General features: G+C 72.4%; 585 protein-coding genes, 2 rRNA genes, 12 pseudogenes and 2 riboswitches (1 of these 601 cut by a window edge). Of the genes and pseudogenes, 314 read left to right on the top strand and 285 right to left on the bottom strand.

Going from position 1 to position 647,937, the window contains the following annotated elements; all coding sequences use genetic code 11:
* The first annotated feature begins 597 nt into the window (after positions 1-597).
* Together ACICHK_RS05205 and ACICHK_RS05210 are read left to right on the top strand one after the other, a co-directional pair.
* A complete protein-coding gene (locus tag ACICHK_RS05205) occupies positions 598-1,236 on the top strand; it encodes a TetR/AcrR family transcriptional regulator (protein WP_406835919.1) in 639 nt (212 codons plus the stop codon).
* Between the two features lie 181 nt (positions 1,237-1,417).
* Entirely contained in the window at positions 1,418-2,644 is a 1,227-nt protein-coding gene (locus ACICHK_RS05210; protein WP_406835920.1) for a chitinase, read from the top strand.
* Positions 2,645-2,768: 124 nt separating this feature from the next.
* Here the strand turns inward: ACICHK_RS05210 and ACICHK_RS05215 are convergent, their stop codons facing one another.
* A complete protein-coding gene (locus tag ACICHK_RS05215) occupies positions 2,769-3,131 on the bottom strand; it encodes a DUF1330 domain-containing protein (RefSeq protein WP_406835921.1) in 363 nt (120 codons plus the stop codon).
* A 254-nt stretch (positions 3,132-3,385) separates the two neighbouring features.
* Here ACICHK_RS05215 and ACICHK_RS05220 point away from each other — a divergent pair, with 254 nt between their 5' ends.
* The gene (locus ACICHK_RS05220; protein ID WP_406835922.1) at positions 3,386-4,207 is read left to right on the top strand and encodes a maleylpyruvate isomerase family mycothiol-dependent enzyme; all 822 of its coding nucleotides are present in this window, start codon (positions 3,386-3,388) and stop codon (positions 4,205-4,207) included.
* Between the two features lie 35 nt (positions 4,208-4,242).
* Here ACICHK_RS05220 and ACICHK_RS05225 read toward each other — a convergent pair whose 3' ends face one another.
* The 3 genes from ACICHK_RS05225 to ACICHK_RS05235 all read right to left on the bottom strand — a co-directional run bounded on the left by ACICHK_RS05225 (position 4,243) and on the right by ACICHK_RS05235 (position 7,384).
* A complete protein-coding gene (locus ACICHK_RS05225) occupies positions 4,243-6,174 on the bottom strand; it encodes a glycoside hydrolase family 15 protein (RefSeq protein ID WP_406835923.1) in 1,932 nt (643 codons plus the stop codon).
* Positions 6,175-6,358: 184 nt separating this feature from the next.
* The gene (locus ACICHK_RS05230) at positions 6,359-6,883 is read right to left on the bottom strand and encodes a hypothetical protein (RefSeq protein ID WP_406835924.1); all 525 of its coding nucleotides are present in this window, start codon (positions 6,881-6,883) and stop codon (positions 6,359-6,361) included.
* An 81-nt stretch (positions 6,884-6,964) separates the two neighbouring features.
* Complete coding sequence (locus ACICHK_RS05235) at positions 6,965-7,384, bottom strand: ATP-binding protein (protein WP_406835925.1); 420 nt, start codon at positions 7,382-7,384, stop codon at positions 6,965-6,967.
* A gap of 400 nt (positions 7,385-7,784) precedes the next feature.
* Between ACICHK_RS05235 and ACICHK_RS05240 the strand changes: the two genes are divergently transcribed.
* Complete coding sequence (locus ACICHK_RS05240; RefSeq protein ID WP_406835926.1) at positions 7,785-8,480, top strand: hypothetical protein; 696 nt, start codon at positions 7,785-7,787, stop codon at positions 8,478-8,480.
* Positions 8,481-8,744: 264 nt separating this feature from the next.
* Here ACICHK_RS05240 and ACICHK_RS05245 read toward each other — a convergent pair whose 3' ends face one another.
* Positions 8,745-9,236: an FBP domain-containing protein gene (locus ACICHK_RS05245; RefSeq protein WP_406835927.1), complete on the bottom strand. Its 492-nt coding sequence runs from the start codon at positions 9,234-9,236 to the stop codon at positions 8,745-8,747.
* Between the two features lie 79 nt (positions 9,237-9,315).
* Between ACICHK_RS05245 and ACICHK_RS05250 the strand changes: the two genes are divergently transcribed.
* The 5 genes from ACICHK_RS05250 (at position 9,316) to ACICHK_RS05270 (ending at position 14,545) form a co-directional block, all read left to right on the top strand.
* Positions 9,316-9,885: a TetR/AcrR family transcriptional regulator gene (locus ACICHK_RS05250; protein WP_151467231.1), complete on the top strand. Its 570-nt coding sequence runs from the start codon at positions 9,316-9,318 to the stop codon at positions 9,883-9,885.
* A 192-nt stretch (positions 9,886-10,077) separates the two neighbouring features.
* Complete coding sequence (locus tag ACICHK_RS05255; protein WP_406835928.1) at positions 10,078-11,133, top strand: PucR family transcriptional regulator; 1,056 nt, start codon at positions 10,078-10,080, stop codon at positions 11,131-11,133.
* A 73-nt stretch (positions 11,134-11,206) separates the two neighbouring features.
* Positions 11,207-12,079, top strand: coding sequence for an oxidoreductase (locus ACICHK_RS05260; RefSeq protein WP_406835929.1), 873 nt, complete (start codon positions 11,207-11,209; stop codon positions 12,077-12,079).
* Positions 12,080-12,206: 127 nt separating this feature from the next.
* Complete coding sequence (locus ACICHK_RS05265) at positions 12,207-13,865, top strand: protein kinase domain-containing protein (protein WP_406835930.1); 1,659 nt, start codon at positions 12,207-12,209, stop codon at positions 13,863-13,865.
* Positions 13,862-14,545 carry a hypothetical protein gene (locus tag ACICHK_RS05270; RefSeq protein WP_406835931.1) on the top strand — a complete coding sequence of 228 codons (684 nt, stop codon included), beginning with the start codon at positions 13,862-13,864 and terminating at the stop codon, positions 14,543-14,545. The genes ACICHK_RS05265 and ACICHK_RS05270 overlap by 4 nt, the downstream gene beginning before the upstream one ends.
* Before the next feature lie 33 nt (positions 14,546-14,578).
* Here the strand turns inward: ACICHK_RS05270 and ACICHK_RS05275 are convergent, their stop codons facing one another.
* The 4 genes from ACICHK_RS05275 to ACICHK_RS05290 all read right to left on the bottom strand — a co-directional run bounded on the left by ACICHK_RS05275 (position 14,579) and on the right by ACICHK_RS05290 (position 16,628).
* Positions 14,579-15,007 (bottom strand): alpha-amylase, encoded by a 429-nt coding sequence (locus ACICHK_RS05275; RefSeq protein WP_406835932.1) that lies wholly within the window; start codon positions 15,005-15,007, stop codon positions 14,579-14,581.
* Between the two features lie 174 nt (positions 15,008-15,181).
* Positions 15,182-15,673: a hypothetical protein gene (locus ACICHK_RS05280; protein WP_151467228.1), complete on the bottom strand. Its 492-nt coding sequence runs from the start codon at positions 15,671-15,673 to the stop codon at positions 15,182-15,184.
* A gap of 402 nt (positions 15,674-16,075) precedes the next feature.
* Positions 16,076-16,327 carry a hypothetical protein gene (locus tag ACICHK_RS05285; protein ID WP_151467227.1) on the bottom strand — a complete coding sequence of 84 codons (252 nt, stop codon included), beginning with the start codon at positions 16,325-16,327 and terminating at the stop codon, positions 16,076-16,078.
* A complete protein-coding gene (locus ACICHK_RS05290) occupies positions 16,314-16,628 on the bottom strand; it encodes a DUF6400 family protein (RefSeq protein WP_151467226.1) in 315 nt (104 codons plus the stop codon). The genes ACICHK_RS05285 and ACICHK_RS05290 overlap by 14 nt, the downstream gene beginning before the upstream one ends.
* A 235-nt stretch (positions 16,629-16,863) precedes the next feature.
* Here ACICHK_RS05290 and ACICHK_RS05295 point away from each other — a divergent pair, with 235 nt between their 5' ends.
* The 4 genes from ACICHK_RS05295 to ACICHK_RS05310 all read left to right on the top strand — a co-directional run bounded on the left by ACICHK_RS05295 (position 16,864) and on the right by ACICHK_RS05310 (position 21,074).
* Entirely contained in the window at positions 16,864-17,361 is a 498-nt protein-coding gene (locus ACICHK_RS05295; protein WP_406835933.1) for a lamin tail domain-containing protein, read from the top strand.
* Between the two features lie 244 nt (positions 17,362-17,605).
* On the top strand, positions 17,606-19,315 hold the full coding sequence (locus ACICHK_RS05300; RefSeq protein ID WP_406835934.1) for a diacylglycerol kinase family protein: 1,710 nt from the start codon (positions 17,606-17,608) through the stop codon (positions 19,313-19,315).
* Entirely contained in the window at positions 19,316-20,269 is a 954-nt protein-coding gene (locus tag ACICHK_RS05305; protein WP_151467223.1) for a YihY/virulence factor BrkB family protein, read from the top strand.
* Position 20,270: 1 nt separating this feature from the next.
* On the top strand, positions 20,271-21,074 hold the full coding sequence (locus ACICHK_RS05310) for a phosphatase PAP2 family protein (RefSeq protein ID WP_406835936.1): 804 nt from the start codon (positions 20,271-20,273) through the stop codon (positions 21,072-21,074).
* Between the two features lie 126 nt (positions 21,075-21,200).
* Here the strand turns inward: ACICHK_RS05310 and ACICHK_RS05315 are convergent, their stop codons facing one another.
* Positions 21,201-21,428 (bottom strand): helix-turn-helix transcriptional regulator, encoded by a 228-nt coding sequence (locus ACICHK_RS05315; protein ID WP_151467221.1) that lies wholly within the window; start codon positions 21,426-21,428, stop codon positions 21,201-21,203.
* Positions 21,428-22,072, bottom strand: a complete 645-nt coding sequence (locus tag ACICHK_RS05320) for a DUF2975 domain-containing protein (RefSeq protein ID WP_406835937.1) — start codon at positions 22,070-22,072, stop codon at positions 21,428-21,430. The genes ACICHK_RS05315 and ACICHK_RS05320 overlap by 1 nt, the downstream gene beginning before the upstream one ends.
* Positions 22,073-22,266: 194 nt before the next feature.
* Between ACICHK_RS05320 and ACICHK_RS05325 the strand changes: the two genes are divergently transcribed.
* Positions 22,267-22,599: a putative quinol monooxygenase gene (locus tag ACICHK_RS05325; RefSeq protein WP_406835938.1), complete on the top strand. Its 333-nt coding sequence runs from the start codon at positions 22,267-22,269 to the stop codon at positions 22,597-22,599.
* Between the two features lie 93 nt (positions 22,600-22,692).
* Here ACICHK_RS05325 and ACICHK_RS05330 read toward each other — a convergent pair whose 3' ends face one another.
* The gene (locus ACICHK_RS05330) at positions 22,693-23,076 is read right to left on the bottom strand and encodes a DUF2267 domain-containing protein (protein WP_151467218.1); all 384 of its coding nucleotides are present in this window, start codon (positions 23,074-23,076) and stop codon (positions 22,693-22,695) included.
* Between the two features lie 164 nt (positions 23,077-23,240).
* The gene (locus ACICHK_RS05335) at positions 23,241-23,933 is read right to left on the bottom strand and encodes a TetR/AcrR family transcriptional regulator (RefSeq protein ID WP_151467217.1); all 693 of its coding nucleotides are present in this window, start codon (positions 23,931-23,933) and stop codon (positions 23,241-23,243) included.
* A 209-nt stretch (positions 23,934-24,142) separates the two neighbouring features.
* On the opposite strand from ACICHK_RS05335, the gene ACICHK_RS05340 reads away from it, so the two are divergent.
* Positions 24,143-25,261, top strand: coding sequence for a serine hydrolase domain-containing protein (locus tag ACICHK_RS05340; protein WP_406835939.1), 1,119 nt, complete (start codon positions 24,143-24,145; stop codon positions 25,259-25,261).
* Between the two features lie 40 nt (positions 25,262-25,301).
* On the opposite strand, the gene pgm is transcribed toward ACICHK_RS05340, so the two are convergent.
* The 6 genes from pgm to ACICHK_RS05370 all read right to left on the bottom strand — a co-directional run bounded on the left by pgm (position 25,302) and on the right by ACICHK_RS05370 (position 32,992).
* On the bottom strand, positions 25,302-26,942 hold the full coding sequence (pgm, locus tag ACICHK_RS05345) for a phosphoglucomutase (alpha-D-glucose-1,6-bisphosphate-dependent) (RefSeq protein WP_406835940.1): 1,641 nt from the start codon (positions 26,940-26,942) through the stop codon (positions 25,302-25,304).
* Between the two features lie 105 nt (positions 26,943-27,047).
* Positions 27,048-28,043 carry an MASE1 domain-containing protein gene (locus ACICHK_RS05350; RefSeq protein ID WP_406835941.1) on the bottom strand — a complete coding sequence of 332 codons (996 nt, stop codon included), beginning with the start codon at positions 28,041-28,043 and terminating at the stop codon, positions 27,048-27,050.
* A gap of 72 nt (positions 28,044-28,115) precedes the next feature.
* Positions 28,116-28,949, bottom strand: a complete 834-nt coding sequence (locus tag ACICHK_RS05355; RefSeq protein ID WP_406835942.1) for a PP2C family protein-serine/threonine phosphatase — start codon at positions 28,947-28,949, stop codon at positions 28,116-28,118.
* Between the two features lie 260 nt (positions 28,950-29,209).
* Positions 29,210-31,390, bottom strand: coding sequence for an MMPL family transporter (locus tag ACICHK_RS05360; protein WP_406835943.1), 2,181 nt, complete (start codon positions 31,388-31,390; stop codon positions 29,210-29,212).
* A gap of 217 nt (positions 31,391-31,607) precedes the next feature.
* Entirely contained in the window at positions 31,608-32,375 is a 768-nt protein-coding gene (locus ACICHK_RS05365) for a hypothetical protein (protein ID WP_406835944.1), read from the bottom strand.
* Entirely contained in the window at positions 32,372-32,992 is a 621-nt protein-coding gene (locus ACICHK_RS05370; protein ID WP_406835945.1) for a TetR/AcrR family transcriptional regulator, read from the bottom strand. The genes ACICHK_RS05365 and ACICHK_RS05370 overlap by 4 nt, the downstream gene beginning before the upstream one ends.
* Positions 32,993-33,183: 191 nt before the next feature.
* Between ACICHK_RS05370 and ACICHK_RS05375 the strand changes: the two genes are divergently transcribed.
* From ACICHK_RS05375 to ACICHK_RS05390, 4 genes are all read left to right on the top strand, one after another.
* Entirely contained in the window at positions 33,184-33,612 is a 429-nt protein-coding gene (locus ACICHK_RS05375) for an OsmC family protein (protein ID WP_406835946.1), read from the top strand.
* 110 nt (positions 33,613-33,722) lie between these two features.
* The gene (locus ACICHK_RS05380; protein ID WP_406835947.1) at positions 33,723-34,199 is read left to right on the top strand and encodes an ATP-binding protein; all 477 of its coding nucleotides are present in this window, start codon (positions 33,723-33,725) and stop codon (positions 34,197-34,199) included.
* A 252-nt stretch (positions 34,200-34,451) separates the two neighbouring features.
* Positions 34,452-35,342 carry a Ppx/GppA phosphatase family protein gene (locus ACICHK_RS05385; protein ID WP_406841166.1) on the top strand — a complete coding sequence of 297 codons (891 nt, stop codon included), beginning with the start codon at positions 34,452-34,454 and terminating at the stop codon, positions 35,340-35,342.
* Positions 35,343-35,493: 151 nt separating this feature from the next.
* Entirely contained in the window at positions 35,494-35,850 is a 357-nt protein-coding gene (locus ACICHK_RS05390; RefSeq protein ID WP_406835948.1) for a hypothetical protein, read from the top strand.
* 131 nt (positions 35,851-35,981) lie between these two features.
* Here the strand turns inward: ACICHK_RS05390 and ACICHK_RS05395 are convergent, their stop codons facing one another.
* From ACICHK_RS05395 to ACICHK_RS05410, 4 genes are all read right to left on the bottom strand, one after another.
* Positions 35,982-38,525, bottom strand: a complete 2,544-nt coding sequence (locus tag ACICHK_RS05395; protein WP_406835949.1) for a discoidin domain-containing protein — start codon at positions 38,523-38,525, stop codon at positions 35,982-35,984.
* A 429-nt stretch (positions 38,526-38,954) separates the two neighbouring features.
* Positions 38,955-41,288, bottom strand: coding sequence for a M4 family metallopeptidase (locus tag ACICHK_RS05400; protein ID WP_406835950.1), 2,334 nt, complete (start codon positions 41,286-41,288; stop codon positions 38,955-38,957).
* Positions 41,289-41,817: 529 nt separating this feature from the next.
* Entirely contained in the window at positions 41,818-43,362 is a 1,545-nt protein-coding gene (locus tag ACICHK_RS05405; protein ID WP_406835951.1) for an MFS transporter, read from the bottom strand.
* A 154-nt stretch (positions 43,363-43,516) separates the two neighbouring features.
* A complete protein-coding gene (locus ACICHK_RS05410) occupies positions 43,517-43,690 on the bottom strand; it encodes a CsbD family protein (RefSeq protein WP_151467205.1) in 174 nt (57 codons plus the stop codon).
* 180 nt (positions 43,691-43,870) lie between these two features.
* On the opposite strand from ACICHK_RS05410, the pseudogene ACICHK_RS05415 reads away from it, so the two are divergent.
* A pseudogene (locus ACICHK_RS05415) lies at positions 43,871-44,383 on the top strand (hypothetical protein); the annotation flags it as partial.
* A 132-nt stretch (positions 44,384-44,515) separates the two neighbouring features.
* Here ACICHK_RS05415 and ACICHK_RS05420 read toward each other — a convergent pair.
* Entirely contained in the window at positions 44,516-44,686 is a 171-nt protein-coding gene (locus tag ACICHK_RS05420; RefSeq protein WP_406835952.1) for a hypothetical protein, read from the bottom strand.
* Between the two features lie 285 nt (positions 44,687-44,971).
* Here ACICHK_RS05420 and ACICHK_RS05425 point away from each other — a divergent pair, with 285 nt between their 5' ends.
* Together ACICHK_RS05425 and ACICHK_RS05430 are read left to right on the top strand one after the other, a co-directional pair.
* Entirely contained in the window at positions 44,972-45,148 is a 177-nt protein-coding gene (locus tag ACICHK_RS05425; RefSeq protein ID WP_151467204.1) for a CsbD family protein, read from the top strand.
* 2 nt (positions 45,149-45,150) lie between these two features.
* A complete protein-coding gene (locus ACICHK_RS05430; protein ID WP_406835954.1) occupies positions 45,151-45,519 on the top strand; it encodes a low affinity iron permease family protein in 369 nt (122 codons plus the stop codon).
* Positions 45,520-45,684: 165 nt separating this feature from the next.
* Here the strand turns inward: ACICHK_RS05430 and ACICHK_RS05435 are convergent, their stop codons facing one another.
* Entirely contained in the window at positions 45,685-46,764 is a 1,080-nt protein-coding gene (locus ACICHK_RS05435) for an SRPBCC family protein (RefSeq protein ID WP_406835955.1), read from the bottom strand.
* Positions 46,765-46,768: 4 nt separating this feature from the next.
* Positions 46,769-47,593: a histone protein gene (locus tag ACICHK_RS05440; protein WP_406835956.1), complete on the bottom strand. Its 825-nt coding sequence runs from the start codon at positions 47,591-47,593 to the stop codon at positions 46,769-46,771.
* Positions 47,594-47,759: 166 nt separating this feature from the next.
* Here ACICHK_RS05440 and ACICHK_RS05445 point away from each other — a divergent pair, with 166 nt between their 5' ends.
* The 9 genes from ACICHK_RS05445 to ACICHK_RS05485 all read left to right on the top strand — a co-directional run bounded on the left by ACICHK_RS05445 (position 47,760) and on the right by ACICHK_RS05485 (position 52,974).
* Positions 47,760-48,107 (top strand): gas vesicle protein, encoded by a 348-nt coding sequence (locus tag ACICHK_RS05445; protein ID WP_406835957.1) that lies wholly within the window; start codon positions 47,760-47,762, stop codon positions 48,105-48,107.
* 28 nt (positions 48,108-48,135) lie between these two features.
* Positions 48,136-48,594, top strand: coding sequence for a gas vesicle structural protein GvpA (locus ACICHK_RS05450; RefSeq protein ID WP_406835958.1), 459 nt, complete (start codon positions 48,136-48,138; stop codon positions 48,592-48,594).
* A 3-nt stretch (positions 48,595-48,597) separates the two neighbouring features.
* Positions 48,598-49,311: a GvpL/GvpF family gas vesicle protein gene (locus tag ACICHK_RS05455; protein WP_406835959.1), complete on the top strand. Its 714-nt coding sequence runs from the start codon at positions 48,598-48,600 to the stop codon at positions 49,309-49,311.
* A 10-nt stretch (positions 49,312-49,321) separates the two neighbouring features.
* Positions 49,322-49,573, top strand: a complete 252-nt coding sequence (locus tag ACICHK_RS05460; protein WP_406835960.1) for a gas vesicle protein GvpG — start codon at positions 49,322-49,324, stop codon at positions 49,571-49,573.
* Positions 49,570-49,983 carry a gas vesicle protein gene (locus ACICHK_RS05465; RefSeq protein WP_406835961.1) on the top strand — a complete coding sequence of 138 codons (414 nt, stop codon included), beginning with the start codon at positions 49,570-49,572 and terminating at the stop codon, positions 49,981-49,983. The genes ACICHK_RS05460 and ACICHK_RS05465 overlap by 4 nt, the downstream gene beginning before the upstream one ends.
* Positions 49,964-50,881, top strand: coding sequence for a GvpL/GvpF family gas vesicle protein (locus ACICHK_RS05470; protein WP_406835962.1), 918 nt, complete (start codon positions 49,964-49,966; stop codon positions 50,879-50,881). Before ACICHK_RS05465 ends, ACICHK_RS05470 begins: the two co-directional genes overlap by 20 nt.
* The gene (locus tag ACICHK_RS05475; protein WP_406835963.1) at positions 50,878-51,117 is read left to right on the top strand and encodes a gas vesicle protein; all 240 of its coding nucleotides are present in this window, start codon (positions 50,878-50,880) and stop codon (positions 51,115-51,117) included. The genes ACICHK_RS05470 and ACICHK_RS05475 overlap by 4 nt, the downstream gene beginning before the upstream one ends.
* Complete coding sequence (locus ACICHK_RS05480) at positions 51,107-51,520, top strand: gas vesicle protein K (protein ID WP_406835964.1); 414 nt, start codon at positions 51,107-51,109, stop codon at positions 51,518-51,520. The genes ACICHK_RS05475 and ACICHK_RS05480 overlap by 11 nt, the downstream gene beginning before the upstream one ends.
* Positions 51,521-51,816: 296 nt before the next feature.
* Positions 51,817-52,974, top strand: a complete 1,158-nt coding sequence (locus tag ACICHK_RS05485; RefSeq protein ID WP_406835965.1) for a hypothetical protein — start codon at positions 51,817-51,819, stop codon at positions 52,972-52,974.
* Positions 52,975-53,036: 62 nt separating this feature from the next.
* Here ACICHK_RS05485 and ACICHK_RS05490 read toward each other — a convergent pair whose 3' ends face one another.
* The 5 genes from ACICHK_RS05490 to ACICHK_RS05510 form a co-directional block, all read right to left on the bottom strand.
* On the bottom strand, positions 53,037-53,642 hold the full coding sequence (locus tag ACICHK_RS05490; RefSeq protein WP_151467194.1) for a GPP34 family phosphoprotein: 606 nt from the start codon (positions 53,640-53,642) through the stop codon (positions 53,037-53,039).
* A 322-nt stretch (positions 53,643-53,964) separates the two neighbouring features.
* A complete protein-coding gene (ykgO, locus tag ACICHK_RS05495; protein WP_151467193.1) occupies positions 53,965-54,087 on the bottom strand; it encodes a type B 50S ribosomal protein L36 in 123 nt (40 codons plus the stop codon).
* Between the two features lie 41 nt (positions 54,088-54,128).
* Positions 54,129-54,389: a type B 50S ribosomal protein L31 gene (locus tag ACICHK_RS05500; protein WP_151467192.1), complete on the bottom strand. Its 261-nt coding sequence runs from the start codon at positions 54,387-54,389 to the stop codon at positions 54,129-54,131.
* Positions 54,390-54,464: 75 nt separating this feature from the next.
* Positions 54,465-54,629: a 50S ribosomal protein L33 gene (gene rpmG, locus ACICHK_RS05505; RefSeq protein ID WP_151467191.1), complete on the bottom strand. Its 165-nt coding sequence runs from the start codon at positions 54,627-54,629 to the stop codon at positions 54,465-54,467.
* Between the two features lie 167 nt (positions 54,630-54,796).
* Complete coding sequence (locus tag ACICHK_RS05510) at positions 54,797-55,390, bottom strand: TetR/AcrR family transcriptional regulator (RefSeq protein WP_406835967.1); 594 nt, start codon at positions 55,388-55,390, stop codon at positions 54,797-54,799.
* Positions 55,391-55,528: 138 nt separating this feature from the next.
* Here ACICHK_RS05510 and ACICHK_RS05515 point away from each other — a divergent pair, with 138 nt between their 5' ends.
* On the top strand, positions 55,529-56,359 hold the full coding sequence (locus ACICHK_RS05515) for a class I SAM-dependent methyltransferase (RefSeq protein ID WP_406835968.1): 831 nt from the start codon (positions 55,529-55,531) through the stop codon (positions 56,357-56,359).
* 219 nt (positions 56,360-56,578) lie between these two features.
* Here ACICHK_RS05515 and ACICHK_RS05520 read toward each other — a convergent pair whose 3' ends face one another.
* The 16 genes from ACICHK_RS05520 to ACICHK_RS05595 form a co-directional block, all read right to left on the bottom strand.
* Positions 56,579-57,313: a DUF4232 domain-containing protein gene (locus ACICHK_RS05520; protein ID WP_406835969.1), complete on the bottom strand. Its 735-nt coding sequence runs from the start codon at positions 57,311-57,313 to the stop codon at positions 56,579-56,581.
* A 453-nt stretch (positions 57,314-57,766) separates the two neighbouring features.
* Entirely contained in the window at positions 57,767-58,069 is a 303-nt protein-coding gene (locus ACICHK_RS05525) for a hypothetical protein (protein ID WP_406835970.1), read from the bottom strand.
* Positions 58,066-58,326, bottom strand: coding sequence for a hypothetical protein (locus ACICHK_RS05530; RefSeq protein ID WP_406835971.1), 261 nt, complete (start codon positions 58,324-58,326; stop codon positions 58,066-58,068). Before ACICHK_RS05530 ends, ACICHK_RS05525 begins: the two co-directional genes overlap by 4 nt.
* Positions 58,327-58,824: 498 nt before the next feature.
* On the bottom strand, positions 58,825-59,460 hold the full coding sequence (locus ACICHK_RS05535) for a TetR/AcrR family transcriptional regulator (protein ID WP_406835972.1): 636 nt from the start codon (positions 59,458-59,460) through the stop codon (positions 58,825-58,827).
* A gap of 220 nt (positions 59,461-59,680) precedes the next feature.
* The gene (locus ACICHK_RS05540; RefSeq protein ID WP_406835973.1) at positions 59,681-60,592 is read right to left on the bottom strand and encodes an alpha/beta fold hydrolase; all 912 of its coding nucleotides are present in this window, start codon (positions 60,590-60,592) and stop codon (positions 59,681-59,683) included.
* Positions 60,592-61,572, bottom strand: a complete 981-nt coding sequence (locus ACICHK_RS05545; protein ID WP_406835974.1) for a VlmB-like protein — start codon at positions 61,570-61,572, stop codon at positions 60,592-60,594. Before ACICHK_RS05545 ends, ACICHK_RS05540 begins: the two co-directional genes overlap by 1 nt.
* Before the next feature lie 49 nt (positions 61,573-61,621).
* Positions 61,622-62,614: a phosphatidylglycerol lysyltransferase domain-containing protein gene (locus tag ACICHK_RS05550; protein WP_406835975.1), complete on the bottom strand. Its 993-nt coding sequence runs from the start codon at positions 62,612-62,614 to the stop codon at positions 61,622-61,624.
* Positions 62,611-63,102 (bottom strand): hypothetical protein, encoded by a 492-nt coding sequence (locus ACICHK_RS05555; RefSeq protein WP_406835976.1) that lies wholly within the window; start codon positions 63,100-63,102, stop codon positions 62,611-62,613. Before ACICHK_RS05555 ends, ACICHK_RS05550 begins: the two co-directional genes overlap by 4 nt.
* Positions 63,102-63,572 (bottom strand): type II toxin-antitoxin system RatA family toxin, encoded by a 471-nt coding sequence (locus tag ACICHK_RS05560; RefSeq protein WP_406835977.1) that lies wholly within the window; start codon positions 63,570-63,572, stop codon positions 63,102-63,104. Before ACICHK_RS05560 ends, ACICHK_RS05555 begins: the two co-directional genes overlap by 1 nt.
* A gap of 32 nt (positions 63,573-63,604) precedes the next feature.
* On the bottom strand, positions 63,605-64,855 hold the full coding sequence (locus tag ACICHK_RS05565) for an aspartate aminotransferase family protein (protein WP_406835978.1): 1,251 nt from the start codon (positions 64,853-64,855) through the stop codon (positions 63,605-63,607).
* Positions 64,855-65,994: an acyl-CoA dehydrogenase family protein gene (locus ACICHK_RS05570; protein ID WP_406835979.1), complete on the bottom strand. Its 1,140-nt coding sequence runs from the start codon at positions 65,992-65,994 to the stop codon at positions 64,855-64,857. Before ACICHK_RS05570 ends, ACICHK_RS05565 begins: the two co-directional genes overlap by 1 nt.
* Positions 65,991-67,616 carry an aldehyde dehydrogenase family protein gene (locus ACICHK_RS05575; protein WP_406835980.1) on the bottom strand — a complete coding sequence of 542 codons (1,626 nt, stop codon included), beginning with the start codon at positions 67,614-67,616 and terminating at the stop codon, positions 65,991-65,993. The genes ACICHK_RS05570 and ACICHK_RS05575 overlap by 4 nt, the downstream gene beginning before the upstream one ends.
* Positions 67,617-67,621: 5 nt before the next feature.
* Positions 67,622-70,369, bottom strand: coding sequence for a beta-ketoacyl synthase N-terminal-like domain-containing protein (locus tag ACICHK_RS05580; RefSeq protein WP_406835981.1), 2,748 nt, complete (start codon positions 70,367-70,369; stop codon positions 67,622-67,624).
* Positions 70,362-73,463, bottom strand: a complete 3,102-nt coding sequence (locus ACICHK_RS05585) for a non-ribosomal peptide synthetase (protein WP_406835982.1) — start codon at positions 73,461-73,463, stop codon at positions 70,362-70,364. The genes ACICHK_RS05580 and ACICHK_RS05585 overlap by 8 nt, the downstream gene beginning before the upstream one ends.
* 51 nt (positions 73,464-73,514) lie before the next feature.
* A complete protein-coding gene (locus ACICHK_RS05590; protein WP_406835984.1) occupies positions 73,515-74,291 on the bottom strand; it encodes an SDR family NAD(P)-dependent oxidoreductase in 777 nt (258 codons plus the stop codon).
* Positions 74,292-74,535: 244 nt separating this feature from the next.
* Entirely contained in the window at positions 74,536-75,723 is a 1,188-nt protein-coding gene (locus tag ACICHK_RS05595) for an aminotransferase class I/II-fold pyridoxal phosphate-dependent enzyme (RefSeq protein WP_406835985.1), read from the bottom strand.
* A 658-nt stretch (positions 75,724-76,381) separates the two neighbouring features.
* Between ACICHK_RS05595 and ACICHK_RS05600 the strand changes: the two genes are divergently transcribed.
* Positions 76,382-76,825 (top strand): SRPBCC family protein, encoded by a 444-nt coding sequence (locus tag ACICHK_RS05600; protein WP_406835986.1) that lies wholly within the window; start codon positions 76,382-76,384, stop codon positions 76,823-76,825.
* 35 nt (positions 76,826-76,860) lie between these two features.
* The gene (locus tag ACICHK_RS05605) at positions 76,861-77,880 is read left to right on the top strand and encodes a fatty acid desaturase family protein (protein ID WP_406835987.1); all 1,020 of its coding nucleotides are present in this window, start codon (positions 76,861-76,863) and stop codon (positions 77,878-77,880) included.
* On the opposite strand, the gene ACICHK_RS05610 is transcribed toward ACICHK_RS05605, so the two are convergent.
* Positions 77,840-78,475 (bottom strand): TetR/AcrR family transcriptional regulator, encoded by a 636-nt coding sequence (locus ACICHK_RS05610; protein WP_406835988.1) that lies wholly within the window; start codon positions 78,473-78,475, stop codon positions 77,840-77,842. The two genes, ACICHK_RS05605 and ACICHK_RS05610, sit on opposite strands and share 41 nt — an antisense overlap.
* Positions 78,476-78,644: 169 nt before the next feature.
* Between ACICHK_RS05610 and ACICHK_RS05615 the strand changes: the two genes are divergently transcribed.
* The 6 genes from ACICHK_RS05615 to ACICHK_RS05640 are packed head-to-tail and all read left to right on the top strand — an operon-like array spanning position 78,645 to position 83,849.
* Positions 78,645-79,385 carry a thioesterase II family protein gene (locus tag ACICHK_RS05615; RefSeq protein WP_406835989.1) on the top strand — a complete coding sequence of 247 codons (741 nt, stop codon included), beginning with the start codon at positions 78,645-78,647 and terminating at the stop codon, positions 79,383-79,385.
* 15 nt (positions 79,386-79,400) lie between these two features.
* Positions 79,401-80,231 (top strand): hypothetical protein, encoded by an 831-nt coding sequence (locus ACICHK_RS05620; RefSeq protein ID WP_406835990.1) that lies wholly within the window; start codon positions 79,401-79,403, stop codon positions 80,229-80,231.
* Positions 80,224-81,006: an LLM class flavin-dependent oxidoreductase gene (locus ACICHK_RS05625; RefSeq protein WP_406835991.1), complete on the top strand. Its 783-nt coding sequence runs from the start codon at positions 80,224-80,226 to the stop codon at positions 81,004-81,006. Before ACICHK_RS05620 ends, ACICHK_RS05625 begins: the two co-directional genes overlap by 8 nt.
* 38 nt (positions 81,007-81,044) lie before the next feature.
* Positions 81,045-82,472, top strand: coding sequence for a DUF3533 domain-containing protein (locus tag ACICHK_RS05630; protein WP_406835992.1), 1,428 nt, complete (start codon positions 81,045-81,047; stop codon positions 82,470-82,472).
* A 13-nt stretch (positions 82,473-82,485) separates the two neighbouring features.
* Entirely contained in the window at positions 82,486-83,079 is a 594-nt protein-coding gene (locus ACICHK_RS05635; protein WP_406835993.1) for a hypothetical protein, read from the top strand.
* Entirely contained in the window at positions 83,076-83,849 is a 774-nt protein-coding gene (locus ACICHK_RS05640) for an alpha/beta fold hydrolase (RefSeq protein WP_406835994.1), read from the top strand. The genes ACICHK_RS05635 and ACICHK_RS05640 overlap by 4 nt, the downstream gene beginning before the upstream one ends.
* A gap of 313 nt (positions 83,850-84,162) precedes the next feature.
* On the opposite strand, the gene ACICHK_RS05645 is transcribed toward ACICHK_RS05640, so the two are convergent.
* The 3 genes from ACICHK_RS05645 to ACICHK_RS05655 all read right to left on the bottom strand — a co-directional run bounded on the left by ACICHK_RS05645 (position 84,163) and on the right by ACICHK_RS05655 (position 87,970).
* A complete protein-coding gene (locus ACICHK_RS05645; protein WP_406835995.1) occupies positions 84,163-86,133 on the bottom strand; it encodes a M48 family metalloprotease in 1,971 nt (656 codons plus the stop codon).
* Between the two features lie 49 nt (positions 86,134-86,182).
* Positions 86,183-86,869: a hypothetical protein gene (locus ACICHK_RS05650; protein ID WP_406835996.1), complete on the bottom strand. Its 687-nt coding sequence runs from the start codon at positions 86,867-86,869 to the stop codon at positions 86,183-86,185.
* A gap of 237 nt (positions 86,870-87,106) precedes the next feature.
* Positions 87,107-87,970, bottom strand: coding sequence for a hypothetical protein (locus ACICHK_RS05655; RefSeq protein WP_406835997.1), 864 nt, complete (start codon positions 87,968-87,970; stop codon positions 87,107-87,109).
* A 259-nt stretch (positions 87,971-88,229) separates the two neighbouring features.
* On the opposite strand from ACICHK_RS05655, the gene ACICHK_RS05660 reads away from it, so the two are divergent.
* The 5 genes from ACICHK_RS05660 to ACICHK_RS05680 all read left to right on the top strand — a co-directional run bounded on the left by ACICHK_RS05660 (position 88,230) and on the right by ACICHK_RS05680 (position 93,752).
* Complete coding sequence (locus ACICHK_RS05660; RefSeq protein WP_406835998.1) at positions 88,230-88,934, top strand: response regulator transcription factor; 705 nt, start codon at positions 88,230-88,232, stop codon at positions 88,932-88,934.
* Complete coding sequence (locus ACICHK_RS05665; RefSeq protein ID WP_406835999.1) at positions 88,931-90,421, top strand: sensor histidine kinase; 1,491 nt, start codon at positions 88,931-88,933, stop codon at positions 90,419-90,421. Before ACICHK_RS05660 ends, ACICHK_RS05665 begins: the two co-directional genes overlap by 4 nt.
* Positions 90,422-90,468: 47 nt before the next feature.
* Positions 90,469-90,906 (top strand): hypothetical protein, encoded by a 438-nt coding sequence (locus tag ACICHK_RS05670; protein ID WP_406836000.1) that lies wholly within the window; start codon positions 90,469-90,471, stop codon positions 90,904-90,906.
* The gene (locus ACICHK_RS05675; RefSeq protein WP_406836001.1) at positions 90,906-91,100 is read left to right on the top strand and encodes a hypothetical protein; all 195 of its coding nucleotides are present in this window, start codon (positions 90,906-90,908) and stop codon (positions 91,098-91,100) included. Before ACICHK_RS05670 ends, ACICHK_RS05675 begins: the two co-directional genes overlap by 1 nt.
* A gap of 300 nt (positions 91,101-91,400) precedes the next feature.
* Complete coding sequence (locus ACICHK_RS05680) at positions 91,401-93,752, top strand: SpoIIE family protein phosphatase (RefSeq protein ID WP_406836002.1); 2,352 nt, start codon at positions 91,401-91,403, stop codon at positions 93,750-93,752.
* Positions 93,753-93,810: 58 nt separating this feature from the next.
* Here ACICHK_RS05680 and ACICHK_RS05685 read toward each other — a convergent pair whose 3' ends face one another.
* Complete coding sequence (locus tag ACICHK_RS05685; RefSeq protein WP_406836003.1) at positions 93,811-95,052, bottom strand: NAD(P)/FAD-dependent oxidoreductase; 1,242 nt, start codon at positions 95,050-95,052, stop codon at positions 93,811-93,813.
* A 413-nt stretch (positions 95,053-95,465) separates the two neighbouring features.
* Complete coding sequence (locus ACICHK_RS05690) at positions 95,466-95,813, bottom strand: PRC-barrel domain containing protein (protein WP_151467169.1); 348 nt, start codon at positions 95,811-95,813, stop codon at positions 95,466-95,468.
* A 556-nt stretch (positions 95,814-96,369) separates the two neighbouring features.
* On the opposite strand from ACICHK_RS05690, the gene ACICHK_RS05695 reads away from it, so the two are divergent.
* The 9 genes from ACICHK_RS05695 (at position 96,370) to ACICHK_RS05735 (ending at position 106,172) form a co-directional block, all read left to right on the top strand.
* The gene (locus ACICHK_RS05695) at positions 96,370-96,492 is read left to right on the top strand and encodes a hypothetical protein (RefSeq protein ID WP_406836004.1); all 123 of its coding nucleotides are present in this window, start codon (positions 96,370-96,372) and stop codon (positions 96,490-96,492) included.
* Between the two features lie 85 nt (positions 96,493-96,577).
* Positions 96,578-98,116, top strand: coding sequence for a GT4 family glycosyltransferase PelF (gene pelF, locus ACICHK_RS05700; RefSeq protein ID WP_406836005.1), 1,539 nt, complete (start codon positions 96,578-96,580; stop codon positions 98,114-98,116).
* Complete coding sequence (locus ACICHK_RS05705; protein WP_406836006.1) at positions 98,113-99,489, top strand: hypothetical protein; 1,377 nt, start codon at positions 98,113-98,115, stop codon at positions 99,487-99,489. The genes pelF and ACICHK_RS05705 overlap by 4 nt, the downstream gene beginning before the upstream one ends.
* A gap of 104 nt (positions 99,490-99,593) precedes the next feature.
* Positions 99,594-100,595 (top strand): GDP-mannose 4,6-dehydratase, encoded by a 1,002-nt coding sequence (locus tag ACICHK_RS05710; RefSeq protein ID WP_406836008.1) that lies wholly within the window; start codon positions 99,594-99,596, stop codon positions 100,593-100,595.
* Positions 100,596-100,628: 33 nt separating this feature from the next.
* Positions 100,629-101,342 carry a sugar phosphate nucleotidyltransferase gene (locus tag ACICHK_RS05715; RefSeq protein ID WP_406836009.1) on the top strand — a complete coding sequence of 238 codons (714 nt, stop codon included), beginning with the start codon at positions 100,629-100,631 and terminating at the stop codon, positions 101,340-101,342.
* A gap of 7 nt (positions 101,343-101,349) precedes the next feature.
* Positions 101,350-102,279, top strand: a complete 930-nt coding sequence (locus ACICHK_RS05720) for an NAD-dependent epimerase/dehydratase family protein (protein WP_406836010.1) — start codon at positions 101,350-101,352, stop codon at positions 102,277-102,279.
* Complete coding sequence (locus ACICHK_RS05725) at positions 102,276-102,974, top strand: spherulation-specific family 4 protein (protein WP_406836011.1); 699 nt, start codon at positions 102,276-102,278, stop codon at positions 102,972-102,974. Before ACICHK_RS05720 ends, ACICHK_RS05725 begins: the two co-directional genes overlap by 4 nt.
* A gap of 189 nt (positions 102,975-103,163) precedes the next feature.
* Entirely contained in the window at positions 103,164-105,026 is a 1,863-nt protein-coding gene (locus ACICHK_RS05730) for a M1 family aminopeptidase (RefSeq protein ID WP_406836012.1), read from the top strand.
* Between the two features lie 174 nt (positions 105,027-105,200).
* Positions 105,201-106,172, top strand: coding sequence for an alpha/beta hydrolase (locus ACICHK_RS05735; protein ID WP_406836013.1), 972 nt, complete (start codon positions 105,201-105,203; stop codon positions 106,170-106,172).
* 133 nt (positions 106,173-106,305) lie between these two features.
* Here ACICHK_RS05735 and ACICHK_RS05740 read toward each other — a convergent pair whose 3' ends face one another.
* The 4 genes from ACICHK_RS05740 to sthA form a co-directional block, all read right to left on the bottom strand.
* On the bottom strand, positions 106,306-107,676 hold the full coding sequence (locus ACICHK_RS05740; protein WP_406836015.1) for a vWA domain-containing protein: 1,371 nt from the start codon (positions 107,674-107,676) through the stop codon (positions 106,306-106,308).
* Complete coding sequence (locus ACICHK_RS05745; RefSeq protein WP_151467466.1) at positions 107,673-108,530, bottom strand: MoxR family ATPase; 858 nt, start codon at positions 108,528-108,530, stop codon at positions 107,673-107,675. The genes ACICHK_RS05740 and ACICHK_RS05745 overlap by 4 nt, the downstream gene beginning before the upstream one ends.
* Before the next feature lie 137 nt (positions 108,531-108,667).
* Complete coding sequence (locus ACICHK_RS05750; RefSeq protein ID WP_406836016.1) at positions 108,668-109,609, bottom strand: NADP-dependent oxidoreductase; 942 nt, start codon at positions 109,607-109,609, stop codon at positions 108,668-108,670.
* Between the two features lie 308 nt (positions 109,610-109,917).
* Positions 109,918-111,306 carry a Si-specific NAD(P)(+) transhydrogenase gene (sthA, locus tag ACICHK_RS05755; RefSeq protein WP_406841167.1) on the bottom strand — a complete coding sequence of 463 codons (1,389 nt, stop codon included), beginning with the start codon at positions 111,304-111,306 and terminating at the stop codon, positions 109,918-109,920.
* Positions 111,307-111,616: 310 nt separating this feature from the next.
* Between sthA and ACICHK_RS05760 the strand changes: the two genes are divergently transcribed.
* Positions 111,617-113,518, top strand: coding sequence for an AMP-dependent synthetase/ligase (locus ACICHK_RS05760; RefSeq protein ID WP_406836018.1), 1,902 nt, complete (start codon positions 111,617-111,619; stop codon positions 113,516-113,518).
* 35 nt (positions 113,519-113,553) lie between these two features.
* Here the strand turns inward: ACICHK_RS05760 and ACICHK_RS05765 are convergent, their stop codons facing one another.
* The 4 genes from ACICHK_RS05765 to ACICHK_RS05780 form a co-directional block, all read right to left on the bottom strand.
* Positions 113,554-115,398: an ATP-binding protein gene (locus ACICHK_RS05765; RefSeq protein ID WP_406836019.1), complete on the bottom strand. Its 1,845-nt coding sequence runs from the start codon at positions 115,396-115,398 to the stop codon at positions 113,554-113,556.
* Positions 115,395-116,093 (bottom strand): response regulator transcription factor, encoded by a 699-nt coding sequence (locus ACICHK_RS05770; protein ID WP_406836020.1) that lies wholly within the window; start codon positions 116,091-116,093, stop codon positions 115,395-115,397. The genes ACICHK_RS05765 and ACICHK_RS05770 overlap by 4 nt, the downstream gene beginning before the upstream one ends.
* 133 nt (positions 116,094-116,226) lie before the next feature.
* The gene (locus tag ACICHK_RS05775) at positions 116,227-116,988 is read right to left on the bottom strand and encodes a L,D-transpeptidase family protein (RefSeq protein WP_406836021.1); all 762 of its coding nucleotides are present in this window, start codon (positions 116,986-116,988) and stop codon (positions 116,227-116,229) included.
* Between the two features lie 161 nt (positions 116,989-117,149).
* Positions 117,150-117,791 carry a DUF6629 family protein gene (locus ACICHK_RS05780; RefSeq protein WP_406836022.1) on the bottom strand — a complete coding sequence of 214 codons (642 nt, stop codon included), beginning with the start codon at positions 117,789-117,791 and terminating at the stop codon, positions 117,150-117,152.
* A gap of 234 nt (positions 117,792-118,025) precedes the next feature.
* Between ACICHK_RS05780 and ACICHK_RS05785 the strand changes: the two genes are divergently transcribed.
* From ACICHK_RS05785 to ACICHK_RS05820, 8 genes are all read left to right on the top strand, one after another.
* Complete coding sequence (locus tag ACICHK_RS05785) at positions 118,026-118,286, top strand: DUF4177 domain-containing protein (RefSeq protein ID WP_406836023.1); 261 nt, start codon at positions 118,026-118,028, stop codon at positions 118,284-118,286.
* Positions 118,287-118,481: 195 nt separating this feature from the next.
* A complete protein-coding gene (locus ACICHK_RS05790; RefSeq protein WP_406836024.1) occupies positions 118,482-119,285 on the top strand; it encodes a VOC family protein in 804 nt (267 codons plus the stop codon).
* Positions 119,286-119,447: 162 nt separating this feature from the next.
* The gene (locus ACICHK_RS05795) at positions 119,448-119,900 is read left to right on the top strand and encodes a cyclic nucleotide-binding domain-containing protein (RefSeq protein WP_406836025.1); all 453 of its coding nucleotides are present in this window, start codon (positions 119,448-119,450) and stop codon (positions 119,898-119,900) included.
* A 59-nt stretch (positions 119,901-119,959) separates the two neighbouring features.
* The gene (locus ACICHK_RS05800) at positions 119,960-120,805 is read left to right on the top strand and encodes an N-formylglutamate amidohydrolase (RefSeq protein ID WP_151467150.1); all 846 of its coding nucleotides are present in this window, start codon (positions 119,960-119,962) and stop codon (positions 120,803-120,805) included.
* 74 nt (positions 120,806-120,879) lie between these two features.
* Positions 120,880-121,704, top strand: a complete 825-nt coding sequence (locus ACICHK_RS05805) for an amidohydrolase family protein (protein ID WP_406836026.1) — start codon at positions 120,880-120,882, stop codon at positions 121,702-121,704.
* 163 nt (positions 121,705-121,867) lie between these two features.
* The gene (locus ACICHK_RS05810) at positions 121,868-123,544 is read left to right on the top strand and encodes an FAD-dependent oxidoreductase (RefSeq protein ID WP_151467148.1); all 1,677 of its coding nucleotides are present in this window, start codon (positions 121,868-121,870) and stop codon (positions 123,542-123,544) included.
* Entirely contained in the window at positions 123,541-124,983 is a 1,443-nt protein-coding gene (locus tag ACICHK_RS05815; RefSeq protein WP_406836027.1) for an ATP-binding protein, read from the top strand. Before ACICHK_RS05810 ends, ACICHK_RS05815 begins: the two co-directional genes overlap by 4 nt.
* The gene (locus ACICHK_RS05820; RefSeq protein WP_406836029.1) at positions 124,980-125,330 is read left to right on the top strand and encodes a UBP-type zinc finger domain-containing protein; all 351 of its coding nucleotides are present in this window, start codon (positions 124,980-124,982) and stop codon (positions 125,328-125,330) included. The genes ACICHK_RS05815 and ACICHK_RS05820 overlap by 4 nt, the downstream gene beginning before the upstream one ends.
* 27 nt (positions 125,331-125,357) lie before the next feature.
* Here ACICHK_RS05820 and ACICHK_RS05825 read toward each other — a convergent pair whose 3' ends face one another.
* On the bottom strand, positions 125,358-125,849 hold the full coding sequence (locus ACICHK_RS05825; RefSeq protein ID WP_406836030.1) for a VOC family protein: 492 nt from the start codon (positions 125,847-125,849) through the stop codon (positions 125,358-125,360).
* Between the two features lie 136 nt (positions 125,850-125,985).
* Here ACICHK_RS05825 and ACICHK_RS05830 point away from each other — a divergent pair, with 136 nt between their 5' ends.
* On the top strand, positions 125,986-126,201 hold the full coding sequence (locus tag ACICHK_RS05830) for a hypothetical protein (protein WP_037617573.1): 216 nt from the start codon (positions 125,986-125,988) through the stop codon (positions 126,199-126,201).
* Between the two features lie 55 nt (positions 126,202-126,256).
* Here ACICHK_RS05830 and ACICHK_RS05835 read toward each other — a convergent pair whose 3' ends face one another.
* Together ACICHK_RS05835 and ACICHK_RS05840 are read right to left on the bottom strand one after the other, a co-directional pair.
* A complete protein-coding gene (locus tag ACICHK_RS05835; protein ID WP_406836032.1) occupies positions 126,257-126,751 on the bottom strand; it encodes a hypothetical protein in 495 nt (164 codons plus the stop codon).
* A 110-nt stretch (positions 126,752-126,861) separates the two neighbouring features.
* Positions 126,862-128,352, bottom strand: a complete 1,491-nt coding sequence (locus tag ACICHK_RS05840; protein WP_406836033.1) for a serine hydrolase domain-containing protein — start codon at positions 128,350-128,352, stop codon at positions 126,862-126,864.
* 413 nt (positions 128,353-128,765) lie between these two features.
* Here ACICHK_RS05840 and ACICHK_RS05845 point away from each other — a divergent pair, with 413 nt between their 5' ends.
* On the top strand, positions 128,766-130,397 hold the full coding sequence (locus ACICHK_RS05845) for a serine/threonine protein kinase (RefSeq protein WP_406836034.1): 1,632 nt from the start codon (positions 128,766-128,768) through the stop codon (positions 130,395-130,397).
* Between the two features lie 23 nt (positions 130,398-130,420).
* Here the strand turns inward: ACICHK_RS05845 and tgmB are convergent, their stop codons facing one another.
* The gene (tgmB, locus tag ACICHK_RS05850) at positions 130,421-131,374 is read right to left on the bottom strand and encodes an ATP-grasp ribosomal peptide maturase (RefSeq protein WP_151467141.1); all 954 of its coding nucleotides are present in this window, start codon (positions 131,372-131,374) and stop codon (positions 130,421-130,423) included.
* A 14-nt stretch (positions 131,375-131,388) separates the two neighbouring features.
* On the bottom strand, positions 131,389-131,580 hold the full coding sequence (tgmA, locus tag ACICHK_RS05855; RefSeq protein ID WP_151467140.1) for a putative ATP-grasp-modified RiPP: 192 nt from the start codon (positions 131,578-131,580) through the stop codon (positions 131,389-131,391).
* A gap of 252 nt (positions 131,581-131,832) precedes the next feature.
* Between tgmA and ACICHK_RS05860 the strand changes: the two genes are divergently transcribed.
* The 3 genes from ACICHK_RS05860 (at position 131,833) to ACICHK_RS05870 (ending at position 133,806) form a co-directional block, all read left to right on the top strand.
* Positions 131,833-132,861, top strand: a complete 1,029-nt coding sequence (locus ACICHK_RS05860; protein WP_406836035.1) for a hypothetical protein — start codon at positions 131,833-131,835, stop codon at positions 132,859-132,861.
* A gap of 14 nt (positions 132,862-132,875) precedes the next feature.
* A complete protein-coding gene (locus ACICHK_RS05865; RefSeq protein WP_406836036.1) occupies positions 132,876-133,037 on the top strand; it encodes a hypothetical protein in 162 nt (53 codons plus the stop codon).
* A gap of 88 nt (positions 133,038-133,125) precedes the next feature.
* Positions 133,126-133,806 carry a DUF2238 domain-containing protein gene (locus ACICHK_RS05870; protein ID WP_406836037.1) on the top strand — a complete coding sequence of 227 codons (681 nt, stop codon included), beginning with the start codon at positions 133,126-133,128 and terminating at the stop codon, positions 133,804-133,806.
* Positions 133,807-133,866: 60 nt separating this feature from the next.
* On the opposite strand, the gene ACICHK_RS05875 is transcribed toward ACICHK_RS05870, so the two are convergent.
* A complete protein-coding gene (locus ACICHK_RS05875) occupies positions 133,867-134,850 on the bottom strand; it encodes an aldo/keto reductase (RefSeq protein ID WP_151467138.1) in 984 nt (327 codons plus the stop codon).
* Positions 134,851-134,995: 145 nt separating this feature from the next.
* Here ACICHK_RS05875 and ACICHK_RS05880 point away from each other — a divergent pair, with 145 nt between their 5' ends.
* A complete protein-coding gene (locus ACICHK_RS05880; RefSeq protein ID WP_406841168.1) occupies positions 134,996-136,819 on the top strand; it encodes a glycoside hydrolase family 15 protein in 1,824 nt (607 codons plus the stop codon).
* A gap of 24 nt (positions 136,820-136,843) precedes the next feature.
* Here the strand turns inward: ACICHK_RS05880 and ACICHK_RS05885 are convergent, their stop codons facing one another.
* From ACICHK_RS05885 to ACICHK_RS05895, 3 genes are all read right to left on the bottom strand, one after another.
* Entirely contained in the window at positions 136,844-137,278 is a 435-nt protein-coding gene (locus ACICHK_RS05885; RefSeq protein ID WP_406836038.1) for a hypothetical protein, read from the bottom strand.
* A gap of 105 nt (positions 137,279-137,383) precedes the next feature.
* Positions 137,384-139,162 (bottom strand): cation:proton antiporter, encoded by a 1,779-nt coding sequence (locus ACICHK_RS05890; protein ID WP_406836039.1) that lies wholly within the window; start codon positions 139,160-139,162, stop codon positions 137,384-137,386.
* A 162-nt stretch (positions 139,163-139,324) separates the two neighbouring features.
* Positions 139,325-140,152, bottom strand: a complete 828-nt coding sequence (locus tag ACICHK_RS05895) for an SDR family oxidoreductase (RefSeq protein ID WP_151467460.1) — start codon at positions 140,150-140,152, stop codon at positions 139,325-139,327.
* An 805-nt stretch (positions 140,153-140,957) separates the two neighbouring features.
* Between ACICHK_RS05895 and ACICHK_RS05900 the strand changes: the two genes are divergently transcribed.
* A complete protein-coding gene (locus ACICHK_RS05900; RefSeq protein WP_406836040.1) occupies positions 140,958-143,219 on the top strand; it encodes an RICIN domain-containing protein in 2,262 nt (753 codons plus the stop codon).
* A gap of 25 nt (positions 143,220-143,244) precedes the next feature.
* A complete protein-coding gene (locus ACICHK_RS05905) occupies positions 143,245-144,537 on the top strand; it encodes an RICIN domain-containing protein (RefSeq protein WP_406836041.1) in 1,293 nt (430 codons plus the stop codon).
* Positions 144,538-144,626: 89 nt separating this feature from the next.
* Here the strand turns inward: ACICHK_RS05905 and ACICHK_RS05910 are convergent, their stop codons facing one another.
* Positions 144,627-145,448 (bottom strand): DUF1206 domain-containing protein, encoded by an 822-nt coding sequence (locus ACICHK_RS05910; protein WP_406836042.1) that lies wholly within the window; start codon positions 145,446-145,448, stop codon positions 144,627-144,629.
* An 11-nt stretch (positions 145,449-145,459) separates the two neighbouring features.
* Positions 145,460-145,858 carry a hypothetical protein gene (locus ACICHK_RS05915; RefSeq protein ID WP_151467127.1) on the bottom strand — a complete coding sequence of 133 codons (399 nt, stop codon included), beginning with the start codon at positions 145,856-145,858 and terminating at the stop codon, positions 145,460-145,462.
* Between the two features lie 207 nt (positions 145,859-146,065).
* Between ACICHK_RS05915 and ACICHK_RS05920 the strand changes: the two genes are divergently transcribed.
* The 6 genes and pseudogenes from ACICHK_RS05920 (at position 146,066) to ACICHK_RS05945 (ending at position 152,083) form a co-directional block, all read left to right on the top strand.
* On the top strand, positions 146,066-146,989 hold the full coding sequence (locus tag ACICHK_RS05920; protein ID WP_406836043.1) for a MurR/RpiR family transcriptional regulator: 924 nt from the start codon (positions 146,066-146,068) through the stop codon (positions 146,987-146,989).
* 383 nt (positions 146,990-147,372) lie between these two features.
* Complete coding sequence (locus ACICHK_RS05925; RefSeq protein ID WP_103547437.1) at positions 147,373-147,756, top strand: hypothetical protein; 384 nt, start codon at positions 147,373-147,375, stop codon at positions 147,754-147,756.
* Positions 147,757-147,807: 51 nt separating this feature from the next.
* Positions 147,808-148,704, top strand: coding sequence for an MBL fold metallo-hydrolase (locus ACICHK_RS05930; protein WP_406836044.1), 897 nt, complete (start codon positions 147,808-147,810; stop codon positions 148,702-148,704).
* Between the two features lie 108 nt (positions 148,705-148,812).
* Positions 148,813-149,157 carry a DUF1232 domain-containing protein gene (locus tag ACICHK_RS05935; RefSeq protein WP_406836045.1) on the top strand — a complete coding sequence of 115 codons (345 nt, stop codon included), beginning with the start codon at positions 148,813-148,815 and terminating at the stop codon, positions 149,155-149,157.
* A 100-nt stretch (positions 149,158-149,257) separates the two neighbouring features.
* Positions 149,258-150,614 (top strand): annotated as a pseudogene (locus ACICHK_RS05940) (CAP domain-containing protein).
* Positions 150,615-150,826: 212 nt separating this feature from the next.
* The gene (locus ACICHK_RS05945) at positions 150,827-152,083 is read left to right on the top strand and encodes a serine hydrolase domain-containing protein (protein WP_406836046.1); all 1,257 of its coding nucleotides are present in this window, start codon (positions 150,827-150,829) and stop codon (positions 152,081-152,083) included.
* Between the two features lie 23 nt (positions 152,084-152,106).
* On the opposite strand, the gene ACICHK_RS05950 is transcribed toward ACICHK_RS05945, so the two are convergent.
* Together ACICHK_RS05950 and ACICHK_RS05955 are read right to left on the bottom strand one after the other, a co-directional pair.
* Positions 152,107-154,452, bottom strand: a complete 2,346-nt coding sequence (locus ACICHK_RS05950) for a glycoside hydrolase family 65 protein (protein ID WP_406836047.1) — start codon at positions 154,450-154,452, stop codon at positions 152,107-152,109.
* Positions 154,449-155,186: an HAD family phosphatase gene (locus ACICHK_RS05955; RefSeq protein WP_151467120.1), complete on the bottom strand. Its 738-nt coding sequence runs from the start codon at positions 155,184-155,186 to the stop codon at positions 154,449-154,451. The genes ACICHK_RS05950 and ACICHK_RS05955 overlap by 4 nt, the downstream gene beginning before the upstream one ends.
* A 190-nt stretch (positions 155,187-155,376) precedes the next feature.
* Between ACICHK_RS05955 and ACICHK_RS05960 the strand changes: the two genes are divergently transcribed.
* Positions 155,377-156,084 carry a nucleoside/nucleotide kinase family protein gene (locus ACICHK_RS05960; RefSeq protein WP_406836048.1) on the top strand — a complete coding sequence of 236 codons (708 nt, stop codon included), beginning with the start codon at positions 155,377-155,379 and terminating at the stop codon, positions 156,082-156,084.
* Between the two features lie 154 nt (positions 156,085-156,238).
* Here ACICHK_RS05960 and ACICHK_RS05965 read toward each other — a convergent pair whose 3' ends face one another.
* Complete coding sequence (locus ACICHK_RS05965; protein WP_406836049.1) at positions 156,239-156,994, bottom strand: peptidoglycan-binding protein; 756 nt, start codon at positions 156,992-156,994, stop codon at positions 156,239-156,241.
* Between the two features lie 212 nt (positions 156,995-157,206).
* Between ACICHK_RS05965 and ACICHK_RS05970 the strand changes: the two genes are divergently transcribed.
* The 4 genes from ACICHK_RS05970 (at position 157,207) to ACICHK_RS05985 (ending at position 160,304) form a co-directional block, all read left to right on the top strand.
* On the top strand, positions 157,207-157,887 hold the full coding sequence (locus tag ACICHK_RS05970) for a DUF6445 family protein (RefSeq protein WP_406836050.1): 681 nt from the start codon (positions 157,207-157,209) through the stop codon (positions 157,885-157,887).
* Positions 157,888-158,144: 257 nt separating this feature from the next.
* The gene (locus ACICHK_RS05975; protein WP_406836051.1) at positions 158,145-158,504 is read left to right on the top strand and encodes a luciferase family protein; all 360 of its coding nucleotides are present in this window, start codon (positions 158,145-158,147) and stop codon (positions 158,502-158,504) included.
* 538 nt (positions 158,505-159,042) lie between these two features.
* On the top strand, positions 159,043-159,726 hold the full coding sequence (locus ACICHK_RS05980) for a TetR family transcriptional regulator (protein ID WP_406841169.1): 684 nt from the start codon (positions 159,043-159,045) through the stop codon (positions 159,724-159,726).
* Between the two features lie 188 nt (positions 159,727-159,914).
* Positions 159,915-160,304, top strand: a complete 390-nt coding sequence (locus tag ACICHK_RS05985) for a Zn-ribbon domain-containing OB-fold protein (protein WP_151467454.1) — start codon at positions 159,915-159,917, stop codon at positions 160,302-160,304.
* A 127-nt stretch (positions 160,305-160,431) separates the two neighbouring features.
* Here ACICHK_RS05985 and ACICHK_RS05990 read toward each other — a convergent pair whose 3' ends face one another.
* The 4 genes from ACICHK_RS05990 to ACICHK_RS06005 all read right to left on the bottom strand — a co-directional run bounded on the left by ACICHK_RS05990 (position 160,432) and on the right by ACICHK_RS06005 (position 163,764).
* Positions 160,432-161,238, bottom strand: a complete 807-nt coding sequence (locus ACICHK_RS05990) for a pectate lyase (protein ID WP_406836052.1) — start codon at positions 161,236-161,238, stop codon at positions 160,432-160,434.
* Positions 161,239-161,305: 67 nt separating this feature from the next.
* Positions 161,306-162,283: a polysaccharide lyase family 1 protein gene (locus ACICHK_RS05995; RefSeq protein WP_406836053.1), complete on the bottom strand. Its 978-nt coding sequence runs from the start codon at positions 162,281-162,283 to the stop codon at positions 161,306-161,308.
* 406 nt (positions 162,284-162,689) lie between these two features.
* Positions 162,690-163,073 carry a PPOX class F420-dependent oxidoreductase gene (locus ACICHK_RS06000; protein WP_406836054.1) on the bottom strand — a complete coding sequence of 128 codons (384 nt, stop codon included), beginning with the start codon at positions 163,071-163,073 and terminating at the stop codon, positions 162,690-162,692.
* A 55-nt stretch (positions 163,074-163,128) separates the two neighbouring features.
* Positions 163,129-163,764: an HAD family acid phosphatase gene (locus ACICHK_RS06005; RefSeq protein WP_406836055.1), complete on the bottom strand. Its 636-nt coding sequence runs from the start codon at positions 163,762-163,764 to the stop codon at positions 163,129-163,131.
* A gap of 291 nt (positions 163,765-164,055) precedes the next feature.
* Between ACICHK_RS06005 and ACICHK_RS06010 the strand changes: the two genes are divergently transcribed.
* Complete coding sequence (locus ACICHK_RS06010; protein ID WP_151467111.1) at positions 164,056-165,408, top strand: NAD(P)/FAD-dependent oxidoreductase; 1,353 nt, start codon at positions 164,056-164,058, stop codon at positions 165,406-165,408.
* A 150-nt stretch (positions 165,409-165,558) separates the two neighbouring features.
* Here ACICHK_RS06010 and ACICHK_RS06015 read toward each other — a convergent pair whose 3' ends face one another.
* On the bottom strand, positions 165,559-166,473 hold the full coding sequence (locus ACICHK_RS06015; protein WP_406836056.1) for a DUF2867 domain-containing protein: 915 nt from the start codon (positions 166,471-166,473) through the stop codon (positions 165,559-165,561).
* A gap of 53 nt (positions 166,474-166,526) precedes the next feature.
* On the opposite strand from ACICHK_RS06015, the gene ACICHK_RS06020 reads away from it, so the two are divergent.
* Together ACICHK_RS06020 and ACICHK_RS06025 are read left to right on the top strand one after the other, a co-directional pair.
* The gene (locus ACICHK_RS06020; RefSeq protein WP_151467109.1) at positions 166,527-167,111 is read left to right on the top strand and encodes a TetR/AcrR family transcriptional regulator; all 585 of its coding nucleotides are present in this window, start codon (positions 166,527-166,529) and stop codon (positions 167,109-167,111) included.
* 284 nt (positions 167,112-167,395) lie between these two features.
* Positions 167,396-168,793: a S1 family peptidase gene (locus tag ACICHK_RS06025; protein WP_406836057.1), complete on the top strand. Its 1,398-nt coding sequence runs from the start codon at positions 167,396-167,398 to the stop codon at positions 168,791-168,793.
* Between the two features lie 219 nt (positions 168,794-169,012).
* On the opposite strand, the gene ACICHK_RS06030 is transcribed toward ACICHK_RS06025, so the two are convergent.
* Positions 169,013-169,204, bottom strand: coding sequence for a hypothetical protein (locus tag ACICHK_RS06030; protein WP_151467107.1), 192 nt, complete (start codon positions 169,202-169,204; stop codon positions 169,013-169,015).
* Positions 169,205-169,279: 75 nt separating this feature from the next.
* On the bottom strand, positions 169,280-169,975 hold the full coding sequence (locus tag ACICHK_RS06035) for a L,D-transpeptidase family protein (protein ID WP_406836058.1): 696 nt from the start codon (positions 169,973-169,975) through the stop codon (positions 169,280-169,282).
* A 263-nt stretch (positions 169,976-170,238) separates the two neighbouring features.
* Here ACICHK_RS06035 and ACICHK_RS06040 point away from each other — a divergent pair, with 263 nt between their 5' ends.
* Complete coding sequence (locus ACICHK_RS06040; protein ID WP_406836059.1) at positions 170,239-171,639, top strand: pyridoxal phosphate-dependent decarboxylase family protein; 1,401 nt, start codon at positions 170,239-170,241, stop codon at positions 171,637-171,639.
* 73 nt (positions 171,640-171,712) lie between these two features.
* On the opposite strand, the gene ACICHK_RS06045 is transcribed toward ACICHK_RS06040, so the two are convergent.
* From ACICHK_RS06045 to ACICHK_RS06065, 5 genes are all read right to left on the bottom strand, one after another.
* Complete coding sequence (locus ACICHK_RS06045; RefSeq protein WP_406836061.1) at positions 171,713-172,066, bottom strand: VOC family protein; 354 nt, start codon at positions 172,064-172,066, stop codon at positions 171,713-171,715.
* Positions 172,067-172,124: 58 nt separating this feature from the next.
* Positions 172,125-172,937, bottom strand: coding sequence for an SDR family NAD(P)-dependent oxidoreductase (locus tag ACICHK_RS06050; RefSeq protein ID WP_406836062.1), 813 nt, complete (start codon positions 172,935-172,937; stop codon positions 172,125-172,127).
* Positions 172,938-173,012: 75 nt separating this feature from the next.
* Positions 173,013-173,939, bottom strand: a complete 927-nt coding sequence (locus ACICHK_RS06055) for an SDR family oxidoreductase (protein WP_406836064.1) — start codon at positions 173,937-173,939, stop codon at positions 173,013-173,015.
* 182 nt (positions 173,940-174,121) lie between these two features.
* Positions 174,122-174,751, bottom strand: coding sequence for an MBL fold metallo-hydrolase (locus ACICHK_RS06060; RefSeq protein ID WP_406836065.1), 630 nt, complete (start codon positions 174,749-174,751; stop codon positions 174,122-174,124).
* Positions 174,751-175,836 carry an S-(hydroxymethyl)mycothiol dehydrogenase gene (locus ACICHK_RS06065; RefSeq protein WP_406836066.1) on the bottom strand — a complete coding sequence of 362 codons (1,086 nt, stop codon included), beginning with the start codon at positions 175,834-175,836 and terminating at the stop codon, positions 174,751-174,753. The genes ACICHK_RS06060 and ACICHK_RS06065 overlap by 1 nt, the downstream gene beginning before the upstream one ends.
* Before the next feature lie 306 nt (positions 175,837-176,142).
* On the opposite strand from ACICHK_RS06065, the gene ACICHK_RS06070 reads away from it, so the two are divergent.
* Both ACICHK_RS06070 and ACICHK_RS06075 read left to right on the top strand, forming a co-directional pair.
* Positions 176,143-177,549 carry a rhodanese-like domain-containing protein gene (locus ACICHK_RS06070; protein ID WP_406836067.1) on the top strand — a complete coding sequence of 469 codons (1,407 nt, stop codon included), beginning with the start codon at positions 176,143-176,145 and terminating at the stop codon, positions 177,547-177,549.
* Complete coding sequence (locus ACICHK_RS06075; protein ID WP_406836068.1) at positions 177,546-178,292, top strand: sulfite exporter TauE/SafE family protein; 747 nt, start codon at positions 177,546-177,548, stop codon at positions 178,290-178,292. The genes ACICHK_RS06070 and ACICHK_RS06075 overlap by 4 nt, the downstream gene beginning before the upstream one ends.
* Before the next feature lie 3 nt (positions 178,293-178,295).
* Here ACICHK_RS06075 and ACICHK_RS06080 read toward each other — a convergent pair whose 3' ends face one another.
* On the bottom strand, positions 178,296-178,583 hold the full coding sequence (locus ACICHK_RS06080; RefSeq protein ID WP_151467453.1) for a metal-sensitive transcriptional regulator: 288 nt from the start codon (positions 178,581-178,583) through the stop codon (positions 178,296-178,298).
* An 82-nt stretch (positions 178,584-178,665) separates the two neighbouring features.
* On the opposite strand from ACICHK_RS06080, the gene ACICHK_RS06085 reads away from it, so the two are divergent.
* The 4 genes from ACICHK_RS06085 (at position 178,666) to ACICHK_RS06100 (ending at position 182,764) form a co-directional block, all read left to right on the top strand.
* Positions 178,666-179,238 carry a rhodanese-like domain-containing protein gene (locus ACICHK_RS06085; protein WP_406836069.1) on the top strand — a complete coding sequence of 191 codons (573 nt, stop codon included), beginning with the start codon at positions 178,666-178,668 and terminating at the stop codon, positions 179,236-179,238.
* 90 nt (positions 179,239-179,328) lie between these two features.
* Entirely contained in the window at positions 179,329-181,083 is a 1,755-nt protein-coding gene (locus tag ACICHK_RS06090) for an ABC transporter ATP-binding protein (protein WP_406836070.1), read from the top strand.
* A gap of 172 nt (positions 181,084-181,255) precedes the next feature.
* A complete protein-coding gene (locus tag ACICHK_RS06095) occupies positions 181,256-182,215 on the top strand; it encodes a helix-turn-helix transcriptional regulator (protein WP_406836072.1) in 960 nt (319 codons plus the stop codon).
* A gap of 183 nt (positions 182,216-182,398) precedes the next feature.
* Positions 182,399-182,764: a nuclear transport factor 2 family protein gene (locus ACICHK_RS06100; protein WP_151467094.1), complete on the top strand. Its 366-nt coding sequence runs from the start codon at positions 182,399-182,401 to the stop codon at positions 182,762-182,764.
* Between the two features lie 130 nt (positions 182,765-182,894).
* Here ACICHK_RS06100 and ACICHK_RS06105 read toward each other — a convergent pair whose 3' ends face one another.
* Complete coding sequence (locus ACICHK_RS06105; RefSeq protein ID WP_406836073.1) at positions 182,895-183,914, bottom strand: polyprenyl synthetase family protein; 1,020 nt, start codon at positions 183,912-183,914, stop codon at positions 182,895-182,897.
* Between the two features lie 165 nt (positions 183,915-184,079).
* Here ACICHK_RS06105 and ACICHK_RS06110 point away from each other — a divergent pair, with 165 nt between their 5' ends.
* On the top strand, positions 184,080-185,315 hold the full coding sequence (locus ACICHK_RS06110) for a glycosyltransferase (protein WP_406841170.1): 1,236 nt from the start codon (positions 184,080-184,082) through the stop codon (positions 185,313-185,315).
* 562 nt (positions 185,316-185,877) lie between these two features.
* On the opposite strand, the gene ACICHK_RS06115 is transcribed toward ACICHK_RS06110, so the two are convergent.
* Positions 185,878-186,573: a TetR/AcrR family transcriptional regulator gene (locus tag ACICHK_RS06115; RefSeq protein ID WP_406836075.1), complete on the bottom strand. Its 696-nt coding sequence runs from the start codon at positions 186,571-186,573 to the stop codon at positions 185,878-185,880.
* Positions 186,574-186,809: 236 nt separating this feature from the next.
* On the opposite strand from ACICHK_RS06115, the gene ACICHK_RS06120 reads away from it, so the two are divergent.
* Positions 186,810-188,069: a YncE family protein gene (locus ACICHK_RS06120; RefSeq protein WP_151467092.1), complete on the top strand. Its 1,260-nt coding sequence runs from the start codon at positions 186,810-186,812 to the stop codon at positions 188,067-188,069.
* A gap of 11 nt (positions 188,070-188,080) precedes the next feature.
* On the opposite strand, the gene ACICHK_RS06125 is transcribed toward ACICHK_RS06120, so the two are convergent.
* The 3 genes from ACICHK_RS06125 to ACICHK_RS06135 form a co-directional block, all read right to left on the bottom strand.
* On the bottom strand, positions 188,081-189,949 hold the full coding sequence (locus tag ACICHK_RS06125) for an endoglycosylceramidase (RefSeq protein WP_406836076.1): 1,869 nt from the start codon (positions 189,947-189,949) through the stop codon (positions 188,081-188,083).
* A 221-nt stretch (positions 189,950-190,170) separates the two neighbouring features.
* A complete protein-coding gene (locus tag ACICHK_RS06130) occupies positions 190,171-190,677 on the bottom strand; it encodes a metallophosphoesterase family protein (protein WP_406836077.1) in 507 nt (168 codons plus the stop codon).
* 12 nt (positions 190,678-190,689) lie between these two features.
* Complete coding sequence (locus ACICHK_RS06135) at positions 190,690-193,122, bottom strand: SpoIIE family protein phosphatase (protein WP_406836079.1); 2,433 nt, start codon at positions 193,120-193,122, stop codon at positions 190,690-190,692.
* A 221-nt stretch (positions 193,123-193,343) separates the two neighbouring features.
* On the opposite strand from ACICHK_RS06135, the gene lanKC reads away from it, so the two are divergent.
* The 4 genes from lanKC to ACICHK_RS06155 are packed head-to-tail and all read left to right on the top strand — an operon-like array spanning position 193,344 to position 199,998.
* A complete protein-coding gene (gene lanKC / locus ACICHK_RS06140; RefSeq protein WP_406836080.1) occupies positions 193,344-196,028 on the top strand; it encodes a class III lanthionine synthetase LanKC in 2,685 nt (894 codons plus the stop codon).
* A 52-nt stretch (positions 196,029-196,080) separates the two neighbouring features.
* Entirely contained in the window at positions 196,081-196,197 is a 117-nt protein-coding gene (locus ACICHK_RS06145; protein ID WP_406836081.1) for a SapB/AmfS family lanthipeptide, read from the top strand.
* A gap of 55 nt (positions 196,198-196,252) precedes the next feature.
* Complete coding sequence (locus tag ACICHK_RS06150) at positions 196,253-198,079, top strand: ABC transporter ATP-binding protein (RefSeq protein WP_406836082.1); 1,827 nt, start codon at positions 196,253-196,255, stop codon at positions 198,077-198,079.
* Positions 198,076-199,998 (top strand): ATP-binding cassette domain-containing protein, encoded by a 1,923-nt coding sequence (locus tag ACICHK_RS06155; RefSeq protein WP_406836083.1) that lies wholly within the window; start codon positions 198,076-198,078, stop codon positions 199,996-199,998. Before ACICHK_RS06150 ends, ACICHK_RS06155 begins: the two co-directional genes overlap by 4 nt.
* Here ACICHK_RS06155 and ACICHK_RS06160 read toward each other — a convergent pair.
* A pseudogene (locus ACICHK_RS06160) lies at positions 199,921-200,769 on the bottom strand (DNA-binding response regulator); the annotation flags it as partial. The gene ACICHK_RS06155 and the pseudogene ACICHK_RS06160 sit on opposite strands and share 78 nt — an antisense overlap.
* Here ACICHK_RS06160 and ACICHK_RS06165 point away from each other — a divergent pair.
* Positions 200,730-202,898 carry a SpoIIE family protein phosphatase gene (locus tag ACICHK_RS06165; RefSeq protein ID WP_406836084.1) on the top strand — a complete coding sequence of 723 codons (2,169 nt, stop codon included), beginning with the start codon at positions 200,730-200,732 and terminating at the stop codon, positions 202,896-202,898. The pseudogene ACICHK_RS06160 and the gene ACICHK_RS06165 sit on opposite strands and share 40 nt — an antisense overlap.
* A 174-nt stretch (positions 202,899-203,072) precedes the next feature.
* Here ACICHK_RS06165 and ACICHK_RS06170 read toward each other — a convergent pair whose 3' ends face one another.
* Positions 203,073-204,422, bottom strand: a complete 1,350-nt coding sequence (locus ACICHK_RS06170) for a S1 family peptidase (RefSeq protein WP_406836085.1) — start codon at positions 204,420-204,422, stop codon at positions 203,073-203,075.
* A gap of 289 nt (positions 204,423-204,711) precedes the next feature.
* Here ACICHK_RS06170 and ACICHK_RS06175 point away from each other — a divergent pair, with 289 nt between their 5' ends.
* The 6 genes from ACICHK_RS06175 to ACICHK_RS06200 all read left to right on the top strand — a co-directional run bounded on the left by ACICHK_RS06175 (position 204,712) and on the right by ACICHK_RS06200 (position 213,510).
* A complete protein-coding gene (locus tag ACICHK_RS06175) occupies positions 204,712-205,125 on the top strand; it encodes a PaaI family thioesterase (protein ID WP_151467087.1) in 414 nt (137 codons plus the stop codon).
* 498 nt (positions 205,126-205,623) lie between these two features.
* Complete coding sequence (locus tag ACICHK_RS06180; protein WP_151467086.1) at positions 205,624-205,839, top strand: type A2 lantipeptide; 216 nt, start codon at positions 205,624-205,626, stop codon at positions 205,837-205,839.
* 91 nt (positions 205,840-205,930) lie between these two features.
* A complete protein-coding gene (locus ACICHK_RS06185) occupies positions 205,931-206,740 on the top strand; it encodes a DUF2118 domain-containing protein (RefSeq protein WP_406836086.1) in 810 nt (269 codons plus the stop codon).
* Positions 206,737-208,959, top strand: coding sequence for an NHLP family bacteriocin export ABC transporter peptidase/permease/ATPase subunit (locus ACICHK_RS06190; protein ID WP_406836087.1), 2,223 nt, complete (start codon positions 206,737-206,739; stop codon positions 208,957-208,959). The genes ACICHK_RS06185 and ACICHK_RS06190 overlap by 4 nt, the downstream gene beginning before the upstream one ends.
* A gap of 1 nt (position 208,960) precedes the next feature.
* The gene (locus ACICHK_RS06195) at positions 208,961-211,789 is read left to right on the top strand and encodes an NHLP bacteriocin export ABC transporter permease/ATPase subunit (RefSeq protein WP_406836089.1); all 2,829 of its coding nucleotides are present in this window, start codon (positions 208,961-208,963) and stop codon (positions 211,787-211,789) included.
* 218 nt (positions 211,790-212,007) lie between these two features.
* Positions 212,008-213,510, top strand: coding sequence for an MFS transporter (locus tag ACICHK_RS06200; protein ID WP_406836090.1), 1,503 nt, complete (start codon positions 212,008-212,010; stop codon positions 213,508-213,510).
* Between the two features lie 75 nt (positions 213,511-213,585).
* Here ACICHK_RS06200 and ACICHK_RS06205 read toward each other — a convergent pair whose 3' ends face one another.
* Together ACICHK_RS06205 and ACICHK_RS06210 are read right to left on the bottom strand one after the other, a co-directional pair.
* Positions 213,586-215,067 (bottom strand): phosphatase PAP2 family protein, encoded by a 1,482-nt coding sequence (locus ACICHK_RS06205; protein WP_406836091.1) that lies wholly within the window; start codon positions 215,065-215,067, stop codon positions 213,586-213,588.
* A gap of 282 nt (positions 215,068-215,349) precedes the next feature.
* The gene (locus tag ACICHK_RS06210; protein WP_151467080.1) at positions 215,350-215,772 is read right to left on the bottom strand and encodes a protease inhibitor; all 423 of its coding nucleotides are present in this window, start codon (positions 215,770-215,772) and stop codon (positions 215,350-215,352) included.
* Positions 215,773-216,114: 342 nt separating this feature from the next.
* On the opposite strand from ACICHK_RS06210, the gene ACICHK_RS06215 reads away from it, so the two are divergent.
* The gene (locus ACICHK_RS06215; protein WP_151467079.1) at positions 216,115-216,666 is read left to right on the top strand and encodes a hypothetical protein; all 552 of its coding nucleotides are present in this window, start codon (positions 216,115-216,117) and stop codon (positions 216,664-216,666) included.
* A 117-nt stretch (positions 216,667-216,783) separates the two neighbouring features.
* Here the strand turns inward: ACICHK_RS06215 and ACICHK_RS06220 are convergent, their stop codons facing one another.
* Positions 216,784-217,959: a PucR family transcriptional regulator gene (locus tag ACICHK_RS06220; protein WP_406836092.1), complete on the bottom strand. Its 1,176-nt coding sequence runs from the start codon at positions 217,957-217,959 to the stop codon at positions 216,784-216,786.
* Positions 217,960-218,075: 116 nt separating this feature from the next.
* Between ACICHK_RS06220 and ACICHK_RS06225 the strand changes: the two genes are divergently transcribed.
* Positions 218,076-219,245 carry a lactate 2-monooxygenase gene (locus ACICHK_RS06225; RefSeq protein ID WP_406836093.1) on the top strand — a complete coding sequence of 390 codons (1,170 nt, stop codon included), beginning with the start codon at positions 218,076-218,078 and terminating at the stop codon, positions 219,243-219,245.
* Positions 219,242-220,216 (top strand): 2-hydroxyacid dehydrogenase, encoded by a 975-nt coding sequence (locus tag ACICHK_RS06230; RefSeq protein ID WP_151467076.1) that lies wholly within the window; start codon positions 219,242-219,244, stop codon positions 220,214-220,216. The genes ACICHK_RS06225 and ACICHK_RS06230 overlap by 4 nt, the downstream gene beginning before the upstream one ends.
* Before the next feature lie 239 nt (positions 220,217-220,455).
* On the opposite strand, the gene ACICHK_RS06235 is transcribed toward ACICHK_RS06230, so the two are convergent.
* Positions 220,456-222,237 (bottom strand): RICIN domain-containing protein, encoded by a 1,782-nt coding sequence (locus ACICHK_RS06235; protein ID WP_406836094.1) that lies wholly within the window; start codon positions 222,235-222,237, stop codon positions 220,456-220,458.
* A 799-nt stretch (positions 222,238-223,036) separates the two neighbouring features.
* On the opposite strand from ACICHK_RS06235, the gene ACICHK_RS06240 reads away from it, so the two are divergent.
* From ACICHK_RS06240 to ACICHK_RS06285, 10 genes are all read left to right on the top strand, one after another.
* Positions 223,037-225,412 carry a SpoIIE family protein phosphatase gene (locus tag ACICHK_RS06240; protein ID WP_406836095.1) on the top strand — a complete coding sequence of 792 codons (2,376 nt, stop codon included), beginning with the start codon at positions 223,037-223,039 and terminating at the stop codon, positions 225,410-225,412.
* 149 nt (positions 225,413-225,561) lie between these two features.
* The gene (locus tag ACICHK_RS06245) at positions 225,562-226,866 is read left to right on the top strand and encodes an arsenic transporter (RefSeq protein ID WP_404818426.1); all 1,305 of its coding nucleotides are present in this window, start codon (positions 225,562-225,564) and stop codon (positions 226,864-226,866) included.
* Between the two features lie 5 nt (positions 226,867-226,871).
* Positions 226,872-227,375, top strand: a complete 504-nt coding sequence (locus tag ACICHK_RS06250) for a universal stress protein (protein WP_406836096.1) — start codon at positions 226,872-226,874, stop codon at positions 227,373-227,375.
* A gap of 213 nt (positions 227,376-227,588) precedes the next feature.
* A complete protein-coding gene (locus ACICHK_RS06255; protein WP_406836097.1) occupies positions 227,589-228,446 on the top strand; it encodes an endo alpha-1,4 polygalactosaminidase in 858 nt (285 codons plus the stop codon).
* 11 nt (positions 228,447-228,457) lie between these two features.
* Positions 228,458-229,750, top strand: a complete 1,293-nt coding sequence (locus ACICHK_RS06260) for an ABC transporter substrate-binding protein (protein ID WP_406836099.1) — start codon at positions 228,458-228,460, stop codon at positions 229,748-229,750.
* Positions 229,751-229,818: 68 nt separating this feature from the next.
* Complete coding sequence (locus ACICHK_RS06265) at positions 229,819-230,781, top strand: carbohydrate ABC transporter permease (RefSeq protein ID WP_406836100.1); 963 nt, start codon at positions 229,819-229,821, stop codon at positions 230,779-230,781.
* A complete protein-coding gene (locus ACICHK_RS06270; RefSeq protein WP_406836101.1) occupies positions 230,778-231,608 on the top strand; it encodes a carbohydrate ABC transporter permease in 831 nt (276 codons plus the stop codon). The genes ACICHK_RS06265 and ACICHK_RS06270 overlap by 4 nt, the downstream gene beginning before the upstream one ends.
* Positions 231,609-231,614: 6 nt before the next feature.
* The gene (locus tag ACICHK_RS06275; RefSeq protein WP_406836102.1) at positions 231,615-232,655 is read left to right on the top strand and encodes a carbohydrate kinase family protein; all 1,041 of its coding nucleotides are present in this window, start codon (positions 231,615-231,617) and stop codon (positions 232,653-232,655) included.
* Positions 232,652-233,971, top strand: a complete 1,320-nt coding sequence (locus ACICHK_RS06280; protein ID WP_406836103.1) for an alpha-glucosidase/alpha-galactosidase — start codon at positions 232,652-232,654, stop codon at positions 233,969-233,971. Before ACICHK_RS06275 ends, ACICHK_RS06280 begins: the two co-directional genes overlap by 4 nt.
* Before the next feature lie 207 nt (positions 233,972-234,178).
* Positions 234,179-234,598 carry a hypothetical protein gene (locus ACICHK_RS06285; RefSeq protein WP_151467065.1) on the top strand — a complete coding sequence of 140 codons (420 nt, stop codon included), beginning with the start codon at positions 234,179-234,181 and terminating at the stop codon, positions 234,596-234,598.
* A 244-nt stretch (positions 234,599-234,842) separates the two neighbouring features.
* Here ACICHK_RS06285 and ACICHK_RS06290 read toward each other — a convergent pair whose 3' ends face one another.
* On the bottom strand, positions 234,843-237,506 hold the full coding sequence (locus ACICHK_RS06290; RefSeq protein ID WP_406836104.1) for a LuxR C-terminal-related transcriptional regulator: 2,664 nt from the start codon (positions 237,504-237,506) through the stop codon (positions 234,843-234,845).
* 255 nt (positions 237,507-237,761) lie between these two features.
* On the opposite strand from ACICHK_RS06290, the gene ACICHK_RS06295 reads away from it, so the two are divergent.
* From ACICHK_RS06295 to ACICHK_RS06310, 4 genes are all read left to right on the top strand, one after another.
* Positions 237,762-239,387 (top strand): MFS transporter, encoded by a 1,626-nt coding sequence (locus ACICHK_RS06295; RefSeq protein WP_406836106.1) that lies wholly within the window; start codon positions 237,762-237,764, stop codon positions 239,385-239,387.
* A 172-nt stretch (positions 239,388-239,559) separates the two neighbouring features.
* Positions 239,560-239,757 carry a hypothetical protein gene (locus tag ACICHK_RS06300; protein WP_151467062.1) on the top strand — a complete coding sequence of 66 codons (198 nt, stop codon included), beginning with the start codon at positions 239,560-239,562 and terminating at the stop codon, positions 239,755-239,757.
* Between the two features lie 143 nt (positions 239,758-239,900).
* Positions 239,901-240,563, top strand: coding sequence for an HdeD family acid-resistance protein (locus ACICHK_RS06305; protein ID WP_406836107.1), 663 nt, complete (start codon positions 239,901-239,903; stop codon positions 240,561-240,563).
* A gap of 201 nt (positions 240,564-240,764) precedes the next feature.
* Complete coding sequence (locus tag ACICHK_RS06310; protein ID WP_406836108.1) at positions 240,765-242,528, top strand: ArnT family glycosyltransferase; 1,764 nt, start codon at positions 240,765-240,767, stop codon at positions 242,526-242,528.
* 105 nt (positions 242,529-242,633) lie between these two features.
* Here the strand turns inward: ACICHK_RS06310 and ACICHK_RS06315 are convergent, their stop codons facing one another.
* Both ACICHK_RS06315 and ACICHK_RS06320 read right to left on the bottom strand, forming a co-directional pair.
* Complete coding sequence (locus ACICHK_RS06315; RefSeq protein ID WP_406836109.1) at positions 242,634-243,194, bottom strand: flavoprotein; 561 nt, start codon at positions 243,192-243,194, stop codon at positions 242,634-242,636.
* 13 nt (positions 243,195-243,207) lie between these two features.
* Positions 243,208-243,666 carry a nuclear transport factor 2 family protein gene (locus ACICHK_RS06320; protein ID WP_406836110.1) on the bottom strand — a complete coding sequence of 153 codons (459 nt, stop codon included), beginning with the start codon at positions 243,664-243,666 and terminating at the stop codon, positions 243,208-243,210.
* Between the two features lie 101 nt (positions 243,667-243,767).
* Between ACICHK_RS06320 and ACICHK_RS06325 the strand changes: the two genes are divergently transcribed.
* Positions 243,768-244,373 (top strand): TetR/AcrR family transcriptional regulator, encoded by a 606-nt coding sequence (locus ACICHK_RS06325; RefSeq protein WP_406836111.1) that lies wholly within the window; start codon positions 243,768-243,770, stop codon positions 244,371-244,373.
* A 15-nt stretch (positions 244,374-244,388) separates the two neighbouring features.
* On the opposite strand, the gene ACICHK_RS06330 is transcribed toward ACICHK_RS06325, so the two are convergent.
* Positions 244,389-244,595 (bottom strand): ferredoxin, encoded by a 207-nt coding sequence (locus tag ACICHK_RS06330; RefSeq protein WP_406836113.1) that lies wholly within the window; start codon positions 244,593-244,595, stop codon positions 244,389-244,391.
* Between the two features lie 14 nt (positions 244,596-244,609).
* Positions 244,610-245,728 (bottom strand): cytochrome P450, encoded by a 1,119-nt coding sequence (locus ACICHK_RS06335; RefSeq protein ID WP_406841171.1) that lies wholly within the window; start codon positions 245,726-245,728, stop codon positions 244,610-244,612.
* Between the two features lie 612 nt (positions 245,729-246,340).
* Between ACICHK_RS06335 and ACICHK_RS06340 the strand changes: the two genes are divergently transcribed.
* Both ACICHK_RS06340 and ACICHK_RS06345 read left to right on the top strand, forming a co-directional pair.
* Positions 246,341-246,973, top strand: a complete 633-nt coding sequence (locus tag ACICHK_RS06340; RefSeq protein WP_192582212.1) for a LysE family transporter — start codon at positions 246,341-246,343, stop codon at positions 246,971-246,973.
* Between the two features lie 159 nt (positions 246,974-247,132).
* The gene (locus tag ACICHK_RS06345) at positions 247,133-247,576 is read left to right on the top strand and encodes a nitroreductase family deazaflavin-dependent oxidoreductase (RefSeq protein WP_406836114.1); all 444 of its coding nucleotides are present in this window, start codon (positions 247,133-247,135) and stop codon (positions 247,574-247,576) included.
* 91 nt (positions 247,577-247,667) lie between these two features.
* Here ACICHK_RS06345 and ACICHK_RS06350 read toward each other — a convergent pair.
* Positions 247,668-248,736: pseudogene (locus ACICHK_RS06350) on the bottom strand (cation diffusion facilitator family transporter).
* Positions 248,737-248,894: 158 nt separating this feature from the next.
* Between ACICHK_RS06350 and ACICHK_RS06355 the strand changes: the two are divergent.
* Positions 248,895-249,200: a DUF4235 domain-containing protein gene (locus tag ACICHK_RS06355; RefSeq protein WP_103554058.1), complete on the top strand. Its 306-nt coding sequence runs from the start codon at positions 248,895-248,897 to the stop codon at positions 249,198-249,200.
* A gap of 33 nt (positions 249,201-249,233) precedes the next feature.
* Here the strand turns inward: ACICHK_RS06355 and ACICHK_RS06360 are convergent, their stop codons facing one another.
* The gene (locus ACICHK_RS06360) at positions 249,234-249,626 is read right to left on the bottom strand and encodes a VOC family protein (RefSeq protein ID WP_406836115.1); all 393 of its coding nucleotides are present in this window, start codon (positions 249,624-249,626) and stop codon (positions 249,234-249,236) included.
* 85 nt (positions 249,627-249,711) lie between these two features.
* Positions 249,712-250,485 carry a TetR/AcrR family transcriptional regulator gene (locus ACICHK_RS06365; RefSeq protein WP_406836116.1) on the bottom strand — a complete coding sequence of 258 codons (774 nt, stop codon included), beginning with the start codon at positions 250,483-250,485 and terminating at the stop codon, positions 249,712-249,714.
* Between the two features lie 134 nt (positions 250,486-250,619).
* Between ACICHK_RS06365 and ACICHK_RS06370 the strand changes: the two genes are divergently transcribed.
* The 4 genes from ACICHK_RS06370 (at position 250,620) to ACICHK_RS06385 (ending at position 254,805) form a co-directional block, all read left to right on the top strand.
* Entirely contained in the window at positions 250,620-252,113 is a 1,494-nt protein-coding gene (locus ACICHK_RS06370) for an APC family permease (protein ID WP_406836117.1), read from the top strand.
* Between the two features lie 33 nt (positions 252,114-252,146).
* Positions 252,147-253,778, top strand: coding sequence for an amidohydrolase (locus ACICHK_RS06375; protein ID WP_406836118.1), 1,632 nt, complete (start codon positions 252,147-252,149; stop codon positions 253,776-253,778).
* Between the two features lie 113 nt (positions 253,779-253,891).
* On the top strand, positions 253,892-254,254 hold the full coding sequence (locus tag ACICHK_RS06380) for a DUF1304 domain-containing protein (protein WP_151467048.1): 363 nt from the start codon (positions 253,892-253,894) through the stop codon (positions 254,252-254,254).
* The gene (locus tag ACICHK_RS06385) at positions 254,251-254,805 is read left to right on the top strand and encodes a TetR/AcrR family transcriptional regulator (RefSeq protein ID WP_151467047.1); all 555 of its coding nucleotides are present in this window, start codon (positions 254,251-254,253) and stop codon (positions 254,803-254,805) included. The genes ACICHK_RS06380 and ACICHK_RS06385 overlap by 4 nt, the downstream gene beginning before the upstream one ends.
* Positions 254,806-254,827: 22 nt before the next feature.
* Here ACICHK_RS06385 and ACICHK_RS06390 read toward each other — a convergent pair whose 3' ends face one another.
* Both ACICHK_RS06390 and ACICHK_RS06395 read right to left on the bottom strand, forming a co-directional pair.
* Positions 254,828-255,670: a hypothetical protein gene (locus ACICHK_RS06390; protein WP_406836119.1), complete on the bottom strand. Its 843-nt coding sequence runs from the start codon at positions 255,668-255,670 to the stop codon at positions 254,828-254,830.
* Between the two features lie 80 nt (positions 255,671-255,750).
* Entirely contained in the window at positions 255,751-256,728 is a 978-nt protein-coding gene (locus ACICHK_RS06395; RefSeq protein WP_406836120.1) for a GlxA family transcriptional regulator, read from the bottom strand.
* Between the two features lie 70 nt (positions 256,729-256,798).
* Between ACICHK_RS06395 and ACICHK_RS06400 the strand changes: the two genes are divergently transcribed.
* Together ACICHK_RS06400 and ACICHK_RS06405 are read left to right on the top strand one after the other, a co-directional pair.
* Positions 256,799-257,749 carry an NADP-dependent oxidoreductase gene (locus ACICHK_RS06400; protein WP_192582211.1) on the top strand — a complete coding sequence of 317 codons (951 nt, stop codon included), beginning with the start codon at positions 256,799-256,801 and terminating at the stop codon, positions 257,747-257,749.
* Positions 257,750-257,995: 246 nt separating this feature from the next.
* Positions 257,996-258,376 (top strand): anti-sigma factor antagonist, encoded by a 381-nt coding sequence (locus ACICHK_RS06405; RefSeq protein ID WP_406836121.1) that lies wholly within the window; start codon positions 257,996-257,998, stop codon positions 258,374-258,376.
* Between the two features lie 21 nt (positions 258,377-258,397).
* Here the strand turns inward: ACICHK_RS06405 and tuf (ACICHK_RS06410) are convergent, their stop codons facing one another.
* On the bottom strand, positions 258,398-259,591 hold the full coding sequence (tuf, locus tag ACICHK_RS06410) for an elongation factor Tu (protein ID WP_151467043.1): 1,194 nt from the start codon (positions 259,589-259,591) through the stop codon (positions 258,398-258,400).
* A gap of 116 nt (positions 259,592-259,707) precedes the next feature.
* Entirely contained in the window at positions 259,708-260,661 is a 954-nt protein-coding gene (locus ACICHK_RS06415; protein WP_406836122.1) for a ribose-phosphate diphosphokinase, read from the bottom strand.
* Positions 260,662-261,037: 376 nt separating this feature from the next.
* On the opposite strand from ACICHK_RS06415, the gene ACICHK_RS06420 reads away from it, so the two are divergent.
* From ACICHK_RS06420 to ACICHK_RS06430, 3 genes are all read left to right on the top strand, one after another.
* Positions 261,038-261,688, top strand: a complete 651-nt coding sequence (locus ACICHK_RS06420) for a DUF4230 domain-containing protein (RefSeq protein WP_406836124.1) — start codon at positions 261,038-261,040, stop codon at positions 261,686-261,688.
* A 178-nt stretch (positions 261,689-261,866) separates the two neighbouring features.
* A complete protein-coding gene (locus ACICHK_RS06425; protein WP_151467040.1) occupies positions 261,867-262,547 on the top strand; it encodes a VanZ family protein in 681 nt (226 codons plus the stop codon).
* Positions 262,548-262,697: 150 nt separating this feature from the next.
* The gene (locus ACICHK_RS06430) at positions 262,698-263,945 is read left to right on the top strand and encodes a ricin-type beta-trefoil lectin domain protein (RefSeq protein ID WP_406836125.1); all 1,248 of its coding nucleotides are present in this window, start codon (positions 262,698-262,700) and stop codon (positions 263,943-263,945) included.
* Positions 263,946-264,063: 118 nt separating this feature from the next.
* Here ACICHK_RS06430 and ACICHK_RS06435 read toward each other — a convergent pair whose 3' ends face one another.
* The 3 genes from ACICHK_RS06435 to ACICHK_RS06445 form a co-directional block, all read right to left on the bottom strand.
* Complete coding sequence (locus ACICHK_RS06435) at positions 264,064-264,300, bottom strand: hypothetical protein (protein ID WP_406836126.1); 237 nt, start codon at positions 264,298-264,300, stop codon at positions 264,064-264,066.
* A gap of 460 nt (positions 264,301-264,760) precedes the next feature.
* Positions 264,761-265,594, bottom strand: coding sequence for an alpha/beta fold hydrolase (locus tag ACICHK_RS06440; protein WP_406836127.1), 834 nt, complete (start codon positions 265,592-265,594; stop codon positions 264,761-264,763).
* Between the two features lie 132 nt (positions 265,595-265,726).
* Positions 265,727-267,049 carry an ROK family protein gene (locus ACICHK_RS06445; RefSeq protein ID WP_406836128.1) on the bottom strand — a complete coding sequence of 441 codons (1,323 nt, stop codon included), beginning with the start codon at positions 267,047-267,049 and terminating at the stop codon, positions 265,727-265,729.
* 167 nt (positions 267,050-267,216) lie between these two features.
* On the opposite strand from ACICHK_RS06445, the gene ACICHK_RS06450 reads away from it, so the two are divergent.
* Genes ACICHK_RS06450 through ACICHK_RS06465 form a run of 4 tightly spaced genes read left to right on the top strand, consistent with a single transcriptional unit; the run spans position 267,217 to position 271,817 of the window.
* Positions 267,217-268,530, top strand: a complete 1,314-nt coding sequence (locus ACICHK_RS06450; protein ID WP_406836129.1) for an ABC transporter substrate-binding protein — start codon at positions 267,217-267,219, stop codon at positions 268,528-268,530.
* Between the two features lie 14 nt (positions 268,531-268,544).
* On the top strand, positions 268,545-269,546 hold the full coding sequence (locus ACICHK_RS06455) for a carbohydrate ABC transporter permease (protein WP_406836130.1): 1,002 nt from the start codon (positions 268,545-268,547) through the stop codon (positions 269,544-269,546).
* Entirely contained in the window at positions 269,539-270,411 is an 873-nt protein-coding gene (locus tag ACICHK_RS06460) for a carbohydrate ABC transporter permease (protein ID WP_406836131.1), read from the top strand. The genes ACICHK_RS06455 and ACICHK_RS06460 overlap by 8 nt, the downstream gene beginning before the upstream one ends.
* Positions 270,412-270,458: 47 nt before the next feature.
* Positions 270,459-271,817: a GH1 family beta-glucosidase gene (locus ACICHK_RS06465; protein WP_406836133.1), complete on the top strand. Its 1,359-nt coding sequence runs from the start codon at positions 270,459-270,461 to the stop codon at positions 271,815-271,817.
* Positions 271,818-271,823: 6 nt separating this feature from the next.
* On the opposite strand, the gene ACICHK_RS06470 is transcribed toward ACICHK_RS06465, so the two are convergent.
* On the bottom strand, positions 271,824-272,834 hold the full coding sequence (locus ACICHK_RS06470; RefSeq protein ID WP_406836134.1) for a phosphotransferase family protein: 1,011 nt from the start codon (positions 272,832-272,834) through the stop codon (positions 271,824-271,826).
* A 163-nt stretch (positions 272,835-272,997) separates the two neighbouring features.
* Here ACICHK_RS06470 and ACICHK_RS06475 point away from each other — a divergent pair, with 163 nt between their 5' ends.
* Complete coding sequence (locus tag ACICHK_RS06475; RefSeq protein ID WP_406836135.1) at positions 272,998-273,492, top strand: FBP domain-containing protein; 495 nt, start codon at positions 272,998-273,000, stop codon at positions 273,490-273,492.
* 57 nt (positions 273,493-273,549) lie between these two features.
* Here ACICHK_RS06475 and ACICHK_RS06480 read toward each other — a convergent pair whose 3' ends face one another.
* Complete coding sequence (locus ACICHK_RS06480; protein WP_406836136.1) at positions 273,550-274,155, bottom strand: TIGR03086 family metal-binding protein; 606 nt, start codon at positions 274,153-274,155, stop codon at positions 273,550-273,552.
* A 118-nt stretch (positions 274,156-274,273) separates the two neighbouring features.
* On the opposite strand from ACICHK_RS06480, the gene ACICHK_RS06485 reads away from it, so the two are divergent.
* The 3 genes from ACICHK_RS06485 to ACICHK_RS06495 all read left to right on the top strand — a co-directional run bounded on the left by ACICHK_RS06485 (position 274,274) and on the right by ACICHK_RS06495 (position 278,063).
* Positions 274,274-275,527, top strand: coding sequence for an FUSC family protein (locus ACICHK_RS06485; RefSeq protein WP_406836137.1), 1,254 nt, complete (start codon positions 274,274-274,276; stop codon positions 275,525-275,527).
* Positions 275,528-275,626: 99 nt separating this feature from the next.
* A complete protein-coding gene (locus tag ACICHK_RS06490; protein WP_406836138.1) occupies positions 275,627-276,679 on the top strand; it encodes a hypothetical protein in 1,053 nt (350 codons plus the stop codon).
* A 109-nt stretch (positions 276,680-276,788) separates the two neighbouring features.
* A complete protein-coding gene (locus tag ACICHK_RS06495) occupies positions 276,789-278,063 on the top strand; it encodes a lactonase family protein (protein WP_406836139.1) in 1,275 nt (424 codons plus the stop codon).
* On the opposite strand, the gene ACICHK_RS06500 is transcribed toward ACICHK_RS06495, so the two are convergent.
* Entirely contained in the window at positions 278,031-278,756 is a 726-nt protein-coding gene (locus ACICHK_RS06500; RefSeq protein ID WP_406836140.1) for a DUF2470 domain-containing protein, read from the bottom strand. The two genes, ACICHK_RS06495 and ACICHK_RS06500, sit on opposite strands and share 33 nt — an antisense overlap.
* Before the next feature lie 127 nt (positions 278,757-278,883).
* Complete coding sequence (locus tag ACICHK_RS06505) at positions 278,884-279,492, bottom strand: TetR/AcrR family transcriptional regulator (protein ID WP_406836141.1); 609 nt, start codon at positions 279,490-279,492, stop codon at positions 278,884-278,886.
* A gap of 108 nt (positions 279,493-279,600) precedes the next feature.
* On the opposite strand from ACICHK_RS06505, the gene ACICHK_RS06510 reads away from it, so the two are divergent.
* Positions 279,601-281,127, top strand: a complete 1,527-nt coding sequence (locus ACICHK_RS06510) for a cytochrome P450 (RefSeq protein WP_406836142.1) — start codon at positions 279,601-279,603, stop codon at positions 281,125-281,127.
* Here ACICHK_RS06510 and ACICHK_RS06515 read toward each other — a convergent pair.
* Positions 281,118-281,999: a pentapeptide repeat-containing protein gene (locus ACICHK_RS06515; protein WP_406836143.1), complete on the bottom strand. Its 882-nt coding sequence runs from the start codon at positions 281,997-281,999 to the stop codon at positions 281,118-281,120. The two genes, ACICHK_RS06510 and ACICHK_RS06515, sit on opposite strands and share 10 nt — an antisense overlap.
* Before the next feature lie 124 nt (positions 282,000-282,123).
* On the opposite strand from ACICHK_RS06515, the gene ACICHK_RS06520 reads away from it, so the two are divergent.
* Positions 282,124-283,029: an SDR family oxidoreductase gene (locus ACICHK_RS06520; RefSeq protein ID WP_406836144.1), complete on the top strand. Its 906-nt coding sequence runs from the start codon at positions 282,124-282,126 to the stop codon at positions 283,027-283,029.
* 17 nt (positions 283,030-283,046) lie between these two features.
* Here ACICHK_RS06520 and ACICHK_RS06525 read toward each other — a convergent pair whose 3' ends face one another.
* The 10 genes from ACICHK_RS06525 to ACICHK_RS06570 form a co-directional block, all read right to left on the bottom strand.
* A complete protein-coding gene (locus ACICHK_RS06525; RefSeq protein ID WP_406836145.1) occupies positions 283,047-283,955 on the bottom strand; it encodes a sigma-70 family RNA polymerase sigma factor in 909 nt (302 codons plus the stop codon).
* Between the two features lie 49 nt (positions 283,956-284,004).
* Positions 284,005-284,838 (bottom strand): enoyl-CoA hydratase/isomerase family protein, encoded by an 834-nt coding sequence (locus ACICHK_RS06530; protein WP_406836146.1) that lies wholly within the window; start codon positions 284,836-284,838, stop codon positions 284,005-284,007.
* A 75-nt stretch (positions 284,839-284,913) separates the two neighbouring features.
* Entirely contained in the window at positions 284,914-286,215 is a 1,302-nt protein-coding gene (locus ACICHK_RS06535; protein ID WP_406836148.1) for an alpha/beta fold hydrolase, read from the bottom strand.
* A 135-nt stretch (positions 286,216-286,350) separates the two neighbouring features.
* Positions 286,351-287,376 (bottom strand): LacI family DNA-binding transcriptional regulator, encoded by a 1,026-nt coding sequence (locus tag ACICHK_RS06540; RefSeq protein WP_151467002.1) that lies wholly within the window; start codon positions 287,374-287,376, stop codon positions 286,351-286,353.
* Between the two features lie 76 nt (positions 287,377-287,452).
* Entirely contained in the window at positions 287,453-288,877 is a 1,425-nt protein-coding gene (locus ACICHK_RS06545) for a BNR repeat-containing protein (protein ID WP_406836150.1), read from the bottom strand.
* A 40-nt stretch (positions 288,878-288,917) separates the two neighbouring features.
* Positions 288,918-289,238, bottom strand: a complete 321-nt coding sequence (locus tag ACICHK_RS06550) for an L-rhamnose mutarotase (RefSeq protein ID WP_406836151.1) — start codon at positions 289,236-289,238, stop codon at positions 288,918-288,920.
* 65 nt (positions 289,239-289,303) lie between these two features.
* Positions 289,304-290,389, bottom strand: a complete 1,086-nt coding sequence (gene rhaS / locus ACICHK_RS06555) for a rhamnose ABC transporter substrate-binding protein (protein ID WP_406836152.1) — start codon at positions 290,387-290,389, stop codon at positions 289,304-289,306.
* A 37-nt stretch (positions 290,390-290,426) separates the two neighbouring features.
* On the bottom strand, positions 290,427-291,422 hold the full coding sequence (locus tag ACICHK_RS06560) for an ABC transporter permease (protein WP_406836154.1): 996 nt from the start codon (positions 291,420-291,422) through the stop codon (positions 290,427-290,429).
* Complete coding sequence (locus ACICHK_RS06565) at positions 291,415-292,455, bottom strand: ABC transporter permease (protein ID WP_406836155.1); 1,041 nt, start codon at positions 292,453-292,455, stop codon at positions 291,415-291,417. Before ACICHK_RS06565 ends, ACICHK_RS06560 begins: the two co-directional genes overlap by 8 nt.
* Positions 292,452-293,969, bottom strand: a complete 1,518-nt coding sequence (locus ACICHK_RS06570) for a sugar ABC transporter ATP-binding protein (RefSeq protein ID WP_406836156.1) — start codon at positions 293,967-293,969, stop codon at positions 292,452-292,454. Before ACICHK_RS06570 ends, ACICHK_RS06565 begins: the two co-directional genes overlap by 4 nt.
* A gap of 258 nt (positions 293,970-294,227) precedes the next feature.
* On the opposite strand from ACICHK_RS06570, the gene rhaI reads away from it, so the two are divergent.
* The 6 genes from rhaI to ACICHK_RS06600 all read left to right on the top strand — a co-directional run bounded on the left by rhaI (position 294,228) and on the right by ACICHK_RS06600 (position 302,522).
* The gene (gene rhaI, locus ACICHK_RS06575) at positions 294,228-295,388 is read left to right on the top strand and encodes an L-rhamnose isomerase (RefSeq protein ID WP_406836158.1); all 1,161 of its coding nucleotides are present in this window, start codon (positions 294,228-294,230) and stop codon (positions 295,386-295,388) included.
* Between the two features lie 514 nt (positions 295,389-295,902).
* On the top strand, positions 295,903-297,942 hold the full coding sequence (locus ACICHK_RS06580; RefSeq protein ID WP_406836159.1) for a bifunctional aldolase/short-chain dehydrogenase: 2,040 nt from the start codon (positions 295,903-295,905) through the stop codon (positions 297,940-297,942).
* A 5-nt stretch (positions 297,943-297,947) separates the two neighbouring features.
* Complete coding sequence (locus ACICHK_RS06585; RefSeq protein WP_406836160.1) at positions 297,948-299,423, top strand: rhamnulokinase family protein; 1,476 nt, start codon at positions 297,948-297,950, stop codon at positions 299,421-299,423.
* Between the two features lie 167 nt (positions 299,424-299,590).
* Positions 299,591-300,370, top strand: a complete 780-nt coding sequence (locus ACICHK_RS06590) for a (Fe-S)-binding protein (protein ID WP_151466992.1) — start codon at positions 299,591-299,593, stop codon at positions 300,368-300,370.
* The gene (locus tag ACICHK_RS06595; RefSeq protein ID WP_406836161.1) at positions 300,367-301,845 is read left to right on the top strand and encodes a LutB/LldF family L-lactate oxidation iron-sulfur protein; all 1,479 of its coding nucleotides are present in this window, start codon (positions 300,367-300,369) and stop codon (positions 301,843-301,845) included. The genes ACICHK_RS06590 and ACICHK_RS06595 overlap by 4 nt, the downstream gene beginning before the upstream one ends.
* On the top strand, positions 301,842-302,522 hold the full coding sequence (locus ACICHK_RS06600) for a lactate utilization protein C (protein ID WP_406836163.1): 681 nt from the start codon (positions 301,842-301,844) through the stop codon (positions 302,520-302,522). Before ACICHK_RS06595 ends, ACICHK_RS06600 begins: the two co-directional genes overlap by 4 nt.
* A 67-nt stretch (positions 302,523-302,589) precedes the next feature.
* Here ACICHK_RS06600 and ACICHK_RS06605 read toward each other — a convergent pair whose 3' ends face one another.
* The gene (locus tag ACICHK_RS06605; protein WP_406836164.1) at positions 302,590-303,555 is read right to left on the bottom strand and encodes a pirin family protein; all 966 of its coding nucleotides are present in this window, start codon (positions 303,553-303,555) and stop codon (positions 302,590-302,592) included.
* 163 nt (positions 303,556-303,718) lie between these two features.
* On the opposite strand from ACICHK_RS06605, the gene ACICHK_RS06610 reads away from it, so the two are divergent.
* From ACICHK_RS06610 to ACICHK_RS06630, 5 genes are all read left to right on the top strand, one after another.
* Positions 303,719-304,255 carry a MarR family winged helix-turn-helix transcriptional regulator gene (locus tag ACICHK_RS06610; RefSeq protein WP_406836165.1) on the top strand — a complete coding sequence of 179 codons (537 nt, stop codon included), beginning with the start codon at positions 303,719-303,721 and terminating at the stop codon, positions 304,253-304,255.
* Positions 304,252-304,695 carry a MarR family winged helix-turn-helix transcriptional regulator gene (locus tag ACICHK_RS06615; protein WP_406836166.1) on the top strand — a complete coding sequence of 148 codons (444 nt, stop codon included), beginning with the start codon at positions 304,252-304,254 and terminating at the stop codon, positions 304,693-304,695. The genes ACICHK_RS06610 and ACICHK_RS06615 overlap by 4 nt, the downstream gene beginning before the upstream one ends.
* A 109-nt stretch (positions 304,696-304,804) precedes the next feature.
* Entirely contained in the window at positions 304,805-305,170 is a 366-nt protein-coding gene (locus ACICHK_RS06620; RefSeq protein WP_406836167.1) for a tetratricopeptide repeat protein, read from the top strand.
* A gap of 110 nt (positions 305,171-305,280) precedes the next feature.
* Positions 305,281-305,940: a peptide deformylase gene (locus ACICHK_RS06625; protein WP_406836168.1), complete on the top strand. Its 660-nt coding sequence runs from the start codon at positions 305,281-305,283 to the stop codon at positions 305,938-305,940.
* 402 nt (positions 305,941-306,342) lie between these two features.
* Positions 306,343-307,929 carry an ABC-F family ATP-binding cassette domain-containing protein gene (locus tag ACICHK_RS06630; protein ID WP_406836169.1) on the top strand — a complete coding sequence of 529 codons (1,587 nt, stop codon included), beginning with the start codon at positions 306,343-306,345 and terminating at the stop codon, positions 307,927-307,929.
* A gap of 70 nt (positions 307,930-307,999) precedes the next feature.
* Here ACICHK_RS06630 and ACICHK_RS06635 read toward each other — a convergent pair whose 3' ends face one another.
* The gene (locus ACICHK_RS06635; RefSeq protein ID WP_151466970.1) at positions 308,000-309,433 is read right to left on the bottom strand and encodes an NAD(P)/FAD-dependent oxidoreductase; all 1,434 of its coding nucleotides are present in this window, start codon (positions 309,431-309,433) and stop codon (positions 308,000-308,002) included.
* Positions 309,434-309,552: 119 nt separating this feature from the next.
* Here ACICHK_RS06635 and trxA point away from each other — a divergent pair, with 119 nt between their 5' ends.
* Complete coding sequence (trxA, locus tag ACICHK_RS06640) at positions 309,553-309,930, top strand: thioredoxin (protein ID WP_406836170.1); 378 nt, start codon at positions 309,553-309,555, stop codon at positions 309,928-309,930.
* 23 nt (positions 309,931-309,953) lie between these two features.
* On the opposite strand, the pseudogene ACICHK_RS06645 reads toward trxA, so the two are convergent.
* From ACICHK_RS06645 to ACICHK_RS06660, 4 genes and pseudogenes are all read right to left on the bottom strand, one after another.
* Positions 309,954-310,124, bottom strand: a pseudogene (locus ACICHK_RS06645) (aldehyde dehydrogenase family protein); the annotation flags it as partial.
* A gap of 238 nt (positions 310,125-310,362) precedes the next feature.
* The gene (locus ACICHK_RS06650; RefSeq protein ID WP_406836171.1) at positions 310,363-311,463 is read right to left on the bottom strand and encodes an RNA-guided endonuclease InsQ/TnpB family protein; all 1,101 of its coding nucleotides are present in this window, start codon (positions 311,461-311,463) and stop codon (positions 310,363-310,365) included.
* 119 nt (positions 311,464-311,582) lie between these two features.
* Complete coding sequence (locus tag ACICHK_RS06655) at positions 311,583-312,788, bottom strand: 4-hydroxybenzoate 3-monooxygenase (RefSeq protein ID WP_406836172.1); 1,206 nt, start codon at positions 312,786-312,788, stop codon at positions 311,583-311,585.
* 83 nt (positions 312,789-312,871) lie between these two features.
* On the bottom strand, positions 312,872-313,909 hold the full coding sequence (locus ACICHK_RS06660; RefSeq protein ID WP_406836173.1) for a LacI family DNA-binding transcriptional regulator: 1,038 nt from the start codon (positions 313,907-313,909) through the stop codon (positions 312,872-312,874).
* Between the two features lie 169 nt (positions 313,910-314,078).
* On the opposite strand from ACICHK_RS06660, the gene ACICHK_RS06665 reads away from it, so the two are divergent.
* The 4 genes from ACICHK_RS06665 (at position 314,079) to ACICHK_RS06680 (ending at position 318,123) form a co-directional block, all read left to right on the top strand.
* Entirely contained in the window at positions 314,079-315,503 is a 1,425-nt protein-coding gene (locus tag ACICHK_RS06665; RefSeq protein WP_151466966.1) for an amidase, read from the top strand.
* 20 nt (positions 315,504-315,523) lie between these two features.
* Positions 315,524-315,748, top strand: a complete 225-nt coding sequence (locus ACICHK_RS06670) for a hypothetical protein (RefSeq protein WP_406836174.1) — start codon at positions 315,524-315,526, stop codon at positions 315,746-315,748.
* A gap of 205 nt (positions 315,749-315,953) precedes the next feature.
* Positions 315,954-317,441 (top strand): flotillin family protein, encoded by a 1,488-nt coding sequence (locus ACICHK_RS06675; protein WP_151466964.1) that lies wholly within the window; start codon positions 315,954-315,956, stop codon positions 317,439-317,441.
* Positions 317,442-317,667: 226 nt separating this feature from the next.
* A complete protein-coding gene (locus ACICHK_RS06680) occupies positions 317,668-318,123 on the top strand; it encodes a type II toxin-antitoxin system PemK/MazF family toxin (protein ID WP_151466963.1) in 456 nt (151 codons plus the stop codon).
* 701 nt (positions 318,124-318,824) lie between these two features.
* On the opposite strand, the gene ACICHK_RS06685 is transcribed toward ACICHK_RS06680, so the two are convergent.
* The gene (locus ACICHK_RS06685; protein ID WP_406836175.1) at positions 318,825-319,658 is read right to left on the bottom strand and encodes a TIGR02452 family protein; all 834 of its coding nucleotides are present in this window, start codon (positions 319,656-319,658) and stop codon (positions 318,825-318,827) included.
* Positions 319,659-319,914: 256 nt separating this feature from the next.
* On the opposite strand from ACICHK_RS06685, the gene egtA reads away from it, so the two are divergent.
* The 4 genes from egtA to egtD are packed head-to-tail and all read left to right on the top strand — an operon-like array spanning position 319,915 to position 324,330.
* Positions 319,915-321,240 carry an ergothioneine biosynthesis glutamate--cysteine ligase EgtA gene (gene egtA, locus ACICHK_RS06690; protein ID WP_406836176.1) on the top strand — a complete coding sequence of 442 codons (1,326 nt, stop codon included), beginning with the start codon at positions 319,915-319,917 and terminating at the stop codon, positions 321,238-321,240.
* Positions 321,237-322,568, top strand: coding sequence for an ergothioneine biosynthesis protein EgtB (gene egtB, locus ACICHK_RS06695; protein WP_406836177.1), 1,332 nt, complete (start codon positions 321,237-321,239; stop codon positions 322,566-322,568). Before egtA ends, egtB begins: the two co-directional genes overlap by 4 nt.
* On the top strand, positions 322,568-323,359 hold the full coding sequence (gene egtC / locus ACICHK_RS06700) for an ergothioneine biosynthesis protein EgtC (RefSeq protein ID WP_406836178.1): 792 nt from the start codon (positions 322,568-322,570) through the stop codon (positions 323,357-323,359). The genes egtB and egtC overlap by 1 nt, the downstream gene beginning before the upstream one ends.
* Positions 323,356-324,330 carry an L-histidine N(alpha)-methyltransferase gene (gene egtD / locus ACICHK_RS06705; protein ID WP_406836179.1) on the top strand — a complete coding sequence of 325 codons (975 nt, stop codon included), beginning with the start codon at positions 323,356-323,358 and terminating at the stop codon, positions 324,328-324,330. The genes egtC and egtD overlap by 4 nt, the downstream gene beginning before the upstream one ends.
* A gap of 37 nt (positions 324,331-324,367) precedes the next feature.
* Here the strand turns inward: egtD and ACICHK_RS06710 are convergent, their stop codons facing one another.
* The gene (locus ACICHK_RS06710; RefSeq protein WP_406836180.1) at positions 324,368-325,285 is read right to left on the bottom strand and encodes an NAD(P)-dependent oxidoreductase; all 918 of its coding nucleotides are present in this window, start codon (positions 325,283-325,285) and stop codon (positions 324,368-324,370) included.
* Between the two features lie 84 nt (positions 325,286-325,369).
* On the opposite strand from ACICHK_RS06710, the gene ACICHK_RS06715 reads away from it, so the two are divergent.
* The 4 genes from ACICHK_RS06715 (at position 325,370) to ACICHK_RS06730 (ending at position 328,744) form a co-directional block, all read left to right on the top strand.
* A complete protein-coding gene (locus ACICHK_RS06715) occupies positions 325,370-325,741 on the top strand; it encodes a winged helix-turn-helix transcriptional regulator (protein ID WP_406836181.1) in 372 nt (123 codons plus the stop codon).
* A 153-nt stretch (positions 325,742-325,894) separates the two neighbouring features.
* Positions 325,895-326,539: a precorrin-8X methylmutase gene (locus ACICHK_RS06720; protein ID WP_406836182.1), complete on the top strand. Its 645-nt coding sequence runs from the start codon at positions 325,895-325,897 to the stop codon at positions 326,537-326,539.
* 100 nt (positions 326,540-326,639) lie between these two features.
* On the top strand, positions 326,640-327,920 hold the full coding sequence (locus tag ACICHK_RS06725) for a lanthionine synthetase LanC family protein (RefSeq protein WP_406836183.1): 1,281 nt from the start codon (positions 326,640-326,642) through the stop codon (positions 327,918-327,920).
* Positions 327,921-328,060: 140 nt separating this feature from the next.
* Positions 328,061-328,744: a hypothetical protein gene (locus ACICHK_RS06730; RefSeq protein WP_406836184.1), complete on the top strand. Its 684-nt coding sequence runs from the start codon at positions 328,061-328,063 to the stop codon at positions 328,742-328,744.
* 26 nt (positions 328,745-328,770) lie between these two features.
* Here ACICHK_RS06730 and ACICHK_RS06735 read toward each other — a convergent pair whose 3' ends face one another.
* Positions 328,771-329,547 (bottom strand): cobalt-precorrin-6A reductase, encoded by a 777-nt coding sequence (locus tag ACICHK_RS06735; protein ID WP_406836185.1) that lies wholly within the window; start codon positions 329,545-329,547, stop codon positions 328,771-328,773.
* A gap of 284 nt (positions 329,548-329,831) precedes the next feature.
* Here ACICHK_RS06735 and ACICHK_RS06740 point away from each other — a divergent pair, with 284 nt between their 5' ends.
* The gene (locus ACICHK_RS06740; RefSeq protein WP_151466953.1) at positions 329,832-330,047 is read left to right on the top strand and encodes a dodecin; all 216 of its coding nucleotides are present in this window, start codon (positions 329,832-329,834) and stop codon (positions 330,045-330,047) included.
* 46 nt (positions 330,048-330,093) lie between these two features.
* On the opposite strand, the gene ACICHK_RS06745 is transcribed toward ACICHK_RS06740, so the two are convergent.
* A complete protein-coding gene (locus ACICHK_RS06745; protein WP_151466952.1) occupies positions 330,094-330,585 on the bottom strand; it encodes a hypothetical protein in 492 nt (163 codons plus the stop codon).
* Positions 330,586-330,965: 380 nt separating this feature from the next.
* Here ACICHK_RS06745 and ACICHK_RS06750 point away from each other — a divergent pair, with 380 nt between their 5' ends.
* Positions 330,966-332,315 carry a jacalin-like lectin gene (locus tag ACICHK_RS06750; RefSeq protein ID WP_406836186.1) on the top strand — a complete coding sequence of 450 codons (1,350 nt, stop codon included), beginning with the start codon at positions 330,966-330,968 and terminating at the stop codon, positions 332,313-332,315.
* 179 nt (positions 332,316-332,494) lie between these two features.
* On the opposite strand, the gene ACICHK_RS06755 is transcribed toward ACICHK_RS06750, so the two are convergent.
* On the bottom strand, positions 332,495-333,046 hold the full coding sequence (locus ACICHK_RS06755; RefSeq protein WP_151466950.1) for an RNA polymerase sigma factor: 552 nt from the start codon (positions 333,044-333,046) through the stop codon (positions 332,495-332,497).
* 46 nt (positions 333,047-333,092) lie between these two features.
* Between ACICHK_RS06755 and ACICHK_RS06760 the strand changes: the two genes are divergently transcribed.
* The 3 genes from ACICHK_RS06760 (at position 333,093) to ACICHK_RS06770 (ending at position 336,845) form a co-directional block, all read left to right on the top strand.
* A complete protein-coding gene (locus ACICHK_RS06760) occupies positions 333,093-334,496 on the top strand; it encodes a serine/threonine-protein kinase (protein WP_406836188.1) in 1,404 nt (467 codons plus the stop codon).
* Between the two features lie 144 nt (positions 334,497-334,640).
* Positions 334,641-335,396, top strand: coding sequence for a DUF4232 domain-containing protein (locus tag ACICHK_RS06765; RefSeq protein ID WP_406836190.1), 756 nt, complete (start codon positions 334,641-334,643; stop codon positions 335,394-335,396).
* A gap of 192 nt (positions 335,397-335,588) precedes the next feature.
* The gene (locus ACICHK_RS06770) at positions 335,589-336,845 is read left to right on the top strand and encodes a hypothetical protein (protein ID WP_406836191.1); all 1,257 of its coding nucleotides are present in this window, start codon (positions 335,589-335,591) and stop codon (positions 336,843-336,845) included.
* A gap of 37 nt (positions 336,846-336,882) precedes the next feature.
* Here the strand turns inward: ACICHK_RS06770 and ACICHK_RS06775 are convergent, their stop codons facing one another.
* The 3 genes from ACICHK_RS06775 to ACICHK_RS06785 all read right to left on the bottom strand — a co-directional run bounded on the left by ACICHK_RS06775 (position 336,883) and on the right by ACICHK_RS06785 (position 341,319).
* Positions 336,883-339,036, bottom strand: a complete 2,154-nt coding sequence (locus tag ACICHK_RS06775; RefSeq protein WP_406836192.1) for a ricin-type beta-trefoil lectin domain protein — start codon at positions 339,034-339,036, stop codon at positions 336,883-336,885.
* A 461-nt stretch (positions 339,037-339,497) separates the two neighbouring features.
* Complete coding sequence (locus tag ACICHK_RS06780) at positions 339,498-340,466, bottom strand: aldo/keto reductase (RefSeq protein ID WP_406836193.1); 969 nt, start codon at positions 340,464-340,466, stop codon at positions 339,498-339,500.
* Between the two features lie 79 nt (positions 340,467-340,545).
* The gene (locus tag ACICHK_RS06785) at positions 340,546-341,319 is read right to left on the bottom strand and encodes a nuclear transport factor 2 family protein (protein ID WP_406836194.1); all 774 of its coding nucleotides are present in this window, start codon (positions 341,317-341,319) and stop codon (positions 340,546-340,548) included.
* A 208-nt stretch (positions 341,320-341,527) separates the two neighbouring features.
* Here ACICHK_RS06785 and ACICHK_RS06790 point away from each other — a divergent pair, with 208 nt between their 5' ends.
* Together ACICHK_RS06790 and ACICHK_RS06795 are read left to right on the top strand one after the other, a co-directional pair.
* Entirely contained in the window at positions 341,528-342,028 is a 501-nt protein-coding gene (locus ACICHK_RS06790; protein WP_406836195.1) for a methylated-DNA--[protein]-cysteine S-methyltransferase, read from the top strand.
* A gap of 148 nt (positions 342,029-342,176) precedes the next feature.
* Positions 342,177-342,893, top strand: coding sequence for a PH domain-containing protein (locus ACICHK_RS06795; RefSeq protein WP_406836196.1), 717 nt, complete (start codon positions 342,177-342,179; stop codon positions 342,891-342,893).
* A 20-nt stretch (positions 342,894-342,913) separates the two neighbouring features.
* On the opposite strand, the gene ACICHK_RS06800 is transcribed toward ACICHK_RS06795, so the two are convergent.
* The 5 genes from ACICHK_RS06800 to ACICHK_RS06820 all read right to left on the bottom strand — a co-directional run bounded on the left by ACICHK_RS06800 (position 342,914) and on the right by ACICHK_RS06820 (position 348,395).
* On the bottom strand, positions 342,914-343,717 hold the full coding sequence (locus tag ACICHK_RS06800; protein WP_406841172.1) for a lysophospholipid acyltransferase family protein: 804 nt from the start codon (positions 343,715-343,717) through the stop codon (positions 342,914-342,916).
* A 266-nt stretch (positions 343,718-343,983) separates the two neighbouring features.
* A complete protein-coding gene (locus tag ACICHK_RS06805) occupies positions 343,984-344,754 on the bottom strand; it encodes a GNAT family N-acetyltransferase (RefSeq protein WP_406836197.1) in 771 nt (256 codons plus the stop codon).
* 263 nt (positions 344,755-345,017) lie between these two features.
* Complete coding sequence (locus ACICHK_RS06810; RefSeq protein WP_037617828.1) at positions 345,018-345,767, bottom strand: succinate dehydrogenase/fumarate reductase iron-sulfur subunit; 750 nt, start codon at positions 345,765-345,767, stop codon at positions 345,018-345,020.
* Complete coding sequence (locus ACICHK_RS06815; protein ID WP_406836198.1) at positions 345,764-347,722, bottom strand: fumarate reductase/succinate dehydrogenase flavoprotein subunit; 1,959 nt, start codon at positions 347,720-347,722, stop codon at positions 345,764-345,766. Before ACICHK_RS06815 ends, ACICHK_RS06810 begins: the two co-directional genes overlap by 4 nt.
* A 1-nt stretch (position 347,723) precedes the next feature.
* Complete coding sequence (locus ACICHK_RS06820) at positions 347,724-348,395, bottom strand: succinate dehydrogenase (protein ID WP_151467422.1); 672 nt, start codon at positions 348,393-348,395, stop codon at positions 347,724-347,726.
* 120 nt (positions 348,396-348,515) lie between these two features.
* Here ACICHK_RS06820 and ACICHK_RS06825 point away from each other — a divergent pair, with 120 nt between their 5' ends.
* Positions 348,516-349,403: a LysR family transcriptional regulator gene (locus tag ACICHK_RS06825; RefSeq protein WP_406836199.1), complete on the top strand. Its 888-nt coding sequence runs from the start codon at positions 348,516-348,518 to the stop codon at positions 349,401-349,403.
* A 16-nt stretch (positions 349,404-349,419) separates the two neighbouring features.
* Here the strand turns inward: ACICHK_RS06825 and ACICHK_RS06830 are convergent, their stop codons facing one another.
* The 4 genes from ACICHK_RS06830 to ACICHK_RS06845 all read right to left on the bottom strand — a co-directional run bounded on the left by ACICHK_RS06830 (position 349,420) and on the right by ACICHK_RS06845 (position 354,728).
* Positions 349,420-350,199, bottom strand: coding sequence for an SDR family NAD(P)-dependent oxidoreductase (locus ACICHK_RS06830; protein ID WP_406836200.1), 780 nt, complete (start codon positions 350,197-350,199; stop codon positions 349,420-349,422).
* Positions 350,200-350,384: 185 nt separating this feature from the next.
* A complete protein-coding gene (locus ACICHK_RS06835; protein ID WP_406836201.1) occupies positions 350,385-352,520 on the bottom strand; it encodes a putative bifunctional diguanylate cyclase/phosphodiesterase in 2,136 nt (711 codons plus the stop codon).
* The gene (locus tag ACICHK_RS06840; protein ID WP_406836202.1) at positions 352,517-353,329 is read right to left on the bottom strand and encodes an SAM-dependent methyltransferase; all 813 of its coding nucleotides are present in this window, start codon (positions 353,327-353,329) and stop codon (positions 352,517-352,519) included. Before ACICHK_RS06840 ends, ACICHK_RS06835 begins: the two co-directional genes overlap by 4 nt.
* 451 nt (positions 353,330-353,780) lie before the next feature.
* Positions 353,781-354,728, bottom strand: a complete 948-nt coding sequence (locus ACICHK_RS06845) for an SCO0930 family lipoprotein (protein WP_151474598.1) — start codon at positions 354,726-354,728, stop codon at positions 353,781-353,783.
* 271 nt (positions 354,729-354,999) lie between these two features.
* Between ACICHK_RS06845 and ACICHK_RS06850 the strand changes: the two genes are divergently transcribed.
* The 3 genes from ACICHK_RS06850 (at position 355,000) to ACICHK_RS06860 (ending at position 357,208) form a co-directional block, all read left to right on the top strand.
* A complete protein-coding gene (locus ACICHK_RS06850) occupies positions 355,000-355,650 on the top strand; it encodes a hypothetical protein (protein WP_406836203.1) in 651 nt (216 codons plus the stop codon).
* Positions 355,651-355,666: 16 nt separating this feature from the next.
* Positions 355,667-356,431: a hypothetical protein gene (locus ACICHK_RS06855; RefSeq protein WP_406836204.1), complete on the top strand. Its 765-nt coding sequence runs from the start codon at positions 355,667-355,669 to the stop codon at positions 356,429-356,431.
* 240 nt (positions 356,432-356,671) lie between these two features.
* On the top strand, positions 356,672-357,208 hold the full coding sequence (locus ACICHK_RS06860) for a hypothetical protein (RefSeq protein ID WP_406836205.1): 537 nt from the start codon (positions 356,672-356,674) through the stop codon (positions 357,206-357,208).
* A gap of 155 nt (positions 357,209-357,363) precedes the next feature.
* Here ACICHK_RS06860 and ACICHK_RS06865 read toward each other — a convergent pair whose 3' ends face one another.
* Complete coding sequence (locus ACICHK_RS06865) at positions 357,364-357,855, bottom strand: hypothetical protein (protein ID WP_406836206.1); 492 nt, start codon at positions 357,853-357,855, stop codon at positions 357,364-357,366.
* A gap of 331 nt (positions 357,856-358,186) precedes the next feature.
* Here ACICHK_RS06865 and ACICHK_RS06870 point away from each other — a divergent pair, with 331 nt between their 5' ends.
* Entirely contained in the window at positions 358,187-358,849 is a 663-nt protein-coding gene (locus tag ACICHK_RS06870) for a class F sortase (protein ID WP_406836207.1), read from the top strand.
* 107 nt (positions 358,850-358,956) lie between these two features.
* Here ACICHK_RS06870 and ACICHK_RS06875 read toward each other — a convergent pair whose 3' ends face one another.
* Together ACICHK_RS06875 and lysX are read right to left on the bottom strand one after the other, a co-directional pair.
* On the bottom strand, positions 358,957-359,796 hold the full coding sequence (locus ACICHK_RS06875; RefSeq protein WP_406836208.1) for a polysaccharide deacetylase family protein: 840 nt from the start codon (positions 359,794-359,796) through the stop codon (positions 358,957-358,959).
* Positions 359,797-359,876: 80 nt separating this feature from the next.
* Positions 359,877-363,155 (bottom strand): bifunctional lysylphosphatidylglycerol synthetase/lysine--tRNA ligase LysX, encoded by a 3,279-nt coding sequence (gene lysX, locus ACICHK_RS06880; protein ID WP_406836209.1) that lies wholly within the window; start codon positions 363,153-363,155, stop codon positions 359,877-359,879.
* 101 nt (positions 363,156-363,256) lie between these two features.
* Here lysX and ACICHK_RS06885 point away from each other — a divergent pair, with 101 nt between their 5' ends.
* Positions 363,257-363,721, top strand: a complete 465-nt coding sequence (locus ACICHK_RS06885; protein WP_406836210.1) for a universal stress protein — start codon at positions 363,257-363,259, stop codon at positions 363,719-363,721.
* A 141-nt stretch (positions 363,722-363,862) separates the two neighbouring features.
* Here the strand turns inward: ACICHK_RS06885 and ACICHK_RS06890 are convergent, their stop codons facing one another.
* A complete protein-coding gene (locus tag ACICHK_RS06890) occupies positions 363,863-365,026 on the bottom strand; it encodes a CapA family protein (RefSeq protein ID WP_406836211.1) in 1,164 nt (387 codons plus the stop codon).
* Positions 365,027-365,300: 274 nt separating this feature from the next.
* On the opposite strand from ACICHK_RS06890, the gene ACICHK_RS06895 reads away from it, so the two are divergent.
* The 3 genes from ACICHK_RS06895 (at position 365,301) to ACICHK_RS06905 (ending at position 367,401) form a co-directional block, all read left to right on the top strand.
* Positions 365,301-365,849, top strand: a complete 549-nt coding sequence (locus ACICHK_RS06895; RefSeq protein ID WP_151474589.1) for a sigma-70 family RNA polymerase sigma factor — start codon at positions 365,301-365,303, stop codon at positions 365,847-365,849.
* Between the two features lie 135 nt (positions 365,850-365,984).
* Entirely contained in the window at positions 365,985-366,500 is a 516-nt protein-coding gene (locus ACICHK_RS06900) for a hypothetical protein (RefSeq protein ID WP_406836213.1), read from the top strand.
* Positions 366,501-366,720: 220 nt separating this feature from the next.
* Positions 366,721-367,401, top strand: a complete 681-nt coding sequence (locus tag ACICHK_RS06905; protein WP_151474587.1) for a zf-HC2 domain-containing protein — start codon at positions 366,721-366,723, stop codon at positions 367,399-367,401.
* A 155-nt stretch (positions 367,402-367,556) separates the two neighbouring features.
* Here the strand turns inward: ACICHK_RS06905 and ACICHK_RS06910 are convergent, their stop codons facing one another.
* The gene (locus ACICHK_RS06910; RefSeq protein ID WP_406836215.1) at positions 367,557-369,632 is read right to left on the bottom strand and encodes a SpoIIE family protein phosphatase; all 2,076 of its coding nucleotides are present in this window, start codon (positions 369,630-369,632) and stop codon (positions 367,557-367,559) included.
* Between the two features lie 77 nt (positions 369,633-369,709).
* Complete coding sequence (locus ACICHK_RS06915) at positions 369,710-371,035, bottom strand: DUF6777 domain-containing protein (RefSeq protein ID WP_406836216.1); 1,326 nt, start codon at positions 371,033-371,035, stop codon at positions 369,710-369,712.
* 115 nt (positions 371,036-371,150) lie between these two features.
* Here ACICHK_RS06915 and ACICHK_RS06920 point away from each other — a divergent pair, with 115 nt between their 5' ends.
* Complete coding sequence (locus ACICHK_RS06920; protein ID WP_406836217.1) at positions 371,151-372,584, top strand: lipase maturation factor family protein; 1,434 nt, start codon at positions 371,151-371,153, stop codon at positions 372,582-372,584.
* Between the two features lie 28 nt (positions 372,585-372,612).
* Here the strand turns inward: ACICHK_RS06920 and ACICHK_RS06925 are convergent, their stop codons facing one another.
* Positions 372,613-373,629 carry an aldo/keto reductase gene (locus ACICHK_RS06925; protein ID WP_406836218.1) on the bottom strand — a complete coding sequence of 339 codons (1,017 nt, stop codon included), beginning with the start codon at positions 373,627-373,629 and terminating at the stop codon, positions 372,613-372,615.
* Between the two features lie 221 nt (positions 373,630-373,850).
* On the opposite strand from ACICHK_RS06925, the pseudogene ACICHK_RS06930 reads away from it, so the two are divergent.
* Positions 373,851-375,190 (top strand): annotated as a pseudogene (locus ACICHK_RS06930) (amidase).
* 147 nt (positions 375,191-375,337) lie between these two features.
* Here ACICHK_RS06930 and ACICHK_RS06935 read toward each other — a convergent pair.
* Complete coding sequence (locus ACICHK_RS06935) at positions 375,338-375,514, bottom strand: hypothetical protein (RefSeq protein ID WP_192582821.1); 177 nt, start codon at positions 375,512-375,514, stop codon at positions 375,338-375,340.
* Positions 375,515-376,041: 527 nt separating this feature from the next.
* On the opposite strand from ACICHK_RS06935, the gene ACICHK_RS06940 reads away from it, so the two are divergent.
* Both ACICHK_RS06940 and ACICHK_RS06945 read left to right on the top strand, forming a co-directional pair.
* Positions 376,042-376,638: an HD domain-containing protein gene (locus ACICHK_RS06940; RefSeq protein ID WP_406836220.1), complete on the top strand. Its 597-nt coding sequence runs from the start codon at positions 376,042-376,044 to the stop codon at positions 376,636-376,638.
* A 76-nt stretch (positions 376,639-376,714) separates the two neighbouring features.
* The gene (locus ACICHK_RS06945; protein ID WP_406836221.1) at positions 376,715-377,536 is read left to right on the top strand and encodes an SDR family oxidoreductase; all 822 of its coding nucleotides are present in this window, start codon (positions 376,715-376,717) and stop codon (positions 377,534-377,536) included.
* Positions 377,537-377,545: 9 nt separating this feature from the next.
* On the opposite strand, the gene ACICHK_RS06950 is transcribed toward ACICHK_RS06945, so the two are convergent.
* The 6 genes from ACICHK_RS06950 to ACICHK_RS06975 form a co-directional block, all read right to left on the bottom strand.
* Complete coding sequence (locus tag ACICHK_RS06950; RefSeq protein ID WP_406836222.1) at positions 377,546-379,057, bottom strand: SDR family NAD(P)-dependent oxidoreductase; 1,512 nt, start codon at positions 379,055-379,057, stop codon at positions 377,546-377,548.
* A 100-nt stretch (positions 379,058-379,157) separates the two neighbouring features.
* A complete protein-coding gene (locus ACICHK_RS06955) occupies positions 379,158-380,486 on the bottom strand; it encodes a wax ester/triacylglycerol synthase family O-acyltransferase (RefSeq protein WP_151474579.1) in 1,329 nt (442 codons plus the stop codon).
* A 158-nt stretch (positions 380,487-380,644) separates the two neighbouring features.
* On the bottom strand, positions 380,645-382,978 hold the full coding sequence (locus ACICHK_RS06960; protein WP_406836223.1) for a GH92 family glycosyl hydrolase: 2,334 nt from the start codon (positions 382,976-382,978) through the stop codon (positions 380,645-380,647).
* Positions 382,979-383,314: 336 nt separating this feature from the next.
* On the bottom strand, positions 383,315-384,544 hold the full coding sequence (gene glgC, locus ACICHK_RS06965; RefSeq protein WP_151474577.1) for a glucose-1-phosphate adenylyltransferase: 1,230 nt from the start codon (positions 384,542-384,544) through the stop codon (positions 383,315-383,317).
* A gap of 98 nt (positions 384,545-384,642) precedes the next feature.
* Positions 384,643-385,794, bottom strand: coding sequence for a glycogen synthase (gene glgA / locus ACICHK_RS06970; RefSeq protein WP_406836224.1), 1,152 nt, complete (start codon positions 385,792-385,794; stop codon positions 384,643-384,645).
* 115 nt (positions 385,795-385,909) lie between these two features.
* The gene (locus ACICHK_RS06975; protein WP_406836225.1) at positions 385,910-386,659 is read right to left on the bottom strand and encodes a (2Fe-2S)-binding protein; all 750 of its coding nucleotides are present in this window, start codon (positions 386,657-386,659) and stop codon (positions 385,910-385,912) included.
* Between the two features lie 210 nt (positions 386,660-386,869).
* Here ACICHK_RS06975 and ACICHK_RS06980 point away from each other — a divergent pair, with 210 nt between their 5' ends.
* On the top strand, positions 386,870-388,279 hold the full coding sequence (locus tag ACICHK_RS06980; RefSeq protein WP_406836226.1) for a DMT family transporter: 1,410 nt from the start codon (positions 386,870-386,872) through the stop codon (positions 388,277-388,279).
* Here the strand turns inward: ACICHK_RS06980 and ACICHK_RS06985 are convergent.
* Entirely contained in the window at positions 388,269-389,501 is a 1,233-nt protein-coding gene (locus tag ACICHK_RS06985; RefSeq protein ID WP_406836227.1) for a transglycosylase family protein, read from the bottom strand. The two genes, ACICHK_RS06980 and ACICHK_RS06985, sit on opposite strands and share 11 nt — an antisense overlap.
* Before the next feature lie 485 nt (positions 389,502-389,986).
* On the opposite strand from ACICHK_RS06985, the gene gndA reads away from it, so the two are divergent.
* Positions 389,987-391,426 (top strand): NADP-dependent phosphogluconate dehydrogenase, encoded by a 1,440-nt coding sequence (gene gndA, locus ACICHK_RS06990; protein ID WP_151474573.1) that lies wholly within the window; start codon positions 389,987-389,989, stop codon positions 391,424-391,426.
* A gap of 37 nt (positions 391,427-391,463) precedes the next feature.
* Here the strand turns inward: gndA and ACICHK_RS06995 are convergent, their stop codons facing one another.
* The 4 genes from ACICHK_RS06995 to panD form a co-directional block, all read right to left on the bottom strand.
* The gene (locus tag ACICHK_RS06995) at positions 391,464-391,679 is read right to left on the bottom strand and encodes a hypothetical protein (protein ID WP_406841173.1); all 216 of its coding nucleotides are present in this window, start codon (positions 391,677-391,679) and stop codon (positions 391,464-391,466) included.
* Between the two features lie 663 nt (positions 391,680-392,342).
* Positions 392,343-393,107, bottom strand: a complete 765-nt coding sequence (locus tag ACICHK_RS07000; protein ID WP_406836228.1) for an aspartate/glutamate racemase family protein — start codon at positions 393,105-393,107, stop codon at positions 392,343-392,345.
* The gene (locus tag ACICHK_RS07005) at positions 393,107-393,451 is read right to left on the bottom strand and encodes a GNAT family N-acetyltransferase (protein WP_151474570.1); all 345 of its coding nucleotides are present in this window, start codon (positions 393,449-393,451) and stop codon (positions 393,107-393,109) included. Before ACICHK_RS07005 ends, ACICHK_RS07000 begins: the two co-directional genes overlap by 1 nt.
* A gap of 53 nt (positions 393,452-393,504) precedes the next feature.
* The gene (panD, locus tag ACICHK_RS07010) at positions 393,505-393,924 is read right to left on the bottom strand and encodes an aspartate 1-decarboxylase (protein ID WP_151474569.1); all 420 of its coding nucleotides are present in this window, start codon (positions 393,922-393,924) and stop codon (positions 393,505-393,507) included.
* Positions 393,925-394,455: 531 nt separating this feature from the next.
* Between panD and ACICHK_RS07015 the strand changes: the two genes are divergently transcribed.
* Positions 394,456-394,860, top strand: coding sequence for an FKBP-type peptidyl-prolyl cis-trans isomerase (locus ACICHK_RS07015; protein WP_406836229.1), 405 nt, complete (start codon positions 394,456-394,458; stop codon positions 394,858-394,860).
* Between the two features lie 58 nt (positions 394,861-394,918).
* On the opposite strand, the gene ACICHK_RS07020 is transcribed toward ACICHK_RS07015, so the two are convergent.
* From ACICHK_RS07020 to ACICHK_RS07035, 4 genes are all read right to left on the bottom strand, one after another.
* Complete coding sequence (locus tag ACICHK_RS07020) at positions 394,919-395,281, bottom strand: hypothetical protein (RefSeq protein ID WP_406836230.1); 363 nt, start codon at positions 395,279-395,281, stop codon at positions 394,919-394,921.
* 783 nt (positions 395,282-396,064) lie between these two features.
* On the bottom strand, positions 396,065-396,598 hold the full coding sequence (locus tag ACICHK_RS07025) for a hypothetical protein (RefSeq protein WP_406836231.1): 534 nt from the start codon (positions 396,596-396,598) through the stop codon (positions 396,065-396,067).
* A gap of 46 nt (positions 396,599-396,644) precedes the next feature.
* Complete coding sequence (locus ACICHK_RS07030; RefSeq protein WP_406836232.1) at positions 396,645-397,691, bottom strand: DUF5937 family protein; 1,047 nt, start codon at positions 397,689-397,691, stop codon at positions 396,645-396,647.
* 18 nt (positions 397,692-397,709) lie between these two features.
* Complete coding sequence (locus ACICHK_RS07035) at positions 397,710-398,912, bottom strand: M20 family metallopeptidase (RefSeq protein ID WP_406836234.1); 1,203 nt, start codon at positions 398,910-398,912, stop codon at positions 397,710-397,712.
* 275 nt (positions 398,913-399,187) lie between these two features.
* On the opposite strand from ACICHK_RS07035, the gene ACICHK_RS07040 reads away from it, so the two are divergent.
* The 8 genes and pseudogenes from ACICHK_RS07040 to ACICHK_RS07075 all read left to right on the top strand — a co-directional run bounded on the left by ACICHK_RS07040 (position 399,188) and on the right by ACICHK_RS07075 (position 415,621).
* The gene (locus ACICHK_RS07040) at positions 399,188-399,610 is read left to right on the top strand and encodes a DUF5753 domain-containing protein (protein WP_406836235.1); all 423 of its coding nucleotides are present in this window, start codon (positions 399,188-399,190) and stop codon (positions 399,608-399,610) included.
* A 590-nt stretch (positions 399,611-400,200) separates the two neighbouring features.
* Positions 400,201-404,805, top strand: a pseudogene (locus tag ACICHK_RS07045) (beta-ketoacyl synthase N-terminal-like domain-containing protein); the annotation flags it as partial.
* 548 nt (positions 404,806-405,353) lie between these two features.
* Positions 405,354-407,396 carry an SDR family NAD(P)-dependent oxidoreductase gene (locus tag ACICHK_RS07050; RefSeq protein WP_406836236.1) on the top strand — a complete coding sequence of 681 codons (2,043 nt, stop codon included), beginning with the start codon at positions 405,354-405,356 and terminating at the stop codon, positions 407,394-407,396.
* A gap of 107 nt (positions 407,397-407,503) precedes the next feature.
* The gene (locus ACICHK_RS07055; RefSeq protein WP_406836237.1) at positions 407,504-412,132 is read left to right on the top strand and encodes a beta-ketoacyl synthase N-terminal-like domain-containing protein; all 4,629 of its coding nucleotides are present in this window, start codon (positions 407,504-407,506) and stop codon (positions 412,130-412,132) included.
* A complete protein-coding gene (locus ACICHK_RS07060) occupies positions 412,129-412,443 on the top strand; it encodes an acyl carrier protein (protein WP_406836238.1) in 315 nt (104 codons plus the stop codon). The genes ACICHK_RS07055 and ACICHK_RS07060 overlap by 4 nt, the downstream gene beginning before the upstream one ends.
* Before the next feature lie 3 nt (positions 412,444-412,446).
* Entirely contained in the window at positions 412,447-413,268 is an 822-nt protein-coding gene (locus tag ACICHK_RS07065; RefSeq protein WP_406836240.1) for an alpha/beta fold hydrolase, read from the top strand.
* Entirely contained in the window at positions 413,265-414,485 is a 1,221-nt protein-coding gene (locus ACICHK_RS07070; RefSeq protein WP_406836242.1) for a glycosyltransferase, read from the top strand. The genes ACICHK_RS07065 and ACICHK_RS07070 overlap by 4 nt, the downstream gene beginning before the upstream one ends.
* A 98-nt stretch (positions 414,486-414,583) precedes the next feature.
* Positions 414,584-415,621: a class I SAM-dependent methyltransferase gene (locus tag ACICHK_RS07075; protein WP_406841174.1), complete on the top strand. Its 1,038-nt coding sequence runs from the start codon at positions 414,584-414,586 to the stop codon at positions 415,619-415,621.
* A gap of 203 nt (positions 415,622-415,824) precedes the next feature.
* On the opposite strand, the gene ACICHK_RS07080 is transcribed toward ACICHK_RS07075, so the two are convergent.
* Positions 415,825-416,301 (bottom strand): hemerythrin domain-containing protein, encoded by a 477-nt coding sequence (locus ACICHK_RS07080; protein WP_406836243.1) that lies wholly within the window; start codon positions 416,299-416,301, stop codon positions 415,825-415,827.
* Between the two features lie 357 nt (positions 416,302-416,658).
* Positions 416,659-417,009, bottom strand: a complete 351-nt coding sequence (locus tag ACICHK_RS07085) for a cupin domain-containing protein (RefSeq protein WP_406836244.1) — start codon at positions 417,007-417,009, stop codon at positions 416,659-416,661.
* Positions 417,010-417,994: 985 nt separating this feature from the next.
* Here ACICHK_RS07085 and katG point away from each other — a divergent pair.
* A complete protein-coding gene (gene katG, locus ACICHK_RS07090) occupies positions 417,995-420,187 on the top strand; it encodes a catalase/peroxidase HPI (protein WP_406836245.1) in 2,193 nt (730 codons plus the stop codon).
* A gap of 69 nt (positions 420,188-420,256) precedes the next feature.
* Here the strand turns inward: katG and metC are convergent, their stop codons facing one another.
* The 6 genes from metC to ACICHK_RS07120 all read right to left on the bottom strand — a co-directional run bounded on the left by metC (position 420,257) and on the right by ACICHK_RS07120 (position 427,420).
* Complete coding sequence (metC, locus tag ACICHK_RS07095; RefSeq protein WP_406836246.1) at positions 420,257-421,465, bottom strand: cystathionine beta-lyase; 1,209 nt, start codon at positions 421,463-421,465, stop codon at positions 420,257-420,259.
* On the bottom strand, positions 421,462-422,724 hold the full coding sequence (locus ACICHK_RS07100) for an MFS transporter (RefSeq protein WP_406836247.1): 1,263 nt from the start codon (positions 422,722-422,724) through the stop codon (positions 421,462-421,464). Before ACICHK_RS07100 ends, metC begins: the two co-directional genes overlap by 4 nt.
* Positions 422,721-423,602: a sulfurtransferase gene (locus ACICHK_RS07105; protein ID WP_406836248.1), complete on the bottom strand. Its 882-nt coding sequence runs from the start codon at positions 423,600-423,602 to the stop codon at positions 422,721-422,723. Before ACICHK_RS07105 ends, ACICHK_RS07100 begins: the two co-directional genes overlap by 4 nt.
* Positions 423,599-424,816: an acetyl-CoA carboxylase biotin carboxylase subunit family protein gene (locus ACICHK_RS07110; RefSeq protein WP_406836249.1), complete on the bottom strand. Its 1,218-nt coding sequence runs from the start codon at positions 424,814-424,816 to the stop codon at positions 423,599-423,601. Before ACICHK_RS07110 ends, ACICHK_RS07105 begins: the two co-directional genes overlap by 4 nt.
* 20 nt (positions 424,817-424,836) lie before the next feature.
* Positions 424,837-426,078 carry a radical SAM protein gene (locus ACICHK_RS07115; protein WP_406836250.1) on the bottom strand — a complete coding sequence of 414 codons (1,242 nt, stop codon included), beginning with the start codon at positions 426,076-426,078 and terminating at the stop codon, positions 424,837-424,839.
* Positions 426,079-426,175: 97 nt separating this feature from the next.
* Positions 426,176-427,420 carry an ATP-grasp domain-containing protein gene (locus ACICHK_RS07120; RefSeq protein ID WP_406836251.1) on the bottom strand — a complete coding sequence of 415 codons (1,245 nt, stop codon included), beginning with the start codon at positions 427,418-427,420 and terminating at the stop codon, positions 426,176-426,178.
* 420 nt (positions 427,421-427,840) lie between these two features.
* Here ACICHK_RS07120 and ACICHK_RS07125 point away from each other — a divergent pair, with 420 nt between their 5' ends.
* The 3 genes from ACICHK_RS07125 to ACICHK_RS07135 all read left to right on the top strand — a co-directional run bounded on the left by ACICHK_RS07125 (position 427,841) and on the right by ACICHK_RS07135 (position 432,140).
* Positions 427,841-429,103 (top strand): MFS transporter, encoded by a 1,263-nt coding sequence (locus ACICHK_RS07125; protein WP_406836252.1) that lies wholly within the window; start codon positions 427,841-427,843, stop codon positions 429,101-429,103.
* Between the two features lie 206 nt (positions 429,104-429,309).
* Complete coding sequence (locus tag ACICHK_RS07130) at positions 429,310-429,777, top strand: hypothetical protein (protein ID WP_406836253.1); 468 nt, start codon at positions 429,310-429,312, stop codon at positions 429,775-429,777.
* 65 nt (positions 429,778-429,842) lie between these two features.
* Positions 429,843-432,140, top strand: coding sequence for a tetratricopeptide repeat protein (locus ACICHK_RS07135; protein ID WP_406836254.1), 2,298 nt, complete (start codon positions 429,843-429,845; stop codon positions 432,138-432,140).
* Positions 432,141-432,278: 138 nt separating this feature from the next.
* Here the strand turns inward: ACICHK_RS07135 and ACICHK_RS07140 are convergent, their stop codons facing one another.
* Positions 432,279-432,998 (bottom strand): TetR/AcrR family transcriptional regulator, encoded by a 720-nt coding sequence (locus ACICHK_RS07140; RefSeq protein WP_406836255.1) that lies wholly within the window; start codon positions 432,996-432,998, stop codon positions 432,279-432,281.
* A 272-nt stretch (positions 432,999-433,270) separates the two neighbouring features.
* A complete protein-coding gene (locus ACICHK_RS07145) occupies positions 433,271-434,044 on the bottom strand; it encodes a hypothetical protein (protein WP_406836256.1) in 774 nt (257 codons plus the stop codon).
* A 307-nt stretch (positions 434,045-434,351) separates the two neighbouring features.
* On the opposite strand from ACICHK_RS07145, the gene ACICHK_RS07150 reads away from it, so the two are divergent.
* A complete protein-coding gene (locus ACICHK_RS07150; RefSeq protein ID WP_406836257.1) occupies positions 434,352-435,431 on the top strand; it encodes a lipid II:glycine glycyltransferase FemX in 1,080 nt (359 codons plus the stop codon).
* Positions 435,432-435,551: 120 nt separating this feature from the next.
* Positions 435,552-436,634, top strand: coding sequence for a GNAT family N-acetyltransferase (locus ACICHK_RS07155; RefSeq protein ID WP_406836258.1), 1,083 nt, complete (start codon positions 435,552-435,554; stop codon positions 436,632-436,634).
* Positions 436,635-436,660: 26 nt separating this feature from the next.
* Here ACICHK_RS07155 and ACICHK_RS07160 read toward each other — a convergent pair whose 3' ends face one another.
* On the bottom strand, positions 436,661-437,461 hold the full coding sequence (locus ACICHK_RS07160; protein WP_406836259.1) for an alkaline phosphatase family protein: 801 nt from the start codon (positions 437,459-437,461) through the stop codon (positions 436,661-436,663).
* A 417-nt stretch (positions 437,462-437,878) separates the two neighbouring features.
* On the opposite strand from ACICHK_RS07160, the gene ACICHK_RS07165 reads away from it, so the two are divergent.
* The 7 genes from ACICHK_RS07165 to ACICHK_RS07195 all read left to right on the top strand — a co-directional run bounded on the left by ACICHK_RS07165 (position 437,879) and on the right by ACICHK_RS07195 (position 445,545).
* Positions 437,879-439,696, top strand: coding sequence for a glycosyltransferase (locus tag ACICHK_RS07165; RefSeq protein WP_406836260.1), 1,818 nt, complete (start codon positions 437,879-437,881; stop codon positions 439,694-439,696).
* Between the two features lie 7 nt (positions 439,697-439,703).
* Positions 439,704-440,132 (top strand): hypothetical protein, encoded by a 429-nt coding sequence (locus ACICHK_RS07170; protein WP_406836261.1) that lies wholly within the window; start codon positions 439,704-439,706, stop codon positions 440,130-440,132.
* Positions 440,133-440,312: 180 nt separating this feature from the next.
* Complete coding sequence (locus ACICHK_RS07175) at positions 440,313-441,074, top strand: glycosyltransferase family 2 protein (protein ID WP_406836262.1); 762 nt, start codon at positions 440,313-440,315, stop codon at positions 441,072-441,074.
* The gene (locus ACICHK_RS07180) at positions 441,071-442,345 is read left to right on the top strand and encodes a glycosyltransferase (protein ID WP_406836263.1); all 1,275 of its coding nucleotides are present in this window, start codon (positions 441,071-441,073) and stop codon (positions 442,343-442,345) included. The genes ACICHK_RS07175 and ACICHK_RS07180 overlap by 4 nt, the downstream gene beginning before the upstream one ends.
* 61 nt (positions 442,346-442,406) lie before the next feature.
* Positions 442,407-443,699, top strand: a complete 1,293-nt coding sequence (locus ACICHK_RS07185; protein WP_406836264.1) for a lipopolysaccharide biosynthesis protein — start codon at positions 442,407-442,409, stop codon at positions 443,697-443,699.
* On the top strand, positions 443,696-444,700 hold the full coding sequence (locus tag ACICHK_RS07190; RefSeq protein ID WP_406836265.1) for a glycosyltransferase family 2 protein: 1,005 nt from the start codon (positions 443,696-443,698) through the stop codon (positions 444,698-444,700). Before ACICHK_RS07185 ends, ACICHK_RS07190 begins: the two co-directional genes overlap by 4 nt.
* Complete coding sequence (locus ACICHK_RS07195; protein WP_406836266.1) at positions 444,697-445,545, top strand: polysaccharide deacetylase family protein; 849 nt, start codon at positions 444,697-444,699, stop codon at positions 445,543-445,545. Before ACICHK_RS07190 ends, ACICHK_RS07195 begins: the two co-directional genes overlap by 4 nt.
* Before the next feature lie 39 nt (positions 445,546-445,584).
* Here the strand turns inward: ACICHK_RS07195 and ACICHK_RS07200 are convergent, their stop codons facing one another.
* From ACICHK_RS07200 to ACICHK_RS07210, 3 genes are read right to left on the bottom strand one after another with little or no spacing between them, the layout of a single operon-like run.
* Positions 445,585-446,406 (bottom strand): family 16 glycosylhydrolase, encoded by an 822-nt coding sequence (locus tag ACICHK_RS07200; RefSeq protein ID WP_406836267.1) that lies wholly within the window; start codon positions 446,404-446,406, stop codon positions 445,585-445,587.
* Positions 446,403-447,680, bottom strand: a complete 1,278-nt coding sequence (locus ACICHK_RS07205; RefSeq protein WP_406836268.1) for an NAD(P)-binding domain-containing protein — start codon at positions 447,678-447,680, stop codon at positions 446,403-446,405. The genes ACICHK_RS07200 and ACICHK_RS07205 overlap by 4 nt, the downstream gene beginning before the upstream one ends.
* Positions 447,681-447,716: 36 nt before the next feature.
* On the bottom strand, positions 447,717-448,772 hold the full coding sequence (locus tag ACICHK_RS07210) for a phosphotransferase family protein (protein WP_406836269.1): 1,056 nt from the start codon (positions 448,770-448,772) through the stop codon (positions 447,717-447,719).
* A 140-nt stretch (positions 448,773-448,912) separates the two neighbouring features.
* On the opposite strand from ACICHK_RS07210, the gene ACICHK_RS07215 reads away from it, so the two are divergent.
* The 3 genes and pseudogenes from ACICHK_RS07215 to ACICHK_RS07225 all read left to right on the top strand — a co-directional run bounded on the left by ACICHK_RS07215 (position 448,913) and on the right by ACICHK_RS07225 (position 452,639).
* Complete coding sequence (locus ACICHK_RS07215) at positions 448,913-450,145, top strand: ATP-grasp domain-containing protein (RefSeq protein ID WP_406836270.1); 1,233 nt, start codon at positions 448,913-448,915, stop codon at positions 450,143-450,145.
* A 180-nt stretch (positions 450,146-450,325) separates the two neighbouring features.
* Positions 450,326-451,642, top strand: a pseudogene (locus tag ACICHK_RS07220) (UDP-glucose dehydrogenase family protein); the annotation flags it as partial.
* Positions 451,643-451,661: 19 nt separating this feature from the next.
* Positions 451,662-452,639, top strand: a complete 978-nt coding sequence (locus tag ACICHK_RS07225) for a UDP-glucuronic acid decarboxylase family protein (protein WP_406836271.1) — start codon at positions 451,662-451,664, stop codon at positions 452,637-452,639.
* Positions 452,640-452,741: 102 nt separating this feature from the next.
* On the opposite strand, the gene ACICHK_RS07230 is transcribed toward ACICHK_RS07225, so the two are convergent.
* A complete protein-coding gene (locus ACICHK_RS07230) occupies positions 452,742-453,416 on the bottom strand; it encodes a family 16 glycosylhydrolase (RefSeq protein WP_406841175.1) in 675 nt (224 codons plus the stop codon).
* On the opposite strand from ACICHK_RS07230, the gene ACICHK_RS07235 reads away from it, so the two are divergent.
* The 3 genes and pseudogenes from ACICHK_RS07235 to ACICHK_RS07245 all read left to right on the top strand — a co-directional run bounded on the left by ACICHK_RS07235 (position 453,313) and on the right by ACICHK_RS07245 (position 456,892).
* Positions 453,313-453,708: a hypothetical protein gene (locus ACICHK_RS07235; protein WP_406841463.1), complete on the top strand. Its 396-nt coding sequence runs from the start codon at positions 453,313-453,315 to the stop codon at positions 453,706-453,708. The genes ACICHK_RS07230 and ACICHK_RS07235 overlap by 104 nt on opposite strands.
* Before the next feature lie 1,034 nt (positions 453,709-454,742).
* Positions 454,743-455,390, top strand: a pseudogene (locus ACICHK_RS07240) (oxygenase MpaB family protein); the annotation flags it as partial.
* On the top strand, positions 455,387-456,892 hold the full coding sequence (locus ACICHK_RS07245) for an aldehyde dehydrogenase family protein (RefSeq protein ID WP_406836272.1): 1,506 nt from the start codon (positions 455,387-455,389) through the stop codon (positions 456,890-456,892). The pseudogene ACICHK_RS07240 and the gene ACICHK_RS07245, both read left to right, overlap by 4 nt.
* Positions 456,893-456,953: 61 nt before the next feature.
* On the opposite strand, the gene ACICHK_RS07250 is transcribed toward ACICHK_RS07245, so the two are convergent.
* The 3 genes and pseudogenes from ACICHK_RS07250 to ACICHK_RS07260 all read right to left on the bottom strand — a co-directional run bounded on the left by ACICHK_RS07250 (position 456,954) and on the right by ACICHK_RS07260 (position 459,885).
* On the bottom strand, positions 456,954-457,580 hold the full coding sequence (locus ACICHK_RS07250) for a TetR/AcrR family transcriptional regulator (RefSeq protein ID WP_406836273.1): 627 nt from the start codon (positions 457,578-457,580) through the stop codon (positions 456,954-456,956).
* Between the two features lie 227 nt (positions 457,581-457,807).
* Positions 457,808-458,035: pseudogene (locus ACICHK_RS07255) on the bottom strand (long-chain fatty acid--CoA ligase); the annotation flags it as partial.
* Between the two features lie 134 nt (positions 458,036-458,169).
* A complete protein-coding gene (locus ACICHK_RS07260) occupies positions 458,170-459,885 on the bottom strand; it encodes a subtype B tannase (protein WP_406836274.1) in 1,716 nt (571 codons plus the stop codon).
* A 431-nt stretch (positions 459,886-460,316) separates the two neighbouring features.
* Here ACICHK_RS07260 and ACICHK_RS07265 point away from each other — a divergent pair, with 431 nt between their 5' ends.
* A complete protein-coding gene (locus ACICHK_RS07265) occupies positions 460,317-461,255 on the top strand; it encodes an ABC transporter substrate-binding protein (RefSeq protein WP_406836275.1) in 939 nt (312 codons plus the stop codon).
* A gap of 23 nt (positions 461,256-461,278) precedes the next feature.
* Here the strand turns inward: ACICHK_RS07265 and ACICHK_RS07270 are convergent, their stop codons facing one another.
* The 3 genes from ACICHK_RS07270 to ACICHK_RS07280 form a co-directional block, all read right to left on the bottom strand.
* The gene (locus tag ACICHK_RS07270; protein ID WP_406836276.1) at positions 461,279-462,943 is read right to left on the bottom strand and encodes a polysaccharide deacetylase family protein; all 1,665 of its coding nucleotides are present in this window, start codon (positions 462,941-462,943) and stop codon (positions 461,279-461,281) included.
* 109 nt (positions 462,944-463,052) lie between these two features.
* Positions 463,053-464,555 carry a glycosyltransferase gene (locus ACICHK_RS07275; protein ID WP_406836277.1) on the bottom strand — a complete coding sequence of 501 codons (1,503 nt, stop codon included), beginning with the start codon at positions 464,553-464,555 and terminating at the stop codon, positions 463,053-463,055.
* A 118-nt stretch (positions 464,556-464,673) separates the two neighbouring features.
* Entirely contained in the window at positions 464,674-466,017 is a 1,344-nt protein-coding gene (locus ACICHK_RS07280; protein WP_406836278.1) for a nucleotide sugar dehydrogenase, read from the bottom strand.
* A gap of 319 nt (positions 466,018-466,336) precedes the next feature.
* On the opposite strand from ACICHK_RS07280, the gene ACICHK_RS07285 reads away from it, so the two are divergent.
* The 8 genes from ACICHK_RS07285 (at position 466,337) to ACICHK_RS07320 (ending at position 473,791) form a co-directional block, all read left to right on the top strand.
* Positions 466,337-467,419 carry a hydrogenase expression protein HypE gene (locus tag ACICHK_RS07285; protein WP_406836279.1) on the top strand — a complete coding sequence of 361 codons (1,083 nt, stop codon included), beginning with the start codon at positions 466,337-466,339 and terminating at the stop codon, positions 467,417-467,419.
* Between the two features lie 50 nt (positions 467,420-467,469).
* Complete coding sequence (locus ACICHK_RS07290; protein ID WP_406836280.1) at positions 467,470-469,251, top strand: nickel-dependent hydrogenase large subunit; 1,782 nt, start codon at positions 467,470-467,472, stop codon at positions 469,249-469,251.
* Between the two features lie 73 nt (positions 469,252-469,324).
* A complete protein-coding gene (locus tag ACICHK_RS07295) occupies positions 469,325-470,236 on the top strand; it encodes a NifU family protein (protein ID WP_406836281.1) in 912 nt (303 codons plus the stop codon).
* Entirely contained in the window at positions 470,233-471,048 is an 816-nt protein-coding gene (locus tag ACICHK_RS07300) for a DUF5947 family protein (protein WP_406836282.1), read from the top strand. Before ACICHK_RS07295 ends, ACICHK_RS07300 begins: the two co-directional genes overlap by 4 nt.
* Positions 471,045-471,698, top strand: a complete 654-nt coding sequence (locus ACICHK_RS07305; protein WP_406836283.1) for a DUF6084 family protein — start codon at positions 471,045-471,047, stop codon at positions 471,696-471,698. The genes ACICHK_RS07300 and ACICHK_RS07305 overlap by 4 nt, the downstream gene beginning before the upstream one ends.
* Before the next feature lies 1 nt (position 471,699).
* Positions 471,700-473,160 (top strand): hypothetical protein, encoded by a 1,461-nt coding sequence (locus tag ACICHK_RS07310; RefSeq protein WP_406836284.1) that lies wholly within the window; start codon positions 471,700-471,702, stop codon positions 473,158-473,160.
* The gene (locus ACICHK_RS07315; RefSeq protein ID WP_406836285.1) at positions 473,157-473,669 is read left to right on the top strand and encodes a hydrogenase maturation protease; all 513 of its coding nucleotides are present in this window, start codon (positions 473,157-473,159) and stop codon (positions 473,667-473,669) included. The genes ACICHK_RS07310 and ACICHK_RS07315 overlap by 4 nt, the downstream gene beginning before the upstream one ends.
* A 17-nt stretch (positions 473,670-473,686) precedes the next feature.
* Entirely contained in the window at positions 473,687-473,791 is a 105-nt protein-coding gene (locus tag ACICHK_RS07320; RefSeq protein WP_404818542.1) for a DUF6893 family small protein, read from the top strand.
* Here the strand turns inward: ACICHK_RS07320 and ACICHK_RS07325 are convergent.
* A complete protein-coding gene (locus tag ACICHK_RS07325; RefSeq protein WP_406836286.1) occupies positions 473,767-474,222 on the bottom strand; it encodes a helix-turn-helix transcriptional regulator in 456 nt (151 codons plus the stop codon). The two genes, ACICHK_RS07320 and ACICHK_RS07325, sit on opposite strands and share 25 nt — an antisense overlap.
* Positions 474,223-474,310: 88 nt before the next feature.
* Here ACICHK_RS07325 and ACICHK_RS07330 point away from each other — a divergent pair, with 88 nt between their 5' ends.
* From ACICHK_RS07330 to ACICHK_RS07365, 8 genes are all read left to right on the top strand, one after another.
* Positions 474,311-474,817, top strand: a complete 507-nt coding sequence (locus tag ACICHK_RS07330; RefSeq protein WP_406836287.1) for a hydrogenase maturation nickel metallochaperone HypA — start codon at positions 474,311-474,313, stop codon at positions 474,815-474,817.
* Positions 474,801-475,586 (top strand): hydrogenase nickel incorporation protein HypB, encoded by a 786-nt coding sequence (gene hypB / locus ACICHK_RS07335; protein ID WP_406836288.1) that lies wholly within the window; start codon positions 474,801-474,803, stop codon positions 475,584-475,586. Before ACICHK_RS07330 ends, hypB begins: the two co-directional genes overlap by 17 nt.
* Positions 475,583-477,946, top strand: coding sequence for a carbamoyltransferase HypF (gene hypF / locus ACICHK_RS07340; protein WP_406836289.1), 2,364 nt, complete (start codon positions 475,583-475,585; stop codon positions 477,944-477,946). Before hypB ends, hypF begins: the two co-directional genes overlap by 4 nt.
* Positions 477,947-477,981: 35 nt before the next feature.
* Positions 477,982-478,320, top strand: a complete 339-nt coding sequence (locus tag ACICHK_RS07345) for a HypC/HybG/HupF family hydrogenase formation chaperone (RefSeq protein ID WP_103550655.1) — start codon at positions 477,982-477,984, stop codon at positions 478,318-478,320.
* Positions 478,317-479,435: a hydrogenase formation protein HypD gene (hypD, locus tag ACICHK_RS07350; RefSeq protein WP_406836290.1), complete on the top strand. Its 1,119-nt coding sequence runs from the start codon at positions 478,317-478,319 to the stop codon at positions 479,433-479,435. The genes ACICHK_RS07345 and hypD overlap by 4 nt, the downstream gene beginning before the upstream one ends.
* Before the next feature lie 73 nt (positions 479,436-479,508).
* Positions 479,509-480,498 carry a hydrogenase expression/formation protein HypE gene (gene hypE, locus ACICHK_RS07355; RefSeq protein WP_225860615.1) on the top strand — a complete coding sequence of 330 codons (990 nt, stop codon included), beginning with the start codon at positions 479,509-479,511 and terminating at the stop codon, positions 480,496-480,498.
* Positions 480,499-480,736: 238 nt separating this feature from the next.
* Complete coding sequence (locus ACICHK_RS07360; protein WP_103550652.1) at positions 480,737-481,093, top strand: DUF779 domain-containing protein; 357 nt, start codon at positions 480,737-480,739, stop codon at positions 481,091-481,093.
* A gap of 75 nt (positions 481,094-481,168) precedes the next feature.
* Positions 481,169-482,398 (top strand): phosphodiester glycosidase family protein, encoded by a 1,230-nt coding sequence (locus tag ACICHK_RS07365; protein ID WP_406836291.1) that lies wholly within the window; start codon positions 481,169-481,171, stop codon positions 482,396-482,398.
* An 11-nt stretch (positions 482,399-482,409) separates the two neighbouring features.
* On the opposite strand, the gene ACICHK_RS07370 is transcribed toward ACICHK_RS07365, so the two are convergent.
* From ACICHK_RS07370 to ACICHK_RS07395, 6 genes are all read right to left on the bottom strand, one after another.
* A complete protein-coding gene (locus ACICHK_RS07370) occupies positions 482,410-482,604 on the bottom strand; it encodes a hypothetical protein (protein ID WP_103550650.1) in 195 nt (64 codons plus the stop codon).
* 104 nt (positions 482,605-482,708) lie between these two features.
* Positions 482,709-483,572 (bottom strand): phosphatidylinositol-specific phospholipase C/glycerophosphodiester phosphodiesterase family protein, encoded by an 864-nt coding sequence (locus ACICHK_RS07375; protein WP_406836292.1) that lies wholly within the window; start codon positions 483,570-483,572, stop codon positions 482,709-482,711.
* A 213-nt stretch (positions 483,573-483,785) separates the two neighbouring features.
* On the bottom strand, positions 483,786-484,910 hold the full coding sequence (locus ACICHK_RS07380; RefSeq protein ID WP_406836293.1) for an acyl-CoA dehydrogenase family protein: 1,125 nt from the start codon (positions 484,908-484,910) through the stop codon (positions 483,786-483,788).
* Positions 484,889-486,079 (bottom strand): acyl-CoA dehydrogenase family protein, encoded by a 1,191-nt coding sequence (locus tag ACICHK_RS07385; protein ID WP_406836294.1) that lies wholly within the window; start codon positions 486,077-486,079, stop codon positions 484,889-484,891. The genes ACICHK_RS07380 and ACICHK_RS07385 overlap by 22 nt, the downstream gene beginning before the upstream one ends.
* Complete coding sequence (locus ACICHK_RS07390) at positions 486,076-487,053, bottom strand: NADPH:quinone oxidoreductase family protein (protein ID WP_406836295.1); 978 nt, start codon at positions 487,051-487,053, stop codon at positions 486,076-486,078. The genes ACICHK_RS07385 and ACICHK_RS07390 overlap by 4 nt, the downstream gene beginning before the upstream one ends.
* Before the next feature lie 130 nt (positions 487,054-487,183).
* On the bottom strand, positions 487,184-487,825 hold the full coding sequence (locus ACICHK_RS07395) for a helix-turn-helix domain-containing protein (protein WP_406836296.1): 642 nt from the start codon (positions 487,823-487,825) through the stop codon (positions 487,184-487,186).
* A gap of 193 nt (positions 487,826-488,018) precedes the next feature.
* Here ACICHK_RS07395 and ACICHK_RS07400 point away from each other — a divergent pair, with 193 nt between their 5' ends.
* From ACICHK_RS07400 to ACICHK_RS07415, 4 genes are all read left to right on the top strand, one after another.
* Positions 488,019-489,557 (top strand): ATP-dependent DNA ligase, encoded by a 1,539-nt coding sequence (locus tag ACICHK_RS07400; protein WP_406836297.1) that lies wholly within the window; start codon positions 488,019-488,021, stop codon positions 489,555-489,557.
* Positions 489,554-490,030 (top strand): NUDIX domain-containing protein, encoded by a 477-nt coding sequence (locus ACICHK_RS07405; RefSeq protein WP_151470503.1) that lies wholly within the window; start codon positions 489,554-489,556, stop codon positions 490,028-490,030. Before ACICHK_RS07400 ends, ACICHK_RS07405 begins: the two co-directional genes overlap by 4 nt.
* A gap of 111 nt (positions 490,031-490,141) precedes the next feature.
* Positions 490,142-491,533, top strand: coding sequence for an NADP-dependent succinic semialdehyde dehydrogenase (locus tag ACICHK_RS07410; RefSeq protein ID WP_406836298.1), 1,392 nt, complete (start codon positions 490,142-490,144; stop codon positions 491,531-491,533).
* Between the two features lie 25 nt (positions 491,534-491,558).
* Complete coding sequence (locus ACICHK_RS07415) at positions 491,559-491,798, top strand: DUF6213 family protein (protein ID WP_151470505.1); 240 nt, start codon at positions 491,559-491,561, stop codon at positions 491,796-491,798.
* Positions 491,799-491,997: 199 nt separating this feature from the next.
* Here the strand turns inward: ACICHK_RS07415 and ACICHK_RS07420 are convergent, their stop codons facing one another.
* Together ACICHK_RS07420 and ACICHK_RS07425 are read right to left on the bottom strand one after the other, a co-directional pair.
* Complete coding sequence (locus ACICHK_RS07420) at positions 491,998-492,672, bottom strand: transcriptional regulator (RefSeq protein ID WP_151470506.1); 675 nt, start codon at positions 492,670-492,672, stop codon at positions 491,998-492,000.
* A 182-nt stretch (positions 492,673-492,854) separates the two neighbouring features.
* Positions 492,855-494,084: an acyl-CoA dehydrogenase family protein gene (locus tag ACICHK_RS07425; RefSeq protein WP_406836299.1), complete on the bottom strand. Its 1,230-nt coding sequence runs from the start codon at positions 494,082-494,084 to the stop codon at positions 492,855-492,857.
* 169 nt (positions 494,085-494,253) lie between these two features.
* Between ACICHK_RS07425 and ACICHK_RS07430 the strand changes: the two genes are divergently transcribed.
* Positions 494,254-494,898 (top strand): TetR family transcriptional regulator, encoded by a 645-nt coding sequence (locus tag ACICHK_RS07430; RefSeq protein ID WP_151470508.1) that lies wholly within the window; start codon positions 494,254-494,256, stop codon positions 494,896-494,898.
* A 114-nt stretch (positions 494,899-495,012) separates the two neighbouring features.
* Here the strand turns inward: ACICHK_RS07430 and def are convergent, their stop codons facing one another.
* Complete coding sequence (gene def / locus ACICHK_RS07435; RefSeq protein WP_406836300.1) at positions 495,013-495,552, bottom strand: peptide deformylase; 540 nt, start codon at positions 495,550-495,552, stop codon at positions 495,013-495,015.
* 154 nt (positions 495,553-495,706) lie between these two features.
* On the opposite strand from def, the gene ACICHK_RS07440 reads away from it, so the two are divergent.
* From ACICHK_RS07440 to ACICHK_RS07470, 7 genes are all read left to right on the top strand, one after another.
* Positions 495,707-496,945 carry a MurT ligase domain-containing protein gene (locus tag ACICHK_RS07440; protein ID WP_103550639.1) on the top strand — a complete coding sequence of 413 codons (1,239 nt, stop codon included), beginning with the start codon at positions 495,707-495,709 and terminating at the stop codon, positions 496,943-496,945.
* Positions 496,946-496,964: 19 nt separating this feature from the next.
* Positions 496,965-497,693 (top strand): type 1 glutamine amidotransferase, encoded by a 729-nt coding sequence (locus tag ACICHK_RS07445; RefSeq protein WP_151470510.1) that lies wholly within the window; start codon positions 496,965-496,967, stop codon positions 497,691-497,693.
* Between the two features lie 294 nt (positions 497,694-497,987).
* Positions 497,988-499,013 carry a 6-phosphofructokinase gene (locus ACICHK_RS07450; protein WP_151470511.1) on the top strand — a complete coding sequence of 342 codons (1,026 nt, stop codon included), beginning with the start codon at positions 497,988-497,990 and terminating at the stop codon, positions 499,011-499,013.
* Positions 499,014-499,116: 103 nt separating this feature from the next.
* Positions 499,117-500,070, top strand: coding sequence for a cytochrome c oxidase assembly protein (locus tag ACICHK_RS07455; protein ID WP_406836301.1), 954 nt, complete (start codon positions 499,117-499,119; stop codon positions 500,068-500,070).
* A gap of 227 nt (positions 500,071-500,297) precedes the next feature.
* Positions 500,298-501,770: a DUF6777 domain-containing protein gene (locus tag ACICHK_RS07460; protein WP_406836302.1), complete on the top strand. Its 1,473-nt coding sequence runs from the start codon at positions 500,298-500,300 to the stop codon at positions 501,768-501,770.
* Positions 501,770-503,944: a protein kinase domain-containing protein gene (locus ACICHK_RS07465; protein ID WP_406836303.1), complete on the top strand. Its 2,175-nt coding sequence runs from the start codon at positions 501,770-501,772 to the stop codon at positions 503,942-503,944. The genes ACICHK_RS07460 and ACICHK_RS07465 overlap by 1 nt, the downstream gene beginning before the upstream one ends.
* A 94-nt stretch (positions 503,945-504,038) precedes the next feature.
* Positions 504,039-504,197 (top strand): hypothetical protein, encoded by a 159-nt coding sequence (locus ACICHK_RS07470; RefSeq protein ID WP_167455624.1) that lies wholly within the window; start codon positions 504,039-504,041, stop codon positions 504,195-504,197.
* Positions 504,198-504,245: 48 nt separating this feature from the next.
* On the opposite strand, the gene ACICHK_RS07475 is transcribed toward ACICHK_RS07470, so the two are convergent.
* Genes ACICHK_RS07475 through ACICHK_RS07490 form a run of 4 tightly spaced genes read right to left on the bottom strand, consistent with a single transcriptional unit; the run spans position 504,246 to position 508,319 of the window.
* Positions 504,246-505,451: a sensor histidine kinase gene (locus ACICHK_RS07475; RefSeq protein ID WP_406836304.1), complete on the bottom strand. Its 1,206-nt coding sequence runs from the start codon at positions 505,449-505,451 to the stop codon at positions 504,246-504,248.
* Positions 505,448-507,190, bottom strand: coding sequence for a cation acetate symporter (locus ACICHK_RS07480; RefSeq protein ID WP_406836305.1), 1,743 nt, complete (start codon positions 507,188-507,190; stop codon positions 505,448-505,450). Before ACICHK_RS07480 ends, ACICHK_RS07475 begins: the two co-directional genes overlap by 4 nt.
* A gap of 3 nt (positions 507,191-507,193) precedes the next feature.
* Positions 507,194-507,553, bottom strand: coding sequence for a hypothetical protein (locus ACICHK_RS07485; protein WP_151470516.1), 360 nt, complete (start codon positions 507,551-507,553; stop codon positions 507,194-507,196).
* Between the two features lie 10 nt (positions 507,554-507,563).
* Positions 507,564-508,319, bottom strand: a complete 756-nt coding sequence (locus ACICHK_RS07490) for a LytR/AlgR family response regulator transcription factor (protein WP_406836306.1) — start codon at positions 508,317-508,319, stop codon at positions 507,564-507,566.
* A 98-nt stretch (positions 508,320-508,417) separates the two neighbouring features.
* Here ACICHK_RS07490 and ACICHK_RS07495 point away from each other — a divergent pair, with 98 nt between their 5' ends.
* The 4 genes from ACICHK_RS07495 (at position 508,418) to ACICHK_RS07510 (ending at position 511,933) form a co-directional block, all read left to right on the top strand.
* Positions 508,418-508,921: an Lrp/AsnC family transcriptional regulator gene (locus tag ACICHK_RS07495; protein WP_151470518.1), complete on the top strand. Its 504-nt coding sequence runs from the start codon at positions 508,418-508,420 to the stop codon at positions 508,919-508,921.
* Between the two features lie 125 nt (positions 508,922-509,046).
* A complete protein-coding gene (gene ddaH, locus ACICHK_RS07500) occupies positions 509,047-509,859 on the top strand; it encodes a dimethylargininase (protein WP_406836307.1) in 813 nt (270 codons plus the stop codon).
* Positions 509,856-511,106 (top strand): ornithine--oxo-acid transaminase, encoded by a 1,251-nt coding sequence (gene rocD, locus ACICHK_RS07505; protein WP_406836308.1) that lies wholly within the window; start codon positions 509,856-509,858, stop codon positions 511,104-511,106. Before ddaH ends, rocD begins: the two co-directional genes overlap by 4 nt.
* Before the next feature lie 101 nt (positions 511,107-511,207).
* Positions 511,208-511,933, top strand: coding sequence for a 1-acyl-sn-glycerol-3-phosphate acyltransferase (locus tag ACICHK_RS07510; RefSeq protein ID WP_151470521.1), 726 nt, complete (start codon positions 511,208-511,210; stop codon positions 511,931-511,933).
* 78 nt (positions 511,934-512,011) lie between these two features.
* On the opposite strand, the gene ACICHK_RS07515 is transcribed toward ACICHK_RS07510, so the two are convergent.
* The 8 genes from ACICHK_RS07515 to ACICHK_RS07550 all read right to left on the bottom strand — a co-directional run bounded on the left by ACICHK_RS07515 (position 512,012) and on the right by ACICHK_RS07550 (position 518,910).
* Positions 512,012-513,616, bottom strand: coding sequence for an alpha/beta hydrolase (locus ACICHK_RS07515; protein ID WP_406836309.1), 1,605 nt, complete (start codon positions 513,614-513,616; stop codon positions 512,012-512,014).
* Positions 513,617-513,784: 168 nt separating this feature from the next.
* The gene (locus tag ACICHK_RS07520; protein WP_406836310.1) at positions 513,785-514,552 is read right to left on the bottom strand and encodes an urease accessory protein UreD; all 768 of its coding nucleotides are present in this window, start codon (positions 514,550-514,552) and stop codon (positions 513,785-513,787) included.
* Positions 514,540-515,217: an urease accessory protein UreG gene (gene ureG, locus ACICHK_RS07525; RefSeq protein ID WP_406836311.1), complete on the bottom strand. Its 678-nt coding sequence runs from the start codon at positions 515,215-515,217 to the stop codon at positions 514,540-514,542. The genes ACICHK_RS07520 and ureG overlap by 13 nt, the downstream gene beginning before the upstream one ends.
* An 84-nt stretch (positions 515,218-515,301) precedes the next feature.
* Entirely contained in the window at positions 515,302-515,976 is a 675-nt protein-coding gene (locus tag ACICHK_RS07530; RefSeq protein ID WP_151470525.1) for an urease accessory protein UreF, read from the bottom strand.
* The gene (locus tag ACICHK_RS07535) at positions 515,976-517,697 is read right to left on the bottom strand and encodes an urease subunit alpha (protein ID WP_406836312.1); all 1,722 of its coding nucleotides are present in this window, start codon (positions 517,695-517,697) and stop codon (positions 515,976-515,978) included. The genes ACICHK_RS07530 and ACICHK_RS07535 overlap by 1 nt, the downstream gene beginning before the upstream one ends.
* A complete protein-coding gene (locus ACICHK_RS07540) occupies positions 517,690-518,001 on the bottom strand; it encodes an urease subunit beta (RefSeq protein WP_151470527.1) in 312 nt (103 codons plus the stop codon). Before ACICHK_RS07540 ends, ACICHK_RS07535 begins: the two co-directional genes overlap by 8 nt.
* A 15-nt stretch (positions 518,002-518,016) precedes the next feature.
* Positions 518,017-518,319: an urease subunit gamma gene (locus ACICHK_RS07545; protein ID WP_103550668.1), complete on the bottom strand. Its 303-nt coding sequence runs from the start codon at positions 518,317-518,319 to the stop codon at positions 518,017-518,019.
* A 312-nt stretch (positions 518,320-518,631) separates the two neighbouring features.
* On the bottom strand, positions 518,632-518,910 hold the full coding sequence (locus tag ACICHK_RS07550) for a type II toxin-antitoxin system Phd/YefM family antitoxin (RefSeq protein WP_151470528.1): 279 nt from the start codon (positions 518,908-518,910) through the stop codon (positions 518,632-518,634).
* 187 nt (positions 518,911-519,097) lie between these two features.
* Here ACICHK_RS07550 and ACICHK_RS07555 point away from each other — a divergent pair, with 187 nt between their 5' ends.
* The 3 genes from ACICHK_RS07555 to ACICHK_RS07565 all read left to right on the top strand — a co-directional run bounded on the left by ACICHK_RS07555 (position 519,098) and on the right by ACICHK_RS07565 (position 521,064).
* Entirely contained in the window at positions 519,098-519,751 is a 654-nt protein-coding gene (locus ACICHK_RS07555) for an ATP-dependent Clp protease proteolytic subunit (RefSeq protein ID WP_406836313.1), read from the top strand.
* Positions 519,748-520,053, top strand: coding sequence for a hypothetical protein (locus ACICHK_RS07560; protein ID WP_151470530.1), 306 nt, complete (start codon positions 519,748-519,750; stop codon positions 520,051-520,053). The genes ACICHK_RS07555 and ACICHK_RS07560 overlap by 4 nt, the downstream gene beginning before the upstream one ends.
* A gap of 337 nt (positions 520,054-520,390) precedes the next feature.
* Positions 520,391-520,587, top strand: a riboswitch (cyclic di-AMP (ydaO/yuaA leader).
* 3 nt (positions 520,588-520,590) lie between these two features.
* Positions 520,591-521,064 carry a C40 family peptidase gene (locus ACICHK_RS07565; protein ID WP_151470531.1) on the top strand — a complete coding sequence of 158 codons (474 nt, stop codon included), beginning with the start codon at positions 520,591-520,593 and terminating at the stop codon, positions 521,062-521,064.
* Between the two features lie 70 nt (positions 521,065-521,134).
* Here ACICHK_RS07565 and ACICHK_RS07570 read toward each other — a convergent pair whose 3' ends face one another.
* Entirely contained in the window at positions 521,135-521,779 is a 645-nt protein-coding gene (locus ACICHK_RS07570; RefSeq protein WP_406836314.1) for a LysE family translocator, read from the bottom strand.
* A gap of 110 nt (positions 521,780-521,889) precedes the next feature.
* Here ACICHK_RS07570 and ACICHK_RS07575 point away from each other — a divergent pair, with 110 nt between their 5' ends.
* On the top strand, positions 521,890-522,861 hold the full coding sequence (locus tag ACICHK_RS07575) for a LysR family transcriptional regulator (RefSeq protein WP_406836315.1): 972 nt from the start codon (positions 521,890-521,892) through the stop codon (positions 522,859-522,861).
* On the opposite strand, the gene ACICHK_RS07580 is transcribed toward ACICHK_RS07575, so the two are convergent.
* Positions 522,849-523,307: an ATP-binding protein gene (locus ACICHK_RS07580; RefSeq protein WP_151470534.1), complete on the bottom strand. Its 459-nt coding sequence runs from the start codon at positions 523,305-523,307 to the stop codon at positions 522,849-522,851. The genes ACICHK_RS07575 and ACICHK_RS07580 overlap by 13 nt on opposite strands.
* 212 nt (positions 523,308-523,519) lie before the next feature.
* Between ACICHK_RS07580 and ACICHK_RS07585 the strand changes: the two genes are divergently transcribed.
* Positions 523,520-524,377, top strand: a complete 858-nt coding sequence (locus tag ACICHK_RS07585; RefSeq protein ID WP_406836316.1) for a helix-turn-helix domain-containing protein — start codon at positions 523,520-523,522, stop codon at positions 524,375-524,377.
* 13 nt (positions 524,378-524,390) lie between these two features.
* Positions 524,391-524,615 (top strand): DUF397 domain-containing protein, encoded by a 225-nt coding sequence (locus ACICHK_RS07590; RefSeq protein ID WP_151470536.1) that lies wholly within the window; start codon positions 524,391-524,393, stop codon positions 524,613-524,615.
* 99 nt (positions 524,616-524,714) lie between these two features.
* On the opposite strand, the gene ACICHK_RS07595 is transcribed toward ACICHK_RS07590, so the two are convergent.
* Positions 524,715-525,839 carry an 8-amino-7-oxononanoate synthase gene (locus tag ACICHK_RS07595; protein ID WP_406836317.1) on the bottom strand — a complete coding sequence of 375 codons (1,125 nt, stop codon included), beginning with the start codon at positions 525,837-525,839 and terminating at the stop codon, positions 524,715-524,717.
* A 170-nt stretch (positions 525,840-526,009) separates the two neighbouring features.
* Here ACICHK_RS07595 and bioB point away from each other — a divergent pair, with 170 nt between their 5' ends.
* The 4 genes from bioB to ACICHK_RS07615 all read left to right on the top strand — a co-directional run bounded on the left by bioB (position 526,010) and on the right by ACICHK_RS07615 (position 530,030).
* Positions 526,010-527,236, top strand: coding sequence for a biotin synthase BioB (bioB, locus tag ACICHK_RS07600; protein ID WP_151470538.1), 1,227 nt, complete (start codon positions 526,010-526,012; stop codon positions 527,234-527,236).
* Positions 527,229-528,509, top strand: coding sequence for an adenosylmethionine--8-amino-7-oxononanoate transaminase (locus ACICHK_RS07605; RefSeq protein ID WP_406836318.1), 1,281 nt, complete (start codon positions 527,229-527,231; stop codon positions 528,507-528,509). Before bioB ends, ACICHK_RS07605 begins: the two co-directional genes overlap by 8 nt.
* Position 528,510: 1 nt before the next feature.
* Positions 528,511-529,227, top strand: a complete 717-nt coding sequence (gene bioD, locus ACICHK_RS07610; protein ID WP_406836319.1) for a dethiobiotin synthase — start codon at positions 528,511-528,513, stop codon at positions 529,225-529,227.
* 113 nt (positions 529,228-529,340) lie between these two features.
* Positions 529,341-530,030 (top strand): class I SAM-dependent methyltransferase, encoded by a 690-nt coding sequence (locus tag ACICHK_RS07615; RefSeq protein WP_406836320.1) that lies wholly within the window; start codon positions 529,341-529,343, stop codon positions 530,028-530,030.
* A 33-nt stretch (positions 530,031-530,063) separates the two neighbouring features.
* On the opposite strand, the gene ACICHK_RS07620 is transcribed toward ACICHK_RS07615, so the two are convergent.
* Both ACICHK_RS07620 and ACICHK_RS07625 read right to left on the bottom strand, forming a co-directional pair.
* Positions 530,064-530,438 (bottom strand): fic family toxin-antitoxin system, toxin component, encoded by a 375-nt coding sequence (locus ACICHK_RS07620; protein ID WP_103550606.1) that lies wholly within the window; start codon positions 530,436-530,438, stop codon positions 530,064-530,066.
* 4 nt (positions 530,439-530,442) lie between these two features.
* The gene (locus ACICHK_RS07625) at positions 530,443-530,682 is read right to left on the bottom strand and encodes a toxin-antitoxin system HicB family antitoxin (protein WP_151470542.1); all 240 of its coding nucleotides are present in this window, start codon (positions 530,680-530,682) and stop codon (positions 530,443-530,445) included.
* Between the two features lie 269 nt (positions 530,683-530,951).
* Between ACICHK_RS07625 and ACICHK_RS07630 the strand changes: the two genes are divergently transcribed.
* From ACICHK_RS07630 to ACICHK_RS07660, 7 genes are all read left to right on the top strand, one after another.
* Positions 530,952-531,794 carry an ABC transporter ATP-binding protein gene (locus ACICHK_RS07630; protein ID WP_151470543.1) on the top strand — a complete coding sequence of 281 codons (843 nt, stop codon included), beginning with the start codon at positions 530,952-530,954 and terminating at the stop codon, positions 531,792-531,794.
* A 7-nt stretch (positions 531,795-531,801) separates the two neighbouring features.
* Positions 531,802-534,369 (top strand): ABC transporter permease, encoded by a 2,568-nt coding sequence (locus ACICHK_RS07635; RefSeq protein ID WP_406836321.1) that lies wholly within the window; start codon positions 531,802-531,804, stop codon positions 534,367-534,369.
* A 263-nt stretch (positions 534,370-534,632) separates the two neighbouring features.
* The gene (locus ACICHK_RS07640) at positions 534,633-535,553 is read left to right on the top strand and encodes an LLM class F420-dependent oxidoreductase (protein WP_406836322.1); all 921 of its coding nucleotides are present in this window, start codon (positions 534,633-534,635) and stop codon (positions 535,551-535,553) included.
* A gap of 81 nt (positions 535,554-535,634) precedes the next feature.
* On the top strand, positions 535,635-536,060 hold the full coding sequence (locus tag ACICHK_RS07645) for a GNAT family N-acetyltransferase (RefSeq protein ID WP_406836323.1): 426 nt from the start codon (positions 535,635-535,637) through the stop codon (positions 536,058-536,060).
* 225 nt (positions 536,061-536,285) lie between these two features.
* Positions 536,286-537,611 carry a hemolysin family protein gene (locus ACICHK_RS07650; RefSeq protein ID WP_151470547.1) on the top strand — a complete coding sequence of 442 codons (1,326 nt, stop codon included), beginning with the start codon at positions 536,286-536,288 and terminating at the stop codon, positions 537,609-537,611.
* Positions 537,608-538,621: a hemolysin family protein gene (locus ACICHK_RS07655; protein WP_406836324.1), complete on the top strand. Its 1,014-nt coding sequence runs from the start codon at positions 537,608-537,610 to the stop codon at positions 538,619-538,621. The genes ACICHK_RS07650 and ACICHK_RS07655 overlap by 4 nt, the downstream gene beginning before the upstream one ends.
* 101 nt (positions 538,622-538,722) lie before the next feature.
* Positions 538,723-539,535: an SGNH/GDSL hydrolase family protein gene (locus ACICHK_RS07660; RefSeq protein ID WP_406836325.1), complete on the top strand. Its 813-nt coding sequence runs from the start codon at positions 538,723-538,725 to the stop codon at positions 539,533-539,535.
* A gap of 671 nt (positions 539,536-540,206) precedes the next feature.
* Here the strand turns inward: ACICHK_RS07660 and ACICHK_RS07665 are convergent.
* Positions 540,207-541,415 (bottom strand): BN159_2729 family protein, encoded by a 1,209-nt coding sequence (locus tag ACICHK_RS07665; protein WP_406836326.1) that lies wholly within the window; start codon positions 541,413-541,415, stop codon positions 540,207-540,209.
* The gene (locus tag ACICHK_RS07670) at positions 541,412-541,993 is read right to left on the bottom strand and encodes an RNA polymerase sigma factor (protein WP_192582472.1); all 582 of its coding nucleotides are present in this window, start codon (positions 541,991-541,993) and stop codon (positions 541,412-541,414) included. The genes ACICHK_RS07665 and ACICHK_RS07670 overlap by 4 nt, the downstream gene beginning before the upstream one ends.
* Positions 541,994-542,421: 428 nt before the next feature.
* Here ACICHK_RS07670 and ACICHK_RS07675 point away from each other — a divergent pair, with 428 nt between their 5' ends.
* The 4 genes from ACICHK_RS07675 to mug all read left to right on the top strand — a co-directional run bounded on the left by ACICHK_RS07675 (position 542,422) and on the right by mug (position 545,748).
* The gene (locus ACICHK_RS07675) at positions 542,422-542,889 is read left to right on the top strand and encodes a transcriptional regulator (protein ID WP_225860605.1); all 468 of its coding nucleotides are present in this window, start codon (positions 542,422-542,424) and stop codon (positions 542,887-542,889) included.
* 132 nt (positions 542,890-543,021) lie between these two features.
* Positions 543,022-543,471 carry a hypothetical protein gene (locus ACICHK_RS07680; protein WP_406836327.1) on the top strand — a complete coding sequence of 150 codons (450 nt, stop codon included), beginning with the start codon at positions 543,022-543,024 and terminating at the stop codon, positions 543,469-543,471.
* A gap of 286 nt (positions 543,472-543,757) precedes the next feature.
* Positions 543,758-545,200, top strand: coding sequence for an adenylosuccinate lyase (purB, locus tag ACICHK_RS07685; protein WP_406836328.1), 1,443 nt, complete (start codon positions 543,758-543,760; stop codon positions 545,198-545,200).
* A gap of 44 nt (positions 545,201-545,244) precedes the next feature.
* Entirely contained in the window at positions 545,245-545,748 is a 504-nt protein-coding gene (mug, locus tag ACICHK_RS07690; RefSeq protein WP_225860606.1) for a G/U mismatch-specific DNA glycosylase, read from the top strand.
* A gap of 94 nt (positions 545,749-545,842) precedes the next feature.
* Here mug and ACICHK_RS07695 read toward each other — a convergent pair whose 3' ends face one another.
* A complete protein-coding gene (locus tag ACICHK_RS07695; RefSeq protein WP_406836329.1) occupies positions 545,843-546,568 on the bottom strand; it encodes an ABC transporter permease subunit in 726 nt (241 codons plus the stop codon).
* Between the two features lie 2 nt (positions 546,569-546,570).
* On the bottom strand, positions 546,571-547,500 hold the full coding sequence (locus tag ACICHK_RS07700) for an ATP-binding cassette domain-containing protein (protein ID WP_406836330.1): 930 nt from the start codon (positions 547,498-547,500) through the stop codon (positions 546,571-546,573).
* 108 nt (positions 547,501-547,608) lie between these two features.
* On the opposite strand from ACICHK_RS07700, the gene ACICHK_RS07705 reads away from it, so the two are divergent.
* The 3 genes from ACICHK_RS07705 (at position 547,609) to ACICHK_RS07715 (ending at position 550,706) form a co-directional block, all read left to right on the top strand.
* Positions 547,609-548,772 (top strand): sensor histidine kinase, encoded by a 1,164-nt coding sequence (locus tag ACICHK_RS07705; RefSeq protein ID WP_406836331.1) that lies wholly within the window; start codon positions 547,609-547,611, stop codon positions 548,770-548,772.
* 14 nt (positions 548,773-548,786) lie between these two features.
* Positions 548,787-549,449 carry a response regulator gene (locus ACICHK_RS07710; RefSeq protein WP_406836332.1) on the top strand — a complete coding sequence of 221 codons (663 nt, stop codon included), beginning with the start codon at positions 548,787-548,789 and terminating at the stop codon, positions 549,447-549,449.
* A 99-nt stretch (positions 549,450-549,548) separates the two neighbouring features.
* Positions 549,549-550,706 (top strand): ROK family transcriptional regulator, encoded by a 1,158-nt coding sequence (locus tag ACICHK_RS07715; protein ID WP_151470558.1) that lies wholly within the window; start codon positions 549,549-549,551, stop codon positions 550,704-550,706.
* Between the two features lie 166 nt (positions 550,707-550,872).
* Here the strand turns inward: ACICHK_RS07715 and ACICHK_RS07720 are convergent, their stop codons facing one another.
* Complete coding sequence (locus ACICHK_RS07720; protein ID WP_406836333.1) at positions 550,873-551,634, bottom strand: GntR family transcriptional regulator; 762 nt, start codon at positions 551,632-551,634, stop codon at positions 550,873-550,875.
* A gap of 350 nt (positions 551,635-551,984) precedes the next feature.
* Here ACICHK_RS07720 and ACICHK_RS07725 point away from each other — a divergent pair, with 350 nt between their 5' ends.
* Both ACICHK_RS07725 and ACICHK_RS07730 read left to right on the top strand, forming a co-directional pair.
* Positions 551,985-552,638 (top strand): NADPH-dependent F420 reductase, encoded by a 654-nt coding sequence (locus ACICHK_RS07725; RefSeq protein ID WP_406836334.1) that lies wholly within the window; start codon positions 551,985-551,987, stop codon positions 552,636-552,638.
* 226 nt (positions 552,639-552,864) lie between these two features.
* On the top strand, positions 552,865-553,695 hold the full coding sequence (locus tag ACICHK_RS07730) for an alpha/beta fold hydrolase (protein WP_406836335.1): 831 nt from the start codon (positions 552,865-552,867) through the stop codon (positions 553,693-553,695).
* Here ACICHK_RS07730 and ACICHK_RS07735 read toward each other — a convergent pair.
* A pseudogene (locus ACICHK_RS07735) lies at positions 553,606-554,697 on the bottom strand (DMT family transporter); the annotation flags it as partial. The gene ACICHK_RS07730 and the pseudogene ACICHK_RS07735 sit on opposite strands and share 90 nt — an antisense overlap.
* A gap of 47 nt (positions 554,698-554,744) precedes the next feature.
* Between ACICHK_RS07735 and ACICHK_RS07740 the strand changes: the two are divergent.
* From ACICHK_RS07740 to ACICHK_RS07750, 3 genes are all read left to right on the top strand, one after another.
* Positions 554,745-556,229 carry a PLP-dependent aminotransferase family protein gene (locus ACICHK_RS07740; RefSeq protein ID WP_406836336.1) on the top strand — a complete coding sequence of 495 codons (1,485 nt, stop codon included), beginning with the start codon at positions 554,745-554,747 and terminating at the stop codon, positions 556,227-556,229.
* A 253-nt stretch (positions 556,230-556,482) separates the two neighbouring features.
* Positions 556,483-558,078, top strand: a complete 1,596-nt coding sequence (locus ACICHK_RS07745; RefSeq protein WP_406836337.1) for an alkaline phosphatase D family protein — start codon at positions 556,483-556,485, stop codon at positions 558,076-558,078.
* Positions 558,079-558,502: 424 nt separating this feature from the next.
* The gene (locus tag ACICHK_RS07750; protein ID WP_406836338.1) at positions 558,503-559,975 is read left to right on the top strand and encodes an N-acetyltransferase family protein; all 1,473 of its coding nucleotides are present in this window, start codon (positions 558,503-558,505) and stop codon (positions 559,973-559,975) included.
* A gap of 153 nt (positions 559,976-560,128) precedes the next feature.
* On the opposite strand, the gene ACICHK_RS07755 is transcribed toward ACICHK_RS07750, so the two are convergent.
* Entirely contained in the window at positions 560,129-561,355 is a 1,227-nt protein-coding gene (locus tag ACICHK_RS07755) for a trans-sulfuration enzyme family protein (RefSeq protein ID WP_406836339.1), read from the bottom strand.
* A gap of 60 nt (positions 561,356-561,415) precedes the next feature.
* On the opposite strand from ACICHK_RS07755, the gene ACICHK_RS07760 reads away from it, so the two are divergent.
* Together ACICHK_RS07760 and ACICHK_RS07765 are read left to right on the top strand one after the other, a co-directional pair.
* The gene (locus ACICHK_RS07760) at positions 561,416-561,922 is read left to right on the top strand and encodes an Lrp/AsnC family transcriptional regulator (protein WP_406836340.1); all 507 of its coding nucleotides are present in this window, start codon (positions 561,416-561,418) and stop codon (positions 561,920-561,922) included.
* 62 nt (positions 561,923-561,984) lie between these two features.
* Positions 561,985-563,676, top strand: a complete 1,692-nt coding sequence (locus ACICHK_RS07765) for a DUF885 domain-containing protein (RefSeq protein WP_406836341.1) — start codon at positions 561,985-561,987, stop codon at positions 563,674-563,676.
* A gap of 65 nt (positions 563,677-563,741) precedes the next feature.
* Here ACICHK_RS07765 and ACICHK_RS07770 read toward each other — a convergent pair whose 3' ends face one another.
* Positions 563,742-564,257 (bottom strand): immunity 21 family protein, encoded by a 516-nt coding sequence (locus tag ACICHK_RS07770; protein ID WP_406836342.1) that lies wholly within the window; start codon positions 564,255-564,257, stop codon positions 563,742-563,744.
* 121 nt (positions 564,258-564,378) lie between these two features.
* Positions 564,379-564,897 carry a rhodanese-like domain-containing protein gene (locus ACICHK_RS07775; RefSeq protein WP_406836343.1) on the bottom strand — a complete coding sequence of 173 codons (519 nt, stop codon included), beginning with the start codon at positions 564,895-564,897 and terminating at the stop codon, positions 564,379-564,381.
* A 185-nt stretch (positions 564,898-565,082) separates the two neighbouring features.
* Here ACICHK_RS07775 and ACICHK_RS07780 point away from each other — a divergent pair, with 185 nt between their 5' ends.
* Positions 565,083-565,529, top strand: coding sequence for an Lrp/AsnC family transcriptional regulator (locus ACICHK_RS07780; RefSeq protein WP_406836344.1), 447 nt, complete (start codon positions 565,083-565,085; stop codon positions 565,527-565,529).
* Positions 565,530-565,548: 19 nt separating this feature from the next.
* On the opposite strand, the gene ACICHK_RS07785 is transcribed toward ACICHK_RS07780, so the two are convergent.
* From ACICHK_RS07785 to ACICHK_RS07805, 5 genes are all read right to left on the bottom strand, one after another.
* Positions 565,549-568,551, bottom strand: coding sequence for an AAA family ATPase (locus tag ACICHK_RS07785; RefSeq protein ID WP_406836345.1), 3,003 nt, complete (start codon positions 568,549-568,551; stop codon positions 565,549-565,551).
* Between the two features lie 55 nt (positions 568,552-568,606).
* Entirely contained in the window at positions 568,607-569,770 is a 1,164-nt protein-coding gene (locus tag ACICHK_RS07790; RefSeq protein WP_406836346.1) for an exonuclease SbcCD subunit D, read from the bottom strand.
* A gap of 109 nt (positions 569,771-569,879) precedes the next feature.
* Positions 569,880-570,506: a YigZ family protein gene (locus ACICHK_RS07795; protein WP_151470573.1), complete on the bottom strand. Its 627-nt coding sequence runs from the start codon at positions 570,504-570,506 to the stop codon at positions 569,880-569,882.
* Between the two features lie 125 nt (positions 570,507-570,631).
* A complete protein-coding gene (locus ACICHK_RS07800) occupies positions 570,632-571,174 on the bottom strand; it encodes a SixA phosphatase family protein (protein ID WP_406836347.1) in 543 nt (180 codons plus the stop codon).
* Positions 571,171-571,905 carry a hypothetical protein gene (locus ACICHK_RS07805; RefSeq protein ID WP_406836348.1) on the bottom strand — a complete coding sequence of 245 codons (735 nt, stop codon included), beginning with the start codon at positions 571,903-571,905 and terminating at the stop codon, positions 571,171-571,173. Before ACICHK_RS07805 ends, ACICHK_RS07800 begins: the two co-directional genes overlap by 4 nt.
* Before the next feature lie 155 nt (positions 571,906-572,060).
* Between ACICHK_RS07805 and ACICHK_RS07810 the strand changes: the two genes are divergently transcribed.
* The gene (locus ACICHK_RS07810; RefSeq protein ID WP_151470576.1) at positions 572,061-572,468 is read left to right on the top strand and encodes a CoA-binding protein; all 408 of its coding nucleotides are present in this window, start codon (positions 572,061-572,063) and stop codon (positions 572,466-572,468) included.
* A 112-nt stretch (positions 572,469-572,580) separates the two neighbouring features.
* Positions 572,581-573,021, top strand: coding sequence for a GNAT family N-acetyltransferase (locus ACICHK_RS07815; protein ID WP_406836349.1), 441 nt, complete (start codon positions 572,581-572,583; stop codon positions 573,019-573,021).
* 13 nt (positions 573,022-573,034) lie between these two features.
* Here ACICHK_RS07815 and ACICHK_RS07820 read toward each other — a convergent pair whose 3' ends face one another.
* On the bottom strand, positions 573,035-573,901 hold the full coding sequence (locus tag ACICHK_RS07820; protein ID WP_406836350.1) for an alpha/beta fold hydrolase: 867 nt from the start codon (positions 573,899-573,901) through the stop codon (positions 573,035-573,037).
* A gap of 295 nt (positions 573,902-574,196) precedes the next feature.
* Between ACICHK_RS07820 and ppk2 the strand changes: the two genes are divergently transcribed.
* Positions 574,197-575,123, top strand: a complete 927-nt coding sequence (gene ppk2, locus ACICHK_RS07825) for a polyphosphate kinase 2 (protein WP_406836351.1) — start codon at positions 574,197-574,199, stop codon at positions 575,121-575,123.
* 72 nt (positions 575,124-575,195) lie between these two features.
* Here ppk2 and ACICHK_RS07830 read toward each other — a convergent pair whose 3' ends face one another.
* Complete coding sequence (locus ACICHK_RS07830; RefSeq protein ID WP_406836352.1) at positions 575,196-575,555, bottom strand: ArsR/SmtB family transcription factor; 360 nt, start codon at positions 575,553-575,555, stop codon at positions 575,196-575,198.
* Positions 575,556-575,616: 61 nt separating this feature from the next.
* On the opposite strand from ACICHK_RS07830, the gene ACICHK_RS07835 reads away from it, so the two are divergent.
* Complete coding sequence (locus ACICHK_RS07835) at positions 575,617-576,822, top strand: cation diffusion facilitator family transporter (RefSeq protein WP_406836353.1); 1,206 nt, start codon at positions 575,617-575,619, stop codon at positions 576,820-576,822.
* Between the two features lie 66 nt (positions 576,823-576,888).
* Here the strand turns inward: ACICHK_RS07835 and ACICHK_RS07840 are convergent, their stop codons facing one another.
* Together ACICHK_RS07840 and ACICHK_RS07845 are read right to left on the bottom strand one after the other, a co-directional pair.
* Complete coding sequence (locus ACICHK_RS07840; RefSeq protein WP_406836354.1) at positions 576,889-577,449, bottom strand: YbaK/EbsC family protein; 561 nt, start codon at positions 577,447-577,449, stop codon at positions 576,889-576,891.
* Between the two features lie 28 nt (positions 577,450-577,477).
* Complete coding sequence (locus ACICHK_RS07845) at positions 577,478-578,050, bottom strand: helix-turn-helix domain-containing protein (RefSeq protein ID WP_406836355.1); 573 nt, start codon at positions 578,048-578,050, stop codon at positions 577,478-577,480.
* A 93-nt stretch (positions 578,051-578,143) separates the two neighbouring features.
* Here ACICHK_RS07845 and ACICHK_RS07850 point away from each other — a divergent pair, with 93 nt between their 5' ends.
* The gene (locus tag ACICHK_RS07850) at positions 578,144-579,001 is read left to right on the top strand and encodes an EamA family transporter (protein ID WP_406836356.1); all 858 of its coding nucleotides are present in this window, start codon (positions 578,144-578,146) and stop codon (positions 578,999-579,001) included.
* Between the two features lie 122 nt (positions 579,002-579,123).
* Here the strand turns inward: ACICHK_RS07850 and ACICHK_RS07855 are convergent, their stop codons facing one another.
* Complete coding sequence (locus ACICHK_RS07855; RefSeq protein WP_406836357.1) at positions 579,124-579,942, bottom strand: acyltransferase; 819 nt, start codon at positions 579,940-579,942, stop codon at positions 579,124-579,126.
* A gap of 143 nt (positions 579,943-580,085) precedes the next feature.
* On the opposite strand from ACICHK_RS07855, the gene ACICHK_RS07860 reads away from it, so the two are divergent.
* On the top strand, positions 580,086-580,616 hold the full coding sequence (locus ACICHK_RS07860; protein WP_225860609.1) for a gamma carbonic anhydrase family protein: 531 nt from the start codon (positions 580,086-580,088) through the stop codon (positions 580,614-580,616).
* A gap of 62 nt (positions 580,617-580,678) precedes the next feature.
* On the opposite strand, the gene ACICHK_RS07865 is transcribed toward ACICHK_RS07860, so the two are convergent.
* The 3 genes from ACICHK_RS07865 to ACICHK_RS07875 form a co-directional block, all read right to left on the bottom strand.
* On the bottom strand, positions 580,679-581,329 hold the full coding sequence (locus ACICHK_RS07865; RefSeq protein WP_151470584.1) for a DedA family protein: 651 nt from the start codon (positions 581,327-581,329) through the stop codon (positions 580,679-580,681).
* 136 nt (positions 581,330-581,465) lie between these two features.
* Positions 581,466-582,521, bottom strand: a complete 1,056-nt coding sequence (locus ACICHK_RS07870) for an NAD-dependent epimerase/dehydratase family protein (RefSeq protein WP_406836358.1) — start codon at positions 582,519-582,521, stop codon at positions 581,466-581,468.
* A 476-nt stretch (positions 582,522-582,997) separates the two neighbouring features.
* Positions 582,998-584,551 (bottom strand): metallophosphoesterase, encoded by a 1,554-nt coding sequence (locus tag ACICHK_RS07875; protein WP_406836359.1) that lies wholly within the window; start codon positions 584,549-584,551, stop codon positions 582,998-583,000.
* A 247-nt stretch (positions 584,552-584,798) separates the two neighbouring features.
* On the opposite strand from ACICHK_RS07875, the gene ACICHK_RS07880 reads away from it, so the two are divergent.
* On the top strand, positions 584,799-585,203 hold the full coding sequence (locus ACICHK_RS07880; protein ID WP_406836360.1) for a PaaI family thioesterase: 405 nt from the start codon (positions 584,799-584,801) through the stop codon (positions 585,201-585,203).
* A 72-nt stretch (positions 585,204-585,275) separates the two neighbouring features.
* Here the strand turns inward: ACICHK_RS07880 and ACICHK_RS07885 are convergent, their stop codons facing one another.
* A complete protein-coding gene (locus ACICHK_RS07885) occupies positions 585,276-585,728 on the bottom strand; it encodes a DUF4442 domain-containing protein (protein WP_406836361.1) in 453 nt (150 codons plus the stop codon).
* 261 nt (positions 585,729-585,989) lie between these two features.
* Here ACICHK_RS07885 and ACICHK_RS07890 point away from each other — a divergent pair, with 261 nt between their 5' ends.
* Together ACICHK_RS07890 and ACICHK_RS07895 are read left to right on the top strand one after the other, a co-directional pair.
* Positions 585,990-587,033: a hypothetical protein gene (locus ACICHK_RS07890; protein WP_406836362.1), complete on the top strand. Its 1,044-nt coding sequence runs from the start codon at positions 585,990-585,992 to the stop codon at positions 587,031-587,033.
* A 286-nt stretch (positions 587,034-587,319) separates the two neighbouring features.
* On the top strand, positions 587,320-588,642 hold the full coding sequence (locus ACICHK_RS07895) for an MFS transporter (RefSeq protein ID WP_151470588.1): 1,323 nt from the start codon (positions 587,320-587,322) through the stop codon (positions 588,640-588,642).
* On the opposite strand, the gene ACICHK_RS07900 is transcribed toward ACICHK_RS07895, so the two are convergent.
* From ACICHK_RS07900 to ACICHK_RS07910, 3 genes are all read right to left on the bottom strand, one after another.
* Positions 588,604-589,449, bottom strand: coding sequence for a spermidine synthase (locus ACICHK_RS07900; RefSeq protein ID WP_406836363.1), 846 nt, complete (start codon positions 589,447-589,449; stop codon positions 588,604-588,606). The two genes, ACICHK_RS07895 and ACICHK_RS07900, sit on opposite strands and share 39 nt — an antisense overlap.
* Before the next feature lie 151 nt (positions 589,450-589,600).
* Entirely contained in the window at positions 589,601-590,770 is a 1,170-nt protein-coding gene (gene tuf / locus ACICHK_RS07905) for an elongation factor Tu (RefSeq protein WP_151470590.1), read from the bottom strand.
* 318 nt (positions 590,771-591,088) lie between these two features.
* Entirely contained in the window at positions 591,089-591,823 is a 735-nt protein-coding gene (locus ACICHK_RS07910) for a DNA alkylation repair protein (RefSeq protein ID WP_406836364.1), read from the bottom strand.
* 49 nt (positions 591,824-591,872) lie between these two features.
* Between ACICHK_RS07910 and ACICHK_RS07915 the strand changes: the two genes are divergently transcribed.
* Positions 591,873-592,691: a TVP38/TMEM64 family protein gene (locus ACICHK_RS07915; RefSeq protein ID WP_406836365.1), complete on the top strand. Its 819-nt coding sequence runs from the start codon at positions 591,873-591,875 to the stop codon at positions 592,689-592,691.
* A gap of 45 nt (positions 592,692-592,736) precedes the next feature.
* On the opposite strand, the gene ACICHK_RS07920 is transcribed toward ACICHK_RS07915, so the two are convergent.
* Entirely contained in the window at positions 592,737-593,912 is a 1,176-nt protein-coding gene (locus tag ACICHK_RS07920) for a thiolase family protein (RefSeq protein ID WP_406836366.1), read from the bottom strand.
* 165 nt (positions 593,913-594,077) lie between these two features.
* Here ACICHK_RS07920 and ACICHK_RS07925 point away from each other — a divergent pair, with 165 nt between their 5' ends.
* The 4 genes from ACICHK_RS07925 (at position 594,078) to ACICHK_RS07940 (ending at position 596,348) form a co-directional block, all read left to right on the top strand.
* Positions 594,078-594,539, top strand: a complete 462-nt coding sequence (locus ACICHK_RS07925) for a helix-turn-helix domain-containing protein (protein WP_151470594.1) — start codon at positions 594,078-594,080, stop codon at positions 594,537-594,539.
* A gap of 237 nt (positions 594,540-594,776) precedes the next feature.
* Positions 594,777-595,652 (top strand): undecaprenyl-diphosphate phosphatase, encoded by an 876-nt coding sequence (locus ACICHK_RS07930; protein WP_406836367.1) that lies wholly within the window; start codon positions 594,777-594,779, stop codon positions 595,650-595,652.
* An 89-nt stretch (positions 595,653-595,741) separates the two neighbouring features.
* Complete coding sequence (locus tag ACICHK_RS07935) at positions 595,742-595,918, top strand: hypothetical protein (protein ID WP_192582479.1); 177 nt, start codon at positions 595,742-595,744, stop codon at positions 595,916-595,918.
* 250 nt (positions 595,919-596,168) lie between these two features.
* Complete coding sequence (locus ACICHK_RS07940) at positions 596,169-596,348, top strand: hypothetical protein (protein WP_151470596.1); 180 nt, start codon at positions 596,169-596,171, stop codon at positions 596,346-596,348.
* Between the two features lie 26 nt (positions 596,349-596,374).
* On the opposite strand, the gene ACICHK_RS07945 is transcribed toward ACICHK_RS07940, so the two are convergent.
* Complete coding sequence (locus ACICHK_RS07945) at positions 596,375-597,115, bottom strand: SDR family NAD(P)-dependent oxidoreductase (protein WP_151470597.1); 741 nt, start codon at positions 597,113-597,115, stop codon at positions 596,375-596,377.
* Between the two features lie 190 nt (positions 597,116-597,305).
* Here ACICHK_RS07945 and ACICHK_RS07950 point away from each other — a divergent pair, with 190 nt between their 5' ends.
* Together ACICHK_RS07950 and lnt are read left to right on the top strand one after the other, a co-directional pair.
* On the top strand, positions 597,306-597,791 hold the full coding sequence (locus tag ACICHK_RS07950; RefSeq protein ID WP_151470598.1) for a nuclear transport factor 2 family protein: 486 nt from the start codon (positions 597,306-597,308) through the stop codon (positions 597,789-597,791).
* Between the two features lie 184 nt (positions 597,792-597,975).
* Positions 597,976-599,562 (top strand): apolipoprotein N-acyltransferase, encoded by a 1,587-nt coding sequence (gene lnt, locus ACICHK_RS07955; RefSeq protein ID WP_406836368.1) that lies wholly within the window; start codon positions 597,976-597,978, stop codon positions 599,560-599,562.
* Here the strand turns inward: lnt and ACICHK_RS07960 are convergent.
* On the bottom strand, positions 599,480-600,391 hold the full coding sequence (locus tag ACICHK_RS07960) for a Gfo/Idh/MocA family protein (protein WP_151470600.1): 912 nt from the start codon (positions 600,389-600,391) through the stop codon (positions 599,480-599,482). The genes lnt and ACICHK_RS07960 overlap by 83 nt on opposite strands.
* 261 nt (positions 600,392-600,652) lie before the next feature.
* Between ACICHK_RS07960 and ACICHK_RS07965 the strand changes: the two genes are divergently transcribed.
* Positions 600,653-601,102, top strand: coding sequence for a hypothetical protein (locus tag ACICHK_RS07965; protein ID WP_406836369.1), 450 nt, complete (start codon positions 600,653-600,655; stop codon positions 601,100-601,102).
* 70 nt (positions 601,103-601,172) lie between these two features.
* Here the strand turns inward: ACICHK_RS07965 and ACICHK_RS07970 are convergent, their stop codons facing one another.
* From ACICHK_RS07970 to ACICHK_RS07995, 6 genes are all read right to left on the bottom strand, one after another.
* Positions 601,173-601,730, bottom strand: a complete 558-nt coding sequence (locus ACICHK_RS07970; protein ID WP_406841176.1) for a hypothetical protein — start codon at positions 601,728-601,730, stop codon at positions 601,173-601,175.
* 122 nt (positions 601,731-601,852) lie between these two features.
* The gene (locus tag ACICHK_RS07975) at positions 601,853-602,536 is read right to left on the bottom strand and encodes a uracil-DNA glycosylase (RefSeq protein WP_406836370.1); all 684 of its coding nucleotides are present in this window, start codon (positions 602,534-602,536) and stop codon (positions 601,853-601,855) included.
* 177 nt (positions 602,537-602,713) lie between these two features.
* Positions 602,714-603,475, bottom strand: coding sequence for an SDR family oxidoreductase (locus ACICHK_RS07980; protein WP_151470603.1), 762 nt, complete (start codon positions 603,473-603,475; stop codon positions 602,714-602,716).
* 17 nt (positions 603,476-603,492) lie between these two features.
* Positions 603,493-604,254, bottom strand: coding sequence for a 3-oxoacyl-ACP reductase FabG (gene fabG, locus ACICHK_RS07985; protein ID WP_151470604.1), 762 nt, complete (start codon positions 604,252-604,254; stop codon positions 603,493-603,495).
* 203 nt (positions 604,255-604,457) lie between these two features.
* Positions 604,458-604,841: a DUF3037 domain-containing protein gene (locus ACICHK_RS07990; protein ID WP_151470605.1), complete on the bottom strand. Its 384-nt coding sequence runs from the start codon at positions 604,839-604,841 to the stop codon at positions 604,458-604,460.
* Complete coding sequence (locus ACICHK_RS07995) at positions 604,838-605,611, bottom strand: HipA family kinase (protein ID WP_406836371.1); 774 nt, start codon at positions 605,609-605,611, stop codon at positions 604,838-604,840. Before ACICHK_RS07995 ends, ACICHK_RS07990 begins: the two co-directional genes overlap by 4 nt.
* Positions 605,612-605,831: 220 nt before the next feature.
* Here ACICHK_RS07995 and ACICHK_RS08000 point away from each other — a divergent pair, with 220 nt between their 5' ends.
* Positions 605,832-606,266, top strand: coding sequence for a Rieske (2Fe-2S) protein (locus ACICHK_RS08000; RefSeq protein WP_406836372.1), 435 nt, complete (start codon positions 605,832-605,834; stop codon positions 606,264-606,266).
* A 41-nt stretch (positions 606,267-606,307) separates the two neighbouring features.
* On the opposite strand, the gene ACICHK_RS08005 is transcribed toward ACICHK_RS08000, so the two are convergent.
* A complete protein-coding gene (locus tag ACICHK_RS08005) occupies positions 606,308-606,946 on the bottom strand; it encodes a cysteine hydrolase (protein ID WP_406836373.1) in 639 nt (212 codons plus the stop codon).
* Between the two features lie 223 nt (positions 606,947-607,169).
* Between ACICHK_RS08005 and ACICHK_RS08010 the strand changes: the two genes are divergently transcribed.
* A complete protein-coding gene (locus ACICHK_RS08010) occupies positions 607,170-607,637 on the top strand; it encodes a pyridoxamine 5'-phosphate oxidase family protein (RefSeq protein WP_103553095.1) in 468 nt (155 codons plus the stop codon).
* A gap of 19 nt (positions 607,638-607,656) precedes the next feature.
* On the opposite strand, the gene ACICHK_RS08015 is transcribed toward ACICHK_RS08010, so the two are convergent.
* Positions 607,657-608,562: a LysR family transcriptional regulator gene (locus ACICHK_RS08015; protein WP_406836374.1), complete on the bottom strand. Its 906-nt coding sequence runs from the start codon at positions 608,560-608,562 to the stop codon at positions 607,657-607,659.
* Between the two features lie 75 nt (positions 608,563-608,637).
* On the opposite strand from ACICHK_RS08015, the gene ACICHK_RS08020 reads away from it, so the two are divergent.
* On the top strand, positions 608,638-609,573 hold the full coding sequence (locus ACICHK_RS08020) for a DMT family transporter (protein WP_406836375.1): 936 nt from the start codon (positions 608,638-608,640) through the stop codon (positions 609,571-609,573).
* A 24-nt stretch (positions 609,574-609,597) separates the two neighbouring features.
* On the opposite strand, the gene ACICHK_RS08025 is transcribed toward ACICHK_RS08020, so the two are convergent.
* Entirely contained in the window at positions 609,598-610,929 is a 1,332-nt protein-coding gene (locus ACICHK_RS08025) for an aminotransferase class I/II-fold pyridoxal phosphate-dependent enzyme (protein ID WP_406836376.1), read from the bottom strand.
* Positions 610,930-610,964: 35 nt separating this feature from the next.
* Here ACICHK_RS08025 and ACICHK_RS08030 point away from each other — a divergent pair, with 35 nt between their 5' ends.
* A complete protein-coding gene (locus tag ACICHK_RS08030; RefSeq protein WP_225860611.1) occupies positions 610,965-611,654 on the top strand; it encodes a pyridoxamine 5'-phosphate oxidase family protein in 690 nt (229 codons plus the stop codon).
* A 182-nt stretch (positions 611,655-611,836) separates the two neighbouring features.
* On the opposite strand, the gene ACICHK_RS08035 is transcribed toward ACICHK_RS08030, so the two are convergent.
* The 3 genes from ACICHK_RS08035 to ACICHK_RS08045 form a co-directional block, all read right to left on the bottom strand.
* Positions 611,837-612,829 (bottom strand): DMT family transporter, encoded by a 993-nt coding sequence (locus ACICHK_RS08035; RefSeq protein WP_406836377.1) that lies wholly within the window; start codon positions 612,827-612,829, stop codon positions 611,837-611,839.
* 202 nt (positions 612,830-613,031) lie between these two features.
* Positions 613,032-614,042: an EamA family transporter gene (locus tag ACICHK_RS08040; RefSeq protein WP_406836378.1), complete on the bottom strand. Its 1,011-nt coding sequence runs from the start codon at positions 614,040-614,042 to the stop codon at positions 613,032-613,034.
* A gap of 109 nt (positions 614,043-614,151) precedes the next feature.
* Positions 614,152-614,694 carry a Clp protease N-terminal domain-containing protein gene (locus ACICHK_RS08045; protein ID WP_406836379.1) on the bottom strand — a complete coding sequence of 181 codons (543 nt, stop codon included), beginning with the start codon at positions 614,692-614,694 and terminating at the stop codon, positions 614,152-614,154.
* Between the two features lie 300 nt (positions 614,695-614,994).
* Between ACICHK_RS08045 and ACICHK_RS08050 the strand changes: the two genes are divergently transcribed.
* A complete protein-coding gene (locus ACICHK_RS08050; RefSeq protein ID WP_406836380.1) occupies positions 614,995-615,423 on the top strand; it encodes an SRPBCC family protein in 429 nt (142 codons plus the stop codon).
* 108 nt (positions 615,424-615,531) lie between these two features.
* On the opposite strand, the gene ACICHK_RS08055 is transcribed toward ACICHK_RS08050, so the two are convergent.
* Entirely contained in the window at positions 615,532-616,185 is a 654-nt protein-coding gene (locus ACICHK_RS08055; RefSeq protein ID WP_406836381.1) for a PadR family transcriptional regulator, read from the bottom strand.
* 224 nt (positions 616,186-616,409) lie between these two features.
* On the opposite strand from ACICHK_RS08055, the gene ACICHK_RS08060 reads away from it, so the two are divergent.
* The 3 genes and pseudogenes from ACICHK_RS08060 to ACICHK_RS08070 all read left to right on the top strand — a co-directional run bounded on the left by ACICHK_RS08060 (position 616,410) and on the right by ACICHK_RS08070 (position 617,785).
* Positions 616,410-616,886, top strand: coding sequence for a DUF4265 domain-containing protein (locus ACICHK_RS08060; RefSeq protein ID WP_406836382.1), 477 nt, complete (start codon positions 616,410-616,412; stop codon positions 616,884-616,886).
* A 101-nt stretch (positions 616,887-616,987) separates the two neighbouring features.
* A pseudogene (locus tag ACICHK_RS08065) lies at positions 616,988-617,125 on the top strand (IS5/IS1182 family transposase); the annotation flags it as partial.
* 174 nt (positions 617,126-617,299) lie between these two features.
* Positions 617,300-617,785 carry a hypothetical protein gene (locus ACICHK_RS08070; protein ID WP_406836383.1) on the top strand — a complete coding sequence of 162 codons (486 nt, stop codon included), beginning with the start codon at positions 617,300-617,302 and terminating at the stop codon, positions 617,783-617,785.
* 284 nt (positions 617,786-618,069) lie between these two features.
* On the opposite strand, the gene ACICHK_RS08075 is transcribed toward ACICHK_RS08070, so the two are convergent.
* The 5 genes from ACICHK_RS08075 to ACICHK_RS08095 form a co-directional block, all read right to left on the bottom strand.
* A complete protein-coding gene (locus ACICHK_RS08075; RefSeq protein WP_406836384.1) occupies positions 618,070-619,689 on the bottom strand; it encodes a multicopper oxidase family protein in 1,620 nt (539 codons plus the stop codon).
* A 95-nt stretch (positions 619,690-619,784) separates the two neighbouring features.
* The gene (locus tag ACICHK_RS08080; RefSeq protein WP_406836385.1) at positions 619,785-620,282 is read right to left on the bottom strand and encodes a hypothetical protein; all 498 of its coding nucleotides are present in this window, start codon (positions 620,280-620,282) and stop codon (positions 619,785-619,787) included.
* Between the two features lie 347 nt (positions 620,283-620,629).
* Positions 620,630-621,928 carry an MFS transporter gene (locus ACICHK_RS08085; RefSeq protein WP_406836386.1) on the bottom strand — a complete coding sequence of 433 codons (1,299 nt, stop codon included), beginning with the start codon at positions 621,926-621,928 and terminating at the stop codon, positions 620,630-620,632.
* Positions 621,925-623,076, bottom strand: a complete 1,152-nt coding sequence (locus tag ACICHK_RS08090) for a PLP-dependent cysteine synthase family protein (RefSeq protein ID WP_406836387.1) — start codon at positions 623,074-623,076, stop codon at positions 621,925-621,927. Before ACICHK_RS08090 ends, ACICHK_RS08085 begins: the two co-directional genes overlap by 4 nt.
* Before the next feature lie 149 nt (positions 623,077-623,225).
* Positions 623,226-623,486, bottom strand: a complete 261-nt coding sequence (locus ACICHK_RS08095; RefSeq protein WP_406836388.1) for a hypothetical protein — start codon at positions 623,484-623,486, stop codon at positions 623,226-623,228.
* Between the two features lie 1,489 nt (positions 623,487-624,975).
* Here ACICHK_RS08095 and ACICHK_RS08100 point away from each other — a divergent pair.
* On the top strand, positions 624,976-625,785 hold the full coding sequence (locus tag ACICHK_RS08100; RefSeq protein ID WP_406836389.1) for a PhzF family phenazine biosynthesis protein: 810 nt from the start codon (positions 624,976-624,978) through the stop codon (positions 625,783-625,785).
* Positions 625,786-625,866: 81 nt separating this feature from the next.
* On the opposite strand, the gene ACICHK_RS08105 is transcribed toward ACICHK_RS08100, so the two are convergent.
* Positions 625,867-626,667, bottom strand: coding sequence for a CPBP family intramembrane glutamic endopeptidase (locus ACICHK_RS08105; protein ID WP_151470627.1), 801 nt, complete (start codon positions 626,665-626,667; stop codon positions 625,867-625,869).
* Positions 626,668-626,852: 185 nt separating this feature from the next.
* Between ACICHK_RS08105 and ACICHK_RS08110 the strand changes: the two genes are divergently transcribed.
* Entirely contained in the window at positions 626,853-628,622 is a 1,770-nt protein-coding gene (locus ACICHK_RS08110; RefSeq protein WP_406836390.1) for a substrate-binding domain-containing protein, read from the top strand.
* Positions 628,623-628,649: 27 nt separating this feature from the next.
* Here ACICHK_RS08110 and ACICHK_RS08115 read toward each other — a convergent pair whose 3' ends face one another.
* Positions 628,650-630,167 carry a glutamate--cysteine ligase gene (locus ACICHK_RS08115; RefSeq protein WP_151470629.1) on the bottom strand — a complete coding sequence of 506 codons (1,518 nt, stop codon included), beginning with the start codon at positions 630,165-630,167 and terminating at the stop codon, positions 628,650-628,652.
* Positions 630,168-630,716: 549 nt separating this feature from the next.
* Here ACICHK_RS08115 and ACICHK_RS08120 point away from each other — a divergent pair.
* Together ACICHK_RS08120 and ACICHK_RS08125 are read left to right on the top strand one after the other, a co-directional pair.
* Complete coding sequence (locus tag ACICHK_RS08120; RefSeq protein ID WP_151470630.1) at positions 630,717-631,304, top strand: hypothetical protein; 588 nt, start codon at positions 630,717-630,719, stop codon at positions 631,302-631,304.
* A 462-nt stretch (positions 631,305-631,766) separates the two neighbouring features.
* Positions 631,767-631,973: a DUF5999 family protein gene (locus ACICHK_RS08125; protein ID WP_103553081.1), complete on the top strand. Its 207-nt coding sequence runs from the start codon at positions 631,767-631,769 to the stop codon at positions 631,971-631,973.
* 135 nt (positions 631,974-632,108) lie between these two features.
* Here ACICHK_RS08125 and gcvP read toward each other — a convergent pair whose 3' ends face one another.
* On the bottom strand, positions 632,109-634,994 hold the full coding sequence (gcvP, locus tag ACICHK_RS08130) for an aminomethyl-transferring glycine dehydrogenase (RefSeq protein ID WP_406836391.1): 2,886 nt from the start codon (positions 634,992-634,994) through the stop codon (positions 632,109-632,111).
* A 178-nt stretch (positions 634,995-635,172) separates the two neighbouring features.
* Positions 635,173-635,268, bottom strand: a riboswitch (glycine riboswitch).
* A 114-nt stretch (positions 635,269-635,382) separates the two neighbouring features.
* On the opposite strand from gcvP, the gene ACICHK_RS08135 reads away from it, so the two are divergent.
* Positions 635,383-635,751, top strand: coding sequence for a PRC-barrel domain-containing protein (locus ACICHK_RS08135; RefSeq protein ID WP_192582477.1), 369 nt, complete (start codon positions 635,383-635,385; stop codon positions 635,749-635,751).
* A gap of 176 nt (positions 635,752-635,927) precedes the next feature.
* Here ACICHK_RS08135 and ACICHK_RS08140 read toward each other — a convergent pair whose 3' ends face one another.
* The 12 genes from ACICHK_RS08140 to ACICHK_RS08195 all read right to left on the bottom strand — a co-directional run.
* Positions 635,928-637,424 (bottom strand): DNA polymerase IV, encoded by a 1,497-nt coding sequence (locus ACICHK_RS08140; RefSeq protein ID WP_406836392.1) that lies wholly within the window; start codon positions 637,422-637,424, stop codon positions 635,928-635,930.
* Positions 637,425-637,498: 74 nt separating this feature from the next.
* Complete coding sequence (locus ACICHK_RS08145) at positions 637,499-638,173, bottom strand: MerR family transcriptional regulator (protein WP_103553077.1); 675 nt, start codon at positions 638,171-638,173, stop codon at positions 637,499-637,501.
* Positions 638,174-638,389: 216 nt separating this feature from the next.
* The gene (locus ACICHK_RS08150; protein ID WP_006123076.1) at positions 638,390-638,863 is read right to left on the bottom strand and encodes a bifunctional nuclease family protein; all 474 of its coding nucleotides are present in this window, start codon (positions 638,861-638,863) and stop codon (positions 638,390-638,392) included.
* 85 nt (positions 638,864-638,948) lie between these two features.
* Positions 638,949-639,704 carry a MerR family transcriptional regulator gene (locus ACICHK_RS08155; protein ID WP_151470634.1) on the bottom strand — a complete coding sequence of 252 codons (756 nt, stop codon included), beginning with the start codon at positions 639,702-639,704 and terminating at the stop codon, positions 638,949-638,951.
* Between the two features lie 42 nt (positions 639,705-639,746).
* A complete protein-coding gene (locus tag ACICHK_RS08160; protein WP_406836393.1) occupies positions 639,747-640,703 on the bottom strand; it encodes an FHA domain-containing protein in 957 nt (318 codons plus the stop codon).
* 61 nt (positions 640,704-640,764) lie between these two features.
* The gene (locus ACICHK_RS08165) at positions 640,765-641,610 is read right to left on the bottom strand and encodes a DUF881 domain-containing protein (RefSeq protein WP_406836394.1); all 846 of its coding nucleotides are present in this window, start codon (positions 641,608-641,610) and stop codon (positions 640,765-640,767) included.
* A 5-nt stretch (positions 641,611-641,615) separates the two neighbouring features.
* The gene (locus ACICHK_RS08170; protein ID WP_003988855.1) at positions 641,616-641,948 is read right to left on the bottom strand and encodes a small basic family protein; all 333 of its coding nucleotides are present in this window, start codon (positions 641,946-641,948) and stop codon (positions 641,616-641,618) included.
* A complete protein-coding gene (locus tag ACICHK_RS08175) occupies positions 641,945-642,850 on the bottom strand; it encodes a DUF881 domain-containing protein (protein WP_406836395.1) in 906 nt (301 codons plus the stop codon). The genes ACICHK_RS08170 and ACICHK_RS08175 overlap by 4 nt, the downstream gene beginning before the upstream one ends.
* Positions 642,851-642,948: 98 nt before the next feature.
* On the bottom strand, positions 642,949-645,444 hold the full coding sequence (locus tag ACICHK_RS08180) for a sugar phosphate nucleotidyltransferase (protein WP_406836396.1): 2,496 nt from the start codon (positions 645,442-645,444) through the stop codon (positions 642,949-642,951).
* Between the two features lie 115 nt (positions 645,445-645,559).
* Positions 645,560-646,168, bottom strand: a complete 609-nt coding sequence (locus ACICHK_RS08185; protein WP_406836397.1) for a CDP-alcohol phosphatidyltransferase family protein — start codon at positions 646,166-646,168, stop codon at positions 645,560-645,562.
* A gap of 173 nt (positions 646,169-646,341) precedes the next feature.
* Positions 646,342-646,458, bottom strand: a 5S ribosomal RNA gene (rrf, locus tag ACICHK_RS08190).
* Positions 646,459-646,547: 89 nt separating this feature from the next.
* Positions 646,548-647,937: ribosomal RNA gene (locus ACICHK_RS08195) — 23S ribosomal RNA — on the bottom strand; it runs 1,733 nt beyond the window's last position.

The raw sequence follows: 647,937 nt of genomic DNA on the forward strand, positions 1-647,937 counted from the left end.
GCTTCGTCAAAACGTGGGGGTCGTGCGGGCGGCCGACGGCGTCAATGGCGTGACGCCGGGTGTGGCTGGGGTACCGGCGTCCATGGGGGTGACGCCGGGTGCGGCCGGGTTGCCGACCGGGCCGCCACCGGGGGACTGCCGGTGGCGTTCCGGGTCGGTGAAGGGGGAAGGGCGGTGCCCCGGTCCGGACGCGGGCAGGGCGGGACCACGCCCGGCCACGTCGCGGAGGCGGGCAGGACGAGGGCGCCGCCCGCGCGCCGTCGGCCCGGCGGCACGCGGTACGGCCTCCGCCCGCACGTCGTACGACATCGGGCGGGGCGGCGCGGCCGGAGGGTTCCGTGTTCGGCGGAGCCTGGGGGCTCGTGGCTGCTCCGCCGTCGCGTTCCGTTTCCCGCTGTCCTGCGCCGTCCTGGTCCTGCTCTGTTCGTTCCCGGAAGTGACGGACGTCGAAGTCCCGTGCGACGCCCGCTAGTTACTCCCGAGTCACATCAGGAGAGTAGGAGCGGATGTCACTCAGTGACAAGATGTCTGCACGCGTCAGTTCCGCGCGGCTCGATATGCTGCTCCGGTCGATGAGACAGGGGTGGTGGAGCGACGGTGCGCGAAGCGGCACCCGCAGACCGGACCACGACGGCCGCGCGGCCGTCACTGGGCGAACGACGCAAGGAGGCCCTCCGGCTGGACATAGCCCGCGAGGCCGTGCGCCTGTTCCTCTCGCAGGGCGTCACGAACACCACCGGGGACCAGATCGCGGAGGCGGTGGGCGTCTCGACCCGCACGCTGTGGCGCCACTTCCCCACCAAGGAGAGCTGCGTACGCCCGCTGCTCACGGCGGGACTCGACGCCGCCACGGACCAACTGCGGAACTGGCCGCCGGAGACCGGCCTGCTGGACTTCCTCACCCGCTCCTGCCGCCACGGGACGCTGCCGTCCGCCGACCCCGCGGTGCTCGACCTGATCCGCATGACCCCCACCGAGCCCGCACTGCGCGCCGTCTGGCTCCAGGCGCACGACGACGCGCTGCCCGTCCTCACCGAGGTCCTCGCCCGGCGCTCCGGCGGGAGCGCCGACGACCTGCGGGTGAAGGTGCACGCGGCCACCGTCAACGGGGCGCTGCGCGCGGCGGCGGAGGACTTCGCCGTACGTTTCGCCGACGCGGCACGGACCTCGGAGGAGGACCTGGCAGCGTGTCTGCACGCCGCGCTCCACGCCGCGTCGGAGGGCCTGCCGTACTGACAACGGCGCCCCGGGACCCGGCAGTCGGCACCGCGGGCCACCGCGCGAGCCGGACCGGAGCGACCCGCGGGTAAAGAATTCACCTGGTCTAGTCCAAAACCGATTTGGTCTAGTCCAACATATTGACGTGATCGCGACAGAGCCCGGAAGCTGAAGCCTCCCCCACCCCTCTGGAGGCACAGTGAGACGTCTTCGCGCATGCCTGGGCGCGGCGGCCGCCGTGAGCCTGGCCGCGGTCGGCACGACCGCCCTCGTCGCGGGCAGCGCCTCGGGCGCGACCACCGCGCTCGGCAACCGGTGGTACGCCGCCGCCCCCTACCTCATGCCGACGGACAACGATCCGCCGGACGCGGGCGCCATCATGGACGCCACCGGCCTCAAGGCGTTCCAGCTCGCCTTCGTCCTCGCCCCCAACGGCGGTGGATGCTCCCCCACTTGGGGCGGAACGTCGGCGGTGTCCTCGGACACCGCCGTGCAGTCGGTCATCAACGCCATCCGCGCCAAGGGCGGCGACGTCTCCGTCTCGATCGGCGGCTACGGCGGCACCAAGCTCGGCCAGGCCTGCTCGGACCCGGCCGCCACCGCCGCCGCGTACCAGCAGGTCATCACCAAGTACGGCCTGCACGCGATCGACTTCGACCTCGAGGAGCCGGAGTACGAGAACACGGCGGCCGTGCACAACGAGATCGGTGCCGCCAAGATCCTCCAGCAGAACAACCCGGGCCTGTACGTGTCCGTCACCACGGCCGGAACGGCGGACGGCACCGGCTGGTTCGGCAAGCAGATGCTGCTGGAGGCGAAGTCGCAGGGCTTCACCCCGAACAACTTCTCCATCATGCCGTTCGACGGCGGCTTCAACGGCGCCGCGTCCCAGACCAGCGCGCTCGCCAACTTCAACACCATCCTCCGGTCGACCTTCGGCTGGGACCAGGCGACCGCGTACGCCCACGAGGGCTTCTCCGGGATGAACGGCCGCAGTGACACGGGTGAGTACTTCTCCCAGGCCGACTTCCAGACGGTGCTGGACTTCGCCACGAGCCACAACATGGACCGCTTCACCTTCTGGTCCCTCAACCGCGACCGCCAGTGCTCGCCCGCCGACAACGGCGGCCGCACGTCGGGCACTTGCTCCAGCGTGGCGCAGAACTCCTGGGACTTCGCGAAGTACTCGGTGAAGTTCGCCGGCGCGACCCCGCCCACCGGCACACCCACCCCGACGCCCACCCCGACCCCCACGCCCACACCGCCGGGCGGCGGCTGCAAGACGGCCTGGAACGCGGCCACGGTCTACACCGCGGGCAACGAGGCCTCGTACAACCACCACAACTGGAAGGCCAAGTGGTGGACCCAGAACGAGGCGCCGACCGGCGCCGACTGGGGCCCGTGGCAGGACGAAGGCGCCTGCTGACACCTGAGCGGTCACGGACGGGACACCCCACGGGTGCTCCGTCCGTGACCGTCGGCTCGCGGCCTCCCGCCGCACGGTGCCCCGATGGGACGGCGCCACCCGAGGTCCGGGCGGCGCCGTCCCCTCAGTCCGTGCCCCCGGGGGCGGCCGGGAGCGTCTCCCTCATCGCCTTCGCGGTGGCCGTCGGGTCGTAGCCGTCGGGAACACCCGGGACCAGGACGATGTCCCCGTCGATGTGCCGTGAGCGCAGCGGAGCGATCTCCCGGTACGCGGGCGAGTCCCACCAGGCACGCGCCTCGGCGACGCCGGGGAAGCCGATCACGACGACATGGCCCGGCCAGCCGCCCTCCAGCACCTCGTGCCGCGAGACGTGCACGAGGAAGCTGCCGCCGTAGGGCTCGAAGGTGGCACCGATCCGCTCGATGTACTCGGCGATCTCGGGGTGGGGTGCGGCTTCCCGCAGGTGCCCTATGACGTACGCGGTCATGTCGTCCCTTCCTGCTGTCCGTTCTCCGTACACGGACGACCCTGCCAGGCACGCGCGGGGGCGTCGATTACCCGGGAGGTAAGCGGCGGATCGGGGCGGCGTGCCCGGGCGGCCGCGAGAACCTCCTGTTCAGGGTCTTGCCGCCGCCCCCCGATGCCTGGTCTTCTGTACGCCCGGTGGACACATGGCGCCCCGCCGCATCACGGTCCGCCCGCGGCCCGGGGCGGGCGGGGCCGGCAGGAGAGGCGAACGACGTGGACTCGTTGGCGGGGCAGGCCGCGCGGAGGGCTCTGCCCGACGGACTGGGCGCGGCGATACACGGGACCGCCGAGGAGATCGCCGCGCTGCTGCGGGCCGACGCCGACATGGAACGCCGGATCCCCGGGGCCGAGTGGAACGTCGGCGAGGCGGCCGCGCATCTCGGCCTGGCCAACGAACTGATGGCCCACATAGCGGCGGGGCGACCGCGCCCCTACGGGGACGGCACGCCGCAGAGCCTCGCCGGGGCCAACGAGCGGTCGCTGGCGGAGTTCGGGGAGCGGCGGGCGGAACCCCTGGCCGCGATGATCGTCGAACACGCCGACGCCTGCGCGAGGGCGCTGGAGGAAGGCCCCCCGGAGGGGTCCGTGGACACTCCGCTGGGCACCATGAGTCCGCAGGAGCTCGGTTCGTACCTGCTCACGCACATGCTCGGCCACGGCTACGACCTCGCCCGCGCGCTGGGCCGGCCGCACATGCTCGACCGGGCACGGGTCGGACTGACCCTGCCGTTCCTGCTCAGGGTGATGCCGCGGGTGGCGGAGCCGCGCAACACCGCCGGCATGAACGCCCGCTACGCCGTACGGCTGTGGGGCGGCGGAGCGTTCGGCGTGACGCTGGCCGACGGCGCGGTGACCGTCGACGAGCGGCCGCCGGCCGGGGCGGACTGCACCATCTCCATCGAGCCGGTCACCTTCCTGCTGATGGCGCTCGGCCGCCAGGGACAGGTGGGCCCCATCCTCCGCGGCCGCATCCTCGTCCGGGGGCGCAGGCCCTGGCTCGCGCCCCGCTTCCCCGGCCTCTTCACCGCGCCCTGAGCGCACGGACCGCTCTCCACCGCGGGCCCGAGGGGTCAGCCGAGCCTGCGGTCGAGGTTGAAGGCGGCGCTGATCAGCGCGAGATGGGTGAAGGCCTGGGGGAAGTTGCCGCACTGTTCACCGGTGTGGCCGATCTCCTCCGCGTACAGGCCGAGGTGGTTGGCGTAGGTGAGCATCTTCTCGAAGGCGAGCCGGGCCTCGTCGAGCCGGCCCGCCCTGGTGAGCGCCTCGACGTACCAGAACGAGCAGATCGAGAAGGTGCCCTCCTCGCCCTTGAGGCCGTCGGGGCTCGTCTGCGGGTCGTAGCGGTAGACCAGGGAGTCGGAGACCAGGTCCTCGCCCAGCGCGTCGAGGGTGGCGAGCCATTTCGGGTCGGTCGGGGAGATGAACTTGCCCAGGGGCATCATGAGCAGCGACGCATCGAGGATGTCGCTGTTCTCGCACTGGGTGAAGGCGTTGCGTCTGCTGGACCAGCCCTGGCTCATGATGCGCTGGTAGATCGCGTCCCGGGCGTCGCCCCAGCGCAGGATGTCGGCGGGCAGGCCGCGGTGCCGGGCCAGCCGCATGGCACGTTCGATGGCCACCCAGCACATGACACGGGAGTAGAGGAAGGGTTTGCGTCCGCCCCGGGTCTCCCACACCCCCTCGTCGGGCTGGTCCCAGTGCTCGCACACCCAGTCGACCAGTCCGTGGATGTTGTCCCAGTGCGCGCTGGAGAGGGGCTGCCCCCACTTGTCGTAGAGGTAGAGGCAGTCGATGAGGGCGCCGTAGATGTCCAGCTGGAGCTGGCCGACGGCGCCGTTGCCGATCCGTACGGGTGCGGATCCGCGATAGCCCTCGAGGTGGGTCAGCTCCTGTTCGGGCAGTTCGCGGCGCCCGTCGATGCCGTACATGATCTGCAGCGGGCCGTCGGGGCCGATGTTCTCCGGTACTTCGCTCTGGACGTGTTCGGACAGGAAGCCCATGAACGCCTCGGCCTCGTCGGTGAAGCCGAGGCGCAGCAGCGCGTACACGCAGAACGCGGCGTCGCGGATCCACACGTAGCGGTAGTCCCAGTTGCGCTCGCCGCCGATCCGCTCGGGCAGGCTGGTGGTCGGCGCGGCGACGATGGCGCCGGTGGGGGCGTAGGTGAGCAGTTTCAGGGTGAGGGCCGAGCGGTGCACCATCTCCCGCCAGCGGCCCCGGTAGCGCGACCGCGACAGCCAGCGCCGCCAGTAGCGCACGGTGGCCTCGAACTCCCGCTCGGCCTCCGTCACGGCGCAGAACCGGGGAGCCACTTCGTCGGTGATCCGGTCGAGGGTGAAGACGGCGGACTCCCCCTCGCGCAGCTTGAACAGCGACCACACGTCGGGTCCCGCGGCCTCGATCGGCACCGTCGAGGTCAGGGCCAGCTTGAGCGCGGGCGTGGAGAAGACGGCGTGGCCGGATTCGACGCGTACGGTGTGCGGGACCGTCCCGTAGGCGAAGCGGGGGGCCACCCGCGCCCGGAACGGCAGGGTTCCCCGGACGCACACCACACGGCGGATCAGACGGTGCCGGCCGGCCTCGCGGGACTCGTCGGCGACCGGCATGAAGTCCTGGATCTCCCCGACCCCGTCGTCCGCGAAGAACCGGGTGATCAGCACGTTCGTGTCGGGGAAGTAGAACTGCTTCGTACGCGCCGGAACGTCCGCGGCCAGTTCGAAGCGGCCGCCGCGGTCGGCGTCCAGGATCGAGGCGAAGACGCTGGGCGCGTCGAAGCGCGGACAGCAGTACCAGTCGATGGTGCCGTCGGTGCCGACCAGGGCCGCGCTGCGCAGGTCGCCGATCAGACCGTGGTCGGCGATCGGCAGGTAACGGGGGGTGCCCGTGCCGTACGGGCCACCGGGTGCGCCACGGGTTCCGTCGTCGCCGTACGGGCCACCGGGCACGCCATGGGCCCCGTCGTCGGCTCCGGACAGGGAATACATGTCTGCCGTACCGGCCATACCGGCCTCCTCCGGGCCGTCGTCCCGAGCCTCCCCCTCCGCTCCAGGCTAACGAGTCGTCCGGGGTCCGGGAGGTCGGCACATGTGGGGCCGGGGCCTTCGGGCATGCGGGTCCCGGAGCCCAGGGCTCAGGGCTCAATATCCAGTGCTCGGTGCTCGGTGCCCAGTGCTCAGTGCTCAGTGCTCAGTGCTTCAGGACGACCTTGGCGGCCACGATGATCAGTCCGAGGGCCAGGTTGACGAAGCCCTCGGCGACGACCAGCCCGCGGGGGGCGCCCGCGCGGACGGCTCCGAGACACGCCCACATGACCTGCTGGGCCACCGCGACGCCCAGGGCGATCCACAGGCCCGTGTTCACGCTCAGGCCGAACACGGCGCTGAGGGCCACCGCGGCGGCGGGCAGGGTGGCCGCCTCGACGATGGACCACTCGTGCGCGGCGGTCCGGCGGATCTGGCGCAGGGACCAGCGCTGGCCCACGACGCGTTCCCCGACGAGCTGCGCGTACACGTGGGTCGCCCAGAAGACCAGGCCGGTGATCATCAGCAGCACGACGGCCTGGAGCCGCGGGTACTCCCCCGCCGTTCCGGCCGTGGCCACCACGGAGGCGGCCAGGATCGAGCCGTAGATGGCGCCGGCGTAGTCGGTCCGGTGGCTCCCCGACCGGTCCGCGCCGTCCCCGCTCTCAGGCGGAACGCTGGAGCCGCTCACCCGTTCAAGATAGGTGTCGGGCCATGGGCGTGCCCGGTGGATGGGCCGGACGGGCGGAGCCACTGCCCGGGAACAGGGGCCTCAGCCGTCGTCACCGTGCTGTCGGGCGCCGGCCGGGCGGAAGCACGCCGTGACCGTCTTCCCGTGCCGCTGGCACTTCATGCCCCACTCGTCGGCGAGCATCCGCACGATCCCCACCCCCCGGCCGGAGACCGCTCCCGGCTCCGGGGTCCGCTGGAGCGGCAGGGTGGGGTCCTCGTCGTGGACACTCACGTGCAGGCAGTCGCCGTCCCAGGTCAGGACGAGGTGCGCGTCGCTGCGGGCGTGGACGTGGGCGTTGGTGAGCAGCTCGGACACCGTCAGCACGACGGCGTCCACCGTCTCGGGCTCCTCCGCCGTCCACGGCAAGGACTCCAGGTGCCCACGGGTCCAGCGCCGTCCGGCGCTCACCCCTCCGGAAACCGGGAACGAGTGCGCCCAGCCCATCGCCTTGACCGCCATCGTCCGACCTCGCTTCCGCTCTCGCCGTCATGTCCTCTCCCGGCCGTGTACCCGGAAGCCGTCCGCGCAGTCAGCACCACCGCCCGTGCCCCGGCACATCGCGGCTCCCCTCCGCACCTGCCCCGCCGACGAGTTCGGGCGACACTTCATGTGCCCCTCGCACAACCCCGGCGACCCGTGGGGCAGTCAATACCGCACCACTGCCCGGACTCCACTTTGGGGCGAACCATCACGCGAAAGGAACAACAAGCCAACACTGTCCGTACTATCTGTAAGCCGGGGCACACGCATCACGTGCGGTCGTCCAGCCATGCAGCCCGGTCAACACCAACACGCCCCGCCCCGCGGCACCTTCCCCGCGTGTTCATGTGGCGACCGCGCACCGAAGAGAGGTCCCATCGTGCCCGACACCAAGACTCCCACCGGACTGACATCGCAGTACACGGCCCAGGTGGTCGCCGACCTGGAACGCAACGCCAAGGAACAGGAACGTATCGGCGCGGAAATGGAGGCGCTGCAGGAGCAGTTGGACGCCCTGCGGCACGACCACGCCGTCCTCACCAACCTGCACCAGGCGCTGGGAGCCACGAGCGCGCTCGTCGAGACCGCCCCCGAGCCGACGGCGGCGCCCGCGGTACCCCGTCAGAAGACGTCCGCCAAGTCCGCCGAGGGCAAGCGCGCGCGGACGAAGAAGGCCGACGCCAAGAAGACGGACACCGCGAAGACCGGTGCCGCGAAGACCGGTGCCGCGAAGAGCACGGCGGCGCGGACGTCCGCGGCCAAGAAGCCCGCGGCCAAGGCCACCTCGGACCAGCCCACCCTCATCGAACTCATCCGCCGCTACCTCACGGAGCAGCGGGAACCGCGCTCCGCGGCGGAGGTCTCCACGGCACTGGGCCAGACCCACCCCGGCCGTCGCATCCAGACCAACGTCGTCCGGACCAGCCTCGAGAACCTGGTGGCCAAGAGCCATGTGCACCGGGCCAAGCAGGGCAGTTCCGTGTTCTACACGGCCGTCGACGCCGAGGAGCCGTCGGTGCCGTCGCCGAGCACGGAGCAGCCGGTGAAGGCGGAGGCGGGGACGGCCGGCGACTGAACGAACCGCTCAACCCCGTTTCGCCTTGGGGGCCTTGGACGTCCGCGCGGCTTCTTCGGCTCCATGGGTGACCCCTCTCCCCCAGGCGGTCTCCGGCACCGCGACGACAGGCGAGGTCCTGCGACGACAGGCGAGGTCCTGCGACGACAGGCGAAGTCCCGCAGAGCGACAGGTGAGGTCCTGCGGGGCCGGTGAGGTCCGGTGCCACGGCCGCGGCGTTCGCGCCGCGGCCCGCCGCCGTGCCCTGCCACCGCACAGCACCGCTCAGGCCGTCACCTTGGCGATGAACGCGGCGAGGTTCGCCACGGTCCGCTGGATCTTCTCCTCCAGGGTCAGCGACTCGTGGAGCCGCCCGCCGACGCCCGCGTCCCGCTTCCCCCGCACGTACAGCGAACAGGCGAGGTCGCTGCAGATGTAGGCACCGACCGAGTTGCCCTGCTGGCCGGCCTTGCCCGCCTTGGGCGCGACCATCAGGGAGACACCGCCGGTGTGGGTGGTCACGCACATGGAACACATGCTGCGCCGCAGCTGCCCCACTGTCGTACCGGGGCAGCGCAGCGTGATGCCCTTGAGGCCGTCGCCCAGCTCGGCCACGACATAGGCGCGGTCGGGCGCCTGGGGGTCCCGCCAGCCGAGGTAGTCCAGGTCGTCCCAGGGCCTCTCGGCCAGGTCGCGCGGGACGGAGAGGCGCTTGGCCTCACCCTTGGTGCAGTTCACGAACGCGGTACGGATCTCTTGCTCGGTCAACGGCTTCATAACACTCACGGTAATTTGCCTAAAGGGTTTAGGCAAATGCATAATCGGTTACACCGAGAAGAGGAAGGGCGGGGAGGACATGGGCCGCGCGGGGCTGAACACCGAACGCCTGACACGGGCGGGGGCCGAGCTGGCCGACGAGATCGGCTTCGACCAGGTGACCGTCTCGGCACTGGCCAGGCGGTTCGACGTCAAGGTGGCGAGCCTGTACTCGCACGTGAAGAACTCGCAGGACCTCAAGACCCGGATCGCCCTGCTGGCCCTGGACGAACTCGCCGAGAGGGGCGCCGCCGCACTGGCCGGACGGGCCGGCAAGGACGCCCTGACCGCGTTCGCCGACGTCTACCGCGACTACGCCAGGGAACACCCCGGCCGGTACGCCGCCGCGCAACTGAGACTCGACCCGGGGACCGCGGCGGCGAGCGCGGGCGTCAAGCACGCGCGGATGATGCGCGCGATCCTGCGGGGGTACGACCTCACGGAACCGGACGAGACCCATGCGGTCCGGATGCTGGGCAGTGTGTTCCACGGCTATGTGAGTCTGGAGATGAGTGGAGGCTTCAGCCACAGCGCCCCCGACTCGGGGGAAAGCTGGGCCCGCGTCATGGACGCCCTCGACGCCCTGCTGCGGAACTGGCCCGCCTCCTGAGTCCGGCGTCCCCGCCCGCCGTGCGCGCACCGGCGGCCGGCAGGGGACCGTCCGCCGAGCTCCCCGCCGACATCGCGCATCTCCGTACGTGGCACGCGCGTTGCCGGTTTCCGGCAGTGTTGCCTAGGCTCTGTGTGCCGGTCACCTTCGAGCAGTCGTCACCGGACCGTCGAGGAACCGGGGGACGAACTGATGGAACGGCAGACGCCCGAGCAGTACCTGGAGGGCTACGCCCGGATACTGGCCGAGGTCTCCGCCACCGGCAGGCGCCTGACCCGGGACGAGATCGAGTCCCGGCGGTCCCTGGGCGAACGGGCCGCCGACGCCGGTCACGGCCTGCCCGCCCTCGTCAGCGCCCACCTCTCCGCCGCCCGCGCCGCCTGGCCCGCCTCACCCGGTTCGGCCGACCACGCGCTCGCCACGGTCCAGCAGGTCGTCGACGCCTTCGCCGAGGGCTACGGCCGGGCCCAGCTCCTCGCCGTACGCAAGGAGGAGGCCGCCCGGCGCGAGTTCATCGACGACCTCCTCTACGGGCACAGCGACCTGGGCCGTCTGGCCGAGCGCGCGGAGCGCTTCGGTCTGCGGCTCTCCCCCACGCACGCCGTCGCCGTCGCACGGGGCCCGGCGGCCTACGACGAGTCGGCGCCGGTGCCCCGCCAGGTGGAACGGGAGCTCATCGCCCGCTTCGGCGACCGCAGCATCCTGTTCACCACCAAGGACGGCAGGATGCTGTGCGTCGCCCCCGGCGAACAGGCCGACGTCCTCACCCACTTCGCGAAGCAGACGCACGCGGCGGCCGACGGCGGACAGGTGGCGATCGGCCGTCCCCAGCCCGGCCCCCGCGGGATCGTCCAGTCCTACGAGGAGGCGCTGAACGCCCTCGAACTCGCCGAGCGGCTCGGCCTGGACGCGCCCGTACTGCGCGCCGCCGACCTGCTCGTGTACCCGGTGCTGACCCGGGACCGCCAGGCGATGGCCGACCTGGTCCTCGTCACCCTCGGCCCGCTCACCGGCGCCCGCGGCGGTGCCCGGCCGCTCCTGGACACGCTGGCCGCGTACTTCGACACGGGCTGCGTCGCCGCGGCGGCGGCCCGCCGGCTCTCCTTGAGCGTGCGGGCCCTGACGTACCGTCTCGAACGCGTCCACCAGCTCACCGGCGCCGACCCCGCCGATCCGGCGCACCGCTACACACTGCAGACCGCGGTCATCGGCGCCCGGCTGCTGGACTGGCCCGCGCGGAGCCTGTGACCCGGCGGCGGTCGGGTCCGGAAGCCTCCGGACGGCGGCCCGCACCGGCGGCATCGCCTCGCGCCCGGCGTCTATGGTGGTGGTCGTGACGACTCGACGATGGGAACTCGGCGGCGACTTGGGCGTCGCGCGCATCGGGTACGGCGCGATGAAGCTGACCGGCTGGCCGAGGGGCGAACGGCCGGACCGGGACACCTCGCTGGGAATTCTGCGCCGCGCCGTGGAACTCGGGGTGAACCACATCGACACCTCGTACTACTACGCGCGTGACGGGGTGTCGGCGAACGAGCTGATCCGGGAGGCACTGCACCCCTACCCGGACGACCTGGTGATCGTGACCAAGGTGGGCGCGCTGGTCGAGGGAGCCGACATCGCCCTGCCCGCGGCCGAGAAGCGGGGCCTGACCGCCGACAACCTGCGCCGCGGCGTCGAGGCGAACCTCCGTTCGCTCGGCCTGGACCGGATGGACGTGGTGAACCTCCGGATGGGTGATGCGGTCGGTGCCGACGCGGCGTCCCTGGCCGAGCCGCTGGAGGCACTGCTGGCGCTGCGCGGCGAGGGCCTCATCCGGCACCTGGGTGTCTCCAACGTCTCGGCCGACGAGTTCGCCGAGGCCCGCAAGATCGCGCCGATCGCCTGCGTCCAGAACCTCTACAACCTGTCCCGGCGCGATGACGATCCCCTGGTCGACGCCTGCGCGGAGGCCGGCGTCGCCTACGTCCCCTTCTTCCCGGTCGGCGGCTTCCAGCCGGTCACCGCCGAGCACCTGGAGTCCGTGGCCGCACGCCACGACGCGACCACCCCGCAGGTGGCCCTGGCCTGGCTGCTGGCCCGGTCGCCCAACATCCTCCTCATCCCCGGCACCGGTTCCCCGGCACACCTGGAGGAGAACATCGCCGCCGGCTCCCTCGAACTGACCGCCGAGGACCTCGCCGAACTGGGGTGACGAACGCCCGGCGATCCGTTCCGCGCCGCCTGCAACCGAAGCGGCCCCGATCGTGTCTCAGCACACGACTGGAGCGCGCGGGGACCGGAACAGCCCACGCGCCCCACGTCTCGGGGAGGCATGGGTCATGAGCACATGGGCGGTACCGGGCTACGCCGAGTCCCGCGAGCTCGGTTCGGGGGCGAGCGGGCGCGTCGCGCTGGCCGTTCACGAGGAGACCGGGCATCCGGTCGCGGTCAAGTACCTCAGTGACGCGCTGCGCACGCGTCCGGGCTTCGTGCAGGAGTTCCGGGCGGAGGCCCGGCTGCTCGGCGGGCTGCGCAGCGACCACGTGGCCGGCCTCTACGAGTACGTGGAGGGGCCCGAGGGCGCGGCCATCGTCATGGAGCTGGTGGACGGGATGTCGCTGCGGACCCTGCTCGGCCGGCAGGCTCCCCTCGAACCCGAAGCCGCCCTCGTCCTGCTCAAGGGGTCACTGCTCGGCCTCGCCGACGCCCACCGCCTCGGCGTGGTCCACCGTGACTACAAACCGGAGAACGTCCTCGTCCGCGCCGACGGCACGTCGAAGCTCGTCGACTTCGGGATCGCCACCGCCGACGGCACCACCGCCGGCATCGCGGGCACCCCGTCGTACATGGCTCCCGAGCAGTGGACCGGCGCCCCCGCCTCGCCGGCCGCCGACGTGTACGCCGCGACCGCGACGTTCTTCGAGTGCCTGACCGGCCGCAAGCCCTACACCGGCGCGAACCTGGCCGAACTCGCCCTCCAGCACGTGGACGGAGCCATCCCCGCCGACGAGGTCCCCGAGCCGGTCCGCCCGCTCGTCCTGCGCGGCCTCGCCAAGACGCCCGGACAACGGCCCGCCCACGCCGAGGACCTCGTCGCGGAACTCGAGGCGACGGCCGGCGGCGCGTACGGTCCGGACTGGGAGGACCGCGGCCGTCGGCAACTCGCGGCGCTCGTGGCCCTGTGCCTTCTGCTGCTGCCCTCCGCCCCCTCCGTGCCGCGCCACGCCACGGACATGGCACGCACGGTCCTCGGCGGGGCACCCGACTGGCTCCGGGCCTGGCGGCCCAGTCTTCGCTCCCTGCTCGTGTCGGGGGCCGCGCTCGTGGCGGCCCTCCTCCTGACGTACGGCATCGACCGGCACTCCCCGGACTTCGGCACGCCCCGCAGGGCCGCGGAGGCACTGGCCACCACCAGCGCGCGGCCGACCGGTGACGGCGGCCCCACGACGACGGCGGACCCCGGCTCCCCGACGCCGTCCCCCTCGTCGTCCGCGACGGCTCCGCCCACGCCGTCCGCCTCGGCCTCGGACGCCACGACGCAACCGACCGTCTCGGCGTCCGCGACCACCGGCGCGTCCGCGTCGCCCACGGCCGCGCCTCCGACGGCGACGGCCACGCCGACGGCCGAGCCGCCCACCACGGCCTCCCCGTCGCCCACGCCCACCCCCACCGTCAGCGTCAAGTCCGTCTCGTTCAGCGGCTTCCGGCAGACGGGCAACGCGACGGCGGCCGCGACCGCCACCGTCACCACCGACGGAACCGGACCGGTCACCATCACGGTCGCCTGGTTCACCGGTGAGGTCAGTGGCCGGCCCGGCACCCAGGACGGGACGGCGGAGACCTACCGGCGCAGCGGCGCGACCCAGTACACCATCGCCCTCGACCACACGTTCCAGGGCACGGGCTGCTACTGGGGCGTCCGGGCCGACACCCAGCCGGCCTCCGCCGACGGCGGCGCCTGGCAACAGCTCCTCACCCGGCGGTGCTCGATCGGATGAACCAGAACCAGAGCGCCTCGGGCGCCTCCTCCCCCGACGACGACTACAGCGCGACCGTGCTGGCCAGCCACTGGATCCAGCGGCCGGACTCCTCCGACACGCTCGCCCTCACCGAGGGTTCGGCGACACTCGCGCTGTCGGGCGCCGGGGCCGGTGCCGGGGGCGGCACCACGGCCGAGGGCGTCGCACCCGACCGGGTCGAGGGCACCCTGCTGCGCTTCGGTCCCGGCGTGAACGCCGACACCGTGCGCCGGATCGGCGCCGCTCCTCCGGTCGCTCCGGCCCGCCGCCGGACCTGGCGCCGTCACGCGCTCCCCGCCTTGGTGCTGCTGGCCGTCGTGGCCCTTCTCCTGTGGCACCGCTCCGCGCCGTCCCTCGGCGTGGAGGACGTCACGGTCTCCACCGCGTCCCCCTCCCCGGAATGCGACGAGACCGCCGACATCACGGGCACGGTCACCACCAACGGCAGGCCCGGCGAGCTCACGTACCGCTGGGTCCGCAGCGACGGCACCTCCTCGAAGGTCCTGCACGAGGACCTGACGAGCAATCAGAAACAGTCGAGGCTCCATCTGCTGTGGACGTTCCAGGGCGACGGCCGCTACGAGGCACGCGCCGAGCTGCACCTGCTCTCACCCGTGCGCCGCACCGTCTCGACGGAGCTCACGTACAGCTGCCCATGACACGGCCGCCGAGCCGCCGGGCGCCCTGTGGTCTCACACGCCCGACGGCGTGCAGGCGCTCAGGCCGGTGACGTAGTTGAGCTGGGGGCCGTAGCCGGCGAAGGTGGCGATCGCCCCGGCGAGCAGGGTGCGGCAGGGGGCGCCCTGACCGTCGGTGTACCGGACGGTGACGTCCACGGTGGTGTCGCAGTCGTTGACGACGGTCGTGTAGCGCCAGTCGCTGTAGTAGTGGACGCAGTCCGGGACGGGAGTCGCGTCGACGACATCGCCGACGGGGGCACCCCGGCCGGCGTCCCGCGCGGCGGCGGGCGCTCCGGCCGCGCCCAACAGGCCCAGGACCGCGACGGACAGCCCCAGAGCCGTCCTGAGCGCGTGCGGACGTACGGAGCGGCTGGTGGTGAACATGGCGGCGTCCTTCATGTCGGCGGAAGCGGCGGCCGTGGAGCCGCGGCGCGGTGCCACCCTGCAACGCTTGCAAGAATTGCGCAAAGTCATGCAACGCCTTTCAGTCGATGATGAAGCCTCAACCGAACCGGCGCCGTTCACCGAAATGTCCCCGCCCAGGTCTTGCGCCCGCCTTCGACACGGCATGCCACGTCCGTCACCGCCCCGCCGCGGACGGCCGTGCGGGCATGGTCAGCCGCGAGATCTGCCCTGGTCCCGCCGGCCCTGCCGGGGCTGGGTGCGGCCACGGCCGCCGGCGCGGCGACGTGACGGTGCCGGGGGCGCGTCCGCGCTGTTGAAACCGGGCCCGCTCGGGGCGCTGAATCCACCGGGAACCGCGGGAGCGGCCGCGGGGGCACCGGTGGCGGCCGTCGGCGCGGAGGGCGCGGACGGCGTACGGGTGCGGGGCACCGCGCGGCCCACGACGCGGGTGTGCGTCATCAACGGGGCGCAGGCGGCGCAGACTTCCTTCAGGGTCCACACCTGGGCAATGGCCGGATCGTGGCGCAGCACCAGCAGCACGCTGCCCATGCAGTGCACCGGACTGCCCTCGTGGGAGGCGCACTGCGTCTGCCGGCAGGCACAGGCGGCGTCCGCGTGCACGGTGGCCGCGCGGGCGTGCGCCCCGACATGGGCTTCGGCGAAGCGGCGCAGCGCGGCAAGGTCGCGGGACCGCGGCGGCATGGCGCAGGGAGAGGAGCACGTGACCGACGCGGTGCGGTCGCTGTGGCCGGAGATGCGGACGGTCCACGTGCGTCCGGGACGCCGCGCGGCAGGGGATTCTGAGTGTGGGAGGTCCAAGACCGGCAGTCCTTCGGCAGTGGGGTGTTCGCGCTGATGCGCATGGAGTTTCTTTACCCGCGCGGGCCGGTCCGTCATTCACCGGTGGGCCGCGAGCGTCCTCGAATCTGCGAGCGATGGCGTGCGCGGGCCCGGACTGCTGTCGCGCGGGGTTGCGATCTTCCCACAGCGGCACGTCGGACGAGTCCGACCCGCCTGGGGCCCTGAGGATAACCCCGCTCTGACGTGCGGACCCTTCGGGGTGGGCAAAGATTTGTTCCCGCGGTGCCCGTCCGCCGGGCGGCGTCAGGAGCGGCCGCCCCTGACGCGCTCCCAGAAGGAGCGGGTGGCGCCGAATCCGGTCTCGTGGACCCAGACATGGGTGCACGACGGGCACTGCAGATGCAGCAGGCTCCCGGTGGTGGAGAGCAGGTAGCGCCAGTGGTCGGAGCACGACCGGCGCTGCTCGCAGGAGGCGCATCCGTGACTGTCGGCGCAGTTCGGGCACCTCACCCAGGCGCGCCGCCCGACGTCCGCCTGGGGGTCAAGCGGCAGCACGGCCGTCTCCGCGGCGGGGCAGCACTCCGGCCGCGACGAGGTCGTCGTACACGCGCCGCTGTCCGTCGTCGAGGCCGGAGTACAGGAGCGCGTACGCCGCCTCCTCCTGGCGCATCACCTCCATCGGGTCCCAGTCGGGACCGAGGACGGCCAGGACCTGGGCCTGCCGCAGGACCTCCTGGGCGGTGAGGTCGACGGTGAACTCGACCAGTCCGGGGGCGTCCGGCCGGCCGGCACCCGTCGGGAGCGGCGCTCCGGCCTCGCCGGGGCCGTGCGGGAGCGGGGGATTTTGTGGGGCCATGGGAGAGAACTTAGGTATGCCTTTCTTGTCGGGACAAGAGGAGGTGGGCGAAGTCACAGCAGGTCGGGGCCGTGACGGCCGCCCCCGCGCCGGACCGGCGGCCCCGTCCGCGGGGGCCGCCCAGAACACCCACGACCGAGGGGCGCTCACGCGTCCCCCACATCTCCACCATCCGTTGATCACATCATCGGTATGCTCCTGGAGCTCCATCCGCACCACCGAGGGGGGATTCCTCATGCGTATCCGTCATGCCCTGGCCGTCGCCGCCGCCGCGGCCGGCACGCTCGCCGTCGTCGCCACGGCCCCGGCCCAGGCCGCGGAGTACTCGTCCGCGCTGAAGATCAAGGGCGTCCAGTACGACGCGCCCGGCCGGGACTCCAACAGCTGCTCCAGCGGCAACTCCAAGGCCGAGTACCTGGTGATCAAGAACTACTCGTCGAGCACGACCGTCAACCTGAAGGGTTACGTCGTCAAGGACGCCACGGGCAACAAGTTCACCTTCCCGGCGAACCACTACCTGGAGCCCGGGGACTACATCAAGCTCCGCGGCGGCCACGGCACCGCCTCGGACGCCGGCAACGTCGTCTACCGCCAGAACTGCAACTTCATCTGGAACAACGACAAGGACACCATCTACCTGTACAAGTCGTCCGGTGCCCGCGCCGACGTCCACTCGTACACCAAGTCGGCCGACGACCGTGACGGCAACGGCTACATCTCGTACCACGGCTGAGCGGAGCGCCTGCGTCCGGCCGCCGGGCTCCGTCCACCCGGAAACGACCGCCCCGGGCGGAGCGATCACCTGATCGCTCCGCCCGGGGCGGATCCGGTTCCGTGCCGGGACACGTCTGTCCGGGACGATCCGGGGCAGACGGCGATGGACCCGGGAGGAAGCGCGTCCCGGGCGGAATCCGGACGCACCGCGCTGCCCCTGGGAGCCCTCCATGCCGACCGCCGTACCGGACGGAGCCGCCGGAATGTCCGGCAGCCGAACCGAAGTCACGGGCTCCGCCCGCTCGTTCGCACTGCCCCGGGGCACCGGCCGGACCGCCGCTCGTATCGCCGCGCTGACCGCGTGCCAGGCGGCGTCGATGGTGGGGCTCGGTCTCCTGATCACCGGTCCCGCCCGCGGGCTGTGGCCGCTGACGGCCGAGGACACCGTGAACGAGCGCCTCGAACAGGCCCGGACCGGCACCCTCACCGCGCTGTCGTCCATCGCCTCGGAGGCCGGCAACACCCTCACGGTCATCACCGTCACGCTCCTGGCCTGCCTGGGCCTGCTCCTGGTACCCCGTCTCCCGATGTGGCGTCAGGCGGTCTTCCTCGCCGTCGCCGTGTCGCTCCAGTCGCTGGTCTTCCTGGCGATCACCGAGTCGGTGGACCGGCACCGGCCGGACGTGGACCGCCTCGACGCGTCACCGCCCACGTCGAGCTACACCTCCGGACACACCGGGGCGGCCACCGCGGTCTACGCGGGTCTGGCGGTTCTCGCGCTGTCCCGGATCCGCGGGCCGTGGCGCAAGGTCGTGGCCGGGCTGCTGCTGCTCCTGCCGCTGCTCGTGGCGGCCGCCCGGCTCTACCGGGGCATGCACCACCCCACGGACGTCCTGGGCGGCCTCGTCAACGGCGCGCTGTCCCTGCTGATCGTGGGGCGCGCCCTGCTGGTCGACCGGTCCGTGGCTGCCGCGCCGTCCACGGACGGCACACCCGCGGGCCGGACCGCCGACGAGCGTCCGCCCGGCACGACCGCCGTGATCCTCAACCCCACGGTGACCGACGAGTCCGAGCGCCACGAGCTGCGGAGGATCCTCGAACGGCACGGCCACCGCGAACCCGTGTTCCTGGAGACCACCGCGGACGACCCCGGGGCCGGACAGGCGGCCCGCGCGGTCCGCGAGGGCGCGACACTCGTCGTGGTCTGCGGTGGGGACGGAACGGTCCGCACGGTCGCCGACGCCCTGGCCGGGAGCGGGGTCCCGCTGGCCGTGGTCCCCTGCGGCACCGGCAATCTCCTGGCCCGCAACCTCGGTCTGCCGCTCTCCCCCGTCGCCGCGCTCGAAGCCGCGCTGGGCGGCAGTCCGCACCGGCTCGACCTCGCGGCCATCGAGGGCGACGGCCTGAAGGCCACCCGGTTCACCGCGATGGCCGGGGCCGGTCTCGATGCCGCGATGATGGAGCACACCGATCCTCGCGCCAAGGCCGCCCTCGGCTGGCCGGCCTACGCGCTGGCCGGGATCGGGACCCTGCGCACGCCCCGCATGCGGGTGACGATCCGGCTGGACGGATCCCCCGCCTTGCGCCGCACGGCCCGTATGGTGCTCGTCGCCAACGTCGCGGCCGTGCAGGGCGGAGTCACCCTGCTGCCCGCCGCCCGCCCCGACGACGGGCTGCTCGACCTCCTGGTCCTCGACCCGCGCGGACCGGGCGGCTGGCTGCGGGCGGTGCGGACGCTGCTGCGCGGACGCGCCACGCCGCCACGGCCGTCCACCGTGCGCACCCTCGCGGCGGAGGGCGGGGACCACGACGAGGTCCCCGTGGAGTTCTTCACCTTCCGGCGCGCCGAACTCGTCTTCGACACGCCTCAGTCCCGGGAACTCGACGGGGACCCGGTGGGCCCCGGCCGACGCCTCACCGCCGAGGTCGAACCCGGCGCGCTGACCGTCATGCTGCCCTCCCGGGAGAAGTGAATGGGTACCGCGACGAGGGTCCCGGAGACCCATGCCATGTCCGGCGACGAACTCTCCGCCGACGAAGCCCTCGCGTCCCTGCGCCGGTACGGCGGCTGGCCCCTGTTGCGCGACGCGTTCATCCGGTTCCGTTACGCCGACGGGTTCAGTCATTCCCGTGCGCTCGCCCTGCAGACGGTCCTGGCCCTGGTCCCGCTCGCCATCGCGTTCGTGGGCCTGTCCTCGGCCCTGCACACCGAGGACGTCGGCCGGGTCGCCGAACTGACGATCCGCCGGCTCAGCGCGGGGCCGAGCGCCGAGGTCGTCGACGACGCGCTGCGCCGCAGCCGGCGCACGGCCGGCGACGGGGCCCAGGTCGCCCTGTGGTTCGGGCTGGCCTTCTCCCTGGTCAACGTGACCACCGCGATGTGCCAGATCGAGCGCGGCGCCAACCGGATCTACGGGAACGAGCGCGACCGCGTCTTCCACCGGAAGTACCTGCGCGGTCTGGTCATGTCCCTGAGCGCGGGAATCCCGCTCGGCCTCGGTTTCGTCCTGATGGTGGCCGGCGACGACCTGGCGTCCGCGGTCGTGACCGTCTACCACCTCGACGGAGGGGCCAAGACCGCCTGGGACGTGCTGCGTTGGCCCTTCGGACTGCTCCTCGCCCTCATCTCGGCCAGCGCGATCTTCCGTCGTTCGCCCCGTCGTCGCCAGCCCGGCTACACCTGGCTGGCCTTCGGCGCCGCCGTGTACCTGGTGCTCTGGACCGCGCTGACCTGGCTGCTGAGCTTCTACCTCGAGTTCAGCGGTTCCTTCGACACGGTCTACGGTCCCCTCAGCGCCTTCATGTCGCTGCTGCTCTGGGCCTATCTGACCTCGATCGCCCTGTTCCTCGGACTGTCCTTCGCCGCGCAGCTGGAGGCCTCGCGCGCGCGGCGCCCCGGTCCGGTCCAACCCGATCCGGGGGTCTGAGATGGCGACGCGCTCCATGGTCCGGAACCTGCGGGACCGCCGCCGGGAGGCGGACCGGCGGTTCGGCGCCCGGCTGCTCGGCGCGGCCGCGGCGGCCGCGGTCACCGCGGTCCCGTTCGGCCTGCTCCTCGTCCTGGTCGAGGGACAGTGGCGGCCCTTGCGCCGACTGGACGCGGGCGCCGCCCGTCGGCTGCACGTCGTCGCCCTCGACCATCCCGCCTGGACGAGTATGCTGCGCTTCCTCTCCGACCGGGTCTGGGATCCGGTCACCTTGCGTACGGCTGTCGCGCTGCTGACCGTCTGGCTGGTGTACCGCCGGGCCTGGCGTCTGGCCGCGTGGGCCGCGGTGACGGCCGTGGCCGGCGGGTTCATCGGGCTCCTGGTGAAGACGGTCGTCGAGCGGGCACGTCCGTCGCTGGAGGATCCGGTGGCGCGGGCCCCGGGCTTCTCCTTCCCGTCGGGCCACGCGATGACCGCGACGACCTCGTTCGCCGTCCTGCTGCTGGTCCTGCTGCCCATGGTGCCGCGTCCCTGGCGCGCGCCGTGCTGGGGCGCCGCGGTCCTCTCCGTCGTCGGCGTCGGCTTCACCCGTGTCGCCCTGGGCGTCCACTGGTTCAGTGACGTGCTGGGCGGCTGGCTGCTCGGGCTGACCGTCGTCGCCTTCACGGCTTGGGCGTTCGAGGCCTGGCGGGCCGACACCGGAAGGCCCCGGGCCCCGGTCGCCGAAGGCCTGGAACCCGAACTCACCGAGGAACGGCCCGAGGCCGGGGCCTCCGACGGAGCAGAGGAACGGGCCGTCACCTGACGGTCCGTTCGGCTCGTCGTCCCGCGCCCGGGGACGGCCCGGGGACGGCCCGGGGACGGCCCGACGGGGCCGGGCGCGTGGACGAGGCGGAGGCCGCCACCAGGACGGGGCCCGCGGGCTCCGTCCTCAGCCCGGACGATGGCTGAGGATGTCTCCGGGCTGGCACTCCAGCACCTCGCAGAGCCGCGTCAGCGTCGTGAACCGTACGGCTCTCGCCCTGCCGTTCTTCAGGATCGACAGGTTCACATGGGTGACACCGACCCGGTCGGCGAGCTCCGTCAGGGTCATCCCGCGTTCTTCGAGCAGACGGTCGAGATGGACCTCGATCGCGTGCTCCTCCTTGTCCTCGGGCATCAGACCGTTCCGTCGAGGTCTTCCCGCATGGTGACGCCGACGCGCATGATCCGTGCGAAGGAGAGGACGCCGAGGCCGGTGAGTATCGCCATGTAAGGAGCGTCCCACGAAATCAGCCCGGAGAGGGTACTGACGTCACCGCCCCTGCTCAGAGAGCCGAGCAGTGCCTTCTCGCTCACGGACCGCCCGATCGCGGCGAGCACGCTGCCGGCCAGCAGCCACCAGCCCACCCTGCGCAGCCGCTCCGCCGTCCGCGCGGTGTAGAGGCCGTCGCCCTCGGCACCCCGGATCAGCAGGAGAACGAGCAGGAGCGCCCCGACGGTGAAGACGAAAGCGGGAACCTCGGTCGCGGTGTTGAGCAGGCTCTGCGCCGTGCTGGGGTCGTCGGTGCAGTATCTCGGGCTGGCGTCCAGACCCATCACGGCTCCCGGTGCCGCCCTGAACCCCATGTACGGCTCCGCGTCGGTGCCCACCGTCTCGGCCGTGTCCGTGACACAGATGGACTTGTCGCCGACGCCGAGGACGTGCACTCCGTCCAGGAACATCGAACCGAACACGCCCAGGACCGTCATCAGCGCGAACAGCGTCACGAGGACCGTGACCGCGCTCGACATCGGCTCCAGTGGATTGCGTACCCTCGCCATGACTCCCCCGCATCGATTATCGATGTTATCGAAAAACGATACATAGCGCGACGGTGCCCCGCAAGACAGTTCGAGGGACGGCTCCGGAAGGAAGGGCCGCGTCGCGGGGTTCCCCCCGGTCGGCCTACGGGCTCATGATGTTCAGCGGCCACGGACGGCTACAGAATGACTCGACAGCGATCCGAGGAGCCCTCATGATCTTCATCACCGTCAAGTTCAACGTCCGCCCCGAGTACGCGGAGAAGTGGCCGGAGATCACCGCCGAGTTCACGGCCGCCACCCGCGCCGAACCCGGCTGCCTGTGGTTCGACTGGTCCCGGAGCCTCGACGACCCGACGGAGTACGTCCTGGTCGAGGCCTTCCGGGACGACGAGGCCGGGGCGGCCCACGTGCAGTCCGCGCACTTCAAGGCCGCTCAGCAGCTCATGCCCGACCACCTGACCTCGACACCGCGCATCGTGAACGTGAAGATCCCCCAGGACGACTGGTCCCTCCTGGGCGAGATGGCCGTCGAGGAACAGCCCTAGGAGCGCTCCGGCCCGGCCCCGTGACGGAACGGGACCGGGCCGGACGCGGGAACGGAGTCCCTGGATCACGCCCCGCAAGAGGGCGTCGGCGGGTCAGCCGACGAACTCCTCGACCGGGCGGGCGAAATCGGTTCCGAGCTGCGCCATCGCATTGCCGAACTCCTTCTCGCCGACCGCCTCGCGCAGCGTCACGAGCACGGCCCGGACACCGCTGTCGGCCTCCTCCTTCTTGAGCACGTTGCGTTCGGCGACACGCCGTACGGCCTCGTCGTAGCCGAAGACCTCGATGGCCGAGGTGGCACCCCGCCGGACGGACTCGGCCAGCCCCTCGGGGAGCTTCAGCGCCAGTGCCCGGTCCTCGCCCCCGCTCAGCCGATGGGCGAGCGTCTCCAGCGTGGCCCGGGTCAGATCGGCCGACTCCTGTCGTGACAGGCCCGTACGCTCCGACACCGCCCGGACGAATTCCCTCTCCTCCACGCGCCGCCTCCTCTTCTGAATCGTCGGTCCGACGGCTCGGCGGTCCGAGGGCCCGGCGCCCGAGATCCTGGCGGTCCCGCGGTCACACGGCCCTCGATCCACACTGACACGCGGCCGCCGGGCCCGCGCGGCCAGACCGTGGGCCCCTCCGTGCCCGCGGCCGTTCAGCCGTCCGCGGGCACCCCGGAACCGGCCGGCCGGCCCGCGCGGACCGCGTCCTCGACCCGGTCGAGCTGGGCGGCGAGGATCTCCTCGAACGCGGCGCGGCGGTCCACCACGAGGGGGCGGATGTCACGGGCGAAGTGGGCCAGGGCCGGGAAGCGTTCGGGGTCGGCGCCCAGCACCGCCACCCGGAACAGCTCCATGCCCTGTTCGCGCTCTTCCGGGGTGACCGTGCCGACCCCGGCCTCGGAAGCGATCAGCGCGGAGACGAGGACCGCGATCCGGTGGTAGCGCGCCGGGATCTCCTCGTCGGGCAGCCCCGAGGCGCGCAGCGCCTGCAGCGCCTCTTCCATGACCAGCCGGGAACCGGCGCCGCTCGAGACGTAGCGTCCCCAGACCGCCGCGAGCTGGGGCTGCCGGCCGAAGGCGTCCCTCACCCGCAGGGCCAGGGCCATGATCCGCTGTCTCCAGTCGCCCTCGGCGCGGTAGCCGTCCATGGCGGTCAGGAGGATCCGGTCGGCGACCGCGCGCAGCAGTTCGGTCTTGCTGCGGAAGTGCCGGTAGAGGCTGGAGGAGTCGGTCCCGAGGGCCACGGCCAGCTTGCGCACGCTGAACGAGTCCGGGTCGCTCGTGCGCAGCAGCTCCGCCGCCACGTCCAGGATCTCTTCGGTCGACCAACGCCTTCGGCCCGTCATCCCACTCCTCTCGCCGAACTTCAGCCTAGCCGATGCGCCCGGCATTGCACTCAATATTGCACTTGGCGTTGCACGCACCGCGTGCATAATGAGGACAAGGGCCCGCCGGAAACCTCCGGGGGGCGGGCCGACAGGCCGCTCGTGCCCTGTCGTCCGGGGCCGGGCGACCGGGGCGGAGTCCCCCCGGGACGCGCGAAAGGACGCACGACGTGAAGAACGCACTGGATCCCGCGGCGCTGGAAGCCGCCCTCGAGAACGTCCACCGCGCCGGGGTGCCCGGCCTGTTCGCCGAAGTGCGGGACGGCGACGAGGTCTGGCGCGGCGCCGCCGGGGTCGCCGACGTCACCACCGGCCGCCCCGTCACCGTCGGCATGCGGCACCGGGTCGGCAGCGTCACCAAGACCTTCACCGCCGCCGCGGTGCTCCAGCAGGTCGAGGAGGGCCGGATCGGGCTCGACACACCGGTCGGCCGGTACCTCCCGGCGCTGGTCCCCGGAGAACGCGGCGACGCGATCACGGTCCGGATGCTGCTCAACCACACCAGCGGCCTCGCCGAGTACCTGCCGTACGCCTATCCCTCGCTCAAGCCGTACCCCGCCCTCGCGGACACCGGACCCGAGAGCCTGGACGAGCACCGGTTCACACGGTTCGACCCCCTCGAACTGATCGCGACGGGGGTAACCGCCCCCGCGTTCGGCGCCCCGGGCGGCACCCCCGGGGTGTACTCCAACACCAACTACCTGCTCCTCGCGCAGCTCCTGGAGCGGGTGACCGGCACGACGGCCGAGCGGTGCATCACCGAGAACGTCGTCGAGCGCGCCGGCCTCCGGGACACCGGATTCCCCGAAGGGCCGTACGTCGACGGGCCGCACTCGCGGCTCTACGAGATGTGGTTCGGCATGATCGATCCGCCGCGCGACTACAGCGTGTTCGACATGTCATGGGTGGGACCGTCGGCCTCGCTGATATCGACCGTCTCGGACCTCAACCGTTTCTACCGCCTGCTGCTGGCCGGGGAGATCGTCGGACCGTCGTCGCTGGCGGAGATGCGGAGCACGGTCCCGGTCGTCTCCCAGGAGCTCAGGACCGTCGACTACGGCCTGGGCCTGCACCCGATGGAGGGTCCCGGGCAGGGCGCCTTCTGGGGCCACGGCGGCACGGTCTGGGGCGGCGGGACACTGGCCATGACCCGCGCGGACGGCGGGAGGCAGCTGGCGGTCGCGGTGAACGCGCAGCGGTGGAACAGGCTCGACTCCTCCGGGATGCCGGAGCCCCATCCCGTCGACGGGGCGCTCGCGGCGCTGTACCGGGTGGCGATGTACGGCTGAAGGCGCCGTGGCGCGGGGCCACGGCGCCTCCGGCGCGGTCTCAGCCGGACAGTGCCGCCGAGACCACCGCCTTCGCCTCGTCCTGCACCTGTCGCAGGTGGCCGGTTCCGAGGAACGACTCCGCGTAGATCTTGTACACGTCCTCGGTGCCCGACGGGCGGGCCGCGAACCAGGCGTTCTCGGTGGTCACCTTGATGCCGCCGATGGGCGCGCCGTTGCCGGGCGCCTCGGTGAGCACCGCGGTGACCGTCTCCCCGGCGAGCGTGTCGGTGGTGATCTGCGCGGGCGAGAGCTTGGCCAGCAGGGCCTTCTCCTCGCGCGTCGCCGGGGCGTCGATGCGCTCGTAGGCGGGCTCCCCGAAGCGTGAGGTGAGCCCGGCGTAGTGCTCGGAGGGCGTCTTGCCGGTCACGCCCGTGATCTCGGAGGCGAGCAGGGCCAGGATGATGCCGTCCTTGTCGGTGGTCCAGACCGAGCCGTCGCGGCGCAGGAAGGAGGCGCCCGCCGACTCCTCGCCGCCGAACCCGAGGGAGCCGTCGACCAGCCCGTCCACGAACCACTTGAATCCGACGGGCACCTCGACCAGCCGGCGGCCGAGGTCGGCGGCGACCCGGTCGATCATTCCGGACGACACCAGTGTCTTGCCGATCCCCGTGCCGGCGGGCCACTGCTCCCGGTGGGTGTAGAGGTAGGCGATGGCGGCGGCGAGATAGTGGTTGGGGTTCATGAGTCCGCCGTCGGGGGTGACGATCCCGTGGCGGTCGGCGTCGGCGTCGTTGCCCGTGGAGATCTGGAAGCGGTCGCGCCGCTCGATGAGCGAGGCCATCGCGTAGGGCGAGGAGCAGTCCATCCGGATCTTGCCGTCCCAGTCCAGCGTCATGAACCGCCAGGTGGGGTCGGTGAGCGGGTTGACCACGGTCAGGTCCAGCGCGTGCTGTTCGGCGATGCGTCCCCAGTAGGCGACCGAGGCCCCGCCCAGCGGGTCGGCGCCGATGCGGACCCCGGCCGCGCGGATCGCGTCCAGGTCCAGCACCTGCGGCAGATCGGCCACGTAGGTGCCGAGGAAGTCGTACCGGCCGGTGCCGGGTGCGGCGAGGGCCCTCGCGTACGGGACGCGCCGTACGTCCTTGAGTCCGTCCCTGATGAGTTCGTTGGCCCGGTCCTGGATCCAGGAGGTCGCCTCGGAGCCGGCCGGGCCGCCGTTCGGCGGGTTGTACTTGAAGCCTCCGTCGGCCGGCGGGTTGTGGGAGGGGGTGACCACCACACCGTCGGCGAGGCCCGCGGACCGGCCGCGGTTGTACGTGAGGATGGCGTGCGACACCGCCGGAGTGGGCGTGTAGCCGTCCGCGGCGTCCAGGAGCACCGTCACGCCGTTGGCCGCGAACACCTCCAGGGCGGTGACCTTCGCGGGTTCCGAGAGCGCGTGGCTGTCGGCGCCCAGGAAGAGCGGGCCGTCGATGCCCTGGCCCTCGCGGTACTCGCAGATGGCCTGGCTCGTCGCGGCGATGTGGTCCTCGTTGAACGCGGTCGCCAGGGACGAACCGCGGTGCCCGGACGTGCCGAAGGCGACACGCTGGCCGGGTTCGGCCGGGTCGGGGTGGAGCGCGTAGTAGGCGGTGACCAACCGGGCCACGTCGACGAGGTCCTCGGGGCCGGCCGGCCGGCCCGCTCTCTCGTGCTGCATGTGCCCGTACCTCCACGTCGGTGGTTCATCGCTGGTGGTCCCATCTTTCCCCACCGGACCGCGCAGCGGCACAGTGCCTTCGGGCACCGGCGGGGGACCACGGCGTCAGCCCCGGCCTCCTCCCTCCTCGGGCGGCGGTCTGGGCGTGGGGTTCCCGGCGGTCAGGTGCTCGAGGACCTCCACCAGTTCCTGGCAGGCCAGCTCCACCGAGCGCCGGGTGTTGCGCTGTTCGGTGATCACGGCGGACAGGAGGAGGGCCGTCAGGGCCATGGTCCCGTTGAAGGCCTGCAGTTTGATCATGACCTCGGTGTGGCTCAGCCGGTGGAACGGACCGACGTCCTGCGTGGCCGCGACGGTGGCCATGACGGAGGCGAAGAGGGCGCACACCAGGCTGCCCGGGAGTTCGAATCTGAGGGCCGCCCAGATCAGCAGCGGATAGATCAGGAACAGCATGCTGATGGAACTGCGGGTGGCGACCGGCACCATGACGCCGGCCGCGACGAGGAGCACGGCGGCCTCCTTCCACCGTGCCAGGCTTATCGGGGGCCGTACGGTGTACAGCATCAGGATGACCGGGGTGACGATCAGGACGCCCATCGCGTCGCCCACCCACCACGCCAGCCAGACCGGCCAGAAGTCGCCCGGGGCGAGTTTGCCCGTGCCCACCAGCAGGCCGACGTCCGCGCTCGCGCTGATCGTCATGGCGCCCAGGGCCGCCAGGAACACCAGGGCCAGCCCGTCGCGGAACCGGCTGAGATCGGTGCGGAAGCGCACCGCGCGCAGCAGGAGCCAGGCGCACACGGGGGCGACGGTGTTGCCCGCGACGATGCCCGCCGCGGAGAGCTCGAGCGAGGAGAACGAGGAGAGGGACAGGACGACCAGGAGGGCCCCGATCGCGATCCCGGGCCACGCCCACAGCCCGATGAGCAGCAGGGCGGCGACGGCCACACCGGTGGGCGGCCAGATGGGCGTGAACACCGCCCCTTCGACCGTGAGCCGCCGCATGAGTCCCAGCCGTCCTGCTCCGTAGTAGCAGGCGGCGATCACGAGCGTCTGAAGAGCGACGACGGCCGGCCGGCGCATCTTCTGTGCAGCCACCACAGAGTCATCAGACACCGCCGGAGCCCCGTCGGCGAGGCGAGCGTCCCCGCGCCGCGAACGGCGCCGACCGCCTCACCGGAACGGGACGGTGGGCGCGCCGTGGCGGACCACGAGCACGGCCGCGTCGTCCTCGTGTCCCACCCCTTCGGCGCCCTTGATCACCGCCGCGGCCAGCGAACCGGCCGACAGGCCCGCGCCGACGGCGACTCCGGCGAGGCGTACGACCTGGTCGAGCCCGTCGTCCACGTCCATCGCCGGCCCTTCGACGACGCCGTCGGTCAGCAGGACGAAGACTCCGCCGGTGGTGAGCCGGTGCCGGGTCACCGGGTACCGCGTCCCGGCCCCGATGCCGAGCGGTGGCCCGCCCTCGTCCGCGGTGACGCCGGACTTCCCGTCCGCCGTCGCCCAGACGCAGGGTATGTGCCCGGCCCGAGCGCTCTCCAGCACGCCGGTGGCCGGGTCGAGCCGCATGAAGGTGCAGGTGGCGAAGAGGTCGGAGCCGATGGAGAGGATGAGGTCGTTGGTCCGCTCGAGGAGCTCCCCGGGGTCGCCGGTGACGGAGGCGAGGGCCCGCAGGCCGACCCTGACCTGCCCCATGAACGCGGCGGCCTCGATGTTGTGGCCCTGCACGTCGCCTATGGACAGGCCGATGCGCCCGTCGGGCAGTTCGAAGGCGTCGTACCAGTCCCCGCCCACGTTGAGGCCGTGGCAGGCGGGCGCGTACTCGACGGCGACGTCGAATCCCGGGGCGGAGGGCAGGTCTCCCGGAAGCATGCCGCGTTGCAGCGCGATGGCCAGTTCGACCTGCGAGCGCTGGAACTGCGCGCGTTCACGCGCCTGGGCGGTCAGCGATCCGAGCCTGGCGAGCAGCTCGTCGCCGTCAGCCGTCGACGACTTGCGGAACATCGACCACCCCGAAAGAAAAGCCGCAAATTAAATAAATATTGGGAAATCGTCTCTACTGGATGATAACGACCGCGATGGCGGGATCCGACATCGGCGCTTCCCCGCCGGATCCGTCGGACCGCCGGTCCGGGACGCGGCCGCCGGAGGACGTCCTCCGGACCGAGACCGCCCTTGAGCGTGCCCTCGGCGGCTCCGGTGTCGGGCAAGGCCCCGCCGCCTCCTCGGCCGGCAGCCGCGCCCCGCCCCCGAGTCCCCCGGCATCAGACGGTCCGACGCGGCAGCCGGCGGTCCAGCCATCCCGGCAGCCACCAATTGGCCCGCCCCATCAGGAACATGAGGGACGGCACCAGGACGAGGCGGACGACGGTGGCGTCGAGGACGACGCTGATGGCGAGGCCGAGGGCGAGCATCTTCACCACGACGGCCGGAGAGCCGGTGAAGGACAGGAACACGGCCGTCATGATGAGCGCGGCACAGGTGATCACCCGTCCGGTGAGCGAGAGACCGGTGCCGACCGACCGCTCGTTGTCACCGGTCGCGTGCCATTCCTCGGCGATGCGCGAGAGCAGGAAGATCCCGTAGTCCATCGACAGACCGAAGACGATGGCGAACATCATCATCGGGACGTAGGACTCGATCGGCACGGGCTCGCCCAGGCCCAGCGGGCCGTCGCCCCAGCCCCATTGGAAGACGGCGACCAGGGCGCCGTACGACGCGCCCGTCGTGAGCAGGTTGAGGGCGACCGCCTTGAGCGGGATCACCACGCTGCGGAAGACGGCCGTCAGCAGCAGGAAGGCGGCGACCAGCACGATGCCGATGATCAGTGGCAGGCGTTCGGTGACGGTGTCGCGGAACTCGAGCTGGCCCGCGGTGCTGCCGGTCAGGTGCCCCGTCGCACCGGTGCCTTCGAGGACGTCGGGCACGGCGGTACCGGTGAGCGTGGCGAACAGGGCGTCCGTGCCGGCCGATTGGGGGCCGGTGGCGGGGACGACGGTGGTGACGAGGATCCTGCCGTCCGGGCTGGTGCGCGGGGGTGTGACACGGGCGACGCCGTCCGTCCCCGCCAGACCGTCGGCGACCAGGCCCGCGACCCGGTCGGCGGACACGCTCGCGCGGGTGAGGTCGACGACGAGGGTGAAGGGGCCGTTGGCACCCGGCCCGAAGCCGGGACCGTCGGCACCGGCGATCCAGTCGTAGGCGTCGCGGGTGGTGCTGCCCGCCGGGTCCGCGCCGTCGTCGATGTGCCCGAGGCGCATCGAGAACAGCGGTGTCGCGCAGAGGGCGACGACGGCGAGCCCGGCGGTGAGGAACCTCCACGGGTGCCGGGCGACCAGACGCGCGTAGCGGTGCCACCCGTCGTGGTCGCCGGAGCTCTCGGCGACCGGCCTCCGGCGGACACGGAGCACGTCGATCCGGCGGCCCACGAGCCCCATGGCCGCCGGCACCAGGGTGAGCGCCGCGGCCGCCGTCACGACCACCGCGACCGTGGCGGCGAGACCCAGCCGCCCGATCATGGTCAGACCGCAGGCGTACAGGCTGAGCAGGGCCACGGCCACCGTGCCCGCGGCGACCAGAACCGCCCTGCCGCTCACGGCGGTCGTACGGCCGACCGCCGTGAGCGGATCGTCCCCGTCGATCAGGTACTGACGGAACCGCGTGATCAGGAAGAGCGCGTAGTCGATGCCCACGCCGAGCCCGATCATCGTGGCCAGGGTGGGTGCCGAGGTGGCGAAGGTGAGCGTGCCGGCCACGATGCCGACCACGCCGAGGCCGACACCGACCCCGATCAGAGCGGTGACCAGGGGCATCAAAGCGGCGGCGACACTGCCGAAGGCGAGCAGCAGCACGATCAGGGCGGCGCCGACGCCGATGGCCTCGGCGGTGGCGTCGTCGGCGGGGGCGCGCACGATGTCGTGCAGGTCGCCTCCGTAGCCGACGCCGATCCCGGCGTCCCTGGCGGGAGCCGTCGCCGCGTCGAGCCGCCCGGTGTAGCCGTGGCCGAGGGACTTGAGCTTCCGGTCGAAGGACACGGCGGTGTACGCGGTCGCGCCGTCGGTGCTGGTCACCGGTGCGGCGACGGCGGTGACGTGAGGCAGGCCCCTCAGCCGTCCGAGCGTCGACTCCAGGCCCTCCGCGTGGTCGGACACCTTGCCCGAGCCGACGTGGAAGACCACCTTTCCGCCGGGCGCGCCCGCCGCCGGGTCGGACTTCGCCAGCAGGTCGGCGCCGATGCCCGCCTGGCTGCCGGGGAGGGTGACCTCGTCGCCGAAGCTCGCGCCGACCGCGTGCCGGCCCGCGAACGCGGCCGCCAGTACCACCAGCCAGGCGGCGATCACCCATGCGGCGTGCCGCGCGCAGAAGGCGCCCGTGCGGTGCAGGACGGGCGGCCGGGGCGCGACGGGAAGCGGCGCCGGGGACAGCTGGGCAGGGGGAAGGGACACCGCGCCTCCAGGAGAAGTGACAGGGCTGCCACAACTTAACCGGGAAGATGACAGCACCGTCAATTGTCATCTCTGCCATTTTTGCTGACACCCTGTGCTCCGCGCTCCGCGCTCCGCGCCCCGCGGACGCACGGAACGCGGACGGGGTGCCGCCTCCCGGACGGGAGGCGGCACCCCGGGCCTCACGGACGAGCGGCCGGAGCCCGGCGCGGTGGAGTCAGCCCTCGGCCCGCCCCTTCCCCGACGCGCACGCGGACGCCGCGCCCGCCGTCCGCGCCGCCTGCCGCGCACCGGCGGGCGCCACGGTGAAGTCCAGGACGAGACCGGCGCTTTCGGCGTGGGCGCCGACGAGCGCGGTACCCCGGGGCAGCTCCCGGATCCGGATGGCGCGCGGCTCGAGCCTGGCCGCGAGCCCCCCGGCGCCCGGCAGCGCGGAGAGCCGCGACACCGGGACCTCGCGGCCGAGGACCAGGACGCTCACGGGGGTGATGGTGAGGCTGTGGGACGTGGTGGACAGGGTGGTGGCCACCGTGACGGGCAGACCTGTCGCGCCCGCCGAGCCCGTGAGGGTGAGACGGGTGCCGTCCGTGCCCGTCCTCAGCCCGTCGGCGCCGGCGCCGCCCCGCACACCGGCGCTCCGGTCCAGCGCGTCGTAGGCGACGGTGGCGGTGGCGGTCCCGCCCGAGGTGGCGCCGCCGGTCGACACGTCGCGCAGGTGCGCGTCGACGTCCATCTCGGTGCCTTCGCGGCGCACGCCCTCGGCACTGACGTGGACGGCCCCGACCGTGCCGGTGAGCGCCCTGAGTCCGGCCAGGGTGTCGTCGAGGTCGACCCGCACCCCCTTGGTCGCGCCGAGACGGCACGCGGCGGTCTCCGCGACCCGGCCCCGTACCTCGTGCTCCATGACGAGGTCGGTGGCCACGGCCGCCGCGACCACCGCGGTCAGGGATATGGCGGTGACGGCGTAACGACGGCGACGGTTCACGAGGGGGTGGCTCCGATCGTGGTCAGGAAGGTGAACGCCTGCGGGAGCAGGCGGTCGGGCTCCACCGGCACTCCGGCCGTGCGGCGGTCGCGCAGGGTCCGCAGGACGCCGCGCGCGGCTCCCAGCGCGCAGTTGGCGATCACGGCGGCCCGCAGGTCGGCGTCCGGCTCCGCCTCCGGAAGGCGTTCCAGGACGAGCGCGGTCAGACGTGCCTCGAACTGCTGGAACTGCCGGGACAGGCCCTCGCGCGCCTGTTCGCGGATCTCGCCGAGCGGATGGGCGAGCGCGGTCAGGCTGCTGGCGGCGAAGTAGGAGACCGCGTCCGTGATGGCGCCGCAGGCCGCTTCGAGCGGCGTGTCGCTGTCCGGCCGGGCCAGGAAGGCTTCCTCTATACGGGCGAAGAGCTCGATCCCGTCCGGGAGGAGCAGCGCCTCCTTGCCGTCGAAGTAGCGGAAGAAGGTCCGCTCCGACACGTTCGCCTCCGCGGCGATGTCGGCCACCGTCGTCTGCGCGAAACCGTGTTCGGCGAAGAGCCGGCCGGCGGCCTCGCGCAGTCCGCGCCGGGTCTCCTCCTTCTTCCGCTCCCGCAGACCTGGCTTCTCGGTTCTCTCTGGCATGGGGCCACCCTCGCCACCGCGCGCCGGGTCTGTCAATTGTCAGCCCTGCCATTTTGGCGGGCGGGGTCGCCCGAGCGCCGTGGCCGAGGGATACCGCGGTACCGCGCGCCTCCCCCGACCGGGCCGAGGACCCGGCCAGGCCGAGGGCGCCGCCGAGGCGGGCGACGCGGTACGACATTAGGGTCGGCGGTATGACTGACGACAACCTGCGCCGCGTCACCGTCGAGCGGACCGGCACCGGGCACTTCACCGCGACGAACGCGCGCGGCGGGACGATCGCCTTCGGGACGGCCGGGGAGGACGAGTTCACCCCGGTCGAGCTGCTGCTCGCCGCCATCGGGGGCTGCACCGCGGCCGATGTCGACGTCGCGACCGGCCGCCACGCGGAGCCCACGCGGTTCACCCTGACGGTGACCGGCGACAAGATCAGCGACGAGCACGGGAACCGGATGACCGACCTCGCGGTCACCTTCTCCGTGGCGTTCCCGGACGGCGCACCCGGCGACCGCGCCCGTGACATCCTCCCCCGTGCCGTGAAGGCCTCGCACGACCGGCTCTGCACGGTCAGCCGCACGATCGAGGCCGGCACCCCCGTCACCGTGACGGTCGCCGACGCCTGATCGCGCCGGGCCCGGCGCGGCGGTCCCGACGATCGTGCGGCCGGGTGGAATGAAGCCGGATTTCCGGGGCAGACGGCGAACGTCGAAGAGGTGGACGCGGGACGGATCGTATGGGCCAGCCGGTGAGCGAAGCGGAACAGCAGGGACAGCGGGGCGCGCTGATCGAGGCCTCCGTCGCGTACGACGGTGACTCCGCGTGCATCGCCCGGGCGCGGGCGTTCACCCGCGACTTCCTGGCACAGGTGCAGGCGGTCGCCGGACTGCCCGTCTCCGGACGGGTGATGGGCACGGTCCCGCTGGTCGTCAGCGAACTGGTGACCAACGCGGTCAAGTACGCGGGCGGACCGTGCCTGTTGTCCCTGGAGGTGGACGGAGGCTCCGTCAGGGCGACCGTGTGGGATTCCGACCCGACCCTTCCGGTGGCGCGCGCCGCCGACGCGGGCCGTGTCGGCCAGCACGGGCTGGAGATCGTCATGGCCCTGTGCCACGCCTTCGAGGTGCACCGGGAACCCGTCGGCAAACGGATCACCGCCGTGGTGGCACTGGCCGACACGCCGGACACCGATCTGAGCCGCTCCGGCATCTGACGCCCGCCTCCGTCACCGGTGTGACGGCAGACACACGGCGGCGCGTCCGAAGTCCCCTCCGGCCGCCGCCCGGCGCCCTCATGACGCCCCGAAAGGTGTCCGACGAGCCGAAACGAAATTGTGCCGCGTCACCTTGGCCGCTTTGCGGGACAATGATGAGTTCGCGGGTCGCCTTCGACAAGGAAACGGGTGGTTAACAACGTGCGGCAGGCAGGTGTACTAGACGTCGGGTGCCACAGCGCTCTTCTCACCGTGGCGCGGCGCCGCGCCGGGGTCGCCATGGAGGAGGTACTGTCCCGAAAGGTACGGCTCCAGTTGCACGAGACGCTGGACGCCACGGGACGGCTGGACAAGTCGGGTGTACGCAGCGTGCAGCGGGCCGTGGCCGAAACGCTCGCCGAGGACCGGGACTCGCTGCCGGAGGTGTACGCGTTCGCCACGTCGGTGATCCGCGACGCGCCCAATCGCGACGAGGTCCTCGCCCAGGTGGCCAGTGCCACCGGCACCCGGCTGCGGGTGATGTCCGGTGAGGAGGAGGCCCGTCTGGCCTACGTGGCCGCGCGCCACTGGGCGGGCGAGCGGACCGGTTCCCTGCTGGTGCTCGACATCGGCGGCGGGACCGTGGAGGTCGCGTCCGGGACGTCCGGGCAGCCCCGGACGTCCCATTCCCTGCCCCTGGGCGCCCGTACGGTCACCCGCGCCTGGAAGCTCGACGAGGCCGTGTCCTCGAAGCGGCGGCTCGCCGAGGTGCGCGACCATCTGAGCGGCCGCCTGGCCGAGGTGGCCGATCTGCCGCGCGCCGAGCCGGACGGGCGCGTGCTCGCCTGCTCCAAGACCTTCACCCAGCTCGCCCGCTACACCACCGCGGGCCGCGACCGCTCCCGGGCCCCGCAGCGGCTGACCCTCGACGAAGTACGGGCCGCGGTGGGCGTCCTCGCGAAGAACGGGTCCGCGGGGCGCGGCCGGCTGCCCGGCATCTCACGTCACCGGGCCGGACAGTCCCTGGCCGGGGCGCTGGTCGCGGAAGCCCTGATGGAGGCCTGCCGGGCCACGAGCGTGGAGATCTCCCCCTGGTCCACCAGGGAGGGCCTCCTCCTGGAGCGGCTCGGGGCCCTGCGCGGCAAGCGTTCCACCGACCGCTGACACGGACCGGCCGCCGGCCGGTCACGGGGCGCGCGGGGTCCGGGAACAAACCCGGACCACTCGGCGCTGATGTGAACGGCCCGGCGGATGCCGGAGCACGGAATTCCATCAGGTGCGGTGGACCCGTCGGTGGTCCTGCTCGTGGAAAGGCGTGAGAGAGATGACGGCGTCCGGACAGCGGCGGCAACGAGCGGCCGGAGCGGGCGAGTCGCCCCTGGTGACGTCCTGCGGCCGCAGGATCCTCGTGAAGGAACTGAGGCTGCCCACGCCGGGCCGGCCGATCGGCCGCGTGACGCTGGACGTGGGGCCCGACCAGGGTGACGAGCACGGGGTGTGGGCCTCTCTCACCCCCGCCGAGGCGCGTGAACTCGCCCGTCGTCTCCTCGTGCACGCCGCCGGGGTGGAGCCGGCGGGGCCGCCCGACCAGGAGACGCCCCGGGCTCATGGCCTGTCGCTCGACGCGTCTCCCGGCACGGCGTGGACCGTGACGCGCTCCCGCTCGGTGTGAGCGGGCGGCCCGAACGGACGCCGACGGCGGGAGCCCGGCCTTGAACGCCGGATGCGCGAAGGGGCCGGCGCTCCCCCGGACCAGGGGGGAGCGCCGGCACCCATGTGCCTGTCAGCCGGCGCCGTTCAGGATCACGGGAACTGCGTGACCTTCGACGGGACGGTGTCGGTGCCCGAGGTGGGCGCGCCGGTGTTGTTGATGACGTGGGCGTACTGGCCCTTGCCGCCGAGCGAGATCACCAGGATGTCGTGCATCTTGACCCCGGTCTTCACCGGGACCTGGAAGCCGTGCGCCTGGACGATCGACGAGTCCGTGGTGAAGTTGCAGTAGCTTCCCAGGCCCCACGCCTCGTGCGTGGTCACGGAGTCGGCGACCTTGTAGGCCGCGTATCCGACGATGCCGTCATGGGTGACGGCGGCGGCGTTGGGCACGTCGTACGCCTTCTCGTTCTGGAAGAAGATCGTGCGCCCCCTCTCGCCGTTCCACAGCACGTCGTACTTGTTGAAGTGCTCGACGAACAGGCCGGTCGTCAGGACGTCGTCACCGTTGACCACGAGGCCGTAGTCGGCGCGGTTGGTGTCCCAGCCGACTCCCTCACCGTGGTCGGCGCGCCACAGCCAGGTGTGGTCGATCACGACGTCGTCGCTGTTGACCACGACCGAGTTGGTGGCGAGGCCGGGGCCCGCGCCGCCGATGCGCACGAACACGTCCTGCATGGTGGTGGGGTTGGCCGAGTGGTCCGCGGAGGAACCCGAAGGGCCGATCTGCAGCAGGGTGTTGGAGTTGGACCGTCCGGCGTCGATGAGGAATCCGGCGAGCCTGACGCCGTCCACGTCGGCCACGTGCATCGCGTCGATGCCGTTGTCCGGGACGATCGTCGCGAGGCCGAGGCCCAGGACGACGGTGTTGGCCCGGGTCACGTTGATCGTCTGGTCGAGGTGGTAGACGCCCGGGGTGAACAGCAGGTTGAGACCCTGGGCGAGGGCGGCGTTGATGGTCGCCGCGGTCGCGCCGGACTTGACGACGTAGAACTGGTCGAGCGGGATGGACGTACCGGCCGTGTTCGGCCAGGAGACACCGCGCGCGTTGGTGCGCTTGGAGGGCACGAACACCTTGTAGGTGCTGCCGTCCAGGTAGAGGTAGGGCTTCTCGCGCGAGACCGGGGTGTTGTCGAGCGTGGTGTACGGGCCGGAGTCGAAGTTCGTCGCCGGTGCTCCCTGGACGCCCGTGAAGGTCATGTTCCAGACGCCGTTGGTCCAGCCGCCGACGGAGCTGTCACGGGTGTACCACTGCTGCTGGGAGTACGGGCCGACCGTGCCGTCGATCTTGGAGTCGGCGATGTAGCCGCCGGAGGCCCAGCCGTAGCCGTTCGGGGCCAGGTTGAGCCCGCCCTGGACGTGGATGCGGCGGAAGGGGGCCGCCTGGGCGACCGCCCAGCGGTCGGTGCCGTTGGACGGCGTGATCGACAGGTTCTCCGCCGAACGCCAGAAGTTCTGGGTGGCGTTGCCGTTGAACCAGCCCGCGTCCACGGTGATGTCACCGTTGATGTGGACGTCGTCGGGGTTCTGGCCGAGTCCCGACACCGAGGTGTAGAAGCCGACCTGGGCGTTGATGTTGTTGTAGGTGCCGGGCTTCATCAGGAACTGGTAGCGGGCGGAGCCGAACTGGTTCGACTCCTGCTGGGCGAAGACCTGGTCGAACTTGCCCTGCAGGTCGGGCGTCGAGGGGTCCACGACGATGACGTTGGGCCCGAGGTCCCCGCCGCCCTGCACGGGCGGGACACTGGTGCCCGTTCCGGTGTGGACGGCGACCTCCCACAGCGAGTACCCGTACGCGGTTCCCCGGGTCGTCCCGTAGATGCGTACGTAGCGGCCCTTGCCGGAGACGTCGTAGGAGGCGGTGCCCCCGGTGCCGTCCGTGACGGACTTGAGGATCGTCCAGTTCTGGCCGTCCGTGGAGGACTGGATCTGGAAGGCCTTGCCGTACGCCGCCTCCCAGTTGAGGTCGACCCGGCACAGGTCGCTGGACGCGCCCAGGTCGACCTGGACCCACTGCGGGTCGGCGAAGGCGCTCGACCAGCGGGTCGCGGTGTCGCCGTCGAAGGCGGCCGAGGCGGAGCTCGCCGCGTTCTCGGCGGAGGAGGCGGTGGCCGTCTTCCCCTTCGCCGCGTTGGCGGTGTCACAGGTGGTGGGGGTGCCGGTCCCGGCGGTGCCGAACACCTGGAACTCCCAGAGGGAGTAACCGTACGGGGTGGCGCGGTGGACGCCGTACATCCGGACGTAGCGGCCCTGGCCGGAGACGTCGAGGCTGTCGGTGCCGCCGTCGCCGCCGGTCACCGTCTTGATGTCGGTCCAGGTGCTGCCGTCCGGCGACGTCTGGATGCGGTAGTCGCTGCCGTACGCGGCCTCCCAGTTGAGGACGACCTTGGTGATCGTCGCCGAGGCGCCGAGGTCGACCTGGAGCCACTGGGTGTCCGTGGCGGCCGAGGACCACCGGGTGCCGGTGTTGCCGTCGACGGCGTAGGCGGCGGGAGTGCCGCCGTTCTCGTCCGAGGAGGACGTGGCCGTCTTGCCCTGGGACAGCGGGAGGTCGGCCGCTGCGGCCGGTCTCTGCAGGGGCAGGGTGACGAGCGCGGCCAGAGCGGCCAACGCGACACCCAGGGTTCTGAGTTTCATGCCGTGACTCCATGCGGGTGGGGTGACGAGCGGAGTGGACACACTTGTTGAGCAGCTGTGGACACAGCTGCTTGCGAAGGGATGAACGTGAACTGACCGAGCGGCTCTCTTAGTTCACGCTTTGATTTAAGTAATGAACAGTCAGAGTGGCAAGGCCCGTGACACGGGTTTCTTCAACTCGTGTTCACCGAGACCGCTTTGATGGGGCCTTCAAGGGGGTGTGACCTGGTTCGGGGCGTCACAGACGGTCCGGAAGCCGCTCGGATCCGTCAAGGCTTGAAGGCGCGGCGGGACGCGGCCGGACACAAAAGAAGCCGAGTACCCCGGGCGCCTGCCGCCACTACGGCAGGCGCCCGCGGACACTCGGCGGGCGGAGCTCGTCCGTCCGGACCGCGGGGGCGGTCCGGACGGGATCGGGTCAGTCCTGGATCAGGGCGTGATCCTCCACTGCTGGATGTAGCCGACGTCGATCGACGCGAGGTCGCGGACCCGCAGTTTCCAGGTGCCGTCGACCGGCTGGGCGGAGGCGTCCACCGTGAACGTCTGGTCCACGTTGTCGGCCGAGCCCCCGCTGCGGTTCAGCAGGGAGTACACGGTTCCGTCGGGGCCGACCAGATCGACCGTCAGGTCACCGCGGTAGGTGTGGACGATGTTGACGTAGACCTCGGTGGTCGCCGAGGCGTTGCCCGGCCGGCCCGTGATCGTGATGGGCGACTCGACGGCGGGACCCACATCGGGGATGTCGACGCGTGTGCTGTTGGCGTAGACGTACGCGATCCGCCAGTGGAAGGCCGCGGACACTGACGCGCCGGTGCTGTCGGTCACGGTGACCGTCGTGTCGCTGGTCCCCGGCGTGACGGGGGCCCCGGAGATCAGTCCGGTGTCCCCGATGGCGAGGCCCTCGGGCAGCCCGGCGGCCGTGTAGGTCAGGCTCGCTCCGGTGTTGGTGGTGTACGCGTTCACCTGGAGGGACACTTCCTGGCCGACGCCGGAGGTCTGGTCGGCGACCGGGGCGACGTTGACCCCCAGGGCGATGCGGTCACCGACGTTGATGGCCGCCCAGGCGTCGGCGACCGCGAGGTAGGTGGGGCTGTACTGCCCGAAGAGATCGCCGGCGGCCCGCAGCGTGGCGACCCTGGCACCGGCGTAGTTGGTCGAGGACGTCATGTAGGTGGTCAGCGCGCGGTACCAGATCGCGGCGGCGTTCTCGATGCCGACGCCGGTCACCGGCAGACCGTCGTGGGTCGGGCTGTCGTACGACACCCCGTTGACGGTCTTCGCGCCGCTCCCCTCGGAGAGGAGGTAGAAGAAGTGGTTCGCCGGTCCCGAGGAGTAGTGGACGTCGATGCCTCCCAGCGAGGAGTCCCAGTAGTCGCGGGAGGAGCCGTCCTTGGACGGCTTGTCCATGTACCGCAGCGGCGCTCCGGTCCCGCGGATGTCGATCTTCTCGCCGACCAGGTAGTCGGGCACGTCGGCCGCGAGGTTCTCGTGGAACTCCACCGCCGCGGCGAAGATGTCCGAGGTCGCCTCATTGAGGCCGCCCGACTCTCCCGAGTAGGTGAGGCCCGCGGTGGCCGCGGTCACGCCGTGGCTCATCTCGTGGGCGGCGACGTCCAGGGCGGTCAGGGGGTGCGTGTTGCCCGAACCGTCGCCGTAGGTCATGCAGAAGCAGCTGTCCTGCCAGAAGGCGTTGACGTAGTTGTTGCCGTAGTGGGCCCGGCTGTAGGCGGCGACCCCGTCGTTGCGGATCCCGTTGCGGCCGAAGACCTCCTTGTAGTAGTCCCAGGTCGCCGCCGCTCCGTAGGCGACGTCGACGCCGGCGGTCTGCCGGTCGCTCTGGGCGCCGCTGCCCCAGACATCGTTGTCGTCCGTGAACAGGGTTCCGGTGCCGGACGTCCCCTGGTTGAGGTCGTAGGTGCGATGGCCGGCGCGGTCACCGTCGACCAGTTGGTACGACGATCCGGACGGCGTGGTGGAGAGCGGCACCGTACCCACGTACTGGCCCGTTCCCGTGCCGGTCTCGACGCCCTCGTAGCGGGAGGCGATCTTGCCGGAGGACGCGTCGGTGATGACGTGCAGTTCGCTGGGGGTGCCGTCGCGCTGGACGCCGCCGATCACCGACTCCCAGGCCAGGACCGGGCGGGCGCCCGCGGCCCAGACGACGAGCCGGGGCGCTCCCTCGGCACGGGACCGCGTGACGGCCGCCTTCCGGCTCACCGCGAGGGCCTTCGCCGCGGCGGCGCTGGCGGGGATCCCCGGCCTGACGCTCGGCACGGCGACGGCGGTCCGGTGCGCCTCGGACACGGTGCTCCCGCCGTCCTTCAGGTGGACGACCAGATCACCGCCGAGCACCGGCAGTCCCGCGTAGGTGCGCTCGTACCGCGTATGGGTCGTACCGTCCCGGTCCTGCGCGACGTCCTTGACGACGAGCCGCTCGCGGGCGCCGAGGCCGAGCCGCTTCGCGGTGGCGTCCGCCGCCGCTCCGGCGCTCTTGACGAGCGCGGCGCGCCGGGTGGGCGACAGCGGGGCCTGGAGGGCTCCGGACCGGGGCTCGGAGACGATCCGGGCGCCGGCCCCGGCGGGAACCGGGTTCCCGGAGGCGGTGATCCCGGTGACGGCCCGGGTGGGCACGAGGTCCGCGGGGGCGGCGGACGCGGAGTCCGGCCGGACGGCGAGCGCCAGTAAGGAGCTCGCGGCGGTGAGCGCGAGGGCCGCGGCGCGTCTGCGCCGACGGACGGAGGTGTGTTGCCGGTTCAATGCCATCTCCTTCTGCGGGGGGTTGGCCCGGGGGGAGCCCCGGGCGTCCGGGGCCGGCGGGGTGCGGCCGGCCTCGCGGAGGTAGGAGGGCCGGGCGGGCGGGGCAGCACGGAGTGCCGCACGAAGACGCTCGCGGAGTCGGTGGCGCGTGGATCGCGAGGGTGCGGGTGCACCGGCGGGGACCGGGCCTCGTGGGGCCGGGGCCGGGCCGGGCCGAAGGACGCGAAGGCGGCGAGGGGGGCCGGGGGCGGCGGAGAGGGTGGGGGCGTGGAGGGGGTGGGGGTTGTGGAGGGGGTGGCACGGGGGCGCGTGACGCGGAGGAGGGTGGAGAGGGTGTGAACGAAGTGTGAGCTTCCGACAGCAGAGTGACATCATTCCGGCGGCCTTGTCATGAAGACGACAAGACAACGGCTTGAACTGATCAATGCCTACTGCGAGTTCATCCGCCCGTCACACCTTTTCGGCCGCTGTGGGGCGACTGTGGACGTGGCCGACGGCCCGCGCGTCCACGGCACCGGCTTCCCGCGTGCCCGTCTCAGGGCCGACGCGCGTGGGTGTTGTGGTCGTGCGACACCTCGGAAGGGCGGCCCGGCGACCGGGACCCGTGGTCGCGCAGCCAGTCGTGGACGGCGAGGCCGAGGGCGCAGAGGACGGCCACGATCCCGGAGCCGACGGAGATCGCCACGGCGGAGCGGAAGTCGTGCCGGTCCGTGCCGAGCACCACGTAGAACAGTCCGGGCAGCGCTGCCGTACCGACGGCGCCGCCCAGCCGCTGGGCCGTCTGCAGGGCTCCGCCGGCCGCGCCCGCCATCCGCACCGGAACGTCCCGGAGCGTCATCGTGACGTTCGGCGAGATGACGCAGCCGCTGCCCAGCCCGCCGACGAACAGGGCCGGAGCCGCGTACCACACGGCCGGGTCCCCGGGAGCGAGGCGCAGGACCAGCACGGCGCCGCCCAGCCCCAGGGCGACGGCGGAGAGACCCCAGACGGTCAGCAGCCGGCCCAGCCGCTCGACGAGCCGTCCGGCCACCACGGCCGCCGCGGCCGAACCGATGGCGAAGGGCGTCACGGCGAGGCCCGAGCGCAGCGGGGAGTAGCCCTGGCCGTTCTGGAAGTACAGCGCGAACACCAGCCACACCCCGCTGAACCCCACGAAGTACAGGGCCGCGATGGCCGCCCCGGCGGCGTAACCCCGCGTGCTCGTCACCAGACGCGGATCCAGGAGCGGCTGACCGCCGACCGCGGTCAGCCGCCGCTCCCACCACGCGAACACCACGAGGAGGCCCAGCCCCACCGGGAAGAGCCACCACAGCCTTCGCAGACCGCCGGACTCGGCCAGGATCAGCGGAAGCATCAGCGCCAGCACCCCGCAGCCGAGCAGCAGGACGCCCCGCAGGTCGAGCCGCTCCCGGCGGCGCGGAGCGACCTCGGGCAGCAGGCGCAGGCCCAGCAGGAAGGCGACGGCTCCGACCGGCACGTTCACGTAGAAGATCCAGCGCCAGCCCTGGGGGCCGTCGGCGAGCATCAGGATCAAACCGCCGATGACGGGGCCCACCGCGCTGGAGACGCCGACGGTCGCTCCGAAGAGCCCGAACGCCCGCCCCCGCTCGGCTCCCCGGAACATCTGCTGGATGAGGGCGGAGTTCTGCGGTGCCAGGCACCCCGCGGCCATGCCCTGGGCCAGCCGGGCCACGACGAGGAGCGTGATGGTCGGCGCGGCTCCGGCGGCGGCGCTGCACAGGACGAAGGCGGCGAGGGCGAGCAGGAAGATCCGTCGGCGGCCGATCGCGTCGCCCAGTCGTCCCGCCGTCACGAGAACCAGGGCGAAGGTGAGGGCGTACCCGGAGACGACCCACTGGATCGACGGGGCGGAGGCGTGCAGGGCCCGCTGCATGGAGGGCAGCGCGACGGCGACGATGGTGACGTCGAGCAGGCTCATGAACCCCGCCGTCAGGGTGACCCACAGGGCGCGCCAGCGCCGCGGATCGGCTCCCTCGGCCGGCCCCCGCGCACGGTCTCCCCGTCCGTCTGTCCGCGCGTCCGGTTCCACGCCGGGGACTCCTCTCCGCCACCCCACCATCTTCGGCCCGTGGGGACGTGCGGCAACACGGGTCCGGTCTCACGCCGGGCGCATGACCGTGGGGCCCGCTCCCCGGAGCGGGCCCCACGTGGTTCGGACCGGCGGCCGCGCCGGATCCCCGGATCCGGGCCGCCGGCCCTGCCGGATCGGCCGTTCAGCCCTTGAAGACGTCCTTCGTCTTCTCCTTGGCCTGCCGTGCGTCGCCCTTGGCCTTCTCGGCCTGGCCCTCGGCGGTCATCCGCTCGTTGCCGACGGCGCGCCCGGCTGCTTCCTTCGCCTTGCCCTTGGCCTGCTCCATCTTGGCCTTGGCCTTCTGCTCGCCACTCACGATGCCTCACTTTCCTCATCACGATCGGCTTCGAGTGCCAAGGCAACGAGTGACCCGTCCTGTCGGTGCCAAACGTGGAGATCGGGAATCACCCTCCGGCCGTTCAGTTACCCTCCGTGGTCGCGTGCGTTTCCGGCATGCCGGAACGGGTGGGCTGGGTGAGCCTGGAGACATGGGCCGATGACACTCGGATCCGTCCGGAGGGTCGTGCCCATCCCGGGCAGCCAGAGCGAGGACGACGTCATGGGTGATGAGGTCTACCAGCCGGGAGGTCCCGACATACGCGAGGACGAAGGCATCCTCGATCCCGAGGACACCCTCGAGGACCGGGGCGCGGACCCCTTCGACGAAGGGTGGTCGCCACCCGAGCGCCCGCTCGCCGTGGACCATCGGGGCACCACGGCGCGCGAGCAGCACGAGGGGGAGAGCCTGGACGAGAAGCTGGCCGAGGAGCGGGCGGACCCGGCGCTGCGGGAGCCCGACGAGGACGACGGCGCGGACGGTCCGACGGGCGACGGGGACGGGGACGGGTTCCTGGACGACGGGGTCGAGGTGGATCCCGAGGAACGGATCCTGGCCCTCGACGTGGGCGCCCATGAGGACGCCGAGCACGACATGATCGCCGAGGACGTCGGCGTCGACGGCTACGCGGACCCCGAGGGACGGCCGGCCGTCCACCTGCTCCCTGACGACATACCCGAGCGCCTGCTGGACGAGGACCTGCGCCGTCCTCCCGAGGACGAGGTCCGCCGGCTGCGCTCCGAGACGGACTCCGCCGCCTCGGGCCCGTGACGGCGCGGCCCTCGGCGAAGAGGTGACGGGCGGTCAGTCCTCGCCCCTGATGATGTTCCCCTCCGGGGTGTTCCGCTCCTGCCGCGCCGTCTCACCGGCCGTGGCCGGAAGGCAGGTCCGCGGCCCGGTCCGCCCCGGGCGGCGTGCCTTCGCCCATCCCGTCTCCGGCCGCGAGGTGTTCCTGGTACCGACGTCCGCGGTCATGGCCCTTCTCCGTCCTTTCGCTGTCCGGCCCCGGCTCCTTCTGCGTCCGGCCCCGTCGGGTCCGGCCCGTCTCATGATTCCGGGCTGTCGTCATCGGGTCCCCCTCCGTGTCCGGGGGAAACCGGCCGCGCGTCGTCGCGGGAAGGAACCGGCCGTCCGTCCCGGGGCTGCCGACGCGGACGGACAGGCCGGTTTGCGGTGCCGTCCGCGAGGCCACACGGTGAGGAAGAGGCAACCGACCCGCCGTGCGGTGGCACGGCGCGCACGTGGAGGACGGCGACGACGATGTTCCAGGGCAACGCGAAGGTCAAGCAGATCAAGGGAAAGGTGAAGGAGTCCGTCGGAAAGGCGCTGGGCGACACCTCGGTGCAGAGGGCGGGCCGTCGTGAGCAACTGAGCGGCAAGGCCCAGGAGATGACGGAGAAGGCCTCGGCGCGCGTACGCAAGTGGGCCAAGCACTGAACATGACCCTCCAGCATCCCGCCGACCGCGGCGGCGAAGAGCGCGGGAGGTTCGAGCGGCTCGCCGAGGCCGGGTCGAGGTTCACCAGCTCGCCCGTCTTCTTCGCGTTCTGCGTCGGACTGGTCTCGCTGACGGTGGCCGTTCACGTCGCCGGGCTCTCCGGGGAATGGCTCCTTCTCGCCGGCGACGCGATGACCGCCGTGACGCTGCTGCTCCTGGCGCTGCTGAAGAACTCCGAGCTACGGTCCGAGCGGGCGATCCAGCGCAAGCTGGACGCCATCGCCTCGGCACTGCTGGAGGTGCAGGAAGGCGCGCCCGGCAAGGCGCACGAGGACCTCAGGAAGGTGATCCGCATGGAGGACGAGACCTGAGGGCCCTCGCGTCCTGGGCTCACGCACCGCGCGGGCGACGGATCGAGCCACGCGCACGCGCGCACGTCACCGGCGGGACGGATCACGACGGAACGGAACCGCGGCCGGGTGGCGGGGGCCAGTGGCCCGACGGCACCCGGACGCGACGCGCTCGTACGCCGTCCCTCACTCCTCCTCTTCGTCGTACTCCCCGTCCTCCTCGTCGTACTCCCCCGCTTCGTCGTCCTCCGGGCTCTCCTCGTCCTCCTCGTCCTCCTCCGGGTTCTCGTCGTCCTCCTCCGGGAGCTCCTCTTCCTCCCCTTCCTCGTCCTCCGGGGTCCCCTCGTCCTCCGGGGTCTCCTCGTCCTCCTCCGGGTTCTCCTCGTCGTCGTAGTCCTCCGCCCCTTCCTCCCCCTCGTCGGCGGCGGCCGCTTCCTCCTCTTCCAGCGCCTCGTCGTGCGTGCGGACCACGTCGCCGCCGCGGATCTCGCCGCGCCAGCCCTCGGCCTCCTCGTCGGTGAGCGTGACGTAGCGCTGGAAGTTCTTGAAGTCCAGCCGCAGACGGCGGCCTTGGGCACGCCAGAGATTGCCGGTCTTCTCGAAGAAGCCGGAGGGGTAGTACTCGACGACGAGCACGATGCGGGTCAGGGTCGGCGTGATCTCGTGGAAACTGACGCAGCCGCGCGTGCTGCCCTTGGCCCCTTCCGAGCTCCACTCGATCCGCTCGTCCGGGATCTGTTCCCGGACGGTCGCCTTCCAACCCCGGGTGGACGGACCGACCTTCACCTTCCAGTCGCTGCCGCCCTTGCCGTCCTGGGAGGCGCTGCGCACCCCCTTGGTGAAACTGCTGAACTTCTCGTACTGGCACCAGTGGTCGTAGGCCTTCCGGATCGGCACGCCGACGTCCAGCACCTCGATGATGTTCATGGTCTTGGTGCTGCCGGACTTGCCCTTGCCCCGCCCCCCCTTCTTGCCGCCGAAGGCCCCCTTGACCTTGTCCACGACGCTGTCCTTGGCGCTCTTGGCCTTCTCCCCCACGATCGCCTTCAGCGGGGAGTCCCCCTGCAGAATGCGAGAACCGGCCTTCAGAAGGGGGCCGCCGTTCTCGGCGACGTCGAAGAGGTGGTCGGTCGCGTCCGCGACCTTGTCCCCGGCCTTGTCCACCAGGTGTTCCAACTGGGCGCCGAGGTAGTCGGTGAGCTCTCCGCGCAGCGCGTCCAGGCCCGAGAGTTCCGTGTCGTCCTTGTCGCGTTCTTTGGTCGCCATGACACTACCTCCGGCGTCCGGAAGTGCTCTTGGCCGTTCTGGACGAAGACCTCTTCGTGGCGGCCTTCTTGGCGGGTGCCTTCTTCGCCGCGGTCTTCTTGGCCGGAGCCGTCTTCTTCGCCGCCGCCTTCTTGGCGGGCGCCTTCTTCGCCGCCGTCTTCTTGGCCGGAGCCGTCTTCTTCGCCGCCGCCTTCTTGGCGGGTGCCTTCTTCGCCGCGGTCTTCTTGGCGGCCCCCTTGCGGGAAGCGGATGCGGGGGCCTGCTTGCCCGACGCGCTTCCGGCACTCCGGCGCTGCCTTCGCGGCCGCTCCGGCTCTTCCTCTTCCTCCGGCTCCTCGTCCTCCTCCGGCTCTTCCTCCTCGGCCTCGCCCTCCGGCTCCTCGTCCTCGTCCTCCTCCGGCTCTTCCTCTTCCTCGGCCTCGCCCTCCGGCTCCTCGTCCTCCTCCGGCTCCTCGTCCTCGTCGTACTCGTCCTCCGGCTCTTCCTCTTCTTCGGCCTCGTCCCCCTTCTCGTCCTCCTCACCGATGCGCAGCCTCCGTTCGCGGAGGGTGTCGGCCAGTTCGCCGAGACGGCGGTCGGCCGCGGCCTTGAGCGCGTGGCGGCCGGCGTCCATCAGTTCGCCCTTCACCTGCTCCTGGAGGTCCGAGACACCGGGAACGTCCGAAAGCCGCTTCAGCCCTTCCGTGGCCAACTGCTGCGGGTCGAGCTTGAATCTGCGGCCGGCGATATAGGTCGCCACGCCGAACGCGAGACGGGCCTTCTTCGTACGCCCGAGCAGATAGCCCCCGGCGACGGCCGCGGCCAGAGCAATCTTGCTTGTGTCATCCATGAACCTTCTCCCTTCGAGCACGCAGCCCGCGCTTCCCCTGGGACCGCGTGCTCGACGGGGCGGCCTCAAGGGAAGCCATCCGTACCTGACGCCCCAAGTACCCCTATATGATGAGATTGCACGCCAATGTCCGAGTACGGGGTCCGTTCCGACGACCGGAGACGCCATGGCCGCAGCAGAGCCCGCGAAACGGCGACCCAGCACCAGCCGAGGTACGACGCGCCGGCCCGCCGACGGCAAGGCGGCCCCGTCCCGCTCCGGAGGCGCAGCCCGGGCCATCCGGTCGGCGGTGGAACAGCTCGGTCTGCTGCTCGGCCAGCCCCCCGAGTCCGTTTCCGCGATCAAACCCACGGACGGCGGTTGGGAGGCCGATGTGGAGGTACTCGAACTGGAGCGCATCCCCGAGACCACCAGCGTGATGGCCACCTACCGAGTGACCCTGGACGAGGAGGGCGACCTGGTGGCCTACGAGAGGAAACATCGCTACACACGTGGACAAATCGACCGGCGCTGAGACATCACAGCCGGTGAAGGGAGGCACCATGACTGTGGTGCCGCAGAGTGGTGGCGGTCTGGCCCGAGGCGGCGGATCCGGCAATCTCTACGACGTTCTGGAACTCATTCTCGACCGCGGGCTCGTGATCGACGTCTTCATCCGCGTGTCCCTCGTGGGCATCGAGATCCTGAAGATCGACGTGCGCATCGTCGTGGCCAGCGTCGACACCTACCTGCGCTTCGCCGAGGCGTGCAACCGCCTCGACCTGGAGTCCGGCAGGAAGGCCCCCTCCAAGCTGACCGATCTCGTCGGCGACACCCTGGAATCCGGCGCGCGGGGCAAGTCCAAGGGGGCCCTGGGCGGCGCCGCCGACGCGATCACCGAGACGATCCGGGAAGTGACGGGCAGGAACGACGAGGAGAAGGAAGAGACGGCCGAGCGACGGCAGCGGCCGGCCCGGCGCTCCTCCCGGCGGGAGAAAAGCACGTCTCGCGAGGAGGAGTGAGCCATGGCCGTATACATCTACTCGATCACGACCAAGGACCATCCACTGCGCCTGGACGGCCTCGAGGGAGTCGGCCCGTCGTCCCCTCCGCTGCGCACGGTGACCGCGGGACCCCTCTGCGCGGTCGTGAGCGACGCGCCGGAGGAACTGCGTCCCAAACGCAGGGACATCGGCCGGCACCAGGAGGTCCAGCAGCGCCTGCTGGAGGACGGCACCGTGCTGCCTCTGCGGTTCGGCTACACGGCCCCGGACGAGAACGCGGTCAAGCAGGCCCTGGAGGAACGGGGTGACGAGTACGCCGACCGGATGCGCCGGGTGGAGGGCTGCGTCGAGTACAACCTGAAGGCGTCGCAGGACGAGGACATGCTGCTGCGGGAGATCCTCACGGAGTCGGAGGCGGCCCGGCGGCTCAACGACGAGATCCGCGCCGGCACGGCGGAGCCCGACGCGCCGCTGCGGCTCGGCGAGATGGTCGCGGGCGAGGTGCAGGCCCGCCAGGAGTCCCTGGCCTCGGGCGTGATCGAGGCGCTCCGCCCGTTCTCCCAGGAGATCGACTCCTCTCCGCCCACCGGGGAGGACTTCCTCAACGTCTCCTTCCTGGTGAACGACGAGCAGGAGGAACTCTTCCTCGCCACGGAGCTGAGTCTCACGCACCAGATGGGCGAGGGATTCGAGTTCCGGCTCAACGGCCCGCTCCCTCCGTACAGTTTCAGCTGACGGAGACGCCATGGGACTGCTCACACAACTCGCCACGCTCCCCCTGGCACCCGTGCGCGGGGTCGCCTGGGTGATGGACCGGGTCCTGGAGGCCGCGGAGGAGGAGTACTACGACCCGGGGCCGATTCGAGCCCAACTGGCCCAACTGGAAAAGCAGTTGGTCGCCGGAGAGATCGACGAGGAGACGTTCGACCAGATCGAGGACCAACTGCTCGACCGCCTGGAGGAGATCAAGCTCCACGAACAGGGCGGCCTGTCGTGAGCGAACCCCTCGCCAACCGAACGGGCGGCTATCCGTCCCGGGCCGCTCCGTCGTACTCACAGGGCTCGTCCGCCAATCTCGCCGACATCCTGGAACGCGTCCTCGACAAAGGCATCGTCATCGCGGGCGACATCCGGATCGACCTCCTCGACATCGAACTGCTCACGATCAAGATCCGGTTGCTGGTCGCCTCGGTCGACAAGGCCAGGGAGATGGGCATCGACTGGTGGGAACACGACCCCTCACTGTCCTCAGGAGCCCGGGACGACCGGTCGCTGGCCGAGCAGAACCGCCGGCTGCGCGCCGAGCTGAACGCCCTGCGCCGGGACAGGGGCATCCCCGAGGTGGACGCGGAACCGCACGGCACCACCGGCCGGAGGGCTGATCACGATGACGACGAGCACGAGTGAACCGGTCACCTACGCGTACGCCGTGGCACGCGCGCACCCGGACCTGGCACGGTCCCTGACCGGGCTCGTGGGAGTGGCCGGCGCCCCGGTGCACCTGATCACCGAGGGCGCCGGGGAGGAGGGGGGCGGGGACGTCGCGCTCGTGGCGAGTCCGGTGTCGGCGGCGGACTTCGGCGAGGAGGGGCTCAGACGGCACCTGGAGGACCTGGACTGGCTGGAGGCGGTCGCGCGGGCGCACCACGCGGTCGTCGAGGCGGTCGCGGCCCGCACCCCCGCGCTCCCGCTGCGGCTGGCGACCGTCTATCTCGACGACGACAGTGCGCGCGGCATGCTGCGCTCTGCGGTGCGGCTGTTCTCCGAGCGCCTGGACCACCTCGCCGACCAGGTCGAATGGGGAGTGAAGATCTACGTCGAGGCGACCGCGCCCGCCGCGGAGGCCGCCCCCGAATCCGCCCGGGCGGCGGACCTCACACCGGGACGTGCCTACCTCAGCGCCCGAAGACGGCAGCGCAGCGACCGGGAGGCCGCCTACCGGGCCGCCCAGGAGGCGGCCGATCGCGTGGGGGAGGTGGCGCGCGCGTACGCGACCGACCGGGCGGCCCACCGGCCCCAGCAGGGCGTCCTGGCGGGCGACGCGGGGGAGAACGTGTTCAACGACGCCTTCCTGGTGCCCCGCGGGCGGAGCGAGGCCTTCCGCGCCGAGGCCGCCGGAGCGGGCCACGGACTGGCGGGTGTCCGCGTGGAGGTCACGGGTCCGTGGGCGCCGTACTCCTTCGCCGTGCCCCAGGACGACGAGGGCACGCGGGGTACGGACGACACGAGGAGCGCGGCCGACCCGGCCGGTGCCGACGGCAGCGACGGCAGCGACGGCACGGTGGTACGAGGTGCCACGTCATGAGCGGGCCCGGCCGCCCGGCCGCCGCCGAACCGCTGCCGGACCGCCAGATCGCGCTCATCGACCTGCTGGACCGGCTCCTCGCCGGAGGGGCGGTCCTGACCGGGGACGTGGTGCTGTCCATCGCCGACATCGATCTCGTACGCGTCTCGCTGCGCGCGCTGATCGTGTCCGTCAGCCCGGAGAACCCGTCACCCTTCGAGCACTCCGGTCCCCCGCGAGGCGGCCATGACGGCTGACGGCGACGGCGCCCTGGGGCCTGCGGATCCCCTGGAGGCGGCGGCCGAGGCCGCGGCCCGCGCCTTCCGGCTCCTCCCGGCCGAGCCCATGGACGGGCCACCGCCGGGCGTGCGGGGCCACCGCGCGGCCGGCCGGATCAACACCGACCCCGACACCGTCGAGCGCGATCTCCTGCGCCTGGTCCTGACGCTGGTCGAACTGCTGCGCCAGGTCATGGAACGGCAGGCGCTGCACCGGGTCGACCAGGGTGATCTCAGCGAGGAGGACGAGGAGCGCCTGGGGGAAACGCTCATGGTCCTGCACGACCGGATGGCGGACCTGTGCGCGGCCCACGGCCTCACCCTGGAGGACCTCAACCTCGACCTCGGCCCCCTGGGCACGCTGCTGCCCCCGCCCGGCTGATCCTCGCCGGCCGCCCGGCCCCGGCTTCGCGCCGAGGGGAACGGCCGCGCTCAGGCAGGGTCCCGCCATGCACCCGGCAGACGACCGGGAACCGCCTCCACCGGTGAGAGTTCGGCGGGACCGACGGGATCCGTCCGAATTCTTCGCAATGGCCCCAATACGGTCAACCGTCAACGAAACAGCCATAGTCACCCGATGGCGGAAGTCCGTGATCTCAGGGGGGCCTCGCCGCCCGGCTCGTGGCCAAAGGCGACCATACTGGGAGGGCACACCGCACCCCACCAGCAAAGTGACTCATGCCGAAGTCCTCCACAGAGCGTCCCACCGCCCCGGAAACAGTCTGGCTGACCGCGGGGCGCCACACCGGCCCCGCCCCGCAGAACGCTCTCCGGGAACACCTGCGGGAACTGAAGAACAGTGAGAAGATCCAGGATTTCCTGGAGAAGGAGAACGCCGCGACGCCGGACGGCCACGTCTTCGAGGCGCGCTGGTTCGTCGACGACGACGTCACCGTGCGGGCGCGGCTCGCCACCGACGGACGTGAACACGTGGACGGCGAGCGGCGCTGGACGCTGGCGGCCGAGGCGGAGCGGCCCTGGGATCCCGGGTGGCCCTCCCCCGCCGCGCTGCTGTGGCCCGAGCGGAGCGACCTCTCCTGGGACCGTGACGCCGCGGCCGGGCTGCTGCTCCAGGACATCAACCCGCTGCCGAAGGACGACGCGGCGCTGCGCCGCCTGCTCAAGGACATCGCCCGGCACAGCTGGAGCATCAACGTCGTCGTCCACGAGGCCATGACCCCCGACGCCGAGGGCCGCCTCCCGCTGACCCGGCTGCTGCCGCCCGCCCTGCGGCACCGCGTGGTGGAACACCGGGCCACGCCCGAGCAGTTCCACGCCGTCAACTGGGCGCTCGGTGACCTCGGGACGTCCGTACCGCGCGGCGGGGCCGTCATCCTGTCCGGCACACCCGCCCGCGTCGGGTTCGACGAGCAGGCGTTCAGGGTGCGCAGCGTCTTCCTCGACGGCTCCGAACCGACGGAACTCCTCGACAAGATCACGCAGTTCGCGGCACTCCCCTGGCCGCTGCCGGACGAGGCGGCGGCGGCGCTCACGGCACTGCGCGAGGACTGGCAGTTGCTGACCATGGAAGAGGAACTCGCCCGTGCGCGCGCCCTGGTGGCCTCGTACTCGGAGGCCCTCGAAGCCATGACGAAGTCGCGCGACCTGTACCGCGAGGCGACCGAACTCGCCCACGCGGCGCTCGCCGAGATGGTCGAGTACCGCGAGGCGGCGTCCGCCGTGCGGAACTCCGCCCGGGGGCAGGACAAGCATCCCCTGACGAAGACGCTCCAGCGCGTCACGGACTCGCTGCTGCCCCGGCGGGCGCAACGCGTCGACGCCCACCTCCAGGAAGCGCGCGAGAGCGAGCAACGGGCCCGCGAGGCCTCCGAGTGACCTCCCGTGGGGCCGGAGCGGTACGCGTGCCGCTCCGGGCCCGCCCCTCGGCGCGGGTTCCGTCAGGCGCCGCGCCAGATGTTGGCGAACGCCGCGTTCTCGATGGCCCGGCGCTGCCGGACGGCTTCCAGTTCCATCACCGCGTCGTGCACGGCGACCAGGACGGTGGTCACCGCCTCGTCCTCGACCGACGAGGTGTCGTCGGCCTGCTCGACGGGGATCCCGACGACCTCGGCGAGCGCGGCGAGGACGGGCTCGTCCGCCGCCCAGCGGTGCATCGCGCGGCTACGGGCCGGTGAGTCCACCAGTTCCATCCGCTCGCCGCCGAACGGCAGCCGGCTCCGCCGTTGCCGGGTCAGCTGGCCCGCCTGTTCGAGGTCGGCCTGGTAGGCCTTGGCCAGATCGCGGCCCCTGCGCCAGAGCCAGTCCTCGACCCGCTCGTACGGGACCTGCCGCACGAGCGAGGACGCCGCCTCGCCCAGCAAACGGTCGTCCGTCGCCGGCTGCCTCGCCGGCGTCATCCTGTCGCCGTCCAGGGTGATGACCTCGCCGGCGAGGAGATCGATCACCTCGGCTCCGGCGAGGGCCAGCGACAGGTCGCCCTGCCCCACAGAACGTTCCGGCTCCTTGTCCATCGTGATGATGAACAAGTCCCTGGCCGTGGTCACGAACGGCTCCCTTCGGAGTACTTCGCCCGGCGCGACCGTCACGCATCGGATCCAGCGCGTCCACCGCGCCACCCTCCGCGGGCGATCCGATCGCCCGCGGAGGAAGGGCACGTCACGATCGTGATCGTAACTCCCGGCGGACCGGCGCGTCATCGAGCCGCGGGCTCCGTCGACGGAGCGAAAAGATGCCATGGTGTGATGATCTTCATGGCCACGTCCTCGAAGAGGGTCCCGGGAACGGTCCGCGTGCGGCCCACGTACGGCCGGTCCGGCCGACGCGCGATGCGCCGGCCGGACCGGATGCCCTCCGTCTGATGCTCCGTCAGCCCTGGCGGGCCTTCAGACGGGGGTTCTTCTTGTTCACGACGAAGACCACGCCGCGCCTGCGGACCACTTGGGACCCGGGCCTGGACTTCAGCGAGCGCAGCGACTTGCGCACCTTCATGACTCTGTCCTCCTCCTGCCGGACTCGGCGCGTTCCGGCGGTCAGCGCCGGTTCGACGCCGCGCGGCCGTAGCGGCGCTCGAAGCGCTCCACCCGGCCCGCGGTGTCCAGGACCCTCGAGGTCCCGGTGTAGAACGGGTGGCTCGCCGACGAGATCTCCACGTCGATGAGCGGACGGACGACGCCGTCCTCCCACTCGATCGTCTTCGCGGAACGCGCGGTGGATCGCGTCAGGAACGCGACGCCCGCGGAACGGTCCCGGAAGACGACCGGACGGGATTCGGGGTGGATGTCGGGCCTCATGCGGCTTCCTCCTCGGTCACTGCGGATGCGTTCGCGGATACGACGGTCACGCCGCCGGGCATGTCCGGCGTGCGGTCAGCGCTCCTCCCGGAACGCGACGTGCCTGCCCGCCAGCGGGTCGTACTTGCGCAGGACGAGCCGGTCGGGGTCGTTTCCGCGGTTCTTGCGCGTCACGTACGTGGCGCCGGTCCCGGCCGTCGACTTCAGCGTGACGACGGGGCGCGCGGTACTGCGGGCCATGAGGTCCTCCTTCGCCCACCATGCGCGGATCTTGACTCGCGCATGCCAATCAGTTACATGGGCTCCAACAGCGCACCGGGCGTCCGCATTCCCGGACCTCGGACGTGGCGTGCGACACGCTCCCGGCGGCGGGCGGCACACGGCGCGCGGGCCGTCGTCCGGCTCGGCTACGCCTCGCGCACGGCCCCGGCGACGACCGAGGCCACCGTCCGCCGGACGCCCTCCGGGTCGGGCGGGGCGCCCTCCCGGCCCGCGAAGAGCAGATGACCGGTCCCGATCAGCGCGAGCGCCAGCGCCTCGACGTCCGCCTCCGGGGTGATGCGGCCCACATCCCGTTCGGAGCGGAGATAGGAACCGATCACCGCCGTCGCCTCGGTCAGCAGCGGGAGGCCGACCGGGGTGGTGGTCCGGAGCCGGGCGCGCAGCGCGTCCCGGGCGACGACGAGACCCAGGATCCCCAGGGCGAGGGACCCGAACACGTCGCCCAGCGCGGCCGTGAGGTTGCCGACGACGGTGCCGGTCCCGGCGGACTCGCGCAGGGCGGCGGCCTGGACATCGAGCCGGGTGATCCGGTCCCGCACGAGCTCGGCGAGGAAGTCGTCGAAGTCGGCGAAGTGCCGGTGCAGGACACCTTTGGCGCAGCCCGCCTCCGCGGTGACCGCCCTGCTGGTCAGCGCGTTCGGCCCGTCGCGCAGCAGGACGCGTTCGGCAGCGGCGAAGAGTTGCTCGCGCGCGTCGCGCAGGGCCACCCCGGTCGGCATGCGGGCGTCCGCCTTTCCCCGCGGGACGGCCCACCGGGTCCCGGCGGATCCTGTCCCATCGACAGCAAGTGGGCGTGCGCCCGCTTGGAGGGCGCGCACTCGTTGACGAGTGGGCGCGCGCCCACTCATAGTGGGCGCATGCCCACTTTACCGTCGGAGGAACCGCGCCCCCCAACGGGCGAACCGCATGAGCACCGACAGGTGGCGGAGTCGTTCGGCTCCGACGCCGAACGCTACGACCGGGCACGGCCGCGTTATCCGCAAGCCCTGGTGGAACGGATCGTCTCCGGCAGTCCCGGCCCCGACGTCCTGGACCTCGGCTGCGGCACCGGGATCGCCTCCCGCCAGTTCCAGGCCGCGGGCTGCACCGTCCTCGGTGTCGATCCCGACGCGCGGATGGCGAGGACGGCCCGGCGGCTCGGCACCGAGGTCGAGGTGGCGACCGCCGAGGCCTGGGATCCGGCCGGGCGCGTGTTCGACACGGTCGTCGCGGCCCAGTCCTGGCACTGGGTCGATCCGGTCGCGGGAGCCGCCGCGGTGAGGCGGGTGCTGCGGCCGGGCGGGCGGTTCGCCGCGTTCTGGAACACGTTCCAGTTGCCTGCCGAGGTGGCACGGGCCACCGCCGCGGCCTGCCGGAGGACGATGCCCGGCTCCCCGTTCGACTTCGAGGCGATGACACGGCCGACCGCGGACCCGTACCGGCCGATGCTCGACAAGGCGGCCGACGGGTTCCGCGAGGTGGGCGGCTTCGCCGCACCGGCGGAGTGGGGCTTCGACTGGAAGTGGTCCTGCACCCGGGACACGTGGCTGGACGTGATGCCGACCCAGGGCATCCTGACCCGGCTCCCCGCGGACGCGCTGGCATCCGTGCTCGATGAGGTGGGAGCCGCCGTCGACGCTCTGGGAGGCCGCTTCACCATGCCCTGCGCGACGGTGGCGGTCACCGCGCTGAGGACCGTGCCGGCGTGACCGTCTCCGCCTGTTCCGCAGGTCCGGACCGAACCCGTTCCGCAGGTCCGGACCCGGCCCGTTCCACGGGTCCGGCGCAACAGGCTTCTCCGGTCACCGCCCGCAGGACCGGGCCCGCGCGGCCCGGTTCCGGCAGCCTACGGACGGCTCCGCCCCGACACCCACCTCCACCGCGCTCCCGCCGCGGCGGGGGCGGCGACGGCGGCGCACCGGTGACGGTCAGGAAGGCTTCGTCGCGGTGACGGCCGTGACCGTCGCCTTGTTGTCGCACTCGGCCAGCACGCCGCCGCCCTCCAGGGCGAGCTGGGTCGCTCCACTGCCGGGCAGACCGACCACCAGGGTCGGGTAGCCGACCGGGGTGGACCCGGACACGCAGTAGCCGTCGGCCTCGCCCTGGACCTGGACGAACGTCATCTTGACCCATGCCTTCGCGGCGGGTGCGAGCACCACCTCGGCCGAGGGGCCGGTGCGGGTCACGGTCAGCGGCTTGTTCTTCTCGGGGGAGCCGTTGGCCGCCCCCGCCACGGTCGGGTACCCCTGCAGGACACACGTCGCTCCGGACATGTTGGTGAACTCGACGATCGCGGCTCCGGTTCCGGTGCCCGGAGGCCGTACGTCGGCCTGGTACATGAACGCCTTCAGGGACTCCGCGGCGCACGTCTTGGTCTTCTTCGTCGCCGGTGTCGCGGTGGCGGGCACCGAGGCCGGGGCCTTGGTCGAGGAGTCGCCCGCGGGCTCGGCCGAGGCTCCCGTGCCGCCGGAGGGCTTCGCGGTCGCCGGGGAGCCGGGGGCCGAGGCGGTCGGCTTCTTCGCGGCGCCCGACGGCGAGGTGGTGGAACCCGCGGCCTCCGGACCCGGCTGGCACGCGGTCATGAGAAGTGCGGCCGCCGACACGGCCGCCACGGCCAGAGCGGCTCCGCGGGCACGCGACCCGAAGTGCATCCCGTACTGCATGGTGTCCCCCGATCGAGCTGTTCAGGTGCCGGTCGCTCACCGGCACTCGTCGCTACAGATCGCCGGACGGCTTCCGTGGTTCACCTGCGCACAGGCCTGTGACACGACGGTGACGCGACGGCTACCGGTCACCGTGGACCACCGGTCCGGACGGCGGCCGCGGTCCGTCCGGTCGGGGCACGGAAGAGGTCCTGGTACCGCGACGGTGCTTGCTCTGATTGCCGGGCGGTTCAGGGGCTGTGTCCGCGTCGTTCGCAGTGGCTGAAGCGGGCCTGGTGTCGCCGCCCGAGGCGCTGTGCAGACCGGTGCAGGATGTGGTCGACCGGGATGGGGCGGCGCCGGTGACAGAAGCGGTCCGACCTCGCCGCGGCCGTCGGCTGCCGGGGTTGACGTACCTGGCAGGTGACCGTGCGGACGCCTGCCAGGAGGGCGGGGACTCCGAGTCGTCCCCATTCACAGGCAGGCAGCTCGCGGAGGCTTCCCGGTACCGGCCCGGGTGAAAGCCGGCCCGGCCGAGGCCCCGCCACAGGTGAAACCGGTCAGCGACCCGCAGAGCGTCGGAGCACCGAGCCGGGCACCCTCGGCATGGGCGCCCGCCCGGTCCCGGCAGATGATCTCCACTCCTGGGTGACGGACCAGCCACGCGGCCAGAGACCCGGCTTCACGTGTCGGGAGGACCTCGACCACGCGATGGTCCTCGATGCTGGTCAGGACGGTGGAGTAGGTCTGACCGTGCCGGATCGCGAAGTCGTTCACGCCCAGACACGCGGCGTGCCGAACTGCGGGTCGGGCAGCGCCATGACCCTGCGCAGCAGGGTCATCCGACCCGTGCCGAAGCCCAGATGAGCGGCCGGCCGGGCGTCGGCCCGCCCCGCCAAGGCGAGAACGGCTCGGCGAACGCCCGACGCGGGCAGCCCCGCCCCACAGACAAAGCGCCGGACCGTCAACCGAACGACGAAGCCCTGTTCAGCGAGCGGAATGTCCTTCGACCTACGGTGACAGCGGTCGTGCACCGGGGCCGAGAAGCGACCGCAGTCCGGGCACGGCGTCTCACGCGCCGCCGTCTCCCACCATCGGACACCGAAGTGACTTTCCGTGACCGCTTCCCAAAGTCTGCGCCAGAGCCGAGTTCTGACGTCAGGGTCCGGTTGAGGGCTTCGCGGATCGTCACGAGTTCTGAAGGCACCTGCCGTTCGGCCAAGTCAGGTCGACGGGCAGCGACAGGGCTGCCATAAGGTTCCAAGATCGCTTGACCTTGCCGCAGAGGGATGGGCGGCAGTGCCTCCGTGGAGCGCATGAGCGGACGGGGTCACCTCATCCGAGATCTCGGCCCTGTGCCGCCGGACCTGAGGGTGGTGCGTCCCCGACCGCGGTTCGAGGCACTGCTCTGCGCTGATCCTTGAAGACGGACCTCGGCACCGGGGCCGCTGTCCTCCCCCTCCGGCGCACAGCCACAGCAGTCCTGCCATGCCATGTCATGGCCGTGCGCCAAGCGGGGAGGCGCCCGCACCTCAGCCCACCGGCGGCTCGCCCGTGGCGGTGGTGCGGGGCGGGGAGGCGAGAGTCGCGCTCACCAGGTTGCGTATGGACTGCTTGTCGGGGCTGACGCCGTAGAACAGGCTGCGGAACAACATCAGTCCGGCCCACATGTCCAGCACCGTGGAGGTGTCGGCATCCCGCGGGAGGGCGCCGCGGTCAACCGCACGGTCGAGCACCACGAGCGACTGCTTCTTGCGCTGCTCGATGAGTTCCTCGCGCAGGCGCTGACCGAGTTCGGGGTCGGCCGCCGCGTCCGAGACGAGGGCCGGCAGAACCAGCCTGACCTTGGGCGAGCCGTAGATCTCCGCAAGCGTCTCGGCCACAGCGACGATCTCCTCCTTGCTGTCACTGATGTCGGCGACGGGCACTTCCGGCAGCTGCACGCGCACGGCGTCGAGTACCAGTGCCGCCTTGTTGGGCCACGACCGGTAGATGGTGGCCTTCCCCACCGCGGCCTCCTGCGCGATGCCCCCGATCGTCAGCCGGGAGTAGCCGAGGGCTCCGAGCATCCGCAGCGTCGTCGAGAGGATGCGCTCGCGCGCTTCCAGGTCCCGCATCCGCTGACCGCCTTCGTCCGACACCGGGGCGAGAGTTCTCTTTTGTCCCATGGGTTGATGAGTCCTCCGATCGCGCATGGCGGAGGCACGCACCGCCGTAGCAAACGGCCCCAGAACGAGCCGTCTCGTTCTTGCATGATGAGGGGCACCGAGCCATTACTCAAGCCCGACACTCTGATTGTCGTACCGCCATGGAAGCCAGAGAGCACGGGGAGGTCCTTGCCCCGTGCTCTCTCGCGTGGTCTCGAGCCGTCATGCATCAGGACCCAGGTCACGAGGGTCGTTGAACCGTCGTCTCCCTCTCCGCGAGCCAGCCGGATATCCGCTCGGCGATCCCCGCACCACGGCGGGCCCAGCGGACGTGGTCGATACGTTCGCCGCCGTCGGGGCGATAGTGCCAACGTTCCACTTCGGCCGCAGGGAGTTTGGCGCACAGACGGTCGACCGCGCCCGCGGGGGCCAAGTGATCGCCCGCCACCGACACCGCCAGTACCGGCAGGGTGACCGCGCCGAGGCGTGCCCCGTAGTCGATGTCGGCTCCGGCCGGCGCGAAGCGGCCGGTACGGCAGATCCGGGCCCAGTCGCGCATCAGCCGGGCCGGCTGACGGCCTCCAAAACCGAGCCGATGCCCCGGCCAGAAGCCCCAGAGGGTGGCGATCAGAGCGACGAGTTGCGTGGACGCCAGCACTCGGTAGCGCGCCACACCCCGGAATCCGCGGAAGTCCACCGAGCCGGCCGCGACGAGGAGCAGGCCGTCCACCGACTTGGGTTCGCGTGCCAGGTACAGCACGCCGACCTGGCCGCCGATGCTGTGGCCCAGGGGGTAGAGCGGCACGCCGGGGCCGAAGCGCCCGCGCACGGCGTCGAGGACCACCGGCCAGTCCCGAGAGGCGAGTTCGTGGTAGCCGTGACGTGTGCTCCGGCCGGGACGGGGGCGGCTCGCGCCCTGGCCCCGCAGATCGACGGCCACCGCGGCGATGCCGAGGGCGGCCAATTGCTCGCAGAACGGGTCGTAGTAGGTTGCGTCGACCCCGAGCGCCGGCCAGATCACGATCACTGCACGCGGCGGGTCGACGGGACTGGTGACGCGTGCCGAAAGGGACGACGGGGGCGGCCCCTCAGCCCCCCTCAGCGGGATCCGCCAGACCTCGGCTCCGGCTTCCCTCTCCCCCTGCCCGTCCATCACAGCGTCCCGTCGAGCAGCATGTACGCCAACCGTGCCTCCTGGGTCTCACGGGACCACCGTTCCGCCGCCTCCATCCGCTCCTGGACACCGGTGTCGACCAGGCGGCGGCCCGGCCAGATCTCGTAGTCGCCCAGAAGGTGACCGTGTTCGGCGAGGCCTTCCTGGAACAGGGATTCGCGGCGGAAGAGCACCTCGGCCATGGGCAGCTTCTCCCAGAGGCGGCGGCCCTCCTGGATGAGGGCCTGGAGACGGGGCCGCTGGTCGGGGTGGCGGGTGAGGTGGTCGCGGATGACGGCGCTGCCGACGGCGAGATGGCGGATCTCGTCCATGTTGGCCCCCCGTTCGACGAGGGCCGCCGAGGGATCCAGCAACTTCCACTTGCGCTCGCTCAGCTCGGCCGCGGGCGCGAGGACGCCTTCCACCAGGACTGTCAGCACGAGCACACCACCGTGGAAGTCGCCCTGGTCGCGCAGGACATGCAGGCCGAACTCCTCCAGCGGGTCCAGGACAGCCGCCCCCGAGGAGGCGGCAGTACGCGCGATCGCCCCTGCGAGTTCACCGGCCGGGACTCCGGCCGTAAGCAGGTGCTCCCTGAAGACTCGCGCGTGCCGGGCCTCGTCGATCAACTGCGTGGAGAAGAACTCCAGGCAGTCGTTGTCCGGCGCGTGGAAGACGAGGAAGGACAGCGCGCGGGCTGCCTTCTCCTCGGCCAGGGTGCGGAAGGTGAACTCGTCGACGAGGGCATCGTGCAACGGGCCGGGGCGGGTCACCGCCTCGGTCGGGGCATCCGCCCGCACCGTGCCGTCGGCGAGTCGGCGCAGCATGGAACCGGCCACGTGCTCGATCCAGTACGGCAAATTGCAGATGCCGGGGGTGAGTTCCAGGCTCCGGGCACCCTCCAGTACACCCGGAGCAGTGTCCCAGTCGGCCTCGACTGGAACCACTGGAATCTGGGTCTGGGGCTGGGTCTGGGTCATGGTGCAGTCCTCGTTTTCCGGTGGCTGTCTGTCTTGGTGGTTGTGGAGGTCATACGGCGCTGATGGCCCGCAGCAGGTGCCATACGGCGCCCGCCCGCACCCGGTCCTGGAAGGCCACGTACTCGGGCTCGACCACGTGCGGGGCCCACTTGAGCTTGAACGCCTCCTGGGTACGGGCGGGGTACAGGGCCGCGCCACGCCGGAACACCTGCCGCAGCGCTCGTGTCAACAGCGGTGAGGCCGTGGCGGGTTCGAGGTCCGGGTGGAGCCCGGCGAACGGGGTGAGGCCCAGGTGCAGCCACTGCGCGCCTTCATCGGCGAACGCGGTCAGCGCCGTCAGGTTGACGAGTTCGATCGTGCCGACCGGCGCCCGGGGCGAGCGGCGGGTGAGGTCGTAGAGCCAGCCCGGACGGCTGCCCCAGACGGGCGAGTAGGTGATGTAGGCGACGGTGTCACCGTGTCGGCGGGCGAGGAAAGTGCGGCGCAACGGCCTTCCTGGGCCGTCGCGTTCACCTATCAGGAACGACAGCTCCTTGACGTGCCGTCCCTTGGCCCGGAGCCAGGCCTGGTCGATGTCGTCCAGGGCCCGCTGGTCGGAGAGGTCCTGGGGGCCGGCCTCCACGACCGTCACTCCCTCACGGCGGGCGCGGGAGACGTTCTGCCGGACCTTGGCCAGGGCCTTGCCACGGAGCGTGAAGCGGCTCAAGTCGATGCCGTAGGAGCTGCCGATCTGGTTCGCCGCGAAGCCGCGGCGGGTGTACAGCGGCAGGTCCTCGTGTCGAAGCTGGACAGCCGTGAGCACGGAACCCGGGCCGAGGTGCCGGAGGTAGTCGTCGAGGAGGTCGCCACGTGCGGACGGCTCGGTGAAGGGGGCGGCGAACTGGATGTGATGGCGGCGACCGGGCAGGTGGGCGACGACCCCGGGCACCGTGCCGCTGCGGTAGTGGCGGGTGCCGGCGTTGACGGCGAGGAAGGCGCTGGGGTGGTCGGCGTACTCCCTGAGGACGTCGAGCGCGGTCGGCATCTCGGCGGGGGCCCTCATATCGCCGCCCGCTCGGGCCGCTCCTGGCGTGAACCCACCACGTCCGCACCGGGCTTGAGTTCGTTCTCCAGACGTACGAAAGCAGGGTGCGGCTCCGGTTCGAAGGCCACGGCGAAGGGCTTGAGGAAGTTGCCGAGCAGTCCGCGGTCGCCGCACAGATGGATCGGGACCGCGAGAAGGGCCCATTCCGGGCGCACCAGCCAGGCCCAGAGGGCTACGACCGCTCCCGCGGTGAGCCAGCTGTGCATGGCGTTGTAGAGGACGTAGTACACGCGCGGGATCTCGCCCCCCTTGAAACGGTGGTGGGCCAGGGCGCCGGGCAGGTAGCCGATGACGTCGATGTACGAGAACAGGGCGACGGCGACCAGCCAGCGCACCTCGCCGAGATGCCACAGGAACAGACCCGCGCTCAAGGCCAGACCGGCGCAGTACTCGGCCCGCAGCAGCCTGAAGGTGGTGGGCGTCTCGAAACGGTTGGCGGCATCCATCACGCGGCCCTTCCACGGACGTTCTCGGCCGGCTCCTCGTCCCCCAGCAGCGTCCGCAGAATGTGCTCGATCGTCTCCCGCAGCACTCGCTCCGCCACCGGATCGATGATCCCCGCCAGGCTCGGCAGGCCGAAGTCGAACGTCGCGGCGAAGCCGACCTGCGCGGTGCCATGCGGTCCGGCGGTGACGTCCCACCGGCCGTCGAAGGACTCGAAGTCCCCCTCGGTCTGGCGGAAGACGATGGACCGGGCCCGGTCGTCGAAGACGTCCTCCTCGCTCCACGCGAGGACCCCGTTGCGAAAGTCGACCTCCCAGTCGCTGAGGACGGACGAGCCGGGCGGGGCCGGATGGACGGTCACGGAGCGGACCCGGTCCACGAGGTCCGGGTAGCGGCCGAAGTCACGCACCCGCGCATAGGCCTCGTGGGGGGACAGGCGGGTGTCGTCATAGAGCAGTTCCACCGAACGCATGGGTGGAGTTCCTTTCGATGCGGGCCGCGGCACTACGCGGCCGGGAAGCGCTGGGCCAGGGCACGAAGGGCACCGTCGAGCGCGTCGTCCAGGTGGTCCAGCTCACGCTCGCCGAGCACGGCCGGCGGGGTGAGGCGTACGACGGTGTGCGCGTTGAGGGAGTGATTGGCGATCACGGCACGGTCGAGGAGTTCCAGCAGGAACTCTCCCGCCAGCCCCGCGTCGGCGAACTCGGCGCCGACGAGCAGGCCGAGACCGCGCACCTCGCGCACCAGGTGCGGGCAGTGCCGGGTCGCCGCGGCCCGGAACTCCGCCAGGATGCGCCGCCCCAGGAAGGCGGCGCGCTCGACGAGTCCCTCGTCCTCGACGACGCCGATCGCGGCCTCGGCGGCGGCCATGGCCAAGGGCGCGGCCGAGAAGGTGGACGTGTGCAGGAACGGGTCGCGGTCGAAGGCGGCGAAGGCCTCGGCGGTGGCGACGGCCGCGGCCACGGGGACCACGCCCCCGCTGAGTGCCTTGCCGACGAGGAGCACGTCGGGAGTGACTCCTTCGCGGTCGGCTCCCCACCACTCACCGAGCCGTCCGAGGCCGGTCATCACCTCGTCGAGGACGAAGAAGGCGCCGGAGGCGGCGCAGGCCGCCGCCACGTCCTTGAGGTAACCCTCGGGAGGTATCAGAACGCCCGCCTCGCTCTGCACGGGCTCCACGATCACGACGGCGTCGTCGGCATCGGTGCCCAGCGCCTCGCGCAGCGCGTCCGCGTCGCCGTAGGGCACGTGCGTGGTGTCCGGCAGCAGGGGGGTGAAGGGATCGCGGTAGAGGAGCTTGCCCGTGGCGGACAGGGCGCCGAGGGTCTTGCCGTGGAAACCGCCCACGGTCGACACGATGCGCCGGTGCCCCCGGCTGCGGGCCAGCTTCAGGGCCGTCTCCACGGCCTCGGCACCGGAGCCGGCGAAGTGCACCCGCTCCAGTCCGGCCGGCGCCACTCCGGTCAGGGCGGCCGCCGCGCGCGCGGCCTGCGGCTCCAGCAGCAGCCGGGTCGCCAACGGATGGGTGCGCAGCTGGCCTTCCACGGCGGCGACGACCCGCGGGTGGCGGGCGCCCACGAGGAAGACGCCGTATCCGCCGCAGTTGAGGAAGGCGCGGCCGTCCTCGGTGTACACCCAGGAGCCGGCGGAGGCGACCTCGACCTGTCCGCCGAACATCTCGCCGAGTTTTCCCCGCCCGCGGCTGAGGTGCTGTTTGTAGAGACGGGCGGTCTCCCGGCCCTCGGCGCTCGCCATCACCGCACCCGCAGGGGGGCGCCGTCGTGGTGGTCGAGCAGCGCCTGGGCGGTGGCCCCGCGCGAGGGCGGGTGAAAGGCCAGGGCACGGCTGACGGCGAGCAGGTGGCCGACGTCGGAGGCGGTGGCGAAGGCCAGGCCGCCCAGGAGTTCGGCGGCTCGATCGGCCGCGGAGACGAGGAGTTCCTGCACGGCGTAGCGGGCGGTGAGGACGGTGGCGAGTTCGGCGTTGCCGACCGTGTGCTCGTCGACGATCCGGGCCACGTTCTCCGCCAGCCCGATGGCCGCCTCCACCCCGGTCAGCAGTGCGGCCCGGTCGGTGGCGCTGCCCTTGCCGGCGCTGAGGGCGCTCTCGGCGAGCCGCGCGACGGCGCCCGTGTAGACACTGGTGACCAGCAGCTCGAACCAGACGAACCCGACGGTCTGCAGGGTGTCGAGGCCCGTGCCCAGTTCGGTCTGGGGCCTCAGCATCAGTTCCTCGGGGATGTGCACCTCCTCCAGAACGACCTCGTCGCTCTCGGCGCCGGCGAGGAAGGGGGCCTTCCAGAACGGGCGGCGGGTGATGCCCGGCGAGTCGGCGGGCACCAGGGCCACACCGAGTTCGGTGCCGCCGTCCTCGCGGGGCAGGGCGACGCTCGCGGTGATGAGGTTCATCGACGCCGACAGGCTGCACGGCTTCTTGCTGCCGCTGACGAGGTAGCCGCCTTCGACCGGGACCGCGAGCACGCCGGAGTCGAGAACGCCCGTGCCGGTGCGTCCCTCGGCGAACGCGGAGCTGACCAGCAGCCGGTCACGGGCGATGCCCTCGATGACCAGCCACTCCAGACCGCCCGCGTCGGCGGAGGCGACGAGCGCTACAAGGCTCGCGACGGAGAAGTTGTGCATCGCCGTGGCCACGCCGAGGGAAGGTGACAGAGCGCCCAGTGCCCGGGACACCCGCGCCGCCTCCAGCGCGCTCGCACCCGCTCCGCCGTACGGCGTGGGTACCAGCAGGCCCGGTCCGCCGTGGCGGCGGAAGAGTTCCGGTCCGGGGCTGCCGGACGACTCGAGTCGCGTCAGGGGCACTTCGGCCAGGACCTCGGCGAGTCCGGGCAGGAACTTCTCGCACGCCTCACGTGCGCTGTCCATGCCGCGCGTCACGTGGACACCTCCTCTGCTTCGGCGTCGTGCGATCCGGGCTGCGCGAACACCGCCGCGCCGGGACGCACTCCGCGGGCCACGCTGACTCCCTGCAGATGGGAGGTGCGCAGGATGGGGTAATTGGCCTCGCCGCCCGGGCCGCCGGTCAGTCCGGTGCCGCCGTGGGTGGGCAGCAGGGGCAGGAAGCCGATGTGGGAGTCGTTGACCTTGAGCAGGCCACCGTTGCGGATCCGGCGCAGGAAGGCGTCGATGGTCCGCTCGCTGCCGGACCACAGCGAGTTGCGCAGTCCGTATTCGTTCATGTTGACGAAATCGGCGACGGTCACGAGCAGTTCGGCGTCGTCGGCTTCCTCGGGGACGACCACGGGCAGCAGCGGGAAGAACGTCTCATGGCGTACGGCATCCACCTCCCGGGCCGTCTTCAGGCCGCCCACACGCAGCACCGTGGGCTCCAGGAAGAGCCCACGGGTGTCGTCGGGCCGCCCGTGCACGTCCAGTCGGCGGCCGCCGCACACCAGCTCGGCGCCTGCCCCGGTGGCTTGGGCAAGGACGTCGTAGAACTTGTCGGGGCGCAGGACGGGCGACAGCAGCGCGTCGGGTGCCTCCGGGGGGCCGGGCCTGATCGCGGCGGCCCGCTCCCGCAGCCGGGCGAGGAGTTCGTCGGCGACGCGGGGATGGACGACGGCGCAGTTGGGCACCATGCAGATCTGCCCGGAGCCGTAGAAGGCCTCGGCGAGCGCCTCGGCGGCCAGGTCGAGGTCGGCGTCGTGCCAGACGACGCAGATGTCGTTGCCCGCGAGTTCGAGGACGGGTTTCTTGCCGTGGGCGACACATCGGGCGCCGAACGGGATGCCCTGCTCGCTGCTGCCGAAGTACATGATGTCGTCGACCAGGGGGCTGGCGAGCCACTGGTCGAGAGTGCCGCGTGCGTCGGAGCACAGCACCGACAAGGCGGCCGCGGGGGCTCCCGCCCGTTCGAGAGCGGGGGCGATCAGCTCGCGCAGCGCGTACATGACGCCGAGGGGGGCGCTGCGCGGCGCGCGAACGACGAGGGCGTTGCCGGCCGCGAGCGCCCAGATGCCGAGCAGGGCATTGGCGACGGTGGCATTCTGCGGCGGGTTGAGGCAGACCACCCCGTCGGCGACCCGGCGGACCTGGAGGGTGCGTGGGCCGTCGTGCGCGGTGTACTGCATCTGGCGGGCCAGGAAGGACCGGGTGGCGGCGCCGGTGTTGGCGAGCATCCCGGCCGCCTCCCACCGGGCCAGGGCTCTGGGGTGTCCCTCGGCGATCATCAGGTCGACAAGGGTGTCGTGGTGGGTGCGCACCAGGTCGTGGAACTCCTCCACCACCCGCATCCGGCGTTCCAGCGGCTCGGCCGACCATGTGCGGGCGGCACCGGCCGCGAGCTCCAGGGCGGCGTTCATGTCGGCGGCGTCGGCGGTGGCGCACCGGCCGACGACGTCGGCGCCGGACTCCTCGGGCCGGACGCGGCCCCGCTCCAGACCGCGCTTGAGGCGGACGGCGCCGAAGAAGTCGTCCAGCATGGCGGAGGCGCGCAATGTGTAGATCCACTGCTGCCCCGGCTGTTCGGTACCGCCGATGTAGGAACCGTAGCTGAGCATCGGCCTCACCGCTTCCGGTAGCGGGCGACGGCGTCGTCGAAGGCCGCGGCCAGCGCGGTGATCCGCTCGCCGTCCTCGAACATGGTGAAGTGGTGGCCGGGGACCTTCTGCACCCGCAGCCGGCCGGTGATGTGGTCCTGCCACAGCGACTTGTCGCGCACGTTGATGCGCAGCGCGTCGAGCAGTTCCTCCGGCTCGCACTCCTCGGCCTGGAGGAGGAGGACGTCGCCGTCGAAGCGGCGATCGGGGTAGTAGGACTTGAGCATGTCGTGGTTGGCCTGCCAGATCGTCAGGAAGCCCTCCTCGCGAAGGATGTCGAGGTCGATCCCGCGCATCAGGGAGGTCTGGTCGGACAGCACGTCGAACGCCGCGTCGAACTCGCGCGGGCTCAGCCGTCCGCCGACGTAGCTCTCGGGCACATGGGTGTCGAGCATCAGGACCGGGCCGACCTCCTCGCCCGCGGCCTGGAGTTGCAGGGCCATCTCGAAGGCGACGTTGCCGCCGAAGGAGTAGCCGCCGAGCCGGTAGGGGCCCTGCGGCTGCGCCGTGCGGACCCGCTCGACGTACAGGGCGGCGAGTTCGCGCAGGGTGCGCGGCCGGCCGGCGTCCGTGCGGGCGGGGAAGGGCAGGGCGGTCAGCGGGACGGTGGAGTGCGAGTGTTCGGCGAGCTTGACGTACAGCAGGTTGGTACCGCCCGCCGGGTGCACGAGGAAGAGGGGTGTGCCGTCTCCCTCGCGGACGGTGACCAGCTCCTGTCCGGTCGCTTCGCCGGCCTGTGCGGCCTGCACGGCCTCGGCCATCCGGGCAGGGGTGCGCAGGGTGGCGAAGTCGTCGAGTTCCAGGGTGACGCCGAACCGGCCGCGGAAGACGCTGACGATCTCGACCGCGAGCAGGGAGTCGCCGCCGAGGTCGTGGTAGTCGTCGTCGGGGGCGATCCCGCGGACACCGAGGTGCTCCTCCAGCACGGCGGTGATCTGCTCCAGCAGGCCGCCGTCGGTGCCGGTCTCCGTCGCGGTGGCGGCGGAGGCCGGCACCGGAGCGCCGGGCAGAGGCTCGGTGGCCTGCTGCGGCTGCACCGGCCGGGGGGTCTCCGGCTCGATCCAGTGGCGCTGGGGGCGCAGGGGGTGACCCGGCAGGGAGATCTTGCGAGCGGAGGCGAACGGGGTTTCCTCGGAAGGAAGTTGTCCGTTGGGCCCGTTGGCCGCGAGCCGGTCGAGTCCGGCCCGTACGTCGGCGAGGTCAGCGGCGATGAAGGTGTGGGTCACCGAGTGCCGGGTGCGGCCCGTGGCCAAGGTGTGGGCGAGGTCGACGAGTCGGATGCCGGGGTGCTCGTCGAGGTGGGCGCGCAGTAGCCGGGCGAGGTCGGTGAGAGCCTCCGCGTCGCGTGCGGACAGGACGATCGGGTACGGCGTCGCCGGGTGGTGCTCCTCGGTGGGCTCAGCGGCCGGTGCCCGCGACAGAACGGCGTGTGCGTTGGTCCCGCCGATCCCGAAGGAGCTGACCGCGGCGGCCGACAGCGGTTCGGCGTCAAAGCGAACCTCGGCGCGCGGCACCTCGTACGGCAGCCGGTCCAGGCCCAGGTAGGGGTTGGGTTCACCGATGTTGATCTGCGGCGGCACCGTCTGGTGGTGCAGTACGAGGGCGGTCTTGATCAGTCCGGTGACGCCGGCGGCCGCGTCCAGGTGGCCGAGGTTGGCCTTGAGGCTGCCGATGAGGGTGTCCCCGGCGGGAGTGCCCTCGGCGCGGTACGCGGCGGCGAGCGAGCTCAGTTCGAGCGGGTCGCCCACCGCCGTACCGGTGCCGTGGGTCTCGATGTAGCCGATGTCGCCGACCGGGACGCCGGAAACCTCGATCGCCCGGCGGATGACGGCCTGCTGGCCCGCGGTGCCCGGCGCGGTGAAGCCAATCTTGGCGGAGCCGTCGTTGTTGAGGGCGCTGCCGCGGATGACGGCGTAGACCCGGTCGCCGTCGCGGCGGGCGTCGGCCAGCCGCTTGAGGACGACGACGCCGCAGCCGTTGCCCTTGACGGTGCCGGAGGACTCCGCGTCGAAGACCCGGCAGTGCCCGTCGCGGGAGAGGATCCCGCCTTCCTGGTAGTCGTATCCGGCGGTCTGCGGGAAAGAGATGCTCACGCCCCCCGCAAGCGCCGCATCCACCTCGCCGTCGTTCAGGGACCGGCAGGCCAGGTGCACCGCGGTCAGCGAGCTGGAGCAGGCCGTCTGCACGCTCATCGCCGGTCCGCGCAGGCCGAGTTTGTAGGCGACGCGGGTGGCGAGGAAGTCCTTGTCGTTGCCGAGCAGGACCGGATAGGTCAGCATGTCGTCCGCGTGTTCGGCGGAGCGCAGGACGTGGAAGAGCAGGTACGTGGACAGGCTTCCGGCCGCGTAGACGGCCACGTTGGCGCCGCCCCCGGTGACCAGGCCCGCGTCCTCGGCTGCTTCCCAGGCACAGGTGAGGAACACCCGCTGCTGGGGGTCCATCAGTCGCGCGTCGCGCGGGGTGATGCCGAAGAAGTCGGCGTCGAAGAGGTCGGCATCGGCGAGATCGGCGCCGTAGGGCACCCGGGTGGGCGCGTCCGCGTCCGCCGGGCTCACTCCGGCGTCCGCCATCTCCTCGGCGGTGAAGCGCCGTACGGCCTCGCGTCCGGAGCGCAGCAGCTCCCACAGTTCGGGCACGCTCGCAGCGCCCGGGAACCGGCCGGCCATGCCGACGACGGCTATCGGGCCGGTGAGCGGATCGGTGCGGTCAGGCATGAGTGGTCCCCCGTATGGCGTCGATGTGCGCGGCGAGCTGCCGCGTGGTGGTGTGCGTGAACAGCTCGATCATTTCGAGCCCTTCGACACCGAACCGTTCCTGAAGGCGCTGGTACACCTCGACGACGTGCATGGACGAGCCGCCGATGTCGAAGAAGTTGTCGTCGGGCCCGAACCGCGCCCCCGGCAGCACGCTGCGCCACACGTCCTGGACGGCGTCGGAGGTGGAGCCGGCCGTGGTGGGACTCGGTGCGGCGTCGGCGGCCGACGGTGGCCAGGGCAGCGCCCGTTCGTCGACCTTGCCGTTGACGGTCAGCGGCAGGGCGTCCACCCGGACGATGCGCGACGGCATCATGTAGGGCGGCAGCAGCCGGCGCAGCACGGAGCGCACCTCCCCGTCGCCGGGCAGCCCGTCACCGGCGAGGAAGGCCACGAGCGCGGGATGCTCCGGGTCCCGCTCGTCGAGGCGTACGGCGCACTCCTGCGCGCCCGGCAGGGACAGCAGCGCGGACTCGATCTCGCCCAACTCGATCCGGAAACCGCGCAGTTGGACCTGTCTGTCGATACGTCCCAGGTGCACCAGAGAGCCGTCGGGACGGACCACGCCCAGGTCGCCGGAGCGGTAGACGGCCGCTCCGCCCCGCACCGGGAAGCGCTCCGCGGTCAGTTCGGGGCGGGCCAGATAACCGCGGGTGACACCGGCGCCGCCGACGACCATCTCACCGGGCACGCCGACCGGGCACAGGTGCCCGTCCTCGTCCACGACGCGCACCGTCAGGTCCGACAGCGGCCGTCCGATCGCGGAGGCCGACTCGTACTGCGCGTCCTGCTCGGTGACCGGGTGGAAGGTGACGTGCACGGTCGTCTCGGTGATGCCGTACATGTTGACCAGCCGGGTGCGCCGACCCATGAGTTCGAACCAGGGCTGGAGGGCCGCGTAGCGCAGCGCCTCGCCGCCGAAGACGACGTACCGCAGGCCCAGCGCGTCGCGGTGCTCCGGGCGCAGCACCTTCAGCAGTTGGCCGAACGCGGACGGAGTCTGGTTGAGGACGGTGACCTGCTCCCGCACGAGGAAGTCGCGGAAGGAGTCGGGCGACTTGGCGACGGTGTCCGGGACGACGGCCAGCCGGCCGCCGTACAGCAGCGCGCCGAAGATCTCCCAGACGGAGAAGTCGAAGGCGTAGGAGTGGAACAGGCTCCACACGTCGCGCGGTCCGAAGCCGAAGTGCTCCTCGGTCGAGCGCATCAGCCGCATCACGTTGCGGTGGGTCACCTGGACGCCCTTGGGACGGCCGGTGGAACCGGAGGTGAAGATGACGTACGCGTCGTCGTCCGGGTCGGCCGGGCGGGACGGCACCGAGCCGCCGGGGCCGGGGGCGAGGAGGCGGTCGGCGTCGAGGGCGGTGACGCCGAGCCCCTGCCAGCGGCTCTCGTCCTCCACGACGGGCAGGCCGTCGGGGAAGCTGTGCAGGATCTGCTCGATGCGCGCGGCGGGCGAGCCCGGGTCCAGCGGCACATAGGTCTTGCGGGCCTTGAGGACGCCGAGGATCGCGGCGATCAGTGCGGTGCCCCGGCGCATGGCGATGCCCACATGCTGTCCGGGCACTTCCCGCACCAGCCGCCCGGCGATCCGGTCGGACGCCTCGTCCAGCTGGGCGTACGTCAGCCGGTCCTCGCCCGCGCTCACCGCGGTGCGGCCGGGGAAGCGGCGGACGATCTTGCTGAACCAGTCGTCCAGCGACCGGTCGACCGCGTACGCCGGGCGGGCCCGGTGCGGGTTGACGAGGTAGTCGAGCTCGGCCTCGGCCCGGGCGTCGAGGGCCGGGATGTCGGTGACGGCGACGCCGGGGTCGTCGCGGACGCTGTCGAGGACGGTGCGCATCACGGCCAGCGGATCGGTGGCCCACTGCTCGTGCGAGCACTCGACGTTGACGGTGAAGGAGCGGCCGAAGTCCTCCACGTTCATGGAGAGCGGGTACTTCACCAGACGCCGCGGCTGGATGAGCCACTCCACCTCGCAGCCCTCCAGACGCGGCTGGAGCGGCTCCTTGTAGTAGGTGAAGGTGCTGTCGGTGCTCAGGATACCGCCGACGGCCTGCGGGCAGACCTCGCGGGCCGCGGCGGCCAGGTCGAAGGACTGGTGGCGCAGCATGCCGGTTGTGGTGGCCTGGACGGAGCGGCACAGGTCGGCGAAGGTGTCGTGCCCGGTGAGGTCGACGGCCAGCGGGAGGGTGTTGACGAAGTACCCGAACGACTGCCGTTGCCGTAGTCCGCGCCGGCCCGCCAGGGGCAGCCCGGTGACCAGCTGCCGGCCGCCGGTCACCCGGGCGTAGGTCACCAGGTAGGCGGCGAGGAAGTAGGAGAAGGGGGTGCAGCCGAGTTCCTTGGCCTGCTCCCGGATGCGGCCGCTGGTCTCGGCGTCCAGGCGTAGCCGCCGCTCCTCGCCCAGCAGGCTTCCGTCGGAGGCGCGGCGGCCCTGGAGGCGGTCGTCGCCGAAGGTGGTGAGGTGCTCCAGTTGCTTGCGGAAGAACGCGATCGCGTCGGGCCGCGGGGGGAGGGTGGGCACGAGCTCGGAGGGCTCGTCCCGGGTGGCCGGGGAGAGCTCGGCGTCCGGGTCGGCGTACAGGCGCTCCAGCTCCGCGACGAAGTTGAAGTAGGAGTAGCCGTCCATGACGATGTGCGAGAACAGCAGGGCCGCGTAGACGGCGTGGTCGTCCTGGTAGAGCGTGAAGTGGTACTGCGTGGGGGCGTCCGGCGGCAGCGGGGTGTCGGCGCGCTCGGCCAGGCGCCGGGCGACCTCGCCGCGCTGGTCGCCGCTGAGCCGGATCAGCGGGACGTCCTCGGCGCGCGGCTCGGGTGCGGGCCGGTGTAACGCGAGGACCTGGCCGTCACGCTGTTCGAAGACGGTGTTGAGGGCGCGGACGCCGCGGCCGAGCCGGGCGAGCGCCATGCGCAGCCGGGCGAGGTCCACGGGTCCGGTGATGCGGTAGGCACCGGCGAGGTTGAAGGCCGCGTTGTTGGTGAAGAGCTGGCTGTGGGTGTGGAGCTTCAGCTGCGCCGGGGTGGCCGGCCGTGCTGAGCGGCGCTCGGTCATGCTGTCTCTCTCTTCGTCGGTCTGTTCGTCGGTGCGCCGGGGACGGGCCGGTCAGTGCGCCGGTTTGCTGATGTCCCAGGCGGCGACGCGCGAGAGGCCGCGCGGCAGATGGCGCAGGCCCCAGGCAGCGATCTTGTAACGGATGCTGGGGATGCTGACGACCGTGCCCTTCTCGAGGTCCGCGAGCGCGGCGCGCACCACGTCGTCAGCGCTGAGCCACAACCAGGGCGCGGGGAACGTGGTGGGGATCCCGGCGCGCTGGTGGAACTCGGTGCGGGTGTAGCCGGGCAGCAGGGCCGTCATCCGGACCCCGGCCGAGGTGACCTGGTGGGAGGTGGCGAGGGACTCGGTGAAGGCGAGGATCCACGCCTTGCTGGCCGGGTAGGTGGAGCTGAGCCAGGCCGGGCCGAGTGCGGCGACGCTGGCCACGTTGAGAATGGCTCCGGCGCGGCGCTCGGTCATCACGGCCAGGGCCGCGTTCGTCAGCCGGAGCACGGCGCGGACGTTGAGGTCGAGCAAGCGCTCCTCAGCAGCGATACCCGTGGTGAGGAAGGGCCGTTCGTGGCCGATGCCGGCGTTGTTGACGAGCAGGTCGACGGCGGGCGCGGCCTCCAGACGCGCGGTGACCGCGTCGCAGCCCTCGTCACTGGTCAGGTCGGCCGCGATGACCTCGACCTCGACCCCCTCCTCGCGCAGGTCCTCGGCGCGCTCCTTGAGATCGGTCTCGGAGCGCGCGACCAGCACCAGGTCGTATCCCTGCGTCGCGAGACGGCGGGCGAAGGCGCTCCCCAGTCCGGCGGTGGCTCCGGTGACGAGGGCGGTGGGCATGGTGGTGCCTCCCAGTCGTGGCTGGTGGGTACGGGTGGCTGGATCACGCCTGTCGGCGGGGGCCCGTGGTGGGCGGAACGCCCGTGTCGGACAGGCGGCTTCGGCGCGCGACGCCATGGGCGGACAGGCGGGCTGTGACGGCGGGCGGAACGCCCTTGGTGGGCGGGCGGCTTGCGGTGGAGGCGACACCCCTGACGGGCGTACGGCCCGGGGTGGACAGGATTCCTTTGGCGGAGGCTTGTCCTCAGACCGTGGCGGGCTGCCCCAGCACCCGTTCCCGTACGGCGGCGAAGCCGGCCACCGCGCGGTCGAGGTGCTCCTGTGTCTGCACGGCCGTGTAGCTGGTGCGCAGCCGGGGTGAGGCGGCGGGCGGGAGCACGGCGTTGACGTACACCCCTTCTTCGATGAGCAGGTTCCAGGCGTGCAGGGTGGCCAGTTCGTCGCCGGTGTCGACGGGCACGATGGGGGTGGTTCCGGTGCCGACCCGGTAGCCCAGCGCGGTGAGTTCGCGGCGCATGTGGGCGGCGTTGTCGGACACGGCCGTGCAGCGCCAGGGCTCGTCGCGCAGGATGCGCAGGGATTCCAGGGCCGCGGCGGCGTTGGCGGGGCTGGCGCTGGCGGAGAACATCAGCGCACGGGCGTGATGGCGGAGGTATTCGATGACCGCCTCGTCGCCGAGGACCGCGCCGCCGATGGAACCGAATGCCTTGGAGAAGGTGAGCGTGATCAGCGGGACCTGGTCGGTGAGGCCGAAATGGGAGCAGGTGCCGCGGCCCTTGTCGAGCACACCGGCGCCATGGGCGTCGTCGACGAGCAGGGTGGCGCCGAACTCCTCGCAGATGTCGACGATCTCGGGCAGCGGGCACAGGTCGCCCTCCATGCTGTAGACGCCGTCGACCACGACGAGCACTCCGCCTCGGTGACTGGTGCGGCGCAGCTTGTCGGCGAGGTCGGCGGTGTCGTTGTGCGCGAACCACTGGATCTTGGCGCGGCTGAGCCGGGCGGCGTCGATCAGGGAGGCGTGAGCCTCCTTGTCGATGAGGATCAGGTCGCCCGGTCCGCACAGCCCGGCGACGGCCCCGAGGTTGGCCTGGTAGCCAGTGGTCAGCACCAGCGCGGCGGGTTTGCCCAAGAAGTCGGCGAGCTCCCGCTCCAGCCGGTCGTGCAGGTCGAGATTGCCGTTGAGGAAGCGCGAGCCGGTGCACCCGGCGCCGTAGCGGGCCGAGGCCTCGGCAGCGGCCGCGACGACCCGCGGGTCGGTACTCAGCCCCAGATAGTCGTTGGAGCCGCACATCACCACCTCCCGGCCGCCGGCCATGCGAGCGACACCCGCGTCCCGCGCGTCGAAGTTGAGGAAGTACGGGTAGAGGCCGGCGTTCCTGGCGTCGCGAGCCCGCGTATAGGAAGCGCATTTGTCTATGAGGAGGCTCAATTCTCATCCACCTTTTCGAAGATCGTAGGAAGGCACGGAAAAGGTCGGCCGCGGAATTCGTAATTCCATCTCCCGAACAACCATGTGAAGAATGCTGGACACGGTTGTCAGTTCCCGTGGCGGCACCGCTGCCGACCCATCGGATACAGGGGGGAGAGGTAATGGATCACGCTCCGCGCGCTCGGCACGGAATTCACTCATCGGCCGGTTCGGTCCCAGCTGTTCCAGAGCAGCTGAAGGACGGACGCGACGTCACAGAGCGCGTTCCCGACAGCGCTCGCAATCTTGTGCATATATCCCCCTGGTTCGACCAGAAGGGGACGCGTCACAGGTCGGCACGTGCCGATCCGGACGCACCACCCCCGTGGGTACGCCTTTGACGTGCAAGAACGGTCACAGAGCCGAAGCCCAGAACGATCCGTCTCGTTCTAAGCTACGTTCGCAATCCCGATCGCGTCAAGTGACACTCTAGTGAATAGTTTCGCTTTAAATTAGCAGCGATAAGCGGAGCGCCGAAATCCACTTACCTCATTGCGCAGCCGACGGGGATGCCGCTACAGTCCGCCGGATCCAGGCCGGCGTCCGATTCCTTGAATCAAATTCATAATCTCAGGAGAGAGAGCCTGTGAAACGCCTGTGGAGACTGCAGGAGAGCATCATGATCGATGCGCCTCTCACGGATATCTACGCAGCCCTCACCCATCTTCCGAACATGGCCAAATGGAGCCCGGAATGCTTCTACGTATGGCATCGCGACAAAACGACACGTAAAGGGACCGGGTTCGTGGGATTCAATCGCAAGGGTCCCCTGGTGTGGTTCACGAACTGCCAGGTCACCGTGGCTGACGCGCCCCGCGAGTTCGCGTTCCGGGTCAGCACCTTCGGCCTGCCGGTGGCCCTGTGGGGTTACCGGTTGGAGCCGGAGGGCGAAGGGACCCGCGTCACCGAGTACTGGCAAGACCTGCGGAACGGGCCCGGCGCGCGCTTCACGGAGCTGCTCGGCCTGGTGTTCACCGGGACCCGCCCCACAGCCCGCGCGGCAGCCAACCGGGCCGGCATGCGCACCACGCTGCGGCGACTGAAGCAGGCCGTCGCGACGTGACCGCCCGACACACCGACAGAGAGGCAGTGCCGTTCATGACCCTCACGACGGACGAACGGTCCTTCGCACCGCTCAAGGAACGGATACGCGCCGAGGGCCTGCTCACCCCACGCCGAGGTTATTACGCGGCCAAGTTCACCACGAACACCGCCCTGCTGGCCGGCTCCTGGACCCTGTTCGCCCTGCTCGGCGACTCGTGGTGGCAGCTCGCTTGCGCCGTCCCGCTCGCCTTCGCCTACGGCCAGACCGGGCTGCTCGGCCATGACGTGGGCCACGCCCAGGTCACCCGCAGCAGACGGACCATGGAGATCGTCGGACTGCTGCACGGCAATGTCGCCCTGGGCTTCAGCTACGGCTGGTGGATGAGCCACCACACCCGCCATCACAACCACCCCAACCACCTCGACCTCGACCCGGACATCCTGCGCCGGGTGGTCGCCTTCTCCCCGCGCCAGGCGGAGGACGTCTCCCACCTGCGCGCCTTCGTCATCCGTCACCAGGCGCGGCTGTTCTTCCCGCTGCTCTGCCTGGAGTCGATCGGCCTGCGCATCGGTTCGGTCCTCGCCATCCGGCGCGGGGTGGTGCGCCGTCCGCGCCTGGAACTCACCCTGCTCGCGGTGCACGCGATCGCCTACGCCGCCGTGGTCCTCACCACCCTCTCCCCGCTTCCCGCCGTGCTGTTCGTGGCGGTGCACCAGGGCCTGTTCGGCGCCTATCTGGGGTGCGTCTTCGCCCCCAACCACAAGGGCATGCCGGTGCACGAGGGCGAGGAGCCCGACTGGCTCACCCGCCAGGTGCTGACCTCCCGCAACATCGTGAGCTCCCGCCTGCACGACTTCCTCTACGGCGGCCTCAACTACCAGATCGAGCACCACCTGTTCCCCACCATGCCCCGGCCGCATCTGCGTCGCTGCCGGCTTCTGGTGCGGGAGTACTGCGCCGAGATCGGCCTGCCGTACTACGAGGTCGGCGCCGCCCGTTCCTACCGCGAGGTCCTCGCACACCTCGACGAGGTCACCCGCGCCGTCGCCCGGTCCGCTCCCGCGCCGCGCTGACGCCGTCGGCGAGCAGCGCGACCAGTTGGCCGGCGAAGTCGTCCGAGACCGGCCTGCGCCGTACCAGCAGTCTGATCCACAAGGCACCGGCGACAGCGTCGACGAGCAGGGCCGGATCGAGCTCGGCGGGCAGCTCGCCCCGCTCCACGGCCCGGGCGAACAGCGGCTGATGGCGTCCGAGCCGGTCGTCCAGGAACTGGGTGACCAGCTCGCGCATGGCGGGATGGCGTACGGCGCCCACCAGAGCGGCCTCCACCACCGCCCGCGTCTTCGGATCGGCAAGCAAGTCCTGCACCCGGGCGGCCATTTCGGTCAGGTCACCGGTGAGACTCCCCGTGTCGGGCAGGTCGAAGGCGAGCGTTCCGGAGTGCAGCAGGGCGTCGCGCAGGAGCTCAGACTTGGAGGGCCACCAGCGATAGATGGTGGTCTTGTTGACCCCGGAGCGCTGGGCGACCCCTTCGATGGTGAAGGCGTCGTACCCCCGCCCGGCCAGCAGTTCCAGACCGGCCGCGAAGATCTCCTCCTTGCGGCGGGGGCCGCTCCGCCCGCAGACCCGCTCCCGCTCCGCGCCGTTCTCCACCACTGTCGCCTCCATACCGGCCACCGACGCGCCAGGACACCAGACATCAACGCAACGTCGTGTTGCGTTGATGTTATCCGGACCTTAGGATCAAGAATTGCAACGCACCGTTGCGTTGCAATGTGTTGCACATGATGGAGTCGACGGCGCGTTCGCGCACGGTCCGGCGCCCAGGGGGAACCGCATGAACTCGACCGTCCGACTCGTCTGCCTGCCCTACGCGGGCGGCGGCGCCGACAGCTACCGGCCCTGGGCGTCCGCACTGCCCGAGGGCTGCGAGCTGATCGCCCCGGAGCTGCCCGGACACGGCCGCAGGCTGCCCGAGCGCCCCCTGGAACGCGCCGAGGACGTCGTCGCGGACCTGCTGCCGCGCCTCGGCGACCCGGCAGCTCCGCTGGTGGTGTTCGGGCACAGCATGGGCGGCCTGCTGGCGTACGAGCTGTGCGACGCCCTGGACCGGTCGGGCACTCCCCCGCAGGCGCTCGTCGTCTCCGCGATGGGCCCGCCCGACCTCCTCGACTCCGCGCGGAGCAACGCCCTCGCCGAAGATCCCGAGGCGCTCATGGACCATGTGGCAGGCCTGGGTTCCACCCCCTCCCCCGTGCTTGCCGATCCCGGGATGCGGGCGCTGGTGCTGCGTCCGCTCCAGGCGGACTTCCGTCTGCTGGGCCGCGCCCGGCGGACGGAGGTCCGCGAGGTCCCCGTCCCGTTGTACGCGCTCGCCGGTGACGGGGACCCCGTCCATCCACCGCACGAGGTGGCCGGCTGGCAGCGCCACGCACGGTTCTGGAAAGGCCTCAGGGTGCTGCCCGGCGACCATTTCTTCCCCTGGGCGAGCGACAGCGTGCCCCGCTTTCTGGGCGGGCTCGTGCGCTCGCTCGCCGCCGGACGCACACCGGCCCACGACCCGTACAAGACGAGCTGACCGAGGGACACCGCCATGCTGCACGCACCACCCGGGCGTCTGACGCTGGGCGTCCTACTGCCCACCCGACTCGACCATCCGTCCCAGGAGTTACTGGCCATGGAGGCGGAACGGGGCCGCGTCGACGCGCTCTTCGCGCCGGCCCCGCACACGGCCGAAGCGCCGGACCCCGTGACCCTGCTGTCCGGCCTCTCCGGGGCCACCGACCACATCGGGCTCGTCGCGGCCGGCTCGCCGAGCGGCTGGGAGCCGCACCAACTCGTCCGTCGGCACACCTCGTTGGACGTCCTCTCGACGGGCCGGGCCGGCTGGCACCTCACAGACCCGGCGGGGACGCCGGCCGACGAGGCCTTACGGCTGTGGACCGCCGCCCATCGCGACGGCACGCCCGGGGCCGTACCGCCCGTACAGCGGCAGCCGGTGCTCTTCCGCACCGATGAACCCGCCACCAGGGATACCTTCACCGCGCGGCACGCCGACGTCGTCCTCACCGCCCCGCGGGACCGACGCTCGGCCCGCCGCCGCTACGCCGCGATCGCGGACGGCGTCCGCGCGGCTGGCAGGAACCCCGAACACGTCCTCATCTGGAGCGAGTTGACGGTGTCGACCATGGACGGCCCCGCCCGTCTCGCGGACCACCTGCAGCGGTGCCACGAGGAACGTACGGCCGACGGCTTCCTGCTCTCCTTCCCCGAACAGCCGGGCCTGCTCGTCGACTTCGTCGACCACGTCGTCCCCGAGCTGTGGCGCCGCGGCCTGTTCCCCAACGCCTACGAGGGCCCGAACCTGCGCGCCACCCTCGGTCTGCCGGAGCACGCGCCCATCCCGGGAGGCGTCCATGCATGACCGACTTCCCGCTCCGGTGCACCTGTTGGCGGCCATGCCCGCCACCGTGACACCGGACCGGCCCGCCCGCGCGGGCCTCAGGGCGCTGGCCGACGCCGCGATCACCGCCGACCGGGCCGGTGTCGACGCCCTCGTCATCCGCGGGAGCGACCCGGCAGGGCGGCCCACGGTCGAGCCCACCGGCCTGCTCGCGGTGACCGCCGCCCGTACCGTCGCACTCGGCCTGGTCGCCGAGGCCTCTCCGGTCTCCTGCCCACCGGATCACCTGGCCCGTGAACTGGCCACGCTCGACTTCGTCTCCGAAGGCCGCGCCGGACTCCTGCTGGACGACGCAGGCGGACCGGACGCCGAGGACTACCTGGTGACCGTACGGCAGCACTTCCACGGCGACCCCGAGCGCCACCCGGTCGTCCTGACCACATGGACGCCGTCGACCGCCGACTGTCACGTGAGCGACGGGTCCGACAGTGCGCCCCTGCCACGTCTGAGGCCCGTGACCCTGCCGCGGACACCGTCGTCGGACCCCGAGGTGAACGCCGCGGCAAGCGCCGAGCTCCTGGAGGAGCTGATCCGTTCCGAGCGGCCGTACGGCCTGCTGCTCGACTTCCCCGCGGGGCCCGCCTCGCTGGAGGTCTTCACCCGCCTGACACTGCCCCTGCTGCGCGAGCGCCGGGTGCTGCCACCGCGCGCCGAACGTGTCCGCCGGACGCTGCGCGACCGGCTGGACCCCACGCGTCCCGCCCACACGTCCGACGCCGGCGCGGTGGCCCGGTGAAGACGACGAATCCGACTGCCGAGCGAGAGGACACCACCGTGCGAGCCGGCACTGTCTGGAAGCAGCCACGCGCCTGGCTGATCGTGGTGGTGGGCTGCGTTCTGGCCGCCCTGAGCACCCTCAGCTACCTGCTCCCCGCCACCGATCCGGAGGGCCATCTGCACCGGCTGCCCTTGATCCTCGTCTCCGAGGACCAGGGCGTCACGACGGCGGACGGCTCGAAGGTCGACCTCGGGACGCAGCTGGTCCGCGGCATCACCCGGGCCGCCGCGCGGGACGACCGGGTGGAGTGGACCGTCGTGGCCGACCGGGCGCAAGCCGAGCGCGCACTGGCCGATCAGCACGCCTACGCCGCGCTGGACGTCCCTCGCGACTTCACCCGCGCGTCGCTCTCCCTGCTGACCGGGAACAGCGCCGCCGAACGCCCCACACTGACCGTGCTGACCCACCGCGGAGTGGGCGGCATGGCGGCCTCGATGGCGGACAAAGCCGTACGCGCGACCGTGGCGAAGGCTTCCGGTGAGCTGGGCACCCGACTCGTCACCCGTGCCACGGCCACCCCGGCCGACGGCGCCGCCGGGAAGTCCGCATCCGCCACGACCGGCGAAGCCGCCGGCGTCGAGCCCTCGGCGGCAGCCGCGTCCGACACCGCCCGCCGCGGCACTCGGCTCCGGAGCACCGCCACCGCCCCCGGCTTCCTCGTCCTCCTCCACGACCCCGTACGGATCGAAGCGGAACAGCAGCCCGTAGCCGCCGGCTCCGCACCCTCTGGTGGCACCGTCCCGCTCTACCTCGCCGTCGCGCTGCTCATCTCGGGGCTCCTGCCCGCGACCCTGCTGACGATGCTCATCGACGCCCGGCTCGGCTACCTCCCCCTGGAGATCGGACCGCGCCGACTGCTGAAGCCGATCGTCGGGATCGCCCGCTCCTCAACCTTCCTCGCCAAGGCGGTCATCGGCACCGTCATGGGGTTCGCCGCCGGAGCGGTGGTCGCCGAGGTGGGGCTCGCCAGTGTCGAACTCGGCGCGCGGGCCCCCGGCCAGCTGGTCGTCTTCTGCGGCCTGGCCTGCGCCTCCATCACGCTGCTGACCCTCGCCCTGTTCGCGCTGCTCGGCGCCCCCGGCCAGATCCTGGCCCTCCTCGTCGTCACACTGATCGGTGTCCCGCTGTCGGGCGGCGCCATTCCGCCCGAGGCCCTGCCGGCCGGTCTGGACGCACTCGGCCGGCTCCTGCCGGCCCGACACGTCGTCGAAGGCGTCCGGTCCCTGCTGTTCTACGGCGGTGACGCCCCGCAGGTGACCACCGCGTGGCTGGTCATGGGAGCGTATGCGCTCGGTTCCGCCCTGCTGGGCCTGCTGGGCTCGCACGTCTACGACCGACGCGGCTACCGGCGCGCCCACGCGCTCGAACTGACACCCCGTCCCGTGGCCCACTCCACCCCCGGACCACTCCCCCGACCGTCGTGAGGTGAGACCCGCCATGGCCACGTCCCCCACCGTCTCCGGCAGTGCCCCGGCGGACTCCCGCACCGGGCACATCCCGCCCGGCACGGTCGCCCCCCGCCTGTCGAGCGCCGGCCACAGGACCCGTCGCCTCGCCGCACGGGACCTGCTCGCCGAGCCCCGGCCGCACGGCGACGTCGGCCGTCCCCGAGCGGCCGCGGCGGCAGAACCGTTCACCGTGCCCGACGGCCCCGTCAGGGCGGCCCCGGCGCACCGGGACTCGCGCTCCGCCCCTCCGAGCCCCTTCCCGTCCTCCCCGCCCCGTCCCGGTGCACCGCCCCGGCACGGTCTGTGGAGCAAGGCCGTCCTGCCGTCGGCGAAAGGCCGCACGGCCGGCCGGGACGCGCCACTCCAGAAGGCCGTGCGCGTCGGCGGACTCCGTTCCGGGGACACGGCCGCCGGTGTCCCGGACCGCTTCCCGGCCGAGGAGACCGCTCGCTCCGTGGAGGTTCCGGGGGCTCCTCGGTACGTCGGTGCCCATGAGCGGTTCGGCCGGAGGACGGCCCGGCTCCGACCCGTCACGGCACGACTTCCCCGGCTCCGCGCGGACGTCGCACGGAGGCTGCCATGACCCTGCCGGGACTGCACGTGTTCGACGGCGGTGCGACGTCCGCCGCCGTGGTGATGGTGCACGGCATCCGCGTGTCCTCGTCCATGTGGCTGCCCCACGCCCGGCGGCTCGCGCCGGACTTCCGGGTGAGCACCCTGGACCTGCCCGGCCACGGCATCCTGCACGACGAGACGTTCACCCTCGCCTCGGCCGTCGAAGCTCTCGACGCCGCGGTCGCCGAGGCCGGCGCCGCGACCGGCGGGCGGCCCCTGGTCGTCGGCATGTCGCTGGGCGGCTTCGTGGCCATGGCCCACGCGGCGACCCGTCCCGGGCAGCTGCGCGGCCTGCTGATCTGCGGCTCGACCGCCCGGGCCCGCGGCTGGAAGGCACTCGCATACACCGCGGCCGCACACATCGACCAGCGCCGCAGCGAGGAGCACAGCGCCGAGGCGAATGCCCGCCTCTTCCGCCGCCGCGCCATCCCCGAGTGCGCCGAGGCCGTCATAGCCGGCGGCTTCGCCCGGCACGCCTTCGGCGAGGCCGTTCGGGAACTGCGCCGCGTGGACGTCCTGGACCTGGCCGCCCGCCTGCGGACCCCGACCCGGTTCGTCAACGGGCGCCGTGACCTCCTCTTCCGCCAGGAGGAAAAGACGTTCCTCAGAGCCGTACGCGCCGCAGGCACGACCGCCCACCTCACACACGCCCCCGGCGACCACCTCTTCCCGCTGCAAGACCCGGACGGCTTCGCCGACTTGGTCCGAGACGTCCACACGGGGCTTCCCGCGACCTGACAGGAGCTCAGAAACCCTTCACCGAATCCACGTTCGCCCGGCCGATGACGTGGCACGTTTACCGCTGATCGCGGCCACCACCCGGCACGACGCCGTCGTCACCAGCCGGGCACTCGACCACCCCGTCCACGACCTGTTCCCAGTCCGCCCCGGCAGAAGCCGCCCCGGCTGCACCGCCACATGACCCCGGCCATCGCTGCCTGCGCCTGCCTGACCGTCCTGCCGGCCCGCCGGCTGGATGCGGAGAAAGCAGAAACGGATCCTCCCGGCTCATCTGAACTGCCCGGAAAGCAAAACAAAAACCGTTGCAGTGCTAGCCGTTTCCCAAGGTCAGCGACAGGCGTTGCACGGTGGTCGAGGTGGAGGTGAACTCCCGGCAGTCGACCACCGCCCGCACGGCTCCGGTCACGGCCCTGACGAGGTCCAGCCGGACCGTCGGGCCCGTGCCGGTGACGAAACGGGCTTCCACCCAGGTCGTGGTGGCGCTGACCTCGGTGCGTCGGGTGCGCTCCCCGGTCAGCAGGCGTGTCGTGCCGTCGACGGACGTGGTGCGCAGGACGGGGACTTCGGCCGGGTCGGACACCCGGGTGCCGTCGTCGCGCAGGGTCCAGCGGGCCGCGCGCAGACGGTCGGCCACCTCCTGGGCCTGGGACCGGGTCCCGGAGACGGGATCGACGGAGATGACGGCGAGCGTGCGGAAGGTGCGGGGTCCCCGCGAGGGGGCCGGGCCACCGCCGGACGGCGACGGCTTTCCGGGCGTGAGGGCCGGGAGTCCCGGCGGACGGCTGGGATCGGGCGGCGCGGCACGACCGGGACACGCCGCGGCCGTCGCCCCGGAACCGGAACCGGGGCCGGTTCCGGTTCCGGGTTCGGTTCCGGGCCCGTCATCGGCTCCGGTGCCGCCGTCCGGTGCCCGCGTGACCGGGGCGGTCGGTCCCGCCGCGTCGTCGGCGAACACTCCGCCGGCCGGGCGGGGGGCGAGAGGCAGCAGCCCGACGAGCAGCAGGACCGCCGGAAACAGGACGGCCGCCACGTACACGGTCACGGACCGGGCCGTCGCGGACCGGGCGGCCGTCGCGGACCGGGCGGCAGTCGGCGGCGGGTCCCTCCGCGCGGGTCGCGCTCCGCCCACCAGCGGCCAGACCAGCGCGACGGCGAGGGTCGCCCACCAGGCGGGCTGCCCGGCCAGCGACTCGTGGGCCAGGGCGAGGACCTGCCGGGCGGCCCGGTCGGCGGACGCCCCCAGCAGCACGTACGCGGGAAACGCCCCCAGCGTCATCAGCAGCAGCTGGGCGAACAGCGCCAGGGGCCACAGCAGCGTCGACAGGAGCCGGACCCCCGTGGTCCCGGCTCGCGACACACACCGGACACGCATCCCGACGGGCGGGTGGTAGAGCCGTGCGAGGCCCCCGTGATCACCCTTCTCGAGGCGGCGCAGAGCGCGTACGACGGTGTCGGCGCCCGCGGTCCGGGCCGCGAAGCGGTCCGCGCCGAGCTCCGCCGACCAGAGCGCGGCCACCACGAGGAGCAGCACCTTCGGAACGCTCTCCAGGACCAGTACGACCTCGGCGCACACCAGCACCGCTGTCGCGTTGCCCGTGACGGCCAGCAGTGTGACCGGCAGGACGACGAAGCCCGCGAGGACGTACGGCCAGACGCGGACCAGCGCGGTGAAGGGACTGCCGAGCCCGGTGACGTGCTGCTCTCCCCGCCGCAGATGGCCGAGTTCGTGCAGGAGGACCGCTCGGGCCGCCTCGATGTCCGTGTGCCACAGATGGACGAGCGGGGCGAAGACGCCGATCCGTGCCGTGCGCCGATCGCCGGGGTAGACACGGGCGGAGAGTCCGTCCTGCGTGCTCAGACGCAGCCGGGTGCCGGGGGCGTGCGCGTGGACGAACGCCGTCATCTCGGCGGCGAAGTGCGGCTCGGCGCTCTCGCCCCGGCCTCCGGGTGCCGCCGGGGACGCCATCAGCGGATCGTCGGGGGCCAGGAGCCCGTAGCGGCGCTCGACGAGACGACGGCGGGCCCGCGGGGCGAGGAGCGCGAGGACCGCGGCGAGCAGGAAGAACTGGGGCAGGAGCTGGACCAGGCCGAGCACCGCCGTGACGAAGCCGCCGCGTCCGGCCTCGTCGGTCCGGCCGAGACCGGCGCTCACGTCGAGGGTGCGCCCGATCAGCGCGGGAAGCTGAGCGAGGAAGAGCGCCAGGGTCAGCCACAGCCAGGGCGGCGGCCCCCACGACCGGGCGGGCCGGAGCGGCGGCCTCCTCATGACGTCGTACGGCATCGGTCCGTGCGCCGAGACGGTCGGCGGACCGGTGCGGTCGACGCCGTACTCATCCCTGGTCCGTACCGTCGGGACCGGCCGACGGGCCGTGCGGGGTCGTAGGGGGGCGGCCCGCACGACGGAGCATGCCCGACGCCGCCGAACGCAGTCGGCGCAGTTTCCGGCACCGGGTGCCGGGGCCGCGCGGCGGCGGGGGCGGTTCGTCACCGACCAGCGCGTCGAGGAAGGCCGCGGCCTCCACCGGGTCGTCCTCGGTGACCATCCGGGCGATGAGCCGCGCCGTCAGTTCGTCGGCCTCCTCCGGGGCCAGCCCGCGGTCCCGGAGCCGCGCGCTCATGCGCAGGGCGGCCCGTACGACGTCCGCAGTGGGAGCACCCGGACCGGCGTCGCCGCCCGGGGGAACCGCCGCTCCGGGCACGGCACCCGGTGACGCTCCTGACGGGTCCTCGCCGTCACCCCCGGCGTCCGGCACCGGGCGCGGCGATGACGGCGGCGGCGACGCCGACGGCGTGCCCCGCCCGGTGGGCGGGCCGTCGTCCGGTGAGGCGCTGCCGTCCTCCCCCGTTCGCCGGGTCGCGGCCTCGGCGCGCCGCTGGGCCCGTAACCCGACCAGCAGGCCGGTCGCGGACAGGAGATTGTTCAACTCGGGACTGCCCAGGGCGGATTTCAGCGATCTGGCGGCGTACGCGAGCCCGTCCAGCACGGCGGGAAGAACGGCGACCGCTCCGCCGCCCATGCCTCCGGGCGCCCGACCGGGCGCGGAAAAAGGTCACGGCGGGGAGCGCCGCCCGCGGCGTACGCGCGAGCGGTCTGCACCGCGAACCCGATCTCCCCGGGAGCGGCCCGCTCGGCGATCCGCACGCTCCAGGTGTCCAGCCGGTCCGGTGTCGTCATCCGGCCTCCCCCGACGCGATCGCCCCGCCTCCGAGGCCTCCCGCCACCGCCGTCCGCGGTAAGGGGGCCGGTGAGCTCGTCACGAGGCCGTACCGTCGAAGGTGAACTTGAACGCGACCACGCCGTCGGTGGTGCTTCCCGCGGCGGTCAGCGATGCCCCGGAGCTGTCGAGGCGGCCCGTGAACGTCGTGCCGGCGGCCAGCGCGTGCGGGAAGCCTCCGGGCATCTGGCCGAGGTCGGAGCGGCAGGCGACGAGCAGGCCGGGCCAGTTGAGCAGGTTCAGGACGACGGCTTCCCGGGCGTGCGGATCCGTGAGCCGTGCGTCCAGCTCGCCGTCGGACCAGTCGATGTCCCAGTAGGTCAGCAGGAGGTTCGGATCCCGGTAGTTGCCCGCCAGGTCCTGGCTCGAGACCGTGCTGACCGACGACGACCAGAAGGACACCGCGCCGGCCTGGGAGGAGTTGCCCGCCGCGAACAGCATCGAGAACGGGTTGTTCTCGGTCTGGTCGCCGCCCGTCCGCGGCCGGTTCAGGTCGAGGGTGCTGTTCATGGAGTAGGTCCGGCTGTCCGCCAGGCGCCGGGACCCGTCGGTGGAGCAGTAGTCGTAGATGTCGACGGAGATGCTCGCCGTACCGCTGTACGCCCTTCCCCACAGGGCCGACGCCCCCGAGCCGCCGGCCGACACCGGTTCCTGGGAGGCGGCGGCCGTCGTGGCCTCCTCCGTGGCCGGTGTCGGCGTCGGCGTCGCCACGTCACTGACCGAAGGCGTCGGCTCGGGCGTCGACGCGGGCGCCGACGACGGCGCCGCGGACGCCAAGGTGCCGGCGGAGGCCGTCGAGGCGTCGGCCGTCGGCGCGCCGTGCTTCCCGCACCCGGCCAGGGACGCGCACAGGAGACCCGCGCAGACCGTCGCGACCAGCCGGACCCGGATGTCGGTGGGCATTCTTCGAACCCGCGTCATGGCAGGCATGACACCCCCCTCCCCGCGCCGGGCCACCCCCCACGAGCGCCCAGGACATGCGGGACATTACGCTGCGCTGACTTTCCCTCACCCCCCGCGAAGTCCTTCGTTACCGTTTCGTGCCTGGCCACAGCCGTGTACGGGGTGGACCGCGCGGGTCCGGTGGCGGAACCCCTGGTGCACCATGGGCGACGAAACGGGCCGGCCCGACCGGTCCGTTCCTGCGAACCGGGGTGTGATGATGGGCGAAGACCGGGGCCGCGTCCTCGTCGTCGACGACGACGCGGCGATACGAAGGTCACTCGAACGCGGTCTGCGGCTGGGCGGTTTCACCGTGGATCTCGCCGACGACGGCCGGTCCGCGCTGGCCCTGGTCCGGCGGACCCCGCCGGACGCGATCGTGCTGGACATCTCCATGCCCGGTCTCAGCGGCATCGACGTGTGCCGGACGCTGCGCGAGGAGGACGACGACGTACCCGTCCTGATGCTCTCCGCGCTCGACGAGACCGGTGACCGGATCGCGGGGCTGCAGGCCGGCGGGGACGACTACCTGGTGAAGCCGTTCGCCCTGCAGGAGCTGGTGCTCCGGCTCCAGGCGCTGCTGCGGCGCCGGCCGCCGAAGGACACCGGCACCGTACGGGTGGGCGGGCTGTCGCTGGATCCCGCGGCCCGCACGGTCAGCCTGGACGGACGGCGACTGGAGCTGACCCGGCGGGAGTTCGAGCTGCTGCACGTCCTGGCGCGCAACGCGGGCATCGTGCTCAGCCGCGATCAGCTCCTCGACCGGGTCTGGGGCTACGACTTCGATGTGCGCACCGACGCGGTGGACACGTTCGTGAGCTATCTGCGGCGCAAGCTGGAGGCGGCGGGCCGGGCCCGGATCGTCCACACCGTGCGGGGTGTGGGGTTCGTGCTGCGCGACGACGGACCGGAGGCCGGACGATGAGGCTGTCCACCCGTATCGCCCTCGCCGTCGGGGCGACCGTGCCGGTCCTGGTGCTGGCCACCGGCTGGCTGCTGCTGCGGCTGGTCGCGGCGGATCTGCACGACCAGCAGGACGCGCACCTGCGGCGGAGCGCGGCGGCCGTGGCGAAGGACGCCCGCGGCCTGCTGCGCGCGAGTGCCGCCGACCGGTCGGCGCGGATCGAACAGGCCCGGGAGAGACGGCTGTTCACGTCCGCCCTGGACGTCGGCGTACGGCTGGTCGGCCCGTCGGAGACGTTCACGGGCGGCCCGCAGCCGGACCAGGGGGTGACGCTTCCCGCGAGCGCGCCGGTGCCGGTCACGCTGCGGACCGGCAAGGACTCCTGGCGGGTCCTGTCGACGCGGGTGTCCGGTACCCGTCCCGGGGTGCGCGGCACGCTCTGGCTCTTCGCGCCCGACACCGCGGCGAGCACCCAACTGCGCCTGGTGCGCAGGCGCGTGGTGACGGTGGCACTGCTCGCCGCTCCGCTGTCGGGGCTGCTGGCCGGCGCGGTGGCCGGACGCGCGAGCCGTCCGCTGCGGCGGCTGCGGGACAGCGCGAGCGGTCTGGATCCGCGGACCAGCGCCGCCCGTCTCGACCACACGCCGGCCCGGATCGCCGAGGTCGACGATCTGGCGCACACCCTCCGGACGGTCCTGAGCCGCTACGACGAACAGGCCGCGAGGACCGAGGAGGCGCTCGCCACCGCCCGTTCGTTCGCCTCGGCCGCCGCGCACGAACTGCGCACCCCGCTGATGAGCATGCAGACCAATCTGGAGATCCTCACCGAGCACCCGGCCCTTCCCGCGCCCGACCGTGACGAGGTCCTCGACGACCTGCGGCGCGAACACGCCCGGCTGCTGGGGCTGTTGGTCATGCTGCGTGAGCTCGGCCGCGGCGACCTGGTCGAGGCGGACGCCTTCGGCCCCGTGGACCTCGCGGACGTCGTCGAGGCGAGCGTCCGGGAGCAGCGGCGGCGCCGTCCGCTCGCGCACATCGTGGCCGACTGTCCGCCGGGGCTGCGGGTGCACGGCTGGGAGCCCGGACTGCGCACGGTCCTGGACAACCTCCTCGTCAACGCGCTGGTGCACGGCGGATGCGCGGACGGACGCCCCGCGCGCGTCGGTGTCACGGTGCGCGCGAGCGGTGACCGCGCCGTCCTGTTCGTCGACGACGAGGGGCCGGGTATCGCGCCCGAGCGCAGGACCACGGTCTTCGAACGCTTCGAGCGCCGCCCGGACAGTCCGGGGTCGGGCCTCGGACTCACCCTGGTCGCCCAGCAGATCGACCTGCACCGGGGCCGTGTCCGCGTCCTCGAACCGCCGTCCGGAACGGGGACCCGGATCGGGGTCTCGCTCCCGCTGCCGGGCGGCGCGGAGGATGCCGGGGCGACGCTCCCGCCGCAGCGCAACTGGGTGATCACGACAGCCGGCGCCCGGCCACAAGAATTCCACAAAGAGGACTCCTAGCGTGCCGGGCGTGCGGGCAACCGCCCCGAAGCGAAGAGGAGTTCAGCATGCCGAGGACACCGAGGACACCGAGGACGACGCCGGTGGCATCGAGGACCAGGACGGCCGTCGTCTCACTGCTGGCGGTCGGCGCGCTGCTCGGAGCCGCGGGGGCCGCGTCGGCCGACGGCGCCGGGACGCATCCGTCGGGCGCGCCGACGGGTGACGGTGCGAAGGCGCTCTGCAAGCGCGCCCCGAAGATCGACCAGCGGATCGACCGCATCCTCGGCCGGCTGAACGGGGACGCCTCGCAGCGCGGTTCGATCGCCCGGCTGGAGCAGCGGGTCGCCGACGCCAGGTCCGCGGGGCATACGCAGATCGAGACGTACCTCGACGACCGCCTCACCTTCAGGCGTTCGCTCGTCCCGACGCTGGAGGGCCGCCGGAAGGACCTGGCGGACGTCGAGAAGTGGTGCGCGAGCCACCACGACGGAGCCGGCTCCTGATGCGCGCGGGACGTGCGGCGGCGGCGCTCGCCGTGACGGCGCTGCTCCTGACCGCGTGCGGTGGCCACGGTGACGCCGGGAACGCCCCCGCGTCGCCGGGCCCGGCCTCCACGGATGTCGCCCGTCTGCAGGAACTGGTCGACGGCGCGGAGTCCGCGGTGAGTTCGGCCGAGTCGGACATGGCCCGCGACTGACGTCGTGGCGGGCGGCGTTCACGCGTGGACGGGCGAGGGCCCCGGCAGCCGGTGCCCCGGTGCCCCGGCGGCCGGGGCCCTCGTCCGTCCCGGACGGCGCGCGGCAAGGATCACCGCCTCGCGCCGCCGCCTCGCCTCACGGCCGCGGCGCACCGTAGAATTATGGCTTTGTAGACAAAGCGGACTTCATCGGCCAAGGAGGACATGGTCCGCGACATGACCTCCTCCGGTGATCCAGCCGTCGAAGCCGTCCCGTGACGCGGGGATGCCCGGCCGGGCACACAGCAGAGGTGATTTCCGGTGACTGGTGCCACCCCGCTGATGGTCGTCGACGGCGCGGGCGTCGTCGTCCGGTGGAGCCGCAGGGCGCGCGAGATCTGGCTGCGCCCGGACTCCGAGGCCGTGGGCCGGGTGGCCCTCGCCCTGGTCGCGCCCGGCGCCGGGAACTCCGGCGACGGTGCCCCCGGCCACCGCGCGGAACCGGGATCCGGCCCCCTGGTCATCCACGACGTCGGCGGAAACCCGGTCGACCTCCGCGTCCAGGTGGTCCCGCTCTCCGGCGGCGCCCTCGCCTGGGGCGTCTTCGAGGCGGGCGACGGTGCCGCCCCCGCCGGCACGCGGACCGCGGTGTTCGACATCCTGCGCTCCAACACGCGCGAGGCGTTCTTCGTCCTGGACCCCGAACTGCGCGTCCTCAGCGTCAACGAGGCGGCCAGCGCGCTGTGCGGCGTCGCGGCGGACAAGGCCCTCGACCGGCCGGTCGGCGATGTGTGCCGCCCCTCCCGTCCGCAGGAGTTCGAAGGTGTCCTGCGGGGCGCCCTGACGGACGGCACGCCCGTCACCGACCACACCGTACGGCTCGCCCCGCTGGACGGTTCGTCGCCGGAGCGCTTCGCGAACGTCTCGGTGTTCCCGCTGGAGGACTCGCGCGGCGTGGTCGTCTCCATGACCGAGGTCACGGAGTACCTGCGGAGCGTGAGGCGGCTTGAGGCGCTCGGTTCGGTGCGGGAGCGGGTGGGCCGGAGCCTGGACGTCGTCACGACCTGCCAGGAACTGGTGGACGCGCTGGTGCCCGGTTTCGCCGACATCGCGGTGGTCGAGGTGGTCGACGCGGTGGTGCGGGGCGAGGATCCCCCGCTCAGCCCTCTCGGGCGGGAGGTCCCGCTGCGCCGCGCGGCCTTCCGTATCGAGGGGGCCGCCCACGGGGCGCAGGCCCATCCCGTCGGTGACGTACGGGCCGTGCCGTCGCCCACGCCGTATTCGCAGATGCTCGGCGACCTCAAGCCGCGGGCCGTCACCCTGGACGGCGGCGCCCCTTGGCTGGACGCCGATCCGGAGCGGGCCCGCGCCATCCGCGCCTCCGGCGCCCGCGTCCTGCTCACCACCCCGTTGACGCTGCGGGGCGCCGTGCTCGGACTGCTGAGCCTCTATCGCGTACGGCCGCACGACGCCTTCGACGACAACGACCTCACCGTCGCCGGGGAACTGGCCGCGCACACGGCGCTGAGCCTCGACAACGCCCGCCGCTACACACGCGAGCACACGATCGCGGCGGCGTTGCAACGCCATCTGCTGCCGCCGGAGCCCCCGTCGCAGACGGCCATGGAGTTCGCGCCGCTGCACGTCCCGGCCGACGCCGGGGCGGGCACCTGGTACGACGCCTTCGGTCTGCCCGGGGCGCGCACCGCCCTGGCGATCGGGGAGGTCAGCGGGAGCGGCATCGACGCCGCCACCACCATGGGCCAGCTCCGGACGGTGATCCATTCGCTCGCGGCGCTCGACCTGGATCCCGACGAACTGCTCGCCCGCCTCGACGACGCGGTCGTACGGCTCGCCCAGGAGCGCTCGGCCCTGCCGGCGGGCGATCCCCTGCGCCGGCAGCCGCTCAGGGCCAGTTGTGTGTACGCGGTGCACGACCCGCTCCAGGAGACCTGCGTCATGGCCTCCGCCGGCCATCCCGCGCCCGTGGTGGCCCACCCCGGCGGCGTGGTGCACGTCCCGCAGATCCCGACCGGCCCCCTTCTCGGCAGCCGCGACGGGCCCCCCTTCGCCACCGCCTCCGTCCCGATGCGGGACGGCAGCGTACTCGCGCTGCGCAGCACGTCGTTCCCGGTCCCCGAAGGCCCGGACCACGACCCCGCGGACCCGCTGCGCGTGGCGCTGACCCGGCTGGACCGTCCCCTCGGCGACATACGGGACGACGTGCTCTACCGGCTGCGCGACACCGCGGGCCGTCGCGACGTCCTTCTGCTGCTGGCCCGCACCCGGGCGTTTCCGCCCGACCAGGTCGCCACCTGGTCCCTGGACTTCGCGCCCACGGCGGCCGCGACGGCACGGCACCACGCCCAGGAGCGGCTCCGGACGTGGCGGGTGGGCGAGGAGACCGCCTTCGCCACCGAGCTGATCGTCAGCGAACTGGTGACCAACGCCCTGCGTTACGGAGCGCCGCCGATCCGGTTGCGTCTCGTCATGGACTCCACGCTCACCTGCGAGGTCGACGACGCGGGCTGGGCCGCCCCGCGCCTGCGGCACGCCCGCACGGCCGACGAGGGCGGACGCGGCCTGTTCATCTGCGCGCAGATGAGCCGGAACTGGGGCATCCGCTACTCCGCGCAGGGCAAGACGATCTGGACGGAACAGACGCTGCCCTGAGGGCTCCGGGGGCAGCCGTCCGGGGCGGACCGCGGACGCGCCGTCCGGCGTACCGCCCCTACCGTGCCAGGTCGGCCGCGACCTCGCGCGCCGCCCGGGCTCCCGACGCCAGCGCGCCCTGGACCGAACCCGTGGCCCGGTGGTCCCCGCACACATAGCGGCCCGGGGCCACCCGTGCGGTCCGGCCGAGCGGCTGCGGGGGCGGCATCGCCGGCAGGGCGTCGGGAACGGTGCGGACCGTCAGCAGGTCCCAGTCCGCGGTGCCGGTGCCGTACACCTCGGAGAGCGCCTCGCGCAGCCGCGTCTCCCCGCCCTCCCGGTCGTGCCCGAGGACCGAGGTGGCGATCAACGACATCCCGGGCGGGGCGTAGCCCCGGACCACCTCGCTCAGGACGCAGGTGTTCAGGAAACGCCTCCTCGTGTCCGTCAGCAGGACGGGTTCGGCCAGCGGTGAACGGGTCGCGGCGTGGTAGTACGTCGTCACGACGCGGTAGGCCGGGAGGCCGAGGCCGGGCAGCAGCCGGGCGGCCGGTCCCGGTCCCGTGGCCACGACCACGGCCCGCGCGGCGAGTCCGCCCCCGCCGTCCACCTCGACCCCGCCGTCCGTGAGGCGCGTGACCGGGGTACCGAGGCGCACGGTCCCCGGGGGCAGCCCCTCGGCCAGCAGACGCGGCACCGCCCCGATGCCGGCGCCGGGCAGGCACAGGGTGCCGCGCAGCATGCTGCGCCAGACGAGGTGGAACACCCGGCCGGAGGTCTCCAGCTGGTCCTCCAGGAAGACCCCGGACAGGAACGGCCGGAAGAACCGCTCGACGAACTCCTCGGAGAATCCGGCCGCGGCCAGCGCGGTGCGTGTCGTACGGTCCTCGCCGCGCTTGAGCCACCGTGCGGGAGCGAGCATGTCCCGGCCGGACAGTGCGGCCAGCGCGAGCAGGTCACGGGTTCCCGCGAGCCGCCCCGGACGCAGGTCGCCCGGTCGCCTCCGGCCGCGGGTCGGGTCCTCGAAGCGCAGCGGCCCGTCCTCCGTGTGGACGAGGACGCCGGGCGTGAAGGGCCGCAGCCGCAGGTCGCGCAGGACGAGCCGGCGCCGGACCTGCGGGTAGGACGTGTTGAAGACCTGGAAGCCGCGGTCGACGACGAAACCCTCGTGCGTGTCGGAGCGCATCCGGCCGCCCACCCCGTCCGAGGCCTCCAGGAGCCGGACCGCGAAGCCGTACCCGACGAGATCGCGGGCGCACGCCAGACCGGCGAGCCCGCCGCCGACGATCAGGACATCGGACGCATCGCGCTTCGCGCTCATGGGCACCATCCTCCGAACAGCCGGTCCGTCCGCGCGCCGGCGGGCGCGCGTGAGTGGTCCGGGCGCGGGCCGGCGGTCCCGCGCCGTCGCACGCGCCCTCCCGAACCGATCTTCCCGCCGGGGCCGCCGGGCGGATGCGGGACCACGCCGGTGGACCGCGCCACGTGCCTGAGGCGCCGCGTCGGAGGACTCCGAGGACTCCGAGGATCCGCGGGGGGAATAGAACGGTATGGGCGGATGTTCCCCTACGTGTGACGCGGAGCGGCCTCCGCACACCAGGTAAGCGGCCCCGGCTGGTCTCCCCCGTCCAGCCGGGGTCCCCTGTACGTCCGGCGCCGTTTCCCACGTCGCCCGACGACAGCGAACCGCCGGCGCCACCCGTGACACGGGTGGCGCCGGCGGTCGGCGTCGCGTCAGTGTCCGGAGCCGTAATGGCCGCCGAGCTGATCGCGGTAGTGCGGGTCCCCGAGGTGCTTCTCCTTGTCGAACTCCGGCGCCGCCTTGATCTCGTCCTTGGTCCGGGCGACATGGATCGTCCTGTCCTCGTGACTGATCGACGTGATCGTCCCGGCGGGCAGCAGAACCTCCTTGCCGAAGATCCAGACGCCGGTGTCGACGACGATGTACTGGGAACCGACCTCGTCGGAGTGCTTGTCGACCTTCCCGATGTGGCCGTCGGCCGCCTCCACCCGGTAGCCGGAGAGATCGTCGTCGGGCGTGTGCCCACTGGTCGGGCCGTAACCCCAGAGGTGCTCGTTCACGAAGGATTCCTCCCACTCGTCCGCGGATGCGCGCCGCGGACCCGGACGGGTCCGCGGGTGCGCCCGTCGATGACCGGAGCGCGGTCACCGTTTCCCGGCGTGCCTTCCGCCGCGGTCCACCGGGTGTCCCCGTCCTTCGGAACGAACCCGTCCGCACACAGATTCTTCACAGACCCGATGCGGAGTGACCGAAAACCGACGTTCCAGCCGGAATTCGTTGCGGCCTGGACCACCGACACCCCGACAGCACGGACCGCCACGCTCCGCTTCCGGGCCGACCCGGACAGGGCAAGCACAGTAACGTTTCACTGAGTAATCGCGAGAACCCGAAGAGTGACGCTCGCGCCTTCGACGCGGCTCCGATGACCACCCGTTCGAGGGACGCGCTTTTCCGTCACGTTCCGCGGCAGGCGCACGAAAACTCCACAGAGACACCACTATGTGACGCGACGAACACGTGACGACCACGTCTGAGGGGGGCTGTGGCGTCGCGTCAGGGGGTGGCCGGCTCCATGGGAGCGGTACTCACCCCTGCCCGGGGAGGGGACTTCACCGCATGAAGCGGACCATTCACTCGACCGCGCCCGGACAAGGCGCGCTCATCGACCCGTTCGGCCCGAACGGCGCCCGTGTGCCGGCGGACGTCCCCGAGCGGGTCCTCCACAGCCCGGACCGCTGAGCCGTACACCGACCGAAGGTCCCGGCCGCGCCCCGCGCGGCCGGGACGGGCCCGACCACCCCGACCTCGGCCGTGGAGCACATCCATGCACGTTCCCCGCGACGCGCGCAGCCTCACCTCGACGCGCGTCACCCTGCTCACCGAAGGCACCTACCCGCACAGTCACGGCGGTGTCAGTGTCTGGTGCGACCAACTCGTCACCGGCATGCCCGACGTCGACTTCGACGTCATCGCCGTGACCGGCACCGGATGTGAACCGATCGTGTGGGACGTCCCCGCACAGGTCGCGGACGTCGTCGCGGTCCCCCTGTGGGGCCCCGCGCCCGGGGGCCGTCCGCCCCGCGGCCGGCGCCGCAACCAACTCACCTCCGCCTACGAGCAGTTCCTGACCGCTCTGCTCGACCCGTGCGCCGAGGACCGGTTCGCCACCGCCCTGTACACGATGGCGCGGGCCGCGGCGGACGGGATGCTGAGCCCCTTCCTGCGCGGCGACCGCGCGATCGGCGTCCTGGCCGGGGTGTGGAACCGCCCCGGACTGGCCGTCCGCGAGGCCCGGCCGACCCTGCACGACGCCGTCACCGCGACCGCCCTGCTGGAGCACGCGCTGCGCCCGCTGACCGCGCCGCTGCCCGAGCACGGGGTGGCCCACGCGGTCAGCGGCGGTGTCGCCGTGCTGCCGGGCCTGGCCGCGCTCGAACGGCACGGTGTCCCCCTGCTGTTGACCGAGCACGGCGTCTATCTGCGCGAGCGTTATCTCGGTTACCGCACCGCCCCGTACCGCTGGCCGGTCAAGGCGGTCGCGCTGGGCTTCTTCCGGCTGCTCGCGGAGGAGACGTACCGGCGCGCCGCCCTGATCACCCCGGGCAACCGCTACAACCGACTGTGGGAGGAACAGGGCGGTGCCGCGCCCGAGTCGATCCGTACCGTCTACAACGGCGTGGACCCGGCCGCGTTCCCGCCGGCCGGTCCGGAGCCGGAGCGGCCGACGCTGAGCTGGGCCGGACGCGTCGACCCGATCAAGGACCTGGAGACGCTGATCCGGGCGTTCGCCCTCGTACGGGCGCAACTCCCGGACGCGCGGCTGCGGTTGTTCGGCGGCACACCGCGCGGCGGCGAGGCCTACCGCGAGCGCTGCGAGGCGCTGGCCGCCGAGCTGGGGCAGGCGGAGGCGGTCAGCTTCGAGGGCCGGGTGGACGACATCAAGGACGCCTACGCGGCGGGCAACGTCGTGATGCTCTCCAGCATCAGCGAGGGTTTCCCGTTCACCCTGATCGAGGCCATGTCGTGCGGGCGGGCGACCGTGTCCACGGACGTGGGCGGGGTGCGCGAGGCCGTCGGCGACAGCGGTCTCGTCGTCCCGCCACGCGATCCGGGCGCCATGGCCGCGGCCGCGCTGGAGCTGCTCGGCGACACCGGGCGGCGGGCGGCGATGGGCGAGGCGGCCCGGCTGCGGGTCATCGAGCAGTTCACCCTGCGGCAGACCGTCGACACCTTCCGGACCGTCTACCTGGAACTGTCGGCGCTCGGCCGGATCGTCCCGGGCCCTCCCGGGCCGTCCGGCGCCCCGCTCACGGTGCCGGGCGGCCGGGTGGCCGCGCCCAGGTCGAGGAGCCTGGCCGGATGAGCGGACCCATGGCCCTGGAACCCGGTGGCGCGGGGGGCGACACCCTGTCCCTGCGGCTCGCCGGGAACCGCGCGCCCGCCCGGCGCGCACCCGGCCACGACGCGGACGGGGAGACGGTCGACCGGCTCGCCGCCGAACTCGCGGAGGACATCGGTCCGGCGGTCCACCCGTACGAGGTGGCGGCCCTGCTGGAGTCGCAGGGGCTGACCGCCGAGATCATCCAGGAGCGGTACGGGCATCCGAACCTCTTCTCGCTCGCCTCCGCGCTGTACGAGCGGGTGCCGCGCACCTTTCCGGAACCGCCCCGGTCGGCCGACCCCTGGCGTCCGGACCATGTGCGCTGCGGGCTGCGCGGGGCGCTGTTCGCCCTGCCGGGCCTCGCCTATCTGCTGACCGGGCCGATGTGGCACGCGGGCCGGGACCTCGGCGTCCTGGTCGTGGCCGGCCTCGTCTCCTGGGCATGGGGCCAGGCGCTCGGGCACCGCGCCCACCTGCGCATGGCCACGGGCCGCCGCGAGGCGGGCCGGACCCTGCTCAAGGGGGCGCCGCTCGGCGCGCTCGCCGCGACGGCGTCCGGGGCGCTCACCGGCGGGTCCGGCGTCGCGGCCGGGGCCGCCGCCGCCCAGTCGGTGTATCTCGCGGCGGCCGGGGTGCTGCTCGTGCTGGACGGGGAGCGGCTCCTGCTCGCCGCGCTCGCCCCGCTGGCCGTCGGCGCGGCGGCACTGCCCTGGTGGGACCCCGGGACCGGGGCGCGGCTCGCCCTGCCGCTGCTGTCCGTGCTCGGCGCGGTCGTCGCGGCCGGCTGGGCGCTGCGGGCCGCGCTCACCGCTCCCCCGGTGCCGGGCGGAGCCCGCCCGTCGCCGCTGCGGTCGCTGCCGTACGGCGTGTTCGGGCTGTCCGCCGGAGTGCTGGTGCTGCTGGAGGGCCGACAGCACCCGTACGCCGTGGTCGTGCTGACCGTGAGCATGGGACCGGCGGAGTGGCTGCTGTACCGGTACCGCGGGATGGCGGTGGCGGCGCTGCGGGCGACGGCGACCCCGGCCGCCTTCCGGCTGCGTTCGACCGGCGTCCTCGGCTTCTGTCTGCTGTCCTACGTGCTCCCGCTGCTGCCCGCGGCACTGCTGACCGGCGCGGAGCCGGCCCCGCTGCTGCTGCTCGCGGCCACGCTGTGGACCGCGCTGCTGCTCCAGGCCTTCGGGGTCGCCTGGCAGCCGGCCGCGGTCTGCCTGGCGGCGGCCTGCGGTGCCGCCTCGGCCACGGTGCTCCGTTCCCTGCCGGACGCCGTCGTACTGACCCTGTCCTGCGGCACGGCCTGCCTCTGTCTCACGGCCTGTGCCGTGCGGCTGCTGGGACGGCCCGCGCCGCACGCCTGAACCACCCCACCCCGCACAGCCCCCGTCCGGACGCGTCCGGAGGACCGCCGTGCCTTTGTCCGCATCACCCGTCACATGAGCAACCAACCGGAAGGACAAACGAGTTGACCACCCAACCACTCGCCGCCGTCACCGGAGCCGAGGGTTTCATCGGCTCCCACCTCACCGAGGCACTGGTCGCCTCCGGGCACCGGGTGAGGGCCATGGCGCAGTACAACTCCTTCTCCTCGTACGGCTGGCTGGAGACCCTGCACCCCGATGTCCTGGACCAGGTGGACATCGTCCTGGGCGACGTCCGGGACCCGGGTTCGGTCCGTGGTCTGATCGAAGGCGCCGACTGCGTCTACCACTTGGCCGCGCTCATCGCGATCCCGTACTCCTATCAGGCGCCGCACAGCTATGTGGACACCAATGTCACCGGCACCCTCAACGTGCTGGAGGCGGTGCGCGCGCTCGGCACGCCCCGGCTCGTGCACACCTCCACCAGCGAGACCTACGGCACCGCGCGGACCGTGCCGATCACCGAGGACCACCCCATCAACACCCAGTCCCCGTACGCCGCCTCGAAGGCGGGCGCGGACCGGCTGGCCGACAGCTACCACGCGAGTTTCGGCACTCCGGTGGTGACGCTGAGGCCGTTCAACACCTACGGCCCGCGCCAGTCGATGCGCGCGGTCATCCCCACGGTCATCGGCCAGGTGGCCGCGGGCGAACGCACCATCACCCTCGGCGATCTGCGGCCCACCCGCGACTTCACCTTCGTCGAGGACACCGCGCGGGCGTTCCTCGCCGTGGGCACGGCACCCGCGGACCGGGTCGTGGGCAGGACCTTCAACGCCGGTACGGGCGGCGAGATCTCGGTCGGCGACCTGGTGGCACTGATCGGCAAGGTGATGGACACCGCCCTCGACGTGCGCGAGGACGCGGGACGCGTCCGGCCCGCCGACTCCGAGGTGATGCGGCTCGTCGCCGACGCGACCCGGCTGGCCGGGGCGACCGGCTGGAGTCCCGCCCACGATCTGGAGCAAGGGCTCGCGCGGACCGCCGAGTTCTTCCGTGAACCGGCGAACCTGGCCCGCTACAAGACCGGCATCTACAACATCTGACCCGTCCCGCACGTCCCACCAAGGAAGAACCCCATGCACGCAGTGATTCTCGCGGGAGGCAAGGGCGTCCGGCTGCGGCCCTACACCACCGCGCTGCCCAAACCTCTCGTCCCCATCGGCGACCAGCACGCGATCCTGGAGATCGTGCTGCGCCAGCTCGCCTCGTCCGGCTTCACCAGCTGCACCATCGCCGTCGGCCACCTGGGCGGGATCATCCGCGCCTACGTCGGCGACGGCTCCCAGTGGGGCATGGCCGTCGACTACTCCACCGAGGAGAGTCCGCTCGGCACCATGGGACCCCTGCTGACCATGCGCGACCGGCTGCCCGAGTCGTTCCTCGTGATGAACGGCGACGTGCTCACCGATCTCGACTTCGGCGACGTGCTGCGGCAACACAGCGGTTCGGGCGCGCCGTTGACGATCGCGACGTACGCGCGCAAGGTGCGCATCGACTTCGGCGTGCTGACCACCGACGACCGCAAGGTGGTCGCCTTCACCGAGAAGCCGAGCATGGACTACCGCGTCTCCATGGGCGTGTACGGCCTGTCGCGCTCCACGCTGGAGGACTACACACCGGGGCTGCCGCTGGGCTTCGACGAGCTGGTCCTGGACCTGCTGCGAAGCGGCGACGAGCCGCACGCCTACGAGTTCGACGGGTACTGGCTCGACATCGGCCGGCCGGACGACTACGACCGGGCCAACGCCGAGTTCACCACCCGCAAGTCGCTGTTGCTCAAGGGAGCCTGACCACCGCATGCGCATTCTCGTCCTGGGCTTCACCGGCTATCTGGGCGGCCACGTCGCCGAGCACCTGCGCACCCTCACGGGCGTGCGGGTGCTCGGCGCCGGGCGCTCACCCGCCGCGGAGTTCGGCATCGACCTGGCCACCGCCCCCCGGGAGCGGCTGACCGCGGCCCTGGCGGCGGCCGAACCCGACGCCGTCATCAACTGCGCCGGCGCGACCGGCGGCGACGCCGTGACCCTCGCGGAGGTCAACTCCCGTGGACCCGCGGCTCTCTGCGCGGCGCTGCGCGAGGCGGCACCGACCGCGCGGCTGGTCCATCTGGGCTCGGCGGCCGAATACGGCCCCGGTGTCCCGGACACCACCACGACCGAGTCCGCGGCCACCCGTCCCCTGACCCCGTACGGGGCCACCAAGCTCGCGGGCACGGTCACCGTCACCACCTCCGGCCTCGACGCGGTGGTGTTGCGGGTGGGCAACCCCGTGGGTCCGGGCGCGCCGTCCACGGGGCTGCCGGGCCGGATCGCGGGGCTGCTCCGCGAGGCCGGCCCGGACCCGGACGCGGTCGTCCGGCTGGGCGACCTCTCGGCGTACCGCGACTTCGTGGACGTACGCGACGTGGCACGGGCGGCGGCCGCGGCGGCGACGGCTCCCGGACAGCTGCCACGGGTCCTCAACATCGGGGGCGGCAAGGCCGTCCCGGTGCGCGACCTGGTGTACGGCCTGGCGCGCGTCGCCGGGTTCCGGGGACGCATCGAGGAGAACGGCGGCGGTTCGGCCCGCTCGGGCGACGTTTCGTGGCAGTGCTCCGACATCACCGCCGCCGGGGAGACCCTCGGTTGGCGGCCGGAGCTGACGCTCGACGACTCGCTGACCGCGCTCTGGACGGCCGTGGCCGGGACCGGTCCGGTCCCCCGGGCCGGAGGCGACCGCACGCCATGAGCCTGCTGATTCCGCTGTACGTCCACCCGGGAGAGGACCCGGGCGCCTGGCACCGGCTGATCGGGGCGGTCGACCGGACGTACGGGGTCGTCATCAACCCGGCCGACGGGCCGGGCGAGGGCCCGGATCCCGCGTTCACCGCGGCGGCGGACGCGCTGCACGCGGCGGGTGCCCGGCTGCTCGGTTACGTGGACACCGACTACGGCGCGCGCGATCCGGAGATCGTCGCCGACGAGGTCGCGCGGCACCGGGACTGGTACGGGACGCAGGGGTGTTTCCTGGACCGGGTGGCGCCGACCCCGGCGGCGCTGCCCGGCTGCAGGCGGCTGGTGCAGGGCCTGCGCCGGCTCGGGACGGCTCCGGTCGTGCTGAACACGGGCGTCCACCCGGCCCCGGGGTACGCCCGCTTCGCCGATCTGATCGTCACGTTCGAGGGCCACTGGTCCACCTACGTGTCGGCGTTCAGCAGACCGGTGTGGACCGCGCGCCACCCGCCCGAGCTGTTCTGCCATCTCGTCTACGGCGTTCCCGAGGCCCTCGTCCCGCTCGCCGTCCGCACCGCGCGTGACCGCGGTGCGGCGGTGGCCGGGCCCGTGACGGGCGAACTCCCCAACCCGTGGGCGCGGTTGACGCCGGCCCTGAGCGAGCGGGGAGCACGGGCGAGCGGGGGGTCCGGTTCCCTTTCCGCAGATTGATGGCATGTCTCGGTCAAATCTGCGAGGCTTTCCGGTGCCGTCGCCCTGACCCCAGGGTGACGGCACGGAAATCTCACCAGAGCGACCGCGCGCACCCGCGCGTGGCCGCGGCCGGCCAGCGGCGCACCCCAGTCGCCCCGGACGGCCACCGAGCAGGCCGGAATCCCGGCCGCCTCAAAGGAGTTTCGTGTGAGACCGACCCCCCTCAAGGCCCTGGCGGCACGCGTCCTCACCGTCGCCGCCCTGGCCGCAGTCTCGCTCCCCGGCACCCCCGCGGCCGCCGGGACGGACACCGCGCCGGCCGCCGCGGCCGCCTGCACACCCGCCCAGGCGGTGACCAACGGAGGCTTCGAGAGCGGCACTTCGCCCTGGACCCAGTCCTCGACCTCCGTGATCACCAGCCGCGCCGGCCAGAGTGCCCACGGCGGCACCAGCTTCGCCTGGCTGGACGGCACCGGCGGCACCCACACCGACACGCTCTCGCAGAGCGTGACGATCCCGTCCGGTTGCAGCAGTGCCAGCCTCACCTTCTGGCTGCACATCGACACGGCGGAGACCACCTCGTCGACGGCCTACGACAAGCTGACGGCGAAGATCGGCAGCACGACCCTGGCGACGTACTCGAACCTCAACAAGGCGTCCGGGTACGCCCAGAAGACGTTCGACGTCTCGGCGTTCGCGGGCCAGACCGTCACCCTCGCGTTCACCGGCACCGAGGACTCCAGCCTCCAGACGAGCTTCGTCCTCGACGACATCGCTCTGAACACCTCCGGCGACACGACCCCGCCGGCGGACTCCACCCGTACGCCCGCCGCCCCCGCGTACACGGTGAACCTGACCAGCAACACCACCGGCAAGGGCTGGACCGGTCACGAGAGCGTGACCTTCACCAACGCCTCCTCCACCGCGCTCAGCGAGGTGTACCTGAGGCTGTGGGACAACTACCACGGCACCTGCTCCGCGATGCCCATCGTCGTCAGCAACGTCAGCGGAGGCACCGCCGGTTCGCTCTCGGTGGGCTGCACGGCCCTCCAGATCAGCCTGGCGTCACCGGTGGCCCAGGGCCAGAGCGCGACGATCGGCTTCGACCTGGCCATCACCGTGCCCAGCGGCGCCGACCGCTTCGGCTATGACGGCTCCTTCGTCAACATCGGCAACGCCCTGCCGGTGCTCGCCGTCAAGGACGGGGCCGGCTGGCACCTCGACCCGTACACCAACAACGGGGAGTCCTTCTACTCCCTGGCCGCCGACTTCAAGGTGACCCTCGACCACCCGACGAGCCTCCTCGTCCCGGCCACCGGCACCTCGGTCGACGCCGCCGGATCGAGCGGCCGCACGGTCACCACGGCCACGGCCTCCAAGGTCCGTGACTTCGCCTGGGCCGCCGGGCCGTTCACCAAGATCTCCGGCACCTCCCCCGCCGGCACCGCGATCAACATCTACTCCGTGACGGGCATCAGCTCATCCAGCGCGCAGTCGATGCTCACCACCGCCAAGTCCGCCGTCGACGCCCACGCCGCACGCTTCGGCGCGTACCCGTACGGCGAGCTGGACGCGGTGATCGACAACAACTACTGGTTCGGCGGCATGGAGTACCCCGGGTTCGTCCTCGACCTGGTCAGCACCACGGCGCTCACCCACGAGATCGCTCACCAGTGGTTCTACGGGATCGTCGGTGACGACGAGTACACCAGCCCGTGGCTCGACGAGTCGTTCACCGACTACGCCACCGACCTGGCGCAGAACATCACCGGCGCCAACTGCTGGAACAACGTCTCCTGGGCCTCCTCGGCGGAGAACATCACCAACTCCATGGCCTACTGGGACGCGCACTCGTCCCGCTACTCCACCGTCGTCTACACCTACGGCAAGTGCGCCCTGCACGACCTGCGGCGCGTGCTCGGCGACACCGCGATGGCCAACCTGCTGAAGAGCTACGCCACTTCGCACTGGTACGGCGTCTCGACGACGGCCGAGTTCAAGGCGGCCGCGCAGGCCGCCACGACCACGGACCTGACGTCGTTCTGGACGACGCACCGCATCGTGGGCTGACCCTCTCCCCGCGACCCGTCCCCGGGTCCGTCGCGGTGGCGCCTTCGGGCGTCACTGCGGCGCGCATGTCCGGCCGGGTCGCGGGCAGGTTCCGCCGTACGGCGGCTCCCGGACCGGGAGCACGGCGCCCGATCATGGATCCGGGAGCCGCCGGGCTCGGCGCGAGGAGACGTCATGCTGTTGGTACCGCCCCCGTTCGACCCCGAGCTGGACGCCGCGCTCGCGGCGGTCGGACCGTCCGCGCCGTCCGGGCCGAGCCTGGCGGACATCGCCGCCCTGCGCGCGGTCCCCGAGGCCGCCGTGCCCGCCCACGACCTCACCGACGGCGGCACCTTCACGACCACGGACCTGACGGTGCCGGGGCCCGAGGGCTCTCCCGACGTCTCGCTGCTCGTCATCCGGCCCGTGGCGCCTCCCCGGCAGGGGCCGCGCCCGGTGATCTACCACTCCCACGGCGGCGGCATGGTCCTCGGCAACAACCGGGCCGGGGTGGAACTCGTCCTGGAGTGGGCGAGGGAGCTGGACGCGGTCGTCGTGTCCGTGGAGTACCGGCTGGCCCCCGAACACCCGTACCCGGCCGGGGTGGAGGACGTCTACGCCGGTCTGCTGTGGACGGCGCGGCACGCCGGTGAGCTCGGCGGCGATCCGGAACGGATCGTGGTCGCGGGGGCCAGCGCGGGCGGCGGCCTCACCGCGGCGCTCGCCCTGCTCGCCAGGGACCGCGAGGGGCCCCGGCCGCTCGGGCAGGTCCTGATGTACCCGATGCTCGACGACCGCAACGACACCGTGTCCGCGCACCAGATGGCGGGCGTCGGCGCCTGGGACCGTACGGCCAACGAGACCGCCTGGACCGCCGTGCTGGGCGATGCCCGCGGCGGCCCCGACGTCCCCCCTTACGCCGCCCCGGCACGGGCCTCGGACCTGTCCGGGCTGCCCCCGGCCTTCCTCGACGTCGGCTCCGCCGAGACCTTCCGGGACGAGGTGGTCGACTACGCGTCGCGGATCTGGCGGGCGGGCGGGGTGGCCGAGCTGCACGTGTGGCCCGGCGGCTTCCACGGCTTCGACGCCTTCGCCCCGCACACCGTGCTCGCCCGGACCGCCCGCGCGGCCCGGATCGCCTGGCTGCGCAGGCTCCTGGCGCCGTGACGACCGGCGGCGGTGAGGACCGGCACGGTCACGACCGGTGCGGTGACGGACGGCGGCGGTGACGGACGGCGGCGGTGACGGACGGCGGCAGCGGCGGTGAGGGCCTGGCGCGCCCGTCGCGCCCGCGGCCGTCTCAGACGGGCAGCAGACGGCCGACCAGCGCGCTGAGCTGCTGGGCGTTGCGGCACTCGTGCATCTCCACGAGCTCGGCGTAGGCGAGGGCCGCCGAGTCGCCCGTGCCCCACTGCGAGCGCCCCTCGGGGTTCAGCCAGTAGAAGCGGCGGGCCTGCCGGGCGAGCTGCCGGACGGCGGGCAGATTGGGATCGCTCATGTTCGTGCGGGCGTCCCCGAGCACGAAGACGGTCGTCCGGGAGCCGACCGCGCCGGTGTACCGCTCGGCGAACTCGCCGAACGCGACGCCGTAGTCACTGCTGCCGTGCCAGCCCGTGATCGCCGCCTCCGCGCGGATCCGGGCGCTCAGCCCCTCGGGGTCGGCGGCGCCGGGCCCGATCAGCCCGGTCACCTCGTCGACCCGGTTGACGAAGGCGAACACCCGCACCTTGCTGAACTGGTCGCGCAGCGCCTGCACCAGCAGCATCGTGAAGTCCGAGAAACCCGACACCGACCCCGACACGTCGCACAGCAGCACCAGTTCGGGCCGTACGGGACGGCGTCTGCGCAGCACGGGGCGCATCGGCACCCCGCCCGTGGACAGCGATCCGCGCAGGGTCCGGCGCAGATCGATCGTGCCGCGCCGGGCCCGGCGGCGGCGCGCGGCGAGGCGGGTGGCCAGCTTGCGCGCGAGCGGCTGTACGGCCTTGCGCAGTTCGGCGAGCCGGTCACGGCCGGCGAACAGGAAGTCGACGCGGTCGGCGGTCGGGGCCACCGCGCGCCGGGCGATCTCGTCCCGGTCGCGCCGCTCGGCGACCCGGCGTCGCGCCTCCGTCGCGACCTGCGCGCGGAACACCTCGATGCGCCGCCGGATCTCGTCCTCGAGGAGCCGGTCGGTGAACCCCGCCGCGCCCCCCTGCCCGCGGACGGTGTCCCGCACACGGGCCATCAGCGTCTGCGGCCGCAGCCGGTCGAGCGTCTGGTACGAGGACCAGCCGTCCGTCGCCGTCGTGCCTCCGTAGCCGCCGAAACCGTCGACGGCCTCGATCGCCAACTGCCCCAGCAGGGCTTGGTCGTTCGCGGCCAGAGCGGCCGTGAGCCGGTCCCGCAGCTCCTCCCGGTCCGCGGGCGCCCCGCCGTCCGGCCCGCCGACGCCGCGCGGGAAGTACACGTCGAAGACGGGGTCGAACACCCGGCGCTGTCCCGGGTTGTGGAGCAGGGTGGCGGCCAGCCCCTCGCGCAGCCGGTCGCGGTCGGCGAAGCCGAGCGCCGCCACCGCCCGGGCGGCGTCCACGGTCTCACCGGTGCCGATCCGCACGCCGTGCGAGCGCAGCGCGCCGACGAGTCCCGTCAGCCGGTCGGCGACACCGTCCGCCGGTGCGGCGGCGTTCACACGGCGCCCAGGTCGAGCTTGGCCGCCGCCTTCAGCACGTCGTCCTGGTGCTTGAGGATCACGCCGAGGCTGTCGCGCACGACGTTCTCGTCGAGGGTGGAGGCGCCCAGCGCGAGCAGCGTGCGGGCCCAGTCGATGGTCTCGGCGACGGAGGGGACCTTGCGCAGGTCCATCTCCCGCAGCGCCCCGACGACCCGCACCACGGACTCGGTCAGCGCGTCGTCGAGTCCCGGCACCTTCAGCCGGACGATCCGGCGCTCCAACTCCTCCTCGGGGAAGCCTATGTGGAGGAAGAGGCAGCGGCGGCGCAGGGCCTCGGACAGCTCACGGCTCGCGTTCGAGGTGAGCACCACGAAGGGGCGGCTGGTCGCCGTGATCGTGCCCAGCTCGGGGACGGTGACCTGGAAGTCGCTGAGCACCTCGAGGAGCAGGCCCTCGACCTCGATGTCGGCCTTGTCGGTCTCGTCGATCAGCAGGACCTTCGGGTCGTCGCCGCGGATGGCGGTCAGCAGCGGGCGCGGCAGCAGGAACTCCTCGGAGAAGATGTCCGTGCGCGTCTCGTCCCACGTCTCGTCCCGGCCGGCGGTGATGCGCAGCAGCTGCTTGGCGTGGTTCCACTCGTACAACGCCCGTGACTCGTCGACGCCCTCGTAGCACTGGAGGCGGACGAGCCGGGCTCCGGCGACCTCGGCGACGGCCTTGGCCAGTTCGGTCTTGCCCACGCCGGCCGGGCCCTCCACCAGGAGGGGTTTGCCGAGCCGGTCGGCCAGGAAGACCGTGGTGGCGACGGCGGGCGACGCCAGATAGCCCGCGTCGGCGAGGCGTGCGGAGACGTCGTCGACGGATGTGAACAGCAACGGGGCCTCCAGCACGCGCGGACGAGGTCGGGTTCACTATCTAAGCGCTTGTTCACCCCCGCTGTCACGTGTGACGGCCCCCACGGAGCGGCCGTCGCCGGCGCCGGCCCCCGGAACGGGAGTGGCGGGCCGGGCTAGGAGACCCGCAGTACGATCTTGCCCCGGCGGTGCTCGCGTTCGAGGGCCGCGTAGGCCCCCGGGGCGCTCTCCAGCGGAACGATCCGGTCGACCTGCGGGATCAGCCGGCCCACCTCGACGAGTGCGGTCAGCTCCTCCAGACCGGCGCGGTCCGGCTCGACCACGAAGAACACGCCGCGGGCGTCCGACCCCTGTGGCGGCTCGGCCGGTTCCGCGACACTCACCAGGACCCCGCCCGGACGCAGCACCTCCCAGGACCGGGCCAGTGTGTCCCCTCCGACGGTGTCGAAGACGATGTCCGCGTCCTTCACCTCGTCCTCGAAGCGCTGCCGGGCGTAGTCGACGACGTCGTCCGCGCCCAGGCCCCGCACGAAGTCCATGTCGCCGGCCGAGGCGGTGGCCGTCACCTCGCCCCCCAGCGCGGCCGCGATCTGGACGGCGAGCGAGCCCACGCCGCCGGCGCCGCCGTGCACCAGCACCCGCGCTCCCGACGTGACGCCGGCGTGGTCGGCCAGCCCCTGCCAGGCGGTGAGGCCCGCGAGCGGCAGCGCGGCCGCCCGCTCGTGGTCGAGCGACCCCGGCTTCGCGGCGAGCACCGCCGCGGGAACGGTCACGAACTCCGCGGCGGCCCCGTCCCGGGTGAAGGGGATCAGGCCGTAGACCGCCTCACCGGGCCTGAACTCCGTTACGCCGTGGCCGAGTTCGGCCACCACCCCCGAGACCTCCTTGGACGGTACGACCGGCAGGCGCGGGCTGCCACCGTCGAGGCCGTCGGTCCAGGTCGCGTCCCAGCCGAGCTCACCCGGGGTGACCGACGCCGCCCGCACCTCGACCAGCACGTCGCCGTGGGCCGGAACCGGCTTCGGCGCGGCCTCGTAGATCAGCTCCTCGGGCCCGCCCCTGCGATGGCCGCGCACCGCGCGCATCGTGCCGTTCATCAGGATCCTCCTCCTCGGGACGGCACACGGCCGCCGTCGAGTCGGTCCCGTCGGGTCCTGGGGCTCCGGCACGGACCGGCCGTTCCTCACGATAGTTCCGGCACCGGCGGCTTTCCTCCCGGGCTCGCGTCGGGTGCCGCCGCGGGCGGTCCCCGGCGGCCGGCCGGCGGTGGGCGAGCGGGCGTCGGCCGTTCACGGCGAAAAGGGCCGGCCCGTCGCCACGGGGGGAGCGACGGGCCGGACCCGGTGTCCACGGTCCCACGCCGGGACCGTGCCGCGCAGTGCCTTCGCGAAGTCCCGTACCGCGGTCAGCCCCTGAGGCGGTCGATCTGCCGGATCTTGTTGGTCGCGTCCAGCGCGGCGACCTTGTAGGACTCGGCGAGGGTCGGGTAATTGAAGACGGCGTCGACCAGGTAGTCGACGGTTCCGCCGCAACCCATGACGGACTGGCCGATGTGGATGAGCTCGGTCGCGCCGGTGCCGAAGCAGTGGACGCCGAGGAGCTTGCGGTCCTCGGGCGAGACCAGCAGTTTCAGCATGCCGTGCGAGTCGCCGATGATCTGCCCCCGGGCCAGTTCCCGGTAGCGGGAGATGCCCACCTCGAACGGCACGCGGTCCTCGGTGAGCTGGTCCTCGGTGCGGCCGATGAAGCTGATCTCCGGGATGGTGTAGATGCCGATCGGCTGCTGGTCGTGCATCCGGTTCACCGGCTCGCCGCAGGCGTGGTACGCCGCCGTACGGCCCTGTTCCATCGAGGTGGCCGCGAGCGCCGGGAAGCCGATGACGTCACCGACGGCGTAGATGTGCGGCACCTCGGTGCGGTAGTGCTCGTCGACGGTGATCCGGCCGCGCGGGTCGGCGGACAACCCCGCCTTGCCGAGGTCGAGTTCGTCGGTGAGGCCCTGCCGTCCCGCCGAGTACATGACCGCGTCGGCCGGTATCTTCTTGCCGCTCTCCAGGACCGTGAGCGTGCCCTTGGGATGGCGCTCGACGGCGGCGACGGTCTCGCCGAACCGGAAGGTGACGGCGAGGTCCCGCAGGTGGTACTTCAGCGACTCGATCACCTCGACGTCGCAGAAGTCGAGCATCCCGGCCCGCTTCTCGACCACCGTGATCTTGGAGCCGAGGGCGGCGAACATGGAGGCGTACTCCATGCCGATCACACCGGCGCCGACGATGACCATGGAGCGCGGCACCTGCTCCAGGTTCAGGACGTTGTCCGAATCCATGATCGTCCGCCCGTCGAACGCGACGGTGCCGGGCCGTGCCGGACGCGTGCCCGTGGCGATGACGATGTGGTCGGCGCTCAGCCGCTTCTCGTTGCCGTTCGCCTCGACCAGGGCGACCGTGTGGTCGTCCACGAAGCGGCCGATGCCGGAGAACAGGGAGACGTGGTTGCGGGAGAGCTGACTGCGGATGACGTCCACCTCACGCCGGACCACGTGCTCGGTGCGAGCGGTCAGATCGGCGACGGTGATGTCCTCCTTCAGGCGGTAGCTCTGACCGTACAGATCCCGCTGGCCTATCCCGCTGAGGTAGAGCACCGCCTCGCGCAGGGTCTTGGAGGGGATGGTCCCGGTGTGGATGGAGACCCCGCCGACCATGTCGGGGCGGTCGATGACGGCGACCCGACGGCCGAGCTTCGCCGCGGCGATGGCGGCCTTCTGCCCGCCCGGGCCGGATCCGATGACAATCATGTCGAAGTCGCGCACCCGCGGAGTCTGTCAGCACCGTGCCGCTTCCCGGAAGGGAGAACGAGTGATCCGTCGCCCGAGTGACGGATGAAGCGCCGGCTCGCGGTGTCACGGCCGCCGGGGCAGCGTCCGGGCGTGTGGCCGAAGGGGTTTCGGCCGATGGAGGAGGAATGCCGGGAAAGGGGGTCCCGGCGGCGGGCGACCGCATGGCGGAACAGGCCACGGAACGCTCCCCAGTGGGCTACATTCGGTAATCCTTGGCATGGGCGCCTCCGGGGGTGAGGTCACGTCGAGGAGAATTCCGGAGCGGCGCATGCATCAGTCCCACCTTTCCGCACCGCCGACCGCGCCCACCCAGGGGGGACTCGCCGACAGCCTCCGCGAAGCGGCCCTCAGCACCCCTGACCTGCCGCAGCTCGCGCGCCGCGCCGAGGGGCGCCCGGGCGGCTGGGTCCAGGTGACGGCGGCCGAGCTGTGGGACGAAGTGGTCGACGTGGCACGGGGGTTCGTCCGGTCCGGCATCCGGCCGGGCGACCGTGTGGCCATCATGGCGCGCACCCGCTACGAGTGGACGGTGCTCAGCTACGCCCTGTGGTCGGTGGGCGCCGAGATCGTGCCGGTCTACCCGACGTCGTCGCACGAACAGGTCGCGTGGATCCTGCAGGACGCGCACTGCGTGGGTGTGATCGTCGAGGACGAGCAGGGCATCATGACGGTCGGCTCGGCGTGTGCCGCGCTCCCGTTCCTGCGCCACGTCTGGCAGTTGGACGCCGGGGCGATGGCCCAGCTGGTGGAGCGCGGCCGGACGATACCCGTGACCGCGGTCGACTCGCTGCGCCGGATCGTGCTGGCCGACTCCACCGCGGTCGTCGCGTACACCTCCGGCACCACGGGACAGCCCCGGGGCTGCGCCCTGACGCACCGGAGCCTGGCGAGTCCCTGCGACACCCTGCTCGAGGGCTGGAGGCAGACGGCGGCTCCGCCGGACACGCAGCCGGCCGTGCTCGCCTTCCTGCCCTTCTCCCACGCGTACGGCCTGATGGTCCAGGGGATCTGTCTGCGCGGCGGCATCCTGATGGGGCACGAACCGGACCTGCGGGAGGAGACCCTCTCCGAGGCCATGCTCTCCTTCCGGCCGACCTATCTGTACGCCGTCCCGTCCGTTTTCGAGAGGATCTACAAGAACTTCGTGCGGGCCTCCCAACGGGCCGGCCGGGGCATGCTGTTCGAGCGCGCCGTGCGCACCGCGCAGGACTTCGCCCTGGCCGAGGAGCAGCAGCGGCTGGGCACGGGTCCGGGCCCGGGTTTCGATCTGCGGCTCCAGCACTCCCTCTACGAGAAGACGGTGTACAAGCGGCTGCGCGCCGCGCTGGGCGGACGGGTGTGCGGAGCCGTCTCGGGCGGCTCCCCGCTCAATCGTGAACTCGCCCTGTTCTTCGCGGGGATCGGCATCTTCGTCCACGACGGGTACGGACTCACCGAGACCAGCGGAGGAATCACCGCCCAGCCGGTCGGCCGGGAGAAGTTCGGCACCGTCGGACAGCCCCTGCCGGGCACGGAGATCCAGCTGTCCGACGACGGGGAGATCCTCGTGTGGGGGCCCTCCGTGTTCCAGGGCTACATCAACGACACCGCGGCGACCGCCGCCTCGTTCCGGGGCGGCTGGCTGGCGACCGGGGACCTCGGCCAGGTCGACTCCGACGGCTATCTGACCATCACCGGGCGCAAGAAGGACATCATCATCACCAGCGGGGGCAAGAGCGTGGCCCCCGCGGCTCTCGAGGAACGGCTGCGCGTCCATCCGCTCATCCATCAGGCGGCCGTCGTGGGCGACAACAGGCCCTGCGTGGGCGCCCTCATCACCCTGGACCCCGAGTTCCTGTCGCACTGGCGCGCCGCCCGGGCCAAGGGGGAGTCGCCCGCCCGGGACGCGCGCGAGGAGAACGAGCTGCGCGAGGAGGTCAGGCGCGCGGTCGCGGCGGCCAACAGCACCGTGTCCCGCTCCGAGTCCATCCGGGTCTTCCGCGTCCTCCCGGAACCCTTCGACCTGTCCAACGGGCTGCTGACGCCCTCGCTGAAACTGCGCCGGGACGCGATCGCCCAGCGGTACGCGGCCGAGATCGAGGCGATGTACCAGACCTCTTCGCGTCTTCCCCGGGAGGCGGCGCTCGGTGATCCGTCGATCCTGGAGGACTCCGACAACGTGTTCCGCTGACGCCGGCGACCGGCCCGCACCCCCTCACGGGCCCGTCAGCCGGAACCGGCGGCGGGCGTGGCGGGCTCCTGTGCGCGGGGCAGCCGCAGGGTGAAGACCGAGCCGGTGCCGGCCTCGCTGGTGACGAGGACGGTTCCGCCGTGGGCGGCGGCCAGCTGCCGGACGATGGCGAGGCCCAGGCCGCTGCCGCCGGTGCGCCTGCTGCGGGACTTCTCCGCCCGCCAGAACCGGTCGAAGACACGGGCCAGGTCTCCGGGAGCGATGCCGTCGCCGGTGTCGGCCACCTCGAACACGACCTCGTCCTCCTCGCGGTGCGCGGAGAGGGTGACCGTTCCGCCGGCCGGGGTGTGACGGGTCGCGTTGGACACCAGGTTGCCGAGCGCCTGCCGCATCCGCACCGGGTCCGCGTCCAGCCGCGGCGCGCCGGCCACCTCGGTGACCAGCCGGACGCCGGCGCTCTCCGCCCCGACCCGGTGTGCCGCGGCGACCTGTTCGAGGAGTTCGTCGGCGCGCACCTCCTCGCGGTGCAGTCGCAGCGTGCCCGCGTCGGCGGCGGCGAGGTCCTGGAGGTCGTCGATGACGCGCTGCAGGACCACGGCCTCCTCGTGCAGCGAGGACAGCAGTTCCGGGTCGGGTTCCACGAGGCCGTCGCGGGTCACCTCCAGCCAGCCGCGGATGTTGGTGAGCGGCGTGCGCAGCTCGTGCGCGATGTCGCTGACCATCGCCTTGCGCTGCTCCTCCAACCGCTCGCGGCGCTCGGTCAGTTCGTTGAAGGCGAGCGCCAGGATGCCGGTCTCGTCCCGGGTGGTGACGGGCACCCGCACGTGCCGTTCGGGCGGCTGCTGCGCCGCCTGGGTCAGCGCGCGCAGAGGGCGTACGAGCCGGGTGGCGACCAGTGCGGTCACGGCCACCGTGAGGGCGAGGACGAGTCCGGCGACACCGAACACCTTGGCCTTGTTGGCGGCCGACATGTCGAAGCGGGGGACGGGCCTGTCCCCCGTGCCGAGGAAGAGTTCGGCCACCGGGGCGACGTAGGGCGCGAGTTGGGTGCGCCGGGCCTCGGCGACGCATGCGTTCGCCGTGCGGGCCGGCGGCCCGTCCCGGCCGGCCGGCCTCTTGCCCGTCAGATAGGGGACCGGGGTGGCTCCGCTCGCGGCCTCCAGCGGCAGTGCCAGGGGGTGGTCGAGGTGCGCCCCGTGCCGGTCCAGGCAGGTCCGGCTGAGCGCCGACAGGACGTCCAGCGCCTTCTGTTCGGTCGGGGTCGGGGTGTTGAGCCTCCCGTCGGCGCACTCGGTCGGCACGTAGCCGGGGTCGAGCGTCCCGTCCACGCCCTTCAACACGGTCCTGCCGCTCGGCATCCGCTCCGTGCGGGTCCGGACTCCGCTGCGCTCGAAGCAGAGTTGACGCACGACGGCCAGCTTGGCCACCTTCAGGCGCTCGTCCGCCGTCAGCCGGTACGGTCCCACGGCGCGCGGGTCGACACCGGTGAGCTGCGCCCCGGGTTCGGTGTAGGTGTCGGTGCGCAGCGGGTCGACGGTGGCGGCGGCCCGGGGCGGCAGGGAGGTCCCGCGGGCGGCGGAGTCGGCGAAGGGGGTGCGGTCGCCCGCGGTCAGCGCGATGCGCCGTCCCGTGCGGTGCGAGAGGGCGCGCAGCGTCCCGGTGACACCGGACCAGTCGCGGTGGGTGGCCGCGTACCCGCTGAGCTGCCGGAGGATGTCCATGTCCTCGGCGAGCACCTGGCCCTGTTCCTCCTGGATGGCCCGGGTCGTGGTCTGCACCGCGAGCCAGGCGGTCGCGGCCACGGAGCACAGGGCGATGAGCACGGAGGTGATCAGCAGCCGCACCAGCAGGCTCTTGCGCAGGGGCAGGGCGCGGCTCACGCCCGGTCACCCCTGAGCTTGTACCCGACGCCGAACACGGTCATCAGACGCGTCGGCCGGCGCGGGTCCGCCTCGATCTTCTTGCGCAGGTTCATGATGTGCACGTCGATGGCCCGCTCGGTCGAGGCCCGGTCGGCGCCCCGGGTGTGGTGCAGCAACTGCCGTCGGGAGAAGACCCGTTCGGGTTCGGCCGCCATCGCGAGCAGGATCTCGTACTCGCCCGGGGTGCAGTCCACCGGCGAGCCGTCGCACAGGACCGTGTGCCGCAGCGGGTCCACCGCGATCCCCGCCGCCCTGACGACCGGATCGCCGCGCAGTGCGCCCGGGGGCCGTCCCGCGCGTCTGAGCACGGTACGGACACGGGCCATGAGCTCGCGCGGGCTGTACGGCTTGGTCATGTAGTCGTCGGCGCCGAGCTCCAGGCCGAGTAGGACGTCGTCCTCGGTGGACCGGGCGGTCAGCATGAGGACGGGGACGTCGTCGTTCTCCCGCAGCGCCCGGCACACTCCGAAACCGTCGACCACCGGGAGCATCAGGTCCAGGACGACGAGGTCGGGCCGGTTCCTGCGGACCTCGTCGAGGGCGGCCCGCCCGTCGTGGACCACGGCCGCCGTGTGCCCCTCGCTCAGCAGCGAGCGGCGTATCAGCTCCGCCTGCTTCTCGTCGTCCTCCGCGACCAGCACATATGCGCACACGCGGCCGATGTTAGGGGTCCTGGAGCGCGAATCGACCAGCGAGAGGGGCTTCCCACACCCTGACACCTTCCTGACATCCTCCGGGGACACTGCGGGCGGGTCCGGCGCGGGCCGAGGACCGTTCCCGGGGGCGTCAGCGCGCCAGCGAGGCCGCGTCCCCCATGACCACCACGGGGTGGAGCGCGGGGTCCAGAGCGCGCATCAGTTCCACCAGGTCGCCCTCGCGCAGACCGACGCACCCGTGCGTGGGGCCTCCGTGGTCCACGTGCAGCCAGATGCCCCCGCCGCGGGACGCGCCCAGCGGCCGGGTCCAGTCCAGGGGTGTGGTGCCGGGCCTGCGGTTGTAGTCGACGGCGACCACGTAGTCGAAGGAGCCGGCGAGCGGTTCGCCCTCGAAGCCCGTGCCGGGTGAGGTGAAGGCGCCCGAGCGGTCGTACGGGAGCCGGGTGCCGGGATCGGGCCGCAGCCCTCCGGCGTCCGTCAGGGTGAAGACGCCTATGGGGGACCGCAGGTCACCGGCGCGATGGTGGTCGGTCCAGCCCTTGAGGGCGTTGCGCGCGGGCCGGCTCGGGCCCGCGGCGCGCCAGCCCGTCCCCGTGCGCTCGTACAGCACCGCGGTGGACACCGAGGAGTTCCTGCCCCGGCCGGTCACCACGACGGCCTGACGGGTCCGCGACGGGACCGCGGCCAGGGTTTCGGGGCCGAGTCCCGGCAGTCGTCCCGGAGCCGCCGTGCGCGAGGCGGTCGGGGCGGGCGCCGGAACCGCCTCGCCGTGACGCGCCGGCGGGCCGCCGGCTCCGGGGCCGAGCTTCTCGGCCGTGCCTCCGCCGCAGCCGGCGAGCAGGAATGAGGCGGCGACGATCGCCGCCCGGACACGGTGTGCGGGATTGATCATGCGTCGACCCTGGCCGACACATATGAGGAACTCGTCAGGTCGTTCACGGTTCGCCGCGTACCCGGAATGCGGCGGATCACCGCTTCCCCGCCCGGCCGTGGAGATCCCGCGCGGTCCGTCCCGTCACCTGTGGTCCACCCGTTCCCGCGCGGTCCGTCCCGTCACCCGTGGTCCACACGTTCCGGCGGGGCGACGGGCTCCCGCGCGTTCACCCGGCCCAGCAGGGTCACCGAGACGACCGCCGCGCACGCGCACCAGGTCGAGACGAACTCCGTCTCCCACAGCCACCAGCAGACCGCCGCGCCCGCCCCGGTCAGGACGCCGAGCAGGACCAGTCCGCGGTCGCCGGAGAGCAGCAGCGCGCCGACGGTGGCGAACAGGTAGCCCACGACGACCGGTTCGGGCCGGGGCAGGTCGACGACGTAGCCCATGGTGTGGCCGCGGATCTCGGCCCTGACGGGGCTGACGGCCATGGCGTGCGCGAGCGCCGCCGCGGTCGCGGCACCGGTCACGAGCGGGAACAGCAGCCGGCGCCGGGCGCGGCCCGGCGCCGCGCACAGCACGCCCGCCGGCACCCACACCGCCAGCAGCGGAAGGGCGATCACGGCCCAGGCCACGGTGGCGGGACCCGTACCGCCACCGGTGTCCCAGACCCGGGCCTCGACGATCTGATGGGCGCCGAGCAGCAACGGCAGCGCGGCCAGCGGGAGATCGGCCCTCCGCCGCGCCCGGATCACACAGACCGCCCCGACCGCGGCGATCCCGGTACCGGCCACCAGATCGGCCGTCGCGCTCCAGCACATCGCGTCCCCCTGCATCCGCCGTCACGGCTTCCCGTCGGCCCGTCTCCACGCTACGACGCCTTCGCCGGGCCCCCTCCGATCGTCCGGCCCGCCGACCGGCCCGCCGACCGGCCCGCCGACCGGCCCGCCGACCGGTCGACCGGGCGCCTGCTCGCGAGGCGCTTTCTGAAGATTCAACAAAGGTGTCCCCACGGTCCCGTTCGTCCCTGGGCCACAGCCGCGAAGAATGATTGGGTGGGGTCGGCCATACCGTCCGACACCCAGGAGAGCTCCACCACCATGAGCACCCCGTACACCTTCGAATACAAGGTCGTCACGTTCCGCGAATCGTTGATCGGTGACGCGCTGGACAGCGACAAGCTGGAAAAGGTCCTGAACAAGCACGCCGAGGACGGGTGGGCGCTCAAGGCGATCACGGCCGCGGACGTCAAGGGCCGCATAGGCCCCGGTGCCGTGGAGGGACTGCTGCTCACCCTGGAACGACCGCGCGTGTAGCGGTCGTGTGGTGCGCGCGGCGCCGAAGCAAGAGATGCTGTTGGTGACGGGACAGCGGATCCGCAGGTGCCACTGACGCCGTCGGAGGCCTTTCGGCACGGAAGGCCTCTCACGGCTGAACCCACGTCCGGGACCCCTCCGAGGGCCCCGCACCCCGCGAGACCGCTGCCGACCAATCGGCCAGGACGGGCGGCGATGAAGAGCGACGGAACTCTCGACACCGGTGTCGTCACCAGTGAGGCGGTCTTCGGCGCGCCGTGCTGGGTCAGTCTCACCACCCGCGACCTGCGGAGGGCCCAGGATTTCTACAGCGCGGTCCTGGGCTGGAGGTGGGCCCCCGGCACCAGGATGGGCGAGCAGTACCGCGTCGCCAGCGTCGCCGGGGTTCCGGTCGCCGGCGTCTCCGAGGTCGGCTTCGTGGCGAGGACGGCGGTCGCCTGGACCGTGTTCTTCGCCGTGGCCTCCGCCGACGAGACCGTCGCCCGCAGCCAGGAGCGCGGCGGCACCACCGCGGTGGGGCCGATCTCGCTGCCCCCGGGCCGGGCCGCGCTGCTGGCCGACCGCGACGGCGCGGTCTTCGGGATCTGGGAGGGCGACCTGGTGTCCGGCTGGGAGCGCTGGCGCAACGCGGCCCCCTGCTTCATCCGCCTGCACACCCGCGACGCCTTCGACGCCGCCATCTTCTACGGCGAGGTGCTGAAGTGGGCGACCTCGGACCCGGGCTGCTGCGAGGTCGACTACGAGGAGAACGAGGTCGTCCTGCGCAGCTTCGGCGACGTGGTGGCCCGGATCCACTCCGGCGCGCTGGGCGCCGCCCCCGACCCCGCCCTCAGACCGCACTGGCAGATCCATTTCAAGGTCGACGACGTGGAGGCCTGCGTCCGCGCGGCGCGTGCCCACGGCGGCGTCGCGCACCAGCAGGGCATCGGCTCGGTGGAGGCCCTCATCGTCGATCCCGACGGGGCCCGCTTCTCGGTGACCTCGCGGGCCGCCGGGTGACGCGACGAACGCGGTGCCCACGGCCGTCCTGCGGCGAAGTCGTCCCGCCCAGGACGCGACGGATCGCTCCGTCAGGGCTCCAATGGAGGATGACGGGATACCACCGGCACGACAGGAGCCGCCGCCCCCCGTGGCCGCGCGGCGACCCGATGGAGGTCCGCGATGCCCACTGCTCTCCGGCTCCTGCACGCACTCTCCCCCGAACACCGCGACCGGCTGATGAGCGTGGCCCGCGAGGTCTCCTTTCCCGCGGACGGGCAGATCTTCGAGGCGGGCGGCACCGCCGACCGCTTCTGGGTGGTCCGCTCCGGAACGGTCTCCCTGTACCAGCAGGTGATCGCCGACAGGCGGATCACCGTCGCCCAGCTCGGGCCCGGCGATCTGCTCGGCTGGTCGTGGCTCTTCCGCCCGCACACCTGGGACTTCGGCGCCGAGGCGTTCAGTCCGGTGCGCGCGTACGAGTTCGACGCCAGTGAGGTACGGACCCTGTTCGACCAGGATCCGACACTGGAGCTGTCGCTGACCCGGACGGTCGGCGCCATCCTGGCCCACCGCCTCGAAACGACCCGGGCGGTGCTCATCGAGCACTACGCGCGCCACGGAGGCAGCCGCTGAGACGGCGGGGCCGGGGCTCGGTCCGGCCCGTTGTCGGACCCGGCTGCGACAGTGATCCCATGAACGACGATCCTGCTTCCCCGGACACCCCCGGCTCCTTCGCCCTCCTGCCCGGAGCGGTCCACTCGCCCGTGATCCTGCACGTGCCGCACTCCTCCCGGCAGATCCCGGCGCCGGTCCGCGACGGCATCCTCCTCGACGACACGTCGCTGGAGGACGAGTTGGACCACATCACGGACGCGCACACCGCCGAACTGGCCTCGGAGGCGGCCGAGGCGGCCGGGCTGAGGCCGTGGCGGTTCGTCAACCGGCTGTCCCGGCTGGTCGTCGATCCGGAGCGTTTCCCGGACGAGCGGGAGGAGATGCTCGCGGTCGGGATGGGCGCGGTCTACACGCGGACGACGCACCGGGCGCCGCTGCGGCCCGCGGGCGCCGATCCGCGGCCGCTGATCGACCGCTACTTCCACTCCTACGCGCGGGCGATGACGGAGGCGGTGACCGACCGGCTGGCCGCCACCGGGCGGGCCGTGATCATCGACGTCCACTCGTACCCGACGGCCCGGCTGCCCTACGAACTGCACGGTGACGGACCCCGGCCGCCGGTGTGCCTGGGAACCGACTCCTTCCACACCCCGCCGGAACTGGTCGCGCTCGCGGAGAAGGCGTTCGCCGGGCTCGGCGGCGTGGGGATCGACAGCCCGTTCTCGGGCGCGTACGTCCCCTTGCGGTACTACGAGCGGGAGCCGGAGGTCACGGCGCTCATGGTGGAGATCCGGAGGGACACGTACATGAAGGAGCCGGGAGGCCCGGTGGGCCCCGGGTTCCCCCGTCTCGCCGCGGCCCTGACCACGCTCGTGGACGCCGTGGACGAGTGGACCCGCAGCGTCGGCACCCCGGGAAGGTAGCCGTCGAGGACCGGGCGCCCTAGGGTCGAGGGTGAGCAAGCGCTCAGCCATCGGTCCAGGAAGGGCACAGGAGCATGCCGGTCGTCGACGCGTGGATGCAGCACCCCACTCTCCGCCACTCCAACCACGAGATGTTCGCGTCACTGCGCCGCTGGACCGGCATGAAGACGCTGGAGGAGGAGCTGCCCATCGAGGTCACCCTGGCCGCGCTGGCGGCGGCCGACGTGGACACCGGTCTGGCCTCGGCCTGGTACGGGCCCGAGGGCGCCCTGATCACCAACGACGAGGTCGCCGGATTCGTGGCGCGGTCGGGCGGCCGGCTGCGCGGGGTCGCGGGCGCCGACCTCACCCGTCCCGTCGCCGCGGTGCGCGAACTGCGGCGGGCGGTCGAGGAGCTGGGCTTCGTGGCCCTGCGGATCATCCCGTGGCTGTGGCGGCTGCCGCCCACCGACCGGCTCTACTACCCGCTGTACACCGCCTGCGCCGAGCTCGGTGTCCCCTTCTGCACCCAGGTCGGGCACACCGGACCGCTGCGCCCCTCCGAGACCGGCCGGCCCATCCCGTACGTCGACCAGGTCGCGCTCGACTTCCCCGAACTGACCATCGTCTGCGGGCACATCGGCTACCCGTGGACCACGGAGATGATCGCGGTCGCCGACAAGCACGAGAACGTGTACATCGACACCAGCGCCTACACCGCCCGCCGCTATCCCCCGGAGCTGGTCGCGTATCTGCGCGGCCGGGGACGGCACAAGGTCCTGTTCGGCTCCAACTACCCCATGATCGAGCCGAGTCGGGCCCTGGAGCACCTCGACGAGCTGGACCTGGACCAGGAGACCGCCGAGCTGTTCCTGTCGGGCAACGCCCGGCGCGTCTTCCGCCTGGACGGCCGCCCGTAGACGCCGGGCGGCTCCGCCGCGGACGTCCGGAGCCGCCCGGCGGGTGTCCGGTTCCCGAGCAAAGGTGACCGATCGTACATACGATTGGCTCTGTATCCGCCCTGCGGCGCCCGCGGTGTCCGCTCGGCCGGAACGCAACCGACCTGCTCGGGGTGGGAGAGGCATGACCCAGGCCGCCAGTCCGGCGCGGACCGTCATTCTGACCGTCGACGACGACCCCGGGGTCTCGCGGGCCGTCGCCCGGGACCTCAGGCGCCGCTACGGCGAGGGCCACCGGATCGTGCGCGCCGAGTCCGGGGAGGCCGCACTGGAGGCGCTGCGCGAGCTGAAGCTGCGCGGTGACCAGGTCGCGGTGATCCTCGCCGACTACCGGATGCCGCAGATGAACGGCATCGAGTTCCTGGAACAGGCCCTCGACGTGTACCCGGGCGCGCGCCGGGTGCTGCTGACCGCGTACGCGGACACCAACGCGGCGATCGACGCGATCAACGTGATCGACCTCGACCACTATCTGCTCAAGCCCTGGGATCCGCCGGAGGAGAAGCTCTACCCGGTCGTCGACGACCTCCTGGACGCCTGGCGGGCCAGCGACTACCGGCCCGTGGGCGCCTGCAAGGTGGTCGGGCACCGGTGGTCGGCGCGTTCGTCGGGCGTCCGCGAGTTCCTGGCCCGCAACCAGGTGCCCTACCGGTGGTACTCGTCCGACACCCCCGAGGGGCAGCGCCTGCTCAGCGCCGCCGGGCAGGACGGTGAGCGGCTGCCGCTGGTGGTCACCCCGGACGGCACACCGCTGGTCGAGCCCCGGGACCCGGAGATCGCGGCGCACGTGGGGCTCGCCACGACCCCCACCTCCGAGTTCTACGACCTCGTCGTCATCGGCGGCGGTCCGGCCGGGCTCGGGGCGGCCGTGTACGGCGCGTCCGAGGGGCTGCGCACCGTCCTGGTGGAGCGGTCCGCCACCGGCGGGCAGGCGGGCCAGAGCTCCCGGATCGAGAACTACCTCGGCTTCCCCGACGGCGTCTCCGGGGGACAGCTCACCGACCGGGCGCGACGGCAGGCGGCCAAGTTCGGCGCCGAGATCCTCACCGCGCGCGAGGTGACCGGACTGGAGGTCACCGGGGCCTCGCGCACCATCCGCTTCTCCGACGGCTCCGCGATCTCCGCGCACGCGGTGATCCTCGCGACCGGCGTGTCGTACCGGCAGCTGGAGGCACCGGGCCTGGCCGAGCTGACGGGCTGCGGCGTCTTCTACGGCTCGGCGCTGACCGAGGCGGCGGCCTGCCAGGGCCACGACGTGTACATCGTGGGCGGCGCGAACTCGGCCGGCCAGGCGGCGATGTACCTGGCCCGGGGCGCCAAGTCGGTCACCGTCCTGGTGCGCGGCTCCTCGCTGTCCGCCTCGATGTCGCACTATCTGATCGAGCAGATCGCCGAGGCGCCGAACATCTCCGTGCGCACCGGCACGGTCGTGGAGTCCGCGCACGGCGACGGCCACCTGGAGCAGCTGACGCTGCGCGACGTGGAGAGCGGCCACACCGAACTCGTCGACGCGCAGTGGATGTTCGTGTTCATCGGCGCGGCCCCGCTCACCGACTGGCTGGACGAGACGGTCCTGCGGGACGGCCGCGGATTCATCCTGGCGGGCCCGGACATGACACCCGACGGGCAGCCTCCCCACGGCTGGGAGCTGGACCGGCCCCCGTACCACCTGGAAACCAATGTGCCCGGCGTGTTCGTGGCCGGGGACGCGCGCGCCGAGTCGGCGAAGCGGGTCGCGTCCGCGGTCGGAGAGGGAGCCATGGCCGTCATGCTCGTCCACCGTTACCTGGAGCAGTCGTGAGCGGGCGGCCGGTGCCGTGCGACGCGGCGGAGCTGAGCACGCTGTTCCTGTTCGAGAAGCTCGACGACGACCAGCTGGAGCGGCTGTGCCGGGAGGGCCGGACGGAGCAGTTCGACCCCGGGCCGGTGTACACCGAGGGAGAGCCGGCCACCTGCTTCTACGTGCTCCTGGAGGGCACGGTCGTGATGTCCCGCCGGGTCGGCGGGGACGACGTGGAGATCAGCCGCACCTCCAAGCGCGGGGTGTACGCGGGCGCGATGCAGGCCTATCTCACCGACCCGGGCGACGCGCAGTACAAGGGGTCCATGCGGGTCACCGAGCCGTCCCGGTTCTTCGTGCTGCCCGCGGCCACCTTCGCCGCCATCCTGCGGGACTGGTTCCCGATGGCCGTCCATCTGCTGGAGGGCATGTTCTTCGGCAGCCAGAACGCCCAGCGCACGGTCGGACAGCGTGAGCGGCTGCTGGCGCTCGGCTCGCTGTCGGCCGGGCTCACGCACGAGCTGAACAACCCGGCCGCGGCGGCGGTGCGGGCCACCTCCGCGCTGCGCGACCGGGTGGCCCACATGCGGCAGAAACTGGGGATGATCGCCGCGGGACCGTACGCGCGCGACGCCCTGGAGACACTGGTCGAGATCCAGGAGCGGACCGCCGAGCAGGTCGCCAAGGCCACGCCGCTGAGCCCGCTGGAGGCCTCCGACCGGGAGGACGCGCTCGCCGACTGGCTCGACGACCACGACATCGCGGGCGGCTGGCAGCTCGCCCCGACGTTCGTGCAGGCCGGGCTCGACACGGACTGGCTGGACCAGGTCGCCGCGGCCGTGGACGGGCCGACGCTCGAAGGCGCGGTCCGGTGGCTGAACTACACGGTCGAGACCGAGCTGCTGATGAACGAGATCGAGGACTCCACCACCCGTATCTCGCACCTCGTGGACGCGGCCAAACAGTACTCGCAGATGGACCGCGCGCCCTACCAGGTCGCCGACGTGCACGAGCTGCTCGACAGCACCCTGATGATGCTGGCCGGCAAGATGGGCTCCGGCGTCAAGACCGTCAAGGAGTACGACCGGACGCTGCCCCGGATCCCCGCCTATCCGGGTGAGCTGAACCAGGTGTGGACGAACCTCATCGACAACGCCGTCTCGGCGATGGCCGGCGAGGGGACGCTGACGGTGCGCACCGCCCTGGACGGGGACCATCTGCTCGTCGAGTTCCGCGACACGGGTCCCGGGGTGCCCGCGGAGATCCGCGACCGGATCTTCGACCCGTTCTTCACCACCAAGCCGGTGGGCGAGGGGACCGGTCTGGGCCTGGACATCTCCTGGCGGATCGTCGTCAACAAGCACCACGGCAGTCTGCTGGTGCAGTCCGTGCCCGGTGACACCCGCTTCCAGGTACGCCTGCCCCTGACCGCCGCGGAATCCTCCGAGGAGCCGTCATGACCACATCGAACGGAATCGACCCGTCCGTACCGCCGAGCGGCACCGGCTGCGCCGAGTGCGACGCCGTCGGCGGATGGTGGGTCCACCTGCGGCGCTGCGCCCGGTGCGGGCACATCGGCTGCTGCGACGACTCCCCGGCCAAGCACGCCACCGCGCACGCGCGGAGCACCGGGCACCCGGTCATCCAGAGCTTCGAACCGGGTGAGGACTGGTTCTGGGACTACGACACCTCGGAGCTCTACGAGGCGGGTCCCGAGCTCGCTCCCCCGGTGAGCCGTCCGCTCGACCAGCCCGCGCCCGGCCCCGCCGGACGTGTTCCGGCCGACTGGGCCCAGACGCTGCGCTGAGGCCCCGGCCGGGACCCGGCCGCGGGCTCAGAGGACCTTGTTGCCGTACATCTCGCCGAGCGGGTCGGCGAGCAGCTCGACCCGGGCGCCGTCGGGGTCGCGGAAGTAGATCGAGGTGCCGCTCTCCTCCATGTACTCGACCCCGGCGGCGTCGAGCCGCTCGCGCAGCCGGCGCCAGGTGCCGGGGTCGACGGAGATGGCGAGGTGGTGCAGTCCGCCGAGGACCTCCGCGTAGGGGGCGAGGTCGAGGCCGGGGAAGTCGAAGAAGGCGAGCAGGTTGCCGTTGCCGAGGTCGAAGAAGAAGTGGGTCGAGCCCTTGTAGTCCCGGTTCTCGATCATCTCGGTGAGCGGGAAGCCCAGGACGCCCTGGTAGAACCGTACGGTCCGCTCCACGTCCGAGGAGAGCAGCGCGACGTGGTGCACGCCGCGGGCCGTGCTCGCCGGCCTCTGCGGCCTCAGGTGGGCGTCCTTGATCCGCTGGCGCTCCGCTTCGATCGCGGGCAGGTCCGTCGTACCCATCACATGCTCCTCACTCGGAGAACCGGCACCGTACCCAGTACCGGACACAACCACTTTCACACCGGCCGGCGACCGGTGTCCGCACCGGTCCGTCCGCCGGGATGCGCGGCGCGGCGCGAAGGACGATCCTGGATACATGTCCGGACGGGCTCCTCTGGTTGTGCATCCGGCCCTGGATACCAGCGGCCGCGAGGTGACCGCGCGGGGTGAGAACCTCGGCGTGGCGTTCTCGGACGAGGATCTCCTGGAGTTCCTCGGCCGGGCCGGACTCCCGGACGCGGAGGATCTGCTGGACGATCCGGCATGGGTGAAGTGGCGCGGGGGCCAGGCGCACTTCTACGGGACCGGATAGCGGGCGGGGCTCCCCGGGAACCCCGGCTCCTGGCGCTGCTCCGTACGGGGCGCGCTCACCCGGGCCGACGGGCCGCGGGGGGCTGTTCCCCGGCCGGGGGTTCCAGGGCGACGAGTGTCCCGTTGGCCTGACGCAACGCCAGTTCCAGTGACAGGGCGGGGTGCAGCACGCCCGTCCCGTCGGGCGGGACGATCCACTCCAGCGGTCCCGCCGAACGGTAGGGGGGCGGTACGGCGATCCAGGAGCCCCTGCCGAGGTGACGGAGCCCCGAGCCCTCCCACCGGCTCGCGGGGTCGGGCGGCAGGAAGAAGCCCACGCGCCGGGCCGCGCAGTCGGCCAGCGTGGGCCCCGGCACCTGGAGCGGGTCGGACCACAGGATGTCGAGCGCGAGCAGGCCGAGCCGCTCGGGCACGCTCAGCACGTCCCAGTAGCGCCCGGCCTCCAGGAGCACACTGCCGCTCCCCTGGTCCCACTGGCGTTTGCACGCCCTCGGATTCGTGGCGGCCGCCGCCAGCCACTCCACGCTCCGCGCCCACATCAGGTTCGTCATGCATCACCCCGGAGATGGTTCCCTCCGCCCGGCAGGTACGCGGGAGGCACGGGCCGAAAGGCCCGCGGTCGATCGTCAGGACCTCGGCATACGCATGGTGGTGGATATCTCTACGTGGCGGAAGGGGTGGCGGGGCATGGCGTTTTCCGCCGGCCGGTCGACGGCCGTGGTGACGGGGCGCGGAGGGACTCCAGGGAGCGGGTGTGGAGGGGGGTCGTGTGCCAGCGGGCCGTGAAGGTGCGGCCGGGAAGGGCGCACTCCACGGTCAGCCGGTGCGGGGTCTCCAGGAAGAGCACGTCGACGCGCAGGGTGTCCCGGTCGGTCCAGCCTCCGCTCACCGCCGTCGGCGTCGGACCGGTACCGACGCTCCAGCCGGTTCCTTCGAGCCGCAGTTCCAGTCGCCGGCCGTCCTCGACCAGGGTGACGCCGGTGCCCTTGCCGTCCTCGGCGACGACCACGCCCGTCAGCGTCCGCTGGGCCGCGCAGACGCCTCCGGCGGGAACGAACTCCGTCCGCGACCAGGCGTCCCGGCGCTCCGGGGGCTCGGCCGCGGCCTCGACCGGCGGCAGGGCGAGCCGGGCGAGCCGTCCGCGCAGCGTCTCGTCGCGCCCGTTCGCGGCGGACGGCGCCGTCCCGAACGCGGGCAGCAGATGGCGCCACATGAGGTCCAGCAGCTCCTGCATCCGGTCGGTCGCCGCCGTCGTCGCGATCACGGCGTCGTGTCCGGGCAGCACGACGCAGAACTGTCCGAACGCCCCGTCGCCGCGGTATCCGTGCCGTCCCCGCCAGAACTGGAGTCCGTAGCCCTGCTGCCAGTCCGACCGGGCGCCCTCGGGGGTGCCGTCGGCGTTCGCGACGTGCGCGCGGGTCGCCTCGGCGATCCAGGAGGCCGGCAGGATCCGCCGCCCCTCCCAGACGCCGTCGTCCAGGTACAGCTGGCCGAGCCGGGCGACGGCGTCGGTCGTGGCGTGCAGCCCGCTGAAGCCGATCTCCCGGCCGGCCCGGTTCCGCGTCCAGGCGGTCTCCCCGATGCCCAGCGGGTCGAACAGACGGGGCCGCAGGTAGGCGGTCAGTGACAGGCCGGTCACCCGCTGGAGGATCGTGGCGAGCGTGTAGGTGGCGGACTGGTTGTAGGCGAAGACGGTGCCGGGCTCGCGGTCCGGCGGGATCAGCAGGAAGCCGCGTACCGCCTCCGCCCGGTCGAGCCGCAGCGCGTCGGCCCAGGTCTCGGTGAGATGACCGCTGGCCATGGCCGCGACGTGCCGGACGAGCATCGCGCGGCTGCGCGGATCGGTGATGTCGGACTCGAACTCGGGGAAGTAGGAGATCACCGGACGGTCGAGGTCCAGCAGTCCCTCGGTCACGGCGAATCCGGCGGCCGTGGAGGTGAAGCTCTTGCTGAGCGAGTAGAGCAGCTGGAGGCGCCCGGGGGCGTACGGCGCCCACCAGCCGGAGGCGACGAGGTGCCCGTGGCGCAGGATCATCAGGCTGTGCGGTTCGATGTCCGGGTCGGCCTCGACGGCGTCGAGGAACGCGCTGATGCCCGAGGCGTCGACCCCCTGCTCGGCGGGCGGGCTCTGGGGCAGCGGTCGGGCACTCATACGGACGGCCTCCGGGGGCTCGGGCGGCGGACAGCGGGCGGCGGCTGGACACGGTGGACAGGGTATTGGGTGCATCCGGCATCTTTCCCGGACGGCTCCCCGCTGTCCACGTCCCGGCGGCGACGGCACCCTGGTTCTCGGCCTCGAACCCTCGGGACTCTCACCTTTGCGCCAACTCCCCTTACTGAACGGCGAGTTGACTGAACCGACAGAGGGCGCGCCCCTGCTCCGGCCGGGAGGCCGGGCGGTGAACCGACGGGTAACACCGGCCTGAACTGTTCGTACGGGCACGCGACGACGACACGGCCGGGTAAAAAAAACACTCTCTCCAGCCGTCTCTCGTTGAACACTCATCGTCACGTCCCGCGTACTTCTGGGAAAGGCGAATGTCCGGTACACGACGAGGGATGACGATGGCCAAGGCGCATGACTCCGGAGGCGAGTTGATCGCCGGGAGATACCGGCTGCTAGACGTCCTCCTGCGCGAAGAGGGCCGGACCCTGTGGCACGGCGAGGACACCGCCTTCGGACGGCCCGTCGTCCTGACCCGCTCACGCGCCGCCGGGCAGCCCGGCGAGGGGACGCCGGAGCCCGCAGCCGACCGGATCCTGCGCATCGCCGGGATCCTCGGTCCGGCCTGCCACGGCGGGGTGGCCGCGGTCCTCGACGTGGTCGAGGAGCCCGGCTTTGTGTGGACCGTCACGGAGCGGCCCCCGGGTGACCCGCTGTCCGAACTCCTTCCGCACGGTCCCCTCGACCCCGTCCGGGTGGCCGGTGTCGCACTCGGCGTCCTCGACGTCCTCGGCGCCGCGCACCACGAGGGAGTCACGCACGGCGAACTCGGCCCGAGCCAGGTGTGGGCCGACGAGCACGGCACGGTCACCGTGACCGGGTTCGGTCTGGCGGCGTCCGCCGACGCACCCCGCGCCACCGCCCCCGCGTACGCCTCCCCCGAGCAGGCCCGCGGTGAGGGCGGCACGCCCGCGGCGGACCTCTGGGCGCTGGGCGCGATGATGTACGCGCTGGTCGAGGGGCGGCCTCTCGTGGAGGACCGGGACAGCGCCGAGGCCACGTTCCGGGCCGTGGACCGGCTGCCGGTCAGGGAGCCGCAGAAGGCGGGCCCGCTCGCGCCCGCCATGTCGGGCCTGCTGCGCTGGGACCCGGTGGAGCGGGTACCCGAGGCCGTCGTGCGCGAGGCGCTGACCCGCATCCTCCGGCAGAACTTCGAAGAGGTCACGCCGCCCGAGCCGCTGCCCGATCTCCTCGGTCCCGCCGGGGACCACCGCGACGGGGGCGCGGAGGACGGGAGCACGGGACGCGCTCCGGGAGGTCCGCCCGTCCGCCGTCCGGTCCTGCTGGGCGCGGCCCTCGCCGTCACGGTCGTCACCGCCCTGGTGTTCGCCGTGACGGCCGGGCTGCCGGGTGGGGACGGCACCTCCGCGTCCGGCCCGGCGCCGTCACGGACCGCCGCCGGCGCGCCGTCCGCGGCCCCCACCACGGGCACGCCCGCCGGCCGGACGCCCACGGCGTCCTCGAAGCCGTCCCCCTCCTCCCCCTCACCCACCGCCGGTTCCGCGCTGCCGTCCGGCTTCTCCCTCTACCGGGCGCCCCAGGGCTTCGCCGTCGCCCTGCCGACGGGCTGGAAGCCCCTGGAGACGCAGTCCTCCGGCGACCTGGCCTATCGGGTGACCTTCGGGGCGAGCGGGGACCCGCGCACCCTGGCCGTCACCTACAGCACCCGGCTGGGACCGGACCCCGTCGCCGTCTGGAGCGCCAAGGAGCCGAACCTGCGGGCCGTGATCACCGGCTACGAACGCGTGGGCACCATCCGGCCGGTGACCTACCGCGGCCTGAAGGGCGCCGACATGGAGTGGTACTCCGTGGTCGGGGGCGTGCGGTTGCGCACCCTCGGCCGCGGCTTCCTCATCGACGGCCACCGGGGGTTCTCGCTGCGCTGGACGACCCCGGCGGACGACTGGGACAGCGCCGCCGACCGGCAGGCGCTGAAGGTCTTCTTCGACTCCTTCCGGACGGGCGAGGAGTGACGGTCCGTCACCGAGTACTCATGTCAGTGTCCTTCCGGAATGCGCAGACCCGGACTCCGCTGCGCCAGCCACACGGCGACCTCGTCGGCGATCGGCTGTCCGGTCTCCAGCTCGATGAAGCCGAACTGGCCTCCCTGGTTGCACTCCAGGAACCACCAGATGCCGTCCTCGTCCTCGGCGAAGTCGAAGGCCGCGTAGGCGAGTCCGGTGAAGGCGAGGTAGTCGTGGACCGAACGGGCGATGCGGTGGGGCACCGGTGTGGGCTCCCAGCCGTTCCCCGTCTCGCCGAACCGGCCGTCGACCTGACCGGGCTCGGCGGCCTTGCGGGCGGCGAACATCCGGGTGCCGATGCCGGTGAGCCGGATGTCGGCGCGCTTGGGGATGTAGCGCTGGAGCAGCGCGGGACCGGCCGCCACGCCGGAGAAGTCCGTGCCGGGTCCGACCAGCGTGGTGGGCAGGGCCGCCGGGGGCTCGCCGGGCGGCGGCCCCGAGGCGGATTTCACCACCACCTCCCCGTGTTCCCGGACGAACTGCTCGGCCACCCGGGGAGCGGTCGTGATGACGGTGGGCGGCACGGCGAACTTGCTGCTGTGGGCCACCCGCAGCTGCCAGGGCTTGTGCCGGGCCTGTTCGGCGCGGCGCGGGTGGTTCATCCAGCGGGTCGAGGCGGAGTAGAGCATGCCGAACAGGGCCTGCCGGGTCTCGGCGGTGAGCCATGCCGAGGGTTCGGCGGCGTGGGCCGCCGGTTCGCCCGGTCTGCGCACCCACACCGAACGCAGGCCCCCCATGCTGAGCACATGGCCGTTGACCGACAGATAGCCGTCGAAGTCGCCGTGGGCGTAGTCGGCTGAGATCACCGCCTTGCCGGGCACGTCGGCCGGATCGAGGCGCACCATGGGCACGCCCCGCTCGTGCAGTCGGGCCACCACCATGTCGGCGGTGACGTCCTGTTCGGCCGTGAGTATGAGAACCGTCATGCGCGCGGCGTCCGTCAGTCGTCGAAGTGCGTCTGGGAGCCGGCGGTCGACGTCGTGGTGCCGGCGGCCATCAGCAGCGCGCGGTCGCTGACGGCCGGTCTGCCGTCGGGCAGCACGTTCAGTTGCAGGGACACGTCGAAGTGGTACGGGGGTACTGCGGCCGACTGCCCTGAGGGCCGGGCGTAGTTGAGAGTGAACGGTCGCACGAAAGATCCTCCCGCGGTCGCGCGATGGCCAATACACACCCGTACGTGACACGGCCGTAAGGAATTCATCACTTTCTGCCACATCGGGGTGAAGGTCATCACATCGCGTTGTTTCTGGGCTTGCACATTTCGGATTTACTGGGATGTCCGCTTGGCTACGGTCTCCGAGTGTCACCTTGATTCCACGCAGACCTTAGGCCATAGCTTCATCCTCCGTGACATCAACGCCCCACCATCCCAGGAGAGTTCCCGGTGAGCGCAGTCATCACCTCATCCGAAGACGCCGCCACGCGGCCCGGCGTTCCGGACCCCGTCGAGCGCGACGCGCACGACTTCGGCGCCTACGCGCGCAACGGCGGCTGGGCCTTCGCGCTGAAGGTGGCGCGCAGTGTCCGTCCCGGCGGGCAGTCCGCCGACGAGACGCGGAAGGTGTCCGCGAAGGAGTTCGCCGAGCTGGCCGGATGCTCGCCCGAGCGGGTCATGCGCTACTACAAGGCCTGGGACAGGGCCGCCGACGACGGCCTGGTCCCCCACTTCGAGACCCTGCTCCCCGGCGCGGACGTCGAACTGCCGGACTCCGACGCCTGGCCGGCCTATTACGCCTCCCGTTCCAGTGCCGCCTCCGAGCGCGGCGCCGCCATCACGGAGGCCGCCGAGGCCGAGGGCATCCGTCCCACCAAGGCCCTGGAGGTGGCCGAGAACCCGACCGCGCTGCGGGCGGCGATCCTCGCCGACCCCTCCACGGCGAAGGCGGCACGGGCCGCCCTGCTGGACCGCGTGAAGGAAGACCCGGCGCTCCAGACCGAGTTGGCCCGCGACATCGCCCGCACGGACGAGCTGAAGAAGGCGGTCGCCACCGAGAACAGGGCGGCCGACCGCATCGGTTACGTGCGCCAGATCGCGGAGAAGGGCCAGATCAGGACACCGGCCGGACAGACCCTGGACGCCCCGGCACGGCTGCGCTCCGAGGCCGAGCGGCACCTGTCCCTCCTCGACGAGCTCGACGAGGGCGAGGACGCGGGCGAGTGGGCCGCGGAGGCGTACGACACGATGAGGAACCTCGTCGTCGAGACGGTGGAGGCGGACCCCGAACTGCGCGTCCAGGAACGCCGGACGAAGTTCTACAGCAGTCTGCAGAAGGCCACGAAGGTGTTCGAGGAGCTGACCTTCGACGACGCCGACGACATCTACGAGGACGACATGGTGCAGCGCCTGGAGGAGCTCCAGCAGGCGATCGGCACCGCCATCGCGGCGCTGCGCGGGGCGGCCGGCCCGGAGTGAGGGAGCGCGCGGCCGTGCGGGAACGGGCGTTCCCGCACGGCCGCGCGGTCACCGCGACGGAGGGGCGGGACGCCCTGCCGCTCCCCGGGACGACGTACACGTTCGCCGCGTACACGTTTGCCGCGAACACGTACGTCACGGACATGTTCGTCCCGCCCGGCGCCGGATGCGTGTGACGACGCGGTGACCGGGTGAGTACGCGTACTCATGCCACCGCCCCCGGCGCTCCACCACGATGGGGCCACCCGGACGAAGGAGCCCGCCATGCACGGATCAGCCCTCGCACCGCCCGCACCGCACCCCGCCCTCCCCGGGCGCGCCCCGCGCAAGGCCCTCCCGGCCGTGCTCGTGGCGGTGGTCGTCACGGGCATGGCGCTCTCCGCGTGGCACGCGCACGACGGGACGACCTGGCTGCTGGAGACCGTGTGGGTGCTCGTCGGGCTGCCGCTGGTGATCCTCGGCCGACGGAGGTTCCCGATGACGAGCCTGCTGTACTGCCTCCTCGCGGCACACGCGCTGGTGCTCGCGGTGGGCGGCCACTACACCTACGCGCAGGTGCCGTTGGGCGACTGGGTGCGCGACACGTTCGGACTCGACCGCAATCCCTACGACCGGTTCGGACACCTCATGCAGGGCTTCGTACCGGCCGTCCTGGTGCGGGAGCTGCTCAGCAGGACGTCACCGCTGCGCGGCAGCAGGTGGCTGGCGCCCCTGACGGTGTGCGCCTGCCTCGCCTTCAGCGCGCTCTTCGAGATGTTCGAGTGGGCGGCCGCCGTGATCGGCGGCCACGGCGCGGACGCCTTCCTGGCGACCCAGGGCGACGTGTGGGACACCCAGTGGGACATGTTCTGCGCCCTGATCGGCGCGACCGTCTCCGCGCTGGTGCTCAGCCGCGTGCACGACCGCCAGCTCGACGCCCTGGCGGCGCGGTCCTCCGGGGACTGAGGCCGCCGGCCGCGCGGCCCTTCGGGGCGGAGACCGCGCGGCGCCGGGTCCCGCGCGCCGTCACCAGCGGCTCTCCACCTGCTCCTTGATCCGCCGCTCGTAGAGCTCGTCGATCGCGTCCAGCGTCGCGCGGGAGAGCTCCGGCAGCTTCGCGGCCTCCGCGTTGGCGTGGGCCTGTTCGGGTGACCGGGCTCCCGGGATGACCGTGGTCACTCCGGGCTGCGCGACGATCCAACGCAGCGCGAGCTGGGCCGGCGTGTACCCCTCGGGGACGAGGGCGGAGAACTCGGCCGCCGCCTCCACGCCCGTCGCGAAGTCGACCCCGGAGAAGGTCTCGCCCTGGTCGAAGGCCTCCCCGTGACGGTTGTACGTCCGGTGGTCGTCGGCGGCGAAGACGGTGTCCTTGGTGTACTTGCCGGAGAGCAGCCCCGAGGCCAGCGGGACCCTGGCGATGATGCCGACGCCCGCCTCCCGGGCCGCCGGCAGGACCTGGCGCAGGGGCTTCATGCGGAAGGGGTTGAGGATGATCTGGACGCTCGCCACGTTCGGGCGGGCGATGGCGGCCAGTGCCTCGTCGCACGTCTCGACGCTCACGCCGTACGCCGCGATCCGCTCCTCCTCGACCAGCGTGTCGAGGGCGTCGTACACCGCGTCCGAGGAGTACACGGGTGTCGGCGGACAGTGCAGCTGCACCAGGTCGAGGCGGTCGACGCCGAGGTTGCGGCGCGAACGGTCGTTCCAGGCGCGGAAGTTGTCGAGGACGTAGTTCTCCGGGATCTGGTCGACGCGGCGGCCCATCTTGGTGGCGACCATGACGTGCAGGTCCGGCCTGCCGCGCATGAAGCCGGCGATGGTCTCCTCGCTCCGCCCGTCGCCGTACACGTCGGCGGTGTCGAAGAAGGTCACCCCCGACTCCGCCGCCGTCTCCAGCACGGCCAGGGCGTCCTTGTCGCTCACGTCGCCCCAGTCGGCTCCCAGTTGCCAGGTGCCGAGGCCGATGACGGAAGCATGCTGGCCAGACCTGTCGAATGCGCGCTCGTCCATGACGTCAGTCTGTCACTTCCCCCGGGCCGGACCGGGTCTCCCCGCCCCGCGCGCCTCGCCGCCGTGGAACGGTCCCCTCCGGGGACGGACAAGCACACATGCCCGCCATGTCGGATAGTGAAGGTGCCTGGATCCTCGAGATTGGATCAGCATGGACCGCTATCCGCCCATAGCCGACCACGGCCTGGTGGGGGATCTCCAGTGCTCCGCCCTGGTGTCCGCCAAGGGCGTCGTGGACTGGTTCGCCGCCCCGCGCTTCGACTCCCCCAGCGTCTTCGCCGCACTGCTCGACCACGACCGCGGCGGCTTCCTCCGGCTGGCGCCCTCCCACCCGGAGGGCGCCTGGAAGCAGCTCTACTACCCGGACACGGCCGTACTGGTGACCCGGTTCATGTCACCCGACGGGGTGGGCGAGATCCTCGACTGGATGCCGCCGGACCGCTCCGGGACCGCCTCCGCCCGGCACCGCCTCGTGCGGACCGTGCGGACGGTGCGGGGGACGATGGAGTTCGCCCTGGAGTGCCGGCCGCGCTTCGACTACGGCCGGGCCGGCCACGAACTCGTCCTCGGTCCCGACGGCGCCGCCTTCCGCGGCCCGGGCATCACCGCGTTCCTGCAGAGCACCTTCCCCCTGGAGCGGGACGGCCGGGACGTCCGCGGCACCGTCACCCTGAGGGCCGGCGAGAGGGCCGCGGCCGTGTTCACCGTGGACGGCGCGGACGCCACCGCACCGCCGCCGCCCACCGCGCCGGAGATCGAGGAGGACCTGGCGGAAACCGTCGGGTTCTGGCAGGGCTGGGTGCGCAACTCCCGGTACCGGGGCCGCTGGCCCGACATGGTGCACCGCTCCGCCGTCACCCTCAAGCTCCTGACCTACGCGCCCACCGGCGCCCCGGTCGCGGCGGCCACCATGGGACTGCCGGAACAGATCGGCGGCGAACGCAACTGGGACTACCGCTACACCTGGGTCCGGGACGGAGCCCTGTCGCTGCGCGCCCTGCTCGACCTCGGGTTCGTCGAGGAGGCGACGGCGTTCACCCACTGGCTGCGCGGACGGCTGACGGAACGCCTGGACCACGAGGGCGAGGCGCTCCAGATCATGTACCGGGTGGACGGCGCGCCCCTGGAGGGCGAGGAGATCCTGGAGCACTTCGAGGGCTACCGCGGCTCCTTCCCCGTACGCGTCGGCAACGCCGCCGCCGACCAGCTCCAGCTCGACGTCTACGGCGAGGCCCTCTACGGCCTCTCCGAGGGGCGCGAGATCGGCCTCCAGGCGGACCACGCGGGCTGGAGGGCCGTCTCCCGCACCCTGGACTGGCTCGCCGGCAACTGGGACCGCCCCGACGAGGGCATCTGGGAGACCCGCGGCGGACGCAAGGACTTCACCTACAGCCGGGTGATGTGCTGGGCGGCGTTCAACCGCGGTCTGCGGCTGGCCCGCGACTGGAGCCGGCCGGCGGACACCGCGCTCTGGACCCGGGCCCGGGACACCATCCTGGAGCAGGTGATGGAGCACGGCTGGAACGAGAAGGAGAGGGCGTACGTCCAGTACTACGGGGGCGACGTCCTGGACGCCTCGCTCCTGCTCGCACCCCGGGTCGGCTTCCTGGGCGCGAAGGACCCGACCTGGCTGTCGACGCTCGACGCGATGGGCCGGACGCTGGTCTCCGACAGCCTCGTCCACCGCTACGACCCCGCCGCCTCCCCGGACGGCCTGCGCGGCTCGGAGGGGACGTTCAGCCTGTGCACCTTCCTGTACGTCGACGCGCTGGCCCGCTCCGGCAGGCTGGCCGAGGCGCGCTACACGTTCGAGAAGATGCACACCTACGCGAACCACGTCGGGCTCTTCGCGGAGGAGGTGGGCCCCAGCGGCGAGCAGCTGGGCAACTTCCCCCAGGCGTTCACCCATCTGTCACTGATCATGGCCGCCACCACGCTCGACGAGGCACTCGACCGCCGGCGCGGCTGAGCGGGAGCGCGGGGACCGGACGCGTCACACCCGCACCCCGTGCACGTGCTTCGGCTCGACCAGCAGGCCGTAGACGACCAGCAGGGACACGAGCATCGTGAACAGCGACCACCACGGGTAGACCGGCAGGAAGATCATCTGCGCGACGAGGCAGAACGCGGCCAGGCAGACGCCCGCCAGCCGCGCTCCCCTGGAGCCCACGAGCACGCCGAGCGCCAGCAGGGCCATGACGATGCCGATGGCGACGAAGATCCAGCCCCAGGCCGTGTAGTTGAGGATCAGCAGCCGGTCGCCCCCGGAGTACACCTTCGAGTAGTAGCCGTGGTTGAAGATCGCCACGAAGCCGGTGAGGAGGTTGAACAGAGCGCTGACCATCAGCAGGATTCCGGCGAAGGCCACCCAGTGCGAACGCTCCATCGGCGGTACGAGGTCGTCCGGATCGGAAACTTGTCGCTGCATGGGAACCATGAGATCCAGCCGGAGGGCGGACCGCAATCCGCACTGGACCGTTGGTGTCGCAGGGGGCCCGGCGGAGCCGGTGACGCCGGCCCGCGCCGGGCGCCGTCAGTCCGCCGGCACCGCGCCCGGTGTCCGGGCCGGGGAGAGCAGGATCGCGGTGTCACGGGCCTCCGGCAGCGGGGTGCGGGTGCCGGTGACCGGGTCCAGCCGCCCGTCGGGGCGCACGAGGAACAGCAGCGCGTGTCCGTCCGGGATGCCGTCCGCGACGGGGCGGAGGACGATCCGGGCGCCGTCCCCGTAACGGCGGGCCAGCCCGGGTCTGTTCAGCTCGGCCCCGAACAGGGTGTCGCCCTTCGTGTAGGGCGCGACCACGCCGTGGCTCAGACCGGGCGGCCCCAACCGGTGGACGAACCCGTCGACCGTACCGCGCAGGGTCTCCGCGGCCAGCGCGTTGAAGTCGTCCTCCTCGGTGAGCAGCAGGACGCCGGTGATCCCCTCGAGCTCGGCCCCCTCGCCGGTGGCCGCGGCGAGCAGTGCTCCCGGCGCCAGGCTCAGTCCGGCGGCCCGGATCAGGTCGCGCTGCTCCTCCCGGCCGGCCCACATCAGCACGTCCAGGCCGGCGGAGCGCAGCGCGCGGCCCAGGTCGATCGCCCAGGCGTCCCCGCCCACGAGCAGCGGGCGGGCCCGCGCCGGACGCAGCGCGCCCAGCCGCCGGGCGACGGGGTGCGCGCTCAGCCCGTACAGCGTCACGGTGGCGACGATCACCAGGAAGGTGGCGGGCAGGATCTTCCGGGCGCCGCCGACGTGGTCGGCCACGAGTGTGGCGGAGAAGGTCGAGGCGGTGGACGCGGCGACGATTCCGCGGGGTGCCATCCAGCCGATGAACGCCCTCTCACCGCGGAGCAGGTCCGTGCCCAGGGTCGACAGGAGCGCGACCAGTGGTCTGACCACCAGGACCAGGGCGGCGACGAGGGCGAGCGTGGGCAGGACGACGTGCCGCAGGGACGCGGGGGTGACCGTGGCCGAGATCGAGATGAACAGCAGCCCGATGATCAGGGAGACGAGGGTCTCCAGGAAGGGGCGGCGCGCCGGGAGGGAGACGCCCGGCAGATTGGCGAGGGCCATCCCCATCACGACGGCGGCGATGAGCCCGGTGTCGTCCCGGATCGCGTCGCAGGCCGCCGCCACGCCCACCGCGGCGGCGAGCTGGGCCGTCGTGCCCAGGACCTCGCCCAGGTGCAGGCGGCCGAGGAGGAGCCACAGGACGGCGGCGCCCACCGCGCCCCCGATCAGTCCGACGGCGGAACTCTCCGCGAACTGACCGATCTTGCCGCTCAGGTCGCTGCTGCCGCTCGCGACGACGGCGTGAAAGACGAGCGCGCCGAGGATGCCGCCGACCGGGTCGATCAGCGATCCCTCCCAGATCAGGATGCGCTGCAGGCGTTCGGTCGGGCGCACGAAGTGGAGCAGCGGTCCGACGACGGTGGGACCCGAGACGACGAGGATCACACCGAGCATGACCGCCGAGCTCTTCGACATGCCCAGCAGCGGTACCGCGAGAACGGCGGCGGCTCCCCAGGTGAGCAGGACACCGATCCAGATCAGCCGCACCACGACCCGGTGCATGTGTCCGTGCAGCCTGCTGATGTCCAGGCCCAGCCCGGCCTCGTAGAGGATCACCGCGACGGCGAGCGAGACCATCGGGGAGAAGGCGTCGCCGAGCAGTTCGTCGGGGTCGACGATGTCGGTCAGCGCGCCCGCGGTGAAGCCGACCGGCAGCAGGATGATCAGGGCGGGGATCCGCAGCCTGCTCGCCACGAGCTGGGAGCCGACGGCGAGGACGGCGATCAGTCCGAGGCCCTGGAGGATCTGATTTTCCGTCACGGCTGTCTCCTGCCGGTCGTGTCGGCCGGCGGCGGATCCGCCGCGGTCCGCCTCCTGGACGGTCAGGCAGGCCGGCACGAGGCAGGGAGGTCGTGCCGGCCCGGGCGTCGGCGGTGGCGGTGGCGCCCTGGAGGGGCTGCGGGAGCGCGGGCGCCCACCGTCTCAGCCGCCGGTGGCGAAGCCGGGGAAGAGGGTCATCCCGCCGTCGACGAACAAGGTCGTGCCCACGACGTAGTCCATGAGGTCCGAGGCCAGTACGGTCACCGCGGCGGCGATGTCGTCGGGGTCGCCCACCCTGCGGTAGGGGATCAGTCTGAGCAGTTCGGCCTCCGCCTCGGGGGTCTCCCAGGCGCTGCGGTTGATCGGGGTCCGGATGGCGCCGGGCGCGACCGCGTTGACCCGGACCCCGTGCGGGCCCAGTTCCTGTGCCAGCGTCTGCATGAGCATGAGGACACCGCCCTTGGACGCGGCGTAGTTCAGGTGACCGGACCACGGAATGATCTGGTGCACGGAGCTCATGCAGACGATCTTTCCGGCGGAGCGGGAGACCTCGGGCACGACACCGCGCCGCAGGAACTCCTTGGTCGCCTCCCGGGCGCACAGGAACTGACCGGTGAGGTTCACGTCGATGACCTTGTGCCACTGCTCGACGGTCATCTCCGTCACCGGCGCGTCCCGTTGCAGACCGGCGTTGGCCACCAGGATGTCGATCGTGCCGAACTCCTCCAGCATGCGGGCGAACATCCCGACGACCTGGCGCTCGTCGGACACGTCCGCCTCGCACGCGAAGGCCCGCACCCCGAAGCCCTGGATCTGCCGGACCACGTCCTCGGCGGCCTCCTGGCCGAAGACGTAGTTGACGACGACGTCGGCGCCCGCCCGGCCCAGCGCGACCGCCGTCGCCAGTCCGATGCCGGAGTTCGCCCCGGTCACCAGTGCCTTCTGGCCCCGCAGCAGCGGCAGTGCCGCCAGCTGCGCGGCGGTGTCCATGCCTGAGGTCACTGCCGTCTCCCGTCCACCGTGGTCGGGGCGGCTCCGGGTTCGGCGGCCCCGCACCGAGGCAATCACTCCCGCCGCGGGTCGGCGACGGCGGACCCGCCCCGCTCGGCCGTTGGAAGTAGCCGGGTCCCTCCGGCGGAGCAACGGCCCGGCGTCCGGCCGTGCCGCCGGGCTCCGGAAGCGGTGGCGCGGCGCCGGAGCGGTCCGGGAGGAGCCGTGGCGGCCTCCGGGGACCGCACGGACGACCGTGGCCGGCCCCGCTCCGCGGGAGCCCGGCACGCACGGCGCCCCGGAATGCTCCGGGGCGCTGTTCCGCGGCAGCCGCTTCCCTCGCCGCAGGACACGAACCGGCGGTGCCGGTCGGCGCGGTGACCGGTGGAGCTCCGTGCCTCTCCAGGGCATGGAGTCACCGACCCGGGACCAGAGTGCACTGTGAGACGAGTGGGGCGGGTGTGATTCACCGTCATGTCATCACCATGTAAGGAATCGCACATCGGGATCGACGTCCATCACCCTGCCTCCAAGGCATGTGACGGACCCGCGAGGCGCGAACCGCGAGACGGCATCGACCACTCCGACGCCGCGCAGGTGAACACCGCGGCGAGGAGGCCGAGTTCGGTGTCACTTCCCCACAGGATCCTTCAACTCCTAACACTTACAGGCAACTTGGAAGCGTTCTCTGCTTCACGTCTTGACGCCCATGGTGCAGACCTTTAGGTTCACCGATCGCCATGACTCCATGAATGCATCCAATGTTCACGGACATGAACCCCCCATCGATTCAGGAGTGTCCCGCATGTCCAGATTCCCCCTGCCCGGATCCCGAAGGGACTCCGGGCGCCGCCGAACGGCCGGGCTGCTGACCGTGACCGCTCTCGTGGCGACCACGGTGTCGGGCCTGACGGCCGCCCCGCAGAGCGCCACCGCGCAGAACGCCGCCGCCCCGAGCGACGCTGCCGCGCAGGCGGCCGCGGTGCCGGCCGGCTGGGCCGCCGTCGTCAACGCGGGCAGCGGCAAGTGCGTCGACGCCCGTGCCGCCGGCACGGCGGACGGCACGGCGGTCCAGCAGTACTCCTGCAACGGCAGCCAGGCGCAGCAGTGGCGGTTCACCACCACGTCGGGCGGGTACTCCCAGGTCGGCAACCGGGCCGACTCCACCAAGGCGTGGGACGTCACCGACGTCTCGGCCGCGGACGGCGCGCCGGTACAGCTGTGGACGTACGGCGGCGGCGCCAACCAGCAGTGGCAGGCCGTGGCGGAGGCCGGCGGCGCCTACCACTTCGTGAACCGGAACAGCGGCAAGTGCCTGGACGTGCCAGGCGCGTCCACCGCCGACAGCACCCAGCTCCAGCAGTACACCTGCAACGGCACGGCGGCGCAGTCCTTCTACGTGAACGCCGCGGACACCCAGCAGCCGCCCGGGACGCCAGACCTGGGCCCGAACGTCACCGTCTTCGACCCGTCGACCCCGGCCGCGACCGTCCAGAGCAGCCTCGACGCGGCCTTCTCCCAGCAGGAGACCAACCAGTTCGGCACCGCCCGCAAGGCCTTCCTGTTCAAGCCCGGCACCTATGACGCCAAGGCCGACGTCGGGTTCTACACCCAGGTGGCGGGGCTCGGCCTCTCCCCCGACGACGTGAACATCCGCGGTTCGGTGCACGCCGAGGCCGACTGGTTCCAGGGCAACGCCACCCAGAACTTCTGGCGGTCGGCGGAGAACCTGTCGGTGACCCCGACGGGCGGCGCGGACCGCTGGGCGGTGTCGCAGGCGGCCCCGTACCGGCGGATGCATCTGCGCGGCAACCTCGCCCTGGACGACGGCGGTTGGTCCAGCGGCGGCTACATGGCCGACACGAAGATCGACGGGCGGGTCGACTCGGGCTCGCAGCAGCAGTGGCTGTCGCGCAACACCGAGTGGGGCAGCTGGACCGGCTCCAACTGGAACATGGTCTTCGTCGGCGCCATGAACGCGCCCGCCAACAGCTTCCCCAGCCCGCCGTACACCACCGTCGCGCAGGCGCCGGTCACCCGGGAGAAGCCTTTCCTGTACGTGGACGCGGCGGGCGCCTGGAAGGTGTTCGTGCCTGCAGTCCGCACGAACACCAGCGGCACCACCTGGAGCGCCGGCACCCCGGCCGGCACCTCGCTGCCCTTGTCCGACTTCTTCGTGGTCAAGCCGGGCGCGACCGCCGCGCAGCTGAACGACGCGCTCGCCCAGGGCAAGAACCTGCTGGTCACCCCGGGGGTCTACCACCTCGACCAGACACTGAAGGTGAACCGGGCCGACACGGTCGTGCTGGGCCTGGGTCTGGCGACGCTCGTCCCCGACAACGGGATCACCGCGGTCTCCGTCGCCGACGTCGACGGCGTCCGACTGGCCGGCCTGCTGATCGACGCCGGGACCACCAACTCCGCGCAGCTCATGGAGATGGGACCGAGCGGCTCGGCCGCGGACCACAGTGCCGACCCCAGCTCGCTGCACGACGTGTTCTTCCGGATCGGCGGCGCGGGCGTCGGCAGGGCGACCACCAGCCTGACGGTCAACAGCGACGACGTCATCGGTGACCACCTGTGGCTGTGGCGGGCCGACCACGGCGGCGGGGTGGGCTGGACCAGCAACACCGCCGACACCGGCCTGGTCGTCAACGGCGACGACGTGACGATGTACGGCCTGTTCGTCGAGCACTACCAGAAGTACCAGACGGTCTGGAACGGCAACGGCGGCCGCACGTACTTCTACCAGAACGAGATGCCGTACGACCCGCCCAACCAGGCGTCCTGGACGAACGGTTCCACGCAGGGCTACGCCGCCTACAAGGTGGCGAACTCGGTGACGAGCCATCAGGTGTACGGCTTCGGCAGCTACTGCTACTTCAACGTCAATCCCGCCGTCGCCGCCGAGCACGCCATCGAGGCCCCGAACACCGCGAACGTGAGGTTCAAGGACATGGTGACCGTCTCCCTCGGGGGCACCGGGACCATCCGGCACGTCGTCAACGACCGGGGCGGGCCGTCCGACTCCGCCACGAACGTCGCCAACCTCGTCAGCTACCCGTGACCCGCGTGGAGAGGACAGTCAGCCGATGAACACCTTCACCTCCGGTACGGCACGTGCGGCCCTGCGGGTCTTCCTGCTGCTGGCGACCCTGCTCACCCTCGCCGCGCCGCCCGCCGCCCGGGCGAGCACGGCGGCCGCCCCGTTCAAGGTGCTGGCGCTCTACAGCGGCACCTGGGACGCGGCGCACATCGACTTCGACAAGGAGGCCAACGACTGGTTCCCGCGGCAGGCCGCGGCGAACGGCTTCACCTACACGGCCAGCACCGACTGGAACCTGCTGAGCAACGGTGGCATCAACGCCTACCAAGTGGTGCTGTTCCTCGACGACCTGCCGCAGACGGCCGCCCAACGGGCCGGTTTCGAGCAGTACATGCGGGGCGGCGGCGCCTGGCTGGGCTTCCACGTCTCGGCCTTCACCACCGACGCGGCGAGCTGGCCCTGGTACCACGACCAGTTCCTCGGCAGCGGGAACTTCCGTTCCAACACCTGGGGGCCGACCTCGGCCGTGCTGAAGGTCGAGGACCGCACCCACCCGGCCACCAGGAACCTGCCGGCCACGTTCACCTCGGCGGTCAGCGAGTGGTACAGCTGGTCCAACGATCTGCGGCAGAACCCGGACATCAGGATCCTGGCCTCCGTCGACCCCAGCAGCTTCCCACTGGGCACCGACCCGAACCAGAGCTGGTACAGCGGCTACTACCCGATCCTGTGGACCAACACGAAGTACCGGATGCTGTACGCGAACTTCGGCCACAACGCGATGAACTACGACACGAACACCCGCTTGTCGTCGACGTTCGCGAGCGAGACGCAGAACCGGTTCCTGCTGGACGGGCTGAAGTGGCTGGGCGGGTCCGACGGCACGACCCCGCCGACCGGCCCGATCTCCGAGACGGCCTGGTACTCGCTGACGAACGACGGCAACGGCACCTGTGTGGACGCCCGTTCGGCCGCCACGGTGAACGGCACCGCGATCCAGCAGTACGCCTGCAACGGCACACAGGCACAGCAGTTCCAGTTCCGTCCGACGGACAGCGGCTACACACGGATCGCGCTGCGGCTGGACCCGCAGCAGGTCGTCGATGTCACCGACCGCTCCACGGCCGACAACGCCCCTCTGCAACTGTGGAGTTGGTCGAGCGGCCAGAACCAGCAGTGGCAGCCGGTGCGGGAGAGCACGGGGCGGTACCACTTCGTCGCCCGGCACAGCGGCAAGTGCCTGAGCGCCGCGGCCTCCGCCGCGAACGGCGCCCGGCTCACCCAGCGCGGCTGCGACGGGTCGGCCTCCCAGAGCTTCGCACTCGCCGCGCGGCCCTGACCGGTGCGCGAACGTCCGGGTGCCTCCTGCGCACACGCGGCGGGGGCACCCGGACGTTCGTCATCACGTCGTCGCGCGAGGGTTCGGCCTCACACCCTGCGCCACCTGGCCATCGCGAAGGAGAACACCCCGAACAGGACGAGACCGGCGGCGACGCAGACCAGCAGCCACGGGCCCATCGGCGTTCCGGCGAAGGACCGCAGCGTGCCGTCCATGCCCTTGGCCTGGTCGGGCTGGTACTTCACGGCGGCCCGGACCGCGAAGACCCCGGCCCCCGCGAACACCGCGCCGCGCGCGGCCCCGCCGCCCACGCCCGTCACGTCGACCGCCTTGCGGACCCGCCGCGACATCTCACCGAGCTTGAGGTGCTTGTGATACTTGCGCATCACGGCCCGGGCGGCGATCCAGACACCCGCGACGACGAGGCCCGCCCCGGCGGCGCCGACGATCCACTGGCCACCGGGCATCCCCAGCGCCTTGGCCGTGACGTCCCGGGACTGCCGGTCGCCCGAACCGCTGCCGCGCGCGCCGGCCGCGAAGGCCAGCACGGAGTAGGCGACGAACGCGTAGAACACGCACCGCCCGGCCGCCGCCAGGCGCTTGCCCGCCTTGCCGCCGTCCTCCCCGGCCGAGCCGAAGGCGGCCTCGGACAGCCGCCACAGCGCCATGCCCACGAGCCCGACGCCGAGCGCCCACAGCAGGACAGCCCCGAACGGCTTCGTGGCGATCTCCTGCAGGGCACCGCCCCGGTCGGCCTGCCGCCCTCCGCTGTCGCCGAAGGCGATGCGCAGGGCCAGCAGGCCGACCAGGACGTAGATCACCCCCCGCGCGGTCAGCCCCGCACGGGCCGCGCCCTCACGGGCCGAGCCGGTCGCCGCGCGGCGGGCGCCGATCTCTCCCTCGTGGGCCACCGTCCCGGCGTTCACTCGGGCCGCGTCTCGTGCCCGGTACGCGAATCCAGCCTCAGCTTCATCTGAACCTCCTGGTCACCGGCTTCCGTGCCCAGTTCGTGCACGGTGAAGACGGCGTCGAGGGCCTCCCGCAGACGCTGTGTCGCCAGGGGGCCGCCCTGCGCCTCCACGGTCGGCTGCCCCGAAAGTTCCACGACAGGCCCGGGAGTACCACCGGAGTCACCGGCGGTGTCGAACAGCACGGTCCACACCGTCGGCCTCCCGCTCCCGGACTCGTGGGGCTCGTCCGCGCCCTCCCGGTCCGCGGTGAAGCGGCCGCACAGGACACCGAGCACGCTCTTGGCGTCGGCCGCGGAACAGTCACCCAGCATCACGTGAACCGTTGACGCGGGCAGTTGTTGCACGCTCATGAAAACCCTCTCCCTCGCGTCGGTGAGACAGGCACGCGCGCCCACGGACGGGCACATCGTGACGTCGCAGGTCGTATCGATTGTGCGGGTACCCCGCGATCAGGCGCCAAACGAGGAACGCAGGCATTGCTCGCGTCCGTACCGGCCCAGGTCAGAAAGGTCCGTGAGCTATGTTGAGTTCTCGTGGGACGTGAAGGAGGCGCACCGGTGCCATCGCCGCAGCAGGCACGCGCACAGGCATCCGCGATCACCTCGGGAAAGACGGCGCCCGAGGCGGGCGTCGCGCCCACGTCCCAGCTCAGGGAGCTGTTCGACGGCCCCCGGCTCTCCCCGGGCCAGCGGCGCATCGCCCAGTACCTGATCGAACACATCACCGAAGCCGCTTTCCTGTCGATCACCGACCTCGCCGAACGGGTGGGCGTGAGCCAGCCCTCCGTGACCCGTTTCGCGGCCGCGGTGGGCTTCAGCGGTTACCCCGCGCTGCGCGAGAGCCTCCAGGCCATCGCGCTCAGCACCCTGGGCAGCGCACCGGGGACCCCGGCCGAGGTCACCAGCAACGAGCTCCAGGCCGCGGTGGACGCCGAGATCGAGAACCTGGAGAACCTGCGGCGGGACTTCACCGATCCCGACCAGATCATCCGTGTCGGCCGGGCCCTGTCGGAGTCGACGCCGCTGACGGTCCTCGGGCTGCGGATCTCCGGCTCGCTGGCCGAGTACTTCGCGTACGCCGCCCGCCGTATCCACCCGGACGTGAGGGTGGTGACGCGCGGCGGCTCGGTCGCCTACGACGCGCTGCTCCAGTCCCGGGAGGCGGGCGGCAGCTGGGTCCTGGCCTTCGGGATGCCCCGGCACGCGCAGGAGACGCTCACGGCCATGCGGGTGGCGCGCAGCGCGGGTCTCCGGGTGGCCCTGGTCACCGACCTCGGGCTCGGCCCGCTGGCCGACGAGGCCGACGTCACCTTCGCCACCGGCACGGGCTCCCGCCTCGTCTTCGACTCCTACGCGGCGCCCGTGGTGCTGTCGGCGGCGCTGCTCCAGGCCATGACCGACGCCGATCCGGAGCGCACGCAGGCGCGCCTGGAGGAGTACGAGCAGGTCGCCGAGCAGCACCAGTTCTTCCTGAGGGACTGACCCCGGCCCCGCCCCGGCACCGGGAGCAGGCGGAGGAAGCCCCGCCGCCCCGCGGACGGGCCCCTGTCACGAGCGGGGCCTTTTATCACGCGGACGTCACATCCGCACGCACGGTCACCCCGGCATCACGGGATCATTCACAACAAAGCGCGCATGAATGTTTTCATGTCCTTGCGCTTCTGGCGGCATATATAAATACTTCTTTCGGATCGTGCCCCGGAGGCTTCCAGGTCACGACCCATGAACACCCGGGGTCGTCCGCTCCTACCCGCATCGGGTCCCGTGTGTTCGAGCGGGTCTCGCCTGCGAGACCCGTGGTGGCGGCCCCGGTACCCCTATGCCGGGGCCGCCCCAGAGTCCCCCGCCGACGTAACCCGGAAGCGATGAACATGGCCCTGACGTATTCACCGATCACCTCGGACTGGCCGTGCCAGGTCAAGACCCCAGGCAGCTTCGACTGGGAACGATCGGCGGTGAAGTGGCTGCGCGAGCTGGTGCCGAGCCGCTACGCGAGCTACCCCGTCCTGCACAAGCACCCCGTCCTGCTCGCCCGCCACGCGCACCTCCAGGTGCAGCAGGAGATCAGGGTCGCGCGCACGGCACTGCAGACCGCCCGCTCCGAGCTGCCCGGCCTCGGCCTGCCGGAGGGCGTCATCGAGCACTCGATCAAGATGTACGCCGCCGAGGTGATGCAGCTCCAGCACATCGCCCGGAGCATCCGTACGGTGTCCCAGGCGCTCGCGGGCCACGCGCATCCGCGACACTGAGGTCGCGGGCCCCGCCACCGGGCCGGCGGGACCCAGACCTCGGGAGACAGCGTGGACAGTGCCGGACAGCAGACCGACGGCGCCCGTGGGGGCGACGGCCGCGCGGCGGCCGCGCCGCTCGACGTGCGGTGGATCCACGGCTCGCCCTCGGCCAAGCACAACACGGACCCCGACATCCAGGTCCACGCCTACGACGAGAACACGGTGATCCTTCGCCAGAACATGGCGATCGACTACGAGGCGCCCTTCATGTTCCTGCTGTTCGGGACCGCGCGGGCCGTCCTGATCGACACGGGCGCCACGGCCTCGGCCGACCATTTCCCGCTGCGCCGGGTCGTCGACGAGGTGATGGAGTCCTGGCTGGCCGGACACCCCCGTGACGACTACGGGCTGCTGGTGCTGCACACCCATCCGCACGGCGACCACATCGCCGGGGACGGCCAGTTCACCGGCCGTCCCGGCACCGAGGTCGTGGACGCCGCCCTCGACAGCGCCTGGGACTTCTTCGGGTTCCACGCCGATCCCGACGCCGTAGCCCGGGTGGATCTCGGCGGCCGGGTGCTGGAATGCCTGGCCACACCGGGGCACCACGAGGCCGCGGTGACGTTCTACGACCCCTGGACCGGGATCCTGTTCACCGGTGACACGGTCTATCCCGGACGCCTGTACGTCGAGGACGGGCCCGCCTTCGCCCGCACCGTCGACCGGCTGATCGACTTCTGCGGGAGCCGCCCGGTCACCCATGTCCTCGGCTGCCACATCGAGATGACCCGGGAACCGGGGCGGGACTACCCCGTGCGGACCACCTACCAGCCCGACGAGCCGCCGCTCCAGATGACCACGGCCCAGCTCCTGGACGTCCGCCGGGCCGTCGAGTCCGTCGGCTCACGCCCCGGCCGGCACGTCTTCGACGACTTCGTCCTCTGCCTCCGCGACACCCACCGGTGAGGGAACGCCCGCCCTGTCCCCCCGGGCGGCCCTGCCCGGGGAGATAGGGCGGGCGCGAGCGGGCAGACGGGAAGGAAGCGCACCCGACGACCTCTCTGGACGGAAAGCATGGACTCGATCTCGTGGACCCAGGTCCTCGTCGTCGTCGCGGTACTCGCCGCCGTCGCGCTGACGGTGGCGCTGGTGCTGCTGCGCCGGCTCGTCCGCACCCGCCGTGACCTGCGGCGGGCCGGGCTGCCGACCGGGCCCCGCTGGGTGTTCTGGGGCGCCGTCGCCTATCTCGTGCTGCCGGTCGACCTGCTGCCCGACCCCGTCTACCTGGACGACATCGGCGTCCTGCTGCTCGCCCTGCGCTCGCTGCGCGCGGCCGTGCCCTCCGTGCCGCTCCGGCCGCGCACCGCTCCCGCCCCGCGCGGCGCCCGCCCGGTCACGGACAGGGCGCGGAAGCCGTAGATCCCGGGAACCGCAGGACGCGGGCGGTCCGTTGAGCGGTCGACGGCCCGTGCTCCGCCCCCGGGCGGGGGCACGGTTCACGACATCGACGGGCAGTGGCATGAGCGAGCTGGTTCCCGGGGGCAACACGCCCCTGCCGGACGGGCCCCTGACCTTCAGGGTCCCGGGCCCCTTCGACGTGTCCGCGCTCGTCACCGGCGAGGACGGCAAGGTGCGCGGCGACGGGGACTTCGTGTTCTACAACCAGCCGGCCGCGCCCGGCGTCCGGCTCGACGGCGGCCGTCTCACCGTCGATCCGCCGCGGCTGAGGCCCGGAGCGTCCCGCGTCACCCTCGTCGTCAGCCCCGCCGACCTCACGACTCCCCCGGGCCGGCTGCCCTCCCCCACGGTCCAGGTCACCGCGGCGGACGGCCGCGCCCTCGCCCGGTTCACCCCGCCCCGGCCGCAGCGGGAGACCGTGCTGCTCCTCGCCGAGCTGTACCGGCGCGGTACGGCCTGGAAACTCCGCGCCCTCGGGCAGGGCTACGCGGACGGGCTGGCGGGGGTCGCGCGGGATTTCGGGGTCGAGGTCACCGAGGCCGGCCCGCCGCCGGGCGGCCCGGCGGCGAACGCCGCGCCGGGCGCCGGGCCGGTCACGGCCGCGCGGGACGCGTCACCGGGGACACCGGGAGGCGGCCCCGACCCCGACGGATTCCTGGGGCCGGTGAACTCCGCGCGCGCCGCCGCCGGTTCCCCTCCCGTCCGCCTCGACCCCCGGCTGACCGCCGCGGCGCGCGCCCACGCCGGCGCCATGGCGGCCCACGGCGTCCTCGCCTCCGAGAGCCCGGACGGCGTCTCCGTCCATCAGCGCGTCCTCTCGGCCGGTTACTCCTACCTGACCATCGGCGAGCACCTGGTCTCCGGCCCGCGCACCCCGCGCGAGTTCGTCGAGTACTGCCTCTCCGACGAGCGGTCACGGCGCACGCTGTGCGATCCCGCCTTCGGCCAGGCGGGACTGGCCCGCGTCCCCGACGCCCGCACGGGCGACCTGTACTGGACGGCACTGTGGGCGACGCCGTTCAGCCCGGCGGGCCTGGAGCGGACGGCGCGCGAGGTCATCGCGCTCACCAACACCGAGCGGGCCTCGGCCGGGCTCGCCCCCCCTCACCGCGGACGTGAGGCTCACCGTCGCGGCCCAGGCCCACAGCGCCGACATGGTGGCCCGCGACTTCTACGCGCACACCTCCCCCGAGGGCGGCCGGCCGTGGGACCGTGCCGCCGCCGCGGGCTGCGCGCACCGCGCCATCGGCGAGAACATCGCCTGCGGACAGCGCTCCCCCGCCGAGGTGGTCCAGGGCTGGATGGACAGCCCCGGACACCGCGCCAACATCCTCGGGCCGGACTTCACCCACATAGGCATCGGCCTGGCCGGCGGCGGCAGGGCGGGCACGTACTGGACCCAGCTCTTCGGCGGCTGATCCGGCGTCAGCCCTCGACCGCCTACGGACCGGACCGCACCGGTACGTCGCCTTTCCGCCAATTCACCGATTTCGCCCCGCCGTTTCCGCTCCACCCCCCGGCAATGCGGCCCACGCGCCCCTCCAGCGCGTACAGATGGTGCCGTCGCCCGCGTCCGCGGCGCGGTCCGGGCCGGGAGGTCGCACCGGCAGATGGCACTCGGGAGGATCAGATGGTCTCAGCAACGGCGGTTACGGGGACGGCGCTGGGCGCGGTCGTGGTGTCCCTGCTGACGGCCCCGGCCCAGGCCGTGACACCGGCGGACGCGGCACGCGCCGGCACCGGACGGGCCGCGGTGGCCGCCGCCGCGGCGCCCGACGACGCGGGCCTGCGGGCGATCCTGCGGACGGCACGCGCCCAGGGGGCTCCCGGCGCGATGGCGAGAATCGACGACAACGGCACCGTGCACCGGCTGGTCGAGGGCGTCGACGACCGGGCCACCGGACGGACCATCAGCACGAACGACCGGTTCCGCGTCGGCAGCGTCACCAAGACCTTCTCCACCGTGGTGCTGCTCCAACTGGTCGACGAGGGCAGGCTGAAGCTCGACAAGCCGGTGAACACCTATCTGCCGGGCCTGCTGCCCGACGACAGGATCACCGTGCGGCACGTACTGAGCCATCGCAGCGGTCTGTACGACTACACCAACGACATGTTCGCCCGGTCCGTCTCCGGCTTCGAGGCCGTCCGCAACAAGGTGTTCGGCTACCGCGACCTCGTGAAGCTGTCGCTGCGGAAGCCGCGCACCAACGCGCCGGGCGCCGCCTATTCGTACTCGAACACCAACTTCGTCGTCGCGGGCATGCTGATCGAGAAGCTGACCGGGCACACCGTCGCCACCGAGTACCAGAAACGCGTCTTCACCCCGCTGAACCTGGCCGACACCTTCTACGTCCACCCCTCGACCACGATCCCCGGCCGGCACGCCCAGGGCTACCTCACGTCCGACACGCCCGGCGCGTCCCTGGTGAACTCCACCAAGCAGACGGCCTCCTGGGCGCAGAGCGCGGGCGCCATCATCTCCACCCCGCACGACCTGGACGTCTTCTTCTCCGCGCTGATGCGCGGCAAGCTCATGTCCGCCGACCGGCTCACCCAGATGACGAAGTGGACCCGGGTCAACAGCACCACGTCCTACGGCCTCGGGCTGCGCCGCCGCGACCTGTCGTGCGGGATCTCCGTGTACGGGCACACCGGCACCGTGCAGGGCTACTACACGTACGCCTTCACCACGAAGGACGGCAGGCGCAGCCTCACCGCCCTGGCCAACACCTCCAACAACGACACCGTGCTCAACACCATGTACCGCACCCTGGAGCCCGCGTTCTGCGGCAAGCCCGCGACCGGGGCCGCGGCACGGGAGGCCGCGCCCGGCACTGCACCCCTGGAGCGGCACGAGGACATCGCGCCCTCGGTCACCCTCGACTGACGCGCCGGGGGCCGCGCCGCGTCTCAGCCCCGGGAGTTCGGCCGCCGGTGCGGCGGCTGGTCCGGGGCCGGGCGCGGTCTCTGCGCCGGGATGGGCAGGCTGTGCGGCTTGTCCGCGTCGACGGTGAGGGGTTCGCGGTGGTGGCGGATCTCCAGCGGCTCCCCGGACGCGAGCGTGTAGGTGGCGGCGTCCTGCCCGATCTCCACGCGCAGCCGGCGGCCGAGGACCTCCAGGGAGAACGCGAGACGGCTGAGCCGCTCCGGCAGCCGGGGCGCGAACTCCAGGGTGTCCCCGTGGTGGCGCAGCCCGCCGAAGCCCGCGACCAGGGCCGTCCAGGTCCCGGCGAGCGAGGCGATGTGCAGGCCGTCGCGCGTGTTGTGCTCCAGGTCCTCCAGATCCATCAGCGCTGCCTCGACCAGGTAGTCGTAGGCGAGTCCGGGATGACCGGTCTCGGCGGCGATCACGGCCTGGCAGCAGGCCGACAGGGAGGAGTCGCGGACGGTGAGGGGTTCGTAGTAGGCGAAGTCGCGGGCCTTGTGCTCCTCGTCGAAGAACGGGCTGCACTTGTAGAGGGCGAGCACGAGGTCGGCCTGTTTGACGACCTGCTTGCGGTAGATGTCGAAGTAGGGGAAGTGCAGCATCAGCGGGTACTGGTCGGGGCGGGTGGAGGTGAAGTCCCAGCGCTGGTAGCGGGTGAAGCCGGCGTGCTGCTCGTGGACGCCCAGTTCGTGGTTGTAGGGGATGTGCATGGCGTCGGCGGCGTCGCGCCAGGCCGCGCTCTCCTCCTCGTCGACGCCGAGTTCCGCGGCCCGCCGGGGGTGGCGCTCGACGGCGTCGGCGGCGGCCAGCAGGTTCGCGCGGGCCATCAGGTTGGTGTACGTGTTGTCGTCGGCGACGGCGCTGTACTCGTCGGGTCCCGTCACCCCGTCGATGTGGAACCTCCCCTGGGGGTCGTGGTGGCCCAGGGAGCGCCACAGCCGTGCCGTCTCGGTCAGCAGCTCGACGCCCGTGTCGCGTTCGAAGCGCGTGTCACCGGTGGCGGCGGTGTAGCGGACGACGGCGTCGGCGATGTCGGCGTTCACGTGGAAGGCGGCGGTGCCGGCCGGCCAGTACGCCGAACCCTCCGATCCCGCTATGGTCCGCCACGGGAACGCGGCCCCGCGCAGGCCGAGCTGGACGGCCCGCTCGCGGGCGGCCGGGAGGGTGCTCTGGCGCCAGCGCAACGCCTCGGCGACGGCGCCGGGCGAGGTGTAGGTGAGCAGCGGCAGGACGAAGGTCTCGGTGTCCCAGAAGGCGTGGCCGTCGTATCCGGAGCCGGTCAGTCCCTTGGCGGGGATGGCGCGCTGTTCGGCGCGGGCGCCCGCCTGGAGGACGTGGAAGAGGGCGAAGCGGACGGCCTGCTGGATCTCCTCGTCGCCGTCCACCTCGACGTCGGCGCGGGCCCAGAAGTCGTCGAGGTAGGCGCGCTGTTCGTCGGCGAGTTCCCGCCAGCCGCTGTGCCGGGCGGCGGCGAGGGCCGCGTCGGCCTGGTCACGCAGGGCGGGCAGCGAGCGGTTGCCGGACCAGCCGTAGGACACGAGCTTCTCCAGGCGCAGCGCGCTGCCCGGCTCCAGTACGGAGGTGACCGTGAGGCGGGCGAGGTCGTCGCTGCTCTCGCTGCTCACACTGGTCCGCTCCGGGCCCGTGACCGTGTGGTCCGCGGCCGCCGCGACCCGCAGGCCGCTGCGCCGGGTGCGGTGCACGAGCCGCAGCCGGCCTCCCTCGGCGAAGTGCTCCTCGGGCTCCAGCGGCGCCTGAAGGGCGACCGCCGCCCGTGGATCGCCGTCCCGGCCGGGCAGTTGCTCGTTGGCGACCAGCTCCGACTGGACGACCACCCTGATCCGGCTGTCGACGGGCTCCACCTCGTAGGCGACGGCCGCGATCGCCCGCTGGGTGAAGGAGACGAGCCGGGTGGAGCGCACCCGGACCGTGGATCCGGCCGGTGAGGTCCACTCGCAGGTGCGGGTGAGCAGGCCGGTGCGCAGGTCGAGGACGCGCTCGTGGGAGCGCAGCCGTCCGTAGCGCAGGTCGAAGGGTTCGTCGTCGACGAGCAGCCGGACGATCTTGCCGTTGGTGACGTTGATGACGGTCTGCCCGGACTCCGGATAGCCGTAGCCCGCCTCCGCGTAGGGCAGCGGGTGCGTCTCGTACACGCCGCCCAGGTAGGAGCCGGGCAGGCCGTGGGGTTCGCCCTCGTCGAGGTTGCCGCGCCAGCCTATGTGGCCGTTGGCGAGGGCGAACACGGACTCGCTCTGCGGCAGCAGTCCGAGGTGCAGCTCGCTCTCGCGCAGGACCCAGGGCTCGACCCCGTACGACGTGTGCGTGATCACGCGCGCTCCCCCAGTTCGTCCAGGTCCCGTACGACGACGTCGGCGCCGTGGGCGCGCAGGGCGGCGCCCTGGCCCACGCGGTCCACGCCGACGACGTACCCGAAGTGGCCCGAGCGGCCCGCGTCCATGCCGGCGAGCGCGTCCTCGAAGACGGCCGCCTCGGACGGCTCGACCCCGAGGTCCTCGGCCGCGGCCAGGAAGGTGTCGGGGCGCGGCTTGCCCGGCAGGTGCCGTTCGGCGGCGACGACACCGTCGACGCGTACGTCGAAGAGGTCCTCCGCCCCGACCGAGCGCAGGACGTCCCGGCAGTTGGCGCTGGAGGAGACGACCGCGGTCCGCAGGCCGTGCGCCCGGACCGCCTCGATGTAGCGCAGGGTGCCGTCGTAGGCCTCGACGCCGTCGGTGCGGATCATGTCGAGCAGCAGCCGGTTCTTGCGGTTGCCCAGGCCCTGGACGGTGGTCCGCTCCGGCGGGTCGCCGGGGGTCCCCTCGGGGAGGTGGATGCCGCGCGAGGCGAGGAAGGACCGTACGCCGTCGGCGCGGGGCATGCCGTCGACGTACGCGGAGTAGTCGGCGTCGTCGAAGGGGCGGAATCCGTCGCCCTCGCGTTCCCGCAGGAAGTCGTCGAACGTCCTCTTCCAGGCGGCCGCGTGGACGACGGCGGTCTTCGTGATGACCCCGTCGAGGTCGAAGAGGCAGGCCAGGATCTGCTTCGGCAGGCCGAGATCGGTCATACGGGGAGTCTGCCCCCGTCGGCCGTCTCCACCGGGTGGCGAGCGCCACATCACCGGCCTGGCCGAGGGACCGTCCCCGGCCGCCGCCGGACCGCTGCCCGGCCCGGCCGTCGCGGGACTCCCCCGTGCTCCGCGTCGCCGATACTGGGGGCATGGAGATCGCCGCCCCCTCGCCCCCGTCCGGGCCCGCATGACCGGGACCGGTCCGTCCTTCGACGATCTGGTGGAGCGGGCCGCCGCGCTCGTACGGCCCGGCCGGCGCGCCCTCCTCGGGATCGCGGGCTCTCCCGGGGCGGGCAAGACGACGCTCGCCGAGCGACTGGTCGAGCGGCTCGACGGGGACGGACCCTTCCGTGTCGCCCATGTGCCGATGGACGGATTCCACCTCGCGGACGCCGAACTGGACCGGCTGGGGCGCCGGGACCGGAAGGGGGCGCCGGACACGTTCGACGCGGCGGGGTACGCGGCGCTGCTGCGCAGGCTGCGCGAGGACGAGGAGGAGCTCGTCTACGCGCCCGGTTTCGAGCGGGTCCTCGAACAGCCCCTGGCGGGAGCCCTCCCGGTTCCCCGGGCCGCGCGTCTGGTCGTCACCGAGGGGAACTACCTGCTGTTGCCCGAGGACGCGTGGGCGCGGGCCCGCGCCCAGCTCGACGAGGTGTGGTTCTGCGAGCTCGACGAGGCCGACCGCGTCCGGCGACTGGTCGCGCGCCACGAGGAGTTCGGGAAGGACCACGACACGGCGGTGGCGTGGGTGCTCGGGACGGATCAGCGCAACGCGGAGCTGGTCGCCGCGACCCGGGACCGCGCCGACCTGGTCGTCGGACCGGCGGTCGTCGCGGCATCGGCCGGCGGGACGGCCGTCGGCGAGGCCGGCGGGGCGGCGGCCGACGGAGAGTAGGGCTCCCGGCACGGGGTCCGCTGCGAGGGCCGTGGAGGGGGCGAGGCGGCGCCGGCCCGCGTCGGGATCGCCGTGGACGCGCGGGCCGGCGGCGGGCGCGAAGGGGGGCCGGGGCGGAGGGAGCGACCGTCACCGCGCCGCCGCCCCGGCCGTCTCAGGGGGCCGCCGTCCTGGATTCCAGGTCGGCCCGGGTGTCGTTGCCGTAGACGCCCGACTCGTCGCCCCGGATGCCGTACCAGAGCTGGAAACGGGCGACGGCCGCGGCGAGCGTGGCGTCGTAGGTACCGCTGGTGCTGCCGTTCTCGTACACGTTGGGGACGTGGAGCAGGCGTTGCTGAAGGGCCGTCACCTCGGGGCCGCTGTCGCCCTCCCGGAGGGTGCCCGCACCATCCGGGTCGGCGGGACCTGACGGTGCCGTCGAGCGGTGTCCTCCGGCTCCCGCCGAGGACGCGTCGTCCCGGCTCGCGCCCGGCACCAGGAGGGCGAGGGCGAAGCCGGTCAGACCCGCCGCCACGACGGCGAGCGCGATCGCGGCGCGGCGCAGGCCCACGCCGCGCTCAGGACCGTGGCCGCCTTCGGGCCTCCTCCCGGACGGGCGTCCGCCCTCGGCGGGCGGCCCGTCGGACGCGGCGGACACGAAAGGCGACGGGTTGTCGGCCGTGTAGTCCTCCCCCTCGAAGACCGGGGGCAGTTCCTCGGTCTCGTCCTCCTCCGGGACGGGCAGGAACCGTACGGGGGGCGTCGGCGCGGAGACCGGCTCGTAGCCGTCGTCCGCGTCGGTCATCCCCTCCTTCTCGCGCACCTGCCGGAGCAGTTCCGCCAGGGAATCGGAGCCGCCGCGACGCTCGACGCGCGTGGGTTCGATCACGGAGCGCCCGGTGGGCCTCCCGCGTTCGGGCCGTGTCGGCACACTGCTCTCCTTCCGTGCACGCGGTCTCCCGCCGTCCCTGTGCAGTGATACGCGGACACGGGCCGGGGCGTTCACCGCGCCGCCGCGCCCTCGCTCCGGACAGGTGAACTCGGTTGTCCCGGGACGGCCTTGGGGGATCCATGAACCGAGTTGGCGGAAGGTTGACCGATTCCCTGGAGATCGCTGACGGACGCGTCCCTATGGTCGACCACATGCCCCCACATTCCCCGAGGTCACCGGCGTTGCCGGTCCTCCCCTACCGGAAACCCACCCGCGACCGGGACTACTGGGTCTTCGACGACGTACTGCCCGACGCGGATGCCGTACGAGCCCGGTGCGTCGGCAGGGACGACTGGGCCAGGGGCCATCCGTACACCTCGGAGAGCTGGCCCGGACTGCGGACGATGCCGGGGCTGGAACCGGACGAACTGGCCTGCGTGGAGCGGCTGGTGAGGAAGGCCACCGGCGCCCGGAGGCTGTGGCAGCAGTCGGCTCCTTCGGGCGCCACGCTCAACCACAACTGCGTCCAGGTCGTCGGCGAGGACGAGGGCGAGCCCCGCCCGCACACGGACTCCCGCGCCCTGTGCCGTTACGCCGCGGTGCTCTACCTGAATCCGAACGTCACCGAGGACTGCGGAACGAGCTTCTTCCGGCAGGCCCTGCCCGGCGGGCGGCTGGGCGGCAACGTCGTCGTCGCGCCGCACGACAACCTGGTCGAGGCCCTCGGTACGCGCTTCGTCCCGCCGGACTCCTTCGTCGAGGACGTCCGCGTCCCGCACCGCCACAACCGGCTGCTCCTCTACAACGCCAACCTGATGCACAGCGCCACCGGCTACCGCGGGACCACCATGGAGGACAAACGGATGACCGCCGTCTTCTTTTGGATGGCGTGACCCGGACCGGCTCCGGCCGGTTCCCGGTGTCGAGTGCGGCCCCGGTGTCGAGTGCGGCCCCGGTGTCGAGTGCGGCCCCGGTGTCGAGTGCGGCCCCGGACCCTCGGGTCCGGGGCCGCACTCCGCTGTCCCGGTGCGGTGCGGAAAGTTGAAGCGTCTTCAATTACCAGGCCGAAACCGGACATTCCCAGGCGGTCGAGGGGTGACATCCGTGCCAAGTCCTGGTGGCCGGGAGGTGTGCTCGTCATGATGGGCATATGACCTTGGCCTCCAGAGCCATGACGCGACTGGCCGGCTGGCCGGACCTCGCGGAGTCCCTGCCGAGCTGCGGCACGGGGCGCGCACTGTGTGCGGCGCAGTGCGAGATCGTCCACTTCCATTCCGATCGCGACGTCGATCTGCACCTCACCGACCGGGCCATCCGGCGCTTCGAGGACCACCTCAAAACCTCGACGGCCGTCCGTATGGTGCCCGGTTCCCGCTGGGTGACCATCCATCTCGAAGTCGACTCGGACATCGACCTTCTGCTGACCCTGGTGAGCGTCGCCCTGCAGGCCCATCGGAACGGGCACATGGCGGGCGACGACATCTTCTCCGCGACCTGCAACGACCACTGAACGGACCGGCGGACGCCGGCGGGAACACATCGAGCCTCGGCACTCGTGCGGGAACGAGTGCCGAGGCTCTTCCCGCCGGGTCGTCCGGGGGACGACGACCCGGCGGGCCGGGAGCGGCCGCCCGTCGCACGCCGACGCCTGCGGCGACAGCTGTGGCGGCACCGGCGACGAGGACGGCCGTCCGGGCGAGGGACGGCGGACGTGCCCGCCCCGGGGATGAGTGGCCGAGAACACCGGACCCCCGGTCATGCGGGCCACAGCTCGACCACATAGTCGATCACCACCCATGGGCTGTCAACTTCGCTGTACACAAACGGAGTTCACGAGCCAACACATTTCGGCCACATGAGGAACCCAGCGCTCCGAAGGGAGCCGGGCGATCCGGGCCGCCGGGATCACCCGCGAATCGAACAGGGAACTCAGTTCCCTGCCAGGAGTGCACCGAGTGCCACCGTCTCGGCTTCGATGCTAGTTTCCGACCATGAACGAGGCACCGGGGCGCCGCGAACCCGCCGACGCGACCACCGTCAGACCGCCGATGCGGGACGCCCTGGTGGGAGCCGCCTTCCAGCTGTTCCTGGAGCGCGGCTACGAGGAGACCACCGTCGACGACATCGTGGCGCTCGCCGGGGTCGGCCGGCGTTCGTTCTTCCGCTACTTCCCGTCCAAGGAGGACGTGGTCTTCCCCGACCACGAGCGCTGCCTGGCCGACATGACGGCGTTCCTGGACGAGGAGGCCGACGTCCAGGACCCGGTGCAGCGCGTCTGCGACGCCGCCCGGCTCGTCCTGCGCATGTACGCGGAGAACCCGACGTTCTCCGTCCAGCGCTACCGCCTCACCAAGAAGGTGCCCGGCCTGCGCGCGTACGAACTGTCGGTCGTCTGGAGGTACGAGCGCGCCCTCGCCGAGTATCTGCGCCGACGCTCCACCGGGGCCCGCGCGGACACGCTGCGCGCCGACGTCGTCGCCGCCGCCGTGGTCGCCGCGCACAACAACGCCCTGCGCTCGTGGCTGCGTTCGGACGGGACGAAGGACGCCGAGGCGGCGGTCGACCAGGCCCTCGGGTACGTGCAGAACACGTTCGGCTCCGCGCCTTCCGCCCCGGCGCCCGCCGAACCGGCGCGCACCGGGGCGGAGGACGTGGTGGTGGTCGTCTCGCGGCGCGGAGCACCCATGTGGCGCGTGGTCCAGGAGATCGAGTCGGCCTTCGCGCGGGACTGAGCGCGGGCCGGCCGCGAGGCCCGTCTTTATTTTGAGGGTACGGAGTGCCTTTACGGGTGACACTCAGTGCCATAACCTGTGGTCGTGCACGGGACCCGCGCACATCAGATTCCGGCCGAGCGCAGGGAGATGACATCGTGTACCACCCAGGAATCGCCCTTCACCCGGGCCTCGACGCCGTGACGGACGTGCTCGGCTCAGGTTCCGTGGAGCGCCTCGACACCGCTTCGGCGGAACGTGCCGGGGACGTCCTGCTCTTCCAGCGGTGCAACTGGTGCGCCACCGCCATGTACAACCGCCTCCTGTGTCACGTGTGCGGGGGAAGCGACCTGCGCACGGAGGCGAGCGCGGGCACGGGCGTCGTGCGCCACTCCACGGTGATCCACCGCAACACCCCGGCGGCCCGCAACGTCTCCCTCGTCGAGATGGCGGAGGGCTTCACGGTCCGGGGCCGGGTCATGGGTTCGCCCGCCACCATCCACAGCGGTGACCGGGTGCAGCTCTCCACCGCCCAGGACCCGGTGCGCCGGCAGCCGGTGTTCCAGCTGACCGACGGCCCTTACGGAGGCTGGAACTGAGGCGGGCGTCCCGCACACGACCGCTGTCCGCGCGGACCACGCGGCGGCGGGCCGGGACCGGACGGCCGTGCGCGGCCGAACGGACCGGCACGCGGGACCGGACCGTTCGGCCGCCGGGCGACGACCGTCAGCCGTAGGTGATGTCGGACGTCGCGTACTTGCAGTAGGTGCCGTCGGGGCCGCTGCCGTTCGTGGTCGGCTCGGCGCCGGTGTTGTTGCCGGTGTACTTCTGGCAGGGGACGATCTTCTTGCCGCTGTCCCCGACGATCCTGATGGACTTCAGGGTCGCGCTGTCGCCGTAGTTGGTGTTGATGCCGACGAGCTTGCTGCCCTTGTAGGTCGCCTCGACGGTGTTGAGATTGATCGTCCGCTTGTACTGCGTCCTGCAGTTGCCGCAGGAGCGGACGAACGTGCCGAAGGTCTGCACCGCGAAGTTCGAGACGTTCAGCGTTCCGGCCCCGTTGAACTGGAACACCTTGTCACTGGCCTCCTTCGCGCCACCGCCGCTGACGGTGTAGACGTTGGACGACGAGGAGCCGAGGAACGTCGCCGCGTCCTCGCCGACGTCCTCCCACCAGACGTTCTGCAGCGTGCAGCTGCCCAGGCAGTGAATGCCGTCGGCGGCCGGTGCGCCGATGATGACGTTCTTCAGGACCGCTCCCGCGGCCAGCTCCAGGATCGGTCCCTGGTCCTCGTCCTGGCTGCCGCTGCCCAGGTCACCGGTGCCGTAGAGACGCTTCATCCCGTAGTCCCTGGTGCCGGAGACCGAGATGGTGGAGGAGACGGCCTGACTGCCGGTCGCGGTGGGCCAGGTGGCGGCGCTCGCCGGTGTCAGGGCGCCGTCGGCCATCATCATGGCGGCCGAGAGGCCGAGTGCGGCGAGGGTGCCGGTGAGAGCGCGCCGCCTGGCGCGCGGGCGTGTTGATGACGTCATGTCCCTGTGCCTTCTTCCCGTGGGGGTGGGGTGGGATGGCCTCGCCGGTCCTCCGGCGAGGTGGCCGTCAGAGCCTTCCGGTGCCCGCGCCGGACGTCACCGAGGCGACGACGGTCGAGGCCGGCTCGGCGGTGTAGCCGTAGGACGGCTTCGTGAACGTGCCGACCTGCGAGATCTCCGTCGCGGCTCCGCCGAGATCGTTGCCGGTGAGGTTGGCGTAGCCGTCCACGTCGCTGTCGCGGTTCGTGGTGACGGCGACCGCCGTGCTCCGGAAGACGTTGTTCTCGACGAACATCTGGGCGCCCATGCGGGAGTGCACCGCGATGTCGGCGCCGACGACGTAGTTGTCGTAGAAGTGCCCGGTGCCGAAACGCAGGCTGGGGATACGGGAGTTGACGTTGTCGAACCAGTTGTGGTGGTACGTCACCCGCAGGTGCCCGGTGTCCTCACCGGCGTTGTTGTCGCTGTGGCCGACGAGCGAGCCCTTGTAGTGGTCCTTGAAGGTGTTCCAGGAGACGGTGACGTGGTCGGAGGCGTGGGTGATGTCGAGCAGGCCGTCGTAGTAGTCCTTGCCGTGGTCGCGGTCGGAGGAGAAGGAGTTGTGGTCGATCCACACCTTCGTCGAGGCCTGCACGGTGATGCCGTCGGCGGGCGCGACCGGCTTTCTGATGTTCAGGTTGCGGACGACGACGTTGGTGACCTTCTTCAGGCGCAGTCCGCCGCCGGTGAATCCGGACGCCGAACCGACGCCCAGGACCGTGGTGTTGGAGCCGATGTCGACCTGGCCGCCGAGCGGGATCAGGCCGCTGACCTTCACCACCTTGGCCGTGTCACCGGTGACGGCGGTCTTGAAAGCGGCGAGCGTCGTGACGGTGACGGCGGTCGCGCCGCCGCCTCCGGTGGTCCCCGCGCCGAAGCCGACCGGCGCGGTCTCGGCGGCTCCGGCCGACTGCGGCAGCACGAGTGCCGTGGTGACCGCCAAGGCGGCGGCCCCGGCCGTCAGCAGGGCGGGACGGAAGCGCTTGCGTGGGGGGCGAGCAGACATGCGGATGTGTCCCTTCAGAGTTGACCGTGGGCATGTACGCAGACGTCGTACTCGTATCTGAACGATGCAGGGCGCGCGGCACGGCACCCAGAGACCGAACAGGAACTAGATGAGGCGACTTGCCCAGGTGATGCGGCTCGGAGATCTGATGTCTCGCATACGAGATGTCGCACACGGGTCATGCTGCTGAACGGGAACGTAGAGGGTAAGCGCTTTCTAGTCAACGGCTGCCGCAGCACACATCCGGCCAACTCCCGCTCCTGGCGCGAACGCGCGGACCGGCGGGAGGGTGCTCGGGGCGCCCTCCCGGGGCACGGCACGGAAGAAGCCCCCTCGACGAACGTCGAGGGGGCTCGCGGCGAAACCCGCCGACGGCGTCACCGCCGCCGGCGGTGACGCCGTGCCGCTAGGAAAGGGTGATGCGGATGCCGACCGTGCCGGCCTCGCCGCGGCGCAGGCGGCTGCCGAACAGGGTGAGACGGCCCGTCACCCCGTACTTGCGGGCGATGAGCTTGCGGTAGCGGGCCGTTTCCGCCGCGTCGACGATCTCGGCCGTGGCGGGGACCGGCTCCCCCGTCGGCCTGCCGCGCACGTCGCACGGACCGACGAGGACATCGGCGCGGTTGCGGATGCGCTTCACCTTCCAGCTGTCCGCCACGGTCCAGGCACCCAGCGCCGCGCCGTCCCGCACCACCCACACGGGCGTCGCGACTCCCGTACCGTTCTTGCGATAGCTGGTGATCAGCAGGTACTTGCCCGATCCCAGCGCGTCCAGCGAGCCCTCGTCCATGGCCGAAGTGTAAGCGGACCGGCCCCCGGTCCCCACGGTGCCGGGGGCGTCCGGGTCAGGACAGCTTGCCGTCGTAGTCCGGCAGCTTGAACGTGCGCTCCGCGTGGCCGCCGACCAGGTCGGTGGTGTTGTTGCCGACGTTGGCGATGATCGTGTACCCGAGGGACTCGATCTCCGCGCGCTTGCCGGTCTTGTAGGTGCTGACCTCGTCGAAGAGGTCCGGCAGGTCACGCACGTAGAGGCCGTCGACCGGGTAGCCGACGCTCTTCAGGTTCCACTTCGTCTCGCTCGCGATGATGCCCGGACGGGCGGTCACGAAGAAGACGGCGACGCCTCGGGAGTGCGCGTAGCGGGCGAGGGCCAGCGAGGCCTTGACCGCCGGGGTGGGCAGCTCGTACCAGGGGTGGAAGTCGGTCTCCAGCGTGGTGTTGTCGATGTCGAAGACCACCGCGAGCTTCTGTCCGCCGGCGTTCGCGGTGCGCTGCCCGACGTACGGCACCGCCTGGTCGATGACGGCCTGGACGTCGCTCTGCCAGGTGGCGTAGTCGACACCGGCCGGAGCGGAGACGCTCGCGACCGCCTGGACCGGGGCCGCGGCGGCGGACCCGGCCGCGGTGACCGTCCCCCCGATCCCGAGTGCCACGACCGCCGACATCGCGCCTATTCGCCGCGCCACACCGTGTCTCGTCATTCCTGTCCCCTTTTCACATCTGTCGGTCGGATCGCATGAGTCGGTCGAGCCCACACATCACGACGGCGACGGTGCCCGGGACCGTCGCCACGGCAGAGATGATCCTGGCAGCGCGTGTACGGAGGGGGAAGAGGTAGTTACTGATCGGTAGAGATCGAGTTTCACACGCCTCGGGGTGCGCGCGGCGTACGTGTTTCCCCTCCATCGGGGTACGCACGGTGCAGTGGCACGCGTCCGCGACCCGTGTGAGCCTGGGCTCGCGGCTGGCACCAGTGGAGAGAGGCTGCTCTGATGCAAGGACCGAACATCGTCATCGTCGGCGCCGGTTTCGCCGGGGTCGAGGCCGCCAGAAGCCTGGAACGGGCGCTCACCCCCGGCGAGGCCAGGATCACCCTGATCAGCCCCACCGACTACCAGCTCTATCTGCCGCTGCTGCCCCATGTCGCCGCCGGTGTCGTCACACCCCAGTCGGTGGCGCCCTCGCTGCGCCGGATGCTGCGCCGCACCGCGCTGGTGCCGGGCGGGGTGATCGGTGTCGACCCGGGGGCCAAGGTGTGCGTCGTCCGGAAGATCACCGGGGACCTCGTCGATCTGCGCTACGACTATCTGGTGCTCACTCCGGGAAGCGTGACCCGCGTCTTCGACATCCCCGGTCTGGCCGAGGAGGCGCGCGGTATGAAGACGCTCGCCCAGGCCGCGTACCTGCGCGACCACGTGATCGCCCAACTCGACCTGGCGGCGGCCACGTCGGACCAGGACGAGCAGGCCGCACGGCTGCAGTTCGTGGTGGTCGGCGGCGGGTACGCGGGCACCGAGACGGCGGCCTGTCTGCAGCGTCTGACCACCGCCGCGGCGCGGCGCTACCACCCCCGCCTCGACCCCGGTCTCATCAAGTGGCACCTGATCGACGTCGCCCCGAAGCTGCTGCCCGAACTGGGGGAGAAACTGGGCGAGAGCGCGCTGCGCATGCTCGGCGACCGCGGAGTGCAGATCTCCCTGGGCACCTCCGTCGCCTCCGTCACCAAGGAGGAGGTCACCCTCACCGACGGGCGGGTGCTGCCGTCACGGACGCTGGTGTGGACCGCGGGTGTCGCGGCGAGTCCGCTGGTCGACTCGCTGGGCACGGAGACCGTGCGCGGACGGCTCGTCACCGAGCCCGACTTCAGGGTCCCGGGACTCGACGGGGTGTTCGCGCTGGGCGACGCGGCGGCGGTGCCCGACCTGGCCAAGGGCGACGGTTCTCCCTGCCCGCCGACCGCCCAGCACGCGGCCCGGCAGGGCCGGCACGCGGCCAAGGTCCTGGCGGCGAAGCTGCGCGGACAGCCCACCCTGCCGTACCGGCACAAGGACCTCGGTCTGGTGGTCGACCTCGGCGGCCACGACGCCGTGTCCAAACCGCTCGGCATCGACCTCAAGGGCGCGCCCGCGCAGCTGGTGGCCCGCGGATACCACCTGTACGCCCTGCGCACGGGCGCCGCCCGCTTCCGTACGGGTGCCAACTGGCTCCTCAACGCCGTCGCGGGCGACGACTTCGTCCGCACCGGCTTCCTCGCGGACCGCAAGGGAACCCTGCGGGACTTCGAGCGCACGGACGTGTATCTGTCCCGGGACGAGGTGGCCGCCCGGACCCGCGCCATGGCCTGACGCGCGTCGCTTCGAGCGGTCGGCCGGCCGATCGGCCGTGTCCGTCCGGTCGGTGACGACCGAGGTGACGCGTGACCGGACCGAGCCGCTGATGCCGGCCGGTCCGGTCCACGTCCGGCGGCGGGCCCGCCTCCCGTCCTGCTGTGACCGTCATGACGGCGGGACGGCGGCCCGCGCGTTCCGTTCTCCGGCGGGGCGGGCCGCGAACGCGACGCGGCGGTGGGCCCGGCGGAGCGAGCGGCGGGCCATGTACGGGTGGACGCGGCGCACCACCGCGAAGTAGAGCCGCCCGTACGGATCGTGCAGCCGCACGGCGGTGGCCAGCGTCACGGAGTCGTCGTCGACCAGGACCGAGGCGCGGAAGTCCAGGTGGGACGCGTCCTCGCCGAGCATCAGCTCGTTGCCCTCGGCACCCCGCTCGGTGAAGGGCAGGACGTGCCGCCAGGCCCGCGGATCGCCGGGCATGCCCGGGGCGAGCGGTATGCGCCAGGCGTCGGTGAAGTCGGGCCGCTCGAAGGCGCCGTGGAGCAGCCGGGCGTCCGCCGGGACCGGCACCCCGGTCGGCCGGACCCACAGGAGCCGGTTGACCAGCAGGGCGCGCCGCGGCCGACGGGCCGGCGGGTGCGGCAGGGAGCCGAGGACGGCGCGCTCGGCGTTGTCGAAGACCTCCTCGACCATCGTGTCGTGCACCGGCTCGATCGCCAGCTTGAAGAAGGCGAACCTGCCCGCGCTCATGGTCACTTCGAGGACGTGGGAGATCCGGCAGCGGCCGGGGCCGAGGGGTTCGACGTCGAACCGGTGCCAGCCGGTGCCGAGGCCGTCGCCGGTCGTGTCGAAGCGGACGGACCGTCCCGGCTCGTGGGCGGCGACCTGGTAGCGGATCTTGCCGTGGCCCCCGTCGGCGCCGACGGCGAGGGGGCGGTCGAGGACCATCGCGGGCCAGACCGGGGTGGGGAACAGGGCGTCGTCCGGTGTGGCGAGCCGGTCGAGCAGGGCGCCGACGGCCTCGGCCGGGGCCTGGACGATCCGCTCGTGAACGTTGCGTAGCGTGCGCGTGCCGCGCATACCGCACCTCCGTACGGGAGCGTATGTTCGACCATACGGTAGCGTATGGAAACATGCACGAGCAGTCGGCCCGCCCGAAGCGGCCACCCCGCAAGCGCCTCACCGCCGACGACTGGGCGGACGCGGCCCTGGCCGCGCTCGGCGAGCGCGGCCTCGCCGGGATCGCCGTGGAACCGCTCGCGGTCCGCCTGGGCACCACCAAGGGCAGCTTCTACTGGCACTTCGCCAACCGGGACGCGCTCGTCGCGGCGGCCCTCGCCCGCTGGGAGGAGCTGTCCACCGAACGGATCATCCGGGCCATGGAGGCCGCCGAGCCCGACCCCGCCGCCCGGCTCGGCGCGCTCCTGCGCGGCGCGACCGCCTCGGCCACCGAGGACCCCCTGGAGGTACGGCTGTTCGCCGCCGCCGACCACCCCGGGGTCGCGGCGGCGCTCGCCCGCGTCACCGAGCGCCGGATCGGCTACCTCGCCCACCTCTTCGAACTGCTCGGCTTCCCGCCGCCCGAGGCCCGCCGGCGCGGCGTCCTCGCCTACACCAGCTATGTGGGCCATGCCCAACTGGCCCACGCCGTCCCGGGTTCGGTACGGGCCGACCCCGCGTACACGGCAGCCGTGATGGCCGCGCTGCTCAAACCCTGAGCGGCTCGAACCTTGAGCGGCTCGAACCCTGGGCGGCTCCGGCCCCGGCCGGCGGAATCAGGACGCGCCGCTCCCTCGCCGGCGTCGGGGCCGTGGCCGGGAGGCGGCATCGGCACACGTATGCGGTGATCGTCCCGGCCGTTCCCGGCACGAACCGGCCACCTTCGCGAGAGCCGCGGACGGCGGTGAACGCGCGGGCCGGAGCGCACGTATGAGGGGAGGGCCCTCGACCGGGGCCTTCGGCGGCGGACACGCCGCTCCGTACGGCTTCGGGAGCCCATGCAATGAGGCACGCACGACGACGGATCGTCCGACGGGGGGCGCGTCTCGCGGCCGTCGGCGGGCTGCTCTGCGGAGGGTTCATGGTGACACGCGCCATGGCGAGCGAACCGTCCGACGCGTCGCGCACCACGGCGAGTTCGGCGCAGACCGCGGCGGACACGGGTGCCGGACTGGTGTCCCGACTGGGTACCTCGCGGACGGCCGGCAACTGGATAGCCGCCGACGGACGTCCCGTCGTCGCGGTCACCGACGCGGACGCGGCGGACGCGGTGAAGCGGGCGGGCGCCCGCCCGAAGGTCGTCACGCACAGCATGCAGGACCTCAAGTCCGCCACCCAGGAACTGAGTTCGGCACCCCGGGTGCCGGGTACGGCGTGGGCGGTGGACTACCGGAACAACGAGGTGGTGGTGCAGGCCGACAGCACGGTCTCGGCCACCGACTGGAAGCGCATGACGAAGCTGGCCGACGGCATCGGCGACTCGGTCCGGATGCAGCGGACCCAGGGCACGTTCACCACGCGGGTGAACGGCGCGCAGGCGATCTTCTCGACCGGCGGACGCTGCTCGGCCGGGTTCAACGTGACCAACGCGCAGGGCGCGTTCATCCTCACGGCCGGTCACTGCGGCCCCGCCGGATCGGTCTGGTTCTCCGACAACACGGGCCGGCAGCAGGTGGGCCGCACGGTCACCACGGCGTTCCCCGGCAGTGACTTCTCGCTCATCCAGTACGACAACGGGCAGCAGCCCGCGGCCGGGACCAACGTCGTCGCCATCGGCGGCGGCAACGGCGTACGGATCACCGGCGTCGCCGATCCGGCCGTGGGCCAGCGGGTGTTCCGCAGTGGCAGCACCAGCGGGCTGCACGACGGCCAGGTGACCGCGCTCAACGCGACGGTCAACTACCCGGAGGGCACGGTCACCGGGCTGGTCGAGACCACGGTGTGCGCCGAACCGGGCGACAGCGGCGGCCCGTTGTTCTCCGAGGGCATCGCGCTGGGGGTGACCTCGGGCGGCAACGGCGACTGCAAGAGCGGCGGTACGACGTTCTTCCAGCCCGTCACGAAAGCGCTGACGGCGCTGGGGGTGACACTCGCGGGTCAGCCCGCGCAGGGCTCCGCCGGCGGTGCGGCCCAGTCCTCCCAGGCCCCCTCGGCGGCGGCCTCGGCGATGGCCTCGCAGGGAGGCGCGCCGGGTTCGGCGGCTCCGGGCGCCGTGGAGGCGGTGGGGGGTGAGAGCGGGGCGGCCCAGACGTTCGTCTCCGCGCTCACCGACCCGAACAATGTCGGCCCTGGTCTGCTCATCATGGGAGGAAGCGTCATCGCGTTCGTGGCGACCCGGTTCATCCGTACCGAACAGGACCGCAACGCCTACCGGCGGCAGTATTCACAGAGCTGGGGCTGAGCGGCCCACGAGGCCGGTGCCGGGCTCGCGGAGCCCGGCCGAGCGGTTCGAAGCCGGGTCCTGGCTCCGCGGAGCCGGGGCCCGGCCGTTCGTGGTCAGGGATGGCGGTTCGGAGTCGGGCCCGGGTGAACGGAGCCGACTCCGGGGCGCCGGAGATCCGGTGCCGAGGTCCGAGGCGGGGGCTCCCCTGGATCGGGGAGCCCGGCCGGACGCGGAAGGTCAGGCGGCTCGGGTCGCGGAGGACGACGGGGCGACCTTCGCCCACTCGAGGACGAGGCGCTGGTACTCGCGCCGCTCGTCCATGTTCAGCGACCCACCTGCCCGGAACCAGAGAGCCCGGATCTCCTCGTTGACTTCGGCAGCGGACCGCTGAGTGTCGTTGTCAAGAGTGGTGCTCATGTCGTGAAGCATACGGCCCTTGACGTGAAGATGATGTGAGTAAAGCCCCACGGAGCGACATAACGGACCGTGAAGCTCGTCACTCGATCACGTGCCGGGCTTGCGTCCGTACACGTAGACGTCGTCGCCGTTCCTGAGCAGCGACCAGTACTTCTTGGCCGTGGTCGGGGTCATGTTGACGCAGCCGTGCGAGCCGGGCGGGTTCCACATGCTGAGGCCCACCGAGTGGAAGGCCTGACCGCCGTCGAAGAACTGGCTGTACGGCATGGGCACGTTGTAGATGGTCGAGACGTGGTCGATGTCACGCCAGTAGATCTTCTTCAGGCCGGTACGGGTCTCGTAGCCGTTCCTGCCCGTGCGGACCGGGACGGGCCCGTAGACCAGCCGGCTGCCGTCCTGGATCCAGCTGAGCTGGAGCGTGAGGTTGACGCAGGCGATGCGGCCCTTGTTCACCGGACACCTGCCGTCCCGGTTGGGGTTGCTCCCCACCGCCTTCTGCTTGTTCATGAGGTCCATCACGCCCCAGGTGACGGGCCCCGCGTACCCGATGTTCGGGGTGATGCCGTGCTTGTTCTGGAAGGCCTGGATCGCCCTGCAGTCGGCGGCGGACTGCCGGCCGTCGACGGGCCGCCCGAGGAACTTCTCCACCTGCTTCTGGTTCGGGCCGGTGGCCGTCGTGCAGCTCGCGGCCTGCGCGGGCGTCGAGCCCAGCGCGAGGGTGAGCGGCGCCACCAGTCCGGTGAGTCCGAGCGCGACGACCCCTCGCCTTCGAATGTCCCCCATGACGGGCCTTCCTGTCGTGTCCTTCGTTTCGTCTGCCTGAGTAGACGGCCTTCGAGGGTATTGCGTTGTACGGCTGGTCAGACAGGGACGAAACAGTGACATTCCTCGCTGCGGCGGAACCGGTGCCCGGGTGGCACACCACCGCCCCGGACCCGCCCGGCGCGGTGGGCGCGGTGAGGCATGGTGGGGCGTCCGCCTCGTACCGGTCCGGTTTCCCCGAAGTGGACCGCTCGTCCGGCGGGCGTTCCTTCTAGGCTGCCGTCATGGACCCCGCTCTCTCCGACGACCTCGACCGTCTCCCCGAACTCCTGCAGGCCGCAAGGGACTTCGCCGTCCAGGAGGTGAGCGGCCTCGACAACCGTCCCGTCGCCCGGCTCGGCAAGGCGCCCGCCCCCGATCCGCTTCCGGACGGGGGTGCCGGTACCGAGGGCGCCCTGGCCCGGTTCGCCGACCGCTGGGCCCCCGGGTTCTCCGGCTCCGCGGGCCCGCGCTACCTCGGATTCGTCACCGGCGGCGCGACGCCCGCCTCACTCGCCGGGGACTGGCTGACCAGCGCCTACGACCAGAACGTCTCGGGCGCCGCCGGTTCCTTCGCGAGCGCGCTGGAGCACGAGACGCTGGGCTGGCTGCGTGAGCTGTTCGGGCTGGGCGAGGAGCACCACGGGGCGTTCGTGAGCGGCGCGACGGTCTCGAACACGGTCGGGCTCGCCGTCGCACGGGAGTGGCTCGGCGAGCGCCGGGGCGTGTCGGTGACGGAGGACGGCGTCGGCGCGCTCGGTCCCGTGGACGTACTGTCGGGCAGCCCCCACTCCAGCGTGACCAAGGCCCTGTCCGTGCTCGGTCTCGGCCGCGGCAGTCTGCGCAGGGTGCCGGTGCTGCCCGGCAATCGCGAGGCCGTGGACGTCGAGCGCCTCGACGCCGCGCTCGGCGCGCTGGACGGGCGCCCGGCCGTCGTCGTGGCGAACGCCGGGACCGTGAACACCGTCGACTTCGACGACCTGCGGGCCGTCGCCGCGCTCAGGGAGCGCCATGACTTCTGGCTGCACGTCGACGCGGCGTTCGGCGGATTCGCCGCGCTGTCACCCGAGTTCTCCTCCCTGGTGGCCGGTCTGGACGAAGCCGACTCCATCTGCGTCGACCTGCACAAGTGGCTCAACGTCCCCTACGACGCGGCCGTCCAGTTCACCCGCCGCCGAGACCTCCAGGTCCGCGTCTTCCACAACGCCTCGCCCTATCTCGGACTCCCCGGCGGCGACCCCGACTTCCTCCACCTGACGCCGGAGAACTCGCGTCGGCTGCGCGCGCTCCCGGCCTGGTTCTCGCTGGCGGCCTACGGGCGCGAGGGGCACCGTGAGATCGTCGAGCGGAACGTCGCGCTCGCCCGGCGCCTGGGCGAGCGGATCGCCCGTGCTCCCGGGCTGCGGCTGCTCGCGCCGGTACGGCTGAACGTCGTGTGCTTCACCCTCGCCGACGACCCGACGGAGCGGCGGGTCCACGCGCTGGCCGACGCCGTCGCCGCCTCGGGCGAGGCCTTCGTGACACCGACGTGCTACGACGGCACGCACGGGCTGCGCGCCGCGTTCAGCAACTGGCGTACGTCGGAGGCGGACACGGACCGGGTGTTCGCGGCCGTCGAGCGCCACTGCGCGGAGCCGCGCCTGTGACGGTCCGTGCCTGTGAAGGTCCGCGCCGGAGGACGGGACGGATCCGCGCGGCCGGCCCCGGCCCGTCCTCGCGTCAGGCGGGCTGCCAGAGCTCGATCCGGTTGCCCTCCGGGTCGGTGACCCAGCCGAACCGGCCGACGCCGTCCATGTCCTGGGTCTCCTCGGCCACGTCCGTTCCCCGGGCGCGCAGTTGCGCGAGCATGGCGTCCAGATCGCGGACCCGGAAGTTGAGCATGGTCTGCTGGGCGGGAGACCCGAAGTAGCCGGTCCCCGACTCGAAGGCCGCGAACACCGTCGGCCCGGCCTCCGGGCGCCACAGGCCGTTCTCGTCGGTGTCCAGGCCCAGGCAGTCGCGGTACCAGATGCCGAGGGCCGCCGGGTCGGCGGCCCTCAGGAAGTATCCGCCGATTCCAAGCACACGTTCCATGCGGCCATCCTGTCAGGAAGGGCGCGGGACGGACCGGCGCCACGCCTCCTCGCCCGCCTCAGCTTCCGTCCTCGTCCCCGCCCTCTCCTCCGACGGCCTCGCGGAACCGCTTGTTGACGCCCAGCAGGCCGCCGTCGACGCACAGGGTCGTGCCGGTGATCCAGGCGGCGTCGCCGGAGGCGAGGAAGGCGACGGCGGCCGCGATGTCCTCCGGCTCGCCGACCCGGCCGAGCGGATACAACAGCCGGGCCGCGGAGGCGAGATCGTCCTCGCGGCCCTCCCAGGCCGTGGTGCGGATCGTGCCCGGGGCCACCAGGTTGACCCGCACACCCCGGTCGGCGGCGTGACCGGCCAGGGTGCGGGTGAGCGACATCAGCCCCGCCTTCGCCGCGCTGTAGGCGTGGTTGCCGAAGTCCTGGATGCCGTTGACCGAGCCGATGTTGACGATGGCCCCGCGGCCGGAGGCGACCAGGTGCGGGAGCGCGGCGCGGGCGCAGCGGTAGGCGCCGGTCAGGGTGATGTCCAGGTCGGCGGCCCAGTCCTCGTCGCTCCCGTCCTCGAAGAGCGGGGCGTCGGGGGTGCACCGGTAGGCGTTGTTGACCAGGACGTCGAGCGAGCCGAAGGCGTCCACGGCGTACGCCACGGCGGCCTCGACCTGGGCCCGTTGCCCCACGTCGCAGCTGAACGCCTCGGACCGCGAGCCGAGTTCGCACAGTTCGGCGGCGGTCTCCTCCGCCGCGGCGAGGTCCACGTCGGTGACGAGGACCCGGGCGCCTTCCACGGCCAGGCGGCGGGCGGTCGCCGCCCCGATGCCGCGGGCCGCGCCCGTGATCAGAACCCCGTGTCCCTCGAAGCGCCTCATCGCAGTCATGGCAGGGAAGTTACCTCCATGATCGCCGCGGCGACAGACGCCCGCGCCCGTCTCCGCTCCCCCGGACGGCCTCGGTCAGCGGTACCCCGTCACGTCCGCCGGTCTCCCCTTGTCCTGCACCTCGACCATGTAGCGCCAGGCGTCCGGACGGCTGCCGTCGCGGTCGGTGAAGCCGTACACCTGGGCGAGCCGCCCGCTGGAGAGGGACTGCCCGTTCCAGCGCGCGCGTTCGGGGTCGGCGGCCAGCGCGGCGACGGCGCGCCCCACGTAGAAGGGCGTCTCGGAGATGGCGAAGTGGGGCTCGTCCTCCTCGGCGTCGCGCCAGTTCTCCTCGGTCACGCCGAAGGCCTCGAGCATGATCTCCGAGCGCATCCAGCCGGGGGTGAGCGCCACGGCGGTGGCGCCGCGCGGGCCCAGTTCGTGGCCGAGGGCGAACGCCATGCGCAGCACGGACGACTTGGCGATGTCGTAGAAGAAGGAGACCCGGTAGGTGTCGCGGTTGTACTCCGCGGTGCCGTCGGTCATCTCGACGACCAGGCCGCCGGGACGGCGCAGCAGCAGGGGCAGCGCGTGGTGGCTGGTGATCGCGTGGGTCTCGACGGCGAGCCGGAGCGTCCTGCGCCCGTTGTCGAGGTCGTGCTCCCACAGGGGGGTGTCCCACTCGAAGAGCTTCTCGGCGCCCCAGATGTCGTTGACCAGGACGTCGAGACGGCCCTGTTCGTCCGCGATCCGGGCGACGAGGGACTCCACCTCGGCCGGGACGAGGTGGTCGGTGGGGACCGCGATGCCCCGGCCGCCCGCCGCGGTGACCAGGTCGGCGGTGTCCTCGATGGTCTCCGGGCGGTCGTACTCCGAGCGCCTCTCCCGGGTGCTGCGGCCGGTCACGTAGACGGTGGCGCCGGCCGCGCCGAGCTCCACGGCGATTCCGCGGCCCGCGCCGCGGGTCGCGCCCGCCACCAGCGCGACCCTGTCCCGCAGCGTGCCCTCCGACAGCCCTGACATGTCCGACCTCCGTGCGCCGTGGCGTCCACGGGCGCTCACCCGTGGTTTCCACGAGCGTCTCGCGGAAGCCGGACATCTTCTGTCAGGTATCCGTGTGGCGTCGTCACCGTTTCCGCCGCGCGGCGGAGGCGGACGGACGTCCGGGGCGGAGACGGACGGACGTCCGGGGCGAGGGAGGGGCTTCAGTGGCCGCGCGCGATCCACTCCTCCAGGTGCGGTGCCTCCGCTCCGATCGTGGTCGTCCCGCCGTGTCCCGTGCGGACGACCGTGTCGGCCGGCAGGGTGAGCAGCTGGTCGCGGATGGACTCGATGATCGTCGGAAAGTGGGAGTAGGACCGGCCGGTCGCTCCCGGGCCGCCCTGGAAGAGGGTGTCGCCGGAGAAGAGGGTGCCGAGGCCCGGGTCGTAGAGGCAGACCGCGCCGGGAGCGTGGCCGGGGGTGTGCAGCACGGTCAGATCGGTGCCCGCGGCCTCGATCACCTGCCCGTCCTGGAGCCAGGCGTCGGGCATGCGGTCCGGGTGGGTGAGCTTCCACAGCGGCAGGTCGTCGGGGTGGAGCCAGATGGTGGCCCCGGTGCGCTCCGCCAGGGCGGGGGCGGCGTCGATGTGGTCGTTGTGGGCGTGGGTGCACACGATGCCGCGCAGCCGGCGGTCGCCGACCGCCTTCGCGATGGCGTCGGCGTCGTGCGCGGCGTCGATCACGACGGCCTCGTGGTCGTCGCCCACGATCCACACGTTGTTGTCGACCTCCCAGGTGCCGCCGTCGAGCTCGAACGTGCCCGAGGTGACGAGGTGTTCGATGCGCGCGGCCATCAGAACTCCACCACCGAGCGCAGCACGTCGCCGTGGTGCATCCGCTCGAAGGCCGCCTCGATGTCGTCCAGGGCGATCGTCTCGCTCACGAACGCGCCCAGGTCCAGGCGTCCTTGGAGGTGCAGGTCGATCAGCATCGGGAAGTCGCGGGAGGGCAGGCAGTCGCCGTACCAGGACGACTTGAGGGCGCCGCCGCGACCGAAGACGTCGATCAGCGGGAGTTCGAGCTTCATGTCGGGGGTGGGCACGCCGACGAGGACGACCGTGCCGGCGAGGTCACGGGCGTAGAAGGCCTGCTGGTAGGTCTCGGGACGGCCGACGGCCTCGATGACGACGTCGGCGCCGAAGCCGCCGGTGAGTTCGCGGATCGCCTCGACGGGGTCGGTGGACCGGGAGTTGACGGTATGCGTCGCGCCCAGCTTCTCGGCGGTGGTGAGCTTGCGGTCGTCGATGTCCACCGCGATGATCTTCGCCGCGCCCGCCAGCCGGGAGCCCGCGATCGCCGCGTCGCCGACGCCTCCGCAGCCGATGACGGCGACGGTGTCGCCCCGTCCGACGTTGCCGGTGTTGATGGCGGCCCCGATGCCGGCCATCACTCCGCAGCCGAGCAGTCCGGCGACGGCCGGTGAGACCGCCGGGTCGACCTTGGTGCACTGTCCGGCCGCGACCAGCGTCTTCTCGGCGAAGGCGCCGATGCCGAGCGCCGGGGACAGCTCGGTGCCGTCCTTCAACGTCATCTTCTGCTTCGCGTTGTGGGTGTCGAAGCAGTACCAGGGGCGTCCGCGCAGACAGGCACGGCACTGTCCGCACACCGCGCGCCAGTTGAGGATCACGAAGTCACCGGGGGCCACGTCCGTGACACCGGCGCCGACCGACTCCACGATTCCGGCCGCCTCGTGGCCGAGCAGGAACGGGAAGTCGTCGTTGATGCCGCCCTGCTTGTAGTGCAGGTCCGTGTGGCAGACCCCGCAGGCCTGGATCTTCACCACGGCCTCGCCGGGCCCCGGATCGGGCACGACGATGGTCTCGACGCGCACCGGCTCGTTCTTGCCCGGTGCGATCACGCCCCGTACTTCCTGCGCCATGTGAATGAGCCCTTCCCTAGATGGACCTTCCACCGACCGACCCTACGGTGTGACCCGCCGGTAGAAGGCCAGGTGGGCCGCGGCGGTTCCGGACGCGGTACGGCGGACGGCCGCCCCCGCCCGGGACCGCCGCCCCGTGATCCGCGCCGCCGCCCCGGCGACGGCCCCCGGACACCCGCAGCCACCCCGTCGGCAACACCTCTCAGATACCCCCGGGGGTACCTCTGCTACGGTGGATATACCCCCGGGGGTAATTTTCACCGAGCCGGGAAGCCCTCGGGCTTCCCGCGGGAGAGGAGTGCAGCCGTGTTCTTCGTCGACACCATCGAGGTGGCGGGCCTGGGCAACCGGAGCTATCTGGCCGGCGGCCCGCGCACCGCCGTCGCCGTGGATCCGCCCAGGGACGCCGAGCGGATGCTCACGGCCGCGGCCCGGCGGGGGGTGCGGATCGCGTACGTCGTCGAGACGCACCTGCACAACGACTACGTGAGCGGCGGCCTGGAGCTGGCCCGGCTCACCGGGGCCGCCTACCTGGTCCCGGCCGGCGCCCGGGTCGCGTTCGAGCGGGTGCCCGTGGCCGACGGGGACACGACGGAGGTGGACGCCGGACTGACGCTGCGGGCGCTGGCCACGCCCGGCCACACCCCGCACCACACCTCGTACGTCCTCCAGCAGGACGGACGGGCCGTCGCGGCCTTCACCGGCGGCTCCCTGCTCATCGGCACGGTCGGCCGGCCCGATCTGGTGGAGCCGCGGCTGACCGGGGAACTGGCCCGCGCGCAGCACGCGTCGGCGCACCGGCTCGCCGCGGAGCTGCCCGACGACACCGCCGTCCTGCCCACCCACGGCTTCGGCAGCTTCTGCTCCGCCGGAACCGCCGAGGGCGACGCGACGACGATCGGGCGCGAGCGCGCCGGCAACGAGGCCCTGGTCAAGGAGGTCGACGCGTTCGTCGCGGACCTGCTCGCCGGGCTCGACGACGTGCCCGCGTACTACGCCCACATGGGTCCCGCCAACGCCCGGGGTCCGGCCCCCGTCGACCTGACCCCGCCCGCCCTCGCGGACGCCACGGAGATCGCCGCGCGGCTCGCGGCCGGCGAATGGGTCGTGGACCTGCGCAGCCGGCTCGCGTTCGCCGCGGGACATGTCGCCGGAACGGTCAACTTCGAGGCGGACGGGCAGTTCGCCGTCCATCTGGCCTGGCTGCTGCCCTGGGGCAAGCCGGTCACCCTGCTCGCCGATTCCCCCGGACAACTCGCCCGCGCGCAGCGGGAGCTGGCGCAGGTCGGCGTCGACCGTCCGGCCGCCGCCGCGATCGGTTCGCCGGCCGAATGGGTGCGCGAGGGGGAGCGGCCGCGCGCCTTCCGCCGCGCCTCCTTCGCCGAACTGGCCGAGGCGTACGGCTCCTCCGGCCGGCCCGTGGTCCTGGACGTCCGGCGCGACTCCGAGCGCGCCGGGGGCCATGTCCAGGGGTCGGTGCACATCCCCGTGCACCAGGTCCGCGACCGGCTCGGAGAGATACCCGCCGGGACCGTCTGGGTGCACTGCGCCGGTGGCGCGCGGGCCGCGATCGCCGCCTCGCTGCTCGACGCGGCGGGCCGGGACGTCGTGGCCGTCGACGACACGTTCGCCGCCGCCTCCGCGGCGGGCCTGCCGATGGCGCGGACCGCTCCCGCCGAGGGCCGTCCCGAGACCGAGGACCCCGCCGCGTGAGCGTCCTGGTCCTCGCCCTCGCCGCCGGGGCCGTGACCGGGCTCGCGCTCGGGGCGCTGGGCGGCGGCGGCAGCGTGCTGACCGTGCCCGCCCTGATCTACCTGCTCGGATTCACTCCCTCGGCGGCCACCACCGCGAGCCTGGTCATCGTCACCGTCACCTCGGCGACCGCGCTGTCGGCGCACGCCCGGCAGGGCACCGTCCGCTGGCGTGCCGGAGCGCTGTTCGCGGCGGCCGGGCTGGTCCCCGCGGCGCTGGGCGGGGCCCTCTCGGGCCGGCTGCCGCCCGCCGTGCTGACCGGCGCGTTCTCACTGATCGCGGGCCTCGCGGCGGTCCGGATGCTCCGGCCGGCGGCCGACGGGCCCGGGGCCGCACCCGCGGGGGCCGGCCGGATCGCCGGAACGGGAGCCGGTCTCGGCGCGGTGACCGGAGTGCTGGGTGTGGGCGGCGGCTTCCTCGCCGTACCGGCCCTGGTGAACGTCGTGGGACTGCGGATGCGGGCCGCCGTCGGCACCAGCCTGCTGGTGATCACGGCGAACTCGTTCGCCGCGCTGCTCGCCCGCGCGGGAACGGCGCGGAGCCTGGACTGGGCGGTGGTCGCGCCGTTCGCCGGGGCGGCCGTCCTCGGCGCCTGGGACGGCAAGCGGCTGGCCGCCCGGGTCTCGGGCGGCACGCTCCAGCGGATCTTCGCCTGGGCGCTGCTGGCCGTGGCGGGGCTGATGCTCCTGGACGTCGCGCTGTGAGGCTCAGGCCAGCGACAGGAAGAGCTTCTCCAGCCGGGCCCGCATCTGCTCATTGGTCTCACCGTTCCTCGCGCCGTTCTCGACGTCGGTCAGACACTGCTGGAGCCCGGTGGCGATGATCGCGAAACCGGCCCGGTCCAGGGCGCGGGAGGCGGCGGCGAGCTGGGTGACCACCTCCTCGCAGTCGCGTCCCTCCTCGATCATCCGGATCACTCCGGAGATCTGTCCCTGCGCCCGGCGCAGCCGGTTCAGCACCGACTTCAGTTCGTCACCCGCGAGTTCCAGTTCCACGAACACTCCTCGATCCATACCCCTAGGGGTATCTTACTCCGCCCTGCGGGGCACCCCCCGAAGAGCAAGGATGACACTCCGCATGAACAGCCCCCTCTCCCTCGACGTCGACCGGGCCCACGGCCGCCTCCGCGAGCTGACCGTCATCGACGTCCGCACCCCCGGCGAATACGCCTCCGGCCATCTGCCGGGCGCCCTGAACATCCCGCTGGACCGGCTCCACCGCGCGCTGCCCGTGCTCGGCGACGCCCGAGCCGAGCTGCTCCTGGTCTGCCGCTCCGGCGCCCGCTCGGCGAACGCCTGCGCCCTGCTGGCCGAGCACGGGGTGCCGGCGGCCACGCTCACCGGCGGCACCGTCGCCTGGGCGGAGCGCGGGCACGAGCTGCGCCGCCCGGCCGGCGGCACCCGGGCCGGCTGGTCCATGGAACGCCAGGTCCGCCTCACCGCCGGCACCCTCGTCCTCGCCGGCCTGGGCCTCGGACTCCTGCACCCCGCCTGGCAGTTGCTCTCCGCCGGGGTCGCGGGCGGTCTGGCCTTCTCCGCCCTCACCGACACCTGCGGCATGGCCGCGCTGCTCTCGAAGCTCCCGCACAACCGGCCCCGCCCGGCGGATCTCGACGCCACCCTCGCGGCACTCGCGGAGCGCGTGTCCTGAAGTCCGCGCGCCGTCACGGCGGCCGGGGCCGGTACGGGCGGGTCGCCCACGTAGCCTGAACGCTCCGTCCCAACTCCCGTGAGGAGCGCCGTGAGCCTGACCGAGACCGTGCCCGAGGTGCCCGCGTGGCGCCTGTTGCTCGGGTACGTACGACCGCACCGCCGGGCGCTGTTCGGGGGCGCGCTGCTGGCACTGGCGACCGGGGCCACCGGTCTGCTGCTGCCGCTGGTGGCGCGCGGGCTCATCGACGACCTGTCGCACGACCGGCCGATCGGCGGGGCCCTGCTCGGCATGGCGGCCCTCGTGGTGACCAACGCGGCCGTGGGAGCGCTGGGTTCGTACGTGCTGCGGCGCACCGCGGAGTCGGTGGTGCTGGACGCGCGGCGCACCCTGTCGTCGTATCTGCTGCGGCTGCGCATACCCGCCGTGGACCGCAGCGAGCCCGGCGACCTGATGGCGCGCATCACCTCCGACACGACCCTGCTGCGCGAGGTCACGACCGATTCCCTGGTCGGTCTCGGCACCGGCGGCCTCACCCTCGTCGCGACGGTGGTGATGATGGGCCTGGTCGACATGGTGCTGCTCGGGGTCACCCTGGGCGTCGTGCTGTGCGCGGGCACGGTGCTCGGACTGATCGCGCCGCGCATCAACCGGGCGAGCCGGCAGGCCCAGGAAGCCGTCGGGGCGATGGGGGCCTCGCTGGAGCGGACCCTCGGCGCGCTGCGCACGGTCAAGGCGTCGGGCGCCGAGCACCGTGAGGAGCGGAACGTCCACGAGGCCGCCGAGGAGTCCTGGCGGCAGAGCGTACGGGCGGCCAGGTGGTCGGCCGCCGCCGGCAACACGGCCGGCCTGGCGATGCAGGTCGCCTTCATCACGGTCCTGGGGGTGGGCGGCGCCCGGGTCGCGACCGGCGCCATCCACGTCGGCACCCTGGTCGCCTTCCTGCTGTACGTGTTCTACCTGATGTCCCCGATCCAGCAGGTGGTCGGCGCGGTCACGCAGTACCAGAGCGGTGCCGCCGCGCTCGCCCGCATCCAGGAGGCCCTGCGGCTGCCCGCCGAACCCGCCGCCCCGCCCGCCCCGCTGCCCGCGCCGGGCGCGGAGCCGGCGGCACTCGCCTTCGAGGACGTCCGCTTCCGGTACGCCGACGACCTGCCGTACGTCCACCACGGCGTGACGTTCGCCGTCCCGGCCCGGGGCCTGACCGCGTTCGTCGGTCCCTCCGGCGCGGGCAAGACCACCGTTTTCTCGCTCATCGAGCGGTTCTACGAGCCCGAGGCGGGCCTCATCAGCGTGGACGGCCTCCCGCTCGGCGAGTGGGAACTGCCCCGGCTCCGGTCCGCCATCGGCTACGTGGAGCAGGACGCGCCGGTGCTGTCGGGCTCCCTGCGCGACAACCTCCTGCTCGGCAATCCGGAGGCCGAGGAGGACGAGCTGACCCGGGTGCTGAGGACGACCCGCCTCGACGGCCTCGTGGCCCGGCTGCCCGGCGGTCTCGACACGCTCGTCGGGCACCGCGGCACCAAGCTGTCCGGTGGTGAGCGCCAGCGCGTCGCCATCGCACGGGCCCTGCTGCGCCGCCCCCGGCTGCTGCTCCTCGACGAGGCCACCTCGCAGCTCGACGCCGTCAACGAGGCCGCGCTGCGTGACACGGTCGCCGACGTGGCCCGTACGACCACGGTCCTGGTGGTCGCGCACCGGCTGTCCACCGTCACGTCGGCCGACCGGATCGTCGTGATGGACGCGGGCCGCGTCCGCGCCGTGGGCACCCACCGCGAACTCGTCGAGGCGGACCCGCTCTACGCCGAACTGGCCGCCACCCAGTTCCTCGTGACCGCCGGATGACCCCCGCGCCACGACCGCGCCCCGGCGAAAAGGTCCGCGGCAATTCCTTGGCGCCGGCCCGGCTCTCCTCTAGGGTGATGCCTTCTTTCCGCCACGAGGGACGGCCGGCCGCGCACGGCCGTCCCCGACCGGCGGCGAGGCACGTCCCACCCTGATACCCAGGCGACTGATCATGGCCAAGAACCGACACCCGGCCGGGCAGGCCGTCCCCAAGATCATCTTCGCGGTACCCGCCGGCGCACCCGCCGGCCTGGAAGTGATCTCGCTGGCCGCGCTGCGCGCCCGGTCCCGCGTCCGCGGCACCGACCTCGGCGCGCCGCAGCGTCCCGCCTTCCACCAGGTGCTCACGCTCACCTCCGGCGCGCTGCGCCCGACCGTGGACTTCACGGCCCATGACGTCGGGCGGGGCTCCTGGCTGTGGACGCGCCCCGGGCAGGTCCTGCAGTGGGGAGAGCTCACGCGGGCCGAAGGCACCCTGATCACCTTCGAGCGGGACTTCCCGGGCGAGGCTACCGTCCGTGCGGCCCGGCTCGACGATCCGCACGCCCGCGTGCTGCGCGTCCCGCGGGCCGAGGTCGCCACCTCGTTGCGGGTGGCCACGGCACATCTGGAGCACGAGTTCCGGACACCGGGACGACTGCCGCGCGACGCGCACGATGCCGTACTGCGTCATCTGCTGGACGTGCTGGTCCTGCGTCTGGCCCATCTGGAGGAGTCCGACGACCCGGCCACCGGGCCGAGCGAAACCTTTCTTCGGTTCCGCGCCGGCGTCGAGCGGGACTTCGCGCGCACCCGCCGGGTGGACGATTACGCCCTCGCCCTCGGCTACTCGGCCCGCACGCTGTCCCGGGCCACCCTCGAATCGGCGGGGATGGGCGCCAAGGAGTTCATCGACCGCCGGGTCGTCCTGGAGGCCAAGCGGCTGCTCGCCCACACCGACCTGGCCGTCGCCCGCATCGCCGACCGGCTGGGCTTCTCCAGCGCCACGAACTTCGCCAAGTACTTCCACCAGCGCGCCGGCCAGGCCCCCATCGCGTTCCGCACCACGGTGCGCGAACGGGGCACGGGCATCCCCCCGGCACACGGCGGAGGGGACGACACCCCACGGCACGGGTGCCCCGCCGGTCCGTGAGCGGACCGGACGGTCCGCGAGCGCGCCGGCCCCCGCGGCACGGACGGCGGACCGGCCCCCGCGCCCACCCGAGCGGCGCACCGGACCTTGCGTTTGCCGTGGGCACCGAGGCGGAGGACGCTCGGTACTGAGGCGCCGAGCGGTCGGCTCGTGGCCGGCCCGCGCCTTCCTGAGGAGGTCCCCATGGGCACAGCGGCAGCCCCCGCCTTCGACACCGAGGCACTGCGCCGGGGCATTGAAGGACACAGTGCGGCAGATCTGCTGTCGCTCTACGCGGACGACGCGGAACTGCGCGTCGTGGACCGCAACACCCAGCCCAGTCACCCGATGATCAAACACGGTCGCGCCGAGATCGCCGAGATGCTCGAAGACGTCTACAGCCGGGACATGACGCACACGATGGACCAGTGCGTCGTCCAGGGCGACCACGTCGCCTACACCGAAACCTGCGTCTACGCGGACGGGGTGCGGGTGCTGAGCACGTCGATGATGTCGCTGCGCGACGGCAAGATCGTCGAGCAGACACTGGTACAGGCGTGGGACGAGTAGGGAGGAACCGACCGAAGGTCCAGGTCACGTCTCGTCCGGCCTGGACCTTCTCGGCGTCTTCGGCGGGGACCGTACCGGCGCGGGCCCGGCGACCGGGCGCGCGCCGGCCTCGAGGACCGCGGGACCGCCGTCAGCGCCGGGCCGGAACCGCCTGGGCGACGGGTTCCGCGGCCCGGAGGAGCATCGGGGAAGCCCGGTCCACCAGGTCGTGCAGGACGGCCGAATAGGCCGCGTCGCCCCCGAGTCCGGACAGGAGGAAGTGAGCCCTGTCCCGGAAGACGCCGATGCCCTCCTCGTACCGGCGCAGCACCTCCGGCGCGAGCAGCATGTCGGTGAGCGCCGCTCCGGCGTCGGGCGAGCGGCGTGCGGCGACGTGCAGTTCCAGGACACGGCCCGCCGCGTCCGGACCGGCGCCCTCCAGCGCGCACGCCAGCAGATACGTCACCGTGCCGTTCGCGAGGTCTTCGTTGCGGCCGGTCAGGATGTCCTGCTGATCGTTGAACAGCTGCCACAGGATGCCGAAGACATTGCCGAACTCCCGCCAGAGCTCGACCCTTTCGTCCGGACAGCCGGCCAGTTGCGCGGCCATGGCGGTGACCATGCTGAACGGCGCGCCGGACTTCCCGAGGTACGCCGCGACCACGGCGTCGCGCGTGGCCGCGCCCACGTCCGCGCGAAGGTCCCTCAACTGCCCCTCGGTCGCGGTGATCCAGCACCTCACGACCTCGGCCGAGAGCGCGCCGCGCACCTTCTCGGGTATCCGCGGCGACTGGACGACGAGCAGGGGAAGCGGAATTCCGCTGATGACCGTGGCGAGCAGCGCCTCGCTCTCACCGAGCCCCCCGGCGGTGAAGACGGCCTGGCCGTCGGCGAGGTCGTCCAGGTGGCACGCGGAGGTCCACCACAGTTCGTGGACGACGGCCAGGGGAACGGCCGGTCCGGGCGCTCCCGTCTCCACGGCGTGGACGATCATCGGCAGCACGGACAGCGGATAGGCGAACGTCCTGTGCTCCAGGAGTTCGGCGACCGACGCCCGGACCGAGGCGGCCGACGGACCCAGCAGATCGAGCGCCGACCTCCGCTCCGCCTGGATGTCCGCGGACATCTCCCGATGCAGATCCACGTACGACTTCACTCGCACCCAGTCCACCCCCACCACCGAATTGTTCGAGCACCGATTCGATCATTGGCCATGATGACGAACCGGAGCAACTTCGCGCCATGGCTCGTTCCTTGACGGCGCCCTTCCCCGCCGGTGAAGCGGGGGCCGGGGGCCGTGAATCCCGCCATACTGACCGTCGTGCGAGTAGCGATCATGACCGCGGGTTCACGAGGTGACGTGGCGCCGTTCACCGGACTCGGGCACGGCCTGGTACGGGCCGGGCACGAGGTCACCCTCGTGACGCACGGGTGCTTCGCGGACCTGGTGTCGGGTTCGGGGGTGGGGTTCCACGCGCTGCCCGTCGATCCGCGGGCCGAGCTGGAGTCCGAGCGGGGGCGGCGGCTCGGGCGGAGCGCCACGGGCACCGGAAAGATCGTCCGGCTCGTCGAGATGGCCCGGTCGCTCGCCGGGCGGCTGACCGACGACATGGTCGCGGCCGCCCGCTCCAGCGACGTCCTCCTGCTGTCCGGTTCGCTGGGACCGCTCGGGCACTGCGTCGCGGAAGGGCTGGGCCTGCCCAGCATGGGAGTGAACCTCCAGCCCCTGGCACCGACGAGGGAGTTCGCGCCTCCGGTGGCCACGGCCCGCTCCTGGGGACCCGTCGTCAACCGCGCGGCCGGGTACGCGGTGAACCTGGCCGTCGAGCGGGTCTTCGCCGAGGCGGTGCGGGACCTGCGCGAGCGGCTCGGTCTGCCGGCCGTCGGTCCCCTCGCGGCCCGACGCGACCGCGAGCGGGGGGCCTGGCCGGTGCACCACGGGTTCAGTCCCTCGGTGGTGCCCCGCCCGCGGGACTGGCGGCGCGGGCTCGACGTGTCCGGGTACTGGTGGCCCCACGACGGCGAGGACCCCCGGCTCCCCGCCTCGCTGAGGGACTTCCTGGACGCGGGCCCGGCCCCGGTCTTCGTGGGCCTGGGCAGCGCCACCGTCCCCGATCCCGGGCGGCTGAGCGCCGAGCTGGTGCGCGCCCTGCGGGCCGCCGGGCTGCGCGGGGTGATCCAGCGGGGTTGGGGCGGGCTGCGCGCCACCGGCGACGACATGTTCAGCGTCGGCGAGGTGCCGCACTCCGTCCTGTTCCCCCGGATGGCCGCGGTGGTGCACCACGCCGGGGCGGGTACGACGGCGGCGGGGCTGCGGGCCGGGGTCCCGGCGGTGCCCGTGCCGGTCCAGTTCGACGAGGGTTTCTGGGCGGCCCGGCTCGTCGCGCTCGGTGTCGCGCCCGGCGCCCTGTCGCCACGAGGACTGCGCGCCGAACGGCTGGCGCCGGCGCTGGTCCGGGCGACCGCGGAGCCCGCGTACCGGCGGCGCGCGCGAGCCCTCGCGGAACGTCTTCGCGGGGAGGACGGGGTGACGCCGGTCGCGGAGGCACTCGACCGCCTCGAACACCCCTGAGCCCCCCGGCCACGCCGACACCGCCCGCGCCGATGCCTTCACCGACACCGACGGCCGGCGACTCGGCCGGGCCCGACAGACCCGGCAGACCCGCAACCTGGCAGGACCACCGACCCGACGGCCTGGCAGGACCGACGGTTCGGCAGGACCAGCAGCCCGACAACTCGGCAGTTCGGCAGCCCGGCGACTCGGCGACTCGGCAGGACCAGCAGCCCGACAGCTCGGCAGTCCGACGGCCCAGCAGCCCGGCAGCCTGGCAGCCTGGCAGGGCCGGCAGACCGACGGCTCAGCAGGGCAAGCGGCTCGGCAAGGCCAGCAGCCCGGCGGCTTGGCAGAACCGACGGCTTGGCAGCCCGGCAGGACCGGCGGCTCGGCGGCCCGGCAGGACTGGCAGGACTGGCAGGCCTGGCAGGACTGGCAGCCCGGCGGCTCGGCAGCCCTACAGCCCGGCAGCCCGGCAGCCCGGCAGCCCGGCAGGACCAGCAGGGCCGGCAGGGCCGGCGGTTCCAGTGGCCTCCGGCGGCTCCCGGCGGCTTCGCTGTTTCGGCGCGGGCGGGGGTCCTCACGGGCCCGTGACCGTGTCGGCCTGCGGGCCGGCGGCCCCGTCCGCGCTCCAGTCGGCGGGGCGCAGGATCGCGAGCAGTTGGCGGACCAATTCGTCCACCACCTCGTCCAGGGTCGCGTCCACCCAGCCGGCGTTCCAGTCGTGCAGCAGGCCGTTCACGCTGCCGATGAAGGCGGTGGCGGCCAGCCGGTAGTCGCGCGGCGCCGCCTCCCCGCGGGCGACGGCACCCGCCGCCTCGCCGCAGATGAACTCCACCCAGCGGGCCCGGCGGGCGAGCCGCTGCTCCTCCAGCCGCGCGCTCACCCCGATGATCTCCACGAAGGTGATGCGGATGCGGCGCGGGTCGCTCGTCACGTTCGCCGCGTAGGCGCGGAAGAGGGCGGCGGCACGCTCGGCGAGCGGCAGGTCACGGGCCTCGGCGAGCGCGGCCAGGGCGGCTTGCTCGGCCCAGTCGTTGACCTGGAGGTGCAGGGCCGCCAGTACGTCTTCGAGGCCGCGGAACGCCTCGTAGAACTGGCGCGTGGACAGGCCCGCCGCCTCGCTGAGGGCCGCCACGGTGGTGGACCGGTACCCGGGTCCGGCACCGAACAGCTGGAGCCCGGCGTCGAGGAAGCGCCGACGGCGTTCCGCCTGCCGTTCCTCGGCCGTCCTGCCGCCGTAGCGGCCGGTGGGCTGTCTGAGCCTGCCCGCCACGCGTTCCTCCCCGGGGCCGGTCCGGACCGGCGTTCTCCCCTTCGGCGATTTTCTCGCGTACCGCCCCTTGTGAAGAGGCTCCCCCAGTCCTTACTTTCCAGTAAGTGCACTTTGAAAGCGGGCGTGTTCAGATTCTAGCTTGTCATGATCACGACATTTCTCTACGCAGCGCACACAGCACGCTCCTGGTTCACCGTGCCGTCACCCGCACTCCCCCACTACGACAGGGACTCCCCATGCCCGTCCTCGGAACCAGACACCTCTGCACGCTCGCCGCGGCCCTCACGCTCACCCTCGGCGGCACGGCGACCGCCGCTTCCGCCGTCGGGGCGGGGACCTCCGCCGCCGGTCTGCGCGAGGTGATGTTCGTCGGCAACAACTGGGAAGGCACCTCGGACGTCATCAGGTCCTCCGGGGACTTCGCGCGGATCGGCCGGATCGACGTCATCCCGGACAAGGCCGAGCGGATGGCGGCGATCAACGCCGATCCCATCAAGTGGGCCTACTTCATGGGCATCCGCAACGGCGTCGGCGAGGGGCACGACCAGTTCGTCGACGACATGTACTCCACGCCGGACGGCCGGTCGGTGGTGGTCTCACGCCCGAGCTTCGCCGACGTCGTCTCGATCGACCTGGCCACCGGTCGCATCAACTGGCGCTTTCCTGTGGCGGGTTACCGTTCGGACCACATGGCCGTGTCCCCCGACGGCACCCGGGTCGCCGTCTCGGCCTCCACCGCGAACACCGTGCACGTGCTCGACATCACGACCGGCGCACAGCTCGGTTCGTTCACCACCGGCGACAAACCGCACGAGAACATCTTCACCCACGACGGCAAGTACATCTGGAACATGGCCATCGGTGACGTCACCACCGCGCTCGACGACCCCTGGCTGGACTGGACGAAGGGCGACCGGAAGATCACCGTCGTCGACGCGGCCACCTTCAAGCAGGTCAAGGTGATCGACATGCGCCAGCGCCTCGACGCCATCGGCCTCAGGGACTTCTCCGACGCCGTCCGCCCGGCCGTCTTCTCGCCGGACGAGTCCAAGCTGTACTTCCAGGTGTCGTTCTTCAACGGCTTCCTGGAGTACGACGTGGCCACCGACAGGATCACCCGGGTGAAGACCCTCCCGAAGAACCCCGCGACGAGCAGCGACCGCACGAAATGGGTCAACGACTCGCGCCACCACGGCATTTCGATGAACCCCTCGGGCACCAAGCTGTGCGTCGCGGGGACGATGGACGACTACGCGACGGTCGTCGACCGGACGACCCTCCAGGAAGGTCCGCTGGTCCCCGCCTCCAAGCCGTACTGGGCCACCGTGAGCGGTGACGGCAAGGACTGCGTCGTCTCCGAGAGCGGCGCCGACCAGGTCACCGCCATCGACTTCGCAACGGGACAGAAGACGGTGTCGGTGCCGGTCGGCGACCACCCCCAGCGGGTCCGGCTCGGCCATGTGGAAGCGGACTGGAGCGGCCCGTCGGGCAGTTGACCGGCCCTCGCTCAGCCGAACCGGGCGGCGGCCCAGGCGGCGAGTTCGCTCCGGGCCCCCTCCAGCAGGGCGGCGGACGGGGCGCTCGCCCCGTTCGTCACGAGCGCGTAGTGCACGGTTCCCGGGCCGGACGCGGTGAGCAGGAGGCGGCGGCTTCCAGTGCCGCCCGGCTCGGGAGCCACGGCCACGGGCGTGGCCGTGGTGTAGGCGGGTGGCCCGAAGACCGCGCCGAGGTCGGACACCACCGTCGTGGCCGCGGCGGGGAACGAGGCCGGCAGATGGAGTTCCGTCGGGGCGGTGCCGCCGTCGGAGCGCCAGACGAGCAGGCCGTACTGGCCCGTTCCCACCAGCCGGGAGACCTGCGGCAGGCTCGTCGGGACCGGGTTCCAGGTCAGGGTGGTGGAGCCGTCGCGGGAGCGGTCCTCGTAGGTGAAGGCGAGGGCGGAGCCCGCGGTGGCGACCGGGTAGAGGCGGTCGAGGAGCCGGGCGTCCTGGCGGAGCACGGCCGTGCCCGAGTCGTCGAGGCGCACGGCGGACATGTCCTCGTCGTTCCAGGCGTCGCCCGAGGTCAGGACCTTGTCGGGGTTGTCGTTCATGAGCTCGTGGTGACGGCCGCTGTAGATGTCCCACTGCCACTGGGTCCCCGACAGGACCGGTCCGGACGAGGCCGCCCCCGACCACCACTTCGCGCCGGAGAGCCGGGAGTCCAGGGCCTGGTACATCGCCTTGTCGACGGTGGGGGCCTTGTCCGCGACCGTTCCGGAGAGCGGGTGGCCGAACTCGGAGACGACGGCCGCGGTCCCGGCGGCCGCCGCCCGGTCCCGTACCGTGCCGAAGTCGTTGGCGTACTGGCCGTCCCCCGCCTTGCCCCACATGAGGATGCCCGAGATGGCCTTCTGATCGTAGAAGTGGGTGTTGAGGACATAGCGCGGGCCGAGGGTGCCCGCGTCGAGCAGTCCGCCCTCCTGCTTCTGGGAGCTGATGTTGGCGTTCCAGAAGAGGTTCGGTTCCACGAGGGCGGGCTTGTCCTGCCAGCCGGCCGCGTCCATGCGGGCCCGGAACTTCCCGTAGAACGGCCACAGCAGGTCGCGTTCCCAGGTCCGGCTGGTCTGGCCCGGGTCGTAACCGCCCGCGTAGGGCTCGTTGTACGGGTCGAAGCCGGCGACGCCCGCGAACTCGGCGGCGGTGAGGTGCTGCCGGACGTAGGCCATGGTGGCCTGCGCCGTGGTGAGGAAGGCGTCCTGGAGTCCGTAGGAGTTGTGCCAGAAGTCGTACTGCGCCGCCTTGACGGCGTTGTTCTGGGTGATGTTCTGACCCCAGAAGAGACAGATGCCGCAGGACTCCTGGGGGTAACCACCCGCGGTCACGGCCCACTTGGGGGCGCCGTCGCCGGAGTACCAGCTGCCCGTGTTGAACAGGTGGCGGGAGTGGAGGTCCTGGTGGAAGTCGGGGAAGACACGGATTCCCGCGTCGAGGAAGACTCTCATCTGGTCGGTGGCCGCGGCGAGATAGGCGCTGTCGACCTGGCCGCGGACCGGTTCGGCGTGCGCCCAGGAGAGCAGGAAGCGCACGGAGTTGCCGCCGCCGAGGGCCCGCAGGGCGGTCGCGGACTTCGCCGCGTCGGCGACCGACGCGAAGGGCAGTCCGCTCTTCTCCTCCAGCTTGGTCTCGCCGGAGACGTTGTAACCGCGCAGGACGACCTCGCGGCCGAGGCCGTCGGTGAAGCGGCCGTTCACGACGGTGAGCGCGGCGGCGGCCGGCTGGTCGAACCAGAGGGAGTCGGGAAGTCCGTCGGCGGCGGCGGGCCGGGTGCCCGCCGCCGCGACGAGCCCGGTGAGGAGTACGAGGACGCCCAGCAGACGCGCACGCAACTTCGACATGTACACAACAATCCTGCCGGTACCGAAGGGCGTCAACACCTCTGACTCACGAGTAAGGTGACGCCGGGTTCCGGAACGGCTCATCGCGCGGACGAAGGGGTGCCGCAGGTCGGGCCCGAGACGCGGGAATTCCGGTGACCGGACCCGTGAATGCGTTCACCGGCGACTTCGGCACCGGTCAGGGCCCCGCACCTGCGTCCCCGCCGGCCCCGGCCACGGGATCAGGCGGTGCGCGGCGGCAGGCGGTGCAGGGTCACGTCCGTCAGGCGGCCGTCCGTCGCCGTGGCGGTCATGTACGTGCAGTACGGCTCGCGGCGGCGGTCGGTCGGGGAGCCGGGGTTGAGCAGGCGCAGGCCGGTGTGCGCGACGCTGTCCCAGGGAATGTGGCTGTGGCCGAAGACCAGGACGTCGAGGTCGGGAAAGCGCCGCGCGCAGCGCTGTTCGCGGCCTCGCGCGGAGCCGGTCTCGTGGACGACCCCGAAGCGCAGACCGCCCAGCTCGGCACGGGCGGTCCCGGGGAGCCGGGCCCGCAGGGCGGGGCCGTCGTTGTTGCCGTACACCCCGACGACCCGCCGGGACCTGGCCTCCAGCAGGTCGAGGGTGGCGGTGTCCACCCAGTCCCCGGCGTGGATCACGACGTCGGCCGGAGCGAGTTCGGCGAGCAGCGCGGCGGGGAGTTCCCGGGCCCGCTTCGGCAGGTGGGTGTCGGACATGAGCAGCAGTCGCACGGCTTCCCCTCGTCAGTCGAGCGCGATCTCGCTCCAGACCTGCTTCCCGCCGCTCACCGGCACCGTGCCCCAGGTCGCCGACATCGCCTCGACGAGGAGGATGCCGCGGCCTCCGGTGGCCTCCCAGCCGATGCTGGTGGGCTTGATCGGTGTGCGGGGCGAGTTGTCGGCGACCGCGATGCGCAGGCGGTGGTTGACGAGGGTGAGGTCGAGCCTGACCTGGCCGTCGGTGTGCACCAGGGCGTTGGTGACGAGTTCCGAGACGATCAGCAGGGCGGCGTCCGTGTACGCGCCGACGCCCCAGCTCCGCAGGGCGCGCCGGGTGTACCGGCGGGCGTGCCGGACCGCCTCGGGGACCCGCCAGACGGTCCAGCTCTCGCGGAGCGGCAGGACCTCCATGCCGTCGTACCGCATCAGCAGGAGCGCCACGTCGTCGCTGCGGTTGGCGCTCGTGAGCAGTTCGTCGGCGACGAGACCGAGGTGGGCGGGGTCGGAGCCGGCCAGGCCCTCGGCGAGCCGTTTCAGGCCGTCCTCGATGTCGACGTCGACGGACTCGACCAGGCCGTCGGTGGTCAGCGCGACGATGGTGCCGGGCTGGAGCCGCATCGGGCTCATCGGGAAGTCGGTCTGCCGGACGACGCCGAGCGGCGGCCCGGTCTCCGACGCGGGGACCTCGGTACGGCCGTTCGGGTGGCGCAGTACGGGCGGGATGTGTCCCGCGCGCACGTACCAGGCGGACCCCTCCTCCATGTCGATGTCGACGTAGCAGCAGGTCGCGAAGAGATCGGTCTCCAGGTCGAGCAGGAGCCGGTTGGCGTGCGAGACCACCACGTCCGGCGGGTGGCCCTCGACGGCGTAGGCGCGCAGCGCGGTGCGCATCTGGCCCATGACGGTCGCGGCCGAGGCGTTGTGGCCCTGGACGTCACCGATGACGAGGGCGACGTGGTTGTCGGGCAGCGGGATGACGTCGTACCAGTCGCCGCCGACGTCCAGGCCCGACGTGGTGGGCAGATAGCGGGCGACGGCGACCGCGCCGGGAAGCCGGGGCAGCCGGCGCGGGAGCAGGGTCCGCTGGAGCATGCCGATCAGTTCGTGCTCGGCGTCGAAGGCGTGGGCGCGCACCAGCGCCTGCCCGGCGAGACCCGCGGAGGCGGTGAGCAGGGCCCGCTCCTCGGGGCCGAACTCGTGCGGGGTGTCCCAGCCGATCAGGCAGGCGCCCGCCATACGGCCGCCCGCGGGCAGCGGCAGGACGGCGAGCCCGCCGGGGCCGACCTCGGCGAGCGCGGGTTCCAGGTCCGCGCCGGCGGGCCAGATGGCGGGCCGTCCCTCGTTGAGGGCCGCCGCGAGCGTGGGCATGGACCGGACGGGGGCGTCGGGCCACTCCGAGCGCCATTCGCTGCGCCACAGCTCGGGCCAGAACTCCGGCTGGGGCGGGTCCAGGAGCGTGACGACGAGGCGGTCGCCCTCCAGCTCGGAGACGGCGATCCGGTCGGCCTGGAGGGGCTTGCGCAGGGCGGCGACGACGGCCTGGCCGACGTCGCGGACGGTTCCCGCGGTGGCGAGGGCGGCGGCGAGGCGCTGGACCCGGCCCACGTCGTTCAGGCCGGAACGCAGCTTGGAGGCGTCGGAGACGGTGCCCACGAGCCGTGCGGGGCGGCCCTCGGCGGAGGGCAGCAGCCGGGCGCGCAGCCGGAGCCACTTGTGGCCGCCGGACGGCTGGAGGATGCGGAACTCCAGCTCGCGGTCGCCGACGACCGTGTGGTCCGGTTCGACCGCGGACATCAGCGCCGGGAGGTCCTCGGGCACGGCCATCGACAGCAGGGTCTCGACCTTGCCGTCGAAGGCGGTGGGGGACAGTCCGAACAGGTCGAGCACCTCGTGGTCGACCTCGACGTGCCCGGTGTCCATGGCGAGGCTGAACGAGCTGGCGGGCAGGTCCGCCGCGGCGTCCGGCGGCGGCGCGGGCGGGACGACGACGGCTTCGGCGACCAGCCCGAGGCAGGCCCGGTCCTCGTCGCCGAAGCCGGCGGGGCCGTCGCTGACGGCGACCAGGCAGCCCTCGTCCCGCAGGGGCAGCACGGCCAGTGAGAAGTCCTGGGAGGCCAGCCGCCGGGCGTCGGCGCAGCGGGCGAGCTCCTCCGGTCCGAGCCAGCAGGGCAGCCCCGAGCGCAGCGCCTCCGCGGCCGGGGAGTCGCCGGCCAGGGGGTAGCTGTCGCGGAGCCCGTACAGCGTCCTGGGCACCCCCGCGGACTCGGCCAGATGCAGTTCACCGCCGCTCACACTCGGTGAGTACACGGCGGCCACGGCCGCACCGGTGAAGACGAGTGCCTGTTCGAGCAGGCGGTGCAGCCGTTCGCGCGGGTCGAGATCCGCGGTGAGCGTCTTCAGGGCGAGTTCGGCCCGCGACGTTCTCGTTCCGCGTTCCGCAGCACCCTCACTGACCACGCCGTCATTACAGCGCTTCCCGGGCCCGGGCGCAGCCCCTGTGACCGTTCCGGACGGGTCGGGCCTGCGGCGGATCCCTTACGGGACGGCCGATCGAACGGAATCGGATCCGTCTTCATCCGTGCGTTTCGCACGGTGGTCTCGTGACAGGCGTGACTGTTCGTGCCCCCGGTGGGCTGGAAGGCTCGATGTCACAGGGCCGATGGCCGAAGGGGCATTGCATGGACAAGCGGTACGAGGTCTACGCGCTCGCCGACCGGCACTTCTACGAGACGCCGGACAGGCTTTCCGCAGGCGGCCGGAGCGATCCGCCCGCCTACGAGCCGGCATCGCGCGAGGTGCCGGAGGGCTGGCGCTCGGCACGCATCGGCGACTGGATGACGCTGACACCGGTCGACCGGAGCGGCGCCCCCCTCCCCGGGCCGGCCCAGGGCTGGAAGATCCACGCCTCGGCCACCCGGGAGAACGCGGAGAAGACGGCCGCGATCGTGTGGGACTACTGCGTGCCGCGCGGTATCCCCTTCAAGTTCGTGCCGGGCCCGCATCTGCTGCACCTGCGGAACACCAAGTACGCGGCCCGCGACTCCAGCGGCAAGTTCGTGACGATCTATCCGGCGGACGAAGAGCAGCTCCACCTGGTCCTGCGCGAGCTGGGCGCGCTGCTGGACGGCTTCGAGGGGCCGTACATCCTCACCGATCTGCGCTGGGACAAGGGCCCGCTGTACGTGCGGTACGGCGCTTTCGCCCGCTCCTTCGTCGTCGACGAGCGAGGGTCACTCGTTCCGGCGGTGCGGGACGGCGCGGGAAAGCCGGTGCCGGACCGCCGACAGCCCTCCTTCCTGGTCCCGGAGTGGGTGACCCTGCCCGCTTTCCTGGAACCGCAGCTCGCGGCGCGGAACACGACGACGGTCGGCGATCTGCCGTACCGCGTGGAGAAGGCCCTGCACTTCTCCAACGGCGGCGGGGTGTACGCGGGCACCGACGCCCGCGACGGGCGTAAGGTCGTACTGAAGGAGGGGCGGCCGCACGCGGGGCTCGCCGCGGACGGTGCCGACGCGGTCGCCCGTCTCACACGCGAGAAGCGGGCCCTGGAGCGGGTGGCCGGCCTGGACGTGGTGCCCGGGGTGAGGGACTGGTTCACGCTCGGTGACCACCGCTTCCTCGTCATGGACTTCCTGGAAGGGCGGCCCCTCAACTCCTTCTTCGCGGAGCGCCATCCGCTGCTCACCCCCGACCCGGCCGCGGACGCGGTCGCTTCGTACACGGCTTGGGCGCTGCGCGTCCACCGCCGGGTCGAGGAGGCCGTCGAGGCCGTGCACGCCCGCGGGATCGTCTTCAACGACCTGCACGTCTTCAACATCATGGTGGCGCCCGACGGGGAGTCGGTGTCGCTGCTCGACTTCGAGGCCGCCGCGCCGGTCGAGGAGAACGGCCGCCAGATCGTCGCCCACCCGGGGTTCTTCGCGCCGCCGGACCGCAGGGGCACCGCCGTCGACCGGTACGCGCTGGCGTGTCTGCGGCTCGCCCTGTTCATGCCGGTCACCACGCTCTTCGCGGTCGACCGGAACAAGGCGGCGCATCTGGCGGAGGTCGTCGCCGGTCAGTTCCCGGACGTACCCGAGGCATTCCTGGCGGAGGCGGTCGCCGAGATCACGAGGGACGACGGTGACGCGGGCGCTCCGGCTCCCGACGGTGAGGGGGCCGGCGCGTCCCCGTCGGCCTCCGCCCTCCGCAAGCCGGTTTCCTCGCTCCGCCGGGGTCCTGTCTCCTCGCTCCCCGAGCCCGGCGACTGGCCGGCGAGCCGCGACTCGATGGCCGGGGCGATCCTGGCGTCGGCCACACCGGAGCGCGACGACCGGCTCTTCCCGGGCGACATCGCCCAGTTCTCCGACGGCGGCGGGCTCGGACTCGAACACGGGGCGGCGGGCGTGCTGTACGCGCTGACCGCGACGGGGGCCGGCCGCTACGAGGAGGGCGAGCGCTGGCTTCTCGAGCACACCGACCCGGCACCGGCCGGCACGCCGCTCGGGCTGTACGACGGACTCGCCGGCGTCGCCTACGTCCTCGACCTGCTCGGGCACCGCGGTCGCGCCCTCGACCTGGTCGACGGCATCCTCCGGGAGCGGTGGCAGAAACTCTCCTCCGACCTGCGCGGCGGCCTCGCCGGGCTCGGCCTGGTGCTCGGACACCTCGCCCGCACGACCGGTGAGCCCGAACTGGCCGAGCGCGCCGCCGAGGCCGCGCGGATCCTCGTCGACCGGCTCGCCGAACCGACTGCCGACAGCCCTCACCGACGCGCCGGTCTGCTGCGCGGCGCGAGCGGCCCGGCGCTGTTCCTGCTCCGTCGGTACGAGCACGACGGCGACCCGGCGCTCCTGGCCGCGGTCGAGAAGGCGTTACGCCGTGACCTGGACCGCTGCGTCGTCCAGAAGAACGGCGCGCTGGAGGTCGACGAAGGCTGGCGCACCCTGCCGTATCTCGGGGACGGCAGCGCCGGAGTGGGCATGGTCCTCGACGACCTCCTGGTCCACACGGTGCGCGGCCCCGGGGAGTACGAGCGGGCGCGTTCCGCGATCCTCACCGCCGCGTCCTCACGCTTCTACGCGCACCCCGGTCTCTTCCAGGGCCGCGCCGGGATGATCCTGCACCTCGCCCGCACCGACGCGCCGGGGGCCGTCCGGGAACGGCTCGCCGAACAGGTCTCGGGGCTCGGCTGGTTCGCGATGGCGTACGAGGGCCGGCTGGCCTTCCCCGGACACCAGATGATGCGGCTCTCCATGGACCTGGGCACCGGAACGGCAGGGTGCCTGCTCGCGCTCGGCGCGGCGCTCGACGACTCGGTCCCGGCCCACCTGCCGTTCCTCCCGCCGCCCACCGGCGGCCCTCACACGCGGCTGCGCACCTGACGCAGCCGTGGCACGGCCGAACCACGTCCCCGATCAAAGGAAAGGACACGAGATGGCACTTCTCGACCTGCAGACGATGGAGTCCGACGAGCACAACGGCGGCGGCGCCGAGAGCACGGTGAGCCTGCTCTCCTGCATCTCCGCCGCGAGCATTCTGCTCTGTCTCTGACGGCAGCGCGCCGGCCCGGCCCCGGGCGGCGCCGGGACACGAGGGACCTCCACGAGTGACCACTCCGGCCGACACCCGACCCGCGGCCGCCGCTCCCGGCACGCCGCTGCTGCGCGCCGCCACCCGGCACAGCGGCTACCGCTGCGCCGTCCTGTGCGTCGCGACCACGGCCTCGACGACGGCGAACCTGTTCCTTCCCTTCGCGCTCGGCCGGGCCCTCGACCTTCTGCTGACGGACCCCGAAGGAGCGCGGGCCACCCACTGGGCGCTGATCTGCACCGCCCTCGTGCTGCTTCTGGCCGTGCTCGACGCGGGCCAGACCGTCCTCGGCGCGACCACCACCGCACGGGCCACCGCATGGCTGCGGGAGCGCCTGCTCGGACACCTGCTCGCCGTGGGCCCGCGGGCCGTCGACCGGTTCGGGGCGGGCGACCTGGTGGCACGGCTCGTCGGCAACGCGGCGCAGGCGGGCACCGCGCCCACGACCATCGCGGCGCTCCTCGCGGCCCTCGCCGCGCCGGCCGGCGCGATCGTGGCGCTCTGGCTCGTCGATCCGCTGCTGGCCGCGGTGTTCCTCGGGGGCGCCCCGGTGCTGACGTTGCTGCTGCGCGCCTTCACGCGCGACTCGGCGCGCTGCGTGACGCGCTATCAGGAGGCGCAGGGCCGGATCGCGGACGGTCTCGCGGAGGCGATCGGCGGTTTCCGTACGATCGCGGCCGGTGGGACGGCCGCCCGTGAGACGGCGCGGATACTCCGGCCACTGCCCGAACTCTCCCGCGCGGGCCGCCTGATGTGGCGGGTCCAGGGGCGCGCCGCCGCGCGGGCGGTGACCGTGGCCCCGCTCCTGCAGATCGGGGTGCTGGCCGTGGCGGGCGCACTGCTCGTCCATCACCGGCTCTCCGTCGGCGATCTGCTCGCGGCGTCCCGGTACACGGTCCTGGCGACCGGAGTCGGCGTCCTGGTGGGTCAGTTGTCCGCCCTGGTCCGCGCCAGGACGGCGGCACGACGGCTCGCCGCGGTGCTCGCGGAGCCGCCGACACCCTACGGAACGCTCCTCCTGCCCTGCGGACGGGGGGAGTTGGAGCTGCGAGGGGTCACCGTCCGGCACGGTGGGCGTCCCGTGCTCGACGGGATCGACCTCACCGTTCCCGGCGGCGGCACACTCGCCGTCGTGGGCCGCTCGGGGTCCGGCAAGTCCCTGCTCGCCGCGGTCGCCGGACGGCTCGCCGACCCCGACGACGGCGAAGTCCGTCTCGACGGAGTGCCCTTGAACGCGCTGTCCCGCGACGCGTTGCGCCGAGCGGTGGGCTACGCCTTCGAACGGCCCGCGCTGCTCGGTGAGACGATCGCGGACACCATCGCCCTCGGCCTCGGCACGGCGCACGGCGACCGTGTCCGGGACGCCGCGCGCACAGCCCGTGCCGACGCCTTCGTACGCCGGCTCCCCGAGGGCTACGCCACCCGCTGCGCCGACGCCCCCCTCTCCGGTGGCGAGGTCCAACGCCTCGGCCTCGCCCGGGCCTTCGCCCACGGCGGCCGGCTCCTGATCCTCGACGACGCCCTGTCCAGCCTCGACACGGTCACCGAACACCACGTCGCCGAGGCCTTGTTCCGTCCCTCCCCCGGCTCCAGCCGCCTGATCGTCGCGCACCGGGTGTCCACGGCGGCCCGCGCCGACCGGGTGGCCTGGCTGGACGGCGGACGGGTGCGGGCGCTGGGAACGCATGCGGAGTTGTGGCGCAGGGCGGAGTACCGCGCGCTGTTCGGAGCGGGCGGCGCGGTACAGGACACGAGCAGCTTCCCCGGGGCGGCCGACGACGAGAGGGAGGAGAGCGGCCCCCTCGGAGCGGCGGCCCCCGGGCGGGAGGACGGTCCCTCATGACGGTGTACCGGTACGGGCTGCGGTTCCTGCGTTCCCGGTGGCGTGCGGTCGCGGCGCTCGCCGCCTGGTCGGTACTGGAGACGGGGCAGATCTTCCTCATGGGGTACGCCCTGGCGCGCGCCCTCGACGAGGGGTTCCTGGCCGACCGGGCCCGCACGGGACTCGGCTGGCTGGGTCTCGCCGCACTCGCCGTCCTCGTCGGGGCGTACGGCACCGGGCGGGTGTACGGGGGTGTCGCCGCGCTCGTCGAACCGGTGCGGGACCGACTGGTGCGGCACGTGGTCACGCGCGGAGTGCGGGAGGGCGACAGCGGCGCGCTCTCCGGACTCACCCAGCAGGTGGAGATCGCCCGGGACACCTTCGCCGGACTGGTGATGGTCTCGCGCTCCTTCCTCTTCACCGCCGCGGGCACCCTGATCGGGCTCTGCTCGCTCGACCCCCTGCTCCTCCTCGTGGTGGCACCACCGCTCGCGGCCGGAGTGGCCCTGTTCTTCCTGACGCTGCGACCGCTGGCGCGCAGACAGGAGGCGTTCCTCGTCGCCGACGAGCAGATCGCCGCCCACCTGGGCGGGATCTGCCCGGGGTTGCGGGACATCACCGCGGCCGGGGCGGAGGCCCGGGTCGCCGCCGACGCGGGAACGCGCATCGCCGTCGAGGTGCGGGCGGCGCGAGCGCTGGCGCTCTGGGGGATCCTGCGCACGGTGTCCCTCGCCGTCGGCGGACAGCTCCCCCTCGTGCTGCTGCTCGCCGCGGCACCCTGGCTGCTGGCTCATGACGTCACCCCCGGCGCCCTGGTCGGCGCGCTCGCCTACGTCAGCCAGTCCCTGCTGCCGGCCCTGCAGAACCTGGTCCACGGCCTCGGCACCAGCGGCGCCCGCCTGGCGGTGGTGCTGCGCCGACTGGTACCGGACCCGCCCCCGGCGGCGAGCGGCCCTGCCGGTACCCGGCAGCCCGCGAAGCCCCCGGCACCCGAGGCCCCTCCCCCGACACCCCCTCCGTCCCGCACCTCCGTCGCTCCGGCCTCCTCCGATCACCCCCCGGGCCACGGTCCCGCCCTCTCCGTCACCGGCCTCACCTTCGCCTACGGCCCTGGGGCCGCCCCCGTCATCGAGAACCTCGATCTCCGCGTCCCCCGAGGCGCCCACCTGGCCGTCGTGGGCCCCAGTGGCATCGGGAAGTCCACTCTCGTGGGGCTCGTCGCGGGACTCCTGGAGCCGACGAGCGGCACGGTCCGAGTGCACGGGCAGCCTGTGCGGGGCCGGCCGGCCGCCGGGCAGCGGGTCCTCATCCCGCAGGAGGCGTACGTCTTCACCGGTACGCTCGCGGAGAACCTGGGTCAGCTGCGGCCGCGGCCCGTGCCGGAAGCGGAGCTGCGCGCGGCGGCCGAGGCGATCGGGCTCACCCCCCTGATGGAGCGGCTCGGCGGCCCGGCGGCCGAGGTCGATCCTCGGTCCCTGTCCGCGGGCGAGCGACAGCTGATCGCGCTGACCAGGGCGTATCTCTCGTACGCACCCCTTTCCCTGTTGGACGAAGCGACCTGTCACCTCGATCCGGAGGCGGAGGAACGCGCGGAGCGCGCCTTCACCGTACGCCCCGGCGGCACCCTCCTGGTGGTGGCGCACCGGATCAGTTCGGCGCGCCGTGCGGCGCGAGTGCTGGTCATGGACGGGCAGCGGGCCGTCCTCGGCGACCACGAGGACCTCGTGGAACGATCACCGCTCTACCGCGACCTGATCGGCAACTGGCCGGGGACGGCGTCACAGCCAGCCCTCGCCCCGCGAGATCCGGATCGCGTCGATGCGGTTGCGGGCCCCGGTCTTGCGCGTGATCGCGGCCATGTAGTTGCGCACGGTCCCGTGGGACAGATGCAGATTGCCGGCGATCTCGGCGATGGAGGCGCCGGCGGCCGCGAGGGATAACACGCTCAGCTCGCGCCTGGTCAGCGGAATCTCCGCGGCCCTGAGGAAACCGAAGCCCAGCGAGGCGTCGACGAAACGTTCCCCCTCGGCGACCCTGCGGATCCCCGACAGCAGGCGCTCGGGCGAACCCTCCTTGTCGACGTACCCCAGCGCGCCGGCCTCCGCGGCCCGCCTGAGCTGTCCTGGTCTCTCCGCGCTGGCGAGAACGAGCAGTCGGGGTGCCGGGGCGCCCGTTCCCCGGGCGAACAGGTCGGAGAGCGGCGGAACGCCGTGCGAGCCGGCGCTGTCCAGGTCCACCGCGCAGACGTCCGGTACGACCGAGCAGACCCGGCCGGCCGCGTTGTCCCACGGAGTGTCGTAGACGCCCAGGTCCGGCGTGCGGTCCAGCCATTCGGCCAGCACCTGCCGCACCAGGCACGCGTCGTGCACCAGTAGTACCCGGATCACGTCTCCTCCTCCAAGTGGCTTCGCGACGGCACGGTCGCCCTGTGCGCGTGCCCATTGTTCGGCGTTCGGGACCGCGCGAGGTCGCGAAGAATCGGCCAAGAGGTGGTGCGGGGCGCGCGGAGGGGCACCCCGCACCCTCCGCGCTTCGACTGGGGGACATGGCTCGGAGCCCGCGGGGTACGGCCGCGCGAGTCCTCCGGCTCCGCTCGCCGTGCGCGATGGGCTTCCAGGGAGGAGCCTTGATCCCTGACAGGTGCGGAGGCCGTGGACGGCTCCGCGAGGAGGTGGTCGCCGTGTCCGAGGGACAGGAGGCCGCACAGGCACCGGCCGCCCGGCCGGCCCCGGTGGGACGTCCGCTGCTGTCGCTGGCGCTGGCCGCGATGATGGACGACGTGCACGCGCACTCGGGGGCCGTCTATCTGCTGGCCTCCCAGGAGCCGGTGCTGGAGATGACGGTCTCCGCCGGGCTGCCCCGGGCCTTCGCCGCGCCGTGGGAACGCGTGGGGCTCAGCGCGCCGATCCCGGTCGCCGAGGCGGTACGGGAGCGGCGGCTGGTCTGGGTGGGCGGCGAGCACGAGATGGCCCGCAGGTTTCCCCGGATCGCGGTAGTGCTCCCGTATCCCTTCGCGCTCGCCGCGCTCCCGGTGGCGACGGCGGCCACCGTCTACGGCGCCGTCTACGTGACCTGGCCCGGATCCCATCCGCCCGACCTGTCCGACCGGGAACGCGAACGTCTCACCGCGGCCTGCGACCGGCTCGCGCTGCGCCTGGAGCGGGCCGTCGCGGAGAACCGCCCGCTGCACCCCGAGCCCGACCTGCTCACGGGGCCCGCGGCGGTGCCGGGCGGCACGCTCGGCTCGGTGGAGGCCGCGCGGATGGTGGGGCGGCTGCCGTACGGGCTGTGCTCGCTGGACCTGCACGGACGGGTCGGTTTCGCCAACGCGGCGGCGGCCGAGCTGATCGGCGTGCCGGTCAGCGGTCTTCTGGGCACCCAGCTGTGGGCGGCCGTGCCCTGGCTGAACGACCCGGTCTACGAGGACCGTTACCGGGCGGCGCTGATCAGCCAGCACGTGACCTCCTTCGTCGCGCTGCGCCCGCCGGGCGACTGGCTCTCCTTCCGCCTGTATCCGAGTACGAACGGGCTGAGCGTGCGGATCTCGCGGGCCCGGCCGGTGTCCGAGATGACGCGGGCGGGGCCGCAGCGGCGCGACGGCAGCCCGCGTCTGGTGACGATCTCCCACGTGCTGAGCCTGGCGAGCGCGCTGACGGAGGCGGCGGGCGTGCAGGACGTGGTGCAGCTGGTGGCGGACGAGATCTCGCCCGCCGTCGGCAGCCAGTCCCTGGTCGTCCTCGCCGGCCGGGCCGGGCGCATGCACGTGCTGGGTCACCGCGGCTATCCGGACGCGCACGTCGTGGAGCGCTTCAACGGGATGCCGCTGAGCGAGCAGACCCCGGGCACCCAGGCGCTGAACACCGGTGTCCCCGCGTTCTTCGACTCGCGCGAGCAGCTGGAGCGCCTGTACCCGTCGCGGAACGCCACGCCCGACGGCATGGGCGCGTGGGCGTACCTGCCCCTGGTCGCCTCCGGACGGCCGGTGGGCGCCTGTGTCCTCGGGTACGCGCAGTCCCACCACTTCGCGGCCGACGAGCGGGCGGTGCTGACCAGTCTGAGCGGGCTGATCGCCCAGGCCCTGGAACGTGCCCTCCTCTACGACGCCAGTCTCCATCTGGCGCAGGGCCTGCAGGACGCGCTGCTGCCGGCCTCGCTCCCGCCGCTGGCCTCGGTCGAGGCGGCGGCGCGCTACCTGCCGGCGACCCAGGGCATGGACATCGGCGGGGACTTCTACGACCTGGTGCCCTCGAACGGTCTGGCGGCGGCGGTGATCGGGGACGTGCAGGGGCACAACGTGACGGCCGCGGGGCTGATGGGACAGATCCGCACCGCCGTCCGCGCGTACACGGCGGTCGGCCAGGCGCCGGAGGAGGTGATGGGCAGCACCAACCGGCTGCTCATCGACCTGGGCGTCGAACTGCTCGCCAGTTGTCTGTATCTGCGCCTGGACCCGGCGCACGGGACCGCCGTGATGTCCCGGGCGGGGCATCCGCCGCCGCTGCTGCTGCGGCCGGACGGCAAGGTGAGGGTCCTCGACCTGGCCGGGGGGCCGCTGCTGGGGGTCGACGACCGCGCCGTCTATCCGACGACCGAGGTTCCGCTGGTCCCCGGGTCCGTGCTCGCCCTCTACACCGACGGTCTGATCGAATCCCCCGGCGTCGACATCGAGGACGCCCTCGCCGACCTGGCGCGACGGCTCGCGGCGAACGGGCACCGGTCCCTGGACGAGCTGGCCGACACACTGCTCCAGCAGGGCGACGGGGTCGCGCGGGAGCGGCCCGACGATGTCGCGCTGCTTCTGCTGCGGGTACGGCCGCCCGGTGGGACCGGCGCCGTATGAGGAGCGGCCCGGCCCTCCCGCCGGAGGGCCGGACCTGTCCACCGTCGGCCGGAATTCCCTGTTCCGTTGGCCGGTCGATGGTTCTTGATCGCCGGATTCACCGGCTTCACGGGGCGGACACGAGGTCCGGACCGTCACCCGTGGCCGCGGCCGCTGCGGGGCCGCGGCACCGGACTACTGGTGCTTCCGGTGGGACTTGTGGTGCGTCCCGTTCTGGTCGGCGCCCGCGCCCGCCGCGTCACTGGCGCTCGCGCTCGGGTCCACGGCGTCACCGGCGCCCGGGGCCTCGGCGCTCGCGCTCGGGTCCACCGCGCCGCCGGCACCGGCGTCACCGGCACCCGCACCCGCGCCTGCGTCACCGGCGCCCGCGTCACCGGCACCGGCACCCGCGTCACCGGCACCCGCGCCCGCGTCGCCCGCGCCCAGCGTCGCGCCGACCGCCGCCAGCGCGGTGGTGACGGGCTGGAAGAAGGTCTCGCCGCCGTTCGTGCAGTCACCGCTGCCGCCGGAGGTCAGGCCGACCGCGCCGCCGTCCTGGGTGAACAGGGAGCCGCCGCTGTCGCCCGGCTCGGCGCACACATCGGTCTGGATGAGGCCGGTGACGGTGCCTTCCGGATAGTTCACGGTGGCGTTGAGACCGGTCACGTTGCCGTCGTGCAGACCCGTGGTGCTGCCCATCCGGAAGACCTGCTGGCCCACGGCGGCCTCGACGGCCGCGTTGATCTGGACGCTCTGCCCGTTGCCGACGTTGACGGCGCTGTTCGTCTGCGTGGCCGGGTCGTCGTACTTGACGAGGGAGAAGTCGCCGTTGCCGGGGAAGGTGGCCTGGTCGACGGTGGCGATGGGGGCGCCGCCCGCCGAGTCCGACCACTTGGCGACGGCGACACCGCAGTGGCCCGCGGTCAGGAAGGCGGGGGTTCCGTCGCCCGCGGTGACGTTGAAGCCGAGCGAACAGCGGGCGTTGCCGCCGAAGATGGCGTCACCACCGTCGACGAAGGGCTTGAGCGTTCCCGCGGACTTCGTCAGGGTCGCGACACCGGAACCGAGGCCCTTGACGGTCGACTCGACCGTGTCCCACTTGTCGCCGGTGACGGTGGAGTCCGCGGTCACGCGGATCTCGTTGGTCTTCGGGTCGACGGACCACGCCGTACCCGGGACCGACGCGTCGGCCTTGAGCGTCTTGGCGGCGGTCTGCAGCGCGGCGGTGCTGTTCTGCACCTGGTGGGCGACCGCTCCGGCCTTCTCGATCTGGTCGACGGCATTGCTGTTGTTACCGACGATGTTCACGACGAGCTGCTTCTGCTTCGCGTCGTAGTACGAGCCCGCGTACGTGTCACCCAGTTGGGTGGCCAGCATGGAGGCGACGTTCGCGACGTCGTTCGTCTTGAAGGTTCTGGGAGTGGCGGCGTCCCCGTTCGACTGCGACGCGTTGGCGTTGGGCAGCAGCAGAGCCGCCGCTCCGAGCGCCGCGACGCCGCCCACCGCGATGGCGGCCTTGCGCTTGGGTATCCGTTTGTGGCTCAACTCTTGACCTCCTGGGGACGGGGTCGATGCCGCGTCCGGCAGCTGACTGGGGGGCGCCTGGTTGCCTGTTGATACGCGCGTGCCGCCCGGGGTGTTCAACTGCCATTGCAAATCGCGGAAGTTGGTTTCGCCATAGGCGCCGATTGCGGAGTCAATCAGTCCATTTCCTCCGCGAGAAGATCACCGGAGTGCGGGCGGGACCCCTCGGGTCGGGCGGACCGCCCGACCCGGAAGAGACCGCCGGTCCCGCGCGGCGGGATCGGCGGCCGGGAGGGGAACAATGCGCCGTATGACACTGACCCCCGTCGAAGCCGACAAGATCCTCGCCGACAACTTCGCCCCCTGGGTGCTCGACCTCGGCCTGTCCGTCGTGGAACTGGACGAACACCGCGCGGTCCTGCGGCTGCCGTGGTCCGCGCGGCTGGCCCGGGAGGGCGGCTCCCTGTCGGGCCAGGCCCTGATGGCGGCCGCGGACACGGCCACGGTGATCGCGGTCTCCGCGGCCCGCGGCGCCTTCGTCCCCATGACGACGGTCCAGCAGTCCACGAGCTTCCAGCGGGCGGTGACGGAGGCGGACGTGCTGATCGAGGCGGTCCTCACCAAACTGGGCCGCCGCATGGCCTTCGCGGACATCACGATGACCGCCGAGGGCTCGGCGGAGGCGGCCGCGCGAGCGAGCACGGTGTACGCGATCCTCGGCTGACCGACCACGACGGGCGCCGTACCCGCCGCACCACTCCCCCGGCGGGTACGGAACGCCACCGGCCGACGACGCTAAGTCGACGATCCGCCGCGGAATCCCGGATTCAGGGAATCTGCACAGCCCGTGCCCAGCGGGGTCACCGCGGCCCGGGGATCTGCACACGCGCGCGCCCCCCTGTGCACCGATGGACCGGGACTGTCCGATTCGGCGCGGGAGTGGCAAGAGAACGGGTGAACCGATGCCGCGCAGCATGTGAAGAAGTGGCCGCGGCGGCGTGTGCGCCCCTGCACTCTTCCCCGCTCATGGAGCACAAATTCCCAGGTGAGAGCCCTGGTTGAGTGGAAGCGCGACGAGCGGCCGTGCTTTGATCCGTGGCACCGCGGAGGTCGCGGACCGGCTCCCGGGAGCCGGATGCGCCCCGCGGTGGCGGCCGCCGTCTGTCCCCCAGCAGGGCCGCCCTCCCCCCTTGTGAATACCCATGTGAAGGGAAGTTCCGTCATGAACTCCACCCCCCGTGTCGAGACCGCCGAGATCTCCGACGCCGACCTCGACAACGTCTCCGGCGGCCTCTCGCTGAACGCCGTCGGCACCGTCACCGGCCTGGTGGACGGCGTCGCCCCGGTCTCCGGCGTCGTGGGCACGGCCATCGGCACCGTCGAGGGTGTGACCGGTCTGAACACCGCCCCGGTCACCGGCCTGGTCGCCGGTCTCTGATCGCGTCTCACGCCGACGGGCCCCGGAACCGCCCCACCGGTTCCGGGGCTCCCGGATGCCGTGAGCCTCCCGGACAGGTGAGAAGTATCCCGTGCAGTTCCGCCAACAGGCCCTCGACAGGCTCCGGTCGCCCGAAGAGCTCGACCTTCCGGTGCGCCTCGCCCGCCCGCAGGGCCGGCTCGCCCTCGCCGTGACGGTCCTCGCCATGACCGCCGCGTCCGTCTGGGCCGTGACCGGCACCGTCGCCCCGACCGTCGGCGCGCCCGCCGTCCTCACCCACGCGCAGGGCAGTTACGTCCTGCAGAGCCCGGTCGCCGGACAGGTCACCGCGGTCCTCGCGAAGGAGGGCGAGCGGCTCGCCGAGAACGCTCCCGTCCTCGAGGTGCGTACGGCACAGGGCGATACGGCCGTCGTGCGCACGGTCGCCGCGGGCCGGGTCACCGCCCTGGCCGCCACCATCGGCGCGATCATCCCGACGGGCGCGAACGTCGCCGCCGTCGAGAAGGTCGCCCACGCCGGGGACCCCTTGTACGCGACGGTGTACGTCTCCGCCGCCGGCGCCGCCGCCATTCCCGCGGGCGCCGCCGTCGACCTCACCGTCCAGTCGGTGCCCGCCCAGCGCTACGGAGTGCTGCGCGGCCACGTGAGGACGGTGGGGCGCAGCGCGCAGACCCGGCAGCGGATCGCCGCCTACCTCGGTGACGCCCAACTGGGCGAACAGTTCAGCCAGAAGGGCAGGCCGGTCGCCGTGCTGGTCGGACTCGACCGCTCGTCCGCCACCCGCAGCGGCCTGAAGTGGTCGTCCCCGGACGGACCGCCTTACGCGCTCGACTCCATGACCCTGGCCACGGCGTCCGTCCGGCTGGCCGGTCAGCGCCCCCTCGACTGGCTCCTGCCGTGAGCGCCGCACCGGACACCCGCGGCGGACGGCGCGCCGCCCCGCCCCGGCGCGGCGTCCCGAAGACCCGGGTCAGGAGTGTCCGCACCCCCACCGTGCTCCAGATGGAGGCGGTCGAGTGCGGTGCGGCGTCCCTCGCCATGGTGCTCGGCCACCACGGCCGGCACGTCCCGCTCGAAGAGCTGCGCATCGCGTGCGGTGTCTCGCGGGACGGTTCGCGCGCGAGCAACCTGCTGAAAGCGGCGCGCGGTTACGGTCTGACCGCCAAGGGCATGCAGATGGACACCGCCGCGCTCGCCGAGGTGCGGGGGCCCGCGATCCTGTTCTGGGAGTTCAACCACTACGTCGTGTACGACGGCACGGGCCGCCGCTTCGGACGCCGGGGCGTGTTCGTCAACGACCCCGGCAAGGGCCGTCGTTTCGTGCCGACGGAGGACTTCGACACCAGCTTCACCGGGGTCGTCCTGACCATGGAGCCCGGCCCCGGCTTCCGCAGGGGCGGTCGCAGGCCGGGGGTGCTGGGCGCCATGCCGGCCCGGCTGCGCGGCACTTCGGGCACGATGCCCGTCGCGGTGCTGGCGAGTCTGCTGATGGTGGCGGTCGGCGCGGCCGTGCCGGCGCTCAGCCGGACGTTCATCGACCAGTACCTGATCGGCGGTCGGAGCTCGCTGCTCGGCGTGCTGTTCGCTTCGATGGGCGCCTCGGTGCTGCTGACCATGGTGCTGACCTGGCTGCAGCAGGCGAATCTGCTGCGCGGCCGCCTCATCTCCTCGACGCTCTCCAGCGCGCGGTTCCTGCGCCATCTGCTGCGGCTGCCGGTCACCTTCTTCTCCCAGCGCAGCCCCGCCGACCTGGTGCAGCGGCTCCAGTCGAACGACGTGGTGGCCGAGACCCTGGCCCGCGATCTCGCCGCGGCGGGAGTGGACGCGGTCGTCGTCGTGCTGTACGCGGTCCTGCTGTACACCTACGACCCGCAGCTGACGGCAGTCGGCATCGGTGTCGCGCTGCTCAACGTGGTGGCGATGCGCGTGGTGATCCGGTTGCGCGCCACCCGCACCGCCAAACTGCGCGCCGACACCGCGAGGTTGACCAACACCGCCTACACCGGGCTGCAGTTGATCGAGACGATGAAGGCCACCGGCGGTGAGGACGGCTACTTCCGCAAGTGGGCCGGACAGCACGCCACCACGCTGGAGGAGCAGCAGCGCCTCGGCGTGCCGGGCGCGTGGCTGGGCGTGGTCGCGCCGACGCTCGCGATGATCGACAGCGCGCTGATCCTGTGGATCGGCGGGCTGCGGGCGGTCGAGGGCCAGGTGTCCGTGGGTCTGCTGGTCGCCTTCCAGGCGCTGGTCACCCGGTTCACGGCGCCGATCACCCGGCTCAACGGTGTGGCGGGCCGCGTCCAGGACTTCGCGGCCGACGTGGCGAGGCTCAAGGACGTGGAGGACTTCCGCGCCGACCCGCTCTACGACCGCCCCGCCACCGGTGGGTCCACCCGGCGGCTGCGGGGTCTCGTGGAGCTGGAGAACATCACGTTCGGATACAGCCCGCTCGACGAGCCGCTGCTCACCGGGTTCTCGCTCACGGTCGGGCCGGGGCGGCAGGTCGCGCTGGTCGGCGGTTCGGGCAGCGGCAAGTCGACGGTGTCCCGGTTGATCTCGGGCCTGTACACACCGTGGGAGGGCACGATCCGTATCGACGGCCGCCCGCTGGAGGACATCCCGCGCGGAGCGCTGGCCGCGTCCGTGTCGTTCGTGGACCAGGACGTGTTCCTCTTCGAGGGGACCGTCCGCGACAACGTGGCGCTGTGGGACCCCTCGATCCCCGACGAGGCGGTGACCGCCGCGCTCCGGGACGCGGCACTGTACGACGTCGTCGCGCGTCGGCCCGGCGGGATCCACAGCCGGGTGGAGCAGGACGGGCGGAACTTCTCCGGCGGTCAGCGGCAACGCCTGGAGATCGCGCGGGCGTTGGTGCGCCGGCCCAGCGTCCTGGTGCTCGACGAGGTGACCAGCGCCCTGGACGCGGAGACGGAGCAGACCGTCATGGACAACCTGCGCCGGCGCGGCTGCGCCTGCGTGGTGATCGCCCACCGGCTGAGCACGGTGCGGGACAGCGACGAGATCGTCGTGCTCGAACACGGCTCGGTCGTGGAGCGCGGGCGGCACGAGGCACTGGTGGCGGCCGGCGGTCCCTACGCCGCCCTGGTCAGGGAGCGTTGAGATGACCACGGTTCACGAGGGCGTCCACGAGCAGGACCTCGTGCTCGGGGCGCTCGGCGGCATGGGTACCCCGGTCGGCCACGCGGGCCTGAGCCGTCTCGATCTGGAGGGTCCGCAGGTCCTGTGGCTCGTGGCCGCGGGGACCATGGACCTGTTCGCGGTCGACGCGGCCCAGGATGGTCACTGGCATCACCTCGGCCGGCTCGAAGCGGGTTCGCTGCTGCTCGGGCCGGTGACGGGTCCTCAGCACACCTTGGTGGGCCGGCCGTTGCGGGGCTGCGCACTGCGCCGGATCGGGCTGCGCGAGCTGTACGAAGCGGCCGGCACCGCGACCTGGTCGTACGACGCGTACGGCGACCCGCAGCTGGTTCCGCCCGCGTCGAGCCCGCTGGAGCACGCCCTCGCGCTCGGCGTCGGGCGCGGTCTCTCCGTCCTCTTCCAGGCGCCGACGGCCGCCGGGAACGTCCCCGCGCCCACCGACGAGGACGTGTTCTGGATGCGGGTCCCGCCGGGGAGCGTGCGGTACGGCTCGCCGTACGGGGCCGAGGCGGCCGCCGATCTGCTGATGGACCCCGGTCTCTGGCAGGGCATGGTCGACCAGCAGTACCGGTTGCTGTCGGCGCTCGACCGCTGGATCGAGGAGCTGGAGGCCGGTCACGAGGACCGCGCGGCGGCGGGCATCAAGGCCGGCGAGGCCGTCCGCGACCAGGCGGACCGGGCGCTGCTCGCCTCGATCGGCAGGCGGTCGTCCAAGCGGCCGACGGCGGCCGAGGCGGACGCCACGTACGCGGCCTGCGAGCTGGTCGCCCGCGCGGCGGGCATCACCCTCGCGGAGCGGACGGGCGGCGGCGCGGAGAGCGACCGGCTCGACCCCGTCGAACGGATCGCGCTCGCCTCACGGCTGCGCACCCGTGCCGTACGTCTGGAGGGACGCTGGTGGCGCGACGACATCGGCCCGCTGGTCGGCAGCCGGGCGGTGTCCGGCGCTCCGGTGGCGCTGCTGTGGCGGCGCGGCGGCTATGTCGCCGTACAGCCGTCGTCCGGGCGGGAGACGCCGGTCGGACGGGCCGACGCACCGGATCTCGAGCCGCGGGCCGTGATGTTCTACCGCCCGCTGCCCGAGCGCGGGCTCGGTCCGCTGCGGCTGCTGCGGTTCGCCCTGACGGGGACGGGCGGGGATCTGCGCAGCCTCGTGGTCAGCGCTCTGGTGACCGTGGCGATCGGCGCGCTGGTGCCGATCGCGACCGGCCGGGTGCTCGGCGCGTACGTTCCGAGGGCGGAGCACGGCCCGATCGTGCGGGTCTGTCTCGCGCTGATGATCACGAGCGTCGTCTCGGCGGCGTTCGTGCTGCTCCAGAACCTCACGCTGCTGCGGCTGGAGGGGCGGATCGAGGCGACGCTCCAACCGGCCGTGTGGGACCGCCTGCTGAGGCTGCCCACCTCGTTCTTCGCCGCCCGCTCGACCGGTGAGCTCGCGAGTGCCGCGATGGGCGTGAGCGCGATCCGGCGTCTGCTGGCGGGCATCGGCCCCACGTTCGTGCAGGCGGGCACGGTCGGCGCGATGAACCTCGGCCTGCTGCTCTGGTACAGCGTGCCGATGGCGCTGGCCGTGATCGCCATGCTCGTGGTCGTCGCCGCGGTGTTCCTGGGTCTCGGGCTGTGGCAGGTGCGCGGGCAGCGCCGCCTGGTCGCGCTGGGCAACAAGCTCAACAACCAGGCGTTCCAGACCCTGCGCGGGCTGCCCAAGCTGCGGGTCGCGGCGGCCGAGAACTACGCGTACGCGGCCTGGGCCGGCGAGTTCGCCCGCAGCCGCGAGCTCCAGCGGCGGGTCGGCCGCGTCAAGAACCTGACGACGGTGATGGGCGCGGTGTACCTGCCGCTGTGCTCCCTGCTGATGTTCATGCTCCTGGCGGGCCCGGCGCGCGGTTCACTGTCGGCCGCGGACTTCCTCACCTTCAGCACGGCCATGACGATGCTGCTGACGTCGGTCACCCAGATCACCGGCGCGCTCGTCTCCGCGGCGGCCGCGCTGCCGATGTTCGAGGAGATCAGGCCGGTGCTCGACGCGACGCCGGAAGTACGCGGGGCGAGTACGCGTCCCGGCGTCCTGTCCGGCGCGATCGAGGCACGGCGGCTGTCGTTCCGGTACGCCGACGACGGCCCGCTCGTCCTCGACGACGTGTCGTTCGCCGTCCGGCCGGGCGAGTTCGTGGCGGTCGTCGGCCCAAGCGGCTGCGGCAAGTCCACCCTGCTGCGGCTGCTGATCGGCTTCGACCGGCCGGTCTCGGGCAGTGTGCTGTACGACGGCCAGGACCTGGCGGCCCTCGACCGGTCCGCCGTACGACGGCAGTGCGGTGTGGTGCTCCAGCACGCGCAGCCCTTCACCGGGTCGGTCCTCGACTGCATCCGCGGCACCGGGGCGTACACGCCCGAGGAGGCGATGGAGGCGGCCGAGATGGCGGGTCTGGCCGAGGACATCAGGCGGATGCCGATGGGGCTGCACACGCTGGTGTCGGGCAGCGGCGCGATCTCGGGCGGCCAGCGCCAACGCCTGATGATCGCCCAGGCGCTGATACGGCGGCCGCGCGTCCTCTACCTCGACGAGGCGACCAGCGCCCTGGACAACGCGACGCAGCGCACGGTGATCGAGAGCACCAAGGCGCTGAACGCCACCCGGGTGGTGATCGCGCACCGGCTGTCGACGGTGCTGGACGCGGACCGCGTCCTCGTGATGGAGAACGGCCGGATCGCCCAGCAGGGCCCGCCCGCCGAGCTGTTGGCGGACACGGGCGGGCGGCTGTACGAGCTGGTGCGGCGGCAGCTGACCTGAGCGGTCGGCCCGCGCCCGGGACGGGGGCACCGAAGGGGCGTCCGGGCGGCGGGCACGCCGGTGGGCGTGAGGCGGCCCCATGGGACGGAGGTCACATCCGGCCGCCTAACGAAACGTTGCCGTTTCGCTCGGCGAGGTCTAAGGTCGGGTCATCGACATGTACGAAACAGTTTCGTTTACGTGCACGTCCCGAGCGACTTCCCTGGAGTGCTTCCCCCATGTCCCAGACCCTGACCAAAGGCACCGGCGCGGGCGCCGCGGACACCACGTCCGCCGCCGCGTCGAAGCGCCGGTGGTGGATCCTCTCGATCATCGGCATCGCCCAGCTGATGGTGGTCCTCGACGCCACCATCGTGAACATCGCCCTGCCCTCCGCCCAGGCGGACCTCGGCTTCTCCGACGGCAACCGGCAGTGGATCGTCACCGCGTACTCGCTCGCCTTCGCCTCCCTGCTCCTCCTCGGCGGGCGCATCGCGGACCTCTTCGGCCGCAAGCCCGCGTTCCTCGTCGGCGTCGCCGGATTCGCCGCCGCCTCAGTCCTGGGCGGCGCCTCGACCGGGTTCGGGATGCTGGTCGCCGCGCGAGCCCTGCAGGGCGTGTTCGGCGCCCTCCTCGCCCCGGCCGCCCTCTCGCTGCTGAACACGACGTTCACCGACGCCAAGGAGCGCGCCAAGGCGTTCAGCGTGTACGGCGCCATCGCCGGGGCCGGCGGCGCGGTGGGCCTGCTGCTCGGCGGCCTGCTGACCGACGCCCTCGACTGGCGCTGGACGCTGTTCGTCAACCTCGTCTTCGCGGTCGTCGCCTTCGCGGGCGGCTGGGTCCTGCTGAGCGGTCACCGCGACGCGGCGGACTCCAAGCTGGACCTGCCGGGCACCCTGCTGGTCTCCACCGGCCTCTTCTCCGTGGTCTACGGCTTCTCCAACGCCGAGACGCACGACTGGAGCTCGCCCGCCACCTGGGGCTTCCTCGTCGCGGGCGGCGTCCTGCTGGCCGCGTTCGCGTGGTGGCAGACACGGGCGGCGCACCCGCTGCTGCCCATGCGCGTCCTGCTCGACCGCAACCGGGCCGCCTCGTTCCTCGCGGTCCTGATCACCGGCGCGGGCATGTTCGGCGTCTTCCTCTTCCTCACCTACTACCTCCAGCTGAACCTCGGTTTCAGCCCCACGAAGACCGGTGTGGCCTTCCTGCCGATGATGGCGACCCTGATGGTCATGGCGCAGGTCTCCACCACGGTCCTGGTGCCCCGGATCGGGCCGAAGGCGGTCATCCCCGCGGGCTTCGCGGTCGCCGCGCTCGGCATGGCCTGGCTGACCGGCATCGGCGTCGGCTCGTCCTTCTCGTCCGACGTCCTGCCCCAGCTGCTGCTGATCGGCGCCGGCCTCGGCATGGTGATGCCGCCCGCCATGTCGCTGGCCACCGACGGCATCGCCCCCGAGGACGCGGGTGTCGCCTCCGCGACCGTCAACACCATGCAGCAGGTGGGCGGTTCGATCGGCACCGCGCTGCTGAACACACTCGCCGCGAGTGCCGCGACCAGCTACCTCGCGGGCAAGGACGTGACGGACAAGCTGGTCCAGGCCCGGTCGACGATCGAGAGCTACACCACCGCCTTCTGGTGGTCGGCCGGCTTCTTCGCCGCGGGAGCCCTCATCGCGCTCGTGCTCTACCGCCGCGGCAGGCCGCCCCAGGACCCGGACGCCGCACCCGTCGTCCACATGTGACCGGGCCCTGACCGGGTTCCGGCCCGGTCACCCGTCAGGCCGAGGGGCCGCCGTCCGCAGGGAGACGGCGGCCCCTCACCCGTCGCCGGTGACGGGCCGGTACACGACCAGGGCCCGGTACTCCTTCTCCAGCCTCAACCCGGCCGCGCCAGGACGCGGTTCACCGTCGTACGCGAGGGTGTCCGCGCCGGTGATCCCCTCCAGTTCCACCCAGGGGACCCGCTCCGCCTCGTAGACCCGTGCGTGCTCCAGGGTCCCGAGGGCCGCGGCGGCGACGGCCCGGGTACGGGCGAGACGGCGGCCGGCGTCGACCAGGCGCACGTCGAGCAGATCGTCGTCCAGCCGCGGCCGGAAGGCGGGAGCGATCCCTTCCGGCACGTAGTGGCCGTTGCCCGCGAGGAACAGCCACAGACGGCGGGGGCGGCCGTTGACGTTCAGCTCGACGGGGCGGGCGGTGCCCAGCACCCGGAGCAGGGCGACGGCCGCGGCCGGCACGTCGGCCCAGCGCCGCTCCGACCGCGCCCGCAGCCGCACGAGTTCGGGGTACGGGCCGATGCTGAACTCGTTGAGGAACCAGGTGTCCTCTCCCGCCCCCGAACGGGCGACGCCGATGTCCACCGACACCGCCTCGCCGCGGGCGACCGCGACGGAGGCGGACTCGAAGTCCGGGACGCCCACGTCCAGCGCGAAGCGGTCGGCGGCGCCGTCGGGGAACACGGCCAGCGCCAGCCCCCGTTCGGCCGCCTCGTGGGCGGCGGCGGCGATCCCGGCGCCGCCCCCGCAGACACCGAGCGCGCCGCCGGCCTCCGCGGCCCGGTCGGCCGCCGCGGCGAGCAGCTCCGTGAAGTCGTCGCCGGGGCCCCGCTCGATCACCTCGGCCTCGGGCAGCAGGGCGCGCAGCCGCCGGGCGTACATCGGCTGCACCTCGGGGTCCCCGGCGCCGGCCGGGCCGTCGACGACGACGACCAGCCCCTCGCCGAGCGGCAGCGCGGGCGCCCGCGCGGCGGGCCGCTCCCGCTCCGGCACGACGGGGCGCGGCGGCCACCAGCGGCAGGTGAGGGCGGCCGCGCCCGCGCCGATGGCCATGCCGGCGAGGACGTCTCCCGGATAGTGGACCCCCACGTAGACGCGCGAGAAGGCGACGGCGGCGGCCACGGGCGCGACGAGGACGCCGTACCTCCTGGACTCCAGGGCGACCGCGGTGGCGAAGGCCGCGGCGGAGGCGGAGTGTCCCGACGGGAAGGAGGTGGTGTGCGGCTGACGGGCCAGGTGCCGGATCGCGGGGACGCCTTCCAGCAGCGGGCGGGGGCGGCGGGCGCTCCACTTCAGCAGCGTGTTGACGGTGAACGAGGCCAGCGCCAGCGAGCCGAGGCCCCGCAGCGCCGCCCGGCGTCCGGCCGGCCCTCCGACGAGGCCGAGCCCCGCGGCCGCGCCGAACCACAGGCGGCCGTGGTTGGCCGCGTGACTCAGCCGCCGCAGCGCCGGATCGGCTCCCGGCACCCGTGCGGTGGCCACCCGTGTGAACAGCCGCTGGTCCCAGTCGAGGAGTGCACCCATGGTCCACCGCTACCCCACTCCGGCCCCTCCCGCATCCCGGGTCCCCCGGAACGGTGACGCCGGTGGGCCGCGAGGCGCACGGACCGTCCCGTCGTGGTACGGCGCGAGCAGGGGCCCGGGACGGGCGGGCGGCCGCACGCGGACATGCCGAGGGCCGGTCGACGGCCCCACTCCGTCTGACCGGCCCTCGGTGCGAAATCACATGGCGTTTCGTGACGGAGCCCGCACTCCCCAGCTACGGATCCCGGTCCATGTCCACGACGGCCACGCGATCCCGGTCTCTCAGAACGCGAAGACCGTCATCCCGTAGGAGTTCTTCACGCACTCGTTGGCGAAGGTGTGCTCGTACGAGACGCGCTTGCCCTGCCAGACGCCTTCCACCGTGACGACCACGGGGTCGTACTGCCTGGTACAGAAGACGTCGTTCCTGGGTGTCAGCGCGTCGAAGTCACCCTTGACCGCGCGGAGTTCGGCGCAGGCGTCGGGTGCGGCGGGATGGGTGCCGGAGGCCGTCGGGGCGCAGTTGAGGGTCACCGCGCGTTCCGGGGTCGCGGCGGTGGCGGTCTGGCCGTGGCCCGTGGTGAGCACCAGGGCGGAGGGGGCGTAGAGCCCGGACGGGGCCGCGTGGGCGGACCCGAGGAGGGGGCCGCATACGGCGGTGGCCGTCAGGGTGAGAGTCGCTGCCCAACGCGCGGTGTTCGGCATTGTGTGCATCCTTCCGCTCGATCGAAATGCGATACCGGCTCGGTCGGTGCCGGATCGGCGAGCGCGAGTCTGCCGAGAACGCACAGGAAACACACATCGACCCCACACATTTCAGTAACTTTGAGTATTGAATCAGTGGCGTGAAGTCACAGAATTCGAACGACCGAGGCCAGTAACTGAGCGGCCTCCGACGATCACCGACGGTCGGCTGGCCGGAATGACACGGCTCTGCAATAGGCCTGAAACATTCCGCTCGGACCGGCACGCCTCCTCGACTTCCGCTGTCGGCGGACTTCTCCGGCACCCCTTGCGCTTCGATCGCGGGAGAGTAATCGTGATTACATGATTACATCGGAGCAACGCGAGAAGCTGCGCGGCTGGTTCGCCGGCCGCCTGCCCGACGATCTCTTCGAGAGCCTGACGGAGGTGACGGCCGACCGGGAGGAGATCACCGTCGTCGGCCGCATCCCCGAGCCGAGGCTCGCCGAAGGCGCCTCGGACGCCGAGAAGGAGGCGGCGCTCCGGGCCCGTATCCAGGAATTCCGCGAGCGCACCCGCGAGGAGCGCATGGAGGTGGCCCGCGACGCGGAGCACCGCTTCCGCAAGAAGGTCTCCTGGGGCGTGGAGTGCGGCACCGAGCGCGCCCTGTTCACCCATGTCGCCGCGCCCGTCATGACGCGGCTGCGCCAGCCCGAGCGCGAGGTCCTCGACACGCTCGTCGCGGCGGGGGTAGCCCGCAGCCGCAGTGACGCCCTGGCCTGGTGCGTTCGTCTCGTGCAGCGGCACACCGACGACTGGCTCGGCGAACTGCGCGAGTCGCTGGAGCACGTGCAGCGGGTCCGCGCGCAGGGCCCGGACGCGGGACCGGGGGACGCTCCCGGCGACGAGGAGTGAGCGGACCGGCGCGTCCCGGCCACACGGCGTGGGGCACCCGACACCGGCGCCCGGCCCGTCCCGCCCCGCGCGGCCGCCGGGCCGGCCGGGCGTCACTCGTGCCGGGCCCCCGGAGCCTCAGTCGCGGATCGTCCGGGCGATGTCCAGGGTGAGCCGGTGCCAGGGGTCGCGGGGGTCACGGCCGGTCAGTTCACGGACCCGGCGCAGGCGGTAGCGCAGGGACTGCGGATGAAGGTGCAGGGCCCGCGCGGCGGCGTTCGCCGAGCCCGCGTCGATGTACGTCGTGAGGGCCTCCAGCAGGTGCCCCTGCGCGGCTTCGGTGAGCGGCCCGAGCACCAGCCGCGCGATGTGGTCCGGCGTGGCGGCCGGACGCCCCGCGAGCAGGGCGAGGACCTGCGCGTCGGCGTCGGTGAGCACGTGCCCGGACCGGTGGGCGTGGGCCGGGGCGGTGTCGAGCGCGTCGGCGGCGAGCCGGTGCGCGAGGGCGATCCGGTCCAGGCCCTCGCCGGTGACGACGCACCCGCGCCAGGACCGTTCGCCCAGGACCGCTTCCACCCGCGCCGCCGCCGCGAGCGGCAGCAGCAGGACGGCCCGGGAGCCCCGTACCGTCGCCAGCGGCGTCGTCTCGTCCCCGGGGACGGCCAGCGCGTCGAGCAGGTCCGTCGCCGTCCCGTGCGCCGGATCGGGCCGGTCCGCGGCGGCCGGCTCCGCCACCAGCAGGGCGCAGGGGTCCGGGAGCCGGACGCCCAGCAGGGCGGAGCGGTCGGTCAGCGCGCCCACCGAGGCGTGCCGTCCGGCGATCAGGTCGTCGAGCAGCAGCCGCAGTGCCCGGCTCCGGTCGCCGGCCAGGTCCTCGCTGGTGGCGGCGTACGCGGTGGCCATCTCCTCGGAGAGGGTGTCGAGGCTGACGAGGAGCATGCGGGCCAGCGCGAAGGCGTCGGCGGCGCCGAGGCGGGGCGCGCGGGCGGCGACCTCGTCCGTGAGGACGGTGCCCGCGACCCGGTAGGCGCGCAGCACCGCCCGCACCGGGCGCCCGTCCGCGGCGCGGGCCGAGGCGATGCCCCGGAAACGCCTCAGGTCGGCCGGTCCCAGGGTGCCGTCGGTGGCCCACAGGTGGAGCAGCCGCTCCAGGCCCCAGGCCGCGATGGCCCGTACCTCGGGCAGCCGGCTGTCGTCGAGCGCCGCGTACACCGGGACCTGTTCGTGGACCGCCGCGACGATCGTCTCCACGACCCGCGGGTCGGCGACCATCTCCTGCCGGATGCGTTCCCGGATCCCGGACGGCTTGTTCATCACACCGTGATGATTCCAGCCGCACGTTGTGCGCACCACGGTGGACGGGGCTTGTCACCCTCGCAAGGATCGACCCCGTACAGCGCGGTCTTGGGGACGAGAGGCGGGACGTACGGATGGCGAAGCACTGGGCCGACTTCCAGTACGAGATCTATCTGAACGGGATGACGGGCGCCGTGCCGCGGCTGCCCACCGATCTGACGCGGCTGGAGGAGCTGACCGAGCGGCGGCTCGGCCCCGGTCCGGTCGGCTACGTGGCGGGAAGCGCGGGCGACGGCAGCACGGCGCGCGCCAACCGGGAGGCCCTCGCCCGGCGCCGGATCGTGCCGCGCATGCTGCGGGACGTCCACGAACGCGACCTGTCCGTCGAGGTGCTGGGGCGCCCGCTGCCCGCGCCGCTCGCGCTCGCGCCGATCGGCGTGCTGTCGATCATGCATCCGGACGCGGAGTGCGCCGCGGCGCGCGCCGCCGCCGCGCAGGGCGTGCCGTACGTCCTGTCCTCCGCCTCCAGCACCCCCATGGAGCAGGTCGCCGAGGCCATGGGCGACGGCGAGCGCTGGTTCCAGCTGTACTGGGCGAAGGACCGCGAGGTCACCCGCAGCTTCCTGGACCGGGCGAAGGCGGCCGGGTTCACCGCGCTGTTCGTCACGCTCGACACACCGCTGCTCGCGTGGCGCCCGCGCGACCTCGACCAGGCGTACCTGCCGTTCCTGCACGGCGTGGGCACCGCCAACTACTTCTCCGACCCGGCGTTCCGGGCGGGGCTCGCCAAGCCCGTGCACGAGGACCCGAACGCGGCCGTGATGCACTTCGTGAGCATGTTCGCGGACCCCGGCAAGACCTGGCCCGACCTGGCCTTCCTGCGGGAGAACTGGGACGGGCCGATCGTCCTCAAGGGCATCCTGCACCCGGACGACGCCCGGCACGCCGCCGACGCCGGGATGGACGGCGTGGTGGTCTCCAACCACGGCGGCCGGCAGGTGGCGGGGTCCGTCGCGGCCGCCGACGCGCTGCCCCGGGTGGCCGCGGCGGTCGGCGACCGGCTCACCGTGCTCTTCGACAGCGGCGTCCGCACCGGCGACGACGTCTTCAAGGCGCTCGCCCTCGGCGCGCGGGCGGTGCTCGTCGGACGTCCGTACGCCTACGGTCTCGCCCTCGACGGGCAGGCGGGCGTCGAACACGTCGTCCGCTGTCTGCTCGCCGAGTTCGACCTCACCCTGGCCCTGTCCGGGCACGCCCGCCCGGCCTCCGTCGGCCCCGACGACCTGATCGAGGACAACGCATGACCGAGACCAAGAACGTGCTCGCCGTCGTCTCCCCGCACGTGGGCGGCCGTACGGCGGGAGCCGCGCTCGCCACGCTCTTTCCCGGGCAGGCCCGCGTCACCGTCGTGGAGGCCACGGACGAGGACCCCGCCGCGCTGCGCGAGGCCCATGTCGTGGTGACCGGCCTCGGCCCGGTGACCGCCGAACACATAGCGGCCGCACCCGAGTTGGAACTCATCCAGTGCGCGAGCCACGGCTTCGACTACGTCGACCTGGACGCGGCGCGCGAGCGGGGCGTGCCCGTGTGCAACATCGGCTCCAGCGGCGCCGAGAAGCAGAACGTGGCCGAGCAGACCTTCGCCCTGATGCTCGCCCTGGCCAAGCAACTGGTGCCCGCCCACACCGCGTTGACCGAGGCGGACTGGGCGCTGCCCCGGCTCCAGCAGTCGATCACCGAACTGTCCGGCAAGACCCTCGGCATCGTGGGCCTCGGTCACATCGGCGAAGAGGTCGCCCGGCGCGCCCTCGCCTTCGACATGAGCATCGTGTACGCGGGGCCCACGCGCGCCTCCGCCGAGACGGAGGCCCGGCTCGGCGCCCGCCATGTCGGACTGGAGGAACTGCTGCGCGTGTCGGACTACGTCACCCTGCACGCGCCGCTCACCGAGGCGACCCGCCATCTGCTGGACGCCGAGCGGCTCGCGCTGCTCAAGCCGACCGCGTTCGTCGTCAACACCTCGCGGGGCGCCCTGATCGACCAGGACGCCCTCGCGGACGCGCTGCACGCGGGCGCCCTCGCCGGAGCGGGCCTCGACGTCTTCGACCCCGAACCGCCCACCCCGGCCCTGCGGTTGCTCAAGGCGCCGAACGTCGTGCTCTCCCCGCACGTCGCCGGTGTCACCCGCGAGACCCTCGTACGGATAGCGCTGGCCGCGGTCCGCAACGCCGCGGACTTCGTCGCGGGCGAGCCGCCCCGGGACGTCGTCTCGTAGCCGTCCGCGCACCCGGCGGACCGGAGGCTTCCCTAGGCCCTGTCGTCAAATTCCCGTCTGCCCCGCGACGCCATGCACGCTCCCCCGAGCTCTTCGAGCAGGGGGTACCCCCACTCGACGCACCGGGCGAAGACCCAAGTACATCCAGTACGAGGGCCTGCGCCCGGCACGCCGAGAGCACGCACCTGACGCCGCAGGGCCCGCCCTTCGGGCGGACGACGGGAATTTGACGACAGGGCCTAGCCCCCGGACCGCCAGCGCTGTATGCCGGAGTAGTCGCGGACCTTGACCACGATGTCCGCGTCGGGGTGTGTGGACGCCGGCGCGACGGCCAGTCCGCCGCGGCCGCGGGACAGGATCTCGCCCTCCGCCGTGAGGGTGTAGCGCTGGTCCTCGCGCCGCTCGTCGCCCTCGTCGGCGCAGGGGCCGAGGAGCAGGACCCCGTCGTCCGACCGCGCGTCGAGGCACAGCCGTCCGTCGGCGGCACTGCGCAGCAGCCCGTTCCGCTCGTGGACCCATTGCTGGGTCGGGGCGGACGAGCACGCCTCCTGCGTGGCCTCGGCGCCTTCCACGGCCCTGGCGTCCCGGACGTCGAGGCACAGGCCGGAGTCCACGTTGCGCAGCCGGGTGCGCTCGCCCCTGACGGAGGCTCCGGCCGCGGCGGACGGCGTAGACGTCACGGGCGGGTCCTGGGGATCCTGGGCGGGCGACAGGGTCCGGCTGCTGCTCGCGCCGATGGAGGCGGCGGTGTCGGTGCCGCCCTCCTCGTTCGGCCACAGGCTGACCGCGAGGACCGTGGCCAGCAGGGCGGCCGACAGACCGGCCCCGGTGACCAGCGCCTGCTGGGATCCCTCCGCCGGCCTGGCGGCCCGGCGTCCGGTCGACGAGAACAAGGGCTGCGCACGACGGCGCCCGCCCGTACCGGACCGCCCGCCGGCCGCCGGGCTCGTCCCGCTCCCGGAGCGCTCCTCGCCGCCGGGGCGTCCGTCCGTGCCGGATCCCCCGCGGACCGCCGGGGTCTCACCGTTCTCCGGGCGCGCGTCGCCCCCGGGGCGTCCGCCCTTCCCGGGGCGCTCACGGCCCGCCGGACGTCCCTCGCCGAGAAGGCGCCCGCTCTTTCCGGGGCGCTCACCGCCCCGCTGCCGCCTGCCGCCGAACGGCGAGCCGGCACGGGACCGCAGCAACTGCCGTCCGCGTGCCCGGCGGGAGTCGAAGTAGCGACGGGCGCCCCAGCCGAGCACGGACTCCGCGATCAGGACCCCCAGCCCGCCCTCGAAATGGCTGAGTTGTGCCGCCGCGTTGCGGCAGTAGGAGCACTCCGACAGATGCTGCTGGACATCCGGCAGCAAGGGGCCGCCGCGCCGGATCGGCACGTCGAGGAGCCGGTTGTGGAAACCGCATTCCCTGGTCGGGGCGAATTCCAGATGGGCGCGCAGGCAGCCCTTGCGGAATTGCTCACGGGCCTGTTCCCAGGCGGCCGTCGCGACGTCGGCCTCCATGCCCAGAAGGCCGGCCGGCACGGACAGCGACTCGGCCTCCACCTCGGTGTGCCACAACAGGCATCGGGCGGCGCCCGGAAGGGCGAGGAAAGCGTGTTCGGCGAGCTGGCGGTTTTCGGCCGTCATGGACTTCGCCGCGCGCATACCGCGGCCCCCCGCGGGTTTCCGCAGGGCCGGCAGGGCTTCGCACATCCGGTCGTCCGCCGCCCAGCTCCGGACCGTGTCCCGTACGGTCACGAGGAGCAGGGGCCGCAGCGCGAGGGCGGGCTCGCCCGCGGCGAGGCCGTCGAGGACGTGGTGGAAGGAAGCCTCGGTGACCATGGAGGCGACCTGTGACGAGGTGGCGAGACAGATCACCGCGTAGTCGTACGCCGGGCGCCAGTGCCGGGCTGTCAGCAGGGCGACGGGACGGGACGTGTCGGCGCCCGCCCCGCCTCTCAGCAGAGCGGCGAGATCCTCGTCGGGCTCGCCGAAATATCCGCCGGGCGGACGGTCGGGCAGCGGCGGGTGGGGGGTGCGCACGGGAGCGGGTTCCTTCCGAGGTGCAAGGTGGCACACAGGACGTGCTTGCCCGTCGAAAAGGATTCCCGATTGGTGTGGACCTTTTGACGGAGCGCCGGGAGAACGGCCGGGGACGAAGGCCGTGCGGCGACCGTCGCTCAGGGAGCCTCTTGAGCTCGTCGACAGCCGGGAATGGCGAACAGCGATTCAGACCCGGCCCTTGACCAAGCGCGGGAGGCTCACCCTCGCACAACACACTCGTGACCAACAAGGCGCATGGGCGAGATCAGCCTTATTGAAAGAATGTCAAAAGCGATCGGCGCTCCCGCGGGGCCGCACCCGGCTTTCGATATTCCGTGCGCCCCGTGTGAATCGTGCGCACACACCGGGTTCTCGCGCACGCTCCCCGCCCACCGGCCTCCGTAGTCCACTGGGACCGGCCCTTCTCGAAGGCCCCGCGCGGGACGGCGGGCTCTCCCGCGCGAACCCGGCCGCCGACCCCGTTCCTCCCGCCCTCGGTCGGCGGCCCCGGGAAGGCTCCGACGTCCGGCGCGGGGACCCGCGCCCGGGACGCCCCGGGCTCTCGGCACCGCCGCCCGCCGATCGAGCCGCACCCGCCCGCCACGAGCCGCGGGCTCCCGCTCCCCGGGCCGTCGCCTGGCAACTGCCCGTGCTCGCGCGGACCCTGACGCGGGACGCACGGAGCTCACGGGTCCGGCCGTGGCGGGTTCGGGGGTGTGCGGGACACCCAGCCACTAGGCTGGAACCCGGACGACGCGCCTGTTCACTGTGAGTGTGCGCACGAGGGAAAGTGGCGACGATGAGCCCGCTCCACCCTCTCGACGAGGCCGCCACCGCACAGGCGGTCATCGACGGGAACGGCACCCTGATCCACTGGAACGAGGGCGCCCGCCGACTCCTCGGCTACCCGTCCGAGGAGGTCGAGGGCCGCCCGGCGGCGGATCTCCTGGCCTCCCCGGACACCGGCGCGCTCCCCGGGGCGGGCGACGACCGCCGCAGCGGAGTGCTCGCACTGCGCCACCGCGACGGCCGGGTGCTGTCCGTGTGGCTGCTCGCCCACCGCCTGGAGAGGGACGGCGGCTGGCTCGTGCTCACCCCGCTGGAGGGCCGGGAGCCCCGCCCCCCGCAGGACCCGCTGGTGCGCGCGGTCCTCGCCCAGGCGCCCTGCGCCATGGCCGTCTACGACGAGCGGCTGCGGCTGCACGGCCTCAACGACGCGATGTCCGAGGTGATCGGCCTCCCGGAGGACCGCGTCCGGGGCCTCAGGGTGTCCGAGATCAGCTCCCGGGGGGCCGGCGAGCGGCTGGAGCGCGCGATGGCCGAGGTCCTCGCCTCCGGCCGCGGACGTGACGTGGAGACGTACGCGCGTGCGGGCGGCGAGGACCGGGCGCACCACTGGCTCGCGCGGATCGCCCCGCTCACCGACACCCACGGGCGGGTGATCGGCGTGTGCGTGGCCGCGCACGACTTCACCGAGCAGTACCGGGCCCGCGAGCGGCTCCAGCTGGTCAACGAGGCGAGCGTGCGCATCGGCACCACCCTCGACGTCACCCTGACGGCCCAGGAGCTGGCCGACGTCTGCGTCCCCGCCCTCGCCGACTTCGTCAGCGTCGATCTGCTGGACCCCCCGGAGAACGGGGGCGAGTACCGCGTCGGGCCACCGGCCGCCCCGGTCACGCTGCGCCGCGCCGCCCACAGGTCGGTGAACGCGGGCGACCCGGAAGCGGTGATCCGGCCCGGCGACGCCGACGTCTATCCCGCGTCCTCGCCGCAGGCCGACTCGCTGATCGCCGACCGGCCCCTCGTCGCGCCGAACGGGGACGGAACGCTGGAGGAATGGCTGAGCTGGGACGGACCGCACGGCGGACACGTCCGGGAGTACGGCGTCCACGCCACCATGTCGGTGCCCGTCCGGGCCCGCGGCCGGATCCTCGGGGTCGTCGTCCTCAGCCGGTTCCGGCGGCCCGACCCCTTCACCGCCGACGACGTGCTGCTGGCCGAGGAGGTCACGGCCAGGGCCGCCGTCTGCATCGACAACGCCCGCCGTTTCTCCCGCGAGCGGCAGACCGCGCTGGCCCTGCAGCGCAGCCTGCTCCCCCGGTCCCTTCCCCGGACGGCGGCCCTGGAGGCGGCGTCGCGTTATCTGCCCGCGGCGCGCGCCGGGGTCGGCGGCGACTGGTTCGACGTGATCCCGCTGTCCGGGATGCGGGTCGCCATGGTCGTCGGCGACGTCATCGGCAACGGCGTCCAGGCCTCGGCGACGATGGGCCGGCTGCGCACCGCCGTCCGTACGCTCGCCGACATCGACCTGGCACCGGACGAGCTGCTCACCCACCTCGACGACCTCGTCGTACGGCTGTCCACCGAGGCCGGGGCCGAGGGGACCGCCGCGGAGGTGGGCGCCACCTGCGTCTACGCGGTGTACGACCCGGTCTCCCGGCGCTGCACGCTCGCCGGCGCCGGCCATCCGCCGCCCGTCGTCCTGCCGCCGGACGGACCGCCCCGGCGGATCGACATGCCGTCCGGTCCGGCGCTCGGCGTGGGCGGGCTGCCCTTCGAGTCGGTCGAGCTCGACCTGCCCGAGGGCACGGTGCTCGCCCTGTACACCGACGGCCTGCTCGAGAGCCGCGAACGGGACGTCGACACCGGTCTGCGGCTGTTCTGCCGGGCCCTGGAGGAATCGTCACAGCACCTGGAGGGGGCGGTCCACGCGATCCTGCGGGCGCTGCTTCCCGCGGGCGGCGCGCCGGACGACGTGGCGCTGCTGCTCGCCCGTACCCGGGGCCTCGCCGCGTCCGACGTGGCGACCTGGGACATCCCCGCCGACCCCGCCCTCGTCGCGCCGATCCGCAAGCAGGTCTCCGGGCAGCTGGAGGTCTGGGGACTGACCGCGGCCACGTTCACGGCCGAGCTGGTGGTGAGCGAACTGGTCACCAACGCCATCCGCTACGGCGAACCACCCATCCGGCTGCGGCTCATCCACGACTCCGAGACGCTGATCTGCGAGGTCTCGGACAGCAGTCACACCGCGCCGCACCTGCGCCGGGCGAAGACCTTCGACGAGGGCGGGCGCGGGCTGCTCCTCGTCGCCCAGCTCACCCAGCGCTGGGGCAGCCGGCACACCCCGGAGGGCAAGACCATCTGGGCGGAACTGCCCCTCCTCGGCGAGGAGTGACGGCCCCTCGGGGGCGGGACGGGTCCGGGGCGGCGCGGTGGTGTGACGGGAGGGTGTTCGCAGGTCGGCGGGGCCGCGTCTGATGTGATGGAGGGTGCCGTCATCACCGTCCGGAGGACACCATCCTGAACAGCCCGCTCGTCCAAGGCATCCCCGGCACGGCCGGCACCGCTCTCGCCGGGCCACTGGCCGCGGCTCTCGGCAGCCCGCTCGCCGAGGCGCTGTCCGTCGTCCTGCTCGCGGCGGTCCTCGTCTGCGCGGTGGTACGGCCGTTCGGCTGGCCGGAGGCGGTCGTGGCCGTGCCCGCCGCGGGGCTGGTCCTCGCCACCGGGGCCATCTCCTGGGACCACGCCCGGGCGGAGGCGGCCCACCTGGGTCCGGTGATCGGCTTCCTGGCGGCCGTCCTCGTCCTGGCCAAGTACTGCGACGACGAGGGGCTCTTCCAGGCGTGCGGCGCCTGGATGGCCCGCTGGGCCGCCGGGCAGCCGGGCCGGCTGCTGACCGCGGTGTTCGTGCTCGCCTCGGCGATCACGGCGGTCCTCAGCCTGGACGCCACCATCGTGCTGCTCACCCCGGTGGTGTTCGCGACGGCCGCGCGCATGGGGGCCCGCCCGAAGCCGCACGTGTACGCGTGCACCCACCTGTCGAACACCGCCTCGCTGCTCCTGCCGGTCTCCAACCTCACCAACCTGCTCGCGTTCACCGCCAGCGGCCTGAGCTTCACCCGGTTCGCCGCGCTGATGGTGCTGCCCTGGCTGGCCGCGATCGGCGCCGAGTACCTGGTCTTCCGGCGCTTCTTCGTCCGTGACCTCGCGGCCGGCGCGTCCTCCCCGCGCACGGAGGACGCGCCGGAGGTGCCGTTGTTCGCCCTCGTCACCGTGGGCTGCACCCTGGCCGGTTTCGTCCTCGCCTCGGCCGTCGGCATCGACCCGGCCTGGTCCGCCGCCGCGGGCGCGCTCGTCCTGGCCGGCCGGGCCCTCGTCCGCCGCCGCACCACCCCGCTCGCCGTGGCGCGCGCCGCCGCGCCGTCCTTCCTCGCCTTCGTCCTCGCGCTCGGCATCGTCGTCCGCGCGGTGGTCGACAACGGTCTGGCCGGCGCCCTCGACGACCTCCTTCCGGACGGCGCCTCGCTGCCGGCGCTGCTCGGCGTCGCCGCGCTCGCCGCCGTCCTGGCCAACCTGATCAACAACCTGCCCGCGGTCCTCGTCCTGCTGCCGCTGGCCGCCGACTCGGGCGCGGGGGCGGTGCTGGCCGTCCTGCTCGGCGTCAACATCGGACCCAATCTGACCTACGCCGGTTCCCTCGCGACGCTGCTGTGGCGACGTATCGTGCATCAGCACGAACACGGCGTCGACCTGAAGGAGTTCACCCGGCTGGGCCTGATCGCCGTGCCCGCGGCACTGGTGCCCGCCGTGCTGGCGCTGTGGGTCTCGCTCCACGTCATCGGAGGCTGATGGGCATGCGGGTGGTCGTCTGGCTGGTCGAGGGAACCTGGCCCGCGTGCGTGGACGCCGTGCGGACGCACGCTCCCGGCGCGACGGACGTGGTGCTGCTGCACGTCACGGACCCCGCCGTGCCCGGTCTCGCGCACGGCGCCTTCGCGGGGCTCCTCGGACGCGGACGCTCCGAGCCCGATCCCGGAGACCTCCTGGAGACCCTCGGCACGGTCTCCGCCGTCGAGCTCCTCGACGCGGCGGCCCGGCGGCTCGGGGTCCCGGCGACCCCCCTGGAGCGCACCGGCCGGGTGGAGCGGGAGGTGGTCGCCGCGGCCGAGGGCGCCGGTCTGCTCGTACTGGCCCGCGACGGCGACCGCAGCCGGCTCGGCCCGCACAGCCTGGGGCCGGCCGGACGCTTCGTCGTCGACCACGCCCCCTGCCCGGTTCTGCTCGTGTGGCCCGAACCGGCGCCGGACGTCACGACGCTCCCGCCCCCTCCGCACCCTCCGCACCACCCGCATCCCTGAGGGCGGGGTCCGGACTCCCGGTGGCGCCCTCCGCCCGGGCAGGCACTTGACGAAGTCGGGCATGCACGATTTGATCCTCTGCGTGCCGCGGTGCGACCCGGCACGCAGAGGTGCGCCCAGCCGGTAACGGACCAGGTTCAAGTCCGGCCAAAGTCGCCAGGACCGCTCGAAGCGTCCGAGGCGGGGACGTACTCGCGATTTGATGGAGCGGACATGCCCCCCGTCAAACGTGTTCTCCGCAGCGGAGTCCTGGGCACGGCCACGTCCCTGGCCGCTCTCCTGACCCTCGCGGGCTGCGGCGCGGGCCGGGACACGAGCGCCTCGCCGGGCCCGGCGGCAAGCCCCGTCCGGACCGCCACCGCCGTCGAACTCCCCCCGCTCCACGCGGGGTTCGACTACCAGATCGGCGGCGCCTACCCCCCGGCCGCCGACGTCCGCGTCGTCAGCCGCGACCGCTCCTCCGCCCCGGCCCGGGGCCTGTACAACATCTGCTACGTCAACGCCTTCCAGGCCCAGCCCGAGGAACGCGGGCAGTGGCCCGCCGACCTGCTGCTGCGGGACGCGGACGGCGAGGTCGTCGTCGACGAGGACTGGAACGAGGCGCTCCTCGACATCCGGACGCCGGACAAGCGGCGGAGGGTGGCCGAGCGGGTCGAGCGGTGGATCGACGACTGCGCCGACAAGGGGTTCGACGCCGTCGAGCCCGACAACTACGACAGCTACACCCGCTCCGAGAAGCTGCTGACCGCGGACGACGCCACCGCCTTCATCACCCTGCTCTCCCGGCACGCGCACGCCCGGCATCTGGCGATCGGCCAGAAGAACACCGCCGAGCTCGCGGGACTGCGGGCACGGACCGGGCTCGACTTCGCGGTGGCGGAGGAGTGCGGCGAGTACGACGAGTGCGGCACGTACGCGAAGGCCTTCCACGACCGGGTGGTGGTGATCGAGTACACCGACAGCGGTCTGCGCAAGGCCCGTTCGGCCTTCGGCGACCGGCTGAGCATCGTGCGCCGGGACGTGAACGTCTCGACGCCCGGCAGCGCGGACTACGTCCGCAGGACCCGCTGAGGGAGGCCCGGATGACACGCGCGATCGCGCGGCGCCGGCTGCTCCTGGGCACCGCGGCCGCCGGGGCACTGGCCGGCTGCGGCGCCCCCTCGGACGGCGTCGGCGCCGACGGCAGGGTGACCGTCGAGCTGTGGCACGGCCAGAGCGACACGGCCAGGAAGGCCCTGGAGGCCCTGGTGGCCGAGTTCAACCGCACGCATCCGCGCATCCGCGTGGACAGTTCGGGCGGCGGAGTGGTGGCCGACGCCATGCTCCAGAAGGTGACGGCCGCGCTCGCCGCCGGCTCGTACCCCGACATCGCCTACGTCTTCGGCTCGGACCTGGCGAGCGTCGCCCGCAGCCCCCGGGTCGTCGACCTCACGTCCGCGCTGCGCGGGGGCAGCCCGCCGTGGAACTCCTTCTGGGAGCCGGTACGGGACGCGGTCACCGTCAACGGCAGGGTGCGCGCCGCCCCGGCGGTGCTCGACTCGCTGGCCGTCGTCTACAACAAGAAGCTGTTCCGGCGGGCCGGGGTCCCCTTCCCGGAGGCGGGCTGGAGCTGGGACGAGTTCACCGACACCGCGCGCAGGCTCACCGACCCCGGACGCGGGACGTTCGGCACGGGCTGGCCGGGCACCGGCGACGAGGACACCGTCTGGCGGCTGTGGCCGATGATCTGGGACCTCGGCGGCGAGGTGATCGCCGCCGACGGCAAGCGGATCGGCTTCGCCGAGCAGGGCACCCGGGCCCTCGCCACCCTCGCCCGGCTGGCCCGCGACAAGAGCGTGTACGTCGACCCGAAGCCCGGCAGCGAGCAGATGTACCAGGTCTTCCTGGGCGGCCGGATGGCGATGGTGGCGACCGGCCCCTGGCAGCTTCCGGACGTCGTCACCGCCAAGGTCGACTACGGCGTCGTCCCGCTCCCGACGTACAGCGGCAGGCCGATGACCATATCCGGGCCGGACACCTGGACCGTGTTCGACAACGGCAGCGCCCGTTCCCGGGCGGCCGTCGAGTTCGTCCGCTGGATGAACCGGCCGGCCCAGGACGCGCGCTGGGACATCTCGGCGGGCAGTCTCCCGCTCGGCTCGGCCACCGCCCGCCGTCCGGAGTGGCGCGAGCACTCCGCGACGACCACCGGACTCGACGTGTTCACCGGCACGCTGGCCTCCGCCCGGGTCCGGCCCGTGCACGCGGCCTATCCGCAGATCTCGCAGGCCCTCGGCGAGGCGATCGTCTCGGTCCTGCTCGGCAAGGACTCCCCCGCCCACGCCGTCCGCCGGTGCGCCGGCACGGCCGACGCGGCCCTGCTCATCCCCCGGTGACCCCGGCTCGTCCCCGGTGACCCCGACTTCAGACGTTCCCAGCTGACGTCCAGCTGAAGGAGGCCGTCATGTCCACCCTTCCCCGCGCCCTCACCGTCGTACCGGGCCCCGCGGTGACGCCGGCCGCCGGGCGCCGCGCCGCCCGCCGCCGCGGCCGTCGTGAGAGCGCCACCGCCTGGGCCTTCATCAGCCCGGCGGTCGTCGTGATCCTCGGTCTGAGCATCGTGCCCGTCGTCTGGTCGCTGCTGCTCTCCTTCCGCGCCGACGACCTGGTCACCCCGGGACGCTGGGTCGGCCTCGACAACTACCGGGCACTGGCACAGGACCCCAACTTCCGTACCGCCGTGGGCAATACGCTGCTGTACAGCGCCCTGTACGTGCCGCTCAGCCTGGTCGGCGGGCTGGCGCTCGCCCTGGCGCTGAACCGCCGCATCCGGTTCATCGGCCTCTACCGCACGCTCGTCTTCGTCCCGTTCGTGGTCTCGGCGACCGCGCAGGGCGTGCTGTTCTCGTTCATCCTCGACCCCGAGTTCGGCGTCGCGAACTCCCTGCTGCACCAGGTCGGGCTCTCCCCGCAGGGCTTTCTCACCGACCCCGACCAGGCGATCTACCTGCTGGTGCTGATCTCGCTGTGGAGCGGCGTCGGCTTCTGCGTCGTCGTCTACCTGGCCGCGCTGCAGGACGTCCCGCCCGAACTCGTCGAGGCCGCGCGGATCGACGGGGCGGGCCGCGCGCGGGTGCTGCGCCGCATCGTCCTGCCGACCCTCACCCCGGTCACCGTGTTCCTGCTGCTGTGGCAGCTGATCACGGCGCTCCAGGTCTTCGACCTGATCTACGTGACGACCAAGGGCGGCCCCCTCGGCTCGACCGGCGTGGTCGTCTACTTCGTCTGGCAGCAGGCGTTCCAGATGTTCACGGCGGGCTACGGGGCCGCGGCGGCGTACGTCCTCGCGGTCGCCCTGCTGGTGGCGGGCGGGGCGCTGCGGCTCGTACGGCGCCGGCAGGAACGTACCGAAGGAGCGGTCCGATGAGTTCACCCGGAACCTCCCGCCGGCCGAGCGGCTGGCACCTGCTGCTGGCGCCGCTGACGCTGTGCTTCGCGCTGCCGCTGGTGTGGCTGGTGCTCAGCTCGGTGATGTCCGACGCGGAGATCAACCGGTTCCCGCCCGCGCTGTGGCCGAAGGGGATCGACCTGAGCGGCTACCGGTACGTGCTCGGGAACGCGATGTTCCCCCGCTGGTTCGCCAATTCGCTGGCCGTCGCGGTCGCGGCCGTCCTGTCGAACCTGCTCCTCGGCGCGCTCGGCGGGTACGCCTTCGCGCGCATGAGGTTCGCCGGATCGCGGGTCCTGCTCACCCTGATGCTCGCGACGATGGTGATCCCCTTCCAGCTCACGATGATCCCGACCTTCCTGGTGATGAAGGAGCTGGGTCTCATCGACACGCTCGGCGCGCTGATCGTGCCGTCGCTCGTCACCCCGTTCGCGGTCTTCCTGTTCCGGCAGTTCTTCCTCGGCCTGCCCCGGGAGATGGAGGAGGCGGCCTGGATCGACGGGTGTTCGCGGCTGCGGGTGCTGTTCTCGATCGTGCTGCCGCTGGCCCGGCCCGCGCTGGCCACGGTCGCGGTGCTGACGTTCCTGAGCACCTGGAACGACCTGTCCTGGCCGCTCATCGCGATCAACCACGACACCCGGTACACGCTGCAACTCGGTCTGACGACGTTCCAGGGACAGCACCACACGCGCTGGTCGGCGGTGATGGCGGGCAACGTGATCACCGTCCTGCCCGTGCTGGTCGCGTTCCTGCTCGCGCAGAAGACCTTCGTCCAGTCGCTCACCTCGAGCGGCCTGAAGGGCTAGGACACGATGACATCCTTCGACCTCCTGGTCGTCGGCGACGCCAATCCGGACGTCGTCGTCGGCCCGCTGCGCGGCCCGCTGGAGTTCGGGCAGCGCGAACAGCTCGTCGAGCACGCCGGACTGGTGCTCGGCGGCTCCGCGGCGATCATGGCGTGCGGGGCCGCGCGGCTCGGGCTGCGGGTCGCCTTCGCGGGCCGGGTGGGTGACGATCCCGCGGGCGCCTTCGTGCGCGAGGAGCTCGCCGCCCGCGGTGTCGACGTCGGCTCCCTGGTCACCGACCCGGTCCGGCCCACCCCGCTCACGACGGTCGTCATGGCCGGGGACGGGGACCGGGCCGTCCTCACGGCCCAGGGCTGCCTCACCGCCACCGGCCCCGAGGACGTGCCCCGGGACCTGGTACGGGCCTGTCGGCACGTGCACGCGGCCTCGTTCTTCCTGATGCCCCGTCTGGCGCGCGCCCTGGCCGCGGTGTTCGTCCTGGCGCGGCAGAACGGCGCGACGACCTCGCTCGACACCAATGACGACCCGGCCGGGCGCTGGGACCCCGGACTCCTCGACCCGGTCATGAGGTTCACCGACTTCCTGCTGCCCAACGCTGCCGAGGCGGCGGCGCTGTCCGGGCGGGACGACCTCGTCGGGGCCGCCGCCGTCCTGGCCGGGCGGGGGCCGACGATCGTGGTCAAGGACGGCCCGAACGGGGCCCTCGCCCACACCGGAATCCGGCTGACACGCGCCCCGGCCGTGGCCGTCGACCCCGTGGACACCGTCGGCGCGGGCGACAGCTTCGACGCCGGGTTCGTCGCCGCGACCCTGCGCGGCCTCGGCCTGCGCTCCGCGCTCACGGTGGCGGCGGCCTGCGGTTCGCTCTCGACCCGGGCCCACGGCGGTACGGCGGCCCAGGCCACCTGGGACGAGGCCCTCGCCGCGGCCCACGCCGGCCCCGGGCAGGACGCGGGCGTCCCGCCGGGCACGAACGCCCCGGACACCGCCGAGGACCCGGCCGCACCACGGACATCCCGCACCCGCGACACCAGGAGCCGTTCATGAACGACGTCACCGCCCCGAAGATCGCCTTCATCGGAGCCGGGAGCGTGGTGTTCACCCAGGGACTGCTGGCCGACCTGTTCACGTTCCCCGAACTCGTGCACGCGCGGATCGCGCTGCACGACATCGACCCGGAGCGGCTCGACACCGCCGAGGGCGCCGCCCGGTACATCGCCGGCGTACGCGGCGCCGAGCCCGTGATCACCGCGCATCCCGACCGGCGGGCGGCCCTGGAGGACGCCGACTTCGTCATCAACATCATCCAGGTCGGCATGGACGGGGCCACCCGCACCGACTTCGCCGTCCCCGCCCGCTACGGACTGCGCCAGACCATCGGCGACACCCTCGGCATCGGCGGGATCTTCCGCGCCCTGCGCACCTTCCCGGTGCTCCGCGCGCTCGCCTCCGACATGGCCGAACTCTGCCCGGACGCCCTGCTGTTGAACTACACCAACCCCATGGCGATGAACGTCCTCTATCTGAGCCGCATCGCCCCGGAGCTGCGGGTCACCGGCCTGTGCCACTCGGTGCACTGGACGATGCACGACCTCGCCCAGCTCGTCGGGGTCCCCTTCGAGGAGGTCACCCATGTGGCCGCCGGGGTCAACCACCAGGCGTGGGTGCTGCGTTTCGAGCGGGCGGGCCAGGACCTCTACCCCCTCCTGGACGAGGCCATCGCCAAGGATCCGGAGCTGCTGCGCCGGGTCCGCGTGGACATGTACCGCCGCCTGGGCCACTACCCCACCGAGACGAGCGAGCACTCCTCGGAGTACGTGCCGTGGTACCTCCACCACGACAGCGAGATCGAACGGCTGAGGCTCCCGGTGGGCGCCTATCTGGAGATCGTCGAGGAGAACGCCGAGAGCTACCGGCGCACCCGCGACGCCCTCGCCTCCGGGGTGCCGCTCCCCGTCGAGGGCACTCTGGAGTACGCCCCGCAGATCATCCACAGCACCCTGACCGGCACCCCCCGCACGGTCTACGGCAACGTGCCCAACCGCGGTCTGATCGACAACCTCCCGGCGGACTGCGTCGTGGAGGTCCCGTGCCTGACGGACGCGTCGGGGGTGCGGCCGACCCGGGTCGGCGCGCTGCCCCCGCAGTGCGCGGCGCTGAACAGCGCGTACGTCTCCGTCACCGACCTGGTGGTCCGCGCCGCCACCGATCACGAACCGCGGCACATCCGGCACGCCGCGATGGCCGACCCCGCGACGGCCGCCGCCCTCCCCGTCGAGCGCATCTGGGACCTGTGCGACGACCTCGTACGGGCCCACGGGGAGCTGCTCCAGCCCGAGCTGAGGGCGCTGCTCGGAAACTGAGGGTTCCGGCGGTTCTCCGGCGCGGGCGGCGGCACGCACCGCCCGCGCCGGCCCCTCCTCGCCCCCGCGCCCTGCCCGGCCCGTTCCAGGCTCTCCGACGGACGTCCGTTCATCGTCACCCCTGGCGGGTGAGGCCGCGGGCGGCCCGCTGCCGCACGCTCGGTGGTGAGTGGCTGCGGTCGCAGCCCGTGCAACGGAGGTCTCGCCATGGCAACCACCCAGCACCACACCCGCTCCAAGGCCACGATGACGGCCGCCGGCGGCCTGATGATCTTCGCCTCGGTGATGCTGTTCGTCTCCGGCGTCCTGGACATCCTGCGGGGCGTCATGGCCATCGCCGAGGACGACGTGTTCGTCACCACGCAGAACTACGTCTTCAAGTTCGACCTGACGAGCTGGGGCTGGATCCACCTGGCGCTCGGCGCACTCGCCGTGGTCGTGAGCCTCGGCCTGTTCACGGCGGCCACCTGGGCCCGGGTGATCGGCATCGGCATCGCCGCGCTGCTGATCATCGCCAACTTCCTCGACATCCCGTACTACCCCGTCTGGTCGCTGACGCTGATAGCCCTGTACGGATTCGTCATCTGGGCGCTCTGCGTGGCGAAGCCGGACCAGGACGGCGTCTAGTGCCGTGGCAGGCAATGTTTGCCCGTGAAGGAGCGGCGTCCGGTGCGTGCTCTCGGCGTGCCGGCCGGAAGTCCTCGTACTGGATGTACTTGGGCTTTCGGCCGGTGCGGCGAGAGTGCGTGCCGGGCGTCGCGACGGGGCGAACGAACGTTGCCTGTCGCGGCACTAGGACCTGTCCGGCCCCGGCCGGACGTCGACGGAGCCGGCCCGCGACGGCCGGCTCCCGGCGCGCCGGGCCCGCGGCTCACAGGAGGTGCAGATCGCGGGCCCTTCGTACGGCCTCGCCCCGGCGGGTGGCGGCGAGTTTGCGGTAGACGCTCTTGAGGTGGGTCTTGACCGTGTTGACCGACAGATGCAGGTCGGCGGCGATCTCGTCCCTCGACATCATCTGCGCCAGCCGCTCCAGCACCTCCTGCTCGCGCTCGCTGAGCGGTTCGAGCACCGGCATGATCACCGGTTCCTCGCCCGGCCGCGGAGCCGGCGCGGCGCCCCGGACCGCGACCATCCCGGGAAGCCACTCGTGCCCCTGGGCCAGCACGGGCCGGTGCCGCACGAAGGTCCGCAGCCAGGCCCCCACCTCGATGAACGGCCGCCGCAGGCGTTCCGGCCTGGCCGTCCGCAGGGCCCGCGCCACCAGCCGCCGGGCGGTGGCGTCGTCGCCCAGCGCGTCCGCGGTCTGCGCCCGCGCGAGCAGCACCCGGACGACGATGCCGGGACCCTCGTCCGGCTCGGTGGAGAGTCCGTCGAGCAGGGCGCGTGCCGCCTCCCGGTCACCGGCGGCGAGCCGGGCGCGGGCGGCGGCCGCCGTGGCCTCGGGCCCGGTCGCCCCTTCCTCCGCGAGGACCTCGACCGCGGCGAGCGGTTCGCCCAGGGCCAGGTACGCGCCGGACACGGCGAGCGCGACCCGCTCACCGACCCACGGCGAGGGCTCGGCCCCGTGCGGCGGGCTCCTCAGTTCCTGCAGGACGCGCAGCGCCTCCTTCGGATGTCCCTTGGCCAGCAGCAGGCGGGAGCGCAGCAGCACCAGGCCCGCCGTCGCCACGGGATCGTGCGCGGCCGCACTGGAGGCGGTCGCCTGGTCCAGCTGGGTCTGCGCCGCGGCCAGATCGTCACGGTCGACGGCGACCGCCGCCAGGACGAGCTGGGCGACCCCCGTCCGGGCGGGGGGCGGCAGGCCGGAGCGCTCCGCCGCGGCGACCGCCGCCTGCGCGTGCGACTCCGCGCGGCCCGGCCGGCCGCACAGGAGGTCGATCAGCGCCAGCCGGCCGAGGGACTCGTGCCGGGGGTGCGCGGTGGACGGCCCGTCGTCGACCCGCGCGGCGGCGGACAGCGAGGTCCGGGCCTCGTCGAACCGTCCCGCCCACAGCTGCGCCGATCCCAGGCCGGTGAGCATCAGGGCCGGCAGTTCCGGGTGCCGTTCCAGCCGCTCGGCCGGAAGGGACAGCCGCGCCGCCGTCATCTCCTCGGCCGCCGCCTGTGCCAGGTCCGCCGAGCCGGTCAGCCGGGCGGCGAACACCCGCAGCAGCGCGTGGCTCAGCCGCAGGGCCGCGGTGCCGGCTTCGTCGCCGGCCAGGTTCTCCCCGGCCCGGCGCAGATACTCCAGGCCCCGGTCGACGTCGTGGCGGACGAGCTCGCGGGCGGCGCGCACCAGACACGCGGCCGGTCCGGCCGCGTCCGGGGGCATGGCGGCGAAGAGTCCGTCGAGGCGCTCGGCGTCGAGTCCCGTCAGCAGCTCGCCGATGGCCAGCTCGTCGACGAACCGGTCCGCCGCGAGCTCCCACTCACCCGCCCCCGCCGCGTGCGGCAGGGCCTCCGCCAGCAGTCCCGCCGCGCTCAGCCAGCGGGCGGCCCGCCGGTGCAGCTCCGGCTCCAGGCCCGGCAGCCTGACCCGCAGGTGGACCCGCAGGATCTCCGCGAACAGGGGGTGCAGCCGGTACCACGAATGGCCGATGGCCTCGACGAAGGCGTTGGCGTGCTGGAGCCCCGCCAGGATGGGGTCCGCGTCGTCCCGGCCCGTCAGGGCGTTGGCCAGGTCGGGGTGGATCTGGTCGAGGATGCTCGAACGCAGGAGCAGGTCCTGTGTCTCCTGCGACTGCGCCTCCAGGACCTCGGCCAGCAGGAAGTCCGCGAGGGTGCTCCGACCGGCCTCGAAGTTCTTGATGAAGGTGTCGGGATCGTCGACGTGCTGGGCCGCGAGGATGCACAGGCGCAGTCCGGCCGCCCAGCCCCCGGTCCACTCCGTCAGCGACCGCGCGCCGTCGTCCGACAGCCGGATGTCGTGACGGCTCAGCAGGGCGGCCGTCTCACCGGGGACGAACGCCAGGTCGGCGCCCCGGACCTCGGCGACCATCCCGGCGGCGCGATAGCGGTGCAGCGGCAGCTGCGGTTCCGTACGGCTGACGACGACCAGGCGCAGTCCGCCGCCCGCGTGGCGCAGGACGAACTGGAGCTCGTCGGCGACCTCCGCGGAGGCTCCCACCCGGTCGAACTCGTCGAGGACGAGGATCACGGGTTCCGCGCGCTCGCTCAGCCAGGCGGCCAGCCGGGTCAGCAGGGAGTGGTCCACGTCGCCGGGGCTGGACGGGCTGCCGATGTCGTCCGGAACGGCCGCTCCGTGCCGCCGCAGGGACTCCAGGACGTACGTCCAGAAGATGCCGGGACCGGTGTCCTCGTGCTCCACGGTCAGCCAGGCCACGTCGTCCGGACGGTCCGTCGTGGAGATCCAGTGGGCGACCAGGAGCGTCTTCCCCGCGCCCGCGGGCCCGTTGACCAGGGTCAGGGGGCCCTGGACGCCCTCGTCGAGGCGCGCGACCAGCCGCGGCCTGCGGACGAAGGTCTCGGTCAGGTCCGGAACGGTGAACCGGACGGCGAGCAGGGGGTCGCCACCTGGGGTCAGCAGCCCTGCCATGGGGTCCTGCCTCCGCGTTCTCTCGGCAGCGGCGACGCGTCCGATCCGATGTGATCCGGGTCCACGGTTCCCTCCCCGGTGCAACCCCCGCACACTGATCGTCACCCGCTGTCCCGGATGTCGCAAGGCGGACTCCGGTCCCCCGCGACGGGTGAGGCGCGGGCCCGGCGCTTCCTGTGTCATGGGAGCGGAACCGTGCCGGACGCCCCGTCCGGCACGGCGACCTTGCGGGCCGAATCGACGAGGTGGTCACCGGTGAGACAGTGGCGCGCTCTGGCCGTGCTCGGGACGGCCCAGTTCCTGATGGTCCTGGACACCTCCGTCATGAACGTGTCCATCAGCCAGCTGGTGGAGGACTTCGACACCGAGGTGACCGCCATCCAGGCCGTCATCACGCTCTACGCGCTGGTCATGGCGGCGTTCATGGCCACCGGCGGGCGGCTCGGCGACATCCTCGGCCGCCGCCGGCTGTTCCTCGTCGGACTCGTCGTCTACGGCGTCGGGTCGGCCCTGACCGCGGTGGCGCCCACGCTGTGGATGCTCGCCCTCGGCTGGTCGGTGGTCGAGGGGCTCGGTGCCGCGCTGGTGCTGCCGGCCATGGCGGCCCTGGTCGCGGAGTCGTACACCGGACGGGACCGGGCCGTCGCCTACGGAGTCATCGGCGGGCTCGCGGGTGCGGGCATCGCGGTCGGACCGCTGCTGGGCGGCTGGGTGACGACGTACCTCACCTGGCGGCTGGTCTTCGCGGGCGAGGTCGTGGTCGTCGTCGCGATGCTCCTCTTCCGCCGGGCGATCCCCGAATCTCCCGAGTCCGGGACCCGTCCCCGGCTGGACGGCGTGGGCGCCTTCCTGTCGGCGGCCGGTCTGGGCCTGGGCGTGCTGGGCGTCCTCCAGAGCGGCACCTGGGGATGGGTGCAGCCCCAGAACCCTCCCTTCACGGTCCTCGGCTTCGCCCCGACCCTGTTCGTGGTCGCGGCCGGGGTGGTCGTGCTCGCCGCGTTCGCCAAGTGGGAGCGCCGCAGGGAGGCGCACGGCACCGACCCGCTGATCCACCTGTCGCTGCTGCACCGGCTGCCCCTGCGCTCGGGCCTGCTGACCCTGGTCAGCCAGAACCTCATCCTGCTGGGGCTGTTCTTCGCCATCCCGCTCTATCTCCAGGTGGTGCAGGGGTTCGACGCGTTCGAGACCGGACTGCGGCTGCTCCCGGTGTCCGTCACGATGCTGCTGGCCTCCGTGCTGGCGTCCAGGCTGGGGCGGGTGATGGGGCCGCGCCGTGTCGTCCGACTGGCCCTGCTGACGCTGCTCGGAGCCATCACCTGGCTGCTGGCGACCATCCAGCCGGTCATCGACGACGCCCAGTTCGCCGGGGCCATGGCCCTGCTGGGCGTCGGCATGGGGCTGCTCGCCTCACAGCTGGGCAACGTGGTGCAGTCCAGTGCCGGCGAGGAGGAGCGCAGCGAGGTCGGCGGGCTCCAGTTCACCGCCCAGAACCTGGGCTCCGCGCTCGGCACCGCGCTGATCGGGTCGATCCTCGTCGGCGCGCTGGCGCACGCCTTCACCACCCAGGTGGCGAAGAACCCGGACGTGTCGCAGGAGGCGCGGCAGCAGACGAGCATCGCGCTGGAGGCGGGCATCAGCTTCGTCCCCACCGACCAGGTGCGTTCGGCGGCCGAACGGGCCGGGCTGCCGCCGGCCGAGGTCGACGCCGTCACGGACTCCTACGCGACGGCGCAGCTGAACGGCCTGAAGGCGGCGATCCTCGCGGCCGGCGGCATCACGCTCGCCAGTCTGCTGGTCACGACCCACCTGCCGACCGGGCGGACGGGCCGCGGGAAGGACCCGGGGACGGGCACCCCGGGCGTCCCCCTCGAACAGGCGTGACCGCGTGGGACGGCTCCCCGGCCCCTCGGACCCCTCAGCCTCCCCGGCCCTCAGGTTCCTCGGCCCCAGGTTCACCTCTTGCGGGTGAGGGCGCGCGGGGCGGGGTGCCGGATGATCGTGGGGGAAGGGTGCCGTCCGCCCGCCCCAGGCCGCCCGCCGGGGGGAGCCCCGCATGCAGTACGAGATCCGTGTCGAGGGACATCTGTCGGAGACGCTTTCCGAGGCGTTCCCGGAGATGGACCACGTGCTGATCTCGGGCCAGACCATCCTGTTCGGCCCGGTCGTCGACGAGGCGCACCTGTACGGGCTGCTGGCCCGCTGCCGATCGCTCGGACTGCGGGTCGTGGAGATGCGCCAACTGCCCGGGTGACGGCGAGGATCCGGGGTCCGGCGAGGATCACCCGCCGGGGGTGAGCCGCCGGAACCCGGCGCACGGGACCGTGGATGCCGGGAATCCACCCACCGTCCCGCCGGCGGTCCCGACCGGTCCGCTCGACCGCGTGAGGAGGAACCATGACGGAATCGCATGGTTCGGCACCGCACACCGGCCCCGAACCCGGGCCCGGGGGCCGGGCCTACGCGCCACCGGGTGACCCCGCGGTGCTGCTGGACCGCGTCGGCGCCTCCTGGACCTGGCTCCTCGGCTCGGCCGTGGCGACGCTGATCCCCGGCATCCTGATCCTGGTCTGGCCGGACGAGACCCTGCACGTCCTCGCGGTCCTCCTCGGCCTCTACCTGCTGGTGATCGGCCTCTTCCGGTTCGTGTCGGTCTTCGGCCACCGGGAGCAGGGCAACCGGTTCGCGACGCTGCTGATCGCGGTGCTCTACGTACTGGCCGGTGTCCTGTGTCTGCGCAACCCGATGCAGACCATCGCCGCGCTCTCCCTGATCCTCGGCATCGTCTGGCTCGTGTCCGGCGTGCTGACCGCGTACACCGCCCTCGCCTCCAGGGACCTGCCGCACCGCGGCTTCGTCCTGTGCGGGGCGGCGATCGGTGTCATCGCGGGCATCGTCGTCCTGGCGCTGCCGACCGAGTCGGCCCGTGCCCTGACCCGGCTGCTCGGTCTGTGGATGGTGCTGATCGGCCTGGTCGAACTGGCCGTGGCCTTCGCCTGGCGGTCCGCCCTGCGCCGGGCGGTCGCCCTCACCCCGCGCGACCCGGCCTCCCCCTACTGAGGCGGGGCCGGGACGGAGGAGGCCGAGCACCGCCCGCTCTTCGCACACCGCCGCCCGCGATTCCTCCGTGCGGAGGACCGGGCATACTCGGGACTCCCCTGCCGGGCGCCGGCCGGATCGTCCGGCCGGCGCCTCGGCGCGAACCCGAATCCGTGGGCCGCCCGATGAGCAGGCTCGTACGGAGCGGACGTAACAAAGGGCATGTCGACATCCCTGGCCGGCAGGCACGACGAGCGCGTGCCGGTGAACGACGCGGTGACGCCGCCGCGCACACTCCTCGAACGGCTGCGGCGGCACGGACGGGCCGTGTTCGTCGTGGTCGTGGTCCTGCTGCTGGTCCAGATGGCCGTCGCCATGCTCAGCACGGCCGTGGAGCAGACCCCGACGATCGACGAGCCCGTGTACGTGGGCACCGCGACGGTCTACGTCCAGCAGCACGACCTGCGGTACAACCCCGAGCATCCGCCGCTGGGCAAGCTGATCGTCGCGACCGGGCTGCTGTTCGCGCACCCGCACCTCGACCCCGCCTTCGAGGGCGACCAGACGGAACTCGGACGGCACGTGCTGTACGAGTCCGGCAACGATCCCTGGCGGGTGATGCTGTGGGCGCGGTTGCCGGTGATCGTCCTGACGCTGCTGTTCGGTCTGGTCGTCCTCGCGTTCGCGCGTGAACTCGCGGGCCGTACCGGTGCATTGGTGGCCCTCGCGCTCTACGCGTTCTCGCCCGACGTGATCGCGCACGGCTCGCTGGCCACGTTCGACGTGCCGGCGTCGGGTTTCCTGCTGACGTCGGTGTGGCTGGTGTGGCGGGCCAGGAGACGGCCGTCGCTGTACCTGCCGCTCTCGGCGACGGCGCTCGGCGCGGCGGTGGCGACGAAGATGAGCATGCTGCCGGCCGTTCCGGTGGTGCTGTCCCTCGCGGTCGTGTCGGTCTGCCACGCGGGCGGCTTCGGCCGGGGCACGGCACCGGGGAGCGGCACCCGGGCGAGGGCCCGGCTGCTCGGGCTCGCCGCCGCGGCCGCCGCCGGAATGGCCGTCACGGCCGTCGCCGTGGTGTGGGCGACGTATCTGGCCGTCGATCCCCGGCTGCGCTGGACGGCGCCCGCGGACCTCCCGACCGTGCACGGACTGCGCGCGCTGCTCATCGACCACCTGCCCCTGCCCCGGCCCTACCGGGACGGGATGGGGATCCAGTTCGGCTTCGAGAACGCGACCTGGCAGGGCTTCCTCTTCGGCCGGCTCTACGAGGGATCGCTCTGGTACTACCTGCCGGCCGCGCTGCTGGTGAAGACCCCGCTCGGCATGGCGGCGCTGTGGGCGGCCGGTTCGTCCGCCCTCCTGTCCGTACGCCGGCTGCGCCCCGCGGTCCCGTACCTCCTCGTCCCGCCGGCACTGCTGCTGGCCTCGGCGATGACCGGCTCCCGCGATCTCGGCGTGCGCTACGCCCTGTTCGTGCCGGTGTTCCTCGCGGTCGTGGCGGGCTGCGCCGTCGTCGTCGTGCGCGGGCGCCGGCCCGCGGGGGCGGGGGCCGTGCGGCACCGGCCGGGGTGGGCGGGGGCCGTGACGGCGGCGCTGGTCCTGTACGTCGCCGTCAGTTCACTGCTCACGTACCCGTACTACCTGACCTACTCGAACGAGGCGTTCGGCGGCCCGGAGAAGACCTATCTGCGTCTGCACGACTCGAACGTCGACTGGGGCCAGGACCTCGGCCGCCTCGCCGACCGGCTGGAGGGGCGCTATCCGCACGAGAAGGTGTGGTTCGTCTACAAGGGCGCCGGCGTGCCGTCCGCCTACGGCATCCACGCGGCCGATCCGCTCACGGTGCCGGCGGACCGGGTGCACGGACTGCTCGTCGTGTCCGACACCTCGATCGACAAGGCCGACACCCGGCTGAAGGCCCTGCTCGCCACGAGCAGACGGATCGACGAGGTCGGCCACTCGATCACGCTCTTCCGGAGGCCTTGACCCGGTCCGGTACCGGCCCCTCGTCCGGCGGGCAGTCGCGCACCGTCGAGCCCTTGACGCCGGACGACGGGCACGCCGAGGTCGTGGAGGGGGTCAGGAGCGGACTCACGCCTCGGGTGTCAGCAGGTCCAGCACCCGTTCCCAGGGGAAATCCCCTCGGCCTCCGGCCTGTTGTTCCTCGCCGCCGTACGGGTCACCGAAGCGGACGCCCATTCCGCGGAGGCGCTCGACACTGGCGCGGTAGGCGGGGTGGGCCGCCAACGCCTCGTTCACGCAAGGCAGTGCGGCGATCGGGACGCCGAGTCCGTAGGCCTCGCACAGCGTTCCGAGGGCGAGGGTGTCGGATATCCCGGCCGCCCACTTGTTGACGGTGTTGAAGGTGGCCGGCGCGAGGGCCACCGCGTCCGGCGCGGGGAAGGGGCGCGGGTCGCCCGGGGCCCGCCAGGCGGAGCGGACCGGGCGGCCGGTCCGCTCCTCGACCGCCGCCGCGTCGATGAAGCCGAGGGCCTGGGGGGTCGCGACGACACCGACCTCCCAGCCCCGCTCCTGCGCCGCGGCGATCAGCGTGCCGACGCCCTCGGCGACGCCCGCCGCGCAGACGACGACGTAGAGGAAGGGCTTCTCGCCGGGGCCGCCCGGTCCGCCGGGTTCAGTGGGTTCGCTCACGTGCGAACCCTAGCTATCGGAGCGGGAAGCCCTGTCCACGGTCGGACTCCGGGCGCGGGCCGAGGATCCGGCGCTCCGTCTCCTCGATCCGCACGTCGTTGATGGAAGCCTCGCGCCTCGTCATCAGACCGTGCTCGTCGAACTCCCAGAGTTCGTTGCCGTACGAGCGCCACCACCGGCCGTCGGCGTCCCGTGACTCGTACTGGAAGCGGACCGCGATGCGGTTGCCGTCGAAGGCCCACAGGTCCTTGCGCAGGGCGTACTCGTGCTCCCGGGCCCACTTGCCGGTGAGGAACTCGACGATCTCCGCGCGGCCCCTGACGAAGGTGTCCCGGTTACGCCAGACCGAGTCCTCGGAATAGGCGAGCGAGACCTTGTGCGGGTCACGGGTGTTCCAGGCGTCCTCGGCGGCCTGGACCTTCTGGAGGGCGGTCTCGCGGGTGAAGGGGGGCAGGGGCGGACGGTCGGCCACGGTGACTCCTGGGTGCGAGCGGGAGCGATGGAGAACGCACGTTCTCCGCTTCTGGCCGCTAAAGTAGAGAACGATCGTTCTCAGGTCAAGGAGCCCGCCGCATGGACAGCACGACCGCCCGGAATCAGGCGGCACCCTCACGCACCCGGGAACAGGCCCTCGCGCTCGCCCGCGAGCAGGCCCTCGACGCCGCCGAGCGGCTGTTCTACGGCCGGGGCATCCAGGCCGTGGGGATGGACGACATCCGCGGCGACTCGGGGGTCTCCCTCAAGCGGCTCTACCAGCTCTTCCCGGCGAAGGAACACCTGGTGGACGCATACCTGGAGCGGCGCGACCTCCGCTGGCGGGCACGGCTGGCCGAGCACGTCGACAGGTGGCGGGAACCCGAGCGGAGGATCCTGGCCGTCTTCGACTGGCTGGGCCTGTGGTTCGCCGAGCCCGGCTTCCGCGGCTGCGCGTGGATCAACGCGTACGGCGAACTCGGCACCGGCTCGGAGCGGGTGGCCGCGCGGACCCGTGCGCACAAGGCGGCGTTCCGGACGTATCTGGCCGGGCTGGTGAGCGCGGCGGGGCGGCCCGCCGCGCTCGGCGACCAGCTGTTCCTCCTCGCCGAGGGCGCCATGGTCACGGCGGGCATCGACGGGAGCGCCGAACCCGCCGCCCAGGCGCGCTCCGCCGCCCGGCTCCTGCTGGAGGCGGGGAAGTAGAGCCTGGTCACAGGGTCACGTGGCACGCTCCGTGACCGTGATCGCGCCGACCGGGCAGGCCCGCGCCGCCACCCGCGGCATCGGGTCGTCGCCGCCCCGCGCGTGGTCCGGCAGCAGCGTGCCGTACCCGTCGTCGTCCTGGGTGAACACCCCCGGAGCGGCGAGGGCGCACTGACCCGCGCCGATGCAGACGTCCCTGTCGATCGTGATGCCGATGTCCATGATCGCGCGGTCCCTCACCAGGTCACGGGGAGTTCCAGCATCCCCTGGATCGTGTCTCCGGGCTTGAACGGCACGGTGTCGGCGGGGACCGCGAGCCGCAGGCCGGGGAACCGGTCGAAGAGCGAGCGCAGCGCGATCTCCATCTCGGCCCGCGCCAGGTTCTGGCCGAGACACTGGTGGATGCCGAAACCGAACGCCACGTGGTGCCGGGCCGGGCGCCGCCAGTCCAGGGCGTCGGGCTCGGGGAAGGCCCGTTCGTCACGGTTGATGACCGACGTGGAGAAGACGACGCCCTCGCCCTCGCGGATCGTCGTTCCGGCGATCTCGACGTCCTGGACCGCCACCCGCAGCAGCCCGTCCGCGATGGACAGGAACCGCAGCAGCTCCTCCACGGCGGCGGGCGTCAGAGCCGGTTCGGCCCGCAGTTCCGCGAGCCGTTCCGGATGCCGGAGCAGGGTGAACACGCCCAGCGAGATCATGTTCGCCGTCGTCTCGTGTCCGGCGACGAGCAGGATCGTCGCCAGCGAGATCAGTTCCTCGCGGTCCACCTCTCCCTCGCGCAGCCGGTCGCGGACGAGTTCGCCGAGGAGCCCGTCCCCGGGCTCCTTCTCCTCGCGGTCGATCAACGAGCCGAAGTAGGAGTCCAGTCGGTCGCGCGCGTCCTCGGTGTCGGCGGCGGCCGGACCCCGCAGCAGCCGACGGGACTGCTCCTCGAAGAAGTCGTGGTCACCGTACGGGACTCCGAGGAGCGCGCAGATCACCATGGAGGGCACGGGGAGCGCGAAGTCGTTCACCAGCTCGGCGGGCGGGCCCTTCCGGGCCATGCGGTCGAGCAGCCGGTCGACGGTCTCCTGGATGCCGGGGCGCAGCGCGGCGATCCGCTTGAGGGTGAAACTCGGTACCAGCATGCGGCGTTGGACGTGGTGCTCGGGGTCGTCGAGTCCCAGCAGCGCGATCCTGCGGTTGCGCGTCGCCGCGAACCGCTCGGTGATCGCCGGGAACGGGGGCAGCGTGCGGTCCGAGGACAGCCGCGGGTCGGCGAGGAGTTCACGGGCGACGTCGTGGCCGGTGACCACCCAGACGTCACGCCCGTCGAAGAGGGAGATCCGTGCGAGCGGGCGCTCCTCGCGCAGCGGTGCGTAGGCGGCGGGCGGGTGGTAGGGGCAGGTCCGGTCCTGCGGAAAGGCGACCGCGGGGACGGCCGGAGAGGCGGCCGGAGCGACGGACGGCGGAACGACCGGAAGGGCGGCCGACGGCGGCCCGGATTCCGCGGGCCCGGAGACCGGAGGCCGGTCTGTCGGAGGCCGGTCTGCCGGAGGCCGGCCCGTCGGAGGCCGGTCTGTCGGGGGTCGGTCTGTCGGGGGTCGGGTCAGGGGGGTTTCTGTCATGAGTGACCTCGCAAGCGACGGTTCCCTCTTTCCGATCATCATTAGATGCCCCGGGCATCTATACGGCCACGTGAAGTTCGGCCAGATGAGCCGCCCGCACGATCTGGCCGAAGGGCGGCGGGCGCGGTTCCGTTTCCCACGGGCTTCTGGCCCCCGCCGGCGCCCCGCCCGCCCGCTCCTGGCTCGAAGTCCCCGGGACGCCCCTTCCGAAAAAGGGTTGCGCGGGCGCTCCCGGCGGCCCGAACATCTGCCCATGTCCACGAACGAAGCCTTCCTGCCGCCGACCTCCGCCACCGTCCGTCCGGTGCGGGTCCAGCAGCAGCCCGGCCGACCCCGGAGGCCCGAGCTTCCCCGGTCGTGACGGCCGCGCTCGTCGCGGGGCTTCTCGCGGGCTACGGCATCGCCATGCCCGTCGGAGCGGTCGCGACCTACCTCGTCTCCCTCACCGCCCGTACGTCCCTGCGGATCGGCGCCTCGGCCGCGCTGGGTGTCGCGACGGCCGACGGACTGTACGCCCTGGCCGCCGCCCTCGGCGGTACGGTGCTCGCCGCCGCGCTCCAGCCGGTGATGCTCCCGCTGAGCCGGCTCTCCGCGCTGGTCCTGGCCGCACTGGCCGTTCGCGGTGCGATCGGGGCCGTCCGCCAGTACCGCGAGCGCCTGCTCACCGAACGGACCGGGCAGGACCCGCCCCACCCCGGCCGTGCCTACCTCGCGCTGCTGGGGATCACCCTCCTCAACCCCACCACCGTCGTCTACTTCGCCGCGCTGGTGCTCGGCAGCAGGACGGCCGAGGCGGTCCGCCCGCTGGAGCAGGGGGTGTTCGTCCTCGCCGCGTTCGCCGCGTCCGCGAGCTGGCAGCTCCTGATCGCCGGGGGCGGCGCCCTGCTCGGCCGGACCCTGACGGGGCACCGGGGGCGGCTGGTGACGGGGCTCGTGTCGAGCGCCGTGATCATGCTGCTGGCCGTACGCGTCCTGGTGTCCTCGTCATGAGGACCGGGGCGCGGGCCCGGGACGGACCCCGTACACCCCACCGGGGGATCGGCCCGACGCGGGGGGCCGCGCGGGCCGCGATACGGAAGATTCACGTCCGTGCTGGTGTTGAATCGTCCCGAGACACGACCAGTCCGATACGACGACGGGACGGAAGTCATGCCACTCGAGGGCGAGTACGAGCCGAGCCCCACCCAGTGGGTCCGGGACCAGGTGGAGTTGTACGAGAGTTCCGGTGGAACCGAGGGAACGACCCTGATGGACACCGGTCTGCCCGTCATCATCCTCACGACACGCGGCGCGAAGAGTGGCAAGATCCGCAAGACCCCGCTCATGCGCGTCGAGCACGGCGGACGGTACGCCGTGGTCGCCTCGCTCGGCGGTGCTCCCCGACACCCGGTCTGGTACCACAACGTCACCTCGGACCCCCACGTCGAGCTCCAGGACGGGCCCGAGCGCAAGGAGTTCACGGCCCGGGAGATCACCGGCGCGGAGAAGGCCGAGTGGTGGGAGCGCGCGGTCGCCGCGTACCCCCCGTACGCCGACTACCAGGAGAAGACCGACCGGGTGATCCCCGTCTTCGTGCTGGAGCCGGCCGGCTGATCCCGGCGCACCACGGGGAACGGCACGCCGGGACTCCCGGATTCCCACCGGACCGGCGTGCATGAACCGAAGGACGCCGGGCACCCGTACCTCAGGCCCCGCCGCGCTCCCCCGTCGCGGCGGGGCTTCCCGCTGTGGCGGGGCCCGCCGCGACGGCCGGGTCACCCGTCGCGGTGCGCGGCGGCTCGCGCCGCTCCGGCGTCGGTCACGTCGAGGAAGATCTGGTCGGCCCCGGGGAAGGCGTGGGCGACCGAGCGCTTGATACGGACGGCGACCTCCTCGACCTCCTCGCTGTCGAGCCCGGGGACCAGGTCGATCCGGGCGGCCACCAGGGTCGAGTCGAGGCCGAGCTCCATGGTCAGCAGCGCCTCGACGCTGTCGATCTCGGGCTGCGCCTTCAGCAGTTCGCGGATCCGGCCGCACTGCTCCTCGTCGACCGCCCGTCCGATGAGCTGTTCACGGGCGTCGCTGCCGAGCCAGAAGGCGATGCACACGAGCAGCAGTCCGATGGCGAAGGAGGCGCAGGCCTCCCACACGACCTGGCCCGTGACCATGTGGAGCACCATGCCGACGATCGCGAGGCTCACGCCCAGTACCGCGGTGCCGTCCTCGGCCACGACCGTCCGCAGGGCCGGGTCGCGCAGGCCGTCGCCCGCCTTGCCCCGCACCTGGAAGACGGCCCGCAGCAGCGAGGCGCCCTCCGCGAGCAGGGCCACGACGAGCACCGCGAGCCCGGTCATGTAGCCGCCGAAGGATTCCTCGGCGCCGTTGCGGAGCGCCTCGAAGCCCTGGAAGAAGGAGAAGCAGCCGCCCATGACGAAGATGCCGACGGCCGCGAGGAGCGACCAGAAGAACCGTTCCTTGCCGTAGCCGAACGGATGCCGCCGGTCGGCGGGGCGGCGGCTGCGGCGCAGCGCCGCCAGCAGGAACACCTCGTTCATGCTGTCCGCCACGGAGTGCGCGGCCTCCGAGAGGAGCGCGGGAGACCCGGAGATCAGGCCGCCCACCGCCTTGGCCACGGCGATCAGCAGATTGGCGCCCAGCGCCACGATCACGGTGACCTTGGTCCTGCTGTCGGCGCCGTCCTCCTTCCGTCCCCGCCGCCCCGACGGGGCGCGACCCGTCCCTTCCACCGGTCCTGTCGTCTCTTCGCCGCTCACACCGGCCGGTTTCCCCCGGCCCCCCGCCTCACACCGGGCGGGCCGGGAGAATCGGCCGGGGAAACAGGGCCGGGTACGAAGGCCGCGTACAGGGCACTCGTACCCGGTGGCAGGAGGCCGGCACACGTGGCGGCCTCGGGAGCGGAGAAGGAGCCTCGGTGTCCAAGAAGCAGAAGAAGCGCAAACTGTCCCTGACCTACAAGCCGGTCGGCTTCGTGCTGAGCTGGGCCGGAGGCGCTCTCGCCGGTCTCGCCTTCCAGAAGACCTGGATGGCGATACGTCACGAGGAGAACGCCCCCGACGCCCTGGACCGGGACCGCGGCTGGGGCGAGGTGCTGTTCGCCGCCGCCCTCCAGGGCGCGATCTTCGCCGTCGTGCGCAGCGCGGTGGACCGCTCGGGCGCGAAGGCCATCGAACGGTCCACGGGCGTGTGGCCCTCCCCCGACGCGTCCGGCCGCGACTGAGCGGCACGTGCGTGCGCGGGAGGGACCGGCCGGTCAGCCCTGCTTCGGGGCTGTCGACCGCGCGGCGCGCAGGGTGAAGGAGTGTCCGGCCGGGTCGGCGTAGCCGCGTTCCTCGTGCGGGCCCGGCTCGCCCTTCGTCTCGAGCGGGCGCCCGCCCAGGCCGATCACCTTGAGTTCCGCCTCGTCGAGGTCGTCGACGTGGAAGTCGAGGTGGACCTGGAAGGCGTTCTCGGGACGTGGCCAGCTGGGCGGCGTGATGTTCACGTCCCGCCGGAAGGCCATCCGCATTCCGTCGGCGCCCTTGATCTCGACGCGGTTGCTGCCGGCGTCGGTCTGCCGCGCGTCGAGCAGTTCCGTGTAGAAGGCGGCGAGCTTCTCGGGCTCGGCGCAGTCGAGCACCACGACGGCTGCCGTGACCAGTGCCATTTTTCCTCCCTGAGGGGGTTCCGGGACGACGGGGCGGCGTCCGGCCGCCAAGCCCCGTCGTCCCGGGTTGCCCCGTCCGGGGATTTCAGTCGGCCACCGGCCGCGTGCCGTCCCGCACGGGGCCGGTTCCGGCCGCGCGCCCGCCCCCGGTGATCTCCGCGAGCCGGGCCGCCGCCGCGCCCAGCAGCATGTCGAGCGCCGTCGGATAGGCGCTGCGCCGCATGTCGTGCACGAGGTGGCGGGCCGTCGCCGCGATGTTCGGGTGGCTGTCGGCGGGCAGCCGGGCGTACGTCGCCCGCCACACGCCGGCCTCTGCTTCACGGGCGGCGGGGGGCAGGGCGGTGCTCGCCGCGTCCAGGGCCGCGAAGGCGAGGGCCTGGTCGACGAAGGCGTGGTAGATCCGTACGGCCTCGGCGTCGGGGAATCCCGCGCCGCGGAGCACGCCGAGGATCGTCTCCACCGCCTGGATCTCGTGGGCCCGGCCGGTCACCCGGTAGGAGCTGAGCACGGCGGCCTGCGGATGGGCGAGGGACCCGGAGTGCACGCGCAGGCCGAGGTCCCGGAGGTCGGCGCGCCAGTCCCCCGTGGGGCGCCAGTCGCGCAGGGTCCGGCCGATCAGCTCGTCGGCGACGGCGAGCAGCAGATCGTCGGTGTCGCGGAAGTACCGGTACAGGGCGCTGGGGTCGGCGCCGAGGGCGAGGCCGAGGCGGCGGACGGTGAGGGCGTCGGCGCCGTGCTCCTCGATCAGGCGCAGCGCGGTCTCGACGATCAGTTCCCCGGAGAGGACGACGCCGGTCTTGGTGGGGCGTCGGCGCCGCCGGGCGGCGGGCGGGACGACGCGGTCGTTCGTGGACGTCATGGTGGCTCCCTCCGGGGCGGTCCCCCTCCGGTGCGGGCACCTTATGTCAACGGCGTTGACCTGTTAAGGCCCCCGGCAGTTTCATTTCCGGTCATCGGGCCGGAACCAGGCCCCGGGTGCGATCGGAGCAGGCCATGACGCAGAAGTCGTACGGTGTGGATCCCCCGTCCTTGCGCAGGACGCTCGGTGTTCTGGACGGCGTCGCCATCGCCGCCTCCAGCACGGCGGCGACGACCAGCATCGGGATCGGCCTCGGGGTGACGGCGGGGGTGGTCGGGCTGCACCTGCCCGCGATCATGCTGCTGGCCTTCGTGCCGGTCCTCGGGATCGCGGGCGCGTTCTCCCGGCTGAACAAGGTCGAGCCGAACGCGGGCAACGGCTACGTGTGGGTGGGCCGTTCGCTCAGTCCCTGGCTCGGTTTCCTGGTCGGCTGGGTGAGCATCGTGGCCACGGTGGCCTTCCTCGCGTACACCACGGCGGTGACCGGTTCGGCGATGATCCAGCTCGCCGGGCAGGCGGGCCTGCACGAGGTGGCGGGGCTGGCGCTGGATCCGGGTTCGACCGCCCAGACCACGGCCGTGGGCGTGCTGGTCCTCGTCGCCGTCACCCTCACGGCGGTGACCGGCGTCAGGACGGCCGCGCGGCTCCAGACCGGGCTGCTGGTCTTCGAGTACGTCGTCCTGCTGGGCTTTTGCGGGTACGGCATCGTGAGCGGTCCGCACCCCTTCAGCCTGAGCTGGTTCGACCCCTTCCAGATCCCGTCGGCGACCGCGCTGGCGCAGGGGCTGCTGCTGTCGGTCTTCTGTTACTGGGGCTTCGAGGCGGCGTTCACCGTGAACGAGGAGGTGCGCGATCCGCGGGACGCCTCGCGGGCCGGGACCATCACGCTGGTGACGATGCTGGGGCTGTTCCTGCTCGGTTCGGTGGCCTTCCAGCGGGTGCTGTCGCAGGACGAGCTGGCCGGGCACGGCGCCGAGGGGCTGGCCTTCCTCGGGAACCGGCTCGCCGACCAGCCGCTGGCCGCGCTGCCCCTGGTGGCGCTGATGTTCTCGGCGGTCGCCTCGCTGCAGGCCGGGGTGATCCCGACGGCGCGCGGGATGTTCGCGATGAGCCGGGACCGTACGCTCGGACCCGTGTGGTCGAGGGTCAGCGCCCGGTACGGGACTCCGGCGGCCGGCACGCTGCTCATCGGCGCGATGGCGGTGGCCGTGGCGGCGCTCTCGCCGGTGATCCCCCGGCTCGCCGACATGATCATGGCGACGGTCAACGCCGTCGGGATCGTCGTGGCCCTGTCGTACGCGCTCACCGCCCTCGCGGCGGCGGCCCGGTTCCGCGGACTGCTGCGCGAGAACCGGTGGGACGGGATACGCGCGGTCGTCCTGCCCGCCCTGAGCGCCGTGGCGCTGCTCGGCCTCGGCGGCTATCTCGCCTGGTCCTTCTACGACTCGGCCGACCATCTCGAGGTCAGCGCGGACAACGGCTGGTTCCTGCTGCTCACGCCGACCGTCATGATCGCCTCGGGCTTCGTGGCCGGAGCGTGGGCCAAGTGGGGCCGCAGGTCCGCGTACTTCACCACCGGACGGGGCACCGACGCCGACGCGCCCGAACTCCTGGCCATCACCGACTGAGCGCCTCCGGCGCCCGGACAAGGAAACGGAACCATGCACGCTGACCTTCTCCTCACCGGCGGCCCGGTGTTCACCCCCGAGGGCCGCGCCGCGACCGCGGTGGCCGTCACCGGCGACCGGATCACCGCCGTCGGCGGCGCCGAGGTCCATGAACTGGCCGGCCCCCGCACCGAGGTCGTCGACCTGGCCGGACGGCTGCTGCTGCCCGGGTTCCAGGACGCGCACGTCCACCCGCTGCCCGCGGGCCTGGAACTCTCCCAGTGCGATCTCACCGGCGCGCGGACCGCCGAGGAGACCCTCGCCGCCGTCCGCGCGTACGCCGAGGCCCACCCCGAGCGGGAGTGGATCACCGGCGGCGGCTGGTCCATGGAGGCCTTCGCGGGCGGTACGCCGACCAAGGAGCTCCTGGACGCGGTCGTACCGGACCGGCCGGTGTACCTGCCCAACCGGGACCACCACGGCGCCTGGGCCAACAGCCGGGCCCTCGAACTCGCCGGTGTCACCAGGGACACGCCCGATCCCGCCGACGGGCGCTTCGAGCGGGACGCGTCGGGCGAGCCCACCGGCATGCTGCAGGAAGGGGCCATGCAGGCGGTCGGCCGGCTCACTCCCCCGGCCACCGCCGCGGACCGGCTCGCCGCGCTGTTGCGCGCCCAGCGCCATCTGCACGCGCTGGGCATCACCGCCTGGCAGGACGCGATCGTCGGCACCTTCGCGAGCATGGAGGATCCCTCCGAGGCGTACACGACGGCGGCCCGGGACGGTTCGCTGACCGCGCGGGTGGTCGGCGCCCTGTGGTGGGACCGGGCGCGCGGTGCCGAGCAGATCCCCGAACTCGTCGAGCGGCGGGCCGCATTGGAGCACGGCAGGTTCCGGGCGACCAGCGTCAAGCTGATGCTGGACGGGGTCGCGGAGAACGGCACCGCCGCACTGCTCGACCCCTACCTCGACAAGTGCGGCTGCGCCACGTCGAACCGGGGCAAGAGCTTCATCGATCCGGACCGTCTGCCCGCGTACGTGGCCGAGTTGGACGCGCTCGGGTTCCAGTGCCACTTCCACGCACTGGGCGACGGCGCCGTACGCCACGCCCTGGACGCCGTGGAGGCGGCGCGGAAGGCGAACGGGCCGAGCGACACCCGTCCGCATCTGGCGCACCTCCAGGTCGTGCACCCCGACGACGTCCCCCGCTTCGCGGCGCTCGGCGCCACGGCGAACATCCAGCCGCTGTGGGCCGCCCACGAACCGCAGATGGACGAGCTGACCATCCCGTTCCTCGGACCCGAACGCTCGGCCCGGCAGTACCCGTTCGGGTCACTGCTGCGCTCCGGCGCACGGCTGGCGGCCGGCAGCGACTGGCCGGTCAGCAGCCCGGACCCGATCCAGGGCATCCACGTCGCGGTCAACCGGGTGAGCCCGGACGAGCGGGGGCCGGTGTTCCTGCCGGCCGAACGCGTCGGCCTGACCGCCGCGTTGACGGCGTACACCGCGGGATCGGCGTACGTGAACCACCTCGACGACACCGGGACCGTACGGGTGGGCGCCCTCGCGGATCTCGTCGTGCTGGACCGTGACCCGTTCGCGGGACCGCCGGAGGCGATCAAGGAGACCCGGGTCGCGCTCACCTACGTCGGAGGGGAGCGCGTGTACGCGGCGCCGGACGCCTGACCGGACCGGCCCCGGGACTTCATGGACACTCGTCCAGCTATAGTGGACACCTGTCCATGAAATCGATGGGCACCTGTCCATGAAGTCCCGAGGCGTATCGGAGTCCACCGACGATGGAGACGGCCGCGAACGTGCTGGTGGGCCTGGTGGCCGCGCTGCACGCGTACATCCTGGTGCTGGAGATGTTCCTGTGGGAGAGGAAGCCGGGGCGGGGGCTCCACGGGTTCGACGCGCCGATGGCCCGGGCGACCGCGCCGCTCGCCGCGAACCAGGGGCTCTACAACGGGTTCCTGGCCGCGGGCCTGGTGTGGGGGCTGATCGCGGCGGACCCGACCGGCCATGACGCGCAGGTCTTCTTCCTGTGCTGCGTCGTGGTCGCGGGTGTGTACGGATCGGTCACCGCGAACCGCCGCATCCTCTTCGCGCAGGCGCTGCCGGGAGCGCTCGCCCTGGCCGCCGTCCTGCTCGCCGGATGACCCCCGACGACCCGCGCGCCGCCCGGACCCGCGCGAAGCTGCGGCAGGCCCTGCTGGAGGAGTGCGCCGAACACCCGCTGGAGGAGACCGGCGTCGCCGCGCTGGTGCGGCGGGCCGGGGTCGGCCGGGCCACCTTCTACGTGCACTACGCCGATCTGGAGGCGCTGGCGGTCGACGCGTGCGCCGATGTCGTACGGGAGGCCGTGGAGGCGCTGCACGCCTGGCGAGGACGGCCCGATCCGGTGTCCGCTCCCCCCGCGCTGCGTGCCTTCTTCACCGGACTCGCCCCGCACGCCGGTCTCTACCGGAGCCTGCTGAGTCCGGGCGGCGGCGGCCCGCTGGGGCTCGTGCTCCACCGCGACCTGCGGGCCCGCAGCCTGGCCGAACGCACCCTCGCCGGTGCGCCGGACGCCCCCCTCGTCGCCTCCGCGGTGGCCGCCACCTTCGCGGGCGTCCTCGGCGACTGGCTGCACGGTCTGCTGGAGGGCACCCCGGACACCGTCGCGGACGAGGTCTGGCAGCTCCTCGTCGCCCTGCACATGAGCCGGTGACACGTCGGGCCCCGCCGGCACCTCACTTGCAGCCGATGCGGCCCGGCTTCGCCGCCGGCCAGGCCTCCACCCCGTCGGAGGTCTTCACGTACGCCGTCCTCCTGTCCGGCGTCAGCCACAGCCGCCGGTCGCCGTAGCGGTAGCCGGTGTCCCGCGCGTCCGTCGGCATGCGGACGTCGCCGTCGTACGCGGCGGTGAGCACGTCGAGCGAGAAGATCCCGCGCGGATCGCGCACGTACTGCCGGCCGTGTTCGCCCAGATCGAGGAAGTGCGCGCTCTGCCAGTCGCAGTGCTCGAAACCGGCCGTGCTGGACACCTCGGTGGTCGGCACCCGGTGGCCGTACCGGTCCGTCCAGATCTCGTACCCGTGCGCCTTCGTCCAGCTCGCCGGGAACTCGGACGGGTCGCAGGACGCGCTGGTCTCCGGCCCCCAGCCCGGGCGCCGCGGCTGGTCCCTGGCGACGACCACGGCGACCTTGGTGCGGCCGCCGACGTCGTACGAGAAGAGGACACGGTCCCCCTGGGTGCGCTCCACCCGGTAGCCCTGTTCCGGCAGTTCGGGCTGGTAGATGTCGAAGTACGCCTCCAGCCCCTCCTCGGGCGTCGAACCGCCGTCACCCTTGCTCCACGAGTCGCCCGCGTCGCCCGCGCGGATCGCGCCGTCGCACTCCAGCGCACGGCCCGCCGCGCCCGAACTCTCCCGCGCGTCCCCGTCGTCCCCCGTCCCGTACGGAAGGTCCAGCGGTCCGGCGTACGGGGTGGCGGGCACGGTGCCGGTCACCACCAGGGCGTCGTGCCCGCCCCCGCCGCACCCCACCGCCGCGAGCCCCACCAGCACCACCGCGGCCACGATCCCCTTGCGCATGCCCACCCCTGCCCCTCCGGCTTCCGCCCGGCTTCCGTTCGCCCTCCTGTGACGCGCGGGCGGGGGAGATCGTTCGGTGGTCAGCGCGCGGCCTGGAACGTACGCCGGTACGCCTGCGGCGAGACGCCGATCGTCGCGTGCAGGTGCTGGCGCAGCGAGGCACCCGTCGCGAAGCCGACCTCGCCCGCGATCCTGTCCACCGGCAGGTCGCTGGCCTCCAGCAGGTGGCGGGCCCGGGAGACCCGCTGCTGGATGAGCCAGCGGCCGGGACTGAGGCCCACCTCGTCGTTGAAGCGGCGGGCGAAGGTGCGCAGGCTCATTCCCGCGTGGGCGGCGAGATCGTTCAGGGTCAGCGGGTCCCCCAGACGCGCCAGCGCCCAGTCGCGGGTGGCGGCGGTGCTCGCCGTCGAGGGTTCCGGGACGGGCTGCTCGATGAACTGGGCCTGGCCGCCCTCGCGCAGCGGCGGGACCACACAGCGCCGGGCCACCTTGTTGGCCAGTTCGCTGCCGTGGTCGCGGCGGATGAGGTGCAGGCAGATGTCGATGCCGGACGCGGCTCCGGCCGAGGTGAGGACGTCTCCGTCGTCGACGAACAGGACGTCCGGGTCCAGGTCGACCCGCGGGAACATGCGCCGGAACTCGTCGGTCACGCACCAGTGCGTGGTCGCCCGCCGTCCGTCCAGCAGACCCGCGGCGGCCAGCACGAACGCGCCCGTGCAGATGGAGACGACACGGGTGCCGGGGCGGATGAGCGCGAGGACGGCGGCCGTCTCGTCGGTGAGGGAGGCGGCGATGCGGGACGGGGTGACGGCCGCGATCACCACCGTGTCCGCCGTGCGCAGGACCTCGGGACCGTGGTCGACGGTGACGGAGAAGTCGGCGGCGGTGGCGACCGGCCCTCCGTCGACGGTGCAGGTCACCACCTCGTAGTGGCCGTCCGCCGCGCCGAGGATCCGGCTGGGCATGCCCAGCTCGAAGGGGTAGACGCCGTCGAGTGCCAGGACCGCGACTCGTTCCGCCCGCTCCTGCTTCTGCCTCTGTTCCTGCCTCTGCTCCATGGCACGATCTTATCGGATATTGGCAATTCTGCCATTTCCCGTTGGGATTCTCCCCGGCAGGCTGGTCACCATGAGCACTGTGAACACGATGCGAGCCATCAACCAGACCGTCCTCGGCGGCCCCGAGGTCCTCGAGGAAGTCACCCTGGAGCGGCCCTCGCCGCGGCCGAACGAGATCCTGGTCCGGGTACGGGCCGCGGGCGTCAACCCGACCGACTGGAAGCACCGCGCGACCGGCGGGTTCCTCGGCAAGCCGCCCTTCGTCCTCGGCTGGGACGTCTCCGGCGTGGTCGAGGCGACCGGGATCGGCGTCGCCGCCTTCCGGCCCGGGGACGAGGTCTTCGGCATGCTGCCCTACCCCTACGGCCACGGCTCGCACGCCGAGTACGTGACCGGTCCGGCCCGCGCCTTCACCCACAAGCCGTCGGTGATCGACCACACGCAGGCCGCGGCCCTCCCGCTGGTCTCCCTGACCGCCTGGCAGGCACTGACCGAGCGGGCCGACGTGCGGCCGGGGCAGCGGGTACTGATCCACGCGGCGGCCGGCGGGGTCGGCCATGTGGCCGTGCAGATCGCGAAGTCCCTCGGCGCGCACGTGATCGGCACCGCGAGCGCGGGCAAGCACGACTTCCTGCGGTCCATCGGCGTGGACGAGCCGGTCGACTACACCTCCGTCGACTTCGCCGAGGCCGTGCGTGACGTCGATGTCGTCCTGGACACGATCGGCGGCGAGACGGGACTGCGCTCACTGCGCGTGCTGCGCCCGGGCGGCGTGGTCGTCTCGATCCTGCCGGTCGGGCCCGACGAGTTCTACGAGGAGGCCGAGCGGCTCGGGGTCCGGGCAGTGCGGATGCTCGTCGACGCCGACCAGGCGGGCATGAGGGCGGTCGCCGGTCTCGTCGAGAAGGGCGCGTTGCGCGCCACGGTCGCCGAGACCTTCCCGCTGGCCGACGCCGCCAAGGCGCACGCCCTGGGCGACACGGGCCGGACCACGGGGAAGCTCGTGCTGGTGGTCGACTGACGACGGAAAGAGGGCCCGGCCGCGCACAATTGGCCAACTCGCCACACACAGCGAAGACATATGTCAATCGAACATGCTGGAATTCACCTCAACGAGGGTAACTTGCAGAGCAGAAAACGGTTTTGCATCGAACCGGCGTCCGGGTCGTGTCCAGTGATCGCTTGACGTGTCGTCGCCCCGGCCTCCGGTGAGCCTGCCATCCCGCCGTCAAGAGCGGGCCGACAGCCGGCTGGAGGTGATGTCCGCGTGGCGAGCGACTTCGCGCCGTGCACCAGGCATCTGCGGATCCGCCACGACCACGGTCATGTGGTGCTGGAGCTGCACGGGGAGATCGACCTGCTCACCGCGACGGAGATCGGCCCGCTCCTGGACGCGGTGACCTCGGGCCCCGCGCCGCAGGTCGTGATCGACCTGCGGCGCGTCGAGTTCTTCGACTGCTCGGGCCTGCGGCTGCTGTACCGCGCCAGGCGCCGCGTCCTCGACCGGGGCGGCCGGCTGCACCTGGTCTGCGTCCACCCGCTGACGCTCCGCATGTTCCGGCTGACCGGGCTCTCACGGATCCTGCCTCCCTCGGCCTCGCCGGAGGAGGCGCTGAGCCGCCCGGGGGCCGCACAGGACCTGTCCTGAGCGGCCCCCGGGGCCCGCGCTCTACTCCCGGATCCTCGTCACCTGTCCGGCACCGACCGTCCGGCCGCCCTCACGGATGGCGAACTTCAGCCCTTCCTCCATCGCGATCGGCTGGATCAGCTGCACCTCCATGGTGGTGTTGTCACCCGGCATGACCATCTCCGTCCCCCGGGGCAGGGTCACGACTCCGGTCACGTCCGTCGTGCGGAAGTAGAACTGCGGGCGGTAGTTGTCGAAGAAGGGCGTGTGCCGGCCGCCCTCGTCCTTGGAGAGGATGTAGGCGCGCGCCTCGAACCGGGTGTGCGGGGTCACCGACCCCGGCTTGATGACGACCTGCCCCCGCTCGACGTCCTCGCGCTTCACCCCGCGCAGCAGCAGCCCGACGTTCTCGCCCGCCCGGCCCTCGTCGAGGAGCTTGCGGAACATCTCGACGCCGGTGACGGTGGTCCGCGTCCTCCGCTCGTGGATGCCGATGATCTCGACCTCGCTGTTCACCTTCAGGACCCCGCGTTCGATCCGGCCGGTGACGACCGTGCCCCGGCCGGTGATGGTGAAGACGTCCTCGATCGGCAGCAGGAAGGGCCGGTCCACGTCACGCACCGGTTCCGGCACGAACGCGTCGACGGCCGCGAGGAGTTCGAGGATCGTCGCGCTCCACTCCGGATCGCCCTCCAGCGCCTTCAGCGCGGAGACCCGGACGACCGGGACGTCGTCACCGGGGAACTCGTACTCGCTGAGCAGTTCACGCACTTCGAGCTCGACGAGTTCCAGGATCTCCTCGTCGTCCACCATGTCGGTCTTGTTGAGCGCCACCACGATGTACGGGACACCGACCTGCCGGGCCAGCAGGACGTGCTCCTTCGTCTGCGGCATCGGGCCGTCGGTCGCGGCGACGACGAGGATCGCGCCGTCCATCTGCGCGGCCCCCGTGATCATGTTCTTGATGTAGTCCGCGTGTCCCGGGCAGTCCACGTGCGCGTAGTGCCGGTTCTCCGTCTGGTACTCGACGTGGGCGATGGAGATCGTGATTCCGCGCTGCCGCTCCTCGGGCGCCTTGTCGATCTGGTCGAACGGGGTGAACGGGTTCAGATCGGGGAAGCGGTCGTGCAGCACCTTGGTGACGGCCGCCGTCAGTGTCGTCTTGCCGTGGTCGATGTGCCCGATGGTGCCGATGTTCACGTGCGGCTTGGTCCGCTCGAATTTCGCCTTGGCCACTGCGAGCCCTCCTGATCACCTGGGTGACGCCGAGCGTTGCTCCGCGGCTTCCCGCCGGGCACGGCAGCCGCTCCTGGTGACCGGGCGACGGGGAGGGAAGTTCCGCTCCCTCCTGTCTATTGGCTGCGGGGCGCGTCGAACAGGGCGCTGACGGACTCACCGTTGTGAATGCGCCGCACCGCCTCGGCGAGCGCCGGGGCGATGGACAGGACGGTCAGCTTCTCGGTGTACTCCTCGTCCGGGACCGGCACGGTGTTCGTGCAGACGATCTCCAGTACGTCGGGCTGTTCGCCGAGGCGCTTGAGCGCGCCCGCCGCGAACAGGCCGTGGGTGCAGGCGATCCGGATCGACTTCGGACCCAGCTCACGCAGCCGGTCCAGGAGTTCGAGGACCGTGCTGCCCTTGGCTATCTCGTCGTCGAGCACGATGACATCGCGTCCGGAGATCTCGCCGATGACCGAGTTGATGCTCACCCGGTCGTCGGCGAACCGCTGCTTGGCGCCGGCGGCTACCTGGGCGCCGATCAGCCGCGCGAACGCGGCGGCCTCCTTGGCGTTGCCGAGGTCGGGCGAGACCACCGTCGTGCGCGTCAGGTCGTTGCCCCGGAAGTGCGCGGCCAGCTCCCGCAGGGCGTGCAGGTGGTCGACGGGCACCGAGAAGAAGCCGTGCACCTGCGGGGAGTGCAGGGTCATCGCGAGGACACGGCTCGCGCCGGCCGCCACCAGCAGATCCGCCACGAGCCGGCCGCCCAGGGAGATCCGCGGCATGTCCTTCTTGTCCGAACGTGCGTACGAATAATGCGGCATGACCACGGTGATCCGTCCGGCGGAGGCGCCGCGTGCCGCGTCGCACATCATCAGCAGTTCGACCAGGTGCTCCTGCACCGGAGCGACGAGCGGCTGCACCAGGAAGACATCACGTTCGCGGCAGTTGGCCTGGAGCTGGACCTCCAGGCAGTCGTTGGCGAACCGGCTGACCCGGGTCGGGCTGAGCGGCACACCGAGGTGCGCGCAGAGCTCGGCCGCGAGCTCGGGATGGGCACTACCGCTGAACACGGCGATGTCACGCACGTCCGCTCCTCGCATGATCGAACCGGATCTCGCGTCCGCCGGGCGCAAGATCGGCCCGGAGCTCGCACCTCATGCTACTGGGCCCCCTTCAGGCCTACGACCGGGGGATTTCCGGTTGCGGATCCGCTCGCGGGGTGCCGGTCCGGCCCCGCGGACACCCGGCGACGGGCCGTACCGGATCGCCCCTCCCCGAGGACCCGGCCCCGGCGCACCGGGCACGACGGCCGGGGACCGGCACCCCGGGTGCCCGGCAGCCCCGCCCCGGCCCCGAAAGGGCCGGCACCGCGGGCTCCCGGCGCCGGAACCCGCGCGCCGACCTGGCGGTCTGCCAAGGGACTTGGGGGGTAGACGGACAGTCGAAAGGAGGACCGTCGACATGACGACGTCCATCAAACGCATGCCCGGCTGGGCGAAGGTCGTCTCCGCCTTCGTGCTGGTGCTCGTGGTGCTCTTCGCCGGGCTGCGGCTGGCCGTGCTGCCGGGGCTGCGCGATGTGTTCGGCACGGAGACCCACGACAACTCGGGCCCCGCGCTGCTCAAGTCCATCCAGGACATGAGCCGTTACGACGCCGCGTCGGGCAACTTCCAGGTGGTCGTGGACCTGGAGAAGGACGCGAAGTACCTGCCCGACGCGATCCGCGGCACCCGCACGCTGTACGTGGGAGCCGGCACCGTCGACGCCTACGTCGATCTCGGACGCATCGGCCGGAAGGACGTGACGGTCGACGACGACCGCACGTCGGCCACGCTCCGTCTGCCGCACGCGGCACTGGGCAAACCCGCCCTCGACCCCGACCACTCCTATGCCGTCTCGAAACAGCGCGGTCTCCTCGACCGGCTCGGTGACGTCTTCTCGGACAACCCGAACGACGAGCGGGCCGTGCAGCGGCTCGCGGCCAAGCACATCGGCAAGGCCGCACAGGACAGCCGCCTCACCGCGCGGGCCGAGGAGAACACCACCGCCATGCTCCAGGGCCTGCTGCGCTCCCTCGGCTTCACGGAGGTGACGGTCACCTACGGCGCCTGAGTCCGGGCGGCGCCGCCGGCGCCGGGGAGGGCCGTGCGGCGCGGGTCCCTGCCGGGACGCGCGCCGCACGGCCTCCCCGTGTCGCAAAGTCTTCCCCCGCGCCGGAACCCCGGGCATTCTCGGCCCCGCCGGGGGTAAGCGGGCTGCACCAGAGGGCAGTTGAAAAGGGGAGGGTCTCATGGTCCGCACCGCGTTGCGCGCCCGCGCCGCGAAGGCCGTCCGGAAACCGGCACCGAAGCCGGAACCGGAACCGGACCGCAGGAAAGCCGGGCGGGACACGACCGCGCGGAACAGGTCGGAGCCGAGGGCGGAGCGGAGCGAGCCGGGGAAGTCGCGGTCGTTCTTCGGCCGCAGGACTCCGGGACGGACGACGGAGCGGGAACCGGCACGGGAGACCGGAGCCCTGGCGCTGCCCTTCCGGGTGCTGGCCATGCTGGTCGCGTTCACGGCCATGGTGGCGTTCGCGGTCGTGCTGGCCCGGCTGACGCTGGAGCCCTCGCCCGCGTCCACGGAGCTGATCCACAACAATCTTCACCCCGGGGCCTCCCTGCGGGCCTATCTCGACCAGCCCGAACTGCGCGACGCCGTCAAGCAGATCGGCGGCAACCTGCTGCTCGGGGTCCCCTTCGGTGTGCTGCTGCCGGTGGTGTTCCCGAAGACCCGCGGGATCCTGCGCGTCCTCGCGCTCACCGCGGTGGTCATGTTCCTGGTCGAGCTCGTCCAGGGAGCCCTCATCACCGGACGTTCCTTCGACATCGACGACGTCATCCTCAACACGGCCGGCGCGCTGGTGGGTTACCTGCTGCTGGGACGGCGGCTCGGCCGTGCCGTGCACCCCAGGAAGCGTCTTCGCGCCTGATTCCGCGTCTCGACCGCTGGTCCGTACCAGAGTATTGACACCCCATTAGTTCACTCCTTAAATCAAGAGGCGAAGCATGGACCCCCCACCGTGAACCCCCCACCTCAGTCGGCCGCCCCGCCCCGGGGCGGCCGTACGGAAACGAGAGTCATGGCTTCTTCGCGCCTGCTCCGCAGATGTCTGTTCGCCGCGCTGTCCGCCGCGCTCGCCGCCTCGGCCTCCGCAGTCGCCGCTCCCGCCCACGCCGGCCCGGCGGCGGCCACCGCGGCGGTGACGTTCCAGGACACCTTCGACGGCCCCGCCGGTGCGGCCGTCGACTCCTCCAAGTGGCAACTGGAGACCGGCGACAACGTCAACAACCATGAGCGGCAGTACTACACGTCGGGCAACAAGAACGCCGCTCTGGACGGCCAGGGCCATCTGGTGATCACGGCCCGCAGGGAGAATCCCGCCAACTACCAGTGCTGGTACGGCACATGTCAGTACACCTCGGCCCGGATGAACACCTCCGGGAAGTTCACGTCGACGTACGGTCATGTCGAGGCCCGCATGAAGATCCCGCGCGGGCAGGGCATGTGGCCGGCGTTCTGGATGCTCGGCAGCGACATCGGACAGGTGGGCTGGCCGAACTCCGGTGAGATCGACGTCATGGAGAACGTCGGCTTCGAGCCCTCCGCCGTGCACGGCACGATCCACGGTCCCGGATACTCCGGATCCGCCGGCATCGGCGCCGGCTACTCCCTCCCGAACGGCCAGGCCTTCGCGGACGCCTTCCACACCTTCGCGGTCGACTGGGCACCGAACTCGATCACCTGGTCGGTGGACGGTACGGCCTACCAGCGGCGCACCCCCGCCGACCTGGGCGGGAAGACCTGGGTGTTCAACAAGCCGTTCTTCCTGATCCTGAACCTCGCGGTCGGCGGATACTGGCCCGGCGACCCCGACGGCTCCACCTCCTTCCCGCAGCAGCTCGTCGTCGACGAGGTGAAGGTGACGACGGGCGACAGCCCGGGCGGCACCAGCGGACCGATCAAGGGGCTCGCGGGCAAGTGCGTGGACGTGGCCGCCGCCGACTCGGCCAACGGGACGCCCGTACAGCTCTACGACTGCAACGGGACGAACGCCCAGCAGTGGACGGTGTCCGCCGACGGCACGATCCGCGCGCTCGGCAAGTGCCTGGACGTCACGGGCAACGGCACGGCGGACGGCTCGACGGTCCAGCTCTGGGACTGCACCGGCGGACCCAACCAGAAATGGACGGTCACCGCGGCGCACGACATCGTGAATCCGCAGGCGAACAAGTGCCTGGACGTCACGGGCAACAACGCGGCCAACGGCACCCGCCTGCAGATCTGGACGTGCACCGGCGGAGGCAACCAGAAGTGGACGGTGGGCTGACGGACCGCTGCGCCCCGCGGGTCCGGGCTCCGGCTCGGACCCGCGGGACGGGACCCGGCCCGGCCGCGTCACCGAACCCGGGCGCGCACCTCCGACGAGGGCCCGCGCCGCGACCGCGTCAGTGCGGATGCCAGGTGAGTTTGTCGCCCCCCACCCAGCGGACCACGTCGGGGTCGTCGAGATCGTCGACCGTGATGCCGTACGCCGCCGCGTACTCCAGGACGTCCGTGATCGCCTTCGCCTCGCCCACCATCTCGCCGTCGATCTCCATGATCCGGAACGGCGGGGTGCCCGGCTGCACCCCGAGCACCATGATCCGCGGGTGGGAGATGCGCGGGCTCTCGCTTTCGGTCATGACTAGAGCGTAAAGGGATCTCCGCTCTTCCCGCTGGTCAGCGGCGGAGCACCGGGAGCCCGCCGTCCGCAGGGCCCGGCACGGGCGCAGCGAAAGACATCGGGACGTTGGTCCGGTCGGGTGAGGCTCCGTGACGCACGTCACCGCCGGCGGCGGCATTCCGGGGAACACCCACAAGTAGTTACCCGTTGAACAAACCGTGGGTGCGGATGGGACAGTGTCCCCGGGCCTCACCTCTGCCCGCAGGGACGATCGTCCGGCTGAAGCCCTGTGGAGCGTTTCGCCGCGAGGCGACCGCCATCGGCGCCCACCACAGGCGGCCCCGACCGAGATTCCCCCGTCCGGTCGGGGCCTTCCCCTTGCCCGGGCCGAAACGGGATCGACCTCTCCGGCGGACGGCACCCGGGCCGGGGTGAACGCCTCCGGGTGAACCGGGCGGGCCCCGGCCGCACCGGGTGTTTCACCTGTCCGCCATGAACTCCAGCAGATCCGCGGTGAGTTGTTCGCGGTGCGTGGCGAACAGGCCGTGACCGGCGTTCTCGTAGACCTTGAGCGTGCTGTCGGGCAGCAGCTCGGCCGCCCGGCGGCCGGTCAGCTCCGGCGGTGCCGACACGTCGTGCGTGCCGTGCACGACGAGGGCGGGCAGGTCGAGCTTCGCGAGTTCGGGCGCGACGTCCAGGGCGGCGACGAGGTCGCCGAGGGCGGCTCCCGCGCGTGCGGTCGCGCCGTGGCAGCGGTCGATCATGGATCGTACGTAGGCCTCGGAGAGGTCGTTGCCGGGGAGGCCGAGGGCGAAGAACGCGTGGGCGCCGTCCTCGAAGAACGCGGCCCGGTCGTGGCGGAATGCTTTGTTGCCCGCCTCGACGAGCGCCGGGTCGACACCCTCGGGATGGCTCGCGGACCGTACCGGTCCCGGTGTCATGCCCGCCACCAGCGCCAGCCTCGCCACCCGCCCGGCCCCGTGCCGGGTCAGACAGCGGACGGCCTCGGCGGTCCCGACGGAGTGCCCGACCAGGGTGACCTCGCGCAGGTCGAGGTGGCGCAGCAGCCCGTCGACGTCGTCGGCGAGGCTGTCGAGGTCGAAGCCTCCCCAGACGTCGTCGGACCTGCCGTGCCCCCGCCGGTCGAACCCGACGCACCGGTAGCCGGCGTCGGCGAGCGGCAGCATCTGGTACTCCCACATCTCCGTGCCGAAGTAGGAGCTGTTCACGAAGACGATCACCTGGCCGGTGGCGGGGCCGTAGTCGACGAAGTGCAGCCGGGCGCCGTCGACGGGGCTCGCGAAGTACGGCATGGGGTCCTCCCGGGATCCGGTGGTACGAGGGCGGGTCGCTGTGCCCTCCATGCTTCCGGGAGGCGGTGACGGCGTCGATTACCCCGGAGGTCATGCGAACGCGCGGGGCCCTCCGGTCGCCACCGGAGGCGTTCAGTGCGGCGCCCGTTCCTCCAGGGCCGTGCGCCAGGCGGGTGACGGTCCCGTCGGTACGGGTTCCGCGCGCCGGCCGCCGCGCGCGAAGAAGTCGGCCAGCGGCAGGATCGCGGCGCCGACCGTGACGGCGTCGGGGCCGAGGCGGCCGAGGTCCACGGTGACGTGCTGGGCGGGATAGCGCAGGGCGTAGGAGGAGGCGTACCGGCGGACGGCGGGCAGGAAGCGGGAGCCGAGCTGGAGGCCGGCCCAGCCGCCGATGAGGATGCGTTCGGGCTGGAAGAGGTTGATCAGGTCGGAGAGGCCCGCGCCCAGGTACTCCGCGGTCTCCTCGAGGACGGCGAGCGCGATGCGGTCGGGCTCGGTGCCCTCGGGCGGGTAGGCGGCCGCGAGCATCGCGGTGAGCGCGGTCTCCTCGTCGGTGCCCTCCGGGGGCCGTCCGCCCTCCTCGCGCCAGCGGTCCAGGAGCGCCTCCGCGCCCGCGTACGCCTCCAGGCAGCCGAGGGCGCCGCAGCGGCAGCGACGGCCCCTGACCCGGACGGTCAGATGGCCCCACTCGACGGACCGGCCGTTCTCGACGTCCTCGGTGACCAGGCAGGCGCCCACGCCGGAGCCGAAGAGCACGACCACCGCGTTGCGGGCACCGCGTCCGGCGCCGAACCACATCTCGGCCTGGCCGAGGGTGCGGGCCCCGTTGTCCGCGAAGTACGGGACGGCGTCGGGGAGTTCGCAGGCGGAGCGGAGCAGGGACTCCAGCGGGACGGCGTCCCAGCCGATGGTCTGGCCGTGCACGACCGCGCCGCGCTCGGGGGTGCGGGCGACGATGCCGGGTACCCCTATGCCGACGCCGAGGAGCCGCTCGGGGGCGATGTCCGCCTCGGCCAGGACCTCGGCGATGCCGTCGCGGATGTGGCCGACGATGACGTCGACGTCGTACTCCTGACGTCTCGACGACCGGTCGGCCTCGTAGCCCTGGTGCTCCAACGGCCTCTCGGTGCGGGCGAGTTCGGTGAGCGTCAGGTCGAACAGCTCGACGCGGACGCGGGTCTCGCCGACGTCGACGCCGATCATGTGACCGCTGCCGGGCACGACGCGCAGCAGGGTGCGGGGACGGCCGCCGTCGGAGTCGACGCTTCCGGCCTCCTCGACGAGGCCGTCGGCGACGAGTTCGGCGACCACGTTGCTGATGGATCCGGAACTCAGCCCGGTCGCGGGACCGAGTTCGTAGCGGCTCATCGGCCCGTCGAAATACAACCGTTGTAGTACGGCGGTCCGGTTGCCCCGCCGCAGGTCACGCACTGTCCGTCCGTTCCGACCCGCCATGTGATGTCCCTTCCGGCCTGCCCGACCTGCAAGATACCCCTGCGCGATCCCTTGACGCGACTTTCTTCCGGGTCTTAACTCACGTCCTAAATTAAGCCATGATGGTCGTTCGGGAAGTGAACACGGACGCCGTCGTCGCTCCCTCCGGGAAAGGGACAGAAGCAGTCATGCGCAGAATCCGAGCCGCGGCCGCCGGTGCGGTCACCATCTCCCTGCTGACCGCCGCGACCGCCTGTGGCGGCGGCTCGTCGAGCGGTGGGTCCGACTCCTCGCCGAAGACGCTCACGTACTGGGCGTCCAACCAGGGCGCCAGCATCGAGATCGACAAGAAGGTCCTCGCGCCCGAGCTCGCCAAGTTCGAGAAGCAGACCGGCATCAAGGTGAAGCTGGAGGTCGTTCCCTGGACCGACCTGCTGAACCGGATCCTCACCGCCACGACCTCGGGCCAGGGCCCCGACGTCCTCAACATAGGCAACAGCTGGAGCGCCTCCCTGCAGGCCACCGGCGCGCTGCTGCCCTGGGACGCGAAGAACTTCGCCAAGATCGGCGGCAAGGACCGCTTCGTCGAGTCGGTGCTCGGCTCCACGGGCGCCGAGGGCAAGGACCCCGCCGCGATACCGCTGTACTCCATGTCGTACGCGCTCTACTACAACAAGAAGATGTTCGCCGACGCCGGGATCCAGAAGCCGCCGGCCACCTGGGACGAGCTGGTCGCCGACGGCAAGAAGCTCTCGAAGAACGGCAAGTGGGGGCTCGGCGCGGAGGGCTCGAACCCCTCGGAGAACATCCACCACGCCTTCGTCTTCGCCAAGCAGCACGGCGCCGACTTCTTCACCGCCGACGGCAAGGCCGACTTCACCAGTGACGGGGTCGTCTCCGCGGTCAAGCAGTACGTCGACCTGATGGCGAAGGACAAGATCATCGCCCCGGGCAACGCCGAGTACGCGCAGAACCAGTCCGTGAGCGACTTCGCCAAGGGCAAGAACGCGATGCTGCTGTGGCAGTCGGCGGTCGCCAACCTCAAGTCGCAGGGCATGGAAGAGGACGCGTACGGCATCGCGCCGGTGCCCGTGCAGTCCGGCACCCCGGGCCCGGGCACGAACGTCAACTCGATGGTCGCGGGCATCAACGTCGCGGTGTTCAAGAACTCCAAGAACCTCGACGGTGCCACGAAGTTCGTGAAGTTCCTGACCAGTGACGCCGAGCAGAAGATCCTCAACCAGGCCTACACCACGATCCCGCCGATCAAGGCCGCCCAGACGGACACCGCGTTCGCCTCCTCCTCCAACGCGGTCATCAAGGACACCCTGGCCAAGAGTGCGGCCTCGCTGCCGCAGGTCGCGGACGAGTCGCAGTTCGAGACCGCGGTCGGTACGGCCATCAAGGGTCTGTTCGCCGACGCCGCCGCCGGACGCGCGGTGACCACCGCGTCGGTGAAGGCGGCGCTCGAGAAGGCCCAGCAGCAGATGCCGAAGAAGTGAGTGCGGACACCGCCATGACCACCACGACCGCCGCCTCCGCCGAACCCGGCGAGCGGACGGTGCGCAAGAGCTCCCCCGGTGCGGCGCGCGGCCCGCGCCGCACCGGGCGGATCAAGCGCATCGGACTGCCCTACCTGCTCCTCCTGCCCGCCCTCGCCCTCGAACTCCTGGTCCACCTGGTGCCGATGGTGATCGGCATCGTGATGAGCTTCAAGGAGCTCACGCAGTTCTACATCCGCGACTGGGGCACGGCGCCCTGGGCGGGCCTCGACAACTACTCGGTGTCGGTGCACTTCGACGAGCCCGTCGGCGAGGCGCTGCTGCACTCCTTCTTCGTCACCATCGGCTTCACCGTGCTCTCGGTCGGCCTGTGCTGGCTGATCGGCACGGCCGCCGCGATCTACATGCAGGACAACTTCATCGGGCGCGGTGTGCTGCGGGCCCTGTTCCTGGTGCCGTACGCGCTGCCCGTGTACGCGGCCGTGATCACCTGGGTGTTCATGTTCCAGCACGACAACGGCCTGGTGAACCACGTCCTGCACGACCAGCTGCACCTCACCGACAAGCCGTCCTTCTGGCTGATCGGCGACAACAGCTTCTACGCCCTGCTCACCGTGTCCGTGTGGAAGGGCTGGCCGTTCGCCTTCCTGATCGTCATGGCCGGCCTGCAGAACATCCCGGGCGAGCTGTACGAGGCCGCCGCCCTCGACGGCGCCGGTCTGTGGCAGCAGCTGCGCCGCATCACCCTGCCGTCGCTGCGGCCGGTCAACCAGGTGCTGGTGCTGGTGCTGTTCCTGTGGACGTTCAACGACTTCAACACGCCGTTCGTCCTGTTCGGCAGGACCGCCCCCGACTCGGCGGACCTCATCTCGGTCCACATCTACCAGGCGTCCTTCGTCACCTGGAACTTCGGCACCGGCTCGGCGATGTCCGTGCTGCTGCTGCTCTTCCTGCTCGTGGTGACCGGCGTCTACCTGCTGCTGACCTCCCGGGGAAGGAAGACGGCCGATGTCTAGCACCTCCACCACGCCCCGCTCCCCGATGGCCCCGCCGCGGTCCTTCCTGTGGTCCCGGCGGATCTTCCTCACCCTGCTCACCGGCTTCGTCCTGGTGCCCGTCTACGTCATGGTCTCCAGCTCGCTGAAGCCGCTCGCGGACGTCTCGGGGAAGTTCCGCTGGATCCCGAGCGGCCTGACCCTGCGGCCGTACGTCGACATCTGGTCGACCGTGCCGCTGGCGCGGTACTTCGTGAACTCGCTGATCGTGGCGGGGGCGGCCACGGGCTGCTCGGTCGTGATCGCCGTGTTCTCCGCCTACGCCGTCAGCCGCTACAGCTTCCGCGGCAAGCGCGTCTTCACGGTCACCGTGCTGTCCACGCAGATGTTCCCCGGCATCCTGTTCCTGCTGCCGCTGTTCCTGATCTACGTGAACATCGGCAACGCCACCGGCATCGCGCTGTTCGGCTCGCGCGGCGGTCTGATCCTCACGTACCTGACCTTCTCGCTGCCGTTCTCGATCTGGATGCTGATCGGGTACTTCGACTCGGTGCCCCGCGATCTCGACGAGGCGGCGCTGGTGGACGGCTGCGGGCCGCTCGGAGCGCTCTTCCGCGTCGTCGTCCCGGCGGCGATCCCGGGCATCGTCGCGGTCGCCGTCTACGCCTTCATGACCGCCTGGGGCGAAGTGCTGTTCGCGTCGGTGATGACCAACGACACCACCCGCACCCTCGCCGTCGGCCTCCAGGGCTACTCCACGCTCAACGACGTGTACTGGAACCAGATCATGGCCGCCTCGCTGGTCGTCAGCGTCCCCGTGGTGGCCGGCTTCCTGCTGCTCCAGCGCTATCTCGTCGCCGGTCTCACGGCGGGAGCCGTCAAGTGACCGGTCCCACCGACCCCACCGACCCCGTTGACGAAGAAGGGACTTCAGTGACCATCGACCTCGCCGCCCTCCCCGAGGACTTCCTGTGGGGCACGGCCACGTCGGCCTACCAGATCGAGGGCGCCGTCGCCGAGGACGGCCGCTCCCCCTCCATCTGGGACACCTTCTCGCACACGCCCGGAAAGATCGACAACGGTGACGACGGGGACGTCGCCTGCGATCACTACCACCGCTGGCGCGAGGACATCGGGCTCATGCGCCGGCTCGGCACCGACGCCTACCGGCTGTCCGTCGCGTGGCCCCGGGTGATGCCGGGCGGCGACGGCCCGGTCAACACCAAGGGTCTCGACCACTACGACGCGCTGATCGACGGCCTCCTGGAGGCGGGCATCACGCCCTCGGTCACCCTCTACCACTGGGACCTGCCGCAGGTGCTCCAGGACCGGGGCGGCTGGCCGGCCCGTGACACCGCGCACCACCTCGCCGCCTACGCCTCGGCCGTCGCGGAGCGGCTCGGCGACCGCGTCCAGCACTGGACCACCCTCAACGAGCCGCTGTGCTCGGCCTGGATCGGCCACCTGGAGGGCCGGATGGCCCCCGGCCTGGCCGACCTCACGGCCGCCGTCCGCGCCTCGTACCACCTCCTGCTCGGCCACGGACTCGCCACCCAGGCGATCCGCGCGGCCGCGCCGGGCGCGCGGATCGGCATCGTCAACAACCTGGGCAGCATCGAGGCGGCCACCGACCGTCCGGAGGACGTCGCGGCGGCGAGGCGACTGGACGGGCACACCAACCGCTGGTGGCTCGACCCGGTGCACGGCCGCGGCTTCCCCGCCGACATGGTCGAGGTCTACGGGGTCGAACTCCCGGAGGTCGCCGGTGACCTGGAGACGATGGCCGCGCCGCTGGACTGGCTGGGCCTGAACTACTACTTCCCGTCCAGCGTGGTCGACGACCCGACCGGTCCGGCCCCGTACGCGCGCCAGATCCGCCGGCCCGGCGTGCCCGTCACGGCCATGGACTGGGAGATCGAGGCCGCCGGCATCGAGAGCCTGCTGCTGCGCCTGACGAACGAGTACGGCGCCCGGAAGCTGTACGTCACGGAGAACGGCTCCGCCTATCCCGACGTCGTACGCCCCGACGGCACCGTCCACGACCCGGAGCGCGTCGACTACCTCGAACAGCACCTGGCGGCCTGCGCGTCGGCGGTCCGCAAGGGCGCCCCGCTGGCCGGCTACTTCGCCTGGTCGCTGCTGGACAACTTCGAGTGGGCGTACGGCTACGACAAGCGGTTCGGTCTCGTGCACGTCGACTACAAGACGCAGGTACGGACGATCAAGAGCAGCGGCCACCGCTACGCGGAGATCGTCCGGGAGCACCGCGGGGGCGCGAGCAGGGCGGCCTGAGCGGCCCTAGGAACCGTCGTCGGCCGGGGTGTCCGCACCCCGGCCGATCTCGTCGAGGGCGGCCGTCAGCCGCGGTGCCACGGTCTCGCGGACCCAGGTCACGCGTTCGCCGCCGTAGGCGCGGGGGACGGTCTCGACGATCATGATCAGGTAGAGGTAACTGCGGTACAGGGCGAGGCGCCGCCGCGCCGGACCGTCGAACTCGATCACTCCGCCGGCCTCTCGACAACCGCTCAGGAAGTCCGCGTCCTGCCGGATGTCCCCGAGCAGGGCCAGGGAGACGAGATCGGCCAGCGGGTCGCCCCAGAACATGCGCTCGCCGTCGATCAGACCGCCGACGCGCGGGCCCGCCTCCGTCCGCTCGACCAGGATGTTCCCCCGCCACAGGTCGAAGTGGACGAGCCGGGGGACGGTGACCCGGTCCAGGGCCCGGAGGGCGGTCCGCGCCGTCCGGGCCACCTCGTCCACGGGGCGCGGCAGCCAGGCACGGTACCGGCGGGCGTCGTCCAGGAGGGCCTCGTACATCCCGGTGAAGGCGGTCCGCCAGTCGGGGGCGAGCGGGCCGAGGGGGCCGGAGGGGTAGCCGAAGCCCGGGCCCGTCACCCGGTGCAGCCGGGCCACCAGGCGGCCCAACTCCTTTCGGAGCGGCCGGTGCTCACTGTCCGGGAGGTCGCCCCAGGGCTCTCCGGGGCAGTGGGTCATCAGCAGGTGGCCGTCGTGACGGTCTCCCACCGGCGAGGGCACCGGGACGCCGACGGCGGCCGCCCGGCGGTAGAACTCCGCCTCGGACACCAGGAGTCGCCGCTCGTGCGCGAGGGCGGGGACGGTCGGCGGCGGCGGGACCTTCAGCACGTATCGGCTGCCGTCGGCGAGCCTCAGCTCCTCGACGGCGTTGTACGTGCCGCCGGACAGGGCCCGGCGGTCCACGAGGCTCCCGGACGGCAGCCCGGCCTCCCGGAGGGCCCGCCCGGCCCGCTCCCACCCGTCCGCGCCGGCTCCCGCGTCCCCCTCGCCCATGGGACCACTGTGCCAGGTGGCTCCGCGCGTCCGCAGCCGTTGCGCGACGGCGTACCGCCCGCCCCGAAATCCATTGGACCCGCCCCACGAGGCTAGGTACATTCGATTAAAACCTAGTACCCCTAGGTTTCGATCGAAGGCACCCGGAAACCAGGAGAACCCCGTGCGCGCGCTCACCGAGCAGGCCATCCGTGACTCGTTCGTCAACTGTTCCCGGGGGGAGGCCAAGCGGCTCGCCACGCCTCGCGGTCTCGACGAGCTCCCCTGGGACGACCTGGACTTCCTGGGCTGGCGGGATCCCGGCGCGCCCGACCGGAGCTGTCTCGTGTCCGAACGGGACGGGGGTCTCGTCGGCGTCACCCTGCGCCTCCCCTCGTCCCGGCGCGGGTTCCTGCACCGGAGCATGTGCTCGCTGTGCCTGACGACGCACCCGGGCGGCGGCGTCTCCCTGATGACGGCCCGCAAGGCGGGAGCGGCGGGCCGCGAGGGCAACTCGGTCGGCGTCTATGTCTGCGCCGACCTCGCATGCTCCCTCTACGTCCGGGGGAAGAAGACCCCCCTGTCGGGCAGCCGCTTCGAGGAGTCCCTCACGACGGAGCAGCAGATCGCCCGGACGGTCGGCAATCTGTCCGCCTTCCTGGCGAAGCTGTACGCCTGAGAGCACGGGCGCATGTCCGACCGTGGACCGCGGCCGCCGCTCCGGCGCCGGGGACCGTCAGGAACCGGCAGCCGTCCAGTGCGGGTCGCGGCCCAGGAAGGCGAGCAGCGCCTCGGCCCGGCCGGCGCCCTCCGGCACCTTGCGCGCGGCGGCGAACACGCCGAACGCGTCGCGGAGGTGGTCGGCCAGCCGGTCCGCCGCGAGCCGGACGCCCCCGGCCAGGTCGTCGTCGAGGGGCGACGCCTGGCCGGTCGCCACGGCGATGTCCCAGGCGTGCACGGCGGCGTCCATGGCGGCCGCCGCTGCCGCCACGCGCGGCGGCAGCGGCCCGAGCGGCGTCGCCACCTCCTCCGCGTCGGCGGGCAGGTCCGCGTAGACGCCGGCGACGCCGGTGAGGACCTTGTCGAGCTCCGTCGCCGCGTCGGCCTCCAGGGCGTCGGCCGGATGGAAGGGGTCCGCCTCGGGCCACCCGGCGCCGGTGACCGCCGCGCCGTACGCCTGCTGGTCGAGCCGGGCGTGGTTGAGCACCTGGGCCACCGTCCACTCGCTGCACGGCGTGGGCGCCGACCACGCGCCCTCCGGCACACCCGCGACCACGGCACGCAGCCGGTCATGGGACAGCGTCAGCAGTTCGATGCCCTCGACGTTGCTCATCGCGCTCATTCCGTGCCTCCTGATGCGGTCCGATCCAGCTGATGCCTTCAATCTAGAACCCCTTGCGGACAGGAACGGTCCGCAATTGACACGTTCGGTATCCGTGTTCAGCGGGAAGGCACCAAGGATGCACGAGGCACGTGGTGAGTGGACGGCATCCGTCGCGAAGATCGTGGAGCGGCGCCGGGAGCCGGTGGTCGTCCAGACGCTTCGCTCGACGGCCGCCGCGACGATCGCGTACGTGGTGGCCCTTCATCTCGGTCCCGAGCCCGCGCCGCTGACCGCTCCCCTGACCGCGCTGCTGGTCGTACAGGTCACCCTGTACTCGACGATCACCACCGCGATCCGGCGGGTGAACTCCGTGGTGGTGGGCGTCGTCATCGCCATCGGCTTCAGCAGCCTGGTGGGGCTGACCTGGTGGAGTCTGGGTCTGATCATCCTCGCCTCGCTGGTGGTGGGACATCTCGTCCGGGTCGACGAGTTCGTGCCGGAGGTGGCGATCAGCGCCATGCTGGTCCTCGGTGTCACCCGGGTGGGCAGCACCGCGTGGGCCCGGGTGCTGGAGACGCTGATCGGGGCGGTCGTGGGTCTCGCCTGCAACCTCGTGCTCGCGCCCCCCGTGTGGGTCGGCGTGGCCGGGGAGCAGATCGAGGACCTGGCACGCCGGATGCGGCAGCTGATGCTGCGGGTCGGCGAGGGCGCCGTCGCGCACACGCCGTCCCACGTGGCGGCCGAGCGGCTGCACGAGGCCCGCCGGCTCGACAACGACATCGCCGGGGTGGACGCCGCCCTGCGGCAGGCCGAGGACAGCCTGAAGCTCAACCCGCGGGTGCGCGAGGGGCTGCTGCACCGGGTCGTGCTGCGCACCGGCCTGGACACCCTGGAGATCTGCACGGTGGTCCTGCGGGTCATCGCGCGCAGCCTCACCGACCTGGCCAAGGAGCGCGAACCCCGGCCCCTGTTCGACCCGCAGGCCGGGGTCGTCCTGCAGGAACTGCTGTCCGAGGTCGCCGACGCGATCGTCAGCTTCGCGGTGCTGGTGACCACCGACGTCACGCAGAACGCGGAGTCCGCGGAGGAGCGGCTCAGCTCGCAACTCGCCGCCGCCTCCGCCACCCGCGACAAACTGGCCCAGCTGTTCCTCGAGGAGGTCCGGCGCGACCCGAGCCAGTGGCAGCTGCACGGCTCGGTCCTGGCCGAGATCACCCGCATCCTCGACGAGCTCGACACCGAGCACCGCACCCGACGGCTGTTCGAGGAGCTGGACCGCTGCACCCGTGAGCAGCGCGAGCGCCGGCCCCGTCTCACCCGGCTGCGCGGCCGGCTGCGCCTGTCGCACCGGGACCGGAACCGTTCCACCGCCTCCGGGCGTTCTAGGTGAGGAGTTCGTGAGGAGTTCCGTGTGGGGAGACGGCACGACGCCGTGGGGCGGTGAGCCGCCCGGCACGGCCGTGAGCAGGGCGAGCGAGGGGGCGGGCGGATGACCGGGGACACCGTACGGATCGACGGGAACGCACTGCGGCTGCCGGGCGGGGTGCAGGTGCGGTTCATACGGACGCTGCGCCTGCCCGAGACGGGCACGCACGCGTTGCCGCCGGGGCTCGGCGAGTTCCCCGTCCGGCGCGTCGAGGACTACGGGGACCGGGTGCCCGCCGAGTGGCGGGCCCGGGGCGGTGTGATGCTGCCGGTGTACCTGCGCGAGGCCATGTGGCTGAGTTTCGCCGGGACGGCGGAGCCGGCCGCGTTGCAGGTGGGCGTCGGCAAGGTGTGTGCCGTCTCCGGCGAGCCGTGGACCTCCCGGCTCACCCGTGACCCGCAGAACTACATCGTGCTGCCGCGGCAGCCCTGGCTCGACGGGATCAACTCCGGCAAGGGGACGGTCCGCCAGTTCGTGGCCGTGCCGCTGGGGCTGGGCGCGACGGTCGAGGGCCAGGTCACCGGCGAGGAGGTCTGGGGCGGTGTCCAGCTCCAGTCGTTCCCGCTGGAGGCCGGGGAGCTGGCCGCGTGGCGGGAGGCGGAGCGCCGCCGGGCGGAGGAACGCCTGCGGATGCCCCGGACGCCGGGGGCGGCCATGCCGATGATGGCCGCGCCGCCCGCGCCCGGTGCCGCTCCCCGGCCCGGCGGGGCCGCCCCGGGCCGTGCGCGCAGTGCCCCGGCGATGGGCCTCGGCATCGGCGGTTCGATGCGCCAGGAGGTCTACCGCGACGACCGGCCGCTGAAGGCCTGGGCGAAGGAGCCGGCCGGACGTGTGTTCGTCCACCTGGTGACGCCTCCGGAGTGGCGCCGCATCACCGGTGAGGCGCCACCGCCGTCACCGGTGGACCGCGCGGCGTACACCCGCGCGGGGCTCCCCTGGTTCGACTACTACGACCAGGACGCCACCGATCTGGCGCCCACGGACGCGCTCGGCTCCGTGCAACCCGTCGGCGACTGGCTGGGCGACGACCACGAGCCCTGGCAGCAGCCCTCGCCCCACCAGGTGCAGCCCCTCGGTGACGCGCCGGGCAAGCCCGTCGAGGACGGCGACTGGTAGTCGCCATGCGTTGCGCCCGGCGCAACGCGCAGGACCTTTTTGCGCTTCCGGGGGGTCGCACGTCAAGGTGGCCGTCCGGACCGAGGCGATCGACACCCGAGGTGCAGGCATGAGCAGTGGTGCGCGGCCGTCGCGCGGAGCGGACGGCGACTGGAGCAGACGCCGCTTCGTCGGCGCGCTGGCGGGGGCCGCCGCGATCACGGCGGTCCCGGCGTGCGCGGCGCCCCGGGCCGACCCCGCCGGGGCGACGCCGCTCCCGAAGGCGCCGGGGGCCGGCCCCTCCGCCGCCGCGTCCCCGTCCGGTCCTTCCCCTTCCCCTTCCGCGTCGGCCCCGCCGTCCCCGGCTCCCCGCTCCGGTCCGCGTCCGCTGTTCCTGGGCACCTACACCTCGGGCGACGGCGGCGGGAAGGGGATCGGTGTCGCCACGTACGACCCGGTGACGGGCGAGATCACCGGCGGCGGCGTGGTGGCGGGCGTCGAGAACCCCTCCTTCCTCGCGGTGCATCCGGACGGCCGGACGCTGTACGCCGTCGACGAGCAGGACGCGGGCGCGGTGACGGCCGTCCGTCTCCCGGAGAACGAGGTGCTCGGCAGCCGCTCCACCGGTGGCGCGGGCCCCTGCCACCTGTCCGTGCATCCGGGCGGCCGCTGGCTGCTGAGCGCGAACTACGCCTCGGGGAGCGTCGCGGTGCATCCCGTCGGCGCCTCGGGCGCGCTCGGTGAGCGCACCGACCTGGTCACGCACACGTCCCCGGCGCCCGGCCCCGGTCAACAGGGCCCGCACGCGCACCAGTTCGTCACGGCCCCCGACGGCGGGCACCTGCTCGCCGTCGACCTGGGGACCGACACGGTGTACACCTACCGCCTCGACGAGGGGCGGGGCACGCTCGCCGAGGTCTCCCGGGCGCGGACGAGGCCGGGCGCAGGCCCGCGCCACCTCACGTTCCACCCCGGCGGCCGGTACGCCTATCTCGCCGACGAGGTGGACGACACGGTGACGGTCTGCGGCTACGACCCGGCGACCGGCCGCCTCACGGTGGGCGAGGCGCAGTCCACGGGCGCGGGAGGCGGGACGAATTACCCCGCGCAGCTCGTGGTCACGCCGAACGGTTCGTACGCGTTCCTCGCCAACCGGGGACACAACAGCCTGACGCGGTACGCGATCGAGGCGGACGGCGCCCGGCTGCGGCTGCTGGACACGGTGCCGGTCGGCGGCGACTTCCCGCGCCACATCGCCCTCTCGCCCGACGGACGGCTGCTGTTCGCGGCCAACCAGCGCTCCGGCACGGTCACGGTCTTCGAGGTCGATCAGGAGAGCGGTGGGCTGAGGCGCACGGGCGAGCCGTTCGCCTCACCCCTCGCGGTCTGTGCGCTGCCGCTGTAGGGGACGGGGGCAGGAGGCGAGGCCCGCCTGCGTGAGCAGGACGTGCATGCGTTCCGTGAGCTGGGAGACGTCGTCGGCGGGCGCGTGGAACGGCAGGCGCACGTCACCGTTGCCGCGCGCCCGTTCGATGCGCAGGGTGAGCCCGTGGCGGTCGACGGCGAGGGGCTGGACGCGCACCGCGCCGTGCAGACTGTCCGGTTCGACGAGACGGGTGAGCCGCTCGACGGCGTCCGGGTGGGCGTCGGCGAGATGGGTGAGGAGGTGGGCCTCGGCGAGGGCGAGCGGATCGGGCCGGGCCTCGGCCAGTTCGTCCAGGTCGACCACCACGGTCCCGCCGGGCCGGCGCAGCACCGCGCGGGTGGTGCGGAACGCCAGCCGCCCGTCCTCGGGGACGAACCAGCCGGCGAGCCAGAGCCGGGCCCGGATCCGGTTCCGCACGGGAACCGGCGCGACGTCGGCGAACTCCAGGACGGCGGACGGCTCTCCGCGCGGCGAGCAGACGGCCGCGGCCGACAGCGCGCTGTCCTCCGGCACGCTCAGGAGCACCCGCCCGTCCTCGGTGACGGAGTGCGAGCCGACGAACTCCTCCCGGCCGCCCTCGGCGCTCACCGCGCAGGACCAGGCCGCGGCGAGCATCGAGCGGGCGTGCTCCGCCGCGGCGGGCGCGGCCGTCCAGGTGTGACGGTCACTCATCGACTTCCTCCTTAGGTAAGGCTTGCCTAACCTATCGAAGATCGGGGCGTACGCCAACCACGCGCCACCTGCCGATGAACCGTCCGCCGGGATCCGTGCCCGCCGGAGAAGAGGAGTCGCGGGGGTCTCAGGGCGTGATCGCGCCGAGCAGCGCCCGCGCGCACAGGTCCCGCACCTGCTCGCGGGTCAGGTCCGCGCCCCGGAGCCACTCCAGGCACACGGCCGTGGTGAAGGCCAGCCACCCGCGGACCGCGACACGGAGTTCGGGACGGTCCTCGAAGGACCGGCCGAGCTCGGGATCCGCGGCCAGCGCCTGGAGGATCTGCCGCTCCTGGGCGGCCAGCGCCTGCCGGTAGACCCTGCGCACGGCCTGGTCACCAGCCGCGTCGGCACGGTGGAAGGCGCGGAACCCGTGCGCGTGCTCCTGCACGTACCCGAGGAAGGTGTCCAGGCCGGCGCCGAGCTGCTCGCGCACCGGGACGCCGGGCACCGCCGCGGTCATCCGCAGCATCCGCCCGCTCTCCCGCTCGACGACGGCGGCGAAGAAGTCCCGCTTCGTCGGGAAGTAGTGGTACAGGAGTCCGCGCGAGACCCCGGCGATCTCGGCGACCTGCTCGATCCAGACGTCGTCGTACGGACTCTCCGAGAACAGGCGGGCGCCGACCGACAGCAGTTGCTCCCGGCGCTCCCCGGTGCTGAGCCGGCGGCGTGCGCCCTCCCCCCGCTTCCCCGTCATGCCCGCACTTTACTTGACGCCGGTTCAACAACGGGACCAGACTGAACTCCGTTATTGAACTCACGTACAACAGACTCGACCTGCTTGGTACACAAGGGAGTTGGCGTCATGGCGGAGACGAAGGAGGCAGCCCGGCCCAGGGGTTTCCGCAGCGCGGAGCTGGGCTGGCCGGAGCTGCACCGCATCCCGCACCCGCCGCGCCGCGTCCCGCTGGTCGGCGATGTGCTCGGCGCGAGCGTCCGTTCCCCGCTCCAGGACTCCATGAGGTTCGGAAGGGAGCTCGGACCGATCTTCCGGCGCCGGGCCTTCCGCAACGAGATCGTCTTCGTCTGGGGCGCGGATCTCGCCGCCGAGCTGGCCGACGAGTCGCGGTTCGCCAAGCACGTGGGCCTGGGAGTCGCCAACCTCCGTCCGGTCGCCGGGGACGGGCTGTTCACCGCCTACAACCACGAGCCCAACTGGCAGCTGGCGCACGACGTCCTCGCCCCCGGCTTCAGCCGCGAGGCCATGGAGGGCTACCACCCGATGATGCTGGACGTGGCCGAGCGGCTGACGGACCACTGGGACCGGGAGCAGGCCGCGGGCCGCGCCGTGGACGTGCCCGGCGACATGACGAAACTGACGCTGGAGACGATCTCCAGGACCGGCTTCGGCCATGACTTCGCCTCCTTCGAGCGCTCCCGGCCGCACCCCTTCGTGGACGCGATGGTGGGCACGCTGACCTACGCGCAGCGCCTCAACGTCGTCCCGGTCCCGCTGGCCCCGCTGCTGCTGCGGGGTGCCACCCGGCGCAACGCCGCGGACATGGCGTACCTCAACCGCACGGTCGACGCCGTGGTGGCCTCCCGCCGGAGCGGCGGCGGCGAGGGGGACCTGCTCGACCGCATGCTGGAGACGGCGCACCCCGGGACCGGGGAGCGGCTGACCCCCGAGAACATCCGCCGCCAGGTCATCACCTTCCTGATCGCCGGCCACGAGACCACCTCGGGCGCCCTGTCCTTCGCCCTGCACCACCTCTCCCGGCACCCGGAGACGGCCGCCCGGGCGCGCGCCGAGGTCGAACGCGTCTGGGGCGGCACGGACCGGCCGGGCTACGAGCAGGTCGCCAGGCTCCGCCACGTCCGCCGGGTCCTCGACGAGTCGCTGCGGCTCTGGCCGACGGCACCGGCCTTCGCGCGCGAGGCCCGGCACGACACCGTGCTCGGCGGGGTCCACCCGATGCGCGAGGGGGCATGGGCCCTGGTCCTGACCGCGATGCTGCACCGCGACCCGCAGGTGTGGGGCGCCGACGCGGAGGAGTTCGACCCGGACCGCTTCGACGCGAAGGCGGTACGGGCCCGGCCCGCGCACACCTTCAAACCGTTCGGCACCGGGGCGCGCGCCTGCATCGGCCGCCAGTTCGCGCTGCACGAGGCGACCCTGGTCCTCGGGCTGCTGCTGCGCCGCTACGACCTGCGGCCCGACCCCGGCTACCGGCTGCGGGTGGCCGAGCGGCTGACCCTGATGCCGGAGGGGCTGCGCCTGCACCTCGAACGGCGCCCGCCGGTGGCACCGGGGCGGGAGGCGACCTTGGCCGGCGCCGCCGACCGGGGGCCCGGCCCCGCCCTCGGCCCGGGAAATCCCCCTCAGGCCTGAGAGGTCCAGTGGTCGGGGCGTTCGACCGAGTCCGGGAGCCGGGTGCCGGCGCTGCCGCGGGCCGCGTTCAGCTGCGGCTGGGTGAGGAAGAGGGCCCCGGTCAGATCGGCGTCGGTGAGGTCGGTGTCCCGGAGGTCGGCGCCGAGCAGATCGGCGCCGCGCAGATCGGCCCCGGTGAGATCGGCGGCGATGAGCAAAGATCCGCGCAGACTCGCGCCCCGCAGGTCGGCGCCCTTGAGACGGGCGCCCATCAGATCCGCGCCGCGCCGGTCCTTCCTCCTGCCCCCGCCGGTCCCCGCCCGGACGAGCTCGCTGGCCCGCAGCAGCAGCTCGCCGGCCTCCTGCCGGTGCGCGCCGACGTCCAGCGCGGCCAGTTCCTCCGGGGTCCCCCGGGTGAGACGCTCGGTCGTGGAGATCATGCGCCGGACGTCGGCGTGCACCGGACGTGCGGCGGGGAGCGTCAGCGCCTCGTTCAGGTACCAGAGCAGTTCGTGGAGGTGGCGCACCACGGGGAACACGTCGAACATACGGCGGGCTCGCTCCTTGGAGCCCGAGCGCCAGTCCACTCCGCCGAAGGTCACCTGGGAGACCTGCTGCCCGGCGCCGAAGCAGTCGTAGACCGTGCAGCCCGTGAAGCCCGTCCCCCGCAGCCGGTCGTGGATGCCGCACCGGGAGTCGCTCCGCAGGTTCGGGCAGGGTTCACCCGCGCCCTTGTCGATCGCGAAGTTGGCCGACCGGGCGAAGGGCAGGGCGACGCAGCACAGTCCGAAACACCGGCCGCAGTCGGCCCGTAGCCCGGTTCGCGGATCGGTTCGCGGTTCCGTTCGGGTTTCGGTTCGGGGCTCAGGGGATGTGCTGCCGTTCGCGTGCATGCGTTCCAGCCTACTCAGCCGCGACGGTCCCGGCCGTGCCCGCATGGTGTCCGAGAGCGCTCGCGAGGGTTCCCGGCGCGCCCTGCCCGGATGTCCGGCGGCGACACCGGGTATCGGGTCAGCCATGGACTCCACCGCGTTCCCCGGTCTCCCCGCCCCTCCCCCGCTGGGCACGAGCGCGCTGCCGGCCGGGACGTACGACGGCTCGCTGGTGCTGGTCACCGGTGGTGGCACCGGACTCGGGAGGGCGATCGCGGCGGAGTTCGCCCGGCTGGGCGCAGATCTCCTGATCGTCAGCCGTCGCGAGCGGCATCTCGCGCCCGCCCGGGACGAGTTGGCGAAGCTGGGCACCCGGGTCACGTCCGCCGTCTGCGACATCCGGGACCCGAAGCGCATCTGTGAGGTGTTCGACGGGTGCGCGCTGCCCGACGTGCTGGTCAACAACGCGGCCGCCAACTTCCCGGTCCCCACGGAGGACATGTCTCCCAACGCCTGGCAGGCGGTCGTCGACATCACCCTCACGGGAACGTTCCTGATGACCCGTGAGTTCGGAAGACGGCATCTGGCGGCGGGCACGCCGGGGTCGGTCATCGACGTCGGCGCGTCCTACGCCTGGACCGGCGGCCCCGGTTTCGCACACAGCGCGGCGGCCAAGGCGGGCGTGGAGAGCCTCGTGCGGACCCTGGCCGTCGAGTGGGGACCGTACGGCATCCAGGTCAACGGTCTGGTGCCGGGACTGATGCCCCATGCGGACATGACGGACGACATCCGCGGCAATCTGGCACGGGCCGCGGCGGACGGCGAGGACGACGGGGGGCGCGACGCGCTCGGCCGGCGGCAGCCCGCCCTGCGCGTCGGCGCGCCCCGTGAACTCGGCTGGGCCGCCACCTTCCTGGCGTCCCCCTACGCCCGTTTCATCACCGGTCACACCCTGGTGGTGGACGGCGCCAACTGGCAGCGCAGGGATCTGGTCGGTCCGCCGGTCACGCCGGTGCGGGACCAGCTGGGGCGCGGTCCCTTCACCGGCTGACCGTCGTCCGTCGCCGCTCACTCCCACGGCTTCTCCCCCGCGAGATCAAGACGGGCGAGCCGTTCGGGGTCGGCCAGGATGTACATCGCGACGATCCTGCCGTCGGCCACGGTGACACCCATGACCGACTGCGGCCGGCCTTCCACGATCGCGACGGCGCCCGCCTCCCCGTTGACCTGCACGAGCCGCGAACTCGCCCCGAACCGGCGGAAGGTGAGCGCCTGCCCGGCCACCGCCTCGGCGCCGCGCACCAGCTTGGACACGGTCACACCGCCGACCAGCGCGCCCGCGTCGGCGCGCAGCACGACATCGGGGTCGAGGACCGCGAGGAGGGCCTCGAAGTCCCCGGCGCGCGAGGCCGCGAGGAAGGCGCCGAGGACCTCCCGCTGCCGGACGACGTTCCGTTCGGGCTCGGGGGCGGCGGCTCCCTTGACCCGGCGGCGGGCCCGGCTGGCGAGCTGGCGGGTGGCGGCCGCGTTGCGGCCCACGACGGGCGCGATGTCGTCGAAGGGCACCGCGAACATGTCGTGCAGCACGAAGGCGAGCCGTTCGGCGGGTTCCAGGGTCTCCAGGACGACGAGGAGGGCGAGTCCCAGCGAGTCGGCCAGCAGCACTTCCTGTTCGGGGTCGATCCGGTCGAGCGGGCTGACCACGGGGTCGGGAACGAAGGTGCCGGAGGGCTCCAGTGGGTCCTCCCGGCGGGCGGCGCGCGAGCGCAGCATGTCCAGGCACACCCGGCCGGTCACGGTGGTCAGCCAACCGCCCAGGTTCTTGATCCCGTCCACGTCGGTGCGGCCGAGCTTCAGCCACGTCTCCTGGACGGCGTCGTCCGCCTCGCTGAGCGATCCCAGCATCCGGTAGGCCACCGCCCGCAGCCGGCCCCGGTGCTCCTCGAACTCGTCGGCGAGAAGTTCGCTGTCGTGCATCGGTCCCCCTGTCTCGTCCTGCGCCACGGTGACCGATCAAAACACGGGGTCACTTCCCCTCGAAACGGGGCGCGCGACGGGCGCCCTTGGCCGCGTATCCCTCCGCCGCGTCGTCGGAGGTGAGGGTGAGCGCGGCCGACAGGGCGGTCCGGTCGAGCGCCGCGGCCACGGGGGTCTCGGCATAGGCGTCGATGTCGTGCTTGACGCCCTGCACGGCGAGCGGCGCGTTCGCCGCGATCTCCTCGGCGACGGTTCGAGCCGTCTCCTCCAGATCGGCCCTCTCCACCACGAGTTGGACGAGGTTCAGGCGTTCGGCCGTCGCGGCGTCCAGCTGCCTCCCGGTCAGCGCCAGGAACTTGGCCCACCCCGCCCCCGCCTCGCGGGCGATCCGCAGGTCCCCGCCGGCGTCGACGGCGAGCCCCAGCCGGGTCTCGGGCAGCGCGAACACGGCGTCGCGGGAGGCGATTCTGATGTCCGCCATCAGCGCCAGCTCGAACCCGAAGCCGAGGCAGTGGCCCTGGACGGCCGCGACGACGGGCTGCGGCAGCCGTGCGAAGGCCGTGAAGCGCTCGTGGGCCCAGCGGATGCCCTCGTAGTAGGCGCGGGCGCGCTCGGCGCCCGAGCGGCCGGTGATCGCGCCGCCCGGGGCGCTCACGTCGATCCCGGCGCAGAAGGCACGTCCCTCGGCCCGCAGCAGCACCGCCCGGACCGAGGGGTCGAAGCGGATCCGGTCGGCGAGCAGGCCGAGTTGGCGGGTGGACTCCCAGCTCCACGCGTTGAGCTTCGCCGGGCGGCACAGGGTCAGTACGCCGATCCCGTCCTCGACGTCGAGGCGGAGCCGCTCCTCGCCCTCCGGGACGTCCGTGCGGGTGGTGTCGATCATCCGTACCCCCTCAGGATTCTGACAGGCCGTCAGAATCCCAGGGGGCACGGATGCCGTGAAGGGGGCGCGGACGTCTCAGACCTCGTCGCGCGTGAGCGCCAGCAGCCGGTCCAGTACGCGCGGGCCGCCGGCCCGCAGCCCGTCGTGCTCGAACTCGTCGGTCACCCAGGTGCGCAGCCCCCGGACGGCACGGGCGGTGCGCAGCGAGTGCCCGGCGTCCACGTACATGTCGTCGTGGTAGACCGCCGCCGCGACCGGCACCTCGTTCGCCGCGAGGCGGGCCGGGTCGTACAGCGGCGCCCAGTCGGTGCGGGCGGCCAGTTCCTCGGCGGTGTCGCGCAGCGGGCGCAGCGCCGGGTCGGTCTCGAAGGTCCAGGGGTGCACGGACTCGCCGGTGAACAGCAGCGGCCCGTCGTCCGCGAGGGTCTTGGCCGCGTCGAACTGGGGGAACTCGGCGCGCACGCGCTCGGCGGACCAGGCGGTGGGGCGGTCTCCCTGGGCGTAGCACGCCTCGTGGACCAGGGCGTACAGCGGATGACCGGCGTACGAGAGCAGCCCTTGGACCTCCTCCTGGAAGGCGTCGGAGAGGGCGTGGCCCTGCGGGGTGCGGACGAAGGCGTCCTCCAGCAGGTAGTGCAGGCGGTGGCTGCCGTCGCTGCCGCCGAGGAGGATGCCGAGCGACTGGAAGGCCTCGGCGGTCAGACGGTATCCGCCGTTCAGGACGGGCTCGTGCTGGAGCAGGTACTCGGCGATCCGGCGGGCGCGCTCGACGTCCTGCGGATAGCGGGCGTAGTGCGCGGCGACCTTGCGCTCGATGCGCGGGTAGGCGGCGCGGTAGACGTCGTCGGCGTGGGCGTCGAGGGAGGGCAGGCCGCCGGTGATCACGGCGGCGCTCAGCCCCTCGGGGGCGCTGGAGAGGTAGCGCACGGTGCAGAAGCCGCCGAAGCTCTGGCCCAGGACCGTCCAGGGCGCTCCGCCGGTGAGTCCCGGCCTGATGGCCTCGCAGTCGCGGACGATGGAGTCGGCGCGGAAGAGCGCGAGGTGGTCGGCCTGCTCGCGGGGGCCGCCGCGCAGCGGGAGCGTCTGCCGGTTGGCGGGGGTGGAGGCTCCCGTGCCGCGCTGGTCGAGGAGGAGGACACGGAAGTCCTTCAGCGCCCGGTCGAGCCAGGCCTGACGGCCGACGAAACGATTCGCCCCGAAGCCGGGGCCACCCTGGAGGTAGACCATCCACGGCAGGTTCTGGTGCGCCTTGTCGCTCGCGACGACCTCGCGGGCGAACAGTTCGATGCTCTCGCCGGTCGGCCGGTCGTGGTCGAGGGGCACGGTGAAACGGTGGTCGGTGAGGACGACACCGGGCTGGCGGTAGCTGACGGTCAACAGGTCTCCCGAGACGTACGGACTCCAGGCTGCGTCCCAGTTGAGCACATGCCGGCCCGGCTCCGCGGCCCGGGGACCGGGAAAATGAACTGAACAGTGACTCAGCAGTCCGGTGACGGGGAACTGAACCGCTGGTCAGCGCGCCGCCAGGCTGGAGTGGCGCACGACCAGCTCCGGCTGGAGCACGACCCGGCGGTGCTCGTGCGGCACGGGCGCGGTCTCCGCGTCGATCTCCTCCAGCAGCAGCTCCGCCGCGAGGGCGCCCATGGTCACGGCCGGCTGACGCACGGAGGTGAGCGGGACGGCCGCGGCGGCGGCGAACTCGATGTCGTCGTAGCCGACGATCGCGAGGTCGTCGGGCACGCCGACACCGGCCGCGTACATGGCCTGCAGGACGCCGAGCGCGAGCAGGTCGTTGGCGCAGAAGACGGCGGTGGGCCGTTCGGCGAGGCCGAGGAGCCGGGCGCCCGCGTCGCGGCCCGCGGCCACGTCGAGGCGCTCGGTGGGCAGCTCGCGCAGGTTCTCCGGGCCGAGGCCCGCCTCGCGCAGGGCGTTCAGCGCACCCGTACGGCGGTCCCTCACCTGGCTGAGTCCGGGCGGGCCGCTGACGTACGCGATCGAGCGGTGTCCGGCGTCCACGAGGTGGCGGACGGCCAGCGCGCCGCCCGCCACGTCGTCGACCGAGACCGAGCACTCGGTGGTGCCCTCGGCGACCCGGTCGACCAGCACGAAGGGGATGCCGTTGCGGCGGAACGCCTCGATGTTGCGCCCGCTCGCGTCCGACGGCGTCAGCAGCACCCCGCGCACCCGCTGCTCGGCGAAGAGCGACAGGTAGTCGGCCTCCTCGCTCGGGGACTGCGCGCTGTTGCAGACCATCACCCCGAGCCCGGCCTGCCGGGCGGCGCGCTCGGCGCCGCGCGCGACGTCCACGAAGAACGGGTTGCCCATGTCGAGGACGAGGAGGCCCATGATCCGGCTCCGCCCGGCCCGCAGCTGGCGTGCCGACTCGCTGCGCACGTAGCCGAGCCGGTCTATGGCGGACTGGACGCGCGCCCGGGTCTCGGAGGCCACCGATTCCGGGCGGTTGATCACGTTCGAGACCGTGCCGACGGAGACCCCGGCGGCGCGGGCGACGTCCTTGATACCCACCGACTGGGCCATCAGGCGGGAACCTCCAGAAGAACGAGAAGCGGCAGGCCGGCCCTCAGATTACCCGTGAGCGGGCCGGAACCAGTGGTCATGAGGGCAGCCTCAGATCGATGACGCGCAGGGCCGACGGCGTGGTCCCGGCGGACTTCTCCTGGTACATCACGGACAGTGTTCCGTCCTGTGGGACACGCGTCTCGTCGATCACGACCTCGCCGAAGGCGTTCAGTCCGCCGCCGTCGAACAGGAGCGTCCAGTCGGTGTGACCGGAGGCCTTCGAGGCGCCCGCGATCCGCCCGAACGGCAGGATCGCGTAGGCGTTGTCGTACCGGTCCAGGACCAGTCCGGTGCGCTGGCTGGAGTTCAGGGCGATGGGGATCTCGGTCTTGGTCCAGCCGCCGGAGGAGCCCTTGCGGAGGTGGAAGGCCCGGCCGTTCGCGGTGCGGTCCTTCACGTAGCCGGTGGTGCACTGCCCGAAGCGTCCGGGCACGTAACTGATGATCGCGTGCGGCAGGCCCGCGGAGTCGGTGGCCTGGCTCTCCTGGTTCATCAGGGAGTGGTCGGGGCCGAGGGGGTCGACGACGAGTCCGGCGTCGGTGACGGAGACCGTGTCCGTGGTCCCCGTGGTGCCGACGACGGTGCCCGCGTCGTTGCGCCAGGTGCGGCCCCGGTCGGTGGAGTGGACGTAGCCGGTGTCGTGGTTGGTGATGCCGCCGGCGCCGCACATCACGGCGGCGTTCTGCTCGCGCCAGGTGAAGAAGGAGTGCAGCCGGCCGTTCACGTCGTAGTCGATCCCGTGCAGGTACATGTTGCGTGCGGTGCTCGACCCGTGCGCGCTGGTGTAGGTCCCGGTGGAGGCGGACCATTCGCCGAGCGCGGTCCAGGACGAACCGTCGTACTCCGCCAGCGCGTTGCGCCCGTTGCCCGAGACACCGGTGCGGTAGCTGAGCTGGAGGCGGCCCTCGGGCGTCGCGACGAACTGCGGATAGGTGAACCGCGTGGTGAGCGCGAGGCCGTCCAGGGAGGTCTGGACGGCCCCGAGGACGGCGGGGGTCCAGGCCGTCGACGCGGGGTCGTCGAGCAGCCCGGCCACCGACTTGACGTAGAAGAAGCCGTCGCTGTGCGAGTCCATGTTCAGGTGGAGACGGCCGTCGGTCCGGGAGACGCCCATGGAGATCACGTCGTGGGAGTCGTCGCTCTTGAGCTTGTGGCCGAGCGTGATCGTGGACCAGCTGCCGGCCCCCAGTGCGCGGCGGGCGACGACCGCGCTGCGGTCGGCGGTGTACCAGGCCGCGTACTGGTGGCCGCGGTAGGTCAACAGGCCGTTCTTCTGGAACGAGTTGTTGTTGACCAGCCCGTCGTAGGAGACGAAGTAGAGGGCCTGGGGGTCGAGCAGGGTGGTGCCGGTCCGGGTGACGGAGGGGCCGGGGGCGGCCGCCCGGGCCGTCCCCGCCGCGAGGGCGGGTCCTGCCACGGCGCCCAGCAGGGCCGTCGTCACTACGGTGCGTCGTCTCATGTACGGGCTCCTCGGTCGGACCGCGGGCGGGTGGGGCGGGTCAGGCGAGGTGGAAGACCTCGGTGAGGGGCTTCATGGCCTCGTCGGGGCGGGCGCCGTCCAGCGCGGTGAAGAACGGCGCCATCTCGGCCTGCCAGCGGGCGTTGACGTCGGTGGCCTCCATGGCGGCCCGCGCGGCCGCGAAGTCCTCGGTCTCCAGGTAGCCGACCAGCAGACCGTCCTCGCGCAGGAAGAGCGAGTAGTTGTGCCATCCGGTGGCCGAGAGCGCGTCGAGCATCTCGGGCCACACGGCGGCGTGCCGCTCGCGGTACTCGTCGAGGCGGTCCGCACGGACCTTCAGCAGGAAGCACACGCGTTGCATCGATGACCCTCCGGGGCCAGGGAGTCGGGCCGGCGCGAACGGTGGAGCACCGGCCCGGCGGGACGTCAGAAGTCGAACCGGTCGATGTTCTTCGCGTCGAAGACGGTGGGCTTGCCGAGGCTGATGACACCGTCCTCGCCGATGGTGAACGAGCCCATGTCACCGGCCTTGAAGGTCTCGCCCTCCTTGCCGGTGATCTGCCCCGAGGAGAGCGCCACGGCCGTACGGGCGGCCAGTTCGCCGAGCTTGGCCGGGTCCCACAGCTCGAAGGCCTCGACGGTGCCGTTCTTGACGTACTTGCGCATGTCGTTGGGGGTGCCGAGGCCGGTCAGCTTGACCTTGCCCTTGTACTTGGAGCCGGACAGGTACTGGGCGGCCGCCTTGATGCCGACCGTGGTCGGGGAGATGATCCCCTTCAGGTCCGGGTGCTCCTGGAGCAGGCCCTGGGTCTGCTGGAAGGACTGCTGGGCCTCGTCGTTGCCGTAGGCGACCTTGACCAGCTTGACGTCCTTGTACTTGGGGTCCTTGAGCTCGTCCTTCATGAAGTCGATCCAGGTGTTCTGGTTCGTCGCGGTCTGCGCGGCGGACAGGATCGCGATCTCGCCCTTGTAGCCGATCTGTTCGGCGAGCAGCTGCACCTCGGTGCGGCCCAGGTCCTCGGCGCTCGCCTGCGAGACGAACGCGTTGCGGCAGTCGGCCTTGGTGTCGGAGTCGTAGGTGACGACCTTGATCTTGTTGGTCATGGCCTGCTTGAGCGCGGTGCACAGGGCGCCCGGGTCCTGCGCGGAGACCGCGATCGCGTCGACCTGCTGCTGGGTGAGGGTGTTGACGTAACTCACCTGGCCGCTGGTGTCGGTGGCGCTGTTGGTGCCGACCTCCTTGTACTTCGAGCCCAGTTCGGTCAGCGCCTTCTCGCCGCCCTTGTCCGCGGAGGTGAAGTACGGGTTGTTGACCGCCTTGGGCAGGAAGCCGACGGTGAGGCCCTTCTTCGTGGCCGCGTTCGGGTCGGCCTTGGCGCCTGCGGCGGCACCCGAACCGCCCGAATCCTTCACGTCGTTCTTGGTGGTGCCGCCGCAGGCGGTGACGGCCAGGGCGAGGGAGGTGACGGCGGCGAGCGCCGCGCAGGTGCGGCGGATCGATGACTTGCGCATGGGTGAGGGTTCCTTTACGAGGGTGGGCGGAACGGGGTCACGGGGCCGGAGTCGAGGCGGCGGCTCTGCGTCCCGCCCTCGCCACGGAGATCTGGCGCCCGACCCGGGGGCCGAGCACGGAGACGACGAGCAGGACGCCGGTGACGACGATCTGCGACTGCGCGGAGACGTTGAGGAGGCTCATCACGTTCTGCAGCGAGCCGAGCAGGAAGACGCCCGCGATCGCGCCGCCGAGCGTGCCCCTGCCGCCGTCGAAGTCGATGCCGCCGAGCAGGACGGCGGCCACGACGGACAGTTCGAGCCCGGTGGCGTTGTCGTAGCGGGCGCTGGCGTAGTGCAGGGCCCAGAACACGCCGGTCAGCGAGGCCATGAGGCCGGTCGCGACGAACAGCAGCAGCTTCTGCCGCTTGACCCGGATGCCGGCGAACCGGGCGGCCTCCTCGTTGGCGCCGATCGCGAACGCGGAGCGCCCGAAGGGGGTGGCGTGCAGCACGACCACGGCGACGGCGAGCAGCGCCAGGAAGAGCGGGAACGCCTGCGGCACGAAGGTGTCCCCGATGCGTCCGGCCGCGAAGTCCTGGTACTGGACGGGGAAGTCGGTGACCGCGTCGGAGCCGAGCACGATCTGCGCGATGCCCCGGTAGGCGGCGAGCGTGCCGATGGTGACGGCCAGCGACGGCAGCCCGAGCCGGGTCACGAGCAGGCCGTTGACGAGCCCGCACACCACGCCGAGCACGAGACACAGCGGGATGATCGTCTCAATCGCCATGCCCTGGTTCCACAGGGCGCCCATGACCGATCCGGAGAGGCCGGCCGTGGAGGCGACGGACAGGTCGATCTCGCCGGCCACCACGAGCAGGGTCATCGGCAGGGCGATCAGCGCGATCGGCAGGGTGTTGCCGATCAGGAACGACAGGTTGAGCGCGTTGCCGAAGCCGTCCACGAAGGAGAAGGAGAGGAGCAGCAGGACGACGAGGAGGGCGCCGACGACCGTGTCCCAGCGGACGGCGCGCGAGAGGGCGGAGTCAGCCATGGCGGGCGTTCCTCTTCTTCAGTGCGGAGGCCACGCGCAGCGCGACGATCCGGTCGACCGCGATGGCGAGGATGAGCAGGACGCCGTTGATGGCGAGCACCCACACGGAGCTGACGCCGAGGGCCGGCAGGACGCTGTTGACGGAGGTGAGCAGCAGGGCGCCGAGCGCGGCTCCGTAGACGCTGCCGGAGCCGCCGGTGAAGACGACGCCGCCGACCACGACCGCGCTGACGACGGTGAGTTCGTAGCCGTTGCCGGTGCCGGAGTCGACGTTGCCGAACCGGGCGAGGTACAGGGCGCCGGCGAGTCCGGCGAGTGCGCCGCAGACGGTGTAGGCGGTCAGGACGCGCTTTCGGACCGGGATGCCGGCCAGGCGCGCGGCCTCCGGGTTCGAGCCGAGCGCGTAGAGTTCGCGGCCGCTGCCGAAGTGCCTGAGGTAGTACGCGGCGACCACGAGGACGGCCAGGGCGATCAGCGCGAGGTACGGGACCGCGGAGATGCCGCCGGAGCCGAAGTCGACGAAGCCGCCGGGGAGATCGGCCGCCGTGATCTGGCGGGAGCCGACCCAGATGGAGTCGATGCCGCGGATGATGTAGAGCGTGCCGAGGGTGACGACGAGGGCGGGGACCTGGCCGAGACTGACGAGCAGTCCGTTGACCAGTCCGCAGCCGACGCCGAGCAGCACCGCGAGGAGCACGGCGAGGACGGGGTCGCCGCCGCCCTGGAGGTAGGTGCCCGCCGCGAAGGCGCTGATGCCGAGGGTCGAGCCGACCGACAGGTCGACGTTGCGGGTGATGACGACGAGGGACTGGCCGGTGGCGACCAGCACGAGGATGGTCGCGTTCAGCAGCAGGTCCTTGATGCCCTGTTCGGACAGGAACTCGCTGTTGCCCGTCTGGGTGACGGCGATCATCACCAGGAAGACGGCCAGGATGGCGAGTTCGCGCATCTTGAAGACACGGTCCACCAGCCGGGTGCCGCTGGACTTCGGTGCGTCGGCGACGGTGGTCTCGTGCGGGGTGGTGACCGTCATGCGGCGGCCCTCCCGGTGGCGGCGGCCATCACGGATTCCTCGGTGGCTTCGGAGCGTGGGATCTCGGCGGTGAGCCGGCCCTCGTGCATCACGAGCACGCGGTCGGCCATGCCGAGGATCTCGGGCAGGTCGGAGGAGATCATCAGGACGGCCACTCCCTCGGCGGCCAGCTCGGAGAGCAGCCGGTGCACCTCGGCCTTGGTGCCGACGTCGATGCCGCGGGTGGGCTCGTCGACGATCAGCACCTTGGGGCCGGTGGCCAGCCATTTGGCGAGGACGACCTTCTGCTGGTTGCCGCCGGAGAGCGTGGAGACGGTGTCGGCGATCCGGGCGTACTTCACCTGGAGCTTCACCGCCCAGTCGAGGGAGCGGCTGCGTTCGGCCCCCCGGTCCATCAGGCCCGCCCTGACCGTCGTGCGCAGTCCGGTCAGACCGATGTTGCGCTCGATGGACATGTCCATCACCAGGCCCTGGGCACGCCGGTCCTCGGGGACGAGGGCGAGGCCCGCGGCCATGGCGGTGGAGGGGGCGCCGTTGGTCAGCCTGCGTCCCTCGACCTCCACCTCTCCGGCGTCCCAGCGGTCCACACCGAACACCGACCGGGCGACCTCCGTGCGGCCGGCGCCGACGAGGCCGGCGAGTCCGACGATCTCGCCGCGCCGGACCTCGAAGGAGACGTCGGTGAAGACGCCCTCGCGGGTCAGCCGGCGCACGCTCAGGGCGACCTCGCCCGCCTCGACGTCCTGCTTGGGGTAGAGCTCGTCGAGGTCGCGGCCGACCATCCGGCGCACCAGGTCGTCCTCCGTCATGCCCTCCAGCGGCTCGCACGAGATCAGGGCCCCGTCGCGCAGGGTCGTGACGCGTCCGCAGATCTGAAAGATCTCCTCCAGCCGGTGGGAGATGAACAGCACCGCGGAGCCCTGCTCGCGCAGGGCGCGGACCACGCCGAAGAGGCGGGCCACCTCGCTGCCGGTGAGGGCGGCGGTCGGCTCGTCCATGATCAGGACGCGGGCGTCGAAGGAGAGCGCCTTGGCGATCTCGACGATCTGCTGGTCGGCGATGGACAGTCCGCGCGCCGGACGCTCGGGGTCGAGCTCGACCCCGAGGCGCTTCATGAGGGCCGCGGTCGCCGCGCGGGTGGCCTTGTGGTCGATGCGGCCGAGGGCCCGCCTGGGCTGACGGCCCATGAAGATGTTCTCGGCGATGGAGAGGTCGGGGAAGAGCGTCGGCTCCTGGTAGATCACCGCGATGCCCGCGTCACGGGCGTCGGCGGGGCCGTGGAAGACGGTGGGAGCGCCGTCCAGCAGCACCTGGCCGGCGTCCGGTCGGTGCACGCCGGCGAGCGTCTTGATGAGGGTCGACTTGCCCGCGCCGTTCTCTCCGGCGAGCGCGTGCACCTCGCCGGGGAACAGTTCCAGGGACACGTCCCGCAGGGCGCGTACGGCGCCGAAGGACTTCGAGATGTCCTTCAGCGCCAGCACCGGGGCCGGACCCGTGTCGGACGGGTGGGTCATGAGGGGCTCCTCGACGACGTCGGCGGGACGGGCCCCACAGCGTCGTGAAAGGTTTCAATTGGGTTGCCGGGACGTTAGGCATGCCACCCAGGGCGCGTCAATGGGTTCGTGTCGAAATTCTTCGACCGCCTTGCGTCACAACAGGGTCACGGCGAAAGGCCCCGGCCGGAGGGGTTGACAGCCCTTCGGGGCACTCATAGCTTCGCTCCTGAATCGTTTCAGAGAAGCAGTTCCATTCGAAGTCGTAGGAGTCCCGAAGTGACCGAGTTCGCCGCGGTGAAGGCCGCGCTCAAGACCCAGGCCGTCGAGACGCCGTCGTGGGCGTACGGGAACTCGGGAACCCGGTTCAAGGTGTTCGCGCAGCCGGGCGTGCCCAGGAACCCGCGGGAGAAGCTGGACGACGCGGCCAAGGTGCACGAGTTCACCGGCGCGGCCCCCACCGTCGCGCTGCACATCCCCTGGGACAGGACCGACGACTACGCGGCGCTCGCCAAGCACGCCGAGGAGCGCGGCCTGCGGCTGGGCGCGATCAACTCCAACACCTTCCAGGACGACGACTACAGGCTCGGTTCCGTCTGCCACCCGGATCCGGCGGTACGCCGCAAGGCCGTCGACCACCTGCTCGAATGCGTCGACATCATGGACGCGACGGGTTCGCGGGACCTGAAGCTGTGGTTCGCCGACGGGACGAACTATCCCGGCCAAGACGACCTGCGCGAGCGCCAGGACCGGCTGACGGAGGCGCTGGCACAGGTCTACGAACGGCTCGGCGACGACCAGCGGATGCTGCTCGAGTACAAGTTCTTCGAGCCCGCCTTCTACGCGACCGACGTCCCGGACTGGGGCACCGCGTACGCGCACTGCCTCAAGCTCGGCCCCAAGGCGCGGGTCGTGGTCGACACCGGTCACCACGCGCCCGGCACCAACATCGAGTTCATCGTCGCCACGCTGCTGCGCGAGGACAAGCTCGGCGCCTTCGACTTCAACTCCCGTTTCTACGCCGACGACGACCTGATGGTGGGCGCGGCCGACCCCTTCCAGCTGTTCCGGATCATGTACGAGGTGATCCGCGGCGGCGGCTTCACCCCGGACGTCGCCTTCATGCTCGACCAGTGCCACAACATCGAGGCGAAGATCCCGGCGATCATCCGGTCCGTGATGAACGTCCAGGAGGCCACGGCCAAGGCCCTCCTCGTCGACCGCGCCGCGCTCGCCGAGGCCCAGCGGGGCGGGGACGTGCTGGCCGCGAACGCGGTGCTGATGGACGCCTACAACACGGACGTGCGTCCGCTGCTCGCGGAGGTCCGCGCGGAGCTGGGGCTCGACCCGGATCCGGTGGCGGCGTACCGCCGGTCCGGGTGGGCGGAGCGGATCGCCGCGGAGCGGGTCGGGGGGACCCAGGCGGGGTGGGGGGCCTAGGCCCTGTCGTCACATTCCCGTCGTCGCCCGAAGGGCGGCCCTGCGGCGTCGTGGGGGTCCCCCCTGCTCGAGCGAAGCCGAGAGCTCGGGGGAGCGTGCTCTGGGGGTACCCCCTGCTCGAAGAGCTAGGGGGAGTGCCGGGCGTCGCGGGGCAGGCGGGAATGTGACGACAGGGCCTAGCCCCTTGCGCGGGGCCCGCTTACGGGTTCCCCGGCGGGGCGGGCTCGGTCGGTCGGCCCTCCGTGTCGCGTCTGCCCCACGGCGGTGGTTCGCGGGGCACGGGTGTCGTCGTGGCAGGTCGCGCGGTTCCCCGCGCCCCTGACGGGGCACCCTCGCTCACCCCTCTTCCCCACGAGCCCGGCGGAGCCGAAGCCGGCCCTCCGTGCCGGGCCCGCCGGGCCGCGTCTGCCCCACCCGGTGGTCCGCGGGCCGCGCGAGCCGCCGTGGCCGGTCGCGCAGCTCCCCGCGCCCCTGAAGGGCGCTTCCCCTCCCTCTCTTTCAAAGGACCTGGAACATGGCACCCCATCCCGAAGCCGCCGCTCTGCTGGCCCGGTCGCGCCGGCTCGGCGCCGATCCCCGCAACACCAACTACGCGGGCGGCAACGCCTCCGCGAAGGGCACCGACACCGACCCCGTGACCGGGGGTGACGTGGAGCTGATGTGGGTGAAGGGGTCCGGCGGGGACCTCGGCACCCTCACCGAGGACGGGCTCGCGGTGCTGCGCCTCGACCGGCTGCGCGCGATGACCGAGGTGTACCCGGGCGTCGAGCGCGAGGACGAGATGGTCGCCGCGTTCGACTACTGCCTGCACGGCAAGGGCGGCGCCGCGCCCTCCATCGACACGGCGATGCACGGACTCGTCGACGCCCCGCACGTCGACCACCTGCACCCCGACTCGGGAATCGCGCTCGCCTGCGCGGCCGACGGGGAGAAGCTGACCGCCGAGTGCTTCGGCGACCGGGTGGTGTGGGTTCCCTGGCGCCGGCCCGGATTCCAGCTGGGGCTGGACATCGCGGCGGTCAAGGAGGCCAACCCGGGGGCCGTCGGCTGTGTCCTGGGCGGCCACGGCATCACCGCGTGGGGCGCCACCGCCGAGGAGTGCGAGCGCAACTCGCTGTACATCATCCGCACCGCGGAGGCGTTCCTGGAGGAGAAGGGCGAGGCCGAGCCGTTCGGTCCCGTCCTGGAGGGCTACGGCGCGCTGCCCGAGACCGAGCGCCGCGAGCGTGCCGCCGCCCTCGCGCCGTACGTGCGCGGCATCGCGTCCCAGGACCGCCCGCAGGTCGGCCACTTCACCGACTCCGAGGAGGTGCTCGACTTCCTCGCCCGCGCCGGGCATCCGCGCCTGGCCGCGCTGGGCACCTCCTGCCCCGACCACTTCCTGCGCACCAAGGTCCGCCCGCTGGTGCTGGACCTGCCGCCGGCCGCGCCGCTGGAGGACGTGACCGCCCGGCTGGGGGAGCTGCACACCGCCTACCGCGAGGAGTACACCGCCTACTACCGGCGGCACGCCGAGCCCGGCTCCCCCGCGATGCGCGGCGCGGACCCGGCGATCGTGCTGGTCCCCGGGGTCGGCATGTTCTCCTTCGGCAAGGACAAGCAGACGGCGCGGGTGGCGGGCGAGTTCTACGTCAACGCGATCAACGTGATGCGCGGGGCCGAGGCCGTCTCGACGTACGCGCCGATCGAGGAGTCGGAGAAGTTCCGCATCGAGTACTGGGCCCTGGAGGAGGCCAAGCTCCGGCGGATGCCGAAGCCCGCGCCGCTCGCCACCCGGGTCGCCCTGGTCACGGGCGCGGGCAGCGGGATCGGCCGGGCGATCGCGGAACGGCTGGTGGCCGAGGGCGCGTGCGTCGTGGTCGCCGACCTGAACACCGAGGGGGCCGAGCGGGTCGCCGCCGGACTCGGAGGTCCCGACAAGGCCGTCGCCGTGGGCGTGGACGTCACCTCCGAGGAACAGATCGCCGAGGCGTTCGAGGCCGCGGTGCTGGCCTTCGGCGGCGTCGACCTGGTGGTGAACAACGCGGGCATCTCCATCTCCAAGCCGCTCCTGGAGACCACCGCGAGGGACTGGGACCTCCAGCACGACATCATGGCGCGCGGCTCCTTCCTCGTCTCGCGCGAGGCGGCCCGGGTCATGACCGCGCAGAAGCTGGGCGGCGACATCGTCTACATCGCCTCCAAGAACGCGGTCTTCGCCGGCCCGAACAACATCGCCTACTCCGCGACCAAGGCCGACCAGGCCCATCAGGTACGGCTTCTGGCAGCCGAGTTGGGCGAGCACGGCATCCGGGTCAACGGCGTCAACCCGGACGGCGTCGTGCGCGGGTCGGGCATCTTCGCGGGCGGCTGGGGAGCGCAGCGGGCGGCGACGTACGGCATCGAGGAGGAGAAGCTCGGCGAGTTCTACGCCCAGCGGACCATCCTCAAGCGGGAGGTGCTTCCGGAGCACGTCGCGGCGGCCGTGTTCGCCCTGACGGGCGGGGACCTGACGCACACCACGGGGCTGCACGTCCCGGTCGACGCCGGCGTCGCCGCCGCCTTCCTGCGATGACCCCGATGAGCGCCCCGCACTCCTCCGCCGCGCGCACCGCACGGGCGCGCGCCTGTGCCGCCGTCGACCTCGGCGCGTCCAGCGGGCGCGTCATGGTCGGGCGCGTCGGCCCGGACACGCTCGAACTGACCGAGGCGCACCGCTTCCCCAATCGGCCCGTCCGCGTCCCCGAGGGGCTGCGCTGGGACATCCTCGGGCTCTACGCGGGCGTCCTCGACGGACTGCGCGCGGCCGGGCAGGTCGACTCCGTGGGCATCGACAGCTGGGCGGTGGACCACGGTCTGCTGGACGCGGACGGAGCACTGCTCGGCAACCCGGTGCACTACCGCGACGCCCGCACCGAGGGGATCGCGGAGAAGGTGTGGGCGAGCGTGCCCGCCGCCGAACTGTACGCGGCCACGGGACTGCAGTACGCCCCCTTCAACACCCTGTACCAGCTGACGGCGGCCCGCGCCTCCGCGCAACTCGCCTCCGCCGAACACCTGTTGCTGATCCCCGATCTGCTGGCGTACTGGCTCACGGGCGAGATGGGCACCGAGCTCACCAACGCCTCCACCACGCAGTTGATCGATCCGGGGACCCGCGACTGGTCGTACGGCCTCGCGGAACGGCTCGGCATCGACCTGCGGCTGTTCCCGCCGCTGCGCCGTCCCGGCGACCCGGCCGGGACCCTGCTGCCGCGCGTGCTGGACGAGACCGGAATGACCGGCCCGGTACCGGTGACGACCGTCGGCTCGCACGACACCGCCTCGGCGGTGGCCGCCGTTCCCGCGACCGGGGAGCGGTTCGCCTACATCTGCACCGGCACCTGGTCGCTGGCGGGCCTGGAGCTGGACGCGCCCGTCCGCACCGAGGCGAGCCGGGCCGCCAACTTCACCAACGAACTGGGCCTGGACGGCACGGTCCGCTATCTGCGCAACATCATGGGCCTGTGGCTGCTCCAGGAGTGCGTACGGGAGTGGGGCGACCCCGACCTGGGCGGACTCCTCGCGGCCGCGGCCGAGGTGGCTCCGCTGCGGTCCGTCGTGGACGCGGGTGACGCGGCGTTCCTCGCGCCGGGCCGGATGCCGTCGCGGATCGCCGACGCCTGCCGGGCCTCGGGGCAGCCGGTCCCGGAGTCCCGCGCCGAGATCACCCGCTGCATCCTCGACTCCCTCGCGCTCGCGCACCGCCGCGCGATCGAGCGGGCCCAGTCCCTCGCCGGCCACCCGGTCGACGTCGTGCACGTCGTCGGCGGCGGCACCCGCAACGAACTGCTGTGCCGGCTCACCGCCGACGCCTGCGGGCTGCCGGTCGTGGCGGGCCCGGCGGAGGCCGCCGCGCTCGGCAACGTCCTCGTCCAGGCGCGGGCGCACGGACTGGTCGGCGACCGTGCCGAGATGCGCGATCTGGTGGCGCGCACCCAGCCGCTCCGCCGCTACGAGCCGCGGGGCGACACGGCGGCGTGGCGGGCGGCCGAGGCGAGGCTCGGCACACCATGAGGACCACGCCATGAGGACCACGCCATGAGGACCGCACCCCGAGAACCACACCTCGCGGCACCCGCCGGGGAAGGCGCGCGGTGGACACCGCGAGGCGCGCGCCGCCTTCCCGGGGCGCGCCCGCCCCGTACCCTGCACCCGTCCATGAACCGTCCCGAGGAGCCGCGATGCGTGTCGCCCTGTTCCTGACCTGTGTCAACGACACGCTGTATCCGGACACCGGCCGCGCCGTGGTGGACCTGCTGACCAGACTGGGTGTCGAGGTCGACTTCCCCATGGGGCAGACCTGTTGCGGCCAGGCGCACTACAACACCGGCTACCGCCATGAAGCCGAGCCGCTCGCCCGGCGTTTCGCCGAGGTGTTCGGGGAGTACGAGGCGATCGTGACGCCGTCCGGATCGTGCGGGGCGATGGTGCGGGAACTGTATCCACGGATGGGCGAACGGGCCCGCGCGGAAGGACGCGGCGACACCCTGGCCAGGACGCTGGCGCCGGTCGTGCCGAAGACGTACGAGCTCACCGAGTTCCTGGTCGACGTCCTCGGTGTGACGGACGTCGGCGCGTACTACCCGCACACCGTGACCTACCACCCCACCTGTCACGGGCTGCGCGGTCTGGGTCTTGGCGACCGCCCGCGCCGGCTGCTCGAGGCCGTCAGGGGACTCGAGCTGCGGGAGCTGCCCGGTGCCGAGGAGTGCTGCGGTTTCGGCGGCACCTTCGCCCTCAAGAACCCCGACGTCTCGGCGGCGATGGGCGCCGACAAGGTGCGCAACGCCGAGTCGACGGGCGCCGAGGTGCTGTGCGCCGCGGACAACTCGTGTCTGATGCACATCGGCGGCACGATGGGCCGCCTCAGGACGGGGATGCGGCCCGTGCACATCGCGGAGATCCTGGCGAGCACGGAAGCGGGTCCGCGGGCGAGCGGAACGAAGGAGCCGAACGCATGAGCGGAACGTTCGTCGGTATGCCGGCCTTCCCCAAGGCGGCGCACGAGGCTGTGAACAACGCGACCCTGCGGGGCAATCTGCGCCACGCCACGCAGACGATCCGCACCAAGCGCGCCAAGGCCGTCGCCGAGGTCTCCGACTGGGCGGAGCTGCGCGAGGCGGGCAAGCGGATCAAGGATCACACGCTCCGTCACCTCGACCGGTACCTGGTGCGGTTGGAGGAGTCGGTGACCGCGGCCGGTGGTGTCGTGCACTGGGCCGCCGACGCCGAGGAGGCCAACCGCATCGTCACGGAGCTGGTCAGGGCCACCGGCGAGAGCGAGGTCGTCAAGGTCAAGTCGATGGCCACGCAGGAGATCGGGCTCAACGAGGCGCTGGAGGCCGCGGGCATCCGCGCGTACGAGACCGATCTCGCCGAACTCATCGTGCAGCTGGGCGAGGACCGGCCCTCCCACATCCTCGTCCCGGCGATCCACCGCAACCGCGGCGAGATCCGTGACATCTTCGTCCGCGAGATGGGCGCCTGGGGCCGGGCGGCGCCCGAGGGACTCACCGAGGCACCCGCCGAACTGGCCGAAGCGGCACGCCTGCACCTGCGCGAGAAGTTCCTGCGCGCCAAGGTCGGCATCTCCGGGGCCAACTTCATGGTCGCCGAGACCGGCACGCTCGTGGTCGTCGAGTCCGAGGGCAACGGCCGGATGTGCCTGACGCTCCCCGAGACCCTGATCTCGGTCGTCGGCATCGAGAAGACCGTTCCGACCTGGCGGGACCTGGAGGTGTTCCTGCAGACCCTGCCCCGCTCCTCGACGGCCGAGCGCATGAACCCGTACACCTCGATGTGGACGGGCACCACGGACGGGGACGGCCCCCGGACCTTCCATCTGGTCCTGCTGGACAACGGCCGCACCGACACGCTCGCCGACGAGGTCGGACGCCAGGCCCTGCGCTGCATCCGCTGCTCGGCGTGCCTCAACGTCTGCCCGGTGTACGAGCGGGCGGGCGGCCACGCCTACGGCTCGGTCTACCCGGGCCCGATCGGCGCGATCCTCAGCCCCCAGCTCCGGGGCACCGCGAGCGAGATCGACGCCTCCCTGCCGTACGCCTCCTCGCTGTGCGGCGCCTGTTACGAGGTCTGTCCGGTCGCGATCGACATCCCCGAGGTCCTCGTGCACCTGCGGGAGAGGATCGCGCAGGGCGGGCGGGCCACGCGGGACGGCGACACGGTCGTGCTGAGGCCGGCCAAGGGACACGCCGCCGAACGGGCGGCGATGCGCACGGCACGCTGGGCGTTCGCCCGTCCCGGTGCCCTGCGGGCCGGGCAGCGGCTGGCGTCCGGGACCCGCCGCTTCCACCCGCGGACCCTGCCGGGGCCCGGCCGGGCGTGGAGCGGGACCCGTGAACTGCCCGCGGTCCCGGCGGAGTCGTTCCGTGCGTGGTGGCAGCGCACGCGGGGCGGAAAGGACATGACGAAGTGAGCAGCAGGGATCTGATCCTCGGCCGGGTGCGCCGGGCCCTCGCGGACGTGCCCCGGGACGACACTCCCCCGGGGCCCGGGCGGCCGGGCGAGGACTCCTCGTACGAGCGGGCCGTCGGCCGGGGTTATCTGCGCGAGCACGGTGCGCGGAGTGTCGCGCGGACGGTGGACCTCCTCGCGGAGAACCTGGCGGACTACCGGGCGGTCGTGCACCGCGCCACCGAGGGGGAACTGCCGGACCTCGTCGCGCGGTTGCTCGCCCGGCGCGGGTCCCGGCACGTGCTCGTGCCTCCGGGGCTCCCGCCCGCGTGGACGTCGGCGGCGGATCCCGTCCGGGTCCACGACCGGGCCGCCGGCACGCCCCATGAACTCGACGGGGTGGAGAGCGTGGTGACCGGCTGCGCCGTCGCGATCGCCGAGACCGGCACGATCGTCCTCGACGGCGGCCCGGACCAGGGCCGCCGCCGGATCACCCTGGTCCCGGACCACCACATCTGCGTCGTCCGGGTCCCCGGCCAGGTGGTGACCTCCGTCCCCCGGGCGCTCGAACGCCTGGACCCGGCGCGGCCCTTGACCTGGATCTCGGGCCCGTCCGCCACCAGCGACATCGAACTGGACCGGGTGGAGGGGGTGCACGGTCCGCGCACCCTGGAGGTGGTGCTGATGAGCGAGGAGTGACGGGCGCGGCCGACGCGGGGACGATCGCGTCCCCGCGAGGGGCGTGCGCCACGGCCGGGACCTCGGGTCAGCGCACCCGTCCGCGCGGCTTCAGTGGCAGCGGGGGCAGTTCCGGGGCCGACAGCGGCACCCCGTCGTACCCCTTCACCTCACCGAAGCGCGCGCCCTTGGCCCAGTCCTCCCGGGCCTGTTCGATCTCCTGCTGGGTGCGGCCGATGAAGTTCCACCACATGATCAGCTCCTCCTCGAACGGCTCACCGCCCAGCAGCATGAGGCCCGCGTCGCTCACGGCGCGCAGCGGGAGCTCGGCGCGGCCGCAGCCGAGGTAGAGCATGGAGCCGGGGAGCACCGGTACGCCGTCGACCTCGGCCTCGCCGGACATGGAGAGGACGGCGTACTCGAAGTCGGGCTCCAGCGGCAGGCGTACGTCCGCGCCGCCCGCGAGGGCCAGGTCGGCACCGACGATCGGCGTGTACGTCGTACCGGGCGAGGCCGCGCCGTCGAGCGTGCCCAGCAGGAGCGTGGCCCGCAGTCCGGGGGCGGTGACGACGGGCAGTTCGGCGTGGTGCTCGAAGTGCGGGTCGGTGTGCCGGTGACCGTCCGGCAGCGCGACCCAGAGCTGGGCGCCGTGCAGCAGGCGGGAGTGGGCTCGGGGGCTCTCCTCGGAGTGGCTGATGGCGCGGCCCGAGGTCATGAGGCCGAGTTCGCGGGGGCGGATCGTCTGGAGACTGCCCGTGGAGTCGCGGTGCAGCACCTCGCCCTCGTGCAGCCAGCTGACGGTCTGCAGGCCCATGTGCGGGTGCGGCGGGACCTGCATGCCGGGCTCGTCGGCGATGTCGTCGGGACCGTAGTGATCGACGAAGCACCACGCGCCGACCATGCGCCGGCCCAGATTGGGCAGCAGACGGCGGACCTCGCTGGACTCGCCGAGCTTGACCCGGCGGGGGCTGAGGAGTTCGCGCACCGGCTCGGCCACCACGAACCCGCGGCCGCCGCAGGGGGCGGGAACCGGTTCCCGATCAAGATTGCTCATGGCGCACAACCTAGTCCCGCCGGGGGCTTCTCGTCAGGTCATCGATCCGCCCATTCAGGGACACTCGGCCCGGAACCGACGTGGCGGCCGGGGCCCCCGGCGCACCGTCCATCGTTCACGAAAACGGTAGCCATGGACATAGTAGCCATGTAATGTTTCCTGCATGAGTTCAGTGAAGCCGGTTTCCGAGAACGCGACGCCCGGGTTCCTCGTCTGGCGCCTGTCGACGAAGTGGCGCGTCGCGGTGGACCGGGCCGTGGGCCCGCTGGGCCTGACGCACGCGCAGTACTCGCTGGTGGCGTCGCTGTACGGCATGCACCGGGCCGGAGAGCACCCCAGTCAGCGCCGGCTCGCCGACCACACCGGACTCGAACCGCTCTACGTCTCGAAACTGGCCCGTTCCCTGGAGGCGGCCGGCCTTCTCGACCGCACCCGGGATCCGTCCGACCCCCGCGCGGTGCGGCTGACCCTCACCGACGACGGGCGCGAGATCACCCTCCGCGCCATCTCCGTGGTCCAGGACCTGCTGGAGCAGCTCCTCGAACCACTGGGCGGGCTCGGCGGCGAACGCGCACGGGCGTTCGGTCACGAGCTGGCCGTCCTGCTCGACGTACCGCTCGATCCGCGCACCGGGGCCGGGCCGCGTCCCGGCGGGACGCCCCCACCTTCCGCAGAGATTTCACCCGAGGAGCAGTCATGACCACTCCTGTCGCCCCCTTCAACGGCCAGGCCATCGGCCTCGCCCACTACGCGAGCCGCGCCGCCCTGGAGCGGGTGCTGGCCCGCAGCGGCACCACCTTCGAGCAGTCGGTGGCCCTGCGGGCCGCGGCGTCCGGCGACGGCGGGACCGTCGAGCGGGCCCTGGTCGTCGGCCGGCTCACCGCCGGCCTGAAGATCGACGAGTCGGCGGCCCGGCGAACCGTCGGGGAACTCACGGCCCGGGGGCTCCTGGAGGAGCCGACGCCCGAGCGGGTGTCCCTGACGGACGCCGGCCGGGAGCTGTTCTCGTCGATCCGCGCCGCGGGCGACGAGATCGCCTCCCGGGTGTACGCCGGGATCCCGGCGGAGGACCTGGCCGTCGTCGCACGCGTGCTGGCCCTGGTGACGGAGCGGGCCGACGCGGAACTCGCCGGGGAGTGACCCGGCGCGGAGCGCCGCCGGACGCCCCGGAGCCACGCTCCCGCACCCCCGCAAGGTCGTGGAATATTCAACCGATCCTCGTGGTTGTGGGCGCCGAAGGAGGTCAGCGGTGGACACGACGTACTACGACCACGGGACGGCCGCGGAACGCTGGGAGCGGGGGCGGATGTTCTTCGAGGCCAAGGACTACGCGGCGGCCGCGCGCGTCCTGGGCGGACTGGTCGAGGAGGTGCCGGAGCAGACCGGACCCCGGCTGCTGCTGGCGCGCTCCTACTACCACTCTGCCCAACTGAGCCGCGCCGAGGCCGAGTTGCGCACCCTCGTGGAAATCGACCCGGTCGAGCACTACGCCCGTCTGATGCTGGGCCGCACCCTCCAGCGCCTCGGCCGCCCCGAGGAGGCCGCGTCGCACCTGCGGATCGCGTCCGCGCTCGGGGGCGAGTTCGAGGGGGCTCGACCGGCCCCGCCCCGGTGACCCGGGGCCTGTCCGGGTGAGATCGAGGTGACCCGCGGCGCGCGGGGAAAGTCGGCGGACTCCCCTCGCGCCGCCTCGATCACCCTGGTACGGCTTGGCATCCTGGCGGGATGGCATCCGAACGTGACCGCAGCGCCCCGCGCATCCCCCTGAGCGACCTGGTCGAAGAACTCCTCGGCCACGAGGGGCCGTTGCCGATCGTCGCGGCCGGCGACCCCGTACTGCGCCGGGGCACGGAGCCGTTCGACGGACAGCTGGACCCGGCGCTGCTGGCCCGGTTCGTCGCCGCCCTGCGCGCCACGATGCACGCGGCGCCCGGTGTCGGTCTCGCCGCGCCCCAGGTCGGTGTGCCGCTGCGGATCGCCGTCATCGAGGATCCCGCGCCGGTCCCGGACGAGGTGCGGCTCGTGCGCGGGCGGGTGCCGCAGCCGTTCCGGGTGCTGGTCAATCCCTCGTACGACGGGATCGGCACGCGGCGGGCGGCGTTCTTCGAGGGCTGCCTCAGCGTTCCGGGCTGGCAGGCCGTGGTGGCCCGGCACGCGGAGGTGCGGCTGACGGCGCTGGACGAGCACGGGCACGCCGTCGACGAGGTGTTCGGCGGCTGGCCCGCGCGCATCGTCCAGCACGAGACGGACCACTTGGACGGCGTGCTCTACCTCGACCGCGCGGAGCCGCGCTCGCTGTCGTCGAACCAGGCGGCGGCGGAACTCTGGTCCCAGCCGACGCCGGAGCGGGCCGCCGAAGCGCTGGGCTTCACCCTGCCGGACTGATGCCCGGGGCCCGCCCCGGGCATCAGTCCGGCAGGGTGCCCTCGGGTCACGCCCGGCCGCGGACCTCCGCGTCGCAGTCGGCCCTGGGCTCCGCACCCGGCCGCCGGCTCCGCCCGCCGGACCACGGCCATGACCGCTCGGCGGCCTTCCCGCCGGGCCGCCCGGCCTCCGCTCCTCCGGGCCGCGCCTGCCGGTGACGCCCCGGTCCGCCTCGGCCGGGTGCCGCGCCGGGCCTCCCCGGGGAGGCGGCCGCCGGGCCTCCCCGGCCGGTAAATCGCAGGCGCTCCGGCCCCCGCTCCGATAGCCTGCGGGCATGTCCACGCCCCGTGTCTCTTAGCTCCAGGACCCGCTTCCACGCCACACGTGTGTCCTCGAGCCGATTGACCTCTGGAGCGTTTTCCCATGATCACCGTTCGCGGTGTCGACGTGCGCGTCGGCGCCCGTCTGCTGCTGTCCGACATCTCCTTCACCGTCTCCCCCGGCGACCGCATCGGCCTGGTCGGCCGCAACGGCGCCGGCAAGACCACCCTGCTGAGCACCCTCGCGGGGCAGCGGTCTCCCGCCACCGGTTCCGTCTCCCGCACCGGAGCGGTCGGTCACCTCTCCCAGGACCCGCGCGCGGCGGACCCCACGGTCACGGTCACCGCCCGGATCCTGTCCGCCCGGGGTCTCGACCGAGCCGTACGGGCCCTGCGGGCGGCCGAGACCGCGATGGCCGACGGATCCGAACGCGCGATGAACGCCTACGCGCGCGCCGAGGCCGAGTTCCAGGCGCGCGGCGGGTACGCGGCCGAGGCCGAGGCGGCCCGGGTCGCCGCGGGTCTCGGTCTGCCGGCCCGGGTGATGGACCAGCCGATAGGCACCCTGTCCGGCGGACAGCGGCGGCGCGTCGAACTGGCCCGCATCCTCTTCTCGGACGACGGCACCCTGCTCCTCGACGAGCCGACGAACCACCTGGACGCCGACTCGGTCGCCTGGCTGCGCGGGTTCCTGGCGACCCGTCGGGCAGGGCTCGTCCTCATCAGTCACGACACCTCCCTGCTGGCCGACGTGGTCAACCGCGTCTTCCACCTGGACCCGCACCGCGCCACGCTCGACGTGCACAACACCGGCTGGACGGCCTACCTCGCCCAGCGCGACGCCGACGAGCGGCGGCGGGCCCGGGAGCGCGCGAACGCCGAGCGCAAGGCGGCGGCCCTGCACGCGCAGGCCGACAAGATGCGCTCGAACGTGGCGACCGCCGTGGCCGCCAGGAACATGGACCGCCGCGCCGACCGCCTGCTCGCCGGACTGGAAGCGGTCCGGCGGACGGAGAAGGTGGCCCGGATCCGGCTGCCCGAACCGGCCCCGTGCGGACGGATGCCGCTCGGCGCGGTCGCGCTGGCCAAGTCGTACGGCGATCTGCGCGTCCTCGCGGGCGTCGACCTCGCCGTCGACCGGGGCAGCCGCCTGGTGGTCCTCGGCCCGAACGGCTCGGGCAAGACCACGCTGCTGCGACTGCTCGCCGGTCACGACGATCCGGACGGCGGGCGGGTGGTGCGGGGGCACGGGCTGCGCCTCGGCTACTTCGCGCAGGAGCACGACACCCTGGACCCGGCCGGTACGGTCCGCGGCCACCTCGCCGCCGCGGCGCCGCACCTCGACGACGGCGACGTGCGGAGGGTGCTCGGCTCGTTCCTGTTCGCGGGCGACGACGCCGACAAGCGGGTCGGGGTCCTCTCCGGGGGCGAGAAGACCCGGCTCGCCCTGGCGGGGCTCGTCCACTCGGGCGCGAACGTGCTCCTCCTGGACGAGCCCACCAACAACCTGGACCCGGCCTCCCGGGCCGAGGTCCTGGCCGCAGTGGCCACGTATCCGGGCGCGCTCGTCATGGTCACCCACGACGAGGACGCCGTCGACGCCCTGCGCCCGGACCGGGTCCTGCTCCTTCCGGACGCGGACGAGGACCTGTGGAGCGAGGAGTACCGGGAACTGGTGACCCTGGCCTGAGCGGGTCACGGGGCGGGCCGCCGCGTGGCCGGACACCGGCCGCACGGCGGGCCCGCCGCCACACCCGTGCTCACGCGTCCCGGTACGCCTCCAGCAGCCTCAGCCAGACCTCGCTGACCGTCGGGTAGGACGGGACGGCGTGCCACAGGCGCTCGACCGGTACCTGGCCCACGACGGCGACGGTCGCGGAGTGGATGAGTTCTCCGACACCGGGACCGACCAGGGTGAGACCGAGGACGATCCTCCGGTCGAGATCGACGACCATGCGGGCCTTTCCGCGGTAGCCGTCCGCGTACAGACCCGCGCCGGCCACCGAGGCCATGTCGACGTCGACGGCCCGGACGCGGTGTCCGGCCCGCTCCGCCTCCGCGAGGGACAGGCCCACGGCCGCCGCCTCCGGGTCGGTGAAGACGCATTGCGGGACGGACGCGTGATCGGCCGTGGCCGAGTGCGCGCCCCAGGGGTCCGTCTCGAGGATGGGTACGCCCGCGGCACGGGCGGCGATGGCGGCACCCGCGATCCGGGCCTGGTACTTGCCCTGGTGGGTGAGCAGCGCGCGGTGGTTGACGTCACCGACCGCGTACAGCCATTCGCTGCCGACGACGCGGAGGCTGTCGTCGACCTCGATCCACCCGCCCGGCTCCAGGCCGACCGTCTCGAGGCCGAGGTCGTCGGTGCGGGGCGCGCGGCCGGTCGCGAACAGGATCTCGTCGGCCTCGATACGGTCGCCGGTGTCCGTGAGGGCGACCACCGTCGAGCCCTCGCGCGAGACGGCGGTCACCGAGATGCCGGTGCGCACGTCGGCGCCCGCCTCGGCCAGCGCCTCGGCGACCAGTTCCCCGGCGAAGGGCTCCATGCGGGGCAGCAGGCCCTTGCCGCGGACCAGGAGGGTGACCTGCGAGCCGAGCGCCTGCCAGGCCGTGGCCATCTCGGCGGCGACGACACCGCCGCCCACCACGATCAGCCGTCCGGGCACGGCGTGCGCGCTGGTGGCCTCGCGGCTCGTCCACGGCTTGACCTGGTCGAGGCCCGGCAGGTCGGGGAGCTGGGCGCGGGTGCCGGTGCAGACGGCGACCGCGTGCCGGGCCGTCAGCACCTTGCGTTCGCCGTCGGGTCCGTCGACCGTCACGGTGCGCGCTCCGGCGAGCCGGCCGTGGCCCCGGTGGAAGTCGGCCCCGATGCCGTCCAGCCAGGCGAGCTGGCCGTCGTCCTTCCAGTCCGAGGTGAACCAGTCGCGGTGGGCGAGGACCGCGGAGGCGTCGAGAGGGCCTTGTACGGCGGCGGACAGGCCGGGTACACGGCGGGCGTCGGCGCGGGCGATGGCCGGGCGGAGGAGTGCCTTGCTGGGCATGCACGCCCAGTACGAGCACTCGCCGCCGACCAGTTCGCTCTCCACGACCGCGGTGGAGAGGCCGGCGGCGCGGGCGCGGTCGGCGACGTTCTCCCCCACGGGTCCGGCACCGAGCACCACGACGTCGTAGGCGATGGATTCCGTTTCCGTCATGGGGCCAGTCTGGTTGCTGGTGTGCGCCGTGGCCACACGGGTACGCAGCCGGAATAGGTCCCCGGTGGGTGGCGTTGTGCTGACCGGCATGACCCGGACGTGAGGAAGAGGGAAATGGAATGAGCAGCACCGTTGAGCTCACCAAGGAGAACTTCGACCAGACGGTCACGGACAACGAGTTCGTCCTGATCGACTTCTGGGCGGAGTGGTGCGGGCCGTGCCGTCAGTTCGCCCCGGTCTACGAGAGGGCCGCCGCGGCCAACCCCGACCTGGTCTTCACCAAGGTCGACACGGAGGCGCAGCCGGAGCTGGCCGCCGCCTTCGACATCCAGTCGATCCCGACCCTGATGATCGTCCGCGACCAGGTCGCGATCTTCGCGCAGCCCGGGGCGCTGCCCGCCGCCGCGCTGGACGACGTCATCGGGCAGGCCCGGAAGCTGGACATGGACGAGGTCCGCAAGTCGGTCGCGGCCCAGCAGGCCAAGAACGCCGAGTAGTCCCTCGGCGCACTTCCCGGCCCCTAGAAGGGGTACCCCGCCACGTCCCCGCGCACCGTCGTCCACCGCAGGTCGGTGAAGGCGTCCAGATTGGCCTCGCCGCCGAAACGGGCGCCGGTTCCGGAGGCGGCCGTGCCGCCGAAGGGAGCGACGGCCTCGTCGTTGACGGTCTGGTCGTTGATTTGACATCCTCCCCCTCTCAAAAGAGGGGGATTCCAGCCCGTGGGGGCCGGGGTTCACGGGTGTTCGAGCGGCTGGTGGCCGTTGTCACCCCTCCGGCACCGGCTGTTCGCCGGGGGCGGGGGATCCCGCCCTGTCCTGCCGCGACGTTGGCTGCTGCGTTGGTGTCGGCGTTGCAGGTGAAGCCGCAGGAGGAGCAGCAGAACTCGGCTTGGTTCTTGCGCGAGTTCTTGTCGATCCTCCCCCACTGCCTCAAGGGCGTGGGAGGTGCCCCCAGCAGAGACTGCAGCGCAGACTGGTGTAGGGGGCGGGTACGTCCTCGACGCGGCCGGGGGCCTTGTGCCCGGTGCGCTGCCGCAGCAGGCCCCAGCCCTGGGCGAGGATGACTCGGTTCAGCCCAGCCTTCTGCCTGACCTGCTTGCCAGGCTGCTCGGCGGTGCCCCTGGCCGAGCGGGTCATGGTCTTGATGTCCAGCTTCTCGAACCGCACCACGTCGTGGTCGCGGGCGAGCATCGTGCTGGTCTTCTCGCACCAGTCCCTGCGCCGCTCCGCCTCACGAGCCTTGATACGGGCAGCCCTGGCGTACTCGGCGGCCTTGCGCTCACTGCCCTTGGGCGCGCGGGCAGCCCGGCGCTGGTGCTTGCGGACCTGCGCGCGTTCCCTGACGGTGAGCTGCGGGCAGTTCAGCTTCCGCCCGTCGGAGAGGGCGGCAGTGATGGCCACGCCCCGGTCGATGCCGATGACCTCACCCGTGCCGGGCCCCTCGACGGGAGCGGGGACGACGGCGAACGCGATGTGCCATCGGCCGTTGCGGAAGGTGACACGGAACGTCTTCGCCTGCGGCAGCCGGGAGCCCTTGCCGTTGCGGCTGAGACGGAAGCGGACCCAGCCACAGCCGGGCACCTTCACCCGCGCCCACCGCCGGTTGAGCCTCTGCACCACGACCGAGCGGCCCATGACCTGTTTTCCGGTCTTCGCGTTCAGCTTCGGCGAGCCGTCCGCCTCGAACTCCCCGATGCGGTCGGTGCCGATGACGCGAAAGCCCTCGTGCACGTGCTTCCGGCGCCAGGTCGGCTCACCGAACCCAGAGGTGAAGCGGGCGTTCTTGGCTTTGGCGAAGTCCTTCAGCGCCTGCTGCTGCACGTCCGCGTTCCCGGCGCCCAGCCATGCGTTGTCGCGCCGGGCCTCGGTGAGCTGACGGCACTGCTCGGCGAAGCCGGGCGCCGCCCCGCGGCCCTTGCGCCAGTACGCGTGCTGCTCGACGGCCAGGTTCCAGACGTACCGGGCGTGCGCGCAGTGGCCGAGCATGACGCCCGCCTGCTCACCCGTCGGGTACATCCGAAACCGTGCCATGACCGCGAACCTAGCCCGCACGTTCCCCGACCGCCCACGCCATCGACAAGCATCACTCGTGCGAGTGACCGTTCCTGGGTACCGACCCACCCGGCCACCGACCACCAGCCAGCCACCGATCACCAGCGGGACTCGGCGGGCCCCGCGGCTGCGGGCAGTGGAAGTCCCGTGTAGTTCGCGGCCAGTTCGGCGGCGGCGGGGCGGGACACCGCGATCCGGCGCAGTCGCGCGAGCTGCATCCGGCGTTCGAAGGCGTCCCCATCTGGTTGAGCGTGCAACATCTTAGTCATGTCGTACGAGAAGCGCGTCGCCTGCCACACCCTTTCCAAGGCCAACTCCGAGTACCGGTCCAGGAGTTCGGTCGATCCGGAGCGGTGCAGCTCGGCGAAGCCGCGCGCCAGGAGCCGTACGTCCGACACCGCGAGGTTGAGCCCCTTGGCGCCGGTCGGCGGCACGATGTGGGCGGCGTCCCCGGCCAGGAACAGCCGTCCGTGGCGCATCGGCTCGTGGACCCAACTGCGCATGGGGGTGACCGACTTGGCGGTGACGGGTCCGCGCTCCAGCCGCCAGTCCCCGGCGACCGCGAAACGCGCGGCCAGTTCGTCCCAGACGCGCTCGTCGGGCCAGTCGCCGGGGTCCGTGCCGTTCGGGACCTGGAGGTACAGCCGCGACACCGACGGGGAGCGCATGCTGTGCAGGGCGAAGCCGCCGGCGCCCCGGGCGTAGACCAACTCCTCGCAGGAGGGCGGCACGTCGGCGAGGATGCCGAGCCAGGAGTACGGGTAGTCGTGCGCGTACGTGCGGCCCGTCCCGGCCGGGAACGCGGCACGCGCGACGCCGTGGCCGCCGTCGCAGCCCACCACCCAGTCACAGGCCAGCGTCCGCTCACGCCCCCCGCACACGAACCGTACGACGGGCGAGGCGCTCTCCGGCTTCTCCACGGCGAGCGCCTCGGCCTCGAACAACAGGGGCGGCCCGTCGGCCAGTTGGAGGGAGACGAGGTCCTTCACGATCTCCGTCTGGGCGTAGATCGTGACGGTCCGGCCGCCGGTGAGCGCGGGGAAGTCGATGTGGTGGCGCTCCCCCTCGAAGCGCAGCTCGATCCCGTGGTGGACCAGACCCTCGGCGTCCAGCCGCTCGCCCGCTCCGCACGCGCGCAGGACGTCGACCGTGCCCTGCTCCAGCATGCCGGCCCGCTGGCGCCGTTCGGCGTACGCGCGCGTCCTGCTCTCCAGCACGACGCAGTCGATCCCCGTCCGGTGCAGCAGCCGGGCCAGCAGGAGCCCCGCCGGGCCCGCGCCGATGATGCCGACCGTGGTCCGCATGACACACCTCCGCTGTCCGGTGCCGCCGGGCTCCGGCACGGCCGGGCGGACAGGCCCGTCGCCCGCCGCTGCACCAGCCTCCCTCAGCTCGACGCGCGGTGCACGACGCGTGCGCCCAGCACCTCGTGAGTCTCGGGCTCGGCACCCGGTTCACGGACCACCCGGTCGACCAGTTCGGCCAGGTCACGGCCGGAGGGCAGGTCGAGGTGCACGGTGCTCAGCCGGGGTCTGAGCAGCCGCCCGAGCATGAGGTCGTCGGCACCGACGACGGCGGTCTCCTCCGGGACGGCGACGCCCTCGTCCTGAAGGGCGCGCATGAGGAGCATCGCGTACTCGTCGTTGTACCCGAAGACGGCGTCGAGGCCGAGGGAGCGCCAGCGCCCCGCGAGCCGGGCGGCGGCCTCCTCCTCGTACGCGAGCGGCAGCTCGGCCACCGTCGCGTCCGTGTCGCGCAGGGCCCGCCGGACACCGTCGAGACGGGGCCGGGAGAAGATCTCCAGGCCGCTCTCCTCGGGCATCACCACGCCGATGCGGCGGCGGCCCCGGGCCAGCAGGTGGACACCCGCGCAGTGGCCGACCCGGTCGTGGTCCATGAGCAGCGCGTGGGCGCCCTCGACCCGCTCGGGGCCCAGGGTGACCACGGCGCGGGCCCCGGCCCGCTTGAGGACCGCCACGCCCTGGAGGCCGAGGCCGCTGCCGGGCACCAGCACGGCGACCGGGCGCAGCTCCGCCCAGGCGCGGGCGGCCTCGTCACCGCGCAGGCCGACGCTGCCGTACTGCACGACGGTGTAGTCGAGCCGGCCGAGCTCCGCCTGGAGTTCGGCGAAGAACCGGTGGTAGAGCGGGCCGACGGGAACGGCCGGGGCGGGCATCAGGACCATGCGGCTGTGTCCGGCGCGCAGACTGCGGGCGGCCGCGTGCGGGACGTACCCGAGTTCCTCGGCCGCCTCGCGGACCCGGCGCCGGGTGGGCTCGCTGATCCGGACGGCGCTGGTGTTGTTCAGGACGTACGAGACGGTCGCGCGGGAGACACCCGCGAGGCGTGCCACGTCGGCACTGGTCGGTACGGGACGTCGTGCGGGCGCCGGCCGGCCGGCGGACTGTTTCGGTATCTGCACCATGACGCGACGCATCCTCGCAGAGGGCCCGGACACCGCCTCGCGCCGGGGCACCCGATCGAACTCGTCGTTTACGGAACTCCCGCTTCCGTAAAGGAGGTTGACCGTCCTGTACCGCCGCGCGGGCCCAGAGGTTACCGTTCGGTAGACGACCGCTTCGGAGGTGACCCGGATGGTTCCCGACCGTGCCCCAGGGCTGGTGGAGAGCGCGCGTGCGCTGAACGCGGGCGAGGTGAGTTCGCGCGAGCTGGTCGAGCGGACGCTCGCCCGGATCGAGGCGGCCCGGCCCACGGTGAACGCCTTCCGGCTGGTCCGCGCCGAGGCCGCCCTCGCGGAGGCGGACGCGGCGGACGCGGAACTGGCGGCGGGCGGGCGGCGGCCGCTGCTCGGGGTGCCGGTCGCGGTCAAGGACGACATGGACGTGGCGGGCGAACCGACCGCGTTCGGCTGCCGGGGCGACTTCCCCCCGGTGGCCGAGGACGGCGAGGCGGTCCGCCGGCTGCGCGCGGCCGGTGCCGTCGTGGTCGGCAAGACCAACGCCTGCGAGCTGGGCCAGTGGCCCTTCACCGAGGGCCCGGCCTTCGGCGCGACCCGCAACCCCTGGCACCACGAACACACCCCGGGCGGTTCGTCCGGGGGCTCCGCGGCCGCCGTGGCCGCGGGTCTGGTGCCCGCGGCGCTGGGCTCGGACGGGGCGGGGTCGGTCCGCATCCCGGCCGCCTGGACGCATCTGGTCGGCATCAAGCCGCAGCGCGGCCGGATCTCGACCTGGCCGCGCCCGGAGTCCTTCCAGGGCATCACGGTCAACGGCACGCTCGCCCGCACCGTCGCGGACGCGGCCCTGCTGCTGGACGCGGCGAGCGGCAGCCACGCGGGCGACCTGCACCGGCCCGCCGCACTGCGCGTCAGCGACGCCGTGGGCCGCGATCCGGGCCGGCTGCGCATCGCGCTGTCGCTGAAACCGCCCTTCACCGCGCTGCCCGCACGGCTCGACCCCGCCGTACGGGCGAAGGTCCTCGCGCTCGCGGAGCGGCTCGCCGCGCTCGGGCACACGGTCGAGGAGGCCGACCCGCGTTACGGGCCGATCGGGCTCACGTTCGTCCCGCGCGCCACGGCGGGCATCGCCGAACACGTCCGCGCCGTGCCGTTCCCCGAACTCCTCGACCCGCGCACACACGGCGCGGCGCGCTTCGGCCGACTGCTCGGCGGCGCGCCGCTGCGGGCGGCCCGCCGCGCCGAGGCGGGACTGCAGCGGCGCGTCGGCGCGCTCTTCGACACCTACGACGTGCTGCTCGCCCCGACGACCGCCGCTCCCCCGCCGCGGATCGGCTCGATGCTCGGCCTGAGCGGTGTCCGCACCGACCGGGCCATGATCGCGGCCTGCCCGTACGCCTGGCCGTGGAACGTCCTCGGCTGGCCGGGCGTCAACGTCCCCGCGGGCTTCGTCGGCGAAGGGCTCCCGGTCGGCGCGCAGTTGCTCGGCCCGGCCGACAGCGAACCCCTGCTGGTGTCGCTGGCCGCGCAGTTGGAGGCGGACCGGCGCTGGCACGAACTGTGGCCCCCGCGGGAAACCGTCGCGGACTCCCCGGCCGCGTAGGCGAGTTCGAGCCTTACGCTGTGACCATGGACGATGCCCCGATGGTCGGTTTGATGGGACGGGTCACCGGCACGGTCGGACCCGGGCTCGTCGGCGAGGTGATGGTCCGGGTGCGCGGCGGCGCCGAGCACTTCCTCGCGTATCCGGCCTCGCCGCGGGACCGCATCGAGCGGGGCACGGTGGTGATGGTGGTGGAGTACCTGCCCCCGCGCACGGTGTACGTCTCGGCCGCGTACGACAACTGACTCCCGCTCCGGCCGGCTCCGGCGACCCGCGGAATCGATGGCCGAACTCGCTGCGTCCATACGACAGTTGAGCTGCGTTTGTCCCAGGTGAGAACCGTACGCGTCAAGAACGCGACAAGGATTCGCCGAGCCCTGTACCCCGTTGTCGGCGAGGAGCACACTCCCGTTCGTTCGGTGCCGAAAGGGCACCATCCAAAGGGGGCGTATGCCGATGGTTGTCGGCGTCGTTGCGGGGGCCGTCGTTCTCGCACTGGTCTTCGTCGTCGTGGTCTTCAAGCTCATGTGGCGCGTCGCGGAGCCCAACGAAGCATTGATCATCTCCGGTTCGAAACACCGGACCGAGGGCCTCGAAGAGGGCATGGGTTTCCGCATCGTGACGGGGCGCGGCACTCTGGTGCTACCGGGTGTGCAGGCGGTGCGGAAGATCTCGCTCGACCTCAACGAGACCGAGCTGCACGTGGACTGCGTGACCACCCAGGGCATTCCGCTCAAGGTGCGGGGCGTGGTCATCTTCAAGGTGGGCGACGACTTCGTGTCGATCGCCAACGCGGGGCGCCGCTTCCTCGACCAGCAGAAGATGATGGCGGAGCGCGTGCACAACGTGTTCGCGGGTCATCTGCGGTCCATCGTCGGCGGGTTGACCGTCGAGGACATGATCCGCGACCGGGAGAAGCTGACCGGTCAGACCCGGGCCGCGTGCGGTACGGAGATGGAGAAGCTCGGTCTGATCGTCGACTCGCTGCAGATCCACGAGATCGAGGACCCGACCGGGTACATCCGGAACCTGGCCATGCCGCACGCCGCCGCCGTGCAGCGTGACGCGCGTATCGCGCAGGCCGAGGCGAACCGGCTGGCCACCGAGGCCGAGCAGAAGGCCGCGGCACGGATGTCGGAGGCGACCCGGGACAGCGAGATCCAGCAGGCCGGTTACCAGGCCGAGCGGGACAAGGCGGCGGCGACGGCCCAGATGGCCGGCCCGCTCGCGGCGGCCGCCGCCCAGCAGGACGTCGTCGTCCAGGAGACCCGGGTCGCCGAACTGGAGGCGCACCGCCGCGAGCAGCAGCTCCAGGCGGACGTCCGCAAGCCGGCGGACGCCAAGGCGTACGAGATCCGGGCGCGGGCCGAGGCCGAGCGCGACGCGCGGATCTCGGCGGCACAGGCCAAGGCCAGGGAGACCGAGCTCGCCGCCGCGGCGGAGGCGACCCGGGTCAAGACGGCGGCCACCGCCGAGGCCGAGGCGACCAAGGCGCGGGGTGCGGCGGCCGCGGAGGCGACCCGGGCCACCGGTGAGGCCGAGGCCGCCGCCGCCAAGGCCAAGGGCCTCGCGGCGGCGGAGGCGACGCGGGCGCAGGGTCTCGCGGAGGCGGAGGCCATCCAGGCCCGGGCCGCCGCGCTGGCCGAGAACCAGGAGGCGGTCGTCGCCCAGCAACTCGCCGAGAACTGGCCGGAGATCGTCCAGGCGGGTGCGAGCGCGTTCGGCAACGTGGACCACATGGTGCTGCTCAACGGTGCCGACGGCATGTCGGACCTGTTCGCCAAGGCGCTCACCATGGGTGGCACCGGCCTGGGCCTGGCACGCCAGTTGCTCGCCTCGATGAACCCGGAGGGGGGTCCGGCCAAGAACCCGACCGCGGAGCTCAACGGGTTCGCGGCGCCGGTCAGCGAGAAGGTGCCCGTGGAGAAGGAGGGGTGAGGCCGGCGCGCTGAGGCGCGCGGGCACCGTAAGTTCCGATCAACGGGGCGCGGGCGTACGGGAGTCGGGTCACGGCTCCCGTACGCCCGACGCCGTTCCGCCGGCGCGCGTGGCGCCGTGCGGCGGGTGCCGCCGGGAAGTCGGACCAGGTCCCGGCTCCGCACGATGCCCTCCGGCCCCGGACCCGCCCTCCGTGGCCTCGAACACAGGCTCTACCGTGGCCCGCGTGAACGCGTTTACCGATGAGACCGAAGAAGACGTCCCCGGCCGCTACGGCCCCTCCGCGACCACCGAGGCCGAGCCTCGCGAGGTCGGCCCCGTGAGGACCGAGTACTCCCCCGCGCACGACGGCGACCCCGATCCCGGTGAGATCGTCTGGACGTGGGTGCCCTTCGAGGAGAACGACGGCCGGGGCAAGGACCGCCCGGTGCTGGTCGTGGCGCGGGAGGCCGCGGGCACCCTGCTCGCCGTCCAGCTCTCCAGCAAGGCGCACAACGGCGACCGCGAGTGGGTGGCGATCGGCAGCGGACCGTGGGACCGGACCGGGCGGGACTCCTGGGTGAACGTGGACCGCGTGCTGCGGCTGCACGAGGAGGGGATGCGCCGGGAGGCGTGCGCGCTGGACCGGATGCGGTTCAACTCCGTGGTGCACCGGCTGCGGGAACGGTACGGCTGGCGCTGAACGCCTCCGCCACCCCGGCGGCGGCCCGCCCCTGACGCCGCGGGACACGCGGGCGCGCCTCGCGGGGACACGGGGCACGAGGTACACGCCGCGAGCGGCGGACGCGCTTCTCAAGGCACGGGGTACACGCCGCGAACGGCGGACGCGTGGCACGGGTCCCGAGCGACACGGACCGCCGGACGCGGCGCACGCCGCCGGCACCTCGGCCGCAGGCCACGGTCGCCCGGGGCGCGGCGCGCGATCCCGCAGCGCTCCCGCCACGGTCGCCGGGCAGCCGGACACAGCACACGACCCCGGGTACTCCGGCCACACGCGTCCAGGCAGCACGGGCCGCCCGACGCGGCACACACTCCCCCGGCGCCCGACCACGAGCTACGGTCGCCCGAGGCGGGGCTCAGGATCCCGCAGCGCTCCCGCCACGGTCGCCGGGCAGCCGGACACAGCACACGACCCCGGGTACTCCGGCCACACGCGTCCAGGCAGCACGGGCCGCCCGACGCGGCACACACTCCCCCGGTGCCCGACCACGGGCCACGGTCGCCCGGAGCGGGACGCACGATCCCGCGGCGCTCCGGGTGCTCCGGCCACGGTCGTCGGGCGTCGGGGCGAGGGGTGCGTCGGGAGGCGTGGGGATCGGGGGCGTGCCGGGCGCCGCGAGGCGTGGCTTGTGCGGGGTCCGGTGGGAGGTGCCGGGTGAGGGCTCAGACTCGGCGGAGTCCGGATGCGAACACCCGGTCGAAGGCCTCGTAGGTGGTCCGGCCCGGTGTGCGGTCCAGGACGCCGAACACCACCTGGTCGAAGTACCCGTCCAGGCGGCCCCCGGCCAGCACCCCGCGGAAGGCCCGCGCCACCTGCGCGGGGTCGTTCCGGAACACCCCGCAGCCCCAGGCCCCGAGGACCAGGCGGCGGTAGCCGTGGGCGGCGGCCGTCTCCAGGACGCGTTCGGCCCTGACCGCCAGCGCCTCCGGCAGGTCGGCCGCCCGCCGCGGGTCGGTGCGCAGGACGACCCCGGCGTTCGGGGCCGCCGCGGTCAGGAAACCGGCCCGGAACGGCTCGTCGAGGAGCCGGCCGCGGTCGTCCCGGAAGACCGGCACACCGGGCGAATGGATGACACGGTCCGTGTAGAACGCGTCACGGTGGGCGCGATGGTGCTCGTAGAAACCACGGGCCCGCAGCAGACAGGTGTACAGCGCGGAGGCCCGGCACAGGGCCTCCTCCTGGGCCTGCGCGCCGTTCAGATAGCCGCCGCCGGGATTGCGCGCCGAGGAGAAGTTCAGCACGGCGACCGGGTCCCCGCCCCCGGAGGTCAGCCGACGGGCCGCCTCCAGGCTGCTCTCGCCCGTGACCTCGAAGGACGTGACGACCGGCGTCACCGACGGCGTCCCCACCGGTTCCGGTCCGTACATCCGTGTCCCGGCCCGTGCCGCCTCCACCGCCTCGGCGATGGACACCGCGCCCCCGGAGGGAGCGCGGTAGCCGCCGGCGGACACGATCTCCTCGGTCTCCCGGGCGATCGCACGCAGGCGCGCGCTCATGGCGCCACCCCCGTACGCGCCACGGGCGCGGCCTGCGTGTACTCCCCCGTCGTGCCCATGAACGCATCGTGAGCGATGCTGGTCATGCGGCGCAACAGAGTTTCGCGGCTCCGCGAACAGTGCTTCCCGGTCCCCGAAGAAACGATTTGCACCCTTGTGCGAACCGCGAAGAAGGTCTTGGGTGGAACGGTCGTTGTCGGTCCGGCCCACCAGACCCCGGGCCGGCGGCATGGTGGAATCTCAGGAGGATCCCGACATGTCCGATTCGGTGAGTGACTGTACGGAGCAACATCGCTCCTACGTCACCGAGGCCGAGGTGGAAGCACTGGTCCGCGGCATCTGTTTCAAGACCGGTCCGCCCCGTTTCCTCGGTGTCGAAGTGGAATGGCTCGTCCACGAGCTGCGCGGCCCGCGGCTCCCCGTGGCACCCGAACGACTCGAAGCGGCCTATGCCGCACTGCGGACCCTGCCCCTGCGTTCGGCGCTCACCGTCGAACCCGGAGGACAGCTGGAGCTCAGCTCCGCACCCGCCACCTCCCTGATGGAGTGCGTGGGGTCCGTCTCGGCCGATCTCGACGCCGTACGCGCCGTCCTGCGCGAGGCGGACCTCGGCCTCAGCGGTTTCGGCCAGGACCCCTGGAACCCCCCGAGCCGCTATCTCCATGAGCCCAGGTACGACGCCATGGAGCGGTATCTCGACCGCACGGGGCCCGAGGGCCGCGCCATGATGTGCACGTCGGCCTCGGTCCAGGTGTGCCTGGACGCCGGGTACGAGGAGCCGGGCCCGCTCGGGCACGGGCGCCGCTGGTGGCTGGCCCATCAGCTCGGCGCGGTCCTGGTGGCCGCGTTCGCCCACTCCCCGATGGCCCGCGGACGGCACACCGGCTGGCGTTCCACCCGGCAGTCGCTGTGGGCGTCGATGGACCCCGGGCGCACCGACGCTCCGCCCCTGGGCGGCGATCCCCGTGCGGCCTGGGCCCGGCGGGTGCTGGACGCGCCGGTGATGTGCGTACGGGCGGCCCGGGGGCCCTGGGAGGTCCCGGAGGACCTCAGTTTCCGGGCCTGGACGCGGTCCGCCGCGCCACCGGACCGGGAGGACCTCGCGTACCACATGACCACGCTGTTCCCGCCGGTCCGGCCGCGCGGTCATCTGGAGCTCCGCATGATCGACGCGCAGCCGGGTGAGGACGGCTGGATCGTGCCGCTCGCGGTGACGGCGGCGCTGTTCGACGACCCGGACGCGGCCGAGACCGCGTACCGGACCGTCAAGCCCCTCGCGGAGCGGGCGGGCTCCGCTCCGGCGCCGCGCAACCCGCTGTGGCGGGACGCCGCGCGGTACGGCCTCGCCGATCCGGAGCTGCGCGAGGCCGCGGCGATCTGCTTCGCGGCGGCGTACGAGGCCCTGCCCCGGCTCGGCGCCACCACCGAGGTGCTCGACGCGGTGGCCGAGTTCACCGACCGCTATGTGGCCCGGGGCCGCTGCCCCGCGGACGACCTGGCCGGCGCGGCCGCGTCCCACCACGACGGCCGTCCCGGGCACCGCCCGCACGGTCGGCCCCACGGGAAGGACATCAGCACATGACCGGCACGACCGCCTCCGACCGCCTCACCGATCCGGAGACGCTCCGGCAGCGCGCGCTGGACGCGCTCACCACCGCCCGCGACCGCACCGCCCTGCTCACCTCCTGCGTGGAGGACCCCGAACTGACCGCGCAGCACTCGCCGTTGATGTCACCGCTCGTGTGGGACCTCGCGCACATCGGCAACCAGGAGGAACTGTGGCTGCTGCGGGCGGTCGCGGGGCGCGAGGCGATGCGGCCCGAGATAGACGGGCTCTACGACGCGTTCGAGCACGCGCGCTCCGAACGGCCATCGCTGCCGCTGCTGCCGCCCGCCGAGGCCCGTGCGTACGCGGCCGAGGTGCGCGGCCGGGCGCTGGACGTCCTGGAGGGCGCCGCGTTCGAGGGCGCCCGGCTGACCGAGTCGGGGTTCGCCTTCGGCATGATCGCCCAGCACGAACAGCAGCACGACGAGACCATGCTGATCACCCATCAGCTCCGGCGCGGACCCGCCGCCCTCACGGCACCCGACCCGGCTCCCGCCGCGCCGTTCACCGGACCCGCCGAAGTCCTGGTGCCCGGCGGCCCGTTCGTGATGGGCACCTCCGCCGAACCGTGGGCGCTCGACAACGAGCGCCCCGCGCACCGGCGCACGGTCCCGTCGTTCTTCATCGACACCACTCCGGTCACGAACGCCGCCTACCAGGCCTTCATCGAGGACGGCGGCTACGGCGAGGAGCGCTGGTGGACCCCCGCGGGCTGGGAGCACATCCGCGCGCACGGCATCGAGGCACCGCTGTTCTGGCGGCGCGAGGGCGGACAGTGGCTGCGGCGCCGGTTCGGGGTGACGGAGGCCGTTCCGCCCGAGGAGCCGGTGCTGCACGTGTGCTGGTACGAGGCCGACGCGTACGCGCGCTGGGCGGGGCGGCGGCTGCCCACCGAGGCCGAGTGGGAGAAGGCGGCCCGCCACGACCCGGTGTCCGGCCGCTCCACGCGCTACCCATGGGGTGACGAGGACCCCTCGCCCGTCCACGCCAACCTGGGCCAGCGCCATCTGCGCCCGGCTCCGGCGGGCAGCTATCCGGCGGGCGCCTCGCCGCTCGGCGTACGGCAGTTGATCGGTGACGTGTGGGAGTGGACGTCGAGCGACTTCGAGCCCTACCCCGGGTTCGTGGCGTTCCCCTACCGGGAGTACTCGGAGGTGTTCTTCGGCCCGGAGTACAAGGTCCTGCGCGGCGGTTCGTTCGCGGTGGACCAGGTGGCCTGCCGGGGCACGTTCCGCAACTGGGACCATCCGATCCGGCGGCAGATCTTCTCCGGGTTCCGCACGGCACGCGACGGGGACGCCTGATGTGCCGTCATCTGGCGTACCTGGGGGACGAGGAGAGGCTCGGAACGCTCCTCCTCCAGCCGGAGCACAGCCTCTACCGGCAGTCCTGGGCACCCCGCCGCCAGCGCTACGGCACGGTCAACGCCGACGGCTTCGGCGTGGGCTGGTACGCCGACGGGGACCCGGTCCCCGCCCGCTACCGCCGCACCGGTCCCGTCTGGGGCGACCAGTCGTTCGCGGACCTGGCCCGGGTGGTCGGGACGCGGGCGCTGCTCGCCGCGGTGCGGGACGCGACCGTGGCGGGCGCGGACGGGGAGGCCGCCGCGGCACCGTTCGCCGCGGGCCCCTGGCTGTTCAGCCACAACGGCGCGGTCACCGGCTGGCCCGGGGCGCTCGCCCCGCTCGTGCTGGGCCTGCCCCCGGCCGAGTTGCTGTCGCTGGAGGCCCGGTGCGACTCGGCGTTCGTGTGGGCGCTGCTCCTGCACCGGCTGCGTTCCGGTGACGAGGGGGGCCAGGCGATGGCCGACACCGTCGTGGAGGTCGCCGAGGCGGCCCCCGGCTCCCGGCTCAACCTGCTGCTCACCGACGGCGAGACGATCACCGCGACCGCCTGGGGCGACACCCTCTGGTACCTGATCGAACCCGGCCGCCGCACCCTCGTGGCCTCCGAGCCGCACGACGACGACCCGCTCTGGCGCGAGGTCCCCGACCGCACCCTCCTCACCGCGAACCGCACCGACGTACTGCTCACCCCGCTCAAGGACATGAGCGAAGACACGGCACCCGCACAGCGCAAGGAGCCCCGTACGTGAGTCCGTTCCTGCTGACCCGCACCCTTCCCGAGGACGCCACGGACGCGGCGCTGCGTGCCGACGTCCTGCACGGCCTCGGACACCAGCCCAAGACCCTGCCGCCGAAGTGGTTCTACGACGCCCACGGCAGCGCGCTCTTCGAGAAGATCACCGAACTCCCCGAGTACTACCCGACGCGGGCGGAACGCGAGATCCTGCTCGCGCGAGCCGGCGGGATCGCCGCGGCGAGCGGAGCGCGCACGCTCGTCGAGCTCGGTTCCGGCTCCTCGGAGAAGACCCGCCATCTGCTGGACGCGATGCCGGAGCTGCACACCTACGTTCCCGTGGACGTCAGCGAGAGCGCGCTCGTCCAAGCCGGTCACGCGCTGATCGCCGAGCGGCCCGGCCTGAACGTCCACGCGCTGATCGCCGACTTCACCTCCGGTCTCACGCTCCCGGACACCCCCGGGCCGCGGCTCGTGGCCTTCCTCGGCGGCACGATCGGCAATCTGCTCCCCGCCGAACGCGCGACGTTCCTGGCGTCCGTACGGTCGCTGCTGTCGCCCGGCGACACCCTGCTGCTCGGCACCGACCTGGTCAAGGACGCGTCGGTGCTCGTCACCGCCTACGACGACGCGGCCGGGGTCACGGCCGCGTTCAACAAGAACGTGCTGAGCGTCGTCGACCGTGAACTCGGCGCCGACTTCGACCTCGACGCCTTCGAGCACGTGGCCCTCTGGGACCCCGAGAACGAGTGGATCGAGATGCGGCTGCGGTCGCGCGTCGCGCAGACCGTGAAGATCCCGGCACTGGACCTGGCGGTCCACTTCGCGGAGGGCGAGGAACTGCGGACCGAGATCTCGGCGAAGTTCCGCGCGGACGGCGTCCGCGGTGAACTGGCCGCGGCGGGGTTCGCCCTGACCCACTGGTGGACGGACTCGGAGGGCCGGTTCGCGCTGTCGCTGAGCGGGGCGGTGGACAACTCGCCCTGAGACCGCCCCTTCTCCTGAGACCGCCCCCCGTACCGGGTCAGGTACGGGGGCGCGGTCCTCGGATGCCGTCGATGATGCGGGTCCAGTTGTCGCCGCCGTGTCCGTTCTCGATCGCGCGCCGGTAGTGGGCCTGCACGGCGAGGGGGAGCGCGAGGTCGAGGCCGAGTGACGTGCTGGTCTCGACAATGTGGTCGGACGTCGCGCCCATCATGGTGACCGTGCTGAGGTCGCCGGGATGCTCTCCGGCGTCGAGCGCGGTGCCGGGGTTCTCCTCACCGGCCCTCAGGATGTCGCCGAGCGAGTCGGCGGAGGAGAGCAGCTCCGGCAGCGCCTCCCCGGCCCGCATTCCCGCGGTACCCAGCATCGCGGTGGCGTGCATCAGTCCGGAGAGGGTGGTGAGGAACACCGCGAGTTGGGCTTGGTACATCATCTGGGCGAGGCCCGGGTCATCGCCCAGGTACTTCGGTGTTCCGAGCGGTGTCAACGCCGCCAGGTGGCTCTCCAGCACGTGGCCGCGGCCGCTGTAGTACACATGGGCCGCCTCCGTGCCGACCATCGGCGCGGGGACCATGACCCCTCCGGTGAGGAAGGCGGCGCCGTGGCCCGCCGCCCAGGTGGCTGCCTCGCGTGAGCGGTCGGGGGTGTCGGAGCTCAGGTTGACCAGTGTCCGGCCGGCGAGCGATCCGGTGGCGTCGTCGAGGATGTCGTACATCGCCCGGTAGTCGGTGAGGCTGAGGATCACGAGGCCACTCGCTTCGACCGCTTCGCCGGGTGTCGCCACGAGTGTCGCTCCGTCGGCGACGACGCCGTCGGCCCGACCGGCGGTGCGGTTCCAGACGGTGACCGGGTGACCGGCCGTGAGGAGGGTGCGGGTCATCGCCCGGCCCATCGGGCCGAGCCCGATCACGGTGACAGCGCTGTCCTGCCTGATGGTGTGGTTCTGTCGCCTGTTCACCCCTCCATGGTCGAAGAGTGTCACCACTTTCAGAAGTACCTACTATTTTCTTGGGTACTTACCTTTCCGTAAGGGGGATCAGCGATGGCCAAGGCGCCGAGAAACGGGCCTTACATCTGCGGCATCGACGCCGCGCTCGACGTGGTGAGCGGCAAATGGAAGGGACTGATCCTCTGGGAACTCGACTCCCATCGCGTACGCCGCTTCGCCGAACTCCGCCGCGGTCTGCCGGGAGTGAGCGAGAAGATGCTGACGCAGCACCTGCGCGAGATGGAGGAGGACGGTCTCGTGCACCGGGAGGTTCATGCCGAGGTGCCGCCGCGGGTGGAGTACTCCCTGACCGAGCACGGGCGCACGCTCAATCAAGCGCTCGGGCCGCTCGGCGCCTGGGGCATCGAGCGGATGCGCCGCGAGGGCTCCGAAGCCGTCGACATGGCCGAGACCTCGCACGGATGAACGTCCCGGACCACGAGCCGGACGCCCGCTTCACCCCTGACGGCCCGGACGGCCCGGACGGAACGGCGCTCTCATGATGATCGGTATGCTCGCGCCCGTACCCGTGCCCTCCGGTCGGTCTCCGGTGGCCGCACGTGCCCGGAACGCCGACGGATGAGCGAGAAGACTGTGTTCGACTACGAGAAGGACGGCGCGGCCATCTACCGCGAGTCCTTTGCCACCATCCGCGCTGAAGCGGATCTCGCGGCCCTGCCCGCCGATGTCAGCCAGGTCGCGGTCCGGATGATCCACGCCTGCGGCATGGTGGACCTCGTCGACGACCTCGCCTACACACCCCTCGTCGTGACCCGCGCCCGCGAGGCCCTGCGCTCGGGCGCGCCGGTCCTCTGTGACGTCTCCATGGTCGCGAGCGGGATCACGCGCAAGCGGCTGCCCGCGGACAACGACGTGATCTGCACGCTCTCCGATCCGTCGGTCCCCGAACTCGCGGCGGAACTGGGCACCACGCGCAGCGCTGCGGCCCTGGAACTGTGGCGCGACCACCTGGACGGCGCCGTGGTGGCCGTCGGCAACGCTCCCACCGCGCTGTTCCGGCTCCTGGAGATGATCGAGGAGGGCGCGCCGCGCCCCGCCGCGGTCATCGGTGTCCCCGTGGGCTTCGTCGGCGCCGCCGAGTCGAAGGAAGCCCTGGCCGAACACCCCTCCGGCCTGGACCACTTGGTCGTACGGGGCCGCCGCGGCGGCAGCGCCATCGCCGCGGCCGCGGTCAACGCGATCGCGAGCGAGAAGGAGAGCTGAGGGACCCGCGCGGGCCTCGCCGGCCGGCAGGGCTTCGCACTCCCGGTGCGAGCCGGGCCGCCCTCTGGGCGGGTCCGGAAGATCATGCGAGAGTGGGCCCATGACGGCATCGGAAGCCTCGGTCGTGACGGTCGACGAAGTCGAGGGACTCGCGGTCGACGGGCTGCGGTGGCTGATCGGGACGGCGCGGGAGACCCCCGGGGGAGGCCTCACCTGGACGGCCGGGCCCTCGGACGACGGTCCCGACCCGACTCTCTACAGCGGTACGGCCGGGAACGTCCCCGTACTCCTGGAAGCCTGGCGGCACTTCGGGGACGACTCCTACGCCGACGCCGCCCTGCGCGCCGCCCGCGGTCTCTCGGACGCCGCCGACGGCGTCGACGACGACTCCCTCTACTTCGGCCGCACCGGAATCGCGCTCGTCCTGCGGGCCCTCCAGCGGGAACTCGGCGACACGGCCGCGGGCGCCGCCGCCGACCGCGTGCTGGAACGCGTACGGTCACGCTTCGACGGCACCCGGTGGGGCGAGCTGTACGAGCTGATGGGCGGCAACGCGGGGATCGGTCTCGGGGCGCTCCTGGCCGGCGACGCCGAACTGGCCGTCCTCGCCGTGGAACCGTACCTGCGGACGGCGGAACGGACCCCGGCGGGCGTCCACTGGGCCCATCGCACGGGTGTCGGCTCCCGTCTGCACCACATCTCGCACGGCACGCTCGGCATCGTCCTGGGGCTCGCCCGGGTCGGCGGGTCCACCGGCCGTACGGACCTGGTCGAACTCGCGCTGGCCGGTGCCGCGGACGTCGTGGCGCGTGACGAGGCGGGGCCGGAGGGCTTCCTGGTGCCGCACTCCACCCCTCAGTACCGCCCTGACGTGGTCGAGCCCATCAGTTACGGCTGGTGCCACGGTCCGGCCGGCGACGCCCAGGTCTTCCGGCTGCTGCGGGACGTCACGGCCGACCCCGTCTGGGCCGCCCTCGCCGACCGCTGCTGGCACACGGTCACCCGCTCCGGCCTGCCCCGGCGGGTGCGCCCCGGCTTCTGGGACAACAACGGCCGCTGCTGCGGCACCGCGGGCGTCCTAGCCCTGGCCTGCGACCGCGTCGCCGAGCAGCGGGACCCGTACGACTTCGCCCGCGTCCTCGTCGCGGACCTCGCCGCCCGCGCGATCCGGGACGGGGACGGCGTCCGCTGGTCCAACTCCGAGCACAGGGCCACCCCGAGCGACCTCGAACCGCGCACCGGCTGGGCGATGGGCAACGCGGGCATCGTCCGTGAACTCCTGCGCTTCGTACGGCTGAGCCGTGACGGGGATCCCCGGTACGCGTTCACCTGGCCGGACCAGCCCCCGGTGCCCGCCCCCGTCCACGAACCGGTTCCCTGACCTCGCCCGTCCGGTGAACCGGCTTCGGCGTACAACCCCTTGGGCGCCCGGCGAGTCCTCTTGGGACCGGGCGACGTGCCCGGGACCCGCGATGTCGCCCCGGCGCTCACCCGGGTCGGGGAGAGGTCCGAAAGGGAGACATGACCAGACGGCTCCGGTGGAGTGCGGCGTGCGCGGCGGCGATGGCCGGCCTGGGCTGGTACCTGCTCGGGGGCTCGGCGGTGACGCACGGGGGCAAGGGGTGGGACATGGAGGTGACGGGGGACGCGCTCAAGGGCAGGAAGGGCGAAACGCTCACGGCCGACCTGTCCATGGACTTCCACGGCGCCCCCGTCCAGGCCCAGCTGGACGCCGAGAACTCCGTTCCGTTCGCCAGGGTCGAAGTGCGGTTTCCCGAGGGCGTGACCGTGCTGAGCGTTCCGGAGCTCTGCGAGCTCGGCAACAGCAGGACGAGAAAGCCCTTCTACCTGTGCGAGTACGGTCTGCTCACCACCGGCTTCGACGTCCCCATGCTCCGGGACGGGTTCCACGTGGACTTTCCCTTCGAGGTGCGGATCGACGACACCTCGGAGCTGGGCGGCGGCCGCCTACGTGTCGACGCCCCGGCGGAACGGCTGAAGGGCGACACCGATCCGGGGAACAGCACGGCTCCCATCACCGTCGAAGCCATCGGCGTGCCGGGCGGCTCCGGTCCGGCGGGCGGCTCCGGTCCGACGGCCTGGGCCGTCGCCGCCGTCGGCGGAGGAGCACTGGTGCCGGCCGGCCTCACCGCCTTCGTCCTCGTCCGTCGGCGCGGGTCCTCACCCGTCGAGGCCCGGGACTGAGCCGGCGTCGGCCGCGGCGAAGCGCGTCACGGTCCGGTGCGTCCCGGGAAGGCGTCCGGGCGGAGCCGCTCCGTGATCCAGTCGGTGGCCGTCCCGGGGTCCGTCACGACCGGGACACCGGCGGGGACCGGGGGTCTGCGCACGACGACCACCGGGAGCCCGGCCTCACGGGCCGCGGTCAGTTTCGGTGCGGTGGCCCGTCCGCCGCTGTCCTTCGTCACCACGACGTCGATGGCGTGGCGCAGGAGCAGTTCCCGTTCTCCCTGGAGCGTGAAGGGGCCGCGGTCGAGCAGTACTTCCATGCGGGCCGGAGCCGGCGTCCCCGGCGGGTCCACGGACCGTACGAGGAACCACAGGTCCTCCAGGGCCGCGAAGGCCGCCAGCCCCAGCCGGCCCGTGGTGAGGAAGACCCTGCGGCCCAGTGAGGGCAGGAGGCCGGCCGCTTCTTCCAGGGAGCCGGTCTCGTGCCAGACGTCGCCCTCGACCGGGGCCCAGCCGGGGCGCTGCAGGGCGAGCAGGGGGACACCGGTGGCGGCGGCCGCCCGCGCCGCGTTGAAGCTGACCGTTCCGGCGAAGGGGTGCGTGGCGTCGACGAACACGTCCACCCGGTGCTCGCGCAGCCACCGCGCCAGCCCTTCGGCGCCGCCGAAGCCGCCCACGCGCACCTCGCCGGGCGGCAGCCGGGGCACGCCCACCCGCCCGGCCAGCGAGTTCGTCACCCTGAGGTCCGGACGCGCCTCCGCCGCCAGGTTCTCGGCGAGACGGCGGGCCTCGGTCGTACCACCCAGGATCAGTACGTGCACGACGTCCGGTTCCCTTCCGCGGAGTGATGCGTGGACGGCGACGCCAGGGCCGGGCCGAGGACGGTCGCAGGGGCCAACTCAAGCACACCGCGGTCCTCGGCCCGGCCGGCCCGAGGACGTGCGCGGTGTCGCCGGGCGGGCGGGAATCGCCGGACGGGCCCTGGCGGGCCTCCGGGGCCGGTCCCGCATCACCCTGGTCACCCCGCCGTCTCGCGGAGCGCCACCCGGTGGGGCACCGTGGAACCACGCCTGGCACTCCCGCCACGGCGGAGAGGAGCAGCCGCATGTCCGAGCACACCTACCGGGTCACCGAGATCGTCGGGACCTCCCACGAAGGCGTCGACCAGGCCATTCGCAATGGGATCACCCGGGCCTCGCAGACCCTGCGCAACCTCGACTGGTTCGAGGTCACGCAGGTCAGGGGCCAGATCGAGAACGGGCGGATCGAGCACTACCAGGTCGGTCTGAAGCTCGGTTTCCGGCTGGAGGAGGCCGACTGACCCGACCCGCGCCCCGCGGGTCCGCCACACCCGCCGAGAACCTCCCTCAGGTCCGCCCCTCCCGTTCCTGCGCGTCCTTCAGCGCCGCCGACGCGGCCGCCCACCGTGCCCGTACGACCGTGAAGCCGGCCCGCTCCGCCTCCTCGCACACGAATTCGTCGTCGTCGACGAGGACGCGGACCTCCCGGTCGCGGGCCAGCCGGCGAAGGATCTCCAGCTTGGTGCGGCGGGCGGGCCTGCGGTCGTCGTTGCGCCGCATCCAGACGCGCCCCTCGGGCAGGCCGTGCTCGGCCAGCCAGTCCACGGTCGCCCGCCGGATCCGCTCGGGGCGGCCGGTCAGATAGACCACCTCGCACTCCCGCGCGCTGCTCAGCGCGAGCGCCACTCCCTCCGCGAGCGGCGGGTCCTCGGACGCCGCCGCGAAGAACCCGCTCCAGTCCCGCGGTACGCGCTCCAGGAACCGCTGCCGGTGCGCGGTGTCCGCGAGCGTGCCGTCCAGGTCGAACACGGCGAGTGGTCTGCTGCTCTGTTCCTTCACGCGGACCAGCCTAGACAGCGGCTCCGACAACGGACGGCCCGCAACACCCCTCCCCGGCAACGCGAAGAGGCGTGAACAAGCTCAACTTCCGTCTCTCCAGGCCCTGTTCACATCACCGGCAAGCCCTTACCGTGATAGCCCGCACAGCATGTCGCACAGCATCCGGTATTCCGAACCGAGTCGGCTCCGTCGACGCCCCCGGTCCACCACCCGACGCGCCACCTGCGGCACCTGCGGCACGGCGACCACCGGACGGCGCCCGCCGTGAACGACGGACCGCGGCGTTCGCGCGGGACACCACGTCCCACCGGACCGCGGGCCCGGCGCCGCCTCCTCGGTCGGTTCCCGACGTCCCTCCCCGTCCCCAGGAGACACCCCCGATGTCCCCACTCCGCAGACTTCTCGCCGGTGCCGCGGCGGCCGCCGCCGCGCTCGGCGGACTCACCGCGGCCGCGCCCCCCGCCGCGGCCGCCGACTCCGGCACCTTCAGCGTGCTCAGCCACAACGTCGCGGGACTGCCCGACGGCATCTCCAGCGCACCGACACCCCGTCAGTCCGCGACCACGGCGATCGGCGGGCTCATCGCCCCCTACGACGTCGTCCACGTCGAGGAGGACTTCAACTACCACGCGGCGCTGTACGCCGCCGACACCGCACACGCCCACCGCACTCCCACCAGCGGCGGCGCGGGCATCGGCAGCGGTCTCAACACCCTCTCGAAGATCCCGTACGACACCGACGACTTCGAGCGGATCGGCTGGAACTCCTGCCAGCTCGACTCCGGCGACTGCCTGACCCCCAAGGGCTTCACCTTCATGCGCGAACGCCTGGCCGAGGGCGTCTACGTCGACTTCTACAACGTGCACACCAACGCGGGCACCAGTACCGGCGACCTCGCCTCCCGCGCCGACAACCTGAACCAGCTCACCGCGTTCATCGCCACCCACTCCGCGGGGAACGCCGTCGTCGTCATGGGCGACACGAACACCCGCTACACCCGCTCCGGCGACACCATCGCGGAGTTCGCCGCCGCCAACGGGCTGACGGACGCCTGGGTCCAGACCGTCCGCGGCGGCACCGCGCCGGCCAAGGGGAGCGACGCCCTCGTCTGCGACCAGAGCGGCACCACCGTGCCCGACACCTGCGAGGTCGTCGACAAGATCCTCTACCGCGGCAGCAAGCTCGTCACGCTGAACGCCACGAGCTACCACAACGAGCACACGCGCTTCCTGACCTCCGACGGCCTGATGCTCTCCGACCACGATCCGATCACCGCGTCGTTCACCTGGTCGCGCGACACCGCCTTCCAGCTCAGCGACCAGTTCGGCGGGCCGCACGGCGACCACTTCAACGACATCGCCCGTGTGCCGGCCGGTGCCCGCGCCTCCGTCGTCTCCATCGGAAGCGGCTCACGGGTCGATCGGATGGGGCTGACGCTGAGCGACGGCACCACGTTCGCGCACGGCGGCACCGGCGGCACGACCGCCTCACTGACGCTCGGCAGCGGTGAGTACGTGACCTCGGCGCAGCTCTGCGAGGGCGCGAAGGGCGGTCACACCCGCATCTTCTACGCGAAGTTCACCACGAACCTCGGCCGCTCCCTGGCCGGGGGCACGACGACCTCGGACTGCGTGACCCGCACCGCGCCGAGCGGCCGGCAGATCGCCGGCTTCCACGGCCGCTCGGGGGACGAGGTCGACAAGATCGGTTTCATCTACACCCTGCGCTGACCGGGCGGCGGACCGCGAGCTCGTTCCCGCCGGGTTCCCGGACCCGGCGGGAACCCGGCGGGTCCGGGGACGAGCTGAACCCGCCAGCCCGTCAGCCGGTCAGCCGGTCAGCCGGTCAGCCGGTCAGCCGGTCAGCCGGTCAGCCGGTCAGCCGGTCAGCCGGTCAGCCGGTCAGCCGGTCAGGAAGCGTCGGACAGCCAGGGCCTGACCCTTCTGCGCGCCTCGTGCAGACGGGACTTGAGCGTTCCGAGCGGAACGCCGACGCGCTCCGCGGCCTCCGCGTACTCCAGCTGGCAGATGTCGCGGTAGACCAACGGCCCGACCAGATGCGGGTGTTCCCGTTCCAGGCGTTCCAGCGCCTCCAGGAGGTCGATCCTGGAACCCGCGATGACGCTCGTGGTGCGCGGGTCGACGTACCGCGCGGCGTCGACGGCCTCGGGCCGCTCGGCGGCCCGGCGCTTCAGCTCGCGGTACTTCTGCCGGGCGCAGTTGGCGACCACCGTGTACAGCCAGGTGCCGAACCGGCTTCTGCCCTCGAACGCCGTTATCCCGCGGGCGATCTGGAGCAGTACGTCCTGGGCCGCCTCCTCGGCGTCCTCGCGGCAGGGCAGAAAACGCCCGCACCGCCGCACGACCTCGGGCCGGATCCGCCGGAGCAGCACGTCGAGCGCCTCCGGGTCACCGGCCGCCGCCTTCCGCGCGAGCTCCTCGGTCTCCGCCGCGTCCCCCACCTGGAGCTCCCCTCGATGCCGGCCAGAGGCCAGGCATGATAGTCGTATGCACCCTTTGGAGCGGATCGGCCGTTACCGCCTCGAACGGCGCCTGGGCGCCGGTGGTTTCGGCGTGGTCTGGCTCGCCCACGACGACGTTCTCGACGCGGCCGTCGCGGTCAAGGTGCTCACCGAGAACTGGACCGACCGCCTGGACGTCCGGGAACGCTTCCTCTCCGAGGCCCGGTTGCTGCGCAAGGCCGACTCCAGCCGGGTCGTCCAGGTCTACGACATCGGTGAACTCCCCGATGGCAGGCCCTACTTCGTCATGGAGTACGCGGACGGAGGCACCCTCGCCGACCGGATCGAAGCCGGGCCGCTGCCCGTGGCGGAGGCATTGCGCCTGACGGCGCTGGCGGCACGGGGCGCCGTCGCACTGCACGCGGCCGGGATCGTGCACCGCGACATCAAGCCGTCCAACGTGCTGCTGCGCAGCACACCGGGCGGATCCGACCGGGTGCTGCTGGCCGACCTCGGGCTGGCCAAGAGCCTGGCCCAGGCCTCCGGACTCACCGTCGCGGCGGGCTCGGCCGGCTACACCCCGCCCGAGCAGGCCCGGCCCGGTTCCGGCATCGACGAGCGGGCCGACGTGTACAGCCTGGGTGCCCTCGGCCACCACCTCGTCACCGGTTCGGTTCCGGGTCCGCCCGGGAAGGTCGAACGCCCCGACCGGCTCCGTACGGGCGTCGGTCCGGACGTCGGACGGGCGCTGCTGCGCGCCATGGAACCCGACCGGGAGCGGCGCTGGCCCAGCGCGGACGCCTTCGCCGCGGAGCTCGAACGGCTGGCCGGGGAGGCCGAGGAGTCCGGGGACGAAGGTGTCCCCGCGCCCCGGCGGAACCGGTGGCTCCGGCGCAACCCGCTCCTCGTGTCCGCCGGTGTCGCCGTGGCCTGCGCCGTCGGCGTCACCGCCGTCCTGCTGGCGGACGGGCCCGGCGCGAGGACCCTGCCGGTCGCGGACCGCACGGGCCGGATCAGCGTCGAGGTACCCGCGGCCTGGGGCGGACAGCTGCGCGACTCGGGGTGGAACCCGCGGTCGCTGGGGCTCCGGGACGGCACCGAACCCGGTCTCGTCGTCGCGGACCGCCTGGCGAGCTGGCCGGACCTCCGGGCCGGCGTCGACGGGGCCTTCGTCGGACTCAGCGAGCACGGCGACGTGACCGGTGGGGTCCGCGCCATCACGCACCCGGGATGCCGCTACACCGGAAGCCGCGCCTATTCGGGCGCGCGCTGGCACGGGCTGATACGGACCTGGGACGGCTGTGCGGGCACGGACGGCCGGCTCACCGAGGCCGCGCTGACCGCGGCGGGGAGCGGCGGACGGCCCCAGGTGTACGTCCAGATCCGCCAGGAGAGCGGCGACGACGGCACGGCCGACGGTGTCATCGACTCCCTGCGCGTCGAGGCCTGACCCCGGGGGGACGGGACCCGGCGGAATTCGTCGGGGATCCCGAGAACTTTTCGGTCCCCGGGCGCATCCAAGAGGAGTGACGAGGGGTGACACGCCCCGCGCATGGGTGATGAGCTCGTACGGAGACTCGCAAGGAGTGGTGACATGTCGACCTTCTCGCGCACGGTGGCGGACACGGACCGGACCGGCGCGGTGTCCGCGCACCGCGCTTCACCCACCGCCCGGCGGGCCGCGCTGCTCGTGGGCGTCGCCCTGCTGAGCCTGCTGACCGCCTGCAACGACGGCACCCCGCAGGGCTCTCCGAAGACCGTTCCCGGCACGGCCGGACCGGCTTCCGGCGACACGGGCACGAAGGCGGGCTCGACCCCGGCGGCCAGCCCGGCCGCGAGCACCCCGTCGAAGAAGACGGGGACCGGGACGGGAAGCGGATCCGCCCCGGCCACGGCCACGGCCACGACCGGCTCGGGGAGCGGCGGCGGCAGCGGGCGCTGCCACACCTCGGAGCTGCGCGCCTCCGTCGGCCGCAACGATCCCGGAGCGGGGCAGGAGAACTTCCCCGTCGTCCTGACCAACAGGTCCGGGCGCACCTGCACCGTGCGCGGCTACCCCGGCGCGGCCTTCGTCGACGCGTCCGGCAAGCAGCTCGGGCCCGACCCCCGGCGGTCCCCGGGCACGCCGACGACGGTCGTGCTCGCCCCCGGGCACAGCGCGTGGTCGGGCCTCACCTTCTCCAATCCGGGGATCAGCGGCGCGGCCACGGCGACCCCCGCCTCGCTGATCGTCACGCCGCCCGACGAGCTGGACTCCCTGACGGTGGCGTGGACGCAGGGCGAGGTGCCCGTGTCCGGCAACGCGTCGTCGGTCCGTCTGACGGTCCTCAGCCCCGGGACCGCCCCCTGACCGTACACGCGTACCACCCGCCTCCCGAATCGCACGGTTTGTCACAGAACGGCAACGTGTCCCGCCCGCCGCGACCCTTTCCGGGGTTTCGCGCATCCCACCGTTTGACGCACCCCGTCAACGGCGCGTCGTACTGACGGAGGTACCGGCCCCACGGCCCGGGCCGGTGCCGGAGCATCGGGGGGACGGATCATGAGCGGTGTCTCACGCAGGCGACTGCTGACCGCGACGGCTTCGGCGGGCGCGCTGGGAGCCCTCGCGGCCTGTTCGGCCAGGGACTGGTCCATGGGAGGCGGTGGCGACGGCTCGGCGCGGCTCCGGACGGTCAGGCCGATCGGTGACGGCTCCACGGCGGACACCGGAGCCCAGCCGAAGCAGCCGAGGGCAAAGCGGCTGGAGCCCGGTGAACGCCCCCCGCAGTTCGTCGTCTTCTCCTGGGACGGCGCGGGTGAGCTGAGCAACAGGCTGTTCTCCCGCTTCCGCAAGGTCGCCGCCGACCACGGGGCGTCGATGACCTTCTTCCTCAGCGGCATATACACCCTGCCCGAGTCGAAGAAGCACCTCTACCACCCGCCGCGGCACCCCGTCGGCGCCTCCGCGATCGGCTACCTCTCCGACCGGCACATCCACGCGACGCTCCAGCAGATACGCGCGGCCTGGCTGGAGGGCCACGAGATCGGCACGCACTTCAACGGTCACTTCTGCGGCCCGGACGGGGTCCGCCGCTGGTCGCCCGCCGAGTGGCGCAACGAGATAACGCAGGCGAAGAAGTTCGTCACCGAGTGGCGGACCAACACCGGCTTCACCGACCTGGAACCGCTGCCGTTCGACTACGAGAAGGAGCTGACCGGCGGCCGCACCCCCTGCCTGGAGGGCCAGTCGAACCTGCTGCCGACCGCCGCCGCCCTCGGCTGGACGTACGACGCCAGTTCGCCCGGCGGACTCCAGATGTGGCCCTCCAAGGTGCAGGGCGGCAGGATCTGGGACTTCCCGCTCCAGTCCATCCCCTTCCCCGGCCACTCCTTCCAGGTCCTGTCGATGGACTACAACCTGATGGCCAATCAGTCGAACGCCGACCCGCTCGGCGACCGCACCCGCTACGACGCCTGGCGCGCGCAGGCCCGCGACAGCTATCTCGCCGGATTCCGGCGCGCCTACGAGAGCAACCGGGCCCCGCTCTTCATCGGCAACCACTTCGAGCGCTGGAACGGCGGCATCTACATGGACGCCGTCGAGGAGTCCCTCTCCCGGATGGCGGGCCACGACGACGTCCGCATGGTCTCCTTCCGCCAGCTCGTGAAGTGGCTGGAGGCCCAGGACCCCGCGGTCCTGCGGAAGTTGCGCACGCTCGGCCCCGGGCAGTCGCCGCTCGGCGGCTGGGCCGAGTTCCTGGGCACGGCCGGCGCGGCGGATCCCGCCGCCTCGTCCTCCGGCACCGCCTCGTCCTGAGGGGTCCGCACGACGGGGGCCGCCGGAGTCCGTGGCGTCACCGGCGGCCTCCCCGGCCCCCTCCGCCGAACGATCCGTAACCGCCGGAACCGGAGCCCGTACCGTATCCGCCCTCCCGGACCGAGCCGCCCGGTCCGTCCCCGGAGCAGGGGGCGGACACGGAGGAGCAGGAGGTACCGGACGGTTCCGCGGACGGAGTGCCGGGGGTCGCGGCCGTCGCGGTGGGCGTCCGGGTGCCGGCCGGTGCCGTCGCGGGCTCGGACGGCTTTCCCGTGGTGGAACCCCTCGCGTCGCCCTTCGTGGAGTCCCAGTTGACGACCTCCAGCTGGAGCGAGGGCGACGAGGTGTCGAACGTCCAGTGCTGGACCGGCTCGTCCTCGCGGAGTTTGAGGACGAGCGCCGACTCCCCCTCGGCCGCCGCGGGGGCGAGGGCCAGCTCCTGGTCCCAGCGCGGCACGAGCAGGCCCCGGAGGGTGAAGTCGTAGCGGACGTTCTCGGCGGCGGGCTTCGACGAGCCCGCGCAGGCGGCCAGTTGGACGGAATAGCCCAGGTGCGAGTCGAGGCACAGGCTCGGGTGGTCCGCGTCGCGCAACAGGCCGTCCGTCGCGTACGACCACTGCGTCGCCGACTCCGAGGAGCACGGGACGAGCCGGGCCTCGGCACCGCTCGCGGGCTTCGCCGCGACGAAGCCGACGCACAGCCCGGTCGCGGCGTTGCGCAGCCTGCCGCGCACGGTGCCGTCCTTCTTCTCCCCGGTCCGGGTCCACGACGGGTTCGTGCCCCGGCTCGGCGCCGCGGAGGAGTGGCCGCCGGCCGTGTCGTGCCGGCCGTCGAAGTCCGCGTCGGCCGCCCACAGGATCAGCGGGACCGTGATCAGCGCGCTGACGGTCAGCACGGCGAGGGCCACGTTGCGGCGTCCCGGCGCGCGCCGGGACGCCTTGCGTCCGGCGGCCCTGCGGGACGCGCGTGTGCCGGTGCGGGGCGCGGCCCGGCGGCGCGAGGGGCGGTCGTCCCCGCCGGGTGCCGGAGCGTCCTGCCCGGACGGGGCCACCGGCTGCGCCGCGGTGGTCCCGTGGGCCGCGGACGGGGTGCCGGGGCGGGGAGAGCCGTCCGGCGCGGTGCGCGGGGGAAGACCGGGCGGGCGGGTGTCGTCGGCGTCGGGCCGGAACTCGACGATCCCGGGGGTTTTGGCAGCCGGGCCGGTACCGGTGCCGAAGGAGGCACCACCGCCTCCGCCGGTGGGAGCCGGACCGGCGCCGGCTCCCGTGGCTCCGTCCGCGACGGCCTCGCCGAGGGCGTCCGCGGGTCCGCCGTCGTGGGCGGGGCCGCTCCGGTCGCCCTGGGACTCCAGGGCCGCCGCGGCCCGCTCCCACCGCGAGGCCACGTAGGCGCGCGCGCCCCAGCCGAGCACCGCCTCGGCGAGCGGGACGGCGAGTTCGCCGTTGAACACGCTCAACTGGTCCGCCGCGTGACGGCAGTGGCCGCACTCGTCCATGTGGGCGCGCAGGTCGGGGTCGAGGCCGATGCCGCCGCGCCGGAAGGAGACGTCGAGCATGCGGTGGTAGCGGCGGCACTCCTGGCTGGGGGCGAGTTCGTGGTGGATCTCCAGACAGCCCTGGCGCAGACGTTCCCTGGCCCGCTCCAGTTCGGTGACCGCGTCCTCGGGGAAGATCCCCAGCAGGGCGGCGGGCACCTCCGGGCGTTCGGCCTCCACCTCCCCGTGCCACAGCAGGCAACGGGCCGGTTCGGGCAGCCGCTGGAACGCCCGGGAGATCAGACGTCTGTTCTCGGGCGGAAGCAGCCGGGCCGCCGCCCCGCCTTCCCCGCCGGCTTCGGCGAGGAGCCCGGGATCGAGCAGTTCGCGTCGCTGGTCCGCGTACCACTCGGCCGCCATGCGGCGGACGGTGACGAGCAGCTGGGGCCGCCAGGCGGCGCTCGGCCCGCTCTGGTGCAGCGAATCCCCGAACAGGCGCGTGAATGAGGCGGTGGTGAGCATTCCGGCGGGACGCACACCGCCGGTGCACAGCCGCGCGTAAGAGAACACCGCCTCCCAGTGGCGGTCCAGGAGTTCTCCGACGGGATAGTTCGCGGGTGCGCCTCCCTGCCTCTTCAGCTCGGCCGCGAGCCGTTCATCCGACACCTCGAACCAGCGGTCGGGGCCGGACGAATGAGACAGCGTTCCGTCATTCACGTCCGCTTTCCTCCCATAGGCAGCGCGGCAGATAGTCCATACCAATGGGTATGTAGACCACCCGACGGAACCGGAGGGCCTACCCATGGGGGTGGCGTCGCGAACGACCACCTCCGGCAGCCCTTTCGGGCAGGAGTGAGCGGGCGCGCCGCACGCGCGCAGAACGAAGCCACTATTGTCTGCACGCCGACAACGCACACCATTGCACAGAGCGACGAGCGGTAACAAGCGATCCCGGATTTTCTCCTAATGCGGCCCCACCGCGAATATTGACCGAATGTCAGTCAGCCCGCTCCAAAAGAAATTCGAAAACCCGGCGCTCCGACCTTCCGTCCCGAAGCCTCCACAATGGGAGCGCTCTCACGCGCTCATCCGAGCACCTTTCCGCACGGAATTCCCGTCACCCCGGCACGGGCCCCCCGGGGTTCCGGCCGAACGACGCGGAGCGCTCCCGGCGGACGTCAGTGACCGCTGATCGCCCGGGGGGTGTACGACCGTTCCAGTTCCTCGGTCTCCTTGTCCGAGAGTTCCAGATCGAGCGAGGCGACCGCGTCGTCGACGTGTCCCGCCCTGGTGGCGCCGACGATGGGCGCGGTCACCCCGTCGCGCCGCAGCAGCCAGGCCAGCGCGACCCTGGCGCGCGGCACGTCGCGCTCGGCGGCGATGCGGGCGACCGCGTCGACGATCTCGCGGTCGCCCTCCTGGTACAGCTTCCGGCCGAACGCGTCGCCCCGGCTGCGCTCGGTGGCCGTGTCCCAGTCGCGGGTGAGCCGGCCGCGGGCGAGCGGACTCCACGGCAGGACGCCGACGCCCTGGTCGGCGCAGAGCGGCAGCATCTCGCGCTCCTCCTCGCGGTAGAGGAGGTTGTAGTGGTTCTGCATGGAGACGAAGCGGGTCCAGCCGTGCAGCGTGGCCGTGTACTGGGCCTTGGAGAACTCCCACGCGTACATCGAACTCGCCCCGATGTAACGGGCCTTGCCTGTCTTGACCACGTCGTGCAGCGCCTCCATCGTCTCCTCGACGGGGGTGCGCCGGTCGAAGCGGTGGATCTGGTAGAGGTCGATGTAGTCGGTGCCGAGGCGGCGCAGGCTGTTGTCGATCTCCGTCATGATCGCCTTGCGGGACAGGCCGCGGCCGTTGGGGCCCTCGTGCATGGCGCCGTGGACCTTGCTGGCGACGACGATCTCGTCGCGGCGCGCGAACTCGCCGAGCGCCCGCCCCACGATCTCCTCGCTGGTGCCGTCCGAGTACACGTTCGCCGTGTCGAAGAAGGTGATCCCGGCCTCCAGTGCCCGGCGGATCAAGGGACGCGAGGCCTCCTCGTCGAGGGTCCATTCGTGGACGCCCCGGCCGGGCAGGCCGAAACTCATGCAGCCGAGGCAGATCCGGGAGACGTCCAGACCCGTCGAACCGAGTTTCACGTACTGCATGCTCACTCCTGCTCTCGCTGCCGGTGGGGATGGGGAGATCCGAGGACGGATCCCTGCCCGCCGCGGACACCCGGCAGCCCTACTCCACCGGGGCTTCGACGTCGTCGTACACCCGCGCCGACACGATCAGGCCATCGCCGCCGCGGGCGCAGACCGCGAGACCCGGCTGCGGGGGCAGATCGGCGTCGCCCCAGCGGTCGCAGATGTACTCGAACGCGCTGCGGGTGCCGTCCTCGGTCACGGTGCACAGCTTGAGCGGGATACCGCCGCCCGTGGAGAAGAAGGTGTCGTAGAGCTCGGTCAGCTCCTTGGTCCCGGTGTGCCGGGACGTGTCGTCGGCCGGCCCGCGGAAGGAGCCGTCCGGCCCGAAGACGGCGACGACCGCCGCGGTGTCCCCCGCGTCCAGGGCCGCCTTGTAGACGCCCACCACGTCGGAGGGGCGCGCCAGCGGGTCCGGCGGCACCATCGGCCGGCGCACCACGTGCCGGCCGAGCAGCGGCAGGCGGGAGTGGTGGATCCGCACCGGCAGCGCGGAGGCGAGGTCCACCGCGGCGGCCACGGGCAGCCCGATGCGCTTCCCGCCCGCGCCCTCCAGGCGCACCACCCACTCCCCCACCGCCCGCCGCTCGCCGAGCGTGACGGCGACCTCCTCGATGTCCGCCCCGTGCTCCGCCCGCCAGGTGTCCTGCACGGCCAGCCAGGCCTCCAGGACCACGACACCGCTGATCCGGCCGGCCTCCGGGTCGTCGAGGGCGACGGGCACGGTGGCCTCCGCCGGATCGCGCAGGGCGTCGGCGAGCTCGGCGTCGCCGAGCCGGTCGACGAGGTCGGGGATCTGCGGGATCCAGACCATGGGGACTCCTGGGCCGTGCGGAGTGGTCGACTTCGATCGTGTGCCCGCACCGGCCCCGGCGCGACCCCAGCGGACGGGAGGGCGCGTCCCGTACGGCCGCGCCGGACCCCGCCGTCAGCGCTCTGTCCGAATCCCGCCGGACGGAAGACCGCGCAGGGCGCACTGTTGGGGGTGAACACGCTGTGAGACCTCGGAAAGGACCGGACCGATGACGGTCTACACGACCATGGACAGCCCGCTCGGCCGACTGCTGCTGGTGGGTGAGGAGTCCGCCACCGCCAAGGGCGGCACCGCGCTCGCCGCGCTGTCCGTGCCGGACCAGAAGCACGGCGCGGTCGTCCAGGAGGGCTGGCGCGAGGACGCGGACGCCTTCCGGGAGATCGTCTCCCAGCTGCGCTCGTACTTCGACGGCCGGCTGACCGCCTTCGACATCGAGTACGTGCCGAGCGGCAGCGACTTCCAGCGGCGCGTCTGGAAGGCTCTGGAGACCGTCCCGTACGGCACCACGGTCAGCTACGGGGAGGTCGCCGCGCGGATCGGCGCCTCCAGGGCCGCGGTCCGTGCCGTCGGCACGGCGCTCGGGGCGAACCCGCTGCTGATCGTCCGCCCCTGCCACCGTGTGATCGGCGCGAGCGGGGCGCTCACCGGCTACGCCGGGGGCCTGGAGCGCAAGCGGCGGCTCCTGGACCTGGAGAACGTGCCGTCCTGAAGGAGGACCCGGAAAGGGGGCCCACGCGTCGGGGACGAGCACCCGTCGTCCATCGCGTGAGGCGTCAAACAGCCCTCGACACAAGGGATTTGAAGCCACACCATGGTGTTGCGGCAAGGGCCGGAACAGTCGGGGCAGGGTGGTGGGCATGGGGTACGAGAGGCTGCCGCGTGAGTACCGGTTGAAACGGTCCAGGATGCGTCTGTTCCTCTGGGTGATCGCGATGGGCACGGTGAGCGTGGCACTGACGCTGCTGAGCGCGGACGACCTGCCCACCTCGTTCACGTACCCCTTCCTCGCCCTGTGGGTGGCGCTGATGGGCTGGCTCTTCCACGCCACCCTGCGCTGTTCCACCACGGCGGACCTCAAGGCGATCCATGTACGGGCCATGTTCAAGCGGCGCCGGCTGGCCTGGGAGGACGTCCAGGGCATCAGGGCCGAGCGGAATCCGGGCGCGGCATTGCAGGAGAACGCGCCCGACGTACTGGTGTACGCCTTCGGCCGGAACGGCAGGAAGGTGCTGCTGCCCTTCCTCGACGACCTGCACGTGAACGTGGAGCGCGAGGTCGCGGTCCTGCTGGAGGCCTGGGAGGAACTCCGCGGCGAGGACTGGACGCCCGACCCCGTGGCCGCCGCCCGCATCGACCGGCACGACGCGCGCCACGGCGCGATGCTGAACGCCTTCGCCGTCACGATGATGGCGTTCGTCCCGCTGATGGTGGCGGCGCTGCTGCCGCTCTTCGTGGACATGCCCGGATGGCTGGAGTCGGTGCTGCATCCGTTCGTGGCGCTGGGGGTGGGCCTGCCGCTGGTCTTCGCGCTGACCGCGGTCACCACGTACCGCCGGCGGATGCGCGACGGCTGAGGGACGCCGGCACACGCGCCTCAGAGGTGCGCCCCGGAAGGTGGGCCGGGCTCGTGCGCGCGGCCCTGTGCCGCCCCGGCCAGGGACCGGCGGTCGGGGTGGCTGCCCGCCGGGAGCGGGGGCCGCAGCCCGACCTCGGCCACCAGACCGCGCGCCGACACCACGCGCCACAGCGAGGCGAGCAGCGAGTCCTCGCCGACGAACGCGGGCGCGGTGCTCGTCGCTCCGTCGGCGGACCGGTACCGGATGCTCACCGGCTGGACCGGCACACCGGCGTCCAGCGCGGCCTGGAAGAGGGCCCTGCGGTAGCGGCCCCGGGCCCGGCCGCACCAGGTGCTGCCCTCCGGGAACGCGGCGACGGCCGAGCCGCCGCGCAGGACCGCGGCGATCCGCTCCACCGTGCCGGGCAGGGCGCGCAGCCGGTCGCGGTCGATGAAGAGCGTGCCGCCGCGGGCCGCCAGCGCGCCCGCCACGGGCCAGCCGCGCACCTCGGCCTTGGCGACCATCCGCGCCGGGCGGACGGCGGCGAGCAGCGGGATGTCCAGCCACGAGACGTGGTCGGACACGATCAGGACTCCGCCGGTGGGCCGCGCGGCTCCGGTGATCCGCGTCCGGACCCCGGCCGTGCGCACCACGGCCAGGCACCAGCGGCGGATCCACTTCTGGCGCGACGGGTCCCGCAACCGTGCGATCAGCGGGACCAGGGCGACCCCGAGGGCGACCACGGCCAGCAGCGCGGCGAGCCGCAGGAGGGCGCGCGGCACGCCCGTCCAGGGGCGCCCGGACTCCACGCAGTCGCGCGGTGAGCAGGGCGCGGTGGGCAGCCAGGCACTGGCCGCCCGGGCCGGTCCGGCGCCGGGCCGCCCGCCCCGTACGGATCGGACGCCGGGCCGCGGGGCACGGGCGGGACCGGCTCCGGGCCGCGGGTCCTGGACGGGACCGGTGCTGGGCCGCAGGGCCTCGGCGGGACCGGTGACGGGCCGTCCGGGCGCCGGGACGGCGTCGGCGGGCACCGCCGCCCCCGGTCCTCCGCCGGACCGGGGACGGCGGAGGGCCGGCGGGCGCGGTGCTCCGGTGCGGGGCGTTCTCATCAGGCGGGGACGAGCGAGAGGAAGTGCCGCAGGTAGCGCGGGTTGACCCGGCGCATCGACAGCAGCACGTACAGGTCGGCGACCCCGAAGTCCGTGTCGTGCGCGGGCTCGCCGCACACCCAGGCGCCGAGGCGCAGATAGCCGCGCAGCAGCGGGGGCAGTTCGGTGCGGGCGGGGCGGGCGACGCCCTCGGCGCTCCAGGGCAGCAGCGGGCGGACGCGGAACTCCTCGGGAGCCAGGTGCTTGGCCCGCACCCGGTCCCAGGTGCCCGCGGCGAGGGTGCCGCCGTCGGCGAGCGGTACGGAGCAGCAGCCGGCGAGCCATTCGTGGCCGCCGTCGACCATGTAACGGGCTATCCCGGCCCAGATCAGGCCGATGACGGCGCCGTCGCGGTGGTCGGGGTGGACGCAGGAGCGGCCGACCTCGACCAGTCCGGGGCGTATTCCGGCCAGCGGGCCGAGGTCGAACTCGCTCTCGGAGTAGAGCCGTCCGGCGACCGCGGCGCGCTCGGGCGGCAGCAGCCGGTAGGTGCCGACGACCTGGCCGCTCTCCGTGTCGCGGACCAGCAGGTGGTCGCAGTACGCGTCGAAGGCGTCGATGTCGAGACCGGGCTGCGGGGTGTTCAGGAGGGCGCCCATCTCCCCGGCGAAGACGTCGTGGCGGAGCCGTTGTGCGGCCCGGACGTCGGCCTCGTCGCGGGCCAGGGTGACGGTGTAGCGGGTGGGGGCGACGGGCTGGGGCGGGCTGTCGAGGGTGGAAACGCCGGTCATGGCACTCTCCTGGTCACGGGCCGGTTCGGCGAGGGGGGACCCCGTGCTCGAGGGGAGTCGCGAGCCCGGGGAGGCAGGCCGGATCCGAACGGTCTGCGCGCTCCTGTTCTTCCGACGCCGGTTGGCGCTTGCGTGACCAGTGCCAGGAGGGCGGATGTGGGGATGCTGAATGACAGGGGTGTCCCTGAAAGCGAGACGGGACCGGGGCGTGAGCACCACACCCGGTCCCGCCCGTCCGCACCGTACGGCGAACGACTTCGGCCTTAACGCCGGCCCGCCTTGCGGGTGGCGCGCAGCCACTCCTTGTTCATGGCGGTGATGGAGAACAGCGGGATGCCCTTGGGGCAGGCGGTCGCGCACTCCCCGGTGAGGGTGCAGCCGCCGAAGCCCTCCTCGTCCATCTGTCCCACCATGTCGAGGACGCGGGTCTCGCGTTCGGGGGCGCCCTGCGGCAGCACGTTCAGGTGGTTGATCTTGGCCGAGGTGAACAGCATGGCGGCGCCGTTCGGGCAGGCCGCCACGCAGGCGCCGCAGCCGATGCACTCGGCGTGCTCGAAGGCGAAGTCGGCGTCGGGCTTGGGCACGGGGGTGGCGTGCGCCTCGGGCGCGGCACCGGTCGGGGCGGTGATGTAGCCGCCGGCCTGGATGATCCGGTCGAAGGCGGAGCGGTCGACCACGAGGTCCTTGACGACCGGGAAGGCGGCGGCCCGCCACGGCTCGACGTCGATCGTGTCGCCGTCGCGGAAGGAGCGCATGTGCAGCTGGCAGGTGGTGGTGCGCTCCGGGCCGTGCGCGTCGCCGTTGATGACGAGGCTGCACGCGCCGCAGATGCCCTCGCGGCAGTCGTGGTCGAAGGCGACGGGGTCGTCGCCGGCGAGGATGAGTTCCTCGTTGAGGGTGTCGAGCATCTCCAGGAAGGACATGTCGGCCGAGATGCCGTCCACCTCGTACGTGGACATCGCTCCGTCGGCGTCGGCGTTCTTCTGCCGCCAGACGCGCAGGGTGAGCTTCATGCGTAGCTCCGCTGGGTGGGGTGGACGTACTCGAAGACCAGGTCTTCCTTGTGCAGGACGGGAGCGGTGCCGGTGCCGGTGAACTCCCAGGCGGCCGCGTACGAGAACTCCTCGTCGCGGCGGGCCGCCTCGCCGTCGGGGGTCTGGGACTCCTCGCGGAAGTGGCCGCCGCAGGACTCGGCGCGGTTCAGCGCGTCGAGGCACATCAGCTCGGCGAGTTCGAGGTAGTCGACGATCCGGTTGGCCTTCTCCAGCGACTGGTTGAACTCCTCTCCGCTGCCGGGCACCTTGATCCGCCGCCAGAACTCCTCGCGGATCTGCGGGATGCGCTCCAGGGCCTTGCGCAGTCCGCTCTCCGTGCGGGCCATGCCGCAGAGCTCCCACATGAGTTCGCCCAGTTCGCGGTGGAAGGAGTCGGGGGTGCGGTCGCCGTCGACGGCGAGCAGGAGCCGCAGCCGGTCCTCGGTCTCGGCCAGCACCTCCTGGACGGCGGGGTGTTCGTCGTCCAGGCCGTCGTCGGCACGGTGCGGGTTGCGGGCCAGGTAGTCGTTGATCGTGGACGGCAGGACGAAGTAGCCGTCCGCGAGCCCCTGCATGAGGGCGGAGGCGCCGAGCCGGTTCGCGCCGTGGTCGGAGAAGTTGGCCTCGCCGATGGCGAACAGGCCGGGGACGGTGGTCTGGAGGTCGTAGTCGACCCACAGTCCGCCCATCGTGTAGTGCACGGCGGGGTAGATCCGCATGGGCACGGTGTACGGGTCCTCGGCGGTGATCCGGGCGTACATGTCGAAGAGGTTGCCGTACTTCTCCTCGACGGCCGCACGGCCCATGCGGCGAATGGCGTCGGCGAAGTCGAGGTAGACGCCCTGGCCGCCGGGGCCCACCCCCCTGCCCTCGTCGCAGACGTTCTTGGCGGCGCGGGAGGCGATGTCGCGGGGCACGAGGTTGCCGAAGGAGGGGTAGATGCGCTCCAGGTAGTAGTCGCGCTCGTCCTCGGGGATCTCGTTCGGCGGACGGGTGTCGCCGTGCGCCTTCGGGACCCAGATGCGGCCGTCGTTGCGCAGCGACTCGCTCATCAGCGTGAGCTTGGACTGGTGGTCGCCGGTGCGCGGGATGCAGGTGGGATGGATCTGGGTGAAGCAGGGGTTGGCGAAGTACGCGCCGCGCCGGTGGGCCCGCCAGATGGCGGTGGCGTTGGAGTTCATGGCGTTGGTCGACAGGTAGAAGACGTTGCCGTAGCCGCCGCTGGCGAGGACGACGGCGTCCGCGAAGTAGGTGTCGATCCGCCCGGTGATCAGGTCGCGGGCCACGATGCCGCGCGCCCGTCCGTCCACGACGATCAAGTCCAGCATCTCGGTGCGCGGGTGCATCTCGACGTTCCCGGCGGCGATCTGCCGGGACAGCGCCTGGTAGGCGCCGAGCAGGAGCTGCTGACCGGTCTGGCCGCGGGCGTAGAAGGTGCGCGAGACCTGGACGCCGCCGAAGGAACGGGTGTCGAGCAGGCCGCCGTACTCGCGCGCGAACGGCACGCCCTGGGCGACGCACTGGTCGATGATCTCGACCGAGATCTGCGCCAGGCGGCGGACGTTGGACTCGCGCGCCCTGAAGTCGCCGCCCTTGACGGTGTCGTAGAAGAGGCGGTGCACGGAGTCGCCGTCGTTGCGGTAGTTCTTCGCGGCGTTGATGCCGCCCTGCGCGGCGATCGAGTGGGCCCGGCGCGGGGAGTCCTGGTAGCAGAACTGGACGACGTGGTAGCCCTGTTCGGCGAGCGTGGCGCCCGCGGAGCCGCCCGCGAGGCCGGTGCCGACGACGATCACGGTGTGCTTGCGGCGGTTGGCCGGGTTGACCAGTCCGGCCTCGAACCGGCGCCTGTCCCAGCGCTCCTCGACCGGTCCGGCCGGTGCCTTGGTGTCGGCGACCGGCTCCCCGGTCGTGAAGTGGGCGTATTCGGAGGTCATTTCAGCTCACCACTCCGGTCATGACGCCCACGGGTACGGCGATGAAGCCCGCCGTGAGCAGCAGTGCGAGGACGTTGGCGACGGTCTTGAGGGCGCGGTCGCGGGTGCGGCCGCCGGCCCCGAGGGTCTGGGCGGCGCTCCAGAAGCCGTGCCGGATGTGCAGGCCGAGCGCCAGCATCGCGACGATGTAGACGACGTTGCCGTACCAGGTGGAGAAGGTGTCCACGACGTTCTGGTACGGGTGGCCCTCCTGGAAGCCGCCGGAGTGCACGGTGCCGGTGGTCAGGTCGAGGAGGTGCCAGACGACGAACAGGCCGAGGATGACCCCGCCCCAGCGCATGGTGCGGGTGGCGTAGCTCGCGCCGCGCTTCTTGTGCACGTACTTGCCGGGCCGGGCCTTGATGTCGCGTCGGCTGAGCTGGTACGCGGAGGTGGCGTGCGCGACCACGGCGACGACCAGGACCACGCGGACGAGCCACAGCGTCCACTCGTAGTGCATGAACGGTTCGCCGATGGTGCGCAGCCAGTGGGCGTAGTGGTTGAACTCCCCCGCGCCGAAGTAGATCTTCAGGTTCCCGATCATGTGGGCGACCAGGTACAGCAGCATGATCAGCCCGCTGACCGCCATCACGGTCTTCTTGCCGACGGTGGAGTCCCACACGGTGCGTGCCATGGACGGCCGTCGGTCCGTCCGCGTTGCCAGAGCCATGGGACCCGACGGTAGGGCCGATGGTCCCGATCGGTCCAAGACATGAAGCGGCTGGTTTCCATAGGAGTGAGCTATCGTCGGAAGGTGCAGTTCCAACAGCTCCAGTACTTCGTGGCCGTCGCGGAGACCCGGCACTTCACCCGGGCCGCCGACCTGGTGCATGTCGCGCAGCCCTCGCTGTCCCAGCAGATCAAGGCGCTGGAGCGGGAACTGGGGGCCGATCTGTTCCTGCGGGCGCGCGGGAACATCACGCTCACCGACGCGGGAGAGGCGCTGCTGCCGCTGGCCCGGCGCATCCTCGCCGACGCGGACACGGCCCGGTACGAGGTGCAGGAGCTGGCCCAGCTGCACAGCGGCCGGGTGCGGCTCGGCGCGACCCCGAGCCTGTGCACCGGCCTGCTGCCCGACGTGCTGCGCGCCTTCCACGACCGCTATCCGGGCATCCGGCTGCTGATCGAGGAGGGCGGCTCCCACGACCTCGTACGGGAACTCGCGCGCGGCGCCCTCGACCTCGCCCTGGTCGTCCTGCCCCTGCCCACCCCCTCCCCCGCGCTGACCACGGTGGAGCTGCTGCGCGAGGACCTGGTGGTGGTGTCCTCGCCCGAGGCCCCGGCGCCCGGCGGCGGCAGCCGGCGCACGGTGCGTGTCGCCGATCTGGAGGGCGAACGCCTGGTGATGTTCCGGCACGGCTACGACCTGCGGGAACTGACCGTGGCCGCCTGTCGTGCCGAGGGCTTCGAGCCCGACTTCACGGTCGAGGGCGGTGAGATGGACGCGGTTCTGGGCTTCGTCCGGGCGGGCCTCGGCGTGGCCGTCGTACCGCGCATGGTGGCCGCGCGGTCCGGGTCGGGGCTGCGGGTGACACCGCTCGCCCCGCCCGGACTCGAACGGACCATCGCGCTGGCGCACCGCAGCGACGTGGCACCGCCCCGGGCGGCCCGGGAACTCCAGCGGATGCTGCTGGAACGCTGACGGCGGGCCGCGGGGGTCACCAGGTCGGGATGAGCCCGCCGTCGATGACGAAGTCGCTGCCGGTGATGTTGCGCGCGCCGTCCCCGGCGAGGAAGAGGACCAGCTCGGCCACCTCGGACGGCTGGGAGAAGCGGCCGGTGACGGTCGCGGCGGAAGCCTTCGCGACCACGTCGCCGGGGGCGGCCCCGACGACGGCCGAGACCGTCTCGGCCACTCCCCCGTCGCCGAGCCACAGATCGGTCTCCACCGGCCCGGGGCTCACCGTGTTGACGCGGATGCCCTTCGGGCCGACCTCCTTGGACAGCGCCTTGGAGAACGCGACCAGGGCCGCCTTCCCCGCGCTGTAGTCGATGACCAAGGGGTCCGGCAGGGTGGCGTTGACGGAGGCGATCGTCACGACCGAGCCCGCACCGGCGGCCAGCATCGACGGCAGGGCCGCACGGGTGGCCCGTACGGCCGTGAGCAGGTTCAGGTCGAGGGTGCGCCGCCATTCCTCGTCGGTGACCGACAGGAAGCCACCGGTGCGCGCGGGCGCCGTACCCACGTTGTTGACCAGGACGTCGATCCGGCCGTCCGCCGCCTCGACCAGCCTGGCCGCGGCGTCGGGTTCGGCGAGGTCGACCGGCACCCAGGTCACGCTCCCCCGCCTCACCAGGGCGTCCAGGCCCGCGGAGGTGCCGCGGGAGCCGGCGACCACCGTCGCACCCGCCCCGGCCAGTGCCTCGGTGACCGCGAGCCCGATGCCCTTGCTCGCTCCGGTGACCACGGCCGTCCTGCCCTGAAGTCCGCTGCTCATCCGTCTCAGCTCCATGTGTGGGGGATGCGCTCACTTCTGCCAGTGAGACATACGGAAGGCAGGACGCGCGAGGCGTCCCGTGAGCCGCCGGGACCGGTGGCGGGCACCGGCCGGCGGACGCGGCGGGCCGGGCACGGGGCGCGGGCACGGCTCCCGGGCCGGGAGCCGCGCCCACGCGGAGGTGTTCAGCCGACCGCGTCGACCAGCGCCAGCTCGTGCAGCCGCTCCGGCGGGCCCGGACGGGCGTAGTACCAGCCCTGGGCGGTGTCGCAGCCCAGGATCCGCAGTTGTTCGGCCTGGGCGCCGGTCTCCACGCCCTCGACCGTGACCGCCAGGTCGAGGCTGTGGGCGAGGGAGACGATGCCCTCGACGATCTTCAGGTCGACCGGGTCCGCCGGGAACTGCTGCATGCCCTGGGTGAAGGACCGGTCCAGCTTGAGGATGCTGACCGGCAGCCGGCGGAGGTTGGCCAGGTTCGAGTAGCCGGTGCCGAAGTCGTCGAGCGCGATGTCGACGCCCATCTCGGCGAGCCTGCGCAGCGGCTTGAGCAGGTCGTCGTCCGCGCCGATCAGCGCGGACTCGGTGACCTCCAGGCACAGCGCCTGGGCGTCGAGCCCCTCGCGCTCCAGGATGTCGACCGTGTCCTGGACCAGACCGGGATGGGTCAGCTGGCACGGCGAGAGGTTGACGTTGACCCGCAGCGGGCCCGCGTCGGAGTTCCGTTCCTGCCAGCTGCGGGCCTGGCGCACCGACTGCTCCAGGACCCAGCGGCCGAGCGGCACGATCAGCCCGGTGTGCTCGGCGAGCGGGATGAAACGGTCGGGCCCGAGGACGCCGTGCTGCGGGTGCAGCCAGCGCACCAGCGCCTCCGCGCCCCGCACGCTGCCGTCGCCGAGGTGCACCAGTGGCTGGTACTCGATGAAGAACTCGCCCCGGTCCAGGGCCGCGGGGAGCGCGGTGGTGAGTCCGTTGCGGGTGATGGCGCGGGCGTCGGCCTCGGGATCGGCCAGCTCGAAGCGGTTGCCGCCCGCGGACTTGGCCCGGTACATCGTGATGTCGGCGCTGCGCAGCACCTCGGCGGCGCCGCGCTCCCCGGCCGGGCCCTCGACGACGCCGACGCTGCCCCGCACGGTCAGGTCACGGCCGTCGATGCTGACCGGGGTGACGAGCGCGTTCATGATGCGCCCCGCCAGTTCGTCGACCCCGCGCTCGGTGTCCGGGCCGGTGGTGAGGGCCACGAACTCGTCGCCGCCGAGCCGGGCGACCATCTCGCCGGGGGCGGTCGCGCAGGACTGGAGACGGTCGGCGACCTCGACGAGCAGCCGGTCGCCGGCCGCGTGCCCGAGGCTGTCGTTGATGGTCTTGAAGCCGTCGAGGTCGAGGTAGCAGAGCCCGAAGCGCTGTCCCTCCCCCGCGGCCAGCGCCTTCTCCAGGCGCTCGAAGAACAGGGTCCGGTTGGGCAGTCCGGTGAGCGCGTCGTGGGTCGCCTCGTAGCGCAGCCGCAGATTGAGCAGCCGCCGCTCGGTCGTGTCCTCCATCAGCGCCAGCTGGTACTGGGGTTCACCGTCCGCGTCGCGCAGCAGGGAGACCGTCAGGTTGGTCCACAGGGCGGTGCCGTCGGGGCGGTAGAACGCCTTCTCGACGTGGTAGTGCTCGCGCTCGCCGCGCACCAACTCCTCGTACAGCCGCCATACTTGAGGAGCGTCCTCGGCGTGCGTCCACTCGGTGACCTTGCGGCCGCGCATGGTCTGCTCGGAGCCGCCGAACATCCGCAGCAGGGCTCCGTTGCACTGGAGGATGTTGCCTTCGAGGTCGGCGATGCCGATGCCTATGGCCGCGCCCTCGAACACCGCGCGGAAGCGGGCCTCGCTGTCGTGCAGCGCCTCGGCGACGGCGCTGCGCGCGGTCAACGCGGCCCGCGAGATGGCCTGCTGCTCGGTGAGCGTGCGCTCGCGCAGCGCCTCGGCGTATCCGGCGGCCATGGCGTGCTGGAGCCGTGCGGAGCGGGTCCGCAGCGCCTCCTTCGGGCCGTCCTCGCCGCAGTAGAGCACCAGATAGGCGTCGACGCAGTCGAGGGCCCGGCTGAGTGCCTCGGGGTCGGTGCAGTGCGCGGCGACGAGCGCCGCGCCGACGCTGCGCCCCTGGGCGGCCTCGAAGGTCCTGGCCCGCAGGGCCTCGCTCAACCGCCTCGCGAGCGGCAGCAGTTGTTCCTCGAACTCCGGCCGGGTCAGCGAGGTGGAGGTGACGGGGAAGACCGCGCGGCTCCAGATCGTCGCGAACCGGCGCAGTCTGTCCTCCGGCCCGTCCGGCTCGGCGCTCACGCCTTGCGTCCCACGCCGCCGAACCCGGAGAAGGAATAGGGATCCTCGTCCTCGGGTGCCGTGTCGGGCCGCCATTCCGGCATCGGCACCAGTCCGGGTTCCACCATGTCGTACCCCTCGAAGAACCGCGCGATCTCCTCGCGCGTGCGCATGATCAGCGGGTTGCGGATGTCCTTGTAGACGTCGACCGTGCCCTCGGCCTGCTCCCGGGGGAGCGGAATTCCCTCGAACGAGGCGTGCGTGACGACGAGCATGCTTCCCGGCGCGAGGGCGTCGCGCAGTTCGGCCACCGCCCGGTACGGGTTGTCCGCGTCTTCCACGAAGTGAAGTATGGCAACGAGAAGCAGTGCGACCGGCCTCTTCAGGTCGATCAGCCGCTGAACCTGGTGACTCACCAGGATTTCCTGGGGCTTGAGCAGGTCCGCGGCGACGACGTCGGCGTCCTCGTTCTCCTGCAGGACGGCTTGGCTGTGTGCGACGGCAACCGGGTCGTGGTCGACGTAGACGACCCGCGCGCCGGGCCGGGCGGCCTGGGCGATCTCGTGGACGTTGCCGAACGTCGGGATGCCGGAGCCGATGTCGAGGAACTGGTCGATGCCCTCGCCGGCCGCGTGGCGGACGGCCCGGCGCATGAACGCCCGGTTCGCCTGCATGATCTTGGGAAGGCCCGGCATGAACTCCATCGCCTTGCGCGCCGCTTCCCGGTCGACCTCGAAGTTGTGCGAACCGCCCAGGTAGTAGTCGTATATCCGGGACACGCTCGGCACTGAGATGTCAATGCTGCGAGGGGCCCAGGCGGGACGCTCCATCTATCTCTCCAAGGCGTAGGCGACGGCACGGACGATCCGGTGTTCGAGCTGAGGCTACTGATCGCTCGCCAAAGGAGCGAGCTGAACCGGAAATTGACCATCCGTTCCCGGTCACTGCCTTAGGCACGTGCCGAATTGGCAACTGCGAACGTATACCGCGCACGCCACTCACCGCCCACGCGAAATCGTTCCGAAGCATTCCAAAAAGCTCCGGGAGGTCACGAAGCGTGGCCAAGTACCGGACCGGGCCCGGACGTTCTTTCACATCCGGGCCGGAGCCCGGATCTTTCACGTTCCGGCGCGGCCGGAACGCTCCGCCCGCGCCGGAGGGGACGCACAAGGGTCCGCCCCCTCCGGCGGAGGGGGCGGACCCTGGGCGGCGCTTTCGTTCGGGTGGGCGGTCGACCGTGGGGTGTCGATGCCCTGCTTGCAACCGTGGGGTGTTGAGGCCCTACTTGGCCGCGCCGACCGTCTTTCCGTCGGGCGAGACGGCGTACCACGTGCCGCCCACGCCCTGACCGTTGGTGTCGCCGGGAGCGCTGTCGCCGGAGAAGGTGTAGATCGGCCAGCAGTTGACCGACATCTGCTTCACGCCGTCGGGGCGGGTGAAGGGCATCAGGCCCTTCTTCTTGATGCCCTTGGTGTCGTCCTCGGAGACCGGGGCGACCGCGGGCCACTTCTCCAGGCAGGCGCCCGTGCAGGCGGACTTCGAGACGGGCCAGGCCTGGTCCTTCGCGAAGCGGTAGACCGTCATGCCGTTCTTGTCGACGATGATGTCGCCGAGCTTCGGGTCCTTGCGGACCGACAGACCGGGGAGGGAGGCCAGCGTGGCCTTCTTGCCGTCGGGCGCCGAGGCGAACCACGTGCCGCCCACGTCCTGGCCGTTGGCGTCACCGGCCTTGGTGTCCTTGGCGTACCGGTACATGGGCCAGCCGCCGACGGTCAGCTGCTTCGTGCCGTCGGTCCGGGTGACCTCGCCGAGCAGCGCCTTGTCGACGCCGACGGCGGCCTCGGCACCCTCGGCGGGCACCGGCGGCCAGGCCTTCGCGCAGTCTCCGTCACAACTCGACTTCGGCGGCTCGGCGGTGTCCTTGTCGAAGCGGTAGAGGGTGAATCCGGCGCCGTCGGTCAGCACCTTGCCGACCTTGGCGTTCTCCGCCACGGCCAGCTTGCCCGCGGCTTCCGGCTTGGCGGCGGCCTCGTCCTTGGAGTCGGCTCCGTAGCCGTTGCCCGCACCGGCGGTGGTGCTGGTCCCGTAGCCGCCCGCCGCCGCGGTGGCACCCACGTTCTGGGCACCCGTGGACGCAGCGTTGCCATTTTCCTGACCACACGCCGTCGTGAGCGCCAGCACGGCCGCAGCTGACGCTACGAGTGAGGCGCTCCGCCAGGAGGTCTTCATTGGTAACTCCCGCTGTTCGCATAGTGTTGCAGCGCCCTGCAGCGCCACGCATGGCCCTAGGTACGGGCGAGAGGTGCGGGAGCGTTCAAAGGTGCTTCAAATTTCTTTCGGAAGACCGTGACGCGTTCGACGGGTGTCGCACACGCTTTCGATCAACACCCGCGCTTCCCGGCCACGCACGTCAAGCCACCGGAGGCCGGGGGTACCCAATTCGTGGCCAATCCAGGACACTTCGGCGCGACCCGGCCCTTGGCGCCCCATGATCTCCGTCGTGCACGCACCCCAGCGGACCCGATCCGCCCTCGTCATACGGGTACTGGCGCTGACGGCGCTCACCTGGTTACTCGTCGGCGCGCCGAGCGGAACGGCCTCGGCCGACGCCTGCGCGTACGCCTCCACGGGCCTGGACGGCGAGGGGACCACCGCGGTGGCCGTGGCGGGCTACGGGGCGGTCGCCGTCGCCGGACACGCCGTCCCGTGCCCGTCCCCGACGCCGACCCCGCCCTGCCCGCCGACGCCGACGCCGACGCCGGTCCCACCGGCCGCCGAGCCGCCGCCGAAGCCGAAACCGAAGCCGGAACCCGCCCCGAAGCCGCCCCCGCCGCCCACCCGCGCGCCGAAGCCCGCACCACCGCCTCCACCGCCTCCGCCTCCGCCTCCACCCCCGCCGCCGCCTCCGCCGCCGCCGAAGCCGAGGCCCCTGCCGCCGCGGCCGGCTCCGGCCGCGGCGCCGAGACCCACGCCGAAGCCCACGCCGACACCGAGCGCGCGTCCCGCCCCGCCGCCGGTTCCGGTCAGTTATCCGGCGTACCGCACCCCGCCGCACAAGCACGCGCCGCGCGGCGGTCCGTCACTGGTCTCGTTCACCCTGCTCATCACCGCGCCCGCGGTGCTCGCCGTCGCGGCGCTGCGCCCGCGCTGACCCCTGGAGGCACACTGTGTCGGATTGGCTTGTTCTCGCCCTCGCGATGGCGGCCGCGTGCCTCGTGGTCCTCGTCGTGACCCTTCTGCGCCATCGCAGGGCCCGCGAGGACGAGGACCCCACCGAGACGCCGGACGTCATCGAGTACATGACGATGATGATCGGCGTGGTGTACGCCATCGTCCTCGGTCTGGCCATCGCCGGGGTCTGGGAGGCCCGCGGCGCCGCCCAGGACCAGGTGCAGACGGAGGCGCAGGCCCTGCACGAGATCTCCGAACGGGTCCGGGTCTACCCGCCCGACGTCCGCGACCGGATCCGCGGCGACGTCGACCGTTACGTCCACCACGTGGTCACCACCGAGTGGAGGACGATGGAGGAGCAGGGCCGGGTGACCGACGAGGGCGGCCGGCTCCTCGACCGGGTCCGGCAGGACGTCACCGACTACGAGCCGAAGTCGGACTTCGAGGCGCAGGCCTACCAGCCGCTCCTCGACCAGGTGACGGCGGCCGACACCGCGCGCAGCGCCCGCGCCGACTCCACGGGGGCGACCATGCCGGGGGTGGTGTGGTTCGGGCTCATCACCGGCGCCGTGGTCACGGTCGGGATGATCTTCGCGCTGCAGATCCGGCGCACCGCCCGGGAACTGGTCCTGGCGGGGCTGTTCTCCGCCCTGATCGCCTTCCTGCTCTTCCTGATCTGGGACTTCGACTCGCCCTACAGCCGCGGGATGACGGCGTCGGCGGAACCCTTCACGACGCTGTTCCCGCAGCTTCCCGGCTGACGCGCCCCCGGAAGGCCACCCTGGAGGGGCTCCTGACGGACGGGGGCGGGCGCCACGCCGGGCCCGTCCCCCGTCCGCACGCGCGCCATCCCCCGAACGGCCCACACGATTGCCCCGTTCGCGCTACTGGGATCGCGCCCCTGTTCGCCCTTTCCTAGCGTTTCGATCGTCGAGGTGCATTTCTGGCGCAGGCGGAAAAGGTCCGCAGCAAGGCTCCTCGGGGACCTGGAGGCTCACCACATGCACGCGATACGCGTCGCTTCGGCCGCACTGCTGGGCGTGACCGCCCTGACCTTCGCCGCACCCGCCGCCGTCGCCGGTGACGGGGACCACGGCCTCACCCCGATCACCCCGTTCGCCTTCAGCGTGCAGCCGTCGACCGTCGCCGCGGGCGGCCAGGTCTCGCTGCTCCTGAAGCGGGACGGCGGGTGCCGGGGAACCGCGACGGTCACCTCCGGGGTCTTCGACACCGTCACCATCCCGCCGGGGCAGTCCTCGGCCACCGCCACGGTCGACTGGGACGCCAGACCCGGGGCCGTGTACGACGTGACGTTCTCGTGCGGCGGGGCGAGCGGCACCACCGGTCTCACCATCGCCGGCCGCCGGCCGGTCACACCGACCCCGGTGCCCCTGCAGCGGGGCGTCCGGGCCGGTGTCGGCGGCAGTGTCGGCGGCTTCGACCTGAAGGAGATCGGGCTGGGAACGGCGCTCATCGCCGGTTCCGTCGGCACGGCCTGGTACCTGTCCCGCCGGCGCACCGCCTCCGACGAGTCCTGACGGAGCGGCAGGGCCCTTCGCCGCACCCGTCCGACGGGGTCCGGGGCGAAGGGCCCTGCCGGGCGGGTCCGGGGCGAAGGGGCGCCACACGCGCTCCGCGCGGCGGGCGGCCGGCCTCCGAAGGGGGCGGGACCGGCCGCCCGCCGGCGGACCGGTCAGATGTGCCGCTCCGACCTGCGCCGCATCCAGAACACCCCGCCGCCGACGGCCGCCGCGGCCACCAGACCGCCGCCGATCGCCATGTCGGTGGGCGTGGCACCGACGGTGCTGCTGCCGCCGAGACCGCCGCGCACACCGCCGATGACGGTGAAGGCGGCAGGACGGGTCAGCGGGCCCGTCCCCTCGCAGTTGACGGTGATGTCGTACGAGCCGGGGCGGGCGTCCTGGTTGATGGTGGCCGTACCGCTGGCCGACTCGTTGCGGCTGCCCAGGAGCGGCGAGAGCCTCGCCTGGGGGAATGCCGGGGAGGTCATCGTCCCTCCCCGCGGGCACCCGTCGACCGTCACGGTCAGCTGTCCGCCGCGGGCGATGACGCTGGGCGTCGCGACGATGTTGCTCGGCGTGTTCCACGCCACGGCCATGGGGGCGGCGAGCCCCACCGCGGCGACCGCGGCGGCGGACACCGCCAGGGCACGAGTAGTACGCATGTGATCCTCCGCGGGGGCGCCCCGGGAACCGTCCCCGGTGGATCGGCGAGAAAGCGCCTCCCAGTCAGACCCTCAGATGCCGTGCACGGGGCCGCATTTCGGGAATGGTCCGTCCTGGTGAGAGGACACGCCGAAGGAATTCCACACAATCGGATATTGCCGCAGGTCACGGACTGTCAGAAAATTCCTGGTCACGGCAACTCGGATGGCGCACGGGGGATTCGTCCGGCCACCCTTTCGCCCGCGCCCCGTCGCCGGGTGGCCCTGCTGCCATTAGCGTGCTCATATGCGCGGATGACGAGGCGACGGCCGCGTCGAGAGGGGATTGCGAATGTCTGCGTCCGAGCTGGCCGAAGAGGAGGAGCGGCAGCGGAAGCGCGCTCCTTGGGGCGTGATAGCGCTTGTCCTGCTGACCGGACTCGCACTCATCCGGAACGGTTCCGGTGAGTTCGACGTGGGCCCCCCGCAGCCGGCCTCGGCGGCCGCGGCGGACAGCCGCACGCCGGGCGGCACGTTCGCGAAGACCCCGGACGCGCTGCCGTACTCCGTGGTCGACCGGGTACGGATCCCCGCCATCCGCGTCGACGCCCCGGTGATGCCGGTGGGCCTGGACATCGACGGATGGGTCGACGCGCCGCCGCCCGACGACCCGAATCTCGCCGGCTGGTTCACCGGCGCGGTCTCGCCCGGAGAGAAGGGCACGGCCGTGATCGTGGGCCACGTCGACAACACGCGGGGTCCCGCCGTCTTCTACGGGCTCGGGGCGCTCAAGAAGGGGAACAAGGTCGAGGTCCTGCGCAAGGACGGAAAGACCGCGGTGTTCGAGATCTACGGCATCGAGGTCTTCGCGAAGAGCAATTTCCCCGGAGACCGCGTGTACAACAGCAAGGGGACCCCGGAATTGCGCGTCATCACGTGCGGAGGCGGTTTCTCCAAGCAGCACGGCTACGACGGGAACGTGGTCGTTTTCGCGCGCCTTTCCGAGGTGCGCTGAGCGTTCCCGGCCCGGACGCGCGAACCGCCCCCGGGCTCCTCGCCCCCCCCGGCGGCCGGTCCGGCCGAAAGCCCCGCGACGCACCGCGCGCGGGGCCCTTCTCGGGTCTAGGCGTATTTCCGGTGCGGCACCGTGATGTGGTACCCGGCGTCCAGCAGGCGCGGGAGGTAGGTGCGCAGCGCCTGGACGCTCTGCGAGCGGTCGCCGCCCGCGTCGTGCTGGAGGACGACGACGCCCGGCGCGGCCTGCTTCTGGACCGTGCCGACGATCGTGCGGGTCCCCGGCCTCGACCAGTCGAGCGTGTCGATCGTCCAGGCCATCGGTTCCATGCCGAGTTCGGCGCCGATCTGGTAGGCCGCCCGGTTCCACTCCCCGTACGGCGCGCGGAACCAGGCCGGCGGCTCGCCGCAGGCGTCCTCGATCACGTCGCTGGTGCGCTCCATCTCGGAACGGATCTCGGAGCGCGAGAGCTTGGTCAGCAGCGGATGGCTCCAGGTGTGGTTGCCGACGACGTGTCCGCCGTCGGCCATCTCGCCCAGCAGGTCCTTGCCGACGGCGGCCATCTGCCCGCACACGAAGAACATGCCGTGCACGTCGTACTCGCGCAGGATCCGCAGGATCTCGGGGGTGTAGTGCGGATCGGGTCCGTCGTCGAAGGTCAGCACCATCGTGCGGCCGCGCCCGGACACCCGGCTGAAGGGCTCGTGCCGGACGAGGGTCCGGGACTGCGCGCCGTGCGACGGCGGACCGTACCCGGCGAGCGGCTGGAGGCGGTAGGCGGACGGCTTGAGGGCGCGGGACGCCTGCGGGCCGGAGTGCGACAGGCTCCGCTCCGCGGCTTGGCCGTCGGTCAGGACACGGGCTGTGCCCGCCGCCCCGGCCGCTCCCAGGACAGCGGCGCCGGCGATCAACGCCCGGCGCCGGGTAAACAGCTGATCCTTTTTCATGATTAATCAGTCACCCGGCGGAACGGACGCCACGCCGAACGACACCCGCAGGGCCCCGTGAATGCACCCGCCCGGACCATTCAGCGGCGACGCACCAGCGGGAACGGCAGCGTTTCACGGATCGTCAGACCGGTGAGGAACATGACGAGCCGGTCGACACCGATCCCGAGCCCGCCGGTGGGCGGCATGGCGTACTCGAGCGCGTCGAGGAAGTCCTCGTCCAGTTCCATCGCCTCGGGGTCTCCCCCGGCGGCCAGCAGCGACTGCTCGGTGAGCCGGCGGCGCTGCTCGACCGGATCGGTCAACTCCGAGTAGGCGGTGCCCAGTTCCGTGCCGAACGCGACGAGGTCCCAGCGTTCGGCCAGCCGCGGGTCGGTGCGGTGCTGCCGGGTGAGCGGGGAGACGTCGGTCGGGAAGTCCTTGTAGAACGTGGGGAGCTTCGTCTTCTCCTCGACCAGGCGCTCGTACATCTCCAGGACGACGTCACCGCGTCCGTCGTCCGCCGTGTACGGCACGCCCGCGCGGTCGCACAGCCGCAGCAGCCGCTCCAGGGGCGTGTCGGCGTCGATCTCGTCGCCCAGCGCCTCGGAGACCGCGCCGTACACCGTCTTGACGGGCCACTCCCCGGAGATGTCGTACTCGACGCCGTCCTTGCGCGCGACCGGGGTGCCGAACGCGGCGGTCGCGGCGCCCTGGATCAGCTCGCGGACGAGGTCGAGCATCACGTCGTAGTCGGCGAAGGCCTGGTACGCCTCCAGCATCGTGAACTCGGGGTTGTGCTTGTAGGAGACGCCCTCGTTGCGGAAGGTGCGGCCCATCTCGAAGACCTTCTCCATGCCGCCGACGCACAGCCGCTTGAGGTACAGCTCGGGCGCGATGCGCAGATAGAGGTTCAGGTCGTAGGCGTTGATGTGGGTGGTGAAGGGCCGGGCGTTCGCTCCGCCGTGGATCTGCTGGAGCATCGGGGTCTCGACCTCCAGGTAGCCGCGGTCGAGCAGTCCCTGGCGCAGCGCCTGGACGGCCGTGGAGCGGGCGCGCACGACCTCGCGGGCGGCGGGGCTGGACACCAGGTCGAGGTAGCGGCGGCGGACCTTGGCCTCGGGGTCGGCGAGGCCCTTGCGCTTGTCGGGCAGCGGGTGCAGGCACTTGGCGGTGAGCCGCCAGGCGGTGACGAAGACCGTGGGCTCGCCGGTGTCGCTCGCGCCCGCGAGACCGTCGGCGCCGATGTGGTCGCCGATGTCGATCACCTGCCGGAAGCGTTCGAGCGCGGCGCCGGACTCCTCGCGGGTGAGGGCGATCTGGAGATCTCCCGACCAGTCGCGCAGCACGGCGAAGAGGATCCCGCCGAAGTCGCGTACGAGCATCACGCGGCCGGCGACGGTCACGTCCTCGCCGCCGCGGACGTCGGCCAGGACGTGGGTGCGCGGCGGGATGCCGACCGGGTAGGGGTCGGTGCCCTCCGCGCGCAGCCGGTCGAGTTTGCGGTGCCGCACGCGGACCTGGTCGGACACGCCGTTAGCGGGGCCCTCGGTCCCGTCGCCGCCCCGCCCGGCGAGACCGAGGGCCTCCAGCGACGGCAGCCCCGCGGTCGTGGCGGGCGCGGGTGCGCCCTTCGCGTGCCCCTTGCCCCACAGACTGCGCAGCGAGGGCACCGAGACGAAGCCCTCGGCGATGGCGGACGCCAGGCCGATGCGGGCGAGGGCGCCGGTGTCGCCGTAGCAGATGAAGCGCGGGTACCACTCCGGGTGGTACTTGGCGTTGGAGCGGTACAGGGCCTCCAGCTGCCACCAGCGGGAGAAGAACAGCAGCAGCCTGCGCCAGAGCCTGAGCACCGGACCGGCGCCGATGCGGGCCCCCTCCTCGAAGACGGAGCGGAACACCGCGAAGTTGAGGGAGACGCGCCGGACCCCGAACCGGCCGGCGACCGCGCACAGCTCCGCGACCATGAACTCCATGACTCCGTTGGGCGCGCTGCGGTCGCGGCGCATGAGGTCGAGGGAGATCCCGTCGCGGCCCCAGGGCACGAAGGACAGCAGCGCGAGGAGCTTGCCGTCGGACCCGATCGCCTCGACGAGCAGGCAGTCGCCGTCCTCGGGGTCGCCGAGCCGGTCGAGGGCCATCGAGAAGCCGCGCTCGGTCTCGGTGTCGCGCCAGGCGTCCGCCCGGCCCACGATCTCCTCCATCTCGCTGTCGGACAGGTCGGAGTGCCGGCGGACCCGGCAGGTGGCGCCGGATCGTTTGACGCGGTTGACGGCCTGCCGGGTGACGCGCATGTCGCGGCCGGACAGGTCGAAGCCGGCGACGTGCAGGATCGCCTCGTCGCCGAGCTGCAGGGCGCCGAGCCCGGAGCGGGCGAACGCCTTGGCGCCCTCCTCCGAGGCGCCCATCGCCGCGGGGGCCCAGGCGTAGCGGCGTGCGATGTCGAGCCAGGCGGCGATCGCGTGCGGCCAGGCCTCGCGGTCGCCGACGGGGTCCCCGCTGGCGAGGCACACCCCGGCCTCGACGCGGTAGGTGACGGCCGCCTTGCCGCTGGGCGAGAAGACGACGGCCTTGTCGCGGCGGGTGGCGAAGTAGCCGAGGGAGTCGTCGCCGCCGTACGCCTGGAGCAGGGCTCGGATCCGGGACTCCTCGTCACCGTGCAGCGCCGCGACCAGGCGCTGGGAGCGGAAGAGCGCGGCCGCCGCGTTGAGCAGGGCGAGGGCGCCGAACAGGCCGAGGACGAAGAACAGCCAGCGCGGCGGACGGCCGTCGAACGAGCGCCCGGAGACGAGTCCGCCGCAGACCCGGTTGGCGGCCCACAGCAGCCGCTGGCCCTCCGCCAGGGTGCCGGGGAACAGTTCGACCAGGGCCCACCCGAGGAGGATCGCCAGGACGAGCCCGGTGACCAGGACCAGCAGGGCCCGTCGTACGGCCGCGCGGCGCGAGTCGGCGTAGAACTCCCGGCGGGCCACGATCAGCAGCGCGAGCAGGAGCCCGCAGACGATCAGCGAGGGGATCGAGGCGGCGTACAGGCCGGCGGCGATGCCGAGGACGTCGGTCAGGACGAGCAGGCCGAGGTAGACGACCACGAGCCACCAGGCGATCTTCTTGCGGGCGGCCGTCGCGGCGGCGAGCAGGAAGAGGAAGACGGCGTACGCGAGGTTGGCGCTGACCGGGATGATCAGGAGGTCGAGGAAGCGCACGACCGGACGCAGCAGCGCGCGCAGCGGGGGGATGAAGGCGAGCAGGGTGCAGAGCAGGCCGATGGCGGCGAAGAAGGTCCCGAAGCCTTCGGGGACCTTGCCGAGGAAGTCGTTCCCGGGCGGCCGTGGCGGACCGCCGGCGGTCTTCGGCGGGCGGGCCTGCACGGGAGCACTCATGGTTCCGACTGTAGGAAGAGCGGCGGCGCCCCGCCCGTCGAGCGGATCTCGGCCGCTCCCCCGCGGCCGGGGTACCAGCGGGTTCCGATAGCCTCGCAGCCGTGACGGAAGAGCAGCACGCGCATCGGTTCGAGCGCGGGACGGACGGTCCCAAGGTCATCGTCGTCGGTGTGGACGGCTCCGACTCCTCACTGCGCGCCGCGGCGTACGCCGGTGGGCTCGCCCGGCGGCAGCGGGCGCTGCTCGCGGTGGTCTACGTCCAGCCGGTGATGGCGGCGGGAGCGGCGCTCGGGGTGCCGGTCGCGGAGACGACCGACGAGATCGCCGAGGATCTGGTGCAGTACATCCGCGACGCCACCGAGCGGGTGAAGGACATATTCGACGTGCGCTGGGAGTTCCACACCGTCCGCGGCGACCCCTACAACGGCCTGGTCACCGCCGCGGACGAGCTGAAGGCGGACGCCGTGGTGGTCGGGGCCTCCGAGCAGGCCGGGCACCGGATCGTCGGTTCGGTGGCGATCCGGCTGGTGAAGGCGGGCCGCTGGCCGGTCACGGTCGTGCCGTAGGACGCGCCCGGCCCGGTGCGGGACCCATGTCGCCGGGCCCCGGGAGCGCGCCCGGACCGGTGCCGGGTCCGTGTCACCGGCTCCGGGCAGCGTGCCCGGACCGAGCCCCGGGAGCGTGCCCGGACCGGTACAGGGCCGGTGTCACTCGGCCATGACGAGGCCGTCCCGGGCCGCGCCCCGGCCGAGGACGACGTCACGGATCCGGTCGCGCACGGCGCCGACGTCGGCGCCCCGCTCCAGCGCGGCGTCAAGATCGACGACCCGGCCGGCGTCGAGGTCGAAGGCCAGCGGGACGAACTCGGCCTTCGTGACCTCCCACCGCCGCGAGCCCCGGGCGGGCGGGGAGAAGGTGAAGCGGCCGAGGGTGCTCTGGTCTCCGCGGGGGTCCTGGACGCCCTTGTCGTTGTACGTCTCGCCCGCCACCTGGTCGCCGGTGCCGTAGACGACCCAGGTGCCGTTGACCTTCTCGTACGCCTGCGGGACGTGCGCGTGGGTGCCGAGGATCAGGTCGATGTCGGGGCGCCCGCCGGTGCGGGAGGCGGTCAGCCGCCTCGCCAGGCTCAGTTGGCGCTCGTCCGGCCGGTCCTGCCATTCGGTGCCCCAGTCGAGGGAGACGACGACCACGTCGGCGCCGGCCCCGCGGGCGGCACGGGCGTCCGCGACGATCCGGGCGGGGTCGGCCAGGCCGACCGCCCACGGTTGCCCCTGCGGGAGCGGGAGCCCGTTCGTGCCGTCGGTGTACGCGAGGTGGGCGACCCGGGCGCCGCCCGCCCTCATCAGGGTGGCCCCGTTCGCCTCCTGTGCGCTGCGGGCCGATCCGGCGTGCCGCACGCCCGCGCGGTCCAGCGCGTCCAGGGTGCGCCGGACGCCGTCGGCGCCGTCGTCCAGGGTGTGGCTGGAGGCGGTGGAGCAGGAGTCGTAGCCCGTGGCGGCGAGGCCATCGGCCACCTGGGGAGGGGTCTTGAGGACGGAGGTGCCGGTGCGGTCGGTGCCGGTGTCCGTGTCGTACACGGTCCGCAGCTGACAGATCGCCAGGTCGGCGCCGGACACGACGGGCCGGACGCCCGCGAGCATCGGCCGGAAGTCGTATCCGCCGCCTCCCGCGTCGGAGGCGGCCCGGTCCAGGACCGAGCTGTCCGGCAGGACGCCGCCGGCGGCGACGAGGGTGAAGCCGCGGGCGGCCGCCGCGGGCCCGGGCCGCCCGACGCGGTGGTGCGCGGCCGTGTCGTGGGCCTGACTGGCCGCCGCGGCCGCGACGAGGGCGGCCGCGAGGACCAGATTGACCTTCCGCGCGCGTGTGATCATGCCGGGCCCCTGCGGTCGCATTTAATTACTAATAGATATGAATCCACGTACGTGGACCGCCCGCGGTCAAGGAGGCATCACGGCGGCTCACCCGTCCGGCGTTCACCGGCCCGCCCGTCGGGGCGAACGGCGGTACGGAGGCGGCGGCTCCGGAATCCCGGGCTCCACCTCGGCCGACCGTTCGGCGCACCGTTCACCGACCGCTTCGACCGCCCACCGCACAACCGCGTCCCCGGCCTGTCCGCGCGGGGCCCGGGGCGCTGGCATACACGCCATGACGGCCGGAACCACCACCATCACCCCCAGGACGACCGCCGAGCACGAGCTGGCCGCACTGCAGCGCGAGCACGGCCGCCCCCTCTTCGCCCTGCTGCTGCGCCTGTCCGACGGCGACCGCCAGCGCGCCGAGGATCTGCTGCAGGAGACGTTCGTACGCGCCTGGCAGCATCCCGAGGCCCTGCGTGCCGACGACTTCGACTCCGTACGGCCCTGGCTGCTGACCGTGGGGCGGCGGCTGGCCATCGACGCGCGGCGGGCCCGGCAGGCACGGCCGCCGGAGGTCGGGGACGCGGTCCTCGACAACGCGCGGATCTGCGCCGATCACGCCGAACGGTCGGCGGCGACGCTCGACGTGCGGGAGGCTGTGAAGACTCTCACTCCCGAACACCGTGAAGTCCTGGTGCTGGTGTACTTCCAGGGGGCGAGTGTGGCGGAGGCCGCCGCGGCACTGGGGATCCCGCCCGGTACGGTGAAGTCCCGCGCGTACTACGCGCTGCGCGCCCTGCGCCGGGTCCTTCCGGGATACGCGGCCGACCTGCGATGAAACCGAAGACTTGGTCAAGCCTCCGTAAAGCGCCTTGCTGAGGACCATGGTTGAGCAATCAGCTTGGCTCATCCGTGTTCCGGACTGGGGCCCGGGGTCGGGCGACGCGCACGCACCGGAGGAAGGCAGGAAGGGATGCTGCACAGAGGGCAAGAAAGCACGGACGGCACCGGCGGGGGCGAACTCACCGTTCCCATGGCCTGGTTGTACGCCGAGTACATCGCCGACGAGCTGCTGCGGACGGGCGACCTGATGCCGCCCACCTCCTTCGAGTTCCGCGCCGGGCGCGACGCCCTCGCGCTGACGGTCTTCCTGTCGGACAGCGGCGGCGAACTCTCCGGGATCCGGGTCATCACCCAGCTGGAGACCTGGCTCTCGCTGACGGCGTACGACCAGCCCTGGCACACCTGGGTGCGCGAGCGCCTCGCGCTGCGCGCGGCCGAGGCCGGCGGACACACCGCGCCCGACCCCGATCTGGAACTGGCGGCCGCGGCCTGGCGGTGGCTGGAGGAGACGGAACTGCTCGCTCCGGACCTGGACGCGGTGCCCGGCGGCGGTTCCGTGCCCGGCGAGGACGACGGTCCCAAGGTGTGGACGGCGGCCTGGCGGCTGGGGCTGCCGCTCGGACATCTGGCCATCCACCTCTTCTGACGACGGCCGTGACCGCGCCGGAAGCACTTCCGGCGGCGGCCCCGACCAGGCCGGGAACAACTTTCCCGCACTCGCACCAATCCGCGAGCACCCCCGCTCCGAATGTCTTCACCCCGATTCCTGGCGAGTCTTGAGTGATTCGGCGCTCAGATGCGTACCCGTGGGCAACAGCAACACCACTCACAGTCCGCACCCACGCCACGAGGATTCGGTATTCGGTATGAGGTCCCTGGAACGGCATCGCGACGTCGGCGCCTACGCGCTCGGCGTGCTCGGCGAGGCGGAAGCCTTCCGCTTCGAGGACCACCTCGTGGAGTGCGCTCAGTGCACGGCGTTCGTCAGCGAGTACCGGCCCGCCACACGGCAGTTGATGCTGTACCGCCGCTCGACGCCGCGCAGCGTGCACCCTTTCGCCGCTCCCGGTCCGCGACTGCTCGACAAGCTGCTCGGCGAGGTGGCCACACGCAACCGGGCCGGGCGCCGGCGCCTCCTGTTCGCCCTGGCGGCCTCCGTGGTGCTCGCGGTGGGCGGGTCCGCGATGACGCTCGCCGTCGGCCACGACTCCCCCTCCGACAGGGTCGTCGCGGACGGCCCCCCGTCGAGCCAGATGGCCAGGACCGACGCCGAGACCGGGGTCTGGGCCCAGGTGACCACCCGGGAACGGCTCTGGGGCAGCGAGGTCGAGGTCGCGGTCAGGGACGTCAAGGGCCCCCGCTCCTGCGAGCTCGTCGCCATCGGCAAGGACGGCTCGGAGCAGTCGGTGACGAGCTGGATGGAGCCCGCGCACAACGACGACGCCATCACCATGCAGGGGGGCTCGTCGATGCGGACCGACGAGATCCGCCGGTTCGAGGTGCGCACGTCGGACGGCGAACACCTCGTGACGCTCAACTCCCCCTGATCCACGGCCGCTTCACCGCTCGGGTCACCGAGGAGCCGGCCGTTCGAACAGTCGGACGCCCGTCGGCCGACCCGTGGGAGCGCTCCACCGCCGCCGGGGTACCCCTGCTCGAAGAGCCCGGGGACCCCGGCGGCGGCGTCGTCACTCGCCGGGGATCAGCCGCGTTCCCGCACCATGAACTCGCACCACACGCATTTGCCGCCGCCGCGCGCCTCGACGCCCCAGACGTCGGTGAGGCGGTCGACGAGCAGCAGCCCCCGGCCCGAGACACCGGACTCGCCCGCCTCGCGGCGGCGCGGCAGCGCGCTGGAGGAGTCCTCGACCTCGACGCGCAGTCTGCGGTCGGACCCGGCCAGGACGCGCAGGGTGACGACGGCCGAGCCCTCGGTGTGCATGAGGGCGTTGGTGATCAGCTCGTCGGCGACCAGCTCGATCTCGTCGGCCCGCTCACCGGCTCCCCACGCGCGGACGGCGGCCCGGATCATGTGGCGGGCCTCGCTGAGCGCCTCCGGGTCGCCGGGCGCCACGTGCTGCTGGAGGCGTCCGCCCGAGCGCTGGTCGATCAGACCGTGGCGGCGCAGGAGCAGCAGGGCGACGTCGTCGTCGCCGCCGCGCTCCTCGGCCATGTCGATGAGCCGGTCGGCCAGGTCGCTGACGTCGTCCGGGCCGCCGCGGATGAGCTCCCCGAGGATGCGCATGCCCTCGGCGAGGTCGACGCCCGGCTCCTCGACGAGCCCGTCGGTGCACAGCAGCAGGGTCTCGCCGGGGTCGAGTTCCACGGTGGCGACCGGGTACTCGAGGCGTCCGAACTCGGCGGACAGGCCGAGCGGCAGGCCGCCCTCCAGGGGCAGCCGCCGGCAGGTCCGGTCGGCGTACCGCAGGAGCGGGTCGATGTGGCCGGCGCGGACCAGCTGGGTCACCCCGGTGGACAGGTCGATCTCCGCGTACAGACAGGTCGCGAAGCGGTCGGTGTCGAGTTCGTGGAGGAAGACCGAGGCGCGGGCCATCACGGTGGCCGGGGTGTGGCCCTCGGCCGCGTAGGCGCGCAGGACGATGCGCAGCTGGCCCATGACGGCGGCCGCGTGGGTGTCGTGGCCCTGGACGTCGCCGATGACCGCGCCGACGCGTCCGCCGGGCAGCGGGATCAGGTCGTACCAGTCGCCGCCGATGTCGCGGCCGAGCGAGGCGGAACGGTAGCGGACGGCGATGTCGGCGCCGTTCACGCTGGGGATGGAGCGCGGCAGCATGGCCTGCTGGAGGCCCTGGGCGAGGTCCTTCTCCTGTTCGAAGAACATGGCCCGCTGGAGGCTCTGGGCGATGCTGCTGCCGAGCGCGACGAGGACGTTGCGCTCGTCCTCCGAGAAGCCGTGCCGGTCGTTGTAGAGCAGGCCGATGGCGCCGATGGGGCGGGCCTGCACGATGAGCGGCAGATAGGCGGCCGAGGTGATCTTCAGGTCGGTGATGTTCGGCCACAGGAGCGGATACGACTCGGCGAACTCCTCGGGCGACTCGATGAAGTGCGGTACGAGGGTCCGTACGACCTCGTTCATCGGGTACTGCGCGTCCAGGCGCGTGATGCGGGTGCCGGGGACGTAGCTGTGCTCGGGGCCCGTGGCGACCATGCGGATGCGGCCGGCCTCCACCAGGCCCATGACCAGGCTGGCCGCCCCGAGGTGGGTGAGGCCGTGGGTGTCCTGCAGCACGTCGATGACGTCCTGCACGGTGACGGCGTGGGCCAGCGCGGCCGTGGTCAGCTGGACGACGCTGGTCTGCTGGCGCCGTACCTCGTGCCGGACGGTCTGTTCGCGGCGCGCCACGCTCTCGTCGAGCTCCGCCGTGGCGTCGCGGACGATGCCGATGATCCGGCGCGGCCGGCCGGTCTCGTCGCGGCGGATGTAGCCCTGGGTGTGGGTCCAGCGCAGGTTGCCGTCGCGGCGGCGGATGCGGAAGTAGGCGCCGTAGTTCTCGCTGCCGTCCTTGAGGGCGTGCGAGACCATCGTGTCGAGCCGTCGCGCCTCGGCCGGAGGAACGCGCATGCCGAGGGTGGCGGGGTTCCCGTCGTATTCGTCCGGGCGCACGTCGAAGACCTCGTGGGCCTGGGCGTCCATCTGCATGATGCCGGTGTCCAGGTCCCAGTCGAAGCTGCCCATGCGGTTGAGCGCCAGGATCGGATCCGGGTGGGCGGGCCAGTCGTCCGGGAGTGACAGGGCGCTCGCTCCCCGATCAACCATGGGGCAACCATGCCAGCATTTGCCCGATTGTTCGACTTCTGGGAGGCCCGGATTCCGGGCCCGGGACGAGAGGGCGTTCACCTCCCCGGAGCGTCGGCCGAGACGTCGAAGACGCTGTCCGGACCGGTCGGTCCGTCGGGGATCAGCCCGCCCTCGGGTGCGTCGGGGTCCTCCGGCTCGGGGTCCTCGGTGGGCGCGCCCGGTTCGTCGGGCGGGACCCGCGACGCCGAGGGCTCCGGGGCGCCCGAGCGGTCCGGGGCGGTCGGGTCCGGCCGCGGGGCCGTGGTGTCGTCCGAGGGGGCCGGGGAGGTCCCGGGCTCCGTCGTCGTCGGCGTCGCCGTGACGGTGGCCCGGGGGCAGTGCGGGGGCTCGGCGCTCGGGCGCGCGCCCGGGCCGGCCACGTCCATGGCGGCGCCGTCCGTCGGAGCGCCGGTGGGCTCGGCGCCGGGCCCGGCGCTCTCGTCGGGGGTGCCCTCCCCGGTCCCCGGCGTCGGGGTCACCGTCGCGGTTGGCGTGGGGCAGTCGGACGCGGAGGCGTCCGGGGACGGACTGCGGCCGCCCCGCGAGGCGTCGGCGGAGGGCTCGTGCCCGGGAGCGGAGTCGTACGGCCCCGGGGTCGGGCCGTCGGGCGGCGGTACGGCGTGGTCGTGGCGGTGTCCCTCGTACCCGACCGGCCGCTCGATCCAGGTGTCGTCGCCGATGTCGACGATCGTGATGTCGGTGATCGCGTCGGGCGCCGGCGTCACCGTGACGACCTGGCCGGGCCGGTACCCGCTCCAGGGCCTGCCCCGGGTGTCCGGGTCACCGTCGGTCACGGTGGGCCGGCCCAGCGGGTTGCCGCAGGCGCAGCGCACCCGGGGGACGCCCCGGTCGTCGACGAGGACGGCGGTGCCGGCCTGGAGCACGGCCTGGAAGCCGGTCGCCCGTCCGGCGGCGAACCCGTGGTCCGTGACAACGGTGTCCGCGCGCAGCACGACGGGGGTCAGCCCGCGCAGGTGGTCCGGGACGGACCCCGGGGAGACGCCGGAGAGCTCGGCGAAGGCGCGGGTCCTGGCCCGGTCGGCGGCGAGGTAGCGGATCTGCCTCTCGACATCGCAGCTGCCGGAGTTCCGGGTGCCGCCGTACAGGCCCGGTGTGGCGCCCGAGACGGAGCGCGTCCCCCGCGTGCCGGTGGAGGACGGTTGCGGCGTTCGGGTGACGGGCGGCCGGGGCGCGGGGGTGGTGTCGGTGGGTGCCGTGAAGGGGTCGGGCCCCGGGTCCGCGAGGGGTTGGAGGAGCACCTCGCCGCCGGTGGATCCGTTCGGGGCCGTGTCCCCGCCACCGCCGCCGCAGCCCGCGACGACGAGGAGCGCGGCCGCGAGCGAGCAGGCCGCGGCGAAGGTCCTGGTGGGTATGTGCACCACGTCTCTCCCGTTCGTCCCGGGCAGTTGGTGCCTCATTGTCTGCGTCACCCTCTTGGCGCACGCAAGCGGAAATCGGTCACCCAGCGTCACAATGGAGGGGAGAGGAGCACGCGCCATGGAGTGGTTCGTCGCACCCGATTACTGGATGGGCCGGCTGGTGTTCCAGCGGGGACTGGCCGTGCTGTATCTGGTCGCGTTCCTGGGCGCGGTCCTGCAGTTCCGCGCGCTGACCGGGGAGCGCGGGATGCTGCCCGTGCCCCGCTTCGTGCGGCGGGTCGCGTTCCGGGACGCCCCGAGCGTGTTCCACTGGCGCTACTCCGACCGCTTCTACGCCGCCTGGTGCTGGACGGGCTGCGCGGTGTCGGCGGCGCTGGCCGCCGGACTCGACGGGCTGCTGCCGCTGTGGGGCGCGATGCTGCTGTGGCTCGTCCCGTGGGCCCTGTACCTGTCGGTCGTCAACGTCGGTCAGACCTGGTACGCGTTCGGCTGGGAGTCGCTGCTCCTCGAGGTGGGCTTCCTCGCGGTCTTCCTCGGCAACGACGAGGTGGCGCCGCCGGTGGTCGTCCTGTTCCTCATGCGCTGGGTGCTGTTCCGCGTGGAGTTCGGCGCGGGGCTGATCAAGATGCGGGGCGACGCCTGCTGGCGGAAGCTGACCTGCCTCTACTACCACCACGAGACCCAGCCGATGCCGGGTCCGCTGAGCTGGTTCTTCCACCATCTGCCGAAGCCCTTCCACCGGGTCGAGGCGGCCGCGAACCACTTCACCCAACTCGTGCTTCCCGTGCTGCTGTTCACCCCGCAGCCGATCGCGACGGCCGCGGCCTCGCTGATGATCCTGACCCAGCTGTGGCTGGTCCTGTCCGGCAACTTCTCCTGGCTGAACTGGACGACGATCGTGCTCGCCCTGAGCATGACCGAACTGCCCGGCACCGCTCCGGGGGTCCCCGCCGCGCCGCTGTGGTACGAGGTGGTCGTGCTGGTGGCGGCGGCGGGTCTGGTGACCCTCAGCTACCGCCCGGCCCGCAATCTGATCTCCCGTCGGCAGGTCATGAACCGCTCCTTCGACCCGCTCCATCTGGTGAACACCTACGGGGCGTTCGGCAGCGTCAGCAGGATGCGCCACGAGGTGGTCGTCGAGGGCACGGCGGACGAGGTGCCGCGCGAGGACTCCGAGTGGCGGGAGTACGAGTTCAAGGGCAAGCCGGGCGACCCGCGGCACTGGCCGCGCCAGTTCGCCCCGTACCATCTGCGGCTCGACTGGCTGATGTGGTTCGTGGCGCTCTCTCCCGGATACGCCGGCACCTGGTTCTCCGGCCTCGTGGAGCGGCTCCTGGAGAACGACCGTGACACTCTGCGGCTGCTGCGCCGCTCCCCGTTCCCCGCCGACGCGCCGCCCCGCTACGTCCGCGCCCGCCTCTTCCGCTACCGGTACACGACCTGGCGCGAGCTGCGCGGGACGGGCGCGTGCTGGCACCGGACCTATGTGCGCGACTTCCTCCCGCCGACCCGGCTGGAGGGCACGGCGGGGCGACGGGTCCCGCACCGGTGACGGACCTCGCGCCGGCGCGCGTCGACCCTCACTCCTGCTCCGGGGCGGGGAAGGGTGCGTCGGCGGGGAGCAGACCCTCCGCGCGCAGTTCCCGCCAGAAGTCCGGGGGGACATCGGTCGCGAACTGCTCGGCGCAGTCCCGGACTTCGGCCGCCGTGCGGGCCCCGGCCAGGACGCTCGCCACGGCCGGATGGGCGGCGGGGAAGGCCAGGGCGGCGGCGCGCAGAGTGGTGCCGTGCCGTCCCGCGACCTCCCGGAGCCGCAGCGCGCGGTCCAGCAGCGCGCTCGGCGCCACGGTGTAGTCGTACGTCGCTCCGGGCCGCGGGTCCGCCAGCAGACCGGAGTTGAAGGCGCCGCCGACGACGACGGAGACGCCGCGGGCCCGGGCCGCGGGCAGCAGTCCGGTGAGGGCGTCCTGGTCCAGGAGGGTGTAGCGGCCCGCGCACAGCACCACGTCGACATCGGTCTCGCGGACGAACCGTTCGGGCATCCGCGTCTGGTTCATGCCCACGCCGATCGCGCGCACCACGCCCTGCGAGCGCAGCTCCGCCAGTGCGGGGAAGGCCTCGCGCAGCGCCTGCTCGCCGTGGTCGTCGGGGTCGTGGAGGTAGACGACGTCCACGTGGTCGAGGCCGAGCCGTTCGAGGCTGGCGTCCAGGCTCCGCCGTACGCCGTCGGCGCTGAAGTCCCAGACCCGGCGGTGCGTGGCGGGCACGGCGAAGCCGTCGGCCAGGTCGTCGCCACCCGTGTCCACGGGCTCCAGGAGACGGCCCACCTTGGTGGACACGGTGTACCGCGCGCGGGGCAGCTCGCGCAGGGCCGCGCCCAGGCGCCGTTCGGACAGGCCGAGGCCGTAGTGCGGGGCCGTGTCGAAGTAGCGGATGCCGCTCGTCCAGGCGGCCGTGACCGCCTCGTGCGTCTGCTCGTCGGTGACCTCGGTGTACAGGTTGCCGATACCGGCGGCGCCGAAGGACAGCGCGCTGACGGGAACGCCGCTCCGGCCGAGGACGGCCGCCGGGACGTCGAAGTCCTGGGAGTCCGACATGCGGGTCCTTCCTTCGGGTCACCGGCCGGCCGCCGGGCGGGGCCGGCGGACCGGAAGGTACCGCCGGGACGGCCCGGCCGCGAGATCCGGGAGGCCGGACCGAGGCCCGGAGCCCCGGAGTCGCCGAAGGTCCGGGGCCTCGGGCTCTCGACGCGGTGCCTCGGCTGAGGGCAGAGTGCTCCCGTAACTACTCACCAGTACGACACGAGTGAGGAGCGCCCGTGACCATCTGGGCCGGCCGGACCGCCACCGAGATCGCCGCAGCCGTACGCGAGAAGAAGGTCACCCCCCGCGAGGTGGTGGCCGAACACCTCGCGCGGATCGAACGCCTCGACGGGCGCGTCGGCGCCTTCCGTACGGTCCGCGCCGAGGCCGCCCTCGCGGAGGCCGACGAGCTGGCCGGCCGGGACCTCGGCCGGCTCCCCCTGGCGGGGGTGCCGGTGGCGGTGAAGGACAACCTCGCGGTGCGCGGCGAGTCGACCCGCAACGGTTCCGCCGCGACCGCGGACACCCCCGCCGAGGAGGATCACGTCACCGTGGCCCGGCTGCGTGCGGCGGGCGCCGTCGTGGTGGGCCTGACGAACGTGCCCGAGCTCTGCGTCTTCGGCACCACGGAGGGCGTGTACGGCAACGCCCGCAACCCCTGGGACCTGTCGCGCACGGCGGGCGGCTCCTCGGGGGCAGCGCGGCGGCGGTCGCCGCCGCGATGGTGCCGATCGCGCTCGGCAACGACGGCATGGGCTCGCTGCGCATCCCCGCCGCCAACTGCGGTCTGGTCACCCTGAAGCCGGGCCACGGGGTGATCCCCGCCGGGATCGGCCACGGCGACTGGTTCGGCATGTCGGAGAACGGCCCGCTGGCCACGACGGTCGAGGACGCCCGGCTGGTGTTCTCCCTCCTCGCGGACATCGAGCCGGCGCCGCCCACGGAGCCCGTCACCCGCAGGATCGCCCTCTCGGTACGCAGCCCGCTGGCCGGTGTCCACGTCACCCGGCCGTATACGGACGCGGCCCGGGAGGCCGCCGCCCTGCTGGCCGAGGCGGGCCACCGGGTGCGGACCGCGAACCCGCCGTACCCGCTCTGGCTGAGCACGGCCTCACTCGCGCACTGGACGGCGGGCACAGCCGTGGACGCCGAGGACCTCGACCCGCGCAGGCTGGCCCGGCGCACCCGCGTGCACGCCGCGATCGGGCGCCGCTTCGTGACCGGGGTGCGCAAGGGGGAACGCCGCGAGCAGCTGCGCGGACGCCTGGCGGCGTTCTTCGCGGAGCACGACGTGCTGCTCACCCCGGCGCTCGCCCGGCGCAGTCCCTCCTCCGTCGACTGGCACAAGCGGGGCTGGCTGCGCAACGTCCTGGCCAACACCACCTACTCGCCGATGACCCCGCCCTGGAACCTCACCGGCTGGCCCGCGATGTCGGTGCCGTTCGGGAAGCTGCCGAACGGCACCCCCTGCGCCGTCCAGCTCGTCGGCCTGCCCGGCTCCGAGGCCGCCCTGCTGGACGTGGCCGGGCAACTGGAAGTACTCCACCCGTGGCGCCGCACGGCCCCGCTCGGCTAAGGGCTGTCCGACGATTCCCGTCCGCCCGGGCCGTGGCGTCACACGCCGAAGCCGCGGCCGTTCGTCGGCCGCGGCTTCCCCTGCTCTGCACGAGCGCGGGTCCGGCACTCCCGTGCCGTGCCCGATCGCGCCGGATCCCGGTGTCGGTCAGTCGACGCTGGGCAGGATGTGGGGCTCGGCGAGGTCGTCCTCGTAGCCCGCGAGGCGGATCGGAGCGGACCTGGCCCACACGTCCAGGCTTCCGAGCTTGGTGTCGGAACCGTCGCCGAGGCGCTCCATGCGTTCCTTGGGGCCCTGGTCGAGTTTCGTCTTCTCTGGTGTCACCGCGCACTCCTTATGTGTCGGGTCACCCTCGGGACGCCAGGGCCCGGTGCTCTCGGGCCGCCTGACGTCCGCTCGGGTCTGAGTCGAAGCAGTTAGGGACGCGGTGGCGCCGGTAACTCGTGTGAGAGCAGGCCGTGGTGACCGGCTTGTCCCGGGACGGACCGTGGGTGTGGGTGGACCCCAGTGAGTCTGTCCGTCGGCTACAGCCTAACCAAATGAGCGGGGCCCCGCTCTATGGGGCTGAAAACTTGAGGTAACCATCACACGTCATCCAGGACCCACCAGGCCTCGATCTGCGGCGATTTGAAACATGATGCCCTCTTCGCGGCCACCCATTCGGCTCAATATCGCCCTCGGACGGGGCGTCGGGGCCCCTCACGGGCGGGACTGGGTCACCATCGGCCGACGGCCGTCGCACGCATCCGGCACCGAAGACGTCACGCAGTTCAGTTCCCGTTGGCCGGTTCGCAAGGAGCCCATGCTCTGCTGTCGCACGGCAACGGCTTTTCTCGCGGGAGGACTGACGCATGGAGCTGCGCAGCGTCGAGGAGCTGATGGACCTGCTGCACGCCTGCCGGGGCGTCCACGAGCCTCCGGCGCTCCCTCACGCACGGCCCCGCCCGGGCGGGGGGAACCCCGTCGGCGGTTCCGTGGATCTGCACGACCACGCGCTGCAGACCGCCGCGCTGCTGCGCCGGGGGCACCCCAGCGACAAGGAGCTCCAGGTCGCCGGCCTGGTGCACGACATCGGGCACCTGCTCAGGCCGGGCGACGACGCCGACCACGCCGACCACGCCGCGGACGCGGTACGGCCGCTCCTCGGCGAGCGGGTCTCCGGTCTCGTACGTCTGCACGTCCCGACGGAGCGCTATCTGGCGGCCGTCTCGCCGGACCGCGGACCGTCCCCGCTCGGCCCCCTGACCGTGACCGCCCAGGACGGTGCGATGACCCCGCACGAGGCGGCGGCGTTCGAGCAGGACCCGCTGGCCGAGGACGCGGTGACCCTGCGGCAGGCGGACGACGCCGGCCATGTCCCCGGCCTGTACGCCGGGGACATGGAGGACTGGCGCACCCTGCTGGAACTGGTGGCGGAACGTTCCGTGCGGCTGGGCGCCGCGGACTGAGGGCACCGGCGCCCCGGCGGGCGGCGGCCGTCGCCGGGGTCTGTCGGCTGACGGCCCGTCATGAGACGGTACGCGGATGACGCCGCCGTACGGACTCCAGGGCAGGGCCGCCGTCGTCACCGGCGCCTCGCGCGGAATCGGCCTCGCCGTCGCCGAGGCGCTCGCCGGAGCGGGTGTCCGGGTCTGCGTGAGCGCGCGCGATCCGGACGGGGTGCGGCACGCCGCCGAACAGGTCGGCGGAATCGGGCTCGCGGGTTCGGTCGCCGACGGAGCGCATCTGGAGGAGCTGACCGGACTCGCGCTGCGCACCTTCGGACGCCTGGACATCGTGGTCAACAACGCGGCGACCAACCAGCCCTACGGCCCGCTCATGGACGCCGACCCGGAGCGCTGGCGCGAGGCGTTCACGGTGAACGTCGAGGCGCCGCTGCGCCTGGTGCAGTGCGCCTGGCGGGCCTGGATGGGCGAGCACGGCGGAGCCGTGGTCAACGTCTGCACGGAGGGCGCCGAGCACGTCGGACCCCGGGTCGGCGCGTACGGCACCAGCAAGGCGGCCCTGCTCCATCTGACCCGGCAGCTGGCCGGCGAGCTGGCGCCGGGGGTCCGGGTCAACTCGGTCTCGCCCGGCCTCGTCCGCACCGAGATGGCCCGGTTCGTGTGGGAGGGCGCGGAGGACGAACTGGGTGCTTCGCTCCCGCTCGGCCGGATCGGCCGGCCCGAGGACGTGGCCCGCGCCGTGACCTGGCTGGTCTCCGACGCGGCCGAGTGGATCACCGGTGCCGACCTGCTGGTCGACGGGGGCACGCGGGTCCGGGCGGCACGCCCGGACCCGCGTGCCCACGCCGTCCACGAACGGCTGCGCCGGCGGACCCCCGGTGGAGGGGGGTCCGCGCGGTAGCCGGCGGTCCTACCACTTGCCGGGCGCGTAGTCCTTCATGAAGACGCCGTACAGGTCCTCGCCCAGCTCGCCGCGGACGATCGGGTCGTACACGCGGGCCGCGCCGTCGACGAGGTCGAGCGGGGCGTGGAAGCCCTCGTCGGCCAGGCGCAGCTTGTCGTAGTGCGGGCGCTCGTCGGTGATCCAGCCGGTGTCGACCGAGGTCATCAGGATGCCGTCGGTCTCGAACATCTCCTGGGCGCTGGTGCGGGTCACCATGTTCATGGCGGCCTTCGCGGCGTTCGTGTTCGGGTGGCCCGCGCCCTTGTAGCCGCGGCCGAACACGCCCTCCATCGCGGAGACGTTGACGACGTAGGCGCGGCCCGTGGCCGCCGCCCGGGCCGCCTCGGCCATCTGCGGCCGCAGCTTGCTGATCAGGATGAACGGCGCCGTGTAGTTGCACAGCTGGGTCTCGAGCAGCTCGACCGGGGAGATCTGCTCGATGGTCTGCACCCAGGTGTTGCTCTCGACGACGTCGGGGAGCAGACCGCCCGCGTCGATCGCGGTGCCCTCGCGGTGGCGGACGACGCTGGCATTGCCGGCGACCAGGGCGAGGTCGGCCACCTTCTGCGCCTCCAGGCCGGAGACGCCGACGGGCAGCGCCTGCAGTCCGTCGACCGCACCGGAGTTGAAGGCGCCGATGAGGTGCTGGGCGGGCAGCTCGCCCGCGGGCAGCGGGGCGCTCTCGCCCTCGACGAGCGCGGCGTACGCGGAGGGCAGTCGGCGCACGGTCTGGGTGGCGTTGTTGATCAGGATGTCGAGCGGACCCTGCTCGGCGACGCGGTCGGCCAGCGCCACGGCCTGGGCCGGGTCGCGCAGGTCGATGCCGACGACCTCCAGCCGGTGGATCCACTCCGCCGAGTCGTCCATCGCCTTGAAGCGGCGGATCGCGTCGTTCGGGAAGCGCGTGGTGATCGTGGTGTGCGCGCCGTCGCGCAGCAGGCGCAGCGCGATGTACATGCCGATCTTGGCGCGGCCACCGGTGAGCAGCGCCCGCTTGCCGGTGAGGTCGGTGCGGGCGTCGCGGCGGGAGCGGTTCAGGGCGGCGCAGTCCTGGCAGAGCTGGTGGTAGAAGTAGTCGACCTCGACGTACCGCGTCTTGCAGGTGTAGCAGGACCGCGGCCGCTGGAGTATGCCCGCGATCTGGCCGGCCTCGGTGACGGACGAGGGCAGGATGCCCTCGGTCTCGTCGTCGATGCGCTGGGCGGAGCCGGTCGCGGTGGACTCGGTGACCATCTTGTCGTGGGCGGTCTTGGCGGCGCGGCGCTCCTGGCGGCGGCGCTGCTTCACGGTCCGGTAGATGCCGGCGGTGGCGCGGCGCACGGCGATGGCGTCGGGGTGGTCGACCTCGAGCTTCTCGAGTTCGTCGAGCACGCCGAGGCAGACGGCCAGCCGCTCGGGGTCGATACCGGGACCGAACGCGACGGCCGCCTCTGTCGTGTCCACGGCGGGGGTCGCCCGGCCGTCCTCTGTCACCGTCATCGCTGCCGTTCCTCGGGTTGTGCGCCGCGTTCGAAACCGCGCTCGCTTTCGAAGGCGGAATTTTACGGACCAATCGCGCGCGGCACCAAACCCGTTGTGATCATGGCGTGCAGGCGGTGATCAGTACGCGCACCTCCTCGGCCAGGGAACGGGCCAGCAGATCGAGGTCGGGAACGGCCTCGGCGTCGGCCACAAGGCCGTAGTGGACCTTCCCGCGGAACGTCGAGACGGCCACCGCGAGGGCCTGGCCCCGGGCCAGCGGGGCGAACGGGTACACCTCGGCGAGCGGGCAGCCGCCGAGCTTCAGACCGAGACTGGGCAGCGGCACGCTGGTGACGAGGATGTCGAACAGCAGCCGGGCGGCCTGGCCCACCACCGGCCCGCCGAGCCGGTGTCCGAGCGGCGGGACGTGGTCGGCGAGCAGCGCGACGGCGCCCGCGCCCCGGTTGGGCCCGGCGTCCTTGTTCCGGTCCATCTCCGTCCGCACGGCACGCAGCCGGCCGAGCGGGTCCGGGTCGTCCACGGGAAGCCGTATCAGGTAGCCGGAGAGCCGGTTTCCCTGCGGCTGAGCGGTGCGCGGCCGGCGCCGGGAGACGGGGATCAGGGCGCGCGGGGAGACCCCCTCGCTGCCGTCGCCGCGTTCGTCGAGCCAGCGGCGCAGGGCGCCCGCGACGACCGCGATCAGGACGTCGTTGACGGTGCCGCCGACGGTCTTGCGGACGATGTGCACCTCGTCGAGGTCGATCACCACCCCGGCGGTGCGCCGGGTTCCGGTGGGCGCGGAGGTGAGGGCGGGCGAGGAGCGCGCGGTGAGTGTGGCGCGGGCCACCGAGGTGCCGATGTCCAGGGCGCGGCTCACGTCGGAGAGGGTGTCGCGGACCAGACCGGGCAGCTTGCGGACGTCCGGGAAGAGGCCCCGGGGCGGCTCCGCGGGACGCGGGCGGGGTTCCGGCAGGTCCATCGGGTCCATGATGGCGGCGGCGAGCATCAGCGCCCTGAGTCCGTCGGCGAGCGCGTGGTGGAACTTGAAGAGCACCGCGAAGGACGTGCCGTCCTCACCCGGCAGCACGTGCGCCTCCCACGGGGGCCGGCCGCGCTCCAGCGGGCGTTCCATGAGCCGGCCGGCCTCGGCGTGGAAGTCGGCGGTCGGCTTGTGCAGCAGGACGTGGTCCAGCGGCTCGAAGTCGGGCGCGCTCTCGCGGGCCGCGCCGCCGAAGGCGAGCGGGGCGGTGGGCTGCCACACGTCGCGGATGCGCATGCGCAGCCCGGGGACGGCCGCGGCGCGGGCCGCGAGCAGGTCCGCGGCGTGGGCGCCGGCGGTGGGCGAGTGCGCGGCGAAGACACCGAGGGCTCCGAGGTGCATCGGGTGCCGGTCGGACTCGATGTTCCAGAACGCCAGGTCGAGTGGTGCGAGGGGGTCGGAGATCAAGGGCCTGCTCTCGCGTCGACGACGGGTGGGTGGACCTGCAGTCAACCCGTACCGGTGATTACGGTCAAGTACGATCAAGTTACGCACAGTTAACAGCGGATTAAGTCCCGCCCCTCGGAGGAGGGACGGGACTCGCTCGCCTCAGGACACGTCTGGTGTCACTTCAGGACCGGAGGTGCCGCGGAGGCCGCCGTTCCCCACTCGGACGGCTCCGGACCGACGGTGAAGCGGAGCGACCGGGTGTTCTTCAGGGTGTCGGTCGTCAGATACGTACGAGCGTACGGCGAACCGTCGAGACGGGCCGACCTGATGTACCGGTCGGTGTCCGAGGTGCCGGGTGCCGTGATCGTGAGGGCGCCGCGCGGGTAGTAGCGCCGGTCGAGGGTGAGGTCGACCCGCTCGAAGACGGGTGTGGACAGGCCCCAGGTGTCGTGGCCGGGCTGCACCGGGAAGATCCCGATGGACGACAGGACGTTCCAGGCGGACATCGTGCCGAGGTCGTCGTTGCCGGTCATGCCGGTCGGCGCGTCGGTGAACAGGGTCAGCGCCGCGTGCACGACGTCGGTCGTCTTCCACGGCTGCCCGGTGGACAGGTAGGTGTACGGGGCGATCAGGTCGGGCTCGTTCTGCGGGTTGTACTTGTCGGCGTTGTAGTAGGCGTACGGGCCGTTGACCCAGACCTCGCGGGCCGTCTTCGCGGGGTCCTTCAGCAACTGCCCGTAGGCGAAGAACGAGTCGAGCCGGTCGTTGGCCGCCTGCTTGCCGCCGATCATGTCGATCACGCCCGGCAGGTCCTGCGGCACGAGCCACTGGTACTGCCAGGACGTGCCCTCGTGGAAGCCGACGCCCTGGGCCGGGTCGACGGGCCCGGTGAAGGCCCCGGAGGCGTCCCGGGCGCGGAAGAAACCGGTCGAGGGGTCGTGGACGGTCCGGTAGTTCCGGGACCGCGCCAGATAGCGCGCCGCGTCCTCGTCGTGGCCCAGCTCCCTCGCCATCACGCCGAGCACGGCGTCCGACAGGGCGTACTCCAGGGTCACGGAGGCGCCGTGGTCGAAGTCCGAGTCGCCGGGCTTCGCGTGCGGACGGACCCCCTTGAGGTACGGGGCGAAGCCGTTCGCGATGTACTCCTTGTTCGCCTCGCGGCCCACCGCGGGCGAGTCGGCCGGCGGCACGCCGTCGGCGTTCTTCCTCAGCGCCCGGTACGCCCGCTCCTCGTACCCCTTGAGCAGGCCCTGCTGGTAGGCGTTGGTGAGGAACGGGGTGACCGGGTCGCCGGTCATGATGTTCGTCTCGACCGTGCCGTAGCCCCACTTGGGCAGCCAGCCGCTCTCCTCGTCGATCCTGATCACCGAGATCGCCATGTCCCGGGCCTCACGGGGCGCGAGCAGGGACAGGAGCTGCGACTGGGTGCGGTAGGTGTCCCACAGCGACCAGTTCTGGTAGTACGTGAAGCCCTTGGCGCGGTGGATCCGCTGGTCCCAGCCGGTGTAGCGGCCGTCGGCGTCACTGCCGATGTTGGGCGCGAGGAAGGAGCGGTAGAGCGACGAGTAGAAGGTGCGCCGCAGGGTTTCGGTGCCGCCCTTCGCCCTCACGTCGTCGAGCCGGTCCGCCCAGGCCCGGCGGGCGGCGGAACGGACCGCGTCGAAGGAACGGCCGCCCTCGGAGCGGAGGTTGACGGCCGCGCCGCGGGCGTCCACGTACGAGAGCGCGGTGGTCGCCTCGACCGTGCGGTCCTCGGTGGTGTCGAAGCGCACGAAGGCCCCGGTGCGCCCGGTGGTGCCGGTCACCTCCCTGGCACCGGTGACGGTGTCGCCGTTCCAGGTGCCCGCGGTGGTGAACGGCCGGTCGAAGCGGGTGATCGTGTACACCGTGTAGGGCTTGGTGGACTGGCAGAAGCCGCTGCCGGTGATCGCCGTGCGGACGGTGTGGTCGTCGAGGATCTCGACCTTCGTCGCGACCGTCCTGTGCAGCGACTGGCCCGCGTTCAGCAGCACGTTGGCCTTGTCGGTGGCCGGGAAGGTGTAGCGCTGCACGCCGGTGCGCGCGGTGGCCGTCAGCTCGGCCCCGATCCCGGACTTCAGGTCCGCCCGGTAGTAGCCGGGGTGCGCCTCCTCGGTCTCGTGGCCGAACTCCGCCGCGTACTGCGCGTCGTCCGTCCGGGTGATGTCCCCCGTCGTGGGCAGGACGGGCAGGTCGCCGCCGAGGCCGCAGCCGACGCCCGAGAGGTGGACGAGGGAGAAGCCGCGGACGTGGTTCTGGGAGTGGTCGTAGCCGGTGTTGTGGCCGGTGTCCGGGGAGAACTGCACCATGCCGAAGGGCACGGCGGCGCCGGGATAGGTGTTGCCCTCGTTCTGCGTTCCGATGAACGGGTTGACCAGGTCGGTGAGTTGGCCGTCGCGCGGCTCGGCGGCCTGTGCGGTGGGCAGGGCGAACAGCGCGGACGCTGTCACCAGCCCCGCCGTGCACAGGCGCAGGCGCCGGGTCCATCGCATGCGGGAGACCTCCGGTGGGTGATCGACATCGTTGTCCTCTTGCATGGTCGGGGCGGGGGACCGGCTTTCCTGGCAACCGGAGGGGATCACGTGGGACGCGTCGCGTCCGGACAGGGCGCTTCCCGGACCGCCCCGAGCGATGACATCGTTGTCAGAGCTGTACGACGTTGTCATCGACGGCAGTTGGCATGACAGCACGGGATTCCGCACCCCGTCCAGGGACATGACAAGCAAGGCCCGACAACGGCCGGAAGTCGCCGTGCCGCACGACCCGGCGGCTTCCGGCCTGCCGCACATCCGGCCCGGAGCCCCGGATGTGCGGCCCCCGGGCCCCGGTCAGAGCACGCGCCGCCCCTTGCCCAGGGCGATCACGCCGCCCCCGGAGACCGTGTAGAGCTCGGAGTCCCGCTCCGGATTGACACCGATCGTCGCCCCCGGCGGTACCTCGACGTTCTTGTCGAGCACCGCTCCGCGCACCACGGCGCCCCGCCCCACCTTGACGTTGTCGTGCAGGACCGACCCCTGCACCACCGCCCCGGGGTCGACGACCACCCCCGGCGAGAGCACCGACCGGGTCACCTGCCCCCGGATCAGGCACCCCGCGCTGATGATGGACTCGCTGGCGATGCCCCCGGCGTTGAACCGCGCGGGCGACAGCTGCCCCGAGCTCGTGTAGACGGGCCAGCTCCGGTTGAACAGGTTGAACGCGGGGCGCTCGGCGATCAGGTCCATGTGGGCGTCGTAGTAGGCGTCGAGGGTGCCCACGTCGCGCCAGTAGCCCTGGTCGCGGGCGGTCTCGCCGGGCACGTGGTTGTCGCCGAAGTCGTACAGCTGCGCCTCGCCCCGCTCGGTGAGCGCCGGCAGGATCGAGCCGCCCATGTCGTGCACGGAGCCGTCCTCCTCGGCGTCCCGCTGGAGCGCCTCGATCAGCGCCTTGGTGGTGAAGACGTAGTTGCCCATCGAGGCGAAGACGGACTCGGGGTCGTCCGCGAGTCCCGGCGGGTCGGCGGGCTTCTCCAGGAAGCCCCGCACGCTCTGGCCGTCGGGACCGGGGCTGATGACGCCGAAGGAGGACGACTCGGCGCGCGGCACCCGGATTCCGGCCACCGTCACGCCCGCCCCGCTCTCGATGTGCTGGGCGAGCATCTGCCGGGGGTCCATCCGGTAGACGTGGTCGGCGCCGAACACCGCGACGTACTCGGGCTGTTCGTCGTGGATCAGGTTGAGCGACTGGAGGATCGCGTCCGCGCTGCCGAGGTACCAGCGGGGCCCGAGCCGCTGCTGGGCCGGAACCGGTGTCACGTAGTTGCCGAGCAGGCTCGACATCCGCCAGGTGGTGGTGATGTGCCGGTCCAGCGAGTGCGACTTGTACTGCGTGAGCACGCAGACGCGCAGGATGTCGGCGTTGACGAGATTGGAGAGGACGAAGTCCACGAGGCGGTACGTGCCGCCGAAGGTCACCGCCGGTTTCGCCCGGTCCGCGGTGAGCGGCATCAGCCGCTTGCCCTCGCCCCCCGCCAGTACGATTCCCAGCACCGAAGGTCCACCGCGCCCACCACGCCGCATGCTGCCGCCCCTTCCACGCCCGGTCGGGCCACGTCCGGCTGCCCGGACGTGCCCCGCGTTCCGAAGTTCACCTGACCGAAGTTCGCCTGTCCGGACGGTTACCCCGCTTCGAGGACTTCCTCGTACAACCGGACGGTCCTGCGGGCCACCGTGTCCCAGCCGAACTCCCCCACCGCGCGCCGCCGTCCGGCCTCGCCCATGCGCCGGGCCGTGCCGGGATCGGTGAGCACCGAGTCCAGGGCCCTCGCGAGCCCCGCCTCGAAGTCGTCCCCGAGCGGCACGAGAAGACCCGTCCCGCCGTCCTCGACCACCTCGGGAATGCCGCCGACGCGCGAGGCCACCACCGCCGTCCCGCAGGCCATCGCCTCCAGATTGACGATGCCGAGCGGCTCGTACACCGAAGGGCAGACGAACACGGCCGCGTGCGTGAGGAGCTGGACGACATCGGGCCGGGGCAGCATCTGCGGGATCCAGTGCACGCCGTCGCGCACGGCGCTCAGTTCCCGGTACAGCTCGCGGAACTCGCTCTCGATCTCCGGGGTGTCGGGGGCACCCGCGCACAGCACCACCTGCGCGGCCGGGTCGATGTCCCGTACCGCGCGCAGGAGATGGGGCACCCCCTTCTGCCGGGTGATGCGGCCGACGAACAGGACGTACGGGCGCCCGGTGTCCAGGCCGATCCGCTCCAGCACGTCGGTGCCGTGGTCGGGGCGGTAGAGGGAGGTGTCGATGCCGTTGTGCACGACGCGCACCCTGGCCGGGTCCAGGTCCGGGTAGCAGCCGAGGATGTCGTCGCGCATGGCGCCGGAGACGGCGATCACGGCGTCGGCGGCCTCGACGGCGGTGCGCTCGGCCCAGCCGGAGAGGGCGTAGCCGCCGCCGAGCTGCTCGGCCTTCCAGGGACGCAGCGGTTCGAGGGAGTGGGCGGTCATCACGTGCGGGATGCCGTGCAGGAGCTTTCCGAGGTGTCCCGCGAGATTGGCGTACCAGGTGTGGGAGTGGACGAGGTCGCGGCCTTCGAGCGCGGCGACCATGGAGAGGTCCACGGAGAAGGTGCGCAGGGCGTCGTTGGCGCCGTCGAGGGCGGGCCAGGGCCGGTGCCGGACGACTCCGCCGGCGGCGCCCTCGCCCCAGCAGTGCACGTCGAGTTCGGTGAGGGCCCGTAATTCCCTCGCGAGGAACTCGACGTGGACGCCCGCGCCGCCGTAGACGTCCGGCGGATACTCCCGGGTCAGCAGTCCCACGCGCACGCACAACCCCCGTCCTGGTCGGATGGTGCCCTTCATGGTCACTCAGTTGAAGCCGATACGGAAGACCGCGAGGAGCACACCGCTTGCCGGGCCCGGCGGGCCGGCGGAATCCTGGTCAGGATCGGCCGGGCGTCGGACGTGGCGGGCGCTCGAAGCAGCAGTCGCCGCAGACTCCGCCGCCGGGCACCCGGTAGTAGAGGCAGCAGCTGCGGCGGCGCAGCGTCCCGGGGTCGAGGGTGCCGGCCAGGTCGGGGTGCGCGAGGAGCGGGCCGGCGAGGGCCCTCGCCCGCTCCCCCACGTCCGGACGTCCGTGGGCGAGTGCCCAGCGGCCCAGCTGCCGCACGGTCCCGGCCAGGGCCGAGCCCGCGTTGCCCCACAACAGGGCCGGTGAGACGCGGTGGCGCGAGCGCAGGGCCGCGCTCAGCGGTACGAGCAGCCCGGCGCGCACGACCGCGTCGAGATCGCTCACGGGCCGGAAGCGGACCTCGCCGAGCCAGAGGTCGTCGGGGGCGCCGGCGTCCGGGTCCCAGTGCAGCAGCTCGGGATCGAGGTCGGGCAGCTCCCCGCAGAGCGCGGCGGCGCCGAGGGCGATCGACCAGAAGCGGGCCGCGAGCCCCTGCTGCGCGACCGAGGCCGCGACCCTCGGTTCCGGCGTCCGGAGACTCCGCGCGACCCTCCGGACGCGGAAAGTCATCGGATCTCCGTAAACCTCCGCGGGCCCCTCGGATCCCGGGTCGGCGAAGGCGCTCGCGAGGGTGGGCAAGGGGCCGCGCGGCGGTACGCCGGTGCGTAGTACGGAGAATCCGCCGAGCGCGTCGAGCGCCTTGAGTTCGGGGTCGAGGTCCACGAGGAGCAGTAGTACCAAGCCCCCTAGGGGGAACCACCAGTGGATCAGGACGTGGTGTCGCCCACCCTGGGGAGGACACCCGGCGATTCGTACTCCATCGGCAGTAGGACCCATTGAATGCTCAGGGACGACGACGAGAACTAATTCGCGCGGCATCGTTGTTTGCATGGAAGCCGACCGTTCGTCGCGCCGGGCCGCCGACCCGCGCCGTACGCAGAGGAGGGACTCATGAGTGCCCTCGCTTTGTCCGTGGTGCTCTCGTTCGTCTCAGCCGTCGCGTACGCGGGCGGCGCGATCATCCAGGAGCAGGTCGCGATGACCTCTCCCGGCCAGACCTACGCTCCCCTGCGCAGGCCCGGCTGGTGGGCGGCCGTGGCGCTGACCGGCCTGGGCGGGCTGCTGCACGTGGTCGCCCTCGCCTTCGGCCCGCTGAGCCTCGTGCAGCCGCTCGGCGCGCTGACCATCGTCTTCGCGCTTCCGATGGCGGCCCTGTTCGTCGGCCGCAGGGCCGGCGCCGCCGCCTGGCGCGGCGCGATCATGGCCACCGTGGGTCTCGCGGGCCTGCTGTCCCTGGTCGGCGCGTCCGACGCGCAGTCCCTGAGCAACACCCAGCGCCTGGCGCTGGGTGTGGTGTCGGGCGGCGCGGTCGCGGCCCTGATGGTGGCGGGACGCGCGGCGCACCGGCACCCCGCGGTGCGCAGTGTGCTGCTGGCGGTCGCGGCGGGCATCGCCTTCAGCATGTCCTCCGTGTTCACCAAGACCGTGGCGGTCGACTGGTCGCACCACGTCTCGCTCGCCGACCTGTCGAGCCTCGCGGCCATCGGCGCCTTCGCGACGGCCGGCATGCTGATCTCTCAGGCCTCCTACCGGGGTGCGGGCCTGGAGGCTCCGCTGGCCACCCTGACGGTCGTGAACCCCGTCGTGGCGGCCGCCGTCGGCATCACGATGTTCGGCGAGACCTTCCGCTACGGAACGACCGGTACCGTGCTCGCCCTGGGCTGCGGCGTCGTCGCGGCGGGCGGTCTGATCCTGCTCACCACCGAGCGGATCGGCGCCGAGCGGGCCGACAGCGGCGACCGATCCGCGGCCGCCGTCCCGGAGTCCGCTTCCGTGCCGGAGGCGGATGCCGGGAAGCCGGGCGACGACACGCACCGGCCCGCCGACGCCCCCGCACCGGCGGCCGTCGCGGCCCTGTCGGAACCCCGGTTCCCCGAGCCGGCCGTTTCGCGGCCGCGTCTCGCGGAGCCCGCCGTCCCGGTCACCGCCGGGCTCGGTGCCCTCACGGACGCCGAGGCCGCCGTGGCGGAACTGCTGGCCGGGCTGCCCGGTCCCGCCGACGGCGCGGACGGCTTCGTGGCGGCCGCGCAGGCGGGTACCGGGAGCGTACCGCGGGCTCAGCGGGCGGGCGGCGAGGACGTGTTCCTCCCGGCTCCGCAGCCCGCGACCGCATTCGTACCGGCTCCGTCCGAGGCCATGTCCGTACCCGCTCCGTCCGAGGCCGCCGTTCCGGCGGCGGGGGCCGCCGCCGCGCAACGCCCGGCGGCCGGGCACGAGCTGCCGTACCTGACCGCCGTGCTCGGCGCGACCTACGTGCCCATGCCGTTCGTCAACCACCACCGCACCCGAGTCAAATCCTGACGCCGCCGGCCCGGAGGTAAGCCACCGGGTCGATGTCGGATCCGAAGCCGGGCCCGCTCCGCACCTCGAAGTGCAGATGCGGGCCCGTGCTGTTGCCCGTGGACCCCGAGCGGCCTATGCGCTGACCGGCCACCACGCTCTGCCCCGCCTTCACGGAGATCGCGGAGAGGTGGCCGTACTGCGTGTAGCGGCCGTCGGCGTGCCGTATCACCACCTGGTAGCCGAACGATCCGCCCCAGCCCGAGCTGAGCACGTGCCCGGCGGCGACCGCCGCGACGGAGGTGCCGGTCGGCACGGGGAAGTCGACGCCCGTGTGGTAGCCCTTCGACCAGTGGGAGCCGGCGGCGTGGTAGGCCGTGCCGGTCGCCGCGTGCACCGGGGCCACGAGTCCGTGCGTCCCGGTCCTGGCCGGGGCCGTCGTGTGCGAGGGCGTCCTGGTGGCCGGGGCCTTCTCAGCGGGTGTCTTCTTCTCCGGTGTCTTCTTCTCCGGCGTCCGGGGGTGCGTCTTCGACGGGCTCTTCGCCGGCGCCTGCCGGGTGTGCGCGGGTGCCTGGGTACCGCCGCTCAGGGCGAGCCGCTGGCCCGGCAGGATCAGGTCCGGGTCGGAACCGACGGTCGTGCGGTTCGCGGCGTACAGCCCCTGCCACCCGCCCCGGACGTGCCGGGAGTCGGCGATGCCGGAGAGCGTGTCGCCGCGCACGACGGTGTACATCTCGGCGGTTCCCGCCCGCGACTGCGGTGTGACCTGCGGCTTCACGTCCCGCACGGACCGCTGCTTCGCCGTCCGTGTCGCGTTCGCCGTCCGGGTCGCGGCCCCCTCCGGGCTGATGTCGGGGGCGGCGCCCCCTGCGGTCAGCCCTCCGCGCACCGAGCACACCGGCCACGCGCCGGGCCCCTGGCCCTTCAGCACCTTCTCGGCCACGGCGATCTGCTGGTCCTTCGTGGCCAGGTCCGCGCGCCGGGCGTAGGCCTGGCCGCCGTACGCCTCCCAGGTGGACCGGGTGAACTGCAGTCCGCCGTAGTAGCCGTTGCCGGTGTTGATGCTCCAGTTGCCGCTGGACTCGCAGGCGGCGACCTTGTTCCAGGTCCCGACGTCGGCCGCGTGGGCGCCCGAGGCACCGACCAGCGGGAGCGCGATCCCGGCGCCGCCCACCGTGACGGTGAGTGAGGCGCGGTTGATCCTGTTCGGCTGATACCGGCGGTGCCGGCCGCGTACGGCCATGAAGGAGCCCCCCTAGACGTGCGTCAGGAGCGGCAAAAGTAAGCGCCGGGAACAGGACGGGACAAGACGGCAACCGGTCGCTCCCGAAAGGCGGTCGACCGGGTCCCGGACGGCCCTCGGACCGGATGCCCCCGGCACGGTGGGTGACCGGTCAGGCGCCGCGCCGAGGGGCGCCGCCGACCGCTCCGGGGCCCGCCGACATCGGGTTCCCGGGTCCGGCGCCGGGCTCGCGGCCCGCTCGCCGGCCCCGGCCGCGCGGGAGCGGCGACCGCGTCCGGTCCGCCCGACACACCGGTCGCTGCCCTCCGGCACCGCACGGCCTGTCCGAAATCCGCCCTCGCGGCGCCGGGACGTTCCCCTGCGCGGACACCCGCGACACGTCAGGATGGCCTGGGGCAATACTGGCGAGCACGACCGACCGTGCCGGTACCGGGATCTTCCCGGACCGGCCGACGGACCTACCGCACTTCTTAGGAGCCAACCGGATGAGCACTTCAGCCCAGATCGGCGTCACGGGTCTCGCGGTCATGGGGCGCAACCTCGCCCGCAACTTCGCACGCAACGGCTACGCGGTCGCCGTGCACAACCGCACCGTGGCGAGGACGAACGCGCTGGTGGAGGAGTTCGGCCACGAGGGCACGTTCGTGGCGGCCGAGACGGCGAAGGAGTTCGTGGAGGCGCTGGAGCGGCCCCGACGTCTGGTGATCATGGTGAAGGCGGGCGAGCCGACCGACGCGGTGATCCAGGAGTTCGCCCCGCTCCTGGAGCCCGGCGACATGATCATCGACGGTGGCAACGCGCATTTCGCGGACACCCGGCGCCGTGAGCGCGCGCTGCGCGAGCAGGGCATCCACTTCGTCGGCACGGGCGTGTCCGGCGGCGAGGAGGGCGCGCTGAACGGGCCGAGCATCATGCCGGGCGGCTCGGTCGAGTCGTACGCCTCGCTCGGTCCGATGCTGGAGAAGATCTCCGCGAAGGCCGCCGACGGGGCGCCGTGCGTCACGCACGTGGGTCCCGACGGCGCCGGACACTTCGTGAAGATGGTCCACAACGGCATCGAGTACGCCGACATGCAGCTCATCGGCGAGGCCTACCAGCTGCTCCGCGACGTCGCCGGGTACTCCCCCGCGCAGATCGCGGACATCTTCCGCACGTGGAACACCGGCCGGCTCGACTCGTATCTGATCGAGATCACCGCCGAGGTGCTGTCGCACGTGGACGCGGCGACGGGCGAGCCGTTCGTGGACGTCGTCCAGGACCGCGCCGAGCAGAAGGGCACCGGCCGCTGGACCGTGCAGATCGCGCTGGACCTGGGCGTCCCGGTGTCGGGGATCGCCGAGGCGGTCTTCGCCCGCTCGCTGTCCGGTCACGCCGCACTGCGCGAGGCCTCGCGCGGCCTCGCGGGTCCGACGGCGCAGAAGCTCGACGAGTCAGAGGCCGCGGCCTTCGCGGACCGGGTCGAGCAGGCGCTGTACGCGTCGAAGATCGTCTCGTACACCCAGGGGTTCCACGAGATCACCGCGGGCAGCGACGAGTACGACTGGGACATCGACCTCGGTTCCGTCGCCTCGATCTGGCGCGGCGGCTGCATCATCCGGGCGGCCTTCCTCGACCGCATCCGCGCCGCCTACGACGCCCGGCCCGACCTGCCGAGCCTGCTGTCGGACGAGACGTTCGCCCAGGAGATCGCGGCCGCCCAGGACAGCTGGCGCGAGGTGCTCGTCGCCGCGACCCTCCAGGGCGTGCCCACCCCCGGCTTCTCGGCGGCCCTCGCCTACTACGACGCCCTGCGCGCCGAGCGCCTGCCGGCCGCGCTCACCCAGGGGCAGCGGGACTTCTTCGGGGCGCACACGTACCGCCGGACGGACCGCGAGGGATCGTTCCACACGCTGTGGGGCGGTGACCGCTCGGAGGTCGAGGCGTAGCGGCCCGGACGCGGACCCTCGGCGGGGCCGGGTGGACCTAGCTCCGCCGGGCGGCGAACAGTTCCAGGTGGGCGCAGTCGGGGCAGCGGAAGGCGTCGATCTGCCAGCGCGGGCGGCCCATCAGCTTGGCGCCGCCCAGCGGGCCCCGCTCCAGAGCGCCCTGGACCCAGCGCGCGAACCCGCGAGCCCCCTGCCCCGAGTCCTCGACGAAGCCCGGCTCCAGCCCCACGACACCGCACTGGGTGCACCGCATTTCGTTCACCCGGGGAGTGTAGTGAACCGTCCCGGCCCCCGACGGCCGGGACGGTTCCCCTTCCTCTCGTCCCGGCCGCACACCGTACGCACGCCGAAGCCGTCACGGCCCGCGTCAGGGGTCGTGACGGCTTCGGCGTGCGTACGGAGAGTGCCCGTCAGGACAGCGGCTCCGGCCGGGGCTGGGGTTCCGGTACCGGGTCGGGACCCGGCGGCTTCGGGACCGGCGACGGGGACGGTACGGGCTCCGGACCGGGTACGGGGTCGGGCCCGCCCGGGTTCGGCACCGGGCCGGGACCGGGGGACGGTCCGGGCCCCGGATCGGGTCCGCCCGGGTTCGGCACGGGGTCGGGGAAGGGAGAGGGCCCCGGGGGTTCGGGGCTCGGCCCGGGGGTGGGTGCCGGCGGTACGGGATCGGGATACGGCTGTGTCATGGCAATCCTCCAGCCAGTCGGTACGTCGCCCTCTGGACTTGTCTCCCGCGTACCCAGCGCCCGAGCCCCCACTCACCCCGCCGCGCGGGGAACGGCGCCCGGGTGGCGCAACCCGGACCGTGCCGTGAGGTGAGCGGACGCGCCGGGGCCGAGGCGCCCGGCGACGACCGCGGACCGTACCGGAAGGTCCGTCGAACCGGCGGGCGCATCACCCGGACGGCCCGCGGGCCCTATCCGGCACGCACCCCGCGGGCCGCGTCCGCCGCGGCGGCGAGTCCGGGCCGGGGGCTCGACAGCACCGGCACCGGGGTCGTGGTGAGCCGCTCGGCCGCGGTCATGGACGCCTGGGCGAGGACGATCGCGTCGGCGTCGACGACCGCGTCGGCGGCATCGGCCACCGCTCGGGCGCAGCCGTCCGTGTCCCCCGCCTCGAACAGCGCCCACGCGCCGTCGACCAGGGCCGTACGGGCCTCGACGGGGAGGCCCGCGCGGCGGGCCTCCTCCTCGACCAGGGCGAGGGTCGGTCCCAGGGTGCTCGCCACCGTCGCCAGGACGACGACCCGGGGTCCCGCGGCGACCGCGGCGGCGGCCATCGGACGGTCCACCCGGAGCACGGGCACCCCGGCGTCGGTCCGTTCGGCGACCGCGCCGATGGTCGAGCAGGTGCACAGGACGACGCGGGCACCGTCGGCGACGGCCGAGGCCAGCAGTGTCCGCACCTCGCCGGCCACCGCGTCGGGCCCCTCGCGCCGGGCTCTCGCGAGCAGTTCCTCGTCGACCAGGTGGCGCAGTTCCAGGCCCGGGTGGTCCGCGTCGCGCAGCGCGTCGAAGACGGGGACGTGCGCCGACGAGGTGTGCAGCAGGGCGACCGGTCCGAACGGGGACGGGAGCGGCGCCGGATCCGGGACGGGGGCCGGGACCGGATCCGGAACCAAGGCCGGGGCCGGAACCGGATCCGGGCCCAGGGCCGGGGCCGGAACCGGATCCGGGGCCATCAGAAACGTCCCGGATGCGCCTTGAGCCACTCCGTCGCCGCCTTCAGCAGCTCCGGATCGGCCGCCGGGGCCTCCTCGGGGTGCCGCTCGGCCCACCTCACGACGTACGGGCAGAGCGGGGCCACGACGACGCCCTCGCGTGCGGCGATGCCGTACAGCTCGCGGGCGAGGGAGCCCGCTATGCCCTTGCCCTCGTGCTCCGGCTCCACGATCGTGTGCACCGGGACGAGGGCCCGCGCGGGCTCCTCCAGGACGAAGTACTCGATGTGTCCGACCACTTGGCCCTCTGCGAAGGCCTCGAGGCGGCCGGCCGGCCGGTCGTCGCGGATCTCGATGTCGCTCACGGGTACTCCTCGGTCCTGGGTCCTGGAATCCTGCGATACCGCCGCGCCGCCGCTCAGAGGGTGACGGCCTGCGGGCTGCGCTCCTGGTCCGAACCCGGTACCGGCTCGGACGGGTCGGCGCCGAGGGACACGATCCGGTTGTCGCGGTCCACGTGCACGACCCGCGGCCGCAGCGTCCGCGCCTCGGCATCGGCCACCTGAGCGTAACTGATGATGATCACCAGGTCACCGGGGTGCACGAGATGGGCCGCCGCTCCGTTGATCCCGACGACCCCCGATCCACGCTCCCCCTCGATGACGTACGTCTCCAGGCGGGCACCGTTGGTGATGTCGACGATGTGGACGAGCTCGCCGGGCAGCAGATCGGCGGCGTCGAGCAGATCGGCGTCGATGGTGACGGATCCGACGTAGTGCAGGTCGGCCTGGGTGACCGTGGCGCGGTGGATCTTGGACTTGAACATGGTACGAAGCATGAAGAAGCTCCCGAATCGTCTGCTCCCTGCCCGCTTTTTGCAGGTCAAGGGCGGCCCACACTGTACATCGACGCGCCTTCGACTCGAAGACCTCCAGGAACATCGTGCGCTGCTACGACCAGGCACCCCGCCTGCGCGTTTCTGCGCCGACCAGGCTGCCGCGGCACCACCGGCTCGACCCACGCGCGAAGAACCGTGTGGGACTGATGCCGAGTGGACACCGACTTGCCCGACGTATCGTCAGGCGAGTTGAGGATCAACAGCACACGGTCCACCCGGAGCCGGTTCGACCCCTGTCCGTGGACGAGTGCGAGCTCGGAGCGGGGCCGAGAGGGTGGACTCACTTGGTATCACCGCGGTGAGCAGGCGCACTGGGGTCTGTCCAAACGCAGGTACCACCTGGGCTCAGGACCGCGATCGAGAAGCGAAGGCGCGGACCGGCGCTCTCGGTAGCGTGATCATCTGCTGCACGGAGAGTCCATATGTCCCCGGATGGTCCGACGGCTTCCGACGGAAAGTGATGAGGCTGCAATGAGTGAACTGACAAAGCCCGAGGTCGACGTTCCCGAGGGCGACGCTCCTGCCGAGCTGGCCATCCGGGACCTGGTCGTCGGGGACGGAGCCGAGGTCAAGCCGGGCATGGTGGTCAGGGTCCACTATGTCGGGGTGACCTTCGAGTCCGGGAAGGAGTTCGATGCCTCCTGGGACCGGGACCAGCCGTTCAAGTTCACCCTGGGCAGCGGCAAGGTCATCAAGGGCTGGGACCGGGGGGTGAGAGGGATGAAGGTGGGCGGCCGACGCGAGATCATCGTTCCCCCGCGTCTCGGGTACGGCAATCAGTCACCCTCGCCGTTGATCCCGCCGGGCTCGACCCTGGTCTTCGTGGTGGACCTGCTGGACTCATATTCCAGCACAACTGGGTGGAGCAACGCCTAACACCGTGTCCTACATGGTCAGCCGGTTGTTGGCAGGGGCACGGGGAGTGGAGTGAGCTTCACGCGGCGGTCGTGCCGGCCGGAGCGGTGCGGAGCAGCTCGGGGAAGGCGTCCTCCCAGACCTCGCGGATGTAGGGACTGATCAAGCGTCGCAGCACGGGCCACTGCTCGGTGAGCAGCCGGTGGTGCAGGAGAGCCACCAGGTCCTCGCTCAGCCCTTCGGCGAGGACGGTCCGGTAGAGCGTCATGCGGGACTTCGGACGATCCAGGCTGTAGCTCGTCCGCCCGGACCAGACGATGTGGAGCGGCAGGTCCACGTCACCCTCGACGGGGCCGGCCACCTCCTGCAAGCGCTCGGGCAGTCGGCTGCGGTAGCGGTCCCGCAGCACCTTGGCGCGGGGGACGGTGATCGTCGTGTCCATGCGTCCAGTTTCGCTGCCGGGAGGCGGCGGCACGGCGGATACGGGGGTCCTGTCGTACGTACGGGTCGGGCGGCCGCCCTTCCCTCGGACATCTCACCCGGTGGGCGCTCAGCGCATCATCGCCTGCCCGCGTGGGCCCCGGATGGCGCGGCAATCGCTGCCCTGCGGCCCCGGGAGCAACCCCGCTCGCGGGCGCGGGTGACCATGACGCAGCAGGGCACGCGGAGGGCCACCGCAGTGGAGTCGGCTGCGGCTTCGGTCTCGCTGTCGGAAATGACGACGGTGCCGAAGCCGAGGCCCATGACGCCGGCACAGTGGACGAGGAGGACACCAGGGCGGCGAGGTCGCAGTAGAGGTCGGAGGGGCAGGCGGCATCCACAAGGCACGCCGCTTCGGCCCCGGACGCAACCCACTCACTCAGTACCCATGCCGCGGACGAGCTGTCGAGTAACGCAGCGAACATCCCGAGCGGGAGCCGGGCGCCTGTGTCCAGGGCCCCGTCATGGCAGCCATCTGGTCAGCAAGCGGCGCCGTCGTCCCGCCCCGGCGGAGTGCGCGAACAGACCACCCGCGAACGCGGATCCCGTCGGTGGTCACGAGGGGGATTGTTCCAGCCCGACGGCTTCGGCTCGCCCGCGGAACCGGCTCCCCGAACGGCCCGGACGCGCGCCCTCCGTCCCGAGGCGGTCCCTGACGGACGGGCCCTCGACGACAACGCGCCCGCCAGGAGCAACGGTGCCGCACGTCGCGGGACATGACCGCGGCGGGCGGCCCGTACCGCGCTCATGCCTCGTAGTCGATGATCTGACGGGCCGGTTCCACGTCCGCCCTCTCGAACTCCACCCGCACCCCGGGGATGTCCCGGTGGACGGGCCGTGGCGCGAGGAGGGCGGTCAGGGCCTCGCGCACGCCGTTCTCGTCGTCCTCCGGGAGCGCCCGTGTCAGGTTCCCGTACCTGGGGTCCCCGGCCAGTGCACGCCGTACGTCCCACGGGCCACCGGTACGACGGGCCCGCACCACGGCGACCGGGTCGACGACGGTGCAGCGGAAGAGGACCGTGACGGGGTACTCCAGGTGCCCTCCCGGTGCGGTCAGCAGCCGACGGACGTACACCCGCGCACCCTGGTGGACGTCGACCACGGTCACCGCCGCGGCCGGACCGGGGACGGACGGCCCGGTGCCGTACACCCCGTCGGTCTCGTGCACGAGGACCTGGCCGGTCCCCGCGATCAGGGGGCTGCGCCGCTCGCGCCAGGCGTCCCACCGGCAGCGGGGCCGTAGTTCCCGGTGGCGGACGATCGGGTAGCGGTTCCTCATGAGGCCGTTCCTCCCGTCGAGGGGTGCGCCGGTGTGCGGGTGCGCGTCAGTACTGGAGTGCCGTGGCCACGTCCCGCCCTATGCGTTCGACCGCGGTGAGGTCGAGGCCGTAGTGCACGTAGCGGCCGTTGCGTTCCACGCGGACCAGGCCCAGGTCGCGCAGGGCACGCAGATGGCGGGAGACCTGCGGGCGGGTCATCGAGAGCCGTTCGGCCAGGTCGGCGGTGGTCATCGACTGGCGGGCGATGAGCCGGCACAGGCGCACCCGGCGCGGGTCGGTGAGCGCCAGCATGCGGCTGCGGGCCAGCGTGACCCCGGTCTCCGGGGCGTGCACCGGGAAGTGCACGACCGGCGGCAGCCCCGGCTCGTCCTTCACCAGCAGGTGCGGGGCGCCGTACCGGGTGGGGAGCAGCAGGACCGGCGAGCGGGCCGGGCTGATCACCGCGTGGTGCACCTTGTCGAGGACGACCCGGGCGGGGTTGTCCAGGCGGGCGCTCGACGGGCTGAGCGAGAGCAGGGCCGCGGCGGGCCCCTCGTCCGCGAGCCGCTGCCGTACCCGGTGCGCGGCCCGCGACAGGGCGGGCATCGTCTCGGCCCACAGTTGGTCGAAGACGACGCCGCGGCACAGGTCGAGGAAGGCGAGGAGGTCGTCGCGCAGCCGCTCCGGGTCGCGCAGCAGGTCCTCGGCCAGGGCCGGGTGCGGCTCCGGCAGCACGGACGCGGTCTGGCGCAGCACGTGTGCCTGTGCCGGGTCGTGCAGCACCCGGGAGAAGTCGAAGGCCCGGTAGCCACTGGCGCAGGTGTACGCGGTGAGTTCGGCGAACCGGTCGGGGGACAGGCCGGCCAGGGGTTCGCCCAGTCCCGGGTAGAAGCCCCGCCAGCGCAGTGCCGTCCACAGCGGCGCGAAACGCCGCAGTCCGGTCCGGAAGCCGGACGGCGCGGACGCGGCCACCTCCCGCGCCCAGGCCGCGTGTTCGGTGTGGTGGCCGTACTCCGTCAGCACGTGCAGGCTCGCGGCCAGCTCCGCGTGGGGGGACACGACGACCGTGAACCGGTCCGGGGCGGTCCCTTCCAGGACGATCACGACCGACATGGGCGGGAGTGTAGGGGCTCACACCGGCACCCCGGCTCCCGCGGCGAACTCGGCCCGTGCCGCCGCGAGTACCTCCGGTTCCGTGAGCAGCGCGGTGACCACCTCGGCGAGTCCGGCCGCCGCGACCTGGGTGCGGTCGTGGGCGAACGGCGTGGCCGCGGCCTCGCGCATCGCGTCGGAGTGGGCGGGCGTACCGGGGTCGGCGATCTGGACGTACGGGTGGATGACCGGCATCAGCTGCGAGAGGTTGCCGATGTCGGAGGAGCCGGCCGGACCGTCGGGGTCGTACGGCCCGATGTCCGCGCCCAGCGCGCGCACGGCGTCCCCGAACCGCTCGGCGAGCACGGTGTTGTTGCGGCGCTCGGCGTACATCGGGCCGGTCTCGTGGATCTCGGCGCGTGTCCCGGTGGCGAGCGCGACGCCCTCGGCGGCGGCCCGCACCCGGTCCACCAGCGCCAGGGCCGAGCCGGCCGTACGGTCCCGTACGTACAGGTCCACGGCGGCCCGCGCGGGGACCACGTTCGGCGCCTGGCCGCCGTCGGAGACGATCCCGTGCAGCCGTGCGGTCGGCGGCACGAACTGCCGCATCGAGTCGAGGGCGTTGAGGAAGAGCTGGGCGGCCGCCAGGGCGCTGCGCCCCTGCCACGGCGACACCGAGGCGTGCGCGCCGACCCCGGTGAACGCGACCCGCAGGTGCGCCGCCGCGAGACCGGGCCGGCCGGTCAGCCAGCGGTCCCCGGGGTGGAACATCAGCGCCGCGTCCACCCCGTCGAAGACGCCCGCCTCGGCCAGTCTGGCCTTGCCCGCGCCGCCCATCTCCTCTCCTGGCGTGCCGATGACCATGACGGTTCCCGGGTGTGCGGGCAGGGCGCGTACGACGGCGACGGCGGCCGCCGCCGCTCCGGCCGCGATGAGGTTGTGGCCGCAGCCGTGCCCGACGCCGGGCAGCGCGTCGTACTCCGCGAGGACGGCGGCACAGGGCCCGGGCGCGGTCCCGGGGTGCACCGCGACGAACGCGGTGTCGAGCCCGCCCGCGCCCGCCGCGACCGTGAACCCGGACTCCCCGAGCCAGCGGGTCAGCACCTGCTGGGCGTGGAACTCGGCGAACTTCAGCTCGGGGCGGGCGTGGATGGCCAGGCTGACGGCGTCCATGCGGGGCCGCAGGACGGCGAGTTCGGTGGAGAGCGTCTCCGGAGTGGGTGAGGGTGAGGGTGAGGGCATGGGGCACTCGACTCCCGTCGTACGAGGCGCCGTCGGCGCGTGGTCGGTACGACGAGAGTGCGGCCGGGGCGAGCCGGGCGGGGACGGATTACCGCGGGCCAGGCAATCCTCGCCGGGCCCGGTGGCCCGGCCGTGTCAACGGAGGTACTGCGTGACCCGGGACCACGCGGTCGGTGTGCCAGAGGCGGGGCGCGGGGCGCCGGTCCTGTGCTGGACCGCGGGGCCCGCTGACCGCTGCGGCAGAGGATGCGGAACGGGCGAGGACTCGGCGGAGGGTGCGGCATCCGGAGTGGTTTCGCGATTGCGCGCGGTGGGAGGCGGAGGCCGTGGAGCTGCGCCGCTTCGTCAACCAGGCGGTTCCAGGGCTGTTTCAGACCCGGGAGTACGCGCGTGCCGTGTTCGCCGGCCGACAGCCGTTTTTCGACGAGGAGACCATCGGGCAGCGCGTGGCCGCGAGGACGGCTCGCCAGGAATTGATGACGCGATGGCCGCCGCCCACGGTAAGCGCGACCGTTCGAGAGATCGTCCTGCGCCGGCCTTTCGGCGGGCCGGACGTACAGCGCGGACAGCTGGAACAGCTCCTCCGGACAGGGCATTCACGGCATGTGGAGATCCAGGTCACGCCAACCCCGAGCGAAGAACACGCAGGCAGCGCATGGGCCGAGTTCATCACGGACCTCGGGCGGGAGAGCGGCTGACCGCCAGACCCGGGGCCGCAGCGCTCAGGCCCCTTCATGGAGTCATGGTCGCTCAGAGGACGAGGCTCTCGTACGGCAGGCACCGAAAGCGTCCGCACGAGGCCGCGTGGCGTCCGTGCGACGCCCGTACGGCGTCCGCGAAACCCCGCACGCACCCTTCCCGGTCACTTCAAGATCGATACATGGAATTTTCCCGCGCCCGCCACCCGGGGGAAAAGGTGACCCGATTCGGACATGCCGCACCAGAGAAAGTTCCTCATTCACCTGTTGGCGTTTCAATGACGTGCGAGGGGAGTGAACGAGGCGCCACCACCAAGGAATTGCTCCGATTCCCGGCACCTCTTCCGGTGTCCATGATTGACCGGATCAATGCGCTCGCATCCTGCCCCACTGGTTCAACATTGACCAGTCAGTAACAACAGGACTACCTTTCAACGCGTTTCGATCAGGCTTTCCTCAACCGGTGTTCCCGGGTCGTCCCAGATCCCGCTGGAATCCGACGTGCCGCCATCGTTGTCGTACCGCATCCCCCACCGGGCAGTCTCAGCTTGATTCGGAGAATCATGACGTCTGCTGTGCGTTCCGAGAACATGATCATCGGCATCACCCCGTTCGGCGAACCCGACGCCCGGCTCGCCGCGGCGGTGTGCCGGGCCGGCGGGCTCGGTGTGCTCGACCTGGGCGACGGGGACCGAAGATCCCATGACGCGCTGGAACGCCTGTGCCGCCTGGCACCGGGCCCGTTCGGGGTCAGGATCGGCGCCCGCTGCCGGCTGGACCCCGCCGACCTCGCTCCGGGGACCGGTGACGCCGGCCGGCCGGACACGGTGGTGCTCGCGGCCGACGCGCCCTGGCGGGTCGGCGACCTGGCCGGCGACCATCGTGTGCTGGTGGAGGTAACGGACCTCGGCGAGGCGCGGGCCGCGGTGCGTGCCGGGGCGCACGGGCTGATCGCCCGCGGCAGCGAATGCGGCGGCCGGGTCGGGGAGTTGAGCGCCTTCGTCCTGCTCCAGCGGCTTCTCGCCGCGCCCGATGTGCCGCTCCCGGTCTGGGCCTGCGGTGGAATCGGCCCCCGGACGGCGGCCGCCGCGATGGCCGGCGGGGCGGCCGGGGTGGTGCTGGACGGCCAACTCGCGCTGCTGGCCGAGTCGTCGCTGCCGGAGGCGGCCGCCGAGCGGCTGCGGTCCCTGGACGGCTCGGAGACGACCGTGCTGGCGGGTCACCGGGTACTGCTGCGTCGTGGTCCGGACGCGCCGCGCGTCGACGGGACCGACCCGGCGGCGGTCGCGGCGGCGCTGGGGGCGCAGGATCCGCGCACCCAGTTGCTGCCGGTGGGCCAGGACGGCTTCCTCGCCGCCCGGTTCGCGCGGCGCTGGGGTGATGTGCGCCGGACGGTACGCGCTCTGACGGACGCGGTGCGCGAGGTCGTACGCGACGACGTGGCCGCCGTGGCGCTGGGCGCGGGCTCCCCGATGAGCCGGGCGCTCGGCACCCGGCTGCCCGTCGCGCAGGGGCCGATGACCCGGGTCAGCGACCGCGCCGAGTTCGCCGCGGCGGTCGCCGAGGACGGCGCGCTGCCGTTTCTCGCGCTGGCGCTGGCGGACTGCGCGCGCACCCGGGCGATGCTGGCCGAGACCCGGGCCGCCGTGGCCGGGCGGCCCTGGGGCGTCGGCGTGCTCGGCTTCGCGCCGGAGGAGACACGTGCCGCCCAGCTGGAGGCGGTGCGGGAGCTGCGGCCGACGCACGCCGTCATCGCGGGCGGACGCCCTTCCCAGGCACGGGCGCTGGAGCGGGACGGGATCCGCACCTTCCTGCACGTGCCCTCGCCGGGGCTGCTGCGGCAGTTCCTGGAGGCCGGGGCCCGCCGGTTCGTGTTCGAGGGGTCCGAGTGCGGCGGGCACGTCGGTCCGCGCGGCAGCTTCCCGCTCTGGGAGGCGCAGCTCGCGGTTCTGGAGGACTTCCTGGACGACGCCGCCGACAAGAGCGACAGGGACGGCAAGGGCGGCGGCGAGGATGTGAGCGGCGGGGGCACGGCGGAGGCGCTGGAGGTGTTCTTCGCGGGCGGTGTCCACGACGAGCGCTCGGCGGCGATGGTCGCCGCGCTCGCGGCCCCGCTGACCTCGCGCGGGGTGGCTGTCGGGGTCCTCATGGGCACCGCGTACCTGTTCACCGAGGAGGCGGTCGCGTGTGGCGCGATCCAGCCGCTCTTCCAGCGCCAGGTGCGGGCCGCCGAGAGGACCACGCTCCTGGAGACGGCGCCCGGCCACGCCACCCGCTGCGTACCGAGCCCCTTCACCGAGGGGTACCGCGAGCACGAAGGGCGGCTGCGGTCCGCGGGCGTGGCCGACCGGCGGATCTGGGAGGAGCTGGAGCGGCTCAACATCGGGCGGCTGCGCCTCGCGAGCAAGGGCGTGGAACGGGACGGGGGCGGGGCGCTCAGGTCCGTCGGCGAGGACCGCCAGCTCGGCGACGGCATGTTCATGGCCGGGGAGGTGGCCGTGCTGCGTTCGGCCACCACCACCGTCGCGGCGCTGCACCGGGCGGTGACCTCCGGGGCCGCCGGCTTCCTCACCGAGCGGGCGGCGGACCTGCGTGACCGGCTGGGCGAGCGGCCGGGCGGGTCCGGGACCCAGGAGTCGGCGGCACCCGCGCCACTGGACATCGCGGTCGTCGGGATGGCCTGCATGTTCCCGCAGGCTCCCGATCTCCCCACCTTCTGGGCGAACGTCGTCGGCGGCCGGGACACGGTCGGTGAGGTCCCGCCCGAGCGCTGGGACCCGGCCGTGCACTACGGGCGGGGCACCGACGGCGCCACCCCCTCCAAGTGGGGCGGCTTCCTGCCCCGCATCCCCTTCGACCCGCTGCGCTACGGCATCCCGCCGGCGTCCCTCGGCAGCATCGAGCCGGTCCAGCTCCTGTCCCTGGAGGCCGCCCGGCGCGCCCTGGAGGACGCCGGATACGGAGACGGGGGACGGGAGTTCGACCGTTCCCGTACGTCGGTGGTGTTCGGCGCGGAGGCGGGCAGCGACCTGTCCAACGCGGCCACGCTGCGCGCCGTGCTCCCGTCGTACCACGGGTGCGTCCCCGAAGGCCTCGACGGCCAGCTGCCCCGGCTGACCGAGGACTCCTTCCCGGGCATGCTCGCCAACGTGATCTCCGGCCGGATCGCCAACCGGCTGGACCTCGGCGGCGCCAACTTCACCGTCGACGCCGCCTGCGCCTCCTCGCTGGCCGCGGTGGACGTCGCGTGCAAGGAACTCACCGGCGGCACCAGCGACGTGGTGCTGTGCGGCGGCGCCGACCTGCACAACGGCATCAACGACTACGTCCTGTTCTCCTCGGTGCACGCGCTCTCCCCCACCGGCCGCTCCCGCTCCTTCGACGGCTCGGCGGACGGCATCGCGCTCGGTGAGGGCGTCGCCTGCGTCGTCCTGAAGCGGCTCGCGGACGCCGAGCGGGACGGCGACCGGATCTACGGCGTGATCAAGGGGCTCGGCAGTTCCAGCGACGGCCGTTCACTGGGCCTGACCGCGCCCCGCCCCGAGGGGCAGCGCTCGGCGCTGGAGCGGGCCTACCGCAACGCGGGCGTCTCACCGGCGGACGTCGGGCTCATCGAGGCGCACGGCACCGGGACCGTGGTCGGCGACCGCACCGAACTGACCGTCCTGAGCGAGGTGTTCGGCAAGGCCGGTACCGAACCGGGGAGCTGTGCGCTCGGTTCGGTCAAATCCCAGATCGGGCACACCAAGTGTGCCGCCGGGCTGGCCGGTCTGATCAAGACGGTCCTGGCGCTGTACACCGGTGTCCGGCCGCCCACCCTGCACCTGGAGCGCCCCAACGCGGCCTGGGACGAGGAGAGCAGTCCGTTCGTCTTCCACACCCGGGCCCGGCCCTGGGTGGCTCCGGCCTCGCAACGGCTCGCCGGTGTCAGCGCGTTCGGCTTCGGCGGCACCAACTTCCACGTGGTGCTCGGCGCGTACGCGGACGGCGCGGCACCGGCGCAGGCACTGGATGTCTGGCCCGCCGAACTGTTCGTGTTCCGGGGGCGGGACACGGCGGCGGCACACCGGACCGTCGAGGAGCTGCTCGGGGCCGCCGAGGCCGAGGGCCGGCCGTGGCGGCTGCGCGACCTGGCGCTGAGCTCGGCCCGCCGGGCCGATGCCTGCCCGGAACCGGCACGGGTGGCGGTCGTGGCCGCGGACGTGGACGAACTGATCGTACGGCTGCGGCGGGCGCTGGCCGGGAAGCACGATCCGGCGCACGGCGTCCATCTCGCCGACGGTCCCACCGCCCCTCCCGCCCAGGACCCGGCCGGGGGCAAGGTCGCCTTCCTCTTTCCCGGCCAGGGAAGCCAGCGCCCCGGAATGCTCGCCGATCCCTTCGTGGCCTTCCCCGAGCTGCGCCACTACCTCGAACTCGGCGCCGACCACGTCGGCCGGCTGTACCCGCCCGCCGCCTTCGACGACGGCGCACGCGACCGGCAGCGGGCGGCGCTCACCGACACCCGGGCCGCACAGCCCGCCCTCGGCATCACCGGACTCGCCTCCCACGCCCTGCTCACCACGGCCGGGGTACGGCCCGACATGGCCGCCGGGCACAGCTACGGCGAACTGGTCGCCCTGAGCGCGGCCGGCGCCCTGAGCCCCGGCACGCTCCTCGCACTCAGCTCCGAACGGGCGGCGGCCGTTCTCGCGGCCGCCGGGGCGGACCGCGGAGCGGACCCGGGGACGATGGCCGCGGTCACGGCCGGTGCCGCGGAGGTCGTACGGGCCCTTCGGGCGGCGGCGGCCCCGGTTTCCGTGGTCGTCGCCAACCGCAACGCGCCCCGCCAGACGGTGATATCCGGCCCGACGGACGACATCACGGACGCCGTGCGCCTGCTGCGCGAGGCGGGGTACGACGCCCGGCGCATCCCCGTGGCCTGCGCCTTCCACAGCCCCCTGATCGCCGGTGCGGGCGCCCGGTTCGCCGAGGCGCTCGCGGCCCGACCGGTGCGCGCGCCGGAGTTCCCGGTGTGGGCCAACCGCACCGCGACGCCGTACACCGCGGACCCGGACGCGGTGCGGGCCGAACTCGCCGCGCAGATCGGCGCCCCGGTCGGGTTCGTCGAGCAGATCGAGGCGATGTACGAGGCGGGCGCGCGGATCTTCGTCGAGGCCGGGCCCGGATCCGTGCTGACGGGGCTGGTCGGACAGATCCTCGGCGACCGGCCGCACCGGGCGGTGGCCCCCGAGCCGCGCCCGGACAGCGGCCTGCGCGGCTGGCTGGACGCCCTGGCCCGACTGGCCGTCGCCGGGCTGCCGGTGCGCACCGGCTGGCTGCTCCGGGGCCGCGACGCCGTCGACGCGGTGCGCACGCCGGTGCCGAAGCGGCCCGGCTGGACGGTCGACGGACAGCTGGTGCGCACCACCGCCGGAGACCTCCTTCCCGGTGCGCTCGCACCGGCCCGACGAGTCGTGGAGACGACTGTGCCGACGAACCCCCCGCACGCGGTCCCGTCCGACCGGGACGGCCGCCACGGCATGCACGGCCAGGACCGCCAGGACGCCCAGGACGCGCTGATCTCCGAATTCCTGCGCACCAGCCGCGAGATGATCGCGGCCCAGCGTGACGTGCTGATGACCTACCTCGGAGCGGTGGCCGGGGAACGGACGGCCGGGCCGCCCGCGCCCGTCGCCCCGCCGGCACCGCGGGGCACGGCGGCCGCCGTGCCCTGGGAGAGCCGCCTCTGGCGGCCACGCCGGTGCCCCGGCCACCCCAGGTCACCGGGGCGTCGACCGACCGGGCGCCCGTCACCGGGCCCGCACCGGTCCGGGGCGACGGCATCCGGCAGGCGGTCCTGGAGATCATCAGCGAGCGGACCGGCTATCCCCTCGACATGATCGAACCCGATCTCGATCTGGAGGCCGACCTCAGCATCGACTCCATCAAGCGGGCGGAGATCGCCGGTGAACTGGCCCGGCGCCTCGGCTCCGGGGACGGCACGGACCTCACCGGGCTCGACGACGCCGAGCTGGAGGACCTGGCGAAGGCACGGACGGCCGCCGCGGTGACCGACTGGCTGACCGCGCGGCTCTCCGGCCCCGCGGAGCCGACCGTGATCCCCGCCGAGGACGCGGAGACGGCCCCGGCGGCCGAGGCGGGGCGTACGGCCGGGGCCGTCGGGGCGTCCGGGACGGCCGAGGCGCCGGAAGCGTCCGGGACGGCCGAGGCGCCGGAAGCGTCCGGGACGGCCGAGGCCGTGGAGACGGCCACCGGCACGACGACGAACGACGTGATGGTGAACGACGATGTGGTGAACGACGCGGTGGTGAGCGGCGAGGCTCCCAAGCGGTATCTGCTGCGGTCGGTGCCCCTCGGGCAGGAGGGCGGTGCGGCGGACCCGACGGCCGTACTGTCCGGGACGCGGTGGGTCGTCCTCGGCGACGCCCCCGAGATCGGCGCCCGGCTCGCCTCTCACGGCGCCGACGTCGTCGTACGCGACCGGGAGCATCTGCTCACGCCGGACGACGGCCGGGTGGACGGGGTCCTGTATCTCGTGACGGGTGGCTCGCCGGTGCTTCCGGGCGCCTTCCCCGTCCTGAAGGCCGTCCTGGCCCGGGGGCCGCGCAGACTGCTGGCGATGCGGGCCGCCCCCGGGGACGTTCCGGACACGGTGGCGGCGGGACTGCGCGGCTTCTTCCGTACCGTGGCACGCGAGTACCCGGAGACGATCGCGCGGACGGTGGAGGTGGCGACCGCGTCGGCCGTCGCGGACGCGCTGCTGCTCGCGGACGCGCTGGTCGACGAGGTGTGCGCGCCCGACCGCGCCCCGGTCGTCCTGCGCCGGCCGGAGGGCCGGTTCGCTCCGGAGCTCGTCGAGTCACCGCTGGGGATCCTCGGCGGCACCGGCGCGGGACCGGCCGGCACGGGGGCCGCCGAGGCCGCCGCGCTGGGCCTGGACCGGGACGCGGTGGTCCTGCTGGCCGGCGGGGCACGCGGCATCACCGCGCAGTGCGCCGCGGCCCTCGCCGCCGCCGGCCGGTGCCGGCTCGAACTGCTCGGCAGGACACCCGCCCCGGACGGCCCGGAGGACCCGGACACGGCCGCCGCCCGTACCCCGTCCGCACTGCGCGCGGTGCTCGCCGCGCGCGGCGGGACGAAACCGGCCGCGATCAACCGTGAGGCCGAACTCCTCCTCGCCCAGCGGGAGATCGCCGCGACGCTGACGGAGCTCAGGGCGCTCGGCAGCCAGGTCCGCTACCGCTGCGTCGACTTCCGGGAGCCCGAGGCGGTGCTCCAGGCGGTGAAGGAGATCCACGCCGAGCACGGCCGCCTCGACGGTGTCGTCTACGCGGCCGGGGTGATCGAGGACCGGATCATCGCCGAGAAGACCGCCGAGTCCTTCCACCGGGTCTACGGCACGAAGGCGACCGGCGCGGACGCCCTGCTCAGCGCACTGGAGGAGCTGCCCGGCGGGCCCGCGTTCAGTGTTCTGTTCGGCAGTGTCTCCGGCGTCCTCGGCAACCCGGGCCAGGCGGACTACGCGGCGGCCAACGACGCGCTCCAGACGCTCGGCGCGGCCTGGGCCGCCCGCACCGGGCACCGGGCACTGACCGTCCACTGGGGGCCGTGGGCGCCCGCCGCCCGGCACGGCGGCATGGTCGGACCGGAGCTGGCCCGCGCCTACGGCCGGCGGGGCATCGGCCTGATCGACCCCGAGGAGGGCACCGCGGCCCTGCTGCGTGAGCTCGCCTGGGGCGACGCGTCGGCCACCGCCGTCGTCTACACCTCCTCGGGCTGGTGAGGGCTCCGGTGACGGGTCCCGCGGAGGATCCGGCGCGAAGCCCCGCCGCGGTACAGGACGGCCGTTCCTCACCGACGCGGCGTCACGTACCGGTCGCCATAGTCGGTATGGCGGTGCTGATGCCCGGGGCCCGGGACCTGGAGGCGTACTGGCGCAACCTGCGGGACGGGGTGGACGCGATCGGAGAGGTGCCGCGGGGCCGTTGGGACGCCGGGTACTACCGCCCCGGCACCGCGTCCGCACCGGCCGTCGCCGACCAGGTGTACTGCCGCAGGGGCGGGTTCGTGGACACGCTGGCCGAGGTGGAGGTGACCCGGTTCGGGATCATGCCGAACTCGGTGGCCGGCACCGAGCCGGACCAGCTCATCGCGCTGCACGTGGCCGCCGCGGCCCTCGCGGACGCGGGCGGCACGGACCGGCTGCCCGACCGGCGGCGCGTCGGCGTCGTCCTCGGCCGGGGCGGCTATCTCACCCCGGGCCTGGTCCGGCTCGACCAGCGCGTGCGCACGGCCGGGCAGCTGGTGCGGACCCTGGGCGAACTGTTACCCGAACTGACGGGCAGTCAATTGGACCGTGTGCGGACGGCGTTCACCGACCGGCTCGGACCCGACAGCCCCGATTCGGCGATCGGCCTGGTGCCCAATCTGGCCGCCTCCCGGGTGGCCAACCGGCTCGACCTGCGCGGCCCCGCCTACACCGTGGACGCCGCCTGCGCCTCGTCGCTGGTCGCGGTCGACCAGGCGGTGGGCGAACTCTCCTCGGAGCGCTGCGACCTGATGCTCGCCGGGGGCGTCCACCACTGCCACGACATCACGCTGTGGAGCGTCTTCTCCCAACTGCGCGCCCTCTCGCCCAGCGAGCGCATCCGCCCCTTCCACCGGGACGCCGACGGCCTCCTCGTCGGCGAGGGCACCGGGGTCGTCGTACTGAAGCGGCTGGCCGACGCCCGGCGCGACGGCGACCGGATCTACGCGGTGATCCGGGGCACCGGGGTGGCGAGCGACGGCCGGGCCGCCGGCCTGGTCAACCCCGACCCGGGCGGTCAGGCGAGCGCCGTACGGCAGGCGTGGCTCGCCGCCGGACTCGACCCCGCCGCGCCCGGCTCGGTCGGCCTGCTGGAGGCGCACGGCACCGCGACCCCGGCCGGCGACGCGGCCGAACTGGCGACGCTCGCCGCGGTGTTCGGCCCGGCCGGGAGATCCGGCGCGGACCGCGCGGTGATCGGCTCGGTGAAGTCGATGATCGGGCACACCATGCCCGCCGCCGGGGTGGCCGGACTGGTCAAGGCCGCCCTCGCGGTGCACCACGCGACGCTGCTGCCGACCCTGCACTGCGACGACCCGCATCCGGCGCTGGCCGCGACCCGCTTCCGTGCGCTGGAGAAGGCAGTCCCCTGGGAGAGCTCACCCGGTCGCCCGGTGCGGCGGGCCGCCGTGAACGCCTTCGGTTTCGGCGGGATCAACGCGCACGTGGTGCTGGAGGAGGCACCCGCGTCCGTCGCGACCGCGCCCGCTCCGACGGCCGGGCGTCCGGCCGGGCGGGTCGCCGAGCCCGAGCGGGTCCTGCTGCTCGCCGCGGACGGTCCGGAACCGCTCGCCGCCCTGCTGGACACCGACGACGACGCGGTACGCGCCGCCGGACTCGACCCCGCGCTCCCCCATCGGGCCGCGGGCCGGGCCCGGCTCGCCGTCGTCGGCCCGACCGCGAAACGGCTGGCCCTGGCCCGCCGGGCGGTCGGCCGGGGCCGGGCCTGGCACGGCCGGGGTGACGTCTGGTTCCGGCCCGGCCCCCTGCTCGGCCCCGGGCACGGCAAGCTCGTCTTCGTCTTCCCGGGCCTGGAGGGCGAGTTCGCCCCGCGTGTCGATGACGTGGCCGCGCACTTCGGGCTGCCCGGCGCGGCGCCCGCGGGCGATCGCGTCGACGATCGCGTCGGCGATGTGGGCCGCCACGGCTTCGGCGTGGTCGCCGTCGGACGCCTCCTCGACGCCGCGCTGCGTCGCACGGGCGTCGTTCCGGACGCGGTCGCCGGGCACAGCGTCGGCGAGTGGACCGCGATGACGGTGGCCGGACTGTACTCCGGGGACGAGGTCGACGCCTTCATGGCGGGCTTCGACCCGGACACGGTGACGGTGCCGGGTCTCGCGTTCGGCGCCGTCGGCGCGCCCGCGGACCGGGTACTGGCCGCCCTGGAGCAGGAGTGGACGGGCGCCGGCCTGGTGCTCTCCCACGACAACGCGCCGGGCCAGTCGATGGTGTGCGGGCCGGACGGCGCGGTCGAGGACTTCGTCCGGTCGTTCCGGGCCCGCGGTGTGCTCGGCCAGGTGCTGCCGTTCCGGTCCGGCTTCCACACGCCGATGCTGGCGCCCTATCTCGGGCCGATCAGACAGGCGGCGCAGCGTTTCCGGCTGTACCCGGCGGCCGTCCCGGTGTGGTCGGGGACGACCGCGGCGCCGTTCCCCGAACGGGAGGCGGAGGTACGTGAGCTGTTCGTCCGGCACCTGCTGGAACCCGTGCGCTTCCGGCAGTTGACCGAGGCCCTCTACGCGGCGGGGCACCGGACGTTCGTCCAGGTGGGCCCCGGACAGCTCGGGTCGCTCGTGGGCGACACCCTCGGCGACCGCGACCATCTGGCCGTGGCCGCCAACTCCCCGCACCGCACCGGCCTCGCCCAGTTGCGCCGGGTGGCGGCCGCGTTGTGGACGGCGGGGGCGGCCGTGGCCCCCGCCCTGCCCACCGGGCCCCGTACGGACACCGTCTCCGGATCCGGGCCCGGATCCGCCGGCGGCGGCGCGCCGTCGCCGCGGCCCCTGGCGCGACTCGACCTGGGCGGCGCGCTGATCTCGCTCGACGGCCCGGAACTGGCGGGTCTGCGCGCGGAGTTACGGGCCGCTCCCACCGCTCCGGGTGCCGTCGCCGGGTACGCACCGGGTGCGCTGGGCGCGCTCACCGATCGGTTCCCCGGCGCCGCCGAACTGGACGCCCTGTTGCGGGACACCGCGGACACGGCGGCCGCGCTGATCACCGCGCGGCCCGCCCGCCGACCGGCCGCCACGCCCCCTCCCCCCGTCCCCGCCTCCGCTCCCGCCTCCGAGCCCGTCGCCGGGCCCGTCGCCGAGACGCGAGCGGCGGTCGGCGACGTGGCGACGACGGGAACCCACGCACGGACCTGGACCGTCCGCGTCTCGCCGGAGACCATGCCCTATCTGCTCGACCACTGCTTCTTCCCCCAGCGGGCCGACTGGCCGGACGTGGCCGACCGCTGGCCGGTCGTCCCGGCGACCACGATCGTGCGGCACCTGATGGACGCGGCACGGTGGGCGGCGCCGGGCAAGGTTCCGGTCGCGGTGCACGGCGCCCGGTTCGAGGAGTGGCTGACGGCCACCCCCGCCGTCGACGTACGGGTCACGGCGGAGCTCGTGGCACCGGACCGCCTGGCCGTGTCCTTCGGCCCCCGGGCCCGTGCCACCGTCGAACTCGCCACCGGCTACCCGGCCCCGCCGCCCACCCGTTGGCGGACCGACCCCGCGGGCGAACGCGTGCCCGGCCACACGGCGGCCCAACTGTACGGCGAGCGCTGGATGTTCCATGGCCCGGCGTTCCAGGGGGTGACCGAACTGACCGCGCTCGGCGAGCGGCACATCCGCGGGATCATCACCGCCCCGGCGGCGCCCGGCGCCCTGCTGGACAACGTCGGCCAGCTCCTCGGCTACTGGATCATGACGACCCGCACCGAGCGGACGGTCGTGTTCCCGGTCGGGATGCGGGAGATGCGCTTCCACGGCCCGCATCCGGCCGCGGGGACGCGGGTGGCGTGTCTGGTGCGGATCACCTCCCTCACCGACACCGTGCTGGAGGCCGACGTACAGCTGTCGGTGGACGGTGCCGTGTGGGCGGAGCTGCGCGGCTGGCAGGACCGCCGGTTCGACAACGATCCGCACACCCGGCCGGTGGAGCGCTTCCCGGAGCGCAACACCCTGTCCGAGGCCCGCCCGGGGGGCTGGTCGCTGGTGCACGAGCGATGGCCGGACCTGGCCTCGCGCGAACTGATCATGCGCAACTCGCTGGGCGGGAAGGAGCGTTCGGAGTACGCCGAGCACGCGCCGCGCGGCCGCAGGCAGTGGCTGCTGGGCCGGATCGCGGTCAAGGACGCCGTACGACAGTGGCTGTGGGACCACGGCGAGGGCCCGGTGTTCCCGGCGGAGCTGCGGGTGCGCAACGACGACGTCGGCCGCCCGTACGTCACCGGGATGTACGGCCGCGAACTGCCCCCGCTGGACGTGTCGCTGGCCCACCGCGCGGAGGCGGGCGTGGCGATCGTACGGCCGCACACGCCCGGTCCCGGGCCGGGCATCGACATCGAGGAGGTCACCGACCGCGCCCCGCAGGCGGTGGCGAGCGTGCTAGGCGCGGACGAACTGCGGCTGCTGCACGGGCTGTGCGCGGCCACCGGCGACTCCGAGGCACTGTGGTTCACCCGGTTCTGGGCCGCGAAGGAGGCCGTCGCCAAGGCGGAGGGCACCGGCTTCGGCGGCCGGCCGCGCGACTTCGCCGTGTTCGAAGCGTCCCGGGCCGGAGACGCCCTGACCGTCTCGGGCCGCCTGGAACGCGCCTACGCGGTGCGGTGCGCGCCCGCCGCGAACCCGCCCGGACTGACCGGCCGGGCCTATGTCGTGGCCTGGACCACGGGACCGATCGGACCGACGGGACACCCCCACGAGGAGGAGTACGCCCCATGAACGCCACCCCCCGCCCCGCCGACACGGACCTGGTCCTCGCCGACATCGCCGGACTGCTCGCCCGGCTCCTGGAGGACGAATACGGCCTCGACGACGCCGAGATCGGCATGGAGACCACGTTCAACCGCGATCTGGAGCTGGAGAGCATCGACCTGGTGACCCTGGCTGGACTGCTGGAGGAGCGGTACGGCGGGCGGGTCAACTTCGCCGAGTTCCTGGCCGGGATGGAGTTCGACGAGATCATCGAGCTCACCGTCGGACGGCTCGTCGAGTACGTCGTGACCAGCCTGAAGGCGGCGGAGGCGAGCTGACGCATGGCGATGGTCGACACCGGTGGACTCCGGTTGCACGTACAGCGGATCGGCCCCCGGGACGGCCGGGCGGCCACCGCCACCGCGGTACTGGTCCACGGTCTGCTCACCGACAGCCTGGCCAGCTACTACTTCACCGTGGCGCCCGCCTTCGCGGCGGCCGGCCTCGACGTCGTCATGTACGACCTGCGCGGCCACGGCCGCAGCGAACGCCCGCCCGACGGCTACACCCTGGACCACAACATCGACGACCTCGGGGCGCTCCTTGACCGACTGGCGGTGACCGGACCGGTGCACCTGGTCGGCAACTCCTACGGCGGCACGATCGCCTTCGGCTACGCGGCCCGCCGTCCCGAGCGGGTGGCCAGCGTGTCCCTGATCGAGTCCGAACCGGCCACCGCGGCCTGGGCGTCGAAGCTCGGCGGCATCCTCGACCGGGTGGTGACCCAGCTCGCGCACAACGAGCCCGACGCCCTCGCCTGGATCACGGCGAACCGGGGCCACAACACGGCGCGGCTGGCCCGGGGAGCGGCCCGGCTCGCCCGGGACACCAGCCTCGGCCGGGACATCCCGGCCAGCCGCGTCCTGACGGAGGATCAGATCGCCGCGGTCCGCCGTCCCGTGCTCGGGGTGTACGGCGGTGACTCCGACCTCGCCGAACTCGCTCCCTGGCTGCGATCGTTGCTGCCGGACTGCCGGACGGTGGTGATCCCGGGGCACGAGCACTCGGTGCTGGTGGAGGCGGCCGGGACCGTGGGCGGTCACGTCCTGGCGCTGATCCAGAGGACTTCGGCGGGCCGGCGGGTGGGGGTCGAGACGCGGTGAGCGGATTCCTCTTCGTGGTACCGCCGTTGGTCGGGCACATCAACCCGGCCGTCGGGGTCGCCGACCAGTTGCTCGCGCGCGGGCACCGGGTGGCGTGGGCGTGCGCCGACCCCGGTCTCGTGGGACGCCTCGCGGGTGAGCGGGCCCCGGTGTTCCCGTGCGCCGGGCCGGTACCGGGGGTGGGCGGGGCGCGACGGCCACCCGACCTGCGGGGTCCCGAGGCGCTGAAGTTCCTGTGGGAGTGCTACCTGCTGCCGCTGGCCGAGGCGATGGCGCCGGGGGTGCGGGCGGCGGTCGAGGCGTTCCGTCCGGACGTGGTCGTCGCCGACCAGCAGGCGTTCGCGGGCGCGCTGGTCGCCGAGCGGGCGGGGCTGCCGTGGGCCACCTCGGCGACCACCTCGGCCGAGTTGGCCGACCCGCTGGCCGGGCTGCCGAGGGTCAGGCAGTGGCTGGCGGAGCGCCTCGCGGAGCTGCGCGCGTCCGTCGGGGACCCGGCGGGCGACACCGATCCGCGGTTCTCACCGCATCTGGTGCTGGCGTTCAGCACGGTGGAGCTGGCCGGTCCGGGGGCCGCCGCGCGGGGCGGCCCGATCCGCTGGGTCGGCCCGTCGGTCACGGCCAGACCGGCCACGGCCGGCTTCCCCTGGGACTGGCTCGACCCCGGCCGGGCCGCGGTGCTGGTGACCCTGGGCACCGCGAACGCGGACGCCGGCGGGCACTTCCTCGCCGTCGCCCGGGAGTGCCTGCGCGCACGGGCCGACCGGGTACAGGCGGTCGTCGTCGACCCGGGAAACACCCTGGGCGCGGACCGCGCCCCGTCCCCGGACGGCGCCCGGCCTCCGTACGGCCGCGACAAGGACCTGCTGGTCCTGCCGTCCGTACCCCAGCTCGCCCTCCTCGAACGGGTCGACGCCGTGGTCTGCCACGCCGGTCACAACACCGTGTGCGAGGCGCTGTGGCACGGGGTTCCGCTCGTGGTGGCGCCCATCCGCGACGACCAGCCGGTGGTGGCCGGGCAGGTGGTGGACGCGGGGGCGGGCGTCCGGGTCAGGTTCGGCCGGCTGACCGCCGCCCGGTTGGGCGCCGCACTCGACGCCGTACTGCACGAACCCGGACACCGCGGCGCCGCCGAGCGGATCGGTACGGCGTTCCGCGCCGCCGGCGGCGCACCGGCGGCGGCGGACAGCCTCGAAGAACTCGCCAGGGAGTGCCGATGAGTGAGCGGACCGGGCAGCCGGCCGGGCAGAGCGCCGAGGAGCCGGCCGGGCGGGCGGCGGGCGGACAGCCGGCCGGGGAGCCGGGCCGTGCCGAGCGGGTGGCCGCGCTGCGCCCCGGCTACCTGGCCGATCTGGCCGAGGGCACGGACCGCTTCTTCGAGCCGCCGCGCACCACCTGCCCCTGGTGCGGCTCCGGCCGGCTGACCACCCGTCTGCGCACCACGGACCTGCTCCAGCACAAGCCGGGCCGGTTCGCCCTCGACCGGTGCGACGCCTGCGGGCACGTCTTCCAGAACCCCCGGCTGAGCGAGGCGGGGCTGGAGTTCTACTACCGCGACTTCTACGACGGGCTGGGCGAGAAGAGACTCGGCGACACCTTCGGCGGCCGCACCGGGATGTACCGCGACCGCGCCGAGTCGATGCTGCCGTACGACCCCGCCCCGAAGACCTGGCTCGACGTCGGCACCGGGCACGGCCACTTCTGCGCGACCGCCCGCGAGGTGCTGCCCGGCACGGCGTTCGACGGTCTCGACTTCACGGACGGCGTCGAACTCGCCGCCCGCGAGGGCCGCGTGGAGCACGGCTATCGCGGCGCCTTCCCCGAACTGGCACCGGAACTCGCCGCCCGCTACGACGTGGTGAGCATGTTCCACTACCTGGAGCACAGCACCGACCCCGACCGCGAACTGAGGGCCGCGCGGCAGACGGTACGGCCCGGCGGCCATCTGATCGTCGAGGTCCCGGACCCCGAGAGCCGCTACGCCCGGCTGCTGGGCCGCTGGTGGCTGCCCTGGCTCCAGCCGCAGCACCTGCACTTCGTGCCGGTCGCCAATCTGCGCCACCGGCTGGCGGAGCTGGGGTTCACGGTGGTGGCGGAGCAGCATGCCGAGCCGCACGATCCGGTGGACCTGCTCGCCGCCGTATGGCTGGCGCTGGACCACGCCGCTCCGCGCGAGGACGTGCCCTGGCTGCCGCGGCCGCCGAACGCGCCGCGCCGGGCCGTACGGACGGCCCTGCTCGTCGCGGGGATCCCGGCTCTCGTCCTGGGCACGCTGCTGGACCGGTTCGCGGTCCGCCCGCTCGCACACCGGCTCGGCGTGTCCAACGCCTACCGCCTGGTGGCCCGCCGGGAGTGACCCGCGTGCGGCTCCCGGGCCCCGAAGGCCGACGGCCGCCCCACGAACAGAGTGCGGCTCGGTAGGGACCGTCCGCGTGCAGAGGCGGTGGCGGACTCTGCGCGACCGCACCTGCACCGGTGGCCTCCTGTGCCCCCGCCCGACCGCACCTGCACAGGAGGCTCATGCGGACCGCTCCCCCGGCGGGGGCGGAGTGCGGCCGGTCAGGCGGCCGGCCGGGGCAGGGCGCTGCCCGCCCCGGCACGCACGGCCTCGACCGCTTCCCACTCCTCGGTGCCCAGGTTCGCGAGCGCGGCGGGAAAGACGCCGTCCTGCTCCTTGAGGATGTGGTCGCGCAGCACGGCCATCGCCTCCACGAGCCGCTCCGGCCAGCCCGGATCCGAGGGCGTCGCCCCGTCGGCGGCCTCGGCCAGCACCGCCTCGACGCGGCGGTGCTCGGCCTCCAGGGCGGCGATCTGGTCGGGGAAGTCCGCGGCCATCGCGGGGAACAGGCCGTGCTCCTCCACCTCGGTGTGCGGGCCGAGCACCCTCGCGATCTCCCGGGAGACCTCTGCCATCCGGGCCACGTCTCCGGCCTGGTGGGCGGGGTGGAGGTGGCTGATCAGGCGGACGACCTCGTCGTGCTCCCGGGTCAGCTCGTCGATCGACGCCAGTGACTGGCAGCCGCAGTACTCACACATCGGCTCTTCTCCTTCCTCGTCCTTCCCGGTGTCCCCGAACCACCCGAACCCGGCCGCCCGAGACCTGGCCCGGGACGAGGTGGGTGGCGCGTCATGGACGCGGCCCGCGTCGTGAGGAGGAGCAGTGCCGCCGCCGCTACGGCGAGCCGGGCCTCGGCGAGGTCGGAGTGTCGCCCGAGCGGGTTGTGCCGCCGGCGCCACAGCGGCACCCCGCTGGCCCGTCCTCGCATGGGCGTGTCCTTTCGTGTGCGACCGGCGCCGAGCTTTCACCCCACTGACGGTGACGGACCCGCGGCCGGTCGGGCAGAGCCCACCGGACCGTCGTGGTGGGGCCGTTCGGCCTCGGCGCGGGGCTGGTCAGGCCCCGGCGGGGCCGCTGGGGCCGGCGGGTTCCGGGGCGGGCAGCATGGTCAGCAGCATGATGGTGGGCTCGGTGGCGCGCACGGTGTGCGGCAGCCTGGCGGGCAGGTGGATCCAGCAGCCTGGGAGGGCTTCGGTCTTCTCGTCGCCGAGGACGAGGTCGAGGCGGCCCTGGACGACCTGGATGACCACGGGCAGGGCCGAGGTGTGCTCGGTCAGTTCCTGGCCTTCGGCGAAGGCGAAGCCGACCACGCGCAGGCGGTCGTCGCGGTAGAGGACGCGACTGAGGGTGCCGTCCTCGGACAGCGGCAGTTCGGCGGCGAGATCGGTGATGACGGTGGCGGACATGCGGACGTCTCCTCGGAGGGTGGGCGGGACGGGGGCGGCGAGGGTGCCCGGGCGGGCCGGCGGCCGGTGTCCGGGCATGCGGTCCGCGGCCGGCCCGTCGCCGGGGACGGGGTGTTCCGCGGGGCCTGGCGGTTCGTCGATGCCATGTCTCGTGCCTCGCTCTCCGCCCTCATCAGCGCTGCTCGGGCGAACCTAACGCGAAGTGTCGCGGCGGTGAGGGGGTCCAACGTCCCGTCCGCGGGGCCCAGTGGGCCGGTCCGGGCGGCCGGAAGAAGGACCAACGGTCCTGGTGACGGGGTCCGGTCGACCGGGTGGCCGACCGGGTCCGGAGCCGCACGCCGGGCACTGGTCGGACCGCGGGTGCCCATCTGTCCGTACGACCGCTTCCGTGCCTGCCGGGCGGCCGTTCCCCGGCCCCGGCCCGACAGGCGTGGCGTGCACGGCGCGTGTCGCCCGGTTCGGTCGTGCGTCCGGCCGCGCGGTGCGGCCTGCTGATGACACGACCATGAGTGTGCTCACCCTCGCCTGGACCCTCAGGGCGCCGCGGCCCTCGAAGGCGCGGAGGCGCACCACGCTCGTCTGGCCGGGGAACCGGCCGAGGTGCCCGCCAGGACAGTCCTGTGACAATGAGTCGCCACGCGGAAGCAGGGAGTTGTTCACCGCCTGGCCCGGGGCTTCGGAAAACAGGGCTCGTCCGGCACGTCCGAACCCGGGCTGCCGTATCCGATTCGGCTCGCCCCGGAATTCTGCACGGGAGCGGAAAAGCCGCCCCTCCTCTCACGTATGCCACACGGGGCTCCCTGCGTGTTTCATAGAGGTGTGGCACGCGGTGCGCGACCATAAGAATGCGGACACGGCACGTTCTCCGGCCGGTGGACGTCATGGCGTGCCGATCGTGCGAATCGCCGTTCTCGACACCGGAAAGCCGAGGGCGTCAGGAGCGGCCGCCGACAGAAGGAACACCGAGACAGAAAGAGGGACGGGCATGTCCGGCAGTGAAAGCGAGAATCCGGCAATCCCTTCACCGACGCCCACACCGACCCGGCGGCCCCGGACGAACCGGGACTGGTGGCCCGATCAGCTGGACCTTCAGGTTCTCCGGCAGCACTCGCCCCGGTCGAACCCGATGGGCGAGGACTTCGACTACGCGAAGGAGTTCGCGGCCCTCGACGTCGACGCGCTGAAGCGTGACGTCTTCGAGGTGATGACGGCATCCCAGGACTGGTGGCCCGCCGACTACGGTCACTACGGGCCGCTCTTCATCCGGATGAGCTGGCACGCCGCGGGAACGTACCGCATCGCGGACGGCCGCGGTGGCGGCGGCAGCGGCGCGCAGCGCTTCGCCCCCCTCAACAGCTGGCCGGACAACGCGAGCCTGGACAAGGCGCGCCGTCTGCTGTGGCCGGTCAAACAGAAGTACGGCCGGGCGGTCTCCTGGGCCGACCTTCTGGTCTTCGCCGGAAATTGCGCGATGGAATCCATGGGATTCAAGACGTTCGGGTTCGGTTTCGGACGAGAGGACATCTGGGAACCCGAGGAGATCTTCTGGGGGCCCGAGGACACATGGCTCGGAGACGAGCGCTACAGCGGCGACAGGGAACTCACCGGTCCTTTCGGCGCCGTGCAGATGGGACTCATCTACGTCAATCCGGAGGGGCCCAACGGAAATCCGGATCCGCTGGCCGCCGCCCAGGACATCCGGGAGACGTTCGGGCGCATGGCGATGAACGACGAGGAGACGGTCGCGCTCATCGTGGGCGGCCACACCTTCGGCAAATGCCACGGCGCGGTCGACGCCAGTCATGTCGGTCCGGAGCCCGAGGCGGCCCCGATCGAGCAGCAGGGCCTCGGCTGGCGGAACACATACGACAGCGGCGCGGGTCCCCATACGCTCACCAGCGGTCTGGAGGGTGCCTGGACCAACGATCCGACCAGGTGGGACAACGGCTACCTGGACAATCTCTACGGGTACGAGTGGGAGCTGACGAGCAGCCCGGCCGGCGCCCACCAGTGGACTCCCACGGATCCCGCGGCCAGGGACACCGTGCCCGACGCCCATGATCCGTCGAAGCGGCACGCCCCCATGATGCTGACGACGGACCTGGCGCTGAAGGTGGACCCGGTCTACGGCCCGATCACGAAGAGGTTCCACGAGAACCCGGACCTCGTCGCCGAGGCGTTCGCCAAGGCGTGGTACAAACTGCTGCACCGCGACATGGGACCCCTCTCGCGCTACCTCGGCCCGTGGATCCCCGAGCCGCAGCTGTGGCAGGACCCCGTTCCCGACGTCGACCACGAACTGGTCGGGGACGAGGACGTCGCCGCCCTCAAGGCCAGGATCCTCGCCTCGGGCCTTTCCTCCTCCCAGCTGGTCACCACCGCCTGGGCGTCCGCGGCGAGCTTCCGCGGCACCGACAAGCGCGGCGGGGCGAACGGAGCGCGCCTCCGGCTCGCGCCGCAGAAGGACTGGGAACTCAACGACGTCCCCGAGGTGACCGAGACGCTGCGCGCGCTCGAGGGGATCCAGCAGGACTTCAACCGGTCCCGGACGGACGGAACGCGGGTCTCCCTCGCCGACCTGATCGTCCTCGGCGGGTGCGCGGCCGTCGAGCAGGCCGCGCGGAACGCCGGGCACGACGTCACGGTTCCGTTCGCGCCGGGGCGTACGGACGCCTCGCAGGAGCAGACCGACGCGGCCTCGTTCGCCGTGCTGGAGCCCACGGCGGACGCCTTCCGCAACTACCTTCCGGCGGGCGAGAAGCTGTCGCCGGAGACCCTCATGCTGGACCGCGCCAACCTGCTGACGCTGACCGCTCCCGAGATGACGGTGCTGATCGGCGGCATGCGGGCCCTGGACGCCGGTTTCAAGGGGTCTCCCCACGGTGTCTTCACCCACCGGCCGGGAGCCCTGACCAACGACTTCTTCGTGAACCTGCTCGACATGGGCACGGAGTGGAAGGCGTCGGCCACGGACGAGAACGTGTTCGAAGGCCGGGACCGCGCCACCGGCGAGGCCAGGTGGACCGCCACCGCCGTCGACCTGATCTTCGGTGCGGACTCCCAGCTCCGGGCAGTCTCGGAGGTCTACGCGTCCCGGGACGCGGGAGAGAAGTTCGTACGCGACTTCGTGGCGGCGTGGGACAAGGTGATGAACCTCGACCGGTTCGACCTAGCCTGAGCCCGTCGGAGGCGTCGGCCCCCGCCGCTCACGCGGCGGGGGCCGGCGCCTCATGGTCTTCCGGGTCGCCTAGCCGACGCGGCGCGGAACGCGTCCGCGGAGCAGGACCTCGAAGCCCGCCCTCAGGTCCTGCTTCAGGTCGGCCAGGGCCTCGAAGCCGACGTGCACCCGGATCAGGGGTCCCCGGCCCGCCCAGGTCCCGGGCAGGCGCCGGGAGACGGGGTCGGCGGGGACGACCAGGCTCTCGTAGCCGCCGTAGCTGTGACCGAGCCCGAAGAGGCGCAGGGCGTCCAGCATCGCGTCGACGTCCGGTTTGCCGAGGACCGGATCGAGCTCCACCCCGAACAGGCCGGCCGCGCCGGTGAAGTCGCGGCGCCACAGATCGTGGCCGGGGTCCCCGGGCAGCCCGGGGTGCAGGACCGCCGCCACACCTTCCCGTCCCGCGATCCAGCGGGCCAGTTCCAGGCCTTGTTCCTGGTGGCGGGCCAGCCGCACGCCGAGGGTGCGCAGTCCGCGCAGGCCCAGATAGGCGTCGTCGGCGCTCGCGCACTGGCCGAGCCGCATCGCCGCGCCCCGGACGAGCGGGTAGCTCTCCTCGGTGCAGACGGCCGCCCCGAGGATGCTGTCCGCGTGCCCCGTCAGGTACTTGGTCGCGGAGTGCACCACCACGTCCACGCCCAGTGCCAGCGGGCGGTGGAACACGGGGGTGGCCCAGGTGTTGTCGGCGACGGTGGCCACCCCGTGGGCCCGGCAGACGGCGGCGAGCGCCGGGACGTCCTGCACCTCGAAGGTGGTGGAGCCCGGGGACTCCAGGTACAGCAGCCGCGTTCGCGGGCGGATCAGCCGGGCGATGGCAGCGCCGTCCGCGGTCGGAGCGTAGTACTCGGTCTCCACTCCCAGCGCGGCGAGCGAGTCGCAGAACTTCCGGGTCGGCAGATACACCGAGTCGCTGACGAGGATGTGATCGCCGGCCCGGACGTACGCGAGGATCGTCGTGGTGATCGCCGAGAGGCCGGAGCAGGTCACCACCGCGGCGTGGCCGCCCTCCAGTTCGGTCAGCGCCTCCTCGAAGGCGCGGCTGGTGGGCGTGCCGAAACGGCCGTAGACCGGGCCGCCCCGCTTGAGCGGATCGGCCTGGGAGGCGTCCATCTCGGCCACGTCCCGGTAGAGGACCGTGGAGGCGTGGTACACGGGCGGGTTGACGTAGCCGCCCTGCCGGTGCGGGTCCGAACCGGCGTGCACGTACCGTGTCTCCGGCGAGTCGAGGGGCTCCTTCACCGGCCCACCGCCACTTCGGGAACCGCGGGTTCGGGCACCGCGGGCTGCCGGTGGCGGCCCAGCGCCAGGGCGAGCAGCGCCGCGATCGCGCACTGGGCCGCCACCACCAGCCAGAACATGCCCGGTCGGCCGCCGGACCGGTAGTGGGCGAAGACGAATCCGCCGACGACACCGGCGAGGAGTCCGCCGACACCGCCCGTGAGCCGCTGCACACCGAAGGCGAACGCGGCGTTGCGCGGCAGGAGTCGGACGAGTTCCAGGTCGCAGCGGAGGAAGAGGAAGATCTCGCCCATGGTGAACAGCGCGGTGCCGGCCAGCAGGGCCGGGGTGCCGTCGAGGGACATGACCGCCGTGCCGGCCCCCATCACGGTGAACGAGCCGGTCATCAGCAGGCGGTGGTCGGCCCGCGCGATACGGTCGGCGAGCACCGGCTGGAGCACCACCACCATGGCGCAGTTGAGCAGCATCACCCAGCCCAGCGCCCGGATGTTCGACACCCCGGCCGCGTACAGACCCATGAAGCTCTGGAAGAAGAAGTACAGGTAGTAGGCGAGGGCGGTGAACAGGACCGGCCGCAGCGCTCCCCGCAGTGCCGTCCACTTCCCGGTGGGCTCCTCCTGTCCCGCCGTCTCCGGCGCCGCGGCCGGCCGGCGCCCGGTCTGCTTCAGGGTGACCTGGTGGGCCGCGGTGATCAGCGCGAAGAGTCCGGCGAGGCCGACGAGCAGCGCCATCGGTTCGGCGTCGACCAACAGCGCGGCCAGCAACGGACCGAGGCCCATACCGGCGTTGAGCGCGGCGCTGCTCACCCCGAGGAACAGCGGGCGCAGTTCGTCGGAGACGCTGGTGACGATGTACGCCTTGTTCGCCGGGAGGTACAGCGCCGGCCCGGCCGCCACGAGGACGACGGCCGGGTACGCCGCCCAGGACACCTCGACGGCCGCCCCGAGCGCCACCAGTCCGGCCGTGCGCAGGGTGAGCGCGAACACCATGGTCCGCTTGAGTCCGAGCCGGTCCACGACCGCGCCGCCCAGGATGCTGCCGCCGAACTGGATGAAGGTGGCCACCGCCACCAGCACCCCGGCCACCCGGACGTCCAGGTGGACGGTCTCGACCATGAGCACCCCGATGAACGGGGTGACCATGTAACTGCCCAGCGCGACGACGAACGACAGGACGATCAGGGCCTTGAGCGCGGACGGCAGACCGGTGAACGTCCGGTACTTCGCGGCGAGTCCGCCGTCGGCGCGCCCCCCGCTCACGACGAGTCGCCCTCGTCGGCGCCGGTGACCACCGGGCGCCCGGAGGGCAGGCCCCACTCGCTCCAGGAGCCGTCGTACACGGCGAGCCGGTCGTATCCGGCCAGGGTGGCGCCGAGCGCGAGGACGCAGGCGGTGACCCCGGAGCCGCAGCTGAAGTACAGCTGCTCCCGGTCCCCGGCCGCCTCCTTCAGTGCCGTACGCAGCTCGTCCGCCGGACGCATCCGCCCGCCGTCGTGCTGGAGTTCGCCGAAGGGCAGGCTGACGGAGCCCGGCATGTGGCCGCCGCGCAGGCCCGGGCGGGGCTCCGGGGCGGTGCCCGCGTAGCGCTCCCGGGTCCGTGCGTCGAGTACGGCGGCACGCGGTTCGGCGAGGGCGGCGGCGACGGTGTCGGCGTCCACGATCAGGCCGGACCGGGGCCGGGCGGTGAACGTGCCGCGCGGGCCGTCGTACGCGGCGGGCCCGTCGTCGACCGGGTGACCGGCCGCGGTCCAGGCGGGCAGTCCGCCGTCGAGGACGGCGGCCCGGTCGAAGCCCATGGCCCGCAGCATCCACCAGGCGCGGGCGCTGGAGTAGACGCCCTGGGCGTCGTAGACGACGAACGTGTCGGTGTCGTGCACGCCGAGTGCGCGCAGCGCCTCGGTGAACTCCCGGGTGCCGGGCATGGTGTGCGGCACCGCGGAGGTGTGGTCGGAGAGGTCCCCGTCGAGGTCGAAGGGGCGGGTTCCGGGGATGTGCGGGGCGCCGCCCCGGCGGGCGCCGACGGAGGCGTCGAAGAGGACCAGGCCCTCCTTCCCGAGCCGTCCGGCCACCCAGTCCGCTCCGACGAGCGGGCCGGGCAGGCCGACGGCGTCGGTTCCAGCGGGAGTCGTGGCGCTCATGCGATACCTCCGGAGGAATGGGCGGGCCGCCACCGGGAGTTGTCGGAGAACCAGCCCGCCACGCGTTCGAGATTGGCGGCCACATCCTCCTCGCTGTCCCCGTCGACCACATAACCGGCCAGGAACAGACCGGACTTCACCCCGCCGTGGAACTCCTGGCCGACCGCCCCGGTGAACATCTCCTCGCGGACGCACCCGGGCTGCTCGGCCGCCGTGGGCAGTTGCTCCAGCACTCCGTTCCGCGGCGGGATGCACAGGGCCCCGGCGGGCCGGTACCGGGAGGTGTCCACCGTCGACGGCAGACCGCACTCGGCGTACAGCCACTCCTTGTCCAGGTCGATCCCGAAGGCGTGCCGGACCATCGCGCTGATCATGCCCCCGCCGGTACGGCTGGCGATCTCGCAGAAGACCAGCCGGTCGTCCGGGGTGATCCAGAACTCGGCGTGGAAGGCGGTCTGCGGCGGCGTCGGCAGCTCGGCCAGCACCGCCCGCGCCGCCTTGACCAGCCGGTCGTACAGCGGGTCCTGCCGGGTGAGCGGCAGGTTGGCCACCCAGTCGTTGCTCCGGAACGACAGGCAGTCGTTGAGGTAGCGGAAGGGGTGGACGAAGACGACCTCCCCGCCGGCCACCAGCCCGTCCACGTGGTACATCTGCCCGGGTACGAACACCTCGATCTCGCTGGTCCCCTGCCACGGACTGGCCAGGTAGGCGTCCAGCTCCGCCTCGTCGCGGATGACCGCCGCGCCGAGCGAGCCCGACTCGGACACCGGTTTGATCACGACCGGGTAGCCGTGCTCGGCGACGAAGTCGAGGGCGGTGTAGGCCGATTCGAGCAGGCGGTAGGCCGGCACGTCGACGGGGCCGCCCGCGAGATGGTCCTTCATCACGACCTTGTCGCGGAAGGCCAGCGCGCTCGCGGTGTGCTGGCCCGGCAGTCCGAGCAGCTCCCGCAACCGCGCGGCGCGTACGACATCGGCCTCGGCCCGGGCGAAGACCGCCTCGACCGCGAACTCGCGGGCCAGCCGCAGCGCGGTCTTCTCGACCAGCTGGTTGGTGTCGTACCCGTCGAAGGCGTGCACGTGCTGGAGATGGGAGTAGCCCTCCGCGTACTCGGACGCGGTCACGACGACCGGGACGATCCCCGAGCCGGCCAGCCACCGGTCGTACGGGGTCTTGGCGTGGGGCGTCTTGGCGAAGACGAGGATGTGGCGCATCGCGGGGTCTTTCTCTCGGTTCAGGACGCGGAGTCGGTGAGGAGCGGCAGCCGGCGCCGCTCCGGGACCCGGGAGATCAGGCCGAGTTCCTCGGACAGCTCGGTGGCGAAGCAGCCGTCCTTGTACGTGCCGGACATCCGCTTGGCGGTGAACGCCTCGATCTCGTCGTGGTCGAACTCCACGTCGTACGTGGTACCGCCGGTGGCGACGGTGCGGGTCAGGATGCCGAGGTGCGGCTCGAAGGTGTTGACGCAGCCGACGATGTCGCCGATCTTCTCGCGGCGGCCCTCGGGGCTCTCGGAGAGGACTTCCTCCTGCGCGGGAATGGCGGCGAAGAGCTGTCGGCCGGCCCGGCACCAGCCGACGTGGCCGGGGAAGCCCATGGCCTTGATGCCGAACGTGCCGAAGTCCTCGCTGACGCCGAGCTGGAAGCCGAGCGGGACGGTCTCGTGGAGCCACTTGAAGTCGCGGTACGCCTGCTCGACCTCCTCTCGGCTCAGGCGCAGTTCGGGGTGGCGGTTGCCGTGGTCGGTGAAGTTGTTGAACCGGACGGTGGCCACGCCCAGCTTGTTGAAGTAGTGGGCGTAGCGCTCCAGTGAGGTACGGCCGTGGTTGTGACGGCCGACGGTGACGCCGATGTTGACGCGGAAGGCGTCCTCGGGGGCGACGCCCTCGTTGTACGCCTCGATGCGGCGCAGCACCTCCTCCGTGTCCGCGCCGGAGAAGACACCCTTGATCGGGTACGTCTTGTGATCGGTGACCTCGAGGTTCTCGTCGATCACGCCGTGGTAGGTGATGGAGATGGTGCCGTAGCCGTTCTCCACCGCCCGGTCGAGGAGCTCCCGCCAGTTGTCGGCGAGCAGGGGGCGGCCGCTGGTCCAGGCGTCGCCCTTCTCCATCGTCGCGGTCGGCGTGTGGTCCAGCTCCTGCCGGAACTCACGGTTGTTGGCCGGTCCGTAGAGGTTCATGAACTCGCCGTCGTAGGCGAAGCTGTCCACGTAGCGGGGGTAGACGTGGTACCCGTGCGACTGCAGGCCCTCCAGGATCCGGGGGCCCTCCTCCATGGCGAAGGACTTGTCGTAGACCTTCTCGTAGTTGACGAACCAGCAGTGCGCGCACTTCTGGCCGCAGGTGTTCCTGCCGACCTTGGTGTCGAGGTCGAGGTAGATGTGGATGTCGTCGGGCTCGATGTCCTTGAAGGGCGTGGAGAACGGTACATCGCCATGGAAATCGTAGGAAATCGGCGCATTCTGGACGGACATGTGACCCCCGGTGCGGTGGTGCCTTCAGGAACGAGGCAAGAAGGTGGGACGGAGCGGGAATTGACCAGAGGACACGGAGCCGCGGCGCGGCTCCGTGTCAGAGCTGCGGCTCGGGCGCGGTGGTGACCACCGGCCGGGCGGTGAGTTCCGCGACGGCCGCCGCGCAGGCTTCGGTGCCGGCCGCGGTCAGGACGGCCATGCCGAGCCGGTCGGCGGAGGAACGCAGCGGGCGGGCCGTGTCGCCGGGCCGGACGGAGAGGTCCCAGGCGTGGATCCGCCCGTGGGCGAGGGCCGGCGGCGGCGCGACGGCCGTCACGCGCCCGGGCGGGGCGGTGAGGAAGACGGTGGCGGCCGCGGCCGCGGTGGCGGGGCCCCGGTGGACCTCCGCGCCGATCGCCCAGCCGAGGGCGGCGCGCCGCCACTCGACTCCGGTGGTGAGCCGGACCAGGTCCGCGATGCCGTCGCCGCCGAGCCGGGTGTGGGTCTCGATCACGACGACCTTGTCGCCGTCGACCATGATCTCGGTGTGGCTGGGGCCGTCGGTGAGCCCGAGGACGTCGAGCAGTTCGCCGACCGCCCGGGCGACCAGCTCCTGGCGGTGCGGGTCCAGGGAGGGCGGCGGCATCATGTGGCTGACCTCGACGAAGCCGTCCGCGGTGCCCTTCTCGGCGATGCCGATGACGGTGTGCCGTCCGCCCTCCGAGAGGGCCTCGACACTGAACTCCCGCCCCTCGGCGAACTGTTCCAGCAAGGTGGCGGCCGTACGGCGGTCCGCCGGGAGCGCGTCGACGCCTTCCACCAGGGCGACGGAGGCGCTGCCGACCCCGTCGACCGGCTTGGCGACGACCCGCCCGTGGGCGGCGAACAGCCGGTCCACCGCCTCGGCGTCGTCACCCGCCGCGAAGGCCGGGTTCAGATGCGGTGCCCGGCGCTCCAGGATCCGCCGCATGGCGAGTTTGTCGCGGGTGGCGCGGACGACGGCCGGATCGACGCCGGTGACGCCGAGTCGGCGGGCGGCCAGTGCGGCCGGTTCCAGGCCGAACTCGGTGAGCGAGACGACGGCGGTGGGCCGCAGGGGGCGCAGCACCTCGTCGGTGAAGGCCAGGAAGGCGGGCAGGTCCCGGAAGTCGGCCGTCAGGACCCGGGTTCCCGGGTCGAGGGCGGGGGCGCCGGGCAGCTGGACGTGGATCAGCTCGCCGGGTAAGGACGCCGCCGCCCTCGCCACGGTCGGGTTGGCGCCGACGATTACGAGAGCGGGGACGTCGTCCCTGCTCCCCGTACAGTCCTCGTCCGCGTTCCCCGGACAGCCCTCGTCCGGCCCGCCCGCACGCACTGCGTCCACTTTCCCTCCCCCGTCCCGCGCCGACTGCTCGTTCGGCGACGCGGCGGGCAGAACAATCGCAAGCGTTCTCAAAGGATGTCAACAGGATCACACACAGTCATCATCGATCCTCGCCACCCCGTCTGACCTGGCGATCGCCCGCATTCACAGGGCCCGCTTGACGACTTGCGGGGCCGACGGGCGGACCACGTCCGTCCGCACGCGAACACCCCCGCCACACCATTCCGGCCAAGTTTCGGGCCGTCCGGCAACACTCCGTTCATAAAACAGCAGCACGACGTGCCGGTCGCCAGTGGTTTTTGGTCAACTATCGGGCGAGGGTGCCGCACGGCCGCGATTCGAGGAGCGGGCGGTAGGCGGCGACGACGCCGGCCACTGCCCACCCTCATGGGCGGGAAGTCCGGCTGTAGGGTCCAGCCCATGACCGGAAGACAAGACCGGGTCAAGGGCCCGTTACCCCGGGTGTACCACCTCTGGCTCGCGGGGGCGCTCGCCTCCGGCCTGGGTGACGCCGTTCTCTATTTCGCCCTCGGCTGGGCGGCGGCCACGCATGGCGGCGCCGTGGCGGGTCTCGTCCTCACCGCGGTCAACCTCCCCCGGGTCCTGCTCCTGATCGTCGGCGGCACCGTGGGCGACCGGTTCGGGGCCCGGCGGGTGATGATCGCGGGAGACGCGGTGATGCTGGCCGGCACGCTCCTGCTGGCTGTCGTCTCCCACCACGCCGGCCCGGCCGTCTGGCTGCTGCTGGTCACCGGCGCGCTGGTCGGCGTGATGGACGCCTTCTACCTTCCGGCCTCCGGCTCCATGCCCCTGCGGCTGGTGGGGAAGGAGGCGCTCCCCCGGGCCCTGGCCATGCGACAGGGCGGCACCCAGCTGGTGACCTTCGTCGCCGGCCCGCTGGGCGGTGCGCTGGTCGCCACGGTGGGGCTCACCGGGACGGCCCTGCTGGACGCGGCGACCTTCGCGGTCGTCCTGATCGTCCTGACCGTCGTCCGCCCGGTCTTCGACACACCGCCGGCCAAGGGCACCGGCTTCGTGCGCGACGCCCTGGACGGGGTCGGCACCGGCGTGAAGGATCCCGTGCTGCGGGCCGCGCTGCTCGTCACGGGCGGTGTCGCGGGCTTCCTCCTCCCGGTCGTCCCGCTGCTGCTCCCCCTGATGGCCCGCGAGGAGCACTGGAGCGCCGGATGGACGGGCCTGCTCTTCGGCGCGCAGAGTCTGGGGCTCCTGGGGGTCACCTTCACGGTGATGGTCCGTGGCGCCGGCAACCGCCCCGGTCCGACCGCCGGTGCGGGCGTGCTGGTCGCGGCCGTGGGGCTGGGCGTGCTCGGCTCGGCGCCGGCCGCCGCCGTTCCGTCGGCCGTCCTGATCGGCATGGGGTCGGGACTGTTCGCCTCGCACATCGGACCGCTCGTGCTGACGAGCGCGCCCCACTCGCACCTCTCCAGGACGCAGGCCCTGCTCACCCTGGTGCAGAGCGTGTCCCTGCTGGCGATGAACAACGTCCTCGGCAACGTGGCGCGGCTGGCCGGCCCGGCCACCGCGATCCTGGCCTGCGCGGCGGCGATGGCGGTGACCGGGACCGCCGCGCTCCGCTCCCGGGCGCTGCGGACCACGACCACCGCCCCGCCGGCCCTTCGGCCGTCCGAGGAGCAGAGCGCGACCGCCGCCGAACCGGTCTGACGGTCACCTCCCCGGGGGAGAGCCACGCCCGGAGAAGGTGGCGGCGGGCACAAGGTCGTCACCCGGCCCGGACGCCGAAGTGCGGGCGTTCCCCGTCCTCTTGGATGGACGGCGCCTCTTCTCCGAAACCCCCGATTCCCCTCTGTCCGGACCGGTACGGTCTGCATTCAGCTGATGGTACGAAAAGGGTGTGGAAGGGCGGACGCATGCTTCCCGAGGTCTTGGTGGGGTTAGCCGCTTCCGGCGGTACCGCGGTGGTGCAGGCCGCCGGGACGGATGCGTGGGACCAGCTGAGCAGGCGGGTGGCCCAGTGGTTCGGGCGAGGACACGCCGGGCTGGCGGAAGACGAGCTGGAGCGGCTGAACGGAACCGCGGGCGAACTGCGGGCGGCGGACGGGTCGGCACGGGTGAGGGCCGATCAGGAGTCCTTGTGGCGGGATCGTATCGCCGCCGTGCTCGAAGGGCTGGAGAGTGACGAACAGGAGCGGGCGGCGGCGGAGTTGTGGCGCCTGCTCGCCCCGTACGCGGTCCCCCGCGCACGGGCGGACGGTGCGGGGGTCGTCGTGGAACAGGACATCACCGTACGGGCCGACAACCAGTCGATCGCGGCGTACAACATGTTCGGAGGCGCGCACATCGGCCTCCCTACGACGCGGGATCCCTCCCATGGGTGACGGGACCGGCACTCGGCGGCCCTGACCCCACGCGGTCCGGGATCTTCGGGGACCGGCCGGGAGGCGTGAGCGCGCAGGCCGGTGCCGGGGGCATCGCGATCGGCACCTATCACGCCGTGCCTCACGGCGGTGTGCCGGCCTTCCCCCAGCGGCGGACGGAACGTCCGCACCAGATCGGGGCCATCCCCCGGGAGGCGGACTGCTACCAACGCCGAACCGCCGTCGCGGCGTTGAGCCAGGAGTCGGCCGCCGACCAGACCACGGGCACCCACGTGCTGACCGGGACGGCCGGGGTCGGCAAGACCCAGCTCGCCGCCCTGTACGTCCGCGACGCGTGGCGGTCCGGCCGACTGGACCTGCTGCTGTGGATCAACGCCAACACCCGGGCCGGTGTCGTCACCGTGTACGCACAGGCCGCCTCGGAGCTGCTCGGCGCGGATTCCGGCAGCCCGGAGCAGGCCGCCGTCACCTTCCTCGCCTGGCTGGAGCACAAGGCTCAGGCACGGCCCTGCCGTTGGCTCATCGTGCTGGACGACGTCTCCGACCCGGGCGACCTGCGGCACCTGTGGCCCCCGGACAGTCCGTACGGCCGCACGGTCGTCACCACTCGACGCCGGGACGCGGCGTTGAGCGGCGGCGGCCGACGCATGGTGACCGTCGGCCTGTTCGAACCGGAGGAGGCCGTCGCCTATCTGTCCAGCAGTCTGTCCGACCACGGCAGCGACGAGTCCAAGGACACCCTCGCGGACCTCGCGAAGGATCTCGGATACCTCCCCCTGGCGCTCTCCCAGGGCGTGGCCTTCATGCTGGACGCCGGTCTGGACGCGGCCGCCTATCGCGACCTCCTCGCCGACGGAGCCCGCAACCTCGCCGAACTCCTGCCCGAACAGCGGACCCTGCCCGACGACCAGGACGCCCCCATGGCCGCCGCCTGGGCCCTGTCGATCGACCACGCCAACGGTCTGCGCCCCGAGGGCCTGGCCCGGCCCATGCTCCAACTGGCCGCCATGCTCGACGCGAACGGCATCCCCACCGAGGTCCTCACCGGCGGCCCGGCCCTCGATCACCTGTCCACCTCGGTACGAGGGCGGCACCGGCGGGGACAGCAGCACGGGGAGTGCACCGCCGAGGAGGCCCTCGGAGCCCTGCGGGCGCTCCACCGTCTGAACCTGATCGACCACACGCCGGGTGCCTCCCCTCAAGGCGTGCGCGTCCACCAGCTCATCCAGCGCACGGTCCGTGACGCGCTGGCCCCGGCCGAGTACGAGCGGCTGGTGCGGGCCGCCGCCGACGCGTTGACCGCCGTATGGCCGGACATCGAGCGCGACACCGGCCTGGCCCAGACCCTGCGGGCCAACACCACCGCGCTGATGCTGCACGGGCAGGACGCCCTGTACCGGCCGCACCTGCATCCCGTGCTGCACCGCATCGGCCGGAGCCTCGGCAAGACGGGTCAGGTCAGTGCGGCCCGCGACTACTTCGACGACCTCGTCGGCAAGCTGCGCCGGTACTGCGGCCCGGACCACCTCGACACCCTGCTCGCGCGGGGCGGTCATGCCCGCTGGCGGGGCGAGGCGGGCGACGCCTCCGGCGCCGCGGACGAGACGGCCGGTCTGCTCCGGGACGTCCTGCGGGTCCTCGGCCGGGATCACTCCCACACCCTCACCACGCTCAGCAACCTCGCCCGGTGGCGGGGCGAGGCAGGTGATCCCGAAGGGGCCGCCTCGGCGACGGCCGACCTGCTCCGGGACCGGACGCGGATCCTGGGCCCGGACCATGAACTGACCCTCTCCACACGCAGCAACCTCCAGTACTGGCGCGGCCGGACGGGCGACCCGGCCGACGCCGCCGTGGCGACCGGCGAACTGCTGGAGGACATGCTGCGGATCCTGGGTCCGGACCACCCCCACACCCTCACCGCGCGCAGCCACCTCGCTCACGTACGCGGCCGTGCGGGCGACCACAAGGCCGCCGCGGCGGCGACCGCGGAACTCCTCGAGGACCAGGAGCGGATCCTCGGCCCCGACCACCCGGACACCCTCACCACCCGCCACGAACTCGCTCGCTGGCGCGGGGAGGCCGGGGACGCCCTGGGCGCCGCCGACTCCCTGGCCGCGCTGCTGAAGGACCGCTCCCGCGTCCTGGGCCCCGACCACCCGCGCACCCTCGCCACGCGCAGCAACCTCGCCTGCTGGCGGAGCGAGGCCGGAGACCGCGCGGGCGCGGTCTCCCTCACCGAGGAACTCCTGCGCGACATGCTGCGGGTCCTGGGCCCGGACCACCCCTACACCCGCATCGCCCGGGCCAACCTGGTCCGCTGGCTCGAACAGCCGGAGGACGACGGGACGCCCATCCCGTACTGATCCGGCCATCCCGTACTGACCCGACGTCCCCTCAGGACGGCCCGGGCACGCATCGCCAGGTGAGTGCTCCTCCCGGGAGAAGGCCCGCACCACGCCGCGTCGGGCGAGCGGCCACCGCCCCGCGCCCGGCCGTTCGGATCAGTCCGGGCGGGTGAAGCGGTCGAGCAGCGCGTCGAGGCCCGCCGCCAGACCCTCCGGTCCGCCCCGCTCGGCGAGCGAGGGCGCGATCTCCCGGAGCGTCGGCAGCTCCCGCGGCGACAGGTGGTGCAGCCCGAGCCGGAAAGCGGGGTCGGGCTCGTCCGGGTTGTCGACCATGGGCTGCAGTTCGACGGACACGTAGCCGAGCAGCCAGGCGGAGAAGGCGCGGAAGACGGCGGACGTGTGGGTCTCGTCGAATCCCGCCGACCGCAACAGGGCGAGCACCCGCTCGTGGTCCCGCAGCACGGCGCCCGGCCGTCGCGCCAGCGGGACCGCCAGCATGCGCGTGGCCAGCAGGGGCACCGCCCGGGGATGGGCGAGGCACACCTCGTACATCGCCCGGGCGATCCGGTGCAGTCGGGCGCGCCAGTCCGGCTCCCCGGCGGCGGGCTCGGGCTCGGGCGCGACCCCCAGCTTTTCCTCCAGTTCGAGGTACAGCGCCTCCACCAGCCCGTCGAGGAGGGCGTCCTTGCTGGCCGCGTACCGGTAGAGCGCCATCGCCTCCACACCGAGCTCGGACCCCAGCCGCCGCATGCTGAGCGCCGACAGGCCCTCCTGGTCGACCAGTTCCAGTGCGCTGGCGAGCACCCGCTCCCGGCTCAGACGGCCGTAGCGCCCGCGGTCGCTGGCGCGGCGCGCCGGCCGCTCCTCCTCGGTCATCGCCTCGTCCTCCACACCAGCGCCCTTCGCACGAGCGGCGAAACCGCCGGCGATCCGTCCTCGGGCCGCACCGCATATACGCACAGACGTGTACGTGTACGTGATAAACGTACCTCGCGGCGAGTCTTGCGGGCGTCACGGCACACGGGTGCCCGCGGCGGCCACGGGCGGGCACCCGAAGCGGTCCGCCGGCAGGGGGAGGAGCGCGGTCTGCCTTGACGGACCCGCCCCGACGGAGGGGACCGCGCCTCCTACTCGTACGGCTCTTCCCGCTACTCGTACGGCTCTTCCCGGATCACGGCGAAGAGCGCCCGGTCCGTGGGGAGTCCTTCGGCGTCGAAGGCGCGGTGCCGGCCGAGGTGTTCGACCCGTCCGCCGACGCAGCTCTTCAACAGGTACTCCGTGAGCCAGACATCGGGTGTCGGCACCATGCGCGGCAGTCCGAACGACTCGGGCATCTCGTCCTCGCCGCTGTCGAAGAACATCACCTTGCCGGTCCGGTCCCAGAGCCCTTGGAGCAGTTGGGTCGCGGTGTCGAGACCCAGCCCCCGCACCAGGTGGTGCCAGAGGGACAGCAGGAGGGTGCAGTCGGTCGCGGGCAGGAGGGTGAGCGTGTCGGGGCGGAACTCGAGGCTCATCACCGCCACGTTGTCCAGCCGGTTGCGCCGCACGGCCGTCGTCGCCGTCCGGACGCATTTCAGATCGGACTCCAGCGCGACGGAGGGTATCCCGCGCATGGCGAGCTTGATCGGGAAGTAGCCGACGTTCGCGCCCACGTCCAGCGCGCTCTTTACCTTGAGCCGCTCGACGACCGGCTCCATCGCCGTCCATCGCGACCCGGTGCCGAGGGACCGCTTCGCCTTCCGCACGGGGATGCCCGGGACCGGCTGGTAGATGCCGTCGGGCAGCGCGTCGAGCTTGAGGCGGACCAGATCGATCGCGTCGTCGAGCTTGCGGCGGGCGTTGCTCATCGACCGGAGCGAGGGGAATTGCTGGTGGAGGCGCACCCTGAGCGTGGAGGCCTGAGTTCCATCGGATTGGTTCACGGGTACCTCTATCGACTGGCGATATCAAGGTCGCTCGCATTACCATTTCAAGGCGACAATACCTTTTATTTCGACATTCCGCACTTTGGCGCCCGCAGGGAGAAATCGAAGGCCGCCGTCCGTCCCGGCGCGACCGCGGCGGCGGGCTCCGGGCGGGCCCGCGAGGGCCCGTCCGGTCCGCCGGATCCACCGGGAACCGCACGTCCGGGGGCCATGACCGAGATGCGGCCCGGTGAGCGGCAGAGCACCCTTGGACCAGGGAAGGTTCAAAACGCCTACCGTTCGCGACGCGTAAGGAAGTAGCGTCATGCGTTTTTCGGGCCCGCGAACCTCGTCGCCCCGGGATCGTCTCGACGTAACGAGTCCGGCCCCCCGGGACACCTGGCAGAGTCTGGTCGACAAGAGCGACGAGGCCCTGATCACCCAGACCCCGGGATGGCTGGACTGCATTTGCGCGACCGATTCCTATGACAACGCCAGCCGTTTTTACGAATTCGGCGATTCCGGCGGGATCGTCGTGCCGTTGGCCCGCCGGCGCGGTTGGCCCGCCCGCCTGATCGCCCAGGACGCCTGGCCTTCCGAGTGGGGCATCGGGGCTCCCGTCACCGCGGGGACCCCCGACCCGGAGCACGTGCGCGCCGTCTTCGAGGATCTGGCCCGGCTCCCCTCGAACCGCGTGTCCGTGCGGTTCGGGCCGAACGCGGACCCCGTGTGGCTGTCGGCGGTACCGTCCGGTTTCACCGCCTCGCGCCACACCACGTACGTCCTGGACCTCGACGGCGGCTTCGACGACGTGTGGGGACGGTTCAAGGGGTCGGTCAGGACCGCCGTGCGCAAGGGCGAGAAGGCGGGGGTCGACGTGGAGGTCGACCGCACCGGGCGTCTGGTGCCCGCCTTCTACGCGCTCTACCAGCACTCGGTCGCCCGGTGGGCACAACAGGCGAACGAGCCGCTGGCGCTCGCCCGCTGGCGCAGGAACCGGATCGACCCGCTGCGCAAGTTCCAGACCGTCGCCGAGACGCTCGCCGGGTCCTGCGCCGTGTGGCTGGCCTCGTACCAGGGCCAGCCCGTGGCGGCCATGATGGTGCTCCGCCACGGGCCTCACGCCAAGTACTGGCGGAGCGGCATGGTCAAGGAACTGGCCCATCCGATCCGCGCCAACACCCTGCTGCACAAGCTCGCCATCGAGGACGCCTGCGCGACCGGTTGCCGCTTCTACCACTTCGGCGACTCCGTCCCCGATTCCTCCGTCAGCGTCTTCAAGGAACGGCTCGGCGCCCACGGCTACCCGTCGTTCGGCTACCGCAGGGAAGTGCTTCCCCTGACGGCGGGCGATCAACTGCTGCGGAGCGCGGTGAAGCGCCTCATCGGCTTCAAGGACGAGTGACGCCCGGTCCCACCGAGATGCCCGGCACGGGTGCCCCGCCTAGCATCGGACGTGGGCACGTGGGTCCTCGGTCCGCGAGCGTCGTCCTCGCGGGACCCCCTCGCCCGGCGGGAGAAGCCCGTGAACGCACCTGCTGAGATCCTGATCGACACCCCGGTCGGTCTCGCGCGCGTCACCACGCCGGCCCCCCGTGACGTCTGGTGGGAGCTGGCGGGCAAGGACCCGGACACCAATCCCAGCCAGACTCCGCTCTGGCTGGACTGCCTGTGCGCCACGGGCCCGTACCGGGACGCGAGCCGCCTCTACGAGTTCGAGCGGGGCCGGCGGCTCGTGCTCCCCCTCGTCTGCAGAAGGCACCGCCCGCGGATCCTGGGCGCGGAGGAGTCCTGGCCGGCCCAGTGGGGCATCGGAGGGCCGGTGTGCCCGGAGAGCGTGAGTCCGGCGGAGGCACGCGCGGTCTTCGCCGATCTCGCGCGGCTGCGCGCGCTCCGGGTCGCCGTGCGGCTGCGGCCGGCGGACCAGGCCGGGTGGGCGGACGCGGCGACGGGCTTCCGCCTCGAACCCCACATGACCCAGATGGTGGACCTCGACGGCGGCTTCGGCGCCGTCTGGGAGCGGCGCTTCGGACGCCGCATGCGGCGGGAGGTCCGCCGGGCCGAGCGCTCGGACGTCGAGGTCGAGGTGGACCGTACCGGCCGGCTCGTCCCCGTCTTCTACCAGCTGTACCGGAAGTCGATCGTGCGCTGGGCCGAACAGCAGCACGAGCCGCTGGCGTTGGCCCGCTGGCGCCAGACACGGGAGTTCCCCGAGAAGCGGCTGGCGGAGGTGGCCGCCCGGCTCGGGGACGGGTGCGCGATCTGGATGGCCTGGCGCGCCGGTGAGCCCGCCGGGGCGTGCATCGTCCTGCGCCACGGCGGTCACGCCAAGATGTGGCGCAGCGCCATGGACCGGGAACTGGCCCATCCGGTCCGTGCCGTGCCCCTGCTGTACCGGCTGGCGATCGAGGACGCGTGCGAGGCGTCCTGCCGGACGTTCGACATGGGGGAGTCCGCCCCGCGGTCCTCCCTCGCCGAGTTCAAGGCGGGGTTCGGAGCCGAGAGCTTCCCCTCCCCGCGCTTCCTGCGGGAACGGCTTCCCGTCTCGGCGGCCGATCGCCGGCTGCGGACGGCCGTCAAACGCCTGATCCGCTTTCAGGACCCCTGATCCCTGAGGTCTCCTCGTTCCGGTGCTCACCCCACGTCGACGGGCTCCACGTCGTCGCTGTGGTGGAGGGACTTCAGGCCGTACGCGTCCAGGAGCATGCGCAGCAGCCCGAACTGGTTGTTCGGCTGGGTGTCGTCACCGCGCCGGACGTGCTCGCCCACCAGGACGGTGGGGATGTGGTTGGGTCCTTTCCCGTCGTCCTCGTCCCAGGTGACGACCAGCAGGCTGTTGTGGGTCATCGCCCAGTCCGCGTAGCGGCCGAGGTTGTCCCGCAGCCAGGTGTCCCCCCGCCTCACATCGCCGTCGTGCATGTCGTGTTCGAGGTCCGGGACGACGAACGCCACCGTCGGCAGCTCCGTGAAGTCGCGGGGGAAGTCGGTCCACGGGCGGTTGACGGACGCGGGAAGGTTGTCGAAGTTCACCCAGGGGTTGTGCCGGCGCACGTAGGCGCCGTCGGCGCAGCCGGTGAAACCGGTGCGCGGCAGGCTCTGCGCGTAGCCCACGAAGGTCAGACCGGCCTGGAGGAGCTGGGAGCCGAGGTTCCGCGACGTGAGCCTGTGCGGGCAGGAGTCGTCGTCGACCCCCAGGAAGGAGCCCGAGAAGAGCGCCAGGTAGTTGGGCTGGCTGGGATGGGTGAGGGCGTAGAACTGGGTGAGCGAGGCGCCCCGCCGGGCCAGTTGGTTGAGGTACGGGGCCTCCGCGCTGCCGATGACGGCGTCGTACGACTGGTCCTCCTCGATCACCACGACGATGTGGTCCGGACGGGGAAGCCCGGTTCGGGCCGGTGCGTCGTCGCAGCCCGCCGCCGTCAGGAGCACCGCCGTCACGGCCGCCCACGCGAGGAACCCTCGCGCCGGAGGGCGTCCCCTCCCCCGCCGTACGCCTCTCACCTGTCGCTCCACCGCTCTCCGTCCGGGCGCCGTTTCGTCACGCGCCGCGCGTGACCGTCGCGAGCCGCCGCTTGCGGCAATCGGAAATACCATCACAATCGGTATTGATACCTCTTACCGGTCGGCATCCAGCGCTGATGTGGACCGACGAGCGGGAGCGCCGACGGCCGTGTCGCCGACGGCCGTCCCGCCGGGGGACGGGGGAGACCGACAGGCCGGATCCGGAAGGTGTCACATGCGTCGAGTCAACGCCCCCGTCGGACGCGGCGGGAGGACGGCCGGTCACATCGGGGAGCCGGCGTTCCGCGTCGCGGGGACCCTCGTCGGGGCACCGGTTCTCCGGGAGCCCCCTTCATGGGCAAGCTCCAGACGCTGACGGGCGGGCGCGTGACGTCCTTCACCGGCGCCGCGGCCCGGCGGCCCGATGCCGCCGGGGGCGGGCACCCCTCCGACCGGACCACGGCACTCCAGTGGGCGGCACGCCTGGCCCTTCCCGCGGCCCTGGTCCTCTGGCTGCTGTCCCTGCGCCACGTGGATCTCGCCGGAATGCGCGACTACGGTCTGCTGCAGGTGCTGCCGGCGCTCTTCTGGGTCGCCCTCGGCCTGCTCACCCTCGGCTTCTGCCTGGCCCTGGCCGACCGGCGGACCGGCGGCGGATGGTTCGCGGGATACGTCCTGGGGCTGATCGCGGTCATCCACGCGACCCCCACCCTGCTCTACCCGACACTGCGCTACAGCTGGGCGTGGAAACACGTCGCGGTCGTCGACGCGGTGATCCGCCACCACGGCGAGGTGCCCCACGCGGACAAGCTCGCCATCTACAACCAGTGGCCCGGATTCTTCGACCTCAACGCGTTCTTCCTGCAGGCCACCGGCCTGCATTCGGCGCTCGGCTACGCGACGTGGACCCCGCCCGTCTTCAACGCCGTGCTGCTCGCCCCCCTGCTGCTGCTCCACCGGACGGTGACGCGTGACCGCCGGCTGATCTGGGGCGCGGCATGGGTCTACTACTCGTGCTCCTGGGTGGGTCAGGACTACTTCGCCCCCCAGGCCTTCGCGTTCCTGCTCTTCGTGACGGTGATCGCCCTGGTCATGGGGCAGTTGCCGGCCTCGGCGCTGTACCGGACGGGCGAGACGCGCACGAACCGGTGGCCCGTCGGCCGCTTCGTGGTGGTCATGGTGCTCGCGGCCGTCATCATCTCCTCGCACCCGCTGACACCGCTCATGCTGATCAGCGCACTGGTGGCGCTGTCGCTCCCGCGGCGCAACCGACGGGTCGTGCTGCCCGTCCTGGCCGGCACGGTGGTGCTGGCCGTGCTCTGGGACACCACCGTCGCCCGCCCCTACCTCTCGGAGAACCTGAACGACTTCGTGGGTTCGCTGCTGAAACCCGACACCAACGTCGTCTCCGGGCTGGCCGCCCTCGGCGTCGCGGCCCCGGGTCAGGTGGTGGTGTCCTGGGTCGACCGGGGCCTGTCCGCCGCGGTCTTCGTCCTGGCGGTCATCGCCTTCCTGGCCCGCCCCTGGGTCCGCCGCACCGGCCTGCCGCTGCTCGTCGCGGCTCCGCTGCCGCTGCTGGCGGCGAACGCCTACGGCGGAGAGATGATCTTCCGTGCCTATCTCTTCGCCCTGCCCGCGGCCTCGCTCCTGATCGCGGCCCTCCTCCTCGAGCGGGGCAGACGGCCGTACCTTCAGGTGCTGGCCGCCTGTCCGCTGCTGTTCGCCCTGCTCGGGGGACTCATGTTCGGCTACTACGGCAAGGAATCGGCGAACTACTTCACCAAGGAGGAGGTGGCGGCCGGACGCTTCGTCGCGGCCACCGCCCCTCCCGGGTCCACCGTCGTCTCCCTGACCTCGGCCGTGCCCGGCCTGTACCTGCGCTACGACGAGAACCCCCAGGTGCAGTTGGACGCGCAGGACATCGACGACCGGCGGCGCCTGGTGAACGATCCGGTGAAGGGCCTGGAGGGGTTCGTCCAGCGGGCCAGCCCGACGCAGCCCGCCTACATCATCCTGAGCCGGGCCCAGGCCGCCGACCTCTACCAGAGGGGGATCCTGCCCGGCGGCACCGTGCAGCGCATGGAGTCGGCCCTGTCGAGGGCCCCGGGCTACATCCCCGTCTACCGCAGCAAGGACGCGGTGGTCTACCGGTACCAGGGCGCGAAGAGCTGAGCGGGCCATGACCTCCCTGCGCTGGGGGCTCGCGCTGTCCGGCTGGGCGGCAGCGGCGGTGGTCGCCTTCCTGCCGGGCGCCCTGGTCCTGCGCGCCGTGGTGACGACGGCGTTCCTGCTCGTCTGTCCCGGCCTGGCGGCCTCCCGGTGGGCCCGGCCGGGCGCGGCGCGGATCAGGGACCGCACGGCGGCCCTGGAGAGGGGCGTCCTGACCGTGACGCTCAGCCTGTCGATGGCGGTGCTCGTCGCGGAACCCCTGTTCCTGACGGGCACGTTCACCGCCACCCGGGCGCTGCTCGCCCTCGCCGCCACCACATCCGTCCTGGCCCTGCTGCCCAAGCCCGGCGAACGGCGGGGCCGGGCGCCGCGGGCCGTCCCGGACCCGGACCCCCGAACGGCCGACACCGGCCGGCCCGAGCCGCCGGCGCCCGAGTAGGGCGCCTCGGCGGCCCCCTCCGCCCGGGGCGCCGCCCCCGCCCCCGCCTGCCGGGCGGGGGCGTTCCCGAGTCGCCCGAAGAGCCCCGCCTCTCCCTTGACACCCTCTTGACGTCGCTCCCAAATCGGGTAAAAGTGTAGATATACGTTGTAAACGTATGTCGTAGGCGCGTACTCGGAGATGCAGATCATGTACAACGACCCGATCATCGGCAGCGAGCAAGAGGCCGACACGCACGGCACCGTCAGCCTGGTCGTCCCAGCGCTCAACGAGGCGCGCAACATCGCGTGGGTCTTCGAGCAGATCCCACCGTGCGTGGACGAGGTCATCCTCGTGGACGGCGACTCCACCGACGCCACGGTCCCCATGGCGCAGCACTGCCTGCCGACCGTGCGCAACGTGCGGCAGAGCGGCCCCGGCAAGGGCAACGCGCTGCGCACCGGCTTCCTCGAGGCGAAGGGCGACTACGTGGTGATGATGGACGCCGACGGCAGCATGTCGCCGGCGGAGATCCCCCACTTCGTGCACTTCCTCGACCACGGCTACGACTTCGTCAAGGGATCGAGGTTCGTCGCGGGCGGCGGTTCGCTCGACATCACCCCCATCCGCAAGATGGGCAACCACGTGCTCCTGATGGCCGCCAACCGGCTGTACGGCGCCTGCCTGACCGATCTCTGCTACGGCTACTGCGCCTTCCGGCGCAGCTTCCTCGACCAACTCGACCTGCACGCCGTCGGTTTCGAGATCGAGGCCGAGATGATCGTGCACGCCCTGCGCTCCGGTCTGCGCATCGCCGAGGTCCCCAGCCTGGAACTGCCCCGGCGCAGCGGCTGCTCGAACCTCCACGCCATATCCGACGGGCGCCGGGTGCTGCGCACCCTGCTCTCGGAACGGCCGGGTGCCCGGGCCTCCGCCGCACGGCCGGCGACGAGCGCGTCATGAGCTCCGCCCCGGACCGCTCCTCCCTCGTCCGGCCCCCGGTGCCGGTGGTCGACATCGACCTGGCCCGGCCGGGCGAGTTCCGGCTGCCCGGCGGCCGGGGGTCCGCCCGGCCGGAGGGCCGGGCCCGTGCCCTCGTACGGCTGCACGGCCGTCCCCTGGGCATGGTCAGCGCCACGGACGCCTCCGGACCCGACGCCCTGTGGCGGGCCCTGGCCGACACCGCCTACGCGGAACTGGCCGGACAGCTCGCCCGGCACCTGGCCGGGAACCGGACCGGCCCCTCGGACGGCGGGGCCCGGCACCAGGAGTCCCGCCAGGAGCCCGTCATCAGCGTGGTCGTGGCCACGCGTGACCGGCCGGAGAAGCTTCGGCACTGCCTGCAGTCGCTGCTGCGCTCGAAGTACCCCGAGTTCGAGATCATCGTGGTCGACAACGCCCCCGCCGACGGTGCGACCGAGGCGCTGGTCCGCGGAGACTTCGCCGGACGGGTCCGCTACGTCCGCGAGCCCGTCGCCGGGCTGGCCCGCGCCCACAACGTGGGGCTCGCCCGGGCACGCGGATCCGTCGTCGCCTTCACGGACGACGACACGCTCGTCGACCCCGGATGGCTGTCGGCGCTGGCCGAGACCTTCGCGCGCGACGCGCGGATCGGCTGCGTCACCGGGCTGATCGTGCCCGCCGAACTGGAGACCCCGGCCCAGGGCGTCCTCGAACGGCAGGGCGGTTTCGCGAAAGGGTACGCTCCGCGCACCTGGTCACTGTCCGATCCTCCGACGGACCCGCTGTTCCCGTTCACCGCCGGCCGGTTCGGCTCCGGCGCGAACATGGCGTTCCGTACCGACGCGCTCCGCGCCCTGGGCGGCTTCGACACCGCGACCGGCGCCGGGACCCCCGGCAAGGGCGGTGACGACCTGCTCGCCTTCTTCGAGATCCTGACGGCCGGTCACACGCTCGTCTACCAGCCGGGCGCCATCGTCTGGCACTGCCACCGCCGCACGATGGACGCCGTCGCCGCGCAGGTGTTCGGCTACGGCGCTGGCCTCGGCGCCTATCTCACCGGCGCGCTGCTGAGGAACCCCCGTCGGATGCCCGCCCTGCTGCGGCGGGTGCCCCGCGGTATCCGCTACTCCATGACCAGGTCACGCACCCGCGGCGCCGATCCCGAGGCCGGCTGGTCCCGGCGCCTGGCCCTCCTGGAGGTGCGGGGGATGGTCTACGGCCCCTGCGGCTACCTCCGCGGACGTCTCACTGGCGTCGGCGCCGGGACCTGATGGTGGGGTGAGCGGCTTGGACACCACTCCGGTGACCGACTCGGCTGCGCGAGGCACCGGCATGCGACGCCCCCTGGTCATGCTGCGCGCCGGCCTCGCCGCCGCGCTCCCGGGCGAGCCCGTGCTCCGCACGGGACACGTCCTCGCGGTCAGTTCCCTCGTCAACGCCGGCCTCGGCTTCTTCTTCTGGACCTTCGCGACGCACTGGTACGACGAGCGGACCGTGGGCCTGAGCTACTCGGCACTCATGGCGTCCCTCCTGCTCACCGGCGTCGGGCAGCTCAACCTGAACGACTTCCTGGTGCGGTTCGTGCCGACCGCCGGCCGCCGCAGCCGCCGTCTGGTCCTCGCCTGTTACGCGGCGAGCACGGCCTTCAGCGTGGTGGTGGCCCTGGCGTTCCTCGCGTTGGTGCCGGTGGTCTCGCCAGGGCTCGACTTCCTGCTGACACCGGTCACCGCGACCTGCTTCGTGGTGGCGACCGCCGGTTACGCCGTCTTCATCCTGCAGGACGGCGCGCTCACCGCGGTCCGCATGCCGGGCTGGGTCGTGGGCGAGAACCTGATCTTCGCCGTCGTGAAGATACTGCTGCTCGCCCTCGGCGCCGCCCTGGGGCTCTTCTCCGGGATCCTCCTGTCGTGGGCGGGAGCTCTCGTGGTCTCGCTGATCGTGGCCAACTCCGTCCTGATGGGCAGGGGCATCCCCCGGCACGAGCGGGAGACGAGGGCCGCGCCGCCACCGCCCCGCATGCTCGGGTACGCCGCGGCCGACTATCTCGGCTCCCTGTTCCGCGTCGCCGCGTACACCGTGGTCCCGCTGATCGTGCTGAACACCATCGGCGCCGAACAGAGCGCCTACTTCTCGGTGGCCTGGGGCGTCGCCTACGTGCCCTACCTGATCGCCCGCAACATGGGGACCTCGCTGCTCGCCGAGTCCGTGCGCGGACCCGGACGACTCGTGCAGCATTCCCTGCGCGTCCTGCGCCACTCGGGTCTGCTGCTGGGCGGCGTCACCGTCGTCATCGTCGTCGCGGCCCCGCAGATCCTCTCGCTCTTCGGCGCCTCGTACGCGGCCGAAGGAAGCACACTGCTGCGCCTGCTGGCCCTGTCCGCGCTGCCGAACCTGCTGCTGAGCGTGGCCATCGACGTGGCCAGGGCGCGACGGCGCCTGCGCTGGGCCGTGGGGCTGCAGGCGGCGATGTGCGTCCTGGTGCTCGGCCTCACCCGTCTGCTGCTTCCGGAGTTCGGCGTCGTAGGCGCGGGGGTCGCCTGGCTGGTCACCCAGTGCGTGATCGCCGTCTTCCTGGCCGTGTCCTGGTCCCGCTGGCTCGTCCCCGTCACCGAAGGGTCACCATGAACAGCGCACTCCCCGCCGGACGCACCGTCCCCACCCTGTCGGTCGTCATCTGTGCCTACACACTCGACCGCTGGGACGACACGCGGGCCGCGATCGGGTCGGTGCTGGCCCAGGATCCGCCCGCCGACGAGGTCGTGCTGGTGGTCGACCACAACCAGGCCCTCCTGGAGCGCGCCGAGCGGGAACTGTCCGGCGTCCGCGTGGTGCCCAACCGGCAGCGGCGCGGCCTGTCCGGGGGCCGCAACACCGGAGTGGCGGTCTCCCGCACCGACGTGGTGGCCTTCCTCGACGACGACGCCACCGCGGAACCGGGCTGGACGGCCCGTCTGCTGGCTCCCTACGGCGACCCCCGCGTGGCGGGCGTCGGCGGGTTCGTCCGGCCCCGCTGGTCGACCGGACGGCCGGTGTGGTTCCCCGCGGAGTTCGACTGGGTGGTGGGCTGCTCCTACCGTGGACTGCCCGAACGGGCCGCCCCCGTGCGGAACTTCATCGGCGCCAACATGTCGTTCCGCAGGACGGAACTGCTCGCCGCTGGCGGCTTCCTGGACGCGCTCGGTCGGGTGGGCACCCGGCCCGCGGGCTGCGAAGAGACGGAGATGTGCATTCGGATCGCGGCCCGCCACCCGGAGTCCGTGCTGCTGTACGACCCCGCCGTACAGGTACGGCACCGGGTTCCCGAGGCCCGTACCCACTGGTCCTACTTCCGCTCCCGCTGCTACGGCGAGGGCCTGTCCAAGGCACTGGTGGCACAGCACCGCGGCAGGGGAGCCGCGCTGGCCAGCGAGCGCGCCTATCTGCGCTCGGTCATCCCCCGAGCGGTCGCCCGGAACCTGCGCCGCACGGGTCGTCCCGGCGCGCTGCGCACCGTCGGCGCGCTGTCCGCGGGGGTGTGCGTCACCGTCACCGGATATCTCGTCGGACGTGTCCGGCAGTGGGGGTCCCGGGGCTTCTCCCGCCGTCCGCAAGGAGCGGCGCAACTGCCGGCGGAGGGCCGCTCATGAGCGTCGTACCCGTACCGCTGTCCGTCGACGCCGGGCCGTCCCTGAGCGTCGTCCCCGTCTTCCTCTATCACTCGGTGTCGAACGACGCACCGTCGTGGCTCGCGCCGTTCACGGTGAGCCCACGCACATTCGTCGAGCATCTGAACATGATCGCCGACAGTGGGCTCCAGGTGATCCCGCTGCGACAGCTGGTCGCGGCACTGCACGGCGGCCCTCCCGTGCCGCTCCGGTCGGCGGTGCTGACCTTCGACGACGGATACGCGGACTTCGCCTCCACCGTGGCTCCGCTGCTCGCCGCACGAGGACTTCCCGCCACCCTGTACGTGACCACGGGCGGCCTGAGGGCTTCGGGGAGCGGACCGTTCCCGTCCGTGGAGACGCTCAGCTGGGCCCAGGTCAGGGAACTGGACGCGGCAGGGATCGAGATCGGCGGACACACCATGACCCATCCGCAACTGGACACGCTGCCTCGCACGTCGGTGCGGGAGGAGGTGACCGGCTGCAAGCGGCAGATCGAGGACGCGCTCGGGCACCCCGTCGACGCGTTCGCGTACCCGCACGGCTATTCCAGTCGCACCGTCCGCGCCGTGGTGCGGGAGGCCGGATGGACCTCGGCCGCCGCCGTCCGGGCGGCCTCGTCCTTCAGCTCGGAGGCGGACGACCCGCTGCGGTTCGGCAGGCTCATGGTCCGGGCCGATACCGGCCGGGACCGCTTCGTGCTCTGGGCCAGCGGTGAGGGCGCGCCCGTCGCACCGTTCTCCGAGAGCCTGAGTACCAGGGGTTGGCGGGCCTATCGACGGGTGAGAGCGATGACCGGACGGCCGTACCGGGCGATTTCGGCTTGAACCGCGGGTGGGCGGGACGGGCGGACCGCTGACGACGCGTCAACGCTGCCAGACCCGGACCCAGTCCACGAGCATCCGCGCCGAGTCGGTGCCGGGAGGCGGGGCGTAAGGGAGGCCGACGGCCAGATTGATGAGCACCTCCATGGGTACGTGGGGAATCCGCTCCGGGGCGGTCACCCGGAATCGTTCCACCCCGTCCACGTACCAGACCAGTCTGTCCTTCTCCCAGAGCACCGCGAAGACGTGGAAGTCATCGGGGAAACCGGCCGCTGTGAAGGTTCCCTTCTGTTTCCGCTTGTCCCCCTCGGCATCCCGCCAGTGCACGAACATCGACAACTCGCGGGTGGTGCCGAGAAACTCCATGATGTCGATCTCGGGCGGGGTGTAGCGGCTCGCGGGCATCATCCAGAACGCGGGTGCCATCCCGCCCTGGACCGGGATGCGGATGGCCGCCTCGAAGTAGCCGTAGGTGAAGGTCTTCCGCGGCCGGGCGTACCAGTTGTCCCGGCCGGTGGAGATCATGCCGGACACCCAGGGGTAGAGCTTCCCGTCGCTGCCGCGGACGGCGCGGCGCTGGGCTGTGAGGGTCAGCTCTCCCCCGCTCACGGTGACCTGGCCGGGCTGGTACCACTCCAGTTCGTTGTTGCTGCTGATGGTGCAGCCGCGCTCGTTCCAGTCGTAGCACGTGGTCCAGCGGCCCTTGTCGAGACGTGAGCCGTCGAAGTCGTCGTGGAGGACCGGTCGCCAGGCACCGGGCGTCGGGGGCCCGGACACCGCCGCGGTACCGGGCGTGGAACCGCAGGCGCCGCACGCCGCCAGCAACAGCATGAGCACGACGAGCAACGCGCCCCGTGACGTCATGGGCGGGTGCGTGTCCCGGCCGCGACGGAACGAACCAGCCGACGCGCGGCGAATCCGGTGCCGGCGACGAACCGCAGCACGGGACCGAAGGTGGGAGCGGCGGCCAGTCCGGTGAAGTACAGCCCGGGCACGGAGGACTCGAACCCGGCCGACAGCCGCGGCACTCCCTGGAACGTCCTTATTTCCCGGCGGAGTTCGGGTGCCAGCAGTCCGAGCCGGCCGACGTCCACCCGGTACCCCGTGGCCAGCAGGAGATGGTCGGCCCGCAGCACCCGTGCGTGCCCGTCGGCGTCCACGAGGTCGAGCTGCACCGTCCCGTCCTCGGCCCCCGCGGATCGGATCGTACGGCCGCGCAGCACCGGGATGTCGTCCATGCGGGGCCGCAGCCACCAGCCGCCGGACGGTCCGAGCACGTTGTGCAGCAGCCGCATCCGCGTGCCCTGCGGAAGATGGCGGATGACACCGCCGCCGTAGCAGCACGCCACGTGCGACCAACCCGGTCCGAGCGCCGAGCCCGGCTGGAGGATTCGTACCGGACGCGGCCGGTCGGACGGCCGGTCGGTGTCGGGCGGACTGCCGAACGCCACGGACGCCGCGCGGGCGATCACGGTGGGAAGGGCCCCGGCCTCGTGCAGCAGGGCGGCGCTCTCCAGGGCCGACTGCCCGGCGCCGAGGACGGCGACCCGCTGCCCCGAGAACCGGCTCAGATCACGGTGCCGGCTGGTGTGGGAGACCAGTTCCCCGGGAAGGGCGCCGGTCAGTTCCGGGGGCTCGTAGGCGAACGGGACCTGTCCGGTGGCCATCACCACCTTCCCGGCGAGGAACTCCTCGCCGGATTCCAGGGTGACGGCGAACAGCCCGTCCACGTGCTCGACGGCACGGACCTTCTCGCGCTCCAGTTCCGGCAAGCGGCGCTCCTGGAACCACCGCCCGTAGGCGATCATCTCCTCGACGGGGATGGGGTACCGGTCGCCGACGGGTCCGCGTCCCCGCGCGGCGCGGAAATCCTCCAGCCGGTATCCGGACTCGGGCGTGGAGATGGAGGAGGCCGCGGGGACGGACTTCAGATACATGCCCGCGGGCATGTTGGCGTACCAGCACTCCATGGGCTCGCCGAACACCCGCCGCGGCGTTCCCGCCGCGCTCAGCCAGGCGGCCGTGGCCAGCCCGTAGGGGCCCGCCCCGATGACGACGGCGGGCAGCCGCCCCGGGGAGTGGACGCCCCCCTTCCTGGCAGCTCTGTGCCGGACGCTGAAGCCGGTGTTCATGGGCATGGTCGTTCCTTTTGTTCTCGCGCGGCGCCGAGCCCCTCACGGCCGCGTACCGGCCCAACGGGCGCATTCGCCGAGCACGGGTGCGACGGTGTGGGTGAGCCACCCATAGCTGTGGCCGAACCTCGGAGATTTGCGGACGTTGTTCGCCACGTGCCACAGCCAGCTCAGCAGGGGGATCGCCACCGGGTCGGCGACCCCGTGGTCCGGGTCCAGCCCGGCCAGCGCGAGCAGGGGGCGATCGGCGTCCGGTACCCGGCCGGCACGCAGCGTCTCGGCGACCAGGCCGCCCAGCGGACGGCCGGTGAGGGTGCTGCGCAGGGCCAGTACGAAGGAGTAGGCGTCGATCTCGCACGGCCCGTCGGCGCGGCCGCTGCTCCAGTCGAAGACACCGGTGACCCGGATGGGGGTGCCGTCGAGCAGGACGTTGCCGGGGTGGTAGTCGCCGTGGGTCCAGCCCTCGGTCAGCACGGCACCGGCCATGGCCGCGTCCAGCCGGTGGCGCAGGGCCTCGAACTCGGCCGCTCGTCGGCCGGACCGGTAGCGGGGCATTCCGGCGGAGAGGGCGCTCAGCTGCGACTCGCACCAGGCGGGTGCCCGATCGGTCGCCTTGCGGGGGCGTCCGGTGGCGGCCCGCAGGTCCGCCAGCAGTCGCATGGCGGGGGCCACTGCGGCGTACGGGTCCCCGGAGGTGTCCGGGATCAGCCGCTCCGCCGGGACGCCCGGGAGCGCGGTCTGGGCGAGGGTCCCCGCGGGCCCGGGCGAGCCGACGACCCGGGGCAGGAGGGCGCGCCAGGGGGTGAGCCGGCCGTCGGCGCCGAGTTCCTGGAGGACTTCCCGCTCCCGCGCCGTGACGGCCGCTCCGGCCTCGTCCCTGGGGTGTTTGAGCACCAGGTTCTCCGCGCCGTGCCGCAGCTCGAACACCAGCAGGCCCGCCTTGGGCAGGGTGGGGCGCCGGACCACGGTGATGTCCCTGGGACCGGCGCCGCGTACGAGCCAGTGGGCCCGGAGGCGGTCGTCGAGACCGGCCAGCGCGCGCGGGAAGTAGAGGGGCAGCAAACCGGAGAGCGAGGACATCTTGGAGGGTGTCTTCATACCAGACCTTGCCGGGCTGCCAGCGGCACGACCCGTGCTTGCCGGGGACGATGAATGCGGACGATGTGTCACCATTGAGTTGATTCACGAGCTTCGTCCATGTTAGTGCCTTTCGGGAGAAGCTTCCCGGAGAGGGGCGGGTGGTCCTCTTGCTGGACACCTCGGTGCCCGTGCTCCTCGCCAGGATCGGCAACTATCCGCTGCACCACGGCAGTCTGGGCGTGGTGCGCACGGTCGGGCGGCTGGGCGTCCCGGTCCATGCCGTCGTCGAGGACCGGTTCACCCCGGTCGCGCTCTCACGCCACCTGACGAGCAGGATCGTGTGGCCGACGACCGGCCGCGAGGAGCCGGAGCGGCTCGCGGACGGTCTGCTGTCCATCGGCCGGGCGATCGGCACCCGGTGCGTGGCGGTGCCGACCGACGACGAGGCGGCGATCCTGCTCGCGGAGTACGCCCACCGGCTGAGGGAGTGTTTCCTGATCCCGTCGGTACCGGCCCACCTGCCGCGCCTGCTGGCCTGCAAGGCGGGCCTGCACCGGCTCTGCGCCGAGGCCGACGTGCCCTCGCCCCGGTCACGGGCACCGGAGAGCCACGACGAACTGGTCGACGCGGGCCGCGAGCTCGGTTATCCGCTGGTGCTCAAGAACCTGGCGCCGTTCAGCAGGCTCCGCACCCCGGCCGTCAGCGGCACCACCACCATGGTGCCCACCGAACGGGCGATGCTCGACCGCTTCCCGAAGGCCGCGCCACCACCCGTCCTCGTGCAGGAGTACATCCCCCGGCAGCAGGCGGAGGACTGGATCACCCACATCTACTGCGGCGCGGGCGGTGTTCCGCGCGCCCTGTTCACCGGCCTGAAACTGCGCTCCTGGCCCCCGTACGCGGGCATGACCGCCCGGGCCGTGGCATTGCGCAACTCCGAACTGGCCGGTCTGGCGGAGCGGCTGTGCCGCCGCGTTGGCTACAGCGGACTGGCGGATCTCGACTGGCGTTACGACCGCCGGGACGGGCAGTACAAGCTCGTCGACTTCAATCCGCGCACCGGTGCCCAGTTCCGCCTCTTCGAGAACGTCCACGGAGTCGACGTCGTCCGTGCCATGCATCTCGACCTGACCGGCCGGGACGTGCCGGACGGCGCCCAGGCCGAGGGGCGGGTCTTCGTCGCCGGCCAGCTGGATCTCGCGTCGGTCGCGGCATGGCTGCGTCATGAGCGTCAGCTGCCGCCCGACCTCCTGAGCGAGCGGCCCACCGAGCGGGCCTGGCTCTGCCGGGACGATCTCCTGCCGGCCGCGGCCGAGACGATCCGGTTCACGGCGCTGGTGATGTGGCGCCTGCTACGACTGGAGCGTTCCGGCCCGGCCGGACGCCGCTGACCGGAGGGTTCACCGGCGCCCCGTCGGCCGATGGCCGATGGGGCACTTCCGTCCGCCACAGGCCGGGCCGCGAGACCGCCGAGGTCACGGCCCTCTCCACGACACACGTTGACCTCGGCCCGCCCTGGGGCGAATATGTACATATACGCCGTAAGCATACGGACCGTCTCGGAGAGGGACATGCGCTTCACAGTCATCGGCACCGGGCACGTCGGAGCAGTCCACGCCGCCCGCATGACGGAGACCGGCCATGAGGTCCTCGGCGTCGACGTCGACGAGGAGCGGGTCGCGGCGCTCACCGCCGGGCATCCCCCGTTCTACGAGCCCGGCCTGTCCGGGATGCTCCAGCGGACGGTGGCCGCGGGCCTGCTGCGCTTCACCACGTCGCTGGACGAGGCAGCCCTGTTCGCCGACACGCACTTCGTCTGCGTCGGCACCCCGCAGCGGCCCGACTCGGGCGCCGCCGACCTGCGCCACGTCGAGGCCGTGGTGGACTCACTGGCGGCGGGGCTGCGCGCCGCGGACCACGACGGGGCCCTCGTCGTCGGCAAGTCCACCGTGCCGGCCGGTACGGCGGACCGGCTCGCCGCACGGCTGCGCGGGACCGGCGCCGAGATCGCCTGGAACCCGGAGTTCCCGCGCGAGGGGTCCGCGGTCCAGGACACCCTGCGGCCGGAACGCATCGTGGCGGGCGTCCGCTCGGCGCGGGCCGAGGCACGGCTGCGCGCGGCCCGCGCGCCCCTCGTGGCGGACGGCGCGCCGTTCATCGCCACCGACACCGTCACCGCCGAACTCGTCCAGGTGGCCTCGAACTCCTTCCTCGCCACCAAGATCTCCTTCATCAACGCCATGGCCGAGATCTGTGACGCCCTGGGCGCCGACGTGCTCACCCTCGCCGAGGCGATGGGCACCGACTCCCGTATCGGCCCCGCCTTCCTGGCTCCCGGCCTCGGCTTCGGCGGCAGTTGTCTGCCCAAGGACATACGGGCCTTCACCGCACGGGCGGAGGAGATCGGCCGGGGCGAGTCGGTGGCGTTCCTGCGCCAGGTCGACGAGATCGACGCACGGCAGCGCCTGCGTACGGTCGGTCTCGCCGAGCGGTCCGTCGGCGGGAGCCTCGAGAACCGTGACGTGGCGGTCCTGGGGGCTGCCTTCAAGCCCGGCAGCGACGACGTGCGGGACTCTCCGGCACTCGCGGTCGCGGAGGCGGTGCGCCGGCGCGGAGCCCGGGTCCGGGTGCACGACCCGGAGGCGGTCGACAACGCCCGGGCCGCGTACCCCGACCTGCAGTACGCCCTGGACGTGACCAAGGCGTGCGAACAGGCCGATGTCGTCCTGCACCTCACCGAGTGGCCCCAGTACCAGGAGCTCGACCCCGCCGCCCTCGCCACCGTGGTGCGCAGCCCGGCCATGGTCGACGCCCGCAACACCCTCGACGCCCGGGCCTGGCGATCGGCGGGCTGGCGGCTGAGCGCCCCGGGCCGTCCGCGGCTCGGCCGAGCGGAAGGAAGATCTCATGCGTGTGATGGTGTCCGGCGGCAGCGGCTTCCTGGGGTCCCATCTGTGCGAGGAACTGCTCCGCAGGGGCGACAGCGTCTACTGCCTGGACAACTTCTCCTCGGGCCCGAAGGCCAACATCGCCCGTCTCCTGCGCCGGCCCGGCTTCCACTGCGTTCCGTGCGACATCACGGAGCGGTTCCGCTTCCCCGGGGAGGTCGACGCCGTCGCGCACCTCGCGTCCCCCGCGTCCCCGTCCGACTACCACCGCCATCCGCTCGAGACCCTGGCGGTCGGCAGCCGGGGAACGGAGAACATGCTGCGGCTGGCCGAGAGCCGGGGAGCGCGCTTCGTCCTGGCCTCCAGCAGCGAGGTCTACGGGGACCCCGCGGTGCACCCGCAGGGCGAGGACCACTGGGGGCACGTCAATCCCATAGGCCCCCACGGCTTCTACGACGAGGCCAAGCGTTTCGCGGAGGCGCTCTCCAAGGCGTACCGGCGCAGTCATGGGGTCGACACCGGGATCGTCCGGATCTTCAACACGTACGGTCCCCGCATGCGTCCGCACGACGGCCGGGTGGTCTCCAGCTTCATCAGGCAGGCGCTCCAGGGGGAGCCCTTGACGGTATTCGGCGACGGCAGCCAGACACGGAGCTTCTGCTACGTCGACGACCTGGTCCGCGGCCTGATCGCCATGCTCGACTCCGCCGAGCCGGGTCCGGTCGACCTGGGCAATCCGGAGGAGCGCACGGTTCGGGAAGTGGCGGAACTGGTGACGGGGATCACCGGATCGAGCGGGGAGTTGCGCTTTCTTCCGCTGCCCGTCGACGACCCCGTCCGCCGACGCCCCGTCATCACCCGGGCCCGCGAGGTGCTCGGCTGGCAGCCGCGGGTGCCCCTGGAGGAGGGGCTCCGGCACACGGTCGACTGGTTCGCGGCGGAGGCACGGTCACGCGTGCGAGCACCGGAGCGGGCCGTCGCGGCCGGGCCGTCATGACGTGACACCGCGTTGCCGCACGGAGGTCGGCGCTTCGGGGGGCCGACGGTCCGGAGGGCGCCGGTCGCGCGAAGCGGCCGGCGCCCTGGCGCGCGGGTGGTGTCAGTGCTGCCAGACCCTCACGTAGTCGACCATCATGTCGGCGGGGACCACGTTGGTCCCGCTGTGATCGGGGTTGATGCCGTTGTTGAGGATCAGGTACATCGGGGCGGAGGTGATCCCGGAGGTGATCTGACCGACCTGCTTTCCGTCGTAGTAGTACGTGACGGAGCCCTGCTTCCATTCGGCGCCGAACGTGTGCCAGCCGCCGGAATAGGTACCGGAAGCACAGCCGCCCGGACCGCCCGCGTCGGAATGGAAGTGGTAGCAGGCGGAACCGCCCAGGCCTTCCATGATGTCCATCTCGCCGTCCGTCGGCCAGTTCTGACCGTCGGTCCAGAAGGCGGGCCAGTTGGCCATCTTCGTCCCGGCCGAGGGCGCGTAGATGCGGGCCTCGAAAGCGCCGTAGGTGAACTGGGCCTTGCCGTTGGTGTTCACCAGGCCGGAGACGTAGGGATACGTCGTGCCTCCGACGGTGGTCGGCTTCTCGATGAGCTTGAGGTGGAGGGATCCGTCACTGACGGATACCTGCGACGGAGAATAGGCGGACGCCTCGGCGGAGTTCACCGGTTTGGTGACGCACCCGGAACACCCGAGCCAGTTCGAGTTCCACTTGGAGCCGTCGAGGGAGGTGGCGTTGAATTCGTCGCTGAAAACCCGGTTCCAGGTTCCGGGGATTCCGACGGGCGCGGCGGCGGTCGTGGACGGCACGGAGGCCGTCACGCTCGAAGTGGGCGTCGACGCCGATGTCGACGTCGGCGACGGCGCGGAGGACGTCACGCTCGACGTGGGGGTCGACGCCGACACCGATGTCGGCGTGGGGGACGCGGGCTGCGTGGCCGTGCCCGAGGGGGTCGAAGCCGTCGGCGTCGGCGTCGCGGTGGAGCCGGTGCCGGTGCCGGCACCGGTGGTGAAGGATTTCACCGGAGAGGCGCTGTACCAGCGGTCGTGGAACTTGTACGCGACGTAATACGTATAGGTGCCGTCCGGGAACGCACGGGAACCCGAGGTGTACGGGGTGGACCGGGTTCCCAGCGTGGTCGCGACGGCTCCGGGGAAGTCGTACTTGCCACCGTCCGCGGATCGTACGGCGACGGTCAGGGCCTGCAATTTGATCGTTTTGGTGCTGTGGACCGTGGCGACGGCTTTGGACTGTCCGTTCGAGGCGGCCGGCACGGACAGGGAATCGACCACGACGCCGGGGGTGGCGGCTTCCGCCCGGTCGGTCTGCGTAAGGACGCCTCCGGCGAGCGCGGCGGTGGCGACCGCGAGCACACCCAGTTTTGTTCGCATGGCGCGAGGACGGCGGTGTTTCCGAATATCAGTTGTGCAATTCATTGGCATGTACGCGTGACCTTTCGCCCCATGCGACAGCTTGGTCATTTACCGAACAAGTGAGAAATGACGGACCGAACGGTCATGGACTCTGCGCGAGGCGAACTCGATCCGCAAGTACCTGGCCGGCGCCGGAACACGCCCGCACCCCTGGAAATTCCTTTCTCGCAGCCGAGTTGAACACGCCGGGCCGGGCCCAGTGACGTCCGACACGCCCTGGGACAATTCGGTCATATTTCCCGAATCGCACGGTACCAGCGGGATCTGACACCCAGTGAGCCCTTTTCGGGGTCGCCGTTCCGGGAGGGGGCGGCCGCGGCACGCGGCCCGCACCCCCTCGGGACGCCGACGACGTCCGCTCCACTTGTCGGACGCTCCGTCACACTCCCCCGCCTTCAGGGGAGTTGGTGACGCACACATAAAACGAGGCGTCTTCACGAGCACCCTCGCCCCTCCGTCACGTCCGGAGTATTGACGCCCGATGAAACAACTCAATAGTTTCAGTATCATCGGCTCACCCGGGGGGACTCGCTTCGCCGTCCCGACCTGAACGCCGGCAGTCCGCAGATCCGACCGCTCACGCCGCGATTCCGGCAGGAGGGATCACCCATGGGCCGCTACGGCCGACTCCGCCGCGTCCGGCAGATGGACCCGCGGCAGGACTTCGAGCAGATCCACGGCCGTTACCGGATCGCCGACGAGGACTTCCGCTGCGTCCTGGCCACCACGGTGGTGGGACCCAAGCGGTGGATCGACCGGTTCGGCTGGCGGCGCCTGTGCGAGCAGGAGACCGAGAGCCTGGCGCTGGTGGGCCGACGGACGGGCGAGATGATGGGCATCTCCGGCGTGCCCGACACCTACGCCGCGTTCGAGCGGCTCCACGACGACTACGAGCGGGAGATGTTCGCCTACGATCCCGCCAACCGCAGGGTCGCCGCGGCCACCCTGCGCGTCATGGCCTCCTGGTACCCGGCCCCGGCACGGCGCCTGGCGTCCCGGGTCGCCCTCGGCGTCCTGGACGAGCCGCTGCTGGAAGCGCTCGGCTTCCGCCCGGAGCCGCGCCGGCTGCGGATCGCCGTCCACCGCGCGTTCCGCGCCCGGGCCCGGCTGATCAGGCTGCTGCCCGCCCGGCCGGAGTGGTTCCCGCGCAGGCCCGAGGCGCGCACCTACCCCTTCGGCTGGACCCTGGACGACCTGGGTCCGCACTGGGCGCACTCCCGTCCGCCGGCCCCGCTCCGGGAGGAGACGCCACCGGAACGGGCCTCCGCTCCGGCACGGCCGTCCGCCCCCGACGCTCCCCGTCAGGAGACCCGATGACCGACACCGCCCCGGCCGCCGCGGCCGGCCCCGCGACCTTCACCACGTACTCCCCCGCGACCGGCGAACCGATCTCCGCCCACCCGGTGGACGGGCCGGAAGAGGTCTCCCGCGCCGTGGCGCGGGCCCGGACCGCCCAGGCCGGCTGGGCGGCGCTGCCCGCCTCCCGGCGCCGCGACCACCTGCTGCGCTGGAAGAAGGCCCTCGCCGCCGACCTGGACACCGTGGCCCGCACCATCGCCGAGGAGACCGGCAAGCCGGCCGGTGACGCCGCGCTGGAGACCGTGCTCACGCTGGAGCACCTAGGCTGGGCCGCCCGCAACGCCGGACGCGTGCTGCGTCGGCGGAAGGTGGGCACCGGACTGTTCGCCGTGCACCAGCGGGCCTCGCTGGTGCACCGGCCGCTGGGCGTGATCGGCGTGATAGGCCCCTGGAACTACCCCCTGTACACCCCGATGGGTTCCGTCGGTTACGCCTTGGCCGCGGGGAACGCCGTGGTCCTCAAGCCGTCCGAGCTGACCCCGGGCACCGGGGTCCTGCTGGCCGGGCTCTTCGACGCCGCCGTGCCCGGGCACGCCGGGCTGCTCACCACCGTCACCGGCGCGGCCTCCACCGGGGACGCCCTGGCCCGCTCCGGGGTCGACAAACTGGCGTTCACCGGTTCGCCGGGGACGGCCCGCAAGGTGATGGCGGTGTGCGCCGAGACGCTGACGCCGTTCCTCGCCGAGTGCGGCGGGAAGGACGCGGTGATCGTCACCGCGGACGCGGACCTGGACGCGGCGGCCGACGCGATCGTGTGGGGCGCGCTGAGCAACGCGGGACAGACCTGTGCGGGGGTGGAGCGCGTCTACGCGGTGCGCGAGATCCACGCGGCGCTGTGCGAACGGGTGGTCGAACGGGCCGGGGAGCTGCGCCCGGGCGCCGGGGCGGACGCCCCCTACGGCCCGATGACCCTGCCGGGCCAGGTCGCGGTCGTCGAGCGGCATGTGACCGACGCGGTCTCTGCGGGCGCGCGGGCCCTGCTGGGCGGGCCCGAGTCGGTCCGCGCCCCGTACGTCTCGCCGGTCGTGCTGACCGGCGTCCCGGAGGACGCGGCGGCGATGGCGGAGGAGACCTTCGGGCCGGTCGTGGCGATCAACCAGGTGGCCGACGTGGACGAGGCGGTGGAGCGGGCCAACGCCTCGCGCTACGCCCTGGGGGCCGCGGTGTTCTGCCGCGGCGGGCGCGCCGGCGCCGCGATCGCGGCGCGACTGCGCGCGGGGGCGGTGTCGGTGAACTCGGTGCTGGGCTTCGCGGCGGTGCCGGCGCTGCCGTTCGGCGGTTCGCAGGACTCCGGCTTCGGACGGATCCACGGCGAGGAGGGGCTGCGTGCCTTCACCTCCGTGCAGTCGACCACGGTGCAGCGGTTCACCCCGCCGGTCGCGCTGACCTCCTTCGGGGTCCCGGCGGCCACGCGGGACCGCGCGGTGCGGCTGGCGCGGGCACTGCACCGGCGCCGCTGAACGGCCGGCACCGCTCCGTCCGCCCCCGCCCGACCCCGGCCGGGTGGGTCGGGCCGGTCGGTCAGGCGTCCAGCAGCGGGGCCAGGTAGCGGCGGGCGAAGGCCCTGGCCTGGTCCTCGTCCTCCATCTCGATGCAACTGGCCGGGTTGAGCAGGAAGGACACGGCGACCCGCACCATCAGCTCGGCGACCGGGCGCGGGTTGTCGTCGGGACGGCCCTCGGCCTGCTGGGCGCGGCGCAGATGGACCGTCAGGTACTCGACGGTGGCGGAGAGCGAGGAGCTGCCCTGCACGGTCAGGTAGGGCAGCACCACCTCGGGTTCGAGGCGCAGCAGGCCGCCGAAGAGCGGATGGGCGCGGGTGTGGCGCAGGGCGACCACGAAACCCTCGACGACCCGCTCCTTCATGGTCGGCAGCGCCGCCACCGCCGCGTCCAGCCGCTGGAAGAACCGGCCGAGTTCGCGCAGCAGGGTGTCCTCGACCAGCTTGTCCTTGGTCTGGAAGCGCCGGTAGACGGTGACCCGGGAGACACCGGCCCGCTTGGCGACGTCGTCCACGGAGGAGCGGCGCAGTCCCAGGAGGGTGAACTGCTCCAGCGCCGCGTCGAGGATCCGGCGCCCCGTGCGGTCCTCGGGCTCCGGCCGGTCGAGGGCCCGGGCGAGCCACGATTCGTTCGTGTCAGCTCTCATGGTGCTCCTCACGATACCGGCAGAGGATCCCTGGAGAGTCGCTGACACATTTACCATATCTTTGTAACTCACCTGCTAGCCCCACCCCGCCCGGCCTCGCCCGAGCAGTCGACGGCACCTGGATCCCGGAGGACCTGACGGGCCGTCGACTCACCGGCGAACAGGCCGCTTTCGCCGCGGCCGGACGCGGGGCACGGGACGCGGGGCAAGGGCGAACGCGGCCCGGGTCAGTCCTGGTAGAGCTTGGACAGCTCGGCGGCGCACTTGTCCCGGACGACCCGGCGCCGCATCTTCAGCGACGGCGTCAGCTCGCCGGTCGCCGGACCCCACTCCTCGGCCGGCAGCTCGTACCGCTTGACCTGCTCGGTGCGGTTGAGCCGGGTGTTGGCGGCGGCCACCGCGCGGTCCACCTCCGCCCGGACCGCGGGGTGTTCCGCCAGCCCGGCCGGCCCTCCTAGGGCACCTCCCGGCCGAAGGCTGGGGGACGTCGTCGACCGACGACAACGCCGCTGGGGGTACCCCCTGCTCGAAGAGCTCGGGGTAGTGCGTGCCACACCCCGCGTCCCCGCCATGATCGACCGGACAGGTCCTAGCGTCCGGCGGAACCGTGGTGAGGTGCGGCGAGCGGGTCGCCGGCCTTCTCGACCACCCCGGCGATCCAGGCCATCGCCTCGGGCACGTCGTAGTTGCCGGCGTGCGGCTGGTTCCAGGCGAGCCGGTAGTCGACGTTCTCGACCTGCCTGTCGGCCTCCAGCGCCCGGTCCAGGTTGATCGAGACGATGAACGAGGTGTCCCGGTCGCGCGTGCCGTTGCGGACGTACCAGTTGGGCGCGGTGTCGGCGTTCGTGCCGATGAAGTCCATCGGGTCGATCAGGTGGATCTGGTCGTCGAGGGTCGTGCTCTTCTCGGCGGTGTACTGGTCCCAGGTCAGTCCGGTGTCGTCGAGGCCGCTGCCGTCACCGGCCACGTCGTTGTGGTTCCAGCTCCACTCGGTGTAGTTCATGTACTTCTGGGTGTACGGGCCGAAGAGGTTGGTCTCGGTCCCGCTGGTGGTGTTCCCGTGCACGCCCACGGCGTCGAAGGCGGGCGTCGTCTTCAGCCTGGCCTGGGTGGCGACGAACGTCAGGTACTTCGCCATGTCGACCGACAGCACCTCGTCCGCCGCGTTGTCGACGTCGATCCAGTCGTTCACGTACGACTTCGTGGTGGATCCGCCGGGCCCGCCGGAGGTGATGTCGAAGGTGGCTCCGAGCGCCGGGACGGTGTTGGCCGGGTCGGCCCTCATGTAGGCCTCGGCGGAGCGGACGACCTCCTTCTCGATGGTGTCCAGCATGCTGTCCGCGGTGAGCCTGGAACCGTCCGGGTTGCGGAGCTTGAGGCTCTTCTCGTACGCGGGGAACCCGGCCGCGATCTCGGCGGCGTCCCCGGGCGTGGCGTTCGAACCGGTCGCGTCACGGGTGCCGAGGACGTTGTAGAGCCACTCGTAGGCCGTGTCGGCGTTGCCGAGGTCGGTGATCGGGCAGTACGCGTCGACCGCGAACACGTCGTCGCGCAGGGTGCTGCGGCCCTTGGAGTCGATGCCCGCCGCGCCGATCGCGGCGAGGTGGGAGTCGTACTCGGCGCTGTTGCCCGCGGCCCCCAGGATCGAGGACAGCGCGCCACCACCGCTGGTGCCGTTGACGACGATCCGCTCGGCACTGCCGGGCATGGCGGCGTCGTTGAGGCGGAGGTAGCGGACCGCCGCCTTGGCGTCGACCACCGCGGCGGGGGCCTTGCCCGGAGAGGAGCCGTCGGCGCCGATCAGCCCCCGGCTGCGGTTGGCGACGTCCACGAAGACGTAGCCGGCCTTCAGCGCCGCGCCCACGTTGCTCGTCGCGCTGTTGTAGGACGAGCCGTCGTTGACGCTCGCCTTGATGTAACTGGCCATCCAGCCACCGTTGTTCACCGCGAAGTAGACCGGCGCGCGCTGGTCGTCGAAGGTGCTCTCGGGCACGAAGACGTTCATGCTCTCGTAGCCGCAGCGGGTGTTGCCGATGGTGGTCGAGCCGAAGATGCCGGACTGCTGCGCGGCCGCGGCGACCGGGGCGGCGACGTAGCAGATCTCTTTGTAGGCGCGGACCTTGACCGGCCGGCCGTCGACCGTGACGGTGAGCGTCGTGTAGGCGCCGGCATCGAAGGCCAGGGCGGCGTCCTGCGGGTCCGCGACATCGCCGGCATGGCCGTGCCGGGCGGCCTGCCCCTGCGCCGCGACCGCGAGGGAGGGCGTCGCGGCGGCCGTCAGGGCGAGGGAACCCGCTATCGCCATGCCCCTCAGGAGGCGTCCCCGGCCGGGGGCGCGTCCTTCCGGTTCATCCGTCGGACGGGTGGAGGCTGCGCGATCGGAGGATTCCGAGAGCCACTGCATGGGTTCTCCCCTTGTCGAGTTATCGAGTGATCCGCTGACACCTCGGGCCCAAGGCGTGACGCACGCTACAAGATTGTTAACAAAATACCCAGCAATTTTGCAAACATTTGCGAGTGTGTGTCACGCGCGGCGCGTTGACACAGGAAGCGACAAATCGCCCCAATAGTCAGCAAAGATCAGTTATTGGCGTAACTTGCCGAGTTGTGGCACAACAGGCACCTGAGAGGAGCCGTCCGGATGGCGGGACACGGAAACCGCATGGGGTCGCGATCGTCGAGCGCCCGCGCCGAGGGCGGACCGACCGCTCCCGGTGGCCTCGGGCGGAACCGCCCATGACCGCCCGTGCCTGCCGCGGCTCCGTCGCGACGAGACACCTCGCCGCGCTCGGAGCGATGACGGTCGTCGGCGCTCTCGCCCTGACCGGCTGCAGCGACGACTCCCCCAAAAGCGCTTCGCCCTCCGTGTCCGGCACGGGCAAGGCGCCGCTGTACGACGAACTGCCGAGGTCGGTGAAGAAGGCCGGCGTCATCAGGGTCGGCTCGGACATGCTCTACCCGCCGATGGAGTTCGTCCGCAACGGCAGGCCGACCGGCGTCGACCCCGACCTCGCCGCCGTGCTGGGCAGGCAGTTGGGGGTGAAGTTCCAGTTCGGCAACAGCGCGTTCGACACCCTGCTCACCGGTCTGCGGGCCAAGCACTACGACGTCGTGATGTCCTCGATGACCGACACCAAGGACCGCCAGGAGGGGTTGGACCCCTCCACCGGGGAGAAGATCGGCGAGGACGTCGACTTCGTCGACTACTTCAAAGCCGGAACGTCGGTCATGGTGAAGAAGGGCAATCCGGAAGGCGTCAAGACACCGGCCGACCTCTGCGGCAAGAAGGTGGCCGTGCAGAGCGGCAGCACCGCGTACGACCTCCTCCAGGCCCAGAAGTGCGACGAGCCGATCGACATCGAGATCTTCGACACCCATGACCAGGCGCAGGCCCGCCTCAAGTCCGGTGCCGTGGCGGCCGATGTCGCCGACTACCCGGTGGTCGCCTACGCGGTGAAGACCTCGGGCGGCGGCAAGGACTTCGAGACGGTCGGCGAGCAGCTCAACACCGGTCCCTACGGCATCGCGGTGCTGGCCTCGAACACCGGACTGCGGGACGCGATCCAGGCGGCCCTGAACGCCAGTATCCGGGACGGTTCCTACGGGAAGGTCCTGGACGAGTGGAACGTCGGCGAGGGCGCGGTGACCGACGCCGTCATCAACAGCGGCACCTGAGCGGGCGCCGGACGGTCAGCAGGTCACCCGTGGCTCGCCGTGCCCTTGAGCGGCGAGATGTCGAGCGACTTGAAGACCGGCCACTGGTTTCCGTCCTTGTTGATGCCGGACCGGATGGTGATACCGCCGGAGAGCCGTTCCGACGGCTTGTCCGACGCGTAGCTCAGTTTCGCCCGGCCGTCGATGTGGGCCGTGGTGGTGTCCCGCCGGACTTCGATGGTCACGGTGTGGTCGGACTTCGGGTCCAGCGGCTGCGAGGCCACCTTGTAACCGTCGGCCAGCAGAGTCGCCCGGCCCCGGGTGACGACCACGGTCATCGGTTCCTTGCTGTTGGTCCGTACACCCAGCGCGGCCTGGTTGGTGCCGTTGCCCAGCGACCCGATGAGCGCGGTGGCCCTGTAGTCCGTCCAGTCGACGCTGCTGTTCAGCCGGTAGTCCGCCTTGGCGTACCGGGGTGTCAGCGGCGACGAGGGCGCCTTGCCCAGGAAGACCTCGAAGCTCGTACGGGTCTGACGTCCTCCCCAGTTCTCCGGCTCGGACAGCGGCCGGTGCGCGTCGGGGGGTACCTGGACGTTCTGCCCGACCCTGTCCAGCATCTGGCCGGGAGTGGTCCGGGCGACGATCTCGACGCGCTGGACGAGGCCCTCCGCCGCGGCCCGCCTGCTGGCGGTGAGCGGAACGCTGGAGTGGTCCGTCATCACGATGGGGAAGAGTTCCTTGAGCAGGTGCCTGGCCTGTGAGTCCGTCGAGTCGGCGTCCTGCTGGCCCGGCCCGTCCGAGAAGGGGATGGCGAACATCGACGGGGCCGGCATGCCGTGGCCGGTGATGTCCTTGACGGAGCCGGCGAGGTCGTGGACCACCCTGGTGCGGTACTCGGCCGGGTTCTCCCGCCGTCCCTCGTCCTTCAGCCACAGACGGTTCATCAGCGGTGCTCCCGTGTTTCCCGTGGCATCCACCTCCTTCATGCCGTGCATGGCACGGGTGTGGCTCTGGAAGTCCCAGCGGCCCGACCGGTGCATCCGCTCGATCTCGCGCCAGGTCAGGTAGTAGGGCCGGTGCTTGTCCATCGACCCGGTGATCAGGGAGATCGTGCCGTGCATCTTGTGCTTGGCCAGGATGCGGTCGGCGTACTTCCACAGCCCGTCGGTGCCGTCGTCGAAGGTGATCAGTACCGAACGTCGCGGCACCGGACCGCCGTTCATGTAGTTGGTGAACTGCTTCGCGCTCAGGGTGCGGTAGCCGGCCTGCTCCAGCGCGGTCAGCTGGGCGTCGAACGCCTCCGGGGTGAGCACGTAGGGGCTCTTGCTGTGCTTGTTGACGTCGTGGAAGGTCAGCACCACCGGCGGAGCGTGGTCCGGCAGTGCCGCACCCCGCCTCGCCCAGCTGATCTGGTCCGACATGCTGATGCGTGCCCGGGCCAGCGGCGCCTGCGGGGTCATGTACTTGCGGCTGAGGTAGCGCTCGATGCCGACGGCGCCCGACGCCACCACCACGGAGAGGGTGAGCGCCCCGAGCAGGACGCGGACGGGCCACTGCGTCCAGCCGCGGCCCCAGCCGTGACCGCGGCCACGGCTGCGGTCGTGGCCGGCCTTCTCGGCGTAGTCACCGCGGAAACAGGGTTCCGGACCGTGTCCGTGGTCGTGCACGGCGATGCCGGCAGGCTCGCGCCGCTTGCGCTCCAGAGCCATCAGAGCACGCTCCCTCGCGACAGAACGATCAGATAGATGCAGCTCACCACCGCGATGGCGACCACATCGGTGATCACTCGGACCGACTTGCGCCGCAGGAATTCCTTCATCACCGAGTCCTCGACCAGACACCGCGACGGATGGTCGCGAGGGAGTAGGGCAGCAGCCAGGACAGCAGCAGCGCCGACAGCAGACTCATCAGCGGCCGGTAGCGCCAACGGGCGTCACCGGGATTGTCGATCTTGAACGCCAGGCCCCAGATGCTGCCCTTGAGCACCACGCCGCACAGATACAGCACGCTCACGAAGATCCCGCCCTGCATCGGGGACAAGATCATGTGGCGGACCGCCATGAACGGCGCGGCCAGCACCCACAGCACATGCCCGTAGTACAGACAGGACGGTCCGACGCCCCGCCGCCACATGAAGGTGCCGGTGAAGAAGGTGTTGCGGATGAAGCTCTTCTTCCAGCGGATCTGCTGCTTCATGAACGGCCGGAAATGCTCGGGCACGTTGGTCCACACCTTGGCCGACTGGACGTAGCCGATGCGCCACTTGCGCTCGGGATAGTCCTGCGCGGTGACGAACGGGGAGTCGGCGTACTGCTTCTTCAGCTTCTTGCCGACCCACAGCTGTCCCAGCACGTAGCCGGTGAGCTGACGGTCGGTCGCGAACCGGAAGGGCGCTCCCATGAAGCGGTCGCCGGCCCAGGCGGGGAAATAGTTGTACACCGCGTCCCGGCGGAAGACCGCCAGAGGACCGGAGACGCAGGTGACCGATCCGAAGACCGACTCGGCCGCCTTGGCCACCCGGAACTGCCCCTCGTACCAGACGTCCTGCGCCCGGGTGAAGAGCGTCTCGTCGACGTTCAGTGCCCGGCAGTGGCCACTGACCGCGCCCAGCTCGGGGTGGTCGACCAGGGCCTGCACACACTTGCGCAGGGCGTCGGGCGCCAGGATGCAGTCGGAGTCCGTGAACGCCAGCACATCGCCGGTGGCGATGCTCGCGCCCCTGACGAGGGCGTGCTTCTTGCCGAGGTTCTTCTCCAGCTTGAGCAGGGTGATGTCGAGCTCTTCCGCCAGCTCCTCCAGGATCTCCCGGGTCCCGTCCTCGGAGAGGTCGTCGATCACGATGATCTCCAGGGCCGGGTAGTCGCCGGCCGCCATCGAGCGGACACACCGTTCGATGTACTCGGCCTCGTCCTTGACCGCGAGCAGGAAGGACACCTTCGGCACGGCCGGCAGGGACGGGAAGGACGCGAGGTCCTTCGGGCGCCTGCGGAGCGTCCGGACCGACGGGTCGTCGTAGCGGCTGTACGCGATCTGCAGCATGGCGATGGTGCCGACCAGCACCGTGATGCCGTAGCCGATGACCAGCGGCTTCTCCGGCACCAGCGGGAACTCGCGGGCCAGGATGAGGCCCAGCGGCAGCAGGCAGAACATCGCCAGCACCCGCCGCACCGCGAAGCGCACGTCGGTATGCATCCGGTTCGTCCAGCGGGTCAGCCGGCCGGCCGGGCGGTTCCAGGTGGCGGACGAGCGGACCGGCGGCAGCGGCACGGTCGTCCTGGGATGCGGGTTCGGCAGGATCAGTCCGCACGAGGCGGGGGTCATCGGATCGGTCGCACGCCCGGTGCGGTCGTCGGTCGTGCGGTGGGATTCGGTAGGCGCGGCCTGACCTGGTACGCCGCCTCGAGGGCCGCGTCCGCGGCGGCCGGCGTGTTCAGGTCGGTCACAGTGTCTCCTTGGCCGCCACGGTGTCGAGGCGGTAGGTGGCGTCGAGGACGTCGTCGCGGTCCTCGAGCCAGGCCAGGTCGTCGCCGGGGTGGACGGTGTGGACCAGGACCAGGTCCCATGCGTGGGTCTGGGGGGAGAGCAGGCTCTCCTGGATGTCGCCGGCCACGTGTGCGGCGCGGACCATGGAGTCGGTGAAGCGGACCCGGGCGCCCTGGCGGGCGAGTTCGTCGAAGATCTCCAGGGCGGGTGATTCGCGCAGGTCGGCCACGCCGGGCTTGTAGGCCATGCCGACGATCAGGATCCGGGCGCCGGTCAGTGGTTTGCCGCGCTCGCCCAGGGCCTCGCGCACCCGGCGCACCACGTGGTGGGGGCGGGAGGCGATGTTGTTCATGGCGGCCTCGACCAGGGGGGAGGTGACGCGTTCGGCGCGCAGCTGCCACAGCAGGTAGTGGGGGTCGCAGGGGATGCAGTGCCCGCCGACGCCGGGGCCGGGGTAGAAGGGCATGAAGCCGAACGGCTTGGTGGCGGCGGCCTCGATGACCGGGATGGGGTCCAGGCCCAGCACCCGGCAGTTGTCGGCGAACTCGTTGGCCAGGGCGATGTTGACCGCGCGGAAGGTGTTCTCCCACAGCTTGGTCATCTCCGCGGCCTCGGGGGAGTCCAGCACGTAGACCGAGGAGGCGGTGCGGGAGAGGACGTCGACGGCGCGGTCGATGGTCTGCCGGCCGGTGCCGCCGACCACCCGGGGGGTGGTGTCCTGGGTGTGGTCGGCGTTGCCGGGGTCGATCCGCTCGGGCGAGAAGGCCACGAAGATGTCCTGGCCCACGGTGAAGCCGCGCTCGGTCAGCGGTTCGGTCAAAAGGTCGCGGGTGGTGCCGACGTAGGTGGTGGAGGTCAGCATCAGCAGCTGGCCCGGCACCGCGTGCTCCACCACGGTGGCCGCCGCAGCCCGCAGCGCCCGCAGGTCCGGGGCCAGGTGCTGGTCGACGGGGGTGGGCACGCACACCAGTACCGTCCGTGCCCGGGCCAGCGCGGCGGGATCGTCGGTCAGCGTGAACCGCGGGTCGTTGTCGAAGCGGGCCAGGCGTTCCAGGTCGCTGGGCAGCAGGTCCACGTTGCCGGCGCGGACGGCGGCCAGCCGCTGCGCGCTCACGTCGATGCCGATGACCTCGGTGCCCGCGGCCAGCAGGCCCAGTGCGGTGGGCAGGCCCACGTAGCCCAGGCCCACCACCGCCACCGCACCCGGGTGCGGCCCGGCCGGGGCGGCCGGGCCGGGCACGGTCTCGAACGCGGCACCCAGACGCAGGCCCTCGGTGACGGGCAGGGTGTTCACAGGCATGACGAAAGCTCCAGCGGAATCACTCGTGGGAAACACGCGCCGGCGGGCGCGCACGCATTGCCGCGGCCGGAGACCCCGAATCTCACTCGCGCAATGTCCTTGGCTTCAACAACCATCCCAAATATCCATATTCGGGACAACGGCCAAAAGTCCCGAAGGATCGGCGAACCGCCTTTGAGCTCCCGTTCACCGCGGCGGACAACGTGCGGCACGGCGATAGGGCCGGTTCGCACTTACCGCCGGCACCTCCGGGCGGTAACCCTGGGAGAGGCTGTTTGGCCGGCTACGACTGGAATACGCCGATTCCCAGGAGGGCTCGATGAACGCCCCGACCGCGACGACGGCGGACCCCACCGCGCAGGACGAGGCGCGGGAGGACCCGACCGTCCACATTCTCTGGATCAACGCGGGGCTGAGCTGCGACGGGGACTCGGTCTCGCTGACCGCCGCGACCCAGCCGAGCATCGAGGAACTGGCGCTCGGTGCCCTGCCGGGGCTGCCCAAGGTGGCGGTCCACTGGCCCCTGATCGACTTCGAGTGCGGGCCCGTGGAGGGCGCCGACACGTTCATCGAGTGGTTCTTCAAGGCCGACCGGGGTGAGCTGGAACCCTTCGTGCTGGTCGTCGAGGGGTCCATCCCGAACGAGCGGGTCAAGCCCGAGGGCTACTGGTGCGGTTTCGGCGACGACCCCGAGACGGGCCAGCCGATCACCACCAGCGAGTGGCTGGACCGGCTCGCCCCCAAGGCGCTCGCCGTCGTCGCCATCGGCACCTGCGCGACGTACGGCGGCATCCACGCGATGGCCGGGAACCCGACCGGCGCGATGGGCGTGCCGGACTACCTCGGCTGGGAGTGGAAGTCCCAGGCGAGCATCCCGATCGTCTGCATCCCGGGCTGTCCCGTGCACCCGGACAACGCCTCCGAGACCCTGCTCTACCTCCTGTACCAGGCGGCGGGCGCGGCCCCCATGATCCCGCTGGACGAGGAGCTGCGGCCTACCTGGCTGTTCGGGGCCACCGTGCACGAGGGCTGCGACCGGGCCGGCTACTACGAGCAGGGACAGTTCGCCACCGAGTACGGATCCCCCGAGTGCCTGGTCAAGATCGGCTGCTGGGGCCCCGTGGTCAAGTGCAACGTGCCCAAGCGCGGCTGGATCAACGGCGTGGGCGGCTGCCCGAACGTCGGCGGCATCTGCATCGCCTGCACCATGCCGGGCTTCCCCGACAAGTTCATGCCGTTCATGGACGAACCGCCGGGCGGCCATGTGTCCGCCACGGCGAGCGGGATCTACGGATCCGTCGTGCGGCGCCTGCGGAACATCACCGCGAAGACCGTCGACAAGGAACCGAAGTGGCGCGGCAGGAGCGAGGAACTCACGACCGGCTACAAGGCGCCGTGGTGACCACGGCCACCCGCTGAGCAGGACACTCGACAGGAAGGTGGCGCGGCACCATGGCGACGGCGACGAACAGGCCGGCCGGTGACGGCCTCACGGAGATGTCGTGGGACCCGATCACCCGCATCGTGGGCAGTCTCGGCATCCACACGAAGATCGACTTCAAGGCGAAGCGGGTCGCGGAGTGCTACAGCACCTCGTCCGTCTTCCGCGGTTACAGCGTGTTCATGCGCGGCAAGGACCCGCGCGACGCGCACTTCATCACCAGCCGGATCTGCGGCATCTGCGGCGACAACCACGCCACCTGCTCGGTCTACACCCAGAACATGGCGTACGGCGTGGCACCCCCGCACATCGGGGAGTGGATCATCAACCTCGGCGAGGCCGCGGAGTACATGTTCGACCACAACATCTTCCAGGAGAACCTGGTCGGCGTGGACTACTGCGAGAAGATGGTCCGCGAGACCAACCCCGGCGTGCTGGAACAGGCCGAGCGCACCGAGGCCCCGCACGCGGCCGACCACGGCTACCGCACCATCGCGGACATCATGCGCTCGCTCAACCCGCTGGAGGGCGAGTTCTACCGCGAGGCGCTCCAGGTCAGCCGCTACACGCGGGAGATGTTCTGTCTGATGGAGGGCCGCCACGTGCACCCCTCCACGCTCTACCCGGGCGGCGTCGGCACGGTCGCGACCGTGCAGCTCTTCACCGACTACCTGACCCGGCTCACCCGCTACGTGGAGTTCATGAAGCGGGTCGTCCCGCTCCACGACGACCTCTTCGACTTCTTCTACGAGGCCCTGCCCGGGTACGAGGACGTGGGCCGGCGCCGGGTGCTGCTGGGCTGCTGGGGCGCGCTGAACGACCCCGAGCACTGCGACTTCCAGTACGCCGGCATGGAGGACTGGGGCCGGCGCATGTTCGTCACCCCGGGTGTCGTCGTGGACGGCAAGCTGGTCACCAACAGCCTCGTCGACATCAACCTCGGCATCCGCATCCTGCTGGGCAGTTCGTACTACGAGGACTGGTCGGGCATGGAGAAGTTCGTCGAGCGGGACCCGCTCGGCAATCCCGTCGACGAGCGGCACCCGTGGAACCAGCACACCATCCCGGCCCCGCAGAAGCGGGACTTCGACGACAAGTACAGCTGGGTCATGTCGCCGCGCTGGTTCGACGGCACCGACCACCTGGCCCTGGACACCGGCGGCGGCCCGATCGCCCGGCTGTGGTCCACGGCGCTCTCCGGTCTCGTCGACATCGGCTACGTCAAGGCCACCGGGCACAGCGTGCAGATCAACCTGCCGCGCACGATGACCAAGCCGGAGATGGCGCTGGAGTGGAAGATCCCGCAGTGGAGCAACGCCCTCGAACGCAACCGGGCCCGCACCTACTTCCAGGCGTATGCCGCCGCGGCCGCCCTGTACTTCGCCGAGCAGGCGATGGAGGAGGTCCGCGCCGGACGCACCCAGACCTGGGAGAAGTTCGACGTGCCCGACGAGTCGATCGGCTGCGGCTTCACCGAGGCGGTCCGGGGCGTGCTGTCCCACCACATGGTGATCAGGGACGGCAAGATCGCCAACTACCACCCGTACCCGCCGACCCCGTGGAACGGCAGCGTGCGCGACTCCTACGGAACACCGGGCCCCTACGAGGACGCGGTGCAGAACACCCCCATCTTCGAGGAGAACCCGCCCGAGAACTTCAAGGGCATCGACATCATGCGGGCCGTCCGCAGCTTCGACCCGTGTCTGCCGTGCGGTGTGCACATGTACGTCGGCGGCGGACGGACCGTGGAGGAGACGCACATGCCGACGGGGCTGAGCGGACTGGCCGGCTGACCTTCCCCGGATCCGTTGTTCATCGCGATCCGACCTTCCTCGCGATCGACCTTCCTCAGAGAGGGGCTTGCCGATGGCCGGACAGGAGACGGGCGAGCGGATGGGCGCGCTGCTCGACGAGCTGGCGCAGCGGGCGGGACCGGAGGCGCGCGACGTCGCGGACGAACTGGTGCGCTGCCTCATGGAGTTCTACGGCGAGGGCCTGGCCCGGGCCGTACGCCTGCTGCGCTCCGCCCCGGACGGCGCGGACCCCCTCGCCGTCCTCACCTCCGACGAACTCGTCAGCGATCTGCTGATCCTGCACGACCTGCACCCCGAGGACACCGCGACCCGGGTGGGCCGGGCCCTCGACAAGGTCCGCCCCTACCTCGGCTCGCACGCGGGCGACGTCGAGGTGACCGGGCTCGACCTGGAGGCGGCCGACGGTCCGACGCTGCGCCTCAGACTGCGCGGCAGCTGCGACGGCTGCCCCTCCTCCACCCAGACCGTGCGCTGGACCATCGAGGAGGCGGTCGCCCGGATCGCCCCCGAGGTCGCGCGCATCGAGGTCGAGGGCACGGCCGACGGAAGCCCGCAGCCCGCGCTGCTCCAGATCCTGCCGCATCGCCCGGACGACGCTCCGGGCGGCGCGGCGCCGGCCGGGGAACCCGGCGCGGCGGCGCGCTGGTACGAACTCGGCCTCCACGCGCTGCCGGCGGGCGAGCGGGCCACCGGGGTCACCGAGGTCGGTGGCCGCGCCCTGCTGCTGGTCCGTCTGCCGGGGCAGCTGTACGCCTACCGCGACCGCTGTCCGCGGTGTGCGGCGGGCCTCGCTCCGGCGGTCCTGGACGGCGAACTGCTGCGGTGCGCGGGCTGTGGCGCCGCGTTCGACGTGCGCAGGGCGGGCCGGGGCGAGGAGGGCCACCTGGAACCCGTACCGCTGCTGGAGGAGAACGGTTCGGTGCGGGTGGCGCTGCCCGGCGAGCTGCTGGGGGCGGGGCCATGACCTCCGACGTCCTCAGGCAGTTCACCCGGAGACCACCGCCGAAGGGCGAGCGCTGCGACCTGTGCGGGGAACCGCTGCCCTCCGAGCACCGGCATCTCGTCGACACCTCCCGGCGGTCCCTGAAGTGCGCCTGCCCGCACTGCCATCTGCTCTTCACCCGGCCGGGCGCGGGACAGGGCCGTTTCCGGGCGGTCCCCGACCGGTACCTCTCCGATCCCGGGTTCGTCCTGGACGAGGCCGGCTGGAACCGGCTGCAGATCCCCGTCGCGCTCGCCTTCTTCTTCCGCAACTCCGAGCTCGGCCGGCTCGCGGCCTTCTATCCGAGCCCGGCGGGCGCCACCGAGAGCGAACTCGACCCGCGGACCTGGGACGCGGTGCTCGGCCGCAGCAGGCTGGTGGAGCTGCTGGAACCCGACGTGGAGGCGCTGCTGCTGCACCGCGGGCGGGACGGCTCGGTGACGTGCACGCTGGTCCCGGTCGACGTCTGCTACGAACTGGTCGGGCGGATGCGGCTGCACTGGAAGGGCTTCGACGGCGGCAGCGAGGCGCGCGCGGACATCGCGGAGTTCCTGGAGCGGATCACGGCCGCCGCCCGGCCGCCGGACCCGGAGACCGGATCGGATCCGGAGACGGCACCGGAGCCGGAGCCGGAGCCGGAGACGGAGACGGGGACGGCACCGGACCCGGAGCCGGAAGCCGAGGCGGGATCCGCCGTCGCGTCCACGCGCCCCGGGCCCTCCGCCACCCCGGCGGAGCCCCCTCCCCCGGCGGAGCCCGGGGGCCCGGCCCCGTCCACCGGAGGCGCCCCGTGACCGATCTCCGGTTCACCTGCACCGGTGTGCGCCCCGAGCCGTACGGAGCCGGGCCCACCCTGTTGTTCAAGCTGCGCATCGAGGAGGCGGACCACCAGCCGGTGCACGCCGTCGCGCTGCGCTGCCAGATCCGCATCGAGCCCGCCGGACGGTCCTACGAACCGGAGGAGGTCGGCATGCTGGGCGACCTGTTCGGTGAGCCGAGCCGGTGGAACAGCACGCTCAAGCCGCTGCAGTTCGCCCAGGCCTCCATCACGGTCCCGGGGTTCACCGGTTCGACCGAGGTCGATCTCCCGGTGCCCTGCACCTACGACACCGAGGTCGCGTCCGCCTCGTACTTCCGGGCGCTGTCCCGCGGCGAGGTCCCGCTGCTCCTGCTCTTCTCCGGCACGGTGTTCACCGGCCGCGACGGCTTCCGGGCCGAGCCGGTGCCCTGGCACAAGGAGACGTCGTACCGGATGCCGGTGGACGTGTGGCGGAACATGATCGAGGAGTACTTCCCCAACTCGGGCTGGCTGCGCGTGCGGCTGGACGTGCTGGACGCGCTGCGCCGCTACCGGTCCGCCCGTGCCCTGCCCTCCTGGGAGCGGGTCTTCGACGAACTCCTCGCCACCGCCGACGCGAAGGCCGACGCGAAGGGGGCCGACTGAGATGAGCAATCCCCTGGAGGACCGCTTCGAGCAGGCCCGCGCGGTGGCGGACGCCGTGCTGTTCGAGGGATACGTCCTCTACCCCTACCGCGCCTCGGCCGCGAAGAACCAGCTGCGCTGGCAGTTCGGTGTCCTGGTGCCGCCCGCCCAGGCCGCCACCACCGGGGAACACTCCGTCCAGCGCACCGAGTGCCTGCTGGAGCCCCGCGGGGGTGACCGGCTCCACGCCGAACTGCGCTTCCTGCACGTCCGGCGGCGCACGGTCGAACGGCTCGACGCCGACGGCGGCTACACGGAGGTCCCCGAACTCGACCTTCCCGACCGGGTGCTGGTGCCCTGGGACGAGGGACACGAGGAACGCGTCCTGATCCACGAGTCGCTCGACGAACTGACGGGTGATCAGGCGGCCGTCCACGCCGTACGGTTCGACCTGCCGGACGCCGTCGAGTACGAGCCGGTGACCGACGCCGAGGGCCGCACGCTCGGCCGTCTCGTGCGGCGCAGACAGCGGCTGACCGGTGAACTGCGGCCACAGGTAGAGGAGTTGCCGGGACCCTACCGGGTGCTGCGGCTCACGGTGAGCGTGCACAACACCACCACCGTCCCGGAGCACGCCGGCGCCGGCCGCGAGACCGCACTCGCCCACAGCCTGATCGGCACCCATCTGCTGTTCGGCGTCCCGGGAGGACGGTTCCTGTCCCTGACGGACCCGCCCGAGTGGGCCCGTCCGGCCGCGGCGGGCTGCCGGAACGACCGGACCTGGCCCGTGCTCGCGGGCCCGCCCGGCACGGACGACGTCATGCTGTCCTCGCCGATCATCCTGGAGGACCATCCCGCCGTCGCGGAGGAGAGCCCCGGGCCGCTCTACGACGCCACCGAGATCGACGAGATCCTCTCGCTGCGCACGGCCGCGCTCACCGACCGGGAGAAGCGGGAGGCACGCGGCACGGACGCCCGCGCCGCCGGGGTCGTCGACCTGGTCGACGACATGCCGGAGGCGGTCCGCGAACGTCTGCACGGGGCGATCCGGGGGCTGCGCGAGATCACCGGCGAGGACACCGCGAGCGCGCCGCTCCCCGCCGCCACCGCCGGCGGCCCCGGCCCCGGCCCCGGCCCCGGCCTGAGTCTGCCCCAGGGCCCCGGGCACCCCTGGTGGGACCCGGCACAGGACGCCGGGGCCGCCGAGGTGCCGGACGTCGTCGTCATCGACGGCGAGAGGGTGGGGGCCGGGAGCAGGGTCAGGCTCACCCCCGGCGCCCGGCGCTCCGACGCCCAGGACGCCTTCCTCCACGGCCGGCACGCCACGGTCGAGGCCGTGGTCGGCGACCTCGACGGCGAGACGCACCTCGCCGTCGTCGTGGACGACGACCCCGGCACCGACGTGCGCCGGGCCCAGGGCCGCTTCCTGTACTTCAGGCCCGACGAGGTGGCCCCGCTGAAGGAGCGGGAGGAGACGCCATGACCGGACGGGTCCTGGTCGCCGGGGTCGGCAACGTGTTCCTCCGGGACGACGGGTTCGGGGTGGAGGCCGTACGGCGGCTCGCCGCCCGCGCGCACGAACTGCCGCCCGGCGTCGAGCTGATGGACGCCGGCATCCGCGGGGTGCACCTCGCTTACCGGCTGCTGGAGGGCTACCGGACGCTCGTGCTGGTGGACATCGTCAGCCGCGGGGGTCCGCCGGGCACGCTCCACACGATCGACGTCGGCCCCGGCCCCCCGGTGGCACGGCCCGGACCCGGCCCGCTGGACACGCACGCCATGGACCCCGCCACCGTGCTGGCCCTGCTGCACGATCTGCACGCGGGCGCGGGCGGCACCCTCCCCGAGGAGGTGTACGTCATCGGCTGCGAGCCCGGCGACACCGGCGAGGGCATGGACCTGACTCCCCCGGTGGCCGGTGCCGTGGACGCCGCCGGGGACCTGGTGCTCGGCCTGGTGCGCCGGGCCGGCTCCGTACCCCAGAGGAACTGACCACGATGGAGGCAGGAATGGAATGGCAATGGGTCGGCCTGGCCGCGGGCCTCGTAGTGGCCTACGGGGTCGCGAGGAACATGTCGGACATCCGCCGCTACTTGCGCATGCGGCGCATGTGATCCGGCGGACGTGAATGATCGGGCGGACGCGCGTGGTCCGGCGGACGCGTACCGGCGTGCGGGCTCCCGCCCTCGCGCCCCGCGCGGCCGCCGACGTCCTCGAGCTGCACGTAACGCTCCAGGAAGAGATGCAGGGTGCCGTGGAGCTCGCCCAGGCGCACGAACCACAGGGCGAGGTTCATGGCGCCCTGCTGGGTGATCGCGTAGACCCGGCGCGCGGGGCCGCTCTCCGAGGCGTGCCAGTGCGAGGTGACCTCACCGCTGCTCTCCATGCCCCGCAGCAGCCGGTACACGTGCGCCTGGTCCGCGTCGCCGCAGCCGAAAGCGCCCAGGCGCTGCACCAGTTCATAGCCATGACCTTGGCGTTCGGCCAGCAACAGGAGCAGCACCGGGGTGAGCAGAGCGCGTCGCTCGACCTCGTGCCCGGTCATCGTGTCCTCAGGGTAACCAGGCATGCGCGGGGCTCACATCCGGGCGCGGCGGCACCGCGCGGCGGGCCGGTCACGGGAGGTGAGGGCCGTGCATGAGCTGTCGATCGCCGTGGCGGTGGTCGAGCAGGTCGAGGAGGCCGTGCGGGAACGGGGCCGCGCGGTCGCGTCACTGACCCTGCGGATCGGCGAGCTGGCGGGGGTGGTGCCCGAGGCACTGGATTTCTCGTTCGGGCTCGCGGCGGAGGGCACCGCGCTGGCGGGGGCACGCCTGCTGATCGAGACTGTCGAGGCACGGGGCCGCTGCGAGGGCTGCGGCCGCGAGGCGCCGACCGGGATGCCTCCGGTGCTGTGGTGCGCCGGGTGCGGGGCGCCGCTGGCCCTGCTCGGCGGCCGGGAGCTGGAGATCGTCCGGGTGACGCTGGCCGACGGGCCCGCGGCCGGGGAGGACGACGGCCCCCTGGACGCTACGGGCGGCGGGACCCCGGACGGAAGCGACGAAACCCCGGCCGGTGAGGGCGCGGACGACGGGCCGCTGCCCGCGCCGTCCGGGCCGCCGGTACGCGACGAGGAGGCGAGCCATGTGCCGCACCGTTGACCTGCATCGAGCCGTGCTCGCCAAGAACGACGAGAACGCGCTGGCCCTGCGGGGCTATCTGGGTGACCGCGGCACGGCGGCGGTGAACCTGCTGTCAAGTCCGGGCAGCGGCAAGACGGCCCTGCTCGAACAGCTGCTCGCGCGCGCCGTGGCGGGCGGCATCCCGGCCGCCGCCGTCACCGCCGACCTGGCGACCGAGAACGACGCGACCCGGCTGGCCCGCTCCGGCGCGCCGGTGCGGCAGATCCTCACCGACGGGCTGTGCCATCTGGAGGCGGGCATGCTCCGGCGGCGGCTGGAGGGCTGGTTGCCCGAGGGCACCCGGCTGCTGTTCGTCGAGAACGTCGGCAATCTCGTCTGTCCCGCCTCCTACGACCTCGGGGAGACCCTGCGCATCGCGCTCGCGTCGGTGACCGAGGGCGAGGACAAGCCGGTCAAGTACCCGACCGCCTTCGGGCTCGCCCATCTGGTCGTGATCACCAAGACCGACATCGCGGACGCCGTCGGCTTCGACCGGGAGGCGTTCCTGGGGGGTGTCCGGCAGGTCAACCCCGGCGTGCCGGTCCTGGAGACCTCGGCCCGCACCGGCCGGGGGGTCGACGCCCTGCTGGCGCACGTCCTGCGCTGCGCGGCCGGGGAGGAGGCGCACGTACCGGTGCTGGCCCGGCAGCACGAGCGGCACCTGCACGGCCACGACCATCCGCCGGCGGAGGGACACACCCACGCCGACGGGCATGTGCGCCCGGGTGTGCGGGGACCGGCGCGGTGAACCGGACGCCCCCGGGGCGCGAGCGCCGGCACGTCACCGTCACGGGCGTGGTCCAGGGAGTGGGGTTCCGGCCCTTCGTGTACACCCTCGCGCAGGAACTCGGACTGACCGGCTGGGTCACCAACAACGCGCGGGGCGTCGAGGCCGAGGTCGAGGGCCCGGCCGCCGCCGTGGCGGAGTTCTGCGCGCGGGTCGGGACGCGTCCGCCGCCGCTCGCGGTCGTCGAGTCGGTCGAGCACCGGGCCGTACCCCTGGAGAACGACGGCTCGGGGTTCACCATCCGCCCCTCCTCCGGCGGGCCGGGCCGCACGCTGGTCTCCCCGGACACCGCGACCTGCGACGCCTGTCTCCGCGAGCTCGCGGACCCCGCCGACCGGCGCCACCGGCACCCGTTCATCACGTGCACGCACTGCGGTCCGCGGTTCACCATCGTGACCTCGTTGCCGTACGACCGGGCCGGCACCACCATGGCGGACTTCCCGATGTGCGCGGACTGCGCCCGGGAGTACGCGGACCCCGCCGACCGGCGCTTCCACGCCCAGCCGATCGCCTGCCCCGCCTGCGGTCCCCGGCTCACGCTGCGCACCGGGCCGGACGACCCGGGCGAGCTGCGGGACGGGGAGGCGCTCGCCGAGGCCCGCCGGCTGCTGGCCGAGGGAGCCGTGGTCGCGGTCAAGGGGATCGGCGGCTACCACCTGGCGTGCGACGCGGGGGATCCCGCGGCCGTGCGCACCCTGCGCAAACGCAAGAACCGCGGCGGCAAGCCCTTCGCGGTGCTCGCCGGCTCGCTGGAGACAGTCCAGCGGCTGGCTCATGTCGGGCCCGAGGAGCGGGAGTTGCTCCTCGGGCCGCGCAAGCCGGTGGTCCTGCTGCGGCGGCTGGCGGGAACCGGCGACGAGATCGCGGCGGGAGTCGCCCCGGGCAGCCCCGACCTCGGCTTCATGCTCCCGTACACGCCGGTGCACCGGCTGCTGCTCGGTCTGCCCGGTGATCCGCCGGGCCCGGCCGTCCTCGTCATGACCAGCGGGAACCGCTCGGGCGAACCCATCGTCACCGACGACGCCGAGGCGCTGACCCGGCTGGCGGGACTCGCCGACGCCTGGCTCGCCCACGACCGGCCCGTCCACGTGCCCTGCGACGACTCGGTGGTCCGGGTGTGCGCGGGCGCCGAGCTCCCGGTGCGCCGCTCGCGCGGTTACGCCCCCTTCCCGATCGCGCTGCCGGTGCCGGTGGTCCCGGCCCTGGCCGTGGGCGGAGACCTCAAGAACACCTTCTGCGCCGGGGACGGCCGCTACGCGTGGCTGTCCGCGCACGTCGGGGACATGGACGACCTCGCCACCCTGAACGCCTTCGAGCGGGCCACCGGCCATCTGACGGACCTCACCGCGGTCGAGCCGCGCCTGCTCGTCGCCGACCGGCACCCCGGTTACCGCTCCACCCAGTGGGCCCGGCGCACCGCCGGGGCCCGGGGACTGACGTTGCGCCAGGTGCAGCACCACCACGCCCATGTCGCCTCGGCGATGGCCGAGCACGGTCTCGACGGCTCGGAACCGGTGATCGGGGTCGCCTTCGACGGCACCGGCTACGGCGACGACGGTGCCGTGTGGGGCGGCGAGGTGCTGCTCGCCGACTACGACGGATACCGGCGGTTCGCCCATCTGGCCTATGTCCCGCTGCCGGGCGGCGACGCGGCCGTGCGCAACCCCTACCGGATGGCGCTGTCGCACCTGCGGGCCGCGGGACTGCCCTGGCACGACGAGCTGCCGTGCGCGGCGGCGGCCACGCCCGAGGAGCGGCGGCTGCTCGAACGGCAGCTGGAGCGGGGGCTGAACTGCGTTCCCACGTCCAGCATGGGCCGCCTCTTCGACGCGGTGTCCTCGCTCGCGGGCGTCTGCCACCGGGTGGAGTACGAGGCGCAGGCGGCGATGGAGCTGGAGAACGCGGCGCTGGAGGACCTGGCGGGGCCGCTCGCCGACGACGAGCGGAACGACGCGTACCGGTTCATGCTGAGAGCGGTCCGTCAGGACCCCGGGGCGCCGCTGGTCGCCGATCCGGCGCCGGTCCTGGCCGCCGCCGTCGCGGACGTCAGGGCAGGTGTCCCGGCCGGGCCGGTGGCCCGCCGGTTCCATCGGGCCGTCACCGGCCTGGTCCTGGAGGTGTGCACGGTGGCGCGAGAGCGGACCGGGCTCGGCACGGTGGCCCTCAGCGGCGGGGTGTTCTGCAACGCCCTGCTGACCGAGGGCTGCGGCGCCGTCCTGGAACGCGGCGGCTTCACCGTACTGAGGCACCACAGGGTTCCCCCCAACGACGGCGGTCTGGCCCTCGGCCAGCTGATCGTCGCCGCCCGGTCGCTGGACTAGCGCGGCGGAGCTCACGAGCGAGGCAGGAGCAAGCCATGTGTCTGGCCGTACCCGGCCGAGTGCTGGAGATCGAGGAACGCGACGCGACGCGGATGGCCAAGGTGGACTTCGGCGGTGTCGTCAAGGACGTGTGTCTGGAGTACGTGCCGGACATGAAGGTCGGTGACTACGCCATCGTCCACGTGGGATTCGCGTTGCAACGGCTGGACGAGGAGTCGGCCAAGCAGACCCTGGAACTCTTCGAGAACCTCGGGGTGCTGGAGGAGGAGTTCGGCGACGCCTGGGGCAGGGCCGCCCGGGACGCCGGCGCCGAACGCCCCGCAGGAACCGGACTTCCGCCCCTGGAGGGCGCCGAGAAGGAGGCGCGGTCATGAAGTACCTGGACGAGTTCAGCGATCCGGTCCTCGCCAAGCGGCTCTTCGACGACATCAGGGCGGTCACCACCCGGCCCTGGTCGCTCATGGAGGTCTGCGGCGGCCAGACGCACTCGATCATCCGCCACGGCATCGACCAGCTCCTGCCCGAGGAGATCCAGTTGATCCACGGGCCGGGCTGCCCGGTCTGCGTGACCCCGCTGGAGATCATCGACAAGGCGCTGGAGATCGCCTCCCGGCCCGACGTGATCTTCTGTTCGTTCGGCGACATGCTGCGCGTGCCCGGCAGCGGACGCGACCTGTTCAAGGTCAAGAGCGAGGGCGCGGACGTCCGGGTCGTGTACTCGCCGCTGGACGCGCTGAAGATCGCGCAGGAGAACCCGGACCGGCAGGTCGTGTTCTTCGGCATCGGCTTCGAGACCACGGCGCCCCCCAACGCGATGACCGTGTACCAGGCGAAGAAGCTGGGCATCCCCAATTTCAGCCTGCTGGTCTCGCACGTCCGGGTGCCCCCGGCCATCGACGCGATCATGAACTCGCCGGACTGCCGTGTGCAGGCCTTCCTCGCCGCCGGGCACGTCTGCACGGTGATGGGCACGGCCGAGTACCCCGAACTCGCCGAACGGCACCGGGTGCCGATCATCGTGACGGGCTTCGAGCCGCTCGACATCCTGGAGGGCATCCGCCGCGCGGTGATCCAACTGGAGGCGGGGCAGCACACCGTGGAGAACGCCTATCCGCGCGCGGTGCAGCCCGAGGGGAGCCCCGCCGCGCGCGCCATGCTCTCCGACGTCTTCGAGGTGACGGACCGGGCCTGGCGCGGGATCGGCACGATCCCGCTGAGCGGCTGGCGGCTGTCGCCGAAGTACCGCGAGTTCGACGCCGAGCACCGCTTCTCGGTGACGGGCATCGAGACCGAGGAGTCGACCGTCTGCCGCAGCGGCGAGGTGCTCCAGGGGCTCATCAAGCCGCACGAGTGCGCCGCGTTCGGCAAGGAGTGCACCCCGCGCAATCCGCTGGGCGCGACCATGGTCTCCAGCGAGGGCGCGTGCGCCGCCTACTACCTCTACCGGCGGCTGGAGACCCCGGACAAGGAGGCGAGTTCCGTTGGCTGACTCGGCATACGCTCCCGTCGACTTCTCCTCCTGGACCTGCCCCGCCCCGCTGCGCGACCACGAAAGGGTCGTGATGGGGCACGGCGGTGGCGGCACGCTCTCCGCCGAACTGGTGGAGCATCTGTTCGCGCCCGCCTTCGGGAGCGACGTCCTCGCCGAGCTCGGCGACTCGGCCCGGCTGCTGATGGGCGGCGCCCGTCTCGCCTTCTCCACCGACTCCTTCGTCGTACGGCCGCTGTTCTTCCCCGGCGGCAGCATCGGCGACCTCGCCGTCAACGGCACGGTCAACGACCTGGCCATGGCGGGGGCCGTACCGGCCTACCTCTCCTGCGGGTTCATCCTGGAGGAGGGCGTCGAACTCTCCGTCGTGGGGCGCGTGGCCGAGGCGATGGGCGAGGCGGCGCGGACGGCCGGGGTGGTGGTCGCGACCGGCGACACCAAGGTCGTCGACGCCGGTCACGGCGACGGCGTCTTCATCAACACCGCCGGGATCGGCCTGATCCCGGACGGCGTCGACATCCGCCCGCAGCGCGCCGCCCCCGGTGACGTGGTGCTGGTCAGCGGGCCGATCGGCGTGCACGGGGTGGCGATCATGAGCGTGCGGGAGGGGCTGGAGTTCGGTGTCGAGATCCAGAGCGACACCGCCTCGCTGGCCTCTCTGGTCGCGGACATGCTGGCCGTGTGCCCGGACCTGCACGTGCTGCGCGATCCGACCCGCGGCGGGCTCGCCACCTCCCTGAACGAGATCGCCGCCGCGGCGCGGGTCGGCATCGCGCTGAACGAGCGGTCCCTGCCCGTCCCGGAGACGGTCGCCAACGCCTGCGCCTTCCTCGGCCTCGACCCGCTGTACGTGGCCAACGAGGGCAAGCTGGTGGCGTTCGTGGCGGCCGAGCACGCCGACGCCGTGCTGGAGGCGATGCGGGCCCATCCGCTGGGCAAGGAGTCCGTGGCGATCGGGACCTGCGTCCCCGACCACCCCGGCATGGTGGTCGCGGCCACCGGTCTGGGCGGCACCCGGGTGGTCGACATGCCGCTCGGGGAGCAGCTCCCGCGCATCTGCTGACCCACCGCGTCCGCGCCCGCCGCGGCGGCTGACACCCCGTCGGCCGGCACGAGCGCGATCCGAGGCCGGTCCTCGGTGACGACCCGCACCACGCGGGCCGCACCGGGGACCGGCCTCCGGCGTGTCCGGGGTGCCGGGGTGTCCGGGGTGCCCGGGTGTCCGGGGTGTGCAACCCTCTCGCAACGTCCGGTCTGGTCGGCTGGTCCGCGACAGCCGTGAGACCCGAGGGGGGAAGCCGATGGACGTCGTCCCGCGCGTGGAACTGACACCCGCGGCCGCCGAACTGCTGAGGAGCCTGCGGAGCCGGCACGGACCGCTGATGTTCCATCAGTCGGGCGGCTGCTGCGACGGCAGCGCGCCCATGTGCTACCCGGAGGGCGAGTTCCGCACCGGCGGTTCCGACGTCCTGCTGGCCGAACTGGAGGTCGAGGGCGTCGAGGAGCCTGTCTCCTTCTGGATGTCCAGGAGCCAGTTCGAGCTGTGGAGCCATACGCGCCTGATCGTGGACGTCGTGGCGGGCCGTGGCAGCGGCTTCTCCCTCGAAGCACCCGAAGGAGTGCGTTTTCTGATCCGTTCCCGCGTCGTCGGCGCCTAGCCACCGGCCCGGGCCCCCGCCTCTGGTGCAATTCCCCTGAGTCCTGGCAGAGTTGACGAGACATCAGGGGGCACCGTGACGCGTCTTGGCAGACGGTTCAGAACGGCACTGACGGTCATCACGGCAAGCGGAGCGCTGGCCGGTGCGGCCCTGACGGGGGCGGCACCGGCCAGCGGCGCGGAGGACGCGACCCGCGTCGCGCCCGGCGTCACGTACACGGAGCTGGACATCCCGGCGGCCAAGGGAGTGGCGCACGCGCACGTCCTGAACGTCGATCTGCGCAATCCTCATGTGCGGGTCGACCTCCTCTACCCCGGCAAGGTGGCGTCCCGGGCTCCCGTGTCCCGACTGGCCGACTCCCGGGGCGCGGTAGCCGGGGTCAACGGCGACTTCTTCGACATCACGGAGACCCAGCATCCGGGCGTCGAGGCGACGGGCGCGACGGTGGGCCCGGCGATCGCGAGCGGCCGCGGCCTCAAGGCCGCGGTTCCCGACGGCCAGCGGTTCGGGCCGGCGCTGCCGCCCGGCACGAGCACCGAGGACGTGTTCGGGGTCGGCGTCGACCGCCGGGCCCGGCTGGACGGCGTGGTCCTGGACGGGTCCGTCCGCAGTGCCGACGGCACCTGGCCGCTCGGCGGGTTCAACCAGTACGCGCTCCCGGTCGGCTCCGTCGGCGCGTTCACCGGGGACTGGGGCGGCGTCTCCCGGGTCCGGGCGACCTGCGGCACGGACACGGACCGGGCCGCTCCGTGCAGCACCGACACCTACGAGGTGACGGTCCGCCGCGGGCGGGTCGTGTCCACCGCCGACACCCCGGGGAGCGGGACCATCGCCCGGGACACCACCGTGCTGGTCGGCCGCGAGGCGGGCGCCCGGGAGCTGCGGAGACTGTCCGTGGGCGAACGGGTCGGGGTACGGCACCGGCTGGTCGCGAAGTCCTCACGGGTGCCCTACCGGTTCGCGGTCGGCGGTTATCCGATGATGACCGACGGGGTGCCGCTCCCGGGTCTGGACGACAGGACCTCGGCCGTACGCACCGCGGTGGGCTTCTCCGACCACGGGCACCGGATGCAGCTCCTCGCCCTGGACGGCGCCCCGGAGTTCCGCGCCGGACTCACCATCGCCGAGGTCACCCGGGCCATGGGACGGCTGGGGTCCGAGGACGCCTTCAGCCTGGACGGCGGCGGGTCCACCACGATGGTCGCCCGGCGGGCGGGGGCGGACGCCGTCAGCGTCCTCAACCATCCGAGCGGCGGCGCCGAGCGTCCCGTGCCCAACGGCATCGGGGTGTTCTCGGGCCCCTGACGCGGCCCCGGTCAGGGGGACAGGCTGCCCACGAGGTCGGCCGTCGAGGTGATACCGCTGTGGATGGCCGGGGCCATGCTCGTGCTGGCCAGCAGGAACCCGAGCAGGGCGCAGACCAGGGCGTGGGAGACCTTCAGCCCTCCGTTGCGCAGGAAGATCACCGCCAGCACCAGGAGAAACAGCACCGCAGAGATGGAAATGGCCATCGTCAACCTCCTCCGCCACGTCCGCTTCGCGGCGTTCGGCCGTAAGTGTGGCGTAGCGGAGGGATCGTCCGGGCGGCTGACATGTCCCCCGAACGGGTGGTCTTCTACCGTCGGTCGTGAGCGTCCAGGAACTCCTGGAGACCGCCCAGGTCATCGGTGTTGAGGTGGTCGACACCGGCGGCGAGCAGTTCGCGCCAGAGCGCCTCGCGCGCCGGTCCGGCGAGGTCCGGTGTGGCCCAGAACCGGATCTTCTGCCGGCGCGCGTGCGCGGTCGCCGTGATGCCGCGCAGCTTCTCGCGTTCGGCGTCCGGGAACGGGCCGTCGCCCGACCAGCTGAAGTTGAGGGTCCAGTTGTCGCTGATCAGGGGGACGAAGGAGGCGGGTGCGGTGCCGCCGAGGTCGGCGAGCCGGCCGTCGTAGAAGGCGAGCCGTTCGGTCTGCGCCTCCATGGGTGCCCGCGCGGCACGGTCCCCGGAGATCACGGCCGTGACCGGGCCGGGGCGCACCCTGCCGTGCGCGTACGACGTGAACAGGTGCCGGTGGCGGCGCAGATGACGGTCGAGTTCGAGGTACGTCGAAGCGCCCTCGGTCTTGATGTCGACGAGCAGTTGCAGCGGCCGGTGGTGGCCCCGGTACACCGAGCCGTGGCCGTCCCTGACGCGGGCCGCCAGCGGTTCGAGGTAGAGGGATTCGAGGGTGCGGGCGGGGTCGAGCTCCACCGGGTCGTGGGCGACGAGGAGTTGGTCGCCGACGAGGTGGATGTCGGCCTCGACGCTGCCGAAGCGGTGGTCGAGCGCGTCGAGGAGGGGGCGGGGGTGCTCGTAGTCGTTGTGCGCGTGGGCTCGCCATAAGGGCTCGGTGCGGGGCTTCGCCTCGCCCGCGAGCGCGCGCGACGCGGGCAGCGCGAACGAGCCCGCGATGGCGGCGCCGAGGGTGGTGATGGCTCCGCGTCGGGTGGTGTGGGCCATGCTCTGCCTCCCTTGAGATGCCGTACAGGACCTCAGGGAGTATGCGGCCCGCGAAGGCCGGGGAACCTTGCCGCGGGCGGGAGTTGGCCGGACCGACGTGACGCGTTCACTTCACCGGATCAGGAGGGATCCGGCGTTCCCTCTTCTCCCCCCGTGCAGCGGTCCCGCGAAGAGCCCGCCCCGGGGAGGGACGGGCTCTTCGCGGGACCGGTGTCAGGGCGCCCGCAGATCGACCAGTTCGGCCAGGGCCTCGCGGTGCGCGCCCGCCGTGCCGTAGGCGATCGAGTCGGCCTTGGCGCGCTTGAGGTAGAGGTGCGCCGGGTGCTCCCAGGTCATGCCGATGCCGCCGTGCAGCTGGACCGCCTCCTCCGCGGCGTGCACGGCGACGGGTGCCGCGTACGCCTGGGCGACGGCGACCGCCAGGTCACTGTCCGCGCTGTCGGTGGCCAACGCGTCGGCGGCGTTCCGGGCCGCGGCGCGGGCGCCCACGACCTCCAGCCACACCTGGGCCAGCCGGTGCTTGAGCGCCTGGAATCCGCCGACCGGCCGGTTGAACTGCTTGCGCTCCTTGAGGTACCGGACCGTCTCCGTCAGCGAGTGGTCGGCGATGCCGAGCTGTTCGGAGGCGAGCAGTCCGGCGCCGGCCCGCAGCGCCCGCCGTACGGCACCGGACGCGTCCGCGGTGAGGCGGCGCCCGGGCGCGGCGTCGAAGGTGATCCGGGCGAGCGGCCGGGTCTGGTCGAGACTGACCTGCGGGACGATCGTGACGGCGTCCGCGTCGACGGCGTACAGTCCGCCGTCCTCGGCCGGGACCAGCAGGACGTCGGCGGCCGCGGCGTCCGCGATGCCGGTCAGCTCTCCGTGCAGGGAACCGTTGTCCGGGCGGATGGTCCGGTGGGCGGCTCCCGGTCCGGCGTTCAGCGCGACGGCGAGGGTGCCCACGGTCCGGCCGGAGGCGAGCGCGGCGAGCAGTTCGGCCGCGACGGGTCCCTCGCAGGCCAGCAGCGCCTCGGTCGCGACCACGGCGCTCGTCAGATACGGCACGGGAGCGACGGCGCGGCCCAGTTCCTCCAGGACCACGGCGGCCTCGCGGTGCGTGGCGCCCTGGCCGCCCCGGTCCTCGGGCACCAGGAGGCCCGCGAGGCCCATGCCCTCGGCGAGGACCTTCCACAGCTCGGCGTCGTGCGGAGTGCCCGACTCGGTGCGGGTGATGACGTCCGCCGCGGCGCAGTGGTCGGTGAGGAGGTCGCGGACGGCGGCGCGCAGCGCCTCCTCCTCCTCGGTGTAGAGCAGATCGGGCTCGGTGCTCACCTGGCTCATCGGGCGAGGTCCTTCCATGCGACGTCCTTGTCGGTGCGCGGCTCGGACGGCAGGCCGAGGACGCGTTCGGCGACGATGTTCAGCAGGACCTCGCTGGTCCCGCCCTCGATGCTGTTGCCCTTGGAACGCAGGTAGCGGTATCCGGCGTCCCGGCCGGTGAAGTCGACCAGTTCCGGGCGGCGCATCGTCCAGTCCTCGTACAGCAGGCCTTCCTCGCCGAGGAGTTCGACCTCCAGGCCGCTGATCTCCTGGTTGAGCCGGGCGAAGCCGAGTTTCATGCCGGCGCCGTCGTGGCCGGGCTGGCCGGCGACGAGCTGCTGGCGCAGCCGTTCGCCGGACAGGCGGGCGACCTCGGCCTCGACCCACAGCCTCAGCAGCCGCTGGTGCGTGTCGTGGGTGCGCAGTTCGGGCCGCTCGCGCCAGGTCTTCGCGACCGGGCCGATCATGCCGCCCTCGCGCGGGATGCGCATGCCGCCGATGGAGACGCGCTCGTTCATGAGGGTGGTCTGCGCGACCCGCCAGCCGTCGCCGACCTCGCCGAGGCGGTGGGCGTCGGGGATGCGGACGCCGGTGAGGAAGACCTCGTTGAACTCGGCCTCGCCGGTGATCTGGCGCAGCGGGCGCACGTCGACGCCCGGGTCGCTCATGTCGCAGACGAAGTACGTGATGCCCCGGTGCTTGGGCACGTCCGGGTCGGTGCGGGCGATGAGGATGGCGAAGCGGGCGAGGTGGGCGCTGGAGGTCCACACCTTCTGCCCGTCGACCACCCAGTCGCCGTCCTCGCCGTCCTCGCGGACCGCCCGGGTGCCGAGCGCGGCGAGGTCCGAACCGGCGCCGGGCTCGCTGAAGAGCTGGCACCACACCTCCTCGCCGGTCCACAGGGGCCGCAGGAAGCGCCGCTTCTGCTCCTCGGTGCCGAAGCCGAGGATGGTCGGGGCGGCCATGCCGAGGCCGATGCCGATGCGCCGCGGGTCGTTGTCGGGCGCGCCCGCGGCGGCCAGTTCGGCGTCCACGACGGCCTGGAGGCTGCGCGGGGCGCCGAGTCCGCCGAGGCCCTCGGGGTAGTGCACCCAGGCGAGCCCGGCGTCGAAGCGGGCCCTCAGGAAGTCCAGCCGGTCCGTCTCCCCCGGCGGGTGCGCGGCCAGCAACTCCTGGGTGCGGCGGCGCAGTTCGGCTGCGTCGGTCATGCGGCGGCTCCGTTCTCCAGTGTGGGCACCACGGCGATCCGCCCGGTGGTGACTCCGTCGGCGACCCGCTGCACGGCGTCGGCGGCCGCGCTCAGCGGCACCCGCTCGCTCACCAGCGGCTTGATCGCGCCCCGTGCGGCCAGCTCGGTGAGCTGTTCGTGGCAGTGCAGGACGAGCTTCGGGTTCTTGGTGTTGTACAGGCCCCAGTGCAGGCCGAGGATCGCGTAGTTCTTGACGAGGGCGTGGTTCAGCGCGGGGCTCGGGATGGAGCCGCTCGCGAAGCCCACGACCACGATCCGGCCCTCGAAGGCGACGACCTTCGTGGACTGGGTGTAGGCCTCGCCCCCCACGGGGTCGTAGATCACGTCCGCGCCGCGTCCCCCGGTCGCCTCCTTGACGGCGCCGATCACGTCCTCGGCGCGTCGGTCGATCACGACGTCACAGCCCAGTTCGCGCGCGACCGCGGCCTTGTCGGCGCCGCCCACGACGCCGATGACCCGCGCGCCCGCCGCCTTCCCGAGCTGCACGGCCGCGCTGCCGACGCCGCCGGCGGCCGCGTGGACGAGCAGCGTCTCGCCGGCCTCCAGACGGGCCCGGCGGTGCAGTCCGAACCAGCCGGTCTGGTAGCCGATGTGCAGGGCGGCGGCCTCGGCGTCGTCGAGGGCGTCGGGGGCCGGCAGCAGGGCGGCGGCGTCCGCGACGGCGTACTCGGCGAAGCCGCCGTGCGGCAGCGCGGGGTTGGCGATCACCCGGCGGCCGTCCTCGGTCTCGCCGCAGATCTCCACGCCCGGTGTGAACGGCAGCGGCGGCCTGACCTGGTACTGGCCGCGGCACATCAGCGCGTCGGGGAAGTTGATGTTCGCGGCGCGCACCTTGAGCAGGACCTGGCCGTCACCGGGGGTCGGCCGGTCCACCTCCAGCAGGCGCATCGCCTCCGCGGGCTCGCCGTTCTGGTGCACTTGCCATGCCTGCATGCGGGGCCTCCAGGGGACTGCGTCGGCTGACCGGGGTCCTTCGCATACTAAGCGGTCGCTTGCCCACCTGGGAACAGCGGACGCCCGTCGTCTTCGCCACGCCCGGCGCCCGGCAGGACTCCGCCCGCGCTCACGCTTCCTCGGACCGGGCCTTGGGCCGCGCCCGTACGTGCATCCGCTCGCCCTGCGGCCCGAACAGGCTCAGGAACTCCGCGGGCCCCTCCCCCGTCGACCCGAACCAGTGCGGCACCCGGGTGTCAAACTCCGCCGCCTCCCCCGCCTCCAGCACGACGTCGTGCTCGCCGAGGACCACGCGCAGCCGCCCGGAGAGCACGTACAGCCATTCGTAGCCCTCGTGCGTGCGCGGATCGGGCTCCGCCGTCCGCTTCGGTTCGAGCACCTTGTAGGCCTGGAGTCCGCCGGGCCGGCTGGTCAGCGGCCAGTGCGTGCGGCCGTGGCGCACGATCGGCTCGGCCCGCACCCGGGGATCGCCGACCGGCGGGGCGCCGACCAGCTCGTCCAGGGGGACCTGATGGGCCCGCGCGATGGGCAGCAGCAGCTCCAGACTGGGCTTGCGCAGCCCCGACTCCAGGCGCGAGAGCGTGCTCACCGAGATGCCGGTCGCCTCGGACAGCCCGGCCAGGGTCGCCCCCCGCTCCTTCCTGATGCGCCGCAGCCGCGGACCCACCTCGGCGAGGACCTCGTCCGTCGCCGCCCCGGCCGCCGCGCGCCCGCCCTGGTCACCCTCGCCCGCCCGGGCCGCATCGCTCATCCCTCCATTGCAGAATCGGCAAAGCGGTTTGTCAATACGGCGGGTTCCGGGCGGCGGCCGCGCTCGACGGCGGCCTCCTCTTCACCGGCCCCGGCGCGGCGATCGCGCGGACGAGGCCGAAACACGTCGTACGGGGACACGCCCCGGGTCCCTTACGGGTGTGCCGCGGGCGCTCGCGTTGCACGATGGCTGCATGCTGCTGAGCCGGCTCGCCCGTGTGTCCCAGGAGGTCGCCGCCACCTCGGCGCGGTCCCGGAAGACCGCCCTGCTCGCGGAGCTGTTCCGGGACGCCGAGGCGGACGACGCGCCGATCGTGATCCCCTACCTGGCGGGCCGCCTCCCGCAGGGCCGTATCGGCGTCGGCTGGAAGGTGCTGGGCAGACCGGTCGCCCCCGCCGCCGGCCCCACCCTCACCGTCCGTGAGGTCGACGCCCGGCTCACCGCGCTCGACAAGGTCTCGGGCGCCGGTTCACAAGCCGAACGGGCGCGCCTGGTGGGCGAATTGATGGGAGCGGCGACCGAGGAGGAGCAGCGTTTCCTGTTCGGGCTGCTCACCGGCGAGGTGCGCCAGGGCGCGCTGGACGCGCTCGCGGCCGAGGGGCTGGCGGAGGCGACCGGCGCGCCCGCTGGGGACGTACGGCGGGCGGTGATGCTGGCGGGTTCGCTGTCGGCGGTGGCGCGGGCCCTCCTGGCGGACGGTCCGGGAGCCCTGGACGGCTTCCGGCTCACCGTCGGCCGCCCGGTGCTGCCGATGCTGGCCCACACCGCCTCCTCCGTCTCCGAGGCGGTCGGCAAGCTCGGCGCCTGCGCGGTCGAGGAGAAGCTCGACGGCATCCGGGTGCAGCTGCACCGGGACGGCGAGGACGTCCGCGTCTACACCCGCACCCTCGACGACATCACCGACCGACTGCCCGAACTCACCTCTGTTGCACGGGAGTTGCGGGGCGAGCGGTTCATCCTGGACGGTGAGGTGATCGCGCTGGACGACCGGGGGCGGCCGCGTTCCTTCCAGGAGACGGCCGCCCGGGTGGGGTCGCGCGTGGACGTGGCGGCGGCCGCGGAGACCATGCCCGTCTCCCCCGTCTTCTTCGACGCCCTGTCCGTCGACGGGCGGGACCTGCTGGACCTGCCGTTCACCGAGCGGCACGCGGAACTGGCCCGGCTGGTTCCCGGGCCGATGCGGGTGCGGCGGACGCTCGTGCGGGGGCCGGACGACACCGGACAGGCCGAGACGTTCCTCGCCGACACCCTGGCCCGGGGGCACGAGGGCGTCGTGGTGAAGGCCCTCGACGCCCCGTACGGCGCGGGCCGGCGCGGTGCCGCCTGGCTCAAGGTCAAACCCGTGCACACGCTCGACCTGGTGGTCCTGGCCGCCGAATGGGGGCACGGGCGGCGCACCGGCAAGCTCTCCAACCTGCACCTGGGCGCCCGCGCGGGCGACGGCTCCTTCGTCATGCTCGGCAAGACCTTCAAGGGCATGACCGACGCGATGCTCACCTGGCAGACCGAACGCTTCCGGGAGCTGGCCGTCGCCGACGACGGCCGCGTGGTGACCGTACGGCCCGAGCTCGTCGTGGAGATCGCGTACGACGGTCTGCAGCGCTCCCCCCGCTACCCGGCCGGGGTCACCCTCCGCTTCGCCCGGGTCGTGCGCTACCGCGAGGACAAGCCGGCCGCCGAGGCCGACACCGTCGACACCCTGCTGGCCGCCCACCCGGAGGTGACCCGATGAGCGGAGCACAGCACGGGAAGAGGAGCGCGGGACTGCTGCTGTTCCGGCGCACCGGCCACGGCGTGGAGGTGCTGGTCGGCCACATGGGCGGCCCGTACTTCGCGCGGAAGGACGCCGGGGCCTGGACCCTTCCCAAGGGCGAGTACGAGCCCGGCGAGGCGGCCTGGGACGCCGCCCGGCGCGAGTTCCAGGAGGAACTCGGGCTGCCGCCGCCCGACGGGGAGGCGGTCGCGCTCGGCGAGGTCACCCAGGCGAACGGCAAGGTCGTCACGGCCTGGGCGGTCGAGGCGGACCTCGATCCGGCGGCCGTGGTCCCCGGCACGTTCACGATGGAGTGGCCGCCGAGGTCGGGGCGGTTCCAGGAGTTCCCCGAACTCGACCGGGTGGAGTGGATGCCCCCGGAGCGGGCCCGGACCCTGCTGGTGGCCGCCCAGACCGTGTTTCTCGACCGGCTGGCCGAGCACTCGGCCTGAAGAGCCGGCGTTCGGCCAGGAGCGTCGGCTCGCCTCGGGGACCCGCCCGCGTTGCGCCGCGCCGCGGCGCGCGGGAGGGTCGGGGAACAGTCCGCTTTCAGGAGGTCGGCCATGCCCATCGCGACGGTGAACCCGGCGAACGGCGAGACGCTCAAGACGTACGACGCCCTCGGCGCCGAGGAGATCGAGCGCAGGCTCGCTGCCGCCGAGGCCACGTTCCGCACGTACCGCACCACCTCGTTCGCCGAGCGGGCGCGGCTCATGCACCGCGCCGCCGGTCTCCTGGACGAGGACCTGGAGGACATCGGCCGGGTGATGACCACCGAGATGGGCAAGCCGGTCAAGCAGGCCCGGGCGGAGGCCGCCAAGTGCGCCAAGGCGATGCGCTGGTACGCCGACCACGCCGAGGACCTGCTCGCCGACGAACTGGCCGCCCCCGCCGACGCGGCGGACTCCGGGGCCTCCCGGGTCCTCGCGCGCTACCGGCCGATCGGCCCCGTGCTCGCGGTGATGCCGTGGAACTTCCCGCTCTGGCAGGTGGTCCGCTTCGCCGCGCCCGCGCTGATGGCGGGCAACGTGGGGCTGCTCAAGCACGCCTCGAACGTGCCGGGGACCGCCCTGTACCTGGAGGACCTGTTCCGCCGGGCGGGCTTCCCCGAGGGCTGCTTCCAGACGCTGCTGATCGGGTCGGGGGCGGTCGAGGGCGTCCTGCGCGACCCCCGGGTCAAGGCGGCCACCCTCACCGGCAGCGAACCGGCGGGCCGCGCGGTCGCCTCGGTCGCCGGGGACGAGGTGAAGAAGACGGTGCTGGAGCTGGGCGGCAGCGACCCGTACGTCGTGATGCCGTCGGCCGACGTGGAGCGCGCCGCGACGGTCGCCGTCACCGCGCGTGCGCAGAACAACGGGCAGTCGTGCATCGCCGCCAAGCGGTTCATCGTGCACGCCGACGTGTTCGACGCCTTCGCCGAGCGGTTCGCGGCGGGCATGCGGGCCCTCAAGGTCGGCGACCCCCTGGAGGAGGACACCGAGATCGGGCCGCTCTCCACCGAGCAGGGCCGCGCCGACCTGGAGGAGTTGGTGGACGACGCCGTGGAGAAGGGCGCGACGGTGCTGTGCGGCGGCGGACGTCCCGACGGTCTCGACGGCGGCTGGTACTACGCGCCGACCGTGCTCACCGGCATCACGTCCGGCATGCGCATCCACCTGGAGGAGACGTTCGGGCCGGTCGCCACGCTGTACCGGGCCGCCGACCTGGACGAGGCGGTGGCCCTCGCCAACGACACCCCGTTCGGGCTCAGCTCGAACGTGTGGACCCGTGACGAGGGAGAGGTGGAGCGGTTCACCCGTGATCTGGAGGCGGGCGGGGTGTTCGTCAACGGGATGACGGCCTCGCACCCGGCGTTCCCCTTCGGCGGGGAGAAGCGGTCCGGCTACGGACGTGAGCTGTCGGGGCACGGAATCCGCGAGTTCTGCAACATCACCACCGTATGGCACGGAGCGTGAGCGTTCCGCAGCTACGATCCCTCGTGTGAACCGCGAAGTGACCCTCCCCCTGATCGTCGACGACCGCGGCACGTTGCAGGTGGCGGCCGCCGACGTCAGCAAGCTGTTGCGCACGGTGGGCGGCCGGTGGCTGCATCTGGTGGAGGCCGGCCAGGACGGCCTCGACGAGGACACGGTGGCCGCCCTCACGATCGAACTGGCCAAGCTGGCCGACCGGATCGACGTGGCCTGCATCGCGCACAGCAGCGGGCCGAGCGGCCGCTGAACCCCGGCGGCGACGCCGGGCCTGAGCGACGGACGGCGTCCCCCGCGGGACGCCGTTCCGGTCGGCGGTCACGTCCGGCGGTACATCCGGCCGCCGGCCCGCGGTCTCCCTGGAGGCCGGCCCGTCGAGGCCTCCGCCGTGCACCGACGGTCACCATCGGGCGGCCTCGGGCGGCCCCCTGCCGAGCGCCGGACCAGGCTCAGGCGACCCTCTGGTCCAGCTCCCACAGCGCGTGCCAGAACTTCGCCTCGTAGGCCTGGAGCAGTCGCCCGTGGCGCAGGACCTCGTCCATCGAGATCCGTTCGGCGTCGAGTCCGGCCTGTACGGCGGCGAGCGCCCTGCTCTCCAGCTCGGGCGCCGGCTCGGCGAAGAAGTCGAAGAAACCGCAGACCTCGTCGTCGAAGCCGTAGTGACGGCGCAGGGCCTCGGCGATGGTCTCGCAGTAGCCGCCCCACGCGGCGACGTTGGCGCCGAGCGCGAGGACCACGTCGGCCGGCTCCCCGTTCAGCGCGAGCAGGGCGACGTACGCGGGATAGGCCTGGCAGTCGGCCAGCGGTTCGTACTCCGCCGCCCGCGCCTCGTCGGCCCCCACCGCGGCGGCGAACGCGGTGAGCCGTTCACCGGCCGTCACCTCGTCCCGGGCGAGCATCTCGAAGAAGGCGGCGGTCGCCGGGTCGGCCGCCGAGCGTTCGGCCAGGTGGACGAACGCCCGGTGGTCCGCGGCGATCACATGGCGCTGTTCCAGGGCGAGGGCCGCGAGCGTGCCGAGCTGGGCGGCGCCCCGGGCGACCAGGGGCAGCAGCCGGTTGGCATGGGGGTCCGGGGCGAGTTTCCCGGTGACTCCCTCCAGCAGTTCTCTGGCCGTCCGCGTCATCGCGCGCTCCTTCGGTCCGGCTGACTCCGAGCCCCCGCGACCAGAGTGCACGGTCACCCCCGGTTCACCGCGCTGCGACGCGAAGTCCCAGGTCCGGTGGGGTGACGGCAGTCGGAGGGGCGGCGCGGGAGCGGTGGACGTGACGGGGGCCGTTCCCGGCCCCCGGCCCGCACGGCGGAGCGTCAGCGGATCGGCATGCCCGACAGGGTGCGGGCGATCACCAGGCGCTGGATCTCGCTGGTGCCTTCGAAGATCGTGTAGATGGCCGCGTCGCGGTGCATCCGCTCCACCGGGTACTCGCGCGTGTAGCCGTTGCCGCCCAGGATCTGGATCGCCTGGGCCGTGACCTTCTTCGCCGTCTCGCTGGCGAACAGCTTCGACATCGATCCCTCGGCCGCGGTGAACTGCTTGCCGTTGACCGCCATCCAGGACGCCCGCCAGACCAGCAGCCGCGCCGCGTCGATCGAGGTGCGCATGTCGGCGAGCTGGAAGGCGACGCCCTGGTTGTCGATGACCGGGCGGCCGAACTGCTCGCGCGTCTTCGCGTAGTCGAGGGCCACCTCGTACGCGGCCCGCGCGGTGCCCACCGCCATGGCGCCGACGGCCGGGCGGGAGGCCTCGAAGGTGGCCATCGCGGCGTTCTTCACCCGCTCGCCGCCCCCGGCCTTCGCGCGCTCACGGGCGCGGGCGAGGCGCTCGTCGAGCTTCTCCTTGCCGCCGAGCAGGCAGGAGCCGGGGACGCGGACGTTCTCCAGGACGACCTCGGCGGTGTGCGAGGCGCGGATGCCGTGCTTCTTGAACTTCTGGCCCTGGGACAGGCCGGGCGTGTTCGGCGGCACGATGAAGGAGGCGTGGCCCTTGGAGCCGAGCTCCGCGTCGACGACCGCGACGACGACGTGGACGTTGGCGATGCCGCCGTTGGTCGCCCAGGTCTTCGTGCCGTTCAGGACCCACTCGTCCTTGGCCTCGTCGTAGACGGCACGCGTGCGCATCGAGGCGACGTCGGAGCCGGCGTCGGGCTCTGAGGAGCAGAAGGCCGCGACCTTGACATCGTTGGCATCGCCGTACATCTGGGGGATCCAGGTGCCGATCTGCTCCTCGGTGCCGTTGGCGAGGACGCCCACGGCGGCCAGGCCGGTGCCGACGATGGACAGCGCGATGCCCGCGTCGCCCCAGAACAGCTCCTCCATGGCCATCGGGATGCCGAGGCCGGTGGGGTCGAAGTACTGCTGGGCGTAGAAGTCCAGGGAGTAGATGCCGACCTTCGCGGCCTCCTGGATGACCGGCCAGGGAGTCTCCTCACGCTCGTCCCATTCGGCGGCCGCGGGACGGATGACATCGGCGGCGAAGCCGTGCAGCCAGTCCCGGACCTCCTTCTGTTCGTCGTTGAGCTCCATGGTGAACTCGGCCATGTCCCCTCCAGCACTGGACTAAGCTGTTACTTGCGGTAACTGGAGTGTGTTACCGGCTAGTAGGAAAAGTCAACTCCCGAGTTCGGCTCGGCATCCCGTTCGATACCCATACGACGATCAGTGTTAGTTTGCGCAAGCGTCACCGAATCACCACGGGTGGGGAGAGCACATGGACACCACACAGCGGACCGATCAGCAGAGGTCCGCCGACCGCCGCCGGCGCGAACTGCTGGAAGCCGCCGACCGCGTGGTGCTCCGCGACGGCCCCGGGGCCTCCATGAACGCCATCGCCGCGGAAGCCGGCATCACGAAGCCCATCCTGTACCGCCACTTCGGCGACAAGGGCGGCCTCTACGCCGCGCTCGCCAAGCGGCACACGGACGCGCTCCTCGAAGCGCTGCGGGCGGCACTGGACGCCCCGGCCGAACGGCGTGAGCGCGTGGAGTCGACGCTCGACACGTACTTGGCCGCCATCGAGGCCCGACCGCAGGTGTACCGGTTCCTGATGCATCCGGCGGAGGGCGGCCAGCCGGGCGACGCCGGGTTCGACGTGGGCAAGTACTCCGCACCGGTGCTGCGCCGCATGGGCGAGGAACTGGCCGAGGTCATCGAGGAGCGGGTGGACCTCGGACCGGGCAGCCAGCAGCTGGCACGGGTGTGGGGTCACGGCATCGTCGGCATGATGCACGCCGCCGGGGACTGGTGGCTCGGCGAACGCCCCTGCTCACGCGCCGAGTTGGTGCGGAGCCTGGCCGACCTGCTGTGGGGCCGCCTCGCGGCGGCGGGCGACCGTGTCGGCGGCCCGGGTTTCTGACCGGGGCTCACGCGGACTCCTCGTCAGGCGGACACCTCGTCAAAAAACACGGCGCCGGACCGCCGCGGGGCACGGCGCCGTCCGCCGGGAACGGCCGACGGTGCCGGACCGTCCTCAGCCGCTCCAGGGAGCCCGTCCCACCTGACGCAGAAGGCGGCGTCGGCGCCATCCGGTGAGCCGGTCCGCGTACACCCCGCCGTCGAGGTGGTCGCACTCGTGCTGGAGGCACCGCGCGAACCAGCCCGTGCCGTGCACGGTGACCGGCTCGCCGGTGAGCGCCCGGCCCTCGACGACCGCGTGGTCGTACCGCTCGGTCCCGGCCTCCAGACCGGGCAGCGAGAGGCAGCCCTCGGGTCCGCGCAGGACCACACCGTCCGCCTCGACGAGACGGGGGTTCACCACGTGTCCCACATGGCGGACGTCGTCGTCGTCCGGGCAGTCGTACACGAAGACCCTCAGACCGACGCCGATCTGGTTCGCGGCGAGGCCGACGCCCTCGGCGGCGTACATCGTCGCGAACATGTCCTCGACGAGCTCCGCGAGCTCGGGGCCGAATTCGGTGACGTCCTCGCAGGCTGTACGCAGGAGGGGGTCACCGAGCAGGATGAGGGGCCGGACGCGTCCGTGGGTGCCCGGGATGGAACCGTGTCGCATGGCGGCAAGGGTACGGTCCTGGTAGGCGCGCCCAGGTCGCGCCGGCACCGAGGTGGTGCCGCGATTCGGGCCCGTGAGTGGATCTCGATAGGCTGAGCCCCCACATGTGCCGGGGGCAGGGGCGCGGCGCGTACGCAAGGAGGATCGAGAAACGATGTCAGGCAACTCGGACCCGCTGTCGCCGCGGGCCAAGCTGGCCGTGACGGCGGGCAAGGCGGCGGCAGCCGTCTCGCGGGCCGCCGGACGCGGCAGCGGATCGGTGATCGGCGGCCGGGTGGCGCTCAAGCTCGACCCCGACCTGCTGGCGAGGCTCGCCACGCACCTGGACGTGGTCCTGGTGTCGGCGACCAACGGCAAGACCACGACGACCCGGCTGATCGCCGAGGCGCTGCGCGCCGCGGGCCCGGTCGTGTCCAACGCGCTCGGCGCCAACATGCCCGCGGGCATCACCTCGGCGCTGGCCGGGGGCTCGGACGCCAAGTTCGCGGTCATCGAGGTCGACGAGAAGTACCTCGCCGGTGTGGCACGGGACACCGACCCGAAGTGCATCGCGCTGCTGAACCTCTCGCGCGACCAGCTCGACCGCGCCGCCGAGACGCGGATGATGGCCGAGCACTGGCGTGAGGGGCTGGCCGGTTCCAAGGCCGTCGTGGTCGCCAACGCGGACGACCCGCTGGTGGTCTGGGCCGCCTCCTCCTCGCCGAACGTCATGTGGGTGGCGGCCGGCCAGATGTGGAAGGAGGACGCCTGGTCCTGCCCGTCGTGCGGCGGCGTGATGCAGCGCCCCGGCGACGACTGGTTCTGCGGCGAGTGCGGCTTCCGCCGTCCGACGCCGACCTGGGCCCTGTCCGGGGACCACGTCCTCGACCCGCACGGTTCCGCGTGGCCGATCCACCTCCAGCTCCCGGGCCGGGCCAACAAGGCGAACGCCGCCTCGTCGGCCGCCGTGGCCGCCGTCTTCGGGGTGCCGCCGCAGGTCGCCCTGGAGCGCATGTACCAGGTGCAGGCGGTGGCCGGACGCTACGACGTGGTCCAGTTCATGGAGCGCGACCTGCGTCTGCTGCTCGCCAAGAACCCCGCGGGCTGGCTGGAGACCTTCTCCCTGATCGACCCGCCGCCGACCCCGGTCATCCTGTCGGTGAACGCGCGCGGCGCCGACGGCACCGACACCTCCTGGCTGTGGGACGTCGACTACACCCGGCTGACCGGGCACCCGATCTTCGTTCTCGGCGACCGCAAGCTCGACCTCGCCGTCCGCCTCGAAGTGGCGAACCAGCAGTTCCAGGTCTGCGACACCCTCGACCAGGCCGTGCAGATGGCGCCGCCCGGACGCATCGAGGTCATCGCGAACTACACCGCATTCCAGGACTTGAGGCGTCGTGTCGGCAACTGAGCCACGGAGGACGAAGAAGATGACGGACAACAGCCTGCGCCTGGTGTGGGTCTACCCGGACCTGCTGAGCACCTACGGCGACCAGGGCAACGCCCTCGTCATGGAACGCCGGGCGCGTCAGCGCGGCCTCGACGTGGCCCGTGTCGACGTGCGCAGCGACCAGCCGATCCCGACCTCCGGCGACATCTACCTGATCGGGGGCGGCGAGGACCGGCCGCAGCGGCTCGCCGCGGAGCGACTGCGCCGCGACGGCGGTCTGGAGCGCGCGGTCGGCAACGGCGCGATCGTGTTCTCCGTCTGCGCCGGCTACCAGATCCTCGGACACGAGTTCATCAACGACCTCGGTGAGCGCGAGCCGGGCCTCGGCCTGCTCGACGTGGTCTCGGTGCGCGGTGAGGGCGAGCGGTGCGTCGGCGACGTCCTCGCGGACATCGACCCGCGGCTCGGCCTGCCCCAGCTCACCGGCTTCGAGAACCACCAGGGCGTCACCCACCTCGGCCCCGGCGCCCGCCCGTTCGCGAACGTGCGGATCGGCAGGGGCAACGGCACGGGCGACGGCACCGAGGGCGCGTACAACGACACCGTGTTCGGCACGTACATGCACGGGCCCGTCCTCGCCCGCAACCCGCAGATCGCGGACCTGCTGCTGAAGCTGGCCCTCGACGTCAACGCGCTGCCGCCGACCGACGACCGCTGGTACGAGGCGCTGCGCGCCGAGCGCATCGCGTCCGCCCAGCAGCCCGCGTAGGGCCGGTCCGCTCCGGCGGGTCAGAGGAACCGTTTCTCATGGAGGAACGGTTCCTCTTGGCGTTTCCGGGGAGGAACCGTTTCCGCTTCACGAAAGGATCCGTACAGGTCCACGAAACGGTCCGTACGGGCCCTGCCGGAGCCCGTCTGAAACGGCATCCGCACAGGTGAGCGGGCGCGTCCAGCAGGCGGACGCACGGTACGGCGCGGGCCCCTCCCGCCGGTAGGCTGGCCGCGATACTCGCCGGACAACGTGGTCCGGTCCCCGGCCCACGTTGAGAAGGTATTTCGGGCTATGCGCATTGGTGTCCTCACGTCCGGCGGCGACTGCCCCGGCCTGAACGCCGTCATCCGGTCGGTCGTACACCGTGCCGTCGTCGACCACGGCGACGAGGTCATCGGCTTCCGGGACGGCTGGAAGGGCCTCCTGGAGTGCGACTACCTCAAGCTCGACCTCGACGCCGTGAGCGGCATCCTCGCTCGCGGCGGCACCATGCTCGGCTCCTCCCGGGTCCAGCCCGCGCACCTGCGTGACGGCGTGGAGCGGGCCAAGGGCCACGTGGCGGACCTCGGGCTCGACGCGATCATCCCGATCGGCGGCGAGGGCACGCTGAAGGCGGCCCGCCTGCTGTCGGACGGCGGCCTGCCGATCGTCGGCGTGCCGAAGACCATCGACAACGACATCGCGGTCACGGACGTCACCTTCGGCTTCGACACGGCCGTCGGCGTCGCGACCGAGGCCCTCGACCGGCTGAAGACCACCGCCGAGTCCCACCAGCGCGTGCTGATCGTGGAGGTCATGGGCCGCCACACCGGCTGGATCGCGCTGCACTCCGGCATGGCCGCGGGCGCCCACGCCATCGTCGTGCCGGAGCGTCCCTTCGACATCGAGGAACTGGCCGCGCGGGTCGGCGAACGGTTCGAGGCGGGCAAGCGGTTCGCCATCGTCGTCGCCGCCGAGGGCGCCAAGCCCCGCGAGGGCTCGATGGCCTACGACGAGGGCGGCAAGGACATCTACGGCCACGAGCGCTTCGCCGGCATCGCCCGCCAGCTCTCCATCGAGCTGGAGGAGCGGCTCGGCAAGGAGGCCCGGCCGGTCATCCTCGGACACGTCCAGCGCGGCGGCACCCCGACGGCGTACGACCGCGTGCTCGCGACCCGCTTCGGGTGGCACGCCGTGGAGGCCGTGCACCGGGGCGAGTTCGGGATGATGACCGCGCTGCGCGGTACCGACATCGTGATGGTGTCGCTCGCCGAGGCGGTCGAGACGCTGAAGACGGTTCCGGAGGAGCGCTACGCCGAAGCCGAGTGCGTGCTCTGAGACGTGCGCGGCAGAACCGCCCCCGGTCGCGTCCGCGACCGGGGGCGGTTCTACTCTGGTGCGGACAGACAGCGCACAACCAGTACGAAACAGGAGCCGGCGGATGGATCACAGCGGGCACGGCATGACCATGGATCTGCCGCCGTTCACGCTGGGGCGGGGGCTCGAATGGTCCGCCGACCCGTTCTTCCTCGTCGCGTGCCTGCTGGGGCTCGGACTGTACGGCTGGGGAGCCGTACGGCTGGCCCGGCGCGGCGACGCGTGGTCGTGGGGCCGTACGGCCTCCTTCGTGGTCGGCGTGCTGACGGTGATGCTCGTCATGTGCACCAGGCTGAACGACTACGGCATGGTCATGTTCAGCGTGCACATGGTCCAGCACATGGTGATCAGCATGCTCTCCCCGATCCTGATCCTGCTCGGGGCACCGATCACGCTGGCGCTGCGGGCGCTGCCGGTGGCCGCGAAGCGGGGCGGCAAGGGGCCGCGCGAACTGCTGCTGATGTTCCTGCACAGCCGGTACATGCGGGTCGTGACGCACCCGGCGTTCACCATCCCGATGTTCATCGCGAGCCTCTACGCGCTGTACTTCTCCCCGCTGTTCGACTTCCTGATGGAATCCACGACGGGTCACGTCTTCATGATGTGCCACTTCCTCGCCGTCGGGCTGTTCTTCTTCTGGCCGATCATGGGCGTGGACCCGGGTCCGCACCGCCCCGGTCACCTGATGCGGATGCTGGAACTGTTCGCGGGGATGCCGTTCCACGCGTTCTTCGGCATCGCGCTGATGATGGCGTCGGGCCCGATGGTCGAGTCGTACAAGAATCCGCCGGCCTCCCTCGGCATCGACGCGCTCGCCGACCAGACCGCCGCCGGCGGCATCGCCTGGGCGTTCAGCGAGATCCCCTCCGTCCTCGTCCTGCTCGCGCTGCTCTTCCAGTGGTACAACTCCGAGCAGCGGCAGGCCAAGCGCCTGGACCGCGCCGCGGACCGGGACGGCGACAAGGAACTCGAGGCGTACAACGCCTATCTGGCCTCATTGAACGCACGCGGTCGCTGAATTCACCGCATCAATTCCACTTGCGTGAAAGCCATTTCCATTCAGTAGCATGGAGGTGAAGCTCCGCGTCCGCTCTCCGGACCGCGGAGTCCAGGGGGAAATCGCAAGGGGGAGCGGTCATGACGTTTCGCGCATCCATGCGAAGGGCCGGATTATCGGCGGCACGCCGGACGGTCCTGCTACTGGTTTCCGCACTGATCGTCAGCGGGTGCGGAAAATCCGACCATTTGTTCGCCATTCGTGCCGTGGCCGCGGGGGTCTCGCAGGCCGATCCCTTCTTCGAGGAGGACGGCACACTCGGAAAGGACGCCACCGGCGCACGGCCGGCCCGGCCGGTCGGCGGGGTGCAGGCCAGCAACAGCCCGGGGTTGTACGGGGGGACGGCCGGAGGTGACGCTCCGGGCGAACCCGGTGGTGGCGGCACCGGCGACCGGGGCGGAAGCACCGGCGGCGGGAGCGACGGGACACCGGGACCGGACAGGACCGGCGGGACCGCCCCCGACTTCGGCGGCTCGGCCCGGCCCGGCACCTGTGCCGTCGCGCGGCTCAAGGAATTCCTCACCGACCCCGAGAACTCCGCCAGGGCGCGGGAATGGGCGCGTGTCCTGGATATCCGGCCGGACGGGATCTCCGGATATGTCGACCGGCTCACACCCGTCGTCCTGCGTCACGACACCCTCGTGACGAATCACGCCTACAAGCACGGCAAGGCCGTCCCCTTCGAATCCTTGCTCCAGTCCGGAATCGCCGTTCTGGTCGACCGCCGGGGGCTGCCCGCGGTGAAGTGCTCCTGCGGCAATCCATTGCGCCCCTCCAAGGCGGACATCAAAAAGGTCTCGGTGGGTTTCAAGGGCGGAAACAGGAAATGGTCCGGCTTCCGGGAGGACCGGATCGTGGTGGTCGAGCCGCCGCCCGGGAAGGAACCCCTCCACCGGCTCCGCCTGGTGGACGTCGACGACCCCGGCCGGGGGATCTCGCGCCCGCTGGGCACGGAGGGCGAGAAGGACACGTCGTTCGACGCGCGGAAGGAGACGACCGTGCCGTCGGTCACGGGCCTGACGTTCGCCGAGGCGAGCGAACGGCTGGCGCGGGCCGGACTCTCCCTCGCCTTCGACGGCGCCTCCCTGCCCCCGGACGACTCCCGGGTCACCTCGTCCCGGCCCGCCGGGGGCAGTGCCCTGGAATGGGGCAGCCAGGTGACGCTGTCCGTGTCCGGCACGGGCGACGACGGGACCCCGGGCACCCCCACGGACACCGGCGGCCTGACACCGGGCCCGGACACGTCCGGCACCGACGCGGGGACCTCCCCCGGAGTTCCCACCGGGGGAGGGACCGACACGGGCGGGACCGACACGAGCGAGTCCGGCTCGGGGACCGCCGGAAACACCACCGGGACCACGGACGGGAGCACCACCGGGACCACGGACGGTGCCACCACCGGTGGCGAGACCACCGGTGAGACCACGGGGAGCACGGACGGGACCACGACGGGCACCACGGAAGGCACCACCACGGAACCCGCCGGCACGGAGTCCGCCACCGCGAGCCCGACCGCCACGGACGGGACCGGTACCGGTCCCACGGACGGCGAGACCCTCGCGAGCTCCGCCGGCACCGCCACCGGCGAGACCGGCGAGACCGGCTCCGCGGGCGCCGGTGGCCCCGCGGGGCCGTCCGCGTCCGCGGGGGGTGTGACCTGATGGCGCCGGTGCCGCCCCGGTCGGGCGTGGGCCGGCTCATCGCCGACCGGTACCTGCTCGTGGACCGGGTCGGGTCGGGCGGGATGGGCCACGTGTGGCTCGCGCACGACCAGCGGCTCGACTGCGACGTCGCGCTCAAGGAGATCAGGTTCCCCGACTCCCCCGGGAGCGGCGCGGACCACGAGTCGCGGACGGCGCGGGCCCGCGCCGAGGCCCGGCACGCGGCGGTGCTGCGGGGGCATCCGCACGTCGTGACGGTCCACGACGTGCTGGAGCACGAGGGCCTGCCGTGGATCGTGATGGAGTACGTGGCCGGCGCGGTGGACCTGCGCGACCGGGTCGCCCGGAGCGGCCCCCTCGCCCCCGACGCCTGCGCCCGTATCGGCGTCGCGGTGCTCGACGCCCTGACCGCCGGGCACGAGCACGGCATCATGCACCGGGACGTGAAACCCGCCAACATCCTGCTCGCCCCGGACCGCAGCGGGAACCCGGAAGCCCGCGTCCTGCTCACCGACTACGGCATCTCGGTCCAGCCCGACTCCCCGGAGACGCGCTGGACCCAGACGTCCGTGCTGGTGGGCACGGCCGGCTATCTGGCCCCGGAGCGGGCGACGGGAGGTCCGCCGACAGCGGCGGCCGACCTGTTCTCACTGGGCTGCACCCTGTACTTCGGGGTGGAGGGGCACGGGCCGTTCGACCGGGACACCGATCTCGCCGCCCTCACCGCCGTGGTCCTGGAGGAGGCCCCTCCGCCGCTTCGGGCGGGTGCCCTGCGGCCGGTCGTCGAGGCGCTGCTGGCCAAGGATCCCGCCCTCCGGCTGTCCGCCGAGGACACCGCGTCGGCGCTGGCCGGGATCCTCACGCCGGGGCCCCATCCCCCGACCCGTCTCGACCCGGGCTCGCGGCCGCCGTGGTCGGGGCTCGGCACGTTCGACGGGTCCTTCGGGGCGTCCGGCCCGGCGGAGGACCGGAGCCGGGCCCTGCCGGGTGCGCATCCGTCGGCCGAGGGCGCGGCCGCGTACGGTCCGGCCCCGGACCAGGGGCCGACGCAGGACCAGGGGCCTGCCGTACCGGCGGGACACTCCCCCGCCCCGGGCCCGTACCCGCCGACGGGCAGGGGGTACGGGTACCCGCCCACGGCCGGGGGGCACGCGTACCCGGCACCGGCCGAGGAGCACGGACACCCGCCGACGGCCGAGGGGTACGGCCCGTACGCGCCCGTGGGCCATGACCGGGACTCCGGCACGGCCACACCCTGGGAGGGGTTCCACCGTCCGGCGCCCGGGCAGGGCCATGGGCCGCCCTGGTACGGAGCCCCGCCCGCCCCGGTCCCCGGCCCTCCGGGGCGGCGCCGGCGAAAGCCGCCGTACGCCCTGCGGGCCGTGGCCGCGGCCCTGCTCGCGTTCGCGCTGACGGCCGGTGTGGTCGTCTGGTACGCGGAGGCGCACCGGGTGGCCCGGCTGCCGTACGGCGACGCGGTCGGACTCACCGAACCGCTGCGCCGGGGCGACTGCGTCCTCGGCGAACCGGCCCTGTCGAGGACCACCGACGTGCCGCGGCTGACACTGGACCCGGGCTGTCACCACGGTCCCGACGCCCAGGTGATGGCGGTGTACAGGGCGCCCTCGTTCGAGGCGGCCCGCCGTGACGGTGCGCGACGGTGCGCGGAACGGACCAGGGACACCGCCCACAAGCTCGCGTGGAACGTCAGGAGCATGGCCGTCGTGCCCACCCGGGAGGGCTTCGGCACCACCGGAGGTACCGTCGCCTGTCTGCTCGCGGGCGTGCACGGCCCGGTGTTCGGTCCGCTCGGGGACCTGCGCGAGGACGGGATGACCTTCACGGACGCGACCCAGATGCAGCGGGGCGACTGTCTGGGCCATGTGGGAGGAGAGGCCCGTGTCGGTACGCACTTCGAACTGGTCGCCTGCGACGGGAAGGAGGTGGGCAAGGTCGTCGAGATCACCCACCTCGGCGCCCACCCCCTCGGGACGGACCCGTTGGAGCAGGCGAACGACCAGTGCGCGCTCGACGCGCCACCGGATCGGTACGACTACGACCCCTCGTCGTACTGGAGCCATGGCGTGCGCAGCGTGGGGGTGTGGGCCCGGCCGTACCGCCTGGTGGTCTGCTTCGTCGAGAAGGGGCAGCGCCCGTCGCCGGGGACCCGGTAGTCGGCACGGCTCTGGCGATGTGACTCCCTCCGGGTGAAAATGGCCCCGAAGGCCACGGCCCGCGTCGCGGACCCGCCTGGAGGAGGGTGTTGCGATGCCCGGTTCGACGAAGACGATGGGGGTGCTCACCGTGGGCGGGCTCGTCGCGGTGACGGCCTACACGGTGGCGCTGGGCAGCAACGGCTGGCTGTGGTTCGGCTGGGTCGTGCTCGGTCTGATCACGCTGGGGATGGTGGTCTCCCACAGCACCTGATCCCGGCCCTAAGGAGCCGGTCCCGGCCGTGACGGTGGCCGGGGCGGCTCACTGCCGGGGGCGCCCGGCCGCGGAGTGGACGCCGGGCTGGTACTTGGGGAGCCGGGCGGTGATCCTCATCCCCGCTCCCACCGCGGTCTCGATGACCAGACCGTGATCGTCGCCGTACACCTGGCGCAGCCGTTCGTCGACGTTGGAGAGTCCGATCCCCCCGGAGGGGCCGACCTCCCCGGACAGGATGCGGCGCAGCCGCTCGGGGTCCATGCCGACGCCGTTGTCCTCGATGACCACGAGCGCCTCGGCACCGGCGTCCTGCGCCGTGATGCTGATGTGGCTCTTGTCGGTCTTGCCCTCCAGCCCGTGCTTGACGGCGTTCTCCACCAGGGGCTGGAGGCAGAGGAAGGGCAGCGCGACCGGCAGTACCTCGGGTGCGATCTGCAGGGTGACGGACAGCCGCTCGCCGAAGCGGGCCCGGACGAGCGCCAAGTAGTGGTCGATGGCGTGCAGTTCGTCGGCGAGGGTGGTGAAGTCGCCGTGCCTGCGGAACGAGTAGCGGGTGAAGTCGGCGAACTCCAGGAGCAGTTCGCGGGCGCGCTCGGGATCGGTGCGGACGAACGAGGCGATCACGGCGAGCGAGTTGAAGATGAAGTGCGGGGATATCTGGGCTCGAAGCGCCTTGATCTCGGCCTCGATCAGCCGTGTCCGGGACCGGTCGAGGTCGGCCAGTTCCAGTTGGACGGAGACCCAGCGCGCGACCTCGCCCGCGGCGCGAACGAGGACCGCGGACTCCCGGGGCGCGCAGGCGACGAGCGCTCCGTGCACCCGTTCGTCGACGGTGAGGGGGGCGACGACGGCCCAGCGCAGCGGGCAGTCGGGCTCGTCGCAGGTGAGCCGGAAGGCCTCGCCCCGGCCGGTCTCCAGCGGGCCGCCGAGACGTTCCACGACCTCGGTGCGGTGATGGGCGCCGACGCCGTCCCAGGCGAGGACCGTCTCCCGGTCGGTGAGGCACAGGGCGTCCGTGCCGAGCAGGGTGCGCAGCCGCCGGGCGGACCGGCGGGCCGTCTCCTCGGTGAGTCCGGCGCGCAGCGGGGGCGCGGCGAGCGAGGCGGTGTGCAGGGTCTGGAAGGTGGCGTGCTCGACCGGGGTGCCGAGCCCTCCGAGGTTCTCGGGCCGCGCGGTACGTCTGCCGAGCCAGAACCCGGCCGCCAGCAACGGGAGTACGGCCACGCACAGCCCGGCGACGAAGCCGCTCACCCGCTCACCGTCCCGCCGGCCGCCGTCCGGACCTGACCCTCCATGAGTTCCTCCGGGAGGTGGAAGCGGGCGAGTATCGCGGCCGTCCCGGCCGGTACGCGGTCGGCGGTGGCCAGCGACACCAGCACCATGGTCACGAAACCGAGCGGCACCGACCAGAGGGCCGGCCAGGCGAGCAGCGCGCGCAGCGGGCCCGCCGTCCCCGGATAGCCGGCCATGGTCGCGCCGACGGCGACGAGTGCCGCGCCCCCGCCGCCGAGCATCCCGGCCGCCGCCCCCAGCGGGGTGAGCCGCCGCCACCAGATGCCGAGGACCAGCAGCGGGCAGAAGGAGGACGCGGACACGGCGAACGCGAGGCCCACGGCGTCGGCTACGGGCAGTCCGCCCACCAGCACGCTCGCGGCGAGCGGCACGGCCATCGCGAGGACGGTGCCGAGCCGGAAGTGCCGTACGCCGCGGGCGGGCAGCACGTCCTGGGTGAGCACGCCCGCGACCGCCATGGTCAGTCCGGAGGCCGTCGAGAGGAACGCGGCGAAGGCGCCGCCCGCGACGAGCGCCCCGAGCAGGTCCGCGCCCACTCCGCCGATCATCCTGTCGGGCAGCAGGAGCACGGCGGCGTCCGCGTCGCCGGTGAGGCTGAGTTCGGGGGCGTACAGCCGGCCGAGGGCCCCGTAGACGGGCGGCAGGAGGTAGAAGGCGCCGATCAGGCCGAGCACGACGACGGTGGTGCGGCGGGCGGCGACGCCGTGCGGGCTGGTGTAGAAGCGGACGACGACGTGGGGCAGGCCCATCGTGCCGAGGAAGGTGGCGAGGATCAGTCCGTAGGTGGCGTAGAGCGGGCGTTCCTCGCGCCCGGCGGCCGGTGAGGCCGCCAGGGCGTCGCCGCCGCCCCGTTCGGCCGCCGGGACCGGAGTGCCCCGGGCGAAGGTCAGCCGGGTGCCGCCGTCGATGCGGTGGGTGCCCCGCGGGAGCCGGACGCGCGCGTCCTCGTACCGCCGGCCGTCGACGGTACCGGTCGCGGTGACGGTGAGCGGCCGGGACAGCTTCAGGTCGAGCGTCGCGTCGATCCGGACGAGGCGCTGTTCGCGGAAGGCCGGCGGTTCCTCGAAGACGTCGCGGGGGGCGCCGTGGGACTGCCAGGCGAGGACCAGGAAGAGCGCGGGGACGAGCAGGGCGGTGAGCTTGAGCCAGTACTGGAAGGCCTGGACGAAGGTGATGCTGCGCATGCCGCCCGCGGCGACCGTGGCCACCACGACGACGGCGACCAGGACCCCGCCGAACCAGTCGGGCGCGTCGGTCAGGACCGCCAGCGTCAGCCCCGCGCCCTGCAGTTGGGGCAGGAGGTAGAGCCATCCCACGCCGACCACGAAGGCCCCGGCGAGCCGTCTGACGGCCTGGGAGCCGAGCCGGGCCTCCGCGAAGTCGGGCAGGGTGTAGGCGCCGGAGCGGCGCAGGGGTGCCGCGACGAACAGGAGCAGCACGAGATAGCCCGCGGTGTAGCCCACGGGGTACCAGAGCATGTCGGGTCCCTGGACGAGCACCAGACCGGCGATGCCGAGGAAGGAGGCGGCGGAGAGGTACTCGCCGCTGATCGCGGCCGCGTTGAGCCGGGGGCCGACGGTGCGCGAGGCGACGTAGAAGTCGGAGGTGGTCCGGGAGATGCGCAGCCCGAAGGCACCGACCAGGACGGTCGCGAGGACGACGAGGGCGACGGCGGGAACGGAGTAGTTCTCGTCCACGGTTCAGCGGTCCTCGACCAGGCGCACGAGGTCCTCCTCGTTGCGTTCCGCCCGCCGTACGTACCAGCGGGCGAGCAGCACCAGCGGCGGGTAGAGGCAGAAGCCGAGGACGGCCCATTCCAGGGCGGCGCCGTCGGGCATCGCGGCGAAGACCAGCGGCAGTGGTCCGACGAGCAGGACCAGGACGGCGAACGTGACGCACGCGGCCCGGAGCTGACTGCGCATCAGGGAGCGTACGTAGGTGTGGCCGAGCGTGGTCTGTTCGTCGATCTCGGTCCTCGGCCGGTAGTAGCCGGAGGCGCGGCGCGCGCGGCGGGGCGCTCCGGTGACGACGACACGGCGTTCGGCGGGGTCCTGCGGCACGTGGCGCTCCTCAGCTCGTGGTCCGGCGCAGCAGCAGATCGCGCAGCTGGCGGGCGTGCCGACGGCTGACCTGGAGTTCGACGGAGTCGACCAGGACGCTCACCGTGCCCGCGTCCAGGCGGAGTTCGCCGATGTGCCGCAGGGCGACGAGGTGGCGCCGGTGGATGCGGACGAAACCGCGGGAGCGCCAGCGCTCCTCGAGGGTGGACAGCGGGATGCGCACCAGGTGGCTGCCCTGCGCGGTGTGCAGCCTGGCGTAGTCGCCGTGGGCCTCCACGTGCGTGATGTCCTCGACGGCCACGAAGCGTGTGACGCCGCCGAGTTCGACGGATATGTGGTCGGGGTCGGGCTCGTGGACGGGTATCAGGGGTGTGGTGTCCCGCAGTTGGGTGGCCCTGCGGACCGCCTCGGCGAGCCGTTCGCGGCGTACGGGCTTCAGGACGTAGTCGACGGCCTTGAGGTCGAAGGCCTGCACGGCGAATCCCTCGTGGGCGGTGACGAACACGACGAGCGGCGGCTGGGCGAACCCGCCGAGCAGCCGGGCCAGGTCGAGCCCGTCGAGGCCGGGCATGTGGATGTCGAGGAAGACGACGTCGATCGCCTCGGGTCCGCCGGGGCCGCTCTCCAGGGCCCGGTTGATCCGGCGCAGCGCCTCGGTCGCGTCGCCCGCGCCCTCGGCGCTGCCGATCCGGGGGTCGGCGTTCAGCAGGTACAGCAGTTCCTCGAGGGAGGGTCGTTCGTCGTCGACGGCGAGCGCGCGCAGCATGAGAGTGGAGTGTAGGAGTGATTCGCACGGCTGGACATGTGCCGGACACGGCCGTCGCGCCCGGCCGGCCGGCGGTCGCGGCTGGATACAGTGCCGCCATGAACAGCAAGCCCGCGATGTTCGACGAGCTCGACCGCAAGATCATCACTGCCCTGATGGCCAATGCCCGGACGAGCTTCGCGGAGATCGGCGCGGCGATCGGACTGTCCGCGACGGCGGTCAAGCGCCGGGTCGACCGGCTGCGCGAGACGGGTGTGATCACCGGGTTCACGGCCACGGTGAAGCCCGCGGCGCTCGGCTGGCGCACGGAGGCGTACGTGGAGGTGTACTGCGAGGGCGCGGCGCCGCCCCGGCGGCTCGCGGAGGTGGTGCGCAATCATCCGGAGATCACCGCCGCCATGACGGTGACCGGGGGCGCGGACGCGCTGCTGCACGTACGGGCGGTCGACGTGGAGCACTTCGAGGAGGTCCTGGAGCGCATCCGGGTGGAGCCGTTCATCCGGAAGACGATCAGCTACATGGTGCTGTCCCATCTGCTGCCCGAGGCCCCTGAGGCGGGGGCGACCCACGCCGCCCCGGACGACGCAGGAAACGTGCGCTGACCCCGCCGATCACGCAGCAGTACTGCGTATACGCGCAGCTCTTCTCGCTTGTCGTGCCTGTCCCCCGCTTCTTACCGTGGAGACATCCCACCAGATGACACCGCAGGAAGCGGAGGAACCTCTCTGTGTCCGAAAGCCGTGTGCCGCGCTCCCGGCGCTTCCTCGTCTGCGAACCCAGACACTTCGCCGTGCAGTACGCGATCAACCCCTGGATGCGTCCCGACACCCCCGTGGACGTCGATCTCGCGCGCGACCAATGGCAGGCGCTGATCAGCGCCTATCGCGCGCACGGCCACACCGTCGACTCCGTCGAGCCGGTCCCCGGCCTTCCCGACATGGTCTTCGCCGCGAACTGCGCGCTCGTCCTTCAGGGCCGTGTCTTCGGCTCGTCCTTCCACGCGCCCGAGCGCCGCCCCGAGTCCACCGCGTACGAGACCTGGTTCAAGACGGCCGGTTTCGACGTCTACCGTCCCGAGTCGGTGTGCGAGGGCGAGGGCGATCTCGTCCCGACGCGCCGTTACATCCTCGCCGGTACGGGATTCCGCACCACGCCCGAGGCCCACCGCGAGGTCCAGGAGTTCTTCGGCGTCCCGGTGATCGGCCTGCGCCTGGTGGACCCGCACTTCTACCACCTGGACACCGCGCTGTTCGTCCTCGACGACGACAACATCGCGTACTACCCGGAGGCCTTCTCGCCCGGCAGCCGCGAGGTGCTCGGTCGGCTGTTCCCGGACGCGGTGCTCGCCACCCGTGAGGACGCGCTCGCCTTCGGCCTCAACTCCGTCTCGGACGGCCGTCACGTCTTCATCGCGCCGCGCGCCGAGGCCCTCGCCGACCAGCTCGTGACCCATGGCTACGTCCCCGTCCCCGTCGACCTGTCGGAGCTCCACAAGGCCGGCGGCGGCATCAAGTGCTGCACACAGGAGATCCGTTCATGACCGCTCCCGCCCGCGCCACCACGTCCGCCGGCGCCGTCGCGCGCAGCTCCGAGGAACTGATCCGGGCCGAGGGACCCGTCCTGGCGCACAACTACCACCCGCTGCCCGTGGTCGTCGCGCGCGCCGAGGGCACCTGGGTCGAGGACGTCGAGGGGCGCCGCTACCTCGACATGCTGGCGGGCTACTCGGCCCTCAACTTCGGCCACCGCAACCCGGTGCTGATCGAGGCGGCGCACCGCCAGCTGGACCGGCTCACCCTGACCTCGCGGGCCTTCCACAACGACCAGCTGGCCGGGTTCGCCGAGTCCCTGGCCGCCCTGACGGGCCTGGACATGGTCCTGCCCATGAACACGGGCGCCGAGGCGGTGGAGAGCGCCGTCAAGGTGGCCCGCAAATGGGCGTACGAGGTGAAGGGTGTCGAGCCCGGCCGGGCCACGATCGTGGTGGCGGCCGGCAACTTCCACGGCCGCACGACCACGATCGTCAGCTTCTCCACCGACGAGAGCGCCCGCACCGGCTTCGGCCCCTTCACGCCCGGCTTCCGGGTCGTGCCGTACAACGACCTGGCCGCGCTCGAGGCGGCGATCGACGAGACGACGGCCGCGGTGCTGATCGAGCCCATCCAGGGCGAGGCCGGCGTGATCATCCCGGACGACGGCTATCTCGCCGGCGTCCGCGAGCTCACCCGCCGCACCGGCTGTCTGTTCGTCGCGGACGAGATCCAGTCCGGCCTCGGCCGCACCGGCACCACCCTGGCGGTGGAGCACGAGTCGGTCGTGCCCGACCTGCTGCTGCTCGGCAAGGCGCTCGGCGGCGGCATCGTGCCGGTCTCCGCGGTCGTCGGACGCCGGGACGTGCTGAGCGTGCTGCGTCCGGGTGAGCACGGCTCCACGTTCGGCGGCAATCCGCTGGCGGCGGCGGTCGGCTCGGCGGTCGTGGGCCTGCTGGAGACCGGTGAGTACCAGCGCCGGGCCGCCGAGCTCGGCGCGGTGCTGCGGGACGGGCTGACGGCCCTGGTGGGCCGGGGCGTCGAGGGCTTCCGCGCCCGGGGGCTGTGGGCGGGCGTCGACATCGACCCGTCCATCGGCACGGGCCGGGAGATCAGCCAGGGCCTGATGGACGAGGGGATTCTGGTCAAGGACACCCACGGCTCGACCATCCGGCTGGCGCCGCCGCTCACCGTCACGGCCGAGGAACTCCAGTCGGCTCTCGGGGCTCTGGAGAAAGTTCTGACGCAAGGGGTCTGATACCGGCCAAGAGGCCACAGAGAGTGACACCGCAGCGGTTACGCCCGGCGACGGCCGCGCCTACACTGATCGCTCCCCAGGGGAAAAGAGGGAGTGCCCCAGTGTTCTATCACGTGCTCAAATATGTGCTTCTGGGTCCACTGTTGAGGCTGGTCTTCCGGCCTCGGATCGAGGGCCTTGAGCACATACCGTCGTCGGGTGCCGCCATCGTGGCGGGCAACCACCTGTCCTTCGCGGACCACTTTCTGATGCCGGCCATCCTGAAGCGCCGGATCACCTTCCTCGCGAAGGCCGAGTACTTCACCGGTCCGGGCGTCAAGGGGCGGCTGACGGCCGCCTTCTTCCGCAGCATCGGGCAGATCCCGGTGGACCGTTCCGGCAAAGAAGCGGGCCAGGCCGCGATCCGCGAGGGGCTCGGCGTGCTGCGCAAGGGCGAGCTGCTCGGCATCTATCCCGAGGGCACCCGTTCGCACGACGGGCGGCTGTACAAGGGCAAGGTCGGCGTCGCGGTGATGGCCCTGCGGGCCCAGGCCCCGGTGATTCCCTGCGCGATGATCGGCACCTTCGAGGCCCAGCCCCCGGGCCGGAAGCTCCCGCGGATCCACCCCGTGACGATCCGGTTCGGCAAGCCCCTCGACTTCTCGCGCTACGCCGGGATGGAGGGCGAGAAGGCCGTCCTGCGCGCCATCACCGACGAGATCATGTACGCGATCCTGGCTCTGTCCGAGCAGGAGTACGTCGACCGGTACGCGGCCGTCGTCAAGGCCGAGGAAGCCGCGGCGAAGGCCGAGTCGGGGCGCAGGTTCCCCCGGATGCCGATGAGTTGACGCGGCCCGCACGAACGCGCGCACCGCGCGGCGAAGGGGGCGGCCGGGATGCCCGGCCGCCCCCTCGTGCTGTCGGGACTACGGCTTCGGAGTGGCGTGCGGGGTGCACGTCACGTCGGCGGCGTCCGTCTTGCCGGTGAGCAGGTAGGAGTCCACCCGCTCGTTGATGCACGGGTTGACCAGACCGGTCACGCCGTGCGAGCCCGCGCCCTGCTCGGTGATCAGGCGGGAGCCCTTGAACCGCTTGTGCAGTTCGACGGCGCCCTGGTACGGGGTGGCGGCGTCATTGGTGGACTGGACGATGAGGACGGCGGGCAGGCCCTTGCCGGTCTTCACCTCCACCGGGGTCTGCTGCTTGACCGGCCAGGTGGCGCACGGCAGGTTCATCCACGCGTTGGCCCAGGTCATGAACGGGTACTGGGCGTTGAGCTTGGTGTTGTCCCGGTCCCACTTCTTCCAGCTGGTGGGCCACTTCGCGTCGGCGCACTCGACGGCCGTGTACACGGCGTTGCCGTTCTCCGAGGAGATGTTGCCCGCCGTGTCCGTGAGGTCGGGGGACGCGGCGTCGACGAGCGCCTGGGTGTCACCGGCGACGTACTTGCTGAACACCGAGGCGGTCGGCACCCACGAGGAGTCGTAGTACGGGGCGCTCTGGAAGAAGGAGATCAGCTCGGCGGGGCCGACGACGCCGCCCAGCGGGGCCTTCTTCGCGGTGGCGCGCAGCTTCAGCCACTGGTCCTGCACCTTGGCGCGGGTGTCACCGAGGTGGAAGGTCGCGTCGTTCTTGGCGACCCAGTCCTCCCAGTCCTTCCAGCGGCCCTCGAAGGCGATGTCCTGCTCCAGGTTGGCCTGGTACCAGATGTTGTCGCGCGACGGGTTGACGACGCTGTCGACGATCATCCGGCGCACGTGCCCCGGGAAGAGCGTGCCGTAGACGGCTCCGAGGTAGGTGCCGTAGGAGACGCCCAGGTAGTTGAGCTTCTTCTCGCCGAGCGCGGCCCGGATGACGTCGAGGTCGCGTGCCGTGTTGGGCGTGGTCATCTGCGCCAGCACGGCCTTGCCGCTGCGCTCGGCGCAGCCGTCGGCGTACTCCGCGGCCAGCTTGCGCTGGGCCCGCTTGTCGGCCTCGGAGTCCGGGACCGGGTCCGCCTTGGGCGCCTTGACGAACTCCTGCGGGTCGATGCAGGAGATGGGCGCCGAGTGGCCGACGCCGCGCGGGTCGAAGCCCACGAAGTCGTACGCCTTGGCGGTGTTCGCCCACAGGGGGCTCTTGGTGGTGACACGGCGCGGGAAGCGCATGCCGGAGCCGCCGGGGCCGCCGGGGTTGTAGACGAGCGCGCCCTGGCGCTCCTCCTTGGTACCGGTGTTCCCGATCCGGTCGACGGCCAGCTTGAGCTGCTTGCCGTAGGGGTGCGCGTAGTCCAGCGGCACACTCACCCAGCCGCACTGGATCGGCTTCTCGAAGCCCCAGTCGGCCGGGCAGTCCTTCCAGTCGATCCCGGCCTTGGCGGCCCGCTCGGCGGCGACGGCCGCTCCGTGCTGCTCACGGCTCTGTCCGTGGCCGTGCCACGAGTCGGCGGTGGCCGAGGGCGCCGCGACGGCTCCGGCCATCAGGGTCGCCGTGACGAGCACTCCGGCCGAGCCGAACGCCGCCACCCGTTTCGTCGGTCTCTTGGACCTCAAGTGTGACCTCCCCGTACCTCATGGTGATTGGTACGAGGATCCTTTCGGCTGTGAGGTCTCTGAGAACAGACGTGACCGGTGTTCTTTACCAATCCGATAGCCGGTACGCCGTGTTCCGCTGAGCGGTGAGCCTGATGTGAATCAGCCTTCCCGACAACATAGTTGACGTCACGTGAGATCTCCCAGCGCATTGTCCAGCACGCGTCGCAACAGCAGCGCGTCGGGGGCCAGCGCCGTCACGAGCACGGCGGGGCCGGCGAGCGGGGTGAGCGCGGCGTGCTCCCCGAGCGGTCGCGCCGCCGGCAACTCCCTCTCGAACTCCGGTCGTACGACGATCAGTTGCCCGAGCGCCCGATGCCCCCCGAGGACAGCGGGCCCGTCCCAGCCGCCGGGCGCTCCGGGACCGCAGGCCAGCTCCTGGTCGAGCAGGGGCCGCCCGTCACGCCGTACGGTGAGACGGCTGGTGAGCCGCCCGGGTTCCTCCCCCGCGCGCCCGAGCACCTGCTCCTCCCGGAGGACGAGCCGGGCACCGCCCCTGAGGTCGGCACGCGCGGAGACGGACAGCTCGCTGCCGCTGGCGGAGATCAACTGCTCCGGAAGCCACCACAGTTCGCCTCCGTCGGCGACGTCGAGGCGTACGTCGTAGCGGGCCTCGCCCTTGGCCTGTCCGGGCAGCGCGATGGTGGCGGCGGCCGAGCCGACCCGCAGCCGCGCGCCTGGCCCGACCCGGGCCTCGACGGCGAGGTGGTCACCGCCGAGCGGTCCGCTCATCGCCCCGACCAGCATCACACGCGCCTCGGACCCGCCGCCCCGGACCCGGCGCGGGGCGAGCGGCCCCTGACCGTCCAGCACCGGCAGCGAGGTCCCGCCCCGGCCGTCGTCCCTGGCCTCGATCCGCGCGGTGGCGCGGACTCCCGCCGTCGTCACGCCGTCCACGCCGCGAGCCGTTCCCGTACCCAGCCGGCGACCGCCGTGACACCGCTCCCGGTGCGCAACGACTGGAACACCACCGGGAGTCCGGCCCGCTGCGCCTCGGCGTCGGCCGCCATCCGCTCCAGGTCGGAGCCCACGTAGGGCGCGAGATCGGTCTTGTTCACGACGAGCAGGTCGGCCGTCGTGACCCCGGGTCCGCCCTTGCGCGGGATGTCGTCCCCGCCCGCGACGTCGATCACGAAGATCTGCGCGTCGACGAGCCCCCTGGAGAAGGTCGCGGTGAGGTTGTCGCCGCCGGACTCCACGAGGATCAGGTCGAGCGGCCCGGTCTCGTCCTCCAGGTCCTCGACCGCTTCGAGGTTGGCGGAGATGTCGTCCCGGATCGCGGTGTGCGGGCAGGCGCCGGTCTCGACGGCGGTGATCCGCTCGGGTGGCAGTACGGCCTCCCGCAGCAGGAACTCGGCGTCCTCGCGGGTGTAGATGTCGTTGGTGACGACGGCGAGGGACAGTTCGTCGCGCAGCGCCCGGCAGAGCGCGGCGACGGTGGCGGTCTTCCCGGAACCGACGGGACCGCCGAGCCCTATGCGCAGGGCACGGCGCCTTCCGTCGGGCCGGCGGGCGTCGGCACTGACCGCGGACGGCCCGTGGTGAACGTGATCGAGGTGCACGGTACGGCTCCAGCTTCGTTCGGCGTGTGGGTGAGGGGGAGCGAAGGGTCGGCCGGACCCTGACGGTCCGGGAGCGTGCGGCCGTCAGGACGCGAACAGCCGTACCGGCCAGGCCGCGTGCGCCTCCGCGCCGATCTCCAGCAGCGGCGCCGAGGCGGCGGGAAGCGCCTCGACGCCGTCGTCGAGGACCCGCCGCGCCGCGTCCGCCGCCGCGTGGGCGACGACGTCCAGCTCCGGCGCGAGCCGGGCCAGCACGGCCGTCGCGTCGAAGGGGTCGAGGCTCAGCAGCCGCACCGTCGCCGACGCGGGCCCGCTGACACACTCGTACACGGAGCAGTACGCGGCGTCCTCGGGTCCGAGGCCGGCGGCCCGTGCCGCCGCCCCCAGCACGACCGGCTGGTGCGCCCCCTTGGGGAACCGGCTCGCCAGCGCGTCGAGTTCGGCCGAGGGCCAGGTCGCCCTGGCCGCCCGCACGAGTTGTCGGCCCAGACGGCGCGCGACGACCCGCAGGGCGGGCGAGGGCGTCCGGGCGTCGGCGGCCGCGTCCAGGGCCACCGGATCGACCCCGAGCGCGCCCGCCGCGGCCAGCGCGGCCGAGACGAGCCCGCTCGTGTGCAGCCGACCCCTGCAGAAGTCCTCCAGGCTCGCCGCCCCGGTGATCCGCCCGGCCGCGACCGCCGCCTCCGCCCCGCCGGAGTGCGCGTGCCCTCCGGCGGGAAAGCGGCCGTCGGCCAGGACGAGAAGTGCCGCCCGGGACATCAGAAGAGGAAGTAACGCTGGGCCATGGGCAGTTCGGCGGCCGGAGCCGCCTCGACGAGCTCCCCGTCGATGTGCACGGCGAAGCTGTCGGGGTCGATCCGCACGTCGGGCCGGGCGTCGTTCTCGCGCATGTCGGCCTTGGTCACCGCCCGCGTCGACTCGATGGCCACGAACCGCTTGCCCAGCGAGAGCCGTTCCGGCAGCCCGTCCTCGATGGCGAGCGGCGCCACGAAGTTGAACGAGTTGGCGGCCGGGGCCCGCCCGATCGCCCCGAACATCGGCCGGGGCAGGACCGGTTGGGGTGTCGGGATGGACGCGTTGGCGTCGCCCATCTGCGCGTACGCGATCTGACCGCCCTTGACGACCAGATGCGGCTTGACCCCGAAGAACGCGGGCTCCCACAGCACCAGGTCGGCGAGTTTGCCGGTCTCCACGGAGCCGATCTCGCGTGCGAGCCCCTGCGCGAGCGCCGGGTTGATCGTGTATTTGGCGACATAGCGACGTACCCGCTGGTTGTCGGCGCGGCCGTCGCCCGGCAGGGCGCCCCTGCGCCGCTTCATCACGTGGGCCGTCTGCCAGGTCCGCATGATCACCTCGCCGACGCGGCCCATGGCCTGGGAGTCGGAGGAGATGATCGAGATGGCGCCGAGGTCGTGGAGTATGTCCTCGGCCCCGATGGTGGAGGGCCGGATGCGGGACTCGGCGAAGGCCAGGTCCTCGGGCACCGCCGGGTTCAGGTGGTGGCAGACCATCAGCATGTCGAGGTGTTCCTCGACGGTGTTGACGGTGTAGGGCCGGGTGGGGTTGGTCGAGCTGGGCAGGACGTGGGGCTCGGAGACCACGGTCATGATGTCCGGCGCGTGCCCGCCGCCCGCGCCCTCCGTGTGGTACGCGTGGATACCGCGTCCGGCGACGGCGGCGAGGGTGTCGGCGACGAACCCGGCTTCGTTCAGGGTGTCGGTGTGGATGGCGACCTGGACGCCGGTGCGGTCGGCGACGGTGAGCGCCGCGTCGATCGCGGCGGGCGTCGAGCCCCAGTCCTCGTGGATCTTCAGGCCGAGCGCGCCGCCCCGGATCTGCGAGAGCATCGCCTCGTGCGAGACGGTGTTGCCCTTGCCGAGCAGACCGAAGTTGAGCGGGTAGCCCTCCATCGCCTCCAGCATCCGGGCCAGGTGCCAGGGACCGGGCGTGACGGTCGTCGCCTTGGAGCCCTCGGCGGGACCCGTGCCGCCGCCGACGAGCGTCGTGATGCCGGAGGCGAGGGCCTCGTCGGCGATCCCTGGACAGATCAGATGGACGTGGGCGTCGATGGCGCCCGCGGTCAGGATCCGCCCGTTGCCCGCGATGACCTCGGTCTCGGGGCCGATCACCAGGTCGGGATGGACCCCGTCCATGGTGTCGGGGTTGCCGGCCTTGCCGATGCCCGAGATCCGGCCGTCGCGGATGCCGATGTCGGCCTTGACGATCCCCCAGTGGTCGACGATCACGGCGCCGGTGATCACCGTGTCCGGGGTGCCCTCGGCGCGCGTGGCGCGCGCCTGGCCCATGGACTCCCGGATGACCTTGCCGCCGCCGAACACCGCCTCGTCACCGGCGCGTCCGGGCCCGCCGCAGCGGTCCTCCTCGATCTCGATCAGCAGGTCCGTGTCGGCGAGGCGGATGCGGTCGCCGGTGGTCGGACCGAACAGATCGGCGTACGCGGCGCGCGAGATCTCAGGCATCCAGGGCACCTCCGGTCTCCCCGCGCAGTCCGGGCACCACACGGGCGCCGGCGAGCGGGACGAGTCCGACCTCGACCGGGATCCCGGGCTCGAAGCGCACGGCGGTCCCGGCGGCGACGTCGAGGCGCTTGCCGCGCGCGGCGGCCCGGTCGAAGTCCAGACCGGGATTGGCTTCGGCGAAGTGGTAGTGGGAGCCGACCTGGACGGGACGGTCGGCGGCGTTGAGGACGGTCAGCCGGGTGACCTCACGCCCCTCGTTGAACACGACGGGTTCGTCGGCGAAGAGGAACTCTCCGGGAATCACGGCGCCTCCCCCTCGTCAGACGATCGGGTCGTGGACGGTGACCAGTTTGGTGCCGTCCGGGAAGGTCGCCTCGACCTGGACGTCGTGGATCATCTCGGGGATGCCCGTCATGACGTCGTCCCGGGTGAGGATCTTGCGCCCGGAGGACATCAGTTCGGCGACGGTACGGCCGTCACGGGCGCCTTCGAGGATGTGCGACGTGATCAGCGCGACGGCCTCGGGGTGGTTCAGTCTCAGTCCGCGGGCCCGGCGCTTCTCGGCGACATCGGCCGCCACGTGGATCAGCAGCCTCTCCTGCTCGTGCGGGGTCAGTTGCACGACGTCCCACCTCACATCCTCGCTCCGGACCGTGCGGGGCCCGGTGGCCGCGGCCACCGAGATCCCTGGCGGCGTGGATGGGCACGCTAGTCGGACGGAGTTTCGAGGACGTTAACCGGCCTGTGATCCTTCCCAGGCCGGATCGAAGGACCCCGTCGGGTCCGTGACGCCGCCCCGCGTCCCCGGTTCCGACCGGCCGGGCCGCGGGGGCGCCCGGGAACCCGTGAGGACATCGGGGGCCGGACCGTATACGGCGTATCGCCCGGCGCGCGGGAGCCGGAGCCGCCCCGCGGGTCGCCGGCGTCCCGGCCCTCAGGAGGCGCCGGTCCCCCGGTGCTCCGCGGCGATGCCGAACCGCTGGTGCTCCCGGGGCGCGGACGCCACGTCACGGACGCCGGCCAGAGAGCTGATCACCTGCTCGTCGGCGGGCTCCGGGAGTTCTTCGAGGCGCTCCAGGTCGGCCGCGGAGACGAGGGCGACGAGCGGCTTCCCGTGCCGCGTCACGACGACGCGCTCACCGCCGTACACGACGCGGTTGATCAGTTCGGCGAGCTCAGCCCTGGCTTGCGTCACCGGAATCTCGTAGGCCATGACGTCCAGCTTAGACCGGGCCTCCCGCACCCCGCGGGGGTGCGGATCTCCCCGGTCGACGGTGCGCGGCGCCCCCTGCCCCCTTCGTGTCCGGCGGCGCCACCGTTTTCGCTCTCGGCATGGCCCTCTTCCACGAGGACGTACATCCTGTACATTTTTTACAGACGTCGACCTGAGGAGGCGCGCCATGGACAGCCCGTCCGCCCGTCATGTCCTGCCCGAGTTCACCGAACGCACGAGCACGGGGTACCAGACCCTCGATCCGTACTCGAAGCTGCTCGGCGAGCGGATCGTGTTCCTCGGGACACCGATCGACGACACCTCGGCGAACGACGTGACGGCGCAGTTCATGTACCTCGAACACCAGGCGCCCGAGCAGGACATCTCGCTGTACATCAACTCCCCGGGCGGCTCCTTCAGCGCGATGACCGCGATCTACGACACGATGCGGTTCGTCACCTGCGACGTCGAGACGATCTGCCTCGGCCGGGCGGACTCGACCGCGGCGATGCTGCTGGCCGCCGGAACTCCGGGCAAACGGCTCGCGCTGCCGGGGGCCCGCGTCCTCCTGCGCCAGCCGTCGGTTCCGGAACCGATCGAGGGCCATCCGGGCGATCTGGCCGTCCAGGCCGAGGAATTGGTCCGCTCCCGCCGGATCCTGGAGGAGATGCTCGGGCGGCACACGGGGCAGAGCCCGGAGCGGATCGCCGCGGACATCGAGCGCGACAAGATCTTCGACGCGCCGGCGGCACGGGCCTACGGGCTGGTCGACCGGGTCGTCCCGAGCCGTAGGCCCGCGCGCCGGACGCCGGACGCCGGACGCGAGGTGAGCGGCCGATGATCCCGGACCTGCCCCCGCTGCCCGCGCTGACCCGTGCCGAGGCCGAGCTGATCGACCGCTACCTCGACGTGGTCGACCTGGTCGGCCGCATCAACCCGTCCCGCCCCGGAGACACCTATCGCGGCCTGAGGGCGGCTCAGGCACTGGTCGGCAAGGCGGAGGCGCTGCGGGACGCCCTCGCCCTGATGCACCAGCGGGGCGAGAGCGAGGTGCACGCCCCGACACTGGCCCAGGCCCTGCGGGTGCTCGGCGGGGAGCGGCGGGCGGCCAGGGTCACCGTGCCGCCCGGGTCCGGCAGTTGACGGACCCGCACCGGCGGGCCGGTACGCGCCGGAGCTCCGCGCCGTCCGGTCCGCGACTCAAACGGACCGGATGGTGTACCCCCCGATGGCGTATTTCCCGATCCCTTCCGGGACCCCTCCGAGTTGCGCAACGCGCGGACCGCGGAGGCCGGATGGGGCCCTTCACCGCAGGTGCGGGCCTCATCGATGTCTCCAACACGTGCTCGAACGCAGCTATGTTCACCCGAACGGGTGAGTGGTGAGTAAGCCCACAAAACGCCGATTCCGCTCGGATTTTCCGTCCCTCATGAGTGAAGATCCCTTCCGACGACAAGCCCCCGCCACAGCGGCGGGGCGGTCCGGGCGGACGCCGAGTCCTGCCGCCGCCCGGATGACCGGTCGACAGGAGTGGATCGGCAGGAGTGGAGGACCCAGCTAGACGGGCCGCCGGAACAGTTCCGGGCGGTCCTTGGGGTGAAGCCGCAACCGCGGCCGGGCAACTTCGCCAGCCCGAATCCGACAGGTCATCCTTCACAGGCGGCTGACGAAGGGTTGCGCATGACTGCGCTCAATCGTGTCCCGTCGCTGTGGACCCGGGCCGGTACGGCCTCGGCGCTCACCCTTGCCGCGGTGGGCGGCAGCCTCGTGGTCCCCGGCGCCGCAGCCGACGCCGAGGCGGCCACCGTTGCGACGAAGGCACTCCAGGTCGCGGCGTCGAAGCACGGCTCCCCCTACCAGTGGGGCGCCACCGGACCGCACCGCTTCGACTGCTCCGGGCTCACGCTCTACTCGTACAAGAAGGCGGGCAAGAAGCTGCCTCGTACGGCCGCGGCCCAGTACAACAAGACGCACCACGTCTCGGCCTCGCACCGCAAGGCCGGTGACCTCGTGTTCTTCCACTCGGGCCGGAACGTCTACCACGTCGGTATCTACGCCGGGAAGGGGAAGATCTGGCACTCCCCGAAGACCGGGGAAGTGGTGAAGCTCCAGAAGATCTGGACGAGGAGCGTCTGGTACGGCAGGGTCGGCTGACCCTCTCCTCCGGGGCGGCGGAACCCCGCCGCCCCGGCGCCGGCCTCCTCACGGCCGCCGTGACGCCCTCTCAGCTCCTCAGGGGCTCCAGCACCAGGACGAGGCCCAGAACGGTGAGGGCACCGCCGGTGAGCCCCGCCACGGCCCGTGCGGCCCGCGGTCCGCGCAGCCACCGTCCGAGCCGGTCCACCAGGAGCGCGACCGCCGGGAACCACACCAGGGCCAGGGCGACCACGATCAGCGCGAGCAGCAGGGTCCGCGGCATCGCGGGGCTGCCCGCGGGCACGAACTGCGGCAGCAGGCTGAGGAAGGTGACGGGCGCCTTCGGGTTGAGCGCGTTGGTGACGAAGCCCTGCCGCAGCGGACGCGCGCCCCGGCCCGTCCCCCGCGTCCCCGCCTCGTACGGCGACGCGGCCGGGCCCGGCTCCCCCGGACGGACCGACGGGCGGAGCGTGCGCAGGCCCAGGTACAGCACGTAGGCCCCGCCGAGCAGTTGGAGCGTCCCGAAGAGCGCCGGCACGGCGGTCAGGACCGCGGCGACCCCGGCGACGGCGAGCGCGGTGTGGATCAGCAGCCCGCCCGCGATGCCGAGGGCGCACGCGAGACCGGCCCGGCGGGAGACGAGCGCGTTGCGTACGACGACGGTGAAGTCCGCTCCGGGCATGGCGACCATGCCCGCGGCGACCCCCGTGAAGGCGATGAGCTGTGCGTCCATGCCCCCAGGCTGCCCGGCACGGACCTTCAGCGGGTATGTCGAATATCCTGGGCCGGTATTAAGCAGTCGTTTAGACCCGGCAGGGTGCCGCCGGATCCGGGAGGGGCGCGATGTACGACCCGACGCGGCTCGCGGCGCTGGTGGCGGTCGCCGAGGCGGGGTCGATCACCCGGGCCGCCGAGCGCCTCGGCTACACCCCGCCCGCGCTGTCCCAGCAGGTGGCGAAGCTGGAGCGGGAGACGGGGACGACACTGCTGGTGCGCTCCCATCGCGGGACCCGGCTCACCGGCGCGGGCGAACTGCTGGTCGTACGGGCCCGCCGGGTCCTCGACGAGATGGAGCTGGCCCGGCACGAACTGGCCCGTCTGACGGGGCTGTCGGGCGGCACGCTGCGGCTCGGCACCTTCCAGACGGCGGGCATCCATCTGCTGCCGCCCGTGCTCACCGCCTTCCGCCGGGCCCACCCGGACGTGGCGCTCGCGGTCGCCGACCACGAACCGCCGCACGGGATCGCGGCGGTCGCGGCCGGCGAGGTGGACCTGGCGCTCACCCACACCTACCAGCCCGCCCCTCCGGTACCGCTCCCCCCGTCCGTGGGCGTCGAGCCGGTCCTGGTCGAGGAACTGGTGCTGGTGACCGCTCCCGGTCACCTTCTCGCGGGCGGTTCGACGCGGCTGCCGCTCTCCGAGCTCGCCGGGCAGCCGCTGATCAGCATGGCCCCGGACCACCCTCCCCGGCAGGGCGTGGAGGCCGCGCTCGCCGAGGCGGGGGCCACGCCGGCCGTGCTCGTCGAGACCCCCGGGTACGCCCTGGTGTGCGCGCTGGTCAGTGCCGGGCTCGGGGTCGCGGTCGTACCGGAGATGGTGGCGGCGACGGCGGCGACACCGGTGGGCACCAGGCTGCTGGAACCGGGAGACCTGCGCCGGACGATCTCGGTCGTCCACCGGACGGATGTGACGGCGCCCGCGGCCGACGCGTTCCGCGCCCTGTTGCGCGGCGCCTTCGGGCGGGCCGGACGGCACCGGACCGGCGGCCGGCCGGACGTCCGGGGGCATCGGGACGACATGTCTCAGGGCTCCTGAGGCCATCCGGAGGGCACCGTCCGGACCGGCACCGTCCACGGGATCTCGATGGAGACCGTCTTGCCGCCCTCCCGGGTCGGGCGGACGGTGAGCCTGCCGCCGCACTCGGCGGTCAGCCAGCGGATGATCACCATGCCGCGGCCGTTGTCCTGCTGGACTGCCGCGGGCAGCCGCTTCGGGAAGCGCGGATGGCTGTCGGTGACCCCGATGCGCAGGCGCTCCTCCCGGTCGAGACGCACGCCGACCGTGAAGGTGGGCGACTGCCCGAACGTGTGCTGGACGGCGTTGGTGGCCAGTTCGGACACGATCAGGCGTACGGTCTCGGCGACTTCGCAGTCGCGCGGCAGGCCCCATTCGGCCAGCACTTCGGCGACGAATTTACGGGCCACGGAAACCGAGGCCGGTTCGCTCGGCAGCGTGACGGATGCTTCCTGATGGTCTGCCATGGCGACGTTCGTCCCTTTCCCACGGGACCGGAGCCCGACACCGAGCGGATGGTTCGAGTACGGTCCCGGACTGGTGCTTGCGCCAGACTGCCACTACCGGGCCGGTCGTGGGTGCGATCCACCGAGTAATGCATATATCTGTCGCTCGATGCGGTGAACTCTGCGTCGGCAGAGCGTATTCGGACGACTTGGAAGGAGTAAGGAGAACAGTCATGCAGCACGGTCCCGCGGTGCGCCGCCGCAAGCTCGGTGCCGAACTGCGCGCGCTGCGCGCCGGCACGGGTCTCACGAGCGGGGAGGCGGCCCGCCTGCTCGGCTGGCACCAGTCGAAGGTGAGCCGCATCGAGACGGGCACCAGCGGGGTGAAACCGGCCGACGTGGAACGCCTGTTGCACGCGTACGGCGTCGAGGACCCCGGACTGCGCGAACTCCTCGTCGTGCTGGCGGGTTCCGAGGGGAGCGGCCGTCACCACTGGTGGCACGCGTACCGCGGCGTGCTCCCGCAGGCCTACCGCGACTTCATCAGCCTGGAGTCGGGGGCCAGCGTCATGCGCACCCTGGAGACCTCCGTCGTACCCGGGCTGCTGCAGACGCCGGAGTACGCCCGCGCGGTGACGCGGGCCGCCGTGGACGGGCTGGAGGAGAGCAAGCTCGACGCCCTGGTCGAGGTGCGCCTGGCCCGGCAGGACGTCCTGCGTTCGGATCCGCCGCTGGAGCTGTCCGCCGTCCTGGACGAAGCGGTGTTACGGCGGGAGGTCGGCGGTCCCGACGTCATGGCGGGCCAGCTGCGCCGGCTGCGGGAGGCCGCCGCCCTGCCCCAAGTACGGCTCCAGGTAATGCCGTTCGCCGCCGGGGCACACATCGGAGTGACCGGCCCTTTCGTTATTTTCTCATTTCCGAACACAGCCGATCTGGATGTGGTTGTTCTCGACCACTTGACGAGTAGCCTCTATCTCGAACGGAAAGAAGACCTCCGGGCCTACGCCGAGGCCTTCGACGCCCTTCGGTTCCACGCCCTTTCGCCCGAGGACTCGTTGGACTACATCGCCGCGATAGGCGACGACACGTAAGGAGGCACACGTCATGCCCGCAATGCCTCGGTACGTACCCTCCAGCACTTCACTGCGCCATGTGCGATGGCTGCGCAGCAGCCGCAGTACCGGGATGAACAACTGCGTCGAGACCGCACGCCCGAGCACCGGACCGTGGTCCGGGATGGTCGCGGTGCGCGATTCCAAGAACACGGCGGGACCCGCCCTGCTGTTCACCCCGGGCGTCTGGGAGGGGTTCATCACCGGGCTGAACTGACCCCGCACGGTTCACCGTTCCACCGCACCACCGGCCGGCCGCCCCTGCGGACCACCGGCCGATCGCCCCACCCGCTCGTCGATCGATCGCTCCACCGTTTCACCGGTTCCGGCTGATCACGTCCACCGCGTGCTCGATCTGCTCCTCGGTGAGGTCCGCGCGGGCCGTCAGCCGCAGTCGTGAAACACCGTCGGGCACCGACGGGGGACGGAAACAGCCGACGGCGAGGCCCGCCTCGCGGCAGTCGGCCGCCCATCGCACCGCCCGTTCGGGGGACGGTGCCCGCACGGAGACGACCGCCGCGTCCGGTCGTACCGCGGAGAGACCCTCCGCCGTCAGCCGCGTGTGCAGTGCCGTGGCCACCTCGCGCGCCCGCGCCGCGCGCCCGGGCTCACGGCGCAGCAGCCGCAGCGCCGCGAGGGCCGCGCCCGCCGCCGCCGGCGCGAGGCCCGTGTCGAAGATGAAGGTGCGCGCCGCGTTGATCAGATGGTCGATGACCGCCGCCGGGCCGAGGACCGCGCCGCCCTGGCTCCCGAGCGACTTGGAGAGCGTGACGGTCACGACGACGTCCGGGTCCCCCGCGAGCCCCGCGGCGTGCGGAGCGCCCCGGCCGCCGTCGCCCAGGACACCGAGGCCGTGCGCGTCGTCGACGATCAGTCCGGCCCCGTACTCCCGGCAGGCGAGGGCGAGTCCGGCGAGCGGGGCCGCGTCTCCGTCCACCGAGAAGACCGTGTCGGAGACGGTGACGGCCGGTCCGTCGTGGGTGCCGAGCGCCTTGCGCACGGCGTCCGGGTCCGCGTGGGGAACCACCTGGGTCGTGCCGCGGGCCAGCCGGCAGCCGTCGATCAGGGAGGCGTGGTTGCCCGCGTCCGAGACGACCAGCGAGCCGTACGGCGCGAGGGCGGTGACCGCGGCGAGGTTGGCCGCGTAGCCCGAGGACAGGACGAGCGCGGACTCGAAACCGCAGAAGTCGGCCAGTTCGCGTTCCAGTTCGCCGTGCAGTTCGGTGGTGCCGGTGACGAGCCGCGAGCCCGTCGCACCGCCGCCCCACCGGCGTGCGGCCTCGGCCGCGCCCGCGGTGACCTCCGGGTGACGGGCGAGCCCGAGGTAGTCGTTGCTCGCGAGGTCGAGGAGCGGCGAGTCGGCGGGACGCGGGCGCAGCGTACGCACGAGTCCGGCACGGCGACGTGCCTCGGCCTGCTCGTCGATCCAGCCGAACGCCATGTGTCCTCCGGGTCTCGCCGCCTGCGCGGTGATGGTGGTTTGTAGGCAGTGCACAGACCCTAGCGGTCGCCCCGGCGGCCCATGATGTGGCAATACCCACACGTCGAACCATCTCTGTTGTGCAAACTCTCCTTGGCCGGGAGCGGTCGCATGGTCCAGGATCGGACCTCATGGACCTGCTGAACACGCTGGTGGACAAGGGGCTTCGGCGCGAGCTGCCGACCCGTGACGAGGCACTGGCCGTACTGGCCACCTCCGACGACGACGTACTCGACGTGGTGGCCGCGGCCGGCAAGGTGCGCCGGCACTGGTTCGGCCGACGGGTGAAACTGAACTATCTCGTCAACCTGAAGTCGGGCCTGTGCCCGGAGGACTGCTCGTACTGCTCGCAGCGTCTCGGCTCCACGGCCGGCATCCTCAAGTACACCTGGCTCAAGCCCGAGGAGGCCTCCGAGGCCGCGGCGGCCGGGCTCGCCGGGGGCGCCAAGCGGGTCTGCCTGGTGGCCAGCGGGCGCGGCCCGACGGACCGTGACGTGGACCGGGTCTCCGACACGATCAAGGCGATCAAGGACCAGAACGAGAACGTCGAGGTGTGCGCCTGCCTCGGCCTGCTCTCCGACGGCCAGGCCGAGCGGCTGCGCGAGGCGGGCGCGGACGCCTACAACCACAACCTGAACACGTCCGAGGGGACGTACGGGGAGATCACGACCACCCACACGTACGCCGACCGGGTGGACACCGTCCAGAAGGCGCACGCGGCGGGGCTGTCCGCCTGCTCGGGTCTGATCGCGGGCATGGGCGAGTCGGACGAGGACCTCGTGGACGTCGTGTACGCGCTGCGCGAGCTCGACCCCGACTCCGTTCCGGTGAACTTCCTGATCCCGTTCGAGGGAACCCCCCTCGCCAAGGAGTGGAACCTCACCCCGCAGCGCTGCCTGCGCATCCTGGCCATGGTCCGCTTCGTCTGCCCGGACGTCGAGGTCCGCATCGCCGGCGGCCGCGAGGTGCACCTGCGCACGATGCAGCCGCTCGCCCTGCACCTGGCCAACTCGATCTTCCTCGGTGACTACCTCACCAGCGAGGGCCAGGCGGGCAAGGCCGACCTGGAGATGATCGCGGACGCCGGCTTCGAGGTGGAGAACGCGGGCGAGGTGACGCTGCCCGAGCACCGCGCTCCGTCCGGCGGCGGCTGCGGATCGCACGCCGGGAGCGGGTGCGGATCGCACGAGGGCGCCGGCTGCGGGGCGGGCGCCGAGGCGGGCTGCGGGTCCCACGAGGGCGCGGGCGTGTGCGCTCCGGCGCCGGCGGCCGTGGCCGAGGCGCCCGCCGACGCCCGTACGGACCTCGTCTCCGTGCGTCGCCGCGGCGCCGGAACGGATCTCGCGCCCAATGCCTGACCTGTCGGTGCGGGAACTGCTCGACCTCGACCGGCGGCACGTCTGGCATCCGTACGGGCCCATGCCCGGCCGCCAGGAACCGCTGGTCGTGGAGTCGGCGAGCGGGGTCCGGCTGCGGCTGGCCGACGGTACGGGCGAGCTGGTCGACGGCATGTCGTCCTGGTGGTCGGCCATCCACGGCTACAACCACCCGGTCCTGAACGACGCGGCGCGCGGCCAGCTGGAGCGCATGAGCCATGTGATGTTCGGCGGGCTCACCCACGAGCCCGCCGTCATGCTGGCGAAGCGGCTGGTCGACATCTCGCCGGAGGGCCTGGAGCACGTCTTCCTCGCCGACTCCGGCTCGGTCTCGGTCGAGGTCGCCGTCAAGATGTGCCTCCAGCACTGGCGCTCGCTCGGCCGCCCCGGCAAGCAGCGGCTGCTGACCTGGCGGGGCGGCTACCACGGGGACACCTGGCAGCCCATGTCGGTGTGCGACCCCGAGGGCGGGATGCACGAGCTGTGGCAGGGCGTGCTCCAGCGGCAGGTGTTCGCCGACGCGCCGCCGGCCGCGTACGAGGAGTCGTACGCGGACCACTTGCGCGAGCTGATCGCGCGGCACGCCGACGAGCTCGCCGCGGTGATCGTGGAGCCGGTGGTGCAGGGTGCGGGCGGGATGCGCTTCCACTCCCCCGGCTACCTGCGGGTGCTGCGCGAGGCCTGCGACGAGCACGACGTCCTGCTCGTGTTCGACGAGATCGCCACGGGTTTCGGCCGTACGGGTGAACTGTTCGCGGCGGACCACGCGGGCGTCACCCCGGACGTGATGTGCGTCGGCAAGGCGCTGACCGGCGGCTATCTGACGATGGCGGCGACGCTGTGCACCTCGCGGGTGGCCGACGGCATCTCGCGCGGTGACGTCCCGGTGCTCGCGCACGGCCCGACCTTCATGGGCAATCCGCTCGCCGCCGCGGTGGCGTGCGCCTCCGTCGACCTGCTGCTGGGGCAGGACTGGCGGACCGAGGTGAAGCGGATCGAGACGGGGCTGCGGGACGGCCTCGCGGAGGCGGCCTCGCTGCCGGGCGTCCGGGACGTACGCGTGCTCGGCGCGATCGGGGTCGTCCAGCTCGACCACGAGGTGGACATGAGGGCGGCGACGGCGGCCGCGGTGCGCGAGGGCGTGTGGCTGCGGCCGTTCCGCGACCTCGTCTACACGATGCCGCCGTACGTCACCGGCGACACGGACCTGGCACGGATCACGCGCGCGGTGTGCGCGGCGGCGCGGGAGGGCTGAGATGACGGTACTGGTGATCACGGGGACGGGCACGGAGGTGGGCAAGACGGTCGTCACGGCCGCCGTCGCCGCCACGGCCCTCGCCTCCGGGCGGTCCGTGGCCGTCCTGAAGCCCGCGCAGACGGGCGTGGGCCCGCACGAGCGCGGCGACGCCGACGAGGTGGCCCGGCTCGCCGGTGCCGTCACCACCCTCGAACTGGGCCGCTACCCCGAGCCGTTGGCGCCCGCGACGGCCGCCCGGCGGGCCGGGCTGCCGGCCGTGTCCCCGGAGTCGGCGGCGGAGGCCGCGGCGAAGCTCGCCACCGAGCACGATCTGGTGCTGGTGGAGGGCGCGGGCGGTCTGCTCGTCCGGTTCGACGACGCGGACGGGACCCTGGCGGACGTGGCCCGGCTGCTGGACGCTCCCGTGCTGGTCGTCGCTCCGGCCGGGCTGGGAACGCTCAACACGACGGAGCTGACGGCCCGTGAACTGCGGATGCGGGAACTGGAGTTCGCGGGCGTGGTGATCGGCAGCTGGCCGGACTCCCCCGACCTGGCGATGCGGTGCAACCTCGCGGACCTCCCCGCGGTGTCCGGGGCACCCCTGCTGGGCGCGGTCCCGGCGGGCGCGGGGATCCTCCCGCCCGCGGACTTCCGTGCCGGTGCGCCGGGCTGGCTGGACCACCGGCTGGGCGGACGCTGGAACGCCGGGGTCTTCGCCGCGGCGCACACGGCCTGACACCGGCCGCCGTCACCCGGCCGGGTGAACTCCTCCGCTCCCGGCGGGCGAGGCGTGCGGCGGGCGTCCCGGGGGGACAATCCCGGTGAACCCTGTCCCCCGGGAGGTCCGTCATGCCGTTCAAGCCGCTCCGGCCGGCCGGCTCCGGCAAGGTCTCCGCGGAGGCCGTGCACCATCCGGTGTTCGCCCGCTGCTACGCCCGCTGCAGCGTCGGCGCCGAGACCCGGATGGGGATCGGCCGGGTGCGCGAGCGGCTGCTCGCCGGGCTGTCCGGGCGGGTGATCGAGATCGGCGCGGGCAACGGCCTGAACTTCGCCCACTACCCGGGCACCGTCTCGGAGGTCGTGGCCATCGAACCCGAGCGGCTGCTGCGGCGGTTGGCGGTGGAGGCGGCGCTGCGCTGCGAGGTGCCCGTCGACGTGGCGCCGGGTGCCGCGGAGGCGCTGCCGGTCAAGAGCGAGGCGTACGACGCCGCCGTGCTCTCGCTGGTGCTGTGCAGCGTGCGGGACGTGCCGAGGGCGCTCGCCGAGGTGCGGCGGGTGCTGCGCCCCGGCGGCACGGTGCGGTTCTTCGAGCACGGCCGGGGCGGCGGACCGGTCATGAGGTCCGTCCAGCGGGGTCTGGACGCCACGGTGTGGCCGCGGCTGTGCGGCGGCTGCCACGTGGCGCGCGACCCGGTCGCGGCGCTGCGCGAGGCGGGGTTCGAACTGGGCCCGTACCGGCGGCTGTCGATGCCCGAGAAGGGACCGCGCCTGCCCACGTCGTACTGCGTTCTGGGCACGGCCCGCCGGCCGCCCGACTGACGGGCGCGGCCCCCGTGCCGTGCGCGCCGGGTGTCACAGACTCCAGCGGCGCAGTTCGTGCGCGATGTCGTGCACGGTGGCCTCGCCGTTCTTCACCAGGCGGGCCAGGTCCCGCACCTGCTCGGGCGAGGTGACCACCTTCAGGCCGCTGGCGACGAGATAGGCGTAGGCGACGGCCGAGGCGAACATCGCGTTGGAGCGTTCGAGCGCCGGGACGTGCAGCAGGAGCTGGAGCAGCGCGGCGGCGCGGGCGTGCGGGCTGTCGTAGACCGGGATGCCGAGGATCTCCGCCTCGTGCCGGGCGACCGCGGCGACGAGGGCTCCCCAGTCGGTGACCTGGGGGTCTCCGGGGGTCTTCTGTTCGGCGATCATGAGGAGCCAGGCGAGATCGACTCTGAGACTGCTCAACGGATCAACGACGACCTTCGCTGGTGCCTTCACGGTCCGGGCCGAACTCCTCGGCGAACACGGACTCGTACTGCTTCATGAAATCGGCGGCGGCCTCCACGAAGGTGCGGCCCGCTTCCCCGGTGTCCTGCCGGACCAGCTCCTCGATGTAGCGGTTCACGCTCATCCCCCGTTCCAGGGCTCGCTCCCGGGCGGCTCTCGCGGTGCCCTCGTCCACCCGGACGTTCAGCTGAGTCTTCGCCATCCTTCGAAGCTAGCGCCATACCGCTAGCACGGGCAAGGGGGCCCGGTCCGGGGTGGAGACGCGGAGGGCGGGGGCACCGAGGGCCGAGATGCGGAGGCGAGACGCGGAGGGTGGAGAGGCGCGGTGGAGATTGCCCCTTACATCGATATCGGGGACCCACCCTGAGGCGGAGACCGCCCGGCACCCAGGGGGGATACCGGGTGTGCCCCCGGTCACACTACCCTCGGGCCGGACGAGGAGTCCGGGCACCCATCACGGAGGAGGCGGTCTTGTCCACAGCTGCTGCGGAGCAGATTCCCGGCCGCGCGGAGGGGGACGGGATCGCCGCCCGCGCCCGCGGCCTGACCAAGGCGTACGGTTCCGGCGAGACCGCGGTACTGGCCCTCGACTCGGTCGACGTGGACATCGCGCGCGGCCGGTTCACCGCCGTCATGGGTCCCTCGGGCTCCGGGAAGTCCACCCTCATGCACTGTCTGGCGGGCCTGGACACCGTCTCGGCCGGGCAGGTGTGGCTGGGCGGCACCGAGATCACCGGACTGAAGGACCGCGAGCTGACCCGGCTGCGACGGGACCGGATCGGCTTCATGTTCCAGTCGTTCAATCTGATCCCCACCCTGAACGCGGCCGAGAACATCACGCTGCCCATGGACATCGCGGGCCAGAAGCCCGACCAGAAGTGGCTCGACCAGGTCATCGACACCCTCGGACTGCGCGAGCGGCTCAAGCACCGGCCCGCCCAGCTCTCCGGGGGCCAGCAGCAGCGCGTCGCCTGCGCGCGGGCGCTCGCCTCCCGGCCCGAGCTGATCTTCGCGGACGAGCCGACCGGGAACCTCGACTCGCGCGCGGGCCTCGAAGTCCTCGGATTCCTGCGCGAGGCCGTCGACGAGCTGGGCCAGACCGTCGTCATGGTCACGCACGACCCCGGTGCCGCCGCCCACTCCGACCTGGTGCTCTTCCTCGCGGACGGGCGGATCGTGGACGAGATGGAGCGGCCTTCGGCGGAAGCCGTGCTGGAGCGGATGAAGCGTTTCGACACGGCCCGGGTGACCTTCGACGGCGAGCGCGGCACGCCCGGCGGCGGCTCCGGTGACGTGACCCCCGACAAGGACTGAGGCGGTCGTGCTCAAGGCGACACTGCGAAGCTTTCTCGCGCACAAGGGGCGGCTGCTGCTCTCGGCCCTGGCCATCGTGCTGTCCGTGGCCTTCGTCGCGGGCAGTCTCATCTTCTCGGACACGGTGACCCGTACGTTCGACCGGCTCTTCGCCTCCACCGCGGCCGATGTGACCGTGGAGCCGAAGAACGACCTGAAGTCCCAACTGCCCACCGGAGCCACCGAGACCGTCCCGGCCTCCCTCGCGGACCGGCTCGCGAAGGTCGACGGGGCCGCCGCCACGCATGTGGACGTGTCGGTGGAGAACGCCCCCGTCGTCGACAGCGCGAACAAACCGGTCGGGTCGACGACGGGCGCCCCCACCATCGTCACCAACTGGGAACTCACCGAACGCAGTCCGCTGAAGCTGACCTCCGGGCACGAGCCGCACGGCGGCGACGAGGCGCTGCTCGACGCGGACACCGCCGACAAGAAGCACCTCGGCATCGGCGACGTCCTGACGGTGCAGGCGCAGCCCGGCTCCTTCGAGGTGCGGATCACCGGGATCGCCACCTTCACCACCACCAACCCCGGTGCCGCGCTGATCTTCCTCGACACCCCGACCGCGCAGTCCAGGCTGCTCGGCCGCCCCGGCCTCGCCACGAGCATCTCCGTGGACGCCGCGCCGGGTGTCGACGACGCCCGGCTCAAGCAGCGTGTCTCGGCCGAACTCGGTGGCGGGACCTACGACGTGAAGACCGCCGAGGAGCAGGCGAAGTCGTCCGCCGAGCAGCTCGGCGGATTCCTCGACGTCATCAAGTACGTGATGCTCGGCTTCGCCGGGATCGCGGTGCTCGTCGGCATATTCCTCATCGTCAACACCTTCTCGATGCTGATCGCCCAGCGCACCCGGGAGCTCGGGCTGCTGCGGGCGCTCGGCGCCGACCGCCGCCAGGTGCGCCGGTCGGTGCTCACCGAGGCACTGCTCCTCGGCCTGGTCGGTTCGACCCTCGGCCTCGCGGCCGGGATCGGGCTGGCGGTCGGGCTGATCAAGCTGATGTCCGCCTTCGGCATGAACCTCAAGTCCACGGAGATGGTGATCGGCTGGGGGACCCCCGTGGCGGCGTACGTCGTCGGGGTCGGCGTCACCTACATCGCGGCCTATCTGCCGGCCAGACGCGCGGCGGGCGTCTCCCCCATGGCGGCCCTCTCGGACGCCGAGGTCGCGGGCGTGGGAAGGCCGTTGCGGGTACGGGCCGTGGTGGGCGGTGTCGTCGGCGCGGCCGGGGCCGCGGCCCTCGCGGGATGCGCGGCCTCGACGAAGACCTCGACCGCGGCCTCGCTGCTGGGACTGGGAGTCGTCCTGACCCTGATCGCGACGGTGATCGCCGGACCGCTGCTCGTCCGCCCGGTGATCCGCGTCCTCGGCGGCGCGTTCCCCGCGCTCTTCGGCCCGGTGGGCCGGATGAGCCAGCGCAACGCGCTGCGCAATCCGCGGCGCACCGGCGCCACCGCCGCCGCCCTGATGGTCGGTCTCGCCCTGGTCGGCGGGATGTCCGTGGCCAGCGCGTCCATGAGCAAGTCCTTCGACCAGCAGATCGACAAAACCCTCGGCGCCGACTTCGTGCTCCAGAACGCCAATTTCGTGCCGTTCTCGCGCGAGGTCACGGAGAAGGTGCGCGCCACCGACGGGGTCGGACCGGTCGTCCGGCAGCGCTTCACCCCGGTCGCGGTCAGGCTGCCGGACGGCAAGCGGGTGGAGACGACGGCCGCGGCCTACGATCCGCGGCTGGACGACGTCGCCCACGTCACGTACGCCGCGGGCGACACCGCGGCGGCGCTGGGCGAGGGCCGCATCGCCATGGACGTGAAGTTCGCGAAGGACCACGACGTGCGGGTCGGCGGCACGATTCCGGTCGAGTTCCCCGCCGGCCGCAGGACCGAGCTGACGGTGGGCGCGCTCACCGACCAGGACGGCGGCGGAGGGTTCGGGACGCAGGGCGGACTCTTCTTCGGCTTCGGCACGATCGAGAAGTACGTGCCGGGCGGGCAGGACTCGGCGCTGTACGTGAACGCGGCCCCGGGCACCTCCCCGGACGAGCTGCGTCCCCGGCTGGAGAAGACCCTGGAGCCGTATCCGCAGGTCCAGGTCCGCGACCAGGCCGACTACAAGGAGCTGGTCCACGACCAGATCGCCGTGCTGCTCTACCTCGTGTACGCGCTGCTCGGGCTCGCGATCGTCATCGCGGTGCTCGGCGTGGTCAACACCCTCGCCCTGTCGGTCGTGGAGCGCACCCGCGAGATCGGACTGCTGCGCGCCATCGGTCTCGGCCGGCGCCAGCTGCGCCGCATGATCCGGCTGGAGTCCGTGGTCATCGCCGTGTTCGGCGCGGTCCTCGGGCTGGCGCTGGGGATCGTCTGGGGTGTCTGCGTGCAGCAGGTGCTGGCGCTCCAGGGCATGAAGGCGCTCGCCGTCCCCTGGACGACGATCGTCGCGGTCGTGATCGGCTCGGCCGTCGTCGGTATCGTCGCGGCGCTGCTTCCGGCCCTGCGCGCGTCACGCATGAACGTACTCGCGGCCATCGCACACGAATGACCGCGAAGAGCCGTCCCCGGTCCACCGGGACCGGGGCCGGCCGTCGGTCCGTCCCACCCGTCAAGGCCGGGACCGGGGACGGACCACCCGCCGCCCCGCTCGGCCGGCCGGAGAGGGGCCGCCCTCTCACTCCCGTACACCCGGCCGGCCGACGCCCAGGTCCGCCAACCGGAAAGAGCTCCCGCTCACCCCGGCGCGCCGGCCGAAGGCCGACCGCCCGTTCGCTCCCGTCCGGGCGGCTCCCACGGAGGAAGGGAAAGCCGATGGCGCGCCCGTTCCGTTTCGGTGTCAGCCTGATCGTCCCGGCGACCGCCGCCGAGTGGACCGCCAGGTGCCGCCGCGCCGAGGAACTCGGCTACGACGTGATCACCGTGGCGGACCATCTGGGCATGCCCGCCCCCTTCCCCTCGCTGGTCGCCGCCGCGGCGGCGACCGAGCGGCCCCGGCTCGGCACGTTCGTGCTCAACACGGGCTTCTGGAACCCCACTCTGCTCGCCCGTGAGGTGGCCACCACGGACGCCCTGACGGGCGGCCGTCTCGAACTCGGCCTCGGCACCGGATACGTGGCGGCCGAGCACGAAACGGCGGGCCTGCCCTGGGGCGCCCCGCGCGAGCGCGTCGACCGTCTCCTGCGCACGGTCGAGGAGTTGAAGCACCTCCTCGGCCCGGACGGCCCGCTCCGCCACGGCACTCCGTGGCCGGGCGGGAAGACTCCCGGGCCGGGCGACGGCGGGCCGCCGCGGGTGCCCCTGCTGATCGGGGCCAACGGCGACCGGATGCTGCGCATCGCCGCGGAACACGCGGACATCACGGCGTTCACGGGCGCGCGCACCAAAGGGAGCGGCACGCTGGAGCCGCTCACGGCCACCGAGCTCGACGAACGCGTCACGCTCCACCGGAAGGCGTCCGCCGCCCGCGAGGAACCCGCCGAGCTCAATCTGCTGATCCAGATCGTCACCGTCACCGACGACCGCGGCGCCGCCGCCAGGCCATGGCTGCCCCGGCTTCCGCACCTGACCGAGCGCGAGGTGCTGGAACTGCCCGTCGTCCTGATCGGCTCCGTGGAACAGATCGTCGATCAGGTCCGGGACCTGCGCGAGCGCTACGGGTTCTCGTATCTGACGGTGCTGGAGCCGAATCTGGAGGCCTTCGCCCCCGTGGTCCGCGAACTGCGCGGCCGATGACCGTCCGCAGGGCTGTCCGCAGGGCCGTCCGCATGGCGGAAATGCCGTTCCGGCCCCCGGCCCGCGTGGTGGGATCGGATCATGACCGACTTGCGCGTACGGGCCGCCCGGCCCGAGGACCTCGACGCCGTGCTCGCCTTCTGGAAGACGGCCGCCGAGGGCACCAGCATCAGTGACGACCGCGGTGGCGTGGAAGGACTCGTCGCCCGGGACCCCGGAGCCCTGCTGCTCGCGGAGCACGCCGGGGAGCTGGTGGGCACGGTGATCGCCGGCTTCGACGGCTGGCGCTGCCATCTGTACCGGCTGGCGGTCCGTCCGGACCGACGGCGCCTCGGCGTCGGCTCGGCGCTGCTGGCCGCGGCGGAGGAACGTTTCGTACGGCTCGGGGGGCGGCGCGGGGACGCCATGGTGCTGGAGCGGAACGAAACCGCCCACCATGCCTGGCGGGCCGCGGGGTACACGCCGGAGGAGCACTGGCGGCGCTGGGTGAAGCCGCTCACCGACTAGCCCCCCGGCGTCGGCGGCGGACGAGGAGGCCGCGTCCGCCGACGGCCACCGAGGAATCCACTTTGCCGATCCTTTACCCTTGTTGGACCATCGTTCCTCCGACGAAAGGTGTGAGCGTCCGCCCATGGGCGAGCCTCCCAGTACCCGCGGCCGTGATTCCCACGGCGTCCGCGGACATCGCGCGATCCCCGTGTCCCTGGCCGACCATGGGACGGAGGTGACCCGATGACCGAAGTGCTCCTCCTGCTGGTCGCAGTTCTGCTGTCGCTGGCCTGCGGCGGCTTCGTGGCGGCCGAGTTCTCGCTGACCACGGTCGAACGCAGTGAGCTGGAACGTGCCGTGGAGCGCGGCGAGCGGGGCGCCTCCGGAGCCCTCAAGGCCGTACGGAACCTCACCTTCCAGCTGTCCGGCGCCCAGCTCGGCATCACCGTGACGAACCTTGTGGTCGGCATGCTCTCCGAGCCGTCGATCGCCAAGCTCATCGCGGGCCCCCTGGAGTCGCTGGGCGTCCCGCCCTCCGCGTCGGACTCGGTGGCCCTGGTCATCGGCACGGCGCTCTCGACGGTCTTCCTGATGGTCGTCGGCGAGCTGGTGCCCAAGAACTGGGCGATCTCCTCGCCCCTGGCCGTGGCCAAGCGGGTGGCGACGCCGCAGCGCTGGTTCAGCGCCGCGTTCCGCCCCTTCATCGCCCACCTCAACAACAGCGCGAACCACGTCGTACGCCGCTTCGGTCTCGAACCCGCCGAGGAGCTGGCCTCCGCCCGCGGACCCCAGGAGCTGGTGGCGCTCGCCCGGCACTCCGCCAAGGAGGGCGCGCTGGAGGCGGACACCGCCGAGCTGTTCGTGCGCACCCTGAACCTCGCCGACCTGACCGCGGAGAACGTGATGACACCGCGCGTCCAGGTCATCGCGCTGGACGTCCAGGCCACCTGCGAGGACGTGGCGAACGCGACCCGGGCGACCGGCCTGTCCAGGTTCCCGGTCTACCACGAGAGCCTCGACGAGGTCGTCGGGGTCGCGCACATCAGGGACGTGCTGACCGTGCACGCCACGAGCCGGACGCAGACCCCCGTCTCGCAGATCATGCGCGAGCCGCTGTTCGTACCGGAGTCGCTGACCGTCGACAGGCTCCTGGACCGGCTGGCCGGCAAGCGCACGATGGCCGTGGTCATCGACGAGTACGGCGGTACGGCCGGTGTCGCCACCCTGGAGGACATCGTCGAGGAGGTCGTCGGCGAGGTACGCGACGAGCACGACCCGCACGAGACGCCCGACCTCGCCCCCGTCGGCACGGACGAGGAGGGCCGGGCGCTGTACTCGGCCGACGGGTCCGCCCGTACCGACCAGCTCGCCCGGGTGGGACTCCGGGTGCCCGACGGGCCGTACGAGACCCTGGCCGGTTTCATCGCGGCCGAGCTCGGCCGCATCCCCGCCGAGGGGGACACCGTCGAGGCCGACGACTGGCGGCTCGACGTCGTGGACGCCTCGGGACGGCGGGCCGCACGGGTGCTGCTGCACGCCCCGCACGACGCCGAGGAGAGCACGCGATGACCGTCGTACAACTGCTGATCGGGTTCGCGACCCTCGTCGTGAACGGCTTCTTCGTCGGCGCCGAGTTCGGGCTGATCTCGGTGCGCCGCAGCCAGATCGAACCCCATGCCGAGCGGGGCGACCGGCGGGCGCGGAGCGTGCTCTGGGGCCTCGAACACGTCTCGGTGCTGCTCGCGACCGCGCAGCTCGGCATCACGTTGTGCACTCTGGTGCTCGGCATCGTCGCCGAACCCGCCATCGCGCACCTGCTGGAGCCGGTGTTCCACGCGGTGGGCGTTCCCTCGGGCGCGGGCCACGCGGTCTCCTTCGTCATCGCGCTCACCCTGGCGACGTATCTGCACATGCTGCTCGGCGAGATGGTGCCGAAGAACGTGGCCCTCGCGGAGCCGGTGCGGACGGCGCTGGTGCTCGGACCGCCGCTGGTCGCGCTCTCCCGCGCGCTGCGCCCGGTGATCTTCGCGGTCAACGCCTTCGCCAACGGGCTGCTGAAGCTGCTGCGGGTCGAGGCGAAGGACGAGGTCGCGGCGACCTTCTCGGACGACGAGCTCTCCCGCCTGGTCAAGGACTCCAGTGCGGCGGGGCTCATCGACCACCGCGCCCAGGAGCGGCTGCGCGACGCCCTGGAGCTGGGCCGCCGGCCCGTGCACGACGTCGTGCTCCCGGTGGAACGCGTCGTCTACGCGCGCGTGGGCGTCACTCCGGAGGAACTGGAGCGGCTGTCGGCCGAGTCGGGGTTCTCCCGCTTCCCGGTCGTCGACGAGGGACGCCGGATCGTCGGCTATCTGCACGTCAAGGACGCGCTGGACGCGGCTCCGCGCGAGGTGCCGTTCCGCGTCGAGGACATGCGGCAGATCGCCCGCGTCCGGGAGAGCACTCCCCTGGACGACGTCCTGACCGCGATGCGCCGCAGCCGTACCCACCTCGCGGCGGCCATGGGCAGCGACGGACGGCTCACGGGGCTGGTGACGATGGAGGACGTCCTGAGAGAGCTGTTCGGGCAGCCGGCGTAGGGCTTTGGGGGGCCGGGGCAGAAGGGCACCCCGGCCCCCGCCGCAGGTGGGACCGTACGACCGACCGATGGGTATGTGTTCGGGTTACCATCTTTCTCGCCATGCAGATGAATGCCTCATACACCAGCCTTGTCGCGGTCGGCGACTCCTTCACCGAGGGCATGTCGGACCTGTTGCCCGACGGTTCGTACCGGGGATGGGCCGACCTCCTCGCGGGCCGGATGGCGGCCCGCACGCCCGGTTTCCGCTACGCCAACCTCGCGGTGCGCGGCAAGCTGATCGGGCAGATCGTCGACGAGCAGGTGGACGTGGCCGCCGCCATGCGGCCCGATGTGATCACGCTGGTGGGCGGCCTCAACGACACCCTGCGGCCCAAGGTCGACATGGGGCGCGTCCGCGGTCTCCTGGAGGAGGCCGTGGAACGGCTGGCCCCGGCCTGCGAACGGCTCGTCCTGATGCGCAGCCCCGGCCGCAACGGCCCGGTCCTCGAACGCTTCCGGCCCCGCATGGAGGAGCTCTTCACCGTCGTCGACGACCTCGCCGAGCGGCACGGCGCCCTGGTGGTCGACCTCTACGGGGCTCCCTCGCTCGCCGACCCCCGCGCGTGGGACGTCGACCGGCTGCACCTGACCGCCGAAGGGCACCGCCGGGTCGCGGAGGCCGTGTGGCAGACCCTCGGGTACGAGGCCGAGGACCCGGACTGGCACGTCCCGTCGGCGCCCACCCCGCCTCCCGGCTGGGTGTCGCGCCGCACCGCCGACGCGCGTTTCGCCCGGCAGCACCTGCTGCCATGGATCGGGCGGCGGCTGACGGGGCGCTCGTCCGGCGACGGACGGCCGGCGAAGCGGCCGGAGCTGCTGCCCTACGAGGGGCCCGTCCACGGCGGTCCTGTCACGGGCGGCCACGGCGGCTGAGTCCGTGATCCGTGCGGGCGGCTTCCGCCGTGCCGCTCTCTCGAGTGACACGGCGGCCCATGCTCCGCATGCAGAGGACGCTACCGGTTCACCCCGTGCCCGCCACAGGGCGCACGGGGGGCGCTCGACAGCGCGGGAGCGCCGTTCCCGCTCTCTCCCACGCGCCCCGGAACTGCGGCCGGGCCCGGCGCGTACGCCGGGCCCCGCCGACGGCCCCCCCAGCTTTGCGGAGCATGGAGAGGAGCCGTCTCGCCACCCCGGAGAGGATGGCAAGTAACAGGCCAGCCGGGAGTTCCGGCCGGAACAAGCATCCAAGCACTCATGCGGGGGCCTGAGAAGTACGCCCCTGAGCACCGCTCGAGGAACTTGTCGGCATCTGTCCACGGGCGTGGCCGGGGCAAAGACCCGTGCGTACCTTTTGACACCGACACGCCACGGGTGGACCGATCAGGGCCGATGTGCCCCATCGACACCCCTGCGACGGGCCGTCGACAGGGTGGGAAACCAGCCATACCGAGTGACCACACCTACTACCGGCAGGTATCGCTCTGCGCCAAGTGCAGTAGACGGAAAGTGAGCGTTCGTGGACGCGTCGCCCCGGTTCACCTCATGCAGAGGCGCTGGGCACCACGAGTGAGAAACGGCCAGTCGAAGCGGCGCCCCGGTGACGATCACGCACTGTCCCCGGCCATTCCGCCGGAAGGCAGGGGGGTGGGCGTCAGCGGGCCGTGGGCCATGATGATCGAAGAGAGCGGATAAGGGGGGCCGTCCATGCCGCGCAGGACCAGCAGGGGCATCCCGCGCTCGTCCTGCCGCCGGCCGAGGGACAGCCAGATGCGGTCGGTCCGGTCGACCTGCCCCATCCCGAGGTCGTAGATCCGCCCCCAGAGGTAGAAGGGATCGACGGCCGTGTCGTTCGCCTCCTGGAGGAGTTCGGGGACACCGTGCGCGGTGAGGTGGACGGCGACTCCGTCGAGGGTTCCCGCGGCCACCTGGGCGTGCCCCGCCGTCCTGGTCCGGACGTTGCGGGGAGCCCCGATCGCGTCGAGCCAGTACTCCCAGTCGGCCAGGGAGGTGGCCTTGATGGCCACCGTCACCCGCTCGCCGTCCGCCGTGATCTGCATGGCCTCCAGGCGTGCGAGGTGGTCGGCCTGCAGGCCCGCTGCGACGGAGACCGCGCGGGCGGAGGCGCTGCCCCATCCGACCGCGCGCGACCGCGCCGCGGCCGGCCGCACCCGCGGGACCTGGCCGTCGACGCGCTTCGGCACCGGCGCCGCCCCGTGCTCCGCCACGACCCGTCCGGCACCGCGGTCGGCGAGGTGCAGGACGATCGCGCCGCGCGCGGTCGGCACGAGCGGCGAGGGCGCGGAAGCACGGTCGTGCCGCGGCCCGGGCTCCAGGACGTCGAGGGCCGGCACGGACGCGGGACCGTGATCGCGCCGGGGCACCGGACCCTCGCCACCACGGACGGGACCCTCGTGGTCCGGCACGGGAGCACGGTCGTGCCGCGGCCCGGAGTCCTCGGCCCCGGGGCCCGGCTCCTCGCGGTCGGGCACGGACGCGGGTGCCCGGTCGTGGCGCGGCTCGGCGTCGTCGCCGGGGATCAGCCCCTTGCGGTTCAGCGCGGTGGCGATCCGCATCGCGACCTCGCTCGGGTAACCGCAGTCCTCGACGATCGTGTCGACGGCGGCGTGGTAGGCCTCCGGGCAGTTCTGCCAGGTCTCGACCTGTGTCCGCAGCCGTTCGAGGACACCGGCCCCGCCCGCCTCCACCAGACGCCCCTGCGCCTCCAGATCGGCGACGAACTCCCGGGCGAACGTGCTGAGTTGTTCGGCGAGATCGGCTTCGACGGCCGAACGGATCCCGGGCACGGTGGTCATGCCGCCACCCCCAGGTACTCGCTGCGCAGCTTGGCCAGAGCCCTGAACTGCAGGGTCTTCACGGCGCCTTCGGACCGTGACATCTGACGCGCGGTCTCCAGCACCGAGAACTCCATCAGGAAACGGCGCGTGAGGACTTCGCGCTGCGGCGGCCGCAACTGCTCCAGGGCCCGGCGCAACAACTCCTCGTCAAGACTGATCAACACGGTGTCCTCGGTACTGACCGTGAGGTCCTCGTCGAAGCCGAGCATGTCCTCGACGACGAACTCACGGCGCTGCGCGCTCTTGCAATGGTCGATGACCTTGTTCCGGGCGATGGTGATCAGCCACCCGACGAAGCCGATGCCGCGATAGGTGAAAGTCCCGCGTTTCATCCAGGCGTTGAGAAAGGTCTCGCCGGTGATGTCCTCGGCGACCTGCCGATTGCGTACACGGCGCTGTACGTAAGCCAGTACCGCGGGGTGGTGCAGGGCGTAGAGCTCCCCGAAGGCGTCCCGGTCACCCGCGAGCGCACGGGTGACAAGGGCCTGTTCTCTGGTGTCGAACCGCGGTGTGGCGGCGTTAGCCTCGGCGATCAAGGCCTACTCCGTTCATGAGTGGATGAACTGTGGTGGGCAGGTGCTGCGACGGTCCGCTCCGACCATGGCCGGGCTCGGGCGCCGGATGACCGGGTCGTCGTGTCCGAAGGTTTCGAGGCGTCCCCCCGCTGATGCCTCGCAGCTCCGGAGCCTGGACGAGCCGATGCCGAGGCGGTGCAAATAGGGTCCCCTCAAAGGGACTTGCATACGTGCGACTAACTCACAGTCATGCAACATATGCAACTTGCGTACACGTGCGCAAGTTGCTTCGCCCGGATGACGGCGAGACTTTTTGCCGGGAACTGGAGTGCGAGCCGTCCCCCGTGGCCTGGCATGACGCCCAAATGCCTATTGACCTGCGAAGATGCACGCATGCAAGTCGCGTGCAAGTTGCATACACGCGCGCTACTCTCCGAAACATGCGGAGCATGGAAGAGTCCCCCCACGAGTCCCGCGGTGAGCGACAAGCTCTCGCAAGGAGGGTGGGCGAGTACCTCACGGACGCCGCGACGGCGGCCGGGTACGACGTCCGTCCACGAGCAGGTGGCCGGGCCCAACTGGCCACCTCGATTGGAGTGAGCCTGACGACGATCAGCAGAACACTGGAAGGAAAGACCCTCCCCCTTCCCTCGCAACTGACCACCTGGGCGTCAGTACTCGGCCTCGACCAGCGAGAGATGTTGGTGAACAGCGGCATGCTTCCGCCGGAACACGGGCCTCAGCCCCCGGCACGGAGGGTAGCCTCAGTAACACTCACCCCGGAGGAGGCAATGGACGCATGGGGAATCACTGATCTCAGAATCCGCACAATGCTCAGCGGGAACATCGTCCAAGCTATCGAGCTCCAGAAGGATCTCGACGCCGACGACAGCCGGGGGGCCACTGCAAGGGGGTAACGAAACGTGGCGTACAGACTGGCAACCGCGTCCGCCGCCAGCTGCGCAGCCGGCTGGACGTTCGTGGGCGTGGGCGTCTGGCACCATGCATGGGAGTTGGCGACAGTCGGGATCGGCCTGTTAACCATGGGCGTGGCAGGGGCACTTGCGTCCCTGCTCCGTCACACGGTGAACCAGGTCGATGCCCGCACACGACACGACCTCGGCGTCCTGGCGGAGCATCGACAACGCCTCGAGCTGGACATCCAAAAACGCGAGCTGGACCTGTCCCGACGAGAGAAAGCCATGGCCCGCAGGGCCACCATCACAGCCATCAGACTCGGCAGTCACGCCAGAGCCCTCGACGAGGCGCGCGACGCGAACGCGGCACTGCGCGCCAAGAACTCCGAGCTCATGCAGGAGATCGAGGAAGTCAACGACGAGCGCAACCAGCTGATCGCGGCAGAGCTCACCTTCGCCCACGACCGGTTCACCTCGAAGACGTACGGGGGCCTGCGCGCTGTTGTCGGCAGCGAGCAGTCCCACCCCGATCCGCACGCCCAAGCGGGGTACGGAAGCCGCCCCCCGCGTTCCGGTTCCTGAGTACGACCCTGCGAAAACGTTCCATCAAGACATCCGTCCATCTATACGGCGAACGGCTCCCCTCCGTTCAAAGGAGTCGAGCGTCTTTCCGCCGGGACCACCGGCGGACGGCAGGAGCGACGACGCGGTCCCTGGTGCGCGCCCGAGCGCGGCACCTCCGTCCCGTCCCCGCACCTCTCACGCACACCCCGGTCCGCCGGGGGGTGCCGCTCCGCCCCGACCCGCGCCCGCGGGGCGCCGCGGACACAACAGAACCCGCGCCGAACAGCCGGTATGCTCCGTACACGTGACTGCCGCGCCTGCAAAGCCCCGTATCCCCAACGTTCTCGCCGGACGCTACGCCTCCACCGAGCTCGCCACGCTCTGGTCCCCCGAGCAGAAGGTCAAGCTGGAGCGTCAGCTCTGGCTGGCCGTGCTGCGGGCCCAGAAGGACCTCGGGATCGAGGTGCCGGACGCCGCGATCGCCGATTACGAGCGCGTCCTCGACCAGGTCGACCTCGCCTCCATCGCCGAACGCGAGAAGGTCACCCGGCACGACGTGAAGGCGCGGATCGAGGAGTTCAACGACCTCGCCGGCCACGAGCACGTGCACAAGGGCATGACGTCCCGCGACCTCACCGAGAACGTCGAGCAGCTGCAGATCCGCCTCTCGCTGGAGCTGATGCGCGACCGTACGGTGGCGGTCCTCGCCCGGCTGGCCAAGCTCGCGGGTGAGTACGCCGAGCTGGTCATGGCCGGCCGCTCGCACAACGTGGCCGCGCAGGCCACCACCCTGGGCAAGCGCTTTGCGACCGCCGCGGACGAGATGCTCGTCGCGTACGGCCGCCTGGAGGAACTGCTCGGCCGCTACCCGCTGCGCGGCATCAAGGGCCCGGTCGGCACGGCCCAGGACATGCTCGACCTGCTGGGCGGCGACGCGGCCAAGCTCGCGGACCTGGAGCAGCGGATCGCCGGGCACCTCGGCTTCTCGCAGGCCTTCACCTCCGTCGGCCAGGTCTACCCCCGTTCCCTGGACTACGACGTCGTGACCGCGCTGGTGCAGCTGGCGGCCGCCCCGTCCTCGACGGCCAAGACGATCCGGCTCATGGCCGGGCACGAGCTGGTCACCGAGGGCTTCAAGCCCGGCCAGGTCGGCTCCTCCGCGATGCCGCACAAGATGAACACCCGCTCCTGCGAGCGCGTCAACGGCCTGATGGTCATCCTGCGCGGCTACGCGTCGATGACCGGCGAGCTGGCCGGCGACCAGTGGAACGAGGGCGACGTGTCCTGTTCGGTGGTGCGCCGCGTCGCGCTGCCGGACGCGTTCTTCGCCCTCGACGGTCTGCTGGAGACCTTCCTGACCGTCCTCGACGAGTTCGGCGCCTTCCCGGCCGTCGTGGCCCGTGAGCTGGACCGCTACCTGCCGTTCCTCGCGACGACCAAGGTCCTGATGGGCGCGGTGCGCGCCGGTGTCGGCCGCGAGGTCGCCCACGAGGCGATCAAGGAGAACGCCGTCGCCTCCGCCCTCGCCATGCGCGAGCAGGGCGCCGAGCGCAACGAGCTGCTCGACAAGCTCGCCGCGGACGAGCGGATCCCGCTGGACCGCGCGCAGCTCGACGAGCTGATGGCCGACAAGCTGTCCTTCACGGGGGCCGCGGCCGGCCAGGTGGCCGTCGTCGTCGGCCGGGTCGAGGAGATCGTGAAGCAGCACCCGGAGGCCGCGGGCTACACACCCGGGGCGATCCTCTGACCCGGCTCACCCGAGCGGACCTGGAGGCCGCCCGCGACCGGCTCGTGCCGGATGTCGTCGCGGACGGCCTCTCGGTGCTCTTCTGCGGCATCAATCCGGGTCTGATGACGGCGGCCACCGGCCATCACTTCGCCCGGCCCGGCAACCGGTTCTGGCCCGTGCTGCACCTTTCCGGGTTCACCCCCCGGCTCCTGCGGCCCTCCGAGCAGGACGAGCTGCTCTCCTACGGGCTCGGCATCACCAACGTGGTGGCCCGGGCGACCGCCCGGGCCGACGAGCTGAGCGCCGAGGAGTACCGCGAGGGCGGGCGGCTGCTGGCCGAGAAGGTGGAACGGCTCCGCCCCGGGTGGCTGGCCGTGGTGGGGGTGACCGCGTACCGGGCGGCCTTCGACGACCGCAAGGCCCTCATCGGTCCCCAGGAGCGGACGATCGGGTCGAGCCGGGTGTGGGTCCTGCCCAACCCCAGCGGGCTCAACGCGCACTGGACGACCGCGACGATGGCCGAGGAGTTCGGCCGGCTGCGGGCGGCGGCCACCCGGCCCCGGTAGGCCACGGCGGGTCCGTCACCGTGACCGGGACCGGTGGCCCGAACCGCGGTTCACCGTCCCCGGCCAGGGGTGCGGCGGCGGGGAGCCGGCGCGCTCACGCGTCCCTGCGCCGGACGCACCACGCGCCCGCGGCCAGCGCCGCGGCGGTCCACAGCGCGGTCACGGCGAGCCCGCTCCAGGGTCCCAGGGAACCGTTCCACGTCTGGTGCAGGACCGTCTGCCCGGCCTTGTCCGGCAGGAAGTCCGCCACGCTCCCGGACGCGTTCCCGACGACGAAGGACACGATCAGCAGGAACGGGATCAGGATGCTCAGCGTGGCGACCCCGCTGCGCAGGACGGCCGCCAGGCCCGCCGCGAAGAGAGCCATGAGCATCAGGTAGACCGCGCAGCCCACCACTCCCCGGAGTTCCTCCGCCCAGGTCAGGGCGTCCGCCCGGGAGCCGAGCACGGACGTCCCCACGGCCAGGCCGACCACGCCGGTGACCAGGCCGACACCCAGGGCCGGGACGCCGATCGCCACCGTCTTGGCCAGGAACCAGCGTCCCCGGTCGGGAACCGCCGCCAGCGAGACGCGCAGCGCGCCGCCCTGGTACTCGGCCGAGACCGCCTGGGCCCCGAAGGTGATGGCCGCGATCTGACCGAAACTGACACCGAAGAACGCCGAGAAGAGCGGGTCGAAGTCCGGGGCGTCGGAGTCGTCGAGCCCGGCGAGCGCCGAGAACGCCACCGTGGCCGCGAGGACGGCGAGCAGGCCCCACAGGAGCGAACGCAGGGTCCGGATCTTGATCAGTTCCGCGCGGAGTGCGGGTGCGAAGGACATGGTCAGGCCTCCTGAGGCTGGGCGGGGGCGGCGGCGAACTCGGTCTCGGTGGCGGTCAGGTCCAGATAGGCCTGCTCCAACGTGCCTTCCTCCGCCGCGAGTTCGAGAACGGTGAGGCCTGCGGCCGAGGTGAGACGGCCGATCTCCTCCAGTTGTGCGTCCAAGGCGGTCCAGCGGCCCTCCTCGCCCTCGACGGCCTCGATGCCGTGTTCCGCGAGCAGGCCTCCCAGCGCGCGGCTGTCCGTGCTGCGGACCCGGACGCGGGGCTGCACGCGTGCGTCGATGAACTCGCGCATGGGCGTGTCGGCCAGGAGCCTGCCGCGGCCGAGGACGACGAGCTGGTCGGCGAAGGAGGCGGTCTCGTTCATGAGGTGGCTGGAGACGAGGACGGTGCGCCCTTCCCGGGCCAGACGGCGCAGCAGCTCCCGGATCCAGATGATCCCCTCGGGGTCCAGCCCGTTCGACGGTTCGTCGAGGAGCACCACGGGCGGGTCGCCGAGGAGGGCGGCCGCGATGCCCAGACGCTGACGCATGCCCAGGGAGTACGTCTTGACCCGGCGGCGGGCCACCGGGGCGAGCCCGGTCTCCTCCAGCACCTCGCCGACCCGGCGTTCGGGGATGCGGTTGGTGGCGGCGAGCGCCCTCAGGTGGTTCCGGGCGGTCCGCGAGCCGTGCGCGGCGCCCGCGTCGAGGAGGGCGCCCACCTTCCGCAGCGGTTCGTCGAGGGTGGCGTACGCGCGGCCCCCGACGGTGGCGGTGCCGGAGGTGGGCCGGTCCAGGCCCAGCACGAGCCGCATGGTGGTGGACTTTCCGGCGCCGTTGGGGCCGAGGAATCCGGTGACGCGGCCCGGGAGGACGCTGAAGGTCAGGTGGTCCACGGCGCGCCGGGTGCCGTACTCCTTGGTCAGGTCTTGGACGTCGATGCTGGTCATGGGCACAGCCTGGCCGCCGGCACCCCGTGGCCACCTCCCCCGCGGGTGGAGATCGTCTCCCCCGCCCGGGGGAGGTCCGCCGTCGGTGCCCCCTGGCACGATGGCGCGATGGCCCGATTTCTGCGCCCGCTGCTGTGGGGGACGACGTACACGCGATTGCTGCACCTGTGGGTGCCGATGCTGTTCGTCAGCGTGTGGCTGTTCATCGACTCGTCGGAGCCGTGGGTGCCCGCGGTGCTGCTGATTCCGCTCGGGCTGATCCCCGCCGTGCGGCGGGGCGAGGGGGTGCAGGCGCGGTTCATGCTGGCGCCGGGCGAGCGGGACGACGAGGGCACGGGGTTCTCCGTCGCTCCTTCGGCCGGATGGCGGGACCGGTGGCGGACCGTGCTCTGGCTGGAGGCGCGCCTGCTGCTCGGCGTGGTGGCCGCCTTCGGCACCGTGTGGCTGCCCGCCTTCGCCGTCGATCTGGTGAGAGCGTCCCTCGGCGACCGGCCGACCGGCGATCCCGTGATCGGGCTCCTGCACCCGCACTGGAGCCTGGCCCTGCTCGTCCCTCTGCCTCTGCTCACCCTGTACGGCACGGTGGTCGGCCTCGGCGAGCTGACCACGGCGCTCGCGCGGCGGTTCCTCGGCCCCTCCCCCACCGAGCGGCTCGCCGCGCTGGAGGAGCGCACCGAGCAGCTCCTGGAGCGCAACCGCATCGCCCGTGAGCTCCACGACTCCATCGGCCACGCGCTCACCGTCGCGGTGGTGCAGGCCGGTGCCGCGCGCGCGGCCGGCGACCCGGAGTTCACCGCGAGTGCCCTGACCGCCATCGAGGAGACCGGACGGGCCGCCCTGGAGGACCTGGAGCGGGTGCTGGGTGTGCTGCGCGAGGCGGAGCGCCCCGTGAGCGGCCGCCCCACACTGGCCGACGCCGACCGGCTCCTGGAGTCGGCGCGGACCTCGGGGGCGAAGGTAGACGCGGAGGTGTCGGGCCCGGTGGAGACGGTGGCCGGTCCGGTGTCCAGGGAGGGCTACCGCATCCTCCAGGAGGCGCTCACCAATGTGCTCCGGCACGCCGGGAGCGTCCCGGTGCGGGTCCGTATCGAGGTCCGGGACGGCGCTCTCTCCCTGGAGGTCCGCAATCCGCTGCCGGACGGCAGGTCCGGATCCGGGCGGGGCAGCGGCCTGCGCGGCATACGGGAGCGGGCCGCGCTGCTGGGCGGCAGCGCCCGGACGGGCCCGCACGAAGGCGACTGGCAGGTGCATGCGGAGCTGCCGCTGCACTGATCTACGCTGGCCGGATGCCGGTCACCGTTCTGCTCGTCGACGACGAACCCCTCGTACGCGCGGGGCTGCGCGCCGTCCTGGAGGCACAGCCCGACATCGAGGTCGTCGGTGAGGCCGCCGACGGCGCCGCCGTGATCCCGCTGGTCCGGCAGTTGCGTCCGGACGTGGTCGCCATGGACGTCCGCATGCCGCTGATGGACGGCATCGAGGCCACCCGCGCGGTGCTGCGGACCGTCGCCGACCCGCCCAAGATCCTCGTGGTGACGACGTTCGAGAACGACGAGTACGTCTACGAGGCGCTGCGCGCGGGGGCAGACGGTTTCCTCCTGAAGCGGGCGAGGCCGGCCGAGATCGTGCACGCGGTGCGGCTGGTGGCCGAGGGCGAGTCCCTGCTGTTCCCCGCCTCCGTACGGCAGTTGGCGGCCGAGTACGGGGACGGCGGGGCGAGTCCGGCGGCGCGGGCGGCCATGGAGCGGGCCGCGCTGACCGAGCGCGAGGCGGACGTGCTGCGGCTGGTGGCCCGGGGGATGTCCAACGCCGAGATCGCCGCGCGACTGGTCGTCGGCACGGAGACGGTCAAGTCGCACGTCAGCTCCGTACTGGCGAAGCTGGGGGCCCGGGACCGTACCCAGGCGGTCATCGCGGCCTACGAGTCGGGGTTCGTGGCGCCGGGCTGACGGCGGCCCGTGGACGGGAATAGGGTCCCCGGCCCTCGCCGGTGTCCCCCACGACGAGTACGATCCGGCCAATACGCGTACTAGCTGGGAGGACGGGCGTTGGGGCGGTTGACCGGCGGGGACCCCTCTCTGCTGCGACGGATCAATTCCGCGGTGGTCCTGCACGCCTTGCGTGCCACGGACTGCGCGACCCTCACCGAGATCACCCGGGTGACCGGACTGTCACGGCCGACGGTCGAAGGCGTCGTCGAGGGGCTGATCGAGAACGGGCTCGTCGTCGAGAAGGCGGCCGAGGAGGGCGCCACGCGGCGCCAGGGGCGTCCGGCGCGCAGGTTCCGGTTCCGGGCCGAGGCGGGACATCTGCTGGGCCTGGAGATCGGCCCGCACCGCGTCGCGGCGCTGCTCGCGGGCCTGGACGGGCGCGTGATCGGCGCGACGGCCAAGGACGTGGACGAGACGGCGTCCGCCGACGAGCGGCTGGAGCGGCTGCGGGTGGCGGTCGCCGAACTGCTGCGCAGGGCGGGTGTCGCCCGTGGTTCCCTGCGCGCGGTGGGCGTGGGGAGCCCCGGCATCGTGGAGGCGGACGGCACCGTACGCCTGGGCACGGCGCTGCCGGAGTGGACGGGCCTGCCGCTCGGCGAGCGGCTGAGCCGTTCCTTCAAGTGCCCGGTGCTCGTGGAGAACGACGCCAACGCCGCCGCCGTCGCCGAGCACTGGAAGGGTGCGGCGACCGAGTCCGACGACGTGGTGTTCGTCCTGGCGGGGCTGAGTCCGGGCGCCGGCGCGCTGATCGGCGGGCGGCTGCACCGGGGGTTCGGCGGGGCGGCCGGCGAGATCGGCGCGCTGCACCTGCTGGGCCGCGGCGTCACCCCCGAGACGCTGCTGTCGACGACGGACGAGCCGTTGCACCCGCTCGACGAACAGGCGGTCGCGAAGGTGTTCGCGCTGGCCAAGGACGGCGACCTGCGGGCGCGCGCGGCGATGGACCGCTTCATCCAGCGACTGGTGCACGACGTGGCCGCCCTGGTCCTCGCCCTCGACCCGGAGCTGGTCGTCATCGGCGGCTGGGCGGCCGGTCTGGACGGCGTACTGGAGCCGCTGCGGACGGAGTTGGCGCGCTACTGCCTGCGCCCGCCCAAGGTGGCCCTCTCGATGCTGGGGGAGGCGGCCGTGGCGACCGGGGCGCTACGGCTCGCCCTCGACCACGTGGAGGAGCAGTTGTTCGCGGTGGAGGGAACCGTGACCGCGCGCCGCTGAGGCGCGAGCGGCACGGCGCCGGCCACCGGGCCGGCCGCGGCCACAGCCACAGCCACAGCCACAGCCACAGCCATGGAAAAACCCGTCGCGCCCCGGAGTGTTCCGGGCCGCGACGGGTGTGGTCCGGGGCGCGGCTCGAAGAGCGCGGCGGTCCGGACCGGACGGCTCAGGAGGCGCGACGCTCCGGGTCGTGGTGGATCTCCACGCCGCCGGAATCACCGAACGTGAGCCGGCAGGTGTCCGCGCGGTACGTGGCCACGGACACCGCCGTGGTGCGCCCCTCGGTGAAGAAACGGGTCGTGACGACGAGAACCGGCGCTCCGGGAAGGCGGTCGAGTTCCTTGGCGTCGTCCGCGCGGGCCGAACCCAGTTCGACGGCACGGTCCTGGCCTTCCAGTTCCAGGCGCTGGAGTTCCCGCAGCACGGCACGCGCGCGTGCGGCGCCCGAGGGCGCGTCGATCGCCGACAGGTCCGGCACCGACGCCGCCGGGATGTACAGGAGCTCGGCGGCGGCGGGCTGACCGTGCGTCACCAGGGACCGGCGCACGATGTGCACCGACTCGCCGTCGGCGGTCTCCAGCATGCCCGCCACCGATGCGGGCGGTGCCGCCATGGTGCAGTCCGCCGCGTGCCAGGCGTCACCGGCCGCCCCCGGCCACACGTGCTGTTCGGTCCCGACGGCCACACCCACGCGCGGCGGCGCGACGGTGGTGCCCACACCGCGACGGCGCTGCAGGCGGCCTTCCAGTTCGAGCTGTTCGAGCGCTTGGCGCAGGGTCGCCCGGGCGACGCCGAAGCGGGCCGCCAGGTCGCGTTCGTTGGGCAGGATCTCGCCCACGGTGAACTCGGAGTCCAGCGCTTCGCTGAGCACGGTCCTGAGATGCCAGTACTTCGGTTCCGGCACCGATTCCAACTGCGTGGTCCCCACCCTGTCCTCCGCAATCGCCGTGGCCCGGGGGCGTTTTAACGCCCTTGTTTATTAAAGGTTCCTGCCTATCCCTGCGACGATAGGCCCGCCCCCACCCTTGGTCAATACCAATCCTCGATCCCTTGCCGGTCGCACGGCACCCGGCCGCGGAGCGTTCACGGGGTGTTCTCACCGGGCGACGTCCGTGACACGACGCCGCAAGCCCCCGTACAAATACGGGGCTCTCGGCGTCCCGCGTCGGACCGTCCCACCCGACACATTTCCCGGTGTCCCGGCGAAACGGCCGCCCCGGCAGCACAATGACCGCGGACCGCCGGTGACCGGCGGTCCCGACAACGGGAGGAACGACGATGCGGTACGCGGTACTGGGCACGGGCGACGTGGGGCGCACCCTCGCCGGCAAGCTGGTCGAACTGGGCCACGAGGTCACTCTGGGGTCGCGCACCAAGGACAACGCGGCGGCCGTCGAGTGGGCCGACGCCGCGGGTCCCGCGGCACATCACGGCACCTTCGCGGACGCGGCGGCGTTCGGCGAGGTGGTCGTGAACGCGGTGGGCGGGCGGGTCGCGCTCGCCGTGCTGCGATCGGCCGGGGAGGGGAACCTGGACGGCAAGGTGCTGCTGGACGTCTCCAATCCCCTGGCGATCGAGGAGGGCGAGCTGCGGCTGTCCCCCGTCGAGTCGGACAGCGTGGGCGAGCAGATCCAGCGGGAGTTCCCGGGGGCCCGTGTGGTGAAGAGCCTCAACACCGTCAACTGCCAGGTGATGGTGGACCCCTCCAGGGTGCCGGGTGAGCACCAGGTCTTCGTCTCCGGTGACGACGGGAGCGCCAAGGAGCAGGTGACGGCGCTGCTGGGCGAGTTCGGCTGGCCCGCGCGGCGCGTGTTCGACCTCGGGGGCATCCGGACCGCGCGGGCCACGGAGATGTACCTCCCGCTGTGGGTGAACCTCATGCAGAGCATGGGACACGCGGACTTCAACGTGGAGGTTCGCAGGGCGCGCTAGCGCGGGCCGCCCGGTACACGCGGTGCGGGCCGCGCGGTGCGGGCCGCGCGGGCCGTACCGCGTGGTCCGTACCGCGCGGTCCGCACCGAATGGTGCCCGAACGGCAGTACCGCTCCGCGGTGTCTGCTGTACGGTTCGTGACGGTCCGGGGCTACCCGCCGGTAGCACTTGCTGACAAGCTGTCTACGAGATGGTCCGTCACGGCGTCCAGACGAGGAGCAGTCCCATGTCCGACACGGTCACCGTCAGCCTCCCCACACCGCGCGGCCCGAAGGCGGTCACCGTGTCCTACGCGCGCGTGGGCACCGGCGAGCCGCTGCTCCTGCTGCACGGGATCGGGCACCACCGGCAGGCCTGGGACCCGGTCATCCCCATCCTCGCGGCCGAACGCGACGTGATAGCCGTCGACCTGCCCGGCTTCGGCGCGTCCCCGGCGCTGCCCGAAGGGCTCACCCACGACCTGCCGACGGTGGTGCCCCTGCTCGGCGCGCTGTGCGAGGCACTGGGGATCGAGCGGCCGCACGTCGCCGGCAACTCGCTCGGCGGGCTGCTGGCCCTGGAGCTGGGGCGCGAGAAGCTCGTGCGGTCCGTCACCGCGCTCTCGCCCGCCGGCTTCTGGTCCCCGGTGGAGCGGCGCTACGCCTTCGGCCTGCTGATCGCCATGCGGCAGACGGCCCGGCGCATACCGCTCCCGGTCGTCGAGCGGCTCTCCCGCTCGGTGGCCGGGCGGACGGTGCTGACCAGCACCATCTACGCCCGCCCCGGCCGTCGTTCACCCGACGCGGTCGTCGCCGAGACCCTCGCGCTGGCCCACGCCGAGGGATTCGCCGAGACCCTCCGGGCGGGTACGAACGTCCAGTTCACGGACGACATCCCGACGCTCCCCGTCACCGTGGCCTGGGGCACCCGCGACCGGCTGCTGATACGCCGCCAGGGCGTCCGGGCCAAGCAGATCATTCCGCGGGCGCGGCTGGTGCGGCTGCCCGGCTGCGGCCACGTCCCGATGAACGACGACCCGGCGCTCGTCGCCCGCGTCATCCTCGACGGCAGCCGCTGATCCGTCCTCGGCGGCGGCCGCCCGGCCGTCCCGGGCGGTGACGGCGGGGCGGTCGTGGGCGGCGGGCGAGCCGTCCCGAGGGGCGTCGGCCGGGCGGTCCCCCGCGGCGGCCCGTGGGCCGCGTCCGGCGACGAGGCTCAACGCGCCTGATCCGAGGGCGACTCCGGCGCCCACGAGGGCGCTTCCGGCGACCTGCGCGATCCCGTAGGCACCCGTGCCCACGAGCGGCGCGGTGCAGGCGGCGGAGACCGGGATGAGGCCGGAGAAGAGCGTGGCGCGCTCCGCGCCGATGCGCTGCACGCCCATGTACCAGCAGACGAAGCCGACGACCGTGACGACCGCCGCCTGCCACAGCAGCGCGGTCGCCTCGGTGGCGTCCGGCATCCGCAGCCACGCTCCGCGGCCGGTGACCGTCCCGGCCAGCGCCGACTCGGCCGCGGCCGCACCGCACACGGTGGCCGACAGCAGCCGTGGCCCGAGCGGGCGCAGCACCGGCACGGCCAGTACGGCGAAGCCGACCTCCCCGGTCAGCGCACCCAGGGAGTACGCGATCCCGGCCGCGTCCGTGCGGCCCCACCCCTGGACGGCGAAGGCTCCCAGCGCGACGAGCGACGCCCCGTACAGCACTCGGCGTCGCGGCCGCCGGCCCTCCCGGAGCGGTACGAGCACCGCCACGACGACCGGGGCGCAGCCCACGAAGACACCGGGGACCGCGGGTTCGGCCGTGCGCTCGGCGGCGATCACCGCGAGGTTGAAGCCGACCATGCCGACGGCCGCGATCAGCGCGAGGCGCCCCCACTGGCGGAGCGTGAGCCGCCGCAGCGGGGCGGCGGCGCCCCGCCCGACGAGGGGCAGCAGCAGGACGCAGGCGAGGCCGTAGCGCAGGAACTGGCCGCCCATGTACGGATAGTGGCCCATGACGCTGTTGGCGGTGAAGGAACCTCCGACGAGGACACAGGCGAGGGCGGCGAGCAGCGCGCCCCGGGTGGTGGTGGCGTTCATGTCCTCGACGCTATGAACACAGGTGGCCCGGTTTAAGGTCCACTTCCATGACGTCATCGGGGACCAATCCCGGCGGGCCGCCGCATCCCGCTCCGGACGGACCGGCGCCCTCCGGGTCGGCCGCGTGGGAGCTGCTCCTGCCGGCCACGGCGGCTCCGCCACGCGCGCGTGGACGCACCCTGCAGGCCGCGCTGCGCGAGGCGGTCCGCTCCGGGCGGCTCGCTCCCGGCACCCGGCTGCCGTCCAGCCGTGAACTGGCCGGCGATCTCGGCGTGTCGCGGGGGCTGGTCACCGAGGCGTACGAGCAGTTGACGGCGGAGGGATACCTGCGCAGCGGCCGGGGTGCCGGCACCTGGGTCGGCGGGGCGGTCCGCGCGGTCGGCCCGCGCGCGCGGGACCGCGCCCCGCGGGCGGCCGGGGTGCGGGCCGACTTCGTCGCGGGAACCCCCGACCTGTCCCTCTTCCCTCGCTCCGCCTGGGCCGCCGCGCACCGCGGAGTGCTGGCCGAACTGCCCCACCAGGCACTGGGCTACCCGGATCCGCGTGGTCTGCCGGGGCTGCGGACCGCCCTCGCCGAACTGCTCGTGCGCCGCCGGGGCGTGGTCGCGGACCCGGAACGCGTCGTCGTGGTCTCCGGGGTCGCCCAGGCGATGACACTGCTCGGATCCGTGCTCCACGCGCGCGGGACACCCGGCGTGGGCGTCGAGAGTCCGGGCAGCCCGGAACACGGCTCGCTGTTCGCCTCGGCCGGCGTCGGCACCGTACCGCTGCCGCTCGACGACGAGGGACTGGCCGTCGCCGCTCTCGAGGCCTCCGGTGTACGAGCCGTGGTGACGACGCCCGCCCACCAGTTCCCGACAGGGATCGCGTACTCGGCCCGGCGCCGCGGTGAACTCCTCGACTGGGCCCGGTCCGTGGACGGGCTGGTGATCGAGGACGACTACGACGGCGACTTCCGCTACGACCGCGCCCCGGTGGGTGCCCTCCAGGGTCTCGACCCCGAGCGTGTCGCGTACACGGGCTCGGTCAGCAAGTCGCTCGCTCCGGGGCTCCGGCTCGGCTGGCTCCTCGTCCCCGCCTCCCACCTGGAGGAGGTCGTCGAGCGCAAACGCACCATGGACCTGGGCAACCCGGTCCTCGACCAGGCGCTCCTGGCCCGTTTCGTCGAGCGCGGCGACTACGACCGTCAGCTGCGCCGCTGTCAGCGCGCCTACCGGGAGCGGCGTGACGTCCTGGTCACGGCCCTGGAGGAGCACTTTCCGGGCACGGAGGTGTCGGGCATCGCGGCCGGTCTGCACGTGGTCGCCGCCCTGCCCGGCCGGTACGGACCGCAGGACCGCTTCCTCGCGCGGGCCGCGGCGGCCGGGGTGGTGGTCCGGTCATCGGCGCACTACGGGGCGACGGCCGTGGACGGCGTACGGCTCGTGCTGGGGTACGCCCATCTGCCGCCCGCGCGGATACGGGACGGCGTGCGGCTGATGGCGGAGGCCGTGCGCGGCCAGGGGATCCGTGACGGGTCCCCGGCGCTCTGAGGCACCCGCGCCCCGGCTCGGGACGGGGTGCCTGCGGGGGCCCGGCCCGGTGCCCCGCCGGTCCACCGGGCCGGGCGGTCCCGGCCCGGTCCCGGGTCCGTCCCACGCGCCGGAAACCGGTCCGGCGCCGCGGCGGCCTGCCGGTCCCGTGCTTCTCAGGGCCGGTTGTTCACCCGTGGTTTCCGTGCGCGCTGCGGCGCACCAGTAGGTGTGGCTGTGCACACTGGCCGAATCCGTCCCCGGAGGCGTATCCATGGCGCACCGTCCGCTCAGCTCGTTCCCCGGCCGCCGCAGCGTGCTGCGCGGCTCCCTGGCCGCATCGGCGGCACTGGCCCTGCCCACCGCCCTCGGCACGGCACCGGCGTTCGCCCTGTCCGGCCGGCCGAGGGCGGGCTGGGGCGTCCAGGCCGGTGACGTGACCGCCGACTCCGGCCTGGTGTGGGTCCGTTCCGACCGCCCAGCCCGGATGGTCGTCGAGACCTCGGCGACCGCCTCGTTCCGCGACCCGCGCAGATGGCACGGTCCGCTGCTGGGCGCGGACACGGACTTCACGGGGACGACCCGGCTGCACGGGCTGCCGTCCGGCGAGCAGATCCACTACCGCGTCCTGCTCGCCGACCCCGACGACCCCCGGCGCACCGGCGAGCCGGTGAGCGGGACGTTCCGTACGGCTCCGCACGGGCGGCGGGGCGGCGTGCGCTTCCTGTGGTCGGGCGACCTGGCGGGGCAGGGCTGGGGCATCAACCCGGACATCGGCGGTTACCGCATCTTCGACGCGATGGCCCGGCTCGACCCCGACTTCTTCCTGTGCAGCGGTGACAACGTCTACGCGGACGGCCCGATCGCGGCGACGGCGGCGCTCCCCGACGGCACCACCTGGCGGAACGTCACGACCGAGGAGAAGTCCAAGGTCGCCGAGTCGCTGGCGGAGTTCCGCGGCAATTTCCGCTACAACCTGCTCGACGAGAACCTCAGGCGGTTCAACGCCCAGGTGCCCTCCGTCATCCAGTGGGACGACCACGAGGTGCGCAACAACTGGTACCCCGGTGAGGTGATCGCCACCACGGACACGCGCTACACGGAGAAGAGCGTCGACGTCCTGGCGGCGCGGGCCCGGCGCGCGTTCGGTGAGTACTTCCCGGTGTCGGCTCCCCGGCCGGGCGACAAGGACGGTCGCGTGTACCGGGTGATGCGCCACGGTCCGCTCCTGGACGTGTTCGTCCTCGACATGCGCACCTACCGCAACGCCAACTCCCCCGACGACCAGACGACGGATCCGCAGGGCATCCTCGGCGCCCGGCAGCTGGAGTGGCTCAAGCGCGAGCTGTCGCGCTCGCGGGCCGTGTGGAAAGTGATCGCCGCGGACATGCCGATCGGGCTCGTCGTACCGGACACGACCGAGGGAAGGCCGAACTTCGAGGCCGTGGCACAGGGCGACCCCGGCCTGCCTCTCGGACGTGAACTCCAGCTGGCCGAACTGCTGCGGTTCATCAAGCACCGGCGGATCACGGGCACCGTGTGGCTCACCGCCGACGTGCACCACACCTCGGCACAGCATTACCAGCCGTCGCGGGCCGCGTTCACCGACTTCGAGCCGTTCTGGGAGTTCGTCTCCGGTCCGCTCAACGCCGGGGCGTTCCCGGCGAGCGCGCTGGACGGCACCTTCGGTCCGGAGCGGGTGTTCGTGAAGGCGCCCGCCGCCTCGAACGTCTCGCCCGCCGGCGGCTACCAGTTCTTCGGCGAGGTCGACATCGACGGTGACAGCGGCGAGCTGACGGTGCGGCTGCGCGAACAGGACGGGTCCGTGCTGTTCACGCAGGTGCTCCAGCCGGGGCGTGTGGGGCAGTAGGACCGCGGGACCGGCCGCGCCGGGAACGGTCCCGGCGCGGCCGGTCCGCCGCCCGAGTCGGCCGCCCGAGTCGGCCGGAGAGCAAGTCGCCGCAGGTCAGAGGCGATTGTCAGTGGTCGCCCCTACGGTTTTTCCATGACGCGATCGTTGCAGACCGTGGCCTACACCCGACCCTCCGTCCTGGAGTCCGCGCCCGGCGGACGGCGGGCGCGGACTCCAGGAGGGAGGGCCGGGGACAGCGTCCGACGGCCCACCGGTCTCCGGCGACGCCGCCCTGACCAGGTGGGCAGCCGGCTCTCGCATTCGAGGCAAAAGATCCGTAAAAAGAACTGCAAAAAGGACAGAACGACGCTTAACCGATCAGTCACAAGCCGTTCGTGATCACGCAACACCATTCCTTCACAGTGACTGTATGACTCCAGACATGTCTGATGTGACGCGTGCGAAGCACGGACGGCCCGTTCACCACTGGCGACGGGACATCGTCGAACTCGCCGCGCTGTTCACGGCCGTAGCGGTCGCGGACGGTGTGGCCAACCTGATCGGGCACGGGCCGGACGGCCCCGCGCTGCTGGTGATCTCGGCGGTGCTCCTGGTCGCCACGGCCGGCTTCCACACATGGTGGGCACGGCGCCACGGGCACGCGCCGCCGACGAGTGATACCGGCGCCCGGTCGCCCTCGGACGGGCGAACGGGCGAACGCTCCGGACAGGAGACGGCGGCCTCCGCGCCACTGACCGACGCCGGGGCGACCGTGCTGCTGCGGATGCGCACGACGGTCGAGGACACGCCGGGTTCGCTCGCCGCGCTGTGCGCCGCGCTCGCGGAGCACCAGGTCGACATCCTCAGCCTCCAGACGCACCCGCTGGCGGACGGAACGGTCGACGAGTTCCTGCTGCGCGCACCCGCGGAGCTGGCCACGTCCGAAATCACCCGCGGTGTGGCGCGGGCCGGCGGCAGCGCGACCTGGATCGAGCGGGCCGACGCCCACGACCTGGTGGACGCGCCGACCCGGGTGCTCGGCCTGGCCACCCGCACGGCCCTCGACGCCTCCGAACTCCCGCTCGCTCTGAGGCAGTTGCTCGGCCGGTGCACGATCCGTTCGCTGCCCGCCGCCTCTCCCGTCTCCGGCCTGGCGACGGAGGGGGCTCCCGTGGAGGGAGCGCTCGAGGACACGGTGATGCGGCTGCGCGTGCCGGAGGGCGGGGTGATCACGGTGGAGCGGCCGTACCTGCCGTTCACACCGACCGAGTTCGCCCGGGCGCGGGCCCTGGTCGAACTGGACGCGCGACTCGGTCCGCGCATCCCGCGCGGACAGGACATGCTGACGCTGCCCGAGGGCAACCCGATCACGGTGCAGCGCGCCGACGTCTCCGACGTCGAGGCCGCCAAGGCGATGCACGAGCGCTGCTCGCCGCGCACCCTGAGCATGCGGTACCACGGCCCCGTCGGGGACGCCGACCGGTATCTCAAGCACCTGCTCAGCCCCCGTTTCGGGCGCACCCTCGCCGTCCGGACGGCGTCCGGCAGGATCGTCGGGCTCGGTCATCTCCTGTGGGACGGCGACGAGACGGAGGTCGCGCTCCTCGTCGAGGACGACTGGCAGCGGCGCGGGATCGGCGTCGAACTGCTCGGCCGTCTGGTGGCGATGGCGGCCGAGGCCGGCTGCGAGAGCGTGTACGCCGTCACGCAGGCGTCGAACACCGGCATGGTCGCCGCCATGCGCGGCCTCGGCCTCCCCCTCGACTACCAGATCGAGGAGGGCACCCTGGTCATCACCGCCCGCCTGGACCCGGCGGCGGTGGCGTCACAGCCGTCGTACGCCCTGCAGCACGGCCACGCCCGGAGCGGGACGGCGAAGGAGACGGGTCCGGGAACGGGAATGCGTCACGACTAGCCCGACGGTCCGAACACCGTGGGCGCCACCGGCCACCGCGGTACCGCGCCGAGCGCCCCTGCGCCGCCGGCGCGTCCCGGGACCGAGGAGCGTCCCCGGCACCATCGTGTGCCGGGGACGCTCCTCCCCCCGTTCCCCCCGTTCCCCCGGTCTTCATTCCCCGCCGCGGGACCCCAGTGCCGTCTCCAGGTCGGACCACAGGTCGTCCACGTCCTCCAGGCCCACGGACAGGCGCAGCAGGCGGTCGCTGACCCCCGCGTCGTGCCGGTCCGCCGTGGGGACGATGCGGTGGCTTATGGAGGCCGGGTGCTGGATGAGGCTGTCGACACTGCCGAGGCTCACGGCGGGGGTGATCAGCCGGACTCCGGCGATGACCTCGTGCGGGTCGCCGTGCACCTCGAAGGCGATCATGGCGCCGCCGATGCGCGGGTAGTGGACGCGGGCGACGCGCGGATCGGCGGCGAGCCGGCGGGCGAGTTCCGCCGCGTTCGAGGAGGCGGCCCGGACCCGGACGGGCAGGGTCGACAGCCCGCGCAGCAGGAGGTAGCCGGCCAGCGGGTGCAGGACACCTCCCGTCGCGAACCGCACCTGGCGCAGCTTGCGGGCGAACTCCTCGTCGCAGGCGACCACCCCGGCCATCACGTCGCCGTGACCGCCCAGGTACTTGGTGGCGCTGTGCAGGACGAGTCGCGCGCCGTGTTCGACGGGGCGCTGCAGCACGGGGGTGGCGAAGGTGTTGTCGGCGAGGAGCGGGACGGACCCGCAGGCGTGCGCCACGGCCCTCAGGTCCAGTTCGGCGAGCGTCGGGTTGGCCGGGGACTCGACCATCACGAGACCCGTGTCGGGCCGCAGCGCGTCGGCGATGCCGGCCGGGTCGACCCAGGTGACCTCGGAGCCGAGCAGCCCCGCGGTCAGGAGGTGGTCGCTGCAGCCGTACAGCGGACGTACGGCGACGACATGGCGCAGGCCCATCGCGTTGCGGACGAGGAGGACGGCGCTCAGCGCGGCCATGCCGCTCGCGAAGGCGACCGCGCTCTCGGTGCCCTCGAGGCGCGCGAGGGCGGTCTCGAAGCGGGCGACGGTCGGGTTGCCGAGGCGGGCGTAGACCGGCGGGCCCTCGGGTTCGGCGCCGTCGGCCGCGAAGGCGTCGATCCGGGCCGCCTCACCGCGGCTGTCGTACGAGGGGTAGGTGGTGGACAGGTCGATCGGGGCCGCGTGCAGCCCCAGAGCGGCCAGGTCCTCCCGGCCGGCGTGCACGGCCTCCGTGGCCAGTGCCCTGGCCGGGGCCGCGACGCCCCGGCCGTTCCCGCTCAGGTCGTTCCCGCATCGGTCGTCCCGCGCGCCGAGCGCGCCCTGCATGTCGTACACAACGGAGTCCATGCGGCGAAGCCTGAACACCGGGCGGGCCTTCGGTGCCCCATCCCGTGTTACGTTCGCGCCATGGCCGATTCTGTCGTACTCGATCCGGTGGATCTTCACCTGCTGCGGCTGCTGCAGAACGACGCACGGACGACCTACCGCGATCTCGCGGCGCAGGTCGGCGTCGCTCCGTCGACCTGCCTCGACCGGGTGACCAGGCTGCGACGGGCGGGAGTGATTCTCGGCCATCAGCTGCGGCTGGACCCGGCGAAGCTCGGACGGGGTCTGGAAGCGCTGCTGTCCGTGCAGGTCCGGCCGCACCGCCGGGAGCTGGTGGGGCCCTTCGTCGACCGGATCCGGCTGCTGCCGGAGTCGCGGACCGTCTTCCATCTGACCGGTCCCGACGACTACCTCGTCCATGTCGCGGTCGCGGACATGGCGGATCTGCAGCGCCTGGTGCTCGACGAGTTCACCTCGCAGCGCGAGGTGGCGCGGGTCGAGACGCGGTTGATATTCCAGCAGTGGGACTGCGGCCCCCTGCTGCCGCCCGCCGCGCCGGGTACGTGGTCTCCGGCCAAATCCGGCTGACGCGGTGAGAAGCCCTGTATAGCGGGCTGACGCGGCGCCCGTGCGCGTATGAGTATGTGCGCATGTCAGAGACGAAGAACCAGCTGCCCCGTGAGCTCGCCGACGCGTACATCGACGAGCTCATCACCCTCGACCCGGTTCTCGGCACCTACCTCGGTGTGAAGGAGAGCCACGGCAGGCTTCCCGACACCTCGCCCGCCGGCCAGGAGGCCGTCGCCGAGCTGGCGCGGGTGACCCTCGCGCGGCTGGAGGAGGCCGAGCGGCGTCCTGGCGCGGAACGTGACATCGAGCGCCGTTGCGCCCGGCTGCTGCGCGAGCGGCTCACCGCCGAGCTCGCGGTCCACGAGGCCGGCGAGGGCCTGCGGACGGTCGGCAACCTGCACACACCGGTGCACTCGGTCCGGGAGATCTTCACCCTGACGCCGACGGAGACCGACGAGGACTGGGCCACGGTCGCGGAGCGGCTGCGCGCGGTGCCGGCCGCGCTCGCGGGCTACCGGGAGTCCCTCGCGCTCGGACTCGACCGCAAGCTGTACGCCGGGCCGCGCCCGACCGCGACGTTCGTCGAACAGCTCACGGAGTGGTCGGACACGGACGGACAGGGCCGCGGCTGGTTCGAGGACTTCGTCTCGGCGGGCCCCGACACCGTGCGCGAGGAGCTGGACGCGGCGGCGCGCACCGCGACGGAGGCCGTGATCGCCCTGCGGGACTGGATGCGTGACGTGTACGCGCCCACCATCGAGGGCGCGCCGGACACCGTGGGCCAGGAGCGGTACGCGCGGCTGGCGCGCTACTTCAACGGTACGGATCTCGACCTCGGCGAGGCGTACGCCTACGGCTGGGCCGAGTACCACCGCCTCCTGGCCGAGATGAGGGCCGAGGCCGAGAAGGTCCTGCCCGGCGCGGCCACCCCCTGGGTCGCCCTCGCGCACCTCGACGAGCACGGCCGGCACATCGAGGGCGTCGACGAGGTCCAGCGGTGGCTCCAGGGGCTGATGGACGAGGCGATCGCGGCCCTGGACGGCACGCACTTCGAACTCGCCGAGCCGGTACGGAGGGTGGAGTCCCGCATCGCCCCGCCCGGCGGCGCGGCGGCCCCCTACTACACCTCCCCGTCGCAGGACTTCTCGCGGCCGGGCCGGACCTGGCTGCCCACGATGGGGCAGACCCGCTTCCCCGTCTACGACCTCGTCTCCACCTGGTACCACGAGGGCGTGCCCGGCCATCACCTCCAGCTCGCGCAGTGGGTGTACGTCGTGGACGACCTGTCCCGCTACCAGGCCACCGTCGGCCAGGTCAGCGCCAACTGCGAGGGCTGGGCGCTGTACGCGGAGCGGCTGATGGACGAGCTCGGTTTCCTCACCGACGCGGAGCAGCGGCTCGGCTACCTCGACGCGCAGATGATGCGTGCCGCCCGGGTCATCGTCGACATCGGCATGCACCTGGAGCTGGAGATCCCGGCCGACTCGCCCTTCCACCCGGGCGAGCGGTGGACCCCGGAGCTGGCGCAGGAGTTCTTCGGCGCGCACAGCAGCCGGCCGGCCGACTTCGTGGAGAGCGAGCTGACCCGCTACCTCACGATGCCGGGCCAGGCCATCGGCTACAAGCTCGGCGAGCGTGCCTGGCTGCTGGGCCGTGAGAACGCGAAGCGGCGCCACGGCGACGCCTTCGACGCCAAGGCGTGGCACATGGCCGCGCTGTCCCAGGGCTCCCTGGGCCTGGACGACCTGGTGGACGAGCTCTCCCGGCTCTGACGGCCCCGCGCGGCGGCCGCTCCCGGCCGCCGCGCGATGTCACCCGGAGTCCGGGTGCCCCGGCGTCAGGGCGTCAGCCGACGCAGCTGTACGAGTCCCACCCAGGTCTCGGGTCCCGGTTCGACGCGGGCCGCGCGGACCCCGTACCGGCCCGGTTCGAGCACCACCCTCAGGTGGTCGGTGTTCTCGGAGGCGGTTCCCGGCCAGGCGGCGTCGAAGAGGACGACGGGGCCGGGCACCGTCCATTCCACCTCCGGCTCCCAGGCGGCCTGCGCCAGCGCCGCCGGGACGACGGCGAGCAGTTCGTCCTCGGAGTCGGCGGCGCACCAGCGCACGAAGGCGCCGTGCTCGGGGAGGTAGGTGGTCGAGGCGGGGTCGTCGCCGAGGACCAGGGCCCTGGTGTCGCCCACGGGCAGGAGGCCGATGAACCCCTCGACGTCACAGGCCCGGTCGTAGTCGCAGGACATGTCGTCGCCGTCGGCCCCCGCCCAGAACGGGAGCACCGTCTCCGGAATCGCTATGAGCGGCCCGCCGCCCGACTCCACCCACTGGACCGCACCGGGGTCCGCGTATCTTGGCATGCGCAGAAGTTACACGGCACGCGTCCGCCCCCGCAGGGCAGCCCGCTCCCGGGAAACCGGATCCGGACACCGGCCCGGACGCGGGACCCGGGTCTTCGGAACGGCCCCCCTTTCCCCGGGGTCAGCAGCCGCAGTCCTCAGCGTCCACGGGCGCCGTCAGCGGGTCCGCGGCGCGGTGTTCGATCCCCTGCCAGGTCTCGAACTCGAAGCCCTCGCGCGCCCAGTACTCGAAGCCGCCGAGCATCTCCTTGACCTGGAAGCCTAGTTCGGCGAGGGCGAGGGCGGCGCGGGTCGCGCCGTTGCACCCGGGTCCCCAGCAATAGGTGACGACCGGCACCGACCTGTCCAGAAGCCGCTCGGCCTGCTCGGGGATGAGCGCGGTGGGCAGATGGACCGCTCCGGGGACGTGGCCCTGGTCCCACGAGGCGGTGGAACGGGAGTCGACGACGACGAACCCGGGGTCGCCGCCGGCCGCGAGGGCCGCGGCCACGTCGGACACGTCCGCGTGGAAGGCGAGGCTCGCGCCGAAGTAGGCGGCGGCCGCGGCCGGGGACGCCGGCGGCACCCGCAGGACGGCGTTCGCCGTCGGCGTGGAACCGGTCGGCGTGGCGTTCGTGGTGCCCTCGGCAGTCGCAGTCATGATCGGCCTTTCTCGGTCCGTGGCCCCGCCGGACGGATGCCGCCCTTGCCATCGAGGTGCTTCCTGCGCACCGCGTCCCGCGGGACTTCCCGACCAGAAATCTATGTCGTCCGCCCTCCGCCCTGAAGTGACGATCCCCGGCAGTACGGTTGATCGGCCGGGGATTCCCCTGGTATCCATCGAGGATGACCGCGTATTCCCCGGACGCCACCGACTGGCGCATCCTCGACGTCCTCCAGCGCGAGGGCCGGTCCAGCTTCGCCGAGCTGGCACGGGCCGTCTCCATGTCACCGAGCGCGGTCACCGAGCGGGTGCGCCGCCTGGAGGAGGCGGGCGTCATCCAGGGGTACGCGGCCGTCGTCGACCCCGAGAGCCTCGGACTGCCGATCCTGGCGTTCGTCCGGCTCAGATATCCGAACGGCAACTACAAGCCGTTCCACGACCTCGTGGAGGTCACACCCGAGATCCTGGAGGCACACCACGTCACGGGCGACGACTGCTTCGTCATCAAGGTCGCGGCACGGTCGATGGGCCATCTGGAGACGGTGTCGGGCAAGATCGGCGCGCTCGGGTCGGTGACGACGAGCGTCGTCTACTCCTCGCCCCTGCCACGCCGGCCGCTGGGCCGCTGAGACCGCCCCGGCGCCCCGCTCACTCCCGCGCGCCCCGCTGCCGTACGACCGACCCCGTTCTCCCCTTCACGACCTCCAGCTGGGCGTGGACGCGGCGGCGCAGGTCCCCGACGTGGCTGACGATGCCGACGCTGCGGTCGCGTTCCCGCAGCGAGTCGAGGACGTCGAGCACCTCGTCGAGGGTCTGGTCGTCGAGACTTCCGAAGCCCTCGTCGATGAAGAGCGTGTCGAGCCGTACCCCGCCGGCCTCGTCGGTGACCACGTCCGCGAGCCCGAGGGCCAGGGCGAGGGAGGCGAAGAAGGTCTCGCCGCCGGAGAGCGTCGCCGTGTCGCGCTCCCGTCCGGTCCAGGCGTCCACGACGTGCAGTCCGAGTCCGCTGCGTCCGCGGCCCGCCCGGTCGTCGGAGTGCACCAGGGTGTAACGCCCCGAGGACATCCGCTGGAGGCGGACGGTCGCGGCGGCGGCGACCTGTTCCAGACGCGCGGCGAGGACGTACGCCTCCAGACGCATCTTGCGTTCGTTGTCCGCCGACGTGCCCGCCGCCAGACCCGCGAGGCGGGCCACACGGTCGTACTCGTCGCGCAGCGGGGCGAGTCGGCGGCCTTCTCCGGCGGCGCGGGCGGAGAGCGCGTCCAGCTCTTCGCAGCGCCGGGCCGCCGCGTCCCGCGCCGACGCGGTGTCCCGCAGCCGCCGGGCGGCGGACTCGGCGGACCGCTCGGCGGACCGCAGGTCGACGGCCGGGCGCCGGGCCGCGGCCGCGGTGTCGGCCTCGGCCAGTACGGCACGCACCGAGGACTCCTCCGACTGCCACTCGTCGAGCCGCTGTTGGAGATCGCGGTGGGCGGCGGCGTCGAGCAGCGCGGCGGCCGCGGCCCCCGGGGTGTCGAATCCGGCGCGGAAGGCCGCGTCGGCGAGACGCGCGTCGGCGTCCTTGAGGCGTCGCGCGACGTCCTCCGCCGCCCGGGCACCGTCCGCGGCCTCGGTGAGCAGCGCGACCTGCCGCTCCAGTTGCGTGGCCCGCTCGGTCACGCTCCCCGCGAGGCCCCGGGCCTGCTCCAGTTCCCCCTCCAGCGAAGCCTTCTCGCGATCGAGGGACTCCCGGTGCGAGGCTCGCGCGGCGACCCTGCGTACGGCCTCCTGCCGGGCGGCCAGCCGCCGCTCGTGTTCGCGCTCGGCCTGCTCGCGGGCCTCGCGCGCGGCGTGCAGCCCGGAGGCGACCGTCCGGGCCTCGGCGTGCAGCCGGTCCAACTCCTCGGCCTGCTCGGCGAGTCGCGAGACGGGCGCGTCACCCCCCTCGGCGGTCGCGGCGGCCAGCGCCTCGCGTACGACACCGAGCCGGCGCTCGGCCTCGGCCCGCTCCTCGTCGGCGCTCCGGTGGGCGGCGAGAGCCCGCTCCTCGGTCTCGCGGTCGACGTGGCCCGCGGTCTTCCGGGCGGGCGCCGGATGTTCGGTGGCACCGCACACGGCGCAGGACTCGCCGTCCACCAGATGGGCGGCGAGTTCGGCGGCGATGCCCTGCAGACGCTGTTCCTTCAGGTCGAGCCAGTGGGCGCGCGTCCGCGTCGCGTGCTCGCGCGCGGCCAGGCTCCGGGCGTGGGCGGTCTCGGTGTCCCGGGCCAGCTCGTCGCGCAGCCGGGCCGCGGCGAGCCGCTTGAACGCGGGTTCGCGCTGGACGGCGAGCTGCTCGGCGCGCGCCGCGGCCTCCTGCGCGGTGTCGATCCGCGCCTCGACGGCGGCGCGGGTCTCCTCCCAGTCGGCGAGCCAGCTCTCGGCGTCCTGGAGGACGTCCTCGTCGGCGCGTTCCTGACGGTCCAAGGAGGCGCGCTCCGCGCCGAGTTCACCCAGGCGCCGCTCGGCGCGGCGGGCCGACTCCAGGCCGCCCAGTTCCTCGGCGGCCTTCCGCGCGGCGGCCGCGAGACCGGCCGCCCCGGCACCGGCGAACGTCTCCGGCAGGGCGGCACGCGCGCGCGCTTCCTCGGCGACCGCGCGCCGGTGCTCCGCTTCGGTGGCGTCGCGCAGGTCGAGCGCGGGGGCCACCGCCTCGGCCTTGCGCGCCCGCTCCATGCGCGTCCGGGCGTCCCGGTGGGCGTCGGCGCGCTGTTCCAGACGTGCGGCGCGCTCCTGCGCCTCGGTGAACCTGCGCTGCAGCCGGTCCACTTCGCGTACGTCGTCGAGCGCGCGGCCGGCCGCGGCCTGCGCCGCTTCCGCGGCCTCGCGGGCGCAGTGGGCGACGGCCAGCACCTCGCGAGCCGTGCTGCGGGCGACCGCGGCCCAGACGAGCACCGACTCCGCGAGGCCCGGATCGCCGGGCGCGAGGTCGGGCAGCGGCTCCTCGGCGGCGGGCCCGGCCGCCTGGTGCATCCGGTGCGCGTGTGCCAGCAACGCGGTGTCACCGGCCCGCACTTCGGCCTCGGCGGCACGCCGGCGCTCGGCGAGGCGCTTCTCGACCTCGGCGAAGCGGCGGGTGTCGAAGAGCCGGCCCAGCAGTTTGCCGCGGGCCTCGGCGTCGGCCCGCAGGAAGCGCGCGAAGTCCCCCTGGGGCAGCAGCACGACCTGGCAGAACTGCTCGCGGCTCATGCCGAGGAGCTGGGTGATCTCCTCGCCGATCTCCTGGTGGGAGCGGCTGAGGTCCTTCCACGAACCGGCCGCGGAGTCGTACGCGCGCAGCCAGCTCTGGGCCTTCTCCGTGGTCGTGCCCGTGCCGCGCTTCTTGGGGCGCTCCCAGGGCGGCTGCCGGGTGACCTCCAGCCGGCGTCCGGCGACGCTGAGTTCGAGGCGGATCTCGGTGCGGGTCTCCGGCGCCGCGTGGTCGCTGCGCAGGCCGAGGCCCTGACCGCTCTGCCGGGCACCGGGAACCGCTCCGTAGAGCGCGTAGCAGACGGCGTCGAGGACGGAGGTCTTGCCCGCGCCCGTCGGTCCGTGCAGCAGGAAGAGCCCGGCGGCGGACAGTTCGTCGAAGTCGACCCGCTGGGCACCGCCGAACGGGCCGAAGGCGGTGATGTCCAGGCGGTGCAGCCTCATCGGTCTCCCCCGGTCTCGGGGCGGGCGGCCCCCTGGGTGTGCGGCGGGTGTGGTGTCACCGGGCGGTCTCCCGTGCGGTCTCGTCGGCCCGGACGGCGTCGAACGCGTCCCGGAGCACGGCCTGTTCCCGGGTGTCGGGGCCCGCGCCGCGCACGTGGGCCACGAAGTCCTCGGCGATCTGCTCCTCGCTGCGGCCCGCGATCCGGCGGGCGTACGAGACCTCCGGGGCCTGCGGCGGGCGTTCGGGGGCGAAGACGAGGCTGAGCGTGTGCGGGAAGCGCTCGGCCAGCCGCGCCATGGGGTCGGCGGGCCGGACCGGGTCGGTGAGGGTCGCCTCGACCCAGGCGTCCGTGTGGCGCTCCAGCTCCGGGTCGGCGAGCAGGTCCTCCAGGTGTCCGCGGAGGCGGGCGAGCGGGCGGGGCACCGGGCAGTCGATCCGCTCGGCGGACAGGAAGCCGTCGGGGCCGAGGTCCACGAGCCACATGCTCTTGCGGTGGTCGGCCTCCGAGAAGGAATACGGCAGCGGGGATCCCGAGTAGCGCACGCGCTCGGCGATGGTCTGGCTGCCGTGCAGGTGGCCGAGCGCGGTGTAGTCGACGCCGTCGAAGACCCCGGCGGGCACGGAGGCGACGCCTCCGACGGTGATGTCCCGCTCGCTGTCGCTCGCCTCGCCGCCGGTGACGAAGGCGTGGGCGAGGACCACGGAGCGGGTGCCCCGCGCACGGCCGGCGAGGTCGGCGCGGACCCGGTCCATGGCGGCGGCCAGCACCGTCTCGTGACCCGCTCTCTCCACCCCGAACTCGTCCTTCACCAGGGCGGGTTCGAGATAGGGGAGGCCGTAGAAGGCCACGTCGCCGTGGGCGTCGGCCAGCACCACGGGGGTGCCGCACGCCGCGGGATCGGTCCGCAGATGGATGCCCGCGCGCCCGATGAGTCCGGCGCCGACGCCGAGCCGGCGCGCCGAGTCGTGGTTCCCGGAGATCATCACGGTGGGCACCCCGAGATCGGCCAGCCGGTGCAGGGCGTCGTCGAAGAGCTGGACCGCGGCCAGGGGCGGGACGGCACGGTCGTACACGTCTCCCGAGACGACCACCGCGTCCACCTCGCGCTCGCGCGCGGTCGTGACGAGATGGCCGATGAAGCGGGACTGGGCGTCGAGCATGTTCACCCGGTGGAACGCCCGGCCCAGATGCCAGTCGGAAGTGTGCAGGAGCCTCATGATCCCCGAAGAGTATCGGCCGGGTCCGACATCACGGGCGGTTACTCCCGTATCAGCCCGCCGTGACCACCACCGAAGGGCGGTCGTTTGGTCGCGATCGCCCGGATCGTCACGCGTCTCCGTAGGCCTCCCCGCCCAGCTCGAAGCCCGCCGTCCCCGCGGTCACGTCCGCCAGCCAGGCCCGGAAGGCCTCCACATCGGCGTCCGGCAGCCCGATCTCGATCGTGACGGCCTCGCCGTAACGCACATCACGCACCTCGCGGCCGGTGGACCGCAGATCGTTCTGCACCTTGCCGGCCCGCTGGTGGTCGACGGTCACCGTGGCCAGCCGGAACCGGCGGCGGGTGATCGTGCCCATCGCGTCCAGCGCCTCGCCCACCGAGCCGCCGTACGCCCTGATCAGCCCGCCGGCGCCCAGCTTGACCCCGCCGTAGTAGCGGGTGACGACGGCGACGACGTACCGCATGTCCCGGCGCAGCAGCATCTGGAGCATGGGGACGCCCGCGGTGCCGCCCGGCTCGCCGTCGTCGCTCGCCTTCTGCACGGCGCCGTCGGCTCCGATGACGTACGCGAAGCAGTTGTGCGTGGCGTCCGCGTGTTCCTTCCTGACGGCCGCGACGAAGTCCTGGGCCTCCCGCTCGGTGGCGGCCGGGGCGAGGGCGCACAGGAAACGGGAACGGTTGACCTCGGTCTCGTGCACGCCCGCGCGGGCCACTGTGCGGTACTCGTCCTGCATCACGCCAGCGTATGCGCTGCGCGCGCGTCCGCCCGACGGGCCGGACGCGCGGGGCCGACGGGCCACCGGACGGGAAGGAGTCCTGACCCGTGGGACCCGTCACCCGGGCGCGCGTCGGCCGGGATTCACTCCTTCCCGCCCCTCGGCACGACGACGTCCGTCAACAGCGCGTCGCCGGGGCCGAGTTCGTGCCAGGAGCTGCCGTGCCAGACCAGGACCGCGACGGCCGAGGTCGGGAACTTCGTCCGGACCCGGTCCAGCGTGTCGTCGAAGCCGTCCCCGGCCAGTCCGAGGACCAGCTCCTCGAGTCCGGGGTTGTGCCCGATCAGCAGCAGGGTCCGTACCCGCTCGGGGACTTCGCCGACGGCTTCCAGCAGCTCCGGCACCTCCGCCCCGTACAGCCGCCCGTCGAACCGGACGGGCGGCGGAGTGGCCCACTGCCGTGCCACCAGCTCCCAGGTCTCCCGCGCGCGTACGGCGGTCGAGCACAACGCGAGGTCCGGCATCAGGTCGGCTTCCGCCAGGGCGCGTCCGGCGGCGGGGGCGTCGCGGCGGCCGCGCGCGGCGAGCGGCCGCTCGTGGTCGGGCACCCGGTCGGGCCAGGCCGATTTGGCGTGCCGCAGGACGACCAGTCTCCGCCTCGGGCCCGAGGCCGCGCGCGCGTTCACAGCGGCGCCCCGATCTCGCGGGTGAGTTCGAGGCCGAGCAGCCGGTCGGCGTAGGCGTACGTCTCGAACCGGGCGCCCTCCGGGATGCCGGAGTCCTCCACCGACCGCAGCACGTCCAGCACGGTGAGCACGTCCAGGTCGTCCTCCCACGCGGCGCGCAACCGCAGGCGCACGTCCTCGGGAACCGGTCCGGAGGGCCGTTCCGCCCAGCCGGCGACGGCGGCGCGCCAGCGCCCGAGCGTGTCCTCGGCCTCCGCGAGGACCTCGGCGTCCAGGCTCAGCGGGAGATCCCGCCGCCGCGCGAGCAGCGCCAGCCGCAACGTGGTGGGATCCCCGGGGACGGGGGCGGGACCGCGCCCGCTGTCGACGGGCGCCACCTCGACGCGCGGCCCGTCCGTCATGGCGGCCCCCTGAGCCACGACGTCGACGGTCCACGCCGCCGCCGGCCCCTCCTCCGTGTCCCGGTGATCCTCGAACGGACGGATCCCGAGCCCGGCGGCGCGCGCCCGGAGCCCCGCCCCGTTCTCGGCGGCCGCCGGGAACGGGGCCAGCGTCGCCCAGACGGCGTTGCCGCCGATCTCCAGGGCCCGCACCAGGACGTCGGCGACCAGGAGCACCCGCAGACCCGTGGTGTCGGCCCCGGGCGGGTGAGCGTGGACGCGGACCAGACCGCGGCGGGAGGGGGCTGCGTCGACGGGTTCGCCCGTGCGGGCGTCGAGGATACGGAGCACGGGGCGAGCCTAGGCGGACGCACGGACGGGCGCGGGGAGGTGGGGACCGTTCCGGACACGCGGTCGCGCCGCGGACGCCCGGCGCGAGGAATCATGGTGCTGCGCTCATCGTTGAGGAGAAGAGCGGACACCGACCGATTCCCTGGAGGCCTGGCGTGTACGGCGACGCAGAGACGATCCGTAAGATCCTCACCGAGCGGGGCGACACCTGGGCGATCGTCGGGCTCTCGTCGAACCGGCACCGCCCGGCCCACGGCATCGCCCACCTCCTCCAGCGCCACGGCAAGCGGATCGTGCCCGTGCACCCGAAGGCCGAGACCGTCCACGGGGAGAAGGGGTACGCCTCGCTCGCGGACATCCCCTTCGAGGTCGACGTCGTCGACGTCTTCGTGAACAGCCACCTCGCGGGGCCGATCGCGGACGAGGCCGTCGCCATCGGCGCCAAGGCGGTCTGGTTCCAGCTCGACGTGATCGACGAGGCCGCGTACGAGCGGACGCGTGCCGCCGGACTCGACATGGTGATGGACCGCTGCCCGGCCCTGGAGATCCCGCGACTGGGCTGACCCGGCGGAGCGGTCCCGTGGACCGGCGGACCGCCGCTCGGTGAGCCCACCGGAAAAGGCCCCGGGGAAAAGGCCGTTGACGTCACGCGGCCCGCGCGGGTTTCCTGCTCGGGTGACCGTTCTTCGCGTCGAAGCGCCGGACGACGAGGCCCGCCTCGCGGACTGGCGGCACGTCCACAATGTGATCGTCCCGCCCGCCGCCATGTCGCTCGACGAGGTGCGCGGGCGCGCCCGGCGCTACCGTCTGGAGGTCGCCTACCTCGGCGACGTCCTCGTGGGCTGCACCACCGTGCGTCCGCCCGCCGACGGCGGCGCGACGGCGACCGTGATCGCGCGCGTGCTGGCCGAGCACCGCGGTCGGGGCTTCGGCGGAGAACTGTACGCACGTGGTCTGGAGCAGGCTCGCGCGCTGGGGGCCCGGGTGATCGAGACCGTCGTCCTCGCGGCCAACGAGGACGGACTGCGCTTCGCCCTGCGGCACGGCTTCGCGGAGACCGAGCGCTACGTCCTCCCCGGGGAGAGCGCGGAATGGATCGACCTGAGGCTGGGCTGAGCCCCGGATCGTCCTATCCCCCGTCGTGACGGTCGGCCGCCCGGTCGAGGAACCCCGCGACCGTCTCGCGCAGGGCGTCGGGGGCGTCGAGCCACGGGAAGTGGCCGGCGCCCGGCAGGACGGCGAGTTCGGCCCGGGGGAACAGGTCCGCGACCGCGGCGGCCACGCGCGGCAGCGGGCCGCTGTCCAGCTCGCCCGCGACGAGCAGCACGCGCGCGTCCCAGGCGGCCACGACGGCGCGGGCCTCGGCGGGCCGGAAGGCGCCGGGACCGGTGTAGCGCTCGGCGGCCTCCTCGTTGTACTGCTCGACCTCGCTCGCGGCGTGTTCCTTAGCCGCCGCGTCCCAGCGGCCGTAGAAGAACGGGAGGGCCGTGTCCACGTCGGCCTCCGTCGCGGTACCGTCCCAGAGCCGTGTGTACGCGTCGTGCGCGCCCTCGAACCAGGGTTCCGCCTTGCGCAGCGCCGCGCCCTCCGCACGGTGTTCCGGGGTGAAGTCGACGCCCAGGGCCCGCGCCCGTCCGGTGATCATGGTGAGGGTGCGGACGCGCCGCGGATGGCGGACGGCGTAGAGGAGCGCGAGGTCGCAGCCCGCCGAGTGGGCGAGCAGATCGACCCGGTCGAGTCCGAGGTGCGCCCGGAAGGCCTCGACGTCGTCGACCTGCCGGTCGCAGCGGTACGTCGCCGGGTCGGCCGGGAGCGCCGAGTCGCCGGTGCCCCGCAGATCGAGCGCGTGCAGCCGGCGGTGCCGCGTGAGCCCGCCGAGGTCTCCCAGGTAGGCGGAGGCGCGCATCGGTCCGCCGGGCAGACAGAGCAGTGGTTCGCCCTCACCCCTCGCGTGATGGGCGAGTCGGGTTCCGTCGGGCGCGATGAAGGTCGGCACGCCGGCCATCCTCATCCGCACGGCACCGCACGGGCAAGCGATATGACGTTCCGTCAATTTCTTTGGCCCATGGGGACGCCGCCCGTCGAGGCCGCGCGGGCCTCCCGGATCCGGCTCGCGCCGCCTTCGCCTCCGGTTCTCCCGCCGTACGCCTCCGATTGCTTCCATCGGGGACGGACCGCATCGCGTTCCTCGTGGTGGCGTACGGGATCCGTGCGATCGTCCCGCGATTCCACCGAAACGGCGGGAACGGGGTGATCGGCGGACAATCGGAGCACGGGAAGAGGAGGGCGGGATGACGGAACTGCCGGCGGGGATGCGGGTGGACCACACCGACCACGACGACCCCGTACTGGTCCGGCCGGACGGCAGCCCGGTGGACACCTGGCGGGAGAACTACCCGTACGAGCGGCGCATGGAACGCAAGGAGTACGAGTGGCACAAGCGGCTCCAGCAGATCGAGCTGCTGAAGCTGCAGAGCTGGATCAAGGAGACCGGCCGACGGCTCGTCGTCGTCTTCGAGGGACGCGACGCGGCGGGCAAGGGCGGCACGATCAAGCGGTTCACCGAGCATCTCAACCCGCGCGGCGCCCGGGTGGTGGCACTGGAGAAGCCGACCGAGCGGGAGCGCGGGCAGTGGTACTTCCAGCGGTACGTGGAGCACCTGCCGACCGCGGGCGAGATCGTGATGTTCGACCGGTCCTGGTACAACCGGGCGGGCGTGGAGCGCGTGATGGGCTTCTGCACCGACGACGAGTACCGGCGCTTCATGCGGCAGGCGCCCGCCTTCGAGCGGATGCTCGTCGACGACGGCGTGGACCTGGTCAAGTTCTGGTTCTCGGTCTCCCAGAGCGAGCAGCGCACCCGCTTCACGATCCGTCAGGTCGACCCGGTGCGGCAGTGGAAACTGAGCCCCATGGACCTGGCCTCGCTGGACCTGTGGGACGACTACACGGCGGCCAAGGTCGCCATGTTCCGCGAGACGGACACCGCGCAGGCGCCCTGGACCGTGGTGAAGAGCAACGACAAGAAGCGGGCCCGCGTCGAGGCCATGCGCAGCGTCCTGGCCCGCTTCGCCTACACCGACAAGGACGAGGAGGTCGTCGGCAGCCCCGACCCGAGCATCGTGGGCGCGGCGGCGAACCTGCTGGAGGAGGGCGAGGACGACATCCCGCCCGCGGGTGACCGCGCGTCCACGGCCGACAGCACGCTCAGGCGCTGACCGCCGCGCCCGCACGCGGACCCGGCCGCGCGCCGGTCTCGGTCATGTGCCGGTCTCGGTCATGTGCCGGTCTCAGTCGTGTGCCGGGCGGCCGGAGAGCCGGTGGTCGGCAAGGCTCAGCGCCTCGTCGACCACCCGGCGCAGATGACCGTCCCCGAGCGAGTAGATCACCCTGCGCCCCTCCTTCCTCGTGTTCACGAGCCCGGCGAGACGGAGGCGGGCGAGGTGCTGGCTGACGGCCGGACGGGCCGCCCCGCACGTCTCGGTCAGCGTCGCGACATCGGCCTCGCCGCCGGTCAGGGCGTGCAGCAGCGCGAGGCGGGTGCGATCGGCGAGGAGGGCCAGGAGTTCGGCGGCGAGTCCGAACTGTTCCTCGCCCGGGGTGCGCGGGTGCGCATCGTGCGCAGGTGATAGGTGCATGCGTGCGCTCATACGCACATAATGGCGTCGTGGACACCAGCGCGTCCACTCCCGCTCACGGAAGGGGACGCACGTGAACGACCGGCACGACCACGAGCACGAGGACACCGACCAGCCGGAGCACGGACACGGGCACGGGCACGGAGACACCGGTCGGTCGGCGCACGGGCACGGCCACGGCCACACGGACCGGAAGGGTCACGCCCACGGAGACGGAGGCGACCACCGTCCCCACTCCCCCGGCCGGCCGCACCCGCACCCCCACCCGCGTGCGGGCGGCCACGGCCACCCGCACGGCCCCGGGAGCCGACTGCGCCATCTCCTCACCCCGCACTCCCACGAAACGGCCGACAAGCTCGACTCCGCGCTGGAGGCGTCGGCCCGGGGCATGCGGGCGCTGTGGGTCTCCCTGACCGTCCTCGGCGCGACGGCCCTGGCGCAGGCGGTCGTCGTCGTGCTGTCGGGGTCGGTCGCGCTGCTCGGCGACACCGTGCACAACACGGCCGACGCGCTGACCGCCCTGCCGCTCGCGGTCGCCTTCACGCTGGGCCGCCGGGCGGCGACACGGCGCTTCACCTACGGCTACGGAAGGGCGGAGGACCTGGCGGGCATCACCATCGTGCTGACGATCGCCGCCTCCGGCGCCTTCGCGGCCTGGGCGGCGGTCGGCCGGCTGCTCGACCCGGAGCCCGTCCGGCACCTTCCGGCGGTCGCGGTCGCCGCGCTCGTCGGCTTCGCCGGCAACGAGTGGGTCGCCCGGTACCGCGTCCGCGTCGGGCGCGAGATCGGCTCGGCGGCCCTGGTCGCGGACGGGCTCCACGCCCGTACCGACGGATTCGCCTCGCTCGCGGTGCTGGTGGGGGCGGGCGGCGCGGCCCTCGGCTGGCGGCTCGCCGACCCGCTGGTGGGACTGGCGATCACCGCCGCGATCCTGCTGGTGCTGCGGGACGCGGCCCGGGAAGTCTTCCGCCGCGTGATGGACGCCGTGGAGCCGGAGCTGGTGGACCGGGCCGAGCGGACGCTGCGGCAGGTCGCGGGGGTGCGTGACGTGGGTGAACTGCGGCTGCGCTGGATCGGGCACAGACTGCGCGCCGAGGTGGCGGTCGTGGTGGACGGCGAGGCGACCGTACGGCACGCCCACGACATCGCCGTGGACGCCGAACACGCCCTGCTGCACGCCGTCCCGAGGCTGACCGCCGTCCTGGTCCACGCCGATCCGGCACCGGCGCCCGGCGAGGCGGACCCGCACCGGGCCCTGGCACATCACACCGCCGCGTGAACGGGGCGGCGCCCCCGTCGGGAACGGACACCCGCCGGGCGTTCACGCCTCACGGACGGAAGGGCGTCATCCGGCGACGCCCAGTCCCTCCAGCACCACCGCGTTCGGCAGTTCCGCGAACGCCCCGCCCGGCACCAGGAGTTTGCCGCGCCGACGGCCGCTGCCCACCAGGACGTACGGCAGCCTCACGACGGCCGGGTCGACCAGCACCGGCCAGTCCCCCGGGAGTCCGACGGGGGTGATGCCGCCGTACTCCATGCCGGTCTCGCCGGTCGCGACGTCCATCGAGGCGAACGAGGCCTTCCGAGCGCCCAGTTGACGCCGTACGGCGCCGTTGACGTCGACGCGGGCGGTGGACGGGACGACACACGCGGCGAGCGTGGTCCCGCTGCCGCGCCGGCCCGCGACGACGACGCAGTTGGCCGACGTGTCCAGCAGCTCCTTGCCGTAGTGCTCGACGAAGACGGCGGTGTCGGCCCACTCCGGGTTCGTGTCGACGTAGACGATCCGCTCGGCGGGGGTCTCACCGCGCCACCCGCGTACCGCGTCGGCCACGGGGCCGACGAGTTCGTCCAGGTGGTCGGGGGCCGGGAAGGCGTGGTCGAAGTGTCCGATGGGCGCGCGCATGGCGGCACGCTAACAGCCGCGCGGAGCCTCAGCGCACGAGCGGGACCGACACGGCCATGACCATCTCGACCGGGACCTCGCCCTTGTTGGCGTACGTGTGGGGGGTGTCGGCCTCGAACGAGACGCTCGCGCCCTCGGGAACGTGGTGCTCGACGCCGTCGACGGTGAGGGTCATGTCGCCCGCGAGGACATGGACGAGTTCGACGGTGCCGCTGGGGTGCGGGTCGGACGGACTGCCCTCGCCCGGCATGAGCCGCCAGTCCCACATCTCCAGCGGGCCGGGCGCCTCGGTTCCGGCCAGCAGCCGGTTGTAGCTGCCCGTCTCGGTGTGCCACAGCCGTACGGCCTGGTCGGCGGGGACGATCCGGACCTTGGGCCCCTGCTCGTAGTCGAGCAGGGTGGTGATGCTGACGCCCAGCGCGTCACCGATCTTGACGACGGTCCCCAGGCTGGGATTGGTCCTGGCCTGCTCGATCTGGATGAGCATGCCGCGGCTGACTCCGGCGCGGGCGGCGAGCGCCTCCAGGGTGAAGCCGCGCTCGGTGCGCCAGCGCTTCACGTTGCGCGCCAGGGATTGAGTCAGCAGATCGAGATCCGACACATTCCGTCCAATATTTTGAATGACAGAGTTCAATCAGGTGGACTATCGTGTGGTGCACCCGATCGTTCACCGAACTGTACTGCGAGGCTCCCCGTGACAGCACTCTTCGCCCTGGCCACCAGCCTCCTGTGGGGCCTGGCCGACTTCGGCGGAGGCCTGCTGACCCGGCGCGCGCCCGCCCTCACGGTGGTCGTCGTCTCCCAGTCGATCGCCGCGGTGGTCCTGGGGGCGATCGTGCTGGCCACCGGCGGCTGGAGCGCGGCGGGACCGCAGCTGTGGTTCGCGGTCGCCGCGGGCCTGGTGGGACCGGTCGCGCTGCTCTCCTTCTACAAGGCGCTCGCGCTCGGGCCCATGGGCGTGGTCTCGCCGCTCGGCTCGCTGGCCGTGGCCGTCCCCATCGGCGTCGGCCTGTTCCTCGGGGAGCGCCCGGGTCTGGTGCAGATCGCGGGCATCGCGGTCGCCGTGGCGGGCGTCGTCCTCGCGGGCGGACCCCAGCTGCGGGGCGCGCCCGTGCAGCGGCAGGCCATCCTCCTGACCCTGGTCGCGGCCGCCGGTTTCGGCACGGTGTTCGTGCTGATCGCGGAGGCGTCGTCGTCGGTCACCGGGCTCTTCCTGGCCCTGTTCGTGCAGCGCGTGACCAATGTCGTCACCGGCGGCGCGGCGCTGGCCCTCTCCGTCCGGCGCGGCGGGCGGGCCCTTCCCGAGGGGGGCTTCCCCTGGGCCTCGCTGCCCGCGCTCGCCTTCGTGGGCCTCGCCGACGTCGCCGCCAACGGCACGTACTCGGTCGCGGCCCAGCACGGTCCGGTCACCGTCGCCGCCGTCCTCGCCTCGCTCTACCCGGTGGTCACGGCGCTGGCCGCGCGCGGTGTCCTCAAGGAGCGGCTGCGGGCGGTGCAGGCCACCGGAGCGGCACTGGCGCTGGCCGGCACGGTCCTGCTGGCGACGGGCTGAGCGGGCTCCACCGCGGCGGCCGGCCGGACCTGCCCGGCGGCCGGGACGCGCCGGGACACCTCACCGGGACCGCGGCCCGCCCGCCCCTCCCGGGCCAGGACCCGGCGCGGGCCGTCCCCGTCTCAGGACTCGGCGCGGACGTCCCCGGACTGCGCGTGCACGTCCTCGGCCACGTCCCGCACGTCGAGATCCAGCTCCGCGAGCCGCGCGACGGTCTCCTCGTCCAGTTCCGCGAGCGCGTGCAGCTGCTCGGAGGTCACCCCGTCGGGAATCGGCACCGGCGGCGGTGTGCGCAGCGGCGGCTGCCATCCGGCCACCGGGTCCCAGCGCCGGACGACCTTCGCGGGAGCACCGGCGACGACGGAGTGGTCGGGCACCGTGCCACGGACCACCGCGCCCGCGGCGACCACGACGTTCCGTCCGATCCGCGCGCCGGGAAGGATCACGGCGTTGGTCCCGATCCAGCAGCCGGGCCCGATCTCCACGGGCTCCATCCGCGGCCACTGCTTGCCGATGGGCTCGTGCGGATCGTCGTACGAGTGGTTCGTGGAGGTCACGTACACATAGGGCCCGAAGTAGCAGTCGTTGCCGATCGTGACCGTCGTGTCGGCGATGACGTGGCTGCCGCGGCCCAGCACGACGCCGTCCCCGATGCGCAGGATCGGGTCGGGACCGAGGTCCAGATCGGGCATCAGGCCCGCGGTCAGCGTGACCTGTTCGGCGACGATGCAGTACGAGCCGAGGTGGATCCAGGGTTCGCCGAAGACCGTGCCCAGCGGGAAGGCCAGTTTGGTGTTCTCGCCGATGGCGCCGAAACGGAACCGGCCCGGCCGCTCGGCCGAGACCGTACCCGCGCGCCGCATCCAGGCCCAGCCCGCGTGGACGGCGCGCTGCGCGAGACGTCGCCGCCATGATGAGAACGTGTTCTTGCTCCTGGACACGCGTTCACGGTACTCAGGGCGGGGCACCCGATGTGATCACACGGCTGTGATCTTCGCCCCACCGGAGGTACGCGGGGGTGATGGCATACGGTGCCCGGTGTACCCAGAGGGACCGGACCACGAGACGACGAGACGGTGACGCGGTGACGACGCAGCAGGCGCTGATCAAGGGGATCGGCGGTAAGGATCCGCGGGTGGACCAGGAGGCGTTCGTCTCCCCCACCTCCGTGGTCATCGGAGACGTCACGCTGGAGGCGGGTGCGAGCGTCTGGTACGGCGCGGTGCTGCGCGCCGACTGCGGCCCGATCGTCATCGGCGCCGGCAGCAACGTGCAGGACAACTGCAGTCTGCACGTGGACCCTGGTTTCCCCATCACCGTCGGGGAGCGGGTCTCGATCGGCCACAACGCCGTGGTGCACGGGGCCACCGTGGAGGACGACTGTCTGATCGGCATGGGCGCCACGGTGCTCAACGGGGCCGTGATCGGCGCCGGCTCGCTGGTGGCCGCGCAGGCGCTGGTGCCGCAGGGGATGCGGGTCCCGCCGGGCTCGCTCGTCGCGGGCGTCCCCGCGAAGGTCAAGCGCCCGCTGACCGACGAGGAGCGCGAGGGCCTCTCGCTGAACGGCGTCTTCTACGTGGAGCTGGCGAAGGCCCACCGCGAGATCCACGAGTAGGCCCGCGTCACGGGTCCGGGCGTTCGGGCGTTCGCGCCACGGGAGCGCCCGGACGACGGCCGCTACTCGGCGGCGGGGACGGGCTCCGTCTCCGCCGTGCCGTGTTCCGCCGCCGTCTTCTTGGCCTTGCGGCGGACGATCAGCATCGAGGCGAGACCGACGAGCACCGCGGCGACCAGGCCGAGCCACGAGAAGCGCTTCAGCCAGGACTCGGCGACGACACCGACGTAGTAGATGACGGCGGTGGTGCCGCCGGCCCAGATGATGCCGCCGAGGACGTTGGCGACCAGGAACTTCCAGTACGGCATCCGCAGCACACCGGCGAGCGGGCCCGCGAAGATCCGCAGCAGGGCGATGAAGCGGCCGAAGAAGACGGCCCACATGCCCCACTTCTGGAAGGAACGCTCGGCCGTGGCGACATGGGCCTCACCGAAGTGCCTGGGGAACTTCGCGCCGAGCCAGGCGAGCAGCGGGCGTCCGCCCTTGCGGCCGATGGCGTAGCCGATGGAGTCGCCGATGATCGCGCCGAGGGTGGCGCACACGCCGAGGATGACCGGGTTGATCCCCTCGTGCTGCGAGGAGAGCAGCGCCGCCGAGACCAGGATGATCTCTCCGGGCAACGGGATGCCCAGGCTCTCCAGGCCGATGACCAGGCCCACGAGCGCGTAGATACTGACCGCCGGAACCGTCTCGAGCCACTCCTGGACGTGCAACGCCGGTTCCTCCCGTTTCGGTGTACGTGACCCGGGCGACCGCGTTTCGCGTGATCAGCGAGGTGCGTTTCCCCGGAGCGCCCGCGGGGAAGCCTACCCGGTCGTCCTGAACGGCGGCCCGGACGTGTGGGGCTCGTCACGTCCTCGCGTGCCTCCAGCTCTCGTAGTGGTCGAGCAGGGTCTCCTCGACCGGGCGGTAGGTGATCCCCAGTTCCCGCACGCTCCGGCCGTTGTCCACGCGGAACCGGATGCCGAGGTGTTTGCGGATGTAGTCCTGGGTCAGTCCGAACGCCGGGCCGAGGACGCGGACCGGCCAGTGCGGGAGCGCGGTGCGGGGCAGCCGGAGGGAGCGGGGGTACCGGCCGCGGACGACGCGCGCCATGTCGTGGAAGGACGTCATCGTCCCGGCCGCGACGATGTAGCGGCCCTCGGCGCCGTCGTGCTCCGCCGCCGCGATGTGCGCGTCCGCGACCTCGCGGACGTCCGCCGTGGTGAAGCTGAAATCGGGCGCGCCGTAGAAGAAGTACCCCTTGAACAGTTCGTCCAGCAGGAACAGGCTGCCGGACCGCGACGCGGGGGTGAGGGACGGACCGAGGACCAGGCCCGGGTTGACGGACACCAGGCGCCAGCGGTCCTGGGCCGCCTCCGCCGCCCACGCCTCGCGCTCCGCGAGCGTCTTCGCGTAGTGGTACGGGTTGTTCTCGACCGTGCTGGTGGTGTTGAAGTACTTCTCCGACAGGACACCGCCGTCCATGTCCCGGACGTCGGCGTAGTCGCCGAAGATCGCGCCGACGGTGGAGGTGAGGACGACCTTCCCGACCGTCGGTGTCCGTTCCACACCCGCCAGTACGTTGCGCGTGCCGAGCAGCGCCGGGTCCACCATGTCCCTGCGGCCGTCCTTGATCTTCTCCGGCATCAGGAACGGCGACGCCACGTGGAAGACCACGCGGCAGCCGCTCATCGCCGCGTCGAAGGACCCGTCGGCCAGCAGATCCGCCTCGAACAGCTCCAGCCGGCCGGGAAAGGCCTCCTGCATCTCCCGCAGCGGCGCCACCTTCGCCGTGTCCGCGGCGCTCCGTACGGTGGTGCGGACCTGGCGGTAGCCCCGCTCCAGCAGCCGCCTCACCAGATGGCTTCCGACGAACCCGCTGCCACCGGTCACCAGAACGGCGCCCCGCCCGCTCACGTCCATGCCCGCACTCCTCGGTCCCGCTGCCCGGCGCGTCGCCCGGCCCCGGTCCGCGGGCGGTACGCGCATCGCTCGTGGGCCAGGGTCGGGCATGGACGGCCGGAAGGGAACGGGTGCTCGAGGACGGAGGCTCGAGGAAGTCTCGTACGAGCAGGGCGTGGCTCCACGACGTCGGGTCGGCGTCCTGCCGCGCCGAACAGACGACGAACTGCAGGAACCGCTCCGGCGACAGATTGAGGCTGCAGGTGGGCCCCAGAGGAGACCAACCGGCGTCTTGTCCGCGTCGCCGTTGCGGCCCTCCCAGCTCAAGATGCCCATCCAGGCGTGGTCGCCCTCGAAGGGGTCCGGCAGCCTGATGAACGTCTCGACGGTTTGACGCCCTCACCTGCCCGAGGGCAGGTGATTCCGGTCCGCACCGCTTCGCAGTACCACCGCGGGTTCCTGTTTCACGGGCCTCAGCCGACCGGTGAGGGTCGGTCTTACGTGGCCTCCGCAGGCCTGACGTCCCGCCCGTCCGGCGGTAGGCCGGACAACTCTGTTGCCCGACGGGGCGGTCCTGCCATGCCGCTGCGACCCTTCGGGCCGCCATGGGCAGGATGCCCTTCACTTCCACCCTGAAGGGTGGAGCACTGGACAAATACTCGATAGCCCCGGGGGAGCTTCGCGCTGTTCAGGGCGGCTCCGGCACGCGTCGTGAGGACGGCGCCGCGGTCCGGGCCCTTGCCGCCGTCGAAGTGGAGGCCGGCGTGGGGGGGCCGGCCCGGATGGTGGTCCGCCGACCAAGTCAGGACGTCCGGACCGCTCGCGTGCAGCCGGCTCACGGTGAGGTCGTTCCCGTGGCCGGTGAGGTCCCGTACGACCGTGCCGTCCGTGACGGGGGCGCCCGGCGCCGTCCCGGAGCCGTCGAAGCGCCAGTAGGCCACCGTGCCGTGCGGCATCACGGCGGAGGCGGGGCGCGGCTTCGGCGGGACGGTCGGCGCGAAGCCCCCGAAGCGCTCGCCGAAGTCGACGTTCAGGCTGAACCGGTCGACGGGGCCGGTCAGTTCGACCGTCTCGGCCTCCAGCGGCGTCCGCTTCTCCGGGTCGCGGGCGAGGAACCAGGGCGCGAACGTCTCGACGTCGATGACGCCCCGGGCCAGGTCGAAGGAGTACGTGCGGATCATCCCGGCGCCGCCGTAGTAGCGGTCCTGGTAGTTGGTGATGTGGACGTGGACATCGTTGTCGTGGTCGTTGGTCAGGACCGTGCGGCCGGGCGGCCAGTAGTGGCCGCCGAGCGCGAGGAAGATCTGGTCGTTGCCCCGGACGAGCCCGTCCCACAGGCGCTCGCCGTTGGCCGAGAGCCGCGCCTCGCCGACGTCGTCCGGCCACGCGATGTCGTGCGTGGTGAGCACGGCGGGGAGGGCCGGATGGGCGTCCAGGACGCCCTGGGCCCAGCGCAGCCCCTTGTCCGACACCCGCCGGTCCAGGGCGAGCACCAGCCACTCCCGGCCGCCGGCGCGCAGGACGTGGTAGCTGTTGTAGCCGTCGGGAGAGGCACCGCGGAAGGTGGGCATCGAGGCGTAGCGCTCGGGGCCGAACGCGGCGAGGTAGGCCGTGTCCCCGCGCTGGTCGTCCGTCGAGGACGGGATGTCGTGGTTGCCGGCCAGGACGCTGTAGGGGACCTTGCCGTGCAGGGTGCGGAAGGTGTCGGCGGCGCGCGAGATCTCGTCCTCGGTGCCGTGTTCGGTGACGTCGCCGAGGTGCGTCATGAAGGCGATGTTCGCCCCGGCCCGCTCCGCCACGAGATACCGGAAGGTCTCCCGCAGTGGCGCCGGGTCGGCGCTGTCGGCGTCGAAGAGGTACTGCGTGTCGGGGAGCACGGCCAGCGCGAAGCGCGGGCTCTCGGTGTCGAACCGGCCTCCTCCTCCCGTGGTCACGGCCCGCGCCGGGGCCGTCTCGAAGGCCGCGGTCGCCGCGCCGGCCGCCGGTACGGCGACCACGGCGCGCAGCAGCGCCCGTCTGTCCGGCCCGTTCTGCTGTCCTGCCGTGCCCATGTGTCCTCCGGATGAGCGGAATCGGGGTCAGATGCACGGTGGCGACCGGCCATGACCGGGCGGTGGCAGTCAGTTGAACGACGCCTTGTGTTCGCCGCACGATCGGCGACCGGCCCGGCGGCGGCCCGGGGCGCCGGGCGACCGGATCGCATACACACTCCGCACCGCATGAACACCCCTCGGCAGTAAGGGAGTTGATAGAAAGGATCATCGACTTCCGTCCCACCCCTCCCACAAGGAGTCCGATGTGACCGTCACCGCCGAAGACATCTACGCGATGGCCCCCTACGCCAGGACCCTGGGCGTCCGCTTCACCGCCCTGTCGGCCGGGGGCGTGGACGCCGAACTCGACTTCGTACCCGAACTGTCCACGGCGGGAGGCGGGTTGCACGGGGGCGCGCTCATGGGTCTGGCCGACGTCGCCTCGGCGGTGTGCGCCGCGCTGAACGGCCCCGCGGGCGCCGTTCCCGCCACCACCACCTCCACCACGCACTTCCTGCGGCCCGTGCGCGAGGGGACCGCGTACGCGAGGGCCCGGGTGCTGCGGGTGGGCCGCGACACGGCGGTCGTGGAGTGCGACATCGAGGACGGCCGACGGCAGCTCTGCACCCGGGTCACCCAGACGGTGAACATACGGGTGCCGCGCGGCTGAACGGGGCCGGAACGGACCGGGGCCCCGATCGGCTCGTGTTCCCCGATCAGGGCCCTGCGGGTGGAGCGGGGCTCAGCCGTTCGGGCGGAGCGTCCAGATCACGGTCATCTCGCCGGTCACCGCGCCGTCGGCGCGCTGGATGGCGATGGCGACGGGGAACTCGGGGCGCTTGCCGGCGTCGAGCTCGGCGACGACGTCGGCGGCGGGCCGGCCGAGCGTGGCGGTGGCCGTGACGGGGCCCATCGCGAGCTTCTTGTACGCGATCTCGGCGCTGACCGCGAGCGGCACGGCGCGGGAGAGCTGGTCCCCGAAGGCGGCGAGCACGATCGCCCCGCTCGCCGACTCCCCCAGCGTGAACATGGCTCCGGCGTGCGGTCCGCCGACGTGGTTGTGGAAGTCGCCCTGGTCCGGGAGCGCCACGACGGCCTTCTCCGGAGTGGTCTCCACGAACTCGAGGTTCAGGGTCCGGGCCATCGGCACGGTCGCGGCGAGCATCTCGCCGATCGTCATCTGGTCTGCGCTCATGCCGCGATGTTACCCATGAGTAGCAATCCTTGACCAGCCCTGCGGCCCGGCGCGGAAGTCGATCGGCGCGACAGACGGAGCCGCACACCGGTGACAGCGGCAGCGGGGGGCGGCCTCTCCCGCACGGCGGCGGCGAGGACGGCCGCACGGCGGCCCGATCGGCTCCTGAGCCGGGATCAATGGGACAAGTGGTGTGACGGCGCGGTCGTTTCGGGGACCGCCGTGGCACCCGGGTCAGGGGCCCCTCTATCGTTACCAGCCATGTGGCCAGGACAGCAGCCGCCCGGGGGCGAGCAGAATCCGCAGGACCAGAACCCGTACCAGCAGCCGGGGTACCAGCAGCCGAATCCGTACCAGCAGCCCGGATACCAGCAGTCGGGGTATCCGCAGACGAACCCGTACGGGCAGCAGCCGGGGCAGCCGCAGTGGGGAGCGCCGTCGGATCCCCTCGGCATGCCCCAGGCGTCCGGGGGCGACGGCGGTGGCGGTAACAAGACGAAGGTCACCGCGATCGTCGCGGCCCTGGCGGTCGTGATCGCGGCCGGAGTCACCGGTTTCCTCGTCCTGGGCGGTGGCGACAAGGACGACAAGGCCGGAGGCGACTCGTCCGAGTCCCCGAAGACGTCGGCCTCCACGTCGGCGAGCGCGAGTGCGAGCGCGAGCGCGGCCAACCCGCGCGGCGGCGACGACGAGAAGGCGACGATCGACGGCTGGAAGGTCGTGGTGAACCCGAAGTGGGGCACCGCCTTCGACGTGCCGCCGGACTGGAACGTCAGCACGTCCGGCACCTTCATAGGCTTCGAGGACGACAAGAAGGGCGACGGGTCCGTGCTCATCGGCATGTCCGCGCCCGCGTTCCTCAAGGAGAAGTGGTGCACGTCCGACTCGGACAAGGACGGCCGCACCGAGGACACCTCGCTCGCCGCCGCGGGCACCAAGGGCCAGAGCGGCGCCAAGAACACCGAGGACGTGGCCCGCAACGACTCCGCGTGGTGGGTGTTCGGCGGCTACACCGACCAGAAGGACGCCTCGAAGAAGCTGCTGAAGATCGGCAAGCCCGAGGCGTACACCACGGCGGCCGGCATCGAGGGCAGCGTCGCGACGACGTACTCCAAGGGCGTCGCCAAGAAGGGCAAGTGCGACTCCGACGGCAAGGCGACCACCTTCGCCTTCAAGAACTCGGCGGGCGACTTCGTGTCCTGGACGCTCTACGGCGCCAAGGGCGTGAAGGACGAGATCCCCGACGCGACCGTGAAGAAGATCCTCAGCACCGTACGGCTGCACGGCGACCCGGCGGCTTCCTGACCCCCACGGCCGAGGCGCGCGGCCCCGGCCGTCCCGGCGCCCTCCGCCCCCGCGCCCTCCGTCCCCGCGCGACCTAAGGTCACCCCGGCTCCTCCTCCCCGGGCGGGAGCGGGAGGCCCGACGGAACGGAACGCGCGCCTCCGGCGCCGCCGCGTGCGGGCGCGGCGGGCCGCCGGGCGGGTGTGAACACCCAGGTGCGCGCTGCCGGTGCCGGGCGGGGTGAGTGCCCGCGAGCGTGTAGATCATCGGTTTGGCAAGACGGGCACCGGGCGGCGATAGTCTCCCGGTGACCTCAGCCGCCGACCTCCCCCGACGCTCCCGCCGCCCCTCCTGGGCGGGCCGGAACTACACCCTTCTGACCGCCGCCGCGGTCGTCACCAACCTGGGCGGCCAGGGCGCGCTGATCGCCTCGGCGTTCGCGGTGCTCGAAGCGGGCGGCGACGGCGGCGACGTGGGTCTGGTGGCCGCCGCGCGGACTCTGCCGCTGGTGCTGTTCCTGCTGATCGGCGGGGCGGTCGCGGACCGGCTGCCCCGGCACCGGGTGATGGTCGCGGCCAACGCCCTCAACTGTGCGTCGCAGGCGGTCTTCGCCTTCCTGGTCCTCTCCGGTGAGGCCCGGCTGTGGCAGATGATGCTGCTGTCGGCGCTCGGCGGCACCGGGCAGGCGTTCTTCAACCCGGCCGCCGAGGGCATGCTGATGTCCTCCGTCCGCGGTGAGCAAGCGAGCCGCGCGTTCGCGATGTTCCGGATGGCGATGCAGGGCGCCGGCCTCGGCGGCGCGGCCCTGGGCGGCGCGCTGGTGGCCGTGATCGGACCGGGCTGGGTGCTCGCCGTGGACGCGGTGGCCTTCGCGGTCGCCGGTGCGCTGCGTTCCTTCCTCGACGTGAGCCACATACCGCCGCGGGAGCAGGGCGGCGGCCTGCTCGCCGACCTGCGCGACGGCTGGCACGAATTCGTCGGACGGCCCTGGCTGTGGACGATCGTCGCGCAGTTCTCCGTGGTGGTCGCGGTCGTCTCCGCCGCGGACGCGGTCTACGGTCCGCTGGTCGCCCGGGACAGTCTCGGCGGGGCGGGCCCGTGGGGCCTGGCGCTCGGCGCGTTCGGCGCCGGGACCGTGGGCGGCGCGCTGCTCATGACCCGCTGGAAGCCCCGTCGCCTGCTGCTCGCGGGCACCCTGTGCGTCTTCCCGCTCGCGGCGCCCTCCGCCGCGCTCGCGATCCCCCTGCCGGTGGGACCGCTGTACGCCGTGATGTTCGTCAGCGGTCTGGCGATCGAGGTGTTCGGCGTGTCGTGGATGACGGCACTCCACCAGGAGATACCCGAGGACAAGCTCTCGCGGGTGTCGGCGTACGACTGGTTCGGCTCGATCGCGATGGTCCCGCTGGCCACCGCGCTGGCGGGCCCCGCGGAGCAGGCCTTCGGCCGGACGCCCGCGCTGTGGGGCTGCGCGACGCTGGTCGTGGTGGTCACGGCGGCGGTGCTGTGCGTCCCGGACGTCCGGAACCTGACGCGGCGGACCCGGCCGGTGGCGCAGGGCGCTCCCGCCGCGGGGTCCGCCGCGGAGCACGCGTCAGCCGATGCCGAAGGACCCGCCGGGCGGCTCGGGTGAGGGAACCGCGTCCTCGTCGCGCACCGGAGCGGCCCCGCCGATGAAGTCCCGCAGCGCGGGGCCGTGTTCGACGCGTGCCGGAAAGGCGTCGGCGGCGGTGCGGCGGGCCAGGGCGGCCGTGTCGAACGGGTGGTGGGAGGCCACGAGCACGGCGTTGCCGAAGCGCCGGCCGCGCAGCACGCCGGGTTCGGCGATGAGGGCGATCTCCTCGAACACCGTGGAGAACGTGGCGAGCTGGGAGCGGAGGAAGGCGAAGGGCGCCGCGTCCGCGAGGTTGGCGAGGTAGACGCCACCGGGACGCAGCACGCGCTCGGCGGCGTTCGCGTAGGCGGTGGACGTCAGGTGCGCCGGTACCCGCGAGCCGCCGAAGACGTCCGCGATCAGGATGTCCGCGGAACCGGGGGCGGCGGCTTCGATCCAGGCACGGGCGTCGGCGCGGTGCAGTTCGATGCCCGTGCCGCCGGGGACCGGCAGACACTCCTCGACCATCTCCAGCAGACCCTTGTCCGCCTCGACCACGTCCTGGCGCGAACCGGGCCGGGTGGCCGCGACGTAGCGGGGCAGGGTGAGCGCCCCGCCGCCGAGGTGCAGCACGTCCAGCGCGCGCCCCGGCCGCGCCACCGTGTCCAGCACGTGCCCGAGGCGCCGGGTGTACTCGAACTCCAGGTGCGTCGGTTCGTCCAGGTCGACGTACGACTGGGGCGCGCCGTCCACGGTGAGCAGCCACGCCCGCTCGCGGTCCACGTCGGGCATCAGCTTGGCGGTCCCGTGATCCACGGCCCGCATCACGGGTATCGGCTCGTCCACGGGTCCATTGTGCGGCACCCGTGACGGCGCGAACGGGACCGGCCGCACCGCCGCGAACAGGACCTTCCACGGCACCGCGGACGAGGCCGGCGACGAGAACGGGGCCCGCCGCACCACGGCGGGCCCCGCGTCCCCGTCCTCCGGCCGGGCGTCAGCCGACCGTCGTCACCGTCCCGGCGCCGACCGTGCGGCCGCCCTCACGGATCGCGAAGCCGAGGCCGGGCTCCAGCGGCACCTCGCGGCCGAGCTCGACCGTCATGACGACGGTGTCACCGGGCCGGGCGACGGCCACCTCGCCGAGGTCGACGTCGCCGACCACGTCCGCGGTGCGGATGTAGAACTGCGGCCGGTACCCGGTGGAGACCGCTGTCGTACGGCCGCCCTCGCGCGTCGACAGGACGTACACCCGCGCCGTGAAACGACTGCTGGGCACGACGCTGCCGGGCGCGGCGACGATGTGTCCGCGGCGGACCGCGTCGCGGGGCACACCGCGCAGCAGCAGCGCCACGTTGTCGCCGGCCTGCGCCTCCTCCATGGGCTTGCCGAAGGTCTCCAGGCCGGTGACCACCGTGTCGACGCCCGCGCCGAGCACCTCGACCCGGTCGCCGACGCGGATCGTGCCGCGCTCCACGGCACCGGTGACGACCGTTCCGCGTCCGGTGATGGTGAGCACGTTCTCGACCGGCATCAGGAACGGCGCGTCGAGATAGCGCTCGGGCATCGGCACGTAGGTGTCCACGGCGTCGAGCAGCGCGTCGATCGCGGCCGTCCACCGGGGGTCCCCCTCGAGGGCCTTGAGGCCGGACACCCGTACGACGGGCACCGAGTCGCCCCCGTAGCCCTGCGCGGAGAGCAGTTCGCGGACCTCCAGCTCGACCAGGTCCGTGAGCTCCTCGTCGCCCGCGTCGGCCTTGTTGAGCGCGACCACGATGTGGTCGACGCCCACCTGCCGGGCGAGCAGCACGTGCTCGGCGGTCTGCGGCATGATCCCGTCCAGCGCGGACACGACGAGGATCGCCCCGTCGAGCTGGGCCGCGCCGGTGACCATGTTCTTGACGTAGTCGGCGTGGCCCGGCATGTCCACGTGCGCGTAGTGCCGGGTGTCGGTCTCGTACTCGACGTGCGCGATGTTGATGGTGATGCCGCGCGCGGCCTCCTCCGGGGCCCGGTCGATCCGGTCGAACGGGACGAAGGTGCCGGAGCCGCGTTCGGCGAGGACCTTGGTGATGGCGGCGGTCAGGGTGGTCTTGCCGTGGTCGACGTGACCCATGGTGCCGATGTTCAGGTGCGGTTTGGTGCGCACGTAAGCCGTTTTGGGCATGACAGTTCCTCGAAGCCTCTTCGATGTCGGCGGAGCCGAGTGATGGTCCCGGCGCCTGCCGGCCGGGACGGGGACCCCCAGGAGTTACCGACCCTCCCCCTGCGGGGTCCGCCGGACGATCCGGGAAGGGTCAGCTTCGGGCGCCGTCGACGGCTGCCGTGATGATCGGAACGGCAGCCTTCGGCGCATCCGCGACTGCGGATGCTGCGAGGAGGAAGGCGTACCGGAACATGAGGAGATCATCTCCGACGGGTCCCGCCGCGTCGAACGATTTTCGGTACGCGGTGGACCGGTGGGGCACCAGGGGCTTCCGGGGTCTCAGGGGCCGATGTTCTTGAGTGCCTCGCGCACGGACAGCGGCGCGAGCCTCGCCCGCTCCGCGGCGACGAAGTCCCGTACGGCGCGCGGATCGGTCTTGGCGTACTCGCGCAGACACCATCCGATGGCCTTGCGGACGAAGAAGTCGGGATGACCCGACTGCCGGACGCAGTAGGCGAAGAGGCGCCCGGTGTCGGTGGCCTCCTTGTACCGGAGCTGATGGAGCAGCGCCGTGCGGGCGACCCACAGGTCGTCGTCCTCGATCCAGGCGTCCATGTCGGTGCGCAGGCGCGGGTCGGCGGCCACGAGGCCGCCGACCACGTGCGCGGCGAGCAGGTCTACGGTGTCCCACCAGGAGTCCGTGGAGACGAGGTGCCGGGCCACCGGCAGGAAACCCGACGACAGACGCTTCGCGTGGCGGCGCAGATAGTCGACGGCGAAGTACCGGTACTCGCGTTCCGGCAGCCGCCAGCAGCGCAGGGCGAGCGCGGTGCAGTCCCGCTCGTCCGGCCGGGCGGTGTCCAGGAGCACGGTGCGGGACAGGGCGCGGCGCTCGGGCGTCGTCAGCCCGAGGAAGGGGGCGACGTCCTTCATGTACGCGCGCATCGACACGGCCCGTCCGGGGTCGGCGGCCGCCGGGTAGACGGTGGTGAGCCGCTCCAGGACGGTGTCCGCGAGGACGCTCTCCGGCACCTCGAACCGGGTACCCGACGTTCCGGAAGCTGTGACGCCCATGAGACGAACCATACGGCGATCACACACATCCGTCGGTTAGTGTCACCGGATGCTCGATGCCACCACCCGCTCTGGGGGCACCGCCACGGCCACTCCCCAGGCCGCCGCCACGGAGCTCACCCTCGCCGCCGGCCTGCTGGTCGGCCCGAAGGCCTCCGTCGCCGCACCCGCGGTCCCGACCGCCGCACGCACCGGACTCGCCGCGCGCTGCCTGAGAGCGCTGCTCTCACCGTGGTCGCGACTCTCCCTGCTGGTCGTGCTGCTCGCGGCGGCGGCGTCGGGAGTGCTCCTCTTCGACCCGCAGCGGCTCCTCGCCGACGGCTGGCCGCCCCAGCTCGGCGGCGCCGCGGCGGCCGTCGCGTTCGCCGCGGCCTACGGGCTGTGCACGGTCGCCTTCGTGCCCCGGCCGCTGCTCAATCTGGCCGCCGGCGCCGTGTTCGGCTCCCAGGTGGGCCTGGGAACCGCGCTGGCGGGCACGGTGCTCGGCGCCGGAGCCGCCTTCGGGCTCGGCCGGATCCTCGGGCAGGACGCGCTGCGGCCGCTGCTGCGGGCCCGCTGGCTGAAGGCGGCGGACGGTCAGCTCAGCCGGCACGGTTTCCGCTCGATGATGGTGGCCCGGCTGTTCCCCGGTGTGCCGTTCTGGGCCGCGAACTACTGCGCGGCCGTCTCCCGCATGGGCTGGATCCCCTTCCTGGTCGCGACCGCGCTCGGGTCGGTCCCGAACACCGCCGCGTACGCCGTCGCCGGCGCCCGCGCGTCGTCGCCGACCTCCCCGGCGTTCCTGATCGCGATGGCCCTGATCGCTCTCCCCGCCCTGGCCGGAACGGTGGTGGCCTGGCGCAAGCGCCACCACCTGCGCGGCCGCTGAGGCCCGCGCGGCCCCGGCACGGAAACGGGGCCCGCGCCCCGGTCCCTACGGGCGCACGGCCTCCAGGATCATCGCGTTCGCCAGTCCGCCCGCCTCGCACATCGTCTGCAGCGCGTAGCGGGCGCCCCGGGCACGCATCGCGTGGACGAGGGTCGTGGTGAGGCGGGTGCCGCTCGCGCCGAGCGGGTGGCCGATCGCGATGGCTCCACCGTGCACGTTGACCTTGGACAGGTCGGCGCCCGTCTCTTGCTGCCAGGCGAGGACGACGGAGGCGAAGGCCTCGTTCACCTCGAAGAGGTCGATGTCGCCGAGGCCGAGACCGGCCCTGCGCAGCACCTTCTCGGTGGCCGGGACGACACCGGTGAGCATCAGCAGCGGATCGGAACCGGTGACGGCGAAGCTGTGCAGCCGGGCGAGGGGCCGCAGGCCGAGGCGGGTGGCGGTCTCGCTCGACGTGATGAGCACGGCGGACGCGCCGTCGTTGACCGGGCTCGCGTTCCCGGCCGTCACGGACCAGTCGATCTGGGGAAAGCGCTCGGCGAAGGCGGGGTCGTAGTACGCGGGCTTCAGCCCGGCGAGTATCTCGGGGGTGCTGCCGGGGCGGACGCACTCGTCCCGGGTGAGGCCTTCCAGGGGCGCGGCCTCGGCGTCGAACAGACCGTCGTCCCACGCCCGTGCCGCCTTCCGGTGCGATCCGATCGCGAAGGCGTCCATCCGCTCACGGGTGATGCCCCACTCGGCGGCGATGAGCTCGGCGCTGATGCCCTGGGGCACCAGGCCCTCGGGGTACCGCTCCGCGACCCCGGGGCCGAAGGGGTCCGCGCCCGCCGGCACGTTGGACCACATCGGCACCCGGCTCATCGACTCCACGCCGCAGGCCACGGCCAGGTCGTACGCCCCCGACATGACGCCCTGCGCGGCGAAGTGCACGGCCTGCTGCGAGGAGCCGCACTGGCGGTCCACGGTGGTCGCGGGGACCGTCTCGGGGAATCCCGCGGAGAGCACGGCGTACCGGGTGGTGTTCATGGCCTGTTCGCCGACCTGGTCGACGGTGCCGCCGATGACGTCGTCGATCAGCGCCGGGTCGACCCCGGAGCGTTCGACGAGCGCGCGGAGGGTGTGGGCGAGGAGTTCCACGGGGTGGACGTGGGCGAGCGAGCCGTTCGGCTTGCCCTTGCCCACGGGGGTGCGTACGGCTTCGACGATCACGGCGTCACGCATGGGATGCCTCTCAGGTCTGTCAGGTCTCCGAGGTCGACAGCACCGGCGGCCGGACAGGTCGGGTCCCGTCGCCGAACCGAGTGAGTTGGATTTCCAAACCCACTAAGTGACCCAACAGTAACCTAGTGAGTTGGAACATCCAACCCACCTTCGTAGACTGACCTCATGAAGGACCCCCGCCCCTGCTCGATCGCCGAGACGCTCGCGCTCGTCGGCGAGAAGTACTCCCTGCTGATCCTGCGGGAGGTGTCGCTCGGCGCCACGCGCTTCGACCAGCTGGCACGCAACACCGGCGCCCCGCGCGACGTGCTGACGACCAGGCTGAAGCGCCTCGTCGACGCCGGGCTGCTGGAGAAGGCGGAGTACAGCGACCGCCCCAAGCGCTACGAGTACCGGCCCACGCGGGCGGGCCTCGAACTCGGCCCCGTCCTGCTGATGCTGATGTCCTGGGGCGACCGGCACCTCCAGGAGGGCGGCTTCCGGCCCATGGTCCTGGAGCACACCTGCGGCCACGAGCTGGTCCCCCAGGTCGTCTGCCGGGAATGCGGAGAGCGGGTCGAACACGAATCCCTCACGCACCACCCGCAGGTCCCGGGCTGGACAGTGACGGGGCCCGTGGCGGGGTAACCGCCGCCACGGGAGCAGGGAGCAGGGAGCAGCGAGCGGTCGTACGGCCCTGGTCGGCCGCCCCGCCGGAGCTTCCCCGGACACAAGCGGAAGGCTCCCCCCGAAAGTCCCGAAACCCCCGTGGCCGGGCCGTGATCCGCGCCGGTTAGGCTTCCCTCAGCGCCCACGATCGCCCCGCACCGTGATCCGGCGTGCCCATCTCCCGTTCCACGATCAGCACTTGGACCACGTAACTCCATGTCTTGGTTTCAATCCCTCGTCCTCGGGCTCGTCCAAGGGCTGACCGAATTCCTCCCCGTCTCCTCCAGCGCGCATCTGCGACTGACCGCGGCCTTCTCGGGCTGGGACGATCCCGGTGCCGCGTTCACCGCGATCACGCAGCTCGGCACGGAGGCCGCGGTACTGATCTACTTCCGCAAGGACGTGGGGAGGATCCTGTCGGCGTGGTTCCGCTCGCTCACGAACAAGGCGATGCGCCGCGACCACGACGCCCAGATGGGGTGGCTGGTGATCGTCGGCTCGATTCCGATCGGGGTGCTCGGGGTCACGCTCAAGGACCAGATCGAGGGGCCGTTCCGCGATCTGCGGGTCACCGCGACCATGCTGATCGTGATGGGCATCGTCCTGGGCATAGCCGACCGGCTCGCGGCCCGCGACGAAACGGGCGGCAGGCACCGGGCGGCCAAGCAGCGCAAGACGCTCGAGGAACTGAACACCAAGGACGGACTGCTGTACGGCATCTGCCAGGCGATGGCCCTGGTCCCCGGCGTCTCCCGGTCCGGCGCGACCATCAGCGGCGGTCTGTTCATGGGCTACAGCCGCGCGGCGGCGGCCCGTTACTCCTTCCTCCTCGCCATGCCGGCCGTCCTCGCCTCCGGCGCCTTCGAGCTCAAGGACGCGGCCGAGGAGGGCCACGTCTCCTGGGGGCCCACCGTCTTCGCGACGATCATCGCTTTCGTGGTCGGGTACGCCGTCATCGCGTGGTTCATGAAGTTCATCTCGAACAAGAGCTTCATGCCGTTCGTCTGGTACCGGATCGCCCTCGGGTTCGTCATCATCGGGCTGGTCGGCGCCGACGTCCTCAGCCCTCACGCGGCCGAGTCCTCCGGCTGAGCCGGCCGGGGCCGTAGGCCGTCTGGCCGAACACTTCTGCGGACCGGGTTGCGGCGTTCTAGCGTGGCCTCCCCGACTGGAGGTGGAGCATGATGCTGAAGGATCCCGCGCCGGGCCGACTGGGCACGGAAGCGCGCTGTGTGAAGTTCCCCGACGGCAGCCGTGGGGTCATCCTGGTGAGGGCGGGCACCCCGCAGGACGAGGCGGACGAGCGCGCGGCGCAGATCTGGGCGGAACGGCCCGATGCGGGCGGGCCGCACAGTTGAAGCCGTCGAGTCCACGCGGATCCCGTGGATCACCCGGACGAGGTTTCGGCCCTCGTTCACCCGTACCGGTCATATCCACCGCTCCGGCCGTTCCGCCCCGCCCGGGGGCAGCCCCGCACGGCTGCCCCGGGCCGGCGGACGGGACCCGACCGCCGGAGCGGAGTCACCCGTGGACACCGTGACGCAGCACATACGGCTTGAGTAGCCGCCCGGTAGCGCAGCGTCAGTCCTTGCGCCTAGGCTGGTCCGCATGTCCCCCGATGTCACTCCGCCTGGTTCCGTGCGCTCTGCCGCCGCGTTGAACGAACAGATCCGCGCCCTGTGGACGCGGACGGGCGGCTCCCTGTCCGCGCAGGAGCGGGCGGAGTACGAGCTGTTGATCGTGAAGTGGGCCGAGGCGATACGCGGCGAGATCATCGAAGCGGCCTAGGATCCGCGCTTCCGCCGCGCACGGGCTCACCTTCCGCCGGACACCCTCAGCACCGCCCCTGTCGTGTACGACGCGTCGGGCGACATCAACCACGCGACGGCGGCGGCGATCTCCTCCGCCGCGCCGACGCGGCGCAGCGGAATCGAGGCGGCGGCGCGTCCGGCGCGGCCCGGATCGCCCATGGCCGCGTGCATCTCGGTGTCGATCATGCCGGGCGCGACCGCGTTGACACGGATGCCGTCGGGGCCCAGTTCCTTGGCCAGTCCCGTGGTCAGCGCGTCCACGGCCGCCTTGCTCGCCGCGTAGTGCACGAACTCTCCGGGACTGCCGAGCGTGGCGGCCGCCGAGGACACGTTCACGATGGCACCGCCGCCCAGGGCGGCCATGGACCGGGCGGCACGGCGCGAACACAGCAGCGTGCCGAGCAGGTTGACCTCGACCACGCGGCGCAGATCGGCGGCGTCGGCGTCCGCGAGCCGTCCGAGCGGCCCGGTCACCCCGGCGTTGTTCACCAGCCCGGTCACCGGTCCCAGCCGGTCCGCGGCCGTGTCGAAGAGCCGCTCGACGGCGGCCTCGTCGGAGGTGTCCACGCGTACGGTGACGCAGCGCGCCCCGGCCGCGCGGACGGCGGCAGCGGTCCGCTCCGCGGCCCCGCCGTCGCTCACGTAGCCGACGACCACGTCGTGCCCGTCCGCCGCGAGCCGGACGCAGGTCGCGGCGCCGATGCCGCGGCTGCCCCCCGTGACGATCGTGACCGGACGTGCCATGTGAGCCTCCTGGAGGGAACGGCGCCGATGGGACCGCCGGGACGGGAGCGCCCGCGGCCGGTCCTGGATCACCGACGATCGCAGATCCGCGCCGTCCTGGGCCCGGGGTCCCGGACTCAGGACCCCGCCGACGCCGAATATCCCCGCACGGACCCTTGGCGTGGCAGGCGGAGTGGCCAACACTGAGCCGATGACGCAGCGTGTGGAGCTCGCGACCGTGCTGGACCGGTTCTCCGTGGACGAGGTCGTCACCGCGTACGCGGTGGCCGTGGACGACGGCGACTGGGATGCGTACAAGGGGCTGTTCGCGCCGGGAGGCCGCGCCGACTACCGCTCGGCCGGCGGCGTCGAGGGCGACGCCGCCGAGGTCGCCGGGTGGCTCGCGCAGAGCCTGGACCTGTTCGCGATGCGCCAGCACCTGATAGTCAACCGGCGGGTCCGGTTCGGTGTCCTGGACCAGGACACCGGCGACACGGCCGAGGTGCGGGCGGACTACGTCAATCCGATGCGGTTCGCCGGACAGGAGGGCGATTCCACCGCGCCCGACCTCGTGTGCGGGGGCCGGTACGTCTTCGGCCTGCTGCGCACCGCCGACGGCTGGCGGCTGCGCCAGGTGGTCGTCCAGGAGAAATGGCGCCGGACGCCCCTGCCCCGGCACGCGCCCGCGAACACCTGAGCCGTCCCCGCCTGAGCCTCTCCGCCCCGCGCTCCCGCCGGGTACCTGCCGAAACCGTCCCCGCGCCGCCTCCGCGGCCCGGGGCGCTCGGCCGTCGGCGCGCCCCTTCGCGATCTCCACGCCCTCTGTCGGAGATCGCCGCCGACGCGCACACTGGAGGGACCCCGGGGCAGGGAGGCGAAGGATGAGAAGGCCCGACCGTGCGTTCGGCCCATGGCTGGTCTCCCCCTGGCGGCGCGGTGTCGTCGCCGCGCTGGCGGGCGCGCTGCCGGTGTTCGCGTTCCCCGCCCCGTCCTGGTGGTGGTTCGCGTACGTGGCTCTGGTGCCCTGGATCCTCCTGGCCCGCTCGGCGCCCACGGGCAGGCGTGCCGCGTACGACGGCTGGCTCGGCGGGTTCGGGTTCCTGCTGGCGGTACACCACTGGCTGCTGCCGAGCCTGCATGTCTTCCTGGTGGTCATAGCCGCGCTGCTCGGCGCCCTGTGGGCTCCGTGGGGCCTGCTCGTCCGGCGGTTCCTGGCCGGAGTGCCCTCACCGGGCCGGGTCGGCGCCGCGCTCCTCGTCCTGCCGTCGGGGTGGCTGCTGGTGGAGCTCGTCCGGTCCTGGCAGGGCCTGGGCGGTCCCTGGGGTCTGCTCGGGTCGAGCCAGTGGCAGGTGGAGCCCGCGCTGCGGCTGGCCTCGGTCGGCGGGGTGTGGCTGCTGAGCTTCCTGGTGGTGGCGGTCAACGTCGCGGTCGCCGTGCTGGTCTCGGTGCGTGAGTCCCGGGTGCCCGCGGTGGCCGGACTGGTCGCGACGGCCGCCGCGACCTCGGTGGCCTGGGTGTGGTCGCCGCGCCCGGACGTCGACGGCCGGGTGCGCATCGCGGTCGTGCAGCCCGGTGTCGTGGACGGGAGCGCGAGCGGCGACGAACGCTTCGCGCGCGAGGAGGCACTGACCCGTGAACTCGCGGGCCGGGGCGCAGACCTGGTGGTCTGGGGCGAGAGCAGCGTCGGCTTCGACCTGGCCGACCGGCCCGACCTGGCGCACCGCGTCGCGAAGCTGTCCCAGGAGCTCGGCGCCGACATCCTGGTGAACGTCGACGCGCGCCGCTCCGACCGGCCCGGCATCTACAAGAGCTCGGTCCTGGTGGGACCGCACGGCCCGACCGGCGACCGCTACGACAAGATGCGGCTGGTCCCGTTCGGCGAGTACGTGCCCGCGCGCTCTCTGCTCGGCTGGGCCACCTCGGTCGGCAAGGCCGCGGGCGAGGACCGCAGGCGGGGTACCGAACAGGTGGTGATGAACGTCGGGCACGGGCTGCGCATCGGCCCCATGATCTGCTTCGAGACGGCGTTCCCCGACATGGGCCGCCACCTCGCCGAGGACGGCGCCGACGTCCTCGTGGCCCAGTCCTCGACGTCGACGTTCCAGCACGGCTGGGCCCCCGGGCAGCACGCCTCGCTCGCCGCGCTGCGGGCCGCCGAGACCGGCCGTTCGATGGTGCACGCGACCCTCACCGGTGTCTCCGCCGTCTACGGCCCGGGCGGCGAGCGCATCGGTTCCTGGCTCGGCACGGACGCGAGCGGCGCGGTGGTCTACGACGTGCCGCTGGGCCGGGGCGTCACTCCCTACGTCCGGTTCGGCAACTGGCCGGTGCAGGGCGCCCTGCTGGTGCTGGCGGCGCTGTGCGTGACGGAGGGCACGCGCACGTTCAGGCCCCGGCGGACCGCTCCTGAACGGCTCGTACCACCCGCTCGCACAACTCGTGGGTCTCCAGCGCGTCCCGGGCGCTGAGCACCTTTCCCGCGCGCACGGCGTCGAGGAAGGCCAGGACCACCTGCTCGATGCCGCGCTGTCTGGCCACCGGCACCCAGTCGCCGCGCCGGCGCACGGTCGGCTGGCCCTTGTGGTCGATCACCTCGGCGAGGTTGACCACCTGTCGCTTGGTGTCCTGGCCCGAGACCTCGAGGATCTCCTCGCTCGAACCGCTCAGCCGGTTCATCACACCGAGTGCCGTGAATCCGTCCCCGGAGAGCTGGAGCACGACGTGGTGCAGCAGCCCGTCCTCGGTACGGGCCCGCACCGTCACGTCGTCGACCGGCCCCGGTGCCAGGAAGCGCAGGGTGTCGACGACGTGGATGAAGTCGTCGAGGATCATGGTGCGGGGCTCCTCGGGCAGCCCCGTGCGGTTCTTCTGCATCAGGATCAGCTCGCGGGGGTGCTCGGCGCACTGTGCGTACGCGGGTGCGTGACGCCGGTTGAAACCGACCGCGAGGCTCACGTTCCGCTCCTCCGCCAGCCGCACCAGCCGCTCCGAGTCGCCCAGCTCGTACGCGAGCGGCTTGTCGACGTACGTCGGTACGCCCGCCTCCAGCAGCCGGGTGACGATCTCCGGGTGGGTGACGGTGGGCGCGTGCACGAACGCCGCGTCGAGGTCCTGGGCCAGCAGGGCGTCCAGGTCGGTGTGGCGCCGGTCCCGCGGCAGGTGAAGGCCGTCGGCGACCCGCTCGAGCGTGGCGGGCGTCCGCGTCTGCAGGTGCAGTTCGATCCCGGGCTGCACGCCGAGCACCGGCAGGTACGCCTTCTGCGCGATGTCGCCGAGTCCGATGCAGCCGACCTTCACGGGGGTCTCCTTCAGTCGCCGACGCGGGTTCCGTCGGAAGCATACGGCCGTCGCGGCGGCCGTACGCGGGCGGACGGACGCCCCGGGGGGCGGCCGGCCGGCCGTGCCGGTTCCGGACGGCGCGTACCCGGACGGCGTGTCAGCTCGCCGATGCCCGTGCCCGCCGGAGGAGCGGAAGGATCACCCGTGCGGGGCATCCTGCGCCTCTCCGCTCCCCCTGAGCGGTCCGGAACCAGCAGAGTTGCGCGGGTGTACCGAAAGATGACGACCGCAACGCTTCTGGTCGCCGCGGCGGTCACCACCCTCTCCGGGTGTGTGACCGTCCAGCGGCCGCCCGCCTCCGGCACTCCGGCCTCCCCGTCGGAACTCACCGCACCGCATGCGGACGGCAAGGGGGCACCGAAGCCCGCGCAGGCACCGGCCCAGGAGGCACTGAGGCGCGGCGGCTCCTCGCGGGAACCCTCGCCCGACGCGACGGCCCGGCACCGGACGACTCCCCCGCCGCGGACCGTGGCGCCCCCGGCCCCTCCACGGCACGCCCTCCCGGCCCCGCGTCCCGAACCACGGCACCCGGAGCGCCGTGTGGCCGTCCCGCCCGGCGTTCCCGGCATTCCGAAGGACCTGGACGTGTGCGCGCTCGGCAGGCAGTACGGAGGCTGGAAAGCGAACAGCCGGGAGGCGATCCGCTGCGCGAAGGCGTACGGGAACTGACGGCGTCCGTGGCCCCGGTGAACGGGGCTCGGGCACGCCCCCGTCGGGGCGGTTCTCCCCTCGGGACGGTTCAGGGCCGCTGTCTGGGCGGTCCCAGGGTCTCGCCGCCCGGTCCGTCGAAGTGGTCGGACCCGCCGGTCTCCGCGGAGGTGCCGGTCTCCCGAAGTCTCAGTTCGAGGCGGCCGATCGCCGCGCGGACGCCGTCGCCGTACCGGTCGTCCGCGAGGGCGCCGGCCGCGCCGCGGGCCCGGAGCAGATGGGTGTGGGCGTCCTCCGAGCGGCCGAGCTTCGCGTAGTCGGCGGCGAGGTTCAGATGCAGCGAGGGGTAGAACGCCCGCACGGCGAGGGACCGGTGGGGCTCGGCGACGCGGCCGGCGGTCAGTTCCTCGGCCGCCGACAGGGCCCGCAGGTCCCAGGCGAGTTCGTCCGCGGGGTCGTCCTGGGTGTCGGCCATGTAGTGCGCCAGTGTGCAGCGGTGCAGGGCGTCGCCGTCGTCGCCGATCTCCCCCCACAGGTCCAGGAAGCGGCCCCGGGCCTCCTCGCGGTCACCGGCGTGGTGCAGCATGACGGCCTGTCCGATCCGGGTCATCATGGCGTCCGGCGCCGCCTGCTCCTGCTGCTCCGCCACCGCGTCCTCCAGGCTCGTCACTGTCCCTCACGACGCTAACCGGAGCCACTGGCAATCCCGCTCAGGCGCCCCCGGGCACCGCTGGGCCAGGCCGGTGACGGTCCCGCCCAGCGGCCCGGCCGTCAGCCGAGGTCGGGGATGCGCCAGTCGATCGGCTCATGGCCCTGGGCGGCCACGGCCTCGTTGATCTGCGTGAAGGGACGCGAGCCGAAGAACTTCTTCGCGGACAGCGGTGACGGGTGCGCTCCCTTCACCACCACGTGCCGTTCCTCGTCGATCAGCGGGAGCTTCTTCTGCGCGTAGTTGCCCCACAGGACGAAGACGGCCGGGTCGGGGCGGTCGGCCACCGCGCGGATGACCGCGTCGGTGAACTTCTCCCAGCCCTTGCCCTTGTGCGAGTTCGCCTCACCGGAACGCACGGTCAGCACCGCGTTGAGCAGCAGCACGCCCTGTTCGGCCCACGGCATCAGATAGCCGTTGTCCGGGATCGGGGTGCCCAGCTCCTCCTTCATCTCCTTGTAGATGTTCCGCAGCGACGGCGGGGTCTTGACCCCGGGACGGACCGAGAAGCACAGGCCGTGCCCCTGGCCCTCGCCGTGGTAGGGGTCCTGGCCGAGGATCAGTACCTTCACCCGCTCGTACGGCGTGGCGTCGAGCGCGGCGAAGACCTCCTCCCGCGGAGGGTAGACGGGACCCTTCGCACGCTCCTCCTCGACGAACTCGGTGAGTTCCTTGAAGTAGGGCTGCTGCAGCTCGTCACCCAGGACGCCGCGCCAGGACTCGGGCAGCATGGCGATATCGGTCACGTCAACTTCCTTCGATGTGCGATGACTTCCTGACCACAGAACCTACCGTCGCCCACTGACAATCGGTTCCGGGCCCACATCGGGACCGTACAGCGGCTACGGTACGCCCCCGCGGCCCGCCGCGGACGGGCCGGCCGGACGTTCCCCGCACTCGGGGAACGTCCGGCCGGCCCCGTGTCACTCGACTCCGGCGTTGAGGAACATCCCGCCATCGACCACGAGCGTCTGACCGGTGACCCAGTCCGACTGCTCCGAGGTGAGGAACGCGGCCGCCCCGCCGATGTCGGAGGGCACACCGAGCCGGCCGAGCGGGTAGGCCGCGGCGGCCTCCGCCTCACGGCCCTCGTACAGCGCGGCCGCGAACTTCGTCTTCACCACGCCGGGGGCGATGGCGTTGACCCGCACCTTGGGCGCGAACTCGTGCGCCAGCTGCAGGGTCAGGTTGATCATCGCGGCCTTGCTGACGCCGTACGCGCCGATGAACGGCGAGGGCGCGAGGCCGGCGACCGAGGCGATGTTCACGATCGCGCCGCCGTTCTCGCTCTGCCAGGCCTTCCAGGTCAGCTGGGCGAAGCCGAGCGCGGAGACGACGTTGGTCTCGAAGACCTTCCGCGCCACGTTGAGGTCGAGCTCGGCGATCGGCCCGAACACCGGGTTCGTACCGGCGTTGTTGACCAGGAAGTCGACGCGGCCGAACGCCTCCATGGTGCGCTCCACGGCGACGGCCTGGTGGGCCTCGTCGTGGGCCTTGCCGGCCACACCGATGACGCGGTCGGCGCCGAGCTTCTCGACGGCCTCCTTGAGGGCGTCCTCGTTGCGGCCCGTGATGCAGACCCGGTCGCCGCGGGCGACCAGGGCCTCCGCGACGCCGTAGCCGATGCCGCGGCTCGCGCCCGTGACGAGCGCGACCTTGCCCGAGAGTTCGGGGAGGGTGGTCATGTGCTTTTCCCCTGGTTCTAGTTGAGCGGTCCGCCGGCCACGTACAGCACCTGGCCGGAGACGAAGCCGGCGGCCTCGCCGGTGAAGAAGGCGATGCTGTTGGCGATGTCATCGGGGTTGCCGACGCGCTGCACGGGGATCTGGGTGGCGGCCGCGGCCTGGAAGTCGTCGAAGTCCATCCCGACGCGGGCGGCGGTGGCGGCGGTCATGTCGGTGACGATGAAGCCGGGCGCCACGGCGTTCGCGGTCACGCCGAACTTGCCGAGCTCGATGGCCAGGGTCTTGGTGAGGCCCTGCAGACCGGCCTTGGCCGTCGAGTAGTTGGCCTGGCCGCGGTTGCCCAGGGCCGAGGACGAGGACAGGTTGACGATGCGGCCGAACTTGGCTTCCACCATGTACTTCTGGACGGCCTTCGCCATCAGGAAGGCACCGCGCAGGTGCACGTTCATGACGGTGTCCCAGTCGGACGCGCTCATCTTGAACAGCAGGTTGTCCCGCAGGACACCCGCGTTGTTCACCAGGATGGTCGGCGCGCCGAGCTCCTCGGCGATCCGCGCGACGGCGGCTTCCACCTGGGCCTCGTCGGAGACGTCGCAGCCGACCGCGAGAGCCTTGCCGCCCGCGGCGGTGATCTTCTCGACGGTGTCCTTGCACGCGGCCTCGTCGAGGTCGATCACCGCGACGGCGCGGCCCTCCGCGGCCAGTCGTACGGCGGTCGCGGCGCCGATGCCGCGCGCGGCACCGGTGACTACGGCGACGCGCTGCTCAGTGGTGGACATTGCTGGTTCTCCTCGCCCTTGGAAAAGCCGGCCCAAGCCCGGCCAAGCTGTCTCGACAACCTTGCGGAGTCTTCGGGGTCCCGGGGGACCCGCGGCTCACACGGTACGCCCGTCAGGTGAGCGACCGCTTAGTACCTTCAGCAGACGTGACGCTAGAAGCCCTGGCACGCGGTGTCAACGGCGCACCGCGCGCGTGTGATCCATTACCTGACCAGGAGCTGGAGCAACCGCTCGGTCTCGGCCTCGGGATCGGCGGTCAGACCGGTGTGCACGGGACCCGGCTGGACCACCGTCGAGCGCGGCGCGATCAGCCAGCGAAAACGCCGTCCGGCGTCGTCGCCTGCCGCTTGACCAGCGGCTTTCCCTCCGCTGCAGACCCCTTCGACGGCACGCAGCGCGGCCCGTACGCCCACCACGTCCGCGTCCGGGTCGAGTGCCAGCAGCTTGTTCTCGTCCAGATGGGTGCGGGCCGCCACGAAGGAGTGAGCACGGCAGTACACCAGCACGCCCGCGTTGAAGCACTCGCCGCGTTCGACCCGCGGCACCACCCGCAGCAGCGCGTACTCGAAGACGTTCCGCTCGTTCACCTGTCCCCCTCGGTGCCGTCGATGCCCTTGATCCGCTCGTGGATGACGGCGGCGCGCGCCAGCAGCGGCCGCGCGTAGGCGCGCCGCAACGCGTCCACCGTGTCGAAGCCTGGTTCTCCGGCCAGCCACGCGTCGGGGATCTCGGCCGTGACCTCGGCGAGCAGGTCCTCGGTGACCCGCGGGGCCAGTTCGGCGGCGGCCGCGGCGATGTCCGGGGCGAAGGGGGCGAGTGCGTGGTCGGAGATGTCGTAGGGCTTGGCGGCGGAGGTCTCGGCACCGGGCCAGTGGTGGTGCCAGATCATCGTGGCGCCGTGGTCGATGAGCCACAGCTCGCCGTGCCACATCAGCAGGTTGGGGTTGCGCCAGGAGCGGTCGACGTTGTTGACCAGGGCGTCGAACCAGACGATCCGGCCCGCCTCCCGCGCGCTCACCTCGAAGGCGAGGGGGTCGAAGCCGATGGCGCGGGGGAGGAAGTCCATCCCGAGGTTCGGTCCGCCGCTCGACTTCAGCAGTTCCTGGACCTCCTGGTCCGGCTCCCCGAGCCCGAGGACCGGGTCGAGGCCGATCGTCACCAGGCCGGGCACCCGCAGGCCGAGCCGGCGGGCGAGTTCACCGCAGACGACCTCCGCGACGAGCGTCTTGCGTCCCTGTCCGGCGCCGGTGAACTTCATGACGTACGTCCCGAGGTCGTCGGCCTCGACGAGTCCCGGCAGCGAGCCGCCCTCGCGCAACGGCGTGATGTAGCGGGAGGCGTTCACTTCCTTGAGCATCGCCCCAGGTTACTGGGGTGGTCCCGGCCGGCGGACGCGACCCGGTGAGGGAGGCGGGGGCGATCCCCGGCATGGGGGCCGGGGCGGGCGGTGACCGGGCGCACCCGGCTGTCGGCACGCTGTGGATCAGGTCAAGAAGTCGCCATTGCCTGAACGGCATCCGATGACGGACCGTACCTCTGATCAGATCCAGATCATGTCCGCCGAAGGGAAAGCCAGCATGACCAGCGAATCGCTTCACTCCGCACAGGGACCGGCCCGGCGCACCGTCGTGGCGGCGGTCGGCGCGGCAGGGATCGCCGTCGCGCTGACCGCGTGCGGGTCGGACGACAAGGATTCCGGCGCCGCGGGCTCCGGGAACGCGGCCGGCACGGAACTCGCCAAGACCAGCGACATCCCCGAGGGCGGCGGCAAGGTCTTCGCCGACAAGGGAGTCGTGGTGACCCAGCCGACGGCGGGCACCTTCAAGGCCTTCTCGTCGAAGTGCACCCATCAGGGCTGTGCGGTCAAGGGCATCGCGAACGGCGTCATCACCTGCCCCTGTCACAACAGCGAGTTCTCCGCCACCGACGGCAGCGTGAAGAAGGGGCCCGCGACGACCGGGCTGGCCGTCACCGACATCAAGGTGGACGGGGACTCCATCAAGTTCGCCTGACCTCCGGCACCGGCCGCCGGCCGCTCGGGGCGTCGGCTTCCTCAGCGCCGTCGCCGTTCGAGGCAGGCGAGCACGTCGTCGGTCGTCGTGATGGTGGCGACCAGCGCGAGCGTGTTCCGGATCATCGCGGGGGTGTACTCGGAGGGCACCCCCGCGACGGCGTCCGCGGGAACGACGACGATGTAGCCGCGGTTCACGGCGTCGAACACGGCGTTGGGAACGGCGATGTTGGCCGAGACCCCCGTCACCACGAGGGTGCGGCAGCCCAGGTTGCGCAGCAGCGGGTCGACGTCGGTGCCCGAGATCGGCGACAGACCGTGCAGCCTGCGTACGACGAAGTCCTCCTCGGCCACCTCGACGGGGGGCGCGATCCGCACCGCCGCCGTACCGGTCAGCTGCCGCACGGGCAGCCGCTCGGCCGCCCGGAACAGCCGGGCGTTGCGGTTCGCGCCGCGGCCGTCCGGGCGGCGCTCGGCGACCGCGTGGATCACCTGCGTCCCGCTCTCGTGCGCGGCGTCGACCAGCCGGGCGATCCTCGCGAGCGCTCCGGAGGACCGTGCCTCCCGGGCGAGTTCGGGCAGCGCGCTGTCCGGGCCCACGACGCCCTGTTGGCACTCCACGGTGAGCAGTACCGTGCCGACGGGGTCGAGGAGTTCACCGAGTTGCTCGAACGACGGCATGGCTCTCCTTGTCGTCGCGGGTCGGGACGGCGGAGCGTAACGACCATTGCGTGAGGACGGAAGACACCTCATGCTTTCCTGACGGGACGTCAGAAATTTTTACGGAAAGCCTCGTCGGACAGAGCCGACGCACGGAACGGGAACGGGATCGGCACGGCCTCGGCCGGCACAGGACGAGAACGCCGATCACGCAGAGCGAGAACACAGGACAAGAGGGGACCGTATGACCGTCACCCAGCGCAGGGGCCGGAAGATCATGATGACCCCCGGTGAACTGGACGAGTTCCTCACCACCCAGCGCACCTGCCGCGTCGCCTCCGTGTCGAAGGACGGAGTCCCGCACGTGAGCGCCCTCTGGTTCGCCTGGGACGGCACCTCACTGTGGTTGTACTCGGTGGTGCGCAGCAAGCGCTGGGTGCAGCTGCGGAACGACCCGCGGGTCGCGGTGGTGGTCGACTCCGGCGAGGAGTACGGGGAGCTGCGGGGCGTCGAGCTGTCCGGAACGGTGGAGTTCGTCGGCGAGTTCCCCCGCACCGGAGAGCTGTGCGCCGAACTCGACGTCCCGGAGATCCTGTTCGCCCGCAAGAACTTCGGCCTGGAGGAGATGCCGCACGACGGCCGGCACGCGTGGATGCGGCTGACGCCGACCGCCATCGCCTCGTGGGACTTCCGCAAACTCCCCCCGATGTAGCCGAACCGCCCTTCACCCGCTAATGCTCCACGGCCGCACCGGCCCTGCGCAAGGCGTCCACCGCCGCCCTGATCGAGGGCCGGCGGTCGGCGTCGGCCCGCCACACGACGTAGACGTGGCGGCGCACACGGTGCCGCACCGGCACCGTGACGACCCCCTCGGGCATCGGATGGCGCCCGAGGAGCGGGGCCACGCACACGCCGAGCCCCGCGGCGACGAGCCCGAGCTGGGTGTGCGTCTCCCCGGCGCGGTGCCCGATGCGCGGTTCGACCCCCTGGGAGCGCAGCGTGAACATCAGCCATTCGTGACAGAACTCGCCCTCGGCCCAGGTGATCCACTCGTCGTCGGCGAAGTCCCCGAGGTCCACCTCGTCGCGGCCCGCGAGCCGATGACCGGCCGGCATCGCCACATCGGCCGGGTCTTCGAGGATCGACGCCTTCACCAGGCCGTCGGGCAGGGGCATCGGCTTGTTGTACCAGTCGAGCACGACCGCGAGGTCCAGGTCCCCGCGCACCACTCCCGCCACCCCGGCCTCCGGCTCCAGCTCGCTGGAGCGCACCCGCAGTCCCGGGTGGTCGGCGCGCAGCTGCGCGAGCGCCGCCGGGAACAGCCCGCGCGCCGCGGTCGGGAACGCGGACAGCCTCAGCTCACCGGCCACCTGGCCGCGCTGCGCCTCCAGGTCGGACTGCGCGAGTTCGACCTGGGACAGGATGCGGGCCGCGTGCTCGGCGAGGAGCCGCCCGGCATCGGTCAGGCGCACCCCCCGGCCGTTCTTGGCGAGGAGCTGCTGTCCCACCTCACGCTCCAGCTTCGACATCTGCTGGGAGACGGCCGAGGTGGTCACGTGCAGCCCCTCGGCCGCGCCGCTCACCGAGCCGTGCCGGGCCAGGGCGTCGAGGGTGCGCAGTCGCTCCAAGTTCAACATGTAAGCAATGCTACGAGATACAGCTCGAAAATTCTCGCTTGTGCTACGAGATCGCCCTGCCTCATCCTGGACCCCATGAGCACCGTCGCCTCCTCCCGCCCCGTCACGCCGAACGGCGTCGCACCCCGCCGCCGCACCGCCCTCGACTGGCGGATCCGCTTCGGCGTGCTGTCGCTGATCTGGGGCTTCAGCTTCCTGTTCATCAAGGTCGGCACGGACGGGTACGCGCCGTTCCAGGTCACCTTCGGCCGGCTGCTGTTCGGAAGCGTGGTGCTCGTGGCGGCGATGGCGGTGAAGCGGGAACGGCTGCCGCGCGGGGCGCGGACGTGGGGCCACCTCGCGGTCGCGGCCTTCCTGCTGAACGCGCTGCCGTTCTCCCTCTTCGCCTACTCCGAGCTGACCATCCCCTCCACGCTCGCGGGCATCTGCAACGCGACGTCGCCGCTGTGGGGCATGGCCCTGTCCCTGGTCGCCCTCTCCGAGGACCGGCCGACCCGGCGCAGAGTGGCCGGTCTCGGCATCGGCTTCCTCGGGGTCCTGACGGTCCTGGGCGTCTGGCAGGGCTTCCACGGCCTGGACGCCACGGGCACGGCGATGGCCCTGCTGGCGTCGCTGAGCTATCCGGTCGGCTGGATCTACGTCCGCCGGACCCTGGCCGGCACCGGGCACTCTCACCTGTCGATGACCGGCGCCCAGCTGCTCCTGGCCACCGCTCAACTGGCTTTCGTCACCCCGCTGTTCACCACGCTCCCGAGCCGTGTCGCATGGGTGCCGCTGCTCGCGATCGCGGCCCTCGGGGCTCTCGGCACCGGTCTGGCCATGCTCCTGCAGTACGGCATCGTCGCCGAGGTCGGCCCGACGACGGCGCAGATGGTCACGTACTTCATCCCGGTCATCGCCACCGCCGCCGGTGTCGCGATCCTGGGCGAGTCGCTGGCCTGGTCGACACCGGTCGGCGCGGTGATCGTCCTCGCGGGCGCGGCCCTCACCCAGACCGGACCGCGCGACTGACACCGGGGGCACCCGACGCACGGCTCAGACGTAACGCCGTGCGGGGGCCGGTCCCACGGCGGACGCGACGGCGTCCGCGAGCGGCTCGGCGTCCTCGGGCCGAAGCGTCGACACGGTGATTCGCACGCCCGGCGGCGAACTCATCCTGAAGCGGGCGCCGGGCGCGACCGCCCAGCCGCGGTGCAGCAGCCGGGAGACGACCGCGGTCTCGTCCGGGACGGGGATCCAGACGTTCATCCCGCTGCGTCCGCGCGCTTCGACACCGCGTGCCCGCAGGGCGTCGATCAGCATGTCGCGGCGCGCGCCGTACGCGGCCGCCACCGCCCCCGCGTCGACCGCACCCGAGGTCCACAGGTGGACGACGGCCTTCTGGAGCAGACGGCTCACCCAGCCGGGGCCGAGCCGCTGCCGCCCGTGCACCCGGTCGACGGTGACGGGGTCCCCGGTGAGCACGGCGAGCCGGAGGTCGGGCCCGTACGCCTTGGCGACGGAGCGCACGAAGGCCCAGCTGTGCGTGACTCCGGCGAGGGGGTGCAGGGGCAGGTCGACGATCCGATGGCCGTGGTCGTCCTCGACGAGCAGGGTCCGGGGGTACTCCCCGAGCACGGAGCGCAGGGCACGCGCGCGGGCGGCGGTGACCGCGGCGCCGGTGGGGTTCTGCGCCCGGTCGGTGACGATCAGGGCCCGCGCCCCGGCCGCCAGCGCACGCCGTACGTCGTCGGGAAGCGGCCCCTCGTCGTCGACGCCGACAGCGGCCGCGCGCAGTCCCAGTGCCGGAAGGAGGTCGAGCAGGCTGCCCCAGCCCGGGTCCTCGACGGCCACCGTGTCACCGGGCCTGAGGTGGGCCGTCAGGACGCGCTCGATCGCGTCGAGCGACCCGGAGGTGACGACGACGGGCCCCTCGGGCACTCCGTCCGCCTCGAACGCGGCGTGGGCGAGCCGTGCCAGTTCCGGCTCGACGGCGTCCTGCCCGTACTGCACGGGATGCCGGTCCGACTCCCGGGCCGCCACCGCGAAGGCCTCGGCGAGAGCCGGCAGCAGGTCGGGGTCGGGATTGCCCTCACCCAGGTCCCGCACCCCCTCGGGCGCCTCGACGCGCAGCTGTTCACGCCCGGTGGTGGCCGGCTTCGGGCGCACCCGGCTGCCCCGGCGGCCGGCGGTCTCGATCACCCCGCGCTCACGCAGGGTGCGGTAGGCGGCCGCGACCGTGTTCGGGTTGACCCCCAGTTCCTCGGCCAGCTCCCGCATGGGCGGCAGGAGTTGCCCCGGCTCCAGGTCCCCCGCTCCGACCGCCCGTTCCACGTCGGCGGCGATGTCGGCTGCGCGACGCCCTTCGATCCGATACTCTCCTAGCACAAAACAGATTATGCACTAGTGCAATGGAGATGGCAATGTCGGAGACAAGCACCCAGCCGAGGACGACGGAGGCCGCCGGCTACACCCCTACCGACCGCACCGTCCCCACCCGCTCCAAGGAACGCGCCGCGTACGACCGGGAACTGGTGCACGCGATACTCGACGAGGGCTACGTGTGCCATCTCGGGTTCGTCCGTGACGGCGCGCCGGTCGTCCTGCCCACGCTCTACGCACGCGTCGGCGAACGGCTCTACGTGCACGGGTCGACGGGCTCGCGGCCGCTGCGGATGACCGGCCAGGCCGATCCCGGGCTGCCCGTCTGTCTGACGGTGACCCACGTCGACGGACTGGTGCTGGCCCGCTCGGCCTTCCACCACTCGATCAACTACCGCTCCGTGGTCGTGCACGGCGTCGCCCGTCAGGTGACGGACCCCGAGGAGCGGCGCCTCGCGCTGGACGCGCTGGTCGACCACGTCGTCCCCGGCCGCTCCGCCGACTCCCGCCCCGCCAACGCCAAGGAACTCGCGGCCACGGCCGTGATCAGCCTGGACCTCGACGAGGTCTCCGCCAAGGTGCGCGGCGGCGGCCCGAACGACGAGCCCGAGGACCTCTCCCTCCCGCACTGGACCGGCGTGGTCCCGCTGTCCAAGGGGTACGGCGCCCCGGTCCCGGCGGACGACCTGGCACCGGGCATCGGCCTGCCCGACTACCTGACGGCCCTGTGAGACCGACGGCGCCGTGAGCGGCGGGGCCGGCCGGGCACGGGCGGGAACGCCCCCGCGCCCCCGCCCCTCGGACCGGGCCCGCCCGGCGGGTGGCCGCCCGCCGGGCTCACCGAAGTGCCGGCCGCCCCTCCGGTCCCACCCGGGTGCCGGACGCCACTCGGGCATCCGCCACCCGCCGGACCTCACACGAGAAGCGGCTCCTCGGCCTCCGCGAGCCGTTCGGCACCCGCGGCGCGCGCCTCCGCCACCGCGAGTCCGGTGACCGAGCCGAGCATCAGCAGGGTTCCGGCCAGCGTCGCCGGGGTGAGCCGCTCACCGAGCAGGCAGACGGCGAGCACGGCCGCGCACACCGGCTCCAGGAGCATGATCACGGACACGGTGGCGGAGCGGACGACGGCGGCGCCGGCGAAGAAGAGCGCGTAGGCCAGCGCCGTGGGAACGGCCGCGACGTACGCCAGCAGGACCAGCAGACGGACGGGCTGCGCGGCGTGCGGGACCAGCCCCTCGGCGAGCCCGAACGGCAGCAGGCAGACGGTGGTGACGGCGAACGTCCACGCCGTCGTGCCGGATCCGTCGCCCCGGCCGTCGCGCCCCCACCACCGGGTGAGCAGCGTCATCGCGGAGTACCCGGCCGCGGAGAGGACCGCGAGGACGACACCCCAGGGGCGCACGGTGGCGCCCCCGCCGCCCAGGACCAGCACGCCGAGCCCGGTCAGCGCCCCGACGACGGCGGCGCTCCCGCCCCGGCCGAGCCGCTCCCCCATGGTCAGCCGGGCGCCGAGCGCGATGAGGACGGGCCCCGCGCCCAGGGTGACGACGGTCGCCACCGCGAGGCCGGTCGCCTCGACGGCGGCGAAGTAGGCGGTCTGGAAGACGGCCAGCCCGAGGCCGGTCAGACCGATCCGCAGGACCTTGGAGCCGAGTGCCTCCCGCACGGCGGGACGGCCCGCGGGCCCGCCGTGGCGAGGACGCGGATGACGGCGGCGCGGGCGCAGGGCGAGCAGCAGGACGAGTCCGCCCGCGCAGCGCCAGAAGGAGAGGGCGACCGACCCCATGTCACTGGCCCGGTAGACCAGGGACGCGGCGGCGCCCGCGGTGCCCCAGGCGACACCGGCGACGATCAGATAGAGCAGGCCTCGCCCGACGGGCAGGCCGACAGCGTTGTTGTTCGACACGTGTTCTCTCCGCGGATCCGCAGAAGTTCGGGAAGGGACCGCGTCGCCGCCCGTGCCGTGGGGCAGGGGCGTGCGGAAGGTCCTCGGACTTCTTCTGCGGGCAGCGCCGTTCCGCCCGGCACGGGGCCGGGCAGGTGTTCCGGTACGCCCGCCTCAGGCGGCCGGAGGCGGAAGAACGAGCATCGCAAGCATGATCCGCACTCTAGACGGCCGTTCCGCGGGCCGACAATTCCCTTTCGGTGTCGCTCGTCCCCCTCGCGACCGGCTCCCGCGGGGGTTTCGCCGGGGCCGACGACTGCGCGATGAAGGCGCCGAGCAGGACCACCGCGCCGCCGACGATCTGCGGCGTCGAGAGGTGTTCGCCCAGCAGCACCCACGCCAGGACCGTGGCGATCACCGCTTCGAGACAGGCCACCACGCCCGCGACCTGCGGGGAGAGCCTGCGCACGGAGAGGACTCCGGTGACGTAGGCGACGGCGGTGGCGACGAGCACGATCCAGCCGAGGAGCAGCACGGCCGGCACGGACGTCCCGTCCATGTCCGCGCTGCCCCCGAGAACGGACCAGCGCATGGTCCAGGGGCGCGCGACCGCGGTCAGCACGAGGGTGCCGACGAGCAGCCCGTACGCGATCACACCCAGCGGGTCGGGCGCCTCGTCGCCCGCGTCGCTGCCCTGGTCGGACAGGACGAAGTAGCCGACCTGGCAGCAGGCGGCACCCAGTGCGAGCAGGAGTCCGACGGCGTCGAAGCCGAGCCCCGACCACACCTCGACCACGCAGGCGAGTCCGCCGGCCGCGAGGACGACCCCGAGAGCCGCGGCGCGCGTGACGGGCCGGCGCTGCACGAAGCGCACCCAGCCGAGGACCAGCGCGGGGGCCAGGTACTCCACGAGGAGGGCGACGCCGACGGGGACGCGGGAGATCGCGGCGAAGTAGCAGGCCTGGACACCGGCCACGCCGAGGAGTCCGAATCCGGCGAGCAGTGCGGGGCGCCGCCTGACCAGCGCCCGGTGCCGCACGGCGAGCGGCAGCATGACCAGGGCGGCACCGGCGACCCGCAGCCACACCACGTGGAGCGGGTCGAGCCCTGCCTCGATCAGCGGCTTGGCCGCGACACCCGATCCGCCGAAGGCGACCGCCGACACGAGCGCGAGGCCCAGACCGACGCCTCTTCCGTGGTTGCCCTGACTGCCCTGAGAGGTGTGCACCGGCACATGATGACAGGCGAAGACATGACCGTCACCCCCACAAGCACCTGTCTCAACGGCTGGACCCCCGAACGCGGCGGGCCAGGACCGAAGACCGGGGTTCTCCGGAACCTCGTCAGCCCGCGTCACTCCGGCCGGCGCACTCCTCGCGCCCGCTCCCGGCGCGCTCCAACAGCCGCGGGAGCTCGACACCGGCACGTCCGAGAACCTCGACGGCCCGCGACCGGGGATCGGCGACGAGCGCCACGAGCAGGTCGAGACCACGGGCCCGCTCGTCACCCCGCAGCACGGCCCGCTCGTGCGCCTCCTCCATCGCGTCGGCCGCCACCGGAGACCATCTCCCGTCGGCCGTCACCGCCCCGGCACCGAAGTCCTCGACGGCGCTCTGCCAGCGGAGTCCGTAGCCGATGCTGCGCTGCACGAGGTAGCCGAGCAGCCGGTCGAGCTGCGGTCCGCCGCCGAAGGCGGCACGCACCTCGGGGTCGGACTCCAGCAGGGAGTGCAGCAGATGAGCCGTGTCGATCTGCCGGTCCCCGTCGCGCAGCGCTCTTCTGCGCGCGCCGGAGACCACCGGGGCCAGCTCTGCACTGAGTCCGGCATCGACGCCGAAACGCTTCGGCCCGCTCGCGGCGGACTGCTGGGGAATACGGGGCAGCACAACCTCCACCTCATCAGCCTCGTGGCGCCGTGTCGTCCACGGCGGGCAGCATCTTCGGGTCCGACACAGGGTGGGCATCCCGCACGGGTTCTCCTCCCTGCGGATGACTTCGCACCGTTTTCCCCCGGAGGCGCGCCGTCCTGCCCCACACGTTCACGGCCGGCTTCCCGGCGCCCGGCGGCCTACCGCCCTCCGCAATTCCTGACGGTTCATCAGTATTGAATGTTCCGGGACCTGGAGCTACGTTCCGCGACACCGTAGCTGCGCCGGGCGCAGCGCCCGACACGAAGGGGTGGTCGCATGGCCGAAGTCAGCGCGGAAGCACGGATCGAGGCGCCCGCCGAGAAGATCTGGGCCCGGCTCACGGACTGGTCCGCCTACGGCGAGTGGAACGCGACGCACACCGACTTCCCGCGGGGCGGCCCGGAGAAGCTCGAGGCGGGCGGCACCTTCGCGGAGAACATGAAACTCATGGGCTTCCCGGCCGAGGTCACCTGGACCATCGAGGAACTGGAGTCCGGCCGGGTCCTGGCCATCCGCGGCAAGGGTCCGATGTCGGTGAACGTCTCCACGCGCTACACGCTCACCCCCGACGGCGACGCCACATCGGTGCGCATCGACGGGGAGTTCACGGGTGCGGCCGTCTCGCTGATGGCGGGCAAGCTCAAGGACTCGGCGACGGCCGCCCTCGACGAGTCGCTGCGGAAGCTGGCCGGGCTGGTGGCCTGAGCCTCGCACGTCCGCGCGTCCCCCGGGGCGACGCGCGGCACCCCGTATGCGGACAGGCGCCCCGCGGAAACACTTCCACGGGGCGCCGGCAGGTACCACAGCACGCCGTCAGTCCTCGTCGGCGAGGATCAGGTACAGCTTCTTGCGGGCTTCGTTGATGACCGCCAGCGCCTTGTCGCGCTGGCCCTTGCTGCCGGTCTTCCAGACCTGGCCGAAGGCCTCCATGAGACCGAAACCGGCCTGCCGGATCTCGTGCAGCGTCTCCCAGTCGACCCCGCGCCCGGCCTCTTCCCAGGGCGCGTCGGGACCCTCGTCGGCCGCGCTGCGGCCCGACTCGGTGAGCGAGAACAGCTTCTTGCCGCCCTCCGCCTCGCTGACGATCAGGCCCTCGTCCTCCAGCAGCTGAAGGGTCGGGTACACCGAACCCGGGCTGGGCTTCCACGCCCCGCCGCTGCGCTCGGCGATCTCCTGGATCATCTCGTAACCGTGCATGGGCCGGTCCTTGAGCAGGGCGAGGATCGACGCGCGCACGTCACCGCGCCGCGCCCTCCCCCGCGGTCCGCCCCTGCCGCCGCGCCCACCCCAGGGTCCCGGGCCGAAGCCGGGACCACCGAAACCGGGGCCGCCGGGACCACCCGGCCCGAAGGGCCCGAAAGCCCCCCTCAGCGCCTCGAAGCCGCCCCGACCCCGATGGCCGGGTCCGCCGTGGTGTCCATGTCCGTGTCCGTGCTCGTATCCGAAGTCTTCTCCACGGGAACGCATCGCAATCACTCCATCCCATCGTTGATCGGTCGCGATGCGTCAACGATATATCGGTACCGTTCGCATGACAACCCCCTCCTCGCGGACACCTGTGACCTGTCTCGGTGAAGGCTGGACGCGCCTCACCAAAATTGAACGGATGCCCGTCCGTCTCGGTGAAGGTTGATCACCCGGCTCGGACCCCGACGCCGGGCACCGCGGGCGGTCCGCGCATGATGGCCGCCATGGAGAGCGCGATCGAGAAGATCAAGGTCTGGTTCCGGTTCGTCCCGCGCGAAGGCTGGTTCCCTCAGGACATCGAGGGCCTGTGGGCGACAAGACTCAGTGCCGACACGGCCGTGATCGAGAACGTCCCGTTCCTGCAGGACGGTGTGGCCGAGGGGGACGTCGTACGGTTCCGGACCGACTCGGATGGGCTGCACTGGGCTGTCGGGCGGGTCAGTTCAGCCGGCAACTGCACGGTTCGCGTCGTGCCCGTCCCCTCGGGGCCACTGGGCCGCAGCCCTCGGGCGGTGCATCAACGCCTGGCCGTCTTCCACCTCGGCGGTGAGGTCATGAGCGCAGACTTCCCCATGGTGGCCTTCAACGTCCCGGCCGACGCGGACTTCGCCGGGATCAAGGCATTGCTGAGTCAAGGGCAGGACGAGGGCTGGTGGCACTACGAGGTCGGCTGCGGCACTGACGAGTGGTGGAACACCTGACTCCGGGGCCGGATCGACGACTCCCGGCCGGCATTGATCGCAGGTCAGCGGCTTGAAGAAAAAAGGGGGCGCCAGATCGGGCTGAGCCCGACGACCACGCACTTGGTCGTTCCCGCGGCGGCCCGAGCACAAAGGTCCATCTCGCCGGCGACAGCCACGCACGCCCCTTGGCCCTCCGCGTCACCGCGGGCCAGGCGGGTGACGCACCGGCCCTTGCGGCCGTCATGGCCGGTAAGCGATGCACCAGCCGGCTCAAGCAGTGGCGAGGGCCGGCCATGCGAACGGACGAACTCGCCATCGCCCACCAGGCGGCGCTCTGCGTCGCCGCCCTCCTCATCCGGGCCCGGGCACAGGGGCGTCGGACCGCATGATCGGGAGGCGGCCTTCTCGGTCCGGCGTGGCAGCATGCGGCAATGGTCCTTCGACACCCCGACGGCGACTACGCGATCACCGCGATGTACTCCGTGCCCGATGACGCCTGGTATCTGGAGCTGGATCTCGTGGCCGGGCAACGGATGCTCGTGACCGCGATCGTCCCCGACGAGGATCCGGCACGGGAACCCACGGTGTGCTTCAACCCGCAGGCGGGGCACGCTGACGTCCCGTACGAGGTCATGCGCTGGTTCATGCACCAGGTCGATGAAGAGATCCGTACCTCCCGTGCCTGGATGCGACTGCGACCGGAGCTCGTCGAGATCATCCACCGACTCCGTCAGGAGCACATGGGCGTCATCGACGATGACGACTTTCCCCGGGTTCTGGCCGACGTGCGCAGCACGGTCCCCGAGGAAGACCTCCCCGACGTTCTGGAAGCCGCCTTCGGGCGGAATCCCGACGGCACCACCATGGACCACCCGCAAACGCCCCAGCCCGTAGACGGTCGAGGAGACAGGGCCTAGCCGGGGACGACGCCAAGACCGGCCCCCACCAGGTGTCACACGATGACCTGCCCCACGTCCTGGGTTCCGGTTCCGGTGGCTGGCCGGCAGTTATGCCGCGCCCCTGTCCTCCGGAGTTCCGGGCGCGTGCCATTGCGCCGGTCCGCGCCGGCAAGCAGGCCAAGGCCGCCTCGGTCATTCGCCGAGCGGCTGCCCACGTCCACGGGCGAAGGCACCGAACGCTCCTTGCCTCCCCGGTGCGGGGGCCGACCCGCCGGATCGGCCCCCGCACCGGGCACAGGCGATCAGTTCTGGTAGGCGACCAGCGCCATCATGCCGGCCTCCCCGTGGTACGCGTTGTGGCAGTGCAGCATCCACTGGCCGGGGTTGTCGGCGTCGAAGAGGACGGACAGCTTCTTCCTGGGCAGGACGATGGCGGTGTCCTTGCGCGGCCCGGCGTCACCGAGCTGGTAGGTGTGGCCGTGCAGGTGCATCGGGTGCCACATCTCGGTGGTGTTGACGAAGTCCAGCCGTACTCGCCGGCCTTCCTCGATCGTGAGCAGGTTCGCGGTCGGGTCGGCCATGTCGAAGGCCTTGCCGTTGATGGCCCAGTCGTACTTGCCCATGCCGCCGGTCAGCTCGACCCGGTGCACCTGGTCCACCCTCTTGGAGGACAGACGGGCGTCGTCAGCCGCTCGCAGCTGGGACGCCGTCAGGATCTTGCCGTTCAGTTCCCTGGGGCGGACGGTCGCCTTCGGCGTGCTGCCGGATGCTGTACGCACCAGGGCCATGCCGGTGGCGTCCTTGCCCTCGGCCAGCGCGACCAGCGGAAAGACGCCGTCGCCGAGGGTGACGAGAACGTCGTAGCGCTCCCCCATGCCGATCAGCAGGGCGTCGACCTCCTGGTGCTCGACGGGGAAGCCGTCGGTGTGGGTGATGGTCAGTTTGTGGCCGCCGAGCGCCAGCCGGTACGCCGTGTCGCCGCCCGCGTTGATGATGCGCAGCCGTAGCCGGCGGCCGGGCTTGCCCTGGTAGACGGCGGGGTCGGCGGGAACACGGCCGTTGACCAGGTGGTGCGGGTACTTCACGTCGCCGGCGTCGCCTCCGAGCAGCTCGCTCTCGGCGCCCATCAGCATGAACTTCATCGGCATCCCACCGGACGCGGGAGGAGCGGAGGAGGGCGAGGAGTCCTCTCCCATGTCCATGCCCCCCATGTCACCCATGTCACCCATGTCGTGGCCCGCGTGGCCGCTGGAGCTGGAGTCGCCGCCCATGTCCATGCCGCCCATGCCGTGGCGCAGCTCGGCGAGGACCTCGTCGGGGGTGCCGGTGACTCCGTCGACCCAGTCGTCCAGGACGACGACCCATTCGTCGTCGTACGACAGCGGTTCCCGGGGGTCCTCGACGATCAGCGGCGCGTACAGGCCCCGGTCGAGCTGGACGCCGACGTGGGGGTGGAAGAAGTACGTGCCCGGGGCATCGGTGATGAAGCGGTAGGTGTGGTCGACATCGGCCCGGACGGCCTGCTGGGTCACCGGGGGCACACCGTCCATGTCGTTGCGCATGGCGATGCCGTGCCAGTGGATGGAGGTCGCGGTCCGGTTCGGCAGCTGGTTGGAGAGCTCGGCGGCCAGGGTGTCGCCGGCGGACAGGCGGATCTCCCTGCCGGGGGCCCGGCCGCTGAAGGCCCAGGTCTTGGCCATGACTCCAGCGCCGAGGTCGAGCACGGCGGGCGCGGCGGTCAGGGTCACCTCGTGGGTCCTGCCGGTGCTCTTCCGCTTGTTCTCCACCGCGGCGACCGCGGAGCCGGAAGGGTCGACCAGGGCGGGTGTCGCGCTGGAGCCGCCGCTGCAGGCGGCGAGCGCGCCGGCGCTCGCGACGCCGAGCCCGGCGAGCAGGACGGAGCGGCGGTTGATGCTGTTCATGGGTGTCCTCGATCTCAGTGTGCGCATACGGAAGGCGGCGTGCTGGTACGGCTCCTCGACACGGCAAAGGCGGCGAAGAAGCCGTGGGGCACGGCCTAGATGCGCAACTGAGAGAGAACGGACAGGTCTGGGGGCGCCCGGTCCACGATCCCGGTGCCCTTGGGCCCGGTGGGGACGGCTCCGTACGCGGCGAGACCCACCCGCGTCGAAGTCCGTGACGGTGACGCGAGCTTCACGACGTCGAGGCTCGCGACCGAGCAGTGCTGCATGTCCGCGCCGGAGCAGGCCGGCCCATGGGAACCGCTCGTCGTCGACGCGACGGCTGTCGTCGGTTCCGCGGCCCGCCCGGTATTGCTTCCGTGCCCGTGCCCGGACATGACCGTCCCCGGTGCGGCGTGGCTGCCCGCCATCACCATGTCAGGTGTCATCACATGCACGGCGGACGCATCGGTCGAGCCGATCTCGGCGGTGGGCATCTCGTGGTGAACCAGTACGGCAAGTGCCGTGAGCAGGACGATGACGGCGGCTCGCGCCCAGCGGACGGTGCCGCGCGAGGCGCGGGTCCGCAGAGCCCAGGCTCCTGGTGCTGTCATCACTTCCCCTGATTTTCCGGCGAGACGACCTTCGGCCAGTATACCCCGAGGGGGTAAGTGGGCCTCCCGGAACGGCAGCACTCGCGCCCGCCGTTCTCGCTGTCCGTACGCCGTGACACCCCCTGGTTCGTGCGCCGCAAGGACCACGGCCGGCAGCAGCACGGTCGGCGCGAGCACGGAGTACAGCACGGGAGAGAAGTCGCGCACCGGGGTCAGCCCGGCCTCCGGGACGGCTCGGGACGGGTCACATCAGGGCGGGGACCGAAGACACCCCCGGGTATCGCAGGGCCCGGCAAGGGCGGGGGCACCATGCGGTGTCCCCGCCCTCGGGTCGGAGGGACGATGGGTCAGACGGTTGCGGGCAGTGGCTCGGACGTGGGCGGCGCCAGTCGCCCGGTGCGATGCAGGCCGTACAGGGCGGTGGCGCAGGCCAGGCCGAGCGCGAACAGGGAGATCCACGGCAGCGCGGGCATGCCGGCCGAGCGGGCGGCGTCGAGCGCGGCGCCCGTGGCGAGGTTTCCGGCGGTGATGCCGATGCCGCAGATCGTGTTGTACAGCCCGTAGTGGGTGGCGACGAGGCGGTCACCGGAGAGCCGGACGATGGTGTCCATCTCGAACGGATAGGCGATCATCGTGCCGACCGCCAGCAGCAGCGCGGCGAGCGTCGGCGGGACCGCCGCGAGCAGCCACAGCCCGGCTCCGGACTCCGGTACGGGTACGACGGTGGCCGACAGCAGGGGAACGAAGGCCAGCCCCATGGCCGCCAGTCCGCGCACGAGCGCCTGCCCGGGCTCGTACCGCCCCTTGCACCACGCCGTCACTCGGGTCTGGCCGAGGATCGTGCTCAGACCGGAGACGGCGAAGAGCACCGCCACCGCCGCCGTGCCGAACGTCCCGTCGCCGCCGAGCCGGCGCACCTCCAGCGGAAGCGCCAGATAGACCTGGAAGGACAGGACGTACGAACCGATCATGGCGACGGAGAAGAGCAGGAACGGCCGGTTGGCGAGCATGCCGCGCCACTGGACGAGCACGCCCTGGCCGGTGCCGCCCTCCTGCCGGCCGGCGGCCCCGGCCCGCCGGGCGGGCAGCGCGCGGATCTGCACGACGCTCAGCAGCGCGAAGATCCCGGCCGCCACCAGACAGGTGACGCGGAAGTCGACCCCGGTCAGCACCATGCCCACCAGCGGGCCCAGCAGGATGCCTGCCTGGTAGAAGACGTTGAACAAGGCGAACGCCTCGACCCTGCGCTCCCCCGCGTCGGCCGCGAGGTAGGCCCGTACGGCGGGGTTGAACAGCGCCCCGGCCAGCCCGGTGGCCGCGGACGCGGCGAGCAGCGCGGGCAGCGAGTCCACGAGCCCCAGCGTCGCGAAGCCGAGGGTCCGCAGCACACATCCGGCGACGATCAAGGGCTTGTAGCCGAACCGGTCGGCGAGCGTCCCCCCGACCAGGAACATGCCCTGCTGGCTGAAGTTCCGTACGCCGAGGACGAGCCCCACGACCCAGCCGGCCAGCCCGAGGGTGCCGGAGAGGTGGGCGGCCAGGTAAGGCATCAGCATGTAGAAGCCGAGATTGATGGTGAACTGGTTCACCATCAGCAGCCGGACGCTGCGTTCGTACGACCGGACCTGGGTGAGCAACCCCTTCACCGGCCCTCCTGCGGGGAGTCGGACTCGACGTCCGAAGCGTCCTCGGCCTCGTCCTGTCCCGCTGGTTCCGCGCCTCGCAGGGTGAGGGGATCGACCACGGCGGTGCACCTGGTCCAGCGGGTGACTTCCTTCTCGTCCAGGCGGGCGATCAGTTCCGGTTCGGGTGCCGGCGGGGAGTCCAGCAGGCCGTGGGCTGCGCAGTAGTCATCGTCGTAGACCGTTCCCAGGTAGCGCTGGGGGCCGTCGGGGAAGATCGCGGCGATCCGTGCGTCCGCCGGCATCGTCCGGGCCAGCCAGCCCGCCACCAGCGCGACGGCTCCGACGCTCCACCCGCCGGTGGCGTAGTGGGAGGAGGCCAGCCGGCGGCATGCCCACACAGCCTCGTGCGGGGCGACCCAGTGCACCTCGGAGAACTGCTCGTAGGCGACGTTGCGGGGGTAGATGCTGGAGCCGAGTCCGCGCATCAGGCGAGACCTGGCGGGCTGGCCGAAGATCGTCGAACCGGTTGTGTCCACACCGACGACGGTCAGCTCCGGGTAGAGCTGGCGCAGGACGCGGGAGATGCCGGCGGAGTGGCCGCCGGTGCCGACGCTGCACACCAGCACGTCGATGTGGCCCATCTCCGAGGCGAGTTCGAGGGCCAGCGGGGTGTAAGCAGCGACGTTGTCGGGGTTGTTGTACTGGTCCGGGCACCAGGAGTCGGGGTGCTGCTCCAGCAGCCGCTGGACGCGTTCGCGGCGGGCCTGCTGCCAGCCGCCCGTGGGATGCGGTTCGGAGACGACGTTGACCCGGGCGCCGTGCGCGGTCAGCAGACGGGTCATGGACGACTCCAGACCCGGATCGGTGACCAGCGTGACCGGGTGGCCGTGGACCATGCCGGCCAGCGCCAGGCCCAGGCCAAGGGTCCCGCTGGTGGACTCGATGATCCGTCCGCCGGGCTTCAGGTCACCACGGGCCCGGGCCCGCTTCACCATGTGCAGGCCCGGACGGTCCTTGATGCCGCCGGGGTTGAACCCCTCGAGCTTCGCCCAGAAGCCCCGCCCGGCCGGGGCGAGGGGCTCCGACACCCGCAGCAGCGGGGTGTCGCCCACGAGGCCGGACAAGGCGGACCGGCCCGAGGCGACCGTGGCCTTGGTCAATGACTGCATGTCTGTGTTTTCGCTCTCGCTCGATGAATGCGGATGGCTGCGTGTGCGGGTTCATCTCGCGGCCCGCGGCGACGGGACGGACCATGCGTCCGCGTCCACGCCGTGGGCACGCGGCAGCCGACGAAGTCGGTCGGCTGCGAGCGAGTGGCCTAGATCCGCCACCGCGACGTACGGACGAGCACCACGCGTCCGGTGCGCGCGCTGCGACGTCTGCGGGATTCATGCGGTGCGCGGGCCCTTCCCGCCGCCAGGCATACGGCGACGAGTACGACGAGGGCCATCGCGCCGAGGGGGAGCTCCTCGGCCGACTGGGCCGCGGCACGGACGATCGTGTCCGCCGGGCAGTCGTCGGCCCCGTGGGAGTCGTGGGAATCGTGGGGCCCGTGCGGGTCTTCACCCGCGGCCGTCACGGAAAATCCCGCAGGCACGGCCACCGCCCGGTGGGTTCCGCCGGGCACACTGTGCGTCACGGCGCACAGCATGAGCGCCGTCACGAGAGCACCGCGGATCGCGGTGACGAGTCGGTGCCACCGGGTCGAGCCGGACGAGGCCCATGGGGCGTGCGTGAGCGTACGGGAATATGTCGGCACAATTCCTCCGCGCTGCGACCGCGTCTCCCATGAAGACGGAGCGGGGCGCAGACAGGGTGGGGGGCAGGACGGCCTCGACGAACGCGACACCCCGTCATGAGCACGGGACGCGAGGCTCGTCGCGCGAAATCAGCCGGACCGATGACTACCGGCAGGCCGGTCGGAGGACTCCGTACCTCTAGACCTGCCGCACCACGGAGGCCACTCTCAGAGCCGCGGGTGGGGCGCCTTCCATACGCCTGTCCGTGGCGGTCACTCGCACGACCGAGGCGGCGTCGACACCGGTCGATTCGCGAATCGACGCTGCAAAGCGGGGCACCGCCCGGGCAGGACCCTGCTGAAGCCGCCCGGATGCGCAGTGATCACCGGGATGTGCCGACTCGTGAGCGCCGTGGCGTTCGCCGGCATCCGCGGCGGACCGCGGCGCGGCTTCGACAGCTGCACGGCGGACGTCACCGCCCGGGAGTACCGCAGACGCTGCCGCACTGGTGGAAAGGTGCCCGTCGGCACTCTCCACATGCACGGCATGCGTCACGAGGACGCTGAACAGGAGCACGACCAAGGTCGGCACGTACGCCCACGGACCCGCAGTGGAGCGGATCCTGATGGCGCGCCAGGGCGACCGAGTCGTGACCATGCCATGATCCTAGCGACTCATGGGGGTGACCGACCGCCGGTCCTGGAACACTTCGTCGGCCCGTCGGGGAATTGGCTTGTTTGCTGCGGCGACCGTGCGCACCGGGAAGGCTGCCGTGCGCAGCTCGCCGTCGTGCTGGAAGTCCGGGAACAGGTGGTACGCGCCGGCGCTGGGCGCCGTCGCCGTGAAGGAGATGGCGGGCCGGACCGGGTCCCGCCGTCGCCGGGTTCGCCGTTGGGGCGGACGTGGCGGCCGCTCTCGTCCTGTACGACGGCGAAGCGCAGGTCGGCCTTCCTGCCGGCTTCGAGACGCGGGGTCCTCAGGTCGAGTGCGTAGCCGCCCCGCGAGATACCGAGACCCCCGGGCGCCGTCGCCCCATGGGCGCCCCCGTCTCCTCGTGCCCGGCACCCGTGTGCCCGGCGAGTGACATGCGGCCGCCACACCCGGTAACGACCGCGTAGCGCCGTCCCACCCCGATGGCGACCTCCTGCACGGCAGCGAAACGCAGGAGGTCGTCCCGTCCCTGGCGCGCCACGAGGTCGTCCACCGCCCTTCCCACCCACGGTGCGGAGCACGGATGCGGCACCCATGCCTCCCACCCTCGTCGGCAAGGGGCCAGATCCCCCGGATTGGCCTTGGTCGGTGGCCCGCCGGGACCGCTAGTTTCGGGACATGCGCATTCGTGTCGTCGACGCCTTCACCGACCGCCCCTTCGCCGGCAATCCGGCAGGGGTCCTCCTCCTCGACTCCTTCCCCGACGACGCCTGGCTCCAGAGCGTGGCCCTGGAGGTCAACCACGCGGAGACGGCGTTCGCCCACCGCCTCCCCGAAGGGGGCGGGGCCGACTGGGCGCTGCGCTGGTTCACCCCCGCCACCGAGGTCGCCCTGTGCGGGCACGCGACCCTCGCGACCGCGCACGTCCTCGCCACCACCGGCGCCCATCAGGGCCCGGTGCGCTTCGCCACGCTCAGCGGTGTCCTCGTCGCCACCCCGGAAGCCGACGGCTCGATCACCCTCGACTTCCCTACCGCGCCCCTCACCCCGGTCGAGATCCCCGACGGGGTCGCCGGGGCGCTCGGCGCCGAGCCGCTCAGCACCTTCGACACCGGCCCGAACACCGGAGACCTGCTGGTCGAGATCGCCGACGAGAAGACGGTCCGCGCCCTCACCCCGGACCACAAGGCGCTCGCCAGCCACTCCGAGCGCGGCATCATCGCGACCGCCCGCGCCGAAGACCCCTCCCGGGGCTACGACTTCGTCTCCCGCTGCTTCTTCCCGAACGTGGGCATCGACGAGGACCCGGTCACCGGCAGCGCCCACACCGCCCTGGCCCCGTTCTGGGCGGAGCGCCTCGGTCGCCCCGCCCTCACCGGCCTGCAGGCCTCCCCGCGCTCCGGTCTGGTCCGCACCGAAGTGCGCGGCGACCGCACCCTGCTCTCGGGCCACGCGGTCACGGTCATCGAGGGCGACCTGCTCGTGTGACGGCACGCGAAAGGGGCATACGTAGACTCTCGTACGCCCCTTTCGGGATCGGCTCCGCCCCTCAGTCGCCGCGAGCGCCCCTCACGCCGTCGGAAGCCATCCCACCTTGCCCGCGAGCAGCGCGTACCCCACGAAGGCGCCGATGTCGAGCAGCGAGTGCGCGACCACGAGCGGCCCGACCCGGCCCCAACGCCGGTACAGGTACACGAAGACCACGCCCATCACCATGTTGCCGACGAACCCGCCGATGCCCTGGTAGAGGTGGTACGAACCGCGCAGCACCGCGCTCGCCATCAGGGCCGTCCCCGGTGTCCAGCCCAACTGGCCGAGCCGGCGCAGCAGGTACCCGACGACGATGACCTCCTCCAGCACGGCGTTCTGCACGGCCGAGAGGATCAGCACCGGGAACTTCCACCACACGTCCGGCAACGCCTCGGGCACCACCGTGAGGTTGGCGCCGAACGCGCGCGCCGCCAGGTAGAAGGCGATGCCCGCACTGCCGATCACCGCCGCGACCATCGCGCCGCGTCCGAGGTCCGGCCAGGGACGGGTGCGGTCGAAGCCGATCACGCGCAGCCCCTGGCCCTCACGGATCAGCAGGTGCGCGACGAGCGCGACCGGCACCAGGGCGGACGCGATGCCGAAGAGCTGCCAGGCCAGGTCGAGCCAGGGCCGGCCCGGCGCCGCCGAGGCGTTGAGGGTGGCCGCCTGGTCCTTGAGGCCTCCCGGCTTCGTGACCGATCCGACAAAACTGATCAGTGCGGACACTCCGCTCGCGCCGAGCGACAGCGCCAGGACGAGCAGCGTCTCGTCCCGGAGAATCCGTCGGGTCAGCCTCTCGGCCGGAAAAGAATCGGCCACCGGTCCCGCCTCCACCTGCACTCCCGCCTCCAGTTGGGTATTCCCACCGCATCCCCGTCGTCGCCCCGCTAGGGTCTCGAAAGAAAATACGAAGATCGTGCGCGACAGGCCGTCGGGGGGCGGGCGCCGCACGGGCCGTACGTCCCCCATCGCCTGTTCTACGGCCGTCTCACGGATCAGACTCATCTGGGAGGGACCTCACCGTCATGGGACGTCACAGCTTGCCCGACGCTCGCCGGGCGGGCTCCGCCGACCCCCGGATCCGCGCACGTCGCCGCAACGCGGCCCTCGCGACGGCCCTCGTCCTCACCGTCGTCGGAGGCACGGCCGCCGCGGTCCGCGGGAGCCTGTTCTCCTTCGAGGCCTCCTGTCAGGACGACGTCGTGCACATCGAGGTGACCGCCTCGCCGGACCTCGCGCCCGCGCTCAGGGCCGTCGCCACGGACGCCCGCGAGAAGAACGTCACCTCCGACGGCCGCTGTCTCGACGTCAGCGTGACCGCGCGCGAGTCGTACGAGGTCGCCGCCGCGCTCCGGTCGGGCAAGAAGTCCGGCATGCAGGTGTGGATACCGGACTCCGACGCGTGGGTGGAGCGGGTCGCCGAGGCCGGCGACGCCACTCAGGTCACCCGTCTGGGCAACGTCGCCTACTCCCCGGTCGGCGTCGCCGTCGTCCCCTCGGCGGCCAGAGCGCTGGGCTGGCCCGGGAAGACGTACACCTGGACCGAGCTGGCCGGAGGGACGACGCGGGGCAAGAGGCTCGGGCTGGGCGCCGTCGATCCCGCCCGCAGCTCGACGGGACTGCTCGCGCTGGCCAGGATCAGCGCGGCCGCCTCCGGCGTCGAGGGCGGTGACGTACGGGCGGCGGCCACGGCCAAGACGCTCTCGCGGCGCACGTCCGACAGCGAAACCCACCTCCTGGACACCCTGGCCGGTGCCCCCTCGGAGGCCGGGCGGGACGGCCCCGGCCGCAATCAGGCGCTGATCCTCTCCGAGCAGGCGGCGTTCACGCACAACACCGCGCAGGACGGCGGTCAGCACCTCGACCTCTTCTACCCCGAGGACGGCTCGCCGCTGCTCGACTATCCCTACACACTGATCGACGAGCCGCGGCTGAGCACCGACGAGGGCCGTGCGGCCCTGCGGTTCATGACCCTGCTCGGGGAAGCGGCACCCCGGCAGTTCCTGCGGGTGTTCGGTTTCCGCACGGACGCGGAGAGTCCCTCGGCCACGCTCGTCGCCGAGGCCGGCGGCAGGTCCCCGCAGCCGTACACGCGCGTCCTGGCCGACTCCTCGTCGAAAGGCGCGGTCCAGGAGGCCCTCGGCATGTGGACGATCACGGTGGAGAGCGCCCGGATCACCACGGTCGTCGACGCCTCCTCCTCCATGGGCGTGACGCTGCCGGGTGACGGCCGGTCCCGTATGGACGTCACCAAGGAGTCCCTGCTCCAGGCCCTCGCCACGTTCACCGCCGAGGACGAGATCGGGCTGTGGAAGTTCTCCACGAAACTCGACGGCGACAAGGACTACCGCGTCCTCGTACCGACCGAGCGGCTCGGCGACGCGAAGGGAGCCGGCAGCCAGCGCGCGAAGCTGTCCGCCGCCTTCAAGTCCCTGGAGCCGGTCCCGCACGGGGAGACCGGGCTGTACGACACCACGCTCGCCGCGTACAAGGCGGCCGTCGCCTCCTACACGAAGGGCCGGTTCAACGCGCTGGTCGTCCTCACGGACGGGGTCAACCGGGACCGCGGCAGCATCTCCCGGTCCGATCTCGTCTCCGAGCTGCAGAAACTGGCCGACCCGGAACGTCCGGTGCCGCTGATCGCCATCGCGGTGGGCCCCGACAGCGACCGACGGGAGGTCGACCAGATCGCCAGGGCGACCGGCGGCTCCGGTCAGCGGGTCAACGAGCCCTCGCAGATCCACGCGGCGATGCTCAAGGCGATCACGGCGGCGGGCGCGGGCAGCCCGGACTGACCGCGGCCGCCGGGACGCACGGGCCCGTCACCCGAGCGGGACCGGTTCCGGCAGGCCCACCGGCCAGGTGTGCACGGGATCGCCGAGGTGCATCAGCTCGCCGTAGCGCCGCGTCGTCGCGGCCAGCGCGGCATCGCGGCCGAGTCCCTTCTCCAGGGCCCGGTGGAAGGTGGCCGCCTGCCAGGTCGCGCCGTTGACGCGCAGTCTGCACCGGTCCTCGATCACGCCCAGGTAGAGGTCCCGGTCGGCGGGCTCGACACCCCAGGCGTCCAGGCCCGCGGCCGCCAGCGGCAGCAGCTCGTCGCGCACCAGGTTCACGGCGTCCACTTGCGTGGTCCCGCCGTAGCGGCCGCGACGCGGCCACTCCAGCCGCGCGTCGATGCCGTACCGGCAGGCCGCGTCGAAGTTGGCGGCGGCCGCCTCGAAGGACATCCGGGTCCACACCGGACGCTGCTCCTCGGCGAGCGCGCGGACCAGGCCGTAGTAGAAGGCCGCGTTGGCGATGACGTCGGTGACGGTCGGGCCCGCGGGCAGCACCCGGTTCTCGACGCGCAGATGCGGGACGCCGTCGGCGATGCCGTACACGGGCCGGTTCCAGCGGTACACCGTGCCGTTGTGCAGCACCAGTTCGGCGAGTCGGGGCACGCCCCCGGCGTCGAGGACGGCGAGCGGGTCCTCCTCGTCGCAGATGGGCAGCAGGGGCGGGAAGAACCGCAGGTTCTCCTCGAAAAGGTCGTACGCCGAGGTGATCCACCGCTCACCGAACCAGGTGCGCGGCCGGACTCCCTGGGCCTGCAGCTCCGGCGGCCGGGTGTCGGTGGACTGCAGGAAGAGCGGGGGCCTCGACTCCCGCCACAGCTCGTGCCCGAACAGGAAGGGCGAATTGGCCCCGATCGCGATCTGCGGGGCCACGACGGCCTGCGCCGCGTTCCACACTCCCGCGAACATGTCCGGTGTGACCTGGAGGTGCAACTGCACGGAGGTGCAGGCCGCTTCGGGCACGATGGAGGTCGATCTGCAGACCAGACGCTCCACACCGTCGATGTCGAGTTGGAAATCCTCCCCGCGCGCGGCCAGGATCTGATCGTTGAGCAGGGTGTACCGATCGGCGTCCGACAGGTTCGAGGACACCAGATCGTCCTGGCCGAGCGTCGGCAGAATACCGATCATGATGATTCCGGCGTCGACCTCGCTGGCTTTCCTGTGGGCATAGGCGAGCGAGGTGCGGATCTCCTCGGCGAGCCTGTCGAATACGCGGCCGCCCAATCGGTGCGGGGCTATGTTGACTTCCAGGTTGAACATGGCGAGCTCCGTCTGGAAGTCCTGGCTCGCAATCCTTTCGAGCACTTGCCCGTTCATCATTCTGGGCAAACCGTCGGGACCCGCGAGATTCAATTCGATCTCCAGGCCCATCAGGTTCTTCGGACGGTCGAACCGCTTCTCCTCCAGCAGTCGCTCCAGCCCCGTCAGGCACTGTCGCAGCTTGTCGCGGTGGCGCTGCCGATCGGACAGCCCGAACGTCCCTGCCACGACCTTCTCCCCCATCGAAGCGTCCCTCCTCGGATGGGCAGGCCGGCGTTGCGGCCCTGGCGTCCCGGGTTACGGGGGATGATGCCCAGGCAAGACGATCCATAACGTCCCGCGCACGCCCTTCGACCGCTAGTCTGGACATCGGCCCCGGGCACATTCACGAGGCATGGGGCATTCAGCAAGTTTACCGGCCGGAACGATCTCGTGAAAAACACCGACGAGAATCGGCCGACCGCTCGCGCGAAGCGTTCCGAGGTCACCGCGATTCGATCGCGCAGAACCGGGATGAATCTCTCGTTTCATCGACCGGATATCGACTTGTTCCGCGTATTCAGGAAGACTAGACGAAACACCGCCTGAACACGTGTCGTATAAACTCCGCTACCGAGGCAGAGAGTTGGCGCTCGCGGTCCCAGGTCCTGTCGTCTCGGTGACGGCGGCAGGCGACATCCTGTCGGCAGATCCAGACCCCTCGCCCCACCTCTGACCCGAGAGCTGACAGCGCCGTCCGCCCCCGCCCCCGCCCTCGCGCCACTGTGCCTGTCGAATGAGAGGCGACCCACCATGCCGCTGCACGTACCCCCGGCTCCCGCGCCCGCCCTGCGCACCGTCCTCACGGCACTCGGTTCCCCCACCGCTGTCCGCGAAGCCCGTACCCCGTCCCTGCGCCTGGCCCAGGGACCCGTCACCCCCGAACTCCCGCTGCCCGTCCACGTCCTGGATCGCATCACGCCCGCGGGCGCCTCCGCCACCCGGCTCGCCGGATGGCGTTTCCTGATCCGCAGCGGCGACCGCGCGGTGGCCGCCGCCGACACCATGCTGACCGCGGACGGCTGGGCCTTCTCGCACTTCTTCGAGGGCCCCTACGTCACCGCCACGGAGCACGCCCTGCGGCAGGCCGAGACCATGCAACAGCCCTACCAGGCACGCCTGCTGTCCGTTCCCGAGCTGTACATGCTGACCCTCTGGCTGCACGGCGACTGCGCCGCGGACGGTGCCGCCGGCCATCCGGCCGCCACCGACCTCCTGGTGCCGCTCGCCCCCGCCCCGCCCGGCATCGCCGCGCACCGGCCGTACCTCGTCACCGAACTGCTGCCGGTGCTCACCCACAGAGTCACCCCGGCGCCGCTCCTCAGCTCGCCCGCCGCCTGAGCCCCATACCTTCCGTCCGTACCTTCCGTCCGTACCTTCCGTCCGTACCTTCCGTCCGTACCTTCCGTCCGTGCCCCGCAGACCGTGTCCCGCGGACCGTGCCCCGCGGAAATAAACCCGGCTGCGGGGCACGGCGCTGCCGACAACCCCGGGCGGCACTCGCTCGTTAGGGCTTCCAGCCGCTCGTACGAGGGAAAACGTGCTCCGCGCCCGATCGGACTAGCCCGTTCCGGCCCCCTCGAACCACCCGAAAGGACGGCGCAGTTGGGGTGAACCCTCCGCACGGGTGACGCGTCCTCAACCTGTGAGAAGCGGTGCCCTCAAATCCCTGCGGATCGGCGCCCGTGGGGCAACACTGGATTCCGGACCACACATCGACGGGGGGCGGCGATGAGTACCTCGAGCCGCAAGACAGACACCACAGCCATCACTCAGATCTCGACCCAGCGAAAGATCCCATCCATGTGCCAGCACCAGCCACTGTGTCCCTCAGCCGAATCAGCCGACCGGGAGTCCGCCCGCCTCGTGGCGCACCATCCGGAGCAGGGGTGGAGCCTGCTGTGCAACGGCGTTCTGCTCTTCGAGGACACCGGTGAGCTCCTGCCCGACGGCCGGATCATCGCCCCGCGCCGCCCGCTGGACGGCGCGCAGGTGATGACGGCCGCCTGAGCCGCACGACCCGGACGGCCGTGACGGGCCGCCCGGACACATGAGGGGCCGGCCCGGAGACGTGCTCTCCGAACCGGCCCCGACGCATGTACGAGGACGGTCACTCCCCGTAGGCGTCCACGTGCCGAGCGCCGATCAGTCCTCGTAGGCGTCCAGCGGCGGGCAGGAGCAGACGAGGTTCCGGTCGCCGTACGCCTGGTCGATGCGGCGCACCGGCGGCCAGTACTTGTCGGCGGCCGAGACACCGGCCGGGAAGACGGCCTCCTCGCGGCTGTACGGGTGCTCCCAGTCGCCGCCGAGCGCGGCGGCCGTGTGCGGCGCGCCCCGCAGCGGGTTGTCGTCCGCGCTCCACTCGCCGGCGCCGACCTTCTCGATCTCCGCGCGGATCGCGATCATCGCGTCGCAGAAACGGTCGAGCTCGCCCAGGTCCTCGGACTCGGTGGGCTCGATCATCAGCGTGCCGGCCACCGGGAACGACATCGTCGGCGCGTGGAAGCCGTAGTCGATCAGGCGCTTGGCGATGTCGTCGACGCTCACGCCGGTCGCCTTGGTGAGCGGGCGCAGGTCGATGATGCACTCGTGCGCGACCAGGCCGGCGGGGCCGGTGTACAGCACCGGGTAGTGCGGCTCCAGACGCTTGGCGATGTAGTTGGCGGAGAGCACGGCCACCTGCGTGGCGCGCTTGAGGCCCTCGCCGCCCATCAGCCGGACGTACGACCAGGAGATGGGCAGGATGCCCGCGGAACCCCAGGGAGCGGCCGAGATGGGGCCGACACCGGTCTCAGGACCGGCCTCGGGCTGGAGCGGGTGGTTCGGCAGGTACGGCGCCAGGTGCGCGCGCACACCGACCGGGCCGACGCCGGGGCCGCCGCCGCCGTGCGGGATGCAGAAGGTCTTGTGCAGGTTCAGGTGCGAGACGTCGCCGCCGAAGTGGCCCGGCTTGGCGAGGCCCACCAGGGCGTTGAGGTTGGCGCCGTCGACGTAGACCTGGCCGCCGGCCTCGTGCACCTGGGCGCAGATGTCGGCGACGTGCTCCTCGAAGACACCGTGCGTGGACGGGTACGTGATCATCAGCACCGACAGCTCGTCGCGGTACTGCTCGATCTTGGCGCGCAGGTCCTCGACGTCGATCTCTCCGTCGTCCGCGGTCTTCACGACGACGACCTTCATGCCGGCCATCACGGCGCTGGCGGCGTTGGTGCCGTGCGCGGAGGACGGGATGAGGCAGACGGTGCGCTGGTCGTCGCCGTTGGCACGGTGGTAGCCGCGGACGGCCAGCAGACCGGCCAGCTCGCCCTGCGAACCGGCGTTGGGCTGGAGCGACACCTTGTCGTAGCCCGTGACCTCGGCGAGCTGGTCCTCCAGCTCGTGGATGAGCGTCAGATAGCCCCGCGCCTGGTCGGCGGGCGCGAAGGGGTGCAGCTGGCCGAACTCGGGCCAGGTGACCGGCTCCATCTCGGTGGTCGCGTTGAGCTTCATGGTGCAGGAGCCCAGCGGGATCATGCCGCGGTCGAGCGCGTAGTCGCGGTCGGAGAGCTTGCGCAGGTAGCGCAGCATCGCGGTCTCGGAGCGGTGCTCGTGGAACACGGGGTGCGTGAGGTACGCGTCGGTGCGCAGCAGCGCGGCCGGCAGGGTGTCCTCGGTGCTCGCGTCCAGCGCCTCGATGTCGCCCTCGACACCGAACGCGGCCCACACCACGGCCAGCTGCTCGCGCGTGGTGGTCTCGTCGCACGAGATCGACACCTGGTCGGCGTCGACGAGGTGGAGGTTGACGCCGTTCTCGCAGGCAGCGGCGACGATGCCGGCGGCACGGCCCGGGACCCGCACGGTGAGCGTGTCGAAGTAGGCGCCGTGCACGAGCTCGGCACCGCCCGCGGCGAGTCCGGCGGCCAGGACCGTGGCGTAGCGGTGGGTACGCCGTGCGATGGTCCGCAGGCCCTCGGGGCCGTGGTAGACCGCGTACATGCCGGCCATGACGGCGAGGAGCACCTGGGCGGTGCAGATGTTGCTGGTCGCCTTCTCGCGGCGGATGTGCTGCTCGCGCGTCTGCAGGGCGAGGCGGTACGCCTTGTTCCCGTCGGCGTCCACGGAGACACCGACGAGACGGCCGGGGAGGCTGCGCGCGAACTTCTCGCGGACCGCCATGTAACCGGCGTGCGGGCCGCCGAAGCCCATCGGCACGCCGAAGCGCTGGGTCGTACCGACCGCGATGTCCGCGCCGAGCTCACCGGGCGAGGTCAGCAGGGTCAGGGCGAGCAGATCGGCCGCGACGGTGACGACGGCGCCCAGCTCGTGCGCCTGCTCGACGAGCGGCTTGATGTCGCGTACGGCCCCGGAGGCGCCCGGGTACTGGATCAGCACGCCGTTGATCTCGCGCCCGGCGAGGTCGGCCGGGATGCCGTCGGAGAGGTCGGCGACGACGATCTCGACGCCGGTCGGCTCTGCGCGTGTCTCTATGACGGCGACGGTCTGCGGCAGCGCGTCCGCGTCGACCAGGAAGAGGCCCTTCTTGTTCTTGCCCATGCGGCGGGACAGCGCCATGGCCTCGGCGGCGGCGGTGCCCTCGTCGAGGAGGGAGGCGCCGGAGGTGGGCAGCCCGGTCAGCTCGGCGACGACGGTCTGGAAGTTCAGCAGCGCCTCGAGGCGGCCCTGCGAGATCTCCGGCTGGTACGGCGTGTACGCGGTGTACCAGGCCGGGTTCTCCATGACGTTGCGCAGGATCACCGGGGGCGTGAACGTGCCGTAGTAACCGAGGCCGATCATCGAACCGAGCACCTGGTTGCGGTCCGCGAGGGAGCGGAGCTCGGCCAGGACCTCGGCCTCGGTGCGGGCGGCCGGCAGCTTCAGGGCCTCGACGTTCTTGATGACGTCCGGCACCGCGGCGGCCGTCAGCTCGTCGAGCGAGCCGTATCCGACCTGGGCGAGCATCTTGGCCCGCGCCTCGAGGTCGGGACCGATGTGACGCTGCTCGAAGGGAATTCCCTGTTCGAGCTCGGAGAGCGGAATGCGATGGGCGGTCATGGCGGAGGCCTCCTGGTCTGACGCGACCTTCGAGGGGCACCCCGGCACGGGCACCCCGACGGCCTCCCCCTCTGTCATCTCAACCTGAGAGTTTCACCGGATGGTCCTGCGGACGACCCGGCTTTCACCGTCGGTGAGAGCGGAGGCCATCGACACCCGCCCTGCTTTCCAGAGTGACCTCGTCCGTGCGGTACGTGGGCCTGAGAGATTCCGGGGAGGATTTGCTCCTTCGGCGCCTCCGACCAAATCCGGAGGACTCTCCCGCACGGGATCAGCAGCCGCTTGCCAGCCTACCAGCGAGGACAAGACGGAAGCCTTCGAGTGGCCGCCTTCACAAAAGTGCCCTTTTGTAGTACTTACGGATGAGTTTGCGACCACTGGAGGGACCGTGCAGACCGACATCGATCCGCGCAACCTGATCGGCCGCAAGGCGTTCGACAGCAACGGCACCAAGATCGGCACGATCGACGAGGTCTACCTCGACGACGCGACCGGTGTCCCGGAGTGGGCGGCCATACGCACCGGGTTGTTCAGCAGGGACGCCTTCGTGCCCCTGGAGCCCAGCGAGATCGTCGAGGGAGCCCTGCGCATCCCCTTCGACCGGGCCCTGATCAAGGACGCCCCCGACTTCGGCGTCGGGCGCCACCTCTCCCCCGAACAGGAACTCCAGCTCTACCACCACTACGGCCTCGACGTGGCGTCCCCTCCGCCGCCCGACCGGGACTTCGGCCGCCTGGCAGGCTCGGAAGACGCCTGACCCCCGAACCGAACCGTCCCGCTCCTGCCTCTCGGGCCCCGGCCCCACGTCCCCGTCCCCGGGACGGACGGTCCGAAGACCGATGTCCGGCCCGTCGGCCCGACAGCCGGGGTCCGCGCGTTCCGGCCTCCGGCACCGACGCCCGAGGCCGGTCGCCCGGCCTCCGGCTCCAGCGGTCAGGGGGCCGTCGGCCCGGCTCCGGACACGGACGCCCCGGGATCCCGCGTCCCGGCCCCGGACACCGACGGCCCGGGGCCTGCCGTCCCGGCTTCCGGTGCCGACGGCCCCGAACCGGGCGGCAGCCCCTCGGCGTCATCGGGTCCTCGCTCCACCAGGGGCAGCGGGTCGGCCGGTTCCAGCCGCGGGTCGTCCGTCCGGAAGGTGCGTACCCGGCCGGGCCCGGACCAGGGCGTCTCGAACCGCACCGTGACCCGCCCCAGCCCGCTCCCCTGCACCCAGCCGTGCCCGTACTCGGCATGACGCACGTCGTGCCCGGAGGGCCACCGCCGCTCCGCGGGCACCGCCTCCTCGGCCACGGCCGCCGGTTCGGCCGGCTCCTCCGCGGCAGGCTCCTCTGCCGCCGGCTCCCCCACGGCCGCGGCCTGTGCCTGCGCGAACAGGTCCTCCTGCGTGTAGTCGGCGAGCCCCGAGACGCCGACCCCCAGCAGACGGACACCGCCGGTCGTGTCCACGCCCTCCAGCAGCCGGGCGGCCGCCTCCCGGACGACGCCGGGGTCGTCCGTGGGCCCCCGCAGCGTCTCGGACCGGGTCAGCGTCGAGAAGTCGTACCGGCGCACCTTGAGCACGATGGTCCGGCCCGACAGCCCGGCCCGGCGCAGCCGCTCCACACACCGTTCCGCGAGCCGCTGCACCTCCAGCCCCACCCGGACCCGGTCGTGGATGTCCACGTCGTACGTGTCCTCGACGGACACCGACTTGGCCTCCCGCTCGGCCACCACGGGCCGCTCGTCGTGGGCCAGCGCCATCGCGAACAGCGCGTGCCCGTGGGCCTTCCCCAGCAGCCGTACGAGCTCGTCCTCGCCCGCCTCGGCGAGTTCCTCGACGGTGGTGATGCCCGCCCGCCGCAGATGGTCGCCGGTGGCCGGCCCCACGCCCGGCAGCGTCCGCACCGTCATCGGTCCCAGCAGCGCCCGCTCGGTGCCCGGCTCGATCAGGACGAGGCCGTCGGGCTTGGCCTGCTCCGAGGCGATCTTCGCCAGCATCTTGGAGGCGGCCAGCCCCACCGACCCCGTGAGTCCCGTGACGGCCCGGATGTCCGCGCGCAGCTTGGCACCGGTCAGCCGCGCCGACGTCTCGTCCCACGCCGCCCCGCCCGCCGCCAGGTCCACGAACGCCTCGTCCAGGCTCAGCGGCTCCACCAACGGCGACAGGGCCCGCAGCAGCCCCATCACCTGCTCGCTGATCTCTCGGTACAGTCCGAAGCGCGGCACGAGATAGGCGGCGTTCGGTGCGCGCCTGCGGGCCTGGGCCATGGGCATGGCCGAGTGCACCCCGAAGACGCGTGCCTCGTACGAGGCGGTGGCGACGACCCCACGGGGCCCGAGCCCGCCCACGACGACGGCCTTCCCGCGCAGACTCGGCTTGGACGCCTGCTCCGCCGAGGCGTAGAAGGCGTCCATGTCGAGATGCAGGATCGTGGGCGCGGTTCTCACGTGTCCGATGCTGCCCTACGCCACTGACAACGCCCCCGGCAGGCCCGGGGCGCCATGCCGTCGGACGCGGCGCGTCACACCGCGCGGTTGCGCCTGCGCGCCAGTTCGTCGGCGGGATGGTGCGCGAGGAGCGTCTCCCCGGTGTCCACGCGCTCTCCGTGCAGCTGGGACAGGGCGCCCTCGACGTCCCGCCACACCACGCCCACGGCGATGCCGAAGACGCCCTGACCGCCCTGCAGCAGCGCGTGGACCTCGTCCGGGGACGTGCACTCGTAGACCGTCGCGCCGTCGCTCATGAGCGTCATGCGCTCCAGGTCCTGGAAGCCGCGCTCCCTCAGGTGCTGGACCGTGGTGCGGATGTTCTGCAGCGACACCCCGGTGTCGAGGAACCGCTTGACGATCTTCAGGACCACCACGTCCCGGAAGCTGTACAGGCGCTGTGTCCCCGACCCGTAGGCGGGACGCACGCTGGGCTCGACCAGACCGGTCCGGGCCCAGTAGTCCAGCTGCCGGTAGGTGATGCCCGCGGCGGCGCACGCCGTGGGCCCCCGGTAGCCGACCTCCTCGGGAGCGGTCCCTTCCTCGTCGGGCACTGCCGCCGGCCTCAGTGGAACATGATCGGCCGCGCTGCCATGCTGGGGGCGCCCCCTGCTCGAGCCGAGCCGAGAGCTTGGGGGAGGGTACGGGCCGCTCTCCCCCGGACCGCGTCCGGGAGCACCCCCAGCCGTACCGTCGCCGCTGCTTCTCACGCCGACCTCCGTCCTTGACCTGCCTTCTCGACGGTAGGCAGTCACCAGGGGCTCGTCAACGATCGCCACACTCGGCACGCCGAGTGATAATCACCCTAAGAGTGGTTTCCCGTGCCCTACCGCGGGGAAAGGCTAGCCGAATGCTCTCGGCGCGGGCCGCGGCACACCACACTCGCCGCGGGCAAATGCCCCGGAGGGATCCTCCACCAGGCCGTCTCACTGGCTGTTGGTGCCGAAGTCCTCGGGCGAGATCTGGTCGAGGAACTCGCGGAACTTCTCCACCTCGTCCTCCTGCTCGTCCGGGATGGCGATACCCGCGTCGTCGAGCACCCCGTCGCTGCCGTAGATCGGCGTACCGGTGCGCAGCGCGAGCGCTATGGCGTCGGACGGCCTGGCACTCACCTCGACCCCGCTGGCGAAGACGAGCTCGGCGTAGAAGACGCCTTCACGCAGGTCGGTGATGCGTACTTCGGTGAGTTCCTGGCCGACGGCTTCCAGCACGTCCTTGAACAGGTCGTGGGTCAGCGGCCGCGCGGGGGCCATGCCCTGCTGGGCGAAGGCGATCGCCGTCGCCTCCCCCGGTCCGATCCAGATGGGGAGGTAACGGTCGCCTCCCACTTCACGCAGAAGCACGATCGGTTGGTTGGAGGGCATTTCGACCCGGACACCTACGACATCGAGCTCGTTCACACAGCAACCCTAGGCCGTGCCCGGGACGTTTGGGTAGTCGGGCACAGAACGGGTGGACGATCCGCGCCCGCGCCGATGGCGCGGATCAGCGCAACCGCACACCCAGCGCGGTCTGCACCAGCGCCGCGTGCAGCTTCACCGTGAGACCCGCGAGCTCCTTCGTACGGGCCTCCGCGTGCGCCCGGGTCTGCGGGTTGCGGTGGCGCCGCAAGGGGGCGACCACCTGGTCCACCAGTCCCGCGTCGCGCTCCGCCGCGGCCTTCATCGCCCGCAGGTGACGCGGCTCGATCCCGAAGCGCCCCAGCTCGACGACGAGCGCGGCGACGGTCACCGCCTCCGCGTCGTAGACCCCGTCGGGCAAGGGGCCGATCAGTCCGTACGACTCCCACTCCTGGAGCTGCTGCTCACCGATCTCCGCGGCGGCCAGCAGCTCCTCACGGCCCACCCGGGCCACCGTGGGCCCCTCGGGCTCGCCGTAGAGCTCCCCGAGGGGTTCTCCCTCACCCGCGTCGCGCTGGCGGCCCACGGAGGGCAGGCGCACCTGCTCACCGCGCGCCAGGGCGTCCAGGTGCTCACGGATCACCTTCAGCGGGAGGTAGTGGTCGCGCTGCATCCTCAGGACGTGACCGAGGCGCTCGACGTCGTCCGCGCTGAACTTGCGGTACCCCGAAGGAGTCCGCTGCGGCTCGACCAGCCCCTCGGACTCCAGGAACCTGATCTTGGAGATGGTGACTTCGGGGAACTCGTCACGCAGCAGGCTCAGCACCGCGCCGATGCTCATCAGCCCACTGTCCGCGGCGGCGGTGCCGCTGCCGGCACCGCCGCTCGGTGTTTGAAGCATGGACATTCCCTCGGTGTCCCCCCGGACGGAATTGGGGGAGGGTCAGATGCCCCGCTGGCTCGCGTAGAACACCAGCCGGTACTTGCCGATCTGCACCTCGTCACCGTTGGACAGAGGGACCTGGTCGATCCGCTCCCGGTTGACGTACGTGCCGTTCAGGCTGCCGACGTCGGCGACCGTGAACGAACCGTCCGCGACGCGACGGAACTCCACGTGCCGACGCGACACGGTCACGTCGTCGAGGAAGATGTCGCTCTGCGGATGACGCCCGGCCGTGGTCAGCTCACCGTCCAGCAGGAAGCGGCTGCCCGAGTTGGGGCCACGGCGCACCACCAGGAGCGCCGAACCGACCGGCAGCGCGTCGACGGCCGCCTGTGCCTCCGGGGAGAGCATCGGCGACGGCGTCTGGCCCGTCACCTCGGCGTCGTAGGCCTCGATGCCGGAGATGGAGATCGTGGACGTCGTCTCCGACGGACGCTCCGGTCCGCCCCGCAGCGGCGCACCGCAGTTGGAACAGAACCGGCTGTTCTCCGCGTTGCGGTTCCCGCACCTCGTACACACCTGGGCCGACATGGACGGATCCTCCTGCCGCGGCTGCCCACCAGGGGCATGGGACGCATACGGATCGGAGGCGAACCCTCCACCCGCGCTCGAGGCTGACGGTTCTCCGAAACCTATGCGGCCGGGCTGGCCAGGGTCAACAGACGACGCGCCCTGACCACCAGGACCGGCGACCTGGTCCCGGAACAGCGGACGGTCACCTCCCTGGGCCTCCGCGTCTCCCTGACGCGGTGCGCGGTGACGGGCAGTCGCGTTGTCGCCACTGTCCTCTCGCGTGCTCTTGCCGAACAACTTCGCAAACAACTTCACGGGCGATTCCCCTTGACCGAAACAGACCCGCCCGTGGGGCAGGACGAACCCTGATTGAACACACCGGTCGACCCGGACACCCTCACAACGTCCGTATCCACCAGACAGTTTCCACCACGCACCACCCATTCGGTGCGCCGACCCCCCGCAACCTCCTGCCCTCGCCCGACAGCCCTCATCCGACCGCCGTTCACCGGGAGGACGACCGAGCGTAGTCAGGCCGCTCCGCCGGTCGCAAGGCATCGACGACGATCTTCGTCGACCGGTCCACCGTGACGGTGGCCTGCTCCTTCTCCAGTGTCTGCACCACGCCTCCCGGAATGTTCAGCGCCGGCTCCAGGTCCTGCGGCTTGCCGATGACCTTGAAACGATAAGGCTGGGTGATCTTGTTCCCGTCGACCTTCACTCCGCTTCCGGAATCGGCCAGATAGGTACCGGCGACCACACGCACGCCGTTCACCTGGATCGCCTCCGCACCGGCGGCGCGCAGCTCCTGGACGGCGTCGAGCAGCATGTCCGCTTTGACCGTTCCCTTCGCGTCGTCGATCGTCAGGGTGATGCCAGGCCCCTGAGCGGCCACGGTGCCCGCCAGGATGCCGAGTTGCTTCTCCTTCTCGACCGTCTGCTTGCGGGCCTCCTCGGCCTGGTCCGAGCTGTTCTCCAGCTCGGTGCGCTGGTCCTCGAGGCCCTGCTTCTCGTCTTCAAGACGCTGAGTTCGGCTGTCGAGTTCATCGAGGATGCGCACGAGATCCTCCTGACGCGCGCCACGCAGCGCGCTGTCGCCGTCGCTGTTGGACGCCACCTGGACGGCCAGGCCGAAACCGAGGCCGAACAGCAGCACGGCGACGATGAGTTGGGCACGCGACACCCGCGGCGGCCACAGCCCGGCGACCAGCCTCTGGCGGCCGGACAGCGACGGCGCGTCACCCTCCTCGGCCGGCTGCGGCTCGGGCTCCTCCACGGCCGCGGGGACCTCTTCCGGCAGCTCCTTGCGCAGCGGGTTCTCGGGGGTCCCGTCCTCGTTCTCGTTGCTCATCGGCCTCACGCCCGGAACACGTGCCGACGGATGGCCGCGGCGTTGGAGAAGATCCGGATGCCGAGGACGACCACGACACCCGTGGACAGCTGGGCCCCCACGCCCAACTTGTCACCCAGGAAAACGATCAGTGCGGCGACGACCACGTTCGACAGGAACGACACCACGAAGACCTTGTCGTCGAAGATGCCGTCGAGCATCGCGCGCAGACCGCCGAACACGGCGTCGAGCGCCGCCACTACGGCGATCGGAAGGTAAGGCTCGACGACCGCCGGGACCTCGGGCCGGACCAACAGTCCAGCCACGACTCCCACGACGAGGCCCAGTACGGCGATCACGGTGTGCCCTTCTCTGTTCTCGGCTCTGCTGTACGTACGATCACACTCGGTGCGGCGGACAACCGGACGTCCCCCTCGGCGGAGATGCTGGTCCTGATGCCGTAGTTCTCCTGCAGGGCATGCAGATACAGTCCGTCGTCGCTGTTCTGGAACCTGGTGCTGAGCCGCTGGCCGTCCCCCACCGCGAGCACCGTGTACGGCGGCACCAGCGGCTTGTTGTCGACCAGTATCGCGTCACCCGCGGCCCTGATGGCCGACAGGGCGGTCAGCCGCTGCCCATTGACGGAGATGGCCTCGGCTCCGGACTCCCACAGCCCGTTGACCACGCGCTGCATGTCACGGTCCCGCACCCGTCCGGTGTCGGAGAAACCCGAGGTCTCCCGCGGATTGCCGGCATCACCGCCCGCACTGGCCTCCTTGGCGTCGTCGACGACGAGCTTCACGCCCGGTCCGTGCACATCGGTGGCGCCGGACAGGATGCCCACGAGGTCGGCCTGGTCCCCGCCGTCCTTCTTCAGCGCCGCACGCTGGCGGGCGCTCACATCGGCGCGCAGGGTGTCGACGCCGCTCTCCAGCTTGTCCGCGGCCGCCGTCTCCCGCTCGATGCGGTCGATGAGCTCCTGGCGCTCCTTGGCCACGACGGGGGCCGCCAACCGGGCGTTCGCCGCCCCCACCGTGACCACGAGCGCGGCGAGCACCAGCCCCGCGGCGAGGCCCATCTTGGCCCGCAGCGTCTTCGGCATGCCGCCGGCACCCTCCGCCTCCCTGCGGGCCGCCGCTTCGGCGTACCCCTCGTCGAGGCTGTGGTCCATGACGTTGGTGAGCAGCGACATGGAGGCGTCCGGGCGCGAGGGGCGTGGAGCGCTGCTCCGAACGGGGGGCTGCTGCGGCATGCCGCACATCGTCGCACGTCGCGGGTACTACCTCCGAATGGCCCCACCGACGTGCCGGACAGGCCCCCTTGGGGGCACTTGTCCGACACGTACGAGTGAAGATCGTTTCAGCGGCCCGCGCTGTCCACGACGGCCGACCACTCGTCGAGCAGAGCCTCCGCGGAAGCGTCGTCAGGGCCCTCCGCCCACAGATGCGTGACAGCCTCGGCCGGATCGGGCAGCACCATCACCCAGCGTCCGTCCGCCTCCACGACCCGGACGCCGTCCGTCGTGTCCACGAAGCGGTCTCCCGCCTCCTCCACGACCCTGCGCATCACCAGCCCCTTCACGGCCCACGGGGTCGCGAGATCCCGCTTGAGGACGTGCGCCCGGGGAATCCGCGCGTCGATCTGGCTGAGCGTGAGCTGTGTCCGCGCCACGAGACCGATGAGCCGTACGAACGCGGCCGCACCGTCGAAGACCCCGCTGAACTCGGGAATGATGAAGCCGCCGCGCGCGTCACCGCCGAAGATCGTCGACTCCTCGCGGCCGACCCGGGTCAGATCGTCCGGCGACGTGGTCGTCCACTCCACCTGCGTGCCGTGGTACGCCGCCACCTGCTCGGCGATCCGCGTGGTCGTGACCGGAAGCGCCACCCTCCCGCTGCGCCGCTCCGCGGCCACCAGGTCGAGCATCACGAGCAGGGCCCTGTCGTCCTCGACGATCCGCCCCTTCTCGTCGACGAGCGAGAGCCGCTCGCCCACCGGGTCGAAGCGCACCCCGAACGCGGCCCGCGCCGACGCGACGATCTCGCCCAGCCGCACCAGACCGGCCCGGCGCGTCTCCGCCGTCTCGGTCGGCCTGGACTCGTCGAGACCGGGGTTGATGGTGAGGGAGTCCACACCGAGCTTGCCCAGCAGGCTGGGCAGCACCAGTCCGGCGCTGCCGTTGGAGGCGTCGACGACCACCTTCAGCCCAGAATCCGCGATCCCGGTGGTGTCGACATTGCGCAGCAGCGATCCCGTGTACGAGTCGTAGACGCTCGCCGGGAAGTGCAGGTCCCCGATCTCGCCGGGGAAGGCACGCCGGTACTCCTGTCGCGCGAATACCCGGTCCAGCTTCCGCTGGCCACCCTGCGACAGGTCGGCACCCTGACCGTCGAAGAACATGATGTCGACGGAGTCGGGCACCCCGGGTGTCGTCCGGATCATGATTCCGCCCGCACTGCCCCGGGCCGTCTGCTGCCGGGCCACGGGCAGCGGCACGTTCTCCAGGTCGCGTACGTCGATGGCGCTGGCCTGCAACGCCGAGATCACCGCCCGCTTCAGCGCACGAGCGCCTCGGGAGTGGTCGCGGGCCGTGGTGACGGTGGAACCCTTCTTGAGGGTCGTCGCGTAGGCACCGGCCAGGCGCACGGCCAGCTCCGGGGTGATCTCGACGTTCAGGATCCCGGAGACGCCACGAGCACCGAAGAGGTGTGCCTGGCCGCGCGACTCCCAGATCACCGAGGTGTTGACGAAGGCACCGGCCTCGATGGTCTTGAACGGATAGACGCGGACGTTGCCCTGAATGATCGATTCTTCACCGACGAGGCACTCGTCGCCGATCACGGCTCCGTCCTCGATCCGGGCGGCCCGCATGATGTCCGTGTTCTTTCCGACCACACAGCCGCGCAGATTGCTGTGCTGCCCGAGGTACACGTTGTCGTGCACGACGGCGCGGTGCAGGAAGGCGCCGCTCTTGACGACGACGTTGGAACCGACGACGGTGTGTTCGCGGATCTCGGCGTTCGCCTCGACCTTGGCGTAGTCACCGATGTAGAGCGGCCCGCGCAGCACGGCGTCGGGGTGCACCTCCGCGCCCTCGGCCACCCATACGCCCGGGGAGATCTCGAAGCCGTCGAGTTCGACGTCGACCTTGCCCTCCAGGACGTCGGCCTGGGCCTTCACATAGCTCTCGTGAGTACCGACGTCCTCCCAGTAGCCCTCGGCGATATAGCCGTAGACGGGCTTGCCCTCCTTCATGAGCTGAGGGAAGACGTCGCCGGACCAGTCGACGGAGACATCGGCCTCGACGTAGTCGAAGACCTCGGGCTCCATGACGTAGATGCCCGTGTTCACGGTGTCCGAGAAGACCTGGCCCCAGGTCGGCTTCTCCAGGAAGCGTTCGACCTTGCCTTCCTCGTCCACGATGGTGATGCCGAATTCCAGCGGATTGGGAACACGCGTCAGGCAGACGGTGACGAGGGCGCCCTTTTCCTTGTGGAAGTTGATGAGTTCGGTGAGATCGAAGTCGGTAAGGGCGTCACCGGAGATGACGAGGAAGGCATCGTCCTTCAACGCCTCCTCGGCGTTCTTGACGCTGCCGGCGGTACCAAGTGGCTTCTCCTCATTGGCATAGGTGAGCTCCATGCCGAGCTCCTCACCGTCACCGAAATAGTTCTTGACCAATGAGGCCAGGAACTGGACAGTGACGACGGTTTCATTGAGCCCATGCCTTTTGAGCAGCCTGAGCACGTGCTCCATGATCGGGCGGTTCGCCACGGGCAGGAGCGGCTTGGGCATGCTCGAGGTCATCGGGCGAAGGCGTGTGCCTTCGCCTCCGGCCATCACGACGGCCTTCATGTCGGAAGCGTCCTCCTTGAAGAGACGACGGTACAGCCGACTTCACCCGTCCTGATTGTCCCGCAGTTTTCGAGCGGGGGCCATCGGGGCACTACACAGCCCAATCGGACCGGGCTCAATCGGTCATGGCGTCCGCCCTGATCAACCGGCGGACCTGCACCACGTAGAGGACTCCTGCCCACCAATAGAGGGTTGTACCCCATCCGGCGAACGCCCATCCGAAAATGGCGCCGAGTGTCGCGATCCAACCGCTCGCATCACTGAGCAACAACAACGGGAAGGCGTACATCAGGTTGAAGGTGGCCGCCTTCCCGAGGAAGTTCACCTGCGGGGGCGGATAGCCGTGGCGCCGGAGGATCCACACCATCACCAGCAGAACCAGCTCGCGTGCGAGAAGCGCGGCCGTGAGCCAGATCGGAAGAATCTCGCGCCAGGTGAGTCCGACGAGCGTCGACAGGATGTAGAGCCGGTCGGCCGCGGGATCCAGCAGCCGGCCGAGGCTGCTGATCTGGTTCCAGCGCCGGGCGAGCTTGCCGTCCAGGTAGTCGGTGACACCGCTCAGCATGAGGACGAGCAGCGCCCAACCGTCGCTGTTGGGACCACCGAACTCCGGCCTGAGGATCAACCACAGGAAGAGGGGTACGCCGGCGAGGCGCGCCATGCTGAGGATGTTCGGGATGGTGAGGACCCGGTCCGTCTGAACGCGGGTCTCCTGGACCTCCACCCGGGGGCCTCCTGTGGGAAACGAGCCAACGATGCCCCCTGACCTTACCCGCAGCCCGGGCGCCACAGCGCAGAGGGGGAGGCAGGAGCGGGGACGTCATCGGAAGATTCTGCCGGAAAACAAAAAAGCTCCGGCTCTCGGGTGAATTCCCGAGAGCCGGAGCTCTAAATTTTGTTCGGCGGCGTCCTACTCTCCCACAGGGTCCCCCCTGCAGTACCATCGGCGCTGTGAGGCTTAGCTTCCGGGTTCGGAATGTAACCGGGCGTTTCCCTCACGCTATGACCACCGAAACTCTATGAAACTGTCAACCGGAGCCGAGGCCATACGGCTACGACGGTTGTTCGTGGTTTCAGAACCAACACAGTGGACGCGAGCAACTGAGGACAAGCCCTCGGCCTATTAGTACCAGTCACCTCCACCCGTTACCGGGCTTCCAGATCTGGCCTATCAACCCAGTCGTCTACTGGGAGCCTTAACCCCTCGAGGGGGTGGGAATACTCATCTTGAAGCAGGCTTCCCGCTTAGATGCTTTCAGCGGTTATCCCTCCCGAACGTAGCCAACCAGCCATGCCCTTGGCAGGACAACTGGCACACCAGAGGTTCGTCCGTCCCGGTCCTCTCGTACTAGGGACAGCCCTTCTCAATATTCCTACGCGCACAGCGGATAGGGACCGAACTGTCTCACGACGTTCTAAACCCAGCTCGCGTACCGCTTTAATGGGCGAACAGCCCAACCCTTGGGACCGACTCCAGCCCCAGGATGCGACGAGCCGACATCGAGGTGCCAAACCATCCCGTCGATATGGACTCTTGGGGAAGATCAGCCTGTTATCCCCGGGGTACCTTTTATCCGTTGAGCGACGGCGCTTCCACAAGCCACCGCCGGATCACTAGTCCCGACTTTCGTCCCTGCTCGACCCGTCGGTCTCACAGTCAAGCTCCCTTGTGCACTTACACTCAACACCTGATTGCCAACCAGGCTGAGGGAACCTTTGGGCGCCTCCGTTACTCTTTAGGAGGCAACCGCCCCAGTTAAACTACCCATCAGACACTGTCCCTGATCCGGATCACGGACCCAGGTTAGACATCCAGCACGACCAGACTGGTATTTCAACGACGACTCCCACCACACTGGCGTGCGGCTTTCACAGTCTCCCAGCTATCCTACACAAGCCGAACCGAACACCAATATCAAACTGTAGTAAAGGTCCCGGGGTCTTTCCGTCCTGCTGCGCGAAACGAGCATCTTTACTCGTAGTGCAATTTCACCGGGCCTATGGTTGAGACAGTCGAGAAGTCGTTACGCCATTCGTGCAGGTCGGAACTTACCCGACAAGGAATTTCGCTACCTTAGGATGGTTATAGTTACCACCGCCGTTTACTGGCGCTTAAGTTCTCAGCTTCGCCACCCCGAAGAGTGACTAACCGGTCCCCTTAACGTTCCAGCACCGGGCAGGCGTCAGTCCGTATACATCGCCTTACGGCTTCGCACGGACCTGTGTTTTTAGTAAACAGTCGCTTCTCGCTGGTCTCTGCGGCCACCCCCAGCTCAGAGTGCAAGACTCATCACCGGACGTGGCCCCCCTTCTCCCGAAGTTACGGGGGCATTTTGCCGAGTTCCTTAACCATAGTTCACCCGAACGCCTCGGTATTCTCTACCTGACCACCTGAGTCGGTTTAGGGTACGGGCCGCCATGAAACTCGCTAGAGGCTTTTCTCGACAGCATAGGATCATCCACTTCACCACAATCGGCTCGGCATCGGGTCTC

It is taken from the genome of Streptomyces sp. AHU1 (assembly GCF_045343905.1).
GTDB lineage: Bacteria > Actinomycetota > Actinomycetes > Streptomycetales > Streptomycetaceae > Streptomyces > Streptomyces triticiradicis.

What these genes read in the sequence shown, in the direction of transcription:
- ACICHK_RS05215 (WP_406835921.1), bottom strand. Translation starts at nt 3,131, where the DNA reads ATGACCGCGTACGTCATAGGGCACCTGCGGGAAGCCGCACCCCACCCC.
- ACICHK_RS05225 (WP_406835923.1), bottom strand. Translation starts at nt 6,174, where the DNA reads ATGGCCGGTACGGCAGACATGTATTCCCTGTCCGGAGCCGACGACGGG.
- ACICHK_RS05235 (WP_406835925.1), bottom strand. Translation starts at nt 7,384, where the DNA reads ATGGCGGTCAAGGCGATGGGCTGGGCGCACTCGTTCCCGGTTTCCGGA.
- ACICHK_RS05245 (WP_406835927.1), bottom strand. Translation starts at nt 9,236, where the DNA reads ATGAAGCCGTTGACCGAGCAAGAGATCCGTACCGCGTTCGTGAACTGC.
- ACICHK_RS05250 (WP_151467231.1), top strand. Translation starts at nt 9,316, where the DNA reads ATGGGCCGCGCGGGGCTGAACACCGAACGCCTGACACGGGCGGGGGCC.
- ACICHK_RS05255 (WP_406835928.1), top strand. Translation starts at nt 10,078, where the DNA reads ATGGAACGGCAGACGCCCGAGCAGTACCTGGAGGGCTACGCCCGGATA.
- ACICHK_RS05260 (WP_406835929.1), top strand. Translation starts at nt 11,207, where the DNA reads ATGGTGGTGGTCGTGACGACTCGACGATGGGAACTCGGCGGCGACTTG.
- ACICHK_RS05265 (WP_406835930.1), top strand. Translation starts at nt 12,207, where the DNA reads ATGAGCACATGGGCGGTACCGGGCTACGCCGAGTCCCGCGAGCTCGGT.
- ACICHK_RS05270 (WP_406835931.1), top strand. Translation starts at nt 13,862, where the DNA reads ATGAACCAGAACCAGAGCGCCTCGGGCGCCTCCTCCCCCGACGACGAC.
- ACICHK_RS05280 (WP_151467228.1), bottom strand. Translation starts at nt 15,673, where the DNA reads ATGCCGCCGCGGTCCCGCGACCTTGCCGCGCTGCGCCGCTTCGCCGAA.
- ACICHK_RS05290 (WP_151467226.1), bottom strand. Translation starts at nt 16,628, where the DNA reads ATGGCCCCACAAAATCCCCCGCTCCCGCACGGCCCCGGCGAGGCCGGA.
- ACICHK_RS05295 (WP_406835933.1), top strand. Translation starts at nt 16,864, where the DNA reads ATGCGTATCCGTCATGCCCTGGCCGTCGCCGCCGCCGCGGCCGGCACG.
- ACICHK_RS05300 (WP_406835934.1), top strand. Translation starts at nt 17,606, where the DNA reads ATGTCCGGCAGCCGAACCGAAGTCACGGGCTCCGCCCGCTCGTTCGCA.
- ACICHK_RS05305 (WP_151467223.1), top strand. Translation starts at nt 19,316, where the DNA reads ATGGGTACCGCGACGAGGGTCCCGGAGACCCATGCCATGTCCGGCGAC.
- ACICHK_RS05310 (WP_406835936.1), top strand. Translation starts at nt 20,271, where the DNA reads ATGGCGACGCGCTCCATGGTCCGGAACCTGCGGGACCGCCGCCGGGAG.
- ACICHK_RS05315 (WP_151467221.1), bottom strand. Translation starts at nt 21,428, where the DNA reads ATGCCCGAGGACAAGGAGGAGCACGCGATCGAGGTCCATCTCGACCGT.
- ACICHK_RS05320 (WP_406835937.1), bottom strand. Translation starts at nt 22,072, where the DNA reads ATGGCGAGGGTACGCAATCCACTGGAGCCGATGTCGAGCGCGGTCACG.
- ACICHK_RS05325 (WP_406835938.1), top strand. Translation starts at nt 22,267, where the DNA reads ATGATCTTCATCACCGTCAAGTTCAACGTCCGCCCCGAGTACGCGGAG.
- ACICHK_RS05335 (WP_151467217.1), bottom strand. Translation starts at nt 23,933, where the DNA reads ATGACGGGCCGAAGGCGTTGGTCGACCGAAGAGATCCTGGACGTGGCG.
- pgm (WP_406835940.1), bottom strand. Translation starts at nt 26,942, where the DNA reads ATGCAGCACGAGAGAGCGGGCCGGCCGGCCGGCCCCGAGGACCTCGTC.
- ACICHK_RS05355 (WP_406835942.1), bottom strand. Translation starts at nt 28,949, where the DNA reads ATGTTCCGCAAGTCGTCGACGGCTGACGGCGACGAGCTGCTCGCCAGG.
- ACICHK_RS05370 (WP_406835945.1), bottom strand. Translation starts at nt 32,992, where the DNA reads ATGCCAGAGAGAACCGAGAAGCCAGGTCTGCGGGAGCGGAAGAAGGAG.
- ACICHK_RS05375 (WP_406835946.1), top strand. Translation starts at nt 33,184, where the DNA reads ATGACTGACGACAACCTGCGCCGCGTCACCGTCGAGCGGACCGGCACC.
- ACICHK_RS05380 (WP_406835947.1), top strand. Translation starts at nt 33,723, where the DNA reads ATGGGCCAGCCGGTGAGCGAAGCGGAACAGCAGGGACAGCGGGGCGCG.
- ACICHK_RS05395 (WP_406835949.1), bottom strand. Translation starts at nt 38,525, where the DNA reads ATGAAACTCAGAACCCTGGGTGTCGCGTTGGCCGCTCTGGCCGCGCTC.
- ACICHK_RS05400 (WP_406835950.1), bottom strand. Translation starts at nt 41,288, where the DNA reads ATGGCATTGAACCGGCAACACACCTCCGTCCGTCGGCGCAGACGCGCC.
- ACICHK_RS05405 (WP_406835951.1), bottom strand. Translation starts at nt 43,362, where the DNA reads ATGGTGGGGTGGCGGAGAGGAGTCCCCGGCGTGGAACCGGACGCGCGG.
- ACICHK_RS05420 (WP_406835952.1), bottom strand. Translation starts at nt 44,686, where the DNA reads ATGACCGCGGACGTCGGTACCAGGAACACCTCGCGGCCGGAGACGGGA.
- ACICHK_RS05425 (WP_151467204.1), top strand. Translation starts at nt 44,972, where the DNA reads ATGTTCCAGGGCAACGCGAAGGTCAAGCAGATCAAGGGAAAGGTGAAG.
- ACICHK_RS05430 (WP_406835954.1), top strand. Translation starts at nt 45,151, where the DNA reads ATGACCCTCCAGCATCCCGCCGACCGCGGCGGCGAAGAGCGCGGGAGG.
- ACICHK_RS05435 (WP_406835955.1), bottom strand. Translation starts at nt 46,764, where the DNA reads ATGGCGACCAAAGAACGCGACAAGGACGACACGGAACTCTCGGGCCTG.
- ACICHK_RS05440 (WP_406835956.1), bottom strand. Translation starts at nt 47,593, where the DNA reads ATGGATGACACAAGCAAGATTGCTCTGGCCGCGGCCGTCGCCGGGGGC.
- ACICHK_RS05445 (WP_406835957.1), top strand. Translation starts at nt 47,760, where the DNA reads ATGGCCGCAGCAGAGCCCGCGAAACGGCGACCCAGCACCAGCCGAGGT.
- ACICHK_RS05450 (WP_406835958.1), top strand. Translation starts at nt 48,136, where the DNA reads ATGACTGTGGTGCCGCAGAGTGGTGGCGGTCTGGCCCGAGGCGGCGGA.
- ACICHK_RS05455 (WP_406835959.1), top strand. Translation starts at nt 48,598, where the DNA reads ATGGCCGTATACATCTACTCGATCACGACCAAGGACCATCCACTGCGC.
- ACICHK_RS05460 (WP_406835960.1), top strand. Translation starts at nt 49,322, where the DNA reads ATGGGACTGCTCACACAACTCGCCACGCTCCCCCTGGCACCCGTGCGC.
- ACICHK_RS05470 (WP_406835962.1), top strand. Translation starts at nt 49,964, where the DNA reads ATGACGACGAGCACGAGTGAACCGGTCACCTACGCGTACGCCGTGGCA.
- ACICHK_RS05475 (WP_406835963.1), top strand. Translation starts at nt 50,878, where the DNA reads ATGAGCGGGCCCGGCCGCCCGGCCGCCGCCGAACCGCTGCCGGACCGC.
- ACICHK_RS05480 (WP_406835964.1), top strand. Translation starts at nt 51,107, where the DNA reads ATGACGGCTGACGGCGACGGCGCCCTGGGGCCTGCGGATCCCCTGGAG.
- ACICHK_RS05485 (WP_406835965.1), top strand. Translation starts at nt 51,817, where the DNA reads ATGCCGAAGTCCTCCACAGAGCGTCCCACCGCCCCGGAAACAGTCTGG.
- ykgO (WP_151467193.1), bottom strand. Translation starts at nt 54,087, where the DNA reads ATGAAGGTGCGCAAGTCGCTGCGCTCGCTGAAGTCCAGGCCCGGGTCC.
- ACICHK_RS05500 (WP_151467192.1), bottom strand. Translation starts at nt 54,389, where the DNA reads ATGAGGCCCGACATCCACCCCGAATCCCGTCCGGTCGTCTTCCGGGAC.
- rpmG (WP_151467191.1), bottom strand. Translation starts at nt 54,629, where the DNA reads ATGGCCCGCAGTACCGCGCGCCCCGTCGTCACGCTGAAGTCGACGGCC.
- ACICHK_RS05510 (WP_406835967.1), bottom strand. Translation starts at nt 55,390, where the DNA reads ATGCCGACCGGGGTGGCCCTGCGCGACGCGCGCGAGCAACTCTTCGCC.
- ACICHK_RS05515 (WP_406835968.1), top strand. Translation starts at nt 55,529, where the DNA reads ATGCCCACTTTACCGTCGGAGGAACCGCGCCCCCCAACGGGCGAACCG.
- ACICHK_RS05520 (WP_406835969.1), bottom strand. Translation starts at nt 57,313, where the DNA reads ATGCAGTACGGGATGCACTTCGGGTCGCGTGCCCGCGGAGCCGCTCTG.
- ACICHK_RS05535 (WP_406835972.1), bottom strand. Translation starts at nt 59,460, where the DNA reads ATGGGACAAAAGAGAACTCTCGCCCCGGTGTCGGACGAAGGCGGTCAG.
- ACICHK_RS05540 (WP_406835973.1), bottom strand. Translation starts at nt 60,592, where the DNA reads ATGGACGGGCAGGGGGAGAGGGAAGCCGGAGCCGAGGTCTGGCGGATC.
- ACICHK_RS05545 (WP_406835974.1), bottom strand. Translation starts at nt 61,572, where the DNA reads ATGACCCAGACCCAGCCCCAGACCCAGATTCCAGTGGTTCCAGTCGAG.
- ACICHK_RS05550 (WP_406835975.1), bottom strand. Translation starts at nt 62,614, where the DNA reads ATGAGGGCCCCCGCCGAGATGCCGACCGCGCTCGACGTCCTCAGGGAG.
- ACICHK_RS05555 (WP_406835976.1), bottom strand. Translation starts at nt 63,102, where the DNA reads ATGGATGCCGCCAACCGTTTCGAGACGCCCACCACCTTCAGGCTGCTG.
- ACICHK_RS05560 (WP_406835977.1), bottom strand. Translation starts at nt 63,572, where the DNA reads ATGCGTTCGGTGGAACTGCTCTATGACGACACCCGCCTGTCCCCCCAC.
- ACICHK_RS05565 (WP_406835978.1), bottom strand. Translation starts at nt 64,855, where the DNA reads ATGGCGAGCGCCGAGGGCCGGGAGACCGCCCGTCTCTACAAACAGCAC.
- ACICHK_RS05575 (WP_406835980.1), bottom strand. Translation starts at nt 67,616, where the DNA reads ATGCTCAGCTACGGTTCCTACATCGGCGGTACCGAACAGCCGGGGCAG.
- ACICHK_RS05580 (WP_406835981.1), bottom strand. Translation starts at nt 70,369, where the DNA reads ATGCCTGACCGCACCGATCCGCTCACCGGCCCGATAGCCGTCGTCGGC.
- ACICHK_RS05585 (WP_406835982.1), bottom strand. Translation starts at nt 73,463, where the DNA reads ATGACCGAGCGCCGCTCAGCACGGCCGGCCACCCCGGCGCAGCTGAAG.
- ACICHK_RS05590 (WP_406835984.1), bottom strand. Translation starts at nt 74,291, where the DNA reads ATGCCCACCGCCCTCGTCACCGGAGCCACCGCCGGACTGGGGAGCGCC.
- ACICHK_RS05600 (WP_406835986.1), top strand. Translation starts at nt 76,382, where the DNA reads ATGATCGATGCGCCTCTCACGGATATCTACGCAGCCCTCACCCATCTT.
- ACICHK_RS05605 (WP_406835987.1), top strand. Translation starts at nt 76,861, where the DNA reads ATGACCCTCACGACGGACGAACGGTCCTTCGCACCGCTCAAGGAACGG.
- ACICHK_RS05610 (WP_406835988.1), bottom strand. Translation starts at nt 78,475, where the DNA reads ATGGAGGCGACAGTGGTGGAGAACGGCGCGGAGCGGGAGCGGGTCTGC.
- ACICHK_RS05615 (WP_406835989.1), top strand. Translation starts at nt 78,645, where the DNA reads ATGAACTCGACCGTCCGACTCGTCTGCCTGCCCTACGCGGGCGGCGGC.
- ACICHK_RS05620 (WP_406835990.1), top strand. Translation starts at nt 79,401, where the DNA reads ATGCTGCACGCACCACCCGGGCGTCTGACGCTGGGCGTCCTACTGCCC.
- ACICHK_RS05625 (WP_406835991.1), top strand. Translation starts at nt 80,224, where the DNA reads ATGCATGACCGACTTCCCGCTCCGGTGCACCTGTTGGCGGCCATGCCC.
- ACICHK_RS05635 (WP_406835993.1), top strand. Translation starts at nt 82,486, where the DNA reads ATGGCCACGTCCCCCACCGTCTCCGGCAGTGCCCCGGCGGACTCCCGC.
- ACICHK_RS05640 (WP_406835994.1), top strand. Translation starts at nt 83,076, where the DNA reads ATGACCCTGCCGGGACTGCACGTGTTCGACGGCGGTGCGACGTCCGCC.
- ACICHK_RS05645 (WP_406835995.1), bottom strand. Translation starts at nt 86,133, where the DNA reads ATGCCGTACGACGTCATGAGGAGGCCGCCGCTCCGGCCCGCCCGGTCG.
- ACICHK_RS05650 (WP_406835996.1), bottom strand. Translation starts at nt 86,869, where the DNA reads ATGGGCGGCGGAGCGGTCGCCGTTCTTCCCGCCGTGCTGGACGGGCTC.
- ACICHK_RS05655 (WP_406835997.1), bottom strand. Translation starts at nt 87,970, where the DNA reads ATGCCCACCGACATCCGGGTCCGGCTGGTCGCGACGGTCTGCGCGGGT.
- ACICHK_RS05660 (WP_406835998.1), top strand. Translation starts at nt 88,230, where the DNA reads ATGGGCGAAGACCGGGGCCGCGTCCTCGTCGTCGACGACGACGCGGCG.
- ACICHK_RS05665 (WP_406835999.1), top strand. Translation starts at nt 88,931, where the DNA reads ATGAGGCTGTCCACCCGTATCGCCCTCGCCGTCGGGGCGACCGTGCCG.
- ACICHK_RS05670 (WP_406836000.1), top strand. Translation starts at nt 90,469, where the DNA reads ATGCCGAGGACACCGAGGACACCGAGGACGACGCCGGTGGCATCGAGG.
- ACICHK_RS05675 (WP_406836001.1), top strand. Translation starts at nt 90,906, where the DNA reads ATGCGCGCGGGACGTGCGGCGGCGGCGCTCGCCGTGACGGCGCTGCTC.
- ACICHK_RS05685 (WP_406836003.1), bottom strand. Translation starts at nt 95,052, where the DNA reads ATGAGCGCGAAGCGCGATGCGTCCGATGTCCTGATCGTCGGCGGCGGG.
- ACICHK_RS05695 (WP_406836004.1), top strand. Translation starts at nt 96,370, where the DNA reads ATGAAGCGGACCATTCACTCGACCGCGCCCGGACAAGGCGCGCTCATC.
- pelF (WP_406836005.1), top strand. Translation starts at nt 96,578, where the DNA reads ATGCACGTTCCCCGCGACGCGCGCAGCCTCACCTCGACGCGCGTCACC.
- ACICHK_RS05705 (WP_406836006.1), top strand. Translation starts at nt 98,113, where the DNA reads ATGAGCGGACCCATGGCCCTGGAACCCGGTGGCGCGGGGGGCGACACC.
- ACICHK_RS05715 (WP_406836009.1), top strand. Translation starts at nt 100,629, where the DNA reads ATGCACGCAGTGATTCTCGCGGGAGGCAAGGGCGTCCGGCTGCGGCCC.
- ACICHK_RS05720 (WP_406836010.1), top strand. Translation starts at nt 101,350, where the DNA reads ATGCGCATTCTCGTCCTGGGCTTCACCGGCTATCTGGGCGGCCACGTC.
- ACICHK_RS05725 (WP_406836011.1), top strand. Translation starts at nt 102,276, where the DNA reads ATGAGCCTGCTGATTCCGCTGTACGTCCACCCGGGAGAGGACCCGGGC.
- ACICHK_RS05735 (WP_406836013.1), top strand. Translation starts at nt 105,201, where the DNA reads ATGCTGTTGGTACCGCCCCCGTTCGACCCCGAGCTGGACGCCGCGCTC.
- ACICHK_RS05750 (WP_406836016.1), bottom strand. Translation starts at nt 109,609, where the DNA reads ATGAACGGCACGATGCGCGCGGTGCGCGGCCATCGCAGGGGCGGGCCC.
- sthA (WP_406841167.1), bottom strand. Translation starts at nt 111,306, where the DNA reads ATGATTGTCATCGGATCCGGCCCGGGCGGGCAGAAGGCCGCCATCGCC.
- ACICHK_RS05760 (WP_406836018.1), top strand. Translation starts at nt 111,617, where the DNA reads ATGCATCAGTCCCACCTTTCCGCACCGCCGACCGCGCCCACCCAGGGG.
- ACICHK_RS05775 (WP_406836021.1), bottom strand. Translation starts at nt 116,988, where the DNA reads ATGATCAATCCCGCACACCGTGTCCGGGCGGCGATCGTCGCCGCCTCA.
- ACICHK_RS05780 (WP_406836022.1), bottom strand. Translation starts at nt 117,791, where the DNA reads ATGTGCTGGAGCGCGACGGCCGATCTGGTGGCCGGTACCGGGATCGCC.
- ACICHK_RS05790 (WP_406836024.1), top strand. Translation starts at nt 118,482, where the DNA reads ATGAAGAGCGACGGAACTCTCGACACCGGTGTCGTCACCAGTGAGGCG.
- ACICHK_RS05795 (WP_406836025.1), top strand. Translation starts at nt 119,448, where the DNA reads ATGCCCACTGCTCTCCGGCTCCTGCACGCACTCTCCCCCGAACACCGC.
- ACICHK_RS05800 (WP_151467150.1), top strand. Translation starts at nt 119,960, where the DNA reads ATGAACGACGATCCTGCTTCCCCGGACACCCCCGGCTCCTTCGCCCTC.
- ACICHK_RS05805 (WP_406836026.1), top strand. Translation starts at nt 120,880, where the DNA reads ATGCCGGTCGTCGACGCGTGGATGCAGCACCCCACTCTCCGCCACTCC.
- ACICHK_RS05810 (WP_151467148.1), top strand. Translation starts at nt 121,868, where the DNA reads ATGACCCAGGCCGCCAGTCCGGCGCGGACCGTCATTCTGACCGTCGAC.
- ACICHK_RS05820 (WP_406836029.1), top strand. Translation starts at nt 124,980, where the DNA reads ATGACCACATCGAACGGAATCGACCCGTCCGTACCGCCGAGCGGCACC.
- ACICHK_RS05825 (WP_406836030.1), bottom strand. Translation starts at nt 125,849, where the DNA reads ATGGGTACGACGGACCTGCCCGCGATCGAAGCGGAGCGCCAGCGGATC.
- ACICHK_RS05830 (WP_037617573.1), top strand. Translation starts at nt 125,986, where the DNA reads ATGTCCGGACGGGCTCCTCTGGTTGTGCATCCGGCCCTGGATACCAGC.
- ACICHK_RS05835 (WP_406836032.1), bottom strand. Translation starts at nt 126,751, where the DNA reads ATGACGAACCTGATGTGGGCGCGGAGCGTGGAGTGGCTGGCGGCGGCC.
- ACICHK_RS05840 (WP_406836033.1), bottom strand. Translation starts at nt 128,352, where the DNA reads ATGAGTGCCCGACCGCTGCCCCAGAGCCCGCCCGCCGAGCAGGGGGTC.
- ACICHK_RS05845 (WP_406836034.1), top strand. Translation starts at nt 128,766, where the DNA reads ATGGCCAAGGCGCATGACTCCGGAGGCGAGTTGATCGCCGGGAGATAC.
- tgmB (WP_151467141.1), bottom strand. Translation starts at nt 131,374, where the DNA reads ATGACGGTTCTCATACTCACGGCCGAACAGGACGTCACCGCCGACATG.
- ACICHK_RS05870 (WP_406836037.1), top strand. Translation starts at nt 133,126, where the DNA reads ATGCACGGATCAGCCCTCGCACCGCCCGCACCGCACCCCGCCCTCCCC.
- ACICHK_RS05875 (WP_151467138.1), bottom strand. Translation starts at nt 134,850, where the DNA reads ATGGACGAGCGCGCATTCGACAGGTCTGGCCAGCATGCTTCCGTCATC.
- ACICHK_RS05885 (WP_406836038.1), bottom strand. Translation starts at nt 137,278, where the DNA reads ATGCAGCGACAAGTTTCCGATCCGGACGACCTCGTACCGCCGATGGAG.
- ACICHK_RS05895 (WP_151467460.1), bottom strand. Translation starts at nt 140,152, where the DNA reads ATGGACACCGCCGCGCAGCTGGCGGCACTGCCGCTGCTGCGGGGCCAG.
- ACICHK_RS05900 (WP_406836040.1), top strand. Translation starts at nt 140,958, where the DNA reads ATGTCCAGATTCCCCCTGCCCGGATCCCGAAGGGACTCCGGGCGCCGC.
- ACICHK_RS05905 (WP_406836041.1), top strand. Translation starts at nt 143,245, where the DNA reads ATGAACACCTTCACCTCCGGTACGGCACGTGCGGCCCTGCGGGTCTTC.
- ACICHK_RS05915 (WP_151467127.1), bottom strand. Translation starts at nt 145,858, where the DNA reads ATGAGCGTGCAACAACTGCCCGCGTCAACGGTTCACGTGATGCTGGGT.
- ACICHK_RS05925 (WP_103547437.1), top strand. Translation starts at nt 147,373, where the DNA reads ATGAACATGGCCCTGACGTATTCACCGATCACCTCGGACTGGCCGTGC.
- ACICHK_RS05935 (WP_406836045.1), top strand. Translation starts at nt 148,813, where the DNA reads ATGGACTCGATCTCGTGGACCCAGGTCCTCGTCGTCGTCGCGGTACTC.
- ACICHK_RS05945 (WP_406836046.1), top strand. Translation starts at nt 150,827, where the DNA reads ATGGTCTCAGCAACGGCGGTTACGGGGACGGCGCTGGGCGCGGTCGTG.
- ACICHK_RS05955 (WP_151467120.1), bottom strand. Translation starts at nt 155,186, where the DNA reads ATGACCGATCTCGGCCTGCCGAAGCAGATCCTGGCCTGCCTCTTCGAC.
- ACICHK_RS05960 (WP_406836048.1), top strand. Translation starts at nt 155,377, where the DNA reads ATGACCGGGACCGGTCCGTCCTTCGACGATCTGGTGGAGCGGGCCGCC.
- ACICHK_RS05970 (WP_406836050.1), top strand. Translation starts at nt 157,207, where the DNA reads ATGCCCCCACATTCCCCGAGGTCACCGGCGTTGCCGGTCCTCCCCTAC.
- ACICHK_RS05975 (WP_406836051.1), top strand. Translation starts at nt 158,145, where the DNA reads ATGACCTTGGCCTCCAGAGCCATGACGCGACTGGCCGGCTGGCCGGAC.
- ACICHK_RS05980 (WP_406841169.1), top strand. Translation starts at nt 159,043, where the DNA reads ATGCGGGACGCCCTGGTGGGAGCCGCCTTCCAGCTGTTCCTGGAGCGC.
- ACICHK_RS05990 (WP_406836052.1), bottom strand. Translation starts at nt 161,238, where the DNA reads ATGACGTCATCAACACGCCCGCGCGCCAGGCGGCGCGCTCTCACCGGC.
- ACICHK_RS05995 (WP_406836053.1), bottom strand. Translation starts at nt 162,283, where the DNA reads ATGTCTGCTCGCCCCCCACGCAAGCGCTTCCGTCCCGCCCTGCTGACG.
- ACICHK_RS06000 (WP_406836054.1), bottom strand. Translation starts at nt 163,073, where the DNA reads ATGGACGAGGGCTCGCTGGACGCGCTGGGATCGGGCAAGTACCTGCTG.
- ACICHK_RS06005 (WP_406836055.1), bottom strand. Translation starts at nt 163,764, where the DNA reads ATGACGAGACACGGTGTGGCGCGGCGAATAGGCGCGATGTCGGCGGTC.
- ACICHK_RS06010 (WP_151467111.1), top strand. Translation starts at nt 164,056, where the DNA reads ATGCAAGGACCGAACATCGTCATCGTCGGCGCCGGTTTCGCCGGGGTC.
- ACICHK_RS06015 (WP_406836056.1), bottom strand. Translation starts at nt 166,473, where the DNA reads ATGCGCGGCACGCGCACGCTACGCAACGTTCACGAGCGGATCGTCCAG.
- ACICHK_RS06020 (WP_151467109.1), top strand. Translation starts at nt 166,527, where the DNA reads ATGCACGAGCAGTCGGCCCGCCCGAAGCGGCCACCCCGCAAGCGCCTC.
- ACICHK_RS06025 (WP_406836057.1), top strand. Translation starts at nt 167,396, where the DNA reads ATGAGGCACGCACGACGACGGATCGTCCGACGGGGGGCGCGTCTCGCG.
- ACICHK_RS06030 (WP_151467107.1), bottom strand. Translation starts at nt 169,204, where the DNA reads ATGCTTCACGACATGAGCACCACTCTTGACAACGACACTCAGCGGTCC.
- ACICHK_RS06035 (WP_406836058.1), bottom strand. Translation starts at nt 169,975, where the DNA reads ATGGGGGACATTCGAAGGCGAGGGGTCGTCGCGCTCGGACTCACCGGA.
- ACICHK_RS06040 (WP_406836059.1), top strand. Translation starts at nt 170,239, where the DNA reads ATGGACCCCGCTCTCTCCGACGACCTCGACCGTCTCCCCGAACTCCTG.
- ACICHK_RS06045 (WP_406836061.1), bottom strand. Translation starts at nt 172,066, where the DNA reads ATGGAACGTGTGCTTGGAATCGGCGGATACTTCCTGAGGGCCGCCGAC.
- ACICHK_RS06050 (WP_406836062.1), bottom strand. Translation starts at nt 172,937, where the DNA reads ATGACTGCGATGAGGCGCTTCGAGGGACACGGGGTTCTGATCACGGGC.
- ACICHK_RS06055 (WP_406836064.1), bottom strand. Translation starts at nt 173,939, where the DNA reads ATGTCAGGGCTGTCGGAGGGCACGCTGCGGGACAGGGTCGCGCTGGTG.
- ACICHK_RS06060 (WP_406836065.1), bottom strand. Translation starts at nt 174,751, where the DNA reads ATGGCCGCGCGCATCGAACACCTCGTCACCTCGGGCACGTTCGAGCTC.
- ACICHK_RS06065 (WP_406836066.1), bottom strand. Translation starts at nt 175,836, where the DNA reads ATGGCGCAGGAAGTACGGGGCGTGATCGCACCGGGCAAGAACGAGCCG.
- ACICHK_RS06085 (WP_406836069.1), top strand. Translation starts at nt 178,666, where the DNA reads ATGAACAGCCCCCTCTCCCTCGACGTCGACCGGGCCCACGGCCGCCTC.
- ACICHK_RS06095 (WP_406836072.1), top strand. Translation starts at nt 181,256, where the DNA reads ATGGCCAAGAACCGACACCCGGCCGGGCAGGCCGTCCCCAAGATCATC.
- ACICHK_RS06100 (WP_151467094.1), top strand. Translation starts at nt 182,399, where the DNA reads ATGGGCACAGCGGCAGCCCCCGCCTTCGACACCGAGGCACTGCGCCGG.
- ACICHK_RS06110 (WP_406841170.1), top strand. Translation starts at nt 184,080, where the DNA reads ATGACCGCGGGTTCACGAGGTGACGTGGCGCCGTTCACCGGACTCGGG.
- ACICHK_RS06120 (WP_151467092.1), top strand. Translation starts at nt 186,810, where the DNA reads ATGCCCGTCCTCGGAACCAGACACCTCTGCACGCTCGCCGCGGCCCTC.
- ACICHK_RS06125 (WP_406836076.1), bottom strand. Translation starts at nt 189,949, where the DNA reads ATGTCGAAGTTGCGTGCGCGTCTGCTGGGCGTCCTCGTACTCCTCACC.
- lanKC (WP_406836080.1), top strand. Translation starts at nt 193,344, where the DNA reads ATGGACAAGCGGTACGAGGTCTACGCGCTCGCCGACCGGCACTTCTAC.
- ACICHK_RS06145 (WP_406836081.1), top strand. Translation starts at nt 196,081, where the DNA reads ATGGCACTTCTCGACCTGCAGACGATGGAGTCCGACGAGCACAACGGC.
- ACICHK_RS06155 (WP_406836083.1), top strand. Translation starts at nt 198,076, where the DNA reads ATGACGGTGTACCGGTACGGGCTGCGGTTCCTGCGTTCCCGGTGGCGT.
- ACICHK_RS06175 (WP_151467087.1), top strand. Translation starts at nt 204,712, where the DNA reads ATGACACTGACCCCCGTCGAAGCCGACAAGATCCTCGCCGACAACTTC.
- ACICHK_RS06180 (WP_151467086.1), top strand. Translation starts at nt 205,624, where the DNA reads ATGAACTCCACCCCCCGTGTCGAGACCGCCGAGATCTCCGACGCCGAC.
- ACICHK_RS06195 (WP_406836089.1), top strand. Translation starts at nt 208,961, where the DNA reads ATGACCACGGTTCACGAGGGCGTCCACGAGCAGGACCTCGTGCTCGGG.
- ACICHK_RS06200 (WP_406836090.1), top strand. Translation starts at nt 212,008, where the DNA reads ATGTCCCAGACCCTGACCAAAGGCACCGGCGCGGGCGCCGCGGACACC.
- ACICHK_RS06205 (WP_406836091.1), bottom strand. Translation starts at nt 215,067, where the DNA reads ATGGGTGCACTCCTCGACTGGGACCAGCGGCTGTTCACACGGGTGGCC.
- ACICHK_RS06210 (WP_151467080.1), bottom strand. Translation starts at nt 215,772, where the DNA reads ATGCCGAACACCGCGCGTTGGGCAGCGACTCTCACCCTGACGGCCACC.
- ACICHK_RS06215 (WP_151467079.1), top strand. Translation starts at nt 216,115, where the DNA reads ATGATTACATCGGAGCAACGCGAGAAGCTGCGCGGCTGGTTCGCCGGC.
- ACICHK_RS06220 (WP_406836092.1), bottom strand. Translation starts at nt 217,959, where the DNA reads ATGAACAAGCCGTCCGGGATCCGGGAACGCATCCGGCAGGAGATGGTC.
- ACICHK_RS06225 (WP_406836093.1), top strand. Translation starts at nt 218,076, where the DNA reads ATGGCGAAGCACTGGGCCGACTTCCAGTACGAGATCTATCTGAACGGG.
- ACICHK_RS06230 (WP_151467076.1), top strand. Translation starts at nt 219,242, where the DNA reads ATGACCGAGACCAAGAACGTGCTCGCCGTCGTCTCCCCGCACGTGGGC.
- ACICHK_RS06240 (WP_406836095.1), top strand. Translation starts at nt 223,037, where the DNA reads ATGAGCCCGCTCCACCCTCTCGACGAGGCCGCCACCGCACAGGCGGTC.
- ACICHK_RS06250 (WP_406836096.1), top strand. Translation starts at nt 226,872, where the DNA reads ATGCGGGTGGTCGTCTGGCTGGTCGAGGGAACCTGGCCCGCGTGCGTG.
- ACICHK_RS06255 (WP_406836097.1), top strand. Translation starts at nt 227,589, where the DNA reads ATGCCCCCCGTCAAACGTGTTCTCCGCAGCGGAGTCCTGGGCACGGCC.
- ACICHK_RS06260 (WP_406836099.1), top strand. Translation starts at nt 228,458, where the DNA reads ATGACACGCGCGATCGCGCGGCGCCGGCTGCTCCTGGGCACCGCGGCC.
- ACICHK_RS06265 (WP_406836100.1), top strand. Translation starts at nt 229,819, where the DNA reads ATGTCCACCCTTCCCCGCGCCCTCACCGTCGTACCGGGCCCCGCGGTG.
- ACICHK_RS06270 (WP_406836101.1), top strand. Translation starts at nt 230,778, where the DNA reads ATGAGTTCACCCGGAACCTCCCGCCGGCCGAGCGGCTGGCACCTGCTG.
- ACICHK_RS06275 (WP_406836102.1), top strand. Translation starts at nt 231,615, where the DNA reads ATGACATCCTTCGACCTCCTGGTCGTCGGCGACGCCAATCCGGACGTC.
- ACICHK_RS06280 (WP_406836103.1), top strand. Translation starts at nt 232,652, where the DNA reads ATGAACGACGTCACCGCCCCGAAGATCGCCTTCATCGGAGCCGGGAGC.
- ACICHK_RS06285 (WP_151467065.1), top strand. Translation starts at nt 234,179, where the DNA reads ATGGCAACCACCCAGCACCACACCCGCTCCAAGGCCACGATGACGGCC.
- ACICHK_RS06290 (WP_406836104.1), bottom strand. Translation starts at nt 237,506, where the DNA reads ATGGCAGGGCTGCTGACCCCAGGTGGCGACCCCCTGCTCGCCGTCCGG.
- ACICHK_RS06300 (WP_151467062.1), top strand. Translation starts at nt 239,560, where the DNA reads ATGCAGTACGAGATCCGTGTCGAGGGACATCTGTCGGAGACGCTTTCC.
- ACICHK_RS06305 (WP_406836107.1), top strand. Translation starts at nt 239,901, where the DNA reads ATGACGGAATCGCATGGTTCGGCACCGCACACCGGCCCCGAACCCGGG.
- ACICHK_RS06310 (WP_406836108.1), top strand. Translation starts at nt 240,765, where the DNA reads ATGTCGACATCCCTGGCCGGCAGGCACGACGAGCGCGTGCCGGTGAAC.
- ACICHK_RS06325 (WP_406836111.1), top strand. Translation starts at nt 243,768, where the DNA reads ATGGACAGCACGACCGCCCGGAATCAGGCGGCACCCTCACGCACCCGG.
- ACICHK_RS06330 (WP_406836113.1), bottom strand. Translation starts at nt 244,595, where the DNA reads ATGGACATCGGCATCACGATCGACAGGGACGTCTGCATCGGCGCGGGT.
- ACICHK_RS06345 (WP_406836114.1), top strand. Translation starts at nt 247,133, where the DNA reads ATGCCACTCGAGGGCGAGTACGAGCCGAGCCCCACCCAGTGGGTCCGG.
- ACICHK_RS06360 (WP_406836115.1), bottom strand. Translation starts at nt 249,626, where the DNA reads ATGGCACTGGTCACGGCAGCCGTCGTGGTGCTCGACTGCGCCGAGCCC.
- ACICHK_RS06365 (WP_406836116.1), bottom strand. Translation starts at nt 250,485, where the DNA reads ATGACGTCCACGAACGACCGCGTCGTCCCGCCCGCCGCCCGGCGGCGC.
- ACICHK_RS06370 (WP_406836117.1), top strand. Translation starts at nt 250,620, where the DNA reads ATGACGCAGAAGTCGTACGGTGTGGATCCCCCGTCCTTGCGCAGGACG.
- ACICHK_RS06375 (WP_406836118.1), top strand. Translation starts at nt 252,147, where the DNA reads ATGCACGCTGACCTTCTCCTCACCGGCGGCCCGGTGTTCACCCCCGAG.
- ACICHK_RS06380 (WP_151467048.1), top strand. Translation starts at nt 253,892, where the DNA reads ATGGAGACGGCCGCGAACGTGCTGGTGGGCCTGGTGGCCGCGCTGCAC.
- ACICHK_RS06385 (WP_151467047.1), top strand. Translation starts at nt 254,251, where the DNA reads ATGACCCCCGACGACCCGCGCGCCGCCCGGACCCGCGCGAAGCTGCGG.
- ACICHK_RS06390 (WP_406836119.1), bottom strand. Translation starts at nt 255,670, where the DNA reads ATGCGCAAGGGGATCGTGGCCGCGGTGGTGCTGGTGGGGCTCGCGGCG.
- ACICHK_RS06395 (WP_406836120.1), bottom strand. Translation starts at nt 256,728, where the DNA reads ATGGAGCAGAGGCAGGAACAGAGGCAGAAGCAGGAGCGGGCGGAACGA.
- ACICHK_RS06400 (WP_192582211.1), top strand. Translation starts at nt 256,799, where the DNA reads ATGAGCACTGTGAACACGATGCGAGCCATCAACCAGACCGTCCTCGGC.
- ACICHK_RS06420 (WP_406836124.1), top strand. Translation starts at nt 261,038, where the DNA reads ATGACGACGTCCATCAAACGCATGCCCGGCTGGGCGAAGGTCGTCTCC.
- ACICHK_RS06425 (WP_151467040.1), top strand. Translation starts at nt 261,867, where the DNA reads ATGGTCCGCACCGCGTTGCGCGCCCGCGCCGCGAAGGCCGTCCGGAAA.
- ACICHK_RS06430 (WP_406836125.1), top strand. Translation starts at nt 262,698, where the DNA reads ATGGCTTCTTCGCGCCTGCTCCGCAGATGTCTGTTCGCCGCGCTGTCC.
- ACICHK_RS06435 (WP_406836126.1), bottom strand. Translation starts at nt 264,300, where the DNA reads ATGACCGAAAGCGAGAGCCCGCGCATCTCCCACCCGCGGATCATGGTG.
- ACICHK_RS06440 (WP_406836127.1), bottom strand. Translation starts at nt 265,594, where the DNA reads ATGCCGTACTTCGCGAGCCCCGTCGACGGCGCCCGGCTGCACTTCGTC.
- ACICHK_RS06445 (WP_406836128.1), bottom strand. Translation starts at nt 267,049, where the DNA reads ATGGCGGGTCGGAACGGACGGACAGTGCGTGACCTGCGGCGGGGCAAC.
- ACICHK_RS06450 (WP_406836129.1), top strand. Translation starts at nt 267,217, where the DNA reads ATGCGCAGAATCCGAGCCGCGGCCGCCGGTGCGGTCACCATCTCCCTG.
- ACICHK_RS06455 (WP_406836130.1), top strand. Translation starts at nt 268,545, where the DNA reads ATGACCACCACGACCGCCGCCTCCGCCGAACCCGGCGAGCGGACGGTG.
- ACICHK_RS06460 (WP_406836131.1), top strand. Translation starts at nt 269,539, where the DNA reads ATGTCTAGCACCTCCACCACGCCCCGCTCCCCGATGGCCCCGCCGCGG.
- ACICHK_RS06470 (WP_406836134.1), bottom strand. Translation starts at nt 272,834, where the DNA reads ATGGGCGAGGGGGACGCGGGAGCCGGCGCGGACGGGTGGGAGCGGGCC.
- ACICHK_RS06480 (WP_406836136.1), bottom strand. Translation starts at nt 274,155, where the DNA reads ATGAGCGCGATGAGCAACGTCGAGGGCATCGAACTGCTGACGCTGTCC.
- ACICHK_RS06485 (WP_406836137.1), top strand. Translation starts at nt 274,274, where the DNA reads ATGCACGAGGCACGTGGTGAGTGGACGGCATCCGTCGCGAAGATCGTG.
- ACICHK_RS06490 (WP_406836138.1), top strand. Translation starts at nt 275,627, where the DNA reads ATGACCGGGGACACCGTACGGATCGACGGGAACGCACTGCGGCTGCCG.
- ACICHK_RS06495 (WP_406836139.1), top strand. Translation starts at nt 276,789, where the DNA reads ATGAGCAGTGGTGCGCGGCCGTCGCGCGGAGCGGACGGCGACTGGAGC.
- ACICHK_RS06500 (WP_406836140.1), bottom strand. Translation starts at nt 278,756, where the DNA reads ATGAGTGACCGTCACACCTGGACGGCCGCGCCCGCCGCGGCGGAGCAC.
- ACICHK_RS06505 (WP_406836141.1), bottom strand. Translation starts at nt 279,492, where the DNA reads ATGACGGGGAAGCGGGGGGAGGGCGCACGCCGCCGGCTCAGCACCGGG.
- ACICHK_RS06510 (WP_406836142.1), top strand. Translation starts at nt 279,601, where the DNA reads ATGGCGGAGACGAAGGAGGCAGCCCGGCCCAGGGGTTTCCGCAGCGCG.
- ACICHK_RS06515 (WP_406836143.1), bottom strand. Translation starts at nt 281,999, where the DNA reads ATGCACGCGAACGGCAGCACATCCCCTGAGCCCCGAACCGAAACCCGA.
- ACICHK_RS06520 (WP_406836144.1), top strand. Translation starts at nt 282,124, where the DNA reads ATGGACTCCACCGCGTTCCCCGGTCTCCCCGCCCCTCCCCCGCTGGGC.
- ACICHK_RS06525 (WP_406836145.1), bottom strand. Translation starts at nt 283,955, where the DNA reads ATGCACGACAGCGAACTTCTCGCCGACGAGTTCGAGGAGCACCGGGGC.
- ACICHK_RS06530 (WP_406836146.1), bottom strand. Translation starts at nt 284,838, where the DNA reads ATGATCGACACCACCCGCACGGACGTCCCGGAGGGCGAGGAGCGGCTC.
- ACICHK_RS06540 (WP_151467002.1), bottom strand. Translation starts at nt 287,376, where the DNA reads ATGGCCCAGTCGGTGGGTATCAAGGACGTCGCCCGCGCCGCCGGGGTC.
- ACICHK_RS06545 (WP_406836150.1), bottom strand. Translation starts at nt 288,877, where the DNA reads ATGAGACGACGCACCGTAGTGACGACGGCCCTGCTGGGCGCCGTGGCA.
- ACICHK_RS06550 (WP_406836151.1), bottom strand. Translation starts at nt 289,238, where the DNA reads ATGCAACGCGTGTGCTTCCTGCTGAAGGTCCGTGCGGACCGCCTCGAC.
- rhaS (WP_406836152.1), bottom strand. Translation starts at nt 290,389, where the DNA reads ATGCGCAAGTCATCGATCCGCCGCACCTGCGCGGCGCTCGCCGCCGTC.
- ACICHK_RS06560 (WP_406836154.1), bottom strand. Translation starts at nt 291,422, where the DNA reads ATGGCTGACTCCGCCCTCTCGCGCGCCGTCCGCTGGGACACGGTCGTC.
- ACICHK_RS06565 (WP_406836155.1), bottom strand. Translation starts at nt 292,455, where the DNA reads ATGACGGTCACCACCCCGCACGAGACCACCGTCGCCGACGCACCGAAG.
- ACICHK_RS06570 (WP_406836156.1), bottom strand. Translation starts at nt 293,969, where the DNA reads ATGACCCACCCGTCCGACACGGGTCCGGCCCCGGTGCTGGCGCTGAAG.
- ACICHK_RS06580 (WP_406836159.1), top strand. Translation starts at nt 295,903, where the DNA reads ATGGCACCCCATCCCGAAGCCGCCGCTCTGCTGGCCCGGTCGCGCCGG.
- ACICHK_RS06585 (WP_406836160.1), top strand. Translation starts at nt 297,948, where the DNA reads ATGAGCGCCCCGCACTCCTCCGCCGCGCGCACCGCACGGGCGCGCGCC.
- ACICHK_RS06590 (WP_151466992.1), top strand. Translation starts at nt 299,591, where the DNA reads ATGCGTGTCGCCCTGTTCCTGACCTGTGTCAACGACACGCTGTATCCG.
- ACICHK_RS06595 (WP_406836161.1), top strand. Translation starts at nt 300,367, where the DNA reads ATGAGCGGAACGTTCGTCGGTATGCCGGCCTTCCCCAAGGCGGCGCAC.
- ACICHK_RS06605 (WP_406836164.1), bottom strand. Translation starts at nt 303,555, where the DNA reads ATGAGCAATCTTGATCGGGAACCGGTTCCCGCCCCCTGCGGCGGCCGC.
- ACICHK_RS06610 (WP_406836165.1), top strand. Translation starts at nt 303,719, where the DNA reads ATGAGTTCAGTGAAGCCGGTTTCCGAGAACGCGACGCCCGGGTTCCTC.
- ACICHK_RS06615 (WP_406836166.1), top strand. Translation starts at nt 304,252, where the DNA reads ATGACCACTCCTGTCGCCCCCTTCAACGGCCAGGCCATCGGCCTCGCC.
- ACICHK_RS06625 (WP_406836168.1), top strand. Translation starts at nt 305,281, where the DNA reads ATGGCATCCGAACGTGACCGCAGCGCCCCGCGCATCCCCCTGAGCGAC.
- ACICHK_RS06630 (WP_406836169.1), top strand. Translation starts at nt 306,343, where the DNA reads ATGATCACCGTTCGCGGTGTCGACGTGCGCGTCGGCGCCCGTCTGCTG.
- ACICHK_RS06635 (WP_151466970.1), bottom strand. Translation starts at nt 309,433, where the DNA reads ATGACGGAAACGGAATCCATCGCCTACGACGTCGTGGTGCTCGGTGCC.
- trxA (WP_406836170.1), top strand. Translation starts at nt 309,553, where the DNA reads ATGAGCAGCACCGTTGAGCTCACCAAGGAGAACTTCGACCAGACGGTC.
- ACICHK_RS06650 (WP_406836171.1), bottom strand. Translation starts at nt 311,463, where the DNA reads ATGGCACGGTTTCGGATGTACCCGACGGGTGAGCAGGCGGGCGTCATG.
- ACICHK_RS06655 (WP_406836172.1), bottom strand. Translation starts at nt 312,788, where the DNA reads ATGCGGACCACGGTCGGCATCATCGGCGCGGGCCCGGCGGGGCTCCTG.
- ACICHK_RS06660 (WP_406836173.1), bottom strand. Translation starts at nt 313,909, where the DNA reads ATGGTGCAGATACCGAAACAGTCCGCCGGCCGGCCGGCGCCCGCACGA.
- ACICHK_RS06665 (WP_151466966.1), top strand. Translation starts at nt 314,079, where the DNA reads ATGGTTCCCGACCGTGCCCCAGGGCTGGTGGAGAGCGCGCGTGCGCTG.
- ACICHK_RS06675 (WP_151466964.1), top strand. Translation starts at nt 315,954, where the DNA reads ATGCCGATGGTTGTCGGCGTCGTTGCGGGGGCCGTCGTTCTCGCACTG.
- ACICHK_RS06685 (WP_406836175.1), bottom strand. Translation starts at nt 319,658, where the DNA reads ATGAGCGCGCGCCTGCGTGCGATCGCCCGGGAGACCGAGGAGATCGTG.
- egtA (WP_406836176.1), top strand. Translation starts at nt 319,915, where the DNA reads ATGTCCGATTCGGTGAGTGACTGTACGGAGCAACATCGCTCCTACGTC.
- egtB (WP_406836177.1), top strand. Translation starts at nt 321,237, where the DNA reads ATGACCGGCACGACCGCCTCCGACCGCCTCACCGATCCGGAGACGCTC.
- egtC (WP_406836178.1), top strand. Translation starts at nt 322,568, where the DNA reads ATGTGCCGTCATCTGGCGTACCTGGGGGACGAGGAGAGGCTCGGAACG.
- ACICHK_RS06715 (WP_406836181.1), top strand. Translation starts at nt 325,370, where the DNA reads ATGGCCAAGGCGCCGAGAAACGGGCCTTACATCTGCGGCATCGACGCC.
- ACICHK_RS06720 (WP_406836182.1), top strand. Translation starts at nt 325,895, where the DNA reads ATGAGCGAGAAGACTGTGTTCGACTACGAGAAGGACGGCGCGGCCATC.
- ACICHK_RS06725 (WP_406836183.1), top strand. Translation starts at nt 326,640, where the DNA reads ATGACGGCATCGGAAGCCTCGGTCGTGACGGTCGACGAAGTCGAGGGA.
- ACICHK_RS06730 (WP_406836184.1), top strand. Translation starts at nt 328,061, where the DNA reads ATGACCAGACGGCTCCGGTGGAGTGCGGCGTGCGCGGCGGCGATGGCC.
- ACICHK_RS06740 (WP_151466953.1), top strand. Translation starts at nt 329,832, where the DNA reads ATGTCCGAGCACACCTACCGGGTCACCGAGATCGTCGGGACCTCCCAC.
- ACICHK_RS06750 (WP_406836186.1), top strand. Translation starts at nt 330,966, where the DNA reads ATGTCCCCACTCCGCAGACTTCTCGCCGGTGCCGCGGCGGCCGCCGCC.
- ACICHK_RS06760 (WP_406836188.1), top strand. Translation starts at nt 333,093, where the DNA reads ATGCACCCTTTGGAGCGGATCGGCCGTTACCGCCTCGAACGGCGCCTG.
- ACICHK_RS06765 (WP_406836190.1), top strand. Translation starts at nt 334,641, where the DNA reads ATGTCGACCTTCTCGCGCACGGTGGCGGACACGGACCGGACCGGCGCG.
- ACICHK_RS06770 (WP_406836191.1), top strand. Translation starts at nt 335,589, where the DNA reads ATGAGCGGTGTCTCACGCAGGCGACTGCTGACCGCGACGGCTTCGGCG.
- ACICHK_RS06780 (WP_406836193.1), bottom strand. Translation starts at nt 340,466, where the DNA reads ATGCAGTACGTGAAACTCGGTTCGACGGGTCTGGACGTCTCCCGGATC.
- ACICHK_RS06785 (WP_406836194.1), bottom strand. Translation starts at nt 341,319, where the DNA reads ATGGTCTGGATCCCGCAGATCCCCGACCTCGTCGACCGGCTCGGCGAC.
- ACICHK_RS06790 (WP_406836195.1), top strand. Translation starts at nt 341,528, where the DNA reads ATGACGGTCTACACGACCATGGACAGCCCGCTCGGCCGACTGCTGCTG.
- ACICHK_RS06795 (WP_406836196.1), top strand. Translation starts at nt 342,177, where the DNA reads ATGGGGTACGAGAGGCTGCCGCGTGAGTACCGGTTGAAACGGTCCAGG.
- ACICHK_RS06805 (WP_406836197.1), bottom strand. Translation starts at nt 344,754, where the DNA reads ATGACCGGCGTTTCCACCCTCGACAGCCCGCCCCAGCCCGTCGCCCCC.
- ACICHK_RS06810 (WP_037617828.1), bottom strand. Translation starts at nt 345,767, where the DNA reads ATGAAGCTCACCCTGCGCGTCTGGCGGCAGAAGAACGCCGACGCCGAC.
- ACICHK_RS06815 (WP_406836198.1), bottom strand. Translation starts at nt 347,722, where the DNA reads ATGACCTCCGAATACGCCCACTTCACGACCGGGGAGCCGGTCGCCGAC.
- ACICHK_RS06820 (WP_151467422.1), bottom strand. Translation starts at nt 348,395, where the DNA reads ATGGCACGCACCGTGTGGGACTCCACCGTCGGCAAGAAGACCGTGATG.
- ACICHK_RS06830 (WP_406836200.1), bottom strand. Translation starts at nt 350,199, where the DNA reads ATGAGCAGCGGACTTCAGGGCAGGACGGCCGTGGTCACCGGAGCGAGC.
- ACICHK_RS06840 (WP_406836202.1), bottom strand. Translation starts at nt 353,329, where the DNA reads ATGGAGCGTCCCGCCTGGGCCCCTCGCAGCATTGACATCTCAGTGCCG.
- ACICHK_RS06845 (WP_151474598.1), bottom strand. Translation starts at nt 354,728, where the DNA reads ATGAAGACCTCCTGGCGGAGCGCCTCACTCGTAGCGTCAGCTGCGGCC.
- ACICHK_RS06860 (WP_406836205.1), top strand. Translation starts at nt 356,672, where the DNA reads ATGCACGCGATACGCGTCGCTTCGGCCGCACTGCTGGGCGTGACCGCC.
- ACICHK_RS06865 (WP_406836206.1), bottom strand. Translation starts at nt 357,855, where the DNA reads ATGCGTACTACTCGTGCCCTGGCGGTGTCCGCCGCCGCGGTCGCCGCG.
- ACICHK_RS06870 (WP_406836207.1), top strand. Translation starts at nt 358,187, where the DNA reads ATGTCTGCGTCCGAGCTGGCCGAAGAGGAGGAGCGGCAGCGGAAGCGC.
- ACICHK_RS06875 (WP_406836208.1), bottom strand. Translation starts at nt 359,796, where the DNA reads ATGAAAAAGGATCAGCTGTTTACCCGGCGCCGGGCGTTGATCGCCGGC.
- lysX (WP_406836209.1), bottom strand. Translation starts at nt 363,155, where the DNA reads ATGAGTGCTCCCGTGCAGGCCCGCCCGCCGAAGACCGCCGGCGGTCCG.
- ACICHK_RS06890 (WP_406836211.1), bottom strand. Translation starts at nt 365,026, where the DNA reads ATGATCACACGCGCGCGGAAGGTCAATCTGGTCCTCGCGGCCGCCCTC.
- ACICHK_RS06895 (WP_151474589.1), top strand. Translation starts at nt 365,301, where the DNA reads ATGACGGCCGGAACCACCACCATCACCCCCAGGACGACCGCCGAGCAC.
- ACICHK_RS06900 (WP_406836213.1), top strand. Translation starts at nt 365,985, where the DNA reads ATGCTGCACAGAGGGCAAGAAAGCACGGACGGCACCGGCGGGGGCGAA.
- ACICHK_RS06905 (WP_151474587.1), top strand. Translation starts at nt 366,721, where the DNA reads ATGAGGTCCCTGGAACGGCATCGCGACGTCGGCGCCTACGCGCTCGGC.
- ACICHK_RS06910 (WP_406836215.1), bottom strand. Translation starts at nt 369,632, where the DNA reads ATGGTTGATCGGGGAGCGAGCGCCCTGTCACTCCCGGACGACTGGCCC.
- ACICHK_RS06920 (WP_406836217.1), top strand. Translation starts at nt 371,151, where the DNA reads ATGGAGTGGTTCGTCGCACCCGATTACTGGATGGGCCGGCTGGTGTTC.
- ACICHK_RS06925 (WP_406836218.1), bottom strand. Translation starts at nt 373,629, where the DNA reads ATGTCGGACTCCCAGGACTTCGACGTCCCGGCGGCCGTCCTCGGCCGG.
- ACICHK_RS06940 (WP_406836220.1), top strand. Translation starts at nt 376,042, where the DNA reads ATGGAGCTGCGCAGCGTCGAGGAGCTGATGGACCTGCTGCACGCCTGC.
- ACICHK_RS06945 (WP_406836221.1), top strand. Translation starts at nt 376,715, where the DNA reads ATGACGCCGCCGTACGGACTCCAGGGCAGGGCCGCCGTCGTCACCGGC.
- ACICHK_RS06950 (WP_406836222.1), bottom strand. Translation starts at nt 379,057, where the DNA reads ATGACGGTGACAGAGGACGGCCGGGCGACCCCCGCCGTGGACACGACA.
- ACICHK_RS06960 (WP_406836223.1), bottom strand. Translation starts at nt 382,978, where the DNA reads ATGCGATGGACCCGGCGCCTGCGCCTGTGCACGGCGGGGCTGGTGACA.
- glgC (WP_151474577.1), bottom strand. Translation starts at nt 384,544, where the DNA reads ATGCGGCGTGGTGGGCGCGGTGGACCTTCGGTGCTGGGAATCGTACTG.
- ACICHK_RS06980 (WP_406836226.1), top strand. Translation starts at nt 386,870, where the DNA reads ATGAGTGCCCTCGCTTTGTCCGTGGTGCTCTCGTTCGTCTCAGCCGTC.
- ACICHK_RS06985 (WP_406836227.1), bottom strand. Translation starts at nt 389,501, where the DNA reads ATGGCCGTACGCGGCCGGCACCGCCGGTATCAGCCGAACAGGATCAAC.
- gndA (WP_151474573.1), top strand. Translation starts at nt 389,987, where the DNA reads ATGAGCACTTCAGCCCAGATCGGCGTCACGGGTCTCGCGGTCATGGGG.
- ACICHK_RS06995 (WP_406841173.1), bottom strand. Translation starts at nt 391,679, where the DNA reads ATGCGGTGCACCCAGTGCGGTGTCGTGGGGCTGGAGCCGGGCTTCGTC.
- ACICHK_RS07000 (WP_406836228.1), bottom strand. Translation starts at nt 393,107, where the DNA reads ATGGCCCCGGATCCGGTTCCGGCCCCGGCCCTGGGCCCGGATCCGGTT.
- panD (WP_151474569.1), bottom strand. Translation starts at nt 393,924, where the DNA reads ATGCTTCGTACCATGTTCAAGTCCAAGATCCACCGCGCCACGGTCACC.
- ACICHK_RS07015 (WP_406836229.1), top strand. Translation starts at nt 394,456, where the DNA reads ATGAGTGAACTGACAAAGCCCGAGGTCGACGTTCCCGAGGGCGACGCT.
- ACICHK_RS07020 (WP_406836230.1), bottom strand. Translation starts at nt 395,281, where the DNA reads ATGGACACGACGATCACCGTCCCCCGCGCCAAGGTGCTGCGGGACCGC.
- ACICHK_RS07025 (WP_406836231.1), bottom strand. Translation starts at nt 396,598, where the DNA reads ATGAGGAACCGCTACCCGATCGTCCGCCACCGGGAACTACGGCCCCGC.
- ACICHK_RS07030 (WP_406836232.1), bottom strand. Translation starts at nt 397,691, where the DNA reads ATGTCGGTCGTGATCGTCCTGGAAGGGACCGCCCCGGACCGGTTCACG.
- ACICHK_RS07035 (WP_406836234.1), bottom strand. Translation starts at nt 398,912, where the DNA reads ATGCCCTCACCCTCACCCTCACCCACTCCGGAGACGCTCTCCACCGAA.
- ACICHK_RS07055 (WP_406836237.1), top strand. Translation starts at nt 407,504, where the DNA reads ATGGCGGTGCTGATGCCCGGGGCCCGGGACCTGGAGGCGTACTGGCGC.
- ACICHK_RS07060 (WP_406836238.1), top strand. Translation starts at nt 412,129, where the DNA reads ATGAACGCCACCCCCCGCCCCGCCGACACGGACCTGGTCCTCGCCGAC.
- ACICHK_RS07065 (WP_406836240.1), top strand. Translation starts at nt 412,447, where the DNA reads ATGGCGATGGTCGACACCGGTGGACTCCGGTTGCACGTACAGCGGATC.
- ACICHK_RS07080 (WP_406836243.1), bottom strand. Translation starts at nt 416,301, where the DNA reads ATGTGTGAGTACTGCGGCTGCCAGTCACTGGCGTCGATCGACGAGCTG.
- ACICHK_RS07085 (WP_406836244.1), bottom strand. Translation starts at nt 417,009, where the DNA reads ATGTCCGCCACCGTCATCACCGATCTCGCCGCCGAACTGCCGCTGTCC.
- katG (WP_406836245.1), top strand. Translation starts at nt 417,995, where the DNA reads ATGTCCGGCAGTGAAAGCGAGAATCCGGCAATCCCTTCACCGACGCCC.
- ACICHK_RS07105 (WP_406836248.1), bottom strand. Translation starts at nt 423,602, where the DNA reads ATGAGCGCCACGACTCCCGCTGGAACCGACGCCGTCGGCCTGCCCGGC.
- ACICHK_RS07110 (WP_406836249.1), bottom strand. Translation starts at nt 424,816, where the DNA reads ATGCGCCACATCCTCGTCTTCGCCAAGACGCCCCACGCCAAGACCCCG.
- ACICHK_RS07115 (WP_406836250.1), bottom strand. Translation starts at nt 426,078, where the DNA reads ATGTCCGTCCAGAATGCGCCGATTTCCTACGATTTCCATGGCGATGTA.
- ACICHK_RS07125 (WP_406836252.1), top strand. Translation starts at nt 427,841, where the DNA reads ATGACCGGAAGACAAGACCGGGTCAAGGGCCCGTTACCCCGGGTGTAC.
- ACICHK_RS07130 (WP_406836253.1), top strand. Translation starts at nt 429,310, where the DNA reads ATGCTTCCCGAGGTCTTGGTGGGGTTAGCCGCTTCCGGCGGTACCGCG.
- ACICHK_RS07140 (WP_406836255.1), bottom strand. Translation starts at nt 432,998, where the DNA reads ATGACCGAGGAGGAGCGGCCGGCGCGCCGCGCCAGCGACCGCGGGCGC.
- ACICHK_RS07150 (WP_406836257.1), top strand. Translation starts at nt 434,352, where the DNA reads ATGCGTTTTTCGGGCCCGCGAACCTCGTCGCCCCGGGATCGTCTCGAC.
- ACICHK_RS07165 (WP_406836260.1), top strand. Translation starts at nt 437,879, where the DNA reads ATGGGCAAGCTCCAGACGCTGACGGGCGGGCGCGTGACGTCCTTCACC.
- ACICHK_RS07170 (WP_406836261.1), top strand. Translation starts at nt 439,704, where the DNA reads ATGACCTCCCTGCGCTGGGGGCTCGCGCTGTCCGGCTGGGCGGCAGCG.
- ACICHK_RS07175 (WP_406836262.1), top strand. Translation starts at nt 440,313, where the DNA reads ATGCAGATCATGTACAACGACCCGATCATCGGCAGCGAGCAAGAGGCC.
- ACICHK_RS07180 (WP_406836263.1), top strand. Translation starts at nt 441,071, where the DNA reads ATGAGCTCCGCCCCGGACCGCTCCTCCCTCGTCCGGCCCCCGGTGCCG.
- ACICHK_RS07185 (WP_406836264.1), top strand. Translation starts at nt 442,407, where the DNA reads ATGCGACGCCCCCTGGTCATGCTGCGCGCCGGCCTCGCCGCCGCGCTC.
- ACICHK_RS07190 (WP_406836265.1), top strand. Translation starts at nt 443,696, where the DNA reads ATGAACAGCGCACTCCCCGCCGGACGCACCGTCCCCACCCTGTCGGTC.
- ACICHK_RS07195 (WP_406836266.1), top strand. Translation starts at nt 444,697, where the DNA reads ATGAGCGTCGTACCCGTACCGCTGTCCGTCGACGCCGGGCCGTCCCTG.
- ACICHK_RS07200 (WP_406836267.1), bottom strand. Translation starts at nt 446,406, where the DNA reads ATGACGTCACGGGGCGCGTTGCTCGTCGTGCTCATGCTGTTGCTGGCG.
- ACICHK_RS07205 (WP_406836268.1), bottom strand. Translation starts at nt 447,680, where the DNA reads ATGCCCATGAACACCGGCTTCAGCGTCCGGCACAGAGCTGCCAGGAAG.
- ACICHK_RS07210 (WP_406836269.1), bottom strand. Translation starts at nt 448,772, where the DNA reads ATGAAGACACCCTCCAAGATGTCCTCGCTCTCCGGTTTGCTGCCCCTC.
- ACICHK_RS07225 (WP_406836271.1), top strand. Translation starts at nt 451,662, where the DNA reads ATGCGTGTGATGGTGTCCGGCGGCAGCGGCTTCCTGGGGTCCCATCTG.
- ACICHK_RS07245 (WP_406836272.1), top strand. Translation starts at nt 455,387, where the DNA reads ATGACCGACACCGCCCCGGCCGCCGCGGCCGGCCCCGCGACCTTCACC.
- ACICHK_RS07250 (WP_406836273.1), bottom strand. Translation starts at nt 457,580, where the DNA reads ATGAGAGCTGACACGAACGAATCGTGGCTCGCCCGGGCCCTCGACCGG.
- ACICHK_RS07260 (WP_406836274.1), bottom strand. Translation starts at nt 459,885, where the DNA reads ATGGCGATAGCGGGTTCCCTCGCCCTGACGGCCGCCGCGACGCCCTCC.
- ACICHK_RS07265 (WP_406836275.1), top strand. Translation starts at nt 460,317, where the DNA reads ATGACCGCCCGTGCCTGCCGCGGCTCCGTCGCGACGAGACACCTCGCC.
- ACICHK_RS07270 (WP_406836276.1), bottom strand. Translation starts at nt 462,943, where the DNA reads ATGGCTCTGGAGCGCAAGCGGCGCGAGCCTGCCGGCATCGCCGTGCAC.
- ACICHK_RS07275 (WP_406836277.1), bottom strand. Translation starts at nt 464,555, where the DNA reads ATGACCCCCGCCTCGTGCGGACTGATCCTGCCGAACCCGCATCCCAGG.
- ACICHK_RS07280 (WP_406836278.1), bottom strand. Translation starts at nt 466,017, where the DNA reads ATGCCTGTGAACACCCTGCCCGTCACCGAGGGCCTGCGTCTGGGTGCC.
- ACICHK_RS07285 (WP_406836279.1), top strand. Translation starts at nt 466,337, where the DNA reads ATGAACGCCCCGACCGCGACGACGGCGGACCCCACCGCGCAGGACGAG.
- ACICHK_RS07290 (WP_406836280.1), top strand. Translation starts at nt 467,470, where the DNA reads ATGGCGACGGCGACGAACAGGCCGGCCGGTGACGGCCTCACGGAGATG.
- ACICHK_RS07295 (WP_406836281.1), top strand. Translation starts at nt 469,325, where the DNA reads ATGGCCGGACAGGAGACGGGCGAGCGGATGGGCGCGCTGCTCGACGAG.
- ACICHK_RS07300 (WP_406836282.1), top strand. Translation starts at nt 470,233, where the DNA reads ATGACCTCCGACGTCCTCAGGCAGTTCACCCGGAGACCACCGCCGAAG.
- ACICHK_RS07310 (WP_406836284.1), top strand. Translation starts at nt 471,700, where the DNA reads ATGAGCAATCCCCTGGAGGACCGCTTCGAGCAGGCCCGCGCGGTGGCG.
- ACICHK_RS07315 (WP_406836285.1), top strand. Translation starts at nt 473,157, where the DNA reads ATGACCGGACGGGTCCTGGTCGCCGGGGTCGGCAACGTGTTCCTCCGG.
- ACICHK_RS07320 (WP_404818542.1), top strand. Translation starts at nt 473,687, where the DNA reads ATGGAATGGCAATGGGTCGGCCTGGCCGCGGGCCTCGTAGTGGCCTAC.
- ACICHK_RS07325 (WP_406836286.1), bottom strand. Translation starts at nt 474,222, where the DNA reads ATGACCGGGCACGAGGTCGAGCGACGCGCTCTGCTCACCCCGGTGCTG.
- hypB (WP_406836288.1), top strand. Translation starts at nt 474,801, where the DNA reads ATGTGCCGCACCGTTGACCTGCATCGAGCCGTGCTCGCCAAGAACGAC.
- ACICHK_RS07345 (WP_103550655.1), top strand. Translation starts at nt 477,982, where the DNA reads ATGTGTCTGGCCGTACCCGGCCGAGTGCTGGAGATCGAGGAACGCGAC.
- hypD (WP_406836290.1), top strand. Translation starts at nt 478,317, where the DNA reads ATGAAGTACCTGGACGAGTTCAGCGATCCGGTCCTCGCCAAGCGGCTC.
- hypE (WP_225860615.1), top strand. Translation starts at nt 479,509, where the DNA reads ATGGGGCACGGCGGTGGCGGCACGCTCTCCGCCGAACTGGTGGAGCAT.
- ACICHK_RS07360 (WP_103550652.1), top strand. Translation starts at nt 480,737, where the DNA reads ATGGACGTCGTCCCGCGCGTGGAACTGACACCCGCGGCCGCCGAACTG.
- ACICHK_RS07370 (WP_103550650.1), bottom strand. Translation starts at nt 482,604, where the DNA reads ATGGCCATTTCCATCTCTGCGGTGCTGTTTCTCCTGGTGCTGGCGGTG.
- ACICHK_RS07375 (WP_406836292.1), bottom strand. Translation starts at nt 483,572, where the DNA reads ATGGCCCACACCACCCGACGCGGAGCCATCACCACCCTCGGCGCCGCC.
- ACICHK_RS07380 (WP_406836293.1), bottom strand. Translation starts at nt 484,910, where the DNA reads ATGGAAGGACCTCGCCCGATGAGCCAGGTGAGCACCGAGCCCGATCTG.
- ACICHK_RS07385 (WP_406836294.1), bottom strand. Translation starts at nt 486,079, where the DNA reads ATGACCGACGCAGCCGAACTGCGCCGCCGCACCCAGGAGTTGCTGGCC.
- ACICHK_RS07390 (WP_406836295.1), bottom strand. Translation starts at nt 487,053, where the DNA reads ATGCAGGCATGGCAAGTGCACCAGAACGGCGAGCCCGCGGAGGCGATG.
- ACICHK_RS07395 (WP_406836296.1), bottom strand. Translation starts at nt 487,825, where the DNA reads ATGAGCGATGCGGCCCGGGCGGGCGAGGGTGACCAGGGCGGGCGCGCG.
- ACICHK_RS07400 (WP_406836297.1), top strand. Translation starts at nt 488,019, where the DNA reads ATGCTGCTGAGCCGGCTCGCCCGTGTGTCCCAGGAGGTCGCCGCCACC.
- ACICHK_RS07405 (WP_151470503.1), top strand. Translation starts at nt 489,554, where the DNA reads ATGAGCGGAGCACAGCACGGGAAGAGGAGCGCGGGACTGCTGCTGTTC.
- ACICHK_RS07410 (WP_406836298.1), top strand. Translation starts at nt 490,142, where the DNA reads ATGCCCATCGCGACGGTGAACCCGGCGAACGGCGAGACGCTCAAGACG.
- ACICHK_RS07420 (WP_151470506.1), bottom strand. Translation starts at nt 492,672, where the DNA reads ATGACGCGGACGGCCAGAGAACTGCTGGAGGGAGTCACCGGGAAACTC.
- ACICHK_RS07425 (WP_406836299.1), bottom strand. Translation starts at nt 494,084, where the DNA reads ATGGCCGAGTTCACCATGGAGCTCAACGACGAACAGAAGGAGGTCCGG.
- ACICHK_RS07430 (WP_151470508.1), top strand. Translation starts at nt 494,254, where the DNA reads ATGGACACCACACAGCGGACCGATCAGCAGAGGTCCGCCGACCGCCGC.
- def (WP_406836300.1), bottom strand. Translation starts at nt 495,552, where the DNA reads ATGCGACACGGTTCCATCCCGGGCACCCACGGACGCGTCCGGCCCCTC.
- ACICHK_RS07440 (WP_103550639.1), top strand. Translation starts at nt 495,707, where the DNA reads ATGTCAGGCAACTCGGACCCGCTGTCGCCGCGGGCCAAGCTGGCCGTG.
- ACICHK_RS07445 (WP_151470510.1), top strand. Translation starts at nt 496,965, where the DNA reads ATGACGGACAACAGCCTGCGCCTGGTGTGGGTCTACCCGGACCTGCTG.
- ACICHK_RS07450 (WP_151470511.1), top strand. Translation starts at nt 497,988, where the DNA reads ATGCGCATTGGTGTCCTCACGTCCGGCGGCGACTGCCCCGGCCTGAAC.
- ACICHK_RS07455 (WP_406836301.1), top strand. Translation starts at nt 499,117, where the DNA reads ATGGATCACAGCGGGCACGGCATGACCATGGATCTGCCGCCGTTCACG.
- ACICHK_RS07465 (WP_406836303.1), top strand. Translation starts at nt 501,770, where the DNA reads ATGGCGCCGGTGCCGCCCCGGTCGGGCGTGGGCCGGCTCATCGCCGAC.
- ACICHK_RS07470 (WP_167455624.1), top strand. Translation starts at nt 504,039, where the DNA reads ATGCCCGGTTCGACGAAGACGATGGGGGTGCTCACCGTGGGCGGGCTC.
- ACICHK_RS07490 (WP_406836306.1), bottom strand. Translation starts at nt 508,319, where the DNA reads ATGCTGCGCGCGCTCGCCGTCGACGACGAACGACCCTCCCTCGAGGAA.
- ACICHK_RS07495 (WP_151470518.1), top strand. Translation starts at nt 508,418, where the DNA reads ATGAACAGCAAGCCCGCGATGTTCGACGAGCTCGACCGCAAGATCATC.
- rocD (WP_406836308.1), top strand. Translation starts at nt 509,856, where the DNA reads ATGACCGCTCCCGCCCGCGCCACCACGTCCGCCGGCGCCGTCGCGCGC.
- ACICHK_RS07530 (WP_151470525.1), bottom strand. Translation starts at nt 515,976, where the DNA reads ATGTCCCGGGCGGCACTTCTCGTCCTGGCCGACGGCCGCTTTCCCGCC.
- ACICHK_RS07535 (WP_406836312.1), bottom strand. Translation starts at nt 517,697, where the DNA reads ATGCCTGAGATCTCGCGCGCCGCGTACGCCGATCTGTTCGGTCCGACC.
- ACICHK_RS07550 (WP_151470528.1), bottom strand. Translation starts at nt 518,910, where the DNA reads ATGGCCTACGAGATTCCGGTGACGCAAGCCAGGGCTGAGCTCGCCGAA.
- ACICHK_RS07555 (WP_406836313.1), top strand. Translation starts at nt 519,098, where the DNA reads ATGGACAGCCCGTCCGCCCGTCATGTCCTGCCCGAGTTCACCGAACGC.
- ACICHK_RS07560 (WP_151470530.1), top strand. Translation starts at nt 519,748, where the DNA reads ATGATCCCGGACCTGCCCCCGCTGCCCGCGCTGACCCGTGCCGAGGCC.
- ACICHK_RS07565 (WP_151470531.1), top strand. Translation starts at nt 520,591, where the DNA reads ATGACTGCGCTCAATCGTGTCCCGTCGCTGTGGACCCGGGCCGGTACG.
- ACICHK_RS07570 (WP_406836314.1), bottom strand. Translation starts at nt 521,779, where the DNA reads ATGGACGCACAGCTCATCGCCTTCACGGGGGTCGCCGCGGGCATGGTC.
- ACICHK_RS07575 (WP_406836315.1), top strand. Translation starts at nt 521,890, where the DNA reads ATGTACGACCCGACGCGGCTCGCGGCGCTGGTGGCGGTCGCCGAGGCG.
- ACICHK_RS07580 (WP_151470534.1), bottom strand. Translation starts at nt 523,307, where the DNA reads ATGGCAGACCATCAGGAAGCATCCGTCACGCTGCCGAGCGAACCGGCC.
- ACICHK_RS07585 (WP_406836316.1), top strand. Translation starts at nt 523,520, where the DNA reads ATGCAGCACGGTCCCGCGGTGCGCCGCCGCAAGCTCGGTGCCGAACTG.
- ACICHK_RS07590 (WP_151470536.1), top strand. Translation starts at nt 524,391, where the DNA reads ATGCCCGCAATGCCTCGGTACGTACCCTCCAGCACTTCACTGCGCCAT.
- ACICHK_RS07595 (WP_406836317.1), bottom strand. Translation starts at nt 525,839, where the DNA reads ATGGCGTTCGGCTGGATCGACGAGCAGGCCGAGGCACGTCGCCGTGCC.
- bioB (WP_151470538.1), top strand. Translation starts at nt 526,010, where the DNA reads ATGGACCTGCTGAACACGCTGGTGGACAAGGGGCTTCGGCGCGAGCTG.
- ACICHK_RS07605 (WP_406836318.1), top strand. Translation starts at nt 527,229, where the DNA reads ATGCCTGACCTGTCGGTGCGGGAACTGCTCGACCTCGACCGGCGGCAC.
- bioD (WP_406836319.1), top strand. Translation starts at nt 528,511, where the DNA reads ATGACGGTACTGGTGATCACGGGGACGGGCACGGAGGTGGGCAAGACG.
- ACICHK_RS07615 (WP_406836320.1), top strand. Translation starts at nt 529,341, where the DNA reads ATGCCGTTCAAGCCGCTCCGGCCGGCCGGCTCCGGCAAGGTCTCCGCG.
- ACICHK_RS07625 (WP_151470542.1), bottom strand. Translation starts at nt 530,682, where the DNA reads ATGGCGAAGACTCAGCTGAACGTCCGGGTGGACGAGGGCACCGCGAGA.
- ACICHK_RS07640 (WP_406836322.1), top strand. Translation starts at nt 534,633, where the DNA reads ATGGCGCGCCCGTTCCGTTTCGGTGTCAGCCTGATCGTCCCGGCGACC.
- ACICHK_RS07645 (WP_406836323.1), top strand. Translation starts at nt 535,635, where the DNA reads ATGACCGACTTGCGCGTACGGGCCGCCCGGCCCGAGGACCTCGACGCC.
- ACICHK_RS07650 (WP_151470547.1), top strand. Translation starts at nt 536,286, where the DNA reads ATGACCGAAGTGCTCCTCCTGCTGGTCGCAGTTCTGCTGTCGCTGGCC.
- ACICHK_RS07655 (WP_406836324.1), top strand. Translation starts at nt 537,608, where the DNA reads ATGACCGTCGTACAACTGCTGATCGGGTTCGCGACCCTCGTCGTGAAC.
- ACICHK_RS07660 (WP_406836325.1), top strand. Translation starts at nt 538,723, where the DNA reads ATGCAGATGAATGCCTCATACACCAGCCTTGTCGCGGTCGGCGACTCC.
- ACICHK_RS07665 (WP_406836326.1), bottom strand. Translation starts at nt 541,415, where the DNA reads ATGACCACCGTGCCCGGGATCCGTTCGGCCGTCGAAGCCGATCTCGCC.
- ACICHK_RS07675 (WP_225860605.1), top strand. Translation starts at nt 542,422, where the DNA reads ATGGAAGAGTCCCCCCACGAGTCCCGCGGTGAGCGACAAGCTCTCGCA.
- ACICHK_RS07695 (WP_406836329.1), bottom strand. Translation starts at nt 546,568, where the DNA reads ATGTCCTTCGCACCCGCACTCCGCGCGGAACTGATCAAGATCCGGACC.
- ACICHK_RS07700 (WP_406836330.1), bottom strand. Translation starts at nt 547,500, where the DNA reads ATGACCAGCATCGACGTCCAAGACCTGACCAAGGAGTACGGCACCCGG.
- ACICHK_RS07705 (WP_406836331.1), top strand. Translation starts at nt 547,609, where the DNA reads ATGGCCCGATTTCTGCGCCCGCTGCTGTGGGGGACGACGTACACGCGA.
- ACICHK_RS07710 (WP_406836332.1), top strand. Translation starts at nt 548,787, where the DNA reads ATGCCGGTCACCGTTCTGCTCGTCGACGACGAACCCCTCGTACGCGCG.
- ACICHK_RS07725 (WP_406836334.1), top strand. Translation starts at nt 551,985, where the DNA reads ATGCGGTACGCGGTACTGGGCACGGGCGACGTGGGGCGCACCCTCGCC.
- ACICHK_RS07730 (WP_406836335.1), top strand. Translation starts at nt 552,865, where the DNA reads ATGTCCGACACGGTCACCGTCAGCCTCCCCACACCGCGCGGCCCGAAG.
- ACICHK_RS07740 (WP_406836336.1), top strand. Translation starts at nt 554,745, where the DNA reads ATGACGTCATCGGGGACCAATCCCGGCGGGCCGCCGCATCCCGCTCCG.
- ACICHK_RS07745 (WP_406836337.1), top strand. Translation starts at nt 556,483, where the DNA reads ATGGCGCACCGTCCGCTCAGCTCGTTCCCCGGCCGCCGCAGCGTGCTG.
- ACICHK_RS07750 (WP_406836338.1), top strand. Translation starts at nt 558,503, where the DNA reads ATGTCTGATGTGACGCGTGCGAAGCACGGACGGCCCGTTCACCACTGG.
- ACICHK_RS07755 (WP_406836339.1), bottom strand. Translation starts at nt 561,355, where the DNA reads ATGGACTCCGTTGTGTACGACATGCAGGGCGCGCTCGGCGCGCGGGAC.
- ACICHK_RS07760 (WP_406836340.1), top strand. Translation starts at nt 561,416, where the DNA reads ATGGCCGATTCTGTCGTACTCGATCCGGTGGATCTTCACCTGCTGCGG.
- ACICHK_RS07765 (WP_406836341.1), top strand. Translation starts at nt 561,985, where the DNA reads ATGTCAGAGACGAAGAACCAGCTGCCCCGTGAGCTCGCCGACGCGTAC.
- ACICHK_RS07770 (WP_406836342.1), bottom strand. Translation starts at nt 564,257, where the DNA reads ATGCCAAGATACGCGGACCCCGGTGCGGTCCAGTGGGTGGAGTCGGGC.
- ACICHK_RS07775 (WP_406836343.1), bottom strand. Translation starts at nt 564,897, where the DNA reads ATGACTGCGACTGCCGAGGGCACCACGAACGCCACGCCGACCGGTTCC.
- ACICHK_RS07780 (WP_406836344.1), top strand. Translation starts at nt 565,083, where the DNA reads ATGACCGCGTATTCCCCGGACGCCACCGACTGGCGCATCCTCGACGTC.
- ACICHK_RS07785 (WP_406836345.1), bottom strand. Translation starts at nt 568,551, where the DNA reads ATGAGGCTGCACCGCCTGGACATCACCGCCTTCGGCCCGTTCGGCGGT.
- ACICHK_RS07790 (WP_406836346.1), bottom strand. Translation starts at nt 569,770, where the DNA reads ATGAGGCTCCTGCACACTTCCGACTGGCATCTGGGCCGGGCGTTCCAC.
- ACICHK_RS07795 (WP_151470573.1), bottom strand. Translation starts at nt 570,506, where the DNA reads ATGCAGGACGAGTACCGCACAGTGGCCCGCGCGGGCGTGCACGAGACC.
- ppk2 (WP_406836351.1), top strand. Translation starts at nt 574,197, where the DNA reads ATGACGGAACTGCCGGCGGGGATGCGGGTGGACCACACCGACCACGAC.
- ACICHK_RS07830 (WP_406836352.1), bottom strand. Translation starts at nt 575,555, where the DNA reads ATGAGCGCACGCATGCACCTATCACCTGCGCACGATGCGCACCCGCGC.
- ACICHK_RS07840 (WP_406836354.1), bottom strand. Translation starts at nt 577,449, where the DNA reads ATGCGCGCGCCCATCGGACACTTCGACCACGCCTTCCCGGCCCCCGAC.
- ACICHK_RS07870 (WP_406836358.1), bottom strand. Translation starts at nt 582,521, where the DNA reads ATGGACGTGAGCGGGCGGGGCGCCGTTCTGGTGACCGGTGGCAGCGGG.
- ACICHK_RS07875 (WP_406836359.1), bottom strand. Translation starts at nt 584,551, where the DNA reads ATGGGCACGGCAGGACAGCAGAACGGGCCGGACAGACGGGCGCTGCTG.
- ACICHK_RS07885 (WP_406836361.1), bottom strand. Translation starts at nt 585,728, where the DNA reads ATGAGCGCAGACCAGATGACGATCGGCGAGATGCTCGCCGCGACCGTG.
- ACICHK_RS07890 (WP_406836362.1), top strand. Translation starts at nt 585,990, where the DNA reads ATGTGGCCAGGACAGCAGCCGCCCGGGGGCGAGCAGAATCCGCAGGAC.
- tuf (WP_151470590.1), bottom strand. Translation starts at nt 590,770, where the DNA reads ATGCCCAAAACGGCTTACGTGCGCACCAAACCGCACCTGAACATCGGC.
- ACICHK_RS07910 (WP_406836364.1), bottom strand. Translation starts at nt 591,823, where the DNA reads ATGGGCGTCACAGCTTCCGGAACGTCGGGTACCCGGTTCGAGGTGCCG.
- ACICHK_RS07915 (WP_406836365.1), top strand. Translation starts at nt 591,873, where the DNA reads ATGCTCGATGCCACCACCCGCTCTGGGGGCACCGCCACGGCCACTCCC.
- ACICHK_RS07920 (WP_406836366.1), bottom strand. Translation starts at nt 593,912, where the DNA reads ATGCGTGACGCCGTGATCGTCGAAGCCGTACGCACCCCCGTGGGCAAG.
- ACICHK_RS07925 (WP_151470594.1), top strand. Translation starts at nt 594,078, where the DNA reads ATGAAGGACCCCCGCCCCTGCTCGATCGCCGAGACGCTCGCGCTCGTC.
- ACICHK_RS07930 (WP_406836367.1), top strand. Translation starts at nt 594,777, where the DNA reads ATGTCTTGGTTTCAATCCCTCGTCCTCGGGCTCGTCCAAGGGCTGACC.
- ACICHK_RS07935 (WP_192582479.1), top strand. Translation starts at nt 595,742, where the DNA reads ATGATGCTGAAGGATCCCGCGCCGGGCCGACTGGGCACGGAAGCGCGC.
- ACICHK_RS07940 (WP_151470596.1), top strand. Translation starts at nt 596,169, where the DNA reads ATGTCCCCCGATGTCACTCCGCCTGGTTCCGTGCGCTCTGCCGCCGCG.
- ACICHK_RS07945 (WP_151470597.1), bottom strand. Translation starts at nt 597,115, where the DNA reads ATGGCACGTCCGGTCACGATCGTCACGGGGGGCAGCCGCGGCATCGGC.
- ACICHK_RS07950 (WP_151470598.1), top strand. Translation starts at nt 597,306, where the DNA reads ATGACGCAGCGTGTGGAGCTCGCGACCGTGCTGGACCGGTTCTCCGTG.
- lnt (WP_406836368.1), top strand. Translation starts at nt 597,976, where the DNA reads ATGAGAAGGCCCGACCGTGCGTTCGGCCCATGGCTGGTCTCCCCCTGG.
- ACICHK_RS07965 (WP_406836369.1), top strand. Translation starts at nt 600,653, where the DNA reads ATGACGACCGCAACGCTTCTGGTCGCCGCGGCGGTCACCACCCTCTCC.
- ACICHK_RS07980 (WP_151470603.1), bottom strand. Translation starts at nt 603,475, where the DNA reads ATGACCACCCTCCCCGAACTCTCGGGCAAGGTCGCGCTCGTCACGGGC.
- fabG (WP_151470604.1), bottom strand. Translation starts at nt 604,254, where the DNA reads ATGTCCACCACTGAGCAGCGCGTCGCCGTAGTCACCGGTGCCGCGCGC.
- ACICHK_RS07995 (WP_406836371.1), bottom strand. Translation starts at nt 605,611, where the DNA reads ATGCTCAAGGAAGTGAACGCCTCCCGCTACATCACGCCGTTGCGCGAG.
- ACICHK_RS08000 (WP_406836372.1), top strand. Translation starts at nt 605,832, where the DNA reads ATGACCAGCGAATCGCTTCACTCCGCACAGGGACCGGCCCGGCGCACC.
- ACICHK_RS08005 (WP_406836373.1), bottom strand. Translation starts at nt 606,946, where the DNA reads ATGCCGTCGTTCGAGCAACTCGGTGAACTCCTCGACCCCGTCGGCACG.
- ACICHK_RS08010 (WP_103553095.1), top strand. Translation starts at nt 607,170, where the DNA reads ATGACCGTCACCCAGCGCAGGGGCCGGAAGATCATGATGACCCCCGGT.
- ACICHK_RS08015 (WP_406836374.1), bottom strand. Translation starts at nt 608,562, where the DNA reads ATGTTGAACTTGGAGCGACTGCGCACCCTCGACGCCCTGGCCCGGCAC.
- ACICHK_RS08020 (WP_406836375.1), top strand. Translation starts at nt 608,638, where the DNA reads ATGAGCACCGTCGCCTCCTCCCGCCCCGTCACGCCGAACGGCGTCGCA.
- ACICHK_RS08030 (WP_225860611.1), top strand. Translation starts at nt 610,965, where the DNA reads ATGTCGGAGACAAGCACCCAGCCGAGGACGACGGAGGCCGCCGGCTAC.
- ACICHK_RS08050 (WP_406836380.1), top strand. Translation starts at nt 614,995, where the DNA reads ATGGCCGAAGTCAGCGCGGAAGCACGGATCGAGGCGCCCGCCGAGAAG.
- ACICHK_RS08055 (WP_406836381.1), bottom strand. Translation starts at nt 616,185, where the DNA reads ATGCGTTCCCGTGGAGAAGACTTCGGATACGAGCACGGACACGGACAT.
- ACICHK_RS08060 (WP_406836382.1), top strand. Translation starts at nt 616,410, where the DNA reads ATGGAGAGCGCGATCGAGAAGATCAAGGTCTGGTTCCGGTTCGTCCCG.
- ACICHK_RS08070 (WP_406836383.1), top strand. Translation starts at nt 617,300, where the DNA reads ATGGTCCTTCGACACCCCGACGGCGACTACGCGATCACCGCGATGTAC.
- ACICHK_RS08075 (WP_406836384.1), bottom strand. Translation starts at nt 619,689, where the DNA reads ATGAACAGCATCAACCGCCGCTCCGTCCTGCTCGCCGGGCTCGGCGTC.
- ACICHK_RS08080 (WP_406836385.1), bottom strand. Translation starts at nt 620,282, where the DNA reads ATGACAGCACCAGGAGCCTGGGCTCTGCGGACCCGCGCCTCGCGCGGC.
- ACICHK_RS08090 (WP_406836387.1), bottom strand. Translation starts at nt 623,076, where the DNA reads ATGCAGTCATTGACCAAGGCCACGGTCGCCTCGGGCCGGTCCGCCTTG.
- ACICHK_RS08100 (WP_406836389.1), top strand. Translation starts at nt 624,976, where the DNA reads ATGCGCATTCGTGTCGTCGACGCCTTCACCGACCGCCCCTTCGCCGGC.
- ACICHK_RS08110 (WP_406836390.1), top strand. Translation starts at nt 626,853, where the DNA reads ATGGGACGTCACAGCTTGCCCGACGCTCGCCGGGCGGGCTCCGCCGAC.
- ACICHK_RS08115 (WP_151470629.1), bottom strand. Translation starts at nt 630,167, where the DNA reads ATGGGGGAGAAGGTCGTGGCAGGGACGTTCGGGCTGTCCGATCGGCAG.
- ACICHK_RS08120 (WP_151470630.1), top strand. Translation starts at nt 630,717, where the DNA reads ATGCCGCTGCACGTACCCCCGGCTCCCGCGCCCGCCCTGCGCACCGTC.
- ACICHK_RS08125 (WP_103553081.1), top strand. Translation starts at nt 631,767, where the DNA reads ATGTGCCAGCACCAGCCACTGTGTCCCTCAGCCGAATCAGCCGACCGG.
- gcvP (WP_406836391.1), bottom strand. Translation starts at nt 634,994, where the DNA reads ATGACCGCCCATCGCATTCCGCTCTCCGAGCTCGAACAGGGAATTCCC.
- ACICHK_RS08155 (WP_151470634.1), bottom strand. Translation starts at nt 639,704, where the DNA reads ATGCTTCAAACACCGAGCGGCGGTGCCGGCAGCGGCACCGCCGCCGCG.
- ACICHK_RS08160 (WP_406836393.1), bottom strand. Translation starts at nt 640,703, where the DNA reads ATGGGTGGTGCGTGGTGGAAACTGTCTGGTGGATACGGACGTTGTGAG.
- ACICHK_RS08165 (WP_406836394.1), bottom strand. Translation starts at nt 641,610, where the DNA reads ATGAGCAACGAGAACGAGGACGGGACCCCCGAGAACCCGCTGCGCAAG.
- ACICHK_RS08175 (WP_406836395.1), bottom strand. Translation starts at nt 642,850, where the DNA reads ATGTGCGGCATGCCGCAGCAGCCCCCCGTTCGGAGCAGCGCTCCACGC.
- ACICHK_RS08180 (WP_406836396.1), bottom strand. Translation starts at nt 645,444, where the DNA reads ATGAAGGCCGTCGTGATGGCCGGAGGCGAAGGCACACGCCTTCGCCCG.